We start from the raw sequence: 922,746 nt of genomic DNA on the forward strand, positions 1-922,746 counted from the left end.
CGCGAACGTGAGCGGATCGATCCAGTCGACCTCCCGCCGCATGGCGGGCGGCGGCTCGTGCGGGCGCATGCCCACGCGCTCGAGCTCGGCGAGCAGGAACGAGCGGTCGAAGGAGGCGTTGTACGCGGCGGGGATCATCCCCTTGAAGCAGGCGAGGATCTCCTCGGCGACCTCGGCGAACGACGGCTTGCCTTCGACGTCCGCGTCCTTGATCCCGTGGATCGCGGTGCTCTCCGCCGGGATCGGCCGCCCCGGATGGATGAGCCAGTTGTAGCGCGTCAGGATCTCCCCGGCGCGGCCGATGACGATGCCGAGCTCGATGATGCGGTCACCCGCCGGATCGCGCCCCGTCGTCTCGACGTCGATGAACGCGATGGGCTGATCGATCCAGGCGCTGCCCGCGTCGATCTCGGAGGCGACGCCGATGGCGCGCACCTTGAGGAGGTGCGCGATCCCAGGGTAGTGCCGGCCCGTCGGGAAGCAGCCGCACGGGTCGGCGACCTTCAAGGCGTCCTCGGCTGAGCGGGCCCGGCGGAGGCCGCGGGGCGCGCCGCGCTGCCCGCCGGCGCGCTGCCGCTGGCGGCGGGGATCGCGCTGGCGGCGGGGGTCGTGCTGCCGGCGGCGGGCGCGTCGGCCGGCTTCGGCGGCGCGGGCCGCGGCTCCTTGCCGAGGAGCTCCAGATCGAGCTTCACCCACGCCTCGAGATCGTCGCCCGGGTTCGTGAGGAGCTGCAGGTCGACCTCGCGGCCGTTGATGAAGATGAGCGGCGTCCCCTCGAGCCCGACCTCTTCGGCCTGCTTCTTGTCCTTCTCGATGCGCGCCTTGGTCTCGGGCGAGACGAGATCGGCGCGGAACTTCACCATGTCGAGCTTGAGCCGCTGCGCGTAACGCTCGAGGTCGGCCTGCTCCAGCCTGTCCTGGTTCTCGAAGATGAGGTGGTGCATCTCCCAGAACTTGCCCTGGTTGAGCGCGGCGGTCGCCGCGCGCGCGGCGGACTCGCCGTGGACGTGCGCCGCGAGCGGGTAGAACTTGAAGACAAGCCGCACCTGCCCGTCGAAGCGCTTCACGAGCCCCTCGAGCAGCGGCGACATGAGCCGGCAGAACGGGCACTCGAAGTCGGCCCACTCGACGATCGTGATCGGCGCGTCGGGCGGCCCCATCTCCGGCGAGCCGTCGGTCGCGAGCGTCCTTACCTTGCTCGCGTCGAAGCGCATGCGGAACGCGTCCTCGCGCTCCTTCTTCGACCGGCCCTCCTTGACCTGCTTGAGCAGGAGCTGCGCGGCAGGGAGGCACGCCTTGCAGGGGCGCTCCTCCTTCACGCACTGCGCAATGCTCACGGGCGTGTCCGGGCAGGGGGAGAGGAGCTCGGAGACCTGGGCGGCCCACTCTCGACGCTCACGGGGCGTGAGCGCGGAGGTGTCCACACCGGAAAGCGAGACCGACACCTCGGGGCTCGGGGCCGGTTTGGGCTCGCTCGAGCCGGAGTTCCCAGGACAACCCGTGACGCCGATCGAAAGCAACGCGAGGATCGGCGGCATCCAGCGCAGGAATGACATCGCGGCGCGAGCTTAGTCGGACCCTTTGCGAGATGCTAGCGCGGGTGTAGCGTCAAGGTGTGCGGAGCGTCCTCTACCGCTTCCCGGATCTGCAACAGTTCGAGCAAATCGTGGGCGATCCGGAGGAGGGCGACCTCGAGCTCGGGCTGCCCGCGGCCGAGGTCGTCGCGGATGGCGAGTGGGTGCTCGCCATCTTCGAGCTGGGCGAAAACCGCCGCGCGACGTCGGCCGCGGCGTGCGCTTCCGTCTCGCCCGAGGGGGCGCGGCTCACGTTCGAGCCGCGCGACTGGCGCCGCCTCGCCGACTTCGCGCGGACGGAGGCGCCCCGCCCCGGCTCCATGCCCGACACCGACGCGGCGGCGCTCCTCCGGGCCGGGGGCGAGGTCCTGCCCGCCGCGCCGCCCGGCCCCCAGGGCGCCGGCGCGACGGGCAGGACCTCGCCCCCTCGGCTGAAGGGCAAGGGCTCGCGGCTCCTCGTGGTCGACGACGATCCGCAGATCCGCCAGATGCTGACGACGATGCTCGAGGCCGTCGGGCTCGTCGCGGTCGCCGTCGCCAGCGCGGAGGAGGCGCTGGAGCGGGTCCGCAGCTCGCCTTTCCACCTCGTGGTCCTCGACTGGAACCTCCCGAGGATGACCGGCATCGAGCTCTGCCGGGCGCTGCGGCAGGACCCCGAGCTCCGCGATCTGCCGGTCCTCTTCCTGACGGCGAACGCCTCGTCGCAGGACATGGTCCACGCGTTCGCCAGCGGCGCCGACGACTACATGGTGAAGCCGTTCCGCGCCCCCGAGCTGGGGGCGCGCATCTTCAGCCTGCTCCGCCGGACCCGGCGCAGCGCCCCCTGAGCCGCCTCGCCGGGTCTCCGCGTCTCTCCGCGGCGACGCCCGGCGCGCTCAGAAGCCGACATCCACGTTGAGGTTGAGCACGCCGATGGTCTGCGTGTAGAGCCCGCCGGAGTCGGGAGCCCGCGAGTTGCCCGAGAGGCCCGCGGTGATGCCTCTCCCGGTGGTGTCCCGGCTGACGTAGAACAGGTGCGTGTACGACGCCCCGAGGTGCAGCTGCTTCGCGACCTGGAAGCGTCCCCCCGCGGCGAACGAGACATCGTGAAAATCGGTGGCCGAGGGATCCAGGGTGTCGTCCGGAACCGCGTTGGAGTCGTACCCGACGCCGCCGAGGAGCTCGATCGCAGGCTGCGGCCAGTAGCTGACGCCCGCGCGCACGCCGAACGTGTCGCGCCAGCGGCGGACGATGTTCTGCACCACGGTGGCAGGGTCGGCGGCGGAGCCGTCGCTCCGGATCTCGCACGCCGCGCCGACCTGGGTGAGGCACTGGTTTTCCATCGAGCTCCAGCGCGTCCAGTCGCCGAAGAGCCGGACCTCGAGGCGCTCCGCCGGGACGAAGCGGGCGCCGAGCCGCACGATGTCGGGCAGGTCCTGGTGCAGCTCGACGTCGGTCGCGCCGCTCGACACGCCGTTGAAGCGGTTGGTGAGCGTGCCCTCGAGCGTCTCTCCCCCCGTGACGTTCGGCCGTGACTGGTACGACGCGCCGATCCAGAGCTTCTCCGGCATCGCCTCGAGCAACGCGCCGACGCCGAAGCTCGCGTGGAGCCCGCTCACCTCGAGCAGCGAGCGCCCCTCGGTCGCAAGGGCGTTGTCGCCGGAGGCGTTGCGGGCGCGCACGGTGCTCACCTGAGCCCGAATCAGGTTCCCCGAGACGCCGAGGCTGAGGGGGAGCGCCGGGATCTTGTAGGCGGCGGCCAGCGTGAAGAACATCGCCTGGAGCGAGGACTCGATGGAATGCCAGCGCTGCACCCCGTCGACCGGCCCGGCGAGCTCGCCATTCTCCTCGAAGGCGCTGTTCGTGTCCCAGGACGCGGCGCCGCCGAAGGGCACGTAGACGCCGGCGCCGAGCGCCAGGTCGCCGAGCCTGGCCGACGCGCCGAGCATCGGCGAGGCAGCCAGGTTGACCAGGCTCGCCTGCCCCGTGTTCGCCTCCGGCACCGTCACGTCATCGGACGCCGCCTGCGTGTGTGTGTAGGAGGCGGCGCGCAGCGCCAGATTTCCGTCCAGAAACAGGTGAATCCCCTCGCTCTCGGCGATGCCAGCGGGGTTGTAGTAGACCGCGGTCGGATTGCTGGTGATCGGGTTGCCGTGCTCACCGCCGAACCGCGCGGTCGCGAAGCCGCCGGCGAGCGCAGGCCCGGTCCAGACAAGGCCGCCGAGGAGGCCGACGGAGAGCGCGAGACAGGGGCGGTTGATGGGCATTGCCGGTGTTCTCGATTCTGGGGGGAGGAATACGGCGCCTGCGACAGACCCTGCATGGTAGGGTTGCATCACCTGCCAGGTCGCGGGATGTTCGACCCGCTCAAGTCAAATGTCACCTCTCGCACGGTGTCAAATGCTTTTCTCCCGCTCCACCCGGACAACGCTCGCATCCGCTGCGCTCCCCTGCTTCGCATCCGCTGCGCTCCTCATCGGATGCGCCGACCCGGGGGGCAGATTCCATGACTTCGAAGCTCGCGATACAGCGATCCGTGAAAGCCAGGTCGGCGGCGGCGGTGGTGGTGGCGACGGAAGTGGCGGTGGCGGCGGGAGTGGCGGTGGGGACGGCTGCCTGCCGGAGGCAGGCGCCGTGGACGGCGACTTCTTCTTCAACCTATCGGTGTATCTCGCCCCGCAGGCGCCTATCGTCTTCGTGGCCAGCCTGACCACCGAGGCGAGCGACGGCGGCCTGAGCTTCTCAATGACGTTCCAGCCACTGGAGTCCGCCGATCGCCGGACGCCCACGGGCTCGCCGTTCGACGTGGGCCCCTACGAGCTGTCCGAAGACGGTACGTTCACCGCGGAGCTGCCCACGATCGTCGTGCCGGGCAACGCCAACCCCTTCTCGGGCAGCGAGCTCGAGGCCACCATCACGCTGGCCGGCACGCTCTGCGCGCCCGCCGACTTCGTCTGTGGTGATGTGACCGGCACCGCGGCGAGGCCGGTCCAGCTGGATCTCAGGGGCTCGGCCTTCGCGATGGAGCGCATCACCGACCCGAGCAGCTACCCGGCGGCGGTCATCAACTGCAAGAAGGACCCGGCGCGCCCGCTCCCGTGAGCGCCCGGTCGCGCTACGCCAAGGCCTCCGTCACGGCGGCGCCATCGAGCTCGATCAACGAGATCTCGGACGGCGCGCCGACGCGCATCGGCGGACCCCAGTAGCCCGTCCCGCGGCTCACGTAGATCTGGCTCTCGCCGCGCGAGGACAGCCCGGCGACGTAGGGCTGGTCGAGCCGCACGAAGAGCCCCCAGGGGAAGATCTGACCGCCGTGGGTATGCCCGCTGAGCTGGAGGCCCACCCCCCGCTCCGCGGCCTCGAGCATCTGCTTGGGCTGATGCGCGAGCAGCACGAGCTCTCGAGAAGGGTCCCGCCCCGCGAGCGCGCGCGCGAGGTCGGGACCATGGTCGCCGCCCATGCCGCGGGAGCTCCAGTCGTCGACGCCGGCCAGATCGAAGCTGTGATCGCCGTCGCCGATCGAGACGCGCTCGTTGCGAAGCACCCGCACGCCGAGCCGGCCGAGCTCGGCGATCCACGCCTCGACGCCGGAGTAATACTCATGGTTGCCCGTCACGAAGAAGACACCGTGCCTGGCGCGCAGATCGGCGAGCGGAGCGGTGTGCTCGCGGAGCTCCTCCACGGAGCCGTCGACGAGATCCCCCGTGATCGCGATGAGATCCGGCTTGAGGGCGTTCACCCGCGCAACGACGCGCTCGAGCCACTCGCGCCCGATCGTGGGACCGATATGAAGGTCGGTGAGCTGGACGACGCGAAAGCCCGACATGGCCCCGGGGAGGCGGCGGAGGCGGACGCGCACCGGGCGGACGGCGACCTCGCCGAGGGCGCTCGCGACGCCGGCGAGGCCGAAGCCCACGGCGAGCGCTCCGGCCGTGCCCGCGATGGCGCGTGAGAGGAACGTCCGGCGATCGCCGTCGAGCGGCTGGTTCAGGAGCGCCGTGACGCCGTGGGCGCCGAGGCGAACGACCTCCGAGGTGAGCAGGAGAAAGAAGAGCAGGACGGCGAGCCCGACCCACGTGTAGACGACGCCGGCGACGATGCCCCCGATGTGCCGGGGCAGCGCGCGGGTGACGAAGAGGCCGACCGGCACCAGCACCGCGAGCACCACCAGGGCCACGCTGCCGACGCGCTGCCAGAGCGGGCCGAGCTCGGGCGCGCGGATCAGGCGCTGCCAGAGGTAGTAGTGAACGCCTGCCACGATGGCGCTGAAAATCGCGATGAAGAGAACGAAGGTGAGAAGGGGGCGCTGCACGCGTCCAGCATGACCACGGCCGCGTGCGCTCGCCGCTCCGATTCGCGCCGGAGCCGGACACGCCAACACTTTTTTACGAAGCGACCCGGGCTACGACGTGCTGACGCATACGCCGAACCCAGGGGGGTAGATCGTGCTGCCACCCTGGCACTTGGCGTTCATGCCGCAGTCCTGCGCCCCCCCGTCGATCCGGCAGAGCTGCTTGCACTGGTTGGTCAGCATCGAGCACACGAAGCCGGGCGCGCACGGGCAAGGACCGTCGGCTCGCCCGTCGCCGGGCACAACGCAGCTCGTCGTGCCGTCCTCGCGGACGATCGTGCAGGTCAGGCCCGTTGGGCACACGCTGTCGTCCAGGAGCTCGCAGCTCACCGCGGGGACGCAGACCGGGATCGGAAGCGGGGTGCTCCCCTCGGCGAGCGATTCGGCCATCGGACGCTGATCGCAGTACGTTCCAGGCGCGCAGCTCTCGACGTTGCCGCAACAGTACTGCCGGCACACGCCGCCCTGCCCGTCGGCTGCCGCGCACCCCAGCCCGGCAGCGCAATCCATGCCCCGGTGACACGGGCCGCCCGCCTGGTAGCGGCCCACCGGCCGGCAGCTCGGGATCGCGTCGCCCTCGCCGAGCACGAGCTGGCAATGCATCGGCTGCGCGACGGGGCCCCCCGTGCCCGACCCTGCAGCGTCGCTGGACGAGCATTCGGTCGGATCGCCCCCTGGCGTGCAGCCGTCGCCGCACAGGTGCGCGAAGCGCGTGGTGGGGTCCGGCGAGTCCGTGGGCGCCGGGATGTCGACGCTCTCGTCCACGGCACCGCCCCCGCCGCTCGCGAACGGAGCGGTGTCGCCCCCTCCAGTCGATGCGGCCGACGCACCCCCGCCACCCCATGTCTCCGCCCCATCGCCCGGGGTGATCCCACCGGCGGAGTCGCTGCCGGACATCCCGCACGCGGAGACCGCGAAGGCCGAAATCGCTGCGAGACCCCAATGCAGAACGGCGCGGGGTGAGCTCATTCCAGAAACACGGGAAAAGAACAAGTGGAGTGAGCTTATCATGTCGCCATCGGACATCCACAGAATGTGCCGTCCCGGCGTGTGTTTCCCAGGGCACCGATGCCCCTGCGGCCGGGGACGTCAGGTTGCATGCTCCGCGCGCGCGGGGGGAACGCAGGTGCGCCGCGCCTGCCGGAGCTCCTGGCGCAAGCATGACGCCCGTGTCGCGCCGAGCGCCGGGCGTTGCGACCGGCGGCCACGGTGGGTGGCGGCGGCTACCGCGCCTCGATGTCGCGGGTGACCACGTTGCCCGCGCTGTCGTAGGCGCGCACCGCGAGCAGATGCGAGCCGGGCGGCACGATGGAGCCGAGGTCCGCCTCGAACGGCTCCACCGGCTCGTCGAAGATGCCGTCGCTCGGGAAGATGGGGCGCCACTCCTCCAGGCCGGCGATCGAGACCTCGATGCGCCCGACCGGGCCGAGGCCGTCCGCGACCTCGCCCGTGAGCCGGCGCCCCTGCAGCGCGAGCGCCCGGAACACCGGCGGCGTGTTGTCGACGAGCACGGTGCCCGACTCGAGGCTGTGGCGCTGCGTGCGCTCGGGCGGGTTCGCCAGCTCGTCGCTCGCCTCGACGAGGAGGCGGTACTCGCCTTCGGGGAGGGCGGTGGTGTCCCATACGTACTCGGCGCGCGTCACCTTCTCGCCCGGCTTCAGCAGGCTGCGCCAGGTCGACTGGCCCTCCATGCGGTACGAGAGGCGATAGCGCAGGTCGTCCTGATCTGGATTGTCGACCTTCCACGTCAGCTGGAGCGAGCTCACGGGCTTCGGCGCCTCCCCGCCCGACGACGGGAGGCTCGTGCGAGGGGGCTTCGTCTGCCCCTTCGGCGCCGCCTCGATCGAGGTGACCACGGCGCGCGCGTTGTCGGTGACGAACGAGAGCTTCACCTCGCGGAGCACGGCGCCGGGATCCCGGCCAAAGCGCGCGCGGATCTGCGCGAAGCGCGCCGGCGGGCTCTTCGCGTCCCCCGGGGCGGCGAGCGCCGGGGACCACGGGCTCCAGGTGCTGTCCGGCGCGTCGGTGTTTCCGCTGCGGGTCTCGAGCTCCAGCGCGCCGTCGGAGCGCCACGTCAGGCGTCCGAACGTGGCCCGCAGCCCGGCGTCGAGCACCTTGCTCGTCCACACCGCCGAGGCGCCGCCGACGCCCTTCACCTCGTGGAAGACCGCGGGGTCGGTGGTCGCGACGAACCTGCGCCTCCCGGCCATCATGAAGGCGCCGACCTGGCGCTCGTCGGTGTCGGCGACGAGCCGCGCCACGTGGTTGTCGCTCACGGTGTAGAGCTGGCCCTCCGCGCCGGTCCCGACGTAGGGCATCAGATCGTCGCCGAGGCCGAGCGAGACGTAGTGCGTGTCGTCGTCGCTCATCATCTTCTCCGCGACGCCGCTCCGATCGAAGCGCACGAGCACGCCCTTGCCGGGCTTCGGCGACCGCGCCGGCTGCGGCGACGGCGGCCCGCTCCGGTTGCGCTTCGGGGGGGCGAACGCCTCGGTGTACTTGTTGGCGATGGCGTAGATGGCGCCGCCCTTCGCGCCCGGCGCGATGGCGATGGCCTTGACGTCGTCGGCGTCGAAGTCGTGGAGCACGGTCGCGCGGCCGGGCGCCGTGAGCTTGTAGAGGAGCGCCTTGCCGTTCGAGCCGGTATAGACGGCGCCGTCGTCCGCGACGGCGACGCACATGAGGTGCGGCTCGTCGCTGTCGAAGTACACCTGGGCCTTGCCCGCGGCGTCGACGCGGAACAGCTTGCCCTCGGAGCCGGTCGCCGCGTAGAGCGCCTTCGCCCTCGGGTCGTAGGCGAGCCCCCACACGTCCTCGGTCTCGGGGAGCTCGGCGAAGAGCTTCGCCGGGCCGCCGTTGCCGGCGCCGCGCGGCAAGCGGAAGAGCTTGCCCTCGGGGAACGTCCCCGCGATGACATCGCCATCGAACGCGAGCGCGAGCGCGCTGACCGCCATCTGCCCGGTCGTCGCCGCGAGCGTCACCCGGCCGCCGGCGACGCTGTAGATCTTGCCCTCGTTGCCCGTGCCGAGCAGCACCGTGCCGTCAGGCAGCACCACGGAGCTCCAGATGGACGTCGCGTCCGGCAGCGGCGTCGCGCCGAGCGTCAGCCCGGCGCGCACGGCGCCGTTCGAGTCCACGCTGACCCCGGTGAGATCCCCGCCCTTCAGGTCCTCGAGCGACTTGAGCTCGAAGCTGCGCGTGCCGACCGCGTGGGCCGGGAGCGCCACGAGCCCCGCGGCGGCGAGGACGGCGGCGAGGAGCCGGCGCGGCGAGGGGACGGCGTGAGGGCGAGACGACAGGGAACGGGCAGAAGAGCGATCTGTGCTCATGGGGTCGCAGAGAGGAGGGGGTCAGGGAGGAGGAGGCGGCGGCGGGGAGAGCCGGCGCGGCTCAGCGAAGGATAGGCCGGACCGTGACGCTCACGGTGTCTTTCCCGACCAGGAAGCGCTTGAGGGAGATCGGCACCTGCACCTGCGCGCCGAAGGTCTCGGGCGCGTCGGAGTCGGAGCTCGGGCGCAGCGTGTCCATCGCGCCCGGAGGGAGCCGCGAGGCGACCTTGCCGCGGTACGCCGCGCCGTTCTCCCGGAGCTTGAACGTCGCGACGACGCTCTCCGCGTCGTGGTTCTGGTTCGGCAGCATCGCAACGAGCTCCGCGACGTTGTTCGGCGTCGCCATCGGGCGCTCGACCTCGTAGCCAGGCGCGAGATCGATGGCCACCTGGCTGCCGGCGAGCTCGCGCGGGATCGGCACCTCGATGACGCGCGACTCCATGGGGCCCTGGTGGGGCTGGAGATCCAGGCGGATGCGCGCGGGCGCGCCCGCGTCGACCTCGGGCTCGAGCACCTTCGCGCCGCGCAGCAGGACGACCTCGCGGTCGAAGGTGACCTTCACGCGGGAGTCGACGCGCTCGATCGAGACGTCCTCCCACGGGTTGTTGAGGAGGGCCCCCATCGATCGGACGAGCCGGCTGCGGACGAAGTCGTCGGCGCTGAGCGGGGTGCCGTTGCCGGCGCCGAAGTCGACGAGCGAGATCGTGCCGTAGCGCCCGATCCTCAGCTGGCTCACCGCCCGCCAGGTCATGTCCCGCCGCTCGGCCGTGGTCGCCTCGACGGCGTTGCCGAGCGCCATCGAGACGAAGGAGGGCGCGAGGAACTGATCGTGCGCGACCTCGACGTTCCACGTCGGGTGCGGGGCGCCCTCCACGCCGTCGATCTGGACGCGCATCGGGAAGACCGGCGCCCTGGCCGCGCTGTCGACGACGATCGCGGCCTGCCGATCGTTGACCATCGAGCCGACCGACCGCACGGCCTCGCCGATCTTGAAGCTGCGGTTCTGGCTGGCGAGGATCCAGTGGACCCGGGCGATCGCGGTGGGGAGGCTGGCGACGCCGCCGTTCATCATCGGGTGGCCGAACGCGACGAGCTTGTCGCCCGACACGCGCGTGACCGTGCCGATGCCCATGGCGGAGATGTCGCCGCGCACGAGCTCGACGCCGATCGCGCCCCCGTCGACGTACCGGGTCGGCGCCCCCGGCTCCGGGTTCGCCGACGAGCCGCCGCCGGCCTGCATCGGCTCGAGCCCCATGGGGCCGAGCAGGTCGCTCGCGATGCGCAGCGACGTGCCCCCGAGCCCGCCGAGCATCACCGGCGTCGAGGCGCGCGCGAGGCCCGTCGACTGGGGCGGGGCGAGCGCCGGCGCGACGCGCGCGGCGAGCTGGCTGGCGTGGCCGGCGAGATCGTAGGCGTCGACCGGCCCCACGAAGCCGCGGCCGCCGCGCAGCCGGGCCGGCGCGGCGGCGCGCGGCGGCGCGCCGCCGATGCCGCTCACCGGCGCGGGCAGCGGGCCGCCGACCTTCGGGGCGATCCCCCGCGGGAGCGGCCGCGCGAGCTCGTCGAGCATCGACTTGATCGGGGTGACGCCGGCGATCGCCTCGGCGCCGAAGAGCCAGCCGTACGCGTAGGCGCCGATCATCTTGCCGTTCAGGTAGATCGGGCTGCCGCTCATCCCCGCCACCGTGCGGGCGATCTCGAGGCGCGGGTGCTGGGTCTTGATGAGGATGAGGTCCTGGTTCGGGCGGAAATTGCGGAGCGTCGAGATGACCTCGACATCGAACTTCTCGGGCGTGGTGCCGGAGAAGACGGTGAGGCCGTATCCCTTCATGCCCGGCTTGACCTCGGCGATCGGCAGCGTATCGGGCGGTGTGGAGATCGCGTGAGCCGCGCCGAGGCCGACAGCGAGGCTGCACGCCGCGCCGGCGAGCAGGCTCAGGGGGATGAGGCGCCCCTCGCGATCGACGAGGGCGCGGGCGGCGCCCGCGAGCGCTGTCGCGCAGCGGGTCGCGAGCGGGACGGCGCGCGCGGCGAAGAAGGAATTCGGACGAAAACACGGTGTGTCGCGCAGAGGCACGGGCCCAAGCTTAGCCCGGATTTGGCAGCGCGACAGAGCCGGGGCTCGCCGAGCGCGGGAAGGTCGCCGCGCCGCCCGGGGTCGCTGATTTCCAGGGGCGGGGCGCGCCGGCGACGCTACGCTGCGCCCCGTGAAGGATATCGCGGCGACCGCGACGCTCATCCTGGCGTTCGCCACCTGGGTGACCACCCACGTCGCGCTGGCCGCGCGGCTCATGCTCCGGAGCGAGCCCCGATGGCGCGGGCTCGTGGCGCTCGTGGTGCCGCCGCTCGCGCCGATGTACGGCTTCCGGCAGGGGTGGCGCCGGATGAGCACGCTGTGGCTCGTGTGGCTCATCGTGTACGTGCTCGCGCTCCTCGTCGCGCGGGCGTGAGGAGCGTGGCGTGACGTCCGATGTGAAGGCTGGAATGACGGAGAAGCGGCGCCCGGGCGCGCCGCCCGGCGTCGTCGTCGGCACGATGAACTTCGGCGGCCGCACGCCGCCCGAGGAGGCCGAGCGCATCGTCGACCGCGCGCTGGAGCGAGGGATCACCGCGTTCGACACGGCCAACCTCTACCAGGACGGCGCGTCCGAGCGGCTCCTCGGCCGGGCGCTGCGCGGCCGCCGGGCCGAGGCGCAGATCGCCACGAAGGTCGGCCTGCGCCGGGTCCGGGGCAAGGCCGAGGGCCTCGGGCGCGAGCAGGTGATCCGCGCCGTCGAGGAGAGCCTCGGGCGCCTCGGCACCGACCGCGTCGACGTCTGCTATCTCCACGCGCCGGATCCCGAGACGCCCGTCGAGGAGACGCTCGCGGCGATCGACGCCCTGCTCGATCAGGGGAAGATCCTGCGCTACGGGGTCAGCAATCACGCCTCGTGGCAGATCCTGGAGATCATCGCGCGCCGCGACGCCGAGGGGAAGGCCCGCCCCGCCGTCTCGCAGGTGCTCTACAACGCGCTGATCCGCCAGCTCGACCTCGAGTATGCCGCGTTCGCGCGGCGGTACTCGGTGGCCACCGCGGCGTACAACCCGCTCGCCGGCGGGCTCCTGACGGGGCGGCACGCGGGGCCGGAGGCGGCGCAGGTGGGGTCGCGCTTCGAGGGCAACCGCCTCTACCAGCGCCGGTACTGGAGCGCGCGCATGTTCGAGCTCGCGGCCGGCTACGCGGCCGTGGCGGCGGCCGAGGGGATGAGCCTGCTCTCGCTGTCGTATGCCTGGCTCGCGGGGCGGGAGGTTGTCGACTCCATCCTGGTCGGCCCGGCGCGGGCAGAGCACCTCGACGCGGCCGCCGACGCGCTCCAGCGCCCGCTCTCGCCGGAGGCGGCGCGGCGCATGGACGCGCTCTACCGCGACCACCTGGGCACCGACGCGAGCTACGCGCGATGAACGACGGCGCGATGAACGACGGCGCGATGAACGACGGCGCGATGAACGGCCGCGCGATGAACGACTTCCTGCTTCCCGAGGCCAGGGCGCTCGACCTCGCGGGCCCCCTCGCCGACTACACCGCCCGCGGGACCGCCAGGCTCGGTCGCGTGATGACCGACGCGGGGCTCGCGGCGCTCCGCGCGCGCTCGGACGACCTGATGCTCGGGCGCGTGACGTACCCCGGGCTCTTCTTCCAGCACGACGCCGCGTCGGGCCGCTACGAGGACCTGCCTTACGGCAAGGGCTACCAGGGGCCGAGCACGTCGTACCGGAAGCTCGAGAAGCTCGAGAAGGACCCGCTGTTCCTCGCCTGGATCGAGAACCCGCTCTTCGAGAGGGTCGCGCGCTCGCTCATCCAGGGGGAGATCTCCATCTACCGGGCCGTGCTCTTCAACAAGGCCGCGTCCGGTGGGACGGCGCTGCCGTGGCACCAGGACGGCGGCAGCTACTGGGGGCTGGATCGCGACCCCGAGCTGCAGATCTGGACGGCGCTCGACGATGCCCCCGCCGGCGGCGGCTGCGTGGAGGTGCTGGAAGGCAGCCACCTGGGCGGGCTCGCGACGCCGCTCGGCGGCGTCGTTCCGGGCGCGCTCGTGCGCGCGGCCAACGCCGACACCCGCAAGATCGCGCTGCCGACGCGCGCGGGCGAGGCGCTGCTGATCCACAACTACCTCTGGCACTGCTCCGCCGTGAACCGGAGCGGCCAGCCGCGGCGAGCCCTCACCGTCTGCTACATGAGCAGGGCGACCCGCTGCCTCAGGAAGAAAAAGGCGCCACGCGCGTTCACCCCGGTGTTCTGAGCTCACCCCCGGGAGAGCGGGCCCGGCGGCAGCATGGATCGCTCCCGCGACGGGCCCCCCGCCCTCTCCCGCGGCACGCGCCTCGCCAGGCGCTCGGCCGAGGTCGACGATTCGGCCGATTTTTTTCGATCCAGCGCCGGGCCGGGTTCACCCGCGCATCGTAAGGACGAACGCCGGCAGCCGCGGCAAGTTGCCGCGCCCAGCGTCGATTTGCCGCGCCACGGGGCTTCAGTTATCCACCGCGGCAATCTGCCGCGGTCACGCGGCACTTTGCCGTCTTGTCGCACCCCGCCAGCAAGCCATAACTGCGCCCGCGCGTCCCTCCGACGCCCCACACAACCCTATGGCTCGGTTCCTGTTCCCACGATGGGCCAACAAAGTGGTGCCGCTCGGGCTGCTCTTCGGAGTCCTGCCCCTCGGCACCGCTGTGATCGGCGGATTCTGGTACTACGGTACCAACAAACATCTCGAGGTCGGGTATCAGCCGGATCAACCGGTTGACTACTCGCACAAGCTGCACGCCGGCGACCTCGGTATGGACTGCCGCTACTGCCACAACACAGTGGAGGTATCCGGCTTCGCCGCCGTTCCACCCACCGAGACGTGCATGAATTGTCACGCCAAGGTGCGGAGGGACAGCGAAATGCTTCTGCTCGTGCAGGAGAGCTGGGCGAACGATCAACCCATCCCCTGGGTGCGCGTCCACAACCTGCCCGACTATGCCTATTTCGACCACTCAGCCCATCTGGCTGCAGGGGTCGGCTGCGTGAGCTGTCACGGCCGCGTCGACCAGATGCACACGGTCCGACAGGTCGAGCCGCTCTCGATGGGATGGTGCCTGGACTGCCACCGCAATCCGGGTCCCCACCTCCGCAATCCCGCCGACGTCACCAAGATGGATATGGCGCCATCGACGGCCGTCATGGCGGGCGCCGGGGTCCCCGCGACCGGGGAACCTTACAACGATCGTGTGCCAGCGGTCACGACCTCCGGGCGGCAGGTGCAGGCGCCGCTCCACTGCTCGGGGTGCCACCGATGAAACGAACTCCTCTCCCCCTCGCCCAGGACATCTCTGGGAAGACCTACTGGCGCAGCTTGAGCGAGCTCGCCGGCTCGCCCGACTTCGTCGACGCGCTCGGGCGCGAGTTCCCTCCGGCCGCGTTCGAGCCGCCGGAGGGCGTCGGGCGGCGCACGTTCCTCAGCCTCATGGGCGCGTCGCTCGCCCTCGGCGGCCTCGTGGGCTGCCGCCGGCCCGTCGAGCAGATCCTGCCGTACTCGCGCGCCCCGGAGGAGGTCATCCCCGGCCAGCCGCTGTTCTTCGCGACCGCGCTGCCGATGATGGGCACGGCCTTCGGCGTCCTCGTCGAGAGCCACGAGGGGCGCCCCACAAAGATCGAGGGCAACCCGAAGCACCCCGAGAGCCTCGGCGCGACCACCCTCTACACCCAGGCCGCGGTCCTCGACCTCTACGATCCCGACCGCAGCAAGTCGCCGCGCGAGGGCGCGGCCGCCAAGTCCTGGGACGACGCGGCCGCGTTCCTGCGCGCCGAGGGCGACAAGCTCCGCGGCCGCAGCGGCAAGGGGCTCACGATCCTGACCGAGGCGCACAGGTCGCCGACGCTGGCCGCGCGCCTCGCCGATCTCCGCAAGACGCTGCCGGAGGCGCGCATCGTCCGGTACGAGCCGTTCTCCCGCGACGCCGCGCGCGAGGGCGCCCGGCTCGCGTTCGGCAAGCCGCTCGAGACGACGCTCGACCTGACGAAGGCGCGCGTCATCGTCGCGCTCGACGCCGACCTGTTCGGCACCGACGGCAGCCCGATCAAGCAGGCGCGCGCGTTCGCGGCGGGCCGCGCGGTCGACAAGGACCCGAAGGCGATGAACCGCCTCTACGCCGTCGAGAGCACCTTCACGATCACCGGCGCGGCGGCGGATCACCGGCTCCGGATCCAGAGCCGCAAGATCCCCGCCTTCACCTTCGCGCTCGCGACCGAGCTCGGCAAGCGCGGGGTCGCGCTCGACGCGGATCTGCTCAAGACGCTCGAGGACAAGTCGGGCGGGCTCGACGCCAAGGCGACCCGGCACGTCGCCGCCATCGCCGCCGATCTCGCGGCGAACCGCGGGCTGGGCGCGCTCGTGGTGGGGCGCTCGCTGCCGAAGGAGGTCCACGCCGTCGCGCACCTCATCAACCTCGCCCTCGACAACACCGGCAGGGCCGTCCGGCTCGTCGCGCCCTTCGACGAGTCGCGCGAGGGCCCCGAGGCGCTCGTCGAGCTCGCGGGCGCCATCGAGCGCAACGAGGTCGAGACGCTGATCATCCTGGGCGGCAACCCGGCCTTCGACGCGCCCGCCGACGCGCGCTTCGCCGACGCGCTCGCCAAGGTGCCCGTGAGCGTGCACGTCTCGACGCACGTCGACGAGACGAGCGAGCGCTCCCGCTGGCACCTGAACCGCGCCCACCCGCTGGAGTCGTGGAGCGACGTCCGGGCGGAGGACGGGACGGCCAGCATCGGGCAGCCGCTCATCGCGCCGCTCTTCGGCGGCAGGACCGACGCCGAGGTCATCGAGCTGCTGCTCGGCGGCTCGCGGACCGCCTACGACCTGGTGAGGGCGACCTGGCTGAACGCCGAGGGCGCGAAGCGGACCGAGCAGGACCTCCGCCGCGCGCTGCACGACGGCCTCTTCGCCGGGAGCCAGCTCGCCGACGAGCAGGTGACCGCCACGACGCGGGCCGCGATCGACGCGCTGCGGGCGTTCGCGCCTGCCGCGGCCGAGGGCCTGGAGGTGACCTTCCGGCCCGACATGCACGCGTGGGACGGGCGGTTCGCGAACAACGGGTGGCTCCAGGAGCTGCCCCACCCGATGACCAAGCTCACCTGGGGCAGCGGCGCGAACCTCTCGCCGTCGACGGCGGCGCGGCTCGGCCTCAAGGACGGCGACGTCGTGACGCTGTCGGGCGCCGGCGCCTCGGTCCGGATCCCCGTCGTCGTCGCGCCGGGGCAGGCCGACGACTCGGTCGCCATCGGCGTCGGCCAGGGCCGGCGCGCAGAGCTCCGGGTCGGGCGCGGCGTCGGCGTCGACACGACCCCGCTCCGCAAGAGCGACGCCTTCGAGCTCGCCGGCGGCTTCTCGCTGGAGAAGACCGGCGCGGTGGCGGAGCTCGCGCGCACCCAGGAGCACTTCGTCATGGAGGGCCGCCCGCTCGCGCGCGAGGGGACGCTCGCCGAGCTCGAGAAGGACCCGACGTTCGCCCAGAAGCAGGTCCACGTGCCGCCGCTCCTCAGCCTGTTCAAGGAGCCGAACCGCCGGCAGGGACACGCCTGGGGCATGAGCATCGACCTCAACGCCTGCATCGGGTGCAACGCGTGCGTTGTCGCCTGCCAGGCCGAGAACAACATCCCGGTCGTGGGCATCGAGGGCGTGCGCGAGACGCGCGAGATGCACTGGCTGCGGGTGGATCGCTACTTCCAGGGCACCGACCCGAACGAGCCCGAGAGCATCCAGCAGCCGCTCCCCTGCCAGCACTGCGAGAACGCGCCGTGCGAGCAGGTGTGCCCGGTCGCCGCCACGGCCCACAGCCCCGAGGGGCTGAACGACATGGCGTACAACCGCTGCGTCGGCACGAAGTACTGCGCCAACAACTGCCCGTACAAGGTGCGTCGCTTCAACTTCTTCGAATACGGCCAGCCGGACTCGGAGTCGCGGAAGATGCAGTTCAACCCCAACGTCACCGTCCGATCGCGGGGCGTCATGGAGAAGTGCACCTTCTGCGTTCAGCGGATCAACACCGCCAAGATCGAGGCCAAGAAAGAGGGACGGGAGCACGTCAAGGACGGCGAGGTCGTGACCGCGTGCCAGGGCGCTTGCCCGACGCAGGCCATCGCCTTCGGCGACCTCAACGACCAGACGAGCCAGGTGTCCGTGACGTCCGCGAGCCCGCGCGGTTACAGGATGCTGGACGAGATCAACACCAAGCCGCGGGTCACCTACCTCGCCAAGATCCGCAACAAGAACCCGGAGCTCGCCGACGCATGAGCGCCACAGCACCTCTCCAGGTCGACCCCCCCCGGGTCTCCGACCGCGCCGCCCTCTTGGACGAGGCGCCGCTCGTGCAGGGGAAGGACGACTTCCGTTCGCTCACCGACAAGATCTCGGGGATCGTCCTCACCAAGCCGCCCTCGGGGTGGCTCATCCTGTTCTGCCTCGCCATCAGCCTCCTGCTCGTCCTCGGCGGCTCGCTCGTCCACCTCGTCGGGAAGGGCATCGGCATCTGGGGGCTGAACACCACGGTCAACTGGGCGTGGGACATCACCGGCTTCGTGTTCTGGGTCGGCATCGGCCACGCCGGCACGCTCATCAGCGCCATCCTCTTCCTCTTCCGACAGAAGTGGAGGACGAGCATCAACCGAGCGGCGGAGGCGATGACGATCTTCGCCGTCGCGTGCGCCGCCATCTACCCGGTGGCCCACCTGGGCCGGATCTGGTTCGCCCACTGGCTGTTCCCGATCCCGAACCAGATGAGCATCTGGCCGAACTTCAAGAGCCCCCTGCTCTGGGACGTCTTCGCCGTCTCGACGTACGCGACGGTCTCGGCCCTCTTCTGGTTCGTCGGGCTCATCCCCGATCTCGCCACGATCCGCGACCGGGCCACGAGCCGGACGAAGCAGATCGTCTTCGGGATCCTCTGCCTCGGGTGGCGCGGCTCGCACCGCCACTGGCTCCATTACGAGCGCGCCTACCTGATCTTCGCCGGGCTCTCGACGCCGCTCGTGCTCAGCGTGCACACGATCGTGTCGTTCGACTTCGCCGTCTCGATCGTCCCCGGCTGGCACACCACCATCTTCCCGCCGTACTTCGTCGCCGGCGCCATCTTCAGCGGGTTCGCGATGGTCGTCACGCTGATGGTGTTCGCGCGCAAGGCGTTCGGCCTCGAGGGCCTCATCACCATCCGGCACCTCGAGAACATGAACAAGGTGATCGTCGCGACCGGCACCATGGTCGGCTACGCGTACGCGATGGAGCTCTTCATCGCGTGGTACAGCGGCAACGGCTACGAGCGGTTCGCCTTCGCGAACCGCATCCTCGGCCCGTACTCGTGGGCCTACTGGACCATGGTGAGCTGCAACGTCATCTTCCCGCAGCTCTTCTGGTTCAAGAAGGTGCGCACCAGCATCCCCGCGATGTTCGTGATCTCGATCCTGGTCAACATCGGGATGTGGTTCGAGCGCTTCGTCATCATCGTGACGAGCCTCCACCGCGACTTCCTCCCGTCCAGCTGGACCTACTTCCGCCCGAGCATCTGGGACATATCGACGTTCTTCGGTTCGTTCGGCCTCTTCTTCACCCTCTTCCTGCTGTTCGTCCGCTACCTCCCGATGGTCGCGCTCAGCGAGGTGAAGGCGATCACGGCGGCGGCCGATCCTCACGGCTCGCACAGCAACGACGAGGCTCATCATGCAGCGTGACAGCGACCCTCCGAGCCGGAAGCGCTCCGGGGAGCCTGCCTCGACCGAGGAGGCAGGAGGGCTCAAGGACTCCGATCGCGAAAGCCCGCCCGACGACAAGCCGCAGGGCTTCGTGCCCGCGGACGAGGCGGAATACGAGAAGCCTCACGAGGAGGGGCCGCACGGGAGAGCGGTGCTCGCGATCGAGCGCAAGCTGGAGCACCGGACCGAGGAGGAGGCGGCCGCGGCGGCGTCCCCGTTCGCGCTGATGGGCTACTTCACGACCCCGAAGGAGATCTATCACGCGTGCGAGGCGCTCCGGGACGCCGGGTACAGCCGCTTCGATGCGCACACGCCGTTCCCCGTGCACGGGCTGGAGAGGGCGATGGGGCTCAAGGCGTCGCCGCTGCCGTGGCTCGTGCTCGGCGGCGGGGCGGCGGGGCTCAGCGGCGGCATCCTGCTCGCCTGGTACACGCAGTTCTACGACTACCCGCTCATCATCAGCGGCAAGCCGGCCTTCTCGTACCAGGCCTTCATCCCGATCTTCTTCGAGCTCACGGTCCTCGTCGCGGCGCTCACGTGCTTCTTCGGGCTCTTCGCGCTCGGGCGCCTGCCGTCCTTCTTCCACCCCACCATGACGCACCCCTCATTTCCGCGCGCGACCGACGACGCCTTCTTCATCAGCGTCGAGGTGAGCGACCCGAAGTTCGATGCCTCGGAGACGCGCAGCCTCCTCCAGCGCGTAGGCGCGCAGGGCATCAGGGAGGTCTCCTCGTGAAACGCTGGTGTATTCCCCTCCTCGTCGTCCTGGCAGGCTGTCGCGGACAGGCGAGCAGCGACCCGCCGATCCACGTCTTCGGGGACATGGACTGGCAGCCCAAGTTCCAGCCCGAGGAGGGCAACCGCCTGTTCCCCGACGGCCGGTCGATGCGGCCCCTCGTGCAGGGCACCGTGCACCAGGGGGCGCTCGACGAGAGCGACGCCTACCGCACCGGCAAGGACGGCGAGACGTTCCTGGCGATGGCGCCTGTCACCGTCGACGAGACGGTGGTCCGGCGCGGCCAGGATCGGTTCAACATCTACTGCGCGCCCTGCCATGACCAGGCCGGCAGCGGGCAGGGCATGGTGGTGAAGCGCGGGTACCCGCCGCCCATCGACCTCGCGTCCGAGCGGGCGCGCGGCCTGCCCGACGGCGAGATCTTCCACGTCATCTCGAACGGCGTCCGGAACATGCCGTCTTATCGGAAGCAGATCCCGGCCCGGGACCGGTGGGCGATCGTCACCTGGGTGCGCGTGCTGCAGCGCAGCCAGCACGGGCGCATCGACGACGTCCCGGAGGCCCAGCGGGGCAACATCGCGAAGGAGAGCGGAACTCCATGAAGTCTCACGGAAGTGCTCTGGCCGAGGACACGAAGGTCCTCGATCGGGCGGTCGCGAAGCGGCTCGTCTCGAGGAGCATGGTGCTCGCCATCGCCGGCGTGGCGCTCTCGGCGCTGGCGGCGGTCGTCGACACGAAGCGTTTCGCGTTCTCGTACCTCACCGGCTTCACCTGGGTCGTGACGATCGGGCTCGGCGCCCTGTTCTTCGTGATCATCCAGCACCTGACGCGCGCGCGCTGGTCGGCGGCCGCGCGCCGTCACATGGAGTGGATGAGCGGCGTCCTGCCCGCGTGCGCCGTGCTGTTCCTCCCGGTCGCGGTGCTCGCCCACGACATCTACCATCACTGGATGGGCCCCCAGGCCGCGAACGACCACCTGCTCCAGCAGAAGGCGCCGTACCTGAACCCGACCTTCTTCTACATCCGCGCCGGGGTGTTCCTCGCGGCGTGGGCGGGCCTGTCGCTGTGGTTCATCAAGACCTCCCGCGCGCAGGACGAGAGCGCCGATTTCCGGCCCACGGCGAGGTTGCGGGCCTCCAGCGCGCCGGCCGTCATCGTCTTTGCCCTGACGATCTCGTTCGCCTCGTTCGACTGGCTGATGAGCATCGACCCGCACTGGTACTCGACGATCTTCGGCGTCTACGTGTTCGCCGGCGCGGCCACGAGCTCCCTCTCGGCGCTCGCGTTGATCACGATCGCGCTCCACAAGGCGGGGCTCTTGCGCAAGGTGAGCAACGTCGAGCGCCAGCACGACATTGGCAAGCTCCTCTTCGGCTTCACGATCTTCTGGGCCTACATCGCGTTCTCGCAGTTCCTGCTCATCTGGTACGCCAACATCCCGGAAGAGACGATCTTCTATCATCACCGCTGGGAGGGTTCGTGGAAGGTCGTGAGCCTGGTCCTGCTGTTCGGGCACTTCGTCGTGCCGTTCCTCGTCCTCCTGTCGCGGCACGCCAAGCGGAGCCCGCTGGTCCTCGGGGCGGCGTCGGTGCTCCTCCTCGTGATGCACTACGTCGACCTCTACTGGCTGGTCATGCCGAACGTGGATCACCATGGCGCGCACCTGAGCTGGATCGACCTCGCCGGCTTGCTCGGCCCGCTGGGCGTGGGAGCCTGGGTGCTCTCGCTTCAAGCGGCCAAGAGCCCGCTGTATCCTCTGAATGACCCTCACCTTGCCGAAGCGGCTCGGATCGACAACCCGTAAGGAGCCGGCCATGAGCGAAGCGACTGACAACACCGCGACCGAGCACGCCGAGACCGAGCACGCCGAGGCGGATCGGCCGAACAACTCGCTCATCTTCGTGATCGTGATCGCCACGCTGGCGTCCCTCGTGGCGACCGTGCTCTTCGTGAACGAGATCTTCAAGTCGACGATGGAGCGGGAGATCTCGAGCAAGGTGCTCGAGCCGCCGAGCAGCGCGCTCCGCGGCCTGCGGGCCATGGAGCAGGAGCGCCTCGGCCACTACCAGTGGGCGAACGAGAAGGACGGCGTCGTCCGCATCCCGATCGATCAGGCCGTCGCGCTCACCCTGAAGGACTACCAGGAGAAGCGCGTGGGGAGCGCGGCCGTTCCCGCTGCGACCACGCCCGAGCAGGCAGCGCAGCCCGAGGAGAGCAACACGAAGCCAGGCGAGGCCTCGCTCCCGAGCGCCGAGGGCGGCCAGCCGCCCAAGGACGCAACGAAGCCGGGCGACAAGGACGCGGTCAAGCCCGCCGACGCGGCAAAGCCCGCCGACGCGGCAAAGCCTGCCGACGCAGTCAAGCCCGCCCAGCCCGCGCAATCTGGAGGCGCGGCGCCCAAGCCCGCCACCAGCCCGGCGCCGTCCACTCCGGTGCAGTGATGTCTCGCCCGCTGTACGCCTTGCTCGCTGTGCTCGCGCTGGTGGTGGCCACGGTCACCCCGGCGCGGAGCGCGCGGGCGGCGGACACAACCATTCCAACTGAGCTCGTCGGCGTCGACATCGAAGAGCGGCCGGGAGCCATGCTTCCGCGCGAGCTCCGGCTCCGCGATCAGTCGGGGCAAGAGGTCGAGCTCGGCCGGTACGCGACGGGCGACAAGCCCCTCGTCCTGGTGCTCGGTTACTTCGAGTGCCCGATGCTGTGCTCGCTGGTCCTCAACGGCGTGCTCCAGGCCATGAAGGAGAGCGACTGGAGCGCGGGCAAGGAGTACCGCACCCTCGTCGTGAGCTTCGATCCCCGCGATACACCCGATGCAGCGCGCAAGAAGCGGGCGAACTATATCGAGGCTTACGGCAGGCCGATCCTCGGCGACGGCTTCGAGTTCCTCGTCGGGGACGAGGCCTCGGTGCGCACGCTCGCCAACACCGTGGGCTTCGGCTACCGATGGGACGAGACGACGAAGCAGTACGCGCACGCTGCGGGCGCGTTCGTCTTCACGCCGGACGGACGCCTATCGCGCACCCTGTACGGCATCTCCTTCCCGCAGAAGAACTTCGGCCTCGCGCTGCGCGAAGCGGGCAGCGGGCTGGTCGGGAGCGCCTGGGATCGGGTGCTGCTGTTCTGTTTCCATTACGATCCCAACGCCCGGGGGTACGTCCTGGCGACGAAGCGGCTGATGAAGGCGTCAGGCGCCGTCACCGTCGTGCTGATCGGGCTCTGGCTCATACGCTTCTGGCGGACTGAACGCACCCGCAGAGCGCGCGTAAACGAGGCTTCCTAAGACACAAGGTGGCGGAGCCACAACTATGGTGATGAATAACCCGATCGAACTCGGCTCATTCTGGCTGCCCCGCCAGGGCTCGACGCTCGCTGAGCACATCGACGCCGGCTGGGACGCGGCCTACTGGGTCTCCGTCTTCTTCTTCTTCCTGGTCCTCGGGGCGGTCGTGATGTTCGCCGTCAGGTACCGGCGGCGCGGCGAGCACGACAAGACGAGCCCCGTCGACCACAGCACGGTCGTCGAGGTCGTGTGGACGCTGATCCCGCTCGGCATCCTCATCGGCCTCTTCTTCGTGGGCATGCGCGGCTACGTGCACGCCTCCGTCGCCCCGTCCGAGTCCTACGAGATCAACGTCACGGGCGAGATGTACCTGTGGACATTCACCTACCCCGACGGGACGACGACCGTGAACGAGCTCGCCGTGCCGCGGGGTCGCCCGGTGCGGTTGATCCTGAGCTCGAAGGACATCCTCCACAGCCTCTACATCCCGGAGTTCCGCGTGAAGCAGGACATGGTCCCGGGCTCGTACACGTCGGTGTGGTTCGAGGCGACGGAGACGCGCGAGACGGTGATCCTGTGCACCGAGTACTGCGGCTCCGGCCACTCCGACATGATGGCGACGGTCAAGGTGCTGGAGCCGTCGGAGTTCGAGAAGTGGCTCGAGGGCAACAACAACAGCGACCTCCCGCCCGAGGAGCTCGGCAAGGCGCTCTTCGTCAAGCGGAGCTGCGCGACCTGCCACTCGCTCGACGGCACGCGTCTCCAGGGCCCATCGCTCAAGGGACTGTTCGGCCGCGAGGAGGAGCTCGCGGACGGCTCCAAGGTCATCGCGGACGAGAACTATTTCCGCGAGAGCGTCTTCAACCCGGCCGGCCAGGTCGTGCGCGGCTACCCGCCGGTGATGCCATCGTTCAAGGGGCTCCTCAAGGACAGAGAAGTGGATGCGCTCATCACTTACCTGAAGACGGTGAAGTGAGCGCCGGGGAGAAGCAGCCATGTCGCAGACCGTAACAACCCTTGATGTCAATACGGCGCCCGACGCCGGCCACGGAGTGGACTACATCCGGGCCAAGAGCGGGATCATGTCGTGGCTCACCACGGTCGATCACAAGCGGATCGGCCTGATGTACCTCGCCAGCACCTTCATCGCGTTCCTCATGGGCGGCGTCTTCGCGCTCATCCTGCGGCTCGAGCTCCTGACGCCGAAGGCGACGATCATCAGCGCGAACGCCTATAACCAGATGTTCACGCTCCACGGCGCGGTGATGACGTTCCTGTTCATCATCCCGAGCATCCCCGGCGCGCTCGGCAACTTCCTCCTGCCGATCATGATCGGCGCGAAGGACGTCGCCTTCCCCAAGCTGAACCTCCTCAGCCTGTACCTCTACTGGATCGGCGCCCTCTTCACGCTGTCGTCGCTCGTCACGGGCGGCATCGACACCGGCTGGACGTTCTACGTCCCGTACTCGAGCACGGTGACGACGACCTCGGTCCTGAGCGTCACGTTCGGCGTCTTCATCCTCGGCTTCTCCAGCGTGCTCACGGGGCTGAACTTCATCGTCACGATGCACAAGCTCCGGGCGCCCGGGATGGGCTGGTACAAGATGCCGCTCATGCTCTGGTCGCTCTACGCGACGAGCATCGTCCAGATCCTCGCGACCCCCGTCCTCGGCATCACGCTCCTCCTGCTCATCGCCGAGCGCGCGTTCAACATCGGCATCTTCGACCCGGCGCTCGGCGGCGACCCGGTGCTCTACCAGCACTTCTTCTGGTTCTACAGCCACCCGGCCGTTTACATCATGATCCTGCCGGGCATGGGCATCATCAGCGAGCTCATCGCCGTCCACGCGCGGCGCAGGGTCTTCGGCTACAAGGCGATCGCCTTCTCCAGCGTCGCCATCGCCCTGGTCGGCTTCCTCGTGTGGGGCCACCACATGTTCACCTCGGGCCAGAGCGAGTTCGCGGCGATCATCTTCTCGTTCCTGACCTTCCTCGTCGCCATCCCCAGCGGGGTCAAGGTCTTCAACTGGACCGCCACGCTGTGGCGCGGCTCGATCAGCTTCAAGGCGCCGATGCTGTACGCGCTGTCGTTCCTCATCCTCTTCTCGATCGGCGGCCTCACCGGCGTCTTCCTCGGGATGCTCAGCGTGGACCTGCACCTCCACGATACGTACTTCGTTGTCGCGCACTTCCACTACGTGATGGTGGGCGGCACCGTCATCGCCTTCTTCGGCGGGCTCCACCACTGGTGGCCCAAGATCACCGGGAAGATGTACTCCGAGAGGCTCGCCGCCATCGCCTGCGTGCTCGTCTTCATCGGGTTCAACGTCACGTTCTTCTCGCAGTTCGTCCTGGGCAGCCGCGGGATGCCGCGGCGCTACTACAACTACCTGGACCAGTTCCAGCCGCTGCACGCCTTCTCGACCGTGGGCTCGTGGATCCTGGGCGCCGGCGTCTCCGTGATGCTCGTCTGCTTCATCCGCTCGCTCCGGTCCGGCGCCCCGGCGCCGGTGAACCCCTGGGGCGGGCTCAGCCTCGAGTGGACAACCGCCTCCCCGCCCATCACCGAGAACTTCGTCCGCACCCCGATCGTGACCAAGGGCGCATACGACTTCAACACGGAGAACTCATGAGCGCGCACGCCGAGGCCGCCGATCGGCCGAACAAGGCAGGGGCGGTCCTGTCCCCGAATTTCCACGTCGCCCATCATTTCGACTCCGCGGACACGCAGTTCGACGCCGGCAGGATGGGCATCTGGCTCTTCCTGGTCACCGAGGTGCTCCTCTTCGGCGGGCTGTTCTGCGCGTTCGCCGTCTTCCGGACCTGGTTCTTCGACTCCTTCGTCGAAGCCCACCACCACCTCGACAGGGTGATGGGCGGCATCAACACGCTCGTGCTCATCTGTTCCAGCCTGACGATGGCGCTCGCCGTCCGGTCAGCGCAGAAGAGCGACCAGAAGACCACCACCCGGCTGCTGGTGGTGACCCTGCTCTGCGCGGCCGCGTTCCTCGTCATCAAGTACTTCGAGTACCAGCACAAGTTCCACGACGGCCTCCTGCCCGGGAAGTACTTCACCGCCGAGGGCTTCACCACGGCCCACGCGGGGATCTTCTTCGCGATCTACTTCATGATGACCGGCATTCACGGCGTGCACGTCATCATCGGGATGGGGCTCATCACGTGGATCCTCATCCGCAACACGCGGGGTGAGTTCTCGAGCCGTTACTACTCGCCGGTCGAAGGGGTGGGGCTGTACTGGCACCTCGTCGACCTCATCTGGATCTATCTCTTCCCCCTCCTCTACCTGGTGGGCTGAGGTCTAGAGGACAGCATGTCGACACACGCAGAAGCAGCCGGCGCGCACGGAAACGAGCACGGCCATGGCCACGGGCACGGCGCAGACCACGTGCCCCACGTCCTGCCGCTCAAGGTCTACATCGTCACGTGGCTCGCGCTGCTCGTGCTCACGGTCGTGACCGTGGGGGCGAGCTACGTCGACCTCGGCGCGGCCAACCTGGCCATCGCGGTCCTCATCGCGACGGTGAAGGCGGGCGTCGTGGCGCTCATCTTCATGCACCTGAAGTGGGACCATAAGTTCCACGCCCTGATCTTCGCCTCGTCGCTCATCTTCCTGGCGATCTTCATCGGCTTCACCATGTTCGACACGAACAACCGCGGGCGAGCCGAGCGGATCGAGGCCGAGCGGCCGGCGGACATCAAGGCGCCGTTCGACGGAAAGCGCGCCGTCGACAACTGGAACGTGAAGCGACCGCACAAGGTCGCCCCGCCGCCCAAGCAGGTCCATCAGGGGACCGAGTGACCGGCTGCGGGGCCGAGCGCCCCGCGGCACGCGTCGAATGTAAGCAAGATCACAATCAAAAGTCGCGGGAATCACGGGAGTTTTCCGTGCCAACCCCCCGGGAGTGGGCACGGACGCACCTCGCGCGTGCTCGCGGCTTTCGTGCGCGGTACAAGGGGGCGGATGCAGGGCAACGTCGAAAGGTGGCTCCGGGCTGAACGCCGGGCACCTCGACCGCACCCTGGAAAGCCCCCCTGTCCGCGCGCGGATGCAACCCTCCTTCCAACCATGGTCGTTTGACGCAGGTCCCGACCCCGCCAAGAGCGCCGCGCCGCCGGCGGCGCGGCGGCGGCTCGCGGTGCTGCTGTCCGGGCCGAAGCCCCCGTCGTGGGACACCGCCGATCGGTGGCTGATCCAGCTGCGCTGGGTGGCGATCGCGGGGATGATCGCCACGACGGTCGCGAGCAGGAAGCTCGTGCCCGACCTCAGGCTCGGGCCGCTGATCCTCGGCGTCGCGGCCATCACCGTGGCGAACCTCGCCTGGACCTTCCGGGTCCGGCGCGCGCGCCGGCTGGACGCGGCCGAGGCCTCGACGCGCGAGCCCGCGCCCGCGCAGGAGCTCGCGCGCGCCCAGCTCGTGGGCGACGTCGTCGCGAACGCCTGGATGCTCTGGTTCTCGGGCGGGCTGGAGAACCCGTTCGCCGTCTTCCTCGCCTTCCACATCGCCCTCTCCGGCCTGCTCTGCCCGCGGCGCACGACCGTGCTCCTGGGCCTCTTGACCCTGACCGCGATCGCCGTGCTGACCCACGCGGCGCCGCTGCCGCTCGACTCCGCGCCGCTCGGCGGCGACCGCATCCGGCAGCTCGGCGACCTCGTCTCGCTCACGTCGCTGACGGTGTTCCTCGGCTTCTTCGTCGTCGTCTACGCGCACAGGCTCGAGGAGCTCCGGCAGCAGAGCCAGCGCAACGAGCGGCTGGCGATGCTCGGGCGCATGGTCGGCGGCATGTCGCACGAGCTCAGCACGCCGCTCGCGACGATCCTCCTCGCGAGCAAGGACCTCGTCGACGTGGCGCGCGAGACGGGCTCCGAGGACGCGGCGCGCATGGCCGAGACGGTGGCCGGCGAGGCCAGGCGCGCGAGCGACATCATCAGCCTGATGCGCGGCCAGATCCGGCTCGACCAGCGGCTCGAGCCGCTGGAGCTCACCCGCTTCGTGCGCGACCTGGCGAAGGCCGAGCTCGCGCGGCTCGGCTACCGGGGCGAGCTCGCGTTCGACACGCCGCGGCTGGTCCAGGCGAACGTGCTCAAGCCGGCGCTCCGCCAGGTGCTCGTCAACCTGCTCACCAACGCCGCCGAGGCGACGGCCGACGGGGCCGAGCAGCGGATCGAGCTGAGCGTCGTCGAGCGCGGCGACGTCTGCGAGATCGCGGTCTCCGACACCGGGCCGGGGCTGAGCCCCGAGATCGCCGGGCGGCTCGGGGAGCCCTTCCAGACGACGAAGATGTCCCAGGGCGGGATGGGGCTCGGGCTCTACATCAGCTCGATGATGGCCTCGCGCATGAACGCTGTGCTGCGCATGGAGAGCGTCGAGACCGGCGGGGCGAAGGCGACCTTGCGCCTCCGCCTCGACGGGACCCCGGGCCCGATGGACGCAGATCTCTCCCCCGCGCTGAAGCGCGCCGGGGCGGCCTGAGGTGAAGATGGCGCGACGGATCGAGACTGCGCTGCTCGTGGACGACGACGACGCGTTCCGCACGACCCTGCAGGGAGCGCTGCGGCGCCGCGGCGTCGTGGCGAGGACCGCGGCGACGATCGACGAGGGGCTCGTGGCGCTCGAGTACGAGCCGGTGGACCTCGTGGTCATCGACTACCGCATGCCGCGCGGCGACGGGCTCAGCGCGCTCGCCAAGTACCGCAAGCTGCAGCCCGACGCGGCGATCGTGATGCTGACCGGGTTCGGGGACATCCCGCTCGCGGTGGCGGCGATGCGCGAGGGCGCGGACACGCTGCTCAGCAAGCCCGTCGACGCGGACAAGCTCCTGCGCGAGGCCGCGAACCTGCGCGAGGCCGCGAGCCTGCGCGACCGCCAGCGGCCCCCGCCGTCCTCGGCGGCGCCGACGCCTCCGCCCGGGAGCCTGAAGCTGGACGACCTGGAGCGCGAGGCGATCCGCGCCGCGCTCCGGGAGTCGGGCGGCGTGGTGGCCACCGCGGCGAAGCTGCTCGGGATCGACCGGCGGACGCTGCAGCGGAAGCTGCGGAAGCTCGGGAGCTAGGCCTTGCCGAGCGCGTCGAGCGCGCCGAGGACGTCCTTCACGACGTCCTCCGCCTCCTCGACGCCGACCGACAGGCGGATCAGCGCGGGGGAGATGCCGATCGCGGCGAGCTGCTCGTCGCTCAGCTCGTGGAAGCTCATGATGCACGGCTGCTCGATGAGCGTCTCCACGCCGCCGAAGCTCGGGGCGATCGCGGCGATGCGCGTGCCGTCGACGACGCGCGCGGCCGCCTCGCGCCCGCCGCGCACGATGAAGCTCACGACGCCGCCGAAGCCGCGCATCTGCTCGGCCGCGACCTTGTGATCCGGGTGCGACGGGAGCCCCGGGTAGAACACCCGCTCCACGGCGGGGTGCGCCTCGAGCGCGCGCGCCACCGCGAGCCCCGTCGCGTTCTGCCGCTCGACGCGGAGCGCGAGCGTCTTCATCCCGCGGCCGACCAGCGCCGCGGCGTGGGGGTCCATGATGCCGCCGAGGACGCTGCGCATGTCGCGGACCAGCGAGATCAGCGCGTTCGACCCGGACACCGCGCCGCCGAGGACGTCGTTGTGGCCGGACAGGTACTTGCTGGCGCTGTGGACGACGAGGTCGATGCCGCGCCCGATCGGGTCGGAGTTGTACGGGGTCGCGAACGTCGCGTCGACGATCGTCTTGACGCGCGCCTTCTTGCAGATCTCGGCGAAGCGGGAGAGGTCGATGCAGTGCAGGTACGGGTTCGTCGGCGACTCGCTCAGCGCGAAGCGGGTGCGCGGCCTGAAGGCCGCCTCGAGCTGGTCGAACGCGCCCGGGTCGATCAGCGTGTGCTCGACGCCGAGCCGCGAGAGCACGTGGATCACGAACTGCCGCGTGCGGCGGTACACGTCGCGGAACAGGATGACGTGATCGCCCGCCTTGAGCAGGGCGAACGCCGTGGTCGTCACCGCCGCCATCCCGCTCGCGAAGAGCAGCGCGTCCTCGGCGCGATCGAGCGCCGCGATCCGCTGCTCGACCTCGCGCACGGTGGGGTTTCCGTAGCGGCCGTACTCCTGCCGCTCCGGGTCCACGTCGCCCCCGGCGAAGTAGCGCTCGAGATCCGCTGTGTTCGCAAACGTGTACGTCGCCGTCTGCGCGATCGCGGGCGCGAGGGTGTGGGACGGACGCTCGCGGAGCACACCCGCGTGCACAGCATCGGTCGAGGTCGGCAGATCGGTCTTCATGGGAGGCAGGAAGGGGCCCGGTGCTTCCCTTGCACCGGCTTTGATAATTGTCGCACTTGACGCGTCGGAAATATAGGGAATACCATCGGTCATGTTGCAACCAGTCGAGCGCCTTGCGGCGGCCATCGACGAACACGCCGAGAACGTCGCCAAATTCAAACGTGGTGAGCTGACCCCTGACCAGTTCCGCCCGCTTCGGCTGGCCATGGGGGTCTACGCGCAGCTCGCGCACGTTAAGCACATGCAGCGCATCAAGATCCCGGGCGGGCAGCTGACGGCAGCGCAGCTCGAAGCGCTCGCCGAAGTGACCGAGCGGTGGGGTCGCGGGCTAGCGCACGTCACAACACGCCAGGACATCCAGCTCCACTACCTGGAGATCGAGGAGACCATCGACCTGCAGCACGCGCTGGCGCGCGCAGGTGTGACCACGGTCGGCGCGTGCGCCGACACCCTCCGCAACGTCACCGCGTCGCACCTCGCGGGGGTCGTCGAGGACGAGGTGTTCGACGTGACGCCGTACGCGCACGCGGTCACGGAGCACTTCCTCTTCCACGAGCACAACCGGCGCCTGCCCCGGAAGTTCAAGGTGAGCCTGTCGGGCAGCGCGCGCGATCACGCGCAGCTCATGATCAACGACGTCGGCCTGCTGGCCAAGGTCGGCGATCTCGGCCAGGGCTTCACCGTCTACGTGGCGGGCGGGCTCGGCTCGACGCCCGAGATCGCCCATCTCTGGCGGGAGTTCATCCCGGTCTCGGACGTGCTGCTGGTGTGCGAGGCGGTGGTGAGCGTGTTCCACCGGGACGGCGAGCGGAAGAACCGGAAGAAGGCGCGGCTCAAGTTCCTGATCCGCAAGCTCGGCGAGGCCGAGTTCCTGCGCCGGCTCGACGAGGAGTTCGATCGCATCAAGGCGGCGCGGGGCGAGGCGCTCGCGGCCGAGGTGGCGCGGTACGTGTCCGAGTACCGGGAGAGCGACCCGCCCCCGCTCACGCCGTCGCGAGAGACGCTGGGCGACGGCGCCTATGCGCGCTGGAAGCGGACCAACACGATCGCGCAGACGCAGCCCGGCTACCGGGTGGCGACGGTCAAGCTGCCGCTCGGCGACATCACGAGCGAGCAGCTGAAGAGCCTGGCCGACCTCTCCCGGCGCTACGCCAACGGCGAGGTGCGGGCGACGAACACCCAGAACTTCGTGCTGCGCTGGGTGCCGGAGGGGCAGCTGCTCAACCTGCACCGCGAGCTCTCGCAGCTCGGCCTCGCCGAGGCGGACGCCGGGCACATCACCGACGTGGTGGCCTGCCCCGGCGGCGACTACTGCACGCTCGCGATCACGAAGAGCATGCAGGTCGGGGCGCGCATCCGGGAGCACCTGGTGCCGAACGGCAGCCGCCAGGAGGCCGACGATTTCGTGAGCGCCCTCGGCGAGTTCGACATCAAGATCTCGGGGTGCCCGAACTCGTGCGGTCAGCACCACGTCGCCGACATCGGGATGACGGGCCTGATGGTGAAGGGCAAGGACGGGGTCGAGCGCCCGCACTACTCGCTCCGCGTGGGCGGCTGCTGCGGCCCGAGCGCGCGCATCGGCGAGCGCCTCGACGGCCGCATCCCCGAGGAGGAGACGCCCAAGGTGATCGCCGCCATCGCGCGGCACTACATGGCCGGCCGCGCCGAGGGCGAGAGCTTCCGCGACTTCGTCACGCGCAAGGGCGTGCAGGAGATCACCCGCGCCGGCTTCGCTGCCGCCTCCGAGGGCTCCGCCATCTGATCCCCCGCCCCCCGCCGTCCCCGGCGCCCGCTCAGATGCGGCGGCGGGGGACGACGGGGGGATCCCCGGCGAACGGGTTTATCGACAGCGCGGCCAGCACGCCGGCAGCCCCCGCCTTGACCTTCTCCATCGCCGGAGCGACGGGCGCGAGCTCCTCGCGCTCGTCCAGGAGCTCGGGGGGGATGTCGAGCATGAACCTGCTCGGCGTCCTCGGCACCATCTTGCCGCGCGACCCGCGGTGCTTGGCCCGCATGAGGTAGAGCCGATCGCGGGCCCGCGTGACCGCGACGTAGAAGAGCCGGCGCTCCTCCTCGATGCTGTGCCCGCCCGCCTCTCCGCCCTCGGCGCTGATCGGGGCGGCGTCCGTGGCGCGCTCGTCGAGGCTGCGCTGGTGGGGCATCAGCCCCTCCTCCAGGCCGATCACGAAGACGTAAGGGAACTCCAGGCCCTTCGCGCCGTGCATCGTGGTGAGCGTCACGCGATCGGTGGCCTCGTCCTCCTCGGAGTCCTGCCGCAGGGCGAGCAGCCGCAGGAACTCGGCGAAGCTCGCGCGGTCCCCCTTCCCCTTCTCGTCGCGGCGCCCGAAGACGTTGAGCAGGCCCTCGAGGTTGCCCCAGCGGCGCGCGGCGGCGTTGTTCGTGGAGGAGCCGGTCATGATGTCCTCCTTGAAGCCGGCGTCGTCGAGGAGCGCGCGGGCGACCGCCGCGGAGGGCTCGCCGCGCTCGAGCCGCGCGCGCGAGGCCTCGATGATCCGGAGCAGCTGGCGGCACCCCTCGATCGCGGCGGAGCTCAGCTCGTGGATGGCGTGCGGCCGCGACACCGCCGTCCAGAGCGAGGTGTCGTGCGCCGTCGCGTAGGCGCCGAGCTTGGCGACCGCGGCGTCGCCGACGCCGCGCGCCGGGTAGTTCAGGATGCGCCGCAGCGACATCTCGTCGTTCGGGTTCAGCGCGACGCGCAGGTAAGCGATGAGGTCCTTGACCTCCTTGCGCTCGAAGAACTGCTGGCCGCCGATCATCCGGATCGGGATCTGCCGCTCCTTGAGGGCCGACTCGATCGCGGCCGCCTGGAGGTTCGAGCGGTAGAGCACGGCGATGTCCTTCGGCCGCGCGGCCTCGCGCTCCAGGAGGCGCTGCGCCTCCGTGGCCACGAAGCTCGCCTCGACGTCGGGGTCGGCGCAGATGATGGACCGCACCGTGTCGCCCTCCTCGCGGGTGGCGATGAGCGACTTCTTGTGCCGCCGGGCGCCGGACTTGGCGAGCACCGCGTTGGCGACGTCGAGGATGGGCTTGCGCGAGCGGTAGTTGTGCTCGAGCTTGACGACCTTCGCGCCCGAGAAATGCTCCTCGAAATCGAGGATGTTGCGCACGTCGGCGCCGCGCCAGGCGTAGATCGACTGGTCGTCGTCGCCGACGACGCACACGTTGCGGTGCTCTCCGCAGAGCAGGCGCAGCAGCTCGAGCTGGGCGCGGTTCGTGTCCTGGTACTCGTCGACGATCACGAAGCGGTAGCGCATCCGCCAGCGCTCGAGGACGTCGGCGCGCGCCTGCCAGAGGCGGACCACCTCGCAGATGAGGTCGTCGAAGTCGAAGGCCTGGAACGAGCGCAGCGCCGCGATGTAGCGCGGGTACACGAGCATCGAGATCTCGTCGTAATCGTCGATGCCCTTGCCCTGCCGCTGCGCCTCGGCCCACGTCTCGGCGTCGAGGAACGCGTTCTTGGCGTTCGAGATGCGAGAGAGGATCGCGCCGACGTCGTAGCTCTTGCCGGCGCGGAGCTCGCGGAGGATCTCGCGGATGACCCCCAGCGCGTCGGACTGGTCGAAGATGGCGAAGGAGCCGCCTCGCAGGCCGAGGGCGCGGGTCTCCGCGCCGAGCACGTCGAGGCCGAAGCGGTGGAAGGTGCAGACCTTGAGCTCGCGCGCGACCTTCGAGCCGACGAGCTTGCCGACGCGCTCGTGCATCTCGGCGGCGGCCTTGTTGGTGAAGGTCATCGCCAGGATGGAGCGCGCCGAGACGCCGCGATCGAGCAGGCGGGCGATCCGCGTGGTCACGACCCGCGTCTTGCCGGATCCGGCGCCGGCGAGCACCAGCATTGGCCCGAGCTCGTGCTCGACGGCCGCACGTTGAGACGGGTTCAATAAGCTCGACACCGTGCCGTGGACTAGCCCGGAGGGCGCCGGAGCGGGAGCTTGATTTTACCGGAGCGCAGCGCAGGCGCGGAATGCGGCTGGAAAGGCTCAATGTCCAGGCGGCGTGGCGAACTGCCCCGGGAACGGGTTCGCCTCCCGGCGGCGCCGGACGTCATCGAGCGTCCAGGGCGCCGTGCCGCGCTCGTGGAAGAGGGCCACGCCGATCACGCCGACGTTCCTCGTGTCGCCGTGCTTCTGGTTCGCATAGGAGCCGCGGACCGAGCCGAAGCGGAACGCCGCGACCGTGTCCAGGCTCTGACGGAAACCGTCGATCTCGAGCTCGCCGTGGGGATCGACCAGGTAACCGCGCTTGCCGAACGCCGCGGGCTGGCCGTCCATGACGTCGAGGCCGTCGACCGATACGACGCACTCGACCCGGTTCGGCGTGAGGTTGCGCAGCACGATGCTGTAGCGCTGGCCGGCCTCGCCGACGACGTGGCTCGTCTCGCCGGCGACGAAGCCGCTCAGGAAGCCGCCGCCCTCGCCGCGCAGCCCGATCGCGACGGCGCCGCCGGCGAGCGTGAAGGCCTGCGGCGACGTGCGGCGGAAGCCGGACGCGCTCGCCATGGCGCGGGCCCCCTCGGCGTCGTTGTAGAACAGGCTCGCGACAACGAACGGCCGCGCGGCGTCGGCGCGGACGAACGGCGCGGTCGAGATGCGGGACACGCGCGTCTCGCCCCACTCGGTGCCGAGGCCCGGGCGGTCGATCGGCTCCGGGGCGACCTGGCGGCTCGGCGCCTTGCGCGCCGCCCCCTCGGCGCGGCCTTCGTCGCGCGTGGACGAGGGGCGCTCGACCTCGGCGGAGGGCGCCATGGGCGAGGCCTCGCGCGGCGGCGGGGCCGGCGCGCCCGGATCGGAGGCGGCGCCGTCCGAGAGCCCGGGTGCGCCGGAGGCGGCGAACCCGGGCGCGCTGGCGGTCGCGCCTGCGCCCTTCGGCGCGGAGTCCGCCGGCCGCGTCGCGGTGCTGCCGCCGCACGAGGCGGCGCCCGCGAGGAGCGAGATCGCCAAACAAGCCAGCCCGATTCGTCGCGTCCGGTTCATGGTCCCTCCACTCCGCATTGCGGCGTCGACAGGAGAACGGGCTCGACGAGGCTACCTTACAGCCGAGCGCGCCTGCGCCGCGGCCTGCGCGGACCGCGGCGAAGGCGCGGGGTGATCGCCCGCCACGATCCAGCGCTGCGCGAGCGTGAGCCCGAGCGCGGCGGACGCGAGGGCGAGCGCGCAGACGCCGAGGGCGGCGGCGCGCGACGCGGCGCGGGCGACGTGCTGCGCGGGCCATGCGCGCGGCTTCGAGCGCGTCCGCAGGCGGCGGGGGAGGAGCGCGGCTCCGGCGCTGCGGCGGCCCGGCGAGGCGAGCGCCGTCGTGCGCTGCGCGGCGGCGGGCGCGACGGCGCGGGCGCCCGCGCCGGCCGCGACGGCGTCGAAGGCGGTCGGGGTGAGCTCCGTCGCGCTGGCCGCGAGCGCCGCGCACGACGGCGCTCCGTCGTGCAGGCGGCGCGCAGCGGCCTCCATGTCGGCGGCCGTCTGGAAGCGATGCTCGGGCGCCTTCGCGATGGCGCGAAGGATCAGCGTATCGAGGGCGGCCGGGATGGGCTGCGGCGCGAAGCGCGACGGCGGGGGCGGCTCCCGCTCGCAGTGAGCGAAGCGGAGCTCATCGCGCCGGCCGCGCAGCTCGTCGAACGGGCCTCGGCCGGCGACGAGCTCGTAAAGGACGAGGCCCATCGCGTAGATGTCCGCGCGCGGATCGATCGGCCGGGCGGCGCATTGCTCGGGCGCCATCATCCTCGGCGTGCCGATGACCGCGTCCGGGGCGGTCAGCGAGGCGCCGGCGTGGAGGAGCTTGGCGATGCCGAAGTCGAGGACCTTGAGCGTGCCGTCGTCGCACAGAAACAGGTTCTCCAGCTTGAGGTCGCGGTGGACGATGCCGGCCGCGTGGGCGAGCGACAGCGCGGAGAGGGCCTGCAGGACCAGGCGGAGCGCGGTCGGGACGGCGACCACGCCGAGGCGCGCGAGCTCGGTCCTGAGGTCGCGCCCCTCGAGCAGCTCCATGGCGAAGTAGGGGCGGCCGCCTTCGGTGGTGCCGAGATCGAACACCTCGGGCAGGCTCCGGTGGCGCAGGCGGGCGATCGAGCGCGCCTCGGCGCGCATGCGCGCCGAAAGATCGCTTCGGCCAGCGTGGATGCGGTGCAGCAGCTTCACCGCGAACCGGCGGCCGAGCTCACGGTGCTCGACCTCGTACACCTCGCCCATGCCGCCCTGACCGAGCAGGCGCACCACGACGTACGGGGTACCGGGGAGCGATTCGCCCTCGATGAGCGCGCGGAGCGGCCACGCCTCCTCGGACGGCTCCACCTCGCCCAGCGCGTGGAGCAGCCGCGCGCGTTCGGACGGCTCCACCTCGCCCAGCGCGTGGAGCGGCCGCGCGCGAGGAGCCTGCGGCGCGAGCAGCGCGCCGCCCGCGTACAGGAGCGTGCGGCCCTCAGCGGACGCGCCGTTCATCGCGCCCCTCCGTCCGCGAGCTGCGCCCGCGCGCTGCCCGCGCCGCCGGGCGGGGCGGCCCGCCCCGGGTCGTCGTGAGCGGGCGTCTCCCTGCCTCCGTCTTCTCCCTGCGCCTCCGCGAGCGCGGCGGCCATCGCGTCCGCCGTTTGCCAGCGGAGCCCCGGGTCCTTCTCGAGGGCGCGCGCGACCGCGTGGTCGAGCGCCGGAGGTACCCAGAGGAGCGAGCGGAGCCGCGGCGCCGGCGTGCCGAGGTGCGCCCGCATCACCGCCATCGAGTCGACCACCGGAAACGGCCCTCGCCCGGTGATCGCCTCGAACAGCAGGAGCCCCACCGCGTAGACGTCGGTGCGCGCGTCGACCTCCTCGCCCCGGATCTGCTCGGGCGACAGGTAGCGCGGCGTGCCGAGGACGTTCGAGCCCGTCGACGGCCCGAGCGCCTCGCAGCTCACCTTGGCGATGCCGAAGTCGATCAGCACCGCGTGCTCGGCCTGGGGCGCGCCGGGCGCGCTCTCCAGGCCGGCCGCGCCCTGCTCGGCGCCGCTCGCCTGCGCGAGGAAGACGTTGGCCGGCTTGATGTCGCGGTGGACGATGCCGGCGCGGTGGGTCGCGGCGAGCCCGCCGAGCACCTGGATGGCGATGCACACGGCGGTGGGCGCCGCGAGCGGTCCGTGCGCGTCGAGCCGCTCGCGCAGCGTCTCGCCGAAGAGGCGCGGCATGACGAGGAAGGGACGGCCGTCGCTCGTCACGCCGACCTCCTCGACCTTCACGATGTGCGGGTGGCTCAGCGTCGAGAGCGCGCGCCCCTCCTGGACGAGGCGCGCGCCGACCTCGCTCGACCCCTCGTGCATGGCGCGGAGCAGCTTGAGCGCGCGCAGCTGGCCGCGGCGACCCGTCACCTCGAAGACCTCGGAGCACGAGCCTGCCCCGATCCTCCGGAGCAGGCGGTAGGAAGTCCCCGGGAGCGGCTGTCCGTCTTTCTTCTGCACCATGTCCGTCGACCTCCCTCGCGAGGGCGCGCGGCGGAGCGCCGGCGCCTTCGTTCGGGAAGGGAATCGTCGCTCTCGGGGCGGGAGTTGCGCGCAGAAACCGCTCAGCTCATCAAAAAACGCGCAATCAACGGATGTGCAGTGGGGCGCGGCGCCCCGTTCAGGGCTGTACAGGGGCGCGGCGCGCGCTCAGTGATAGAGAAACCACCGGACGCCCGGCTTGATCTCCATATGGTAATGGTCGGCGTGCGGCGCGTTGTAATTGGGCGTCAGCACGTACGTGAAAATCCCGAGATCCGCCGCCTCGCACACGATCGACCGGAGCTCGCGCGCCTCGGGGAGCTCGGGCTGGGGCGCCCCCTCGCCGCAGGTCTTGTCCCCGATGCGCCCGTGGAAGTGGCGAGCGACGCTGATCCAGGTGCCGTCGCGCTTCTTGAGCGCGCCTACGTCGATGGCCAGGCCCGCGGGGTGACGCGTGCCGGGCGGCGCCCACGCGCCGCGGGGCTTCTGGCCAGCGTCGCTACGCGGCGCCACGTCGCCGCGGGGCTTCTGGCCAGCGTCGCTGCGCGGCGCCACGTCGCCGCGGGGCTTCTGGCCAGCGTCGCTGCGCAGCGCGACGCCGCCGCGGCGCTTGGCCGGAGACGCCGTGGCCCGGGTCGACGTCACGGGCTCGCGATGGGCGGCGCGGCGCGCGCCGGTCTTGCCAGCGGCCTTGACGGGCGCACTGCGCGCTGCGGTCGTCCGCTCCGGTTTGCCCGGAGCGCTGGACGCCGCGCTTCGAGCGGCCGCCGTCGCGCCCTTCTCCTTCGCGCCGCCCTCCGCCGTGCCCTTCTCCTTCGCGCTGCCCTCCTTCGCGCCGCCCTCCTTCGCGCCGCCCTCCTTCGCGCCCTTCTCCTTCGCGCCCTTCTCCTTCGCGCCCTTCTCCTTCGCGCCGCCCTCCGCCGCGCCCTTCTCCTTCAGGCGTCGCGGGCGCTCCTCGGGCGCCTTCGACGTCCCGTCGAGCGCGCCCTTCTTGCCCAGCTCGACCGGCGGTGCGGACCTCGTCGATTCCTTGCGAACGTCGCTGTCCGCGGCCTTTGCCTGCGCGGTCCCGTGCCCGTGCCCGTGCGCTGCCTCGTCGTCGCCCCCCCCGCGGCCCGGCATCGGCACGTTGGGTCGATACATCGTGTAATGGACGACCTCGTCGATATCGTGCCGCGAGAGCACGACCGCGAAATCGTCGAGGGCGAGCGCAAGGCGCGCGTCCAGGATCTCGAACATGCTCGCCACGCGCTGCTCGGGCGGGAGCACCGAATGGAAGTACACGCCGTTCAGCCGGCCCGTGAGCCGGATCGGCGCGCGCACGCCGGGCGCGCGGTCGACCCTGAGGTACAGGATCTTCCGGCGATCCAGCTCGGCCATCGCCTCGTCGTCCGTCATGTTGGCGTAGCGGTACGCCGGGGAGGCCTCGGCGACGCTCGCCGCCGGTGTCATGAGGAACGGCGAAGCGGCCAGCGCGGGCGCCGGACCGAGCGCCACAGAGGACGCAAGCAGCGCGCAGGCCAGCGGCTTCAGCAGACAGCGAAGTCGGGAAAACGCCACAGCGGCCGCACTCTAACGTGACTGGGCGGGAAGGCCAGAAAACGGGCGATGGCTGGACCTGTGAGCAGCGCCGGGCTCGCGAGCCCGCCGCGCTGGCCGTCGCGCAGCGCCGGGCTCGCGGTTACGCTGGGCGCGCGCGGCCGCGACGCCCGCGGCGCCGCCATCCCCGCGCGCATCCCTCCGCGACGAACACGCCTTGCAACCGCCGACGCCCATCGAACCGAGCCGCGACGTGCACCCCCGAGCCGGCGCCGAGGCGCCCGGCGCGCCGGCCGAGGTGGACGCCGCGGGCGCGCTCCACGGCGAGCGCCCACGGCCTCCCGAGCCGACCGCCGCGCGCACGCTCCTCGCCGCGGCCATCACGACCGCCGCCGTGACGGCGGTGTCCTACGCGGCGCCGAAGAGCTACGCCGGCACGCTCGTCGGCCTCACGTTCCTCGCGGCGACGTTCTGGCTCGTGCTGCGGTACGACGAGGCGACGATCCGCGCCCACGGCCTGTCGCTCGGGGGGATCCTCGAGCCCGTGCCGCTGTCGGCAGAGCGGCTCGCCCGCGCCGCGCTCCACGCCGTCGCCTGGGCCGCCCTGGCCGCCGCGCTCTTCTTCCCGGCGTTCTGGCTCGGCTACCGGATGTACTGGGGCGTGACCTCGCCGTTCGTGCTGCGCCCGCCGTCCGCCGACGAGATCGCCGCGCAGCTGCTCGTGGTCGCGCTGCCCGAGGAGGCGTTCTTCCGCGGCTACCTCCAGAGCGCCCTCGACCGCGTCTTCCCGGCGCGCGTCCGCGTCCTCGGCGCGACGCTCGGCCCGGCGTGGCTCGTCTCGTCGGCGATCTTCGCGCTCGGCCACGTGCTCACGATCCTGCACCCCGCGCGGCTCGCCGTGTTCTTCCCCGCGCTCCTCTTCGGGTGGCTGCGGGCGCGCACCGGCGGCATCGGGGCGCCGCTGCTGTTCCACGCGGCGTGCAATCTCTTCTCCCTCACCCTCGCCAACGGCTACGTTCAATCGCCGTGAGCACCTCGTTCGACGAGACGGCGCCGGGCCCCGCGCGCAGCGCCGGCCCGCCGCCGCTGCAGGACGGCGCCGTGCCGCGGGACGGCCGCGCGGCGCGCCGGCGCGCGGCGCTGTTCGACATGGACCGCACGCTGCTGCGCAAGGAGACGGCGAGCCTCTACGTGAAGTACCAGCGCCAGATCGGCGAGGCGACGACGCGCGATCTCCTGAGGACCCTCTACTGGGTCGGGCAATACACGCTCGGCATCCTCGACGCCGAGAAGGTCGTCGAGCGGGCGCTGATCGCGCTCCGGGGCGTGCCCGAGACCGTCCTCGCGGCCCGCTGCGACGACTGGTTCCGGCTCCACGTCGAGCCGCACATCGCCGACGCGGGGCGCGAGGCCGTGCGGCGGCACCAGGCGGCAGGAGACCTCTGCGCCATCGTGACCGGCGCGACCCTCTATGCCTCGCGCCCGCTGGCCAGGCGGCTCAGGATCGAGCACCTCGTCGCGAGCGAGCTCGAGATCGACGAGCGCGGTCACTTCACCGGCCGCGCCGCGCCCCCGCTCTGCCTCGGAGAGGGCAAGGTCGCGCGCGCGGGGGCGCTGGCCGATGCGCAGGGCTTCCGGCTGGAGGACGCGACGTTCTACACGGACAGCATCAGCGATCTGCCGCTCCTCGAGCTCGTGGCGGAGCCGGTCGCCGTGAACCCCGACCCGCGGCTGCGCCGCGTCGCCGAGCGGCGGGGCTACCGCATCGAGCGCTGGTGAGGGCGCCGCGCGCGGCTCGCTCGCAGCGCGCGCCGTCGGCTCACGCGGGCGGCGGTCGAGAGCCCGGCGGCGGTCGAGAGCCCGGCGGCGGCCGCGATGTCGGCGAGCCCATCGAGGGCGGCGGCTGCGAGGTGTGCGGCCCCACCGGGAGGCTCGCGCGGGTGTTGACCGCCCAGATGACGAACGCGGCGACGACCGGACCGATGAAGATGCCTGCTGCGCCGAACAGCTCGAGCCCACCGAAGATGGAGAGCAGGGCGATGAGCGGGTGCATCCCGCCGTGCGAGCTCTGGACCCACGGCCGGATCACGTTGTCCGAGAGCCCGACGAGGACGGCCGCGGCGCACATGCCGATGCCCCCGCCGATGCGCCCGATGACGAACAGGTAGATGGCCGCGCCCAGCGTCACCGGCGTGGTGCCGATCATGGGGACGAGCGAGAGCAGCGTGGCGAGGAGGCCGAGCAGGAAAGCGCCCGGTACCTTGCAAACGAAGAGCGCGATCGTCGTCAGCGTCCCCTGGACGGCCGCCGTCGCGAGCAGGCCGAGGACGGCGCCGTTCACCGTGTCCTGGATCGACGCAAAGAGGACGTCGGTCTCCTCGTTCCTGAACGGCGACTGCTTGAGCAGCCAGCGCAGCAGCTGGCCGCCGTCGCGGAGCAGGTAGTACAGCGCCACGATGAACAGGAAGGCGTCGACGATCGTCTGCGGCACCGCGGCGACCATGCCCCCCGCGAAGCCCGCCATCGAGCTGCCCACCCGCTGGAACAGGTTGCTCACGTACGTGCGGACGTCGTCCCCGGAGAGGCCGGCCCTGTTGAGGAGCCCCGTCAGCCGCCCGTCATTCAGGAGGCCCTGGACGCCCTCAATGGTGCTCGACCAGTCCCGGGAGAAGAAGCGGCTGATCGAGGCAGAAGCCTCGATGATGATCACGGCGAGCGGGATGCACACGAGGATCACCACGCCGATCGTGGAGATCGCAGGCGCGAGCTGGCGGAAGCGGCCGAGTCGAGGCGCGAGGCGGCGCTGGAGCGGGGAGACGAGGAGCGCGACCAGGCCGCCGAGCAGGACGGGGACGAGCAGCCCCTTCACCATCCAGAAGAACAGCGCGATGAGCCCCGCCCGGAGGGAGAACGACAGCCATCGATCGGACAGGGTATCTTGGTTCATCGCCGGTAGCGTTCGCCTGGTACGCCGCGCTCAGCGGCGCGCTGGGGGCCAAGGTAGGGTGGGCCTCCGGCGACCACCAGCGATTTCCGCGTTGCGCGAGCGCAGCGCGGCGGTTCCGGGATACAGTCAAGCTCGGCCGACGACCGCGGAGGCTCTCGGCAGCCTTCACCGCCGCGTCAGCTGGAGGGAGCGAGCATGAGCACGAGCGGTGGCGGGGTTCCGCCCGGGGGCGGAAGCTGGGGGAGCGGAGGTGGAAGCTGGGGAAACGGCGGCGGCTGGGGCTCGAGCCCTCCGGGCGGCCAGGGCGTGGCGCCGGGCGGGGGCGCGCCCTCGCCAGGCGGATACCCGCCGCCGGGCGGGGGAGCTTCGCCGCCGGGTGGGGGCTACCCGCCTCCCGGCGGAGGATACCCGCCGCCGGGCGCAGGATGGGGCGCACCGCCGGGAGGACAGGGCGGGCCGCCCGGAGGCGGCTGGGGGCCGCCGCCGGCGTACGGCGGCGGGCCGCCGCACCCCGGAGCGATGCAGCCCTACTCCGACAAGGATCAGGCGACAGCCTTCCTGCTCGCGGCCTTTCTCGGGATCTTCGGCGCCGATCGCCTCTACCTCGGCCAGACCGGGCTCGGCCTCCTGAAGCTGTTCACCTGCGGCGGTTTCGGATTCTGGACCCTCATCGATCTGGTCCTCATCGGCACCGGATCCATGCGAGACGCCCAGGGCCTCGTGCTCAAGCGCGACACGCCCGTCGGTTATCCGACCAAGAGCCAGTCCACGCTCTTCTTGCTCTCGTATTTCCTGGGGACCCTGGGCGCGGATCGCTTCTATCTGGGACAGACCGGGCTCGGCATCGCCAAGCTCTTGACGTGCGGCGGATTCGGCATTTGGTCGCTGATCGACATGCTCATGATCGGCATGGGCCGCTTCCGCGACGCCGAAGGCAACTCGCTGCGGTTCGAGCGCTGACCACGAGGCGGCGCGCCACCAAAGCTCGTTCCCGGTTCCCTGATGGAACGAATCAGGACCACAGAGCCTCTTTATTCTCTCCTCTGTGCCCTCTGTGGCTTCTTCTCTCACGAAACCAGGGACGAGCTTGGTCGATGCGATACGCTTGAGCCGAGACGGCGAGCTCTCTCCCTCGCGCGCCGTCACTCCAGCGCAAGCATCCGCACCGAGCGGGGCACGAGCCGAACCTCCAGCGCCCCTCGCCGCGCCTCGAAGTGCGCGTCGTCCAGGACGTCGCGCGCGCGCGACGCGCTCACGGTGACGCGCGCCACCACGTCCGCGTCCCCGGGGTTCAGCAGGAAAAGCACCCGCGGCGTGCCGGACGCGTCCTCGTGCAGCGTGGCGAACACGCTGTCGGGATCGCACGCGAAGGTCGGCAGGCCGAGCGCGTCGATGGCACGCGACACCGCGGAGTCCGCCGCGGCCGGGTCGTCCTGGAGGAGCGCCGGCAGGTTCTGCCCGGGGGCGAGGAGCCGCCGCAGGTCGTACGGCTGCGGGAGCGGGCGGAAGGCGCCGTCGAACACGGGCTCGCGCGGGCCGAGCGTGATCAGCGTCCCCTGCCCCGCCGTCGCCTCGAGCCACGCGAACAGCTCCGGGCTCAGGCCGCCCGAGGTCGCGCAGATGACCCAGCGCGCCCCCACGAGCGAGATGTCGCGATCCTCGCCCCCCACGTGGGCGTAGGGGACGCCGCGCGCGTCGAGCGCCTCCTCGAACGCGCGCACGAACGTGTCGGGCTCCACCGCGAGCGGGTAGCCGAGCCCGAGATCGTCCTCCAGGCAGCGGTCGCGCGCGCCGAAGTTCATGATCGAGAAGAAGGCCCCGGTGAGCGGGCCGAAGGCGTGCATCACGCGGGTGAGCCGGCGCTCGGTGCGCGGCGTGACGATGCGCACCGGCGCCGGGCGGCGGAGCGCGTGAAACCTCGTGGCCTCGAGCGCCGTGGAGAGCTTCCGCCAGAAGGCGGCGAACGGGCGCGGGCGGCCGTGCGGATCGATCGGCGCGCCGATCCAGCGATCGCGCTCGACCGCCATGTAGATGTTGTACCCGCGCAGCCCGTAGGCGAGCGCGGCCATCATCACGAAGATGCTGTCGCGCTCATCGAGCGGCGGGAAGAACGGCGGGAAGCCGGCGCCCATCTCGCACGCGAAGGGCGGCAGGGAGAGCGCCTCGCAGCGCACGGCGAGCTCGCTCGTCCGGCGGGCGATGATCTGGCGGCTGCTCGGGCTCGCGACGCTGTAGTAGTCGAGGCCGACGAGGTCGACGACGCGCGAGATGCGGGCCGGGTTGAGCGGCGTCGCATCCTGGCCCATCGGGAAGTTGTGCATCGTGGGCAGCCCGTCGAGCCCGGCCGCGGCGAGCGCCTTCGCGAAGCGGCCCATGGCGACCTCGAGGAGGTGCTCGTGGAACTCGCTCCAGTCGAGGTGGCGCGCGAGCTCGGCCGGCGCCTCGGCGTCGAACGCGACCGGCGGCGTGATCGTGGCGAACCGCAGGCCGCCCTCCTCGACGGGCGCGCGCTCGCGGGCCACCGCGCGCAGGAGCGCCGCGCCGGCGTCCTCGACCGCGGCGCCCTCCGGCGGGGGATCCGCCCGCCGCGCGTACACGCGCTGGAGCGCCTCGATCGTGCGGTACTTCTCGCGCAGGAAGTCGCGGTACAGGGAGATCGCGTCCGGGTGGTAGTCCTGGTCGTACGCGCCGTCGCGGAAGTAGAGCGCGCCCTCGTTGTCGATCTGGAGGAGCACGATCGGCCCGTCCGGATAGAGGTACGGCTTGAGCACAGGGGCGAGCGCGTGGAAGTAGCGGGCGACCTCGTCGTGGAATGCGTTGCTCGCGTAGCTCGGGACCGGGAACCCGTAGGGGAGCATCGGGAGCACGACCGGGTTGTTCCGCGCGGAGCGGGCCTGGCAGCTCGGGTCCCAGATGACGCGCTCGGGGATGCCGAAGCAGGTGAGCTCCGCGTTGATGTGCGGGCCCGGGCGGGCGATGACGTAAAAGCCGAGATCGTGCGCGAGACGGAGAAAGGCGCCGACGTCGCGGCGCAGATCGACTTGGCCGAAATCGAACTGGCCCGGACCGGTCTCGTGAACGGCCCAGGGCACATAGATGTCGATCAGGTGAACGCCGAGCGCCCGCGTGGCCTCGAGGCAAGCGCGCCAGTCCGACGGATCGAGGCGCCAGTAATGCAGGCTGCCGGCGTACAGCGGGACCAGCTTGCCGCCGATGTCCAGGCCGCCCGGGACAAGGCGCACCCCTCGCGTGAAACGGTTTTCTGGAGAGCTCGAGTCCTGCGTCGTCGCCACGCGCGCGCACACTAGCAAGGATCGCGGGGAGATCGATACCGCCGCGTGCGGCCGGGCGAGCGCGCGCCCGTCGAGGAGGGCGGTCGCCGCTCAGCGCGCAGGTCAGCGCAGCATCGAAAGCGAGCTCGCCACGAAATCGTAAACGGGCCCCCAGTAGACGCCGAGCAGCAGGGTCGGAACCGCGAGCGCGCATGTCGTCGCGCCGAGCAGCGGCCGCACGGCTGCGGGCTCGGTGCGCTCGCCCTTCTCGAGGTACATCGCGCGGAGGACGCGCGCGTAATAGAAGAGCGAGATCACGCTGTTCACCACGCCGACGATCGCGAGGACCCAGGGCCACGCGCCCCCGGCGGTGAGCAGCGCCGAGAAGAGGTAGAACTTGCCGACGAAGCCGGCCGTCGGGGGCAGGCCGGTGAGCGAGACAAGGAACACGGCCATCGCCGCGGCGACGAGCGGCGCGCGGCGCCCGAGCCCCCGGAAGGCGGAGAGCGTCTCGTCTCCGCCGCTCTGCTCGGCCACGACCATCACCACCATGAACGCGCCGAGGTTCATGAAGCAGTAGGTGACGATGTAGAACGCGATCGCGGCGACGCCGGCGTCGCTGAACACGGAGAAGCCGAGCAACATGTAGCCGGCGTGCGCGATGCTCGAGTAGGCGAGCATGCGCTTCACGTTCTCCTGCCCGAGCGCCGAGAGGTTGCCGACGGTCATGGTCGCCATCGCGAGGCACCCGGCGAGCACCGGCCACGGCGTCGCGACGGCCGACGACGCGCCCCCGGCGCCGAGCGCGTCCGAGAAGAAGCGGACCAGCACCGCGAAGCCGGCCGCCTTGGGCCCGACCGAGAGGAACGCGGTCACCGGCGTCGGCGCGCCCTCGTACACGTCCGGCGTCCACATGTGGAACGGCGCGGCGCTGATCTTGTAACCGAAGCCCGCGAGCATGCAGGCCGTGCCGACGAAGACGACCTCGGGCACCTTGCCCTGCTGCGCCGTCAGCGCGGCGATCCGGGCCGCGCACTCGCCGAGGTGCATCGACGCGGTGATGCCGAAGATCCAGCTCATCCCGTAGAGCATGATCCCCGACGCGACGCCGCCGAAGATGACGTACTTGAGCGCCCCCTCGCTCGATCTCGCGTCGTTGATCTTGAAGCCGGCCAGCACGAAGCTCATCACGCTGACGAGCTCGAGCGACAGGTAGATGAGCAGCAGGTGGCGGCTCGCCGCCATGAGGTTCATGCCCAGCGAGAGCACGAGGATCAGCGCGAAAAACTCCCCCTGGTCGCGGCGGAGCTCGGGCGCGACGCCCGGCCCCCGCGGCGGCACCGAGAAGAGGACGATCACCCCGGTGACGAACGCGAAGATCACGCGGAACAGGTTGGAGAAGCGATCGAACGCGAGCAGCCCGTGGAAGAGCTCGTGGGGGCCGGCGTCCTTCGCCAGGAAGTAGGCGCCCATCCCGCCCGACCAGGCGAGCGCCGCCAGGCTGATGACGACGAGGCCGACGATCTTGAGGCGCGCCGGCGACGCGAGGTCCCACACGACGAGCAGCAGGACGGCGGCGATCAGGCCGAGCTCCGGCGCGAAGTACGCGAGGCTCGCCACGTTGTCGAAGGTGCGGGTTTCCACGGCTTATCTGGCGCTGGCGAGGACGCTTCGGCCCGCCGCCGCGCGCTCCTCCGGGGCGGCCGCGCGGGCGGGCGCGCCGCTGTCCACGCCGGGCGCGCCGGCGATCTGGGACGGCCCCGGCCTGTCGACGAGGCGGTGCACCTCGAGGGCCCCGCGATCGATGAGGCGGAGGAGCGGGCGCGGCCAGAAGCCGAGGAGGAGGACCAGCACCGCGAGCGGCGCGATCGACGCGAGCTCTCGCCCGCTGATCTCCGGGAATTTCCCGCCGAACGGCTCGAGGTACTTGCTCTGCCGCCACGAGGCGCGGAACGTGCCGAGGAACATCCGCTGGAGCGCCCAGAGGTGATAGGCCGCGGTGAGGATGACGCCGACGGCGGCGAGGATCGTGAGGGCGCGGTAGCGCGGGAAGGCGCCGATGAAGGTCAACGCCTCGCCCCAGAAGCCGGACAGGCCGGGCAGGCCGAGCGACGCCATGAACGCGAAGCCCATGAACGCCGTGTAGAGCGGCATCTCCGAGGCGAGGCCGCCGAACTTGTCGATGTCGCGCGTGTGCACGCGGTCGTAGACGACGCCGACCAGGGTGAAGAGCATCCCGGAGATCAGGCCGTGGTTGAACATCTGGACGAGGCAGGCCTGGATGCCCTGCGGCGTCATCGCGCCGAGCGCGAGCAGCGCGAAGCCCATGTGGCTGACGGAGGAGTAGGCCACGAGCTTCTTCAGGTCGCTCTGCGCCATGGCGCAGAAGGCGCCGTAGAGGATGTTGATCACCCCGAACGTCGCCATGGCCGGCGCGGCCCACTGCGTCGCCTCGGGCAGCAGGGTGAAGTTGATGCGGAGGATGCCGTAGGTGCCCATCTTGAGGAGCACCCCCGCGAGGATCACGCTGATCGCCGTGGGCGCCTCCACGTGGGCGTCCGGCAGCCAGGTGTGGAACGGGAACATCGGGATCTTGATGGCGAACGCGACGAAGAGCCAGATCCAGGCCACCTTCACCGCGGCGACGCCGAGGATCTCGAGGCCCTGCGCCGCCCAGGCGACGCGCGAGAGCTCCGGGATCGAGAAGATGCGCTCGGTCGCCTGGCCGTCGACCAGGTAGGTGTGGCCGGCGTTCAGGTAGAACCAGATGAACGCGAGCAGCATGAAGACGCTGCCGGCCAGCGTGTAGAGGAAGAACTTGATCGCCGCGTACTCGCGCCGCGGGCCGCCCCAGATGCCGATGAGGAAGTACATCGGCAGGAGCATCACCTCCCAGAAGACGAAGAAGAGGAACAGGTCGAGGGCGATGAAGACGCCGAACATCCCCGTGACGAGGAGGTTGTACATGGCGAAGTAGCCCTTGAGCTGGTCATGGACGCTGTAGCTCGCGAGGGCGCCCACGAACGAGATCAGCGCCGTCAGCAGGACCATCGAGATCGACACGCCGTCGACGCCGACGAAGTACTCGACGTTCAGCGAGCGGATCCACACGCCGTGCTCGATGAACTGGTAGCCGTCGTTGCCGTCGGCGCGCGTGAAGCTCCGGTCGAACTGGGCGTAGAGCCACCCCGCGAGGACGAGGTTCACGCCCATCAGCACGACGGTCATCAGCCGGAGCTTCCGGTCGTCGTTGTAGCGCAGGAGGTGCGCGAGGAAGATCGCGACCACGCCGAGCAGCGGCAGGAACGTCAGGATCGACAGGATGTGGTCGCCGACGAAGCCGAGGCCGCGCCCGCGCTCCGCGTGGATGCCCATCGCCAGCGTCCGCCCCGGCGCGACCGCGCCGGCGGCGACCGCGTCCGACTCGACGATGACGTGCCCGTAGAGCTCGCGCGCGCGCACGCCCTCGGTCCTCCACCGGACCACGACCTTCCGGCGCGCGCCCGGCGGGAGGCTCGCCGCGGTGCCGCCGCCCTCGAGCTCCGCGCTGACGCCCGGCGGGACGCGCGGGTCCTCGGGCGACGTGCGCACGATCACCCGCGTCACCTTGAGGGGGCCGTCGCCGCGGTTCTCGATCGTGAACGAGCCGGCGTAGTCCGGCCCGCTCGCGGCGAGCTCGACCGGCGCGCCGGGCGCCTCCGCGCGCAGCGCGATCTGGCCGCGCGGCTCGAGCGCCCGCGGCGCCTCGAGGGTCTGCGCCGCCGCGGGCAGCGCCGCGCCGAGCAGGAGGGAGAGCGCGGCCAGGAGGGGAATCAGGAGCTTCATCGAGGTGGACCTGGCCGGGCTCGCGAGGGCGACGCCACGGCGCGTGTTGACGAAGGAGAGGTTCGACATCCGCCGTTCACCGCAGGAAGTAATGAACGATGCTGATCAAGGCGACCCCGCCCAGGAGGAAGTAGACGTAGCTCTGGATGCGCCCCGTCTGCAGGGTGCGGAGCCTCGCGCCCGCGCTCAGCGTGCCCTCGGCGACGAGGTTCACGACCCCGTCGACGAGGTACCGGTCGATGGCGCCCGTGACCCAGGCCGCGGCCCGGGCCAGGACCGCGACCCCGTTGACGATGCCGTCGACGATCCACCGGTCCATCTCGGCGAAGAAGAGGCGCAGCGAGAGGACGGCGCGCACCACCGTGGCGTCGTAGATCTCGTCGACGTAGTACCTGTTCGAGAGGAGCCGGAAGCCCGGGAACCGCCGCTCCTCTTCCGCCCAACGCGCGGAGCGCCGCTCGCCGTAGCGGGCGCGGGCGCGCGAGAAGGCGAAGATCGCGCCGCCGACGGAGAGCGCCATGAGCGCGAGCTCGAGCCCCAGCCCGTGGCGCCGGAACGACACGTCCGCGTGGGCGAACACCGGATGGAGCCACGCTTCGAGCAGGGGCTCGCCGTGACCGCCGACGAAGTGGCTGGAGAAGCCGAACACCGCGCCCGCGAACGTCGACAGGACCGCCAGCACCGCGAGCACCCAGGTGATCGCCGGCGGTGACTCGTGGACCTGGGTCTCGATCTCCTTGCGGGCGTGCGGCCCCTCGAACGTCAGGTAGTAGCTCCGCCACATGTAGAACGAGGTGCAGAGCGCCGCCGCGAGCCCCATCCCGTAGATGAGCAGCCCCGGGATCGGGCCGGTATTCTCGGTGCCGAACGCCCTCCAGAGGATCTCGTCCTTGGACCAGAAGCCGGCGAAGAACGGGATGGGCGCGGCGGTGATGGCGAAGCAGGCCACCTGGTACGTCCGCGCGGTGAGCGGCATGACGCGGCGGAGGCCCCCCATGTTGCGCATGTCCTGCGCCGCGGCCTCGTCGTGCTCCACGGCGTGCATCCCGTGGATCACCGAGCCGGAGCCGAGGAAGAGGCAGGCCTTGAAGAAGGCGTGCGTCATCAGGTGGAACACGGCGGCCCAGTACGCCCCGACGCCGACCCCGATGAACATGAAGCCGAGCTGGCTCACCGTGCTGTAGGCCAGCACCTTCTTGATGTCGTACTGGAAGAAGCCGATCGTGGCCGCGAAGAGCGCCGTCGAGGCCCCGATCAGCGCGACGACCCCGCCCGCGACCGGGCTCAGCGAGAACAGGAAGCTGAGGCGCGCGATCAGGTAGACGCCGGCCGTGACCATGGTGGCGGCGTGGATCAGCGCGGAGACGGGGGTCGGGCCGGCCATCGCGTCGGGCAGCCAGACGTGGAGCGGGATCTGGGCGCTCTTGCCGGCCGCGCCGACGAACAAGAAGAGGCAGGCCAGCGTGATCAGCGCGACGCCCCACACCGTCTTCGACTCGAGCGCGTCCTTCAGGAACGCCTTGCCGCCCGCGTCCTTGATCACGAGCTGGTCGTGGATCTCGCGGAACGTGACCGTCGAGCCCACGGTCGCCAGCACGACCCCCTTGCCCGGCTCGACGCGCATCCGCTCGATCGCGGCGATCTCGATGCCGTCGCCCCCGACGACGGCGCCGTCGCCCGGCACGATCACCACGGAGTGCACCCCGGCGTCGATCTCCCTCCGGATGAAGGGAGATACGCCGAACGGCCGCGGGTTCGAGGCGAGCTGCGCGGCGTCGGCGATACCGAGGTACACGCGCGCGCCGGGGTGACCGGTGAAGGTGAGATGGCCCTTCGCGCCGGCGCGCGGCGCCCTGCGCTCGCCCGGCTTGCCCGTCGGCCCGCCGTTCGTCCCGGCCGAGGCGCCGTGATCGCCGCGCGCCTCCGCGGCCACCGCGATGAAGCGCGCCCGGTAGTCGGACAGGAACCGGCCGTCGTCGAGCCACCTGGCGCCGAGGCCCCAGAAGAGGAGCATGAGACCGCACACGAAGCCGAAGTCGCCGATCCGGTTCACGACGAAGGCCTTCATGCCGGCAGAGGCCTTCTTGTAGTCGCTGTACCAGAACCCGATGAGCAGGTAGCTGCAGAGGCCGACGCCCTCCCAGCCGAAGAACATCACGATGAAATTGTCCCCGAGGACGAGGAGCAACATCGAGAAGACGAAGAGGTTCAGGTACGTGAAGAATCGCCAGTACGAAGGGTCCGCCTCCATGTACGACGCGGCATAAACATGGATGAGCGCGCCGACGCCGGTGATGATCAGCGTCATGAGGCCGCTCAGCGGGTCCATCAAGAACGCGAAGTTCGCGTCGAACGACCCGATGCGGACCAGCTGCCAGGCGAAGCTGTAGAGAGCGCGTTCCCCCGGAGCGAGCCCGGCGAGCTGGATGAAGTTCGCGAGCCCGAGGGCGAAGGCGCCCAGCATGGCGCCCACCGCGACGAGCGTGACGCCGAAGCTCCCGATGTGGAGCCGCTTCGACAGGCCACGACCGAACGCGCTCCGCTGCAGCGCGCGGCCGAACAGCGCGTTGGTCACCGCGCCGAGCAAGGGCAGGAGCGGGATCCACCAGAGCGGCGTCAGCGACGCGTGGACGTGCGTGACCTGGCCGGAGTAGTCGGGCATCGTAGGGTCAGCCGGTGAGAACGTGGGCTGGCGCGCGCGCTCTGCGCTGCGAGACGCGGCGCGACAGCGGGACTGTCGGCTCTGGTGACTCCCCCGCGAAGCCGGAGGAGCCGCACGTTAATGGAGGGCCAGAGGGCGGGTCAATACCTCCATCGGCCCCGCACCGGGGCGAGACGCGCCGTTTCTCCGCGCGTCTCGCACCCCGGCGAGGTCATCCGTCGGTCGTCCGTCGCTCCTCGTCCTCGCCCGCCGCGCCGCTGTTCGGCGGCGGCGCCGCGCCGCCGAGCAGCGTCGCGCGCCGGAGCGCGAGCCACAGATCCCGCCTGCCCTCTCCGGTGATCGACGAGAAGCCCACCGCGCGGCGGAGCGCGCCGCCCGCTGTCCGCGGCGCCGCGGCGGACACCTGGTCGAGCGCGCGACGGACCGACGAGCGAGGCACCTTGTCGATCTTCGTCGCCACGAGGAGCAGCTCCACGGGCCGTCGCGCGACGTCGCGCGACGCCTCGACGAAGCGGAGGAGCTCGAGATCGTCCTCCTCGATGCCCCTGCGCGCGTCGACAAGGAGCAGCACCGCGGCGAGCGTGACGCGCCCGCGCAGGTATCCCTCGATCAGCGACGCCCACACCGCCTTCTCGGACTTCGAGCGCCTCGTGAAGCCGTACCCCGGCAGATCCACGAGCTGGAACACAACGCCGTCGCGCGCCCGGGCCTCGTAGAGGTTGATCTGCCGCGTCGAGCCGGGGTTCGAGCTCGTCCGGACGAGCCCCTTGCGCTCGACCAGCGTGTTGATGAGGCTCGACTTGCCGACGTTCGAGCGCCCCGCGAACGCCACCTCCGCGCTGACGGGCGGAGGGAGCGACGCGAGCGAGCCCGCGCCGGCGACGAAGGAGGCGTCGACGATCTGGAACGGATCGAGCTGCCGCTCGGCGCGCGCCGGCGGAGGAGCAGCTTGAGGCTTGTGTGCGCGGCGGGTGGTCACTTGGATCGGGGCGGTTGGAACTGCGGCTTGCACTCGTCGCACTGGCAGAGCGAGCGCAGGTACCGGAAGGTGTAGATCCCGGAGTCGTGCTGGTCTCCCCACGTGAACTGGATCGCGTAGTTGCCGACCTGCTCGATCTCGCGGACGTTCAGATCGCCTCCGGGCACGAAGTTGATCGTGCCGCCATGCCCCTGGCAGCTCGCGCACGGGCAGTACCCGCGCAGGATCTCGTGCGGAAGGACGCTGCGGTGGCCGTCAGCCCAGTGGATCTCCATCACGCGCGCTCCGTGCGGGGCCTTGAGCTGCGTGGGCGTGATCTTCGGATCCTGCGGCATCGTATCCTTCCAGCGGAAGGCAGTACCACGCCGATCCGGCGCTGCAAAGCGCAGCGGGGCCCCGGCCGCGCGCCGCGCGCCTTTTCGCGCTGGCTTTTCGCTGTCCTCGCCTGTGATCGCCTGTCCTCGCAGCTACCCTGCGGCGACGGCCCGCGCCTCGACCGGCGCGAGCGTCGCCTCGACGCGCTCGAGGAGCCTCACGACCGCGGCGCCCTCGTCGAGCGGCGTCAGCGGCGGCGCGCGGTCCTCGACGCAGCGGAGGAAATGCTCGATCTCCACCGAGAGCGGCTCGCGCCACGGCACCTCTAGCTCGTGCCCGGCCGGCGCGAGCGCGTCGCGATCGCCGACCGCCGCGCCCGCCGCCGCGCCGCGCCCGTCGAGGAGCACGAGCCGGTCGGGCGCGCGCACGTCGTCGAAGACCGCGACGCGCGCGCTGCCGGCGAGCCGCAGCCGCCGCTCCTTGGTCGGGCTCGACGAGCAGAGCTCGATCTGCGCGGCGAGGCCGCTCTCGAGGCGCGCCGCCAGCGTGACGTGCTCGCCGCCGGGCGAGAGGTGGGCCCGCGCCTCGACGAGCGGGCTCGGGTCGAGGGCCGAGAGCACCGAGAGGTCGTGCGGCCCGAGCGTCCAGAGCGCCGAGCGGGCCCCGCCCAAGGCGCCGCCCGTCGAGAGGCGCGCCGCGCTGAAGCTCACGAGATCGCCGAGGCGCCGCTCGCGCGCGAGCGTGACGAGGTGCACGACCGAGGGGTGATAGCGGAGCAGGTGGCCGACCATGCCGATCCGGCCGAGCGCCGCCGCGCGCGCGGCGCAGCGGTCGGCCTGCGCCGCGGAGAGGGCCAGCGGCTTCTCCACGAACACGTCGGCGCCGGCCTCGAGCGCGCGCAGCGCGAGCTCGCCGTGGCTCGACGGCGGCGTCGCGACGAGCACCGCGTCCACGCGCGCGGCCAGCGCCTCGTCGACCGTGCGCACGAGCCGCGCCCGCGGCGCGAGCGCGCGCGCCCGCGCGAGGCGGCCGCGGTCGACGTCCGCCACCGCGACGACGCGCGCCCGCGCGTTCTCCGACAGCGCGCGGAGGAGCTTCTCCCCCCACCGCCCGCAGCCCACAAGCGCCACGCGGACGCTCACGGCGCCCCCCGCGCGGCGGCGGGCTCGGCCCGCAGACGGGTGAGCTCGCCGAGGATCGCCTCGCCCTCGCGGTTCCCCGGGTGGATCGACGGACCGTTGATGTCGACAAGGAAGTCGTACGCCGCGCTCGGCTCTCCCTCGATCGTCGCGCGCACGCGGACGTGCTGGAAGCAGGCCGACTCGGTGGCGGTGCTCCACACAGGCGCCTTGCCCGGGTGCCGCGCGCCGATCGCCTCAGGCACGCTCCGGCCGCCCTCCGGCCGGTACTGCTGCACGACGCCGAGCGCCGCCCTGCGATCCGAGGCGTTGAACCGCGACTGCACCTGGAGGACCACGCCGGCGGCGACGGCGCTGGTGCCCACGAGCAGCAGCGTCCGCATCGCCTTGCCGTAGTCCATCCGCGAGCCGTATAGCCCCGGCGCCCGGGGAGAGCCAGCCGGAGCGCCCGGGCGACGCGCCGCTCAACCCACGAACGACCCGAGCCCGCGGAACCTGCGGTACCGGTCGTCCACGAGCTCCTCCGGACTGAGCCCGTCCATCGACGAGAGCGTCGCCCAGAGCGCCTTGTCGAGCCGCACCGCGGCCTCGTCGTGGTCCTGGTGCGCGCCGCCGGTCGGCTCCTCGACGATGGTGTCGACGACGCCGAGCTGCAGGAGGTCCGGCGCGGTGATCTTGAGCCGCGACGCGGCCTCGTCGGCCCGGCTCCCGTCCTTCCAGAGGATGGCCGCGCAGCCTTCGGGTGAGATGACGGAGTAGCAGCTGAACTCGAGCACCAGCACGCGGTTCGCGACGCCGAGCGCCAGCGCGCCGCCCGAGCCGCCCTCGCCGATGACGGTCGCCACGATCGGCACCCCGACCCGCGCCATCGCGGCGAGCGCGGAGCCGATCGCCTCGCTCTGACCGCGCTCCTCGGCGCCGATGCCCGGGTACGCCCCCATCGTGTCGATGAACGTCAGGATCGGGAGCCCGAACCTGTCGGCCATCTCGTAGAGCCGTATCGCCTTCCGGTAGCCCTCCGGGTTCGGCATCCCGAAGTTGCGCTTCACGTTCTCCTTCGCGCCGCGCCCCTTCTGGTGGCCCACGACCACCACGCTCCGCCCGTGGTACGTCGCGAGCCCGCCGACGATCGAGCAGTCGTCGGCGAAGCGCCGGTCGCCCTTCAGCTCGACCCAGTCCGTGAAGAGCCGCTTGATGTAGTCGAGCGTGTACGGCCGGTTCGCGTGCCGCGAGAGCAGCACCTTCTGCATCGGCGTGAGCCCGGCGAAGATCTCGCGCGCCAGCCGGCCCGTGTTGTCCTCGAGCTGGGCGAGCTCCGGCTCGAACCGCGGGTCGGCCGCGGCGAGCGACCGCAGCTCCCGCACCTTCTCGATGAGCTCTGCGACAGGTTTCTCAAAAGGTAGAATCGAAGCAGCCACGGCGCGGACCCTAACGCTGCAGCGGGCGGACGGCTACGGGGCTGTGCTGCCGCGCCGCATCACGTCGTTCACGCTCACGCGCTCGCAGAGCGCACGCTCGCGGGCACCCACGCGCGCGCCGCGCCCGCCCGGGGCGGAGGCGCCGCGACCATGGCGCTCATTCCTGGGCGGCGTTGGCCGGCTCGACGTTGGTCGGGACCTGCGCCATCGGCCGGCTCCGGATCACGTTGTAGATCGGGATCGGCTTGTCCTTGCCCTTGACCTTGGCGGGCTGGAGCTCTTCGGTCTCGAACCTGCCCCCGAGCTGCGCGTACGTGGTCTCGCTGATGACGATCTGACCGGCCAGCGCGATCGAGCAGAGCCGCGCCGACGTGTTCGCCACGTCGCCGATCACCGTGTAGCTGAGCGCCTTCGAGCTGCCGATGTACCCCGCGACGAGCGGCCCGGTGTGGATCCCGATGCCGACCGCGAGCGGCTGCTCGTCCCGCTCGAGCCGCTCGCGGTTGAACTCGCCGAGCACCTCGCCCATCTTCAGCGCGCACTCCACGCTGCGGACCGCATCGTCCCGGTGGGCGACCGGCGCGCCCCAGAGCGCCATGATCCCGTCGCCCATGAACTTGTCGAGCGTGCCCTCGAACTGGAAGAGGGTGTCGACCATCCGCTCGAAGTACTGGTTCAGCATCACGACCAGCTCCTCCGGCTTCTTGCTCTCGGCCATGCGCGTGAAGCCGCGGATGTCGCTGTTGAAGACGGTGCACTCCTCGACGTGCTGGCCGCCCTGCTTCACGGCGAGCTGACCGCTGAGGACGCGCTCGGCGATGTTCGGCGAGAGCAGCCGGCGCAGCTGCTCGCGCGTGACGATCTCGTTCTCGATCTTCTTCCCGAGGATGTTGATCTCGATGAACATCGCCGCCTGGTAGGCGATGGCGGTCACGAGCTCGAGGTCCTTGGGCTGGAACTGGGCGAGCGTCTCCGAGTCGAGCCAGAGCACGCCGAGCACCTCGTTGTTGTGCTGCAGCGGCGCGACGAGCGGGGCGACGATGGCCGAGCTGATCCGGTTCAGGATCATGCTCTTGCCCTTCGACGCCGCGAAGTCCATCGCCGCGTCGTGCGTCAGCACCGCGGCGCGCTCGTGCACGACGTGGTTCAGGATCGTCGAGGACACGCTGATCGGCGCCGTCGTCCCGTCACGCCGCTGCATGGCCTGCGGCGTGAGCTCGCCGCTCTCGTTGCGCAGGAAGATCACCCCGCGGTCGGCGCGGATGAACTTGAAGACGCTCGTGAGGATCTTCTCGAGCAGCTTCGTCGTGTCGCGCTCGGCGGCGATCTCGCGGGACAGCTCGTGCGACAGCCGCAGGCGCTCGTAGTCCGCGCGCAGCTGGTTCATGTCGTTGGCGATCCGGTCGAACGCCAGGAACCCCTTGTCCACCGCGGCGATCTGCGTCCCGATCTGGCGGGCCTGATCGTTCACGTCGATGCGGGTGCCCTGCGCGACGTACGAGCCGCCGTGCGCCCCCGAGCGCCCCGGCAGCGGCGCGGTCCCGCCCGGCCCGGCGACCAGCGGCGGCGCGTACGGCGGCTGCCGCGTCACCGGCGGCGCCGCCGGCGTGCCCGGCAGCGGCGCCGGCTGCTGCTGACGCGCGTACGGAGGCTGCGCCGGCGCCGGATAGGAGGCTCCCTCGCGCGGCGGGTGTCCGTAAGCCCCCGGAGGCTGCGCCGGCATCGCGCCCTGGTGGTTGACCGCGGGAGGCCAACCCGGGACGAGCGGCGAAGCGACCGGGGCACCCGGGTCGTCGAACCGGCCGCGCGTGGACCCCAGGGCGATCTCGTCCCCGTGCTTCAGCGGCGCTTCGCCCCGGACACGCTCGCTGTTGATAAACGTGCCGTTCAGGCTCCCGAGATCGCGCAGGACGAAGTGATCGCCCCGCTGCTCGATGATGCAGTGCTCCTTCGAGACGATCTTGTCGAGCAGCTGGATGGAGTTGTTCGGGTGGCGCCCCAGCGAGTTCACGGGCCGCAGCTCGATCGCCTGCTGGCCCTCGGCGGTCTGCAGGATGAGGCGGGCCATCGGTCCTGGGAGATTACTCAGCCGGGCACGGACCGACAATCTTTCCGGCCGGAGTCCAGCACCGGCCAAGGTGAGCGACCGCGCGGATCTGCGAGAACGCGCCCGGAATCCAGCGCGATCGCCCAGGGCGGCCTCCGGTGGCCAGCACTGATCAAAAGATCAGTATTCCAGGCCGAGATCCGTGTGGAAGTGTCGCCTGGAACGGCTATGCGCCCACGGGCCGCCGCGTTAGTCGGCCGCATGGATTCCGCGTACCTCCTCGCGATCGATCAGGGCACCACCGGAACGACATCCCTCCTCATGGACACGGCGGGCGCGACGGTGGCCCGCGCCACGCGCGAATTTCACCAGCATTTCCCGGAGCCCGGGCTCGTCGAGCACGACCCGGAGGAGATCTGGCAGAGCGTTCAGGACGCCGTCGGCGAGACGCTCCGGGCGGCGGGCGTGGACGGCAGCGCGATCAAGGCCATCGGCATCACGAACCAGCGCGAGACGACGGTCGTCTGGGACCGCGCGACCGGCCGGCCGATCCACCGCGCGATCGTGTGGCAGGACCGCCGGACGGCGGCGCGCTGCGCCGAGCTCCGCGCCGCGGGCCACGAGCAGGTGGTCGAGGAGACCACCGGCCTCGTGCTCGACCCGTACTTCAGCGGCACGAAGCTCGAGTGGATCCTGGACAACGTGGTCGGCGCCCGCGCGCGCGCCGAGCGCGGCGAGCTCTGCTTCGGCACGATCGACAGTTTCCTCGTCTGGCGCCTCTCGGGCGACGTGGCCGGCGGCTCGCCGGTGCACGCGACCGACGTCACAAACGCGTCGCGCACCCTGCTCATGAGCCTCGCGTCGCTGAGCTGGGACGACGCGATGCTCGCGATGCTCCGGATCCCGCGCCCGCTCCTGCCGGAGATCGTCGGCTCGGCGGGCCGCGTCGCCGCGACTCGCGGCTTCCCGCACCTGCCCGACGGCATCCCGATCGCCGGCATCGCCGGCGACCAGCAGGCGGCCCTCTTCGGCCAGGCCTGCTTCGCGACCGGCGACGCCAAGTGCACCTATGGCACCGGCGCCTTCGTCCTGGCCAACATCGGCGATCGCCCGCTCCGGAGCCGCTTCGGCCTGCTCACCTCCGTGGGCTGGAAGATCGGCGCCGAGGTGGTCTTTGCGCTCGAGGGAAGCGCCTTTATCGCCGGGGCCGCGGTGCAGTGGCTCCGCGACGGCCTGGGCCTCATCAAGAGCGCGGCGGAGGTCGAGGCGCTCGCCCGCAGCGTGCCCTCCAGCGAGGGCGTCACGTTCGTCCCGGCGCTCTCCGGCCTCGGCGCGCCCTACTGGGATCCGGACGCCCGCGGGATCATCTCCGGGGTGACGCGCGGCACGACCGCGGCGCACCTCGCCCGCGCGACGCTCGAGGGAATCGCGCTCTCGGTGACGGATCTCGTGCAGGCCATGGCCGACGACCTGGGCCACCCCGTGCGCCGGATGCGCGTGGACGGCGGCGCCGCCGTGAACGACCTGCTCATGCAGTTCCAGGCGGACGTGGCGAACGTCGCTATCGAGCGCCCCGCCGACCTGGAGACGACGGCGCGCGGCGCCGCAATGCTCGCCGGCGTCGGCGCCGGCCTCTTCCGGACGAAGGAGGACTCGGCCCGCATGTCCCGTGTCGGGCAGAGCTTCCAGGTCGCGATGAGCGAGGCGGATCGCTCCTCCCACCTCCGCCGCTGGTCCGACGCCGTCGCCCGCGCGCGCTCGCAGCACGGATGATCACGCGCCGATTCTCCGAATTTCCACGCTGTTTTCCGCTTGAACCAGGTCTTCCGAAGCTCGCTCCCGAGCCGCCGTCGCGCCCCGGCTCGGCGGCCGAACGGGCTTCCGGATCAAGGAATCAACCCTAGGTTGCGAGAGTTAGGCCCAGAAGCCCCCAACCAGCGTAGAGTGCTATGACGACGGCGCATTTCCGTTCAAACTTGGTGCACTTGAACCGAGGCGCGCGGCCAGCCCACCGCCGCCTCGCTGCTTTCGATGGAGACGAGGAGGACATGTCGACTACCGAGAATGCTTCAGCCGGCGGGACGGCCGTTCGCGACATCCCGATCGACTGGGAGGCGCTGGAGGACGCCTTCGAGAACAACGCCCCAGAGGTGCACTCGTACCTGCACCTCGGCACGGGCGACGTGCTGCGAGTGGTCGACGGCGTGGCCGATCCGCAGATGCACGCGCGCATCGCGGCCGATGCCAACTACCTCCGGATCGATCCCGTGAGCTCCCGCGAGCAGTACCGGTGGATGGAGCGCTACATCCCGATGGTGGAAGACATGGATCTCCAGGCGAAGCTCAGCCAGGCGATCGACGGCAAGGGCGCGTTCCGGCGCTTCAAGGATGTGTTGATGTCCTACGGCCCCGAGCGGGAGCGCTGGTTCGCGTTCCGGAGCGAGCGGCTGCGCATCTTCATGGAGGCGTGGCTGAGCGCCCACGCGCTGAACCCGGTCCCCCGCCCGCTCTGGGTTCCGGAGGCGCCGGCTCGCCCGGAGGCGACCGCGCCCGCGACCCCTGCGGTCGAGGCGCCGCCGCGCGAGCGCGAGCGCGAGCGCGAGGAGGTGCGGGAGCCCCGCCGCGGCAAGAGCGTGGAGAGCCTGCGCAAGAACCTCCGCGACATCGCCGAGGCGCTCGGCCCGCGGGATCTCGACACGCTCACCGCGTTCGCGGAGTTCCTGAAGGCGCGCCGCGCGGCGCGCTCGTTCGCGCACCACTACCACGAGGCCCAGGGCCCGGCGGACGATGAGTCCGGGCCCGCCTCGCAGGAGATCGCGAGCGAGTCGCGCAGCGACACGGCGTGAGGGCGCGCCACCGGCGCCGCGATCGCGGCGCCGGGGCGCTGGCCTGAGGGTGGGACGGAAGGAACGGAGGGGAGCGGCGGGTTCGATCGCCGAGCGGTCTAGAAGTACCAGTCGGTGCGCGCGCCGATGTAGTGGCCGACGGTCGAGCGGGCCCTCACGTTCGCGGGGTCCGTGGCGTCCCGGAGACCGAAGGCGCGGATGTACGGCGACTGGTCGTTCAGGACCGCCGCCTCGTTGTAGATGGCGGCCGTGTAGATGAGCTTGAAGTGCGGACGCGCGCCGGTGCTCAGCTCGCCCGTCGGGACGAGGGTCGGGACGACCGAGAGCTTGATCGCGGTCCCCAGATCCTGCTCGCCGTCCTTGCGCCCCTGGAACGAGGCCTCGACGACGGGGTGGAAGTTCTTGTGCGCGAAGATCGTGGCGTTCGCCTGGATCGAGAAGTCCATCTGCTTCTCGAGGGCCACGGGGGCCGCGGCGCCCTCGGCCTCGTACGCCGCCTTCGTGTAGTGGAAGGTGCCGAGGCCTTCGAGGGCGGCGATGTCGCCGATCCGGAAGCCGACGTGCTCGACGGCCTCGATGGCGAAGGAGCCCGCGTAGGTGCCTTCATCGTTCGGAGCGCCCCAGGTCTGGTACGTCTTGCCACCACCGGCGGCGCCGTTGGCGATCCCGGTGCCGAAGCGCACGGCCGTGTCGCTCCAGTTGCCCTGGCCGAGCCCGAGGTGGAGCTTCGCGCCGATGACGCCGCCGAGGTCGCCCTTGCCGTTGTCGGGCGCATCCTGGCCCGGCCCCCGCGTCGCGGCCGGCAGGACGTGGAACTCGCCGTGGACCTTGACGTGGTGCTTGGCCTCGCCGCCGAACTCGAACTTGTAGTTACCGGCGAAGATGGTGCGGAAGCGCTCGACTCCATTGGCGAAGTTGTAGACGGGGGGGCCGCCAGCCTCGTCCGCCGACCGCCGGTACCCAAGGATGGCGAGCTTCAGGTTCTCGTACGTGATGCCGCCGCCCTGGCCGCTGAGGTCGTCGAGGTAGAAGTAGTCGCCGATGGGCGCGTACTGCTCGCGGAAGAAGCGCGCGCCGCCCCAGACGCTGAGGCCCGGGACGAGGAAGTTACCGGCCTCGATGTAGGCCTGGTTGAACTGCATCGTGATCGCCTGGCCGTCGTTCGAGCCCGGCTGCATGAACTGCCCGCCGTACTGACGCCAGATGGCGAAGGTCATCTCGGACTTCACGAAGAAGTCCTGCGGTGTCGCGCCCTTCACCACGTGCGCGACGAACGACGGCTCGGAGTAGTCATCCTCTTCGTAGCGGCCGCCGATGCCGAACCCGAGCAGGTTCATCGACTGGCCCTGGGCCTTCTGCCCGTGGAGCGACCACGCCATGCCGAGGCGCGAGTACCAGTGCCACTCGAAGTTCTCGCTGCCCACGGCGTGGGCCGACTTCGGCGCCGCCGTGAGGCAAATAGCGGAGACGGTAACCAGCCCGAGGGCTCGGACTGCGGCGCGCCGACCCGCGATTCGCATGCTGGGAACCGACGACCTGTCTCTCTTAAGTGATGTCATCGAACGACGCTCCTATCCATGTCTCTGGAGTGTGCTTGTGGTGATGGGGAGGTGATTTGGCCAGATGGCCAGCGCGGCAGAGGAAGCGGCCTATCAAGAGAATCTAAGGTTGGCTCTGTGGGACAGAGCCGCCCGCTGCCACACACGTGGGGCTCGCGGGGGGCACAGTTAACAGGAACGTTCTGTTCATGTCAAAGGTCTCCGAAGCACCCACAGCAGTTTGTTGCCTTCCGCGATGCGTTATTATTAAGTAACCGAAATCACTTGTGTTAGCCCCCCCTCGCCGCTCCCTGGGCCAGGAGCCGAGGCGCCAAATGACGCATCGCGCCAAAAGCAACTCGATCTGGATGAAGTGCTGCCGAAAGAATTTACGCGGCGCCTCGCACGTTGCGGCGAGTGCGGCGCGCGCGATGCGGACTGGAAGGCTGCATTCGCGAGCCTCGGCGACGCGGGGCTTTCGTGCGGCGGCGGAGCCACGTCGAGCGCCCTGGCGCGGATTGTTTCGGGAGTTCGAACTTGGTTTTTCGTTTCGAGGCGCCGAGGACCGTCATTGACGATCGCGGGCGCGCCGCGCGCCGCGCCCGCGAGAGGCCCCTGCGCGCGCGCGCAGGGCCGGGCGGCGCCGCGCGGCCGCGGGAGAAGCCTGCCTGGGTGCGCAATATAACGCAATGCGCCGCAACAGCGTAGCGCGCGACGCAGATCGCGAGCGGGTCAGTCGCGACTGCAGTGTACCGTGAGGTGGACGTGTTTTTGTCCAGGAAGGGCGTTACGCGGTCGCCTCGATACACGTCATGTCGCTCGCCGCGTGCGGGCGGCGGCGCTCGGAGGACAGGCACGGTCCCGGGCGCGCGAGGCGCATTGGCGGGGATCGCTGGTCGGGAAGCCGGTCGCGGTCCGCGCCGGGCGCTCACACGGGTCGGCGACTGCGACGCTCACGTCGGTGCTGTCGAGCAGGCGGCTCCAACCGATCTCGTCGAAGGGCCCTGGCGACCGCGCCTTCCGGCGGCTCACGGGTTGTCCCTCGATCTCAAGGGATAGAGTCTACCTGCGTTATCGCTTCTGCTGGCTTCGAGCAGCCGGCCCGTGTCCCGTGGGCTCTGGCGCTGTACCCGCCGCAGACTCTGTAGACGCGGCGTCCTTTCGCTCACGCGTCACTCGCGCGCACGCGCTCGCGTGCTCAGCGCGCGGACACGATGCTCAGGGACACCCGGGCCCGCGCGTTCTGGTAGTACGCGTCGAGCGCCTGGGCGAGCCGCTGCGCCACGTACCAGCGCTTCAGCGCCGGGACGACGTCCTCGTAGCGCTGATCCTTGAACGGCGTGGCGCCGGAGCGCAGGACGAGCTTGAGCTCGAAATCGCTGGGCTCGAGCATCGGCGCGACCATGCGGTCGAGGTACAGGCTCGCGCGCGCCTGGCGGCGCAGCAGCGCGTCCAGCTCGTCGGAGCTCACCCCCTCGGCGGCCGCCGCGGCGAGGAGGCGCGCGCGGCCGCGGGCGCGCTGCTCCAGCGCGAACCGGGCCGCCTCGGCGCGCTGCGCCACCTCCACCGAGGTCGGCGCCGGCGAGATCGGCAGGCTGGCGAGCAGCGTCTCGGCGATGTGCCGATCGAGCGCGGCGCGGACGTGCCGGTCCCGGTAGAGCCCGGGCTCCGCGTCGGGATCGGCGAGCGCCTCGATGCGCGCCTCGAAGGCGAGCTCCCGCTCGAAGATGAACTGAGGACGACGCACGCCGCCCGTCTCCGGCGCATGCCAGCGCACGACGACGCGGTCGAGCGGCACGGGGGCCGCCGCGGGCGCCGGCGGCGCGGCCGCGGCGGGCTGGCCGTGGGCGCTCCGCACCGGCGACGCGAGCGCGAGCAGCGCGGTCAGCGTCGAGAGGAGCCCGAGGCGGCGCACGGCGGCAGGCTAGCGCGAACCGCGCCGCGCGTGCCAGGCGCAACCACGGCTCGCGGCAGGATCGGGGCGCAGCTATAGAAGGGAAGTATGTACAGGCAGTTCGCGCTCGAGGGCGAGGTCCACGCCTCGCTCGACTGTGTGCCGCTCTCGGTGCGGCGAAAGCTGGACCTCGCGGAGCTCAAGATCTCGCTCGCGGGATGGCAGGCGCTGTCGCGCGCGGAGCGGCTCGCCCTGTGTCACCTGCCGGTCGACACGGACGAAGAGCTCACCGTCTACGCCGACGTGCTCCGCGGCTTCGCGGCGCGCGCCGGGGTCGACCTCACCCCCCTCGCGGGCGCGCCGGTGCGCCGCGCCGCCTGGGACGCGGAGAGCGTCAGCGCGCGGCTGCGCGAGCGGCTCGGCCCGGACGGCGCGCTCGACGACGCCGCGCTCGGCCGGCTGGCGGGGCTGACCGAGGAGGAGCGTTACGCGATCGTCAAGCTCGCCGATCCGAAGCGCGGGCCCGAGAAGCTGCGCGCGCTGCTCGGCGAGCTCGGGCTGTCCCGGGGCGACGGCGGCGAGGGGCCGCCCGGCTGAGCCGCCGCGCGGCGCCGCCGTCGCCGCTCGATCCCCATGCCCGTCGCGCTGACCTCCGCCAGGGCGGAGCGTCAGCGCGCCGCGCTCACCACTTCACCATGACCTTCGCCGGGTTGACCTCGGCGGTCACGCGGGGGACGTCGACGAGCACGTCGAGGAAGTCGCTGCCCGGCTGGCTCATGTCGAGCTGCGCCGCCTTGGGCTCCACGCGCGCCATGATCGAGTCGGGGTTGACGGCGCTCACGTCCTCCGGCGTCCCCGTGATCCTCACCTGCACCACGGCCGGCGTGACCGTGGCGCGCGGGATCCCGACCACCTCGACCTTGCGATCGAAGGTCCGCGTGGCGAGCTCGCGCCCGATCTCGAGCGTCGCCATCACGCTGTCGACGTCGTACGTCACGAGCTTCGGCGGCCGATCGAGGGCGAGCTGCCGCTGGTAGGTGCCCTCGGTGAGCCCGCTGATGTCGAACGGCGCGGTGCGCGCGAGCTGCATCACGTCGACCACCGAGCGCGGGCCGCGGGCGTTGACCGCCGGCGGCTCGACCGAGACCATCCCCTTCACGAGGAACCCCTGCGCCGCGTCCCCCGTGCGCGGCACGTGCACCGGGATGGCCCGCACGACCACGTCGTCCCAGCTGAGCTCGATCGTCGACGGGTAGATCTGCTCGACCACCAGCCCCGCGGGCACGTGAAAATCCGAGGGCTCGAGATCGTAACGCGTCACCGTGCCGTCGCGGAGGTCGAGCCGCAGCGTCCCGAGGCTCTCGGCGCGCAGGTCGTCGAGCTGGGTCCGCGGGCCCTGCACCGTGATCGCGACCTCGTTCGGGATCTGCGTCATGAGCTGCCGGTTGCTCGACTCGGGCGGGAGGATCGAGACGACGCTGAGCATCAACGTGCGCTGCGCGTTCTCCGCGCCGTGGATGAAGGCGTAGAGGCACAGCGCGAAGGTGATCGAGAGGAGCTTGAGGCCGAGGTTGTCGAACAGCGCCGAGCGGAGCGCCTCACGGATGCCGGCGAGCGTCATGGCTCATCTCGCGGAGGCATCCCCTCCGCGCTCCCCTTGGACGCGGCGGCCGTCGCGACCTGCCCCGTCGGAACGAAGGTGCGCTGCGATGGAACCGGGGAGTCCGTCGCGGCCGCCGCGGTGGCGTCGACGAGCGCCGGCCGGCCGCGCTCGGACGGGCGATCCCCGTCCTGCGAGGCGGTGGTGCTCCCCGGGCTCCGCGCGTCGGCGCCGGACCCCGCCGCGGCGCGGAGGTCGGCGCTGGACCCCGGCGTCGTGCGCGCATCGGCGCCCGAGCGCATCGGCGTGGAGGTCGTCGTCATCCGCGCCGCCAGCCGCGCGTCGGCCTCGGCGGGCGCCTTGATCATCGACGACGTCTTCGTGATCGGCGCCGCGGGCTTGGCCTCCATCGGCGCCGGCTTCGCCGCGGCGGCGGCGGCGGGCTTGCCGGGCTGCTCGAGCCCCTGCGCGGCGGCGCCTTGCGCGGGGCTCACCGCCGGGCCGCGCGCCGGCGGCGTCGGCAGGCTCGCGCGGCCGCTCTGGGCCACCTTCTTCGCGAAGCGCCGCCTGCGCGACGAGCGGCCGAAGAGCCCGAGCAGCGCGTGCCGCAGCGACTGGCCGTCCAGGTTCGAGACGATGTTGCCGCTGAAGCAGAAGCTGATCGTGCCGCGCTCCTCGCTGACCACGACCACGACCGCGTCGGTCTCCTCGGTGATGCCGAGCGCGGCGCGGTGCCGGGAGCCGAGGCTCGCGTCGAGGATCTTGGTCTCCGGCATCGGGAAGAAGACGCCGGCGCGCGCGATCTTGAGGTCGCGGATCAGCACCGCGCCGTCGTGCAGCTTGTTCACCGACTCGGGGACGAAGAGCGAGACGAGCAGCTCCCGGGTCACCACCGAGTCGATGTGGATGCCGTCGCTCTTGACGAACTCCAGCACGTTGGCGTCCTGCTCGAAGGCGATGATCGCGCCCATGCGGTGACGGGCGAGCTCGGTCGCGGCCGCGACGACCTCGTCGATGACCCGCGACTGCTGCTCGCGGCCGCTCGTGAACCAGTTGCTGCCGCCCACGCGGATGAGGGCGCGGCGGATGTCGTTCTGGAAGACGACGACCACGATGAGGATGATCGACGAGAGCAGCCACGAGAGGAGGTTGAGGAGCGTCGTCAGGCCGAAGACCTTCGCCCCGAGATAGATGAGAAAGACGATGCCGAGCCCGAGGCCCATCTGCATCGCGCGGGTGCCGCGCAGCACGAGCAGCGCGCGGTAGACGACGTAGGCGACGATGAAGATGTCGACGAGGTCCCGGACGACCTGCGTCGCCGGCCTCGCCGAGAAGAGGCGGAGGAACCCATCAACCATCGCCGCGCGCCCCCAGGGCGAGGGGTGCGCCGGCGCCGCGGCGGTCGCACGGGCCCGCGCGCTCGATCGCGCGCATCACGTCGAGCGCCTGGCGCACGGGGCCGACGTCGTGGACGCGCACCGCCGCGGCGCCGCGCGCGGCGCAGGCGAGCGCGGCAGCGACGGTGCCGCCGAGGCGCTCCGGGGGCGACGCCGGCGCGGCGCCCGCGCGGTCGCCCCGCGCCGAGGCCTCCGCCGCCGCGGCGCGCGCGAGGAACGACTTGCGGCTCGGCCCGACGAGCACCGGAAAGCCGAGGGCGCACAGCTCGTCCAGCCTGGCGCACAGCTCGAGCGACTGCCGCGCGTTCTTGGCGAAGCCGAGGCCCGGGTCGAGGACGAGCTCGCCCTTCGGCAGGCCCGCCTCGAGCGCCCGCTCGGCGGCGCGCGACCACTCGCGCGCCACGTCGGCGACGACATCGCCGTAGGCGTCGTCCGGGTAGGCGGAGAAGCCGGCCATCGCCGACATCGAGCCGCGGCTGTGCATGAGCACGAGCGACGCGCCGCGGCGCGCGCAGAGCGCGCCGAGCTCCGCCGCGCTGTCGAGCGAGATCGTGTTGACCACCGCCGCGCCGTCGTCGAGCGCGCGCGCCGCGACGACGGGGGAGGTCGTGTCGATGGAGACGACGGCCCCCCTCCTCACCGCGGCGCGGACGCTCCCGCCGATGCGCGCGATCTGCTCGTCGTCCGACACGGGCTGCGCACCCGGTCGCGTGGACTCCGCGCCGATGTCGATCATGTCCGCCCCCTCGGAGAGCATCGCATCGATCTGCGCGAGCGCCGTCCCTTCATCCGCGAAGCGACCGCCGTCGGAGAACGAGTCCGGCGTGCGGTTCAGTACCCCCATGATCACCACGCACCCGCGGCGTTCGAGCAGCATGCGCAGCGGGGACATTTCCTGTGGGTAGCAACTTTTGCGCCGAACGGCAATTGTCTGCTCGAATCGATGTTTACCGGGAGCAACTGGAACATCGCGAGGGTGATCCGACGCCGACGCTCGGCGTCGCCGGCGTGGCCGGCGGGCGCGCGCCGGCGTTGGACGGCGCGCCGGAGCCGACATTCGCGCCCGGGTCGCGCGCCGCTGACTCGGCCGCGCTTCTTTGCTAGGGTCCCGCCCACACCTTGACATCGGCGACCGCCCGCGGCCGTCGGTGGCGGCGGGGCGACGCGCGAGCGCGCCCCGTCAACCGTTTCTCAAGCTGTATCCAGCGGACGAGACCGAGCGGTTCCATGCTGCGCACGCGTATCCGGGCAGGTCCCCTCGCCGGCTTCGTCTTGAGCGTCCTCTTCGCGGCGCTCTTCGCCGTGCTCTGCGTGGGCGAGCTCTTGATCCCGTCGCTCGCGCCCGAGATGGGCGAGCCCGCGCCGTTGACGCTGCGGGTCCCGTACGGGCCGCGGATCGTGCGCGACAGGCACGACGGGAGCTTCACGCTCTCGTACGAGCACGCGCGCGTCATCGTGCCGCGCGGCACGGTCCTGTCGGAGCACAACGAGGACCACGACGCCGCGATGGCGTACGAGACGGTGCGGCGCATGCGCCAGCCCGGGCTCGGCGCGCGCGTCGCGAGCACGTACGTCATCTACCTCATCGTCTGCCTGATGCTGACGGTCTACCTGCGTCGCTTCGGGCAGAACCGGGTGCGGCTGCTGCGCACGCAGGTGGGCATGTTCGTCCTGATGACGGGCTCGCTCATCGTCGCGAAGCTCCTCTTGCTCTTCACGGCGCTCCCCGAGTTCTGGATGCCCGTCGCCGCGCTCCCGCTCTGGGTTGCGATCGCGTTCGATCGGCGGACCGCGTTCCTCGTCGAGGTGGGCGTCGCGTTCATCGCCGCGTCGCTGCTCCGGTTCGACGTGGTCCTCCTGTCGGTGCTGCTCGTGCGCGGCATCGCCGCGACCATGTTCTTCTTCAAGCGCAAGGGCTCGCGGCAGCTGCTCGTCGCGGGCAGCCTCGCGGGCCTCGCCGGCGCGATCGGGTTCGTCGCGCTGACCGTGCTGTTCGAGGGCAGCTTCGACCTCGTCGCGGATCTGAAGCGCGGGTTCGGGTCGAACGTGCTGGCCTGCATCGGCGGGGGGCTGCTCGTCGGCGTGCTCGGGCGGGGCCTCAGGGAGCCGGCCGAGCGGGCGATGGGGCACGTGCCACGCGACAAGCTGCTCGACCTCACCGATCTGGAGCAGCCGCTGCTCAAGAAGATGGCGGCGGAGGCGCCGGGCAGCTGGGAGCACGCGCGCGCGATGGCGAACCTCGCCGAGGCGTCGGCCGCGGCGATCGGCGCCGACGCCCTGCTGACGCGCGTGGGCGCCTACTACCACGACCTCGGCAAGACGGTGCAGCCCAAGTATTTCATCGAGAACCTCGCGCCCGGCGAGCGCTCGCCGCACGAGGATCTCGATCCGGAGGTGAGCGCCGACGCCATCATGGCGCACGTCGTGATGGGCACGAAGATCCTGCGGGAGGGCAACATCCCCGAGCCCGTCGTCGAGTTCGCGTACACCCACCACGGCACGCAGGTCGTCGAGTATTTCTGGCACAAGTGCGTCGAGCAGGGGAACCCGAAGGACCTGACGCAGGAGCACTTCCGTTACCCCGGCATGAAGCCGCAGACGAAGGAGACGGCGATCCTGATGCTCGTCGACTCCATCGAGGCGGCGTCGCGGACCATCTGGCCGCCCGAGCACAAGAAGTTCGAGGAGATGATCCAGCGCGTGATGTTCTCGAAGCTCGCGTCCGGCCAGCTCGATCAGTCCGGGCTGACGATCGAGGACCTGCGCATCATGACGAGCCGGATGGCGTCGACGCTGGTCAACATGTACCACGGGCGCATCAAGTACCCCTGGCAGCGCGAGAGCGATCGCGCCGGGCACACGCCGGCGCCGCCGACGGTCACGCCGCGCCCCACGACGGCCACGCCCGTGCCGTCTTCCGGCGCGGTGGGGCGGGACGGGAGCGCCGCCCCGCCGCCCGCCTCGACGGCGCGGGGCGCGGCCGCGGCGGCGCCCGCGGTCAGAGACGACGCCGGGGGGGCAGCGAAGGACGAGAGCCCAGCGGAGTCCGTGCGGACGCCGAAGAAGACGCACTGAGCAGGCCGCGCGGCTCACGCGGAGGCGCGACGGCCTGCCCCTTGATAAGGACGGTCCGATGCCCCCGACGATCGAGCAGAGCTTCATGAAGGCCCTCTTCCACGGCATCATCGCCGAGGACATCATCTTCCCGTACCCCGAGCTGCCCGCCGAGGAGCGGGAGGCGACGTCGATGATGCTCGACAGCGTGCGGAGGTTCTTCGCGTCGAGCGTCGACAGCGCCAGGATCGATCGAGAGCACGCCATCGACCCCGGCCTCCTGGCCGAGCTGAAGAAGCTCGGCCTGATGGGCCTGCAGATCCCGTCCGAGCACGGCGGCGTCGACCTCAGCAACATGGCGTACGCGCGCGTGATGCAGGAGGTCGGCGGGCTCGACGCGTCGATCGCCGTCACGCTCGGCGCGCACCAGTCGATCGGCTTCAAGGCGATCCAGCTCTTCGGGACGGAGGACCAGCGGCAGCGCTACCTCCCGAAGCTCGCGACCGGCGAGTGGATCGCGGCCTTCGCGCTGACGGAGCCGGGCGCCGGCTCCGACGCGGCGGCGATCAGGACGCGCGCCGAGGTGTCGGCCGACGGCTCGTACTACACGCTGAACGGGTCGAAGATCTGGATCACGAACGGCGGCTTCGCCGATGTCTTCACGGTGTTCGCCCGGACCTCCGCGCTCGAGGAGGGGAACAAGCCGAAGCTCACGGCCTTCATCGTGGAGCGGGGCATGGGCGTGAAGAACGGCCCGGACGAGCAGAAGCTCGGGATCCGGGGCTCGTCGACGACGGAGCTCTTCTTCGACGACGTGAGGGTGCCGCGCGAGAACGTGCTCGGCGACGTCGGCAAGGGCTTCAAGGTGGCCGTCGAGGTGCTCAACAACGGGCGGCTCGGGCTCTCGGCGGGGTGCGTGGGCGCGTGCAACACCCTGATCCGCCTGGCGCTCGACAGGGTCCAGGAGCGGCGCGCGTTCGGCCGGAGCATCGGCGATTTCGGGCTCATCAAGGACAAGATCGCGACGATGCTGGCGCACACGTACGCGCTCGAGTCCATCACCTACCTGACGGCGAGCCTCGTCGACGCCAAGGTCCCGGACTTCTCGATCGAGAGCGCGATCTGCAAGGTCATGGGGAGTGAGACGCTGTGGTTCGTGGTCAACGAGACGCTCCAGATCGCGGCCGGCATCGGATACATGGAGGATTATCCCTACGAGCGGCACCTGCGCGACGCGCGGATCAACATGATCTTCGAGGGGACGAACGAGATCCTGCGCTGTTTCATGGCGCTCTCCGGGATGAGCGGCCCGGGCAAGGCGCTCGCGGACGTGGCGAAGGCGATGCGAGAGCCCATCAAGGGCTTCGGCCTGCTCAGCGACTTCGCGCTCCGCAAGGCGCGGTCGGTGCTCGGGCGCGAGCGGATGTCGAAGGCGCACCCGCTGCTCAGCCGCGAGGCGGTGATCTTCGAGGACTACACGGCCGAGCTCGCCACGCACAGCGAGGACATGCTCCGGAAGCACGGGCGCGAGATCGCCGAGATGCAGTATGCGCAGCGCCGCATCGCGGAGATGGCCATCGACCTCTACTGTATGGCCGCGTGCATCTCACGCACGACCCGGGCCATCGAGCGGCGCGGCGAGGAGGGGGCGCGGCGTGAGATCGACCTCACAACCGTGTTCATCGGCATGGCGCAAAAGCGGCTCAGGCAGCATGTCGCGGACTTCCAGAAGAACGACGACGAGCTGCGCAAGGCCATCGCGGTGCGCGCCTATGCGGATCGCGCCTACCCGTTCGATATTCTCTGATCGCCCCCCGGCGCACCTCGGCTGACATCCAGTTACACGGAGTCACCTCCAGGGACACGAGCGCCGCGCCGCTCCGGCGCACGCCGTCGACGCGCTCGCCCGCGCGTCACACGCAAGATGCGTATCGATCGAGTCCAAACGACACGCTCCATTTCAGGAAGTTTTCACCGCACGACCTGGACGGATTGCGATATCATCTACTGGGAGTAGCGTTGGCGTAGACCCTTCGACAGGAATCGGGTGATCACTTGTCCCAGGCCTGGGCATCGGGTGGCAGGTGTGGAGCCATGAAGGAGACTGCTGAAGGTCGGGCCGTCATGGAGAAGTATCGCCTCGAGCGCCGGCTCGGCGGCGGTGGCATGGGCGACCTCTGGCTGGGCTTTGACATCAAGCTCAGGCGGCGGGTGGTCATCAAGTTCATCCGGAGCTTCGCCGCCACGGAGCCGGAGCTGGTCGCCCGCTTCGAGCGTGAGGCGCGCGCGTCCGCCCGCGTCCGCAGCCCCTACGTCATCGAGACGTACGATTACGGGGTCGATCGCGGCTGCGCGTTCATCGTCATGGAGTACCTCGAGGGGGAGGACTTGAACCGCCGCCTCGAACGGGAGCCGAAGCTCCCGCTCGCGCAGGCGGCGCTCCTGTTCACGCAGCTCGGCAAGGCCCTCGACGCGATCCACGCCGCGGGGGTGATCCACCGGGATCTGAAGCCGGGGAACATCTTCCTCACGTGCTCGGGCGGCGATGAGCTGCTCAAGGTGCTCGATTTCGGCGTCGCGAAGTCGTCTTGCTCGCGCGACCGGATCACGAAGACAGGCATGGTCCTCGGGACCCCCCGGTACATGAGCCCCGAGCAGACCATGGCGCCCAGGCAGGTCGATTACCGGAGCGATCTCTGGTCGATGGCCGTGATCCTCTACCGCGCGATCACCGGCCAGTGCCCTTTCGCCGGCACCAACATCAATGAGCTGGTCAGGCACATCTGCCAGACCTCGTTCCCCAGGGCCTCCGAGCTCGCGCCGGAGCTCCCCCCCGGGGTCGATGCGTTCTTCTCCCGGGCGTTCGCCTTCGATCCCGACGCGCGACACCAGTCGGGCAGGGAGATGATGGAAGCGTTCACCGCGCTCCTCCCTGCGCAGACGCTGGCCTCCATGCGGTCGCTGGAGGCGCTGCGCGCGATCCCCGGCGCGCCGCCGTCCGAGCGGAGCGCCATCATCAAGCGGGCTGCGCTGGGCGCGCCCGCGGCCCCGCCTCGCTGCGCCCTGGATCAGACGACCATGGCCGCCATGCTGGCGACGCCGGCGAACGATCTCGGCGGTGCGCCGGAGACGGGCGAAGCCGACCCCGCCCCGGACGACCGGCAGAGCGAGGTCGTGCTGGACAGCCGTGTCCTGCCGCCGCTTCGGGTCCCCTGGCTGGTCGCGATCGTGCTGCTCCTCGCGGCCGCTTCGGTCGTTTGCCACAGCATGGCCCAGGGCGCGTCCTGGTCGCCGGATACCGCGGAGAGCCCGACGTCGATGGCTCCGTGACCCGGCGGGGCGTCGCGGCGGTCGCCGCGCCGACCTCGCGACGGCGACGCGGAGCGCCAGGCGCTGTCGGACCCGCGTGACGACCGCGCCTAGCGCGCGTCGGTCCTGGGCGCCTCGGTGATGCCGGACATCCACCGGAGCCTCGGGGCGCCCTCGTCGATCCAGCGGTCTCGCACCCGGCGCGCGAGCTCGGGGTGCTCGCTCGCCTTCACGGCCAGCACGGACACGAGGCACGTCCCCGGCCACGACTCGTAGACGGCGATCGCTCCGGCGTACTCGTCGCTCGCGAACACCGACGCGATGCTGCCGTCGAGGACCTTGAACACGAGCGGCCGCACCTCGCCGTCGATCTCCTGCGTCGTCCGGATGATCTGCGCCTCCCCGAGCCGCACGCCATAGCCGTCGGCGAGCGCCGCGTTCTTCGCCCAGAACTCGTCGAGGCAGCTGTCGGGATCGCTCGGCCCCGCGGTGCTCGAGTAGAGGACCGTCAGGGCGGCGTAGTGCTCGTCGCCGTACCGGAAGGTCGCCCGCGTCGGATGGCTCCAGACCCGCACCCGGCGCCAGCTTTGCCAGTCGACAAGCGGCACCTCGAGCGTGTTGAACCGGTCCCGCCGCCTCCCCCACGGCTCGGCCAGCAGCCGCTCGAGCGCGGCCCGCTCGGGGTCGGCCGCGTCGCCCCCCGGGTTCTCGCGGGTGATCGACGCGGGCGTCGGGGGCAACCCCGGCGGCCTCGACGGGGGGGTGCTGCTGCAGGCGGTGACGGCGAGGAATGCGAGGAGAGGGACCGCCGACGCGATCCCCCAGCCCGTGGAAGAGCGCGCGGTCGGCCTGGAGCAGAGCATGGGCAACACGAGCCTCGGCAAGCGGTTCTCAGCGACGGCAGTCCCGCGAGCGGATCCCGCAGCGCCGCTACAATCGGACCTCGCGCATCGCGATTTTATTCTTGTCGAAGACGCCCAGCCCGAACTCGCCCGCGATGCGGATGTACGAGGGCTCGCGGCTCGCCTCCTTGAGCGTGGGCAGCCCGTTCTCCTTGCGCCACGTCTCGACCACGCCCCAGCCGATCACATCCATGGCGACCGGATCTGTCGTGGCATACACCGACTCGTGAAGGACGCGCCGCTTCGGGTTCTTGTCGAGCGGGCCCTGGTCGTAGATGAGCTTGAAGCCGTCCGTGATGTGCAGGCGGACACGGCTCTTCACGACGTTCTGCGCGTAGAGCTCGGCGATCTGCGGACTCGCCGTGTGCTGGTGGAAAGAGTGCGGGTTGATTGTCGCGCCGTGGGTGATGTTCTTGAGGCAGCCGGTGTAGCCGCAGATCGAGTGGTCCTTGATCAGCGAGACGTTGATCACCGCGGTCGCCTCGGTGAAGGGGCGGACGAACTTGGTGGGGATGCCAAAGACCGAGATGCTCGGCATCACCGCGTCCTTGTTCTCGTGCACCGCGGCGCGGATCCCGGCCGGGAACTCGGCGGCCGGCTTGGCGGCGCGGTCGGCGCAGCGGGTGCCGGCGAGGAACGAGGGGTACTGCTCGAAGATCAGGACGTTCTCGGCGGGGACGCCCGCCGCGATCACCCCGCGCACGATCTCGAGCACGAGCTCCTTGTTTGTGGCCATGGTCGCGCCCTTCTGGCCGGCGATCCCGTTGGCCTTGATCGCCACGCGGTCGTCCTTGTGGACGAAGCGGCCGAAGGCGGCGCCGAGATCGCTCTTCCCGGTGAGCTCCGCCATGGCCCGCTCGAGCATCACCTTCGCCGCGGACGCCTCGGGCCACAGGCCGTTCGGCTGCATCGAGTTCGACTTCGTGACCTTCACGATCTTCCCGGGGATGGAGAGCGGCGTGAAGCCGGGGGGCGGCGTGGCGGCGAGGCTCGGCGGCGCGTCCGCGAGCGCCGCGGTCGGGCCCAGGAGCACGGCGCCCGCGGTGCCGGCAGCGAGGCCGCCGAGGAAGGCTCGGCGCGAGCGACCCGCTGGGCCGGGATCAACAAAGCGACGGGGATCGTGGGGCATGAGACCTCGTGGTGAGCGCCTTGCGGCGGGGTGGATGCCGCCGGGTCGCCGGGCGCCCGGGGCGCTGATGGTAGCCGAGCTTCGCGCTCGAGACACGGCGCCTGTCCTCCCCCCGGGGGCGCCGGCCTGCCGGCGGCGGCGCCCGTCCTCCCCGGGGGCCGCCCGGGCTCCCGGGAGGCGGGCTCGACCGTACCGTCGCGCCTCCGCCATGGCGGCGCCAGGCCGGGGAGCGCCGGACGCCCGCGATTTGCCCAGGGTTTCAGGCGATCGCGCCCCGGCATGCCGCTCGCTTGGCGGCATCGCCGAGGAGACGAACGCCGTTCGCGTGCGCGGAGGCGACGTCCTTTGCACCAGGAAGGAGGCGCGGCACGATGCAAGCGACATCGGAGGGGACGGGCTCGCCCGGCGGGCGGGCTGAACCAGGGCAGGACACCGAGGCGTGTCCCCCGTGGCGGGAGCGGGCGCTGGCAGCGCTGAGGGACTCGGCCTGGACCGCGCTGGGCGGCAAGGTCGCGGCGTACGTCGCGGGGTTCTTCGCGCTTGCGCTCGTGGGTTCCGGGCACGCGCTGAGCCTGCTCCCGGAGCGCCCGGCAGACCCGGCCGCCGGGCTGGCGATGGTGGCCGGCGACCCGGCGCCGTTCGGCGCCGCCGAGAGCTCGACGCCCCAGGCCACCGCCGAGCCTGTCGCCGACGCGGGGGCCGCAGCGGCCGAGCCGCCGGCGGCCGGCGATGGCGGGGCGGGCGCTCCGGCGGGCGGCGGCGTGACCGCGGACGGAAAGGTCGTGCTGAACCTCGCGACCGAGGCGGACCTCATGCGCCTCCCGGGCGTCGGTCCGGCGAAGGCAGCGGCGATCCTGGCGCTCCGCGCCAAGCTCAAGCGTTTCCGGAAGGTCGACGACCTGCTGCGGGTCAAGGGGCTGGGCCGGCGGTCCCTGAAGCGGTTGAGGCCGCTCCTGCTCGTCGATCCACCTTGATTTGGCCACCTTGATTTGGCCACCTTGATTTGGACGTTGCTGCATCGAAACGCGGCTCGCTCTCCCGGTCGCACCGCACCTCGGGCGCCTCGTGCACCGCAGGAGCCTGCCAGGATCGGTGAACGCGGCGAGCGGCGGATTGCGCGGAGCCCCGCATGGCGCCCGCGGGCGGCTCCGGACTCATGACCTGCAGGCACGCTGGGCTGCGCAGAGTCGATGTTCGATGGAGCGGAGGCCCCGTGCGGACACGGCGGGAGCCGCGGCCTGCCGAGCTCTCGCGCGGGAGCCCCCTTGCCCTCCGAGGGCGCTCGGGCACACTGCGCCGCGATGCACGTCCACTTCGTCGCCGTCGCGGGCACCGGCATGGGTGCGCTGGCGGGGCTCTTCCGGGCCGCGGGACACGAGGTCTCGGGGTCCGACGTCTCCTTTTACCCGCCCATGGGACCGGCCCTCGAGCGGTGGGGCATCCGGCTCATGACCGGGTTCGACCCCGCCCACCTCGACCCTCGGCCCGATCTCGTCGTGATCGGCAACGTCTGCCGCCCGACGAACCCCGAGGCGCGCGCCGCGATCGACGGAGGCATGCGGGTGACAACGATGGCGCACGCGCTCGCGGACCACATGCTCGCCGGCCGCTCCCCGCTCGTCGTGGCCGGCACGCACGGCAAGACGACGACCAGCTCGATGTGCGCGTGGCTCCTGCACGAGGCCGGCAGGGACCCCGGCTTCCTCATCGGCGGCCTGCCGAAGAACTTCGAGGCGAGCTTCCGGCTGCCCCGGAGCGCCTCCTCGGCGAGCGACCGCCGCGGCCTGCCGCTCCTCAACGACGCGGGCGCCGATCGCCGCAGGACGCCGTTCGTCGTCGAAGGCGACGAGTACGACACCGCCTTCTTCGAGAAGACCCCGAAGTTCTGGCACTACCGCCCCGAGGTCGGCATCGTCACGTCGATGGAGCACGATCACGTCGACATCTACCCCGACGCCGCGTCGTACGAGGCGGCGTTCCGCGGCTTCGTCGAGCGGATCCCGGAGACGGGGCTCCTCGTGGCGGCCGCGCACGATCCGCGGGTCGTCGACGTGGTGTCGCGGTCGGCGCGCGCAGAGGTCGCCTGGTTCGCGCTCGAGGGCGACGACACGCACGGGAAGCCGCCGCACTGGCTCGCCGCGCCCGCGGAGGCCGGCGCCGAAGGCCAGTCGTTCGATCTGTACGCCGGCGGCGTCATGGCGGGGCGCGTCGCCCTGCAGATGCCGGGGCACCACAACGTGCGCAACGCCGTCGCCGCGATCGCGGCCGCGGCGCAGGGCTTCGGCGCGCCGCTCTCGACCGTGACCGCGGCGCTCGCCAGCTTCGAGGGCGTGCGGCGCCGGCAGGACCTCCTGTTCGAGGCGCGCGGGGTCCGCGTCTACGACGACTTCGCGCACCACCCGACCGCCGTGGACGAGACGCTCCGCGCGCTCCGGTCCCGGCACCCGGAAGGCGCGCTGTGGGCGGTGTTCGAGCCGCGCAGCGCGACCGCGTGCCGCGCCCTCCACCAGGAGCCCTACGCGCGCGCCTTCGGCGCGGCCGACCGCGTCGTGCTCGCGCCGCTCGGGCGGCCGGACATCGCCGCGGGCGAGCGGCTCGACCTCGACCGGCTGGTGCGCGACCTGGAGCAGGCGGGCAGGCGCGCAGAGGCGGCGGGCTCGGTGGACGAGATCGTCGCCGCGATCGCGCGCGACGCGCAGGAGGGCGACACGGTCGCGCTCCTGTCCAACGGGGCGTTCGGCGGCATCTACGACAAGCTCCGCGGCGCGCTGTCGACGAGGTCGCGATGAGCGGGCGCGGGCCAGCGGAGCTGCTCGAGCTGTCCGGGATCGCGCTGCGCGTCGCCGAGGAGGCGGCGGCGCTCGTGCAGGCCGGGTTCCGCGCGGGCCCGCGCGGCCTGCGCGTGGAGGAGAAGGCGCCGCGCGATCTCGTGACCCAGTTCGACAAGGCGAGCGAGGACCTGCTCGTCGCGCGGCTCGGCGCGCTCACGCCGGGCATCGCCGTCGTCGGCGAGGAGCAGAGCGCCGCGCGCGCCACGGAGCCGCGCGGCGGGCTCGTCTGGTACGTCGATCCGCTCGACGGCACGACGAACTTCGTCCACGGCCACCCGTTCTGGTGCGTCTCCGTCGGCCTGATGGAGGACGACACGCCCGTCGCCGGCGCCGTCGTCGCGCCCGTGCTCGGGATCCGCTGGACGGGCTTCCGGTCGCGCGAGCCGCAGCCGCTCGGCGCCGCGCCGGAGCGGCCCGCGACCGCCGGAGAGGCGCGCCGCAACGGCGAGCGTTGCACGGTCAGCGCCACGGCGTCGCTGGAGCACGCGATGGTGGCGACCGGCTTCCCGCCGGTGCGCGACCGGGCTCCGGACAACAACTTCGACGCGTTCATGACCGTCAAGCGCAACGCTCAGGCCGTGCGGCGCTGCGGCAGCGCGGCGATCGATCTCTGCATGGTCGCCGACGGGACCTACGACGCCTACTGGGAGCGCCGGCTCCACGCCTGGGACGTCGCCGCCGGGAGCGCGATCGTGCGCGGCGCGGGCGGCGTGATCACCGCGCTCGACGGCGGTCCGCCGGACTACCACATAGGCGACATCATGGCGTCGAACGGCCTCGTCCACGATCCCATCGTTGCCCTCTTCTCGCATCCCGGCCCGCCGACCCGCTAGGCGGCTCGACGGCCGGCTCGGGGCCAGCCGTGGGGCGCTCGCGCACGAGCGGCGTCAACACGAGGGGGCGACAGGCGCAGCAAGCGCAGCAAGCGCAACAACAAACGACAGCGACGCTCGGGAGGCGAGAAACGCAAAACGTCGGAACCGTGCGGAGGAGCGGTTGACTGAGCCGCCCAGGGAACTATTCTATGATCGTTCCCTCTGCCGATTTCGTGAGGCGTTGGACGATTGAATCCCGAGTAAGCGAGAACCAGGGAGCCAACAACGATACCGTGGTGAGCTAGGCCCGGAACCATTCACCGGGAAGCCTGAAGCGGTACTTCGGCTCCCACCTAGCAGCTATGCTAGGGGTTCAAGTCCTTCTGCCCACGTCCTCGGCGGTACGGAACATCTCTCCCCTGCGGGCCGCCCACGCGGCCCGCAGTTTTTTTGTGCGCGCGACACGCGCTGTGCCCTCGACATGGGTCCAGCGGTCGCCGCACCGCGGCGTCGCCGGGGGGGCGCGGCGCCGGCGTGCGGACCACGGCCCGGCTTTTGTTTCCGTTCTCATCCCCCTTCCGGTAGCTTCGGGCCCGCGATGGACACGAGATCCCCTCGATCTGCAGGAGCGCAGCACGACGAGCAGGGCCCGCTCGCCGGCGCAGCACGGTTTGGGTCGTCGAGCCACCGCGGGCGCCGCACCGCCGGCCGCTCGCGCTTCGTGCGGCGCCTTGCCCTGACGCTCGCGATCCTCACGGTGCCCGGGGCGGCCCTGGCCGCGGTGACGATCAAGGGCAGGACCACGGGCATGCCCAAGCTCCTGAACCCGGTCTGGAACGAGGCCAAGGATCCGAAGGCGAACCGGTACACGTTCCGCGAGCCCTCCCCGACCGTCCGCGCCGATGTCCGGGCGCTCGTCGGCTACATGCCGAAGGAGCTGTGCGTCGTCGCGCTCGGCGAGAAGGGCGAGCCGCAGCTGACGCCGCGAACGGTCGTCATCTCGGGCGGCCGCACCACGCCCGTGACCCTCGTCGTCGCCCCGGGACAGCGGATCCAGTTCGAGAACCACGATCCGTTCCCGCACAAGATCTACGACGTCGGCAACAAGGGGCTCCCGCCGGTCGAGATCGCCGCCGCCAAGACCCGCGCCTGGACGCCGCCGGGGCCAGGCAAGTACGAGATCCGCGATCAGCTCGCCCCGAGCGTCCGGTCGTGGATCGTCGTCGAGCCGAAGGCCGTGGCGAGCGCCTACCCGGATCGTCAGGGGAGCTTCGCCATCGAGGTCGAGGCCGGAACGTACACGCTGCAGGGCTACTTCAACGGCGAGCCGGTCGGAAAGGCCGTCGAGGCCGTCGTGAAGGCCGGGCCGGAGCAGCAGCTCCTCAGGGAGCCGGTCGTCGTGGGCGAGGCCGGTGGACCGGGCGCGGAGGCAGGAAAGTAGACCATGCTGCTGTCGCGTTTCTGGTACGGGGTGCTCGCGCTCGCGCTCGGCGCCGCGATCTTCATCCTCTTCGTCGCCGCCCAGCTCTACAACCGCTCGAGCCACCGCGCGATGAGCGAGTCGCTCAGCGCCGACTCCAGCGCCGTCGAGTGGTTCCTCAACGACGACGCCCGGAAGCGATCGAGCGCGCTCATCCGCGTCGCGCTGACCCCGGCCCTGCGGACGGCGCTCGCCAAGTCGTCGGCCGAGGCCAAGCCGGGCGCCGACCTGCGCGAGAAGGCCCGCACCGCGCTGCGCAGCGCGGTCGCCGAGGTGCCGCCGGAGCTCAAGTTCGATCACGTGTGGGCCGTCGACGCGGCCGGCCGGGTGGTCGCGTCGGTGGACTTCGAGCACCGTGAGGACTGGGAGCTCGGCGGCTACGCGGTCGTCGCCGACGCCCTCCACGGCTGGATCCGCGACGACGCCTGGGTCTGGAAGGGCCGCATCCTGCGCGTCGTGGCGCGCCCCGTCGAGCAGGACGTCAACGGTGAGCCGGTCGGGGCCGTGATCGGCGCCAAGATCATCGACGACACCTTCGCCCGCGCGGTCACGAAGCGCACCGGCGCGGCCGTCGGCTTCTACGCCGAGGGGGCGCGCGTCGCCTCCGGCGCGCCCGAGGGGTTCGACAAGTCGAACCTCGACCAGATCACGCAGGATCTGAAGCTGCTCGACGACAACAAGGACTACGTCGAGAAGGGGCGCTCCGAGGTCCGCGTCATCGGCACGCACCTCGGCGTGGTGTACGCGCGGCTGCCCGGCGAGGCGTGGGAGCTCGGCGCCGGCTACGCGGTCGGCCGCCTCGCGGCGTCGGTCGACTCGCCGCTCAACTTCCTCGACAAGGCGAACAACGACGACAAGAGCCAGGTGCCCACGGCGCTGATCCTGGCCGGCATCCTCGCCATGGCCGCGATCGGGCTTGTGTTCTCGTTCCTGGAGCACACGCGGCCGCTCCATGTCTTCCGCAACGAGGCCACGCGCCTCGCCAAGGGCGAGGTCGACGTGCTGGCGCCGAGCCGGTTCCGCGGCGCCTACCGGAAGATCGCGGCGGACATCAACGACGGCGTCGAGAAGGTGGCCGCGAAGGGCGGCGCGCCCAGGAAGGCCGCCGACCTCGAGCAGGTGCTCGGCCCGATCCCGGCGCAGCCGGCGATGAGCGCGTTCTCGGTGCCGCTCGGCCCCGGCGAGCCGCGCCCCGATTCGCGCCCGTCGTACCCGAAGCCCATGGTGAGCCCGCGCAGCCCGACGCGGCGGCCCGGCTCGCACCCGCTCAGCGGCCCGCCGCCGGCCCGCGAGGCCGAGGAGCAGGTCGAGGCGATCGAGGAGGTCTCGGACGCGAACATCGCGCTCCCCCCCCAAGGCCCCGCGGGCGCTCCGGGGCGCCCGCCGCCGCGGCGCCCGCCGCCGCCGCCGCCCAAGGCGCCGGCCGCGCCCGCCCTGGCGAACACGCTCCCCGAAGCGACGAGCGCGCCGGAAGCGCCGGCCGCGCGGCTGGACGGCGCGGGAGATCCGGACGAGCTCACCGAGTGGAACGCCGTCTACGAGGAGTTCCTGTCGGTCAAGCAGCAGTGCGGGGAGCCCACGAACGCCCTCACCTTCGAGAAGTTCAAGGGGACGCTGCAGCGCAACAAGGACGCGCTCGTGGCGCGCCACAACTGCTCGCGGGTGCGCTTCACGGTCTACGTGAAGGACGGCAAGGCGGCGCTCAAGGCGTCGCCGGTGAAGTAGCCGCCGGGGATCGCCGCGCGGAGACGGAGGCCCATGAAACGAGGAGCTGCGGGCGCCGCGGGCGCCGCGTTCGCTGCGATGGTGGCCGCCGGCGCGGCGCGCGCGTCGTCGGGGCTCGACTCGCCGGACATCGGGGTGCTCCAGCTCGGTCGCGGCGGGGCCTGGGTCGCGCGGGCCGACGATCCGCTCGCGGCCTACTTCAACCCGGCGGGGCTCGCCGCGCAGAGGAGCAGCGCGCACGGCGGCGTCCACTTCATCCAGCTCGCGCAGTGCTTCACGCGCCTCGGCCCCGATGGGCGGCCCGTCCCGCCGAGCTACACGACGGCGATCCCGGCGCCCGGCAGCCAGGGCGGCCCCGACCCCGAGGTGTGCGCCGAGGGCGGCCTGTTCCCGAACCCACAGCTCGCCGCGACCCTCCGCGTGAGCGACGCGCTCGCCGTCGGCGTCGCGGTGCTCGGCCCGCACGGCGTCGGCGAGCGGTCCTGGCCCGAGTCGCTCCCGTACACGCACCCGAGCTTCGGCGAGATGACGCAGCCGTCGCCCCAGCGGTACCTGCTCACGTCGCTCGACGCCCTGATGCTGATGCCGACGCTCTCGGTCGGCTTCACCCCCGCGGAGGGGGTCTCGATCGGCGCCGGCTTCATCTGGGGCATGGCGGTCCTCGATTTCGTCAACTTCGCCGAGGCGACCTCGGCCGCGGGCGGCGACGACTTCAGCGCGCGCGGCGATCTGCGCACGCGCGCGAAGGCGGACGATCTGTTCATCCCGGGCTTCGTCCTCGGCGCGCGCTGGGCGGCGACGGCGCACCTCGACCTGGGCGCGTGGTTCAAGTGGCAGGACGCGGTGCGCGCGGAGACCGACCTCACGATCGAGTCGCGCTACTGGACGCCCGCCGGGGTCAAGAACGAGGACCCCTGCAGGGGCGAGCCGCCGGGGTGCAACGTCACCGAGGAGCGGAGCGCGGGCTCTCTCACGATGCCGATCCCCATGGAGGCGAAGCTCGGCCTCCGGTACCACAGGCCGCGCGCCGGCGCCCTGCGGGCCGCGCGGTCCTCCGCCGCCGAGCCCCGCGTCCGCGACCCGATGGTCGACGACCTGTTCGATGTGGAGCTCGACTTCACCTGGGCCAACAACAGCGCGGTCGATGCGATCGAGGTCCGGTTCCGCGAGGGCATCCCGGTGCGCGGCACGGTCGTGGGCACCGTGCCGCCCAACGCCGACGTCCCGCACCGCTGGCGCGACGTCTTGGGAGTCCGGCTCGGCGGCGATTTCGTCGTGCTCCCCGATCTCCTCGCGCTGAGGGCCGGCGGCTTCTTCGAGACGAAGGGGCAGGACGACGCCGATCTGAACCTCGATTTCCACCTCGGCTATCGGGTCGGCGTCGGGGCCGGCGTGACCGCGCGCGTCGGCCCGGTCGACATTTCGGCGGCGTTTCAGCACACGTCCTTCGGCCCGCTGGACAACGGCGGGAAGGGGCGCATCAAGGCCGTCTCCGGCGCTGTCCCGAGCGGCTACCGCAGCATCCAGAGCGTGAACGGCGGCCGCTTCGAGAGCAGCCTGGACGAGTTCGGTCTGAGCGGAACGATGCGCTTCTGAGCGGGCGGCCGCTCGGCGCGGAGGCGGCAGAACGCGCCGCGCCACAGCGCGGCGGGGGGCGCGGCGGAGCGCCGGGGCGGTCGACGCGGAAGGCGGTCGCGCCTATAAGATGGCTCCACCATGAGCGAATCGAACGTCCGTAACCTGGTCATCATCGGCTCCGGTCCTGCCGGGCTCACCGCCGCCATCTACGCGGCGCGCGCCAACCTGAAGCCGCTCCTCATCGAGGGCTTCAGCGCCGGCGGCCTGATCCCGGGGGGCCAGCTCATGTTCACGACCGATGTCGAGAACTACCCCGGCTTTCCCGAGAAGGTCACCGGCCAGGAGCTGATGCAGCGCTTTCGCGACCAGGCCGCGCATCAGGGCACGGAGATCGTGACGGCGGACGTGACCCGGGTCGAGCTCACGGGCCACCCGTTCAAGGTGTGGGTGGACGACACGCTCTACCTGACGAAATCGGTGGTGATCGCGACGGGCGCGCGCGCCAACTACCTCGGCCTCGAGAGCGAGGAGAAGCTCAAGAACAAGGGCGTCAGCGCCTGCGCGGTCTGCGACGGCGCGCTCTTCCGCGGCCAGGACGTCGTGGTCGTCGGCGGCGGCGACACGGCGATGGAGGAGGCCTCCTACCTCTCCGGGCTCTGCAGCAGCGTCACGCTCGTGCACCGCCGCGACGAGTTCCGGGCGTCGAAGGCGATGATCCAGCGCGTGACCGAGAACCCGAAGATCAAGATCCTCTACAGCCACGTCGTGGAGGAGGTGCTCGACGTGAAGGCCGACATGGTGACGGGCGTCCGGGTCAAGAGCACGAAGACGGGCGACAGCCACCTCGTGCCCGCGGCGGCCATGTTCGTCGCGATCGGCCACACGCCGATGACGGATCTCTTCGTTGGGCAGCTCGAGACGCACCCGAACGGCTACCTGAAGACGGTGCCGGGCTCGACGCGCACGAACATCCCCGGCGTCTTCGCCGCGGGCGACGTGCAGGACTGGAACTACCGCCAGGCCGTGACGGCCGCCGGCACGGGTTGCATGGCCGCGCTCGACGCGGAGCGCTGGCTCGCGCAGCAGGGCGGCCACTGAGGGACGGCGATGGTTGAAGCGCTGCGTGAAGAGCTCGCCGATCTGACCGCCTCGGTCCGGGCGTTCCTGGAATGGCACGCAGCGACCGGCGCGGACGGGCTGCCGGGCCATCCTTCAGCGCTCCACGAGGCGCTGGGCGCGTCGTCTCCGGACGGCGGTCCGCCGGCCCCTCGCCGCGCGGAGCGGGGTTTCGCCGGGCTGGATGCGCCTTCACCGCCGGCATCGCGCGGGGGCAGCGGCGCGGCCTTCGCGCCGCCGGAGCAGCGCTCCGCCGCTGCCGCCGTCTCCCCGCCGCATCCGGAGCAGCGCCCCGCCGCTGCCGCCGTCTCCCCGCCGCATCCGGAGCAGCGCTCCGCCGAGGCCCAGGCGGCGCGGTCTCCGGTGCAGGCGCAGCGGGGTCCCGAGCCGTCCCGCCCTGCCGTGAGCGCCGCCTCGTCGCCGCGCACCGAACCGGCTGCGCGCGCGAACGCAGCGCAGCCGGTTACGCCAGAGGAGCGCGTGACGCGGCTCGCGCTCCTCGCGGAAGAGGTCCGCACCTGCCAGAAGTGTCCGCTCCACGAGGGCCGCACCCACACCGTGTTCTCGCGCGGCAGCTCGCTCTCCGAGATCGTGTTCGTCGGCGAGGGGCCCGGGGCGGAAGAGGACCTGCAGGGCGAGCCGTTCGTCGGCCCGGCCGGGCAGCTGCTCGACAAGATGATCGCGGCGATGGGGTACCAGCGCGACGGGGTCTACATCTGCAACATCGTGAAGTGCCGGCCGCCGAAGAACCGCAAGCCCGAGCCGGCCGAGATGGCGACCTGCAGCCCCTACCTCGCGTCCCAGCTCGCGCTGATCAAGCCCAAGGTGATCGTGGCGCTCGGCGCCACCGCGGTGCAGGGGCTGATCGGCACGACCGAGGGGATCACGAAGCTCCGCGGGACCTGGAAGCTCTACAAGGGCTCGATCCCGATCATGCCCACGTTCCATCCGGCCTACCTGCTGCGCCAGCCGAGCGCGAAGCGAGAGGTCTGGAGCGACCTGAAAGAGGTGATGCGCCACCTCGGCAAGAGCGCGCCCGACCGAGGCTGACGTGACCGCCTGCGCTTCCGGGCGCGAGACCCCGGCGGCGCGGGCGTCCGGCGGGGCGCCTCCGGCCGAGCCGCCATCGCTGCTCTCGGCTGCGCGCTGCGCGCTGGCGCTCCTCGGCATCCTGCCCTGGTGCATCGCCCTGGCGCGGAGCCACCTGCCGCTCGGAGAGCTCGGCGCCGCGCTCGATCGCCTCTTCGTGCCGATATGCCACCGCATGCCCGGGCGGTCCCTCGCGCTCGAGGGCGTCGTGATGCCGCTCTGCAGCCGCTGCGCTGGCATCTTCGCCGGCGTCGCGGCGGGCGCCGCGATCGCGCGGCCTCGCCTGGCGATGACGACGTGGCGCCCGATCCTGATCGGCCTCAGCGCGTTGATGGTGCTCGACGTGGCGACCCAGGATCTCGGGTTGCGCCCGGTCTGGCATGCCACCCGCCTCGCCACAGGCCTGGCCTTCGGCTACGCCGTGGCCGCGGCGTTCCTCGCGCAGCTCGCTCGCCGCCCGGGCTGAACGCAGCTCGCCTGGCGCCCGGGCCGAGCGCTACTTGCGGCCCCCCATGGCCCTGCACTCGTGCACGGGGCCCTTCGTGGCATGGCGAACGCACTCGCTGTACGCCGCGACGCCATCCTTCCACTTGCCCGTGTCCTGGAGCGCCGAGCCCAGGTAGAGATAGGGCAGCGCGTCGGTCGGATCGGCCGCGATGGCCGCGCGAGACGCCTCGATCGCGTCCTTGTACCTGCCGCGGTTGAGGAAGCTCAGCGCTTCCTTCTTCAGCTTGCCTGCGTCCTCAGGGCTGACCGCGGGCGCCGCGACCTTCGCGGCCTCGGCTGCCGCAGCCGTCTCGGCCGCAGCCGTCTCCGCCTCGGCCTTCTCCGCCTCGGCCTTCTCCGCGGCTGCCTTCTCCGCGGCTGCCTTCTCCGCCTCCGCGGTCGCCTTCAGCGGCTCGGGAGCGGCCTCCGCCCCCTTTGCCGCGGCCTCCGTCCGCGCCGGCTCGGCCTGCGCAGGCGCCTTCTCCCGTGCAGGCGCAGGATTCCCTGCCACGGCCAGGAGCTTCGCTTCCCTGTGCGCCGGCTTCGAAGCAGGCGCTGCCATCGCGGCCGGCGCTTGCGAGGACGGCTTGCCCGAGAGCACCGACTTGGCGACCACCGCGACGGAGATCACCCCGGCGAGCCCCGCGACCGCCGCGACGATCCGGCGAAGGCGCGCCCGGCGGGCGAGGGTCTCGGGCGACAGCTGATGCACAACCACGAGGCGCTCGTCAGCGTGCTCGTCGGGATGGTTGGCCACCTCGGTGAGCGGCGGGAACGACTCCTCCTCGCGCCGGAAGAACGCCGCCGTCGGCGAGGAAGGGTCCATCAGATCCAGCGCGTCCGAGTCGGGCGACGGCTCGTCGGGTGAGGACGCCGGGCCTGCGGGCGGCTCCGAGGCGCCGGCTCGTTCAGACGCTGTCGACGGGTCGGAATCCAGCGCCTTGAGAGGCGCCGCGTCGCTCGTGCTGCGTGGAGCGGCCGGCGGCGCGGCGGGCGCCTCGGAGATCCTCGAAACAGCGGGCGCCTCTTTCCGAGCAGCGGGCACCGGCGCTACCGACGCGGCTGCGGGCGCCGGCGCTACCGACGGGGCTGCGGGCGCCTCGACGGCCGGCGGCGCAGCGGTCGCACAGACCTCGGCTGCCGGCGCAGGAGCAGCGGAGAGCTCCTCGGCCGCCCCGGCGACGTCCTGGCCGCTCGCCACCGGCTGCGCCGGATCCTGGGTCGCGAAGGTCGGCCCCTCGAGCGCCGCCGACCTGCGGGGCTGAGAAGCCCGGGGACGGAGGCTGCGGCCCCTGTTCGCGCGGGCCGATGCAAGAAGTCGCTTCGACATGTCCGAACCATCCTCCCGTGATCGTCACGCCCCCGATGGCGCAGGGGACCGGCGACTCGCCCTATTCATGATCCAGGCCGGCCCCAACGGCGAGCGCCCGCCCGCGGTTTCCGTGCGCTCGCAGCACCCCCCGTGTGCCGGATCGTGCCGCGCGGCCATGCCCCACCATGCCCGCGCTCGATGAGACCCCACCGAGCCTCTCCCCACCAGAAATTGATGGTCTTCTCGCAACGGCGCGCGCCGGGCGCCGGGCGCACCGGACGTTCCTTCCGGCGGACGCGCCCCTGAGGGTGCGGCGATCCAGGGTGATGGAGCCCCCGGCGCCGCGCACGTCAGCCTCCACCGAGCTGCACCGGCCGCCCCGCGACCGGGGCAGCGCGGAGCAGGACGAGCGTGTCGAGCTTCTTCTTCGCGTCGGAGCCGATGACCGTGCCCGCCAGGTTGTGCGCCATCTCCCAGGGCACATCGTCATCCGCCGAGAAGAAGGCCACCGTCGCGCTGCACGCGGCGATGTCCTTCGTGAGCTGCTCGCCGGTGTGCGACAGATCCGGGCCGGCGAGCCCCTTTCGCTGGCGCTTGCCCATGCCGCCGCCGAACGGCCAGATCGCCGTCGCGAGGTCCTTCAGCACCATCGCGCTGACGGCGCAGGCGGGGGGCTTCGACACGCGCCCCTCCGGCACCACCGTGATCTCCTTCGGGAGGTCGTCGCGGCCGTCGGTCTTGATGATGACCTTCGGCGCGCCGGCCGCGCCGAGCTCCGTCACGACGGCGGCGACCGCGCTCGGCTTCGCCCTCTTGTCGGCCAGCAACGTGACGGGCTTGCCGTCGATCGGCAGCGCGCGGACCACCTTCGCGAGCTTCTCGGCCCCGTCCTTCTGCGCCAGATCCACGCGCTGGCCGAGGTAGGGGCCCATGGAATCGACGAGCAGCTCGGGCATGCCCTTCGGCTTCGGCGGCTCGGCGGGCGCCTCGACGACCGGGGCCGCCGTGGCGGCGGCGCCGGGCTCGGACGGCTTCGGCGCGCTCTCGCACGCCGCCGCGGCCAGGATCAAGCCGGCGACGGCCGCGAGGCGGGGCAAGGCGCCGGAACGGAGGCAGGAGGCTCGCATGGCGCAGCAGTGTAACCAACCGGCCTGGCTCCGCGCACCTCCGCTGTGCGAGAGTTCGCGCGATGGCTTCACCGCTCGTCGAACGGCTGGCTGAGCTCGGATCGTCCGCTCGAACCGCCGTCGAGGACGACCGGGGGCCGACGACCTTCGCGGCGCTCACGGAGCGAGCCCTCCGCGTGCGCGGCGCGCTGCTCGCCGGCAGCCGGCGGCGCGGCGTGGACGAGCGCGCGAGCCCGAGCTCCCCGGAATCCCTGGGCGGGGAGCGGATCCTGCTCCTCGTGCCGCCCGGCGCGGCGTGGCTCTCGGCGTTCCTCGGCGTCATCCTCGCCGGCGGGATCGCGCTGCCGCTGTCGCCCCTCTATCCGCCGGCCGAGCTCGAGTGGCTCGCGAGCGACGCCGGCGTGCGGCGGATCATCGCCGGAGACGAGCTCGCCGCCGTTGTCGCCCCGATCGCGCAGGGCCGCGCCGTGCTCCGCGTGGAGGACCTCGAGCGCGCCGCCCCGGGGCCGGAGGGGGCGATCTCGGACATCGCCGCCGACGATCCGGCGCTCCTGCTCTACACGAGCGGCACGACCGGCAAGCCGAAGGGGGCGCTCCTCACGCACCGCAACCTGTCCGTGCAGGCGGAGCTCCTGCGCGCCGCCTGGGGCTTCTCCGAGCACGACGTGCTGCTGCACGCGCTGCCGCTGCACCACCTCCACGGCGTCGCCATCGCGCTCACGACGTCGCTGCTCGCGGGCAGCGCGACGAGGATGCTGCCGCGCTTCGACGCCCAGCGCGTCGCCGCCGAGATCGCGCGCCGCTCCGCCACGGCGTTCATGGCGGTGCCGACCATGTACCAGCGGCTGTTCGAGCAGCTCGACCGCGGCGACGCGCCCGGCTTCGCCGCGGGGGCGCGGGCCCTCCGGCTGGCGACGAGCGGCTCCGCGGCGCTGCCGGTGACGCTGGCCGAGCGCTGGCGCGACCTCACCGGCACGATCCCGCTCGAGCGCTTCGGGATGACCGAGATCGGCGTCGGCATGAGCAACCCGCTCGATCCGGGCGGCCGGCGGGCAGGCTGGGTCGGCGCTCCGCTGCCGACCGTCGAGGCCCGCATCACGGACGACGCGGGCAACGCGTCGGAGTGGGCGCCGGGCGAGGCGGTGGCGCGACGCGGCGACGCCGCGGTCGCGCGCGGTGAGCTCTGGATCCGGGGGCCGAGCGTCTTCAAGGGCTATCTCGGGCGCGAGGACGCCACCGCCGCGGCCTTCCAGGACGGCTGGTTCCGCACGGGCGACGTCGCGGAGCGCTCCAGCGACGGGTGCTTCCGCCTCCTCGGGCGGACCTCGGTCGATATCCTCAAGAGCGGCGGGTACAAGCTGTCCGCCCTCGAGATCGAGGAGGCGCTGCGGGAGCACGGCGCGATCGCCGAGGTCGCGGTGATCGGCGTCCCCGACGAGGCATGGGGCGAGCGCGTCGTCGCGGTCGTCGTCGCCGCGCCGGGGCGAGAGGCGGAGTGCGCGACTGGACCGCTCCGCGCCTGGGCGAAGGAGCGGCTCGCGCCCTACAAGGTGCCGCGCGAGTCGATCGTCGTACCGAGCCTGCCGCGCAACGCGATGGGCAAGGTCGTCAAGCCGGAGATCGCGAGGGCGATCGCGGCGGGCATGTCCGGCGGAAGGGACCCTATCGCGCGGTAGACGTCGCTTGACCGAGGCGCTCCGCTCCGGCCTACTCGGCCCCGATGCAGCCTGCCACCCCCATGGACCCCGCCGCGTACGGCGGCCTCGCGGTTCAACCCTTCGCGCACCCCACCTACACCATCAAGCGGCCCTTCTGGTCGCTGCTCGGCCGCAAGTTTCACGTCTATGCGCCCGACGGCTCCCTCGTGTGCTTCGTCAAGCACCCGCTGCTCAAGCTGCGCCAGGAGTTCACCCTCTTCGCCGATGAGTCGGAGTCGCAGCCGCTGCTCACGATCCGTTCGCGGGAGGTCATCGCCCTCAATCGGTGTCTGGACGTCCTCGACGCGCGCACCGGCGAGCGGGTCGGCACCCTCCGCTCGCGCGGCCTCAAGTCGCTCCTCCGCGACACCTGGGACATCCTCGACCCCTCGGATCATCCGGTCGGGCTGATGCAGGAGGACGGCGCCGCGCTGCTCCGCCGCATGTTCCCGCTCCTCACCGGCAAGTGGCACATCGAGCTCCACCAGCAGGAGGTCGCGAAGGTGAAGCAGGTGTTCCGGTTCTTCGTCAAGGAGTTCACGCTCGACCTGTCGATGAACCAGGGGAGGGTCGACGCCCGGTTCGCCATCGCCTGCGCCCTGCTCGCGCTCATGGCCGAGACAGCGCGCGAGTCCCGCTGAGCCCGCGCCCCCGCGGGCGTCCCCGGGCGGCCTCCGCCCGCCCGATCGCCGAAACTTGGCCCGTTTCGGCGAGTTCTGCCAGGTTGCCGCGCGATGCGCCTCGATCCTGTCTCCCGCCTCGATGCCGCCTCCGAGGAGGGCCGATCGCCGTCCCCCCCTGTGCCTCCGTCCGGCATGACCCGCTTTGCCCCGAGCGGGCAGGGCGCCGACTCCGAGCGCGAGCTCAGGGCGCGGCGCTTCCTCTGGGCGAGCGCCCCGGCGGCGCCGGACGGGCAGCTCCGCGCGACGCTCGACGAGGCCATCGAGCTCGCGCTGGCGATGCGCGGCGCGCTGCCGCCGCGGGTCCAGGAGGGCGAGCCGCTCGAGGCGGTGATCGCCGACCAGATCTTCCGGGCGAAGGCGCTCGGCGCCGCGGGGCTCGCCGTCGCCCTGCCGCGGCTCGCGGGCGGCGCGCGGGGCGCGCTCCCTCCGGAGGACAGCGCGACGCTCCTCGCCTGGCTCAGCGCGACGCGCGAGGCGCCTGTCGCCCTCGTCTTCGACGAGGACGACAGGTCCGCGCAGGTGCTCGCGCCGGTGCCCCTCGCGGACCTCGTCGCGAGGAACGCGCCCGAGGGGCCCGGCGCCATTTCCCACCTGCGCGTGCAGGCGCGCAGCCTCGCGGCGCGCGAGCCGGAGCGCAGCCTCGCGGCGCGCGAGCCGGAGCGCAGCCTCGCGGCGCGCGAGCCGGAGCGCCCCGTCGGGCCGGCGCAGCAGGGCGCCGCAGCGCTCGCCCCGGACGAGGCGCTCCCGGCCGAGCCGGCAGCGCCCGGAGCGCCGGCGTCGCCCTCCGCCGCCGAGGGGCGGACGGAGGCGAGGCCGCGCGGCGTGCTGCCCCCCCGCTCGTCGAGGATCCGCCGCCCGGACGCACCGGCGGCCGTCTTCTCCGCCGGGAGAGGCCCAGGCGCCGCGCCGGCGCGCGGGGCGGGCTCGCCGCCCGCCGCGAACGAGACGCTCGCGATGGCCCTGGCCAGCGCCGCTCCGGGCGCGCCGGCCGCCGATCCGGGCGCGCCGGCCGAGGAGCGCGGCGCGGCAACGACGCTCAGACCGCCGCGCGCCGCGCACGAGGCCGAGCCCGCCGCGCCGAGCGCGCACGCCGCGCCGATCCTCGACGCCGTCCAGGCGGACGCCGACGCGATGCCGCCGACGCGGACGGAGCGGAAGGCGCCGCGCAACCGGGTCCTCAGCGCGGCCGAGTGGCGAGCGCTCGCCGTCGAGCTCGACAACGCCCGCGGCCCGAAGCCGGTCCGGGTCATCGAGCAGCTGTTCGCCACCCACTACACGCCGCTGCTCGGCGCGACGCTCGCGGGCGAGACGGACGCGGCCGTGCGCGGCGTGGTCGACAGCTGGAGGACCAGCTTCGAGCACAGCTACCGGGACGCGTTCTCGGCGCTGCGCGTGACCGGCAAGCGGCCGCCCATGGTGTTCGATGCGCCGGACATCGCCGCCCGCATCGGCCGGCTCAACGGGGCGCGCGGGGTGAAGCTCCTGCTCGTCGACGCGATGCGCTTCGACCTCGGTGAGCGCGTCGCCGCCCACCTGAAGGAGATCTTGATGGATCGGGCCATCCTTGTGGAGCGCTCGTTGCTCTGGGCGGCGCTGCCGCCCACGACGACGGCGCAGATGTCGCTGCTCGCCCGCGGGCCGGACGGGCTCCGCGAGACGATGCCCCCGACCGAGGCGGAGCCCGCCATCGCCCGCGGGCGCGCCGTGGCGACGCTGCGGCGCGAGCGGGTCGGGTCGCGCGAGCTGATGAAGCTCGACCTCGTGGAGGCGCGCCTGCGCGCCGCGGGGCCGCCGTTCGCCGAGCGGATCGAGGCCATCGCGGAGGAGGTCGCCGACGTCGTCGCGCGGTTCATGGCCAGCCTGCCGCCGCGGACCCTGCTGCTCGTGTTCGGCGACCACGGCTTCCGCATGACGTCCATGGGAGACGGCGGCGCGACCGGCCCGGCGTCGCAGGGCGGAGGCTCGCCGGAAGAGGTGCTCGTCCCGGCGCAGGCGTGGCTCGTCGGCGGCGTGCACTGAGCGACAGCCGCTTCAGGCCGATCCGTGCCGGCGCGGCCGGCGCTGGCCGGCGCGCCGCGCGGGCCCGTCAGGGCGACGTGCGGTAGGGGCCCGCCGCCCCCTCGCTCCGCGCCTTCGGGCGGAGCAGCCCCGCGAGGCGGGTCGCGACGAGCGCTCCGGCGCCGATCAGCGCGACGGCCGCGCAGCACGTCCAGCGCCACGTGACGCGCGATCCCGAGCACCCAGGGGCGCAGCGGCTCGCCGTCGCGGAGACGGCTGCGCCCCTCGAGGGCCCGGGCGAGCGCCTCGTGGGTGCAATCCTCGACGTCGGGGTGGTCGGCCCGCTCACCGCGCTCGCCGCGCTCGCCGCGCGCACCACCGGCCGCAGGGCGGCCGTCTCGTCGAGAGACGCCCCCACCGTCACAAGCGACACCGCGGGCAGCCCGTCGGACGCTTGGGGAGACGGCGGCGTGGTGGCTGGAATCATGCTGGACCCAGACGATTCGCGCGGACCCTCCCCAAAATTTCACGGGCCGGTGGAGAATGCGCCAGCAGCATCGAGATGGCCGAGGGCCGCCGCGGCCGGACCGAGCGCCCTCTTCGTTCCTGGACGGCGCCCCTCGCTTCCTGGACGGCGCCCCTCTCTTCCTGGACGGCCCCCCTCTCTTCCTGGACGGCCCCCCACCCTTCCTGGACGGCGCCCCTCTCTTCCTGGACGGCCCCCCTCGCTTCCTGGACGGCCCCCCTCTCTTCCTGGACGGCGCCCCTCTCTTCCTGGACGGCCCCCCACCCTTCCTGGACAGCCACGGCTGTGTCACGGCGCCGCACGAGGGCTACGGTGAGGGGGCTGCTCCGGGGGCGAGGAACGCGATGAGCTCGGGAAGCACGAGCGCCGGGTCCTCCAGGTGCGGCGCGTGGCCGAGCGGCACGATGCGCAGCGTGGCGCGGGGGATCGCGGCGGCCGCGGCGATGCCGAGCGGCGCCGGGAACACGTCGTCGCGCTCGCCCCAGAGCACGAGCGTCTCCGCGTCGATCTCGCCGAGCCGCGCGAGGCGATGGGGCACGGGGCCGACAGCGGGGAACAGCGCGTTGAACGCGGCGACGGGCGCGACCCGGCCGTCGGGCACGGCGTAGAGCTCGCCGTGCAGGGCCGCGAGGCGCTCGCCGAGCGGCGTGGGCCGCGGCGGGTGGATGCGGCGGAAGAGCGCGGCGCCGAGCACCCGCGCGAGGCGCTCCGGCGGGGCGCGGAAGTAGGCGCGGCTCCAGGCGGTCATGACCGGCCCGACCCCCATCGCGCCGAGGAGCGCGAGCTTCCGCGGACGCACGCGCCTGCGGAGCGCGATCTCCGCCGCGACGAGCGCGCCGAGCGAGTGACCGACGAGCGCGGCGTCGCCTAGACCCAGCTCGAGGAGCAGCTCCTCGACCGGATCGGCGAAGAAGCGGAGGCCCTCCTCGAAGCCGCCGCCCTCGAACGGGGGCGACGAGGCGTGGCCGAAGCCCGGCAGATCCACGGCGACGACGCGGTGGCGCCGCGCGAGCTCGGGGAGCAGCGGGAACCACGTCGTCGCGGCGTTCCCGCGGCCGTGCAGGAGGACCACCGGCGAGCCGCGGCCGCCCTCCAGGTAGCGGAGCGCCGAGCTCAGCGCGGCGCGGCGGTGCACCGCGAACGGCGGCGCGCCCGCGGCGAGCTCCGCGAGGATCGCGCTCTCGGCCGGGCCCAGGCGGGAGACGACGGCGTGGACATTCGTCACGGGCGCTCCCCGTAGCGCGATCGATACGGCGCGGAAATGCTGCAGCCCGCAGGGCCGCCGCCGCGCGCCGCCCCTGCGTCAGTACCGGCCGTGCCCGGGCCCGAGGATGAGCTGCATCTTGGACATGGGCTCGAACCCCTCCACGTGCGGCGGGTGGTGACACTGCGTGACGCAGCTCTCGGGCGCGGGCGAGAGCACGATGAGCCCCTTCTGCTCCGGGTCCTTCGCGTGCAGCGAGCCCGGGCCGTGACACTCCTCGCACTGCACGTTCTGCAGGGAGGCGTTGTGCGTCACCGTGGAGCCGCCCGGCTTGCCGTAGCCGGTCACGTGGCAGCTCACGCAGTCGAGGTTGTACTCCTTGAAGTCCTGCTGGAGCGTCGCGTAGGCCCGCGCGTGCGCGGTGCCGTCGAAGACCTTGCGCTCCTCCTCGTGGCAGTTCGTGCAGGCGTCGATGCCGATGTAGCTGGCCTGGCCCTTCGCCGGCGGCTCGGGGACGCGATCCGCGAAGGCCTCCTTGTTGTGGGCGTTGACCCGCTTGTAATAGGCGAGGAGCTGCCCGGCGACCTCCTTGTCGGCGCCGAGCTTCTCGCGCACCTCCACCGAGCTGTAGCGGAAGAAGCTGCCGGTCACCTTCGTCTCCGCCGCCTCGAGCTTCGCCTTCTCGGCCCGGAGCTTCTCCAGATCGGCCTTCCGGTCGGCGATGTCCTTCTCGGCGACCGTCTTGCTGCCCTCCCAGCCGTTGAGGCGGATCTCGAGCTCCCGGATCCGCGCCGACAGGCTGATGAGCTCCTCGGCCTTCGCGACGCCGCCCGCGTCGGCGAACACGAGCGGGCCGTCGCCCTGACCGCGAACGAAGAGATCCACGACCGCCACCGACTGGAGGTGGTTCGGCGTCTCCACGACGAGCGTCGTTCCGATGAGCACCGGCGGCTTCGGGCCGTCGTTCATGTCCCCGCGCTCGCTGGGCTTGCCCAGCACGAGCACGTGCAGCTCCGGCGCGTTGTCCGCGAGCCGCAGCGCCTCGCCCCGCGGCAGGGCCGCGAGCCCCACGAACACCGTCGCGCCCTGCTTCTTCGCCTCCTCGACGCCCGCCTTCACCGCGTCGATCGCCGGGCCGGCCTTGACGCCCTCGGGATAGGCGCCGGTGCGGCCCTTCGGGTCGCTCACGCCGATGAGGCCCACCTTCACGCCGGAGACGTCGCGCACCACGACGCCCTGGACGCCCCCCGCGCCTTCGAGGTTCCTGGCGAGCAGGGCCGCCCCGGCCTGCGCCTTGTACTTCGCGAGCGCCTCGGCGCCGAGCGCCCAGTCGTTCTCGCCGGGCGCCCACGCCGCGAGCCCGATCTCCTTCGCCGCCAGCGCCATCGCCTCGGCCTTCCAGGCGTCCTGGGAGCGGCGCTCCGGCTTCACCTCGGGCTCCATGAAGAGCATCGGCCCCGCCCCGACCACGAGGCGATCCGGCGCCTCGTCGCGCTGGCTCTCGATCAGGGCGGCGAGGTGGTCGATGCCTCCGAGCTGGTCCTTCGTGCAGCCGCACGGCTCCAGCGCGCCGGCCACGGTGCTGAGCACGTAGAGCCGCACCGTCGGCCGGGTCGCGTCCGCATCGGCGCCCGCCTCCGCGCTCGCGGCGCCCGTCGCAGGGGGCTTGCACCCCTGGCAGGCCGCCACGCCGGCGGCCGCGGCGATCGCGAGGAAAGGAATCAAGAATGCGTATCCCCGACGCACTCTGCGAAGAAGCGAGCGCTTCATGCCCGCGCTATAGCACACGGGCCCGGGCGCACCGGCGGAGGCCGCGCCGAACGCGCCGAACGTCGGCGACGCGCCCAGAAGAACGCGCCGAACGTCGGCGACGCGCTCAGAAGCTCGTCGGCGCGAAGGGCAGGACCGTCTTCAGGTCGGCGTCGTTGAACCGGAGCTGCAGGCCGATGAAGTAATCCCGGCGATCGGTGTTCAGGATGTCGTCCATGCCGCCGAGCAGCCACAGCTTGCGGATGAACTCGTAGGCGAGCGCGACCCGCCAGCGCGGCGACAGCTCCTCGCCGAAGCCGAAGAGGTCCTGACGGAGCTCGAACCGGTCGTCGAGCAGGTGGAGATCGAGGCCGAGGCCGCCCGTCGACTCCTTGATGCCGAACCGGCCCGTGAACGGGCCCATCCGCTTCGCGAACTGGAACGAGAAGCGGAAGGCGTTCGTCGTGATCGTGCGGACTTCCCGGTAGTGCGCGGGGTCGTTCGGGTTTGTCGTGTCGACGTCGATCTGCTGGAAGTCCGTCTTGCCGCGCGGGTCGTTCACCAGCTCGACGACGTAGTACTTGTCCTCGGTCGGCTGGAGCCTGAGCTCGACGTAGCTCTTGATGGTGTTGGCCAGGAAGTTGTAGTCGGTCCGCAGCCCGACGACGGTCTGAAACCGGCTCATCCCGCCGACGAGCTCGCCGACGTCCTGAACGACCGTCTCGACCTCGTTGATCAGCGTCTCGTCCTTGGTGAGGCGGCCGAGCGTCCCCTCCCCGCGGTCGACGCGCGCGGCGATGCTGTCCACGTGCTTCAGCGCCGACTCGAGGTTCTCGGTCGCGCGGCCCACCCGCTCCGCGGCGCTGCGGAGCTCGCCGGGCTTCCCGTCGCGGCCGGGCACCTCGGCCGCGGCCGTCATCGTGCGGATGTCGCGGCTCACCTGCTCGACGTTGCGCAGGATCTCGCGCAGGCGCGGGCCCGACTCGCCCGTGATCTGGTTGATGTTGCTGATCGTCTGCGTGACGCCCGCGCGGTTCTCGCGCACGGTCGCGTTCATCTGCTCTGTGACGTCCGCGAGGTTGTCGAGGATCTGCGCGAGCCGCTCCTGTCCGTTCTCGGAGCCGACGGTGTTCCTCAGGGTCTCGGTGACGGTCTTGACGTCCTTCAGGATCTCGGCGACCTGCCCCTGCATCGACTGGATCGTCGGCTCGTCGATGTAAAACAGGACCCTCCCCTCGTCGGGGATGCGCGGCTTGCCCTCGGTGCCGGGCGAGAGCACGACGAACGACTCGCCGATGAGGCTCGTGGCGCGCTTGCCGATGGCCGCGTCCTCGTAGAGCGGGACGTCGGGGCTCATCTTGATGTCGATGCGCGCCTGGCCGTTGTAGAGCGAGATCCTGTCGACGACGCCGACCTGGATGCCCGAGATCATCACCCGCGATTGCGGGGACACGCCGATGGCGTCCGGCAGCGTGGCCCAGACCCGGTAGCCGTTCCCGCCGCCCACATCGCGCGAGACGAAGCGATACCCGCCGTAGGCTGCGCCTGCGAGCACGATCGTCATGACGCCGACCTTCGCGGCCCTGGAGACCTCAGCCATCCTGCGCGACGGCCACGGTAGCACGAGCCGACCGCGAGACTGCGCGGCTTTCGCCTCGATGCGAGGAAGCGCGCATCCGACAGGCGCGCAGCGGGCGCGCATCCGACAGGCGCGCAGCGGGCGCGCATCCGACAGGCGCGCAGCGGGCGCATCGCGCGCGCGCACCGGGGCGGCAGGAAAGAGGCGCCGGGGCGCGAAATCTGCTAGCCGAGGCGCATGAGGTCGTGGTGGGCCGCAGGGGTGTTCGGCGCGTCGCTCACCTTCGCCGGGGCGGCGGCCGCCGAGCCGCCGGCGCTCACGTGGGCGGCGACCACGCGATCGCCGCAGCCGACCGCGGCGCTCGCGCCGGAGATCGCCGCGCTCGCGTCGCGCTGCGGGAGCGCGGACACGGCGCTCGCCGCCGTCGCCCGGCGCAACGTCGAGCGGCAGCTCCAGGGAGGGGAGATCATGCCGCCCGATGAGCTCGCATTCACCCTGCGCGCCGCGGGCGCGCCGCACGCCTGGCCGCGGGGCTGGTCCATCTCGGGCCGAGGGCTCGGGCCGGCGGACGTCGGCGCGCGGCTCGACGGGTGGATCGCGGGCTGGACCGCGCTCGGGGTGCGGCGATGCGGGGTGGCCCAGGCGAAGAAGCCGGATGGGACGATGATCGTGGCCGCGGTCGGGGTGGACGCGCTCGCGGATCTGTCGCCGCTGCCGACGAAGGCGCGGGTGGGGCAGTGGGTGACCCTCGAGGGGACGATGCGGGTCCCGGCGACCGCGGCGAAGGTGGTGCTGCTGGGGCCGCGGGGCGGGCCCAAGACGGTGGTGAGCTCGCTGTCGGGCGCGCGGCTCCGCTCGAGCTTCGCGCTCGACCAGCCGGGGAGCTGGCTCGTGCAGGTGCTGGCCACGGTGTCGACCGGGCCGAGGCCCGTGCTGGAGGCGATGATCTTCGCGGGGAGCGCCCCGCCGGGCCGCTACGTCCGCGCGACCGCGCCCGGCGAGGAGGCCGCGAAGGGCGCGCAGGGCGACGAGCACGCGATGCTGCGGATGATGAACGCCGCGCGGGCCTCGGAGCACCTGCCGGCGCTCGCGCGCGACGCGGCGCTCAGCGCGCTGGCGCGGGCGCACTCCGAGGAGATGATCAAGGCGAAGATGGTGGGCCACGACGTGGGCTCGGGCGACCCGGCGGCGCGCCTCAAGGCGGCCGGCTACCAGGCCACGATCGCGGGCGAGAACGTGGCCAGCTCGAGCACGACCGAGGGAGCGCACCGCGCGATCTGGGCGAGCCCGTCGCACCGGGGCAACCTGCTCGACCGGCGCTACGGAAGGACCGGCGTGGCCGTCGTGCGCGACCCGGGCGGCCGGGTCTGGGTGACGCAGCTGTTCGCGGGGTGATCGCGGCCGTCAGGCGGCGGCAGCGGCGGGTCTGGCGCCGCCGATGCTCTCGACGGAACCGGCCGAGCGCCGCCAGCGCGTCCGCGAGCCGGCGCGCGGCTTCCACCGCTTCCACGGCGAGCAGGCGCCCGGAGCCCGGAGTCGCCGGCCCGCGGCCTCGCGCGGCCTTCGGTCGGCTCGCCCGGGCGGCCGCCGTTCCGCGCGTGTATCCTTGCACGCGATGGTTGCACGCCCGCTTTACGTCGGTATCGACCTCGGCACCACGAACTCGACCGCGGCCGCCTTCGACGGCGAGGACGTCACCCTGGTCAGGAACGCCCAGGGCGCGACGCTCACCCCGAGCGTCGTGCGGATCGACGCGCGCGGGGCGACCACGGTCGGCGCGCGCGCGCGCCGGTTCCTCGAGAGCGATCCGCAGAACACCCGCGCGGAGTTCAAGCGGCTGATGGGGACCGCCCAGCCGATCGAGTTCGCGGCGGCGAAGGTGACGAGGAAGCCCGAAGAGCTCGCCGCCGAGGTGCTCCGCTCGCTGCGCGCCGACGTCGCCGAGCACCTCGGGGCCCTGCCCTCGTCGGCGGTGATCTCGGTGCCCGCGCTGTTCGAGCTGCCCCAGAGCTCGGCGACCTCGGAGGCGGCGCGGCTCGCGGGGTTCGAGCGCGTCGAGCTGATCCAGGAGCCGGTCGCCTCGGCGCTCGCGGCCGGCTGGACGGTCGAGGAGTCCACGGGCAGCTGGCTCGTCTACGACCTCGGCGGCGGGACCTTCGACGTCTCGCTGCTCGAGACGCGCGACGGGCTGCTCCGGGTCGTCGGGCACGACGGCGACAACTTCCTCGGCGGGCGCGACTTCGACTGGGCCATCGTCGACTGGGCGCTCGCCGAGCTCGCGCGCGCCCAGGGCGTCACCGTGAGCCGCGCCGACCCGCGGCACGCCGCCGCGCTCCGCAAGCTCAAGCTCGCGGTCGAGGACGTCAAGATCGAGCTCACCCGCGCCGAGGACGCGGCGCTCGCGATCCCCGCGGCGTTCGAGGTGGACGGCGCGCCCGTCGACGTCGATCTGGTCCTGCAGAGGTCCACGCTCGACGCGCTCTGCGCGCCGATCATCGACCGCTCGATCGAGGTCTGCAGGCGGCTGCTCGCGGCGCACGGCCTCGACGCGTCGCAGCTCGCGCGCGTCGTGCTCGTGGGCGGACCGACCGTGATGCCGGCGCTGCGGGCGCGCGTCAGGGACGCGCTCGGCGCGCCCTTCGGCGAGGGGCTCGACCCGATGACCCTCGTCGCGCAGGGGGCCGCCATCTACGCGGCGACCGCCGGGCTCGACGCGCGGGCATCCGCCTCGCGCGCGGGGGCGAAGGAGGGCAAGGAGGAGGGCCGGCGGCTCTGGCTCCAGTACCCGGCCATGTCGTCCGACCTGACGCCCCACGTGGTGGGCCGCGTCATGGAGGGGCCGGGGGCCGCGCCCGAGCGGATCCGGCTCGCGCGCGAGGGCGACGGCTGGACGAGCGCCGAGGCGCCGCTCGACGCCGAGGGGGCGTTCGTCGTCACCGTCGACCTGCTCCCGCGCCGGCCGAACGTGTTCCGCGTCGAGGCGACCGCGGCCGGCGGCGCGACGGTGCCGGTCCACCCGCAGGCGATCACCATCGTCCAGGGGCTCACGATCAGCGATCCGCCGCTGTCGCGCACCGTCGGGGTCGCGCTCGCGGACAACTCCGTGCGGGTCTACTTCGAGCGGGGCGCGCCGCTGCCGGCCCGGCGGACGTTCGTGCACCACAGCGTGGAGAGCGTGCCGAAGGGCTCCGGCGCGTGCGTGCTGAAGATCCCGATCGTGCAGGGCGAGCTCGACGTCGCCCACCTCTGCCGCGTGGTCGGGAACCTCGAGATCGACGGGAGCGGGCTCACCCAGGCCCTGCCGGCGGGCTCGGCGATCGAGCTCACGCTCGAGCTCGATCGGGGCGGGCACCTGTCGGCGCGCGCGCTGATCCCGTCGCAGGGGCTCGTGTTCGAGCGCGTCGCGCACCTCCTCGTGCCCGAGGCGGCGCCCGAGGTGCTCGACGCCTCGCTCGCCGCCATGCGCGAGCGGCTCGCCTCGGTGCGCGAGAGCGCCCTGCGCAGGGACGCACCGCACGCGCTCGGCAAGGTCACCTACGTCGAGTGCGCGCTCGTTGAGGTGGAGCGCGACGCGGCCGCGGCGCGCGGCGGCGACGCCGACGCCGGGCAGAAGGCGCGCCGCGCGCTGCTCGAGCTCGACGTCCTGCTCGAGCAGGCCGAGGCCGACAAGCGCTGGCCGGAGCTCGAGGCCGAGGCCCAGGCCTCCGTCGCGAACGCGTCGGCGTGGATCTCGCAGCTCGGGTCGAGCACCGAGAAGGCGCTCCTCGAGGAGGCCGCGCAGGGCGTGGCGCGGGCGCGCGCCGAGAAGAACCAGGTCGAGCTCCAGCGGCAGCTCCGCCTCGTCCGCAACCTGAGCAGCGCGGCGTTCCAGCGGCACCCGAAGGCGTGGGTGTGGATGTTCGAGGACGCCGCCTCCGAGGCGCACCAGGCCTCGGATCTGGTCCGCGCGCAGAGGCTCGTGCGCGACGGGCGCGGCGCGGCGGAGCGCGGCGACACGGCCGCGCTGCGGGCGATCACCGAGGAGATCTGGCGGCTCTTGCCGGTCGACGCGCAGAAGCGCAGGCTCGGCCACGAGTCGGGGGTGCGGTGATGGACGGCGCGCTCGGGCGCATCCGCGACAACCCGTTCTACGTGCTCGGCCTGCGGCCGAGCGCGAGCCGCGCGGAGGTCGAGCGCGAGGGGCAGAAGCTGCTCGGGATGCTCGAGCTCGAGCTCGCGAGCGCCGCGACCTACCCGACGCCGGTCGGCCCCGGCGCGCGGACGGCCGACAAGGTACGCCAGGCCATGGCGGCCCTCCGCGACCCGGAGCGGCGCCTCGCGCACGAGGTGTGGGCGCGGCTCGATCCGAGACCCCCGCCGGTGGACGAGCTCGACGACGACCTCGGCGAGCTGCCGCCGCTGGAGCCGCCCGGCGAGGATCCGCGCGCGCCGTGGCCGGAGGCGCTGGCCGCGCTCGGCTGGAGGGCGCGATGAGCTGGGGCCTCCTCCTGGCCCTGGCGATCGCCGTGCGGATGATCAGCGAGGCGGCCGCGCGGAGGGCCTCGCCCGGAGCGCCGCCGCGCCCCGGCGCGCTCGGCGCGGGCACCTGGCACGCCGCCGTGCGGCTCGTCCTCGCGCCCGCGGCCGTCGTCCTCGCGATCGGCCTCGCCGCGGGTCAGCTCTGGTGCGCGCTGCTGCTCGCGCCGCTCGTGCCCTTCATCGCGCCCTGGCTCGTCGCGCGATACGCGTTCATTCCGCTGGGATTGCCGCGCGTCGCCTACCACGTGACGCTGCTCTCGGACTGGACCTGGCGCGCCGACCGGAGCGGCGGCGCGGCGCTCGCGGCCGCGTGGGCGCTCTGCCGCGCGCGGAGGCCGGACCCCGCAACGGAGGCCTGGGTCAGCGAGCGGATCGAGGGCGCCGACGAGCGCGGCGGGGCGGTTGCCGCGCCGCGCCCCGAGCCGCTCCGCGGGGCGGGCGTCGTCGCCGGCGCGCTGCTCGCGGCGCGCCGAGGCGACCTGGAGGGCGCGCGGGCGCTCTTCGACAGCGTCGCCGGCTTCGATGAGCGCGCCTGCCCCCGCGAGGCCCGCCGCATCGCCGCGGGCTGGCTCGCCGCCGACGCGGCCTCCCGCGGCGACTGGACGGCCGTGCTCGATCGCGCCCGCGAGGGGGGCGGCCGGGCGCTGTCGCTGCTCGGCGCCGTCGCCGCGCGGGTGCTCGGCGAGGAGCCCGCGCCGGGCGCGCTCGCGCTGTGGCTCCGCTGGCTCGCCGCGCCCCGCCGCCGCGCCACGCTCCCGCTCTTGCGCCGCGCCCTGGCCGCGGGCGAGGGCGCGGCGCGCCCGGAGCCGGAGGAACCCGAGCCGTGCGCCGCCAAGGTGGCCGAGGGCGACCTGTGGAGCCGCGCGGTGCTGCGCCACGCGACGCTGCTGCTCCGGCCGTGCGGCGAGGTCTCGGGCGACGAGCTCCGGCGCCTGGCCGGCGCGTGGGACGCGGCGCTCGACGACGAGCGCGCCCAGGCCGAGCTCCGCGAGCGCGCGCTGTCGCTCGGCGCCTCGGGCGCGCAGGCCGCGCTCGGCCCGCTCGCGCGCGCGGTCGAGGAGGACCTCGCGGCGGCGCTGCGGGCGGCGCGCGTGCCGCACGCGGCGTGGGACGACCTCGGCGCGACCCTCGGCCGCACGCGCCGGCGCCTCCGCGACGAGCTCCTGTCCGAGGTGGAGCTCGCGTGCGACGCCCTGCGCCGCCGCGTCGACGAGAGGCGCGAGCTCCCGGCGCTCTCGGAGTGGCGCGAGTGGACCTCGCTGCGCGCGCAGTACGAGGCCGCGGCCGAGCTCGTCGGCACGGAGCTCCGCCGCCTCGCGTTCCCCAAGGTGCACGCCGACGTCTGCCACGCGGCCGTCTGGCTGTTCAACACGCGCAAGGAGCGTGCGATCGCGAACGCGATGTTCCGGTGGCTCCTCGCCGAGGCCGAGGCGCTCGAGGACGCGCGCCTCGCGGGGCTCCAGCGCGCCAACGTCGGGTGCGGGGTGTGACGCGGGAGGTCACGCCCGCGCCGCGCGCCGGGGCGCGGGCGAACCCCTCCGGCGCAGCCGGGCTGACCGCATGATCGAGCTCGACAAGCTCACGAAGCGCTACGGCGGCACGATCGCGGTCGACGGGGTCTCGCTGCGCGTCGAGGAGGGCGAGCTCCTCGTCCTCCTGGGCGGCTCGGGCTCGGGCAAGACGACAACGCTCAAGATGGTGAACCGCCTCATCGAGCCCACGTCGGGCGCGATCCGGATCGGCGGGAAGGACGTCACCGGCGAGCCGCCGCACGCGCTGCGCCGGCGCATCGGCTACGTCTTCCAGCGGCTCGGGCTGTTTCCGCACCTCACCGTGGCGGAGAACATCGGCGTCACGCCGTCGCTGCTCGGCTGGGACGCGGCGCGCATCCGGGCGCGCGTCGACGCGCTCCTCGAGCTCTGCGAGCTCGATCCGGCGGCCGTGCGCGATCGCCGCCCCGAGGAGCTCTCGGGCGGCCAGCAGCAGCGGGTCGGGGTCGCGCGGGCGCTCGCCGCCGAGCCCAGGGTGATGCTCCTCGACGAGCCGTTCGGGGCGCTCGATCCGCTGACGCGCGACCGGCTCCAGCAGTCGTTCCTGGCGATCCGGCAGCGGCTCGGCCTGACCGCGATCTTCGTGACCCACGACCTCGTCGAGGCCCTCCTGCTCGGCGACCGCATCGCCGTGATGCAGGGCGGGCGGCTCGCGCAGGTGGGGACGCCGCGGGAGCTCATGACCGCCCCCGCGGGCGAGTACGTGGCGCAGCTCGTCGGGACGCCGAAGCGGCAGGCGGCGGTCATCGATTCGCTGCTCCTGGAGGAGGAGCGCCGGCCGTGAACGAGCAGCTCGCCCTGCTCCCCGGGCGCCTCCTCGCGCACCTCGAGCTCACGCTCGTCGCGCTCCTCGTGGGGACGGGCGTCAGCGTGCCGCTCGGCGTGCTGATCTCGCGCACGCGCCGGCTCGAGCCGCCGGTGCTCGCCGTCGCGAGCGTCATCCAGACCGTGCCGAGCCTGGCGCTGCTCGCGTTCATGGTGCCCGCGCTCGCCGCGATCGGCGCTCCGAGCATCGGCACCCTGCCGGCGCTCATCGGGCTCGTGCTCTACAGCGTGTTCCCGGTCCTCCAGAACACGGTGGTGGGGCTCTCCAGCGTCGATCCGGCCCTGATCGAGGCGGCCGAGGGCGTCGGCATGACGCCGCGCCAGCGGCTCCGCCGCGTGGAGCTGCCGCTCGCCATGCCCGTGATCGTCGCCGGCATCAGGACGGCCACGGTGTGGACGGTGGGGACCGCGACGCTCTCGACGCCCATCGGCGCGGAGAGCCTCGGCAACTACATCTTCAGCGGGCTGCAGACGCGCAACACGGCGGCCGTGCTCGTCGGGTGCGTGGCGGCGGCGGCGCTGGCGCTGGTGCTGGACGGCACGGTGAGGGCGCTCGAGATCGGCCTCCGGCGGCGTCGCCGGGGGCTCGTGGCGGCGGCGATCGGCGCGCTCGTCCTGCTCTACGCGATCGCGGCGGTCGGCTTCGCGCGGGGGGCGCTCGGGGGCGGCGCGCGGCGGATCGCCATCGGATCGAAGACCTTCACCGAGCAGTACATCCTGGGCCGCGTCCTCGCGGGGAAGATCGAGCGGGACACGGGGCTGCCCACCGAAGCGGTGGAGTCGCTCGGGTCGATGGTGGCGTTCGACGCGCTGAGGACGGGCCAGATCGACGCGTACGTGGACTACTCCGGGACGCTCTGGGCGGCGGTCATGAAGCGGAGCGACGCCCCGACCGACCGGGCCGAGGTGCTCCGCGGCGTGAAGGAGTACCTGCTCGAGGAGCACGGGATCGTGGTCGCCGCCGCGCTCGGCTTCGAGAACACCTACGCGCTCGCCATGCGGCGCGAGCTCGCCGAGCGGCTCGGCGCGCGGACCCTCAGCGATCTCGTGCCCGCGGCGCGATCGCTGTCGATCGGGGCAGACTACGAGTTCTTCCAGCGCGCCGAGTGGAAGACGGTCGAGCAGCGCTACGGGATCGCGTTCGCGAAGCAGCGCAGCATGGATCCCTCGCTCATGTACGAGGCCGTGCGGGCGGGCGAGGTGGACGTCATCAGCGCGTTCTCGACGGACGGGCGCATCGTGTCGTTCGACCTGCGCGTGCTCGAGGACGACCGGCGGGCGATACCGCCCTACGACGCGGTCGTCCTCGCGAGCGCCCGGCTCGCGCGGGAGCACCCGGAGGTGATCGAGGCGCTGCGGGGGCTCGAGGGCAAGATCGACGCGGAGCGGATGCGGGAGCTCAACGTGGCCGTCGACGAGCAGGGGAAGTCCCCCGCCGAGGTGGCGGAGGCGCTGCTGCGGGGGCTCTGACGGGCCGGCGCGAGCCCGCCCCGCTCACCCGCCGCTCCGGTCGCCCGCGGGCGCGTCGCCGCCCGGCGCCCCGGCGCGCGGCCGCCTGAGCGTCACAAGGCGCTCTTCCTGGAGCGGCTCGGGCTGGATCGTGCAGTGGGTGAGCGCGTGCCGCTCGCGCAGCCGCCGGCTCACGGCCGCGGCCACGTCCGTCCCGTGGTGCCCCTTGGCGAGCACCACGTGCACCGTGAGCACGTTGAAGCCGTCGGAGATCGACCAGACGTGCAGATCGTGGAAGTCGAGCACGCCGGGCACGCTCCGGATCGTGTCCTCGACGTGGGCGAGATCGATCTCGATCGGGCTGCCCTCCATCAGCACGCGCGACGTGTCGCGCACGAGCCGCCAGCCGCCCCAGAGCACGAGCGCGCCGATGCCCGCGCTGATCGCCGAGTCGGCCCGCGTCCAGCCGAAGGCGAGGATGAGCACGCCGGCCGCCATGGCGCCGACCGAGCCGAGCGCGTCCGACAGCACGTGCGCCAGCGCGGCCCGCGTGTTGATGTTGTGCCCGCCCTCGCCGGTCGAGAGCAGCACCGCCGCGACCACGTTCACGAGCAGCCCCAGCGCCGCGGTGATCGCCAGCGCCTCGGCGTGCACCGCCTGCGGCTCGCGCCACCGGTGGACCGCCTCGAAGAAGATCCAGATCGCCGTCAGCGCCAGGGCGATGCCGTTGGCGAACGCCGCGAGCACCTCGGCGCGCCGGAAGCCGTACGTCCGCGCGCGCGTCCGCGCCTGCGCGGCGATGCGCTGCGCGATGATGGCGAGCCCGAGCGCCGCGGCGTCGGCGAGCATGTGCCCCGCATCGGCCAGGAGGGCGAGGCTCTTCGACCACCACCCGACCGCCGCCTCGACGACAAGGAACGACGTCGTGAGCGCGAAGGCCGCGATCAGCCGCCGGAGCGGCGCGCCCCGGTGGTCGTGGTCGTGGCCGTGGTGCCGCGGGTCGCCGTGGTCATGATCATGGTCGTGACCGGGCGCGCGGGGATGGCCGTGTCCGTCGCCGTGCCCGTGCGGGTGCTCGTGGGCGACGCCCTCGTGCTCGTCGGGCACCTCCATCGCAGCGCCGGCGCGGCTCACACCCGCTCGATGACGGTCGCCACGCCCATCCCTCCGCCGATGCACAGCGTGATCAGCGCGGTCCCCTTGCCGGCGCGCTCGAGCTCGTCGAGCGCCGTCCCGATGAGGCAGGCCCCGGTCGCGCCGAGCGGGTGGCCGAGGGCGATCGCGCCGCCGTTCACGTTGACGCGGTCGAGCTCGATGTCGAGCTTGCGCGCCGTCTGCAGCGGCACGGCCGCGAACGCCTCGTTGATCTCCCAGAGATCGATGTCGCGCGCCTGCATGCCCGCCTTCCTGAGGGCCCGCTCCGACGCGGGCGCCGGGGCCGTCAGCATGATCACCGGCTCCGCCCCGGCCGTCGCCGCGGCGCGGAGCCGCGCCCGCGGCTTGAGGCCGTGCGCCTTCACGTAGTCGCCCGACGCGAGCAGCACCACCGCCGCCCCGTCCACGATGCCGCTCGAGTTGCCCGCCGTGTGGACGTGCTGGATCGACCTCACCTGCGGGTACCGCGCGAGCGCCAGCGCATCCACGGTCTCGCCGCCGGGGCCCATCGGGGTCGCCCCGAGGCCGGCGAACGCCGGCTCGAGCTTCGCGAGCGCCTCCATCGTGGCGCCGGCCCGCGGGTGCTCGTCCCGGTCGAGCAGCGGCTTGCCGTCGAGATCGACGACCGTGAACAGGCTCTTCGCGAACCGCCCCTCGCGCGCGGCCCGCTCGGCCTTGTGCTGGCTCTCCAGCGCGAAGCGATCGACGTCCTCGCGCGAGAAGCCCTCGATCGTCGCGATGAGGTCCGCCGAGATGCCCTGCGGCACCATCGCCAGCTTCTTGCGGAGGGCGAGGTTGTTCCCGTCGAGGGGCGCGCCGTCCGAGCCCATCGGCACGCGCGACATGCTCTCGACGCCGCCGCCGACGGCGACCTCCTGCTGGCCGGACATGACCCCCATCGCCGCGAAGTTGACCGCCTGCGCGCCCGAGCCGCAGAAGCGGTTGACGGTCACGCCGGTCACGCCGTCCGGCCAGCCGGCCGCGAGGACGGCGGCGCGCGCGATGCATGCCCCCTGCTCGCCCGCCTGGGTCACGCACCCGACGACGACGTCCTCCACGTCGTCCTTGCGGATCCCTGTCTTCTCGGCGAGGCGATTCAGCGCCTGCGCGAGGAGCTCCTGCGGATGCACGCCGGAGAGCGCTCCCTTGCCTGCCTTGCCGCGCCCCCGCGGCGTGCGAACGGCATCCACGATGAAAACGTCTCGCATGTCAGGCCTCCCGCGCTCGGTGTCCGGCCCGTCCTTAGCACACGACCCGTTCCCGGGGCAGCCCGCTCGCGCCGGGTCTCGGTGGACCTGAACCGGCGCGGATCGGCTATGCTCGCCGCCGATGACGGACCGCTCGCAGCGCATGGTTTGGGTCGATCTCGAGATGACGGGGCTCGACGAGAGCTCGTGTGCGATCGTGGAGATCGCGACCATCGTCACGGAGCCCGACCTGACCGTGGTCGCCGAGGGGCCGTGCCTCGTCATCCACCAGCCCGAGGACGTCCTCGCAGGGATGAGCGACTTCGTCCGCGATCTCCACGAGCGCTCGGGGCTCCTCGCGCGCATCCGCACCGCCACGCTCTCCGTCGGCGACGCCGAGTCCGAGACGCGCGCGTTCCTCGAGGCGCACTGCGACAAGGGCACGGCCGTGCTGTGCGGCAACTCCGTGTGGAAGGACCGCGCCTTTCTGCAGCGCTACATGCCGGATCTCCTCGCCTTCCTGCACTACCGCATCGTGGACGTCTCCACCCTCAAGGAGCTCGTGCGCCGCTGGTACCCGACGCGCTCCGCGCCCAAGAAGCGCGAGATCCACCGCGCGCTCGACGACATCCGCGAGTCGATCGAGGAGCTCAGGTGGTACCGGGCGAACGTGTTCCAGCCGCTCCCGGGCGGCGAGCTCCGCTGAGCGGGCACGGCGACCCGACATGCGCTCGATCGCGAGCGCATCCCCGAGCCCGCCTCCCCGCACGCAGCCCTCCGCGTGCCCACCCGGGAGGCGAGCTGCGCGCTCAACCTGCCGTCCGATGTCCTGGACCGTCCGAGGTCTGCTCCCAGCGGCCGACGCATCCGCGTCGACGGCAACGAGGAGAAAAATATCGGCAACGTGAGAAATCTAGATCGATCGAGGGAATGCATTTAGTAGGGTAGCCATGCGTCCAGGCCTCCGGCACGAGGTCTGCGGCGCGGACGCCCCGGCGGCCCCAATCCGCCGGGGTGTCGTTTGCCAGCTGGGCTGCGGCTCGCCTCAGAAAAGCTGGTCGCCGTACCACCGCTGCCGGGGGCTGCGGTTGACCTCCACGGCCGGGGTCGTGGCCATGGACGCGGGCCCGACGCGGCGTGTCACGCGGGACCTGAAGGCTGGCCTCTCGACGGCAGGGCTCACCGCCTCGGGAGCGCCGGGATCGCAGTGCACCGGTGGGGCCAGCACGGAAACGTCTTCCACATCACCGGAATGAGCCGACGGATCGGCCGGCTGCGGGGACGGCGTCTCCCGGCGGGCGACGTACGAGCTCAGCGTCGCCGCGACGCCGGCGCTCGCCAGCGCGACGATCAGGAGCGCCCCGCCGAGCCGCAGGAGGCGGCGGCGCGGGGCGGCGACCTGGACCGCGGGGTGCCGCATGGCCTCGGGGGGGAGGGTGCCGGTGGGCAGCGTGTTGCGCGACGCCGGGGCGGGCACGCTCCGTTCGGTGTCCGGCGGCGGCGCTCCGCCGGCGAGGGGCGCCGGGTCGGCGAAGAGCAGCGGTCGCACGGCGGTCATGAGCTCCTGGACGGTCTGGAAGCGCGCGTCCGGATCCTTCGCGAGCGCTCGGGCCAGCGCCTCGCTCACCGGGGCCGGCACGCCCTGGAGCGGCGGCGGCACCTCGTCCAGCGCGCACACATCCAGGTCGTCGCGCCCCTCGAAGGGGCGCCGGCCCCCGAGGACGCAGTACAGCAGCATCCCGAGCCCGTAGACGTCGGTGCGCTGGTCGATCCCACACCCACGCGCGCGCGTGTCGTCGAAGAGCTCCGGCGCCCGGTACCGCGCCGCATCCGCCACGGGGTCCGCGGGCGACCCGAACAGCCGGTGCAGCCCGAAAGCCCTGAGGACGGCGGCTCCCTGGCTGGTGATCACCACCGTGTGCGGGCCGACATCCCCGTGCGTGAGGCCCAGCTCGTGCGCCGCGCCGAGCGTCCGCGCGACGTCGACGCCGATGTCGTACACGACGGCGCGGAGCCGGGGCAGCAGATCCTCCACCGAGGGATCGTCGCTCGGCTGGGCGGCAATCCACCCGGCATTGCCCTCCATGCCGCCCGCGATCCCAGGCACGATGCCGTGCATCGCCGGAGGCAGCGAGAGGAGCCGATCGAGCTCGCCGCGGAACGCCTCCGCGTCGAGGCCGACATCCTCCTGGACATAAAGCGTCACCTCGCGACCGTCCGCGTCGAGCGCGCGATAGGCCTCGGCCGGAGCCGGGGAGTCCAGGCTGGCGACGATGGTGTACCCCGCGAACTCCTGGCCCAGGATCACCATGGGCCCTCCGCCGCGAGCCCCTCGAACGCAGCGGTTTCCAGGCTTCCGCGCGGAAAGACAGCAGAGCGAAGCGCGACCTGCGATGTTGAATCAACCCAAGAAGTTCTGCTCACTGCGTCGGACCTCCGGCACGAGGTTCGAGTCCATGACACCCCCGGATACGGCTCGGGGAACATCGATTGGCGCGAGGATAACAGAGGTCACCGGCGCGCGGAAGCCGTCGCCAGCGCGGATCGAGGATCACGAAGCGAGCGAGACGGCGGGCTCACTTTCCGGAACGACGGCTCGACGACGGGGTACGCCCGGAAGCGGCCCGCTCCGGCGGGCGCGACCTGGGCGGAGCCGCCAGGCGAGAGCGCTCGGGATCCTCGCCGGCCAGGGCGAGCATTGCTTGCTTTCTCGTCGAATCGTCAGGCTCCATGAGCAGAAAGAGGATCGCGTTCTGGAGCGTCTCCTCGGCCTGGTCAAAGAGCTCTGCCACGACGGACGCGACCGGGCTGCGCCCGTCGCCGGGCAGGAGGAGGCGCGGCTCGCACTGGAGCCCCTGGGCGATGAGGCCGAGCGCGCCGATCCCGAGATCCCGCTCGCCTCGCTCCACCTGCCGCAGGTACGTGGCCGAGAGCTGCGCGCGCTCGGCGAACTCCTGCATGCTGAGCCCGCGGAGCCTCCGGAGGATGTGGATCGCCTGACCGACCTCCCTGGGGAGCGTATCGCGCATGCGCGCGAGCCTAGCAGGCAGAGCTCGCCCGAGCCGGCGAGAAGGACCCGGGGGCGCTACAGGTACCCTTCGGCCTGCAGCGCGAACATGCGCGCATAGCGCTGGCCGCGGGCGACGAGCTCGTCGTGGGTGCCCTCCTCGACGATGCGCCCGCCGTCGAGGACGAGGATGCGGTCGGCCATGCGCACGGTCGGGAAGCGGTGCGAGATGACGATCGTCGTCCGCCCCTTGGACAGCGACCGGAACCGCTGGAAGACCGCGTGCTCGGCCTCGGCGTCGAGCGCCGCGGTCGGCTCGTCGAGCACGAGGATGTCGGCCTGCTCGCGCATGAAGGCGCGCGCGAGCGCGATCTTCTGCCACTGCCCGCCGCTCAGCTCGACGCCGTCCTTGAACCAGCGCCCGAGCTGCGCGTCGAGGCCCCCGGGCACGGCGGTCACGACCTCCTCCGCGCCGCCCTCGGACACCGCGCGCTCGATGCGCGGCTCGTCGGCGAGGTGCTCGAGGCTGCCGAGCCCCACGTTCTCGCGCAGCGTGAGCTGGTATTGGTTGAAGTCCTGAAACACGACACCGATCCTCCGGCGGAGCTCGTCGAGATCCCAGGCGCGGAGGTCCTTGCCGTCGAGCAGGATGCGCCCCTCGGTGGGCTCGTAAAGCCGCGTGAGCAGCTTGATGAACGTCGTCTTGCCAGCGCCGTTGTGCCCGACGAGCGCCAGGCTCTGCCCGCTCGGGATATGGAGATCGATCCCCCGGAGCGCCCAGCGCGACTGGCCGGGATACCGGTAGCCCACGCCCTCGAACCGCACGCCCCGCTCGAGCGCGCCGTCGTTCGACACCGAGGGCGACACCGAGGGCGAGTCGCCGCCCGGCAACGCGGGCGGCCCGTCGGTCGGGATGCTCAAATACTGAAAGAGATTCGACATGTAGAGGTTGTGCTCGTACATGCCGCCGACGCCGGCGAGGACGGCCTGGAACGCCTGCTGGCCCTGGCGGAAGGCGGCGACGTAGAGGACCATCTCGCCGAGCGAGAGCCGCCCCGCCGCGGCGGAGACCGCCATGGCGCCATAGCAGCCGTAGAACGCGGCGGTCCCGAGGAGCGACAGGCCATAGGACCACCCGGCGCGGCGGACCGCGAGGGCGCTGTCCTCCCGGTAGAACGACGCGGCGAGCGCCCTGTACCGCTCGAGGAACATCGGACCGAGCCCGAAGAGCTTCACCTCCTTGGCGTGGCCGTCGTTGGCGAGCACGTACTCGAGGTAATTGAGGCGGCGGGCCTCGGGAGAGCGCCAGTTCCGGAGGCGGAACGCCGCGCCGGAGAAGCGCGCCTCGGCGACCGTGGCGGGGATGGCCGCGAGGACGAGCGCGAGCACCGCGAAGCCGCTGAAGCTGACGAGCATCGCGGCGTACCCCGCGAGCGTGATCAGGTTCTGCACGAGCGAGAAGCTCTCGGTCACGATGGACGCGGGGCGCGACGAGGCCTCGCGCCGCGCGCGGGTGAGCTGGTCGTAGAACTCGGAGTCCTCGAAATGGCGGAGCTCCAGCGAGAGCGCCTTCTCGAGGATCATCGCGTGGATGTCGTTCGAGAGCCTGGCGCCGAGCAGCTGCCGCGTCAGCGAGAGCCCGCGCTGCGCGAGCGCGAGCGCGGCCACGAGGCCGAGCTCGACCGAGACCCACACGAGCGTCGCGCGCTCCTCGCGGGCGACCACCGCGTCCACGATCGTCTTGCCCACGTAGGCCACCCCGAGGGGCAGCACCGCCGCCGCGAGCGTGAGCGCGCCGAGCACGAGGCTGGCGGCCTTCGACGAGCGCCAGACGAGCTTGAGCGTCCGCGGGGTGTAGGCGAAGCTGTCCCGCAGGCGGGAGAGGCCGAGCATGACGGCGGATTCTAACCACGCCGCCGCGCTCCGCCCGCACAGGCCCGCGCCGCCGGTCGCGCCTCGCCGCAGGGAGAGCGCGCGGACGGCCGCGGTGGCGGGCGCGCGCCGGGCGCGGTATCCCGGGGGCTCCGAACCAGGAGGTTCTTCATGTCGAGCATGTCCAATTTGACGATAGGCTACGGAGCGCTGCTCACAGCGCTCGGCGTCGGCGGCTTCGCGGCGACGAGCGCGCCGACGGCGCTCATCCCGGCCGGCTTCGGGGTTGTCGCGCTCGGGCTCGGCCTGCTCGCGAGGAACGAGAAGTACCGCATGCACGCCATGCACGCGTCGGCGCTGATCGGCATCCTCGGCTTCCTCGGCTCCATCCGCGGCCTGTCCCAGCTGCCGGCGCTGCTCTCCGGCGGCGACGTGGCGCGCCCGCCGGCCGTCATCGCCCAGTCCCTGATGGCCGTCCTGTCCGCGGGCTTCGTCGCCCTGTGCGTGCGCTCCTTCGTCGCGGCGCGCCGCGCCACCGCCCGCCCCTGAGCGCGGCGCGCCCCCCCCGAGAGCGCCGCCTGGGCCGGGAGCCCAGGCGCCCTCGCAGAACCCCTCTCCCCCCTCACCCCCCGGCCAGAGCGCTCCGAGCGATCCTGTCGGCCGCGCGCTCCACCGGCTCCACCGGCTCCACCGAACGATCGGCTCCTGTCGAATCCGTAGAGAACGGCCGGTGCGGCGGCGCCCTGCGCGCCGATGAGCTCCCCTCCCCTCCCCTTACTCTGCACGTCCCATCTCCGTATGTCCCATCTCCGCGCGTCGGAGCCAGACTCCGCGCCGCCGGCAAATCTCTCCATGTCGATTATTTGGCAATCTGATCCAGCAGTCCGGAATGCCAGAAATCCGCGCGCAAATGGCCAGATCGGTGCCCTCGATGGCCGTGCATGATGTACTGTCGTCGTCACCAGACCATCAACTACGAGAAGAGCGAGCACCATGCTTCGACGCGTCATTGCATTGGGGCTGACGGCGCCTTTTTTCCTGTCGTGCGGGGAGGATGGTGCCATCATGATCTGGAATTGCAACGAGTGCCCCGAGCGCTGGACCTGCACCGAGAATGCCTGTATACCGCCTCACTGCAGCAATGGCATCCAGGATGATCATGAAGGCGAGACCGACACCGACTGCGGCGGTTCGTGCGGGGCTTGCCGCTTCGGAGGCTCCTGCGAGACGGGAATCGACTGCAAGGAGGGCGTCTGTCGCCTCGGGGTGTGCCAGGCCCCGACGTGCGTGGACGGCGTGGCGAACGGCTTCGAGACCGGCGTCGACTGCGGCACGCGCTCGTGCCCGCTCTGCCCCGCGGGCGAGGGGTGCCTCGCCGGGGAGAACTGCGGGTCCGGGGTGTGCAGGGAGCGTGTCTGCCAGGAGCCCTCGTGCGACGACGGGGTCCTGAATGGAAGCGAGCTCGGCGTGGACTGCGGCGGGGCGTGTCGGGCCTGCCGGTAGCGCGGGGATCGCGGCGAGGCGACCGGGCCCCGCGGCGCTCGCGGCGCGGCGAGAGGTCGACGCGACGGGGGAGCGCCTGCTGCTTCAGCGGGGATCGACGGCGGGCGCGGTCTCCAGGCTCACCGTGCCGCCGGTCGCGATCCAGCGGAATCCGTCGATGAGCGCGGTGGAGTCGAAGCGATCGTCGCCGGTGTCGAAGAGGATGAACCGGAGCGAGATCTCCTCGCCGCCGCGCACCGGCGCCCGGGTCTTGAGCCACCGGGTGCCGCCGTCGTGGCGCGGGCTGAAGCCCGTCCCCACGAGCTCGCCCGAGCCGAGCGGGCATCCGTCGCAGACATCGAAGAACGCGATGTTGACGCTGACCGGCCTGCCCTCCCCGTCGAACGAGAGATTGCCGTTGTACGATCCGGGAGGCGCCGGCGTGGCCAGCGCGACGAATTGGTCGTTGAAGTCCTCGCAGACCCACTCCGGATATTCGTACGTATAGAACTTGAAGAGGAACTCGTAGCCGGTCGCGTTCCGCGGCGCGCGGAGGACGACCTCGAGGCCGATGTCGTCGTTGATGAAATCGGAGGGAGGACAGTCGGGGTTGTCCTGGGGGAACCCGGGCGGCGCGGCGCCGGCGCCGTAGCTCGAGCAGCTCTCGGACCAGCAGGCGTCCGGGTGGTCGGGCAGGCGGGCGCGCCCCGTCGAGAGCGCGAGCAGGCGCGCGCCGCCCTGCACGCGCACGTTGGGCCCGAACCCGTCGAAGAGGCCGACGGCGGGCGATCGCGCCGCGGGCGAGCCGTCCCCGCGGACGTACCTCGCGGAGAGCACGCCCCAGCGCACGTCCTCGCGGGAGGCGAACGCGCAGAGGTCGATCGCCCTGGCCCCGTTCGCCGGATCGAAATCCTCGAGCGAGAGGCCGTCGTCGCAGGGAGGTGCGACGTTGTCGATCGCGCCATCGCAGTCCTCGTCCGCCGGCGCGGGGATCTGGCCGCTCGCGTCGGGCTCGGTGACCTCGACCTCGATCGCGCCGGGGTTCACATTTCCATCGGCATCGTTGCAATCGCCGCCCGCGGGCGTGAACCCGTCTCCGTCGCTGTCCGCGTGGGGGTCGGTGACGGGGCCGGCGCCGCCGCTGACCGACCCGGGCCCGCCAGGCTCATCGAGCCCGCCGGGGTCGTCCTCGCCGCCGGCGTCCGGGGGCTCCGCGCGCCCGTCGCCCGCGCCGCCCTGCGCAGGCGAGCCCCCGACCGCCGAGCACCCGAGCGCGACGAGGAGCGCCGCCAAGGCGGCAACGCCGGGAGCGGGGGGAGCGAGCCGTCGTTCAGTCATGCTGCACTTTGCCACGAGGTCGGCCTCGAGCCCGAGCGCAACCCCGGTCGGCCTCAACCCCGGTCGGGTGGCCTCAACCCCGGTCGGGTGGCCTCAACCCCGGTCGGTCGGCCTCAACCCCGGTCGGCCGCCCACCCCCGGCCGCGCTACATCCGCTCCGGGGCCTCGATCCCGAGCAGGCCGAGGCCCTTCGCCAGCACCTCCGCCGTGAGATCGCACAGCGCAAGGCGCGAGCGGCGCACCTCGTCGGTCTCGGCCCGGAGCACCGGACAGCGCTCGTAGAAGGTCGTGAACGAACCGGCGAGCTCGAACAGATAGACGCACAACCGGTGCGGCTCGAGCGTGGCGGCCACGTCCTCGAGCACGGCCCCGAACCGGAGCAGCTCCAGCGCGAGCGCCCGCTCGGCCGGCTCGCCCAGCGCGATCCCGGCGCCGCGCGGCGACTCCACGCCCGCCTTCCGGAAGATCGACCGGATGCGGGCGTGCGCATACATCAGGTAAGGCGCCGTGTTCCCCTCGAACGCCAGCATGCGATCCCAGTCGAACACGTAGTCCTTGATCCGATCGCTCGAGAGATCCGCGTACTTCACCGCCCCCACGCCGACCGCCCGCGCCACCGCGCCCGCGGCCTCGACGTCGAGCTCCGGGTTCTTCTCCCGCACCACCTTCGTCGCGCGCTCCACGGCCTCGTCGAGCAGATCCGAGAGCTTCACCGTGTCGCCGCTCCTCGTCTTGAACATCTTCTTGTCGGCCCCGAGCACCGACCCGAAGGCCACGTGCTCGGCCCGCGCCGGCGGCATGAGCCAGCCCGCCTCCCGCGCCGTCGCGAAGACCATCGCGAAATGCTGGCTCTGCGGCGCGCCGACGACATAGATGAGCCGCCGCGCGCCGACCGTCGTGAGGCGGTGGCGGATCGCCGCGAGATCCGTCGTGGCATAGCCGTAGCCCCCGTCCTGCTTGCGCACGATGAGCGGCAGCGGCTCGCCGCCCTTGCCCGTGAAGCCCGCCGGGAAGACGCAGAGCGCCCCCTCGCTCTCGCGCGCCAGCCCCTTCTGGCCGAGCTCCGCGAGGACATCGACGAGCATCGGGTTGTAGAAGCTCTCACCCGCGAAATCGGCCTCGGTCAGCGTCACGCCGAGGCGGCGGTAGACCGACTCGAAGTAGCGCGTCGACTCGCGGACGAGCTGCCGCCAGAGCCCGAGGGTCTGCTCGTCGCCGCCCTGGAGCCGCACGACCCGCCGGCGAGAGCGCTCGGCGAACGCCGGATCCCCGTCGAATTTGGCGCGCGCCTGCCTGTAAAACGCGTCGAGATCGCCGACCGAGAGCTCCTGCGAGGCGGCGGCCTCGCCGAGATCGAGCATGTGCTCGATCAACATGCCGAACGGCGTGCCCCAGTCGCCCAGGTGGTTCTGGCGGATCACCCGGTGGCCGAGCGCCTCGAGCACGCGCGCGAGGGCGTCGCCGATGATCGTGCTGCGCAGGTGACCGACGTGCATCTCCTTCGCGGCGTTGGGGCCCGAGTAATCGACGATCACCGTCTCGGGCTGCGCCGCGGGCGCGATCCCGAGCCGCCCGCCGCCCGCCGTGTCGGCGAGCTCGCGCGTCAGGTAAGCGTCCTCGAGCGTCAGGTTCACGAACCCCGGGCCGGCGATCTCGACCTTCCGGCAGATCCCGCCGAGCTGCAGCGCCCCCACGATCGCCGCCGCGACCTCGCGCGGCGGTCTGCCGAGGCGCTTGGCGAGCGCCATGGCGGCGTTCGCCTGGTAGTCGGCGTGGCTGGAGCGGCGCAGGGAGGGATCGGTGGCGGCGTGCTCGGCGCCGAACACGGCGGTGATCGCCTCCTGGAAAGCGCGGGAAAGGGCGTGGACGGGATCGGCCATGGCGCATCCTTGGCCCGGGCGCGCGGCCAATTCAATAGGCAAGCCGGCGCTCCACGGCCGCCCCGCGGAGCGGCGCGCGCGACGCGAGCCCCGGCGCGACCGCCTCGGCCGAGCGCTCGAATCCTCGCGCGGTCGATGCGCGTCGACCGCGCGACAATCGACGGATCCACCGATCGAAGCGGGCCTTACCTGCGCGCGCGCAGGCGCGGCGCGCGGCGGCGATCCCCCTTTGACAAAAATCGGGCAAGGTCGGACAGTTCACGCCTCCCGTGAGCGCCTCCCCGCCCCCTGCCCCCGGCGATCCGCCCCCCGCCGCGAGCGACGCGCCCGCGGAGAGCGCGGCGGCCCAGATGGTGGGGGCGATCCTCTCGGACCGGTACCGGATCGTGGAGCTCGTCGCGACCGGCGGGATGGGCGCGGTCTACAAGGCCGAGCACCTGCTCCTGCGCAAGTGGCTGGCGGTGAAGCTCCTCCTGCCCGCAGCGCAGGGCTCTCCGGAGCTCACCGCGCGCTTCGAGCGCGAGGCGATCGCCGGCGCGCACATCCAGCACCCGAACATCGCCTCGGCGACCGACTTCGGGACCCTCCCCGACGGCGCCCGGTTCCTCGTGCTGGAGTACGTCCGCGGCACCACGCTCGATCGCATCATCAAGAAGGGGCCCGTGTCCGCCGCGCGCGCCGCGGAGATCGCGCGGCAGATCGCGGCGGCGCTCGCCGCGGCGCACGAGCGCGGCGTCATCCACCGCGATCTGAAGCCGCGCAACGTCCTGGTCGAGGACGGCACCGACGCCGTGAAGCTCATCGATTTCGGGCTGGCGAAGGTGCCCCTGGAGCGCCTCTCCACGACCGACGCGCAGAGCGGCGACGCGCGGCCAGAGCCCGCCCGCATCACGCTGAGCGGCATCGTCTTCGGCACGCTCGCGTACATGGCGCCGGAGGCGGCGCAGGGCATGGAGGCCGTCGACGAGCGCTCCGATCTCTACGCGCTCGGGCTCATCCTCTACGAGATGCTCGCCGGGAAGCACCCGTTCGACGCGATCGTGCCCGTCGAGCTCTTCCGCGAGCAGTGCAACACGGCGCCGCCGCCGCTCCGCCTGCGCGCTCCCGGCACGGCGGTGCCGCGCGAGCTCGAGGCGGTCGTGATGCGCCTCCTGCGCAAGGACCCGGCGGAGCGCCCCGCGACCGCGCGCGCGCTGCTCGCCGCGCTCGACGCGGCCGTGCCGAGGTCCGAGGCGCTCGGCCTCCTCCCGTGGAAAGAGCCGCTCTCGAGCGGGGCGTGGCCGCTCGGCGATCCGCTGCGCGCGCTCCAGGCCGCCACGCCGCCCGAGCCGCCGGCGCGGCAGGACCGAGCCGCCGCGGCCGGAGGCGCGGCGGCCGGCGATCCCGCGGCCGGAGGCGCCGCGACCGGAGCGCTCGGGGCGCCGCGCGCGACCGCAGGCGCGGGCTTCGACGCGGCCGGGAACGAGGCGCGCGGGGCGGCGGAGCGACGGCCGCGGCCGCGGAGGGGCGCCCGGGGCTGGCTCGTCGCGATGGCCACGGTGGTCGCGGCCGGCGCGGCCGGCGCGGCGCTCCTCCGCCGCCTGCCGGCGGGCGCGCCGGCGCCGGCGGCCGCCCCCCCGGAGCTCCCGGAAGCGACCGCCGCGATGCACGCGCCGGCCGCCGCAGCGCCGGCCGCCGCGGTGCCAGCGGCCCTCGGCGCCCCTCCGCCAGCCCCCCCGGCGATGCCGGCCGCGAGCGCATCGGCCCCCGGGCTGGCCGACTCCGGGGCGGCGCCGGTTGCAAGCGCGGCGCCGGTTGCGAGCGCGGCGCCGGTTGCAGGCGCGACGCCGGTTGCAGGCGCGGCGCTCGCCGATCCGGGGCCGCTCGACCGCACGGAGCTGCCGGCCGAGCGGGAGCGCCTCGTGGGGGCGGTCCAGGCGAAGCGGTGGCAGGACGCGGAGAGCGCGCTCTTCGTGCTGCTCGAGGAGGATCGCTCCGCCTTCGAGCAGCGCGACGTGATGACGGCCGCGGCCGCCGTCACGGTGAAGAGCTCGTACCGGATCGACGGCCGCGCGGACGCGATCTTCGAGGCGCTGGAGAGCCGCCTCGGCGAGGACGGCCTCGACATCGCCTACGAGATCGTGAGCGGCTACGGCGGCACGCAGGGCGGAAAGCGCGCGGCCGCGCTGCTCCGCCGCCCCGAGGTGCTGGAGCGCGCGAGCGTCCCGCTGCGCATCGCCGTGGCGCTGCGCGAGGCCCCCTGCCGTCGCAAGCCGGCGCTCTTCGAGCGCGCGGCGCTCGAGGGGGACGCGCGCGCGCTCGTGTTCCTGGAGATGCTCCGCTCGTCGCAGTGCCAGCCGCGCATCGGGCAATGCTGCTTCCACCACCACGCGGGGCTGGAGCGCGCGGTGCGCGCGCTGCGCGACCGGCTGCGCCACTGACCCCGGCTGCGGGTGGTGGGGCATTTGCCCAGAGAGATGTCACATGAAGGCGGGAAGGCAGGAAAATCATTGAGATTTTCTTCCCGCCTTCCCGCCTTCATGTTCAAATGACCCCACCATCCGGCTGCGCCCGCGCGGATCCCGCTGCGCCCGCGCGGCCCGGGCTCCCGGCGGGACACGGACCCTCCCCGACGGCCGCCGAGATGGGCTACGCTCGCGCCCCCGGTCCCGAGCGCCCAGCAGGAGGCCAGAGCACGGCAGCGGACGCGCGGCGCGGACGACGAGGACGAAGGAAGAGGAATGAGCGACAAGACGAATGAGGAGATCTACAGGGCCTATCTGCTGGCCTATGCGTGCAGCGGCGACACCTCGAAGGTCGCGGTGCTCCAGGACGCGCGCCCGCTGACCGCGACGGTCGCCGCCGCGCTCGCCCTCGCGGAGCGCGACCGCCACGCGGGCGAGCCGCCGGACACGTGGGACTCGCTGACCGAGCGCCTGCAGGCCATGTTCGACGAGTTCGATCCGCACGGGTACGACCTGGCGAGCGGGGAGGACGACGAGCCGCTCGACGACGAGGAAGACGGCGACGAGCCGATCGCCTCCTGAGCCGCGCCTCCACGGCCGCGGCCTCCCATCGCGCTGCGGCGCCTCCCGGGCAGGCGCCGGGAGCCGCCGCCCGCTCACCCCGCGAGGGTCGCGCCGTTCGAGGCGATGACGTCGCGGTACCAGTGCGCCGAGTCCTTGAGCACGCGCTTTCCCGTCGGGTAGTCGACGAAGACGAGGCCGAAGCGGTGCTTGTAGCCGTGGGCCCACTCGAAGTTGTCGAGGATCGACCAGTGGAAATAGCCGTTCACGACCGCGCCCTCGGCGATCGCCCGGCGGAGCTCGATCAGGTGGCGCGCCATGAAGTCGATGCGCTGGGGGTCGTGCACCTTGCCGTCGAGCGAGATCCAGTCCCGGGTCGACAGGCCGTTCTCGGTGATCACGATGGGGCGCCTGTACCGCTCGTAAAAGAACCTGGGCCCCCAGTAGAGGCACTCCGGGGTGACCGACCACTCGAAGGCGGTGATCGGATGTCCCACGGGGTGCGGCACGACCTCGGCGGCGCCGCTCGCCCCGGCGCGCACCGGGACTCCCCAGTAGACGTTCACGCCGCAGAAATCGACCGGCTGCGCGATGATCTCCATGTCGCCGCTCCGGACCTCGGGCAGCTCCTTCGCGAACAGGCGGAGCCCGTCCTCGGGGTACCTGCCGAGGAACACGGGATCCATCCACCACGTGTTGGTCCACGTGGTGCGGGCGTTCACCGCCCACGTGGCCGCGCGCGCGGCCTCCAGATCCTCCGGTGACGGGCTGGCGGGGTATTTGACCTGCGCGACCGGCGCATAATAGACGTTGCACTTGCCCGGGCTCGCCGCGCGGATGGCCTGCACCGACCTGCCGTGCGCGAGCAGGACGTGGTGGCACACGCGCAGGACCTCGGCGAAGCGCAGCCGGTCGCCGGGCGCGTGGCGACCCTCGTAATGGCCGGCGCCGGCGAACACCTGCGGCTCGTTGAGCGTCATCCAGTCCTTCACCCGGTCGCCGAGCTTCTTGACCACGACGCTCGTGTACTCGGCGAACCACTCGGCGCTGTCGCGGTTCAGCCAGCCGCCCTTGTGGTAGAGCGCGAGCGGGAAGTCCCAGTGGAACAGCGTGACGTGCGGCTCGACGCCCGCCTCGAGCAGCGCGTCCACGAGCCGATCGTAGAACGCGAGCCCGCGCTCGTTGACGGCGCCCGTGCCCTCCGGCAAGACGCGCGGCCACGAGATGCTGAGTCGATAGGCGCGGAGGCCGATATCGCGCATGAGGGCGACGTCCTCCGGATACCGGTGGTAGTGGTCGCACGCGACATCGCCGGTGTGGCCGTTCCACACCGCGTCCGGCTTCCTGCAGAACATGTCCCACACGGACGGCCCCTTGCCGTCCTCGTACGCGGCGCCCTCGATCTGGTACGACGCCGCCGCGGCGCCCCACAGGAACCCTTCCGGAAAGCCCTTTTCGCTCTGTGCTCGCGTCATGGTGGCCATCACCCTATCAAAGGCGGCCGAGCGCCGCACCACGACGTCAGCCAGCGTCTCGCGCCTCGTAGCCGGCCTCGCGCACGGCCGCGAGCAGGGCTTCGGCCGCCGCGCTCCCCTCGACGACCGCCTCTCCACGCTCGAGGCTCACCTCGCTCACCCGCGTGACGCCGGGGACCTTCGCGAGCGCCTTCGAGACCGCCTGGACGCAGTGGCCGCAGGTCATTCCTTCGATAGCAAGTCTGCGCATCTCCCCCCCTATGCCCGCGCGAGGCAGCAGCGTCAACGCGGGCGCGGCGAGGTCAACGCGGGCACGCCGGGCACGCCTGCCCGCCGCAGTCCACGCCGAGCTCGCCGCCGTTCCGCAGGCCGTCGATGCACGTCGGCTCCTCGCACACGGCCGCCCAGCAGACGCCGGTCTCGCAGTCCGCGCCGGTCGCGCAGCCCTCGCCCGGCGGACAGGGCGACCACGGACCGCCGCAGTCGACGCCGGTCTCGGAGCCGTTTCGCACGCCGTCCGAGGTCGACGGGCTCTGGCAGGTCCTCGGGCTCCCGAGGCACACGCCGGAGATGCAGTCCTGCGGGACGGCGCAGAGCGACCCGCTCTCGCAGGGTCGCCTGCAGATGCCGCCGCAGTCGACGTCGGCCTCGTCCGGGTCGCGCCGCAGGTTGATGCAGTGGCTCGGCGCGCAGAAGCCCCCGCCCTGCTGCGCGCCCACGGTCGGGACGCAGATGCGGCGGGGCCCGCACTGGTCGTCCTCGACGATGCAGTCGAACGGCTGCGCCTCGTAGCAGATCTGGTCGACCTTGTAGAGATCCATGAGGCTGATCCCGTTGTCGAAAGGCACGTGGACAGGCCTGTTCTCCGCCGAGCAGACGTCGGAGGTGCACAGGTTGCCGTCGTTGTAGAAGTCGGCTGGATCCGCCCTGGAGACGACCTCTCCCGCTTGCGTGCACTCCAGCTGCGCGCAGTCGCCGCGCAGCTGGGAGAACAGCGGGCCCGGGTAGATCTCCACCTGGCACACCCTGTCCACGCACTGCCCGACGCCGCAGCGGGAGTCCGGCGGGCCGGCGCACTTCGCGTCGTTGTCGCACGCCGTCCCGGCCGTCCCCGGCGCGCAGCTGAACCAGCCCTCCTGGCACTCGCTGCACGGGCGGCAGGCGAGAAAGCAGTCAGGCGACGTGTCCTCGGGCCCGCAGCACAGCGTGTGGCCCTCCTGGACGCAGGTACACTCGTTGTCCGTGCACTCCGTGCCGGGCGCGTACTCGGTGTCCGACTCACAATCGGCGGTCGACTCGCACCTCCCTCCCAGATGGCTCATCCGCTCGCAGGAAGAAATCGCCACGACGATGAGAAAAACGGATGCAAAAATGTAATGCTTAAGAAACCTGTTCATGCGTCCAGTCCTCCGGCACGAGGCCATGGCGCCAACACCCCGGCGGCCCCAATCCGCCGTGATGTCGCTTCCAACGGGCGAGGATCCTACTCGGACCCGGCGCAGGTCTGCCAGTCTTGACGACAGTTTTCGCCACCTCGGATTTGCCGGGCAGGAGGCTCCGACGTGGTTACGGGCGCGCGCCTCGTCCATTTCGGATTCAGGTGCTCGTGGCGGTTCTCCGCGGCTGTGTGCTTGCGCCGCCCGCGCCGGAGTGGTTCGCTCCTGCGCGTGACGGCTCGTGAGCACACGGCGCTTGTCGGTCACGGCGGCGTGCACATCGTCGAGGGCGCCGGGGGCACGCGCCGCCATGCGCTCCACCTGGTCAAGGTGATGGTGCCGGTCGACGGTCCTCTCGAGGTCGATGTCGAGGGCGGGCGGCCGTTCGGGGTGCGCGCGCCCGTGCTCACCGGCGCCGGGGTCGTCCATTCCGTCGGCGCGCCGGGCGTGACGGTCACTGTCTTCCTGCCGCCCGATGGGCTCGGCGCCGGCGCGCAGGCGGTCGCCCGCGGGCGGGTGCTGGTCCTCGAGGGTGCGCAGGCCGATCGGATGCGCGCGGCGGCGCGCGCCGTGCTCCGTGGCCGGCTCGATCACGCGGCGGCGCACGAGCTCATGAGGGCGTGCGCCGCCGCGTTCGCGCCGAGCGGCCCGCCGTTCGATCGCCGCGTGCTGCGCGCGATGCGCCGCCTCGCGGAGCAGGCGCCGGGTCGCCCCGCGCTGGGCCCGCTCGCCGCCGCGGAGGGCCTCTCGCGCTCGCGGCTCTCGCACCTGTTTCACGACGCCTTCGGCCACCCGCTGCGCGACTACGTGACCTTCCTGCGCGTCATGACGGCCGTCCGGGCGCTCGTGGACGGCACCGCGCCGGCCCGGGCGGCGCACGCCGGCGGCTTCCACGACCAGGCCCACCTGGCGCGCGCCGTCGCCGCCACGCTGGGCCGCACGCCGGGCTCGGTCGCGCGCAGCCACTTCGTACAAGCGCCGGCCGCAGCCGGGCCCAGGATGATCCCCTGAACCCCAGGAGGACCCATGCCCCCTCGCGCTCTCGGCGCAGCCCGCGTCGCCCTCGGCCTCATCGTCCTGCTCGGCGGCATCAACGGATTCGTGCGCATCGTGCCGGTCCCCGAGCCGCTTCACCCGTTCGTCCAGCTGCTGGTCGACAGCGGCTATATCCATGCCGTCAAGATCGTGGAGATCACCGCCGCGGTCCTGCTCCTCCTCGACCGGCGCCGCCCGCTCGCGCTCGCGCTGCTCTGGCCGGTCGTGGTGAACATTGCCCTGTTTCACCTGCTGCTCGACCCCCGCGCCGGCATCAACGCCGTCATCCTGCTCGGCCTGCTCGGCGCCCTCACCTGGCACGATCGCCGCGCGTTCGCGCCGCTCTTCGCCGAGGGGCGCTCCGGATCGACCGCCCCCGTGAACAGCGCGACGCGCGCCTCGCCCGTGTAGCGCCGAGGCGCCCGGGAGAGAGGCGTGAAGAGAGCAACCACAGAGGCACAGAGGAAGGGAGAGAGAGAGATTTAATATCTCCTGTCCTCTGCCTCTGTGTCTCTCCCGGGCGGGCGCGCACGCGCCGCAGCGGCGCTGCTACGGCGGGCTGTCCTGGAGCACGCCGTCGGGCACGAGGCGGAGCGAGCGCACAGCGCCCTCGCGCGCGAGCAGGACGGCGCCGAGCAGGCCGGCCTCGCTGCCGAGCGGAGAGGCGACCACCGGCACCTCCCCGGCGCGGACGGCGTGGCGCGGCAGCTCCTCGCGCAGACCGTCGATCAGGATGTCGGGCGCGGCGAGCATCTCGCCGCCCAGCACGATGAGCTGGGGATTGAGCAGGTTCAGCAGGACCCCGATGCCGCGCGCGAGCTGCGCGCCCGCCTCGCGGAAGATCGCGCGGGCGCCCTCGTCGCCGGCGAGCGCCGCGCTCGCGACGTCACCGACGGCGTGCGGCCGGGAGAGCGCGGCCAGGTGGGGAGAGCGCGCCGACGCTTCCTCCGCGGCGCGCCGGAGCGCCATGACCGAGGTGAACGTCTCCAGACAGCCGCGGCGGCCGCAGCCGCAACGCGGGCCGTCGTCGGCGATGCGGCAGTGGCCGATCTCGCCGCTGTACCCCTGCATCCCGAAGAACAGGCGCCCATCGACGACGAGGCCCGCGCCCACGCCGAGCCCGACGTACAGCCACACGTACGACGCGAGCCCCCGCGCGGCGCCGAGCTCCCCCTCCGCCACCGCCGCCGCCTGAGGCAGGTTGTACACGGACACCTGCATGCGGAGCGCGCGGCTGAGCTCCGCGCGCACGGGGAACCGCTCCCAGCCCAGGTTGGGCGCAAGCACGCAGATGCCGCTCGGCCGCTCGATGAGCCCGGGCATGATGACGCAGGCGCCGCGCAGCCGCTTCCGCGGCACCCCGCTCAGCTGCAGCACCTTCGGCAACAGCTCGACAATGTCACGGACCGTCCGGTGCGGATCGCGCAGGACGGTGGGCTGCTCCAGGCGCGCCCGCATCCGCCCGCGCGCGTCGGCCACGGCCACGGCCGTCTGCTCGACGCCGATCTCGATACCGAGGAACGCCGCGCTATCATCGTTGAACTCGAGGAGCCGCGCCGGGCGCCCGCCGCGCGACTCGGTCCCGACATCGCGGACGCTGCCGCTCTCGAGCAGCTCCTCGATGATGGCCGAGACCGTCGGCTTGGTCAGGCCGCTCAGCCGCGCGAGGTTCGTGCGGGAAATCGGGCCGTGCTCCTGCACGAGATCGAGGACGAGGGAGCGGTTCAGCTCCCGAGGGGTGCGGTTGCTAGCCGTCTTGTCGTTCGCACGGACCATCGAGCAGACCGAGACTTAGCCGTTCTCACGCGGTGAAAGCAAGGGGCGTCACCGCCGCGCGCCCAGGAAACGCGCGCGGCGCCCCGCCGGGCATCATCATCATCCGCCAGGCCGCGCGCGGGCGCTCCTTGTCGCCCTCGCCTCCCCGCGGCGTTCTCCACCCTTCTCCACCGGCTTACTTCCGTTGATTTCCTCCTCGCTCACCGCGCACCACTGCGCTCCACGCCCCGGACGCCCGCGGATCGCCGGAGCAGTTATGTCAGCATCACACACGCTGTGACCCGGAGAACGACCACGGCCTCGGCGGCGCCCCTCCAGGTCTCGCGCGTAGCAAACTGCCTCGCAGGAAGGGAAGGAATCGTACGATGAGCACCCCCGTGTGGCGGAACGCCTCATCCTCGCGTGTGAGGTGGGAACACGGCGTGCGCGCGCTCTCCTCCCCGTCCGACCCGTCCGGATCCGACGATCGCCGCGCTCCGCGCTGCCGTGACGTTGCAAAGTTCAGCGACGAGCGGGCTCATCTGTTCTCGCGGGGAACGCTGATTGCAAACGGCCCATGCGGGAGGCGACCAGACGCTGAGTCGATGAGAGCTGCTGACGACGTGGATGACCGAAGGAGAGCGATCGTCAAGGCGCTGGAGTGCGGACGTACCGACGCACTACCGCCCCAGGTCGGGCGTGGGCTCGACGACATGGAGGATACGGCGACATCGCAGAGAGACGCGAGACGCAGGGCAGCCCTGGCGCGAGGGCCGGTCGGCCCGCTCTCTCAGCGGCGATTGACGGGTCCTTGACCGGGTCCTAGCAACCGCCTGCCTGGGATAGCAGGCCGAGGCAGCTCGCCCGGCGGCTGCGCTGGCGTCGCCCTGCTCGCACGCGATTCGCATTTCCGAGGAGACGCCCGGAGCGCTGGGCCTGTCTCTTCACGAGGAGTTTGCACGATCATGAAGATGGCAGATGTTCTGGGTGCTGTTCTCGCTGTAACGCTCGCTGGCTGCACGGCATCATACGACCATGCCGAGGCCGAGGCGCTGGAGGAGACCGGGGCAGTCGAGGGTGCGATCAGGCTGAGCGACGTGGCGCTCGTCCCGGCATATTTCGATCACGAGAACCGCTTCACGGTGGACCGCGGGCGATCGGTTCATGCGCACTTCACGAGCCACCCGGGCAGGACGATCACGCTCGAGCTGCAGTCGATCGCCGGGGGCAGGGACGCCGCTGTCGACTTCAGGCTCCACGAGGTCACGCGCGACGGGAGGCTGAGGCACGTCCGGCGGACCAGGGGCCCCCGCGGGCAGGCGATCTCGACGTGGGAGAGCCGGGGCACCGGGGCGTATGTCGTGCAGATCCTCTCGCCGCGGACGCTCGTCGAGGTGGAGCTCCGGCTCTCCTGCGGCGCCGACGTCTGCTCGCCCGTGGCGCAGCCGGGCGACATGTGCGCCGGCATCGCGGGCATCCGCTGCGCCGAGGGCCTGTATTGCGACTTCGCCCCCGAGGCGAACTGCGGCGCGTACGACCGCAGCGGCACGTGCGAGTTCGTGCCCGAGGCGTGCAGGGAGGACTACGATCCTGTCTGCGGATGCGATGGCCGGACGTACGGCAACGACTGTGTAGCGGCGACGGCCGGCGTCTCGGTGAGGAGCCTCGGGGAGTGCGGCCCCACGGTGGTGGGGCTCGGCGAGAGCTGCGGCGGCTTCACCCTCGGCGGGCTGCGCGTGTGCGGCGAGGGGCTTTACTGCAAGTACGCGCCCGACGCGATCTGCGGGCGCGCGGACGCGGCCGGCAGCTGCGCGGACAGGCCCGAGGTCTGCACGAAGGAGCTCGCGCCCGTGTGCGGCTGCGATGGCCAGACCTACTCCAACGCCTGCATCGCGGCCGCGAGCGGCATGTCCGTCGATGTCCGGGGCGCGTGCGACAGCGCACCTGTGGAGTGAACGACATCGGCGCGCCGCTCTCCCCGCCCGATCACGCGACTCTTCCGGACGCCTGGCCGTGACGACGCCGGGCGCCCAGCGCGACGACGCCGGGCGCGCTGGGCGGCGAGGAGCGCGCCGCTAGATCGTCTCCCAGCGCCCGCTCTCGGCGGAGCGGTAGAGCGCGTCGATGACCCGCATGTTGCCGACCGCGACCTCGATCGAATTCTCGACGGGGCCACCCGTGCGGATGGCGCGCGAGAACGCCTCGCTCTGCAGGTGGTACTGGTCGACGGCGGGGAACGAGGTGACCTGGGCCGAGCTGCAGTTCAGCGTCGAGCCGTCATCGAGGAAGAGCCTGCACGCCTGGTCGGCGGGGGCGTTGACCGGAATCTCGATCTCGATGCGGCCCTTGATACCGAGCGCGTTCACGCGCTGGTAAGCCACCGCCTGCGTGCTGCACGTGAACGTCACGTGCGCGCCGCCGTAGTCGAGCAGGCCCGAGGTCAAGCGATCGGTGCCGAAGTCGGGATCGCGCGCGATGAGCGCCATCGCCCGCGCGGGCTCGCGCCCGAACAGGAAGCGCGACGTGTTCACCGCGTAGCAGCCGATGTCGTAGAGCGCGCCGCCCCCGACTTCCTTCCTGTTGCGGATGTTGGCGGCGTCGCGGTTGAAATACGAGAGCGCCATCTGGACGCTGACCAGGTCGCCGATCTGGCCGCTTCGCACCCACTCCCTGGCCTGCTGCCACTGCGGGTGGTTGCGGATCATGAACGCTTCGGTGATCCGCTTGCCCGTTTCGCGCTGGACGGCGACCAGCGTCTCGGCTTCGTTGGCGCTGAGCGCAATGGGCTTTTCGCACAGGACGTGCTTGCCGGCGCGGGCCGCGCGCGCCGTCCACTCCACGTGCAGGTGGTTGGGCAGCGGGTTGTAGATGGCATCGATCTCCGGATCGCCGAGCAGCTCTTCGTAGCTGCCGTACGCTTTCGGGATCCCGAGCGACTGCGCGGCGGCGCGCGCCTTGCCGAGGTCGCGCGATGCAAGCGCGGCGAGCTGGGTCAGGGGCCCCCGCTTCATGCCGGGCAGGCTGACATTCATCGCGAAGTGGCTCACCCCGAGAACGCCCCAGCGCACGGGGGTGAGGGGTTCATCGGAGTTCGGACCTTGGGTAGACAGGGACATGGGCACCTCGCTGCTCGCGAAGCTAGAGGCCCACGGCGCGTCTGTAAACGCCCTCCGCGCCACGATCGCAGCGCGTTCGAGGGGGCGCCGAGCCGCGCGCTGCACCCGGGCTGGCGCGGAGCAGCGCGGAGATCGCCCAAGGCTCGTCCCCGACTCCGCGCCCAGGATGGGCCCCGGGGCCGGCGCCTCGACGAGACCTCCCGCGCGACGCGCGACCGGGATGAGCTAGAGCTCTCCCCCGGCGCTCCCCTCGCCGTGCCGGTGCGCTCGCGCCCGCCGCTCCCGGTTCTTCGCCACGCGCGCCGCCCGGCTCGCCAGGAGCTCCGGCGACGGCTTGCGCCCGCGGTGCGGCGCCTGCTCGGCGTGGTGCTCGTCGAACGACCCCGGCTCGCTGCCGAGCTCGAAGATCGCGACCTCGCGCTGACCGCGCTCGCCGAGCCGCAGCGGCATCACCGCCGCGCCGATCCCCGCCCCCACATAGACCGCCCCCTGGCCGGGCTCCCCCCGCTGGCGCGTGCCGTAGAGGCCGTGGATGTACCGGTGCCCCGCGATCTTGCCGATCGAGAGCTCGTGCAGGCGCGCGACCGTCACCTGGCCCGCGTGCGTGTGACCCGAGAGCACGAGCGGGATGCCGTGACGCCATAGGCCGTCCGCCTCCTCGGCGATGTGCGAAAGGCCCAGCGTCGGCAGGTCGCGCCGCATTCCCTTCACCGCCTTCTCGCGCGATGCGTGGCCGGTATAGGCGTCGTCGAGCCCCACCACCTGGAGCCGCTCGTGGCCCAGCGTGATCACCGTGCTCGCGTTGCAGAGCACCGCGACGCCGCCCCGCTCGAGCGCGCGCCTCACCGCGTCGGCGCCCGACCAGTGATCGTGATTCCCCAGCACCGCGATCACCGGCGCCTCGAAGCCGCGCACCACCTCTTCCAGCTGATCGAGGTAAAGCTGGCTGTGACACACGAAGTCGCCCGTGAGCACGACCAGATCCGGCCGCTGCTGGTTCGTCAGCGCCACGGCCGCGCGCTGCACCCGCACCGACGTCACCCGGCCGACATGCTGGTCCGTCAGGTGAGCAATGCGAAGCGACGACAGCTGCTCCAGGTAAGCCGCCGGCCCCGCGAAGCGCCGGAGGCGAATCCCCAGGGTCGGGTCCGCTTCCCCGGCATCCGGCACCCCACCCGAGGCGCCCGCGCCTCGCCTGAAGAGCCCACGCCACCGCTCCCTTGCATCCCTGGCAGGTACTGCGTCGCTCACCGTCGCCGAGTGTACGGGTGAGGTTGAGTGGCCGCCACCTTTTCTTTCGTCGAAGACGCCTTGATGCTGGCAGCGCAGCAATCCGCCCGTCCGCTGCCTGCCCGCCCGCCCGCCCGCGTCAACCTTGGAAAACTCCGCGCTCGTGCGACTCGGGCCTCCCTCACCGAGCCTGAGCTCGGCGGATCAGGTCGCGATCGATGGAAGCCAGGGTGGGGCAGCCCGCGAGCGCCATGGCGATCGACAGCTCGTCGCGCAGGCCCGCCAGCACGCGCGCGACCCCCTCGCCGCCGAGCGCGGCGAGACCCCACAGGACTGGCCGCCCGACCAGCACCGCGCGGGCGCCGAGCGCGAGCGCCTTCAGCACGTCCGTACCCCACCGGACACCGCCGTCCATCAGCACCAGGCACCGCCCGGCGAGCGCATCGGCGATGGCCGGGAGGACCTCGATCGTGGCGGGGGCGCCGTCGAGCTGCCGCGCGCCGTGGTTGGAGACGATGACGCCCGCCGCGCCGGCGCCGAGCGCGCGGACCGCGTCGTCGGGCCGGACGATGCCCTTGAGCAGGAGAGGGAGCCGCGTGATCGAGCCGAGCCACTCGACATCGCGCCACGTGAGCGAGGCGTCGTGTCGCGAGGCGACGTAGGCCGCGAGCAGAGAGCCCCGCTCCGCGGCCGGCGCGGCCGCCGCGGCGTCGAGGAGGTTCGCCATCACGAGCCCCTCGGGCAGCGCGAAGCGGTTGCGCACGTCCGCTATCCGGCGGCCGAGGAGCGGTGTGTCGACGGTGAGCATCAGCGCCCGGTAGCCGGCCGACTCGGCCCGCTCGACGAGCGCGCGCGTTAGGCCTCGGTCCTTGTGGACGTAGAGCTGGAACCACTTCGGCCCCGGAGACGCTTCCGCGACCCCCTCGAGGCTCGTCGTCGAGAGGGTGGAGAGCGTGAAAATGGTGCCGAGCTCGGAGGCCGCCCGCGACGAGGCGAGCTCGCCGTCGGGGTGCGCGAGGCGCTGATAGGCGGTCGGCGCCACGAGGATGGGGAACGGCACCGTCGTGCCGAGCAGGGTCGTGCTCATGTCCCGCTCGGCCACGTCGACGAGGACGCGATAATGAATCTCGAGGCGGCGGAAAGCGGCGCGGTTCTCCCGGAGCGTCCTGCCCTCGTCGGCGCCGGATCGGTAGTAGTCATAGGCCATCTTGGACAGGCGCGCGCGCGCTGCGCGCTCGAAGTCGTCGACGGTGAGCAGCGACGGGGCGGGGGGAGGGTCTTGCACGGTGATCTCCTGGAGAGCCCGGCGATGCGTCCAGTCAGTCGCAGGCGGGGAGCTGAGCGCTCGCGGGCTGCTCTCCGCCCTTGAGGTCGAGCATCCCTTCCACGGTGGAGCCGTTGATGTCGGTGGCGCGGACATGGTACGGCGCAGACCCCATGTCCCCGTCGCCGACGAGGAAATAGTTGTACGACTGTCGCGTGGCCGTCTGCCACGTGCCGTTGATCTCCACCTCCACCTTCTCGATCGGGTGCGCGTGGCCCTCGACGACGATCTCGTTCCAGTACCGGTTTGTCGCGTCCTTGAGTCGGAAGGTGACGGGACCCGTCGTGGGGCACGGGATGTACCGCCAGGAGATCTTCCCGGCGGCGCCGCCGTTTGTGGTCCCGAGATACCCCTCGTGCTCGGCGCCGATCTGGAGAAAGGCGTTCTTGCTGAGATCGATGTGGCCCTTCACGCACTTCGGGTTCGTGGCGATCGGGCACTGGTCGACGACCATGGCCTGCACCTTGCGCCCGTCGTCCCGGGAGACCTCCACGCACGCGCCGCACATCCCCGCGCTGTCGTAGTCCGTGGTGTTCATGGCGGCGAAGTACTGGCCTCCGCCGAAGGGGACGTGCGCGACGACGTCCGGGTTCCGCCCGGTGATCTGGTAGCTGCAGTTCACCTCGGTCGAGCCCATGTCGAGCGTGTAGAAGGTGATGGAGCCGTTCGCGGCCTCCGCGGGATAGTTGCAGCTCACCGACGGGCCGCCCGCGCCCGTCGTGGTGGTGGCGGTGGTCGTGGCGCCGGGATCGCCGCTGCTCGTCGAGGCGCTGCCGGTCGTCGCGGAGCTGCTCGGGCCAGCGCCCATGCCCGTCGTGGCGCCGCTCGCGCCCCCGGCGCCGGCCGCGCCCGCGCCGCCCTCCCCGCCGGCCGCGGTCGAGGTGCTCTCCGTACCGCCGGCGTCGCCACCGCCGGCGTCGCCGCCGCCGTCGCCGCCGCAGCCGGCGACGCCGAGCGCGCTCAGCGACAGGAGCGGCCATAAAATGCCCGTGGGCACGCAATCCAGCTTCATCTCGGCTCCTTAAGAATTATGATAGGGATGGATCCGCGAGTCGACGCGACTGGCTTACGCCAGGCGGGCCAACCGTGCAACAGCCGCGGCGCGCCGCCGCCCGATGGGAAAAGGGCCCTGACGCACGTCGCGCAACATGCGGGGCACCGGCCTGGCGGACTGCCATGTTCAAACGCGGCAGCGAGCCTCACGGCCCCAGGGCGCGCTGTTCGACGAAGGTGCCGGCGTCCGTCGTGTACGCGATCCACAGCGAGCCGTCGCGCTCCGCCTCGATCGCGACGTGGTTGAACGATGTGCCCTCCACGGCGAGGCAGCGCGGCTGAAACCGCCCTTCGCCGTCGAGCTGGCCGAGCTCGATCGCGTGCCGCGACCCGGGCTCGCGCGCGATCGGCCGGACCCGGGCGACGTGGATCGGGGAGACGCCCTGCGTGGCCGCGATGGGCGCGGGGCTCAGCCCGTTGGGGTAGAGCGACCAGGCCGCCGGCATGTCGTCGCGCGGCGCCTCGTCGATGCGGATCGCCGCCATGCCGAACGCCGACATGTCCCTGGCCGCCGGGAGGAGCACGTACGCCGGGCCCCCGGCGCCGACCGCGAGCGCGCCGCCCATCCGCGACTCGCCCGCGTCGCCGACGAACAGCACCGCGTCCGGCCCGAGCTCGATCTTGCCCTCCGGCGTGAGGCCGAGCGTGCGGGCGTGCACCGGCGTCAGCGCCGAGCGCGCGTCGATGTACATCGCGAGCGCCCCGCCCTTCCACGGCGACAGCGCGACGAAGGTCGCGCCGCTGCCCTCCTCGGAGAGCGGCACGGCGGGCCTGTCGTCCAGCACCGCGAAGGCCTGGGTCACGACCCCCTCGCTGGTCTTCCGATCCGAGAGAAAGGCGAGGAGCGTGTGCCCTCCGGGCAACGAGACGGCGGAGATCCCCGTGCCGCGGCGCCCGGCGCCGATGGGCGGCCCCTCCGCTCCCCAGAGCGGGGTCCTCCGGATCGTGCCGCCGTGATCCATGCAGAACACGAACCGAGAGGCCACCGCGCACGCCGGCCAGGAGGCGCGCGCCGGCTCTCCGCCGGCGGCCCCGGCGTCGGACGCGGCCTCCCGGGGCGGCGAGGCCGGCGCAGCGAGCGCGCCGAGCGCCTGCGCGGCGTCCCGGGGCGGCGAGGCCCCCGCGGCCAGCCCGAACGACGGCGCGGCGAGCCCGCCGAGCGCCGGCGCGACGTGCTGCGCCACGCCGTCGCGGTTGAAGATCACCCGGAAGTCGGCGCGCGCCGCCTCGTCCGGGGTCCACAGCAGCGCCGGCCCGCGGAGCGAGAGCGAGAGCGGCCCCCGCAGGAGCTTGCAGCCCGCGCCAGGAGCCGCCGCTGCCGCGTCCGGTGCCGCCGCGTCCGCCGCTGCCGCGTCCGGTGCCGCCGCGTCCACCCCCCCCGCGTCCGGTGCCGCCGCGTCCGCCGCTGCCGCGTCCGGTGCCGCCGCATCCACCCCCCCCGCGTCCAGCGACAGCGCGCTCGCCGGGCTCGCGGTGGACGCAACGGAGGGCGGCGGCCCGGCAGCGCCCGCGTCCGGCGCCGGCCCGGCGCCCGGCGCGCCCGAGCCCCCACGACAGGCGGCGAGCGTTGCCAGCACGAGCGCGCACGCGCGCAGGGGCGGAGAGCTCATCACCGCAGCCCGACGCCGAGCAGCGCCAGGATGTTCCCCGGACAGGTGGAGGCCCGCGACCATGATGTGGAGACGCGCTATCCTGACAGCCGCGCCGAGCATGTGCCGGACCTACTGCTCGAGCACCGTGATCGACCGGTCCCAGTACGACGCGACCGCCGCCCGCGCGCCGTCCTTCGAGACCGCCACCGCGCACGCGCCCTTGCCGGTGGGCAGCGACGCGACAACCTGCGGCGGATCGCCCGCGATGACCGCCACGCCGCTGCCGACCGGCGGCCACTGGGTCCCGCCGAGCGCCACGAAGAGCGTCTTCCGATCGGGCGACGTCACGCCCGTCCGCGGGACCCCGCCGAGCGGGAGCGTGCTCTTCACCGTCATCGTCGAGAGATCGATGACGCTCGCGGTCCGCGCCTCGGCGTTGAGCGTGATGCCGTACCGGTCGTCGTGGAGCAGGAAGCCCGCTGTCGGCCCGACGCCGACGGGCGCCTTCCGCGTCTCGGTCACCCCGGCGACGCGCAGCAGGATCGCCGTGTTGGACAGCCGATCCGGGAAGAACACGGCGCCTCCATCCCGGGTGATGTCGCCCTCGCGCGGCTCGCGCCCGACAGCGATGCTCCGCCGCGTCGCGCCGAACGGCGACTCGCTCGGGTCGAACAGGTCGATCCAGGCGCCGGCCGGCCGGCCGGCGTGCGTCAGCGCGCCGAGCGCCGCGATGTAGGGGCGCCCCTCGGCCTGCACGAGGAACAGCTGCCCCGTCGCGTGCGGGAGCGTGATGTTCGCGAGCCGCACCCCCGTCGGCAGCTCGAACTTCATCACGCGCTTCGTGTCCGTCGTCGCCGCGACAACCGTCCTGCCGTCCGGCAACGCCACGATGTCGCCCGGCGTCCGGCCGACGTCGAGCAGCACCGGATCGCGATCCCACGCGGTCGTGTCCATCACCGGGATCCGCGCGGCGTCCACGTGCCGCAGCACCGCGACGTAGCGGTCGAACAGGAGCCGGATGTGGTCGCCCTGCGCCGGCATCGACGCCTTGTGGGCGATCTCGCCGCTCTGGAGCGCATACTCGCGCAGCGAGGCGTCGTCGGCGCTGACGTAGATCGACGTGCCGCTCGGGTTGAAGACGATGTCGAGCGGGTGCACGTCCCCGATCCGGATCTCGCGGGCGCGCCAGCGGCCCTTCGGATCGAGGGGCGGCGGCGGCGCTGGCTCCGGGCTGTCCGGGCCGAACGCCGCGGGGTTCGGCGCCTGGTCGGACGCGTCGACCGCGCCGGCGCCCTCCGGCGTGAGCGCGGTCAGCGGCGGGGCCTCGCCGACGGGCGACTTCAGGCTGGTCAGGGTGGCGATGATCACGGCCGCGACGCCGCACGCCACCGACACCGCGGCCCGCGCCAGGCGCGGCTCGCGGCCGGAGAGCGAGGCGGACGACCCGCGGGGACGCTCGCCGAGCCACGCCTTGCAGGCGCGGCACTTGCGCGCGCCCTCGACGATGCGGGCGCCGCAGCTCGGGCACGGGACGCGACGCTCGCTCATTGCAGCACCCACGCGACCTTGGCGCGATCGCCGAGCGCGAGCGCCGAGCCGCCGTCCGGGGCGAGCCGGATGCGCGTCGGCTCGCCGCCGAGCGGGTGGACCTTCGCCGCGTAGCTCTTCAGATCGACAAGCGCCACCGAGCCCCCGCCGTCGCCGCTCAGCGCCACGACCGCCTGCGTCCCGTCCGGCGCGATCGCCATGTCGAGCGCGCGGCCGGGGAACGTGACAGCGCGGATCAGCTCGCGCTTCGACAGATCGAAGATCTGGAGCGCGCGCCCCTCGTTGCACCGCACGACGGCGCGCCGGTCGATCCGGACGAGCTCGATCTGCTCCGGCTCGCGGCACGTCGTGATGCGCGCCTCCTGCCGCACCGCGCCCGACGGGAGCCAGGTGAGCGGCACCAGGGTGTTCGCGGCGCGGAGGGCGACGAAGCCCGCCGAGCCGTCCGGGGTCATGAGCGCGCCGACCGGGTTGCCCACCATCGAGGTGCGCACGCGATCCTGCTCCGAGCCGAGCCGGCTCGGGTCGAACGGATAGGCGACGCCGCCCGACGGCTCGCGCTGGCCGTGCAGCGGGAGCTGGCCCGTCGTCGTGATCGCCCGGGTGCCGCTGTCGTCGACGGCCACGGGGCCCACCGCGTCGTCGCCGAACTGGATGCGCTCGATCTCGGCGTGGTACTCGGTCGCGAGGATCGCCACCGCGTGCGCCTCCGGCAGCGAGGCGAGCGCGCGCCGGCCCGAGGCGCCGACCTGGATGTCGCCCACGGCCTCGCCGAGCTCGATCGTCTTGAGCAGCCGCGTCGTGGCGGCGTCGATCACGTAGATGCGCGAGGGCGACGTCGCGTAGACGACCTCGCCCACGCGGTGGAGGCGCCGCACGTTGGGCGCCTCGGTGACGAGGCTGAGCGCCTCGCCGGTCCGCGAGCTGCGCACCTCCAGGCCGGAGGACAGCGCGACAGCGAAGCGGTCACGGTCGAGCGGGAGCGCGTCGAACGCGTCCTTGGGCAGCGAGAAGGGCCCGGCGATCGAGGGCGCGTCGACGACGTGGCCGACGTCGTTCGGGCGCTGCCAGACGCAGCGGCCGAGCTGGCACGACTCGCCGCTCCAGCACGGCGCCCCGCACACCGGGGTCGGAGGAGGGACCGCCGTCGCGGCCCGGGACGGCGCGAACCGGTGGGGCGCCAGGTAGCGCAGCGCCCCGCCGGTGCTGATGAGCCCGAGGATGGCGCCGATCGTGACGAGCGGGCGCCAGTGCAGGGAGAGCCAGCTCGCGTCCGGGGGGGCGTCGGGGATCGAGGGGGCCCGCACCGATGGCTTCGGCCCGTCGGTCGGCTCCCCGCACTCCGGGCAGAGGACGACCCCGGCGGCGATGCGCTCGAGGCAGACTGGACAGCTCGCCTCGCCGGCGGCGGGCGACCGGCGCGACGGCGGCTCGAGCCACTGGGCGGGCAGCGGGCTCGCCTCGGCGGCGTGGAAGGCCTCCTGCGCGTCAGCGGCGCTGGAGCCAGGCTCGATATCGCTCCGCGTCTCATGATCCACTGCTTACCTGCGTCTCTTCCGTGACGAGCGGTCCCCCCGCGTACTCCGAGCGTGCCCGGATGTCGAGCCCCTCGTGGCGGCGCAGCCGGCGCGGCGACGCGCGCCCGCCGCCGCGAACGGGAGGACGGTCGTGGGGAAATCGCGCTGCTGCCGGGAAGGCCCGCGGCGCGACGAGGGTCGCAGGGGGCTCAGGCGAGCGTGGCTGTGGCCGCCAGCTCAGGAGTCGACCAGCGGCCGCTGGATCGCCGAAACATCGGTGTCATCGAATGAACCGGTTCACCCCCGGTCCTCGTCGCCGGGAGCCATGAGAAGAAACGACTGTATTAGATCAAACAATTTTGATCCTTGGTCGCGCTGCCCTCTGGCGACGATCGCTCGGCGAGCGGTGATGGCAGAAAATGCCAGTCGCAGCACATAAAAATGCGCCTTTGCCGCGTAAGATTCCACCGAATGACGCATCACGTCAGCGCACAACCAGCGTGCCATCGTGCTATTTTGCAGATCGGGGCATCGGGACGGCATCTTAACGCGAGGTTGGCGATGAATAAGACACTTGGTTGCTTGGTGGCACTTGCGCTTGTGGGCTTGCTGGGTGGGTGCGGAGCGGTGAACGACGGCGAGACCAGCGGAGGCAACACGTCGTCGAACGGCTCCGGCGGTCCGGGGGGATCTGGCGGGCCCGGGGGGACCACTGGATTCGATGACAGCTTCGGCTCGGTCAATCCCACCACCGGCAGCGGCGGCGGCGGGACCCCTGACGAGGGGGATCAGGCAAACGGCGAGTCGTGCGACGGCAGGTTCACCGGCCGCGTGCGCGACTTCAAGGTCGATCACCCCGACATGGAGCCGCAAGACTCCGGCAAGTGCGTCGGCTGCAACGACCACGAGATCGTCACCGACGCCCTTGGAGAGGACCAGAAGCCCGTCTACGCCGGCGGGCCCGACGGCACCAGGAGCACGACCGGCAAGGCGGCCTTCGACATGTGGTTCCGCGACGTGGAGGGGGAGAACATGGCGACGAACATCACGCTCCAGTTCACGGACTCCGACAACGACGGCGTGTGGACGTACAACAACCGGGCGTTCTTCCCGATCGACGATGCGCTGTTCGGCAACGAGGGGCTGCAGCACAACTACCACTTCACCTTCGAGATGCACATGGGCTTCGAGTACAAGGGCGGCGAGCGGTTCACGTTCGCCGGCGACGACGACGTGTTCACGTTCATCGACGGGAAGAAGGTCGTCGACCTCGGGGGCGTGCACGTCGAGCAGACCGAGGTCGTCGACCTCGACACGCTCGGGCTGGAGGTCGGGAAGAAGTATCAGCTCGACTTCTTCTTCGCCGAGCGCCACGTGACCGACTCCCATTTCCGGATCGACACGTCGATCGAGTTCATCGACTGCGGCGTCGTGGTCAAGTGACGCCGGGGACCGAGCTCGGCCGGCCAGCGCGGCCGCGCCGCAGCTCGTCCGACGCCGCCTAGAACGCCGACCACATTGAAATTCCGCTAAAATCGACTCATGGGAAGAGGACCGCAAGGGCGCAAGGGGCGCAAGGGGGGAGAAGAATATAATTCTATCTCTGTTCCCTTGCGCCTCTCGCGCCCTTGCGGTCTCTCGTCTGACTGGGTGCCGTGCCCTTCCAGCGTGCTCCTCGGCGGCTCCGACGGGTGCCACAATCTGTTGAATTTAGCTGAATTTTAACCTGTTCGGCGTTCTAGTCCTCGCAGGCGAACTGCGGGGGGAAGCTCGTGAGCACGGCGCAGTCGTCGCCGCACTCCAGGTGACAGTCCATGCAGTCGTCGTACGCGGCCTGGTCGGACGTGGCGACCTGGCCGACCAGGGCGTCGCACGCCGCCCTCGCCTCTTCCTTGTCGTAGCCGCCGCCGCAGCCGAGCGCGGCGCCCCCGAGCGCGCCCACGACGAGGACCGCGACGACCCACGACTCTGCTCTGCTCTTGCTCATCATGCTCCCTCTCATTCTGCGCAGGTGAATGTCTGCGGGCAGGCCCCCGACGGCTCGCAGGCGTCGCCGCACTCCTCATAGCAGCTCACGCACGCGTCATGGCTCTCGTCGGTGGCGCAGGACGGCACCGCGGCGCGCAGCTGATCGCAGCGCTGCTGCGAGTCCTCCGTCGAGAGCCCCCCGCAGCCGGACGCGAGCGTGACAAGCGAGAGCAGCACCGCGCCAATACCCAGCCTTCGAGCCATCGTCGCCTCCCTTCGAGCTCCCCGAGCGTAACCGAAATGCCGCGGTGGGGCGCGGCTTTCGGGGCCGCGCGCTCAGTCGGCAGGCCGCGCCGGGCGCTCAGTCGGCCGGCTGCGCCGGCCGCGCCACCGGGGCGAGCCCGTACGTGCCTGCGCCGCTCACCTGGATCCACGCGCGCATCACCTGGATGGGGCGCCCCGCCCGCGCCACGGCGGCGGCCGCCGCGTCGAGGTCGCGCGCGCACGCGGCGTGCAGGTCGTCGGTCGTCTCGTGATCCTCCGCCGAGCGGCGGATCCAGACCGCGGTCGACGGCATCGCCGCGCCCTCGTGCCTGTCCTGCCAGCGCCTGCCGACGAGGTGCGCCCGGAGGAGCTTCCGCGCGTCCGCGGGGGTGTCCGGGTGAAGCTCGTAGACCATGGTCGCGATGAATGACCTCATGCGCCAGAGCCTGCCGGAGCGGGGCCGGCCCGTCCAGGAGGCAGGCGCTGGCCCGCGCGCGGCGGCTGGAGCGGCGGCTGGAGCAGCGGCGACTGTTCAGCTCGGTTGAGCGCCTGGTTGCGTCCGAGCGTGAGCGCGCTTATGCGGTGATGGCCAGCGGCCATGTTGCGCCTGCATTTACATGATGCTTGATGAACGCCTCGCCGCGCTCGCTTCCTCCAGCCTGGTCACGCTGGTGCTCGATCCGGAGCACCTGCGCTTTCGCTGGACCAGCGCCGCGGCGCGAGGCACGCCTGCCGCGAGGCATCTGAGCTCCAGGACGAGGTCGGGCGCGACAGGTAGGCGGTAGGTCGCAGCGAGAGCGGCGTGGGAGTGCCTTGGCCAACGGGCCGATGTTCAACGTAGACGAAGCATCGCTGAACGCAGCGGCGAGGCGGACGTTGGAGGCGATGATGAAGAGCGGATACGAGTTTCAGAGTGAATTCGCGCGCAGCTACGTGGCGAAGGGCGTGGAGAAGGGTCGGCAAGAGGGGAGCGTCGAGACCAAGGCACACGACGTGCTCGCCGTCCTCGAGGCCCGCGGGTTGGAGGTGCCCGCCGAGGTGCGGGAGCGCGTCCTCGCGAGCACCGACCTCGCCGAGCTCGATGGCTTGCTCCGTCGTGCCGCGGTCGTCAGCAACGCCAGCGAGCTCCTCGCCACGACCGCCTCCTGAGCGCGCAGGCATCAGGAAAAGGCGTCGAGCGCGCCTCCCGCCCCGTACCTTCGAGAGCCCTCTCGTGGAGCCCCGTGCCCTGATGTCGGGGCACACGGCCCCTTGCGTCCCTTGTGCCCTTGCGGTCCTCTTCCCATCTGCTGATTTTCTCGGGATCTTGACGCGATCGGTGCTCTACCATGGCGCCGATGTCGCTCGACCCCCGGCGCATCCTGCCCATCGCGGACCGGCTCCACGCGGAGCCCGGCCATGCAGGCCGGGGTGTGACCATCGCCTTCCTCGACGCCGGCTTTTACGCCCACCCGGACCTCGTCACGCCGCGCAGCCGCATCCTCGCCTACCACGACATCTTCGCCCCCGACGCGGACCTCTCCGCGCTCGAGCGCCCTGACGTCTCGTCGTGGCACGGCATGATGACCTCGGTGGTCGCCGCGGGGAACGGCGCGCTCTCGGACGGGCGCTTCCGCGGGCTCGCCTGGGAGGCGAACGTCGTGCTGGTCAAGGTCGGCTCGGCGCACCGCATCGTCCACGACGACATCCGCAGGGGCATCGCGTGGGTGATCGCCCACCGCGAGCAGTACGGGATCCGCGTGCTCAACATCTCGTGCGGAGGCGATTACGAGGAGTCGTACCTGACCGGCAGCCTGTCGCGCGCGGCCGACGACGCGACCCGGGACGGCATCGTGGTCGTCGCCGCCGCAGGCAACGCCGGGCACGATGCGGCGCACAGCGTCCTCCCGCCGGCCAGCGCGCCGAGCGTCATCGCGGTCGGGGGGCTCGACGACGGGGGCGCCGGGGACCGGACGTGGCACTACCACTCGTCGTACGGGCTCACCCTCGACGGGCTGCAGAAGCCGGAGCTCATCGCGCCGGCGATCTGGCTGGCGGCGCCCATCCTGCCCGGGACGCCGACCGCGGCGCAGGCGCAGCTCCTGTCGCGGCTCGACGGCGCGCCGGACGACGAGCTGCCGGCGCTGCTCGTCGAGCACGCATGCGTCGATCCGGACCTCGACGCCGTCGCCGGGCGCGAGCCGTACCTCGTGCGCCAGCTCGCGGCGGCCAAGCTGCGCGACCAGAAGGTGATCTCCGGCCACTACAAGCACGTGGACGGGACGAGCTTCGCCGCGCCCATCGTGAGCAGCGTCGTGGCGCAGATGCTGGAGGCGAACCCGCGCCTCTCCCCGCAGCAGTGCCGGCGCATCCTGATGAAGACCGCGCGCGGGCTGCCCGGCATCCCGCTCGAGCGGCAAGGCTGGGGCGTCGTGCAGCCCCGCGCGGCCGTGGCCGCGGCGCGCGCCGCCTGAGCGGGGCCGCCCGGCACCGGCCGCAGCGCGCGCCGACCCTCCAGGTCGAGCGCCGGACAGGCAGGCCACCCTGCCCGGCTGCCGGCACCCCCCGGCGGAGCCTCGGCACGGGCGGCACAAGGAGGCCCCCGGAACCGTGCGCCCACGACACATCGGCGATCGCCTCGCGAGGGCGCAAACGCGGGCGCGAGGCCCGCGCGCCGCCTCATCGAGCGCCCCCGCCGGCGCCGGGCGCGCGCGTCCTCGGGCGCGCACGCCCGGCGCCGGACGCGAGCCCGAGCTCGATCATCGTCAGGCAGACGCGGCCAGCCGGGGGGAATACCTTGCGTACCCCGTCGCCGGCCGGTAGCTTCCGAAGCGCCTCAAGGCTCGTTCGTCCTCGACCTCTGATCCGGCCGCCTGCTGCAACGTGGTTGCCTCTTCCGAACGTGGGGTGACGGCTGGTCGTCGGGGAGTGTTTTCGCGTGCGGCCCGCGGCACGATCCGGGCCGTTCGCGAGGGAAGCGGGGATCGTGCAACGGGATTGGCGGCAGACATGAGCAAGCGGCTTTATGTGGGGAACCTGGCGTTCCATTCGACGGAAGACAGCCTACGCAGCGCGTTCGAGGCGGCAGGTGTCGAGGTTCTGTCGATTCAGTTGATGACGGACCGGATGACCGGGCAGTCTCGCGGTTTCGGCTTCGTTGAGGTGAGCGATGCCCAGGCGCAGGCGGCCATCACCGCGCTGCACGGCAAAGACCTCGACGGCCGCACGCTGACGGTCAATGAGGCGCGCGAGCGCACCGGCGGCCCCGGCGGCGGGGGCGGCGGCGGTGGCGGCTTCCGTGGCGGTGGCGGCGGGGGTGGTGGCGGCCGTGGCGGCGGCGGCGGTCGTGGAGGTGGCCGCGGCGGCGGCGGCGGCGGGCGCGACCGCTGGTAGCCCCAGCGCGATAGGGGCCCCCCGGCGCACCGCCGCGGGGGCCCGTGCTGCGTCCTCCACATCATCGGCAACATCGACGACGCGGGGGACGGCCAGGCCGGAGAGGCGCCCCGGGGACGCCAGGAGACGCGAGGACCTCTCGCGCTCCCGGCGCCTCGGCGCGCTGTCTCTTCGGGTCGCCGCGCGCGCTGGGGCCGCGCGTCAGCGATCCCTTGCGGGATCCCTGACGGGCCGAGCTAGCTGGCGCGCTGCGCCGCGGGGCGGCGGAACGGCGAGCGGCCGGCGAAGACCTGGCCGTCGCCGAGCGCGTACGCGATCCGGAGCAGCTGGTTGTACTTCGCGACGCGATCCGAGCGGGACGCGGAGCCGGTCTTGATCTGGCCCGCGTTCGTCGCGACCGCGAGGTCGGCGATGAACGTGTCCTCGGTCTCGCCCGAGCGGTGCGAGATGATCGACCGGTAGCCGCCCTCGCCCGCCTGGCGGATGCAGTCGAGCGTCTCCGTGACCGTGCCGATCTGGTTCAGCTTGATGAGGATGGCGTTCGCGAGGCCGTCCTCGATGCCCTTCGCGAGGCGCGCGGGGTTCGTCACGAAGAGGTCGTCGCCGACGAGCTGGACCTTCTTGCCGAGCCGCTCCGTGAGCAGCCGCCAGCCCTTCTCGTCGTTCTCGGCGATGCCGTCCTCGATCGACACGATCGGGAACGCCTTGCTGAGCTCCTCGTAGATGGAGACGATCTCCTCGCGGGTCTTCTGCTGCTTGTCGAAGGTGTACCGCTCGGTCTTCGCGTCGTAGAACTCGCTGAGCGCCGCGTCGAGCGCGACGCCGACGTCCTCGCCGGGGCGGTGGCCGGCGGCCTCGATGGCGCGCACGACGTACTCGAGCGCCGCCCGGTTCGACGGGAGGCGCGGGGCGAAGCCGCCCTCGTCGCCGACGGCCGTGACCATGCCGTCCTTCTTGAGCAGCCCCTTCAGGGTGTGGAAGATCTCGGTGCCCGTGCGCAGCGCCTCGGCGAACGACGCGGCGCCGTAGGGGACGATCATGAACTCCTGGATCTCGAGGCCGTTGTCGGCGTGCATGCCGCCGTTCAGGATGTTCATCAGCGGCGTCGGCAGGACGCGCGCCGAGGCGCCGCCGAGGTAGCGCCAGAGCGGGAGGTCGACCGTGTCCGCGGCGGCGCGGGCGGCGGCCATCGAGACGGCGAGGATCGCGTTGGCGCCGAGCTTCGACTTGTTCGGGGAGCCGTCGGCCTGGATGAGCACCCGATCAAGCTCGGCCTGATCGAGCGCATCCATCCCGAGGACGGCCGGACCGAGGACGGTCTCGACGTTCTTCACCGCGGTGAGCACGCCCTTGCCGAGGAAGCGCTTCTTGTCGCCGTCCCTGAGTTCGACGGCCTCGTGCTCGCCGGTCGACGCGCCGCTCGGCACGGCCGCGCGGCCGGTGCCGCTCAGCGTGGTGACCTCGGCTTCGACGGTGGGGTTGCCGCGCGAATCGATGACTTCGCGCGCGATGACGCTCTGGATCTCCGACATGACCTCTCCTCAAGGGACCGCTTCCTCGCGACCCCGGCAGCTCTCGAGGGGGCTCGAGAAGCGGCGGGAGCATAGGCGCGCGCCCCCCCGGTTGTCGACGCTCCGGTGCACCCGCGGCGCACGGCGCCGCCGGGCCGCAGGGCGCGCCTCGCTGTTGACGCGGGGCCGACACGCGCCTGGACGGGGCCCTCGCCCCGTCGTTCCGGGCGCGAGCGCAGGTGCGCACGCGCGCCCGGGTCGACGGTCGGTGCGCGCCTGGCGTAAGCTCGCGACCGCGTGGAAACCTCCATCGGCGTCTTCGGTGAGGAGATGCTCCTCTGGCTCTGCATGCTCCGCCAATCCCCGCGGCGGCCGCCGGCCGATCACGTGCTGCGGCAGGCGAACCTGCTGCTCGAGGAGCTCAAGGGGTCCAAGCTCGCGCGGGAGATGCCGATCGCCTCGGTCGACGACGGCATGTTCGCGCTCGCGGCGTTCGCGGACGAGCTCGGGATGTCGCTGCCGGACCTGCGGCCGGTCTGGGCCCAGCGCCCGCTCCAGGCGGCGCGGTGGATGACGAACAACGCGGGGGTCGAGTTCTTCGAGCGGCTGGAGCGCGTCCGCAAGGGCCCGCTCGTGGTGATGGCGACCTACGCCTGCGTGCTCGGGCTCGGCTTCCGCGGCCGCTACGCGCTGCCGGGGCAGAGCCCCGACGACCTGCTGCGGATCCGCCGCGACCTCTCGCTGAGCCTGGGCGTGGATCCGGACCGGGACTGGAGCGGCGGGGTGCTCCGGCCAGTGAGCGTCGAGGGCGTGGCGGTCCAGCACCTCCCCAACCTGCCGCTCTGGCAGTCCGCGCTGGTCGGGCGTGCCCTGGCGGCGCTCGTCGCCGTCGCCGGCGCGACCGCGATCGCGTGGACGATCGCCCAGAGGGTCGGATGAGCGGCTCCTTCGTCTACGAGCTGGCGAGCGTCCACGCGCTGGTCCAGCAGGCGAACCCGGACAGCGACCAGGGGATCTACGCGGTCCCCTGCTACCTCGTGCTGGGCGAGCCCGGCTCGGGCCGCTCCACGGTGATCCGCTCGATGAACCTCACCTGGTCCCCGGGCGGCGCCCCGCTCCCGATCGGCGTGCCCGGGGCGCGGTGCTCGTACTGGCTGGCGAAGGAGGCGCTCTTCATCGAGCCCGAGGCGTCGGTGCTCGGCCCGCGGCGGGAGCCGGCCGAGCTCGCGCAGCTCTGCGACGAGCTGCTCCGCTCGCGGAAGCGCGAGCCGATCGACGGCATCCTCCTCGTCCTGAGCATCGCGGAGTTCATCGAGCTCGACGAGCCGGGGATCGAGGCGTACGCGAACCGCATGCGCGCGTACCTCATCGAGGTCGGCCGCGCGCTGCGCGCCGACGTGCCGGCCTACGTGGTGCTGTCGCGCTACGACACGCTCTGGGGCTTCGCCGAGGTGTTCCAGTGGACGCACGAGCGCGGGCGCGAGGAGCCGTGGGGCTTCACGCTCCCGCTCGAGACGAGCCCGGACAACGCGGTCCCGCGGATCCTCCAGGAGCTCGAGGGGCTGAACGCGCGGCTGGAGTCGTATTGCCTGGCGCGGGTGAGCTCGGAGGACCCGCCCGACGCGCGGATGCGGGCGTTCCAGCACCTGGCCGAGGTGCGGGCGCTGATGGCGCGGCTGCGGCAGCTGTTCGGGGCGCTCGCGATGGCGAACGCGTTCGAGCGCGCGCCGTGGCTCCGCGCGGTGGCGATCGGCAGCGCGCTGCCCGGCATGGGGGACCGGCTCCGCGCGGGGGTGACGCGGTTCATCAACATGGGGCTGGCGCAGCCGCCGAACGCGGCGGTCGCGCCGCGGCCCGGGGGGCTGCCGATCCACGCGACCATGAGGGCGGTGGTGCTGCCGGAGCGCGACATCGTGCCGCTCCGGCCGCGGTGGCGGGACGACCGGTTCACGCTGTTCTGCTTCGTGGGCGGGCTCTTGCTGCTGCTGGCGGCGGGGGTGACGGAGCTGATCCTGCGCCAGCTGGGGTGACCGGCGTGGCTCGGGGGCCCCTCGCTCCGCGCCGCGCCTGCTGAGGCGGAGCGCCGCCCGCAGCAGGGCCGCCAGCGCCGCTCGTCCGGTTGACGGGGCGTGTGGACGGCTCATACGCACATCAGTACAACCGCGACACGCCGTACAGCGCCATCGTCCAGGCGTTCGACGCGCTCATCAAGCAGCTCCTCTCCGAGAGCGAGGAGCGGATCACGACGTGGCGCGGCGCCATCCTGGATTCGCGAAGGGGAGCGTGGAGTCGCTCTTCTTCTGCGGCGCGTACCGCGACAACGAGGTGAGCCCTACCCACCCCTTCCTCGTCGCGCTGGAGGAGCTCGAGAGGAGCGGCCTCGGGGTGCGGAGCATCGTCCTCGAGCCCTCGCCCTTGCCCACCTGATCGAGCTCGTCAACGACAGCCTCCGGATCGGCGACGGCGGCGCCCTCGCGGGCGCGGTCCTGAAGAAGACCGGAGGCAATCCGTTCTTCGTGAAGCAGTTCATGAGGCACCTTTACGACGCGAAGGTGCTTGTCTTCGAGCCGGCGAGCGGATGGGGCTGGGATCTGCGGCAGATCGAGCGGCTGGAGTGCACCGACAACGTCCTGAGCCTCATGACGGAGACCCTCCGGCGCTTGCCGCAGGCGACGCAGCGGGTGCTCCGGCTGGCCTCGGCGATCCGGAACACGTTCGAGCTGGACGTCCTGAACACCGTCAGCGAGCGCGCCCCCGAGGAGACGTACGCGAGCCTCGACCACGCCCTCGGCGAGGGCTTGATCGTGAGCGCGAACGAGCAGTTTCGCTTCGCGCACGACAAGATCCAGGAGGCCGCGTACTCGCTGATCCCGGAGCGCGACAGGCCGGCTCCATTACCGGATCGGGCGGCTCTTGCTCGGCAAGCTGCGCTCCGACGCGGGGCACGACCTGTTCGACGTCGTCAATCACCTGAACAGCGCGGGCGAGCGGATCCACGCCCCGCAGGAGCGCATCGAATCGACCAGGCTCAACCTCCAGGCCGCCGGGCGAGCCGAGGAGTCGGCGGCCACAAGATCCAGTGGTCAGCGAGCACGCCGCCGGAGTCTCAGGCGATAACCCAGCGGGCGGTCGACGAGCTGCGCTCGACGGGTCAGTTCCAGCCTTTCGAGAAGGAGTTCTTCCGGAAGGACGGCAGCCGCGTCCCGGTGCTGCTCGGCGGGGCGCGATTCGAGGGGTCGGAAGCCCAGGGGGTGGCGTTCGTCCTCGACGTCAGCGAGCGCAAGCAGGCGGAGGAGCGCCAGAGGCTCCTGCTGAACGAGCTGAACCATCGGGTGAAGAACACGCTGGCGATCGTGCAGGCGATCGCCGTGCAGACGCTCCGCATGGCGGACTCGCCCGGGGCGTTCACGGACGCGTTCCTGGCCCGGCTCCTGGCCCTGTCCCAGACCCACAACCTGCTGAATGAGACCTCCTGGCAGGGCGCCGGACTCCGCGACATCGTGTGCGCCGAGCTGGCGCCGCACGCCGACTGCGACGCCGAGCGCGTCCGTGTGACCGGCGAGGACGTGCGCCTCCGGCCGGAGGTGGCGGTGACGCTCGGCATGGCCTTCCACGAGCTGGCGACCAACGCGGCCAAGTACGGGGCGCTGTCGCAGCCGTCCGGCCGCGTGGCGGTCACATGGAACGTAAGCGCACAGGGGCACGAGCCGCTGCTCTGCCTGAAATGGCAGGAGACGAACGGACCGCCTGTCCGGCCGCCGCGCCGCAGGGGCTTCGGCTCGCGCCTGATCGAGCGAGACCTGCAGCGCCAGCTCGCCACGGACGTGCGCCTCGACTTCCTGCCCGAGGGCGTGCGCTGCGTGATGTACCTGCCGCTGGAGCGCGTGATCGCAGGATGACCCCGGATCCGGAGAGCCCGAACGAGCTGCAGGGGCTGCGTATCCTCATCGTCGAGGACGAGCCCATGATCGCCTCATCGCTGGAAGATGTCTTGACCGATCTCGGCTGCGTGGTGATCGGCCCGGCGTTGAACATGCGGGACGCGATCCGCCTGGCCCGCGAGGCGGAGATGGACGGGGCGAGCCTGGACATCAACATCGCCGGCGAGAAGGTCTATGCCGTGGCCGACATCCTGAGGGAGCGAGGCATCCCGTACGTCTTCATGACCGGGTACGGCAAGGCAGGGCTGCGAGAGTCCGATCTCGGCCGTCCGGTGCTGCAGAAGCCGTACAGCCTCAACCGCTTCGTCGAGATCGTCATGCGGTGGCGATAGCCGGGCTCCCGGGCGCGGCGGTGGCCGGATTTGAACATCGTGCCCTTTCGCGAGGGCGATGGCGGCATTACGTTGGTGATGGCTACTGGATGGTTCCTGATTGAAAGGAGGTTCCCATGGCGGAACAGCAGCGTCAGCAGACGGGTCAAGACGTTCCTGTGGCCAGGTCGCAGCAGGGCAAGGCCGGCAGCCAGGCGACGAGCCAGACATCGTCTCAGGGGGCCGGTGGTCAGTCCACCGGGCTGCAGCGCCAGCAAGGGGGTGGTCAGCTGGGGCAGTACGGCGCGGCGGGCGGGGTCTTCAGCCCGTTCACGATGATGCGCCGGGTGATGGAGGACATGGATCGCATGTTCGAGGACTTCGGCATCGGGGGGATCTTGTCGCCGTTCAGGCAGCCCCGTGCGATCGAGCAGGGCGGCGAGCGGGCTCTCTCGTCCTTCGGTGGCGGACTCTGGTCGCCGCGCATCGAGGTGGGCGAGCGCGGCGGGCAGCTCGTCGTGAAGGCCGATCTCCCGGGCGTGACGAAGGATGACATCCGGGTGGCGCTCGAGGACGACGCCCTGATCATCGAGGGTGAGCGCCGGCAGGAGCAGCAGGAGCAGCGCGAGGGCGCGAGCTACAGCGAGCGCAGCTATGGCTCGTTCATGCGCTCCATCCCGCTGCCCGAGGGCGTGCAGCCCGACGACGTGGACGCCAGGTTCGAGAACGGCGTCCTCGAGGTCTGCCTCAAGCTGCCTCAACAGCAGCAGCGCGGCCGCACGGTGGAGATCAAGACCGGCGGCGGGTCCACGGCGCAGATGGCCGGCGGACAGGGGACGAGCGCGGGCGGCGGCGAGAAGGCGTCCGAGAAGTCGAATCGGCCCAGCTGAAACGGGCCTGCGTGCCGGGCAGAGGGGATCGAGGAGGTGACACCAGCGGCGGGCCGGCGGAGCTCACGGCGCGCCCGGCGCTCCGGCAGCCGCGGACGCCGCTCCCCGGCCGAGGATCGCGAGCTCCGTCTCGATCCACCGATCGAGCTCCCCCTGCAGGCTGAACAGCGCCAGATCGAACTCCCGCCCATTGACGACGATGAACGGCGTCCCCGAGAGCCCGGCGCGGTCGGCCTCGGCCTTGTCGCGCGCGATCACCCGGGCGGCGGCCTCGCCCGCCATGTCGGCGCGGAATCGGGCCATGTCGAGTCCGACCTTCTGCGCATAGCCGAGCAGGTCCTTCTCCTCGAGCCGCCGCTGGTTCTCGAACAGGAGGCGCTCCATCTGCCAGTAGCGGCCCTGCGCGTGCGCCGCGATGGCGGCGCGCGCCGCGGGCTCGGCGTGCGCGTGCGACCGGAGCGGGTACACCTTGTGGACCAGCCGGACGTTCGGCGCGTGGCGCTCGAACACCTCGTCGAGGAGCGGGACCGCGCGGCCGCAGGAGGGGCACTCGAAATCCGACCACACGACGATCTGGACCGGCGCGCGCTCCGGCCCCCGGGACGGTGAGTCGGCGAGGTCGATCTTCTTCACGTTCGGACCGAACCGCACACCGTACGCGGCCTGCGCCTCGGCGGCGCTCGCCCCGCCGCGGATCTTGTCGGCGACGAGCTGCGCGGCCGGCACGCAGGCCGCGCAGGGGCGCGACTCGCGGACGCACTGCGCGAGCGACACCGCCTGATCGGAGCAAGGCGCGTAGAGCTGCGAGACGAGCTGCCACCACGTGTGGCGCTCGCGGCGGACGAGCTCGGTCGTGTTCACGCCGGGCAGCTCCTCCGGCTCGCCGCCGGGAGCGTCGAGCGGGGCGGCGCCGGGCGGGCCGGGGAGCGGAACCGAGGAAGAATCCGCGAACTGGGGATCCTGCCGCTCCGCGCCGCCGCATGCGGCGAGCGCGGCGAGCGCGGCGAGCGCGAGCCGTCGTGCACCTGATCTCGGAATGAACACGCGCGGATGCTACACCGCCGCCGCGGCCGAGCCAGGTCGAAGCGCCGCCTGGGACCCACGCGCCTCACCCGCCGGCGCTCACGGCGCACGCCCGGCGCCGCCGCCCCCCTCAGAAGGCGCCGCCGAGGCCGAAGGTGGCACGGTCCGGCGCGAGGCCGACGTGCGGCGCGAGCCGGAGCCGCGGCGAGCGGAGGCGGATGTAATCGTAGCTCTCGGTCGTCGTGGGCTCCTCGTACTGGAGGACGGCGATGTCGACGATGTTGGCCGTGAGCAGCCCGAGGCTGCTGCCGATCAGCAGGCCAAAGAACGCGTCCCACCCGCCGCGGGAGTCCGAAGAGCTGCCGATGAGCAGGCCGACCATGCCGCCGCCGACCGTGCAGCCGGCGCTGAGGCCGAGGCTGGCGAAGCCCTTGCCGACGTGGCCGTTGGCCCAGTGGATGACCGGACCGCCGAGCACGAAGGAGCCGGCGGTCAGCCACGCGAGCGGCTCGTTCTCCGTGGCGACGGCGAGGGGCACGAGCCCGAGGGTCCCGCCGAGCACGATGAGGTGCTGCCAGCCGTACCAGGCGCGCTTCGGCGTCGGCTGCTCGAGCGCGGGAGCGCTCCCGGGCTGCCACGGGTAGGGGGCCGGGCTCCTCGACCACGCCGGGGGCGGCGGGGGAGGTCCTGGCGGCGAAACGCCGGCCGGCGGCGCGGCGCCGGGCGCCGGCTGCATGGCGGCCGCCTGCGCCGCCGTGAACACCACGGTCGCCGCGCAACCGAGCCGCAGCACCTCGCGAAGCATGCCTGTCATCCAGCGCCGCTCTCTTCCTTCTCTCACCCCTTGACCCCTCGCAGCCTCTTCTACTTCCTTTCGCTCGGCCGCCACACTCAAATCCGGGCCCGCATCCACGCGAGCGGCGAGGGACGGCCCCTCCGGCGGTGCGCGCCGTCAGACCCAGCGCCGCGTCGACCGAGCGTAGGTCTCGTATGCAACGCCGAACCGGGCGCGCATTCGCCGCTCCTCGAACGCGATGCAGTCGATACGGCGCCGGGAGCACCGACGCGCGCGGCAGGAGGGCGTGCGTCAGCCACATGACCGCCACCACGAGGACAAGGAGGACCGGCGGGAGCAGATTGCGCGGGAATGCATTCTCGTCGAGACCATCGTCGAGGCCGCAGCTCGCGTTTTCGACGCGCACGGCTACGACGGGGCGAACACGAACGAGGTCGCCAGGGTCGCGGGGGTGAGCGTCGGGTCGGTTTGCCAGTACTTCCCGAACAAGGACGCTCTCGTCACCGCGCTCCACGAGCGCCACGTGCGCCACATGCTGCGAATCCTCGACCAGGTCGGCGCGGCGGCCGGCGCTCTCCGGCGGGCCATCTCCGACGCGATCCTCGGCTATCTCACGCTCGCCGCGCAACCGACGCGGGCGGCGAGCCCGACGGACCGGCCGTAGGCGCGGCGCACGCCGCCGACCTCTGGGACCGTCGCTCGGGCCTGTACCTGCAGTCCATCCTCGCGTTCGGCATCCCCTGTCCTGGCTCATGGATCGAATCGAGGAGCTCCGAGCCGGGCGTGAGCCTCCGCGGCTACCCGAGCAGCGACGCCGCGACGCGCGGCGCCTCCCGCGCCGGGCACCCCATCCAGCCCGAGAGCCGCTCCGCCGGCTCGCCGCTCGCGAGCGCGCGGCGCACCCGCTCGGCCACGTCCGCGCGGAGCGCCCGCGTCCCGAACACCGGGTAGCCGATCGCCGCGTACGCCCTGGGATCCACGCCCCGCGCGGCGGGCACCGACACGGCGCCGGGCGCCGGGCACGCGGGCACGCAGCCCCGCCCGAACCAGGCCGCGCACAGCGCGAGGCGGCGCTCCAGCGCGCCGCGCCGGAGCAGCTGCTGCACGTAGATCACGCGCTCGCCCACCTCGATGCCGCGCGCCTTCAGCAGCGCGAGGTCCTCCGGCGCGAGCTCCGCGATCTGCTCCTCCGCGTCGCGCGCCGCCGCCGTCCCGAGCCCCTGCTCCAGCTGGTAGACGATCCCGCGCGCCGCGCCGGGGAGCGCCCGCACCTCGGGCGATCGCAGCGGCCCGAGGAGCTCCTCGACGAGATCGCGCGCGAACGCCACGAGCCGCCGGAGGACGCGCGATCGCGCCCCCGCGCCGAGGTCCTCGAGCTCCGCGAGCCGCACGTCGGGCAGGAGCAGCGTCGGTCCGCGCGCGAGCTGCCCGAGCGGCCGCTCGCCGTCGGCGATCCGCCCGCCCGCGTCCACGGAGAAGCGCTCGTGCGGCGCCCCCACGATCGCCTCGACCCAGCGCGCCCGGTCGTCCTCGGGCGCCGTCGCCGCCGGCCCCGGCGCGAGCAGCGCCCGCAGCGCCGCGATCCGCGCGAACGGGTGCCCCGCCTCCACCGCCGGCGGCGGCTCCGCCCCGGCCCGGCGCGCCGCGGGGCGCGCTGCGGTCCGCGGGCCCCGCGCCGCGCCGCCGCCCCGCTCGACGAAGCGCTGCACGAGCCGCTCGTGGAGCGCGTCGCTCAGGCGGTCCTCGATCGCCCGCGTGCGGTCCTGCCACGCCGCCGCGTCGCGGACCCAGCGGCCGTGGTTCGAGATGTAGGTCCACGTCCTGATCGACGCGATCCGCGTGATCAGCGTGTCGATGTCGCCGCCCGCGTCGTCGATCTCGGCCACCCGCGCGGCCATCCAGTCGGTGTCGAGCGCCGCGCGCGGGCCCGAGAGCTGCCCGTAGATCTCGGCGAGGAGCGCGACGTGCGACTCGAACAGGAGCTTGCGGAAATCGGGGATGCGGCAGACCTCCCAGAGCAGCCCCACCGCCTCGCTGCCGCGCGCGCGGGCTCGAACCGCCGGGTCCTCGGCGAGCCGCGTCAGGGCGGCCGTGTCCTCGGCGTCGTCGACGAGCTTCAGGCTGCGGGCGCGCGGCCGCTGCCGGAGCGACGCGAGGAGCGCGTCGATCGAGCTCCGATCGAGCTCGCTGTTGCGCCAGAGCAGCCGCCGCAGCGGCGGGAAGCGGTGCGCCTCGATGGCGGCCGCGACGCCGTCGGGGAGCGACAGCGGCGCGACCGTGCCGAAGGTCCCGTCCGCGAGGTGCCTGCCCGCGCGGCCGGCGATCTGCGCGAGCTCGGCGGGGTCGAGGTCGCGCACGTCGCGCCCGTCGAACTTGCGCAGCGCCGCGAACGCCACGTGGCGCACGTCGAGGTTGAGCCCCATGCCGATCGCGTCGGTCGCGACGAGGTAGTCGACCTCGCCCGACTGGAACAGCGCGACCTGCGCGTTGCGCGTGCGCGGCGAGAGCGCGCCGAGCACGACCGCGGCGCCGCCTCGCTGCGCGCGCAGCCGCTCGGCGATCTCGTAGACCTGGGCGGTCGAGAACGCGACGACGGCGCTGCGCGGCGGCAGCCGCGAGAGCTTGCCGGCGCCGGCGCTCGCGAGCCGCGAGAGCCGCGGGTGCTGGACGAGCCTGGCGGTGGGCACGAGCTCGGCCATGAGGGGCCGCATCGTGTCGGCGCCGAGGAACCACGTCTCGCGCCGGCCGCGCGAGAGGAGCAGCCGCTCGGTGAACACGTGGCCGCGCTGGTCGTGCGCGGCGAGCTGGATCTCGTCGATGGCGAGGAAGTCGACCTCCAGCTCGGTCGGCATCGCCTCGACGGTGCACACCCAGTAATCCGGCCGCCTCGGCACGCGCTTCTCCTCGCCGGTCACGAGCGCGACGCGGGCCTCGCCGACCCGGGTGGTCACCCGATCGTAGACCTCGCGCGCGAGCAGCCGCAGCGGCAGGCCGATCATGCCCGAGTCGTGCGCGAGCATGCGCTCGATCGCTCGGTGGGTCTTGCCGGTGTTTGTCGGGCCGAGGACCGCGGTGATCGGAGAGGCGTCCACCATGCCGCGCGCAGCTTAGTACCGCGACAGCGGACCGCTCGCGCTCGGTCTTCGTCGCGTCACCGTGCCCGTGGCATGATGGGGCGAGATGCCAGCCGTTGTAAGAATCGCGACACTGGGCCCCGCCTCTGCTAGACCCCGGGGGCCCGGACGCATGGACACTCGGACGCGGAAGGCTCGAACGCATGCTGTCGCTTGAAGCGGGGAGCGTCGTCGGTGGGAAGTATCGCCTGGAGCGGCCGCTGGCGGGCGGCGCCATGGGCCTGCTCTGGGTGGCGCGGCACCTCCAGCTGGAGGTCGAGGTCGCGATCAAGTTCATGATGCCGCAGCACGCCGACTCCCCTGTCGCGCGCGCGCGGTTCGAGCGTGAGGCGAAGGCGTCCGCCCAGCTCCGGACGCCCCACGTGGTCCACGTCTACGATTATGGGCTCGAGGGCGACACGCCCTATCTCGCGATGGAGCTCCTCGAGGGCGAGGACCTCGCGGCGTATCTCGAGCGCCGCGGGCGCCTCACGCCGGCCGAGACGCTCGGCATCATGAGCCAGGTATGCAAGGCCCTCCGCCGCGCGCACGAGGTGGGGCTCATCCACCGCGATCTCAAGCCGGCGAACATCTTCCTCGCGCGCCAGGGCGAGGAGATCGTCAAGATCCTCGATTTCGGGGTCGCCAAGGCGATCGGCACCGGGCTGGCCGCCGACGCGACGAAGACTGGCACGCTCATCGGATCACCGCATTACATGAGCCCGGAGCAGGTGCGCCGGAGCAAGACGATCGACGTTCGCAGCGATCTCTGGTCGCTCGGCGTGATTATCTTTCAATGCCTCACGGGCCAGTTGCCCTTCCCCGGCGAGGAGCTCGGCGACGTGCTCGTGGAGATCTGCACGGGCGACATCCCGGTCGCCTCGCAGCTCGCGCCGGAGCTCTGGCCCGAGCTGGATCGTTTCTTGGAGCGCGCGCTCAAGCGCGAGCCCGCAGAGCGCTTCCAGAACGCGAACGAGCTCGCCCGTGCGTTCGCCTCGGCCGTACAGCGCACGGCGGTCCCGGATGCGCGCGACGCGCTGGATTCCGCCGAGGCCCTGGCACAGGGCGGCCTGCTGGCTCACGGCGGCGCGCCGGCTCACGGCGGCGCGCCGGCTCATGGCGGCGCGCCGGCTCATGGCGGCGTGCCGGCTCACGGCGGCGCGCCGGCTCATGGCGGCGTGCCGGCTCACAGCGGCGCGCCGGCTCATGGCAGCGTGCCGGCTCACGGCGGCGCGCCGGCTCATGGCGGCGTGCCGGCTCACAGCGGCGCGCCGGCTCATGGCAGCGTGCCGGCTCACGGCGGCGCGCCGGGCTCGGGCGGCGCGCCGGGCTCGGGCGGTTCGCCGGGCTCGGGCGGCACGGTGGCCCTCGATGACGCGGTGGTCCCCGGCGGCACGGTGGTGGCGGGAGGAGGGACGGTGGTCGCGGACCGCATGCGGGTCCCGGGCGGCATGCCAGGCCCGGGCGGCACGCTGACGGCGGGCGGCACGCTGGAGGCCGTGGGAGGCGCCCTGCCCCTGCAGGTGGACCGCCGCTCCTCGTCGTCGCGGACGCTGCTCGCCGTTGCCGCCAGCGTCTTGACGGTCGGCGCGGGGATCGCCGCGGTCGCCCTGCTCCTCTCGCCTGCTCCGGACCTGCCCGCCACGCCGGCGGCGGCGCCCCCGGTGGGCGCCACGGAGGCCGCCGAACCGCCCGCCCTCGTGGCGGAGGAGCCCGCCCCGCCGCCTCCGAGCGCGAGCGCTCTCCCTACCGCCTCGGCATCGTCGGCCCCGGCCGCCGCGGACCCCTCCCCGACCGCCGCGGACCCCTCCCCGACCACCGCCGACTCCTCCCCGGCCGCCCCGGCGCCCCCACCCGGCGCCGCGAAGGCCACCCTCAAGCCGGCGCGCCCGCCCGCCAGGCGCCCCTCCCCGGCCGCCCCCTCCAACAAGGCCGCTACCGAGAAGGATCCCACCTTCGGTTTCTGAACGAGACGAATGCCCGGGACCCCGCTGTTCGCCGGCTTCCGGGGCTGCGTGCAGGCCGACGCGTCGAGCAGCTCGCGGAGGCTCACAGCGCAGTCCTCGGCCACCGTTCCGTCGCCGCCGCGCACGTCGGCGGCCGGATCGCGACGTAGCAGGTCCTCGTCGCCCGCGTCGCCGCCGCCCACCCCCAAGCGCACTCTCAAGCAGGCTATTGCGAGCCGAGCTTCGCAGCGGCCTCAGCTTGCGCGCGCGTGAGGAGGTCATCGACGCGAAGCTTCTCAGCCCACATGCTGAGATATTTGTCGTTGATCTCGGCCCCGCTGACTCGAAGCACCTCGACGATGTCACGCCACTGCTTGGACGAGACTGCACCACCTTCGCGGTACCAGAGCAGCTTCCGGAGGATGGTATCTTCCGGAGCCTTGACAAACAGCTCCTCTCCGCTGGCGCGGACCTTGACTTTTCGCCGGCGACTGAACTCGACCTCATCGTAGGGGCTCGGCCCGAGAGCGAAGATATCGATCTTCGTCACCATCGGCAGGTAGAAGATGTTCGCGCAGCTCCCGCGGGTCAGGGCGTCGCGAAGCACGTCTTGATCCACCTCGAAGTCCGGGCCGAGCAGCTCCGCGAACGCGCACATGACGGGGCATCATCGCGACGACCCGATCGATATCGTTCGTCGCGCGCGGCTCACCTTGGAGAGAGCTCGCGAGGCTGCCGCCGATGAAGTACTCGCAGCCAAGGCTCTCGAGCGCGGCGGCGACGCGCAACGCCACGTCGAGCGCCGAGACGACATCCGTCGAGCTGCTCATGACGTCACGTGGCGTCGGCCGGCACGTGACCGAACAGTCGGCGCGCGCAGTCGTGCCCGTACAGTCTCACCGTGAGGCGAACGCGAAGCTCCTGTTCGTCCGCCCCAGGGTGGCGAGCACGGATGCTCGCGAGGGCGAGTTCACGGACCGCCTGGCTCAGCCGCATCGCAGCCTCGAGCCGCTTTTCCGGAGGCATGCGCCGGAGCAGCTCGTGGTAGCGTGCGTCCGCTTGCGGCGAGGTGTCGACCATCGACATACAACATGAGTCTAGCAGAAACCGCTCGCACGGGAAGGGCTCGCCGCCGGTCCCTCGCGAGGCGGGGTGTCGTTCCGGCGGGGCGCCCTCCCTTGGCCCCACGCTCGCTCCCAGCCGACGTCCGAGCTCCTTGCCAGATCCAGCGGAGCCGACCTCCCATCCTCCTGCCGTGCAGGAGCGCACACGTCGCTGGAAGTCGGCCTTGATTTACCCGCGAGCCCGCCGATGATTACAAAATCGACCTTCTCACCGATGAGCGCTTCAACGACGCGCCGAAAGTCGGTGACCATGGGCCGTTTTCGCTTCCTCGATGAACTCCAGTGCCTTCCGCATGCGCTCGACTCTCTCGGTGGGAGTCAGGCGCAGGTTCTCGGCGATGAGCGATGCATCAACGCCGGAGGGGGACTCTTTCGAGGTTCCGCTGGTCCCAGATCTTCTCGGCATCGGAAGGTTCAGCCTCTGCTCGTTCGGCTTGGCGGTCACGCATCGGCTTCGGGCTCCTGACCCGCTGTACCACGGCGGCGGTCCCTGACGACGGCGAGCGGGAATGGCTGCCGAGGCTGACCGGCTGCCGTCACCCTGAGCACGTACGCCCGTCGCAGTCGTCCCGCCTTGGACGTCGCGGCGGCCGGAAACGGCGCCACGGCGCGATCTTCTTCGGGGTCGGATCCCGCGGGCGCTCCACGTGCTCCAGCGCCTCGTGCCGCTGCCGGTCGCGTCGCTGCCGGAGGCACGCGGAGCTGCCGGCCGGGGCGGTGAGCTGGGGGCTGGCTGCTGGATGCGCAGGGACGCAGCGCGCCGGCGGCGGGGCGCTGCGCCTCGCGAGGGCCTACTCGTCGACGGCGGCGTAGCGGCCGCTGGGCGTGACGATGACGTGGGCCTTGAGCGGGACTTCCAGCTCCGCGGAGAGGGGGCGCAGCTCCAGGGTCATCGCTTCGTCCTCGCGGGTCGGCGTCGGATCGCCGCTCGGGTGGTCATGGGCCAGGACGAAGCTGTGGGCTGCCATGTCCAGCGCCGTGCGCAGGACGGTGGAGCGGCCGACGTAGAGGGCGTCGTTGGAACCGCGGGCGAGCTCGAAGGCGGCGGCGAGCCGGGTCGCGTCGAAGAGGGCGATCTGGGTGCGCTCGGCCAGCGCGGCGGGAGAGAGGCGGCCGAGGGAGCGGAGAGCGGCCGTGCCGAGGAGGCGCGGACCGACGCCGGGCAGGCCGAGCACCATCTTGAGGAGGGCGGCCTCGGTCGCGGTTGGCAGCTCGGCCGCCGTCTCGATGGGGGGCGGCTTCGGGCGCCGTCCCGCGTGGAGGAGAACTCGGCAAGCCGCGGCAACCTGAACAGCACCGCCGCTGATCGGCCGGGTCGTTGCAGGGGCACTCCTTCGCTTCCGAGGGGTAGGGCATCGACGGCCCGCTCGCGCCTTCCTCCGGCGTAGCGATCGAACGGTCCTGCGCCGGCCTCCTTGACAAGGTGGGGCATCCTTCGGATACGCTATCTTTCCACGATGCATGGGGACGGCACGTGGGGGTGGGGTCGGAGTTATTTGCCGTCGATCGAGAGCGACGTCTTTGACGCGAATCGAAAGAGCTTCGAGGAGGCGGAGGCCGCTTCCATAGAGGAGCTCGCCGATGCGTCGAAAAGGTGGGATCAGGTGCTCGAGCAAGGTGAGAGCGTCCCGTCGCGAGAGAACCGTGGGAACGTGCTCCGGCCGGCGGGCACGTTCGAGCGCTTCGAGCCGGGGTATCTGCAGGTCGAGGACCCGTTTGTAAAGGAAGAGGAGCGCGCACAGCGCTTGGTTCTGCGTGGACGCCGCGCTGCGGCGCGCGACCGCAAGATCGTTGAGGAAGGCCGTGACCTCTTCCGCGCCCATCTGCCGTGGGTGCTTGCCGCGATGGAAGCGGACCAATGCCCGGATCCAGTGGACATACGCCTCTTCTGTACGCGGAGAGTCATGCAGGCGTCGGAGGGTGGCGCGTACGGCTTCGATGAGGGTCATGTGGATGGTTCCGAGTGGTTGGGACCGGTTCGTCGGACCCGCATTGACCCTTATCGGCGCAGGGCGGGCGCGAGTTGCGGCGGCTGGCGGATACTTCGGCCGCACTTCGATTGCCCGCGGCAATTTATTACAGGCACGCATTTTGCTTTGCGGTGCGCCGTCGCCGTCCGAAGCCCATCAACGGGGATACGTAGTTATGCAGCGGCGGCCTATCTCCGGAGATGCGCAGATAGCCTGCGAAAGATCGCGACCTATCCTCGGGAATACGAAGATCTGCCATGGGGCGACGCGAGTCATCTGCGAGAATACGGGGATAGGGCGCCACTGTTCGCAGCCTACATGCGAAAACGCGAAGATATGTCGCGCAGCACAGCTGATTGCGACGTTGGGCGGACCACGGTTACGCACACGGAGACCTAAAGATATGACCACGACAGCCGGACGCGGACTCCGACGGGCGGCCGCTCTCGCCTGGCTCGCTGTCGCCGCGGTCGCCGGACTTGGCTGCCGCGACCGAGAACGGGCTGTCGCAGAAGACGCAGCGCCAACACCGGCCCAAACTGCAGAAGCTGCGGATGGCCGGCAGCCCACCGGCAGCCCACCAAGTGCGGATCCGCGCATCCCGGCGTGCCGCCGCGCCTTCCGAGAGGAGGAGCCTTTGCTCCTCCCTCACTCCTTCGCCGAGTTCACGCTGTGCGACGTGCTCGTAGCGACTTTTCCGGACTTTGACACATCGGTTGAGCGTTCGGCGGCAGCAGGAGGTACTGTACGTGTCGATCGCGTTCGGCAGTGGGTCACTTCAGCGCGGACGCTACTGGTAGTTGCGCACTACATTGGCGAAGATGCGGACGCGGAGTTCGTCTGCGGAGGTTGCCGGGTGAACCCGCGGCTCGCCGTGCTAGTGGACTGTTCGACAAGTTTTTTAACATAATCACGCGGCATGCCGCTCAACCCAGCGGTGCATCTTCTGCCGCGTCCAGGACCACCTGAAAGGGTGAGCGTAGAGCTGGTCGTACTCCCGCCAGCTCGCGTTCAGGTGCTCGACGAACTGCTGGCGGCTGTTCCAGCTGCCGCGCTTCAGGTAGCGCTCGCTGAATGCGCGCAGCAGCAGCTCGGCCTGGTTGAGCCACGAGGCGTGCGCCGGCGTCACAAGCACGCGGACGTGCGGGTAGCGGGTACGCAGCAGGGTGGTGGTCTCCTGTGCGACGTGGGACGGGGCTCCGTCCCAGATCAGGTGCACGCGTCGCGCATTGCAGCACTCGTGGAGTAACTCCGGCAGGATCGCGCGCAGGTGCTCGCTATCGTTCCGGCTGGGGCACCACCCGCGCATCTTGCCCGTGTGCACATCGAGCACGGCGGCGAAGTTCACCGTCCCGTGCCGGATGTACTCGAACTCCTGGTGCTCGACCTGGCCGCGCCTCACGGGGCGGGTCGGTCGCCGACGTTCGAGCACCTGGATGTTCGGCTTCTCGTCGAAGCAAAGTACAACTTCGCCGCGCGCAGCTAGATCCGAGGCTCTTTCGTAGCACCACAGGATGCGCGTCGCCCTCCTCTCGAAGTCGGCATCGATCGTGGGCGTCTTCCAGTACCGCGAACGGTGGGGTTGGAGATCGGCGGTACGCAAGATCAGCGAGACGGTCGAGTGCGCGATCTTCGGCACCAGCCCACGCTCAGCCGCCACCTTCGCCAGGCTGCGCGTCGACCAGTGCGTCATGTGCAGCCCCAGCCCTGCGGGCTCACAACAGGCGAGCATCTCGAGACCGACGCGTTGCAGAGGGGGAAAAAGCCCGGGGCCGACCTTCGCGAGGAGCGTCCTCGGCCGCCCGAACCCCCAACTTTTCGTACCGACGGCAGAGGTGCCAGATGGTCTCGCGCCTCTGCTCCACGTGCGCCGCCAGTTCCTCCACGACCGTCGCCGGGTCTGCCATGGCCAAGAGCACCCGAGCTCGGCGAGCGACGCGTTGCTCGGTGCGTCCATCGCGCACCAGCCGCTCCAGGTACGCCCGATCCTCCCGCGACAGCTCGATCCTCCTGGGTGGTCGTCCTCGCATGCCGAAGCTTACGCCACCCCGGGGAATATGTTAAAAAACTTATCGAACAGTCCACTAGAGCGTTTGGGAACTGCGCTTACGTTGGTAGCGCGGGGCACAGTGCCAGGCTGGGATCCCGACGGTTTGCTTTATGGGCGTACCGAGTTCGATTCCCGTTCGTACTCTTTTCAAGGTGACGAAACTCTGCTTGGGATGCGAACGCCGTGGTCCTACGGCATGATGGGCGGGACGACGCGCTTGAGCCTTTTTCGTCTTGAGGGCACTCAGCTGTCACTCGTCTTCGACGATAGGCTCGAGTGGGTGGCGTCCGGCATGGGTCTCGAGGACGATGACGTTGTCAGTGTAGCAGTGTCGCAGCAAAGGCGCGCGTCCGGCCCCGACGACATCGTGCTCACGGTCCATCAGGCCCGGTGCCGCTGGGAGGAGTACAAGCGGGTTTGCGGTCCCAAGAAGCTGGCCGCACAGCAGCGGTGGCGGTTCGACTCTAAGCAGTATCGGCAGATCAGTGGGAAGCCAATGCCGATGCCCCAGCTCTTTCGTACTCGTTGGGGCTGGTGAGAGATCCCGCTCGTGCCGCGCCAAGCCGCCCAACGGCGGCATGCTGCCGACGGGCGCTCCGCGCCCGCGGCAGATGCCGCAGGCGTTAGGCAGACCTATGGACCGACCCGAACCCGTAACAATCTACTATCTGCTCGATGATGCATTTGTGCTTCGCGCGAAGCTTCACGAGCTGTACGCGCAGCTCGCCGCGGACAGGAGCGGAGCGCGCGCCCGCGTCCGAGGGAGGTGCGGATGACCGACTCATCTCCGGCCGTCGCGTCCGACGACGCCTTCGTGGCCCAATGCGAAGTCGACTACAGCATCGCAGAGATCACCGCTCTCGCCCATGTTGCGCCTGGAGCAACGGTCCCGGCCCATATGCTGGCTGTCGTAGAACTGCTCCACAAACATCTGGAGCCCAACCCGCTAATCGGCCTTGCCCCCAACAGAGGTGGTTATCCCCGAAGAGTCGATCTCGGTGCGCGTGGCGGCAAGCTCCTCGTCCAACGTTGGCATCTATCCGTGCGCGAGGGAGTCCAGTGGTATCGAGCCTGCGCAAGCGGCTCGATGAAGGTGCCCGGCAAGGATCCATCGAAGCCGACGGTCGTTCAACTCGGTCAACTTGGGGACGATCCACCTTGGCCTTACCTCGTGGTCGAGGTCGAAAAATTCTGGCCACACTCGGAGTTCTGGGGCGATCGACCTGGTGGCTCGCGTTGGCATCGCCTCCTGCCCGTCGTCCCCGTCGACATCACGAATGGATGGGGGACGTCCGACTTCGAGAAGGCCCGCGACTTCTTCATGTCGGAAGTCCACGTGGACCTTCTGTCCCGATCGGTACTGCTCGGATCCTGCCACCTTCGCCTGCCCAATCCAGCCTTCCGCAACCTCCATCAGCGCGTCGGAAGCGACTGGCGAAGCGTTACCTTCGAGCTGGAGCTACACCCCGGCCAATCGCTCGACGAGCTTGAACTGACCTTCTGGAATCAGCGCTCATGGGGAGCGACATCGGTGCGGAGCATGACGCTGCAGCCCGGTATGAACGTGCTCCGCGTGCCCGAAGGCGTCGAGCAGGTTGCGCACGCCGTTTCCTGCAAGAAACGGGGGCTCCTGAAGCACTCCGAGTCGGCGGGGTTCATCGGTGCGATCAACATGACGATGAACCTCGTCTCGGAGCAACGTCGCGTCGAAACGCCGAAGGGCAGGTACACCGTGGGCGTAAGTGGGGAATCCCAGCCGATCCAGGTGGGAACACCACGACCCCTAGGCGCCCTGACTCGACTCGCCGCCGACGAAGGGCAGCAACGAACACAAGAGGCATGGACAGAAACGTCGTTTCGATGGTTCGACAAAGACAGTGTCGCCGGGACGCAGGCCATTCGAGACATCATCCGGTCCGCGTCCAAGAGCGTCGACCTCCTCGATCCGTACTTCGGGCGCGGCGATCTTTTGGAGTTCGCCCTTTCTACGACGAGGCATGGGCTGCCCTTTCGGGTGCTCACGTCGCACGACTTCTGTACGAGCGGCGAGGACCCAGATCTGAGAATCGAGCGCGGAGATGCCCTCGCCAAGACGCTCGACTCAGTGCGCGCGCAGGACCCACGGCTGAACATTGAGATCAAAGTGATGCCCGGCCAGAAGTCCCCCGTGCATGACCGTTTCCTCATTGTCGACGGGACCGTCTGGGTGCTCGGTGCGTCGCTCAACGAGTTTGGGAGCCGGGGCTCGTTGCTAATGAAGCTTCCGGCGTCACCCCTCCACGGCACCAGCGGATTGCGGGCATTCTCCGTGTCCGCGAGCGTCTTCGACGCGCACTGGGGCACCTCCGACTCCATGCCAGACTGGGTGAAGCAGCGGGCGGCTTCGCGCACCGGCTCTCGACGTTCTTCGCGAGCCGCCACACTCAAGGAGCGAGTGCTATCGACGAAGAGCACGCTGGAGGAAGCGCTTCGACGCGTTCGCGAGGTGTGGCGTGCGTGACTCTCGCCTACGCCAAGCATGGGCGCTCGCGCGCGCCGACGAACATCGTGCGGCAACAGAGCGACTCCTTGCGATGGTCACGACAACTGATCGAATCGAAGTCGACCGTCTACTGGTGGAGTGGTGGACCGATGTCTTGGCGCAAGAATCGCTGGGAGATCAGTGGGAGACCGCACAAGTCGAGAACCTCCGAACGAAGTGTTCCTCCCTTCCCGCCGGAAGCTATAAGGTCGGTCTGACAGCGCCCGACACGTTGGCGCGCGACGCTACAGACGAGGAGCGTGGAATCGGTGCACTGCTCCTTGGCGAATCGGCAGCGGCAGTCGTGCGCAACGGCTCCTCAGCCGTCGCGCTCGATCGTGCGGTGAAGTTCCTTTCGGAGTGCTGGGAGGCCGTCGAGGTGCTGGTCGAGCGGCTATCCCAAGCACCAGCTTGGCCCGGAACGTTGGAGACTCTCGCCCCCGCAACAGCAGAGCTTGCTGGACTCCTCGGTCGCCACTTTGAGCGGAGACCGGGAAACGACGTCCTGCTCGACGAGGAACGGAAAGTTCGCGAGCGAGGTCTCTTGACCTATTTCTGGGGTCGCCAGATCGACGCCGTCTGCCTGAATCACTCCACGCTCGTGCGCCTGACGCTGTTGGCCGCGCGTGACTGGCAGAGTCTGGCCCGTCAGGCTGAGGCACTTCCTCTGCGCGAACTCAGAGAGGACCTCTGGCGACATCTTCATCTCCACGAAGATCGCGACGCAATCCTCTCGCTGCTTCGCGCCGCCCCGCCGGTCTTTAGCGCCAGCAAATGGACCGGAAGCACGAGTGCACTGACGGGACTCGTCGCCGCGATTGCGCACGGTGACCAACTCCACGCCCAGCTTACGCGCACATACCCACCGACGCCCGACGTGGAGGCGAAGCTAAAAGGCCTTGTAGAGCAGGAGATCCCAGAGTGGTTGAAGCAGGTCGTCGAGGCCGCCATCGCGCGCCCAGACGGTCGTCTTCTTCTCCTACTTTTCGGGGCGAGCCTAGTCCGCGAAGCCTTGCGTCCCCCGTCGAATGGCCAGCGTCCCTGGTCCTCGGCCCGACACGCGCTGTGCGCGATCCACGGAGTGCTCACGCCGAAGCCATCGGTCGCTGAGCTGCAGCAGGTGGCGAGCGCTGGTGGCGCGCCGAGCAACCGCGCCGACATCGACCACGCAACGTACCTTGTGACTTCAGCGGCCTTCGACGCCTGCGCAAATGACGTCTTGGCTTGGTATCGCGACCTCCTGCTGCAAAGCGTCGATGATCTGTGCTGGCAAGCCAAGAATTGGAGACGGTCTCTCTGCTACGAAACCTTGGCGGAGCGCCTCGGTCAGCTCACGGATCCATTCGAGGAGTGGATGGCCGTCTGGAAGACGCTGTTCGTCACCGACCGAGAACATGCTCGGTTCGCCACGCTCGACCAGAACGCGCTCTACCCCAGTCGTCATCTCCTCCGTGTCGGCACGGAGCTGCTCCGACAAGCACCATCACGATCCGGGTCGCGGAAGTTTTTCGAGGAACTGCTCGCGCACACGCATCGCCTCCTGACGAACGACGCTCGACTCATCAGCCCTCTCTCGCCGGAACTGGCCGTCGATGGCATCGACGTTGCTCCACGCGTCCTCGGTTCGGACTGGCCTCAATCCCTGGAGGCTCATCGCCTCCTGCTTTCGAACGCCAAGAGTCGTCTCTACGTTGCGACGCTTCTTCTCGAAGGAGGCGCTCCGTTCGGCGATGTCGAGGCTGCCGTCGAAGCTCCGGGCCACCGCCTCGTGGATTCCGTCGCCGAGATGAAGCAGTCCAACCGCATGGACCTCAACGATCACCGCCTCTGCGAGATCATCACCGCCGCCGCCAGGGAGCACGCGCGCACACGAACGGAGGAAGAACCATGATGCGGCACCTCCAAGCGATCGAGTTCGTGGGATGCGCATCTGAAACTATCGCTCAATGGCAGCCTAACGAGCGGCAGCAGCCGACGCGCTTCGCGCGCGGCTGAGCCGCGGATCGTTGGGCTGCGGGGCCCGTGGACCGCATGTCGATGATCGCGGGGCATAGGGATGACGGAAGAAAAGACGACCGCAAGGGCGCCGGGGGCGCAAGGGGCCGGAGAGAATGGGGCGAATTTCCCCAAGCGTGAAACGCGGTTTCGGGAGCCCCCACCGGAGGTGAATGAGCTTGCGCGGCGGGTGATCGACGCGGCGGTTGAAGTGCACCGGCATCTCGGCCCCGGATATTCGGAGTCGGTCTATGAGAAGGCGCTCGTGATCGAGCTTGGCTTTCGAGGCATATCGTTCCAACGGCAGGCGGGTTTCAGCGTCGACTACAAGGGACACGAGGTGGGCGAGGGCCGAATGGACCTCCTCGTCGAGCACGTCCTCGTCGTGGAGCTCAAGGCCGTCGAGCGCTTGACCGATGTCCACGTCTCGCAGGCCCTCTCGTACCTGAAGGCCACGGCGCTTCCGCTCGCGCTGCTCATCAACTTCGACGTCCCGGTGCTGATGCGCGGGGTGAAGCGCATCGTTCTGAATCGCCCGGCGAACCACGACGAGGGCATAGCGTCAAGCGGGCCGCAAGGAAGGCAGACATGACCGCCAATCTACTCCGTTCCTTGGGTCCCTGGCGCCCTTGCGGTCCTCTTCTATTTTTCCCCGTTCTGCCCAACCATTTGATGGATCCGACGGCGCGTCGCGCCGCGGCTCATCCGTGCGTTGCGCGGGCGGAGCGGCGCGGGACGCCGGGGGGCGACCCCCTCGACGTCGCCAGGGATCGGGGACATTTCGCCTGCCGCACAGGGATCGAGCATGCGGAAGACGACGAGCTGCGCGGCATTGTTGCTCCTCGCCGCCGTTTCTTCGGTCCATCGCGGCGGGACGGTTGGTCGTCCACCACAGCCCGCGGAGCGTGCACTTCTCCTGCATCGCGGACGGCGCCGCCGCGGCCACGGGCGCGAGCCTCGAAAAGCTCAACATCAGCCTCGTCGCGGCGAGCGAGGCCGGCGTCGAGACCACCTACCAGCGCAGGTGGACCGGACAGGCCATGACCCTCCGCCCGTCGGCCGCCTTCCGCGCGCGCTTCCGGGACGTGCCGAGAGCGCAGCTCGCGGCGGCCGGCCAAGAGGTCCTCTCCTTGCCTGACGGCGAGGTGTTCGAGGAGGTGCCGACGCCTCCCGCCGGCGCGCCCCGCTGACGGGCGGCCCGGGTGGTGGGGGGAGCTTGAATTGCTCGACCGATCACCCCGATGGCCGCCGCTGCACCCGGGCCTGTGGACGCGCTGGCTTCCTGTGACACGGTTCGCTGGGCGAGCTACAATCCAGTCCAATCCAGCTATTCAGGAAACCGGCGCGTCTCCACAGCGACGCCGTCCTCGCCCGAGATCATCTTGCCCTGGTCGTCCCAGCTGATGCCGCCCTTGCCCGGCGGCCCCAGCGTGAAGGTGACGCCCTCGACCGTGAGCCGGTCCTCGTCGAGGGTTGCGATGCCGATCGAGTCGCCGCCGCGCCCCGGGCCGCCGTAGCCGCCCTCGCCGCCGTAGCCCCCGGGGCCCCCGTTGCAGGAATAGGCCGAGCGGTCCTCCAGCACGCCGCCCGGGGCGCCCCGGCCGCCTCGTCCGCCTCGCTGGGGCTCACCGCCGTCGCCGCCCTCGCCGCCGTTGTACGTCAGGATCTCGCAGTCGCGCACGGTCACCCTGGCGTGCAGCGCGACGATGCCGATGCTCGGGTACCCGTTCCCGCCCCCCTTGCCGCCTCGGCCGCCGCAGCCGCCGGCCCCGCCCGAGCCTCCCCCGGCGCCCCCCTTGGACGCCGCGCCGCACACGCCGAGCCCGCCCCTGCGGCCGCCGCCTCCGCCGCCGCCTTGGCCCGGCGTACCCCAGCCGCCGTCGCCGGCCCAGTCCGCTTCCCAGCCGGCCTCGCTGATGCGCCCGATGCCCTGGCCGGGTGCGCCGGCGGTGCCTCGCGCGCCGTAGATCCCGTAGTTCCCGTGCGTGCAGCCCACGTCGGCCACGTCCCCGCTTCCTCGCCGTCCGTAGTTGCTGGGGTTCGGCGTCGGGGTCGGCTCGCCGTCGCGCCCGTCCTCCGCGCCGCCGGGCAATCCGTCACCGCCCTTGCCGCCGACGCTCGGGAGCCCGCCCTCGCACGGGTTCACCACGGCAGCCCCGCCGGCCACGGTCTCCGCCGAGCACGCGTCGCCGCCGTACATCCCATCGGGGCCGTCGGGGGCGTCGCTCGGCCCGGGCAAGTCCTCGCCGTGATACCCCCCCCACCCGGCGGCGGCGCGAAACCAGCCTCGGAGCATCTCGACCTCGGTGTTCGACTGGACGAGCATGCCAATCGGCTCCGATGAAGTGATGCCCATGTCGACGATTCTCGATATCCCGTCCGCGGCGCCCGTGTCCTCGGCGGTCGCCGGTACGATGGTCAGGGCAATCGCTTGATCGTGGGTGGTCTGAAGCAGGGAGCTGCTCCCTGCCTGACGCCACCACTGGAAGCAATGGAACCCTCCGAGCAGATCGACCCCGGAGGGCAGCGCCAGCGGACCGAAGAACCCATCGGCACAGACGAACACGCGCCCGCGCCCGGTGCGCGCGATCTCGACAGCGCGCTGGAGCGTGCGCACCGGCTTGTCTTTCGTCGTGCCGGGGTTCGCGTCGTCACCGCCTCCGAATTCGTTGGTCACGAACACGCCGCAGCCGTCCACCAGCTCATCGGCGGCGAGGCGCTCGAGACAGACCGACTCCGGCGGCGCCTCGTCGTGACACGCCGCGGAGCCGTCGCACGGTGCCCCGCCGACGTCGCTCGCGGCCGGTGCGGTGCCGCACCCGGCCACGACGAACAGCAGTGCAAGAACCGGACAGGTCGTTCGGATCGTTCTCATGGTCCTCTCTCGGCGCCGCACGGCGCGCACCGCCACGGTCAATTGGGGGGGCCTGGATCAGGCGCATCGAACGGACGGTAGGCCATGCCGTCGCCAGGCTCGCCCCGGCCCCGGTCGTCGTCAGGAGCCGCATTGCCTCCGAGGCCGCCGTCGGCCCCCCGTCCAAACTGGACGATCACGCCCGGATCGATGCTCACGAAGGCACCGATGAACGCGACGCCGTAGGACGAGCCCCCGATGCCGCCGCCGGCGTCCCCGCCGCGGCCTCCACGGCCGCCGCCCCCGCCGCCGCACGCGTTCAACATGTCCGTTTCATGGTGAACCCCGCCGGAGCCGCCACCGCGACCGAAGCCCCCCGGTTGGCCCCTCCCGCCGGCGCCCCCCAGACCCCCGTTGCCCGTGGTGATCTCGGTCGCCTCGAGCGTGAGCGCGCTCCCCTGCAACGCGACGATGCCGATGCTCGAGCCGCCGTAGCCGCCCCCCTTGCCTCCCCGACCTCCGCAACCGCCGCTCCCGCCCGATCCGCCGGCCGCGCCGCCCTGCGGTCTGCCCGCGCGGCACGCGATCGTGCCGTCTCGCCCTTTGCCGCCGCCCCCGCCGCCTCCCCCTTGACCGACGCCACCCCTCTTGCCGTTCTCGCCTCGGACGCCGATCCATCCATCGCGGCCGAGGTGGCCCGCGCCCACCGCGCCGGCAGCGCGCCCGCCGTCGGCACCTTCGGCGCCCCGTGCCCCCGGTGTGCACGGGCTGCTGCCCGCGCCGGTCCCCGCGAGGCCTTTGCCTTCCGGATTCGCCGCCGGCTCCGGCTGTCCCGGCTCCCCGTCGCCCCCTGCGTCGAGCCCGCCGTCGCCCCCGTAGCCTCCAATGGACTCGGTTCCATCGTCGCACACGGTCACGACCGGAAGGGCGCCCGTGGCGAGGTCCGCCGTGCAGGCGTGCGCGCCGTGGTTCCCCGGCGCCCCGTCGGTCGCCCGCTCGCTGAGCGCGTCCTCGCCCGACTCCCCGTCCTTGCCGTTGCCCGCGACGATCGCGCTGTCCCGCACGATCGCCCGGGTCCCCGCGCTCAAGATCATCGCGATCGACGACTTCCCATCGGGCGCCGAGGCATCCGCCGCCACGGCGTGCACGCCGAAGATCATGGAGGTCGCGTCGTTTCCCGGGATGGCCCGCGGGTCGTCCCCTTCGACAATCCGCAGCGGGATCCCCTCGGGCGGCGCGATGACGGTGACCTCGTCCGTCCCGCCGAACGACCACGCGTACGACCAGTCGCCGTCCTCACAGCGGCGGCCGCCCCAGAGGTCGACCCCGGAAGGCAGCGTGATTTCCTCCTCGAACGACCCGCCGCACGCGTATACGCGTCGGGTCGGCGGCTTGCCGTCGCCTCGTCCGTGCGCGGCGAGCCCGATCGCGTGTTGCAAGGTCTTCACCGGCGCGCCCTTCGTGCCAGGGTTCCCGTCGTCGCCTGACGACGCGCTGACGAACACCCCGCACCCGTCCTTCGCCGGGCTCGCCGCAGGATCGCCGTCGCACGGCGACGCCGGGAGCACCGGCGGCTTCTCGCCGGGGAGCGGCTCGCACGTGAACGTCCTCGCGCAGTCGTCGGCGTAGCACCCGGACACGCCCGCGGCCCCCACGGCGCTCAGCGCGAGGACCGCGATGCGACGAGCAACCCCCCGGCATCGATCCTGGAGCCTACGACGCACGAGCTCCCCTCCGCCTCGCCCCGCGCCCCGACGGAGGAGCCCCTTCCTGCTCGGGGACCGCCACCCGAAAGGCGCGGACGCCCTCGGCGGCCGGCGCGGTCCCGCCGAGCGTCACGCAGACGTCCAGCGATGGCTCGACGACACGCATACGCGGACGGTACGTACGCGAGCCGCACGGCGTCAACGGGGTAGAGATCGCCACAAACCGGCGCTTCGGATGAGAAAAGACAATCCGATGCCGTAAAGCGTTTGTCGGTCCCTGGTATCGGAGGCTGTGCGAGTGAGTCGAGGTACGTCGCGTGGCACGCTCTCCATGGGACACCGCACCGGACCCGTGCCCGCGCGCTGGTTCCGAGCGGATTCCTCCAGGCGCGAACGCAGGGTCCACCCGTGGCGCCCAGCCGGGCCGGCGCGCTGACTGGGGTACCAGCCACCCTCCGCGCCGATCAGATCTTCGCGGTCGTCAGCCAGTGAGGATTCTTCGTCGTGCCGTCGAACCGCTCCGTGGTCTTGAACTGCTCGTGCTCCCCTCTGGCCCCGAGCGGGGCGGTGCGCGCGAGGATCGCCGAGACGCGCTCCTTGCTGAGCGGCTGGAACGTGTACGCCGCCTTGATCGCCTGCTTGAGGACACCCATCGTGTCGCAGCCGGTGATCACCACCGACGTCGGCAAGCTCATGGGATAATGCAGGCAGTCCACCGGCGAGACCACGCCGGACTTCGCGATCTCCCCGCCGGCGAACGGCTTCATCCCCAGCACCCCGATGCCCTGCTGCGTCAGCGCCGGGAGGACCCTCTTCTCGAAGCTCCGGTAATGGGGATCCAGGACGTTGAGCGGCATCTGCACGGTGTCGAGCGGGACGCCCTGCCGCTCCGCCATCTTCAACATGGCGAGGTGGATGTCCGGGTCCTTGTGGCCCGTGAAGCCGATGAACCGGATCTTGCCGGCCTTCTTCGCGGCCACGAGCGCCTCCATCGCGCCGCCCGGCCCGTAGATCTGCTCGGGATCGCTCATCCGGATGATCTCGTGCATCTGCACGAGATCGATGACGTCGGTGCGCAGCCTTCGGAGCGACTGCTCGAGCTGCGCCTCGGCGGACGCGCGGTCGCGGCCGTCGAGCTTGGTCATCAGGAAGGCCTTCTGGCGATATCCATCCTGGAGCGCCTTGCCCATCCGCTCCTCGCTCTTGCCCGCGTGGTAGTCCCAGCAGTTGTCGAGGAAGTTGACCCCATGATCGATCGCGAAGCGGACGAGTCGGAGGCTCTCCTGCTCGTCCTCCGGGATCGCCATGTGGTAGCCGCCGAGGCCGATGAGGCTGACGTTCACGCCGGTCCGCCCGAGAGGCCTCGTCGGCATCACGCCGCCGGACGGCAGCTCGACGTCCTCGCCCCCGGGCGCCCCGGGCGCAGGCCCCTTGGGAGGCTCCTGGGAGCCCTCGCCAGGAGATGTGGCGTTTTGCCACACCTGCGCGCTTCCTGCGCACGCGCCGAGCGCCACGCCTGCACCCACAGTATGGAGAAATGCCCGCCGGGAAGGCTGCTTCGTCATAAAAGGCAACGCTCCTTTTGAAGACGAAGCCCATGTGCAGTCGGTGTGCCACCCGGCCCGGGCGCGGCTCACCGCGGGCGCCGCGCCCGGGTTGAGGCCACCTGCCCAGGACGGGAGATGCGCCGCTCAGGCCTTGAGATCGTCGAGCTCGCCGGGCTGGCCGAAGGAGCCGAAGTTCGTGATCGGACCCCCGCCCTCCTCGGTGCAGCCGACAGCGTTCGCGAGCGTCGTGAGCAGCTTGTTGTGAGGCGCGTCCTCGTCCTGCAGCGTGTCCGGCTCCCGCGTCACCTTGATGTACTGCCCCATCTTGAAGTAGCCGCCGCAGCTCCCCGCGATGATGTACGGCAGGTCGCGGAAATCGTGGATCTTGCCGTTGGAGACCTCGTTCATGAACACGACAGCGCTGTTGTCGAGCACGGAGGCCCCGCCCTCGTCGTAGCCCGCGAGCCGGTCGAGCAGATAGACATACTCGCCGATGTACCAGCGATCGATGTCGTGGATCATCTCCTCGTAACCGTCGACGACGCTCCCTGAGTCGTCGTCCTTCGTGTTCCCGTGAGAGAGCTTGTGGTGATTGTACTCGTGGCTCATCCCGTCCCACTTGAAGATGGGCCCGTGCGCGCCAGAGCCCCATTGCAGCGTCGCCGACCGCGTCGCGCCGGTCGCGATCGCCAGCGCGAGGACGTCCATCTGCATCCGGCCGATCTTCTTGAACTCGGCGTCGAACGACACCGTGGCCGGGTCGATCCCCTCCATCTCCGCCGTCCGCTCCGGCGGGAGCTCGCGCGGGATGACCCCCGCGTTGCCCATGTCCACCTCGAGGTCGCGCACCGTCTGGAAGTGCATCTCGAGCTTCTCGCGATCGGCCTTGCTGAGCTTCTTCTTGAGCAGGCCCTCGTACTCGGCCCCGACAAGGTCGAGCGCGCTCTCGCGCCGCCTGGCGAGCCGCACGAGCGCCTCCTCGTCGAGGTCCGTCACGCCGATCAGGTCCTTGTAGGCGAGCCACGGGTTGTTCTCGCCGCTGACGGGCTGCTCGCTGCCGGTGTACGAGATGTGCCCGCGCACGTTCGGCGTCTTCGCGCCGACCATCAGCGTGAGCGCGGGCGTGCCCGGCGGGTTGATCCTGTTCGCGATGAACTGATCGAGCGAGATCCCCGCGGCGTACTGGCTGCCCTGGACGAGCGGCTGCGCCGTGAGCTTGCAGCCCATCCCCTTCGCATGATCGTCGCCCGCGCTCGGATCCCACCCGAAGCCGCGCGGCACCATGTGAATCCCCCGCGGGATCAGGAGCCTGTCCCTGTACGCGGCGAGGGGCGCTATCGCCCGGTCCGCGCCGAACGACGCGGCCGTCAGCGCGCCGTACCGCGTGCTCGGGAAGAACCTGCCCATGTTCACGCCGTTGCACATGAAGAAGGCGATGAACCGGCGCGGCGCCGTCGCCGGATCGGCCTTGGCGTCGCGCGGGCGCAGCGACTCGAGGAACGGGAGGCCGAGCATCACCCCGCACGCGCCTCGCAAGAACGTTCTGCGATTCATTTGTCCACCTCTTCCACGGCTCGATACCTGAACGTCTTCGTCTGCGTCAGCGCGACGAGCAGCTCCTTGATGTTGTACCCGGACGCGGCGAGCTTCGCGTCGAGGTCGTCGATCGTGCACGCGTCCTCGCGCGACAGCTGGCGGGCGTTGCCGTAACGGTACCAGTTCGTCAGATAACACCGCTGCGCGACCGGGCTCTCCGCGAGCTGCGTCACGAAATCGATGGCGCCGTCGAAGCGCATCTCGGTCTCCCCGACCTTCATCGTGCCCGTCGCGTCGATGGGCTCTCCGCCCTCGTCGGCGCGGTACCGCCCGACCGCGTCGAAGTGCTCGAACGCGAAGCCCGGCGGGTTGATCATGTCGTGGCACGAGCTGCACGACGCCGGCGACGTGTGCGCCTCCACCTGGTCGCGCGTCGTCCTGATCTCGCCCTGGAGGGGCGGCAGCTCCGTGTCGATGTTCGCCGGCGGATCCCGGAGGTCCGCGCAGAGGATCTGCCGCTGGATGAACACGCCGCGGTGGATCGGCGAGGTCTTGTCGAAGAACGCGTGCGAGCTCAGGAAGCCGGCCTGCGTGAGGAGCCCTGCCCGCACCGCCGGGTCGAGCGGCGTCTCCACGAGCTCGCCCGTGAACGACCCCTCCACGCCGTAGATCGGGGCGAGCTTGTCGTTCACGAACCCGACGGACGAGGTCATCAGCGTCCGGTAGTCGCCCTCCATCTCCAGGATGACGTGCCGGATGAACTCCTGCGTCTCGGCCAGCATGGCCGAGGACACGCTGGCGTCGAAGCCCTCGTAGAGCGCGGGATCCTTCGAGAGATCCGCGTAGCGGCTCATGTGGAGCCACTGGCGGTGGAAGTCGGAGAGCGCGCTCACCGCCCTGGAGTCGGCGAGCATGCGCCGCGCCTCGGCCTCGATCCCCGCGGGCGTGCCCAGCGCGCCGCCCGCCGCCGCCGCGAGGAGCGCGTCGTCGGGCAGGCTGTTCCAGAGCAGGTACGAGAGCCGGGTCGCGACCTCATGGCCGTCGAGCGGGATGATCTGCTCGCTGTCGAGCGCCTCGCTGAGCTCGACGCGGTAGAGGAAATGCGGCGACTGGAGCATCACCTCGATGACGTGGCGGATCCCTTGCTCGAACGGCGTGCCCGACTCGAAGAGGCCATCGCCGCGCGCGTAGGCGGCGACGTACGCCTCCTCCTGCTCCGCCGAGAGCGGCCTCCGGTAGACGCGCTTGCCGAGCGCCTGGATGAGCTGCCGGGCGCACGCGGCGCCGTCGCCTTCCGGCGCGCACGGCAGGACCTTGCCGAGCACGGCCTGGTCGACAACGACGTCGGCCGCGATGGCCTCCGCGGCGCGCCGGTAATCGCGGGCGAGGCGGTCGGAGACGATGAGCCCCTTGGCGTTGTTGTCGAACCCCTCGAACGCCGGGTCCGCGAGGAACGACGCCGAGGCCTTCATGTCCTTGCCGAAGAGATCCCGGATCGTGTTGTCGTATTGCGCGTGCGTGAGCCGCGTCAGGCGCGGGGTCGGGCCAGGCGCGGTGACGCCGGGCGCGCACTGGACCTCGACGCCGGGCTCATCGACCGGGTCCGGTCCGCCATCTCCAGTCGATCCCGAGCACGCGGCCGCGCTGGAGAGCGCGAGGGCCACGAGCAGCATCCTCGGGGTGCTTCGGTTCACGGGCAGCTCCCTTCGTGAAGAGCTCGAGGATGTAAGAAGTTACAAGCTCTTCAAGGGGAAAGCCTATCGGGCGCAGGTGTCCAGCGTCAACGCGAGGCGACCGTGTGACGGGTGTTCCCCACGTTCCCCACGTTCCCCACGTTCCCCACGCATTTTCTGGATCCGTTCAGCGGCGACGGCTCGGCGTGGCCATGACGCGCCGCGCCCGGGAGGGCGCCGCGGGTGGGTGCCGGGGAGAGCTAGTTCCACGATTCACGAGGTGGCGCCTGTTGGCGCAGGGTGGGAATGCCGGCCTTCACGGCGCGGGCGTGCTCGGCTTACACCTGCCCTCCGAGCAGACCGCCGTCATTCCTTTCGGAAACACGGGCGCGCAGGGAGGGCACGCGCCGAAGCCCTCGGGGCAGACGATGGCGCGGAGATCCGCGCTCTGGTTGAGGGCGACGATGCCTTCCCCGCCGCACTCCTCGCAGCACCCGAGGCCGTCGCGCAGGGCGCAGTCCGTGTCTTGCGTGCACTCCGTCAGCGGGGATTCGCGCACGTCGAGGACGACGCAGCGCCCGCTCTCGCACGCGGCGGTGAAGTACTGGGAGGTGCGCTCGGCCTCGCTGACCTCCTTGCACGGCGAGCACGACACGTCCACGCACATGGTGGCATTCCAGAAGTCCGCTGTCGCGTCGCGGTGGATGGCGACGAACGCCTGGGCGTCGACCCTCGGGTCGCACGTGGCGCAGCAGCGCGGCGAGGCGAGGACGCAATCGCCCGCCGCCTCGCAGGTATCCATGTCCGGAACGGTGTCCTGACAGGCCTCCTGGCACGCCTCGAGCGACTCGAAGCGGTTCTCGTTGCCCTCGCAACCACCATAGGTGAACGGAACGCAGACGCCGGTGCTGGGGTCGTGCCAGTAGCTCGGGAACGCCGCGTCGCAGGGCCCGGTCTCCTGCGGCAGCGCACACCGGTTCGGCAATCCGCCGCTGGCCGTGCTGGCCGTGACCGAGCCGCCGCCGCTGCCCGCGACCGAGCCGCCGCCGCTGCCCGCGACCGAGCCGCCGCCGCTGCCCGCGACCGAGCCGCCGCCGCTGCCCGCGACCGAGCCGCCGCCGCCGCCGCCCGAGCCGCCGCCGTCCTCCGCGCCGATGCAGCCCGCCGCGAGCAGGAGAGAGGTAAGCAAGCCAAGACCGAGGGATAAGCGCCGATGCATTCCAGAGGCATTGCAATCGGCGTGCCCTCGGCCGCCCGAGGAAAAAGCAATCGATCGTAGGATAGTCATCCGTCGTCGATGGCATGCCAGGTGGCGGTGTGCCAGGCGGCGCGGCACACCGTGACGACGTCGTCCGAGGTGCGACGCCCCCGTCACACGGTGACGTCGAGCGACGGGAGCTGCTCCCGGAAGAACGCGTTGTACTTGGGGTCGTTGTACCGCTCGTACTCGATCACGAAGGGCGTGAGCTGGCTGACTCCACCCTTGTAGCGGATGGTGAGGGCCATCGGCGTGACCTCGCGGTAGTTGCTGGCCTTCGGCAGGTCGTCGTTTGTCTTCCCGCCCGCGGAGAACAGGGTGAGGAGCACGCCGTCGGGGTCGTCGTAGACGACGCGGAAGCCCTCCGGGATGCGCTCGTGGCCGCGGATCAGCGTGGTGCAGCCGAGCTTCTGCATGAAGCTCTTGAACTGCCGCTTGCCGAAGGGAAAGCGGGCGGTGGACTTCTGGAGCTCCGCGGGGATGGCGTCGACCTCGCTCGGGTCGCTCCAGAGCATCTGGAACCGGATCTCGGGGTCGTTGAGCGACGACACCGACGTCCACCGGGCGGCGAGGGTGTCGTCGCGGGGGATCCCCGCGTGGACGAAGAGGATGCGATCGAAGACGAGCATGTTGGGCAGCGCCTCGAAGAGGCGCATGTACGCGGCGAACACCTCGTTCGGGGCGATGGCCGCGAGCGAGCTCATCGCCTCGGAGGGCCGCACCGGCGCGAGCACGCGGCCGTTCAGCTCGACGTAGTACTCGTGGTTGCCGCGCAGCACGAAGACGTTGTCCGGCGCGGCGAGGAAGAGCTGCATCACCGTGCGCAGGATGCCGTTGTAGCTGAACCTGCCGCGATCGATGTAATCGCCCAGGAACACGAGCAGGATCCGCGGGTTGTGGGCGGGGTCATCGCGGTGCGCCTGCAGCTTGGCGAAGAAATCCGCCTGCATCAGCGCCGCCTTGAGGCACGAGTAGCAGCCGTGCAGATCGCCGATGACGAGGAGCTCGACCTCGTGCGCGGGGTCGGGCGAGGCGACGTAGATGTGGCCGTCGAGGAACGGCGCCTGCCCGGCGAAGCCCGCGAGGTCCGCCGCGCCGTCGAGCCGGCCCGCGCCGCGGGCGCGCTGCTCCGCGAGCTTCTCCTCGAACCGGCGCATCAGGTCGAGATCGACCTTGGACTGCTCGGCGAACGTGGCCGCGTCGGTCGCGTAGTCCCACTCGAACGCCTTGAAGAACGGGTGATCGACCTCGCGCGCCTGCTTGCGCGTGGCCGGATCGATCACCACCGCGCCCTGCTCGATGGTCTCGATGTCCACGTCGTCGATCTCGGTGGGGGTCGAGAGCAGCGCGGAGAGCTCGTCGCGGAACTTCTGCTCGCTCGGGTGGACGACGCCGTCGGCGAGCATGAGCCCGTCGACGGTCGCGAGCAGCGCCTCGCGGTTGACCTCGTCGAAGCCGTCGAGGAGCTCGAAGCAGCGGAGCTTGACCTTGGCGAGGACGAAGTCCTTGGGGTCCTCCCCGTCGGAGACGCTCTCGGTGAAGTGGCTCTGGATCTGGTGATCGATCTCGGAGAACACCTCGTGGAAGTGCGTGGTCCACCGCGCGATGACGTCCTTGTCCGCCGGGGCCTCGCCGAGGGCGTCGCGCGCGCGCTGCTGGACGAGCTCCTGGATGTAGCCGCGGATGAAGGACTTCTCGGTCGGATCGAGCTCGCCGTCGATGTACCCGAACCCCGTGAGATAATAGATGATGGCGTGCATCTGCTGCTCAGCGATGCGTGGATCAGGGCTGAACGACATCATCAGGCAGCTCTCCTCTCGCGGTGGGGCCCCAGGGTAGCGCAAGACGAGCGCGCCGCGTCTCCGGGCGCGCACGTCACGGACGCAGGAGCGGGCGCGCGCCACGGCCGCGCGGGCGCGCATTACGGCCGTACGGGCGGGCGCGCGACACGGCTGTACGAGCGGGCGTCGCGGCGGCGCGGGCGGGCGCGTCGCGGCGGCGCGGGCGGGCGCATCACGGCCGCGTGGGTGGCCCGATGCGCTCGACGAAATCGTGGATCCGCGCGCGATCGGCCTCGGAGAGCGCGTGCCCCGGGGGCGGCATGGTCCGCTCGTGGACGACCCGGCGCGCGATGACCTCCCGGAGCGACGCCCACGCCGCGCGCGTGGAGAGGTCGACGCCGCCCTCGCCGCGCGGGAGGTGGCAGCGCGCGCACGCCCGGTCGAACACCGGCGCGATGTCGTCCCAGGCGGGCCGGGCGCCGTCGTCGTCCACGGCGAAGCGCCGGAGGGCGCCCGACGCGAGCAGCCAGACGTCGCCGCTCGGCGAGCCGACGAGCCTTGCGACCTGCGGGACGCGCGCGCCGCGGGTCGCGCGCGCGCCGGCCTCGTCGAGCACGCCGAGCTCGCCGCCGTCGGCGAACCACACGCGATCGCCGGAGACGGCGAGCCCGTGGAGCGCCGCGCTCGCCCGCAGCCGGAGGCGCAGCACGCCGGCGCCGTCCTCGGCGTAGAGCGCCGCCGGCGTGGCCGCGAGCAGCGCGCCCGCGCCCGTCACGGCGAGGAGCGGCGCGGGGCCGTCTGCCGCGAGCGGGTACGATCGCAGCGCCCTCGGGGCCACGTCGAGCGCGAGGAGCCCGTCGCCGCCGGGCGCGAAGGCCACGCGCCGCCCGCCCGCCGCGAACGCCGCGAGCGGCCCTGTCGCGTAGCGCGTGACGCTCTGGCCGTCCGCGACCGCGATCTCGCCGTCCAGCGCGAAGGCGGCGCCGCCGTCGAGGCCGAGGCCGGCCGCGGCCCGGACCGCGGCGCGCTCGAGGCCATAGCGATCCGAGACGAGCTCGAACGCCCCCTGGCCCGGCAGCCTGAGCAGCCGGCCCTCGGCGTCGACGCCGACGATCCACGTGCCGTGGCCGTCGGGCGCGGGCAGGGCCGCGGCGCTCACCCAGCGGTGGGGCGCGCGCTCCACCCGGTCGAGCGCGCCGTTCACGAAGACCGCCGCGGCGCCGTCGTGGAACAGCACGACGCGGTCGCCGGCGTCGGCGACCGCGCGGACCGGCCCGAGCCCCCCCGGGGCGGGCCAGGCGACCGGGCGCACGACGAGCGGCGGGCGCGGCGCCGCGGCCTGCGAGGCGCAGCCGGCGAGCGCGACGAGCGTGAGCGCGAGCGAGGCGCAGCCGGCGAGCGTGAGCGCGGCGAGGGACGCCGCTCGGCGCAGGAGCGTCACGGCTGCCGGAGCAGCTCCGGCACCACCTCGCCGTCGCGCAGGTGCTCACGCGGGGGGATGCCGAAGGCGAACAGGAAGGTGGCGAGCAGGTCCGGCGGGGCGATCGGCCTCGGCCCGGCCTGGAACGCCTTCGCCGGGGCGGGCAGGAGCTGCTCCGGGTCGGTCTTGCCGAACGAGAAGCCCCCGCGGAAGCGCGGGGAGATCACCATCGCCGAGTTGTTGGGGTAGTGGTCGCGGCCCATCGCGGTGTTGAGCTGGGGCGTGCGGCAGAAGTCGCTCGTCACGAGGAGGTGGGTGTGATCCGAGAGCTTCTTGCCGGCCCGGGTCGGGTGCGGGGTCCTGTCGAGCGAGCCGAGGAGGGCGGCGATCAGGTCGAAGAGCTCCTGCTGCGTGGCCGCGTGCTGGCGGTAGTTGCTCGTGTGCGTGTCGAACCCGCTGCTGGCGAAGCTCACGCAGCGGACCACGTTCCGCCGCATGGCCTCGATCGCGAACGCGGCGTTGACGGCCGCCTGCCTGGCGAAGCGGGCCCTGTGGTTGAACTCCGGGTGCGCCTGGATGAGCTTGCCCCTGGAGAACACCTCCTGGAGCTCGGCGCTCAGCATCTTGCCCAGCCCTTCCGCCTGGATGGCGAAGCCGTTCAAGGCGTCGGTGTAGCTCGAGCGCGCGGCGAGGGTCCTGGCCTCCTCGGAGAGGAGCGCTGTCACCGCGGCGCGGTCCTCGTCGGTGTCGTACTGGCGCGCGCGGGAGAGCGAGCGGCTGATCGCGCCGACGTCCCCGACCATGAGCGGGGCGGCGCGCCGGTCGAGGCGGTCGCCGACGAACGCCGAGGGGAACTGCACGGAGACGACGGGGAAGGTCTGGCCGGCGCCGAGCGCGCTGGCGCAGATGGCGTCGACGCTCGAGGCCACGACGCGGCCGCCGCTCAGGTGCCGACCGGTGGTCGCGAAGGCGGTGCCGTCGGGGTGGCTCACGGTGTTCATCGCGAGCCCGTTGATGAGGCACAGCCGGTCGTGGAGGTCGGCGAGGCCGCCGATGCCCGGGCCGAAGGCGAGGCTCGAGCCCTTCGGCGTGACGTGCGCGAAGCTCCTCGCCCCGCCGGCCGCGGGCGCGTCGACCCAGAGGCGGAGCGGCGCCGTGTCGGTGTTGTCGGTCGTCGCCGGGCTCACGAGCCCCTTGCTCTCGTTCCGCGGGTCGGCCCAGAGCGTCACGTCCCAGCCGCCGGACGCGTGGATGAAGAGGAAGAACTCGTCCTCCGCGGCCTTGCCCTGCGCGGCGAGCGCGCGCGCCGGCAAGCCGAGGACGCCGGAGAGCGCCGCGCCCGCGGCGGCCTGGAGCAGCGCGCGGCGCGGGAGATCATGACAGCGGGGGCAGGGGTCATGACGGGGCATCGCGGGGGGTCCTCAAGATATCTGCTGGCGCCGCCCGCGACCGCACGATCCTGCCACGAACGCGCCGGCCAGCGCGCCCAGCAGCGTTCGGGAGCATGCCAGCCCATCCCGGACGCCCGCCAGCGGCTCGGGCGCGCGTGCCAGCGGTCGCTGGGCACGCTCCTCGGCGCTGCTGGACACGTTCCCGGAGCTGCTGGGCGCGCTCCTCGGCGCTGCTGGACACGTTCCCGGAGCTGCTGGGCACGCTCCTCGGCGCTGCTGGACACGTTCCCGGGGCTGCTGGGCACGCTCCTCGGCGCTGCTGGACACGTTCCCGGAGCTGCTGGGCACGCTCCTCGGCGCTGCTGGACACGTTCCCGGGGCTGCTGGGCGTGTTCCCCGGAACTTCCCGGGCGGCTGGCGAGCTCGAAGGTGCGCTGGTGTCCCCCTTCGCTTGATGCCGCGCCACCGCGTCCGGCGGACCGCGGGTGCCGGCACATCCGGCCTCCCCAGCCACGGGCCGCTCGACAGGCTCCTCAGGCGTCGTCGCTCCGCGTGGGGTAGGCCAAGCGCCCCAGACGAGAGATGAGATCCTGGAGGAAGGCCCGCAGCTCCGGGACCGGGATGTCGCCCGGGATGGAGGCATCATCGCCGATCTCGATCTCCGACAGGATCCATGCCAGTGAAGCAGGCGTCACACCGCCGTCCTTTTGCTTGGCGAGCGGCAGCGCGTCCTCCAGTTTGTAGCCGGCACGCTCCAGCGCATACACGTCGACCAGATCGCGGATCTCCGAGCGGGATAGCAGCGTGCACAGCTTGTTCGCGAAGATCTCCTCCGGCGGATCGACCCGGATGTCGCCGAAGAGGCGCTTCTCCGGGTAGGCCTGGAAGGCGCGATCGACGACCAGATCGACCATGACCCGGTCCTTGCCCCGCTTCACCAGGCGGCGGCGAAAACTGGGCGCTGTCTCCTTGTTCTCGATCGCACCGCCGATCTCCTGCGCAACCGCTCGCAGCGCCTCATCTGCATGATCGAGATCTACCGAGGTCGTGAAGAGATCCAGATCCGCCGTTCGCCGGTGATGGAGGTGAAAGCCGGCGAGCGCCGCGCCCCCCGTCACGAAGAACCGGCGTTCGCGACGGAAGAAGGCCGCAAGCACCTCCTCCTGCAGCGGGCTAAGCAGGCTCTTGCTCAAGTAGACCCTCCTTGTGCCATAGCTTCAGCAGAAACTCCCAGAAGCGCCTGCGTCGCCCGAGATGCCGGGACAGCTGGCTGAACCGCGCTGCGACCTCTTCGGGTGTGGTGAAGCGCCAGACGTCCGGGTCCTGGGCTTCGCGCAGGATCTTGCCCAGCAGACGGTCGCGCTCGGGCGGTGAGGCGCTGCTCAGCCGACGTCGAACCTCGCCGACGGGGATGGGATCGTCCCAGAGGAAATACGGGATGGCCTGATCGTCATCGAGATCGCTGGAGAGCGGTGTGGCCAGCTCCGGGTTGCCGGGACCCGTCGGAGCCTCGGAAGGGCGGCATCGATCCGGGGCTGATGGGCTTGCAGGTTCGGGCTCGTCGGCCCCGATGACGCTGCCTGAACCGGGCAAGGGTACGATGTCGATGTTCAGGTCGCTGCCGCTCCATCCGCGCATGACCGCGAGCCAGAGCCAGTAGCGAAGCGCAGATGGCGCGTCCCTCGAGAGATGGTCGATGATCCCGGGGGCGGGCTCACGGAACAGCCTGACGCTCCAGACGAGGCGTTGACTCCGGGCGTCCAGCGCTCGCTCAAGGGCGCGGCGCCTGACCACCAGCGCCTTCTGCCACGTGATTTGTTCCGTGGAATGATGAGAATAAATGGCCTGTGCCCGCCCTTCGCGATCCATGAAGCACCAGTTCGCTCCTCCTCCGAGGGACTTGGCGCCGACGAGGCCGAGGAGGCTGCGGAGCCATCCGGCCGGGAGCCTGCAGGACCTCCCGATGCCGCGAGGCCCATGGTAGCCGGCCTCAACGGAGGCGCTCATGAGCTCGACCGTTCGACCGCTCACCGGGATCTGGTACGTTCCGATGCGTTCTTCCGCCCAGGGAGCCCACATGGCCTCCGCAGGATCGACACCATGACATCCCGACTCGTCATCCTGGCACAGGCGAACGAGAGTCGATGTGTCCACGAAGCGCGCATGAGCCGCGAGCAACCCGGTGTCGCGCTCTGCCGCCACGGCGGATCCGATCCATAGGGTGGAGTCGGCCTGACTTTCCCGCTCACGTGCGCGAACTTCTCCCCAGAGGGTGATCCACTCGTCTTCCTCGTCCCGTCCAAGGCGCGGGGCCGCGCCTCTCGGAATGCGAAGCCACGGCTCGATCACGGGAGGCGGGGCCGTACTCACCCACTCAATGGCTCGATCCGCTTGGTCCTGGGAGCCTAGAGCGCACGGGGAGACCAGGCCGTCATCCGCCCAGAACATCCATGGCACGTCATCGCTGGAGGACTGCAGGGCGGCGTCGCTCGACGGATTGGGATCGAGCAGGTCGATGAGCACTGGATCCACGGGCGGCTCGATCAACCCGTTGGTCCCGCCGAGCACGTCCGCAGGCGCGCGCGCCGCGAGATACGCTTGCAGCTGACGGCAGCCGGTCCTGATGTACTTCTCGGCCACCGTACACACCGGGCTCACCTCCGCACGTACCCTGGCATCGCCGTGGTACCGCGCGATCGCCACATCCATCCCGATGGTCGCGACCGGCCCCTCGTCACGCGAGTCACCGTAGAACTCAGCCTCGTTCCAACCCACCGCGCGCAGGTGTGCCACGAGCGCGCCGAACGCGAACCGAAGCGGAGAGAGCGCGGGGAGCTCCGCCTGCTCCGCATGCGCGCGCAGGATTTGGGAGGCGCGCGGGTCAAGGCGCGCTGCTTGCTCCGGCGACCACATGTGAAGATCGCTCGTGCCCCGATACCGGAAGAACGGATCGATCGCCGGAGGCACGACGTACCAGGCGAATCTCGTCGAGACGGGCTCCACCCCGTGATGGTCGCTCGCCGCTCGTGCGGCCTCGACGTCAATGGGGAGCGTTTCCCCGGTCGGCGCATAGAACCGACGCGCGCGCTCGAGGATGACAGGATCCACGACGACGCCCACGGCGCGCGCGCGCTCGACGATGCCGCGCGCTGCATGAAGCACCGCGAGGTCGTCGCGGCGATGTGAGGCGTCCGGGGCGAGCCAGTGCTGGTCGACCCACCCGACGAGCCGCGCCAGGCTCGGATCAGCGCCGGTCAGGCAGGCGGCCCCAAAGGCCACCATCGAGACGTCCTCGGCCATTTGAGGATCATTCGTGCGAATCACCAGATCCAGCCACCGGATGAGCTCGCCGAGCTCTCTCGAGGCCCAACGCGCCAGCTCGGCGCGGAGGCTTCTGCGCCAGGCCGTGACCACCGACGTGAGCGCCCAGGCGAGGAGCAGCGGCGGACCGTCCGCCGGGTCGTCTTCCTCGAGCGTGAGCTCCTCCAAGGCCCGATCGCCGCTCCCCTCCCATGGCTGCCCGCTGTCTCCGGGCAGATGCCGCGGACCCGACCAGAACTGGTCACGCCTCGCCGGCAAGAGCGGCAAAAGCGCCTCATGGACGAAGCGGGGGCCAAAAGGGTGCGTCACGTCCCGAGCCACCGGCACGCAGAGCTCGACCAGCACCCGCCGGCACGAGGGCATGCTGGCCCGCAGCCGCTCGAGCACCCATCCGTGGTAGGTGCGGGCCGCGCCGTCATCCACCGCGGCGATAGCCCGCAACTCCAGGCGCTCGATCTCCTCGCGCGGCAGCTGATCGCGCCAGAGGCCCGAGCGAACCAGGCTGATGCCCTTCTGCGCGAGCAGGATCGCCGCCTGCGTCAAGGCGTCGCGCCGATCCCGCAGCACTTCGGGGAGCGGCGGCGTCTCGCCTCGCGCCAGCGCGTCCTGCGCCGCGTCGCATGCGCGGCGGGCGATCAGGTGGTCCACGAGGGGCTCGAACGCCAGCTCGATATGCTGGACCGGCGGAAGGAGATCGCCCGACTCGGCCGCCCACTCGGTCACGAGGCCGTGCTCCTTGGCCTGATCGAGCAGCCAGTGGGCGTCGATGATCGAGAGCCCCTGCGCCGGCGGGACCGCTGCGTAAACCGCTGCGACAGCGTCGTCACGGCTCATGGCACCGCGCCCCATGCTGGCCTCGGCGAGCGCCGTGAGCGCCTCTCGCAGGGGAACGCGCCGGCTCCACCCGCGCTTGTCTTGCAGCTCTTCTTCGATGCGCCGAAGCTTCTCGCCGAGCAGCGCCGTGAGGGACACGTCCTGGGGACGAGAGCCCCAGGCTGCTGGGTGCGCTGGCATCCGGCGGCGGAGCTCGCAGTAGAGCCGCACGCTCAGGGGCTCCCGGATCGCCCACCGAACTCGCCTGTCCGGGAGCGCTATCTTCATCGCTCGACAGGTCTCCCGCAGCAGCGTCTCGACCTCGCCGCCCGTGGGGAGCGCGATCTCGTGGAAGAGGTCGACGCGTAGACGACCCAGGATCGCCTCGCGGCTGGCCGTTCGCAGGGTGACCGCGACCCGCAGGCGCGGATGGCGCTCGAGGTGCGTCGAGAGCTCGCCGAGCCGCTCGGCCCAGCGGCGGTGCTTCCCCGACTCCTCCAGACCGTCGATCGCGAGCAGAAAGCAGACCGGCTCGGGCTCCACCACGTCATCGTGGCCCGACGCGGAGCTGGACGGTTGGACCGAACCCCGGACGTCAGCGGCGTCATACGGGGTTTGCACCGACCTCCGCGCCCGTCGCACATCCGCGCGCGTCGCCGTTGCTTCCATCGCATTCAGGATCTCGGAGAGCCGGGAGCACGGTTGATCCAGCGCCTTACGAAGGATCACCTCCCACCCTTCCTCAACAGGGCAAGCCCTGGCGCGGAGGATCACCGCCGGCATACCGCGGCTCAGCCGCTGCTCGACCGCATGCGCGAGGCCATGGGTCTTCCCGACGCCCGGCGCACCGACGTAGGCGCCGAGGAGCCGCGCTCCGCGCCAGCGTGCCCATGCGGCGCGAAGTAGCGAGGATGGATACCCTATCTCGTCCACGCAGCGCTCCAGGCGCTCGCGGATGCCGCGCGTGGGGATGTGGAAGCGGTCGCGTTCGAGATCGTCGAGCACCGTGGCGAGCCGCCGGAGATGCTCCTCGTCGTGCTCGCTCGGCTCCATGTCCTCCGGGAGGGGTGTGGCGTGATAGAGCGCGTCCGCCAGCGCCTTACCCGCATCGACCATGCGGTCCAAGGCGCCGAGGGCTGCCCCGCGGAGCTGCTCCGCGTCGGGGACGTCGCGCCGGAAAGTCGACAACCGCTCCAGGCGAGCCACGTCCTCGCGAAGCGCCTCCAGCTTGGTCGTTGCCTCCTTCACATGACGGAGGATCTTCGCGCGCGCATCGGGCTCCCCCAAACGAAGCGCGAGATCTTCCTCCAGCCAACCAGTTGCGTGCAGGTCCGGATCGTAGCGCACGTTGAGCCAACCACGGCCGGCAGCATCGAAGCGCCAGGTCAGGTCCTTCAGTGTGAGGACGCTGTCGGTGAACCAGTACGCGTGCAGCCCCTCGTTTTCGCTCTCGCTGAGCAGCTCCTCGAGCTTTGTCTTGTCCCACAGAGCGACTTCAACGTTCGGCGCAATCGCGGTCGCCTTGGCGATCCAGCCGCTCCACCGCGCCCGTTCTGTCTCCTCCTTGCCTCCGCGATCGTCGGTCAGAGCACGGGGCATGGCGACACAGTAGCGCACAAGGTCCGGGCGTACCTTGAGCGCCCGCTGAAAGGAGTCGTGAATCTGATCGATCCGGTTTCGATCGAGACGTCCGGAAAAACACTTCGCCTGCAGGCCTACGATCTTCCCGGACGCCAGCACGGCGTACGCGTCCACGCCGCCATCGCCCCCCCGCCCGTCGGGGATCCGGACCTCCCGGAGCTCACCCGCGTACTCCTTCCGGCACCAGCGCTCGAAGAGCTGGCCGGCGAAGGCCTCGAAGGCCTCGGCCTTGTCCTCCCCGTGCGCGTCGAACCGGCTCCAGTCCATGCCTCTCGTGAGCAACATGCCCCTCGATGCCCCCCGTGCGCAAGCCGGCCCGAGCCGCTTCGACGCCGCGCGCTGTCTCGGCGCCGGGCGCGAGCGGCTCGGTGGTCGAGGTCGACGCTCGCGAGAGCGTCGCGTCGTGCTCACGACCCTGGCCGAGCAGGCGCCCAGCGCGCTCTGCCGACCCAGCGGAGTTTCCGTCCCTGCCATGCCAGAGGGAGCGGGCGCGCTGCTGGAGATCGAGCTGGACGTCGAGGACGACAGGAGAGCCCGCGGCGCGCCCTCGTGCCAGCCGGGCGTCAATACAGGTGAAACTCCGGGTGCCGCACGAGCCCGTAACACACCGCGGCCCACCCCGCCTCGCCCGGCGAGAACCGCGACTTCGGCGCGCCCTTCGCGCGGTGCCGCGAGACCGTGCCCTCGTAGAGCGCGAAGAACCTCGCCTCCCGGTCCGGCGGCGCCAGGCGCGCCGGATAGCTCAGGAACGTCCGGTGCAGCACGTCGAAGCGCGGGGCGAAGGCCGCCGCGTCGAGGTCCTGCGCGGGGAGGTCGAAGGCGAAGATGAGCCGGCGCTCGACCGGGACCGGCGCGCTCGCCTTGAGGTCGTGCTCCAGGGCGCGGTCGCAGAGCGCGATCCCGAGCCGCTCGAACGCCGCCATCATGAGCGCGTTCGTCTGCGCGCCGCGCGGGAGATCCAGGCCGTGATCGGGGAGCCCGAGCGCCGTGAGGTAGTCTTCCCAGGTGTCGAAGAGCGCCGACCTGTCGTCCCCCCGCGCGCGGCGCTCGACCTCGGCCGGCGACAGGCCGCCGAAGAGCCGGAGATACGTCCTCAGGTACGCCTCGGCCGGGATGAGCCGCAAATCCTGCTTCGGGTCACGGCTCTGCGCGACGCGCCCCGTCTCCCGGAGCGGCGCGGCAGGCCGCGGCGCGACCGCCTCCGGCGGGGCGCACGCGCCCGCCACCGCGGCCACCCCGGCAAGGGCGAAGGCCCTCACCCGGCCTCGCATCACCGCGCGCCCCCGCCGCGCTCGGCGCCGCCGCGCTCGAGCGCAGGCCGCACGTTGCTCGCGCGCGCATAGGCCGGCGAGCGGACGATCGCCTCGACCAGAGGCCGCATCCGGTAGCCGCGCGACACGAACCGCTCGCGCAGCGCGCGGAGCAGGGCCCCGTCCTCGTCGCGCAGCGGCCGCCCGAGGAACGACTCGGTGACGCGCTCGACGGCGCACGACGCGAACCCCGGCATGCGCGTGAGATCGGCCGCAGCGCCGGCCGGGCCGCGCTCGGCGTGAGCCGGCGCGGCATAGGCGCCCCGGAGCACGCCGCGCTCCCGGCTCGAGAAATCAGGGTCGTAGAAGCGCTGGCACGACTGGCCCGTCTTGCCCTCGGCGTTCAGCTTGCAAACAGGGTTCTCGATCGGGAACCGGGAGGCGGGGAGATAGGTCCACGTCGTCTCCTCCACCCGCGTGAAATACGCCGCGAGCGGCTCCAGCGTCGCATGACAGCTGGAGCAGCCCGGCCGGACCATGAGATCGGGCTCGTCCGACGGCGGGAGCTCCGCGTGCTCGGCCGCGAAGCTCTTGCACAGGAACGCGCTGTAGAGCGCGGCCGCGCGCGCGCGGCGCGAGGCATACTTCGTGAGGAACACAGGCGTCGTGACGATCCCCGCCGCGCGCGGCCCGCGATCGGGGATGAACGTCCAGTCGGAGACGTCGTGCGGCGCGACGACCGGCGGCACCGCGCCCGGCAAGAACAGGGGCGCCTCGTCCTCGCGCATTCCATAGGACCTGTGCAGCCCGCAGCACGCCGCGGGCGCGCTCGATCGATAGAACTGCGCGAGCGGCCCGTTGATGAACGTGTAACGCCCGGTGAGGATCTCCCGGAAGTCGCGGTCGGCCCGGAAGACGTGCTGCATGAGGTGAATCGCCTCCTGCGACCACCAGAACCTGTTCCAGCCGGAGGCGGTGTGCGGCGCGGCGCCGATCGGGGCCTCGATGCCGAGCGGGACATGGGCCGGCAGCGCGAAGGCGCGCGGATCCCTGCCGGAGTTGTCGCCCGGCAGGCAGTGCTCGAGGCCGATGCCGCAGCCGCAGTCGACGCTCATCGCGAAGGCGAGCGCGCTCCGGCACGAGATCGGCTCGCCCCGGTGCTCCCTGGCATAGCGATCCTCGGGCACCGGCGGGCGCGCGCGCCCCGGAGGCAGCGGAGCCCCCTTGGGCAACGGGGGGATGTCGCTCGCGTAGATGCGGCCGACCTCGGCGGTCTGCGCCTCTTCCTTGCAGACCCGGACCTCGACCGTCGGCGTCTTGCCGTCGGGCTCGACAAGGAGCTGCGGCAGCGGGACATAGGCGCTGTCAGGGGCATTCCATCCGGCGCCGTAACGCTGCGTCGGCACGACCGAGAGGTAATCGCGGTAAAGCCAGAACGGGCGCACGACCGTGGTCCGCTCGTCGAGCAGCCGCTGGGAGATGGGTCTGGGCGTCCCCGTGAAGCCGGCGAAGCTCCCGCGGAGCCCGCTCTCGGCCTCGGAGAAGCAGAGGTCGCCGTCGATCAGCGGGAGCAGGCGGCGCTGGTTGTAGCGGAAATAGACGTAGAGCCGCTCGCCGTCCGGGCCGAGCACCTCGGCCCGGCGGAGCGTCGTCTCCGGCGGCGCGAACAGCCCCACCGGGCCGAGCTCCAGCCGCAGGACATCCATGTAGAGGCGCGTGAGCCGCTCGACGTAGCCCGGGCCGTCGAGGTGGCGCTCGATCCAGGCGTCGAGGTCGAAGCCCGGCGACTCGAGCTCCGCGAGCTCCTCGCGCGTCGGGAGCCGCCCCTTCAGGTCGAGCGAGAGCGCGCGGTAGTACCGGTACTGCTCCAGCGTCGGCGCGGCGCCCCCCGCGGCGGCGGAAGGCGGCGCGAACGAGGCCGCCGCCGCCGCCGCGAGCAGCGCCGCCCCGGCAAGCGCGCCGAGCCCCCTCATCCCTCCTCCGCCCCGCCCGCAGCGCTCGCCGGCGTCGCCTCCTCGCCGGCGCCGGGCGCCGGCGCCGCCTCGCCGGGGAGCACCCCGGCCATCAGCATCCCGAGCTCGGTCCGCGAGACAGCGCCCGCGTCCCGCGTCGCCACGATCCCGCCCCGGTACATGACCGCGATCCGGTCCGACAGCGCCAGGATCTCGTCGAGCTCCGCCGACACGAGCAGCACCGCCGCCCCCGCGTCGCGCGCCGCCACGATCTCGCGGTGGATGTGCTCGATCGACCCCACGTCCACCCCCCGCGTCGGCTGGCTGGCCACGAGCAGCTCCACGGGGCGGCTCAGCTCGCGGGCGAGGATCACCTTCTGCTGGTTGCCGCCCGAGAGCGCCGAGACAGGCGTCCCCGGGCCGGGCGCGCGGATGTCATAGGTCTTGATCAACCGCCGCGCGTTCTCCTCGCGGGCGTCGTCGCGGAGCACGCCGCGCACGGCGAACGGGGCCCTGTCGTAGGTGCAGAGCACGAGGTTGTCCGCGATCGAGTACGAGAGCACGAGCCCGTGGCGCTGGCGGTCCTCGGGCACGTGCGAGACGCCGCGCTCGATGAGGGCGCGGGGCAGCGCGCCGGTGACGTCGCGGCCGCGGAGGAGCACGCGCCCGTCGCGCGCCGGCGAGAGGCCCGTGACCGCCTCGACGAGCTCGGTCTGGCCGTTGCCCTGCACGCCGGCGATCCCGAGGATCTCGCCGGCGCGCACCGAGAAGCTCACCTCGCGGACCGCGTCGCCGCCCGACCCGCGGCGGCCCGCGACGCCGAGGCGCTCGACCTCGAGCACGACCGCCTTGGGGCGCGCCGGGGCCTTGCTCACCTGGAGCACCACCTCGCGGCCGACCATCATCGCCGCCAGGCCGCGCTCGTCGGTCTCGGCCGGGATCGCGGCGCCCACGACCTTGCCCGCGCGCATGACCGTCACCCGGTCGGCGACCGCGAGCACCTCCCGGAGCTTGTGCGTGATGAACAGGACCGACACGCCCCGCGCCGTCAGGCCCCGCAGCACGCGGAACAGCTCCTCGGCCTCCTGCGGCGTGAGCACGGCCGTGGGCTCGTCGAGGATCAGGATCTCCGCCTTGCGGTAAAGCGCCTTGAGGATCTCGGCGCGCTGCTGCACGCCGACCGGGAGGTCCTCCACGCGGGCGTCCGGGTCGACGTCGAGCCCGTAGCGCGCCGAGAGCCCGCGGACCTCGGCGCTCGCCCGCCCGCGGTCGAGCAGGCCGCGGCGCAACGGCTCGGCGCCGAGCACGATGTTCTCGGCGACCGTGAACACCGGGATGAGCATGAAATGCTGGTGCACCATGCCGATCCCGAGCGCGATCGCGTCGCTCGGCGACCGCAGCGAGACGGGGCGCCCGCTCCGGCGGAGCTCCCCCTCGTCCGGGCGCACCAGCCCGTAAAGGATGTTCATCAGGGTCGATTTGCCGGCCCCGTTCTCCCCGAGCAGCGCGTGGATCTCGCCCTCCCGGAGGTCGAGATCCACCCGGTCGTTCGCCAGGACGCCGGAGAACCGCTTCGTGATCCCCTTGGCCTCGAGGACGGCCTTCACCGCCGCCCCTCCGGCTCGTAGGGCTGGCCGTCGGCGGCCGGCGGCGTGGTCTTGCCGATGACGCCGGTGAGGATGAGCAGCGTCAAGAGATACGGCACAAGCCCGACGACCGACGACTGCTGCAGGAAGGACCACGACGGCGGGATCTGGTCGCGGAAGAGCTGGAGGTTGATCTGGAACGCCTGCGCCGCGCCGAAGACGAGCGCCGCGGCCCACGAGCCGAAGGGCGTCCAGTCGCCGAAGATCATCGCCGCGAGGGAGATGAAGCCGCGCCCGTTCGTCATCATCGGCTCGAAGGACGGCACCGACTCCAGCGTGAAATATGCCCCCCCGAGCCCCGCGATCGCGCCGCCGATGACGACGTTCACGTAGCGCACGCGGACCACGTCGATCCCGACCGTGGCGGCGGCGCGCGGGTGCTCGCCCACGGCGCGCGCGCGCAGGCCCCACCGCGTGCGGAACAGCACGAGGTGCGTGAGCCCGACGAGCACGACGGCGGCGACGGCGATCGGCTGCTGCTCGAACACGGGGCCGACGACCGGGATGTCCGCGAGGAGCGGGACGTGGAGGCGCGGCAGGACGCCGGGCGCGTGGGGCACCTGGCCGCCGAACGCGCTCGCGGGCCCGAAGAAGAGCTGTCGGTTGAAGAAGCCGGTGAGCCCGACGGCCAGCAAGTTGATCACCGTCCCCGCGAGGATCTGGTCCACGGAGAAGGTCACAGCCAGCGCGGCGAGCAAGAGGCCCAGCAGCGCGCCTGTCGCGACCGCGATCACGACGCCGAGCAGCAGGCTCGGCAGCGGCGGGAAGCCCAGGACCACGCTCGCGTAGATCGACCCGAACCAGCCCGAGAACGCCGCCGCGAGCATCATCCCCTCGATGCCGAGGTTCACGACGCCGGAGCGCTCGCAGAAGACGCCCGAGAGCGCCCCGAGGGTGAGCGGCGTGGCCACGGCGAGGGTCGTGGCCGCCATGCTGGCCACGATCGTCAGGGGCGGCACCTGCGACGCGCCGACGAGCACAACGACGAGGACCAGCACGCTGACGACCACCGCGATGAATGCGTAGCGTCGATAGACCATCTTCGCCCTCTAGCCGCCCCACCCGCGCGTGAGCACGAGCCGCTCGCCGCGGGCGCGGATCCGGTAGATGCGGCGGACCAGGGTGTCCGCCGCGACGAAGAGCAGGATCAGCGCCTGGATGACCGAGATCACGTCGATGGGGACCTGCGTGAGGTACTGCATCCGGGTCGCGCCGCTGCGCATCGCGCTGAACAGGAGGGCGGCGAGCACCGTCCCGCCGGGGTGCGCCTTGCCGAGGAGGGCGATGGCGATCGCGTCGAAGCCGTAGCCCTGCGAGAACCCGAGCTCGTGCCGGTGGTGCAGCGCGCTCACCTCGATCGCGCCCGCCACCCCGGCGAGGCCGCCCGAGAGCGCCATGGTCACGATCACGGTGCGGCCGACCCGCACGCCGGCGTAGCGCGCGGCGTCCGGGCTCTGCCCGGCGGTGCGGATCTCGAAGCCGAAGGCCGTCCGCTGCAGCACCCAGCCCACGAGCGCCGCCGCGAGCAGGGCGAGCGGGAAGCCCCAGTGAAGCCGGAGGCCGTCGACGAGCGCGGGGACGCGCGCGCTCTCGTCGATGAGGGGCGTGCGGGACAGCACGTTGGCCGCCGTGGGATCCTTCATCGGGCCGTTCAGCAGGAAGCTGACCACGTTGAGGGCGACGTAGTTGAGCATGATCGTGCTGATCACCTCGTGTCCGCCGGCGCGCGCCTTGATCCACCCGGGCACCGCGGCCCACAGCCCGCCGGCCAGCGCGCCGAGGAGCAACGTCAGCGGGACGTGCAGCGCCGCGGGCAGGCCGCCGCCGACGAGCCGCGGCAGCCAGTGGCCGGCCCAGGCGGCGGACAGCGCCCCGAACGCGAGCTGCCCCTCGGCCCCGATGTTGAACAGGCCCCCTCGGAAGGCCAGCGAGACCGACAGGCCGGCCAGGATATACGGCGTCGCCCACACGAGCGTCTCGCTCACCGCCCGCGGCGACCCGAACGCGCCCTCGAGCATGCCGGCGTAGGCCTCGAGCGGGTTGCCCCCGGCGAGGGCGATGAGGACGCCGCCCAGGACCATCGCGGTGAACACCGAGAGGGCCGGCAGGAGCAGCGGCGCGAACAGCCGGGTCAGCTTGTCTCGCATCCTCGGCAGCTCGGGGCGATCACGGTTGCCCCTTGGCGTCCTTGGTGGGCGGCACCGTCGTCTTGAGCGTCCCGTCGAGGAGCCCTCTCCGGAGCTCCTCCATCTTCGCCTTCACCTCGGCCGGGACCTTGCCGTCGAGATCGTGATACGGCGCGTACCCCGATTTGCCCTCGAAGTTCCCGGCCGGCAGCTTGCCCTCCTTGGCCATCTTGATGAGGTCGAAGGTGCCCTCGGCGATGAGCTTGACGGCGCTGGAGAGCAGGACCTTCTGGGCCTCGGGCACCGTGTAGTACTGATCTGTGTCGACGCCGATGGCGTAGACGCCCTTCGTGGCCGCGCCGAGCAGCGCGCCGTTGCCCGTCTTGCCGCCGCCGCCGAAGACGATGTCGACGCCCTTGTCGATCATCGAGACGGCGGTCGTCTTCCCCCACTCGGGATCGGTAAATGTCTTATCGAAGCCAACGTCGTTGTGGTAGACGACGCTGAGTTCGATGTCCGGCTTGACGTGGCGCGCCCCGGCGCGGAAGCCCTCGCCGAAGCGATAGACGGGCGGGACGGCGTCGGTGGCGAGCACGGCGCCGATCTTCCCCGACTTTGTCATCATCGCGGCCAGCGCGCCGACGAGGAAGCCGCCGTGGTCCTCCGGGAAGACCAGGCCCACGACGTTCGGCTTGGAGGTCGCCTGGAACTGGTCGATGCCGATGAACTTCACGCCCTTGAACTGATCGGCCGCGGCGTGCGTCGCCTCCGTGAGCCCGAAGCCCGACGTGACGACAACGTCGTACCGCTCCTCGGCGAAGGTCCCGATGTTCTTTGGGTAATCCTTCGGATCCGTCGTCTCGATGTACTGCGTCGTGGCGCCGAGCTCCTTCTGCGCCCGCTGGATCGCCTCCCAGGCCGACTGGTTGAACGACTTGTCGTCGATCTTGCCCATGTCGGTGACGAGGCCCACGCAGAACACCTCGGGGCTCGCGCAGTCCGCCCTCTTGCTGCGGGTGCACGCCGGGAGCGCGCTGGCGAGGGCCAGCAGGACCGCGATCGCGAGGCGCCGCTTCTTCAACATGCGGGATCTCCTTGTGGAAGGCCGCATTGGACACCGGGCAGCGCACCAAGGCAACCCGGCGATCGAGCTCATGCGCGCACCTTTGCGCACATCGACCCGGCGGGCCGAGCCGATGTGCGCAAAAGATGGCGCGATCGAGGAGCAACTTTTTTTTACGGGGCGTTGTCACAGCCGATCGGCGGCGCCCGACATGCGACGGGGCGCGCCGACGCAGCCTGCCCGAGGAGGTCCTTCCATGAATGGTCCCGCCGTTCGACTCACGCTTTTTTGTGCGCTCATCGCGTCCGCCCTCGTCCCTTCGGGGGACGCGTCGGCCTGCGGTGGTGAGGAGATCATGCCCGCGATCGATCACCGGGTGATGGGGGTCGCCCAGGCCGAGCAGGCGCTGCGCGACGGCCGGGTCGCGGCGGCCGCGGGGAGCGTGATCCGGATGTTCCCCGAGATCCGGCGGATCTCCCACGACAGGGACCCGCTGCTCAACCGGGCCTTCCGCGTCCTCGCCGTGGCCACGGCGCGCGCGGACGGAGCGCTGAAGGTCCGCGCGGAGGTGCCGCGCGAGCTGCTCGAGACGTGGGGCGGGGCGTCGGCCGAGGAGCGCAAGGCGAACGTCGACTGGTCGATCCGCGCGCTGCGCCGGCTGAACGAGCAGCGGAAGAACGAGCCCGCGCTCCAGACCGACCTGGGCGAGGCGCTCGCCAGGGCGCCGGAGCACCGCGGCGAGGCGCTGCAGCTGCTCGCCGGCCTGGCGGAGAAGGACCTCCTGGCGAGCCCGGAGGCGTACGCGGCGCTGGCGCGGCTGCGCGCGCTGTCCGGGGACAGCGCGGGGCACGACGCGGCGGCCAGCCGGTGCGAGGCGATGGCGAAGGACACGGCCCTCTGTAGAACGAGCCGCGCGATCGACCCGCGCCCGCAGAGCTGACGCCGATGCGCGCCCGTCCGCTGCTCGCCGCGCTCGTGGCGCTCGCCTCGGGCGCCGCAGCGTGCACCTCCGAGGACGCGCGGGAGCCCGAGCCCGCCGCGCCGCTGTCCGCGAGCGGCGGCCTTGCGGCGGCCGCTGCCGCCGGCGCGTCCGCCGTCGCCGCGGCGCCGGCCGGCGACCCGGCGCGCGGGCAGCGGCTCGTCGCCGAGTACCAGTGCAACCGCTGCCACGACGGGACCGGGCAGGCGCCCGCGCCGCGCGACGCCCACTGCGTCCAGTGCCATCAGGACATCGCGGCGGGGCGGTTCCAGGCGCCGGCCGCGGCGATGAAGCGGTGGAACGAGAACCTCGTGCAGCTGCGCGACGTCCCGTCGCTCGCCGCCGCCGGCGACCGGCTGCGGCGCGACTGGATCCGCGGGTTCCTGCTCTCGCCGCACGACCTCCGCCCGCGCCTGCACGCGACGATGCCGCGGCTCGCGATCGGGCCCGAGCAGGCGAGCGACATCGCGGCCTACCTCACGCGCGATCGCCGCGAGCGGCCGCGCGAGCCGCTGCGCGAGCCGCTGGAGAACGCGAGCGCGGCCCGGGGGCGCGAGCTCTACGAGGCCAAGGGGTGCGGGACCTGCCACGCCTTCACCGGGGCGGCCGGGCTGACGGCGGTCGCGCCGGTGAAGGCGATGGAGAAGGAGACGCGCGCCGCGATCGCCCTGGCGCCGGATCTGCGGCACGCGCGCGACCGGGTGGAGCCCGCGGACCTCGTCGCGTGGGTGCTCGATCCCGGGGCGATCAAGCCGGGCACGCCGATGCCCCAGGTGCCGATGTCGCCCGCCGAGGCGCGGGACATCGCGGCCTTCCTCGTGACCGCACAGCTCTCGCCGCGGGCGCCGGCGAGCGCGCCGGAGAGGCTGCCGCCGCTGTCGCGGCGGGTGACCTACGGCGAGGTGGACCGCAGGGTGTTTCGCGGCACGTGCAGGCACTGCCACTCCGAGCCCGATTATGCGCTCGGCGACGGCGGGCCCGGGAACACGGGCGGATTCGGGTTCAAGCCGCGCGGGCTGAACCTCGCCACCTACGAGGGGATCGCGGCGGGCTACGTCGACGATCAGGGCGAGCGGCGGAGCGTCTTCGCCCGCGGGCCGGACGGCGTCCCGCGCCTCGTCGCCGCGCTCCTGGCGCGGCAAGCGGAGGAGGCCGGCCGCGCGGATCCTGCGGTGCGCGGGATGCCGCTCGGGCTGCCCGCGCTCGGTCCGGAGGAGATCCAGCTCGTCGAGACCTGGATCGCGCAGGGGCGCCCGCAGTAGCGGCGCGCTCCGTCGTAGGCTGTCGGCACGCGCCCACGCACGCGCGGATCGCACGATGTGCGACTTGCGGAGGCCGGCGTCATGACAGGGCACCTTCTGGAAGAGGGCTTTACCAGGCTCGAGATCGACCCACGGCTCACGTGGCGCAACCCGCCGGCGCGCTGGGTGGTGGAGCCGGAGCGGAGCGTGCTCGTGGTCGAGCCCTGCGCGAAGACCGATTGCTGGCGGCGGACGCGCTGCGGCTTCCGCACCGACAATGGGCCGTTCCTCTTCACCCGCGCTGGCGGGGACTTCGTGATGACCTGCCATGTGCGGTTCCGGCCCGCGCACCAGGACGACCAGGCGGGGCTCATGGTGCGGATCGCGGCGTCGTGCTGGCTGAAAGTCGGCCAGCCGCGCCGAGCCCAGCGGCTCCGGCGGCAAGGCGATGTTGACCTGGGCGAGGTGGTGGGGCGGCATCCGGGGAGGGTGCCACCGCCGCCTATGGCTGGCGGAGCCGCCGTGAGGACAGGAGCTCCATCCCTCCCGCGTGCTCCGCGACGCGCTGGAGCGACGCGAGCAGCGCGCCGGCCTGCTCCTCGCCGAGCAGCGCCCGGAGCCGCCTGTTCACCGCGGCCCGCGCGGCGCGCCCCGCCTCGACCGCGGCCCACCCGCGATCGGTGAGCTCGACGAGCCGGTTGCGCTGGTCGTCCTCGGCGACGCGCCGGCGCACGTAGCCGAGCTCCTCCAGCTCCGCCACCGCTTTGGAGGCGCCCTGCGACGTGATGCCGAGCCGCTCGGCGAGCTCCCTCACCTTCACCGGGCCCGGGATGAGGTGCTGGAACACGTATCCATGGCTCGGGCGGAGATCGCCGTGACCGGCCCGGTCCACGCGGCGCATCACCTCGTCGCTGTTCGCGGCCGCGATGGCGGCGAACAGCAGCACGAGGTCCTCGTCCGGGCGCGCAGGCTTCACGGCGGGAGCCTGTACCCCACAACCAAGGTTGCGCAAATGACGTTGACAGCCCCGGGCGGCGGCTCTATTCATCAACCAAGGTTGTGCAATCATAGTTGAGCAACCAACAGTGCGTTTATCCGGGGTCGAGCCCGAGGGCCGGGCCGAGGATCGCCGGCGCGCCTCGATCCGTGCGGCTCCGGGGAAGGGACGAAGGGACGAGCGGTGCACCTCGCGCTCCATGGCTCCTGCGACCCCGCGTTCGCGCCCGTGCGCGCGGCGTTCGCCTCGAATTTCGAGCGGTTTCCCGAGCTCGGGGCCGCCGTGTGCGTCGCGGCGCGCGGCCGCGTGGTCGTCGACCTCTGGGCCGGCTTCCGGGACGCGGCGCGGACCGCGCCGTGGCGCGGCGACACGATCGTGAACGTCTTCTCCGCGACCAAGGGCGCTGTCGCCCTGTGCGCCCACGCGCTCGCGGAGCGGCGCGCGCTCGACCTCCACGCGCCGGTCGCCGCCTCGTGGCCGGAGTTCGCCGCGGCCGGCAAGGAGCGCGTGCTCGTGGCCCAGCTGCTCGACCACAGCGCCGGCCTCCCGGCGCTCCGCGCGGAGCCGCCGGAGGGCGCGCTCTACGACTGGCAGGCCATGACCGGCGCCCTCGCCGCGGAGGAGCCGTTCTGGGCTCCGGGCGCCCGGCACGGCTACCACGCCGTCACGTTCGGCTTCCTCGTCGGCGAGGTGATCCGGCGCGCCAGCGGCCAGCGCGTGGGCGCGCTCCTGCGGGAGGCCGTCGCGGGGCCGCTCGGCCTCGACTTCCACATCGGCACCGGCGCCGAGCACGACGGGCGGATCGCCGATGTGGCGCCGACCCTCGCGTGCCCTTCAGGCCTGGGCGGCGCGTTCGCCGCGAGCTTCCGCGACCCGGCGTCGCTCACCTCGATGGCGTTCACCAGGCCGCGCGACCTCGTGTCGCCCGGCCTCGTCAACACCGCCCGCGCCCGGCGCGCGGAGATCCCCGCGCTGAACGGCCACGCGAACGCGCGCGCCCTCGCGCGGATGTACGGCGCGCTCGCGAACGGCGGCGCCTCCGCCGGCGGCGCGCGCGTGCTCTCGCCCGAGGCGATCGAGGCCGCGCTCGCCGAGCGGTCGCGCGGCCCCGACGCCGTCCTCCTCGCGGAGAGCCGGTTCTCGCTCGGCTTCATGCTCCCGAGCGCCCTGCGCCCCTTCGGCCGCGGCGCGCGGACCTTCGGCCACCCCGGCGCCGGCGGCGCGCTCGGCTTCGCCGACCCCGACGCGGGGCTCGGGTTCGGCTACACGCCGAACCAGCCCATCGCCAGCGGCGAGGGCGGCGACCCGCGGTGGCCGGCGCTGATCGACGCGGTGTACTCCTGTCTCTGAGCCCTGGTGCGCGTCGCTCGAAGAAGAAACGCGGTCTGCTTGAAGCCGCGGGCGGCGCGGGCTGCGAGGCGCCGCGAGCGCGTGTCGCTCACTTGCTACGTAGAGTCTTCATCGCGCCGGCCCACGCGAGCAGCTGGTCGAGCAGCTTGCCGACGGACGCCTCGTGGCGGGGGTTGGGCTTGAACACGCTGAAATTCTCGAAATCGTCGTACAGAGAGAGCGTGACCTGCGCACGCACGTCCGCGATCTGAAGCTCGGCCATCACGAGCCGGAGCTGCTCGACGGCGCGGACGCCTCCCGCGCTGCCATAGCTCACGAAGCCAGCCGCCTTGTTGTTCCACTCCTTGTACAGATAATCGATGGCGTTCTTGAGCGCGCCCGAGGTGCCGTGATTGTACTCGGGCGTGACGAACACGAAGGCGTCGAACGGGTCGATCTTTGCCGCCCACGCCTTTGTGTGAGGCTTTGTGTACTGCCCCATCGACGGGGACACCCGCTCGTCGAGCAGCGGCAGGTCGAAATCCTTGATATCGACGAGCTCGTAGTCGGCGCCGCCCTTCTTCGCCGCCACGCCGTGCACCCACTTCGCGACGGCCTCGCCGTTGCGGCCCGGCCGCGTGCTCCCCAGGATGATCGCCACCTTCAGCATATCTGCGCTCCAGGCAATGGCCCCCTCTCCGATCGAGCCAACGGGCGGCGTGATGCTCATTCCCACGACACCCCGGTGAAGAGGAGAGACCGTTCGAGGCTACACCAGCCAGGTTTCGCGTTTCCCGTTTCGCGAGAATGCACATCCCGTACCGCCCGCGTGTCGCGTGGGCCCGCCGGAGCGCAGCAGGCACGACAGTGACGCTGGCGAGCTCGACCGCGTCAGTGCGCGCGCGACGATGAAGCAGCAGCCCTGGCCCTGCGGGCGAGGATCACATACTTGATGAGCAGGCTGATCGCTGACCACAGCGCGAGCACGGCGAGCGGCCAGGCGAGCAAGCGCGGAAAGCACAGCGCCACCGCCGCGCCGCCGAGGAGCAAGAGCGCTCCGCCGAGCAGGATCGCGCCCTCGGCCGCGCCGAGGACACGGCGGTTCGTCATCGCCGCGCCCACGGTGTTCGCGAGGCGCAAGGCGCCCGCGGCGGAGCGCCCGGTCCCGGCCCCCTGCAGGCGGCGCTTTCTGTCGTGGCGCGCGCGACGCCGCGCGTGGAGGACGATCTCGGTCGCGCCGCGGAGATCTTCCTCATACTGCGCCTGCATGCGCCCGGCGAACTCCTCGTCCTCGATCGTCACGTCGATCTCGCAGTTTTCCAGCCAGCTCGCGACGTTGAGGTTGCTCGATCCCACGCGCGCCCAGCGGCCGTCGGCCACCGCGGTCTTCGCGTGGAGCATCGAGCCATTCCACTCGTAGACGCGCACCCCGGCTTCGAGCAGCGGTCGATAGCCGGCCCGCGACAGCGTGCCGACGGCCGGAATATCGCTCGTGCCCGGGACGAGCAGGCGCACGTCCACGCCATCGCGCGCCGCCGCCGTGAGCGCCTGGACGTACGGCGCGACGCCGACGAAGTACGCATCCGTCAGCCAGAGGGTCCTCTGCGCCAGCGCGGCGACAAGCTGATCGAGCCGGTAAAGCCCGGTCGTGCTCGGCAACTTCGCCACCACGCGCAGGTCCATGGGGCCGGCCGCCGGCGGAACCCCGGTGAGGACGGGCAGCTCGGCGGGCAGGCCTTCACCGAGGCTCGCCCAGTTGTCGGCGAAGGCATCGGCGAGCGCGCGCACCGCGGGCCCCCGCACGGCGATGCCTGTGTCGCGCCACGGCGGCACGCCGCGCGCCGCATCGCCGAGCCATTTGCCGCTGACGCAGACGCCGGAGACGAAGCCGACCTCGGCGTCGACGACGAGCAGCTTGCGATGATCGCGCGCCACCCACCCGAACGGGCTGGTGAAGCTGAAGGGATTGTAGGTGCGCACTTCCCCGCCCGCCGCGCGCAGCTCGCTCCAGAACTGGTCCGTCGACGCGCCCAGGCACCCGAACCAGTCGCGGATCACGCTGACGTGGACGCCCGCCGCGGCGCGCTCGCTGAGCGCGTCGCGGAGCTCGCGCGCCAGCGCGTCATCGTCGAAGATGTAGTTCTCGAGCAGGATCGAGGTGCGCGCGACCCGTATCGCGGCGAGCCAGGCGTCGAAGTTCGCTCGCCCGTCGATCAGCAGCTCGACCGCGTTACCACCGATGAGCGGCGCGCCGGCGACGCGACTGAAGGTCTGCCGTGCGACGGCGCGCAGCGGTGCGTTCGTCGGGGAGATGCGTGCGGGGACGCGAGCGGCGGACATGGCACACCGTAGATGCCAGAGTTTCGGTGCCCCGTCCCGCGCTGCGTCGACGATGTGCCCCGGGTGGTCCTCCGCGTCGGGGCGGCGAGCCATGCCTGGATCTCTACGTCGGCTCCGGCGTGGGGCATGACGGGCGGATCGCCGAGGGCGCCGCCGACGCTGCCGAAGCCCTTCAGGCCCGGGTCGATCGGAGCCGGCGGCGAGGGGCGCGCCGGCTCAGCGCTCGGGCTCGAGCGATTCAGCCTCTTGCCCAGGCGTTGATCCGCGCGATCCAGCCGGTGGAATCATCGATGGTGAGGACGAGCCGCCGGTACGACTCCCCCTCGAGCTCGATCGTCAGTGGGTTGTGCTTCCGGCGCCGCACCGTGTACCAGAACTCCTTACCGCGATCGGTGTAGTACGTCCCCGCCTTGATCAGCCCGGGAAGCGCCGTCCCCGGCGCGCGGATCTGCCGCCACGTGGCGGGCGGAAGCGTCGCCTCCGCCCGCGTCACGTGCTCGCGCGGCACCACGATGGGCGCGAGCTTCACCGCCCAGAGGCGCTCGACGCCCTCCAGCGTGAGGGTCAGTCGATCCCCATCCATTCGCAGTTGCATCCCGGGAGTCTAGTTCGGCGCGAGCGCCGGGCGAGCGGAAATTACCACGGGATTGCCGCCCTGGAGCGAAGGCGTTTCCGCTGGAGCGAGGCCCCGGCGACAGCGAGGTGGAGGCCTGAAGGCCTGTGCAAGGCCGCAAGAGATGTGCTGAACCGAGCCACAAGTCGACCTCTCCGACATCCTCCTGAGCTCAGGGGAGTCACTCCGCCGCTGCTCTGCTCGGGTGTCCGGCGGAGCGCTGATCGCTGGAGATGTGCCCGCTCGGGCATGGTGGTTGCCTCTGTGTCTGGCATGAAAACATCCACGATGGTCAGCGTCGTTGCTTTGGTCCTGGGTCTTTCGTTCGGCGCCGGTTGCGTCGCCAGCTCCGGAGAGGAGCTGGCGCATGGGCAGCAGCAGCTAGGCGCCGCGCCAGGGGCCGATGGGGTGTGGCTCTCCACCGAGTTCTCTTTCGGGTTCTGCGCCGGCGAGTGCATCACGACGGTGTCCCGAGACGGTGCGGCGCTCGAGTTGAAGGCCTGCGCGCACCAGGGGGACTGCCGCCGCTCGAACTTCGCGACGCTGACGGACAAAGGCTCGCGCCACGTCGCGGAGGTCGAGGGCGCGCTGGGCAGAATGCCCCTCGACGCGCGCTACGGTTGCCCCGACTGCGCGGACGGCGGCGCGACCCGCGTGAGCCTGCAGCGCGACGGCCTCTTGACATCGCACCAGTATGAGTTCCCGAACGCGCCGGAGCCTCTGGCCGACCTCGACCGCCTGGTCAAGGAGCTCAAGCTGGGTCTCGACACCTGCACGCCAGGACCGCTCTTGCAGCTCTCGCAGGCGTGCACGCCAAGGTGAAGCGGCGTCCTCCTGCCCGCCGCGAGCTGGCGAGCGCATCGGTGCTCAGCCGCCCGGATCGCTCGGCTCATGGTCGGACCCCGAGCGGCACCGCATCACCATGTGGATCTCGTTGCCCTTCTCGTTGTGCCGCACATCGTCCATGAAGGTGCGGATCAGCATCAGGCCGCGGCCGCTCGGCTTGTCCAGGTTGGCGAGATCGGTCGGGTCGGGCAGGTCGCGCGGGTCGAAGCCGGGGCCCTCGTCGCGCACCACGTAGGTCGCCTCGGTCCGCGTCTCCCGCGCCATGACGTGGACGCGCCGGTCCCGGTAGGGGCTCTCGGTCCGGCGCCGCTCGACGAGCGCCGAGAAGGCGCTCGGATCCTCGTCGAGCAGCGTCGAGCTGACCTCGAGGTTGCCGTGCACGATCGCGTTCACGAGCGCCTCGCGCAGCGCCACCGCGACCTGGATCCGGCCCGTCTCGTCGCACAGGCGCATCCGGCCCAGGCTCTGCTCGATGTGGCCCACCAGCGCGGGCACCTTCGCCACGTCGTTGTCGAGCTCGAAATGGGACTCGGTCGCCGTCAGGCACGAGAGGAGCTGCTGCTCGCGCCGATCGAGCCGCGCCACGGCGAGGACGTTCTCGACCGTGCTCACGAGCTCCGCCGCGAGGCTCCGCTTCGCGACGTAGCTCGCGGCGCCGCGCCGGAGCGCCTGCACCGCGATCTCCTCGCTGCCGTGCGCCGTCATCAGGATCACCGGCAGGTACGGGTGCTCGCGGCGGATCGCCTCGACCAGCTCCAGGCCGTCCATCTCCGGCATCTGGAGATCGGTCAGCACGATCTCGGGCATCACCTTGGCGATCGCCTGGAGCGCCTCGACGCCGTTCTCGGCGTACATGGGCTCCATGCCGGCGCGCTTCTTCAGCAGGCTCCCGGAGAGGCGCCGATCCATCGGGGAGTCGTCCACCACGAGCACCCTCACCATCGCGTCACCTCGCCCTCAGAGCGCCGCTCATGCTGCTCCATCCGCCGGCGGCGCGGCGTCCGCCGGCGAGCCCTCGCGCACGAACGCGGCGAGCTCGGGGATCAGGCGATCGACCTGCGCCCGCAGGGCGAACTGCGCCTCGGCCAGGCTTCCGAGCTCGTTCGCGCGCGCCATCTTCTCCAGCGCGAAGGCGGCCTCGAACGCGCCCCGCGCGCCGAAGCTGTCGACCCCGCCCTTCAGGCTGTGCGCCGCCCGCTGGAGCCTGCGGGCGTCGCCGGCGGTCACCGCCTCGTCGATGTCGGCCATCCACCGGGGGCACTCCTCCAGGAAGACCTCGGCGAGCTCGCGCAGCAGGTCGGCGTCGCCGCCCGTCCGCTCCAGCGCCCGGGTGCGGTCGAACATCGGCCGGCTCGCGATCGAGGAGGGCGTGCCCTGCGGCCGCTCGTCCGAGCGGGCGCTCGGCGGCCCGCTGTCGAGCGACGACGAGGGCACCGGCGAGTACGAGCCCGGCGCGCCGAGCGACAGGCGCGCCGGGTCCTCGACCTCCAGGGAAGAAGGCCCGGCGGCGAGCCGGTCGATCATGTCGTAGAGCTCCTCGACCTGCACCGGCTTCGACACGTAGCCGTCGAAGCCCGCCCGGAGGCAGCGGTCGCGGTCGCCCTTCATCGCGTACGCGGTCACGACGATGAGCGGCATGTGCCCGCCCTCGCGCCGCTCGCGCGCGCGGACGACCCGCGCGGCCTGGAGGCCATCCATCTCGGGCATCTCCACGTCGAGCAGGGCCACGTCGTACTGGCCGGTCGCGATCTTCTCGACGGCGAGCCGGCCGTTCTCGACGATGTGCACGTGGTGGTCCTGCCGCTCCAGCCAGCGGCGCATCAGCTTCTGGTTGATCGCGTTGTCCTCGGCCACGAGGACGCGCAGGCCGCGGGCGCGCGGCCCGGGCGCGGCGCGGCGCAGGTCGGCCGACCGGAGCGCGCTCCGCGTCGGGACGCCGAGGGCGTGGAACACGGCCTCCTGGAGGAGGGACGTCTTCACGGGCTTCGTGACCATGGCGAAGACGCCGAGATCGCGGCAGCGCGCGGCGTCCGCCTGCGCGGACGTGGAGCTGAGCATCATGAGGGTGCGCCCCTTCAAGATCTCGCGCCGCCGGCAGTGCTCGACCACGGCGAAGCCGTCGACCTTCGGCATGCGGGCGTCGACGATGGCGAGGCCGAACGAGGAGCTCGGCCCGACCGCGTTGCCCCCCGGCTTGCCCCAGGGCAGCGCCCACACGCCCGAGTCCTCGGAGAGCGCCGCGATCGCCGCCGCCCCCGAGTCGACCGGGACCGGCTTCATCCCCCAGCCCTCGATGGTCTCCGCGAGGATGCGCCGCGCGGTCGCGTTGTCGTCGGCGATGAGGACCCGCGTGCCGAGCAGATCCCTCGGCATCTGCAGGCGGCGCGACCGGGCGGCGCCGTCGAGCGCCCGGACCTGGAGGGTGAAGTGGAACACGCTGCCCTTGCCGACCTCGCTCTCGATCCAGATCTTGCCGCCCATCATCTCGACGAGGCGGGCGCAGATCGTGAGGCCGAGCCCCGTGCCGCCGTACTTGCGGGTGGTCGAGCCGTCCGCCTGCGCGAACGCGTCGAAGACGAGCCGCTGCTTGTCGGGGGCGACGCCGATGCCCGTGTCGATCACGCGCACGTGGAGCACCAGGGCGTCGCCGAGCGCCTCGCCCGCGTAGAGGCTGGGCGCGCTCTGGCGGTCCGCGCCGGCGTCCTCCTCGGCGGTGACGGGCGCGCGCGAGTCGACCTCGGCGCGGACGACGATCTCGCCGGCGTCGGTGAACTTCACCGCGTTGCTCACGAGGTTCACGAGCACCTGGCGCAGGCGCAGCGGGTCGCCGACGAGCGCCTCGGGGACGTCGGAGCCGACGTCATAGGCGAGCTCGAGCCGCTTCTCGTGCGCGCGGAGCGCGAGCGTCTTCACGGCGTCGCCGATGATCTCGCTCGGGTCGAAGACGACGGGCTCGATCTCGAGCTTGCCGGCCTCGATCTTCGAGAAATCGAGGACGTCGTTGATGATGGCGAGGAGCGCGTCGGCCGAGATCTTGACCATCTCGAGGTACTCGCGCTGCTCCTGGCTGAGCTCGGTCTGGAGCGCGAGCGACGTCATGCCGATGATGCCGTTCATCGGGGTGCGGATCTCGTGGCTCACGCTGGCGAGGAACTCGCTCTTCGCGCGGCTCGCCGCCTCGGCGGCCTCCTTGGCCTGCTGGAGCTCGGCCTCGACCGCCTGGCGCTGCATGAGCAGGGCGCGCAGGCTCGCCGAGTGCTCGCGCTCGTTCTCGAGCGAGGCCTCGCCCATGGCGTCCGCGCGGCGCTTCGCGATGCTCGCCATCACCGCCATCGCGGGCGTGGTGACGGCGAAGACGATGACGCGGAGCAGGTTGTCTTCCTGGTACGAGAGCGGCGCGCCGGGCTCGGAGAAGTAGAGCGCGAAGTAGACGCACGAGACGAGCGCGGAGACGATGCCGCTCCACATGCCGCCGCTGAACGCCGCGAAGACGATGACCATCGAGAGGATCGCCGGCGGGTTCGGGACGCTCCAGTCGAGCGCGGCATCGAGCGTGGCGACCGCGACGATGACGAGCAGCGCGAGCAGGGGCCCGAGCAGCGGGAGCCAGACCTTCTCCCAGGAGGGCCGGCCGAGGCGCCGCTGCAGCACGGCGGGGGCCGGCAGGAAGGTGCCGTGGCCGTCGAGATCGCCGCCGAACGACAGGCGAGCGTCGCCGCCCTGCGAGGGCCGGGCCTCGCCGCCCTGCGAGGGGCGGGGCTCCGCGTGGGGGGTCCCCGGCGCGGCGGCTGGCGAGGGAACCTCGGCCTTGGGCATGGCCTCCTGGAGATAGCGGGGTCGCGATCGGGCGTCCATGGGCGCGAGGGTGGGGTCAAGCGGACGGGTGCGCAGGGGCGGCAGAGGGTAGGCGGGGGGGTGCCGCGCGACCCCGAGCGCCGCGACGCCGCCGAGCAGCGCGGGTCGCGCCGGCGGACCGCTCCGCAGAGGCGCGGCCGGGTCGCGCGCTGGGAGGCTCACCCCTCCCTCACCCCTTCACCCCGCCCGTCGTCAGCCCCGCCACGAGGTGCCGCTGCACCAGGTAGAACGCCCCCATGACCGGCAGCGACACGAGCAGCGCCCCCGCCGCGAACCGCTCCCACTGCGCGTCGTGCTCGCCGATGTACCGCTGCAGCACCACCGGCAGCGTGAACATCTCCTCCTTGGAGAGCAGCGTCGCCGCGAGGATGAACTCGTTGTACGCCGTCATGATCGCGAACAGCGTCGTCACCGCGATCGCCGGCCGCGCCGCCGGGAGCACCACCCGGAGGAAGGCCTGGAAGCGCGTCGCCCCGTCGACCATCGCCGCCTCCTCCAGGTCGACCGGGATCGCCTCGAACGCCGCCCGGAGCTGGAAGATCGAGAACGGCACCGCCGTCGACGCGTAGCAGAGCACGAGCCCCGTCCGCGAGTTGAGCAGGCCCAGCGCGTCGAGCAGGAGGTACAGCGGGATCGCGCTCGCCACCGTCGGGAACATCTGCGTCGCGAGCAGCGCCCGCAGGCCGCGGTCCTTGCCGGCGAACCGGAAGCGCGCGAGCGCATACGCCGCCGGGACCGCGATGGTGACGCCGACGGCCGCCGTCGCGAGCGCCACGACGACCGAGTTGGCGAGCTGGCGGGGGAACACCCAGATTGGCTCGCCCCCCACCTTCTGCGACGTCGTGACCACCGCCTCGAGGTGCTCGAGCGTCGGCTGGTTCGGGATCGGCAGCACCTCCGGCACCGGCGGGCGCACCCCCGAGAAGGCGATCGAGGCGACCCAGAGCACCGGGTACAGCGCGAACGCGACCGCCGCGAGCAGCGCGACGTGCACCGCGATCGACTCGACCGGAGAAGGCCTGCGCGTCATACGGCCTCCGTCGCCGCCACCGGGACAGGTGCCGACCCATCCGCCGCCCCGCCGCCCCGCGGGAGGATCGACCCGGGCCTCCGCCGCCGCCAGCCCGAGGCCCGCGTGGCGAGGGTGAGCAGCAGGAAGATGAGCACCGAGTACGCCGCGGCATAGCCGTACTGCGCCTCGCGGGTGAACGCCCACCGGTACGCCTCGGAGACGAGGATGTCCGTGGTGCCGTCCGGATCGCCGCCGGACACGAGGAACACCACGTTGAACATGTTGAACGTCCAGATCGCGCCCAGCGTGACCGCCGGCGCGAGCACCGGCCCGATCAGTGGAAGCGTGATTTTCCAGAGACGCTGCCAGCGCGAGGCGCCGTCGACCTCGGCGGCCTCGAGCACCTCCTCGGGCACGGCGGTGAGCGCGCCGAGCGTGACCACCATCATGAACGGGAAGCCGAGCCAGACGTTGGTGGTCACGTTGGCCGTGAACGCGGTCGTGAAGCTCGAGAACCAGGCGATCGGCGCGATGCTCGTCCCGAACGCGGCGTTCACCGCCTCGATGAGGCCGGTCACGGCCCCGAACTGGCGGTGGAACATGCCCTTCCAGGACAGCGCGGTCACGTAGCTCGGCACGGCCCAGGGCACGATGAGGAGCACCCGGTAGAGCGCGCGGAGGCGCAGCGTCGGGCGGTGCAGGAGCAGCGCCAGCGAGACGCCGAGGACGACGTGGAAGAAGAGGTTCACCGCCGTCCAGAGCACGGTCACCGCGAGCACGAGGTAGAACGAGCCGCTCGCGAAGAGCGGCCCGCCGCGCGCCGTGAGGATGCTGATGAAGTTGGCGAGGCCGACGTACCGGAGGCCCTCGCCGCTGCCGGCGAAGAGCGACGTCGCCGCGCCGATGACGAGCGGCACGAGCACGAGCACGCCGATCGCGACGACGGCGTGCGCGACGTACCTGTAGGCCGGGAGCGATTGCCGGAGGGTGGGGCCGTGGGCGGCGCCCTTCGCGGCGGAGACCCACCGGAGCACGAGGACGAGCGCGAGCGCGCCGAGCGCGACGAGGAGCGGCGCCGGCGAGGCGGGCGGGGGCAGCGGCCGGCGCACGTCGTCGAACCGGCGCTTCGCCTCGGAGAGCGCGACGTCGGGGGGCGCGTCGCCCCGCAGCACCTTGCGGATCGCGCGCGTGGACGGCTCCCAGGTCGACCGCATCGCGGGCGAGGTCGGCATCGGGATGGCGGCCTTGGCCTGCTCGGTGAAGGCCGCGATGAAGGCGTCGTCGGCCGGGACCGCGACGTCGTTCCGCACCGGCGGCGTGCGCGCGAGCTCGATCCGCGTCCCCGCGGCCGCCGCCCCGGCGAGGTGGCGCGCGAGCGCCCGCGCCTCGGCGCGCTGCGCGCCCTGGGGCGAGAGCATCACCGCCTCGACGGTCATGAACGGCCGCATCGGCCGGCCGGTCTCGCGCACCTTCGGGAGCGGGACGACGCGCGCGCTCCGCTTCGCCTCGGCCGTGAGGCCGCCCACGAACCACGGCCCGCTGATGACGAACGCCGCGCGGCCCGCGTTGAACAGGTCGGTCACCAGCGCGCCGTCCGCGTCCTCCGGGACGACCCGCCGCGCGATCAGGGAGCGGACGAGCTCGAGCGAGCGCTCCGGCCCCGGGCCGAAGAGGCCGAACTGGTCGTCCTCGTCCAGCATCGCGCCGCCGAACGCGGCGAGGATCGGCATGTGCGCGTAGGCGTTCGACGCCTCGTACACGAGCGGGTACGCGCCCTGCGGCAGGGCGCCGGCGAGCGCCGCGATGTCCTCGAGGAAGGCCGGGGCCTCCTGGACGAGCGCGGTGTTCATGTAGAGCGCCATGCACTTCTGGCTGATCGGCAGGCCGAGGAGCTCGCCCCCCTGCCGGACCGCCGCGAGCGCCGGCCCCTGGAACACCGCCTCGCCGTCCGCCTCGAGCGCGTCGCCCACGGGCGCGACGAGCTGGCGCGCGCGGTAGTCGCCGAGCCGCTCGTGGGCGTCGATGAACAGGTCGGGCCCCTGGCCCCTCGGGATCGCCGCCTGGAGCTTCGAGGCGTAGGCGTCGAACGGGACGGCGAGGAGCTCGACCTCCTCGCCCTGGAAGGCCGCGACGATGGCGCCGAGGGCCCTGGCCTCGTCGTCGCGGTAGGCGTGCCAGAGCCGGATCGGCGCCGCGACCGCGAGCGCGGGCACGAGGAGGACAAGGGCCAGCGCGGCGAGCGCGGGGCGGCGGCGGCGGCGGCGGCTCGGCATGGGTCGCCTCACGCATCCCGGAGGGTCAGCCCGGAGTCCGCATCGAACAGGTGCACCTGGCGGAGCGCGATCGCCACGGTGTCCCCCTTCGCCACGCGCGTCGCCGGGTCGAGGCGCGCCACGAACGGCGCCCCCGCGACGGTGCCGTGAGCGTACGACTCGGCCCCGAGCGCCTCGACGATCGTCACCTCGAACGGGGCGCCGCCCTCCCCCGAGGCGAGATCCACCTCGTGCGGGCGCACGCCGACCGTCACCCGCCGCCCGGACGAGAGCGCGCCAGGGAACTCGGCCGGGTCGACCTCGACAGCGAGGTCGCCCTGGGCCGCGAACCACCGGCCTTCGCGGCTCTCCATGCGCGCGTCGACGAAGTTCATGGCCGGGCTGCCGAGGAAGCTCGCCACGAACTGGGTGCGCGGCCGGGCGAACACCTCGAGCGGCGGCCCCGACTGCTCGACGACGCCCTTGTTGAGCACGAAGATCTCGTCGGCGAGCGTCATGGCCTCGACCTGGTCGTGGGTGACGTAGACGCTCGTCGCGCCGAGCCGGTCGTGCAGCTTGCGGATGTCGACCCGCACCTGCGCGCGCAGGGCGGCGTCGAGGTTCGAGAGCGGCTCGTCGAACAGGAAGAGCTGCGCCCGCCGCACGATGGCCCGGCCCATGGCGACGCGCTGGCGCTGGCCGCCGGACAGCGCCCGGGGGTGCCGGTCGAGGAGCGGGCCGAGGCCGAGCATCTCGGACGCCTCCTTCACGCGCGCCTCGATCTCGGCGGGCGGCGTCTTCCGGAGCTTCAGGCCGAACGCGAGGTTCTCGCGCACCGTGAGGTGCGGGTAGAGGGCGTACGACTGGAACACCATGGCGATGTCGCGGTCGCGCGGCTCCAGCCGCGTGACGTCGCGCCCGCCGAGCGCGATCGAGCCGTCGTCGGCCTCCTCGAGCCCGGCGAGCAGCCTGAGCAAGGTCGATTTGCCGCAGCCGCTCGGGCCGACGAGGACGGCGAACGAGCCGTCGGGCACGTCGACGGAGACGCCGCGCAGCACGTGGGTCTGGCCGAATCGCTTGTTGAGTCCGCGCACTTTGACAGAGGCCATATTCAAAGACTCTCGAAGGGGGAGGAGGGCTTCTGGGGATCAAAGACCCTGGATGACCTGGTCTTCCGGGATGAGCACCGCTCCGCTCACCGGCGGCAGCTCGACGGTGACGGCGCCGTTCGCGCCCACGCTATATGTCGTTTTCCCGGGCGAGAGCACGTCGACGAGCACGGTCCCCGGCCGGAGCTCGGTCGTCATCGCCGCCCCTTCGAAGCTCGTGGAGCTCTGCTTCCAGGGGTGCGTGTTCAGCACGACGAGCGCGTAATCGCCGTCGGGCTCGCCCCGATCGAAGGCGAAGATCCCCGCGTCCTCGTCCCCTTCGCCCGTCCGCTCCGTCGACCAGCGCACCGTCTGCTCGCCGACCGTGAGCGCCCGGTAGCCCCTGCGCAGCGCCGTGAGCCGCTTGACCCACCGGAAGAGCGGGTGCTCGGTGTCGTAGCCGCTCGTCCAGAGATCCTCGCGGTTGGCCGGGTCGTTACCGCCGCTGAACCCCTGCTCGGTGCCGTAGTAAAGGCACGGGATGCCGTCCTCGGTGAAGAGGAACAGGAGCGCGTTCCTCAGGGCCGCCTCGGGGTCGGCCTGGAAGGGCGAGACGCCCGGGCCGTCATAGAGGAAGCGCGGGACATCGTGGTTGTCGATGAAGTTGACGAGCGTCTTCAGCGGCGGCAGGCCCGTGCCGTTCGCGTTCGGCTCCGCGCCGTAGTTGGCCTCCCGCTCCGCCCAGAGCTGCTCGATCCGCCGCGTGCCCTGCGCGTCCCGGAAGACGTCGCGGAAGACCTGGTAGTACTGGGAGAAATAGAAGACGCCGTCGACCATGTCCCCCGTGATCGGCGCGGCGCCCGGACAGCCCCCCTCCGCCTCGCTGCCGTTCTCGCGGTCGAGATCGCCGCCGAGCGCCTCGTCGTGCGGGTGGGCCGGGACGTCGTGCCTCGTGAAGCTGCCGATGAGATCGTCGCTGCCGTCGAAGGCCTCGCCGAACATGAAGAAGCGGGTCTTGCCCTTCTCCTTCAGCCGCAGCCGGACGTTCTGCGTGAAATAGCGCCAGAACTCGTGCTCGACGTGCTTCAGCGTGTCGATGCGGAACCCGTCGACGTCGGTGAGCTCGACCCATCGAACGAACACGTCGACCATCGTCCGCTTCACGTCGCAGCGGGCGGTGTCGATGTCCTTGAGCCCGCCCGGGAAGTCGCCGTGCACGAGCTGGTCGACGTCGTCGAAATCGACGATGCGGCCCTTGCGGTTGTAGACCTCGGGGTCCTGGAAGAGCTCGGGCTGCGGCGGGAGGTGGTTTGTCGCGGGCTCGTGGCGGAAGACGATCGGCGCCGGGCCCGACGCGCCGAGCGACGTCCGCGCCTGGACGCCGCGGGGGTCGAAATCGGGGTCGTACTCGCTCTCGTGCACGATCTGCGACTGCCCGCCCTTGCCGCTGCCATGGACGGCGTCGTCGGGGAGGCCATTCTGGTTGATGTCGTAAAAGAACAGCTGGCCGACGTGGTTCGTCACGATATCGAGGATCACCTTCATCCCGCGGCCGTGGGCCGAGGCGACGAGCCGGCGCAGCGACGCGAGGTCGCCGAAATGGGGGTTCAGCGCGGTGAAGTCCTGCGTCCAGTAGCCGTGGTATCCGTCGAAGCCGGCGTCGGTCTCGACGTTCTTGACGATCGGCGAGATCCAGAGCGCGGTGACGCCGAGCTCCTCGAGATAGGGCAGCCGGTCCTCGAGCCCCTTCCAGTCGCCGCCGTGCCACCTGCCGGGCGCCGACGAGACCCCGTAGTTGTTGCCCGCGTCGCCGTCGGCGAAGCGGTCTATCAGCACCTGATAGATGATCTCCTCCCGCCAGTCGCTCACGTGCGCCGCGAGCGAGACCTGCTGCGCGAGCTCCTCGTCGAGCTGCATGCACCCCGCCGCGGGGAGCGCGAGGAGCGCGGCCCCGGCCAGCCGGGCGAGGGCCGCCGTTCGCGCCGCTCGCGCGATTCGCCAGACAATTCCGTATTTCAGCGCTCCCTGGCCGGACTCCTGAAGGGCGGAGCTGAGGTGTGTCGATCGCTGCGGGTCCATCGTGACAAACCTTAGCTCGCGGTGTTGAACCACCACGCCGAGATGGCCGCGGCCTCATCGGGCAGCCCGGGCCGGGCGGCCGCCGTCGGCGGAGAGGCCGCCGCTGCGGCTGGCGGCGGCGGAGGATTCTGGGTCTCTACGGCAGGAGCTTCCGGCGTATCAGGCAAAGCCGTAGTATCGGCAGGATTCTGCTGAGCCGCAGAGCGCAATGCGCACCCCAGCAGCGACATGGCCACCGGCGCGGCCACGACGCGATGCTCCCCCGCCCTCAACGCGCCTCGCACGGCGCGAACGCTACACCAGCAGCAGTGGCCGGGTCCACGATTTATGGACCTGGCAAGTGGGTTTTGCGACGCAACACAACGGACGCATACGCCATCGCCGCGCGGCGATGAATGAGCCGAGGCGCACGGCCACGTGCCGAATCACGCGTCGCGCGCGCGCCGACCGCCGAAAGAGGCCGCCGGCGCGCCCGTTCGCGTGTGCTCTGGCCCCCTGTCGCGCAACACGCTCGTGAAGTCCATGGCGCCGTTGCGAGCCCTGTTGTTTCACCACGGACACCAGCGACGCGGAATGTCGTTCCGTTGACGGTCCCCGCGCAGCGTGGCACCGTCTTAATCGTGACCTTCTCGGCGCCTCCCGACCTCGATCTGGCGAAGGCCAGCGCCGGAGAGCACGGGCGCCGGTTCCAGGCGGGCGGGACAGTAGGCGACGGCGCGATCTATATCGAGCGCTCCGCGGACAGGGAGCTCTTCGAGGCGCTGCTGGGCGGAGAGCTCTGCTATGTGCTGTCGCCCCGGCAGACCGGGAAATCCAGCCTGCGACTCCGGGTCTCGATGCGGCTCCGCGCCGAGCAGGCGGAGTGCGCGAGCGTCGATCTCGGGGCGCTCGGCACCGACACCACCACGCCGGTGGGCTGGTACCTCGGGATCGCCTCGGAGATCGCCGAGCAGCTCGGGCTGGAGCCGCCGGACGAGTTCTGGGATGCGCACTGGCACCTCGGGCCGGTGCACTGCTGGCTGCGCTGGCTCGAGGACGTCGTGCTCGTGGAGATCTCCTCCGCGATCGTCCTGTTCATCGACGAGGTCGACGCCACGCTGTCTCTTCCGTTCTCGCGGGACGACTTCTTCGCGGTCATCCGGGCCTGCGTGAACCGGCGCGCCGAGCGCCCGGCCAACGCCCGGCTGACCTTCTGCCTGCTCGGGGTGGCGGCGCCGTCGGAGCTCGTCTCGGATCCGGCGCGCACGCCGTTCAGCATCGGCCGCTCGATCCGGCTCGACGACTTCACCCGCGCCGAGGTGCGGGAGCTGCGCGCGGGCCTGGAGGGGCTCGTGCCCGACCCCGACGCGCTGCTCGACGCGATCTTCGCGTGGACCTCGGGGCACCCCTACATGACCCAGCGGCTCTGCGCGGATCTCGTCGGAGAGCGGCGCGGCCTCGGCGTCGACGAGGCCGTGGAGCGGCGCTTCCTCGACCCGGGGCGGACCGAGGACCCGGCCCTGCGCCACGCGGCGCGGTGCCTGGAGGCGCACGGGCCCCACCACGCGCACGCGCCGAAGCTCCTCCGCCTGTACAAGCAGCTGCTCGACGGCCCCCCGGTGCCCGTGGACAGCGGCGATCCGGTCCAGGCGCTGCTGCGGCTCTCGGGGCTCTCCGCCGAGCGGGCGACGGCCGCGGGCGCGCCGTCCCTCGACGTGCGCAACCGCATCTTCCGCCGCGTCTTCGACCGGGCGTGGGTCGGGTCGCGCGAGGCGGAGCGGGGCGTCACGGAGCCGCTCGCGCGCTGGCTCTCGAACGGGCGGAACGACGATTTCCTCGTGGGCGGGGCGGCGCTCGCGGAGCTCACGTCGTGGTGCGACGGGCGGTGCGACGTCTCGGCGGAGGAGCGGGCGTTCCTCGCCGCCTGCGCGCGGGCCGAGGGCCAGAAGCGGTCGATGCGGCGGCTCGTCACCGTGCTCGCCGTCGCCGTCACGCTGCTCGGCGGCCTGATCCTCGGGCTCCTCTGGCAGATGGGAGCGGAGGAACACGCGCTCCTCCGGGCGCAGCAGGAGTCCCGCGAGAAGGACGCCCGCCGCCTCGCGGCCCAGTCGGCGAAGGAGCTGTCCGACGGCCTGCAGGCGCGCGCGCGCCTGCTCGCCGTGGAGGCAGGCCTCGCCGCCAAGGCGAGCGGCCGCCCCGCGGGCGCCACCGTGGTGCAGGCGCTCGGCGACGCTGTCTGGGGCCCCGCCGTCCGCCAGGAGGTGCTCGGCGGGCACGGCGGCGCGGTCCACGACGCGACCTTCAGCCCCGACGGCCGCTTCGTGGCCACCGCCTCGGCGGACGGGGCCGCGCGGCTCTTCCGCCGCGGCGGGCGCGACGAGCCGGTCGTGCTGCGCGCGCACGACCCCGGGGGGGTCGTCGCCGTCGCCTTCAACCACGACGGGAGCCGCCTGGCCACCGCGTCGACCGACGGCACGGTGCGCCTGTGGCACCCCGACGGCCGCCAGGACGGCGCGCTCCACACCCGGGACGCCGCGCCGGCCAGCGTGGCGTTCAGCCCGGACGGCAGCCGCGTTGTCGCGGGGACCACGAACGGCGCGATCTACGTCTGGCGCCCCGGCATGGGCGACGAGCCGCCGCTCGTCGTGCCCCTGGGCGAGCGGCACATCCGGCGCGCGGTCTTCAACCACGACGGCACCTGGATCCTCGCCACGGCCATCAGCGGGACGGTCTACGTCGTCCGCGCCGACGGGCACGACGCCCCCGCGGCGCTGAAGGGGCACGGGCTGGGCGTCGAGAGCGCGAGCTACAGCCCCGTGGACGATCGCATCGTCCTCGCGGCGGGCGACGGGACGGCGCGCATCCTCGGGTCCGGCCACCGCGAGCCCCTCGTCCTCCGCGGGCACCAGGGCGGCGTGCGCAGCGCCGCCTTCAGCGCCGACGGCACGTCGGTCGTCACCGCCTCGGCGGACGGGATGGCCAGCATCTTCCGCGCCGACGGCAAGGGCACGCCGACGGTCCTCCAGGGCCACGAGGGGGCGGTGAACAGCGCCGCCTTCAGCCGCGACGGCAGGAGCATCGTCACCGCCTCGGAGGACGGCACCGCGCGGGTGTGGAGCCTCGACGCGCCGGGCGAGCCGCTGCTCCTCCACGGCCACACAGGGCCGCTGACCGGCATCGCCGTCAGCCACGACGGCAGCAAGATCGCCACCGCCGGGACCGACAAGACCGTCCGCATCTTCCGCGCCGACGGCTCGGGCGAGCCGGTCGTGCTCCGCGGGCACGAGGAGCACCTGCTCAGCGTCGATTTCAGCCCCGACGGCAACCGCCTGGTCACCGGCTCGGCCGACAGGACGGCGCGGGTGTGGCGCACCGACGGGAAAGGCCAGCCGGTCACGCTCGGCACCCACGACGACCGGGTGGTGGGCGTCGCGTTCAGCCCGGACGGCACCAGGATCGTCACGACCTCGTGGAACGGCATCCTGCGCGTGTTCGAGGACGGGGTCCCGGGCGAGCCCGTCGAGCTGCGCGATGAGCGCGCGGGGCTGCTCAAGGCGGCGTTCAGCCCGGACGGCAAGCACATCGTGGCGACGTCGGGACCCAACGTGAAGGTGTGGCCGGCGGACGGCCGTGGGATCCCTCGTGTCCTGCCGTCGGGGAACGAGGACCGCGCGATCGCCGCGCTGGCGGTGAGCCCGGACGGGAGCCACATCGCGATCGCGGCGCTCGACGATGTCGTGCGGCTGCTCCGCACCGACGGCCAGGGCCAGCCGCTCGTCCTGAGCGGGCTCGGCGCGTCGGTCCGGACCGTGTCGTTCAGCAGCGACAGCGCGCGGGTGGTGGCCGTCTCCAGCGACGGCATCGCGCGGGTGCTCCCCGTCGACGGGCAGGGCGAGCCGATCACGCTCCGCGCCGAGGGGGTCACGCTGACGGACGCGGTGTTCAGCCCGGATGCCACCCGCGTCGTGACCGCCACGAACGACGGCGCCGCGCGCGTCTTCACGATCGCGGCCGAGCCGCTGATGACCCGCGCGTGCGCCTACGCCGGGCGCAACTTCACGCGCGAGGAATGGGCGCTGCTCATGCCCGACATCGACTACCGCGTCACCTGCCCCGAGTGGCCCGGCGCCCCCGAGCCGGACGCCGGCGCCGCGCCGCGCCCGAGCGTGCGCTGAAGCGGGTATCGTGGGTGGCGGTCCGGGGTTGTCCGGAATGGACCGAGTTCGTCCGTTGTCGGCTGCACACGTGAGTCGCCCGCAGCCTCGCTGCCACCTCGGGAACACTTCGCCCACCTTTGTTCCGTGGGGGCGGACGACTGTGTCCTGGTTCGCGCTTGCACCGGGAACCATGTATGCTCGGCCTGGCTTACTCGCCCTCTGCCGCGCACGGCGCGGCCCCTGTCCGCCGCCCGGTCTATGGCCCCGCTCGACCCGCACGCCGAGGAGCCGAACCTCGTAGATACCGCCGCTGCGCGGATAGGGACCGCCCTGAACGCCAAGTGGCGGCTCAACGATCTGCTCGGCGTCGGCGGCATGGGCGCGGTGTTCGCGGCGACCCACCGCCGGGGCTCGCGCGCCGCGGTCAAGGTCCTCCACATCGAGTTCGCGCGCAATGCCGAGCTGCGCGATCGCTTCCTGCGCGAGGGCAAGATCGCGAACCGGGTCGATCACCCCGCGCGCGTCGCCGTGGTCGAGGACGACCTCAGCGACCGCGGGGAGCCGTTCCTCGTCATGGAGCTGCTCACGGGCACCACCCTCCAGCGGCTGGCGAGCGGCCATGGCGGCACCCTCCCCGTCGCGCAGGTGCTGCCCGTGTTCGACGTCGTGCTCGACCTGCTCGAGAAGTGCCACTCGATCGGCATCGTCCACCGCGACATCAAGCCGGCGAACATCTTCGTCACGAGCGCCGGCCACGTGAAGGTCCTCGATTTCGGCATCGCCCGGATGCGCGACCCCGAGCGGCAGGCGACGCGCGCGGGGCTCACGTTCGGCACGCCGGCGTTCATGTCGCCCGAGCAGGCGATGGGCGTGTCCGGCATCGACGGCCGGTCGGATCTCTGGTCGGTCGGCGCGAGCCTGTTCACCCTGCTCTCGGGCAAGCGGCTCAACCGCGGCCGGAGCGAGTCCGAGTCCTATTTCCTCGCGGCGACGCAGACCGCGCCGTCGATCGCGACCGAGGTCGCCGACCTGCCGGTCGAGATCGTGGCGTTCGTCGACAAGGCGCTCGCCTTCGAGCGCGGGAGCCGTTTCCAGAGCGCCGCCGCGATGCGCGCCGAGCTCCGCCGGCTGAGCGCCGCGAACGCCGCCGGCCAGCTGACCCCCTCGCGCGAGAAGAAGGCGCCGCGCGTGCTCGTCCGCGGCAACGACGCCATCGACGAGGAGCAGGAGCCGCCGTCGACGGCCGTCGTCGAGCAGACCTGCCAGCGGCTCGTCGGCGTCTGGAAGCAGCTCGCGCTGGTGCTCAGCAATATCCGCCAGTACGGGTGGAACCACCCCCATGTGAACAAGGGCATCCACTTCGCGTTCGACGAGATCACGCGCACGCTGTCGCAGAACCCGCTCGGCGTCCGCTGGGAGGTCACCCCGAGCGCGTTCACCTCGGGCGGCCAGCCGATCTGGCAGCCGGACAGGCCGCCGTTCGATCGCATCCCCTACCAGCTCTTCGCCGACGGCGTCCGGAGGATCCAGATCAAGGCCGGCATCACCGAGGCCGAGCTCCGCGACTTCGCCGCCATCCTGCTCCGCGACCAGAGCTTCGGCATCGGCGAGGACGACGACGCGGTGACGGCGCTCTGGGACCGCCGCTTCGAGCACATCGCCTACATGGCGATCGATCAGTTCGCCGAGGGCGACGTCGACCTGGAGGATTTCGAGGAGCAGTGCCGCGAGATGGCGGTCGGGGCGCGCGCCCTCGCGCAGATCGAGAGCCTCTGGGACGAGAGCTCGCTCGCGGGCAGGGCGCTGCAGAGGAACGTCGAGGCCGCGCTGGCGGAGACGGGCGCGGCCGCCTCGGCGCTCGCCGTCGATCCGCTGACCCGGAGCACCCTCGGCGCCCAGATCGCGCTGCCGTCGGAGCAGTGGACCGAGCGCTACATGGAGGCGTTCGTCGACGGCTACGTCGACGCCGTCCGGCACGGCGACGCCGATCGCATGACCGGGGCGCTGACCGCGTGGACCGCCGACCAGATCGTCCTGCACAGCTACGAGCTCGCGTTCGAGGTGCAGACGATGCTCCGGCGCGCGTTCTCCACGCGGCTCGAGGGCGTCCAGCGCGGCGGGGCGGGCGCGGCGAGCAGCCGGCGGCGCCCCGCGCTGCCGCAGCTCTCGCCGCGCGCGATCGACAGGGCGCTCGCGCAGGCGATGTTCCCGGTCGAGGCGCTGAAGGCGATCCTCGACGACCTCGCGACGACCCCCCCGGAGGAGCCGGCCGCGACCGGCGCCGCGGCCGCCACCGTCGCGGCGCAGCCCGGCGCGGGCCGGGGCGCGGCGCAGCCCGGCGCGGGCCGGAGCGTGGCGCCGCTCGACCCGGCGATCGTCGAGGGGCTGGCCCACGCGCTCGACGCGCTCGACGACGGCTCGCTCTTCAGCGCGGCCTGCCAGTGCCACGGCGCCATGCAGTCCGAGCGCCTGCGCGAGGTCCTGTTCGCGTACATGCGGCGGTGGGCGCCCGGCCGGGAGGCCGAGCTCGGGGACCTCGTCTCGCGCGCCCCGGCCCCCCTCGCCCTGACGCTCATCCAGCTGCTCGCGCAGCTCAAGACCCTCGAGGCGCTCGCCGCGCTGGAGGCCGGCTTCGCGAGCCCGCACGTCGAGGTGCGCATCGGCGCGCTCGCCGAGCTCCCGGACGCCGCGGGCAGCGAGGGCGCGACCGGCCCGGGCTCCGCCGCCGAGCGCGTCCGGGAGGAGCTCCAGAAGCTGCTCGACGACCCCGCCCCGCCGGTGCGCCGCGAGGCCCTGCGCCTCATCGGCAAGCTCGGCGTCCTCGCCGCCGGCCCGACGCTCGTGCGGCGGATCGTCGCGCCGTCGTTCCACGACCTGCCGGGGTCGGAGCGGCGGCAGTGGCTCGAGACCGTCGCGCAGCTGAACCCCGCGCGGTCCGAGAAGCTCGCGATCGAGCTGCTCGAGAAGCGCCAGCTCATCCCCTCCGAGGCGATCGAGCAGACCCGCGAGCTGGCCGCGCACTTCCTCTGCCAGGCGCGGAGCTACGAGGCGCTCCGCGCGGTCAAGGAGGCCACCAAGCCGCGCTGGTGGAACACCCCGCCGGTGCGCGACGCCGCCGCCCGCGCCGCGGTCGCGATCGCCGCGCGCCTCGTCGCGCCGACCCGCCCGAGCGATCGCCCGCTGCCATCGCTGCCGTCGCCGCGCTCCCCCGACGCGAGCGCGCCGCCTTCCCGCGCGGCGCGCTCGCGCTCGCCGCTCTCGGTCCGGCGCGTGGGCCAGGGCGGACCGCTCAGCCTGCCGGACCAGCTCGAGCCGTGGAGCACCCCGCGCCCGGGCTCCGTGGGCGGCGACGCCGGCCGGCCCGCCTACAGGCCGCCGATGGTCTCGTCGGTGCCCTCCTCGAGCAGCTCCGCCTCGGCGCCCCCCACCTCCGCGCCGTTCAGCAGGCGCGGGCCGCCGCCGCCCTCCGCCGCCGCCGCGTCCAGCCCGACCGCCGCGCCGCCCCCGATGCCGCCGTCGATGCCGCGCCCGGCCTCGCCGCCGCGGTCCCCCACCCCGCCCACCGGCGCCGGCGCCCCACCGTACAGCGCACGGCAAGGCCCCGCGCCGTTCACGCTCGGCCCGCCGGCCCGCCCCGCGATCGAGCCGGCGCCGAGCAGCGCGGTGCCGTCGACGAAGCCGGCGCCGTCGCCCCGGGGCGGGAGGAAGCCGTGAGCGAGGAGAAGGCCAACCTCCACGAGATCACCGGCGACACGGCGATCTCGGGCGTGAAGGCCGACGGGCGGCGCCGCGCCGCGCTCGGCCTGGTGCAGATGATCTACCGGCTCGCGAAGGCGTGCCTCCTGCACAGCGACTCGAACCAGGCGGTGCTGTCGCTCGTCCCGTCCGCGATCGACAGCATCGTCCAGTTCTGCGAGCTGTCGGGGAGCGAGGCCGCGACGCTCGTGTTCGCGGGCAACACGCTCTTCATCAACGGCCAGATGCTCCGCGCCTCGCGCGAGACGTACGAGGTCGCCCTGGAGCTCGGCAGCTTCTTCGAGGCCTGCGACGTCTCGGAGCTCGTGCTCGACAGGGCGGTCCGCCGCGCCGAGCTCGCCGCCTTCGCCCGCCTCCTCGCGGACGCGCAGCGCGACCGCAGCATCGCCGCGCGGCTGCTCCAGTCGAGCCTGCGCGGCGTCCGGGTCCGCAAGCTCACGAACCCGTTCCCCGGCGGGGCCATCGAGGGCGACGGCACCCGCATCGGCCGCATCAGCCGCACCTACGCGGCGGCGATCCTCGTGATGCGCGGGTTCTACGCCGCCCTGCGCTCGTCCGAGGCGGCGCTGCCGCAGCGGGTGAAGCGCGTCGCGCAGAAGCTCGTCGCCGCGGCCGAGGAGGACGCCCGCCTCCTGCTCTCGGTCGCCGCGGGCAAGGTCGCCGACCCGGACGAGGCGGGCCTCAGCGTGTCGACGGCGATCGTCGCGCTGGGCATCGCGCGCCAGCTCACGACCGACCGGCGGATGCTCGGGAGCCTCGTCACGGCGGCGCTCCTCTACGACGTGAGCAGGCTGCGGCTCACGGGGGCGCTCGCGGGCTCGGCCGGCGACGAGGAGCCGTCCGCGCGCTCGCTGCTCGAGCGCAGCCTGAGCGACGACGAGAAGGAGCGGCTGTCCGCGAGCGCGGCGGTCATGCTGACGGCGCTCGGCAAGCTGCACGCGCCGTCGATCACGCGCACGGTGATCGCCTACGAGGCGCTCTCGCTCCGGCCGGGCGGCCGGCAGGGCCCGCTCTACGGCGGCCGGCGCAGCCCCACGGTGCTCGCGCGGATCCTCGCGGCCGCCCGCCAGTTCACGGAGCTCCGGGCGGCGCCGTTCCCGGTGCTCGAGGGGTCGTCGGGCGGCGGCTCGTCGCTCGACGCCGTGCTCCAGCGCATGCTCTCGGGCGCCGAGAGCGCGACCGACAGGGCGATCGGCAAGCTGCTCATCGGCGCGCTCGGCATCATCCCGACGGGGACGTTCGTCCAGCTGAGCACCGGCGAGCTCGGGGTCGTCCTCGCGACGCCGTCGTCGCCGGCGTACTTCGCGCAGCCGCCGGTGCGCATCCTGTTCGACGAGCGGGGTCACCTCCTCGGCGCGCCGTTCGACGTCGATCTCTCGCTGCGGGCGCCGGGCGCCGAGCCGTGCTTCATCGTCCGTCCCGTCGAGGTGGAGCCCCACCACGAGCGGGCGATCCGCGCGGCGTTCGGCTTCCGCTCCGCGAGGGGCGCGGCGGGCGTCGAGTCGCGCGTGACCGGGGCCGCGCCGGTCCTCTTCGGCGATGAGATCCCGCCGACCGAGCCGGGCGACACGCTCGCGCCGCGCGCGGTGCGCCCGGCGGAGGAGGGCGTGCGCTCGTCGCAGGGGCGCAAGGACGCTGCCTGGCTCGGCAGGCCGCTTCCGGGCTCCGCGCAGGCCGCGTCGTCCCCGACCAGCGTGCAGCCCCGGCAGCTCGTGTCGGCGGATCGCCCGCCGCCGGTCGAGCGGGGCCGCGACGAGAACCTCATCTCGACGCAGCCACCTCCCTCGACGGCCGCTGCGCGCGCGGCGATGGCGGTCCCTCCTCCGCCGCGGCTGCCGCGGGACTCGCGGCCGTTCGGGCAGGTCGCGTCGACGAGGTACTCCGTGCCGGTGCCCGAGCCGACGCGCCCGTCGCGGCGGACGGAGCGCCGGGAGGATGCGCCCCCGCGGGACCCGGGCGTGGGCCAGCTGCCGACGATCGGCCCGCCGGCGGGGTTCCCTGTGTCGCGGAGGCCGGGCGATCTCCGGCTCGGTCCGACGGCGCGCCGGTCGGATTCCCGGGTCGATCCGGAGGATTGCGACTGGGACGACGAGCTGCCGACCATCGATCCCCCGCCCCCGCCGCCGCCGCCGACCTCGAGGAGCCCCTCCTTCGCGGCCGGGCGCATGCCCAGCTACACGCCCGAGCTTGCGCCCAGCCCTGCGCCGGGCCGCGCGCCCAGCAACGTGCCGGGCCGCGCCCCCAGCAATGCGCCGGGCCGCGCCCCCAGCAATGCGCCGGGCCGCGCGCCCAGCAACGTGCCGGGCCGCGCCCCCAGCAATGCGCCGGGTCGCGCGCCCAGCAACGTGCCGGGCCGCGCCCCCAGCCATGCGCCGGGCCGCGCGTCCAGCCACACGCTGGATCGTCCCCCGGGGTTTGCGCCGGACCGTGCGTCCAGCCCTGCGCTGGAGCGCGCGTCCAGCCACACGCTGGACCGTACCCCCGGGGTTGCGCCGGATCGCGCGTCCAGCCACGGGCTCGACCGTGCTGCTCCCAGCTATGCGCCGGAGCCTGTCCCGACCGAGCGGAACGCATCGCGGGGGTTCTCCAGCGGCGCCGGGTCCGGCCCGAGCCTGGAGGATGCGGACCTCACCTGGACCGACGAGCTGCCGACGCTGGATCCCCCGCCGCCGAGCACGGAGGAGCTGGAGCGCGACCGGCTGCTCGCGGCCTACCTGGCCGAGCGCACGCCGTTCCCGCAGGTGGGGCTGCACGAGGGGGGCACGGCGTCCGGCGGTTCGCCGTGGCCGGCCGATCCCGAAGCGAGCGGCCTGTGGCGCAGCGGCTCGCCCTCCCAGCACGCGCCGCCCGACTCGCGCGCGACGCCGCCCGCCAGCTCGAGCCCCTTCGGCGCGACGAGGCGCCCGCCGCGCGCGCCCATCCCGCGGGAGGAGCCGGACGACGACGAGAGCCCTCCGGCGCCGGAGCGTCCGGACCGGTGACGGCCTGGCAGGCCTGGCGCGCCGCGACGAGCCCTGCGCTCGCGGCGCTGCTGCTCGTCGCGCCGGCGTGCGGCGACGACGTGGAGCCTCCCCCGGTGGGGCCTGACCCGCCGGTCGAGGGGATGTGCAAGCTCGGGTACCTGGGCGAGGCGGAGGCGCCCCCCCGGATCGAGGTCATCGCGCTCGACTCGAGCGGCGCGGCGCGCCCGGTGAGCGACGGCGACGGGGTGGACATCGTCATGCCGCCGCAGGGCGGGCGGGTGATCTTCCTGGGCGTCCGCGCGACGAACCTGAGCGCCTGCGGCGTCCAGCTCTCCGGCTCGCTGCGCGACATCGAGTCCGGACGGGTGATGTCCGAGTCGAGGACGGTCAACCTCAAGCCGACCGGCGACGGCTGGGGCGCGAGCGTCGACGCCGACATCTCGACGTTCGCGAACGTTGGAGTCTGCCCGAACAACTGGTCGGGCCGCGACATCTTCGATCAGGACCACGAGATCGTGGTGCAGGTGAAGGACGGGGAGGGCCGGACGGCGCGGCAGACCCTGCGGGTCCGGCCGGCGTGCAACGAGCCCGAGCTCGAGGTCGAGTGCCGCTGCATCTGCAAACACGGGTACATCCTCGGCGAGGCGTGCGGGTAGGCCGTCGCGCTGCGGGCGGAGCCAGCTGCGGAGTCCGCGTGGGTGACCGGCCGCGCCGGCCACGAGCGAGGCGTCGATCTCGCGCGTGACGGCGCAGCCCCCGCGCTTTACACGTCGAGGTCCTTCCACCGCCTCGATCGCCGCGAGAAGAGCAGCATCCCCACGAGCGACGCGACCCCGACCGCCGCGAACGAGTACCAGATCTCGTAGGGCTGATAGGTGTCCCAGAGCAGGCGAGTGGCCTCGGTCGCGTCGATCTGCAGCACCTCCTGGAGCTTCCGGAAGGCCTCCTGGCGCGACACCCCGAGGAGCTCCGGGAGCGACGCCACGTCGCCGTTCCAGGACTTCCCGCTGGCGAAATCGGTCTTCTCGGCGAGATAACGCAGGGCCAGCGTGGCCTTCTCGCCGCGCGTGCCATACAGGATCCCCGCCATCTGCGCGCCGATCGCCGGGCCGATCGCCGCCGGGATGTTCACGTAGCCGAGGTAGAGCGCCTTCTTCCCCTTCGGCGCGATGAGCGAGAAATACTCGCTCTTCTTCGGGCCGGTCAGCATCTCTCCGATGGAGAAGAGCAGGATGCCCAGGAAGAGGACATAGAGCGACGCCGCGGTCCCGGAGACGAGGATACCGCCGATGGCGACGAGGATACCCAGCGTCATCGCCGAGAGCACCTTCATCCTCGCCACCAGGTACGAGAAGGGGACCAGGAGGAGGACGATGCACACCGCGTTCACGTTGAGCACGTTCTCCTGCTTCAGCTGCACCCCGCGCGGATCCTTGACGTCGAGCCACGAGGACGGGAGCCAGGGGTTGTTCTGCACGAACGAGGTGCTGCTGATCCAGTCCGTGTAGAAGTTCGGCATCAGGTCCCAGAGCTGGTACATCATCAACCAGAACCCCGAGAGCAGCAGGATCACGGTGATGAGCCGCGCGTCCCAGATGTTCTTGATGGTGTCCCTGAAGACCCGCCACGCATCGGCGGTCTTGTCGGCGCCGGAGTCGACCTCCCGGTAGGTGAACAGCATCAGGAAGTTCAGGGAGATGATGGCGGCGCAGCCGTAGAACACCCACGGCCAGCCCATCCCGTGGAGATAGCCGGCGAGCGGCGGGCCGATCGCCGCGCCCACGTTCACGAGCCAGTAGAAGAGCCCCCAGCCGACGGACGAGTTCGACTTGTCCATCGACTGGGCCAGCGTGCCCTGGATCCCTGGCTTGAACAGGGCCGTGCCGGTCGCGAGGACGACCACGCCGAGCAGAAAGCCGGTGAAGCTCCGCTGCGTCGCCATCAGCAGATAGCCGATGATCTTCAGCCAGACCGTGATGAAGATCGTGCGCTTGTAGCCGTACCGGTCCGCGTAACCGCCGGTGATCATCGGGAGCAGGGACTGGATGAGGGCCCAGACCATGTAAATGGTGCCCTTGTCCTGCTGGCTGAAGTGGAGCCCTCCTGGCTCGTCGGCCTGGGCGATGTAGATGGGCATGACCACGCGCACGCCGTAATAAGCGAGCCGTTCCCACATTTCCATGGTGCAGCCCATCCAGAAGGAGCGCGGCAAGCTCCTGATGGTCTGAGCAAAGGAGAGCTTCGGCGGGACCTCGGTGGCCGGCTCGCTCACGACTGCATTCGTCATTTCATGCTCCTCACGCCCCACGCGCCGCTGGCGGCGCGCCGGCCCTCGTACCACACCGAAAGCGGCACACATATCGGGATCACGAGCGCGATCCGCTGCCCTCCGTCGCAGACGATGGCCAAGCTACCCCCGGAGAGGATCGGTAATTGAATTCACGAATCGACACTGAAGCTCATCGAGCAGGCTGGACCGTGGAAGCGGGGGCCGGACCGTGTTCGTCACGGCGGGCCGCAGGTGGTGGCCCTATTGGCCCCGGAGTGATCCCCATGAAGGCGGGAAAACGGGAAGATCATTGATCTTTTCTTCGCACCTCCTCGCCTTCATGTTCAAGTCCGGCCGCCACCGGGCCGTATCCCTCGCGATCCGCGGCGAGCGGGTGCCTCGCCACGGCGCGGCGCGCTCCACGACCGCCACCTGCCCCGGGATCGGGCAGCCGCCCCCTCCTCGAGCCAGCGGTTTGCCTCGCAGACCGCCCGCAGGGCAGGCGCCCGCTGCGCGGCGCTCCAGCTCGGCGGCCGGCGAGTCTTTGCCTGCCGCCGCGTCCTGGTGGTAGGGCAAACCGGTGATGCACGCGCGGCGAAGCGGCGATCGATCCGGCGAGACCGCGCTGGAGCAGGCGATTGCGCGCTTCCTCACCTACCTCACGGCCGAGCGACGGGCGTCGCGCCACACCGTGGCCGCCTACCGGCGCGATCTCGAGCAGCTCGCGCGCTTCGCCCGCGAGAAGGCGGCTGCGAACGCCGAGCGCCGCCCCGCGCCGGCGCGCGGCAAGGCGCTGGCCGCCAGCAAGACCACGGCCGCCCGCAAGGCTCCAGCCGCGCGCGACGACACGGCAGCGAGCGAGGAGACGGCGGTGGAGGACCTCGACGTGCTCCTCCTGCGCAGCTGGCTTGGCTCGCTCGCGCGCACCCACGCGCCCGCCTCGATCGCGCGCAAGGTGGGCGCCGCCCGCTCCCTGCTCCGGTTCCTGGAGCGGCGCGGCGAGATCGACAGGAACGCGGCCGCCCAGCTCGCCCTGCCCAAGGTCCGGCGCCCCTTGCCGACCTTCCTCGACGTCGACGCCGCCGCCGAGGTCATGGAGATCCCCGGCGCCGAGACGGCCGAAGGGCTCCGCGACCGCGCCATCCTGGAGACCCTCTACGGCGCCGGCCTGCGCGTCTCCGAGCTCTGCGGGCTCGACCTCGCCCACGTCGACCGGCAGTCGGCCGACAGGGCCTCGGCGCGCGTCATCGGCAAGGGCGACAAGGAGCGGATCGTCCCGCTGGGCTCCCACGCCCTCGCCGCCATCGAGCGCTATCTCCAGCGGCGCGACGAGCTCGCCGATCCGACGACCGGCGCCCGCGACCCGCGCGCGCTCTTCCTGTCCCGCCGCGGCGCGCGCATCGGCGTGCGCCGCGTCCAGGCCCTCGTCCAGCGCTACGGCGCGCTCGGCGCCGGCCGGGCCGACCTGCACCCGCACGCGCTCCGGCACACCTGCGCGACCCACCTGCTCGACGGCGGCGCCGACCTCCGCGCCATCCAGAAGCTGCTCGGGCACGCCTCGCTCGCCACCACGCAGCGGTACACGCACGTGTCGATCGATCACCTGCTCAAGGTCTACGACGCCGCCCACCCCATGGCGCGGAAGCGGAGCCCGGCGTGACGCGCCCCCCCAGCTCGCCGGGGCCCGCGGTCCCGACGCTGGCCCGCGCGTGGGCAGGACGGCTCGCCAGGAGCGCCCTCGGCGCCAGCGTCTTCGGCGTCCTGGCCGCGTCGCTCGACGCCGGGTGGGCCCTGACCGGCGCCGGCGACGACCCCGCCTTCCAGCTCGCGACCTACCTCGCCGACGTCGGGGTGTTCGCGCCGGTCGCGCTCGCCGTCGGCCTGCTCGGCGGCCTCGGCGCAATCGTTGTCGACCCGTCGCACCCGCCGTCGCCGGCCACGCTCGTCGGCTCGCTTCGTGTGCGGGCGATCGGCCGGCCCGCCGACATCGCGGCGTTCGTGCCGCTCGCGGTGCTCGCGGCCTTCCTCTGGATGACCCTGTGCGCGCACCTCGCCCGCGCGGTGCTCGGGCTCGAGGCCGCCCCGCTGCTCGTCGGCACCGCCGTGGCCGCGGGCTCGCTCGGCCTCGGCCTCATCGCCGGCCTCGCCGTCCTCGCCCTGACGCCGCCGCTCCGGCGCGCGCTCGCCAACGCCAGCGACGGGCGGCCGGCCTGCGTCGACCCGGCGGTGACGGGCGGCGTCGCGCTCGGGATCGCCGCGTCCCTGTTCGCGCTCGGGGTCGCGACGGGCGGCGTCTCCGGCGAGGGCGGCTTCCTCGGCATCTACGGCGTCTTCAAGCGCCCCGAGCTCGACCTCCGCGCGCCGGCGCTCCTGCTCGTCGTCGCGCTCGCCGCCTTCCTCGCGCCGGCCGCCGTCCGGACGGTGCGCGCCCCTGTCGCGCTCCTCGTCGCGCTGCTGCCGCTCGCGCTCACCGCGCGCGCCGCCTCGGCGCTCAACGCGGAGCCCGCGGTGGGCCAGGCGCTCGAGCGCGGCGCGCCCGTCGGGGGCAAGAGCCTCGCGATCCTGCGCCGCCTCGCCGACCGCGACGGCGACCGCTCGGCCGCGCTCTTCGGCGGCGGCGACTGCGACGACCGCGACGCGCGCGTCCACCCGCTGGCCGAGGAGATCCTCGACAACGGCATCGACGACGACTGCTCCGGCGGCGATCTGACGGCCGCGGCCCTCGCCGCGCTCGCCCCCGCCCCGGAGGCGGCCGCGCGCGCCGAGGCGCCCGCGGCGCGCCTGCCGGCGGACCTGAACGTCGTGCTCATCACGATCGACACGCTCCGCTGGGACCTCGGCTATGCGGGCAACCCGCGGCCCGTGTCGCCGAACCTCGACGCCCTCGCGGCCCGCTCCACGGTGTTCGAGCGCGCGTACGCGCTCGCGTCGTACACGGGCAAGAGCATCGGCCCGATGCTCATCGGCAAGTACGGGAGCGAGACCCACAGAAACTGGGGTCATTTCAACAAGTTCGGCGAGGAGGACACGTTCGTCGCCGAGCGCCTGAAGGGGGCGGGGGTGCGCACGATGAGCGTGCACGGGCACCGCTATTTCGGCAGCTTCGGCGGGCTCGATCGCGGCTTTGACGTGGTGGACATGTCCGCGGCGCCGCCCGAGGGGGCGCCGTGGGACGTCGACAACAAGGCGACGAGCCCCGCGCTGACCGACGCGGCGCTGCGGCTGCTCGGGTCGCCCGAGAACACGGGCGGGCGCTTCTTCCTGTGGGTCCATTACCTCGACCCGCACGCCGACTATCTCCGGCACAAGGACGTGCCCGACTTCGGCGCGGCGTCGCAGCGGGACCTCTACGACGGCGAGGTGGCGTTCACGGACAGGCACATCGGCCGGCTGCTCGACGCGATCGCGGCGGCGCCCTTCGGCGGGCGCACGGCGATCGTCGTGACGAGCGATCACGGCGAGGCGTTCGGCGAGCACAAGATGTTCCGCCACGGCTTCGAGCTGTGGGAGGAGCTCGTGCGCGTGCCGCTGCTCGTCCATGTGCCGGGCGCGGCGCCGTCGCGGGTCTCGGCGCGGCGCAGCCTCATCGACGTCGCGCCGACGCTGCTCGACGTGACGCGGGTCCCTGGCCCGGCCGAGGGCGCGCCGGCGACCGACTTCCTGTCCGGCGCGTCGCTCCTGCCCGACGTGTTCCTCGCCCCCGGCGAGCAGGCCGCGGCGCGCGACGTGCTGATCGACATGCCGGCCGGGCCGTACAACGACGCGCGGCGGTCGTTCCTCCGCGGCGACATGAAGCTGACGATCTCGGGCGGCGCCCGGTTCGAGCTCTACGACCTGGCGGGCGACCCGGAGGAGCGGAAGAACCTCTGGGGGACGCCGGCGGCGAAGGAGATCGAGCCGTATTACGCGGCGATGCGGGCGCGCCTCCGCGAGATCCGCGTGACCGGCGCGCGGAAGTAGCCGGCGCGCGGAGGTGACCGCACCGGCGCAAGCGGCTGGTGCAGCTCGCGCTCGTGACCGCGATGGCGGACGGCGGGTGACGGCAGCGGAGGTGGACGCAGTGGGGGCGCTCGACCGGGCGCTCGGCGTGCGCGAACAGGGCATGGGCGTGCTCCGCCTCGTGGCGCGCGGCCATCGAAGCCGAGGCGGCGGGAGACGCCCCAGCCGAGCGTCGCGCACCGCCGGGGCGGAACTCCTTGCGTCCACCGGGGTGCAGCGGCCCGCCGATGGCACCGAGTCTTCTCAGTTGAGCGGATCCTCGCGCAACTTGAGTGAGCTCTTGCGCAGCCCCCTCCTTCGCGTCCCACGTCAGGCAGCCACTTGAGCCTTGCCGCCGCGCTCTCGCGCTGGCGCGGCACACGACTTGCTCTGTCAGCTTGAACCAACGACCCGTGACGGGCGACCGGCACCACCTCTGCTCTACCCACCATGCAGGAGACCGAAATGTTCTACCGCAAGACGGCATGTGCTCCCAACGAGCTAGCGAAACTTGGCTTCCTCGCCGCGCTCGGCGGCGCCCTCGTCGCCTGCGTCGCGCCCGACGGCACGGCGCCGGAGGACGTGATCGAGGTCGAGCGCGCAGAAGCAGCGACTGCAGCGCTGTTCCCTGCCGCCATCAGCGGGACCCACCCCGGCTATGTTGTCTCCGCGCCCACGGACGAGGCGAACCGATGCGCGCTCGATCCCGTTTATGACATCGACGTCGCGCTCGCCCTCAATCCGAACTACGTCGTCGCGTACCGCAGTGGCAAGTCCGCCTGCGGGGTCCCCGCGCCGACGAACCACGACGGCGAGCTCATCCACCGGCAGGGAATCCAGCGGCTCCACCGGGACGGGAAGAACTATCTCCTCGTCAGCGCCTCGACGCGCGACGGCGTCGAGGCGGGCTTCGAGGTGGTCGAGATGGGCTCGCGGGTCGGAAACGCGGCCCTTGGATCCGGCGGGGTGACACCCACCACCGCGCCCAACTGCGCGGATCACGTCGTGAGCCACACAGGCTATCCCTATCCTGACCTGCGCGATCACGCAGGCGGGCTTCAGGTCCTCGGCCGCTACGCCGCGGTCGCGCTGGAGGATATCAGCAACGATAACAACGCAGGTTTTCTGGTGGCAGATCTCGCCAATCCGGCGAGCCCGACGCGGGGCCCCCTCATCACCCGCCAGCGCGGGGACAGGAAGGAAGCGGGGAGCGTGGCGATGACGCGGCTCAACGACGGGACCTACATGACGATGGTCTTCGGCCACGGCGCGAGCGACGTGGAGGTGTTCGTGTCCAATGGCACCACGATGTCGCTGACCTCGTCGTTCTGGACGTCGAAATGGCGGGAGACGACGCCCGGCAACTTCCCATCCTATCAGAACATCCAGCTCGTCACGCGCTGCGACGGCCGGCTCTACGCGCTGGGGACGCACAACCAGAGTGGGAGCGACGACTGGGCGGACCTCTGGCAGGTGACGCTGTCGACAGACGGCAACTACAACCCCACCTTCACCAAGGTCGCGAACGCGAACGTCTTCTGTCGCAGCGCCAACACCGGCGACACCCGCTATTGCAACTTCAGCGCGGGTGGCGGCGCCTACGTCGCCGGCAACGGTCGAATGATCGTCTATGGCGTCGAGCATTACGACGACGCCTACCCCGGAAATGGCCATGGGGTGAAGGTGCGAGAATTTGCCACGAACTGACCAGCCGTCGGGGGCGCGGGAGGCGGCGGCGGCGGCGCCGGGGGTGGATGCGTGGAGGAGCCGCCGGCGGGCGACCCCCTGGACCTGTCGCTCCTCGACGACATGGAAGATGGCGACGGCACCATCATCCCCCTGGAAGATGCCGAGAACCCTCGACGAGGGCTCTGGTGCTCGGGGAACGATGACATGGGTACGCAATGCCCGCACGGAACGAGCCGTTCTTCTGCACCACGAGCCGACCACGAGCGCCGTCATCTCGCCCCTGCGACGCGCAGCACGTCAAACCGGAGCTGGTCGCGAGCTTGCATGAGCAGCGAGCAGCGCATCGCCCAGGTTGCCGGCGGGGAGCGGGACGGTCTGCTCGCGTTGCACGAGGCGATGCTCAAAAGAAGGGACTACGTCATGTTCTCGAACCAGCACTTCAGCCGATCGGTCTCCATCACGTCAGCGCGGGAGGGACGGCGCGGCGCGCGCACTCTGGGATTGATGCTCACGGCGCTGAGCCTCGCGGGCACCGCATCTGCCGCGCGCCCCTTGCCGCCGCCCGGCCAGGGCGAGCCGGAGATCGACCCCGTCGATCCCTCGACACAATCGCCCGCGGCCCCCTCGGGTATCAGCGTCGGCACGCGCACCGCGACGACGGTGGCGCTGTCCTTCCGCGATTCGTCGCGCTACGAAACGGGCTATCAACTGCAGCGGCGCGCCGAGGGATCGAGCAGCTGGGTGACGCGCCGCAGTTTTGGCGCCCTGAGCTCGACCGCGACCGCCAGCTTCACCGATTCGGGCCTCACCCCGGATACGCCCTATTGCTATCGTGTGCGCGCGTACAACCAGAACGGCCAGCGCTACTCGCCGGAGCGCTGCGTGTTCTCGCGCGACGGCCAGGGGTTTCGCGTCTGGCGGGCGCAGCTCGAGGTGCGCGTGGCCGATCGCGGCGACGCCAACACGGATGACCCGGTGTTCGCGCGTCTGAACGGCGGCGCCGTGCCGTCCGGCAACATCACGTACATGGACTACGGGCGTGACGACTTCGAGCGCGGCAGCACGTTCAGGTACGACCTGAATCTCGACTCCATCGACGACATCGGGGACATCACGCAGATCACCCTGTCCAAGGACGGCGATGACGCTCTCTGCGTACAGGGCTTCTCGCTCCTGGTGAACGGCATAGAGGTCTTCGATCGCGACTTCGGGGCTGCATCCAGCTGCCACTGGCTCGACACCGGCGGCGGCTATTCCCCGACGCTCACCGTCAGCCACGCGGCGCTACGCGCCCATCCGGCCTGGGCGGGCTACAATCACACCGCCGCCCAGTTTCTGCTGGCGTTCGGCATCCGCAACGAGGAGCTGGTGAGCCGGGTCGAGGCCCTGATCGGTGACTCGCTGCACGGGGAAGACCTGCACTGGGGCCACCTGTACGGCCCTGCCGTGGAGATCAGCCGCGGGTGCCCGGCGAGCGAAGCCGAGTGCACGAGGGCGCACGTCGACCTCGATCTGGCCTACGCCACCTGGCTGCCCGACCCCGAGGTGGACGTCGATTTCGATTTGGATTTCGTGTGCGCTGACGGCGCGCTCGGCATCGTCACGAGCAACCTCGAGGTCGATGCGGACTCCGATTGGTACTACGAGATCCTGGGGCTCGGCCTCCTCGAGATATTGGACTATAAGGTTCGGCGGGGCGTGGAGGCAGCCTGGGAGGACATCTCGCAGGAGCTCGACGTCGGCGCGGAGTGCCGCGTCAACGTGACACCCGACGGTGGCCTCTCGATCGAGGCCGCGCCGAGCTCGGGCGGGCTCCACATGCAACCGGGGCTCGAGGTCCTCGAGGGCGCGGTCAATTCACTGGGCGTGCGCCCCTGATCGACTCCGCCGCGGGGTCCTGTCCTCAGAGGCCCGGTGGCCGGCAGGCTCCGGACGTTGCCAGCGCAGGCGCTGGCGACGCGGGTGCAGCGGGCCGAGGCACGTGCCCCGGGCACGATTCAGGTGTCGCAGCGCGGGCCGGGGGTTTGGGCGTCACGAGAGAGCGCCACGACGAGCGAGGCGCGACCACGCCATGGTATCTCACAAGCGGGATCTTCGGCGGAGGGATCAAAGCCGCGAGCCGGGCCATGAACTCCATGGGACTCGGCTCGGCCGGGCGGCGGTGCCGTTCGTGTTGATCGGCCTCGGGCTCTGGATCCTGTCGGACGCCCTCGCGCTCCTTCGTCCGGCGGGCGCGGGCGGCCCGTGAGCCGCCCGCGCCGCGCGGCCCGGATCCGCAGCGGCGCAAGCGGCGGGAGCCAATCGCGCTCGTGATCGCGATGGCCCGGCGTGCCTCAGGTCCCCTCGCTCCCCGTGTTCTTCAAGGAGGCGCTACCCCCCGCGTGAAGGCTCGGCGTGCCCGCGGCGCGCGTCGGCTCGCGCTCGCAGGCGACGTCGTGCAGCCCAAGCCGCGCGGCGGCCAGCGCGCTCTCACGGCGAGCTGGACCGGCAGCCGGTGCAGCAGGTGGACGAGCACTCGAGCCGCGCGGGCCGCTGCGCACTGAATGGAATGGCGTGTGGTTCCGCTGAGCAATGGGCATGTGCAGGCGCTCATCGAAGAGGGGTTCAACGCGTACCACAGCGCCCCGGCGGGCAAGGTGGCGACGGCGCTCCTCGCGCTCGCTCGATCGGTCCTGGACGAGGCGACCCCTGGATGGCAGAACGAGCCTGAAGCTCCTGAAACCCGTCAGCCGATCTGTCGCATCTCACCCCTCGAGGAAGCGATGAACCGCTGGGCCTGTGGCGACGAGGAAGGGCGACGGCGCGTACTTACAATCCTGGACGCGATGGGCGCCAAGGACCCCGCCGCCCGCGCCGCGCACGCGGTCCTGGCCTGGGCCGCGCAGGTGTACGAGCTCGCGACGAGAGCGGGTATACGTGGCTAGCTTCGCGGATCGGCTGAGGCCGGCGCCGAGGCCCGGGACGCTGCGCATTGCGCAAGGCGCCGCCCAGCTTGCGCGGGTTCCTGCGCAACCAGCGCAGGAACCCGCGCTCGCGCCGCTCGGCACCGCGTCCGCGGAGCACTTCGCCAGGTTCGGCCGTCGATGCGTGTCGTGGCACGGAGCGTGTTTTCAAGATGGGTCTCCTCAGACACCTGGGGCCACAAAGGATCGCACCATGACCGACAAAATGCACCGGCTCCTCACCAACCATCCTCGTCGAACGTACCGCGCCGCGTCGCTGCTCACCGCGGCGTTCATGATGGGCTGCAGCGCCGAGTCGACCGACGCGGACGACGCCACCCCTCTCGACCAGCCCTTGGCTGCCGGTGGGCTGCGCTTCGCGAGCGAACACGACGCCCTCGGGTGGGTCGCCAGGCGGGCCGAAGAGCTGGAGATGGGCACCACGACGGTCGAACGGGACGAAGGCGGCCGGATCATCAAGGTGGCCGGCGTATCGATCGGCTCACCCGAGGAGATCGCCCTGACGAAGGCGCAATTGATAGGCGAGCTGGGGGGCGCCGACCACACGGTCGAGATCGCGGGGGAGCGCTTTCTCCTGGAAGACCATGAGTCCGGGGTGGGGGTGGCGGCGGCCGCGCTCTGCAACGGCGGCCTCTGCACGAAGGACGAATCGTTCAAGAACGACTACGTCTTTTATCGAGAGCTCGGCAGCCGAACCTCGGTGACGTCAGGGGGGTTCGAGACCCAGCGCAAGACCCTCCAGGGCACCGGGGAGTACGAGTGCGTGGACCTGCCGGGGCCCCTGCCCGTCACCTGCAACGGCTCCTGCTATTATTCGGCCGGCTGCCCTTCGGGTTTCACGAAAGAGAGCTCCGTCGGCTACCCCACGTGCAGGACGACCTGCGTCGGCCAGGTGCGAAACGTGACGCTCTCGATTTCCATCGCGGGCTTCGAGTTCTTCGAGTCGAGCGCCATTCTCGTCCCCTCCATTCCGGAGCGAAGCGGCTCGACCCACGACTCGAGCCTCGAGGTCAAATACTGGGAGTATGGCATCGGCATCGACTCCGTGATCTCCGACGCCGACGGCCTGTGCGGCTCGCACTCGACGTCGGGCCCGGACGGGTTCGTCGTCGCCAAGAGCCACTGGGGCAGCGTGCCCAGCGGTTGCCTGTAGCGCCAGCTCGGAGCTCGCGGCCGCAGGTCCGGCGCTCCCGCGCTCGCCCGCGGCGCTCCCGCGCTTCGCCCCTGGCGCTCCTCGCCGCGCTCTCCCGCCTCCCCGTTCTGCGGTAGCCTCTCCCGGGTGGTGGCCTAATTTGAACATGAAGGCGGGAAGGCGGGAAGGCGGGCGATCACCTCGGTGCGAGCCGGTCAGCGATGTCGGTGCACGTGGCGTCGTCCACGGCCTGGCAGTTGCTCAGCCCTGACCACGGCACCCAGACACACCCCTCCTCGGAGTCTTCCTCGCACGCTTCTTCCATGGACGCAGGGATCTCGACATCACAGATCTGATGCGGAGACGGCGCCTCCCACGTGTCGGCCTGGCAGGGCGGTTCGTCGGGGGCTCCGCAGTGCCTCTCGCGGGTCTGCACGAGCGCGGTGCCGTCGCCCAGCACCACGATGAGCGACTCTGTCTCGTCGATGTACGGTCCGGGGGTATCGAGCGCCTCGAGGACGCCCGTGCCGCCCGAAAGCAGGAGCCTGGCCGCACACTCGAGCGCATCTCGTGGTTCCGCGGCGAGGTGCCGCGAGATCTTGTCACAGCTCGGCTCAAGGCCGCATGCGAACAGGTCGGGCGCTGTCTCGGGCGCGCTCACGTCGCCGCCGCCTTCGCCGGAGGGCTCGGTCCCGGTATCCGGCTCGGGATCGCCCGAGCCGTCGACTGCGCCCGAGCAGGCGGTGACGAACGGAATCTGTGCGGCGACCAGCAAGAGCGCGACCCAGGCGAGTCGATGTGCTTTCATGATCCTCATCTTTCCAATGAGTGGCGGATCCGTCCGGAAGTGGGGAGCCGCCCTCGAGCGCGGTCACTGCAAACTGCGTGCTCGTCTGCCCCAGGGGATCGCGATCACGCCGCCGCACTCGATCTGGCGCTGCCCACGAGATGCGCCAGCGTGGAGCAAGGGCCCGGAGCACGCAGCGCGGCGAGATCGGACCGCTCGCCGGTTGACTCACTTTGACACATATTGACAGATCGGGAGCGCGCGCCGAGCGACGGGCCCCCTGTCGCACGCGCGACGCTCGCCTCCGAGCGCGCCGTCGTGTTCGGAAGTTTGTAGCACCACGACTTCCCCCCTTTTGGACGAGCAACCACCTTCGCTGGCAGCAGGCGTTCCAACTTCGGGTACGTCACCCACGTGTCGGAAGGCTTTTCGTAGCTCCATCCGAGACCGGCGTCACAGACGCTGCCACATCTCTCCAAAGGAGTCATGAAGCATCAGGCCACCAAAGCCACCGTCTCGTCTCACAAGCCAGGCCTTCACGATCGCGACAGTTTCGCCTGTGCGGGGGACACGATGATTCGGAAGCGGCTCCGCGGGCGCCGCCCTGCCGGTGTCCATGACACTTGCAGCAAGCACTCGGCTCGATCGTAAGCAGAGGGCGCCCAGCCCGACGCTGCACGAAGCGCGGAGACGGCCATGACGCCCGCTTTCCCGGCATCGCGTTGTTCCACAGGTGGCTCCGAGCATCTATCGAACCGCTGCTGGAGGTGGCCTGGTCCCTCGGTCGACCCCCACGCCGCCCTGGCCGCCCTCCCGCCGCGCCCCCCCGCGCCGCCCCGATCTGCGGTAGCCTCTCCCGGCCCCATGAGCGACCTCCGCCAGCCCGCCGAGACAAAGTACGAACACGAGCTCGCCGCCCTCGCCGCCGAGGACACCGCGCCGAGGCCGCCCGGGTGGCGCCTCTCGCCGAGGGCCGTGGAGACCTACATCCTCGGGAGCGACAAGCCCGTCGGCGGCGTCGCGATCACCCCCAAGTACATCGGCGATCGCGCCCTCGTGCAGGTCGCCCTCGCGACCCTCGCCTCCGACCGCGCCCTGATGCTCGTCGGCGAGCCGGGCACCGCGAAGAGCTGGCTCTCCGAGCACCTCTCGGCGGCCATCAGCGGCACGAGCGCGCTCGTCGTCCAGGGGACCGCGGGCACCAGCGAGGAGCACGTCAAATACGGCTGGAACTACGCCCTCCTCCTCGCCGAAGGGCCGTCGCAGAAGGCGCTCGTCCCCTCGCCCATCCTCCGCGCCATGCGCGACGGGCGGTTCGCGCGCTTCGAGGAGATCACCCGCACCTCGCCGGAGATCCAGGACGCGCTCATCTCCATCCTGTCCGAGAAGCAGATCGCCGTCCCGGAGCTCGACCAGGTGGCCTCCGCCCAGCGCGGCTTCAACCTCATCGCCACCGCCAACACCCGCGACCGCGGCGTCAACGAGATGAGCGCCGCCCTCAAGCGCCGCTTCAACTTCATCACCGTCCCGGTCGTCGACGACCTCGAGCAGGAGATCCGCATCGTGCAGAAGCGCGAGGCCGAGCTCCGCGGCGACTACCAGGTCGGCGTGGAGCCGCCGGCCGAGCTGGCCAAGCTGCTCGTCACGCTGTTCCAGGAGCTCCGCGCCGGCGTCACGAAGGACGGCAAGACAAAGGTGAAGGCCCCGGGCTCCGTCCTGTCGACCGCGGAGGCCATCAGCGTGCTCTTCAACAGCGGCATCCTCGCGCAGCACTTCGGCACCGGGAAGGTGACCGCCGACGACCTCTCCCGCTCGCTCCTCGGCGCCGTGACAAAGGAGGGCGGCGAGGACCTCAAGGCGGTCCGCGAGTACTGCGAGACCGTCGCCAAGGGGCGCACCGGGCTCTGGAAGGAGTTCTACGCCGCCGCCAGGAAGCGCCTCGCGCCCTGAAGGAGCCCCGATGGACCTGGCCCGGCTCGCCGCCGTCCACCTCTTCCCGGTGCGTCACCACTCGCCGCGCTCCAGCGCGACGCTGCGCGCCTACCTCGACGAGGTGCGCCCGAAGGCGATCTTCGTCGAGGGCCCGAGCGACGCGACGCCGCTCCTCGAGGCGCTCGTCGACCCGAAGACCGTCCCGCCCGTCGCGATCCTCGGCTACCGCACCGACGGGACGCCCGCGTCGTCCCTGTGGCCGTTCGCCGCCTACTCGCCCGAGTACGTCGCCGTGAAATGGGCCTTCGAGCACGGCGTGCGCGTCGAGCTCATCGACGTCCCCGTCGGCATGACGCTCGCGCCGTTCGAGGGCGCCACGGTCGGCCACGACGACGTCGAGGATCCCGGCGGCCACGAGCGCGAGAGCGAGGCGGAGCGCGGCGGAGACGGGGACGGCGAGGGCGAGGGCGACGACGGCGCGGCGGGGGCGCAGGAGAGCCTCTACGACGCGTGCGCGAGGGCCCGGGGCTTCCGCTCGTTCGAGGAGTTCTGGGAGGCCTCGTTCGAGGCGCCCCGCTACGAACCCGGGCCGTTCCGCGAGGCGCTCCTCGCGTACGCGGACCTCGTGCGCGGCGACGGAGACCGGCTTGTCCACCGGGCGCGCGACGCGTACATGGCGCGATGCATCCTCGAGCGCATGGGGCCGGACCTCGCCCCGCACGAGGTCGCGGCCGTGCTCGGCGCGGCGCACGCCGCGGCGTTCGTGGCGCGCGACGTCGATCCCGGGCTGGAGGCGCGGCTGCCGGCGCCGGTGCCGTGCGCCGTGACGCTGATCCCGTTCAGCTTTCCGCGGCTCTCCGAGCAGCTCGGCTACGGCGCGGGCAACCGGGCGCCGCAGTACTACCAGCGCGCGCACGACGCGGGCGGCGACTTCCGGCGCGCCACCCTCGAGGTGCTGATCGACTTCACCGAGCACCTCCGCCTCCGCGGCTTCATGGCCTCGCTCGCCGACACCATCGAGGCCTTCCGCCTCGCGGTCACGCTCGCCGAGCTCCGCGGCAAGGCGGAGCCCGGCCTCGACGAGGTGCGCGAGGCGACGATCGCCACGATGTGCCGCGGCGACGCCACGCACGTCGACGGGTTCCTGTGGCCGGCGGTCATCGGGCGCAACGTGGGTCGCGTCGGGGGCGGCATCGGCAAGAACTCGCTCCAGGAGGAGTTCTGGCGCGAGGTGCGCGAGCGCAGGCTCCCCGCCACGGACGCGCCCGAGTCGTTCCGGCTGTCGCTCACCAACGCGGTGGAGGTCGGCACGAGCGTGCTCCTGCACCGGCTCCGCATCGCGAAGATCCCCTACGCGGCCTACGCCGGCGCGCGGCGCGCCGGGGGCGGGGCCAGGCGGCGGGGCCAGGCGGCGCAGGAGACGCCGCCGGACGAGCTGCTCGGGCAGCTCAGCGAGACCTGGGAGGCGCAGTGGACGCCGTCCACCGACGTGGCGCTCGTCGAGAAGATCGTCCTCGGCGACACGCTGGAGCAGGTGGCGACGCGGCTGCTCGAGGAGGACCTCGCGGCGTGCCACACGACCGGCGAGGCCGCCGACGTGCTCTTGAACGGCGTGCTCGCGTCCAGCGCCCGCGCGGTGGCCGCGGCGCTCAGGGCGTGCGACCAGTTCGCCGCGGGCGACAGCGATCTGCCGTCGCTCGCCCGGGCGTGCCGCGCCTTCGCGGGGCTCGCGTCGTTCGGGTCGTCGCGGTCGCTGTCGTCGCTCGGCGACGGGGTGATCGCGCCGATGCTCGAGAAGACGTTCGCGCGCGCGGTCTTGCGCGTGCACGGGGGCTGCACGGGCAGCGACGAGGCGGTCGCCGCGGCCAAGGACGCGCTGCGCACGCTGCACGACGTGGCGCTGTCGCAGCCGATCGTCGACCGCGCGGCGTGGCTCGCCGCGGCGCGAGGGCTCGTGGACAGCGACGCGGTGAACCCGTCGGCGTCCGGCATGGCCTGCGGGCTGCTCTATCTGGCGCAGGCGATCGACGACGCCGAGGTGGCGCGGATCGTCGGCCTGCGGCTCGGAGGCGCGACCCCGCCCGACGCGGCGGCGTCGTTCCTGGCCGGCTTCCTCGAGGTGAACGCGCTCGTGCTCGTGAAGAGCCGCCCCGTTGTCGAGGCGCTCGACGCCTTCCTCGGGGCCATCGCGCCCGAGCGCTTCAAGGACACGCTCCCGGTCCTGCGGCGCGCGTTCGCGGCGCTCGGGGCGACCGAGCGGCGGTACCTGCTCGAGAACGTGCTCGCGGCGCGCAAGCTCGGGGACAAGGCCCGCGCCGCGCAGGCCGTGCTGCTGGAGAAGGACCGCGAGAAGCTGAAGGAGATGAGCGAGGACCTCTCCCAGGCGATGGACGATCTCGACGATCTGCTCTGACGGCGGGCTCTAGCGACGCGACCCGCCCACGAGGTCGCCGACCCGGGCCTCGCCATCACGCGACTTGCGGGATCGGAGCGCTTGCGGCGCGATATCGCGTCAACGGAGCTGGGCGCACGGCGGCGTCGGCCCTGGCGGGGGCGGGCGAGAGGCGAGGCCCGGCGATAGGAACACGCGGGCCCGGCGGGGTAGCTGCTGCCCGCCGGGGTCCGCGTCATTCGGGGCACGCCGGCTTCGCCGGCGGCTGGGTCTCCGAGCGACCCTCTGGAGCGCCAACCGGTCTGGCACAAAGCCCGCGAAGACAGCGGACGAGCGTGCCCGCCGTCGTGTGAAATCGCCGCGGATTCAACCTTCCGCCGCAGCAAACCGGTCGGCGCTCTACTAGGAGATGCCCCCCGTCCAGATGGCCACCTTCCGCGTCGGCGCGGTGCTGTGCTCGAAGGTGCGAGCCGTCATCGAGAAGCGATAGGTACCGCCGGGGGTCACACCGGTGCCGACCATCGGCGGCTGGCACGTCCCCGCAGTCCAATGGCCGTTTTCCTCCATGGAGAACTGGTGCACCCAGCTTCCGCTGATCCACTTGAACACGTCCCCCTGGACCCAACTATCTTCGCAGGCCGCTTGCGTGGTCGGAACGCTGTCGGCCCAGTACATGTTGGCGATCGCCACACCTCCAACGTTGAGGATGCTGTTCACGTCGACCACCACGCCCTTGTAGCAGGAGGTCGTGCTGTACGTCTGGGCCGAGACCCAGTCGGCAGAGCCGGTGAAGGATTCCGTGGCGGCAGCGCCGGCGCATTCGACCCCGATCGCTTGCTCCGTCTCGCCCAGGTCCTCCTCGAAGGCCTCGCCTTCCGCGCTCCCGAGACAGCCCGAGAGCACCAGCCCGCTCATGCAGAGCGACACGACACCCATGCGCGACATGATTCCTTCGATTTTCATTGTAATTGTCCCAATCTATATTCGTCGACGATCGTTATCCCGAAGCCACGTGAAGTGTCACCGTTCGTGGTGGCCCGAGCGCTCGATCTGCTCATGAGGAACACGCATCCGTGAACGCGACAGGCCTGGCACATCCGTCGTCTTCAACGACGCTCCAGACCGGCCGCCTCGGACGTATAGCAATCCGCGCGCCATCGCCGGGAGCGCGGCTCAGGCCCCGATCGGCCGCGTCCAGCGCCCCCCTTGGCGGCGCTTTGCGGGCACCTCGGCCAGCTCGGCGCCGGTCGCTCTCCACCTGGGCAAGCACGGGCACATCGCGATGGACGAGGCACAAATCGAGCGGGATCGTGCACGATCCTGACGGCGGAGATCTCCTTGTCGCCGGGGAGCGGTCCCCGAGCGACCGCCTCGCCCGGCGTCCGGCGCTCGCTCCGTCGCACGACGGCGCCCGGTCGTGCCCGAGCCGTGACATGTCACGGATCGAGCGTGACATGTCACGGATCGAGCGTGACATGTCACACGGACACGGCCGACCTCGTCGCGCATGTCGCCCGCGACCTCCGCGCCGAGACATCTCGGTCTGACAATGGCACAAGCGCGGTCGCGGGGAATGAACCCGTCCTTCGGCAGAGGCCCGAATGTCACGCCATCGCAGAGATGCGAATAGCCCTTCGGGAGAGCCTCTCGGCGCGGCGACCCCGACGATCTGAATGCGCCGACGTGAGCACCCCCACGGCTTCGTTCATCAACGATGATCGGTCACTGGTCGCCACGGACGTACAACACGATCTCCTGCTACAAGGCCGTGGTGGTCGACGTGGACGACCATGAGCCGATTTCGCCCCGACCACGCCGAGGCGCTCGCGGCGTCATGGCGGGGCGCGGCGAAGCCCTGACGCGGCGCTTCCAGTCTCACCCCGATACCGGGACTATACTCGCGTCGTGCCCACCGCCGACGAGATCACGAAGCACCACGAGCCCGCGCCCGATCGAGACCCCTGGGTGAACGGCCCACCCGAGCCTCGGCCGATCGTCATCGTCGACTACGACGAGCGCTGGCCGCGGCTGTTCGACCTGGTAGAGCGGAAGATCCGCGCCGCCCTCGGCGACGCCGCGCTCGCGATCGAGCACGTCGGCTCGACCTCGGTGAAGGGGCTCCCCGCCAAGCCGACGATCGACGTCGACCTCACCGTCGCCGATCCGACGGACGAGCTCGCGTACGTCCCCGCCCTGTCGAGCGCCGGATTCGCGCTGGTCATCCGCGAGCCGGAGTGGCACGAGCACCGGTGCTTCCAGCTCGCCGAGCCGAGCAGCAACGTGCATGTCTTCGGCCCCGGCTGCCCGGAGGTGATCCGGCACCGCATGTTCCGGAAGTGGCTCACGGATCATCCGGAGGATCTCGATCTCTACCGCCGCGCGAAGCTCGCGGCCGCGGCCGAGATCTCGGCGGGGAGCGGCGTGGTGATGGACTACAACAAGCGCAAGGAGCCCGTGATTCGCGCCATCTACGAGCGGATGTTCCGCGCGCACGGCCTCCACCGCTGACGGCCGGCCGGACGGCTCGCGCATGGGATCGTCGTCCCCGACGGCGGCTTTGCGGCACGCGCCCGCCAGGCGAAGAGGCCGATCGTCCTGCGCGAGAGCGCTCCCGCGCCGTGGGCAAGGCGCGAAACGACGGAGGGGAAATGAATGAGAAGGAGATAGCGTCGTTGTGCCCTTGCTCGAACCATGCCCCCACGGACTCCACAGAGGAGCCCGGATCGTGCCCGATTCGCTTGATTCCTGAGGTTTTTTTCTGGATCTAGCTCTCTATCATCTTGTTATTTGAACCATTTCTCTAGATTTAGCTTCAAATAAGCCAGATTTTAGCGTCGATATTCTAGATTGAGCTCGCTTCTTTCTAGAAACCAAGTCGAATTCTCTAGATTATGTTGACTTTTGTCTTGATTGTTGCCTAGGATGTCTCGATGCCCCTGGTCCCCACGCCCCCCGTCGCCCCGCGCGGTTACAGCGCCGTCGAGCTGGCGCGCGCCGCCGGCGTGAGCACCGGCACGATCAAGCACTGGATCGTGGAGGGGCTGATGGACAAGCCCGCGTTCCGCGGCCCCCGCACGACGTACGGCCGCGAGCACCTCGTGCGGGCGCTCGCGATCAAGAAGCTGCGCGAGCACAACCTGCTGCTCCCGGAGATCAAGCGGAAGCTCGCCGAGATACCGCTCGAGGAGCTGGCGAAGGAGGTGCTGCCGCCGGAGCCGCCCGCGAGCGCGGCGCCCGGCGCGGGGAAGCACGCGGACGCGGCGGAGCTCGGTCGAGCGTGGCGGCGCGTGGAGCTGATGCCGGGGCTGGAGCTGCACGTGCGCGCGGACGCAGGCGCGGTGGTGCACCGGATGGCGACGGAGATCCGCGAGACGTACGGGTGTGAGCGCGAGGAAGGGTGACGAGGAAGAGGACCGGCGCAGGAGCCGGCGGAGGGAGGGGCCTCGCTGCGGATCGCGGAGGGCCGGGGCCAGGCCCGCCTCCGGCGCGGCGCGCTGCGCGGCTGCGTCGGCGACCCGGGGGTGACTTCGCAGGAGGAGCTGGAAGGACACGGAGCGCGGGAAGGAGAGAGACCGCAAGGGCGCGAGAGGAGCTGAGCGCTCCGGCACAGAAAGGCTCAGGGATGCACACGCGACCTTCAGCGACGCGGCGAAACCACGCGATCCGCGGGATCCACGAGCTTGGCCCAGCGTTTGCGCTCGGCGCCCCCGAGAGGTGCGCTCATGTCGAGATATTTGGCGATGGTTTGCGTTTGTCTGCTGGCGTCCGCCTGCGGCGATGACAGGACGGCGGCGGGCCCGGCCGGCTCCACGAGCAGCTCCGCCGGCGGCGGCGGCCAGGGCGGTGACGGCGGCTCCGACGGAGGGCCGGACGGCAGCAGCAGCGGCGGCGGCGGCGGCGGCGGCAGCGGCGACGTCGATTGCTCGGCGTTCGACAACGACGAGGCGGGAACCCGGGTGACGTTCACGGTGACCAACCACCGCGCGACGCCCCTCTATTACCGCTATCACGAGTGCTTCGAGCGCTTCCGCATCGGTCCCGAGGGCGGGCGCCTCGGAACGGCGGAGTTCCGGGACCTTCAGTTGACCTGCGAAGCGGCCCAGACGGAGGGCCCTTGGCCGTACGACTGCGACGACGACACCGCGATCCAGATCGCCGCCGGACAGAGCGCGATCTTCCATTGGGCCGGTCTGCTGTACGAGCCCCAGCAGATGCCCATCGCCTGCGTGCACCCGGACCATCCTCCATTCGCCGAGAACTGCCAGCGCGCCGTCGCCGTACAGCCCGGAGCGTTCGAGTTCGCCCTCGAGCTCTTCGGCGCCGCCACGTGTGAAGACGGCTCGTGCGCGTCCCCCATCGATCCGTTCACCGTCGAGCAGGGTTTCACGTACCCGGACGACACGGCGGTCGCGATCGCAGTCGACTGACGTCGCGACGTCGAGCGAGCCCGCAGCGCAGTTTGGGTCCGTAGGCACACGTCACCCCAGGCGAGCCGTGTTGACCCTGCGGTGCTCCTGCGTGGGCCCACGCCGCGCTTCCTCGGGCGCTCCGGCTTTCTTTCCCGATGAATCAGCGGGCGCGGTCGGCTCACTCCTCCTGGCCGGACCGCGACCACCCGCCGAGCCTGACGCCAGGCGTCCGCTCCAGGAACGCCCGCACGCCGGGCGGCGGGGACGCCCACGCCGCGAGGCGCGCCGGCGTCCTCCCGATCGGCACCACCGCCGAGCGCGTGTAGGAGCTCCATTCCCCGTCACTGCAGGCATAGCAGACGGCTCGCGCGAGCTGCGCGGTCAGCCGGAGCGCCCCCCGGGCGTTGTAGGTTGGCGCGACCTGCACGAGCTCCGGGGCGTCCCGCTCTCGCCACGCGACCTCCACGTCGTGCTCGTTCTGGTCGAGGAGCACCTCGGCCGCGCTCTGCAGCGCAGGCGCGTCGGACACCTCGGCGAGCAGGTCGACGGCCGCGCCCTTCTCGGCGTCCCACGCCACGAACGCCACGCCCTCGAAGCCGTGCGCCCCGCAAAGGTCGGTGTACGTCCGCTCCTCGATGAACAGGTACGGCCCCACGCTCCCGACCAGCGCGGTCGTGTGGTGGATCTCGTTGCTCTCATCCCCGTCCGGCGGCGTGATCACCTCCTGCCGCTCGCTCTTCCCGCGCAGCACGAGCTCCCCGCGGATCGCCGTGCCCTCGCCCGGCTCGCGCATCCCCCCGAGCCCGAGCTCGCAGGCCGAGGTCGCCACCTGCTCCTCGCGCATTTCCCATTGCCACTCCCCTCGCCGGGTCGCCACGACGATCCCGGGCTCCTCGCGGATCACCGCGCCGCCCTCCGCGACATGCCATGTCCGCGGCGCCCCATCGCGCGCGCTGCCCCAGACCAGGACCACCCCGCCGGACGCGGCGTTCCCCTCCGCCTGGGCCTCGGACGGGCGCGCGGCCGGCGCGCGCGGGATCTCGAGGGCAACGGGAAGTACGGGCTGCGGCCGGGCGGCACAGCCGGAGAACAGCGTCAGCAAAGCGATCAGCGCAGCGGATCGAGAGCACGGCATGCCAGCCCGGAGGAGCACGGCGCGTGCCGCGGAGCGCCGCCTGGAAAGCCCGGGCCGCGCCTGCGGCAGGTGTCGTCGCAGGCCCACGCCGCGTGGCAGGCCGGCCCCATCACGGGCCCGGCCTCGTCACGACCCAGCCTGCCCATCGTCGTCACCTCGGGTGCTCCTCGAAGAAATCGAGCAGCCGCTCGCCCGCATGGTCAAGGACGTTCCTCTCAGCTGCGCGATACTATCCATGCACCCGCCCAAAGAGAGAACGGGACAAGGCGCGTCGTGCGCGCCAGACGTCGGTATAGCCTCTCTTTCACGAAGATCGCGGGCGTTCGGCGCTCCTGGCTTCGCGCGAACCATCGCGCGATGCTAACCCACAGGCCCAATGCACCCGCTGATCTCCACGCACGCGGAGGGCCCGAGGACGGGCAGCTCTCCCCTGCAGCCCTCTCCGCGGCGACAGCCCAGGCGCTCGTCGCCGTGGGCACGCGAGCCCGCCACGGCTCTCCTCATCGTCCTCGTGGCGGGCGCCGCGCTCGCTGCCTGCGCGAAGGGCACCGGCGCGCCGAAGGGACGCGAGGCGGCGCCGGAGCGCGACGGCGCCTGCGCGGATCCAGAAAAGCCCAGGGCGTACTTCTATCCTGCGGAGAACCGGACGGACTACGCGCCTGACGACCCCTGGAAAGACGGCTGCGCCATGCTCGTGCCAGATCATCTGTTCTGCTGCCCGGAGAAGATCCCCGAGAAGCCGATGTGATGCAGCACACCGAAGCGGCCCCACCTGCCCGGCAGGGCAGGGAGACCCGCCGGCCCGCCATGGGGGCCATCGCCGGTGCCGCAAAATGCAGCATGTCGTACTTTGCGGCGGCCTCGAGCGGATGGCTCGGCGCGCGCCGCCTGCGCTACGACGTCGGGCATGAAGCTCGCGCGCAAGCTGACGCTCGCCCTGGTCTTCGGGGTCTTCCTTGTCCTCGCGCTGAGCGCCTATGTCCAGGTCCGCAAAGAGGCCAGGATCTTCGAGAAGGACGTGCAGCGGGACCACCACACGATGGGCCGCGCGCTCGCCGCGGCCGTCACGGAGGTGTGGCGCTCCGAGGGGTCGGCGCGGGCGCTGCGCCTGGTCGAGGACGCCAACGAGCGCGAGCGCCAGGTGGACGTCCGGTGGGTCTGGCTCGACGAGCAGGCCGACGAGGCCCATCGACCGCGCCTTTCGCCCGAGCTGCTCGCCCCCGCCTCGAAGGGGCAAGCGGTCGTGCACAGGATCCCCCGCGGAGACGTGGAGATGCTCGTCACCTGCGTGCCCGTGCCGGTGCCCGGCGACCGCGTCGGCGCGCTGGAGCTCTCCGAGTCGCTGGCAGGAGCGCGCCAGACCATCCGGAGCATGATCCTGAGCACGACCGTCACGACGGCCGCCCTGACGCTGGTATGCGGGTTGCTTACGACGTCCCTCGGCGTCGGGCTCGTGGGACGTCCCATGCGAACGCTGATCGACCAGGCGCGGAGGATCGGCGCCGGCGATCTCTCCCGACGCCTGTCGCTGCACCAGAAAGACGAGATCGGCGAGCTCGGACGGGAAATGAACGCGATGTGCGATCGCCTCGCCGCGGCGAATCAGAAGCTCGAATCCGAGGCGGCGGCGCGGCTCGCCGCGCTCCAGCAGCTCCGCCACGCCGAGCGGCTCGCCACGGTCGGCAAGCTCGCGTCCGGCATCGCACACGAGCTGGGCGCGCCCCTCCAGGTCGTCGCGGGGCGCGCACGCATGCTGGTCGACGGGGACGTCTCGGGAGACGAGGTGCCGGCCAACGGACAGATCATCCTCGAGCAGTCGCAGCGGATGACCCAGATCATCCGCCAGCTGCTCGATTTCGCCCGGCGCCGCAGCGCGCAGATGCAGGAGACCCCGCTGAGGAGCGTCCTCCGCAGCACGTTCACGATGCTGAGGCCGCTGGCGGAGAAGCAGGGCGTCACGATCGTTCAGGAAGGCGACGCGCCGGAGCTTGTCGTCCACGCAGACGCCGACCAGCTCCAGCAGGCGCTCACGAATGTGGTGGTCAACGCCATCCAGGCCATGCCGTCCGGCGGCACGCTGGCGGTCGGCGTCCGGGCGGAGCGCGCCAGTCCCCCCGACAACCCGGGAGGTGCAGAGGGCGAGTACGTCGCGCTGTCCGTTTGCGACGAGGGAGTGGGCATACCGGCAGACGTCCTCGAGCACATCTTCGAGCCGTTCTTCACGACAAAGCCCGTCGGCGAAGGGACCGGGCTCGGCCTGTCGGTCGCCTACGGCATCATCAAGGAGCACGGCGGCTGGATCCATGTCGACAGCCAGGTCGGCTCCGGGAGCCGCTTCACGATGGTCCTGCCGCAGGGGAAGCCATGAGCGGGCGCGTCCTGATCGTCGACGACGAGCGCGGCGTCTGCGAGCTCCTCGACGCCGGGCTCAAGAAGCGGGGGTTCCGGACGGCATGGCGCACGTCGGCCGCCGAGGCGCTCGAGCTCCTCGGCGTCGAGGACTTCGACGTCGTGGTCACCGACATGACCATGCGCGGCATGAACGGCCTCGAGCTCTGCGAGCGGATCGTCCAGAACCGGCCCGATCTGCCGGTCATCGTCATCACCGCGTTCGGCAGCCTCGACACCGCCACATCGGCCATCCGCGCCGGCGCGTACGACTTCGTGACAAAGCCGTTCGAGCTCGACGCGCTCCGGCTGACCGTCGAGCGCGCCCTGCGCCACCGCGCCCTCCGCGAGGAGGTCCGCCGCCTGCGGCGCGCCGTGGCCGACCCCCGCGGCTACGAGCAGATCCTCAGCGGCAGCCCGGGGATGAGGAGCGTGTTCGACCTGCTCGATCGGGTCGCCGACTCCGAGACATCGATCCTCATCACGGGAGAGAGCGGGACCGGCAAAGAGCTCGTCGCCCGCGCCGTGCACAAGCGCAGCCGGCGGGGCGAGGGCGCGTTCGTGGCGGTGAACTGCGCGGCGGTCCCGGACGCCCTCCTCGAGAGCGAGCTCTTCGGCCACGCGCGGGGCGCGTTCACCGACGCCAAGGGCGCGAGGAGCGGCCTGTTCGCGCGGGCCCACGGCGGGACCCTGTTCCTCGACGAGATCGGCGAGCTGCCCGTCGGGCTCCAGCCGAAGCTCCTGCGCGCCCTCCAGGAGCGCGTCGTCCGGCCCGTCGGCGGCGATGAGGAGATGCCGGTGGACGTCCGGCTCATCGCCGCGACAAACCGCGACCTGGAGACCGCGATCGAGGAGCGCCGCTTCCGCGAGGATCTCTATTACCGGATCAACGTGGTTCACGTCGACCTGCCGCCGCTCCGCTCCCGCGGCGCCGACGTGCTGCTGCTCGCGCAGCACTTCCTCGAGCACTTCGCGGCCGTCAAGGCGAGGCCGATCCAGGGCCTCTCGGCGCCCGCCGCCGAGAGGCTCATGGCCTACGCGTGGCCCGGCAACGTCCGCGAGCTCCAGAACTGCATCGAGCGGGCGGTCGCGCTCGCGCGGTACGACCAGCTCACGGTCGACGATCTCCCCGAGAAGATTCGCACCTACCGGCGCTCTCACGTGCTGGTCTCCAGCGACGACCCGGCCGAGCTCGTGCCCATGGAGGAGGTCGAGCGACGCTACATCCTGCGCGTCCTGGAGGTGGTCGGCGGAAACAAGAGCCAGGCAGCGCAGATCCTGGGCTTCGATCGGGCGACCCTGTACCGGAAGCTCGAGCGGTACGGCATGCGCACAGGGCGCGCGAGCGACCCGAAGCCGTGACCCGCCCCGCGTCGCGAGGGCGGTGATCGCCGGCGCCGCCTCGCGGCGTCGACTCCGCCCGCTCGTCGCGCTGTCGCAGAACGCAACACCCATGGCGCCGCGCGGCGAGCGAGATGGCCCGCGAACACACGCGATCTGCGCTCATGGCATGAGGCCTGCCTGAAGCCGGGCGCGAACATGAGCCACACCACGGCGGAGTCGGCTGCTCCGGGCCGGAGGGTGCCTGTCGACTGGATCGCGCTCGCGAACGCGTTCGACAACATCGCCCGGGGCGTGCGTCACTTCCTTCACCTCGACACGGGCGCCGTGATCCGGCTGAACGAGCGGCTCGTCGACCCCGCCACGCGCGCGCGCATCGAGGAGGCCCCGGGGTGCGTGGTCATCGAGGCCATCGCCGCGCGGGACCAGTACCGGTGGCTGGAGGCGTTCATTCCGACGGTGGACGACGTGGAGCTCCGGCGGGCGCTGCTCCACGGCATGCAGGGCCCGGGATCGTTCCGGCGGTTCAAGGCCGCGCTCGCGGCGAGGCCGGAGCATCTCCGCCGCTGGCGCGCCTTCCGGAAGGAGCAGATCCGGGTCGCCATCGTCCGGTGGTTCCACGCCCGCGGCCTGACCCCCGTCCCGCTCGAGCACGCCTCGCCGGACGCGAGCGCCGGGCCGCCGAGCTCCCGCGCCGTCGACTCGGCGCGCCAGGAGCTTTACTCCGCGGCGGACAGCCTCTCTCCCCACGACCTCCAGGCGCTGACGTCGCTCGCGGAGTACCTGCGCGCGGCGCGCTCGGTGCTGCGGATCCCCGCGGACTCCTCGATGGGAGACGCGGCGCGGGCCGCCGGCCTGGTCCCTTGACGCGGACCGTGGGGGCTCGACGCTGAACGGCCCGAGGCGCCGCTGCCCCCCGGCGGGGGAGTACTTCAGCGCGTTCGACAGGAGGTTGTTCAGCACCTGCTCGATCCGCGTCGCATCGCAGCAGACGAGCACCGGTGTCTCCGGGAGCGAGAGCTGGATCCTCCCCGGATGCAACATCGCTCCCACCAGGAGAGAGCGAAGCGCAGAGGCCCAGTAAGCAGCGACGCCATGCAGGGATGAAGGTGAAGCGCGCGGCGCCCGCCCGGCTCCCCGCCCCTCCGCGCTCGCGCTCCGATCGGCGTGATCCAGCTCGGTCCACTGGACGGTGATCCCCGTTTCCCCGACACTGCCCGCGATGCCTGCCCGCCCCCCCCGCAAGCCGCCGCCCGCCCCCGCCGGACCCGCAGGCGCGCCGGACGACCTCACCGACAGCGATCGCGACGCGCTCCTGCGCTGGCGGCTCGCGCTCGGCGCGGAGGCCGAGCGGGTCGACCCGCGCCTCTCGCTCGGCGCGCTCGGCGGCGCGGCGCCCGCCCTCCACGTCGACCCACGGCGGCTCGGCGATCTCGACAAGGCCCTCTCGTTCATCTACGACGAGCGCGCCGGGAACCTCGGCGGCTCGCGGCCGTACGTGCCCGAGTGGCTGTCCGCCGTGCGCGAGTTCTTCAGCCACGACATCGTCGCGCTCGTCCAGAAGGACGCCATCGAGAGGAAGGGGCTGACTCAGCTCCTCTTCGAGCCCGAGACGCTGCCCTTCCTCGAGAAGAACGTCGAGCTCGTCGCCACCCTCATGAGCGCGAGAGGCCTCATCCCCGACGCCGCCCGGGAGACCGCCCGGCAGATCGTGCGCGAGGTCGTCGACGAGGTGCGGCGCGCGCTGGAGTCCGAGGTCCGCACCGCCGTCCTCGGCGCGCTGCGCCGGAACACGACGAGCCCGCTGCGCGTGCTCAGGAACCTCGACTGGAAGCGCACCATCCGCAAGAACCTCAAAGGATGGGACGCGGAGCGGCGCCGCATCGTCCCCGACAAGCTCTATTTCTGGGCGAACCAGACGCGAAGACACGAGTGGGACGTCGCCATCCTCGTCGACCAGTCGGGCTCGATGGGCGAGAGCGTCGTTTACAGCTCCATCATGGCCGCGATCTTCGCGTCGCTCGACGTCCTCCGCACACGGCTCCTCTTCTTCGACACCGAGGTCGTCGACGTGACACCGATGCTCGTCGATCCGGTCGACGTGCTGTTCACGGCGCAGCTCGGCGGCGGCACCGACATCAACCGCGCCGTGGCCTACGCCCAGGCGAACTTCATCGAGCGCCCCGAGAAGACGCTGCTCATCCTGATCACCGACCTCTTCGAGGGCGGCAACGCCGAGGAGCTCGTCGCCCGGATGCGCCAGCTCGCCGACAGCAAGGTGAAGTCGATCTGCCTGCTCGCGCTGTCCGACAGCGGCAAGCCCTCGTACGACCACGAGATGGCGCAGAAGCTCGCCGCCCTCGGGACCCCCTGCTTCGGCTGCACGCCGAAGCTCCTCGTGAAGGTGGTGGAGCGGCTGATGAGAGGACAGGACCTCGGCGCGCTGCTCGACGCCGAGGCGCGCTGAAAGCACGGAGGCACAGAGGACACAGAGGTTCTTGTCTCTCCTCTGCGTCGTCTGTGCCTCCGTGGCCGCCCCTCAGGCGCCCGAAACCGACCGGCGCGGCTGCGAACGCCGGCGACGCCGCGCCCTGGACATCCGCGGCCGCGTCGGCCGCGTCAGCGCGCGCGACGGACCGCGTTGGCGGTGCGCTCGTCCGCCCGCCGGGCGGCGGCGCGCTTTCGCGGCGTGGCGCCCCGGGCAGCGCTCGCGGAGACCCGACGGCGGGTACCGGCCGCGCGAACCACCGCTTCGAGCGAGGATGACTGGCCCATGAGAGAACCAGTGCTGATCGAGGGGCCGACTAGGCTGATAGAAAGTTTCACTTGAACTACCGATGTGGTGGCAGACCGATCACGTCGCTCAGCGGAGGGCTCGTCAACCTATAAACTGTTTCGATCTTTTACGCAGCGTCACCGTGCGGAGATCACGAGCCCTGAGCGCCCGTCCGGACGTGAAACTGTCCACCCGGGAGATCCACTCGCCTTCCGCCGTCTCACGGCGGACGTACGCACACACGACGGAGGCACGAAGGCACGGGTCTGGGTTCGCTCCGTGCCTCCGTGTCTCCATCGTGATCGGCAAGGGACTGCCCCGGGAGGTTGCACCGGGCGCTCTGTCACGAACATGTTGCACGATGCAGGCCAACCATCGCGGGATGCCGGCGTCGCCCGTTTTCCCGCGACGGCCGTGGGCCGCCTTTCATGGTTGAAACCACCGGTTGCAACCATGGCGCAACGGAGCGGCGTGCCTGCCTCCGGGGGCGCCTGGCGCCCTCAGGAGAGTGCCTCTCAGCCGGCAGGACCGGTCAACGATGATCCAGGGCGCTCGCCCAGCGGCCCCGACGATCCAGCCGCGCGGGGCGGGAGCGGCAACGCCACCTGGAACCGCGCCCCCATGCCCGGCGCGCTCTCGACCTGGATGCTCCCGCCGTGGGCCCTGAGGATCTGGTCCACGATGTACAGGCCGACGCCCAGGCCCCCGTACGAGCTTGTAGGTGCCGCCCGCTCGAAGCGGCCGAAGATCCGGGCGATGTACTCCTGGGCGATCCCGATGCCCTGATCCATCACCTGGAGCACCGCGGACTTGCCGTCGACCGAGATCCGCAGCTGGATCGGCTTGCCGCGGCCGTACTTCATGGCGTTCATGAGCAGGTTGGTGATCACCTGATCGATGCGCAGGCGGTCCCACCGGCCGACCGCCGCCTGCGGGATGTCCAGGTCGAGCGAGCAGCCGGCGCGCTCCAGCTCGATTTCGAGGCGGCTCGCCACGTCGCGCGCCACGTCGCACAGGTCCACGTCCTCGAGGCTCAGCTCGAGCTGGCCGCTGTTGATGCGCGTCACGTCGAGCAGCGTGTCGATGAGCCGCGTGAGCCGCTCGATCTGCCCCTCCGCCTGGGCGAGCTTCGCGAGCACCTGCTCCGCCGGCAGCCCGCCGTCCGAGCGGACGAGGGCGCGGATGAGGCCCTGGACCTGCAAGATGAGCGCGCTGAGCGGCGTCCTGAGCTCGTGCGAGGCGACCGCCACGAAATCCTCGCGGATCTGCACGGCCTCGCGCGTGAGCCGCAGCAGGCGGGCGTTCTCGAGGCAGAGCGCCGCGCGCTGGGCGACGTCGAGGGCGACCGCGAAATCGGGGGGCTCGAAGCGCTCCCCCGGCTCCACCCAGACCATGCTGAGCGCGCCGAGCACGTTGCCGCGCGTGACGAGCGGCACGCACAGGTAGCTCATGGCCCCGATCTCCTGGATCACGGCCGGATCGTCGATGTCGAGCGCCCTGGCGACGTCGCGCGGGGCGCACTCGACGCGCAGATCGGGGCGGCCGCTCGTCAGCACCGCGCCCACGCCCTGCTCGGTCAGGGGGAGCTCCCGCGGGGCGAACCGCCCCGCGAACCGCGCCGCCTCGCGGCCCCGGTGCGCGGCGGCGAGCCTGCGCGCGCCGCCCTCCCTGCGCAGGTCGAGCACGCACCAGGTGCAGATGCGCTCCGACGCGAGGCGCACAAGGGCCGTCGCGACGCTGTCCTCGTCGAGCGACGCCGAGAACGAGCTCGACGCCTCGGCGAGCAGCTCCGAGCGGCGCACCGCGGACTCGGCCTCCGCGCGGGCCGCCCGCTCGCGCGTCAGGAGGTGAATGCGCTCCTGCTCGTGGCGCTTGCTGTCGTCGATGTCGGTGAAGCTGCCGAGCCAGCCGACCACGCGCTTCCAGACATCCCGCTCCGGGACCGCGTGGCAAAGGTGCCACCGGTAGACCCCCTGACGGGACCTGAGGCGACACTCGCCCTGGAGGGGCTCGCCGGACTCGACGCAGCGCCGCCACTTGCTGACGAACTGGTTCAGGTCGTTCGGGTGCACAGCGGCCTGCCAGCCCCAGCCGCGGAGCGCCTCGAACGCGAGCCCCGTGTACTCCAGCCAGCGCGAGCTCACGTAGTCGACGCCGCCGTCGAGCTTCGCCGTGAAGACGCACTGCGGGATGGCGTCGGCCAGGTTCTGGTACCTCGCCTGGGCGGCGCGCCGGAGGTCCTCGACCTCGGCGTCGCGCCGCCGCTGCTCCGCCTTGCGCAGGAGCTCCGCCTGCTCCTTGATCTGCTCGCCGCGCCGGTGGAGCTCGACGAAGACGGCGACCTTCGCCTGGACGACCTCCGGCTCGAGCGGCTTCAGCAGGTAGTCGACGCCGCCGACCGCGTACGCCTTGTAGATGGCCGAGAGGTCGTCCGTCGCCGCGGTCAGGAAGATGATCGGCGTGTGGCGCGACCGCTCCCGCTGCTTCACCAGCGAGGCCACCTCGAAGCCGTCGATGTCGGGCAGCCGCACGTCGAGCAGGAGGACCGCGAAGTCCTCGGACAGGATCCTGAGGAGCGCGTCCTTCCCGCTCGCGGCGGTCACGAGGCGGTAGCTCTCGTCGACAAGGATCGCCTTGAGCGCCGCCAGGTTCTCGGGCTGGTCGTCGACGAGGAGGATGCTTGTCGTCTCTGGCGCGGAGGACACCGTGCGGCTCCGTGGCTCAATCCGGCTGCAGCCAGTGCAGCATGACCGACATCAGCCGCCCCTCGTCCACGGGCTTGGCCACGAAGTCGTTCAGGCCGGCGTCCAGGCACTTCTGCCTGTCCTCCGGCATCGCCTTGGCCGTCACCGCGATGATCGGCAGCTCGTTGAAGCGGGGATCGCTCCGGATCTCGCGCGTCGCCTCGTAACCGTCGAGCTCGGGCATCATGATGTCCATGAGCACGATATCGATGCTCGCTTCGGCCTCGCGCAGGAGCTCGATGCCGTGCCGCGCGTTCTCGGCCAGGAGCACCTGCGCCCCGCGCCTCTCGAGCAGGCTCGTGATGGCGAAGACGTTGCGCGCGTCATCGTCGATGACGAGCACGCTCCGCCCCGTGAGCGCGACCGAGGAGGAGCCGTTCGTGAGCAGCGGCGGGATCGGCTCGGGCAGCTCGGGGCGCGCCGGCTTCATGACCTTCTGCTCCGGCCGCTCCGCCGGCAGGTAGAGGGTGAATTTGCTGCCGAGCCCGGGCGTGCTGTTCAGCGAGATCTCGCCGCCGAGCAGGCTGGCCAGCTCGCGGCTGATCGTCAGGCCGAGGCCCGTGCCGCCGTAGGTGCGGCTGGTGGAGGCGTCGGCCTGCTGGAACGCGTCGAAGATGAGCGTCTGCTTCTCCGTCGGGATGCCGATGCCCGTGTCGGTGACGGCGAACGCCAGGACGGTCTTCGCCTTGATGAGCGTCTCCCGCTTGAACGTGAGCCCCCGGCTGGCCAGCTCGATCTCGAGCGAGATCCGCCCGGACGACGTGAACTTGAAGGCGTTCGACAGGAGGTTCTTCAGGATCTGCTGGAGCCGCTGCAGGTCGGTCATGATCGTCGAGGGCACGCCGGTGGCGACCCGGACCCAGAACTCGAGCTCCTTCTGCTCCGCGATCTGCCGGAAGCTCCGCTCGACGTACTCCGCGAGCTCGGACAGCGACACCCGCTGGGTCTTCACGTCGATCTTGCCGGCCTCGATCTTCGACAGATCGAGGATCTCGTTGATGAGCTGGAGGAGGTCCTGCCCCGCGGCGGCGATCGTCTTCGCGTATTCGACCTGCTTCGGCGTGAGCGTGTGCTCCTCGTTGTCCGCGAGGATCCTGGCGAGGATGAGCAGGCTGTTGAGCGGCGTGCGCAGCTCGTGCGACATGTTCGCGAGGAACTCGGACTTGTACTTCGAGGTGCGCGACAGCTCCCTGGCCTTCTCCTCCAGGGAGGCGCTGGCGCGCGCGATCTCGCGGTTCTTGATCTCGAGCTCAGACGCCTTCTCCTCCAGCTCCTGCGAGCGCGAGCCGAGCTCGGTGTTGGACCGCTGGAGCTCCTGGAGCAGCTCCTCCGTCCTCATGCTGGCGCCGATCATGTTGAACACGACGCCGATCGACTGCGTGAGCTGCTCGAGGAACGTGAGGTGGATGGGCGTGAAGTTCTGGAAGCTCGCCAGCTCGATGACCGCCTTGAGGCCGCCCTCGAAGAGCACCGGCAGGACGCAGATGTTGCGCGGCGGCGCGTCGCCGAGGCCCGAGCTCACCCGGATGTAGTCGTCCGGCAGATCCGTGACGACGATGCTCTTCTTCTCGAGGCCGCACTGCCCGACGAGCCCCTCGCCCAGCGCGAACCGGTTGGAGATGCCCTTGCGCTTCTGGAATGCGTAGCTCGACGTGAGCTTCAGCGTCGGGTTCTTGTCCTCGGACTCCAGCACGTAGAAGGCCCCGTGCTGCGCCGAGACGAGCGGGGTGACCTCGGACATGATGAGGCGGGAGAGCGCCTCGATCGTCCGCTGCCCGGCCATCATCCCGGAGAAGCGCGCCAGGTTCGTCTTCAGCCAGTCCTGCTCCTGGTTGGCGCGCGTCGTGTCTCGCAGGTTCGAGATCATCTGGTTGATGTTGTCCTTCAGCTGAAGGACCTCGCCCTGCGCCTCGACGGAGATCGCCCGCGTCAGGTCGCCCTTGGTCACGGCGGTCGCGACCTCGGCGATGGCGCGCACCTGCGTGGAGAGGTTGCCGGCGAGCTGGTTCACGTTGTCGGTGAGGTCCCTCCACGTGCCGGCCGCGCCGGGCACCTTGGCCTGGCCGCCGAGCTTGCCCTCGATGCCGACCTCGCGCGCGACCGTCGTCACCTGCTCGGCGAAGACGCGCAGCGTGTAGGTCATGTCGTTGACGGTGTCGGCCAGCGACGCGATCTCGCCCTTGGCCTCCAGGGCGAGCTTCTGGCGCAGGTCGCCGTTCGCGACCGCGGTCACGACCTTGGCGATGCCGCGCACCTGCGAGGTGAGGTTCGAGGCCATGACGTTGACGTTCTCGGTCAGGTCCTTCCAGGTCCCGGACACCCCGGGCACCTGCGCCTGGCCGCCGAGCTTGCCCTCGGTGCCCACCTCGCGCGCCACGCGCGTCACCTCCGCGGCGAACGCGCGCAGCTGATCGACCATCTTGTTGATGGTGTCCTTCAGCTCGAGGATCTCCCCCTTCGCCTCGACCGTGATCTTCTGGGACAGGTCGCCGCTCGCGACCGCCTTCGTGACGAGGGCGATGTTGCGCACCTGGTTCGTCAGGTTGCCGGCGAGCTGGTTCACGTTGTCGGTGAGGTCCTTCCACGTGCCGGCGACGCCGGGCACCTGCGCCTGACCGCCGAGCTTGCCGTCCGTGCCGACCTCGCGCGCGACGCGCGTCACCTCCGCGGCGAACGCGCGCAGCTGATCGACCATCTTGTTGATGGTGTCCTTCAGCTCGAGGATCTCCCCCTTCGCCTCGACCGCGATCTTCTGGGACAGGTCGCCGCTCGCGACCGCCTTCGTGACGAGGGCGATGTTGCGCACCTGGTTGGTCAGGTTGCCCGCGAGGACGTTCACGTTGTCGGTGAGGTCCTTCCACGTGCCGCTGACGCCCCGCACCTCGGCCTGCGCCCCGAGCTTGCCCTCGGTGCCCACCTCGCGCGCCACGCGCGTCACCTCCGACGCGAACGCGCGCAGCTGCTCCACCATCTTGTTGATGGTGTCCTTCAGCTCGAGGATCTCGCCCCGCGCCTCGGCGGTGATCTTCTGCGAGAGATCGCCCTTGGCGACGGCCGTCGTCACCAGGGCGATGTTGCGCACCTGGTTGGTCAGGTTGCCGGCGAGCTGGTTCACGTTGTCGGTGAGGTCCTTCCACGTGCCGGCGACGCCGGGCACCTGCGCCTGACCGCCGAGCTTGCCGTCCGTGCCGACCTCGCGCGCGACGCGCGTCACCTCCGCGGCGAACGTCCGCAGCTGCTCCACCATCTTGTTGATGGTGTTCTTCAGCTCGAGGATCTCCCCCTTCGCCTCGACCGTGATCTGCTTCGACAGGTCGCCGTTCGCGACCGCCGTCGTCACGACCGCGATGTTGCGCACCTGGTTGGTCAGGTTGCCCGCGAGGACGTTCACGTTGTCGGTGAGGTCCTTCCACGTCCCGCTGACGCCCCGCACCTCGGCCTGCGCACCGAGCTTGCCCTCGGTGCCCACCTCGCGCGCCACGCGCGTCACCTCCGACGCGAACGCGCGCAGCTGCTCCACCATCTTGTTGATGGTGTTCTTCAGCTCGAGGATCTCCCCCTTCGCCTCGACCGTGATCTGCTTCGACAGGTCGCCGTTCGCGACCGCCGTCGTCACGACCGCGATGTTGCGCACCTGGTTGGTCAGGTTGCCCGCGAGGACGTTCACGTTGTCGGTGAGGTCCTTCCACGTGCCGCTGACGCCCCGCACCTCGGCCTGCGCACCGAGCTTGCCCTCGGTGCCCACCTCGCGCGCCACGCGCGTCACCTCCGACGCGAACGCGCGCAGCTGCTCCACCATCTTGTTGATGGTGTTCTTCAGCTCGAGGATCTCCCCCTTCGCCTCGACCGTGATCTGCTTCGACAGGTCGCCGTTCGCGACCGCCGTCGTCACGACCGCGATGTTGCGCACCTGGTTGGTCAGGTTGCCAGCGAGGACGTTCACGTTGTCGGTGAGGTCCTTCCACGTGCCGCTGACGCCCTGCACCTCGGCCTGCGCACCGAGCTTGCCCTCGGTGCCCACCTCGCGCGCCACGCGCGTGATCTCCGAGCCGACGGTCTGCAGCTGCTGGACGACGTCGTTCACCTCGTCGGCGATCTGACCGATCGTCCCCGGCACCTCGCCGATGCCGACGCGCGCGGAGAAGTTGCCCGCCTTCACCGCCTTGAGCACCTCCAGGATCGCCTGGAGCTGCATCTCCCGCACATCCAGGTGGGTCCCGACGGCGCCGCCCTTGCGGGACGGCGGCTTCTTCTTGCTCGCGCCGCTCCCGCTCTTGTCCTTCGAGCTCGCGGCGATGTTGTTCGGTTGCATGAATACCTTCCTGAGGACGAGTGCGCGCCTGGAAATCTCGATCCCGCCTGGGCTGTTCGGGCCTCGACGAGGCCGGGGAAGGGCGGCGTCACGAGGCCTTTGTGCGCCGCGCTCTCACGATTTGCCGCGGCGCAGAACTTCTTCGACCTGTCGCTGGAGACGAGCGTGCTCGATGTCGCGAGCGCGGCGCTCGAGCGCGCGCCGCATGCGAGAGCTTAGCTCATCGGAACGGAAAGGCTTCGAGAGGTAATCGGAGGCGCCGACGCGGAGGGCGCGCATCCCCGTTTCCACGGAGCCGAACGCGGTGATGGCGATGATCGCCAGGGACGGGTCGTGCTCCTTGGCTCGCGCGATCAGCTCGATGCCGTCCATGCCCGGCATGCGGATATCCGTGATCAGCAGCTCGAATTTGCCGGACGGGAGCAGTCGGAGGCCCGACAGAGCATCGGCGACGTGCGTCGCCTGATAACCGTGGTCCGTTGCGATGTCAACGACGAACCGGCCAAGGTCATCGTCGTCCTCGACAATCAACACGTTCGGTGAGCTCGAACTCATCCTTTCTGTCCTTCCTCTATGCCCCCTGTGCTCGCCACCAGATTCATCTCGGGGTTCGCCTTCAACCCCACTGCTGGGCTCGTCTTCATGTCCATTGCTGAGCTCGTCTTCATGTCCACTGCCGAGCTCGCCTCTGCGCTCGCCTTCCTGCTCTCCGGCGAGCCGGAGGGTATCGTGGGCAGGATGACCCGGAAGAGCGCCCCGCCGGTCGACGAGGAGGCGACCTCGACGGATCCGCCCGCCTCCTCGACGATGCCGTGGACGATGGCGAGGCCAAGGCCGCTCCCGCCGCGGGTCGCCTTCGTCGTGAAGAACGGCTCGAAGATCTGGGCCGCGTCCTCCGCGCGGACCCCGGGCCCCGCGTCCTCGACCTCGAAGCACACGGCGCGAGACCCCGCCGGGCCCTCGCACTCGTGGAGCACGCGCACCACGAGCTCGCCTCCGCCGTCCTGAGCCTCGATGGCGTTCAGGCATAGATTGAACACCACCTGAAACAGGCGATCGGAGTCGAGGGCGACGCGCGCCCACGCGCCGCGGTCGCGCGGGCACAGGACGCTCGTCTCGACGTCGCGCTTCCTGCACTCCGGGCCCAGGAAGGCGACAACGTCGTCGATCACGCGCCGGAGATCGCTGTCCTCCTGCTGCGACCGCGACGGCCGAGCGAGGGAGACGAGGCGGGAGACGACGCGCGTTATCCGCTCGGACTGCCGCGCGATCGTCTCCAGCTCGGCGCGCAGGTGCTCCGGGCACCCGGGCAGGTCGGCCGCGCGGCGCGCGCGGCCCTGGATCACGTTCAGCGGCGACCCGATCTCGTGGCCGAGCGACGTCGCCACCTGCCCCGCGGCGGCGAGCGCCTGCGCCTGCTGCAACCTGCGCTCCACGTTCACCCGCGCCGCCTCCTCCCGCTCGGCGCGCTCCCGGGCTTCCCGCAGCGACCACGTCATCGTGTTGAAGGCATGGGCCAGGCGCGACAGCTCCTCCGCGCCCTTCTCGGGCACGGCCGCGTCGAGATCCCCGCTGGCCACGCGCTCGGCCCCGGAGAGGATGGCCCTCGCCGGGAGCGCGACGGTGAAGCGCCCCACGAGCCCGGCCACGATCGCGCTGATCAGCAGCAGCACGACGCCAGTCGCCGCCAGGCCCTGATTCAACGTGTCCTCCAGCACCTCGATGTAGTGGCGGTCGCGCACCAGGACCGCGACCAGGGGCGGATTGGCGTTGCTCGGCTGGATGGAGACGGTGCGGATCAGCACCGATTGTCCGACCAGACGGGCAGGCTCCTCGATGTCTCCGCCCTCGCGGAACGACCGATAGGCGAACGCCTCGAGGCGCTCCGCCTCCCGCTTGACCCCCTCCGTGATGAAGACCGCCTCGCCTTCCCTTGTGAACGCGGCGACGCCCAGGATGCGCTCGGCGCTCGCGAAGTGCTCGGCGCGCCGCCGGACGAGCGCGATGTCCTTGCGCTGCAGCGCGCTCTCGACGAACGCCTGGAGCAGGGTGGCGTAGTTGCGGAGCTCCGCCGTGGCCTCGTCCCGCAGGACCTGTTTGCGGTGCGCCGAGGCGAACACGCCATACAGCAGGATCGCCATCGCGATAGGGACGACGAGCGACAACCAGACCTGGTGCGCTAGCCTCATCCCCGCGGGTCGGCGCTGGTGCTGCAGGGCCATACGACGATCCCCCGCGGCGCCCAGAGGACGCCACCGCGTTGACGCCCCGCGTCATCGGCGGGTTCCGATCGTGCGAAGCCCTCGGATCACATCACCATTTGCCCCGATCGGCAAGGCCTTCCTGGCGCTCGACAGAGGCATTCATCGCGCGACCGCGCCACACGAGCGCTCGACATCAGGCTCTCCCTGAGCGGAGCACTGGATCTGGCGGACTCCTCCGTGACATCGGTCACGCGTCCTTGCGTACCGGCGCGGCCCGCGGCCGCGCGCGCTTCGCCCCGCCGCCGCGCGCTGCGCTCTCCTCGAGCAGCTCCCCCCACCGCGAGATCGCCTGCGCCACATCGCCGAACCCCCGCCCGGCGTCGGTCAGCTCGTACTCCACGCGGACGGGCGGGCCCGGCAGCACGCGCCGCACCACGAGGCCGAGCGCCTCGAGCTCCTTCAGCCGGCTGGAGAGCATCCGATCGCTGATCGCGTCGAGCCGCTCGCCGATCTCGCCGAAGCGGAGCGCGCCCTCCTCGAGCGTCGCGATGATGAGGCCGTTCCAGGGCTTGGCGAGCACGGCCATCGCCGCCTGGAACCTGTCGCAGAGGTGCTGGCAAGAGTGCTTCATTCCACGACCCTTGCCACAGCATGACCGCTTCACTACCAAAAAGGAAGCCCCTTGACACGAGGTAGTATGGATTCATGATGCTCGCCGAACGGATGCTACTTCCCTTTCGGAAGCTACATCTTCTTTGCAAGGAGCATCGATCGTGACCACCGCCTCTGACCTGCTGTTCAGCCCCTTCGCGCTCGGTCCCCTGTCGCTGCCGAACCGCCTCGTGATGGCGCCGATGACGCGCTGCCGCGCGGACGGCCACGTGCCGACCGAGCTCCACGCGCGGTATTACGAGCAGCGGGCCTCGGCAGGCCTCATCGTCACCGAGGCCACGCAGGTCAGCCCGCAGGGCATCGGATATCTCCGCACGCCGGGCATCCACACCGACGCGCAGGTCGAGGGGTGGCGGCTCGTGACGGACGCGGTCCACCGGGCTGGGGGGCGCATCGTCGCGCAGCTCTGGCACGTCGGGCGGTCGTCCCATGTCTCGTTCCAGCCGAACCGGCAAGCGCCGGTGTCGTCCTCGGCCATCGCCATCCGCAAGGGCCATGCGCACACGGCCGAGGGCCCGCAGCCGTACAGCACCCCGCGCGCCCTGGAGACGGACGAGGTCCCCGGCGTCGTCGCGCAGTTCGAGCACGGGGCGCGCCAGGCCAAGGCCGCCGGCTTCGATGGGGTCGAGCTCCACGCGGCGAACGGCTACATCATCGATCAGTTCCTCCGCGACGGCGTGAACCGGAGGACCGACCGGTACGGCGGCTCGATCCAGAACCGGGCGCGGTTCCTGCTCGAGGTCACCGACGCCGTGACCGGCGTGTTCGGCGCGGACCGGGTCGGCGTGCGGGTCTCGCCGACGGGCGACTACAACGACATGAGCGACTCCGATCCGAAGGCGCTCTTCGGCCACGTCGCCGCCGAGCTCTCCGCGCGCAAGCTCGTCTATCTGCACGTCGTGGAGCCGACCTCCGGCGAGCCGCCGGACGCCCCGGGGCGGGTGACGCCCCTCCTGCGCGAGCGGTTCCGCGGCGCCCTCGTCGTGAACGGCGGCTACACGCGGGAGGCCGCCGAGCAAGCGCTGCGCTCCGGCGTGGCGGACCTCGTCTCCTTCGGCGTGCCGTTCCTGGCCAACCCCGATCTGCCCGAGCGCCTGTCGCGCCGGGCGCCGCTCAACGCGCCCGACGTCGCGACCTTCTACTCCGACGGCCCGCGCGGCTACGTCGACTACCCGCGCCTCGGCGAGGCGCAGGCGGCCAGCGCCGCGAGCTGACCTGATGGCCTGAGGACGCCGTGGCCAGATGACCTGATCCCGAGAACCGCGCTCTCGAGCGGCAGCGAGGGCCAGGAGCCCCCGCGCCGCTGCCCATGATAGGCTTCCAGGCCGATGTCGGCCGCCGCTCCCTTGCTCCCGGACGATGAGATCCACCTGGCGCTCTGCCCGGCGCGCTCGCCCGCGGAGGCCCCGTGAGCGCGGCGCCGGGCGAGGTGCAACGCATCGGGGCCGCCGAGCTCCGGGCGTTCATCCAGGACGCGGGGGAGCTCAAGAAGGGCACGCTGCTCTACGACGGCGGGCAGCTCCTGAACCTGGCGCGCCACGAGAACAAGCTATTCTGCGACGCCAGGGGCTCGGGGGCCTCGCCCTACAAGGTGACGCTCGTCTACAGCGACGCGCCGGCGCCCGCGTTCAAGGGGCGCTGCACCTGCCCGGCGCGGGCCTTCAGCACCGCGTTCTGCAAGCACGCGGCGGCGCTGCTCGTCGCCTGGGCGCGCGCGCCCGAGTCGTTCGTCGTGAGCGACGCGGCGCCCCCCGGCGCCCCGGGCGGGGAGAGAGCGCGCAAGAGCGTGAAGAAGGGGGCCGCGAACGCGCAGGCCCTGATGAAGTCGGGCGTCGAGCAGGTCAGCACGCTCGTGCGCGAGCTCGGCGTGGCCGGCGTCGCGACGATCGGGGCCGACCGCATCGAGCAGATGGAGAAGCTCGCCGAGGGCCTCCGGGAGAACCGCCTCCGGCGGCTCTCGGCCCGGACGCTCGACCTCGCCGCGCTGCTTCGCGGACAGGCCGCAGGCGCCGGACAGGCCGCGGGCGCTCGACAGGCCGCGGGCGCTCGCCGCCACGCGCTCCCGGCGGTCGCCTACGCGAACCTGATGGCCGACCTCCTGCTCACCGCCCGCAAGCTCGAGAAGCACCTCGCGGGCGAGCCGCTCGACGACCGCCACGTCGAGGAGCTCGTCGGCAAGACGTGGAAGGCGTCCGACCGGATGCCCGCGGACGGGCTCACGCTCGTCGAGTACGCCTTCTCGACGCGGACAACGAGCGACGATTTCGTCATCCGGGAGAGCCGATTCATCGACCTCGAGTCCGGCCGGCACTTCAGCGAAAAGCAGATCCTCCCCGCCTTCATGGCGAAGCGAACCGAGCCGAAGCGGAGCTTCGCCGGCGAGGTGCTCGCCGGGCCGCGCGCGACGACCTACCCCGGCTACCCGCCGCTCCGCCTCGACTTCACCGATCTCGGCGACAAGCGCCCGCTCGACACAGGCGCCCTCGAGGCCGTCCTCGCGCGGGCGCTGCCCGACGTCGGCGCGGCGCTCGCGGCCCTCCAGGAGCACCGCAAGGACGTCTTCGCGCCCGACCTCGTGCCCGTCGCCGTGCTCACCGACACGCTCTTCGCGCGCGGCGCGCGGCTCTCGGCGGTCGACGACAAGGGGGAGGCGCTCCACCTGCCCGACGATCCGGCGCTCGAGGAGCGGCTCGCCGGCTCGCTCCGCGACGCCCGGCTCCGCGCGCTGCTCGGCGACGTCGGGATCGACGCCGCCCTGCCCGTCCTGTGGCCGCTCGCCGCGATCGTCGAGGGCCCGCTCGGCCTCTCGCTGCTCCCGGTCATCGAGCAGGGGGCCGCGGCGCGGACCGGGCCGCTGGAGGGCTCCGCGTGGAACGCCGCCGCCCGCGAGGCGGGCGCCTCGCCCGCGGCCATCGCGCTCGGCGAGGTCCGCGAGGAGCTCGCCGAGGCGCTCGCCACCGGCCTGACCGGGCTCAGCGCGCGCGTGACGGACCCGCTCGCCGAGCGGCTCCGCGACCTCCGCCTCGAGAAGCAGGCCGCGCTGCTCCAGAGCCTGCCGCAGAAGCCCGAGCCGGCCGACCGGCTCGACGACTTCATCAAGCTCTACCAGGTGCTCGAGATGGCGCTCGTGCGCCTCGCCGGCGCGACCCACATCGATCGCGCCGGCGAGGGCAAGGCGATCGAGCGCGTGCCGACCTACGAGAGCGTCGTCGTGGCGCGGCCCGACGAGACGCACCCCCCGGACGAGGTGGCGCGGCGCCGGGCCGCGGGCGCGATGAGCCGCTACGTCGCCGCGGTCCACCACGCGCGCTACTACGCGTCGCTGCCGGCGAGCGAGCTCGTGCAGAGCATCTTCCCGATCTGGGCCGACGGCACCGCGACGCCGACGATCGCGAGGACGTTCGCGCCGCTCGGGGCCGAGGCGATCGCCGCCGCCGAGAAGGCGCTCACGGTGAAGGCGGGCCGCGTGGCGAAGCTGACCGCGGTGCGGGTGCTGCAGGCGGTCGTCCAGCACGGCGGCCCGGCCCGCGGCGAGGCGGCGGCGATGCTCGGCAAGGTCGCGGAGCACGCCAAGGACGCCGGCCTGCGGGCGCTCGCCCGCGACGCGCTGGACGCGATCGACGCGGAGCCGTCGGCCGGGTCGGGCGGCGCCGCGGTGCGCGCGCGCCGCGCCGCGCGGATGGATCGGGTGCAGGAGCTCGCGAAGACGCTCGGCGCGGCGCCGACAAAGGAGGAGCGGGGCGAGGCGCTCAAGGCGCTCGCCGAGCTGGGCGACCTCGCCGCGCTCCCGGCGCTCCGCCGCGCCTTCTACGCGGACGCCTCCCGCGACGTGCGCGAGGAGGCCGCCTACGCGCTCGCCCAGCTCGGCGACGTCGAGATGGTCGAGACCTTCGTGCGGATGCTGGCGGGCCGCGGCAAGGACGAGCGGGAGGCGAAGATCGCCGCGTACGCGCTCGGCTACCTGGGCGACGTCCGCGGGCTGAGCGAGCTCCTGTCGGCCTACGCCGAGGGGTACAAGCCCGGCATCGTGGCGGACGCGATCCGCGCGTTCGGCCCCGTGGCGCTCGCGCCGCTCGTGGATCTCATCGAGGCGCGGCCGGAGCTCGCGAAGCGGGCGGCGGCGCTCGACGCGCTGAAGAAGATGGACGACGCCGCGGTGGCGGGCTGCCTGCTCGAGCGGATCGAGGCGCGGCGCGGCGGCGACGATCTCGCCGAGAAGGCGCAGCTCTACCTGAAGCTCGCCGACGTGCACCCGCACAGCCGGCGCGAGGTCGCGACCGCGATCATGGCGGCGCTCGCCGCGGTGGACGGCAAGGAGGCGCAGGCGGCCGTCAAGGCGGCGCAGCGGGCCCTCGGCGTCGTCAAGCGCAGCAAGTAGCCGGCCGCCGTCCGGTCACATCGCGATCTGCACGGAGAGCTCGGCGCGTGGCCGGCCTCCGCCAGGCCACATCGCGATCTGCGCGCCTCGCCGCCTCTCCGCCCCACCGTGAAGGCGGCCAGAAAGCCGGCGAGTTTCGCTAAGGTAGCTCCACGAGTCTCCAGTACTTGTTGAGCGCTGCCATGAGCTCGACGAAGCTGAGGAACGTGACGGGCTTGAGGAGATAGCCGGCCACGTTGAGGTTGAAGGCCCCCACCTTGTCACGGTCGTCGTTCGAGGTGGTCAGCACGACAACCGACGTGGCCACGAGATCCGGATCGGCCCGCAGCTCGCGCAGGAACTCGATGCCGTTCATCTTCGGCATGTTCAGGTCGAGCAGGATCAGCCGGCGCTCCACCGGGATGACGCCGCTGCGCAGGATCTCGAGGGCCTCGACCCCGTTGCCAGCGATCCAGAGGGGGTTCGAGATGTTGTTGCGCTGGAACGCCCGGCGGACGTTCATCACATCGACCTCGTCATCCTCGACGAGGAGGATGTTGAGGAGCTTTTCTTCAACGTTCATTGTCTCCTGGATCTCCTTGGCGAGGAGGGCGTGAACGTCAACCTCCGCGCGATGGCCGCCGCGGCAATTATCATGGCAAGACGGCGGCGGCCGCGGAGGTTTCGCGGCCGCCGGTGTGCCGGGGCGCGCTCCGACCTGCCCGCACCCGCGCGGGCTCCTCGAAATATTCCATCGCTCGAGCTTGGACCGCCGTTTCGCCCGGTTCAACTCCAGCAAGGAGCTTCCGTACCTCTGCCGAGCTTGCCAGTGGCGCTCGCCGGACGCGGCAGCGCCGGGCTTCAGGAGTCGCTCGGATCACGCTTCTGCCAGGTGAAGCGGAAGGAAGCCGGTGATCTTCTCGGCCGCCGGGTTCATGAAAGGCGCGACCGTCCCCTCGTCCCGAACATGCTGGGTCATCGCTCGTCCTGGTGGTCGCCTCTTGTTTGGAGGCTGGATAAGGCCTGCGCTCCGGGAATTGAAGGGCAGAACGCGTGATGGCCTGTTTGGGCCCGGAGAGGCTCGCAGGTGAGGAGGGAGCGCGCCAAGGCAGGAAGATCCTTGATCTTCCCCCGCTCGCTTTCCTGCCGCTGTCCGGGCGCTCCGGGCGCTCCGGTCGCGCCGAGGTTTCGCGCCGGGGTTCGTTCGGGAGCGGTTGTGTCTTGCCGCGCTCGCTCGTGCGCTCGGGTCAGCTCGCCCGGGGCCGCTGTCGCCACAGGGTCATCAGCACCCGCCCCACCTGGACTATGCGGCCGACGCGCCCGTTCGGGCTCGTGTCCGCCGCGCGGTACGGCTCCGCGCGGTACGGCTCGGCGCGGTACGTCGGGCCCGGCGGCGCCGCCTCTCGCGCGGCGGCTGCGCCGTCCGAGGCCGGGGATGCCGAGACCGACGCCGGCCCGAGGCGCCTGTCGAGGTGCACCTCGACCGCCTCGCCGACCAGGTTGCTCACGTCGCGGTCCTGCTCGATGCAGTGGAGCAGCAGCCGGTCCGCGAGCGGATCGGGGAGGTAGACGGTCACCGCGCGCCGCGCGCGGCCGTCGTTCCCGACGAGCACCGCCGGGACGGCCGGCGGCTCCGAGGTGGTGGCGAGCGCCTGGGGCTCGGCGGCCGCGCTCGCCTGCAGTGGCGCCGCGGGCGGCTCGGCGGCCGGCTGCGCTTCCGGCGCTCGCTCCTGCTTCGCCTCGGCCGGCCTGTCGTCGTCGTGCGCTCGCTTGTCTGCGGCGGGCCGCGACTTCAGGGCGTCGTGGGCCGGTTTGCCGTCGGTGCTGCCTGCGACGAACGCGTCGGCCTTTTCAGGCGACGGCGGCTTTCTTAGCGAGACCGCGACTTGCTTTTTCGCCATGATGAAGCTTCTCCAGTTCTTCGAGAAGGTGGGTGATCTCTCTGGCCGCGGCGTCGCGCGGCGCGTAGCCCGTCACCCCTTGCCCGCAGGCGAGGGACTCCTGGTAGGCAATGCGATAGCCGAGCTCCGTGGAGAGCACCGGCAGGCCCGAGGTCTCGAGCACCGCGCGCGCCGATTTGCCGAGCGCCGTGCGGCCCTGCTTGCGCGTGATGAGGATGCAGCCCTTGAGCGCGCTCCGCAGCGCCGCGGCCTCGCGGAACACCTCGATCGCGGCGGTGAGGGCCCAGGCGTCCGCGGCCGTGGGGCCGCAAGGGTAGATGGCCACGTCGGCGACCATCAGCGCCGACCGCGCGATCTCGCCGTGACGCGGGGGACAGTCGATGACGGTGAGGTCGTACGCGGCGGCGACGTCCGGCAGCTGCCCCGGCTTGTGCATCGAGGCCCCCATGGCCATGACGGTCGGGATCTCGTGCCCCGCCTCGGCGGCCACGTCGCCCCACGTGCGGACGGTCCCCTGGGGATCGGCGTCGACGAGCAGCACGCGGCGGCCGTTCGCCAGCGCGGCCACGGCGAGGCTCACGGCCGTGGTGCTCTTGCCGATCCCACCTTTCTGTCCGGTGAGCGCGATGATCATAAGTCCTCCCCCTAGCAGAACCTGCGCGGCGCGGTCCACTTTCTTGCAAGCGCCCACACGGCTGCTGCACCGCCATCGGAAGGGAATTCCCTACGCTGGCGTCGATTTTTCGGTGCTGTCGACGGGTTGGCCGGCACATCGCAAGAGGTGGTTCAGCTCTCTTTCGGGCCGGACGATCCTCTTCCCCCACGTCACCTGGACGCCATAAGGACACCCTGTCCAGATGCGCGTCCGGCGCGCGCGAGGGAGGGCACCTCGCGTGCGCCCGCGGGGCCTCGTCAGCACCGGAAGCGTGCGGCTCGGGCGAGCGGGCGAGCCGGAGCCCCGGGCGAGCAGGGCATCGAGGCCCAGGTGCGGCGGACAGCGGCCAGGCTCGCCCCCGAGCTCGGATGGGCGATCGTACAGAACGACGGCTGATCGAGCGGAGGGCTCCCCGACGACGGTCAGCTCGGCGGCGCGGCCTTCGACTCCACGTTCTGCTTCATCGCGCCGAGCCCCTTCTCGAAGTCAGCACCGACCCTCTTGTCCATGTCCATGAATAGCCCGAATGCTTCCGCCTCTTTCGGTCGTTCTCCTGCTTCAGGCGCAGCGCCCGATCAGGCCATGCTGGCGAGCTTCACCTGGTATGCTGCCCATTGTCGGATGATCGCGACGAAGGCGCCCCGCCTGGCCTCGAGGTCATCGAGGCTGGTGAACGTGACGATCGCCCGGTCAGCAGACAACCACTTCAGCAGGCCCGCCGCATCGTCGATCGACTGGCTGAGGGTGGATTCCGCACGCACGTTGGCCCCGTGGTGCAGCACGACCTGGACCGCGCCTTTGGCCCGGACGTTGGCCGTGGCGAACCATCCGTGGCAATAGAAGCTCGCTGAATTCCACTTGATCCCCTCGGTGATCGCCGGGTCGACCCCGAGGATGGCGCTCCGAATCGCCACGACCACGGCTTTGAGCGGGTGCTCCAGCGCAGCCAGGTAGGCCGTCACTGCGGCGGAGTCATCGTGTTCGCTGGTGGACGGAGCACGCGTCCCGCCGCTTCGCCGTTTCTTCGCCTCTTCCTGCGCTCCCTTTTTCATGACATCTTCCCTTCTCTCTGCATGAAGTCCATCGTACACGCCTCTTCGCGTGCGTCGCGCTTCGCGCGTGCAGAGCGCGGTCGAGCCCGCTGCGTCTCGCCAGCGCCCAGGGTCGCCTGACCACCGCCCCCGGCCGTGTGGAGCAGGGACGCTCGGGAAATTGCGGACCTCTGTGACAGCTCGACCCAGCCCGCGCTGTCACAGAGGTCCGCGTCGAGCGGACGGCGGACGACCACCATGTGTGCCCGGAAGGGCTCCTGATCCCCGGGGGCCCGTCAGCGCGATTGAATTCCACCTCACGCGCTCGGCTCAGCCCTCTCCCTCCCTCGCTTGTCGCTCGTCGGTCGTCCTCGACACCGGCCGCCGGCCCACGTTACCTTGAGGACGAACGATGACGAGCACAGCGACTGCCCCCGGATCCCCTGGGCTCCCCACGAGCTACATGAGCGCTGTCCGCAGCGCGCCTTTCGCGGTGATCGAGTGCGCGGGAAATCTCGACGATCTCGTGGTCGTCGCGTGGAATGACGAGGCAGAACGCCTCTTTGGAACTACCGCTGACGAAGCGGTGGGCCGCCGCCTCACGGACACGATCTTGAGCGCACCGGACGCCGAGGCCTGGCGGCGCTCGCTCGGGCAGGCGAGCGCCCCGCTGCGCTGCACCCATGCCCGCAAGGACGGGCGCATTATCGTGTGCGAGTGGCGACATGCGCCCGTGGTCGACGACGGCGGCGAGCCGATTCGGCTGCTCTGCTTCGGGCAGGATGTCACGGAGCAGGTCAAGGCCGTCGAGGTGCTGAGGGAGAGCGACGTCATCCTCCGGGCCATCCTCGGCGCCGTGGACACGGCCGTGACCCGGATGGATCGGGATGGCGTCTGCACCTTCCACGAGGGCAAGATGCTCCAGTCCCTCGGCCTGAAGCCGGGCCAGTTCATCGGCATGAACGTGTTCGACGAGCCTCCCACGCCGATGGACATGGAGCCGATGCGAAGAGCGGTCCGGGGCGAGCTCGTCCGCACCCACGTCGAGGCGTTCGAGATGGCCTGGGAGACGTGGGTCATCCCGGTCCGCGACGCCCGCGGGGAGCCCGACGGCGCGGTCAGCTTCACGCTCGACGGCACGGAGGCGAAGCTCAGGGAAGACGAGCTGAAGTCGCGGCTCGAGATCATCGAGCGCCAGCAAAACGTGATCCGCGACCTGTCGACGCCCATCATCGAGGTCTGGGACAGCGTGCTGACCCTCCCGATGGTGGGCGTCGTCGACAGCAAGAGGGCCGCCGATGTGATGGACGACCTCCTGGCCGCCATCGTGGACAAGCAGGCCCGCTTCGCGATCCTGGACCTCACCGGGGTCGAGTTCGTCGACACGAAGACAGCGAGTTATCTCATCGAGCTCGTCCGCGCCATCCGGCTCCTGGGCGCCGAGGGGGTCATCACGGGCATCCGGTCCAGCGTGGCGCAGACGATGGTCTCCCTCGGGCTCGACCTGTCGGGCATCGCGACCGTGGGGAACCTCCGCGCGGGCCTCAAGCTCTGCATGAAGCGCCTTTCGGCGAGCGACGCGGCGTCGTCCGGCGCGCCGGCGCGCAACCCGGCCGGAGGCGCCGCGCCGAGGCCCGCGGCGGGCGGCACAGGCTGAAGCCGAGGGCAGGAGGCCGGCCTCGCGGGTCGGGCGGACCGCGCCGCCGCCCCGAAGTTCGCGTTTGCGTCGGCGATCCCAGGCCCGTAAGGAACGGCGGACAGGCACCGCCGCGCGCGGCGCCGGGAGACGCCGATCGTGACCACCCAGCCCCGCAGCCCCAGGAACGTCGGCCAGCGCGCAACGAGCCCTCGCAGCCCTCGCCGCGCCGGGTGCGCCCCCGTCGCGCGCCAGGCCGAGTGCGCCCCCGTCGCGCGCCAGGCCGGGTGCGCCCCCGTCGCGCGCCAGGCCGCCCTGGCGCTCGCCCTGGCGCTCGCCGGCGCCGCGCCGGCCGCGTGCGCGCCGCGGGGGGCCGCGGCGCCTGCGGCCGTCGAGGCGCCGCTCCCCGCCGCGTTCGGCGCCGCGCTGGAGGCCGAGATCGCGAGCTCCGCCGCGGCGGCGCCGTACCTCGCCGCCATCGAGCGCGCCGTCGACGCGCCGAGCGACGAGGGCGCGCTCGCCACCGTGATCGCGTCGCTCGACGCGCTCGTCTTCGGCGCCGGCACCGCGAGCGGCCCCGCCCCCGACGCCTCGGCGATCGCCTTCCGCTCGCGCGAGGCGCTCCCCGAGGTCACCCGCCGCCTCCAGCGCGCCTGGGCGTTCGCCGACGTCGCCGGCCGCGGCGCGCCGGAGATGCCGTTCGTGCGCGGCGCGCTCGCGGCCGCCCTCCACCGCATCGCCCTCCACGTGGGCGACGAGGCCGCGGCGGCGACGTGGAGCGCGCGCCGCGGCTGCGCGGGCGAGGCCGCCCTCGTCGGCCCGCTCGACCCGACCCCGCTCCAGAGCCTCGCTCGCCCCTCGCCGGTGAGCTCCGCGCCGGGCGCCCCGCTCGCGCGGTCCTACCCGGGGATCGCGCCGTTCGCGAGGGCCACCTCGCCGATCGTGGTCCGCGCCGACGCCTGCGCGATCCCCGTCGACGCGGTGAGCGCCCTCCAGGGCACGCGCGCCGTGGTCGTCGACCTCCACAACCCGATCGCCCAGCGCGTGAGCCTCGCGCTCGCCTCGTCGTCCGCCGCCGTGCTCGAGGTGGGCGGCGTGCTCGCCCTCCAGCGCGACTACGCGGCGGGCGGCGCGCAGGTCACGCGCCTCGCGACGGTGGAGGCCCAGCCGGGGACGCTGCGCGTCGTCGTGCGCGTGGCGCAGAAGGGCGACGGCAGCGACGTCGAGCTCAGCGCGTGGGGCGAGAACGGCCTCCCGCTCCGCGCCCGCGCGCCGCGCCCCGGCGCCGCCGCGTCCGCGACCGCGGCGCGGCCCGCCGCGGTGAGCCTCGTCCCGGCCCCGGCGGCGGGCGGCGCCCCCGGCGATCGGCTCGGCCCCGCGGGCGTCGACGTCGCGGCCGCGGCGCTGCTCGCGCTCGGCGACGCGCGCGCGGCGGAGCACCTCCTCGACCCGGACGGCGACGGCCGCCTCCGCCAGGGCGGCGCGCCCTCGTCGGCCTCCGCGCCGGCCTCCGCGCCTCGCTCGTCGCCGGCCTCCGCGCCGCCCTCGCCGCGCCACGATCTGCTCTACGCGCGCGCCATCCGCCGCGTGGGCGATCTGCCCGAGACCAAGGTCGTCGAGCGCACCCGCGCCGCCGTCGAGCGCGTGCTCGCCGCGTGGCCCGCGTCGTGGGAGGCGCGCCTCTACAGGGCGGAGCTCGCCGAGCGCCGCGGCGGCCAGGGCGAGGGCACCATGGACGCGCTCCGGGAGCTCGGGGTGAAGGTCGCCCCGCCCGGCCCGGCCGGCCCGAGCGCGCCCGGGGTCGCAGACGCCGACCGGATGGTCCTCGCGGAGCTCGCGGTGACCGCCCGCCGCGCCGGCGTCACCGACGTCGCCGAGGCCGCGTACGAGAGGCTCGCCGCGGCGGCGCCGGGCTCGGCGTTGCTCGCCGCGGTCGACGACCGCATCCACGGCCGCGCCGGGGTCGACGCGGTCAAGGCCGCCTGCGGCGGCGGGCTCGATCGCTCGAGCAACGCGTGCCTGGGCGCGCTCCTCGGCGCGAGCGACCGCCCCGCGGTCCTCGCCGAGATCCAGCGGCTGCGCCGGCTCCGCCGCGCGCCGGGCGCCCTGCGCGAGGTCGAGCTGCGCGAGCGCGTCGCCCGCGGCGATCTGCGCGGCGCGCTCGCCGTGTACGACGCCATGCCGCCGGGCGAGCGCGTGATGCTGGAGGCGCTCGGCCTCGCCGCCGGCCGCGGCGACGGCCGCGCGGTGCGGGGCCGCCTCGCCCGCGACCGCATGACGGCGCGCGACGCCGCCGCCGGGATCGGCCCCATCTCCCGCGCGCTCGGCCTCACGCCGGACCCGGCGCCGCCGCTCGAGGTCGAGGGGCGCAAGCTCGTGCTGGAGGACCAGGCGAAGGCGTTCCTGCCCGGCGCCGCGACCGCGGTGCTCCGCCACGTCGAGCGGTTCACGATCTCGCCCGACGGGCTCGTCCACTACGTGACGTACGACCTCCGGCGCGTCTCCGGCACCACGGACGTCGCCCAGGGCGCGGTCGCCTACGGCCCGCTCATCGAGGGCCGCGGCATGGCGCGGCTGCTGCGCCGCCGCATCCACAAGCGCGACGGCCGCATCCTCGCGCCCGACGCCGCGTCGAACGCCGCGCAGGAGCACAGCGACCTCTCGCAGCTCGAGCAGGGCGACTACGTCGAGCAGATCACCGAGGGGTACGCGCTGCCGGGCGACGGCGGCCAGCTCGTCATCGACACGTGGGATCTGCTCCCCGAGCGCACCAGCGTCCGCGAGGCGACGATCGAGGTCCGCCGCCCGTCGTCGCTCCCGCTCGCTGTCTGGTCGCACCCGCTGCTCGGCGCCGCGGAGGAGCGCGTCGAGGGCGCCTCCAAGGTCAGCGTCTGGCGCATCAAGGACCAGCCGCCGCGGCGCATCGAGGACGGCGTGCCGCGCATGGAGATGGGCGTCGGCGTCAGCCTGGGGACGCAGACCTGGAGCCACGTGGCCGCGGCGATCGACGAGAACCTCCGCGCGCTCTCGGACCGCGACCCGACCATGACCCGGTGGGCGCGCGAGGCGGCGGGCCCCGAGCGGGCGCCGTCGCCCGCGCTGCTCGAGCGCGTCGTCGCGGCCGCGGGCAAGGCGGTGAAGGTCGCCGGCGGCGCCGAGCTCTCGGATTTCGCGGCGCTCATGGGCGGCGGCCCGCAGCGCACGACGGCGCGCACGATGATCGAGCTCGGCCAGGGCAGCCGGTCGTGGGTCGTCTACCGCGCCCTGCGCGAGCTCGGCGTGCGCGCCGATCTCGCGATCGCCGAGACCGAGCCGTTCAGCTCGTCGGCCGAGTTCCCGCCGCACGCCGGGCGCTTCCGCCACCCGCTCGTCATCGCGCGCCTGCCGGGCGGCGACGTGTGGATCGACGCCGACGTCGAGGGCCCGCCGCTCCCGCCCGGGCGCATCAGCCCCGAGCTGCGCGGCCGCGCCGCCATGCTGCCGGGCGGCGAGCTCGTCACGGTGGCCGGGACGAGCGGCGAGACCGGCGACGAGGTCGACCTGCGGCTCACCGTCAACGTGCAGGGTAACGCTTCGGGATCGTTCACGATTCTGCTGCACGGCCGGGCGGCGCAGGCGCTCTCGGAGGCGTTCGAGACGGTGGTCGGCACGGCGCGGCGCGAGATGCTCCGGGGCGTCGTGCTCGGCTGGCTCCCGTGGGCCGACGTCGAGGACGTCACGGTCTCGTCGACCGAGGGCTCGTGGGAGGTCGCGCTCCGCGCCGCCGTGACGATCCACGGCTTCGCGCGGCCGGAGGGCAAGGACGCCGCGGCGTGGACGCTGCCGGGGCTGGAGCCGGTGCACCTCGTGTTCCCGCGCGCGTTCACGGGCACGCTCGGCGCCACGTACGCCTCGCGCGGGGCGCGCAAGAGCGCGCTCGCGATCGAGACCGCGCTCCAGTACCACGTGCGCCGCCGGATCGAGCTGCCGGAGGGCTACGCGGTCCTGCGCGCGCCCGAGGGCGTGCGGGTCGAGCACGCGGGCCTCGCGGCGTCGCGCAAGGGCAGCTACGGCGCGGTGATCGAGGAGGATTTCGCGATGAGCTTGCCGACGGGGACGGTGTCGACAGACGAGTACAAGGCGTTCGTCGAGCGGGTGCAGGCGGTCGACAGCGGCTTCATGGCGGGCATCCGGGTGGCGCGGCCGGCGCCGCCGGCGAGCGGCGCGCAGAAGCCGGCGGCGCGGCCGCAGGGACCGGAGAAGAAGCCCTGAGCCTCGACGTCCGCGAGTCGGTCCCGCTGGCCCCGCTCACGACGCTCGGCGTGGGCGGCCCGGCGCGCTTCTTCGCCGAGGCCGAAGGCGGCGCCGCGGTGGTCGAGGCGTTCCGCTTCGCCGAGGCCCGCGGCGTGCCGCTGTTCGTGCTGGGCGGTGGCTCGAACCTGCTGGTCGCCGACCGCGGCGTCGACGCGCTGGTGCTGCGCGTCCGCGTCCGCGGGGTCGAGGTCGTGGGCGCGGAGGGCGGCGAAGGCGGGCGGGGCCCGAGCCTCCTCGTGCGCGCGGGGGCGGGCGAGGGCTGGGACGGCCTCGTGGCGCGGGCGGTCGCCGAGGGCTGGGCGGGGGTCGAGTGTCTGTCGGGGATCCCTGGGGACGTCGGCGCCACGCCGATCCAGAACGTGGGCGCTTACGGCCAGGAGGTCGCCGAGACGATCGCCGAGGTGGGGGCGATCGACCGCGCGACGGGGGCGGCCGCCGTCCTTTCCGGAGCGGACTGCGGGTTCGGGTACCGCGACAGCCGGTTCAAGCGCGCGTGGCGCGGGCGGTATGTCATCACGGCGGTCACGTTCGCGCTGCGCCCCGGGGGCGCCGCGGCGGTCCGCTACCCCGAGCTCCAGCGGGCGCTCGCCGCGCCTGCGGCGGGGGCCGCGCCGCCGCTCGCCGAGGTGCGCAGCGCGGTGATCGCGCTCCGCCGCGGCAAGTCGATGGTGCTCGATCCGGGGGACGAGAACGGCCGGAGCGCGGGGTCGTTCTTCATGAACCCGACGCTCGATGCGGGCGCGGCGGCGGGCGTGCTCGCGCGCATCGAGGCGGCGGGCGTGCTCGCGCCCGGCGAGGCGATCCCGCGGTATCCGGCGGGCGGCGGCCGGGTGAAGCTGTCGGCCGCCTGGCTCATCGAGCGCGCCGGCTTCGCGAAGGGGACGCGCCACGGCGCCGCGGGCATCTCGACGCGCCACACGCTCGCGCTGGTCAACCGCGGCGGCGCCACCGCGGCCGAGCTCCTCGATCTCGCGCGGCGCGTGCGGCGCGGGGTGCTCGACCGGTTCGGCGTGGCGCTCTCGGCCGAGCCCGATCTCGTGGGGTTTGCGCCCGGCGAGACCGACGATCTGGCCAGCGGCGCCCACGCGGCCGACCCGGCGGGTTGAGCGGCCGAGCACGGTGAGCAGCGTCCGAGCGTCCGGGTGGTGGGCGCATTGGCCCGGAGAGATGTCACATGAAGGCGGGAAGGCGGGAAGATCATTGATGATTTTCTTCCCGCCTCCCCGCCTTCATGTTCAAATGTCCCCGCCACCCGCGTCCGGCTCTGCGAGAGGGGCCCACGGGCGACCGGGGCCCCGCGATGTTCCGCGGCTGCGGGCCATCGCGGGGCCTTCTGCGTTTCAGCGCCCGCGGCGGCGCGCGAAGAGGACGCCCAGGGCCAGGAGGGCCGCGAAGCCGCGTCCGCTGTTCTCCGTGGATCCGCCTGCGGCGCTGCAGCCGCCGCCCGGCTCTTCGCCGCCGCCGGTGCTGCCGGTGCCGCTCACGCCACCCATACCGCCCTGACCGCCGGAACCGGCCATTCCGCCGGTGCCGCCGCCCGCGCCGCCCATTCCGCCGGCCCCGCCCATTCCGCCGCCGCTTCCGCCCATTCCGCCGGTGCCGCCGCCCGCGCCGCCCATTCCGCCGGTGCCGCCGCCCGCGCCGCCCATTCCGCCGGTGCCGCCGCCCGCGCCGCCCATTCCGCCGGCCCCGCCCATTCCGCCGGCGCCGCCGCTGCCGCCCATTCCGCCGGCGCCACCCGCGCCTCCGGCCCCGCCCATTCCGCCGGCGCCACCCGCGCCGCCGGCCTCGCCCATTCCGCCAGCGCCTCCGCCCGCGCCGCCCATTCCGCCGGCCCCGCCCATTCCGCCGGAGCCGCCCGCGCCGCCGCTTCCGCCGCTGCCCTCCGGGGTGACGCCGCCCTCGTAAATCTCCGCGCTTTCATGCGCCTCGGGGTCGCCGTCTCCGGACGAACAACCTGCCCGCAACCCCCCGAAGACCAGGACGCGATTGCCATCGAGCAGCACGGACCACGGAGCGTCGCGTAGCCTGCTCAGGTTCTGCACCGTCGACCAGCCATTCGTCACGGGGTTGTACACAGCGGCGCTGCGGAGGGTGCACTCGTTGCCTCCTGTCCATTCCTTGCCGCCCGCGATGAGCACCATTCCGTTTCCGAGCAGCGTGGCCGTGTGACGTCGGCGCGCGACGTCCAGGGGCCCGGTCACGGTCCAGTCATTCGTCGCCGGCTCGTAGACCTGCGCGTGCGGGACGTTCCGTCCGCCCGTGACCAGCACCCGACCATCGCCGAGCAGCGTCGCCGTGAAATCGGCGGGCGGCATGAGCAACGCCTGCGTGGGCGTCCAGGTGTTCGTGGCCGGGTCATACCGATCGGCGCCGTCGCCGCTCACCACGAGCACGCCGCCGTCGAGCAGCCTCGTCGCCTTGTGCCCGGAATGCGCGAAGGTCAGCGTCCCGGCCGGGGAGAACGTCCCCGTGGCCGGATCGAAAAGCTCCGCCGTCGCCGGATTGCCCGCGCCGCCGCTCACCAGCACCTTCCCGTCGTGCAAGAGGACCGCCGAATGCCGCGAGCGCGAGGCGCCGAGCGAGCCCGTCGCAGACCAGGATCTCGTCGTCGGATCGTAAAGCTCGGCGACCGCCGTCCCGCCGCCCACGGCGAGGATACGATCGTCAGGGAGCCCCACGAGAACGACGCTCGGATCGTGGTGCGCGACCATCGTGCCGGTGAGCGTCCACGTCGTGCTCACCGGATCGTAGACCTCGGCCGTCGACGGAGAATCACCGCCCACGACGAGGATCTCGCCGGTCGAGACCCGGATCGACGCGGCCTTGCGGCGCGCCTGCGAGAGCGGCGCGACGTCGCTCCAGGCGTTCGTCGCCGGATCGTAGAGGTTGGCGGACAGCGTATCGTTCCAGTCGTTGTCGTACCCGCCGGCCACGAGCACGCGGCCATCGGCGAGCTCGGCCCACGTGCCGTCGTGCCGCGGCACGGGCATGTTCCCGGCGGGCGTCCACGCGGGCTGACAGCCGACGGGCGACTCCCCGACGCAAGCGCCCGCCTGGCAGACGCCGTTCGCCGTGCAGCCGTCGGCGCTGCCGCAAACGGCGCCGCTCAGCGGCGTGCAGGTGCCATTCGCCGACGCGCCCGCGCTCACCGCGCACGCGTCGCACGAGCCCGCGTCACACGCGGCATCGCAGCAGACCCCGTCGACGCAGAAGCCGCTCGCGCATTCGCCCGCAAAGAGGCAAGAATCGCCCGGGGCCGCGAGGGTCAGCCGCTCGACGCTCGTGCTCCCGCCGCCGGCCAAGAGCACCCGTCCGTCCGCGAGCGCCGTGGCGGTGTGGCCGCTCCGGTCCGCGTTCAGGTACTTGCCGAGCGACCACCTCCCGCTCGCCGGATCGTAGACCTCCGTGAGCGCGCCGCCGCCGGCGACAAGCACCCGGCCATCGGCGAGCGGCGTGGCCGTGTGCTTGTGATGGGTGACGTTCATCGGCGTCGCGGTCGTCCAGGTATTGCTCGCCGGATCGTAGAGCGCCGCGCTGCGGTTCGTGGAGGAGAACCCCTCACCGCCGTAATCGGTGTAGCCGCCGGCCACGAGCACCTTGCCATTCCCGAGGAGCGCCGCGGTGTGCCCTTCCCGATTCTGGATCGAGCCCGCGGCGGTCCACGTGCCCGTGGCCGGATCGTAGAGCTCCGCGCTGCCGATGGGGTCGCCGGAGGCGTCCACCCCGGCCACCGCGAGGACCTTGCCGCTCGGCAGGAGCGTGGCCGTGTGGGAGGAGCGCACCTGCGCCATCGACCCCGCGGCGGTCCACGTATTCGTGACGGGATCGAAGATCTCGCTCGACCTCATCACCCACTCTTCGAACTCGCCGGCGGCCACGAGGATCCGGCCATCGGGCAGGAGCGTCGCGGTGTGGCGCTCGCGCGGCGTGAGGAGCGGCGCGGCGAGCGTCCACGTGCCCGTGGTGGGGTTGTAGATCTCGACGGCGTCGGTCATGCCGCCGGCCACGACGACCCTGCCGTCCGGAAGGAGCGTCGCGGTATGGCCCGTGTGCGGCGTGCTCATCGGCGCGACGAGCGTCCATGTATCCGTGCCGGGGTCGTACACCTCCGCCGTGGCGCTCGCTCCGCCGGCCACGAGGACCTTCCCGTCGAACAAGCGTGTCGCCGTGTGCCCGCTCCGGCCGACGTTCATCGGCGGCGCCACGTCCCAGCGCGGCGCCGTGAGCGCGGCGGCGGCCGCCCCGATGCCGTGCTCCTTTGCGTGGCTTCGCGGGACATCGGCGCCAGTGCATCCGAGCGCCGCGACGAGCGGCGCGACGAGGAGGACGGGGGCGAGGCGGCGTAACAGTGAGACGGATCGCATGCCAGACGATAGCGGCCTCAACGTTTTGAAAACAAGACAAAGCGACAGCCGCGAGATGGGTCGACACACGCTGTCCGTCATCATCGAAACGGAGAGCGGGTCCCACATCTCCGCGCTGCGGCAGCAGGGGATTCCCCAGGTGTTCTACGGCTCTCGCGCGGCGGGCTTCAGCAACGTATAGAAGCCGAACCCCAGCGTGTCGCGGCCCCACGTGAGGTACGCGTCATGCCAGGCGCGAACGCGATCGGCCATCGCCGGCGTATCCGGGTCGGTCGGGTTCGCCTCGACGTGCCGCTCGACGGCGGCGCAATAACGGCCCTCGTACTCGTCCCACTCGTCGTCGCTCGCGCACGCGGTCGACAGCACACGAAAGCCCACCTCCCGCGCGACGCGTGCATTTCCGGCGTGCGTAGTCATCTCGTCCTCGGTCGCCCCGCCGAGCGCTTCGAGGTAGCCGGGCTCGGGCCGTCGCCTCCAGAAACCGTCGGCGAACAGCGCCACGCCGCCGGGGACGAGGCGCGCGTACGCCCAGCGGAGCGCCTCCGCGAACGTGCCCACCGCCTGGCTCGATCCCATGCAGACGACGGCATCGAAGCGCGCCACGTCGCCCACCACGTCGGCGAGCGCCCTGTCCACGAAACGCACGCGCGTATCGAGGCCACGTCGCGAAGCCTCCGCGCGCGCAGCGGCGATGAAGGCCCCGTTGAGATCGACGCCGAGGCCGGAGGCCGGAGAGCGCTCGACCAGGTCGAGGAGAAACCCGGCCCGACCGCAGCCGATATCGAGCACCTCCGCGCCTTCGCGGAGCGCGAGCCCGTCGACGAGCCGCGCGGCCTTCTCCGCCGAGAGCGGGGAGAGGTAGCGGTGCGTCGCGTGGGCGATGGTCGTGAACTTCAGCCGATCCGGGACGGGCATGGTCGGCGCATCATGGCACGAAACGGGCGTTCCGTGACGTTCACCGCGGCTTCAGGACGAGCGCCCTGCTCCGCCAGCCCACGCGGTTCGTGAAGTAGATGTGGGCGATGCACGACTCTTGCCGCCCGGTGAAGCCCTCACCATTGTACACGGCGAGGTCGCATTCCCTGAGCTCCCGCGAGATCGGCGAACTCGGCGACGAGGCGGAGCGCCTCGCCCCCGGCGCCGTCGGTCCCGTACTCCACGTACACGGTGCCGTAGACCTCGCGGCCGTGGGCGAGGGGCACCACGAGCCCGGTGGACGCGCCCGACGCCTCGAGGCTCTCGAGGAGCGTGAAGCGCGGCGCGTCGGTCTCCCGGGACAGGCGGACGATCTGCCGCGTCTCGATGGCCTGCCGCACGAGGCCGCGGCTGGACCTGCGCTCCTCGTCGGTGATCGTCGCTCGATATCTCCACTCCTTGTGGTTGCCGTTCGCGTCATAGAACAGCTCCCGCAGCCGCGGCTGCGTCTCGGCCACCACGAGCTCGTCCACCTGGTTCGCCGCGTGCGGCCGCGGGCCGGTGTAGCGGTACTCGTTCCGGTACGTCCTCTCCCGGATCGGGTAGTCCAGCCGCCACTGTCCCGGGCCACTCGGCACGTACCAGGCGACCTCCTGCCCCTTCTTCTTCACGTTCCCGAGGACGTTCATAGGTACGCGATGTCCAGCGCGTACCACTGCTGCTCGTTTCCCCGCTCCTGGTAGGTCCCCGACGCCTCGGTCAGCTGATAGAGGTCGTCGTACGCGAACCGCTGCTCGGTCGTCGCGACCATCACGGCCCCACCGAGCGACTCGTCGAACGGCGCCTCCGACGCCGTGTCGGGCACGAGCCGGGCGACCGGCACCGGCGCTCCATCGATCCTCGCGCCGCCCAGCGCCCCGCTGCTCCCGGCCGCTTCCTTCTGGAAGAGCGCGACGTAGATTGGCTCGCCGGCCTCGACCTCCAGGTCCACCGCCACGGGCAGCGCGGTTCCGGCGCTGCTCGGCGCCACGTACAGCTGCTTGTACAGCAGCCGATGCACCCCCTGCACCAGCAGCGTCACCGGCGTCGTCCCCGGTACGAACAGCAACCCCTCGAGCCGCACCGCCCCCGTCTCCGGCGCGATCCAGGGCGCGCGGCGCGCTCCCGGCGTCCACCGCTGCACCGGCATCGCCACGTACGGCTGCTGCTGGATCAGCGCCACCGGCAGCGGCGCGTCCTCGGCCGTGTCGCTGTCCAGCTTGCAGCCGGCGCGACCGTTCGGCTGCATCGCGCACTGCGCAGGCCCGCAGCGCCGCTCGCCGCTCTGCCGGTCAGCGCGGCAGTACGTCCGATACTCCACCGCCGGCGCCCATGCGACGCGCGCCGGGTCGTCGGGCACGTCCGACTTCACCCGGAACCACAGCCGATCGCCCTCCTTGACCCCGATCAGCCCGTTCGCATTGCCGTGCAGCCGTCCCGCGAGCGCCAGCACCCCGGCCTCCGCGCTCACCACGTCCTCGCATCTAGAACTTCTGCGGACAGATGTGGTGCCGCTGCATCTTCACCGGCGCAAGCAGTGCTCGGGGCGCACCCCCTGCAGCATGGATTTCAGTTCATGAACGGGCGAAGGTCCCAGACTTCCATAAGGTGCAGCTCCGTATCACCCACGACCGTCATTGTGTAGTCCCCGGCGTCGATCTCCGCGACCTGACCCGCTTTCACCGTGACCTCCTCGTCACGCCTCACTGTGCATGCGCCGGCCAGCACGAACCACTTGGCAGCGCGCGTGCGGCCCGGAAACGTCGTACCGGGTGGATACTTGTGCTCCGCAATGCGGAACGACGCCGCCCCATACGTCTGCCTTATGAATGCCGGGGTCATCGGCTCGTTCGTGTACGGCCAGTTCTCTACTCTCATGAGTGTTCTCGCTCGCCAGAAGCCGATCCCGTACTTGGGAAGGCTTGAATGCCGATCTGAAGGCTCTCGAGACTGGGCATGAAGTGACCGCTGTGAGGCACGATCTTCATGCCCACAACCCTCCCGCCGGCTGCAGCGATCTCCGCCTGGCCGGCTGCCAAGTATGTCGCCGTGGTCGCGTTGTTGCGCGCGTCCGTCACCCGCACCAGCTCGCCCACCGGGTTGTGCTCGTACCGCGTCACGATCGGCTGCCCCACCTCGTCGATCGTGTTCCACTCCTCCACCGCCGCGATCCGCCCGCCCACGTCCCGGTAGGTGTTACGCGACTTGCCGTTCGCGTCGATCACCGTCTCCTGGAACATGAGCTGCCCATCGAGCTGCACAAGGTCGTGCTCGACCCACGTCCGCGCGTACCCAGCCGTTGCGGTGCTCGCTGTCGTAGCGAATGGCGAGCGCCGGCTGGAGCCTGTTGCGCCCCGGCGGGACCTCGATCGCGTGGCTCAGGTGCGCCGAGCCGCTCGAGCTCGCCTCCGGCGGCGCGATCAGCGTCACCCCGGCGAGCGGGCTGCCGAGCGCGAGCCCCTTGATGCTGCTCGGATCGAACGAGCGCGCCCCCGGCGCGTCGGGCATCGCCAGCGTCGCACCGATGAAATCGGTGAAGTGGTCGGTCAGGCTCGCCAGCTTGCCCTTCGCGGCCTCGCCGGCCCGCTCGACGCCCTGCCAGGTGCCGAACGACTCGTCGAAATAGAAGCCCATCACGTGCTGCGCCGTCATCCCCGGTGGAATGGCGTGCTCGTCATACGGCAGCGTCAGCCGCACCGGCTTCTTGAACCTGAGGCCATGCGGCCCGAAGCGATAGGCCTTCCCTCCGGGCGTGACGTTGACCATCGCGCGCCCCATCGGCCGCACCTCGCCCTCGGGCAGCGGCCGGATCGTGATCCGCACCGGCTCGTCCACCGCCCCCTCGGGGATCTCCAGGACAGCCCCCGCGAACGCCACCACCCGCGCCCTGCGCGCCCCCCTCCTCGATGGGCACCTGCGGCCTCTTCCTGGAACCCTGACAGCTGCGCACGCCGATCGTCGCAGCAGCATTTGGACGCCTGGCCCACGCGGAACGTTGTTGACATCGCCTGCCCATTCGCCACCATCACCCGGTTACGCTCAACCAGGAGGGAGCTCATGCCCCAGAGACGCACCGTGAAGAACTCATCCAAGCCCACGTCCTCCAAGGTCCAGTCGTCGAGCAAGACGCCCGCCCCCAGGACAAAACGCTTGGCCTCTCCGGCCCACGGTCCCACCAGCGAGGAGGCGCTCCTCGCGCTGGACCCGATCTACGCGACAGGTCCCGACATGCCGGTGAGCGTCGCGGAGCGCGAGCTCACCTCGCTGGCGCGCCTCGCGCAGGCGCAAGAGGCGCGCCTCTCCAGGATCGGGATCACCGCCGACAAGATGGCTCTCCTCGCGCGCTTCGCCCGACGCCTCGGCGCGCTCGAGAAGGCCTGGCAGAAGGCGCGCGGCGCCGTGAAGCTCACGTCGGCGCAGCGGAGGCTCCGCGACGAGGCCGAGGCGCTCGACGCGAAGCTCGTGGCCGGCGGCCGCTGGGGCTGCCGGAACGACGCCGCCGCCCAGGCCGAGCTCTCGCGCATCGCCGAGGGCTCCGGCCTGGCCGATATCATCCAGGACCTCCGCGATCTCGTCGACTTCTGGGACGAACACGAGGGCGCGCTCGGCGTGACCGATATCACGAGGAAGGATCTCGACAGGGCCAAGGCGCTCGCCGATGCGCTCGAAGACGCCGCCGCCAACGAGGCCTCCGACGCGAGCGCCGCGCACGCGCTGGAGCTCCGCAACCGCTGCTTCTGGGCCGCCGACGAGCTCGCAAAGGAGATCCGCGAAGGCGGCCGTTACGCCTTCCGCGATCAGCCCAAGATCGCGGCCAGGTTCGTGTCGCGCCACCGGACGACCCTGAACCGGCGCTCCCGCCGAAAGGCCAAGGCCGCCGAGCCCCTCGCCGCCCCGGAAATATAGCGTCTCCCGCGCCGGCCCCTATCGCTCCCGCGCCCGCCCCTATCGCTCCCGCGCCCGCCCCTATCGCTCCCGCGCCCGCCCCTATCGCTCCCGCGCCCGCCCCTATCGCTCCCGCGCCCGCCCCTGTCGCTCCCGCGCCCGCCCCTGTCGCTCCCGCGCCCGCCCCTGTCGCGCTCTCCTCTCTTCACATCCTCGGCGGTCTTCTCTTCTTCACCTCCGCTCCCCTCCGCTTCCCCCGCTCGACGCGTCGAGCCCGCACGGGCGCCGCTTCGCCCCCGACGCGCGCCTCCGTCGCGCGCGTTCCCGGCGCCGAGGCGAGCCTTGCGCAGCGGCCTCCCCTGCGCTTTGATGGCCGCCGGCCCCATAAGAGGTGAACCGTACATGACGACCCTTGGCGAGCTTCGCGTGCGCATCGACAGCATCGACGATCGGATCCTCGATCTCCTCGCCCAGCGGGCCGAGGTGGCCGTCGAGGTCGCACACGCGAAGCGCGCAGCGAACGCCACGCAGTTTCACGATCCAGAGCGCGAGCGGCGCGTGCTCGACCGCCTCCAGGCGAAGGGCGCGGGCCGCTTCCCGCGCGACGCCATCCGGGTCGTCTTCCGGGAGGTGATGAGCGCCTGTCTGGCGCTCGAAGAGCCCATGAAGGTGGCCTTTCCAGGGACCGAGGGCGCCTTCGCCGAGGTCGCCGCGCGCCACCTCTTCGGGCTGGCGGCGCGCTACCGGGAGACGGGCACCATCGAGGGCGTCTTCGACGCGGTGCGCGCGGGCGAGGCGGCCTGCGGCGTCGTCCCCGTCGAGAGCTCGACGGACGGCTCGGTGACCCTGACCGCCGACGCCCTGATCGAGAGCGACCTCCAGATCCGGCAGGAGCTCGTGCTCGACGTCGCGTATTGCCTGTTCAGCAAGGCGGAGGGGCTGAGCGGCGTCACCCGGGTCCACGGGCACTCGCACGCGCTCTCGCAGTGCCGCCTCTGGCTCGCGAAGCACCTCCCCGGCGCGCAGATCATCCAGACCGTCTCCGCCGCCGCGGCGGCGCACGAGGCCGTCAGCGACCCGGCCGCGGCGGCGGTCGGCAACCGCGGCGCGGGCGAGCTCTACGGGCTGCCGCTCCTCCGCGAGCGCATCCACGACCGCCCCGAGAACGCGACCCGCTTCATCGTCATCGCCCCGGTCGACGCGCCGCCCACCAGCGCGGACAAGACATCGATCGTCTTCTCCGTGCAGGAGGAGCCCGGCGCGCTCCGACGGGTGCTCGCCATCTTCGACGACGCGGCCATCAACCTGACCCGGATCGAGTCTCGTCCGAGCCGGCAAAAGCACTGGGACTACGTCTTTCTCGTCGACCTGGAGGGGCACCGGAGCGACCCGCGCGTCGCCGAGGCGGTCGAGCGGCTGCGCGCCCGCTGCGAGATGGTGAAGGTGCTCGGGAGCTACCCCCGGTCGGCCGGAACGCGCTGAGGCCCCGAGGGCGGCTGTCCCGACGCCTCAGCCCTGCTGTGCTCGTCTCGACTCCGCTGCTCGGGCCCGCCCGGCAGGGGGATGGTGCCCCGGAGGGAACGATGATATTTTCCGCAGCCCGTGCCGGCTGCGTCGCTCGCGCTCGCCCTCCGCGCTGCCCGAATGGCCGGCAGCGCGGTCGCGTGCGCGCTCCTCGCGCTGCCGGCGGCGGCGGCGGCCGCGCCCCGCGCCGCCCGCGGGCCGGTGCTCGTCCTCGCGGCCTTCCCCGGCGCCGGCAGCATCGACCAGCGGGCCATTGCCCTCGTCGCGGCCCGTATCCGCCCGCTCGGCGTCCGCCTCCAGGTCATCCGCCCCGGCGCGCCGAGGTCCGCGCTGCAAACGCTCCTCCCCGACGCCCGCGCCCTCGCCGACGCATGGGACGCGCGGGGCGTGCTCTGGATCGACGCCGGGTCGAGCGGCGAGCTCGCCCTGTACGTGGTCGAGCGCGGCGGCGATCAGGTCTACGGCCGCCGCATCCCGGTCCCGCCCGGGCAGACAGCGACGGCCCTCGAGTCGCTCGCCAGCATCGCCGGCGCGGTCGCCGAGGAGCTCCGCGAGGGGCGCGTCGCCGGCCTGACCGAGGTCGAGGTGGGCGTCGCCGCGGCCGCAGCGACGCCGGCGGCCCCGCCCGAGCCCGCCGCCCCTGCGCCCGCGGCGCCCCTCGCAGCGCCCGCAGACGCAGCGCCGCGCCCGCGAACGCCCGCGGTCGAGCCGGGCGCCCAGCCCGAAGCGCCCCGGCTGCCCGCGCTGGCCGTGCAGGTCGGCTACACCGGCGCGAGCTTCAGCGGCGAGGCGCCCTGGCAGAGCGCCGCCGCGCTCCGCGCCTCCTGGGCGCCGGTGGATCAGGCCGTGATCGGCCTGGGCTACGACCTGATCCCTCCGGCCACCCTCGGCGACGAGCGGGCGGCGTTCGAGCTCGTGCGTCACCCCGTGATCGCCTCGGGTCAGCTCCGGTTCAGGCTCCCGCTCGGCTTCGACCTGCAGCTCGGAGCGCGCGCCAGCGTCGATATCGTCGAGCGCATCCCCAGGCCTTCCGCGCAGCCCACCGCGCCGCCGCCGCCGGCCCGGTCGCTGCCCGCCCGGCCGCCGCCGCCGCCGCGGCGGCGGGGCCAGGGGCCGCTGCCGGGCTTCCCCCCCTGGCAGTGGCCGCATGTGGCTCCGCAGCAGCTGCCTCCGCCGGAGCCCCGGACCGATGTGCTCTTCAGCGTCGCGCCGGTCGCGGAGCTCGGGTATCCGCTCACCGGGTGGCTTCGCCTCAAGACGATGCTGGGCGTGGACTTCCTCCTGACGCGGCCCGACGCCTCCGTGCACCCGGACCTCGCGCTCCAGCCCGACCCGGTGCGGTTCCTCGCCGGCCTCGGCCTGGAGCTCGGCCTCGCCCCGCCGGCGGCCGAGGGCGTGGTCAGGCCATGATCGCCCGCGCCGCGTGACGCGACAGCGAAAGAAGTTTGACCCGGTTCGGCCCGGGCGCCGCACCAGGTCACGGCGATGGACGCTGAGCGCACACGAGCTCTTCGCGCGAGCCTCGGACCGTTTTCCGAGCCGCGACTGGCCAGCTCCATGACCCGCCCCCCTCCCTGCCCGTCACCCGCCGTGCCCGAGCCGCTCGACCTCGACCGGATGCGCCACGCCGGCGCGGGCGATCCGCGGGCGCAGGCCTGGCTCATGGCCCGCGTGATCCCGCGGGTCCGCCGGATCGCGCGGACGTTCCTCCGCAGCTCGGCCGACGCCGACGACGCCGCGCAGCTCGCCCTGCTCGCGATCCTGGAGAGCGCCTCGACCTACCGCGGCGAGGCCGCCGTCGAGGCCTGGGCCAGGCGCGTCGCCGTCCGGACGATCCTTCGCTACGTCAAGCAGCAGCGCCGGGATGGCGCCCCTGTCGCGCCGGAGAGCGCGATCGACGAGGAGATCGCCCAGGCGCCGCACCAACCCCCGTTCGAGGCCCTCCCGCGCGAGACGCGCGCGTACCTCGACGAGCTGCCGGAGGCGCAGCGCTACGCGATCCTCCTGCACCATGCGCTCGATTACTCGATCGAGGAGATCGCCGGAATGACCGAGGTCAGCCCCGACACGGTGAAGAGCAGGCTGCGCCTCGGGATCGGCGCGCTCCGCAAGCAGGTGCGCCAGGACATCGCCGTCGGCCGGAAGAGAGCATCATGACAGCGACCCAGAAGCCCGAGATCGATCTGGACCGCCTGCCCGCCATCTTCGCCGCCGAGGCGCGTGGCACGCCGATCCGCCCGGAGGACGCGGAGCTCCTCCGCCTCGCCGAGCAGGAGGACCCCGAGCTCCGCGGCGAGGCGCGGCTCTGGGCTGCGATCGGCAAGCTCGGCGACGAGCGCGGCGACGGCCGCGAGCTCAGCGACGCCGCCATGCTGGAGCGGGTGCTCGTGCGCGCCCACATGGAGCCCGCGCCCCGGAGCACGGCGAGGCCGCGGCCGACGCTGCGGCGAGGGCTCGCGGGGACGATCGCAGGCGTGGCCGTCGCCGCGACCCTCCTTGTCGCGCTCGCGGCGGAGCTGATCGACGGGCCCGCGCAGGCGCCCCCGCCGCCCGCGCCGGGCGGGAGCGAGGCGCTCGATCCGAACGGCGCGCTGCCCGCCCCAGGCTCCCCCGCGCCCACGCCGCCGGGAGAGCCCTCGCCGGGCGCCGGCGCGGCCGCCGCCCCGAACGAGCCGCCCCCCGGCGCGGCCGCCGCCCCGAACGAGCCGCCCCCCGGCGCGGCCGCCGCCCCGAGCGAGCCGCCCCCCGGCGCGGCCGTGGTGGCCAGCGAGCCCGCGGCCACCGGCGCCGGCGAGGCCCGGGATCGCGCCCCGCAGCCGCCCAGGCCGCGCGCGGAGGGGCCCACGGGGGGCCCCCAGGCGCTGCTCCTGCGCGCCCAGGCCCGGCTCGGGGAGGGGAAGAACGCCGAGGCGAGCGCCGCGTACCGCGCCCTGCTCGCGCAGCACCCTTCCAGCCCCGAGGCGCGGGCGGCGCTCGTGTCGCTCGGCCAGCTCGCGCTCCACCAGGGCAAGGCGGCCGAGGCGCTCGGCCACTTCGAACGCTACCTCGCCGGCCCCGGCGGCCCCCTCGCGGCGGAGGCCCGGGTCGGGCGGGTGCATTGCCTGCGCCGGCTCGGGCGGAGGGCCGACGAGCGCGCGGCCATCGCCGACTTCCTCGCCCGGCACGGCGAGAGCGTCCACGCGCCGCGGCTGCGCGCACGCCTGTCCGAGCTCGGCGGCAAGTGAGCGCGGGCGCGACGTCCGCAAAAAAGATTGACCCCCGATCCTACGACATCGCCACCAGGCCATCAAAATGTCGCAAAAAGTCCGCAATATTGTAAAATTCCCGTCCCGATGCAGAGGGTGCGCCGGCGTCCTCGTCGGGCTCATGAGCTTCCTGTCTCTCGGCTGCTCGTCCTCGGCGGCGGGCACCGGCGACCCGCCGGACCCTGGGGGCTCCGGCGGATCCGGGGGGTCGGACGGCGCGACCGGCGACCCCACGCGCCTCGTCGGCGCCTTCCAGGTGCGCTCGCTGCCAGGCGACGCGCCGGAGACGCCCGGCAGCGCGTCGGTGCTCGGGAAGATCTACGACGGGCCCACGCCCTCTCAGATCGTCTGGGAGCTCGCGACCGAGGAGGGGAGCTGCCGGCTCCTCACGCCGCGCGTCCCGTTCTGCAACGAGCCCTGCGGGGGCAGCGCCGTGTGCGTGGAGGACGACACGTGCCAGGCCTACCCGGCCGCGCACAGCGCCGGAGACATGACGGTGACCGGCCTGAACCTCGAGTCGGGCGAGGCGGCCTTCGTCATGAAACCCGTGGCGAACAATTACCAGCCGCCCGCCGGCGCGAAGCTCGGCTATCCGCCTGCCGACGAGGGACAGGCGGTCCGCTTCGAGGCGAGCGGCGATTACTTCAACGCCTTCGCGGTGGAGGCCAAGGGCGTGAGCCCCCTCGAGCTCCTGAACGACACGATCCGCATCGAGCCCGACAAGGCCGTGCAGCTCACGTGGACGCCGCCGGGGCAGGCCGGCATCTCCACGCTCCGCGTGACGCTCGATATCAGCCATCACGGGGGCACGAAGGGGAAGATCGAGTGCGTCGCCGAGGACACCGGCTCGCTCGATCTGCCGGCGTCGCTCGTCACGCAGCTCCTCGACCTCGGCGTGGCGGGCTTCCCGTCGATCGTCGCCACGCGCGAGTCCGTGGGCTCCACGACGATCTCGCCCGGCCGGGTCGATCTGGTCATCTCATCGCAGATCGAGCGACCGGTGGAGGTCGTGGGGCTCACCTCGTGCAACGACAGCTCGCAGTGCCCCGACGGCCAGACCTGCCAGAGCGATCTCACCTGCCAATGAGCCTCGCCGATCACGGCGCGACCGACAGTCCAGCTTACAAAGACAAGGAAACGAGACCATGACACGCGCTTATCACCCCGTGCTGCTCCCTCTCACCATGGCGCTGCTCCCTCACGTGCTCGGCTGCTCCGGCGGCGACACGGACGCCTCGAGCGACGGAGCGACCAGCACATCGTCGAGCTCCGGCGGCGGCTCCGGGGCCACCGGCGGCGGCACCACGGCGACCACCGGCGGCGGCACCACCGCGACCACCGGCGGCACCACGGCGACCACCGGCGGCGGCACCACCGCGACCACCGGCGGCGGCACCACGGCGACCACCGGCGGCGGGACGACCGAGAAATTCAGCTTCTTCGTGACCAGCATCGTCGCCATGCAGGAGCTGTCGGGCTCCCAGGACGGCTTCGGGGGCGATCTCCGCTTCGGGGAGACGGGCCCGGGCGCCGGTCTCCGCGGCGCGGACAAGATCTGCGCGACGATCGCCGAGAAGAGCCTTCCGGGCGCGGGGGGCAAGACGTGGCGCGCGTTCCTGAGCGCCACGGCAGGGGAGGACGGCAAGCGGGTCGACGCGATCGACCGGATCGGCGAGGGGCCCTGGTACGACCGGCTCGGACGGTTGATCGCCAGCAACAAAGAGGCGCTGCTCGACGAGCGCCCCACCGGGGCCGACGAGGGGCTCGCCGACGATCTGCCGAACGAGGACGGCGTCCCCAACCACCAGCCCGATCCGAGCCAGCCCGAGGTGGACAACCACGACACCTTGACGGGGAGCGACGACAAGGGGCGGCTCTATGGCTCGACGGCCACGTGCAGCGACTGGACGAGCGCGGCGGCGGACAGGAACTCGAAACCGCGCCTCGGACACTCGTGGCCGAGGAACTTCGGCGGCGGCGGGCCCGGCGGCCCGGGCGGCGGCGGGTTCAACATGGCCCACTGGATGTCGGCCCACGACGCGGCGGGGTGCACCCCGGGCGTCAACCTCGTGGACGCAGGGGGACCGGCGCAGGGCGCGACGAGCGTCGGATCCGGCGGCGGTTACGGCGGGATCTACTGCTTCGCCCTGACGCCCTGACGCAAGCTTGCCAGCGCGCGCCGCCCCTCGGTCACCTTACTTGTCTCAGGAGGATTCATGGTTCAAGGCAATCGCATCTCGTCGCTCCTCGCGCTCGCCCTGCTCTCCGCTGTGCTGCCGGGCGCGTGCGGCGGCTCGTCCGACGGTGTCGGCGTGACCGGGGAGGTCTGCGAACGCAAGAGCGACGACGGCTCGACGGAGTTCCTGAAGCGCGTGGGGTGCGCCGCGGACTTCGAGGCGCTGGCGTCGGCGCCCATCGACGCCACCTTGCCCGGCGCGCGGTCGGTCAAGGTGGTGATGGATATGGCCGACCAGAACGCGCTGTATTTCCAGAACAGCGTGCTCTACGAGGTCCACTACGCCTTCATCTCGTCGCACCTCTCCGGCGGCGAGCTGCCCTACGTCCCTCCCCTCTCCGAGTTCAACACGACCGAGTACTTCACGCCGGACCGCCGCTTCGTCCTCGGCGCGGTGACGCATTACGCGGGCCCCGGCGTGTGGGCGCTCGAGCTCTCCCCCTACGACACCGCGTCTGCGGACATGATCACCACCCTGTTCAGGGCGGTGCAGGGGGCCTCGTTCTTCGGATCGAAGCTCGCCTTCCACCCCACGTCGGAGGCCGTGGCGGCCGAGGCGAAGAAGCTCCCCGCCGACATCCCCGTGGTCAGCACCGGCGATCTCTACGCCGGGATCGACTACCAGCCGCTCTCGCTGGGCACGGCGATGGGGCGGCTCCGCTTCGCGAGGGCGGCGGAGCTCGGCGCGAAGTACCTGTCCCACCAGGACATCGTTGTGCTCGACGAGGCGCCCAACGACATCTCGGTCGTCCAGGGGATCATCACCGAGGCGTTCCAGACGCCGCTCTCGCACGTCAACGTGCTCTCCCAGAACCGGCGCACGCCCAACATGGGGCTGCGCGACGCGATGAGCCACCCGGAGCTGCTCGCGCTGAAGGACAAGCTCGTCGAGCTCACGGCGGGGCCGTCGTCCTGGAGCGTCCGCGAGGTCACCGAGGCGGAGGCCGAGGCGTTCTGGGAGGCGCACAAGCCCGAGCCCGTCACGCTCCCCGAGCTGGATCTGACGGTCACCGATCTGCGCGACATCAAGGAGGTGACCCCCGATCCGCCGGACGGCGAGCCGCTCCGGGACGCGATCAAGAAGGCCGTCCTCGCCTTCGGCGGCAAGGCGGCCCACTACTCGATCCTGGCGAGGATCCCCGAGGTCCCGATCCAGAAGGCGTTCTCCATCCCGATCTACTACTACGACCTGTTCATGAAGCAGAACGGCTTCTACGAGCAGATCGATGCGCTGCTCGCCGACGCGCAGTTCAACACCGACCCGGCGGTCCGCGACAAGGCGCTGAAGGCGCTCCGCGACGCGATGAAGAGCGCGCCCGTCGACGTCGAGCTCCAGGACCTCCTCAAGGCGAAGATCGAGGCGGAGTATGCCGGGCACCCGGTGCGCTTCCGCACCAGCACGAACAGCGAGGATCTCGACGGGTTCCCGTGCGCCGGCTGCTACGACTCGAACACGGGCGATCCGACCGACTGGGAGGACGTCCTCGACGCCATCCGCAAGACGTACGCGAGCGCCTGGAAGCTCCGCACCTTCGATGAGCGCACCTATTACGGCATCGATCACAGGACCATCGCGATGGCCTTGCTCGTGCACCACAATTTCCCGGACGAGGAGGCGAACGGCGTGGCCATCACGAACAACCCGTTCGACACGACCGGGGTCCAGCCCGCCTTCTACGTCAACGTGCAATCGGGCGGCGACGTGGAGGTCGTGGCCCCGCCCGCCGGCGTGACGAACGACGCGTTCCTCTACTTCTTCGGCCAGCCGAACCAGCCCATCACCTACATGACGCACTCGAGCCTCATGCCCGAGGGCCAGAGGGTTTTGACGGCGGCGCAGGTCCACCAGCTCGGCGTGGCGCTCGACGCCATCCACACCCGGTTCTCTCCCGCCTACGGGCCCGCGGGGGGCAACAACGGCTGGTACGCGATGGACGTGGAGTTCAAGTTCGACGACGACGCGAGCCCGGACGAGCCGCCGACGCTCTACGTCAAGCAAGCGCGCCCCTACCCCGGCCGCGGGGCTGCCGCCGCCGCGCCGTGACCCGGGCGCGCGCGTCACGGCGGGCGGACGCCGCGGGAACGCGGTATCACGAGGGATGCCTCACACAGAAGCGGGAACCATGAGCTCGGGGCGCGCTCCCACGGCCGCCCTCTCCCTCCTCCTCGTCGTGGCGAGCCAGAGCGGCTGTCCGGTCGACAAGGAGACCGGCGAGGCGGTCTTCGATCGGACGAAGCTGCACACGATCGCCATCACCGTCGACGGGGCCCACCTGAACCAGCTCGCCACGGACCTCGAGGCCCGCGTCCCGTGCACGCTGAGCTACGACGGCGAGGTCGTCCGCGGCGCCGGCATCCGGCAGAAGGGCAACAAGCTCGTGGAGCTCGAGGACAAGCCGAGCTTCAGCATCAAGATCGACGAGTTCGATGAAGAGGCGGAGCTCGACGGGCTCAAGAAGCTCTTGCTGAACAACGCCAAGCAGGACTCGGCCTTTCTGCGCGAGCAGATCGGCGGGGATCTGCACGACCGCGCCGGGGTGCCGGCCGCGCGCACCGCGCACGCGGTGGTGAGCCTGAACGGCGTCGACAAGGGCATCTACGTCGTCACCGAGGCCCTCGACAAGCGGTTCCTGAGGCGCCATTTCGGCGAGGTGAACGACGAGGGCGCGCTCTACGAGGGGCCGTGCTGCGGCGACTTCGTCGACGATCTCGGCGCCGCCGAGCTCGACGGCGGGGAAGACAAGGGCGCGGCGGCGCTCCGCGCGCTCGCCGCCGCCATCCGCGACACGCCGGACGAGCAGCTCGCGGCGAAGCTGAGCCAGCACCTCGACCTGGATCGGTTCATCACGAGCTTCGCCCTCGAGGCGCTCGTCGGCCACTGGGACGGCTACGCGTACCGGGCGAACAACTATTACATGTACAAGAACCCGGCCGACGGGCGCTTCGTGTTCATGCCCCATGGCATGGATCGCATCCTGGACGACCCGCGTTTCGACACCGAGACGGCGCCCGTCGCCGTGCTCCCGCGCCGGATCCGCGAGATACCGGCGCTCGACGAGCGATTCCGCGCCGAGCTCGCCCGCATCGCGAGCGCGGCGTGGGACGAGCCCGCCGCGCTCGCGGCCATCGATCAGGCGGCGCAGCTGATCGGCGCGGCCAGCGCCGGCGAGGCGACCCGGGACGATCAGCGCGAGTTCGCCGAGCACGCGGGCGCGCTCCGGGAGGCCCTGAAGCTGCGCCGCACCCTGATCGATCCCGCGATCGTGTGCGGCGACGGCGACGTCGGAGGGCTCGAGTCGTGCGATGACGGCAACACGGCAGGGGGCGACGGGTGCAGCGCAGGGTGTCGCGTCGAGCCCTGACCGCAAGCCGCCCTCCCTGTTGGGTAGTTGTCAAATTTGAACATGAAGGCGGAGCGCGAGACCGCCATAGAGCGGCGGCGATCCTGGCGGACCGCCGGAGCCGTGCTCCTGCTCAGGCCGGCCGCGCGCGGCCCGGGTGAGGCTCCGCCGGCCCCGTGCTATGAGGGCCGCCATGCCGAACGCCGCCGGCGACATCGATGTGGAGGCGCTGAACGACCGCCTCGCCCGGGAGCACCCGATCGACGACTACTACGAGCGCGCCCCGCTGCCGATCCGGCTCATCGAGCGCGAGCGGCTCGCCATCATCCGCGACATGCTCGGCGACTGCACAGGCCTCGAGCTCGCCGAGGTCGGCTCGGGCGGCGGGCACGTGCTGCGGATGTTCCCGCGGGCGCGCATCACGGCGATCGACGTCTCCGACGTCTTCCTCGACACCGCCCGCAAGAACCTCGCAGGCTACGACGCCCGCTTCCTCAAGGGCGAGGTCGAAGCGCTCGACCTGCCCGCCGCGAGCTTCGACCGCATCATCTGCACCGAGGTCCTGGAGCACACGGTCGATCCCGCCGCCGTCCTCGCGGAGATCGCCCGCCTCCTGCGCCCCGGCGGGGTGGCCGCGATCACGGTGCCGAACGACCCGCTCATCGCGCGGCTGAAGGGCATCGTCCGCCGCACGCCCGTCGGCTACCTCCTGCGCGACCGCATCCAGTGGGGCGGCGACGTCTACCACCTGCACACGTGGACTCCGGACGAGTTCGGCCGCCTCCTCGCGCGCCATCTGCGCGTGACCGAGCGCCGCGCGGCGCCCCACGGCGCGCTGCCGATCCGCGCGTGCTTCCGCTGCGTCCCCCCGTGACGCCCGCCGTGCATCCGGGCTGCCCCGAGCGCCCGTCGCCCTGCTGCGGGCGCCCCTTCCAGGCAAGATAGGCGAACACCCCATGTCCGACCCCCGATCCGAGCTTCCTCCGGAGACCCCGATCGAGCTCTCCGTCATCGTGCCCTGTCTGAACGAGGAGCTGAACATCCCCGAGCTCACCGAGCGCGTCCTCGGCGTCTTCCGCGAAGGGGGCCTCACGGGGGAGCTCCTCCTCGTCGACGACGGCTCGACCGACGGCACCGCCACGACGATCCGCGCGCTCATGGCCGCGCACCCCGGGCTCGTGGCGGGGTGCTTCCACCCGCAGAACCGCGGCATCACCGCGGCGTGGCGCACCGGCGCGGCCTCCGCGCGCGGCAAGCTCGTCGCCATCATCGACGCCGATCTCCAGTACCAGCCCGAGGACCTCCTGCGCCTCCGGCGCGAGCTCTACGAGCACAGCGTCGATGTCGTCCAGGGCTGGAGGAGCGCCGTCGGGCGGCGCATGGACCGCCGCTACCACCTGAGCCGCGGGTTCAACACCCTGCTGAACACAACCTTCGGGATGTCGCTGCACGACAACAAGAGCGGCTTCGTGATGTGCGCGCGCGAGGTGTTCCAGGATCTGCTGACGTACAAGGGCAGCTATTTCTACTGGCAGTCGTTCATCCTGGTCGCCGCCCACGCCAAGGGCTACTCGTACAAGGAGGTCGAGACGCTCTTCGAGCAGCGCCGTCAGGGCGTCTCCTTCCTCGACCAGCAGGCGGCCAGCGCCGTGGCCAAGTCGTTCTACGACCTCGGCAAGGCGGTCTGGGAGTACCGCGTGGACCGGATCCCGGCGGACGTGGCCACGCAGTACCTCCGCCTCCACCCGGTGGTCGACCGCTCGCCGGAGCGCGATCCGCTCACCACGGCGAAGTGGCGCGCGTACCTCGGCGCGTTCAACCACACCCACTGGATGATCACGCGCGACGTCGAGCACTACTACGATACGCTCCGCAAGACGCAGTGGCTCACGCCGGCGCAGACCCGCGAGCTCCAGGACGAGAAGCTGCGGCGGCTGCTCCGCCACTGCTATCGCAACGTGCCCTATTACCGCGCTCGCATGCAGGAGCTCAAGCTCCGGCCCGAGGACATCCGCGGCCAGGAGGACCTGCACAAGCTGCCGTTCCTCACCAAGGCCGATATCCGGCGGCACCTCTATTTCGATATCATGTCGGAGAACCACGACAAGTCGCAGGTCCTCAAGATCACGACGAGCGGCTCCACCGGCGAGCCCTTCGTCTGCTACGCCGACCGGGCGCAGCTCGAGTTCCGCTGGGCGGCGACGCTCCGGGCGCAGGAGTGGACGGGCTACCGCTTCGGCGACCCGACGGTGCGGCTGTGGCACCAGACGATCGGGATGACCCGGTGGCAGGCGGCCCGCGAGCGCGCGGACGCCATCCTGTCGAACCGGACGTTCATCCCCATCTTCGAGCTGTCCGACGACAACCTGGGCAAGATGATCGAGCGGATCGCCGGCGTGCAGCCGGTGCTCATGGACGGCTATGCCGAGGCGCTCGATTTCCTGGCGCATTACGTGAAGAGCACCGGCAAGGTCGCGGCCCGGCCGCGCGCGATCATGTCGAGCGCGCAGACGCTGCCGCTGCCGAGCCGCCGGCTCATCGAGGAGGCGTTCGGCTGCAAGGTCTTCGACAAGTACGGCAGCCGCGAGTTCTCGGGCATCGCGTACGAGTGCGACGCGCACGAGGGCCACCACGTGGTGGCCGAGGGGTACCTCGTCGAGATCCTCCGCGACGGGCGCCCCGCGGAGCCCGGGGAGATCGGAGAGGTGGTGATCACCGATCTCAACAACTTCTGCATGCCTTTCGTCCGCTATCGCATCGGCGATCTCGCCGAGGCGATGGACCCGGCCGTGCCGTGCCCCTGCGGCCGCGGGGCGCCGCGCGTGGGCCGCATCGAGGGGCGGGTCCAGTCCATCATCCGTGGGACGGACGGGCGCTATCTCCCCGGCACGTTCTTCGCGCATTACCTGAAGGAGTTCGATTATGCGATCAAGCGCTTCCAGGTGGTGCAGGAGGAGCGCGACGCCATCACGTTCCGCGTCGTCAAGGGCGGGCGGTACTCGCCGCAGGTGCTGGACGAGGTGCTCGCCGTGTTCCGCCGTTACCTGGGCGAGCGGATGCGCATCGAGGTCGAGTTCGCGGACGACATCGCGCTCGTCCGCACGGGCAAGCACCTCGCGAGCGTCTCGCGGCTGAACGTCGACTTCCAGCGCGCCGCGCCGGTGGAGATCCTGTCGTCCAGCCAGAACGGCGCGGGCGGCTGAGAGGGGCGCTCCCGGTGGCACCGACGATGAACCGCGTGGTGACCGTATCGAGGCCGGGCCTCGGCTACGCCGATCGCGCGCCGTACGGCCCGCCGGGCCCGGTCTACGAGGCGGTCGAGGCGCTCTTCCGCCGGCTCGGCCTCGACGCGGCGCGCGCCGGCACGCCGGCGTGGAACCCGCTCGGCGACCTGATCGCGCCGGGCGACCGCGTCATCATCAAGCCGAACCTCGTCTCGTCGAAGAACCTGCACCAGAAGATCACGGGCGAGCGGCTCGCCGCCTCCAGCACGCACGGCTCGCTCCTCCGGCCGGTGCTCGACTATGCGCTCCGCGCCGCCGGTCCGCGCGGGCGGGTGCGCGTCGTCGACTCGCCGGTCGAGGGGTGCGAGATCGAGAAGGTGGCCGGCCCGCTCGGCATCTTCGAGGTCATCGATCACCTGAAGGCCCAGGGCCATGACGTCGATTTCATCGACCTGCGGTATTTCCGGGTCGCGCCGGTGTTCGCGCTGGACGACGTGCGCCGCCTCGGCCGCTCGTGGAACCTCGGGCTGCTGCTCCGGCGCCGCCTGCCCGGCGACCCCCGGGGCTACCGGGTGGTCGATCTCGGCCGCGGCAGCTTCTTCGCCGGCGCGAGCGCCCCGCGCCCCGGCGCGCTGCGGTTCCACCGGAGCCATTACACGACGCCGGTGCCGCACCATACCGAGCAGCGGCACGAGTACAGCATTCCCCAGACGTTGCTCGACGCGGATGTCGTCATCAACCTTCCCAAGCTGAAGACGCACAAGAAGACCGGGGTCACGCTCTCGCTGAAGAGCGTGATCGGGTTGACCAACGAGAAGTACTGGCTCCCGCACTTCACCGAGGGCGATCCGTCGGTGGGCGGCGACGAGTTCGATCGGCCGCAAGGCATGGGCGACGCGGTGGAGAACAAGCTCAGCCGGCTCCCGCTCCCGGGCGATCACTCGCTCGTCGCGCGCGCGCCGCGGCTCGGTGCGCCGCCGAAGGTCATCGATGGGAGCTGGGAGGGGAACAACACGCTCTGGCGGACCATCCTGGATCTCAACCGCATCCTGTTCTTCGCGGACCGGGAGGGCGCGCTGCGCGGCGAGCCGCAGCGGCGGTATCTGACGATCGTGGACGGCATCGTCGCCGGCGAGGGGGAGGGGCCGCTCGGCGCGACGCCGGTGCGCGCAGGGCTCCTGATAGGCGGGTTCGACCCGAGCGTGGTCGACGGGATCGCGTCGCAGGGGATGGGCTTCGATCCGGCGCGGATACCGCTCGTGCGCGAGTCGCTGGGCGGGGCGCTGCTCCCTGGCAGCCGCCTGGACGAGGTCGAGCACATCGTCGACGGCCCCGCGCCGGCGTACCTGTTCAAGCCGCCGCGGAGCTGGCCGTCGCTGCGCCCCCCTCGGGATCCAGGATAGCCGCGCGCCGCTTTTCTGATTGACGTCGGCCATGTGAACGTTCACAATCTGGGTTCCAGGTATTCCTTCGTCTTGCTCTGGACAGGCCGGCATCTGCACCGGGCCTGCGTCCTCGTGCGCGTTCACCTTGACGGTCGGGCTCTGCGGAGCTCGCTGGCCCGATTGGGCATCCCTCTGGAGATTAGCAATGATCAATCCCCTCGATTTGCCCCGCCGACCGCTGACCCCGTGCCGTTCCATGCTTCGATTCTCGGCCCTCGGCTGTGCGCTCGCCGCGCTCGCCGGTTGCGCCAGCGACACGTCGGACGGGCAGGAGCCCCCTGGGACGGGTGGCGCCGGCGGCACGACGGGCGCAGGCGTCACGACGGGCGCGGGCGTCACGACGGGCGCGGGCGTCACGACGGGCGCAGGCGGGTCGATCCCCAGCACGAGCACGGCAAGCGCGACGGGCACGGGCGGCGACATGACGGCGACCGGGAGCGGTGGCTCTCCGGCGGCCGGTAGCGGCGGTGGCGGTGGCGGCCCGACGGTGACCTGCGACTTGCCCACCACGTACAAGTGGAAGTCGGGGCCGCCGGTGATCGGCCCCAAGCCGCCTGCTGGCCGCACCTTCGCCTCCGTCAAAGACCCGACGATCGTGTTCTTCGAGAACAAGTACCACGTATTTGCCACCGTCTTCGACACCACGTCGGGCAACGGCGGGTGGCAGTCGGTGTACCTGAATTTCACGGACTTCTCTCAGGCGAACGCCGCTACGCAGAACTACATGGGGGGCTGGCCCACCGGCAGCACGGTCGCTCCCCAGGTCTTCTATTTCCGGCCGCACAACAAGTGGTACCTCATCTACCAGTGGAACGGCCGGTACTCGACCAACGACGACATCAACAACATGAACGGCTGGAGTCGTCCCCAAACGCTGCTCCGAGGCGAGCCAGGTCAGATGGGGAACACCCTCGGCGCGCTGGATTTCTGGGTCATCTGCGACGACGACAACTGCCACCTCTTCTTCTCGCGGGACGACGGGAAGCTCTACCGCTCCAAGGTCAGCATCGACAAGTTCCCGAACTTCGATGGTTATGAGGTCGTCATGACGGCTCCCAGCTCGGGGCTCTTGTTCGAAGCCAGCAATGTCTACAAGGTGGACGGTTCGAACAAGTACCTGCTCCTGGTGGAGGCGTTCGACAACAGCCCTCGCTTCTTCAGGTCGTGGACCTCCGAGAGCCTCGATGGGCCTTGGGCCCCCTTGGCGGATACAAAGGCGAAGCCCTTCGCCGGCCCGGCCAACGTGACGTTCGAAGGCGGCGACTGGACCGACGACATCAGCCACGGCGAGCTGGTCCGCTCCGGGCACGACGAGAAAATGACCCTCGATCCGTGCGACCTGCGGTTCCTCTACCAGGGGAGAGATCCGAGCGTTGGTGGGGAGTACGGCCGCCTGCCCTACAAGCTCGGACTGTTGACGCTCGATAAGTAGCACGGCCGGCGTCAATCAAAATTGACCGGCGCGCGGCGTTCCTCGCTCCCCTCGCTCAGCGCGGGGGAGCGGGTCGCGCGCCCATTCATCGTCTCTTCGACGGCGCCGGATCGAGCTCCGGATAGCGCCGGAAGATGCCGTCTTCGTTGAACGGTATCCGCCGATCCGAGGCCAGGTAGGCCGCGATCCGCGGGCGCTCGGCCACGCGGTCGTGCAGCGCGACGAGCGTGGGGATCTTGGGCGCGAAGGCGGCCATGGCGTGCGGGAACGCGTAGCGGAGGCCCTCGATGATCTGGAACATCGAGAGATCGACGTAGGACATCGCGCCTCCCAGGAGGTGGCGGCCGCCGTGGCGATCGAGGACGCGCTCGAAATAGCCGAGGAACTTGGGCATGCGCTCGGCGAGGAAGGCCTCTGTCCGGCGGAGGGCCTCGGGCTTCTGGTCCTCGTAATAGAGATCGACGGAGATGGGGTGATGGGCGTCGTGCACCTCGGCGACCAGATCGGCGATGGTGAGCTGGATCTGGTGGGCGCCGAGCCTGCTCGCCTCGTCGTCGGGCGCGAGGCCGAGGCGCGGGCCGAGGTAGAAGAGGATGTTGGCCACCTGTGCGATCACGAGGTCCCCTGCGCGGAGGAACGGCGGCGCGAAGGGCTCGAGCGCGAGGGCGTGGCTCTTCATGAGCTTCTGCATGGCGGCGACGCCGCCGTGCTTCGCCGCGGGCAGGCGGGCGACGTCGGCATAGGGGGCGCCGGCGTCCTCGAGCGCGAGGCGCACGAACTCGCCTCGACCCTGAATACCCGGCCAGTAATACAGCTCGTACGTCGGTGCCTTCATGCCGGGTAGCTCGCACCGGCGAAGGTCCCGGTCAATGGGCGCGCCGCCGGGCGGTCGGCCGGGTCCGGCGCGGGCACGCGACCGGAGCCTGCTCGGGCCCAAGGCCATGCCGGCGTGAGCCGCTTCAGGCGCCGGAGAATCTAGCCGGACGACTCCCGACGACCGGCCATCACGGCGAACGCCCCCTTGGCCTCGTCCCATTCGAACAGCTCGGCCTGACCGACGTCATAGAACCAGGCGTGAAGCTCGATCTCACCGCTCGCGAGCCGCTCGCGCACCAGCGGAAACTGCCGGAGATTGTCGAGCTGGCGCACGGTCGCGGCGCGCGCCGCGTCGTCCACGTCGGCGTGCCCCGACAGATCGCCCGACGCCGCCGGGATCTCCACGAGCCAGCGCTTGAGCGTCGGCAGCTCGTCAGGCACGTGCCCGCTCTTCACGGCCTTGACGGCGCCACAGGACGAGTGCCCGCAGATCACGATATTGCGCACGCCCAGCACGCCGACCGCATATTCGACAGCCGCTCCCTCACCCGGCCGCGTCGACTCGCTCGGGGGCGACACCATCGCGCCGAGGGCACGCACGATGAATAGCTCGCCCGGGTGCGTGCCCGTGAGCATCGAGGGCGTGATCCTGCTGTCGACGCACGTCACGAAGAGCGTGTGCGGGTGCTGCCCGTCGGCGAGCTGGTCGAAGAGCGGCGTGTAATGCTCGCGCACCTCGATCCGGAACCGCTCGAGGTTCGCGACCACCTGCGCGCGCATCCCGAACGCGCGCGCTTGCCCGAGGACCGCATCGACATCTCGGTCCGTGACGGCCAGGCGTCCGGCGAGGAGATCCCCGCGATCGGCCGCGAGCAGCTTGTCGCGGCAGGCCGGAGAGGCGCCGAGGACGACGACGCGAACGCCGCGAAGGACCAGGTCGGCCACGAGCGAGAGGAAGCGCTCGCAGCCGGTCAGGTCCATCACCTGCACCCCGCGAATATCGAGGATCACGCCCGCCGTCGGGTCGAGCGTGGCCAGGCGCCGGCGCGTCGCTTCGAGCTCGAGCACCACGAGGAACGTGATGGGGCCGCTGAAGTTGACCTGGTGCGGAGCGCCCGCGCTGCCCTGGTGAACCGCGGCGCGGAAGCGAGCGATGCGCCACAAGGCCAGCGCCAGCGTCGCCAGGAGCCCGACCTCGATCCCGCGCAAGAGGCCGCCGAAGAGCATCACGAGCGCGGTCGCCACGAGCACCACCGCCGCGGAGCGCGAGATGCGATAGACGGCGACGAGCGGCCGAAGATCGAGCAGCGGCACGGCGATCGCGATGACGACGCCGGCCAGCGCGGCGAGCGGCACGAGGCGATCGACCACCAGGACGACCGCGGCGAGCGCCGCGCCGAAGAGGGCATGAAAGAGCGCCGCGGCGCGGTGGAGGCCGCCCGCGGCGCGCACAACGGACGAGCGCGCGATAGACCCGGCCGCCGGGACGCTGCCGAGCAGCGACAGGAGGATGTTCGCGAGCCCGTAGCCGACCATCTCCTGATCGAAGTCAGGCCGCGCGCCGGGCACGCGCTCCTCTTCGGCGCTCGCCGAGAGCAGCGTCTCCATCGAGGCGAGCGCGAAGAGGACGAGCGCGGCCCGACCGAACTGCGCCATGCCGTGCGCGGGCTCGCTGGGCCACGGACCGAGCGGCAGCGCGAAGGCCATATCGGACAGCGTGGGGAGATCCAGGTTCGCCAGGTGGGTGAGCCCGGCGCACGCCGCGATCGCGAGCAGCGCGACAGGGGCGCGCCGCGCGTAGCGGGCCCCCAGCCACGTGGCCGCGCCCGCGAACACGGCCATCGCGAGCGCCGGAGCGCGCGCGCCGCCGAGGTGCGCGCCGATTCGGTCGAGCACGCGCAGCGGGTCGAGGTCCGTGGACGTCGCGAAGCCGAGCGCGTCGGGCAGGCTCTGGAGGACGAGCAGCGCGCCGAGGCCCAGCACGAAGCCGTGCACGACGCTCAGCGGCACGAGGCGAGCGAAGCGGCCGACCCCGAGCATGCCGAGGAGGAGCTGCAGGAGGCCGCATATCGCGCCCGCGAACGCGAGGGTGGCCGCCCCGTAGTCGCGGGCGATGTCGGCGAGCGCGAAGCCCATCGCGAGGCCCGGCCCGGCGAGGCCGAGCCTCGTGCCGCCGAGGAGCGCGACCACGGCGCTGCCGACGACGGCGCAGGTCAGCGCGGCCGCAGGGGGCAGCCCGGCGTGGTGCGCGGTGAGCAGGGCCAGCGCGAACGAGGGGCCGAGGGCCGCGGCGCCCGCGACGGCGTCGCTCCACCGCGTCGCGCGGTGAGACGCCTCGCGCCATGACGGGAGGAGCGCGCGCAGGCCGAGATCCGGCCGCGGCATCAGCAAGGGCTTCTGCCGGTCGCTCATGGCGCGCAGGATGCCTGGAAGGACGTGGCGGGCGGAAGCTCGAAATGCGCTCGCGGGTCGACGTATCCGACTCGCACCGTCATCGTGGGCCTTCATCCCTGCTCGCCGAAGATCCGCCGCCGAGGCACCCGACGAGACCCATCACTGGACGGATTGACCGAGAGCAGGGTGGGCGGCAATCCCGGGTCGCCGCGCCACGAACCAGCAAGAGGACGGCGCAACGCGAGCTCCGCGGCGCCGAGGATCGGACCGTCAGAACAGCAGCCGAACGCCACCGCCGAGCGGGCCGATCTGGAGCTGAGCCTGCGCCTTTGCGCGATCGATGTTGATCTGACCCGTGATCCAGAGCGGTACGCCCGTGGCGGCCATGGCGCCTCCGAGGCCCATGAGCACGGTGGGAAAGACCCACGCACGAGACGAGCAGTCGCAGAGATCGTCGTCGCCCGGTCGGGTGAGGAAGTACATGCCTGCTCCCACGGCGCCCAGGGCCAGCCCACCCACGGCGAGACCGGTGCCCACGTCGCGCCGGGTGGCGTCGATGGGGGCGGCCGGCGCCGTCGGCTCGGCCTGCGCGTTGCCCGCGAGCAGCAGGATCAACCCGAACGCGGCGCATCGCATGTCTGCGAGGATCGCTGGTCGCGGCGCGCCCGTCAAGCCGAGCGACGGCGCCGGCCTCCGCCGGTGCCAGAGGCGCCGCCCTCCAGTCGCGCGTTCCGAAGAGCAGGCCGCCCAGGGATCCCAAACGCGCTTGCGCGCCGATCACACCGTGGGTCCAAGGCGAGCCTCATGCTCCCCGAGCCACGCCTCCCCGCGCGCCGTATCCACGCCGAATCGCCGTAGCCCAGGAAGAACCACGAGCCGCATCGTCTCGCTGAAGATTCGCCTGCTCTCGCCGCGTCCGAGCGCGCCGAGGCCCGACAGCGCATCTTGCGCCGGATCCTCGGCCTCCGCCGAGAAGAGCACCTCCGCGGCGACGGTGCCCGCGAGCATCGCCGGGAGGTACGCGCCGATCACGTCTCCGACGCCGCGCTCCCGCTCGGCCGCGAGGTGCGCCCAGCCGAGGCGTGCGTGGTCGATCTCGTCGCGCAGGATGCGATGCATGTTCTCCCGCACGACGGGATCGGCCGCCCGCGAGACGAGCTCGCCGAGCAGCGCCGCGCTGAGGGTCTCGGTGATGCACGACATCGCGACGACCTCGTAAAGGACACGCTCCCGGGCCCCGAGCCCGCGCGGCCCGACCTCCCGCGCCGGAGGCGCCGGGCCGAGCGCAACCGGCTCGCCGCCGAGCTCGCGCACGAGCGCCGCGCATTGCTCTGCATGGCGCCGCTCGTCGGAGGCCGCGTCGCGCGCCATCGTGACGACCGGGCCCACGGCGCCCACGGCCGCGAGCTCGTCCCCGAGCCGCGAGAAGCGCGACGCCGCCTCGAGCTCGGCGCGCGCCCTCCGCCGCCAGACCCGCGCCGCCGAGGCGCGCACCGCCGCGCGATCCACGTCAGTCACCGCAGCACCCCACTCCGTCGTTCGCAGCGGCGCAGAACCCCGCGCAGCAAGGCTCGTCGTTGTTGCAGCCGTCCATCCAGCAGCACGGGCAGCCGCAAGGATCTTTCGGCTCGCCGGGAAATTCGAGGACGGTGCATTGCGGGCCGCCCCCGCCGCCCCCCGTTCCGCTCGTCGCGCCGCCGCCGCTGCCCGCCGTCGCCCCCGCGCCGCCGCCGCCTTGGGCTCCCGAGCCGCCCGTCGCGTCCTCGCCGCCATGGCCGCCGCTGCCCGCCGTCGCCCCCGCGCCGCCGCCGCCTTGGGCTCCCGAGCCGCCCGCCGCGTCCTCGCCGCCATGGCCGCCCGCCCCGCTCACCGCCCCCGGCGCGCCGCCGCCGTCGCCGCCGCTCCCACCGCCGGCCTGCTGCCCACACGCCCCGAGGCCGAGCGACGCACCACCGAGGACCACCACGCTGAAAAGTCTTTCGAGCTTCATCACACCCTCCAGATCAAGCAAGGCACAACGAAGGACCGCCGCGCCGCTGCCCGGCGCTCCCCCGTCGTGACACGCTCAGCATGCAGGCCATCTCGCGTCCTGTGAATCGAAACTTTCAGCATAGTATTGTTCGGCGGGGCCGAACGATGCTCTCTCGACCGAGGTCCCCCGCCCGCGCGAGCCTGCCCGACCTCGGCGCGCCGCTCTTCGATCGGACGACCGCCGCGCCGCGCTCACGCCCGCCGCCGCTGAAGGCTGAAGGCCCGTGGGGTGCTGAGCTGAGCTGCTGAGCGGGCGCTGTCACGGCGGTGTACCAGCGCGACGGCGCGGTGTCATGGCCGCGTGCCAGCGCGGTGTCATGGCCGCGTGGCACCACCCCGAGATGGATATCGCCTATCTCTCGTTCGCGAACGGCGGGCCGGACCCCGATGGGGCGAACGAGAGCGTGGTCAGCTGGATGATGAGCCAGCCCGCGTACCGGCGGACCACGGGCGGGTGCAAGGACGACCCCGCGCTCGTGACGGGAGTGCAGCGCTTCTGGGACGAGAAGCACAACCGCCGAGAGCGCCTCGATCAGGCACCGCCGCCTCCGCCACTCCCGCCTCCGCCACCAGAGCCGCCGGCCCCAGGGAGGCTACAACAGAGCTCGGTTTCATTCCGACCGTCGACGCAATCTGGACCCATCCCAAACGGACTCGCACTGGGTGCGCAGTACCAGCCTTCCGGGTGTTCTGGGTGATCGACCGCGCAAGCGGCGGACAGGTCGGGATCGTCATAGCAATACTCCGTTGTGCTGGTGATCGAACTGCTGACGGCGTCCCCCGCGCTGACGCTCGAGCTCGTGGCCGCTGCGCCGCCCGTTCCGGGCGTGGAGCCGCCTCCGTCATCTCCGCAGGCACAAAGAAGAAGCCCGAAGAGGGCGATTGTAGCCAAAGATTCCAAGTGCATCGACAGATCTCCTTGACTAACCGCCGGAGCCGCCGTTCGACGTGTCGGGCCCCAGCCCGACGCCCCCGTCTCCGCCCCAGGCCCCGGCTCCGCCCTGGCCTCCGGTTGTCTGCCAGCCCCCGGTTGCGCCCGCGCCGCCTTCTCCGCTCCCACCGTAGTATTCGCTCGGATCCTCGTAGACATCGATGCTGACGTTCAGCTTGCCGTTGAGCCACAGGGCGGCGTCCCCGATACCGAACTGATACTGAGCCCAGGTCGTCGCGCTTCGCGCGGCGCTGTCCAGCGAGCGCCGACGGCGAGGAGCGTCGACCGCGGTCCAGCACGGGGCAGGCCCCGCTCAGGCTGCGGGGGGAGCGCGGATCTGCGTTGCGTGAGCGCGTACCACGTCGGGGTCGGCAACGACGTCTCGCTCGACGCGACGTCCTAGCCCGCGCGCGCGTAGCGACTCGGGGGCTGGCCGACGTGTCGGCTGAACGCGGTGCTGAAGGTGCTCGCCGAGCCGTAGCCGACGCGCTCGGCGACCTCGGCGATCCCGAGATCCTGGCGGCGGAGCAGATCCCTCGCGACGGCCATGCGCCAGGCGAGCAGGTATTCCATCGGCGGCTGGCCCACGGTGCGGGTGAAGCGCTCGAAGAACGTCGAGCGCGAGAGGGCCGCGGTCTTCGCGAGCTCGGCCACCGTCCACGAACGCGCGAGCTGAGCGTGCATCTGCCGTATCGCCGACGCGAGCCGCGGATCGGCCAACCCCCGCAGGAGCCCCGGAGGCGCGTCCTCGGCCGAGGTCGACCGCAGCGCTTCGATGAGCAGCACCTCCACGAGCCGCGTGAGGACGAGGTCGCGACCCGATCTCTGCTCGTTCGATTCGTCGCCTACGAGCCGCACCAGCGCCGAGAGCCGCTCGACGCCGCGCACGTGCAGCAGCGCCGGCAGCAGCGACACGAGCAGCGCCGCGTCAGGCGAGTCGAAGATGAAGTAGCCGCCGAGCAGCCGCACGTCGGGGCGTCCACCGCGCGTGCCGTGGCGGACCTCACCCGTCGGCGCGGGCGCCACCTTCGGGTCGATGCGCTCCGGCCTCACCGGCTCGAAGCCCGACAGGGTGAAGCCCGGCGTCGCCGGCAGGAGCACGAAGTCGCCCGCCTCGAGCGTCAGGGCGCGCTCGCCGTCGACAGCGAGACGACAGCTGCCCTCCACCACGGCGCAGAAGCTCGGCTGGCCGAAGTCCGAGTAGCGAACACCCCAGCGGCCGGCGCCGCTGATGCCCTTCGAGAGCACGGTGCGCGGCTGGAGCAGCGCGATGACCTCCGAGAGAGGGTCGTTCATGTCCGGACTCTAGCAAACGAAATGTGGACTCTCAATTGTAGATAGTCCAGCGCCCCGCGGCTATGTTCCCCCCATGAACGCCGCGCTCGTCGCGGCAAAGGAATGGATATGAAGACCGTGCTCATCACTGGTTGCTCCTCGGGCTATGGCCTCGAGACCGCGCGCCACTTCCACGCGCAGGGCTGGAACGTGGTCGCCACGATGCGAACGCCGCGCGAGGACGTGCTGCCGCGGTCGGACCGGCTGCGCGTGGTGGCGCTCGACGTGACGAAGCCCGCCAGCATTGCGGCCGCGCTCGAGGCGAGCGGGCCCATCGACGTTCTCGTCAACAACGCCGGCATCGGGCTCATGGGCGCCTTCGAGGCCACGCCGATGACCACGGTGCGCGAGGTGTTCGAGACAAACACCCTCGGCGTGATGGCCATGACGCAAGCCGTGCTGCCCGGGTTCCGCGCGCGGAGATCGGGCGTGGTGGTGAACGTGACCTCGAGCGCGACGCTCGCGCCGATGCCGCTCGTCGCCGTGTACACCGCGAGCAAGATGGCCATCGAGGGGTTCAGCGCGTCGCTCGCGTTCGAGCTCGAGGCCTTCGACGTGCGCGTGAAGCTCGTCGAGCCGGGCTACGCCCCGACGACGCGCTTCACGAGCAACGGGGGAGCCCGCATGGAAGGGCTGATTCCCGACGCCTACGCGCCCTTCGCACAGCGTATCTTCGCCTCCTTCGGGCAGCCGGCGCTTGTGACGAGCGAGTCCGACGTGGCCGAAGCGGTGTGGCGCGCCGCGAACGACGCATCGGGGCAGCTCCGGTTCCCGGCCGGGCCCGACGCGGTGGCGCTGGCTCGGGCGAGCTGAGCAACTCGATGGGGCGTTGGCGGCGGCGTGGCGGGAAGGAGATGAGCGGTGTGGCCCGCGTCGCCGTCGCGCGGGGATCGCCGGCAGGCGCACGCCGCGAGCGGTGCGCCTGCCGGGAGGCGGTTCACCTGGGGATGAACACGCAGCACCCGACGACGCAGCTGTAGCCGTCGGAGCACCCGGCGCTGCAGGGCTCCGCGCACGTCGGGTCAGGCTCGCCCTCGCCGCCGCTGCCGTCGGAGCCGCCCTCGCCCGTGCCGCCGTCGGGGTCGCCGCCGCTGCTATCGGAGCCGCCCTCGCCGCTCTCGCCCGTGCCGCCGTCGTGACCGCCGCAGCCCCCCTCGCCGCCGTCGCTGCCGCCCGGGTCGCCGGAGCCGCTGCCGGGGCCGTCATCGCAGTGGCCGGGGCCGATGCCGCCCTCGTTGAAGTCGGCGAGCTTGCCCGACAGCGAGACGGCCTCGTCGGCCGCGGCGCCGCGCTTCACGCCGTACGGAAGCTTGCCGTCAGCATCCTTGTTGGCGGCCATCCACGCCTCGGCGTCGGCGAGCGCCCCGTCGAGGGCAGCGTCGCTCGCGCCGCTCGCCACGTTGAGCCGCGCGGCGATGAGCTGGTGGCCCAGGATCAGGCTGGTGTCGCCCTTCGGGGGCGTCCGGAAGAGCTCGAGCAGCTCCTCCTGGGAGTACTCCACGCCGCCGAGGGTGAGCTTCGACGTCGGCCAGCTCTCCTCGTGGTTCTTCCAGTAGCCCTGGGTGAGCGTGCAGCCGTCGCCCTCGGGCGTGGGCTGACTCACGACCACGTTGGCGCTCCCCTCGGCGAGGCCATCGGTGGCGCCCAGCCCGCAGCCGGCGAGGGCGGCTCCGACCAGCGACAGACAGCCCACAAGCATCATCCTGCCAAGCGTCATGCGTCCTCCTGAAGTTACTCATCAGCGAAGCTCGCCCCTCGCGAGGAGCAAACCACCGACATCGTGCGTGCAGAGCGGCCGGCGTCGGGCCGATCGGGAGGCACCGGCGGCCCCCGATCGACGGGGACCACGACCTCGATCGGATTGAACCAGCGACAGTCGTGACGAGCCGCGCTCTCGGTCCTTCAGTGCCGGCCTGAGCTCGGCGCGGCTCATGTTTTTATTGTCGCCTGCAGATCAAAGCTCGTTCCCGGCCGAGTGAATCTTTCCTTCGTCATCGCACGAGCGACTCAGGTCACTTCAGTCCATACCGATCCATCTTGTTGAGCAGCCCCTGGCGCGACAGCCCGAGCCGCACCGACGCCTGGCTCCTGTTCCCCTGGGTCGCCCGGAGCGCGGCGGCGATCTCCCGCCGCTCCAGCGCCGCGATCTTCTCTTCCAGCGTCGCCCCCTCGGCCGGCTCGTCGCCCGCCGCCGCCGCGGGCGCGCCGCCTCGCCGCGCCGGCGAGAGGTCCTCCTCGAGGATCTCTCCCCTGCCCCCGGCCATCACGAGCGCGCGCTGCATCTCGTGCCGGAGCTCGCGCAGGTTGCCCGGCCAGTCGCAGGCCTCGAGCCGCCGCATCGCGCCGGGCGAGATCGCCGTCACGGGCGAGCGCGGCACGAGCGCGCGCGACACGTTCAGGAAATGCTGCGCGAGCAGCGGCAGGTCCCCCACGCGATCCGCGAGCCGCGGCAAGGCGATCTCGATCCCGCGCACGCGCCAGTAGAGATCGTCGCGAAAGGTCTTGTTCGCGACCATCGACTCCAGCGCCCTGTGGGTGGCCGACACGATGCGGACGTCCACGGTCACCGGGCGCGCCGCGCCGACCGGCAGGATCTCCCCCGTCTCGAGCACCCGCAGGAGCTTCACCTGCAGCGCCGGATCCATGTCGCCGAGCTCGTCGAGGAACAGAGTCCCTCCGTCCGCCTCGACGAACAGGCCGGGAGCGTCCTTGATCGCGCCCGTGAAGGCGCCCTTGCGGTGGCCGAACAGCGTCGACTCCAGCAGGGTCGGCGCGAGCGCGCCGCAGTTGACCGCGATGAACGGCTTGCCCTTCCGCCGGCTCCTCGCGTGCAGGTAATGGGCGAACACCTCCTTGCCCGTCCCGGATTCGCCCGTGATGAGCACCGGCACGTCGGTCGGCGCCGCGCGCTCGCACAGCGTCTTCGCCTCGAGGAACGCCGGCGACTGGCCGAGCAGCGCCGAGGCGTCGCCCTCGCGGGCGGTGAGCGAGCGCTCCAGCTCCGCCACCCGGTCCTCCAGCGCGAGGCGCGCCGCCGCGCGCGCGACCACGGCGAGCAGCACGTCCGGGTCGACGGGCTTGGCCAGGAAGTCATACGCGCCGCGCTCGACGAGCCGCAGGGCGAGCGGGGTCTCGCCCGCGCCGGAGACGACGATCACCTTGGCCGCGGGCCGCTCGGCGAGGATCTTCTCCGCGAGCGCGGCGCCCTCCTCGGGGCGGCCCGACGGCGGCAGCATCAGGTCGAGCACGACGAGGCGCGCGCTCGTGCGGCGGAGCTCCGCGAGGGCCTTCGGGGCGGCCCCAGCCTCGGCGACCGCGTACCCGTCCAGCGAGAGGAGCTCGCGGTAGGCGTCGCGGAAGCCCGGATCGTCGTCGATGAGCAGGACAGTGTCGGTCACGGGTGACCGTACCGCGTCGCCCGGGCGCGGATCCAGGCCTGTCTTGGGCGCGGCCGGCGAGCCGCCGAGCTGCTCAGCCATCGCGCCGTCGAGGGAACGGCGGCTCACCACCCCCTGCGCCCGCGCGATGTCCGTGCCGAGATGATCGCCTCCTTGCGACGCGCCTCTGGCTTGACGTGCCGAGGGCCGGGCCGCAGAGCCAGCACACCGAAGATCATGGGGAGCCGGCTATTCGTCCGCAAACCGATATCGGTCATGAAAAAAGAGCTGGAGGGGGAGCACCGCCTCCGGCGCGCCCTCGGACCGCTGCAGCTCACGAGCCTCGGGATCGGCGCCATCATCGGGACAGGCATCTTCGTACTCACCGGTCAGGCCGCGCACGACAAGGCAGGTCCCTCGCTGATGCTGTCCTTCGTTGTCGCGGGGATGGCCTGCGTGTTCGCGGCCCTCTGTTACGCGGAGTTCGCGGCGATGGTGCCGATCGCGGGCTCGGCCTACACGTACGCGTACGCGACGCTCGGCGAGCTGCCGGCGTGGATCATCGGGTGGGACCTCATCCTCGAGTACGCCGTCGGCGCCGCCGCCGTGGCGCACGGGTGGTCCCACTATTTCCAGGACTTCATCGGGATCTTCGGGGTAGCGCTGCCAAGGGAGCTCAGGAGCGCGCCGTTCGACTACGATCCAGCGCTCGGCGAGATCGTGTCCACGGGGTCGATCCTCGATCTCCCCGCCAGCCTCGTGACGGCCGGGGTCACGATGGTGCTGCTCAAGGGCATCCGCGAGAGCGCGACCTTCAACGCCGTGATCGTCGCGCTCAAGCTCGCGGTCGTGCTCTTCGTCATCGCCGTCGGCGCGTTCCACGTCGACCCGGGCAACTGGCGGCCGTTCGCGCCGTTCGGGTTCGGGGGGCTCAGCTTCTTCGGTCACACGATCTTCGGCGAGATCGGCAAAGGGGGCGAGCCGCTCGGGATGCTCGCCGGCGCCGCGACCATCTTCTTCGCTTACCTCGGGTTCGATGCGGTCTCGACCCACGCCGAGGAGGCGAAGCACCCGCAGCGCGATCTCCCCATCGGCATCGTGGCCTCGCTCATCATCTGCACCGTGCTCTACGTCGCCGTCGCGGCGATCCTGACGGGCATGGTGCCCTACACCGAGCTGAGCATCGACGCGCCGGTCTCCGACGCCTTCGCGCGCGTCGGCCTCCCGTGGGCGCAGTTCATCATCTCTCTCGGGGCGGTCGCGGGGATCACCTCCGTGCTGCTCGTGCTCATGAACAGCCAGCCGCGCGTGCTGCTCGCCATCGCCCGCGACGGGCTCCTGCCCAGGAGATTCTTCGGAGCGGTGCACCCGGTCTTCAAGACGCCGTGGAAGTCCACCCTCGTCACCGGGTTCGTGGTCGCCACCCTCTCGGCGCTCCTCCCGCTGCGGATCCTGGCGGAGCTCGTCAATATCGGGACGCTCCTTGCTTTCCTGTTCGTCTGCGCGGCGGTCCTGGTCATGCGCCGGGCGGCGCCGGACGCGCCGCGCCCGTTCCGGGTGCCGCTCTATCCGCTCACCCCGATCCTCGGGATCGTGATCTGTCTCCTCCTCATGTTCTCGCTGCCCACCGAGAACTGGCTGCGCCTCGCCATCTGGCTCCTCCTCGGGTTCGCGGTCTACTTCGGCTACAGCCGCAAGCACAGCGCGATGACGGCGAGCCAGTGACGCCGCGGCGCGCCGCGCGCTCCCCGGCAGGGCGCGCCCCACGTTCCTCGGTCGATCGCGGCGCGCACCGCGCAGAGGCAAGGATTCGCGAAGCGAGCCGCCTGCGGCTACGCGGTCCGCGCGCGCACGAACTGCTCGAAGACAAGGAGCGTGACGCTCGTGTGGGCGCCGCTCTCCGCGAGGACGCGCTTCACCCGCTGCCCGTCGAGCCCGGCGCTCCCGGCCCCGAGGCGCGGCAGCGCGATCCGGTCGATCCCCGCTTTCGCCGCGAGCTCCACCATCGTCTTCAGGGATCGCGAAAGGGCCGGCAGGGTCGCCTTTTTTGCCTCGCTCTCCTGGATCGCGAGGCAATAGACCGTGTCCATGCCCTCGCTCCACGTGAAGACGTCCCCGAGCGTCGGCCTGCGCTCGGCGCAGCGCTGGGCGTAAGCCTCGAGCATCCGCGGCCACCGCTTCTTGAAGGCGACGGAGACCCCCGCGTCCATGGTCCCCGCGCAGTTGCAACCGTGGGCGTAGGCGCGCACCCCGTCGGTGTGGAGGATGTCGCCCTTGGTGAAGATCGTCGGCACGGAGGGCACACTACCCGATCCGCGGCGGGGCGAGCGGCTCATCGCGATCGGGCCCGAGGCTCACGCCAGGCAGACGCCCGTCCTCGGGGGGTTATCGAGCTCGTCCTGGATGAGGTCGCCGAGCGCCGTGCTCGGGGTGCTCGCGCCAAGGCCGCCCTCCTCGGCGTGCCCTGGATCGTCGCAGGAACATCACGATGGCGCTCGCCATCAAGGCACCTGGCGCTCCGATGCCCCTGCGGTCGAGGGGGCGCCCGGTGCGGCCGACGGCGCATCCGCCCGGCGGGTCGCCGTCGAAGCCCGCCGCCGGCGTGGCGCCTTCGCCCGCGACAGGCACCTCTCCGTCGGCGTTCTCCTCGATCCAGCGGCCGTATGCGGGCACGAGCGTGTAGATCCCGCCGTCTCCGCAGTCGGGGCCGGCGGGCGAGCCGAGCGCGCGGACGCTGATGCCGAGGAGGTGCGGCTCTCCCGCGATCATGAGGCACGCAGGCCCGCCCGAATCCCCAGAGCAGCTGTCCGGCGACCCGGGAGCGCCGGCCGAGAGCTCGGTCGCGTTCCGCTCCTGGAAGGGCGTCTCGCCGACGTACAGCGCGCCGGAGGGCTGGCCAGGCTCGCCCCGGGCGCCGTAGCCGGCGATCACGACCTGTGCGCCCTCGTCCAGCAGGCCGTCCAGCGCCCCGGGCGGGACCAGCGGAACCGGGCTCATCGTCGTCACCGGGGTCTCCAGCAGCAAGAGCGCGATGTCCTCCGCCCGGGCGAGCTTCCTCGCGCCGATCGTGCCAGGCGCCGGGAAGTCCTCGTGTCGGACGACCTTGCGAACACGGAAGATCTGCTCGGGCGACGCGTCGGTCACGTCGAGCGCGCCCGCCGCCACCCGCAGGTTCGCGGACCCGAGCTCGGCGAGGACCTCCCCGGTGACCTCGTCCTGCAGCACGACGCAGTGGGCCGCGGTGACGACACAGCTCGGGGAGATGAGGACGCCCGAGCACTCCTGGACACCCTCGCTGTCCAGCACGGCGACGGCGCCGAAGAGGGCGTCGGGGGTCGCCGGTCTCCCGTCCTTGATCGCGAGAGGCTGCTCCTCCACGGGGTCTCCGGGCAGGGCGTGCGAGCACCCCGCGAACCCGCCGAGGGCCGCGCAGGCGAGAGCGACGAGGCGTGGGCTCATGTCACGCAGGCTCCGGGCTCACGGCGCGCCGGGCTCGAATGCCCGGCGCGCCGCGCCGTCGGGATCGGTTACTGGCACTCCGGGACGTCGGAGCAGGACTGCTTCGACAGGCGGATGCCGTCGACGACCGGCACCCCGGCGAAGAACGCCGAGCACTTCGCGGCCGCCCAGATCCCGATCGTCTTGAACGTGTGGCACGACCAGTTCGCCGAGAAGGAGACGCTCGCGCGACAGCAGTACGTCGACGCCCTCTGGGACGAGTCGCCGGACTCGGAGACCCGCTCGGCGGCCGAGAGCCAGCTCGAGCGCAGCTCCGTGAGCCGGGCGTCGAGGGTCCCCTCCGCGTGCTGCCGCTCCATCTCGAGCAGGACGGGATCGTAGGACTGGAAGTAGAGCTCCATCGCGTCCGACCCGGCCGCGAGCAGGTCTCCGGAGGCGGCCCCCTCCTGGAGGAGCTCGATCAAGGTCTGGACCTGGCTCTGCTGCCGGATCGGCTGCGCCTTGGACCAGGCCTCGGCCCATTCGGCCGAGAGCGTCCCCGAGGCCAGCCGCGCCTCCAGCTCGACGCCGATGTTCTCCACGGTCCGCAGCAACAGGGCCGGCGTGACGGCCGCCGACGCCTCGACCTGCGGCGCGGGCGGGTCGCTCTCCGTCTCCGTGGCGTCACCCGAGCCGCAAGCGGCGGAGAGCGTCGCGATCAGCATGGTCAGGGCAAGTGCGAGCTTCTTCTTCATCTGGATCTCCTGCAACCGGTCGTGGCCTGTCAGGCCGAAACAGCGCTACGACGAGCGTGTAACACGCGCTCGCGAAAGCCCGAGTTCCACTTCGCGACAGGCGATGTACAGAATGCGCCAGGGTGCCGTGGCAACGCAAATGTGCAACCACACTGCGACGAGCTCGGGCGGTCAGCGGCAGAAGAGGAACCTGCAGTTCCCGGAAGCGCACTGGTTGTCCTTTGTGCACGCCGCGCCTCGGCTGCGCTTGTTGACGCACTCGCCCTCGTTGGTGCCCCAGCCACAGAACTGGTTCGCGGCGCAGTGCGCGTCGGAGCGGCAAAGGCACGTCTGGGTGAGATCGCCGCAGCGGTTGCTGGGGCACTCCTCGTTCACCCGGCACCCCTGGCCGATGGTCTTCGAGCCAGGCGTGTAACACCAGCCCGCGCCGGCGATCAGCCCCCCGCAGCGGCCGGACGCGCACTCGCCGTCGCGCGTGCACATCTGATGATCGGCCTTCTTCGGCTCGCAGGCGTTGTCGCCCCCGATGCCAGGCGTCTTCCGCGCGCAGCGGAGGCCGCTGCCGCAATCGGCGTCGTCGTTGCAGACGCAGCGCCCCGGGATCGCGTTGCAGGCGACGGCCGTGCACTGGCCGCTCTCGCACTCCTCATCGAACCGGCAGCTCCCTCCCAGCGCCTGGAACCCCGGGCAGTAGGCCGCGCCGCACTTCCTTGGGTAGGCGAGCTCCCGCTGCTCCGACGTCGCGAAGGGGGCGACGCCGCTCTCGTCGAGATCGGTGGCGGGATCGGCCATCCCGGCCCGCGGCCCCTGCGCGCGCTCCCACATGCGGAGAAAGGACTCGGTCGACGATCTCAGGCCCGTCGTGTCCACGCCCAGGCGATCCAGGTCGGCCACGAGGTCGGGCAGCATCCCCTCGTGAGCCAGGCCCTTCTCGTCGAACTCCGTTCCCAGGGGGCCGGGCCCCTGCGCGCGCTGGTCCCAGGCCTGGCAATCGGCCTCGGCCTGGAACGCCGCCGAGCAGGCGCCGTCCTCGCCGAAGCGCGGCCGGGTCTGCTGGATGAAGCCGTTGAGATCGGCCCCGAAGGCCATGGGGACCTTCAGGCCGAGCCGCCCGTACTCGTAGGCCTGGGCGAAGGAGCGCGAGGAGCCCTGGCAGCTGTTCTCGACCGAGCTGCGGGTGTACTGCCGGGTCTCGTCGTGCGCGGTGCGCAGGCCGAAGATGCCGCCGGTCTGCCGGAGCATCCGGATCACCCGCGCCGGCGTGGACTTCTCCTTCTCCGCCACCGCCGGGCCCATGATCTCCCGGAAGTGACCGTGGGAGATATAGATCGGGTAATAGTCGCGCGCCTGCGCCAGCTGGAACACCCGATCCACGCCCCGCTCCGCCAGGTGCGCGACGTCGATCAGCATTCCCCGGTCCATCATCTCGCCGACGAGCGCATCGCCGAGCGGCGTCAGCCCGCGCATGTTGCGGCAGCTCGCGTCGACATCCATGCCCAGCGTGACCCCCGCGAGGGTGGCGTCGCAGTCGGTGTCGATGAAGCAGTTCTCGGTGTACTGCGCGAACTGGAAGATCGGGTTGTGCAGCGCCGCCCCGCCGAAGGCGTTGTCCATCTGGTGCACCGGCTGGAGCGTCCGGACCCCCAGGGCGTGGTACCTGTCGAGCTGCGCGCGCATCTTCGCCGCGTCGACGTCGCGGCCGAACAGGTGGCTTGCCTCGATGGACAGCACCACGGCCAGCTTGCCCGCCCCGATGATCTGCCGGGCGTGCGCCGGCGAGAGCGCGACGTCCATCCAGCCGGCGTTTCGCGCGACAAGCGCGTGGGTCATCTGGAGCTGGAGGTCGACGTCGACCATCTCGTCGCACGCCCGCGCGCCGTTCTGCGCCGGCAAAATCGAGCAGAGCCAGTCGAAGCTCACCGCCGACATGACGATGAGGCTCAGCCCGCGATCGTGGGCCGCGCGCAGCCAGCTCACATGACCTTGCTGGTGAGCGATGGTGTCCCAGCGCGGCCACCCCTCGGAGAGGTGCTTTCGCTGGAGGTGAAGCCCTGTGTCGCCCTCCGTCCCTTCGGTCTTGCCGATCGCCTCCGAGCCGAGGACGCCGCCGCCCAGCCCGAGCAGCGCCGACAGCGCGCCGCTGCTCGCGAGATCCAGCATCGCCGACTGAGGGCACCGGTCCAGGAGCGCGCTGAGGTCCTGTCGCACGCGGGCGTGATCGCTCCCTGGAATGCCGCCGTCGCAATCCTCCAGGGCGCCGTCGTGCTTGCCGTGCAGCCATCGGCCCCCGAACGCCTCCTCCGACATCATGTGGAAGTGCAGGTCCGCGAACCCGCTCACCGGGGGTGAGCCGAGCGCGGCCGGGGCGGGGACAGGGCTCGACGCGGCGACGCCGGCGGAGAGGCCGCTCCAGACGACAGGACGCCCGAGATCGTCCGTGGGGTCTTGCCCGCTGGCCGGCGGGGTCGTTCCGGAGTCGCACCCGGACGTCATGAGGGCGAAGGCGGCCAGGGCCGCGGTCGCGAAGGGGCGCGCGCCGCGCCCGCGACGCCGGTCGGGCGCCGGGTCGGGTCGAGGCGATCGAGCACGTGTCACGCAATGGTCAAGGAAGGTCATCGGTGGCGCAGCCCGGGGGGTTCGGTTGTGGGTGTCCCAGGCTCTCAGAGCGCCAAGTTAGCTCAGGTATCGCCGGGTCGAGCGCGCGACAGATTTACATTTTGCGACACGCTCTCATAATGCGCCATCGTGCCGGCTCGAGGTTCGGGATCCACGGAGTTCTTGCGGGCCCTGGTGACAGCGGCAGCGCGAGACGGGCTCGAGGCCGAGGACGTTCGGCGCGTGATCGCGCTCCCCAGCGGCTTCCTGGAGAAGCGGGGCGCTCGCGTGTCCATCGCCATGGTCCGCCGCGTGTGGAGCGGGCTCACGGACCCCCGGGCGGCCGGTCCTCTCCTGGGCCTCCGCGCCGCCCGGCAGCTCCCGCTGGGGAGCCTCGACCTCCTCGATTACCTCTCGATGGCCAGCACGACGGGCGCAGAAGCGTTCTCGCACCTGACACGTTATCTGCCGCTGCTCGCGGATGCCGGGCGCGTCTGGACCGAATCCGATGGGCAGAGCTTCCGGTTCCGTCACGATGCGCCCGGCGGCGTCCCCTCGCTGGCGGAGCTGCTGCTCGGGCTGGTCGTCGCGCGTTCCCACGCGCTGTTCGGGCCGGCCCACGCGCCGCGCCGGGTCCAGTTCGCGCACGCTCCCCTCGCCGCGGCCAGCAGGTATGAAGAGGTCCTCGGCGTCCCGGTGCAGTTCGGGGGCCGCTTCGACGAGATCGTCTTCGATCGCGACATCGCCCGGGCGCCGATCGCCAGCCAGGACCCGCAGCTCAGGTGCATCCTTGTTGCGCAGGCGGAGGAAGCGCTCTCTCGCCTTGACGTCTGCGGGAGAGTCGCGCACGATGAAGAGTTTGTCCCTGCCTTCCGGCACGCCCTGGCGCTGGCGCTCGACGCGGGCGACGCCAGCCTGGCGCGCATCGGCGAGAGCTTCGGGATGAGCGCGCGGACGTTGCAGCGCCGGCTGGCCGCGGCGCACGTCAGCCACCGGGAGCTCTTGCAGCAGCTGCGGCTGGAGCGGGCGCGGCAAGCGCTGGGGGCTGCCCAGCTCAAGGCGGTGTCTCATGAGCTCGGCTATTCGAGCCCCAGCGCCTTCCACCGCGCGTTCAAGCGGTGGACGGGGCTGACCCCCGGCGCCGCGGCCGAGGGCGGCGCCTCGCCGCCGGCGGGACGGAGCGGCGGCAAGAGGCAGCGGGGGGCCGGGGAGCCGCCCGCGCCGCCGGCGGGCGCGTGACGGTCGCCGTGGCAGGCCCGACGCGCTGATCCCGCGTCACCGCGGAACGCGCGGGCGCGCGGCGCCTGGCGGGTTTTGTCACCCCCTGGCGCGCTTTGTCGCCTTCGCGGCCCGCCCGAAGGCAGCTAGTCCAGGTCATCACGGGAGACCGCCAGCCGCTCCGCGAGCGCGCCCGGCGGACGACCGCGTCACGTCCGCTCATCTCGGCCGACCAGGCCGTCGGGGTTGATTCAATGACAGCTCGTAGGTCCGTGCTGATACGTCAGCTCATTCAATCACGGGACGCCCTCGTGATTTCCAGTCGCGCAGGGCGCCTCCCACTCCTCTTCTGCCTGGGCATCGTCGCCGCCGCCTGCGAGGGCGGCGCGGACGACCCGAGCGAGCCCATTGGCGATGCGCAGCAAGCGCTCTGCGCAGCCGACGATCTGGGCTGCCAGAACGGCGCCCCGAGCTGGCCGAAGTGGTCTCAGCAGCCCGATCGGCCGGACCCGGTCTTCCAGGAGTTCGAGACCGGCTCGGGCGCCGGGAGCGCGTCGAGCAGCGCCTCCACCGGCAGCGCGTCGAGCAGCGCCTCCACCGGCAGCGCGTCGAGCAGCGCCTCCACCGGCAGCGCGTCGAGCAGCGCCTCCACCGGCGCGAGCGGGGCCGGCGGCGGCTCCGGCGTCGAGTTCAAGGTCAAGGCGTGCGACCCGAACCAGCTCGGCAAGATGCCGGAGAGCCCCAACCCGAAGGGCGCCGACCTGCAGAACATCACGACGAACTTCCACGTCCTGCAGTCGATGCAGCTCCTCTCGTCGATCGTCAACAAGACGTCCGAGGCGATCAACAAGTTCGAGACGGAGACGATCGAGGACGCGGACAAGGGCAATTGCATCTGCACCCAGCGCGTGGCCGCCGAGTGCCTGGACGTCATCCAGCAGGACAAGACGACCTACGAGGAGTGCTCCGACTTCTGCGACCCGGTCACGACGCCGGCGAACGACTGCAGCACCGGGGTGCTCGTCTGGCTCGCCAACGACATCCAGCAGAGCGAAGCGGGCAAGGCCAAATGGGCCCTCAGCACGATCAAGTGGCTCGACAAGATCGCCGGCGAGATCGCCGACGGGCGCTTCGCGGATTTCCTGGAGCAGTTCGGCGGCGAGCTCTCGAACGCCACGGAGCTGCTCGCGAAGATCCAGTGTTACATCGACCTGTACACCGAGGGATACCACCTCGGCAGCTACTCCGAGCAGCGGCCTGATCTGCACATGTGCATCCCCTGGGCCGGGCACGGCGCGTACGCCACGCTGGCCGAGAGCGGCAACGGCAAGTGGGGCATCGGCGGCCGCTACACGTCGCACAACCTGAGCAAGGAGCGACGCGCCCAGATGCGCACCGGCGGCTTCGCCGTCACGGCGTTCGGTGAGACGCTGAGCATCCTCCCGGGGATGGAGTTCGACATGCAGCTCGACGGCTACAAGTGGTTCAACCGCGAAGCCCCCCTCGGCATCGCGGCCTTCGGCCACTCGGGCGGCGGGGGCTTGAGCCTCTCCGCCGCCAAGAAGAACGGGGTCTTCTACCTCGCGGACGAGGATCAGACCGAATCGCTCGACACCGACCACGACGGCCGGGTGTCTCCGCAGGAGTTCCTCATCGGGACCTACATGCCGTTCTCCTACACGGCGGACTACACGCCGAGCGGCGCTCCGAGCCCGGCCACCTGGCCCAGGGACGCGGCGGAGCCGGTCGAGGGCTGGGAGGGGCGCTCCGCCGCCGTCATGGCCGCTGCGCTCAACCTGGATCTGCAGATGAAGCCGATCGAGAAGGAGCTGACGAAGATCCCGCTCCCCCCGGTCCCCGGCGCGTTCCTCATCCCGTATTTCCGGCTCGGCGCCGGGGTCAAGTGGTACGACGAGGCCTATTTCATGCGCAAGCGCCTGCAGGAGGCGCTCAACAAGCACACGAACCACAAGATCGAGAACGTCGATTTCGATCGCAACATGCACCCGTTCCAGGCGCCGGACGTGACGGCCGAGGCGGGGACGGAGGTCTCGGTGCGCCCGGAGATCGGCGCGAAGCTCTTCCTCGGTGTGCCGCTCGGCAAGCGGCTGAAGGTCGGCGTGGAGGCGAGCATCGGCTTCTCCGTGGATCTCAAGCCGAGCGGCTCCGGCGGCGTGGTCGACCTCAACACCGCGCTCGAGCAGGCGCTGGTGAACAGCAACCCCGACGAGGACCTCGAGTGCAAGCCGGTCTTCAACTACAAAGATCAGACCTACTGCTCGAACCGGCTCGTCGAGGAGTCCGGGCTCAACCTCGGCTGCTCCCCGCTCGACACGAACAACTCCTGCTGCATCTCCTTCGTCGCGGGCGGCCGCGCCTGCATCGACGACTGGACGGGCATCACCCAGGCGCTGTGCGACCCGGGCGAGCTCTCGTACGAGCTGTTCTCGACCTTCCTGAAGGAGAAGACGGCCAAGCAGCTCAAGAGCGCCTTCCAGCAAGGCTTCACCGCCCAGTGGAACGCGAACAAGACCTGTGACGAGTGCAACAGCGACGGCACCTGCACGACGAACGTGCGCAGCGACGATCTCCGCGACATCTCGGGCTGCCAGAAGCACGGCGTCTGCTGCCTCCCCGTGACGTCGTCGCCCTTCGGCCAGGCCGGGCTGCGCAGCCTCGTGAACGGCACGTACACGCAGGCCCGCTTCCTCCAGGCCGGCGACCTGGCCCACGATCCGGCCACGCGCCTGCTCTACGTCGCGGACCGGACGGCCGTTCGCCGCATCGACCTGGCGAGCGGCGCGGTGACGACGATCGCGGGATCGAGCGCCTCGGGCTCCACCGACGGCGTGGGCACCGCCGCGCGGTTCAACACGATCTCGGGCATCACGCTCCATAACGGCGCGCTGTACATCGCGGATCGCGGCGGCCGCACGGTCCGCAAGCTCACGCTGAGCAGCGGCCAGGTCACGACGGTGGTCGACCGCGCGGTGCTCGGCACGCCGCGCGACGTGGCCGTGGACGGAGGCGGCCTGTACGTCACCGACAGCGGGGCCCGCACGCTGATCCGCATCGATCTGGCGACGAGCGCCGCCACCGTCGTCGCCGGCCAGCCCTCGTCGTCCGGAAACGTCGACGGCGTGGGATCGGCCGCCCGGTTCGCCGAGCCGGCCGGCATCGTCGCCGACGGGCGCGGCAACCTGTACATCGCCGACGCGTTCAACCACGCGCTGCGCCGGTTCGAGATCGCGACCGCGACGGTCACCACCGTGGCCGGCAACGGCACCGCGGGCTCCGCGGACGGCGTGGGGACGGCCGCTCGGCTCACCTCCCCGCAGGCGCTCGCGACCGACGGCTCCGGCAGCGTGTTCATCGGCGAAGGCAACAGGCCCGGCCGCATCCGGCGCTTCGATCCGGCGCTCGGCGCCACCGCCACGATCGCCGGCTCGCCTGGCACCGTGTGGCTGGACGGGCTGGCCGAGGACGCCATCTTCGAGCTGCCCGGGGGCGTCGCCGTGCTGCCCTCCGGCGACATCTACGTGAGCGACACGCTGCCGTCGACGGTCCGCAAGATCGCCAGCGACTGCGACGCGTCCGTCCCGGGAGCCGTCGAGTACGACCTCACGGAGGCCGAGTGCCCCGGCACCTTCGGCGCGTACCGCTGCGTGACCGAGACCCGGAGCGATGTCGTCGAGTGGCGGGGCCCCGGGTGCCATCCGCTCCACGCCGGCTTCCAGTCCGCGTGCGGCTGCGCGTCGGACGCCGACTGCGGGAGCGGCGAGACCTGCGACACGGTGAAGAAGCTGTGCGCCGTCGGCGGCACGCCGGTCGAGTGCCTGTGCAGCGCGAACCCGAACCCGACCTGCGCGAGCGAGCCAGGCCGCACGTGCGTCGAGGGGGCGTGCACCCGCCGCTGCAACTACAACGCTGCCACCGCGGACACCGCCTGCGGCTACGGTCAGGTCTGCACGCCCGACGGCGCGTGCGCGCCGCAGGCCGGCGCCCAGTACGCCGAGCAGGTGATCTGGGGGATGAAGAACCAGGAGGCGCCCGCCCACGCGATCGCCACCTACGGCATGAGCGAGATCGAGCTGATCGCCGCGCTCAACGCCGGCATCCACGTCGGCCTCGAGGTGAAGCTGTTCAAGAAGCCGAAGAAGTTCACGCTCTGGGACTGGCGCCGCTCCTGGGACATCGGCTCGGTCGAGAAGGCCTGGTTCCAGCCCGGGCTCGAGGCCACGTACCAGTGGGACAGCACGTCGCTCGGCCAGGTGACGAACTACCAGCCGGACGAGGTGACCCGCTATGCGACGGTCACGTCGGAGACAGGCGACTTCCTCTCGTGGTGCAAGGACGAGCTGCCGCTCTACCCCGAGGACCCGCTGCCCCCCACCACGGACGCCGTCACGGGCAGCGTGCAGGAGGTCATCGACTTCGGCTTCAACCTGGGAGAGCAGGTGTCCACGATGGAGAACCTCTGCATCGACGGTCGGCCCATGATGGAGTGGCTGCAGGACCAGGACGCGCTCGCCGAGGCGTTCGTGACCGGGACCTGCTCCTACGTCGGACTGGTGAGCGGCCTGCGCGGCAACCTCAATTTCCCGTGCCAGGAGGCGCACCTGTACCTGCTCATGCACTGGGGCTGCCTCGACACGCAGCGCTCCGCCATCTCCAACCAGCTGCGGCTGGGCGCCTTCAGCGGCGCGATCATCAACAACCCGACGCCCACGTTCGACCCGGCGGCGCTGCTGTACAACACGAGCGACGGATTCGAGGCGTCGAACCTCGTGCACCGGAGCGCCCTCGCCGAGGCGTGGCTCGCCGAGGTGGAGGCCTGCTTCGACGACCACTCCGAGGACACCGTGCCTTGCACGTGCATCGACGACGCGGATTGCACGACGGGACCGGGGCAGACCTGCGTGAGCGGGACGTGCCAGGGCCCCGAGGACGACGTCATCCAGTGCTCCGTCGTGAAGAACGCGGGCGTGACCGTCGAGCGCTGCTGCGGCGACGGCGTGCAGCAGGCGTCCGAGCAGTGCGACGACGGCAATGCGCAGAACGGCGACGGCTGCTCGTCGAGCTGCAAGCCGGAGACGAAGGGCGCGTGCTGCCGGTCCCTGGCCTGCACCGATCTCGGCACGGGCGGCATCAATTCCAGCGCGAGCTGCCGCGAGGCCGGCGGCTACTTCGTGAGCGGTCACAGCTGCGCCGAGATCGACGCCTGCGGGGCCGAGCCCATCGGCTCCTGCACAGAGCCCGACGGGACGTGTCACACGCCGACCTACGAGGCGCAGTGCGACGCGGTGAGCGGCGTGTTCGTCGTCGGCGGCCACTGCGAGAACGAGCCGGAGCGGGTGACGCTGCAGCCCGGCAGCGCCGGCATCGACGCGACAATCACCAGCCTGGGCGCGGGCGTCGGGACCAACAACGGGAGCTCCCCGAACATGACGGCGGGGGTGTGGACCGCCGGCGGTACCAGTTACGTGAACCGGAGCCTGTTCCGCTTCGATCTGTCGACCATCCCGGCGGGCTCCACGATCGAGCGGGCGCGCCTCAGCCTCTACGCCGATCCCGACGCGCGCATCTACGGCCAGGGCACCGCGAACGGCCTGCTCCCGGGGCACTCGACGTATGGCGGCTCCAACGCCTTCCTGCTCCAGCGCGTCACCTCGGCGTGGCAGGAGAACACCGTGACCTGGGCCAACCAGCCCACGGCCACGTCGCTTCACCAAGTGCTCCTGCCGCAGAGCACGTCGAACGGTCAGGATTACGCGGGCGTGGACGTGACCGAGCTCGTGCGGGACATGCTGAGCGCGCCCGCGAGCAACCACGGCTTCCTGATGCGTCTCGAGAGTGAGGTGGTGAACTACCGGGAGGTCTCGTTCATGTCGAGCGACAACGCGAACGCCGCGCGGCTCCCCAAGCTCGATGTGGTGTTCCGGAGACCCTGATCGCCGGCGCGCTCAACCTTTGGTTTTGATCAAGATTGCAGAAGGATTGGAGACCATGAGAACGTCATTCAGAATCTTCGCGGCCGTCGCCGGCGGCCTCCTCACGAGCGTGGCGGGGGTGTCCACGGCGCGGGCGCAGGTCGCCCCGCTCGACACAAACCATGTGCTGGTCATCGACCGGTCCGGCAGCATGTCCGGCGACCGCATCGAGCTCGCGAAGAAGGCGGCCAAGATCTACTGGAACACGCTCGTATCGAGCAACGTGCCCGCGTCGCAGTCGTTCACCGAGCTGCTCGGCGTGGCGAGCTACGCCGACACCTCGTCCATCACGTACCCCATGACGGCGCTCCCGGCGTCCGGCCTGGAGTCCGCGGTCGACGCGCTCGTCGCGAGCGGGGTGACCTCGATCGGGTCCGGCCTGGAGGAGGCGCTCGGCATGCTGGTCGCCGAGAGCCCGACAAAGAGCGCGCGCGAGTGCGTCATCCTGCTGTCCGACGGGCAGCACAACACGCCGCCGGCCCCGAGCGACTTCTACACGGCCTATTACAGCCGCGTGGACGAGGTCCACTCGATCGCGCTCGGGTCGGGGGCGGACGAGTCGATGATGAGCGACATCGCGGCCAACTACGGGTTCTCGCCCGGGGTCTACCTGCGCGCCGACAGCGACACCGCGATCGACCAGCTGGAGCTGATCGGCGCGTTCAACCGCATGGCGAACGATTGCCGTGACGGCGGCATGATCGATCAGGTGCTGACGCAGGTCCCGCCGCAGTCGACGTCGTGCGCAGACACGCTGGTCTCGGCGGCTCAGATCGTGGATTTCACGATGATCTTCGTCGGCGCGGCCGCGCCGGACGTGTACTTGCAGCCCCCGCAGGGGCACCCGACGCCCGTGATCACCGAGACGAACTTCGCCACGTCGGGCTCCGACATGACCTTCTTCTCGGCCGAGAGCTTCAAGCGCTTCTCCCTGAACCTGACCGAGTCCTACGAGGAGGGGTTCTGGCAGTTCTGCGCGGTCAACAGCTCGGATCAGCCCCTCTACCTCTACTCCGCGGTGTCGACCCTGGCCGATCCGATCACGCTCGACGTCACGGCGAGCACGCTGAACGTCGGGGCGGCGCCGCTCATCGTGGAGGCCGAGGTGAGCCACCTGGGCAGCCCGCTGGTGGGCGCCGCGCTCAGAGCGGAGATCACCGGTCCGAGCGGCGCGGTCACGATCCTGTCGCTCCATGACGACGGCTCCGCCGTGCACGGCGACACGACGCACCAGGACGGCGTTTACTCGATGAAGGTCGACCAGTTCACCGAGACGGGGAGCCACGACGTCACGGTGTTCGCGGACTACGTCGGCAGCGCCACCGTGCCGATGTTCACGCGGCAGCACACGTTCGGCTTCTACAAGGACCCCACGCCGTCCACGCCCGTCTGCCAGAGCCTCGGGGCGATGAGCACGGCGATCGTCACCTCGATCAACGGGTCAGCGTGCTTCCAGATCGATCGGGCGAGCCTCCCGACCACCTGGACGCCGGCGACCCTGACGCTGCAGATGAGCCCGGCGGACGGCGTCCCGCTGAACGGCGTCAGCGTGTCGGCCAACGGCGGAGCGCCCCAGAACGCCCCGGCGAACAGCTGGTCCGCGCTGACCACGATCCCGTTCCCGGGCACCGCGAACGACGTTGTCTATCAGGTGAACACGACGGGCAACAGGCAGCTTCAGATTCAATGGTATCCGTGACGCTGCGCGGCGGCCTCGGCGCGCCGCGCCTTCGATCGATCATGTCCCGCGCGCGGGCGTAGAGTCCCTTTCTCTCAGGACCGCCGGTGCGCTCCGGCTCACCGGCGGCGCAGCGCGCGGGACACCGAGCGCGCGCTCGCATAGCCGAGCCCGGCGGCGAGCGTGCGTCTCGTGGGGTTGGACGAGGCTAGATAGTGGTTCGCGAGCTCGGTTCGTACTTCCATCAAGAGAGCGCGATGCGACGTGCCCTGCTCTCGCAAGAGCCGCTGGACGGTCCGCGAGCTCACGCCGAGGTGCTCGGCGACACGATCGATGTTCGGGTTGCCCGCGGCGACGCAGATCTGGAGGGCCAGTCGGACGTCGTTCACGAAGCTCGACGGAGCGGCGGCCGCCGCCGGCGTCTCGCCGACCTTGCTGTTCGCCCGGAGCCGTGCCTCCGCGCAGTCCTCGAGGACCTCACAGAGGCGCGGCTCGGCGGAATGGAAGGGCAGCTGCAGGAGCTCCCGATCGAAGACCAGCTCGTCGCAGGGGGCATCGAACTCGACCCGCGCGTCGAAGATCCGCTCGTACTCGCCGCCGACGCGCTCGCGGCCGTGCCGGAAGCGCACGGCCAGCGGGCGGATGTGCTCACCGGAGAACGTCCGCGCCCGGAGCACCATCAAGCTGGAGAGGAGATCCGCGACGGCAGGCACGCCGTCCGGCGAGAAATGGCGGAAATGCGCGCGGCGACCGGTCACCTGCAGGCCCAGGACGCCCGCATTGGCGAGCAGCGGCGCAAAGCGGATGAAGCGGTCCAGCGCTTCGCCGAAGCTGCTGCTGCTCCGTGTCAGATAATCCAAGAGGTCGAGCGAGCCGACGTCGAGCTGCTCCGCGGCGTGCAGCCCGATCAGCGGATCGCCGCTCACCTCCTCGGCGGAGGACCAGATCTGCCGCGCCGCGCGGAGCGAGATCGGCAGCCCGCGCTGGCGGAGCGCCCCCGGCGGGAGCCCGGAGTTTCGCAGGACCGCGTCGATCGGTAGACCGAGCTTGGGCGCTGCCGAGAGAAGGAGCAGGACGAAGTCAGAGAACGCGGACGGAGCTAGCGCCTTGACCAAGATTCCTCACGAGCACAAATAATTCGAGGGTAATCGCCGAGACGGTCGGGAGCAACCCGGATCCTGGCGCGCCGTGCGGCCCCGGCGAGTCCCCCTCGCCGCCGGGGGCCGGGCAAGCCCGGTCAGACCTCTCTCTCGCGCAACCCGGGACGAGCCCGAGCGGCGCGGCCCCACCTCACCCCGCCGCCTCCGCCGCCCTCTCAGGCCACCGCGCCTCGAAGCGCGCGCCGCCTCCGCCTCCCTGGGCGACGCGCTCGTGGCGCAGCGTGCCCCCGTGCCGCTCCAGCCAGCGCGCCGCGACGGCCAGGCCGAGCCCCGTGCCCGGGTGCCTCGCGTCTCGCCCCCGCCCCGTCACGAACGGCTGGAACAGCATCGCCTCGATCTCGGCCGGCACCCCCGGGCCGTTGTCCTCCACGCGCACGACCACGAAGCCGCCCTCGCCGCGCGTGACGACCGCCCGGATCCGCCCCTCGGCGCTCCCTTCGAGCGCGATGGCCGCGTTCTGCAGCAGCGCCGTCGCGACGTCGAGGAAGGCCCCGCGGTCGGCCTCGACGAAGATCGGCCCGCCCGTCTCGGGCGCGATCTCGATCGGCGGCGCGCCCTCGCCGACGATCTGCCGGACGTGGCTCGCCGCGAGCCGCAGCGTGGAGAGCGCGTCGACCTCGCTCACCTCGAGCGGCCGCGGGCGGCTGTAGCGGAGCAGATCGTCGAGGAACCGCTTGGCCCGGTCGACCTGGCCGCGCAGCGAGGCCACGGTCTCGGGCTTCGCGCCCTGCCGCTCGAGCAGCTTCGTCTGGGCGGCGATGACCCCGAGCGGATTGCGGATCTCGTGCGCCACCGCGCTCGCGAGCCGGCCGAGCTCGGCGAGCCGCTCGGCCTGGTCGGCGCGCACCTCGACGCGCTCGATCTCCTCGGCGAGATCGCGGACGCCGATCGGCCTCTTGAACATCCGGCGCCCGAGGTGCTCCACGACGAGCAAGCGCAGCGGGTCGGACGGGAGCGCGACGAGGAAGGTGACGAAGACGAGCCAGGCGAGCGACGCGCCGCCGCCGGGCGCGAGCGCGGGCAGGATCTTGAAGAAGACGACGAGCCCGAGCGACGAGAGGAACGCCGTGAGGCCGGCGTAGGCGAGCGCCTGCGCGAAGACGCGGCGGGAGCGCCCGAGCTCGCCGATGAGCACCGCGTAGGCCACGAGCAGGATGGCGAGGAGGAGGACCGGCGCGCCGAGGAGCACGTCCCCGAGCCCATGCACACGCAGCACCACGAGGAAGCCGCCCCCGAGCGTCGCGAGCACGCTGCCGAAGAAGAGCGCGGCGATGCGCCGCTGCTGGAGCCCCCGGGCCGCGAGCGCCGCGCGCCCGAGCCGGACGCCGACCGCGACCGCGGCGAGGCCCATGACGACGGCGAGCGGGAGGAACAGCGGGCCCGGCGAGCGGGCGGCAGGGCCGTAGAGCAGGCGCGGGGAGACGGCCCCGAGCAGCGTCACCGCGGCGCTCACGGCGTAGGCCGCGGCGACGGGGCGGCGCGAGGCGCCGGCGACGTCGGCGTAAGCGTGGGCGAGGCCCGCGGCGACGATGATCCCGCTCGGGAGGACGTGCTCGGCGAGGGCGACCGTGCCCTCGGTCTCGAGCAGGATGAGCCCTGTGACCCAGAAGGCGAGGAAGAAGCAGAGGGCGACGAGGCCGCGGCCCACGTTGCGCCCGAGGCGCAGCGCGGTGACCGCGACGGTCACGGCCACGGCCCAGAGCGGGTAGTACGCGAGGGCGACAAGGGGTCTCACGGGGGCCTCGGCGATCGGGAGGCCCCGACGATAGCGCCGAACGCCGCGGCCGCGCGACGTATCCACGCCGTGGACAGCGGCGTGCCCACGACCTGGGCACGGCGGCCCGGCGCCGCGCCGGGCGCCCCCTCGGCGGGGCCGTATCGGAGAGGGGCTGTCGCGCCCGCGCCGCCTCGCCTCAGTGCACCCGCATCCCCGGCTTCGCCCCCGAGTCGGGCGAAAGGAGGTGCACCGTCTCGTCCCCCGCCGCCAGCACCATCCCCTCGCTGAGGCCGAACTTCATCTTCCGCGGCGCCAGGTTGGCGCACACGATGACGAGCCTCCCGACCAGGTCCTCCGGCTTGTAGTGCGCCTTGATCCCGGCAAACACCGTTCGCCGCGCCTCTCCGCCGAGCGAGACGGTCAGCTTGAGCAGCTTCTTCGCCTCGGGCACGTGCTCCGCCGCGACGATGCGCGCCACGCGCAGGTCGACCTTGGTGAAGTCGTCGATCGTGCACTCCGGCGCGAGCGGCTCCCTGGCGAGCGCCGCGCCGTCGTCCTCGGCGGCCGCGCCCCCGCCGGCCGCCTGGCCCGCAGCCGGCGTCTCCGCCGCCACGACCGCGGCCGGCGTCCCCGCCCCGCCCGCCGCCGCCTCCTCGGCCGGGCGGCTCTCCGTGATCATCTTCTCCACTGCAGCCGGATCGACCCGCTTCATGAGGTGCTCATACGCGGCCACCGGCGTCCCCACAAGCGGCGTCTTCGCGAGCTCCCACCGGTCCATCGGGCACCCGAGCAGCCGCGCGACGCCGTCGGCGAGCCTCGGCACCACGGGCGCCAGGTAGATCACGATCTGCCGGAACAGGTTGAGCGCCACGGTGCACACGGCCTGCACCTCGGCCGCCTTCTCCGGCTGCTTCGCCAGCGCCCACGGCTGCATCCGGTCGACATACTCGTTCGCCCGATCCGCCAGCGACACGATGATCCTCGTCGCCCTCGCGTAGTCGAACGCCGCGTACGCCGCCCCGATCGCGTCCGCCTCCGCCGCGGCCGCCGCGAACAGCCCCCCGTCGTCCGGATAGGCCGCCGACAGGCCCGTCTGGGCCACGAAGCGCGATGATCGGCTCGCCAGGTTCACGACCTTGTTCACGAGCTCGGCGTTCACCTTGTTCACGAGCTCTTCCAGGTTCAGGTCGATGTCGTCGACCTTCGAGCTCAGCTTGCTCGCGTAGTAATAACGCAGGTACGCCGGGTCGAGGTGCTTCAGGTACGTCGAGGCCAGCACGAACGTGCCTTTGCTCTTCGACATCTTCTCTCCGTTGACCGTCAGGAACCCGTGCACCTGCACGCGAGACGGCAGCGAGAAGCGCGCGGCCCTGAGCATCGCCGGCCAGAAGAGCGTGTGAAAATAGACGATATCCTTCCCGATGACGTGGACGATCTCGGTCTCCTCGGATCGCCACCAGTCGTCGAACGCCTCGCCTTCCCGGTCGCACCACTCCTTGCTTGCGGCCATGTACCCGATCGGCGCGTCGAACCAGACATACCAGTAGTTCCCTGGCGCGTCGGGGATCTCGAACCCGAAATACGGCGCAGGGCGCGATACGTCCCAGTCGCGCAGGGGCTCCGACAGGAAGTGGCCCGCGAGGTAGTTCGCGATCTCCTTCGGCATCCGCCCCTCGCCCTGCGTCCAGGTCGAGAGGAACGGCCGCTCCGGCTCGATGGCCACCATGAGGTGCTGCGCGCTGCGCACCTCGGGCCGCGCGCCCGTGAGCGCGCTCCTCGGCTCGACGAGATCCGTGGCGGCGTAGGTCGAGCCGCACCGGTCGCAGCTGTCGCCGTACTGGTCCCCGGCCCCGCACTTCGGGCAGGTGCCCTTGACGAAGCGATCCGCCAGGAACATGCCCTCCTTCGGGTCGAAGAGCTGCGTGACGTCCTTCGTGGTCACCATGCCGCGCTCGCGCAGCGACGCCCAGATCTGCTCGCACAGCGCCCGGTTCGCGGGCGAGTTCGTGCTGCCGTAATGGTCGAACCGGATCTGGAACGCCGCGAAATCACGCTGGTGCGCCGCGCTCATGCCGGCGATGACGTCGGCCTCGCTCCGCCCCTCCTGCCTCGCGCGGATCATGATGGCCGTGCCGTGGGTGTCGTCGGCGCACAGGTAGATGCACCTCCGCCCGATCATGCGCCAGTAGCGCGCGAGGATGTCGGTCTGCGTGTACTCGACGAGGTGGCCGATATGGATGTGCCCGTTGGCGTAGGGGAGCGCGCTGGTGAGCAGGAGCCGTTTCATGCTGCGCTCGACTTTGCACGAGATCCCGGCCGGATGCGAGCGGCCGATGCGGCGCGGCGCGCCGGCGCCTGGCCGAGCCGCCCCGCGCGGAGGCGACTCCGGGCCTCCACCCTTGGACGGAGCGGGCAACCGCCTTAGATACCCGATGAACCGAGCGACGTGGAGGGGACCATGACATCGAAGCGCCAGCAGCAGCAACAACGTGGCAAGCGCGGAGAAACGCGGGCGCTGGAGGCCCAGCCCCTCCTGCGCCAGCGGAGCAGAGAGATCCAGCCTTTCGGGACGATCGTGGAGTATCCGCTATCGCTCGACGCGAAGAAGCGCGCGGCGAGCGTCAAGATGCTCAATCAGATCCTGGCCGACACCCTCGTCCTCCGCGATCTCTACAAGAAGCACCACTGGCAGGTGTCCGGGCCGACCTTCTACCCGCTGCACCTGCTCTTCGACAAGCATTTCAAGGAGCAGACCGCGCTCATCGACCTGCTCGGCGAGCGCGTGCAGACCCTGGGCGGCATCGCCGTCGCCATGGCGCACGACGTCGCGGAGATGACGAAGGTCGAGCGGCCGCCCCGCGGCCGCGAGCAGGTGCCCGCCCAGCTGTCGCGCCTCCTCGACGCGCACGAGAGGATCCTCGCGGAGACGCGCGAGGCGGTGAAGCTCACGACCGAGAACCGCGACGACGGCACCGCCGACCTGCTCATGAGCGACGTCCTCCGCACGAACGAGATGCACGTGTGGTTCCTGTCCGAGCACCTCGTCGACACGCCCCTCGTCCGCGCCACCTGAGCCCCGGCCCGCCCTCGCCCGCGCCACACAGGCAACCGGCCAGACCGCTCGCGCGGGCCCGCCGCCGACCCCCTCCACCCGCCGACGCCTCCGGCCCTCCCTCGAAATCGACAGGGCGCGCGTAACCTTTCCGGGCCCCCGATCGTGGTACCGCCAGGAAAGGGGAATCGTGATGAGAACTACAAAAGACGTGGTGGTGGTCGGCGGCGGGCTCGCGGGCCTCGCGGCGGCGACGTACCTTGGACGGGCGGGTCGGTCCGTCGCCCTCGTCGAGAAGGCGCACGCGCCGGGCGGCCGCGCGGTCACGCAGGAGAGCCACGGCTTCTCGCTGAACCTCGGCGCCCACGCGCTCTACCGCGGCGGCGCGGCGCAGGAGGTGCTCCGCGAGCTCGGGGTCCGGTACACGGGCGCGCCGCCGCCCGCGTCGGGCGCGTTCGCGTTCGACCGCGGCGCCTTCCACACCCTGCCGTCCGGCGCCCTGTCGCTCCTCACGACGGGCCTCTTCGGACTCGCCGCGAAGCTCGAGATGGGCCGCGTCCTCGGCGGCCTCGCCGCGCTGAGCCCCGCGCCGCTCGCGGCGGTCCCTGTCTCGGCCTGGCTCCGCGACGCCTTCCGGACGCCCGAGGTGCGCCGCTTCATCGGCATGCTCGTCCGGCTGACGACCTACTGCGCCGACGCCGATCGCCAGAGCGCCGGCGCCGCGCTCGCCCAGGTGCAGCTCGCCCTGAGCCAGGGCGTGCTCTACCTCGACGGCGGCTGGCAGACGCTCGTCGACGGCCTGCGCGGCGCCGTGGAGGCGGCCGGCGTCGAGATCCTCACCGGCGCGCGGGCGACGCGCGTCGCCGTCGAGGGCGGCGCCGTCTCCTTCGTGGAGCTCGCGAACGGCGACCGCCTCGGCGCCGGCGCCGTCCTGCTCGCCGCGAGCCCGCGCGCCGCCGCCGCGCTCGCGCCCGACGTCCCGGAGCTCGCCGCGCACGCCGAGCGCGCCGTCCCGGTCCGCGCCGCGTGCCTCGACGTCGCGCTGTCCCGGCTGCCTCGCCCGCGCTTCCGCTTCGTGATGGGCATCGACCGCCCCCTCTACCTGTCGCTCCACTCCGGGGTCGCGCGGCTCGCCCCCGAGGGCGGCGCCGTCTTCCACGCCGCCCAGTACGGCCCCGAGCTCGCCGGCGGCGACGCCGAACGCGAGCTCCAGGACCTCCTCGAGCGCGCGCAGCCGGGCTACCGCGACGTGCTCGTCGAGCGCCGCTTCCTGCCCTCGCTCGTCGTCTCCAACGCCGTGGTCGCCGCCGAGGGGGGCGGCTACGCGGGGCGCCCCGGCGTCCGCGTCCCGGAGGTCGACGGGCTCTTTCTCGCGGGCGACTGGGTCGGATCGACGGGCATGCTCGCCGACGCGAGCCTCGGCAGCGCGCGGGACGCCGCCGCGGCCGTGCTCGCGCGCCGGGCGCTCGACCGCGCGGCGTGACGGGGTTACCCGGGCGCTCCATGAGCAGCTCCACGGCCTCCTCCGCCTCCTCGGCCCCCGGCGCGGCGCTCGCCCCTCCCCCGAGCTTCGTCGCCGCGAGCTACCGCGAGCACGAGCGCTTCCTCTGGGCGCTCTCCTACCGGCTCACCGGCAGCGCCGCCGACGCGGACGACATCGTGCAGGAGACGTTCGTCCGCGCGCTGGAGCGCCCGCCCGCGCGCACGGACGAGCCTGTGCGCCCGTGGCTCGCGCGCGTCGCGCTCAACCTCGGCCGCGACGCCCTCCGGCGCCGCAAGCGCTGCGCCTACGACGGCCCGTGGCTCCCCTCGCCGATCGAGGCGGAGCCCGAGCCGCCGTCGTTCGAGATCCCTGGCGAGGACGGCACCGAGGGCCGCTACGATCTCCTCGAGAGCGCGTCCTTCGCCTTCCTGATCGCGCTCGAGGCGCTCACCCCGCGGCAGCGCGCCGTGCTCCTGCTCCGCGACGTCTTCGACTACTCGGTGCAGGAGACCGCCGACGCGCTCGGCCTGTCGGAGGCCAGCGTGAAGACGACGCACCACCGCGCCCGCCGCGCGCTCGAGCCGTACGAGCGCGAGCGCTGCCGCCCCTCGCCCGAGCTCGTCGAGCGGTCGGGCGCGGCGCTCATGCGCTTCCTGCAGGCCCTGGCGACGCAGGACATCCCCGCCGTCGAGGCCCTGCTCAGCGAGGGCGTCCGCGTCCTCAACGACGCGGACGGCGAGTACAAGGCGGCGCGCCGGATCGTCGCCGGCCCGAACCGGGTCGCGCGGCTCTTCATCGGCCTGCTGCGGCACGAGGGCGGCGGGGAGCCCCGTCACGACATCCGCCTCCTCAACGGCCTCCCGGCGCTCGTCCTCGAGCGCCGGGCCGGCGCGGACAGGCTGGCTCCGAGGTACGTCCTCCGCTGCGACGTCGACGCGCGCGGCCGCATCACGGAGATCCACGTCGTGCTCGCCTCGCGCAAGCTGACGGCCGTGAGGGCGCTCACCCCGTGAGCGCGGCGGCGAGAGAGCGCGTCGAGGAGACAGCCCCTGCCGGCCGAGCACTGGAGTGAGTCATATCGCGGGGCGTGCTTCGGCCGGCGAAGTCAAACCTGTCCCCGCAAGGTAGCGCCGGCCCGCGCTCATGTCCACGGCGGAGCAGGCCGCTCGCTAGGCCGTTTTGCCGGCTCCCTGTCCCCGTTCCGCCCGTTCCTTGTGCGCCTCTCCGATGAAGTGGCGAACCTCTTTATCGATGGCGGCGATCGCCACTCCCTTGAAGGGGCGCAGGAGGAACGGCACGTCGAGATCGACGTCCACGGCGCCGGGGCGGAGCTCCATGCTGCCTTTCAGCTTGACCCCCTTCACCGAGAAGCCGAGCTCGGCGCGCTTCTCGTCGCGCCACACGAGGAAGGGCTCGAACTCCGCGTACCGCTCTCGGTATTGCGCGATCGCTCGTTCGGTGGCCACCTTCGCCTCGCCGTCGTTCAGGTCGTGCTCAATCGTGTGCTTCATGATGGGACCTCGCAGTTCGTATGGGGGCACATCGCGAGAATCGGCCAGGAGACCTTCCGCCGCGGGCGTCCGCTCGCAGCTTCGGCGCCCGGCCGATTTCCATCGGTGAGATATCACGGATGCGCCGAGCTCGCGGCCCTCCGGGGCACGCGATGACTCACTTCTGTGCTCTGTGGCATTTCGCCACGAGGCGAAATTGCAGGTGCCTGTGGGCTCGTGCACAGCAGCGGGACGGCGCGCGGGGCGGGTCGTTGCGCTCGCGCATCGGCCACCTCGCCGACGCGAGCCCTGATCGGACGAGCTCCTCGCGGCGCTCGAGGATCGCTTCCGCGCCGAGGAGGAGGCGGCCGAGGTCCAGCTCCGCCGCGCCCGGCACCGGGTCATCCGGGCGCGCGCCCGCGCGAGCGGCGCCGACGGCGGCCAGCCGAGGTCGTCGCTCCCCTGAGCCGGCCCTCCACGCCGGAGCGCGCCCCGCCCCGGTCTGCCTCCAGTGGCCAGTGGTCACCGCGCCCGGCCTCGCGTAAAGACAACCGCCGCCGTGGACCTCCTGTATTTCGCGCTGCTCTGCTCCGTGCTCATTTTCGTGCACGAGCTCGGCCACTTCGTGTGCGCGAAGATCTTCGGTGTGAAGGTCCTCACCTTCTCGATCGGCTTCGGCCCCCGGGTGCTGCGCCTGCGGGGCCGGGAGACGGAGTACTGCATCGCGCTCCTGCCCCTCGGCGGCTTCGTGAAGATGCTCGAGGAGAACCGGCAGGAGGCCGTGCTCCCCGAGGATCGCAAGCGCACCTTCGAGTCCCAGGCGCTCTGGAAGCGCGTGATCATCGTCATGGCCGGCCCGGCGATGAACGTGCTCTTCCCGGTGCTCCTCTACTTCGCCGTCTTCATCGGGGAGACCCGCTTCGTCCCGCCGACGGTCGGCGTGGTCCTGCCGGGGCACCCGGCCGAGGGCCGGCTCCTCCCGGGCGATCGCATCCTCGAGGTGGACGGCGAGCGCGTCAGCACCTTCGCCGAGCTCCACCGCATCGTCACCAAGAGCCCGAACCAGGAGCTCCGGCTCAAGGTGTTCCGCAACAAGGAGCACGTCGAGGTCACGGTCGTCCCGGAGGAGAAGGTCGTCCAGAAGCCGCTCGAGATCGTCGACCGGGTGGGTGAGATCGGCATCAAGCCGAGCCGCCCAGCCGCCGTGGTCGGCGTCTCGCGGCCCGACTCGCCGGCGTTCCGCGCCGGGCTGCGCACGTTCGACGTGGTGACGGAGGTGCGCGGCACGCCCGTGAAGACCTTCGGCGACGTGGAGCGCGCGCTCGAGGACAACCGCGGCGCCACGGTGCCGGTCACGTACCTGCGCCCGGTCCCTGTGTCGCGCGCGCTCGGCGGGCTGGCCGAGCTCGCCGTCTACGAGTCGGGCGTCGCCGCGCTGACCCCGGAGGCCGGCCACGGCGACCTGCTCGCGCGGACCGGCATCGAGCCGGCCGATCTCTACGTCGCCGAGGTGCCCCAGGGCTCGGCCGAGTGGGACGCCGAGCTCCGGCCGGGCGATCGCATCACCGAGGTCGACGGGGTCGAGGTCACCGCCTGGTCGACGTTCGTCGAGCTGCTGTTCGCGGCGCCCGATCGGCCGCACGTCATCACGTGGCAGCGCTCGGGCCAGCGCAAGAGCGGCACCATCGAGCTCCGGCGCGAGGACTGGGTCGACGAGTACGGCCAGCATCGCCCGCGCTTCTACCTGCGCGCGTCGAACTGGTCGCCGATGGTGGCCGAGCCTTATGTCGAGAGCCCGTCCGCGTTCCGGTTCGCCCTGGAGAGCGCCGTCGACGAGACGTACGACGTCATCCGGTTCATCGTGGTCGGGATCGTCCGCATCATGGAGGGCAAGGTCAGCATCTCCACGCTGGGCGGCCCCATCACGGTGTACGACGTCATCGGCGAGGAGGGCGCGAAGGGCGTCAGCTATTTCGTCTGGGCGATGGCGGTCATCTCGATCAACCTGGGGCTCATCAACCTGCTGCCCATTCCCGTGCTCGACGGCGGTCATCTCCTGTTCTTCACGTTCGAGGCCGTGCTGCGGCGCCCGCTGCCGCTGCGCGTCCGCGAGATCGCGAGCCTGGTCGGGCTCGTTGTGCTCATCGGCCTGATGGGCATCGCCTTCAAGAATGACGTCGAGCGCCGCTGGGACGTGATCCAGGGGCAGTTCAAGGAGCTCGTTGACTGACCGGGCAAAAGGGGACGGGCGTGACGGCGGCGGCGCCGCGCAGCGCCCGAGGGAGAGCGCGCCGCGCGCGGTCGCGGCGCGCGTGCTCGCGCGGGTGTGGGCCTCGGACGCGTTCGCCTCGGCGGCCCTCGACGCCGAGCTGCGCCGCGCCCCGGCGCTCGATCCGCGGGACGTGGGCCTCGCGACCGAGCTCGTCTACGGCGTCCTGCGCGCGCAGGTGGCGCTCGAGGCGCGGATCGCCGAGTTCGCCGCGAAGAGCCGCTGGACGACGGATCCGCTGGTGCGCGCGCACGTGCTGATGGGCGCGTACTCGCTGTGCTTCCTCGATCGAGTCCCCCCGTTCGCGGCCGTCTCCGAGGCGGTGGACGGCGCCCAGGCGGCCGGCGGGCCGCGCGTCGGCGCGTTCGCGAACGCCGTGCTGCGCAGGCTCGCCGCGGCGATGGAGGCCGGCGGTCGCCCGCCGCTCGCGGGCGCGGTGGTCGCGTCGGCGCCGGGGTGGCTGCGGGGGGCCCTGCGCCGCTCGCTCGGCCGCGCGGCGGCCGAGGCGTTCCTGTCGGCCGGCCCGGTGCCGCCGCCGACCGGCCTTTGCCTTGCGCCCGGCGAGGACCGCGACGCGTGGCTCGAGGCGCTGCGGGGCGCCGCGCCCGCCGCGTCGTTCGAGGCGGGGCGCGTCTCGCCGGCCGCCATCGTCGCGCGCGGCGCGGGCGATCTCCGGCGGCTCCCCGGCTTCGGCGCGGCGTGGATCGGCCAGGAGGAGGGGGCGCAGGCGCTCGCGCTCGCGCTCGGCGCGCGCCCTGGCGAGCGGGTGCTCGACGCCTGCGCCGGCCGGGGCAACAAGTCGTGGATCCTGTCGCGCGCGGTGCTCCCCGGGGGCGCCGTGGACGCGGCGGACCTGTATCCCGCGAAGCTCTCGCAGCTCCGCGCGACGCTGAGCGCGCCGCCGGCGAGCGCCGAGGGCGCGGAGGGCGCCGGCGCGCAGGTGGGCGATGCGCAGGCCCGCGATGCGCAGCCCAGCGGGGCGCAGGCCCGCGATGCGCAGCCCAGCGGGGCGCAGGCCGGCGCGCCTGGCGGGCTGGAGCGGGCCGCTGCGTTCGTCCGCGAGACCTACGCCGTGGACTGGACGGTGGGCGCGGGCGACGTCCCCGAGGGCTACGACCGGGTGCTCGTCGACGCCCCCTGCTCCGGGGTCGGCACGCTGCGGCGGCGCCCGGAGATCGCGCTCCGGCGCGACGCGGACGACCTTCCGCGCCTCGCGGATCTCCAGGTCGCGATCGCGCGACGCGCCGCGACGCGCGCCCGGGACGGTGGCCGGCTCGTGTTCGCCGTGTGCAGCGTGCTGCGCGAGGAGTGCGAGGCCGTGGCGACGCGGCTCGCGGCCCCGGCGGAGGACGACCTCGGCGTCCGGCTCGAGCCGGCGCCGTTCGACGCGGAGATCGCGCGGGAGCTTTCGGGCGGCGGGGACGCGTTCCGCCTGCTGCCGCACGTGCACGGCACGGACGGGTATTTCGCGGCGATGTTCATCGTGCGGCGGTGACGGCGCGCTCGCGTCCGCCGTCCTTCGGCGTTGCGGACGTCCTTCGCCGCGGTCGCGAGCTCCTTTGCATGCTCGCCGATCTTGCCAGCGAGGAGCTCGAGCGCATGGGTCGCGTGCTCGTCCTCATCATCGAGCGTGGCGTGGTGCGCGTCCTTCGAGGATGTCTTCTTGGTGGCCATCCCGCGCCAGCTAACGAGCGATTGAATGCGATCTCTGCTCCCCACGCGATCGCTACGCCGATTTCGCCGCCGCAAATTTCGGCGCTCTTTCAGGGAGTTGCAGCGGACGTCCCGAACCCGAGGTCATCGTCGCCAAGCCATCTCAACTTGGCTCCGGCGGGGGCAAGCGTGGCGAGGATTGGCGGCACGATCCAGCATGCTGCGAGAAACGCCTGCTGTTCGTCGACACCGTAAGAGTGGCGAGAGTACGGCTCGTCGAATCCACTGATCTCAACCAGCGCACGGAAGTCTCCGCCCGGAAGGGGATCGGGCTCTGGAAGCCCGATGCGAACAACGACGTTGTGTACGTCGTTCGAGCCGGGCAGCGTCATTTCGAGGGTGCGCTTTAGCGCTCTGGTGGCTGCGTGAGTACTCATTGCTCTAGTCCTTACACCTTTTGATGCACTTGATTTCTTCGCAATGCTGCCAACAAGAGCTGCTGGTCGAGCTTGAGCTCGTCACCCACCGACACGAGCCGCACGACTGCGCGCCGGAGCCCCTTCCAACCCCAGAAGCTTCTTCACACCGATCCTTGGCCTCGTCCAGACTCGCGTGCTCGCCCTGGTACCGCGTCGTGCAGCTACCTGCCGCGCCCTGGTTGTTGCAGGCAGCCGAACCGGCCGTCCACGCGACCGTACATTCCACCGTTCGTGAGCACGGATCCCCATCGAAGCCCGTGTGATTTGCGGCTCCAGCGGCACATACCCGAAGCCCCCGACCCCTCCAGTCGGAGTGATGATGCCGCCGCCGGCACCTTCGTTTCCATGACCTCGGACATAGCACTCTCCTACATCGTAATTGCACGCGACGAGACCGAAGCACAGAACAACAAATAGCTTGCTCATCTCGGCTTACCTCGCCGTTCGATCGTAGACCCCTACACCGGCCCCTGGAACGATGCTGAGCATGTTGTGGACTTCGAGCCGGAAGTCCCCCTCGCCGCGCCAGACCCATCCGGCGAAGGGGCTCACCGCGAGCCTGGGTTCGAACCCGACCTGGATCCCGCCCACGCTCACTCCGCCGCTGAACTCGAGTGCGTGCGCCGACGCCGGAACAACGACGAGCGCACAGGCGTAGAGCAGCAGACAGAGCTTGCCGTGGATGCCGATTGACATGACGGAAGCCCTGCCCCAGTCGCGACCCGCGACGTGACGACGCGCATTTTTTCTGGGCGTGGCTTGAGCGTCAAGAGCAACGTCGGCGGGTAGATCGCGATGCGCGTGCATCGATTCGTCCCGGGCGGCGCTGGTGCGCACGGTTGCGCGACGGGAATGGTCGTCCGCCACGTGGTTGACGAACACCCGCCACCAGGAACCGGCCGCGCTACGGCCCGTTGTCTCCCCGCTACGGCCCGTTGTCTCCCCGCGGCAGCCCATTGTCTCCCCGGAGATCATCGCTCCGCCGTGCCCCGGCGCCGCCGCGAGCCTCACGCCGCCGCGTCCCGGTATCGCCTGCATCGCGCCGCCCAATCCGGGCCTCGAGACGGTCGCCTCGGACGCGCGTCCCGAGGTGGACCGCATCTCACCGCCGGACCTGGACGCGCTCGCGCTGGTCCTGGCGATCGCGGTCGTGGCCCTGCGCCGATGAACGCCCCGGCCGGCGCGCCGCCGGGGCCTCACCGCCTTGCCCCGCCGCACGCCTCCGGGCAGGCTCCGGTCATGGGCCAGCCCGCCGAGAAGCAGCGCCGCGCCACGTACGCCGACCTGGAAGCCGTGCCGCCGAACAGGGTGGCGGAGCTCATCCGCGGCACCCTGCACGTGTTCCCGCGGCCGGCGCCGCGGCACTCCAGGGCCGAGAGCGCGCTGCAGGGGGAGCTCTTCGGCCCGTTCGACCGCGGGCGCGGCGGGCCTGGCGGCTGGCTCATCCTGGTCGAACCCGAGCTGCACTTCCCCGACCCCGCGGCGCCTGGCGCGATCGACGCGCTCGTGCCCGACCTCGCCGGCTGGCGCCGCGAACGCATGCCAGAGCTGCCCGAAACGGCCTATTTCTCGCTCGCTCCGGACTGGATCTGCGAGGTCCTGAGCGCATCCACGGAGGGCGTCGACCGCGACGAGAAGATGCCCGTCTATGCGCGTGAGGGGGTGCGGCACGCGTGGCTTGTCGACCCGATCGCGCGGACGCTCGAGGTGCACGTGCTCGGCCAGGATCGTCGCTGGGGGCCCGCGGTGGTCCACCGCGACGCCGCGCGCGTTCGCGCCGAGCCGTTCGATGCCATCGAGCTCGATCTCTCCGTGCTCTGGGCGACGTAGGAGGCCGCCGCGCCGGCGAGGGCGGCGGTGACGCGCCATGCCTCGAGTTCCCGGCCGCGGCGCTTCAGCACATCAGACGTTGCTGTCTCGATGACGCTGTCGCAGCACGCCAGTATCGCAGCGCTGTACCGTGCCGCGCGCGTGTGAGAGGATCGCTCTCCTCATGAAGAGGATCAAGCTCAAGCTTCACAGCGACGAGTACCACCTCAGCGCCGTCGGCTACCTGTTCGAGGACCCCGCGCCCGCCGGGGATCCGGCCGGCGTGCGGCCGTTCTCGATCCGCAACACGGTCTTCCCCGAGTTCGATCTGGAGCCGGGTAACTACGTATTCCGTTTCAGGATCCGGAACGGCAGCGGCAAGTTCCAGATCTTCGCCTTCGACCCCAAGACGAACCAGAGCACCCGCGCGGAATACGACACGTCGACCGGCGCCGAGGCCCTCACGTTCAAGTTCACGGTGGCGCCATGAGGACATCCCTGCTGCTCCAGCGCACCGCAGCGCTGCTGTCTCTCTCGCTCTCGCTGGCGGCGCCCGCGCGCGCCCAGGGCGTGGCGCAGCCGTCGGCGCCGGCGCCGCCGGTCGCCCCGCCCGCCCCCACGGCGCCTGTCGCCCCCGCGCCGCCCGTCCCGCCCGCCGCCGCCCCGAGCGCGCCCGCGGCCCCGTCGCCGGACGCCGGCGCGGCCCCGGCGCCCGCGCAGCCGGGCCGCGCCATCGCGCCGATCTCGCCCGTCTCGCCCGCCGCCGGCGCGCCCATCTCGCCCGTCTCGCCCGCCGCCGGCGCGCCCATCTCGCCCATCGCGCCGGCCGACACGGGCCGCGAGCTCGTCTATCTCGTGCCTGCCGAGGTCACGGGCAGCTCCGGGGGCGCGGCGGTCGCGCGGGTCGGCTTCGGGGTGCTGGCCGGCTTCGGCGAGGTGACCGATCCGACGGCGTGGGACGTGAGCACCGTGCTCGAGGCCGAGGTCGCCACCGAGGACGGGCTGGCCACGCTGATCGGCCTCTCGAACCCCGACGAGACGGCCCAGGCGCCGATCGGGAGCCTTCGCCTGTCGGCCTCGTTCGCGCGCCTTGACTTCGAGGGCGAGGGCAGCTCGGCGTATCCGCCGCTGGTCCTCTACGTCGGCGGCGCGGTCGGCCGCACCCGGTTCAGCTACCTCGGCCCGGGCCCCGAGCGGCGCGACACGAGCCTGCCGCCGACCTACGAGCCGCGCGAGCTCACCGCCGTGCCCTGGAGCGTCGGCGCCGCGGCCGTCTACGTCGGCGACGGCGGGAAGAAGCTCGCCCCGACGATCGAGGGGCAGATCGCGTTCGCGTCGCGCTGGAGCGCGTCGACCGACACGCTCGAGTGGTGCGAGCCCGCGGGCGACGTCGTCCGCGGCCTCGATCCGGTCACCCAGTCGACGACCTTCGCCCCGGCCTCGCGCTGCAAGCGCGAGGTGCTCGGCGCGCCGAGGCAGAGCCAGGAGCTCACCGTCGCGGCGCACGCCGGGCTCGTCGACAAGGCAGCGGGCGCCACGTTCCGCGCGGCGTTCGGCACGCGGGTCGCGGTCGCGCTCAACGACGACGCGCCCGCCGACGTGCGCATCAGCCTGCGCGCCCCGGTCTACGTGACGCTGGCGCGCGCGCCGGAAGGGACGAAGTACCGCGGGCTCATCCGGCTGATGCCGGCGCTCAGCGTGATCCGGCGCTCGACCGGCGAGACGGACGTCGGCGGCATGCTCGAGATCAGCTTCCTCGGCCAGCGCGCGATGTTCTCGGACAGCTACACGGATCTCTGACGGAAGGCGGCGGGCCGCGCAGTCGACGCGGCCCGCCGCGGCGGGCCCGGGCGCCCGGCCCGATCCCGCACTTTCTTGGCCCACCTCCCCAGCATCCGCTACCGACGCACGAGAGCAGCGGAGGTGGACCCGGAAGTATCGGGTGAATCGCCGCGGCTCGCTAGGGAGACAGCGATGGGCCCGAGCGCGGCGTACAAGGTGGAGGGGCTTTGCGACGGGGTGCCGGCGCCGAGCGGCGCGGAGGGGCGCAGACAGGAGCATCAGAGCCTCTGCAACGCCCCCACGATGCCGTTCAGCTCGCACCCGAGCCTCGTGGTGGAGGAGCCGACGGAGTCGAGGCCCTGGTGTGTCGACCACGGCGGCTGGCTCGAGGCGATGAGCACGGTCGCGCTGTGGCGCGCGCTGGAGGTGGGGGAGCTCGCCCACAGCACGCGCGTGTGGCGCGAGGGCCTCGAGTGCTGGACGGCCGCCGGCGAGGTGAAGGCGCTCGGCTGGACCATCTCCCAGCCGCCCCCGCCCCACGAGGTGCCCGCCGTCTCCGCCGCGAGCGAGGGGCCCGAGTCCACCGGCCCGCTCAGCTTCGCGTTGACCCCCGACGATCTCCGGTCTGTCGCGCCGCGCCACCACCGGGGCGGCCCTGCGAGGCCTCGCGACGAGCGCGCGGACGCCTTCCCCCTCGGCCCGTTCCCGCTGGCCGAGGCGGCGGCGCGGCACGAGACCCCTCCGCCGCCGATTTCGCTCGAGATCCCTTCGTGTTTCCCGGCGGTCCCCTCGTTTCCGCCCGACACGCTCCCGAGCCCCGGGGCTCCGGTGCCTGGCGCCGCGCAGCTCGGGTCCGGGCCGGCGCGCGGCGGGCGTGACGCGGACCAGGCGCCGCGCGGGCGCGCGTCGGGCACCTGGTCGCGGCTCGCGCGGCGCGCCCGCGCCTCTCGCAGCGCGGTCTCGCTCGCTGCGGGCAGCGCGGCGAGCGTGCTCGTGCTGGGCCTCTCGGTGCTGAGCGCGCTCGCCCCCGCGACCGCGCCCCCGAGAGCCGCGGTCGCGCCGGCGGCGCGCCTCGGCGTCGCCCAGGGCGTCGCGGCGGCCGCCGCCGAGGCCTTCCTGCCTGCCCCGGAGCTCGCCGGGGCGGCCCGCGCCGCGGCCCCTTCTGCCGCGGCGCCCGGGCCAACCCCGGTAACCGGGGTGCCCGAGGGCGCCCGCGCGGCCTTGGAAGGGGGCGCCGATGCGCCAGCGCTGCCGCCGCAGGGGACGGAGAAGGCTCCTCCGGCCGGCGCGAAGCCGGCGCCCGTGGGTCGCCGTGAGCGCGGGCAGTTCCGCCTGCGGCGAGGTCGGTCCGAGGGGGACGCCGCGCGTGGCGGCGGCCGTCCGGGCCGCGCACCCGGCTCGTCGGTCGGGACGGGTGCCATTCTGCGCGACTCGCGCTAAGGTGCGCGCCGCGCGGCGGTCGGCTCCGATCCGCGGCACTCCGGCGTCGTTCAAGGGCAGGACGGGGGACTTTGAATCCCCTAATCGTGGTTCGAATCCACGCGCCGGAACCAATCGAGCGCCCGCGCTCTCTGAGGGGGGATCGTGATGGGCGATCTCCATCGAGCGCACGGGAGCGCCTCCGGCGCGGCCGCACGGCGTCGCTGGCGCGTCGGGCGCCGCTGCCTGCTCGCTATTGTCTGGCGCGGTCGAGCCGGGGTTGTTTACCGTGGTCTCACCGAAGGCTCTGCGCCTGCCGCGGGGCGGGGGCGAGACCCTGGATCCTGGAGGACCGGACGGCGTGGCGAGCGATGAAGGGGACCGCGTACGCGGATCCCCGCCCCATGCAGATGCGGACCGCGTACGCGGATCCCCGCCCCATGCAGATGCGGACCGCGTACGCGGATCCCCGCCCCATGCAGATGCGGACCGCGTACGCGGCGCGTCGCCCCGTGCAGATGCGGACCGCGTACGCGGCGCGTCGCCCCGTGCAGATGCGGACCGCGTACGCGGCGCGTCGCCCCATGCAGATGCGGACCGCGTACGCGGCGCGTCGCCCCATGCAGATGCGGACCGCGTACGCGGCGCGTCGACCCGTGCAGATGCGGACCGCGGCGCCTCGATCCGTGCAGGCGCGGCTCGCGGCGTCCCGATTCCTGTGGGCGTGGAGCCCGAGCGCGAGCCCACGGCGCCCGTCGAGATGAACGAGGCCCAGTTCATCGCGCGGCTCGTCGCGCGTGATGAGAGCGCGTTCAACGAGCTCGTGATCATGTACGAGCGCCGCGTGTTCGCGCTCGTCTACCGCATGCTCGGCCGGCGCGACGAGGCCGAGGACCTGTCCCAGGAAGTCTTCGTGCAGGTCTTCAAGGCGATCGACCAGTTCCGCGGCGAATCGAAGCTCTCGACCTGGATTTACCGCATCGCCGTGAACCTCTGTAAGAACCGGACGAAGTACCTCTCGCGGCGGCACGCCGACGCCCAGGACGACGTCGACGCCATGGCCGAGCGGGTGCCGCTGTCTGCCGCGAAGGGCGTGAGCGTCGGCGATGTGAGCCGCCCCGACGAGCTCGTCGAGGGGATGCAGCTCGAGGCGGTCGTGAAGCACGCCATCGGCCAGCTCGATCCCGAGTTCCGGGAGGCGCTCATCCTTCGCGACGTCGAGGACATGTCCTACGAAGAGATCGCCTCGGTGACGGGTTTACCGGACGGGACTGTGAAGAGCCGGATCCATCGCGCGCGCGGGCAGCTCCGCGCGCTGGTCGAGAAGGTGATGGGCGAGAAGGTGAGAGGCGGGAAATGAGCGGAGCGGACGACCCCAGGCGTGCGGGGCAAGCCGAGGAGCCGGCCGCTTCGGGCGTGGAGAGCGGCAGCCATCCCACGCCGCCCCCCGCGGAGGTGTCGCGCGACACCTCCGCGCCGCCGCGCGACACCTCCGCGCCGCCGCGCGACACCTCCGCGCCGCCGCGCGACACCTCCGCGCCGCCGCGCGACACCTCCGCGCCGCCGCGCGACCTGCCCGACGACGCTGATCTGCCTGACGACGGCGATCTTCCGCTGGTCGACGAGATCGATCTACGCGAGTTGGTCCGCGGCGCCATGCGCGCGCCCCCTGCGGCGCCGCCGGGCTTGCTCCGCGGTGTGCAGCGGCGGATCCGCACGCGCTCACGCGGCAAGTTCTACGGGGACGGCTGGAGCACTGCGCGCTCGCCGCGCTCGACCTACCTGATGACGAGCCTGTTCATGCTTGGCCTCATCGCCTTCGTCTTCCTCGTCCTGGTCCCCTGGAGCGGCGGCGCTCTTCCCTGAGCGGCGCCCTCCCCTGAGCGCCGCTCCCCCGGACTGCCGTTTGCCGAGCGGCGGTCACCCGCACAGGAGACGGGCCCAGATCGGCGTTTTCGGCGCGGAGGCGTACTCCAGTACGCCGAGCACCGAAAACGTCGAGGTGGGCCCGTATCCGCAGCGGGTGCCCGCCGCTCACTGGGTCCAGCGGACGAGGACGCAGGTGACGTTGTCGGGGCCGCCGTTCTCGTTCGCGCGCTCGATCAGCTTCGCGGTCGCGACCTGGATGTCCTGGTGCTCGATCAGGATGTGGGCCATCTCGGCGTCGCTCACCGGGCCGGAGAGACCGTCGGAGCAGAGGATGTAGGTGTCGTTCAGCTGCGGCACCTCGAAGCGGGTGTCGACCTTGACCGTGTCCTTCATGCCGAGCGCGCGCACAATCACGTTCTTGTGCGGGAAGTTCGCGATCTCCTCCGGCGTGAGCCGCTTCATCTTGATGTAGTCGTTGAGGAGCGAGTGGTCCTCGGTGAGCATCTCGAGCCGACCCTCGCGGAAGCGGTAGACCCGGCTGTCGCCGACGTGGGCGACGTAGACGCCGTCGTTCGCCGTGAAGATGCCGACGAACGTCGTCCCCATTCCCCGCTTCTTCGCCTCGCGCTGCGCCGTCTCGTAAATACGCAGGTTGGCGAGCTTGATGCCCGTGATCAGGCGGTTCTCTTCATAGCCCTTGGACCTGTCCATCTTGTAGGGCCAGGTCCGCTCCGGGTCGTCCTGCGTCTGGGCGAAGAAGTCCTGCATCGCCTCGACAGCCATCTTCGACGCGACCTCGCCCGACGCATGCCCCCCCATCCCATCGGCGACCATGAAGAGGCCGTACTCCACCATGATGCCGAAGTTGTCCTCGTTGTGGTTGCGCTTGCGCCCGACGTTCGTCTCGCCGGCCACTTCGATTCGAAACGTTTGGGACACGGATCACCCGATCGAAGGCCCCGCGCGAGGCGCGAGGCCGAATGAGAACCGCGAGCGCCCCGATAGAGCCGCTCAAGCCCGATCCTGGAGGTTCGGTTGACGCAGTGTCAACCGGATCGCGCCCGAGCGCCGAGCTTATAGAATCCCGGCGGGGGCCCACATCATTTTTCGCTTACTTGCGGTACTCTTCGGTGGCCCGGCCGCTCGAGCTCGGCGGCGGCAGCTCGGCCTCGGGCATCTTCGTCGCGGCGGCCTTCGGGTCCGGGGCGGCGCGGAGCAGCACCGTGACCTGCCGGTACTTCCCGCCGCTCAGCAAGGTCAGAGGGACCTTCTCGCCGATCGCGTGCGTGCGGATCGCGTCGGCGAGCGCCTCGGGGCTGGTGACGGGCACGCCGCCGACCGCGAGGATCATGTCGCTCGTCGCGCGATCGCCGCCCTTCAGGCGGGCCTCGTCCGCGGGGCTCCCGGGGTGGACCACCGTGACCCGGACCCCCTTGGCCACCGGCGCGGCCTCGCTGATCCCCTGGATCCCGAGCCACCCCGCGGGCTGCACCGCCGCCTTCGGCACGGCGCGGAGGAACCCCCGGATCGCGCGGATCGGCGCGCCGAAGGCGACCGGCGTGCAGGGCTTGCCCTCGTTCGGAGCGCAGCCGCGGCCGAGGACCGCGACCACGCGGCCGTCCTCGTCGAGGATCGGCGCGCCCAGATCGAGCGGCGAGATGCGCGACCCGAGCTCGATCGCGTCGTCGAGCTGCCGGTCGTCGCCGCCGAGGAGCGTCCGGCGCGATCGCAGCACGAGCGGGACGGCCGCGACCTTGCCGCGCGCCGCCGAGAACGAGCGGATCTGCGCGTCCGGCCGCACCGGATCGCGCGACGAGGCGGTGAGCCCCTCGGTCCACCTGCCGGTCTGCGGCACGAGCAGCGCGAGATCCCACACGCGGTCGTGGTGGCCGAGCTTCACCCGGACGGTGGTCCCGTCGGCGAGGCGCGCCGTGAGGTCGTTGCCCGCGCCGAGCGGCGAGAGCGCCGTCAGGATACGCCCGTCGCCGGCGAGCACCGCGCCGAGGCCGAGGACCTGCCCGCCCCGCTCGACGATCGCCACGCCGCGCGCGGCGCGCTCCTCGACCGACGGCTCCGCCTTGTCCCGGTCCCTGTCCTTCTCGGCCGGGCCCCGCTTCGGATCCACCGGGGCCGCCTTCCTCTCCTTCACGCCCACGTCGGCGCGGGCCGGGAGCACCCCCCGATTGCGCGCCTTCTGGGCCGGCGGCGGCGCCTCGTCCTCCGCCTCCTCCTGAGCTGGCTCCTCGTCCGGCGCGCCCTGCGCGAGCGCCGCGGGCGAGGCGAGCGCGCCGGCGAGCGACGCGGCGAGGGCGAACGCCAGCGACCGTCTCCATCGCTTCACAGGCGACGTGTCAACGGGAGCGCTCGACCCGGCCCCCCCGGGCACGGTGGCCTTCGCGAAAACAGACGGGCTTGTCTCATTCATAAGCGCGGCTCCTGAGGCGACCTGCCGATTCTGCTGCGGCTGGGATCGTATTGCAAAAGGCAAAGGCCGGACCGCCCTGTACGGTGGGATCGGGCACCGGAGCCCGCCGGGGGCGGGGGCGAAAAAAATCCGGTCACGAACGCGGGGGACGGGGGCACATGGCCGGCGATGAGGCAGCGATGGCAGCTGGGTTAGCGCTCGTAGGGGCGGGGGTCGACGCGCGGACCGAGGGCGACACGCGGACCGAGGGCGACGCGCGGGCGGACGAGGCCCGGGCGATCGAGGGGCTGATCGGGGCAGGCGACTTCCGGGAAGCGCTGTCGCGGTGTGCGAGGGCCTACGCCATGCCGCTGGGCCGGCTGTGCATGGCGTTCACCGGGTCGCAGGCCGAGAGCGAGGAGCTGGTGCAGGAGACGCTGCTCGCGGCGTTCGATGCCTTCCCCCAGTACCGCGCCGAGGGGAGCGTGCGGGCCTGGCTCTTCGGGATCGCGCGGCGCATCTGCGGGCGGCACACGGAGCTCAGGGCGCGGCGCGAGGCGCGGCTGCGGCTCGTGCACGACACGCGGCCGCGGCCGGATGCGAGCGAGCTCGCGCTGGAGCGCGAGCGGGCCGAGCGCGCCCGCGCCGCGCTCTCGCGGCTCAAGCCGAGCGAGCGCGAGGCGGTGGTGCTGCGGTTCGACGCGGGGCTCTCCTTCAAGGAGGTGGCCATCGCGTGCGGGATCGACGAGGCGGCGGCGCGCAAGCGGGTCAGCCGCGCGCTGGTGCGGCTCAGGGCCGATCTGGGCGAGGAGTGAGGGCGATGAGCGCGACAGGAACGGGTTCGGCTGGGCTGTGCGGCGAGGTCGAGGAGCAGCTCGCGGAGGTGCTCGACGGGACGGCGCGGCCGGCGCTGTACGAGCACATCGCCGGCTGCGACGCGTGCCGCGACCTGCGCCACGACGCGACGCGGGCCGCGGAGCTCGCGGCCGCGGCGGGCGCGGACTTCCGGCCGGCGGGCGACTTCGCCGAGGCGCTGCTCCGGCGGCTCGAGGCGGCGCGGCCCCCGGAGGGCGCGTCGAGCGGCGCCGTCCTCAAGGCGGTGCCCGAGGCGCGCACCGGGGAGGCGCGCACGGGCGAGATGCGCGCGGGGGAGGCGCTGGCGGACGCGCGCGCAGGCGACATGACCGACGCGCGCACCGCCGTCATGACCGACGCGCGCACCGCCGTCATGACCGACGCGCGCACCGCCGACATGACCGACGCGCGCACGGGCAGCTCGCCCGCCGGCGCGCACGCCGGCGGAGCGCGCCCCTCCAGCCCGGAGCGGGCCGCACCGGCGCCGCGCCGCGCGCGAGGCGCCGTCTTCGGGCGGCGCTCGGCCATCGGCGCCGCCGCCCTGGCCGCCGCGGCGGCGATGACGGCCGGGGTCGTCCTGCTGCGCAGCGGCGAGGAGACGCCGGCCGTCGCCGTGACCGCGGGCGCGCCGTGGTCGGGCAAGGTCGCCTCGGTCTCGCGCGCGTCGGCCGACAAGTCGGGCGGCCTCGAGGCGTGCGACGCCGCGGGCGCCTGCGCGCCGCTCGCCGCGGGCGCGGCGCTCCCGGAGGGCGCGATCCTGCGCACCGACACGCGGACGCGCGCGCACCTCGCGCTCGCGGACGGCTCCGCGCTCGCCATCGACCGCGGCTCGCGCGTGTGGGTCGCCGGCGACGCCCGCCGCGCGCGGGTCGAAGCCGGCGCCGTCGTCCTCGACGTCGCCCCGGCCCCCGGAGCGCCGCCCGCGCGCATCCAGGTGCCGCACGGCGAGATCGAGGTGCTCGGGACGAAGCTCGCGGTCACCGCGAGCGCCGGGCGCGCCTCGGTCGAGGTCGCGCGCGGCGCCGTGCGCGTCACCGGCGAGCAGGGCGAGCCCGTCGAGGTGCGCGCCGGCGAGGAGGCGACGCTCGCGAAGGGCGCCGCGCCGGAGGTCGCGATCGCGACCTCGATCGCCGACACGCTTTCGTGGAGCGACCGCTCCGCCGAGGAGGCCGACGCGCCGGCGCTCCGCGGCCTCGGCGAGCTCAGGGCGCGCAAGCCGGGCGCGACGCAGGAAAAGGAGCGGGCCGTGCGGCTCGCGAAGCACGCGGTCAAGGTGCGGATCGTCGACGTCGTCGCCCGGACGGAGATCGACGAGACCTTCGCCAACGACACCGACGAGGAGCTCGAGGGCATCTTCCGCTTCCCGCTCCCGCCGGGCGCCCAGATCGAGCGGCTCGCGCTCGAGGTGGACGGCAAGCTCATCGAGGGCGCGTTCGTCGACCGCGACCGCGGGGCCGCGATCTGGCGCGGCGTCCTCCAGAACGCCGCCCCCAAGGCGCCCAAGCCGCGCGAGGAGATCATCTGGGTCCCGGGCCCGTGGCGCGACCCCGCGCTGCTCGAGTGGCAGCGCGGCGGCCGGTTCGAGCTCCGCATCTTCCCCATCCCGAAGCGCGGCTCGCGCCGCGTCGTGCTCACCTACACGCAGCTCGTCGAGCAGTCGGGCGGCGTCCGGCGCTTCACCTACCCGCTCGCGCACGACCAGAGCGGCACGACGAACATCGGCGACTTCTCGCTCGACCTCCAGGTGCTCGGCCACGACCGGGCGTTCGGCGTCGAGACGCGCGGCTACGAGCTCGCCGCCGCGCCCGCGGAGGGCGCGGCCGACCGGCGCGCGCTGCACGCCCAGGGGTTCACGCCGGCCGGCGACCTCACGGTCGAGTACGCGCTCCCCGATCGCGCTCGGCCGGTCACCGCGTGGGCCTACCGGATGCCTCCCGCCGCGGCGCCGCAGCCGCCCGCGCTCCGCGCCGCGGGCGCGCCGAAGAACGCCGGCGCGGCGAAGGGCGACGGCGCGGAGCACGAGGCGTCGCTCGCCGCGGCGCGGGCCATCGCCAGCGACACGTCGCCCTACGTCGCGATCGCGATCCGGCCCCGGCTCCCCCGCTGGGAGGAGACGACCTCGCGGCGCCACGCGATCGTCGTCGACTCGAGCCGGTCCATGGTCGGCGAGCGCTTCGCCCGCGCGACGCGGCTCGCCTCGTCGATCGTCCGCGAGATGGACCGGCGCGACGAGGTCGTCGTGATCGCGTGCGACACGCTCTGCCGCTCCCTCGGCGAGGGCGGCCAGGGCGGCGCCGCGCGGCCCATGGCCCCCGGCGCCGCGTCGGCGGGCGAGGTCGAGCGCTTCCTCGGGGGCATCGAGCCCGACGGCGGCAGCGATCTCGCCGCCGCGATGATCGCCGCGCGCGCCGCCGCCGGCCCGCTCGACGGCAAGGAGCTCCGGATCCTCTACCTCGGCGACGGCACGCCCTCGGTCGGCCCGACGCGCCCCCTCCACATCGAGGCCGCGGTGCGCGGCGCCGTCCCCGCGGACGGCGCCGCCGTGATCGCGGTCGCGCTCGGGAGCGACGCGGACACGACGTCGCTCAGGGCGCTCGCGCGGGGCGGCGGCGGGGTGATGGTCCCCTACGTGCCCGGCCAGAAGGTCGCGAGCGCGGCGCAGTCGGTCCTCGGCGCCGCCTACGGCCTCGCGCTGCGCGATCCGGAGCTCGAGCTGCCGCCCGGCCTCACCCAGGTCACGCCGGCGCGGCTCGACCCGATCCGCGCCGGCGGCGAGGCGCTCGTCGTGGCCCGGATGAGCTCCGGCGCCGACGTCACCGGCGCGATCCGCCTCCGGGGCCGCGTCTCGGGCGAGCGCTTCGAGCAGACCTACCCCGTGAGCATCGTCGCCGGCACGGGCGCGGGCAACGCCTTCGTCCCGCGCCTCTACGCCGCGGCGAAGATCGCGGAGCTCGAGGAGACCGGCGGCGACGCGCAGAAGCCCGCGATCATCGAGCTGTCGCGGCGCTTCTCCGTGGCGAGCCGGTTCACGTCGCTGCTCGTCCTGGAGAGCGAGGCGATGTTCAAGGCGTTCGGCCTCGAGCGGGACGGCATCGCCTCCGCCTTCACGGGCGAGGAGCAGGCCCAGGGCGTGAGCGCGGGCGCCGAGGGGGAGCAGCCCGACGACGCGGCGGACGAGAGCGCTGCGGAGGAGAGGAAAGGGGCCGGGCACGCGGGGGACCTCGGCCTGTCGGGCAGCGGCTTCGGCGGCGGCGGCCGCGGCTGGGCGCAGGGGAACGCAGCGCCGGCTCGCAGGTCGGCTGGCGCCGCCGCCCCCTCGCGGCCCGCCCGCCCCCTCCCCGACATGCCCGCGAACCCGTTCGAACCGCTCTCGGCCCCGCTCGACGGCGCCCCGCCGGCGCCGGCGCCGACGACCGCCGCCCCCACGGTGCCGCCGTCGGCGGAGCCCTTCCCCGGCGACCGCGCCCGGAAGGCCGCGCGCGATGACGCCGAGGAATGGTCGCGCCCGCGGCCGCGGCGGATGATCCCGATGCGCCGGGTGTTCGATCGCAAGGTGAGCTTCGACGCGACGAACACGCTCGCGCCCGGGAGCGCCGCGAAGACGGCGGAGGCCGAGGCGACGCTCGCCGCGGCCCCAGACAGCCGCGACAGGACAGCGGGCCTCTACGCGCTCTACGCCACGACCGGCCGGCTCGGCGAGGCCCAGGAGCTGACCGCGCGCTGGAGCGGGCGCGACGCGCTCGACCCCGACGCGCTCATCGCCCGCGCCGACCTCGCGGCCCGCCAGGGCGATCGCGATCGCGCGGTGCGCATCCTCGGGGGCCTCGCCGACGTGCGCCCCGGCGACCGGGCGATCCAGACGCGCCTCGCCGAGCTCTGGGACGCGGCGGGCCGGCCCGCGTACGCGTGCCAGCACCGGGTGGCGCTCGCCGACCTCGCGCCCGCCGACGCGAAGCTCGTCGCCGCCGCGGTCCGGTGCGCCGGCGAGGGCGGCATGAGCGAGCTCGCGGGCCAGCTCCGCCGCGACCTGACCTCGGACGTCCGGGCGGCGGTCGACAGCCGGCTCGCGCGGCCGGACGCGCCGCCGTCCGCGGACCTGCCCGGCGACGTGCGGCTCAGCGCCGAGTGGACCGGCGGCGCCGACCTCGACCTCGCGCTCATCGACGCGCAGGGGCGGCGCCTCTCCTGGATGGGCTCCCCCCTCGGGCCGCTGGGTGTACGCTCGCGCGACGCGACGAGCACGCGCTCGGAGTCGCTCGCGCTGCGGAGCCTCCCCAGGGGGAGCTACATCGTCGAGATCGCGCGCGCGTCGGCCGGCGACGGCGCCTCGCCGTCCGCCCTCTCCGGCGCGCTCGGCGCCGTGCGCGGCGAGCTGACCCTTCGCCTCGCGGGAGAGACCCGCAAGGTGCCCTTCACGCTCGAGGGCGCGCGCGTCGAGCTCGGCACGGTGCGCGTCTTCTTCACCTCCCGCCTGGTGCCGGTCGACGACTGACAAGCGCGCCGCTCTGACGGGAGTGACCCCCGCCCACGCGCTGCCCCCTTGTCTGAACACCCCTCCCGACGCATCGCCTGAACAGCCTTTCCGGCGCACGCCCGGGCGCGCTCGCCCGGGGATCGAAAGGATCCCCCGCCGCGCTCGTGTCGCGAGGAGATCCCCGATACAGTTTCGACATGAATCCGCTCGTCCCGGACTTCATCCTCGAACAGGACGCCGAAGGGCAATACGCGGGAGCCGTTGACGCGGCGGTCCTGCATGTATCGCTGCCGGCCGTCGTGGAGCTCGCCGAGCAGATGATCGCGCGTCAGGCGATCGATCCGGACGCGCTGCGCGCGCTCTTCGATCCGCTCTTCGAGGCCGTGCACCAGTCGGGCGGGTTCGTCGCGGCGTTCTCGCCCGGCGGCGGGTTCACCGCGCTCTTCCCCGATCGGCCGGGGCGGAACGTCACCCGGCACGCGCGCAGCGCGGCCCTCGCGATGCGGCGCAACCTCCTGGAGCTCGCCGCGCGGCGCGCGCTCGGCGCCGGCGGCGCGCAGATGCCGTTCAGGATCGGGCTCGCGTGGGGCTCGGTCCACTGGACGATCGTGCGGATCGCCCACGATCGCGCTTATTTCCTGCTCTACGGCCCCGCGGTCGAGGCCTGCCAGGCGACCGATCGCGGGGTGGACGACAGCGAGCTCCACCTCGATCGCAGCTTCCGCGAGCGGCTCCCCTCGGCCCGGGAGAGCGTGGCGGAGCTCGACGAGGCGGATCTCCTGACCGAGCCCCCCTCGCTGACGGTCGACGCGACCCCGACGGACGCGGACGCCGAGGCGTTCCTGCCGCCGGGCGCGGGAGATCTCGCCCCGCAGGGCGAGATCCGCGAGGTGACGACGGTCTCGCTCTCGCTCGATCGGGTGGCGAGCCCGACGGAGCTCATTCAACAGCTGCACGAGATCGCGGCGATGTACGGCGCCACGTTCGCCGGCATGAAGGTGACGGAGCGCGGCTTCGGCGCGCTGTTCTACTTCGGCGTGCCCGTCGCGCACGAGAGCGATCACGATCGCGCCCTCGACTTCGCGCTCGAGCTCAAGAGCAACGGCCTCGGCGTGCCCCGCCTCGCGGTGGGCATCACCCGCGCGCGCTGCCTGGTCGGCTTCTTCGGCGCCGGGGGTCGCCGCGAGTTCGCCTGCCTCGGCCGCGCCGTCCACCTCGCCGCGCAGATCGCGCGCAAGGGCGCGCCGTCGTCGATCTGGGCGGACGAGCGCGCGTTCCTCGCGGGCGAGGCGAGCCACCAGTGGTCGACCGAGAACATCTTCCGGTTCGACGGGTTCGACCTGCCGATCCTCGTCTACTCGCTCGAGCGGCGGCGCATCGCCGTGCAGGAGGAGTTCTACGATCTCGGCCCGATCGGCCGCGAGGCCGAGCTCGACCGGCTCACGCGCGCGCTCGAGCCCACCTTCGCCGGGCGCTCCGCCGGGGTCGTGTACATCCTCGGCGAGGCCGGCATCGGCAAGAGCTACCTCGTGCACAGCTACCGCCACCAGCGCTCGCAGCTCATGGACATGCGCCCGCTCCTGTGGATCGAGGCCCGCTGCGATCAGACGCTGAAGGCCCCGCTCTACGCGTTCGAGTTCGCGCTCAAGGAGTACCTCGGCATCTCGTCCGAGATCGGCCAGCGCGCGAAGCAGGCGGGGCTCGATCTCGCGCTCCAGCTCCTCCTGGAGCGGCTGCCCGAGGCCTGGACCGAGGTGCGGCAGGGGATCGACGGGTCGCGCGAGGCGCTCGCGCGGCTGCTCAGGCTGCGGGGCGAGGAGCCGGCGACGCCGGAGGCCGAGGCCGGGCGGCGCGACGAGGCCCTCGCGGCGCTCTCCGCGCTGCTCGTCGCCGAGAGCTCGCTGCAGCCGGTGGTCGTGCACCTCGACGACGCGCAGTGGGCGGATCCGACCTCGCTCGAGGCGGTGCGCGCGATCACGTCCGCCTGCCGGGATCTGCCGCTCGCGGTGATCTGCTCGGCGCGGCCAGCGAGCGAGGGGGGGGACGTCCGCATCCCGCTCGACGCCGGCATCCCGTCGCAGGTCATCGAGCTCGCGCCGCTGCCGCAGGAGCGGCTGCACGCGCTCGCGGAGCCGTTCTTCGGCGGCCCGATCCCCACGATGCTCGAGTCGCTGCTCGGCCAGACCGCGGGCGGCAACCCGTTCTTCGCGCAGGAGATCCTCGCGTACTGGCTGGAGGACGGCCGCTACGGGTCGACCCACGAGGCCGCGCGATCGAGCCGGTTCATGCCGCCGCGGACCGTGAACAGCCTGCTCGTCGCCCGGCTCGATCGGCTGGAGCCGCGGATGCGGCAGACGGTCATCTCCGCGGCGGTGCTGGGGCGCGAGTTCGACACGCGCGTGCTCGCCCGGATGATCCCGGACGCCTCGGCCCTCGTGGAGGGCCTGCGCTTCGGCGAGGCGCAGCGGATCTGGTCGCGGATGGGGGAGCACCGCTTCGAGTTCTGCACGGTGCTGATCCGCGACGCGGCGTACGGGATGCAGCCGAAGGCGGCGGCGGAGCGGCAGCACCGCCTCGCGGCCGAGGCGATCGAGGCCGTGTACGGCGACGATCTCGAGGACCAGCGCGCGGCGCTCGACAGCCACCGGAAGCTCGCGGGCTGAGCGCGCCCGGCGGCTCTGGCCAGCGGCGCGTGGAACCCCCTCGACGCCGCTTGCGAAGTGCGGCAACGGTCTGCGCATGAGCACGGCCCATCAAGAGGCTCACGCGGCCGCGGCGCACGACGTGAGCGACCACCACGGCTTCGACGGGGAGCCCGCCCGCGCGCTGCCGGCCGACGAGCCGCCGACCCCGAGCTGGCTCCCCCCGCTGGGGCTCGCGCTCTTCGCGGTGGCGGGCGTCACGTTCCTCGTGATGAGCAGCGACGGCAGCGCCGCGGATCAGGCCGCACCGACCGGCGCGCGCCCGGCGCCGGCCGATGCCCGCCCGGCGACCGCGGTGGGCGCGCGCCCGGCGCCTGGGGCCAACGCGCGCCCGGCGCCTGGAGCCGACGCGCGCCCGGCGGGAGCGCGCCCGGTCGCGCCGACCGGGCCCGCGTCGGGGCCCGCCGCGGAGACCCTGCGCGCGGCGGCCGAGCGCGCGAGGGAAGGCGGCGCCGCGGCCCCCGCCGCGCCGGGACCGGCGAACCTGCGCAAGCTGACGCCCCAGGAGGTGGACGCCGTGCGCAAGCGTATGGATGCGCGGCAGAAGGACGCCGCGAAGGCGCCGCCGCCGGCTCCGCCGAAGTGAGCGAGCCGGTGGTGGACACCGCCGCCGCGCGGATGCGCACGGTGCTCGTGCTCGGCGCGGGCACGATGGGCCAGGGGATCGCGCAGGTCACGGCGATCGCCGGCTACGTGACGCGCCTCCACGACGTGGACGCCGCGCGCATCGGCGCGGCGATCGAGGACATCAAGCGCGCGACCGATCGCCTCGTGCAGAAGGGCAAGATGCTCAACGAGGCGCGCAGCGAGATGATCGGGATGCTGGTCGCGTCGCCGGATCTCGCGCGCGCGGCGGCGGACGCCGATCTCGTGATCGAGGCGGTGCCCGAGCGGATGGACCTCAAGGTGGAGGTGCTCGGCCGGGCGAAGGCGGCGGCGCCGGAGGGGGCGCTGCTCGGCTCGAACACGTCGAGCCTGAGCATCACGGAGCTCGGCCGCCGGCTCGGGGCGGGCGCGCGCACGGTCGGCCTGCACTTCTTCAACCCGCCGCCGGTGATGGAGCTGCTCGAGGTGGTGCGGGGGCTGGAGACCGACGAGGCGACGGTGACGGCGGCGGTGTCGGTGGCGAGGCGCCTGGCCAAGACGCCGATCGTGGTGAGCGACACGCCCGGCTTCGCGACGAGCCGGCTGGGCGTGGCGCTCGGCGCGGAGGCGATGCGGATGCTCGAGTCCGGGGTGGCGTCGGTGGTCGACATCGATCGCGCGATGGAGCTCGGGTACCGGCACCCGATGGGGCCGCTGAAGCTGACGGACCTCGTGGGGCTGGACGTGCGGCTCGCGATCCTGGAGCACCTGCACCGCGAGGTGGGGGAGCAGTTCCGGCCGCCGGTGATCCTGCGGCAGATGGTGCGGGCGGGGAAGCTCGGGAAGAAGACGGGAGAGGGGTTCTACCGGTGGACCGAGGCGGGGGCCCAACCCGTCGAGGGCGGCGGCCGGCGCCAGCTCCTAAAGTAAAGGGAGGGTGGTCGAGAGGGCAGCGGGGGTGGCGTCCGGCTCGTCACACCACGCGAAGAAGGAAGAGGTTGATTCCCCCGAAGTTCGATGACCGCTTGATTCGCTCATCCTCTTCACGCGCCGCCTCGCGTCCCCTGTTTCAATGCGACTCTGCGAGGATAACGGAGGCAGCCTGCTCGATCTGGAGTGGCCACGTTCCTCGCGCGGCTCGACGCCCTCGAGAGCGGCGCCGGCCCGGACCGCGTCGGGACGAAGCAGAGCGACAAGAAGGCCGTCACTTTCCTCGCGACCCGCGGCCTCGACAAGGACGAGCGCAAGCGCCTCAGAGGCCTTGTCGACGTGGCGCTCGGCCCGACATCCCCTCTTCCCGAGCAAACCGAGCTCCCCGAGATTGCGCGCCGGCGCGCGCGCGAGATCCGGCGGCGGAGACCTTTGCGTGCGCGTCCGAACCCCTCAAGCGTACCATCGAGGCCCTCGCGCACGCAACGACGGGCCTCCACCCCCCATACCGGCACCTCGCGCGCGCCGCGCCTGCCCCGGCGGAAGCGCAGGCCATCCAACGCGCGCGCGACGCGCGGCGCCCGCCGCGCGCAGCCGAGGACGCGCTACCGGTTCCGCGTGTCCTTCTTGGCGTTCTCTTCCGCCTCTTTCTGGCGCTCGGCCTCGCGCTGGACGATGCGCTCCTTGACCGCGACGTAGTCCTTCTCGTCCTTCACCCGCCGGTCGATCTGCTTCTGCCGCTCGGTCGCCGTCGCCGGATAACCGCCCGCCTTGGGATTGCTGGTCAGGAACGCGCCGTAGGCCCCCCACGCCTCCCTCGCTGCCTGCCAGCTCTTCTGACGCTCGCGAAGATCCGCGAGGCAGAAGAGCACCTTGGCCTGAAGCTCGTCCGGACCCTTCTTGCCGAGCGCCGTCGTCCAGGCCGCCTCGGCCTCCGCCGCATTGCCCGACTCGAGCATCGCCTCGCCGAGACGGTAAAAGCCGAGCATCTTCGAGGGATCCAGCTTGATCGCCTCCTGGAACCCTGCGATCGCGCCGGGGATGTCGCGCGCCACGAACGAGGCCTGACCCTTCAGGATCTGCTCCGTGTACGGGCTGATACCGCTGCGCCCGCTCGGATCCTTGCGCGGCGGCGAGGAAGCGGCAGGCGCAGCCTCCGGCGACTGCTGGGCGGCGACCGGTGCCACAGAGACGACGACAGCGAGAGCGAGCGACGCGATGACAGCAAGCGAGCGGTCCTGCATGCCCGCCAAGGTACCGCAGCCACGGCCCGGAGGGGAAACCTTGCTGCACAGGCCAGCGACGGTCTCCGCCGCCCCGGGAGCAGGGAGGCTCGCGGCGGCACCCCGGCGCGACACGCCACCGACCGCGCGAAACCGGCCGGCGCGCCGTCGATGCCGCGGCCCCAGTTACCTCCGCCGAGGCCTGAACGGGTCCGGCGGCTGCCCGGCATCCGGCGGGCGCCCGGCGTCCACCGGCGGCCAGCCGGCGTCCGGCCAGCCCGCGTCCGCCGGCGGCCACCCTCCATCCGGGCGCCCCGCATCCACCGGCGGCCACCCTCCATCCGGCGGACCCGCATCCGCCGGCGGCCAGCCCGCGTCCGGCCACCCCGCGTCCGCCGGCAACCCGCCAGCGTCCGCAGAGCCCCCCGCGTCCGCCGGCGACCTCCCCGCATCCGCCTGCAGACCCCCGTCGACCGCCGCCGGGCTCGGCGCGCTCAGCGATACAAGCCGGCCGTCAGGCCCCGGCGGCCAGAGGAAACGCTCCTCCACGCCCGTCTTCCGGTCCACGAGCCTGGCCCAGCTCGCGCGCGGGTTGTCCGCCATCTGCACGCGGAGCCGCGCCGTCACCCCCTGATCGAACGTCGGCCGGCGCAGCAGGACGCTCGTCGGACGCTCGGGCGCGTCGCCCGTGAGCGGCACGTCGAAGCGGACCCGATCGAGCAGCTCCTGGCCGACGTGAAGCTCGATCGCAAACCGGCCCATCACGCGCGCCGTCGCCGCAGGCCGGTCGAGCGTCACCGAGCGCACACGAGAGATCGAGCTCCTGCCCTTCGCGTACTGCACCTCGAAGACCCACTGCTTCGCGCTGGGCCGCACGGCAGGATCCGGCGCATACCCGGCGCGGGGCGGCGGCGCCTTGGGCTCGGCCACGGCAATCACGCCGGCGGCAGCAAGCGCAAGGCCGGCAAGGGTCGCCAGGGCGGCACGGGCGAGAGGGCGAGACGAGGTCATCGGGCACCGGAAGGAGCCCCCGGCGGCAAGACCGCCTCGGGCGTCGCAGTCAGCACCTCTTCCCACGCGGAGCCGTCGCCGTCGAGCGCCCCCCAGAGATCCCGGAGCTCGTCGGGGACCGGCGAAAGCGCCGTGCGCTCCTCGCCCGCCTCGTCCGGCACCGTGACGCGCAAGGCGTGCAGCGCAATGCGCGAGAGCGGGAGCACGCGGCCCCGCGCCGTGGTCAAGGACCGCGCGCCGCCATGGTCGCGGTCGCCCAGGAGCGGCGCCCCCGCATGCGCCGCATGCACCCGGAGCTGGTGCGTGCGGCCCGTCACCGGATCCAGACGGAGCAGCGTGGCCGCCGCCGCGCCGCCGCCGGCCGAGGCGACCGCACGATAACGCGTCGCCGCCTGCTTCGCGCCGGCGCCGCCCACCGCAGGCAGGCTGCGCCCGCCACGCGACCGCGCCGCGCCGATGGGCGCATCCCACGTGCCCGCCCCCTCGACTCGACCCCCGGCCACGCCGACGTACACCCGCGCGATGCGCCCCGCCTCGCGCATCGCCGCGAGATGCCGCTGGCCCCGCGGGCCCGTCGCGCACAGCACCGCGCCGCTCACGCCGACGTCGAGCCGCGAGGCCGCGTGCGGCGGCGCGCGCAGGCCGAGCAGCTCGGCGACCTCCGTGATCAAGGACCGCGTGCCCCGGCGCTCCGGCGCCGTCGGCAACGCCGCCGGCTTCGACACGACAAGGATCTCCCCCCAGCGCGCCAGCACCTCCACCGGCGGCGCCCCCGGCGCGTCGCGCCGCGCCGGCCACACGGCGAGCTCGTCGCCGGGGACCACCGCGTCGTCAGGCCGCGCGCGCCGCGCGTTCAAAAAGGCGCGCCCCTCCGCCGCCGCGCCCGCGAAACCCCGGGAGGCGCCCCCCATGCGCTCGAGGACGTCCGCCACCGTGGGGCCGTCGGACGGGCCGACCTGGAAGCGCGCCGCGGTCATCCGGGCCGCGCAGCGAGCCGCGCCGCGCCGTCGCCCAGCGCGCCCCCGGCAGCGCCGTTCGACGACGGCGGCGCGGCGCGCTCGTCGAGGCGCTCGACCACGCCGCGATCGCCGTCGACCCGCAGCCGGTCGCCCGTCTTGATCGCCAGCGTCACGCCGGGCACGTTCACCACCGCAGGGATGCCGTACTCGCGCGCGACGATCGAGGCGTGCGACATGGGGCCGCCGAGCTCGGTCACGACCGCGGCGGCCACCAGGAACAGCGGCGAGAGGCCGACGTCGGTCGTGCGCGCGACCAGCACCTCGCCCGGCTCCACCGCGTCGAGCGCGGGCGCCCCCGGCTCGAGCACACGCGCCCGGCCCTCGACGACGCCAGGGCTCGCCGGCAGCCCGAGGAGACGGACCCCCGACGCAGGCGGCAGCACGACCGGCGGCGGCCGGCCGATGAACGTGGCCGGAGGATCGGGGCGGGCGGCGTCGCGCAGGTGCTCGGCGCGGCGCAGCCGCACGACGTGGCCCACGTCGGCCCGGCCGCTGGAGAGCGCGGTCACGAGCTCCTCGTAGGTGCAGAAGAAGACGCTCCCGGGGAGCAGCGAGGGCTCGATGCGCCGGAGCCGCCGGTCGATGTCGAGCGCGACCTTCCGCAGCATGCCGAGCACGCGGGCCACCCACGTGCGCATGCGCTCCCGCAGGCGCACGTAGCGCTGCGCGCGGCCGACCAGCGCGCGCAGCAGCGCGAGCTCCACCCGCGAGATGCGCGTCTCGAGCATCGCCATCTCGCGGTCGGCGAGCGCGCGGGCACGCGCCAGCGCGCGCTCCGGATCGCCGGGCGCCCCGCGCAGCGACGCGGTGAGCATCGCGATGACCGGCGCCGGGTCCTCCCGCCAGCGCGGCGTCGCGAGCTCCGCCTCGCGCACGGCGCGGTCGCCGTGCGCGTCGAGGAACCGCGCGAGCGCGTCGCGCGCCGGCCCCTCGGGCAGATCGCGCGGCCCCCTCACCTCGCCGGCGAGCAGCCGCTCGCGCGACGCCCGATCCAGCATGACGAGCTCCGCCACCCGGGCGAGCTCGATGCCCGGCCCCGCGCTGTCGAGCTCGCGCACGCCGCCCGCGAGCACCTGGGCCAGGTGCTCGACGTTGGTCTCGGCGCGCCCGGCCGGATCGTCGAAGGGCGCCTCGCCGGAGGCCGAGCGCGCGGAGGCGCGGCGGCCCGCGACCCGCTCCAGCGCCCTGCACAGCGCGAGGTGGCTCGCGAGCGACGCCGACGCGCAGTGCAGCATCAGCGTGCCGGTCCGCTCGAGCAGCAGGAAGACGCTGCGCAGCGTGGTGCCGATGGCGTCGTCCGGCAGGAGCGTCATGTCGAGCTCGGAGAGGGCGCGCTGCGCCCAGAGCGCCTCGCCCTCGTAGGCCGAGACCTCGCGCTCGAGCCGCGCGTGCCGGAGGAGGAGCCGCGGCCCGGTGAGCGGCAGCCGCGCATAGAAGCGGCGCCGCGAGACGCCCGCGCTCTGCTGGGCGAGCCGCGCGATGAGCTGCTCGCTCGCCCCGCCGCTCATGCCGAGCAGCGCCCGCGGCGAGAGCCCCGGGACCTGCGCCGCGATCTGCATGAAGGCGGTCAGGTTGAGGTAGAAGCGCCCGTACACGTTGGCGACGAGGCGCGCGCCGCGCGGCGCGCGGCAGCCGAGCGCCGCGAACGCCTCGCGGAAGCCCCGGTCGGAGAACGCGCGCGCCACCGACCAGGTGAGCGGCGTCGCCGCCCCGGGGAGCGCCTCGCCCACGTTCGCGCGCGACCAGATCGTGTCGGCGCCGCCCCCCTCGGGGAAGCCGCCGCCGCTCACCGGGCGCACCTGGAGCAGCCACACCCGCCGCGCCTCCGGCGAGGGCGCCGCCGGCGGGGAAGAGCCGTCCGCTGGCGAGGGCGAGCCGTCCGCCGGCGAGGGCGAGCCGTCCGCCGGCGAGGGCGAGCCGTCCGCCGGCGAGGGCGAGCCGTCCGCCGGCGAGGGCGAGCCGTCCGCCGCGGCGTCCGCGGGCGGGCGGCCGGGGTCCTCCCCCTCGACCGCGAACTCCACGTCGAACGGGCCCTTGCCGCCCTGCTCGAGCCGCTCGGCGAGCTCGACGAGCTGCCGCAGCGCGGCCTCGCCGAGCGCGGGCTGCTCGGCGCGCGCCGCGGGCACCGGGACCTCCTCGAGCCCCGTCGCGCCCACGACGAGCGCGCGCCGCTTCTGCGCCACCGCCGACGCGACGACCCTGCCGCCGTCGCGCGCGACCCGGAGGGTGTCGGCCGCCACGGCGCCGTCGACGACCGGCGCGCCGAGCCCGAGCGTGGCGTTCACGAGCCGCTCGCCGGCGCGCCAGTGCTCGCCCTCGAGCCCGGGCGGGGGCGCGGTGAAGAGCACGCCCGCAGCCTCGGCGCGCACCATCACCTGCAGCACGACCGCCATCGCGGCGTCGCGGACGCCGGCGTGCGCGAGGTAGGCGAGCGCGCGCGGCAGGAAGGCGCTCGCCCAGACCTGCCGGATCGCGGCGTCGAGCTCGGCGTCGCCGCGCACGCCGAGCACCGACGTCGCGAGCCCCGCCATCGACGTCTCGTCGCTGTCCTCGCACGTGGCGCTGGACCGCACCGCGAGGCCCCACGGCGCCTCCGGCGCGACGGCCTGCCAGAGCGCCCCCAGCGCGGCCGAGAGCGTCTCGGGCAGCGGCTCGCTCAGGATACGGTCGCGCGCCCGCGCCGCCCTGTCGACGCCCACCTTCGTGCCCGAGAGCCGGATCAGCGTGGCGAGGTCGTGCCCCCGCGGCAGCTGCCGGTCGACGAGCTCCGTGAAGCACCGCGCGTCGAGCACCCAGCCGCGCGGCACCGGGAAGCCGTCGCGCAGCAGGCGACCGAGCGAGGCCGCCTTGCCGCCGACGCGCTTCGCGCTCGTGCTACGGCGCTGGCCGGCGCTCTCGAGCGGCTTCAGCCACTCGCGCACGGAGGGCGGGTCGGTCGCGCTGTCGGCGCGGGCGATGCGTGTCGGGTCGGCCACGTCGTTGCCGAGGAAGTAACACGGTTCGGCGGCCTGGGTCAGGGGCTTGTGACGCCCCGACCGCCACGATCACGGCGCGCGCAACCCGCGCAGGACGCGCTCGTGCCAGAGCACCATTTCCACGCCGCCAGGCCCACGATTCCAGGCATAGTCGTGCGGTCCGGGCACAATGCGCAGCTCGTGGCCGATGCCGTCCTGCCGCAGCCGATCGCTGATCGCCTGGATGGCGGGCAGGAAGGGATCGGCCTCGCTCGACACGAGCCGCAGCGCGACCGCGCGGCGGGTGAGGGCCCGGCGCGCGAGCGCGGAGAACATCTCCGCCTCGCTCGCCCGCACGGCCGGCTGGAGGGCGCCGACCGCGCCGAAGACCTCGGGGTGCGACAGGCCGACGAGCAGCGCGAGGCGGCCGCCGAGGCTCACGCCGTCGATCCCCGTGGCCTCGCGCGCCGCCTGGCAGCCGCTCTCGGCGCGCGCCCGCGGCAGGAGCCGCTCGACGACGAACCGCCCGAAGGCCGCGGCCCCCTCGGCGGAGCGGTCGCGGAGGTCGGGCGTGAACGGCGTGGCGATGCACAGCCCGCGGTAGGGGCGCTCGCCGAGCGAGGCGTTGAGCTGCGCGAGCCGCTCGCGCGTGACCATCTGCCCGAGGTCGTCCGGCGTGAGCGGCGGCGAGAGGATCTGCTGGAGGGTCGCGTCGAGGCCGTAGTCGTCGCGCCATCCGCGCGCGCCGGCCTCGGGGCCTCGCACCGCCTCCCCGCGCCCGTGCAGCGCGACGAGCAGCGGCAGCGGCGCCGCGGCCTCGGGCGCGAGGAGCAGCGCGCGCTGCGGGCCTTCGCCCTCGGAGGCCGGCTCGAAGGCGAGCTCCTTCCAGCGGGAGGGGGCCGCTTCCGCCGCCGCGGGCTCCGGCGGGGGCGGCGAGCTCTTGCGCCGGCACGAGGGCGCGGCGAGCGCGGCGAGGCCGAGCAGCGCGCGCCGGCGCGAGAGCGGGCAGGTCGTCGTTCCGGACATCGGCGGCGAGGGTAGCAGCGGGGGATGCGGGCGCCGGTGACGGCCGTCGTCCGATCAGCTGCCGGAAGGGCTGAAGAGGATAGGATAGGTCACGGTCACGATGCCCGCGTCCGGCGGCGGGAACGACAGCCCGTAGAACGACCGCACCACGCAGGAGACCACCCCGGCGTCCGGCAGATCGGAGCCGCCGTTCTGCACGCTCGAGACCGCTCCGTCGCGGCCGATCGAGAAGCCGACCGACACGCGCCCGGTGAGGTTCGGGCTGTTGCGCAGCCCGTTCTCGTAGCAGAGCCGGAAGCGGCCGAAGTTCTGCCGCACGATGCGCTGGATGACCTCGGGCGGGATCCGGCCCGACACCGAGGGCGACCCGACCCGCATCCGCGGCGCGCTCACCTTGTGGCCAGGGCCGTTGACGAAGCGCGAGGCGCCGGTGCCCGGGCCGAAGCCCTGCCCGTCGCCGAGGCCGTTGCCGTGGCCGATGGTGCCGAGGGGCCCCATCCCGATGCCCGTGAAGCGCCCGTCGCCGCCCTCGCCGACGCCGCTCAGCCCGAGGCCGCCCACGCCGCCCGACTCGTCGATCGTCTCGCCCCACAGGTTGCCGATCACGCTCTTCGCCCCGTTGCCGAGCGTGTCGACGCCGCCCCAGGGCGCCGATAGCGCGTTCGGATCGCCGCCGAGGCCCGCCTGGAGCAGGCCGATCACGCCGAACCGCGCCGCGTCGTCGAGCGCCTGCGCCCGCGAGATCCGCACGTCGGCGTTGTCCTTCGGACCTTCGATATCGAAGCGCCCGCCCGTCTTCCGGCTCGTCGCGCTGCCGGCCTTGCCCGACTCGCCGATCGCGGCCGCGCCGGTGCCACCTTCCCGCTCGCTCGGGCGGGTCGCCTCGGCGCCGTCGTTCGCCTCGGGCTGCTCCCGCTCGGCGGTCGCCGCGAGCGCCTGCGCCATCAGGTACGCCTGCTCCGCGCTCACGCCGCCGTCGTCGGCCATGGCGAGCGGGGGCATGAACGCGGCCATGGTCCCGAGCAGGCCGACGTGGAGCAGCGTCGAGAGCGCGGTGAACGGCAAGCTCCTGCGGTCGAGGCTCGCGTTGCCCGCGACGCGGCGGCCTGCCCCGCCCACGGCGACCTCGAAGCCGAAGCCGCCGAGATCGAGCCTCGCGCGCGCGCCGAGCGGCAGCGCGATCCGCCGCGCCCCGTCGAGCGCGGCGCACGGCGCGGCGCGGCCCGTCGCGATCGCCTGCGCGACCGTCATCTTGCAGCTCCCGATCTCGACCATCCCCGACGTGCCCGGCGGGATCACGGCGCTCACCTCGCCGTCGTCGCCGACGAGCACGAGCGGCGCCCTCGCCGCGCCCAGCCGCTCCGCCGGGACGAAGAAGTCGCACGCGCCCTCGGCGCCGTCCTGCTCGCCCACATAGAAGGAACGCGGCGGGGTCAGGTGCGCCACGTGGAGCAGGTTGCTCCCCCACCGGATGAGCACCTCGACGGACAGCGCCTCGGTCTCGCACTCCGCGGCGGGCACCTCGGGCGCGGTCTTGACCAGCGCGTACGTATACGAGCCCTCCGGCGCGTCCGCGGGCACCTCGGGATCGCAGGCCGGAGACGCGCTGAAGGGCAGGTTGCCGAGAAACGGATTCGGCGATGCCATGCTCGGAGCCAACTTGAACGTATCCATCTGAGGCCAGCCCTTTCCCTGCTCCCGCGCGCGGCGTGAACCGCGCAGCGAGCGGTCTGAATGCAGCGAGCCCGCGAGAGCCCGCGCCCTGGTGCTCCCCGGCGCACGCGCGGCGAGCTTCACCGCTCTCTGCGTGCGCCGCGGAGCACCGCGTCCACGCCCGGGATCGACAGCGCGCCCGGCCCCAGGTTCCGGACCCGCAACGCGATTTTCAGCGGCGAGATCGCGCCCAGGGCGTTGAATAAATTCCAGATTGCCGGCCCGGCCCCGCGCCTCCCGGTACGCCGGCTTGCCCCCGCCCTCGTCGAGCACCCCCCTTGAGGGGCAGGCGCCGACGTCCGGGCCGCGGGTGCGTGCGGAGAACACCTCGGTGAGGCGCGGAACAGGCATGGAGTCGCCGCGAAACAGAGTCGTCATGTTCCGTTGCTCTCCGCTTAACCGCGCCGCGCCCGCCGGCGCTGAAGCGTGAAGAGGCGATCTGGTGGAGCAGCCGACAGCGCACCAGACTCCGTCGCTCCGCGCCGCCGGACGGAACGGGATGCGCGGGGGGATCCCGAGCCGTGCAATCGGCAGGACACGGGAGTTGGGGTAGCCGCGCCCCCGCCCTCGTGCGTATGATGAACGGCATGGGTGCGACCAGGAGCAGCGGTCAAGACCCGCTCATCGGCGCCACGATCGCCGATCGATATCGCATCGTCTCGCTCATCGCGCGCGGGGGTATGGGGAAGGTCTACAGGGCCGAGCAATCGGCGCTGGGCCGGATCTGCGCCCTCAAGCTCCTCGTTCCCGACGAGCGCCGCGAGCAAGATCCGGAGTTCTTCCGGCGCTTTTCACGCGAGGCCGCGACCGCGGCGAGGCTCACCCACCCGAACTCGGTCACCGTCTTTGATTACGGCCGGGACGAACCACGCGGCATTTACTTCATCGCGATGGAGTACATCGCCGGTCGCACGCTGCATCGGGTGCTCCACGACGAGGGTGCGCTCCCGGAGGCCCGCGCGAGCCGCGTCGCGCGGCAGATCTGCCGCGCGCTCGCCGAGGCGCACTACCTCGGCCTCGTGCACCGCGATCTCAAGCCGAGCAATGTGCTCCTCGTCGACCAGGGAGACGAGAAGGACTTCGTGAAGGTGCTCGACTTCGGCCTGGTCAAGGACGTCTCGGGGCAGCAGCAGGACGATCTGACCCAGAAGGGCCTGTTCATCGGCTCTCCCAAGTACACAGCGCCGGAGCAGGCGATGGGCCACGAGCTCTCGTCGCGCGCGGACATCTACGCGCTCGGCGTCCTGCTCTACGAGATGCTCTGCGGCAAGGTGCCGTTCGACAAGAAGGTGCCCACGGCGACCCTCATGGCCCACGTCAGCGAGCCGCCTCCGCCGCTCGCCGGGCGCGCTCAGGCCGCGGCCGTGTCGCCGGCGATGGAAGCGCTCGTGATGCGGTGTCTCGAGAAGAGCCCGGACAGGCGCTTCCAGTCGATGAAGGAGTGTCTCACCGCGCTGAAGAGCGCGGCGGGCGAGCCGATCGACCTCACGCGGGCCTCGGTGCCCGATCGCCTGCCCGCCTCGCAGCCCGGCGGCGCGCTGCCCTCGGCGCCGTCGATCTCGGCGCCGCGCATCCCGGCGCCCTCTCCCTCGCCGAACGAGCCGGGCGCGCCGCCTCGCGCGGCGCCGAGCGAGCCCGCCGCGCCGCCTCGCTCGCTGCAGAGCGACTCGCTCTCTCCTCCGCAGGCGCCCCCGACCTTCAGCGGGTCCGTCGGCCCTCCTCGTCAACCGCCGGTGTCCGTCTACTTCGTGGCGCTCGTCGCGGCGCTCTTGGGCGGGGGCATCGTGCTGGCGCTCACCGGGCACGTGCGCGGCCGCGGGCCGGACGCCGCGAGCGCCCCTGCAGCCGTCCAGCCCGCCCCCGTGCCGCTCGCCGTGCCCGCCGAGGCGCCGGGCAGAGAGCCCGGCGCGGCGGCCGAGTTCAGGATCGTGAGGATCGAGAGCGCCCCGCCCGGCGCCCGCGTGTCCGACCGCGGGACGGAGGTCTGCCTGGCGACCCCGTGCCGGCTCGTGCTGCAGGGCGCCGGGACGACGGCCGAGTACCAGCTCACGCTGACCAAGCCCGGCTACAGGTCGACCGTGCTCGCCGTCCGTCCCGAGGACGAGACCGCCTCGGCGGAGCTCGAGGCGCTCGCCGCCGCCCCGGCGGCCTCGGCGCCGAGCCCGCAGGCCACGGCGAGCGCGCCTCCGGAGCCGGCTCCGCCGGCCGAGCCGTCGAGCGCCGAGCCACCGAGCACCGAGCCGCCGAGCGCAGCCGAGCCCAGCGTCGCCCTGCCGACCGCGGCCGCCCTGCCGGAGCCTCCGGCGACCGCGCCCGGCGCGGTGCCAGCTGCGCCGGCGCCTGCCGCCCCCGAGATCCTGCGTTTCCAGGAGGGGATGACGCGCCCCGCGCCGATCACCGCGCCCGCGGTCGTCTACACGCGGCAGGCGCGGCAGGCGCGGGTCGAGGGGACCGTCCTCGCCAAGTGTGTGGTGACGACGGCCGGCAGCCTCACCGGCTGCCGGATCGTCAAGGGCGTGCCCCACATGAACGAGGCGGTCCTCGAGGCGCTCGCGGCGAGCCGCTACAAGCCGGTCACCTACCAGGGCCGGCCCGTCAACGTCGACTACGTGTTCTCGATCAAGCTCGTGCTGCCCTGAGGCGCTGGCGGAGGCCGTCCCTCGCGGTGCCCCGTGTCGTCGCGGTGCATCGTGTCGTCGCAGTGGACGCTCGGCGGCCGTGGAGCCATGGAAGCACCTCATGAGGACCGCCGACCTCCTGCTCGCAGCCGCAACCTTGTCGCTCGCCGCGGGCTGCCGCGGCGGCGCCGGCAGCGAGCCTGCTCAGCCTATCCCGCACGTCACGCCGATCGACACGCGCGCCCCCGAAGGGCCGGCGGCGGACGACGAGCCGCCCACGCCGCGGCCCCCGAAGGAGGCGGATCCCACGAGCACCGACACGTTCGAAGGCACCGCGGGCGCCACCGACAAGCCGCGCGCCGGCGCGAAGGTCGCGATCCTGCGCGACGTGCGCGCGGCCCGGCACGAGCATTACGACCGCGTCGTGTTCGAGTTCGAGGGGGACACGGTGCCGGGCTACCACGTCGACTACATCGACAAGCCGGTGCGGCAGTGCGGCTCGGGCGAGGCGACCGAGATCGCCGGCGACGGATGGCTCGCCGTGCGCATGACCCCCGCCGCGGCGCATACGGACGCGGGAAAGGCCACGATCCCGTTCCGCGAGAGGAAGCTCGCGCTCGGCGTGGCCCTGGAGCTCGAGCGGACGTGCGACTTCGAGGCCGAGGTGACGTGGGTGCTCGGGGTCTCGTCGCCGAACAAGTACCGCGTCCTCGAGCTGACCAAGCCGGCGCGGCTCGTCGTCGACGTGAAGCACTGACGAGGACGGCGGCGGCGCCCGCGGGCTCACCGCGCCGCCGGCGGGCCGGCACCGGCGGCGGCGCGCCGTCCGCCGATCAGCCGCCCAGCGCGGGCCCGGCTTCCGCGTGGTGTACCGGCGGAGACGCCTCCGCCGCCCTCGGCGGGGGCAGCCGGCGCGGCGGCACGACGACGTGCTTCGGCGGGGCGGCGGGACCGCTCGACGGCCGCGGGATGTTGTAGACGCGCCGCGCCTGGATCGCCGTGGATCGCAGGCCGTTGGCCCGCTTGATCGCCTCCACGGTGGTGCCGTACTTCCGGGCCAGCGAGCCCAGCGTCTGCCCCTTCTTCGCGGTGTGACGCACGTAGTACGCCGTCGGCTTGATCACCCCGCGCTTCACGAGCAACGAATACGCGCGCACCGCCGACTCCTGCGCGATCGGGCTGTAGAACCGGATGTGGATGTGGTTCGCGTGCCCGCGGGCATGACGGATGAGCGGGCGCGGCTTCCTCGACCCGTACTGGAAGACGTCGTCGAGCCAGCCCTTGTCCTCGCCGATCTTCAGCGCGTGCTCCTTGAGCAGCCGCTGCACGCTTGTGTCGATGAGGATGAGCTCCACGTCGGACTCGGTGACGAGCGCCCGGACGAAGGCCCAGGTGCGCTCTCGATCGAGGTTCGCCGCCGTGGCCCGCTGGTACCAGCGGTGCCGCGCGTCGAGGAAATAGCTGATGTCGACGTCGCGCCCGGCCTGGTGGCTCTTGTGCGGCGAGAGGTGGCCGCCGTCCCGGTCGCTGATGTGCCCGATGTAGAGCTTCGGGCTCCCCGGGAACTGCCGGTGCACCTCCCCGATCGCCCGGTCGAGCGCGTCGACCGTCTCGCGCGTCCCCCAGGCATGGCCCGGGTCGACGAGCTCCCACCGGTCGCTCTCGGGCATCCGGATGCCGTTGAACAGCGCGCCCGCGTTGGTGGCGCCCACCGACATCGGCCCCAGCGCCGCCGGGTCCTTCGAGAGCAGCTCCTCGATCTGGGCCTCGGTCATCGCCGCGAGCGGCGAGTGCGCACGAGCGCCGGTGCCCGGCTCCGCCGCCAGGTCCAGGCCGTCGTCGTTCTCCCCGTCGTCGTCGTCCACCTCGTCTTCGTGCGCGGGCGCGGCCTCCCCCGCCGCTGTCCCGGACGCCGGCGCGCCGGAGCTCGGCTCCGCGGAGGCCGCGGCGACCACGCGCAGCAGGCTGTCCTTGGACCGCGCCGCCTCCGGCGCCCTCCCGGCGCAGCCCGCGAGAACGAGGGCGCAGAGGACGGAAACCATGCTGCTGCGGCCCATCGCGGGGCCACTATACCGGCACGAAGAAGTCACGCCAACCGCGCCACGCGGCGCGCAGCGCCCTTCGCGCGACGTGTGTTCAGCGCCGGGGCGCTGCGCAGCCCTGCTCGCGCCCGCGCACGAGGGCGTTGCCGCCGGCGCGCCGGCGGCTACATGCTGCCCTCGTGCAACGGTCCCAGCGGAGCGGCGGCCCCGATCGGGCAGCCCGGGGGGCAGCCGCGCCGGCGCCGCCGCCGGACGACGCGCCGCGTCCGCACGACCGCGGCGAGCGCCCGGGCGGGCCCGACGAGCGCCCGGGCGGGCCCGGCGAGCGCCAGCCGGGCGGCGGGGGCCAGCAGAGGCTCTTCTCGGCCAGGGAGGTGGCGGGCGACGGGTCCGCGACGGTCGAGGGCGAGGTCGTCCGCGTCACCTACGAGAGCGAGTCGAGCGGCTTCCGGGTGCTGCGGGTGGAGGTCACCGCCGGCGCCGCGCCGGAGGTCTGGGTCGGGGTGTTCCCGCAGGTCGGCCCCGGCACGCGCGTGCGCGCGACGGGGCGGTACACGCGCGATCCGAAGCACGGCGAGCAGCTCAAGGTCGAGACCCTGCTGCCGATCGCCCCCGCCACGCTCGATGGGCTCGAGCGCTACCTCGGGTCCGGCATGGTGCAGGGCATCGGCCCCGCCTACGCGAAGCGGATCGTGGAGGCGTTCGGCACCGAGACGCTGGAGATCCTCGACCGCTCGCCGGAGCGGCTCGCCGAGGTCCCCGGGCTCGGCCAGCGGAGGGCGCAGGCGGTCGCGAAGGCGTGGGCGGCGCAGCGGGCGATCGGGGCCATCATGATCTTCCTCCAGGCGCACGGCGCCTCCCCGGCGCTGGCGAGCCGCATCTACAGGCGGTTCGGCCCCCACGCGATCGACATCGTCTCCCGCTCCCCGTACCGGCTCGCGCTCGACGTGTGGGGCATCGGCTTCAAGACCGCCGACCGGATCGCGCGCTCGATCGGCATCCGGGCCGACTCGCCGGAGCGGGCGCAGGCGGGCGTGCTGCAGACGCTGGTCGATCTGTCGACGCGCGGGCACACGCTCGCGGAGCGGCCGGAGCTCGCGGAGCTCGCCGCGGCGATGCTCGAGCGCGACGCCGCCGAGGCCGACAGCGCGATCGACGCGCTCGTGGCGAGCGGCCACGCGCGGCTCGAGACGCTGCCGACCGGCGAGGTGGCCGTCTACCCGAAGGACCTCTACGAGGCCGAGGTGCGGCTCGCGCGGCGGATGCGCTCGCTGCTGGGGGGCGACGAGGACGACGCGGCGGGCGACGCGCGCCTCGTGGAGGGCATCGACGGGGCAATCACCGCGTTCGAGGCGAAGACGAACGTGTCGCTCGCGCCCGCGCAGCGGGACGCCGTGGAGCAGGCGGCGCGGAACAAGGTGCTGGTCATCACGGGCGGCCCGGGCGTCGGCAAGACGACCATCGTCCGGGCCATCCTGGCGCTCTTCGATCGCGCCCGGCTCCCGGTGCGGCTCGCCGCGCCGACGGGCCGCGCGGCCAAGCGGATGAGCGAGGCGACCGGTCGCGAGGCGGTCACGCTCCACCGCCTCCTGGAGTTCGATCCGAAGCAGCGCAAGTTCGGGCGCCAGCGAGGCCGCCCGATCGAGGCGGGGGCGATCGTGGTCGACGAGGCGTCGATGCTCGATCTGGCGCTCGCCGACGCGCTCCTCCAGGCCACGTCCGACGCGGCGCGGCTCGTGCTTGTGGGCGACGTCGATCAGCTGCCGTCGGTCGGGCCCGGCGCGGTGCTGCGGGACGTGATCGCCTCGGGTCAGGTGCCGACGGTGCGGCTCACGCAGATCTTCCGGCAGGCCGAGGGCAGCCTCATCGTCCAGAACGCGCACCGGATCCACGACGGCCTGCCCCCGGAGGGCGCGCGCGGGCCCGGCGGCGAGTTCTATGTGATCGAGCGGACCGAAGCCGAGGCGGCGGCGGAGCTGATCCTCCACCTCGTGACGGAGCGCATCGCCAAGGGGTTCGGGCTGGACCCGCGGCGGGACGTGCAGGTGCTGACGCCGATGCACAAGGGCGAGGCCGGGGCGATCGCCCTGAACGCGCGGATGCAGGCGGCGCTGAACCCCGAGGGCCCGAGCGTCACGCGTGGCGCGCGGACGTTGCGGCTCGGCGACAAGGTGATGCAGCTCCGCAACGACTACGACCGCGAGGTCTACAACGGCGATGTCGGGTTCATCACGGACGTGAACGCCGAGGAGCGGAAGCTCCTGGTGCGCTTCGACGATCGCGAGGTCGGCTACGAGGAAGCGGAGCTCGACGAGCTGACGCTCGCCTACGCGACGAGCATCCACAAGAGCCAGGGGAGCGAGTATCCGGCGGTGATCGTGCCGATCCTCACCCAGCATTTCGTCATGCTCTCGCGGAACCTCATCTACACGGCGGTGACCCGCGGCAAGCGGCTCGTGGTGCTCGTCGCGGATCCGCGGGCCGTGTCGCTGGCGCTGGCGGAGACCCGAAAGGAGGAGCGCCGCACCCACCTCGCGGAGCGGCTGCGCAGCGCGACGCCGGAGCGCTCCGGCTCGGCGCGCGAGCTCAAGCCGGCCCTCGCCGCCGGCCCGCGACTCGACTAGGACGGCGCGCGGAGAGGGCGAGCGACATGGGCGTCCGTGACGGCGACAGCGACAGCGAGCAGGACAGCGATCACACGAGCGACCGCGAGCCGCGCGGCACCGCGACAGCGGCGGCGACGCAGGCCGCAGCGCGGCTGGTTCGGAGCGCGGCAAGCGCGGTAAAATTCACTGGAATCACGGGTGAAAGCATGAGCGGACCCAGCGCGGCGAGGGGCCGCGCCCTGCGAGCTCCCCCGTTGCCCGGCTGGGCCCTCCCTGCTAGCGTTCGCGCCCCTTCTACACGAACTACGGCCCCCATCATTTCGGCGCGCAGGGTACCGGGGCGAGGCTGGGTGATTCCTGCGCCTCGGCGCGCGTGGGGGAGAGATCTCGGAGCATCGACGATGACGACCAACGGACAGCAGCAGGCGGCTGGGCTCAACATCACCGGCGGGGCAGCGATCGTCGCGCCCGTGAGCGCGTTCCCGAACGGTGTGCCGGGGAACGCGCTCATCGTCATCCCGGTGAACAAGCCGACCGATGAGCTGAAGGGCATGATCGAGAAGGGCCCCGCGGCGGTGACCCTCGATCAGATGTGGCAGCTCCTCGGCTTCAACGGGCCGGCGGTGCAGGTTCAGGACGATCAGGGACGACCGATCGCGATCGGCCTGGAGGACCTGCTCGCCGGCCTCGAGAAGCACTGGACCGAGCAGCCTGACGACCTGAACCGCGGGCGCATCTACGCGCAGGAGCTCCTCAAGCACAACCGGGTGCAGCGCGCCGAGCAGGTGCTCTCGAAGGTGGTCGCGAAGGGCGGCACGGGCGACGACTGGCTCGCGCTCGGCATCGCGCAGCTCTCGCAGGACAAGCACGACAAGGCCGAGGGGACGCTGAAGGGCGCGCAGAACCTGCTCAAGGACAACCCCTACCCCTCGCTGCACCTCGCGAAGCTCTACCAGGCGCGCAAGGACGACGCGAAGGAGCGCGAGTACATCGAGAAGGCGATCGCGATCGACGTCGAGTGTATCGACGCGTGGGCCTACCTCTTCCAGTACCTGAAGCAGCGCGGGGACGAGGCGAGCGCGGTCGAAGAGATCGAGAAGTTCTCGGCCGACAAGAAGACGCCGGCGCCGTACATCGCGATCCAGGGCTTCTACGCGAGCAGCGAGGAGACGCGCGACAAGGCGGTCGAGTACGCCAAGAAGGCGGTCGCGCAGAACCCGGACAGCCCGCTGGCGCTGCTCTGCCTGTCGGCGCTGTACGGGCAGAAGAACGACCTCGAGGCGGTGGTCCGCCTGCTCCAGCCGCACGAGGCGAAGATGAGCCGCGACGTGCGCCTGGCCAACAACTACTTCGAGGCGCTGTTCCAGTCGCGCCAGCTCGAGAAGGTGACCAAGCTGCTGAATGCGCTCGCAGGCTCTCCGAACAAGGAGGTCAAGCAGTTCGCCATCGAGCGCTCGCGCGCCGTCGCGCAGTACCTGCAGCAGCAGCAGCAGCAGCTCTCCGCCGCGGCCCAGCCGGCGCAGCGCAAGAGCTGACAGGCAAAGGCGCGGGGGAGCGCTGCGCGGCGCTCCTCCGCTGCCCGCCGGCGCTCGCCGTCCCTCCTGCGCTCAGCGACCGAAGGCGCGGCGGATGGCTTCGGCGATGCCGCCGCCCCGCAGGCCGTCGGCTTCCAGGCGGTCCGTCGCCGCCCGCTTCACATCCTCGGGCGCCTGTCCCATGGCGAACGAACGCCCCGCGACCTCGAACATCGGCAGGTCGTTGAGCCAGTCGCCGACGACGACCACGTCCGACGTCGAGCAGCCATAGTGCTCCGCGAGCCACGCGATCGCCGTCCCCTTCGTCGGCCCCGCCGCGCGGACCAGCATGGCGAAGACGCTCGTGTGGCCGTCGTGCAGGAGCGGGAACGAGACGACGAAGGCTGAGTCACCTAGCTCGGAGCGGACCTCCTCGACGGCGCCCCTGACCTGCAGCTCGGTCCCGATCGCCACCAGCGCGAGCAGCCCATGCTCGTGCTCCCAGTACGGGTGCGACGAGACGCGCTCGACCTCGGCGATCGCGTTCGACCAGCCTCGGACGTAGTGGAGGTGCGGCGTGCCGGTCGCGTCGTGGACGATGCTGTCCTGCGCGAAGAGGAACGAAGCCGTCGCGTGCCGCTCGGTGATCGAGCGCAGGACGGCCGCCTCGGCGCCCGAGATCGTGCGCGAGTACAGGTGCGCATCGCCCTCGGTGTGCACGATGTGGCTGCCGTCGACGCACGCGATGGGGCCGACCACGCCGATCCGCCGCGCGACCTCGCGCGTCCCCGAGTACAGGCGCCCGGTCGCGATCGAGACCGGGATGCCCGCGCTCTGGAGCCGCTGGATGGCGAGGAAATCTTCCTCGTGGATGGAGCCATCACGACGGACCAGGGTCCCGTCGACGTCGAGGGCGAGGAGCTTGTAGATCGTCACCGCGCTTGAATGGATCGTGAGCGCGCGGAGCGCAGCAGGCGGGACGCGAGGGGACGGATCAAGAGGCCATCCCCGGGAGGAGAATTCAGGAAGCCGGGTAGACCGACACCTTTTTCTTGGTGTTGGACTTCCATTCGTACTTCACGACGCCATCGACGAGGGCGAAGAGCGTGAAGTCGCGGCCCGTGCCGACGTTCTGGCCGGCGTGGATCGAGGAGCCGACCTGCCGGACCAGGATGTTGCCAGCGCGCACCGGCGCACCGGCATACACCTTCACCCCGCGACGCTGCGAGTTCGAGTCGCGGCCGTTCCTGGAGGAGCCGCCGCCCTTTTTATGAGCCATGTCTACTTCTCCTGCTAGGCGGTGATGCCGGTGATCTTGAGCTCGGTGTACGGCTGACGATGACCGTTCTTGCGGCGGTAGTTCTTCCGGCGCTTGAACTTGAAGACCACGATCTTCTTGCCGCGGTCCTGCCCGGTGATCTCGGCAGCGACGGAGGCGCCGCTCACGAGGGGCTTGCCAATCTTGGGGGCGTCACCGCCGACAAGGAGCACCTCGCTGAAGGTGACCTTGTCGCCGGCATTGCCGGCAAGCTTCTCGACCCGGAGCTTCTGACCTTCGGCGACCCGATACTGCTTGCCGCCCGTCTTGATGACCGCGTACATGGTGCGTCTTCCTCAACCTGGGGACCGCGATCCCTCACGTTACGCCACGCAATGACCCTCAATTGAGGGCCCGGTGAGCAAGGGAGCGGCAGTATACGGACCTTCTCCGGCTTGGCAAGAGGTTCGCAGCGCCGCCTGCCAGGATCTTCGCCCGGAGGGCCAGCCCTGCGCCTTCGCGGCGGCAGAGCCCGGCAAGAACGCGGCGCCCGCGCGGCCCGGATCGCGCGCCCGGTCACGGTCGCGCTCGCCTCGCGCCCTGGTGCGCTCCCTCACGCCTTGGTGAAGACGAACGTCTCGTCGGTCACGTCGACCTGCATCGTCTGACCGGGCTGGTATCCGCCGGCCAGGATCGTCTCGGCGAGCGGGTTCTGGAGCTCGCGCAGGATCGCCCGCTTCAGCGGGCGCGCGCCGAGGCTGGGCTCGTAGCCGAGGTCGACGAGCCGCGCCTTCGCGGCGTCCGTGAGGGCGAGGCGGATCTCCTTGTCCGTGAGCAGCTGCTCCAGGCGGCGGAGCTGGATGTCCACGATGCCCCGGAGATCATCCTTGCTGAGCGCCTTGAAGACGACGATGTCGTCGATCCGGTTCAGGAACTCCGGCCGGAAGAACCCGCGCAGCTCCTCGAGCAGGACGTCGCGGATCGCCTCGCGGCCGTCCTCCGTGGTCCAGAGCTTGGCGTCGGTCTCGAGCACGCGCTTCGACCCGATGTTCGAGGTCATGATGACGACCGTGTTCGAGAAGTCGGCGAGCCGCCCGCGGCCGTCCGTCAGCCGGCCGTCGTCGAGGATCTGGAGCAGCAGGTTGAACACGTCCGCGTGCGCCTTCTCGACCTCGTCGAACAGCAGCACGCTGTACGGCCGGCGTCGGGCTGCCTCGGTGAGGAAGCCGCCCTGCTCGCTGTCCGCGTAGCCCGGGGGCGCCCCGATCAGGCGCTGGGCCATGTGGCGCTCCATGAACTCGCTCATGTCCATGCGCGTCAGCGCCTGCTCGTCGTCGAACAGGAACTCGGCGAGCGCCTTCGCGAGCTCCGTCTTGCCGACGCCGCTCGGTCCGAGGAACAGGAACGAGCCGATCGGCTTGCCCGGATCGCGCAGGCCCACGCGCCCGCGGCGCACCGCCTTCGCGATGGCGCGCACCGCCTCGTCCTGGCCGACCACCCGCTGCGCGAGGCGCTCCTCCATCTTGAGGAGCTTCTCGGCCTCGCCCTCGAGCATCTTGGCCACCGGGATGCCGGTCCAGTCGTTGAGCGTCGCCGCCACGTCCGACTCGCTGACGACGTTCGAGGTCGGCGCGACCCCCTCCCGCTGCGCGGCCTCCTCGGCGGCCTGGAGCCGCCGCTTGAGCTCCGGGATGGTGACGTGCTCGAGCTCACCGATCCTGGCGAACGCCTTGTCGCGCTGGGCGGCCTTCAGCGCGTCCGTCGCGGCGACGAGCTCCCGGCGGATGGCCTGGCACGCGGCGATGACGCCGCGGCGCGACGCATTGCGGCTGCGCATCGACGACGCCTTCGGCTCGATCTCCGCGAGCTCCGCCTCCAGCCGCGCGCGGGTCTGGACGCTGAGCTTGTCGTCGTCGTCCGCGAGCGCGGCGATCTGGGCGCGGAGCGCGTCGACACGCCGGAGCAGCGAATCGACCTCGGCCGGCACCCCGTCGACCTCCACCCGCTTTCGGGCGGACGTCTCGTCGAGCAGATCCACGGCGGTGTCGGGGAGCGCGCGGTCCGAGATGTACCGCTTGGCCAGCGCGACCGCCGAGGCGATGGCGCTCTCCCCCACGCGGACGCGGTGGTGGGCCTCGTACTTCGTCGCGATCCCGCGCAGGATCTCCGTCGCCTGGTCGATGCTCGGCGCCTCCAGCGTGATCGTCGAGAACCGCCGGATGATCCCGGGGTCGCGCTCGTTGATCTTGCGCACGCCCTCCGGCGTCGTGGTGGCGATGATCCGGATCTCCCCGCGCGACAGGAGCGGCTTCAGGAGCTCTCCGACGCCGGCGCCCTGCACCCCTTGCCCGAAGAGCGCGTCGAGGTCCTCGACCACGAGGATGCTCTCGGCGTCCTGCTCGCCGCGCAGGCGGTCGACCAGGACCTTGAGGCGCTGCTCGATCTCGCCGCGGAGCTTCGCCCCGGCGACGAGCGCGCCGGTGTCGAGCTCGTAGAGGTGGGCCCCCGCCAGGTTCGTGGGCACGTCGCCGTGGGCGATCCGGTCGGCCAGGCCCCGGATGATCGCGGTCTTGCCCACGCCGGGCTCACCGACGATGAGCGGGTGGTTCTTGAACCGTCGCTCGAGGATCTGCAGCAGGCGGCGCGCCTCGACGTCGCGCCCGATGACCGGATCGAAGCGCCCTTCGCGGGCGTCGGCGACGAGGTCGCGGGTGTAGGGCGCGGGCTGCCCGGGCTCGGACGCGCTGGACGGTGAGGGCGAGGGCTCCCGCGAGGCCGCCTCCAGCGCCCCGAGGTGCGGCCGGAACGCGCCGGGGCCGATGCCGAACGAGGAGAGGATCTCCCCCGCAGGCCCGCGGATCTCCTGCGCGAGCGCGTGGAGCAGGTGCTCGATGCCCACATTCGCCGACTTGTCCCGGGTCGCTTCCCGCTCGGCGCGCCCGAGGAGGTCGAGCAGCCGCGGGCTCACGTACGCCACCCCGCTGCCCGCCTTGGATTGCTTCTTCAGCGCGTTCTCGGCGAGCTGGAGCACCTCGTTCGGGTCGGCGCCGGCCCGCCGAAACACCTCGGATACCCCCCGGTCACGCTCCAGCAACCTCATCAGCAGGTGCAGCGGCGTGACCTCGGCGTGCTGGCGCTCGTCCGCGATCTGCTGAGCGCCGGCGACGACCTGCTTCGCGTCGCTGGTATAGCGATCGAGGTGAATCGTCCCCTCTTTCTCGGCCATGCGCGCAGCCTACCGCAAGGTGGAGCCCTGTGCGCTTGCATCTTTGGCCGCTCCGAGAAAGGAAAGAGGGCGAGATGCCCATGCAAGCAGCCGAAGTCACCCTCTACGTCACCGACTACTGCGGATACTGCACCATGGCGAAGCGCCTGCTGACCCAGAAGCAGGTGAGCTTCACGCAGATCAACGTGGAGGATCGCGACGACCTCCGCGCCTGGCTGGTCAAGGCCTCCGGGCAGCGGACGGTTCCCCAGATCTTCATCAACGGCGTCAGCGTCGGCGGCTTCAGCGAGCTCTCGGCCCTGGAGAAGCAGGGCGAGCTCGATCCGCGCCTTGGCGAGGCGCCGGGCGCGGACGCACCTGCCATGCCGCGCTGAAGGGCGAGGGCTCCGATGTGCGACGGCGCCCGGCGCCGGGCGCACCCCTGGCCGCCCCCGCTGGCGAGGGTGCACCCTGGATGGCGTAGGTGATAAGCTGCCGCGCGGGGACGGGGCGTAGCTTTCTTTGATACGGTTCGTCCATAGGGCCTCATGGGCGTCGCCCGCCCCTTCGCCCACCCCCCGAGCCGCAACCGCCATGCCTAGCAGCACCGACACCCCTGCCGCAGCGACTCAGCCGGTCGAGGGCGCGCTCGTCGGAAAGCGGGTCCAGAAGTACGAAATCGTACGGACGATCGGGCGTGGCGGGATGGGCATGGTCTACGAGGCGCTCAACACCGCCATTGGCAAGCGCGTCGCGATGAAGTTCGTCGACGCCGAGCTCGCGCAGAACAAGGACGCCGTCGCCCGGTTCCACCGCGAGGCGCAGGCGGCGAGCGCCGTCGAGAGCGCGCACATCGTCGAGATCTTCGACTCCGGCTTCGCCGACGACGTCCCGTTCCTCGTCATGGAGCTGCTCCGCGGCGAGGACCTCGGCCACCGCATCCGGCGCTGCGGCAGGATCGAGCTCGGCGAGGCGCTCCACGTGACCGCGCAGATCCTCCGCGGCCTCCACCGAGCGCACGAGGCGGGCATCATCCACCGCGATCTCAAGCCGGACAACATCTTCCTCGTCGACCGCGACGACGACCCGAACTTCGCCAAGATCCTGGATTTCGGCATCTCGAAGGTGCGCCGCACCGATGGCGTGCCGGCCCACACGTTGACCCGGCAGGGCACGGTGCTCGGCACGCCGTTCTACATGTCGCCCGAGCAGGCGCAGGCGTTGCCCGACGTGGACGGCAGGACCGATCTCTGGGCGGTCGGCGCGATCCTCTACGAGTGTCTCACCGGGCACCCGCCGCACAGCGGCAGCTCGTACGAGCAGGTCATCGTCAACATCTGCATGAAAGACGCGCAGGATGTGCGGATGAGCAACCCGGCCGTCCCCGAGCCGATCGCGCGCGTCATCGCGAGGGCGCTCACGCGGGAGAGGGACGCGAGGTTCTCTTCCGCGCGGGATTTCCTGGACGCGCTGGTCGCGGGGGCCGGCGGGCTCCTCGGGGCGCGGCGCAGCTCGAGCGACGAGCTCGGGGCGCACACGACGAGCGCTCCTGGCATGCCCGGGCAGACACCGGTGAAGCACACGCCGGGCGACCCGAACATCGCGCTGGATCCGACGCTCGAGGTGCACGGCAGCGGCTCGAAGGTGGGCTGGTCGAGCAACGGGCGCACGGGCGCGCGCGGGCCGCGGCGGCTCGCGCTCGCCGCGGTGGCGCTTGTCTCGCTGGTCGGCGGGCTCGCCGGCGCGGTCCATCACGCGCGCCGCTCGCCGGCGGCGCGCACGGAGGCCGCCGCGCCGGCGCCGCCTACCCAGGTCTCCGTCGAGCTCCTGACGAACGCCGAAGGCGCGCGCTTCACCGTCGACGGCGTGGCGCTGGCCGATCGCACGCTGCGCGGTCGCGCGGGCGAGACGAAGCGGGTGCGGATCGAGGCCTCCGGATACACGCCCGTGGACAAGGAGGTGACGCTCCAGGCCGGCAGGGCCCCGATCGAGGTCCTGCTCCACCCGCTGCCGGCGGCCGCGGAGCCGGCGCCCACCGCGGCCGCGGAGCCGGCGCCAGCGCCCACCGCGCCCGCCCCGGCGCCCAAGGCCGCGCCGAGCGCGAAGAAGACGGCGACGCTCCCCTTCGCGGCGCGTCCCAGGACCACGGGCACCGGCGCAAAGACCGCCGCGCCGGGTCAGGTCGCGCCGGACGTCGCGACCTCGAAGCCCGCGGGGGTCGCGGCTGGTTTGCAGCTCAAGGTCGACTGAGGCGGGCTTGCGCAGATCGCACGGACGACTCCCGCTCGCGCTCTGCGCGGCGATCCTCGGCCTGGCGGCGCAGCTCTCGCCGGCGCTCGCGCAGGTCGAGCCGTACCGGCAGCACATGGAGAACGGCATCAAGCTGTTCCAGGACCGGAACTACCGGGCGGCGATCGCCGAGTTCGAGGCGGCCTACAAGGAGAAGCCGAAGGCCAGCCCGCTCTTCAACATCGCGCTCGCCGAGAAGGCCATCTTCAACTACCCGAGGGCCATCGCGGCGCTCGAGCGCGCGCTCGCGCAGCACCGCGACACGATGGACGAGGGCGACGAGCGGACGGCGCGCAGCGCCATCGAGGAGATGCGCGCGCTGCTCGCCCATCTCACGATCGAGCTCAGCCCGCCGGACGCCACGCTGATCATCGACGGCGAGGAGCAACCGCCCTCGTCCTCGGGGACGCGGGTCGTGGAGCTCGGGCCGGGGGTGCACCGCATCGGCGCGCGGGCCAAGGGCCATGCGAGCGCCGATCAGAGCATTACCGTGGTGAGCGGCGAGCGCGACAAGAAGGTGAAGCTGACGCTGGCACCGGAAAAGACGCCCGTGACCGCGACGCCGCAGCCGTTCACGCCGCCGCCTCCCCCGCCCCCGCCCCCGCCGCGGCCGGTGCCCCTCTCGTTCGCGCCGCAGGGGTACTACGTGATCGGCGCGGCGTCGCTGCTCTGGCCGATCGGCCATCCGCGCGCGTTCCCGATGCCGGAGGCGAACAGCGGCGGCGCCGGCTCGATCCGGGTGGGTTACCGCGTGAACACCCCCGCGGCGTTCGACGTGATGTTCCAGTACGCGAACATTGCGACCGGGTCGGACCACCCCGGCTACCAGAACGCGAGCTACACGCTCGGCTCGACGCGCGTCGGGCTGAACGTCCGCCTGATGACCCCGGGGCAGACCTGGCGGTTCGTGGGCTCGATCGGGGGCGGTCTCACCTACGACGACGTGAGCTTCGACAGCATCAAGACGCCCGCGGGGGACATCTGCGAGGGCCGGTGCCAGCCCGCTGCAGGGGTGAACGCGTTCGTGTTCTCCGAGGTCGGCGTCGAGCTGGACCTCGGCGGCGTGCTCCTCGGGTTCTCGCTGGACAGCTACTTCCAGTCGTCGCGCGGCATCAGCTACAAGGACGGCGACGACGACATCCCGCTCTACTCGGCCTTGCTGCTGCAGCTGGGCGGCAGCCTGCACGCCGGCTACGCGTTCTGGTGATCGGGCCGGCCCGAGCCCGGGCGGTTGCCCGTTCCATCCTTGTTCCGTCGCTTGGCGGATGTATCCTCGCACCCCCTCGCGGTGAGTCGGAGGCGGTTCGCCGTCCTCTCCAGCGGGGGTCGGAGATCGGCCTTCGCCGTCTCTTTCAACATGGGTCGGGGATCGGCCTTCGCCGTCTCTTTCAACATGGGTCGGGGATCGGCCTTCGCCGTCCCCTCAAGAGGTGACCATGTCGCAGGATGCCATCACGTCGTTGCTGAAGGAGACGCGCCGGTTCGAGCCGCCGGCCGAGTTCGCGCGCCGTGCGCGCGTCGGCGCGCAGGAGACCTACGAGGCGCTCTACCGCGAGAGCATCGAGCAGCCGGACGCGTTCTGGCGCCGGGAGTCGAGCGACCTCGTGTTCCGCACGCCGTGGACCGAGATCAGCGACGGGTCGCTGCTGCACGCCAAGTGGTTCCTCGGCGCGACCCTCAACATCACCGAGAGCTGCCTCGATCGCCACCTGACGACCGCCACCAAGAACAAGGCCGCGATCATCTGGGAGGGCGAGCACGGCGCCACGCGCACGCTGACCTACGCCCAGCTCCACCGCGAGACGCTGCTGCTCGCGAACGCGCTCAAGCGGCTGGGCATCGAGAAGGGGGACCGGGTCGCGATCTACATGGGCATGGTCCCCGAGGTCGCCGTCGCGATGCTCGCCTGCGCGCGCCTCGGCGCGGTGCACACGGTGGTCTTCGGCGGCTTCGCCGCGGACGCGCTCCGCGACCGCATCCACGACTGCCAGGCCAAGCTCGTCATCACGCAGGACGGCGCGTACCGGCGCGGGCAGGTCGTGCCGCTGAAGGCGACCGTCGACAAGGCGCTCGCGCAGCCGCAGGCGAAGAGCGCGACGCGCGTCGTCGTGTACCAGCACCTCGGCAGCGAGCGCTGCGAGGTGCAGATGACCGAGGGCCGCGACGTCTTCTGGCACGACCTGCTCGCCCAGGCCGCGCCCTCCTGCGAGCCCACCGTCGTCGACGCCGAGCACCCGCTGTTCATCCTCTACACGAGCGGATCGACCGGGAAACCCAAGGGGGTGCTCCACACGACCGCCGGCTACCTGGTCGGCGTGCACGTCACGACGAAGTACGTCTTCGATCTGCGCGACGACGACGTCTACTGGTGCACCGCCGACGTCGGCTGGGTGACGGGCCACAGCTACATCGTGTACGGCCCGCTCTCGAACGGCGCGACGTGCCTCATGTACGAGGGCGCGCCGAACTTCCCCGACTGGGGCCGCTTCTGGCGGCTCATCGAGAAGCACGGTGTGACCATCCTCTACACCGCCCCCACGGCCATCCGCGCCTTCATGCGGCAGGGCGACGAGTGGCCCGCGAAGAGCGATCTGTCGAGCCTCAGGCTCCTCGGCTCGGTCGGCGAGCCGATCAACCCCGAGGCGTGGATCTGGTACCACCGGACCATCGGCGGCGGCCGCTGCCCCATCGTGGACACCTGGTGGCAGACGGAGACCGGGGCGATCATGATGACCACGCTGCCCGGCGCGACGCCCGCGAAGCCGGGGTCGACCGGGCTGCCGATATTCGGCGTCGTGCCCGAGGTCGTCACGAAGGACGGCAAACCGGTCGCCCCGGGCGAGGGCGGGCTGCTCGTCCTGAAGCAGGCGTGGCCGTCGATCCTGCGCACGGTGTGGGGCGACGATGAGCGCTTCCGCAAGCAGTACTTCAGCGACGTCGAGGGCTGCTACTTCACCGGCGACGGCGCTCGCCGCGACGACGACGGCTATTTCTGGGTCGTCGGCCGCATCGACGACGTGCTGAATGTGGCCGGCCACCGCATCGGGACGGCCGAGATCGAGAGCGCGCTCGTCTCTCATCCCGCCGTCGCGGAGGCGGCCGCGGTCGGTCGACCGGACGAGCTCAAGGGGCAGGCGCTCGTGGTGTTCGTCTCGCTCCGGCCGGGGGCCACGGCCGGACCGGAGCTCCAGGCGAAGCTCGCCGAGCACGTCGCCAAGGAGATCGGCAAGTTCGCGCGCCCCGACACCATCCGCTTCGCGGACGCGCTGCCGAAGACCCGCAGCGGCAAGATCATGCGCCGGCTGCTGAAGGACGTCGCCGCCGGCCGGGAGCTGACCGGCGACACCTCGACGCTCGAGGACCTGAACGTCATGGCGAAGCTCCGGCAGCAGGAAGACGAGTGAGATCCGCGGCGGCGCAGGGGCACGGTCATGCCCCTGCGACCGGCGCGACGCACCGCGCGTGAGGGGGGAAGCGCTGGCTCACCAGCGAGGGGGCGGGGTGCCCACGGAAGAGCTCGATCCTGCGGCTCTTCCCCCGTCCTCGGCCAGGGCACGGCGACGTCGGCCTACGGCCGGCGACCCATCGCCCATGCTCGACTCACCTCGTTCGCGCCGGAGAATTTGATCCCCCGCATCGGCGCGGAGGATAATCTGTGGTGAGGCGCTTTTGGAGCTCGAAGCTGGAACCGTCGTCGCGAACCGGTACCGCATCATCCGCCAGCTCGGCCGTGGCGGGATGGGTGAGGTGTTCGCCGCGGAGAACATCCGCACCGGCCGCCAGGTGGCGATCAAGCTCCTGCGCGCCGACTCCAAGGCCAAGTCGTCCGCCGCCGAGCGGTTCCGGCGCGAGGCGCGCGCCGCGGGCTCCATCAACAGCGACCACGTCACCGAGATCCTCGACGTCGAGGAGGACCTCGATCACGGCATCGTCCTCGTCTTCGAGCTGCTCGAAGGCGAGTCGCTGATCGAGCGGCTGAAGCGGACGGGACCGATCAGGTTCGAGGAGCTGCACCCGATCATCGAGCAGGTCTGGATGGGCCTCGCCGACGCCCACCGCGCCGGGATCATCCACCGCGATCTGAAGCCGTCGAACGTGTACCTCGAGGCGCGACCCGACGGATCCACGCGGGTCAAGATCCTCGACTTCGGCATCTCCAAGCTGCCGCGGGAGATGGGAGGAGAGACCCTCACCGAGATGGGGCAGAGCCTCGGCACGTTCTCGTTCATGCCGCCCGAGCAGATCGGCAAGGCGAAGACGGTCGACCACCGCGCGGACATCTACGCCTGCGCCACGATGATCTTCCAATCGATGAGCGGTCAGCTGCCGTACCAGGCGCGCAACCTGCTCATCATGGTCGAGATGAAGCAGAAGGCCGACGCGCGGAGGCTCGCCGAGGCGATGGACGGACCGGTCGATCCGCGGCTCGAGGCGTTCCTCGCCAAGGGGCTGGCGCGGGAGCCCGCGGACCGGTTCCAGAGCGCGATCGAGGGGCTCACCGCGTGGCGGGAGCTGCGGCCGGCGAAGCGCGCCAGCCAGCCGACCACCAGCCCCCGCAGCTCCAGGGTGCCCAGCAGCAACGCATCGGGCCATGCGCTCGGTACGCCCCTCCCGCCCCCGCACTCGACCTACAAACCCCCGTCCTCCGGCGCGATCAGGCTCCCGGTGCCGCCAGCCGACTCCATCTTGATCCGCACGGCCACCGACCCAGGGGCACAGCCGCCGCTCGAGGCCGTCGCGCGCCAGCCCAGCGAGCCTGCTCTCGCGACCCACCACCCCGTCGGCGAGCCGGCGCTCCCGCACGGCGAGGTCCAGCGCCCGTCCTACGCGGCCGTCGGGCAGCCGGTGGCTCCGTCCATGCAATGGACCGGTCCGAACGGCACCATGGTGCTGAACAACGCGGCCGGAGAGCTCCTGCCCCCGATCGTATCTCCCCCCGTGTCGCCGCGGACGCTGCCGGATTTCTCCGAGGACAGCTCGGCCGGGTCGAGCAGCCAGGGTCCGACGCTCGTCTACAAGCCCATGCGGCCGACCCTGGGCTCGGGGCTCCCTGCCCCCGGCGAGCCGGAGTCGATCGAGCAGCGGCCGGCCGCGACCCCGCCGCCGCGGACGTTTCGGACCATCGTCTACGTGCTGGCGGCGCTCCTGTTTGCGGTCGTGGGCTTCCTCCTCATGGGGATGGCCCTCGAGTACATGAACATGCCGAAATAGTCGGCGCGCCGGGGCTCCGCGTCGGGCCTGTCCGGCGCCGCCGCGCGGCCGCGGCCGGAGCGGCTCAGAGCAGCGCGTCCGCGGCGCGGCCCTGGGCCGGCGCGCCGCCGGCGGGCAGGACGATCCGGAACCGCGTGCCCCCCGCCTCGCGCGGCTCGCACGAGATCGTGCCGCCGTGCGCCTCGATGATGTCCCGCGTCACCGCGAGCCCGAGCCCCGTCCCGCGCTGCTTGGTCGTGAAGAAGGGGTCGAAGATGGACGCTCGCAGCTCCTCCGGCACGCCGGGGCCCATGTCGTCGACCGCGATGCTCGCCGCGCCGCTCGAGAAGCTGACGCTCACCACGATCTCGCCGCCCTTGGGCATCGCCTCGCGCGCGTTGCGGAGCAGGTTCAGGAGCGCCTGCCGGAGCTGCGACTCATCGAGGAGGATCTCGGGCCCCTCCTCCTCCACCTCGACGCGGACCGCGATGCCGGCGCGGTCGAGCTCGGGCCGCACGAACGCCACGAGCTCCTGCACCAGATCGTCCACCCGCTCCGGCACAAGCCGCGGGCGAGGGCGGCGGGCGACGCTGAGGTACTGCTCCGCGATGCGCGACAGGCGGTCGACCTCGGCCCGGATGGCGGCGACGAGCTGCGCCGACTCCTTCATCACGGGCCTGAGCTCCGCGTCGGGCGTCCCCGCGGCGGAGGCGCGCGCCACCTCCTCCTCGAGCAGCTCGAGGTTCAGCCCGATCGACGACAGCGGGTTCCTGATCTCGTGCGTGACGTGCGCCGCCATCTTCCCGATCGCCGCCAGCCGCTCGGCGTTCACGAGCTCGGCGCGCGCGCGGCGGATCGCGGCGACCATGCCCTCGAACGTCGTCGCGAGCTCGCCGATCTCGTCGTTCGTCGCGAGCACTTGCTTCGGGGTGAGGTCGCCGCGCGCGACCGCGTTCGCCCGCCCGGTGACCGCGGTGAGCGGGGCCAGCACGCGCCGCGCGTACAGCGACATCACCGCGCCGACGAGCAGCGTCAGCACGCCCAGCCCGAGGAGCAGGTGCATCGAGCGCTCCTCCCGCCGCTTCGCCTCGACGGTGAGGCTCTCCATCTGCTCCTCGACGCGGCTCTTGATGGCCCGCAGCCGCTGCGCGCCCTCGACCTCGCGCTTGACCAGCTCGTCCCGCGTGCGCTCGGCGAGCTCGCGGTTGCCGACGGCGAGCGCCTGGAACAGCTGCGAGAACCGCTCCGGGCTGGCGCCCACGAGCCGCTCGATCGCCGTCACCTCGACCGCGATCTCGTCGCTGAACCGGCGCACGCCCGACGAGGCGCCCGCCTGCCCGACGCCGGCGTCTCCGCCGGCCGCCTTCTCGTCGGCGGCGAGCGCCCTGGCGGCGTCCTTGACGATCGAGAAGGCGAGCGGCCGGGTCCGCCGAGCGGTCTCGATCCACTCGCGCACGTCGCCGGGGTTCTTGGCGGCGGTGATGTGGTTGAGCTGGGCGTTGAAGACGTTCTGCTCGGCCAGGACCTCGCCGATGCGGAGCAGCAGCGGGACGTACCCGGCGCGCAGCAGCTGGGCGTCGCGCGACGCTGCCCGCAGCGCCTGGACGCTCCAGCCGACGGTCAACGCGAAGGCGGCGAGCACCACGAGGTAGCTCGCGAGGAGCCTCCCCGCGACGGTGCGCCGCTTGCGGGGCGCCGGCCCGTCCTGGCCCGCCGCGCCGCCGCGCGCCTCGTCCACGGCGGGCGCCGGCGCGGTCATCGCGGCGCGACGGCCCGCGCGATCAGGGTCGCGAGGTCTTCCGCCGGCTCGCCCCGGGTCCTGAACCGCCGGAGGCTCTGCGCGCAGTGGGTCACGAGCAGCCCGCCGCCGAGCGCGCGGTGCTCCGCGATCCTGCCGTCGGCGATGGCGGCGGACGAGGCGGGGCGCGTGGCGGGCACGAGGCCGCCGCCGCCGCTGCAGTCGGCGTGCTCGCGGCGGTGGATGAACTCCTCGGGCGGCCGCCCCGTGATGCGGGCGAGGATCTCCCGGGGCGCGTCGTAGCGATCGAGGCCGCGCCCGAGCTGGCAGGGGTCGTGGTAGCGCACCCGCCGCTCCGACGTCGACCGCTGCAGCCGGTCGAGCGACGCCAGCGCGAGATCGACGAACAGCTCCGGGGTCTTCACGCTCACGCCCGCGCGCGGGTACTCGACGCGCACGGCGCGCGCGCACCCGGGGTCGACCGCGACGAAGCGCTCTCCCGGCGCGATCTCGGCGGCGAGCCGCCGCGCGGCGGCCTCGAAGCCCGGCCGGTCGCCGGCGTACAGGAGCGGCAACCCGCAGCAGGCGCGCACCGGGCGGACCGGGGCGCCGGTCAGCGCTTCGGTGGCTTCGAGCGCATCGCGGGCGACGTCCGGCGCGTGCCGCTCGTAGCCACAGCCGAGCAGCACGTGGACCGCAGCCGGCGCGGCCGCGGCCGCCCGGGAGCGCGCATCGGCCTCGCCGGCCCGGCCGGCCTCGCGGGCCAGGAAGCGCTCCGCGACGCGCCTGGCCCCCTCCGGCGCGAGGCCGCGCGCGAAGAACTCCGCGCGCGCGTCGGTCAGCACGGTGGCCACCTCGTTCTTGTGATCGCAGCGCTCGCGGCACGCGTAGCAGGCGGAGCAGGCCCAGGCCGGATCCGCGTGGGGCGCGTCGAGCGGCACATCGCCGCGCGCGGCGAAGTACGCCATCGACATCTTGCCCCACGGCGTGACCGTCTCGTTCGCCTCGACGTTCGACACGGGGCAGGCGGCGCGGGAGAGCTTGGGGCAGTAGACGCACTTCTCGAGCGACGTCCGGTGCGGCTCGAGGAGCTTCAGGCGGAGCTGGGACACCGTTCGAGTCTCTCCATGGGATGCGCCTCGCGCAAGCGGCGAGGGCGCGTCAGGCGCCCGAGCCGTTGCTGGACGAGCGTCGACCTCGCTCGTTCACGGGTGGTGATGAGCCCGCCGGCCTGCGGCGGGGGATGCCCTCGTGGACGACCGGCGCGGCCTCCACGCCCTGCTTGGGCGCCGGGCTGCCGCCCTGCTTGGGCGCCGGGCTGCCGCCCTGCTTGGGCGCCGGGCTGCCGTCCCTCGAGGCCAGCTGGGGCTGCCCCCCCGCCGCGGCCGAAGGCCGCAACGGCGCGCTCTCCTGGGGCAGGCGGATCGTGAACTTCGCGCCCTTGTCGGACGACGCGACCGCGATGGTCCCCGCGTGCTCGTCGACGATCTTCTTCACGATCGCGAGCCCGAGCCCGGTACCGCCGCGCTTGCCCGATGTGACGAACGACTGGAAGAGCCGGCTCTGGACCTCCTTGGGGATCCCCTTGCCCGTGTCGGCGACGCTGATCGCGAGATCGCCCCCGTCGCGGTAGGCGCGGATGGTCACCGTGCCCCCGCCTGGCCGCATCGCCTCGACCGCGTTGCGGACCAGGTTGTGCAGGAGCCGCGTCATCTTCGCCTCGTCGAACCGCGCCGTCCCCCGGTCCTCGAGCTCCAGGGAGAGCCTCACGCCGGTCCCGGCGAGCTCGTGTTCCAGCTGCTTCTCGATGTCGCCGAAGAACTTGGTCAGGTAGACCTTGCGCACCAGGATGCTCCGCTCGCCGCGCGCGAACTCCAGCACCTCGCGCTGCATCGCGCTGATCACGTCGAACTGCTTCAGGATCAGCCGCGCGTGATCTTCCCTCGTCGCCGCGTCGGGGGCGCTGGCCATGAGCTGGACGTAGCCGCTGATCACCGTGAGCGGCGTGCGCACGTCGTGCATCACCCCCGAGAGCAGGCGCCCGATCGTGGTGAGCCGCTCGCTCTGCTCCCGCTCGAGGCGCGACCGGAACAGCCGCAGCGCGGTCGACGCGTTCGCCGACACGAGCCGCAAGAGCGCGCGCTCGTCCTTCGAAAAGCCGTGGGGTTTCCTGGAGTTGTAGAGCGCCATGGCGCCGATCGGCACCGCGTCCTCGCCCTCGAGCGGCACGGCGATCGCCGTTCGCAGGTCCGCCCCGAGCAGCTGGGCGAGCCGGGGCGAGACCGGCGTGTCGCCCAGCGCGTCGCCCGCGCCTTCGCGCGAGAAGAACACAGCCTCGTTGTGCACCATGGCGTGCCCGACCACCCCCTCGCCGCGGCGCATGGCGATGCGCTTCACCGCCGGCCGCCGGGGAGCCGCGCCCACGACGCCCTCCGGCTCCTCGTCCGGCGCGGACGAGCGGGGCGGCGGGCCGCCGTCCTCGAACGCGGTGAAGTCGAAGAAATACAGGGCCAGGCCGCCCTCGATCTCGTCGACGAGCATGCCCCCCGCGCGCGCCTCGCACGCCCTGCCGGCCTCCGTGATGACCGCGCGCGCGAGGTCCTCCATCGTGGTCGCGCGGCCCATCGCGCTCTCGAGCTCGAAGAGCAGCTTGAGGTCGCTCACGCGGTGCTCGAGCTGCTCCTTCGTCTCCACGAGCTGCGTGTTCTTCTGGATCACCGAGAGGAACAGCCGCGAGTTGTCGATCGAGACGGCCGCCTGCGTCGCCAGCGCGCTCAGGAGCTCCTCGTCGTGGACCGAGAACTCCCCTTCCCCGTGCTTGTTCAGGACCTGGATGACCCCGATGGTCCGGCCGACGTGGTTCTTCATCGGCGCGGCGAGGATCGAGCGGGTGCGGTACCCCGTCACCTCGTCCCACTCGCGCTGGAACCTGCGGTCCCGGTAAGCGTCCTTCACACGGACGGTGCGCCCGATCTTGGCGACGTGGCCGGCGATCCCGGCGCCGACGGGCAGCTCGATCGCGCGCGCCTCCTCGCCGATGACGATCCGCGAGAACAGCCGCTGCCGCTGCTCGTCGAGCAGGTAGAGGGTCGCCCGGTCCGCGTCGAGCAGCTCGGTGATCTTGTTCAGGATGAGCGCGAGAAGCTGGTCGAGATCCAGGGTGCTGCCGAGCGCGAGCCCGACATCCCGGAGCGCCTGCACGGTCTTGTCACTTTGGGCAAGGCGCGCCTCGAGCTCTTGTATCCGAGCCTGAAGCGCTTTCGTGCGTTGTTCCGCCTTCGCGGTCACCAGGAGACGCTAACACGACTTCGTCCGCAGAAGCGCGCGCGGTCCCCTGCGCGATCCGTTCGTCCCGCAGAGAGCGCTCCCTACGACGGCCGGGAGCGCCCCTAGGACGAACCGCTACTGGTTCATGCTCTCGAGGAATTCCTGATTGGTTTCGGTGCGGCTCACCTTGTCCAGGAGGAATTCCATCGAGTCGATGACGTTGAGGGGGTGCAGCAGCTGGCGGAGCAGCCAGACGCGCTGGAGGATCCACTCCGGCAGCAGCAGCTCTTCCTTGCGGGTCGCGCTCTTGTTGATGTCGAGGCAGGGGAAGATCCGCTTCTCCATCAGCTTGCGATCGAGGTGGATCTCGCTGTTACCGGTCCCCTTGAACTCCTCGAAGATGACCTCGTCCATGCGCGAGCCCGTGTCGACGAGCGCGGTGGCGACGATGGTCAGCGACCCGCCTTCCTCGACGTTGCGCGCGGCGCCGAAGAACCGCTTCGGCTTGTGCAGCGCGTTCGAGTCGACGCCGCCGGACAGGATCTTGCCGCTCGGCGGGACGACCGTGTTGTAGGCGCGCGCCAGGCGGGTGATCGAGTCGAGCAGGATCACGACGTCGTGCTTGTGCTCGACGAGGCGCTTCGCCTTCTCGATCACCATCTCGGCCACCTGCACGTGCCGCGTCGCCGGCTCGTCGAAGGTCGAGCTGATCACCTCGCCCTTCACGGTGCGCTGCATGTCGGTCACCTCTTCCGGGCGCTCGTCGATGAGCAGCACGATCAGGGTCGTGTCCGGGTGGTTCGCCGAGATCGCGTTGGCGATCTGCTGGAGCAGCACCGTCTTGCCGGCGCGGGGCGGCGAGACGATGAGGCAGCGCTGCCCTTTGCCGATCGGGCAGAGCATGTCGATGATGCGCGTCGAGAAGCTCTTCGTCCCGTTCTCGATGTTGAACTTCTGCTGCGGATAGAGCGGCGTCAGGTTGTCGAACAGGATCTTGTCGCGGGCGACCTCGGGGGGCTCGCCGTTGATCTTGTCGACCTTGAGCAGCGCGAAGTACGCCTCGCGCTCCTTGGGCGGCCGGATCGAGCCGCTGACGCTGTCGCCGGTGCGGAGGTTGAAGCGCCGGATCTGGGACGGCGAGACGTAGATGTCGTCCGGGCCCGGCAGGTAGTTGTAGTCCGGCGCCCGGAGGAAGCCGAAGCCGTCGGGCAGGCATTCGAGCACGCCCTCGCCGTAGACCGGCTGGTCCTGCGCCGCGTGGGCCTGCAGGAGCGCGAAGATGACCTCCTGCTTGCGCAGCCCGGCAGCGCCCTCGATGTTGAGCCCCTTCGCCATCTGGACGAGCTCGGCCATCGGTTTCTGCTTCAGTTCCCTGAGGTGCATGAGTCGGAAAGCTCCAGGATGCGACAGCGCGCGCCCTGTCAAGGGCCGTGGAGGCCGTCGGTCGATGGTTTCTGTTTGAGGGGTCTAGCGGGTCGAGCCCGAGGCGGGGCCGAGCATGTCGTCGATGTCGGCGGGTCGCCAGGGGGAAGAGGGCTCGCCTCGTAACCGGCGCCCCTCACGTTCATGTCGCTCGATCGGCGGGCTGCGCTTGCCGATCGGGCGGCGACTCTATCAAGCGCGTTTGCTCTGTCAATGCGCGCCGGGAACCACGGACGCGGGGTCGACCACGCCGCGCGCACGGAACGGCGGGGGCGAACTGCCTGTGGCGCCCCGGCGCTGCCCGAGGTTGCCTCCCCCGGAGTGCGCGGCTAAGTCAAGCTGGTTCCATGGGGCTCAAACAGGTGCAGCTGTTCGTCCGCGGTCGCGTCCAGGGCGTCTTTTTTCGTGCCTCCACGCAGCGCGAAGCCAAGCGGCTCGGCCTCACCGGCTGGGTGAAAAACCGCTCCGATGGCAGCGTCGAGGTGCTCGCCGAGGGGGAGGAGGACGAGCTCAAGGAGCTCATCGCGTGGGCGAACCGCGGCCCGAGCGCGGCGCGCGTCGAGCGTGTCGATGTCCGGTGGCGCGGCTTCTCGGGCGATTTCTTCGACTTTCGCATCACGGATTGAGGCGCTTGGCACGCAGCTCGTCGGATCCGAGGAGCGCAGGCGCGCGGCCGTCGCGGCGAGGCGGCGCGGCGTGCGCGTGGCTCATCCTGCTCAGCGTGATCGCGGCCGCGCCGCTCGCGCCGCCCCTTTCGCACGCCGCCGCGCAGCGCGACGCTGGCGCCGCCGCGCCGGCCTCGTCGGCGCTCCCGGAGCTCCCGCGCCTCGCCCCGATCGCCCGTCCGGAGCCCGACATCACCGCCGTCCGCGAGCTCGATCGCGTGCTCGACCAGATCACGTCGCAGGACGCCCGCTCACGCGAGAGCGTCCGCGCGTCCCTTGACGAGCCGATCTCCGGCATCGTCGATGCGGTTCGGCTCCGGGTGCAGGACATCCGCGGTTCGATCGATCGCAACGCGGCGCCCCGCGTGCTCGCGGAGGCGCGCAGAGAGGGGCGCAAGGCGCTGAAGGGCGACAAGGGCGATGACGCGCGCGACGACAAGAAGAAGGGCGCGGACGCGAAGGACGCCAAGGGCGCGAAGAAGAGCGCGGGCGACGAGAAGGACGCCAAGGGCGCGAAGAAGAGCGCGGGCGACGACAAGAAGGACGCCAAGGGCGCGAAGAAGGGCAGCGGCGACGACAAGAAGGACGCCAAGGCCGACCAGGGCGCGAAGAAGGGCGCCGGCGACGAGAAGGACGAGGCCGAGGGCGACTGGCTGGACTTCATGCTCGCCGTGCCTCGGCCGCGCGACAGCGCGTGGCGCGATATCGTGAAGCTGCTCGCGATGGAGCGGATGCTCGTCGCTGCGGGCACGACGCCGGCGATCCGCGAGCTCATCGCGCTGCACGCCTATTTCGGCGAGCTGCTCCGCATCGATCTCCAGCGGCAGATCGCCAAGCTGCGCGACAAGGCGGTCCCCGCGCTGATCGAGGCGCGCCAGCACGACGCCAAGATCGTCCAGCGCTGGGCCAACAAGCAGCTCGATCTGCTCGGCCGGGCGATCCCCGGCGAGGCGATCGCGTCGAACGACACGCAGATCCTCGCCGACGTCCTCCGCGCGTACGGCCGCGTCCGGGACGTGGACGCCATGCGCGTGATCCTGAGCTTCTGCAACAGCGACCGCGCGCGGCTGCGCGACGCTGCGCGCGAGGCCATCTCTGCGATCGGCGAGCCCGGCGTCTGGCAGCTCCGCGACGCCTACCTGAACCTCACGGGCGACAAGCCGCCGCGCGACTGGTCGTGGGACCGGATCGCGCGCGAGCTCTTCGCGACGTACGATCGCGCTCGCCTCGCCGAGGTGTACAACCTGATGGACGAGGGTGTCGCCGCGGCGAGCGCGAACAAGCTCGCCGAAGCGACCGACGCGTTCGACCGGGTCCTCGCCCGCGCGCCACTCTTCGAGCGCCGCAAGGAGATGGTGGGGGCCTACGTCGAGCGGGCGAAGTCGCTGCCGGCCGACCGGCGCGAGGACGCGCTCACGATGCTGCGCAAGGCGCTGCGCCTCGACCCGACCGGCGAGCACGCGGGGAAGATCGAGGCCGAGATCGCCTACCACGAGGGCGTGCTCCTCATCGATCGCGGCACGCCGGACAAGTTCGTGCTCGAGCGCGCGCTCGAGCTCGACCCAGGCCACGCCGGGGCGAGGGCGGCGCTCGTGTCCCTCGGGGACAAGGTCGCCGAGCGGAAGAGCCAGAAGAACCGCTACATCGCCGCGGGAGCGGTGGGGTTCGTCGCCCTGCTCGCGATGTTCTTCCTTGCCCGACGCCGGAGCGATCCGGCGCCGTCTCGACAGCAGCCCAGCTCCGCTCCGCCGCAACCGCCGGCGTCTCCCGGCCCGGAGCCGCCTCGAGAGCCCGCCTGCGCGGCACCGCCGCAACCGCCGGCGCCTGCCGAACCGGCGCTGTCCCCGGGGCAGGACGGCGCCCCACCTCGGGATGCCCCGGCGTCATCCGATCCGGCGCTGCCGGCTGACCCGGCGCCGTCTGCCGCCGCCTCGGAGGCAACCCCTGCCCTTCCGGTCGAACAGATCGAGCCGGCAGAACCGCGAAACGACGACGCACCTGAAGCCGGAGCGCTCAACCGCTGAGCCACGGTACGCGCCCCGCTTGACACTGGTGCAATAATTTTATTGTGTTGGTGCAGTCGCGGCACCTCACCTGGACCGCTCCGAGCGAGTTCGCGACATCGAGAGGCCGGCGCGCTGCTCGCGCATCGGCCCACAACGCAGAGACGCCGGCGGAGCTCATGGCTCCCCCGGCGTCTCTGCAACTGCGCCGGCGCTACCGGGCGCCAGCCTGTATCCGGCTCAGCCGGCGGTCGTCGCCGGGGTCGCCGGCTCCGCTGCGGCGACCGGCTCGGCCGCCTGCGCGGGTGCGTCGTCCTCCACCGGAGGTGCGTCGATGAACTCGATGAGGCTCATCGGCGCGTTGTCGCCGCGACGCGGCCCGAGCTTGATGATCCGCGTGTAGCCACCCGGCCGCCCCTCGAAGCGCTTCGAGAGATCGATCATCACCTTCGCGATGATATCGACCTTCTTGCCATCGGTCTCGACCCCCCAGCGAGGGATGTAGCTGCCCACGAGCCGCTCGGCGTGAAGCCGGCGCGCTCTGTCGCCGGGGCTGAGCTCCGTGTGCGCGGTATACGCGACCTTGCCGAGCCGCGTCGCCTTGGTGATGAGCCGCTCGGCCACGCGCCGCAGCTCCTTCGCCTTGGCGTCGGTCGTCTCGATCCGCTCGTGGGTGATCAGGTTCGCCGTCAGGTTGCGAAGCATCGCCCTGCGACTGGAGGTATCCCGACCAAACTGCCTGCCCGCTTTCTTGTGACGCATGACGTTCCCTCAGTACCGACTCACGCCTGCGCCTGCTGCGCCTTCCAGCGCTCGAGGAGCTGCGGCCAGTTGTCGATCTTCATCCCGAGCGAGAGCCCCATGTTCGCGAGGATCTCTTTGATTTCCTTCAGCGACTTGCGGCCGAAGTTCTTGGTCTTGAGCATGTCCTGCTCGGTGCGCTGCACCAGCTCGCCGATGAGCGTGATGTTCGCGTTCTGCAAGCAGTTCGCGGAGCGGACGCTGAGCTCGAGCTCCTCGACGGAGCGGAACAGGTTCTCGTTGAGCGGCTCGTCGTCGCTCATCACGGCCTGGTAGCTCGTCTCCTCGCTCTCCTCGAAGTTGACCCAGATGGAGAGCTGCTCCTTGAGGATCTTCGCCGCGAAGGCGACCGCATCCGCCGGCGAGACGGAGCCGTTGGTCCAGACCTCGAGCGTGAGCTTGTCATAGTCGGTCACCTGCCCGACGCGGGCGTTCTGCACGGTGTAGTTCACCTTGCGGATAGGCGAGAACAGCGCGTCGATCGGGATCGTCCCGATGGGCATGGTCGGCGTCTTGTTCCGCTCGGCGGGCACGTAGCCGCGGCCCACGTTCACCGTGAGCTCCATCGAGAGCGGGCCCTTCTTGTCGAGCACGGCGACCAGGTGGTCGGGGTTGAGCACCGACAGCCCATCCACCAGCTGGATGTCGCGCGCGTACACGGGCCCCGGCCCCTCGCGATCGATCCGCACCGAGTACGTCTTCGGGGTCGCCGCCTTGAAGACGACCTCCTTCACGTTGAGGATGATGTCGCTGACGTCCTCGACCACGTCCGGCACGGTGGTGAACTCGTGCAGCGCGCCCTCGATGCGGATGGCCGTCGCAGCCGCCCCCTGGAGGGAGGAGAGCAGCACGCGACGCAGCGAGTTCCCGATCGTGATCCCGAAGCCGCGCTCCAGGGGCTCACACGTGAACTTGGCGTAGAACTGGGTCCCGCTGTCCGCGTCGATCGAGATGCCCTTGGGCCGGATCAGATCGCGCCAGTTACGGGCGATCATCGTGAGATTCGGGTTGTTCATCGTCATGGCGATCTCCTTCCTTCATGAGGTTTGCGCGGAGGTCTCACGCCGCGGCCGCACTCGACCGGACGGCGTCGCCTCCTGCCCGCATTCGTGGCTCCATTCGCCTGCGCGCCCGCGCGCAGGACAGCGACGCGGAGGGGAGCCCGCAGCGAACGACCGCCCCCTGCAAGGTGCGGTCGTGACGCTGCCCTCCCCCGCGCCGCCCTCGCGATCAGCGCGAGTAGTACTCGACGACGAGCTGCTCGCGAATCTCGGGCTCGTTGAGATCTTCGCGGATCGGAGCGCCCTTGACCGCTCCGGTGAACGCCGCGCGATCCACCTCGATCCAGCTCGCGACCGGGCGCTTGTCCGCGCCCCCGACGGACGCGAGGACGCTCTTGAACTTGCGCGCCCCCTCGGTGAGGTCGATCCGATCACCGGCCCGCACCACGTAGCTCGGGATGTCCAGCCGCTTGCCGTTCACATGAACGTGCCCGTGCCGGACGAGCTGACGCGCTTCGGCGCGAGACGAGCCGAAGCCCATCCGGTGCACGACGTTGTCGAGGCGCCGCTCCAGCAGCGCGAGCATCTCCTCGCCCGTCCGGCCCTTGCGCCGGTTGGCCTCCTGGAAATACCCGCTGAACTGCCGCTCGAGCACGCCGTAGATGCGCCGCACCTTTTGCTTCTCGCGCAGGCGCACCGCGTACTCGCTCAGCTTGATGCGCCCCTGGCCGTGCTGGCCGGGCGGATACGGGCGCCGCGTGTACGCGCACTTCTCGGAATAGCACCGCTCTCCCTTGAGGTAGAGCTTCATCCCCTCGCGGCGGCAGAGCTTGCAGACCGGACCAATGTAGCGAGCCATCGTGAATTACCTCAAACCCTGCGCCGCTTCGGCGGCCGGCAACCGTTGTGGGGGATCGGCGTGACGTCGCGGATCAGCGTCACCTTGAAACCCGCGGTCTGGAGCGCGCGGAGCGCGCTCTCGCGCCCGGCCCCCGGGCCCTTCACGAACACGGCGACCGAGCGCATCCCGTGCTCCTGCGCCCGCCGCGCGGCCTCTTCCGCCGCCAGCTGCGCGGCGAACGGCGTCGACTTGCGCGATCCCTTGAAGCCGCGAGCGCCAGCGGACGACCACGCGATCGCGTTGCCGTTGATGTCCGTGATCGTCACGACCGTGTTGTTGAAGGTCGACTGAATGTGCGCGATGCCCGCGGACACATTCTTCCTGACCTTCTTCTTCTGCTTGGTCTTGGTGTTGGTGGCAGCCGTCTTCGCTTGCGCCATGGCGTCCTAATCCCCGCTCGTCACTTGGCCGCGGCCGGACGCCGCTGCAACATGCCCTTGCGCGGACCCTTCCGGGTGCGCGCGTTCGTGTGCGTCCTCTGCCCGTTCGCCGGGAGGCCGCGCCGGTGGCGAAGCCCGCGGTAGCAGCCGAGGTCCATGAGCCGCTTGATGTTGAGCTGCACCTCGCGCCGCAGGTCGCCCTCGACCTTGTACTCGGCGTCCAAGAGGTCGCGGATCGCCTTCACCTCAGCGTCGCTGAGCTCCTCGACCCGCTTGTCCTGCGGGATGTTGGTCCTCTCGCAGATTCGCAACGAGAGGGTCCGCCCGATGCCGTAGAGGTACGGCAGGGCGTAGGCGACATGCTTCCGACGCGGGAGATCGACACCAGCGATACGAGCCATGGTTACTCCAAACCGAAACGGGGGCGGGCTTCCGCCGAAAGAGCTAGTTCCCCTGGCGCTGCTTGTGGCGGGGGTTCTCGCAGATGATCCGAACGACACCACGCCGCCGCACCACCTTGCACTTGTCGCAGATCTTCTTGACGCTCGGGCGCACCTTCACGGGGAGCCTCCAGATTCCTCAGAATACGTTATTTATGCCGGTACGTGATCCGGCCTCGGCTCGGGTCGTACGGCGAGACCTCGACGGTCACGCGGTCGCCCGGCAGAATCTTGATGTAGTACTGCCGCATCCGGCCGCTGATGGTCGCGAGGACGCCCAGGCCGTTGTCCGCCTTCACGCGAAACATGGCGTTCGGCAGGGCCTCTTGAACCACGCCGTCGAACTCGAGCTTGTCGCCCTTCGGTTCTTTCGGCGGTCTGGTCTGTCTATTACGCCTCATTCTCCACCCGAGCCCGATCGGCCGATGGCCGACAGTACCCTGTGCGTAACTTCGTCTGGCTTCCCGACCCCGTCGACGCGATGCAGCAGCTGCTTCTGCTCGTAGAACGGAAGCAGGGCAGCCGTCATCGCCTCGTAGGCATCGAGACGCTTGGTAACAGCCTCGGGCCGATCATCGGCCCGATGCTCTAGCTCCGCACCGGGGGGCGGCGGATTATAAACGAGATGATATATCTGTCCACTGCGTTTGTCAGTCCGGCGATGGATCAGCCGTTCCTCCAGCAGAGGGCGCGGAACGTCCAGCTGGAGCACCGCGTCGATCCGCCTGCCGCCCTGACTGGCGAGGAGCTCGTCGAGCGCGTTCGCCTGAGGCACAGTCCTGGGAAATCCGTCCAGAAGGAAACCGTCGACGCAGTCGGGCTCGGCCGTCCGCCGAGCGATGAGGCCGATGACGGCCTCATCCGGCAGGAGCCCGCCAGAGTCCATGATGTCCAGGTGACGCTTCTCCAGCGTACCTGCCCGCTTCGCCTCACGCAGCATGTCGCCGGTCGAGATCTGCGGGATACCGAAGCGTGCGCACAGCAGCTTCGCCTGCGTACCCTTCCCAGCTCCAGGAGGCCCCACCAGAACCAAGATCATTTGCCCTCCATCACGCTTCCGGGAGCCTGCGGCCCCGGATACGGGTGGCACCGGGGCCCGTCAGCCCCTCATAGCTCCGCGTGATCAGGTGCGCCTCCAGCTGGTTCACCGTGTCGAGCGCGACGCCCACGACGATCATGAGCGACGTGCCGCCGAAGCCAAAGGGGATACGCAGCAGGTTGCCGACGATCGAGGGAACCACGCACACCGCGGCGACGTAGAGCGCGCCGCCCACGGTGATCCGCTGGATCACCCGGTGGATGTAGTCCGCCGTCTGCTTGCCTGGCCGGATCCCGGGGATGTTTGCCTGCTGCTTCTTCAGGTTCTCGGCGACGTCCACCGGCTGGAACGTCACGTTCGTGTAGAAGAAGCAGAAGAAGATGATGAGCAGCGCGTAACCGGTATTGAAGACCCAGTCCCCCCGGTTGATGATCGCCTGGATCTGCTCGGCTCCGGGCACGTTCATGTTCGCGAGCGTCTGCGGGAACATCAGCAGCGACGACGCGAAGATGGGGGGGATGGTCCCCGCAGTGTTCACCTTGAGCGGCAGGTGGGCCGTCTGCCCGCCATAGACGCGGCGGCCGACCTGGCGCCGCGAGTACACGATCGGGATCTGACGCCTGCCGTTCTCGAAGAACGCGATGACCCCGATGACGAGCACGATGAACGTGGCGATCGCGGCCATCGACAGCGGCTGGAGATCGCCGGCGTTCTGCGCGAAGTAGTTGCCGATCTCCCCGGGGATGCTGGTGATGATGCTCGCGAAGATCAGGAGCGAGACGCCGTTCGAGACGCCGCGCTCGGTGATCTGCTCGCCGATCCACATCAGGAACGCGGTCCCGGTCGTCAGCGTGATGACCGTCATCAGCTGGAAGCCGATGCCAGGGTGGTTCACGATGCCGGCGCCCGTCTCGCTGCTCGACAGGCCCTCCAGCATCTTCGCGATCGAGAAGGACTGGAACAGCGAGAGGGCGACGGTGCCGTAACGCGTGTACTGATCGAGCCGGCGACGCCCCTGCTCGCCCTCTTTCCTCAGCTCGTCGATGGGCTTGTACACCATGCCCATGAGCTGCATGATGATCGATGCCGAGATGTACGGCATGATCCCAAGCGCGAAGATCGACAGGTTCTCCAGGGCTCCGCCGGAGAACATGTTCAGGAAGCCGACGAGCCCGCCGGACTGCTTCGCGACGTACTGTCGCATCGCGTTCCGGTCCACACCCGGGGTCGTCACGAAGACGCCGACCCGGTAGACCGCGAGCATCACCAGCGTGAAGATCACGCGTCGCCGGAGCTCGGGGATCTTGTGGAAGTTGGTGATTCCCGCGAGGCTGGCCATAGGCGATCCTGGACTCCGGCTTGAAGGGTGCGCCTGCGCGCTGGCTACGAGGACGAGGAGTCCGTCGCGTTGTCCTGGGACGCGGGCGACGCGAGCACGACCGCCTTGCCCCCCGCCTTCTCGATCTTCTCGATCGCTCCCTTGGAGAAGCGATGCGCGATCACCGTGAGCTTCTTCGTGAGCTCACCGTTGCCGAGGATCTTCAGGACGTCGAACCGACCCTGCACGAGGCGGTTCGCATGGAGCGCGATCAGATCGACCTGAACGCCGTCGTCGAACGCCTCGAGGGCGCCGACGTTGACGTTGACCACAATGTCCGCGAGCGGATTCCGGAAGCCACGCTTCGGGAGGCGACGCTGGATCGGCGTCTGTCCACCCTGGAAGTGCTTCTTGTTGATGTTGCCGCCCGCCCGAGCCTTCTGCCCTTTTTGTCCGCGGCCAGACGTCTTGCCGACGCCCGACCCCACGCCGCGGCCAACGCGGAGCCTCTTGGTTACGGCGCCCTCAGGGGCTTGGAGCTTAGAAAGGATGTCCATGTTTCACACTTCCGTACGCGGCAACTCCGCTGGAATGACGATCTCGCTTCTCAGGACTTCGGGGAGGCTGCCTCGTCGGCGACCTCCTCCACCTCGACGAGGTGGAGGATCTTCTTCACCATGCCACGGAACGAGGGCGTGTTCGCGACGACCACCTCGGACCCCGGCCCACGCAGACCGAGGCCCTTGATGACCTTGCGGGTGTGCTCGACCAAGCCGATGTTGCTGGCCTTCTGGCGTACGCGGAGCTTCACTGCGAGCCTCCTTCGCCACCACCGCCCTGCGCCTGCGGCTGCGGCTGCGCCGCGCCGCCCGGCCCCCCGGGGGGCGCCACGCTCGCGCGCCGGCGGCCCGCGGTGTTCGTGCCGCCGCGGCGCTGGTAGTCGAGCGAGTCGAGCTGCATCGACCGCTTCCCGGCGACGCTCTCCGGGCTCTTCAGCCCGCGGAGCGCCGCGACGGTCGCGTGCACGACGTTGTGCGGGTTGCTCGTGCCGAGCGACTTCGACAGCACGTCGTGGATCCCCGCCGACTCGACGACGGCGCGAACCGCGCCGCCGGCGATGACGCCCGTCCCAGGGCTCGCCGGCTTCAGCAGGACCTTGCCCGCCCCGACGTGACCGAACGAGTCGTGCGGGATCGTCACACCGTCCAGCGGGATGCGGAACAGGTTCTTGCGAGCCTGATCGTTCCCCTTGCGGATGGCCTCCGGCACCTCGTTGGCCTTGCCCAGGCCGACGCCCACGTGCCCCGCCTCGTCGCCCACCACGACCAGCGCCGAGAAGCTGAAACGCCGGCCGCCCTTGACGACCTTGGCGACGCGGTTGATGTGGATGACTCGCTCTTTCAGCTTCTCTTCGTCGACATGATCGAACGCCATAACCCGTCCTCTATCACGTTCTCCGCCGCGGCAGTTGACCGCGCCCGCCACCCTTCACCATCAGGGCAGCGGCTGTGGGAGTCAGAAATCGAGACCTGCCTCGCGGGCCGCCTGGGCGAGGGCGCTCACGCGCCCGTGATACAGATAGCCGTTGCGGTCGAAGACCACCTTGCCGATCTGCTTCTCTTTGCAGATCTTCGCGAGCAGCGCCCCGACCTTCTTCGCCGCCTCGACCTTGTTGTCCTCGTCGAGGGAGCCCTTCAGGTCCTTCGACAGCGTCGAAGCGTGGGCGAGGGTCTTGCCGCTCACGTCGTCGATGACCTGCGCGTAGATGTGCTTCGAGCTGCGGAAGACGCTGAGGCGCGGGCGCTCCGGCGTCCCCTCGACCTTCTTGCGGATACGGAGCTTCCGGCGCTCCCGACCGACGATTTTCATGCCCATGACCGTCTCGTCCCTCGGTGCAGCGGCGTACCCGCCGCTGCTCGCCTTTACTTCTTGCCGCCCTTGCCGGCCTTGCCAGCCTTCTCCCGCACGCGCTCGCCGCGGTAACGCACGCCCTTGCCGCCGTACGGCTCCGGCGGCCTGAAGCCGCGGATCGTAGCGGCCGTCTGCCCGATGAGCTCCTTGTCCGCACCCGCCAGGACGAGGACCGTGCCCTTCGAGTCCGCCGGGATCGCCGCGGTGAGACCCGTCGGCACCGCGAAGGTCACCGGATGCGAGAAGCCGAGGGCGAAGTTCAGCGTCGTGCCCTTGAGCTCGACGCGATAGCCGGTCCCCTTGAGCTCGAGCGTCCGCTCGTACCCCTCGGCGACGCCCTTCACCATCGCGGCCAGGAGCGCTCGCGCGAGCCCCTGGAGGCGCGATCCGTCGCGTCCAGGCGCCGCTGAGCTCACGAGCAGCTTGCCCCCGTCGAGCTTGACGTCCACCTTGTCGGTGAACGCGCGGGAGAGCTGCCCCTTCGGGCCCTTGACGTCGATCTTCCGGCCGCTGACGGTCGCGGTGACCCCCTTCGGCAGATCGATCGGACGCTTGCCGACGCGCGACGTCTTCGTCGCGAGGCGGCTGTCACCGTTCGCGTTGCCCTTCGCGGGCTGGGCTGCGTTCGCCTGAGCTTCCATCACCACACCTCGCAGAGCAGCTCGCCGCCCATCTTCAGGCGGCGCGCATCCCTGTCGCTCATGAGCCCGCGGGACGTGCTCAGGATCGAGATCCCGAGCCCGCTGAACACGCGCGGGATCCTGTCGTGGCGCACGTACACGCGGCGCCCGGGGCGGGAGACGCGGCGCACGCCGTCGATCGCGCTCTGGCGGTCGCGCCCGTACTTGAGCACGATCGTCAGCTTCTTGGGACCCTCGCCCTCGGTCTCGCGCACGTCGGCGATGAAGCCCTCGGACTTGAGGATCTCCGCAACCGCAGCCTTGATGCGGCTCGCGGGGACCTCGGTCCGGTCGTGCCGCGCGAGCGCCGCGTTGCGAATGCGGGTCAGCATGTCGGCGATGGGATCGGTCATCATAGAATCACCAGCTGGCCTTGATCACACCAGGGAGCTCACCACGGAGCGCGAACAGCCGAAGGCAGACACGGCAGAGCTCGAAGTCGCGGTAGTAAGCGCGCGAGCGCCCGCACACCTTGCAACGGTTCTTTTGCCGCGTAGAAAACTTCGGCGGACGGTTCAGCTTCGCAAACTCTTTTGCACGGGCCATCGAAAATCCCTCAATGCCGGAACGGGATGCCAAGCTCGGTGAGGAGCGCGCGTCCTTCTTCGTCCGTCTTCGCCGTGGTCACGAACGAGATGTTGAGCCCCTTCACGACATCGATCTTGTCGTAGTCGATCTCGGGGAAGATGATCTGCTCGCGCAGGCCCATCGTGAAGTTGCCCTTGCCGTCGAACCCCTTCGGGCTGACGCCCTTGAAGTCGCGGACGCGCGGCAGGGAGAACGCGATCAGGCGATCCACGAACTCCCACATCCGCTCGGCGCGCAGGGTCACCATCACCCCGATGGGCAGGTTCTCGCGCAGCTTGAAGGTCGCGATCGACTTACGGGCACGGGTCACCACCGGCTTCTGGCCGGAGATCGCCCGCATGTCCTCGACAGCCGAGTCGATGATCTTCGGGTTCTGCACCGCGGCGCCGAGCCCCATGTTGATCACCACCTTCTGCAGGCGGGGCACCATCATCGGGTTCTTGTAGCCGAACCGCTTCGTGAGCGCGGCCGTCGCGCTCTTCTGGTAGTGCGCGCGCAGCCGCGGGGTGTAGTTCGGGTCGCGCGGGCGCACCTCGGCCGGCGCGGAGGGCTCGGCCTCCGCGCCCTTGCTCTTGGCGCCCCTGGCTTCCTTGCTCTTGGCGGGCGCCTGCGGCTTGGCCTGCTGCGACTGCTTGGGCTTGTCCTTGCCCTTGCCGCCGTCCTTGGCCGCCTTGTCCTTGTCCTTCTTGTCCGCCATGGCTAGCCCACACCGATCGCGCTGCCGCTCTTGCCGACGCGCGTCTTCTTGCCGTCCTCACCGACGCGGACCTTCACACGCGTCGGCTTGCCCGTCGCCGGATCGACCGGCATGACATTCGAGGCGTGAATCGGCGCCTCCTTGACGATCTTCCCGCCCTCCTGGTTGCGCGGCGTGGGCCGCTGATGGCGGGTCACCGTGTTCAGGCCCTCCACCACCACGCGCTCCTCGTCGGCGAGGATCCTGGTGATGCGGCCCTGCTTCCCCTGCTCCTTGCCGCTGATGACCTGCACGAGGTCACCGACCCTGAGGCGCTTCATCAGAGGACCTCCGGCGCGAGCGAGATGATCTTCATGAACTTCTTCGCGCGAAGCTCGCGAGCGACCGGCCCGAAGATGCGGGTGCCGATCGGCTCCTTCTCCTTGTTGATGAGGACCGCGCTGTTCCCATCAAACTTGATGTAGCTGCCGTCCGAGCGGAGGTACTCCCGGGCGGTGCGGACGACGACGGCGCGCGCCGTGTCCCCCTTCTTCACCTTGGTCCCCGGCAACGCCTCCTTGATCGAGACGACGATGACGTCGCCGAGGGCGGCGTACTTGCGGCGCGAGCCGCCGAGCACCTTGATGCACTTCACGATTCGGGCGCCGGAGTTGTCCGCGACCTCGAGATGCGTCGACACCTGGATCATGGCGTTACTCCTCCACCGGCCGTGCAACGAGCTTGGTCACGAGCCACCGCTTGTCGCGGGAGATCGGCCTGTGCTCCATGATCTCGACACGATCGCCCACCTTGTACTGGTTCGTCTCGTCGTGCGCCTTGTAGCGCTCCCGCTGACGGACGTACTTCTTGTACACAGGGTCGAGCGCGTTCCGGATGACCTCGACGGTGACCGTCTTGTTCATCTTGTCGCTGGTGACCTTGCCGACCAGCTTGCGCCGGAAGCCGTGCGCCTTCGCCTCGGTCTCGGCCTGCGCAGGCGCCGCGGCTGCCAGCTCGGGCGCCGCAGCGACCGGCTGCTGGTTCTCTGCCTTCTTCTTCGCCATGGCTACGCCTTCTCCTCGGCGCGCGTGCGCTGCGTGAGGATCGTCTTCACCCGCGCGAGATCCCGCTTCGCCTTGCGGATCGTCGCCGTGTCGTTCAGCCGATTCGTAAAATTCTTGAACCGCGCCTCGAACAGGCCCGCCGCCAGCGACTTCTCGAGCTCGCGCAGGTGCTCGGTGGTGCGTTCACGCAAATCCTTCGCCTTCATCGCCTACCTCACGTCAGCCCACGGACGAGGAACTTGCATTGCATCGGGAGCTTGTGCGACGCGAGGCGGAACGCCTCCTTCGCAATCTCCTCGGTCACGCCGCTGATCTCGTACATCACGCGGCCCGGCTTCACGACGGCGCACCACTCCTCGGGCGCGCCCTTGCCCCCGCCCATGCGGACCTCGAGCGGCTTCTTCGTCACCGGACGGTCCGGGAAGATGCGGATCCAGAGCTTGCCCGCGCGCTTCACGTGCCGCTGGATCGCCATACGAGCCGCCTCGATCTGCCGCGAGGTGACGCGGGCAGGCTCGATGCACTGGAGCGCGAAGTCGCCGAAGGAGACATCGCTGCCCGTCATGGCGAGGCCGCGGTTGTTCCCCTTCTGCATCTTGCGGAACTTGGTTCGCTTCGGAGACAGCATTCTGCAATCCCTCTACTGGATCCGGCGCGCCTTACGCTGCAGGACCTCGCCCTTGAACATCCAGACCTTCACGCCGATGATGCCGACCTTCGTCTTCGCCTCGGCCAGGCCGAACTCGATGTCGGCGCGGAGCGTGTGCAGCGGCACCCGCCCCTCGCGGTAGGTCTCGACGCGGCTCATCTCGCTGCCGCCGAGCCTGCCGGCGCAGCGCACGCGGATGCCCTTCGCGCCGAACTTCATCGCGGTGGCCACCGCCTTCTTCATCGCCCGGCGGAACGCGATCCGGCGCTCGAGCTGCGTCGCGATGTTCTCGGCGACGAGCTGCGCGTTGGTCTCGGCCTTCCGGACCTCCTGCACGTCGATGAACACCTCGTTGTCCGTGAACGAGGACACGCCGGGGAAGAGGGTCTCGCCCTTCGAGGCGGTGCCGACGTTGCCGCTCTTCAGCGTCTCGATCCCCTTGCCGCCCTTGCCGATCACCATGCCGGGGCGGGCGGTGAAGACGATCACCTTCGCGCGGTTCGCGGCGCGCTCGATCTCCACGCCGGCGATGTTCGCGTTGTAGAGGTACTGCTTGATCGCGCGCTTGATGCGGATGTCCTGGTGGAGCCACTTCTGATACGCGGCGCCGTCCTCGTACCACTTGCTGCTCCACGTCTTGATGACACCGACGCGGAAGCCATACGGATGGGTCTTTTGTCCCATATCGGCAGGTCCTCTACTTACTTTCTCTCGTCGACTTCGATGACGATGTGCGACACGCCCTTGGTGATTCGGGTCGCACGGCCCATCGCGCGCGGCCGCCAGCGGCGGTTAAACTTGTTGGGCCCCTTGTCGACGGTGGCCTTGCTGATGAAGAGCGCATCGATGTCGGCGCCCGCCTGCTGGGCGTTCGCGACCGCGCTCTCGATGATCTTCCGCAGGACGGGGGCGCCGCTCTTCTGCGTGAACGAGAGCAGCTGGATCGCCTCGTCCGCGTCGCGACCCCGGACGAGATCGGCGATCATGCGTGCCTTGCGCGGGGCAATCCGCGAAAACATCGCACTGGCTTTGCTTACCATTCGAGATACCTCGCGACACCGGCGGGCGGAGTTACTCCGTACCGGGTTTCGGTTCTCTTCGAACCGGTTGCACCGTCGTACGCCTCCGGTCCCAACCCGACGTCCATCGACGTGATCCCCCTTCGCGTCACCGGGGGGGTTCCCGCGGCGGCCGAAGGGGCGGAGCTGAGATCGAAGCGCCGTTACGGCTCTTCTACTGGGAGACCGGGAGGACACCCGATCGCCCGGGAAAACGGAGCGCGGTGATTACCAGCGGGAGGCTCCGCACGCAAGCGCGATCCTTCCGCATCCTTTCAGTTTGTTTCTCGCGCTCGATCGACCTGAGCAATTTTTCAGATCTTCCTGAACGGACGTCCGGGGGCGCCGCCGCGCGTCGCGCGTCGTCCGTTGCCCAGTCGTCGCCCTCGTGTCCGGCCGGCCGCCTGGAGCGGGCGCGGTCGCTCACGGTCTCGAAACTTGTTCTTGACATGGAAGAAACATCGATGAAACAAGCCGTCCCCCGCGGCATGAGCCGGCGAGGACCGGGCGGGTCCGCGATGTTTCGACGTCCTGCGGCTCGACCAGGGCGAAGAACAGGATTGCGAGGGGAGTGGGAGAGCACCAGGCTCCGTCGAACGTACCAGGCCGGGGGGCTCTTCCCTGACATTTTAGGAGGCAACGTGACCATGCTTGCTCGTCATCGCCATTCTTTCCTCGCGCTTACCTTGATCTTGCCCGCCCTCTACGGCGGCTGCGTCGTGACCACGGAGGACACCGACAACGACGCGGACCAGGCGACCGGCTCCGGCGTCAGCACCAGCTCCTCCACTGGCGGAGGCGACGGAGGAGAAGGCGGCCAGGGCGGCGACGGCGGCGACGGAGGAGAAGGCGGCCAGGGCGGTGACGGCGGCGACGGAGGAGAAGGCGGCCAGGGCGGCACCGGCGCATGCGTCGAGGCCGAGGACGCTGCAGTCACTGTCGCCGACTGCGATGACCTGAACATCGCGCCCGCCCAGGGGGCGACGAGCCAGTGCGGCGACACCCGCGACCAGGTCCCCTTCGGCTACGCGGTCTGCAAGCGCGCCTTCGCCATCTACGCCGAGAGCCACGTCGAGGACCTCCTGGACTGCCTGAGCGACATCGGCGTGGAGCGCGCGTGCGACGACCCGCCGGTCAACGCGTGCGTCAAGCGCATGTACGATAATGCCTGCACCGGCCAGTCCGTCGGCGACTGCGACGTTATCGCCAGCTCCTGCGGCACCGACCCGTTCGACGCGGCGACGTGCGCCGCCCAGCTGAACCCCATCAGCGAGGCCGGCTTTACGGAGCTCGTCGAGTGCATGAACGACAACCTCGACGTCACCTGCCAGCAAGCGTACGACGGGTGCCTCGTCGAGGTCATCAGCGTGGAGTGAACGGGTCACCGCCGCGGAGGCGAGGCCAGGACATGGCCCCGGCCCGCTTTGCTCTCGCGGTTCTTTTCCTGCGACATCCAACGTGCACCAGCTGAACTCTGGGCCTCTCCCCAGCTCGCGCCCACCTTAGTGCCCCGGCGTACGCCCCCTCTCCTGTACGCGCCTTCGGGGGACCCCTGAGGGCGGTATTCGGTTGCAAAAAAGATGACGGGAAGGGATCCTCGGCTCCGCCGTGGCCAAGGATCTCTCCCGCCCGCGTGTGGCAACTTCCCTTCCGCGTTCGTCGGGGGCGCGTCCATACCGCGGCGGCGCCCTGCTTCTTCTGGTGGTCACCTCGGCTGGCTGCGCGCCGGGCTCGACGACAGCGGAGCAGATCACGCCGCGCGTGGTGGCGCGAGCGCCGCTCGAAGGCACCGCCGCCGTCCTCACGGAGCGGCCCGTCAAGGCGAAGGGGAGCACGCTCGCGACCGTCAAGGACAGCGCCGCGATCGCGTCCGTGATGGAGCCCGAGACCGGCGCCGCCCAGGTGTCCTCGTCGACCGACAGCGCGCGCTGTCCGGCCGAGATGGCCCTCGTCGAAGATCGCGTGTGCGTCGACCGCTGGGAGGGCTCTCTGGTCGAGCTGACGCCCAGCGGCGAGCGCCCCTGGTCGCCCTTCGATCCGATCGATGGCAGCGAGCGCCGCGTCCGCGCCGTGTCCTGGCCGGGCGTCATCCCGCAGGGCTACATCAGCGGGATGCAGGCGAAGCGGGCGTGCGCGGCGTCGAGCAAGCGCCTGTGCACATCGAACGAGTGGGTGAGCGCCTGCCGAGGCCCCGAGGACACGATCTTTCCCTACGGCACGAGCCGCCAGCTGGGGGTGTGCAACGACGACGAGCGACCGGTGCACCCGGTCGCCGAGATCGCGGCGCTGCTCGATATCAAGTCCGAGGAGCTCTGGACGACGGCGATGAACAACCCGCTCATCAACCAGCTGTCCCACGCGCTGCTCCCGACGGGCCAGCGCGCGGGGTGCACCAACGGCTACGGCGTGTTCGACATGGTCGGCAACCTCCACGAGTGGGTCGATGATCCGCGCGGCACCTTCCGTGGCGGCTATTTCATGGACACGACGCGCAACGGCGAGGGGTGCAAGTACTCGACAACCGCGCACTCCTTCGGCTACCACGACTACTCGACCGGCTTCCGCTGCTGCATGGATCCGGAGCCGGCTGATTAGTGCTGGCCGCACGGCGTGCGGCCGACGGTAGAGCGGCCGCGAGGCGGACGCGGTGCTCGGGGCGACGCGGCGGAGAATCCAGGCGTACGCCCCGCGCGCGTCCCGCCCCGGAGCGGTGGCCCGCGCTCCGGCTGGGCCGCTCGCGCGCGGCGCGAGCGAGCGCGCGAGTCAACGGCAGCCCGGCGATGCAGCGCAGGAATCCAAGGCGACACAAGCGAAGAGAGTGCCGATGCTCGACTCCGGAGTGAGCGCGGCGGCGCGGCGCCGCGCTGCCGCGACCGCCCTTGCCGCCCTTCTGGCGATCGGGTGCAGGAAAAAAGAAAAAGCAGAGCCCATCAACGTCCAGCCGCCCCCGGGCGCGGCGTCCGCGGATGAGCTCACCACCGCCATTGGCCAGGCACGTGGCATCGACTCGGCGCTCGCGCCGTCCTCGACCCGATGGCGACGGGTGTTCGTGCTGGACGACAAGCGTGCGGTGGTGACAGGAGAAGTCGAGAACGAGGCGATCGCGCTCGTGACCGAGAACGCAGGCAGGACCTGGCGCTCTCTGCGGCGCCTCCGCGAGGGGTGGTCCACCTGGTCGGTCGGCGCCGACGGCGCCACCGTGCTCACCGCCGGCCCGCGCGGCCAGGCTCCCCCGAAGGGCGCGCGCGGCGCTGCAGGGACGCCGCCCGCGGTGGACCCGCCAAGCCTCTTCTTCGCGCCGTTCGAGGCGAACGAGCTCTCGGCGCCCGCGCCGGTCGCGCTGCCCGAGATGGGCCGCGGAGCGCGGCCGCTGGCGAGCTCCGTGCCTGCGGTGCTGTCGGCCGAGAGCGCCGTGCTGCTCGTCGAGCCGAAGCCCCGGCGCGCGACCCTCGTCTATGCGGGGCCGCCCGGCGCCGCGCCGGTGCCGCCGGTCCAGCTCCCCGCGCAGGAACAAGCGCTGCCCGTGCCGTATGGCCGCCCGCCGGCGATCCTGTCGGTGCGCGGGCGCAGCCTCCTCGCGCGACCCGTCCCCGAACCGGGGAGGCCGCTCGACGCGCCCCGGATCATCGAGGGACTCGCGATGAGCCCAGCGGCTACGGCCGCGCTCTCCGCGATACCCGCGTGCGACTTCGCCGGGTGGTCGATCCAGCTCGTGCCTCAGCCGCCCGACAAGACCGCCGTGGTCGCCATCTCGGCGACGCAGACAGCCGTGCTGAAGCTCCCGGCGAAAGCCGCACCCGGAGCCGCGGTCGGCTGTGCAGCCGATCGGATCATGGTCGAGGTCATCGCACCCACAACCGGAGCGCACACGCTCGCGACGTGCACCCTCGAAGGGACCTGCGTCCTCGCCGAGAAGCCGCCATTTCGCCCCTGGATGGAGCCGCACGAACGGTCTGTCGCTCTGGCGCCCACACGCGAGGGAGTCGTGGCGGTGCTGACGTCCCGCGCCGCAGCGCGATGGGGGCTCCATATCGCGCAATCGCCGGAAGGAGGTAATATCTACGACGTCCCCAGGGTAATCGGCGAAGACACGGGCGAGCGCGGCCGTATCGAGCTCGGAGCGCTCCTCTCCTTCGGAAATCGACTCTTGATGCTCCTCCAGGCAGACGTCACCGGGACATCGCGTCGCGGATGGTACGTCACGGCCTCCGAGGACAGCGGGCTCACCTGGAGCCCGCCCTGAGCTCCGTCTCGAACGGGATAGCCATTCTGAACGCGGCGCGTCAGCAAAGCCTCCATCCGATCTGACCGCTGCGTGCGCAGCGGTCTCCAGACCTACTTCGCTGGAGCGGCCGCCTGAGCGACGCGCTTGCGTCCCTTGACGCTCGGCTTCTTCACAGGCGCAGGTCCCGCCGCGGTCTTGCGCGCGTTCGCGCTCGCCTGCTCGGCGGTCTTCGCGTCGCCTGCATAGCGGGCGAAGCGACGATCGCCCCCCTGGAAAATCCGCTTCTCCAGCTTGAGCTCCTTCAGCGCTGCGGCGGCGCGCGTCTGCGGGATACCCGCCTGCTTCGCCACCTCGCTCGCGCTGACGCCCGAGCTCGCCTTGACGACGCGCTCGACCGCGTCAAGCGTCTCCTGACGCTCCGCCGAGGCGGCCGGCGACTTGCGCGGGCGGCCAGGCCGGCGCTTCGGCGCGGCGCCACGCTTGGCCGCGACGGAAGACGGTTTGGACTGGACCGCTCCAGGGCGGGCACGCGAACGGCTGCGGCGCGGCGCCGGAGCCGCAACCGGAACCAACGGCGCTCCCCCCGTCACGGCGCCCAGCTGATTCTTGACGAGCGCGAGGATCGCCTCGTCCGGCATTTTCCGCACGAGGTTTACAATCTGCTGTGAAAAGGCATCGGTCGCCATGTGCTCTCCCTCGTCGCCGAATCCAGCTCGGCGGTTGGGTACGACTATGCCGTTGCCACTTGCCTGGTCAAGCGAATTGAGGATAGCCGGCCGTCTTTTCTTTCAATAGGCGCTGCGGGCGGGCTCAATCGGAGAGCTCATTGGACGGCCACGAACGGCTGGGCTGCTTTGCTCGACACGAGCCGAGCGACGAAGCGCCCCACGCGCGTCGATTGATAGCCGAGACCCCTCCCCCGCGCAGGACGGCCCGGGCCGCGCCAATCCCCTCAGCCCCGCTCACGATGCACCGCGGCATTGCGTGTCTCGGGTGCTCGCGGCAGGTCGGGTAAGCACTGTATGAGAACCAAGCAACCCCGCTCCCTCGATCAGGCCCGTCACGGGCGGCAATGCGGGCACGCGCACAACCGCGAGGCGCATCGACCCCGGCCTGGGCCTGCCCACCCCAATCATTGAGGCGCCCGGAGCCGGGTGCGAGCGCCTGGCGGCCACACACAGGCGGCCAGCGCGTGGCTACATTGCACGCCCCGGGCGCACGACTGACCTATGCAGGGGCGTGATACGATGCCGCCCGCGGGAGGGCGCGGCGGGGGGGCTTCGCTATGAGCGCCGGAGGGGGAGGAACCAGGGTCGACCCGTGAGCGCCTCGCCTCACGGTCCACGGGGCCACGTGCTCTCGCCGAGACCACTTTTCCTGTCCGCCCGCGGCGCGACCCCGGCGTCTATGCTCGCGCGCCTGCTTCGAGCCCCGCTGCGCCGGAGCAAGTCGCCAACAGCGCGCCGCGAGCCGCTGGTCGAGCTCTTCGCACGACATCCGCTCATCTCCGCGGGATAGCGCTGCCCCCGTGCTCGACCGCGTCCTGATCGACAGCCAACCCGCCGAGCTCTTCGGATTGACGACTCCACGTCGGCGTCGCCCCGATCCGAGGCACGCTCTCTCGCGCAGCACCGATCTCGGCATCAACCCGCGAAGCTTCGGCCCGCGGGCGGCGCGAGGTGGCCACATGGATCCCGTCGCGCCCGGCCGGCCGGCGCGTGTACGCGCGGCCGGTCGGCAGACCTTTCGTTACATAGGAGAGCGCCGAGGAGAGCTCATCGCCCTGCTCGGCCTCGCCGCTCGAGCTCTCTCGAGAGAGCTCAGCCTTCGGCCCGGTGCTTTCGAGCGCGGCGCGCGGGTCGCACCCCGGGGTGCACGTCCTCTACGACATTGGCGCCCGCCCCAATTGGAGGAGTAGGAGGGACGGCGGGGAGCCGGCCCGCTCCGCCTCGACTTCTTCAAACGCCTTCCTGTCCATATCCACGCCGACCCAGAATCCACGCCGACCCAGAATCCACGCCGGCCCCGGTCGACGCCGGCCCGGCGGTCGGACGAGATTGCCCAGCCGCCGACAATCCGTTGACATGCGCGTCCGCCGCGGAGAACGATGCGCGCATGGCGCTGGTACGCGTGCTCGAACCCGAGGTGATGGATACCGACGAGGACGCGCGGGCCTACGACAGCATGGACCACGCCGCCGTGAACACGGCGTTCTGCGACGCTCTCCTCTCCCACGTCCCCGATCTCGCATACGCCCTCGACGTCGGCACAGGGACGTGCCTGTTGCCCATCGAGCTTTGCAGGCGCGTGCCGACAGCGCGGATCAAGGCGATCGATCTCTCCGCCTCGATGCTCGATCTCGGGCGCCGCCACGTCGAGCAGGCCGGGCTCACCGGCGCGATCGCGCTCGCCCTCGAGGACGCCACGGCGCTGCCCGAACCGGACGCGACCTTTTCAGCCGTTTTTTCGAACAGCATCGTCCATCACATCCCGGAGCCGACGCGGGTCATGCGCGCGATGCTCCGCGTCCTCCGACCCGGCGGGGTCCTGTTCGTGCGAGATCTGGTCCGTCCGGACGACGAGGCGTCGGTGGCGGCCCTCGTCGGTGCGTATGCAGCAAACGATACGGCATACCAGCGGGCCCTCTTCGACGCATCGCTGCGCGCCGCGCTCTCGCTCGTGGAGGTCCGGGCAATCCTGCGCTCGCTCGGGATTCCCCCCGCATGCGCGCAGATGACGAGCGACCGGCACTGGACCCTGGCGTTCCGCACGGCCCCCTGATCCGGAGGCGCCGCGCCTCGACGATGCCGTCCCGTCAAATCGACGGGACGGCCGGCCCGGCACGTAATAAAAGCGTCCGCGTGAACGCCACCGGAACACGAGCCCGCCGGACGCGCGGCGGTGCCCCCGCGCTCCTCCTGTCCTTCGCCATCGCGCTCCTCGCGGCCTGCGAGGAGAGCCCGCCGCGCCCGGGCGAACCGGAGCGACCAGCGCCCCCGCCGCCCCAGCCGAGCGCGGCGGCCGCGCCGCCCGCGGCCAGCTCGGCCGCCGCGGAGCTGCCGAGCGCAGGCGCGGAGGGAGACGCGGGCGATCCCAAGGGCGCGCCCGCATGGCAGGGGACGTGGGAAGGGCGCTACGACGCCAAGAAAGGCAGCGTCGTGCTGCCCCCCAAGGTCAAGGACGCCGTGCGCCAGAAGGACGACGGCAAGCTGGCCACCGGCCCAGGAACGGTGACGCTGACCGTCGAGCCGAGCGGTGAGCTGAAGGGCACCGCGAAGGGCGCGCTCGGCGACGCGACGATCGTCGGAAAGGTCGAGGACGGCATGGTCCGCGCCTCGGTCTTCCCCGAAGATCCGCGCGCGCCGAACGCGATGACCGGCATCCTCGTCGGCGAGCTGAAGGAGAACGTCATCGACGGCCGGCTCCGGGTGACCGGGCCCGACGCCATGCTCGTGCGGGAATCCCCCGTGGAGCTGAAGAAGAAATGATCAGCTCCGCTGGATGAGAACGCCGGCGCCGGCGTCTCGTCCAGCGGCGTCGCGCGTCAGCTCGCTCCGCCGGCTCCGCCCGACTCGCCCGCCGCTCGGCCCTGCGGTGCAGCCCCGGCCTCGCCGCCGGCGCCGCCGCGGCCGCGACCCGCCTCGCTCCGTCGCTCCTCGCGCAGGCGGGCCACCTCGGCGTCCCGCTGCTCGTACGCCACGATGATCCGCTGCACGAGCGGGTGGCGCACGACGTCGACCTCGGTGAACGAGCAGATCGCGATCCCCTCGATCCCCGCGAGCAGCTCGCGCGCCTCGGCGAGGCCGCTGCGCGCGCCGTGCGGGAGATCGACCTGCGTGACGTCGCCGGTCACCACGGCGCGCGAGGCGTAGCCGAGGCGCGTGAGGAACATGCGCATCTGGTCGCTCGTCGCGTTCTGCGCCTCGTCGAGGATGACGAAGCAATCGTTGAGCGTGCGGCCGCGCATGAAGGCGAGCGGGGCGACCTCGATCTGACCGCGCGTCACGAGGCCTTGCGCCTTGTCCGCGTCCATCATGTCATGGAGCGCGTCGTAGAGCGGGCGCAGGTAAGGATTCACCTTCTCGGCGAGATCGCCGGGCAGGAAGCCGAGCCGCTCTCCCGCCTCGACGGCCGGACGGGTCAGGATGATCCGCTTGACGCGGCGCTCGAGCAGCGCGTGGACCGCCATGGCCATCGCGAGGTACGTCTTGCCCGTCCCCGCCGGCCCGATGCCGAACGTCATGTCGTGCGATCGGATCGCCTGGATATAGCGCTTCTGCGCCAGCCCCTTCGCCGAGATCGGCCGGCGGCGCGCCGAGATGAGGACGACGTCCTCGAACAGATCGCGCAGGGTCATCCCCGGGTCGTCCCGGAGCGCCTGCACCCCGCGGACGTAGTCCTGCGGGTCGAGGACCACGCCGCTCCTCAACATCTGCGCGGCCTCGGCCAGGCACCGCTCGGCGAGCGCGACCTTGTCCGCGTCCCCGGCGAGCCGGATCGTGTTGCCGCGGACGCCCGACTCGATGCCAAGAGTGCGCGCGATGAGCTTGAGATTCTCGTTCCCTGGCCCGGCGAGGGCCACCAAGGTGCTGTTGTCGAGCACCTCGACATCCGCCGTGATCCGCACGCTGGTCGTCATCGCGTGATCCTTCCCCGCCTTTGCCCCGGCGCTCCGCCGCCGGTACGTGCCGTCCTCCCATGAACGGGCCCTTGACTACACCCATCTCTCACGCGACTGTCCTGCCCGCTCGCCCTGTGACCTACACGGAATCGTAACGTCCTGGTCATAATCTCGCGGTGAAATACGAGTGGTATCGGGCGCGCGGGCGAGCCGCGCACAGGGAGAACTGCATGAGGTTAGCTACATCGGCGCTGCTGGGCATGACTGTTACGCTGTCGGGCCTTTCGGCGCTAGCACAGCCTGGGCCCCAGGGCCCAGCGCAACCGGCGCCGGCGCCGCCCGCCGACGCGGTGCCGCCCGCCGGCGCGGTGCCGCCCGCCGACGCGGTGCCGCCCGCCGACGCGGTGCCGCCGCCGCCCGCTACCGCCCCGCCGCCGGATCCGGCGCCGCCACCGGCAGCGCAGCTACCGCCTCCGCCTCCTCCTGGAGCGGCAGCGGCCGCCGCGGTGCCGCCGCCGCCGGCGCAGGTGTTCGCGCCGACCGCCGAGGCCGCGGTCGTGACGGAGCAGCAGCCGCTGGCCGGCTGGCACGGCGGCTTCTTCCTGCGGGACGCCAGCGACACCTTCCGGCTGTACCCGAAGGGGCGGATCCACCTCGATTTCGCCAGCAGCTTCGGCAGCGGGGTCTCGGACGTGAAGGCGGCCGACGGCGGGAACGCGTTGCAGCCGCGCTTCTTCGTCCGTCGTGCGCGGCTGGAGCTCGACGGCGAATTCCTGAAACGATGGTCGTTCAAGCTCGACGTCGACTTCGCCGGCCAGCCGCTCGGGAACGCCAACGGCAGGAGCGAGACCTCCGCCGCGCCGGCGGGCGCCGAGCCGACGGCCGAGACGGCGCGCTTCGCCGCGGTCCAGAGCACGAGCGCGAGCGCCTCGCTCGCCGACGTCTGGATCAACTACTCGGTCATGCCGGCGCTGAACTTCATGTTCGGACAGTTCAACTCCCCCTTCGGGATGGAGATCCAGACGAGCAGCAACAGCATCACGTTCATGGAGCGCAACATCGCGATGCGCAGCTTCGCCCACCCGGAGGGCAAGAGCATCGGGTTGATGGCGTGGGGCGACGTCGCCGACAAGATGTTCTCCTACGGCATCGGCGTGGTCGCCGGCGACGGCCAGAACCGGCCGGGCGTCGATGCGCCGCCCGATTTCATCGGCCGCGTGTTCGCCCGCCCGTTCGCCGGCGACAAGAAGGGGCTGCTCGCCAAGGCGCAGATCGGCGTCAGCGCACAGCACGGGGAGCGCGACCAGGGCTACGTGGGCTACGACTACGCGCCCATCAGGACGGGGCAGGGGTACACGCTCTGGGGCGGCGGCTACAGGGATTCGCTGCAGCGGCAGGTCCACGTCATCCCGTCGGGGGCGCAGAACGCGATCGGCGGCGAGCTCCGGCTGCCCATCAAGTGGGTCGAGCTCCGGGCCGAGGCGTATTACCTCGCGAACAACACCCGCGAGGCGGTGGAGGGCTATCAGCTCACCAACACCGAGCGGCTCGGCCAGGTGAACGGCCTCGCGTGGTACGTGCAGCTGTCCGCATGGCCCGTGGGCGACGCTTTCGTCACCGGCGACCCCGGGTACAGCCCGCGCCCCGCGAAGGTCGATCTGGCGAAGGAGCCCGAGAAGCCGAGGTCGGGGCTCGAGGTCGCGGCGCTGCTCGCGGGGATCCATGCGACGTACGACGGCGCGTCCCGCCACGGCAGCACGCACGACGAGAACACGCCGGGCGCCGAGGGCGGGCCGGGCACCGACCTCAAGGTCATGCAGCTCGGCCTCGGCGCCAACTACTGGCATACAAAGAACGTGCGGCTCAGCGTGAATTACAACGCCTACCTGACGCCGGGCAGCGGCTCGGACGAGAACCTCCTCCGGGTGCCGGGCAACACCTTGAAGCGGGCCGACGCGCACGCGCTGCACGAGCTCGGCGCCCGGCTCGGCCTGTCGTTCTAGCCCCGCAGCGCCGCCCTCTCCGCCGCGGCCGGCGCTCCGGCCGCGGCCCTCGATCGTTTGCCCTCAAACGAAATTTGCCGCCAGGGCATCTTGGGCGCGCGGCCCGCGGGACGCAGGCAGGCGGATGGGGCGCCTCAATTTTGGCCCAGGGCACCGCAGCAGGGTACCCGTCGGGCCATGCGCGAGATGCGTCAGTGGATCGCCGTCGGTGCAGCGGTGGGGCTCGTGGCCGTGACCCTCCCCATGCTGCGCGAGCACGACGTAGAGCTCGGAGGGCTGCTCGCCAAGAAGACGATCGCCGGCGCGCCGAAGATCACACGGACCGTGACGCCGCCGCCGCTCACGGACCTTGACCTCACGCGCATCGACGACCGGAGGAGCCCGCCGACGGCGCCGGCGCACACCGGCCGCGTCGCGGAGCTGACCCTCGACCCGATGTACCAGCGCGCGGCGATCGGCTTCCTGCGGGCAGGCCAGGTCCCGGAGGGCGCGGTCGTGATGACCGATATCCGCACCGGGAAGGTGCTCGTCTGGGCGAGCTACGTGCACGAGGGCGCGCTGCACGACGTCGCCGCCGAGGCCACCGCGCCGTCGGCGAGCATCTTCAAGGTCGTGACCGGCACCGCCCTCATGGAGGCCGGCCTGAGCCCGAGCACGAAGCAGTGTTATTCGGGCGGCGAGCACTCGATCCGGCCGGCCGACATGATCGACAACAAGCGACGCGACAAGTACTGCGCGACGCTCACGCAGGCGATGGGCCGGAGCATCAACACGGTGTTCGCGCGGCTCGCCGCCAAGAACCTCGACCACGAGAAGCTCGGCGCCGTGGCCGCGAAGCTCGGATGGGGACAGGACACGCCGTTCGACGTCAAGATCGCGGCGAGCACGATCTCGCTGCCGGAGGACGACCTCGGCTTCGCGCGCACCGCGGCCGGCTTCTGGAACACGACGCTGTCGCCGTTCCAGGGGGCGAACCTGGCGACCATCGTCGCCAACGGCGGCGAGATGATCCGGCTCCACGTCGTGTCGAGCGTGAAGGACGAAATCGGCGAGATCTACCAGGGCGCGAGCGAGCGGCAGGTGCTCAAGCGGGTGATGGACGAGAGCACGGCGAGCGCGGTCACCGCGATGATGGAAGCGACGGTGGATAACGGCACGAGCTACCGCTCGTTCCACGATCGCAACGGTCGCGCCTACCTCCCGGATATCCGCGTCGCCGGCAAGACCGGGACGCTCACGAAGCCGGGGCCCGAGGGGCCCTTCTACACCTGGTTTGTCGGCTTCGCCCCGAGCCGCAAACCGGAGGTCGCGATCTCCGTGATGGTCGCCAACGCCCCGAAATGGCGAGTGAAAGCGACAAACGTCGCGTGCGACATGCTCCGCACCTACTTCGCGGACAAGGGCGCGCCCGGCGTGACCGATCCGAGCAACCGGGCCAGCTCCACCGCCCATCGGCGATGACGCGGACACCTGGGCGAGCCGCTGAGCCGCGATGCGCCAGGCCCGACCTGGCGCGCTACGCGGCGCAGCAGCGGCCGAGCACAGGGAGGAGCGCCCGGACCGAGGCGACGCGACCGCCAGCGCGGCCCGACCGGGCTGGATGTCAGACAAACCACGCCGTGGGCTGCGTGACCCTGCCTCAAGGCTGAGATCGTTCGCCAGAATTCCGCCCTGAGCGCGATCCGGCGATGATGACGCGCGGTCGATGTGCCTGCTCGACGGCTGGCAGGGTTTGCAGGACCGTTGTACGCCCGCGAGGACGATCGATTTATAGAACTTTTCCGCCCAGGACCGGCCCCCCACCACCTGCTCGCCGTCCGCGGTGCGAAGGTCCGGGCCGCTCCGATGCAGCCGGACACCCTGGGCCAGGGTGGGACCTAGTTGCGAGGGCTGCTGCTTGTGCAGCTTGTGCTCGGCCGAGATCTGCGTGCTAGCATCTCTGTTGTGCAGGTTGTGCTCCGCAAGCTCGGCCGGGGATCGCGCGCAGTCGTTGGCCGGCTCGTCCGTGCACCACGGAAAGGCTCGGTCATCGTCATCGAGTTCTCCGACGGAATGCATGAATACGTGACGACGCCGGTCAAGCGCGTGTTGCGTCTCGCCGGGCGCGAAGTCTTCTACATAGAGACCGTGAACTCCCGGTACCGCCTCGAGGTGCGCGGCCGCGAGGTCGCGCTGGACGGCGCGGTCGGCGGCTGAGCGCAGCCGGATGCGCCTGGAGCCGCGCGAACCCCGCGCCTGATGTAACGGCCCGCAGCCCTGCGCCCTGCGAACCACGGCTTGCCAACGGGCGGCCTGCCGGAGCGCCCTACTGCACACTCGTCTAGCGCAAGAACTGCGTTTCCGAGCGCATTGCCCCTTGCGCTTCCATTCGCGCTTGGGCAAAGTCCCGCTCCCTTTGAGGGGCCCCGCGGTAGGCCATCCACCGGTGCAGGATGGGGCTCGCCTGGCGAGCTGTCGTCACGATGCCGCGCCCGCGCCCCGACCGTGAGGAGATTGAAGCAGATGGGCAAGCGCGATCGCCGCCAGTCGATGAAGATGAAGCGCCGCAAGGCGCAGACGGCCAAGAAGGAACGCGCCAAGCGCAGCAAGCTGTCGCGGGCCACGACCGAGGTCGCCGGCAAGGCGAAGAAGCCCCGCGCCTCCAAGGGCGCCGCCGCTCCCGCGAGCCCTTCGCCGGCTTCCTGACGGGTGCATGGCCGGTCCGCCGGCCACACGCGGGGCCGCCGCTGCGGAGCGGCCCGAGCGATCACCGATGTCCCGCCCGCGCCGCGCTGTCCCAGCGCACGGCCTAGAGTCGCCCGGTCCAGCGGCGGCGCTCACTCATCACGAATGACACGCGTGTGGAGGCTCAGGCCGGGTTGCCGGTCCGGGTCGCTCGCGCTCGTCGCCTCGCCGGCTGCCTTCTCCTGCGGCGGGGGCTCGCCGAGGAGCCCGGTGTCGCCGCTTCGTCGCTCCTCGCCGACCAGCTCCCAGTGGCCTCGCTCGTCGCGCCAGCGCTGCGCGACCCGGGTGGCGCGGACCGTGGCCTCGTCGTTCCGCAGCCAGAGGACATCGAGGTAGACCTCGGCCTCGTCGCGCTGGGTCATCTCGAAGCCGCCGAACTCCACGTCGACGACCCGGAGGCGCGTGCCCCAGTCCGCGTGGCGGCTCATGAAGTCCTGGCGCGCCTTCGACCCGACGCGCTCGAGCGCCACATCCATGCGGCCGAACCGGGCCGCCGTGTTCATCTCGAGCGCCGCCTCGGTGAGGCGCTGGGAGCTGCTCGGGACGATGCCGCAGCCGGCGAGGTGGACGAGGCTCAGGGCGAGGAGGAAGCGGCGCATGGCCGAGCACCGTGGGCGAAGGGGTCGGCACGGGCAAAGTTTCCGGCCGGCGCGCGGCGCTCAGAACGAGTTCGTCGCGACGAAGTAGAGCTGGCCGCCGGGGATCGCGAGCGGGCTCAGGCCGTACGCGTACCCGAAGCGCAGCTGCGAAGAGAGGAAGTACCCGAGCGTCAGGCTCAGCCACACCTCGCCGCCGATCGAGGTGTGCAGCTGCGGCGAGTAGAGCAGGCTCTTCTGCGTGAAGAGCGCGATGTCGTCCGTCTCGAAGCGGTTGAATGCGCCGCCGTGGTCGAGGAAGACGCTCGCGTCGATGCGGCGCAGGTAGAGCGGCAGCGTCGAGAGGCCGCGATCGGGCTGCAGGAGGGGCACGCGGTACTCGAACGTCTGCGAGAAGTACGAGCGACCCGCCATCACGCCCGGCGCATAGCCGCGGAGCGTGAACGAGCTATTCGTGACCCCGGTGAGCAGGGTGTCGACGAGCGTGAGGTTCTCGAGATCGTACCCGCCGACCGCGTAGGTGGCGCCGCGAGAGAAGTTGCCGCCGGAGACCGCCCCGGCGACGCGGAATGCGAGGGTGTGGTCGCCGGACCAGGGCATCGCGACGTACGCGCTGAGGGCCGTCGAGAACGCGTAGGTCGTATAGCTGCTGGCCGTCTCCGGGCCGGCGTAATCGAGGCCAGCGTTGAGCGAGAGCCCGCGCCGCGCGCCGGCAGCGTCGATCGAGCCCTCGGCGTTCGAGAACCCATAGCCGATGTGCGCGAGGTTCAGCGTGCCCTGCGGCGGGAGGACGGTCCGGGGCGCGTACGGGTCAAGCTTGTTGCCGATGGGGAGCTGCCCCTTGAAGGCGACGCTGCTGAACGATGCGCTCAGGTTCTGCCGCGAGAACTCGCCGCGGATCGGGTAGCTGACGCCCGAGACGATCCCGATCGATCGCTCGTCGTAGGTGACGTTGCGGCCGTTGATGCGGTAGCCGCTGCGCGGCGACATGGCGTAGTACGCGCGGACGCCGAGATCGATGGGCAACCGCCCGTAGGTGTACCCGAAGAGGACGGTCGGGGCCGGCGCGTCCGGCTGCACGGTGAGCTCGCCGAAGACCCCGTGGCGACCGACGATGTCGGAGCCGGTCACGCTCACGGTCAGCGCGTTCGATCCATAGCTCCCGGGCGCGTAGTCGAGCGTGATCGCGCGCGGCGCGAGCGTCGGAAACGGGCTGTAGGGGGAGCGATCGAGCCGCACCGCCGAGGGCTCGGTCGCGGGATCGGGGCGGTCGGTCGGGGGCGGCGGCGCCGGGAGGAAGCGCGCCGGGTCGAGCGGCATGACGAAGAGGTCGTGGCCGCGGGAGGTATATCCGACATAGACAAGCGTCTTTCCATCGGGGCTGATCGCCGGATGGAAGGCCCCGAGTCTGACGTTGGTGACCTGCCGCAGCGTGCCGGCCGAGAGCGCGTAGGCGTAGACGTTGTGGATGCCGGTGCGGTCGGAGGTGAAATAAAGCGTCTCGCCGTCGGGCGACCAGACCGGGCTCATCTCGGTGGCGCGATCGCGCGTCACCTGGCGGTAGCTGCCTGTGGCGACGTCCACCACGCGGATGTCGCGGTAGCCGCCGGCGGTCCAGACGCTGTAGGCGAGGCGCTTGCCGTCGGGAGAGAACGACGGGGAGTAGGCCTGCTCGAAGCGTGCGCTCGGCACGAGATCGCGCCGCTCCGAGAGCGTGCCGTCCCGGGAGAGCCGCGCGATCTCCAGGTAGCGGGTGCCCTTGCTGTTGAGCGAGAAGGCGACGAGATCTCCGGTCGGGCTCACGTCGGGGGCCGAGGATCGGAGGCCGCGCGTCAGCCGGCGCCGCGCGGGCTCGTCGCCGTCGGGCGCCTCTTCGCCGCGCGGGAGGAAGACCAGGTCGTGTCGATAGTACTGATTGCGCCACGGCATGAGGGCCGTGAAGATCAGGTCGCCGGCCGGCGTGAACGCCGGTCGCGAGGCCGCGTTGGTGCGCGCGACAAGCGCCTCCTGGCGCTCGGCCCCGGGCGCGGGCGCGGCGAGCGAGAGGCGGTAGATGCCGGGGCGGGTGCGGCCGTCGTCGCGGAAGTAGACGATCTCGTCCGCCGCGGTCCGGCGCGCGACGGGCGGAACGAACCGCGGGTAATAGACGGTGCGGCCGTGATGGGTGAGCCGCGTGCCTTCGCGGAGGCCGCGCGCCTCGACGGCCGCCAGCTGCTCCCGGTAGAGCCGGCGGAGGTGGTCCTTCCAGCCCTCGTAGAGCTCGACGTAGGTCTTGCCGGTCACGCGGCGGACGGCGCGGTTGATCCCCCACGGGATGAGCGACGCGCCGTAGTCGGCGGAGACGGCGCGCATCGTGTTGGGCCCGTAGACGTCGATGATCCAGCCCAGGAACCTCGATCCGTAGAGGTACCAGAGGGTGCCCTGCGGCCAGCGGAACGGGGAGCTCGAGATCTGATCGAGCCCCGCGATGTTGTCGTCGAGCACGTCGGCGCGCAGGTACATGTCGAACGTGGTCGAGCGCATCCGGCCGCCGCTCGTGTGGTTGCTCTCGCTCACGACGGCGAGCCCCTCGATGATCCACCGCGGCTGCACCTGGTTCGGCGAGAACGACTTGCCCACGATCGCGTTCAGGATCGCGGGGATCCCGGAGGTGTTGTCGATGTGCGCGATGTGCGTGAACTCGTGCGTGAGCAAGTCGAGGTACCAGTCGTCGTAGTCGCCGAGCGTCGACATGTCCTCGGGCCCCGACACGAGGAGGTGGATCGCGTTGTAGGGGAGCGTGCCGGCCGATCCGTTCGCGTTCTCCGAGTCGTCGGTGATCACGATCTCGGTGCGGCCCTGCGGGGCGTAGCCGAGCGTGTGCTCGACGCGTCCGTAGATCGTCTCGGCGAGCGAGGCGATGCGCGCCGCGATGGGCTCGAGACCCTGCGGATGGTGCACGCGGAAGTGCGCGGTCTCGAAGGTCCAGAACGCGAGATCGGGGTCGCCTGTCGCCCGGGCAGGACGCGGCGCGAGGAGCAGCAGCGCCGCGAGGGCGACGGAGGAGAGGACGGAGGCTACGCGGTGGAGCGACCGGCTCGCTCGCGAGCCGGGGCGCGCGGTAGAACGATTCACCAGAGATCGAGGCGACGTTGCGGCGTCAGAGGTCGTCGTAGAAGAGCGGCTCCCTGTTGCGCGTGAACCGGGAGACGAGCTGGCGGCCCTCCGCCGAGATCTGCGTGATCCTGGCGCCGAAGCCCGGCTCGGCCGAGTCCTTCGAACCGCCGGCCTCGCGCGTCCACCGGACCGTCGCCAGCGCGGCGAACTCGTAGTCGCCCGGCAGGCGGACACGCAGGCTCACGACGGAGCCGGTCGGCGGGATCTTGTAGGTCGCAACGAAGATGCCCCCGTGCTCGATGACATCGTTGCCAGCGAGGCCCTTGTAAAAATTCGACGGGGTCAAAGCGCCGAGCTCGACGTCGACGACGGCGGCGGGCGTGCGGTTGTCGACAGACGGCTGCGTGGCCTGGGGCGGCGGTGCTCGGCGCGCGTCCGCAGCCGGGCGGGAGGCGGCCGGGTGAGCGGGCGGGGCGGGCGCCGGCACATGCCGTGACGGCTGCGGCGAGGGCAGCGTCTGCTGGAGGGGCGCGGGGGCGGCCACCGCGACGGGCGCAGGGGCGGCCACCGCGACGGGCGCAGCGGCCACCACCGCGACGGGCGCAGGGGCGGCCACCGCGACGGGCGCAGGGGCGGCCACCGCGACGGGCGCAGGGGCGGCCACCGCGACGGGCGCAGGGGCGGCCACCGCGACGGGCGGCGGTGCCACCGCGACGGGCGCAGGGGCGGCCACCGCGACGGACGCAGGGGCGGCCACCGGAGCCGGCGCTGCGGCGGCCTGCGCTCTGCTCAGCGCGTGCACCTTGCTCAGCGAGGAGGCGACGTGATCCATCAACACATCGATCACCGGATCCGCCACCGTGATCCCCTGCAGACGGTTCAGGACGTCGCGCACGTGGGCGAGCGCGATCTCGCTGCCGTCGAGGGTCTGCCCCCCGGAGCGCTCGATGCGGTGCATGATGCCCATCGCCTGCGCAATCGGCTCGGCGAGCGCCTCGATTTCCGGCGACACTCCCCCGTTCGACTGGAGCGCATTGAGCGCCGATGCAAGCAGTTCGCGGGCGCTTTTCGCAAGCTGCGCGGGTTCCGACATGAATCCTCCGAGGGGCGCATCCTACGCGGTCGCGCGCGCGTAGGTTCAGGATTCGATGGCCCGCGCGCCGGCCAGGCGACCCCGCCGGCGCCAACGCCGCCTGCCGAGCGCGCCCCGGCCGGCGGTCACCCGCTCGGCGCCCCCGACGCGCCCGACGAAACGAGCGCCGCGAGCTCGCCCGCCGACGCCGGCTCGCCATCGATCTCCCCCTCCAGCAGCGCGACGGCCGTGTCGCCGGTCCGCACGAGGACCACCCCGCCCTCAGCCACCGCCTCGCCCGGCGCGAGCGCCTCGGGGAACCTCGGCGCCGGCGCCGCCCGCAGCACAATGACGCAGACGCCCTCGATTTCGGTCCACGCCCCCGGCGCCGGCGCGAGGGCGCGGACGTGCCGCAGCACGCGCTCGGTCGGCCAGGTCCAGCAGATGGCGCACGCCTCGTCGTCCGGCGCGGGCGCCTCCGTCGCGAGCGCCGGATCCTGAGCGACGCCAGCCACCTCCTCGCCGCGCGCGAACCGGGCGACCGTACGTCGCAGGACGCGCAGGCTCGGCCGGTCCAGGGCGCGGGCGAGCTGCCACGCGGTCCACGCCGGATCGATGAGGAGCCTCTCCTGCTCCAGGATGTCGCCGGTGTCGTACTCCGCCTCGATCCGGTGCGCCGTGACGCCGCTCTCGGCGTCGCCCGAGGCGATCGCCCAGAAGGTCGGATCCGGCCCGCGATGACGCGGGAGCAGCGAGGGGTGCACGCCGATGCCGCCGAGCCGCGCCGCCGTCACGAGCGACATCGGCAGGCGCGTGGTCCAGAACCAGCTGACGAGGAGGTCGGGCGCGAGCGCCTCGACGCGCGACCCGAGCTCGGGGCGCCCGACGTCGGGGCGCAAGAGGAGGCGCGCGCCGAAGAGCCGTCGGGCGCGGCGGAGCCCCACCGCGTCGGCGCGGCTGATCGCGGCCAGGGCGATCTCGTGGCCGTCGCCGTGGAGCAGCAGCGCGGCCAGCGGGAGGCCGAAAAAGACGACCCGGAGAGGACGCTCGCCCGGGCGTCGGCCGAAAAGTTTTCCGTGTCCGAGCAGGCTGATAGGTGAAGGGTCCGATGGCGGCGCCCCCTCCGCAAGGCTCATTTCGTCCGGCGCTCCGGCCCGGTCACCGCTACGACGCGTCCGCCGCGCGACGGCCAATCCTCGTCTTCGAGGACGTATATAAGTCCTACCGCGCGGATCAGCCGGTGCTCCGCGGGATGTCGCTGTCGATCGAGCGAGGCGAGTTCGTGTTCATCACCGGCCCGAGCGGCTCGGGCAAGAGCACGCTCCTCCGGCTCGTGCACCGCACCGAGCGCGTCGACGACGGCCGGATCCTGTTCCTCGGCCGGGACATCGCGCGCCTGACCGACGCGTCGATCCCCGCGCTCCGGCGCAATATCGGCTTCGTGTTCCAGGATTTCAAGCTGGTCCCGAGCTGGACGGTCTTCGACAACGTGGCGATCGCGCTCGAGGTGCTCGGCCTCCCGTCGCGCCTGCTCCGGACCCGGGTAGGCGAGGCGCTCGAGCGTGTCGGTCTGTCGGGACGCGGCGGTGACCGGGCGCAGGTGCTGAGCGGCGGCGAGCAGCAGCGCGTCGCGATCGCGCGGGCGATCGTCGGGGAGCCGGCGCTGATCCTCGCGGACGAGCCCACGGGCAACCTCGACCCGCAGCTCGCGATCGATCTGCTCGGGCTGTTCGAGGACATCCACGAGATCGGCACGACGGTCCTGTTCGCGACGCACGACCGAACGCTGCTCGACGTGCGCCCGCGGCGCGTCGTGGTGCTCGACGACGGGAAGGCGACGGACGTGCCGCACGGCCTCGGGTCCGGCGGCGAGCTCGTCGGCGGCGGCGACGACGAGGACGAGATGGACAGCGGCGTGCGCGGCGCTGCGTAGCGCCGAGCGCTCCGCCTCATGCGACGGGGATAAAGGGAACGGGATGCAGACCAGCGAGCGTGACGATGGGCGGAGATGGCTTCGCACCTGGCGGGCCGGGAGGAGCGACTGGCGCCTGCAGGCGCTGTCGATCTTCTCGCTCGCGGTTGCATTCGTCTGCCTCGCGTCGGCCCTCCTCGTGGTCACGAACCTCATGGCCGTGCGCGATCGCTGGTCGCGCGCGGGCCGCGCCACGATCTACCTGCTCGACAGCGCGACCGAGGCGGAGACCGCGGAGCTCACCCGCGCGCTCGAGCGCACGGAGGGGGTCAAGAAGGTCCGGCTCGTGACGAGCGCCGAGGCGCGCCGCGAGGTGGTGCACGACGACGGCGACAAGGCCCTCGCCGCGCTGCCCCTGAGCGCGTTCCCCGCGTCCCTCGAGGTCGGCTTCACCGAGGAGATCTCCGACGAGGCGCTCGCGTCGATGACCGTGAAGCTGCGCGCCCTGCCGGCCGTGGACACGGTGGAGACCTACCAGCGCTGGACGGAGCGGCTCTCGTCGCTCCTCGGCGGCGGCGTGGCCGCGAGCACCTGCCTCGCGGCGATCGTCCTCTGCGCCGTCGTCAGCGTCATCGGCTCGACGATGCGCCTCCTCTTGCACCGCCGGAAGATCGAGGTCGAGGTGCTGAAGCTCGTCGGCGCGACCGACGGCTTCGTGCGTCGGCCGTTCATCGTCGAGGGCGCGACGCAAGGCGCGGCCGGCGCGGCCGGCGCGCTGCTGATGCTGGGCGCGCTGTTCATGATGGTGCGGGGCCGCTTCGATCACGAGCTCGCCAACCTGCTCGGCGTCTCGCCGTCGTTCCTGCCCTGGCCGGTCGCGCTCGGGATGGTCGCCCTCGGCGCCACGCTCGGCGCCGCGACCGCGGTGCTCACGCTGCGCAAGATGGTGGCCGTGTGAGGCGCCGCGCCCGGCTCGCGCCGATCGCGCTGGCGCTCCTGACCGGCGCGGCGACCAGCGGCGCCGAGATCTCGGCGGCCCCCCCGTCCTCCGTGGGGACGCGGGCCGCGGCGCCGGCGGCGCGCCCGAGCTCGGCGCTGGCGGAGAACGATCTCGACCGGCTGCTCGCGAAGCTCGACGCCGAGGAGAAGTCGCTGCGCGCGGAGCTCGACTCCATCGGCCCCGCGCTCGATCTCACCCGCCGCCGGATGGTCGCGCGCGGCCGCGCATACTACCGCCACATCCGCGCCGGCTTCCTCCCGGTGGGCGGCGGGTTCGACGCGCTGGTCGACCACGCCGCCCGCGTGGAGCGCACCCGGCTCGCCTTGGAGCGTGACCTCGCCCGCGAGGCCGAGCTGACCCGGCGCAGCGCCGAGCTCGCGGATCGGCTCACGCACCTCGGCGCGGAGCGCGCGCCCCTCGAGGTGCACCGCGAGGCGATGAACCGCGCGCGGGTCGCGCTGGCCCAGGAGGAGGAGCGCCGCGCCGCGTTCGGGCGCGCGTTCGAGACGAGCGTGCGCCCCGACTACCTCGCGATCTACGGCGCGGACACCGGGCCCGCCGAGCTCGATCGCCGCGCCGGCTTCCGCTCGCTCCTGGGTCGGCTCCCCTTCCCGATCGCCGGCCGCGCGGAGGTGCGCAAGGTGTCGCGCCGCGGCGCCGGCGGGCCCGGCGTCGAGCTCACCGCGCTGGACGGCGCGCCGGTCCGCAGCGTGGCCGCGGGGCGGGTGGCCTTCGCCGACACCTACGCGGACTACGGGCTCACCGTGATCGTCGATCACGGCGAGCGGCACTACTCGGTGTACGCGAGCCTCGGCGCCGTGGACGTGCGCGCCGGCGATCAACTCCCGGGCGGGGCGCGGGTGGGCACGGTCGCGAGCGGGCCGGACGGCGCGAAGCTCTACTTCGAGCTGCGTCGCGGCGCCGACGTGATCGACCCGGGCCCCTGGTTCGGGATGTAGCGCCGCCGGGCCGCAGGGCGCCTCGCGCGCCGCCGCGAGGCGAGCCCGTGCGTCGCCCGAGTTGTGCTAAGGCGGCCCTCGTGAATCGCCCTGACGGCCGCGCCCTCGACGCCCACCGCCCCGTGGAGATGATCCTCGGGTTCCACCGCAACGCCGAGGGCTCCGTCCTCTACCGCGCCGGGAGGACGGTCGTGCTCTGCACGGCGTCGGTCGAGCCCACGGTGCCCGCCTGGATGATGGGCAAGGGCAAGGGCTGGCTCACGGCCGAGTACCAGATGCACCCGCGATCGAGCCCGGTCCGCAGGGAGCCGCGCGACGGGCGGGGCAAGGCCCCGAGCGGGCGCACGCAGGAGATCCAGCGGCTCATCGGGCGCGCGCTCCGGGCGGCGATCGATCCGAAGCAGCTCGGCGAGCAGACGATCACGATCGACTGCGACATCCTCGAGGCGGACGGGGGCACGCGGACCGCGTCGATCACCGCCGGGTTCGTGGCGCTCGCGCTGGCGCTCGACCGGATGCGCGCGGCCGGGTCGCTCGAGGGGCCGGTGCTCCGCGATCAGGTGGCGGCGATCAGCGTGGGCCACCTTCCGGGCGGGCTCGCCCTCGATCTCGTGTACACCGAGGACAGCGCGGCGCGCGTCGACATGAACGTCGTGGCGACGGCGGTCGGCTCGGTCGTCGAGGTCCAGGCGACGGCCGAGGACGAGGCCATCCCCCGGACGGAGCTCGACAGCATGATCGACCTCGCGCTCGCGGGCGTGGCGTCGCTCGCGAGCGCGCAGCACCGCGCGCTGAGCGACGCCGGCGTCGAGCTCTCCGCGCTATTCCAGACGGACCACTGGAGGGTCGCGTGAGCCGGGAGCCGCTGCGCCTGCTCGCCGCGACCTCGAACCGGGGGAAGCTCGCCGAGCTGCGATCGCTGCTCGCCGATCTCCCGATCGAGGTGCTCTCGCTGGCGGAGGTGCTGCCGGACGCGCCGCCGGTGGTCGAGGACGGCGCGACGTTCCTGGACAACGCGCTCCTCAAGGTGCGCGCCGGCGCGCTCCGATCGCAGATGGTGACGCTCGCCGAGGACTCGGGGCTCGAGGTGGACGCGCTCGGCGGCCGGCCGGGCGTGCGGTCCGCCCGCTTCGCGGGGGAGAGCGCGACCGACGCGGAGAACAACGAGGCGCTGCTCTCGGCGCTCGCGCACATGGCCGACGACCCCCGTCGAGCGCGCTTCCGTTGCGTGATGGTGCTGCTCGATCCGCGGTCGGAAGAGCAACCCGTCGTGACCGAAGGGCGCTGCGAGGGATGGATCGGCCGAGAGCCCAGGGGTACGGGCGGCTTCGGCTACGACCCGCTGTTCGTCGTGGAAGCGTACGGACGGACGATGGCCGAGCTCGACGAGGCCGAGAAGAACCGCGTGAGCCACCGCGGCAGGGCCGCGCAGGCGATGCGATCCGCGCTCGAGGCGCTGGTCGCGCGGCGGTAGGCGGTGCGCCTCCGGCGGAGGCGCCCGACGGCGGTTGACCCCGTCCGGGACCGCTTGTAATCGCGACCGGAGGCACCCAGGTACCACCGGGTGATCGGATCCCCTGATGAAGCAGGATTGGAAGGCCGTCGGAAGCTACGGGACCGTCGGTCTCGAGGTGGTGCTTTGCATCATGCTCGGCCTGTTCGTCGGCCGCTGGCTCGACGCGAAGCTCGGGACGGATCCGTTCCTCTCGGTGCTCTGGTTCTTCTTCGGCCTCGGCGCCGCCGGCAAGGCGGTCCACCGGGCGTGGAAGGAGATGCAGATCGCTGCTGCGAGGGAGGAGCGCGAGCAAGGGAACCCCGCGCCGATGTTCGACGACCGCAAGGCGCGACAGGACGAGCGCGCGCCGGACGGCGACCGCCGGGCGGACTCGAGCGATGTCGTCCCCTACCCCGACGAGCGGCCGCCCGCGAAGGAGCACGATGAGCGCTGAGCGAAGACCCGAGACGCGCGACGGCGAGCCGCCGCACGAGGAGCCCGACGCAGACGGACCGCCCGGCCTCGGGGACGCGACGATGCGGGCCGTGCTCCGCTGGGTCGCCGGCACCGCCGCGGTCCTGTCCGTGGCCGCGCTGCTCGCGTACGGCGCGCGCGCGGCGCTCGGCGTCGGCATCGGGGGCGCCATCGCCACGGCGAACCTGTACGTCTTCGCGCGCATCGTCGACGCGTTCCTCTCGCGCAGGGGCCACACCGTCTCGTGGACGCTGATCGCGATGGTGAAGCTCACCGGCCTGATGGGCGGCGTCTGGCTCATCCTGAAGAGCGATCTCGTCTCGGGGGTCGCCCTGATGGTCGGCTACGCCTCGCTCGTGGTCGGCATCAGCCTCGGGACCCTGTTCGGGCCGAAGCCCCCGGCAGACGGGGCCCCGCCGAGCGCTCGCCGCTGAGCCCCCGCGGCGACCGGCGCCGCCGCGAGCGACCCGCGCGCGATGCGACGGCGACTCGGCGCGCTCCGGGGTGCCCACCGTGAAGGAGTTGTGGTAGAGGCGAGGCCCCCTCGACCGAGGGCGGACTCCCCCAAGGCGCGCCGGCGCGCGCGGCCGTGCCGGCACAGCCGCGCGGCTGCCAGCGCGGCGCATCGACGACGAAAGCCATGCCTGAGCACACAGGGTTCCTCACGTACCTCCTGGCGCAGCTCCCCGGACTCCGGGAGAACGCTCGCAACATCGGCAAGACGTTCATCGGTCACCACACGGTGGACTACCGCGGGACCGAGCCGATCTTCATGAGCCTCCTGATCATGGTGCTGTTCGTGCTGCTCGCCAGCGAGGTGCGCGGACAGTACCGGCGCCTGAACGAGTCCGTGGTCCCCGAGGACAAGCTCACGCTGCGCACGTTCTTCGAGGCGTTCTTCGGCTACTTCTACGGGATGGCTCGGGATGTGATGGGGCCCGAGAACGCGAAGCGGTACTTCCCGCTCATCGGGGGCTCGGCCGCGTTCATCTTCTTCTCGAACGCGTCGGCGCTCATCCCGGGGGTGAACCCGCCGACCTCGAACCTGAACGTCACGATCGGGTGCGCGGTCGTGGTGTTCGTCCTCTTCAACTACTACGGGCTGAAGGAGAACGGCTGGGGCTACATCGCCCACCTCGCCGGGCCGAAGTGGTACCTGGCGCCGCTCGTCTTCCCCATCGAGGTCATCTCCACCTGCGTCCGCCCGGTCACGCTCTCGATCCGGCTCATGCTCAACATCGGGGTCGACCACCTCGTGGCGAGCATCTTCCTCGGGCTCATCGCGCTGCTCGTCCCGGTGCCGCTCATGTTCCTGGCGATCATCATCATCGTCGTGCAGACGCTGGTGTTCTGTCTGCTGAGTTGCATCTACATCGGGCTCGCAACGGAGAAGGCGGACCATCACTGATCGCTGCGCCTGATCGCTCGCTCAGGGATCACCCGGCGCCGCGGAGAACGGCGCTGGAGGATGAAGAGAAGGCTAGCCAGCCCTCGAAAATCGGATTAGAGGGGCCCCGCTGTCGATGGGTTGCCCCAGAGCGGTGGGTGGATCGCGCGAGCGCACCCCCTACCGAGCAGTCGAAGAGGTCCCGGGAGAGATCCCCGGTTCTCGAGGGGGTACCGCCCGCGCGGCCCCCGACCCACGCAGATGTTACGCATGCAGCCCCGCGCGGGCTGTGTGGCTTGAAAGGAGCAGATTCGGATGTCGCTGAAGAGCAAGCTGTCGCTGTCCGCCGTTGTCGGCACTGCGCTGGTACTGGTTCCCGCTATGGCGCTGGCGCAGGATGGCGCGGCGTCGAACAAGTACGACGCGAACTCGTGGCTCGCCGTCGCTGCCGGATTCGCGATCGGCATCGCTGCCCTCGGCGGCACCATGGGCCAGGGGCGTGCCGCTGCCGCCGCCCTGGAGGGCATCTCCCGGAACCCGGGCGCTGCGGCCCGGATCCAGACCCCGATGATCCTCGGCCTGGCGCTCATCGAGTCGCTCGTGCTCCTCTCCTGGGTCATCGCCTTCTTCCTCCAGGGCAAGATCGCCCCCTGAGCCAGCGCTGGCCGCGCCCCCTGGGTCCGGCTCCGCTGCTCCTTTCCCGCCCCTTCCTGCTGCGCCGGCCGAGCGCTCCTTCGATGGAGCCTCGCCAGCGCGCGCATTCCCGCCCGCGCACAGACCCATCGCCCTCGCTGCCAGGCCCGTGCGCATGGCAGCGAGCCCCGCACGGGCCCGCCTCGCCGCGGCTTACGTGACCCGTCTCGCGCGGTCGCGGCCTGCCGCTATCGCACGCGCACCACGGTGCCCGGCTCGTGCGCCGTGGGGAGGACGGCCGTCCAGCCGGCGGGGAGCCGGGGCGACGTCCACCAGAACAGCCGCTGCGCGTCGAGCGGGGCCAGGTTCACGCAGCCGTGGCTCCGCACCTGGCCGAACGAGCGATGCCAGAACGCGCCGTGCAGACCGACCCCCTTCGAGAAATACTGCACGTAGGGGACGTCCTCCATCCGGTAATAGCGATCGGCGCCCTCGTCCTCGAGGTTGTCCATGTCCGAGGTGAGCAGCTTGGCCCAGATCCGGGACGTACCGGCGGGCGTGGCGCGCGACGACCCGGGCGCGCCCTTGCCGGTCGAGACGAGCGTCGCGAACACGGGGCGACGCCCCTCGTAGGCCACGAGCGTCTGCGTCGAACGCTCGACGTCGATCCAGCGCTCGCCCGCATCGGCGTCGACCTCGGGCGGCGGCGGCGCCACCGACGGGCGCCGGAGATCGCGGATCGAGATCCACGCCGCCGCGTCGCCGTCCGCGATGCGCGCGAGCTTGCCCGAGGCGCCCTGCGCCTCCTCGAGATAGGAGACGACGTCGAACCGCGCCTTGCTCTGCTCGGTCCGCGTGAAGCCCGCCCCGGCCCGCGTGAAGAGCGGAGCCCTCTCGGACACGACCCACGCGATCGCGATCTGCGCGGCGTCCGGAGGGACGTCCACCCCGTGGAAGGCGAAGGCGCGCACCGGGCCGAGATCGCGCATCGGCACCCAGAAGCCGCTGTTCGTGCGGCCGTACCGCGCCCCGCCGAGGGCCCGCTCCTCGACGATCGCTACCGCGAAGCCGGGCTCGAGCTGCGCGTCCGGCGCGTCGATGTCGGCCGCGTCGGCGCGGCGGTAGCCGAAGGACCCATCGGGGCCGACGAAGTAGTAGCGGTACGGGAGCCCGTCCGGCACCTCGCGCCACGTGCGCACGAACGGGCTGATCGGGGCTGCGGCGGAGAGCTCGACGGCGTCGTCGCAGACCCAGGCCGCGGCGCCGACCTCGAGCCAGCGTCCAAGGCAGCCGTCGCCGCGCCGGGCCGCGAAGAGGGGCAGCTGCACGTTGCGATCGACGGAGCCGCGCCGGCGCGGGCTCCCGCCCGGCGCGTCGAACAGCGGCTGATCGCGCTTGAGCACGCGCGCGCTCTTGACCCAGGCCGGGAGCGGGGCGTCGCCCGCCGGGACCCACGGCGGCAGCTGCGAAGCGAGGACCGCCCCGCCCCAGATCGCCGCGCCGAGGAGGACCCCCGCCGCGCCGACCCGCAGCGCGCCGCGGCGCTCGCGCCGCAGCGAGCCGCGGCGCAGCTCCCGCAAGCCCGCCGCGGCGCCTCCACGCTTCACCATCTCGCGAGATCCGGCGGAGACGACGGGCCTGCCGCGGTCAGCGGTAGGAGAAGCGCACTTCGTGATCGCAGATCCGGAAGAGGTCGCCCTCGACGATGGCCTTCCGGGCGATGCGCTGGCCGTTGTACTCGACGCCGTTCGTCGAGCCCATGTCGACCATGTAGTACTGGCCGTTCAGGAACTCGACCATGGCGTGCTGGCGCGACACGTTCGGGTCCTTGATCGTCAGATCGCTCGACTGCTTGCCGCGCCCGATGATGAACCGGTCCTTGTTCACCACGAACCGCTGCCCCGCGTAGAACGCGGCGAGCGCCGGGCCGGCGGGGATCTGGTTCGGCATCCCCATGGCCATCGGCGGCGGGCCCGGCATGCTGCTCGCTGCCTGCGGCGGAACGCCGTACGGCGGCGGCGCCATCGGTGGTCCCATGGGCGAGGCGTACCCGGCGGCGCTGCTCAGCGGCGGCGGCGGCCCCGAGCGGCTCACCGAGCCGCCGGGCATGCTCGGGCGCCCGCCGGGGTTCGTGGCCTGCGACGGGAGCGGCGGCGGCGCGCCGAGGCGGGTCACGCTGGTCGGCGGCGGCGGGCCGCCGATGCGGCCCGGGATGGGCGGCGGAACGGGCAAGCTGGGCCGCTTCCCGCCGGCACTGCTGCTGCCGGGCGGCGGCGGCGGCGGCGGCGGCGCGCCCGGTCGGACCGGCGGTGGCGGCGGCGGCGTGAGCGCCGGCACCGGCGTCGGCCCCGGCCCCACGGGGGACACGCCGTACGGCGGCGACGGCGCGCCATAGGCAGACGCGATGGCCGGGGCACCGTAGGCCGCCCCCGCGGGCGGCTGCTGCTGCAGGGCGACCATCGAAGGCCCGCCCGGTCCGAAGGGCGGCGGCGAGCCGGGCGTCACCAGCCCGGGCGGCGGGGGCGTCGCGGCCGGAGGCACCGCGCTGGGCTGATGAGCGTGCGGGACCGCCTGGTGTCCGGAGCCGGGCGCCGCGTCGACCCTCGCGGGCGGCGGAAAAGGCGTTCGCGGGCTGTAGCTTCGCTGCCGCGCGTACTGCTTCATCGACTCGTTGATGAGGTAGTCGATGGAGCACTCGAGCTCGCGCGCCATCTGCTCGAACGTCTCCCAAAGGACATCGCGACACTGGAACGTCCGTGCGCTTTTCTTGTTCGGATCCGCGCTCATCTCTACCCAACGATATCGGAGGATGAATTGCGCTGGGAAGCCTCCTCCCGGCCTCTTCCCTGCAAGCACCTGATGGCGCTGGACCGCGCCGAAAGCGCGCTGCGACCGCAAACATGTCCGCGCGAGATCCGCTGAGAGCCCGCGCAGCCCGCCGTGAAACCCGCGTCCCGGCCGCCCTTCGTGGCGAGGGCGAAGCGCCGCGGGCCCGGCGCGAAGGGCCGCGCTGGCATCGCGGCGCGATCGCCCGAAGATGCCACGTGCTGCGCCGGCGCTCGCGTCACTTCTTCTCGCCCTTCTCGATCTCCGGCTTCCGCTCCTGCATGGCCGGCTCGATGCAGTACTGAACGAACTCGCCGACGGTCTTCACTTCCCTGAGCTCACGCTCGTTCGACCCCTCTTTCGACACCTCGCACGCCCACTTGCAGTCCGGATCGGCCTCGCAGACCGGCGCGCGCGTGGTGTCGCCCTCGAGCGCCTTGACCGCCGGGAGATCGGCGATCGTGCCGAACGTGAAGTAGTAGGCGATCGCGCTCGTGCGCGCCGGCGCCGAGCCCGCGGCGAAGTGGTTCTTCAGGGCCTCGAGGGGCGAGCCCTCCTTCAGATCGCCGAACGCCGCGCCGTACGTGAGCGCCTCGGGCATGGCGAACCCCTTGCTGTCGGGGAGCCTGCTCATGAACTCGTCAATGTGCTTGACCGTCGACATCTTCAGGATGGTCGCGGCGGCGGCGCGGCGGATCTTCCACTTGTCGGTCTTGAACAGGCCGTAGAGCTTCTCGACGACGAGCTCGCGCGGCATCTCGCCGACGCGGCGGAAGGCCTGGTCGAGCACCACGTCGGGCGCGTCCGCGGTGGCGATCTCGAGGATGCGCTGGATGTCGCTCGGGTTGTTGCGGTCGAGCCGGCCTTCGAGCGCGGCGAGGGCGGCCTGGCGGCGCTTCTCGGGCTGCTCCTTGTTGGCCGCGAACCCGAGGAGGAAGTCGACCGACGGCCTGCCGCCGAGCTTCTTCATCGAGCCGAAGACCCGGAAGAGCTCCTCCTCCTGGTACTGCGCGAGCTGCGCCTCGAACTGCTTCTCGGTGGGCGCGAGCTTCGACGCGGCGTTCGCCGCCTGGAGCTCGGGCTTCTTGGCGTCGACCCACTCGCTGGAGGTGACGAACTTCGCGATGGAGACGAGGTTCGCCGAGGCGGCTTCCTTCGTCGGCGGGTCGCCGTACTCGGCCACGAGCGACGCCATCTGGTCGAGCCGCTTCGCCTCGCGGGTCATGAGCTTCGGCAGCCCGGCCACCGCGGGGGGGCCGATGAAGCGCAGGAGCTGCTCCATCCCGTAGGCCTGCGAGCGGTCCTCGAGCCGGTGCTCGAAGTCCGCCATCGCCCAGTCGATGAGCGCGGCCTTGAGCCCCTCCTTCAGCGCCTCGTCCGCGATGATCACGGTCCGATCCGACGTGAGCATCGCGTACGCGGCGTCCTTGTAGGGGAACGACGTGTCCGGCGGGCGCGCCTGCCCCGGCTGCGCGACGGGCGGCGGCTTCCTCAGCTCGGCGATGATCGACGGCACGAGCGCGGCCACGATGGACTGCCGGGCCTCCGGCGCCATGGTCGCGAGGGTCTCGACCATGATGCCGATGCCCACGCGCCGGCCCTGCCGCGGCTTCATGCGGATGAGCGACGTGGCCGCCTCGATGCGGAGCGAGTCGTCGTATTTGTCGTGAAACAGCACCGCCCTGAGCTTGTCCGGCCCGTGCGCCGTCGACTCCCACCGATGGATGTCGTTCTCGTTGACGCGGCACCCGCTGGTCGCGAGCCCCACGCCAGCGGTCGCGAGGCACAGCAAAAGAAGGCCTGCAGCGCCGCCGCGCCGCCCTGCTCGTTCGACAGTTTCCATGCACGTCCCAGGAGGGTCGGGATGGTACCGCCCGCAGCGCTCTGTTTGAAAGAATTTCAAGGCCGGGAAGAAGGGAGCTCGAACAAAGTTTGCGCGAAATCCGGCCAGAACTCCAGCGCGGCGGCGCCCTCCGCTCCCTGACAGGCCTCCCAGACTTCTTGCCCCCGGGGTGGAGTGCGCATATGTGAGCAAGGTAGGTTTAGGTAGGCATGAACGTCCCTTTGTTCGCTCCTCGCCGTGCCCAGCCCGTCGCCGGCCTTGGCGAGCCCTTGCGGTCCGGGGCGCGTGGCGCCGCACGGACCAGCCCGGCGGGGGTCGCGGGGCCTGCGGCGCCGCAGGGGCACAGCTATGCCCGCGATGCGGCGGCGCTGGTCCTTCTGGTCTCCGCCTTGTACAGCGCGCTGGCGCTCGCCTCGTTTCGTGCGGATCCGCTGCGCCTGGAGGTCTCGGGCGACGACTGGGTGGGGCCGGTAGGCGCGGCGCTCGCGGGGGCGTCGGTCGAGGCGGTCGGGGTCATCGCGTGGTTCGTCCCGCTGGAGCTCGCGCTGCTCGCGATGCCGCTGCTCGGGGCGAAGCGCTCGATCGCCAGCCTGTTCCGGCTGAGCGGCGACATCGTGGTGGTCATCGTGCTCGCGGCGCTCGCGCACGTCGCGTTCCCGCTGGCGGTCGCGTTCGGCGCGATGCCGCTCGGCGGGGCCGTGGGCGAGCTGTTCGGGGAGGTGCTGCGCGCGCTCTTCTCGAACATCGGATCATACATCATCGGGCTCACCGTCGTCGCGCTCATCCTGATGGGCCGGGCGACGTTCTCGTTCATCGAGCTGGCGCACCGGGCCGAGCAGCTCGCGGTGGTGATCGCCGCGCGCGTCGCCGGCTGGGCGCGCGCGCTCTTCGGGGCGTGGGCCGCGGCGCGCGACCTGGAGCGGCGGGAGGGCGCCTCGGCGAAGGAAGCGCCGCCGATCATCGCGCGCAACTCGAGCCCCGACGCGATCATCGCCGCGCTGGCGGACGACGCCGACGAGCCGCTCTCGGATCCCGCCGCGAGGAGCACGCCCGTCGAGCCGGCCCACGTCGAGGCGCCGGCGCTCGACCTCTGGAAGAGCGCGCCGACGAGCGCTGCCCCCGAGGAGCCGGCGGCCCCGCCGAAGCCGCGACGCGGGCGGAAGGCGCAGGCCAAAGAGCCGCGCGAGGCGGCGCAGCAGGACGCCGAGGCGAGCGAGGCGGTGATCCACGGCGGCGAGGTGGTGCCGTACAGCGCCGAGCCGCACGAGGTGGTGATCCACGGCGGCGAGGCGCACGAGGTGGTGCTGCGCGGCGCCGAACCGCGCGACGCAGCGGAGCAGGTCGACGAGCCGCTCGACGCAGCGGAGCAGGTCGACGAGCCGCTCGACGCAGCGGAGCAGGTCGACGAGCCGCGCCAGCTGGTGATGCGCAGCGCCGAGCCGCGCGAGGGTGCACGGCGCGCCGCCGAGCCGCGCGAGGGTGCGCAGCGTCGGGCTGCGCGGGGTAGAGCCGCGCCCCCGAGAGAGCCGCGCGGCGCCGCCGTCCCGGAGGAGGACGACGATTCGCCGTTCGGAGGCGAGGCTCACCTCTTCGATGGGGATGCGCACCTGGACGAGGACGACGCGGTGGATCACGCGGCGCTCGTTGTGGCCGACGAGGAGATGTCGACCGCGTTCGCTGAGCCGGAAGCGCTCGACGTGCCCACGCCGTCGCCCATCCTGCCCGTGCGCGGGCCGCGCGAGCTGCCGCTGCGCGAGCCGGACGCCAGGCCCGCGCACCGCGAGCTGCCCCCGCGCGAGCCGGACGCGAGGCCCGCGCACCGCGAGCTGCCTCCGCGCGAGCTGTCCCCGCGCGAGCCGAACGCGAGGCCCGCGCACCGCGAGCTGCCCCCGCGCGAGCTGCCGCTGCGCGAGCCGGACGCCAGGCCCGCGCACCGCGAGCCGCCGCTCGCCGGCGGGCCGGAGCGACCGCGCGGCGCCGCGCCGCGCGCCCCGACCATCGTCGATACGAGCCGCGAGCTCGTGAGCGAGAAGCCCGCCGTGGTGAAGGTCGTCCCGGCCGCCGGGGCGGGCTTCCGCCTGCCGATGACGGACATGCTCGATGCGGCCGCGGGCGGACGCCTCCAGCTCGACGCGGATCAGCTCAAGGCGACCGCGCAGCTCCTCGAGAAGACGCTCGCCGACTACGGCGTCAGCGGGAAGGTCGAGGAGATCCACCCCGGTCCGACCGTCACGACGTTCGAGGTCTCGCCCGCCGCCGGCACCAAGGTCTCGAAGGTGGCAGGCCTCGCGGACGACCTCGCGCTCGGCCTCTCGCGCAAGGTCCGCATCGTCGCCCCCATCCCCGGGAAGAACCGGATCGGCTTCGAGATCCCGAACGAGCACCGCCAGCCCGTCAACCTGCGCGAGCTCGTCGAGGATCGCCGCTTCCTCGAGATGAAGGCGCCGCTGCCGTGCGTGCTCGGCCGCGACATCATCGGGACGCCGTACTTCGCCGACCTCGCGTCGATGCCGCACGTCATCGTCGCGGGCGCGACCGGCGCGGGCAAGAGCGTCGGGCTCAACGTGATGCTGGTGAGCCTGCTCTTCCGCAAGACGCCGGACGAGCTCCGGCTCCTGATGATCGATCCCAAGGTCGTCGAGCTCGCGCCCTTCGACCGCATCCCGCACCTGCTCCTGCCGGTCGTGACGGACATGAAGCAGGCGGCGAACGCGCTCAAGTGGGCCGTCGACGAGATGGAGCGCCGGTACCAGCTCTTCGCGAACGCGGGGACGAAGAACATCACGACCTACAACGCCTGGGTCGAGCGCGTGCAGCGCGGCGAGGCGCGCCCGCCGAGGCCCCCGGCCAAGGTGAGCGCGATCGGCGCAGACGGGCTCGAGGTGGAGATCGACGCCGCGAAGGACGGGTCGGACGCCGCGCTGCCGGAGAAGATCCCGTTCATCGTGATCGTGGTCGACGAGTTCGCCGATCTGATGATGCAGCAGGGCAAGGACGTGGAGGCGAGCGTGGCGCGGCTCGCGCAGAAGGCGCGCGCCGCGGGCATGCACGTGATCCTGGCGACGCAGCGGCCGAGCGTCGACGTGATCACCGGCATGATCAAGGCGAACTTCCCCACGCGCATCGCCTTCCGGGTCGCGCAGAAGGTGGACAGCCGCACGATCCTCGACGAGCAGGGCGCCGAGCACCTGCTCGGCCGCGGCGACATGCTGATCAAGATGAACGGCTCGAACGACACGCGCCGCGTCCAGTGCCCGTTCTGCTCCGAGGAGGAGGTCCAGAAGATCACCGACTTCCTCCGGCTCCAGGGCGAGCCGGTCTACGACGAGGCGATCCTCCGGCCCCGGGACGACGAGGGCGAGGAGCCCGACACCGCCGACGCGGAGGCCGATCCCATGTACGACGCCGCGGTGCGGATCGTGGCCGATACCCGGCGCTGCTCGACCTCGTGGCTGCAGCGCAAGCTCGGCGTCGGCTACAACCGCGCGGCCAAGCTGGTCGAGGCCATGGAGAAGCGCGGGCTCGTCGGACCGGCGAACGGCGCCAAGGATCGCGAGGTGCTGATCGCGCCGATCTGACCCTTGTGCAATTGCTCTTGACGCCGTTTCGTAACGCGTGCTGGCACGCCGTCGACCTGCGCGCGCGGTCCAGATCGGATGTTGAGGAGAGCACAGCGCCGGCCTTTCCGCCGCCGAGGCTGCGCGCCGGCGTAGCGGTTCTTTTGACTTTCCCGTTCGAATGCTTCATGGAGCACGCAGGATGGCGCCTGAGGAAACGCGCACGCGTCTGATCGCCCAGATCGCGAGCCTCCTGAAAGAAGGGACGATGCCCGCAGACGCCCGCGCAGCGGGGCTGACGCTCATCGGCTGGCTTGCGAGGCGCATGCCCGGAGAGGCGGCGTCGCGGGACGGTGTCGAGGAGATGCGCCGTCGCGCAGCGGTCCTGAGCTGCCCGCCGCGACGCATGGGCGGGCGGCGGTCCACCTGAGCGGGCGGCGCTGAGCGGGCCACAGGCACCGCGCGCTCAGATGCCGTACGCGGCGCGGATCCTGCCGGCGATCTGGCCGACTGCCCCTACGGGAGCGCGGCGCTCGCCTTGAGTTTACGGGGCATCACGCCGGCCCCGCGGGTACGCGCCAGCGCCCTGGGGGCCGGCGGCCGCGCACGGCGACGAGAGGACCGAAAGCGACATCAGTATCGTAATTTGTACGAGCCGTATCGAGCGCGGCTAAGCTCTTGGTGGCGCGGCTTTCCGCGCCGTGGGGCTCGCGCGACGTTCGAACCTGGACGTCGGCTCGCTCGGTATCATGGGTAAACGGCCGCAGTGGGGCCTGTGATAGGTGGTGTTGCTCATGGCGAACCGCGTGGTCGCCCTCCCCGAACCGCACCCGAATGACGATGAAGATGTCGTGTGGGGGATCTCCACGGCCAGCGCGCTGTGGGCGCGCGGCGAGCGGCGCGACGCCATCGTGTGGCTGCGACGCGCGGCCGACGCGGCCGGGGCGGTCGGGCAGCCGTTCCGCGCCTCGGAGCTCGGGCTGTGCGCGACGGCGCTCGAGGAGGTGATGGCCTCGGAGGTCGGGCAGCCGAGCGATCCCGATCTCCTGGAGACGATCACCGGCGAGGACGACGACGAACCGTCCCCTTCCGATGAGGAAGCCGACGAAGCTCCTCCGTCCGATGAGCAGACCTGGCGCCGCCGCATCTCGCTCGGCGCAGAGCTGCGCGCGTCGATGCCCTCGATCGAGATCGACCTGTTCGAGCCGCTGTCGGAGCCGGAGCTGGCCGCCGAAGCGGAGCGCCCGCCGGCGCCGTCGCGGCCGGCGCCGAAGCTTCATCCGGGCGCGACGGAAGGGCCGGCCGCCGCGGGCCGACCGATCGCGCCGTTTCCCCCCGCGCCTACCGGGCATTCGCAGGGAAGCGCGTCGCAGCCCCCGCCTCCCCCGCCGCCCATGGCGCATCGGCCGACACAGCAGCCGCCGGGCGGTGCTTTCCCGCAGCCTGCGCCGCCCGTGCAGCAGCCGACGCCCTTCGCGCCGGCGGCGCCGCGCTCGCAGCCGCCCGCGGCGCCGTATGCGCAGCCGCAGGCCGCGCCGTACGCGCAGCCGCCGACGCGGGTCGCCCCCTCCACACCGCCGCCGGCGCCCAACGTCCAGGCCGGCGCCCTTTATCGGAGTCAACCACCGCCGGCACCTCCGCTACCTGTCGCGCCGGCGGCGAACGCCATCCCGCCACTGCCTCCACCGCCAGGGTCTCCGTCGTTCAAGCCGCAGATCACCGCGGACCCGCATTGGCTCGCCGCGCAGGCCCAGGCGCAGAGCGCGCAGCCGCCCGCCCCGGTACCGCCGCCGGCCGTACCGCGGGGAGCATCCCTGCGGCCATCGTCGGCCCCCCCTCGCCCTTCCCCGGCACCGGTGCTGCAGGAGCCGCCGGCCGCCCTGGCCTCGTTGCCGGAGCGCGGCCGGGCCGACGCCGCGATGAGCCCCCCGCCGCCCCCGCGCCGCGCCGGGGCACGCGCCACGAGCGAGCCGCCGCCCGCGGCGCCGCTGCCTCCGTCAACGTCCTCCGCGCTTCCGGCAGCAGCTCTCGCCGCGCCACAACCGCCGAGGCTCATCGTGGAGCCGCATTCGCCGCCAGCGCCAGGAAGCGCCGCGCCCGCGTCGACACCGCCGCACCCGCCATCCTTCGGGCCGCCGCCGGCGCCGCCCATCGGGCCGCCGCCGGCGCCGCCCATCGGGCCGCCGCCGGCGCCGCCCGTCGGGCTTCCACCGGTGCCGCACCCACCGTCGTTCGCGCCCCCGCGCGCGCAGCCTCCGCCCGCGCCGCGCCCGCAACCGCTGCCTCCACCCGCTGCGTCGCTGCACCCGCAGGTGCTGGCCCCGCCAGCGTCGCCGCAGTCGGTCGCGCCGCCGCTGCCGCCGCCGGCTGCACTGCCGCCGCCCGCCGCGCCGCCGCACCCGCCGACGCTGCCTCCGCCGGCGCCGCCCCCGCTCGCGACAACCGCTTCCGCTGCGCCGCCGCCCCCGCCGCCGGCTGCACTGCCGCCGCCCGCCGCGCCGCCGCACCCGCCGACGCTGCCTCCGCCGGCGCCGCCCCCGCTCGCGACAACCGCTTCCGCTGCGCCGCCGCACCCGCCGCCCGCTGCACCGCCGCTTCCGCCGCCCGCCGCGCCGCCGCACCCGCCGACGCTGCCTCTGTCGGTGCCGCCGCCGTCACCCACGCTGACCTCCGCCGCGCCTGTGCCGCCTGCGGCGCCACTTCCGCCGCCGGTGGCGCAGTCGCCGTCTGCGCCGGCATCCGTTGCGCCTCCGCCTCCGGCGCCCGTGGCGCAGCCGCTGGCCGCGCCGCCGTCCGCCGCCGCGCCGTCCGCGCCGCCGCCCGCCGCGCCTCCGGCCTCCACCGCGTCGTTGCCGCTCTCGACATCGCCGCACGTCCCGAGCCCGGCAGCGCCCACCGAGCAGCACGCGCCCGACGACGTCGTCGGCGAGATCCTCGTCGAGGATCAGGTCCCGACGCCCGCCCCGGCCCGCACAGACACGGCCGCTCCGGCGCTCGCAACGGCTGGCTCGAAAAGGAAGCCCCGGGAGCCGATCCTCGATCCGTGGTCCGACGACGCGGAGACAGCCGCGCCACCTCGGCCTCCCCAGGAAACCATCACGCCGAGCGGCGACACGTACCTCGTGGCTCGCAGGCCTCCCTCGACGCCGCAGGCCGGAGACGAGGAGGAGGTCATCACCTCGGCAGCACCGCTCGATCTGACGCTCAAGCGGAAACCGAATTCCGCGCGACCTCCCGCGCCACCGGCGCCCGCAGCGCCACGCCCCCGCGCAGCGACGCCAACCGAAAGCGAGCCGCCCGGACACCTCGGAGCCTCCGCCGACGACGTTCCCTCGAAGGGCGCCGGCGCGCCCGCGATCCCTGCCGGGAAGCTCGAGCCTCCTGCGAGCACGGAAGCGCCTCTCCCGGCCTCGACGCCCGACGGGACCGTCATCATCGAGCTCTCCGACCACGATCTCGACGCTCCTGCATCGTCGCGGCTCGACAGCCCATTCCCCGCGCCGCAGGCAGCGGGGCAGGACGGCGACCTGCTGACGACGGCCGGCCTGCCGCTCGGCGAGCCCACCTCCGGCGGCGCCGCGGACCCGGCGCAGCGCCCGCTCGATCTCGGTGCAGCGACCGCCGAGCCCGACGCGGAAGAAGAGCTGCTCGACGACGCGGACATCGCGCTCGAGGAGGAGCCCGCGGCCCAGGCGGCCGCTGGCGAGCCGCTGCCGGCGCTCGCTGCCGACGCCCGCGCGACGGCGGCGGTCGACGCCCCCCTCACGACCGACGCGGCGCGGCCCGAGGCGCCGGCGATGGAGGGGCCCGGAGCGGACGCAGGCGAGGCCGTCGACCTCGCCAGGGTGGCGCTCGACGCACCGCACGGAGCGCCTCCGGACGCAGGAACGATCGCGGCCCTCGACATCGACCCGGAGATCGCGCCGGCTCTGCCGCAGCCGGACGCGGCCAGCGCCGCGCGGGCCGCCGCCGGGGCCGCGGCCCTCACCGGCCGTGACCTCGAGCAGATCGAGGCGTTCGCCGATCTACCCGAGGAGACGCACGACGAGCTCGCGCTCGCAGCGCACGTGGAAGACCTCGCGTCCGACGAGGAGCTCGCCGTCTACGGCGCAGCGCTTGTGCTCAGCGGCAGCGCCGCCGTGTGCGCGAACATCGTCGACACGCCCGCCGAGCGCGCCGCCATCAGGGCGCTCGTGCCGTCCCGCGGCACGCTCGCGGAAGGCATCCCGCTGCGCGTGGTCGCCGGCGCGGGCGGCGCGCGGGTGGCGATCTGGGACCAGGCGACCATCGACAACGCGCTCCGCACCTGCCCCTGGGTCGTCGACGAGCTGCGCACCGTCGCAGACCGGCTCCAGTCGCTCGCTGGCGCCACGATGGGGCCGCTCGGCGAGCTCGAGGAGACGCTGCTGCGCCGGGTCTTCGACCGGCTCCGCCTGCGCAACCTGGAGCCCGGCGAGCAGCTGATCCACGCCGGCAATCCCATACCCGGGCTCGTGATCGTCGGCGCCGGCGCGCTGGAGCTGGTCGCGGAGCGATCGCAGGCGATCGCCGGCACCACGAGGCCCGGTGAGCTCCTGTTCGCCTCCGAGCTGCTCGGAGGCCAGCCAGCGCCGACGATCGCGCGCGCGGCCGGATGCGGCGCGCTCGTGCTCATCGCCGACCACCCCGTGCTGCGCGAGCTGTTCGAGAGCACGCCCGAGCTGCTCTCCATCCTCGCGCAGTCCATCTCGCTGAACGCCCAGGGCAGCTGAAACGGCAGGAGAACCGACGCCGTGCACGGGTGGGCAGGCCGGCCGCGTCGCCGGCGGCACGCCCGCGCGCCAAGGCGCGACGTGGGCACGGCTGCCCGAGGGCCGCGAGCCGCGCCCGAGCCGCGCCTAGAGTCGGCCTCGGCCTCTCACCGGACGCAGCGGCCGTGCGCGCGCGGCCTCCTGCTCCAGCTCGACGGCCTCGGTGGGCTCCTCGTCCTCGTTGAGCTGCCAGACGAGCTCGCTGTTGCCCTGCGCTCCGGCGAAGCGGAGCCCGAACCACTTGGCGCTCGGCGAGATCGTCGGCCTGCCCTCCGCGGTCGCGCGCGGGAAGCGGATGCGGAACGCCTGCCGCCACACCGTGTTGTACGGGAAGTAGGTCCGCTCGAGCGCGTTCGGCTTCGTGATCGCGACGATCTCCTCGGGCGCCGTCTCGTTCCCCGTGTCGTCGATCAGCCGGACGATCCACGCGCTGTTCGGCGTCGAGAGGTCGTTGTGCTTGCGCTCGCCCCCGAAGATCGCGACGAAGAACTGGTGGCGCTGGCGCGTCTCCTCCAGCGTCTTCTCGAGGAGCTTCTGCCGCTGCTCGATCGTGAGCCGGTAGTCCTGCGCGTAGCGGGCCACGTAGGCCCAGCGGAAGTCCCACGACTCGAAGGTCGCGGTGGCGGTGAGGAAGTTGTCGAGCTCCGAGAGCGCGAACAGGTGCTCCGTGCGCGTCCACGTGCGCAGCACGTTCTCGTAGTCCGTCGCGACGTACTCGCGGGGCCCCTCGTTCAGGCTGACGAGCTGGGTCGAGCAGCCGGTCGATCCGAGGAGCGCCGCGACAACCAGACCGCGCCGGAGCCATGCTGCAGTGACCACGCGGCCAGGGTACCCAGCAGCCGCGCTGGATGCACGCACTCGAACGAGATCCCCGCGCCGTCGCCCGCGGGAGCGCGCGGCGAGCTCCCCCTCGCGCGTGGACGCGCGTGGACGCGCCCGCCGCGCGCTCACCGGGGCGCCCATGGCGCATCCGTCGGGAAGGTGAACCCGACGCTGAGCCGCGCGGCGTAGTACCAGGCGACGTCGCCGCGCAGCGGGGTCGCGACCGGCAGGAGCACGCTCAGCGCCGGCTGCACGTTCGCCAGGATGAAGCGGATGCTCGGCGAGATCGCGAACGTCGCGCGCTTGTCGTCCGGCAGGTCCTGCGTCAGCTGGTAGACCTCCCACAGCTCCAGGCCCACCCCGACCGGCCGCGCGAGCCGGTAGCCGAAGTAGAACGCGGTGTGCGCCGTGAGGTCGGTGCGGCGCTCGCCGGACCTCAGGCCGCGCACGACAAGCGACCAGTCGATGCCCTGCCTGAGCTGGAAGATGAACGGCCCGGTGATGTGCCGCATGTCGAACCAGGGGCGGAACGTCAGCGTGAGCTCCCGGAAGCGCGTCTCGTCCCACGGCCGCACCACGCGCGCCGTCCGCAGCACCTCGGCCTCGGCGGGCGAGACGTCGCGCGGGACCGGGAGCACGATGCCGAAGCCTCCCCCGGACGCGAGCCCGCGCACGCTCGACCAGACGCCCCGCCCGTAGAGCTCGGGGCTCCCGAGCAGGATCGAGCGCTCGACCCCCGGGACGCTCGCGGCGGCGCTGTCATGCACCGCGCCGACGAACCACTTGCGGGGAACGAGCGGCACCTCCATCTCGCCGTGCGAGTACCAGGCGTAGGCGTTCCTGCCGCCCGCCCGGCTCGTCGCCTCGGGCTCGATCACGGCCGCCGTGTACTCGAAGGTGAAGGTCGGGTCGCGCAGCGTGAGCCCAGGGAGCGTCGGAGGCGCGGGGACGTCGAAGACCGCCTGCTCTTCCTCGTCGGACCACCCGCCCGAGCCCGGCGGCGCAGCCAGCGCGGCGCCCGTCCCGCCGGCCAGAGCGAGGAACGAGAGGCACGCCGCCGCGCGGGCGAGGCGCCCGGCCGACGCCCGAACCCGCGCGGGCAGCCTCGATACCACGAGGAAACGCGGCTCGACGCTACTTCGACCCGAGGCCGAAATCGTTCGCCGTGACGTAGAGCATCAGCCCGATCAGCATGAACACGCCGACCAGGTGGATGTGCGCCTCGATGCGGGCGTTCGGCCGGCGCCGCGTGGCGGCCTCGTAGAACAGGAACATCAGGCGGCCGCCGTCCAGGGCCGGGAACGGGATCAGGTTGAACGCGCCGAGGTAGGCCGAGAGCAGGCCGAGCCACTCGAGCCCCTCGGCCCAGCCGCGCTTGGCCGCGTACGCCGTCTCCTCGATCATCCGCTTCGGGCCACCGAGCTCACCCTCGACCTTGCCCGTCAGGTACTGGCCGAGCCCGACGACCAGGCTCTGCACGACCTTCGGCGGCTTCGTCACGGCGAGCAGCGCGGCCTCCTTCGCGGTCACCGGCGCCGAGCGGGTCGGCCCGATGGACATCACGCCGATCTTGCCCGAGCCGTTCTCGTTTGTCGGGGTGACCTTGGCCTGGACGCGCTCGCCGGCGCGCTCCACGACGATGTCGAGCGGCCGGCCTGGGCTGTGGGAGATGATCTCCGCCATCTTCTCCCAGTCCTGGACCGGGGTCCCGTCGATCTCGACGATGCGGTCGCCGTCCTTGAGGTTGGCCGCCGCCGCCGGCATCCCGGCGACGACGCCGATGTCCGTCAGGCGGTAGGGCTTGCCGCCCGTCATCAGGCTCGCGAAGAAGAGCACCGACGCGAACAGGTAGTTGGCGAGCGGACCGGCGAAGATCGCGGCGATCCGGCCCATCAGGCTCGCGTTCGCGTAGCTGCCCTTGTCCTCGGGGTCGATCTCCTCGAGCGGGTTCATCCCCGCGATCTGCACGTACGCGAGGAAGGGGATCATCGCGACCTGGAACACGGTGGGGCCGTGCTTCACCGGGTCGTGACGCCAGAGCCGCACGCGGACCTTGTCCGCGGCGGTCGTGAACCAGAAGTACCCGTCCTTCGGGACAACCTTGAAGAAGGTGGGGCCGAAGCCGATCGAGAACTTCAGGACGCGCATCCCGTAGGCGCGCGCGGCGAAATAGTGCCCTCCCTCGTGGACCACCATGAGCAGGGCGAGCCCGAGGATGCCTACGAAATACCAGCCGACCATCTCCGGCTAGTCTAACCAGGGTGGGCCCCATCCGCACGTGCGCGATGTCCGCCCCGTACGCCTACCCCGGCAAGATCCTGCCGCCCACGGCGGAGTCCGGGCGCTCCGCCCCTCGGACCCGCGAGCAGCAGGGCAGCGCCGGGGCGGCCCAGCCCGCCGGAGGACCGGCGCCGAGCAGCTCAGCCGACGAAGAACGACACGCCAACGCTGAAGAAAGGATAGCCGATCCGCATGGTCAGCGAGAGGTTGTCGTTGAAGTGGTACCGGCCGCCGACCATGGTGACGAAATCGAGCCACACGTCGTTGTAGAACCCATCGGTCCGGATGACAGCGCCGACATCCGCGAACGCGCTCCACTTATCGTTGAAGAAGAAGTTCCACTGCATGGTGACCGGACTCCAGATGGTGAAGTCGCGGCGGCAGTACGTGCAGTTGGTGAAATCCAGGCCGAACGAGATGCCGACAGTGTTGTTGAGCCTCGGGATGAAAGCCGGATCGGCGAGCTCGATGGTGGCCCTGAAGCCGAGGCCGAACTCGGGGTCGCCGAAGTTGTCGTAGTACCTGTTGTACCCGCGCCGCAGACCGTAGTCGCGGTGCAAGAAGACGAAGTTCCCGTGCGGCTCGAGCTCGGCCGCGTAATCGGGGTGATCGTTCGGATTCTTGATGTTCGCCTGCGCTTCGGGCGCGAGCGTCAGGAGGGTGGCGCCAGCGAGAGCGACACTCACGAGCGAGGGGAGCGCTTTCATGAGCTCTTCGTACCAAAGGAACGGCAGCGAAGGAAGCGAACGGCCACGGGCCCGGGTCATGACAGCCGCCGCTGGGAGGCGATGTCGCACCTCGCGCGGCGCGCTGCGCCCCGAGCGGAGCGCGCCGCGGCGCCGGGCGCGAGCCCTCGACGCCACGCGACCACGTCTAGCTGAGCCGCGCGCTTCGGAGTAAACAGAGCGCGGCGCCGCATCAGCCCGCGTGCTGCGGCGGGCGCGGCCTTCCCCGGAGCGTCGAGATGAGAGGAACGACAAGCGTCATCCAGCTGGCCCGTGGGTGCGCGCGCATCGGCGGCGCGCTCGTCGCGGCCGCCGCGCTCGTCGCGGCCGCCGCGCTCGCCTGCAGCGCCACGATCCAGGTCGCGGGGCCGCCGTCCGAGGAGCCGGGGCGGCCGCCGGCGCCGCAGAAGAAGCCGCCCGCGCCGGCCCAGGCCCCCGCGCCGCCGGAGCCGCCCTTGCCCGCGGCTGTCGAGCCGTTCGTGAAGACGCAGGACTCCGACGCGTGGGTGAGCCAGACGCTGAAGCTGCAGAGACGGTACGAGCGCGTCCTCGTCGTCGGCGCGCCGGCCCCCGCCGTGATCCGCGTCGCCTCGCTCGATCTGAACGCGCGCGACGCCGCTGCCGAGCCGCAGGAGCTCGCGGTCACGCGCGCGTTCGCCACGCTCCAGGACGCCGCGGACGCGGCCCGGGGCGGCGACCTCATCGCGGTGTTGCCCGGCGCCTACGCGGGGTTCTCGCTCGGCGACAAGCCGAGCGCCGGTCAGGAGCGCTACATCCATTTCAAGGCGATGGGGCGCCCGGGCGAGGTCGTGATCCACCGGGGATGCGCCGCCGACCCGAACTGGATGATCTACCTGAAGAGGGCGCACCACGTGGTGATCGAGGGCTTCCGCCTCGCCGGCAGCAGCGGGCCCGGCAGGCAGAGCGCGGGCACGCCGAAGGCGGGGATCATGATCGACGGCGCGTTCGGCGAGACCGGCAGGCTGGCGCACCACATCGCGCTCGTCGGGAACTTCTCTCATCACCATCGGACATGGGGGTTTCACTCCACCGACAGCCACACCGTCCTCCTGCAGGACAACCTGTTCGCCTTCTCTGCCGCCGAGCACGGCGCCTACGTGTCCGACGGCTCGGACAACTACGTGGTTCGTCGCAACGTGTTCTTCGGCAACAGCGCGAGCGGGTTCCAGGCGAACCTCGATCCGGAGGCCTCGCTCGACGCGGTGCTGGAGCACCCGTCGTTCCGGGGCTATCCGCGCAGGGAGCCGACCCGCGCCTGGGCCGCGGGGCTGATGAAGATCGCGACGGACCGGTTCGGCGAGCACGGGTTTCCGGACGGCCGGGGCGTGAACTTCATCATCGAGCAGAACGTCATCAACGGCAACGGGCGCCTGGGCGGCGGGGCGATCAACCTCGCCGGGGCGTCGGACTCCGTCATCCAGAACAACCTCATCTACGGCAACCTCGGCAGCGGGATCGCGCAGTGGGACAACGGGAACCCGTTCGACCAGGCCTATGTGGAGCCGGGCCCGCGCTCTCCGGAGCAGGTGAGCGGCCCCGACGCGCTGCCGCTCTGGGGCTGCCACAACAACCTGATCCGCAACAACACCGTGGTCATGAACAGCAGGGGCCGGCCCGCGCTCCAGTGCGGCAACGGGAGCTGGGGTTGCCGGCTGCGGAACAACATCTTCGTCAGCGACGACTCGCCCTCGATCGAGGTGCTGAGCACGAGCATCTACCGGTTCGACGCGGGCCACAACGTGGTGACCCAGGTGAGCTACGGCGGGATGCCGAACGGGCTGAAGCGCCTCGCGGCGGCGCTGCCGGAGACGCGGGCGATCACGGGCATCACGCGCGCGCGGCTCGCGGCGGAGGTGGTGCGCGCGGGCGAGGAGCCGTGGGTGATCGTGGAGGGGAGCTGGTGGAAGCTCAACCCGAGCCGCCCGGATTTCAGGCCGAAGCGGTCGTCGAAGATGCTGCTCGGGCAAGGCGACGCGCGCGAGGTGCCGTCGCGGGATCTGCTCGGCCAGAAGCGCGGCGGCGCGGATCTCGGGGCGTTGTCGCCGGGGCCGCCCTGAGGGGCGCGGCGGCGCGGCCGGCGGGGGCCGCCGGCGGCCGTTGACGACGCGGCCGGCGGGGCGAGGCGATGAGCGCGACCGCCGATCGCGCGCAGCAGCGCGCCGGGCGCGTGTACACTCCACCTCGTGCCGTCCGCGCCGCGCCGCGATCGCCTCCGGGATCGCCTCTCTCGCCTCCGGGCCTGCCTGTCGACGAGGTCCTCGCTCCCCCGGCGCTCTCGGTCACGACGCGCGAATCCAGGCTTGCTCGCCGCCCTGGCATGGCTCACCGCGTGCACCGGGCCGGGCGAGGGCGGCGACAGCCCGGCGACGAAGGTGGACGCCCCTGGCCAGGTGCACGCGGCGCACGCCGCCGAGGGGACGGCTCCCGCCGCGCCGGCGCCTGTCGGCAGCGCGCACGCCGCGCCGGCGCCTGCAAGCAGCGCGCACGCCGGCGCGGCCATCCTGGGCGGCGCAGCCCCCGAGCCCGCGCCGATCGCCGGCAGCGCGAGCGCCGCCCCGGCCGAGGCGCCTCCGCCCGGCCCGGCCGGCGCCGCGCCCGCCGTCTTCCCTCCGCAACCGCTCGGGCTCCCGCTGGCGCTCGGGCCTTGCCCGGCCGACATGGCCCTCGTCGGCGGCTTCTGCATCGACCGGTACGAGGCGCACCTGGTCACAGACGCCGGCGGGGAGCTCGCCGTCCACCCGCACTTCAAGCGGCCCGAGGCGGGCGTCCGCTACGTCGCCCGCAGCGAGGCCGGCGTCTTTCCGCAGGCGTACATCAGCCGCGTCGAGGCCGCCGCCGCGTGCGCCGCCGCCGGCAAGCGCCTCTGCACGCGGCGCGAGTGGCAGCGCGCCTGCCGCGGCAACGGCGTCCACCGCTACCCCTACGGCCCTCACGGCGAGCGCGGGCGGTGCAACACCGGCAAACCCCACCTCCTGAGAGAGCTCTTCGGCGACCACCCGCCGGGCGGGTGGAGCTACGAGCGGCACTTCAACAGCCCCGAGCTCGACCAGAAGCCGGGCTTCCTGGCGCGGAGCGGCGATCACGCCGGCTGCGCCAGCGAGCTCGGCGTCCACGACATGGTCGGGAACCTGCACGAGTGGGTCAGCGACATGGTCGATCACGAGCTCGTGATGCGCATGCAGACCGAGGGCGTGGCGCGCCGCGACCAGCCCTGGCACGAGGGCGGCGGCGTGTTCATGGGCGGCTTCTTCAGCACGACCAGCGAGCTCGGCCCCGGGTGCTACTTCACCACGATCGCCCACGAGCCCGCCTATCACGACTACTCCACGGGATTCCGCTGCTGCGACAGCGTCGATGTGCCGGCAGCGCCGGAGTCGGGCGGTGCGATCAAGCGCGACGGCGGCTGACGGGGCGGCTGTCCTCAAGCCACGACAGAAACAGGGCACCTCCTCCAGATATCCGCCCTCTCGAGGACCACGAGCGCGGCGGTGACGACGGGAGAGGCGCGCAGCGCCCGCTCCACCTCACGCCGCGAACATCCGGTCGAGCACCGTCCTCGGCGCCCCGCCCTGCAGGATCGTCTCGAGCGCCTCGAACACGCCGCCGTCCACCTTCCGCGCCCTCGCGAACGCCACGACGCGCGGGATCAGCGGGATCGCCTCCACGCGCAGCCTGGCCTCCGCGACGGCCTCGTCGAGCGTCCGCCCGCGCGCGAGGGCCTTGCCGAGGATCACCTCGGGGCGGCTCTCGAGCCGGATCGAGGCGAGCAGGTCGCCGTAGCCGCCGAGCCCCAGCATCGTCCGCTCCTCGGCGCCGGCCGCGGCGGCGATGCGCGCCGCGCCGTCGACCGCCCTCGAGATGAGCGCGGCGAGCAGCCCGGGCCCGGCGCCCGCCTGCTCGGCGAAGCCGACGCCGACCGCGACGCAGCCGACCAGCGCCGACGCCCACTCCAGGCCCTGCAGATCCGGCGTCGTGTAGACGCGGAGCGCGTCGGACTGGAACGCCGCGGTCACCGCGGCGTGCACCTCGGGGAACCGCGAGCCGCACACCATCGCCGAGGGGCGGCCCTCCCGCAGCTCGTCCTCCTGGATCGGGCCGCCCAGCGCGCCCACCCGGCGCGCCGGGGTCTCCTCGCGCACAAGGTCCGAGACGGTCTTCAGCGCCTCGCCCTCGAGGCCGCGCACGCCGTGGATCACGAGGTGCGAGCCGTCCATGTGATCGCCGAGCGCGCGCAGCGCCGTCCGGGCCGCGTTCGACGGCACCGCGATGACGAGCAGCCGCGCCCGGGCGACCTCCGCGTGGTCCCGCACGATCCGCGGGCCGTCGTTGATCTGCGGGTGCTCGCGGCGCGAGAACAGGAGGACCTCGGCCCCGGTGCGGCTCGCCGCGAGCGCCAGCGCCACGCCCCAGAAGCCGCCGCCGATGACCCCGACCGAAGGCGCCGGACGCGCGCTCACTGGCCACCCCCGGCGCCGTTCATCGAGCCCGCGCGCGCGCCCGCGGCGCCGCCGCGCGACGAGGCCGCGCCGCGGTCGTCCAGCGGCGGCGGCAGCGAGGAGGGCGGGAGCGGCGGGAGCGGCGGCTGGACCTGCAGGCCGGAAGGGACGCCGGGCGGCGCGATCACGTCCCACGCCACCCCGTGGGCGGCGAGGCGGTTCTGGTAGTAAAAGAGCAGGTTCGTGTCGCAGATGGCGATGCCGTCGGGCCGCGAGTCGAGCACCGGCGACGAGTGGTAGCCCGCGAAGGCGCGCAGCGCGCGCTCGACGATGTCCCCGCCCGAGCCGAGCCGGACGTCCTCGCCCAGCACGATGCACCCCTTCTGCTCGAGCGCGCGCAGGCGCTCGCACAGGGCCATCACGTCGGCCGCGAGGTCGTCGCGCGGCACCGTGAGCACGTCGCGCTGGCGGAGCACCGTGAAGAGATCCGCGGCCGGCGCGTGGCCGCGAAGCCGGGCGAAGCTCGCCGCCGCGACGACGTGCGTCGCCATGACGACCGTGTCGCGCGCGTACGCCCGGCAGATCTCCTCGCCGAGCTCGCGGGCGTACTGGACGTCACGCGCCGCGTCGATGACCGCGACGCCGTCCTGGTTCTTCACGTAGCTCGCCGGGTCGACCTCGCGGCCGCGCGCGTCGAACGAGCGGCCGAGCTCGTCGACCCGGTTGCCGAACGGATCGAGCGGCTCCGAGAAGCGGATGACCACCGCGGCGTTCATCGCGAGGAGCTTGCGGAGGAACGAGGCGATCCGGCCAATCCGGCTCGACTCATCGTCCTCGATGATGAACCGGCCCTTGCCGGCCTCGGAGAGGAAATCGGCGATGAGCGTCTCGGCCTCGAGCGTGATGAGGTAGTTGATCGTGGCCGGGACGAAGAAGACGCGGCGTTCGCGGCCGCTGAGCAGCGTCCGCGTGTAGGCCTCGAAGGCGCTGCCGACCAGGCCCAGCTTGAGCTTCCGCTCGATGCCGCCCGAGCGCGACCGCGTGCCCCCGGGGAAGAACAGCGAGTGGTAGCCGCGCTCCAGGAGCACGCCCGAGTACGTCTTCAGCACGTCCTTGTAGAGGTTGTGCCGGATGCGCCGATCCACGCGGTAGGCGCCGAGGTTGTGCATGAAGAACGAGAGGACCGGGTTCGTGAACAGGTTCTTGCCGGCGCCGTAGGTGGCGGGCGGCAGGCCGGCGCGCTCGAGGGCGTAGCCGAACACGATCGAGTCCATGTTCGACAGGTGCGTCGGGACGTAGACCGCGGTGCCGCGCTGCACGAGCGACCGGAGCTTCGCGAGCGGGCCCTGCACGAGCACCCGGTCGGCGAGCAGCTCCAGGCTGATGAGCTTGCGCGGGTCGCGGACCACGGTCACGAGCTTGCGCGGCGCGAGCAGGGCGCTCACGACCGGCGGCAGGAGCCGCGAGGACAGCTGGTAGACGCGCGGGTCGAAGTTCCCCGCGATGTCCCACGCGTGCTCCTCGGCGAGCTCCCGCAGGCGGCGGCGGCGCTCCGCGTCGTGCATGCGGCCGAGCGAGCGGGCGAGCCGCTGCCACTCGGCGAGCTCGCGGATGTCCTGCGGCTTCCGGGACCCCTCGAGCCGCTTCGTCTCCTGGTACGCCGCCTCGTTCATGGCGAGCAGCGGATCCCTCGTGGCGCCGAGGACCCGATCGACCACGGTACGCACGATCTCGTCGCGCGCGTCGTTGAACCCGAAGATGGGAGCGCGGGAGTCCATGGGCCTAGTCGTATAGAAATCAGGCCGCGGGCGCGAGCGGAATGCGGCCGTGCGCGACGTCGTCAGTCAGCGGTAATCGTCCTTCGCGCGCCGCACGGCGGCGAACACGTCGGGCAGCGTGGGCCCCGGGAAGCGGGCCTGCACGGATCGCTCGCTGCAGCGCAGGAACGGGTTCGTCGCGAGCTCCTCGGCGATGGTGCTCCCGACCGTGGGCTCGCCGCGCTCGCGCGCCGCGCGGGCGGCCGCGAGCTTCTTGCGGATGGCCTCGTTCTCGGGCTCGACCGTCTCGGCGAAGCGGAGATTGTTCACGGTGTACTCGTGACCGCAGAAGACGCGCATGTGCACCGGGAGGGCGGCGAGCTTGGAGAGCGAGGCGTGCATCACCTCGGGTGTGCCCTCGAACATGCGGCCGCAGCCGCCGATGAAGAGCGTGTCGCCGGTGAACACAACGTCCTCGACGCAATAGGAGACGGCGCCGAGCGTGTGGCCGGGGACGTGCAGCGGCCGGAGCGTGAGGCCGGCGATCTCGACCGGCTTGCCCTCCTCGACGTGCTCCGTCTGCGCGGGCACGCGCCCGACGTCGCTCGCGTGCGCGTAGACGGGGAGGTCGCCGTAGCGCTGGCGGAGCGCCTCGTTGCCGCCGACGTGATCGTGGTGGTGGTGCGTGTTGACGATGGCGACCAGGCGGAGCTGCTCGCGGTCGAGCGCCGCGACGACCGGCTCGGCCTCCGACGGGTCGATGACGATCGCCTCGCGCCGCCCGTCCGCGGCCACGAGGTAGGCGTAGTTGTCGCTGAGGCAGGGCACGGTGAGGATGCGCATGGGCGAGAAATATAGTGCGGCGCATGCGGGGAGCCTGTGAAAAACTCGGGGCAGAGAACGTAAAGAGAACGTAAAGAGAACGTTCAAGAGGACGTGATGGGGCGCGCTTGTCGACCTCGATCGGATCCGCGCGCGGGAGGATAACGCTGGCGGGTCGCCTCGCGCCGTGACGCGCGCGCCGTCGTGTGGCAGAGGGGCCGTGCATGGCGTCCGCCGAGCCCTCTGTCCGCTACCGCATCGGCGTCGATGAGAACGGCCTCGGCCCGCGGCTCGGTCCGATGGTGGTGACGGCCGTCCTCTCGCGCGTCACCGAGGCCGGCTGGCAGACCGCCGGCCGCGCGCCCCGCGGCGCCCTCGCGCAGCGGCTCGGCGACTCGAAGCAGCTCGTCGCGCACGGGGACGTCTCGCTCGGCGAGGCGTGGGCCCGCGCGCTCGTCGCGCGCGGCTGCGGCCGCACCGCGACGGCCGGCGACCCGTCGTCGGTCGACGAGCTGCTCCACGCCGTCTCGCTCGACGACCGCGCCGCGCTGCGCGCGCTCTGCCCGGGCCACGTCGAGGCGCAGTGCTGGTCGACGGAGGGCGAGGCGTTCACCGCGCCCGACAAGCTGCTACGCACGGTCTGCCGCGACCTCGACAAGCTCGCGGGGAAGGGGGTCGAGATCGTCGCCGTGCGCTCGATGCTGCTCTGCGTGAAGCGGATGAACGACGGGGTACGCGCCGGGAAGAACCGGTTCGTGCTCGATCTCCACGCGATGGAGCGCCTCATCCTCGAGCTCGGCGGCCTCGCCGGCGCCGAGGTCTTCGCGGTGTGCGGCAAGGTCGGCGGCTTCGGCAAATACGGGTCTGCGTTCGGCCCGCTCGCCGGGAGGCTGCACCTCGTGCTCGAGGAGGGCCGCGCCCGCAGCGCCTACCACTTTCCCGGCCTCGGCGAGATCGCGTTCGTCCGCGACAGCGACGCCTCGGATCTTTGCGTCGCGATGGCGTCGATGGTGGGCAAGTACGTCCGCGAGGCGCTGATGGAGCGGGTCGCGCGCCATTACCAGCGCGCGGTCCCGGGCCTGCACGGAGCGAGCGGCTACCACGATCCGGTGACCTCGGCGTTCATCGGGGCGACCCGGCTCGTCCGTCGCGCGCGCGAGATCCCCGACGACTGCTTCGAGCGGCGCGCCGCCGAGGGGAACGCCTCGCTCGAGCGCGGCGGCCCGTGAGGTCGAGTCCGGCGCCGCGCTAGGCGGGCGCTGCGCCAGGCGGCGCGCGCCGCGCCCGCGAAACCGGCGGCCCCGCGCGGCGTAGGAGGGGTGGATGCGCTACCCTCGACCGGCCAGGTGGAAGATGAATTGGCTCCGCGCTGCTCGTCTGCTCTTCGCGCTCATGCTCGTCGCGTCCGCCGCCCTGATCGCGTGCTGGCGCACGGGCGCTGCGGGGGACGCGAGCAAGACTGCCCTGGTATCCAAGGAGGCTGTGACGATGTCGGACAGAAGCTATCGCAAACCGTCGGATGAGGAGCTGCGCAAGCGGCTCACGCCGCTCGCGTACGAGGTCACCCAGCACGACGCGACCGAGCCGCCGTTCCGCAACGCCTTCTGGAACAGCCACGAGGCGGGCCTCTACGTGGATGTCGCGAGCGGCGAGCCGCTCTTTTCATCGGTCGACAAGTTCGACTCGGGCACCGGCTGGCCGAGCTTCACGCGCCCCGTCGCGCCGGAGCGGGTCGTGGAGCGCTCCGACAGGGCCCACGGGATGGTCCGGACGGAGGTGCGCTCCAAGGCCGGCGACTCGCACCTCGGGCACGTCTTCGAGGACGGGCCCCGGCCGAGCGGGCTGCGTTACTGCATCAACTCTGCGTCCCTCCGGTTCATCCCGCTGGATCGCCTCGAGGCCGAGGGCTACGGCGCCTACCGTGCCCTGTTCGAGGGTCGGAGCGGCGCGCCGGCGGAGCAGGCCGGCGCGAACTCCTGCGCGCTCCCCGCGCCTGGAGAGGCGGCCGGCTGCGAGACGACGCTGGAGACAGCCATCCTGGCGGGCGGCTGCTTCTGGGGGATGGAGGAGCTCCTCCGGCAGATCCCCGGCGTCCTCGAGACGGAGGTCGGTTATGCCGGCGGCCGGACGAAGGAGCCGACCTATGAGGACGTGAAGACCGGAGTGACGGGCCACGCCGAGTCGGTGCGCATCGTCTTCGATCCAGCGAAGCTGTCGTATGCCGAGCTGCTCGAGAAATGGTTCTTCCGCATGCACGATCCGACGACACAGAACCGCCAGGGCAACGATGTCGGCACGCAGTACCGCTCGGCCATCTTCGTCACGACGCCCGAGCAGCGCCGCATCGCCGAGGAGGTGAAGGCGCGCGTGGGGCAGAGCGGCAAGTGGCGCGCGCCGCTCGTGACAGAGATCGTGGAGGCCGGGCCGTTCACCCGCGCCGAGGAGTATCACCAGAAGTACCTGGAGAAGTCCCCGGGCGGGTACACGTGCCATTACATGCGCGATTGACGCAGAGCGTCATCACGTCAAGAACCAGCAAAAAATCGAGGGGTGGCGGGGAGGCTGAGAGCTCCACGCCTCCGTGAAATGTTTCGAGCGGTCCGCTGCGCGACAGCGGTTTCCGCCCACCTCTGCTCCGTGCAGAGCGGAGCGGCGGGCCTCCGCACAGGAGACGGGCCCAGATCGGCGTTTTCGGCGCGCAAGCGCACCCCGGTGCGCTGAGCACCGAAAACGCCGAGGTGGGCCCGTATCCGAAGCGGGTGACCGTCGCTCAGCGGTTCGCGATGTGGATCGCCGTGCCCATGGCGTGGGCGGCGGCTTCCATCAGCGACTCGCCGAGGGTCGGGTGGGGGTGGATCGTGAGCGAGATGTCCTCGAGGAAGGCCGCCATCTCGAGCGAGAGGGACGCCTCGCTGATCATCGTGCTGGCCTCCGGTCCGACGATGTGGACGCCGAGCACCTGCTTCGTCTTCTTGTCGGCGACGATCTTCGCGAACCCCTCGGTCTCGTTCATGGCCATGGCCTTGCCGAGCACCGAGAACGGGAACTTGCCGACGACGATCTCGATGCCCTTCGCCTTCGCCTCCGCCTCGGTGAGCCCCACCGTCGCGATCTCCGGATCGGTGAAGATCGCGCCCGGGATCGCGACCCAGTCCTTCGCGGCCTTGTGCCCCGCGATGACCTCGGCGACGATCTCGCCCTCCTTCGTCGCCTTGTGCGCGAGCAGGGGCGGCCCGCTGACGTCGCCCACGGCGTAGATCGACGGCACGTTGGTGCGGCACGTCTTGTCCGTCGGGATGAAGCCGCGCTGATCGACCGTCACGCCGACCTTCTCGAGGCCGAGCCCCTTCGAGCTCGGCCTCATGCCGACGGCGACCAGCACCGTGTCGACGACGATCGTCTGCTCCTTGCCCTCGATCTGGATCTTCACCCCGACCGAGCCGTCCTTCTGCTTCTCGTACCCGATCGCCTTGGCGTTCTTGTGGATCGTGCCGCCGCGCTTCAGGATCTTGCGCTCGACGAGCTTTGTGCAGTCGGGGTCGACGCCCGTGAGCAGCTCCGGCAGCGCCTCGACCACGGTGAGCTGGGAGCCGAACGCCTGGTAGACCATGCCGAGCTCGAGGCCGATGACGCCGCCGCCGATCACGAGCAGCCGCTTCGGGATGCGGCGCAGGCTCACCGCCTCCTTCGCGCCGATGATCGCGTCGCCGTCGAACTTGAACGTCGGGATCTCGATGGTGGTCGAGCCGGTCGCGATGACGATCCCCTTGGTCGCCTCGATCTGCTCCACCGAGCCGTCCGGCAAGGTCACGTCCACGCGCTTCGGCCCGACGATCGTGGCGGTGCCGGCGAGCAGGTCGGCGCCGTTGCCCTTGAGCAGCGACCTGACGCCGCCGGTGAGCTTCTTGACGATGCCTTCCTTCCAGTCCTGCATCTGGTTGGCGTCGAGCTCGACGCCGCTGACCTTGATCCCCATCGTGGCGCCGGCCTGCGACTTCTCGTAGAGGTGGGCGGCGGCGATGAGCGCCTTGGAGGGGATGCAGCCCCAGTTGAGGCAGACGCCGCCGGGCTGCTCCTTCTCGATGCAGAGCGTCTTCTGCTTGAGCTGAGCCAGCCGGATGGCGCAGGGGTAACCGCCGGGGCCGGCTCCGATCACGATTGCGTCGTAGGTCTTCATCCTTGTCCTTGTTGTGCGCTTCGGAGACTGGGATTAGGGGCGCCGGGGTCCGTCAGGCAAGCCCCTCGCTGACCAGCCCGGAGGCCGCGCCCGCGACCGCGAGCCGTACCCTGGGTGCCCGGGGCTTACACGACCTCGCACCGAGGGGAAATCCCTCCCGTGGTCAGCGTCCGCCGCCGTGCGCGGGCGCTTTCGGGGAGCGCAGGAGCTCCGCGCGCTGCTCGCGCAGGTGCCAGGGCAGCTCCGCGTAGACGTCCTCGAACAGGGTCTCGCGGGCGGGCGGGTCCATCGCCTCGACCTCCGCGACGGCGGCGGCGATCTCGGCGTTGAGCTCCGCCTCGAGGGAGGCCTCCGCGGCGTCGTCGAGGAGGCCGCGGACGACGAGGTGGCGCCCGAGGCGCAGCAGCGGGTCGCGCTGCGTCCAGCGATCGACCTCCTCCTGCGACCGGTACCGGCTCGGGTCGTCGCTCGAGGAGTGCGCGCCGACGCGGTAAGTGAGCGCCTCGATGAAGCTGGGGCCGCCGCCGGCCCGGGCCCGCGCGACCGCCTCGGAGACGGCGCGGTAGACGGCGATGACGTCGTTGCCGTCGACCCGCACCGACGGGACGCCGTAGGCCCGCCCCTTGATGGCGATCGTCCTGGAGGCCGTCTGCCGGTCGGTCGGCACGCTGATCGCCCAGTGGTTATTCTGGCAGATCATCACGCAGGGCGCCTTGAAGACCCCCGCGAAGTTCATCGCGCTGTGGAAGTCGGGCTCGCTCGTCGCGCCGTCGCCCATGAACCCCACCACCACCGTGCTGTCGCGCCGCAGCTTCGCGGCCCATGCGGCGCCGACCGCCTGCGGGATCTGCGGGCCGATGCAGCTCGACCAGGACACCTGGTTCACCTGCCGGCCGCTCATGTGAGACGGCATCTGGCGCCCCTTGAGGAGGTCGCCCGAGTTGCCGAAGATCTGGGCCACGTACGTGCGGAGCGGGAAGCCGCGCACCAGCATCATCACGCTCTCGCGCAGCGCGGGGAAGATCCAGTCCGTCGGATCGAGCGCGAGCGCGGTGGCGATCGGCGTCGCCTCCTGGCCGGTGCACGCGCCGTAGAAGCCGACCCGACCCTGCCGCTGGAGCAGGAGCATGCGCGCGTCGAGCAGCCTGAGGCGCTTGATCTCGCGGTAGGTGCGCAACAGCAGCGCGTCGGTCAGGCCGGGATCGGTCGCGGGATCCAGCGTTCCGTCGTCGCGAAGGACGCTGAGCAAGCCCTCGTCGTCGCCCTCCCCCGCGCGGGGCGGCGGCGCGTCGGCGGCGGGCCTGGTCGAGGCGCCGGGCGGCGTGGCTTCCAGCTCGCTCATGACCGGACCATACCGCGAAATGGCGGCGATCGCGGCCCCTTCGGCTCGCCGGCGCGAGCCCGCTCACCCCGGTCGCCCGCCGGAGCGAAGCGGCTCACACGCGTCGCGCCGCGCTCAGGCGAGGAGGACGCGGAACATCCGCTTGCTGTCGGAGAGGTAGTAATAGGCGGCGCGGTCGGCGTCGCCCATCAGATCGAGGATGGCGCGCTCCATCTGATCCGGGCTCAGCGTGTTGGACACCTCCCAGGTGCTGGGTGTGACCTCGTCGCCCTGCCACGGTCCGGCGCACAGCGCGACGAGGCGGGCCCGGTTCGCCTCGTCGGCGATCGAGAAGGTGAGGATGTAATCGTGGTTGACGAAGCCGCTATAGAGCTTGTTGTCACGCGGCATCTGGGTTCTCCCTGTCGTGGTCGCGACGCGGCGGCGCCTCGTGCTGCGGTCGTCGGGTCGGCACCCTCGCACCGGCGCCCGCGGCGACGGCGCAGGTCGGGGGCGTCGATGTCCTCACCGCGGGCCGGGCGGCAGCGGAGCGGCCGCGTCCTCGTCGTCCTGCTCGGGGCGACGCGCGCCGAGCGTGAAGACGTGCAGCACGACCAGGCTCGCGCCGAGGAACACCTCCGACCGGCCCACGAGCTCGGCGCGGCGATGGGCGCGCTCGAGCTCCATGCCGAGCTCCCCCTCGCCGCGCCGGGCGCCCTCGCGGTGGAGCGCCGCGATGCGGGGCGTGAGCGCCAGGCCGACGTACGCGGCGCACCCGGCCATCACCATGGCGATGACCCGGCGCACGCGGGCCGCGCGGCTCGCGCCCTGACGGCCAGCCGCCCAGGTGCGCGCCACCTCCGCGCCGAGGAGGATCACCGCGGCGCCGAGCGCGAGCTGATCGAAGCGGGAGAAGGCCGCGCTCATCGCGTCACCGGAGAAGGGGGTCGGGGTGAGCCGGAAGACGAACGGCGCGGCGCAGGCGCCCAGCGCCACGAGGCCGCCGGCCCAGGCCCCCGCCGCGAGCGCGGCCACGCTCGCGGCCGCGCGATCGATCAAGAAGCGGCGCGACGCGGCGCGCTCCTCGGGGCTCGGGGCGAGGTCGGCCTCGCTGAACTGGGCTTCATCGTTCATGCATCCACCTCGGAAGCGATGGCGGCGAGCGCCTCCTCGACGGCCCCCTGATCGGCCTTCCGCGCGTCGCCCCGCATCGCCGCGATCGCCGCGCGGGCGGTCGCGAGGCGAGCGCGACCGGCGGCCGCGACGGCGAGCGTGCGCCGGTGGCGGTCCCACGCGCCGAGCTCGCTCAAGATCTCGCGGATCGCGCGCTCGTGGCCCATCCGCGCGAGCGCGACGCGCGCGTGCCAGCGCAGCGGGTCCCGACCGAGGCCGAGCCTCAGCCCGAAGACGCGCCGCTCGAGCGCGCTCCGGGAACCGGAGAGGCCGAGCTCGCCGCAGAGCTCGATCGCGGCGGCCTCGTCCTCGTGGTCGACCCCGCGGAGCTTGCCACCCACGATCTCGACGAGCACCGCGTGGCCCGCCGGATCGCCGAAGCGCGCGGTGACGACCGCCGCCGCTGCCCGGACGAGCGGCGACGCGTGGCCGAGCAGCGCGCTCGCCCGCGCCAGGCTCGCCGGAGGGAGCTCGCCGTTGAGCTCCCCCAGCTCCTCGAACATCCGCAGGGCGATGTGGCAGACGAGCGGATCGTCGTCGTGCGAGGCCTGCATGACGGCGTCGAGCGCATCGGCCGGCTCGGCGCAGACGCGGGGGAACGCGATCACCGCCTGGAAGCGGACCTCGGGCCGCTCGTCCGAGAGGGCGCGCCGGAGCCGCCCCGTAGCGCGCGCGTCGCCGATCTCGCCGAGCGCCGTGATCGCCATCTGCCGGACGTTGGGATCCACGTCCTCGACGGCGAGGAGCAGCGCGGGCAGCGCCTCGACGGCCTTCGTGTCGGCGAGGGCGATGGCCGCTGCCGCGCGCACCGCCGCGTGCCCATCGGCGCGCAGCGCGCCCTCGATCGCGCACAGGACCTGCTCCCGCGCCTCCGCGGCATATGGGACGAGGTCGCTCACGGCCCCCACGCGCACAGCGGGCTTCTGCGAGGCGACGTCGCGCAGCGCAGCCTCGAACGTCCTCTTCGCGGGAGCCGATCCGAACACGCGGCCCACGCTAGCACGGTCGACGCGCGACGCCGGACCGCACGGCGCAGCGCTCAGCCTCCGCCAGCGCCGCCCTCACCGCCAGCGCCGCCCTCGCCCCCCTCACCGCCGGCGCCGCCCTCACCGCCAGCGCCGCCCTCACCGCCAGCGCCGCCCGAGCCGCCCTCGCCCCCCGAGCCGCCGGCGCCGCCCTCGCCCCCGGGCGTGTAGGGAGTCCACGCGGGCTGCTCAGGAGCGGCCCTGCAGACACCGGGCCCGCTCTCGCCATCGTCCAGCGGCTCGCCGGGCGCGCTCGGGGTAGAGGACGGATCCGGCAGGCACGCCTTCGAGCTCTCCGGCTCGGAGTCGACGATCGCGGCGTTGCGCTCGCCCGGCGGGATCGCCGCGGCGCCCCGGATATCGCGCAGCGCGACGCACGAGTAGCCGCTGCGGCAGTCGTCGTCGTCGTCGCAGGTGGCCATGCAGAACGTGCGCTCGAAGCGCGGCCAGCGGACGTTCTCGAGCTCGTCGCACGCCTGATCCAGCACCGGGTTGAACGCGACGCAGACGCTGCTGCCGTAGCAGCTGTCCGGCTCGCAGTTGAAGACCGTGCAGTAGCCGCCGGGCTGCGTGCCATCGCAGAAGAGCTGCTGCTCGTTCTGCACGCAATCGAGCGACGTGATGCACGCATCGCCGATCTGCGGGCCGCATCCGGCGAGCAGCGAGGAGACGCCGAGGACGACGAGCAGGAGGGCGGGCCCGGTGAGGCGAAGCATCGAGGAGGGCCGCTTAGTACCGGCAGGGGCGCCCGCGCGCAAGCGTGCGCGGGCGCCATCGCGCGGAACTTGCGCCCGCTTCCGCCCGAATTGACACCGTGCGGTCAGGCCTCTAGAAACGAGCGGACCGGGGTTGACCCGGAGAATGAAGCAAAGGCCATGGCGACTTACATCACCGAAGACTGCATCAACTGCGGCGCCTGCGAGCCGGAATGCCCGAACGAAGCCATCAGCGAGGGCGACGAGATCTACGTGATCGATCCGGAGCTCTGCACGGAGTGCGTCGGCTTTTACGACCACGAAGCGTGCCAGGCCGTGTGCCCGGTCGAGTGCTGCCTGCCCAATCCGCAAATCGTGGAGACCGAGGAAGCGCTCATCGCGCGCGCCATCAAGCTGCACCCGGACGATGCCGAGCTGCAGAAGCGGGCTGCCGCCAACGACTACCCCTCGCGCTTCCGCAAGTAGAGCAGCTTTTCGAGCCCCTTCGCGTCGCCTCTCGGGCCGCGCTCCCCATGTCTCCGCCGGCACCGTCGGTTCAATGCGGCGCCCGGGTCATACCGTGATCCGGCGCTGGGTCGCAACGCTCCTCGCAGGCGCCTGCGCGGGCTGCCATGGCAGCGGTCCGCTGCTCCATCCGGCCCACGTGCTCCGCCCGGGCAACGTGAGCTTCGGCGCGGGCCTGTCGGGCGACCTGATCGTCGCCGGAGCGACGGTCGCCCCGCCGGAGGCAGGCGCGAGCGCCGGCGACCCGGCTGCGACGGAGGGCGCCGCGCGGCGGAAGCTCTCCGAGATCACGGTGTCGCCGGGCGTCGCGCCCTGGGCCAGCGCCCGCGTCGGGATCGACGGCGGGAACGAGGCCGGGCTGACGTACACGGGGCGCGCCCTCCGGCTCGACGGACGCCATGCGTTCCCGCTCGGCGAGGCGGCCCTGTCGCTCGGGCTCGGCGCCTCGGCGCTCTTCGCGGGCGCTCCGAGCCCGAGCGCGGGCTCGATCGCGGCGGGGAGCGACGTCTACGGCGCGGGGATCGACGTCCCGCTCCTGCTCGGCTTCCGCTCGGACGCGGATCTCTTTGCGCTCTGGTTCGGTCCGCGGCTCGGGCTCGATCTCCTGAGCGGCGAGGTGCGGCTGCCCGCCGGCTCGGCGACCCAGGGGCCCCTCGTCGACGCATCCGGTCAGCACCTCCGGGTCGGGTTCGTGCTGGGCGTGCGCGCCGGGTTCCGACACGTACATGTCGCCCTGGAGGCTACAGCAACGTACCATCACGCCATGGGCGAGATCGGCGGGGTTCCGGTCGCCCTCGATCAGGGCACCGTCGCCCCGGGCGGCGGCCTCACGGTCACCTTCTGACCTGGCCGTAAAGCCGTAGAAAAAATCGAATTTCTTGCATTTTCTGTGGGCAGCGCAGGTGCTTGCCCGGCCGGAGGACCGGCCTTAGACTCGGATCTATGCGTCCCTACGGCGCCCTCTCCACCTCATGCCTCCTCGCCGTTGCGGCTCTCGTCGGCTGTTCGGCGCCTGTCGCGGGCGACGCGGCCGACGTCAGCGGGGTGGTCACCCAGGGGGTCGTGCGCGTCGAGCGCGCGATCAACCTGAGCCGGGACGCCGCCACCGCCCCCGTCGAGCTCGACGAGGCGGCGCTGCCGGTCGCGGCCGACGAGAGCGCGTCGTCGGTCACCAACGTCCTGGCGAAGTTCATGCGCCTCTCTTCCGCGATGGATCCCGAGCTCGCCGAGGGGGCGGTCGGCCAGGCGTTCGTCCTCCCGACCGCCGGCAGCTGCATGGTCCTCTCGCCCGCCGCCGAGGATGACGCGGCGAGCAGCTTCAGCTCCCTCAGCCCGATCGAGCTCCTCGACGCGGGCGACGTGACGATGCGGACCGACAGCACCCAAATGCCGCTCGCCGCCCGCGCATTCCCCGACGTGGGCGCCCTGGTCTTCGGCGTGTTCTACACGTCGCGCGACGCCACCAGCGATCTGCCGGCGCCGGCGCGGTACGTCTTCGAGAGCTCGGGCTCGGGGCAGCTCGACCGGTTCGCCTTCGAGGCCGACGCCCCCGCCGGTCCCGAGGACGTGCGGGTGGGCGACGCCGATCTGGCCGACTTGGTCGAGCTCGACGCCGGGGTCGGCGCGGTGGTGCAGTGGCGCCCGGACGAGGGCGGTGAGGCCGACCGGGCGCGCGACGTCATCTACATCGACGTGACCTCGGCGCACGGCGCGACCGTGCGGTGCGCGTTCAAGGACACGGGGAGGGGCGTGATCCCGGGCTCCTTGCTGGATCCGTCGACGCTCGGCCCCCTGCCCGCGAGCGCGACGCTCGCCGTGCACCGCACGCGGCAGGTGCCGTTCAGCGCCTCGGGGATCGATCTCGGCGAGGTGCGCTTCGACCTCTCCGTGAACGGCCGCGCGCGCATCGCCGCGCGCTGACGGTTGGGCGGCCGACCTCGGGGTGGCGTACGAGGACCTGCGACGGCGCGCGGACGAGCTCGCCGCGATCGGGCAGCGCGAGCGCGGCGCCGCGCTCCTCGTGGCGGCCGGCGATCGCGCGGGCGCGTCGGAGCTGCTCGAGCGGGTCTGCGATTTCGCCGGCGCGGCCAGGGAGGCGCTCGCCGCCGAGGACCCGGCCCGCGCCGCGCTGATGGCCGCGCTCGGCGGCGACGACGCGCTCGCGCGCGAGGCGCTCGACGAGCTCTCGATCACAGCGCCCCGGGACGCCGCGCTGCGCGTCGCCGCCGACCTCGCGGCGCGCGGGTTCCCCCGCCACGCCGGCGCGCTGTTCGCGGCGCTCGGCGACCACGCCGCGGCAGCGGAGGCGTTCACCGCGGCACAGGACGCGCGCCGCGCCGCCGAGAGCTTCGAGCTCGCCGGCCGCCCCGCGGACGGCGCGCGCGTGCTCGAGGCCGCGCTCCGCCGCCGCCCGGGCGACGCGGCGGCGTGGCTCGCGCTCGGCGAGCTCCTCGCGCGCCACGGCCGCGCCGAGGCCGCGGTGCGGGCGCTGCAGCATCTGCCGCCCGCCTCCGCGGAGCGCGCCCGCGCGCTGCCGCTGCTCTGCCGCTGCCTGGGCGACCTCGGGCTCGAGGACGCCGCGCAGACCGTGCGCGACGAGCTCTCCCGGCTCGACCCGCGCAGCCAGGAGGCGCGCTCGTCGCCGGCCGTCGCTCCCGGTGGCCCCGCGGCGGCGCCCTCTCCTGCCGGCGCCGCGCCCGCAGGGCCGCTCCTCTTCGGGCGCTACGAGACCCTGCGCGAGGTCACGGCCACGCATCACGCGCGCGTGGTGGAGGCGCGCGACCGGATCACGGCGGAGCGCGTCGCCGTGAAGATCTTCGCGGGCGCGGCGTTCGGAGCGGGCCGCGACGCGCTGCTCCGGTTCGAGCGCGAGGCGCGGGCCCTCGCCCAGCTCCGGCATCCGAACGTCGTCGCGCTCCGCGCCTATCACCCCGAGGGGCCCGCGATGGTGCTCGCCTGGATGGCCGGCGGCTCCCTGATCGACCGGCTCCGGGGGGAGCCGGTCGCGCCCGCGCGCGCCGTCGAGATCGCCTGCGCGCTCCTGTCCGCGCTCGGCGAGGCGCACCGGCTCGGCATCCTTCACCGCGACGTGAAGCCGAGCAACGTGCTCTTCGACGAGATCGGGACGGCGCACCTCGCGGACTTCGGGGCGGCGCACCTCGGCGATCTCTCGACGACCGCGACGGCGGGCGCGATCGGGACGTTCGCGTACATGTCGCCTGAGCAGCGGATGGGGCGGCCGGCGACGCTGGCGAGCGATCTGTACGGCGCCGGCGCGGTGCTCGCCGAGCTGCTCACCGGAGAGCCGCCCGCGCCCGCCGTGGGCGGGCACCTCGATCCGGCGCCGAGCGAGGTCCACCCGGATCTCACGGCGGCCCACGACGCCATCGTGGCGGCGCTGCTCGCGGAGGACCCCGCCGCGCGCCCGGCCGACGCGTTCGAGGCGCGGCGCGCGATCACCGCGCTCCCCTGGCCGGAGAGCCCGCGGCCGCGGCGGTCGCGCGCGAGCGCCCGGCCTCGGTCGAGCGAGGCGCCGCCCCCCACGACGACGCGGCTCGCGGCGACGCTCGAGGTCGGCGACGGCCGGGACACGGAGGGGCGATGGCGCGACGCCTGGCTCGATCGCGACGTGCTCGTGCTGCAGCTCGACGACGCGACCCTCGCCCGGGCCCGGGCGTTCGCGCGCGCCGGCCACCCGGCCCTGCCGTCCGTCCTGCGGGTCGACCTCGCCGCCGGCGAGGTCTGGGTGGCGCCGCCCCAGGGCCGCGCGCTCGCCGACGAGGGCCGCGCCCTGACCAGGGGCCAGCGGGCGCGCCTCGGCGAGGCCATCGCGGCGCTCCACGCGGCGGGAGGCGCGCACGGGTGCATCGACGGCCAGCACCTCTACCTGCACGACGGCGAGATCGCGCTGGCCTACCCGCGCGAGGCTGCCGGCGGCGTGGAGGAGCTGGCAGCGCGGGATCTCGCCGCGCTCGAGGAGCTCGACAGGAACGCGCTGGACGAGCCCTAGAACGCACAGGTGGGGTACTTGCCGTCGGCTCGCTTGGTGATGTCGTAACAGCAGTAGTCGCCGTCGAAGTCGGGCTCGCTGTCGACCGACTGGACCTCGCCGCCGCAGCTGGAGCCGCCGAAGTAGTCGAGCGCTTCCTCCTGAGCGGGGCACTCCCCCTCGAGCTCGGTCCACTCGAAGCACCCGACCTTGTCGCACCCCGTCGCCGCGAAGGAGAGCGCCAGGGCTGCGAGCGGAAGGGCCCGGACCGGACAACGCGCGAGGGCCGAACGGATCGTCGAGATCATGGATTCTCCCGGGGTCGGGCGCTGCTCGCGCCGCGGGCGAGCATACTCCGGTTCGGACGAAGCCGGCTGTCCTGGAGAGACGTCGGGCGCGCAGAGCACGCTTACGTCACGCGTCGGCGCAGAGCGTCGCGCGCCGCGACGGACGCCGCGCCGCCTGGTCGAGCCGCGCCGGCTGGAGTACACGACAGCATGACGACGGGAGCGCAAGGGGCCCGGAGGGTGCGCGCGCCGCGCGGGAGCGAGCGGAGCTGCAAGGGGTGGATCCAGGAGGCGGCGCTCCGGATGATCCACAACAACCTGGATCCGGAGGTCGCGGAGCGGCCAGACGACCTCGTGGTCTACGGCGGCACCGGGAAGGCCGCGCGATCGTGGGAGGCGTTCGACGTGATCGTCCGCGAGCTCCGGGAGCTCGAGGACGACGAGACGCTCCTCGTGCAGTCGGGCAAGGCGGTGGGCCGCTTCCGCACGCACCCGGACGCGCCCCGCGTGCTCCTCGCGAACTCGAACCTCGTGGGCCGGTGGGCGACGTGGGACGAGTTCCGGCGGCTCGAGGCGCTCGGCCTGACCATGTACGGGCAGATGACCGCGGGCTCCTGGATCTACATCGGCTCGCAGGGCATCGTGCAGGGCACCTACGAGACGTTCGTCGCCGCGCGCAAGGCGCACGCGGCGCGCGCCCCGGGCGGCGGCCGCTGGGTGCTCACCGCGGGGCTCGGCGGCATGGGCGGCGCGCAGCCGCTCGCCGCGACCATGGCGGGCATCGCCTGCCTCGGCGTCGAGATCGACCCGGCGCGCATCGAGAAGCGGCTCCGCACCCGCTACGTCGACGAGCGCATCGACGACATCGATCGCGCCCTCGAGGCCGTCCTCGAGAGCGTCCGGCGCGGGACGCCGCGCTCGATCGCCCTCTGCGGCAACGCCGCCGACGTCTATCCGGAGCTCGTCCGCCGCGGCGTCACGCCGGACCTCGTCACCGAGCAGACCGCGGCGCACGATCCGCTCGTCGGCTACGTCCCGCCGGGGCTCACGCTGGAGCAGGCGGCGGAGCTGCGCGCCCGCGACCCCTCGGCGTACGTCGCGCGCGCGAAGGCGGGGATGCGGATCGAGGTCGAGGCGATGCTCGCGATGCAGCAGCGCGGGGCCGAGGTCTTCGACTACGGCAACAACATCCGGACCTGCGCGATGGAGGCGGGCTGCCAGGACGCGTTCGCGATCCCCGGCTTCGTGCCGGCGTACGTGCGCGAGCTGTTCTGCCAGGGCAAGGGCCCGTTCCGGTGGGTCGCGCTGTCGGGCGATCCCGAGGACATCCTCGCCACCGACCGCGCGGTGCTCGAGGCGGTCCCGGGCGATCCCGACCTCCGGCGCTGGATCGAGCTCGCCGAGCAGAAGATCGCGTTCCAGGGGCTCCCGTCCCGGATCTGCTGGCTCGGCTACGGCGACCGCGCGAAGGTCGGGCTCGCGTTCAACGAGCTCGTGCGCACCGGCCGGGTGAAGGCGCCGCTCGTGATCGGGCGCGACCACCTCGACTGCGGGTCGGTCGCGTCCCCGTTCCGCGAGACCGAGGCGATGAAGGACGGCTCGGACGCGATCGCCGACTGGGCGATCCTCAACGCGCTCGCGAACACGGCCGGCGGCGCGTCGTGGGTCAGCTTCCACCACGGCGGCGGCGTCGGGATCGGCAACTCGCTGCACGCCGGGATGGTGATCGTCGCCGACGGCACCGAAGCCGCCCGGCGGAGGCTCGAGCGCGTGCTCACCGTCGATCCGGGGATGGGGATCATCCGGCACGCCGACGCGGGATACGAGACGGCGATCCGCGTTGCAGACGAGAAGGGCGTACGGGTGCCGCACCGGGCGAGGTGAGCGCGCCGAGCAGCGCGGCGCATACGAGCCATGCCGCAGGGCCACGATCGCCCCGAGGCGCTCCGCTCTCGCGCGGGCGTCAGCCTCGCGAGGTGCGCGGCTTTCCCTTCCTCGGCGGCCGGGCATCGACGGGGAGCGGCGACGCCCCCGCCGGCTCCGGCGCGCCCCTGAGGCCGCGCAGCCGCGCGATCTCCTCCGTGTAGCCGCGTCGCTCCCTGGAGAGCGGCGGCAGCTCGACAACCGCCGGCACGCGCGCGAGCCGCGCGTCGTTCGCGAGGCGCCAGAACGGCACGAGCCCCATCTCCCCGTCGCCGATGCGCTCGTGCCGATCGACCCGCTGCCCGAGCGCCGCCTTCGAGTCGTTCACGTGCATGCACCGCAGCCGATCCATGCCGAGCAGCCGGTCGAAGTCGCCGAAGAACCGCTCGTAGCCGGCCTCGCTCCGGAGATCGTGCCCCGCCGCGAAGGCGTGCTGCGTGTCGATGCAGACCCCGAGCCGCGCCCCCTCCGGCCCGGCGCGCTCGATCATCGCGGCGATCTGATCGATGCGGTCGCCGAGCGTCGACCCTTGCCCGGCCATGTTCTCGATGCACAGCTGCGCGCGGAGCCCCTTCCCCCGCGAGAGCACGATCGCGAGGCTCTCGCCGATGCGGTCGAGGCCGGCCTCCTCGCCGAGGCCGCGGTGCGCGCCCGGGTGGAACACCACGAAGTCGATCCCGAGCGCGTCGCACCGCGCGAGCTCCTGGAACAGCGCTTCCCGCGAGCGCTCCAGGATCGAGGCGTCGTCGGCGCACAGGTTGATGAGGTAGCTCGCGTGGGCGAGCGTGGGGCCCGCGCCGGCCCACGCCGCGCGTGCGGCGCGAAACGCGGCGATCTGATCCGCGCTCAGCGCGGGCTCCCGCCACTGGCCCGAGACCTTGGTGAAGATTTGCAGCGCCTCGCAGCGGTCCTCCCCCGCCAGCGCGATCGCGCGGTAAAGGCCGCCGGCCACGGACTCATGCGCCCCGAAGATCATCGGCCGCACTGCTTGGGTCGCGTCCCCCGCGACGGCAAGACATTCCGCCGAACACGCCCGATCTGCCACGGCTTCCGCCGGCCACGCGCGAATGCGATCGCCGGAGCACGTCGTCCGATCCTCCGCAACGACCCCAATTCTGCGAGCAAACGTGCGAGCAAACCCCGTGCCCGGAGGGCGCGAACCCCGGTTCGCGGCACCTCACCCTTGACGCGTTCCGGCCCAGGCGCGAATTGAGCGGCCTTCCTGGAGTCTCGATGAGCCATATGGGTGTTACGAACGGAGCCGGCGCCCGAGGGGCGGAGCCGGGGTCGCCGGGTGGAGCCAAGGGCGAGGAAACCGCGGTGGTCCCGCCGCTGGTGCCGTCTCAGGTGTTCGCCGGCAAGCGGCTCGTGGTGGTCGGAGGCACCGGGTTCCTCGGCAAGGTCTGGCTGGCCATGCTGCTCGCCAGGTTCCCGGAGATCGACCACATCTACCTGCTCGTCCGATCGAAGGAGAACCAGTCGCCGGAAGAGCGCTTCTGGTCGCAGATCGCGACCTCGCCGGTGTTCGACCCGATCCGCGAGCAGCACCCGGGGCCCGCCTTCGAGGCGTACCTGCGGCAGAAGATCACCCCGATGAACGGCAACGTCGGCCTGCCGCTGCTCGGGCTCGACGCCCGCGTCGGGGAGCTCACGGGCAAGATCGCCGCGGTCGTGAACGTGGCCGGGGTCGTCGACTTCAACCCCCCGCTCGACGAGGCGCTCGAGGTCAACGCGTTCGGCATCAGCAACATCGTCGAGCTCGCGCGGACCCTCGGGGCCAAGGTGATGCACACGAGCACCTGCTTCGTCGCAGGGTACCGCTCCGGGCTCATCGAGGAGAACCACCCGGCCGAGATCCCGTTCCCCCGCGCCGCAGGCGAGACGTGGTTCGGCGCCGCCTGTCCGAAGCGCACGCTCGATCGATCGCACTGGGACCCGCAGCGCGAGATCAGCGAGTGCCTCGACCTCGTGAAGCAGGCGCGCCAGCGTTGCGAGGACGCCTTCCGGCAGAGCGCCTTCCTCGACGAGGCCAAGGCCAACCTGGCCGCGCGCGGCGAGCCGGGCCGCGGCAGCGCGCTCGACAACGAGCTCGCCAGGGTGAAGCGCAAGTTCATCAAGGACCGGCTCGTCGAGGCCGGCAAGGAGCGCGCGCTCTTCTGGGGGTGGACCAACATCTACACCTACACGAAGAGCATCGGCGAGCAGGTCCTCGCGAGCTCCGGGCTCCCCTTCACCATCGTCCGCCCCGCCGTCGTCGAGACCGCCGTCGAGTTCCCGTTCTGCGGCTGGAACGAGGGGATCAACACCTCGGCGCCCTACCTCTACCTCGCCTCGAAGGGGCAGGTGCAGTTCCCCGGCGACCACGACGTGCGGCTCGACCTCATCCCGGTCGACATGACCGCGAGCGGCATGATCGCCTCGCTCTGCGAGCTCATCGAGGGCCGCGCGGCCGCCGTGTACCAGTACGGGACGACCGACACGAACGGCTGCCGCGTGGACCGCTACCTGGAGCTCGCCGGGCTCTACAAGCGGCGGCAGGTCTTCGAGGGGAAGAAGACCTCACTCTTCGACATCGTGTCCTCCCGCTTCGAGCCGCGCGGGCTGAGCCGGCAGCAGTACAACGCGCACGGCGCGCGCGCCATCGAGGGCGCGCTCCGCGGCCTGGGGAGCCTGCTCAAGACGGCGGGCGTCGGCCCCGCCGCCGCCCTCCTCAAGCCGGCCGCCGCCGCGCTGGAGAACGCCGCCAGGACCGAGCAGAAGACGGCGACCCTCCTCGAGGTCTTCATGCCGTTCGTCGCGGAGGCGGACTGGGTCTACTCCTGCGCCAACACGCGCGCGGCGATGGCCCGCATGCCGCCCGAGGAGCGGGCGCGCTTCGTCTGGGCGCCCGAGAAGATCGACTGGCGCGACTACATCTGGAACGTCCACCTGCCCGGCCTGGAGAAGTGGGCCTTCCCGCTCATGGAGAACATGCTCCGCCGGGAGATCAAGGCGCTCCGGCCCTACGACAGCCTGGTCGACCTGCTCGACGAGGTCGCCGAGCGCTTCGATCATGCGCTCTCCCTGCAGCGGATCGAGCAGGACGGGCTCTCGCGCACGAGCTACCGCGAGCTCCGCGACGCGGCCTGCCAGACGGCCGCGCGCCTCGCCGCGCTCGGCGTCCGCCGCGGCGATCGCGTGGCGCTCTCCGGCGCGAACCAGCCGTCGTGGCCCGTCGCCTTCTTCGGCATCCTCCGCGCAGGCGCCGTCGCCGTCCCGCTCGACCCGGGGCTCGACGCGGGCGCGTTCGCGGCCATCGTCCGCTCGTCGACGGCGAAGGTCGTCCTCTGGGACAGCGACGTCGAGGAGAAGCTCGGCGCCGAGGTGCGCGCGGCGCTGCCGAACCTGTACGCCTTCGACCTCGTCGGCTTCGCTGAGGGCCGCGTGGCCGGCCTGGGACCGGCGTCCGGCGAGGGGCTCGCGCCCCCGGACGTGCGCGTGGGCAGCGAGGACGTCGCGAGCATGGTCTACACGAGCGGCACGACCGGGGAGCCGAAGGGCGTGCTGCTCACGCACGGCAACTTCACGGCGCTCCTCGCCTCCCTCGCCCCGCTGTTCCCGCTCAAGGCGAGCGACCGCGTGCTCAGCGTGCTGCCGCTCCACCAGACCTTCGAGGTCACCTGCGGCCTGCTCCTGCCGCTGTCGCAGGGCGCGCGGATCATCTACCTCGACGAGGTCTCGGCCGACGGGGTGAGCGACGGGCTGAAGAGGGCCCGCATCACGGCGATGGTCGGCGTGCCGGCGCTCTGGCAGATGCTGGAGCGCCAGATCGTCGCCCGGGCGAAGGAGCAGGGGCCCGCCGCGGCCGCCGCGTTCAGCTGGGCCATGGAGCTGAACCGCATGCTCGGCAAGCGCTTCGGGCTGAACATGGGGCGGCTCTTCTTCGGCAACGTCCACGAGGCGCTCGGCGGCAACGTCCGGTTCCTCATCTCCGGCGGCGCGGCGCTCCCCAGGGACACGGCCGCCGTGTTCAAGGGGCTCGGCCTGCCGCTCGCCGAGGGCTACGGCCTGACCGAGGCGGCGCCGCTCCTGACCGTCGCCAAGCCGTCGCCGACGGTGAGCCCTGGGAACGTGGGCAAGCCGATCCCCGGCGTGCAGATCAAGATCGCGGACCCGGACGCGAACGGCGTCGGCGAGGTGCTCGCGCGCGGCCCCAACGTCATGAAGGGCTACGCCGACGACCCCGGCGCGACCCAGACCGCGCTCGACGCGGACGGGTGGCTGCACACGGGCGATCTCGGCAAGCTCGACAAGCAAGGGCGGCTCGTCCTCGTCGGCCGGCAGAGCGAGGTCATCACCGCGGCGAAGGGCGAGAACGTGTACCCGGCCGACGTCGAGCGCCTGCTCGGCAAGGTCAAGCACGTCAAGGAGCTCGCGATCGTCGGGATCGACAACGGCCGCGGCGGCGAGCAGGTCGCCTGCCTCGCCGTCCCCGCAGCGCCGAGCGCGAAGGACGGAGGCGGCGACGAGGCGCTCGCGTGGGCAGCGCAGCACGAGCGCGCGCTCGATGCGCTCCGCACGGCGATCCAGGCGCTGCCCAAGCCGTGCCACCCCATGGCCCTGCACCTCCACGACGCCGAGCTGCCGCGCACCGCGTCCGGCCAGGTGAAGCGCTCCGAGGTGAAGGCGATCGTCGCGCACCTCGCCGCCGAGGCCGCCACGGCGTCCGAGGCGGGCGCGGGGGCGCTCGCGCACGACGCCGCCGGCGCCGCGATCGCGGAGCCGAACGCGCACAAGCCGGGCGAGGAGCCCCTCCACATCCCCCGCCCCGTGGCCGACTTCGCCAAGCACTGGATGAACAAGGTCCAGTCCGGCTTCTACGGGAACCTCATGCGCCCGAAGGTCTACGGGCGCGCGTTCATCCCGCACAACCGCAACACGATCGTCATCTCGAACCACGCGAGCCACCTCGACATGGGGCTCGTGAAGTTCGCGCTGGGCAGCTACGGCGACGGCATCGTCTCGCTCGCCGCCCAGGACTACTTCTTCGAGGGCAACCGCTGGCGGCGCGCCTACTTCGAGAACCTCACGAACCTGGCGCCCTTCGACCGCAAGGGCGGCCTCCGCACGGCGCTGCGCCAGACCGGCGAGATCCTCGACCGCGGGCGGACCGTGCTGCTCTTCCCCGAGGGCACGCGCAGCCCCGACGGCAGCATCCTGGAGTTCAAGCCGGCGATCGGGCACCTCGCGCTCACGCACAACGTCGACATCCTGCCCCTCTACCTGGGCGGCACCTTCGAGGCGCTCCCCAAGGGGCGCAGCGTCCCGATCCGCCGCGACCTCGTCGCGCGCATCGGGCCGCCGCTCGAGATCGGCGACCTCCGGCGGCTCACCGCCGGGATGAAGTACGCGGTGGCCTGCCGCAGGGTCGCGGAGCTCACGCAGCTCGCCGTGATCAAGCTCAGGGACGGCGGCGCGCTCGACCTGCGCCGGGTCGAGAGCATCGATCAGGCCGCCACAACGAAGGAGCACCCGCTCACGGTCCTGTTCCGCGAGCTCGAGGCGAAGTACGTGGCCGGGCGGGTCACCCAGCCGCTCACCTACTACGTCACGCTCGGGGCGGAGGAGGAGGCGAAGTGGACGCTGCGGATCGATCCGGCCAGCTGCGAGGCGCGGATCGGCAAGCCGAGCCAGCAGGCCGACTGCGTCCTCAAAACAACGCCGGAGATCTTCACCAAGATCGTCCGCGAGGCCTACACACCGAGCCCGATGGAGTTCATGACGGGCCTCGTGAAATCGAACGACATCTCCCTCCTCCAGACCTTCCAGAAGGTTTTCGACCTCGCATGAGCCGCTATCTCGTCACCGGCGCGACCGGTTTCCTGGGCTCGCACCTCGTCTCGGCGCTGCGCGGGGCGGGCCACGACGTCGTGGCGCTCTGCCGGGCGGAGGCGCCCGCGCTCGCCGAGCAAGGCGTGTCGCTCCGCCGCGGAGACATCCTCGACGCGGCGTCGGTCCGCGGCGCCGCCGAGGGCTGCGAGGGGCTCTTCCACTGCGCCGGGCGCGTCTCGCGGCGCCGCGAGGACGCCGAGGTGCTCTACCGGACCCACGTCGAGGGGACCAAGATCACCCTCGACGCCTGCCGCGACGCGGGGGTGAGGCGCGCGGTGATCGCGAGCACGAGCGGCGTCGTCGCGGTGAGCACGGATCCGAACGACGTCCGCGACGAGACGGCCGAGCCGCCGATCGAGCTCATCGCCGGCTGGCCCTACTACCGCTCGAAGCTGTACGCCGAGCGCGCGGCCTTCGATCGCAACGGGCCCGGGTTCGAGGTCGTCGCCGTCAACCCGAGCATCCTGCTCGGTCCGGGCGACGTCCACGGCGCGTCGACGGGGGACGTCGTGAGCTTCCTCGAGCGCCGGCTCCCCTTCACCCCCGCGGGCGGCCTCTCCTTCGTCGACGCCCGCGACGCGGCGCAGGGCATGGCGCTGGCGATGGAGAGGGGCCGCCCGGGCGAGCGCTACCTGCTCGGCGCCGCCAACATGAGCCTGGACGTCTTCTTCCGCCGCCTCTCGCGCATCTCGGGCGTCCCGGCCCCTGCCCTGCGGCTGCCGCGGAGCATCGCGCTCGCCAAGGCGGGCGCGCACCTCATCGAGCGGGCGCGGAAGCGGCTGCCGTTCGATCTGCCGGTCGACCCGGTGTCGGCCGCGATGGGCCAGCACTTCTGGTACCTCGACGCGACGAAGGCGCGGCGCGAGCTCGGCTGGACGCCCCGCGACCCGCTCGAGACGCTCGCGGACACCGTCGCCGATCTGCGCGCGCGCGGCGTGGTCTGGCCGCAGGCGTAGGCGGCGCGGCCTCGTATCGGGCGGCCGGACGCGGCTCAGACGGCCCGGCGCAGGGGGGTCGGCGGGAACAGGTCCTTCATGTCGAGCGGGAGCTGACCGCGGAACCCCTCGATCTCGCCGGCGGACACGCTGTCCGCGACCGCCTCGCAGATCGCCTGCAGCACGAAGCCGGCGGCCTCGCGGTCCATGCGGAGCTCGCGCGCGACGTCGGCCTCGATGGTCGCGGTCGTGATGCGCTTGTCGGGCCCGTCGAGGAACGGCTCGAGCGACGGGTGGAGCCTGGAGGGGAGCTGCGCGATGAGGTGCCGCGCCTCCTGGGGCGTCACCCGGCGGCAGAGGCAGCCGAGGGCGATCTGGAGCGCGAGCTCGGCGCGGTCGCGCTGCTGGAGGCCGCTGTGGCGCTCGACGGCGTGGAGCAGACGGCCATAGGCGCTGTCCGCGCGCGCCTTGCGCCGGGTGAGGGCCCGCACGCGGCCGTGCGAGCGCTCCGGGCGCGCGGTCCCCTCGGGGTGCGTCGCGCCCTCCGGCTTGAACCGGGCGGCCACCTCGAGCTGCGCCCTGACGATCGAGCCGGCGGTCGCGGCGTCGATGACCCCGTCGGCGAGCAGGTCGTCGAGGGTCACGAGGCCAACGGGTCGCCCTTGCTCGGTCACCGGCACCCGGCGACACGCATGCTCGCGCATGGTGCGCACGGCGTCGTCGATCGATGCGTCGACCTCGACCGTCGCGATCTCGTCCGACATGATGTCGCGCAGCATCGTGCTGCGCGCGTCGAGGTCGCCTGCCACGATCTCCAGCGCGATGTCACGATCGGTCACGATGCCGGTGAGGCGCTGGCCATCGTGGACCAGGACCGAGCCGACGTGGTTGTCCATCATCGCCCTCACGGCGTCGTAAGCGGTCGAGCGCGGGCTCAGAACGATCATCCGCGGGCGTCGGTACTCTTCGAGCGACATGGCGAGTCCCTCCCCTGGGCAGCATCTTCTCGTGTGAGCATGCGCGCGTGCGCGCGTGCGTCGAGGACACAGCTAGCCAGAACGGTACCAACCGAGAGGGCGCGGCTGCCCTCGCCCGGCGGTCGTGCGTGCCCTCGTCGATTTGTAAATACTATTTAGTAAATGGCTTGCCGGCGGCGCGCCGCCCCGCGCCGCCCCGCGCCGCCGGCGCGCCGCCCCGCGCCGCCGGCGCTCAGCGCGCCTGCTTGGCCGCCGGCGCGACGGGCACGAGCCTCACCATCCGGTGCAGGAGCCCGTCGACCCGCTGCAGCCAGCTGCGCCAGGCGGCGTACTGGGCCACCGGGAGGGTCGAGCGGTCGATGATCACCCGCTCCTTCACCACCACCGCGTTCTTGCCCGGCACCTTCGTGAACGAGATCGTCGCGCGGCCGAACTCGCCGCCGTCCTCATCGCCGCCCGGCGGGAGCTCGGCGAACGCGTACCCCGCGGGGGCGACGATCGTGATCGTCCGGTTGTGGTGCCGCGGGGCGATGCTCGGCGGCAGGACCACGGGCAGCGTGCGCTTCACGAGCGGCGCGAGCTGCGACGTCATCGTGGACGTGCCCGAGAGCGGCACCGCGAGCTCCGCGCCCTCGCGGCGGGCGAGCCCCTCGGAGCGCGCCTCGTACTCGAGGGACGCCGCCCCGTGCGCGAGATCGGCCTGGAACGCCACCTTGGGCTTCACGTCGACGGTGGGGAACCAGCCGTACGCGAGGTACTGCTCGACCCACTGCGCGCGCGCGTCGGCCTCCGCCAGGTTCGACCGGAGCTCGAAGGCCGCGTCGCCGATGTGCCGCTCCTTCGCGACGAGCTCGCCCGCGCCGGAGGGGAGCAGCGCGATGGTCCACGCGGCGTCGACGCCGTGATCGGCCGGCGAGCTCGCCGGCGTCTCCACGATCTTCGGCGGCCCATCGTCGACGAACAGCGCCAGCGTGCGCGCATCCATCGCCGGCAGCGGCCCGAGCCGGCTCTGCGGGCTCGTCGCGTCGAGCCACAGCCCCGGCGCGCCGCCTGTGCCCGGGAGGTACGCGATGCCGTGATCGAACACCGGGATCGCCGCCACCTCGCTCCGGAGCAGCGAGGGCTGGCCCGTGTACCGCGTCTGCACCAGCACCTCCGTCGCCTCGACGCCGATCGACTTGAGCAGCGTGATGAGCAGCATCGCCTTGTCGTCGCAGTCGCCCTGGCGCCGCGCCAGGAGCTCCTGCGGGCGGTTCGGCAGCCACCACTCGCCCGAGACGAAGTTCACGTAGCGGATGTCGTCGGCCACGAAGTCGAAGAGCGCCCGCAGCTTGTCCTCGCGCGTGGTCTTGCCCTTCGTGAGCTCGGCGGCGAGCCGGCGGACCTGATCGTCGGGCTCGGTGAAGCCGGCGATCGCGCCCCGGTACCACTCCCGGAAGTCGTGCCAGCCGTGGAACGTGGAGCCGACGACGACCGGCAGCACCTCGGCGAGGTGCGGGGCGAGCGGCTCCTCGGGCACCTCGGGCGGGTCGTCCCAGATGAACCGCGTCACCTGGCGGCCGTCCTTCTCGGACCGGAGCACCCGCTCCGCCTTGCCGTTCAGCACGTCGATCGCCAGGGGATCGTTCTTCGGCGAGTCGACGACGACCTCGTTGTAAAGGATCGGGCGCGTGTCGGTCGAGCCGACGTAGTCGATGAAATAGAACGGCGCGTCGCCCCGGCGACCGACGGGGCCCGGGGTCCACGCGCGCACCGCGACCTCCACCACGTCGCCGGTCTCGAGTTTGGGCCAGCGCACGAACGGCCGCTGCCCGCCCGCGCCCTGCTCGTCCGGCGGCGAGACCGTGCCGTCCTTGCGGTGCACGCGCGCGAACAGGAGCTCGGTGTCCTCCGCCTCGGCGGGGATGTCGCGCTCGTAGAGGTCCTGATCGGTGCGCGGCTCGATGACGATCTCGCGCGCGTAGTGCATGAGCTGCGAGACGCGCTTGTCCGGGTGGTACGTCACGACGCGCACCCAGTGGAGCTGCCGGTCGGCCACCTCGCCCTTCCGCGCCGGGGTCTGCCGCGCGCGCGTGATGAAGACGCCGGGCGCGACGAGGTGCTGCTCGTCACGCATGCGCCGCCGGTCCGGCGCGCCGGCCGCGCCCTCGCCGAGGCGGAGCGCGAGCTCGGCCTTGAGGAACGGATCGCCGGGCGCGAGATCGCGCGCCCGCGCGAGCGCGCCGTGGGCGAGCGCGGCCGCCGCGGCGCTCGCGTCGCCCTGCCGGACCGCGGCGAGCGCCTGGAACGCGGCGGGCTGGTTCGGCGCGACCTGCGCGGCGTACGACAGCACCTCGCGCGCCCACGCGACGCGGCCCGCGTCGTGGAGCGCGCGGCCGATGCGGATGACGTCCTCGGCCGACGTCTGCTGCGCGAGCGCGCCGGCGGCCGAGAGCTCCAGCGCGGCGCCGCCCTCGGGCTCGAACGCGAGCACGTAGCGCGCGCCCCGCGACTCGGGCGCGATCTCGGCGAGCCGGCGCGCGGCCTGCAGCTCGAGCGCCGGGTCGAGCCGGGCCGCTGCCGCGATCTCCTGCCAGACGACGACCGGCGTCCGGTCCTTCTGCTCGCGCAGGACCGCGAGCAGCTCCTCGAGCCCGGCCCGCGTGAACCCCGACGTCCCGAGCTTCTTCTCGACGAGCCCGCGGAGGACGCGCGCCTCGGGGTCGCGCGCCGAGCGCAGCGGGTCCTCGCGCAGCGCGGCGGCCGCCCAGTCGACGCGGTCCGAGGCGAGGTGCGCCGCGACGAGCCGGCGCTGCGCGAAGGCGGCGGTGGCCCGGTCCTTCTCGGCGAGGCCGCGGGCGCGCGCGGCCTCGAGCCAGCCGCTGCGGTTCGCGCCGAACGGGGACACCCACCCCGCCAGGGCGAGCGCGTCGGCGGAGATCCCCGGAGCCCGCGTCACGCGGTCGAGCAGGCCGGGCGCGCGGGGCGAGCGCTGATCGTCGGCGCCCCCGAGCGTGCGCGCCACGACGGACGTGAGGGTCTGATCCAGGGGCTGCGCCGCGCCCGCGTCGAGCGCCCTGTCGAGCGCCGTCGCGACGGCGGTCGCCGAGCGTACGGCCGGGGACGCGGCCGGGGGCAGCGCGAGCTTCGTGAGGTCCGACGAGGTCGCGAGCGCCACCGGCCGGCGCTGCTCGTCGGTGAAGCGCACGCGGACGCGCCCCTCGTCGGAGACGGCCCCGGTGCACACCTTGAGGGCGAGCAGGTGATCACCCGCGGGCGCCTCGATCCGCGCGGCGATGCGGTCGAGCACGAGCCGCTGGTGGGCCGCGTCGCTCGCGGCGACGTCGGCGCCGTTCCACGCGAGCCGGACGGCGCCGGTCGCGGCGACGTGGGCGAGGATCGGCTTGCGATCGAGCGCGGCGGGGACGGTCACGCGCGAGGCGAGGTAGGTGCAGCTCTCGGCGCGGGGATGGATGTAGAGGTCGAGCGGCACGCCGCGCGCGGTCGCCGCGGCGGGCAGCACCCGGCGCCACGCGACGTCGTACACGCCCCAGGCGTAGTGGGCGCTCATGTCCGAGAAGCGCTGGCCTTCCGCCTCGGGCCCCTCGCGGCGCGCGAGCCCGCCGCCCGAGTTGTCCTGGAACGGCCCGAGGATGGCGAACGCCTTCACGAGCCCCGAAGGGTCCGGGGGCGCGTCGTACGAGACGGCGCGCGCGCCGGGCCACGTCGGCGCCGGAGGCGCGGGGGCGAGCGAGGCCGCGAGCCAGCGCGCCTCGTCGGCGAGCGCCGAGGGCGACGCCGCGATCTGCTCGAGGCCTTCCCGCGCGCGGCCCTGCGCCGCGCGATCGGAGAGGGCCGCCGCGATCACGAGCCCGGCGAGCGCGTCCTCGCCGCCCCGCCGCGCCCGGGCCAGCGCGGCGCCGAGCATCTCGTCGGGCGTCGCGGCGGTCCACCGCAGCGCGGGCGCGATGCGCGAGCGCTTCTCGGTCGCGCGCGCGCTGCCCGCCGCCGGGGCGCTCGGGTCGACCTTCGCGCCGCTCGGGCGCCGCGCCGGCGCGCTGCCCGCCGCCGGGGCGCTCGGGTCGACCTTCGCGCCGCCCGGGCGCGGCGCCTGCGCGCTGCCCGCCGCGGGAACGACGGAGATCGCGAGCAGCGCCGCGATGCATCCGCCCCGGCGCGCCGCGCGCCCCTCGCGTCGATCTCGTCCTCGTCGATCGCGTCGATCGCGTCGATCTTCCCCCGGCGAGCTCCGCTCCATCGATCCTCGCTTCCAGGCCACGGCATAGCGCGTGCCCGATCGCGGCGCGAGCGCGGCGATCGGCGCGCTGGGTTGCGCGGAGCGGCCGCCCCCCGGCGTGAAGCCGTACGCGAATTTGGCCGGCGAGCGCGCGGCCCACTAGCCTGCTCGCATGCGCCGTGCGTCACGATGGGTGCTCTCGGCGGTGATGGCCCTGACCACGCTCACGGTCTTGCCAGCGTCGACCTTCGCCCGCGACACGAAGGTCGAGTGGAAGAGCGTCGACGTGACCGTGGGCGAAGGCCAGGCCCGGCGGGCGCGCTCGCTGCGCGGCATGCTCTCCAGCGCCGCGAAGAAGGCGGACTTCGGCAAGGCGCGCTCGGTCGTGCTGAGCGCGCGCGTCGTCGAGTTCACCTCGACCACGCGGGGCGACGTCCACCGCGTGAGCTGCACCATCGTCGGCCGCGTCGTCGGCGGCCCCACCGCCCGCTCGCGCATCTCGTTCGGCGGCAGGCCATCCGAGCGACAGGCGCTGGAGAAGCAGGTGCTCACGATGGTCGCCAACGGCGTCGTCGGCAGGCTCGCCTCGATCGTCCGCGCCCGCGCCGAGGCGCAGGACTGAGCCGACCGGCCCCGCGCGCGAGGTCCCGCCGCGTCGCGCTCGACCTCCCCCGGGATCTGGATTACACGGCCCGCACATCATGGAGCTGGACCGGATGGTGAGCGAGCTCTTCCAGGAGGAGGAGCTCGCCCGCGAGATGGCGAGGAAGCTGATGGCGATGGCGCAGCGCTCCGCGGACGAGGCGAGCGCCGAGCGCGGGAGCCTGCTCGCGTTCCTCCGCGGTCCGATGGAGCGGCACATGCGCTACGAAGAGGCCTCGATCTTCCCCCATTTCCAGGCCCGCGGGCTCACCGAGGAGGTCCAGGTCGCGCTGAAGCAGCACGCCGCCGTGCGCGAGGCGACCGAGGCGCTGGCGAGCGTCGCGCAGGCCGACGTCGCAAGGAGCATCGTCAATGTCGCCCGGCTGCTCCTGCACCATACAAATTTCGAGGGCGACTACATTTATCCGGAGCTCACCCGCGACGAATGGCGCGAGCTGATGAAGGAAACCGTTCGTCAGGGGATCTGAGGTGGCACGCAGGAACTCGACACGGATGTTCCCCTCGACGTAGGCTTTTGCCGTCGTGTCTACCGCAGCAGGTCAGGTGCTGAGCGAGCGCTACCGCCTCATCCGACCCGTGGGGCAGGGCGCGCAAGCCTCGGTGTGGGTCGCTGAGCACCTGGCGCTCGGCACCCAGGTCGCCGTCAAGCTCATCGATCCCGAGCTCGCGAAGCAGGAGGACGCGCGCGAGCGGTTCCGCCGCGAGGCGACGGCTGCAGCCCAGCTGCGCAGCACGCACGTCGTGCAGATCCTCGATCACGGCATCGAGGGGGAGCAGCCGTTCATCGTGATGGAGCTGCTCGAGGGCGAGGACCTCTTCGATCGGCTCGCGAGCCGGCGCCGCCTCTCGCTCCAGGAGACATCGAAGATCGTGACGCAGGTCGCGCGCGCGCTCACCCGCGCGCACGGGGCCGGCATCGTGCACCGCGACCTCAAGCCGGAGAATTTCTACCTCTGCGCGAACGAGGACGACGAGGTCGTCAAGATCCTCGACTTCGGCATCGCCAAGGTGGGGCACGGGAAGCGGGCCGCCCAGCGCACCACGGTCGGCACGCTCATGGGCACGCCGCACTACATGAGCCCGGAGCAGGTGAAGGGGCTCCGGGAGGTCGACCACCGCGCCGACCTCTGGGCGCTCGGCGTGATCGTCTACCAGTGCGTGACGGGCGAGCTCCCGTTCGACAGCGAGGGGGTCGGCGACCTGCTGATCAAGATCTCGCTCGGCGAGATCCCGGTCCCCTCGAGGGTGAACCCGGAGCTGCCGCCGAGCTTCGACGCGTGGTTCGCGCGCGCGTGCGACCGCGAGCCGGGACGGCGCTTCAGCAGCGCGCGCGATCTCGCGGAGTCGCTCGCCCGCATCGCCGAGCTGTCGGCCGAGACGGCGAGCAGCCCGAGCTCGCCGCGGCCGCCGCCGATGCCGCCCCGCGCCTCGCCGACGCGCCCTCCGGCGGCCCCGCCGCGGCCGGCGACGGGCTCGACGATCCCCAAGGCGCCGCCGCTTCCCCGGATGGCCGACCCTGCAGGCGCCGCCTCGACGCGAGCGTTCGAGCGACGGCCGAGCGAGCACGCCACCGACACGGCGGCTGCTCCGCTGTCGGTCAGACCGAGCGCGCGGGTCCCCGCGCGACCCAGCGAGCGACCTCCGACGCCGCCGCGGCTCACCGAACGGCCTCCGCTCAGCGAGCGCTCGCCGCTGTCGGCTCGGCCCGGTGAGCGGCCGCCTCCGGCGCCGCCGCGGCTCACCGAGCGGCCTGCTCCGGCGCCGCCGCGGCTCACCGAGCGGCCGCCTCCGGCGCCGCCGCGGGCCACCGAGCGGCCGCAGGCGTCGCCTCTGGCTCAGGTGAGCGAGCAGCCGCCGGCCTCGTCCCACCGCGGCGAGCGGCCGCCGCTCAGCGAGCGCTCGCCGCTGTCGCCTCGGCGCGGCGATCGACCTCCGGCGCCGCCGCGCAGCGACAGCGCGTCGCAGAGGCCGCCGCTCTCCACAGGCACGCCACGCTCCACGGGCACGCCGCTCTCCGCGCCGCCGAGCAACACGTCGCCCGCGGTGGCGGACGGCGTCGAGGCCCCTTCAGGCTCGCCGCCGGCGCTGGCGCGCAGCGAGACGCCCCGGGAGGCAGCCGACAGCGCGCCCTCGCTCGTCGACGTCGACATCGAGGAGTTCGAAGAAGACCCGATCGACACCGACGTGGACGAACCCTGGATGGCGCCGGCCGTAGCCGCGGCGCTCGGTCCACGAGCCGACGCGACGCCCGCCTCCGGAGAGCCCGCCCCCCAGGCAACGGCCGAGCCCGCAGCCCACGCGTCGGCCGAGCCCGCAGCCCACGCGTCGGCCGAACCCGCAGCAGCCCACGCGCCGGCCGAGCCGGCGATGCCGGCGCACGAGAGCGGCGTGCCCCTCGCGCCGAGCGCGCCGGCCGAGCCTGCGATGCCGGCGCACGAGAGCGGCGTGCCCCTCGCGCCGAGCGCGCCGGCCGAGCCGCCGCTCGCCGCGCAGACGCCGCGCGCGCTCTCGCCGCAGGAGGCCCACCCAACGGCGCACGAGCGCGAGGCGCCGCCGAGCCACGAGCTGCCGGAGCAGCCCCGCGACGGCGCCGGGCGAGCCGCCGTCGGGGAAGCCGCGGCCGTGGCGTCCGCGCCCCCCGCATCGCTGCGCGCGCCGCGCTCGCTCGAGCAGCCGGTCGCGCCTGCCGCTGCCCCGCCGGATCGCGCCGTGCCCTCCGGCCAGACGCCGGAACACTGGATGAAGGCCTCCAGCGTGAGCGGGCTGGCGCATGAGGGGGAGCTTCCGGAGTTCGACCCTGGCTCACACCGGCGCCGGCGCGTTCGCTGGACAGCGATCGTGCTGGTCGCTGTCGCGGGCGTCGTCGCGTGGCAGGTCCTCCGCTCGCAGCGCCTGCCGCAGAGCACGCCGGCAGCCGAGAGCGAGACCCCGCCGCCCGCCGTCGCGACGGAGCCCGCGCCGCCGCAGGAGCCGGCGCCCCAGCCCAGCGCCACGGCGCCCGCCGCGTCGGCGGCCCCGACGGCGCAGCCTTCGGCCAGCGCCACCGCGACGGCGCCGCCGCGGAAGCGGCGCCCGCCGCCGCCGCCGAAGAAGCCGCGGAAAGAGCCGGCCAAGGTGGACGACCTGACGATCGAGATCCCGACGCCGCCCCCGGAGCCGTCCGACGAAGAGCGGACGTCACCAGCGGAGTCGCCGCCTCCGGCCGCGTCGCCTCCCCAGGAAGAACCGGCCCCGCAGGCAGAGTGAAGAGCCCGGCGGGCTCTTCGTCGCCACGGCGCCCGCCTATCCGTGGCTGTTCAGCGATCACGACCGGGCGCTCCAGCATTTCCGCCGATACACCGTGAGGAGCTTCCGCGACGCGCTGCCTTCCGGCTTCCACGTGGAGGCGTGCGGGCCGAGCGTCTCGACAAGACCTCCCGCGCAACCAGGGACGAGCCTGGGCGACGCGTTGCTACGCGGCACCAGCCGCACGGTTCTGGCGGCCACGCCTCGATAGCTTCGTGATACGGGTGCGCGCCATGACTGGGCAAGACGCCGCGACGCCCGCTGATCCCGCCGCCTCCCGCCGCAAAGCCGTGCGCTGGACTGCCCGCCTCGCGCCGTTCGCCATCCTGATCGCGATGTTCGGCCTGCTGCAGTGGGGCCACCGCGACGACTCGCCCACCGAGGACGAGTGGGCGCACACGATACGCGGGATCGCCTGGTGGCAGACCTCGGACATGCGGCTCAACTACGCCCACCCGCCGCTCGGGAACGCGATCACCGCCATCCCCCTCGCGCTCATGAAGGGCAACGCGGACGTCACGTCGTTCCGGCACTGGAAGGACGCGAACACCGGGCGCGTCGCCCTCGACTACATCAAGCAGGACTACGCGCGGGCGCGCGAGCAGCTCTTCCGGGCCCGGCTCATGATCATGCTGATGGCCGTGGCCCTCGCCGCCTACGTGTGGCTCTGGAGCCGCTGGTTCTGGGGCGAGCGGGCCGCGCTGGCCGCGCTGGTCCTCGTCGCGTTCAACCCGACGATCATCGCCCAGGGCCGGTACGTCACCACCGATCTCCCGGCGGGGCTGGCGACGATGCTCGCCGTGGGCGAGTTCGCCCGGTATGCGAGCGGGCGAGCCGGCAGGTGGTCGCTCGTGACCATGACGCTCGCCATCGGGGCGGCCGCCGTCACCAAGTACAGCGGCCTGCTCCTCGTGCCGATCCTGGGCGCGATCGGGGTCCTCCTGGCCGCGACCGGCCGCGGCCGGTTCGAGGGGAAGCCCGCCGCCCGCCGCTTCAGAGAGCTCGGCCTCCACGCCCTCGTGGCGGGCGTGGGATTGCTCCTTGTCATCAACGCCATTTACAAGTTCGACGATACGGGCATGTCGGTGCGGGACATCCTCGCTGCCATCGAGCCGCAATATCAGGTCTCGCAGCGGTACAAGCAGCATCTGATGGAGAGGCACTCGCTCGTGCGGTTCCTGCCTGCGGACCTGCGGATTCCGCTCCCGTACACGTATCTCTTCGGCATGGCGTCCGTGACCGCGCTCAACGCCGGCGGGTTCACGTCGTACTTCCTCGGCGAGGTCGTCCGGATGGGTAGCTGGGCCTATTTCCCGGTGATGCTCCTCATCAAGAACCCGCCCGCCACGTTGCTCCTGCTGCTCGCCGGGACGGCGCTCGCGCTGCGGCACGCCCGTTCCCTCTCGCTCCGCTCCGTCTCCGTCGAGGTGATCGCCACCGGGGCGACGGCACTGCTGCTCCTCGCCTCGTTCATGCGGGCCAACCTCAGCATGGGCGTCCGGCACGCCATGCCGATCATGCCGCTCCTCGCCGTGCTCGCGGCGCGCGCCTTCGACAGGCTCTGGGCGCTCACCTCCTCGCGCCGTCCTGCCCAGCTCGCGCTCGCGGGCCTCGTGGGGAGCACTGCGCTGAGCGCGCTCCTCGCCGCACCGCACTTCCTCGGTTACTTCAACCTGTTCGTCGGCGGCGCGCTCGGTGGCTACAAGATCAGCATCTACGGCGAGGACTGGGGGCAGGATCGCGCCGCGCTGGCGAAGTACGCCAAGGAGCACGACATCCAGCCGCTCTATTACAACTACCAGAGCGACACGCGCCGCCTCGAGTGGGAGTACTTCCGCGTTCCGTACAAGCGCTTCGGCTGCGAGACGGTGCCCAAACCCGGCACATGGGTCGCGCTGCACGCCCTAACGCTCAAGACCGCGCCAAAGAAATGCTACACGGTGATCCGCGGACGCGAGCCGGACGTGGAGATCAACCACCACATCTATCTCTACCGGATCCCGCCCGCCCCAGCGAACCCCTGAAACCACGAACGGAGCGACTCGCGGCGTCAGGGGAATGCCATCGTGACCGATTGAAGATGTGGTGCTTCGAGCCGATTTTCCCGCCATCCGAAGGGTTGCAGAACGTCGGCGTGCTCTCGGCTCTCCTGGACCCCCACGCATCCTCAGGTCGCCCGCTCTGCTGTGCGCTGACGCCATTGCGGACCATCATTCCCGACGCGCAGATCCGCCATGCAGCCTACCCCTACCGTGAGCCCGGTCTCCGGGTGGAAGTGGTCCGAGGCGCCCAGAGCGGCGCCGAGGCGTCTGGCGCTAGTTGAGCAATTTCTTCGAGAGGTGCTTGACCGCCTCCTGCGCCGCGTTTCGCAGCGCGACCTCAACCGCCTTGGAGGACGTGTCGCCGCGCACGAGGATGGCGCAGTTGTCCCCTTCGGCCTCGAATGATGCGAGGGGGAGCTCCGTCGCCGCCTCTGCAGCGCGGATCGGCACCTGCACAGCAAGCGAGCCGACCTCGAGCTCCACGAACCCCACCAGCTCCGACTTGGATAGGTTCTGCATGCTTCGAACGTGAGTCGTCCGCAGGGGCTTAGCAAGGTCAGGTTTTTCCTGCTTGTCGGTGGGATTGAGCTCCACCTGAAGGGGCGGAGCACGCACTCGTCAAGCACCTCCGCTGGGCGCCGTCGGCAGCGATGTGGACAGCGGACGCGCGACGCGCGGCGTGCGACGCGGTGCGCGCCGGCCCCGGCGCCGCGCCGCCATGCTCGTCTCGCCCGTCGCGCGCCTCGCGCGCTTCCGCACGGATGACCGCGCTCGCGTCAGTTCTTCAGGGATGTCAGCTGGTCGGCCATGATGCTGCGGTGGTTGCGGTAGACCTGGAGCACGATGGCCAGCGCGATCGCCGCCTCGCTCGCCGCGAGGACGATGATGAAGACCGTGAACACCTGGCCAGACACACCGCCCGCGACGAAGTGCTCGAACGCGACGAAGTTGAGCGCGGCGGCGTTGAGGATGAGCTCGACCCCGAGGAGGATGCCCACCGCGTTCTTCCGCGTCATGACGGTGAACAGCCCGAGGCCGAAGAGCGCCGCGGCGACGCTGAGGTAATGGATGAGCCCGATCTCCTCCATCGCCTACTCCCTCTCCCAGCCGCGCCGGACGGCCCGGCGCGCGAGCACGACCGCGCCGATCATGGCGCCGAGCAGGATGATCGAGCCGAGCTCGAAGGGGAGCAGGTACTCGCCGAGGAACGCATGCCCGAGCTTGGCGGTGGACGGCATCGCCGGCTTGGCCTCGGCGGGCCAGGGGGTCTGGGTCGCCACCCGGCCGAGCACCAGGAGCACCGCCGTGACCAGGACGAACGCCACGGCGGGCCGGCCGCGCGGGTTCGAGACCTTCATCTCCGCGATGCGGCTCGTGAGCATCACGGCGAAGAGGATCAGGACGAGCGTGCCGCCGACATAGACGAGCACCTGCGTCGCCGCGAGGAAATCGGCCGACAGCGTGACGTAGAGCCCCGCAATGCCGAGGAACGTGCCGAGCAGGGCCAGCGCGGAGTGGATGATGTTCCTGGAGAACGCCACGAACCCGGCGGAGCCGAGCGTCAGCGCCGCAAGCCCGAGGAAGACGAGTGCACTCAGGGAGGGCATGTGGTGAGGGCAGCGACGTTAGACCGCCGCCCACCGCCCTTCAAGGGCGACGCCCCTCGATGCGCGACGCCCTCGCTCAGGCGCCCGCTCCAGCCTCCCCGCCCGCGGCTTCCGCGCCCGCGGCCTCCGGGTCCTCGGCGCCCTTCTTCCGGGCGCGCTCCCGGCGCCAGATGGCGCGCAGCTCCTCCAGCGCGGCGGGGTTGTCGCGCATGGCGCGCTCGCGGGCCTCGCGGGCGTGAGGCCCGTACTCGCCGACAGGCACCTCGCCGAGGTCCTTCGGCGCCTTGTACAGCGGGACCAGCCCCTCGGGGATGAAGCGGAAGGTGAGGTGGTCGAGCGTCGGCGCCGCCCCCTCGAACTCGCGGGTATGGCGGATCGCGCCGGTCGACTCGTTCTTGCACGCCTCGACGCAGAGGCCGCAGTACATGCACTTGCCCATGTCGATGTCGAAGCGGCTCATCGCCTGCTTCTTCGTCGCCGGGTCCTTCTCCAGGTCGATCGCGATGCACTCGATGGGGCACGCGCGCTCGCAGCGCTTGCAGCCGGTGCAGATGTCCATCTGCACCTCGAGGAAGCCGCGGTAGCGCGGCGGGAGCATCTCGCTCACGGGCCGATCCGTCTTGTCGGGATACTGGACGGTGATGGGCTCCCGGAACAGATGGGAGAACGTGACCGCCATCCCTTCCAGGATGGTATTGGCCGCGCTGGAGATGCTCTTGATGTACTGGGCGAGATCCATGGCCGGTGCCTCTCCGGGACCTGACGCGCTCGGACACACCGCCCGAAGGAGCGGGGCGCCACGCCAAGCAGGCTAGCAGATCCCCGGCTCGCGGCGTCCGGTCCGCGCGACGCCGTCCGCTCCGGACCTCCGCCGACGGCGCCGCACTGCGTCCACGGTCGCGTCCGATCGTCGTCGCGCCGGGCAGGAACCCGCGGAGAGCGTGGAGCGCGCGGAGGACCTGTCCTCTCCTGTTGACGCGCCCCCCGGGTGGCGATCATGGTCGTGTGATGACGCAGCTCCCCTTATCGGGAACGTTCACCGCCCTCGTCACGCCCTTCACGCCCGATGGCGAAGCCGTCGACTTCGAAGCGCTGGATGCGCTCGTCGAGGCGCAGATCGCGGGCGGCGTCAGCGGGCTCGTGCCGTGCGGGACCACGGGCGAGTCGCCGACCCTGAGCGAAGCGGAGACGACCGCGGTCATCGCGCGCGTCGTCGAGGCGGCGCGCGGCCGCGTGCCGGTGATCGCGGGGACGGGCTCGTTCTCGACGAAGAAGACGATCGAGGCCTCGCGCGCCGCGCTCACCGCGGGCGCGGGGGCCGTGATGATCGTGATGCCGTACTACAACAAGCCCTCGCAGGACGGGCTCCGCGAGCACGTGCTGGCCGTGGCCAGGGCCGTCTCGGGGCCGATCGTTCTCTACAACATCCCGGGGCGAACGGGGGTCGATCTCTCCGCCGAGGCGACCGAGCGCATCTGCGCCGCCGCGCCGAACGTCGTCGCGATCAAGGACGCCACGGGCAACGTGCTCCGCTGCCAGGAGCTCGTGCGGCGCCTCGGCGACCGGCTCACGGTCCTGTGCGGCGACGACGCGCTGACGCTCGCGATGATGGCGCTCGGCGCGCAGGGCGTCATCAGCGTCACGTCGAACGTGCTGCCGCGCGAGACGAGCGCGGTGCCCCGGCGGTTCCTGGCCGGCGACCCCGCGGGCGCGCGGGCGGCCCACCTCGCGCTGCTGGAGCTGCACGGGCTCATGTTCCTCGAGCCGAACCCCTCCCCGGCCAAGGCCGCGCTGGCCGCCCTGGGCCGCATGAGCCCCGCCGTCCGGATGCCCCTCTCGCCGGCCGGCGAGGCGACACGGCAGCAGATCGTCGACGCGATGAAGCGGATCGAGGCGAGGCGCGAGGCGACGTGAAATCGAACGGCGATCATCGAGGCGTAACGATGGGCGCGCTGATGGAGGCTGCCCGGGAAGAAGAGGCCCGCTTGCTGAAGATCGCTGTCCACGGCGCGAGCGGCAAGATGGGGCAGGCGATCGTCCGGCTCGCCGCGGACGAGCGCGCGCAGATCGTGGGCGCGATCGTGTCGCGCGGCTCCTCCGGCGTCGGCCGCGACGTCGGCGAGCTCGCGGGGACGGGCAACCTCGGCGTCGCGATGAGCGACGACACCAGCGCCGGGCTGCTCGGCGCGGACGTGGTCATCGACTTCTCGCGGCCCGAGGCGCTCCCCCGGCTCCTGCACCTCGCGATGCGGGCCAAGGTCGCCGTGGTCAGCGGCACGACGCGGCTCGACAGCACGTGCGAGCGGCTCCTCGACGAGACGGCGCAGCACGTCCCGGTCCTCTGGTCGCCGAACACGAGCATCGGCATCCACGTGCTCGCGGAGATCGCGGCGAGCGCGGCGCGCCGGCTCGGGCCCGGCTACGACATCGAGATCGTCGAGGTGCACCATCGCGCCAAGGTGGACGCCCCGAGCGGCACGGCGGTGCGGCTCGCCGACGCGCTGCGCGCGGCCCGCGGCGGGGCCGGCGAGGCGGCCACGGCGCTCGCCGACGTGCACGGCCGCGAGGGCAACGTCGGCCCCCGGAAGGCGAACGAGCTCGGGATCTTCGCCGTGCGCGGCGGAGACGTCATCGGCGACCACACGGTCCACCTGCTCGGCCCCGGCGAGCGCATCGAGCTCACGCACCGCGCCACGAGCCGCGACCTCTTCGCGCGCGGCGCGCTGCGCGCGGCGTGGCACCTGCGCGGCAAGCCGCCCGGCCGGTACACGATGGCCGACGTGATCGAAGGCTGACGGCGGCGCCGCCGGGGCGCTGCCGGGCCGACGACCGGCGATCGGTGCTCCGGCGCGCCGCGCGGACAGCCACAAGGTGGTCAGCGGCGTATCGCCGCACTAGGCTGCCGCGCTCGTATGGAGACGCTCGCTGCGCGGATCGCACGTGCCGGTCCTTTGCCGGACAGGGACGCGGTGGGCTGGGTCGTCCGCCTGGCGAAGCGCGTCGAGAGCCTGCACGCGCGGGGGACCGTGCACGGCCGCCTGTCGGCCGCGTGCGTGATCATGGAGGACGAGCGGTGCGCGTCGCGGGGATGGCTCTCCGATCCGCTCGAGACGCCGGCCTTCGTGAGCTACCGCTCGCCGGAGCGCGCCGCGGGAGAGGGGCCGTCGCGACGGGACGACACGTGGGCGCTCGCGGTCACCCTGTACGAGGCGCTCTCGGGGACGCTCCCCTTCCCTGCCGAGAGCGACCTGGAGCTCCGCCGCAAGCAGAGGGAGGGCGCCGCGCCGCGGGTGACGCCGCCGGGCGCGGCGGGCGACGCGCTGTGGCGCGTCCTCGATCAGGCGCTCGCGCGCGACGCGGAGCAGCGGATCGTCGAGGTGGCAGCGCTCCGTCACGCGCTGGAGGCGGCGCGGCCGAGCGACGGCCTGGGGGAGCTGCCGCCGCTCGATGAGCACGCGGTCGTGGAGCCGGCGAGGACCGTGCCGGCGCCGCGCCCGTCGAGCAGCGGCATGCGGGGCGCGTCGAGCTCGCAGCCGCCGCGTGGGAGCTCGCCGCCGCGCGAAAGCTCGCCGCCGCGCGGGAGCTCCAGCTCGCTGCCGCCGCGCGGGAGCTCCAGCTCGCAGCCGCCGCATCGCAGGAGCTCGCTGCCGCCTACAAGCGCGAACTCGACGGGGCGCCGGACGCCGGTGCCGCTCCACGGACTCGCGACGCTGGGTCTCCGGTCGACGGTCGGCACGCCGATCACCCCGGTTCCCGAGGCGCCAGATCGCGCCTCGAAGGCGCCAGCGGCCTCGCCTGCCGCGTCGCCGGGGCACGCCGGCGCTCCAGGGACGGACGCCTCCAGCCGCCCGCCCAAGGCGGCTGTTCCGGCCGCACCGCCGGCCCTTCCGATGCCGCCGGCCCTTCCGATGCCGCCGGAGCAGCCACCCTTCCCGCCCGCGCACGCGGAGCAGCCGCCCCTACCGGCCGCAGCGACGGAGCAGTCGCCCCTTGTACAAGCGCTGACGGAGCAGTCGCCCCTCCCGCCCACGCACGCGAAACGACCGCCTCTCTCGCCCGCGCCGTTCGCCGACGCAGACGAACCGGAGAACCTGCAGCCTGTCCGCGATCAGGCCGCGCTCGTGGACGACGAGTTGCCGCCGGATCCGTCCGCGCGGACGACCGACGGCGCCGGCGCGCACGTCGGCGTGCCCGATGCGCCGCGCGCCCCAGCGCCCCATCCAGGCGCACGCCGCAAGACGCCCTCCGCGGCGCGGCGGGTGGCCGCGCTGGCCCTGTGCGCCGTGCTCTTCGCGGGCGCCGTCGCGGCGGCCTGGTCCTGGCTGCGCCACCGCGATGCCGCGCCGCCACAGCCGTCCCTTCCGGCCGTGGCTGCCGGATCGGACGCCGCTCCTGCCGCCTGCGCCGCCCCCGCCGCGCCGAGCGCCCCCGCCGCCGAGGGCGCGGGCGACGCGTCCCCGGGCGACGCGGCCGCGCCGGAGCCGGTGGACGCCGGCGCGGCGAGCGCGGCGCCGGACGCTGCAGACACGGCGGACTTCGCCGTCTGCGCGTCGACGCTCTTTCCGGGCAAGAGCGTCGACGCCGCGATCGCGGGCCAGCTGTCGTTCCTCTGCACCGAGGTCGACCCGATGAAGGGCGTCGCGGCGCTCAAGGGCCACCTCGCCAGGGCCGCCGGGGCCAAGGGAGCGTCGAACGCGACGAAGGAATGGGCCGTGCTCGGCTGGCACGACATGGCGACCCTCGCCGCCCTGCGAGCCCGCTGCTGTCACGCCCCGCCCCCCCTCGCGCTGCCGCGCGCGCCGGAGGGCTGCCTCCCGCTCGACAAGGCGCTGAACGACCTCGGCGCGGCCGTCGCGTCCGCGTCTGCGCCGGACGATCGGGCGGTCGCGAAGGCGACCCGGCGGTACACGCGGGCAGCCGAGTGCGTCGCGCGCGTCGGCGCGGCGACCTGGTACGGCCGCAAGAACAAGCCGAACGGAGGAGAGGTGACCGCCTTCAAGAAGGTGCTCGCGCGCGCTCTCCGGCGCGCGGCTCAGGACCGCTGAGCCGCGCAAGTCAGGTTGAGCCGCGCTCGGCCTGGTGGGGGCAGGCGGGCCGCGCGGCCAGGCGACTCGGCCCGCGCGCGGCCAGACCAGACCGGACCGGACCAGCCGGGCGCGCGCAGCGCAGCCCGATCGCTCGACCGCCTCGCCGGACGGGCGGTTCTGGGCTAGCGTCCGCGGTCCCATGTCCAACGAAGCGAGCGATCTCCTGCTCGAAATCGGCGTCGAGGAGCTCCCCTCGTCGTTTGTCGAGGCCGCGCTCCGCGCGCTCCCGGATCTCGCGACGAAGCGCCTCGCAGAGCTCCGGCTCCGCCACGGCGCGATGCGCGCGCTCGGCACCCCGCGGCGGCTCGCGCTGCTCGTCTCCGGGATCGCGGCGCGCCAGCCCGACCTCGAGGAGGAGGTCACCGGCCCGCCGGTCAAGGCGGCCTTCAAGGACGGCGCCCCCACGAAGGCGGCCGAGGCGTTCGCGCAGAAGCTCGGCTGCGCCGTCGCCGATCTGCGCCGCGTCCAGGGGCCGAAGGGCGAGTACCTCGCGGGCACGCGGCGCGAGGCTGGCAGGCCCGCGGCCGACCTCCTCCCGGAGGTCCTGACGTCGCTCATCGCGGCGATTCCCTTCCGCAAGTCGATGCGCTGGGGGAAGGGTGAGTTCGCGTTCGGCCGCCCCATCCAGTGGCTTGTCGCGCTCTCCGGCGCCGAGCTCATCCCCGTCGAGATCGCCGGCGTCCGCAGCGGGCGCACGAGCCGCGGCCACCGCTTCCTCGCGCCGGGCGAGATCGCGCTCGGCGCGGCCAGCGACTACGTCGAGGCGATGCGCGCGGCGCACGTGCTCGTCGACCCGGGCGAGCGCGCGCGCCTGATGCGCGAGCGCCTGCTCGCCGCGGCGCGGGACGCCGGCGGGGTGCTGATCGAGGACGACTTCCTCATCGGCGAGAACCTGTCCCTCGTCGAGGAGCCCCACGTCATCGTCGGCAGCTTCGAGGAGCGGTTCCTCGAGCTGCCGGAGCGGGTGATCCTCGAGGTCGCGCGCGGGCACCAGCGCTACTTCGGCGTCCGCGACGCGAAGACGGGCGCGCTGCTCCCGAGGTACCTGGCGGTCGTCAACACCGCGGAGGCGCCCGAGAAGATCAAGAGCGGCAACGACAAGACGATGCGCGCGCGCCTCTCGGACGCGCAGTTCTTCTACCGGGAGGACGTCAAGCTCCCGCTCGAGAGCCGCCGCGAGAAGCTCGGCGGGATCGTGTTCCAGAAGCGGCTCGGCAGCGTGCTCGCGAAGGCCGAGCGCGTCGAGCGGCTCGCCCGCGAGCTCGGCCTGCTGCTGATGCTGCCCGAGCCGACGCTCATGGCGGCCGCCTCGGGCGCGCACCTCGCGAAGTGCGATCTCGTCGCGCTGATGGTGGGCGAGTTCCCCGAGCTGCAGGGCGAGATGGGCCGCGCCTACGCGCTGGCCCAGGGGGTCAGCCCCGACGTCGCCGACGTCATCCGCGATCACTACCTGCCGAAGGGCGCCGCGGACGCGACCGCGCCGACGCACGCCGGCGCGCTGGTGGCGATCGCCGATCGGCTCGACACGCTCGTCGGCTGCTTCGCGGTCGGGCTCATCCCCACGAGCACGGCCGACCCGTACGGGCTGCGCCGCGCCTGCCTCGGCGTGCTGCGCACGCTCCTGGATCGCGACCTCGATCTGCGCCTCGGCGCCGCGTTCAGCGCCGCGTACGACGGCTACGCCGGCGTGAAGCTCGACGTCGCGCGCGAGGAGCTCGCGGCGCGCCTCGGCGAGTTCTTCGCCGAGCGGCTGCGGGGCCTGCTCTCCGATCGGCTCCCGCAGGACGCGGTCCTCGCGTGTCTCCGCGTCGCCGCGGATCGCCCGCTCGATCTCCGGGCGCGCGTGCGCGCGATCGACGCGCTCAGCCCCGAGACCCGCGCCCGGGTCGGCGAGGTGTTCAAGCGGGCGACCAACATCGCCGACAAGGCGCCGCCCGGCGAGCCGGTCGCGCCGTTCGGCCAGGACGTGCACTCGAGCGAGACGGCGCTCTTCGCGGGCTACCTCAAGCTGCGCGAGCAGATCGCGTCGGACGTGCAGAGCGGCGCGTACGACGCTGCGTTCAAGGCGGTGGCGGACTTCGCGCCGCTGCTGCACCAGTACTTCATCGACGTGTTCGTGATGACCGACGACGCGGCCGTGCGGGACAACCGCCTGCGGCTGATGCGCGCCCTGTCGGAGACGTGCGCGAGCCTGGCGAGGCTCGAGCTGCTCGGCGAGGCGCCGCGCGCGGCGTCCTAGCGGACGAGCGGGGCCGATGCGGCGGGGCGGCACCGCTTTGCCCGGCGGGGGGCAGGGTGAATTGCGCCGCGTGCCCGGCGGGGGTGCGACAGCCCGGGACCACGAGCTGCCCCGCGCGCCCGGCGCGAGCGCGACCGCCGGGGGGCCGCGAGAGCGACGCGCCGCGAAGGGCGGTGGTCAGCGTCGGTGCCTGTCACAATCGAGCCACAGGATTCTCTCGACCGAAGTCTCTCGGATATCGAAATACGCGCTTGCCGCAAAGCGTCCCCAGGAGACCGGCGCCGATGAGCAGAGCCCAGGCCGTGGCGAGCTCAGACCGTGAAGCCGCCATCGACGGAGATCGTCGCGCCGGTGATGAAACGCCCGCTCTCCCCGGCAAGGTGAGCGACCGTGGCGGCGATATCGTCGCTGGTGCCGTAGTGGCCGACGGCGAGCAGGCTCCGCTGCTTGTCGGCGCCCGCGCCGTCAGCCGGGTTCATGTCCGTGTCGATCGGGCCCGGCTGGACGAGGTTGGCTGTGATGCCGCGCGGCCCGAGATCGCGGGCCAGGCCCTTTGTGAGGCCCACCAGCGCCGCCTTGCTCATCGAATACAGGGTGGTGCCCGGCCCCGGCGCCCGATCCGCGAGGCAGCTGCCGATGCTGATGATGCGCCCGCCCGCCCCCATGTACCGCGCCGCGGCCTGGGCGGCGAGGAAGGCGGCCCGCACGTGAATCGACAGCGTCCGGTCCACGTCCTCGAGCGTCACGGCCTCCAGCGGCCCCATGAGGGCGATACCGGCGTTGTTGACCAGGACGTCCAGCCGGCCAAGCTCGGCCATCGTCCGCTCGACGGCGCGGACGACCTGCGCCGGATCCACGCTGTCCGCCGCGATCGCCAGCCCCCGCCGGCCAGCCGCCTCGACCTCGGCGACCACCCCGCGCCCCCTCTCGGGAGCGCTCACGTACGTCAGCGCCACATCCGCCCCGTCCCGCGCCAGCCGCTTGACGATCGCCGCGCCAATCCCGCGGCTGCCTCCGGTCACAAGCGCCACCTTGCCAGCAAGCTCCAGCATGTCTACCTCATTTCTGTGTCGATCAGCACAGAACGTATACGTCGCAGGGCGGACGGACGTCAACCGATTTATTTACCGATCGGCACAGAAAGGTCCGCGTGATGGCCAGACGGGGGCGCCCGCGCGGTTTCGATCGGGCCGCCGCCTTGCGGCGGGCGATGGAGGTGTTCTGGGAGCGCGGCTACGAGGGCACGTCGCTCAGCGATCTCACGGCCGCGATGGGCATCAACTCGCCGAGCCTTTACGCTGCGTTCGGCTGCAAGGAGGCGCTGTTTCGCGAGGCGGTGGCGCTCTACGACGAGGTCGAGGGCGCGGCGGCGAGCCGCGCGCTCCGCGAGGAGCCGACGGCGCGCAGGGCGGTCGAGGCGATGCTGCGCAGCAACGTGGAGGCGTACGCGCACCCGGAGAAGCCGAGCGGCTGCATGATCGTGCTCGCCGCGACGCTCGGCACGCCGGAGAGCGAGGGCGTGCGCGGCCACCTCGCCGCGTGCCGGCGGGGCGCGCTCGACGCGCTCCGCAAGCGGCTGGATCGCGGCGTCTGCGAGGGCGATCTGCCGCCGGGCACCGACACGGCGGCGCTCGCCGCCTTCTACACCACGGTGCTCCAGGGCCTCTCCATCCAGGCCCGCGACGGCGCCTCGCGCGAGGCCCTGGAGACGATCGTCGACTGCGCCATGGCCGCCTGGGACACGCTGGCGCGGCCGCGCGCCGCGGTCTGACCCGGGGACGGCACGCCGCCGGCCGACGTCCAGGTCTCCCGCCCTCGGTGGCGTTACAGGATCTGGACCCCGGCGGGTCGCTTCGTGCCCTTCTCGCGCTTCGGCTTCTTCTCCAGCCCGAGCTGCCGCCCGATCGCCTTGCGCGCCTCTCGCGCGAGCTTCCGGACCTGCTTCGCCTCTTCCTGGGTGATCACGCCGTCCTTGGCAGCCCTGTCCACGGCCGCGCGCACCTTGGCCTGGACGTCGTCGAGCGCCTTCCGGACCTCGGCGCGGCGCGCGGCCGGGACGCCGCGCTTCTCCATCTTCGCCTCGGCCTTCGCGCGCTGCTTCGCGATCTTCTCGTCGACCCGCTTGCTGAACCTGGCAGCGTCCTGCGGGAACCGGGGCGCGCCCTTGCCCCGGCCGTGACGCGGCGCCTTCGCGGCCGCCGCGGTGGTCTCCTCGGCAGCGGCGGCGGCCGGGGCGGCGACCGCCGTGAGGGCGGCGAGCGCGGCGAGCGTTGATGCGATGCGAGCGAGCTTGTTCATCATCCTGCCTCTCGAGATGACACCGTGCGGTGCGAGATCGGGTCGCGTCCACGAGCCGAGGCCCCCAGGGGCCGCGCGCTCGGCCCGTGTGACGTGGCCCGAGCGACGGTATTCCCCCCGCGCGTGAATCGCCAGTCCGGTGCGGTTCTTGGCCACCTCCTCGGAACGGAGCGCTGCAAACGCTGCTCCCTGAGCATCGATGTATTGCGCATCGCGGCTTTACAATGCCGCGTGCCAGCCAAGCAGCAGACGCCGCCTCCCGTGGATTCCCAGGTGTGGCTGTCCTGACCGCCCACCCCCTTTCACCTCGATCCGCCGCGTTTCGCCGTGATCGCCTTATTTTGCCCTGATCGCGATCCGCCCATTTCACCCTGATCGCGGTCAGCCCCCCCCGCTCGCCCCGATCGGGAGACCCGGCCCGCGGCCCGGCGGCGCGGTCAGGCTTGCCAGATCGCCAGCAGCCAGACCGCGACCCCGGCCGCGCACACCGCGAGCCCCGGCGCGGCCCGCGGCCACACCCACTGGCCCGTCACGGTGACCGCGCGCCGCACCACCCAGATGGCGCCCGCGACCCACGCCACGAAGGCCGCCACGAGCGCGACGACCCAGCCGACCCGCGGCGCGTCGTCGCGCGCGAGCGCCGCCATGTGCTCCCGCGCGATCGCGGCCGCAGGCTCGGTCCGGGTGCCCGGCGGGCGCGGCGCGGCCGCCGAGAGCCGGGCGATCGCCGCGTTGGCCTGCTCCAGCTCCTCCGCGTGCGGCGTCGTGAGCCACCGCGTCTCCAGGGCGGCCGTGCGCACCGCGCGCCAGGCGAAGAGCGCCGTGTCGGCCCGGCCGAGGCCCTCCGCCGCCGTCGCGAGCGCGATCAGCCGCTCGTAGGCCACGCGGACGTGCGGGGCGCCGGGGGCGTACCAGCCCGCCGCGCGCCGGGCGTGGAGCGCCGCCGCGTGCGGATCGCCGGCGCGCAGGGCGGCCGTGCTCTCGGCGATCTCCCCCTCGCCCGCGACCACCACGCGCAGCGACGCCGCGCCGAGGAGGAAACCGGCGACAGCGAAGCCGCGCGCGACGCCGAGCACGACCGAGAGCTTCACAGAAAGTCGCGCTTCTTGAAGACGAACGCCGCCACCGCCAGGAGGCCGAGCACCCAGCCGGCGCACGTGATCGCCGCCCAGCCGAGGTAGACGAGGAGGTTCGCGTCGACGACCTCGCCCGCGAGCAGCGGGCGGGGCGGCACGTACATCTGCAGGTTGGGCACGACCCTGGAGAGGGCGCGCCCCGCAGCGCTGATCTGAGGGCCGAAGTACTTCACCGGCAGCCGGGCGAGCGAGTCGGCGTTGCGCCCCACGAGGAAGACGCCCAGCGTGAGCAAGGAGGACAGGAACGGCGTCGAGAACGACGAGAACAGCGTGGCCACGGCCGCGACGATGCCGATCTCGAGGAACGCGAGCGCGCTGCCGGCGAGGACGACCCGCCGCTCCGTGGGGACGCCGGCCGAGAGGAGCACGCCAAGGACGAGGAAGACCGCCGACCACGGGATGAACCCGTACGTGCGCGCCCGCGGAGAACGCCACGCCGCGAGGCCGAGCACCGCGAGCGAGGCGGCCCCGGCGCCCGCGACGAGCGCAAGCGGGCGGCCGGCCAGGACGGCGCTGATCAGCAGCACCAGCCCGGTGTCGGCCAGGATGAACACCGCGAGCGTGAGCAACGTGCCGAGGTACTTGCCGACGAGGTACTCGCCGCGACGGACCGGGCGCGCCAGGATCGGGAAGATCGTCTTCTGCTCGAGCTCGCGGTACAGCGACGTCGCGCCGATGATGACCGCGACCGCGATGCTGAACAGCGAGATCGACGCGACGCCGAGGTCGCTGACGACGCGCGCCCCGTTGCGGAGCGTGTAGGCGCCCACGATGATCGAGTAGAAAGCGACCGCGAAGGCGACGCCCGCAAGGCCGATGAGGATGCGCGCACGAAGCGATTCCCGGTAGGTGTTGAGGGCGATCGCGGAGATGCGGCCGAACATCGGGGCGACGTTAGCAAGGGTGAGGGGGAGCTTGCAAAGGGCCGCGGGTCAGGGTTCGACGGCGTCGACGACCCTCACGTCGAGGAACCACAGGCCATGCGCCAGCGCGTGGCCGTCGATCTGGAGGTAATAGACGCCCGGATCGAGCACGAGATCGAGGAAGCTGCGCTGGGGGTCCGTACCGATGGTGCAGGAAAGCGGCATTTCGGTGCCGGGACAGCCCGGGCCGCGGCGGACCGAGAGCAGCGTCTCGTAGGCCGAGCCGGCCATGTCGAGCACGACCCGCCTGCGCGCGGTGAGCGTGAGCTTCAGGAGCTGGTCCCGGGCGCCGCGATCGTCGGTGCCGGCGCGGTCGCAGCCCGCGTCGAAGTCCGCGGCGGCGTTTGTCGTGTTGCCCTGGAAGAAGCCGCCCGTCTCCGGGATCTCCAGCGCGCCCTCGCAGGCGTCGGAGAAGGGGACCAGGGTGGGCGGCGCCGCCGGCCGGACGAAGGCCGTCACGCTCACGGGCTGGCCGAGCTGCGCCTCCGCCACGACGCGGTACGAGCCCGGAGCGACGCCGCGCCGCGCGCTCCGGAGCGGGCTGACGGCGCCCTCGCCGCACGCGAGCCGGTCGTCCGCGCCGCCGCACGCCGGCAAGGACAGGGCGATCGAGCCTGTGTCGCCGGCCGACAGCCGCTCGACGAGGAGCACGTCGGACGCGACCGGCAGCTCGAGCGCGTACACGGCGTCGACGGCCGACGGGCCGCAGCCGAGATCGACGTCGTCCTGGTGGCCGAGCAGCGAGACCGAGACCGTCCGGTTCGGCGCGAGCACGGCCGCCTCCGCGCAGGCCTCGTCCGGCGGCGGATCGGTCGGCGGCGCGAGCTCCAGCGTGACGAGCGCCGAGGTGGGGGCCGTCGCGGAGACCGCGACGGCGTAGGACCCCGCGGGCAGCGCGCGCCGGAAGAGGTGCGGCGCCGCCGCCGTCTGGCAGGTGAGCTCGTCCTCGGGCAGCGCGCACGCCGCGGACCGCAGCGAGAGCGAGGGCTCGCCGTCGCCGTCGGTCGAGATCGCGTAGAGGTCGACGTCCCGGGGCTCCGTGAGCTCGAACGTGTAGACGAGCTCCCCGAGGTCGGTCTCGCACGCGGTCCCGAGATCCCGGGCGGCGTCGAGGATCGTCGCCAGGACCGGCTCGCCCGGCTCGAGGAGCGCCGCGGTGCCGCACGTCTCGTTCTCGGGCGCCGGCGAGGGCGGCAGGAAGGCGACGTCGAGGACGACCGGCGCGCCCTCCGCGGTCGTCACGTAGACCGGCAGCGCGGTCGCGCGCTCCGGATCGCCGAGGCCGCGGCCCCGGAGCTTCGCGAGCTTGCCGCCGTCCGCGCCGGGGAACGGGCGCCCGCACGCGAGCTCCGTCGCGGCGTCGCCGCACTGGCCGGCGAGCGTCACGGCGACGTCGGTGCCCTCGGTCCGCGCGGTCACCTGCACGTCGACCGGCGGCCCCGGCGGCAGGAGCACCGCGGCCACGACGTCGTGCGTGCTCATCGGACGGGGCAGGCCGCACGAGCTCGCGTAATGGAAGCCAGCGCCCGCGGTCGTCATCGCGTACGAGCCCGGCGCCGAGATCTCCAGCGCGTCGGCGCACGTGTCGTGCTCCGGCGACACGCAGTCGTCCTCGTCAACGCGCCCGTCGCAGTCGTCGTCCCGGTCGTTCCCGCAGACCTCGGGCTGCGACGAGGACACCGCGGGATCGGCGTCGTCGCAGTCGCCCCCGCCGCAGTGCGCGTCGGGATCGCCGTCGAGGTCGGCGTCGCGCGGCGCGCTCGAGCACGTCCTGGTCGGCTCATCGCAGGCGTCGATCGTGCAGGTGCTCCCGTCGCCGCAAGCGATGGGCTCGCCGGGCAAGCAGCCGAGGCGCGGGTTGCAGCGCTCGACGCCGTCGCAGTAGACGTCGTTCTGGCACGCGCTGTCGTCCGGCGTGAAGCGGCACCGGCCTGCGGAGGTGTCACAGGCGTCGAAGGTGCAGGGAAATCCGTCCTCGCACTGGTCGTCGTCGACGCACGGGCCGCCGAGCGTCGGGTCCGCAGGAGCTTGCCCGCCTCCTGCGCCGCCCGCGCCGCCCTCGCCGCCGGCCCCGCCGGCTCCGCCCGCCGACGGGAAGGGGCTCGGGGCGCTCGAGCCGCAGGCGGCGCTCGCCAGCGCCGCCGTCGCGGCGGCGCCACAGAGGAGAACAAGACGCGTCAAGGAGGAAGAAGTGCGAGTCCGCATCGAACGAGGTGAGCGGCAATGAGCGTAGCAGGGCACCGCCACGTCTGGCATCATGTCGCGCGATTCCGCGGAGCGTGGCGGATAGAGGGAAAAACAGGGTGACCAGCGACAGATTGACCCGACCCGAGCTCACGTGGCTGCTGGCCCAGGAGGCGCGCAGCGCCGCCCAGAAGCTCCGCCAGGGCGTGGGGATGATCGCGACCGAGACCTCGCCGCCACCGACTCCATCGCCGGACGACAGCGCGGGCGGCGTGGAGAGCACGCTCAACCGGCTCGACGAGGCCGTGACCATGCTCGCCTCGCTCCACGGCCGGCCCATGCCCCGCGGGCGGCGCGGCCGCGTCGACCTGACCGCGCTGCTCTGGGAGGTCGCGCCCGAGGCGCGCGTGCAGATCGAGATGGGCGAAGGGACGACGGTGTTCGGCGACGAGACCGAGCTCCGGCGGATGCTCCAGGTGCTCATCGCCCAGGGCGGCGATCCCACGAGCCAGACCGGGGCGCCCGAGGTGAGCATCCAGCGCGTCGGCGCCGAGGTGAGCGTGCGGGTCAACCTCGGGCCGGAGACGCCGGTGAACTGCGAGACCGAGCGGGTGTGGCTGTCGCGGATGGCGCTGCGCTACGGCGGCCGGATGGAGCTCGACGGGCTGATGCAGACGCTGACCTTGCCCGCCGAGGTCGACCTCCAGCGCCTCGAGCTCGAGAGCCTGAAGAAGGAGCTGGCCGCGGCGCAGGCGCAGGGCGAGGCCTACGCGCGCGAGCTCGCCGCGGTCTTCTCGCGGGTCGAGGGCGAGCGCGAGCGCGGCTCGCTGGCCGGCGTCGTGTCGCGGCTGAGCGGCAGCGACCCGGTGTCGCACCTGCCGCCGAGCGGCGACAGCCTCGCGGTGCTCGTGGCCGCGGTGCGGGTGCTCGGGACCCAGCTGCGCGGCATCCTGTCGGCGATCGGGCGGGACATCGCGCCGCTCCGGTCGCACGGCGGCGACGCCGGAGAGACGGCGTCCTCGGTGGGGCGCCACGTGACGGCGGCATCGGAAATCGTGAGTGATCTCGCCAGGTTGGGCTCGTGTCCGCTCCACGAGTTCCCGCGCCACTGCGACGTCGCCGACGTGCTGCGCGACGTGGTGAAGGACGACCTCGCGCGCGCGGCCCGCCACGACGTGCGCGTGGTGGTCGAGGCGCCGGAGAGCGCGCAGGAGGTGGTGCCGCAGGGCGCGCTCACGGTGCTGCTGCACGTGCTGCTCGATCACGCCATCAGCGCGTCCCCGCCGGGCAGCGAGGTGGTCGTCACCCTCGTCGAGGGGCCGGGCGGGGTCGAGATCACATTCGACGACGCGGGGCCGCCGCTGCCGGCGGCGGCGCGGAGCGTGGTGCTGAGCCGCGACTTCGAGGCGGTCGCGCAGGGAAGACCGCCGGCGGTGCCGCTCATCGCGGCGCACGCGATCGCGGCGCACACGAGCTACGGAATCGTCATCGAGGACGGGCCGCGGGGGGAGACGCGGGTGCGGCTCACGATCCCGAGGGCGGGTTAGCTCCGGACTGCCCGGCGCTCGGAGCCCCTGTTCGCCGCGCGGCGCGGGGGCCCCGAGCGCCTACGGTCTGAGATATCGAGTCGGATGGCGTCGCTTCCGTGTTGGCTTGGCCGGGGACGGGCCGGGGCGATACGGGTCTCGTGGAGAGCGGGCCGTCATCTGAGGAACGAGCTCGCCGGGAAGTCGACGTCGATGTTGAGCTCAGCGCCCCTCACGATGTCGATCTCCTCCAGCGGCAGCGTCGTGGTGACAGGGCGGTCGTCGCCCCGCGCAACGAGCGTCGCATACGCCTTGTACTCGTCGGGCGGAAGATCCACCGTCATGATGAAGTCCTCGCAGCGCGCATACTCCCTCGCCACCTCGCGGCTGCCACGGTAGATGATCAGCTCGAAATCGGCGCCACCACGGCTATGCCGGTCGCAGGCCCGCGCCTCGCTCTGGCGGCTCACCGTCCACTGCACCGTCAGGCTCCCCACGTCCGGACGCGGCCGGGGTCGTGCATCCTCTCTCACGTCGAAGACGCACCCCAGGGCCAGAAAGCTCGACAGCGCGAGACCGCAGAGGGGAAAGACGCTCTTCTCCTGATTCATCCTCGAACCCGTCCTTTCACAGCTGCACAACCATCAACGCGGCGTGTAGAAGCGGCGCCCCCGCTCGCGCGGATAGCTCAGCTCACGCTCCGGCACATACCGCGGCGACGTCCGGAACGTCTGTCGGTAACGCCTGAGCTCCGGCGGCTCCCTCTCGAAGACGACCCAGCCCCGGTTCGTCGGGTAAAACCACCGGCCGTCGACCAGATACGCATAGGTGCCGCGGAAAAAGACGCGCGGATGGGCCGCGATCTCCACCGGGACGACCTCGGCGCGCACCGCCGGGTAGCCGGACACGACAAACCCCTCGGTCGCGATCGTGCCCAGACATCCCATGAGCAGCGAGGCGCCGGCCGCGAGCGCGAGCGGCGCGAGCGCGGACCTCATCATCGCGAGACACCTGGGCCGCCTTCGCACGGGCGAAGTCACGTTGTTGCTCTGCTTCACGTCATTGCTCCTCGGACCGCAGATCAGCAACGCGAGTGCCAGCGCGACTCGGCACCTCCGGCGACGGGCGTTCAGCGGGGCGCGCCGAGCGCGCCGGCGAGCGCGAGCGCGCGCTGGATCTCCGCCGACGTCACGAGGCCGATCACGTGCTCCCCCTCGTCGAGCACCGCGACCGCGCTCGCCTCGCCGCTCGCCAGCGCGTCGAACGAGCGGGACGCGTCGTCGCCGGCGCGCGCCCTCGGCACATTGACGGACATCACGGCGCCGACCGTCTCCGGCGCGACGCCGCGCCCGAGCTTTTGCGCGAGATCCCAGACCGTGACGACGCCGATCTCCCGGCGCCCCTCGCCTTCCCGGGGATCGTCGATGACCCGCGCGCCGACCAGGTTGTGGCGCAAGAGCCGCTCCGCCACCGCGCGAGGGCTCTCGTCCGCATACGCGTCGCCGATCCGATCGGTCATCAAACGCAGGACCGGAATGCCGCGGAGGAGATCGTGCGTGCTCGAGCGCACCTGCTCGGCCGAGGCGCCCATGTAGACGAACACGGCGATGAGCACCAGGATGACGTTCCACGAGAGCAGGCCGAAGAGCCCGAAGACCACCGCCATCATCTTGCCGATCGTGGTCGCGACCCGCGTCGCGCGCGCCCGCCCGATGCGGCGCAGGAGCAGCCCCCTCAGCACCCGGCCGCCATCCATCGGGAACGCCGGCAGCAGGTTGAACGCGCCGAGGATCGCGTTCATGATCGCGAAGGCCAGGAGCGCCACGCCGACCTCCGCCGGCGCAGGGAGCAGGCGATAGGCGCCGTAGCTGCCGAGCGCGATTACGAAGCTCATCAGCGGCCCGGCGAACGCCATCCACGCCTCATGCTCGGGATCGTCGCGCTCCATCAGCGAGACGCCGCCCAGCATCATCAGCGTGATCGAGCGCACCCGGATCCCGTTCTTGAGCGCGACGAGCGAGTGGGCCAGCTCGTGCGCCAGCACGGCGACGAACAGACCGACCGCCAGGATCGCCCCCCAGGCGAGCGGCGGCAGGCGCAGCGCCTCGCGCGGGATCTCGAGCGACGCCGCGATGAAAGAGAACTGCGACGCCGCCACGTACGCGACGAACGGCAGAAAAATCAGCAAGGAGATGTGCAGCCGGATCGGGATTCCTCGGATGCGCAGGACTGTCAGCCCCTGGTCGAACATATGCCTCCTGATCCCGGGTACAGATGGGGCCGACAAGCACCTTCGCAAGCCGCCGAGACGGCGCCGGCGCATGGAAATCAGGGCCTCTTCGCAGATGCGCGGCGCAATGCAGAGGCCCACGCAGCGCCTGGACGGACTCCAGCGCACGCGCGCGTCCGTCCCAGGCGGGACCCGGCGCGAGGAGCACGCATTCGAGGACGCGCAGCGCAGCGCGGCGCCCCCACCGGCCGCGGATTGGCGTAGCTTTGTGTGACCGAGGTCGTCATGCGCCAGCGTGTCCCCGATGCATTGATGGCAGCGAGCACCAAAGAGCTCACGCGGGTCGAGCTCACGGTCCTGGAATCATCGATCTCGGGCGGCGTGCCCAGGGACCTCACGGGCCATGTGTTCGCGATCGGTCCTGTCGGCTCGGTGGACGGCGGACTGCCCAGGGCGGACGGCGCGCCGATCCTCAATGGCAATGGGATGATCTATCGGCTCGACTTCGGCGGCGGCAGCGCGGTCCGGCTGACCTCGAGGCTCGCGCGATCCCCCTGCCACCACGCGGACGCCGCCTCGCGCCCCGGCACGCGCTTCGAGGCGCTCGGCTTCCGCGACGCGGGGCTGCTCCGCTTCTCGCCCCACCTCGGCCAGCGGAACCACCTCAATCACGCGTTCGTGCCGATGCACGCGCCCCGCGCGCCCGCACGCCTCCTCGTCACGGGCGACACGGGGAGGCCCTACGAGATCGACCCTGCGACGCTCGAGCTCGTCACGCCGGTCGGGCGCAACAGCACGTGGTACCCGGCGGCGCCCGTCGATCACCCCTTTCCGATGACGCTGGCGACCGCGCACCCGTGCTTCGACGCGGAGCGGGGTGAGCTCCTCACCGTCAACTATGGCCGCTCGCTCCTCCACCTGTTCGCCGCGTCGCTGCCGCGGCTCGACGAGCTCGCCGCGCTGCCGCGCTCCTGGGATCGACTCGCGTCGGCGGCCGCGTCGATGGTCGAGCAGCAGCTGCTCCGGCCGAGCGCGGATCGGCTCGAGCTCTTCGCGAAGCGCGCGCTCGAGCTCCTGCCCGCGCGCTTCCGCCCGAGCGCGCCGCCCGGCCCGGGCGACCTCCTCGCGCGGCAGGCGGCGCGCTTCGGCGGGGTCCCGCTCGACGAGGCGGCGGGCGACTTCGTGCACCTCCTGCGCTGGGACGGCCACAACGAGCCGGAGCGGCACGCGCTCCTCCTGCCGGGCGGCGCGCCGGTGCGCATCGAGCAGAGCGTGCACCAGCTCGGACTGACGCGGCGCTGGGTCGTGCTGGCGGACACGGCCTTCCGGATCGGGCTGGAGAGCGTGGCCTGCCAGAGCCCCGGGGAGAGCCCCGGGGTCGATCGCCTCCTCCGGTCGCTGCTCACGATGCCCCACGAGCCGAGCACGACGTTCTACCTGGTCCGGCGGGACGCGCTCCGGCCGGGCGGCGGATCCGTCGTCGTGAAGAAGGTCGTCGTCCCGCTGGAGACGCTCCATTTCCTCGTCGACTACGAGGACGCGGGCGACCGCATCACCGTGCACGCGGCGCACAACTGCGCGACCGACCACGCCGAGTGGCTCCGGCCCTACGACCGGCACGCGGCCGACAGGACGCCGGCGCCGCCGCGGCTCCGCGGGCTGTCCCCGACCGGGCAGGCGGACGTGAACCGCATCGGCCGGTACACCCTGGACGCGGCGGCCGAGCGCGTCGTGGATCAGGCGGTGTTCGCCGATCCTGCGCGGGCGCTCGGCCTCGGCCTCTACGCGTACCGGGAGGCGGGCCCGTCGTGGATGCCGCCCGATCGCATCGAGAACGTCTACTGGCGCGGCTGCGGCATCTGGGACGAGCTCTCGACCGAGTTCATCGACCGGCTCTACGCGGCGCACCCGCACAGGTCGCTGCCGATGGCGGCGCTCCGGCGGATGCGCGCGGAGGGCGGGCACCCCGACAGCCTGTTCCGGTTCAACCACCGCGCGATGCGGATCGAGGATCGCTACGAGTTCCCGCAGCGCGCCGTGGGGTGCTGGCTCAGCTCGCTGCAGTTCGTGCCGCGGCGCGGCGGCAGCGGGGCAGATACGGACGGGTACGTGGTCGCGCTCGTCACGACGCCGCAGCGCGCGGAGGTCTGGATCTTCGACGCGACGAACCTGGCGCGAGGGCCGCTCTGCAAGCTGGGGCACCCGGCCTTCCGGCCAGGGCTCACGCTCCACACGGCGTGGCTCAACGCGGCCCCGCCGTGGAGAGCTGGATACAAGGTGCCAGTGCGCGAGGACTACGAGGATTTCGTGGCCGAGGCCCCGCTCGACCAGGTGAAGGCGCTGTTCGAGGAGGCGGTCTATCCGCGGTTCGCCTGAGCCGCCCTTGCAAACCCTTGTCGAGACAGCTCGAGCCGACGCTCCACCACCGCCGATCGGCCAGCGCCGAGCGCGCTGATTCGCCGTAGTTCGCCGTAGCTCGACCGCCTGGCGCGCGCGACGGGCGTCTCGAGCGCCGGGCGGCAAACAGCGCTTCACGCCCTGACGCGTTGACGCCGTTCACCGCCTGCCGCCCGGGAGGTTACGTCCGCGCTGCGCCCCGCGCGGGCTGCCGCGGACACGCGACCGGGCCGGAAGCGCTGGCGCGCGAACGGAAGCGCGCAACGACGCGAACCGACGGCGCCGCGACGCCGGTGCGATGATGTCGCGGAGGGAACGAGGGTGACGACGGCGGACGTTTCCGACCGGAGTCGAGGTCTCCGCTTTCACGGGTAAACGGATGCACAAACGTGTCGGAACGCCCGGCGCTGAGCAGGCAGGGCGCAGCGCGCACGTCTCCCTCGGACGGCGCGATCGATTGCGTCGGCGCTGCGCGGAGCCCGTGGTTTCTCTGGGTCCGGCGGGAGGTTCCATCTATTTTGAGAACACGTGCGCTCGCCGCGGCCGCTGCGCGCGACCGCGTCACGGCGCGCCAATCGCGGTGCGCCGCGCGCGAGGGCCTCGGCGCGCGGCTCTCTTCCCGCGCAAAGGCCTGCGACGAGGGGCATCGATCCCCTCCTCCATCGCGAAAGCGGCGCCGCGCGGCTGCCGCGGCGCGCGCGCGGCGCGCCTCGACCGGGCCCATCGAGATCGAATCGTGGAGAAATACAAAGGGAGCGCAGATCCGAGGAGCGCCTAATTCGCGAACGCCATCCGCGAATTCATGCGATTTCGGAGCGGCAGCCTCTGCACAGAGGCGCGAGGCACACAGCCTGCTCTGAGGTGAGCCAAGGTGTTCGGGGGCCGCAAGGCTCATCAGGGACACCGGGGAGGACCAATGATCTCGATTCACGGCAAGATGATGGGTCTCGCGATGGTGCTGACGCTCGGGGCCGGGTGCGCGGTCGGCGCGGATGAGGACTTCGACCTGGATGAGGATAGCGTCGACGCCACGAGCGAGGCGCTGGAAGAGGCCGAGCGCGGCGGGTACGCGTCGCAGTCGCAGGCGCAGGTCGGCCAGATGGGGCCCAGCAAGCTCGGTCTGCCCCCGAGCAAGGGTCTGCCCTCGAAGGGTGTCCCGATGCCCGGCAAGGGCGAGCTGCTCGGCAAGGGCGAGCTCCTGCCCGGCAAGGGTCACTTCCCGACGAAGGGTGGCCTGCCGAGCAAGGGCCTCCCGGGCAAGGGCGGCTATGCCACGCAAGGCCCGGCGCAGATCAGCCAGGGCGCGGTGGGCCAGTTGCAGGACCTCTCGCAGGCGCAGATCGGCCAGCTGGGCCCCGGCGCGCAGGCGCAGATCGGACAGCTGGGCGTCGGGCAGACGGGCGGCATGGTGGGGCAGGAGACCGGGCAGCGTGACGGCGAGCGCTGCTTCGGCGGCTTCGGCGGCTTCGGCGGCTTCGGCGGCTGCGGCTGCGGGCTGACGGCGGTCACGACGTCGATCACCAGCTTCATCCCGAGCTTCGGGTTCGGCGGGTTCGGCGGCTGCTGCGGCGGGTTCGGCGGGTTCGGCGGGTTCGGCGGGTTCGGCATCTGATCTCGCTCTGACCGCACCGCGCCGGCCGGCGCCGGAGGCTCCGCCTCTCTGGATCCCGCGGCGCCGCTCCGGCCCTCCTCAATCGCTGTTGCTCCCGGGCGCCGGCAGCCTGGGGTTGGATATCCCAGGCTGCCGGTAGCTGCTCTCTCCCCTCCACCGCTCGCGCAGGAGCCGCCCCACCGCTCGCCGGTGGGGAGCGCGCGAGACCCCGACCCCTTCAGCCGCCCTGACCGAGCGCGCGATCCAGGTAGAACGCCGCGCTGATCAGCCCGAGGTGGGTGAACGCCTGCGGGAAGTTGCCGAGGAGCTCTCCGCTCGGCCCGATCTCCTCGGAGTACAACCCGAGGTGGTTGGCGTATGTGAGCATCTTCTCGAAGATGAAGCGCGCCTCGTGGAGGCGGCCGGAGCGCGCCAGCGCCTCGACGAGCCAGAAGGTGCAGATGCTGAACGTGCCCTCCTTGCCGCTCAGGCCGTCGCCGGCGCCCTTGCCGAGCTCGTAGCGGTGAACGAGCGTGTCGCTCGCGAGCTCCCCGAGCGTGCGGTCGATCGTGCCGAGGATGCGCGGATCGGTGGGAGAGATGAAGCGCATGAGCGACATGAGCAGGTTGCTCGCGTCGAGCGCCTTCGAGCCGAAGGACTGCACGAACGTCCTCCGCTCCGCGTCCCAGCCGTGCGTCATGATCGCCTCGTAGATGGCGTCGCGCGTGCGCGCGATGCGCGGGCGATCGAGCGGCAGCGAGCGCTTGTCGGCGAGCCGCAGGGTCCGGTCGAGGGCGACCCAGCACTGGAGCTTCGAGTAGACGAACTGCCGCTTGCCCCCGCGCACCTCCCAGATGCTCTCGTCCGTCTGCTCCCAGTTCTGACACACCCAGGTCGCCATGCGCTGGAGCTCACGCCAGAAGTCGTAGGAGATGGGCGACCCGTACTTGTCGAACAGGTACACCGAGTCGATGAGCTCGCCGTAGATGTCGAGCTGGAGCTGCGCTGTCGCCCCGTTGCCGACCCGGACCGGCCGCGACCCGCGGTAGCCGTCGAGGTGGGTCAGCGCGAGCTCGGGCAGCTCGTGGCGCCCCTCGATGCTGTACATGAGCTGGAGCGGCCCGGTGGGGCCGTCCTCCTCGGAGACGCGGGCGCTCAGAAACTCCATGAAGCGCGCGGCCTCCTCGGTGTAGCCGAGCCGGAGAAAGGCGTAGAGGGTGAACGCGGCGTCGCGCACCCAGACGTAGCGGTAGTCCCAGTTGCGGGCCCCGCCGATCTCCTCGGGCAGGCTGGTGGTCGCCGCGGCGACGATCGCGCCTGTCGGCTCGAACGTGAGCAGCTTGAGGACGAGGGCCGACCGGTCGACCATCTCGCGCCAGCGCCCCTTGTAGCGCGACTTGCCGAGCCACTTCCGCCAGAAGTCGACCGTGCGCCGGAGGGCGTCCTCGCCGTCGATCGGCCTGGAGAGGAGGCCGTCGCTCGCCGTCCAGTCCTCGACCTGGCGCAGCGAGAACGTGGCCGACTCGCCGGGCTGCAGCACGAAGTCGGCGGTCACCCCGCCGGCGCCGTCGCTCGTCAGGGGAACCGGGCTGATCAGCGCGAGGTCGAGGCCATCCGAGTCGAAGACGGCGCCGCGCGGATCGTCGAGGAGGAGGCGGTGGGGGCGGCGGGCGAAGTCCATCGCAGGGCGGCAGGAGAGCCGGAAGCGCACCGCGCCGCGGACGGCCCGCGCGACGCGGACGATCTGGTGCATCCCGCGGCGGTAGTCGCCGTACGTGTCCCGGTGGATCGGCATGAAATCGCAGACCTCGCCGACCCCGTCCACGTCGAGGAAGCGCGTGAGGAGCACGTTTGTGTCGGGCATGTACATCTGCTTGCGCGACGTGGTGTGCGCCGCCGCGAGCGCGAAGCTGCCGCCCTGCTTGTCGTCCAGGATGGCCGCGAACACGCTCGGCGAGTCGAAGTGGGGCAGACAGCACCAGTCGATGGAGCCATCCATCCCGACCAGCGCAACAGAGTGCAGGTCGCCGATGATGCCGTAGGACTCGATGGGCTTGTAGGGCATCGCCTGTTCATAGCGCCGGCCCGGCCGAGAGGAACAGCCCCCGCCGCGATCATCCGCGGTTTCTGCCGTCACGACCGCGGCGGCAGCCGCGAGAGCTTCCGCTGGAGCGAGCGCCGGTGCATCCTGAGCTTGCGCGCCGCCTCCGAGATGTTCCCCTCGCTGTCGGCGAGCACACGCTGGAGGTACTCCCACTCCACGCGCTCGAGCGACGGCAGGTCCTCGTCGCCGTTCGCCGTCGGGGCGAAGCCGAGCAGCGAGCGCGCGCACCGGGCCGCGTCCACCGGCTTGGTCAGGTAATCCACGGCGCCCGCCCGGATCGCCGCCACCGCGTTCGCGATCGTGCCGTACCCCGTGAACACAACGATGCGGATGCCGTCATCCAGGCTCCGCAGCGTCCCCACGAGGTCGATCCCGCTCTGCCCGGGCATCCGGACGTCGACGAGCGCGTACTCGAACACGTGCTCGCGCGCCATCGCCGCGGCCTCCTCCGCGCTGCCGGCGAGGAACACCGCGAACCCGTGCTTGACGAGCGCCTGCCCGAGCGCCGACCGGAAGGTCGCGTCGTCGTCGACGATGAGCAGCGTCGGCTCGCCGGCGGGCTCCGTGCTCACGGGTCCACCGGCGCGAGGCGCAGGGCGACGCGCGTGCCGGCCGGCTGCCTCGCCGACACCGTGAGGCGCCCGCCGACCTGCTCGATGAGCGTCCGCACGAGGTAGAGCCCGAGGCCCATCCCCTCGCCGGGCGCCTTGGTCGTCACGAACGGCTCGCCGAGCCGCCCCTCCAGGCCCGCCGGGACGCCCGCCCCCCCGTCCTCGACGCTGATCACCGGCGCGCCGCCCTCGTCCCCGACGGTGACAACGATCGGCCCCGCGGCCGCGGAGGCCGGCCCGAGCGCCGCGAGCGCGTTGTCGAGCAGGGCGAACAGCGCCGCCTCGATGTCGGCCGCGTCGAGCGGCACCGTGCGCCGCGGCGCGAGGTCGCCGCGCACCTCGACGGCGACGCCGGGGTGCGCCGCCCGCCACGCCTCGACGCCGCGCAGGGCCGCCGCGCCGACCTCGACCCCGGCGCGCAGCTCGTCCGCCCGGACGTCCGCCCGCATGCGCGCGATCACGACGCGGCAGCGCTCGACCTGCTCCGCGATCGTCCGGGCGCGACGCTTCGCGGCGTCGGTCGCCTCCGGGTCGTGGAGGCTCTCCCCGGCGAGCACCGCGATCGTCCCGAGCGGGGTGCCGAGCTCGTGCGCGGTGCCGGCGGCGAGCGCGCCGAGGGCCTGGAAGCGCGAGGCCTCCTCCGCGCGCCGGCGGAGCGCCGCGTTCTCGGCCGCGCTCTCGTCGAGCGCGCGGCGGACCTTGAGGAGCACGTAGGCGACGAGCGACGAGCTCAGGACGAAGGCGAGGAGCATCCCGTAGAGGTGGGCCGAGAAGGCGCCGTGCTCCGGGTGGCTCGGGCAGCACGCGCCGGTGGGGAGCGCGAAGAGCGCCGCGAACAGGCACGCCGCGAGCGCCGCGAGCGCGAAGGTCGTCCGCGCCGGCAGGAGCGCCGCGGCGAGCGCGACGTGCACGAAGAAGAGGGCGCTGAACGGGTTGCCCGCGCCGCCCGACGCGGCGAGGACCCCCGCGATCGCGACGAGGTCGAGGGCCACGACGCCGGCGACGAGCGCGCTCTGCGCGCCCTTCTCGGACCGCACCCGCCGGGCGAGGGCGAGGTTGAGCCCGCCGGCCAGCACGAGGATGGGCACGGCGATGCCGTACCGGACGTGGTAGCCGAACAGCGCCTCGTCGACGATCAGGGTCGCCGCGAGCAGCGCGAACACCGCCCAGCGCAATCCGACGAGCCACCGGAGGACGATCCCGCCCGCCGGCGCCCGATCCAGGGAAGCGTCGTGCGTCACGGCCGAGACTATAGCGCGAAAGCCGGGAGGACCGCGCTCAAGACGGCGAGAGCGCGCAAAGGCGCCTCGCTGCGCCAGCGATGGAGGAGGCATCGATCTCCGCCGCATGCAGGAGCTCGGCTGGGCTGCCCGAGCCGGGCATCTCCCTCACGGCGAGGTGCACGACGCGCGCGGCGACAGGCTCCTCGCCAGCCAGGCTCTCGAGCACGGCGTCGCCCAGGCCGCCCTCGGCCCAGTGATCCTCCACGACGATGGCGTTTCCAGCCGTCGCCCGCACCGCCGCGCGGATGCCGGCGGCGTCGATCGGCTTGACGCAGTAGGCGTCGACGACTCGAGCGGAGAGCCCGCTCGCCTCGAGCGCTGCGTGGGCCTTCAACGCTTCGTGGACGGTGATGCCGGCCGCGATGATCGTCACGTGATCGTGGGGCGCCTCGCGCAGCACCTTGCTCCCCCCGATGGGAAACGGTTCGGTCGAACCGTACAGGACAGGCGTCTTCTCGCGCGTCGTTCGGAGGTAGACGATGCCCTCCTGGTCGGCCATGGCGGCGACGAGCCGCGCGGTCTGATTGGCGCAGCACGGATAGAGCACGGTGCTCCCGTGGACGGCGCGCATCATGGCCAGATCCTCGAGCCCCATCTGCGACGGGCCGTCCTCGCCGATGGATACGCCCGCGTGCGAGCCGCAGAGGCGGATATCGGCCCTCGACACAGCGGCCATCCGGACGAAATCGTAGGCGCGCGAGAGGAAGGCGGCGAACGTCGACGCGAAGGGCGACCAGCGCCGGACGCTCATCCCGACGGCGGCGGCCACCATCTGCTGTTCGCTGATGAACATCTCGAAGTAGCGGTCGGGGTGAGCCTTCGCGAACTCCTGGGCGAAGGTCGAGTTGTTGACCTCGCCGTCCAGGGCGACGATGTCCGCGCGCGCAGCGCCGAGCGCCTTGAGCGCGTCGCCGTAGGCTCTCCGCGTCGCGACGTCCGTGGAGCGCTCGTAAGTGGGGAGCCTCAGAGGCTCGGTGGTGGGCCGCGGAGCAGGCTGACCCGGCGCCGGCGCCTCGGGCTCGATCACGATGTCGCGCACACCTCCAAGCTCTTCGATCGCCTTCGCGCACTGCGCCTCGTCGAGCGCCTTCCCGTGCCAGCCGTCCTTGTCCTCGACGAGGGACACGCCTCTTCCCTTCATCGTGCGCGCGACGATCAGCGCGGGGACATCCGGCGCGCGGAGGGCCTCGGCATAGGCGGCGGAGATGGCGGATGGATCGTGGCCGTCGATCTCCAGGGCACGCCAGCCGAACGCGCGGGCACGCTCCGCATAGGCCGCGGAGTTCCAGCCGAGGGGGGTCTGTCCGCGTTGCCCCAGACGGTTCATGTCGAGGATGGCAATGATGTTGCCGAGCTGATAGTGGCGCGCGTGGTCGAAGGCCTCCCAGATGGATCCCTCGGACATCTCGCTGTCGCCGAGCAACACCCAGACACGGTAGGGGATCTTCTCGAGATACTTCCCGGAGAGCGCGATCCCGACGCCGAAGGGGAGCCCCTGACCCAGGGAGCCGGTCGCCACATCGACCCAGGGGAGCGTCGGCACCGGGTGCCCTTCCAGCCGGCTCCGGAAGCGCCGGAACGACAGGAGCTCCGCGTCCGAGATGACGCCCGCCGCCTTGAACATCGCGTAGAGCAGAGGGGAGGCATGACCCTTCGAAAAGATCACGTGATCGTTGTTCGGGTTCTCCGGATGGCCCAGGTCCCAGCGGAGGTAGTCGCAGAGGAGCACCGCCATGAGATCGGCCGCCGACAGGCTGGAGGTCGGGTGACCGGAGCCGGCCCTCGTCGAGGCGCGGAGGCTATCGACGCGAAGCTGCTGAGCGAGCTCACGAGGATCGTGCGCCTGCTCGGTGCTCCTCCGGCGTCGCTCCCCGGTCCGGTCGTCTCCACCGCGCGATCCGTGCTCACGCGGAGGCGCGTCGTGGGGCACGTGGGTCGACCTCTCGCCGGGCGGCGCGGGCGAGCGGCCCTTCTCGGCCCTCGGCATCTGCTCTCGATCATCCTGCGCAGGCGCCCCCCTGGGACGGCTCGGCATAGCATCTTTCAGGGGGCTGCGTACGTGCTTTGGCCGTCTCTTCTCGGGCGGCTTGGGGACCTCTTGCGCCATGGCTGCACCTGACCTCGCCGTTTTGATGCAAGCAGGGTTGATGCAACCAGGGTGCCACCGCGTACGAAGCGTGCATCTGGCTGGCGGGCACGAGCCTGCTCACCGCGGCCGGAGCACGGAGAACAGCGCGCGCGGGCGCGCCACCACGCGGGCGTGGGCAGGCAGCCGGAGCCAGGGGGTTGACAAGCACGCGCCCCGCGCAGGCTGGTGCGCAACCGTGCACGCGCTGGGCGGTCCGACCCACGTCATCGGGAAGTTCCGACCTGAATTCCGTCTGGCATCGAATCCCATCATCAGAAGAATCGTTCGCGCTGTCGCGTTGCTCGTTCAGAGCGCGCAGGGGTATGAGCAAAAGGCCATGGCTGCTGGGCATCGTGAAGGTCAGCTGGCGACGGACGGCGCAACGCCTCCGCCCGACTTCAGCGATCGAACTGAACATGCTGCCAACGGAAAGCTGATGAGGGTTCTCGGGACCGGCGCGCTACTCGTGGGCGCGACGGCGGGCGTGGGCACCCTTCTCTACGTGTGGTTGCCGAACGACACACAGTTCGGGCTGGGAACGCATGGCGTGGGGGTTCGCGTGCGATGGTGAGCGCCGGCGACGCAGCCGCGGGCCATCGCCGGTGTGTCTCATGAAGCGCGGGATGGGTGGCTCGACAACCACGCGCTCCGTCCGCAAGAGCCGCCATGTCTTCCGTCTCGTCCCCGCGTGAGAGAGAGTGTACGCTGAGCGCGATGAAAGAAGCGGTATTCGGGCTTTTGCTCGCCGGCCTGGGGCCAGCGGTGACGCCGCCGGAACACGTTGTCTCCGACCCTCTGGATTGTGTGAGAATTTTGGTCGCGATGGCACAATGCAACCCGGCGACTGTCTGGGTCGCGGGCGTTCGGTGAGCGCTATCCAAGCACGCCCGGATGATGTATAGACAGGAACCGTTACGGCGCCGTGGCACGATTCCGCGTGTGTCGGGTGTGCTCGCATGACCAGGGTGGCGTATGCGCGGTCCTCGATCTGCAACTTATGTTTTGTCGTGGGTGGCGCTGTTCCTTGGGCTGTTCGCGACCGCTTACGCGCACGCGGCGGACCCTCCCGAGCGGCCTCGCGAACGCTCCCGGCCCGTCAAAGAGCTCATCCGTGAGGCCGACGCGGCAGTGGCTCGCCTCGATATCGCGCGGGCCCGGGAGCTGTGGGCCGAGGTCTACGAGATCGAGCGGTCGAACGTCGCGATGTGCACCCTGGGGCAGCTCGACGCGCGGATGGGCCGCTGGGCGGACGCCACCGTGGAGCTGTCGCAGTGCGTCGACCAGATGCCGGCCCCGCGCACGAAGCAGCAGCGGAGCCTGTACGAGCAGCGTCACGCCGACCTCGCCCGTGCCCGGCGGCGGGTGGGCGAGGTGGTCCTCGTGCCGCCGCCCGGCGTCGTGGGCATGCTCGTGAACGGCCGCGGGGTGAAGGACGGCCGCCGCGTCTACGTGGCGCCCGGCCAGCACGAGGTGACAGCCGTCGGGGAGGATGGGCAGGTCGCGCGCGCGAGCGTGAAGGTGGATGCGGGCGAGTCGAAGCCGGTGCCGCTCACGTTCGACAAGCCGGCGCCGGCCCCGGAGGACCGCGCGCAGGCGCCGAAGGGGGCTTCTGGGCCTCGGGCTCCAGGACCTGCGGCGCCGCCGAAGGGACCGCCGCAGGGGGCAGCCCGGCCAGGGCCGGATCTCCGGATGGTCGTCACAGGCACGATGGCCTCCGCTGGGTTGATGGTCACGGGCGCTGTGTGCCTGCAGAGCGCGCAGGGGTATAAGCAGGAGGCGATGGCGGCCTGGGATCGAGCTGACAGCGGGCAGACGGAGGACACGACGTTTCGGCCTGAGTACAACGAAGTCATTGACAAGGCCGCCACCGGGAAGCTGATGAGCGTCCTCGGGACCAGCGCGCTCGTCGCGGGGGCGATGGCGGGCGTGGCCACCGTCGTGTACGTCTGGTTGCCGAACGACACGCAGATCCGGGCGGGAACCCACGGCGCAGCGGTACGGATTCGATGGTGAGCGCCGGCTACGCCACTGCGTGCACATCCTCGGTGTGCCTCGTGAAGCTCGCACGGGGGATCGACTGATGCGACCGATGATCTGCCTGGCTCTCTCCGCGATGACGCTGCTCGCGTGTGAAAACGAATCATTTGTCCCGCTGATAACCCCGCCACCCTACACGATCCCCGTGCTGTGGATGTGGATTGGGCCGAAGGACGAGGCGCCACCCTGCGCCGACGGCCAGCCGCCCCGGTGGGAGGGATGGATGCCCGAAGAGCCGCTGGAACCATGCGACGAGTGCGCTTGCGGCCCGGCCGCGTGCGAGCTGCCCTTCAAGCTGAGCGCGGACGCCCTGAGCTGCCCCGGCGGTGGGAGCTCGGTGAGTGTCGATGCCGGCAACGGATGGGATGGGACGTGCGCCGCGCTGCCATCGCCCGTCGCGCCCGATGAGCTCGCGTCGGTTCTCTACGACCCGCCGGCGCTCTCGCCGTGCACGCCCTCGGAGACGCCCGAGCCGCCGCCGGTCGCTGCGAGGTTCGTCCGGGTGTGCGCCGGCGACACCGACCACGAGCCGCCGGGGTTCATCGCCTGCATGCAGGCCGCCAGCGACGGCACGTGCTGGGATGGATATACCCGACACGAGTTCTTCGAGGAGCTGATCGACGACCGCGCCTGCGCTCCGTGTGAGTGCGGTCCGCCGGCGGGAGGCACGTGCGTCGCCGAGCTCATCTTGTACGGGGACAGCGCGTGCAATGACCGCGTGGGTGCGGCGCTCTCCGCCAGCCTGGGGGAGATGCCCTGCGCGGACATCCGCTCGTCCGTGCCGCTCAGCGCCGTGCGCGCCTCGCTCGTGGAGGCGGAGCCAGGCGCCTGCTCCCCCAGCGTTCCGGCCGTCATCGGCACCCTGGAGCGACGCGAGCCTCACGTCGTATGCTCCTTGCCCGAAACCTAGGGCAGTCCATGCGGCCTAGGAGGACATGCATGTTGAGTATCCGGCGCACGCTCCTGCTCATGCTATCGCTTCCTGCGGTGGCATGCGAGAACTATCCGGACATCGCAGGGAAAGCGTCCGTCCTTCTCGACGAAGAAACCCTGGCTCTAGACACCGGCGATGATGGGCAGCGGTTCGCGAAAACGGGAGAGCAGTGGTCCACTGCGTGCAATGTGAAATACGGCGGGTTGTCGATGACCCTGGAGCGCGCGCGCAATGGCGATCCGCCTCTCAAGATGGTCGCACTGCTCGTCAGCAAGGAGAGAGATGATGGAGAGCTCGCTCCGAACGTCATCGCAGAGCTGAAAAAACAGCGCTATGCCGGGTTTTGCGACGTCGTGGCGACGGTCGGCAGCGATCCGCACGACGTGGAGTTCTCGGCGGCCGACTGCGAGCTCCAGCGGGCCCTCGACGGCCATCCCGCGTTGCTCGTCTCCGCCTTGTTTCACGTCAAGGAGTGCGAGAACGAGTAGGTCACCGCCGGCTCGGGCACGCCGTGCGCCCGCGGCGGGGCACGCGCGCTCTCCTGAACCGGAGGCAGGGGCGCCGCGGCGAGCGCGGCGCGGGCGAGCCCGCGGCCGCGGACGCCCCGGCGCTTCGCCGCCTCAGCCTTCCTCGGCCGGCGCCGCCTCGCTCGGCGCGGCGCCCTTCGCGGGCCGGCCGCCGCCGCGGAAGGTCGACAGGAAGTCGAGCAGCGACTTGTAGCGGAGCGGCATCTCCGGGTGATCCTCGGCGAGCGCGCTGATGCGCCGCGCGATCTTCTGGAGCATCCCGATCCCCTCGTGGTCGAGGACGAGCCGCTGGTGGTAAGCGGACATGTAGACCGCCTCCAGCACGGCCTCGCGCGCGGAGAGCTCCTTGTGCGCCGCCTGCACGCGCAGGAGGTCGTCCGGGCCGACGTCCTTCACCCGGAGCACGTCGGCGTCCTCTTCCACGAGCTCGGCGACGTCATCGAGCAGGTTGATGTAGCCGGGGAGCGCGCGGCGGAGCCGCTGCACCTCGGACGTCTTGAGCGTCGGCTTGTACGCGACGCCTACGAGCGCGGCGAGCTCGCCCGCGCTGATCACCTTCGCCTTCTTCGTCGCCCGCGCCGCGCCGTTCTTCTTCCCCGCTGCGGTCGCCGCCCGCGCCGCGCCGGCTTTCTTCGCCGCCGTCGCCGCGCCGTTCTTCTTCCCCGCTGCGGTCGCCGCCCGCGCCGCGCCGGCTTTCTTCGCCGCCGCCGCCGCGCCGTTCTTCTTCCCCGCTGCCGTCGCCTTCTTGATGGTTGCCATCTCCGCCTCCCTCGACCCGATGCTGTGCTGCTCGGGGTGGACGATGGTATTCTTCCCGAACGGAAGCCGTCCAGGAAGTCAGGGAGGCGCTCCGCCCGGCCGCCGGGGACTTGAGGCCCGTGCCGCGGGCATTGACCTCCCAGCGGGGAGCCTCAAGTCCCCCGACGCGGGCAAGAACCTCCCAGCGGGGGGCGAAAACATCCCCTCAGGGGAGGTTAGCCTTCACTGCCAAGCATGCTCTGTCGTCGCGTCGGTGCTACACGGCCGGGATGACCAGCCGAACGAACGAACGTGTCATCCAGGCCATGGCCGACGCGGCGCACCTTGCGCCTGACAGGTTTACCGTAGAGCTCGATCGGGGAGAGTACATCCTCAATCATCCTGACTCGCAAACGTGGAGTGAAGATGTGCGCGCAGCCGTCGTTCGGGCGGCGAAGACGGTGCTCCCACCCGGGTCGCGCGCCTCACTCATGTAAACTCTGCCCCCGCCGCGCCGCCGCGGAGGTCGAGGTGCGTCGGCGCGCGGTGTTGGGGTCCTCGAGCGTGGAGCGTCCGCGGCGTGGAGGCGGACACCGGCGAGCTCGAGGCCGTCGTTGTCCACCTCGTCGAGCTTGGAGGAGCGACGCGGGTGAAGGCGAACGTCGGCGAGCTCGGGATCGCGCCGGCGTCGAGCGCGGAGCGTCCGCGGCGATGTCCACCTGGTCAAGGTGTGCGTCGGACGAGCGCGGTGCCGTCATCCTCGTCCATCTGGCTAAGCTCGGGCGCGGTGCCGACGACGAGGAGCACAGGCGTGAGCTCGGCGCGGCCCCTCTCCGCCGCTCGGGTCGCAGAGGTCGAAGCGCACGCCGCGCAAGGGCGATACTGTCGCATCAGTCAAGCTGAATCGTCGCGGCGCTGCGGGTTTGTTCGCGAGGGCTGTTCGCCAACCATCCGGTTGACGAACACTCGCGCCGCGTAGACGTATGCGCACCTGCGCCGCCCGGGACGCGTCGATCCACGTGCATTGTGATTTGATCGCCGAATTTCTCATTGATACCCACGTCATGCCCAGAAAGATCGTGCTCGCACTCACATCGCGTGTCGCGGCTCGGCCAGGGCTTCCACCATGTCCATGCGCTTACTCGGCAAGATCGGCTTGCTCTACCTCGGTGCGCTCGTCGTGGTTCCGGCGCCAGCACAGGCGCTCGAGTTCAACGGCGGCGTGAGCGTGGGCGGGATCCAGGTCGGGATCGAACCCAAGATTGCCGTGAGCCCCTTCGCCGCGTGGCTCTGGCGCCGCGAGGGGGACTTCCGGCTCGAAGTCCACAACATGCTCAGCATCGTTCCGGGGGCAGGTGTCGGGGTCTACGACCGAACGGCAGTCACTCTTGGGTATGCCACGAAGACAACCACCGTCAGCCTCGGGCCGTCCCTGGCGATCTACTCGATGCCGGTATGTGGTGCCGTGATCTGTGACCGCGTGGTGGGGGTTGCTCCAGGCGGCCGCGCCCAGTCCGACTGGTACTTCGCCGGGCCCTTGGGCGTATCCACCAGCGTCCATGTGGACTGGGCTGGCGGCAGTAGTCGCGCTCTTCCTGGAAGTCTGGTCGTGATGGTGACCGCTGGACCCATTTGGAGATTTGAGGTAAAGTCAAGATGAACAGGATATTTTTTGTTCTCTGCTTCGGTCTCACGGCGTGTAATTACGATGTGGGAGAGTGCTATGTCCGGGGTGAGGGAAACGAAGGTGCCGGGGGCAGCATCATCACCCCGACAGGAGGGGTTGGAGGCTTCGGGCATGTGCCGCTGGAGCCGCAAAGTCACACGGGCCTCGGTGGGGATCCGTGCTCGCAAACAGTGGAGTGCACGGTCACGTGGAAGGCTGGTTCGGCTGTCTGCAATAACCAGGGCGCGTCAGGTAGCTGCACGACACTGTATCAGGGCGAGCACGCGAGCTTGGACGAGGCCGAGGATCGATGCGAAGACGCCTCTGGGGTGCGAAACAGCTCCGGTGCGCAGTCGTGCGGCTCGTGTCGGTGGGCGACCGGCGCGCGGAATGACTGTTTGGAGCACTGCAAGGACCTCTGCTTACAGGTATGGGAAAGTTGCCGCAAGGATTGCCCCAGGGGGGACAAAAATTGCCTGGCTGAATGCACGAACGATCTCAGTGTTTGTAATCGCAACTGCGATAGAAAGTGCAGATGAACATGATCGAGCTGAAGTATCGATTTAATGGCGACGTATCGCGGGATATCACTGTGCGATTGTTCGATGTCAAGCAGGCGCGCGATGCCGACGATTCCGCGCCTTGGGATATCGGCGTAACGATCACGTGGGGAGCAGAGATCGCATTCGATCACCCGCTAGCCGGCGCGGATCCGCTCCACGCTGTGGAGCTGGCTGCTCAGTATGCGTCCAAGTACATCCGCGGCCGAGCGGAAGATGAGGGCGGTACGCTCGAACCGCCGATCACTCCCTGAAGAAAGAACATCGCCGGCGAGGCCATCGAGGGCGATCTCGGCGCCGCGCATGCGTGCCATGGCGTACTGCGTTCTACGGGGCATGGATATCGCGGAGGTCGAATTCGCATATAAGCTGAAGCGTACTGTTCGACTCGTCATCGTGCTGGAAAATCCTACGACTGGCCAAGAGCTTCGGTTCGAGTCATCGGCAATCTGGGATGCCGAAGTTTTGCGTCATGTCGGCATCACGACACTGGGCAAGAGGCCGGTTTTGCACGGATACTACGCTTTCGCATCCTGAAGCTTGAAGGCTGCCCAACAGGCCACTGGTGCCGACGGCGCTTCGCGCCGCGGCACACCGGTAGCCGGTAAATCGTTGGGCGCAACCAGGACGAGAGATGCCCCGAGGGGCAGCGCTCACCGCGGCCGGAGCACGGAGAACAGCGCGCGCGGGAGCGGGTCCAGCGTCCCCTGGTAGACGGTCTCGACGCTGGAGAGGACCTCGAAATCAGCCCCGAAGATCTCGCGGAGCTCCTCGGGAGAGAACCGGTACGGCCCCTGTTCCCGCGGCTCCAGCACGCTGAAGCACTTGAGGAAGCAGAGCCCTCCGGGCGCGACGAGCCGCTTCAGCGCGCGCACGTAATCGCCCCTCCGGGCCGGCGGGAGGCAATGGAAACAGCCGCGGTCGAAGACGACATCGAACCGCTCGTCGAGCCGGCTGTCCAGGATATCGTCCTGCACGAAACGCACGGCGGCGCCTCGCTGCGCCGCCTGCGCCGCCGCCTGCTCGATGGCGGCGTGCGAGAGGTCGGTGCCGGTGACGTCGAACCCGCGCTCGGCCAGCGCGAACGCCTGCGTGGCCGGGCCCGTGCCGAGATCGAGCGCCCGCCCGCGGGCGACCTGCCAGCGCTCGAGCGCCTGCCCGAGATCGGGATCCAGGCCCGCGTGGTACCAGGGCAGGCTCTCTGCCGGGGTGCTTCGATACAGCTCTTGCCAGTCCGGGAAGTTTCGCTGTTCGCTCATGTCCACCGTTATAGTCCGCCGGAGCGGCGCTGCACTCCGGGCGTTCTCGTGTAGGCTCCGGCGCGTGCAGAGGCGCGGGTGCGGAGGGGCAGGGCGATGAGGATCACGTGCGTGGGCGGCGGGCCGGCGGGCCTCTACTTCGCGCTGCTCGCGAAGCAGCGCGACCCGCGGCGCGAGGTGGTCGTCGTGGAGCGGAACCGGCCCGACGACACCTTCGGCTTCGGGGTCGTGTTCTCGGACGCGACGCTCGACGGCCTCGAAGGCGCCGACCGCCCGAGCTACGACGCGATCCGGAGCAGCCTCGCCCACTGGAACGAGCTCCACGCGCACATCGGCGGGCGCGTCCTCGTCTCGACGGGGCACGGCTTCAGCGGCCTGTCGCGCCGGAAGCTGCTCGCGATCCTCCAGGACCGGGCGCGGGAGCTCGGCGTCGTCCTGCGCTTCGAGGAGGAGGTGACGGACGCGGCCGAGGCCCTCGCCGGGAGCGATCTCGTTGTCGCCGCCGACGGGGTGAACAGCCGGATCCGCGAGCGCTTCGCCGACCGGTTCGGGCCGCGCATCGACGTCCGCCCGAACCGCTTCGTCTGGCTCGGCACGACGTTCCCGTTCGACGCGTTCACCTTCTATTTCGAGGAGAACCGACACGGCCTCTTCCGGGTGCACGCGTACCGCTACGAGCCGGACCGCTCGACGTTCATCGTCGAGTGCCGCGAGGAGACGTTCCGGCGGGCGGGCCTCGACCGCGCGAGCGAGGACGAGACGATCGCGTACTTCGAGGAGCTCTTCGAAGACAAGCTCCGGGGGCACCGGCTGCTCAAGAACAGGAGCGTGTGGCGGAGCTTCCCCACGGTGCACAACGAGCGCTGGAGCGCGGGCAACGTGGTGCTGCTCGGGGACGCCGCGCACACGGCGCACTTCTCGATCGGCTCGGGGACGAAGCTCGCGCTCGAGGACGCCATCGCGCTCGCCGAGAGCCTGGGGCGAAGCCCGGGCGTGCCGGAGGCGCTCGCCGCCTACGAGGCGGAGCGCAAGCCCAAGGTGCTCGCGTTCCAGCGGGCCGCGCAGGTGAGCCTCCTGTGGTTCGAGAACACCGAGCGCTACATGGCGCTCGACCCGGTGGAGCTCATGTTCAGCCTGCTGACGCGGAGCCTGCGGGTGACGCACGAGGGGCTGAAGGCGCGCGATCCGGCGTTCGTGCGCGAGGTGGACGCGCACGTCGCGAGCAAGGCGGAGGCGCAGTCGGGGGTGCGCGTCGCCGCCGGCGGCGGCGATCCGCCGCCGCCGATGTTCACGCCGTTCCGGCTGCGGTCGCTCGTGCTGGAGAACCGGGTCGTCGTGTCGCCGATGTGCCAGTACTCGGCGGAGGACGGGCGGATCGACGACTGGCACCTCGTGCACCTGGGCAGCCGGGCGCTCGGCGGGGCGGGGCTCGTGATCACCGAGATGACCGACGTGAGCGCCGAGGGGCGCATCACGCCGGGCTGCGCGGGGCTCTACCGCCCCGACCACGCCGAGGGGTGGCGGCGCGTGGTCGATTTCGTCCACGCGCGCTCCCGGGCCAGGATCGGCGTCCAGCTGGCCCACGCGGGGCGCAAGGGCGCGACAAAGCGGATGTGGGAGGGCATGGACGAGCCGCTCGAGCGCGACGGGTGGCCGCTCCTCAGCGCCTCCGCCATCCCGTACCTCCCGGAGAGCCAGGTCCCGAAGGCGATGGATCGCGGGGACATGAATCAGGTGATCTCGGACTTCGTGCAGGCGGCGAGGAGGGCGGACGAGGCCGGGTTCGACCTTATCGAGCTGCACTGCGCGCACGGCTATCTGCTGGCGAGCTTCATCTCGCCGCTCACGAACCGGCGCGACGACGCCTACGGCGGGCCGATCGAGCGCCGGATGCGCTATCCGCTCGAGGTGTTCGACGCGGTGCGGGCGGCGTGGCCGGCGGACAAGCCGATGAGCGTCCGCATCTCGGCGACCGACTGGGCGCCGGGCGGGCTCACGACGGACGATCTCGTGGCGCTCGCGACGATGCTGCGGGAGCACGGCGCCGACATCCTCCATGTGTCGGCGGGGCAGACGGACCCCTCCGGAAAGCCCGAGTACGGCCGGCTGTTCCAGACGCCGCTCTCGGAGCTCGTGCGGCTCTCGGCGAAGGTGCCGACGATCGCGGTGGGCAACATCCAGAGCTACGCGGACGTGAACAGCATCATCGCGGCCGGGAGAGCCGACCTGTGCGCGCTCGCGCGGGCGCACCTCTACGACCCGTACTGGACGCGGCACGCCGCCGCGGAGCAGGGGTTCGACATGGAGTGGCCGCCTCAGTACCGGTCGGTCGAGAGGTACACGCTCCGCATGCGGTGACCTGCGCGGGGCGAGGTCTCACCGCGCGGGGCGCCGCCGCGCGGCTCGGCGGATCGCGCCAGAAAAAGTCGAGGCCGGGCCTTGATCCTCACGCTACGTGAGGACCTAGCCTCCGGGGCATGGACGTCCTCCCCCGCCCTGGAAACAGGGGAAGCATCATGCGTTCAGCACCGTTGAAAGTCGGCGATCTCGCCAGGCAGACCGGCCTCTCCGTCCGCACGCTCCACTACTACGAGGAGATCGGCCTGCTCTCCCCGTCGCATCGCACGGCGTCGGGGCACCGGATGTACGCGGCGGGCGACGTCGCCCGGCTCCAGCAGATCAAGTCGTTGCGCGAGCTCGGCTTCAGCCTGGAGCAGATCACCGCGTGTCTGGACAAGCCGGGCTTCTCACCGCTGCAGACGATCGAGCTGCACCTGTCGCGGCTGCGCGAGCAGATCGCGCTGGAGCAGAAGCTCTGCGCGCGGCTCGAGGGGCTGGCGCACGTGCTGCGCGCGGGAGAGGACGTCTCTGTGGAGCAGCTCCTTCAAACCATCGAGGTGATGACCATGATCGAGGCGTACTACACCCCAGAGCAGCTCGCGGAGCTCAAGCAGCGCGCGGAGGCGATCGGCCCGGAGAAGATGCGCGAGGCGGAGCGCGCGTGGAAGACGATCTACGATGACATGCGGGCGGAGATGCAGAAGGGCTCCGATCCGAAGAGCGAGCCAGTGCAGCAGATCGTGAAGCGCATGCGGGTCCTCATCGACGCGTTCACGGGGAAGAACCCCGAGATCGAGAGATCGCTCAACCGGATGCGCCAGCAGGAGCCGGCGATGAGGGACCAGCACGGGATGGATCCCGAGTTGCACGAGTTCATCGGCAAGGCGATGCGCTAGATCGCCCGCCTGAGCGTCGCGACCGTGCGCGCCGTGCGGGGCGCCAGACCGCACACATCGTGATGTGGCCTTTGTGCCGCGTGTGGCAATTCGCCCCACGCGCGGAGGTGGAGCCGGCACGCGCCCGGCGCGAGCGGTATTCCCGGGCGAGGACGCGGGCGGGCTGACAGCTCCCGTGCCCCGTCCCCCCGCCCGGCGCCCGGCCTGGCACTCGCATTGCTCTCTCACGGGCGGCCACCCCGGCGTATGCTGCCCAGGAAGAACGCAACGGCGCCTCGTGCGCCCCTGCAGTGAAGGTCCGTCATGTACCTGCCCGGAAAAGAGATCCGCTGGAAGGATTTTCTGAACGATCTCAAGCAGGAATGGGTCAAGGACAAGATCGACACCGTCGCTGCTGCGCTGACCTTCTTCGGCGTCCTCTCGATCTTCCCGTTCCTGCTCTTCGCTGTCGCCCTCGCCGGTCTGGTCATCGATCCGGCCGAGTCCGCGCGGCTGGTGCGCGAGCTCTACCAGATGGCCCCGCCCGCCGTGGCCAACATCCTGGGCGAGCGCATCCAGGCGCTCACCGAGGGGCAGAGCCCGGCGATCTTGACGGTCGGCGCGCTCGGCGCGGTCTGGGCGGCCTCTGGCGGCGTTGTCGCGCTCATGGACGCGCTCAACTCCGCCTACGGGGTCGAGGACAGCCGGTCGTTCGTCAGGCGCCGCGGGATTGCCCTCCTGGTCACGCTCGGCGGCGCCGTCCTGCTGACGGTCGCCTCGGCGATCGCGGTGGCCACGCCGGCGGTCACCGAGCACCTCGGCCCCCTCGCGACGCCGATCCTCTGGCTGCGCGTGCCGGTCTCGGCGCTCATCGTGATGGCCGTCCTGGCGGCGCTCTATTACGTGCTCCCCGACGTCGAGCAGAAGTTCAAGTTCATCACGCCCGGGTCGGTCGTGGCGGTCGTGATCTGGGCCATCGCCTCCCTGGGCTTCTCCTTCTATGTCAGCCGGTTCGGCAGCTACGAGGTGAGCTACGGCGCGCTCGGCGGCGTCATCATCCTCCTCATGTGGATGTGGATCTCCTCGATGGCGGTGCTCCTCGGGGCCGAGATCAACGCCATCATCGAGCACCGCTCGCCGGACGGGAAGCGCACCGGCGCCAAGGATGCCAGCGACACGGGGGTGGACATCCCCGAGGCCGCGAAGGAGGCGTGCCAAGGGACCGCGCTCCCGGCCAGCGCCGGCCGTCCCCCGCGCGACACGGGCGCTGGCGGCGACGCCGCGCTCCCCGACCCCGTCCGCTCGGGCCGCTCGGAGCTCCATCGGGGGAGGGCGTAATCGACGCCGCCTCTCCTCTTCACCTCGGCATTCACCTCGGCATTCACCTCGACACCTCGGCTGTGATTGCACCTCGGCCGCCACTTCATCTCGGCTGCCGCCGTCGCGGCCGCCGGGGCCCGCCCTTCGGGTCTCCCCCTGTTCACCGGAGCCTCCTGCATGCCGCATAGAGTCATCGCTTCCACGTCGCTGTTCGTGTTCGTGTTGATCGGCTCGCTCGCCGCGGGCTGCCAGAGCGCCCCGAGCGGCGCGCCCACGACCCCGGCGCCGGCCGGAGCCGGCAGGGGCGCCGAGGCCGTCGGCACGCCGGACCAGGAGGTCGGCCCAGGGGGGAGCAATCCGGTCGGCGCCGGGGGCGCGCCGGGCACGGGCAGCCAGCAGGGCTGCATCGACGGCCCGCTCCTCAAGTATGTGGGGCAGAGCCCGGACCAGTGCGCCCGGATGCGCTTCGTCTGCGAGCCGGGCTGGACCTACTTCAGCGACGATTGCGGCTGCGGTTGCACGAAGCAGCCGTGATCCGGGGCGAGCCCCCGCGGGGCCACGGCGGAGATCGCGCGCGGCGTTACCTACCTGCTGGCGGGCGGCGCGCGCGTCGCTCCACAAAAACACCTCGCGCCGGGCGGCCTGCGGCATCTAGCATCGGGGCCCGCATGCGCCCCCTCCTCATCGTGAATCCCCAGTCCAGCGGCGGAAATACGGGCAAGCTCTTCGACGGGATGCAGACGCCCATCCGGCGCATCCTTGGCGAGGTCGACATCGTGCGCACGGAGCGCCCGCGCCACGCCGTCGACCTCGCGCGGGAGGCCGCGCTCGACGGGCGCGAGACGGTCGTGGCGGTCGGCGGGGACGGCAGCGTCAGCGAGGTGGTGAACGGCCTCATGCAGGCGAGGGACGTGGGCGCCGCCGGCACCCGGCTCGGGATCATCGGCGCGGGCACGGGCGGCGATCTCTGCAGGACGCTGAAGCTGAACCACCGGCTCGACCGTTACTGCACGGCGATCGCGAGCGGCATCGCGCGCCCGATGGATGTGGGCCGCTTCTCGTACGAGACGCACGACGGCCGGCGAGCCGAGGCGTTCTTCGTCAACGTGCTCTCCGCGGGGATGAGCGGGCTCGTGGATCAGATCGTCAGCGAGACGACGCGGGTGCTCGGCAACTCGCTCGCGTACACGATGGCCTCGCTCCGCGGCCTCGTCCGCAGCCGCGTCGGCCGGGTGCGCTGCGTGGCGACGCTGCGCGGGGAGCGGCGCGAGATGGAGCTCACGACGCGCACCGTGGGCATCTGCAACGGCCGGTTCTTCGGCGCGGGCATGCAGATCGCGCCGATGGCGCGGGCCGACGACGGCGTGTTCGACGTCATCGACCTGGGCGGCGCGCCCCACCTGCGCTTCGCCGCCGTGTCGACCGGCATGTACACGGGCGCGCACATCCGCCACCCGGACGTCCGCCACTTCCAGTGCGATCGCATCGAGCTCACGCTCCTGAACCGCGACGTCGAGCGGGCGTTCCTGCTCGACGTGGACGGCGAGCCGCTCGGACGGCTACCGCTCACGGTCACGATCGAGCCGAAGGCGATCGAGGTCCTGGCGCCGGCGGATTGAGCGAGGGCGGCGAGGGGCAGCGCCGCGGCGGGAGGCGAGCGCGGCGCGTGCCCGGTTGGACGAAGCCGCTTCGTGGCAGCTGCTGTCGCATCCTGAAACGCCGTCGTAGCGACACCGCGAGCCGCGCCCGGAGCGAAGGGCCCCGCGCCCCGTCGACCGCGCCCGGTGCCCCGATTGCAGGCAGCTCCTCGCGAATCTGCACCCGAAGTGGGGTGGGCCTACACTGGATACGATCCAAGAAGGCTATCCTGCGCTGACCGGGAAGAAGGGGGCGAAGAGGGGGATCGGCGAGCGCGCGACCTTCTCGAGCTCGAAGGATCCGAGCTGGATCAAAGGCCCGCTTCCCGAGGGCGTGAGCTACCAGCGTCACAAAAACCACGAGAGGCCCGTGTGATATGAGCACGCGGATGGCAGATGTGTTGAACATCATCCTGGAGAAGCTGTCCGAGCACGCGCGGCGCACGCTGACTGCCGGGGGCGCGCATATCGAAGAGGCTGGCCGTGTGGACGAAGCATCGCTCCGGGCCGTCCTGCGCGGCAAGGGGCTCCCGGAGCTCGACTCCGCGCTCCAGTTTCACCGTGACGTCGGCGGCCTCTCTGTGCTCGGGCTCTCGCTCACCTTCTCGTCAGCGCGCCAGATAGTGCACTGGCCGGCCAGGCGAACGCCCGACGGAGAAGTTGCCGTCCCGGTCGGCTGCAGCCGAGGAGCCGTGTACTTCATCGATGCCCGCGGCGTGCTCCACCGGATGCGCGCCGCGCCGCGAGACAAGGAGCTCACCCCGGTGGCCACGAGCTCCTGGACGCTGCTCGAGAAGATCGCCCTTCTCGCCAGCGTCGAGCCGCTCGCGAAAGGGGTGCTGCGCTTGCGACTCCGGCCGTACGTGGGTGCGGCGCTCGCAGGAGCGCTCGGGGCGAAGCCGGCCGTCGAGGCCACGGACGGCTTTCACCGCTTCTTCCGCCGCGGCTCGCTCGTCATCGCTGACGGACACCCGCTCCGGGACGAGGGGAAGAGCGACACGCTCGTGTGGACCCCCGTCCTGGAGGACGCGGTCGCCGCGCTGCGCGCCGCGGGCTCGGCGTGCAAAGCGATAGGCGCCGAGCTCACGATAGCCGCCGCCGAGCTGCAGATCGAACCGCCGAGGAGCGCGCCGGTGGCGCCGTCCCCCGAGGTGCTCCTCGAAGGCGGCGCGGTCGCGCTCCTCGCGGGCGCTGGGGAGGAGGGCACCTCCGGCCATGTGTGGGCGCCGCCAGGGCCTCCGCGTCTGGAGCAAACACGGCTCTTCGCGGGCACGCTGCTGTCCTGGGAGACGGTCGACGCTCGCGGTGCGCGCATCCGTGATTTTACCCGAGCCGAGGACATGCTGCGCCCGCTGCTCACGCCGCGCGCCGTCCGTGGGCTCTTGCGGCTCAGCGCGCGCGTTGACCCCCGGCGCCAGGGCGAGCGGGCCGCGCTCGAGCACCTGCTCTCCTGCTGGGAGCTGCCGGCGCACGAGGCGGCGCTCGACTTCGAAGAGCGCCTGGGCGGCCTCCGCTTCGCCAACTTGCAGTGGGGGCCGTTCGGCATCGTCGGCGCGTGGCCGGACCGGCCAGCGGCGAAGGAGGCCGAGAGCGTGGACGAGGGCCAGCTCGTCCCGATCGGCGCCGAGATCCTGGGCAGCGTGAGCTACGCCGTCGACGCCGAGGGCGCGGTTCACCTGGAGGACGAGCACCTGGAGCCCACGCCGATCGCCGGGTCCTGGCGGGTGTGCCTCGAGCGCCTCGGCGCCGCCAGCGCGGACGAGGACGAGTTCCCGTGCTCCTGCCAGATCAAGGCGTGTGTCGGCCTGGCGATCGCGGCTGCGCTGGGTGCCGTGCCGGTGCCGGAGGGCACGGACCAGCATGCCTCGATGTGGTACCGCGACGGCGTCTCGGTGAACGAGGTCGCGGGAGACCCCTACAACCGCGAGCCACGGACAACGGTCGCTGCGTGCAGCGAGGGAGACCTGGTGCTCGCCCTCCAGGTGGCGCTCCAGGTTGCTCCCGACGCCGCCGTCGCGGTGTTCGGTGTGAAGGGAGATCCGTCGCCGCCCGCGCCGGAGGAGCCCGTCGTGGTGCGCGCGCGGCTCTGGGGCGACACGTGGGACAAGACGGAGCGCGAGCTGTGCATCTACGGTGGGCCCGAGCGCTACCGCTTCGTCTGGCGCTGAAGCGCCGTCGCGCGGCTTCAGCAACTTCCCGCAGGCTGGATCCCCTCCAGCACCTTCACGACCTTCGCGACGTTGCTGACCCATGCGGAAGGTTGGCCGGGCCTTGCTCCGGGGTTGGCCCCGCAGGCTTCGACGATGGACGCTCCAGGATGGAATGATGGCCGTCCCATCATTCCATGGTGGCGAAGCCATCATCGACCTTGAACGCGCCAGGGGGACTCCATGGCCCCCTGAACCAAGACGAAGAAGACGCCAGTGCTTCTCCGCGGAGAGCTCGTCCAAGCTTACCGGAAGCGTCTCCGCGAGACGGGCGCGCTCCGCGACGGGCAGCTTCAGGGCTTCGGTTTCCAGCTCGGGAAGGTTCACCGGGGGGATTGTACGGCGTGGCTCACGTATCGCCGCGACAACTCCGCGGTGGACTCCGCTGCTCCCGTGCTCTCCGCGGGCGGCGTCATGGACCCGGAGTACGCCGTCATCGTTTTCCCGGGGAGCTGAGGGATCGGAGAGCGCCTCACGGCGCGAGCGCGGCGGCGGTGGAGCTGAGCTTGCAGTTCACCGGCAGGCTCAGGGCGATCTCTTCGAGCGAGACGACGCGCTGGTCGATGTCGCCCGGAGGCGAGCAGTCCACGATCGCGAGAGGAGCCTTGTCCGACTCGGCGATCTTCGCGAGCTGACGGGCCCTCTCCGTCCACAGCTCCAGGAGCTTCGGGCGGAGCTTCTCGGCGTCCTTCAGCAGGGGACGCGGCGCGGAGAAGCCGAGGTCGACGCCCGTCTCGGAGGACTTCATGGCCGCGACGAGATCGCGCGTCGCCGCAACGAGCGACACCCATAGACCGCTCCGTGCCCAGTAGTCCTGCTCCGCCGCGAGAGCGACGTCGATCGAGCCGTCGACGCGAACCACGTAGACGGCCGGTTCGCCGAGCTCGCTCCCGTCCGCGGACGTGGACACTCCGCGCATCTTGCTCGTGACCGGGGAGCCGGCGGCCTCCCCGAGCCGCTGCGTGATCGCCTGCGCGCGCGTCTTGAGATCCGCCAGGATCGCGCGCGGATCGGCGCCGCGGCCCGTGAGCACGAACGTGATCTCGATCGTATCGGGCCGGACGACGAAGCCGCCCGGGCTCGCCCTCGGAGACACCGCGCTGACGGCGCCCATGCCGCTCGACAGGGACGATCCGACCGACGCGGAGTAGCCCGTCGACGCCGAGGGATGCGAGGACGCGGCGCCGGACGATCCCAGGCACCCGAGCGTGTGGAGGGCGAGGAAGGAGGGAACGACGAGCTGGAGGACGCGCATGGCGGCGCAGCATAATCTCCGCGGAGCCTGGCAGCGAGGAGCCTGGGCGCCCACGGCAGGGCGGCCGCGCCGAGGATGCGCGGCCGGCACCGGGGAGGCCGAGCACCATCTCGAGTCTGCGGCGGAGCCCGCGTGCGCCTGTGCTGGTCTCCTTGACAAGGCGGGGTAGGCCTCGGATATGCTATCTTTTCACGATGCGTGGAGGCGGCACGACGCGGTGGGGTCGGGGGTCAAGGCGCTCCACGTGGGGGCGGCGATCAGCGGCCCTGAGGACTGATGACGCCGCGAGGGCCGTCGTCGGTGATGTGGGCGTAGATCGTCGTCGCTCGCACATCCTTGTGGCCGAGCAATATCTAAATCGTCCGGATGTCGGTGTCCGCCTCGAGCAGGTGCGTCGCGAAGCTGTGGGCGAGCGTATGGCATGGCGTTCGCCTGGCGAGCCCCTCCGCGCGTCCGGCAGAAGCTGTGGCGCAGACCGTGAATATTAACTACCCATCATCCCGAGAGAGTCATGGAAGAACATGCCAAATCCCGAGGACGGAAGGCGCGCGTCGCGGAGCGCTCACTGGACTCGAACTCCTCGGAACCGGCTGCACCTACTCCGACGAAAAAGCGAACCGGCCAGGTCGATACCGTTGGCGAGTTGCTCTATTGGTCGTACGCCTGTCTCGCGGCCGCGTGTGCCGCTGAGAAGGCTGGGATCGCGCGCTACGACACTCGCTGCTGGATGATCCGCGCAAAGCTGTTCAAGGGGCTTCGTGCGGGCACCATGAAGGTCGGTTCGCTCTTCGCCGATGTTCGCGACATGCCGAGTGATCGTTGCGTCTACTGCGGCGCTACGCCGCCGCCAAAGCTCCATGGTGACCATCTGATCCCTAGACATCGAGGTGGTCCCGAATCAGGCGACAACTTGGTCTGGGCGTGCCGCTCCTGCAACAGCAGCAAAAATGCACGAGACCTGCTCGAGTGGTACGCGTCCAAGGAGAAGTTTCCTCCCTTGCTCTTGTTGCGCCGATATCTGAAACTCGCGATGGCGGAGGCGGACGCACGCCAAATCATGGGCACGAATCTCGTGGACAGGCCATCGGTGACGTTCTCGATTGAGCACGTCCCCGTAAAATATCCCCAACCCAGCGAATTCCGTGGCATGAAGTGAGCGCCCGACCAGCGGCATCGCGACCGTCCGCGCGGAGGCGGTTACGGCCGAGCACCATCTCGCTCAGGGGGTAGCCAGCGCTACGCGGGCGGGTGCCAGCCCACCTGGGCCCAGCGCCGGCGTGCGGTGACGATCGTCATCCGTCGAGCTGCTCATGAGGTCACGTGGCGTCGGCCGGCACGTGACCGAACAGCCGGCGCGCGCAATCGCGCCCGTACAGTCTCACCGTAAGGCGGACGCGAAGCTCCTGGTCGTCCGCCCCTGGGTGGCGAGCACGGATGCTCGCGACGGCCAGCTCACGGACCGCCTGGCTCAGCCGAATCGCAGCCTCGAGCCGCTTTTCCGGAGGCATGCGCCGGAGCAGCTCATGGTAGCGTGCATCCGCGTGCGGCGAGGTGTCGACCATCGACATACAGCATGAGCCTAGCAAGAACCGCTCGCACGGGAAGCGCTCGCCGCCGGTCCCTGGCGAGGCGGGCGGGCGCGCGGACGGTCGGGGGTTTACGCCCCCTGAGCGCGACGATCAGCGTCGTCTCCGTCCGTCGAGCGTCGCGCGAAGCACCAGGAGCATCACCTGATCCTTGGGACGGGTGAGCTTCTCCTTGATCGCGATGAGCCGTTCGAGCGTGATGACGCGTATCGGAATTTCGCCGAGATCCAACTCCTCGCTATCGGCCAAGAGCTCCTCCTACGACGTCTCTTCCTCGATCGTGCCCAGAAGATCGAGCGCTCCCATGTTGCGCTCCGTGAATCACGGCGGCGACGCCACCGACGACGATGAAGTCGACTTGATGCCGGGCGAGCACCCCGAGCAGATCAACGATCTTCGTCGACGCGGGCATGCGGCTCTCGCGCGAGCGTAACGAAGTCGATGTGGGCCTGGAGGGTGGCGATCCGTTCTGCTGGAGTGAGGCTCAGCATCCAGCGGATGAGCGTGAGGTCGACACCGTCATCGTTGTAGACCGGAGGCGTCGCTTCAGGATCGACCATCGTGGATGGAGCGTACCCTGCTTTGCTGCGATGGACGAGCCCCGGCCTCGCGGCGAACCGCTGCGCACCAACTCGTCATCTCGGCCAGATCGCCGCCAGCTCGAGCTCCACCGCGTTGAACAGCTCGGCCCTCACCTTCCCTTATCGGGTCGCGGGACGAGGTGGAACGCCGGCTCATCCAGGAGCCCCCGGCCGCCGGGCCCGCCGTCGCCGACGGTCGTGCGTCGGGCTCACGCTACCGGGCGCCCGGTGAGGACGCCGGCGCGCCGGTGGTCGCCGGAGGCGGCGCGCCGGTGCGGGTCGACCGGGGCGCGGTACCCTGGGTGGGGCGCGCGTGGCTTCACGTGCTTCGGAGCCCGTGCCGCGCCGGAGGGGTGCGGAGCTGCCGGCCGGGGCGGTGTGCTGGAGGGATGCGCAGGGGCGCAGCCTTCCGCGAGGACCTACTCGCGATGGGCTACTCGTGGACGGCGGCGTAGCGGCCGCTGGGCGTGACGACGACGTGGGCGGTGAGCGGGACGTGCAGCTCCGCGGAGAGGTGGCGCAGCTCCAGGGTCATCGCTTCGTCCTCGCGGGTGGGCGTGGGGTCGCCGCTGGGGTGGTTATGGGCGAGGACGAAGCTCTGGGCGGCCATGTCCAGCGCGGTGCGCAGGATGGTGGCGCGGCCGGCGTAGAGGGCGTCATCGGAACCGCGGGCGAGCAGGCGCGTCTCGCGGACGCGGCCGTGGCTGTCGAGCGCCGCGATCCAGAGCTCCTCGTGGACGAGCGAAGCGAGCCTCGGGCCGAAGTAACGCGCCACGCGGGCGGCGTCGGTGAGGAGCGCTCCTCGGCGCGCGCGGGCGGCGTGGTAGCGGCGGCCGAGCTCGAAGGCGGCGGCGAGCCGGGTCGCGTCGAACAGCGTGATCTGAGTGCGCTCGGCGAGGGCCACGGGAGAGAGGCGACCAAGGGAGGGGAGAGCGGCCGTGCCGAGGATGCGCGGGCCGACGCCGGGCAGGCCGAGCACCATCTCGACGAGGGCGGCCTCGGTCGCGGTCGGCAGCTCGGCCGCCGTCTCGGCGGGGGCGTCGACGGGGGCGCGGCTCATCGGGGCCACCTCCGAAAGCGGGTGAGGGCGCGGGCGAAGAGGCGGCGCGCGAGGCGGAGGCGGGTGGCGAGCGTGGGGCGCGGGAGCGAGAGGGAGGCGGCGATCTCGAGCGAAGAAAGGCCGGTGGCGGCGAGCGACAGCGACGCTCTGCGGATCGCATCTGAGATCCGCGCTGAACTCATTGGCACCAGCACATGAATAGGGCCATGCTTCTATTCCGGTCACATACGTCGAAGAGCGACGGCGTGCCGACCGCGTCGTCGGCGACCGGGGCGACCAGCAGGCTGCCCTCGTCGACCAGCCCCTCGCGCCGCATCGCGCCGTTGATCGGGCCAGCCCCCTCGCGCAGCAGCACGCGGACGCCGAACGTGGCGGCGAGCTTCCCGAGGGCGGTGGCGAGGTGCACGTCGCCACCGCCCTCGCGGTCCGCCCCGTCCCGCTGCGCGCGCCGGCGACAGGTTACGACACGCCGCGCTCCCGCAACTGCGCTACGTACTCGTCCAACACGCCGAATGACGCGATATTGCGCTGCACCCAGTGCAGCGCCGCCTGCTGATCCTGCAGACCGAAGATCCCCGAGCCGTCGAGTCCGCGGTACCCGAAGAACCCGAAGAACCCGAAGAGGCCGAGCCGGAAGTTGATCGTCACGACGACGACATCGCCGCCAACGGCGAGCCGACGGGCATCCAGGACGCTGCCCGCGCCGGTGGCTCAGGAGCCGGTCGTCGCGAGCAGCTCCCTGGCGTCGCTGACGACCGCAGCACGGCGGATCCAGCGGTCCAGCTCGGCGAGGTCGGTGCTCGCGAGGACGCGCTCCCGGACCTCGGCAGGGACCTCCAGCCCGCGGGCCTCGAGGACGGCGATCACGTCGTGCGCCTTGGCTTCGAGGATCCCCTGCTCCCGGCCCTTTTCCATGCCCTTTTCCATGCCCTCCTTGCGGCCCTTGGCCACGTAGCTGCGCGCGAAGTCACTCTGAAACTCGTATCCGCTCTTCATCATCGCCTCCAACGTCCGCCTCGCCGCTGCGTTCAACGAGGATAGCACCAGGTCCCCGTACACGGCGCGGCGCTCCTCATCGAGCCCGGCCGCCGCTCCCAGGAACGCCACGCCGATCGCCTCCCCTGCCTCGCCTTGCCCGTGCGCCATCGCCGAGAGCACGACCACCTCGGGCGCCGCCTTCGCCTGCTCGGCGTCGATGACGACCGGGACGCCCGCCGGCCCGAGCACCAGCGGCATCAGCGTCAAGCCGGGGTGGCCCGCGTCGATCGGCCGCGCGCACCACCGCGCGATCTCCGGGTCGATCGTGACAATCAGCAGCCACGTCGGGCAGCGGTGCCGGGCCCGCGTCTGCGTGACGTACACCGGCCAGACGTACGGCTTGTCCGGATCCACGCCGAGCTGGACCTCGACGACGATGGCCATCGCGGGCCGCTGCTGCTCGCCGAGCAGCATCACGAGGATGACGTCCGCCCGGCGGTCCGACGGCATCACCTCCGTCAGGTCGGAGGACTCGACGCGCGCCTCCGTGAAGGTCGGCACCGGCTGACCGAGCGCGTCCTGGAGCATCTCGGCGGCCAGCGTCGGCCGGTTCTTGAACAGCTCCACCAGGGCTTCATGGGTCACTGAGGGCATCGGGTCGTCTCTCGGGTGGTTGCAGCCACGCTGAATTCTCGAGCGGCGCGCCAAACCCATGCGTACGGGCCGCAGGGGCCGGAGCAGCCGCCTCCTCCTCTTCAATTCCGGGCACCTCCCTCGGGTGGTCACGCCGTGTGACCTGCGCGCGCTCTGACGCCTGGGCACGTCACCCACCGCCCCGTGGCCCGCGCGTGCTGCTCGTCCGCTCTGCCTCGCGCTCCGCGACGACATCCCGAATCGCGTCGTCCCCGGACTTCCCCGGATCACCATTGACGCCCGCTGGATCTTTTCAGGCGGGCGTCGCGGCGGACGCGCACCATTGCGCCCGTCGCGAGGGTGCTGAATCCGTGCTGGAGGTCGACCGGATCTTTCTCCGGGGTTGACCCAGCAGGCTTCGACGATGAACGCTCCAGGATGGAATGATGGCTGACCCATCATTCCTTGCTGGCGAAGCCATCATCGACCTTGAACCCGCCAGGAGGACTCCATGGCAACCCGAACGACGAAGCAGACGACGAAGAAGAAGAGCCCGAGCCCCACCACGAAGCCGAGCAGCACCAGGCCGGCCAGGCCGCCGAGCACCCGCGAGGTGGCCGACATGCTGGGCGTGACGCTCTCGCCGCCGCTCAAGCCCGAGCAGACCGCGCGGCTGCGCAAGGCGCTGCCGACCCGGGTTGAGCGCCCCGGCTTTCCCGGCGTCCCTTCCTGCCGCAGCCGCTCCGCACGCCCGGTCCGCTGATGTATCGTCGGCGTATGGCCCGTACCGCCCCGGTCCCGAACATCCCTGCCATTCCCGGCATGAACCCCGGCGTCTTCGTGATGGGGGGGCGGAGGCGGTGGCGGAGGCTCCGGCGGTCGTAAAGGCAACGGCGCGGGCGACGGCCAGGGCGGCAGCGGCAGTGGCGGAGGCGATGGCGCAGACGGTGGCGGCAAGGGCGCCGGCTCGTGCGGCACCGGCTCGACCGATGGCGGTGGGTGCCCGAACCATCATGGCTCCGGCACGAGCGGCAGGATGTCGCGCGGCGATCCCGTCGACGTGGTGACCGGGCGCGTCTTCACTGTGCCGGCCGTCGACGTCTCCTTTCCCGGCCCCCTGCCGCTCGTCATCGAGCGTACGTACTCGAGCAGCGCGCGCGACCGCGATGTCGGCATCGGGTTCGGGTGGACCCACTCGCTCGCCTGGCAGCTCCTGCTCCGCCGCGGATCGCTCCGTATCCTCTCGTTCGACGGCATCGAGCACGACATCGGTAAGGTGCCGCCGGGGACGGGGATCATCGGCCCTCACGGCTGGGTCGTCCACCGCGAAGGGACCGGCTTCCGGCTCGATCTCGCCGATGGGCGGCACCTGATCTTCGGCGCGCACGTCGTCTCCGACGAGGGCGAGCGTTACCTGCTGACGGTGATCGGCGACCAAGCGCAGAACCGCATCGTCCTCGCCTATGATCGTGGTCTTCTCATCGAGGTGACGGACGCCTCGGGCCGTGTCGTCCGCGTGCTGCGCGGGCGGGACGGCCGCATCGCCGCCTTTGAGGCGAAAAACACCGTCGCCCAGGGGAGGCGGGTCGCGTTCGCCCGCTACGCGTACGACGCGGATGGCAGGCTCACGGAGGTGGAGGACGCCGACCGACACGTCACGCGGTACGCGTACGACCAGAGCAATCGATTGATCGTCGTACACGGACCCGACGGGCCTCATGTTCTCTTTTCGGTACGACGGCGAAAGCCGGTGCATCGAGACGTGGGGCGAGTACCCCGGCAAGGCAGATCCGAGCCTGGCTGACGACGTCCCCGACATGCTTGCGGATCACGTCACCAGGGCCAAGGGGATCCTTCACACGAAGCTCGAATACTCAGGGGACGGTTACTGCGAGGTCGTCGACTCGGTGGCTCTCCACCGGTACTTCGGCAACACGCACGGGCTGGTCGACAAGGCAGTGACCCCGCTCGGCGTCTTTGACCGCACCTACGACCGGCGAGGCTCTCTCACCTCGTTCACCGATCCCCTCGGGGCGCGGACGACCTGGAAGCGCGACGTCATGGGGCGCGAGCTGGAAGTCGTGGACCCGCTTGGCCGTCGCACCGTGATCGCGCGCGACGCGTTGGGCGAGATCACTGCGGTCATCGGACCGGACGGGGAAACGACCCGCGTCGAGCGCGGAGGCGACACCCTGTTCTGGACCGATCCGATCGGCGCCACCTGCTCGGTTCGCTTCGATCCACGAGGCCTGCCCGTCGAGGTCCGCTGGCCCGATGGCAGGATGCTCGTCTTCCACCGCGACGCGCAGGGTAATGTCGTCGAGCACATCGACGAGGCGGGCGCGCAAACACGGGCGCGCTACGACGCGTGGGGCCGATGCGTCGAGATCTGGGATGCGCGCGGCGGACGGACGGCGTTCAGCTACTCCGACGGGGGGCGCCTCCTGTCCATGACCTCGCCGGACGGGTCGGTCGAGCGCTACGCCTACGACGGCGCCGGCAACCTCGTGCGCATCACCGAGCCCGATGGTCAGATGACGCGAATGTACTATGCAGGGCTTCACAAGCCCGTTCGCATCGAGAGGCCGAACGGCGAAGTGACCGAGCTGAAGTACAACCGCGAAGGATGGCTCATGCGCATCACGAACGGCCGGGGCGAGGTGCACAGCTACGAGAGGAACCTCGCCGGGCTCGTCGTCAGCGAACGCACGTTCGACGGCCGCGTCCTGCGGTACGGCTACGACCCGATGGGCAGGGTGGTGTGGTTCAGGAACGGGCAAGGAGAGCGCACCGAGTACGAACGTGATCTCGCGGGGCAGCTCACGAAGCGGACCTTCGACGATGGAACAGAGGAATCGTTCGAGTACAATGGGCGCGGCGAGATCGTCTTCGCCGTGAACGCCGCGGGTCGCTTCGCGTTCGACAGAAACGAAAGAGGATGGATCGTCGCCGAGACACAGGACGTCGCGGGCGCTCCTGTCACGGTGCACGTCGATTACCGGAACACCGGAGAGGTTGCCGCTCGCCGCACCTCGCTCGGCCACGCGGCGCAGTGGTCCTACGACTTCGCGCGGCAGCAGGTGGCACTCTTCCTCGACGGGCACGCCGAGGCCGTGTCCAGCCTCGATCCCTCGGGGCGCGAGCTGACGCGCTCGCTCAAGAGCGGAGCGCGGATTGACATGGCGTACGACGCGTTCGGGCGCCTCGCCGCACGGCGGATCGTGGCGAGCGCCCCCGGCGTCGCGGGCAGGGACCTCTCCCTGGAGCCCGCCTGGGTCGGTAGGTTGCCGCCGGGGACGGTGTACGCCGAGAGGCGCCGGTACGCGCCGACCGGCCTCCTCCAGGAACACTGGACCGCACGCGGTGGAACCATGCAGTACGCCTACGATCCGGTCGGCCAGCTCGCCCAGGTGCTCCGTGATGGGCGCGAGGTAGCCTCGTTTCGTTATGATCTCGCGGGTAACCTGCACGACGTCACGCGCGGGGCTCCGCCGCGCTCGTACGCGGCCGGCGGGAGGATCGAGCGTGCTGGAGACGCCGAGTACACGTGGGACGACGACGGTCGCCTCACCATGAAGCGCACGCGCTCGCCGTCAGGCGAGGAGGAGATCACGCGGTATCGCTGGTCCGCGTCGGGCATGCTGGCGAGGGTCGAACGCCCCGATGGCCTGATCGTCGCGTTCGAGTACGATCCGTTTGGCAGGCGCGTCGCCAAGCGGCTCCTGGCCCGCGCAGTGGACGCGTCCGAGCGCGTGCTCGAGGCGACGCGCTTCGTCTGGGATGGCGGGGCGCTCGTGCATGAGATCCGCCGCAGGGCCGACGCCAAAGGCAACCCAATCGTCGACGAACGAACCTACGTGTTCGAGCACGGCAAGACCGTCCCTGTCGCGCACCGCGAAGCGCACGCCAAGGGCGGGACGCGCACCGTGTCGGCGTGGTGGCATTACCTGAACGACGACTCCGGCGCGCCCGAGGTGCTCGTCGGATCGGATGGGCAGATCGGCTGCGAGCTCACGCGCGACCCGTGGGGTTCCGCCACAGCGGCGGAAGGCGCTCGGACGAGCACGCCGCTGCGCTTCCGGGGTCAATACGCGGACGAGGAGACCGGGCTCTCGTACAACAGGTATCGCTACTACGACCCTGGCCTCGGCCGGTACATCAGCGCCGATCCGCTCGGGATCGAGGGCGGCCTCAACGTGTTCGCGTACGCGGCGAACTGCCCGACCTCGGCGGTCGACGTCGAGGGGCTGATGTACTCGGTCATCAAGGACCGCCAGGGGAACATCGTCGCCGATGGACATAATCAAAACACGGGTCGGCCCCTTCCGCCGTCGCACAGCGCCGTTCCTGACGGCAAACCTTGCGCCGAGCGATCGGCGCTGACCAACCTGGCACATCGGCTGGGCCCTGGCGCCACGAAAGCGGACATTGCCAAGGTCTTCCAGGAGGAAGGCTACACGTTGGAGACGTACGAAGGCAATGCGGACAACTACAAGCGTGGAAAGCGAGTGGCAGCCAATCCCTGCCCCGTCTGCAAGGCGATGCTGAAAGAGATGGGGATCCCACACACCTCTGTCCAGGGACACCCGCCGACCCGACCTGGGAAAACCGCTCCTTGGAACGGCGAGTCGACCTATAATCCTGCCACCGCGAAGATTTTCAATGGAGCACGATGAGCACACGCACGTGCGCGGAGGGGGCGGAGGGGATCGACGACTCGGCTGACGGTCCGGAGCTTGCTGCGAGACGGGGTGCCCTCGAATCCTTGCGCGGTCCGCAGGGAGGCTACGCGCGGTCGCATCGCGGGCTTGCCGCGTTCTGGCGGACTATCGCGGAAGAGGTCCTCGTTCGGCCGACTCCGCCGGAGATGCTCTCGTTGCTCGCACGACTTGACGACTGGCTTGCCGGCGGGCCTGCCTGCGCCTTGGCGGTGAGCGCCGATCCGGGGGCACGTACGGCCCTCCTGGCGCGGTGGGCGATATCGATCGTGGAGCGCAAGGCAGCCGAGGTGGTCTTTGTGCCAGTAAGTCCGTGCTTTGGGACCGCGGTCGAACGCGATATGCTGAAGCTGTTCTTCGGCTTATTTCGGAGCTCAACAACGGCGATCTTCAGTCGGCCGCGGAGTCCCGAGGAGCTGATGCTGTCAATCCGAATGGCGCTGCGGAGCGTCGACTCGGTCTCCTCGGTTCCCAACGAGGAATGTCCCCAGCTGCTCGTGATCGTGGACGGGGTCGAGCGGGCGGCAGATGGTTGGCCGCACAGGCGAATGCCATTCTTGGGTGAGGCCTATGATGGGGCGCACATCATTGTCTCCACCAGCCCGGAGAGCTCTTCCGCGCGCGGTCTGGGCCTGCATGAACGCCTCGCCTGGTCTCCGGAGCAGACGAGCCTTTTCTTGCTTGCCGGCGAGAGCGACGCTTCGCGAGAATCGACGCCCGCGCGGCCAATCGCCGAGAAAACTGACGAGATGGAACCCTCGTTGATCCGCTTCTTCGATGCACTTGGGACGGTGCTCGCTCCCGTATCGAACGATGATCTCGTCTCGGCAGTCGGCTTGGATGCGACCGGGCTCGAAGCTTTCAAGAACGGGCCGCATTCTGCCCACAGGCTCGTCCTGCTGAGCGACGATGAAAAATATTCCTTCCGCGATGATGCGAGCCGTGCAAGTTGGACAATGGACCCGGACAAGGTCGCGTCCGTTGAGGATACTATCATCGGGAGGGGTCTGGCGGCGCTCACGGGCGGAGCGGTCTTGCCCGATGCGTGGCCGCCGTATCTCGTGGAGTATCTGGGCGCCCATATGAAGCGGCGCTCTGTCTCTGTGTCTGAACTGATGAGGCTCGTGTCGCCCGAGTGGCTCCAGATCTGGATGAGCCGTCCCGGAGGCTTGGTCGGGTTCACCACCGACGCTCGTCGCGCACGCTACGCCGCCGAGGACGCGCTCATCGAAGCGTGCAGTCCAGAGTGCGCTGGAGCAGCCGAGCACGAAAGGGCAACGCTGGCCTGCGCCATTGTTCGATGCGCGCTGGTCGAAGGAGCTTTGTTCGCGAAAGAGGGAAGTCACGAGGAAGTAGACTACCGAACAACACCTTATGTTGAATCATCGGTCGATCTGAAGAAGCCGGCTGGAGCTGCGCGCGAGCGTGCCGAGGCGCTTGTGACGCTAGCTTCCGCGTTGACAGGCTCGGAGCAGCAGTTGGTTCAGCGGTGGGCAACAGATGCGTGCGCAGGTCTTGGCGAGATCGTTCCCCGGCCGATCCCTTGCGTGGCGACGGACCAGAGCGCAGCGGACCCTGAGCGCACCCGTCGGATCCGCGCGGGCGCGAAGCACGAGGAGGTCGACGGGTACCTGTCGAGAGACCTGGTGATTCGGCCCACGGACCTCTCGCCCGAGGAAGCTTGGGGCCTGGCGGAGAGCCGAGAAGGGGAATCGCGGATGGTCGCCTTCGCGGGCATCTTGCCCGATCTTCCCCAGGAGATGCGCGAGAAGGCCGTACGAGAGGTCATGACCGCATACTGCGCGCACGGCGACCGGCTGGCGCTGCGCATTCTGGCGGCATGCGCGCCCTGGATGGCCCTTGCCGATGCAGCCAGGGTCCTCTGCAACGAGCTCGGGAACGACTGGACAGATGAATATCCCGGGATGCTGGTGGGCTTCGGCAGCCTCACCGAGCTCTCTCCGCTCTTGCGACGACTGGGTGGCACAGCGGCGCTCGTGGGCGCCGCCCGCGCGATCGCCGACGTGGGCCGGTGGCTACCGTAGCCAGCGATGCGTCCTGCAGGACACCGAGTCCTTGGACGGCTTCCGGAGGCCGTGCGCGCTCAGCAGCCGGTCGTCGCGAGCAGCTCCCTGGCGTCGCCGACGGATGCAGCACGGCGGATCCAGCGGTCCAGCTCGGCCACGTCGGTGCACGCGAGGACGCGCTCCCGGACCTCGGCAGGGACCTCCAGCCCGCGGGCCTCGAGGACGGCGAGCACGGCCTGCGCCTTGCCTTCGACGATCCCCTCCTTCCGGCCCTTTTCCATGCCCTCCTTGCGGCCCTTCGCCACATAGCTGCGCGCGAAGTCACTCTGAAACTCGTATCCGCTCTTCATCATCGCCTCCAACGTCCGCCTCGCCGCACCGTTCAGCGAGGATAGCACCAGGTCCCCGTACACGGCGCGGCGCTCCTCATCGAGCCCGGTTGCCGCCCCGAGGAACGCCACGCCGATCGCCTCCCCCGCCTCGCCCCGCCCGTGCGCCATGGCCGAGAGCACCACCACCTCGGGCGCCGCCCTCGCCTGCTCGGCGTCGGTGACGACCGGGACGCCCGCTGGCCCGAGCACCAGCGGCATCAGCGTCCAGCCGGGGTGGCCCGTCTCGATCGGCCGCGAGCACCACCGCGCGATCCCGGCGTCGATCGTCACGACCAGCAGCCACGTCGGGCAGCGGTGCCGGGCCCGCGTCTGCGTGACGTACACCGGCCAGACGTACGGCTTGTCCGGATCCACGCCGAGCTGGACCTCGACGACGATGGCCATCGCGGGCCGCTGCTGCTCGCCGACCAGCAGGACGACGATGACGTCCGCCCTCCGGTCCGACGGCATCACCTCCGTCAGGTCGGAGGACTCGACGCGCGCCTCCGTGAAGGCCGGCACCGGCTGGCCGAGCGCGTCCTGGAGCATCTCGGCGGCCAGCGTCGGTCGGTTCTTGAACAGCTCCACCAGGGCTTCATGGGTCACAGAGGGCATCGGGTCGTCTCTCGGGTGGTTGCAGCCATGCTGAGTTCTCCAGCGGCGCGCCAGGCCCATGGGTACGGGTCGCAGGGGCCGGAGCAGCCGCCTCCACCTCTTCAGTTCCGGGCACCTCCCTCGATTGGTCACGCCGTGTGACCTGCGCGCGCTCTGACGCCTGGGCACGTCACCCACGGCCCCGTGGCCCGCGCGTGCCGCTCGTCCGCTCTGCCTCGCGCTCCGCGACGACGTCGCGCGAGGCCATCGCGCACTCCGTCTACCGCAGCCTGTTCGAGCAGCGGATGCAGGTCGACGACCGCGCCATGAAGAGGCTCGAGAAGATCGCCCGCCGCATCAACGCCCTCAAGGAAGACGACCGCGACCTGCCGGGCCGCTCGACCCGCCCCACTGGACCGACGCGGCCGACCTGGCCGACCTGCTCCTCGCGCTCTCCCAGGGCCACGGCCGGCCCCCCCTCGGCGACGACGCCTTCGACCCCCTCGCCGAGTTCGACTTCAGCATCCGCCGCCACCCGCTCGCCGGCCCGACCTGGTGATCGCAAGGCACGCCTCGGTCCGGCGCTGCCGTCGTGGTAGCCTGGTCACGATGCGCAACGCTGACGAGCTCCGGCGGTTCGCTCGCCAGGGCTGGGCGGCCGCCCAGCGCGACAAGGAGCTCTACTGGCGCGACTGGAAGAGGCAGCACGGCCCAGCCGCCGGGATCCGGATCGCCGATGAGCTCCGCAAGCAAGTCCTCGCGCAAAAGCCCGGCTGGCCGGGCGAAGAAGAACGCGGCGAAGACCTCGCCACGCACCTCCGCGTCCTCGAGGCCCTCGACCGCGTCCCGCCCCGCCGCCGTCGCCCTGCTCGCTGACCTCGCCGCGGCGCTGCGGCGGCGCCGCCTCCGCTGGTACGTCTTCGGCGCGCAGGCCGCCGTGGCCTACGGCAGGCCCCGCATGACGGCGGACGTCGACGTCACCATCGACCTCGCGCAGACCAGCGCGCTCACCCTCGTGGACGACCTCTCGCGCGCGGGCTTCGACCTGCGGATCCACCTCGGCGAGGACTTCCTCCGCGAAGCCCGCCTGCTCCCGCTCGTGCACCGCTCGACCAGCATGCCCATCGACGTGGTGATCGCGGCGTCGAGCCTGCACATCGAGTTCCTGGCGCGCCGCAGGCTGATCGACCTCGGCGGCGTGCGCGTGCCGATGATCAGCCCGGAAGACCTGGTCGTCACCAAGGTCCTGGCCGGCCGCCCCAAGGACCTCGAGGACGTGCGCGGCGTGCTGCTCGAGCAGCACGACCTCGACCTCGATCGCATCCGCGAGCTCCTCGGCGAGCTCGAGGCCGCCCTCGGCGAGGACAAGCTGCTCCGCCGCCTCGAGCGTCTGATCCGCACAGCACGCGCCACCGCCGTACGCCGGCAATGAGATGAGCGGGCCAATCCCGCGGTTCGGTCCAGGGCGACACCGGACGCGGCGCGCGCCAGCGCAGAGCGCCCACCGGAGGCGCGGCATAGGGGATGGATCGTTCCCGCGGAAGGCGGGTCGAAGACGCCCGGATGGAGTTACCCTCCCGTGCGATGAAGCTATATTTTGCGCCTCGCACCCGCTCGGTTCGCCCCCGTTGGCTGCTGGAAGAGCTCGAGGTGCCGTATGACCTCGTGAGGCTCGACCTCCCGAAGCAGGAGAACCAGACGCCTGACTATCTCGCCGTGAGCCCGCTCGGCGAGGTCCCCGCGCTCGTCGACGGAGAGCTCACGCTCCTCGAGCCGTCGGCCATCTGCCTCTATCTCGCGGACCGCTTCCCGGAGAAACAGCTCGCGCCGCCGCCGGGCTCGACCGAGCGCGGCGCGTACTATCAATGGCTGCTCTTCGCCGAGGCGACCCTCGCTCCCGTGGTGATGGCGCTCCACGGGCACGCGCAGCTGCCCGAGGAGCAGAAGACCGCCGTGCATGCGCAGGAGGCGCTCGCCAAGCACCACGCTCGACTCAGCGCGCTGCTCGATGTCGTCGACGCTGAGGTCGAAGACCGCGACTTCCTCGCCGCGGGCCACTTCACCGCCGCGGATCTGGTGATGGCGTCGATCCTGCATATCGTGAACCACCTGAAGCTGCTCGAGGACCGGCCGCGGCTGATGAAGTACGTCTATCTGCACTGCCAGCGTCCGGCATCCAGACGGGCGGTGTCGTAGCGAGGAGGCTAGCTTGTCCATCGCCGAGGAGGGCTGTCATCGATCACAGCAGCCACGGACGCCTACCACATCAGGTTCCGCAAGGTGCTCGAGCACATCGACGCGGGCTCGCCCAGTCGCGGCGCGAGCCCTTGTGATCACGGCGCAAGGGGCGCTTCGAGCTCAGCCAGGTCGTCGCCGGCCTCGCGCGCTGTCGTTCAGGGAGGGCGATGAATCGAGGCTGCGCCGGAGCGGCGCAGCCGGGGGCGAGACCACCCTTACGGTCTCACGGGCAGGCGGCCACGCACGTGGCGAACGCGGCGCACCCCTCGCTGGCGCTGCATCCCGTCTCGACCGTCCCGATGCAAGCGTCTTCGGCCTCGAGCCCGTCAACGCAGTTCAGGCACGCCTCGTTCCCCTCGATCGCCCGCAGGTCGCCGGATCCATCGTCCCCGCAGACGTCGGTCTCAGGATCCGTCGTGTCGCAGGCGCTGGCGCACGTCGCGCCCTCCGCACAGCCGCAGGTGTCGAGCGTCAGCTGGAGGAACTCAAGGGCCCCCGCCGTGTGGTCCTCGAAGCACTGCGTGGGGCAGTCGCCGCCGCCGCCCTCGCCGCCCTCGCCGCCGCCGCCGCCGTCGCCGCCCGTGCCCGTCGAGCTCGGCCCCGACGAGGAGGAGGAGGTGGTGGTGCCGGACGCGCCGCCCCCACCGCCCGCCCCGCCGTCCCCCCCCGAGCCGCCGTCATCCGAACAGGCCGCCACCGCGCACACCGTGACCAGAATCGCTGCAAAGTTGAGGCTCTTCATCGAGATTGCTCCTGACAATAACGGTTACGCTGCTCCGACTCGGACGAAACGGCGAACACCGCCGCTCCCGCAGAGCGTCTTCTCACGCTCTGGCACCGTGCCATGGCACCGGACATCTACCTACACCAGAATTTTACAGGATGGTATCTGCCGCGTGCGCGACGGCATCTCGACGAGAATGGCCTGACAAAACCTGCTTCCGGTGAGCGCCGTCGCGCGCCTGCGGTGCGCTCCAGCGCCGGCCGCAGGTGCCCAGGCCGCTGGGCGGAGCAGCGCAAGACGGCTCACCCGCGCGTGATCGCCCGCCGCTGCAGCAGGGACAGGCGGCCGCCCGCGAACGCCCACTCGATGTCCTGCGTGCCGCCGAACGCCGCCTCGCACGCCGCGGCCAGCGCCTCGAGCGCGGCGAGCCGCGGGTCGTCGAGGCACAGCGCCGCAGCACGGGCGGGCTCCACCGCGACCTCCCTCGTGCCACCCTGCTCGGCCCACAGGATCGCGAGATCCTTCTCGCCCGCCCGCCGCTCGAGCACGCGCCCGCCGCGCGCCATCCGGTAGCTGTCCGGGGTCACGAGGCCCGCGACCACCGCCTCGCCGAGGCCCCAGGTCGCCTCGACGACGCGCTCGTCGGCGCCCGTCACCGGGTTCCGCGTGAACAGCACCCCCGCGCAATCGGCCTGCACGAGCCGCTGCACGACGATCGCCATGCGCGGCTCCGGCGGGAGCCCGAGCCGCCGCCGGTAGGCCAGCGCCGCGTCGGTGCGCGCCGAGCCGTGCACCTTGTGGACGGCCTGGAGCAGCCCCTCGCGGGTCCGCACGTTGAGCTCGGTCGCGTGCTGCCCCGCGAAGCTCGCCGAGACGCCGTCCTCGCCGATGCCGGACGACCGCACGGCCACGGGCCCGTCGAGCTCGCCGAACGCCTCGACGAGCCGGCCCACGGCCGCGGCCTCCCCGGCGACGACGCGCTCGACGAGCGCCGCCGACAGCGCCCATCCCGGCGGCACCGGCAGGCCGCCCCGGCGCGCCTGCCCGAGCTGCGCCGCCTTGCCCCCGAAGTCCTCCTCGCGCAGCTCCTCGTCGAGGCGCGCGATCAAGGCGACGCCTCCTGCGCGCGGCGCTCCGCCGGCCGCCCGAGGATCGTCACCTCGCCGGCCGCCCCGTCGACGCGCACGCGCGCCCCGTCCGGGATCGTCACCGTCGCCTCCCGCGTGCCGACGACGCCGGGGATGCCGTACTCGCGCGCGACGATCGCCGCGTGGCAGAGCTGCCCGCCCCGATCGGTCACGATCGCGCCGAGCAGCGGGAGCACGACGTTGAACGACGCCGACGTCGCGCGCGTCACGAGCACGTCCCCCTGCTGGATCCTCCCGAAGTCGTCCGGGCTGATCACGACCCGCGCCGTGCCCTCGTACACGCCCTCGTTGATGGAGAGGCCGCGGACGGCCGTGTCGGTGTTGCTGGCCTCGGCGTCCTTGAACACGCTCTGCGTGATCGCGTCGACGGCCCTCGCCGCGCGGCGCGCCGGGGCGGGGAAGACGTCGAGCGGCGGCGGCGGTGCGGGGGGCACGTTCAGCCACGGGGGAGCGTCGGCGAGGGTCGCCGTCTCGCGCCAGCGCGCGCGCGCGGCGATCTCCGCGGCGGACGGCGTCCGCCGGTCGCGCAGGAGGCCGATCATCTCCTCGAGCGCGAGATCGGCGGCGTGCTCGGGGTCGTCGACCTTGCCGGCGGCGGCGAGGCGGCGCCCCGCCTCGAGGACGGCCCGGCGCGCGAGCCCGGTGCCCCAGCTGTCCGAGTAGAGCGCCCGCTCGTCGCGGAGGCGGTTCGTGAGGCGCGCCTCGCCGAGCAGCTCGTCGAACTGCGCGCGGTGGGCCGCGGGCACGCGCTCCCGCAGCGCCTTCTCCTTGGCCTCGCGCGCGGCGCGCGACCCGGCCCCGCGGTCGCCCTCGACCGCCGCCCGGATCGCCCGTACGAGCACGTCGGGCAGCTCGCCGCCCGTCTTGTCGGACACGTCGTAGCCCACCGTGCGGAAGCGCACGAGGTCGAGGTAAGCGCGCGTCGCCGGCCCCACGTCGCCGTCCAGGGCCGCGAGCGCGTCGAGCGTCGCCTGCGGGTCGCCCTTCCTGGCGAGCGCCTCGCGGCCCGCCGCGCTCGCGCGCAGGGCCCTGGCGAGGGCCTCGAGCTCCTCGGTCGCCACGCCCTTCGCGAGCGGCGTGCTCCCCTGCAGCAGCGCGAGCGCCTCGCCGGGGCTCGCTCCGGTCCACGCGCCGACGTGCGCGAGGTAGTCGCCCGCCGGCAGGACGCCGGCGAAGTTGTAGCGGTGATGCAGGGCGATCATGTCCTCCATGTGCGCCTGGGCGCGACGCAGGTGCGCGATCAGCGCGTCCGTGTCGAGCTGGGCGGGATCGATCGCCTGGACGGCGAGGTTCTTGTCGGTGGCGCGCGGCCGGTCGACGCGGTCCCACCGGTCGAGGTCCTCGCGCCACAGCTTCCCCTCGAACGCCCGGCGGCTCTGCCGGATGCGCGCGCGCATGCGCGGGTGCAGGCGCAGGAGGAGCCACAGCGCGAGCTTCGGCGGCGGCCCGCTCGCCCCCTCGGACGCGCCGTGTATCACGGGCTGCGAGTACATGAAGCCGTTGACGACGGCTGGCTTGAAGTGGCTCAACAGGAGCCCGTAGCGCGCCGAGCCCTCGGCGAAGCCCCTCGGCATCCCGCGCGTGAACGGCTCGACCGCGAACCGGGTGACCGGCCGCAGGAAATGGGCCCGCTCGATCTCCCAGGGGCCCGGGCCCGGGGCCACGAACCTGACTCCGTTGACGCTCGGCTCTCTCTTCATCATCGCTGGACCACCTCGACCCCCGCGCTGCGCCCGTACGAGCCACCGTGTCGCCTCGGGGACGACGGCGACGTCTCGGTGGCACAGCGGTCACGACGTCATGGCGGCCGAAGGTAGAGGTGGCTATCCCGTCGGTCCAGCCCCCGACGCACCGCGGAGCAGGCCGACCATCGGACGGTTCGTGCGTGCGAGCGTGTGCGATGACCGCTCCGATCGGCCCGAGGTGGGTCGAGGGGGTAGCGCGCGCCGGTCTGCTCGACCCGCTAGAGCGACTTCAGGTACTCCACGAGATCGCGCTTCTGCTGGGGAGTGAGCCCCAGAGCGAAGCGCTCGTCGTAGCTTTGCACGACGTCCAGCAGCGTCGCGAAGCGACCATCGTGGTAGAAGCGACCCTTGTTCTCCGGCCGCATGAACAGCCCTCGTTCCCGGATGAAGAGCCCGGCGAGGTTCATTGTCTTGTACGAGTTGCCGGGCGCGCGGTTCGCCTGGAAGGCGTCGATGCGCATCTCCTCGGGCGTGTGCAGGTTCCAGCCGGCATCGGTCCAGAGCGGCTCGTTGTGGCAGCGGGCGCAGTCGGCCTGGCCGGTGAACAGCGCGTGACCGCGCTCGGCGGCGCGCGGGTCGAAATCGATGCCCGGCGCCGGCTTCGGCGAGGGGAGGGCGAGCTGGTAGAAGTGGAGCGCCGGGAGCTTCGACGTGACGAGATCGTCCTCCGGATCGACGGTCACGTGCCCGAGCCCGAACTCCGCCGCGATCGGGTACTTGACCTCATCGTCGAGCCTTGGATCGAAGAAATTGCCTCGTCCATGCATCTCGTTCACGGCGACGAACGTGTTCCAGTAGGGCACCGACCCCCAGTTGCCCGTCCAGGTGTGCTCGTTGACTCCGGCCATGTCGTAGGCGTTGGGGAGCAGGGTCGCCGCGGACCTTCCGTCGGGCTGGAACGCCTTTCCGTCGAGGATCAGCTGGGCGTCGAACTTGCCCGGTCCCCAGCTGCGGAGGACTGTCCTCACGTCCTCGTCGTCGATGCTCGAGTCCACCACCTGGAGCAGGGTGACGAACGGCTGGAGGTTCGGGGCCGAGGCGATGATCCCGCCGACGTCCAGGTCGCGGTTGGCCCAGCCGTCGAGTCGTTCGCCGACGCCGCGAGCCACGGAGTCGTTGACCGTCGAGTGACAGAAGGCGCACTGGAGGCCTATCGAGATCAGATCGCCGCGGCGGTCGAAGAAGCCGGTCACCCCGACGATCGCGTCGAGCCGCAGGAGGCGCAGCGTGACAGCGGGATCGTCGAGGTTCACCCGGCCACGCGCGATCTGGTCCCGGAGCCGCGACGGCAGCGCGTCCGCGTCGACCTTCAGCCCGAGCTCGAGCGCCTGAGCCGGCGTCACGCCGGCGATCGTCTCGTGCAACCGGAGCTGGCCGCCCCAGAACTGCTCATCCCCGAACGTGTCGAACCGGAAGATCTCCCGGCCCCGCTCGAGCATCCTGCGCGCGTTTCGCTCCGTGATGGCGTCGAAGTCGCCGAACCGCGCGTGGCGCAGATCGTCCCCGGCGGGGGCGACGTGCTCTGTTCCCTCTTCCCGGTCGGCCGAGCTGCAAGCGAACGCGGCCAGGCCGAACGGAACTGTCGCTCCAGCAAGCACGAACAGCGTGGTGAGATACGTCTTCATGGCAAGACCTTTCGGTATCTTCGCGACATGTAGCGAATCCGAAAGTGACTTACGCTCACCGTACCGGGCAAGTACGAGATTCCATGATCATCCCATCAGGCGAGCAGATCGAATGTCGTGCCTCGATCAACGACAGGCGTCGAAAACATAAGTGTTCATCGCGGCAGTGAATTCGCTGGTTCGCGGACCGGCCGTCCACGTCAGACCTCCGGGGAGCCGGGCTGCCCGGCAACCCCTCCCGCGGGCGCTAATTCCCCGCGCTCTCTTCTTTCCGCGCCGGCGGCAGCCGCGGCAGCCCTGGAGGCGGCCGATACCCCGGCTTACGGTACGACATGATCGGGATCGCCTCGTTCTTGTACGCCGCGCTCTCCCCCGGCTTCGGGCACTGATCCCGCACCCAGTAGACATCGAACGCGACGATCTCGTCCTCCGGCCGGCCGGTGCGCTCGTGGTACCGTAGCAGGTAGTCCTGGAGCCCGGGCTTGCGGAACGCCTTGTTCCGATCGAGCCGGATCCGGTTGAAATAGTCCTGCTGGATCTGCCCGAGCCCGAGCCCCCGCGCGTCGGAGAGATCGAGATCGGGCGTGAGCCCCGTGAACGGATCCACGTGCCGGCCTTCGACGGTGATCGCGTCGACGCTGATCGACCCGTCCTCGGTGATCGGATTCGGAGCGAACATCCCCCACCCCTGGAGGAGGCGCGGATAGACGATCGTCGCCTGCACGATCTTCGGCTGGGGATGCTTGAGAAAGGCCGGCACGCTCTTGTTCTCGTTGATGGCCTGGCTCACGGCGCAGAGCCCGAGGTACGCGACCAGCGCCTCCCGCGCGATCACCCGGCCGCGCGCGAGCTTCTCCGAGAGCGGCGACGGGCCCTCCATCGCCGCCGCCCTCGCGCGCGGCGGCCGCGTCAGGCCGAAGAACCTCGCGATCGCGTCGCGCCGCCGCGATGCGACCGCGAGCAGCGCGCCGGGCGCGCCGAGGCAGAGCGCCCAGACCAGCGGGCGCGCAAAGCGGCCTCCGGGGAGCGCCTGCAGGATCTCGCGCAGCGCCGCGGCCCCCCGGAACACCCGGGCGTGCGCGACGTCGCCCGCCTCGCGCACCTCGAAGAGCTCCGGCCGGGGCTCCCCTCCCCCGGCCGCCTCCGCGTCCGCGGCGACCGCCGCGCGCGCCTCCTCGAACCGGAGCAGCTCGAGGCCGTCGAGCCGGACAAGGAGCCGCATGAACGCGAAGGCGAGCGGCGAGCTGCCGTCATAGACGACGACCCTCTGCGCCGCGCGGCGGCGATACCACCGCTCGAGAGCGTCCCAGTGCTGCGACGTCGGCAAGAGGAACGACCAGCCGATCATGAACCACGAGAAGGGGCCGAGGCGCATCATCACCCCGAACGAGCCGTGCAGGCCCCACATCGCCAGCATCGCCAGCGCGCGCGTGAAGCGGCGGCCGTAGGGCGAGAGGATCCAGGCCACGAGCAGCGCCTCGACCACGAGGACTCCCCAGGTGAGCCCCCGCTTCCCCCAGAGAGGGATGTACTCCCGCGCGACGACCGCGAGCCCCGTCACCATGCGGTCGAGGTGCAGGACGTAATGCACCGTCTCGCCGCGACGCCAGATCTGGCCCGACTTGTTGACGACGTTGAAATAATAGATGGTCGCCAGGTTGAGGATCGCGAGGAGCACGATCCCCGAGACGTACGGGCGCTCGGCCCACGCGGGGCGGCTCCTGTCCGCGAGATCCGCGGCCGTTCGCTCCCGCCGCTCGCGGAAGGAGCGGATCAGCGCGTCGACCGAGAAGCGCCTGCCGGTCGGCATGAACATCGCCCAGCAGGTGATGAGGTTCACGACGACATAGCCGCCGTTCTCGATCATGACGATCCGGTTGTCCCTGCTCGTCACGAGGAGGAAGGACAGGATCGAGAACAGCCGCGTGTGCCAGCCGACGAAGAAGCAGAGGAAGCAGAAGAGCGAGAGCGCGAACGCGACGTGGACCTCTTCTATCGACGAGAACGCGTGATACAGGCTGAAGTTGAATCCGCTGCTCGGGTGGAAGAGGTGGTAGTGGTTGGTGAGCACCCCGTCGTTGCTGTAGATCCAGCTCGCCTCGGCCCAGTGGCGCACGCAGTCGCTCGCCAGGAGGAAGCCGAGCACCAGCCTGAACAGGCCGAGCGTGCGGACGTCGATTGTGCAGTAGTGCTCCTTGATCCAGCGCCCCACGCGCCGGAGGCGCCCCTCGGCCGTCGGCTTCGGGGCTCCGGCGGGCGGCCTGGGCGGCGCGCTCTCCTCCGGCGCGCCCTCGCCCGCCGGCGCGCTCTCCTCCGGCGCGCCCTCGCCCGCCGGCGCGCTCTCCTCGGCCGCGCCCTCGCCCGCCGGCGCGCTCTCCTCGGCCGCGCCGCGATCCGCGGCGCTCGGGTCCTCGTCAGGCCCACGCATGCGAGCGCCTCAGTTCGACTTGTTCGGTCGGATGAGGCCCGGCGCGAGGGGCGGCATGCGCTCGCCCAGCTTCCCCGTGCCTCCCCGCGAGTGCGAGAACAGCTTCTCCCGCTCGAAGGTGGCTGACGCGGGCGCGCCGGGCGCGGGGGTCAGCGCCGTGACCCAGTACGCATCGTAACCCGACAGCGCCATCTCGCGCGCCCCGCCGGCCGCGAGGGGCCCGCCCTTCGCGAGGTAGTCGCGGAAGGCGCGCTGGAAATCGGAATACTCCGGCCGCCGGACGCGATCGAGGTAATCGGACCAGAGCTGGCCGAGCCGCGCCCCCGGGTGCCCGGCGGGCTGCAGCCGCGGCTCCTCCCCGGTCAGCGGATCGATCGGCTTGTGCGCGCGCGTCTGGCCGTCGATCACCAGCAGCGCGTTGCTCCGCGGCGGCTCGGGCGCCATCACGTCCCACCGCGCCATCATGCGCGGCCACGACGCCACGCCGGCGAGCACCCTCCCCTGCGGGACGGCGGCCGCGCCGGGCAACGGGTTCTCCTTCGCCGTCTGCGCCAGCATCGCGGCGAGCACCACGAGCACCGCCACCTCGCGCAGCGACCCCAGCACGAGGCGCGCCACCCGCACCGCCGGCGCAGGCCTGCCCGGAGCGGCGCCCTCATCGTCGCCGTCCGCGTGGCCCTCGTCGAACAGCGGCATCCCGCACGCCTGCTTGCCGAGGAGCACGCTGATCTGGTGCCTGCGCTTCGCGACCACCTCGTAGAGCACGTCCAGGAGGTGCGAGATGCCCGGCAGCTTGAGCGGCCAGGCGAGCCAGCCGAGCGGCAACGCCAGGAGCCCCTCGGTCACCGCCGCGCCCTTCGCGTACACGCGCCCGTTCCGGTCGACCGCGAGCACCGTCTGCTCGACGAGCTCCGCCGTGACCTCCTTCGGCATCGGCACGAGCTCCGTGGCGCCCGTCTGGTTGCGGACATAGAGCTCGTCGAGCGCGACGTTGCCCTGGAAGGCCACGTGCCCGCGCAGATCGAGCCGCTTGATCAGGCGGCACAGCATGAGGCAGAGGCCGCAGTCGGCGTCGTACACCAGCGTGCGCGCCCGCCGCTCGTTCCACGAGCGCTCGTAGACGTCCCAGAGCTCGCCCGGCAGGACGAGCGGCGCAGCGGCGGCGAGCGCCCAGCCGAACATCCCGAGATCGAAGAAGATCCCGAGGATCAGCCCGTGCACCAGCATCAGCGCGGCGGCGACCCCGCGCGTCCAGCGGAAGAGCGCGGGGACGAAGAGGAGCGCCGGGATCGCGAGCTGCATGGCCCACGTGCCCAACGTGAGCCCGCGCAGCGTGCCGAGCGGCAGGGCGTCGCGGAGCCAGATGCCCGCGTCGCTCGCCAGGCGCTCGGCGTGGAGCGCATAGTAGAACGCCGTCCCGTCGCGCCACGCCTCGCCGCGCTGCTGGAGCGCCGTACAGAGGTAGATGAGCGCGAGCTGCAGCAGCACCGCCAGCGCGGCGAGCGACGTCGGCGACCATCCCGGCAGGCGCCCGGCCTCGATCTCGGCCTCCGAGGCCCTCGACCGGTCGTTCAGCTCCGTGTCGCGCTGCTCGTCCCGGAGCGCCAGCGAGGCGCGGAGGCTGTCGAGCGAGAGGCGGTTCCCGCAGGGCAGGAAGGCGGTGAACGCGAGGAGCGCGATCGCCGCGTAGTTGCCGGCGTTCTCGAGCAGGATGTTCCTCGACGTCAGGCTCGTGAGCGTGACGAGCGCGAGGACGTGGAAGACGCGCGTCCGGTAGCCGAGCAGGAACAGCGCGTAGACGACGAGCGCGAGCGCGAAGGCGAATTGGGCCTCTCCCACCGTCGAGAAGGCGTGGAGCAGGCTGAAGACCTGCTCCTTTCCGCGGAGGTTGAAGAGGTGGTTGTGGTTCGGGAGGACGCCCTCGTTCGAGTAGAAGTCCCGCACCCACCGCCACCGCGCGAGGAGATCGGCGATGAGGACCAGCCCGAAGGTGATGCGAAACAGCCCGAGCGAACGGGCGTCGATGCGCAAGAAGTGATCGCGAAGTGATTTCACGGAGAGTCCTCGACCCGGAATCCGTAATCCGATGCATGCTCGAGCTCGGGGACGCTCGGCTGGCGAAGTAGCAAGGAGCGCACTGTCCAGAGATCGCCGAAGACGCGGTAGCGCAGCGCGGTCTGGTCGAGGTAGTCGACGCCCGCGGAGCCGCCCGTGCCGGTGCGCCGGCCGATCACCCGCTCGACCATCCGCGCGTGGCGCTGCCGCCAGATGAGCATGGCCTGCTCCATCTCCAGGACGCGGTCGAGCACCTCGCGCGGCCACGCGAGCCGGGGCAGCTCGCGGTAGCTCTCGATGAAGACGATCGCCGCGCGGACGGCCCGGCGCCTCTCGCAGGTGGCCGCGTCGGCGCCCGGGTCGTCCTCGGCGAGCAGGAACGCCTCGGCGTTCGCGTTCTCGGCCTCGTACCGCGCGCGGAGCCGCTCGACGTCCGCCGGGGTGAGCGCCTTGTCGATCGCGATCTGGACCCGGCGCTCGTTCTCCTCGCGCATCGAGCGCATGTAGCTGCGCAGGAAGCACACGACCCCACCCGGCTCGCTCGATCCGTCGATCGGCGTCCGCGACAGCCACTCGTACAGGTAGTGCTTGAGGCTCGGCCCGCTCGCGAGCCGCGCCTCAAGCCGGCGCGTCGCCGACGACGGCGAGCCGTCCGCGGTCTTGAGCGCCTCCTTGTAGCTCCCCTCCCGGCCGAGCGGGATCCGGACCTCGTCGTCGAGCCCCATCAGGACCTCGATCTCGCGCAGCTGCGCCGACTGGAAGCCGCTCGCGGGGATGAGGCGATCCCGGAAATCCAGGTAATCACGCGTGGTTAGCGTCTCCATCACCCGGAAGTGCTGGATCGCCTGCTCGAAGATGGTGACGACCCGCCTGAACGAGCGCGCCGCGGAGGCGAGCTTCTGATCGGGCACCGGGTTCTGGCGGAAGAGCTCACGCGCCGAGGTGAGCTCCCGGAGGATGAGCTTGAACCAGAGCTCGTAGATCTGGTGGACGACGATGAACAGGGCCTCGTCGTTGCCGACCTTCTGCTCGTCGTCGTCGAATCCACCCTGGAGGGCGAGCAGCTCCTCGACGTGGATATATTCCCAGTAGTTCATGTCGGTGGCGATCGCTGGACGTGCCGCCGGGGGAGCTCGCGCGGCGTGCCCGCGGCGCATCCTGCGCCGGCTCCACGAGCGGCGCCCGGAGTCTACTTCCCGCCCCCCCGGAAACGGAAGTGCGCCGGCGCCGCGCGCACGGAAAGCGCGCCCGGTCCGGAGGGCGGTTTCACGGGCACGGCGCGCCTTCCACCGGCGCGGTCCATGCCCGGCGCGCTCACGGCGCGCCCGCGGGGCCGGGCGGCGGCTCGGCGGGCGGCGGCTCGGCCGGCGCGCGCCGCAGGCCGTCGGGGCCCATGTCGAAGGGCGGCGCATAGCTCGTGAGCTCGGCCCGCTCGTAGCTCGCGCCGCTCGCGGCCTCGATCGCCACCACGCCGACGTCCGGGCAGTACGTCGACACGAAGCGCGCCGGCCTGTCGCCGAGGCGCTCCTCGACGGTCTGCACGCACCCCGTGAACCGGCCCGCGGGCACCTCGATCGCCGCGTCGACCGCGGCGATCCGGGCGCGGCCGCCGTGCTCGCCGGTCCACGTCGTGCCGGGCGCGATCGGCTCCTTGAGCACGAAGACGCCCGTGTCGCTGCGGATCACGCCCTCGGGGGTGAACTCGAAGCGCTTCGCCCCCGAGGGGAACCGGAGCTCGCCGCGGCGCCCGTCCGCGCGGTGCACGCGCGCGACGAGGAGGCCCTGCTCCCCGCGCTCGCTCAGGGTCGCGTAGTGGTAGATATGCCCGTCGACGAGCGGGAAGTAGCGCTCGGCCGGCGTGCCCGACGTGGCGCCCTTCTGCCCGTCGGGCGCCGCGTTCCACGCCGCGGGCCGCGCCGGGCCGGCGGCGCCCCCGCAGCCGATCAGCGCGAGCGCGAGGGCGGCGAGCCGCCGCGGGCCGGGGCGGCCGGAGGGGCGATCGATCTCGGGGCTCACCGCGCTGCCTCCTCGGCCGTCACGGGCGGGGTCGTCACGGGGACACGTGGCTGTGGGACCAGTACCAGAGCGACAGGAACGCGAGCAGCGCGATGGCCGCGAGGAGCAGGGCGACGGCGAGCGGGTCGGGGTCGATCCGGCGCAGCAGCGCCCGCGCTGCGCGGCGGACGCGGACGCGCTCGCCCTCGGCGTCCTCGGCGTCGTCGCGCTGGGCCTGGCTCTCGCCGGGAGGCCGGGAAGAATGTCTCTTCGCCGAAGGCACGCCGCGGAGGTCGTCGGGCTCGGCCCCGCTCAGGAGCCGCTTCGCGCCGGCCCGGACGAGCGCGTAGTCGCCGCGCTCGAACGCCTGCTCGAGGCGCTCGAGCTCGGGATCGCGCGGGATCGCCGGCGCGGCGCTGCCCGGCGGCGACGCCGCCGCGCCGCGCTGCCTCGCGCGCTTCTTCGTCCGGCGCCGCGGCTCGGCGTCGGCGGACCCGCCCGGCGGGGAGCCCGGCTCCGGCTCGGCCGGCGCAGGCCGGTCGGCGGCGACCGGCTCGCGCCCGTCGGCATCCGCCGGCGCAGGCCGGTCGGCGTCGGCCGGCTCTGGACCGTCGGCGTCGGCCGGCGCCCTGTCCGTCACGTGCAGCTCTCGGTGGTGATGAAGGCCATGGCCGAACCCCTGGGCGGATTGTCGAGACGCGGCAGGCTACCGGAACCCGGGCCCGCGTGCCCCAAAAAAGCCCAGGAAAACACGGGATCGGCCGGCGCGGCGCGGCCTACCGCCGGTTCCGGTCCCGGTCGACCTCCATGGGCTCCGGGCGGTCTCTCCAGGGGACGGCCGCCTCGCCCTCGCCGCTCACCACGCAGCGGAGCGCCTCGCACGCGGCCCGGTAGTACGCCTTGCGGCCACAGCCGACGGCCTTGAACTGGCCGCCGATCTGCTCCTCGACGCGGACGTCCTTGTCGGCGCAGTCGAGGTCGGACGTGGCGCGCGCCCGGACCATCGGCATCGCGTTCGACGGCACGTTGGCCACGCTGCACGCCGGCGAGAGCGCGCCGGCGAGAAGGGCGGCGAAGGGGACGAGGGCGGCGACGGAAGAAGGGCGCACGGCCTGAGCGTAATCCACCGATCCGCCTGAAATCCCCAGAAATGAACCACGGATCAGAACTGGAAGTACACGAACGGCACGGCGGCCGCGCTCGCCGCCTCGTGGAGTCCGACCGCGACGAGGAACAGCAGCGCGCCCTGGAGCGGCGCCGGCGCCGCGACGAAGGCGCCGCGGGCGCGCTCGTAGAGGCGCTCCGGCACGTAGTGGGACAGGAGCGCGACCCCGAGGAGCGCGACGAGCGCGGGCGGCAGGTTCGGGTGGAAGGTCGTCAGCGTGCCGATCTGCCGCAGGATGAGCACGGCCTGCGAGAAGGTCGGCACGCGGAAGAAGATCCACGCGAAGCAGACGTAGTGGAACGTCAGCAGCACGCACAGCACGTGGACCGGGAACGAGCGCGCGCGCGACGCCGTCGACCCCTCGCGCGCGCCCTCACCGCCCGGGCGGCGGCGGTCCACGGCGCGCTGGAAGGCGCGCGTCACGGCGAGGCCCAGGCCGTGGAGGAAGCCCCAGAAGACGAAGCTCCACGACGCCCCGTGCCAGAGGCCGCCGAGCAGCATCGTGATCATCAGGTTGCGGTACGTCGCGAGCTCCGAGCCGCGGTTGCCGCCGAGCGGGATGTACAGGTAGTCGCGGAGCCACGTGGAGAGCGAGATGTGCCAGCGGCGCCAGAAATCGGCGAGGTTCCGGGCCTTGTACGGCGCGTCGAAGTTCTTCGGGAACCGCACCCCGAGCAGCAGCGCCGAGCCGATCGCGATGTCGGTGTAGCCCGAGAAATCGCAGTAGATCTGCGCGGCGTAGCCGTAGACGCCCGCGAGGACCTCCAGGGCCGAGTAGTTCTCCGGGCGCTCGAAGACGCGGTCGACGAGGTTGAGCGCGAGCTGGTCCGAGAGGACGACCTTCTTCACGAGGCCGAGCGCGACGAGGAACAGCCCCTCGCCGCTCTCGTCGCGGGTGAGGCTCGGGGCGCGCTCGAACTGCGGGAGCAGGTCGCGCGGGCGCACGATGGGGCCGGCGACGAGGTGCGGGAAGAAGGCGACGAAGAGCAGGTAGCGGAGGTAGCTCTTGTGGGGCGGGAGCTCGCCCCGGTACACGTCGATGACGTAGCTCATCGACTCGAACGTGAAGAACGAGATGCCCACCGGCGGCAGGAGCACCCGGAACGCGTGACCGACGCTCGCCGGCTCGCCCGTGAGCAGGGCGCGCAGCGCCTCGACGTTCTCGATCGCGAAGTTCCAGTACTTGAAGAACCCCAGGAACCCGAGGTTCAGCGCCACGGTGGCGATGAGCATCGCGCGCCGCGCCCGGGGCCTCGGCTCGCGGGCGATCGCGCGGGCGAGCAGGAAATCGACGGTGGACGAGGCGAAGATGAGCGGCAGGTAGCGCCAGTCCCAGGCCGCGTAGAAGCCGTAGCTCACGAGGAGCAGGAACACGAGGCGCGCCCGGATGCCGGCGAACCGCACGAGCGCCCACGATCCAACGAAGACGGCGGCGAAGAACTCGGCGTAGCGGAGGGTATTGAAGAGCACGGCCGGTCGGATCCCGGGTCAGGCGGGGGCCAGGGGGCGCGGCGCGCGGCAGGGCCGAGCGCGTTGTCGGAGGGCGGGCTACCCGGGCGCCCGGGCGGCGGAGCGCCGTCTACCACGGGGCGCGCCGCGCGGTTGAGCTTGCGGCGCGACGCGATGTTGAACGGGGCCCCGCGTCGTGCCAAGGATGGAGCCGATGCTGGGTCGCCTGATCCTCGGGGTTGTGAAGGGGCTCATCGTGGGGGGCTTGCTGGGGTTCGGGCTGGCCAAGCTCGGCTTCGCGGCGCCCATCGCGATCGTCGCCTACGTGGCCGCGGCGCTCGCCGGGGTCCTGGTGGGGCTCGTCGCGGGCAAGCCCATCTGGGCCAAGGACGCGAAGATCGAGGCGGGGATGAAGGCCTTCGTCGGGGCGCTGCTCGGCGTCGGCCTGATGTACGCCGCGCGCCGGTGGCTGACCTTCCCGGTGCCGGTGCCGCTCGGCGAGCTCGGGGGCGCGAACCTGTCGCTCGGCGAGGCCGCGGGGAGCGCCGGCACGTTCGGCGGCCTCGCGATCACGTCGCTCGCCGCGATCGCCGCGCTGCTCGGCGGCTTCTACGAGGCCGACAACGGCCCGTCGGACGAGGAGAAGCCGGGCGCGACGCCGGAGGTGAAGGCGGCGGGCAACAACAAGCGCATCGCGGCGTCCGCCGCGGCCGTCGACGTCGACGACGACGTCGACGTCGAGCCCGAGAAGAAGCGCTCGAAGAAGTAGCCTGTGCCTGTCGCGCGGGCGCTCCTCTATGCGGCCTCGCTCGGCGCGCTCGCGCTTGTCGCGCGGTCGCTGCTCGTCGCGCCGGTGTCCATCGCGGTCGCCTGCGCGGCGGCCGTCGGGTACCTGGCGCTCGTCCTGTGCGGGGTCTTCTTCCTCGGGCTCGGCATGTTCGTCGACGTGGTGAAGCGCGGCCCGCCCGGCGCGCGGGGCGTCGCGCTCACGTTCGACGACGGGCCGAGCCCGGAGCACACGCCGCGGGTCCTCGCGCTGCTGGACGAGGCGGGCGTGAAGGCGACGTTCTTCGTCATCGGCCGCAAGGCCGAGGCCCACCCGGAGCTCGTCCGCGAGATCGCGGCGCGGGGCCACGCCGTCGCGCTGCACAGCCACGCGCACGACCGGCTCTTCTCGCTGCGCTCGGCCCGCTACGTCGAGCGCGACCTCCGGCGGGGCCTCGACGTCATCGAGCGGATCACCGGCGCCCGCCCCGCGCTGTTCAGGCCGCCTGTCGGCCACACGAGCCCGCGCATGGCCCGCGTGGTCGACGCGCTCGACCTCGACGTAATCGGCTGGTCGGCGCGGGGGTTCGACGGGCTCGCCGGGGCGACCCCCGAGGCGGTGGCGGCCCGGGTCATCCCGGGGCTCCGCGACGGGGCCATCGTGCTGCTCCACGATGCGGCCGAGCGCGACGACCACGCGCCCGCGGGGGTCGCGGCGCTCCCGCGCATCCTCGCGGCGATGAGCCAGCGCAACCTGGTCGGGGTCCGCGTCGACGCCTGGCTCGACGAAGGCGCCGGGGACGACGCGCCGCCCTAGACCATTTCGCTCAGGTGGCGCTACGCTCCGTCCGATGGCTGCGCCGGTGAGTCTGACGCTTTTTGCGCATATCGTCGCCAGACCGGAGGACGAGCTCGACCTCGCCGAGGCGGCGCTCCTCATCGACGACGCCGCGTACCCGGGGCTCGACATCCCCCGCTACCTCGGCGTGCTCGACCAGCTCGGCGGCGAGGCGCGCCGCGCGCTCGAGCGCCCCCTGCGCGCCGCCGAGGCGACGCCTGGCAGCGGCCCGAGCGAGCAGCTGCTCCGCTGGTTCTACGGCGAGCTCGGGTTCCACGGGAACGCGGGGGACTACTACGACCCGAAGAACAGCTACCTGCACGAGGTCCTGGATCGCCGGACGGGCATCCCCATCACGCTGGCCGTCGTGCTCCTCGAGGTGTGCTGGCGGGCGGGCCTGGATGCGCAGGGCGTCTCGTTCCCGGGTCACTTCCTGGTGAGGACGCCGGTCCGCGGCGGCATGCTGCTCATCGATCCGTTCGAGGGCCGCCTGCTCGGCCGGGACGACCTGCGCGCGCTGCACACCCGCACCACCGGCGCCAAGAGCGAACCGGACCCGCGGCTGCTGGTGCCGGCGCAGAAGCGGCAGATCCTCGTGCGCATGCTGAACAACCTGCGCTCGATCTACTCGAGCCGCTCGGACGCGGCGCGGCTGCGCGGCGTGCTCGAGCGGATCCAGGTGCTCGCGCCGACCGAGGAGCTGCGCAAGGAGCTCGATCAGCTCGGCGGCGAGCGGCCGTGGCCGACGCTGGGGCGCGGGGTGAACTGACGGGGCGACGGGGCGGGAGGACGGGGAGCCGCAGGCGCTCATGGGCGCGTGGCGCCCCGTGCGCAGGGGCATGACAGACCCGACCCCGCAGCCGGTCAGAGCTGCTCGGCGTGCTCGGAGAGATAGGCGGCCACACCCGCGGTCGAGGCCGTCATGCCATGCTCGCCTCTCCGCCATCCGGCCGGGCAGACCTCGCCGTGCTGCTCGTGAAACTGGAGCGCATCGACCAGCCGGATCAGCTCGTCCATGTCGCGCCCGAGCGGCAGGTCATTGACGATCGCGGAGCGCACGACGCCGTCCCGGTCGACGAGGAACGCCGCGCGAAGGGCCACGCCGTCGTCGTTCTCGACGCCGTAGGCGCGGCAGATCTCGTGCTTCACGTCGGCCGCCAGGGTGAAGCGGACCGGCCCGATGCCGCCGCGCTCCACGGGGGTCTCGCGCCAGGCGTGGTGCGTGTATTCAGAGTCGATCGAGACCCCGATGACCTCGACGTTGCGCTCGCGGAACGCCTCGACCCGGTGGTCGAGCGCGATCAGCTCCGAGGGGCAGACGAAGGTGAAGTCGAGGGGATAGAATACGAGGAGACCATATCTCGACTCGATGGCCTTCGAGAAGCGGAACGCGGCGGTGATCGAGCCGTCCGGCAGGACAGCGGCGCAGGAGAAATCAGGGGCTTTTTTCCCCACCAGCACGGTCATATCCATTCCTTTCATCGAAGATCGGCGACAGACGACAGCATCGGAGCGCGGGCGGCCGGCGCGCTGTCCGCGCCGAGGCCCAGGGCAAGCTCGTCCACCGTCTCGCGCGGGAGCGCGACGGTCTCGATCTCGCCCGCGTAGTGGACGCCCAGGTGGACATCCACGCTCCGCTCGAGCAGCGCGCGGGCGGCGTCGCGGTCGAGCGGGAACCGCAGGTATTGCACGGGGCAAGAGGGGTCGTGCACGGGGGAGAGCAGCTCGGCGGCGACCCTCCGCTCGCCGAGCATCAGCAGCACCACGGCTTGCCCCGCGACGAGCCCCTCGATCAGGGCCTGACCCGCGACCCAGGGGCCGCCCTGGATCATGAGCGTGGCGGTGATCTCACCGGCCCTCGGGATGAGGCGGTCGTACTCCGCGACCTCCTCCTCGACGCGCTCGAGCCTCACGGGGCGCTCGAGCCAGAGCATCTCCTGGATGTGGTAGAGGACCGTCTCGCGCGACTCGAACAGGACCGAGACGTGGAGCCCGACGGCCACGCGGCGCCGGCGCTTCAGCTCGATGATGCGGCCACGGTACCTGGCGCGCACGATGCCGTAGGCGTCGGTGGAGAGGAGATCTGCGGCGGCGAAGACAGGGGTCATCGAATCACCTCATCCCGGCTCAGAGCGAGCTCACGAAAACGAGCACGGAGGCGCGATCGGCGGCAGGGAGCGCGCGGAACGCCTCGCGCGAGGGTTCGGCCTCGCCGCCATGGCCGTGCCAGAGGACGGCCTCAGCGGCTCTCCGGGCGCGGTGCGCTCCCAGCGAGCACCAGAGTCGGCACCAGCGCACACGCCAAGAAGCTCCTGGTCATCCTGCCTCAATCCCCGGATGTCCCGGCGAGCGAGGCTCGACGGGACATCCGGAGTAGCACTGGCCCCTTCAGGATGTAAATGAAATTCACTTTCATTTTCAAAAAAAGGCCGACCGGGCCGACCTGCCGGCCGCGCGGAGGTGGGTCGTGAAGGCCCTGACGTCTCCGAGACGTCTGGAGGAGCTGCGGAAGGAGCTGGACCAGAAGCGCCACCGCCGCGCGGTCAGGCTCTGCCTGCACGGCCTCGTGCTGCCGCCCTTCCACGGAGAGCTCGCGGTCGCCTCGTGGTGGATCCCTGGCGCCGTCGAGGCGTAGCGCCCTCCCGCCGCGTCACCCTCCGCGCGGCCCCACCCCCGGCAGCAGCACAACGAACCGCGCACCGCCCTCGGCCCCTGGCTCGACCCCGATCGAGCCGCCCGCGACCTCGATGAGCCCGCGGCACACAGCGAGCCCGAGCCCCGTCCCCTCGCCGACCTCCTTGGTCGTGATGAACGGCTCGAACAGCGTCTCGCGCACCGCCTCGGCGATCCCCGGCCCGTTGTCCTCGACCTCGATCCGCGCCCCCCCGCCCGCGCCCCGCGACGCGCGCACCACCACGCGCCCCCCGGCGCGCGGCACCGCGTCGGCCGCGTTCAGGAGCAGGTTCAGGAGCACCTGCACGAGCCGCCCGTGCGACAGCGGGACGGGCGGCACGTCGGGCGCGACGTCCCGCAGGAGCTCGACCGCGCGGAACTCCCTCTGCGGCGCCACGAGCGAGACGACGTCCTCGATCGCCTCCGTCACCGAGCCGGAGGGCTCCTCCCCGGCCTGCTCCGCGCCGCGCGCCGCCGGCCGCGCGAAGTCGAGCAGGTCGCGCAGGATCTTGTGGATGCGCTCCGTCTCGCGCTTCATCCGCTCGACGAACTCGCGCTCCTCGTCCGGCGTGAGGCCCCCGGCCAGCAGCAGCTCCTGGAAGCCGAGGATCGCCGCGATCGGGTTGCCGATCTCGTGCGCGAGCCCCGCCGCCAGCCGCCCCACGGACGCGAGCCGCTCCGAGCGGACCAGCCGCTCCTGCGCGCTCTTCAGGTCCGCCGCGTAGCGCTCGACCTCCGCGATCTTCGCCCGCAGCGACTCCTCGTCCGCCCGGAGGCGGCCCGTCATGAGCGCGAGGCTCGCCCCGAGCTCCCCGAGCTCCCGCGCGCCGGCCCGCGGCACCTCGAGGTCGCGCGCCCCGCCGGCCACGCGGCGCGCGGCCTCCGACAGCGCGTCGACCGGCCGCACCACGAGGCGCGTCATCGCGATGTACGCGAACACGAGCAGCGCCAGCGCCACCACCCCCGTGTAGAGCGCCACGATCCGGACGAGCGGCGCGGCGGGCACCGTCGACGGGTCGGTCGGCACAAGCACGGCCACGGAGCCCACCTGCGGCGGCCGCGCGGCGTCGGCCTCCGGCGCGCGCGCCGGATCCGCGCGCGGCGCCGCCTCGCGCGCTTGCTCCGGGACGATGACCAGGATCGCGCCGCCCCGCGCGGTGCGCGCCGCCCTCAGCACCTCCGCGCCCGCCTCGACGGAGGCCGGCAGCGCCGCCGCCGCCTCCGGCTCGCCGGCGCGGTCGACGAGCGCGCCCGCCGCGTCGTAGACGCCGATCGCCGACGCTCCATCCGGCCCGAGCTGCGCCTCGAGCAGCAGCGAGAGCTCCGGCGCGGACCGGCTCACCCGCGCCGCGGCGACGTGCCCGGCGATCGCGCGGCCGATCGCGCGGGCGCTCGACGCGCGCGCGCCGCCCATCGTGGCCCGCGTGAGGTTCGCGACGGCGAAGAAGAGCGGCACGAACGCGAGCACGAGCAGCGCGCCGAGCGCGAACAAGAGCTGAAGCCGGATCCCGAGCCGCACGTGTGTCCCTGCCCCTCGGCGCCATCCTCGCCCAGGTCGCCCCCGATCGCACCCGGCAGGCGCGGATCCACGCCGCACGCGCGCCGCGGGGAGATCCGGCGCGGTGCCGCCCGGGTGAGCTGGGCTGTCGATCGCCGCCCGCCCGCCCGCCGCCCGCCGCCCGCCGCCCGCCCGCCGCGACGGAGCCCCGGCCAGATCTGCCGTGCGCCGAGGGAGACCTGCGCAGGCTCCGGGAGCGGCCGCCGCACCGGCGCGCTGCGGCGCCCATGCTAGCCTGACACGTGGGCTGTCCAGCGAGCGACGTCCAGGATCAGACGAGGAACGGGCCTCGGGAGCAACCGGTCTCAGACCATCAGGGCCCGGCGCGCGCCGAGGACGAGCCGGGCACGCCGGCCGAGGACGCGTGGACGCCGGCGCTCCTCGGCGCGCTGGACGCGCTGGCCTGGGAGGTCTCCGGCGACGCGCTCGAGCTGTCGGTGGTGCGCGCGCCGGCGAGGGAGCTGTTCGGGCACGCCGCCGAGCGCTGGGCGGCCGATGACCGGCTCTTCTGGCGACAGCAGCACCCGGAAGACCGCCCGCGGCTGCTCGCCATCGCGCGCAAGGTCCTCGCGGAGGGGGGGACCGAGCGCATCGAGCACCGCTTCATCGCCGCGGACGGCCGCACGGTGTGGCTGAGCAGCGAGCTCGCCCGCCGCGACGCCCCCGCCGGCAGGGTGCCCGTCGCCCGCGGCCTCTCCACCAACGTGACGCGGGCGAAGGTCGCGGAGGAGGCGCTCCGCGAGAGCGAGGAGCGGGCGCAGGCGCTGCTCGAGTCGACCGAGCAGGGGATCTATGGGCTCGATCGCGCGGGCCGGTGCACGTTCGCCAACGGGGCCTGCGTGCGGCTGCTCGGGTACCGCGACGAGGCGGAGCTCGCCGGGCGCACCATGCACCAGCTCGTCCACCACACGCGCGAGAGCGGCGCGCCGCTGCCCGAGTCGGAGTGCCGGATCTGCCACACGCTCCGGAGCGGCGAGCCCACGCACCTCGCCGGCGAGCTGCTCTTTCGCGCGGACGGGACGACCTTCCCCGTCGAGTGCTGGTCCCGCCCCGTCCGCCGGCAAGGCGAGACCGTCGGCGCCATCATCACGTTCGTCGACATCACCGAGCGGAAGCGGAGCGAGCAGCTGCTCGCCGCCCAGGCGCTCATGAGCGCGCTCCGGGCCGAGGTGGGCGCGGCGCTGTCCCACCCCGGCACGATGCGCGAGCTCCTGCAGCGCGGAGCCGAGGCGATCCGGGGACACCTCGGCGCGGCGTTCGCCCGCATCTGGCTGCTCGACGAGCGCGAGCAGGTGCTGGAGCTCCACGCGAGCGCGGGGATGTACACGCACCTCGACGGGCGCCACAGCCGCATCCCCGTGGGCAGCTACAAGATCGGCCGCATCGCGAGCGAGCTCCGGCCGCACATGACGAACGACGTCCTGCACGACCCCCAGGTGAGCGAGAAGGACTGGGCGCGGCGCGAGGGCATGGTGTCCTTCGCCGGCTACCCCTTGGTCGTCGAGGATCGACTCATCGGCGTCATGGCGATGTTCGCGCGGAGCCCCCTGCACGAGCAGGTGCTCGAGGCGCTCGGGACGATCGCCGACATGGTCGCCCAGGGGATCGAGCGCAAGCGCGCCGAGGAGGCGCTCCAGGAGAGCGAGGCCAGGCGCGCCGCCGAGTACGCCGTCCTGCGGCGCATCATCGAGCAGAGCGGCGACGGGATCGTCATGGTGGACGAGCACGGCGTCGTCCGCCTGATGAACCCGGAGGCCGAGCGGCAGCTCGGGCCGGCGACGGAGCTCCCGCTGGACGCGTGGGCGCGGGCGACGGGCATCTCCACGCCGGAGGGCGCCCCGATGTCCGCCGCGGAGACGCCGCTCCACCGCGCCCTGCACGGCGAGAAGGTGGAGAGCGTCCGCTGGCAGGTCCGGCGGCCGGACGGCCTGGCGCGCGTCCTCTCCGCGAGCGCGTCCCCGCTGCGCCGCGCGGACGGCGCGCCCGCCGGCGCGGTGATGAACACCCGCGACGAGACGGAGCAGCTCCGGCTGGAGGAGGAGCGCGAGCGGCTGCTCCGGAGCCTCCAGGAGGCGGTCCAGGTGCGCGACGAGTTCCTCTCCATCGCGTCGCACGAGCTCAAGACGCCGCTCACCGCGCTCCTCCTCCAGGTGGAGAGCCTCCGCCGGGCGATCCGGCTCGGCCAGTTCCCCCAGGACACGGCGCGGCTCGACGCCAAGCTCTCGACCATCCACCGGAGCGTCTTCCGGCTGAGCGATCTCGTGAATGAGCTGCTCGACGTCTCCCGGATCTCGGCGCGGGGCCTGCCGCTCCACGTCGAGGACTTCGACCTCGTGGCGCTGCTCCGCGAGAGCATCGAGCGGTTCGAGGAGGTGGCGCGCCGGGGCTCGTCCATCCGGCTGCTCGGGAGCCCGGAGGTCCTCGTGCGCTGGGATCGCGCCCGCATGGAGCAGGTGGTCACGAACCTCCTGTCGAACGCCGTGAAGTACGGCGCCGGCGCCCCCATCGACGTGCACGTCGAGGCCGACGCGGAGCGGATCCGGTTCGACGTGCAGGATCGAGGCATCGGCATCGCGACCGGCGACCAGGCGCGCATCTTCGAGCGGTTCCAGCGCGCGGCGTCGGTGATGCACTACGGCGGGTTCGGCCTCGGCCTCTGGATCGTGCGGCTCATCGTGGAGCAGCACGGGGGCGCCGTGCGGGTGGAGAGCGCGCCGGGGCGCGGCGCGACCTTCTCGGTCGAGCTGCCCCGCGCCGTCGCGGGGGCCGGCGCGCCGGCGGAGGGCGGCATGCCGCCGGCGCCGGGGCCCGGGGGTGGGTAGGTAGATAGATAGAGGCGGATGGTCGCAGCGGGCGCGCCCAGCAAGGGGAGACAGGAAGCGGTGAGGATCTCGCGGGGTGGGAGATCAGGAGAGCTGGACCGGATCGAGGGCGAGATGGCCGGCGTGGGCGAAGAGGCCGCATAGCCAGGCGGGAGGTACCCGGTAGCCGGTCGGGCCGGTGAAGGTCGCCGGGCTTTTATGGACGCATAGGCGCGTAGCTGGACCGGTGCCTCGCCTCCAGGATGCCGAGTGGTGCCCACGCGGGCGGCGGGCCGGCACCGCCCCGCATCCAGCGTCGTCGACCCCGGCGAAAGCCGCAAGTGACCACGGCCATGGCGATGCGCGGGCGGTGCCCGTTCTGACGCTCAGACCACACGCTCGACGCCACGTGTCCCTCCATCTCCCTGCGCAGGATGTGGCTCCATCCTCGCGGTTACGCTCAGACATATTAACCCGCTGGCCGTGCGACCGCCAAACCATTTTCTCTAATCTTCTTCAAGTATGCAAAAGACCTCATCTCGGGACAATCGAGAACAGCCTCCTGAAAGACCGCAGGCGGACAATAGTCGTGAGCATCAATGTAGTGAGCAATCAAACTCGGAGCGACGTACACCACAGCTTCGTCACGCGCAGGAACAAATAGATTATTCGCTCCGACAGAGATCGCCACATCTTCAAACCGAAGCTCGGCTGCCCCTCCAGTGAAGCGGCAGTAGGGGCATGGCTGACGTCCCGCAAGAGCAACAGGTTGCCATGGATTGGAGAGAAGACGCATCAGCGCTCCAAAAAACTCTTTTGACACAGGTCCTGTTGCAAACGAATGCCCTGACTCATGCCACCCGACCGCCCGCAGAATATCTTGCCAGCGGCCAAAGTAATCACATCGACTCAGCTCTGGATAGTAAACCACAACCCCTCCAATTCTCACAGCCCGGGCTTGACACTACTGCGGGAAGTTGCCCCGGATCGGCAGAAAAACCGCCATGGCGCCAAGGTCGCCAAGGAGAGAGGACGTGCCGTCCCGGCGTTTTCCCCTCTCATTATTCCACCGCCAGATCTCGTAGCGGAAGATCGCTTTATACTCCGGCCAGGTGTCCGCTTCCTCGAGATCTTCATTGGACCCGTGGACCACCATCACGGCGTTCTCGCTCGCGCCGTCTCCGTCGATGTCAACTGGCTGCGCCAGGGACAGGTCGCCGATGTCTGACACATCGAAGGAGCCCGAGAGCGGCATCTCGGGGCCTCCGATGTGGATGCGGCGCTGGCCGTTACCATCCGCGTACACCACGTCGTCGTCGCCGTCGCCGTCGACGTCCAGCACCAGCAACTGTGATCCAGCGGCCAGCGAGTCACCACCGAACGACGTCGATTTCTCTTCGAACCGATCTCCGCCGAACTCACGCGCGTACGAGCAGCCGCCCGCCGTCCCGCAGCGCGTCACGGTCGTCAGCCGCGAGTAGCCGGTGTCGGGGCTGGTCTCGTAACCTAGCGAGTAGGTCCATACCGTGGCCTTGGCGTCGGGATTCGGCGCCTTCATCTCGATTGAGTCGAGCAGCTCGTCCCAGCGATACGTCTCGCCGCTCACGCGGCGCGCGATTGGATCGGGGCGTTCCTTGTAGTTGAAGACAACCTCGCGCTGCGCCTCGGCGCCGCTGTTGTGAAAGGCGTACTGGATCGACTGGACGATGGGAGGCGCCGTGTCTTTGTACGTATACTGGGCGATGTTCCCCGAGCGATCGTGCTCCTCGGCGAGCGGAAAACTATCCGTCTTGTCGTCGCCCTGGTCATACGTCCTTCCATAGTACCGGATCCGGTGATCTTTCAGGTATACCATCCAGTTGAAGTCCGAGTCGCCGAGGCGCACCATCTTGGCGATCATGTCGTTCTCGGTGCGGAACTCGAACGCTCCGATCTGCACCATCAACGCGCCGTCGAGGCAGAGCCGCTCGCCTTCCACGGCGATAACATCGGTCGCCATGGTCACGTCGCACCGGTGGATCGCCGAGAGCCCGCCGACGTTCCAGCCGACGCCGAGTGGGCCGTTGCCCGCGCGGCTCGAGTACTCGAGAGAGAGAGCTGCGGCGTCACCTCGCCGCGCCCCGGGGGAACCTCGATCGGCAACGAGTAGTGATAGGACCCGTCTGCCTGCACCCCGCCAGATCCCGGCAGGTAGTCGCGCGCGGTCGCCGGCAGGATGTGCGCGGCGGGCGAGAGGTCGGTGAACTCATACGCTGGGCCGGGCGGGATGTAGGTCTGCTGCTGCGCGACCTGCGCGACCTGCGGAATCTCGCTGTCGCCGTGACAACCGGCGAAGCTGGCCATCGCGATGCATGTGCCCAGGAGGTATGCCGCGGAGCGTGCGCTTACGAAGGCCTCACGCCTAGCACTACTGCGGGAAGTTGCCCCGGATCGGCAGAAAAACCGCCATGGCGCCAAGGTCGCCAAGGAGAGAGAGGACGTGCCGTCCCGGCGTTTTCCCCTCTCATTTCCCTGGTTTCTTGGCGCCCTTGGCGCCTTGGCGGTTCGCTTCCGTGTCCGACTTCCCGCAGTAGTGCTAGGTGTCGTGACACGCCTTGATGATCGCGGCGCGCGCGGCTCGAGTCCGTTGGAACGGCTTGCTTCATCGTCCCGCGAAGCCTCGCGAGGCGCAGGCGGTCGAACCTTCGATCTTGGTTTATCGCTGATCACAAGACTCTCCTCATCAAGGTGGATGCTCAGAACGCGGCAAGAACAAGCGAAACGCCGCGCACGGGGCGCCCCCACGCGATCTCCCCTCGGCGCGGAGGAGCCCCCACGCGTGCATGAGGGCAAGTGGACCCGAGCGCGCCCCGCGCTCATGGCAAAGCAGCCCACGTGCCAGCGCTCGAGGCAGCCTCGATCAAGAAAACCCAGGCGACGACGGCTCCTCGCGGGGCTGCGCTGCTATTCCAGAGCGGTCCGCGGACCGTCCGTGAACCGTCCGCGGACGCTCCGCTCCGCACCCAGGCGGACGGCGTTACCTCTCGCGCCCCTTTTCGGCGATCGCGATCTCCCGCTGGCGCAGCTTCAGCCCTCGCTTCGATACCCTGAGGCGCACCGACATGGCATCGAGATCGCCGGCGCACTCGTCGTGGCAGCGCGTGAGCTCGTCCTCCGGGATGTCGGCCGCCTTGCGCACGTGCGGGCTGCGCTCGATGAGCCGGTAGAGGGTGGTGCGCGACACGCCGAGCGCCGCCGGCGCGGGTCCGATCGACCACTGGCTGTCGCGGAGCGCCGCGATCAGGGCGTCCTCGTCGACCTCCCGCTCCTGGCCTCGCGCCTCCGGCTCGCCGGCGGGGACGTCCACGTCGCGCGTCTCGGCCAATCGCGGTGCATCCGACGGGGGCCTCGCCGGCTGGCGCGCCTGCTCCAGCATCCGCTCCAGGCTCTCGTCGACGACGATGACGTCGGAGCCGCGACTGGAGATCACGAGCTGCCGCGCGACATTCCGGAGCTGGCGCACGTTGCCGGGCCACCCGTGCTGGAGCAACCGCACCATGAGCGCTCGATGGAACCACGGCAGGACGCCGTCCGCGGGCGGCTCCAGCCGGGACGTCTCCCCGACGCGCGCGAGTTCCTCGCGGAGGAAGTGAAGCAGCAGGCGGGTCTCCCCGGAGGTCGAGCCCGCTCAGCGTCTCCACCTGGTGCCATGAGCCCCGCAGCGAGAGCTCCGCAGGGGCGGTCTGCTCGCCGTGCATCTCCTCGGTCCTCCCCGCCGTGAGCGCGGACGCCTGAGCGACGGTCCCAAGGCCATCGCCGCCCCTGCTCTCACGGCTGCACCGGCGCTGAGACACGAGCCGTCACCCTATCGCCGAGCGCCTGATGCTCGTCCAGTCGTTGGTTGGTCGGCGCACAATTGCGACCTCCCGCGCGGCCTTCCAGCGGACGACCAACGCCGATCACTGTCGTGCTCCGCTCTCGACTACCCACACGCTCAAGGACGCACCTTGTCCCCGGCTCTCGCCCGTTTCCCCCGCCGGCCGGTCGCCCGGCCGCCCGCAGCCGAGAACTGGGCCCTCGGGATCGGCCTCTGGTAGCCGCATGCGAGCCCATGGCCAACCTGGTGCTCGCCGTGCTCACCGCCCGCCGTATCGCGCGCAACGCGGCGCCGCTCGCGTGCGCCCTGGCCCTCGGGGGGCTCGTGGTCCTCGACGCGGCCGAGCGCCTGCCGCAGGTCGCGGCCGCGGCGGCGCTGCTCGTGCTGGTCGCGGCGCTCGTCCAGCGGGCGTGGCGGCGCGCGGCCGCCATCGAGGCGAGCGCGCGGCTCGACCTCGAGGTCGGCGCCCTCCTCGTCGTCGCGACGTTCGCCGCGGTCCTCCGCCTCGACGGCTCGCTCGACGGCGACGCCCACGCCGCCCTCTACGTCGTCATCGCCCTCGTGAGCGCCTTCGCCCGCCCCGCGGCGTCGCTCCTCGTCGCGATCGCCGCCGCCGCCCTCGAGATCGCCGTCCGCTCGGCCATGGCCGCGCGCGGCGCGCCGATCGCCTGGGGCGCCGCCGCGCCGCACATCGGCTTCATGGCCGTCTTCTCGCTGCTGAACGCGGCCGTCCTCCGCGCCGAGATCAGCCGCGTCCGGAAGGCCTCCCACACCCGCCTCCAGGCCGAGATCGAGCGGCTCCGCGACGACGCGCGCAGCTACCGCCTGCTCTCCGCCCCGGCCCAGGCGCGCGGCGTGGCCCAGAAGGGCGACGACGAGCGGCTCGCCCGCTCCGGCGTCGAGGAGATCCACCAGTCGGTGCTCTTCGCGCTCCGCCTCCTGCGCGAGTCGCTGGACCTCTACACCGCGATGCTCCTCTGGCAGAACGACGCCGGCACGCACCTGCGCATCAGCGAGCTCGCGAGCGACGCCCCGAACCTCTCGGAGGGCCCGTTCCTCTCGGGCGACGGCGTCTTCGGCGCGGCGATCACGCAGCGCGCGCCGGTCGTCATCGGGGGCCTCAAGCCCGGCTACAAGATCCCCTACTACGTCGGCCCCTCCCCGGTGCGCGCCGTCTGCGCGCTGCCGGTGTTCGAGCACGGCAAGCTCCGCGGCGTGCTCGTCGTCGATCGCGTCGAGGACCGGCCGTTCTCGCCGCGGGAGCTCGAGCTCATCGACGAGGCGTGCCGCTACGCCGTGCGCGCCATCCAGAACGAGCGCGTCTTCGTCCAGCTCGAGCGCGCCAAGGTGGAGCAGGGCAAGCTCTACCGCGCCGCCGAGGCGCTCGGCGCCGCCACCACCGAGCCCGGCGTCATCGAGGCGGGCGTCACGAGCGCCCGCGAGATCACGTCGGTCGATTTCGCGGCGGTGACGCTGTACGACGAGGCGCAGAAGGTCCACGAGATCCGCGCCGTGAGCGGCGACGGGGGCGCCGAGCTGACCGGGCAGCGCTTCCGCCACAACGCCGGGCTCGTCTCGATGGTGCTGCAGAACCGGCACCCGCTGCCGTACCGCGGCGAGTACGACGAGAAGCGGCAGATCGTCTTCACCCGCCGCGTGACGCCGCCGTCGATGCCGTCGATCATCGTGCTCCCGCTGGTCGTGCACGACCGGCCGCTCGGCACGCTGGTCCTCGGCTCGCGGCGGCGCGCGGCCTTCACCGACTCGGTGCGGAGCACGCTCGAGGTCCTCGCGAGCCACATGGCTGTGTCGCTCTCGAACGCGCGGATGATGCGGCGCCTCGAGGAGCTCGCGACGATGGACGGGCTCACCGGGCTGCTCAACAAGCGGGCGATGCTCGAGGTGGCCGACCAGAAGATCACGGCGGCGCGGCGGTTCTCGCGGCGGCTCTCGGTGCTCGTGACCGACATCGACCACTTCAAGAAGGTGAACGACACGTACGGCCACGACGTGGGCGACGTGATCATCAAGGGGCTCGGCGACGTGCTCCGGCGCGCGAAGCGCACGACCGACGCGGTCGCGCGCTTCGGCGGCGAGGAGTTCGTGGTGATCTGCGAGGAGACGGACGCGCGCGGCGCGATGCTGCTCGCCGAGCGCGTGCGCGAGGAGCTCGAGCGGACGACGTTCCACGCGGCCGGGAGCGGCGGCCCGGTGCAGTGCCAGGTCACCTGCTCGATCGGGATCGCCACCTACCCCGAGGCGGGCAGCACGTGGGAGGAGCTCTTCAAGGCCGCGGACGAGTCGCTCTACGTCTCGAAGCGGTCGGGCCGGAACCGCTCCACGGCGTGGTCGCCGGCGATCCGGTCGGGCAGCGGGCACCCACCCGCGGCCGAGGCGACAGCGCCGGCGATGCCCGCGGCGGAGGCGAGCACGACGGCCAGGCCCCCGGCGGCGAGCACGACGGCCAGGCCACCGGCGGCGAGCACGACGGCCAGGCCACCGGCGGCGAGCACGACGGCCAGGCCACCGGCGGCGAGCACGACGGTCAGGCCGCCGGCGTCGGCGAGCACGACGGCCAGGCCACCGGCCCCGGCGAGCACGACGAGCAGGCCCCCGCCGGCGAGCACGACGGTCAGGCCACCGGCCCCGGCGAGCACGACGATCAGGCCACCGGCCCCCGCGCCCGCGCCGCAGCGCAGGCCGTCTGCGGCGGGCGGCGGCCCGGCGCCCGCGGGGCACGACGGCGCACCGCCCGGCGGGAAGCGCGCCGCGACCGCCTCGCTCTCGCCGACGCCGGCCAGGACGCCCGGTGAGGCCGAGCCTCGGAGCAAGCCGAGGCGTCCGCCGGAGGTCGATCCCACGAGCAAGCCGAAGACCGCGGCCTGAGGGGGCGCGCCGCTTGCGGCGCCAGCGCGGCGGGAACATAAGCCACCTCGGCGCGGCAAGGCGAAGCCAAGGAGGCGCGATGAGCTCGGACCCGGATCGCGACGACCCGAAGGAGGATCTCAAGCAGGGGCTGAGCCTGCTCTGGCGCGCGGCGCGCAAGACGGCCGTGGACCTGCGCAAGGACATCGATCGCACGAGCGTCGGCAAGGCGATCGACGACGCCGGGCGCGAGCTCGTGCGGGCGGCGTCCAACGTGGTCGGCCGGCTCGGCGCCGAGCTGAGCAAGGAGCCGCCGCCGGCGCCGCCACGCGAGGACCGCCCCGAGGGCGGCGGCGGGCCCGACGCCCCCGCGGCGCGGCCCACCGGACCCACCCCGGAGGATCCCGGGTTCCGCATCGCCGTCGACCCGGAGGACAAGGACGAGAAGCCCCGCTGAGGGCGGCTTCACGGGGGATCGGGCGCGGTCGTGGGGCGCTCGGGGCGCTGCGCGGCGAGCGCCGCGGCGGTGAGCCCGTCGGCCTGCACCACGCACGCCTGGACCGGCCGGCCCAGCGACGCGCGCCCCGCCACGGCCCCGCGCTGCGCGTCGAGGAACGAGATCCCGCCGCGCGCGTCGCACAGCGCGAAGCCGCCGACATAGGCCGCCCCGCCGAGGAAGTCCGCCTCTCCCGCGTGGGCCCACGCGAGCTCGCCCGAGCGCGCGTCGAGGCCGACGGCGGCCCGGTAGTACGTCGCCGCGAAGCGCTCCGCCTCGACGCCGGGCGGCCCGGACGCGCGGGGGCGGGCATAGAGCCGCGCCCTGTCCTCGGCCGAGCCGATGGGCGCGAGCACCTCGGTCCCGTCGGTCATCCAGACCGGCGCCCCGGGCAGCTCGCGCGCTGGCAGCCGCGCCGTCGACGCGCGCCCGGCCGCGCCGAGCCCGATGGCCTCGTCGAGGCGCGTCGCCGCCGCGCCGCCGCCGAAGAAGACGGCGCCGCCGAGCAGGAAGGCGCGGCTCACCTCGGTGCGGAGGAGCGCCCGCGCCACCTCGCCGCCCGTCTGCAGGTCGAAGACGGTGACGTACCGCCCCTGCCAGGGCAGGAACGCGTAGCGCCCCACGACGGCCGGCACGCCGATGGTGGCGGAGTCCTCGATCTGGCGCTGCACCATCCCGTCGTGGCCGATGGCGAGCACCACGCTCAGGGTGCCGGTGGTCGACACGAGCGACACAACGGTGGTCTCTCCGTCGTCGCCCGCGCCGCGGAGCCTGCCGCCGGCCCTCCGCGTCCAGAGCAGCCGGCCTGTGCGCGCGTCGAGCGCGAACAGCTCGCCCTGGCCGAGCCCGACGACGACGCTCCCCGCGACGGCCGGCCGCGCGTCGAGCGGGTGCGTGAAGGTCCACGCCGGGCCGCCGCCAAGGGGCACCCCGACGAGCTGGCGCGCCCCTGAGCCCGCGACGACGCCGACCGCCACGTCGGCGCCGAGGGGGACGGGCCTGCCCGCGAAGCGCTGCTGGAAGGCCGCGATGCCGGCGCCGCCGTCGTCCTTCCAGCGCGGGTCGAAGGCCTCGCCCTGCGTCTGTCCGCCGCCGCACGCGGCGGACAGCGCCGCCAGCGCCGTGCCCGCCGCGACGACGAGCGCGCGGGCGCGGGCGGCGGCGCGGGGCGAGCGCGGGGGTCGCATGCGAGGTGTCCTGCGGCGGTCGTAGCGCGGCTCCGGTTGGTCGAGCAAGGAAGCGCCGGGGCGGCCGGGGGCGACGCCAGCGCATGAGGGGTGCGGCGAGCTACCCCCGCTCGGGTTCCGCGCGGTCTTGACGTCGCCGAGCGGCGGCGGCGTCCTCTCGCCGGCCGGCGCCGTCTTCTTCGGCGACGGCGCAGCTGCCAGCGCGCGAGCTGCCCGGGGCGCCGGTCTGGATGACCGACGGGACCGAGGTGCGACGCCCCGGTCCCCTCGAAGTAGTACACCGACCCGCCGACGCAGACGAAGTAACAGACCTGCAGCGACACGCTGCCGTCGTGGCTCTCCGAGCGCCGGAAGCCCACCGCGTCGCCGCTCCCCATGAACGCGTACTCCAGCGGATCGAGGTCCACTCCCCAGTCGCCGGCCGGCCAGTGCTCCTCCGCCGCGAACCGCGCGCCGAGGTTCAGCTGCACCCGGAAGAACGCCTCTTCCGGCGCCTTCATCACCTTGTCCGGCAGCCCATCGCCGTTCACGTCCACGAAGTCCACGATCGTGCGCGCCGTCGTGCGCGTGTAGCCGATCCCCGCGCCCACGCTCGCGCTCACCCCGCCGCTGGAGCCGCCCGCGCTCGCCCCGAATCCGATGCTCTGCGCCCCCGTGTCCTCCAGCCGCACCGCCTCCGGGCCCGCTGCGTCCGAGAAGAAGCCCAGCACCTCGCCGAGCGCATCGTTCAGCGCGCCCGCGTTGAAGCTCGTCTTGTTGAACGCGTCCCGCTGCCACGGCACCGGCGCCGTGAACCGGTAGCCGAGGTTCAGCGCCACCGTCATCTGCCCGCTCTCGGGGTTCTGCGCCACCTGGTCGATAAGCCCATCGCCGTTCGACCTCCAGGTCCACCGCCACGGGCAGCGCGGTTCCGGCGCTGCTCGGCGCCACATACGACTGCTTGTACAGCAGCCGGTGCACGCCCTGCTCGGCGACCGCGTCGTCGGGCAGCACGCGCGCTCGTGGGCGAAAGGCCAGGTCATCGAGGCGCCCGAGCACCGCGCCGCTCTGCTCGCCCCCAAGGCGTGGGCGCGCAACGGCAAACGGCGCGACCGCCTGCGAGCCGAGGTCCCCCAGGTCGAAGAGCTCATGCGCCTCTGGCTCGCCGACGGGCGCAACGTCGGGTCGCTGGTGGCGCGTACGCAGAAGCTGCTCGACCTCTACGGCGCCCGCGTGCTCGCGGCCGCGGTCGACGAGCTGCTCAGGATAAGGAAGCCACGACTTTGGCGCGCTGGCCATCTTGTGCGAACAGAGCCGCGCGCGCCCGCGCCCGGTGCTGCAGATCGAGCTCGGACCCCACGTCATCGACCGCGACGTCATCCCCCACGACCTCGGAGGCTACGATGACGACGCAGAATGACCCGCCGAGGCGCTCCGCGCCCTCGGGTTTCGCGCCTCCGCTGAAGCCATCCGTGCGCTCATCACGCATGCCACGAGGAGCAAGATGTCACCCGCAGAGCTCTGTCTGGAGCTCGCCACGCTCGACAAGCGCGAGCGCGACCAGAGAAACCTCGCGGCGCGCGCCAAGGACGCGACGCTCGGCCCGGTCAAGCCGCTCGACCGCTTCGACTGGTCCCATCCCCGCCAGATCGATCGGGAGCTGTTCGAGGAGAGGCACGAGACGCTCGGCTTCATCGCCCGCGGCGACAACGTCCTGTTGCGCGGCCAGGCGGGCGTCGGCAAGAGCACGCTCGCCAAGCACCTCGGCTTCGCCGCGCTCGCCAAGGGTCACACCGCGCGCATCACGACCCTCTCGGCGGCGCTCGCGGATCTGCTCAGGCACGAGACGCTCCCCGCGATCGAGCGGCGCTTGCGCCGATACACCGGGCCTGATCTATTGATCTTGGACGAGCTCGGCTACGTGCACTGCGACGCGAGCGCGGCGGACCTCTTGTTTCGCATCGTCAGCAAGAGGCACGAGAGCCGCGCCGTCGTGATCACGACGAAATCCTCCCACAAGCAGTGGGGCACGGTATTTGGAGACGCGCCGTGCCTCGGTGCGCTCATCGATCGCTTCGCCCAGCACTGCCACGTGCTCGACATCGACGCCGACTCGTGGCGCGACGAGGAGCGGCTGGAGAAGAAAGGCCGCGCGCCCAGGCCGCGGCGGTGACGAGCCGGAGCCCGGGCGCGATCTCGTCAGCCGGTGGCGAGATCGCGCCCTGAACCCGCGGGTCGTGATGGCCGTCTACACTCTGTAAACTTGCGGCGGACAGCGCGGGGGCGCACACAAGAGGGGCCCACTTCGCGGCACGACGCTTGCGACGGCGACCTCCAACACACTCCGGGCAAGCGCCGCGCCGCGTCCCCTGCTCGGGTGATTCCATCGCGCGCTCACCGCTTCGGTCGCACCGGCCTCGGGGCGCCCGACAGCTTCGCTCTCGCGCGCTGTGTCGGACTCAGCCCGGCAACACTGCCTTCAATCGACCAGCCAGCGCCGGCACATCTTGCGGCCCTAGCGGATACCACTGCAGTGCTCCAGGCGCGACGGTACAGAACTCATCCCAGTCGCCAGAAAATTCCTCATTCACGGCTTCAAGAGCGGCAGCTGCGATGGGGATCTCCGTTGCGTCCAGCGTCAGAGCCGGACGTAGTGCCGCTCTGCTTGCGATCAATCCAGGGGTCCACGCCGAGCCTCGATTCCACAATCCAGCGCCCTCAAGAAGCCGCATCCATCGCGCCGACAGCACTTCGCTCAGGCGCTCACCTGCACTCTTGTCCGTTCCTATCAAGCTTTTCGCCTTCGCGTTCGTGAACGGCCACTCCGCCAGTGCGAACAGCGCCGCGACCACCAACGCGGACTCGCCACCTGTCAACGCCACTGTCTTCTCCGACATATCCATATCTCACCACGCGCTCTGATCAGAAGACGGCTCCACCGCTCTCCTGGATGAAGCGCCCCATGTACCGCAGCGCACGCGCGCCGCGCTGACTCGGCGCGCTCTCCACCATCTCGCGCAAAAACCATCAATTATCGCACGCAAATTCAATGTTCATGAAACCTGACCCTTAACATCGATACTACGGCACAGGAAGCAGACAAATTCCTCTTCTGCATCGGTCACCCTGTAAGATAGACCTTCCCAGCCGCGACCGCTTATATCCTCCACGACAAGCAGCACCAACTCCGTCAACGCAACCGATTCACCACTAAACTTGAGCTGCGCAACACCATCAAACACAATATCGATCTCTTTGTCGTTTTTCGGATCGCGCAACCGAACCATCAACATCAAACTTGAGTCTTCGCCCTCCCCAAACTCTCGCTCGATCTCTAGCCGCACCACATACCCCATCGACGCAAGCGGCTTTGTTTTTGTCAGCGATTCATTCGTCATTATGGCTTATACTCTCCAGGAACGTGACTTTTGACCTCTTGCGCGGCAGCACCGGACCTCGACCAGTCATATACATCATGATGCGTATCCGGAATTCCTTGCGCCTTGTCGCCTGCGTTGTAGTCGGCCCGTCCAACCATTCGCCCATATTCGTCATAGTGAGCTTTCCAGGGTTCCACTCGACCTTGGTCGTTTAGGCCCTCCCTCCGGGCGTGACGTTGACCATCGCACGCCCCATCGGCCGCACTTCGCCCTCGGGCAGCGGCCGGATCGTGATCCGCACCGGCTCGTCCACCGCCCCCTCGGGAATCTCCAGGACAGCCCCCTCGAACGCCACCACCCGCGCCTTGTCGGGGAGCACCACCTCGCCATGGGGCGCCCCCACGTCCTCGACAAGCGGCGCGTCGAACCGAGGCCCCAGCAACAGGCCTCCGACACCGTCGCTCGGCAGCCGCAAAGGGATCGCCGAGAGCGCCACCCCGCCGCCCGGAGGCGACAGCGGCAACAGCCGCGGCTCCGGAGGCCCGGCCAGCGCAATGCCCTCGTGCCCCCGCCCGAGCAGCAACATCACAGCACAAAACACCACGAGACGAACAAGCCAGCGCGCCTGTCGCATTCGAGATCCCCCCCACGCAACGTCTGTTGGCTGGCGCACAGGGACCCACGGTCCGAACACACCGTGTCAACACGCAATCGAAGAAAGCAATAAAAGCGCGTCGCCCTCTTCTATGGGCGCAAGCCGCCTGTTCCTGGAACCCTGACAGCTGCGCACGCCGATCGTCGCAGCAGCATTCGGACGTCTGGCCCACGCGGAACGCTGTTGACAGATCCTGACCACCGCGCCCGTCGCCGTCCCGGAGCCAGGCCCGGGAGCATAACCGGGCCCCGCGCTCGATCCTCCCACCCCCGCGCTCGATCCTCCCACCCCCGCGCTCGATCCTCCCGCCCCCGCGCCCGGTCCTCGAAGGGGGCGTGCTAGAAGGCCGCGTGCACTTCACCATCTGTCACGAGCTCGACGCGCCCCTCGACGCCATCGAGCTCGCCGTGCTCTCGCCGGAGCTCGGGCCGCGGCTGGCCAGGAAGGTCGCCTCCATCGAGAGCGTCGTCACGATCGAGCACGCGATCCACGACGGCGAGCTCCTCCGCGTCCTCCGCTTCCAGGCGAGCGCGCCGCTGCCGATCTTCAAGGGCTATCCCGTCGCCAAGGACGCCATGTCCTGGGAGGAGCGCTCGACCTACCGGCTCTCCGATCACGCCTCCACCTGGCAGGTGAGCCCGAAGGAGCAGTGGCGCAGCTACTTCCGCTCCGCGGGCACATACCAGCTCGAGCGCCTGCCCGAGGGACGCACCCGCCGCCGCGTCGACGGCGACATCGAGATCCGGCTGCGCCTGCTCGGCCCGCTCGTCGAGCGCCTCGCCCTCGCCGAGGTCCAGCGGACGTACGACGCCGAAGCGGATACGCTCCGGGAGCTCGTCAGCGCATGAACGACCTACCCCGCCCCCAGAGCCCCGCCCGCCGTGCCCCCTTCGCCCGCGCCGCCGCCGCGCTCCTCGGCGTGTACGCGACCGCCGCGCTCGCCGCGCTCGCCGCGCCGACCGCCGCGCTCGCCGCGCCGACCGACGGGCCCTCGCAGCCGATCCCGGATCCGGGCAAGGCCGTCGCCAGCAGCGACGACACCTCGGCCATCGCGGTGAACCCCGCGAACCTCTCCTTCCTGCCAGGCACCGAGCTCCGGTGGACCTGGGTCTCCACGGGCTCGGCCTCGCCGCTGCCGGCGCGCGGCCACTCGATCGCGCTCGGCGTGCCGCTCTGGTACGTGTCGACCGGCCTGCGCTTCGACTTCCTCGACCCGCCCGAGGCCGCGGCGGCGCCGCTCGACAGCGCCGCGCGCTGGGTCCGCTGGGGGCTCGCGCTCGACACAGGCCCGGGCTTCGCGTTCGGGACGACGCTCGGCTGGGGCAGCTCCGACGCGCCGGCGCTCGACGGGTACTTCTCGCTCACGAGCGGCGTCACCCTCCGGCCCACCACCTGGCTCTCGCTCTCGGCCGTCGCGCGGGACTGGAACCGCCCCGAGAGCCGCCTCCGCGTGGCCATCGAGCGCAGCTACGATCTCGGCATCGCCGTGCGACCCGTGGGCGGCCGGCGCGCGCTCGAGATCGGGCTCGAGACCGCCTACGTCGAGGACAGCGACCCCGACGAGAGCGGCGCCTGGACGCCGCGGGCCACGCTCGGCCTGCGGGTGCCCTACGTCGGCACGCTCCGGGGCGACGTGACGCTGCGCGACCTCGCGGCCGACGGCGGCCCGCACATCGCGGCCATGGCCGGGCTCGACGTCAACGTCGGCGAGCTGCAGGTCTCCGCCGGCGGCGTCTTCGGCGACGCCGTCACGAAGAACGGCACCGGCTTCTACACGGGCGTCGCGCTCCGCAGCTTCTCCGAGCCGGGCGTCCAGCTGCCGGCCCGCGTCGTCCGCGTCCGCCTCGACTCGACCCCGGGCGTCCGCAGGCACACCCGGTTCCTCCAGCAGCTCTGGCGCCTCGCCGAGGACCCGGAGGTCTCCGGGGTCGCGCTCGTGCTCCGCGCCGAGCCGGCCAGCTCGCTCGCCCACGCCGAGGAGGTCGCCGACGCGATCCGCAACCTGCGGAGCCACGGCAAGAAGGTCCTCTGCCACCTCGAGGACGCCGGCGGGCGCTCGCTCCACGTGTGCTCGCACGCCGACGCCATCGCGATGAACCCCGCGGGGGGCCTGCGCTTCTCCGGCATCTCGTCGAGCTACTTCTACTTCGGCGGGCTCCTGAAGAAGCTCGGCGTGCAGGCCGACATCGTCCGCATCGGCGCGCACAAGCTCGCCGCCGAGCAGTTCGCCCGCGAGGGCAGCACCCAGGTCGGCAAGGACGACCACCAGGCGCTGATCGATCAGCTCTCCGGCGCCTTCCTCGGCGCGGTGAGCGCCGGGCGCCGCATCCCCGTCGAGGAGCTCGAGCGGCGGCTCGCGCGCGGCCCGTTCCTCGCGCAGGAGGCGCGGCAGAGCGGCCTCGTCGACATGCTCGCCTACGACGACGAGCTCGGCCGCGTCGTCGACGAGGTGATGGGCCGCGCCTCCCGCGTCGTCGACGATGACCCGGGCGACGAGGCGCCCGAGCGCTGGGGCTACTCGCCCAAGATCGCGCTCGTCTACCTCGACGGCGACATGATCGACGGCGAGAGCCGGTCGATCCCGCTGCTCGGCGTCAAGCTCGCGGGCTCGTACACGGTCGCGGGCGCGCTGCGCCGCGCGCGCGAGGACCGCAACGTCCGCGCGGTCGTGCTCCGCGTCGAGACCGGCGGGGGCTCGACGCTCGCGGCGGACGTCATCCTCCGCGAGGCGATCCTCACGGCGCGCGTGAAGCCGCTCATCGTCTCGATGGGCTCGCAGGCCGCGAGCGGCGGCTACTACGCGTCCGTCGCCGGCGGCACCCTCTTCGCGACCCGCTCCACGATCACCGGCTCCATCGGCATCTTCTACGGGAAGGTCGACGTCACCGGGCTGCTGCAGAAGCTCGGCGTCGGCCTCGAGACGTTCCGCTCCTCGCCGCGCGCCGACGCCGAGTCGCTCTACAGGCCGTTCACCGACGACGAGCGCGAGCAGCTCGGCGTCAAGGTCAAGCAGCTCTACGACCGGTTCGTCGCCCGCGTCGCCGAGGGCCGGCGCATGCGGCCCGACGAGGTCGACGCCCTGGCGCGCGGGCGCGTGTGGACCGGCGCCCAGGCCCTGGAGCGCCGGCTCATCGATCGCATCGGCGGGCTCCGGGAGGCGCTCGCCGAGGCGCGCCGGCTGGGCCGGCTGCCCGACGACGCGCCCGTCCTGTCGCTCCCCGAGGAGGACACGTCGCTCCTCGGCTACGCCCTCAGCCTCGTCGGCTTCTCGGCGCAGGCCCAGGGCGAGCTCGCGACGGCGACCCTCCCGCCCGTGATGCTCGACGCCGCGCGCGCCCTCACGCCGTTCCTCGTTTTCGGCGCCGACAGGCCGCTCGCGCGCAGCGAGTTCGCCGGGGAGATCTCGTTCGGCGCCCCCACCACGGCCCGCGAGGACGCGCCCCGAGGGCCCGCGCCGCGCGCGCAGCCCGCGCCGCGTGCGCTAGGGGAGCGCTGAGCCCATGGAGAAGGCCGAGGCCGCCGGCCCGCCGCTCCTCGACGCCCGCGCCGCGCGCATCGCCGTCGACGACGTTGTCGCGATCGACGCGCTCACCGCCGAGGCGCGCGGCGATCGCGTGCTCTGCGCCGGCGACGCCGGCGCGCTCTTCGCGGCGCTCACCGGCATCCCGTTCTCGGCCGTCCGCGCGCCGGCGCCGGGCGCCGCGGCGGACGACGCGACCGACGCGGCGCCCGGCGAGGCGCGCGTCGTCGCCGGGCGCCTCGAGGTCGCGGGCCGCGACGTCGCGCGCTCCGCGCACCGCGCCGCGAGCGGGGCGGCGCCGCTCGATCCGCCGCTGCCGCTCGCGTGGACCGCGGACGCCTACGTCGCCTGGAGCGCGCGGCTCGCCGGGGCCTCGGCGCGCGCGGCCGCCGAGATGGCGCCGCCCGCCCTGGCGCGGGTCGGCCTCGCGGCCGCCCGCAAGCGCACGCTCCGATCGCTGGCGCTGCCCGAGCGCCGCGCGCTCGTCCTCGCCCAGGCGATCGTGACGGCGCCGGCCGTGCTGATCGCCGAGGATCCACTCGTCGGCCTCGACGACGGCGCCGCCGGCTTCGTCCTGGCCGCGCTCGCGGGCGCCACCGAGGGCCGCGGCGCGCTGCTCACGGCGGCGCGCCTCGACGTCGAGGGCCCGCGGGGCGTCCTGGTCCGCGGCGCCACCGACGTGCTCGTGCTCGCCGGCGGCGAGCTCGCCTTCTCGGGCACCTTCGCGGAGGTCGCCGCCGGGGGCCGCGTCTACACCCTCACCGTCCGCAGCAACGCGGAGCTCCTCCGCGAGGAGCTCGCCGCCCGGGGCATCGCGCTGCGGGGAGGGCCGGCGCGCTTCTCGGCCGCGCTGCCCGAGGGCGCGACGACCCGCGACGTCGTCCTGGCCGCCACGCGCTGCCGCGCGGCGATCGTCGAGCTCACCCCCCTCTTCTGAGGGCCTTGGGTCGAGCGTCCACCGGAGCGCAGGCCAAGCAGCGGCTGTGGTGCTCGGCGCTGGAGCCGCTCCGCGGGCGACGATCCCGGGGCGAGACGGCGCTCGGGCCGCTCCCCGGGCGACGATCCCGGGGCGAGACGGCGCTCGGGCCGCTCCGCGGACGACGATCCCGGGGCGAGACGGCGCTCGGGCCGTCGGAAAGGCGAGAGCCGGCGGCGACGGCGCCACCGAACGCTTCGGAAGGGCTGCGCCCGCGGCGACGGCCGAGGGGAACGGCTCGGAACGCGGCTCGCCGCGGGATCATCGCGTTTCCCGGCCGTGGCAGCGCGATTTTGGGGAGCGTGGGGGCCGCTTTCAGGCTCGGCCGGCGGTCAGCCGCCTTCGAGCGGCAGAGGAGGTTCGGGCGAGGGGGGCGCCTCGGGGGGGAGCGCGTCGTCCTCCTCGGCCGCGGTCCGGCCGGGCCTGCGGCCGGACGGGCGCACCTTGGCGGCGAGATCCTCGAGGCCGGCGAACGTGAAGCTCGCGGCGAGCAGCGCGGCGCCCTGGCCGAAGCTCTTGTCGCTCTTGCGCAGGGCGTTCTGCTTCGCGCGCAGCGTCGCCTCCTTCTCGCGCTCCTCGGTCGCGACCTTCGCGAGCGCCTTCTTGAGCGCCGGCAGCTCGGCCGCGATCTCGTCGGCGAGCGCGGCGCGATCGAGCTTCATCGACGCGCGTCTCGGCTTCGGGAGCTTGATCTCCGCGTCCCGCAGGGCGCTCGCGACCCGCTCGCCGCTCGTCACGAGCACGGAGGGGTCCTCGGGCACGGCCCCGTCCAGCAGCAGCTTGCGCAGGCCCGCCGGCCCGAACGCCGCATCGATGGCGGCGCGCCCGTCGACGAGCACCGAGCGCAACCGGGCGGCCGCCTCGTCGCGCGCCTCGCGGGGCGCCGCATCGTCGGCGAGCTCGCGCTCGTGCGCGTCGTCGGCCGCCACGAGCGCGGCCGTGTCCGCGGCGAGCCGGCGCGCGACGAGGCGCATGAGCAACGCCACGTCGGGCATCTTCTCGCCGGACCTCAGGAAGGGCGCGAGCTCTGCCGCGGTCCCCTTCGCGCTCTCGTCCGCGTGCGTCTCGGCCGACGCGGCCACGGCGCGGCTGGACTTGTCCCTGTCGGTCACCAATTTCGACGCCATGCATCCCCCCTTCCTCGTGAAGCGCGGCCGGAACGGCCGCGACATGGCCCGACAGGCTCGTCGATCCGCGAGCGCATCGCAAGAGCCTGCCCGTTCGCCGTGGGCCGGCGGCGCCCCACCGAGCAACCGCGTCGCGGCGACCGTGGCCACGCTCTTGCAGGGCGGCACGTGCCAGTTTGCAGGCCATGGGCCCCCCTACGGCGTTCACCCCTTATCCCGGGGCGGTCGCGCTCGGGGATTCGGAGCTTGGGGAATGGAAGTTTGATTCGCCGTAGCCTCGGCCGTCCGCCATAGGTGCCCGAGCTCATCGCAGGCGCGGGCCAGGCGCTTGTACGCGGTCGAGACCGGGAGCGAGAGCTGCGTCGCGATCTCGTTCATCGGCACCCCAGCCAGGTACCGCGTGAGCACGTCGCGCAGCTCGGGGGGGATCTGGTGAATGAGGGCGCGCGCGTGCTGGCGTCGCGACACGTCCTCGACGAGCTCCAGCGCCGTCGGGCTCTCGTCGGGCATCTCGGGATCTGGCTCGGTGCCTGGCCGTTCCCGTGGGCGGCGCTTGAACTTCTCGTGATAGTGCGACGCCGTGAAGACCGCGATTCGGTTCTGCCATCGATCGGCCGGCGAGCGCTCTGCGTCGTAATTGCCCCATGTCTTGAGCATCTGCTCCAGGACATCTTGCGCCACGTCGTGCACGTCTGATGACGGAACACCCAGGCGGACAAGCCATCGAGTCAGGCGCCCGAGGGCGCGATCCGAAAGAAGGACGTCAATCCCAGGATAGCGACTGCCCCTCTTCGCCATGCTCTCATTGTGTCACAAATGCGACAGCGTGTAAAGGCCGATGCGCCAATTTCCGTGAGCACCGTGCGCGGGAGCGCCGCGCCAGCCCCCGCAGCTCGGAGAGCACGCCGAGCAGGAGCGCCGTCGCGACGCACACCGAGAGCGTCGACCGGCCATCCCTGGCCAGGCGTTCACCCGCGTCAGCGACGAGCCTCGCCGCGCCCACCACCGCGCAGGCGGTGCGACTCGGGGAGCAGGCGGACCCGACCTCGCAACACCTCTCGATTTCCAATTTGGGGCTCCTCACGGTGTCGCAAATGTGACATAGTGTCCCGACGCGGTCCAGTCCGCTTGGCTCGTTCCCCGACCACCCCACCCGGGGGACAGCGCCGACGCGTGGCGCGTTCAAGGCCGGCCGGGCCGCGCTTTGTCCGGAGGTGCCTATGACATGGGCTCAGGTACATGAGATATTACGCATCAACGCCGGTGTGCTCGCGCTCGGTCTGCTTGTCTCTGTTCTCGTCATCGCCGGTCTCGTCGGGGAGCTCGCCCTCGCGAACCGAAGGCTCGGCAGAGCCAGAGGCGAGCGGGATGCCGCGGTCGAGCGCGAGCGCGCGGCGAAAGAAACGGTCGGTGCGATTCAGAACTGGGACGTGGAGGAGATGCGGCGTCTCCTTGGGTTGTTCGTGACGACCGCCGATGCCATGGTCGCCGAGATCGACGAGTTTCGCGGTCGATCCGTGCCGTCTCCGGCGGAAGCCTTCAGGCTGCTCTGCCGCGGGGACGACGATTGGCAGACCCGATTTGCTTATGCATCTGGCCTGTCCCCCGGTGCCGCGGCGGCCGTCATGGACGGGCGTCGCGCCATCAACGAAAGGATGGCGCGGCACCTCGCGGATTTCACGGGGGTCTCTGTCAACGCGTGGCTCATGCTCTCCCGCATCCATGGCGCCTATCGCCTGCTCTCGGAGACGACCATGGTTCGCACGCGCGACGCCCTCACGGCTGCGATCTCGCGTCGTCGTGCCGCGTTCACCGAGCTGGCCGAGCTCCCCGGCGCCCCCGCTCCCGCCGACAGCGCCGAGCCGCCGCCCGCCCCGGTCAAGGCGTCGGCGCCACCGCCCGTGCCGACGGTGCGCCCGGGCGAGCCGCCTCCCCCGCCGATCGCGCCGCCGCCGCCCACGGTCCCGGCGCCGCCCGCTGGCGAGCGGCGCAGGCCGTGGAGGCCGGCCGATGATCGCCAGGCCGCCGTGCGCGCCGCCGCGCTGACCGAGCTCCCCGTGCTGAGCGAGCCCGACGAGGGAGATGAGCCCACCTCGCAATTCCGACCGGATCGCACCCTGCCCGGCGTGGGCCTGTCGTAGTGTCGTAAAAGCGACACTGCGCCTCCGCTCTTCCGCGCACGGGTCGCGCTCGCGTACCATGCGCCCGTGCCCTCGCAGCCCGACGAGATCCTCCGTCACCGCGTCGAGCTGCTGGCGCGCTCGCCGGTGCTCCAGCGTGGGAGCCCCGACACGTTGACCCGGATCGCCAGCGCCACCACGACCGCGCGGGCCGAGGGGCCCGATCCGCTCTACTCCGAGGGGAGCCCCGCGCTGCACGTGCTGCTGCTCGTCCGCGGGGCCGTCCGGCTCGATGCGACGATCCGCGGGCGCACCGTGCCGACCGGGTGGCACCGCGGCGGGGAGCTCATCGGAGAGGAAGCCGCGTATGACCCCACGTACCGCGCCACGGCGGTCCCGCTCAGCCCGACGTCGATCGTCCAGCTGCCGGCCGGCGCCCTGCGCGCGGCGCTCGCGTCCGATGCAGCGCTCGCGATCGCGTGGGGGCACCTGGCGCATGAGCGCTTGGTCGAGACGCAGCTGCGCCTGGGCGCGCTCGCCGCGAAAACGCATGTTCGTCTCGCGGGCTTCCTGCTGGATTACGCGCGCCGTTTCGGCAGCAAGGAGCCCGAGACGAACAAGCTCTTGCTGGTCGATCGGCCGACCGCCTCGCAGATCGCCGCATATCTCGGGGTCGTGAGGCAAACGGTTCAGAAGGACTATGACAAGTTGGAGGAGCTCGGCGGAATCCTGCGCGTGAGCGGCGGCCTGTACCTCCATCCCGCGGTGCTCGAGCGCATCGCCGACCAGGAAGGCCCGCCCTCGAGCAGGTGAATCGAGTCGCGGACCCGCTCCCGGTGTCGAGCTGAGGTACAAACGACGGTCGAGAGCGGGCCTTTTGCGCACCGGTCGCGCTCGTGTACGCTACGCGCGTGCCTCCGCTCCCCGACGACGCCCTGCGTGACCGCGTCGAGCTGCTCGCGCGCTCGCCGGTCCTCAAGCGGGCGAGCGCCGACACGCTGATCCAGATCGCGAGCGCCGGGAGCACGGCGCAGACCGAGGGGCCCGACCCGATCTACACCGAGGGGAGCCCCGCGGCCTACGCGCTGCTCCTCGTCCGCGGCACCGTCCGGCTCGACGCCACGATCACCGAGCGCACGGTGCCGATCGGGTGGTACCGCGCCAGGGAGATCATCGGCGACGAAGCCGTCTATGAGATCACGTACCGCACGACGGCAATCGCGCTCAGCCCGGTCATGCTCGTGCGACTGCCGGCTCGTGCCCTGCGCGCCGCCCTCGCCTCGGATGCCGAGCTCAACTTCGCGTGGGGGAATGAGCAGCACCGGCGCATGGTCGAGACCCAGCTGCGGCTCGGCTCGCTCGGGGCGACGACGCACGTGCGGCTCGCCGCGTTCTTGCTCAACTACGCTCGCCGATTCGGCGCCGAGCGGGCCGGCGCAAACCACATCGTCCTCGACGAAAAGCCGACCGCCTCTCAAATCGCCGCGTATCTCGGCGTCGTCCGGCAGACGGTCCAGAGGGACCTCGACAAGCTCGAGGCGCTCCACGCGATCGAGCGAGGGAGCGGCGGCGCCCTGCACCTCTTCCCGGAGGTCCTCGCGCGCATCGCCGGCGACGAGGGGCCGCCGTCGAGCAGGTAGCGCCGGGATCATTCGTTCTACACGGGCGCGTGGTTGGATATCGTAAGGAGTTGATGAAGGATGGCTCTCCCGTAGGACCTGTGCGCCACGCCGCCATTTCGTAATCCAGATCGCCTTTACGTTGGCGCGGATAATTTTCCTAAAAATCGAACAACCCGGTCTCGAAATACAAATAGAGGATCGGGGACAGCCGGCAAAGCCACGGGGGAGGGAGACTCCCAATCTCCCCCGTGGTTTTTTGCGTTTTCTTGCGGTAACCTCGCCAACATGCGTCGCCTTGGTGTGTGTCTGGCTGTCCTCCTCGCGTCGGCGGGCGCGCATGCCGCGCCGTCGCGGCGCGGCATGCGCGAGCAGACGATCCAGGCGGCCAACCGAGCTGTCGGGGAGCGGCGCTTGGCCGACGCTCGCGAGCTCTGGCGGGCGCTGTGGGAGGCCGAGCAGGCGCCGGAGGCCGCTTGTAACATTGGACAGCTGTCGAGCCGCATGGGCGAGCTCGTCACGGCCCGGGAGTACCTGGCGATCTGCGTGCGCCTGGACCCCCGCGAGGCGCACAGGATCGAGCTCGCGCGGGTCGAGGCGCGGCTCGGGCGCCTGATCGTCCGTGCAGATCCCGGCGTGACCGTGCGCGTGGACGGGCAAGAGCTCGAGCCCGGGGCACGCGAGACGTGGGTGCGAGCCGGCGACCATCTCGTGGAGATCGAGCGCGCAGGGCGGCGTGCGTCTGCTCCCGTGCTTGTGCCTGCGGGCGAGCGTCGGCAGGTGACGCTCGAGCTGCCCCCGGAGCGGCCCGCCAGCCCCCCGGAGCGGCCCGCCCGCGCTGCGCACCGGCCGCCTCCGCCGCCCGCGCCGGGCCCGACGTGGCCGATCTATGTCGGCCTGGTTGGCGCCGCCGCTGCCGCCGTGGCCGGCGGGACCGCGCTCGCGATAGCGGAGGACAGGCGCGTCACCGCGTTCCGGCGCGCGCGCCAGCTCAGCCCGACGAACGGATGCATCGCGCCGCGGCCCGGTTGTGACGAGGTGACCGAGACCGCGGAGGAGCATTTCACGCTTCGCACGGTCGCGATAGGCGCGTTCATCGGCGCCGCGGTCCTCGGCGCCGGAACGGGGGTTTATTGGTACGTTCGGCCCGATGGCGCATCCGTGGCAGTGGCACGCCGATGGTGATTCCGGGTTACGAGATCAGCGATCGGATCGACGCGCCTCCGCCGCTCCAAGGCTGGCAATGCACCAAGGAGAGCGAACCGTGGTGCATCTACGCGGCGCCCCAAGGTGACACAGGCTTTTCAGAGCGCCTGGAGCGCCTGCGGCGCGTAAAGCTTCCGTGGTCACCGGCCATCGTCGATGGAGGGATGACTGAAGAGGGCTGCCCGTACGTCGTCACCGAGCCAGCAGGGACGCCTGTTTCCCTGTCGGGTGGATGGCAGGGGATCGCAGAGATGCTTCGTCACGCCCTGAACGCTGCGGGGGCGCTGTCAGCCGCTCACGAGATGGGCGTGTGTCATGGGGACCTGACGCTCGAGTCTCTGAGCCTCGACGCGCGGGGTGAAGTGCGCATCGCGCGGCTTGGATTCTTGGCGCTGTTCCGGGTCGAGCTCTGTGAGACGCATCGGCCCCAGGCGCCCGAAGTGCTGAGGCGCGGCTATCCGACTGGCCCGCAGGACGATGTCTACAGCCTGGCGGCGATCATGGATCGTGTCGTGCGTGATCGCCTGCCGGCGGGCACCGTTCTCCCTGCGCCGCTCGCCGAGCTCATCGCGAGGGGAACGGCGGAGCACCACGAGGAGCGTTACACCGACATGCTCGAGCTCTTCGATCGTTTGCGAGACGCATCGACAGAGGTGCTCGCGGCCCAGCCCGTCGTGCCAGACGATCGCGATACGTTCCTCGTCGAGAGGGACGACGGGCCGAAGACGCCCCGCGGCCCATCGAGCCGGGAGACGGTCCCGGCGTCGATAGAAATACGAGCCGTGCGGCGCGGGGCCGCGCCGCACCCGGCGTCGTCGGTCCCCGAGCTCCCCGCGCAGCCCTCCCGTGTGACGGGCCCCGTGGCCGTCGTTGCGCTCGGCCTCGCAGCGCTGGCGCTCGGGACCGCTGCGAGCCTGGTTGTGCTGCTCCGCCCGTCGCCCATCGTTGTGCAGGTACCTGCGCCGGCCGCTGCACCGCCGCCGTCCGCCACGGCGCCGCCCGCGAAAGCGGAGCCGGCGCCCGCCGCCGCGCCGACGCCCCCGGCCTCGTCCCCTGCGCCGCCCCCCCGGCGAAGAACGCGCACGCCGACGGAGGAGCTTTGCGAGTCCGAAGGATGGTATTCGTGCACGATGCCTCGGCCAGCTAGGAGGTGACATGTCATTCCGCATCATCGCGTCCGCCGTCGTGACGGCGATATGGTTTACGATACCGTTGGCGTGCCAGTCTCCATATACGTATCTCAACTGCGGCGAAACCAACGATTGCCACACTGACGCTCAGAACGCTCCCGGGACAGTCTGTGTAGATGAAGTCTGCACATGCCAAAGCCGGACCCAGGTCATCTGCTGCGACTTCAAGCAGGCCGACGATCCGGATTGTGAGCTCGCGTGCCGCCCTTGCTGGTCATGTCCCGAGGGCACCAGGGGCTGCGAGGGCGCGGACTTTGAATGCCGTTCGCCTGCTGATTGCGCCCCCGTACCCACCACTTGCCCGAACGTTAGCTCGTGCGAGCTCGGGCGATGCGGGCACACCTTCCAGGCCGGGACGACGGAAGTCCAAAAGTTGGGGGACTGCATGCGTCGGAGGTGTGACGGGGTGGGCGTCGTCGAGTATGTCGTCGATCTCACCGACAAGCATGATGACGGCAACGATTGCACGGTTGACCAGTGCGACGACAGCGGACCAACCCATCAGGTTCACCCGGACGGCACAGGCTGCAGAGGTGGCAAGGGCTACTGCGTCGCCGGCCAGTGCGTGGAATGCATGTACCAGGCCGATTGCGCGATCACAGCCAACGCTGTCTGCGAACAGCACATGTGCGTCCCAGCGAGTTGCATCGACAACCGCCTTGGCAGCGACGAGACGGACACCGATTGCGGCGGCCCCTGCGTGCCGTGCGCGAACGGCGCGAAGTGCAATATTGACGCGGACTGCTCGTCGGGCGCCTGCAAAGCCGGGCGCTGCGGCGCCCCCACCGCCAGCGACGGGCGGGCGAACGGCAGCGAGACGGGCGTGGATTGCGGCGGCCGTGACGCGCCTGCATGCTCCGGCGGTGAGCGCTGCGCGAATCACCGGGACTGCATGAGCGGCGTGTGCATCGGCAACGTGTGCCGCGCGCCGACGTGCACCGACGGCACGCAGAACGGCGAGGAGACCGGCATAGACTGCGGCGGCTCCTGCCCCGCCGCGTGCGAGTAGTCCGGCGTCGATTGAGACGCGATCGTGAATGGGAAAATGCTCGCTCTTCGTCGAAACCCAGGCCGAAAAATTCCGCGAACTTACGGTCGTCACCGTCGTGGCTGTGGGGATTGTAGGCAACCCGCAGGATTGTCCGAGGCCCTGTGACCAAGCTCGATTTTGAGCTTGTCCATAGGCCACGCAGTCTCCACAACCAGTGCTCCAACTAGCGTGCGCAGGGGCGGTCGCTCTCGCCCGTCAGGGTGTGAAGTGACGCCTGCGCGCTGGGGGTGCCGCATGCTCGACGTGACCCAGAACTCGGCCGATGGAGCCAACCCTGCGAGATCATTCGGCCCGACTTCTGACGAAGAGCCGGAGATCTACCTGGGAGAGGGGGATGTCGGCCGCCAGATGCGGTATGCGTCCGAAGAAGGAAATGACTTTCTGTTTACTGTTGGGTCCCGACGAGCGACTGACAGGGGCCGTTGCAGTGAAGAACATGCGGTTCGGTGAGCAGAAGACCGTCCCGCGCGGCAATAGGTGGTGTCCTAATTTGAGGACTCTTGTATCCAACGGTAACCGCCGTTCGATCGTAGCCCCCTACGCGTGCCCCCGGAATGATGCTGAGCATGTTGTGGACCTCGATCCGAAAGTCTCTCTCTTTTCGCTAGAGTCAGCCGGCGAAGGGACTCACTGCAAGCCTGGGCTCGATCCCGACCTGGATCCCGCCCACGCTCACGCCACCGCTGAACTCGAGTGCTTGTGCAGGCGCCGGAACACTGACGAGCGCACAGGCACTGCCGCACAGCACGAGCGCGCTCGCCCTCCCCCTCAGCCCGTGCCCCATGCCTTCCCCTGATTCCGGATGTTCCTCTCACCGGAGGGGCCGCGTCAACGGCAACCTAGACCCGCATCACGTCCTCGTTGTCCATGACCGCGACAAGGTCTGCACCCCGCGCCAGCGCCGCAGCTCCCGGACGACCAGCCCATGCCCACCCTGATCGGTCGACGCGATCAGGCGGGAAAGCATGTCATCGACCCGGCGGGCGCTGCTGTAACCGGCCGCGAACGCCAGCCCATGACGCGACGGGTCACACCGGCCGCGCTGCGCGTTACGGAACTGCACCACCTCGCGCAGCGTGTTCAGCTCGTGCCGCGCCAGGAACGCGAAGACGCCGCTGTTCAGCGCGTTGCCGATGACCACCTTCGTCCACGGGTCCGCCCAGTCGATCGCCTCGGCGTCGGGCGGGGGCGGCGGTGTCCAATCACCAGCGCCCAACGTCGCCCCCTCCACCTGCGCGGCCGCCCCGAGCTCGCCAGCGTCCACCTCTACCCCGCGCCGCGCGGTCTGCTCCGGGGCCATGTAGCGCAACGTCTTGGGCGACGTGCCCGAGCTCGGCCGGGTGGACAGCAACGGCGCCGAGTTCGCTGACATGCGCCTGCCGGATGCGCTATCCTTGCAACGCCATGGCACACTCACCTGAATGGCTCTCCATCTGCACCGAAGGCCTCGACTTGGCAGCGCAAGATGCCGCAAACCTTGAGATCCACCTACTGAAGAGCTCGGATGACATCGAAGCGCGCGTAAAGTTGCTCGGGTTCTATTTCACGAGCCCGAACGATGACGCACAGAAGCGACGAGCAGACCACATTCACTGGCTAATCGCATATCGCCCAGAAATCCACCTTGCTGCCTTCGCGCGCATCCACCCGGAACAACACCCCGATGCATACAATGAGGGGAAACGCCTCTGGCTGAGCACGGTATCCAACAGCCCCAACGACCTCGCGGTCCTCAGGAACGCCGGCAGCTTTCTTGCGTCAGGAGATCCAGACATAACCGAAGATCTGTACAAACGAGGAGCCACAATCGAACCAGACGAGTCAGCCTGGCGGCAGCGCCTAGGAGGGCTGCACTTCAGCTCCAGCATTGGCTCGACTTCGAGCGAGGAGCGCACACGAATTGCGCGCGAAGCACTCGCGGAATACGAAGCGGCACTCACACTTGAGCGCTGTTCGCTAGAAGCGCTCGGAATCCTCATGGACATCGTTGCAGCGGCGATCATGTCTGAGAGCTACCAGAGGGCAACCGAAGCCGCAGCGCGACTACTTGCCGACGCCGAGGATCACGCCGATACGTTTCAGCACGGCAATGCCGTACATCTCGCACACATCGCCCTAGGGAAAGTCGCGCTAGCACGTGGTGAACCAGCCAGCGCAGCAGCACACCTGCGAGCCGCGAGCGAGGTCCGCGGCTCGCCACAACTCAAATCATTTGGACCCGATCTCGAGCTCGCATCCCAATTGCTCGCCATCGGACAGCGAGACGCTGTCACGCACTACATCGACGGTTGCAAGAGGTTTTGGGAGAGTGGCGCGTCATTGCTGGAAAAGTGGACGCTCGCCATCGGTCGCGGCGAAACACCAGATTTCTCAAAGCGCTGAACGACGGTTTGAATAGTGAACCAGCCCGTCCACGACGGCTGCGTCGAGCATCGGCTCGATGCTCCCTTCTGGCGCAGGCGGCATGCCTGCTGTGTCGGCCGAGTGTCAACCGCGCGCCATGGATCTGGACCGAGCCACTACCCGACCGGACCCACCCGTCGACGTGCGCCATGATCCCTGCCGGGTAATGCTCAACTTTGAGCCGGAGTGCTCAAGTTTGCCCGTTCGGCGTAGCGACTAGGGATCTCGCCGCGTAGGTTCGGCCGGAAGTAGTGCAGCCCGCGGGTGTCTCACCACCCCGGGCTGCGTGGCCGAACCCGGCGACAACGAGGTCCGACAGTGCAGCGATACCTGATCCCACCACGACGGTGGGCAAGGCGGACGTGTACCCACACGCCGCGCGTACCACCGAACCCCCTCCCTCTCCCTCACCCCGGACGAGACCCGACGGCTGCGCGCCGCCCTGCGCGGCATCAAGGCCCGGCTGGTCACCTGGCGCGCCGTCTCCGAGGCCATGGACGGCGTGAACATTCGCACGCTGTGCCGCGTCGCCTGCGGCGCCGAACGCGGTTCGCCCGGGCTCGTCCTGCTGGCCGCTCGCGTCGCCAAGACGACCGTGGAGCGCATCCTGGCGCCCGGCGTGGTTGTCGCTGACCGCTGCCCGAGCTGCGGGAGGTCTGGGTGAAGCGCCCGCGGAAGGGGGCTCGCCGCCCGCCTGCCGCGCGACATCGAAGCCTGCGACCGACGATCCAGGCGATCCTTGCGGAGCGCAGCGTCATCCTCGCCGTGCTGATCGCGAGCGGCGTCGCGTCGCGCGACCGTGCCGACGTGGAGCAGCAGGTGCTCATGGGCGCGTGGCGCTCCGTGCGGCGCGGCATGTACCGGCCGGACTCCGCAGACGACACCCGCAAGGCGCTCCGGAAGTGGCTCTACGGCATCTCCTGGCGCAAGGCCGGGCACTACATCACCAGCGCGTGGGTGCGGCGTGCGGTGCTTCATGCGCAGCCTCTCGGCTGGCTCCGCGAGCCCGTCGGGCCGAGCCTGGAGGCGCAGCTCCAGGCGCGCGAGGTGCTGGAGGCGCTCGCCAGCCTGCCGCCGTGGCAAGCCGAGGCGCTGCTCTCCGTGGACGATCCGGAGTCGCTCGTCGCGTACGCCAAGCGGCGCGGCATGAACCCGTCGAGCGCGGCCAGCCGCTTGCGCATCGCCCGGGAAGCGCTGGCCTTGCGGCTGAAGAGGTGGCACCGATGAACCACCCCGACTTCAAGCAACGCGTGCTGACCAGCGAGGACCTCTCCCTCATCGCCGGAGGGGTCCCCGCGCACGACGACTTCCCAGGCGTGCGCCCCTGGAACCGTGACAAGCTCTGGGCCGCCGTCCTCCGCGCCTTCCTCGACGCGAGGACCAAGGCCGAACGCGAAGCGGCCCAGCAGGCGCTCGGCGCCATCCAGACGCTCGACAGCATCGATCTGCTCTTCGTGCGGCACGACAAGTAGGCGTCTCGACGTACGCGCGGCGGCACCGGATGGGCCCACACACGGCGCTCAGCCGGCTCAGGATCGCCCGCGAAGCGCTGGCGCTGAAGCTCCGGCGCTGAAGCTCCGGCGGTGGCGCCGACGAGCAAGCCCAGGAGCGGCGCCACCGTCCGACTGACGGCCGAACGCGAACGCCACGTCCGCGCTAAGCGCTCAAAACTACAGCACAATGTAGTCGTTAGCAGAAACTAACAACTGAGCATTTACGCTCAAAACTAAATAGGGCATGATGCCCCAGGGCGCCGGGCGTGTCGCGATCGCTTGACGATCGGAGCGACGCGTGTGTAGGGTGCCCCCGGCAACTGACGCCGCCTAGGTAGCGGATAAGACAAAGGCCAGCGGGTTACGACCGCCAGCCCCCGTCCCGACACCGAAGCGTCGTCACGATGGATCGAGCCCATCGCGTCCGAATCTGTATCTAGACTAAGCTAGGTACAGACGTCAAGGGGCTTGATCCGCTTTTTGCCAGCGGAGCAATCATGGCCCCTCGGCGTCGTAATAAGTCGGTCCATTCACAGACCTCGACTGCTCATCATCCTCTCCTCAAGCTCCCGTTCGACACTCCGAACGAGTCACGTGGCGAACCGCCGCGTGTGAAGCTGCACCGTCCAATGAGGCAGCTTTTTCTGCCCTTCATTGGTCCGGCCTTTCCTCCGCCCATCAATCCGAGCCTGCGTCGCGTAGAGCGACCGCGACACTATCGGTGCCTCTAGTCGTCCAGGTCGCTGAACAATGACAGCTGCACCCCCCGCCTCGGCTTCGGGGCGGGGGGTGGCTTTGACGGCGGCTCCGGCTCTGTGGGCGCCACAGGCGCAGCCGGGGCGGAGCCGACGAGCCGGAGAAAGCCCCGGCCGTTCGGCAAGGCTCTGGCGGGCGTCGTAGGCGCTCCGGCGGGCAGTTCCGGCAGCTTCAGCGCCTTCGGCTTCGGCTTCGGCGGCTCCGTGGGTGCCTCGGAGAGCGCCGCGGTGACGAGCCCCTCGATGCTCCAGACGTGATCGGTCAGCCCGGCCTCCATGGCGGGCGTCACACGGTGCGCCTCGTGCGGGCGGCAGAAGTTGTAGAACGCCATGTGCAACGCGACGGCCGCCTTGTGGTGCGGGAGGCGCTTGCTGAACCCGTTGCAGAGCCGGGTGAACCGGCGGATGTGCATCCGGATCATGAGGTTCTGCCGCTCGATGTGGCTCGTGCTGGCGCGGTTCATGTCGGGCACCCCGAACACGGGCGTCTTCGTGATAAACGGCTCGCGCGGCGGCTCGTAGCGGTGGTCATCGTCCTTGCGGGCCTTCCGGTTGTAGCGCTTGACGACCTGGGCGTAGTCGACCGAACCCGCGAGCGCGAACGATGAGCCGACCGCAGCGACGTAGGGCGCCCAGCCGTCACTGTAGAGCTGCGGGACCGTGACCAACCGAGCGTGCAGATCGGCGATGAACGCGCTCGTGTTCTCCTCATCGCGCTTCCCGACGCGGTAGCTGATGACCAGCTTCGACGCGCTCGCCATGCCGACGAAGGTGTACGCATCGCCGCGCTCCGCAGGATCAGTGTCCGTCACCCGAGACTGCTTTTTCCGGACGTAGCTCCAGATCTCGTCCACCTGGATCGTTCGACAGTCGACGTCGCGCACGAGCCGGTTGTGCAGCTGCTCGCAGCCCTCGCCGACGCGCAGCAGCAGCGACAGGATCGCCGGTTGGCTCACGCCGGTGAGCCGCGACGTGGGGCGGATGCCCGCCCCCTCGACGAGATGAGCGACGACCTCGACGCGCTTCGCCGTGGGCAGCACGTGTGCCATGCAGGGTCTTGTCTCTCCGCCTGGGCCGGCCCATCATGCGGCTGCGACGCGCGCTCTGTGGGCCACCACAGGGTGTGTTGCAGCCCCGTCTCGGGTTCCAGCCGAGGCGAGGCGCTTTGCTAAGTACCCTGCAAGGTAGCACTAAAAGCCTATGTTTCACGGCATTTCGGTGCGGATAGGACACGCACTGTCATAGCCAGAGCGCGTGATCGCAGCCTGTTTAACGGCTCTTCGGCACGATGGCACCTGACCAACCGGACGCGCGGCCCGCGTGGTAGGCTCGTCGCATGCGCGTGCGGATCACACTGGAAAACGTCGGTCACACCATGTCAAAGCTCATCGAGCTACCCGAGCCGCCGAAGGTTGGCGATGTTGTCACCGTCGACCGCGGTCGTCAGCGCGTCGTCGGTCGCGTCGAGCGCGAACCGGAGACCGACGTACACGTGGTCAGTCTGACGGAAGACGAGTACGACCTGGAGATCTACCTACATCCGCGCATACACCTTGAGCACCTTGCGGGGATGAAGGAGGACGGGTGGGAGATCGAAGGCGAGGAGGATCTCAGGCGAGAGCTCCGCGAGCGACTCTCACCTCAAGGCGGTCCAGGGCCCATTGCTCAAAATTGAGCACTACCCCCTGCCGCCGCAGCAGAGGGCCTCGCCGAGCTCGCTTGGTCAACGCGCCCGCCTGAAGGGTGCGCCGTGTCGATCCCTCGCTCGACCCGAGTTCGCCGGCATCTACCGCGGCGCTCGCACTGTGTGCACCGGCGCCATGTAGCGACGCCAGCAACGGCCCTCGAGCTTGTCCGTGGCACGCTTGATCTTGCCTGCACGGCCCGGAGCTCGCGGTGCTGAGCAGCGGCGTCCACTCACCGGCGCCCGAGTTACCCCTCGACTCCGCGGCCGCGCCTCGACCTCCGCGCCCGCGCCGCCGCGGAGGAGGCGTTGCCGCGCTCGCCTCGAGCTCCTCGCCGGCCACGCGCCCGAGCTCGGCCAGATCGACGGCGGCCGCGCTAAGCTCGCCGACGCCCGCCTCGACCTCCGCGCCCGCGCCGCCGCGGAGGGGGCGCCGCCGAGTTCGCCTCGAGCTCCTTGCGGCAGCGCGCCCGAACTCGGGCAAGTCGATGGCGGATGCCAGGGAAGGGCTACAGTTCTCAGTTCACCGTGCGTTTCGCCAAATTTTATACAATGCTCATCGTTCACAATCCCTGAGACATTTTCCGTTTTCCTCGTTACACTCGTGCATGCAATTCTTATCTCCCTTCGGACATCGATTTATACAATCGACGTTAATCCTGTCGCAACGCTGCCTGCACTTTTCAACCGGATCGCCATTCGCCCCATTCACCCACCGACACGAGCCGCACGACTGCGCACCGGATCCGTTTCGAACCCCAGAGGATTCTTCGCATCGATCCTTGGCCTCGTCCAAGCTCGCGTGCTCGCCATGATACAGTGTCGTGCAGCTACCTGACGCGCCCTGGTTATTGCAGACAGCCGAACCAGCCTTCCACGTGACCGTGCACTCCACTGTTTGCGAGCACGGATCCCCGCCGAGGCCCGTGTGACTTTGCGGCTCCAGTGGCACATACCACCCGAAGCCTCCAACCCCTCCTGTCGGGGTGATGATGCTGCCCCCGGCACCTTCGTTTCCCTCACCCCGGACGTAGCACTCTCCCACATCGTAATTACACGCCGTGAGACCGAAACAGAGAACAACAAATATTCTGTTCATCTTGACTTTACCTTAAATCTCCAAATGGGTCCAGTGGTCGCCATCACGACCAGACTTCCAGGAAGAACGCGACTGCTGCCGCCAGCCCAGTCCACATGGACACTGGTGGACACGCCCAAGGGCCCGGCGAAGTACCAGTCGGACTGGGCGCGGCCGCCTGGAGCAACCCCCACCACGCGGTCACAGATCACGGCACCACATACCGGCATCGAGTAGATCGCCAGGGACGGCCCGAGGCTGACGGTGGTTGTCTTCGTGGCATACCCAAGAGTGACTGCCGTTCGGTCGTAGACCCCGACACCTGCCCCTGGAACGATGCTGAGCATGTTGTGGACTTCGAGCCGGAAGTCGCCCTCGCTGCGCCAGAGCCACGCGGCGAAGGGGCTCACGGCAATCTTGGGTTCGATCCCGACCTGGATCCCGCCCACACTCACGCCGCCGTTGAACTCGAGTGCCTGTGCTGGCGCCGGAACCACGACGAGCGCACCGACGTAGAGCAAGCCGATCTTGCCGAGTAAGCGCATGGACATGGTGGAGGCCCTGGCCGAGTCGCGACAGGCGATGTGAGTGCGAGCACGATCTTTCTGGACATGACGTGGGCGTCAAAGAGAAATTCGGCGAGTAGATCACAATGCACGTGAATCGACGCGTCCCGGGCGGCACAGGCGCGCAGGCGGTTACGCGGTGCGAGTGTTCGTCAACCATGGGGTTGGCGAACACCCGCCGCTCAGAACCCCGCAGCGCCGCGACGATTCGGCTTGACTATGGCGACGTATCGCGATCGCGCGACGTGCGCCTCGACCACTGCCAGCCGTAGCGGCGGAAAGGGGCCGCGCCGAGATCACGCCCGGTGCCGAGCTCGCCGGCGTCCACCTCGACCCCGCAGCGAGCTCGCACCCGTGCTCCTCGTCGCCGGCATCGCGCCCGAGCTCGGCCAGGTCGATGGCGCGCACCGAGCTGGCCGACATCCGCCTCAGCGGCGCGCCTGCTGCGCTCAGGCGTCGACCAGGGCGAGCATCGCGAGGAGCTGGTCCTGACGCACGGCCAGAGAGCCGCTCCGCGGGCGACGATCCCGGGGCGAGACGGCGCTCGGGCCGCTCCGCGGGCGACGATCCCGGGGCGAGACGGCGCTCGGGCCGTCGGAAAGGCGAGATCCGGCGGCACCGGCGCCGCCGAACGCTTCGGAACGGCTGCGCCCGCGGCGACGGCCGAGGGGAACGGCTCGGAACGCGGCTCGCCGCGGGATCATCGCGTTTCCCGGCCGTGGCAGCGCGATTTGGGGGAGCGTGGGGGGGACGCCTTCGGGCTCGCCCTCGCCCTTTCGCCGTCTCCCCTCTCCGCCGGCTCACCCGCCCTCGCCTCCGCTCTCTCCGCTCTCTCCGCCGCGCGCCGGCATCGCCACCCGTTCGCCACCCGCCGGGCGCCGTAGTACCGTGCGCGCGATGTCATCCGAACCCGCCGCGAACCCGCCGTCCGCCGCTCAGGTCACCCCGGGCGGCCCGCCTCCCGGAGGTCGACTCGCCGTGCTCACCGCGTTCGCGGTGGGCGCCTCGTGGATCCCGGTCCCGGTCCTCCCCGATCGGATGCTCCTGCGCATCCGCGGGGCCATCGTCCAGGACACGGTCGCCCGCCACGGCCTCAGCCTCACCACCGACGCGCGCGCCCTGCTCACCCAGCCCGGCGCGGATCAGACCCCGTTCCGCAAGGCCGCGCAGCTCGTCACGAAGGAGGTCCTCCGGCGGCTCAACCCGGCCCTCGCGCTCGCGGCGGCCGCGCGCGGCCTCGAGGTCTACGCCCTCGGCCACCTCCTGAACCGCTACATCACGCGCGTCCGGCGGACCAGCGCCGTCCGCATCCACGCCGAGGAGGCGCGCTGGATCCGCGACGCCGTCGATCGCGCCGTGCGGCGCGCGCTGTCCCCCTCGCTCCGCGCGAGCGTCACCATCCTGCCGAGCGGCGCGGAGGACCTGCGCGACGAGTTCACGCGCTGGATCGACGCGTTCCTGCTCGCGGGCGCCGCCGCCCCCGAGTACATCGAGCGCCGCCTCGACGCGGCCTTCGACGAGATCGCCGCCGCCGGCCTCCCCCATGACTGAGCACGAGGAACGCACCGCCGCGAAGGGCGCCGCCACGGGCCGCCACGCGGCCGACGCCGCAGCCCGCCACGCGGGCGTCGCCGCGCCCGCGCCCGAGCCCGACCCAGAGGGCGCGCGCGCCGCGCTCGAGCGCTGCCGCCGCGTCATCATCAAGATCGGCTCGAAGAGCCTGTCGGGCGACGCCTGGGACCGGCTCGCCGTCGAGGTGGCCGCGCTCCGCGCCCGCCCCGGCCGGAGCCTCGTCATCGTGTCGAGCGGCGCCATCGCCCTCGGCGTGGCGAAGCTCGGGCTGAAGGCGCGCCCGAAGGACATGGCCTGGCTCCAGGCCGCGGCCGCGGCCGGCCAGAGCGTGCTGATGCAGCGCTACGAGGAGGCCTTCGGCAAGGTGGGCCTGCTCGTCGCGCAGGTGCTCCTCACGCACGCCGACCTCGCGGACCGCACCCGCACCAACAACGCGAGGAACGCCCTCGCCGCGCTGCTCGAGGCGGGCGCCATCCCGATCATCAACGAGAACGACGCCGTCGCGGTCGAGGAGATCAAGTTCGGCGACAACGACCAGCTCGCCGCGATGGTGACCCCGCTCTGCGAGGCCGATCTCCTGATCCTCCTCTCGGACGTCGAGGGCCTGCTCGACGGCGACGGGCGCCGCGTGCCGTTCGTGCGCAGCGTCGCCCGCGAGGCGCGGCACCTCGCCGGCGCCTCGACCTCCGGCGTCGGCACCGGCGGCATGGCCAGCAAGGTGGAGGCCGCGCGCCGCGCCACGCTCGCGGGCTCGCACGTGGTCATCGCCGCCGCCCGCGAGCCGGGCATCATCACGAGCATCCTCGCGGGCGAGGACGTCGGCACCCTCTTCGCCGCCGTGCCGCAGCGGCTCAACGCGCGCAAGCACTGGATCGCCTACACGCTGCGCCCGCGCGGCGCGATCCTCGTCGACCGGGGCGCCGCCGAGGCGATCGCCTCGAAGAACCGGAGCATCCTCGCCGTCGGCGTCCTCGGCGTGCGCGGCACCTTCCTCCCGGGCGACGCCGTGGCCGTCTTCGACCCGGAGGGCACCGAGATCGCGCGCGGGCTCGCGCGGATGTCCGCCGGCGACGCGGCGCGCATCGCGCGGAAGAAGCGCGACGAGTCCGGCGACGACGTCGTCGTCCACCGCGACGACCTCGTGGTGCTCCCGAGCGAGTAGCCCCGCCGCCGTCCAGGCCGCCCTGTGGGTGAACCGCCCCCCCGATCGCGCGTCCTTCGCAGCTCGCGGGAACCTTCGCGCCGCCCGGCTGTCGCTCGGTCTTGTCAGCAGTTCCAGTCTGCTTCCTGGAGGTCGGGTGATGCGCTTCGGGTTGTTCGTCGCCAACGGCGTGGTGCTCGCGGGGGTCATCTGGACGGTCGGGCTCGCGCCGAGCGTCAAGGCGTCGCAGCTGCTGCCGCCGCGCGCCACGGCGGGGCTCGGCGAGCTCGCGGCGCTCGAGGCCCGCTACGCCGCGGGCCGGACGCCGGCGAGCGTCACCGCGCTCGCCGCGGCCTACCTCGAGCGCGAGCAGCCGGGCCTCGCCTCCTCCGCGCTCGACGCCGCCCCCCGCGAGGTGCGCGAGCTCCCGGAGGCGGCGCACCTCTCGGCGCGCGCGCTGCTCCGCCGCGGTCGCGTCCGCGACGCGCTCGCCGCGGCCGAGCAGGCCTCGGCGGCCTGCGCGAACGGCGGCTGTCCCGCGTGGCTCGAGGCGAAGTCCGAGCGCCAGCGCGCGTTCCTCGAGCAGCTCGTCGCCGCGGGCGTCGAGGACCCGCAGATCGACGCGACCACCGTGCGCGCCGCCTACGAGCGCAGCGCGAGCGAGGTGCGCCTCGTCGCGATGCGCTGAACGCAGCGCACCGAGGGCACGTCAACGACGGCCGAGGCGACACGATCTCGACGCGCGCGTCGGAATGATTCTGCCCGGAACCAATCTGTTTGGTCTGGCTGGACAGGGTGGCAGTCGGGCGGAAGGCGCATGTGACAGCGCGGCGGCGCGACCGCGAAGCGCCGGCGAGATCGACGATCGTCGAGGTCGTATCCAAGCTTGGAAACCCTGTCGATGTCGAATGACGGTCACCTTCTCATGTCGTAGCCTTGGGTCTTGTTCGGCGCGTCGACACCGGGGGCGCTGTCCGATTGAACAACCGGTTGCGCTTGGGAGGGTCTCCCTCAGGTGGAACAGCCGCAAGCTTGCACGCTGGGCGCCTCGTCGGCCGCATGGGCAGGGTTGTACCGACGCGGCGCCGTGGTCGCCGCCGCGCTCGCCCTCACCGCCGCCGCGGGCTGCGCGGCGCCGATCACCAACGCGGGGCTGCCGATCCCCGCGGCGAAGCCGGGCCAGGAGCAGCGCCCGTTCCAGCTGCGGCCTCCGTTCGAGCTGGCGACGAACGAGGACGCGATCGTGCGGATCGTCACCGACGTGACCTGCACGGGGACGCTCATCACCGAGGACCTCGTGCTCACCGCGCACCACTGCGTCGCGGCGCGCGACGAGAACGGCAGGACGCTGCGCCGCGATCAGGAGCCCGAGGCCATCTCGATCGAGCTCGGGGGCGACCACCTGCCCTGGGGCGACGTCACGGTCCGCGCGGTGGTGTCGCCGGACTGCGGGTACACGTCGGGCGAGGGCGACATCGCCCTCCTCGTGCTGTCGCGCCGCCTGATCGGGATCCCGACCCTCGCGCCGCGGATCGAGGCCGTGCCGGGGTCCAGCGAGCACGTGACGCCCTACGGCTTCGGCCGCTGCGCGCTCTCGCGCTCCCCGGTCCACCTCGTGCCGCGGCCGGGCGGCACGATCGACACGGTGGGCCCCGGGCACTTCGTCGCGACCACCTCGATCTGCCCCGGCGACTCGGGGGGGCCTGCGCGCAGCGACATGGGGGGCGACGTCGTCGGCGTGATCTCGTCGAGCGTGATGGACGGCGACGAGACCACGACCGGCACCTCGTACTTCAGCCGCCTCGACGTGTGGCCCGAGCTCTTCTCCGCCGCCCGCGAGATCGCGGCGGGCGCGAGCCCGAGCGAGCTGCCGCCGTACCGGAGCTGCCTGCGTTGACGGGGCCGCGGCGTCCGCGAGCCTGCCTTGTTCGCCGCCCGCGGCCGCCGCTGCGCTAGGCTGCGGGGCCGCATGCGGAAGCTGTTCAACGGGCTGCTCTGGATCCTGGGGACCTTGCTGGTGATCGGCGTCGTGCTCCGCGCGCTCGTCCTCGACGTCTGGAGGGTGCCGGACGACCCGAGCCTCGGCGCCTCGATCGCGCCGAGCCTCGCCCCGGGCGACGTGGTCGTCGTGCTGACGCGGGGCACGCCCGGCTTCGGCGAGCTGGTGCGGTGCCCGGATCCCGAGACCCCCGGCAGCCACATCGTGGGCCGGATCGCGGGCGTGCCGGGCGACACGGTCGAGGTCGACCACAGCACCCTCGTCGTGAACGGGCAGCGCTACGACGCCGAGGTCGCGTGCACCGAGCCGAAGCTGAAGATCAACGACCCGGCCACGGGCAACGCGGTCCCGATCTCGTGCGACATGGTGATGATGGGCCCCGGCCTTCACCTGCGGGCGACCGGACGCAGGCCTCCGCGCGAGCGCCGCCACCGCGTGGAGGTGCGGCCCGACACGGTCTTCCTCCTGAGCGACAACCGGAGCTACCACGACGACTCGCGCGACTTCGGCCTGCAGCCGCGCGCCGCGTGCAGCCAGCGGATCGTCTTCCGTCTGCTGGGCGCCGGGGGCTGGAGCGACGACGAGCGCCGCTTCACCTTCGTGCGCTGACGGCCCCGGCGGCCCGCGAGCGCGCCGGCGGCCGCGAAAGCGCCGGCGGCCCACGAAAGCGCCGGCGGCCCACGAAACGGACCGTCTTCCAGGCGAAAGCCCTGGCTCTGCGTCAGCTCGTGCTTGACCCCTCCGCTCTCCGACGTCTAGAACCGTGGTTCTCTCCACCCGGGTCATGGATCCAGCGCGAGCAGCGGGCCGGGTCCCGCGCCCGGGCTCGCTTCATCGGTCGGAGGTCCGCCCAGGCGGCCTTCCACTGGCGCGGGTCGGAGAACCGCGATCCGCGGTCCTCCAATGCACCGAGGAGACGTTTGCACACAGAACAGCACGAGATCGGCATCGTCTGTGGCCAGTGCGACCTGTGGTGCCCGATGGGCACCGCGCGTTGTTCTGAGTGCGCGAACGACTTGGCCCTGTTCACGCCGCGCCGGGCGGGCGCGCAGGCCGCATCGGGCCGGCGCTCTCCGACGCCCGCCGCCGGCAGCGGAAGCGTGAAGGCGGAGGCCCGGCTCGATCCGACGGGCTCGCGCGGCGCGGGGCGGAGCCCCAAGACCACCTCGTCCAAGAGCGAATTCGCCGAACTCTCCCAGGAGGAGCTGATGGAGCAAGCCCGTAACTACGTCTGCCGTTCCTGCTCGAGCGGAGTTCCCTCGGGCCACAAGTTCTGCGGGAGGTGCGGAACGGCGGTCCCGCCCGAGATCCTCAACGCGCAGACGCTGTTCTTCGGGGACATGCAGAACCCGGCGAAGGCGAAGCTGATCCTCATCCGCGGCGAGGGCATGGACGGCCTCTCCTTCCACCTCAAGGCCGAGCAGCACATCGTCGGCCGCAACGGGCAGCTCGTCTTCCCGGACGATCCGTTCGTCTCGCCGAAGCACGCGAACTTCTTCTACCGCGACGGCAAGCTCGTCGTGCGCGACGAGGGCTCGCTGAACGGCGTGTACATCCGCGTGCGCGGCACGATCGACATCACGCCGGGCGACACCTTCCTCGCGGGCGAGCAGCTCTTCCGGCTCGATCCGACGCCGCGCGCCTCGGACGGCCAGGACACGGACGGGACCTTCTTCTACTCCTCGCCCAAGCACCCGAGCCCGTTCCGCCTCACGCAGGTGCTCCAGGGCGGCGCGGTCGGCATGACCGTCTGCGCGCGCGGCAGCTCGCTGCAGATCGGGCGCGAGGGCGGCGACCTGAACTTCCCCGTCGACCTGTACATGTCGGGCTCGCACTGCCGCCTCGAGGAGCACAACGGCAAGTTCACGCTGACCGACCTCAACAGCCGCAACGGCACGTACGTGCGCATCAAGAGCGAGCGCGAGCTCGCCCACGGCGACTACCTCTTCATCGGCCGCAAGCTCCTGCGCGTCGAGCTCAACACGAACTAGTGCTCGCCGCCCGCGCGCGGCCGCGCCGGAGCGATCTCCTCCGGGGGGCGTCTCGTCCGTGACCTCCGCTCGCTGGCCGCTCGACGTCTTCCGCGCCGGACCGGTCGCCGCGGGCGCGAAGCTGTGGCGCAGCCGTGGCCAGCTCCACGTGACGCTCATCGCCAAGGCCACCTTCGCGATGGTGCCCGGCGGCGACGCGCGGCGGATCGAGCCGCTGGAGGTGATCCGGAGCGAGGCCTACACGCGGGGCCACCCGATGAAGCCGCTCCTCGCGGCGAGCGAGCTCGCGCCGTGGCTGGAGCGCGCGGAGGTGGTGCTCACCGGGCACGCGTGGGCGCCGGGCGGGGCGCCGACGCGGCGGATGCCGGTGCGGCTCGCGGTCCTGCGCGGAACGACGGCGCTCGTCGACAAGCGCCTCGAGGTCGTGGGCGATCGGGCGGCCTCGATTGTGTCGCCGGCGCCGGAGCCCGAGCCGTTCCTGAAGATGCCGATCGAGTACCAGCGCGCCTGGGGCGGGCCCGGCGATCCGGAGAACCCCTTCGGCGTCGGCGCGTTCGAGGACACGGGCGGCGCGATCGCGCTGCCCAACCTGCTGCCGCCCGGCGGGCGGCGCGCGGCGATCGGGCTCGGGCCCATCCCGTCCATCGTGCCGAGCCGGGCGCGCCTGCTCCGCGGCCTGGCGCGCGGGGGGCTGGAGGGGATCGCGTCGATCCCGGAGGATTTCGACTGGTCGTACTTCCAGTCGGCGCCTCTGGATCAGCGGTTCGACCGGGTGCTCGGCGGCGAGGAGATCGTGCTGGAGGGCCTGAGCCCGCGTCACCCGACGCTCGCCACGCGCCTGCCGGCGCTGCGGGCGCTCGCGACGATTCACCTGCCGAACGGCGCGCAGCGGTGGTTGTCGCTCGCGGGCGACATGCTGATCGTGCACGCCGACGCCGAGCGCTGCGCGGTGGTCTTCCGCGGGAGCTTCCAGGTGGCCTCGGAGGAGGCGCTCTCGGCGCTGCGCGTCTCGGTGGGCGTGGAGGTAGGGGGCCAGCCGGTGCCGTGGCCGAGCCTCGCCGAGGTGCTCGCGGGCGCGCCGCTCGCGGAGGCGGCGCCGGAGACCGTGAAGCTGACGGACTGGAGCACGACGGTGACCCTCGCCGACGAGGACATCGTGGACGCGCCGGAGAGCGTGGCGGCCGCGCGAGGGCATCCGCTCGGGAGCACGCAGCCGGTCGCGGACACGCACCCGCTCGAGCGCACGTTCTCGCTCGATGACACGCTGCCGCCGGGGAGCGAGGCGCGATCGCGCGCGGCGGAGGCAGCGCTCCCGCCCGCGGCGCGGATCCGGGGTGAGGGCCATCACGACGCGGTGCACGCGCCGTTTCCGATCGCGCCTGCGGGGGAGCGGGGCGAGCGGGAGAGCGGCGAGCGGGAGAGCGCGCCGTGGGCGGAGCGCAGCGCGACGGCGATCCCGGTGCCCGCGTCGCCGCTGGAGGGCACGGTCGATCTGCGCGTGCCGAGCGCGGCGCCTGCGCCGGATGCGACGCCCGCGCCCGTCGCGGCGCCTGCGCCGGATGCGGCGCCCGCGCCCGTCGCGGCGCCTGAGCCCGTCGCGGCGCCTGCGCCGGATGCAGCGCCTGCGCCCGTCGCGGCGCCCGCGCCCGTCGCGGCGCCTGAGCCCGTGCGGAAGCAGGAGCGGCCCGATCTCGTCGGCAGCCTGTACAGGCGCTTCCGCAAGGACTGAGCCGGAACATGGATGGAGGGACCAGCATGTCGGAGGGAGCCGTGGTTCGGGAGCGCGCCGCGTCCGTGCGCGCCGAGGAGTACCTGGGGCCAGCGCACGTGCTGGAGGTCCACGGGCAGACGGTGAGGGTCGAGCTGCCGGAAGGGGAGAGCGCAGAGGCGACGATGGCGCTGGCGATCCCTTACGCAGCAGCGGTGGGCGACGTGCTCCTGGTGATCGGCCGCGGCGCGCGCTTCTATGTCATCGGCGTCCTGCACGGGACGGGCAAGGTGACGCTGGAGCTCCAGGGCGACGTCGACGTCCGCGCCGCAGGCGGGGCGCTGCGGCTCTCCGGAGACCGTGGGGTGGAGCTCCGGGGGCCTGAGGTGGACCTCTACGGCGACAAGGTGCGGGTGTTCGCGGGAGAGCTGGTGCAGAAGGCGGCGTCGCTCTACCAGCGCGTCACGGACCTGTTCAGCCTGCACGCGCGGGAGAGCCACACGGTGGTGGACGGGTCCGCGACGACCAGGGCGCGCCGCGCGACCGTGCTGACCGAGGAGACGATGACGATCAACGGGAAGGAGATCCACCTGGGGTAGCCCCCGAGATGCGCGCGGCGCGCGCGTGGCGGACGTCGATGCGCCGGCAGCGACCCTCGCGGACGGCAACGGTTGCCACGCACATGCCGGCTTGGCGAGGCGGGCCTGCCGATCACCGCGCTCAGCGCCGGCACCCGCCAAGCAGCCGGGTCCTACAGATTTCCTGGACGGGGGGGAACGTAGTCGGTTCCCCCGTGATCCCACTTGTACTTGTTATCGGACTGCTTGCTACCCAGGTCCACCACGTAGGGCGTGACCCTGCCGTCGGGTTGCTGGACATAGATGAATCCAATGCCCCGCGATCCGCCCGAGAGGTGCTGGTGCGACATATGTCCTTCGGCGGCGCGACGATGCCGGTCATTGAGCTGGCCGAGCGCGAGCTCTCTCAGGATCCGCTCGCCCTCGGGTGACACCCCGACATCGTCCTCGGTGATCCCATTCAGGTACTGCACCGGGTTCATATCCCAGGTGCCAGAGTTGTTCGGGTCGAAGCGATCGCGCCGGACGACGATGGCCTGAGCGCGCGCGTTCGCCGCGTTTTGCTCGACCGCGAGGGCAGCTTGCAACCCCTGGAGATCTTGCCTGGTACGAGCCTGTTGCCCACTGCCCCGGAAGTGGGCTTCTGTAGCGGCGCTGAGGCGGGCGAGCCGGTCCTTGGCCCAGTCGCGCAGCTGAGGATCAGCGGATCTCGTCGCCCTCGCGAGCTCACGCTTCAGGTGGTTAGCCAACCCAACCAGAGCTTGATACTCGATCTCTCCCGGCGACAGCGCCGGGGCCGGCGCAGGCATCGGCGCCGGCCCCGGCGCAGGCATCGGCGCAGGCATCGGCGCAGGGGCCGGCGCAGGCATTGGCGCAGGGGCCGGCGCAGGCATTGGCGCAGGGGCCGGCGCAGGCATTGGCGCAGGGGCCGGCGCAGGCATTGGCGCAGGGGCCGGCGCAGGGATCGGCGCCGGCGCAGGCATCGGCGCAGGGGCCGGTGGCTGAGAAGCCTCCCCTCCCCAATACCAACGGACCAAGGCTCCGCCGGCACCTCCTACCAGCATGCCCAGGCCCGCGCCGACCGGGCCCGCAACCATCGCCCCCACGACCCCGAGGACGGTCGCGGGGGTCCCCAGGGTCACCGCCGTCTGCGTGGAGGGCAGGTGAGCGGTGACCGAAAGCGTTCTGGTGGCAGCGATTCCCCCACCAGCCGTCGCGCTGTTGCACGGTATCGATGTGCCGCCCGGGCTATTCTGCTTCTTCTTCTTCTTCCCCACGGCTACTCCCCCGCGGCCGCCTCGTCGCGCTCCGGGCCCACCCCCACCCCCTGCACCTCCACCCCGCCCGGCAGCGTCACCCGCACCGCCGCCGCCATCCGCGCGCCCCCCTCGCCCGCGCACAGCGCCTGCCCCACCCCCTTGCCGTGGGTCCTCTCCCCGGCGATCACCGCCCGCCCGTGCGCCCGCAGGCACCCCGCGAACAGCTCCGCCGCCGACGCGGTCCCGCGGTTCACCAGGATCGTCACGGGCACCGCATACGGCCTCTCCTGCCGCGACCGAAACACCATCTCGTCCCCGTCGCCGTCCGTCACCGTCGCCACGACGCTGCCCGCCGGCAGGAAATCCCCCGCGAGCTCCACGAACGCCCGCAGCTCTCCCCCCGGGTTGTCGCGCAGGTCGATCACGAGCTCCCGCATCCCCTCCGCCTCGAGCGCCCGCATCGCCCGGTACACGAGCGCCGGCACGTCCAGCGAGAACACCCGGATCCGGATCCGCCCGATCCCGTCGCCGAGCAGCGCGTGCGCCACGTTCCCTGCGCCAGGGAGCACCGCCTCCGGCGTCGCCGCGCAGGTGTAGAACACGTTCACCGCGCTCGGCACCAGCACCGCGCCCACCGCGTTGTTCCCGGCGTTCCCGGTGGTCGGGCAGGTGAGGTTGATCGCCGGCAGCCCCTCGATGGTCACCTTGGCATTGCCGGTCACATAGGCCCCGACATCCATGTAGAGCGGGTGCGCCACCCCGGGCTCCATCCCGAAGGTCATCGGGATGGTCGTGCCGAGGTTCAGCGCGTTCATCATCGATACCTTCACCTTCACCGAGAAATTCACCGCCATCGCGTTGAGCGCGAAGTTCGGGTACGGAATGGGCACCACCACCGGCCCCACCGGCGTCAGGCACACGTCCGGAAACCCGATGCTCATCCCGGCGCCGTTGTTGCTCGCAGGTAGCATTCTCTCCGCTCCTTCCCCCGCTGTTACCGGGGCGCTCGCGGGGGCGCGTACGCCTCCGCCTCCAGCCGATCGACGTCCGTCCGGCGCGCGCCGAGGAGCTTCGCGCCGGAGAAGCGCGCGCCCCTGTCGCGCAGGTTGTGCAGGTTGGCGCCGCCCAGATCGGCCTCGCTGAAATCCGCCTCCTCCACCTGCGCGTGCGACAGGTTGGCGCGCTCGAGCCGCGCCGAGAGGAAGAGCGCGCCGCGGGCCTCGGCGTGGTCGAGCATGGCGTCCCGCAGGTCGGCGGCGGCGAGGTTCGCGCGCTCGAGATCCGCCCGGGTGAACGTGGCGTACCGGAGCATCGCCTGCGAGAGCTTCGCCCCGCGCAGCGAGGCGCCGCCGAAATACGCGGCCTTCGCCACGACCCTGGCCAGGCTCGCGCCGTCCAGCGCGGCCTCGCGCAGCCTGGCCTGCGTCAGGATGGATCCCTCGAAATCGGCGCCGCGCAGGTTCGCTCTCGAGAAATCGCTGCCCATGAAATCGCAATCGCGGAGGCTCATCCGCTCGAGGTTCGCCTCCATGAAGGCGCAGCGGTGCACGGTGAGGCCGGAGAAGGAGACGGCGCGCAGATCCACGCCGGTGAAATCGACGCGATCGAAGACGGTCTTGTCGAGCACGGCGCACTCGAGCGCGACCTCGCGCAGGAGCGCCTGCTGGAGCACCGCGCGCGTGAGGTTCGCGCGCGAGAGCCGCGCCCGGTCGAGGATGCAGCGGACGAGGCGCGCGGCCGTGAGATCGGCCCCCTCGAGATCGGCCTCGATGAGGATCACCGACTCCAGATCGCGGCCCGAGAGATCCACGCCGCGGAGGATCGAGCGCGAGAGATCGCAGCCGAGGAAGCTCGCGCCACGGAGGTCCGCGCCGGTGAGATCGCAGTCCGAGAGGATGGAGCGCTCGAGGCGGGCGCCGCGGAGGCTCGCGCCGCGCAGATCGGCGCCGCGCAGCGAGCAGAGGGAGAGGTCGGCGCCCGCGAGGTCGAGCCCGGAGAGGTCCGCGCCTTCGAGGTCGCTCCCGGCGAGGTCCTTGCCCACGAGCTCGGGCCGGCCGAGCCTGGCCTCGTCGAGGACCACGCCGTGCATGCGTCTCGGGAAGCGCGCGCCGCGGAGATCGGCCCTGACGAAGACCGCGCGATCGAGCTCCGCGCCCTCGAGGTCCGCGCCGCCGAGATCGGCCCCGACGAAGGCGCTGGCCTCGACGCGGGCGCGGGTGAGGCGCGCGCCGCGGAGGTTCGCGCGGGTGAAGGAGGCGCGGGCGACGCGAGCCTCCGTGAGATCCGCGCCCTCGAGGTTGGCGAGGTCGAGGCGCGAGCCCGAGAGGGTCGCGCCGGCGAGCCGCGCGCCGGACCAGTCCGAGCCCACCGCCTCGACCTCGGCGATCGTCGCGCCGGAGAGATCGGCGCGGGCGAGGCGCTGGTAAGAGAGCTTCGCCCGGGTGATCCGCGCGCCGGCGAGCCGCGCGCCCTCGAGGGTCGAGCCGAGCACGAGCGCGCCGTCCAGCGCGCAGCCCTCGAGATCCGCCTCGCGCAGGTCGCATTCGACGAAGTGCGCGCCCGAGAGGGCGCTGCCCGCGAGCTGCGCGCCGCGCAGGCTGGTGCGGAGGAACTTGACGCCGGAGAGATCGAGGTTCGTGAGATCCCGGCCCAGGAGGTCGAGGCCGTCGAGGCGGGCGCCGTGGAGCGGCGCGCCGGCGCGGATGCGCTCGAAGAGCTCCTTGGCCGTCTTCATGCGCGCTCCAGGCTGGAGCGCCGCAGGTTCGCCCCCGTGAAATCGCAGCCGGCGGCGCTCGCGCCGTCGAGCCGGGCGCCGTACAGGCTGGAGCCGGCGAAGGAGGCGCCGTCGAGGCGGGCCTTGCCGAGGTCGGCGCCGAAGAGGTCGGCCTGCGCGAGATCGGCGCGCTCGAGGGAGGCCCGGTAGAACCGGCTCTCGCGCAGCACCGCGCAGGCGAAGCGCGCGCCCCGGGCGGAGGCCCCGGAGAGGTGCGCCCGGGGGAGGACGGCGTACCGGAGGTCGGCGCCGTCGAGCTTCGCCCGGAGCAGCGCCGCGCCTTCGCCGCGCGCTTCCACGAGCGTCGCGCGCTCCAGATCGGCGTCGGAGAAGCTCGTGCGCGGCAAGGACGCGCCCGTGAGATCCGCGCCCTTTGCGGACGAGCCCGCGCACATGCACCCGACGAGCGTCGCGCCCCGCAAGGAGGCGCCATCGAGCTTCGCCGCCTGGAGGACGGCGCCCTCGAGGTGGAGCTCGTCCCCGTCGATCTCGCGGAGATCGGCCTCGTCGAGCAGCGCGCCGCGCCCGCGCGCCCTGGCCAGGCGGGCGCGCGCGAGCGAGGCGCGGGTGAGGATCGCCTGGTCGAGGGCGGCGCCGCGCAGATCGACGCCCGCGGCGCGCGCGCCGGTGAGGTTGGCCTGGGAGAGATCGGCGCCGGAGAGATCGGCGCCCGAGAGGTTCGCCTCGAACAGCACGGCCCGCGAGAGGTCGGCGCCCGAGAGGTTCGCCCCCGAGAGGTCGGCGCCCGAGAGGAGCGCGCCGGAGAGCTTCGCCCCGGAGAGATCGCGGCCCGAGAGATCCCGCCCCGAGAGGTCCTGCCCCGACAGATCGACGCCGGGGCCGGGCTCGGGCGGCGGCGCCGCGGGCTCACCGGGGAGCCGGTAGCCGGGGACGATCTCGCGGAGGCGGGGCTCGCGAAGCAGCGCGTCGAGGCGCTCGACGCCTTCGAGCTTCGTCCCGCGCGCGGCCGCGTCCTGCTTGAGCTTCTCGACGCGCTCGATGAGCGCGGCGAGCGCGCCCCCCATCGGGACCCGCGGCGTCCCCGCGGGCGTGGCCGGGAGGTAAGCGGCCTGCCGCTGGGCGGGCAGCCGCGCGAGCGCCTGGGCGATGCTGCGGTCGAGGTCCACGCCCTCGGGGGTGCGCAGCGCCCGGAGCTTCGCGACGAGCTGTCGCACGCGCTCCTGCTCGGGCGCGTGGAGCCCGCCGAGCCGCTCCGCGAGGAGCCGGGTCACGGGATCCGCCTCGACCGCCGGCGCCGGCGGCGGCGCGCCGTCGCGGACGAGATCGTAGGCCTCGCGCATCTCCGGCGGGAGATCCTCGAGGCCGCGCGGATCACGGGCGAGCTGCGCGAGCTCCTCCCGGTACTGCTCGAGCGGCAGCGGCGCGGCCGAGAGCGGCTCGGCGCCGATGACGGCGGCGCGCAGATCGGTGAGGTCGTCCTCGGCCACCTCCGCGTGGCCGCGCCAGGTGAGGGTCACGAGGCCGGCGTCCGGCTCGACGAACAGGGTGTCGAGGCTCATCGCAGCGTCCTGCACGCGGCCCCGCGCGTCCTCGACGACCACGCGGATCCGGAGGCCAGGCAGGCGAAACGAGGCGGTCTGCGCGGCGGGGTGGAGGTGGAGGAGCGTGACCTCCTCGTCGCCGCGCAGGTAGCCCGGGAGGCGTTGATCCGGCGGGGCGGCCTGGAAATAGGTCCAGTCGAAGTCCTCGGCGGTCCACGGGGCGCGCGTCTGCTTGTACGAGGGGCCGTACTCCTTGCCGAGCTTGCGGCGGCGCTCGGGCGCGTCGGGGTGGAGCGGCCCGAAGGGCGCGGGGACCGGGCGGCCCTCGCGCGGCGCCGGGACCATCTGCGATTTCGACCACGTCCCGATCGCGAAGCCCACGGGGTGCTCGCGGGGCAGGTCGCCGGCAGGCGGGCGGCATGCGCCGCGGAGGAGCAGATCGGCGGCCGGCTTCCAGTCGGCGAAATCGCCGGGATAGGTGCATTCGCCCTCGCGCTCGCCGCCTTCGCCCTCGAAGGTCTCGGCCGTGAGCGCTCCCTGGGCCAGCGGGCCCTCCACCGGCGCGAGCGGCTCGCCCGGGCGGAGCGAGAAGCGGCCGCGGACGATGAGGACCACCTCCGGCTGCGGCGGCCTGCGCGAGCAGATCTTTGTGCCGAAGCGGAAGGGCGTGAGATTCCGGGTCTGCATCAGAACAGGTTGATGACGCCGGACATCAGGTTGTACGCCCCGGTGCTCACCGATTCGGCCGACGAGACGCTGGAGCAGATGTTCTTCACGTTGGTGCGGAACTGGGAGAGCTCCTGCCGGTTGGTCAGGTTGAGCTCTGCCTTCGGGCCCATGTTGATCGAGACCCCCGCGGTGAGCGAGACCTCGAGCAGGGCCGCGATCGTCAGCTCGACAAGGCCGCCGATCGTGACCTCCTCGGTGGCGCCGATGGTGATCGACGCCGCGTTGCCGATGGTGATGTCGCTTACATCGCCGATGGTCACCGACTGCACACTGCCGATCGTCGTATCCGAGACCAGCGCGGCGGTCGTCGTGCTGGAGACGGTGCTCGCGGTGGTGTCGTCGCTGACGGTCGTGGCGGTCGTGGTGCTGGAGATCGTCTGCGCGGTGGTCTCGTCGGCGATCGAGGTCGCCGTCGTCTTGCTGGCGATCGTATCAGCCCACGTCTCGTCGAGGATCTGCGGCACCGGGCAGGCGGCGGAGCCGGTGTACGACTCGATCCGCTGCGCCCACGTGGAGCTCAGGCAGGTGGGGTTCGGGCGCTCGGCCGTGGGGGCCTCGGAGCCGGTGACGCTGGTCTGTTTGTTACCGTAGAATCGATCGAACGTGTCGCCGTGGTAGGTGGTGTCGACGTCGCCCTTCTCGGTCTTCTCGGTGACCTTCCATGTGCCGTTGTAGTTCTGGACCCATTCGATGGTTGTGGCGGCGGTCCAGAGATCGGTGGCGTCCTGGATATGGCCGCCGGAGACGTCCCAGCCGGCCTTGTCGTCCTGCCGGCCGAGGACGAGCATGCGGTAGTTGCCCTGGATGACCTCGACCTTGTCGCCGCGCGTGGTGGTGATGCGATTGCCGTCGGAGTGGTCGCGCCAGCCGCCCTTGGAGTGCAGCTTCGCGGTCTCGGCCTGGCGCTCGGCCTCGGGGATGAAGCCCGGGCAGCCGTCGCGCGTGCGGGTGTCGTCGATGAACGACGTGACCAGGGCGGCGAGGTCCTCGCCGCTCGCCTTCGGCGCGCCCGGGTTGGCGGCGAGGCCCGGGTCCTTGACCGCGCCGAGGCGCAGGTAGGAGCCCATCGCCTCGGCCTCGGCCCCGGCGTTGTTGAAGTTCGGGACCTCGATGAGGAGGTACTTCCCGCTGATACCGTCACCCTCGCGCGTACCCATGCGTGCCTCCGCATCGGGTACGGTAACAAGCGAGCCGCGGAGGAGGCGCAAGGATGAACGGGCAGCCGACCGAAACCCTGATGTGCAGCGAGCCGAGCGACGCCCGGCCGTGCGGCGAACCGACGGCCGCGACAGCGCACCGCGCGCCGAGCGCCCTCCAGATCGGCCCGGAGTCGACCGCTGCCCGCATTCGCGAGGCGCCCGGCGCAGGGCCGCCGTGCACGGAGCCGAGCGCGCCCGCGGCGTGCGCAGCGAGACCGGAGGAGGCGCCCGGGCCGGCGGCGGAGACGCCCGGGCCGGGGGCGGAGACGCCCGGGCCGGCGGCGGAGACGCCCGGGCCGGGGGCGGAAGAGGCCGCTGCGCCGCCGCCTGCGAGCGACGAGGGCGTCGCCGTGGCCCAGGCGCGCGCGCGCGGCGCGGGGCCGGGCGAGGTCTCGCCGTCGCCGAGGGCGAGCGTCTCGGGCTCGAGGGATCTCCCGCCCCCCGCCGGCGGCCTGCCGACGTCGGATCACCTGCCGTTCCCGGCGCTGGATGCGGCGGAATCAGCGCTCCGCGCGGCGCGCCTCCGGCCGATCGACCCGCTGCAGGACGCGAGGGCCGCGCTGCAGGACGCGAGGGCCGCGCTCCGGGACCGGGCGCGGCAAAGCCCCGTCCTGCGGCTCGATTCGCCGGATTTCGATTGCGGCCATGTCCGGGTGCGCGAGGTGCGCGGCGCCGAGGCCGTCGGCCAGCTCTTCTCGTTCGACATCGACGTCGTGTGCAGCGACGAGGCCGAGCTCCCGATCGAGCAGGTGCTCGGGGCGACAGCGTCGCTCGTGTTCGAGGTCCAGGGCGCGGACGAACGGACCGTGTACGGGATGATCGCCGCGATCGAGGACGGGCACGAGACCGAGACCGCCTTCCGCTCCTACCGGCTCCGGCTCGTGCCGCGGGCGTTCCGCGCGACGCTGGTGGAGCTCCAGCAGGTCTTCCTCGACATCAGCGTGCCGGAGCTCATCCAGCAGAAGCTCGCGATGGTGGGGCTCGGGCCCGACGACGTGATGATGCGCCTCTACCGCGCTCACCCGGACCGGGAGATGATCGTCCAGTACAAGGAGACGGATCTGGCCTTCATCTCGCGGCTCGCCGAGCACCTCGGGATCTCCTTCTTCTTCGAGCACGAGTCGGGGCGCGACGTGATGGTCTTCACCGACGAGCAGACGGGCTTCCAGCCGCTGCCGGGCGGCGACGCGGTGGTGTTCCGGACGCGGGGCGAGCGGCGCGACGTGTTCGAGCTCAAGGAGCAGGCCAGGGCCTTCCCCGCGACGTACGTCATGCAGGAGTACAACTACCGGACTCCCAGGCTCGATCTCACGGGAGCGCACGAGTCGGCGGCGGGCCTCGGGGGCGGGGTGGTCGAGGTCGGCGCCCATCACAAGACGCCGGAGGAGGGCCAGCTGCTGGCGCAGATCCGCGCCGAGGAGCGCGCCTCATCGGGCCGCTATTTCGAGTGCCGGAGCGACGAGCTGCGGCTGATCCCGGGGGCCGTCTTCGCGCTCGAGGGCCACCCGCGGCTCGACGGGCAGCGGTTCCTTGTCGTGGAGGTGGAGCACCGCGCGGCGCAGCCGGTGGCCATCGAGGGCGGGGCCGGGCGCGAGGAGGAGTATGTCAATCGCGCGCGGCTTGTGCGCGCCGAGCAGGCCTATCGCCCCCCGCGGGCGACGCCGCGGCCGAAGATCCACGGGGTGGTGACGGCGCTCGTCGAGCCGCTCCCGGACGGGGAGATCGGGCAGACGTCGCCGATCGACGAGCAGGGGCGCTACCGGGTGCGCTTCCATTTCGACGCGGGGGATCCCGCGTCCCGCGCGTTCCCCTCGCGGCTCGTGCGGATGATCCAGCCGCACGCCGGGCCGAATTACGGCGTCCATTTCCCGCTCAAGCCCGGGATCGAGGTGCTGATGGTCTTCGTGGACGGAGACCCCGATCGGCCGATGATCGTGGGCGCCGCGCCCAACCCGATCACGCCGTCGCCGGTGACCCGGGAGGTGAGCCTGATGCACCGGATCGAGACGTCGACCGGCATCCTCATCGAGATGAGGGACTGCCCGCCGCGAGGATGACGCCGCGCGCGCCCCCGGCGACCCGAGCGGCGCTCAGCGCTTGCGGGTGGCGCGGCTGCTCAGCCGGCTGATCGCGTCGCCCGCGGCCCAGGCGACGCGGGCGGCCGCGTTGAGCGAGCGGACCACCGCCTCGGGCACCTGCGCGATCAGCCGCTCGAGATCGACGGGGCCGTCGATCGACGGCAGGAGCTGCTCCATCAGCTCGGCGAACAGGTCGTACTTGCGCGACAGGTCGTCGAGCCGCGCGCGCATCGCGTCGGCCTCCGGGCCCTCCGCGTCGCCGAGCAGCGCGAGCGCGCGCCGAGCGAGGGAGCGCTTGTCCTGCACCACGCGGCGCAGGCGGCCGAGGTAGGCGCCGACGATCACGTCGGGGTACTTGCCGCGCAGCGCGAACGAGTCGTGCCGCGCGCCCGACTCCCGCCGGCGCTCGATGATCCCGGCCGCCTCGAGGCCGCGCAGGTTCGCGAAGATGTTGCTCTTGGAGCGGCCGAGCTCCTGGCTGAGCTCATCCATCGAGCGCGGCACGTCCGCCAGGTAGAGGGCCGCGACGACCTGCCCTCCGAGCCGCGTGATGCCGGGGAACGAGGCCGCGATCTCGGCGCCGACCCCCTCGAGCAGCGCCTGTCGCGCGGCCGCGACCCGCTCGTCCGAGGCTCGGCCGTCGCCCCCTTCGCTCGCTGCGGGCGGCTGCGGCGGCTGCGCGGTCGGCGACGTCGGCCTGCGGGCGGTCATGATGGGTGACTCACATAACGATCTTTCGGGAAAGCGCCAAGCGGCGAGCGTGCCCCGCGCTCCCGGTACGCGCCCCGCATGCGCCCCCTGCGCCGCGTCCCGCGCGCGCCCTACGCGTCCCTGCCCGATTGCCCCGCCGCCGGAGCCCGCTCAGGAATCGTCGGTGCAGAGGCCCGCGAAGCCGCCGCGCGGCTGCCCTTTGAAGATCTCGACCGGGCACCCGCCCCAGCGCGAGACCATCTCGCCCACGTCGACGGCCAGGCTGCTCGACCAGTCCCGCGCCCCGTCGAAGCGGGCCCGGATGATCCCGTTCGGGTCGATGATCCACGTCTCCGGGAAGAGCTGCGTGCCGTACTTGTCCAGCACGACCTTGGACTCGGGGTCGAAGAGGACCGGGAACGGCGGATCCCCGTTCAGGGCCACCTTGAGCGCGTCCCGCACGTCGTCCGGCCCCTCGTCGGTCGAGACCGTGAGGACGACGATATCGTTGCGCGACCGGGCGATCCGACCGAGCTCCGCGAGCGCCGGCATCTCCTCGAGGCACGGGCCGCAGGTCTTGGTCCAGAAGTTCAAGAAGACCGTCTTGCCCCGGAAGGACGACAGGCGGACGGGCTTGCCGTTCATGTCCGGCAGCTCGAAGTCCGGCGCGAGCCGGTCGCGGCCGGCGTACGCGGGGCGCAGCGCACACATGGCCTTGCAGCCGGTGCTGCGCTGGTCATTCTGCGCCGCGTGCACGAAGCCGTACACGGCCACGGCAGCGACGAGGATGAAGAGGATCTGCGCGATTGTCGTCCACTTCACGAGGGTGGCCATAGCCTAGCGCGACGCGGGGTGAAAGCCGGCCGAACCGTCCCGGCGCGACAGAATGTCACCCCGGGCTGGAGAGCAGCCGCTCGAGCCGCTGCTCGTCGACGCGGTATTTCATGATCTTCCGCCCCTCCAGCTCGACAACGGGGACCTCCCAGTCGTACAGCGCTCGCTTCTCCGGGCCGGCCTCGCGGTCCAGGTCGACGACGGCGAGCTCGAACGGGAGGCGGGCGCGCACGCGCTCGAGCGCGGCGTGGGCGTCGTCGCAGAGGTGGCAGCGCTCGCGCGTGAACAGCGTCAGCCTCTTCATCGGCTCCTCCGGGGCGGTGGCCGCCCCGCTCACCCCGCCGCCAGGAGCGGCAGGCTCTGGCGGCGCGGCGGCTCCGGCCGCTTGATCTTCTCGAACGCGCGCTCGTAGTCGCGGAACGAGCCGCCCGCGTGCACCGCCTGCATCAGCGCGCGCCCCTCGGCCTCGCCGCCGGCGGCGAGCACCGCCTCGACCCACGCCCAGCGCGCGCTCGTGGCCCGCACGTCGGCGCGGCCGCGCAGCCCACGGCGGAGCCGGTCGAGCCGCTTGTTCACGACGCCGATCCCCGCGAAGGGCGCGCCGTGGAGCGGCGTGTTGCGCTTCGGGCAGAAGGGCGCGATCCCGAGCGCGACCGGCGCGATCCGGGAGAGCTCCGTGACGAACGCGACGCACTCGTCGACGTCGTCGTCGGTCTCGCCGGGGACGCCGACCATGAGGTACAGCTTGAGCCGGTTCATCCCGTGCTGCCGCGCGAGCTCGGCCGCCCGCTGGAGGTGCTTGGGCCGCGCGCGCCGCTCGAGGGTCTCGCGGACGCGCTCGCTCGTGCCGTCCATCGCCGTCGTGAGCGTCTTGTAGCCCGCGAGCCGCAGCGCGCCGACGAACTCGTCGGTCAGCCGGTCCGGCCGGAGGCTGCTCAGCCCGACCTCGCAGCCCCGCTCGGCGAGCGACCGGACCACCTCGACGATCTTCGGGTGATCGCTGACCGCGGCGCCGACGAGGCCGACGCGCCGCGCGTCCTCGGGGATGAGCTCGAGGAGGCGCTCCTTCGGGACGATGCGCATGCCGCCGTTGGTCGAGCGGCGCATCACGCAGTAGGTGCACCCGCGCGAGCAGCCCCGCTCCGCCTCGATGAGGAACATGTTCGAGAGCTCGGTCTCCTCGGCGCGGATCGGCGACCAGGCGGGCAGGAGCGCGTTGTCGCACTGGGCGACCGGGGGCATCTCCGCGCCGTGGCGCGCGGGGACGAAGACGTGGGGGACGCGCGCCAGCTCGTCGAGCGCCGCCTCGCGCGAGGGGGCCTCCCGCAGCAGGCGGAGCACGTCCACCGCCAGGGTGTCGGCCTCGCCCATGAGGATCGCGTCGGCGAACACCGCGAGCGGCAGCGGGTTCGAGAACGTGAGCGGACCGCCCGCGAGGACGAACGGGTGGCGGCCGTCGCGCTCGTCCCGGAGCGCCGGCAGCCCCGCGAGCTCGAGCAGGCGGACGACCCCGGCGAGCTCGAGCTCGTAGGCCACCGAGAGCGCGATGACCGGAAAGTCGGAGAGCGGGCGGAGCCCCTCGTACGTGACCGGAGCGCTCTCCACGCCGGAGGCGCCCGGGCCCTCGTCGTCCGGCAGGAAGGCGCGCTCGCACGCCATCCCGGGCTCGGCCTGGATCATCTTGTAGATCTGGAGGAAGCCGAGCGAGCTCATGCCAGCCCGGTACGGGGACGGGTAAGACAGCGCGACGCGGAAGGGCGCCTGCTTGTCGATACGACCGATCTCGCTCGCGAGCCGGCGGCGGATCGTTGTCGTCATCGCGCTACGAGACATCGACGGAGCGTCCCTCAGGGGCCGTTCAGGCGCAAGGACGCCCGGTCCGGCGCCGGGCTCGGCGGCTGGCCTGGGCGGGACCAGAGGACGCGCTCGCCGTCGGTCTCCCAGACCAGGGCGCCGCCGCGGTCCATGCGCGCGATCGCCACGCCGCGGGCCGACAGGCGGGAGAGCACCTCGGGGCTCGGGTGCCCGAAGCGGTTGCGGACGCCGCAGGACACGGCGGCGACCGAGGGGTCGACGGCCGCGAGGAGCGCCGCGCCGGTCGAGGTCCGGCTGCCGTGGTGCCCCACCTTGAGCAGGTCGGCGCGGAGCGCGGCGCCGTGATGCGCCACGAGCGCGTCCTCGGTCTCGTGCTCCGCGTCGCCCACGAGCAGCGCGGAACGGGCCCCGTAGGTGATGCGCAGAATGAAGGAGTTGTCGTTGGCCCCGCGGTCGGGGTGGAGGTCGGGGCACGGCGCGAGCACCTCGATCGTCGCCCCGGAGAGCACCCGCGGCCTGCCGCACAGCGAGGCGGGCCGCACGATGGACACGCCGCGCCGGCGCAGGTCCGAGAGCAGCCTTGCGTACACGGGGCCCGCGCCCTCGGCCTCGCCCTGGCCGGTGTCCCAGAGCTCGCCGACCTCCACGCCCTCGACCACGGCGGGCAGGCCCCCGAAGTGATCCGGGTGCGGGTGCGAGAGGACGACCGCGTCGAGGCGCGCGCGGCGGCGCGATCGCAAGAGCGGCCGGATGACGCGCGCGCCCGGATCGACCGGGCTGCCCACGAAGCCGCCCGCGTCGACGAGCATCGCGCCGCCCTCGGGCAGGTCGATCAGGATGGCGTCGCCTTGGCCCACGTCGAGGACGTTGACGCGCAGCGCGCCGCGCGGCGCGCCGGCGCGCACGGCGACGACCTCGAGCAGCAGCCACGCGGCGGCGCCGGCCGCGAGCGCGGCGAGCCGGCGGCCGCGCCGCTCCGCGGCCCACGCGAGCGCGATCGCGGCGGCGAGCGCGGCCAGCTGGGCGGGCGACGGCTCGGGCAGGCGCAGCACCGCGCCGGTCTCCGCCGAGGCGCGGGCGACGGCGCGCACCGCGAGCAGCGCGCCCGACCCGACGAGCGCGCACCCGCGCTCGACCGGCGGCGCCCACCAGAGCACCGCGTGCGCGAGGCAGAACGGGAGCGCCGCCAGCTCGCCGATCGGCGCGGCGACCACGTTCGCCGCCACGCCGAGCAGCGGGAACGTCTCGCCGGTCATGAGCAGCAGCGGCGCGCACCCGAACATGGCGGCGAGCGTCGTCGCGAGGGGCGCGAGGAGCTTGCGCGCCAGCGCGCGCGGCGACGCGCCGAGCCCCCCGCCCTCGGCGCCGCCGTCGCCGCGCCCTCGCTCGCCGGGGACGAGCGCCGCGGCGAGCGGCCGCTGCAGCCAGAGCAGCCCGGCTGTCGCGGCCGCGGAGAGGCCGAACGAGAGATCGCACGCGACGAGCGGATCGACCGCGGCGGCGCCCGCGAGCGACAGGGCGAAGTTGCGGACGCCCACCGGACGGAGGCCCAGGAGCCGGGCGCCCATCGCGCAGCTGAGCATCGCCGCGGCGCGCATCGCCGATCCGCCGCCGCCGGCGAAGTCGGCGTAGAGCCACGCGGCCGGCACGCACAGGGCCGCGGTGATGCGGCCCGCGTCCCACCGCGCCGCGATCGGGCCGACGCGGACGAGGATCGCGCGCAGAACAGCGGCGAAGCCCGCCACCGCGAGGATCAGGTGCGTCCCCGACACCGCGAGCAGGTGCGCGAGGCCGCTCTCGCGGAAGGCGTCCTGGTCCTCGGGCGCGAGGTCGGTCTCGCCGAGCACGAGCGCGCGCCCGAGCGCGACAGCGTCGGGGTGGAACGTGGCCTCGATGCGCGCCCGCACGCGGCCCCGCGCGCGGTCGACGGCGGCCCCGATCGATCGCCCCTCCACGGTCCGCCGCGCGTCGACGATCGTCCCGCTCGCGACGATCCCGCTCCGCGCGATCGCGGCGGTCGCGTCGCGGAGCCCCTCGTTGCGGAACAGGTGGATCGGCGCGAGATCCACGACGATCTCGAGCCGGTCTCCGCGCGCGAGATCCAGCGGGGCCCCGTAGAGGCGCGCCCGGAGCGGCCCCGGCAGGGCTCGCCCGCCGCACGTCCCACCGGTGAGCTCCACGTCGATGCGCGAGGCCGGCGCCTCGCCCGCCTGCCGCTGCGCCGCCCCGACCACGACGGGCGAGCTGACGATCGCGGCCGTCACCTCGCAGCGCGCCGGCGGATGCAGCAGCGCGGCGGCGCCATCGTAGACGCCGCCCGCGCCGTCGAGCAGCGCGCGGGCGCGGAGGCCGCCGGCGACGAGCGCCACCGCGGCGGCGGCGAGCGCCGCGTGGCCGGCCCGACGGCGGAGCGCCGCCGCGGCGAGCGCCGCGCCGAGCGCCGTGGCCAGCGGAGAGAGCGCGAGCGGCGCGCCCGCGGCGAGCGCGAGCCCGAAGAGCAGGACCGGATCGATCACGGCCGCACCGCCCCGCAACACCCGGACCGCTCACGTTTCCACGGCTTTTCACGGCGGAGCCGGTCGCCGCGCCCCTGGCGCCGCCATGGCGGTCCGGGGCTCGTCGGTTACCTGATGAATCTGAAAGGCCTCTGGAACGGTCTCTCGATGTAGTGCATGCAACGAGCCGAATCGCTCATCGCGCCGGGCGCGCGTGCATGACCGCACATTCCCCTCTAGAATCATCTGCTCGGCGCGGCGCCTCGCGGCTCGCACCTACATTGCAGTACTTGGAGGCTCTCGATGTCGTTTTGCTCGCCCAGAGTCACCTTGATTCTTGCCCTGGGACTCGCTTCAACAGCGTGCAGCTCGGCCCTGGAGGAGCCCCCTGACGAGATCGGAGAGACGCGCGATGCCATCCAGGACGGTTATCTGGACAGCGGCGACAGGGCCGTCGTGGGCATCTACAACGCTGAGATCGGCGCGATATGTACCGGTAGCCTGATCGCCCCGAACGTGGTGCTGACGGCCCGGCACTGCGTCTCGGACATGGCCAATGAGCTCGACGGCCAGATCACCTGCCGTTCCACGACGTTCACGGATACGCACCTGGCGCGGCGGATCTTCGCGACGACCGACGCCGAGATCGGCACGTCCGCACGCTACTACGGCGGCAGCGAGCTCGTGCTGCTCCCCGGCAGCGGGGCGGACAGGTTCTGCGGCAACGACCAGGCGATCCTGATCCTGGACGAGCTGGTCCCGGAGAGCGAGGCCGTGCCGCTCGTGCCGCGCGTCGATGTGCCGCTCGCCAAGGGCGAGGAGTATTATGCGGTCGGCTTCGGGGCGACGAACGACATGAGCACCGGCGCGGGCCTGCGGCGACGCCGCGACAACCTCTTCATCGACTGCGTGTCCGACGGCTGCCCGGCGTCCGTGGTGAAGCCGACCGAGTGGGTCGGGGACACGGGCATCTGCGAGGGGGACTCGGGCGGGCCCAGCCTCGATCTGATGCACCGCGTGATCGGCGTGACGTCGCGCGGGGCCGAGCGCTGCGAGTATCCGATTTACGGCTATGTGTACGGCTGGGCGGAATGGATCAAGGAGGCGACCCTGCATGCCGCCAGGCTCGGAGGGTACGAGGCGCCCCGCTGGGCGAGCGGCTTCCCCACCGATCCCGTCTACTCGGCGGAGGTCGGCGCCGCCTGCACGCAGCCGGAGCAGTGCTTGACGAACGCTTGCCTCGACGGCTACTGCACCCGCCCGTGCAGCGAGGTCGCGACGTGCCCGAGCGGCTACAGCTGCAACGAAGAGCCCGGCTTCTGCGCGAAGCTCCCGGAGCCGCCGCTCGAGGACGACGGTGCCGATGAGGACGACGCATGGAGCGGGTCGTGCAGCATCCACTCGAGGCCTGACCCGACAAAGCCGGTCCCCTGGCTGCTCGGCGCGGCGGGCCTGGGCGCCGTGGCGGGCCTGCGGCGGCGCCGCCGGGAGCGGCTTGGCTGAAGGGCGGAGCGCGTCTTCTTCTCGCGCGCAGGGCACCGCGCTTTCTCGCGCGCAGGGCACCGCGCTCCGGCGGCGAGCAGCGCTCGCGGCGCTCGCCGCGGTCGCGCTCGCGGCGTGCGGGCGCCGGGCCCCGGCGGCGCAGGGCGGAGCGCGCGTCGTCTCCCTGTCGCCGAGCACCACCGAGGCGGTCTGCGCGATCGGGGCCGGCGCGGCCCTCGTCGGCCGCTCCCGCCACTGCGACCACCCGCCCGAGGTGCTCCGCCTGCCCAGCGTCGGCGGCTACGCCGATCCGAGCATCGAGGCGATCATCGCGCTCTCGCCGACCCTCGTCGTCGGCGCCCGCGGCCCCGCGGGGCCGGCGCTGGACGAGACGCTGCGCGGGCACGGGATCGCGACCTGCTTCCCCGAGACCGAGTCGCTCGCCCAGATCGAGGCGATGCTCGCGGAGCTCGGCCGGCGGCTCGACGCGGCCCCCGGCGCCGAGCAAGCGATCGGCCGGATCCACGCCCGCCGCCAGGCGGTCGAGCAGGCCGTGAAGGAGATGCCGCGCGTCCGGGTCGCCATGCTGTTCGATACCTCACCCATCTTCGCCGCGGGTCCCGGCAGCTTCGCCGATGAGCTCCTCCGGCTCGCCGACGGCGAGAACGTGATCACCCGCGGCGGCGCCTATCCGTCGATCAGCGTCGAGCACCTGCTCGCGCTGGATCCCGATGTGCTGCTCGACGGCACCGGCGAGGCCGGCGGGCTGGGCGCCTCCAGGCTGGCGATGCTCCGGGACGCGCTCGGCTGGAGATCCCTGCGCGCCGTGCGCGAGGGGCGCGTGCGCCCGCTCCGCACCGACGTCGTGCTGCGCCCGGGGCCGCGCATCGGCGACGGGCTCGCCGCCGTCGCCCGGGCGCTCCACGGCGACGCGCTGGCGCTCCCCGACGCGGCGGCCGTCCCCGGCTCGCGGGACGGCGGCGCGGCCCCCGCGCCCCCTTCGCCCTCTTCGCCCCCGAGCGCGCCGTGACCCGCGTCCGCGCCGACGCGCTGCTCGTCGCCCGGAAGCTCGCCGGCTCGCGCACCGAGGCGCAGGCGCTGATCATGGCCGGCAAGGTCACCTCGGGGCCGCGCCGCATCGACAAGCCGGGCACGCTGCTCCCCGAGGACGCCGAGGTGAACGTCGCCTCGGGCCCGCGGTTCGTCTCGCGCGGCGGCGACAAGCTCGATCACGCGCTCGCGGCCTTCGCGGCGCACGGCCTCGACGTCGCCGGGAAGACGTGCGTCGACGTGGGCGCCTCGACCGGGGGCTTCACCGACTGCCTGCTCCAGCGCGGCGCGGCGCGGGTGTTCGCGGTCGACGTCGGCTACGGCCAGCTCGCCAGCAAGCTGCGCGCCGATCCGCGCGTCGAGGTGCGCGATCGGGTCAACGCGCGCGAGCTCCAGCGGGAGGACTTCGACAGCCCCATCGATCTCGTCGTTGTCGACGCGTCCTTCATCAGCATTTCCCGGCTCATCGACGCGATCGCCCGCCTGCTCCGCCCCTCGGGCGACCTCGTTGCGCTCATCAAGCCGCAGTTCGAGGCGGGCCGCGAGGCCGCCGCCCGCGGGCGCGGCGTCATCCGTGACGAGGCGACCCGCCTCGCGGCGATCGCCGAGGCGCGCCAGGCCATCGAGGCCGCGGGCTTCTCGGTCGTCGGCGAGGCCGACAGCGCGGTGCGCGGGCCGAAGGGGAACGTCGAGCACTTCGTCCATGCGCGCCGCGCCGGCTAGCCTCGCTCCGCCCCGCGCCGTCTAGCCCCTGCGCGGGCTCGACCGCCGGAATCCGTGGAGAATCGAACACTTGAGATGCCCCGCGCCCGGCGCACCGCGGCCCGACATAGCTGACGTGCCGCGTAGACAATGGTAGACGCGATGAGTACACGCGCTCTGGGCCGCTGCGTGGGCGGCCATGGCCACCGGCGGGCGACCCACACGCGAGGCGGCCCGGCGACAGGGAGGACGACAATATGCTCGGACGACGGGGTTTGGTGAGGATGATCGCCGGGGCGCTCGCGCTGAGCGCGATGGCGCTCGGCTGCGGCAAGACGAGCGAGGGTTCGGGCGGCGACCCGGCCAAGCACGCGAAGGACGACCCCGAGTGGAAGGTCGGCGCCTACTTCAGCCTCTCGGGCGAGGAGACGGCGTTCGGCGTCGACTCGAAGGAGGGTGTCGATCTCGCCATCGACGAGATCAACAAGGCGGGCGGGGTCAAGGGCAAGCCGATCAACGTCCTCTACGAGGACAACAAGTCGAAGCCCGAGGAGGCGACCAACAAGGTCCTGCAGCTGATCGACCGGGATCACGTGCTCGCCCTCCTCGGCGAGGTCGCCTCGTCCCGGTCGCGCGCCGGCGGCATCGTCGCCAACAAGAAGAAGGTGCCGATGATCTCGCCGTCGTCCACGAACCCGGACGTGACGAAGGTCGGCCCCTTCGTGTTCCGCGCCTGCTTCACGGACGACGTGCAGGGCCAGATGGGCGCGCAGTTCATCGTGAACACGCTCGGCAAGAAGAAGGTGGGGCTCTTCTTCGCCTCCGACGACCTCTACTCGTCGGGCCTCGCCAACGAGTTCCGCGCCGAGGTGAAGCGCCTAGGCGGCGAGATCGTCATGGAGAAGAGCTTCCTCAAGAAGGAGACAAACTTCACGACGTACATCAACGAGCTCAAGTCGGCGAACCCCGAGATGATCTACGCGCCGATCTATTACACGAGCATGGCCCCCATCGCGCGGCAGGCCAAGGCCGCGGGCGTGCCGGGGAACATGTTCGTCGGCAGCGATGGGTGGGACGCGAACGAGCTCCTGCGCGACGCCGCGGAGGAGCTGGAAGGCGCGTACTTCACGAACCACTACGCGCCGGACGTCCCCTGGCCCAACTCGCAGGCGTTCGTGAAGAAGTACAAGGAGCGCTACAACCGCACGCCGTCGAGCATGGCTGCCCAGGCCTACGACGCTGCCGGGCTGCTCGCCGACGCGATGGGCCGCGCCAAGACGATGACGCCGGACGACATCCGGCAGGCCATCCAGGACACAAAGGGTTTCCAGGGCGCGACGGGGGTCATCACCATCGACGCGAATCGCAACGCCGACAAGCCGGTCGTGATTGTCCGGATCAAGGACAAGCAGTTTACCTACTACGCCACGGTCAACGAGAAGGGCGCGAAGCAGTAGTGCTCGTGCCCGCGCGCTCGCTCGGCGCGCGGTGAAGGGGTCTCCATGGAGAAGATCGTGAGTGCCCTGATCACGGGGCTCGCCCAGGGGTCGATGATCGCCCTCGTCGCCCTCGGCTACACGATGGTTTACGGCATCCTCAAGCTCATCAACTTCGCTCATAGCGAGGTCTTCATGATGGGCGCCTTCGCCGGGCTCTTCGGGATCACGGCGTTCGGCGCCCAGGACGCGCCGCTGGTCGCCGGCGTGGCCGGCACCCTCTTCGCGATGGCCTTCACGGCGGTCCTCGGGGTCGTTGTCGAGAAGGTGGCTTACGCGCCGCTGCGATCCCGGGGGCGGGGCCTCGCGAACACCCGAATCACGCCGCTCGTCACGGCGCTCGCGATGAGCGTCCTCCTCCAGAACCTGGCGCAGCTCCTCTTCACCGCCCGCTACCGCGGCTATCCTCAGCTCCTGCCGATCGAGCACACGCGCAAGGTGATCTTCGTCACCTCGATCCTCGTGATGATCGGCCTGGAGGTGCTCGTGCGGCGCACCTGGACGGGCAAGGCGATGCGCGCGCTCAGCGTGAACGTCGAGGCCGCCCGGCTGATGGGCGTCCGCACGAGCCGCATCATCGCGCTCACCTTCGTCACGGGCTCGATGCTCGCGGCGGTGGGCGCGGTGCTCTACTGCCTCGATCAGTCGCAGGTGTACCCCACGATGGGCGTGGTGATCGGCAACCGCGCCTTCGTGGCGGCGGTCATCGGCGGTATCGGCAACATCACGGGCGCGATGCTCGGGGGCATGCTGATCGGGATCATCGGCGAGATGACGAAGCTCACGCCCTACTCCGGCTTGCAGGACGTCCTCGTGTTCGCGGTGCTGATCGCGGTGCTGCTCGTGAAGCCGACCGGGCTGCTCGGCACGACCGGGACCGAGAAGGTGTAGCGCTGCGCCGGCGCGTCGGCCGGCGATCGGCCGACGCGCCGGCGCGCCGCTCGTCGCTGCGGTATGCTCGGCGCATGCGACGCCTCGCTCTCGTCGTGCCGCTCTCGCTGCTCGCGGCGTGCGCCGCGACGCCCCCTGCCAACTGGGCCCGCGGCGGCGCGCTGCTCGACATCCCGCGGGCGCGCTGGGTCCACGGGAGCCTCGCGGTCGACATCGCGCCGGACGGCAAGATCTTCGTGAACGGCGAGCACCAGCTGAGCGTGGATCGCGGCGGGCGGGTGTTCGGCCTGGAGGCCGAGCCGCTGGCGCTGCTCGAGCCGGACGGCCGGGTCATTGGCCCGAACGACGACGCGCTGGGCCAGGTCGGCGTGCTGCACGCGTCGCTGCCGGGCGAGGCGAACGCGTGGCTCACGGTCGCCCAGAACGGCCCGGTGATCCGCTACGCCGAGGAGGGCGAGCGGGAGCCGTTCGGCGTCTGGCTGGGGTGCGAGGTGACGCCGCGCGCGCACCAGACCTGCACGCTGATCACGCACCTGCTCGGGATGCGCATCCGCAAGCTGGAGCGGCAGACCACGACGGCGCCGGTGGGCGTGGGGTTCGGGTCGGGCTTCGGGCTCGGGTTCGGGGCGGGATCGCCTTTCCCCTGAGCGCGGTCCTCGGCGACGTCGGGTACACGCCGCTCTATTTCAGCAGCCAGCCGAACAGCATCCTCTTCGTCGTGTCGCGGGCGACCGCGGCGATCGAGTCGACGAGCGGGATCTCCTTCGGGCACACCTCGACGCAGTTCTGCGACTTGCCGCAATCGGTGATCCCGCCCTCGCTCATCACGGACTCCAGGCGCTCGCCCTCGCGCATCGCCCCGGAAGGATGCATGTTGTAGAGCCGCACCAGGTTGATCGCGAAGGCGCCGACGAACTTCGTCCCGTCGTTGTACTGCGGGCACGCCTCGACACAGCAGCCGCACGTCATGCAGCGGGAGAGCGAATACCGCTCCTCCTGCCGCTCCGGCGACTCGCGTGGACCCGGGCCGAGCTCGTGCGTGCCGTCGATGTCGATCCACGCGCGGACCCGCTTCATGTCCTCGAACATCCGGCTCCGGTCGACGAGCAGGTCGCGCACGAGCGGGAACTTGGACATGGGCTCCAGCGTGATCACCTCGCCCTTCGGCGCGAGCTGGTCGACGAGCGCCGAGCAGGCCTGACGGACCCGGCCGTTGACCACCATCGTGCACGCGCCGCACACCTCCTCCAGACACACCGCCTCCCAGACGACCGGAGCCACCTCCTTGCCGTCCACGGTCCGCGGATCCCGCTGGATCTGCTGCAGCGCGCTGATCACGTTCATCTGCGGCAGGTAGGGGACCTTGAACTCCTCCCAGCGCCGCGACTCCGGCCGATCCGCGGTGTCCTGCCGCCGCACGCGCAGGTGCACAAGCCGGCCCTCGCCCCGCGCCTGCGCCGCCACCCCGTTCGCCTCGTCTCCGCTCGCCTTGGCCATCCTACACGCTCTTCTGCGACAGCTTCCCTGTCGCCTGCGCGCTCGCCGCGCCCGCCTGCTCGTACTTGCGCTCCCGCGGCGCCACCAGCGACGTGTCCACCGCGTCGGTCACGTGGACCGACTGGCCGGCGCACGTCGTGTCGAACGCGCGGAGGAACCTCACGGCGCCCTTCTCCTCGTGGCGCGCCAGCGTCGTGCGCAGCCACTCGGCGTCGTTCCGCACCGGGAACTCCGGCTTGTAGTGCGCCCCGCGCGACTCGTCGCGGTTCCTCGCCCCCTGCGCGATGACCCGCGCGAGCACCAGCATGTTCTCGAGGTGCCGCACGAACTGCGCCCCCTGGTTCACCCGCGAGGCCGTGTCCGTGCTCTTGATCCGCCCCGCCCGCTCCTCGAGCTCGCCGAGCTTCTCGAGCACCCGGTCGAGCGCGGCGTTGTCGCGCTCGATCGTGCAGTCGCGCAGCATCATCTCGCCGAGCTCCTGGTGCAGCCGGTACGCGTTCTCCGGCTGCTTCGCCTCCTGGTTCTGCGTCAGGATGCGCTGGTAGCCGGCCTCGGCGCGCTTCTCGGCCTTGTCGAAGATCGAGCGCGGCAGGTCCAGGGCGCTCCGCTTGATGCTCCGCTGATAGCTCGCCACCGCCGGACCGCACACGAGGCCGCCGTAGACGCACGAGAGCAGCGAGTTGGCGCCGAGCCGGTTGGCCCCGTGATACTGGTAGTCCACCTCGCCCACCGCGTAGAGCCCCGGGATGCTCGTCGCGTGATTGCGCGGCGACCCCACCTTGAGCGAGCCCCGCGCGTCCGCCTCGTAGTCGACCCACAGGCCGCCCATCGTGTAGTGGACCGCCGGGAAGACCTTCATCGGGTTCTTGTACGGGTCGGTGCCCGCGAACTTCTCGTAGATCTCGAGGATGCCCGCGAGCTTCGCCCGGAGGAACTTCTCGTCCTTGTGGGTCAGGTCGAGGTAGACCTCGTTCTCGTTCCGGCCCGTCGCGGCGTTCCAGATGCCGCGCCCCTCGTGGAAGCACGTCCGGAAGATCGCGCGCGCCGCGATGTCGCGGGGGACGAGGTTGCCGTAGCCGGGGTACATCCGCTCGAGGAGATAGTCGCGCTCCTTCTCGGGGATGTCGCGCGCGCTCCGCGCGTCGGTCTTGCCCTTCGGCACCCAGACGCGGCCGCCCTCGCCGCGCGCGCTCTCCGAGATGAGCCGCAGCTTGTCGGCGCCAGGGATCGCCGTCGGGTGCACCTGGACGAACTCGCCGTTCGCGTACACGGCGCCCTGCTGGTAGACCGCCGACGCGGCCGTCCCCGTGCAGATGACGCTCAGCGTGGAGCGGCCGAAGACGACGCCGCTGCCGCCCGTCGCGAGCACGACCGCGTCGCCGGTAAACGCGCGGATCTGCATCGTTTTCAGGTCCTGCGCGACGCAGCCGACGCACGTGCCGGAGTCGTCGAGGATCGCCTCGATGAAGTCCCAGAACTCGTGCTTCCGGACCATCTTCTCGCCCGGGATCGACACGCCGTGCTCGTCGGTCACGTCGGCGAGCTCGAAGCGCCGCACCTGCTCGTCGAGCGCGTAGAGCAGCTGCTGCCCCGTCGTCGCGCCGGCGAACGCCGTGCGGTGGAACAGCGTGCCGCCGAAGCGGCGGAAGTCGAGCAGGCCCTCGGGCGTCCGGTTGAACGGCACGCCCATGCGATCGAGCATGTTGACGATGCCGGGCGCGGCCTCCGCCATCCCCTTGATCGGCGGCTGGTTCGCGAGAAAATCGCCGCCGTACGCCGTCTCCTCGAGGTGCACCTGGGGGCTGTCCCCCTCGCCCTTCGTGTTCACCGAGGCGTTGATGCCGCCCTGCGCGCACGCCGAGTGCGAGCGCTTCACCGGCACGAGGGAGATGAGGTCGACAGGGACCTTCGCCTCGCACAGCTTGATCACCGTCATCAGGCCGGCGAGCCCGCCCCCGACGACGATCACGCGCCGAACCTTCCCCCCCTCGCTCCTCGTCGTGCTCTTCGCGGCCATGTTCGCTCTCGATGCTCCCGCGCCGCTCCCCATCGGGGCGCGGCCGATACGATGGTCAGTGCGAGGCCGGCGCGACCAGCGCGGCGCGCCCGGGCCCGGCCGACGCGATCTCGGCGCACGTGCGGGCCCCCTCCGCGGCCGGGCTCGGCGTCCCGGGGAACGGCGCGCCGGTCGCGAAGTAGATGACCGTGTTGGCGCCGAGCACGAAGACCAGGAGGCCCAGCGCGCCGAAGACCACCGCGGCCATCCGCTGCGCCCGCCGCGACACGGTGACCCCCCACGAGAAGCAGAAGCCCCAGAGGCCGTTGGCGAAGTGGAACACGCTCGCCGCGATGCCGAAGATGTAGACGAGCGCGATCACCGGGACGCCGCTCACCGTCGACGCCATGTCGGCGCACAGCCGCGGGTAGAACTCCTCGGGCGCCATCCGCCCGAGCCACTTCTGCGCCCAGTACTGCCAGAGGTGGAACGCGATGAACGCGAACGCGAGCACCCCCGTGACCCGCTGCATCGTGTACATCCAGTTGCGCGAGAACGTGTAGCTGCCGACGTTCGGCTTGCCCTCGAGCACCAGCTTGACCCCGTAGAGGGCGTGGAACGCGAGCGGCAGCACGACGAGCCCGAGCTCGAGCACCGGCAGGTACGGCATGTGCGAGATCTCGGCGACCGCCGCGTCGAACCGCTCCTGCCCCTGGAGCGCCTTCGCGTTCGTCCAGAAATGGAAGAGCAGGAAACCGCCCACGGGGAGGGCGCCGGTGAGAGAATGCAGCTTGCGAAGGAGAAAGGACCGGCGGCTCTTGTGAAAGAGCGATCTGGCGGGGGTTGCCTCGGACACGCTGACCTCGATGGAAGGCGGGCGCCGCCGGTGTATGGGATGCCCCGGGTGACGTCAAGGTGAACGCAGTCGACACTTCGGGCCGATTTCCCGCTGCCTTCGGCGCACCGACCGTCAGCGCGGAGTCCGGGCGCGCCGCGCGGCGACCGCTGCTCGCGCGTGTGTCGGCGATCACGAGCGCGGCGCTGCTCGCGGCGGCGATCGCCGTCGCCGGCTGCGGCGCGCAGGACGGCGCTGCGGCGATGAGCCCGGCGCTCGGCGGGTCGCCCGCGGCCCAGGCGGAGCTGCACCGCGTCCTCGCGCGCTTCGAGAACGGCGCGCGCGCGGAGCGCATCGCGCTCGAGCCGGAGCTCCTCGCCTTCCGCGACCGCTACGCGGGCGACGATCTCGCGCGCGTCGCGGCCGCCCACCTCGCGTGGATCGCGCTGGAGCGAGGGGACCTCCGCCGCGCCGAGGCGCTCGCGGCCGAGGTCGAGGCCGGGGGGCCGGGCCCGACCGCGGACCTCGCGCGCGTGCTCCGCGGCGCGGCGCTCCGGCGCGCCGGCAAGCCGAGGCCCGCCTTCGGGGTGCTGCGCCCGCTGGTGAGCAAGATGATCGACGCGTACGTGCGCTCGCTCCTCAACGAGGAGGTCACGGCCGCCGCGATGGAGGCGGGCGCGTGGACGCAGGCGGTCGAGCTGATGAGCGTCTGGCTGCGCGAGGCGGACGACGACGACCGCGCCGCCGTCCGGGCGCAGATCGGGGCGCTCCTGCGCAAGGTGCCCATCGCCCACCTCGTCAGCGCGATGCGCGCCGGCCAGGCCGCCGGCGAGGTCGTGGACCCGCAGGTCGACCTGCGCTCGCTGGTCGCCGAGCGCCTCGCGATCGTCGCCCGCGAGCGCCGCGACGTCGCGCTCGCGAAGGAGCTGCTCGACCGGGCCGGCGCGCTGCTCGGCAGCCAGGGCGACGCGATCTCGGAGCTCGCGGCCGGCGCGGGGACCGCGCGCGTCGAGCCCCCCACGGTCGGCCTGCTGCTCTCGACGCGCACGTCCGAGTCGCGCCGGCGGGGCGTCGAGATGGCCGCCGGCGTGGCGCACGGGCTCGGGCTGCTGCGGCCGGGGTCGGACGCGCGGCTCGTGAGCCGCGACGACGGCGGCGAGGGCAGCGTCGACGAGGCGCTGAGCAGCCTCACCGCCGAGGGCGCCGCGGTGCTCATCGCCGGCTCGGATCGAGATCAGGCGACCGCGGCGGCGAGGTTCGCGCGGGCGAACGCGATCCCGGTGCTGCTCGTGCACCCGCCGGAGCCGGCGGCGCTCGACGGGGCGTTCGTCTTCGTCGTGGGCGAGGAGCCCGCGAGGGGCATCGAGGTGCTCGTCGCCGCGCTCGCGGAGCGGGGCGCGAAGCCGGTGGCGCTCGTGGGCGGCGAGGCCGGCGCCCGGAAGGACGCGGCGGCCTCGCCGCCGGGCGCGGCCGCCGGGGGCGCTCCGACCGCAGCGCTCGCCGAGCGCGGCATCGCGCTCGCGCTGCCCTGCGACGGGACCTTCGATCCGCGCGCCCTCCGGCCGCCGGCCATCCGAGGGGTGATCCTGGCCGGGGACGGGCCCTGCGCAGAGCAGGCGCTCCGCGCCGCCCCGCGCACGGTGACGATCGCGCTCGGCTTCGAGGCGGCCGTGCCGCCGCCGCCGGGGTCGCTCGTCGCGACGGCGGGGCTCTTCCCGTTCGTCGCGGCGCCCGCGGGCGCGCAGCCTCCGCCGCACGCGGGCGATCCGGGGGCGCCCGCGGGCCCGCCGGCCGCGCTCGGGGTGTGGCTCGCCACCCACCCGTCGCCGCCGAGCTTCTGGGCGGCGCTCGGGCGCGACGCCGGCGTCCTCGCCTGGGCCGGCGTGCAGCGGCTGCCGAAGACGGGCACCGAGGACCCGGCCGAGGTGAAGGCGCGGCGCCTCGCGGCGACGACCGCCGTGAGCCACGCGACGGCCGAGCTCTGGACCACGACGGCGACCGGCTTCGGCGGAAAGCGCGTGCTGCCGAGGGGGGTCGCGTACCGCGAGATCGAGAAAGCGCGATGAGCGGAGCGAGCCGCCGGAACGTCGCCTGGCCGCCGCGCGGGGCTCGCGCCGCGCGGCGTGGAGAGCGTGCCGCCGCGTCGTCCTGGGGCTGCTCCGGCGTCCCGGCGGGCGTAGCATGGCGCCGCATGATCCGCCGAGCCCTCTCCTGTGCCGCCGCCGCCGCGCTGACGGCGATCGCCCCGGCCGCGTTCGCCGACCGCGTGGCGGTGCTCCCCGCGCGCGGAGGCACCGACGAGGCCGCCCGGAGCGCCGCTCAGGCCGAGGTCGCGCGCGGGCTCGCCGCCCTCGGCCACACCCCGGTGCCGGACGGCGCGGTGGCGGCCGCGCTCAAGGGCGTCGCCGACGGCATCGCCGACACCACGGACGAGTACCGCGCCGTGGGCGCGCGGACGGGCGCGGACTGGGTCCTGAGCGGCACCGTCGAGCCTGCGGTCACGACCTCCCGGGTCGAGCTCACCGCGTACCTCGCCTCGACGGGCCGGGTCGAGTCGGTCGCGCGGGAGGTCGATCGGGGGAAGGAGGCCCAGCAGACGCAGGAGATGCTGGCGGTGCTCCTCCGCCCCGAGGGCGTCGGCATCGGCGAGCTCCCCTGGGAGCGCCCCGCGGGCTCCACGCCGGCGGGCGCGCCGCCTCCTGCCACGCCCCCGTCCGCGGGCGGGTCCGCCGTGCTGCCGCCGGTGCCTGCGCCGCCGCCGGCGCCGCCCGCGAAGGAGGTGCAGATGGCGTACCCGCTCGGGCCCGATCGCGTCTGGCCTGCGTACACGGGCGGGCGCCGGCTCGCCCTCTCCGCGTCGCTCGGGGCGGCCGTGGCGGCGGCGCGCCTGCCGGGCGCGAGCGGCAGCGCGGCCTCGCTGGTCGGCACGGCGCGCGTGGCCTACGCGGCCTCGGATCGCGGGCTCGAGCTGTTCGCCGGCGGCGGCGGGAACCTGGCCGGCCCGTTCGCCGCCTGGATCGAGGGCGGCGCGCGCCTGATGCTGACGCCCAGCCTGACGCCCGAGGGCGGCGCGTGGCGCGCGTTCCCGCTCCACGTCGGCCCCGCGCTCCACGCCGGCGCGTTCTTCCGGTCGGGCGCCGGCGTCGTGGGGCCCGGCGGCGCGACGTACCGCGGCGACCTTGAGGTGCGCCCGGTGATCGGGGCGTCGCTCGACGTCGTGCTCGCGCTGAGCTCCTCGGTGCAGCTCGAGGCCCAGCTCGGCAACCTCCGGTGGGTCCCCGCGGGGGACGGCTCGCTGCTCCTGCTCGGCGCGACGCTCGGCGCGGGGGCCCGGTTCTGACGCATGCGCATCGAGCTGCCGAGCCGCCGCAGCACCATCCGCCTCGCGCGCGCGCTCGCCGGCCGCCTCGCGGGCGGCGATCTGGTGATCCTGGCCGGCGACCTGGGCGCCGGGAAGACGTTCTTCGCCCGCGCCCTCTGCCGCGCGCTCGGCGTGCCGCCGGAGCTGCCGGTCACCAGCCCGACCTTCACGCTGGTCCACGAGCACGACGGCCGCGTCCCGATCGCGCACGCCGACGCCTACCGCCTCGGCGGCGCGTCCGCTGCGGAGGGCGCGCGCGGCGGCGCGGAGGAAGAGCTCGCCCAGCTCGGGCTGCGCGAGCGCCGCGCGGAGGGGGCGCTCGTCGTGGTGGAGTGGGGCGAGCCGTTCGTGGAGGCGCTCGGCGGCGACGCGCTCCTGATCCACCTCGCCGTCCACGAGGACCCGGGCGCGCCGGGGCGCGCCGCCGAGATCAGGGCGACCGGCGCGCGGAGCGGCGAGGTGCTCGCGGCGCTCGAGGTCGAGCTGCTCCCATAGGCTCGGCGGGGATGTGGCCGCAGGCAAGCGGTTCGGTCGAGGTGCCGCCGCGTGGCTCGAAGGCGCGATGCGCCTTGGGCGAGGGCGATTCTCAGGCGCCGCTTCAGCCGAGCTGCCGGAGCTTCTTTTCCAGGTAATAGGCTGCAACCTGGCAGTAGGGCGGCAAAAGACCGGTACCCTCCGGAGTCGACGAAAGCTCCAGCAGCGCCTTCACGCGTGCGGCCCTCGGCGCTTTCTTCTGAAATTCAGACCGGAGAGCATCGATCACGGCCCTCCGGTTCCGTTGAAGGCGCGCGATGTTGAGGTTCAGATGCTCGATCTGCGCTTCAGCGCTGGCGCGCATCGCGGGCTCCAGGCCGCGCGCGGGTCGCATCTCCCCCTGGTTCGTATAGGAGAACATCGATCTGACGTCGGGCGGAGACGCCGCCGGGTTCAGCTCGAGCCGTTGCTCCTCTCTCGGGAGATGTCCGCGATAGGTGTCGCAGTGATAGCGTTCGCGGTGATCTCCTCCGCCATCGTGGATGCCCACATCGCCCAGGCAGACCCCGAGGAGGTTGTCCCAGTCGAACACCAGCTCCGGCGACAGCGCGCGCGTCTTGAAGTGCTCGACCTTCATGCCTTCGGCGCTCGGCGGTCCCGGCAGCCGGGACATGCAGTACGCGCAGAGCCCGTGCTGCTCCTTGAACGCGTGCTCCCGCATCTGCTGCCTCTGCGCCCCGTACACCGAGCTCCAGGCCGCGCCGGGCGTGCCCCGGAGGTCGGCCAGGCAAGCAGGCTCGCGGTCCTTCTCAATCCGGCGCATCGCCGGTCTCCGCCATGGAGAGCTCCCATCGCGCGGCGACGATCTGAGCGTCGTCCTCGCCGAGGAGGCCCGACAGCTCCGCCAGCAGCGACTTCGCTTCCACGAGCTGGCCGTCATCGATCAACCGCGCCAGCTCGTCGAGCTTCTCCCGCGTTTCCTTCAGGCGTGACGGGGCGCCGAGGATGTCCTCCAGGATGGTGTTGGCGTCCTTGCCCGCGATCCTCTCGATCCGGTGCGCCTGGTGATCCGGGTCGAGGAGACGCACCGAGCCGCGCGGGGCTGCGGACATCACCTGAGGCGAGTGCGTCGTCACGACGAACTGGAGGCCCGGGAAGGCTTGAAGGAGATCGTCGAGCACGCGCCATTGCCACGCGGGGTGGAGGTGGAGATCCACCTCGTCGATGAGCACGACGCCTGTCGCCCGCGCAGGGGCTTCGGCGCCGAGCTGCGGGTTGAGCTGCGTTGCGCGCCACGCAATGTCCGCCGCCACCGCGATGAGGTTTCGCTGGCCATCGGAGAGGGCCCCGAAGGGCAGGGAGGAGCCGTCCATGAAATCAATGCGCAGCTCCTGGTGGTTGGCGCTGTAATAGATCCGGCGAGCGCCCTCGAGGCAAGCGCAGGCCGCTGCGCTCACCCCCTCCAGCTCGGGGCTTCGCACCTCGGTGAGCGGGCGCCCCTCCTCCGCGGCGCGAGCGAGACGCTGGACGCGATCCTCCTCGCGCCATGCCATCCAGGCCTCGAACCCCTTCTGGTCGGACGCGGCCTCGAGCGCGGCCCGGTAGCCTTGAAGCCTGGACTTCAGGCTCGCCTTCTCGGGGTTCCTGTCCCGCTTGTGGTGCCAGAGCCGACCTGTTCCGTAGTAGGCGAGCACCGGGAGCGCGATGGGCTCGGCGCCCGATATCGCATCCTCGATGCCACGAGGCATGAATCGGGTCGCCTCCAGTGGACCTACCCGACCGGACTGGGTGACGCTCGTCGTCGTGCGGCCGTCTGCACCGCCGAGCTCCCTCGCCCACGCCACGCGGCCCAGCGGGGTTTCACCGCCCGCTTCGACGCGCACCGGGTAGCATGTCGTCATGCTCGGGACGCCGCCGTGCATCGTGGTCACGAAGCGCGCCGCCGATTTCGGGATCGCGCGATCGTCCCGGCTCGCCTTGAAGAAGCTCAGCCACGCTCCCAGCGCCACCGCCAGCCCTTCGAGCACGGTCGTCTTGCCCGTCCCGTTGCGGCCGACGAGCACCGTGAGCCGCGGCTCCAGGTGCAGCGCGAACCGCTCGAAGGCGCGGAAGTTGGTCAGCCGGATCTCGTCGATTCGCATCGAGGCTCGACGGGTGATACGCGCTGAAAACTCGGGGAGCTAGCGGTTTTCGCCAGGATCGCCGAGCTCGCTGGTCGCCACCCCGGGCAGGTCGAGCGCCGAGATGACCGCGTCCTCCATCGCCTCTCGCCGGTGTGCCACGCCTCCACCCATGGCGGAGCCAGGCACCACCGCAAGGTGCGAAGGCAGCACCGCAGGGTACGAAGGCACCGCCGCGACGGCGCAGCCCGGCCCCGTGCGGCGCCCCGGAGCCGCCACCGCCGGACGCCTGCCCCCGAGGTCCGCTCCGCAGCCGGCTCTCTGCTACCGGCGTCTCCTGGGCGGACAGGACGGCACCAGGGGGCAAGCGGGCTGCGCCGCACCTCGCGCGCCCGACCCCGTGCGCGGCGGCGTTGCATGATACAAGAGCGCACGGTGAAGGAAGGCGCGGAAACCAGCCGCAGCGAGCTGCTCAACAAGGCGCTGGAGCCGGTCCTCGCGTTCCTCGACAACATCGGCAACATCGTCACGCTGACGTTCCAGACGCTCCTCTGGCTCGTGCGCCCGCCGTTTCGCCCCGCGCAGTTCCTGGCGGCGATGGACTTCATGGGCGCGCAGTCGGTCTTCATCGTCGGCCTGACCGGCGTCTTCAGCGGCATGGTCGTGACGCTGCAGACGTCCTACGCGCTGCGCGCGTTCAGCGCCGAGGGCCGCGTCGGCGGCCTCGTCGCGGTCTCGCTCGCCCGCGAGCTCGCGCCGGTCTTCTCGGCGATCATGGTCACCGCCCGCGCCGGCAGCGCCATGGCCGCGGAGCTCGGCAACATGCGCGTCACCGAGCAGATCGACGCGATCGCGACGATGGGCGTGAGCCCGGTGCAGTACCTGCTCTCGCCCCGGCTGTTCGCCGCGACGGTGATGCTGCCGCTGCTCTGCATCCTGTACACGAGCGTCGGCATGTGCGGCTCGTACCTCGTCGCCGTGCTCTGGCTCGGCGGCGACGCGGGCTCGTTCTTCCAGAGCGTCCGCGACTTCGCCCTGCCCAGCGACATCTCGATGGGGCTCATCAAGGCGTGCGTCTTCGGCTTCATCGTCTCGTCGGTCTCGTGCCGCCACGGCTTCTTCGCCTCGGGCGGCGCGCGCGGCGTCGGCGTCGCGACCACGCGGGCGGTCGTCGAGAGCTGCGTCACCGTGCTCGTCACGAACTACATCCTGACGCAGCTGCTGCTCGACATGTGACCCGAGGCGGCCCGCCCCTCCCTCGTCGCGCGCGCCGCGCGCTCGGGGAGGGGGTTTGCCGTCTGGCGCGTGCTCGCTCGGCTGCGGACCGCGCCGGGACGAAGCAGAGCGACAAGAAGGCCGTCGCTCTCCTCGCGACCCGCAAGGTGCCCCAGCACAAGACCCCCGCCGCGCCCGCCGCGCCCGCCGCGCCCGCCGATCCGGCCGACGACACCGACACGACCGACCTGGAGCAACCCGGCACACCAACGAGACCTTCCGGCGCGCTCCGGAGGCTTCCGTCGCCGAAAGCGTGCGTCCGACGCCCCTGCGCGCACGCCTCGGCTCCCATCTCACGGCGATTGGCCTTCTGGGCCTCTGGTCGGGCGCGCGCTTCGAAAAGAGCTGACGTTCGCGGTCGATCACGCCCCCCTTGGTATCCACGGTAGGCCCCCGGAGAGGGTGTGCGTCGCGCGGGGTGGGGACGGGCTGATGTTTGAGCCCAATTGACGTCCTGTGTCCGGCCTGCGCAGCAGGCCGGGCACAGGACGTCCCAGGCGAGTTCTGCCCGTCCCTGCCCCGCGCGACGCACACCCTCTCCGGGGGCCGGCCACCTCGGCGAGCCTTCCCCCCGGATCCACCCCCGCGCTCGGCTGGCGCGTCCCTACCTCCAGGAGCCAGGCGCCTCCGGCTCCCGCAGCGCAATCAGCGCCGGCGACAGCTGCACCGGGTACCGCGCCGGCGCGCGCAGGTGCGCGACCCCGTGCGGGAGCAGCTCGCGCCCGGCGATGGAGCGCTCGCGCCCGGCGCTCGGCGGCTCCGGCGACTCCAGCGCGCGGCCGCCGCGCATCACCGCCCGCGCGAGCGGCGCGAGCCTCGCGGCCCCGAGCGCGCGCGGCGCCAGCATCCGCTCGTGCGCGAGGTGGATCACGTCGCAGGCCGCGCGCCCCGCCTCGTCGTAGTAGCGCGCCACCATCTTGCGCCCCGCGATCACGTCGCCGCGATCGCTCGTCCCCTGCCGCAGCGCCCACGCGCCCGACTCCTCGAGCGCCACGAGCTCGTAGCGCACCGCCGGCAGGCCGCCCTCGGGCTCGGCGAGCCCCGTGGCGATCCAGCCGCCGGCGCTCGTGCCCACGCGCCTCGCCTCGAGGAGCGTCGCCTCCTCCTCGTGGCCCCCGAGGTCGACCATCCGGTCGGCGTACCAGGGCCAGCGGCCTTCGAGCGGCGACGGCGGCGGCGCGAGCTCGCCGAGATCGATCCCCACCTCGCCGCGGAACGGGACGCCGAGCGCCGTGGCCGCGAGCGCGCTCGTCGTCGCCGACGCGCCGCCCACGTGCGCCGCGCGGGCGAGCGCCAGCGCCTCGTCGGCGAACGGCACCCGCGCCGACGACCCGTCGACGACCGCGCCGCCGTCCGAGGCGACGAGGAGCCGCGCCGCCCGCGTCGCCACGGCCGTGCCCCGGCCGAGCGCCGGCACGAGCAGCGCGCCGGCGAGCAGCGCCTCGATGAACGGCCCCTCCACCGTGACCACCGGCGTGCCCGGGAAGGCGATCGTCCCGTCGGGCATCGCGTCGATGTCGATCGAGATCGGCGCGTCGGCGAGCCGCTCCACGAGCGCGTCGCTCAGGCCGCAGACCTCGCGCGCCGCGAAGACCGCCCCCGCGTCGAGGCGCGCCCCGTCCAGCGCGAGCGCCTCGAGCGCCGCCTCGACGCCGGCGACCACGAGGAAGCCCGCGTGGGGCGGCATCGCCGTGAACGCGAGCTCGAAGCTCGCGCGCCGCTCGGCGACCCCCGCCTGGAGCAGGCGATCGGCGTCGAGCAGCGCGCGTCCGTCGGTGAGCAGCGGGCTCGCTCGCAGCATCGCCGCCGGCATCGGGCCCCGCTCAGAGCCGCGCGGCCAGCCTGCGGGTGCCGGCGACCGTCGAGGCCTCGTCGAAGAGGAACGGCAGGATCACGGTCGGCAGGTCGAGCTCACGGCGCAGGCGGGCCAGGCTCTCGTGCTGCACCGACTCGCGCATCGCCCGGCGCGCGCCGGCCACGATCGCGCTCTCGGCGGTGTCCGCCGCCCGCGCCGGCGCCGCGATGTCGAGCCGCCCCGGATCGACAAGCAGCGCCCGCCGCTCCTCGGGCGAGAACAGCGGCGGCAGCACGCTGTTGATGATCAGCCGGTGGACCGGCAGGCCGAGCTCGCCCCGGATCTCCGCCACGAGCTCGACGGTCTCGGTGGCCGGCATCTCCTCCGGGAGCGTCACCACGACGACCCCGCTCCGCGCGGGATCCCTGAACATCGTCCACGCCGCCTCGGCGTCCCGGCGCAGGATGCCCGGCGGCGCCACGTCGAGGATCACCTTGGGCACGCGCAGCATGTCCATGCCGTGCCCGGTCGCGGGCGCGTCGAGCAGGACCACATCGAAGCGGGGAGAGCCGTCCGGGAGCAGCTCGGTCGTGTGGAACCAGGCCTTGCCGAGCATCGCCCACTCGAACAGCCCGGGCACCGCGCGGAAGAAGGTGCGCGTGTACTTGTTGTCGAACACGAGATCGGCCGCGGCCCGCACCTTGAGGACCATCTCGCCGTACTCCCGCAGCGCCTTGTCCGGCGAGATGTTCACCGCCCACACGCCCTCGGCCACCTGGGTGACCTCCTGGCCGATCGGCTTCGTGCCGAGGATGGCCGAGAGCCGCTCCTTCGTGTTGCACATCGCGACGAGGACGCGCTTGCCGCGGGCGGCGAAGGCGAGGGCGAGGGCGCCGGAGATCGTCGTCTTCCCGACGCCTCCCTTGCCGGTCACGAACAGGAAGCGCCGGCGCTCGAGCTCCGGCAGATCCTGGCCGAGCCCGCCCGCTTGCAAGGCTAGATGGGCGCTGGTCATTTCCGCGTCAGCGGAGTTAGGCGCAAGCTCAGGCGAAGGCAACCCGGATCAGGGAAACGGGCTCTGCTATCCATCGCCCATGCGCATCACCGAGCGACACCTCGAACCGCTGAACCGACGCTTCCAGGGCGCGTCGCCCGTCGAGCTCCTCCGCTTCGTCCGCGAGTCCTTCGGTCCCCGCGCGGCCATCATGAGCAGCATGCAGCGGGCCGGGACCGCGCTGTGCCACATGGCCGACCGGGCCGGGCTCCCCTTCGACGTGATCTTCGTCGACACCGGCGTGCTCCACGCCGAGACGCTCGCCACCCGCGGCGAGCTCGCGCGGACCCACCCGAACCTGCGCGTCGTGACGCTCTCGCCCGAGCGCACCTTCGCGCAGCAGACGCGCGAGGAGGGGCTGCTCTACCTCTCGAAGGAGGGCCAGGAGCGGTGCTGCGACCTCCGCAAGTCGGCCCCGCTGAACGCCATCCGGGGCCGCTACGACGCGTTCGTCGCGGCGCTCCGGCGGGGCGAGGGCGGCGCCCGCGCCAAGGTCGCGCCGTTCGGGCTCGACCCGGCGAACAACGTGCTCCGCGTCCACCCGTTCGCCTCGCTGAGCGGCGAGGCGCTCGACGCGCACTTCGCCGCGCACCCGGACGCGATCGAGAACCCGCTGCACGCCATGGGCTTCCGCACCATCGGCTGCTTCCCGTGCACGACGCCCGTGCTGCCCGACGAGCCCGAGCGCGCCGGGCGCTGGCGCCACCTGGCGAGCGTCGAATACTGCGGGATCAACCCGGTCGACCGGGGCGAGACCGACGGCGGCATCGAGCTCGACGACCGGTACGAGCGCCTCTTCGCGACGTGACGATTCGCCTGCGAACACCGGTTCGCGGCAGCTCGATCTTGACTCAAACGGGATGCAGGGAGATTTGCCCTGCATGCCGGCGAGCTACTTCGACGTAGACGGCACCCTGGTCACGACCAACCTCGTGCACCCGACGGTGTTCTACATGCTGAACCAGCCGACGCCGATGCACAGCCTTGCGAAGCTCGGCCGCGCTCTGGTGAAGGCGCCCTGGATGGCGATGGCGGAGCTCCAGGATCGGCGCCTCTTCAACGAGCTGCTCTTCAGCTCGTTCGACGGCGTCTCCGAGGATCGCCTCGTCGCGCTCGCCGAGGAGGCGTTCGCGAAGGTGCTCAAGCCGGCCATCTACGGCAAGGCGCGGGACCTCGTGAAGTGCAGCCTCGACAAGGGGCACGAGGTCGTCCTGATCTCCGGCGCGCTGGATTTCCTGATGCAGCGGCTCGCCGAGCACCTCGGCGCGACCGGCATCATCGCGAACCGCCTCGAGGTGAAGGACGGGTTCGCGACGGGGAAGCTCCTGCGCCCCGTGGTGGCCGGGCCCGAGAAGGCGCGCCTCATCCGCGAGCACGCGCACGCGCGCGGGCACGACCTCGACGAGTGCTTCGCCTACTCGGACAGCTACTCGGACGTCCCGATGCTCTCGGTCGTCGGCTACCCGGCGGCGGTGAACCCGGACCGCAAGCTGAAGCTGCTCGCGCAGGCCTACCACTGGCCGATCCTCCACCTCGCCGCATGACCCCCGCCCCCGCCGGACGGCGGGGAGCCACGCCACAGCCCAACACGTCGCACCCCCTGCTCTGAAAGCCCCATGAGCCATCCTTGCGTCGTCACGCTAGACAGCCGCAGCGCCCCCCGGGTGCTCTTCTCAGGCGACCAGCTGGTCGAGGTCGACCTGCCCACCGGCACCCGGGTGCTCTACGCGAAGCCGCCCATCGAGCCGCTGAAGGACGTCGACGCCGCGATCCGCTACGCGATCAACCACCCGTACAACTCGGAGCCGCTCTACGCGAAGCTCCGCCCGGGGATGAAGGTCACGATCGCGGTGGACGACATCTCGCTGCCGCTGCCCCCGATGAAGCGGCCTGACATCCGCGAGCGGGTGCTCACCATCGTGCTCGACCTGCTCTCGGACTACGGCGTCGACGACGTGGAGATCATCATCGCCACGAGCGTCCACCGGCGGATGAAGGACTGGGAGGTCCGCCACATCGTCGGCGACAGGATCTTCAACGCCTACTGGCCGAAGAAGCTCTACAACCACGACGCCGAGAACCTCGCCAACATGAAGCACATCGGCACGACCGACATGGGCGAGGAGGTCGAGCTCAACAAGCGCGCGGTCGACAGCGATCTCGTGATCTACGTGAACCTGAACCTCGTGCCGATGGACGGCGGGCACAAGTCGGTCTCGGTCGGCCTGTGCGGGTACAGGAGCCTGCGCGCGCACCACAACCCGCGGGTGATGCGCGACTGCTACTCGTACATGGATCCGAAGAGCTCCGCGCTGCACACGAGCGTCGAGCGCATGGGCCGGCTGGCCAACAAGAAGCTCAACGTCTTCACGATCGAGACGACGATCAACAACCGCATGTTCGATCGCCCGCTCGAGTTCCTCGCCCGGAACGAGGACGACCTGAGCGCGGGCGAGAAGAGCGCGCTGCGCGCCCTCCGCTTCACGCTGTCGAAGGTGCCGCAGCCCGCGCGCCAGGCGATCTTCCAGCGCGTCCCGTCGCCGTACGGCGTGACCGGGGTGTTCGCCGGCGAGACCGAGGCCGTCCACGAGCACACGCTGAAGCGCAGCTTCGACCAGTACCTCGTCCCGGTCACGGGCCAGGCCGACATCCTGGTCACGGGCATCCCGTACATCAGCCCGTACAACGTGAACTCGTTCCTGAACCCGCTGCTCGTGCAGGTGATGGCGAACGGCTACATGTTCAACCTCTACCGGGGCGCGCCGATGCTCAAGAAGGGGGGGACGATGATCATCCTCCACCCCTGCACCGACCTGTTCGACAACGAGCACCACGCCCCGTACATCGAGTTCGTCCACCGGCTGCTGCCGGAGACGCGCGACGCGATGGAGCTGCACAAGCGGTACGAGAAGAAGTTCTCGGAGAACCCGGCGTACATCGAGATGTACCGCTTCGGGCACGCGTACCACCCGACCCACCCGTTCTTCATGTGGTACTGGGGCGAGGCGGGCCGGCAGCACATCGGCCGGATGATCGTGGTCGGCGCCGACAACGAGTACATCCCGCAGCTGCTCGGCTGGGAGACGGCGCGCACGATGGATGAGGCGCTCCGGATGGCGAAGCAGTCGGCCCCGGCCACGCCGGAGATCATGGCCCTCCACAGCCCGCCGATCTTCATGGCCGACATGACGGCGTAGCGGGCGCGCCGCCCGCGGGAGGAGCCACCATGCGGCTGCACCTCATCGACGGCACGTACGAGCTCTTCCGGGCCCATTTCTCGAAGCGGCCCGGGCACCGCGCGCCCACCGGCTGGGACGCGAAGGCGACGGTGGGCGTCGTCGCCTCGCTCCTCGCGCTCGTGCACCAGGCGGACGAGGAGGTCACGCACCTCGCGGTCGCCTTCGACAACCCGATCCGCTCGTTCAGGAACGACCTGTTCGCCGGGTACAAGAGCGACGAGGGCATGGATCCCGTGCTGCGCGGGCAGTTCGATCCGGTCGAGGAGGCGTGCCGCGCGGCCGCTTCGAGGCGTGGTGCGACGCGATGGACGTGCGCACGCTGAGGTCGCGGCCGACGCGCTGGGCGCCGGAGGCGTGAGCGGAGCGCGGCCCGCGGGCCTCCATCAAGGCGGCTTCTTTTCCGGGGCCCTGAGCTCGGCGAGCACGCGCTCGCGGAGGAGCGGCACGGGCGGCGAACCGTGCGCGAGGAGCGCGTCGTGGAAGCGGCGAAGCGAGAACGCCGGGCCGAGGGCCGCCTTCGCCTCCTCCCGGAGCTTCAGGATCTGGATCTTGCCGAGCGTGTAGGCGAAGTAGCCGGGGTCGAACGTCGCGCGCACCGCCTGCTCCCGCGCCGTCGCGCGATCCTGGAAGCAGTCGTCGACGAAGCGGCGCTCGGCCTCGTCGAGCCCCATGCCCTCGGCGTGCACGCCGAGCGACGCGACCACCCTGCAGTTGCGCAGCAGCGCGTCCGTGAGCTGACCGAGCCGGCTCTGCGGGTCCTCCTTGCCGAACCCTTCCTCGATCATCATCTGCTCGGCGTAGTGGGCCCAGCCCTCGACGAACGAGTAGCTCCCGAACATCCTCTGCGCCTCGGTCGGCGCGCGGTTCTCCCACAGGCCCTGGACGAAGTGCCCCGGGTAGACCTCGTGCACGGTCGTCGAGACCAGCGTCCCGCGCGACATCACGTACTCTTCCCGCTCCTTCCTGGGCCAGGAGGGGTCGGGCTTCGTGATGTAGTAGAACGCCTCGAGCCCCTTCCGCTCGAACGGCCCCGGCGCGTCGAGGAACGCGGAGTTCCAGCGCATGTACGGCGGCGTCTCCTTCACGAGCGCCCGCTCGTCGGACGGGAGGCTCACGAGCCCCCGGTCGACGACGAACCTGCGCGACGCCTCCATCACCCGCGTCGCCTCGGCGAGGAGCTGCTCCGCCCTCGGCCGGGTGACCTTCACCTTCCGGGCGAGCTCCTGGTAGGCCGCCTTGTTCGCCGCGAGGTCCTCCTCGCCCATCTTCTTGAGCTCGGCGAGCGGGATCGAGAGCCCCTCCTGCGCGAGGAGGAGCTTCCTGTACCGCGCCTCCCCGAGCACGTGGCTCGCGTCGCCCTTCGGCAGCTCGACCCTGGCCAGGTGCTCGGCGAGCCCCTCCGCCGCGCCGGCGAGCGCCGCGTTCGTCTGCTCGAAATCAGCCTGGAAGGCGGCGTCGCCCGCGCCCTCGAGCAGCTTCACGACGTCGCCGCGCAGGTACTCGGCGTAGCCCCGGAAGATCTTCACGGCGACCTCGACCACCGGCTTCGGCAGCGGGCTCGCGAGGTTCTCGAGGATGCGCGGCACCTGGGCCAGCGCCGCCTTCTCGTGCTCGAGGAGGCGCCTCGCGCGCTCGGGCAGCGGCGCATACGCGCGATCGAGGTAGTGGTTCACGCCGAACAGCTCGCCGTAGAATTGCGGCTGCCGGCGCCAGTCCTCGAGGTCCCTGCCGTGGAAGAGCTTGAGGTCGATCTGCTGGAGGATGAGCGCGCGGTCGAGCGCCTCGTCGGGGGAGAGCGCCGCGGCGTCGATCGCGGCGAGGGCCGCGCGATCCCGCGCAAGGCGCGCGAGCCTCCGCTCGATCGCCGCGGCGGAGTAGTCGCCGACCTTGCCGTCTTGGTCGTGCAGCCCGCGCGAGCGCGCGAACGCCGGCTCGTCCGTCACCCACTCGCGCAGGATCCGGTCGCGCAGCGCCGCGAACGGCTCCCGCGGCGCCTCCAGCGGCCGCGCGGGCTCCACGGGCGCCGCGGCCGCCGGGGGCGCGGCGGCGGGCGGGCTCGCGCCCGTGGAGGGAGGCGGCGCCGAGGCGCCCCCGCTGCAGGCGGCGAGCGGCGCGAGCAGCGCGGCGAGCGCCGCGAGGCGACGCGGGCGGCGGACGGGTGGGGTTGCAGGGGCGGCCATCACGGGCCGTGAGCCTGTCAAACCGGCCTGTGCTGGTCAACGGCGCAGGCTAGTCGCGGAGCGCTCGATCGATGATCGCGTCCACGTGCGAGAGCGCGTGGTCGAGGTCGAAGCAGCGCGCGATTTCGTCCGGGGCGAGCAGCGCGGCGACGTCGGCGTCGGCGGCGAGGTTGTCGCGGAAGCGGCCCTCGCCCGCGATGGCGCGCATCGCGCAGCGCTGCACGAGCTCGTAGGCCGCCTGCCGCGGCCTGCCCTTCTGGACGAGCGACAGCAGCACCGCCTCGCTGAAGAAGAGCTCGCCCGTGCGGTCGAGGTTCTCGCGCATCCTCTCGGGGTAGACGACCAGCCCGTCGACGAGCCCCGCGGCGCGGTCGAGCATGAACCCGAGCGTCGAGGTCGCGTCGGGCGCGATCATCCGCTCGACCGACGAGTGCGAGATGTCGCGCTCGTGCCACAGCGACACGTTCTCGAGCGCGGGGATCACGGCCGCGCGCACGATGCGCGCGAGGCCGCACAGGTTCTCGCTGAGGATGGGGTTGCGCTTGTGGGGCATCGCGCTCGATCCCTTCTGGCCCACGGAGAAGCGCTCCTCCGCCTCGCGGACCTCGGTGCGCTGCCAGTGCCGCACGTTGGTCGCGAGCCGCTCGATGCCCGCCGCGATGAGCGAGAGCGCGGCGAAGAACTCGGCGTGGCGGTCGCGCGCGACGATCTGCGTCGAGACCGTCTCGGGGCGCAGGCCCAGGGCGGCGAGCGCGCGCTCCTCGATGCGCGGCGACAGGTGCGCGTACGTCCCGACGGCGCCGGCGATCTTCCCGACCGCGATCGCCTGGCGCGCGGCGAGCAGGCGCGCCCTTCCGCGCTTCATCTCCGCGAGGTGGCCCGCGAGCGCCAGGCCGAACGTGACCGGCTCGGCCGCGATGCCGTGGCTCCTGCCGATCATCGGGGTGCGCCGGTGCTCGTCGGCGCGCCGCGCGAGCGCGTCGCAGAGCTTGTCGAGCCGGGCCGAGAGCAGGTCCGCCGCGCGGACGAGCTGGATCGCGAGGCTCGTGTCGAGCACGTCGCTCGAGGTCATCCCCCGGTGCAGCCACCGCGCTCCCTCGCCCGCCAGCTCCTCGACGTGCGTCAGGAAGGCGATGACGTCGTGCTTGACCGTGCGCTCGATCGACTCGATCCGCTCCGGATCGAGCGAGAGCTGCTTCGCCCGGATCCCTCTCGCGATGCCATCGGGCACGAGCCCTTCGGCCTCCATCGCCTCGCAGGCGGCGAGCTCCACCTCGAGCCAGGTCGAGAATCGGGTGGCGGGCGACCAGAGATCTTCGAATTCGGACGGGGTGTAGCGGGGGATCATGGGCGGGACGCTGCGAAGGTCTGGAGGGTGCGTCAAGGATGGAGTGGGTCGGGGCACGCGCTCGCCGTCGCAACGGGCCGTACGGCGCTTGCGGTCGCGCGGCGCGTTGCAAACGTTTGCGCGCGATGCCGACCGAAGCACCGGCGCCCGCGCACGCCCATCTGGGCAGGCCGGTCGCCTGTCCGCCGCCCCGGGAGAGCGACGCCGCGCCGGAGACGCTGCCCGCGGGGGCGAGCGAGCCGACCGGAACCGCCAGGGCGCCCGCGGGCCACCCGGGCGAGCCTGGCCGGGGCGAGCCGGAGGGGCGCGCCGGCGAGGTCGCCGCCCCCGTGAGCGAGCCGGCCCGCGCGACCGCGCGCGCCGCTCGCCTCCTGAAGCCGTACATCGTGGTGGTCGCGATGGACCTGTCGGAGCCGGGCGGGCGGGCGTGGCGCTTCGCCTTCGACCTGGCGGCGCTCCGGGGCGAGACCGAGATCCACGCCGTGGTCGTCGGCCCGCGGCAGGTCGCCCCCGCGGTGCGCGACGTGACGGTGCCGGGCGCGTCGTCGCCGCCGCCCTCGCTCCGGGTGCTCCAGCACCGCTTCGCCGACGGCCAGGCCCGGCTCATGGCGATGCACTTCCGCACGGGCCGCCCCGACCGGGCCATCGTCTCGCTCGCCCGGGAGCTCAGCGCCGATCTCATCGTCGTGGCCACGCACCCGCAGTCGCCGCTCCAGCGGCTGTTCGGCGGCTCGACCGCCGATCGGATCGTGCGAAACGCGCCGTGCCCGGTCGTCGTCGTGCGCCCCAAGGAGGACGACGACGCCGACGCGGCCGAGTACGACCCGAGGCTGCGCTGACGCCGCCGCGCGCTGGACGCCGGCGGCGCGCTCGACGTCGCCGCCCGCCCGCGACCTACCGCGCGCTGGACGCCGGCGGCGCGCCGGCCTGCGCCGCCGGCCCGAGCTTGTCGGGCGCGACGACCCCCTCGGTCGTGCCCCCTTCGCGCGTGTCGGCGTACCCCCACGCCACGCCGGCGGCGTCAACGAGGATGTTGTTCGCGTCGCCGATCGGCATCGGGTCCAGCACGACCGCGTGCCCGCGCCGCGCGAGGTCGTCGAGGGCGGCCCGCGGCGGCGGCGTCAGCCGCTCGACGCGCACCCGGTCCGGCAGCCACTGGTGGTGGATGCGCGCGCGGCGGACCGCCTCGTCGATGGTCATCCCGTGGTCGACCAGGTTGCGGAGCACCTGGGCCACGGTGTTCGGGATGGTATCGCCGCCGGGCGAGCCGAGGAGGAGCGCTACCCTGTCGTCCCGGCTCACGAGCGTGGGCGTCATCGAGCTCGCCATGCGCTTGCCCGGCGCGACCGCGTTGATGCCTGTCTCCGAGAACGCGCCCATCGCGTTGCCGAGCAGGATGCCCGTCCCGGGGATCACGATCTTCGCGCCGAAGCTCGCCGACTGCGTGGTCGTGCACGAGACCGCGTTGCCCTGCGCGTCGATCACCGAGAAGTGCGTCGTCTGCGGGGACTCCGGCGCGAGCGCGCCCGCCGCGCTCGCGATCTCGCCCGCCGGCGTGGCGCGCTCCGGGTCGATGGGCGGCGTGCGGCGCATGAGGGCGCTCCCGTCGAGGAGCCTCGCGAGCAGCTGCGCCGTCTCGGGCGGGACGAAATCCGGGTCGGCGCTCACCTTTCGCCGGTCGGCGTAGGCTCGCTTCGCCGCCTCGACGAACAGGTGCAGCGACAGCCCGGAGTCTGCGGGGGCCTCGTGGGCCTTGAGCCTCTCCAGCGTGAGCATGATCTCGGCGAGCGCGACGCCGCCCATCGACGGGGGCGGCATCGTGTCGACGGTGAAGCCGCGGTACGAGAACCGGAGCGGCGGGCGCCACTTCGCCTGGTAGGCGCGCAGGTCGCCCTCGCTGATGTGGCCGCCGTGCTCGCGCATGGCGGCGGCGATCTTCCGGGCGATCGCGCCCTCGTAGAACGCGCGCGGGCCCTCGGTGGCGAGCGTCTCCAGGGTGCGGGCGAGATCGAGCTGGCGCACCAGCTCGCCCTGGGCGAGCGGCGCCTTGCCCCGCCCCCAGATGGCGCTCGCGGCCCGGTCGGTCTTCAGCCGGGGCCAGGACCAGCGCAGCGTCAGCGCCTGCCGCGCGCCGAGGCGGTGCCCCTTGCGCGCGAGGGAGATCGCGGGGGCCAGCAGCTCGGCGAGCGGCCGAGTGCCGAACCGCTCGTGCGCCAGGGCGAGGCCGGCGACCGAGCCCGGGACGCCGGCCGACGCGTAGCCGTACGCGCCGGCGCGCACCATGGCCATGTTCGACGCGGTGGTCACGGACGCGGGCGCGGCCTCGCGGAAGTCGATCGCCTGCGTCTCGCCGTTCGCGAGGCGGACCATCATGAAGCCACCGCCGCCGATGTTGCCCGCGCTCGGGTGGGTCACCGCCAGCGCGAACGCGACGGCGACCGCCGCGTCGATCGCGTTGCCCCCGCGCCGCAGCACGTCGGCGCCGGCGCGCGTCGCGTGCTCCTCGACCGAGGTCACGAGCCCGGCGTCGCCGCGCACCGCCCGCGCGCCGCCCGAGGCGAGCGCGATCGGCGGATCCGGGGGCAACGGCGCCGGATCCGCCACGGCGGCCGCCGGCGGCGCCGGGGCGCTCGCGGCCTTCGGCGCCGCGGCGGCGCTGGCGTGGGCCGGCGCGGCGGACGTCGCGGGCGCCGCCGCGGGTGGGGCGGGCGGCGTGCGGGCCTCGCAGCCGGCGAGCAGCGCGAGGGCGAGCACCCAGCGCGGCCTCGAACGACGATGCAGGGTCATCAAGGTGGGCGCGAATCTACTACGGTGCCGGAGAAACCCAGGCCCGGCCGCGCGGGGCGCCCCGGCCTGGAGGATGGATGCACGAGGCGAGGGTGCGCTCCCCCGCGGCGCGCGACAGGCCGTGGAGGAGCCTCCGTCTGGAGGCGCCTCCACGGCCTCGCCTGCGCCGTCAGGTGCGCCGGACCTCGCTCAGGACCGCTTGCGACGGCGCGCGGCGGCCACGCCCGCGCCCGCGACGAGCGCCGCGAGCCCGGTGCCCGCGAACGGCGCGGACGAGGACGACCCCGGCGCGGCGGCGCAGGAGACGCTGGCCTCGGCCTCGGCGTGGGCCTCGACCTCGATCTCCAGCGTGCTCAGGTACTCCAGGCAGTCCTGCAGGCTCCCGACGACATCGACATACTGGCCGTTGCAGAACAGGGCGCCTTCCGGCTGCGTGCACCGCGCCTCACACCCGCCCTGGAGATCGACCGTGCATTCCGCATTGCAGTCGATGTCGCACTTGAAGTTCGCCTCGGCCTTGCACTCCCCGGAGCAGCTCGCATCACACTTGGCCTGGCAATCCGCGCTCGGCGGCGTCACCTCGCAGCTCGCGCTGCACTCGCCGTCGCAGCTCGCCTTGCACGCCCCCTCGCACTCCGCCTGCGCGCTGCCCCCGCTGGCCTCCGCCGAGCACTTGCCGCTGCAGTCCGCCTTGCAGCTCGCCGAGCAGCTCGCCCTGCAGTCGAACTTCCCGGGATCGACTTCGCACTTGGCGGAGCAATCCCCGGAGCACTCGACGTTGCATTCGGCGGTCGCGCTGGCGTTGCAATCGCCCTCGCACTTCCCGGCGCACGCCGCCGTGAGGTTGACCGGCTCGCAGCTCGCGGTGCACCCGCCCGAGGTGCGAAATTCACATGCTGCGCTCGCAGCGAGCTGGACATTTCCACAAGCCTCCGGGCCGGGCGCCGCCGACGCGGTGGAAGTGATGGCCAGGGGAACAGCAAAAGTAAATACGCTTACAACAAGCTGAGCAATAGTCCGTCGCATGTCAATTCTCCTGGGTTGGGAGCGCGGGATCCGCGTGTGGTCTCCGCGGGTATTGCAATCGGACGACCAGCACCACCCCTTGAAGCATTTCCCAGGAAAAAAGTCTCTACGGTCGTGCTCGCCCCGCCGTGGCGTGTCGCCGAGTTCACGGCGCGCCGAGGCGACATGCCATACTGCGCGCATGTCCGGGCTGGTGAGAGGACATGCGGCCTGGTGATCATCGGCTCACAGTGTCGGCGATCTGCCCGGCTCCGTAGCGCGCCACCACGCCCTTGCGGGCCCTGCCCGGCGTCGGTCGGCTAAGGAAGTCCCCGCCGACCGCCCAGAAGGCCCCCTTCCCGTCGGCCCAGACGGCGTGGAGGTCGGCATACGGCTCGTCCGTGAACTCGTCGATCCAGGCCCCGCCGACGAGGCGCTGCTTGAGGCCTCCGTAGCCGACGATCGCCACCTCGCCCGGACGGCCGCAGGCGACGCCGTTCACGTCGTTGGTGAGCTCTATCTCGAGCCGGCGCCACGCCTCGCCGTCCGAGCGGAGCACGTCTCTCCCGCCGACGGCGTACACCTCGTCACGGCTGCAGCCGGCGGCCGTGAACAAGGTGCCCTGCGCGATCGGCGGATCGGACTGCAATTCCCAGGTCTTGCCCGCGCGATGCCAGATCACGCCGAACTCGCCGACGGCATAGAGGTCGTCGGACGACTCGCCCCAGATCTTGTAGAGCGCGCGGCCGGGCTCCTCGGGCAACGCCTCTCTCGACCATGCGCTGCCGTCCCAGTGAAGGACAATATCCTTCTCCCCCTCCGCGCCGCTGCCGGGCGTGCCGCCCACGGCCCAGGCATCGTCGGGAGCGAACGCGATTACGCCCCACAGCGTAGCGACCGTCCCGGTGTCGTACCTCGTGAAGGCCTCGCCGTCCCATCGCACGGCGCGGCCGAGCTCGCCGACCATCCAGACGTCCTTCGGACCGGAGCCGGCCACCCACCAGAAGGTCTCCTCTCCGCCCGCCGGGAGCTCACGCCACGTCGACCCATCGTAATGCAGCGCGAGCGACGCGAGCCCCGTGTTGCCGAGCGGCCCCCCCACGGCGAACACGTCGTCCGGCGCCGTCCCCCAGATCGACAGGACCGCCCGATCGAGATCGCCCTCGTCGAGCAGCACGCGCCACGCCGGCGGTCCGTCATCCGGCGGTGGCGTCACAGGATTGTCGGGGCAGCCGGCGAGGGCGGCCGCCCCGAGCGCCATCGCGACAACGGGGTGCAGGCAGGTGCGCATCGGGGTCAAGACCAGGCTGGAGCGAGCTCGAGCGATCCTGTCGGTGCGCGCTGAGCGCGCGCGGCGGTCCGGGAGCTCAGTTGCAGAACACGTCGTCCTGCTTCGGATAGTAGTAGACGAAGATGTTGCAGTGCTCGTTCTTCTCGACGATCGGGCCGAACGTGTAGCAGCAATCGAGCTGCTCTTCGGAGGTCTCGTTCTTTGTCACGTCGTACTCGTCGAGGCCGCTGCACCCCACGGCGGGGTCCGGCGGCTGCCACTCGTAGGTGCAGCCGTACCAGACGCCGCCGTTCTTCGGGAGCTCCAGGTCGAGCTCCGGTGAGGTGAGCATCGGCGGGTCGTCCCACGAGCTCGAGGTGTAGAAGAGCTCGGAGGCCGGGGGCGTGCCGATCGTCGTGCCATCCCACGTGTACATGTCGAAGCGCGTGCCCCGGCTGTGAAAATGGCCGTTGGCGCCGATGATCTTCACGGGAGATGGGCTGCTGATCTGGCAGGAGCCCTCGAACGTGGGCCGCGGGTTCGACTGGCAGACACGGATGGACTGCTTTGTCGCGAAGACGGTGCCCATCTCCGCCGTCACCTCCTCGGTGGGCAGCGCCCAGAAGTTCACCCGGACGCGGCCTACTGCCTGGGGGGTCTTCTGCGACGTCGCGTTCACGTAGTGCGTTTGCAGCATGAGCCACTCGTCGGGCCCAAGGACGTTCGCGACGCCCTCGGGGAACTCCCAGTCGAGCCGCCCGTCCTGCTGCGAGTTCGCGAGGAGCGGCCAGTCGGCCCAGTTGGGGCTCTTGAAGCACTCCCCCACGCCGTCCTGGTTCTTCTGAAGGAGCCCGCCTTCCGGCCCCAACCCCTTGATGGTCCGCACGCGGAAGATGTTCATGTGGTGCGAGCCGTCGCGCTGCGCGATCTGCACCCGGTGGAGGTTCACGGGCGCGTCCGGGTCGAGCCCGTTCGACGCGGCGAGGTCGCGGACCTTGAAGAAATAGCAGTCCTGCTGCTCGACCCCCGGCGGCACCTCGATGTCCTCCGTCTGCATCTGGAAGCCCTCGCCCGCCGGAGGCGGATCGAGCAGCGACTCGTCCACCGCCGGCCCCGGGGCGGGGCTCGGGCGGTCGTCAATGCAGGCGACAGCACCCAGCACAAGCAAACCAAGCGTCAGCGGTCGAGCAGCCATGAGTCCCTCCAGGCAATGCAGCAGCAATGATGGAGATATACACCGTTGGGCAATTTCATGACCCTGATGTCACGAGGCCAGCAGGGTTCCGACGGGGGCCAGGCCGTCGTGGCTGAACGGGGACAGAAGCTGCTAGGATGTGGGAGAGGTTCAACCATGGCGGCGCCCAAGAAATGCGGTCCACACACGGAGCTTGCCTCGAATGAGGCGACGCGCGTCACCCGGTGCGGGTGCGGTACCGTCCACGTGACACTCCTCGGCCCCGGCGTGACGTTTCGCATGCCGGCTGACGCGTTCCGCGGCGTCGCCTCCGGGGTCAAGGCGGCGGCCGAGCGGCTTGACGACGACCCCCGTTTCGGCACGACCGCCATCAATTAACTTGCGCGCCTGCCGCGGAGCGGCCTACCAGTTGCTTCGCCGCCGAGCATCCCTCTCCTCGGATGGCGGCGGGTCGAACGAGGGCGCCTGGCGTGTACGACGACGACGCGGAGCACTGGGTCGGCAAGACGTTCGCTGGAACGTGGTGGATCGAGCGCGTGCTCGGCACCGGCGGCATGGGGAGCGTGCTGCTCGGACGGGCGGCGGACGGCTCGCACGTCGCGCTGAAGGTGCTGCACCCGGAGCTCAACGCGATAGCGGAGGTGCGGAAGCGCTTCCTGCGCGAGGGCTTCATCGGGAACACGCTCGGCGGAGCGGACGCGGTGCCCGGCGTGGTGCGCGTGCTCGGCTCCGGCGAGACGCCGGAGGGGCTCGCGTACCTGACCATGGAGGCGCTCCAGGGCGAGACGCTCTTCGATCGGATGGCGCGCACCGGGACGATGCCGCCCGGCGAGGTGCTCGCGCTCGCGGACCAGGTCCTCGAGACGCTGGCGATCGCGCACGCGCGCGGCGTCGTGCACCGCGATCTCAAGCCCGAGAACATCCACCTCGGCAACGACGGCCGCGTTCGCATGCTCGATTTCGGCATCGCGCGCGTCGTCGACGGGCTCACCGGCCTGCCCGAGAAGACCGCGACGAAGACCGGCATGATCATGGGCACGGCGACGTACATGGCGCCGGAGCAGGCGACGGGCCTCATCCACGACATCGACGGGCGGACGGATCTCTTCGGGGTCGGGGCGACGATGTTCCGCCTGCTCTCGGGCCGGCAGGTGCACGGCGAGGTGACGGAGGCGATGGAGGTCATCGCTGCCGCGACCGAGCCGGCGCCGCCGCTCGCCTCGGTGACGCCCGGGATCTCGCCCGCCGTCGCGGCCGTGGTCGATCGCTCGCTGGCGTTCATCAAGTTCCACCGCTACCCCAACGCCGAGACGATGCGCGCGGACGTCCGTACGGTGCTCGCCGGCCGGCCGCCCCCGTACGCGCAGGCCGTCCTCGAGGGGCGGATCCGCGCCGGCCAGCCGCTGTCGCAGCCGGCGCCGCCGCTGACGCCGCCCTCGCCCGGCGGCGTGTCGCCGAGCGCTCGCCCGCAGCCGACCGTGGTGGAGCCCGCCGCGCCCCCCGTCCATTCGATGAGCCGGCCGGAGCGCACGCTCGACGACAGCGCGACGGTGCCCCGCGGCGCCGGCACGCCGCTCACGCAATGGTCGACGGGCAAGCTGCTCTTGCTCGTCGGCAGCGCCTCGCTCGCCACGGGCGTCATCGTGGCGGTGATCGTCGTCCTGCTGCTGCTGAGCTGCTGACGGGCCGCGAGGGGTCCGCCGCCGGCAAGCGCGGCGGCTCGCGTGGCAGGCAGGGCTCGAGGGCTGCAGGCGGGACCGCGGGGGCCCCGCCGCGGTCAGGCGCGGTCGTCGAGCGGCGTGTAGTCGATGGCGTTCTCGCCCGTGTAGATCTGCCGCGGGCGGCCGATCTTGCCGCTCGGATCGTCGTTCATCTCCTTCCAGTGGGCAATCCAGCCGGGGAGGCGACCGAGCGCGAACATGACGGTGAACATGTTCGTGGGGAAGCCGAGCGCGCGGTAGATGATGCCGCTGTAGAAGTCGACGTTCGGGTAGAGCTTCCGCTCGACGAAGTACGGATCCCGCAGCGCGGTCTCCTCGAGCCGCTGCGCGATGTCGAGCAGCGGATCCTTGATGCCGAGCTTCGCCAGGATCTTGTCGGCGGCCGCCTTGATGAGGACGGCGCGCGGGTCGTAGTTCTTGTAGACGCGGTGGCCGAAGCCCATCAGGCGGAAGCCCGAGGTCTTGTCCTTCGCGAGCTTGATGAACTTCGAGACGTCGCCGCCGTCGGAGCGGATCGCCTCGAGCATCGTCACGACCTCCTGGTTCGCGCCGCCGTGGAGCGGGCCCCACAGCGCGCAGATGCCCGCGGCGACCGAGGCGAAGAGGTTCGCCTTCGAGCTGCCGACGAGGCGCACCGTCGACGTCGAGCAGTTCTGCTCGTGATCGGCGTGCAGGATGAGGAGCAGGTTCAGCACCTTCACGATGTCCTCGTCGATCTCGTACGGCTCCGCCGGGACCGAGAACATCATGTTGAGGAAATTCGCGCAGTACGAGAGCGAGTTGTGCGGGTAGACGAACGGCTGGCCGATCGACTTCTTGAACGAGAACGCGGCGATCGTGCGCACCTTGGAGAGCAGCCTCGCGATCGTGATGTCGAGGTGGTCGGTGTTCTTCACGTCGATCGCTTCCGGGTAGTAGCTCGACAGGGAGAGCACCATCGCGGACAGGATCGCCATCGGGTGCGCCGTCGACGGGTAGCCGTCGAAGAAGCGCTTCATGTCCTCGTGGATGAGCGAGTGCCGGGTGAGCAGCGTCGAGAACCGCGACAGCTCGCTCTTGCTCGGCAGCTTGCCGTAAATCAGGAGGTACGAGGTCTCCACGAAGGTCGACTTCTCGCCGAGCTGCTCGATCGGGATGCCGCGGTAGCGGAGGACGCCCTTCTCCCCATCAAGGAACGTGATGGAGCTGGTGGTCGAGGCCGTGTTGACGAAGGCCGGGTCGATGCAGACGTACCCGGTCTTCGAGCGAAGGGATGCGACATCGATCGCCTTCTCCCCTTCGGTGCCCGTGATCACAGGCAGCTCGATCGTTTGCTCCACACCGTTCTTATTCAGCGTAAACTTCGCGGTCTCCTGCACGCCTCCTCCTTCCGCCGCAGCGCGGCGTAAGCTATCACGAGCTGAGGGCAGATTTCTTCCTCAAGAAATGAGGTGATGCGATTGAACGAGACGGTCGTGCGGGGGGAGCTGGTCCATCACCCGGAGGCGCCTCGGCTCGCGGCCGAGGTGCGGCGGGTCCACGGGCGTTACGCCGACGAGGTCATCGCTCGTCACCGGCTCTGCCCGTTCATGCGCGACGCCGCAACCGGATTCGGACGCTTTTACGTCCTGATCGATCGCGAGCCTGTCCTGGAGACGGCGCTGGCGGCCGTGCTGGAGGCCGAGTCCGCGGTCGTCCACCTGGTTTTCCCGTGCATCCACACTCCGTCGCCCCAGTTCGAGCGGTTCGCGTCGCGCCTGGGTGAACAGCTGCGGCGGCTGCGCAACCCCGCGCCGGTGCTGGCCGCGTTCCACCCCGAGATGGCGGGGGACGAGACCAACTCGCACCGGCTCGTCGGCCTCCTCCGGCACGCGCCGGACCCGTTCGTGCAGATGATTCCAGAGGGGTTGAACCATTCGGGGACCGTCCTCGCCGGGGCGGGCGTCGAGCCTGTGGCCGACCCTGCCGAGGACAATTACCGGCGCCTTCAAGGGGCAGGGATCGCCGAGGTCAAGGCCAGGCTCGCCGAGATCATGGCGGATCGCGACGCGAGCTATGCGCCCTTCCTGGCGCGGCTCGGGTTGGCCCGCCCCGGCCCGCGCTTCGGCCCCCCGTCTCGCTAGCGCTCGGGCGTCCGGCGCGCCGGCGGGCTCGGCCCTTCCGACCCGGCCCTGGCCTCGCGCTCGGCCATCAGCGGCATCAGATACGGGAAGCCGGCCGCCATCGTGTCGAGGTTGGGATCGATCTGGGCGGCCAGCCAGAAGAGGAGCACGCAGGCGCGCTCGACGTAGAACCAGTCCTCGGGGTACTCGAACGAGCGCATCAGCTCCTGGAGCTCACCGCGCTCGAGCTCGGGATCGGCCAGCTTCTCCAGCTGCTCGGGGCGGGCGCGCATCAGCGCCGCCGGCGTGCGATCCCGGATCTTGAGCAGCTTCGCGAAATAGGCCTTCACGGTCCGCTCGAGCAGCGCGTCGTTGCCCCCGGGCGCGGCAAAGCCCATCCGCCGGAAGCCGCGGACGACCGCCGCGTCGTCCTGCGCGAAGATGCCCTTCAGGATGTCGAGCAGCCCGTCGATGAGCTCGCCCCGGGCCTCGCAGATCGCGCCGAAGTCGAGGACGACGAGGCGAAAGCCGCCGCCCTCCTCCGCGCTCCGCGCGGCGACGAGGAAGTTCCCCGGGTGCGGATCGGCGTGGAAGAAGCGATCCGCGAAGAGCATCTTGTAGAAGGCCTGCACGAGCCGGAGCGCCACGTCCGAGGGCTCCACGCCCGCGCTCCGCAGCGCGTCGAGGCGGGTGATCTTGATGCCCTCCATGAACGTCATCGTGAGCACGTCGCGCGTGGTGAGCTCGTGGATGACCTCCGGGAACGCGACGCCGGCGTCCCCCTCGAAGTTCTCCGCCATCCGCTCCATGCACGCGGCCTCGTGCAGGTAGTCGGTCTCGCGGCGGAGCAGGTCGACGAGCGACTCGTGCACCCGCTCGATGCGCCCGACCGGGACGAACCGCTTGTAGACAAGGATGGCGAGGCGCAGGACGCGCAGATCGACGGCGATGATCCCGCGGATGCCCGGGTAGAGGAACTTCACCGCGACCTTGCGGCCGTCGCGGAGGCGCGCGACGTGGACCTGCCCCAGCGACGCGGCCGCGAGCGGCGCGCGCTCGATCGACGCGAACAGCTCGCTCGCCGAGCGACCGAAGCTCGCGCGCAGCGCGGCCTCGAGATCGCTGAAGGGGTGGGGCGGGACCTGGTCCTGGAGCTGCTCGAGCTCCTTGCCGTAGGCCCGAGGAAGGAAGCCGCCCATGATGGACAGCACCTGGCCGAGCTTGATGAAGACGCCCCGCAGCTTGAGCATGGCGCGCAGCAGGCGTCGGGCGTTGTTCTGATCGACCCGGGCGCGGCGGGCGGTGAGCCAGCCAGGCAGCTCACGCGCGGCGCGGCCACGCCCGAGGCGCATCGCGAACACCCGCCCGAGCCCCAGCTGGATCAGGTAGCTCGTCAGGATGACCGAGAATGTAAACAGCGCGCGGAGGAGTCGGACGGCGAGCGTCATGTGCGGCAGAGCAGCCGCACCATGCTACCGCAGGGGCTGCGCGGGGCCAGCCATGCTCGCTCCCCGGGGACGATTGGGTCCCGGAGAGGGGGCCGCCGCGGGCCTTCGCCGCGTCCAGGAGCCCTCCAGCGAGCCGGATCGGCTCAGGACAGCGAGTCCTTGATCGCCTTGATGGGGCGAGCGCGGACCGACTTGCTGGCCGGCTTGGCCGCGAACGTCATCGGCTGCTTCGTGAACGGGTTGATCCCCTCACGCGCCTTGGTGGCGGGCTTCTTGATGACGCGGAACTTCGCGAAGCCGGGCATCGTGAAGATGCCGTTCTTCTTGAGCTCCTTGTACGCGATGTCGGTCAGCGACTCGAGGATCGCCTTGACCTGCTTGCGCGAGACCTCGTTCTCGTTCGCCTCGACCACCGCGTTGATCAGCGCGCTCTTGCTGAGCGACGCGCTCTTCTTCCCGTCGGTCTTCTTCGCCGCCATGTTCATTCCTCCTGAGGTTTGTGCCTCTTGCGCGCCAAAGGAAACACAACGGCCGCCGCAGATCCAGTGTCGAATCATCGATCGGAGCTACAAAAAAAGGGGTTTCTTGCCCCGGGGGGCGCGTCGCTCCGGCGGAAGGACCGCCGGGGGGCCCTGAGGCGGGTCGCCAAAACCCCAGTAAAACGGCCGAGATCGCCCCTTCTTCAGGCCTCATGCGCCCGCCGCGAGGGCGGCCCGACGCCGGGCGCTCGGGGTAGGAGATCACCCGATCCCCTTCCGTTGAAGGCGATCCCGGTCGCGCGCGCGCACCCTCGTCGAGTCGAGCGCCCTCGGCCGATAGCCCTCCTCCACCCCACGCCGCCCCGCGCGCGCGCTCGCGCCGCGCCGCGCCGACCCGCCGATACCGGGCCTGCCCGCGGCGCGTCACGCGCCTAGCGGCGGCTCACCGCCGAGCCCGCGCCCCACTTCCGCTTGGTGGAGAGCCCGAGGATCGTCAGCGACTGCGGCGCCTGGGCGAACTCCATGACGTCGCCGAAGCCGACGTTCACCGAGTGGATCGGCCCGTCGAAGAAGAGCTTCGCGTCGTGCGTCTTGCTCCGCACGACGAGCGAGGAGCCCGGCTGGATCAGCGCGTGGCGGAAGCGGTACGCCTCGCCGTGGGGGGTGTAGGGCTCGCGCACGACGAGCTGGAGGCACTTCGAGGTGAGCGGCAGGACGCGCCCGCCGGCGGAGCGCTGCGCGGCCGTGGAGCCGGCTGCGGGGCCGATCCAGAAGCCGCTCGACTTCTGCTCCTCCTCCGCCTTGCCGAGCCGGATCACGTAGCGCGACGTGGCCGCGGGGGAGCTGTGACAGAAGAGCGCGTCGTTCAGGACGCGCGCCGTGGCGAGCTTGTCGTTCACCGTGACCTGCATGCGGGCGAGCACGGCCCTGCGGAGCGAGCCGCGCAGCGCCTTCGCGATGGCGTCCGCCGCGTCGCCGCTCGTCGCGCCGCAGAAGAAGCCGACCGAGTGGCCCGGCGCGCTGTTGATGCCGAGGATCGGCACGTCGCCGACGTTGTGGGACGCGCTGAGGAGCGTCCCGTCGCCGCCGACCGTGATCACGAGGTCGAGCTCGCCCGCCTCGAAGGACTGCCCCGCGCCGGCGAGGACCTCGATGTGGACGCCGAGATCGTCGAGCGCCGCCTTGACCTCGCGCACCGTCTGCTCGTGCGCCTCGTGCGACGCCTTGAGGCGCCCGACGGCGGCGTCGCCGGCCTCGATGAGCCGCGTGATGCGCGGGTCCTTCCGCTCCTCGCGGTAGATCCTCCAGGCAGAGCGCTTCACGACGAGCGCGACGCGGGGGGGACGCCGCTGCGCGGGCGCGAGAGGTTGTTCCGGCATCAGAGCTCCGCGAGGCGCCGGAGCGCCACTTCCGTCTTCGCGTCCTCGATCACGCCGCGCCGGGTGAGCTCGATCGCCGCGTCGAGCGGGACGGCCACGATGGCGGCGAACCGCTCGAGCGGGGAGCCGTCCTCGAGGGGCGCGCCCTGGCGCGCAGGATCGACCTCGACGTGAAAGTAGAAGTGCCGCTCGCCCACCATGCCCGGCGCCGGGAACGACGATGGACCGAGCGGCTGGAGCTCCGACGGGGGCACGTCGAAGCCCACCTCTTCGAGCAGCTCGCGCGCGGCCGAGCGCTTCAGGCCCTCGGGGCTCCGCTCGTCGAGCTCGACGAGCCCGGCGGGCAGCTCCCAGAGCGCGCCGAGCGTCGGCGCCTCCGGGAACGGGCACACCTCGGGCGAACGGGTCGCGGCCGGTGGCCGGAGCGCCGAGCGGAGATAGACATGGCGGCGCCCGTCCGCGTCGCGGTAATGCGGGGCGATCACCACCGCATCGAGGCGCTCGCGATCGACGCTGTCGTAGGTGAACGGGTCGCTCAGCGAGCCGTCCGGGAACTCGACGCGGAACACCTGGCGTCGCACGTTGAGGAAACCAGGGCCGTCCAGCGAGGGGATCGTCCGGACCAGCCTGAGCGCGAGCTTCGGAAAGGGAGGTAGCCGCATGCGTGGAGGCGCAAAGCATAGCGCCAAACGACCGCCGATCGCGATGCAGCCGCGCCCCGATCGCGCTGCGCGTCCGCCGCATGCGCCGACCTCACGCCGGGGCCCGCGCGGACCGCGGCGGTCCGGGGGAAGGTCCCCCCGGCGAGCCGATGACGCATGGCGTGGCACGCAGGCGCCCGGAGGGCTTCAGCCGAGCAACCCCCGCGCCCTGGCGATCGCCTCGATCTCCGGGCGACGCCGCTCGAGCTCCGGGACGTCCTTGACCGGGAGGAAGCGCGAGGCGAGCCCCTCGCGCGGCACGCGCAAGAACCGGGGCTCGAGCGCCGCCGTGACCTCGCCGAGGAGCCGCTCGAACTGGATCGCCTTCCGCTCCCCGATCTTCTTCTCGACCTCGACGTACGTCCACTCCATCGCGAGCGCGTCGAGCGCCGCGGCGCTGGCGATGAACGTGTTCGTGTTGAAGACCCGCACGACGTCCGGATCGAAGCCGCGGGGGAGGCGGAACTCCTCGGTGATGATGCGCTTTCCGTTCCACCGGACGGGCCCGCCGCCCCGGTCCGCGCCGACCTTGTCGACGACCTCGACCGTGAGCGGCTCGCCGTGGGCGAGGTGCCACCCGAGGAGGGCCGGGTCGACGGTCGCGCCGAGGTTGTCGAGGTTGGCGATCCAGACCGTCTTGCCGCCGCGCTCGAGGAAGCGGGCGAGCAGGCCGCTCCGGCGGAGCGCGTCCGGCAGATCGCCGTGGCCGGTGGCGTAGACGCTCGGCTCGCGCTGCTCGTCGAGGAACAGCGCGCCCTCGGGCGTCAGGCGGAGCGAGACGTCCTGCTCGAAGGTGGCGCACCGCGCGCCGTCGAGGCGCGGGCCGAGGGCGTCGCGGATCGGCTGCTCGGTGGCCTCGCTCGTCATGAGCCAGAGCGGCACGTGGGCGCCGAGGCGGTTCGCCAGCCGCTCGAGGTGCGCGTTCTCGCCCAGCCGGAGGTCGAGGAACGTCCGGCCGGGGAGCGCCTCCACGAGCGCCTTGACCACGCCGCCCATCCGGGTCGCCATCCCGCCGGCGAGGACGCAGAGGGCCACCTCGCCCGCCGAGAGCGCAGCGAGCCCGCGCTCGCGCAGGCGCCCGTGCTCGGCCGTCCCCTCGGCCGGCGCCGACGAGAGGTCGCCCGGGGCCGGCGGCTCGACGCGGCCGGGCAGCCGGTTGCGGGCGTCCCGCTCCACGCCGAGGGTCGCCGCCCACCGCACCAGGCGGGACCCGTCGAAGCCTCGGTCATGCAAGCGCTTCAGGAGAGGCGCAGGAAGAGAGGAGATCTGCTGTGCGAGGGACACCGATTTTCCAAAGCACGGCCAGAACGGCCCGGCAATACGGCACGCGGCCCCGCCCGCACGGACGCGGCCCCGGGCTCAGCGGAGCACGAGGACCCAGACGTCGTAGAGCGCGTGGGTCCAGACGGCCGGCGCGAAGCCGCGGAAGACGTAGATCCCCGTGAGCACGAGCCCGCACACCATGCGGAACACGAACGAGGGGAGGTTCCAGGGATCGCCCATCGAGCCGACGTAGTGCCAGCCGGAGAAGACGGCGGCGGCCACGACCGCCCACCCGACCAGCAGCACCACCCCCTGGACCCCTCTGCCGAAGAGGAGCTTGATCGCGAGCGCGCCCAGCCCGTAGAGGCCTGCCCGGAAGGCGATCTCCTCATAAAAGCCGGCGCCGAGCGACATCACGACCCCGATGAAGATGTCGTTGGAAGCCACGGGCGGGCCGAGCCGGAGGGAGCCGACGACGTACGAGCCGGCGAAGCGCATCAGGATGGCGTAGAGCGCGCCCTCGACGGCGAGCAGCGCGAAGCGCCTCGTCTGGAGGGCGTGGCCGCGGCCGAGGACGGAGAGGACGATGACGAACACGGCGCCGACGGCGACCGTGAGGCCCGCGTAGAGCGGGAGGCTGTGCTTGGCGAGCGCGCGGAGCTCGGCGGTGACCGGATCCGCCGCGTTGCGGATGGGGAGGAAGGCGACGCCGAGGTGGTAGAGGACGAAGATCGGCATCGTCAGCGCGAGGTCGGTCAGCGCATCGCTCTTCGCCGTGGGCTTGTCGCCGGGCGGGGCCGCCCCCGGCCGGGCGGGCTCCGGCCCGGCGCCGAGCATCAGGACGGCCTCAGCCGATACACGATCACAAGCACCTCGGCGGACCACATGACGAGGTTCAGCACGAAGGGGGTGTCCCGGAGGATCTCCTGGGTGGGGCTCTCGGCCTTGCCGCTGCCGGCCACGAGCTGGAGGAACCGGATCACCCCGAAGAGCGGGTGGATCGTCGTCAGCCAGAGGTACGGGTTCTGGAAGAAGCGCTGCGTGTCGTGATCGAGCGTGTACGCGAGGTAGGTGGCGATGGTGGCGACGCCGGTCACGGCGAGCGCCGCCGTCAGGGCGCCGGGCGTGTAGGCGTCCAGCGCCGCGCGCTGCTTCGAGGCGTTGACGGAAGCGAGCTCGTGGCGGCGCTTGCCGAAGCCGAGGAAGAGCGCGAGCAGGGCGGTGCAGGCGATCATGAAGCCGGAGAGCGGCGTCCTCGTCGCGAAGCCGCCGGCGAGCACGCGCAGCACGAAGAAGACCGCGATGCAGCCGACGTCGAGGTACGCGACCTTCTTGAGCCGGAACGAGTAGGCGACGTTGAGGACGTAGTAGCTGGCGGCGACAAGCGCGAAGAGCGGCGGGCCGAGCAAGCTGGCCCCGAGCGCGATGACCGCGAGGCCGACCGCCATCGCCTTGGCGACCGGGATCGGCACGCGCCCCGAGGCGATCGGCCGGAAACGCTTGACCGGGTGGACCCGGTCGGCCTCGGCGTCGACGATGTCGTTCAGGATGTAGACGGCGCCGGCGAGCAGGCAGAAGATCGCGAACGCCCCGATCGCGCTCGTGATGATCGAGGGGTGGGTCAGGTGCTTGGCGAACACCACCGGGGCGAGGACGAAGAGGTTCTTCACCCACTGGTGCGGGCGCATCGCCCGGATCATCCCGCGCACCCGCCAGAGCAGCGTCCCCTTCGGCGAGTCGGGCAGGAGGGGCGGCTGCGCGATCAGGCTGCCCGAAGGGGGCCCGCTCTCCGGCGGACGGGAGCTCGGCCCCCCCGGACGAGAGCTCGGCACGCCGCTCCGTGGAGGCGACGATGTGGGCTTGCCGGCGGGGACGGAGCTCATCGCGGCGGGTGAGGCGCCCTGCTCAGCCGGCGCCTGTTGGTCCAGCGCTCCGGCGTCCGGGCGAGCATCGGCGCCCGGCGTCTCTTGCGCAGGGAAGGCCGGGGCACTGTGGCGAAAAAGGGGACCCGAGGCGGTCACGGCGGCCGGAGCATACCCGGGAGCACCGGTCCCGGCCATTCCGCGGCAGGCAAAAGAGCAGGAACGTGGACGCTCGGAACCGAGCGGCGGCGACAGGCCCTGCCCCCTGGCTCAGGCGACGAACCCGCAGCGAACGTGGCGCAGCGCACCGGGCCCCGCGGGCCGGCGACGCGCGTCGGCGAATCCGAGTTCGCACCGGCCACGCCGGCTCGTGGAACGCCGTGGAACGCAAAATGCGCATCCGCGCAGGCTGGCCGTAACCTCGTGCTACCATCGCCCGTGATGACATCAGCGCTCTCGGTCGCGCGTGAAGCTTCGCCTATTCTTCTGAAGCTTCGCTCTGCCGTCGAGCAGGCCCTCGAAGGGAAGCCAGAGGCGGTCGAGCTGGCGCTCATCGCGCTGCTCGCCCGGGGCCATGTCCTCATCGAGGACGTGCCCGGCGTGGGCAAGACGACGCTGGCACGCGCGCTGGCGAAGGCCGTGGGGGGCGAGCTCCGTCGCGTCCAGTTCACCAGCGATCTCCTGCCGAGCGACGTCCTCGGGGTGAGCGTCTTCGATCAGCGGATCGGGCAGTTCGTCTTCCGCCAGGGGCCGATCTTCGCGAACGTCCTGCTCGCAGACGAGATCAACCGGGCGAGCCCGCGGACCCAGTCGGCGCTGCTCGAGGCGATGAACGAGGGGCAGGTGTCCATCGAGGGGACGGCGACGCCGCTGCCGGATCCGTTCTTCGTGCTCGCGACCCAGAACCCGCAGGATTTCGCCGGCACCTTTCCGCTGCCGGAGTCGCAGCTCGACCGGTTCATGGTGCGGATCCGGATCGGGTACCCGCCGCCGCAGGTCGAGATGCGGCTGCTCCTCCAGGGCGGCGAGCCCGATCGCGCGCGGAACGTGCCGCAGATCATCGATCCCGCCCAGCTCGTGGTGCTGCAGCGCGAGGTCGATCGCGTCGAGCTCGACTCGTCGCTCGCGACCTACCTGCAGGCGATACTCGCGGCCACGCGATCGAGCCCGACCCTCTCGCTGGGCGCGTCGCCGCGCGCCGGCATGAACCTGGCCCGCGCGGCCCGGGGGCGCGCCGTCCTCTGCGGGCGCTCGTACTGTATTGCGGACGACATCCATGACCTCGCGGTCGCCGTACTGGCGCACCGGGTCCGGCTCTCGGCTCACGCGGAGGGCTACATGCCGACCCGCGACGAGTGCGAGGCGGCGGTGCGCGACCTTGTGGCGCGGGTGCCGGTCCCGCTCTGAGGGGGGCGATGGGCGCAGAAGACCGGGAGCGGGGATCTCTCAGCGGCAGCTCCCGCGGCGCCGACCGTGCCGACGCCGCGGTGCGCAGCGCCGTCCGGCCGAGCCGGCCGAGGCGCGAGCGGCCCCTGCTCGAGCAGCGCCCGCTGCGGCCCTCGCGCGAGGAGGCGGCGTCGTCGTGGGCGAAGGTCCTGTTCGCCCTGCGGCCGCCCCGGAAGCTCAAGTTCACCCGGGAGGGGAAGTACTACCTCGGGATCACGCTGGGCGTCGGCTTCGCGGCGATCAACACGGGCAACAACCTCCTCTACCTGCTGCTCGGGATGCTGCTGTCGCTGATCGTCGTCTCCGGCGTGATGAGCGACCTGTCGCTCCGACACCTCACCGTCACCCGGCGGCTCCCGGCCCGCGCGCAGGTAGGCCGGGCGCACCTCGTCGAGATCGAGGTCTACAACCACAAGAAGCGCGTGCCGTCGTACGCGATCGAGGTCGAGGACCTGCGCGCCGGTCAGCCGGCCGATAAGCGCTGCTTCTTCCTGAAGATCAGCCCGTCCAGCGCGCAGGTGGCCGCCTACCGGCGGACGCCGGCGAAGCGCGGCCGCGACCGGCACACCGGGTTCCGCATCGCGACCCGCTTTCCCTTCGGGCTGTTCGAGAAGTCGCGCGAGGTCGAGGCCGAGGGGGATCTCATCATCTATCCCGCCGTCGATCCGGTGCGGCTCCCGGTCGAGGACGCGGGGCGGCGCGAGGGCGGCGCGAGCCTCAGCGGGCGCGGGGGCGGCGACGAGACCTTCGGGCTGCGGCCGATGCGCGACGGGGACGATCCGCGCGATATCTACTGGAAAAAGAGCACGATGCGCGACCAGCTGGTGCTGCGCGAGCGGGCCCGGGAGACGCGGCCCGACGTGCAGATCGTCATCGACACGGTGCGCCCGACCGGGGAAGGCGACGGGTTCGCGCAGGCCTTCGAGCGCAGGATCCGCGAGGCGGCCTCGCGCGCCGTCGCCCACATCAAGCGCGGCGACGCCGTGGTCGTCGCGACGACGCTGGGCGAGCGGGTGCGCGGTGACCGCAACCTCGGCTCCGACGGGATCCTCAGGTTCCTGGCGCTGCTCGACGCGGTGGACGAGGCGCGGGTGTCGGAGCTCAGCGCCGAGCGCGCCGCCCGGACATCCCTGCGGCAGGCCTCCAGCCCGGGCCCCACCAGCGGCGAGCGCCGCGCCGGCACGCCGAGGAGCGCCCCATGAGATTCGGGTTGGTGCACCGGGTCATGACCGACGCGCTCGCGGCGCTCGGCGTCATCGCCCTCGTCGCGAGCGGGCAGTTCAACCGCTATGTGAGCTGGGCCATCCTCATCGGCCTCGCGCTCGCGCTCGTCGTGCGCGAGTCGTGGCAGCGGCACCCGGCGCTCCGCCACCTCGACACGGGCGTCCTCCTGGTCGTCATCGCCGTCCAGGTGGTCCGCATCGTGGCCACCGACGCGAGCGTGCTCGACGTGCTCGTGGAGTTCGCCGCGGCGCTGCAGATCATCCGGCTCGCGACGCGCAAGGGGGCGGCGCACGACCAGCAGGTCATCGTGCTCGCGCTCCTGCACCTCATCGCCGGGACCGTCCTCGGCGGCGGCCTCGGCTACGGGCTGTGCTTCATCGGCGTGCTCGTCGTCGCCCCCGGCGCGCTCGTGCTCAGCCACCTGCGGCGCGAGGTCGAGGGCAACTACCGGCAGGGGGCGCGCGACCGGACCGGGCTGCCCGTGGACGTGCCGCGCATCCTGCGCTCCAGGCGGGTCGTCGGGCGCTCGTTCCTGGCCGTCACCTGCCTGCTCTCGATCCCGATCTTCGTCTTCACCGCGCTCCTGTTCGTCATCTTCCCGCGCGTCGGCCTCTCGCTGCTCCTGCTGAACCGCGGCCACACGGGGCGGATGATCGGCTTCTCGGGCAAGGTCGACCTGGGCGCGGTCGGCGTGCTGCGCAGCGATCCCAAGCTGGCCATGCGGGTCGAGATCCCCGAGCTCCCGGAGCCGCCGCCGCCGCGCCTCACCATGCACCTGCGCGGCACCGCGCTCGACGCGTACGACGGCCGCACCTGGACCCAGAGCGAGACGTTCAAGCGCCCGACCGAGAGCGACGGGGGGCTCGTGCCGCTCGAGCGGTACCCGGACCCGACGGTCGATCCGGTGATGCGCATCGATCTGGAGCCGATCGATCCACCCGTGATCTTCCTCCCGCCGAACGCGACGGGGCTCCGGTTCAAGAACCGCGGGCAGCTCGGGGTCGACGTGAGCGCGCTGGCCCACCGCGGGCCCGAGGGCGAGTTCAGGTACCAGCCCCTGGACGACCGTGGGCTCGTCTACGACGTCTTCCTGTCGCGAAAGCGGTCGCCGACGTTCCAGCGCCTCCCGGGGGGCGAGCGACGGCGTTACCTGGAGCTCCCCAAGGATCTGCCGCCGCGCGTCGTCGAGCTCGCCCAGCAATGGACGCAGGGAATCGAGCGTCCGGCCGACCAGGCGCGGGCGATCCAGGAGCGCCTGCGCACGGAGTACCGGTACGACCTCGCGTCGCCGTCAGGGGCGGACCCGCATCCGCTCGATCACTTCCTGTTCGAGTCGAAGCGCGGGCACTGCGAGTTCTACTCGACGGCGATGGCGATCCTGCTGCGCGCGGTGGATGTGCCGACGCGCAACGTGACCGGCTTCGTCGGCGGCACCTACAACCGCTTCGGCCGGTTCTATGCGGTGCGCCAGGGTGACGCGCACTCGTGGGTCGAGGTGTACCTCGACGGCGAGGGGTGGCAGACGTTCGACCCGACCCCGCCGGCCGACGCGGCGCCGAAGAGCGAGCTTGTCGGGGTCTGGGCGTACCTCCGCGACTTCATCGAGGCGACGAGCCAGCGCTGGGACAGGCACATCGTCGGCTACGACCTGAACCAGCAGGTGAGCCTGCTCCAGACGCTCACGTCGCGCTACCGGAGGTCCGGCTCGAGCGGCGACGTCGCGCTGTCGCGCCCGCGGCTCCTCGCCGTCGCCGCCGTCGCGCTCGCGCTGGGCGGCGGCCTGCTCTACTGGCGCTTCCGCCGCGGGCGCCGCGGGCGCGAGGAGTCGCGCGGGGACGGGGGGCGGACCCCGAGCGCGATCCTGGCGATCGCGCTCTACGAGAGCCTGGAGGCCGCCATGCTCGCGCAGGGCGTGCCGCGCCCGCCCAGCATGCCGCCGCTGCGCCACGCCGAGGCGCTGGAGCTCACGGACCACCCGCTGGCGCGCGAGATCCTGCTGCTCACGCAGGTCTACCTGCACGCCCGCTTCGGCGGGGCGAAGCTCACCGAGGACGACAGCCGCGACTTCGAGCAGCGGGTCAAGGCGCTGCGCCTGGCCGATCGCCGCGCGCTCTCGGCGAGCGGGCTCCACGCGTCGCCCTGATCGCGGCCGGGACGCCTGCTCTCAGCGGCGCCGCACGGGGCGCTTCGCGATGAACGCCTGGCGGATGCCGGTGACGGCGCGGCGGCTCGGACCGCCGGAGACGAACGGGTCCCCGGGGGCGAGCTCGCGCAGCCGATCCATGAACGACTGCGCCACGACGCGCTCGCCCAGCAGGCTGACGACGTTCGACTGGCCCCGCATCGTGGACGCGAGGACGGCCGCCGTCGACGTGTCCGGCACCGCGGCGACCGAGAGCGACTCCAGCACCCGCCGGATCGGCACGATCGACTGCGCGGTCGCCAGCTTGCGATCCGAGGCGCCGAGCGGCTGCGGGGCGTACTCGAGCCAGATCCCGGCGACGTTCAGGTGGCCGAGGAGCCTCTTCGACCAGCGCGGATCGAGCTCCACGTAGAGGGGCCGGACGTCGGCCAGCGTCGAGAGCGCGAACTCGCTGGGCTCGCCCGCGAGCGCGAAGTCGCGCAGGAGCGGCGCGAGCCTGCGCTCGTCGGCGAGCAGGCTCGCCGCGACCTGGCCGCGATCGAGCAGCGGGATCGGGACCACGAGGACGTCCGGCCGCTCGCCGCGCGTGATCCGCGCCGCCCAGACCCGCCATGCGATCGCCGGCGATCGCACGAGGATCGCGGAGCTGGGATCGAGGCTCCCGTACGCCTCGTCGGTCCAGACCTCGGCGGCCGTCTGCTCGCTCCGGTCGGCGGCGAAGCCGGCCTCCTCGCTCGTCAGCGCGACGAGCGTCAGCTGGAAGACGACGAGCAGCACGGCGCCGCTCCGCGAGAACGGCACGCGCGTGTCGAGCAGCGCCCGGACCGCCGCGTGCGCGCCGAGCGCCGAGCCGACGGCGATCGCCGCGACCGCGAGCGAGCGCAGCGGGGTGAGCGGATCCGCGGAGAGCACGCCGGCCGCGCGCGCGGGCAGGAGGGTGTCGAGCGCGAGCAGCACCAGGAACGGCGCGACGAGCCACCGCGCGCGCGGGCGCAGGAGCGAGAGCGCGAGCCCGGCCGCGGCGATGAGCAGGGAGACGACGCCGATCTCGCGGCTCCACGCGGCGAGCGCCGTGGTGCGCGCGCTCGCGACGTCGAGGGCAGCGAGGCTCCCGGTCGTGAGCGCGCGGCCGATGTCGGTCCAGGCGCGCGGCGCGAGCGGCCGGAGCACGAGCGGCGCGAGCAGGAGCGCGGCCGTGAGCACCCCCGCGCCGGCGGCGGCGCCCAGCATGCGCCGCGGCGGGCCGCCGGCGGCCTGCGCCGCGGGGGACGGGCCGCCGAGGCCACGGCGGGCGAGGAACATCGCGTACGACGCCGCCAGCGCGGCGAGGCCCGCGGGCGGGCTCTCGGCGAAGGTGGCCCCGAGGAGCGCGCCGAGCCCGATCCACGCGCGCCCCGCGTGCCGGGCCTGCTCGGCGCAGTTCGACGCGAGCGCGAGCGTCACGAGCGCGCAGCAGGTGGCGAGCATGGCGCCGCCGCCGACCGTCGCCTCCCGCTGCCAGGTGGGCGACAGCGCCGCCGTGAGGACGGCGATCGCCGACAGCACGGAGGCGAGCCGCGGGCTCACGGCGCCGCCGGGCGCGCCCGGAGCCGATCGCGCCGCGGCGGGGGTCGCGTCGGCCGCGCCGCCGCGGAGCTTGCGGAGGAGCGCGAGCCCCGGGAGGGGCGCTGGCCGCGCGGACTCCAGGAGGAGCCGGCGGACCATCTCGTAGAGCAGGCGCGACGCGAGCGCGAGCGCGAGCGCCGACCCGAGGGCGGTGCGGAAGGTGCGAGGCCCCAGCGGGAGCAGGCTCAGCGCCTGCGAGAGCGCCGTCGAGAGGCCGCCGCCCACCCCGACCGCGACGAGGCCGAGGTCCCGGACGGCCGTGAGATCTTCACGCCACTGCCCCGAAGACGCGGCGCGGGCCAGCGAGAGCCCGAAGGGCAGCGCGGCCGACACGAAGGCGAGCGACCGTTCGAGCCAGCAGCGTTTCTCCTCGGAGCTCACCGGGCGGCCATGCCAGATCGGCCGCGCGCGGGCCAAGTTCCGGCGCGCGGCCCGGCCGCGCCGCGTCGGCGGCGCGCGGGGCCGATCCCGCGCGTCGCCGACGCGCGATCATACGGAGAGGCGGGCAACGTCGACCTGGGCTAGAGTCGCCGCTTCCCACGGAAACTCGGAGGTCGGCTCGTGTCCCGTTTCATCGATGAGCTCAAGAGGACGCACCGCTGCGGCGATCTGCGCACGGCGGACATCGGCAAGGAGGTCATCCTCTTCGGCTGGGTGGCGCACCGCCGCGATTTCGGCGGCTGCGTGTTCATCGACCTGCGCGATCGCGAAGGGATCACGCAGGTCGTCTTCGACGCCGGCTACGACGCGGGGTCGGTGAAGCGCGCGCCGGCGCTCGAGGGGTCGGGCGAGCCCTACTCGACGCCGGAGCAGCTCGCCGCGTCGCTGAAGCTGGCCGAGACGGTGCGCCGCGAGTGGGTCATCGGCGTGCGCGGCGTCGTCGTCCACCGGGGCGAGCAGAACGTGAACCCGAAGCTCGCGACCGGCGATGTCGAGGTGCGCGTGGCCGAGGCCGTGGCCTTCAACCGCGCCGACAACCCTCCCTTCTCGATCGAGGACGACATCCGAACCGACGAGGAGATCCGGCTCCAGCACCGGTACCTCGACCTCCGCCGGGCCCCGCTCCAGCGGGCGCTGCGGATGCGCCACGAGGTCAACCGGACGACGCGGAACTACCTGTCGGACCAGGGCTGCCTCGAGCTCGAGACGCCCTTCCTCGTGAAGTACACGCCGGGCGGGGCGCGCAACTTCCTCGTCCCCTCGCGGATCTCGGCCGGCAAGTTCTACGCGCTCGCCGAGAGCCCGCAGCTCTACAAGCAGCTCTTCATGGTCGCGGGCTTCGACCGCTACTTCCAGATCGTGAAGTGCTTCCGGGACGAGGACCTGCGCATCGACCGGCAGCCGGAGTTCACCCAGATCGACGTCGAGCTGTCGTTCGTGAACCAGGACGACGTCTTCCGCCTGATGGAGGGGCTCGTCTTCGCGGTGTTCAAGACCGCCCTCGGCAAGGACCTCGCCGAGCTCTACCCGACGGGCCGCTTCCCGCAGATGCCGTACGCCGAGTCGATGGCGCGCTTCGGCAACGACAAGCCCGACCTCCGCTTCGGGATCGAGCACACCGACCTCACCGAGCTCATCATCGAGCACGGCGGCGGCGGCGTGCCCTTCTGGGTGGAGCTGGCCGAGAAGTTCCGGTCGGGCAAGCTGCGGCGCGACCTGCCGGCCGAGATCGTGAAGGGGCTCGTCATCCCGGCGAGCGCCAACCTGTCCCGGCAGCAGACCGAGGAGCTCGAGCGCGGGCTCCGCGACGTGAAGGGCTTCCGGGGGCTCGCGCGCGCCAAGCTCGCCGAGGACGGCTCCTGGACGCAGTCTCCCCTCTCGAAGTCGATCACGCCGGAGCTCCGGCAGAAGCTGAACGCGGCGCTCGGCGCCAAGCCGGGCGACATCCTCTGCTTCCAGTTCGGCAACGCCGCGGTGGTGCACACCGTGATGGCGAAGCTCCGCGTCGACGTCGCCAAGAAGATCGGGCTCATCCCGGAGTACGGGCATGGCGACCAGTGGCGGTTCCTCTGGGTGACGAACCCACCCCTGTTCGATTACGACGAGGACACGGGGCGCTGGTCCGCCGCGCACCACGCGTTCACGCGGCCCATCGACGAGCACGTGGCGCTGCTCGAGAGCGATCCGGCGCGGGTCGAGTGCTATCGTTACGATCTCGTGCTGAACGGGTTCGAGGTCGGCGGCGGCTCGATCCGGCTGCACGACCCCGACGTGCAGGCGCGCGTCTTCCAGACGCTGGGCATCGACGAGCGCGACGCGCGCGACAAGTTCGGGTTCCTCCTGGACGCGCTCCGCAGCGGCGCGCCGCCGCACGGCGGCATCGCGCTCGGCATGGATCGGCTCGCGATGCTGCTCAGCGGCGCGCCGACGCTGCGGGACGTGATCCCGTTCCCGAAGACAAACCAGGGCACCGACCAGATGACCGGCGCGCCCGTGCTCGTCGACGCCGCGCAGCTCGCCGAGCTGCACGTGAAGGCGGTCGCGCCCGCGGACACCCGGCCGGGCGCGACGGGCACCGGCAGCGCCGGCGCCTGATGCCGGGCCGGGGGACGCGAGCGCGATCCGGTGCGTCGACGGCGGCGCTCCGGCGCGCCGCCGTCGACGCGCTCACTGTGCTCTGCCTCGCCGCGCGCCCCGCGCCGCCGCGCCCCCTGGCCTTTATGTTTGCAGGCCGCGCACTTCTGGTAGGGTAGGGCCTGATCCTTCACCATGGCCTCCCCGGCGCGCGTCCTCGTTGTAGATGACAGCCCGACCATCCTGAAGGTCGTCAGCGCCATCCTGGCCCGCCATGGGTTCGACCCGACCGTGGCGCGCGACGGGCTCGCGGGGATCGAGCTCATCAAGAAGGGGCCGAAATACGACCTCGTCCTCCTCGATTTCGTGATGCCGAGGATGAACGGCTACGCCTTCTGCCGGGAGCTGCGGTCGAACCCGCTGCACCGCACGGTCCCCGTCGTCCTGATGAGCGCCAAGGGCGACAAGATCCGGGGGCAGTTCGTCCAGCAGACCGGCGCCGTCGACGCGATCACCAAGCCGTTCGACGCGCGCGCGCTGGTCGCGGTGATCGAGGGTGCGCTCGCGAAGACGGCGGAGGGGCGCGCGCGGCCCGTGCCCGAGGGCGCGAAGATGCCCGACGAGGACATGATCGCCGAGAGCGTGCGGCCGAGCCTCCTCGCCCGGAACATGCGCCAGCGCACCGGGGTCGACCTCGCGCAGCAGCTGGCGACGGTGATGACGCCGGCGATCATGAGCCTGGCGCCCGAGTCGCGGACGAACGAGGCGGCCGTGATGCAGGCGGTCGCCCGCGTGATGACGAACGAGGTGGTCTCCAGGCTGACCCTGACGCTCCGCGACCTCGACACGCCCCCGGAGGCGAAGGAGGTGATGAGCGGCGACGTCTCGGCGATCCCGCTCGCCGAGATCCTCCAGCTGCTCCAGATGCAGCGGCAGACGGGCGTGCTCCGGGTGGCAACGAATCGCGCGTCGGTCACGATCTCCATCCGCCAGGGGCTCATCGATCTCGTGCAGGCGCGCAACTCGTCGGACGAGTTCAAGCTCGGGCGCTACTTCATCGAGCGCGGGCTCGTGACGCGGGAGCGGCTCGAGGCGCTGCTCCGCGTGAAGATGCCGCAGACGCTGCTCGGCCAGGTGCTCGTCGAGGCGGACGTCGCGACGAACGACGATCTCATCGCCGTGCTGGAGCGCCAGTCGAGCGAGCTGATCTACGAGGTGCTGCGCTGGCCCTACGGGCGCTTCTCGTTCACGCGCGAGCCGTTCCGCCCCGAGGTCGAGCAGGCGCGCCTCGGCCTCGCCGTGTCCGCGCTGGTGCTCGAGGGGTTCCGGCGCGTCGACGAGTGGCGGCTCATGGAGGGGACGATCAACTTCGACCAGGTGGTGGTCGTGGACCAGGTCGCGCTCGACGGCGTCGGCTCGGGCAAGCTGACGCGCACCGAGGAGCTCGTGCTCGGGGCGGTCAACGGCTCACGCACGGTGAACGAGGTGATCAAGGAGAGCGCGGTCGGCTCGTTCGACGCGATCAAGACGATCTACCAGTTCCTGCAGTCGCGCGTGCTGAGGACCCGGGCCGCCTGAGGCGAGCGCCGGCGGCGGGGCCACGCGCGCGCGGCGCATCTGGACGACGCGCGCAACACATCCGGACACGCCACCGCGCGGCGCGCCCTGACGAGGCCCCGCGGCGCGCGTCGCCCGCGCCGGCCTTCCGCCTGCGATGCTCCGGCGCGCTGCTCGCCTCGGCGCGGCGCGTCCAGCGCGGCGGCATCCGCCGCCGGTGAGTCGTCCGCACGCGAAGCTCAGGCCGCCTCACAACGGGCGTAGCGCTGAGCGGGATCGCGGCGGAGAGGGCGGGATTCGAACCCGCGGATCAGTTTCCCGATCGCACGCTTAGCAAGCGTGTGCCTTCAGCCACTCGGCCACCTCTCCTGGTCTCCAGGAGGATCCGCCCGGCCAGCGCTCAGCGCAGGGCCCAGTGCGGACCTCGAAGCTTCGACAGTAAAAAGAACGTTGACTCGACAGACGCTCGGCGCGGGCCGTCGAGGGAGCGGCAACATACCAAAGAGCCTGTCGCCGTGCACAGAAGATCGTGCTGGGAAGCGTCGGCGGCGACCGATACCTCCAGGGGACGGGACGGCGGCCCGGCACGGCGAGCTGCCGGGCTCGACCCGAGGTCCTCGGGCCAGCCAGGTGAGGAGGGGGGCCGCACCTGCCCAGGGAGCTCGCCATGCAGCTCAACTACATGATATTACTTGTATTTTTACCAATTTTCCCGCCTTTCGACCGAGCCCGACCACCCACCGGCCGGAGCGGAGCAGGCGTCCGCCCGGCGGCTGCGCCCGCCGTCAAGGTCATTGCGGCACGCCGTAGGTCAGGACGAACAGCACGGCGCTGAGCGCCGCGCAGACCCCCCACGCCCGGGTCGCGCTGCGCGCCAGGAAGGCACCGCACATCGCCGTCACCCAGAGCGGCACAACGAGCGCGAAGCCGAGGACGCCCGGCGTGTCCCCGGGGAGCGGCGCAAACCGCGCAACGCACGCGCTCGCCAGGATGGCGACCGGGAGCGTCCCGACCAGCGCCGCCAGCTGGCGCAGGGTGGCGTCGCGCCGGGCGAGCCGGTCGCTAGCCATGACACGCTCCTGCGAACGACAGCGCGGCGACCGCGGGAGGGCACAGGAGCGCAAGGCCCCACGCGGCGCGCGGCCACAGGGGCGCGAGCAGGACGAACAGGCTCGCGGCGCAGAGGAGCGCGGCAAAGGGGACGAGGTACGCCGCGGGGCCGGCCTCGATCCGGCGCCACAGCCCCACCGACAGCGAGAAGGAGACGGCGGCCAGGACGCGGGCCGCGATGCGCCATGCGCGCCTCCCGCGCAGCCGCGACGCGATGCCGAACGGAACGCGCTCCGGCCGCGCCGCGTGGAGCAAGGCGAAGGCGAGATACGCCGCGAGCAGCGACGCGATCTCAACCATGGGACGCCGTCTGGCCCCTGGCCATGAGCCCCGCCCCGCCATGGGCCAGCGACGCCCGCGGCTCGTCCTGCGTCGCCTGCCGGGGCGCCGCGCGCCGCGAGGCCGCCCGGCGAAGCGCCCAGGCCGAGGCGCAGAGCGCCGCAGCCACCAGGAGGAGCGCGACGTCGACCGCGACGACCGCCCCGAGCTTCGGCCCCGCGCCGAAGAGCCCCGCGCCCGACCAGCGCGCCGCGAGCGCGGGGACAGGCAGCAGCAGGAGCCCCGCGAGCCCGATCTGCCGCCACCAGAGGCGCCCGCCGTCGCGCGCGGCGAGCGCCCACGTGATGCAGAGCCCGAGCGCCGCGAGGAACGTGAGCTCCTCGGCCGCCATGCGGCCCGCCCAGTCGAGCGGGAGCGCCCGGCTCGCCAGGAAGAGCGCCGCGATCGCGACGAGGGTCCCCGCGCCGAAGCCCACGGTGAGCCGCGCGAGGAGGCGGTTGCCCAGGCTCTCGCGTCGCGCCTCCCGTCGCGCGAGCCAGATCCAGTTGCCGGTGAGGATCGTGGCGCACGTCGCCACGGAGAGCACGAGGAACAGGATGCGCAGGGCGACGCCGCCGAAATCGGCGTAGTGAAGGCCGTAGATCCAGCGAATCACGTCGCTGCGAGCGCCCTCGGCGCCCGGCATGTCGAGGGAGAGGACCGCGCCGTCGGTCGCCCGCAGGCGCACGATGCCGCTCCCGAACGGAACCCCCTCGACCGGCCCGCGGAGTTCGACCGTCCCGCTATCGAGGCCGTGATGCCGGATACGGTACCTCTCGGGCACGAACCGGGGCTCCGCCGCGCGCGCGCGCGCCGTGAGCTCGTCCAGGGTGAGGCCGCGCGCGGGCGCCCCTGGCGCCGGCTCGTCCACGTACGACGCCCCCCAGGCCACCCGGTCCGCCCGCGCGGCGTCCCCGCCGAACACGGGACCCGTGAACACCTGCACGAGCACCCCCAGGAAAATGAAGAACGCGCCTGTGTACGCGTACAGGACCTGAAACGGCAGCCCTATCACGCCGAGCACCTTGTGCATGTCCGACCACAGGACACGGCGCGTCTTGTCCGGCCGGAACCGATGAAACTGCCGGACGATGTCCTTCAGGTGGATGAGCACGCCGGTCGCCAGCGCGAGCAGGAGCGCGACGCACAGGATACCGGCCACATAGAACAGCCACATGCCGGTCGCTCGATGCCAGAGGTAGTGCAGGTCGTAGAGGAAGTCGGACAGCCGCTCGCGCTCGGGCACGAGCCCCTCGTGGATCCACGACAGGACGCTCTCGCCCTGCGAGCGGTAGAGGATCCGCGCGGCGCCCAGTCCATCCTGCGGCAGATCGAGCCAGAGCTCCTCAGGCGTGGCGGGAGCGGCGGCGAGCCCCTGTTCGAGCGTGGCCTGGAGCCCCACCTGCTCGACGGACGAGCGCTGCTGGGTCAGGGGCTCCTCCCACACCGCGAGCTGCCTCCGGAAGAGCGTGATCCCCCCCGACAGGAACATGACGTAGAGCAAGAGCCCACCGATCACGCCGGCCCATGCGTGCACGTCCCAGAAGGTCGTGAAGGCATGGCGGGAGAGCTTCTTGGCCATGTCGGGGTCTCCTGTCTCGCGTGAGCGCGCGTCCTTTACCGTACCTTCGATACACCGTGCAGGAATCCCGGCACCGTCATGGCGCGCCTGGGGCCCCCCTCCGCCGTGAGCTCGATGAGCGTGCTCTCGGCGTAGTCGTCCGTCGTCTCGGTCCCGAAGACCCGGCCATCGACCTGGAACCAGAGGACGTCCGAGGTCATGGGGCTCAGCTCGTCGATCCGAGCCGCTTCACCCGTGGCGGTGTCCCAGCGCCACCACTGCCACACCTGCTGGCTCGTGAGATCCGAGGTCACGCTGTCGGCTTCGACCGTGGCGGCGCTCTCGTCGAACACCCGGAGGAAGATGCTGTCGCCGCCGCCCGGGATGGGCTCGCCGGCGATCGCGCCGTCGGTCAGCTCGCCCAGGGCCATGAGGTAGTCCTGGTCGAAGGCGTCCGCGTCCTCCTGCACACGCAGCGCGCACGGCTCGGTCGGCAGCCGCTCGAGCAGGTGGGCCGCCCCCGCGAGCGCCGAGCTCACGAAATACGCGTCCCCCGAGGCGGTCTCGACGGGCTGCGTGATCCCGCCGCAACGCTCGTCGACGTCGACCCGCACGAGGGTGTCCGTCTTCGTGTCGATCACGACGAGCCCCGTCTCCTCGAGGATCGTGTCGTTCTGCTCCCAGTCGAACCATCCGACCGAGAAGAGGAGGCTGTCCCCGCGCAGGATCGACCCGTAGCTGTACAGCGCCAGGTAGCCCTGGCGCGCGGTCTCCGGCAGCTCGATGGTCCCCTCGATCTTCATCGCAGTGGGGTTCAAGACGATGAGCTGTTCGTTGTGGCGGTCCGGATAGTACGCCTTCGTCGGAGAGACGAAGTACAGGGTGGGCCAGAGATCCTGCACGCCGAGGGGCCGCAGGCTGACGCTCGTTCCCCCCTCGAGCGCGCCTTGCTCGTCGAGCGTGTAGCGCGAGATCGTCGGCGCGTCGCCGCCGCCGATGGCGACCCAGTCGAGGTCCTCGAACCCGTAGAGCTTGGCCGAGCCCGGAACCTCGAGCGCCTGGGACAGGTCGATCTCCGTGCCTTGATCGAGCGACGGGACTACGTGGAAATAAGCCGTCGTCGAGGTGTCGTCCCAGACGCGTGTCCCCACCACGAACGCTGGCCCGCCCGCGCCCCCGCCGCCGCTCGGGTTCGGCTCTCCTCCACCACCGCCGCCGCTGCCGCTCGGGTTCGGCTCGTCGTCCCCGCAGCCGCTGTTGCCCAGCGCCACGACGAGCAGCCCGATCGCGAGGAGCGTGGTGCCCGCGCGCCTCGATGCCAGCGTGTTGTTCCAGATGACTCTCATCACTTCTCCTGACGATCCATCACATCTCCAGCATGGCCTTGGAAAAGAAAGCCCGTCCGGGCCGCTGGACACCGTAGAAATCGAAGGCGGGCTCGTCGGTGAGGTTGTGGGCTTCGACGGTGAAGCTCAGGGTTCGCGGCGCGAGGCGCGCGACGTAGGTGAGCGCGAGCGAGTGCAGGAGCTGCGAGGGAACGCTCGCCTTGTCCTCGCGCCGCCCGTTGCGCTCCCAGCCGAGGAAGTACCCGTGCACGTAACGCGTGTCCCAGGTGAGCGCGAGCTCGTCGCGCGGCGCGGCGACCTCGCGGAGCTGCACGCGCGCCGACCCGTTGGCGAAGAGCCACGGCCGGTTCGGCATCCGCTGCCCCGCATAGCGGGCGAAGGTCCCTTCCTCGGCCGTGTTGCGGAGGTCATCGTACGTGACGTTGCCGTCGAGGACGACGTGCTCGCCAGGCGACGTCCAGCGAGCGGACGCCTCGACCCCCAGCGCCCGCGCCGAAAAGACGTTGTCGTACTGGGAGATCTTCCCGTTGCCGAGCAGCACGATGAGGTCCTCGGCCGCGCGGAGATAGCCGTTCGCCTCGAGCCGCCACGCGCCCGTCGCGCTGTCGGGGGCGTCGAACGTGACACCGATGTTCGCGTTGTGGCTCGCCTCGGGCAAGAGATCGAGCTTGGCGCGGATCAGCGCCCCGTCGCCGAACACCTCGTCGGGGCGCGGGAGCCGCCTCGCCCACTCGTAGGACGCCTTGGCATAGAGCCACTCGCCGAAGCGGTAGCGCAGGCCGTCGCCGACGCCGAGGCGATGGGTGTCGCGATCCCGCCGGCGGAAGCGGTCGGCGAGCCCCTGGACGCTCTCCTCCAGGCGCAAGAACTGCACATACTGCTTCACGAAGAGGACGTTCTCCAGGCGGTCGTCGAGCAGGTTGAGCTGGTGCTCGGCGCCGTGAACCCAGTTGACGAGCCCGCGATCGGCCGTGAGCGGGTCGCGGCCCTCGGGGTTCGCCTGCCTGCGCTCGTCTCCCGTGCGCGTGACGAACATCGGCGAGACGGAGAGCTGCAGCGCGTGCTCGGGGTGGGGCCGAAAGCGGAGGTTCAACCGTCCATAGCCGCTGTGCTCCCAGAACACCTGGTCCCGCGGCTTTGTGTCATCCTCGCCCGGCTTGCCGCCGGGGCTGCAGTGACCATACCAGTCGTAGGTGCACTCGCTGACATCGAGGAAGGTGGCGCGCCCGTACGCGTAACCGCCGATCGCCTCGATGGCGACGCCGCGGCCGAGCGGCTGCTCGTACCGGAGCGCCACACCCGTCGTGGTCTCGCCGTTCGTGACCTCGCCGTAAGGCACCTTCATGACGCCGAGCTTGTGCTGATGCTCCTTATCGTACGCCGTGAGAAAGGCGCGCAGGAGCAGCCGCCGCGCCCAGGACCGGTTCACGAAGCCGAGCTCGACGCCTCCGCCCGCCGCCCGATAGGCATCATGGAAGCGGTAGACGCGGGCCGGGTGCTCGACGAAATCGGAGTCCGGCACGTCGACCGTCACGGGATAGTCGTTCCGCGCGTAGTCGAGGAAGCCGCTCACGCGGGCAAGGAAGCCGCTCGGCTCGTGCAGGTGGCGCGCCGTGGCGGCGAGCCGATGGGTGTCGAAGGACCCGACCTCGTAGGACGCGGCGCCGTGGGTGCCGCGCACGTCCTGGTCGGTGACCAGGTTGACGGCGCCGCCCAGCGCGTCAGCGCCGAGGCGCACCGGGACCACGCCGCGGTAGATCTCGACGCGGTCGATCAAATTGACAGGCACGTTCGCGATGCCGAACGGGAACCCGGCGAAATCGAGCGGCACGCCGTCGACAAAGAAGCGAATCTGGTCGTTCGAGAGGCCGTTGAGCGAGAAGCGCGTCGAGGACCCGAGGCCGCCGCTGCGCCGCACGCCGACGCCCTCGGTGCGGGCGAGCACCTCACCCATGTCGGCGGTCCTCTGCTTCGCCTGCCCGGTCTCGATGACCTTGATCGCCTGCGCGGACTGCCGGAGGCGCTCGGCCATGGCACCGCCGCGCACGGTCACCTCGACGGGCACAGCGTCCTTCGCCTGGCCGGGCCTCGCGGCCGGCGCGGGACGGGGCCCTCCCGTGCGCGTGGCCGCGACCCCGGTGCCCCCCTCCGCCGAGGAAGAGGGCTCGGCCGGGGACTCCTCGGGGGGACGAAACTCGTAGGCGTAGAGGATCCGTGAAGCGACCGGCGTGCCGCCCCGGCGCGCCGGCGTGAAGCGGAACCGGAGCGCCGCGGCCCTGGCCGCCTCGTCGAAGCCGCGGCCCATCGGCTCCACGACCTCGGCCTCGGCCACGCGCCCCGCCGCATCGATCAGGAGCTTCAGCACGACCCTGCCCTCCTGTCGTGCCGCCCGAGCCTCCGGCGGGACCTCGGCCTCGGCGCCCCCGACGAGCTGCGGCGGCTCGATCCGCCCGTCCCCCGCGCCAAACGGCGAGCGCTCGTCCACCGCCGCGCCGACAGCAGGCGCGCGCGCGCTCGCCCCACCGTCGCCCTCCACGCGTCCAGGGCCGTCCGGCACCCCGCCCTCCTGAGCGCGCGCCGGCGCAGGCACGCCCGGCAGCAGGAAGACCATCACGCCTGCAAGGAAGCCTCGAAGAACGAGAGAACGTCGCGTCACCGCATCAACCTTCGGCCTCGAGCGCGCTGCGGTGCGTCGGGGGTGGAGGAACCGGGCAGGCATCCATGGCCGTGATCTCTGCGGTACCCGAACTGAAAACCCAAATCAATTTCATCTTCACCGTAGAACCGCCGTTCAGAGCGTTTTTTCTTGACGGACCCCGGATCGGTGTTCCATACAACCGCCGCCAAGAAATTAATAATCGTTTTCATTTTCAACAACAAGACGACAGGTGCGTGATGCGGCCGCGGCACCAGGCCTGACGGCCCGCGCTCATAACACGACGCGTCATGAGCGCGGGCCACCAGGCCTGGTGAGCGAGCCTACCTCGCTGTCGGGCTTTCTTTTCGGTCTGGAGCTGAGGTGGCGATGGAGTCGAACCGATCCCATGGGCGTGCGATCAGCGATCGCGGCGCGGCCGAGCCCGCGACGCTTGTCGCGCTGCTCCGGCGTCGCGCGGAGCAGCGCCCGTCCGCGCACGCCTATACCTTCCTGCTCGACGGGGAGACGGACGCTCGCGCGATGACGTACGGCGCGCTGGATCGGCGGGCGCGCGCGCTGGCCGCGGAGCTCCAGACCGGCGCGCAGGCGGGGGAGCGCGCGCTGCTCCTGGTGCCGCCAGGGCTCGACTTCATCGCCGCCTTCTTCGGCTGCCTCTACGCGGGGCTCATCGCGGTGCCGGTCCCGCTGCCCCAGCGGAAGAGCGGGCTGCTCCGCGTGCTGGCCATCGTGCGCGACTGCCGCCCGAGCGTCGTGCTCACCACCGAGGCGTTCCTCGGCGCCGTGGCGATGCTCCGCGACGATCCGAGCCTCGCCGAGCTGAGCCACCTGCGCTGCATGGCCGTCGACACGGTCCGGGACGGCCAGGAAGACGCCTGGCGAGCGCCGCGCGTGACGGCCGAGACCGTGGCGTTCCTCCAGTACACCTCGGGCTCGACCGGGACGCCCAAGGGCGTGGTGCTCACGCACGGCAACCTGCTGCGCAACGAGCTCCTGATCCAGCGCGCGTTCGCGCACACCGAGGAGAGCGTGATCGTCGGGTGGCTGCCGCCGCACCACGACATGGGGCTCATCGGCAACATCCTGCAGCCGCTCTACGTGGGCGCGCCGTGCATCCAGCTCTCGCCCGAGCAGTTCCTGATGCGGCCGCGGCGCTGGCTCGACGCGATCTCGCGCTACCGGGCCACGACGAGCGGCGGACCGAACTTCGCGTACGAGCTGTGCCTCCGCAAGATCCCCCCGGATCAGCGGGGAGGGCTCGACCTCGGATCATGGAAGGTGGCCTTCAACGGGGCCGAGCCGATCCGGGCAGCGACGCTCGACCGCTTCGCCGAGGCGTTCGCGCCGGCCGGGTTCCGGCGCGCCGCGTTCTATCCCTGCTACGGGCTGGCCGAGGCGACGCTGCTCGTCAGCGGCGGAGCGGCGGACGCGCCGCCGGTCGTGCGCGCGGTCGACCGCGCCGCGCTGGAGCAGGGGCGCGCCGTGCTCGATCCGCGCGATCCGCAAGCCGGTCTCACCCTGGTGGGCTGCGGGGGCTCGCCGGCCGACGACGCGGTGCTGATCGTCGATCCCGAGGCGCACCGGCCCTGCGAGGGCGAGCGGGTCGGGGAGATCTGGGTGGCCGGTGCGAGCGTGGCCCAGGGCTACTGGGAGCGGCCGGAGGACACGACAGCGACGTTCGAAGCGCGGCTGTCCACGGGAGAAGGGCCGTTCCTGCGGACCGGCGATCTCGGGTTCCTCTCGCGCGGCGAGCTCTACGTGACCGGCCGGCTCAAGGACTTGATCATCGTCCGCGGGCGCAACCTCTACCCGCAGGACATCGAGCTCACCGCCGAGGGGAGCCATCCGGGCCTCCGCGCCGGCGGCGGCGCGGCGTTCTCCGTGGACGTGGACGGCGAGGAGCGCGTCGTCATCGTCCAGGAGCTCGGACGGCGCGCCTCGACGGCGACGGATCCGGCGGAGCTCGGCGCGGCGATCCAGGGCGCGGTGGCCGATCGGCACGAGGTCGCGGTCCACGCGGTCGTGCTCATCAAGCCGGGGAGCCTGCCGCGGACGACGAGCGGCAAGGTGCAACGGAGGGCGTGCCGCGGCCGGTTCCTGGACGGCTCCCTGGACGCCGTCTGGCGATCGACGCTCGACGCGCCGGCGGGCGCCGAGGCCGAGATCGCCGAGCCGCCGCTGACCGCGCTGGAGACCACGCTGGCAGACATCTGGGCCGAGGTGCTGGGACGCGCGCGGGTCGGCCGGTGCGAGGAGTTCCTGAGCCTGGGCGGCGATTCGCTGCGGGCCATGCAGGTGAGCGGCCGGGTGAGCGAGGCCCTGGGCATCGACGTGGGGCCGGCGCAGCTCTTCGAGTCGACGACGGTCGCCGCGCTGGCGGCCTGGATCGAGGCCAGGCAGGGCGCCGCGCCCGCGGGCGGATCGACGGCCGGCGCCGCGCCGCTCACGCCGGGTGACCGGCCGGAGCGACTGCCGCTGTCCCTCGTGCAAGAGCGCCTGTGGTTCCTCGAGCACCTGGTCGCCGGGGCGCCCGTCTACCATATCGCGGCGGCCCTGCGGCTCTCCGGTGCCCTCGATACGAGCGCCCTGGAGCAGGCGGTGACCGCGCTCGCGGCCCGCCACGAGGCGCTGCGCACGAGCTTTCCGTCGGTCGCAGGGCAGCCCGTCCAGAGGATCGCGCTGCCCGGGAAGGTCGCGCTGCCGATCAACGACCTGAGCGCGCTCGCCGAGGAGGACCGGGAGCCGGCGCTGCAAGCGCTCCTTCGCGAGGAGGCGCGGCGCGCGTTCGACCTCGCCGAGGCGCCGCCCGTGCGCTGGACGCTCGTCCGCGAGGGCGAGCGCGAGCACGCGCTGGCGCTCACCTGCCATCACCTGATCGCGGACGGCTGGTCGATGAACGTGCTCCTGCGGGAGCTGTCGGCGCTGTACGGCGCCCTCTCGGCGGGGCGCTCTCCGGAGCTCACGCCGCTCCCGGTCCAGCCAGCGGATCACGCGCTGTGGCAGCGCCGGGCGGAGCAGGGGGCGACGCGCGAACGGGAGCTCTCGTACTGGCGCGAACGGCTGAAGGGACCTGTGCCGCCCCTCGAGCTCCCCACGGATCGACCGCGGCCCTCGGTCCAGACCTACGCGGGCGCGCGCGAGGAGCTCGCGCTGCCGCCGGAGCTCGTGGCGCGGCTGACCACCCTCGGGCGGCGGGCGGGCGCGACCCTGTTCACGACGGTGGCAGCAGGGCTGTTCGCGCTGCTGCACCGGTACACGGGCCAGAGCGATGTCTGCATCGGCACGCCGGTCGCCGCGCGGCCGCGGGCGGCCCTGGAGGGCGTCGTCGGGTGCTTCCTTAACACGCTGGCGCTGCGCGTCGACCTGACCGGGAATCCGCGCGTCGCGGAGCTCATCGCCCGCGTCCGGGCGGCGGTCACCGAGGGGCAAGCGCACCAGGAGGCGCCGTTCGAGCGGGTGCTGGAGGCGCTGTCCCTCGAGCGGAGCCTCAGCCACACACCGCTGTTCAACGTGATGCTCGCCATGGATCCGGCGCCCGAGCAGGCGGCGGAGATCCCCGGCCTGTCGATCGGCGCGCAGCGGGTGGACACGGGGACAGCCCAGTTCGATCTGGCGCTCAACCTGACCCCGGACGGCCAGGGAGCGCGCGGCGCCTGGGAATACAACACCGACCTCTTCGACAGGACCACGGTGGCGCGCATGGCGCGGCACCTCGTCGCGATCCTCGAGGGCTTCGTCGCCGCGCCGGAGGCCCGGCTGTCCGATCTGCCGATGATGGATGCGGACGAGCAAAGGCAGATCGTGGCCGGCTGGAACGCGACCGAGCGGGCGTATCCGGACGAGCGGCTCGTGCACGAGCTGTTCGAGGCGCAGGCCGAGCGGACGCCCGACGCGGTGGCTGTCCTCTTCGGCGAGCGGCGGCTGAGCTATCGAGAGCTCGACGCGCGCGCCAACCGAGTGGCCCACGCCCTGCGGCGCCGCGGCGTCGGGCCCGATGTGCTCGTGGCCATCGCCGCAGAGCGCTCGGTCGAGCTGGTCGTCGGGCTGCTCGGCATCCTCAAGGCCGGCGGCGCCTACGTGCCCATCGACCCGGATTACCCCGCCGACCGCATCGCCTTCATGCTCGACGACGCCGCCGCCGCCGTCCTGCTCAGCCAGTGGCCCGTCGCCTCGCGCCTCCCGGCCCACCGCGCAGAGGTGCTCTGCCTCGACGCCGATCGCGCCCAGATCGACCGAGAGCCCGCCGCCAAACCCGCCGTGACGCTCTCGCCCGACAACCTCGCTTACACCATCTACACCTCGGGCTCGACCGGGCGGCCCAAGGGCGCAGGCAACAGCCACCGCGGCCTGCTCAACCGGCTGCAGTGGATGCAGGAGCGCTTCGGGCTCACCGCCGAAGATCGGGTGTTGCAAAAGACGCCCTTCAGCTTCGATGTCTCGGTCTGGGAGCTCTTCTGGCCCTTGATGACCGGCGCGGGACTCGTCGTCGCGAGGCCCGGCGATCACCGCGACGGCGAGCGGCTCATCGACCTCATCACCCGCCACGCCGTCACCACCCTGCACTTCGTCCCGCCCATGCTCCAGGCCTTCCTGGAGACGCCCGGCGCCGCCTCGTGCAGGTCGCTGCGCCGGGTCGTCTGCAGCGGTGAGGCGCTGCCGGCCGAGCTCGCGCGCAGGTGCTTCGAGCGGCTGCCGGACGCCGAGCTGCACAATCTGTACGGGCCCACGGAGGCGTCCATCGATGTCACCGCCTGGGCCTGCCAGCCACACGACACATCCGCCTCGGTGCCCATCGGGACCCCCATCGCCAACACCCAGATCTACCTGCTCGACCGCCACGGTCAGCCGGTCCCGGTGGGCGTGGCCGGAGAGCTGTACATCGGCGGCGTCGGGCTCGCGCGCGGCTATCACCAGAGGCCCGCCCTCACCGCCGAGCGCTTCGTGCCCGATCCGTTCGGCGCCGCGCCCGGAGGGCGGCTGTACCGCACCGGGGATCTCGCTCGACACAGGCCCGACGGGGCCGTCGAGTTCCTCGGGCGCCTCGACCACCAGGTCAAGATCCGCGGGCTGCGCGTCGAGCTCGGCGAGATCGAGGCGCGCCTGCTCCAGCACCCCGGCGTCGGCGAGGCCGTCGTCCTCGCCCGCGACACAGCGCACGGAGGCAAGCGCCTCGTCGCCTACGTCGCCGGCCAGGGCGGCGCCGCGCCGGAGCCGGCGTCGCTGCGGGACTTTCTCGCCGACGCGCTCCCGGCCTACATGGTGCCAGCGCCCATCCTCGTGCTGGAGCGGCTGCCGCTGTCGCCGAACGGCAAGGTCGACCGCCGCGCGCTCCCCGCGCCCGAGCTGGTCGACGCGCCGGCCAGGGTCACGACGCCGCCACGAACCGACCTCGAGCGCGCCATCGCGGCGATCTGGAGAGACGTCCTCTCGGCCCCGCAGGTCGGCGTTGACGACAACTTCTTCGATCTGGGCGGACACTCGCTCTCGCTGGCCAAGGTCCACAGCCGCCTGCGCGAGGAGCTCGGCCGCGCGCTGCCGATGCTCGTCCTGTTTCAACACCCCACCATCGCGTCGCTCGCAGCGGCCTTGAGCCAGGAAGCCAGCGAGCCGGCGCCCGAGGAGGGAGAGCGGAGCGCCGAGCGGGCGAGCGCCGGACAGCAGCGGCGCGGGGAGATCTTCGCGCGACGGCGCGGCGGGCGCGGCGAGCAGGAGACAAAGAAGTGACACCGAGCAGCGGCGAATCCCGCACGGGCCTGGAGCTCGCGATCATCGGCATGGCCGGGCGGTTCCCGGGCGCGCGAGACGTGGCGGCGTTCTGGCAAAACCTCTGCGCAGGCGTCGAGTCCGTCTCGCTCCTCACCGACGAGGAGCTCCTCGCCGCGGGCGTGGACCCGGCGCAGATCGCGCGGCCCGACTACGTGCGGGCGCGCGCGGTGCTCGGCGACATCGACCTGTTCGACGCCGAGCTCTTCGGGTTCACGCCGCGCGAGGCCGCCGCGCTGGACCCGCAGCACCGGCTGTTCCTGGAGTGCGCGTGGGAGGCGTTCGAGAACGCCGGGATCGACCCGGAGCGCGCGCGCGGGCCGGTCGGCGTCTACGCCGGATCGAGCCTGAGCGGGTACCTGGCCCACCTCTTCCCCGACGGGCCGCGGCTGCAGTCGGCGGCCGACGTCGCGGCGCTCCTCGCGCTCGACAAGGACTTCCTGACGACCCGCGTGTCGTACAAGCTGAACCTGCAGGGGCCGAGCATCGCGGTGCAGACGGCCTGCTCCACGTCGCTCGTCGCCGTGCACCTGGCCTGCCAGGGGCTGCTCACCGGCGAGTGCGATCTCGCGCTGGCCGGCGGCGTCTCGATCGGCGTCCCGCAGAAGGTCGGGTACCTCTACCAGGAAGGCGCGATCGCGTCGCCCGACGGCCACTGCCGCGCCTTCGACGCGGAGGCCCGCGGCACCGTCGGCGGCAGCGGCGTGGGCGTGGTCCTCCTCAAGCGGCTCGACGACGCGATCGCCGATCGGGACGCGATCGTCGCGGTGATCAAGGGGTCCGCCGTCAACAACGACGGCCGGGCCAAGGTCGGCTACACCGCGCCGCGCGTCGAGGGCCAGGCCGGCGTGATCCGCGCCGCCCACACGGCCGCGGGCGTCGAGGCGGACTCCATCGCCTACGTGGAGGGGCACGGCACCGGGACGCCGCTCGGCGATCCGATCGAGATCGCCGCGCTGACCCAGGCCTTCCGGGCCACGACCGACCGGAGAGGGTTCTGCGCGATCGGCTCGGTGAAGAGCAACGTCGGGCACCTGGACGCGGCCGCGGGCGTGACCGGGCTGATCAAGGCGGCGCTCACCGTGGCGCACGGGCGCATCCCGCCCAGCCTGCACTTCCGCGCCCCCAACCCCGCGCTCGACCTCGAGAACAGCCCGTTCTACGTGGCCGCCGAGCTCACGGCGTGGACGCCCACGGTCGCGCCGCGCCGCGCCGGGGTGAGCGCCTTCGGGCTCGGCGGGACCAACGCGCACGTCGTCCTCGAGCAGGCGCCGCCCCGGCCGGAGGCGGACCCGCCGCGGCCGTGCGAGCTCCTCGTGCTGTCAGCCCGGTCGAGCGCGTCGCTCGAGCGCCTGACCGACGCGCTCGCGGAGCACGTGGCGACGCACGCAGACCTCGAGCTCGGCGACGTCGCGCACACGCAGCAGCTCGGGCGCCGGGCCTTCGCCCACCGCCGCGCGGTCGTGTGCCGCTCGCGGGAGGAGGCGGCGCGGGCGCTCCGCGATCGCAGCGGCGCGCTGCACACGGGCGAGGCCGTGGCCGGGCCGCGGCCGGTCGCGTTCCTGTTCCCCGGGCAGGGCACCCACCGAGCGAACATGGGGCGCGATCCGTACGAGACCGAGCCGGTGTTCAGGGCCGAGGTCGACGCCTGCGCGTGGCGGCTCGAGCGCCACCTGGGCACGGACATCCGGGGGCTGCTGTTCCCCGCGCCCGCGGAGCTCGAGGACGCCACGGAGCGCCTCGACCGCACGTCGATGACGCAGCCGGCCCTCTTCGTCGTCGAGTACGCGCTCGCGCGGCTGTGGATGGCCTGGGGCCTGACCCCGGACGCGATGCTGGGGCACAGCGTGGGCGAGTACGTGGCGGCGTGCGTGGCCGGGTGCCTGTCGCTCGACGACGCCCTCTCGCTGGTCGCGGCGCGGGGGCGGCTGATGGAGGCGACGCCGGACGGGGCGATGCTCGCTGTGTCGGCGTCCGAGGCCGAGGTGGCGGGCTGGGTCGGCGACGAGGTCGCGCTGGCCGCCGTCAACGGGCCGCGGCAGTGCGTGCTGTCGGGCCGGGCGGCGGCGATCCAGCGGGTCGAGCGCGAGGCGGCGGGCCGCGGGATCGAGGTCCGCCGGCTGCGCACGTCGCGCGCGTTCCACTCCCACCTGATGGAGGGCGCCCTCGCCGGGTTCGGCGAGGCGGTGGGCAGGGTGACGCTGCGCGCGCCGCGGATCCCGTGGGTCTCGAACGTGACCGGGACCTGGATCAGCGCGGCCGAGGCGCAGGACCCGGGCTACTGGGTGCGGCACCTGCGGAGCACGGTCCGCTTCGCGGAGGGCGTGGCGGCCTTGCGGGAGCAGCCGGAGCGGATTTTTCTAGAGGTCGGGCCGGGGCAGACGCTCACGGCGCTGGGACGGCAGCTCGCGGCGGGGTCGCTGGCGCTGGCGTCGCTGCCCGCGGTCCGCGAACCGGGAGCGGCGGGCGCGGCGCTGCTCGACACGGTCGGGCAGCTCTGGGTGGCCGGCGCTCCGGTGAACTGGGCCGGCCTGCAGGCGGGACGGCGCCGACGGCGCGTGGCGCTGCCGGCAACCCCGTTCGAGCGAAAACGGTACTGGCTGGACCGCCCCGAGACGACGGGGCGAGGGGTCGGGCCAACCTCAACCTCGGTCGGGCCAACCTCAACCCCGGTCGGCTCGACCTCAACCCCGGTCGGCTCAACCCCGGTCGGCTCAACCTCAACCTCGGTCGGCTCAACCCCGGTCGGCTCAACCTCAACCTCGGTCGGCTCAACCCCGGTCGGCTCAACCTCGGTCGGGCCAACCTCAACCCGGACGTCTGATCTGGGCGGATTTTTCTATGTACCCTCGTGGAAGCGCGCCCCGCTGGAACCGCTTCCGCCCGGAGGCGACGAGGCGCACTGGGTCGTCTTCGCGGACCAGGTGGAGATCGGCCTCCGGATCGTGGAGCGGCTGGAACGCGCCGGCCGGCGGGTCACCCGGGTCAGGAGCGGCGAGCGCTTCGAACGCCTGACCGAGCACGCCTTCACGCTTCGCCCGGATCAGCCCGAGGACTACGCCGCGCTGGCCCGGGAGCTCGGTACGAGCGCAGGGCGGCCCGCGCGGATCGTGCACGCCTTCAGCCTCGACGGCGCGCGCGACGCGCAGCTCGACCCCGGCGCGCTCCAGGATGCGCAGCGCCGGGGCTCGATGAGCCTGCTCTGGCTCGCGCGGACGCTGGGCAAGCTGCCGGGAGGCGCCCACCTGGTCGCGCTCGCCAGCGGCCTGCACGACCTGACCGGACGAGAAACCCTGCGCCCGGAGCACGCCACGCTGCTCGGGATCTGCCGGAGCATCCCGCTGGAGTACCCGCTCGTCCGCTGCCGCATGATCGACCTCGAGGCCGCCCGCCCAGACGCCGCGGAGGTCGATGGGGTCGTCGAGCGGATCCTCGCGGAGGCGCGATCCGACGCCGACGCCCCCGTCGTCTCGTACCGCGGGCCCCACCGCTGGATACCCACCGTCGAGCAGGTCCCGCTGAAGGCGGCGCAGGGAACGCCCCCCCTGCTGCGAGAGCGCGGCGTCTACCTCATCACCGGCGGGCTGGGCGGCGTCGGGCTATGGCTCGCGGACTACCTCGCCCGCACCACGCGCGCACGGCTGATCCTCACGAGCCGCTCGGCTCCCACCGACGAGCAGCGCCTGCGGCTGCAGGCGCTCGAGCAGGCCGGCGCCGAGGTGGTGGCGCTGCGCGCCGACGTCACCGACGCGGCGCAGATGCGCGCCGCCGCGCGCGAGGCGATCGATCGGTTCGGCGCCCTGCACGGCGTGATCCACGCAGCCGGGGTCGCGGGCGGCGGGCTCATCGAGCGGCTGACGGCGGACGCGCTCGACGCGGAGCTGGCCCCGAAGGCGCTCGGCGCGCTCGCGCTCGACGAGATCGCGCGCTCCTTCCAGCCCGACTTCGTCCTGCTCTGCTCCTCGGTCACCGCGCTGAGCGGCGGCCTCGCGCGGGCAGGCTACGCGGCCGCCAACGCGTTCCTCGACGCGTTCGCGCAATCCTGCGCGCGCCGCGCAGGGCCGTACACGGTCTCCGTCAACCTCGATCGCTGGCGAAACGTCGGCATGGCGGCCCGCGCCGAAGCGCGCCTCCTCGCCCTGGGGCTCGACGACGTGATCCTCGACGGGATGAGCCCGGAGGAAGGGCAGCAGGTCTTCCACCGCGTCCTCAGCCAGGCGGCGCTGCCGCAGGTGATCGTCTCGGTCCGCCCGCTCCACGGCCTGCCCAGCGACGACGAGGGCGCCGCACTGGCCAGGCGGCTCGGCGCGGGCAACGCCGCCGCGGCCGACCGCAGCCGCGAGCCGCCCGGGCGCGCCGGAGCAGCGACCGCCAGCGCCGCCGAGCGCCCCTCGCCCGAGGCGGTGACGGCGCAGGTGACGGCGATCTGGGCGCGGGCGTTCGGCCTCGATCCCATCGACCCCGGGAAGGATTTCTTCGCGCTCGGCGGCGAGTCGCTCCTCGCCCTGCAGATCCTCAACCGCATCCGGGAGACGTTCCAGGTGGAGGTGCCGCTCCGCGAGTTCTTCGAGCGGCCGACGGTGGCCGCGCTCGCGGAGCGCGTCCACATGGCGCGAGGGCAAGCGCCCGCGAGCCCCGAGCCGGCGCTGATCGCGCTGCCCCGGACCGCGCGGCGGCGCCCAGGCGCCGAGGGCGCGCAGGCGCCGGCGCGCCCGGACGGCGAGCCGGTCCCCTCGAAGGAACCGAAGGAGAACGGGTGATGAGCGTGCTCGGCTTCCTCGTGCGCCGCGCCTTCCGGCCCCTCCTGCTCGCCATCGCCACAGGCGTGATCAGCGGGCTCTCCGGCGCCGGCATCATCGCGCTCGTCCAGGACGCGCTCTCCGCAGACGGCCGCCCCGCCGCGCAGCTGGCGTGGGCGTTCGCGGGGCTCGCCGTCCTCGGCGTGCTGAGCAAGGCCGTCTCCCAGGTGCTCCTGACCCGGCTGGGACAGGCCATGATCGCGGAGCTTCGCCTGCAGCTCAGCCGGCGCATCCTCGAAGCGCCGCTGCGCCGCGTCGAGCAGCTCGGCCCCCACCGGCTCCTGGCGGCGCTCAACGACGATCCGGCCGTCATCACGCAGGCGTACGTCGTCCTGCCCCTCCTGTGCGTCAACGTGGCCACCGTCCTCGGCTGCCTGGCCTATATCGGGCGGATCTCGTGGCCGGCGCTGGCGATCGTGCTCGGCGCCATGGGGATCGGCGCCGTGCTCTTCCGGGCGCACGACCGGCGCGCGATCCGCTCCTTCGCGCGCGCCCGCGAGACGAGCGACGCCCTGTTCCAGCACTTCCGCGGGCTGACGAGCGGGATCAAGGAGCTCAAGATGCACGGCGGGCGCGGGCGGGCGTTCCTCTACGACGCCCTCGGCGGCAGCCTCGCGACGTACCAGCGGGACTTCGTGGCGGGCACGACCGAGTTCTCCATCGCGATCGGCTGGGGCACGCTGCTCTTCTACGCCGTCCTCGGGCTCACGCTGTTCGCTCTCCCGGCCTGGGCAGGGCTGACGGCGCCGGCGATGTCCGGCGTGGTGCTGGCGATGCTCTTCCTGCTGACGCCGTTCGCGCAGACGGTCGAGCTCCTGCCAGCCGTCGGGCGGGCCAGCATCGCGCTCTCGAAGGTGAGCGAGCTCGGCCTCGCGCTGACGCCGGAGATCGAAGCACCGCAGGCGCCGCCGCGCGCGGAAGGCGCGGAGGGCGCGCGCGCAGCCTGGGAGCGCATCGAGCTCTGCGGCGTCACGCACCGTTATTACCGCGAGAAGGAAGACGGGAGCTTCCAGCTCGGGCCCATCGATCTGACCTTCAAGCCCGGCGAGATCGTGTACCTCGTGGGCGGCAACGGCAGCGGCAAGACGACGCTGTCCCTGCTGCTCCTCGGCCTCTACACGCCGGAGTCCGGCGAGATCCGGCTCGACGGCGTGCCCGTCGACGACGCGCGTCGCGAACCGTATCGACAGCTCTTCTCGGTCGTCTTCGCGGAATACTACCTCTTCGAGCAGCTGCTCGGCCTGAGCGGCCCCGGCGTCGACGAGCGCGCCCGACGCTACCTCGAGCGGCTGCAGCTCGATCACCGGGTGCGCGTCGAGGAGGGCGCCCTCCGCGTGAGCGGGCTGTCGCAGGGGCAGCGCAAGCGCCTCGCCCTGCTCACCGCCTACCTGGAGGACCGGCCGTTCTACGTCTTCGACGAGTGGGCTTCCGACCAGGACCCGCAGTTCCGGAAGATCTTCTACACGGAGCTCCTGCCGGAGCTCCGGGCGAGGGGCAAGACCGTCCTCGTGATCACGCACGACGACCAGTACTTCGCGCTCGCGGATCGCTGCCTGCGGCTCGACTTCGGCCGCCTGACCGAGCTGCCCGCGGCCCCCGCCATGACCGGCGTGGAGCCGCGAGCGGCGCGGGAAGCGCACGCCGCGAGCGCCCGCGTCGACGAGGGCGGCCGGGCCCGATCCGCGCAGGCTCTCCGCCTCCAGCTCGAGCAGCAGGCCGCGCTGGAGACGGGCGTCCGCGGTCACGAGGCCTTGAAGGCGACGGAGCACGAGGTATGAGGCGCAACGTCCGCTCACGCCTCCTCTCGGCGCTCATCCCGCTGGCGATCGCCGGCTGCGCGGAGGCCCCCCAGGGCGCCACCCGCGCCCCGGCGCCGCGCGCCGGCAGCGCGGTGACCGTGTCCGGCCTCGAGGACGCGGTGACGATCGCGTCCGATCGCCTGGGGATCCCCGCGATCCGCGCCGCCTCGCGGCAGGACGCCCTCCGGGCCCTCGGCTTCGTCACGGCGCGCGATCGGCTGTTCCAGCTGGACCTGCTCCGGCGGAGCAGCGGAGGACGGCTCGCGGAGGTCCTCGGGCGCGATCTGCTGGAGGCCGACACCCGGCAGCGGCTGTACGGCGTCCCGCAGGCCGCGGCGGCGATCCTGGCGCGCCTGCCCGGCAGCCAGCGCGCCGCGCTCGACGCGTACGCCGAGGGCGTCAACGCCTATCTCCGCGGCGCGGAGACGCTGCCTGTCGAGCTTCGCCAGCTGGGCTATCGGCCCGAGCCGTGGCGCCCCGAGGACAGCGTCCTCGTCGTGCTGGAGATGTTTCGAGCCCTCAGCGCGACCGAGGACGCGGAGCGGATGCACACGGTCCTGACACGCAGCCTCCCGAAGGGCGTGACGTCCTTCCTGCTCGAGGACACCGACCCTTACACGAAGGCGCTGCTCGGCGCGCAGGCGCCGGCGTCGCCGCCGCTGCCGGTCGAGGAGCTGCGGGCGCTCGTGGCGCAGAGCCGGAGGACGCGGGCGCCGAGCGCGGGCGTGCTCGGCGAGGACGCGGGCGAGGCGCCGGTCGGCTCGAACGGCTGGGCGGTGGCCGGCCAGAGGACGCGAGACGGCCGCGCCATCGTCGCGAACGACATGCACCTGGAGCTCGGCGTTCCCAACATCTGGTATCGCGCGGAGCTCCGTTATGGCGACAGCGAGCTCGCGGGCGTCGTGCTGCCCGGCGTGCCCGTCCTCATCGTGGGGACGAACCGCCATGTCGCCTGGGCCATGACCAACCTGATGGGCGACGTGATGGACCTCGTCCGGATCGAGGTCCACCCCGAGCGCCCCGACGCGTACCGGACGCCCTCCGGCTGGGAGCGGTTCGACGTCGCGCAGGAGACGATCAAGGTCCGCGGCGGGCCCGACACAACCGTCACGGTCCGCAGGACCATCTGGGGGCCTGTCGCGCCGCGGCCGCTCCTCGGAGGGCCGGTCGCGATCCGCTGGACAGCGCTCGATCCGGAGGGGGTCGACCTCGGGCTCCTCGAGATGGATCGGGCCCGGAGCGTCGACGAGGCGGCCGACGTGGTGAACGCCGCCGGCGGGCCCGGGTGCAACGTGCTGCTCGCGGATCGGCGCGGCCGCGTCGCGTGGACGGTGACCGGGCGCATGCCCCGGCGGCGCGGGCTCGACGGCGCGGTCAGCGTCTCCTGGGCGGACGGGCGCGCGGGCTGGGACGGTTACCTGCCCCCCGCGGCGCTGCCGCGCGTCGTGGATCCGCCGTCGGGGTTCGTCGTCAACGCCAACCACCGCATGCCGCTCGCCGAGGGCGCGCCGGTGCTCGGCCGCGATTACGCGCACGGCTACCGCGCCTACCGCATCACCGAACGCCTGCGCGAGGCGCGCCCTGTCGCCGAGGCGGACCTGCTGGCGGTGCAGCTCGATACGCGGGCCGAGCACTTCGGCTTCTACCGCGACCTCGCGCTGCGCGCGCTCGGCGAGGAGGCCGCGTCGAGGCGGCCTGCGCTCGCCGAGGCGCGGCGCGCGCTGACGGCGTGGGACGGCCGGGCGGACGCGTCCAGCGTCGGGCTGCCGCTCCTTTCGCGGTTCCGGCGCGCCCTGGCCGACGAGGTGTTCGCCGCGTGGCTCGCCCCGAGCCGCGCCGCGGAGCCGACCCTGGAGCTCGATCTGCCCGACATCGACACGCCCTTGCGGCGCGCGCTCGACGAGCGGTCGCCCGATCTCGTGCCGGCGCCGGAGGGCGGCTGGGACGCCTTCGTCCTCGCGGCGCTGGAGAGGGCCATGACGACGCTCCGGCAGGAGCACGGCGCACGGCCCCTCGATCAGCTCGAGTGGGGCGCGGTGAACCGGGTGCGGATCGCGCACCCGCTCGGCGCGAGCCCGGAGCTCGCCGCGCGCCTCAACATGCCCGACGAGCCGCTCCCGGGGTGCGGCTCCTGCGTGCGCCTGGCGAGCCGCAGGTTCGGCGCCAGCGAGCGGCTCGTCGTCTCGCCGGGGCACGAGACGGAGGGAATCCTGCACATGCCGGCCGGGCAATCCGGCGACCCGACGTCGCCCCACTACCGCGATCAGCAGCGCGCGTGGGTCGACGGGCGCCCGCTGCCGCTCCTGGCGGGCCCGGCCGCGCACACGCTCACGCTCGTTCCCGAGCGCCGATGACATCGAACACCACATCTCGAACGGAGGAGTCCATGGCCAGCGAAGAGCACGAAGACAGCACCATTTACAAAGTCGTCGTGAACCACGAGGAGCAGTACTCGATATGGCCCGAGTACCGGGAAAACCCGGTCGGCTGGCGCGACGCGGGCAAGGCCGGCAGCAAGGCGGAGTGCCTCGATCACATCAAGGAGGTCTGGACCGACATGCGGCCGCTCAGCCTGCGCAAGCAGATGGAAGAGGGACAGGGGTCGTGAGCGACTCGAGCGCGCTGACCACGTCAGAGGCGACGCCCGAGTCGCCCGAGGGCGCCGCGCGGAGCGAGGCGGCGGGACTCTCGCGGTCGTGCTTCCCCGGCGGCGCGCTGCCGCTCGTCGTGAGCCCGCTCGGCCGCGGCGACGCGTCCAGCGTCCCCGCGCTCGCCGCGGCCATCCGGGCGTGCGCGGACGAGGAGCTGACCCGGCACGGAGCGGTGCTGTTCCGCGGCTTCCCGGTCCGATCGCTCGCCGATTTTCACGCCTTCGTCCGGCTCGTGACGCCGGAGCTCCTCGACTACACGTTCGGGTCGACGCCGCGCTCCCACGTGCAGGACCGGATCTACACGTCGACGGAGTACCCCGCTCACCAGCACATCCCTCTTCACAACGAGCAGTCGTACACGCTCGATTGGCCGCTCAAGATCTGGTTTCACTGCGCGCAGGCCGCGCTCGAGGGCGGCAGCACCCCGCTCGCGGACAGCCGCGAGGTCTTCCGGCGCATCCCGGCCCGGATACGGGAGCGCTTTGCGGCGAAGAAGGTGATGTACGTCCGCAACTACGGGAACGGCCTGGACCTGCCGTGGCAGAAGGTCTTCGGCACGAACGACCGGGCCGAGGTCGAGCGCTTCTGCCGGGCGGCAGGCATCGAGTGCGTGTGGAAGGCCGACGGCGAGCTGCGCACACGCCAGGTGTGCCAGGCCGTGGCCACCCACCCGCGCACCGGAGAGCACGTGTGGTTCAACCAGGCCCACCTGTTCCACGTCTCCAACCTGGAGCCGGCCGCGCGAGAGGCGCTCCTCTCGATCTTCGCCGAGGAAGACCTGCCCCGCAACGCGCTGTATGGAGACGGATCGCCCATCGAGGGCGCCGCGCTCGACGAGATCCGCGAGGTGTACGGGCAGCTCGCCGTGGAGTTCGCCTGGCGAGAGGGGGACGTGCTCCTCGCGGACAACATGCTTGTCGCCCACGGGCGCGCGCCCTTCCGCGGCCCGCGCAAGGTCCTTGTCGCCATGGCCGAGCCGTACCGGGCCAAAGCCTCCTGAGGTTCTTTCATGCGTGAGGATGTCTTCGTTTTTCCGATGAGCTTCGCCCAGGAGCGGCTGTGGTTCCTCGCCCAGCTCGAGCCGGAGAGCGCTTCTTACAACCTGGCCACGGCCGTGCGGCTCACCGGATCGCTCGACGTCGCCGCGGTGGAGCGGTGCCTCTCCGAGATCGTGCGCCGGCACGAGATCCTGCGCACGACGTTCGCCGTCGTCGACGGGCAGCCCTCCCAGATCGTCCAGCCCGACGGGGCGGCGCGGCTCGAGCGGCTCGACCTCGGCGTCCTGCCGCCGGCGCAGCGAGACGCGGAGGTCCGGCGCCTGATCGAGCGCGAGGCGCGGCGGCCGTTCGACCTCACGAGCGGCCCGCTCCTCCGGCTCACGCTCCTGCGGCTCGGATCGGAAGAGCACGTCCTCCTGTGGGTGGTCCACCACATCGTCTTCGACGGGTGGTCCACGAGCCTGGTCCTCGGCGAGTTCGCCGCGCTCTACACGGCGTTCGTCGCGGGCCGGCCCGCCCCGCTCGCCGATCCGGCGCTCCAGTACGCGGACTTCGCGCACTGGCAGCGCCAGCGCGTCGAGGGCGGATTGCTCGAGACCCAGCTCGCCTACTGGACGAGGCAGCTGGCAGGACAGCCGGGGGTGCTGGAGCTGCCCACGGATCGCCCCCGGCCGGCGACCCAGCGCTACCAAGGAGCGCGGCGCTTCTTCCGCGTGCCCGGCGCGCTCGCCGCGGAGCTCGGCGCCCTGGCGCGGCGCGAGGAGACGACCCTGTTCGCGGTGCTGACGGCGGCGTTCCAGGCCCTCCTCGCCCGCCACGCGGGGACCTCCGACGTCAGCGTGGGCACGCCGGTGACGAACCGGAGCCGGGCCGAGCTGGAAGGGCTCGTCGGCTGCTTCGCCAACACCGTCGTGCTCCGCACCGATCTGTCCGGGGATCCTTCGTTCGCGCAGCTGCTCGGCCGGGTCACGCGGACCGTGCGCGCGGCGCAGACGCACCAGGAGGTGCCGTTCGACCAGGTGGTGGAGGCCGTGAGCCCGGTCCGCGACCTGAGCCACGCGCCGCTCTGCCAGGTGATGTTCGCGCTCCAGCCGGTGCTCCGGCAGACGCTCGAGATCCCGGGCCTCGGGGTGCGCCTGCTCGATCTGGACGTGGGCGGCGCCCAGTTCGATCTGTCGCTCGACGTCGCGCCCGACGAGGACGGGCTGGCGGCCGCCCTCGAATACGACACCGACCTGTTCGACGAGGCCACGATCGCGCGGATGGCCGACCACCTCCTGCGCCTGCTCGCAGGCGCGGCGGCGAGCCCCGGGGCGCGCCTGTCGGAGCTGCCGATGCTCGCCGCCGAGGAGCAGCGGCAGGTGCTCGGGTGGAGGACGACAGGGGCGCTCCGCGCGACCCCGCGCGCCGTCCACCGGATGTTCGAGGAGCAGGCCGCGCGCGCGCCCGAGGCGACGGCCGTCGTCCACGAGGCGCAGCAGATCACGTACGGCGAGCTCGATCGGAGGGCCAACCAGCTGGCGCAGCTCCTCCGGCGGCGAGGCGTGGGGCCGGAGGTCCGCGTGGGCCTCTGCCTGCCGCGCTCGATCGAGATGATCGCCGCGGTGCTGGGCGTACTGAAGGCGGGCGGGGCCTACGTCCCGCTCGATCCCAACCTCCCGCGGGAGCGGGTCGCCGCGATGATCGACGGCGCCGGGATCCGCGTGGTGATCGCCCAGGGCGACGCGGCGGCCGAGCAGCCCCCCGGCGTGGCGGTGATCCGGCTCGACGCCTCCTTCACGTGCGTGCGCCTCGAGCCCTCCGCGCCGCCGGCCGGCGAGCCGGCGCCCGAGCAGACGGCCTACATTCTCTACACGTCCGGCTCAACCGGGACGCCCAAGGGCGTCGTGGTCCCGCACCGGGCGATCGCGAGCTTCGTCGACGTCGCGGCGGGGGTCTACGAGATCTCGTCGCGCGACCGGGTGCTGCAGTTCGCGTCGCTGAGCTTCGACGCGAGCGCGGAGGAGATCTTCCCGTGCCTCGCGCGAGGCGCGACGCTCGTGCTGCGCACCGAGGCGATGCTCGAGTCGGTCGCCGGGTTCCTCGCGGCGTGCGGCGCGTGGGGCGTGACCGCGGCGGTGCTGCCGACCATGTACTGGCACCGCATCGTCGCGGAGCTCGGCGAGGGCGCGGCCCTGCCGCCGCGCCTCCGGCAGATCGTCATCACCGGCGAGGCGGCCTTGCCCGAGCGGGTGAGCGCCTGGCGGGCGTCGCCCGACGCCGCGCGCGTCCGCCTGCTGAACGCCTACGGCCCGACCGAGACCACCGTGACCGCGACGGTCGGCAACCTGTCGGCCGCCGTGGACCCGCGCGAGGCGTGGGCGGTCCCCATCGGCCGGCCGCTCGCGAACACGCGCGCGTACGTGCTCGATCCCGCCGGGAAACCGGCGCCGGCCGGCGTCGTCGGAGAGCTGTACCTCGGAGGCCAGGGGCTCGCGCGCGGGTACTGGGCGCGCCCGGATCTGACCGCGGAGCGCTTCGTCCCGGATCCCTTCGCGGACCGGCCAGGAGAGCGGCTCTACCGGACGGGGGACCGGGCGCGGTGGCGCGCGGACGGGCAGCTCGAGTTCGCCGGCCGCGTGGATCACCAGGTGAAGCTGCGCGGCTTCCGGATCGAGCCCGGGGAGATCGAAGCGCGGCTCGGCGAGCAGCCCGGGGTGCGCGAGGCGGTCGTGATCGTGCGGCAGGATCGGCCGGAGGAGCGGCGGCTCGTGGCGTACGTCGCGGCCAGCGCGGACGTGGCGCCGGAGGAGCTGCGACGCGCGCTCAAGGAGCAGGTGCCGGACTACATGGTGCCGTCGGCGTTCGTGGTGCTGGAGGAGCTGCCCCACACGCCCTACGGGAAGATCGACCGGCGCGCGCTGCCGGCGCCGGCCGCGCCGAGCGGCGAGGCGGCGACGCCGCGCACCGAGGCCGAGGTGGCGCTCGCGGGGATCTGGGCGGCGCTCCTGGGACGGCCGGCGGTCGGGATCCAGGAGAACTTCTTCGAGCTGGGCGGCGACTCGATCCTGGCGCTCCAGGTCGTCTCCCGCGCGCGGGCCGCGGGCCTCGCGCTCACGCCGCGGCAGCTCTTCCAGCACCAGACGATCGTCGATCTGGCCGCGGTGGCGGCGCTGGCCGCGGTGGCGGCGCCGGCGCCGGCGCCGGTCGCGGAGCTCGCCGGCGACGCGCCGCTCACGCCGATCCAGCGCTGGTTCTTCGAGCTGGGCGGGCCGAACCCGCACCACTGGAACCAGACGGTGCTGCTCGAGCTGCGGCAGCGGATCTCCGTCGAGGCGCTCACGGCCGCGGTCCAGGCCACGGCCGACCACCACGGCGCGCTGCGGCTGCGGTTCACGCGCGAGGCGGGCGGATGGCGCCAGCGCACCGCGGGATCGGCGGGCGCGGCGGTCGCGCGGGTCGACCTGTCGGACCTCCCCGCCGAGGCGCAGGCCGCGGCGCTGGCCAGGGCGGCGGGGGAGCACCAGGCCCAGCTCCACCTGGCCGAGGGGCCGCTCCTCCGCGCGGTGCTGTTCGATCTGGGCCCGGAGCGCCCGGGCCGCCTCCTCCTTGTCGCGCACCACCTCGTGGTCGACGCGGTCTCGTGGCGGATCCTGCTCGAGGATCTCCAGACCGCCTACCGGCAGCTCGGCAGCGGCGAGGCGATCCGGCTGCCGGAAGAGACCCTCTCCTTCGGCGAGTTCGCCCGGCGCCTGTGCGCGCACGCCCGATCCGAGGCGGCGGCGCGGCAGGCCGAGGCGTGGCTCGCCGCGAGCCGCCCCACGGCGGCGCTGCCCGCGGACGATCCGGCCGGCGGGTCGCTCGAGGCGGAGACCGTCCATCTGACCCAGTTCCTCGCCGCCGAGGACACGCGCGCGCTGCTGCAGGCGACGCCCGCGTACCGGATGCGCGTGGACGAGATCCTGCTCGCGGCCTTCGCCGGGGCGCTCTCGCGGTGGACGGGCGATCCGGCCGTGCGCATCGACCTGGAGGGGCACGGGCGCGACGCGCTCGACGACGTGGATCTCTCCCGGGCGGTCGGGTGGTTCACGAGCATCTACCCCGTCCGGCTGGAGGTCCCGGCCGGCGCGGCGCCCGACGGCGTGCTCAAGGCGACGAAGGAGCAGCTCCGCGCCGTCCCCCGGGGCGGCGCCTCGTACGGGGTGCTCCGGTACCTGAGCGAGGACGAGCGCGCGGCGCGGCTGCGCGAGCACGCGGCGCCGCAGGTGAGCTTCAACTACCTCGGGCAGTGGGACGACCTCTTCGCGTCGAGCCCGCTGTTCGCGCACGCCGAGGGCGACGTCGGGCGCGCCCAGGATTTGCGCACGCCGCGGGGCTACGAGCTGGAGGTCGACGCGGCCATCGTCGACGGGCGCCTCCGCGTGATGTGGAATCACAGCGGCGCCCGCTACCGGCCCGAGACGATCGCGCGGCTCAGCGAGGACTTCGCGGCGCGGCTGCGCGCTCTCGTCGCGCACTGCCTGGCGCCGGACAGCGGAGGGTACACGCCCTCGGACTTCCCCCTCGCGCGGCTCGACCAGGCCAGGCTGGACCGCCTGCTGGGGGCCGGCCGCGACGTCGAGGACGTCTATCCCTTGAGCCCGCTCCAGCAAGGGCTGCTCTTCCACAGCCTGTGGGAGCCCGGCTCCGGCGTCTACGTCGAGCAGGTGACGTGCCGGCTGGAGGGCGCGCTCGACGTGGACGCGTTCCGCAGGGCCTGGGAGGCCGTGGTCCACCACCACGGCGTCCTGCGCACGACCTTCGCGTGGGAAGGGGCCGACGAGCCGCTCCAGGTCGTGCGGCGCGGGGGCGCGGTGGAGGCGGTGGCGATCGAGATCGAGGACCTCCGCGGCGCCGGGGACGAGGAGCACCTGGCGCGGGTGGCCGCCCGGGTCGACGCGGATCGCGCGAGGGGCTTCGATCTGGCGCGGGGCCCGCTGATGCGCGTCTCGCTCCTGCGCCTCGGGGACGAGGCGTACCACGTGCTCTGGAGCCACCATCACCTGCTCCTCGACGGGTGGGCGGCGTCCCTCGTGCTGCAGGACGCCTTCGTCGCCTACGACGCCCTGCGCAGCGGCCGCGCGATCGCGCTGTCGGCTCGCCGGCGCTATCGCGAGCACATCGCGTGGCTGCGCGAGCGGGACGCCAGCGCCGAGGAGCCGTTCTGGCGAGGCGCGCTCTCGGGCTTCAGCGCGGCGACGCCGCTGCCCCTCGACCGCGTGACGCGCGAGGCGTCGACCGACGAGGCGCCCGGGTACGGGGCGAAGATCGTCGCGCTGTCCGGGTCGGCCACGGCGCGGCTCGTGCGCTTCGCGCAGCAGCACCGCGTGACGACGAGCACGCTCGTCCAGGCCGCCTGGGCGCTCCTGCTCAGCCGATCCGCCCGCAGCGACGACGTGCTCTTCGGGATCACGGTGGCCGGGAGGTCGGCTCCGCTGGCCGGGATCGAGGCGATGGTGGGGCTCTTCATCAACACCCTGCCCCTGCGCGTGGCCGTGCCGCAGGCCGCCACCGTCGCGAGCTGGCTGCGCGATCTCCAGAAGACGATCACCGAGCTCGGCGCCCACGAGCACACGCCGCTCGCGCAGACGCGGACGTACAGCGCGATCCCGGCGGGACAGCCGCTGTTCGAGAGCTTGCTCGTCTTCGAGAACTATCCCACCGATCCTCGGACCCAGGAGGGATTGCCCGGCCTCGGCGTCCGCGACGTCTCGTTCGCGGACCAGACAAACTACCCGCTCACCCTGGGCGTCCTGCCGGGAGGCCAGCTCCAGCTCCGCCTGTCCTATGACCGGCGGCGATTCGACGAGGAGACCGCTTCCCGCCTGCTCGGCCTCGTGGAAGGGGCGCTCCGGCAGCTCACCCGCCGCCCCGAGGCGCCCGTCGGCGAGCTCTCGCTCCCCGGCGAGCTGGAGTCCCGGCGCGTCGTGACGGAGTGGAACGCGACCGAGCGCGCATATCCGGACGGGCGGCGCGTCCACGAGCTCTTCGAGGCGCAGGCCGAGCGAGCGCCGGACGCCGTGGCCGTTATCTTCGAGGAGAAGCGGCTGAGCTATCGAGAGCTGAACGAGCGCGCCAATCAGGTGGCGCGCGCGCTCAGGCGGCGCGGGGTCGGGCCGGACGGGCTCGTGGCCATCGCGGCGGAGCGCTCGATCGAGATGGTCGTCGGGCTGCTCGGCGTCCTGAAGGCGGGCGGGGCGTACGTGCCGATCGACCCGGAGTATCCCGCCGATCGGATCGCCTTCATGCTCGAGGACGCGGGGGCGCCGGTCTTGCTGAGCCAGCGGCCCGTCGCGTCGCGCCTGCCCGCGCACCGCGCCGAGGTGCTTTGCCTGGACGAAGGCCGCGCCGAGATCGACAGGGAGCCGACAGGCAATCTCGCGACCCCGGTGTCGCCGGACAACCTCGCTTACACCATCTACACCTCGGGCTCGACCGGGCGGCCCAAGGGCGCCGGCAACAGCCACCGTGGCCTGCTCAACCGCCTGCAGTGGATGCAGGAGCGGTACGGGCTGACCGCGGAAGACCGCGTATTGCAGAAGACGCCGTACAGCTTCGACGTCTCGGTGTGGGAGTTCTTCTGGCCCTTGATGACCGGCGCGGGCCTCGTCGTCGCGAGGCCCGGCGACCACCGCGACGGCGAGCGGCTCGTTGAGCTGATCACGCGCCACGGCGTGACCACGCTGCACTTCGTCCCCCCCATGCTCCAGGCGTTCCTCGAGACGGCCGGGGCGGCGTCGTGCCTGTCGCTGCGGCGGGTCATCTGCAGCGGCGAGGCGCTGCCTTCGGAGCTCGCGCGGCGGTTCTTCGAGCGGCTGGGCGCCGAGCTCCACAACCTCTATGGACCGACCGAGGCATCCATCGATGTGACCTCCTGGGCCTGCCGGCGAGACGACGCCTCGGTGCCCATCGGACACCCGATCGCCAACACGCAGGTCTACCTGCTCGATCGCCACGGCCACCCGGCGCCGGTGGGCGTCGCCGGGGAGCTGTACATCGGCGGCGTCGGGCTCGCGCGCGGCTATCACCAGAGGCCCGCGCTGACCGCGGAGCGCTTCGTGCCCGATCCGTTCGGGTCCACGCCCGGCGGACGGCTGTACCGGACAGGAGACCTGGCCCGCCACAGGCCCGACGGAGCCATCGAGTTCCTCGGCCGCCTCGACCACCAGGTCAAGATCCGCGGCCTGCGCGTCGAGCTCGGCGAGATCGAGGCGCGCTTGCTCCAGCACCCGGATGTCCAGGAGGCCGTCGTTGTCGCGCGCGACGAGGCCCACGGCGGCAAGCGCCTCGTCGCCTATGTGGCCGGCCGCGACGGGTCGGCCCTCGACCCGGAGGCGCTGCGCGGGTGGGTCGGCGAGGCGCTCCCGGCGTACATGGTGCCGGCGCCGATGGTCGTGCTCGAGCGACTGCCGCTCTCCCCGAACGGCAAGGTCGACCGCCGCGCCCTGCCCGCGCCCGAGGCGGCGGCGCTCGGCCATCGCCCCTACGTCGCGCCCCGGACCGAGGCGGAGCGGATCCTCGCGGAGGTCTGGGCGGAGGTGCTGCACCGCGCGCAGGTCGGCGTCGAGGACAACTTCTTCGAGCTGGGCGGCGACTCGATCGTCACCCTGCAGGTCATCGCGCGCGCCGCCCAGCGGGGGCTGCGCCTCTCGCCCAAGCTGCTCTTCGAGCACCCGACCGTGGCCGAGGCCGCGGCGCAGCTGACCGTGACAGCCGCGCCGATGGAGGCGCCGCCCGCGCCGCCGCCCGCCCCCGAGTCCCCCGATGCCGGCCTCTCCGCGGAAGAGTGGAGCGATCTCCTCGACGAGCTCCAAAGGTGAACCGTGTCTACCAAGCCTGATCCCTCTGCCAACATCGAAAGCGTCTATCCCCTCTCCCCCATGCAGGAGGGGATGCTGTTCCACACGCTCCTCCGCCCGTCCTCGGGCGTCTACCTCATGCAGAATCGCTATCGCATCGATGGAGATCTGCAGATCGACGCGTTCGAGCGGGGCTGGCGAGAGGTGGTGGCGCGACACGCGATCCTGCGCACCTCCTTCGTCTGGAGGAGCCAGAAGCGCCCGCTCCAGGTCGTCCACAAGGCGGTGGAGCTGCCGTTCGAGGTGCTCGACTACCGGGGCCTCACCGCAGAGGCCCAGGAGGCGCGCATCTCCATGGAGCTCCGCGACGAGCTCGACCGGGGGCTCGACTTCGGCAAGGCGCCGGTGATGCGCCTCCGCCTCGTCCGGCTGGGCGACCGGACTCACGAGCTCGTCCACAGCTTCCACCACATCCTCCTCGACGAGTGGTGCACGTCGCTCCTGATGATGGACTTCCTCGCACACTACGAGGCGCTGGTCCGGGGCGACGCGTCGCGCCCGGCGCCCGCGCGCCCCTACCGCGATTACATCGACTGGCTCGGGCGGCGAGACGTCCCGGCCGCAGAGGCGTTCTGGCGGGGCGCCCTCGAGGGCTTCGGGGCCCCGACGCCGCTCGGGTTCGAGGAGCGCTCCGCCGACGCGGCGGCCGCGGATCACGGCGAGATCGACGACCTCGTGATCCGGCTCGGCGCGGCGCCCACGGCCGCGCTGCGCGCGCTCGCCCCGCGCCATCGCCTCACGCTCAACACGATAGTCCAGGGCGCCTGGGCCCTGCTCCTCAGCCATTACAGCGGCGAGCCCGAGGTGCTCTTCGGCGTCACCGTCGCCGGGCGTCCCCCGGAGCTGCCTGGGGTCGAGTCCATCCTGGGCCTCTTCATCAACACGCTGCCGCTGCGCGTCCCGGTCCCCCCGGACAAGCCGCTCCTGCCGTGGCTCGCCGCGCTCCTCGATCGGAACCTGGCGCTGCGGCAGCACGAGCACACGCCGCTCGTGGACATCCAGCGCTGGAGCGCGATCGAGCGCGGACAGCCGCTGTTCCAGAGCCTCTTCGTGTTCGAGAACGCGCCGGTCGACCCCGCGCTCCGCGAGGGGCGGATCGTCTTCCGGGTCGGAGACGTCCGCGACCGCGTCCACACGAACTTCCCGCTCACGATCATGTCGTGGCCCGACGCCGAGCTGCCCCTCAAGCTCTCCTACGATCGGTCGCGCGTCCGGCCCGAGCTCGCCGCGCGCCTGCTCGGGCACCTCGGCGCGCTCCTCGAGGGCATGGCCGCGCGGCCCGACGCGCGCCTCGGCGATCTGCCGCACCTCACGCCGGCCGAGCGGCAGCAGGCGCTCGTCGCGTGGAACACGACGCCCGCGGCCCCGGAGGACCTCTCCTCCTACGCCGCGCGCTTCCGCGCCCAGGTCGCGCGGACCCCCGACGCCGTCGCCGTGTCCTGCGCGGATCGGCGGCTGACCTACGCCGCGCTGAACCGCGACGCCAACCGCGCGGCGCACGCGCTGCGCGCGCGTGGCATCCACCCCGAGCAGCGGGTGGCGCTGCTCGACGAGCGGGGCATCCCGCTGCTCACCATGATCCTCGCCGTGTTCAAGGCCGGCGGGGCGTACGTGCCGCTCGATCCCGCCTACCCGGCCGAGCGCGTGGCGCAGATCCTCGCGTCGAGCGAGCCCCGCGTCGTGCTGACGCGCGATCGGCACCGCGGCGCTTTGGAAAGAGCCATTACTATGCTGCCCGAGGCGCGCCGGCCGGCGATCGCGACCCTCGAGGGCGCCCTCGACGAGGCCTCGTCCGACGAGGACCCGGAGGAGCGCGGCGGACCGGGGCACCTCGCCTACGTCATCTACACGAGCGGCTCCACCGGGGTGCCCAAGGGCGCGATGGTCGAGCGGCGCGGGATGCTCAACAACATGCTGAGCAAGATCCCGCGGCTCGGCCTCGCGGCGGGCGACGTCATCGCGCAGACGGCGTCGCCGTGCTTCGACATCTCGGTCTGGCAGTTCCTCACCGCCCTGCTCTTCGGGGGCACGGTCGACATCGTGCCCGACGAGATCACGCGCGATCCGGCGCGCCTGCTCGAGCACGTCGAGCGCCGGGGGATCGCCGTCGCCGAGGTCGTCCCCGCCGTGCTCCAGGGCATGCTGGACGCGGCCCTCGAGCGCCCCGCGCCGCCGGCCCTCGCGCGGCTGCGCTGGATCCTGCCGACCGGCGAGGCGCTCCCCGCCGCGCTCGCCCGGGCGTGGCTCGACCGCTACCCGGCGGTGCCCCTCATGAACGCGTACGGGCCCGCGGAGTGCTCGGACGACGTGGCGCTGCACCCCATCACCGCGCCGCCCGCGGCGCACGAGACCGAGGTCCCGATCGGGCGGCCGGTGGACGGCCTCCGGCTCTACGTCCTGGACCACCTGCTCGCCCCGTCGCCGGTCGGCGTGGGCGGCGAGCTCTACGTGGGCGGCATCGGCGTCGGGCGCGGCTACCTCGGCGAGCCGGGCCGGACCGCCGCCGCGTTCCTCCCCGACCCTTTCAGCCAGGCGCCGGGGCGCCGGCTCTACCGGACCGGGGATCTCGGTCGCTACCGAGGAGACGGCACGATCGAGTTCGCCGGCCGGCGGGACCACCAGGTCAAGCTGCGGGGCTACCGCATCGAGCTCGGCGAGATCGAGGCGCGGCTCGCCGAGCACCCCGCCGTGCAGGAGGCCGCGGTGCTCGTCCGCGAGGACCGACCGGGCGTGCGGCGGCTCGTCGCCTACGCGGCCGCAGGCGCTGCGGCGCCGGCCGCGGAGGCGCTGCGCGCGTGGCTCGCGGAGCGCCTGCCCGAGTACATGGTGCCGGCGGCCTTCGTGTTCCTGCCGGCGCTCCCCCGCACGCCGAACGGCAAGGTGGACCGGCGCGCGCTGCCCGCCCCCGAGTCCGGCGACGCGCGGAGCCACGTGGCGCCGCGCACGGCGACCGAGGAGCTGCTCGCCGGGATCTGGGCCGAGGTGCTGGGCGTGGAGCGGGTCTCCGCGGAGGACTCGTTCTTCGACCTCGGCGGCCACTCGCTGCTCTTGACGCAGGTCCTCTCGCGCGTGCGCCGCGTGCTCGACGTCGAGCTCCCGCTCCGCGCGCTCTTCGAGACGCCGACGGTGGCCGCCCAGGCGCGCGCCGTCGAGGCGGCCCGGCGCGGCCCGCTGGCCCCGCCGGCGCCGCCGCTCCTCGCCGCGCCGCGGAGCGGCCCGCCGCCGCTCTCCTTCGCGCAGGAGCGCCTGTGGTTCCTCTCCGAGCTCGAGGAGACCGCGGCTTCCTACAACGTCCCGGCGGCGGTGCGCCTGCTCGGGCCGCTCGACGTGGCCCGCCTCGAGCGCAGCTTCGCCGCGGTGGTCCGCCGCCACGAGTCCCTGCGCGCCACGTTCGAGGAGCGCGACGGCCGGGCGGTGGCGGTCATCCACGCCGAGCAGCCGGTGACGTTCTCCGCCGTGGACCTCGGCGCCGTGCCCGAGGAGTCGCGCGAGGCCGAGGCGCTGCGGCTGCTCGAGGAGCAAGCCCGCCGGCCCTTCGACCTCCGCCGCGGGCCGCTGCTCCGGATCGCGCTCGCGCGCCTCGGCGAGCGCGAGCACCTCCTGCTCGTCGTCCTCCACCACATCGTGTCGGACGGATGGTCGATGAACGTCCTCGTCCGCGAGGTGGCGGAGCTCTACGCCGCCGACGCGGAGGGGCGCGCCGCGGCGCTCCCGGCGCTCCCGATCCAGTACGCCGACTACGCCCGGTGGCAGCGCGGGTGGCTCACGGAGACGGCGCTCGACCGAGAGCTCGCGTACGTCCGCCAGCGGCTCGGCGCGGAGCCGCCGGCGCTGCGGCTGCCCACCGACAAGCCGCGCCCCGCCGCGCGGTCCTACCGGGGCGCCCGCCTCGACTTCGCGCTCCCGCGCGAGCTCTCCGCCGCGCTCGGCGCGCTCGCGCGCGGCCAGGGCGTCACGACGTTCATGCTGCTCCTCGCCGCGTTCCAGGCGCTGATGGCGCAGAGGAGCGGCCAGACGGACCTCTGCATCGGGACGCCGATCGCGGGCCGCACGCGCGTCGAGGTCGAGGGGCTCATCGGGCTCTTCGTCAACACGCTCGTGCTGCGGGCGGACCTCGCGGGGGACCCGCGCTTCACCGATCTCCTCTCGCGGACGCGGGAAGAGGTGCTGGCCGCGCAGGCGCACCAGGACCTGCCGTTCGAGCAGCTCGTGAAGGCGCTCCGGCCGGCGCGGGATCTCGGCAGCACCCCGCTGTTCCAGGTGATGTTCTCGCTCCAGGAGGCCTCGCGGCGCGCGCTCCCGCTCGCCGACCTCGAGCTCCGGCCCGTCGAGGTGGATCCGGGCAGCGCGCAGTTCGACCTCTCGCTCCACATGGCGACCGCGCCGGAGGGGCTGAGCGGCTCGTTCGAGTACAGCACGGAGCTCTTCGAGGAGGGCACGATCCGCCGCATGGCGGACGACCTCCGCGCCGTGCTGGAGGCGATCGTGGCGCGGCCGACCGCGCGGCTCGGCGAGCTGCCGCTGCCGGCGGCGCCGGCCCCGACGCAGCCCGAGCCGCCCGAGGCGGCGCCGCCGGCGGACGCGGTCCGCGAGGCGGCGCCGCCGGCGGACGCGGGAGGAGCGCCCCTGGACGCCGCTCCCGCCACGGAGGTCGAGGCGCAGCTCGCCGAGATCTGGGCCGCGGTGCTGGGCCGCGAGCGCGTCGGCCGCGACGACAACTTCTTCGAGCTCGGCGGCGACTCGATCCTGAGCCTGCAGGTCGTGTCGCGCGCGAAGCAGGCGGGCCTCCGCCTGACGGCGCGCCAGATGTTCCAGCACCAGACCCTCGCGGAGCTCTCGGCCGCCGCGGGCGTCGCCTCGGCCGCGGCGGCGCCCGGGGAGGAGCCGGCGACGGGCGACGTGCCCCTGACCCCGATCCAGCGGCGGTTCTTCGCGCGCGATCTGCCGAACCCCCATCACTGGAACCAGGCGCTCCTGCTCACGGTCGACGAGCCCCTCGACGGGCCGGCCCTGGAGGCGGCAGCGCAGGCGCTCCTGCGCCACCACGACGCCCTGCGGCTGCGCTACGTGCCGGAGGGAGACGCGTGGCGCCAGACGCACGCGCCCGGCGAGCCCGAGGCCGTCGCGCATCGGGCGGACCTCTCCAGGGTGCCCGAGGCCGACCTGCCGCGGGTGATCGAGGCGCACGCGTCCCGCTGGCAGGCGAGCCTGGACCTGACGGCGGGGCCGGTGCTCCGCGTGGTCGGGTTCGACCTTGGCGCCGGCCGGCCGGGACGGCTCTTGCTGGCCGCGCACCACCTCGTCGTCGACGGCGTGTCGTGGCGGATCCTCCTCGACGATCTCCAGACCGCCTACGACCAGGCCCGCCGCGGGGCGCCGGCGCAGCTGCCCGGCAGGACCACCTCGTTCAAGCGGTGGGCGGAGCGCCTGGAGGCCGCGGCGCAGGACGCCGCCCTCCAGGAAGAAGCGGCCTTCTGGCTCGGGCTCCCCTGGGACCGGGCGGCGCCGCTGCCGGTCGACACGCCGGCGGGGGATCGCGCGGAGACGGCAATGGCCACGGTCAAGGCGGGTCTGAGCGGGGCCGAGACGCGATCGCTGCTGGAGGCCGTCTCGGACGCGTACCGGACGCGCGTCGACGAGGTCTTGCTGGCCGGGCTGGCCCTGGCGCTCGGGCGGTGGACCGGGCAGCGCGTGGCGGCGATCGAGGTCGAGGGCCACGGGCGCGAGGCGCTCGACGGCGAAGACCTGGACCTGTCGCGTACGGTCGGCTGGTTCACGAGCGCCTACCCGGTGCTGCTCGAGGTCGCGCCGGACGCGGCGCCGGGCGCCGTGCTCAGGACGGTGAAGGAGCAGCTCCGCCGCATCCCGCGGCGCGGCCTCCCCTACGGCGCGGTGCGGGAGCTCGGGACGGGGGCGATCGCGGACCGGCTGCGCCGCCTGCCGACGCCCGGCGTCGGGTTCAACTACCTGGGGCAGTGGGACCAGGTGGTGGGCGCCGGCGCGCGGTTCTCCCTGGCCGCGGAGTCGCCCGGCGCCGAGCACGACCCGGGCAGCCCGCTCGCGTACGAGCTCGAGATCGACGCGGCGGTGTACGACGGCCGCCTCGAGGCGACCTTCCGCTACAGCGCCGCGCGGTACCGGCAGGAGACGGTCGCGGCGGTCAGCGCGCTGTGGCGCGACGCGCTGAGAGAGCTGATCGCGCACTGCCTGTCTCCTGACGCCGGCGGCTACACGCCGTCGGACTTCACCGACGTCGCGCTCGCGTCGGACGAGCTGGACTCCATCCTGCAAGCCCTGGACTGACGCCATGACGAACAAGAAGAAAGACGTTGAGTCGATTCACTATCTCTCCCCGCTCCAGCAGGGATTGCTCTTTCACGCGGTCTCGGATCGCGCCGCCGACCCGTACTTCGTCCAGACGGCCTTTCTCCTGGAGGGGCGGCTCGAACTCGACATCTTCGAGCGCGCCTGGCAGGCGCTCGCGGAGCGGCACCCCATCCTGCGCACCGGCTTCGTCTGGGAGGGCGTGAACAGGCCGGTGCAGGTCGTCCGCCCGCGGGCGACGATCCCCCTTTCGCGGCACGACCTCCGCGGGCTCGCCGCGCGCGAGCGCGAGGAGGCCCTCGTCGAGCTCATGGCCGCGGACCGGCGCGCCGGCTTCGACCTGCTGAAGGCGCCCCTCATGCGGCTCACGGTGGCCCGGGCCGAGGAGGAGGCCTTCTATTTCATCAACAGCCATCACCACCTCCTGCTCGACGGGTGGAGCTTCGCCCTCCTGCTGAGAGAGGCGCTGTTCGTTTACAAGGCACTCGCGCGGGGCGCGGCGCCCGAGCTGCCGCGGCCGCGCCCGTACCGGGAGTACCTCACGTGGGTGCAGGCCCAGGACGAAGGCGCCGCCGAGCGGTTCTTCCGCGGCGCGCTGGCCGGGTTCCGGGCGCCGACGCCGCTCCCGCTGGAGGCGGGGCCGGCGGCCGCCGCCGGCGACGGCGCGTTCCCCTGCGCCGAGCAGGCGCTCCGCTTCTCGCGGGCCGAGACGGAGGCGCTCGCGGCCTGCGCGCGCCGCCTGCGCGTCACGCTGAACACCCTCGTGCAGGGCGCGTGGGCCCTCCTGCTCTCCCGGCACAGCGGAGAGGCCGACGTTGTCTTCGGCTCCACGGTGTCGGGCCGCCCCCCGGAGCTCCCCGGCTCCGAGGCCATCGTCGGCGTGATGATCAACACCTTGCCTGTGCGGGTCCACGTGGACGAGCACGAGCCGCTCGCCGCCTGGCTCTCGCGGCTGCAGGACCGGAACAGCGAGCTGCGCCAGTACGAGTGGACCCCCCTGTCCAACGTCCAGCGCTGGAGCGAGGTGCCAGGCGGGCGGTCGCTCTTCGACACCCTGGTGGTGTTCGACAGCTACCCCGAGGAGGACGTGAGCGGCATCCCCATGGACGTTCGCGTCCGCGCCCTGCCCCGGCCCGGCGGCGGGCGCGTCGGCGACGCCTTGCTCACCGCCGGGCGCAACAACTACCCGGCGTCGCTCATCGTCGAGCCGTCGAGCGAGCTCGGGCTCATCCTGAGCTACGAGCGCCGGCGCCTCACGCACGAGGCCGCGGCCAGCCTGCTCGGCCAGTGCCGCGCGCTGCTCGAGGTGATGGCGGCGCGGCCGGACGCCCGGCTGGCCGAGCTGCCCCTCGTGGGCGGCGCGGAGCGGCGGCGCCTGCTCTCCGAGTGGAACGCGACGGCCGCCGACTTCCCGCCGGCCTGCGTCCACGAGCTCTTCGCGGCGCACGCCGCCGCGCGGCCCGACGCCCTGGCGGTCGTCTGCGAAGAGACGGCGCTGACCTACCGGGAGCTCGACCGGCAGACGAACCAGCTGGCGCGGAGGCTGCGGGCGCTCGGCGTCGGGCCCGAGGACCGGGTCGTCCTGTGCATCGAGCGCTCGGCGGAGCTGATCCTCGCGCTGCTCGGCGTGCTCAAGGCCGGCGCCGCGTACGTGCCCGTCGACCCGAAATTCCCGCGCGAGCGGCTGCGCGCCGTCGTGGAGGACAGCGGCGCGAAGGTCGTGATCACCCAGGCGTCATGGGCCGGCGCGTTCGACGGGCCGGGGCCGGCGCTGCTCTTCCTCGACCGCGACGCGGTCAGCCTCGCGACCGAGCCGGCCGGGCCGCTCGGCGCGACGGCCCGGCCGGAGAACCTGGCCTACCTCATCTACACCTCGGGCTCGACCGGGCGCCCGAAGGGCGTGGCCGTCGAGCACCGGCACCTCGTGAACTACGTGCGCGGCGTGCTCACGCGGCTGCCCCTCGCCGAGGGCGGCGGCATGGCGCTCGTCTCGACCGTGGCGGCGGACCTCGGGCACACGTCGCTCTTCGGCGCGCTCTGCTCGGGCCGCGCGCTGCACGTCCTGTCCGAGGCGCGGATCTTCGATCCCGACGCCACCGCCGAGTACATGAGCCGTCACGGGGTCGACGCGCTCAAGATCGTCCCCAGCCACCTCACCGCGCTCCTCGAGGCCGCGCAGCCCGAGCGCGTGCTGCCCGCGCGCTGCCTCGTGCTCGGCGGGGAAGCCTCGAGCTGGGAGCTCATCGACCGCATCCGCGCGCTCTCGCCGGGGTGCACCGTCCTGAATCATTACGGTCCCACGGAAACCACTGTGGGCTCGCTTACATGGCAGTTCGATGCCGCGGGCGGCCGATCCGCAGCGACCGTGCCCATCGGCCGGCCGCTCCCGAACACCCAGGCGTATGTCCTTGGTGTAAATTTCGAGCCGGTGCCGGTGGGTGTGCCCGGGGAGCTCTACCTGGGCGGGGCCGGCGTGACGCGTGGCTACCACGCGCGCCCCGAGCTGACGGCGGAGCGCTTCGTCCCGGATCCGTTCGGGGGCGCCCCGGGCGGCCGCCTGTACCGCACCGGGGATCGGGCGCGCCTCCGGGCGGACGGCGCGATCGAGTTCCTCGGGCGCACCGACCACCAGATCAAGCTGCGCGGCCACCGCGTCGAGCTCGGCGAGATCGAGGCCCGCCTGCGCGAGCAGCCCGAGGTGCGCGAGGCGGTCGTGGCGGCGCGGGACGCCGGCGGGACCACGCGCCTCGTGGCCTACGTCGTCGGCCGGGAGGCGGCGGCGCCCGACGTCGCGGCGCTCCGCGGCCGGCTCGCGCTGGGGCTCCCCGACATCATGGTGCCCGCCGTGATCGTGGCGCTGCCCGCGCTGCCGCTCACCGCGAACGGCAAGATCGACCGCGCGGCGCTGCCCGAGCCCGGGCGGGCGGGCGCGCCGGAGGCCGCCGGCTTCGTCGCGCCGCGGAGCGAGGTCGAGGCTACGCTCGCCCAGATCTGGGCCGAGATCCTGCGCGTGGAGCGGGTCGGCATCCACGACAACTTCTTCGCCCTCGGCGGCGACTCCATCCGGAGCCTCCAGGTCATCGCGCGCGCCAACCAGCGCGGCGTCAAGCTGAGCCCGAAGGATCTGTTCGACCACCCCACCGTGGCCGGCGCCGCGGCGGTCGCGCGCTCCGCCGCGGCGCCGGTCGCGGCCGCGGGCGCCGCCGCCGTCGCGGGCCCGGACCCGACCTGCGCGCCGCAGGGAGAGCCGCCCGGGGCGACGCCTCCGCGGTTCGCGCTGAGCGGCCTCACGCAGGACGAGCTCGCGCGCAACCTGCCGGACCCGGCGGGGCTCGATGACGTCTACCCGCTCTCGCCGATGCAGGAGGGGATGCTCTTCCACACCCTGCTGAACCCGGGCTCGGGCATCTACCTGATGCAGCAGCACTACGTGTGGCACGGCGCGCTCGACGCCGGCCTCGTCATCGAGGCCTGGCGGCGGGTGGCGGCGCGGCACCCCATCCTGAGGACCTCCTTCGTCTGGAAGGATCTCGAGCGACCGCTCCAGATCGTCCACCGGCAGGTCGACCTCTCCGACGTCATCCACGTCCTCGACTGGCGCGACGAGACCGAGGCCGAGCAGGAGCGGCGCCTCGCCGAGACGCTCGAGGCCGAGCTCGCCGAGGGGCTCGACATGACGCGCGCGCCGCTCCTGCGGCTCCGGCTGATCCGCGTGCGGGAGGACGCCTACCGCATCGTGCGGAGCTTCCACCACATCCTCACGGACGACTGGTGCTTCTCCGTGCTGATGATGGAGTGCCTGTCGTACTACGCGGCCCTGATCGAGGACCGCTCGCTGGAGCTGCCCGAGCCGCGCCCCTACCGCGACTACATCGCCTGGCTTGCGCGGCAGGACCTCCCGGCGGCCGAGCGGTTCTGGCGCGAGGAGCTCCGCGGCTTCGCGGAGCCGACGCCCCTCGGCGTGGACCGGATCCTCCCCGACGGGGCCGCGCCGCCCGCGGGGGCCGGGGTGAGCGACGCGTTCGTCGAGCTGCCGCCGGCCTTGACCGAGGCGCTCCTCGGCCTCGCGCACAAGCACGGGCTGACGCCCAACACCCTTGTGCAAGGGGCCTGGGCGCTCCTCCTGAGCCGCTACAGCGGCCGGCGCGACGTCGTGTTCGGCGTGACCGTGGCGGGCCGCCCGACCGATCTGCCCGGCGTGGAGTCGATCGTGGGCCTCTTCATCAACAGCCTGCCGCTGCGGGTGCGCGTCTCGCCCGAGCAGCCGCTCCTCCCGTGGCTCAAGGGCCTCCTGGCCCACAACTACCGGATCCGCGAGGTCGAGTATCCGCCGCTCGTGGAGATCCAGCGGTGGAGCGAGCTCCCCAAGGGACAGGCGCTCTTCGACAGCCTCCTCGTCTTCGAGAACGCGCCGAAGGACCCCCGCCTCGGAGAGCAGGTGGGCGACGTCCGCCTCTCCTACGAGCAGGACCGGGTCCACACGAACTACCCGATGACGGTCGTGGCCTACCCGGGCGCGGGGCTCGGGATCCGGCTCTCGTACGACCGGCGCCTGTTCGCTCACGACGCCGTCGAGCGGATGCTCGGCCACCTGGTCCAGCTCCTCTCGGAGATGGCCCGCCGCCCGGAGGCGCGGCTGGGCGACCTCGCGCTCCTGGGTGAGCGCGAGCGCCGGCAGCTGCTCCTGGAGTGGAACAGCACGAGGAGCGCGGAGCCCGCCGCGCCGAGCTACGTGTCGCTGTTCGAGGCCCAGGCGCGAAGGACGCCCGACGCCGAGGCGGTCACCTGCCGCGGGCGCCGGCTCACCTACGCGGCCCTGAACCGCGCCGCCGACCAGGTGGCCCACGCACTGCGGGCCCAGGGGGTCGGTCCGGACACGATCGTCGCCGTGCTGGAGTCGCGCGACATCGAGCTGGTCGTCGCGCTGCTCGGCGTGCTCAAGGCCGGCGGCGCGTATCTCCCGCTCGATCCCCACCAGCCGGAGCAGCGCATCGCCGGGGTCGTCGAGGCGAGCCGCGCGCCCGTGGTCGTGACCTCGGAGGCGTGGGTCCCGCGGCTCGCGAAGGCGCTCGCGCACCTGCCGGAGCCAGCCCGGCCTCGGTTCGTGACGCGCGAGCGCCTCGCCGCGCAGCGCGGGCCCGCGCCCGTGCCCGTCGACGACCTCCCGCGGCTCGCCGGCCCCGGCCACCTCGCCTACGTCATCTACACGAGCGGATCGACCGGCGCGCCGAAGGGGGCGATGGTCGAGCACGCCGGGATGCTCAACAACGTGTGGGGGAAGATCCCCGCGCTCGAGCTCGGCGCCTCAGACGTCATCGGCCAGACAGCGTCCCAGTGCTTCGACATCTCGGTGTGGCAGCTGCTGACGGCGCTGCTCTGCGGCGGCCGCGTGCACATCGTCCCCGACGAGATCGTGGGCGATCCGCGGCGCCTGCTGGAGGAGGCCGAGGCGCAGGGGATCACGGTCCTCGAGCTGGTCCCGTCGCTCCTGCGGGAGCTCGTGGGGGCCGACGAGGACGCGCCGCGCCTCGCGCGCCTGCGGTGGATGCTGCCCACCGGCGAGGCCCTGACGCCCGACCTCTGCCGCCGATGGTTCGCGCGGTACCCCCGCGTCCCGCTCATGAACGCCTACGGGCCGGCCGAGTGCGCCGACGACGTCGCGCTGCACGCGATCACGGCGGCCCCGGGGCCCGAGCTCGTCCACGTGCCCATCGGCCGGCCCGTGCCCAACGTGAAGCTCTACGTCGTGACGGGCGACGACCTCGCGCCCGTCGGCGTGACCGGCGAGATCTGCGTCACGGGCATCGGCGTGGGGCGAGGCTACCTGAACGACCCCGCCCGGACCGCCGAGGCCTTCGTGCCCGACCCCTTCGGCGACGTGCCCGGCGCGCGCATGTACCGGACCGGCGATCTCGGCCGGCGCCTCGCGGACGGCACCCTCGAGTTCTCGGGGCGGCGGGATCACCAGGTGAAGATCCGCGGCTTCCGCATCGAGCTCGGGGAGATCGAGGCGCGCCTCGCGCAGCACCCGGAGGTCCGCGAGGCCGTGGTCGCGGTCCGGGAGGAGCGCTCCTCCGGCAAGCGGCTCGTCGCCTACGTCGTCGGCGAAGGCGGCGCGCCCCCGGCGCCGGAGCGCCTGCGCGATTTCCTGAAGGAGACGCTGCCCGACTACATGGTGCCGCCCGTGTTCGTCGCCCTGTCCGCGCTGCCGCTCACCCCGAACGGCAAGGTGGACCGCAAGGCCCTGCCGGCGCCGGAGGCGCCCGCGGCCGATCCGGGAGGCGCCGCGGCAGGCGCCCCCACGACGCCGACCGAGGAGGCCCTCGCCGGGATCTGGGCGGAGGTGCTGGGGCTCGATCGGGTCGGCGTCCACACCGGCTTCTTCGAGCTGGGCGGGCACTCGCTCCTCGCCACGCAGGTGGTGTCGCGCGTGCGCAAGGCGCTCGGCGTCGAGCTGCCGCTCCGCAGCCTGTTCGATCACCCCACCGTGGCGGAGCTCGCCGGCGACGTCGATCGACGCCGCGGCCCGCGCGCCGGCGCGCCGGCGGCCGGGGCGCCGCCGCTCGTCCCGGCGCCGCGGCAGGGGCCGCTGCCGCTCTCGTTCGCGCAGCAGCGCCTGTGGTTCCTGGCCCAGCTCGAGCCCGACAGCGCCGGGTACAACATGACCGCCGCCGTGCGCGTCGAGGGGGCGCTCGACGTCGCGGGGCTAAGGGACAGCCTTACCGCGCTCGTCCGGCGCCACGAGTCGCTGCGGACCACGTTCGGCGTGGCCTCGGGCGAGCCGGTGCAGGTGATCGCCCCCGAGGGCGCGCCGGCGTTCGAGGTGGTGGACCTGTCGGCGACGCCCGCCGCGGAGCACGGCGCGGCGGTCCAGCGCCTGGCCGAAGGCCGCGCGGAGCGGCCGTTCGACCTCGGTCGTGGCCCGCTCCTGCGGGTGACCGCGATCAGGCTCCGCGACGACGAGCTCGTGCTGGTCATCGTCGTCCACCACATCGTGGCGGACGGCTGGACCATGAACGTGCTGGTCGCGGAGCTGGCCGAGCTGTACGTGGCGGCGAGGGCCGGGCGCCCGCCGGCGCTGCGGCCGCTGCCGGTCCAGTACGCGGACTTCGCCGTCTGGCAGCGGCAGTGGATCCGGGGCGCGACCCGCGAGGCGCTGCTCGGCGCCTGGCGCGAGCGGCTCTCCGGGCACCCGCCGGCGCTCGATCTGCGCCCGGATCACCCGCGGCCCGCCGCGCCGAGCTACCGCGGCGCGCGCCACACGATCGCGGTGGACCGCGCGCTCTCCGACGCCCTGCGCGCGCTCGGCCGGCGCGAGGGCGCGACCCTCTTCATGACGCTGCTCGCGGCGTTCAAGGTCATGCTCCTCGGGCGCACGGGCCAGAGCGACGTCCTCGTCGGGACCGACGTCGCGGGCCGCAACCGCGCGGAGACCGAGGGGCTCATCGGGTTCTTCGTCAACCTGCTGGTCCTGCGCACGGACCTCGGCGGCCTGCCGACGTTCCGGGAGCTCCTTCAGCGGGTCCGGGAGGTCACGCTCGACGCGTACGCGCACCAGGATCTGCCGTTCGAGCAGGTCGTCGACGCCGTGCGGCCGGCCCGCGAGCCCGGCCGCCACCCCCTCGTGCAGACGCTGTTCGTGCTGCAGAACGTGCCGGCGTCCGAGATCTCGCTGCCCGGGATCCGCATCAGCCCCGTGGATCTCGACCGTGAGGTGTCGCGGTTCGACCTCGGCGTGTTCGTCGAGGAGACGGACGAGGGGCTCACGTGCGCGTGGAAGTACCGCGCCGATCTGTTCGAGCCGCCGACGATCGCAGCGATGGCGGCCCACTTCATGGCCGTGCTGCGGGCCATCGTGGACGACCCCGACCGCCGCGTGACGGCGCTCGCGGCAGCCGAGAGGAAGGAGCGCACCGTGGAAGGACGCGCGCGCGACGAGGGCCGGCTCCGGAGCCTCAAGCGCATCACCCCCCGCAAGGTGGACGTGGGTCCCAGCGCGCTCGTCGCGACGAGCACGATGGACGCCGGGCCGCTGCCGCTTGTCGTGAAGCCGGCGGTGGACGACGTGGAGCTCGCGGCCTGGGCCCGCGAGGAGCGGGCGTTCGTCGAGGCGCAGCTGCTCCGGCACGGGGCCGTCCTGTTCCGCGGCTTCCCGATCCGGTCGGTCCCGGAATTCGAGCAGGTCGCGCAGGCCATCTGCGGCGAGCTGTTCGGCGAGTACGGCGACCTTCCGCGGGAGAAGACCGGGCAGCACATCTACAGCTCCACGCCGTACCCGGCCGACAAGGCCATCCTGTTCCACAACGAGAGCTCGCACCTCCCGCGCTGGCCGATGAAGCAGTGGTTCTACTGCGTGCAGGCCGCGCCGGAGGGCGGCGCGACGCCGATCGTCGACTGCCGCCGGCTCCACGAGGCGCTCGCGCCGGACGTCCGCGAGCGCTTCCGGCGGACGGGGCTGCTCTACGTGCGCAACTTCACGCCGGGCTTCGACGTGAGCTGGCAGGACTTCTTCCACACGACGGATCCCGCGGTCGTGGAGGAGCGCTGCCGCGCGGGCGGCATGCGGTGCGCGTGGCTCGCGGGCGGCCGGCTGCGGATCGGCCAGCGCGGCCCGGCCGTGCTCTCGCACCCGAAGACGGGAGAGCAGGTGTTCTTCAACCAGGTCCAGCTGCACCACCCGGCGTACCTGGAGGCGCCGGTGCGCGAGTCGCTCCTGGCGATGCTCGGCGAGGAGTGGCTGCCCCGCAACGTGGTCTACGGCGACGGCGCGCCGATCGAGGCGGAGACGACCCGCGCGCTCGGCGAGGCCTACGAGCGCTGCGCCGTGCGGTTCCCGTGGCAGGAGGGCGACGTCATCCTGCTCGACAACATGCTCGTGGCCCACGCCCGCGACCCGTTCTCGGGCCCGCGGAAGATCGTGGTCGCCATGGGCGAGATGATGACGGCCGAGCGGGCGACGCAGGCGGCCCAGGGCGCGGTGGCGACATGACGACGCAGGTCACCGAGCTCGGGCCGACCGTTCAGGGCGTGCGCCTCTCGCCGCAGCAGCGGCGCCTGTGGGCGCTCCACCGGAGCGGGACCGCGGTGTGCACGCGCGGGCTGATCCGGCTGGAGGGAAACCTCGATGCCGCGCGGCTGGCCGATGCCCTCGGCCAGGTCGTCGCGCGGCACGAGATCCTGCGGACGACGTTCCGCCGGGATCCGCGCCTCAAGTTCCCGCTGCAGGCCGCCTGCGGGGCGGCGCCCGCGTGGCGCCGCGTGGATCTGGGCGGCCGCGCGGCCGGCGAGCAGCAGGCGCACGTCGATGGGCTCTGGCGCGAGGCCGCGCGGCTCGAGCTCGACCTCGAGCGCGGGCCGCTGCTTCACGTCTGGCTGGTGCGCCGCGCCGACCGGCTGCACGACCTGCTCGTCGCCGCGCCCGCGCTCTGCGCCGACGCGTGGACGATGGACCTGCTGTTCGGCGAGCTGGCCGAGGCCTACGCCGGCGCCGGCGAGCGAGGCGCGAGCGGCGAGGAGCCGGTGCAGTACGCCCAGTTTGCCGAGTGGCAGAACGATCTCGTCGGCTCGGCGGAGGGCGCGCCGGCGCCTCCGGGGGTGCCCGTCGTCCTCCCGTTCGAGGGCGCCGCCGGGGAGGGCGGCGCCTCCGGCGAGGCCGTCGAGATCGACGTCGACGCCGCGCTGCTCGACCGGCTGGAGTCGCTGGCCCGCGGCGAGGGCGCCTCGCTCTCGTCGGTCCTGCTCGCGGCCTTCCAGGTCCACCTCGCGCGCCTCACCGGGTCGCGGGAGCTCGTCGTCGCCGTGGCCTCGACCGGGCGGACGATCGAGGACGTCCAGGAGGTCATGGGCCCGGTGGCCAGGTGGCTCCCGGTGCCGTGCCGCGTGGACGACGCGCAGCGGTTCGCCGAGCTTGTGCGCCGGGCTCAAGCCGGCGTCGAGGAGGCGACAGAGGAAGCCGAGGAGCGCTGGAACCCCGACCTGCCGGCGGACGGCGCGGGGCCCGGGAGCACCGTCGGCTTCGAGTTCTCCTCGCTCCCGGAGCCCCGGGCGGCGGGGGGCCTCGCGTGGCACGTCGAGCGCCGGTGCACGGGCGCGGGCGGGCTCAAGCTCGCGCTCTCGGCCCAGCGCGGGCGAGGCCGCGTGCGCCTCTCGCTCTGGCACGACGCGCGCCGGTGCGGGGCGGAGGGCGTCCTGGGCCTGGCCGAGCAGTACCGTGCGCTGCTCGGCAGCGCGGCCGGGGCCTGGTCGGCGCCCGTGGAGCGCCTCGGCCTGCTCGGCCCTTCGGAGCGGGCGCGGCGGCTCTCGGCGGGCCGGGGGGCGGCGCACGACGCCGCGCCGCCGCGGTGCCTGCATGCGTCGTTCGAGGCGCACGCGGCGCGGCAGCCCGATGCGCTGGCCGTTGTCGCGGGCGACAGGCGGCTGACCTACGGTGAGCTGAACCGGCAGGCCAACCGGCTCGCCCACCATCTCCGCCGGCGCGGCGTCGGCGGCGGCAGCCCGGTCGGCCTCTGCTGCGAGCGATCCGTGGACATGATCGCGGGCCTCCTGGGCATCCTCAAGGCCGGAGGGGCCTACGTACCGCTCGACCCGCACGCCCCCGCGCAGCGGCTCGCCCAGCAGATCCGGCGCGCGGGCTTCTCCGTCCTGCTCACGAACGCGCCTGCCCGCGCCCGGCTGCCGGACACCGACTGCGCCGTCCTCTCGCTCGACGACGCGGCGTTGCTCGACGGCGAGCCCGCCGCCGACCCGGCCGCGCCGGTGCTGCTCGACGACATCGCGTCCGTCGTCTTCACGTCGGGCTCGACCGGCGAGCCCAAGGGCGTCGCCGTGACGCACCGCGGCATCGCCAGCTACACCCGCTCTGTGTGCGAGGCGCTCGGGATCGAGGCGGGCCTGCATTTCGCGACCGTCTCGACGTTGAGCGCCGATCTCGGCAACACGAGCCTCTTCGGCGCGCTCGCCTCGGGCGGGTGCCTCCACGTGATCGGCTACGAGACGGCCACCGACGGCAGGCTCTTCTCGGAGTACTACCGGCGCTGGCCGATCGACGTGCTGAAGATCGTGCCGTCGCACCTGAGCGCGCTCCTCGACACCGGCGAGGGGGCGGCGGTGCTGCCGCGGCGGCTCCTCGTGCTGGGCGGAGAGGCGCTGCCGTTCGCCCTCATCGAGCGGATCGCGGCGCTCTCGAGCGGCTGCGCTGTGGCGAACCACTACGGGCCGACCGAGACGACGGTGGGCGCGCTCGTGCAGCCGCTCGGCGCGCTGCGTGACCGGCGCGGGTGCGCCTCGGTGCCGATCGGCCGCCCCCTCGCCAACGCCGAGGCGTACGTCCTCGACGAGCGCCTCGAGCCGGCGCCGGCGGGCACGGTGGGCGAGCTCTACCTGGGCGGCGCCGGCCTCGCGCGCGGGTACCTCGGCCAGCCGGATCTGACCGCGGAGCGGTTCGTGCCGCACCCCTTCGGCGTGGGCGCGCGCCTCTACCGGACGGGCGATCGGGCGCGGTACCGGCCCGACGGCGCCATCGAGTTCATGGGTCGGCGCGATCACCAGGTGAAGATCCGCGGCTATCGCGTGGAGCTCGGGGAGATCGAGGCGCGCGTCCGGGAGCACCCCGCGGTGGGGCAGGCGGTCGTCATCGCCCGGGAGGACGGCGCGGGCGGGCCGACCCTCGTCGCGTACGTGGTGCCCCGGGAGGGGGCGCTCGACGAGGCCGCGCTGCGCGGGTTCCTCAGGGATCGGCTCCCCGAGTACATGCACCCGAGCGACGTCGTGCTGCTCCACGCGCTGCCCCTGACCGCCAACGGGAAGGTGGATCGCAAGGCGCTGCCCAGCCCTGCCGCGCGGCGGCGGCGCGCGTACGTCGCGCCTCGCACGCCGGTCGAGGAGGCGCTCGCGCGCATCTGGGCCGACGTGCTGGGGCGCCCGCAGATCGGCGTCGAGGACAGCTTCTTCGACCTCGGCGGGCACTCGCTGATGGCGATCCCGCTGATGCACCGGATCCAGCAGGCGCTCGGCGGCTCCCTGTCGTTGATGGCGATCTTCGAGGCGCCGACCGTCGCGGGGCTCGCCCGACTGCTCGCGGACGAGCGCCCGGCGTCGAGCGTCGTCGTGCTCCGCGCGGGCGGGTCGCGCCCTCCCCTCTTCTGCGTGGACGCAACAGGCCTGCACGTCATGGCCTACCAGGGCCTCGCCGCAGCCATGAGCGACGAGCAGCCCGTGCTCGGGCTCGATCTGGGCCCATCGCTCGCGCGTGAGGCCGGGGCGCTCTCGCTCCCTCGGATCGTCGAGCGGCTCTCGCGCGAGATCCGGGAGCGGCAGGCGCGCGGGCCGTATCGCCTCCTCGGGTGGTCGATGGGCGGCGTGCTGGCGCTCGCCATCGCCCGGGCGCTGGAGGAGCAGGGCGAGCGGGTCGCCTTCCTCGGCCTGCTGGACACGCAGCCGCGCACGCGGCTCTACGCGGCGGGCGAGCCGGATGTCGTCGAGGAGCTGGCGGCGTACATCGATCAGGGCCGCAGCGCGGAGCTGCTCGCGCTCGCGCCGGCGGAGCTCGACGCGCTGCGGGCGCGGCTGAAGGGGCTGAGCGACGACGACCGGGTGGCGGAGGCCGTGCGCTGGGCGCAGGCCCGCGGCTTCGCGTCGAGCGACATCCCGCCCGCCGCCTATCACCACCGGTACGCGCTGCTTCGAGGCGCGGCCCTGCTCACGAACGATCTGCCGCCGCGGTGCGTCGCGGCGCCGATCCATGCGTGGTGGAGCGCCGAGACGCTCGCGTACCACGGCGGCCCGCCCATGGACTGGCAGCGCACCACGTCGGGCGCGGTGCACACGGCGGATCTCCCCGGCGATCACATCGCCGCCGTGCAGGGGGCCGACGTGCATGCGCGCGTGCGCGCGGCCCTGGAGGTCCTGGACATCGATGAACGCGCCCTAGAGCGCTCGGAATCAAACAACCCTTCTCCCTAGGGAGCATCCGATGAGCTTGTCGACAGTATCCAGTTTGCCTGCATTCGACCCGTCGCCGCTGTCGTCCAGACCGACGCACATGGCGAGCCTCGCCGCCGAGCTGGCCGAGCGCCACCGGCGGCGCGCCCTGTACGATTTCGACGATCACCCGCTGCTCGAGCGGCAGCGGCAGCGGGAGTCGAACGCCCGCACGTACCCGCGGCGCTTGCCGCTGGCGCTCTCGCGCGCGCAGGGCGTGTACGTGGAGGACGTGCTCGGGCGCGTGTTCATCGATTGTCTGGCCGGGGCTGGCACCCTGGCGCTCGGGCACAACCACCCGGCGGTGATCGAGGTCCTGGAGAGCACGCTGCGCTCCGGTCTGCCGCTGCACGCGCTCGATTTCACCACGCCGGTCAAGGACCGCTTCATGCAAGACGTGCTCGGCGTGCTGCCGGCCAGCGTCGCCCGCCATGCGCGGATCCAGTTCTGCGGCCCCACCGGGGCTGACGCCGTGGAAGCCGCGCTGAAGCTGGTCAAGACGGCCACCGGGCGCGGGACGGTGCTCGCATTTCAGGGCGCGTACCACGGCATGACGCACGGCGCGCTCACCCTGATGGGCAATCTCGGGCCCAAGGTCGCGCTCGGCTCCAGCCTGCAAGGCGTGCAGTTCCTGCCGTATCCGTACGAGTACCGCTGCCCGTTCGGGCTCGGCGGCAGTGCTGGCATCGCGGCCTCGCTCGCGTACATCGACAACCTGCTGTCCGATCCGGAGAGCGGCGTGCCCAGGCCTGCGGCCATCATTCTTGAAGCGATCCAGGGCGAGGGGGGCATGATCCCGGCGCCGCCGGCCTGGTTGAAGGGGCTGCGGGGGCTGGCGACGCGCCATGACATCCCCTTGATCCTCGACGAGGTGCAGTCGGGGTTCGGCCGCACCGGGCGCATGTTCGCGTTCGAGCACGCCGGCATCGAGCCGGACGTGCTGGTCCTCTCCAAGGCGCTTGGTGGCGGGCTGCCGATGTCGGTGGTGGTGTATCACGAGCGCCTCGACACCTGGCGACCGGGCGCCCACGCGGGCACGTTTCGCGGCAACCAGCTCGCGATGGCGGCGGGCTCGGCCACGATCTCGGTCTTGCGCGCCGAGCGCCTCGACGCGGCGGCCGCGGAGCTCGGCGCGCGGCTCCAGCTGCAGCTTGCCGCGCTCGGCAAGGAGCTCGCGTGCATCGGCGAGGTGCGCGGGCGCGGCCTGATGATCGGCGTGGAGCTCGTCGACGCGGCGGCCATGCCCGACGCGCTCGGGGCGCGCCCTGCCCACCCCGATCTCGCCGCGCGGGTGCAGCGCGAGTGCCTGCGGCGCGGGCTCATCGTGGAGCTCGGCGGCCGCCACGGGAGCGTTGTGCGGTTCCTCCCGCCGCTCATCATCACGGCGGCTCAGATCGACGAGGTGGCGAGGCTCTTCGGTCAGGCGCTCGCGGCGTCCTGCCAGTAGCTGCCCGGGGCCTTCTCCTGGGGCGGAGGGGCCGGGGCCGCGGGCGTCGGGCCGCGCGTCGGCCGCGGGTGTCGGGCCGCGCGTCTCAGCGCTGCGCGCGGCCGAGGACGAACCGGCTGCTCGCCGGCTCGGAGAAGGTCGTCCACACGAGCGCGGCGCCGTCGCCCGCCGGCGCGATCTCGAGCCAGGACAGCCCGGTCGGCTCTCGCGCGAAGGCGTACCGAGGGACGGCGAGCGACCCATCGGCGTCCACGTGGAAGAGGCTCACCTGCGTCGCGCCGTCCTCGACGAGCGCCACGATGGCGCGGCCGTTCGACACGGCGATCGCGTGCTCCTGCGTGGCCTTCGCCGCGTCGCGCGTCGCGATCGGCACGGGGGTGCCGGCCGGCGCCGCCTGTCCGTCGAGCCAGCCGACCTCGAAGCGCTCGCCGTCGTGCCACACGCCGCCCACCCGGTCGGCCCCGGCGGGCGCGAGCGCCACGTCACGGATGCCGGCGATCTCGCGCGCCGCGCCGACCGTGCCCGACGCGTCGATCGGCACGAGGACGGTCGTCGGCGCGCCCTGGCCGCCGTCGCTGGCGAGCGCCCCGGCGGACACGACAAACCCCGGATCCGCGAAGGCTGCTGCGGTCATCTCGCCGTAGGCCGCGTCGGCGACGGTCGATTGCCATGTTGCCTCGCCTGCCTCGTCGAGCAGCTCGGCGACGATCTTCGCCGGCGCCGCCGCGACATCGGTGCTCGCATAGACGAGCAGCGGCGCTGCGCCGGGCCTCGCCGCGAGCACCGGGTACGTGGCGTTCGCGATGGTGCGCGACGAAAGCTCGTTTCCGTCCCGATCGAGGCGGAGGAGGCGCAGCGCGGGGCCGTCGCCCCCGCCGCCGATCGCCATGACGAAGCCTCCGGGGCTCGGCGCGAGCGCCACGCGCAGCGCCGAGGGGGCGTCCACGCAATCCCACCGGCGCTCCAGATCGAGGCCTGTCGAGAAGCGGGCGAAGTGGATGGTGTCGTCGAAGCTCAGCCATGCCGCGGCGAGGCCTTGTTCGTCGCTCGCGATCGCGATATCGCCGACGTTGTACCCGTCGATGCGCGGCCGCGCGCACGCGAGCTGGTGGGGTGCCCCGAGGCAAGAGTCGCAGTCACGGACATCGATCGAGCAGACGTCGCTGCATGCGAGGCGGCCTCCCGCGTATCCCAGTGAGCTGCACGTCTCGCTGACGTCGCCGTCGCACGCCTCGGTCACGTCGCTGCACTGGACCGGGCTGCCGTCGGAGCTCGAGCAAACCTCGCACGTATCCTTCACGCCATTGCCGCAGCGCTGCGCGTCGGTATCGCATACAGCGGAGAGCTCGGGCGCGCTGCAGGTGTCGGGGAACGGCTCGGCTCCGCCCGAGCCGCCGGAGCCGCCGGAGCCGCCCGTGTTGCCCGGGTCCCGGTCGATCTCGACCGAGCCGCAGGCGCCGAGCGTTGTCGCGAGCAAAGGCGCCATCGCGCACAGACAGGTTCTCGTTCGCATACCTGCTCCCGCTGCAACGACCGAGCCAGCGAGGGGAGCAGCGGAGCGCACGGGGCCTGGGCTTGCGGGGCTTCGAATTGGCTTCGAGCCGAGCGCGAGGCCTCGTGCCTCATGGCACACGGTGGCGCACGGCTGAACCGGGCTTGCGGCGCATTCTGTGCCTTGGAGCGACAGGGATGCGCGAAAGGAGGGGCGTGTTCAAACAAGAGCAGAGTCCGCGCGATCCGCCGTGAAACGCCGAGGATCGTGACGAGAGCCGGCCCGATGTCGCGCTCGATCCTGCGCCGCGTGGGGTTCCAGGAGCTCGCCGAGCTCGATTTCCTCGTGGATCGATTCGGCTGATGTGGGAGCTCGGCTTGTGTGCGAGGGGCCTTGAGGCTCTCGTCACCACGCGGTCGCGCGCTCAGGAGCCGGTCGTGGCGAGGAGCTCCCGGGCGTCGCTGACGACGGCGGCGCGGCGTACCCAGCGGTCCAGCTCGGCGATGTCGGTGCTCGCGAGGACGCGCTCCCGCACCTCGGCGGGGACCTCCAGGCCGCGGGCCTCGAGGAAGGTGAGCACATCGTGTGCCTTGGTCTTCAGGGTACCCTCGCGCATCCCTTCCTCCCTACCCTTCGCCACGTAGCTACGCGCGAATTCACTCTGAAACTCGTATCCGCTCTTCATCATCGCCTCCAACATCCGCCTCGCCGCTGCGTTCAGCGAGGATAGCACCAGGTCCCCGTACAAGGCCCGGCGCTCCTCATCCAGCCCCGCTGCGGCCGCCAGGAACGCCACGCCGATCGCCTCCGCCGCATCACCCTGCCCGTGCGCCATCGCCGAAAGCACGGACACCTCGGGCGCTGCCTTCGCCTGCTCGGCGTCCGTGACGACCGGAACGCCCGCTGGCCCGAGCACCAGCGGTTTCAACGTCCAGTCGGGGTGCCCCGTGTCGATCGGCCGCGAGCACCACCGCGCCATCACCGCGTCGATCGTCACGACGAGCAGCCGGGTCGGGCAACGGTGCCGGGCCCTCGTCTGCGTGACATACACCGGCCAGACATACGGTTTGTCCGGATCCACGCCGAGCTGGACCTCGACGACAATCGCCATCGCGGGCCGCTGCTGCTCGCCGACCAGCAGCACGACGATGACGTCCGCCCTCCGGTCCGAGGGCATCACCTCCGTCAGGTCGGAGGACTCGACGCGCGCCTCCGTGAAGGCCGGTACCGGCTGGCCGAGCGCGTCTTGCAGCATCTCGGCGGCCAGCGTCGGCCGGTTCTTGAACAGCTCCACCAGGGCTTCGTGGGTCACTGAGGGCATCGGTAGTCTCTCGGTCATTTGCAGTCATACTGGATTTCAAGCAGCCTCTCTGGCTCTTGTGGACGGTTCCACAGGGGCCCGAGCAGCCACCTCCCAGTTCTAAATTCCGAGCAGACCGGTGAGGTCGTCACGCCTTGTGACCTGCGTGTACCCCGACGTCACAGGGCACGGGGCTCCACGAGAGGGCTCTCGGGGCCAAGCGAGGAGCTGATCCCGCGAAGCGCTCCGTCGCGCTAACCGCCGCTCCTCTGCAGGAGCGCGCCGCGCACCGCGCGCAGCCCCTCTGGCAAGCTCGCGTAGCGCGGTATCGCATACCGCTCGCACACCACATCCACGTTGCCTTTGCGCCAGAACGCCTCCGGGCAGACGACATGCATCTTCCCGGTGCGACCGAACAGGCCGAGCTCCAGCAGGCTGATCGGCGCCTTCGAGCCCGGCGCGAGGTACATCAGGATGACGTCCGCCTCCTCGAGCCCGCGAAGCTCCCACGCGACCTGCTCGACGAAGCTCGGGTTATCGAGGCTCTGCGCCCAGTCCGGCTCCCACCGCTCCCGCCGCGGGTTGAGGATCATCACGTCGAGGTCGGCGAGCTCCTGCACGACGCCCGCCTGCCACGGCTCGGCCTGGCCGTTATCGATGGATCCGGCGAGAAAGAGCCTCGGAGTCGTCGCGCCGTCGAACGGCCGCGGCGCCAGCACCTCGATCATGAGAAAGACCTCGCCGGTGAGAGCCCGTCGTGAGAACCCGTTGACCTCGCCCGCGCCGCGCTGATCCGCCGCGTCACCCGGCCGGACCGCGCCCCCCCGCCCCGTGCCCGCAGCCGGGCCTCGGCGCCGGCTCGCCCTTCGCCGGTGCCGGCGGTACCGGGCCGCACGAGCAGTCGAGGCAGCCGTGCTCGGCGCAGGTCCCGCACGACGCGGCCACCTGCTTGCGGAGGGCCTCGCGGGCGCGGAAGAGGCGCACCGCCGCGTTGTTCGCGGTGATCGACGCCTCCTCGGCGAAGGCCTGGACCGACAGCCCGTCGACCTCCACGCGCTGGAGCGCGGCGGCGTACTCGGGCTTCAGCGTGGTGGCCAGCGTCCGGACGCACTGGCACACGGTGCGGTGCTCCACCTGGGGCTCGGCCACCTCGTCGAGCTCGGCGGCCAGCGCGGCCATCGCCCGCTCCGACGCCCCCTTTCGCCGGAAATAGTCCACCACGGCGTTCCGAAGGGTCCGATAGAACCACGCCGTGGCGGACTCGTCATTGCGCAGGCTGTCAATGCGGCCGATGCCCCGCACGAACGCGTCCTGCAGGATGTCCTCGGCGACCGCCCGGTCGCCGACCTTGCGCTCCAGGAAACGCAGGAACTCCCGATGGCTCTCGACAAGGGTCGCGACGACCTCTGCCGAGCCCGCAGGCTCGGCGCCTTCCGGGGTTCGCTCGGGCTCCCTCATGGCGCACCAGGCTATCCTCGAGGCCCGCCTTCCGCCACCCACCACCCCGCCACCGCGCCCGCCGCCACCGCGCCTTCCGCGCCACCCCGCCACCGCGACGCGACGCGAGCACCCCGGCAGCCGCGTCACAAAGGGATGGCCGGCGTGACCGGCCGGGTCACAATGTCCGCCTCACCAGGAACTTGGAGGTAGACGTGATGCTTCAGAGGGTGCTCGTCCTGTCCAGCGTGGGACTTGTGTCGGCCTGCTCCGGGGCAGACCCGGACGTCGCGCCGACGTCCGCGCTAGTCTGTCAGGCCTCGCCGGATTGCGCCCCTGCGCCCGAAACGCCCCTGTGCGACCAGGTGCGCGGCGAGTGCGTCGCCCTCCCGCCTGGATCCCCGATCGGCGTGAAGGACGGCAGTCCGTCCTCGGTCGCGCTCGTGCCCGTCCACGAGCCGGACAGGCAGCGTGAGCCGACCGATCTCGACTTCAACCCTGAGCGGCCCGAAGAGCTCTGGGTCGTCAACCGCAAGGACGACAGCGTGATCATCATCACGAGGCCCGGCGCGCCGGACAGCACGTCGATCCGCCTCCGTGACCCCGCCGCAACGCACTTCATGGACCGCCCGCCGGCGATCGCCTTCGGCCACGCAGGCACGTTCGGGGTCTGCGGCGACAACGACAACGGCGGCAATGACTTCATGGGTCCGTCGCTCTTCTCGTCGGACCTCACGATCTTCGCGGAAGCGACGCCCGACGGCCTCGGCTCGCACCTCGACATGCTCCACTCCAGCCCCTTCTGCAAGGGCATCGCGCACGAGGCGTTCAACGTCTACTGGGTCTTCAACGGCCACGACCTCGCGCTCGACCGGTACAACTTCGCCCGCGATCACGGCCCCGGGCACGACGACCACGCCGACGGCGAGATCTACCGCTATGCCGCCGGCGAGGTGCTCGGGATCGACGAGGCGCCGAGCCACATCTTCTACAACGCCGAGGACCGGCACCTCTACGTCGCCGACACCGGCCACCGGCGGCTGCTGAAGCTGGATACGGCGAGCGGCACGCGCGGAGCGGACTTCGACGGGCAGGAGCCGGTCGAGGCGCGCAGGCACGTCGATGGGGCCACGCTGGTCGAGCTCGTCCCCCCGGGGACGCTCGAGGTGCCGAGCGGGATCGAGGTCCACGAGGGCCTCGTCTTCGCCACCGATCATGCCACGAGCCGGTTCTATGCCTTCGACCTGACAGGGCAGCTGGTCCGCACCCTGGATACAGGGCTGCCGGCCGGGTCGCTCGCCGGGTTCACCTTCGGGCCGGACGGCAAGATCTACTTCACCGATCTGCTGTCGAGCCGCGTTTACCGCATCGATCCCATCCTGTAAGCGCTCGACCGATCGACCCACCGTTCGATCGACGTCAGGGCGCTTGTGACCCGATCGGTCACACTTGCCCTCGGCGAGCGGCGTTCAGCCCGCCTGCCCGAACCGCCGCAGCCGGAGGGAGCTGAGGAGCACCGAGACGCTCGACAGGCTCATGGCCGCGCTCGCGAGGACCGGCGACAGGAGCCAGCCGGTCAGCGGGTAGAGCGCGCCGGCGGCGATCGGGATGCCGACCACGTTGTAGATGAACGCCCAGAAGAGGTTCCGGCGGATGGTCCGCAGCGTCGCGCGCGAGAGCCCGAGCGCGGTCGGCAGGGCGGCGATGCCGCCGCGGAGCAGCGCCACGTCGGCCGCCGCGACCGCGATGTCGGTGCCGCTCGCGACAGCGATCCCCACGTGGGCGCCGGCGAGGGCGGGCGCATCGTTGATGCCGTCGCCGACCATCGCGACAATGCGCCCGCGCTCCCGCTCCTCGCGCACGATGCGCGCCTTGTCCTCGGGGCGGACCTCGGCGAACACCTCGTCGATCCCGAGCTGCCGCGCCACCGCGCGCGCCGTGGCCTCGCGGTCGCCGGTCACCATGGCGACGCGCACGCCGAGCCGGCGCAGCGCGGCCACGGCCTCCGCGGCCTCGGGGATCGGCAGGTCGGCGACCGCGACGAGACCGGCGAGCCGGCCCTCGACGGCGACGAACGACGGGGTGTTCCCGTGCGCGGCGAGGCCCTGGGCGAGCTCCTCGAGCGGCGCGGCGTCGATCCCGAGCTCGGCGAGGTATCGGGCGGTGCCGATGCGCACCTCGCGCCCGTCGACGCGGGCGACCACGCCGCGGCCGGCGTCGGCGCGGAAGCCCTCGGGCGCGGAGAGCGGGAGACCGCGGGCGCGCGCGCCCTCGACAAGCGCCCTGGCGACCGGGTGCTCGCTGCCGAGCTCCGCCGACCCGACAAGGCGCAGGAGCTCGTCCTCCGGGATGCCCGCCAGCGCCTTCACCGCCGCGAGCTGCGGCCGCCCCGCGGTGAGCGTGCCCGTCTTGTCCACGAGGACGGTATCGACGCGGCTCGCGGCCTCGAGCGCCGTGCCGCCCTTCACGAGCACGCCGAGCTCGGCGCCGCGGCCTGTGCCCACGGCCACGGCCGCGGGCGTCGCGAGGCCGAGGGCGCACGGACAGGCGATCACGAGGACGGCGACGAACCGCTCGACCGCCGCGGCGAGCCCCGCCGCGCTCGGATCCACGATCAGCCAGGCGACGAACGCGACGGCGGCGATGCCGAGGACCACCGGGACGAAGACGCCGCTCACCGTGTCGGCGAGGCGCGCGATCGGCGCCTTCGAGCCCTGCGCCTGCTCGACCGCCTCGACGATGCGGGCGAGCGCGGTCCCGGCGCCGGTCCTCGTGATCCGCACGGTGAGCTGCCCGCTCTGGTTGAGCGTGCCGCCGACCACGGGCGCGCCCGCGCCCTTGTCGACGGGGAGGCCCTCGCCGGTGAGCATCGACTCGTCGACCGCGGAGGCGCCGGCGACGACCTCGCCGTCGCTCGGCATACGCTCTCCCGGGCGGACGCGGACGAGATCGCCGGGCGCGAGCTCGGCGGCCGGGATCTCCTCCTCCAGGTCGCCGCGCAGGCGCCGCGCCGTCCTCGGCTGGAGCGCGACGAGCCCGCGCACGGCGTCGGTGAGCCGCCTGCGGGCGCGCGTCTCGAGGAGCTTGCCGAGCAGGACGAAGGTGATGATGGCCCCGGCGGCCTCGAAGTAGACGTGCGGCTGTGCGCCGTGCCCGGCGTGGGGGAAGAGCTGCGGCGCGACGACCGCGATCGCCGAGTAGACCCACGCGGCGCCGGTCCCGAGGGCCACGAGCGTGTTCATGTCGGCCGCCCGGTGCCGGAGCGCGGCCCAGGCGAGCCGGAAGAACCTGCGTCCCGGGCCGAAGACCACCGCGGTCGCGAGGGCGAGCTGGAGGAGGCGGCCGCCCGCGCTTTCCGCGCCCGGGATGCGGCCGTGCGACATGCCGAGGACGAGCAGCGGGGCCGACAGGGCGAGCGCGACAAGGAAGTCCCGCCAGAGAGCGCGTCGCTCGCGGTCGAGGCTCTCCTCGGCGGCGCCCGCCCGGCCGGCCAGCGCGACGGCGGCGCCGGCCGGCTCGGCGGGGCGCTCCGGGACGCCGTAGCCGGCGCGCTCGATGGCGGCGACGAGCGCCTCCGCAGGCGCGGCGGCGGGATCGAACGTGATTGTGGCCGTAGCGGTCACAAGGTTGACCTTCGCGTCGCGGACGCCGTCTGTCGCGAGCAGGGCGCGCTCGACGCGGCGGACGCAGGCGGCGCAGGTCATCCCCTCGACGGGCAGGTCGACGCGGCGGGCGGCGGCGTCCTCGGTGTCCTGGGGGGCGGGAACGGAGACGGATGCGGTCGACATGATCACCTCGCTGTCGACCGGCAGACGCACGGCCGCCCCGCGCATTACAGCGAGCGCGCCGGAGCGCACCGCCCGGGCGGCTGCGCCGGGGCTCGTGGCCCGAGCGCTCGGGATGACCCGAGCCCCCGGCGCCCGGGGTACGATGCCGGCATGAGCGCCGCGCCCCCCCGCAGTCTGCTTCGCCGGATCACCGAGACGAGCGCCCCTGCGTCGGCGGTCTTGATCCGCCTCGCCGTGGGCAGCGTCTTTCTGTCCGAAGGGATCCAGAAGTTCCTCTTCCCGGCCGAGATCGGCGCCGGCCGCTTCGCCAAGATCGGCCTCCCCGCGCCGGAGGTCCTCGGCCCCTTCGTCGGTGCCGTCGAGATCGCCTGCGGATCGCTCGTCCTCCTCGGCCTCGCGACGCGCCTCGCGGCCGTGCCGCTGATCGTCACCATGCTGGTCGCGATCACGACGACGAAGGTTCCTATCCTCCTGAAGCGCGGATTCTGGGCCATGGCACACGAGTCGCGCACCGACTGGGCGATGCTGCTCGGGGCGCTGTTCCTGCTGCTCGTCGGTGCGGGCGGGCTCTCGCTCGACGCGCGGCTCGCCCGGTCCGAGACCCAGCGGCGCCCCCGGTAGCGGCCGGCCGCGTGGAGCGGCGCTGGCCGCCCCTGGCAGCCGAGCATCACCCGGCGCTGCCCGGTGGCGCCGGCGCGACGCTCACTCGCCGCCCGCCGCCGCGCCGGCCTCCGGCCTGCCGAGCAGCGCATCCAGCTCGGCCTCGCCCCTGTCCTCCGCTCCCCTGCCCCACCGGCGGCGCAGCCACTCGGCCGCGTCGTCGAAGAGCGAGTAGGCCACCGGCACCGCGAGCAGCGTGAGGACCAGGGAGAGCGACTGCCCGCCGAGAACGATGGCCCCGGTCGTCCGGTTCTGGCCCGAGCCGACGCCGTGCGACAGCACGAGCGGGATCATGCCGGCGACGAAGGCGATCGTCGTCATGAGGATCGGCCGGAGCCGGTCCTTGTTCGCCTGCAGGATCGCCTGGAGCCGCGGCATCCCCTCGGCCCGCAGGTGGTTCGTGTGGTCGATCTGGAGGATCGCGTTCTTCTTCACCACGCCGAAGAGGACGAGGAGGCCGAGCCCCGAGAAGAGGTTCAGCGACTGGTCGAAGAGCTTGAGCGAGATCAGCGCGAACGGGACCGTGAGCGGCAGCGAGAGCAGGATTGTGATCGGGTGGAGCCACGACTCGAACTGCGCCGCGAGGATCAGGTACATGAACACGAACGCGAGGCCGATGACGACGACGAAGCTCGTCGCCGTGCTCGCCGTGTTCTTGGAGCTCCCCACCGGCTGCGTGGAGTAGCCCGCCGGCATCTTCTGCTCGGCGATGATCCTGTCGAGCGCCGCCTGCACCGCCGTGTCGCCGACGCCGGGCGCGGCGTTCGCGCTGATCGTGATCTGCCGGCGCCGGCCGAGGCGGCCGATCGACGAGGGCCCGCTGTCGGGCTCCATCGCGACCACGCCGTGGAGCGGGACGGCGCCGTGCTTGGACGAGGGCACCGTGAGGAACGACAGGCTCTCGGCGCCTTCGCGGTGCTTCGCGTCGGCGCGCATGCGGACCTCGTACTGCTCGCCGGCCTCCGAGTACGTCGAGACCTTGAGCCCGCCGACGAAGAGCTGGAGCGCGCCGGCCACGTCGGCCACCTGGACGCCGAGATCCGCGGCGCGGTCGCGATCGATGATCGCGCGGAGCTCGGGCTTGCCGACGACGAGGCTGTTGTCGACGTCCACGGCGCCGGGGACCTTGCGCAGCTCGTCTGTGATGCGCGTCGCGTACTCGCCCAGGCGGTCGAGATCCGGCCCCTGGAGCGCCACCTGGATCCGCGCCGACGACTGGCCGCCGGACGAGATCGCCTGCACCTCGCCGGCCGTGGCGCGCAGCTCGGGCGGCAGCTTCGCGAGGATCTCGCCGCGCGCCCTCTGCATGATCTCGAGCTGCCCGAGCGCGCGCTGCTCCGGGTCCACGAGCATCACGTAGATCTTGGCGACGTTTCCGGCCTGCTGCTCCCCCTCCCCGACGGTCATGAGCGTGCTCGTGACGCCCGGGAGCCGGCGGACGTCGTCGGCGATCCGCTCGGCGATGAGGCGGGTCGAGGTGAGGCTCGTCCCCTCCGGCGCGCGCAGGTTGATCTCGAATTGCGCCTGATCGTCCTCCGGGAGGAAGCCGGCCGGCAGCGTCTTGGCGATGGGGCCGCACGAGCCGAGCACCGCCACGGACGCGACGACGATCACCCAGCGGCGCGCCATCACCCACGCGAGCGCGGCCATGTAGGCGCGCTCGATCGGCCGGTAGAAGACGTCGACCGCGCGCTCCAGGATCGGGGGCTTCGCGTGCGCGTCCTTTCGCTTGTGCCCCGACAGCCACCGCGCGGCGAGCGAGGGCGTGAGGGAGAAGCTGACGATCAGCGAGACCCCGATGGCGAACGCCATCGTGAGGCCGAAGCTCTTGAGGAAGCGCCCCACCATGCCGGGCATGAACGCGACCGGGATGAAGACCGCCATGAGCGAGAGGGTGGTCGCGAGCACCGCGAGGCCGATCTCCTTCGTCGCCAGGACGGCGGCCGGGAACGGCTTCATGCCCTTCTCGTCGATGTAGCGGACGATGTTCTCGAGCACGACGATGGCGTCGTCGATCACGATGCCGACGGCGAGCGCGAGCGCGAGGAGCGTGAGGAAGTTGAGCGTGAAGCCGGCGATCCACATGACCGCGAACGTCCCGACGACCGAGATCGGGATCGCGAGCGCCGCGATCAGGGTGCTGCGGGCGTTGCCGAGGAAGAGGAGCACCACCACCGCGGCGAGGAGGGCGCCGAGCACGAGGTGCTCCTTCACGGCGGCGATGCCCGTGCGGATCACGCGCGAGCCGTCGCGCACGACCTCGATCTTCGTCCCCTCGGGCAGCGAGCGCTGCACCTCGGCGAGGCGCTCCCTCACGGTGTCGACGACGGTGACGGTGTTCTGGCCTGACTGCTTGACGATGGACAGGAGGACGGTGCGCCGCCGGTCGAGCTGGGCCCACGTCTTCTCCTCGGCGCGGCCGTCCTCGACGCGGGCGACGTCCGCGAGGCGCACGGCATGCCCGTCCTGCTCTCGGAGGACGATGCGGCCGAGGGCCTCGGGCGAGTCGACGCGCCCCATCACGCGGAGCGTGAGGTCCTCGGGGCCGGTCTCGACGCTGCCGCCCGGCGTCATCAGGTTCTGCGCCGCGATCGCGCGCTGCACCTCGGCCGCCGTGATCCCCTGCGCCCGCAGGGCGATCGGGTCGAGCCAGACGTTGATCTGCCGGTTCTGCGCGCCGATCAGGTTGACCTGACCGACGCCGGAGATGCCCTCGATCTGCCGGCGCACCTGCTTGTCGGCGATCTCGCTGAGCTCGCGGATCGGCCGGTCCGACTCGACGGAGACGAGCAGGACCGGGGCCGCGCCGAGGTCGATCCGGCTCACGATCGGCGGATCGACGCCCCTGGGCAGGCTGGGCAGGACGGCGTTGATCTTGTCGCGCACCTCCTGGGCCGCGACGTCGGCGTCCTTCTCCAGCTCGAAGCCGACGACGACCTGGCTCACGCCCTGGGTCGACGTCGAGCGGAGGTCCTCGATGCCGCTGATGGTGTTCACGGCGCCCTCGATCCGGTCGGAGATCTCGGTCTCCACCTCCTCGGGCGCCGCGCCGTCGAGGCGCGTCGTGACGACGACGTACGGGACGTCGATGTTCGGGAACTGGTCGAGGCCGAGCCGGGTGTAGCCGGCGGCGCCGAGGACCACGATGACCAGCATGAGGACCGACGCGAAGACCGGCCTCTTGACGCAGACACGGGCGAGCCACTGCATGACGACCTCACTCCACGGCTTGGCCGTTCTGGAGCTCCTCGGACGGCTTCATCACGATGGCGTCGCCCGCGCGGACGCCGCGGAGGACGGCCACGACGTCGCCCTTCTCCACGCCGATCTGCACGACGCGCTCCTCGATCCGGCGATCGACGACGGCGAAGAGGTGCGCGCGCCCCTCCTTCGAGACGATGGCGGACCGCGGCACCACCGGGCCGGGCGCCTCGCCGGTGGCGAGCGCGATCGACGCGAACATCCCCGGCCGCAGCGCGCCGTCGGGGTCCTGCACCTCGGCCTCGGCGACGAGATCGCGCGTGGCCTCGCGGACCGCGGCGCCGATCCAGCGCACGGTGCCCGGGAACGAGCGCCCCGGGTACGCCGGCACGGTGAAGGTCAGCGCGCCGCCGGTCGTGACGGCGGCGAGGCTCGCCTCCGGCACGGTGAACGAGAGGCGCAGCGCGCCCTTCGAGACGAGCGCGACGACCCGGGAGTCGTGGCGGACGTACTCGCCGACGTCGACGAAGCGCTCGGTGACCCTCCCGTCGAACGGCGCGCGGATCTGGCCGTCGCCGACGCTCTGCGCGGCGGCGCGCGCGCGGGCGGCGGCGGCCGCGACCGAGAGCGGGGCGCTCCGGCACTGGTCGGCGATCCTGTCGTGCTCGACCCGGGAGATCGCGCCGTTCTCGACCAGCGCCCTGTAGCGCTCGCACTCGCGCTTCGCCGTCTCCTCCTGCGCGCGGGTCAGGGCGGCGTTCGCCTGGGCCTCCGCGGCGGTGAGCGCGGCGGCGCGGACGTCGAGGCGCGCGAGCAGGTCGCCCTTCTTCACCTCGTCGCCGCGCTCGACGAAGGTCTCGAGCACGCGGCCGGCCGCGTTGGCGGCGAGGTCGGTCTGCCGCTCCCCGCGCAGCGTGCCGGTGAGCGCGAGGGTGCGCGGCATGGGCTCCTCGCGCACCGCCGCGGTCTCGACGCGGAGCGGCGGCGCGGTCGCCTCGGTCGCGCTCTCGGCGCTGGCCTTGGACGCGCAGCCCGCCGTGGAGGCGGCGAGCGCGGCGAGCAGAAGGAAGCTTTCGGCGCGGCGTTTCGTCGTGGCGTGGTTCAAGGATTCCTCGCGGAGGGATCGGTCACGGGGCGGCCTCACGCTCGGGCGGAGCACGACGTCGCGCGCGGACAGCGCGCCGCGCCGTCCGCGCGTTCCGCCGTCGCCCGGACCTCGGCCCCGCGGCGCGGCCGCGCGGCACCCCGATTATCGCAACCGATGGTTGCGGTGGGTATAACACGGCCGGGACCGACCGCAACAACCAGTTGCCATCATCGCAACCAAGAGAGGCGATGGCGGGCCGCGTCATGAAAATTGCGCTGGCGTGTGCCGCGTGACGGAACTTGAATGAAGGGTCGATGCAGGCGGCGACGGCGAAACGGACGGCGAAGCGGGTCTCCACGAAGAGGCGCGCGCTCGTGCGCGGCGAGCCGGTCGTGCGCGGCATCCTCGCGGCCGCGCTGGAGGAGCTCGCGAGCGCGGGCTACCGCGCGCTCCGGATCGAGGACGTGGCGACGCGCGCGGGGGTGAACAAGACCACCGTCTACCGGCGCTGGCCGACGAAGGAGGACCTCGTACGCGCCGCGCTCCTGTCGATCACGGACGAGAAGATCATCCCCCCGAACACGGGCTCGATCCGCGGGGATCTCATCGCGCTCGGGCGCGCGATCGTCGAGATCCAGACGTCAGCGGTGGGGCAGAGCCTCTTTCACGTGTTCCTCGCGGAGGGCCTCGACTCGGAGCTCATGGCCATCGCCCGCTCGTTGCGCGCCGTCCAGGAGGGCGGAATACGGGCGATCGTCGAGAGCGCCGTCGCGCGGGGCGAGCTCGCGCCGAGCGACGAGCCGATGCTCCCGTGCGAGCTCCTCGCGGCTTACCTCAAGCACAAGATGATCGAGGATCGCGCGGGCGTCGACGAGGCGCAGCTCGCGCGCGTCGTCGACGTGATCCTCCTCGGGGTGCTGCGCCCGGCGAGGCGGAAGCAGGCCTGAGCCGGCCGGGCGCGGGGGCGGCGCGCGCGGCGGCGGGTCAGACGGCGAGGGCCTTCCAGCGGCCGCGCGCGAAGGCGACGGCGAGGAGGGCGCTGCGGCAGATCCAGTCGGCGGTGCTGCCCATCCAGACGCCGGCGAGCCCGTGGCCGAGGGTCACCGCGAACAGCCACGTCCCGCCGACCCGGACGAGCAACGAGCAGACCAGCGTGACGGCGAGCACGGTCCGGGTGTCGCCGGCGCCGCGGAGCCCCGTCCCCATGACGGTGGCGAACGCCATGAACGGCTGCGCCACGGCGGCCACGGGGAGCGCGCGCTCTCCGAGGGCGAGGAGCTCGGGGTCGCTGGAGAACGCGAGCAGGAGCGGGCGCGGGGCGAGCACGAACAGGACGCCGAACGCGGAGAGGACGACGATGGCCATGAGGGCCGCGACGAGCCCGACCCGCGCCGCGTCGCGGGGGCTGCGCGCGCCGAGGCGCTGCGCCATGAGCGCCCCGGCGGCGATGCCGAACCCTTCGGCGGAGAGGAAGCAGACCGACTCGACGGCGATGAGCGCCTGGTTCGCGGCCATCGCGGTGGCGCCGAGCAGCCCGATGATGGCGACGAACCCCGTGTAGCCGGCGTGGTAGACGGAGCGCTCGGCGAACGCCGGCAGCGCGACCCGGAGGACCCGCCCGAGCGCCGCGGCGTTCGCCTGCCGGGCGGCCCGCGCGTCGGCGGCCGGCGCTGACCGCAGGGGCAGCGGGCTCGCGGGCGACACGAGCGCCGCGGTGAGCAGCAGCGCCTCGGTCGCCATGGTGCACGCCACGCCGACGGCCGCGCCGCGCACGCCGAGCGCGGGCAGCCCGAGGTGGCCGAAGATCAGGACGGCGCTGACCGCCACGTTGACGACGTTGCCGATCGCGGCCACGGAGAGCGGCGTCCTCGTGTCGCCGACGCCCTGCAGCGCCGACGCCGCGGCGGCCTCGACGAACGCGAACGGCAGGGCCGGCAGCACGATCTCGAGGTAGGCGATCGCCTGCTCGACGACCTCGGCGCCGGCGTGCGGGAAGAGCGCGCGGAGCAGCGGGCCGCAGGCGACGAGCAGCGGCAGCGCGACCGCCGCCCCGAGCGCGAGCGCGAAGACCAGCGACGCGCGCGCGGCGGCGGCGGCGGCGGCGCGGTCGCCGGCGCCCACGCTGCGCGCGACGACGGCGAGCGTGCCGGCGGAGGTGGCGCTGAAGACGGAGACGATGGTCCACGTGAGCGTCCCGCAGATCTGCATCGAGGCGAGCGCTGTCGTGGAGTAGCGCCCGACCATGCCGCGCCCGACGAGGAAGACCAGCGTCAGCAGCAGCATGTGCGCGATCGCGGGCCAGGCGAGCCGCCACACCTGGCCCGTCAGCGCCGCGCCTTCCGGTTCGCTTGTCACGAGAAGTTCGATCCTCCGGGCTCAGCCGCGCCCCGCCGCCTCGGTGGATATCACCTGCCGAGGTGCGCTCCACCCGACGAGGACGCGAGGCGGGCGAAGGCCGTGCGCCGCGCCGGACGGACTGAGTTGTTCGGGGCGACCCGAGCCCGAGCGCGGTGGTCGGGGCGGTCTCGGCGCGCGCCCGTCCGCGATGATCCCGAGCGCGCAAGGAGGCGCAGGCGTCCGGCACGCACGCCCTCTCCAGTCTACATTTTGTTGCAAATGCAATTATTGTGCATTAATTCGAGCGCGCGCCAACCCGGCGCCCGGCCGATGCGCCGCGACCGCGGAGGCATCTCGATCACCCCCACGCCCCACGTGGGCAGGCGCCCCTGCCCGCGCTGGAGCGCGCCGATGCTGGAGAGAGAGGACTCGACGTGACGCGAAAGCTCCCTGTGACCGTGCTGTCCGGCTTCCTGGGCGCCGGCAAGACCACGCTGCTCAACCACGTCCTCGCGAACCGCGACGCGCTGCGCGTCGCCGTGATCGTCAACGACATGAGCGAGGTCAATGTCGACGCCGCGCTCGTCCGGGGCGGGGGCGCGGCGCTGCGCCGCGTGGAGGAGCGGCTCGTCGAGATGTCGAACGGCTGCATCTGCTGCACGCTCCGGGAGGATCTCCTGGTCGAGGTGGCCCGTCTGGCGGCGGAGGGGCGCTTCGACTACCTGCTGATCGAGTCGACGGGCATCTCGGAGCCGCTCCCGGTCGCCGAGACGTTCACCTTCGACGATCCCGCGACGGGCAAGCGCCTCTCGGAGGTCGCCCGGCTCGACACGCTCGTCACCGTCGTCGACGCGCAGCGGTTCCTCGCGGACTGGACGAGCGCCGACGACCTGCGCGCGCGCGAGGCCGCGCTGGGCGACGACGACGAGCGCACGGTCGCGGATCTGCTCGTCGAGCAGGTCGAGTTCGCGAACGTGCTCGTGCTCAACAAGACGGATCTCGTGAGCGATGACGAGGTCGAGCGGCTCACGGCGATGCTCCTGCACCTGAACCCCGGCGCCAGGATCGTCAGGGCCTGCCGCGGCCGGATCGATCCTCGCGAGATCCTCGGCACCGGGCGCTTCGACTTCGAGGCAGCGGCGCGCTCGCCCGGCTGGATGCGGGAGCTGCGCGGCGAGCACGTGCCCGAGACCGAGGCGTACGGCATCGAGAGCTTCGTCTACCGCGCTGACCGCCCGATGCACCCGGAGCGGCTCTGGACGTTCATCCACGGCGCGGCCGCCTGGGATGGAGTGCTCCGCTCGAAGGGGTTCTTCTGGCTCGCAACCCGCGTGGACATCACGGGCGCCTGGTCGCAGGCGGGCGGCGCCGCCTCGTTCGAGGCGGCGGGCCGCTGGTACGCGGCCCTGCCCGAGGAGCTGCGCTCGGAGGACGACGAGAGGGGTGCCGTGTGGCACCCGGTCTGGGGCGACCGGCGGCAGGAGATCGTCTTCATCGGCGTCGACATGACCCGAGAGGCGCTCACGCGCGGCCTCGACGCCTGCTTGCTCACCCCCGAAGAGATGGCCGCGGGGCCCTCCGGCTGGAGCCGATTCGAGGATCCTTTCCCGGCGTGGCAGGACGAGAGAGAGGAAGAGGAGGAAGAGGAGGAAGAGAGAGAGGAAGAGAGAGAGGCCGAGCCGGCGCAGCTCCTCGTGTCGTGAGGCGCTCCAGGCTGGGTGACCGGCTCATCCCTCGGCGGCGGGCTCGCTACGGCGCAGCGCGCCCGCTCTCACGGCACGACCGCGAGCGCCGGGGCTGTGTTTACTTGCCGCCTCCCTTCGAGATCTTCCCTTCCGTGAAGGCCACGTGCTTGCGGGCGATGGGATCGTACTTCTTCATCTGCATCTTCTCCGTCATCGTCCGCTTGTTCTTCGTCGTGTAGTAGCAGTGACCGGTCCCCGCAGATGAGACGAGCTTGATGGTATCGCGCACGAGGTGCCTCCTTGTGGCCGCCAGGCGGCAGGCCCCGGTCCGCGGCGATGGCGGCGGATCGGCGGGCCTGCTGGATGCGACAGCGTTACCTCGATCTCGCCGTTGATGCAACCAAATTGCATTAACTGCGCGCTCCGTGGCGTCGTGCTCCATGGCGCGTTCGACGCTGGATCGCTCAAGGGCGAGGCGTGGCCAGGCAACCGAGGCCAAGGCGCGGTGCACCAGTCGCGTTCATGCGTAAATGAAATGAACTCTGCTCGACCCTCCCAGCCTTGACGTGAGGCTCCCTGGCGCGGAATCTCATGCAGTGAGCTGTGAAGCAGGCGAGCAGAAGCCTGCGTTTGCGTCAGCGAACAACGTCGTTCATACCCGAGGAAACAGGAGGTCCCCGATGCGCTACGAAAAGCCTGAGTTCGTCGAGATCAAGATGGACGCGGAGATCGGCTCGTACCAGAGCGACTTCGACCCTGTTCCGGTCAATTTCACGCGCCCGGCTCCGGCCGAGCGCCAAGGCGCCGAGGGCAAGGCGGAGTAAGGGCTCCGCAGCGAGCACTGGAATGCGCCTCTGCGTCCTGGGTTCGTCCGCCGGCGGCGGCCTGCCGCAATGGAACTGCGCCTGCGCGAACTGCGTGGAGGCGCGCCGCGGCTCCGCGCGCGTCCGCCCTCGCACCCAGGACGCGCTCGCGCTCGGGGTGGGCGACGGCGGCTGGTTTCTCGTCAACGCGTCCCCCGACGTTCACCGGCAGATCGAGGCCTTTTCGCCGCTGCACCCGCGGGCGGGCAGGGCCTCGCCCATCGCGGGGGTGATCCTCACGAACGGCGATCTCGATCATGCGCTGGGCCTCTTCTCCCTGCGCGAGAACACGCCGCTCGTGATCTACGCGACCGAGGCCGTCTACCGGGGCCTCACGGAGGGCAACGCCCTCTTCCGCACGCTCCAGCGCTTCCCCGGGCAGACCACGTGGCGGCGCCTCGAGCTGGAGCAGCCCGCGGAGCTCACCGGGCCGGACGGCGCGAAGGCCGGGGTGACGGTGGTCCCGGTCGCGCTGCCGGGCAAGGCGCCAAAGCACCTCGAGGGCCTCGCCCCGCCCTCGCCGGAGGACAACATCGGCCTCTGGGTCCGCGACGCGGCGAGCGGGCGCGTTGCCGCCATCGCGACGGCCGTGGGGGCCGCCGGCGGCTACGTGCCGCGCCTCGACGGCGTGGACGTCTGCTTCTTCGACGGCACCTTCTGGTCGAGCGACGAGCTCGTGCGCCTCGGGCTCGGCCAGGCCCGGGCCGAGGACATGGCGCACCTGCCCATCGGCGGCGACGGCGGGAGCCTGAGGCTGCTCGCGGGCGTCGCCGCGCGACGGAAGATCTACACCCATATCAACAACACAAATCCGATCCTCGTCGAGGGCTCGCCCGAGCGGCGCGCCGTGGAGGAGGCGGGCTGGGAGGTGGCCGCCGACGGCCTTGTGATCGACCTATGAACGACGAGCCGCTCTCCCGGGAAGCGTTCATTGCGCGGCTGCGCGACGAGGGCGCCCGGCGCTACCACGACAACCACAGCTTCCACCAGCGGATGCACCGCGGCGAGCTCTCGCGCCGCCAGATCCAGGGATGGGTGCTCAACCGTTACTATTACCAGACGCGGATCCCGATCAAGGACGCGCTCCTCCTCTCGAAGAGCGAGGACCCGTCGTTCCGGCGGCTCTGGATCCACCGCATCGTCGATCACGACGGCGCGCGCGAGGGCGAGGGTGGGCTCGCGCTGTGGCTGCGGCTCGCGGAGGGCGTGGGGCTCGACCGCGATGAGGTCGCGCGTCTGACCCGGGTGCTGCCCGCGGTGCGCTTCGCCTGCGACGCCTACGTGACGCTTGTGCGCGAGCGCAGCCTGCTCGAGGCGGTGGCCTCGTCGCTCACGGAGTTACTCGCGCCGGCTCTCATGTCCCGGCGCGTCGTCGCCTGGGAGCAACACTATCCCTGGGTCGACAGGGCCACGCTCGACTACTTCCGCGACCGGGTGACGCGCGCCCGCGTCGACTCGACCGAGGCGATCGATTACGTCACGGCGCGCGCGACGACGCGCGCCGCCCAGGAAGCGTGTGTCGCTGCGCTCATCACGAAATGCGACATCCTCTGGGCGATGCTCGATGCCATCGCGGCGGCCTACGAGCCCGAAGCGTGAGGCCGAGATGCCCCTCGCGCCCGGCGACCGGCTGATCCTCGCGAGCAAGGCGCGGCTCGTGCGGGACCGCTCCTCGGGCCGCGAGATCGTGCTCTATCCGGAGCGCGGCCTCGCGCTGAACCCGGTGGCCGCGGCGGTGGCCGTGCGCCTCGACGGCGCGCGCACCGTGGCCGCGATCGCCGCCGAGGTGGCGGCCTCCTTCGCCGCCGCGCGGCCGGACGAGGTGGAGCGCGACGTGCTCGCCTTCCTGGAGGAGCTCGCGGAGCGCGGGCTGCTCGAGGAGCGAGACGCCGCGCGGACCGTCGTCGAGGACGCCGCCGCGCGCGGCGCGCTGCCAGGGGCAGAGGCCGTGTCCGCTCCTGAGGGCGGCGCGGCGGGAGACGCCGCGTTGGGCGGTGCGGCGGGAGACGCCGCGTTGGGCGGTGCGGCGGGAGACGCCGCGTTGCACCGCCCCTATACGCTGATCGCGGAGCTCACCCACCGCTGTCCGCTGCGCTGTCCGTACTGCTCGAACCCGATGGAGCTCTCGGGCGCCGCCGGCGAGCTCTCGACGGAGACGTGGTGTCGCGTCTTCGCCGAGGCCGCCGAGCTCGGGGTGATGCAGCTCCACCTCACGGGCGGCGAGCCGCTCGCCCGGCGCGACCTCGAGGCGCTCGTCCGCGGGGCGCGCGGCGCCGGGCTGTACACGAACCTCATCACCTCCGGGGTCCCGCTCGCGCGCGAGCGCCTCGCGGCGCTGCGCGCGGCGGGGCTCGACAACGTGCAGCTCAGCGTCCAGGACGCCGACGCGGAGCGCGCTGACCGCATCGCCGGGTACGCGGCCTTCGACCCCAAGCTCGCGGTGGCCGGGTGGGTCAAGGCCGAGGGCTTGCCGCTCACGGTGAACGTTGTGCTGCACCGGGAGAACATCGAGCACGTCCCGGCGATCGTCGCGCTCGCCGAGCGGCTCGGGGCCGACCGGCTCGAGCTCGCCAATACGCAGTACCTCGGCTGGGCGCTCGCGAACCGCGAGGTGCTCCTGCCGACGCGGGATCAGCTCGAGCGCGCGTTCGCCGTCGCCTCGGCGGCGCGCGAACGGCTGCTCGGCCGGATGGAGATGGTCTTCGTCACGCCGGACTACTACGCCGCATGGCCGCGGGCCTGCATGGACGGCTGGGCGCGCCGTTACCTGCATATTGCGCCGGACGGCCTGGTGCTGCCTTGCCATGCGGCGCACACGATCCCGGGGCTGCGCTTCGAGACCGTGCGCGAGCGGTCGCTCGGCTGGATCTGGCGCGAGGCGCCGAGCATGAACCGCTTCCGCGGCGATGCGTGGATGGCGCCGTCGTGCCGGGGCTGCGACCGCCGCGAGGTCGATTTCGGGGGCTGCCGCTGCCAGGCCTACCACCTCACCGGGGACGCCGCCGCGACGGACCCGGCCTGCTCGCTTTCGCCGGCGCACGGGGTCGTCGAGGAGGCCCGGCTCCGCGCCGCCTCGGCTGCCTCGGCGCAGGGGGAGCCTCGTTATCTGCACCGCGGCGCGCCCCAGGTCCACCGCGGCGCGCCCCGTTGAGCTCCCGCGCGGCCAGGCCCTACGCCGTGCTCGGCGTGGTCGCCGTCGGCACGTGGATGTCCGCGCTCGGCAGCAGCCTGATCAACGTCGCGGTGCCGCTCGTCCGCCGGGACCTCGGGGTCGACATCGGCGCCGCGAGCTGGGTGCTCGCGGCCTACTCGCTCTCCGTGAGCGCGCTGCTCTTGCCGTTCGGCCGCCTCGGCGATCGTCACGGCAAGGGGCGCGTGTACACCGTGGGGTTCGGCGTCTTCGGCGTGGGCTCGGCGCTCTCTGCGCTCGCGCCCACGCTCGGGTCGCTCGTCGCCGCGCGCGCCCTCCAGGGCGCGGGGGCCGCCATGCTGATGGCGAACGGCCCGGCGCTCACCACCGCCGCGTTCCCGCCCGCGCAGCGCGGCCGCGCGCTCGGTTTGCAGGCGACGGCGACGTACCTGGGGCTCTCCCTTGGACCGTCGATCGGCGGCTGGCTCGCGCAGAACGCCGGATGGCATGCGGCCTTCTGGGTCAACCTGCCGATCGCCCTTGCGGGAGGGCACCTCGCCCGGTCGCTCGTGTGGAGCGGACCGGCCGGCGCGACGCTGGGCATCGGGGATGTCGGCCGCGGCGCGGGCTCAGCGTCGATTGCGGCCACGGGCGCGGCGTCGGCTCGGCCCGCGCTCGACGCGCGCGGGCGGCCTTTCCCGTGGGCGAGCGCGCTCCTCTTCGGCCCGGCGATCGCCGTGCTCCTCGTCGCCCTCACGCGCGGCCAGCGCTGGGGCTTTCAGAGCCCCAGGGTCGTCAGCCTCCTCGCCCTGGGCGCGGTGCTCGCCGCGGCGTTCGTGCGGGTGGAGAGGCGCAGCCCCGCACCGCTGATCTCGGGCGCCCTCCTCGCGCAGCCAGCGCTCGTGCGCGGGCTCGTCGCCGCCTTTCTCCAGTACGCAGCGGTGTATGTGATGCTGTTCCTCCTGCCGTTCTACTTGCAGGGTCAGCTCGCGATGCGCGCCGCGGAGGCGGGCCTGGTGATGACGGTGCAGCCCGCGGTGATGGCGGTGATCACCGCCACGAGCGGCTGGCTCTCGGACCGCATCGGCACGCGCGGACCGGCGCTCGCGGGCATGACGGCGCTCGCCGTGGGCCTCGCGTGCGTGGCCCTGCTCGGCCCCCGGCCCGAGCGCGTGAGCCTGCTCGCCGCGCTCGGGCTGGTGGGGCTCGGCTCGGGGCTGTTCACCGCGCCGAACAACAGCCGCATCCTGGGCGCGGCGCCGCGCGATCAGCAGGGCACCGCCGCGGGTCTGCTCGCCGAGGCGCGCAACGTGGGAATGCTGTGCGGCGTGGCGGCCTCCGGGGCGATGTTCGCCGCGCTCGGCGGTGGGGAGCCGGTCGAGGCGGCGGAGAGCGGCGCGCTCGGCGCGGCGTTCCGGGGGACGATGCTCGCCGCGTCGGCGCTCGCGGCCCTGGGCGCGGGCGTGAGCGCGGCGCGGTGGTCTCCGCGCGCGGGGGCGGCGGGGCCACCCTGACAGCAACCCCGGATCTGTGTAGATCCTTCCATCGTGCCCCCGCTCTCGATACGCGCCGACGCCCGCGTGCACCCCTTCCGGCCAGGAGCAAACGAGCGATGAGCTCCTCAGAACCTTTGGCAGCCTCCGGGACGGCGCGCGCGCCGACCGAGGCGACGACCGACCGCCCCGATGCCAACCGCATCGCCCTGCGCGCGCTGCGATCTCTCCTCGACGCCGCCGCGCCGATGGATCTCACCGTCGAGGGAGCGCCGGTTCACATTGCAGTCGAACGCCTCCCCTCCGCGCCGTGGCCGGCGCGAGGGCTGGAGGGGCTCGACCAAGACGCCGACGGGCCCTTGCCGCGCGCCGTGCGCCTGAGGTGCACCTGGCCGGGCGGCAGCACCGAGCTGCTCTTCAGCGCGGCCTGGTGGCAGACGAAGGGCGCTTACCGGCACCTCGTGGGCATCAAGATCAACGTCGTGTCGACCAACCGCGAGATCGTGTGGACCACGGTGGCGCTCCGGCTGCGCGATCGGCTGAACGGCGAGGTCGTGCCCGTTCCCGCCTTGTTCGCGACCTGGCGGCGAAAGGACGAGGACTTCGAGGAGAAATTCCGCCAGAGGAGCCTGCCCTTGAAGGCCGCCGTCGAGCGCGCCGGATTGCCCCTCGTATCGCCCTGGAACATGGAGGTATTCTCCATTCGCCTGCCCGGCGGCGAGGTCCTGCCCTCGCCCGAGGAGGGCTTTCGACGGCTCGCGCACCTCGCCTTGCTCAAGCTGCCCTTCTTCCTCCGCGACGGCGAGGAAGGCATCGAAGGCAACCCTCCGTTCGACCTCGCCGCGCTTGCCGCCGCGCACGGCGAGCGCCAGGGCAAGCCCGCCGCAGACCCGGCCGTCGCGGAGGTCGTCGAGCCCGCGCGCAGGCCACCCGACGACGCGCGGCGCGATGGAATCTGGCCGCTGCCGGGAGGGGTTCGACACTACAAGCAGACGCTCGACACGCTCCTCTCGGAGCTGCGCGACCGCCGGCTGCCGGAGGCGGAGTTCTTCGCGCTGCTGCGCGATCGGTACGAAGCCACGGGGGAGGCGGCGCGGCGAGGCTACATCAATCTGCTCCTCTACCTTGGCGTCGTAAGGCTCTCCGACGACCGCCTCGAGCTCACGCCCGAAGGGGAGTCGTATCTGGAGGACCCGCAGCCACGGGCTCTCTTCGAGCGCCTTCACGCGACGTACACCGGATTTCTGGAAATTCTCATCATCGCGAAGACCCTGGGTCGGATGGACACGACCAGCGCGAGGAACCTCTTGACGGCGCTCCTCGACAAGGACTGGAGAACGGACAACCAGGTATCCTTCCGCCGAAACTGGCTCCTGTCGCTCGGGGCTACGGAGCGTCAGGGCGACGGCGACGCGCTGACGGATCTCGGCCGCCAGATTCTCGCCGATCACGCGGCAGAAGAGGCCCGCATTCGGGGGCGGCTGGACGAGCTGCTCGCCGATCGCAGCATCCTCGGCGACAGCGTCGTGACCGGAGGCGACGTGGACGAAGACCTGGTGACCGCGCCAGGGACGACCACGCCCCCGCTGCCCGATCCGCATGCGAGCACGGCGCCCTCGGCCTGGTTTGATGAAACCCTCGATCTGACGACCGAGCTCGCCGGTCCCTTCGCCTCCACGCTCGAGCTTCCGGCCGGCCTGCTCGCCCAGGCCTGCGCTGCCCTCTCGGCGGGCAAGCACCTGCTCTTCGTCGGCCCACCCGGCACGGGCAAGACGCAGCTCGCCCAGTCGCTCGTGAAAGCCGCCGCGAACGACGGCTATTGCACGGGCGCCTTCGTGGCCACGGCGTCGGCCGATTGGACCACGTTCGACACGATCGGCGGCTATGCGCTGCAGCAGAACAACACATTGACCTTCCGGCCGGGGGTGTTCCTCCGCGCCGTCGAGCGATATCAGTGGCTCGTGATCGACGAGCTGAACCGGGCCGATGTCGACCGCGCCTTCGGTGAGCTGATGACGGTCCTGTCGGGGCACGCCATCGACACCGCCCTCCTTCACGAGGACGGCAGAACCATATCGATCGGGTCAAGCGAGTCCCACATCTATCGCGTGTCGCCGACATTCCGGGTGATCGCCACCATGAACACCTGGGACAAGACCTCGCTCTTCCGCCTGTCATACGCGGTGCAGCGGCGCTTCGCGATGATCCACGTCGACGCCCCCGACGAGGCGACCTATGCGCGCCTGCTCGAGGCGCACGCGCGCCGCGAGGGCGTCGCGCCGCCGCTGCCCGAGGGCGCCCTCGGGCAGCTAACGCGGCTATTCAGCGCATCGGGCCTGCTCGCCCACCGCGCGATCGGCCCCGCCGTGGCGCTCGACATGGTGCACTACATGCGGCGCCGACAGGCCTCTGGAGATGGGCTCGCAGAGGCCATGGCCATGTATCTCTTGCCGCAGCTCGAGGGTTTACCGCAGGAACCGGCGGCGAAGGTCCTCCGGGTCCTTCTCTCGAGCCTCACGGGCTGGACGTCGTCGGAGGCAGCGGCCCGACTGCGGCGTCGTTATGAGGAGCTCTTTCCGCACCAGACCTTCGGCGAGCCATGAGCAACGGAGCCTGGGAAGCGTTCGTCCGCGCCCATTTCCCGGGCTACCTCTTGCCGAGCTCGCGGGTCGAGGCCATCACGGTCGAGGAGGCGGCGCGATTCCTCGCGCGGCTCACGGGAAGGAACCATGAGCTCGCCTTGCTCCGCGCCGCGGGCACGCTGGCGCCGCGGATCGCCGAGCTGCGCGCTTTCGCCATGCAGCTCTTGCCCGACCTCGCGCGGAACCTGCCTTCCCGGGTCGACGTCACGACGCGCGACTGGCGAGGCGGTTTTCGGGGCCGGCTCGACGTCCGGCGGACTTCCTATCAACAGGCCAGCGGAGATCGCTCGCGCTACGTGACGCAGGCGCGGGATCCGAGCTTCGCCCTGCCCGAGAACATCCTCGTTCGCGCGGTGGCCGAGCGGTTGCTCCGGCTCCTGGTCGACCTGCGCAAGGCGCAGGTGCTAGCGAAGCACGGGTGGGGCGCCGACGCGCAGGGAGCCGAGGGCGAGCTGAGGCGGATCTTGAACACGACCGCGCTGCGTGAGGTGCCCTCGGAGCCCATCACGCCGCAGCACGAGCTCGGCGCGCAGGCAGCGGTGCACCGCGGCTATGGCGCGGCGCTCGCGTGGCACAAGGCGCTGCGGAATGGCCTCGACGCGACCGACGCGACTGCCATCGCCGCCATGCTCGCCGAGGGCGCGCTGACGCCCATCGAGGAGCACACGCGCTTCGAGATTGCGGTGGTGATTCGGCTCCTGCAGGCGCTCTGGAACAAGCTTGAGGCGGCGCAGGGGCCGAAGGGCGAGCGCTTTGAGTTCCATCGGTCCCTGGTGCATGCGAAGCGCGACGAAGTGGCGTCGTTCGAGCGAGGCGACGGCGCGCGCGTGCGGGTCTACTACAATCAATGTCACCTCGACCCAGGCCCGCGTGATCAAGGGGCGAGGCACTACATGGGCGGGCGTGCCGGACGCCTGCGGCCTGACATCACCGTGGTCGTCGACAAGGATGGACGGCGGCGGGCCGCGGTGGTCGAGATAAAGCTGACCGAAGATTCGAGCTACATCCTCCAGGGCTTTCACGAGGCCATCGTGTATCGATGGGAATACGCTGGGGATCTGCGTGGGTGGCCGAAGGCGATCCTGGTGACGTCGGCGGATGTGCCGGGCGCGGTGCGGCTGGGGGATGATGTCATCGCGGTGGGGTGGAGCAAGTGGGTGCCGGAGGCGGTGGTGGATGGGCTCCTGGACGGGGTGTGAGGCAGAACGTGCACCGACGCCATCAGCGCTCGACACGCCCACTCCCGCGCCCCTGCTCGACGCGGGGAGAGGGTGTTCATATTAGCTTCGCCCATCCCGGATGCTGGACGAATCCATCGCCCCGTTTCTCCCGTCCTGGCTCGTGCGCCTCGACGCACCCCCTTCGAGCCGTGACCCTCGGGGCCTGCAAGCGCACGCCATGGTGCAAGCCGATCGGCCCTTGCCGGGTCTCAATGTCTTCACCTCGCGAGCCCGCTACTATACCTTCCTCTGCTGGGCTCTCTCGCGCGCGCAGGCCGATGCGTCGCCGCGCGCGCACCTCGAGCGCGTACTCCGCCTAGAGCGCCTCCTCGTCCTCTGCGAGGGTCTGCAGCACGAGGACGATCCTCTCACGTGCGGCTACATCGGCCGTCGGCGCGGTCGCCGCTTCGTCTCCGAGCGCAGGGGCGCGGGGCTGTGGGAGCTGCCGACGCGTGTCCTCAAGAACCAGGTGTCGAACGGCGCGCTGCGCCTCTACCGCACCTCGCTCGCGAGCTTGGGCCTCGGCCTGCGCCTCACCGACCGCGGACAGCAGCTCGCGAGCCAGCTCGAGAAGGTGATCGACGAAGACGTCGTCGGCTGGGCGCTCGAGGGCGGCACGCAGCAGCAGAAGCGGCGCGGCACCCTCCTCGGCGCTGGCGCGCGCATGTGCCCGAGCAGCCGCATAGGCGCCTACGAGCGGCGTTACCTCGTCGCGGCCCTCTTCGGCGCTGACGGCAACGGCATCGAGCGGCGCGAGACGGTGCAGGTTCTGTTCGAGCATAGACGGCTCGGCTTCGCATCCGTGGGCAACGACTCGACCGACAACGACGCGGACCGTCATCACGGACGACGGCGGCAAGCCCGCGCTGCTTGACGCCTTGACGAGGCCTATCCCTGGACGCAAACATCGCGAGCCATCTCACGTCTAAGCCCGGGACCAGGAACCTGCCGTGCCAGAAATTTGCCAGAACCTGCGTCCAGACCTGTCCGCGCCTGTCCACCCCCGTCCACGTCCTGGACCGCGTGAACTACCCGACATCCTTGCAGAAACCAGCGGAGGAGAAGGGATTCGAACCCCTGGTTGAGTTGCCCCAACGGCGGTTTTCAAAACCGCTGCCTTCGACCGCTCGGCCACTCCTCCAAATACTCAGAACGACTTACTTTTGTGCCTCCTCTGGCGCCGCCTGTCAACGCCGCCGTGCCGGCCGTTGCCTATCTCGCGCCCATCTCGCGCCAGAGCGCCGGCCGGGCCAGGCTAGGGCGCCAGCTTCTCCGTGAGCACGATCCTCGCCGCCGGGTAGGCGAGCGAGAGCACGAGCTCGACCTCCTCGGCGCCGTGGAGGCTGCGCGAATTCTGGGGCGCAGCGCAGCGCAGCGCGAGCGCCGCGGCGTCGATCGGGATCCATCATGGCCCCGTGACGTTCACCGCCGCCCTCGCCACGAGATCATCGAGGTCATGCCTGCAGAGCGCGCTCGCCGGCAACGTCGCCTCGGCCAGCTCGACGAGCCGCGCGTGATGGGTGAAGAAGAGGATCTGCGTCCGCTGCGACAGCTCCCCGAGGACCTCGAGCGCGGCGCGCGCGCGCGCGTCGTCGAAATGGATGAGCACGTCGTCGAGCACCAGCGGCAATGGCTCGCTCCTCGTGAAGTACTGCTCCAGGCTCGCCACCCGGAGCGCCAGGAAGAGCTGATCGCGCGTCCCGTCGGACAGCGCCCTCACCTCCACCGGATCCCCGGCCCTCGGCACGCACCGGAGCACGGGCCGATCGTGATCGTCGTGATCCCCCCGCAGCCCCGAGAACGTACCCAGCGATAGCCTCGCGAACAGCTCGCTCGCCCGCCGTACCAGCGGCCCCTGGTTCTTCTCGCGGTATTGCTCCATCGCCCGCCGTAGCAGGTCCGCCGCGAGCTTCGCCCGCGCATAGTCGTCGACCAGCGCGCTGATCGACGCCAGGTGCTGCTCCGCCCGCGTCAGCTCCTCCGCCGCCAGGTCGCTCCCATCCATCGAGAGCAGCCGCTGCCGGAGCTGCCCCACCTCCTCGTTCACCCGCGTCCGCTCCTGATCCAGGTCCGCGATCTGCCGCTCCACGTCCACCCGATCCTGCGCAAGCGCATCCGCGTTCGTCCCGCGGCACGCCTCCAGGAGCGCCTCCACGCTGAGCCCCTCGCCGATCGTCGAGAGCCGCGTCTCGACGATCTCCCGATCTTGCCGGAGCTTCCGCGCCACGGCCGATCGATCCTCCGCGACGACGAGCTCGGACACGTCCTGGGCCCGGGCTTCCTCCATGAGCTGCTTGAGCGCGCGCTCCGCCCCTCGCCGTTTCTCCCGCGTGGCGAGCAGGTCCTGCTGCTTCTCCTTGGACTCCTTCTCGAGCGCCTGCTTGAGCTGCCGGTTCGTCTCCCCATCCTTGGACCGCTCCAGCAGCGCCGCCGCCGCCTGCTCCAGCGGAATGCCCGCGAGATCCGGCGCCGTGAGCCGCGCCAGCCCCTCGACCTGCACCTTGAAATCGGCCGCATCGCGCTCGATCCCCGCGATGCGCCGCCGCCGGTCCCGGGCCCCCTCCCCCTGTCGGGCGAGCTCCGCGCGCAGCTTCAGCACCTCCTCGGCTTCCTCGATCCCGGTCGCGGCCGACACCTCGAGCGCCAGCATCACCGCCGACCACTGCTCGGCCCACGCCGCCTGTTCCCGCTGCAGCCGCGCGAGCGCGCCGGAGAGCCCCTCGAGCTCGACCTCCCCCCGGCGCACCTCTTTCACGACCGCTTCCCGCTCCCGCTGCGCTTTCCCCTCCCGCTCCACCACCTCACGCGCATGCGCGACGAGCGCGAGCAACCCGTCCCGCGGCCCAGCTGCCACGCCGAGCGCCTCCAGCGCCGCAGCGAGCGCCTCCCGATGCCCCTCGATGCGCTCCCTCTGGGCCTGCTCCCGCCGCCGCACCTCCTCGAGCCTCGCCTTGTCCTCCACGAGCTTCTGGTAGCGCCCCAGGAAGGCCAGCATCTCCCCCGGAGAGCGCGGCGCGATCCCCGCCGCCAGCCAGGCGGCTTGCCACTGCCTCTGCTCCTCTTCCTCCGTCGTCCGTGCCCGCTCCGCCGCGGTCACGGACTCCTCGATGCCGCGCGCCGCCCGATCGCGATCGGCCGAGAGCGTCGCGAACTTCGCCACCCGATCCGCCTCTCTCCTGAGCCGATCCGACAGCTCATCCGCCCGCCGCACGCTCGCCTCGTGATGATGCGCGATCTCGCTCGCCGAGAGCCCCGCCCCGGCCGCCCCCTCCTCCGCCGGCTCCCCCAGCCACGCCTGCCGCACCCGCTTCCAGTGCCCCTCGCGCTCGCGCCGCGCCGTCACCAGGTCCCCCTCCATGGGCACCTCCTCGCCGCGCCGCAACGCCTCGATCTCGCGCTCCAGCTCCCCGAAGCGCTCCTTGCGCTCTGCCAGCGAGTGAGCGAGCGACTTCCGCTCGGTGTCCCGAGCGGCGAAGTCACGAGCAAACCTCTCCACCGTCTCGGGGATCGGCACCGGCAGCGCGCCCACCTTCTCGAGCGAGAGCCGCGCCACCCCGAGCGCCGAGAGCCCGGCTTCAAGCCGCGCCGCCATCGCCGTCGCCTCGCCGCGCAGCTCACCGAGGACCTTCTCCAGATCCCCGTCTCGCTGCGCGATCTCGTGCGTGCGCACGAGCGCCGTCACATCCACCGGAGCGCGCAGGGCCGCGAGCTTGCTCCGCTCGCCCCCGAGCTTGTCCTCCGCCTCGGAGAGCCCCTTCGCCGCCCCGGCGAGGTCGCGCTCGAGCCCGATGCGCTGCTTGAGCAGCGCCCGGACCCGCGCCTCCATGCTCGACGGAACAGCGAGGCTCCCCACCTCCTCCACGGGCACGCGCCGCCCGAGCCGTCCGAGGAGCGACTCGATGGTGTCTTCGATCTGGCGCAGCTCGCCGCGGAGCCGAGGCAAATCCACCCCCGCCGCCTTCTTGTGGTTGCCGAGCCCGTCCTGGATCGCCGTGATCGACGCCCCCTGCGCGAGCAGCGCCTCCGGCACCGGCAACCGGTCCATCTGCGCGGTCAGATCCGCGATCTCGCGGCCGAGCCGCTCCTCGCGCGGCTCCGTCTCCGCGAGCGTGCTCTCGGCCTTCCGCCGCGCCTCGGGCGCCGTCTCGGGCAAGAACACCGCGCCCTCATGCTCCTTCAGCATCCCGAGGATCCTGTCCCGCTCCGCGATGGGCACCAGCGCCTGCGCCGTGCGCGACAGATGCCTGTGCCTCGCCTGGAGATCGGAGAGCTCCCTGGCCAGGGTCGCGGCGCGCGCCTGCCCACCTGCGAGATCCTTCTGGAGCTGCTCCCACTCCTTGGCCGGCTGGGACCGATCCGCGGCTCCCTTCTTCGCGCTCTTGTGGCTCTCGAGCGCGGCGTTGAGCTTCTTCTTGTGCTTCCCGAGCGGCGTGAAGATCTCGTCCGCCTGCGCGTCGAGCTTCTCCAGCACCGCGTGCACGCGCGTGCCCCCGAGCCCGGCCGCGAACAGGCTCTCTCCGAGATCGCCGCCTCCCTTGAGCAGCGCCTCGCCGCCGTCCACGAGCGCCCCGTGGGAGAGGCCGAACATCACCTTGTACTGCTCCTCCGTCACCCCGCCGAGCAACGCCTGCAGCTGCCCCTCGTCCACCGGCTGCTCGGCGGGATCCAGCAACGTCTGCTTGAGCCCCTTGCGCCGGACGAGCTGCAAGGTCCGCCCGTCCTCGGCCGCGAGGAGCGCGCCCACCCGGAGCTTCTTGTAGTCTCGATCGTGCGCGTCCTGGGTGTCCTTGGGCATTTCGAAGAGAAACCCCAGCACCGCCCGCAGCGTCGTGCTCTTGCCGACCGCGTTCGACCCGAAGATCACGTGCAGCGCGCGCGGCTTCGCCGAGAAATCCAGCGACAGCCCGGTGAAAGGCCCGTACCTCAGGAGATCGAGCGAGAGGATCTTCACGACGCGTCCTCACCTGCGAAGAGCAGCGGCAGCAGGGTATCGGGCAGCTCCCGGACGAGCTGCCGGAGCGCCGTCCGATCGAGCTTCCCTCCGCCTTCGAGGTGGTCGAGCTCCGCCGGCAGCTTCTTGCGCAAGGGCTCGAGCCCGCTCAGCAGCCTGTCGATCTCGGCGTCGTCCTCGCAGAGGGTGCGGAGCTGCCGGTAAAGCCCGCCCACGGCCTCATCGCCGAGGCTCGCTTCCGCATCGAGCGGGTTCCGGGTGCGGAAGCTGATCTTCTCGACCCAGATCTCGCCCGCGTCGCTCGCCGCGCTGCGCACCTCGCTCCGGTACTTCTCGGGCTCGCGCGAGAGCGCCCCGTGCGCCCGCGTCGCCCCCGTCACCTCGATCCGCGCGGCCACGATCCTCTCCTCCGCCGCGTCCGCCTCGCGCGCCAGGGCCTCGCGGCACAGCTCGATCACATCATCGACCGACGACGCCATGCGCGCGTCCACCGCGCACCGCACCCAGCGCAGCGCGTCCAGGGTCCGGGGCTCGACCCCCACGATCCGCCCCTCGTCCACGGTCACCAGCGTCGCGCCCTTCTTCCCCGTCTCGCGCGCATGCCTGCCCTGCAGGTTCCCGGGGAACACGATCCACGGCGACTCGTGGAGCACCTCGCGCGCGTGCACATGCCCGAGCGCCCAGTAATCGTATCTCCTCGCCACGAGGTCGCTCACCGAGCACGGGGCATACGATTGATGCCCTTCGCGACCGCTCGCGCACGTATGCAGCAAGCCCACGTTGAAATACCCCTCCCGCGGCGCGGGATAGGCGACGGAGAGGTCCTCCGTGGTATCGGCCTTCTCGTAGCTCCGACCGTGCACGGCCACGCCGAGATCATCTAGCGTGATCGTCTCCGGCTTCTTCGCCGACAGCTCGCGCACGCCCTCCGGCAACCGCAGGATCTTGCTCCGCGCGTCGTGATTGCCACGCACGATGAACACCCGGATACCCGCTTCGCGCAGGCGTGACATCTGCTTCGCGAAGAAGAGCCCCGTGTTGTAATCGGTCCAGTCGCCGTCGTAGAGATCGCCGGCGATGAGCAGGAAGGCCACCTTTTCCTCGATGCACTGCGCCACGAGGTTCTCGAGCGCGCGCCGCGTCGCCCCGCGAAGCTTGTCCACCGGCGCCCCGTCGTACCGATCGAGGCCCCGCAGGGGGCTATCGAGATGGATGTCCGCTGCGTGAAAGAACTTCATGCGGCCCCCGGTCCGCGCTGCTCTTTACCGCGCGATGGCGCGACCGTAGCAGTCTTCCCTGGGGACGTGAAGCGCCACGCGGCTTCGTCATCGCCACGATCTTCTCTGACCGAGCGGGGCGAGCGGGAGCAACACCTCTCCGAGGTGAATGTCGTCCGCTCCGGGATCGCCGGGCGAGCGGCGCGGACGTTTCCTGCGAGGAGGCGAGATGAGACGTGATGTGGTGGCTCACGCGGCGGGGTCATCCGCTCTCCTGTTCTCGCGCGCGCTGGCCGAGCGCACGCGCGAGGCTCACGCCGCTGGCGATGAGCCCGACATGGCTGAACGCCTGGGGAAAGTTCCCGACGCTCTGCGAGCCGCCACCCCCGATCCGCTCGACGGACCGCCGTGCAGCGACGAGCTCGACGGGCGCGGATGCGCCTTCTGGGCGCTGCGATAGGCGGGCCGCAGGTGGGCGTGGTGCTTGCTCAGCTCCCCGACGGACGCTCGCGTGAGCGCGGGCCAGCCTCGTCGAAATCCGGTCGATGGGGAAATCCAAGGAGGTTCAGCGATGCCTGCTCTCGTTGTCGGTCTGTTGCTCCTCGCGCTGCTCATGGCGGGGATCTGGGTGACATTCGGCCTGCTCGGGATGGCGGTGACGCTCGTCGTCGCCGGCATCGTCGGCTGGGTAGCCGATCGGCTCGTGCCCGGCGAGCTGCCCTATGGGTGGCTTGGCGCGATCGTGGCGGGGCTGCTCGGGAGCTGGCTCGGCAGCCTGTTGTTCGGGCCTGTCGGGCCGTCAGCCGGCGGGATTCCGGTGCTCCCCGCGCTTGCGGGAGCGGTGATCCTGGCGTTCGCGTACGATGTGCTCCACAAACGGCTCTCACGCGCTCGGCCGTGAGCGTGGCGCCGGCGCAGCCGTCGCCGATGCGGCCGAACGCGCGCTCTCTGCAGCGCCGTCGACCTCCGGGCCTGTGCGGCGCAACGGACGTACCGGGGCACCGCTCGACGTTGCCCAGCCCCCACGCGTGAGCAGAGCGGCTACTTCCGTCCCCGGCTCTCCGCCCCCGCTCCCCCCGTCGCCTTCCCCCCAACCTCGCCCTTCATCACCTCCGCCAGCCACGTCTTCGCCCCCGCGCACGTCCCCACCGCGCTGGCCTCCCCTCCCCCGCGCCGCTCGTACGGCCCCGCGACGACCGCCACGTCGCCCCCGCGCGCCGTCCACGCGATCGGCCCGAGCGACGCGCGCTGCTGGCACGTCTTCCCGAAGCGGCGCTCGAGCACCTTCCGCGCCTCGGCCGCGTCGCCCGCGCTGTCGAACCGCATCCGCCACGCGAGCGCGAACGCGCGCCGCGTCGGGTCCTGCGGATCGTCCCGCTGCACCACCGCAACCCGGTCCCCGCCCCACCCGGCCGCCGCGCCGATGGCCGCCTCGCGGTGCGCGTACGCCGCGAACGCGATGCGCAGCGCCTGCTCGCCCATCACGTCGTCGAACACGACGCGGTACCCTGGACCGAGCGCCGCGGCGGTCGGGACCGCCACCTCGACGGCGGGCTCGCGCGCGGCGAGCTTCTCGGGGTGCAGCAGCTGCTCGGTCGTCTCCGGCAGCGCGCGCCAGACCGCGTCCACCGAGGCCCAGCCGCCGTCCCTGCGCAGCGCCTGCACGAACGCGAAGCCGTCTGTGTACGGCGCGCCCAGCGACTCCTGCAGCACGAGCGGCGTATCGCCCACGGACGACAGCGCCGTCGACATCGCCACGAGCTTCCGGAGCGTCGACTCGTCCATCTGGAACGCCGAGCCGACCAGCACATCGAACATCGCGCTCATCGCCTCGCCCTCGATGAGCGCGTGCGTGGCCGCCAGGCGATCGCTGTCGCCGGGCCTGAACTGGAGCAGCTTCCCCAGCGAGAAGCTCTGGTCCTGGAGCGCGTGGACGAGCTCATGCGCCAGCGTCTCCTCGGCCTCGGTCTCGCTGAGATCGTCGACGAGGTACATCGTCGCGTCGTCCGGCTCGTAGAAGCCCGCGATGCGTCCCTCGAGCAGGCGGTACATCCCGGCGGTGAAGTCGTAGTCGGCCGGGATGAGCTCGAGCGCCGCGAGCACCTCGCGCTGATGATCCAGCACGCCCTCGGGGATCTCGCGCTCCACGTGCGCGCGCACCCGCGCCAGGATCTCGCCGCGGGTGAGCACGCGGCTCCGCACCTCGCGGAGCACCGGCAGGCCGCGCGCCTTCGCCAGGCGGGCGAGCACGCGCGCGATCTCCTCCTTGGTCAGCCGGGCCGCATCGTCGTCGAGCTCGCCCTCGCCGACCGGATTGGCGCCCTCGGCCGGCGGGAGCGCGGCCGATCCCGCGGGGCGCGCCGCGTCCGGGACCTGCGCTCGTGGCGGCGCTGCAGGCGCAGCCGGCTGCGCGCAGCCGGCCAGCACGGCCGTCCCGACGAGCGCCGCCGCGCCGCACGCCGCGGCCCTCGCCGTCGCGCAGCGCGCAGCGCTCGCCGCGGGGGCGTTGCGCCGGGTCAAAGCTGCTCCCCGGCGGGCGCGCGGATCGCCCGGATCGCCTCCGCATACCGCGCCACACGCGCGTCGAACGACAGCTCCTCGCCCGGCGCCGCGGCGCCGAACACGGCCGAGCCGGCGACGAGCGCCGTCGCCCCGGCGGCGATGACCTGCCCGGACGTCGACGGCGCGATGCCGCCGTCGACCTCGAGCGCGATGTCCAGGCCCGCCTGATCGATCGCCTGACGCAGGCTCCGCAGCTTGGGGAGCGTGGCCGGGATGAACCGCTGGCCACCGAACCCGGGGTTGACGCTCATCACCAGCACCAGATCCAGGTCGGGCAGCACGTACCGGATCGACTCTTCCGAGGTGTGGGGGTTCAGCACGACGCCGGGGCGCGCTCCCGCGTCCCGGATCTGCTGGATCGTCCGGTGCAGGTGCGGCGACGCCTCCACGTGGACCGAGATCCGGTCGGCGCCGGCGGCCGCGAACTCGTCCACGTAGCGCTCGGGCTCGACGATCATCAGGTGCACGTCGAGAGGAAGACGCGTCGCGGCGCGGACCGCGCGAACGATGAGCGGTCCGATCGTAATATTTGGCACAAACCGGCCATCCATCACATCGACGTGAATCCAGTCGGCGCCGGCGGCCTCGGCGGCTCGCACTTCCTCCGCGAGACGACCGAAGTCAGCCGACAGGATCGACGGAGCGACGATGATTTTGTCGTGACGCACGGTGTAGCGCTAGCAGGCGTGACGCGCGGCGGCTAGCGGGGCATCACGAGCGTGCTTACGAGGAGGCCGGCGCGGCTGCTAGGCTGCGCAGGTCTGCGCGAGATGTTCGTGCCATCCGCGGCGACGCTGCAGATCGAAGGCTGGATCCCGAACCGTTCGAGTGAGGTGATGCATGGAGACACGGCCGCTGACGAAGCCCGACTACGACCGGATCGTGGGCGAGATCGATCGGTGGTGGGCAGGCCCAACCAGCGCGCTCGCGCACCCGATCTACTTCTACGAGCTCGGGCGGCTCGCCCGCGTCGTCGAGGATCACGGGTTGCTTGTCGGCTTCCTGCTCGGGTTCAGGTGTCCGGACGCGGCGATCGGGTACGTGCACCTCGTCGGCATTCATCCCGACTACCGCCGCCGCGGCGTCGGCAGGATGCTCTACGCAGCGTTCGAGGAGGACTGCCGCCGCGAGGGTTGCCGGCAGCTCAAGGCGATCACGACCCTGGGCAACGAGGGCTCCGTGCGCTTCCACGCGGCGGTCGGCTGGTCGGCGGCCGAGGTCGAGGACTACGCCGGGCCTGGGCGCCCGCGGATCGTGTTCACCAAGGATCTCTAGCGCGGCTCGCGCCAGGTGCGCCCGGCGGCAGCGCGGCCGCGAGACGGGCGCACGGCTCGGAGCGACGTGGCGACGTGACCGAGGGGACGGGGCTCGGGGGGGCGCATCCCGCGGCGACGAGACGGCCGGCGAGCCGGCAGGGCGTCGCGAGCGCTAGCGTTGACGTCCTCATGTTGCGGCGTACGCTCTCGGTGGGTACATCGGCTCGGGGCCGCGAGGTGGAGCGATGCGAGTAGGCGAGCATGTTCGCGAGGTGTTGGTGGGCGTTGTCGGGTCGGCCGCCGCGGTCGCCCTCGGTGCAACCCCGTGAACCACAGCGCTGACTTGATCGCGCAGCTGCGCGAGATCGGCCTGTTCGGCGGCCTCGGCGATCACGTCCTCCATGGACTCGCCGACTCGCTGGAGCTGCTCGAGCTGCAGCCGGGGGCCGTCGCCTTTCGCGAGGGCGACAGCGGCCGCGAGATGTTCGTGCTGCTCGCGGGGGAGATGGAAGTGCTCAAGCGGTCGAAGCGCGACGTCGAGTCGCGGATCGCGGTCCTGGGGCCGAGCGACTGGTTCGGCGAGATGTCGATCCTCGACGTGATGCCGCGCTCGGCGACCGTGCGAGCCATCGCCCCGTCGCGCTTGATGCGCATCACCGCTCACGATCTCGACGCGCTCTACCGGCGCGATCTCAAGTCGTACACCCTCCTGGTGCTGAACATTGCGCGCGAGATGTCGCGCCGCCTTCGCGTGGCGGACAGCCTCCTCGCCGAGCTCGTCGCGAACATGCTCGACGAGTACACGCGGCCACGGCGACCTGGGATCTGAGCCGCGCGCTCGCGGCGTCGAGCCGCCACGCGCTCGCGGCGTCGCAGGGCGAAGCTGACGGCGTGCGGTGGCGGCTGAGGGCGCGGGGAGAACGTTTCAAGAGCCCGCTGCCGGGCGTACCTCGGAGCTCAGCGCCGCCGCCAGGCTACGAGGCTGCGTCGAGCGCTCGACGTCGTGGCGCCTGGCCCATCCGTCGCCTCACGCGCCGCCCTGGCCAAGCGCGCCACCGGCGCCGGCTTCGCCACCGGCGCCGCCTCCGCCACCCGCGCCGGCTTCGCCATCCGCGCCGCCTTCGCCGCCTTCGCCGCCCGCGCCACCCGCGCCGGCTTCGCCATCCGCGCCGCCTCCGCCGCCCGCGCCGTCTCCGGCACCCGCGCCGGCGTGGCCGCCCGAGTTGGTCGCGCCGCCGGTGCCGGATGCACCCGTGCCAGCGGCACCGGTTGAACCGGCGTTGCCCGAGCCGGCCTCGCCGGCGCTCAGACCGCCCCCGTCGCCATCATCATGGGGGTCGTCTTCGGCGCGTCCCCCTCCGGCCCCGGTCGCGCCGAGGTCATCGCAGTCCGCGCACCCGATACCCGAGAGGGGAGGCTCGGGCTGCGGGTTGAAGCCACAGCCCGCGAGCACCACCCCGAACAAAAGGACGACAAGCTTGCGCATAAGCTCTCTCCTCATAGCACCCTGCGCAGTCCCCTGCCGCTTGCGCAGCGCCCTCGTCCGCGGGAGCGCGGCGTCGAGCGCGATCAGCCGTCTGCTGTCGCTCGCCGCCTGCCACCCGGCTGGCGCCGCCGTCAAGGTCGGGCGGCGCGCTAGCTCAGCCGCAGTTCACACCTCCAGCGCCCCCTTCGCCGCAGGGCTCGCCGCCCGCGCCACCGGTGCCGTCCTCGCCGCCTCCGCCACCCGCGCCACCGGTGCCGTCCTCGCCGCCTCCGCCACCCGCGCCACCGGTGCCGTCCTCGCCGCCTCCGCCGCCCGCGCCACCGGTGCCGTCCTCGCCGCCTCCGCCGCCCGCGCCACCGGTGCCGCCCTCGCCGCCAGCGCCGCCCGCGCCACCCGCGCCGCCCGCGCCGCCAGAGCCGCCCGTGCCCGTGCCGGTGGTGGTACCCGCGGCGCTGGAGCCGCCCCCTCCTCCGGCGCCCGATGGGTTGGGAAAGCCAGCCCCAGCGCCAGCGTCACTGCCACCTGCACCCGTGCTGCCGGCTCCGGTGACGGTAGACCCCGGCGGATCGGGGTCCTGGAACGGCGGTTCGGGCTGCGGGTTGAACGTGCATCCAACCGCGATGAGCAGGGTAGACAACAGCAGGCTTCGCATGGCGGGTACGCACGCGTATAGCAACTCACGTGCCACGAGAAACCCCCTGGAAGTACTGCGATCCGGGGGTGATTGACGCGGTCCACAGGCACACTCTGGCACGCCGCCCGGGCGGGTGGATCCGACACCTTGCGCCGGCCTCTGCCACGGCCCGCGCTGCCGTGTCCGGTGCAGGGCGCGCCCTCGTGTCCGCGAGCAGCAGCTCGCGGTATCGTGGGGCGTGATTTCTGAAGACCTGGAGAACGTCGCACCGCGGCTCGAAGAGGTACGGCGCCGGATCGCAGGCGCCGCTGCGCGCGCCGGGCGGGGGCCCGAGGAGGTCCGGCTCATCGCTGTGTCCAAGGGAAAACCCGCGGAGGCCATCCGCGCCGCCTACGCCGCCGGGCAGCGCGATTTCGGCGAGAGCTACGCGCAGGAGCTCGTCGAGAAAGCCGAGGCGCTCGCCGACCTCGACGGGCTCGTGTGGCACGCTATCGGCCGGCTCCAGAGGAACAAGGCGAAGCACGTCGTGCGCGTCGCGCAGGTCGTGCACTCCGTCGATCGCGAGGACCTCGCCGTCGAGCTCGACAGGCGCGCGGCCGCGCTCAACCGGACGCTCGACGTCCTGCTCGAGGTCAACGTCGGCGGCGAGGCCTCCAAGGGCGGCTGTGCGCCCGGCGATCTCGCGCCGCTCGTCGGCGCCGTGGCCCGGTGCGCGCACCTCCGGCCGGTCGGCCTCATGACCATCGCGCCGTTCCTCGACGACCCGGCCGACGTCCTCCCGTTCTTCGCGCAGCTGCGCGCCCTGCGGGACGCGCACGGCGGCCAGGCCGTGCTGCCCGAGCTCTCGATGGGCATGTCGCACGATTTCGAGGCAGCCATCGCCGAAGGCGCCACGCTCGTCCGCGTCGGCACCGCCATCTTCGGAGCCCGCGGATAGCGCCGGCGCGCCGCGCGCGGCGCAACCCCGGCGCGGCATGCCGGCCCCGGGCTGGTTCCCCGCGCCCGCCGCAGCGGCCTCATTCCGCCGACCACGCGCTCTTTTTCCTCCTGCGCCCCTCGGACAAGGCGCGCCGGGACGTTAAGCTCCCCGCGTGTTGCAGGCGAAGGCGGCGAGCAAGCCCTCCTCGGTCAGCGGCGGCGTCCGCGCAGCGACGGCGCGGCCCGCGCCGTCGCGCCTCGGCGCGGCCGTCCGTATCGGCGCCCTCGCGAGCGCTGCGGCCTGCGCGCCGCTCGTGCTCGGGTGCGGGCCGGGCGCGATGCCTGCCTCGGTGCGCCACCCGCTCGTGGGCAGCGCCGCGCCGGAGTTCCACGCGGAGTCGACGGCGGCGGTCACCGTGGGCGTGCCCGGCACCCGGAGGACGCGGGTCACCGTGATCGACTTCTGGGCGTCCTGGTGCGCGTCGTGCAGCCGGACCATGCCGGCGCTCGACGAGCTCTGGCGCGACCGCAAGGCGGACGGGGTGGCGATGATCGGCGTGAACGTCGACGCCTCGGAGGCCGCCGCCGAGGCGGCCGCGTACGAGCTCGGCGCGACGTTCCCCATCGTCGCGGACCTCGATCAGCGGCTCAGCGGGACCTACGGCGTCGCGCAGGTCCCCCTCACGTTCGTGGTCGACGGCGCGGGCACGGTGCGCTGGGTCGGGCGCGATCCGGCGAGCGCGCGCCGCGCCGTGGAGGTCCTGCTCTCGGAACGGTCATCCAACCCGCGCGCGCGGTCGGCCTTCGAATGAGCGCGCCCCGCGGCGGGGGAGGCGGCGGCCCGCGGCGGCGGCCCGCGGGCGAGGAGCCGACCCTCTTCGACGCCGCCCGACAGCGCGATCCGGAGCTCCGGGCCACGGTGCCCCTCGCCGAGCGCATGCGCCCGCGCTCGCTCGCGGACATGATCGGCCAGGGCCACCTCCTCGGCGAGGGCAAGCTGCTCGCGCGCGCGATCGCCGCCGACCGGATCCCCTCGATGATCCTGTGGGGCCCGCCGGGCGCCGGCAAGACGACGCTGGCGCGCGTCGTCGCGCACACGACGAACGCCCGCTTCGTCCCCTTCAACGCCGTGCTGGGCGGCGTGCCGGAGCTCCGCGAGATCCTCGCCCAGGCGCGCACCGCGCGCTCGTACGAGGGCAAGCGCACGATCCTGTTCGTCGACGAGATCCACCGCTTCAACAAGGCCCAGCAGGACGCGTTCCTCCCGCACGTCGAGGACGGGACGATCACCCTGATCGGGGCGACCACCGAGAACCCTTCGTTCGCGGTGAACGCGCCGCTCCTCTCCCGCTGCAAGGTCTTCCGCCTCCAGGGCCTCGAGGCCCCGGAGCTCGTCGAGCTCCTGCGCCGCGCCATCGACGCGCCCACCGGGCTCGCCGGCGCGGTCGCGGCCGACGACGACGCGCTCTCGGCGATCGCGGCGCTCGCGCAGGGCGACGCGCGCAGGGCGCTCACCACGCTGGAGGTCGCCGCGGACGAGGCGGTGCGCGCGGGCGCCGCCACGATCACGCGCGAGCTCATCGCCGGCGCGAGCGAGCACAAGACGCTGCTCTACGACAAGGCCGGCGAGGAGCACTACAACGTCATCAGCGCCTTCATCAAGTCGATGCGCGGCTCCGATCCCGACGCCGCCGTCTACTGGCTGATGCGCATGATCGAGGCCGGCGACGACCCGCTCTTCCTGCTGCGCCGGATGATGATCTTCGCCTCCGAGGACATCGGCAACGCCGACCCGCGCGCCCTGGAGCTCGCCGTCGCGGCGGACGCCGCGTTCCGGCGGATGGGGATGCCGGAGGGCCTCTACCCGCTCACGCAGGCGGCGCTGTACCTCGCCACGGCCCCGAAATCGAACGCGTGCAAGTCGGCCTGGCAGTCGGCGCAGGCCGCCGTACGCGAGCACGGCGCGCTGCCGGTCCCGCTCACGCTGCGCAACGCCGTCACGCGGCTGATGCGCGACGAGGGCTACGGCGAGGGCTACCGTTACGCGCACGACGAGCCGGGCGGCGTCGCGGTGGGCGAGGCGTACCTGCCCGAGCCGATCGCCGGCAGCCGGTTCTACGAGCCGACCGACCGCGGCTACGAGCGGACGATCGGCGAGCGCCTCCGCCGGATCCGCGGCGAGGGCGGGGGAGAGGGCGGCTGAGGCGCGGCGCGCGCCGCCGCCCTCATGGCGTCACGCGTCGTCGTCGCCGTCGAGCGCCTGCTGGAGCTCGCTCAGCGCGTGCTGATCTCCCTTGCTGCGCGCGACCCCGATGCCGTCGCTCAGCCAGGAGCGCCCCTCGTCGCGGCGGCCTGCCTTCACCAGCATCGTCCCGCACATGAGGTACATCGGCACGTAGCTCGGGTCGATCGCCCGGAGCGCGCCGAACGTCGCGAGCGCGTCGTCGTGGCGTCCCTGCCCCGCGTACTCCAGCGCGAGCGCGTACCAGTGGAACGGGTCCTTCGACCCGCCCTGGGTCATCTTCTCGAGCATCAGCAGCCGCTTGCTCACGTCGCCTCCACAACGCCGATGAACGGCAGGTTTCGATAGCGCTCGGCCCAGTCGAGCCCGTAGCCGACGACGAACTTGTCCTCGATCGTGAAGCCCAGGTAGTCGATCGGCACCTCGACCCGCGCGCGGGCCGGCTTGTGCAGGAGCGCGCAGACCTTCACGCTGTTCGGCATCCTCGTGCGGAAGAGCTGGAGCAGGTGCGAGATCGTGAGGCCCGTATCGACGATGTCCTCGATGAGGAGGATGTCCTCGCCCTCGATCGGGCGCGTCAGGTCCTGCGTGATCTGGACGACGCCGGTGGAGGCCGTGCCCTCGCCATAGCTGCGCACGCCGAGGAACTCGATGCGCACCGGGAGGTCGATGTGGCGCGCGATGTCGGCGGTGAACACGAAGCTCCCCTTGAGCACCGAGACGAGCACGAGCCGCCGCTCCGCGTAGTCGCTGGTGATCTGGGCGCCGAGGTCGCGCACGCGGGCGCCGATCTGCTCGGCGGACAGGAGCGTCCGGACGTTCGCCATGGCGCCCGCTAGCATCGCGGCGCCCCCGCCACCAGCGCCGAGGCGCGTCCCTCGTCACCTGCGCGCCGCCGACCGTTCCCCATCCCTTGCGTTCCAGGTCGCGCGGCCGCTCCGCCGCCCCGGTCGAAAGTGGGTTAATCTCGGTGCCTCCCGCGATGCCGCCCCTTCCTCCGCTTCCTCCGCCCGATGCGCCCCCGCACCTCACCTCGCGCACCCCGCTGGCCGTCCGCTTCTGCGAGACGGATCTGATGGGCATCGTCCACCACGCGAACTATCTCGTCTACCTGGAGGCTGGCCGCATCGACTGGCTGCAGCGCCGCGGGATCTCCTACGAGGAGATGGTCCGGCGCGACCTTCACCTCGCTGTCGCGGAGCTGCGGATCAAGTACCGCCAGGCGGCGCGGTTCGGCGACAACCTCGTGGTCGAGACGACCTGCCGCGAGATCCACAGGGTGACCGCGCGCTTCAGCTACCGCGTCCTCCGGGGCGAGGAGGTGATCTGCGACGGCGACATCCTCCTCGCGTGCCTCGGATCGAGCCTCACGCTGACGCGGATCCCGGACGACATCGCCGCGCTGCTGTCGAGCCCCGAGACGACGACCGGCAGCTAGCGGCGTCCGCTCAGTCGCCCTCCGCCGCGCCTGCGTCGGCCCCGCTGCGCACGAGGCGCGCCGGCATCTCGACCGTCTGCGGCGGCTCGATGCTCTCGCCGAGGAACGTGCGCCACTGGACGACGTAGCGCCCGCGCAGGGGCCCGGCGACGTAGCGCTCGCTCATCGGCGGCACCGCGACCGCGGGGATGCCGTCGACGAGCAGGTAGAACAGCGCGTCGGTCTGATTGACCGCGACGAAGCCCTCGCCGGGCGCGCCCGGGTCGACGCTCGCGGGCAGCGGGAGCGGCTCTTCCCGGATGGCCGCGAGCTCGTCGCGCGTCAGGAAGACGCCGCCCTGCGCCGACGGGAGCCCCGCGGCGGCGTACGCCGCGCCCGGGGGCGGCATGAGCATGTCGGTCGAGATCAGGTCGGTGCGCCGGTCGACCGACGTGACCTCGAACGCGACGCCGCCGCCGCTCTGCCAGGCGTAGTTCGCGTAGAGCGGCACCTCGCCGGCCACGCACTCGGGCGACTTCGGGTCGACGCCGAGGATCTCCAGCAGCGCCCGGCAGAGCAGGGGCCCCCCTTCGCCGGCCTCGGGCACCCTGCCGAGCTCGAGGTACAGCGCGCCGAGGCTCGCGTGCATCTCGATCTTGCGGACGTCGATCTCGAGCCGCTTGCCTTCACCGACCGGGCGCGCCGAGCCGGCCGACAGCGGCGTCACGTCGACGCGCCGCTCGCCGAGCAGCGTGCGGAGCGCCCCCGGCGGCACGACCCGGTACTGGGTCAAGGCCGGCCAGAGCAGGACCTCCCCGTGGACGTCGTGGCGGGCGCGGAGCTCCGAGCCGGAGGGCAACGGGAGCGCCCGCGACGTGAACTGGACCCGCATGCGCCCCGTCTCGGCGAGATCGACCTTCCACGTCAGCTCGGTGAGCCGCTGCGCCGCGTGGATCCCGGCGGCAGCCACCTCGGGCGCCTTGGGGGGCTGCGGCACGTCGCGCCAGCGGAAGGCCGCCGCGAGCGTGACGCCCGGGAGCTCGCGGGACGAGAGCGTGTCCTCCGGCAGGGGGGTCGCGGGCGGCAGCGGCAGCGGCAGCGGCGACTGCTGGCTCGCCTCGGACATGATGATCCGGCCGTAGTCGTCCGACACGAGCTTCGCGCTCGCCTCGGCCGCCGAGGCGTCGAGCAAGTCCGGCGTCTCGTTCGCGAGCGGCGCGGGGAGGATCCTCGCGTTCGGGCTCGCCCCGGCCTCCACGAGATCGGCGGGCTGGTGGCGCGACGGCTCGCACCCGGCGGCGGCGAGCAGCAGGCCGACGGCGGCGACGCGCGCGCTGATCACGGCTCCCGCTCGAAGGTGTGGATCACCTGCACCCGCCGGTCGAGCGGCGGCGGGTCGGGCGCGTACTGCGTGTCCACGAAGACCGCGGTGCAGCGGGGATGGCAGGCCACGAGCAGGTTGCAGTTCGCCGCCTCGTTGTCGAACACCGCGATGACGCGCCCGAGCCGGGAGAGCTGCGGGGCGACGCTCCGCTTGAACTCGGTGTCGGGCATCTCGAACCTCGGCTTCACGACGAGCTCCGTGCCGATGACCCCGATGGGGAAGCCGAGGTCGCGCAGGCTCGCGAACGAGCCGAGCGCCATGTTCGGGAGGTCGCGCCCGGTGAGGTACACGAGCGTCGCCCCCGCCGCGTGGCAGTCGCGCGCGTACTGGCTCGCGCCCGGCACCTCGACGTCGTGCCGGATGTGCGGATCGTTGAAGAAGCGGGCCTTCCAGAACTCGAAGGCGTGCAGATGGAGCGACTCGTCGTCGACGCCGAGCCGGCGCAGGTTGTCCTGGAACCCGTACCCGATGCCCTCGGGCGCCGCGTGCTCGAGGAGGGCGGCGGCGTGCGGGTGCTTGCGGCGCCACTCCTCCGCGAGCTCGTGGAGGATCGCGACCACCCGCGGCCGGTTGTCCATGAGGGTGCCGTCGAGATCGAAGACGATCACGGGAGGCCCCTCGGACCGGTCGGCCGCCCGCTCGACGATGGAGTTCAGGAGCCGCGTCCGCTCGAGGGGGACGAGGCGCTTCTCGTGGAACAGCGTGCTCAAGGTCGTCGCGCCGCGAAGGAGCGCGTCTTCCGCGCTGCTCCTCCGGCGGAACCCTAGCGCGAACTCGCCCTCCCCAGAAGCCGCGGCATCCACCCCCGTGGCCGGAGCGCGTTATGTCCGTAAGTGTGCAGAAATATCCTACATTGTTGGCCCCGCTGTTCCGCTTTTCGTAGCATTTTCTACACCGGGGACCCCGAGACCCCCCGAAGGAAGGCCCATGCAGAACCGCATCATGACCGCTCTGGCCCTGGCGATGGCGCTGACCGCTGTGTCGGGCTGCTCGAAGACCCCTCGCGATCGCCTTCAGGGGCGCTGGTATGGCGACTCCATCGAGAACGCCCCCGTCGAACAGCTCACGAAGGCGACCGGATGGGTCAAGGGGACGGCGCTCGAGTTCAACGGCAGCAAGGTCACGGTGACCGTGCCCGCGGAGACGCCGCGCAGCGGCACCTTCAAGGTGGCCAAGGCGGAGGGCGATCAGGTGACCGTCGCGTTCCTCCGTCCCGAGGGCGGGCTCGATCAAGCGGAGTTCCGCTTCGCCACGGATCACACGCTGCGCTGGGAGATCGGCGACGGCCGCGCGATCGTGCTGGCCAAGGCGAAGAACTGAGATCGGGTGGCGCGCGCCGCCGCGCCCCCGCGCCGCGCCCCCTCCTGAGCCGCTGCCGGGCCCCTCGGCCGGCCGAGGGCCCTGCCACGCGGCCGCCTACCGCCGTACCCGCTCCCGCCGCACCCGCGTGAGCCACCGCGTCTCGCCGCGCTCGCCGTCGCGCGCGAGCAGCACCACGACGTCCTCCGAGAGCGGCCCGGTGAGGCGCCGCCGCGCCTCCTCGATGGAGCGCACCTCGGCGCCGTTCACGGACAGGAGCCGATCGCCGGGCTCGATCCCGGCCTCCTCCGCCTCGCTCGCCGGAGGCACCGACACCACGGTCACGGTCCGGCGCGCCTCGCCGAGCGTCACCGCCAGGCTCCCCGCGCCCTTCGGGTCCTGCCGCGCGCCGCCGCCCGGCAGCGCGATCCTGACCCGGTCGATCGTCCTGCCGGCCCGGACCTGCACCGGCTGCGACTCGGCGCGCCCGAGCTCCGCGCTGTACGCCTCGAGCACCGCCGTGCCCTCGGGCAGGCCGCCGAGCTGGAACCGCCCGTCCCGGTCGGTGGTCACGACGCCCGGCGGCAGCGGGCCGAGCGGCAGGTACGTCGGCACGCGGTCGCGCGCGACGCGGGCCCCTGCGACCGGATCGCCGCGCTGATCGACGACCTGGCCGGCGACCTCTCCTGCCTCGAACAGGTCGATGCGCCCGAGGTCCGTGGGGCGATCGGGATCGCCGGCGAGGGTGACCCGCAGCGTCGCCGGCGCGAACCCGTCGCGGGTCACCGTCACGCGGAACTGGCCCGGCGCGAGGTCTCCGAGCGTGAAGGCGCCCTCCGCGTCGCTCGTGGCGCGGCGCGGCCCGGTCGGCGAGAACAGCGTGATCCGCGCGCCCTCGAGCCGCTCGCGCCCGCCGCGCCCGGTCACGGTGCCGGTGGCCTTGAGGGCGGCGCTCATCTCGAGCCGCAGCGCCTTCGGCGCGGCGTCGACCTGCTCGACGCGCGAGGACCTGCCGGAGCGCACGAGGCTGATCCGGAGCGGGAGGCCGGCGGCGTCGGGCAGCCTCGCGTCGCCGTCGTCGTCCGTGAAGAGCGTCTTGCGGAGCGGAACGGCGACGTCGAGCGAGAGGACGCGCACCTCCACGCGGTCGATCGGGTAGCCGCGATCGTCGGTGACGTGGAGGGCCACCGCCTCGCGCACCTTCGGGAGGACGACCTCGATCTCCTTGCGATCGCGCTCCGGGACCTCGACGACGAGCCGCGCCACGACGTCGCCGGGCGACTCGGGCCGGGAGACCGAGACGAGCACCTCGTCGGGGACCGCGGCGAAGGCGAACGTGCCGTCGTCCGCGGAGTACGTCACCCGCTCGAGCGAGCCGGCGGTCGCGGCCAGCTCGACGCGCGCGCCGGCGACCGGCCTGCGGTCCTCCTCGAGGACGCGGCCCTCGAGCAGGCCGCCCTGGCGCATCACCACGCGCACATGGGCCTCGCCGCCCGGCTGCAGCGTCACGATCTCGCTGGACGTCTCCACGTACTCCGGGTGGCGGACGATGGCGTGGACGCGCCCCGGGGTGACGGGCTCGGCCCGGAAGGTGCCGTCGGCGCGCGTGACCCACGGGTCGCCGGACCGCGCCGCGGCGGCCGGGACGAACGCGTCGCCGCGCGGCAGATCCGGGATGGGGCCGGGCATGACCCCGAGCTCTCCCGCCGGGATGAGCGGCGCTGGACCGGGCAGGGCGCGCTCGAAGTGCTCGTCCCTGAACTCGGACATCGCGGTCGTCTCGTCGATGGGCATCCCGTCGGCGTCGGCCCCGACGATCTCGAGGGTCGCGCCCGGGACCGGGTAGCCGCGGTCGTCCACGACCTCGCCCACGAGCGCGCCGCCGCGGAGCAGCGGGATGCGGACCTCGGCGGCGCCTGCGTCGACCTGCACGGCGTTCCTCGGCACGAAGCCGGCCGCCAGGGCCGACGCGCTCGCGTACCCCGGCGCGATCGGCCCGAGCGTCACGGATCCGTCGTCGCCCGTGCGCCCGTGCAGCGGGAACGCCGACAGGCCCTGCTCGACGAGCACGACGTTCGCGCCCTTCACGGCCGGCGCGTCCTCGCCGTCGCCGTCGGTCACGAGGAGGCGCACGTGGCGGCCGGGCCCGAGGACGAGCTTCACCTCCTTGCCCTCGCCGCGCCTCACGGGCACGGCGAGCGCGGTCGCGCTCACGGCGGCGCCGCGCCGCGCCTTGAGATCGTACACCCCGTCGCGGAGCCCGGCGATCCTCGCGGCGCCGGTCGCGTCGGTGGTCGTGCTGCGCGCCGGCCACAGGCCGGTGCCGGCGGCGAGCACGGTCGCGCCGCCTGCGGGCTGCCCCTCCGCGTCCACCACCCGGACCGTGAGCGCGCCGAGCCGATCCATGCGGAGCCTGAGCGGCACCGGCCCGGGCACGATGCCCGTCCGCACGGTGTCCTCGAAGCCGAGCGCCGACGCGCGGACGACGTAGGGCGCCGCGCCGAGCCGCTCGAACCGCGCGCGGCCCCCCTCGGCGGTCGTCGCGACGAAGGGGAGGGGATCGGCGGTCGCGACCGTGACCTCGGCGCCGTCGATCGGGCGCTCCGCCTCGTCGACGACCAGCACGTCCAGCACCTTCGCGGGCCGCAGCACGAGGTCGACGGCGCGCGGCCCCGGCTCCAGCGCGAGGCGCGTCGAGGCGCGAGCCCGCTCCGCGCCGTACGCCATGATCCACGCCTCCCCGGACGGCAGCCCGGCGAAGCGAGCCTCGCCCGCCAAATCGGTCCTCTGCTCGCCGGCGAAGTACGCCCGGTCCTCGCGCAGCGCGAAGACGCGCACCGTGGCGTCCTGGAGCGGGCGCCCCTGCTCGTCGCGCACCGTGGCGGTGAGATCGGCCGCGCGCCCTTCGACCCAGGCGGGCACCGGCGGCGCGGGGATCGACGCCTGCGGCAGGAACCGCGGGCCCAGGTCGCGCAGCGTGGTCGCTGCGAGGAAGCAGACCAGCGCGGCGATCGCGGCCAGGACGGCATCGAGCCGCGACCGGCGCTCGGGCCGGTCGGCTTCGGCTGCGGGTTGCTTGTCCTGCTCGGCCACGGCCTGGATCTCTACTCCGGATCCGCGAGAACGCCGAACCTCCGGGGACCGTTCCCGCGGGCGGGGTCCGCCCCCGGTCGATGTCGCCGGCTCAGGCCTGGCGACCGCGGTGCTGCTCGATCACGGCCAGGATCTCCTCCTCGGCGAGGATGTGGTCCGTGGCCTTGGCCTTCACCAGGATGGCGTCGACGAGCTCCTTCGAGGGCTCGATCTTCCGCTGCCTGAGCCAGTAGTTCACGTTGGAGGCGCCGGACATGTAGCCCACGCAGATCTCCTGCTTCCGGCCGAACATGCCTGCCGGGACGCCGGAGTAGATCCGGTCGGCCATCCAGGAGTCGCCCTTCGCCTCGGCCTTGATGATGGCCGCCGCGTGCACGCCGGTGGCCGTGCGGAAGGCGTCCCGTCCGACCAGGGGGTAATTGATGGGGACCTCCCAGCCGACCGCCTGCGCGGCCGTCGTGCAGTACTCGAGGAGGTGGGTGAGGTCCTGGTGCTCGAGGAGGCCGAGGAGCTTCATGTTGAGCAGGATGAGCTCCATGGCGGCGTTGCCGACGCGCTCGCCGATGCCGAGGGCGGTGCCGTGCACCCGGTCCGCGCCGAACTGGAGCGCCCAGATCGCGTTCTCGAGCGCGAGCCCGCGGTCGTTGTGGCCGTGCCAGTCGATGCCGACCGAGGCCCCGGCCCCGGCGACGATGGCGCGCGTGAAGTTGATGAGGTTGCGGACCCCGTCGGGCGTCGCGTGCCCGACGGTGTCGCACAGGCACAGCCGGGACGCGCCGTGGTCGATGGCGACCTTGAAGAGCGTCGCCAGCACCTCGGGGCGCGAGCGCGTCGTGTCTTCCGTGACGTAGGCGACCGGCAGCCCGGCCTTCACGCCCGCGTCGATCGCGTCGGCGCTGCGCTGGGCGATGAGGTCGACGTCCCATGCCTCCGCGAGCTGCCGGATCGGGCTCGATCCGATGAAGGCGTAGATCTCGACCGGGATCCCCGCGCGCTGCGAGATCTCGATCATCGGCGTGATGTCCGAGACGACCGTGCGGCCTGCGCAAGCGATGCGGAGGGGCAGGTGGTTGTCTGCCACCTCCTTGCACATCCGGAGCACGTCCTCGAAGGCCCGCTGCGAGCTGCCGGGCAGGCCGACGTCGGCGATCTGGATGCCGACCTTGGCCATCAGGTGGAGCAGCTTGAGCTTGCTCTCGATGTTCGGGTCGGCGACGGAGGGATTCTGCAGGCCATCGCGCAGGGTCTCGTCGAAGAAGCCGATCTCCTTCGGAATGACGCGCCCGACGCGGCCCACCTCGTTCCAGTCGTAGATGAGATCGGTCGGGCGGATAGCGGCGGCAGCGATCGCCATGCTCTGAGTATAGTGCGCCGTTCTCAACGCCGAGCCTGAAACGAAGCTCTTCCGGCGCGCTCGACATGACGCGCGGCGCAGGCGAAGACGCGGAGAACGACGCTGGTGACTCCGTGATGCATGCTCCGTCACATCGCGGTCGCGCGGAGGATCCGAGCACGCGGGCCGGCGGCGACGACGAGCGCGGCCGGCGCCTGCGAGCGCGCAGGCCGGCATCGACGCCGGCGGGGCAGGGTGCAGCCCCGTCAGAAAAAGCGCCGGGGCCAGGACGGGGCAGACGATCGCGAGCGCCACGCGCACAGCAGCGCGCGTTCAGCGGCGGTGAAGGCTGAATTGGCGGGCGCGGTGCGCTGGCCCTGCGCGCCTGGCAAGCCTAAGCTTCCGGCCACAACGATGTGGCAATCCCTCCCTGAGTTCGGGACCGGCGTCCTTTACGCCATTCTGGTGACCGCGGCGTATACCTTCGCCGTCGGGCTCGCGTCGGCGCGCGGGCGACCGCGGCTGCTGCAGGCGGCGCGGCTCGGCGCGTACGGCACGATCGCGCTGGTCGGCCTCGCGGTGCTCGTGCTGGCGTACGCCTTCGTCAGCCACGACTTCCGCATCGCCTACGTCGCCCAGTACAGCGACCGGTCGATGAGCACGCCGTACCTCATCGCGGCGCTCTGGGGCGGGCAGGACGGCTCGCTGCTCTGGTGGATGTTCCTGACCGCGCTGTTCGCGGGAGGCTGCGTCGTCTGGCTGCAGCGCCGGTACCTGGAGCTCCAGCCCTACGTCATCGCGACGCTGATGAGCGTCCTCATCTTCTTCGCAGCGCTGATGATCTTCGCGGTGAACCCGTTCCGCACGAGCGTGGCGGGCGCCCCGATCGACGGCAACGGGCTGAACTACCAGCTGCGCAATTTCTACATGATCATCCACCCGCCGAGCCTCTACATCGGCTTCACGAGCGCGGCGGTCCCATTCGCCTTCGCGATCGCCGCCCTCGCCACGGGCCGGCTCGACAGCGAGTGGATCGTGGCGACGCGGAAGTGGATGCTCTTCTCCTGGCTGTTCCTCTCCATCGGCAACGTGCTCGGGATGCTGTGGGCTTACGAGGAGCTCGGCTGGGGCGGCCCGTGGGCGTGGGATCCGGTCGAGAACGCCGCGTTCCTCCCGTGGCTCACGGCGAGCGCCTACGTGCACTCGACGATGATCCAGGAGCGCCGCGGCATGCTGAAGGTGTGGAACGTCTCGCTCATCTGCGGGACGTTCTTCCTCACCATCTTCGGCACCTGGCTCACGCGGTCGGGCCTCATCGCGAGCGTGCACTCCTTTGCCCAGTCCGGCATCGGCATCTGGTTCGTCGGCTTCATGGCCGTGATCCTGGCGACGTGCACCGCGCTGATCGTCTACCGCCTGCCGCGGCTGCGCAGCGACGGGCAGTTCGAGTCGCTCTTGTCGCGCGAGGCCGCGTTCCTCCTCAACAACTGGGGCCTCTTCAGCATCATGATCTTCATCGCGGTCGCGACCGTATGGCCGCGCATCAGCGAGTGGCTGCTCGATCAGAAGTCGACGCTGGGGCCGACGTTCTACAACATGTGGCTCCCTCCGGTCGCCCTCGTGGTCTTCTTGATGATGGGCGTCGCGCCGCTGCTCGGGTGGCGGAAGACGTCGCCGGAGCTCTTCCGGAAGAGCTTCCGCTGGCCGGTGCTGGCCACGGTCGTCACGGTGGCGCTCCACCTCTCGCTCGGGAAGAAGGTGGGCTTCGCCCCGTTCGTCGCCGTGGACCCGATCTACCCCGGCCAGCTCGGCGCCGCGCTCGCGAAGCTCGCGTCGACCTACCCGTTCATCACGGTGGCGATCGCCTCGTTCAACGTCGCCGTCGTCATCCAGGAGTTCGCCCGCGGCATCGCGGCGCGGCAGAAGCGCGGGGGCGAGTCGCTCTTCACCTCGTTCTACAACCTGATCGCCAGGTCGCGGCGCCGCTACGGCGGCTACATCGTGCACGTTGGCATCGCGGTGATGTTCATCGGGTTCGCCGGCCGCGCGTGGGGCGTCGACAAGGAGATCAGCCTCCGCCCGGGCGAGGCCGTGGAGATCGAGGAGTACCGCCTCGTCTACGCCGGTCCGCGCATGGAGGTCGACAGCGAGAAGCGGATGGTCTTCGCCGACCTCGACGTCGAGCGACACGGCACGCCGGTCGGCCGGATCAGCCCGGCGAAGTACATCTACAAGGCGACCCCCGAGGCGCCGTCGACCGAGGTCGCCCGGCACATCACGCTCAAGAACGACCTCTACGTGATCATCGGGATGGCGAACCCCCAGACCAAGGTCGCTTCCTTCCAGCTGCACGTGAACAACCTGATCTCGTTCATGTGGTTCGGCGCGGGGATCCTCGTCCTCGGGGCGCTCATCGCGATGTGGCCCGACATCGTGCTCGAGGAGGCCGGCGCGTTCGGCTATGTCCGGGCGGGAGGGTCGGTCGTGGCGTCCGTCGTGTTCGCCTTCCTGCTCGCCGGCGGCCCGTCGCAGGCCTACGGACGCCCCATCCAGGAGAGGCTCGGGCCGCCGATCCTGCAGGCGCCAGGCGACGTCGACGACGACGACGCCCGCGCCCCCGCCTCCGGCGCGTCCGTTCATCCCGGGCGGGCGCCGGCGATCGGTGCAATGCTCCCGACCGCTGCCGAGCCCAGGCAGCCAGCCTTCGAATGAGCCGCACACGACACCTTATCCACGGCATCACCCTCCTCGCCGCAGGCGTCATCGCCCTCGTCGTCCTGCTGCGCTCGCCGGAGTTCGCTCACGGCCAGCAGCTCGGGGAGGGGATGCAGCGCTCGGGCACCGTCGGCATCCAGAGCGACGACGAGCGCAAGCTCTTCTGGAGCGTGATCTGCACGTGCGGCTGCCCGCGTGAGACCCTCGGGACGTGCACCTGCGGCTTCGCCCACGAGCGCCGTGATGAGCTCCGCGCGGCGCTCGCGTCGGGGCTCTCGGTGGAGGCCATCAAGGCCGCCTACGCCGAGCGCTTCGGGGCGGAGGCGCTGTCCGTACCGCCGAACAAGGGCAGCCAGCGGCTGATCTACCTCCTCCCGCTCGGCGCTATCCTGGGCGGCGCCGGCGTCGTCATCATGACGCTGCGCCGCTGGAAGCGGCGCAGCGACGAGGCGGGCGCCGCCGGCGAGCGATCCCGGAAGGGCGTTGTCCCCGGCGCGCGCGACGATTACGACGACAAGCTCGACGAGGAGCTCAAGAACCTCGACCGCGAAGACCGCGCATGAGTGCCGAAACGTCCGCCAAAAGCGCCGCCACGGCCACGGCCCACGCGGCCGTGATCCGGGGCTCTGACTCGCCGCTCGAGCGGCAAATCGTTCACTACGCCCGCTTCGGGGCGCCGCTCGTGGCGCTCGTCGGCGCCGGCGTCGCGGGGCTCGTCGCCGGGCCGCCCGCGGCGATCCTCGTGCTCGCCGGCGGCGCGCTCGTCGCCGTGATCGCCATCTTCTGGGCGAGCCTGCGCGTGCTGCTCGGGGAGACGCCGCTGAGCGGCGCCGACGCGTACGCCATCGGCGCGCCGCGCGCAGAGGAGGAGCAAAAGCAGGCCGTCCTGCGCGCGCTCAAGGACCTGGAGTTCGAGCGGAGCGTCGGGAAGATCAGCGACGAGGACTACGCCGAGCTGGTCGCGAAGTACCGCGCCGAGGCGAAGCGGCTGCTCCGCGTGCTGGACACCGACGCGCAGCCGCGGCGCGAGCAGGTCGCCGCGCTCGTGGCGAGCCACCTCCGGCGCGCCGGGCTGCAGGACGACGGCGGCGTGGACGCCCCGGGGCAGGGCGAGGACGCGGCCGCGAGCGCGCCGGAGGGCGCCGCCGCCGCGCCGGAGGGCGCCGTCACGGAGGCCAGACCGGCGAAGCAGGAGCGCGTTCCGGAGCCGGCGGCGGACGGCGAGAGCGACCTGGCCGCGGCGGCGGAGGAGCGCGAGGCGGCGCAGGCGCTGGCGTGCGCGGCCTGCGGCACGCTGAACGACGAAGACGCCGTGTTTTGCAAGAAGTGCGGGACGAAGTGCGCGGCCGGCGCGCCGCTGGCCGACCCGGCTGCGACGGACGAGGCCGTGGCCGGCGTCGACGAGAACGACAGCAGGAGGGCGTTGTGATGCGCTGGACCAGGTACACCCCGCTGGCCGCGATCGCCTCGCTGAGCATGACCGCCGCGCACGCGGCGCAGGCGCAGCCGGCTGCTCCGGCCCCGCCCGCGGCGGCCGCCGCCTCGGCGCAGCCCGCGGCGGGCAAGGCGGCTTCCGCGCAGCCCGCGGCGCCCAAGCAGGATGCGAAGACGCTGGCGCCGAGCGCGGCGAAGCCGCCGGCGGGGGCCGCGGCTGCCGGGAGCGCGAGCCCCGCTGCAGCCTCGACGGCTGGGGCGGACGCGGGCGCCCCCGACGCCGCGGGCGCTCTGCCGCCGGGCCATCCCGAGGTCGGGCAGGAGCTGCCTTCCGGTCACCCTCCGGTGGGAAAGCCTCCCGCGAGAGACGCGGCATCCCGGCGCGCTTCCGAGGCGGCGACCGGCCTGTTCGAGGCGCCCGAGGACACGGCCCGGGAAGACGCCGCCCTCCCGCCCGGCGTCCTCGTGCTCACCGTGCAGGACGCGGACGGCAGGCCCGTCCCTCGCATCCCGGTCGACGTCGACATCATGCAGAGCTCGGTGACGAAGGGCGACTCGCGCGAGCGCGTGAAGCGAGAGACGGACGACGCGGGCACCGTCCGGCTCGAGAGCCTCACGATCGGCGGCGGCACGAGCTACGGCATCTCGGTCACGCGCGACGGCGGCACGTTCTCGCTGCCGCATTTCGGGCTCAGCGCCGAGGCCGGCAAGCGCGCCGTGCTCCACGTCTACGAGGCCACGTCGGACGTGAACAACCTGCTGGTCGGGACGCAGGGCATCATCTACCTCCAGCTCCGGCAGGACTCCATCTCGGTGGAGCAGCTGTTCCAGGTCTACAACCTCGGCCGCGTCGCCTGGCTGCCCAACGAGACGTTCGCCCTCCCGCCCGACTACAAGGCGTTCAACAAGACCGAGAGCATGGACGAGGTGCGCTTCGAGGAGGTCAAGGGCACCGGTGCGGCGCTGCGCGGCACCGTGAGCCCCGGCCGGCACGAGGGCCAGTTCCGCTGGCAGGTCCCGCTCAATATGGAAGAGCGCCAGACGATCCGCATCGAGCTGCCGCCGCGCATGGCCCAGATGCGCGTGATGGCCGAGGCGTCGAAGTCGATGACGCTGAACGTCGCCGGCTTCCCGGCGGCGCAGCGCACCCAGAACCGGGACGGCAAGAAGATCCTGATCACCGAGCGGCAGGGCACCCGCGTGGAAGGCGGGCTGAAGACCCTCGAGATCACGCTCGGCGGGCTGCCGACGCCCAGCGTGGGCCGATGGATCGCGCTCCTCCTGGCCGGCGCCGCCGTGATCGGCGGGGCCGCGATGAACCTGGCCCGTCGGCGCGACGAAGACCGCGGGCCCGACGACGAGGAGCGGCGAGAGCTGATCGAGGCGCGCGACGCGCTGCTCGACGAGTTCGTCGAGCTCGAGCGCGCGCGCAAGCGGGGCGACGTCGGTCCGAAGACGTACGATCGCATCCGGGGGGCGCTCCTCGACGCGCTCGCGCGCCTCGTGGCCATGATCGAAGCGAAGCCGGCGCACGCGAAGGCCGCCGGCTCGCGCGAGCCGGCCGGCGCGCGGCGGAAGGCGGACGCTGCCGGGTCGCCGCCCCCCTGAGGTGGGGGCAGCACCGGGTGCCGGAGGGGCGGCCGGCTGGAAGGCCGGTCTCGCTGCGGGCGCAGCCCTCCTGATCGTCGGCATCGCCGCGCTCGCCCGCCATCGCGCCGGACCGCCGGCGCGCTGCGCGCCGGGGATGGTCGCGCTCGGCCCGCGGTGTTGCGGCGAGGGCCAGCGCCTCGAGGCTGACCGCTGCGCCGGCGCGCCGAGCCGCTGCGGCGCAGGCCTCGCGCCGACCCCCGCCGGCTGCGTCGCGCCGAGCGCGACCGTACGCATCCCCGCCGGGACGCTGCGGCTCGGTCCGAGCGACTGGGAAGCTCAGGGCGTCGTCGAGGCGCGCGAGGTGTTCGTCCCGGCGTTCGCGCTCGACGCGTTCGAGGTCACCGAGCAGCGCTACGCCGCCTGCCTTGCGGCCGGCGCGTGCGCCTCGCTGGCGCTGCGCGATGAGCCAGGCCTCCCGGTGACGAGGATCACCCTGGAGGAGTCCGCCCGCTACTGTGCCTTTGCGGGCGGGGCGCTCCCTTCGCGGGATCAGCTGGCCTTCGCTGCGGCGGGCCCCTCGAGCCGGCGGTACCCGTGGGGCGACACGGGCGCGGTCTGCCGGCGCGTCGCCTTCGGCTTGCGGGCGGGCCCATGCGGATGGGGCGCGACGGGCCCGGAGCTCGCCGGCTCGCGCCCTGACGGCGCCGCTCTGCACGCGGGCGGGCGCGTGTTCGACCTGGCCGGCAATGTCGCCGAGTGGGCGGCCCCGGATCGGCCCGAGGACGGGGTCTCGGGGGCTCACGGCGGATCGTGGGCCGACGAGGCAGCTGCGGCGCTCCGCACCTGGAATCGGCAGCTTGTTCCGGTACTCACTCGCTCGCCGGATCTCGGCTTCCGGTGCGTCTATCCTCCTTGAGCGCACGCCGCGCCCCTCGCGCGCCGCGTTGGAGGGGGAGAGGGGAGGGGAGAGGGGAAGGGGAGGAGGCCGACGACCGATCTCAAAACAGTCCGGAAACGCGCTCCGTCTGGTCCGGATTGGGTTACAGTTCCACTTCCCAATGGCTGTCGCGCTTCTCTCGATCGGCACCGAGCTCACCCGCGGCGAGATCCTCAACACCAACGCGGCCTGGCTCGCTGCCGAGCTCACCGCAGCGGGCTTCACGGTCAGCGAGTCCACGACCGTCGACGATGACGTCGATCGCATCGCCGCCGCCGTCCGCCAGCTCGCGGGCGCGCACCGGCTGGTGATCGCCACCGGCGGTCTGGGTCCCACCACGGACGACCTCACCCCGCTCGCCGCAGCGCGCGCGACAGGCACCGACCTCGTGCGCGACGACAGCACGTTGCTCGCCATCCGCCGCCGCGTCGAGAGCCGTGGCAAGACGATGAACGCGGGTCACGAGAAGCAGGCCGACGTCCCTTCCGGCTCGGAGATACTGCCGAACTCGTCCGGCACCGCGCCCGGCTTCGGGATCCACCTCGGCGAGTCCACGGTCTTCTTCCTGCCGGGCGTGCCGCGGGAGATGAAGAGCATGTTCACCGAGCAGATCTTGCCGCGCGTGCGGCCGGCCGCTCCGAACAACACCTTCCAGGTCCGCCTTCGCACCTACAGTCTGCCCGAGTCCGCGCTGGGCGAGCTCCTGAAGGGCGTGGAGGAGGCCTATCCCGGCATCACGCTTGGCTACCGCGTGCATTACCCGGAGGTCGACGTGAAGGTCCACGCTCACGCCGCCACGCACTCGATGGCGCACGAGCTGGCGTTGAGGGCGACGGCCGATGTCCGTGGGCGGCTCGGCACGGCCGTGTACGGGGAGGGGGACGACGCCTTCCCGGAGATGGTCGGGCGCTCCGTGCGCGCCCGCGGCTGGCGGCTCGCCGTCTCGGAGTCGTGCACTGGCGGGCTGATCTCTCACCTGCTCACGAGCTACCCGGCGAGCGACTACCTGGTCGGCGCCGCCGTCACGTACGCGAACAGCGCCAAGACGCGGCTGCTCGGCGTCGCGGAGGACACCCTGCGCGGCCACGGCGCGGTGTCGGCCGAGGTCGCCGCCGAGATGGCCCAGGGCGTCCGCCGCCTCTGCGAGGTCGACGTCGCCATCTCGGTCACCGGCATCGCCGGACCGACCGGCGGCACGGCGACCAAGCCGGTCGGCCTTTGCTACTGGGCTGTGTCGCACCCCGGCGGCCTCGTCGTGCGCGACCGCGTGTTCTCGGGGGATCGCGAAGAGGTCCAGCTCGGCGCCGCCTACGCCGTCCTGGACCTCCTCCGCCGCATCGCCGGCAATCTCCCCGAGCGCTGACGCGGGCTGACGACCGTCAGTTGGGCGCCGCGCGCGTGAACGTGAGCGCGCCGCCCGCTCGGTCGATCTGCACCGTGTCGCCCTGCTTGAACTCGCCGCCGAGGATCCGCTTCGCGAGCTCGTCCTCGATGCTCCTCTGGATGGCGCGCTTCAGCGGCCTTGCGCCGTACTGCGGATCCCACCCCTGCTCGATGAGGTAGCCCTTCGCCTCCGACGAGATGGTGAACAGGAGCCCGCGCCGATCCAGGCGCCTTCGCAGCAGACCGAGCTGGATATCGACGATCTTCTCCATCTGCTCGCGCTCCAGCCGCCGGAACACGATGAGATCGTCCAGGCGATTCAGGAACTCGGGGCGGAAGTGCCTCCGCACCTCCTCGACGACGGCCCTCCTCACGAGCTCGGCCTTCTCTTCCGCCGGCAGGTTCGCGCGCTCCTCGATGGCCGCGGCCGCGGGCGTCCCGAGGTTGGATGTCAGGATGATGATCGTGTTCTTGAAATCGACCGTGTGCCCCTGCCCATCGGTCAGGCGCCCGTCGTCGAGCACCTGGAGGAGCGTGTTCCAGATGTCCGGGTGCGCCTTCTCGATCTCGTCGAACAGCACCACGCTGTACGGCCGCCGGCGCACCGGCTCCGTGAGCTGGCCGCCCTCCTCGTAGCCGACGTACCCGGGCGGCGCGCCGATCAGGCGGGCCACCGCGTGGCGCTCCCCGTACTCGCTCATATCGAGCCGCACCATGGCCCGCTCGTCGTCGAAGAGGATCTCGGCGAGCGCGCGCGCGAGCTCGGTCTTGCCGACGCCGGTCGGCCCGAGGAACAGGAACGACCCGATCGGCCGCCGCTCGTCCCCGAGGCCTGCCCTCGAGCGCCGGATGGCGTTCGACACCGCGCGGAGCGCGTCCTCCTGCCCGACGACGCGCCGGCGCAGCTCGTCCTCCAGGCGCAGGAGCTTCTGCATCTCGCTCTCGAGCATCTTGGACACGGGGATCCCGGTCCACTTCGAGACGACCGCGGCGATGTCCTCGTCGGTGACCTCCTCCTTCAGGTAGCTCTCCTTCGACTGCACCTGCGCGAGCGTGGCGCGGATCGCCTCGAGCTTCTTCTCGATCTCCGGGATCCTGCCGTAATGGATCTCCGCGGCGCGCCCGAGGTCGCCGGCGCGCTTCAGGCGCTCCTCCTCCAGCTTGAGCTCCTCGATCTGCGGCTTGAGCTGGCGCAGCTCGGAGATGAGCTCCTTCTCTCGCATCCACTGCGCCCGCATCGCGTCGCGCTGCCCCTGGAGATCGGCGATCTCGCGCCGCACCTCGTCGAGGCGCGCCTTGCTCGCCTTGTCGCTCTCGCGCTTCAGCGCCTGCTCCTCCATCTGCAGCTTGAGCAGATCGCGCTCCACCTGGTCGATCGGCGTGGGCAGGCTGTCGATCTCCATGCGGATCTTCGACGCCGCCTCGTCCACGAGGTCGATCGCCTTGTCGGGCAGGAACCGCTCGGTGATGTACCGATTCGACAGCACCGCGGCGGCCACGAGCGCTGCGTCCTGGATGCGGATCCCGTGGTGGACCTCGTACTTCTCCTTGAGGCCTCGCAGGATGGCGATCGTGTCCTCGACGCTGGGCTGCGCGACGAGCACCTGCTGGAACCGCCGCTCCAGCGCCGCGTCCTTCTCGATCCGCTTCCGGTACTCGTCGAGGGTGGTCGCGCCGATGCACCGCAGCTCGCCGCGCGCGAGCGCGGGCTTCAGCATGTTGGCCGCGTCCATGGCGCCCTCCGCCGCGCCGGCGCCCACCAGCGTGTGGAGCTCGTCGATGAACAGGACGATGCGCCCGTTCGAGCCCTCGATCTCCTTGAGCACCGCCTTCAGCCGGTCCTCGAACTCGCCGCGGAACTTCGAGCCCGCGACCATCGCGGCGAGGTCGAGCGCGGCGACGGTCTTGTCCTTGAGCGACTCCGGCACGTCTCCCGCCACGATCCGGTGCGCGAGGCCCTCGACGATGGCCGTCTTGCCGACGCCGGGCTCACCGATGAGCACCGGGTTGTTTTTTGTGCGCCGCGAGAGCACCTGAATCACGCGCCGGATCTCCTCGTCTCGGCCGATCACCGGATCGATCTTGCCCTGTCGGGCGAGCTTCGTGAGATCGCGCGTGTACTTCTCGAGCGCCTGGAACTTCCCCTCGGGGTCCCGGTCCGTCACGCGCTGGTTGCCGCGCACGGCCGCGAGCGACGCGAGGAGCTTGTCGTACGACAGCCCTGCTCGCTCGAAGATCGACTGGATCTCCTTGTCGGCCTTGATCCCGGCGAGCAGGACGTGCTCTGTCGAGATGTACTCGTCCTTGAGCGCCTTCGCCTCGTCCTCGGCCTTTTGCAGCACCGTGAGCGCGCGCCGCGACAGGTTCGGCTCGGCGCCGCCGCTCACGCGAGGGTAGGTGTCGATCTTCGCGTCGAGGAGGCGCAGCAACCCTGCCGGATCGGCGCCTGCCTTCTGCACAAGGGGAGCGCCGACGCCGCCGTCCTGGCCGACGATCGCCCGCACGATGTGCTCGGGATAGAGCTCGGGATTTCCCCGGCGGCTGCCGAAATCGACAGCCTCTCGTATGGCCTCTTGGGCCTTCGTCGTCATTCGCTCGATTCTCATGGCCCCTCGAAGCTAAGGCGCGCGCCTTGGCTAGCAAGGGGCCGACCAGGCAAGGGGCTTGCCAGAGATACCGAGCGGACGCATCCGGTGATCGATGCAGCGCCAGCGCCGCGTCAACCCCAGGTCCGCGCGACCCGCGCGCGGCGCCGCGCAGGAACCGCGCGCCGGATGCAGGATCAGATGTCGAGGTTCTTCACGTTGAGCGCGTTCTGCTCGATGAAGTTGCGCCGCGGCTCGACCTGATCCCCCATGAGGATCGTGAAGAGCTCGTCCGTCTTCACCGCATCGTCGATGCGGACCTGGAGGAGGGTCCGCGCGTCCGGGTTCATCGTCGTTTCCCAGAGCTCATCGGCGTTCATCTCGCCGAGGCCCTTGTAACGGCTGATCGCGATACCCTTCTTGCCCCGCTCTTCGATGTACTCGACCAGCGTCTCGCCGTTCTCGATGGTCTCCTCGCCGCTCGAGGTGCGGGCCCGGTACGGCGGCGCGCCGATGGACCGGAGGTCCTGCTCGATCGACCAGGCCTCCTGGTACTCCGGCGAATTCACCAGCTCCCAGTCGATGACGCTCCTTCGAGCGCTCGCGCCGGGTCGCGGCACGACCTCGATCCGGCTCGTCCCGTGCTCGGTGTCCCGGGGCGTCGCCAGCGTGAGCGGGAACAGGTCCGGATAGCGCTGCTTCAGGTAGGCCCGGAGCTCGTCGGCGGCCGCGGCGACCTTCTTTGTCTCCCGCAGGTCGTCGCGCCCGAGCCCGCTCGACCTCAGGACCGCGGCCACGATCCGGGCGTCACAGCGCTTGTCGATGTTGGACAGCACGGCGCGGAACCGCTTCAGCCGCTGCGCGAGGCGGTAGAGCGGCTGGCCGAGGATGCCCGTCTGCGCGCCGCTGGCGACGATCTCGAGCCCGTCCACGGCGTTGCCCACGAGGAACTCGTCCAGCGCGGCCTGGTCCTTCAGGTACAGGTCCCGCTTGCCCTTGCGCACGCGGTAGAGGGGCGGCTGCGCGATGAACAGATACCCCTTCTCCATGATCTCGGGCATCTGCCGGAAGAAGAAGGTCAGGAGCAGCGTGCGGATATGGGAGCCGTCGACGTCGGCGTCCGTCATCAGGATGATCTTCTGGTAGCGGAGCTTGTCGATCTCGAAGCCGCCGGCGTCGTTGATCCCGCAGCCGAGGGCGGTGATCAGCGTGCCGACCTCGGCGGAGCTCAGCATCCGGTCGAGCCGCGCCCGCTCGACGTTGAGGATCTTGCCCTTCAGCGGGAGGATCGCCTGGAAGTGCCGGTCGCGCCCCATCTTGGCGCTGCCGCCGGCGCTCTCGCCCTCGACGATGTAGATCTCGCTCTTCTCCGGGTCCTTGGACTGGCAGTCGGCGAGCTTGCCCGAGAGCGACGTCACGTCGAGCGAGCCCTTGCGGATCACCTCGCGGGCCTTGCGGGCCGCCTCGCGCGCCTTCGCCGCGACGACCGCCTTCTCGATGATCTTCTTCGCGCTCTGCGGGTTCTCCTCGAAGTACTGCCCGAGCTTGTCGCTGACGGCGGCCTCGACGATGCCTTTGACCTCGCTGGAGACGAGCTTGGATTTCGTCTGCGAGTCGAACGACGGGTCCGGGTGCTTGATGCTGAGCACGCACGTCAGGCCCTCGCGCGCGTCCTCGCCCTGCAGGCCCTGCTTCAGCTCCTTGAAGAGGTTGTGCGCGCTCCCGTAGTTGTTGATCGTCTTCGTGAGCGCGGCGCGGAGCCCGGTGAGGTGCGTGCCGCCGTCCCTGTTGTGGACGTTGTTCGTGTAACAGAAGATCGCCTCCGTGTAGGAGCCGTTCCACTGCAGCGCGACCTCCACGCCGACCGGCGGCGCCCCCGGGCTCCCGCGGCCGTTCGTGGCCTCGCTCCCGGCGCTCATCTCATGCTGCGAGATGAAGCTGATCACCTCCTCGTGAATCGGCTCCTTGGTCTTGTTGAGGAGCGCCACGAACTCCGCGATGCCGCCCTTGTACTCGTAGGCTTCGACTCTCCCGTCGGGGCGCTGGTCGTGGAGGTGGATGACGAGCCCGGCGTTCAGGAACGCGAGCTCGCGCAGGCGGCTCGCGAGGATGTCGAAGCTGAACTCGACCGCGCTGAAGATGACCGGATCGGGCTTGAAGGTGATCTTCGTCCCCGTCTTGTCCGTCACGCCGATCGGCTTGAGCGGCGCCTTCGGCACGCCTCGGGCGTACTCCTGGAACCAGAGCTTTCCCTCGCGCTTGATCTCGAGCTTCAGCCACTCGGAGACGGCGTTCACGGCGCTCACGCCGACGCCGTGCAGGCCCGCAGAGACCTTGTAGCTGGAATTGTCGAACTTGCCGCCGGCGTGGAGGACGGTCATGACGACCTCTGCGGCGCTCACGCCCTTGGCGTGCATCCCGACCGGGATCCCGCGGCCGTTGTCCTCGATCGACACCGAGCCGTCGAAGTGGACGGTGATCCTGATCTCCGTGCAGGCGCCGGCGAGGTGCTCATCGACGGCGTTGTCGACGGCTTCCCACACGAGGTGGTGCAGCCCCGATCCGTCATGCACATCGCCGATGTACATGCCGGGGCGCTTTCGCACCGCTTCAAGGCCTTCGAGCGCCGTGATGCTGTGGGCGTCATACGACGCCTTGGTGAGGTCGGTCGGCTGGCTCAGGGTGGGTTCCGTCATCATCGGTCCTGGTGGCGCGCCCGCCGCCTCTCACCGGGGGCGCAGAGCGGCGGAGGCCGCTCGGATTGCCGGGTTTCTTGCAGTGGAGGGGCCGGCTCGGTGGCAGCTCGTCAGGTGGGACCCGGGGTGCCGCGGCCGCGGCGCCGGATCGGTTCCGAGGGCACGAACGATCATGCGCGGACCGCTCGTCGATGCCCCGTAAAGACTGCGGAAATGTAGCCGAAATCAGCGGCTCGGGCAAGCGTTTCGCCGAGTCCGGAAGCCTCGTAACACCGTATTTTCAGCGCCCGGCGCGGGCGCGTCCGGAGCGCCCCAACTCGTGGGCTGGGGGGGCGATCAACGCGTCTGGCGGCGCTCATGGGTCGCGGCGGGACTTGGCGCGCATCCGCCCTTCAGCGTCCGCTCGGTAAGCGCCCGCGCGCCCTCGACGCACGTCAGCTGAGCGCGCCGCCTTCAACGTGAAAATCGCGCCGCTCCGACGGAGCGACGCCCGGCGTGACGATGAGATCGCGCCGCGTGGTCGTCAGGAACACCTGTCCACGCGCCATTCCGAGGAACGTGAACAGCGCGGCCGTCCGGTCGGGATCGAGCTCGCTCGACACGTCGTCCAGCAGAAGAATGGGCTCTACGCCCCGAACGGACGCAATGGCAGCGGTCTCGGCCGCCTTGAGCGAGAGGGTGAGGGCCCTGTGTTGCCCCTGGGAGGCGACCACGCGGGCGGGGTGCCCATCGAGCTCGAGCAGCAGGTCGTCGCGGTGGGGGCCGAAGCCGGCGCTCGGCCGGTGGGCGTCGCGCCGGCGGTGTTCGCGCAGCGTCTCGCGCGCCTGCTGGGCGTCGCTGGTGCCTCCCGGCGCGTAGCGGGCCGCCAGGATCAGGTCCGGCGCGGCGATGCGGGTGAAGGCGCGCGTGAGCTCCGGCGCCAGCGCCTCGACGGCGGCCTCGCGGGCGCGGGTCAGCGCCGCGCCGTGGACGGCGCAGAGCTCCTCGAAGGCGTCGAGCTCGGCGCCCGCCTGCGTGGACCCGCTCCCGCCGCGTTGGAGCACCTCGTGGCGCGCGCGGAGCGCCTGCGCGTAGCGGGCGCGGTGGTCGGCGCTCTGCGGATCCATGAAGAGCGCCAGCCGATCGAGCAGCGTGCGCCGCGCGCTCGCGGGCCCGGTCGACAGCGCGAGCTCCTCCGCGTGGAACGCGACGACCGGCGAGCGCGTCGCGAAGCTCGCCAGGCTCGGGGGCCGGTTGCCGTCGATCCGCACGACGCACCGCTTCTGCTCGACGGCGGCGGTCTGCTCGCGCCCGAGGGGCGGCAGCGCGTCCCGTCGCTCGACGAAGCGCGCCCGCGCGCTCGTGACGTCGGCGCCGTGGCGCACGAGCTCGGCCGCGCGGTGGGTGCGGAAGCTGCGCGAGGTGGCCGCGAAGTAGATGGCCTCGAGCAGGCTCGTCTTGCCTTGACCGTTGTTGCCGGCGATCACGTTGAGGCGCGGCGCGGGCTCGACGTCCACGCGGCCGAGGTTCCGGAACTCCCGGATCTGGAGCCGCTCGAGCAGCAGGCTCGGGAGGCGTCCCTGGAGCTCGTCGGTGGGCGCGCTCAAATCCGCATCGGCATGATGACGGCGACGTAGCTCTGCTGGTTCGACTCGCTGCCGGGCCGGAGCACGGCGGGGTCGAGCTCCCCGGAGATGCCGAGGACGACCTCGTCGTCGTCGATGGAGGCGAGGACGTCGAGGAAGTACTTGGCGTTGAAGCCGATGGTGACCTCGGGGCCGTTGTAGTCGACGGCCAGCTCGTCGAAGCCGGCGCCGGTGTCCGGGCTCTCGCTGGTGATCCGGAGGGTGCCGGGCGCGATCGACAGCTTGACGCCGCCGGTGCGGTCGTTGGCGGCGAGCGCGATGGCGCGGAGGGCCTCGGCGAACGCGACGCGGGGCGCGCGGACCGAGCGCTCGGTGACCGAGGGGATGACCTGCTGGTAGGGGGGGAACTGCGCGTCGACGAGCTTCACCGAGAATTGCATCCCGGCGATGTTGAAGAACGCGTTCGGCCCGCTCTGGGTGATGGCGACCATCGGGGTCTCCTTCTCGGCGCGCGCCTCCTCGGCGAGGCGGCGGAGCTCCGTGATCGCCTTGAGCGGGATGAGCATGGTGGCCGTGGCGGAGCTGCCGGAGACGGTCGCCTCCATCTTGGACAGGCGGTGGCCGTCGGTGGTGACCATCCTGACGCGGTCGCCGGCCCACTCGAACAGGGCGCTGTTGACGTGCGCGCGCGTCTCGTCGGTGGAGATCGAGAAGTGCGTCCTGGTGATCAGGAGCGCGAGCTGCTCGACGGGGAGCTCCAGCGAGGGCGCGTCGTGCGCCGGGACGGGCAGCTGCGGGAACTCCGAGCCGGGGAGGCCGGGGAGCGTGTAGCGCCGGGGTGATCCGACGGCCTTGAGCGACGTGTGCGCGCCCTCGGTGGTGGTGATCTGGATCGGGCCATCGGGCATGGCTTTCACGCGCTCGAGCAGGTCCCTGGCCGGGACCGCGACGGTGCCGCCGGTCTTGATGTCCGCGTGCGTCTGGCCGGTGACCCCGATGTACAGGTCGGTCGCGGCGACGCGGACGGCGTTGCCCTCGGCGGCGAGCAGGACGTTGGCGAGCGCCGGCATGGCGCTCTTCTTGTCCGCCACGCCTTGGCAGCGTGCAACGAGGCGAAGCAGATCTTTCTTGGGGATCACAAGGTCCATAGCCGACTCCGGAGCTGCTCCCTTTAGCAGGGTTATCGCCCGGGCGTGCCTCGGAAATGAGCGCTCCCGTGACCTTGCGGGACGCCTCTCTCTTCCATGAAATAGATAAATAAAGACAACGTCTTCGTCGTAGGTGCTGTGGAGGGCGGGGATAACTCAGATTTCACAATAAATACGAACAGTTAGAAGCTAGCGCCCTGGGGTAAATGGACCGTGCTCAGGGGTAGGTGGACAGGGGAGAGCTGGCGGGCGGCGAGTCTCCCCCGTTTTGCCCCCAGGGTTCCCGACGGGGTTATCCCCAAGATCCCCGGGGTGGGTGCGGGAATGTAGAACCGAGCGCGACGGGGCACGCGTTGACCTGATGCGCTGTGCAGTTCCGAGCAGCACCCGGATGGAGTATTGCAAAATGTACGGACTTGAGTTCGGTGCGGTGCATCCACTGCGGTAACCACCACGACGGTGCGGCGGTCGTGTGTCCGGCGACCGGGCTCGTGGTTGCGTCGTGCGAGGCGCCCTCGTCGTCCGGTGGGCGGGCTGCTGCGGCTCCGTTGCAGCCCGTTCCACGGCCGGCTGCGCCGCCGAGATCGGCGGCTCCCGCATCGAGCGGACTGCCGCCCCCGGGGGGAGCGCCGCCTTCATCGAGGTCGGCGCCTCCGTCGCCGAGGGGGGGGCCGAGCTCAGCCACGCGCGGCGCGCCGGCGCCGCGTCCCGAGCAGCGCGCCGTGGCGTCGCGCGCACCGCCGCCTGTCCGTGCGGATGACGCGCGGATCGAAGCGTGGTCGGAGAGCCATCGGGTGGGTGCGTCGTCGGGGCGCTCGCTGCTCGGCCACGTGATCGGCGACAAGTACGGGGTCACCGCCATCATCGGGGAGGGCGGCATGGGCGCGGTCTACGAGGCCGAGCACCTCCAGATCGGTCGGCTGGTTGCCGTCAAGGTGATGCATCCGCGGGAGACCCAGAAGCACGAGGCGATCTCCAGATTGGAGCACGAGGCGCGGGTCGCGGGGCGGATCGGTCATCCGAACATCTGCGAGGTCTACGACATGGGGTGGCTCTATGACGGCAGCCCCTACCTTGTGATGGAACGCCTGCACGGTGAGACCCTGGCGCAGCGTCTCGAGCGCTGCCGGGTCGTGCCGCCGAGCGAGCTCGTAGACATCATGCTTCAGGTGCTCTCGGCGCTGGTGACGGCACATGAGCGGGGGATTGTCCACCGTGACCTGAAGCCGGAGAACATCTTCCTTTCGGAGCGTGCCGGCATGTTGCCGGTTGCCAAGCTGCTCGATTTCGGCATCTCCCGGGCGTCCGGAATGGATGGGATGGCGATGGATCTGACCCGCACCGGCATGGTGATGGGCACGCCGTACTACATGGCGCCCGAGCAGGCTCGAGGGGACGCGGAGCTTGACCACCGGCTCGATCTATGGGCTGTGGGCGTGATCCTCTACGAGGCGCTGACCGGCCAGCGCCCGTTCGTGGCGCGCAATTACAACGCGCTGCTCGTCCAGATCCTGACGCTCTGGCACCGCCCTGTGACAGCGCTCGATCCGACGACGCCGCCCGGGCTCTCGCGCCTTGTGGATCGCGCCTTGGCGAAGGAGCGCGAGGAGCGCTTCCAGAGCGCCCGGGAGTTCCAGATGGCGCTGCGGCGGTTCAAGAACCAGGTCCCTATGTCACAGAAGCGCCGGCTGGAGGGCGTGGCGGTCCAGAGCATCGTCGAGGATCGGAACGACGATGGGACGATGACGTTCGCGCGGCTTGGGGGCGAGCAGGACACCGGCGATCCTGGTCGATTCGTCGTCGCGGGCGCTCACCCTGAGCCGGAGGCGGCGAGGAAGGGACCTCGAGTCACGGACGGCGGCAACGGGGTCCAGCTGCGTCACAGCGCGTGGTCGCCACCGGCGATCGGCGCATCGAGCGACCGGGGCGCTGTACGCAGGCGGAGCGAGCCGGTCGCCGAGGTGGTGGACGGACAGTTCCGGGACGACGAGGCGGAGGATCGTCCGACGATCCCGTCGCTGCCCCCGCTCGATCGGGGCACGGATCTCTCGGACGATACGGAGGCGACCCTGGTTGATCCGCCTGCGTTCCCGGAGGACATGACCACCGTCGTTCGGGGTGAAGGTCGCACGCGAGGCGGCGGCCAGAGCTGACCGCGGTGTGGAGCGCAGAAGCGAGGTGAGCGCAGTGGATGCGATCGAGCGCGTGGTGGCGCGTGGCGTCGTGAAGACGTACGGAACGACGGCGGCGCTGCGTGGCGTGAGCGCGACCGTCGAGTCGGGGCGGTTGACCCTCATCGAGGGGGCGAACGGATCAGGCAAGTCGACGCTGCTCGGCATCCTGGGCACCGTGATTCGTCCCACGTCGGGTGCTGTCACCTACGAGCCGCTGGGGGACGACGCGGGGCTGGTTCGCCGCACCATCGGCTGGTTGTCGCACGAGTCGCTGGCGTACCCCGATCTTTCCGGCCGGCAGAACGTCGAGCTGGCGGCCGGTTTCCATGGTCTGGACGCGCACGAGGCGTGGCGCCGCGCGGAGGAGCGCTTCGAGCTGGGGACCTTCGCGTTGCGACCGCTGCGCACGTGCTCGCGCGGCCAGCGGCAGCGCATCGCGCTCGCGCGAGCGCTGGTTCACCATCCCTCCCTGGTCTTGCTGGACGAGCCCACGACGGGCCTGGACCGCTCTGGTGTCGCGCGGCTCCTCACGGTCGTGGACGCGGAGGTCGCGCGGGGCGCCGCTGTGGTTGTGGTCTCGCACGAGCCGGACGTCTTCCGGCATCGAGCTGCCGCTCGTCTCGTGCTGGAGCGGGGTCGGGTCGTCACCGAGTCGACCTGAGCCGGCGAGGAAGCAGCCCGGGCAGTTTCACGTGAAACAAGGTCGTCGCCCTCGTCTGCTGGCTGCTGAGCCCATCGTGCCCGACAGCGGCGACTCGCGCTGAAACGATGAGTGAGCCGGGGTGCCGCACCGGGCTCGTGAGAGGCAAGCGTCCGAGACGCCGACGCTTTCAGTCGAGGAGCAGCAACACCGCCGGGCTCGGCTGCACTTCTGCCGATTCGTCCCGGTGAGAGGGCCGCTTCGGGGTTGGCCACCCGGACACGTGCGCGAGAGCTTTCGGCGTCGAGAGCAAGCTCATCCTGTGCGCTCGGCGGAGTCTTTCGGTCGCAGCGAGGAGGCGGGGCAGGTGAGTGCGCGCGGTGAGAACCGGACCCTGTAGGTGGCCACCCGGATCCGCGGAAATTGGACGCGAACTGGCCCCCGGAGATAGCCCGCCCGTAAAATTGCGGGCGTCGGCGTGACAGCGTGGGGGCGCGCCGATCATCGCGACCACAACCGGGTGTACCGGGAGAGGCGCCGCGAGGCCGAGCGTGCCGCCGAGCACGCCGCCGCGCGCGAAGGCGGCAGCGAGACCCCGCCGCCGCCTTCGCCTCGCTGCGTGACGGATCAGGCTGCCGAGAAGTTGGCCTTTGAGGTCACCGTCGCTCCGCCCGAGAGCGCGCCCACCGCAGACACACCGGCCGCGTCGCACTCGGCAGGAGATGCAATCGATGGATACGACGATGGTGAGATTGTCCCCGGAGCCGACGCGCACGCGCCTGCTCATCACGCAGGGACCGAAGGACATCGGCAAGGTGATCCTGCCGCCGGCGCCGCTCGTCCACCCGCGCGCGGCGGCGACGTTGCTCGAAGGGCTCTCGCTCTTTGTGGGAGAGCGGCTCTGCGTTGTGCTGTGTGTGGACGAGCAATCGACCTCGTCGTGCGAGCTCGGCCTCCTCGACGGCCTCGGCTACGGCGAGCGCAACGTCTTTTACGAGGTAGGCGTGGCTGCACGCGTGTCACCCGCCCGTCGTCGCGCGGCGCGCGCCCTGCGGCTGCCGGGCGACTTCCGTGACCTGAGGCAACTGTCGTGGGAGTGGTCGCGATGACGATCGATCGACAGACCGAGGCCGAGATCCGCCGTCTCTACTTCAGCGAGCACTGGAAGAAGGGCACGATCGCGGAGCAGCTCGGCCTGCACCACGACGTCGTGGACCGTGTCGTCGGTCCCCACGGCCCCTCGCCGAAGGACGGGGGGCCGCGCCCGAGCGTGCTCGACGCCTATCAGGGCTTTGTGCTGAGCACGCTCGATCTTCATCCGACGCTGGTCGCGACACGCCTGTACGACATGATCGTCGAGCGCGGCTACACCGGCAGCATCCGGACGCTCCGGCGCTTCGTGCTCCTGAATCGTCCGGCGCCAAGGCACGAGGTCTACCTGCGCATCGAGACGCTTGCGGGCGAGCAGTCGCAGATCGAGTGGGCCCACGTCGGCAAGCTCCGCGTCGCCGGCGGGGTGCGCCCGCTCTACTGCTTCGTGCTTTTGCTGCGCTACTCGCGCGCGATCTGGGCAGAGCTCGTGCTCGAGCAGACGACGGCGAGCCTTGTCCGCTCGCTCGTGCGCGCGGCAGAGTACTTCGGCGGTGTCACGCACGAGTGGCTCTTCGACAATCCGAAGAGCATCGTCGCGGCGCGAGAGGGCAGCGCGCTGCGCTTCCAAACCGAGCTCATCGAGCTCGCCTCGCAGCTGCACGTCGCGCTGCGCGCCTGCCGGGTGCGCAAGCCCACCGACAAGGGCGGCGTCGAGCGGGCGATTCGCTACTTGAAGACACGCTTCTTTCCGGCGCGCACGATCCCCTCGATCGAGAGCGGCAACGCGGCGCTGCTCCACTTCCTCGAGACGGTCGCGATGCAGCGCCGGCACCCGACCCAGAAGGACCGGACCGTCGGGGAGGTCTTCGCCGAGGAGAAGGCGCGGCTGCTGCCGCTGCCGGGCGCCACGATCCCGACCGAGCTCGTGACGAGCGTGCCCGCGGACAAGACCGCCTTCGTGTCTTTCGACGGCAACCGCTACTCGGTCCTTCCTGAGGCTGCGGATCGCACTCTGCGGCTCGTCGCGACCGACGTCGAGGTGCGCCTGCTCGACGAGGGCCGCGTCGTCGGGCAGCACGCGCGCTCGTGGGCGAAAGGCCAGGTCATCGAAGCATCCGAGCACCGCGCCGCGTTGCTCGCCATCAAGGCGGGGGCGCGCGATGGCAAGCGGCGCGACCGGCTCCGCGCCGAGGTCCCCCAGGTCGAAGCGCTCATGCGCCTCTGGCTCGCCGACGGACGCAATGTCGGGTCGCTGGTGGCGCGGACAACCAAGCTGCTCGACCTCTACGGCGCCCGCGTGCTCGCGGTCGCGGTCGAAGACCTGCTCAAGAAGGGAAGCCACGACTACGGCGCGCTGGCCATTTTGTGCGAACAGAGCCGCGCGCGCCCGCGCCCTGTGCTGCCAATCGAGCTCGGGCCCCACGTCGTCGACCGTGACGTCATCCCCCACGATCTCGGAAGCTACGATGACGACCGAGAATGACCCCGCCGAGGCGCTCCGCGCCCTGGGATTCCGCGCCTCCCCGGAAGCCATCCGTGCGCTCATCACGCACGCGACGAAGAGCAAGATGTCGCCCGCAGAGCTCTGTCTGGAACTCGCCACGCTCGACAAGCGCGAGCGCGACCAGAGAAACCTCGCGGCGCGCACCAAGGACGCGACGCTCGGTCCGGTCAAGCCGCTCGATCGCTTCGTCTGCCGGAAAGCCGGGGGCTCAGGCAAGTCCGGCGGGGTTCCCGCACCCCGCGACGAGCTTGGGCGACATGAGCATGCTCGACCCGAGGTTGACGGCAGGCCTGATGACCTCGGAGAGCAGGGTGATTCAACCGTCCTCGGCCGAGACCCGGCGGACGTCGAACCAGACGCTCGTCCGCAGCTCCGAGCGCGATCGCATTCCTACATGCCGAGTCGCGCCAAGGTGAGCGCGGCGGCAGCAAGCGACGCCGGCGCTGTGGGGAGGGCACGCGGCATCACAACGCCATCCCGAGCAATGCCCAGCATCTCGAGCTCCCCCGTGTTGGTCCCGGTCGATGCGTCAGGTGCTGCCGGCGGGTTCAGCACCACCAGGGCTGGCGGCAGGCCAGGGGCGAGCGCGCGCAGGGCCAGCATGCAGCTGGCCACTTCATGAAGGATGCCGAGCCGGTCGAGGCCGACAAGCACGACGGCGTCAGGAGCGAGCGCGCGCACGAGATCTGCGTTCGTCACGCCCGGCCCCAGAGGGGAGAGGAGGGCGCCGGCGCTCTCGATGATCACCAAGGGAGCCTGCTGCCTGTCGACCCACGCGGCCACGAGATCCAACGAGATGCCTCGGGCGCAGCGGCGTGCCGCCAGATGGGGCGAGAGCGGCTCCAGAAAGCGGTACGGCGCCGGCTCGGGCTGGACCGAGCTGACCAGGGCGAGCTGATCGGCGTCGCTCGTCGAGAGGCCGTTCACGCCCGACTCGATGGGCTTCAAGCCGCAGACCTTGTCGCCGCGAGCTGCCAGCGCGGCGACGAGCGCCACCGATGCGTGCGTCTTGCCTACCCCGGTCCCCGTTCCGACCACCGCGACCCGGAGCTGCCCTGTTTCACGTGAAACAGGACGGCCCCTCATCGGAGCGCCTCGCGGAACCCTGCGAGGGCGCGCACCACGTCGACCTCCGACAGGGACGCGCTGGCCGTGATGCGGAGCCGCGAGGTGCCCGCCGGCACCGTCGGCGGTCGGATCGCCTGGACAAGGATGCCCTCCCGCGCGAGGCGCTGGGACATCTCCACCGCGGCACCCGGCGACTTCAAGATCCACGGCAGGATAGGGCCCGATGAACCCGGGAGCAGCGGGGCGCCCAGCGCGTGCAGGCCCGCGCGGAGCTGGCGCGTGATCATGGCCAGGCGCGCCCGAGCGGCATCGTCAGCAGAGGCACGACGGACGCGGTCCACCGACGCCAGGGCCACCATGGGGCTGATGCCGGTCGAGAAAACGAAGCTCCTGGCGCGATTCCACAGGTAGGTCCGCAGCGTCGTGGAGCCCGCGACGAAGGCGCCGTGGAGCCCGAGCGACTTGCCGAGCGTGCCGATGAGCACGTCAGGGCGAACGCCAGTCTCGGCGCAAAGGCCAGCGCCGCGCGGCCCACAGATGCCAAGGGCATGCGCCTCGTCCACCACCAGCGCGGCGTCGTGATGGTCGCACAGCGCGCGGAGACGGCGCAGGTCGGGGTTGTCGCCATCCATGCTGAAGAGCGATTCGGTCACGACCCACCGGCAGCGAGCGCCGCGGCTGCGCACGAGAGCGCTCTCGACCGCCTCGACGTCAACATGGCGAACCACCTCGACCGCCGCTCCCGACAGACGGCAGCCGTCGATCAGCGACGCGTGGTTCAGGGCGTCCGAGACGATGACATCCCCCGGCCTGGCCAGCGCGGTGACGGTCCCGACGTTGGCCGCGTACCCCGAAGAGAACAGGAGCGCCGCGTCCATCTCCAGCCACGCAGCGATCTCTCGCTCGGCCATCAAGTGGGCCTCGTGCGTCCCGCTGACGAGGCGGGACGCGCCCGCACCGCTCGCGGCCCCGCCTTCCGAGGACCAGGGGAGAGCGGCGTAGCCGAGATAGTCGTTGGAGCACAGCACCAGCATCCCGGCGACAGGCGGGGCGGCCGCAGGCATGCGCAGCAAGCCCGCGCGTTCCAGCTCGGAGAGCTCGTCCTGCAGGTGCCGGAGGGCACTCACGCCATCGGGCGTCGACGCGTGGGGAAGGGGAGCTTCATCCATGGATGCAGGCATGCCATCTCCAGTCAGCAGCAGGGCCGTCACCAGGGACGCCCGGGCGGTTGAAGGGGCTCCGGCTCAGGGCGTGCTGCCGTTCGCTTCACCCGAAGACGGCGATTCCGGGCCGGCGCCGAGCACCGCGTCCACCCGCTGCAGGATCCGCCCGAACGCATCCCGCGCGCGCCCGGCGACCAGGGCCGTCCGGGTTCGCTCCTGCTCCAGGTCGTGCGCGAGCGCGATGGCGGCCAGCAACATGGCCTGGGGGGTCACAGAGCGGCCGGCGGGCACAACGGTGGCGAGCTTCTGATCCACGACAGCAGCGAGCCGCTGGAGCTCCTCATCGCTCGCGGAAGTCACCACGCGGTAGGTCTGACCCCCCACCCGTAGCTGCACGGTGCGGCGCGCCATAGCCCCCGGACGCTACCACGAACCCCGCCAGACGCGCAGAGCGGCATGCACTGTGCGATGTGCGAACGGAGCGATCCGCGCCGTGACCAACGTGGCAATCGAGCGCCGGATCGAGCGCCGGCGAACCGCGAGACCCGCGCCGAGATCTGGCCGGAAACCCCGGAGACGAGCCCCGGACAACCGCGCTGAACAGCGCCGATCGCAGAATTCGAGCGCGCTCCCTGGCAGCGCCCTGTAGCATCGCCCCATCATGGCTACGGCGGGCCGCCCAGCTGCCTTGATTGCCGCCCTCCTGGGGGTCGTCCTCGTGCACGGCACTGCCCGCGCCGAACCCCAGGCGAGCGCCGGCGTCACCCTCGGCCTCGCCGGCGCCGGCCTCGAACGGCGGCTGTGGGACACCACCGTCTTTCACGCTGGGCTGCGGGGAGACGTCCTGTTCGGCCGCACCGCCAACGACGACTTCGGCGTCGGACCCTATGCCGAGGTGCTCACCCACGCCTTCGACGAGCTCCAGGCCGGCGCGGGCGTCTCGGCGCTCGTTCCGGTCCTCGACTCGTTCCCGCTGGTCCTCTCCGCAGGGATGTACGGCCGGTGGAGCGACGACGCGAAGGCCGTGGAGCCGGGGATCGCCGCCGGCGTCTTCTGGGGGGTCCGCAGCTACAACTTCCACTCGCGCTACGCGATGAGCACAGGGCTGCTCGCCCAGATGCGGCTCGGGCTCGGCGACTCGAAGGAAACCGCGGTCGTCCTCGCCGCCCAGGTCGACCTCGCGCTGCTCGGCCTCCCGTTCGTCTATCTGTTCAATGCGATGAAGGGACCGTCACCCGAGGCAGCCCCGGTGCGCCGCGCTGAAGCGACGCCGTGACGGCGCTTCGAGTCAGCGCCCGGGGGAGGGCTCCTGGCTCCACCCGCCAGCCATCCCCGGCGGGATCGCCGGGGCACGGCGCTACAGGCGCCTGGCTTTGTAGTCCTCGCAGGTCGTACCCAGGTCGCGGCAGTCAATCGGGCCCCGCCTGCCGGAGCAGGTACGCTCGATCTCGTCGAGTTCCTGGCACACCTTCTCCGTGGAGCCTGTGCAGCAGTTTTCCGGGTGTGTGACGCACGGGCTACAGTCGAAGCAGACCCGGACAGGGTAGGACCACTCGGCGGTCTCGACCTCCTGGCCGCCCAGCGTCCTGCCCCGCACCACCACCGTCGCCACGACCTCGATGTCGCGGCGCCCGAGCTCCGCGGACCGGCGGCCCAGGCTATCCATCGTGGCACCGTCGATCAGGAGGACCTGGGTGCAGTTGTAGCCGGGGTCGTCGCCCGTCCCCGGGTCGACCAGGCCCGTGATCGGAACCACGTACCCCTCCGTCACGGGGTTGCCCGCGAGGTCGGCGACGCGGACCTCGGCTTCGTAGAGCTGGACACGCGACGTCTCGGTGCGGAGCACGTCCGAGTCGCCGCGCTGCACGATCTGGTTGCCCACGAGGAGCGTCGCCGAGTGGCTTAAATTGAACGCGGCATCGACGGAGTCCTCGGTCATGAACTCCTCGCCAGGGCCGCAGGCCACCGTGCAGTCCTCCGTCGGCGCCATGCGCATGCGGATGAACAGGCTGCTCTCGTTGCTGGCGCATGCGGACGCGAGCAGACCACCCGACGCCGCGAGCAGCGCGAGCGCACACAACCTCCTCGCAAGGCCGGACGTCGCGGCCACCGACCCTTGTCCTTCATCAGTCATGGCAAACGCCTCCACCGCGGAAATGAGCATCAGCGGCGACCATCGAGAACCGCCGGCGCAAGTCGCCCCTGCCGGATCGTGTTGCGCGAGCCGCGCCCACGACCTGGTCGAAAAGAGTAGCGGGTCAGCCCGCCGAGCGGCAAATTCGCGGTGGCCGTCCGCCGAGCGACGCTGCCGCGGCTCGCGGGAACCACGCGTGAGCTCCAGATACGCTACGATGGCAACGGCCAGATGAGCAAACCCGAGGAGAGCGATCCCGTCGGTTCATGGAGTCGCCTCGCGATCACCGAGCGCGCCGAAGGCGTGCGCATCTCGGTCCAGGTGCGCCCCAGGTCGTCGCGCTCGGCCATCGCCGGGGTGCGCGAGGGGGCGCTCGACGTGTCGCTGGCCGCGCCGCCCGTCGACGGCGCCGCCAACGCGGAGCTCGTCAAGCTGCTCGCGCGCGCGCTCGACGTGCGCCAGAGCGATATCCAGATCGCCCTCGGCGCGAGCGGCAGGAGCAAGGTCGTCGCCGTCCGCGGGCTCAACGAGACCGAGGCGCGAATGCGGCTCTCCGGAGCGAAGCGATGAGGGACAACGTCGTCCGGTTCGAGAAGTGGGAAGGTCTTGGCAACGACTTCATCCTCGTCGAGGCGGTCCCGATGACCGCCGAGGCGGCGCGGCGCCTGTGCGACAGGCGGTTCGGCGTCGGCGCCGACGGCGTGCTGGTCATCGATCGCGAGCGACCCCGCATGCACGTCTGGAACGCCGACGGGAGCCGCCCCGAGATGTGCGGCAACGGCATCCGCTGCGTCGCGGCCTACCTCGTCTCCCGAGGGACACCCCAGAAGGCGATCACCATCGCGACCGACGCCGGCGACAAGCGCTGCGAGGTCACCCGGGCAGGCGATCGCTTCGACGTGCTCGTCGGCATGGGCCGCGCCCGCATGGGCGAGCCGCTCGCGGTCACCGCGCTCGGCGCGGAGCACCGGTTCGCCACCGTGGACGTCGGCAACCCGCACGCCGTGACGTTCGATCCCTACACCGAGGACGCGATCGACGCGCTCGGGCCGATCGTCGCGACCACGCCGGCCGAGGGCATCAACGTCGAGTTCTGCCGCGTTCGACCGGCCGAGACGGGCGAGGCGGCGTGCATCGACGTGACCGTCTGGGAGCGCGGGGTGGGCCGGACGCTGGCGTGCGGCACGGGCGCCTGCGCCGTGGCCGCCGCGGCGTGCGCGCAGGGCCGCGCACCGTACGGATCGCCCGTCCGCGTGGTGCTGCCGGGCGGCTCGCTGCGCGTGACCGTGGCCGCCGGATCCCTGGAGCTGCTCATGCAAGGCCCGGCGCGCCGGGCGTTCTCGGGCGAGGTGGTGATCGCGTGACCACCTCGCTCGAGGGGGTCTGGAGCCCAAACCGGGCGCCGGTCCACGAGATCTCGCTCAAGGTGCTCGCCGTCATCGCCGACGAGGCGACCCATACGCTGTTCTCGCGGGTCGTCACGTCGGACGAGCTGATGCTCGCCAGCGAGCTCTCGGAGGGGATCGCCCTGGCCGAGGCCGGCGCGCCCGACGTCGCCTTCATCGATGTCGGGCTCGGCGACGGGGCGGGCCTCGCCATGGTTCACCATCTGAAGGCCCTCGCGCCCGAGGCGACCGTCTTCGCGCTGGCGACGCGGGCAGAGCTCGAGGCGGGCGCCCACGCGGTCGCGCTCGGCGGCGCCGGGCTCTTCCTCCTGCCGCTCGGCGGAGACGAGGTGCTGAACGCGGTCGGCTCGGTGCGGGTGCGCTTCGCGGAGCGGGCCCTCCGGATGCAGCTCGAACAGGAGTCGGCGCGCAGCGCGCGCGCGGCCGGGTGGATCGCCCGCGTGGCCGAGCTCGCCGACGCGCGCGACCGCAACGCGGCGGCCCAGCAGCTCGCCGAGGTGTTCGTCGAGGCGACCGCCGCGGCCGCGGCCGCCGTGTACCTGACGGTCGGCGAGCGCTCCACCGAGCTGGCCCGCTCGGCGCTGACCGGGCCCCTCGACCGCGCGCCGGCCTACGGGAGCGAGGCAGACATCCTCGACTTCGCCCGGCGCGAGCAGCTGGTCGTCGTCCCGCTCGCCCTCCGCAGGGTGTCGGCGGGGCACCTCCTGCTCCAGAAGGAGCCCGGTCGCAGCTCGGCGTTCCCCTCGGTCAGGCGCCCGGACAGCAGCGCCTCCACGTCCCGGCGCGCTCCGCTCCTCGACGGCCTCGTCAAGCTGCTCGCCACGCAGGCGACGACGGCGCTCGCCCTGCTCGGCGAACGCGAGCGCTCGGCCGGCGGCGCCGCGATGAAGGATCCGGCGACGAGCGCCTACTCGTTCGCCTACTACGTCGACGTCGCCGGCCGGGAGATCGACAAGGCCAAGCGGCACGGCCGCCGGTTCACGATCGCCACCATCGTGATCGAGCCCGACGCGGCGGCCGTACCGGAGCGCCCGGACGACCTCGCCTTCTGGCGGGCCACGCCGCCGCCCCCCTCGAACACGCTCAACCCGGGTCAAGTCGCCGAGCACCTGCTCCGCGCCGTGCGCGACACCGACATCCTGGCCCGCGTCGACGAGAACGAGTTCCACCTGCTCATGCCCGAGACCGCCGGGCTGGAGGCGCACGCCTGCCACCGCCGGATGCTCTCGCGCGTCGCCGGGAGCGAGAAGCGGGCCGGGTACTTGCCGAAGGGGTTGCTCGTCGGGGTCGCCACGTTCCCGCACGACGGCCAGGGGCTCGCGCAGCTGCTTCGCATCGCCCGGCGGCGCGCCGACGCCACAAAGTCCTCGATCATGCACCGCATCCCCCAGGATCGGCGGACCATCGGCGAGGTCTTCAGCCTGCTCGTGCGCGAGGCCCCGAGCGCCGAGGGTCCCTCCGCGATCTCGGCGCCCAGGGCGCTCGACCTGTCGGTGTCCGATACGGTCCTGCTCACGACGTCGGTGGTCCGCAACGCGCTCCGCGGGGGGGCCGTGTTCATCCTTGTCGCCCATCACGACGGGCTCAGCCTCGGCGCTCAGGTGAAGGCGCTGCTGGCCTCGCCGCGCGACGACGTGGTGGTGCACGCCCTCGACCTGCGATCTTCGCCGGGATGCGACGACATCGAGGCGCTCTGCGTCCTCGCGGAGCACGGCGCGTACGCCCTCGTCGGGCGGAACCAGGGGGGCTTCGTGAAGGGTATCCACGCCGCCGATCCGCTGCTCGCGGACTTCCTCGCCGAGCGGCTCGGCCGCGCGGCCGGGCTGCGGGTCTTCGGCTGACTCGGAGGGCGCCGTCCAGTGTCTCGCAGGGTGCTGTTGGTTGATTCGGATGTGGACGCGCTCGGCGCGCTCGCGTCGGCGTTGAGGGCGCGCGGCCTGACGGTGAACAACGCGAACGGCGCCTTCGAGGCCGTGGAGCAGGCGTTCAAGCGCCGGCCCGACGTCGTGCTCGCCGCCAGGGCGATCGACGAGGACAGCGCGCTCGCGGACGCGTTCGCCGCCGTCCCCGACCTCGCCGACACGCCGATCCTGTTCGTCGTCGACGGCGCCGAGGGCGATCTCGGCCCCGACGACGTCCTGCGTGGCGACGTCGATCACATCGTCTCGCGCATCACCGAGGCCTCGCCGCGCGGCTCCAAGCCGACGCCGCTGCAGGAGATCCGCGGCGACCTCCAGCAGGTGCCGCTCGTCGACCTGCTCCAGCTGCTCGCGATGAACCGCCGGAGCGGCGTCCTCGGGATCACCACGCCGATCGGCGCCGGCGAGCTCCGGCTCTCGGCGGGGGAGGTGATCGACGCCGTCTACCGCCTCCTCGAAGGGGAGAAGGCGCTCTACCGGCTGCTCGGGGAGCGCGACGGCCACTTCGCGTTCTCCCCCGGCGAGCCGACGAGCGCGCGCCGGCTCATGGTGCCGACATCGCGGCTCCTGATGGAGGCGCTCCACCAGGTCGACGAGGTCCAGCGCCGGCGCATCGAGCTCGCGCCGGCCGGCGAGGCCTTCCTGGTGACCGAGCCGTCGAGCGACGATCTCGACCTGCCGCCCCTCCACAGCCACGAGACCTTCAACGTCGGCGCGGCCTCCGGGGGCACCGAGGTCGCGGCGGACGAGGCGAGCGCCGCGACCTCGGTGCCCGACATCACCGCGCCGATGCCGACCAGCGCGGCGCGCGGGAGCCGCGGTGGATCGATGCCGCCGCCGCCGCCGACGCTCCGCGCGGCCGAGTCGACCGCGCTCAAGCTCGAGGCGATGCGCTTCCCGACGGCGCCGCCTTCGTCGCTCGGGGAGCCGACGGAGCGCGGGGTCGTGGCCGAGAAGCTCACGGCGCTGCTCCAGATGCCGCACAACCTGGACGAGCTGCTCGACGAGATCGGCGCGCCGGATCTGCTGATCCTGGAGGTCCTGATGGAGCTCACCGCGGCCGGGAAGATCCGCCGCATCTCGCTCGCCGACCTCACAACGCCGTTCGCCCCGCCGGAGCACTTTCCGGTGCTCCGGTCCCTTGTGACGCGCCTGGCCCGGCCGGGCTTCGCGCCGCCGCCGCACCTCGTCATCGCGGCGAGCGCGCGCCGCATGACGATGCTCTCCCACGCCGTCCGCCGCATCGCGGACGCCGTCGTCCCGGCCGAGCCGCCGCCGCACGCGCCGCTCCCGAGGCCGCTCGGCGTGATCCGGCTCGGTGACGGGGTCGAGCTCGCCCTGATCGGGCTCCCCACCGAGGAGAGCTTCGCCCCCACCTGGGCGCTCGCCCTGCACGGCGCGGCCGCGGTCGTCCGGCTCGGGGACGCCAGGGAGGACGCGCTGGCGGCGCACTGCGAGGCGCTGGAGCTCCTGCTGCTCGACGCAGAAGCCATGTTGGGGCCGCTCGATCTCGCCTCTCCAGGACAGATCACGCTGCTGGTGCGCGCCGCGCTCGAGGCCGCCGCAGGGGTGTGAACAGCTGACACGAGGGCCGATTCGAACGGATCTTCCGAGGTTTCTCGCCTCGAAAACAGCCTCCGTATCGGTGGCTTGCAGGGTTGCAAGGGCGCGTTTCTGCTATCGTCGCAGACGCCTCGCTCTGCAGTTCGGCGAGGAGAGGAGCGAGCGTGCTTATCGGAGTCCCCAGGGAGATCAAGACACGTGAGTACCGCGTCGGCATGACCCCCGCGGGCATCCGGGCCATGGTGGGGCACGGGCACAGGGTCCTCGTGGAGTCCGGCGCCGGCGAGGGCAGCGGGCTCTCGGACGAAGCCTACGTGCGGGCGGGCGCCGTCATCGCACGATCGGCAGCGGAGGCGTGGAGCGCCGACATGGTCGTGAAGGTGAAGGAGCCGCTCCCCTCCGAGTACGGCCACTTCCGCCAGGGTCTTCTCCTCTATACCTACCTGCACCTGGCCGCCGAGCCCGATCTCACGAGGGAGCTCACCAGGCGCGGCGTGACCGGCATCGCGTACGAGACGATCCAGCACGAGGACGGCTCGCTGCCGCTGCTCCGTCCCATGAGCGAGGTGGCCGGCAGGATGGCGGTCCAGGTCGGCGCCTCGTGCCTCGAGAAGGAGCGGGGCGGCAAGGGCGTGCTCCTCGGCGGCGTGCCGGGGACGCGGCGCGGCCGCGTGACGATCCTCGGCGGCGGCGTGGTCGGGCGGAACGCGGCGACCATCGCGGTCGGCATGGGGGCGCAGGTCACCGTGCTCGACGTGCGCGCCGAGACGATGAGCTACCTCGAGGACGTGTTCGGCGGCGCGATCGAGACGCTCTACTCCAACGCGGAGAACATCGAGACGATGTGCGAGCGGGCCGATCTCGTGATCGGCGCGGTGCTCGTGCCCGGCGCCAAGGCGCCCCTGCTCGTGACCGAGGACCACATCCGCTGCATGGAGAAGGGGACCGTCGTGGTCGACGTCGCCGTGGATCAGGGGGGCTGCATCGCGACGTGCCGACCGACGACCCACGACAACCCGACCTACGAGGTGCACGGGGTCGTCCACTACTGCGTCGCCAACATGCCCGGCGCGGTGTCGCACACGAGCACCTGGGCGCTGACGAACACGACGATCGGCTATGCGGTGGCGATCGCCAACCAGGGCATCGCCGCCGCCGCCAGGGCCGACCAGGCGGTGGCGCTCGGCATCAACACCCACGGCGGACACGTGACCTACGGCCCCGTCGCCGCAACCCACCGGCTGGAGTACGTGCCGGTCGAACGCGCGCTCGGCTGAGCCTGGAACGCAACCCCGTGGCAACCGGAAAGAAGAAGAAGATCGCGATCATCGGCGGCGACGGCATCGGCCCGTCCGTCACCGCGGAGGCCAGGCTCCTGCTCGAGCTCTACCAGGCCCGCGCCGGGCTGCCGATCGACCTCTGGGAGCTCGACCTCGGCGCCGACAGGTACCTGCGTGACGGGACGACCTTCCCGAACCAGATCCAGGTGGCGATCCAGCGCGAGTGCTCGGCGGTGCTCCTCGGCGCGCTCGGCGATCCCCGCGTGCCGAACCTCGAGCACGCGCGCGACATCCTCTTCGGGATGCGCTTCGGTTACGACCTCTACGCCAACGTGAGGCCCGTCCGGGCGCTGTCCGACCGGCTCGTCCCGCTCAAGGGCCGCGCGGCGAAGGACATCGACTTCGTCGTGTTCCGCGAGAACACCGAGGGCATCTACGTGGGGATGGGCGGCCAGTTCAAGCGAGGTACCCCCGACGAGGTCGCGATCAATGAGGACGTAAATACGAGGAAGGGGGTCGAGCGGATCATCCGCGCGGCCTTCGACTACGCGCGCGCGAGCGGGCGGACGCGGGTCACGATGGCGGACAAGTCGAACGCGATGCGGCACGCGCACGAGCTGTGGCTGCGGGTCTTTCACGAGGTGCGCGCCCAGTACCCCGAGATCCAGTCGAACCACGTCTACGTGGACGCCCTGTGCCTGTACCTCATCCAGGATCCGTCGCAGTTCCAGGTGATCGTGACGAACAACCTGTTCGGCGACATCGTGACCGATCTCGGCGCGGCGCTGCAGGGCGGGCTCGGCATGGCCGCGAGCGCGAACGTGCACGCGTCCGATCCGGCGCGGGTCGCGCTGTTCGAGCCGGTCCACGGGTCGGCGCCGCCGCTCGCCGGCAAGGACGTGGCGAACCCGTTCGCGGCGATGCTCACCGCCGGGCTGCTCCTCGCCCACCTCGGGTGGCCCGAGGAGGAGCGCCGCATCGAGCGCTGGGTCTCCCAGGCGCTCGACCAGGGGAAGTGCACGGCCGATGTCGGCGGCACGCTCGGCACGCAGGCCGCAGGGGCCTGGGTCCGGGAGCAGATCGCCGCGGAGCTGGGCGCTCAATGAGGTGACGCCGGCGCCCTGGCCCGGTGACCGCGCGGGCTCGATCGCCGAGAAGTTCGGGTGTCCGATCCTCCTGTGATACGGGACCGCCAATGGGCGTAGGATCGAGGGCGGTGGAGCACGCGGGGCCGCGGAGCAATGCAGCGGGCGAGGCTCGGCACGAGCGGCTGGGCGGGGCGCGGGCCGAGTTCGTGGCGAACCTGGGTCGCCGCGTGGCCGAGCTCCGCACGATGGTCCGGCGGATCGAGGCGGACGACGATGCGCCGCGGCTCGCGGAGGAGCTGAAGCGGCGCCTGCACTCGCTCAGCGCCGGGGCGCGGCTCCTGCGCTTCGCGCGCGTCGCCGAGCGGCTCGCCGAAGGAGAGTCGCAGCTCATCGGCCCGAGCGGCGGCCGGCCGAGCGGCGAGGTCACCGCGGCGCTGCGGAAGATGCTCGAGGAGCTGCCCGCCCTGGCATGGGGGCAGTCGGCGATCGGCGAGCAGGTGGAGGCGCCGCGCGCGCAGGCGGTGGCGCAGCGCGCGCACGCTGCCGGACCGGCGAGCGCGCGCTGCGCCGGGCAGGAGGCCGCGGACGCAGGCGCCGCGCAGGGCAAGAGCACGACCTGGATCGCGGGCGTGAGCCATGGGCGCGCGCTCGTCGCCGAGCCGCTCACGCTCGATGACGACGAGGAGGCGAGCGCGCGCGCGTCCTCGCCGCGCAGCGCGGAGCAGGCGCTCTCCGCCGAGGCGCCGGAGGCCGCGTCGCTCGCGGCGTCGATCACGGTGCTGGTCGTGGGCGGCGCGCCGCTCGCCGGGGCGCTCGATCCGGGGAGCGCCGGCGCCGGGCCGTCGTTCGAGGTGGAGCGCACCGACGACGTGGACACGGCGATCGATCTGGCGCGCGCCTTCGCGCCGGACGTGGTCCTGCTCGACGCGGATCTGCCGGGCGCGCGCGGGCTCGCGGAGGCGCTCGCCGCCGACCCGCTGACCGAGCTCTGCCCGGTCGTCGCCGTCGGGCGCTTCGCCCGACCGGAGGACGCGGCCCCGTACATTGCGCTCGGCGCCGCGCGCGCGCTCGCGAAGCCGGCGTCACCCGACGCGCTCCGGCGCGCCGCCGCGGAGGCCGCGGCGATCTGCGTGCGCTCTGACGACACGCGCGCCGCGCGCGGGCCGCTCGGGGCCGTCAGCCTCGACGAGCTCGGGGCGCGCCTCGCCGAGGAGCTGCGCCGCGGGCTCTGCGACGCCGCCGAGCCGAGGAGCCGCGGGGAGCACGTGGATCTCGGCGACGGCGCCGAGGTCCTCGCGGCGCTCTGGGGCGCGGTGGCGCGCATCCGCGATCTCGTGACGATCCGCTCGCACGGCGGCGTGCGGTTCTCGTCGAACGGTCCGGAGGGCGCGCTGCCGCTCGCGCCGTGGATGACCGCGCCGAGCGCGCCCGAGGGCGACCGATCGAGGCTGCACAGCGAGATCCGCGCGAAGGCGCCGGCGCGCGGGATCGCCGCGTCCGCCGCGGCGCCGGTCGACGCGGCGCTCGACGCGATGGACATCGTGGTCGCGGACGACGATCCGGCGGTGACGTGGTTCCTCGCCGGCGTGCTCCGGGCCGCGGGGGCGAACGTGCACGAGGCGCACGACGGGGCGCGGGCGCTCGACCTCGCGTACCAGACGACGCCGGATCTGGTCGTGAGCGACGTGCTCATGCCGCGCCTCGACGGCTTCGCCCTCTGCCGGGCGCTCAAGCGCGACGTGGCGCTGCGCGACGTGCCGGTCATCCTGCTGTCCTGGAAGGAAGACCTGCTCCAGCGGCTCCGCGAGCTCGGCGCCCAGGCCGACGGCTACCTCCGCAAGGAGGCGAGCGCCGCGGCCTTCGTGCAGCGGGTGAACGAGGTCCTGCGGGGCAGGCGGCGCGTGGCCGAGCGCATCGCGACCGGCGGTGAGGTCCGCGGGCGGCTCGACGGCATGACGACGCGGACGCTGCTGTCGCTCGCGTGCGCGCGCCGGCCTGACGCGCTCGTGTCGGTGCGCGACGCCGCGTTCCTGTACGAGGTGCTGATCAAGGACGGCCGCCCCGCCGGCGCGACCCGGACGGCGCAGGACGGGACGTTCCATCGCGGCCCCGCGGTGCTCGCGGCGCTGCTCGGCGTCGGCTCCGGCCGCTTCGCGGTGGCGTCCGCGCCGGAGGGCGAGCTCGAGGCGCCGCCGCGCCCCGGGTTCGAGGGGACGCTCGCAGAGCAGCTCGTGCCCGCGATCGCCGCGGCGCGGGCGGCACAGCGGCTGCTCCACGGGCCGCCCCTCATGCGAGCCGAGCGCGTCATCCTCGATCTGGAGGGGATGGGCGCCACCATCGACGCGACGCCCGAGCCGGCGCGGGCGCTCCTGAAGGCGCTCGCCCGGGGGACCTCGCCGCGATCGGTGATCACCTCGGGTGAGTTCGCCGCGAGCCTCGTCGAGGACGTGCTGAACGACGTCGCGGCGCGCGGCGGCGTGCGGCGCGTGATCGGCCGCGAGGGAGAGGACCTGCTCTCGCCCGCCGTGATCCACGAGGAGGAGACGCTCCGCGGCGTGCGACGCGCCCCGGAGCAGGCTGCTCCGGTCGTGGCGCTGCTGCCGGAGCTCGGCGGCGACGCCGCCGCGTCATCGCGCGCCCCGGTCGAGCTCGCCGAGGACCAGCTCACGGTGGTGCCCGGCTCGGTGGCGCCGATCTCGGCGGTGTCCTCGCCCAGCTCGGCGGCTTCGATCCCGGTGATGTCGGTGGTGTCAGCGCCCGGCTCGGCGGCGTCCATCCCGGTGGTGTCGGTCGACGGCGACGACGAGACCGTCGCGGTTGCGAGCGTGCTCAGGGCGGAGGCGAGGGCGCTGGCGAGCGCCAAAATTCCGAGTGATTTCGCAGAGATCCAGGGCGATGTGGTCAGCGCGCGCGCGACATGGACCCCGCCGGCCGAGGCCGCGACCCTCGCGAGCGCGACGCCGGCCGTGGCGGGCGTCCGGCCGGCGCCGCGCCAGCCGGACGCCACGTTGCCCGCGCTGGAGTACCCGAGGCCCGAGCGGCTCGTCACGCTCGGCTCGCTCCCGCCGCCCCCGGTCGCCGAGGAGCCGGCTCCGGCGCCCACGGCGCTGAGGGCGCCCGTGCCCTCCGCAGCGCGAGGCGCGGCGTCGGCCCCCGCGCCCTCCGTCGACGAGTCGCCCACGCCGCGCCGGGTGCGCCGGCCGTCCGCCTACGTGCCCACGCCGCCGCCGCCCGCCCGCGACAACCGCATGACCATGTGGGTCCTCTTCGCGGTGGCGGCGTTCGTGTTCGCGGTGGCCGCGCGGCTGTCGCGCGATCACGAGCTGCAGAGCGCCCCGCCGCCCGCCCAGCCGCCGAGCCCGTCAGCGGCAGAGGTTCAGGTCGCCGCGACGCCGGGCGCTGCCGCGGCGGCCGCCGCCGCCACGGCGGGCGCTGCCGCAGCGCCGCCGGCCGTGGCGGCCGCCGGACCGATCGGCGAGACGACGGCCAACCCCGTGCTCCCCGAGGATCTGCCGCTCGCCGCCGAGCACAAGGTCCCCGAGGGGCACGGCATGCTGGAGGTGATCGCCGGGTCGGGCGACACGCTCTTCGTGGACGGGCGGAAGGTGGGCACCGGCAGCGCCAAGCTGCCGCTCGCGCCGAAGGACGGCGTCTACGAGATCCGGGCGAAGCTCCGGGACGAGGAGCGGGTGCGCTTCGCGCTCGTCAAGGCGGGCCGCCTCACCCGGCTCCGCATCGCGCCGCCGTGGCGCCGCTGACCGCGCCGGAGGCGCCGCCCCCGCCGTCGAATCAGCTCGCGCTGCCCCGGGTGCCCAACCAGAGGCAGGAAACGCCGCTCGTGGTAGAGCACGCCCCGTGCGCGCCCGCGTGATCCGACCCAGCCACCCCTCTGCCGCGCTCACGCTCCTCTCCGCCGCGGCCGCGCTCCTCTCCGGCTGCACCGGGTGCGAGACGTCGACCCGCGATCTTCCGGCCGGCGCCGCCGCGGCGTCGGCGAGCCCCGCAGCGCCGCAGCTGCCCCCGGCCCGCGACCTCGTGCACCTCGTCGACGAGCTGCCCAACTGCGACATCGAGCACCGAGGGCTCCTGTTCGATACAGGCGTCGGCGCCCTCCTCGGCCGCTTCGCCTGGCAGGGGACCGTGCCCACCGGCATCCAGGCGGTCGAGCACGCTGGATCCACCTGGGCGCGCATCTCGAACCGACAGATCAAGCTCACGTTCGTCCTGCCGTCCGCGAGCCCCATCTTCGTGTCCGCCCGCGCGGTCGGCCTCGCCTCCCGGTACGCCACCATCTCCCTCGACGACCAGCTCCTCGGGACCCTCCGCTTCCAGCGCGACCAGATCCGGATCGCCTCGACCCCGACCACCACGCTCCCCGCCGACCCCGGCCTGCACACCCTCACGATCCGGTTCTCCGGCCGGCTCCGCGCAGGGGAGGCGTTTGCCGACGTCGACTGGGTCCGCGTGGGCATCCCCGACGAGGACCCGAGCACCTACGGCCCTCCGACCCTGCGCGACGTCGTCGCGCCCGCCGCGGCGCTGTCGGGCGTCCCGCACCGGTCCATCGCGCTGCGCGCCCCGGGCGCCGTCCGCTGCGCCTTCCGCCCCTCCAGGCTGACCCGCCTCCGCACGGCCGTCGGCGCGCAGGGCTCCGCGGAAGGCGACGCCGAGATCCGCGTCCTGCGCGACGGCCAGGAGCCCCTCGTGATCCATCGCGTCCACGTCGAGGGCGGCGACAAGGCGACCTGGACCGACATCGAGCTGCCGCTCGCGCCCTTCGCGGGCTCCCTCATCTCCCTCGAGCTCCGCGCCGCCGCCGCGGCCCGCGGCGGACGCATCCTCTTCGGCGACCCCGTCCTCGCCGGATCGCCGGAGCCCCCGCCGTCGGTGCCCGCGGCGCGCGCCGTCGTGATCGTCGCCCTGAACGGGGTCGAGCGGCCCGATCTGCCTCCCTGGAGCGGTCGCCCGGAGCCGCACCTCGCCACGCTGTCCGAGCTCGCCACGTCGGCGACGACGTTCGATCACCACCGGGGCCCGAGCACCGTCGTGTCCGCCGTGATCGCGTCGCTGCTCACCGGACTGCCGCCGCCAGCCCATACGGTCACCGATACAGGGGCCCGCCTCCCCGGCCGCATGACCACCATCGGCGCCATCGCGAGCGACAGCAGCATCCGGACCGGCTTCTTCACCGGTGTCCCCACCACCTTCCGGGCGTTCGGCTTCGGACCCGGCTGGTCCCGCGTCCTCGAGCACCCCCCGACCAGCGGCGAGCCGGCCACCACCCCGATCGACGCCGCCGCCGCCTGGATCAGCGAGACCGTCCGCCAGGACGCCGGGAACCGCCTGCTCGCGTTCGTCCACGCGCGCGGCGGCCACCCGCCCTGGGAAGTCGGTCCGAAGGAGCTGAACGCCCTCAAGCCCGCCGACTACGCCGGCCCGATCGAGCCGCGCCGCGCCGCCCAGGTGCTGGCCAGGCTGCGCAACCGGCGCCGCGACGTCCTCAGCCCCGACGATCGGGACCGGATCCGCGACCTCTTTTCCATCGCGCTCGCCGGCCAGGACCGCGCCCTCGGCAACCTCATCGGGACCCTCAAGACCGCCGGGCTGTGGGACGAGACCCTCTTCATCGTCACCGGCGACCTGGCCAGCGGGCGCTCCGACGCCACGCTCTACGCCGAGAGCCTCGACCTCCAAGAGCCGGTCCTGGCGCTCCCGCTTTATGTCCACTTTCCCGGCGACCTTTACGCCGGCCAGCGCGTCTCTGCCCCGACCGAGATCATCGACATCGCGCGCACCGCGGTCGCCTCCCTCGGCCTCTCGTTCGCCCGCAAACAGCTCGGGGAGGATCTTGCGGCCGTCGCCTCGGGCCTCGAGGGCGTCGAGCGCGACCCCCAGATCGCCGCCCTCGGCGATCGTTACTCCACGCGCTGGGGTAACCTCGTGCTTTCGGGGCGGCTCGGTGTTCCACCCTTTCTCTGCGACCTCGACGTGGACCCAACCTGCGCCTTCAACCGCCGCGAGGTGATGCCGCTCGCCACCGTGTCGCTCTTCAGACGCACCGTGACGTTCGACCTGTCCCTGCGCGCGCCCGCGGCGCAACGGGAGCCGGCCACGATCGACGCGGAGACGGCGGCCGTGCTCAACGTATGGGGCGCACAATGAGGCCCGCGCGACGCAGCGCCCGCGCGCAGACGACAGCCCGCTGACGGCGCCCGGGCGGCGCGCCGGCGCCGGGCGCGGGCGTCCGCGACATCGCGCAGGCCGCGCGCGATCGCGCTCCGCGACGTCATGATGCCCCGCTGCGAGGCAGCGTGCCCCGCTCCGCGCTCCCGGCGGCGCCCGCGCGCGGGGTCGAGATCGACGTACGCCCGCGCCCGCGCGTGCGCGTCATGCGCCCGCCGCGCGTGCGTCAGCGTGCGCGTGATGCGCTCGCTCCGCGCGCGCCGGGCGCCTGGCATGCTTCGCGCAAACGCCGCAGACCGCACAGGCAAAGCGCCTCGATGGCGCTTCATCTTTCCGTGAGAGGAGTCCCCGCATGAAGGCGACCGACCTATTGAAGGAGCAGCACCAGGAAGTCGACGAGCTCTTCGAGCGCATCGCGCAGGCTGACAGCAACGAGATCAGCGCGCTCCGCGACGAGCTCGTGGCGAGCCTCGTCGGCCACACGGCCATCGAGGAGGAGCTCTTCTACCCCCAGGCCCGGGAGGCGCTCGGCTCTTCCCCCCTGATCCCGACCTCGTACGAGGAGCACTCCCTCGTCGAGATCATGTTGCAGAAATTGCTCAGCACCAAGCCGGGTGACGAAACCTTTCACGCCAGGCTGAGTGTGCTCAAGGAGCTCGTGCAGCACCACGTCGAGGAGGAGGAGAAGAAGCTCTTCCCCCAGGTCGAGAACGCCATGGGCGCCGAGCGCCTCGAGGAGCTCGGCGCACGCCTGGAGGCGCGCTTCGACCAGGTGCGCGAGGGCGACGTCGAGGCGCTCCTGAGCAAGCTCGTCGCGAAGAGCATGCCCGCCGCCACCGCCCGCCGCACGCGGGCGGCGAAGCCGGCGGCGCGCAAGGCGGCGACCAAGCGTCCGCCCGCGAAGCGCGCATCGACGCAGCGCGCCGAGCCGGCGCGCGGCGCCCAGAAGGGCCGTCGCGGCGGCGGCGCCGCGACCGGACGGAAGAAGGCGGCGGACGCGGCGCCGGCGAAGACCGGGCGAGCCGCGCCCACGCGCAAGGCGAGCCGGCCGACGACGAGCCGGCCTGCAAAGACGAGCCGCACGGGCCGCAAGGGCGGTCGCACGAGCAGCGCCTCCGCGCGCTGAGATCGCCGTGCACCGGCGAATGCCGGTGAACGTCAGCGACGCGGGGTCCGTCCGGGGGAGACGGCGGGCCCCGCGGCGCGATCCAGGTCGAAGAGCGGCAGCGTGCCGCCGGCCTTCGGGGCAGCCGCCTTCGAGGGGCTGGCCTTCGGGGCAGCGGCCTCCGCCACGGCCTCCTGCAGCAGGGCAGGGTCGTCGTGGCCGACCGAGTTGACCCGCGGCGACACGGCGCGCGCCGCGAGGGAGCCGCGGGGCGCCGGCCGGAGCAACGCCTCGGCCCGCTCCGCGTCCGCGCCCTCGCCGGCGCCGAGCCAGAGATCGACGTCCTCGGGCTCCAGGAGGACCGGCATGCGGTCGTGGACCGGCGCCACGTCGGCGCTCGCCTCGGTGGTCAGGATCGTGAAGCGGAGGTCGAGCTCCCCCGTGTCGGGGTCCTTCGCCGGCTGGTACAGCCCGGCCAGGCGCAGCAGCCCGCCCCCCGCCGGGTGGAACCACGTCGGCCGCCGCGCGCCCTTCGGCCCGGTCCACTCGTAAAAGCCGTCCGCCGGCACCACGCAGCGGTGCGCCGCGAACGCCCCGCGGAACGTCGGCTTCGTCCGCGCGCTCTCGGCCCGCGCGTTGGCGAGCAGCGAAGGCGCCGCGCCGCCCCTGGCGAAGCGCCCCGCGAAGCCCCAGGTCCCCGGCACGAGCTCTCGCTGGCCGCCCTGCGCGCGCAGCACAGGGTGGACGGTCGAGGGAGCGATGTTGTACCGGGGCCGGTAGAGCGCGGCCGCCCTCGGGTCGGCGACGATCACCCGAGCGGTGCCGCCGCCCGCGGCGCCTGCACCGACGGCCGCCTCCAGCATCGCCACGAGGGACGCAAAGTCCGGAACGGCGAGAGTGAAACGCGCGCACATAACACTAGATTAGCGCCTTCGGCGCGCCTACAAGGCGCTTCGGACGTTGGAGGAGGCCGCATGGTCGACAGCTTTGGCACGAAGAGCACGCTGACGGTTCAAGCCGATACATACACCTACTACAAGCTCACCTCGCTGGCGCAGGGCGGCGCTTCGCTCGACAAGCTCCCCTTCTCGCTCCGCATTCTCCTGGAGAACCTCCTCCGCCACGAGGACGGGCGCGTCGTGCGCAAGGAGCACGTGGAGGCCGTCCTCAACTGGGACCCGAAGGCCGGCCCCTCGCAGGAGATCGCCTTCCACCCCGCGCGCGTGCTGCTCCAGGACTTCACCGGCGTCCCGGCCGTGGTCGACCTCGCGGCCATGCGCGAGGCGCTCGCGAAGCTCGGCGGCGACTCGCTCAAGATCAACCCGCTCCAGCCCGTCGACCTCGTGATCGACCACTCGGTCCAGGTCGACAAGTTTGCGTCGACGACGGCCCTGAAGGTCAACGCGGCGCTCGAGTTCGAGCGCAACGAGGAGCGCTACGCCTTCCTCCGCTGGGGGGCGCAGGCGTTCACGAACTTCCGCGTGGTGCCGCCCGACCAGGGCATCTGCCACCAGATCAACCTGGAGTACCTCGCGGGCGCCGTCATGCGGCAGGGCTCGCTGGCCTACCCGGATACGCTCGTCGGCACCGACTCGCACACCACGATGATCAACGGGCTCGGCGTCGTCGGCTGGGGCGTCGGCGGCATCGAGGCCGAGGCGGCGATGCTCGGCCAGCCGCTCTCGATGCTCATCCCCGAGGTCGTGGGCTTCAAGCTCCACGGCAGCCTGCCCGAGGGCGCCACCGCGACCGATCTCGTCCTCACGGTGACGCAGATGCTGCGGCAGAGGAAGGTCGTCGGGAAATTCGTCGAGTTCTACGGCCCCGGCCTGAGCGCGCTCTCGCTCCCGGACCGCGCCACGATCGCCAACATGGCGCCCGAGTACGGCGCCACCATCGGCTTCTTCCCCGTCGACGACGAGACGATCGCCTACCTGCGCTTCACCGGCCGGCCCGCCCCGCTCGTCGCGCTCGTCGAGGCCTACTACAAGGCGCAGGGTCTGTTCCGCACGGACAGCACCCCGGACCCGGTCTTCAGCGACACGCTCTCGCTCGACCTCGGCGACGTCGAGCCGTCGCTCGCCGGCCCGAAGCGGCCGCAGGACCGCGTCCCGCTCCGCGACGCGAAGCGGGCCTTCCGCGCCTCGCTCCAGGGCATGCTCGAGAAGGAGTTCGCCGCCGTCGACGCGACCGCGGTGAAGGCGTTCCTCGAGGAGGACACCGGCGCCGCCGCCGCGCGCGCGCCCGCGCTCGAGAAGCTCATGCGTCCGGCGGAGATCACCGAGGGCGACACGCGCTACACGCTGCGCCACGGCTCGGTCGTGATCGCCGCGATCACGTCGTGCACCAACACCTCGAACCCGGCGGTCATGCTCGGCGCGGGCCTCCTCGCGAAGAAGGCCGTCGAGCGCGGGCTCACGGTGAAGCCGTGGGTGAAGACCTCGCTCGCCCCCGGGTCGAAGGTCGTCAGCGACTATCTGCGCCAGGCGGGGCTCCTGCCGTACCTCGAGGCGCTCGGCTTCCACCTTGTCGGCTACGGCTGCACGACGTGCATCGGCAACTCCGGGCCGCTGCCGGACGTGATCGGCGACACGGTCCGCAACAACGATCTCGTCGTGGCGAGCGTCCTCTCCGGCAACCGCAACTTCGAGGGCCGCATCAACCAGCACGTGCGGATGAACTTCCTCGCCTCGCCGCCGCTCGTCGTCGCCTACGCGCTGCGCGGCGACGTCGACGCCGACCTCTTCAAGGAGCCGGTCGGCACCGATCGCAACGGCGATCCGGTGTACCTCAAGGACATCTGGCCGAGCTCGTCCGAGGTCAACGAGGCCATCCGCACGGCGGTGCGGCCCGAGCAGTTCCAGGCGCAGTACGAGAACGTGTTCGCCGGCGACGAGGAGTGGCAGAAGCTCTCGATCCCGAGCGGCCAGACGTTCGTGTGGGACGAGGCCTCGACGTACGTGCGCAGGCCGCCGTTCTTCGAGGGGCTGTCGAAGGATCCGGAGCCGCTCCACGACATCCAGGGCGCGCGCGTGCTCGCGCTGCTCGGGGACTCGGTGACGACCGACCACATCTCGCCGGCCGGCAACATCGCCAAGAACAGCCCCGCCGCGAAGTACCTGGGCGAGCACGGCGTCGCGCCCGCCGACTTCAACTCGTACGGCGCCCGCCGCGGCAACCACGAGGTGATGATGCGCGGCACGTTCGCGAACATCCGCCTCAAGAACCTGCTGCGCCCGGGCGAGGAGGGCGGCATCACCGTGCACCTGCCCGACGGGGAGAAGACGACGATCTACGACGCGGCCATGCGGTACAAGGCGGAGAAGGTGCCGCTGCTCGTGATCGCCGGCGCCGAGTACGGCACCGGGTCGTCGCGCGACTGGGCGGCCAAGGGGACGAAGCTGCTCGGCGTGCGCGGGGTCATCGCGAAGAGCTTCGAGCGCATCCACCGGTCGAACCTGGTCGGCATGGGCGTGCTCCCGCTCGAGTTCGCGCCGGGCGAGGACGCGGGGACGCTCGGGCTCACCGGGCGCGAGGTGTTCAAGATCGACGGCATCTCGGACAACCTCACGCCGGGCAAGAAGCTCAGCGTCGTCGCGATCGGGGAAGGCGGGAAGACGACGACGTTCACCGTCACCGCGCGCATCGATACGCCGAACGAGGTCGACTACTACCAGCACGGCGGCATCCTCCAGTTCGTGCTGCGCAGCCTGGGCGCCACGGCCTAGCGCCGCCTCACACGCCGCTCCCCGCCCACCCGGTCCGGCGGGGAGCGGACCCCCTCCCGAATGCGGAGCGGCGCGTCGCGGCTGCTGACGCGCGTGCAGGCTTCGGCTAGACCCTGGGGCATGCTCGATCCCCGCTACGTCGCAGATCACCTCGGTGAGGTGCGCGCGGCGCTTGCTCGTCGCTCGCCCGCCGCCGCCGCCACCCTCGGAGACGACTTCGCCTCCACGGTCAGCACGCGCCGGTCGAAGGTCCAGGAGCTCGAGCGGTGGCAGGCGGAGCGCAACGCGGCGAACGACGCGATGGCGCGCCTCGACAAGAAGTCGCCGGAGTTCGCGCAGAAGCGCGACGAGCTGAAGGGCCTGTCCGCGAGGATCAAGGAGGCCGAGCAGGTCGTCTCCGAGCTCGAGAAGGGGATGACCGAGCTGCTCTCCGGCGTCCCCAACCTGCCGGATCCGTCGGTGCCCGACGGCGCCGGAGAGCAGGACAACGTGGTCGTCAGGACGTGGGGCGAGAAGCCGAGCTTCTCGTTCACGCCGAAGTCCCACTGGGACATCGGCACGGCCCTCGGCATCCTCGACTTCGAGCGCGCGGCGAAGCTCTCGGGCGCGCGGTTCACGGTGCTGATGGGCGCGGCCGCCCGCCTCGAGCGGGCGCTCATCTCGTTCATGCTCGACCTGCACACGCGCGAACAGGGCTATCTCGAGGTGCTGCCGCCGTTCCTGGTCAAGGACTCGGCCCTGTTCGGCACGGGCCAGCTGCCCAAGTTCGCCGAGGACCTGTTCAAGACGCAGAAGAGCGACCCGGAGCGGGCGTACGACCTCTACCTCATCCCGACGGCGGAGGTCCCGGTCACGAACCTCCACGCGGACGAGATCCTCGACGGCGCGTCGCTGCCGATCGCCTACGCGGCGTACACGCCGTGCTTCCGCAGCGAGGCGGGCAGCCACGGGCGCGACGTGCGGGGGCTCATCCGGCAGCACCAGTTCGACAAGGTCGAGCTCGTGCGGTTCTCGGCGCCGGACGACTCGCCCCGCCAGCACGAGCTGCTCACCTCGCACGCCGAGGAGGTGCTGAAGCGCCTCGGCCTCCACTACCGCGTCTCCGCGCTCTGCGCCGGCGATCTCGGCTTCGGCGCGCAGAAGACGTACGACCTGGAGGTGTGGCTGCCCGGCCAGGGGGGCTACCGCGAGATCTCGAGCTGCTCGAACTTCGGCGATTTCCAGGCGCGCCGCGCCCAGATCCGCTACCGGCCGGAGCCGAAGGCGAAGCCGCGGCTGGTGCACACGATGAACGGGTCGGCGCTCGCCGTGGGGCGGACGGTGATCGCGATCCTCGAGCAGTACCAGCAGGCGGACGGGACGGTGGTCGTGCCGGAGCCGCTCCGGGCGTTCATGGGCTGCGAGGTCCTCCGCGGCAGGTAGCAGCGATGGCAGCGGACGAGGAGGCCAAGCGCGAGCTCCCGGAGTCGAGGGGCGCGCGCGACGGGGGCGAGGGCGAGCGCCGCTCGCAGGTCCCGGAGTCGAGGGGCGAGCGCCGCTCGCAGGTCCCGGAGTCGAGGGGTGAGCGCCGCTCGCAGGTCCCGGAGTCGAGGGGCGAGGGCGAGCGCCGCTCGCAGGTCCACGCGCCGCCGAGCCACGCGGAGACGTCCATGGCGCTCGCGCGCCGGCGGCTGCTCGAGCTCTGCAAGCGGCACAAGGACGAGCTGATCGACGACTGGATCGAGAACGTGCTGGCGCTGCCGCCGGAGCGCGGCCGGTACACCGACCGGCCCGTGGGCGAGGTGACGGAGAACGTGCGCTCCTGGCTCGCCGCCTTCACCAGGATCCTCGAGGACGGCAGCGAGACCCTGCTCGACGAGTTCATCACGCACCTCGTCGAGCAGCGCTACGCGACCGGGTACTCCATCAGCGGTCCGCTGATCGCCGCCTCCGAGTTCCGCACCGCGGTCGCGGGCGTCCTCGACACGACGCACGACGACGCGGACGGCACGTCTTCCATCGACGTGCTCCGCGCCGTGGACGCGCTGCTGCTCCAGTTCGAGCACCGCTTCGCCGAGGCGTACGCCCAGCGCTCGCTGTTCGCCTCCGAGGAGCGCTACCGCGAGATCGTCGAGCTCTCGTCCGACGTCCTCGCGACGATCGACCAGGAGGGGATGCTGACGCGGCTGAACGTGCGGTTCGAGGTGCTCTTCGGGCACTCGCGGCAGGCGTGGATCGGCCGGCCGATCACCGCGCTCGCGGTCGCGGCGGACGTGCCGGCGCTGCGCGCCCTCGTGATGTCCGCGTCCCGGTCCGAGGCGCCCCGGGAGGCCGCCATCCGCTGCGCGACGCGCGCCGGGCTGACCAAGGTGATGACGGTCCGGATCACGCGGCTCTACGGCGAGGACGCCTCGCTCGCGCTCATGCGCGACGTCACCGAGGAGGTCGCGCGCCGCGCGCAGATCCTCCACAGCGAGAAGCTCGCCTCGATCGGCCAGGTCGCGGCGAGCGTCGCGCACGAGCTCAACAACCCCATGGCGTGGGTGATGGCGAACCTGGAGCAGATCCGGAGCGGGGCGCACAAGCTCGTCTCGGCGGCGCGCCCCGTCGCGTCGGGCTCCTACGAGGACCTGCTTCGCGCCATCGATCTCATCGACAGGTCCTGCCACGAGGCGCTCGCCGGCGTCGAGCGGATGCGCGACATCGTGACGGACCTCAACCTCTTCTCGAGCAGCAGCGAGCGCAAGCCCGAGCGGGTCGATCTGGTCGACGTGATCGAGCTCGCGCTGCGCATGACGGGGCCGCAGCTCAGCCAGCTCTGCCGCATCGAGCGCCACTACGGCGAGATGCCCCCGCTGGTCGGCTACCCGGGCAAGCTCTCGCAGGTGTTCGTGAACCTGTTCATCAACGCGGCGCAGGCGATGCCGAACCGCCCGCGCGACGAGAACATGGTGCGCGTGACGGCGCGCTTCGACGACGGGGTCCACCACGTCGAGGTGGAGGACAACGCGCGCGGCATGACCCCCGAGGTCGTCGAGCGGATCTTCGACCCGTTCTTCACGACGAAGGAGGAGAGCGCCCGCCCGGGGATCGGGCTCTGGGTGTCGCGCAACATCGTCGAGGAGCAGCAGGGCACGATGACGGTGTCGAGCAAGCCCGGCATCGGCACCATCTTCACGATCCGGCTGACCGGCCTCAACCCCGCGGATCTGCCCGCGCTGCGCCCGCCGCCGGAGCCGCCGCGCGCCTCGTCGCGCGGGACGATCCTGTTCGTGGACGACGAGCCGATGCTCCTCAACGCGTTCGCCCGCGCGTTCGAGGAGCGGCACGAGGTGCTCGTGGCGAAGAGCGGCCACGAGGCGCTCGACCTCCTGCGGGACCGCGGCGGCCGGATCGACGCGATCGTCTGCGATCTCCTGATGCCGCAGATGAGCGGGATGGCCCTCTACGACGAGATCGGCGAGCGGTTCCCGCAGCTCCAGCCGAAGATGGCCTTCATGTCGGGCGGCGCGTTCACGCCGACCGCGCGCGCGTTCGTGGAGCGGGTGGACAACGCGAAGATCGCGAAGCCGATCTCGCTCGACGACCTGGAGCGGGTGATCGCCGATCTCCTCAGCGGCGGGCAGAAGCGGGGGCACTAGGTGGCGGGCGCGAAGGCGAGCGCGATGCGGGAGCGGGCGAACCACGCGCGCTACCGGCCGGGGCAGCGGGAGGGCTTCTACGAGAGCTTCTTCCTGCGCGCGAACCATCCGACGCGGCCGCTCGCCTTCTGGATCCGGTACACGCTCTTCAGCCCGGCCGGGCGGCCCGAGGCCGCGGAGGGCGAGCTCTGGGCCATCTACTTCGACGGCGAGTCGGGGCGCCACGCGGTCGCCAAGCGCGAGGTCCCGTTCGCCGGGCGTTGCTCGTTCGCCCGCGACGCGCTGTCGGTCGACATCGACGGCGCCCGGCTGCGCCCCGGCAGGCTCGCCGGCGCGGCGGGCGAGGGGGAGGACGCCATCTCCTGGGACCTCGCGTACGAGGGCGGCGGGGAGCCGCTCCTGCTGCTCCCGGCGGCCCTCTACGACGCCCCGCTGCCGAAGGCGAAGGCGCTTGTCGGGGCGCCGCTGGCCGTCTACAGCGGCGTCCTCCGGGCCTCCGGGCGCGACGTGGACGTCTCGGGGTGGGTGGGCAGCCAGAACCACAACTGGGGGACGAAGCACACGGACCTCTACGCCTGGGGGCAGGTCGCCGGGTTCGACAGCCACCCGGACAGCTTTCTCGAGGTCGCCACGGCCCGCCTCAAGGTCGGGCCGTTCTGGACGCCGAGCATGACGCCGCTGGTCTTGCGGCACCGGGGCGAGGAGATCGCGCTGAGCTCGCTGGTCCAGGCGGTCCGCGCCGAGGCCTCATTCGACTACTTCACCTGGCGCTTCCGGACCGAGACCGATCGGCTGAGCGTCGAGGGGCAGATCACCGCGCGCGCCGGCGACGTCGTGGGCCTCGCCTACAGGAACCCCCCCGGCGGCGTGAAGCACTGTCTGAACACGAAGATCGGGGCCTGCAGCGTCACCCTGCGGCGGAAGAGCCTGGGCCGCGAGGTCGGGAGCGAGACCCTGACGACGGCGCGGCGCGCGGCGTTCGAGATCCTCACGGACGACCGCAGCCACGGCGTGACGATCCGCGCCTGATCCGCGCCGGACGCTCTGGGCGGCGCGCTGCGCGCGGGCGGCCGGGGCGGCGCGCCTGCGCGGGCGCCGCCTGCGCGGGACGTGCTGCGCGCCCGGCGCGGAGTCGGCTAAAGAGATCCGGGAACGCCACCGCACGAAAGGCGGACGCCATGAGCCTCAAGCACCCCCGGACCCTCCTCGTTGCACTGGACAGCTCTCCCAGGGCGCCGCTCATCCTCGCCGAGGGCGTCGATCTCGCGCAGAAGCTCGGCGGCAAACTCGTGCTCGTCCGCGGCATCGGGCTGCACCACACCCTCCCAGCCGAGGCGCTGAACGAGTCGCCGACGCGCGTCCCCGAGATCCTGGAGCGGGGCGACCGGGAGGAGCTCGCGCAGCTCGCGCGCGACGTGCCGCCCGAGCTCCTCGCGAAGATCGTGGTCCACGTCGGCGTCGCCTGGGAGGTCATCTGCCGGACGGCCGACGAGGAGAACGCGGACCTCATCGTGATCGGGTCGCACGGCTACTCGGGCATCGACAAGGTGCTCGGGACGACGGCGGCGAAGGTCGTGAACCACACGAGCCGGTCGGTGCTCGTGGTGCGCGACAAGCCGTCGGACTGAGGAGGCCTCCGGCCTCAAGGGAGCTTGGCGATGAGCTCCTCGCTCAGCTTCGGCTGGTCGATCTTGCCAAACCAGATCCGCCAGGTGGCCTTCATGAAATCGATGCCGCCCACCGTCGCGGTCCCGCCGCCGGCGACCTTGATGGTGGTCGCCTTCGCGCGCGCGTCGTACTCGATGGTGACCTCCGCTCCCGCCTTGAGTCCGCCCTCGAACGCCGAGACGAACCTCGCGACCTTCGCCTGATCGGCATAACCGTTCAACGCATAGGCGTCCGTCAGCGCCTTGACCGTGCTCTCGCGGTCGACGTCGCGCAGCATCGTCCAGACGAACTTCTTCCCCGTATCCATGTCGATGACGGCCTGCGTGGACCTCGCGGCCGGGAGCTCATCCATGTAGTGGCTGATCCGATAGACGTCGATGCTGGCCGTGCCGACAGTCTTCACGCGGACGCCGGTGCCCGTGAGCGTGTAGCCCGGTAAAGCGAAGAGGCTCGCGACAGCCAGGAAGATCGCCGCGAACGCGGCGAGAAAAGCTGGAGACTTGCTACGTGCGAGTTTCATCGGATCGACCTCCTCCGGCATCGCCGCGCGGCGCGGCGCATCGTGTCCGGGCGCCGCGCTCCGGCGCTCGCCCAATCGTCATCGTGAATGAGCAAGACCCGGACCATCGGCGGAGGGACGTTGGGAGTCGCGGCGCTCGCGAGATCTCGAGATGTGCCATGGAGTCAGGCACGGACGACCCATGAGGTGTGCTCGGAGGGGGCTCCGGAGGCCGGGCAGCGGATCTCGCGGCCGGGTGAGGGCGGGCGGAGGCGGCGCCGGGGCGAGCTCTCCCTGAGATCTTTTTTCGGGCAGGTCCGTAGAAGTCGCGCGCTGCGGGGGTCGAGGAGATCGCGGCGGAGGACGCGAGTCCCCCGTGGGCGGCGCCTTGGCTTGCGGCGGAAGGAGCTTCTCGATGCGGACGATGCTCGCGGGATTGCTGATGGGATTTGCGGCTCTGGGCTGCGCGGCCGGCGCGGCGGCGCCTCCGGGGACGAGCGCTGCGGCCGCGGGGGTCGCGCCGGGCATGGAGGCGCGGCTGGAGGGCGCGCAGGCGGCCGCCGCGGCCCCGGGGGCGGCCGGGCCCACCGCGGCGGTGGCGGCCGGGCCCGCGGCGGCCGAGGCGCCGGCGTCCCGGCCGGAGGGGGCCCGCGAGGCGAGCCGGGGCGTCTGGATCGGCGCCGCGGGCGCGAGCGACTTCGTGCTGCCGGGGACGCGCGAGACGCAGCTCGGGGTGTGGGTCGACGTCCCGGCGATCCGCCGCGGGGCGCGCGCGCCGGCCGCAATCGCGCTGCTCGTCGACGCCTCCGGCTCGATGCAAGGCGCGAAGATGGACCACGCCCGCGCCGCGGCGCAGGCGTTCGTCGACCGGCTGCCCGACGGCGACGTTGTCTCGCTCGCGTCGTTCGCCGACGCCGCGCAGGAGCGCGTGGCGCCCACCGTGCTCGGCCCCGCCACGCGCCCCGCGGTGGCGCGCGCCATCGCCGCGCTCGGCCCCGAGGGCAGCACCAACCTCTTCGAGGGCCTCCGGCTCGCGGAGCGGCACGCGGCCACGGCGCCGTCGACGCACGCCGTCCGGCGCGTGGTGCTCATCTCGGACGGCCAGGCGAACATCGGGCCCTCGTCCCCCGACATCCTCGGCGCGCTCGCCCAGCGCGGCGCGGCCCACGGGGTGCAGATCACGTCGATCGGGGTGGGCGCCGACTACGACGAGCGCACGCTCAACGCGCTCGCCATCGGCTCCAGCGGCCGGCTGTACCACCTCACCGAGGCGCGCCAGATGTCGTCCGTCCTCGAGCGCGAGCTCGCCCTGCTCCAGACGACCGCGGCGACGGGCGCCTTCGTCGAGATCGTCCCGGCGCCCGGCGTGGAGCTGATCGGCGTCCCGAGCGAGCGCACCGACCGGTCCGGCGACACGATCCGGGTGCTCCTCGGCACGATGTTCGGCGGGCAGCACCGCGAGATGCTCGTGCGGGTGCGGGTCACCGCGCCGGCCGACGGCTCCCACCCGCTCGCGAGCGTGCGGCTCCACTTCCGCGACCCCGAGAACGGCAACGTCCCGCGCGTGCACGAGGTGGTGGCCCGCTACGACGTGACGAGCGACGCGGCCCTGGTCGCCGCGCACGAGAACGAGAGGACCCAGACCCTCGCCGCGGTGATCGAGACGGGCATGATGCAGCTCGACGCGGCCCAGGACGTGAGCTCGGGCGACTTCGGCGCGGCCGAGGCGAAGCTCGCCGCGGCGGAGGATCGGCTCCGGCAGCAGGCTGCGCGCGCGCGGTCGGCCAAGGAGAAGGCGCGCGCCGCCGACGCGGCCTCGGCGGTGGCGAGCGCGCGAAAGACCGCCCGCGCGGCCGCGGCGGCCCCGCCGGCGGCGCGGCGCATGGATGCCCTCCAGATGAACGGCGCCTCCCCGGTCTGGGCGGGCCGCTGAGCGGCGATCGGAGCGCCGTCTGCGCCCTCCCATCCATGATGGACCGTCGAGGTGTCCACTCCCATCCATGATGGACCGTCGAGGTGTCCATCATGGATGGGTTGACCGAGCTCTGCGCACACCCTGGCAGACGATCACGGTTGATGAGCCAATCAACGTTGATTGATAAGTACACCATGGATCCACATTGATACACCTCGCGTGGGCCCTCGACACGGGGGGTCGCGCGCGACATTGTCCCGGGCCGTCCGACATCTCACCTCCCTGGGCACTCGACCCCCCATGAACCCCAACGCCTTCCCGGAGTCGCGCGCCGGCGCCGTGCGTGAGCTCTGGCCGCTCGACCCGGCCGTCACCTTCCTGAACCATGGCTCGTTCGGCGCCTGCCCGCGCCCGGTGCTCGCGGCGCAGCAGCGCTACCGCGACCAGCTCGAGCGCGAGCCGGTCCGCTTCTTTCTCCGCGAGCTCGAGCCGCTGCTCGACGCGGCCCGAGGGGAGCTCGCCGCGTTCGTCGGCGCCGACCCGGAAGACCTCGCGTTCGTGCCCAGCGCGACCGCCGGGGTCAACACGGTGCTGCGGTCGCTCTCGCTCGGTCCCGACGACGAGCTCTGCGTCACCGATCACGGGTACAACGCCTGCCGCAATGCGATCGAGGCCGTCGCGGCCCGCGCCGGGGCGCGCGTCGTTGTGGCGCCGGTGCCGTTCCCGATCGTGGCGCCCGAGCGGGTGGTCGAGGCGGTGCTCGCGCGGGTGGGGCCGCGGACGCGGCTCGTCCTGGTCGACCACGTGACGAGCCCGACCGGGCTCGTGTTCCCGGTCGCCGCGCTGTCCGCCGAGCTCGCTGGCCGCGGCGTGGACGTCCTCGTCGACGGGGCGCACGCGCCCGGCATGCTGCCGCTCGACCTCCGCGCCCTCGGGGCGGCCTATTACACAGGCAACTGCCACAAATGGATCTGCGCGCCGAAGGGCGCGGCGTTCCTCCACGTGCGGCGGGACAGGCAGGGCTCGGTTCGCCCGCTCTGCATCAGCCACGGCGCCAACTCGCCGCGCGCTGACCGGTCGCGCTTCCTGCTCGAGTTCGACTGGACGGGCACCTGGGATCCGAGCGCGGCCCTCTGCATCGCGGACGCGATCCGCGCGATGGGAGCGCTCCTGCCCGGCGGCTGGCCCGCGCTCCGGGCGCACAACCGGGCGACGGCGCTCGCCGCGCGCGACCTGCTCTGCGGGGCGCTCGGCTGCCCGCCGCCGAGCCCCGACGCGATGATCGGCGCGCTCGCGACGGTGCCGCTCCCCGACGCGCCGTCGTCGCCGCTGCGCCTCGACCCGCTCCAGGACGCGCTCCTCGAGCGGTGGGGGATCGAGGTGCCGGTGTTCGCCTGGCCCGCGTCCCCGCGGCGGTTCCTCCGGATCTCGGCGCAGATCTACAACGACAGGCCGCAGTACGAGCGGCTCGCGGCGGCGCTCTCGGCGCTGCTGTAGCGCCGCGCGCACGCCGCCGTGTGGAGCCGCGTCTCGGGCCGCCGCTCCACGGCGGCGTGCGCGCGGTGCTCGCCTCGTTCTCGAGGCATCGCCCGGGTTCGACGCCGCGGCGGGCTGCCCGGGCGCGGCCGCGCTTCGTGCGCGCGGTGCTCGTCGGAGCCGACCGCGCGCGCCTTCCGAGACGATAGGATGCGCGCTCCAAGGAGACACGATGCAACGTCGAATCCTGGTCTTGTCCTCGCTTTCCTGGCTGGCGGCGGCGACGCTCGCGGCCGCGCCGACCGTCGCGCAGCCCGCGACGCCTCGCCCGGCGACGCGCCCGGCGCCCACCTCCTCGGCGCCGGCGGGAGCGCCGCCGAGTCCTTCCGCGCGAGCGGGGACGCCTCCAGCGCCTGGCGCGCCGCAGCCGACGCCTGGCGCGCCGCAGCCGGCGTCTGGCGCAGCATCCGGCGCGCCGCAGCCGGCGCCTGGCGCGCCGCAGCCAGCATCCGGCGCGCCGCAGCCGCCCGTCCTGGTGCCCGGCGCGCCGCAGCCGCCCGCGAGCCCTGTGCCGGCAGCGCCCGGGGCGCCGGCAGCGGCCGCACCTGGGCCGGAGGGATCACTGCCCGCGCCGGGAGCTGCCGAGCTGCCCGCGGGCGCCGAGCTGCCTGCGGGCGCCGAGCTGCCCGCGGGCGCCGAGCCGCCCGCCGAGGCGCCGGCCGAGCCCGCGGTAACCCTGAAGCGCGGCACGGAGACCTGGTCCACGTCCCTCTCAAACTCCGAGCTGGGGCCGCCGCCCGCTCCCGCGCCGGACCCCGCCCGCGCGCTTGACGGGGGGAGCGTCCCGCGCGGCCGGCGCGGGGCGATCGGCGTGGAGACCTCGTCGTTCACCGGCGGCGACAGCGACGTCTCCGGGCTCGCGATCGCCCTCTTTGCCCGCGTGCCGTTCGCCGAGCACACGTTCCTCGACGTCCGCGTCCCCTTCGGGCTCGCAATGGATGAGCGGACCGACGCCGTGCTCGGCAACGTGATGCTCGGTGCCCACCACGTCGGTCGCGTCGGCCGGACGCTCTGGCTCACGGTGGGCGGCGCCGTCGGGCTGGCGACGCTCTCGGGCCAGACCCACGACCACGACAGCTACGAGCCGGTCGGCGCGAGCCGGGCCTACTGGGACCTCCACGAATACTTCCCGAGCATCCTCCCGATCCACGCGCGCCTCGGCGCCGAGGCCCACGTCGGCCCGCTGATCGCGCGCGCCCAGATCGAGCCGGTGCTCTACATCCCGCTCGGCCGCAACGACGAGTACGAGGTCGCCATCCAGCACGCCGCCGAGCTCCAGATCGGCCATGGGATCGGCGGCGGCGTGCGCGTGCAGGGCATGGCGCTTGTCACGTTCGACAACGTGGACATCCGGCACGCCGTCGCGCGCAATCTCTACGTCCTCGCCCTCGAGCCGTTCCTCGCGATGGAGCGCAAGGCCGCGTTCGTCCGAGCGGGCCTGCTGCTTCCCTTCGACGAGGAGCTCGGCCCGCCGCTCGACCACACCTGGGGCTTCCACTTCACCGCGGGGGTCCGCACGGACTGAGGCCCTCGGCTGTCGAGTCGTGCGGCGGCTGTCGAGTCGTGCGGCGGCTGTCGAGTCGTGCGGCGGCTGCTGCCCGGCTACGCGCCTCGGGCGCGCGTCGCCTCGCCGATCGCGTGGGTGATGTGCCCCTCCAGCTCGCCCGCGGGCAGCTGCTCGGACTCCACGACGACGAGGCGCGCTCCCGCGTCCTCCGCGAGCAGCTCGAACGTCCGCGGCGCGCGGTCGTGCAGGTGGCTCGGCAGGACGATCGCCAGCGGGCGGAGGCGGACCGCGATCCCCCAGGCCGACGCCGCCTCGCAGGAGCGGACAAGGAAACGAGCGCGCGCCGCAACCCTGCGGCAACGGACCAGGAAACCGGGGCTGCAGTCGAGCGCCAGTACGATGGGAATCCGGATCAACTGACTGCTGCTACTAGGGGGCTCCGACATAGGAAGATGCTACTCCAGCGAAGCGCTATTGCGCGTCCTCTTATCCCGCATAACCGATACAGAGCTTTCCCGAAATAGAAAACAACAAGGTCGCCAGCTCATGTAAGCAGTCACGCGTTCGTTTGGTGTATTGGATAACGTTCTGTGAGAGCAGGATATTTGAAATGAACGCTGCGAGAAGGAAGGACCCTGCGCACGGCTGCCCACGCGGCCGGGTGCGCAAATTCGTCGAGAAAGTTGGCCCATCTTCAGCGAGTGATGCCCTGACCGATCGCGCGTCGATGAAATGATGTACCGAGGACGGAGTCCATCCCGGTGGCTGAGGCACACCCGGACGGATGAAGTCGGCGTGCACGTAGTAGACGCCGCTCGGGACGTAGGATGTGAAGCCAGCGTCCACGAGAGCGTCGTACAGGATGGCTTGCGTTCACCCGTCACGCCGGCGAAACGGTCGTCGTGGCGCGACGGCGCCTCGAGCCCGCCGAGGTTGCCGCACCTCAAGGAAGTTGGCGCGCATACGTAAAGGAGATCGCGTGTCGTCGCGATGCGGCGCGCGCGCCGCGCCAGCGCGGCCATGTTCCCGGGTCGCCTCCCCGCCGCCACGGCCCGCCGCCCTCGTCGAGCGCCCCGAGCTCTCGACCGCGCGCCGCGCTCGGGGCAGCCAGCAGGACATGCTCCTTCTCACCAACCACCATGTGCTCGCTGAGCTCCCGGTGACTGAACCGGTTAACTTGCTCACAGATGCTCGCGTGTGGGTCCGGTCCACGCCCGAATGTTTCCACCAGGTTGCGGGGAGCGCGGGCGGCGGTGGCGCGCCGTGGGAGCAATCCTCGTCCGAAACGTCCGGAGCCGTCCCCAGGCCGGCGGCTGCGGGGCAGGGGCGACGGGGAGAGGTCGAGAGAGATGGCGGTGTCGAGCTGGCAGCTGCAATAAGAGGCCAACTATATCATTTCATCGCCCGGAGAGAACAGCGCCTGGCAGCGGACATCATGGCGCCGGTCGCGCCGGGTGGACGACAATCTCGCAGGCAGGGGCGGAGTCGATCCTGTAGCGTTGCTGGATTTTTACAGCACTGTCCGCTGCAAGCGGGGTATTCCCCGGGGGCGGCATGGACGCCCAGGTCCGCCGACAGCGTGGCTATGCGGGCCGGGGAGGCGGCGCGCGCGCCGAGAGCGTGGTGCGCTGGCCCCGGAGCACGCTCGAAGGAGATCGAGAGGTTGGGAAGAACACCGAGCCTTCTCCTCATCCTCCGCTCGTGGCGGTTCAGAGGCGGCACCCCCGCGGCGGGCACGACCCGCCGGCGCCGTCGTGGGGTGGAGCTCCGAGCGCAGCGGCGCCGCGCGCGCGGCCGCCGGGGTCGGTCCCGGGAAGCCGCCGGGGTCGGTCCCGGGAAGCCGCCGGGGTCGGTCCCGGGAAGCCGCCGGGGTCGGTCCCGGGAAGGCGAGCGCCCCGGCCGGTGAGGCGGCTTGCCCGGCGCGCGGCGCCGGCGGCAGCGCGGCGGCTCGAGAACGGCCCGCTCGCCGGGAGGACGCTGGGGCGCACATGGTATATGCCGGCCCCATGGCGCAGGTGCACGGCGGCAAGCTCGTCTCGAAGGCGCTCGCGAGACACGGGGTGACCCACCTCTTCACCCTGTGCGGCGGACACATCCAGGCGATCTATGACGGGTGCCTGGACGACGGCATCCGCGTCGTCGACGTGCGGCACGAGCAGACGGCCGGCCACGCCGCCGACGGGTACGCGCGGGTCACCGGGAGGCCAGGGGTGTGCGCGGTCACCGCGGGACCGGGCGTCACGGACGTGGTGACGGCCGTCGCCAACGCGCAGCGCGCGGGGATCCCGATGGTGGTGATCGGCGGCGCCGGCCCGCGCGCCCTCGCCGACATGGGCTCGCTGCAGGACATGAACCACGTCGAGCTGATGCGCCCCATCTCGAAGTGGAGCGCCGCCGTCCCCTCGACCGACCGCATCCAGGAGTACGTGGACTCGGCCTTCCGCGTCGCCCAGGCGAACGTGCCAGGCCCGGTCTTCCTCGAGATGCCGCTCGACCTCCTGATGGGCTTCGCAGGCGACGAGGCGCCGGCCACCGCGCCCATGGCCCCGGCCCGCCCCGGCGGCGACCCGGCCGCCGTCGCGCGCGCCGCGACCCTGCTGAGGGAGGCCGAGCGGCCCATGTTCATCGTCGGGAGCCAGCTCCGCTGGTCGCCGCGGCGGGACGCGCTGCGCCGCTTCGCCGACGCCGTGAAGGCGCCCTTCTACCTGAACGGCATGGCCCGCGGCGCGCTGCCCCACGCCCACCCGGGGCTGATGAGCCGCTCGCGCCGCTTCGCGCTCTCGCAGACCGATCTCTGCGTGGTGCTCGGCACGCCCTTCGACTTCCGGCTCGAGTACGGCCGCGCGATCGGCCCGGCCGCGAAGGTCGTCCAGATCGATCTCGACGGCAGCGAGCTCGGCAGGAACCGCCGCGTGGACCTCGGGATCGACGGGGACAGCGGCGTCGTGCTGGAGCAGCTGCTCGCGGAGGTGACCGAGAAGTCGGCCGAGCCGTGGCTCTCGGCCGTGCGCGAGGCCGAGGAGCGGTCGCGCGCGAAGATGCTGGCCGAGATCGCGAGCGACGGCGATCCGCCGAACCCGCTGCGCGTCTGCGCGGAGATCGGCAAGCGGCTCGGCAAGCACGACATCGTCATCGGCGACGGCGGCGACTTCGTCGCCACGGCCGCGAACGTGCTGAAGCTCGAGTGGCCGCAGCTCTGGATGGACCCAGGCCCGCTCGGGACCCTCGGCGTCGGACCGGGCTACGCGATGGCGGCCAAGCTCGCGCGGCCCGAGGCCAACGTGGTGCTCGTGTACGGCGACGGCTCGTTCGGGTTCCACGCGCTCGAGTTCGAGGCGATGGTGCGCCAGGGGATCCCCGTCGTGAGCGTGATCGGGAACGACGCGGCCTGGACGCAGATCCGGCGCGGGCAGGTCGAGATCTACGGCGAGGGCCGCGCGCCCGCGACGTCGCTCGACCTCACCCGGTACGACCGCGTGGTGGAGGCGCTCGGCGGCTTCGGGGCCTGGGTCGAGCGCGTCGAGGAGCTCGGGCCCGCGCTGGACGAGGCGTTCCGGTGCGGCAGGCCCGCGTGCGTCAACGTGAAGATCGCGAAGAGCGACTTCCGCAAGGGCGCCATCAGCGTCTGATCCCGTGGAGCTCCGGTTCATCTCCCCCGACCTGCAGAGCCTCGACGAGCTCGACTCCGAGGTGCTCGCGTGCGCCCCCTTCAGCGACGCGCTGCCCGCCCACGGCGTGGCCGGCCTCTGCGACTGGCGGCTCGGCGGCCGGCTCTCGGAGCTGAGGCGGCAGGGCCTGATCACCTGCGAGCTCGGCGAGGTCGTGATGATCCCGTGCAAGCCGCGCATGGCCTTCGACAAGCTCGTCCTGTTCGGCGCCGGCCGGCGCGACGCGTTCGACGAGGCGATCTTCCGCGAGGTCGTGCGCCGGATGCTCGCGACGATGGGCGGGCTCTGCACGCGCGTCGCCGTGGTGGAGCTGCCGGGGCGGCACGACGGGCTCATCCCCGCCGAGCAGGCGGCCGACGCGCTCCTCGACTGCGCGGGCAGGGAGCGCGGCGACAACGTGTGGACGCTGGTCGAGCGCGCCGAGGGCCGGCAGCAGATCACGCAGCACATGATCGAGCAGCGCCGCCGGGTGCGGCGGGTGCTGTAGCGCGCGCGGCGCGGGCGCGTCAGGCGAGCGTCTTCGGCAGGTCGACGGTGAACGTCGCCCCGTCGCCCGGGCGGCTGTCGACCTCGATCGTCGCCCCGAGCGCGTCGGCGATCTGCCGCACGATCCACAGCCCCATGCCGAAGCCGCTGTAGTTCTCGCTGGAGACGGCGCGCTCGAAGCGCTCGAAGATGCGGGCCTGCTGGTCCGGCGCGATGCCGATGCCGCGATCCCGCACCACCAGGCGGGCGCGATCCCCGAGGTCCCGGACCGCGACGTCGATGGGCTTGCCGGCGCCGTACTTGATGGCGTTCGAGAGGAGGTTCGTGACGATCTGATCGAGGCGCAGGCGGTCCCACCGGCCGACGATCGAGGCGGAGGCCGACAGGTCGACCGGGCAGCCCGCCGCGGAGAGCTCGTCGCGGAACCGATCCAGCACGTCGTTCACCGTGGCCGCCAGATCGACGTCCTCGAGCTCGATCTGCAGGCGGCCCGCGGAGATGCGCGAGATGTCGAGCAGGTTCGTGATGAGCCGGGCGAGCCGCTCGACCTGCCGCTTGATCATCTCGAGCCGCGGCGTCGCGCGCTCGGCCGTGAGATCGCCGCGCTTGCCGGCGCGCAGCAGGCCGTCGACCTGCAGCTGCATGGGCGTGAGCGGCGTGCGGAGCTCGTGGGAGGCGATCGTGAGAAACTCGTCGCGCGCGCGCACGGCGAGCTTCGCCTCGCGGTAGAGCCGGGCGTTGTCGACGGCCAGGGCCGCGCGCCGCGCGAGATCCTGCGCGAGATCGAGATCGACGGCGTCGTAGCGCCGGTGGGTCGAGGCGAACGAGAGCGTGCCCAGCGTCCGGCCGCGCGCGGTCAGCGGGACCGCGAGGTGCGAGGCGAGGGAGAGCGAGCGCAGCGCCTCGTAGTGCGCCTGATCGAAGGAGATCGCGCGGACGAACGAGTCGGTCACCCGGGGGATGAGCTCCGGCTGCGCCGTGCGCAGGACCTTGCCGATCCCGCGCCCGGCGGAGTCGGCCGTGAGCTTGCCGAGGAGCTCGGTCGCCGCCGCCATCGATTGATCCGCGTGGGCGGTCACCTGCCGCTCGAGCGCGCCGGACTCGTCCTGCAGGAGGAGCACGCAGATCTGGGCGAAATCAGGGAGCGCGACGCGGACCACGCGCCGCAACGTCTCCTCGAAGTCCAGCGACTCGCCGAGGATCTGCCCGGCCGAGACGAGGATGCGCTGCGCCTCGTGGACCCGGCGGCGCTCGGTCACGTCGCGGGTGACCTTCGCGAAGCCGCGCAGGCGCCCGGCCTCGTCGAAGAGGACGCTGATCACCTCGTTCGCCCAGTAGCGCGTGCCGTCCTTGCGGACGCGGTAGCCCTCCTGGACCGAGCGGCCGGTCTCCACCGTGCACTCGAGCTCCGCGGCGGGCCTGCCGAGCTCGATGTCCTCCGGCGGGAAGAGGACCGAGCAGTGACGGCCGAGGATCTCGTCCTCGCGGTAGCCGTTGATCCGCTCGGCGCCCGGGTTCCAGCTGGCGATGCGGCCCGCGGGATCGAGCATGAAGATGGCGTAGTCCTGCACGCCCTCGACGATGAGGCGGAACCGCTCCTCGCTCTGCTTGAGGCGCCGGTCGGCGCGCGCCTCGGCCGCCTCCATCTCCCGGCGCAGGAGGAGCTCGCGCATCCTGCGGTTCTCGTCCTCGTAGTGCTTGCGGCGCAGCTGCGCGCGCAGGCGCGCCTTGAGCACGGTGAGCTCGCCCGTCTTCGTGACGAAGTCGTCGGCGCCGGCCGAGAGGGCGTCGAGGATCGCCTTGTGGTCGTCCCGGCCGGTGAGCATGAGGAGCGGGATCGACCGCCACGCGGCGTTCGCCTTGATGCGGAGGCACGTGGCCGGACCCGACAGCCCCGGCATCACCATGTCGAGCAGGATCCCGTCGACGCGCGCCGCCGTGAGCCGCGCGAGCGCCTCCTCCCCCGAGTGGGCGAGCACCGCGACGTAGCCCTCGTCGCGCATCGCCGCCGCGACCTGGTGCAGGTACGTGGGGCTGTCGTCCACGATGAGGATGCGATGAGGCGGGTTGTCCGACGGGTGGATCATGGGAGCCTCCCAGGCAGGCTCCGGTCAGCGAGGGCAGCCGCCACGGCGGACCGCACGGTCGTGGCTGAACCGGCGCTGCACCCGCCGATGCCCCCCCGCGGCGCCCCCACCCTCATTGGCCACCCGTGCAGGTTGGCATGCCTTCTCCCCCGGCCGTCGTGAGAAGCCTACCTGGCCCGATGCATTTTGCGTACAGCATCCTTTTTCTACCAGACGCCAACCGCTCGCAACGTTGCACCCCCCACGGTCCACCGGAATCCCAGCCACGAGCCCACCCGATCGTCCGGGCGGGCTGGGCTGCCCACAAGCAGCATACGGGCGTTTCTGTACGGTGAATCAGGCAAATGGCGATTGACAGTCGCCCAGTCGGCTGAATTTGGTGCCCAGTCGGCCGACTCGATGCCTTCTGGAGAATCGCGGCTCCACGGCGCTGCGCGCGCCTCGACGAGTGCGCGGCGCGAGGCGGAGCTCACCGCCTCTCCGGAGCCTCGGGTGAAGCGCTGAGCTGCGGGGGTCGGCGAGAGACGGCCCGGAGAGCGAGAGTCCGTCACTTCTCGTCGATGAGCCCGATCATCCGGCGGGCTCATCGGGCGGACCGGCGGCGCGCGCGACCTGGTCGGGGCGGACCGCGGCCGGCTCGAAGCGCTGCGACGACGCCAGCATGGGGGCCTCCTCAGCGACCCCGGAGCATGCTCCGGGGATCCGCGCTCGGCCCCCCTCTCATCGTGTCGGCGATCGCCTGGTGGAAGCGCTCGAGCCGCTGGTCCGCCGCGTGGAATACGGTCCCCTCCGGATACCTCCCTTCCGCGTCGGCGACGCCCGCCGGGACGCCGGTGATGATCTCGATGCCCTCCTCGACCGAGCTCACCTCGAACACGTGGAAGCGGCCGGCCTCGATCGCCGTGATGACGTCGCCCCGCAGCATGAGCGCGTCGCGGTTGGCGCTCGGGATCAGCACGCCCTGCTCGCCCGTCAGGCCCTTGGCGGCGCACAGATCGAAGAAGGCCTCGATCTTCTCGTTGATGCCGCCGACGGGCTGGATGCTCCCCTGCTGGTCGATGCTGCCCGTCGCGGCGAGCTCCTGCAGGATCGGGACGCCGGAGAGCGCCGACAGGAGCGCGTACAGCTCGCTCGACGAGGCGCTGTCGCCCTCGATCGGCTCGTAGGTCTGCTCGAAGACGAGCGAGGCCCCGAACGACAGCGGGCGGCGCTGGGCGAACCGGTCCGCGAGGAAGCCCGTGAGGACGAGCACGCCCTTGCTGTGGAGCGGGCCGGACATCTCGACCTCGCGCGCGATGTTCACCGGGCCCTCGCGGCCCGGGTAGACGACCGCCGTCACCCGGCAGGGGCGGCCGAACGTCTGCGGGCCGTCCGACAGGACCGAGATCGCGTTGACCTGCCCGACGCGCCGGCCGGTCACGTCGATGCGGATCGTCCCGTCGGAGAGCATCTCGTGCACGTGGTCGCGGAAATGGCTGCCGCGGCGGCGGGCCGACTCGAGCGCCTCGTTGACCTCGGGGCCGTCGATGACCTTGCGGCCGCGGCGCTGGGCCCGGTAGCCGGCCTCGGTCGCGACCTCGGCGATGATCCCGAGCTGCGCGCTCACCTTGGTCTGGCTCTCCGCGAGCCGGCCGCCGTGGAAGAGGAGCGCGGTCACGCCGTCGGCCGTGATCGGCGGCAGGCCGCGATCGTGCGCGAAGCCGGCGAGGAACACGGGGTAGGTGAGCAGCGCCTGGTCGAGCGAGATCGTCGTCTCGAAGCGCGCCTGCACCTTGAAGAGCTGCGAGAACTCGGGATCGGCGTCGTGCAGGTCCTGGTAGAGCTGCGGGTTCGTGACGAGGACGACCTTCACGTCGATCGGGATCGGCGGGAAGAGCAGCTCCTCCGAGGTGCCGCGGAAGTACGACGGGTTGTGCTCGGGCACGATGAACTTGCCGGCGAGGAGGCAGGCCTTGAGCTGCTCGTAGAGCGCCTCGTTCTTGAGGAGCGCGCCCGCGGGCAGGATGAGGAAGCCGCCGGCCGCCTCGTGGAGCGCGCCCGCGACGGCGAAGCCAGGCTCCGGCGGGAAGCCGGAGTCGGGCGGCGCGTGGGTGCGGCCGAAGAGGGCGCTCAGCGTGGGGTAGGGGACCTCCACGACGGGGGCGCCGGAGTCGGGCGTGTGCTCGGTGAGCAGCGTCGGGACGACCACGCCGCGCGGCAGGGTGCCGCCGCCCTCCTCGCCGCGCGCCTCGTCGACGAGCAGGCGGAACTCCTTCGACACGACCGTCTCGACGTCCGCGAGGAAGGCGCTGATGTCGTCGCGCCCCTCGAAGCGCGCGCGCACCGGCTGGAAACAGCCCTTCACGCCGTCGCTGAGCAGCTGCTTCACGACGCCGCGCAGCTCGACGTCGGCCTCGTCCTGCACCGTGGCGAGCCGCATCTCGAACTCCTCGATGGAGCCGGCGATGGTGAGCAGGGCCTCGCTGTCCGGCGAGGTCGAGGCGTCCTGGATCGAGGTGATCTGCACCTCGTCGTCGCCGCGGACGAGGTCGAGGCCGAGCTCGCGCGCCGCGGACTTGAGCTGCTCCTCGAGCCGCCGCTCCTCCGCGTTGACCCGGCGCTGGATCTTGCCGCGCGCCTGCTTGAAGCGCTCGCCCTCGGTCGCGCCGCGCAGGGCGTCGACGAGCTTCTCGTGGAGCTCCTCCATCGCCTCGACGAAGGGGCGCCCCTCGCCCGGGGGGAGCGACAGGACCGTCGGCTCGCTCGGGCGGTGGGGGTTCGGCAAGAGGAGGATGTCGTCGGGCGTGGGGCGGCTCGCGGCGATGCGCTTCGCGACGGCGCGGGCGCAGAACGTGCGGCCCGTGCCCGGCGCGCCGACGACGACGACGTGGAAGCGGGGCTGGCGGATGTCGAGACCGAAGGCGAGCGCGGCGAGGGCGCGCTCCTGCGAGCCGATGCCTGCAGACAGCGGCGCGACCTCCTCCGTCGAGGAGAAGCGGAAGCTCTGGGGCTCGACGATCTTGCGGCACTCGCTGGCGGGCAGCTTCCGGGAGACCATGGCGGCGCACGATAGCGCCTTTCGCCGCTCGTTGGCGTGGCGCCCGACCGGCGGGGCGCCGGCGCGCCGATCCGCGCCGGCGAGCGCGCCGGAGCGCGCGCGGGGAGCGCGCTCTATCGCCGCAGGACCATCACCGGGCAGGGGGCGCCGCAGAGCACGTCGCGGAAGACGCCGCCGTGGTGATCCTCGAGCTGCCCGTGCCAGACCAGCACCACGAGATCGCTCGCCAGCTGGCCGGCGAACCGCAGGATCTCGGCCGCCGGCTCGCCCTTGCCGAGGAAGAACCGCGTGGCGACGTCGTGGGGGCAGTGGCCGATCGCGCTCAGGAACCGGCCCAGGAACTCCTCGGTGAACGCGGGCCACTCATGGTGGGGCTGGTCGACGTACAGCGGCGCCACCATCGCGCCCGGCTCGGAGGGCGCCGGCGCCGAGACGGGCGGTGCGTCGTCGTCGGCCTCCTTCCGCGGCGAGGCGCAGCCGACCATCACGATGTCGAGCTCGGCGCCGAGCCTGCGGGCGAGCTCTCCGGCGGGGGCGATGGCGGCGGCCGTGCTGGGGGTCCCGTCGAGCGGCAGGAGGATGCGCTCCAGCCGCGACGACGACCGGGTCGCCGGGCCGATGACGACGACCCCGTAGGCGGCGGCCTCCAGCGCGCGCGCGGCGAGCCGGCCGACGCCCAGGCGCTCGTCCAGGAGCTCCTCCGGCTCGGAGGCCACCACCACGATCGAGGCCCCGTGGCCCCTCGCCGCCAACGCGAGCGCGCCCGGCGGATCCTCGCTCGCCGCGACCTGCAGCACCACGCCCTGCAGCGCCTCCGGGGCGACCCCGAGGTGGGCGGGCACCTCGCTCGCGTCAATCGGCTCGAAGCAGACGAGGAGCCCGTGCAGCGGCGCCTGGAACGCGCCGGCGATGATCCGCCCGAGCCCGAGGGCGTCGAGGTGGGCGCGGCGGCCGTGGAGCGCGACGAGCACGTTCCTGCTCCGCGCGCCGCTCTCCGGCGAGGCCTCGTCGCCCCCCTCGCGCGCCCCGATCAACGGCTCGGCCTCGGCGGCCGGCCCGGACAGCGCCCCGCGTTCGCCGAGAGACCCATCGCGCACAGCGCTCAGCATGTCGTGACCTCCTCCCATGGCTGGAACCGGCCGCCGATCCGCCGCGTGGCATAGCGGCGCCCCGGCTCGGCCAGCACGGCCGAGGCGGGCGCGCCCGCGTCCAGCTGGCCGATCGGCAGCGGCGCGCTCCCCTCGAGCGCGACCTCCACCGCGCCGTCCTCCACGTGGATCTCGAGCGCGCGCCCTCGCCAGAAGATCGGGATCTTGAGGTGCCGCCAGCCCGGAAGCAGGTGCGGCTCGATGGCGATCGCCTCGTCCTCGCCCGCGCTGGGCGGCGCGTGAGGGAGCTGCTGCGAGAGCGCGCTCCGCGGCACCCGCGTGACGCCGGCGACGCCGAACGCGACCGCCTGCCAGAGGCTGCCCATCGCGGCGATGTGCACGCCTACCGCGGCGTTGCCCATCGTGTTGCTAAGATCGATGTCGGCGGTCTGGTCGAAGTAGCGCTCGGCGTGCGCGTGGAGATCGAGCCGGGCGGCGACGAGCGCGTGCATGCCCGGGCTCAGCGAGCTCCCGTGGGCGGTGCGCGGCTCGTAGTAGAGGAAGTTGTCGCGCCGAGCGCCCGCGGGCACCGCGCTCCAGAGCAGCGCGAGGAGCTGCACGACGTCTGCCTGCTTCACCACCTGGCAGGCCTGCGTCCGCTCGCGCCCGAGCAGCACGTCGATCGGCGCGCTGCGCACGGCGTAGTCGGCGATCGAGAACGGCTCGAGGCGGAAGTAGCCCGCGAACTGCTCGATCAGGCCCGTGCGCGGGTCGATCCCGAGGACCATGCGATCCGCGACGTCGCGAAAGCGGTCGACCTCCTCGGGCCGGAGGTCGAGCCGCGCGAGCACGTCGCCCCGCGCGACGCCGCGCCGGACGACGTCCGCGGCGGCGCGGAGGTTGTACCGCGCCATCCAGTTCGTGAACGCGTTGTCGTCGACGGCCTCGTGGTACTCGTCCGGCCCGATGACCCGCCGGATGTGGGCGAGGCCGTCCGCCCCGATCTCGGCGCGGCTCGCCCAGAAGCGCGCGGTCTCGATGAGGATCTCGGCCCCCTCGCCGCGCTCGAAGTCGAGATCGCCGGTCGCGCGGCCGTAAGCGTGCGCCGCGTAGGCGACGTCGGCGCTGATGTGGTGCTCCTGCTCGCCGGAGAGCACCCGGGTCACCTCGCCGAACGGCGTGACGACGAGCGGCGGCGTCGTCTCGTCGCCCGTGTCCGCCGACTCCCACGCGTAGAGGGCGCCCTCGTAGCCGAGCGCCTTCGCCTTGCGGCGCGCGCCCGCCAGGGTGCGGTGCCTGTACAGCATCAGCGCGCGCGCGGCCTCGGGGTAGCAGTGCGTGTAGAAGGGGACGAGGAAGATATCGGTGTCCCAGAAGACGTGGCCGCGGTACGCCTCCCCGCTGAGCGCGCGCGCGCCGATGGAGCAGCGCGGGTCGTCCGGGTTCGCGGCGCCGATGAGGTGGTACAGGGCGAACCGGAGCGCCCGCTCGATCTTCGGAGCGCCGTCGATCTCGACGTCGGCGCGGCGCCAGCGCTCTGCCCACGCGCGCGCGTGCTCGCCGAGCACGTCGTCCATGGCGCGCCGCGAGAGCTCCGCCTGGAGCGCCTCGCCCGCCTCGCGCGGCGCGGGCGCTTCGCGCGACGTGTGCAGCGTCGTCGTCCGGAAGAGGCGGCGCGGCTCGGCGACGCGGACGCTGATGTCGCAGCGCTCGGCGATGGAGCGCGCGCCCTCGGTGCGCTCGCAGCACGCGCCCTCCCCGGCCTCGGGCGGGGGCGAGCCCTCGGCGGCCTGCCCCGGGAGCACGCGCAGGTGCGAGGTCATCGCGGTCTCGAGCCCGCCGCGCGTGTGCCCGACGAGGAGCAGGCTGTCCGCGCTCGCGTCCGCCGTGAAGCGCTCCCAGTGCGCCGCGCCGCTCGCGCTCTTCACGTCGCCGCTCAGGATCGCGTCGACGCGGATCGTGCCGGTGAAGTTCAGGGGGGCGACGCTGAGCGCCTCGACGAGGACATGGCGGTTCGCGAGCGACGCCGCGTGGAGCGTGTGCAGGTGCGTGAGGTGCCCCGCCTCGCCGCGCCGCAGGCACTCGCGCAGCAGCACGCCGCGCCGCATGTCGAGCGCGCGGAGGTGGTGCAGCACGCCGCTCGTCTCCGCGGAGAACGACTCGCCCTCGATGGTGACGCTCAGCCGGCCCCAGTCGGGGGCGATCACGAGCTCCGGGACGCGGCTCACGTCGGCCGAGGGCTCGAATGCGCCCGCGATGAACGTCGCCGGCCGCGACACGCGCGAGCCCTCCGGGAGCGACGCGCGCGAGCCGATGTAGCCGTTGGCGATCGCGAGCAGCGACTCGATCTCGTGCTCGCGCGCCACGTCGAACCCCGGCTCCTCGATGGACCACGCGGCGTCGCGCGGCGCCGCGAGCGGGCCGAGCTCCCGGTCGAGCTCGCGCTGGAGCGCGAGGATCTCGCCGAGCCGCTGCGCGCCGGCCGTCGCGTGGATCGCGCCGGCGAGCTCGGGCGCGTCGCGCAGCCCGCGGGCGTCCGCGGCCGGCGCGCCCCCGCCCGGGTCCGGCGAGATCGCGAGCCAGTCGTGCCGCGCGATGCGGAGCGGCGCGATCACCTGCGCGAGCAGCGCGGCGACCGCGGAGCGCCCGTGCGGCTCCGCCCTGTCGACCAGCGCGATCGCGGCGCCGCGGCGATCGAAGCCGTAGAGCTCCGCGCCCCCGAGCGCGCCGACGAAGAGCCGCCTGCGGTTCTCCGGCCGCACGACGCGCTCGAGCCGCCGCGCGAGGTGGGGCACGCCCTCGCGGGCGAGGAGCGCCACGCGCGCCCCCACCGCGAGCAGCGCCGCAGCCGCGTCGGCCGCCTCCGGGAGGAGGCTCGCGTCGATCGCGATGAAGCGGAAGCGGTGGTGCAGCTCGGCCGGCAGCCTGGTCGCGGCCGCCGGCGGGCTCGCGAGGCCCGGGCTGCCCGGCCCGCCTCGCGTGAGGGCAGGCGGCCCGGCGGCGCTGTCTAGGAGTGACGACATCCCCGGCTTCCCCCGGGGACCACGGTACGCGAGGAGCGTGCCGCCGCGCCTGTGCAGGCCGGGAGCAGGGAGGGGCGCGGCGGCGGTGGGCTAGCGCTGCACGGTGCCGGTCAGCCGAGCGAGCACCACGAGGAGGCGGTCGACGTCGAACGGCTTCGCGAGCACGCCGGCCACGGCGCCGCGAATGCTGGGCTCGCTCACCCCGGAGAGCAGGAGGACTGGCACCTCGACGCCCGCCGCGGCGAGCGCGGCGAGGAACTCATCGCCGGTCATCTCGGGCATCACGTAGTCGAGCAGCACGGCCCGCGGCCGGTCGCCGCGGGCGAGACGATCGAGCGCCTCCAGCGGTCGTGTGAACCCCTGAACGCGGTAGCCCTCGTCGGAGAGCAGGTCCATCAGCGATTCGACGAGCGCGGGGTCGTCGTCGACGATGAAGATCTCCGCGCGCGCGAGCGGCGAGGCGCCGGCCAGGCATGGAGAAGGGCCTGGCGAGCTCATCCAATTCCTCTCGATCGCTGGCCTTTTCGGCGCATGAGACGCGCAAAGGATAACAGACGGCCGCCGCGACGGCATGGGGCATGCCGCGGCGTCGCGTCGTGGCGCCTCCCACGCCGCAGATCTCCACTGAGCTCCGAAACTCGCTCAGGACGGAGTTTTCCTTATCAATTGGGCTTGCCGCCGCGCCGTTGCTTGCAGATCGTTGAGCACCTGATACCCCTGTAAGGTTCCTCCCAGGACGACCCGAGCAGCTTGACTTGGACTGCTTGCGGGTATCGAATTGTGGCCCGAAGGACACTCCAATCCCCCTGTGGTCATCATGGCGGAAACCCCTGCTAGCAAGCTGCACATTTATCTGATCGACGATCATCCGGTCGTCCGCGAAGGCTTCGCTCGAGCGCTCTCGGACGAGCCCGACATGGTCGTCGTGGGCCAGGCCGGGACAGCAGCCGACGCCTTGCGCGAAACGGCGAGCTGCAAGCCGGACGTGGTGCTTGTCGATCTCAACATCCCCGACCGGGACGGCATCGAGCTGCTCGGGGCGCTGAGAGCGCAGCTGCCGCAGGCGAAGCTGCTCGTGCTGAGCGGCTACGACGACGAGTTCCGCGTCGCCGAGGCGCTGCGCGCCGGGGCGCAGGGATACCTCGTGAAGACCTCGAAGCTCGAGGAGGTCGTCGAGGGCATCCGCCGGATCGCGACGGGCGGCGCGCCGCTGTCCTCGAGCATCGCGGGCGCGGTCGTGCGGGCGATGCGCAAGCCGGCGAGCGAGGGCTCCGGCGGCCTCGACGCGCTGACGCCGCGCGAGCGCCAGGTGCTCCGGCTGCTCGCGGCCGGCGTGTCGACGCGCGAGACGGCCGCGCGGCTCACGATCAGCCCGAAGACGGTGGAGACCCACCGCGTGCGCATCTACGCGAAGCTCGGATGTAAGAGCGCGGTCGAGCTGACCCGCATCGCGGTCCGCACCGGGCTCATCGAGGCGTAGTCCGGCCGCTGTCACGGCGCGGGCGCGCGCCCCCTCTCACTTCGTGGGAGCGGGGCGTTTCGATTTCCGCCTCCCCGGAGGCGCCAAGCTCGCGCTCGCTCGGCGCTTCGCGTCCTCGAGCAGGCGATCGATCCGCACGCCGTCGATGGTGAGCCCATCGATCTTGCAGCCGACGATCGTGACGTCGCGGAGGTCCGACGCCTCGATCCGAGCGCCGCGCAGGCTCGCGCCGGACCACCGGGTCTCCGCGGCGTCGGTGTCGTCGATGCGTGCGCCGCGCAGGTCCACGTCATCGAGCTCGGCCTTCGCGAGGGCGACGTTGTGGAGGCGTGCGCCGCGCAGGTCGACGTCGTCGAGCTCGGCCGCCGCGAGCGCGGCATTGTGGAGGCGTGCGCCGCGCAGGTCGACGTCGTCGAAATCGGCCTTCGTGAGGGCGACGTTGTGGAGGCGCGCGCCGCGCAGGTCGACGTCGTCGAAATCGGCCTTCGTGAGGGCGACGTTGTGGAGGCGCGCGCCGCGCAGGTCGACGTCGTCGAAATCGGCCCCGGTGAGCGTCGATCCATGAAAGCGCTCCGGCCTCGGCGGCTGGACGACCTGGTCCTCCGCGGCGTCCGCGCTCGCCGGCGCGATGGGGGGCTTCTTGACCATGGAGCCATGCTAGCGCTAGGCGCAGGCCGCGCGCTTGCGCCGCCCGGAGAGCCATGAACGCCCACGCCGCCTTCGTGCCCCACCACGCCCTCGTCACCGCGCCCGCCGCGGCGCCTGCCCGCTGGATGCTCGTGCTGCACGGCATCTTCGGCTCCGGCGCCAACTGGCGCACCTTCGTCCGGCGCCTCGCCGACGCCCAGACCGCCGGCGGCGCGCCCGGCGCCGCGGCCCGGCCGTGGGGCTTCATCCTTGTCGACCTGCGGGCCCACGGCATGTCGCAGAGCCCGCCTGCGCCGCACACCATCGCGGCGGCGGCCGACGACCTGCTCCGGCTGGGCGACCGCCTCGGCCTCGATGTCCGCGGCGTCATGGGCCACTCGTTCGGCGGCAAGGTGGCCCTCGCCTACCTCGAGCGCCGGCCCGAGGGCATCGAGCGCGGCTTCCTCCTCGACGTCGATCCGAGCGCCAGGCCCGCCGGCGAGAGCGGCTCGGAGAGCCCCGGCGTGCTCGAGCTGCTCCGCGCGATCCCGCAGCCGATCGCGTCGCGCGAGGCGTTCCTGGAGGCGGTGCAGGCCGCCGGGTTGAGCCGCGGCATCGCCGAGTGGCTGGCGATGAACGTCCGCCGCGACGGCGACGGCTTTCGCATCCGGCTCGACCTCGACGTCCTGAACGAGCTGCTCACCGACTACTTCGCCCGCGATCTGTGGCACGTCCTGGAGGACCCGCCGGCGCCGCCCGGCCCGGGGGTCGAGGCGCGGCGCATCCATGTCGTCCTCGGCGGCAGGTCGGCGTCGATCCCGCCGGCGTCGCGCGCCCGCTTCGAGGCGCTCTCGGCGCGCGCGCCCTGGCTCTCGGTCCACGTCCTCCCGCGCGCCGGTCACTGGCTCCACGTCGACGATCCGGACGGCCTCTTCGACGTGATCCGGGCGGCCCTGTGACCGGCGCTCCCCTGTCCCCGGTGAACGGGGTGAACGGCGCGCGCGCCCCCGGATCCAGGCTTTCCGTCCTGCTGTCCATCCATTATCGGTGAGGGGACCCATGCGCATCGCGTCCTGGAACGTGAACTCCATCCGCACGCGGCTCGAGCAGCTCACGAGCTGGCTGGTCCGCGCCGCGCCCGATGTCGTCTGCATGCAGGAGACGAAGGTCGAGGACGGCAGCTTCCCCGAGGCCGCGCTCTCCGAGGTGGGCTACCGGTCGGTCATCTTCGGCCAGAAGTCCTACAACGGCGTCGCGATCGCCGCGCGCTTCGGCCTGTCGGTGGACGACGTGAAGAAGGGCCTCGACGGCGACGAGGAAGACGTCGCCCGGCGGATGCTGTCGGCCACGGTCGAGGGGATCCGGATCATCAACGTCTACGTGCCCAACGGGCAGGCGGTGGGCACGCCGGCGTTCGCCTACAAGCTCGCCTGGCTGGAGCGGCTCCGGCGCGAGCTCGAGGCGAGCTACCGGCCCGATCAGGAGATCCTGATCTGCGGCGACTTCAACGTGGCGCCCGAGGCCATCGACGTCGCCGAGCCGAAGAAGTGGGAAGGGCAGGTGCTCTTCCATCCGGACGAGCGGGCGGCGCTGGGTCGCCTGATGGAGTGGGGGCTCGTGGACGCGTTCCGCGCCTGTCACCCCGCCAAGGCGGCGTACAGCTGGTGGGATTACCGGATGGGCGCGTTCCGGCGCAACAAGGGCCTCCGGATCGACCTCGCGCTGCTGACGCGGCCGCTCGCCGCGCGATGCACCGATGTGTCGATCGACACGCGCCCGCGGGAGCTCCAGCGCCCTTCCGATCACGCGCCGGTCGTGGTGGAGCTCGCGGACGGCGCGGCGCCGCCCGGGGCCGTGCCGGCGGCCTGAGCGCGGCGGGGCGTCAGCGGGGGGCGTCCGCGGCGGCGGCGCTCGCTGACGGCGCGGACGAGGCGGCGGCGCCCACTGCCGGCGCGGACGCGGCGGCGGCGCCCGCTGCCGGCGCGGACGCGGCGGGCGCGCTGGCGTCGAGCGGCTTCTTCGCTTCGTCGGCGGCGCACGCCGGGCGGGCGAGCGACTCCTCGATGCAGGCGGCGCGCATCGACGGGGGGCACATCACGCGGATGTGGAAGTGGTCGTTGTGCAGATCGGCGTCCCTGGGGCTCATCATCGCGGCGGCGGCCCGGGTCCGGAGCTCCGCCGGGACGCGCTTCTTCGCGGCGTGGGCGAGCAGCCGCGCCTTCAGCGCGTCGGTCACGAACAGGTACTTGACCCTTGCCTGCCGGTCCTGGAGCAGCGCCTCGACGAGCGCCCAGTTGCGCTTGTCGTCGAACCGCGCCCCGGGGAGGCCGATGGCGTTGCCCCTGTCGTCGAACGCCACGAACCGGTCGGTGCGCAGCGTCCTGCCCTTCGAGTTCACGACGTAGAACCCGACGTCGACGTCGCGCCCCGTCTGGTGGGAGTTGTGCCCGTCGAGCGGGCCCCCCGTCCTGGCCGAGAGATCTCCGACGAGCAGCGCGGAGTCGCCGTGCTTCTTGGCCACCTGGAAGGCGGCGCGCCGCAGGGCCTTCACGAGCACGGGCAGCCCCCATGTCCTGGCGCCCTCGCGCGTCTTGAGGTGCCTCGACGACCGGAGCCGCACCGCGCCGGTCAACCGTCCCCGGTTGGGCGCCCCCTTCGACAGCAGCCTGTGCTCGTCGGCCTCGGCGGCGGTGCCGCGGCGCGCCGCGCGGGAGGTCTCGTCCCGCTTCGCCGCGCGCTTCTTGCTCGCGCGGTCCGCGGCCTTCCCCTTCGCCCCGGCGCTCCGTGCCGCCCGCGCTCCGCCCTCATCGCCGGCCGAGCTCCGGCGCGCGGCGGAGCGCTTGCCCTGCGGGCGCCTGTCCGGCTGCTGCTCCGCCGAGGCCGGCTGTGTGCTCGCCGGGGCGCCCAGGGCCGGCGTCGCGACCGAGAGCGCGAGCGCGAGAAGGAGCGCGGCGACAGGACCCCGGGAGGCGAAGCCGCGGCGAGAGAGCGGGCGAAGCAACGGCATGACCGGGGGCGGACCCTACCCGCGGCGCGGCGGGCAGAGAAATTCTTTCGCGGTCACACGCCGCCGGCGGCGAGGCGAGGCGAGGCGGAAGGCGTGGGCGCGAGGGGCGCTCCGCCGGCTGCGGCAGGTGGAGGTGCGCCGCGCCGCGCGGGCGAGCTCATGGGAGCGTCCGTCCAGGCTCACCGGAGACGGCGGCCTGAGAATTGCGCGTCAGGTCGCTTCATCGCCTTGACACAACGGCTCCGGTGCGGTTAGAAGCGTTCCGCGTGCCTCGCCGAGGGGCGCGCAGGAGCGCCCGTAGCTCAGCTGGATAGAGCGTCGGACTTCGAATCCGAAAGTCGCCTGTTCGAATCAGGCCGGGCGTACCGGGCTCAACGGACGACGCAAGCGATCCGGCCAGATCCCGGGACTGTTTCAGAATCCATCGGTTTGACAACTCATCCGGGCCATTAGCTCAATTGGTAGAGCAGTGGACTCTTAATCCATTGGCTGAAGGTTCAAGTCCTTCATGGCCCACCCGAGATGACTGAGGAGCCCTGGCCGCTGCGAGAAGCGGTTGGGACAGATGCTCGAAAGCCCGAGACCCCATGGGTCGCCGGGCTTTCGGCGTTCTGGGGTGCCCTTTTACCTGTCCGTCCGCTTCGGCTCACGGGCGCCGAACGGCGGGGGCAGCGTGCTCGCCCGACCGAGCCGCGTCCGGGCCTCCTCGCGTTCGGACGCTGGTCGTCCAGGCGCTGCGGGCGGCGGAGCTCGAAGTCCACGCCCACGATGATCACGTTGCGCAGGACACCCCCGACGCCGCGCGGCTCGTCGAGGTTGGCCGCCGCGGCTGGGCGTCCTGACCTCCGTGTCTGGCGGTGCGGCTCGGCTCGGGCCGCCGGTCGGAGGCTGTCGAGAGCCTCCCGGGAGAGTTGAAACTCAACCCGGAGGCTGTCGAGAGCCTCCCGGGAGAGTTGAAACTCAACCCGGAGGCTGTCGAGAGCCTCCCGGGAGAGTTGAAACTCAACCCGGAGGCTGTCGAGAGCCTCCCGGGAGAGTTGAAACTCGACCCGGAGGCTGCCGGGAGGGCTTTGCCTTGGATCCGGGTTCTTGGGCGGGGTTGCGAGGCGAGCGGGCGGCTTCTAACCAATCCGTCTGGTCCCTTCATCCATTGACTGAAGGTTCAAGTCCCTCATGGCCCACCCGAAATGATTGAAGAATGCAGCCAGCCCGAGAGGCCGGTTGCGACAGCCGGGACAGCGGCCGGGACAATCGAAGAAGCCGCACGGGACAGATGCTCGAAGGCCGGACGACCCAGGGGGTGTCGGGCTTTCAGCGGCTCATCACCTCAAGAACAGATGATAGGCCGCGTTCCTTGTCTCTTCGATGAACGGGTAACCGAGCGCGGTGAGAAAACGGTCGAACTCGTTGTATTCGGCCTCCGGGACCTGCAACGCGGCGAGGACTCGCCCGAAGGCGGCGCCGTGGTTGCGGTAATGGAACAGGCTGATGTTCCAGCGCCCGCCGATGTGCGTGAGGAATTGCATCAGCGCCCCGGGGCGCTCCGGGAACTCGAAGCGCAGGAGCCGCTCGTTGGCTGTCGGGGCGCGCCCGCCGACCATGTAGCGCACGTGCAACTTGGCCATCTCGTCCATGCTGAGGTCGATGACCGGAAGCTTTGCGTCGTGGAGGCGCTCCAGCACCTCGTCGCGCTGCTTGCGCCCGTGCGCCAGGCCCACGCCGACGAAGATCTGCGCCTCGTCCGCGCGTCCAAAACGATAATTGAACTCCGTGATGGTCGCGCGCCCGAGCAGCTGGCAGAACTCACGGAACGCGCCCGGTCGCTCCGGAATGGTGACCGCGAACAGCGCCTCGCGCTGCTCGCCCAGCTCTGCCCGCTCGACAACGTGCCGCAGGCGGTCGAAGTTCATGTTCGCACCGCTGAGGATCGCCACAAGCGTCTTTCCGTCCAGGCCTTCGCGCTCGACGTACGCCTTGAGTCCCGCGACCGCCAGCGCGCCCGACGGTTCGGCGATCGAGCGCGTGTCGTCGAAGATGTCCTTGATGGCGGCGCAGATGGCGTCGGTGTCCACCACGATCACGTCATCCACGCACCGCCGGGCGATGCGAAACGGCTCCTCGCCCACCTGACGGACCGCCACGCCGTCGGCGAACAGCCCGACCTGACTCAGCCGCACCCGCTCGCCCGCGTCGAGCGCCGCGCGCAGACTCGCGGCGTCGTCCGGCTCCACGCCGATGACCTTGATCTCGGGGTACAGGTGCTTGATATACGCGCCGATTCCGGCGATCAGCCCGCCGCCGCCCACGGGCACGAAGATGGCGTCCAGCGGTCCGCGATGCTGGCGCATGATCTCCATGGCGATGGTGCCCTGACCCGCGATCACGTCCGGGTCGTCGTACGGGTGCACGAAGGTCAGCCCCTCGCGCTCTTCGAGCGCCTTGGCGTGGGCGTAGGCTTCGTCGTAGGAATCCCCGATCAGCTCGATCTCCGCGCCGAGCGCACGCACGGCGTCGACCTTGATCCGGGGCGTCGTGGTCGGCATCACGATGCAGGCGCGGATGCCGAGCCGCTGAGCGGCCAGCGCCACCCCCTGCGCGTGGTTGCCCGCGGATGCGGCGATCACGCCGCGCGCCTTCTCGGCCGCGCTCAGCGAGGAGATCTTGTTGTAGGCGCCGCGCAGCTTGAAGGAGAAGACGGGCTGCAGATCCTCGCGCTTGATCAGCACGCGATTGCCCAGGCGCGCGGAGAGCCGCGGCGCATCCTCCAGGGGGCTTTCCTGGGCCACGTCGTAGACGCGGGCGCGCAGGATCCGCTCGAGATAACCGCTTGGGGTCATTGGGCGCCGAAACTACGGTCCTCCGCGCGCGTCGTCAACTCGCTCGTGGAACACCCCTCAGGGATCAGGCCAGCTGCGCTCGCGCGCGTCGCGTATCCGCACCTCGAGCGAGACGGAGCCTGCGGACCCGCGCTCGCGAGCGCGCAGCGGGCCTCGGCGCGGAGGGGACGTCGGGAGGCGGGCGGCGCGTCTCATCGAGGGCTCCACTGGTCCGCGAGTTGCATTAGGCGCGGAGCGAGATGTCGTTGCTCACGATACCCAGGATCAGCGCCGCCGAGCTCATGACCGAGAACCCCCGGACCGTGCGGGTCGACGACCCCATCGCCGAGGCGGTGGACGTGCTCCAGACGACGGACTTCCGCCACCTGCCGGTCCTCGACGAGCAGGGGGAGCTGGTCGGGATGCTCAGCGATCGCGATCTGCGAGGGCTCCAGTTGCCCTACTCGGCGAACGCCGCCGTGGTTGACGCAGGGCAACAGAAGACCGGCGTGCCGGTGTCCACGATGCCGGTATCCACGATCATGAGCGGCAATGTCGTGAGCGTCGGTCCCGACGCGGACATGACCGAGCTCATGGAGCTCATGCTCGAGCACAAGATCGGCGCGCTCCCGGTCGTCGACGCAGAAGGCGCGCTGCTCGGCATCGTCAGCTATGTGGACATCTTTCGCAGGATCCTCGGGGAGGCGTGACTCGCCGCCCCCTTCGCGCACGACGCGCACGACGCGCACAGCAGCCTCGCTCGACGGCCGTCACGTACGGCGGCCGCGGCGGTGTCAGGTGCCCGCTCACGGGAGCCCGAGCAGCCCGCTCCCCTGGTAGACGACGAACGCCGCGACGTACGCCGCCGCGTAGCTGTAGGCGAGGACGAACGCCGGCCAGCGCCATGTCTTCGTCTCGCGGCGGATCGCCGCCACGGTGCTCATGCACTGGCAGGCCAGGACGAAGAACGCGAGCAGCGCGAGCCCCGTGCGGCTCGAGTACGCGTGCGTCCCGTCCGGGCGCCTCGCCTCGCGGATCCGCTCGGCGAGCGGCGCGGGCTCGTCGTCGGCGCCCTCGACGCCGAAGATGACGCCCATCGTGCCGACCATGACCTCGCGCGCGCCGAACGAGCCGATGAGGCCGACGTTGATGCGCCAGTCGAAGCCGAGCGGCGCGGTCACCGGCTCGAGCGCGCGCCCCACGCTGCCGGCGATGCTCGACTCGAGCGAAGCAGCCTCCGCGAGCTCGGCCGCGGCGGTCGGCGGCTCCGGCGCCGCGGCGCCCGGCATGGGGATCTTCAGCAGCACCCACAGCACGGCCGAGACGGCCAGGATCACGGTCCCGACCTCGCGCGTGAACCGCCACGCCGCCTGGGCCCCCTTGCGGACCACGAACCGCGGCTCGGGGCTGCGGTAGGCCGGCATCTCGAGCACCATGGGGAGCGAACGTCCGCGGGTCGCCGTGCGCCGCAGCAGGAGCGAGGCGACGAGCCCGGAGAGGATGCCGGCGACGTACAGCGCGACGAAGAGCAGCGCCTGCACCCACGCGCCGTGGGCGGCGAAGAAGGTCGTCAGGAGGAGCCCGTAGGTCGGGATCCGCGCGGAGCAGGCCATGAGCGGCAGGACGAGGATCGCCGTGAGCCGCTCGCGCGGATCGCGGAGGATGCGCGTCGCGTGCACGGCGGGCACCGCGCACGCATGCCCCATCAGGAGCGGGACGAACGCCCGGCCGCTCAGCCCCATCAGCTGGAGGAGGCGGTCGACGAGGAAGGCGCCGCGCGCGAGGTAGCCGCTCGCCTCGAGCAGCTCCATGGCGACCGTGAGGATCACGATCTGCGGCATGAAGGCGAGCACCGTCCCCGCGCCGCCGAGCAGGCCGTCGACGACGAACGAGGCGGCGAGCCCCCCGCCGAGGGCGCGGGACACGAGGCCGCCGAGCTGTCCGATCGCGGCGTCGAGCGCCTCGGTGACCGGGGTGGCGACGAGGAACACGGCGGCGAAGAGGAGCGCCATGAGCCCGAGGAACAGGACCGGACCGGCCGCCGGGTGGAGCAGCACGGCGTCCGCGCGCGCGGTGAACGTCCTCCGTCGCTCCGCGGCGGCGTCGTGGCGCGTCGCCTCGAGGGTCGCGTCGCGCGCGATGGCGTCCGGGTCCCACGTCGCAGCGCCGGGGGCCTGCGCGGCGCCCGCGGCGATCGCGTCGAGCCGCGCGGCGATCGCGTCGAGCACGGCGCCGCGCGCGGCCGGGTCTCTCGCGCTCACGAGCAGCACGGGCAGGCCGATGGCGCGCTCGAGGGCGCCGAGGTCGAGCCGGCGCCCCTCGCCCTCCAGCACGTCGCGCTGGGTGGCGACGACGAGCGGCGCGAGCCCGCGCCGCACGAGCTCGCGGGTGAGCCGCAGGCCGAGCGCGAGCTGCGTCGCGTCCAGCACCTGGACGACGAGGCGCGGCCGCCCGCCCTCGCCCGTGCGGTCGAGGAAGCGGCGCGCGACGCCCTCGTCCGTCGCGGGGTCGACGACGGACTCGATCGAGTAAAGCCCGGGGAGATCCGCGATCGTCACGGCCGTCCCGCCGGCGAGGCGGACGTCGGCGGTGAGGATGTCGACCGTGATGCCGGGGAAGTTGCCGACGTGCGCGCTGCTGCCGGTCAGCCGGTTGAAGAGCGACGACTTGCCCGAGTTCGGCCGCCCCAGGAGCGCGACGAGCGGGCGTTCTGCCGCCGCCGGGGGGCGCTCCGTGCGGGCATCGGCGAGCGCGGCGGTCATGTGATCCGCCTGGGTGCGGCGAGGGGCGCGACGAGGATCGAGCGCGCGAGCCCCGCGTTGATGGCGAGCTCGCCGCCGGAGCCGGTGCGCACATGGAGCGGGCCGCCGAACGCCGCGCGCCGGATCACCGTGAGCGTCTGGCCGGAGCCGAGCCCCATCGCGCCGAGCCAGCCGGCGAGATCCGCCTCGAGGCCGACCTCGATCACGACCACCCGCTGGCCGGTGCTCGCTTTCGCGAGCGGGCTCGCAGCCACGGCGGCGCGCGCATCGTGCGCCGCCGTGGCCATGTCGGCAACGCCGTCGGCAACGCCGACCGAACCCAGGTTGGGGATGTCCAAGTTCACACCGAGGTGGGGAGAGCCGCCGGAGACCACGTGTCTTCGAGTATATTGAAAATCAATTTCATCATCCAGAGAATTGTGAACGGAGTTGACCGGGGTGTCGAGGCGTCTCTCGACCGGACTCGGCGTGTGGTGCCCGGGGGCGTGGCCATCGGCGCCGCCCCCCCGGGGCCGGCTGGGCGACGCCGCCCTCGTGTCCGGCGTGTCCGGCGGCGTCGGGCGGCACGGGATCGCGGTGCGGATCCCCGTGGAGCCTGCGGTCCTGAGCGCGCGAAGCATTCGGGGCGCGGAGAGAGCCCGGCCTTCTGCGCCGTGTCGGCTGCGAACGACGCGGCGCAGCAAGCGGGCACCCATGCCGAGGCCTGCCGGTCCGTCCTGGCTTCGGGTCCTCGGTTGCCGCCTTCTCCCGGCTCGGATGGCTGCTGGAGCTCGGGTCCCGTTTTCGACGCGGCCGGTCCACCGGCCGGCCACTGGCCGGCTCGGCCACGCCCTCTCGCCGCCGCTCTCCGCAGGATACCGACGGATCCCCGCCAGTTCCACGCCCATCGCCCGGGCACGCATCCTGCTCTCGCGCGCGGCTCGCCTCGCGACCCGCGCGGCTCGAAGGCAGGAGTGTCAAGTGTCCAGTTCAAAACAGCCCAAGTCTCCCTCTCGCTGGCAGCGCGCCGCAGCGCGCAGCCTTCTCCTCATCGGATTGCTCGGACCGGGCGGGCTCGCCGCCGGGTGCTACGCCTCCGATGACGCCGCGCCCGGCGACGAATCCGGGGAGGCCGCCGGGGCGCTCACGCTGCCCGCAGGGAGCCAGTTTCACGACCTCTACATGGTCGCCCACGAGGACGACGACCTGCTGTTCATGAGCCCGGACGTGCGTGAGAGCATTCGCGCCGGGCACACCGTGCGCACGGTCTATCTCACGGCCGGCGACGCCGGCGACACGAGCGCCTACTGGAAGGACGGGCGCGAGGCGGGCATCCGCGCGGCGTATGCGCTCATGGCCGGCGTGGCCAACCGCTGGACCGCCAGCGTCGATACGGTGAATGGAAAGCCCACCTACCGCTTCACGCTCGACGGCAACGGCCGCGTCTCGGTCGTCTTCCTGCGCTTGCCCGACGGCGGCGGCGGCGACGGCTTCGCCTCCCCCTCGGGCGACACCGACTGTAACCGCCCGGGTTACAAGAGCCTGCGCAACCTGTGGAACGATACAACGGGCGCCTCCACGGTCCCGGTGCTCGGCACGTGGGGCAGCTGCGCCGGCACCACCTACACGAAGAGCGAGCTCGGCGCGGTCCTGCGCTCGCTCGTGCAGGGCTTCGCCCCGACGCGCATGCACATCCAGGACCTGAGCGACCTCTACGGCGGCGACCACTCCGACCACGTCCACGCGGCGAAGTTCGCGTTCAATGCGCACCACGCCTACGCGCCGGAGCACCAGCTCGTCGTGCACCGCGACTACAACATCGCGAACGAGGAGGAGAACCTCTCGGCGCAGCAAAAGGCGGACAAGACCGACGTCTTCTGCACCTACGCGGCGCATGACACGCATATCGGCGACTGCTCGACCTACGGCGACGGCGCGCACGGCTCATGGCTGGGCAGCCAGTACCAGAGCGCCCAGATCACGGTTGCCGACGGGTGGCTCGCCGGCCTGTCGGACAAGTGCCTCGACCTCCCGGGCGGCAAGACGACGAACGGCACCACGCTCCAGATCCGGGACTGCGCCGGCGTGCCCAACCAGAGATGGACGCTCAAGGGCGGCAAGATCCAGCTCACCGGCACGGACAAGTGCGTCGATCTCCGCGGCGCGGACACAACGAACGGCACGCCCGTCCAGATCTGGGACTGCGTCGACGTGCCCAACCAGAAATGGACCCTCACGAGCGACGGCATGCTGCGCGGGCTGGACGGCAAATGCCTCGACGTGAGGGGCGCCAATCCGGCCAACGGTACGGTCGTCCAGGTCTGGGATTGCGTCGCGCAGCCGGCGAGCGGCGGCGGTCTGGAGGTCGTCCCGCAGCAGAGCTGGACCCCGCGCTTCGGTGCGGTGACCGGCTGGACGAGCGGGGGCCTGCTCAGCGACGGCGACGCGTCCGGGCTCTACGGGGCCTTCTCGTACTACTATGGCTCGGTCCGCCTCGGCGACGTGAACGGCGATCACCTGGCGGACGTCTGCGGCCGCCGCCCCGACGGCGTTTACTGCGCCCTGAACCAGGGCGGCGCCGGCTTCGGCGCCCCCGCGCTCTACACAGCCGAGTTCAGCGACGCGCGCGGCTGGGCCACCGAGATGCACGGCATGACGCTCATGCTCGGGGACGTGGATCACGACGGCCGCGCCGACGTCTGCGGGCGCGGCGGCGCCGGCATCCTCTGCGCGACAGCGAACGCGACCGGCACCGCCTTCGTGCCCGACTTCCGCGCCTGGACCCCGTCGTTCTCGAACGCGACCGAGTTCGCGGCCGGCGCGCAGTACTATGGCTCGCTGCGCCTCGTGGACGTGGACGGCGACGGCTACGCCGACGTCTGCGGCCGCGGCGCCGGCGGCATCCAGTGCGCGATCAACGACCAGCGCCGCGCCTTCCGGCCCGCCGCCACGTGGCTCGGCACCGAGTACCTCGACGCGCTCGGCTGGAGCGTGGAGCGGCACGGCATGACCCTCGCGTTCGGTGACATCAACGGCGACGGTCGCGCCGACGTGTGCGGCCGCGGCGCCGCCAAGATCATCTGCGCCACCGGCAAGGCCGGCGGCGGCGGCTTCGAGGACCCGCGCAGGTGGTCGCTGCGGAGCGATTTCGCCGACACCGGGACCCCGACCGGCTGGGACGCGTCGCGCGCCTATTACGGATCCATCCGCCTCGGCGACATCAATGGAGACGGCTACGCCGACGTGTGCGGTCGCAGCCCCACAGGCCTTGTCTGCGGCCTGTCGAGCGGCAGCGGCTTCGACCGCGTGCGCCCGGTCCTGCCGCAGGACTACACGAACGCCGCGGGCTGGGGCCTCGACCGCCACGGGATGACGCTGGAGCTCGCCGACCTCGACGGCGACGGCGCGCTCGACGTGTGCGGCCGCGGCGCCGCCGCCATCCTCTGCGCCCACGCCCGGTAGCGCTCCCGGACCTCCACGCCGCCCGGATCGCGCGGGCAGGGGACGTCCTTTGCCCATCTCCACGGGCGGCACGCCCACGGCAGGGCGCGGGGCCAGCGCCGCGCCCCGGCGTGCTCGTCGCGCGCGCGCAGGGACGCCACGGAGATCTCGGCGGCAGCGAGGACGCCGTTCCGGCACCTTGCTCGAAGCGAGCGCCCCCGTGACGTCACGGCCGCCTCAGGGCACGCCGTGGTCTCCCGCGCCGGCCGCCCCGCCTGGCCGCATCTGCGCGACCTGCTGACATGCGGCGGCGCAGCGGCGGCACTCGTCGGCGCAGGCCTTCATCTGCGCGTCGCCCGCGAACCTGTCGCAGCTCTGGGCGCAGAGCTCGCAGATGCTCGCGCACGCGGCCGTGACCTGGTTGTGCTGCGGCGAGCCGCGCAGCAGCATCGTCCCGGCCGTCTCGCAGATCTCGGCGCAGTCCTGCATGAGCCGCATGTGAAAAGGCTCCACGTGGGATCCTCCCACCTGGAGGCAGTGCTGGAGCGTCTGGACGCAGATCGACTGGCAGCTCTGGGCCTCGCTGGCCGTGTCCTGGAAAGCCTTGCTCAGGGTGATCCCCTTGTGCGCCATGTGTTCCTCCCTTGATTCAGCGGTGCTTCTCGATCTCTCGTGAGCTCATCTCCTGCGCGCGCACGACATGAGCTCGACGGGCAGGGCGCCAGGCTCCCCGAGTCTTCCCGGTCCGTCACGTCGGACTGCACCGTATACCCGGCTCAGATGGAAGCTGAACGATCTCCGACGTCGTGGATGCGTTCATGCCATATCGCCCGCCGATGCGTCCAGGTTGCTCGCAGAGCACCTCGAGCGAGATCGGGTGACCACCGGTCGAGAGTCGACGACGAATGATGCTACTGGCCGTGACCTCATCGACCAGGTTTGCCTGTTGGAGTGACCAGGCTCACCTTGGTCACGTCTTTACTCCTCGGACGTCTGTCCGACGTGGGTTCGAGCTCGTCGCCGGAGGCTCGCGTTTCTTGCTATGATGGGCATTACGCCCGATTTCGTGCATGATGACGCGGTCGTGTCGTCGGGTGGGTGTCGACGAGGTCGTTCCGGACATGAAGGCTCCCCTCTCCATGCAAGCCGCAGGTGAACCGCCCGCGATCGAGCCGAGCGCGCAGATCCCGAAGCCGCGGGTGGAGTGGGTCGATTACGCGAAGGGCATCTGCATCTTCTTCGTCGTGATGCTGCACGCGAATGACGTCGCGCAGGAGCAGATGCACGAGATCGGCTGGCTCGAGGAGGTCGTCAAGTTCGCCCAGCCGTTCCGCATGCCCGACTTCTTCTTGATCGCCGGCCTTTTCCTGGCGAGCGCGCTGCGCCGGCCGTGGCGGCGCTACCTCGACACAAAGGTCGTGCACTTCCTCTACTTCTATCTGCTGTGGATGACGCTGCGCTTCGTGGTCGTGGACCTCGATCACCTGGTCCGCGCGGACGACGCCACCGCGCGCGGGGTCGTGCTGGCCTACTTCCGGCGCTGGATCGATCCGATCGGCACGCTGTGGTTCATCCACATGCTGCCGATCTTCTTCGTCGTGACCCGCCTGACGCGATCGGTCCCGCCGTGGGGGATGTGGCTCGGCGCCGTGGCGCTCCACAGCGCGCAGATCGAGACCGAGTGGACCGTGATCAACCAGTTCGCGTCACGGTACGTGTACTTCTACTCGGGGTACGTGCTCGCGCCGCACGTGTTCCGGATCGCCGCGTGGGCGCATGCGCGCGCGGGCGCGGCGTTGGGCTACCTGGTGTGCTGGGGCGTCATCAACGGTCTCATGGTCGCTGCGGCCTGGGCGGAGCTGCCGATCGTGAGCCTCGCGCTCGGCTACGCGGGGGCGCTCGGGGTGATCCTCTCCGCGGTGATGCTGTCGAAGCTGTCGTGGACCGGGCCGCTGCGGTACCTCGGCCAAAACTCGATCGTCGTGTACCTGGGTGACTTCTGGGTCTGCCGGATCGTGGTCCGGGCGCTGGCCCCGATGATCGGCGATGTCGGAGCGCTCGCGCTGGCCTCGACGGTGCTCACCACGATCGGGACGGTCATCCTGTGGCGCGTGACGCTGCGCACCCCGGGGCGCTTCATGTACGTGCGGCCCCGCTGGCATCCCGCTGCTTTTGGCGCCCAGTCTCATGGGCGCCTGCGGCGCTCGAGCTGACGAGGGGCCGGGCGGCACGCTTCGTGGTTCACCGGGCTCATGGGAGAGCCAGCGGGGCAGCAGGGGGACGGACGCGGTGAAAAGCACCCATCCACGATACGGGTCGCCCTTATCGCGTCCGTCGCCGCGCTGGGCGGCTTCCTGTTCGGGTTCGACACCGCCGTGATCAACGGTGCCGTCGGCGCGCTGGAGAGGATGTTCAGCGCGCACACGGTCGCGGTCGGCCTGTCCGTGTCCTCGGCGCTGCTCGGCGCGGCCGTCGGCGCGGTGGTCGCGGGCAGGCTGGCCGATCGCTACGGCCGGACACGGACCATGCTGGTGAACTCGCTTGTCTTCGTCGTCAGCGCGGCGGGCTCGGGGGCGGCGCTCTCGCCCTGGGACTTCAGCGCGTGGAGGGTGCTCGGGGGCGTGGCCATCGGCGCGGCCAGCGTCGTCGCTCCGGCGTACATCGCCGAGATCGCGCCGGCTCACCTGCGCGGCCGCCTCGGATCGCTCCAGCAGCTCGCGATCGTGCTCGGCATCTTCGTCGCCCTGCTCGGCGATTACGCCATCGCGACGTCCGCGGGCTCGGCGGCGAACCCGTTCTGGCTCGGGGCCAGCGCCTGGCGATGGATGTTCTGGAGCGCCATCCCACCGGCGCTCCTTTATGGGATCGGCGCGCTGCTGATCCCCGAGTCCCCGCGTTATCTCGTGGCGAGGGGCCGTGTGACCGAGGCGCTCGTCGTGCTTCGTGGCCTCCTCGGCGCGGCCGCCCAGGCGAAGCTCCTCGAGATCCAGAGGACGCTCTCGTCCGAGCACCGGCCCAGGCTCGCGGACCTGCGGGGGCGCTCAGGGCTGCTCCGCATCGTCTGGATCGGCATCGGCCTGTCGGCGTTCCAGCAGCTCGTGGGCATCAACGTCATCTTCTATTACTCGAGCGTCCTCTGGCAGGCGGTCGGGTTCTCCGAGCGAAGCGCCCTCGCGATCACGGTCATCACCGGCGTCACGAACATCGTGACCACCCTCCTCGCCATCGCGACCGTCGACCGCGTCGGGCGCAGGCCGCTGCTCATCGCGGGCTCGATCGGCATGGCGCTGACGCTCGGCACCCTGGCGGCCGTGTTCGCCGCCGCGGGCGAGGACGCCGCGGGCAACCCCGTGCTGAGGGGCGCTGCCGGCCCCATCGCGCTCCTCGCGGCCAATCTCTACGTCTTCTGCTTCGGTGCGTCCTGGGGTCCGGTGACGTGGGTGCTGCTCGGGGAGATGTTCGAGAACCGCATCCGCGCCCTCGCCCTCTCGATCGCGGCGGCCGCGCAATGGCTGGCGAACTTCCTCGTGACCGCCACGTTCCCCGTGCTCAAGGTGGCCGGCCTGGGCATCGCCTACGGGCTCTATACGGCCGCGGCGGCGGCCTCGCTCGTGTTCGTCATCGCCTTCATCCCCGAGACGAAGGGCAAGGAGCTCGAGGAGATGTGATCGCCGGCGCCAGGGCCGGCGCGGCCGAGATCCGTCGCGCCGGGAACCCGCTTCTCGTCTAGACTGCCGGTCGATGGTCGAGCTAGCCAGGCACGTCGACCCGGACCAGGCGCGGCAGGCACCCCCGGAGAGACCTACCCGACGCTGCCCCGTGTGCGCCGTCCGGTACCCGCTCGACTTCCTCGTCTGCCCCATCGACGCGACCGCGCTGGAGCTCCAGGGCGTGACCGCGACCGACCCGATGGTCGGCGAGCTGCTCGCCGGGAGCTTCTGCATCACCGGCGTGATCGGCGCGGGCGGCATGGGCCGCGTCTACGTCGCCGAGCACATCCGCCTGCCGAAGCGCTTCGCCGTCAAGGTGCCGCACGAGCACTTCGCCAGCCACCGGGAGGCGATGGCCCGCTTCGAGCGCGAGGCGCAGACGATCGCGCGCGTCGGCAACGAGCACGTGATCGAGGTGGTGGACATCGTGCGCCTCAAGGACGGGCGCCCGTGCATGGTGACCGAGCTGCTCAACGGCGAGGATCTCGGCGGCCTCCTCGACCAGGTCGGCAAGCTGCCGCTCCCGACCGCCATCACCATCTCGCGCCAGGTCTGCCGGGGCCTCGCCGCAGCCCACGCGACCGGCGTCGTCCACCGCGACCTCAAGCCGTCGAACCTGTTCCTCGTCCGGCGCGAGGGGGGCAGCATCCACGTGAAGATCCTCGACTTCGGGGTCGCCAAGGTGCTCGACGGCGCCGATCTCACCCGCACGGGCTCGGTGGTCGGCACGCCGCAGTACATGGCGCCGGAGCAGGCGCGAGGCTCGGCCGAGGTCGACTCCCGCGCCGACATCTACGCGGTCGGCGCCGTGCTGTACCGCATGCTCACGGGCGAGCGCCCCTTCCCCGAGGAGGAGCCGGCCCGGACGATGATCCGCCTGCTCACCGAGGATCCGCGGCGCCCGCGCGACATCGACAAGACCATCCCGGAGGGGATCGAGGCGCTGATCCAGCGCGCCATGGCCCGGACGCGCGAGGACCGGCCGCCCTCCGCGCAGGAGCTCGACCGCCTGCTCGCCGACTTCGACATGCAGGACCCGTTCGGGCCCGCGCGCGCGCTCGGCACCACGGCCATGACCGACGGCGCGCCGAACGACGAGAGCGCCACGGTCGTCATCCCCAACGCCCAGGGCAGCCAGAGCGCGGACGGCGTGACGCGCAGGGCGCGGCGCGCGCGGCCGGTCGCGCTGCTGCTGTCCATCGCGGTGAGCCTCGCCGCGGGCGCGGCGGTCTTCACGAGCGCCGCGATGGCCCTCCGCAGGGTCTACGGCGTCACCGAGCGGCGGGCGCTCAGCGAGACGGAGATGCTCATCGCCGCGGGCGTCGCGGGGGCGCTCTCGTTCTTCGCGTTCACCGCGACGATCCGGGTCCTCATCGGGCGCTGGCGGAGCGCGCCGGCCATGGAGCGCCTCGGCAAGGGCCTCGTGGCCGCGCTCGCGTGGCTGTTCCTCTCGTGCGGCGTCCTCGCGCTCGGCGTCGCCGCCTACAACGCATTCGCGCTGCCGATCCCGGCCCTGGGGCTCGCCCCGACCGACTGGCTCGGCTGGCTCGACATCGGCGCGATCGCCCTGCCGGCCCTGATCGCGCTCGTCGCGCTCGTCGTGGCGCTGCGGCGCGTGACCCGCGTGTCCTAGCGAGCTTGTCAACCGGGGTTGGATCGGCGAGATCCCCGTGCCCGCCAGGCACCCCACGAGGAGGCGAGATCATGTCCGCACGATTCAGGCCCGAGGTGTACGCCGTCGATTTCGGGACCTCCAACTCGCTGCTCTCGGCGGCCAGCGCGGAGGCGACCTGCCCGCCCATCCCGCTCGACGGCGCGGCGGCCGACCCCACCGTCCTCCGGAGCCTGCTGTTCTTCGGGCAGCAGCAATTCTCCTGCGGCGCGGCGGCGATCGGCGACTTCGTCGCGAACGGCATGCAAGGCCGCTTCATCCGCTCGATCAAGAAGTACCTCCCCGACCGGAGCTTCTCCGGCACGCAGATCGGGCACCGGCTCGTGACCATCGAGGACCTGATCGGCCGCTTCCTGCGGGAGATGCGCGAGCGGGCGAACCGCCACTTCGACGCGGACGTCGCGCGCGTCGTGCTGGGCAGGCCGGCGAAGTTCTCGACCGACCCGGCGGAGGACCGCCTCGCCGAGGAGCGGCTCGAGCGGGCGGCGCGCATCGCCGGCTTTCGCGACGTCTTCTTCTGCCCCGAGCCGGTCGCCGCGGCGCACGACTTCCACCTGGAGCTCGACCGCGGGGCCGTCGTCCTCGTCGCCGATTTCGGCGGAGGGACGTCCGATTACACGATCGTGCGGATGCGGCCGGAGGGGTTCGCGCCGTCCGACGTGCTCTCGCTCGGCGGCGTCTCCGTCGCGGGGGACGCGCTCGACGGCAGCGTCATGCGCCACAAGATCGCCCGCCACTTCGGCGCGGAGGTCACCTACCGCGTCCCGCTCGGCTCGAACCAGCTGACCATGCCCCGGCCCATCGTCGAGAAGCTCTGTTCCCCGGCCGACATGACGGTGCTCCAGCACCGCGATGTCCTCACCTTCCTCCGCGACGTGAAGGCGTGGTCCCTCGGGTCCGAGGATCGGCAGCGCATGGATAACCTGCTCTGCCTCGTGGAAGACTCGCTCGCTTTCCGGCTCTTCGAGGAGATCGAGCGCAGCAAGTGCGCGCTGTCCGGCGAGGCGGTCACGGAGTTCCGCTTCGATTATCCGTCAATGCACATCCGCGAGCGCATCGCGCGGGAGGAGTTCGACGCCGGGAGCGAGCGGCAGATCGACGCGATCCTCCGCGCGCTCGACCAGACGGTGCAGGACGCCGGCGTGTCGTTCGATGGGATCGACGTCGTGTGCTGCACGGGCGGGACCGCCAGGGTGCCAGCCCTCCGGCGCGGCATCGAGCGGCGGTTCGGTCAGGGCAAGGTGCGGCAGCTGCGCAGCTTCCACTCGGTCGTGCAGGGGCTCGCCGAGCGCGCGCGCAGCATCGCCGCCGCGTCCGCCTGAGCGGCCGCGCCCTCGCCCGGCGAGGGCGCGGCCGCGCCGGGCGAGGGCGCGGCGCCGCCGAGCCAGCGGGGATCGCCCTCGACGACCCACGGGTATGCCTCGTGGAGCGCGCGCTCCATCAGGCCGCCGTAGCTGTGGCCGGCGCCCTCGGCGTGCAGGACGCGCGTGGTCACGCCGCCGCGCTCGAGCATCGCCTGCGTCTTGCGCGCCTGCGCCGCGCAGTCGGCCCCCCCGCACGCGAGCAGCACCCGCGCGCCGCCGCCGCCGCGAAAGCGCCGGGCGGTGCCCAGCGTCCATTCGCCGAAGCCGCCGTATCCGCCCTCGATCAGCGCCGCCCGGGCGAAGCGCGCGGGGTGCCCGGGCAAGAGCAGCGCGCCCATGATCGCGCCCTGCGAGTACCCGGCATAGACCGGGTCGCGGAGATCCACCCGATCCCCGAAGCGCGTCGACAGCGCCGAGACGGCCGCGGCGACCTCGCGGCTCAGCGCGTGGTGGTCCGGGTAGTAGAAGATCCGCCCGCCGTCCGGCGCCCGGGCGTCGATGGGCTTGCCGCGCGGGCAGAGCACGAACCCGGCCCCTCGCACCATCGGGCGCCAGAGCTCGCAGTGCCACTCGGGCCGATCGCCCGCGCCGTGCGCGACCACGAGCACGGGCCGCGGCCCCTCGCCGCGCGGCGTCACGACCACCGCAGATCCGAAGCCGGGGACCTCGATCTCGAGGAGCGCAGGCGCCTCCGCAGGCGGCGGAGGCTCCGGCGCCGGCTCGACGTCGTCTCCCGGGCCGCCCTCCGGCGGGGCGATGGGCGCATCGCTCCGGCCGACAGGGGCGGCGAGCGGCGGGCGCGCGCACCCCTCGGCGAAGGTCGTGAGCAGGAGGCCCAGCAAGAGCGCCCCTCGCGGGCCGCAGGTCGGCAGCGGTCGTCGGATCGTCGCGCTCGTCGCGCTCATCGCGCGTCAGAGCCTGAACACCCTCGACACGAGAATCAAGAACCGGAGGACACGCCCTGTCCCGAAAATCATCGAGGACCTTCGGGAGCTCGCGATCGCCGCCGGAGCTCACCGCCGCTCTCGAGCCCGTGCTCGCATCGGCTCGACGCGCGCCAGGCGGGCTCAGCGACGGCGGCCCCGGGCATCGCGTCAGGTGTCAGGCGGCGACGAGAACGATGCGGCTCACCTCGGGGGGCGCCCCGATGCGCGCGGGCGGCCCGGCGGTGCCGAAGCCGCGGTTGATGTAGAGGTGCGCGCTGCCGCGCTGGTAGAGCCCGGCCACATAGCCGTGGGGGAGCACCAGGTCGGCGGGCCGGACGAGCGGGTTCACCTGGCCGCCGTGGGTATGGCCGCTGAGCTGCAAGGCCACCTCGCCGGACGCGTCCGGGAAGAACACCGGGTTGTGGCAGAGCAGCACGCGCGGCAGGTCGCGGGGGACGTCCGCGAGCGCGCGGCCGAGGTCGGGGCCGCCGCCGGGCACGCGCCCTCGCGCCCACACGTCGTCGACGCCGAGCAGCGCGAAGGCGCCGCCGACCCCTCCCACGACGCTCCCCCGGTTGCTCAGCACGCGGGCGCCGCCGCGCTCCAGCGCGTCGAGCGCCGCGTCGATGCCGGCGAAATGGTCATGGTTGCCCGGGATCGCCGCGACCCCCTCCCGGGCGAGCGGGCCCAGTCGCCGAGTGAGCCGCCCGAGGTGCTCCGCATACGTCGGATTGAAATCGATGAGATCGCCCGTCATCACCACGAGATCGCCGCGCGCCTTGCGCACGAGATCCTCGGCGGCGCGCATCTCCGGCTCACCCACGAACAGCCCGAGATGGATGTCGGACAGCTGCACGATCGTGAAGCCGTCCAGGCTGCGCGGCAGGCCCGGTATCGGGATGGCGACCTCTTCAATGACGTAGTCGTGTCGCCCGACCAGGGCGCCATACACCGCGCTGCCGCCGCCGATGAGGAAGGCGGAGCCGACGGCCCCGTTCGCGAGAAATGCGCGGCGGGGGAGCGCCGGCGGCGCGAGCTGCGGCGAGAGCGGCGCGCCCGCGTCGCCGCCGTCCTCGTGCGCCCCTCGCTCGCCAGGGCGGTGCGCCTCGTCCGCGGGGCGCGCGTCGGCTCGGGCGCGCCCGAGCGCCGCGCGCCCGAGCCGCGCGATCAGGTGCCCGAGGTCCACGACGGCGAGCAGGACCGCGGAGAGCAGGACGCCGAGCGAGAGGATGCTGCTCACGAGCACCACCCCGCGGAGCACGCCCTCGGGCAGCACGCCCCGCCAGAGCCGCGCGGAGATCATCGCGAGCATGCCGGTGGCGAGCAGGCAGGCCAGCACGCGCCGGCCGCGCAGGCCCAGGCCGAGCAGGCCGGAGGCGCGCCGGTGCACGTACAGGCCAAGGGCCCCGAGGACGACGAGGAGGATCAGCGAGACGACGACGAAGCGCATGGCGGGCTCTGCGGGGCAGGGGGGGATCGAAGCCTAACCGATCGGTGGCGACCAGCCAGAAGCCGCTCGGTGACGGCCAGGCGACGGGCGCGCCTGCGGACAGCGTCCCTCGACACGCGCTCCGCTCGACGCGGCCGGCCGGCGAGCCCACTCGCCGTCACGTCATGAGCGCCGGCCGCATCAAGGCCCTCGCGCGGGCCGCGGACGAGCGCCGCTCTCCCCCCGATCACGGCACGACGCGCCCCCGGCGCGGTGCGTCTCAAAGTGCCACCCTGCGTCACTGCACGTCCGACTCGCCGCGCAACCCGAGCGCACTGCCGCTCAGAGCGGTGAGCTCACCGTGACTCGCCGCGCAACCCGAGCACACTGCCGTTCAGAGAGGGTGAGCTCACCGTCGGTGACGTACCTGGAAATCAACTCGAAACAGTTCTCGTTGTCTGCCATGTCACTTTGACAGCCAGGCCGCGCCGACCCGTCGAGTGGATTGCGCGATGCGTTGGGGCCGGGGGCCATCCTCTCCCAGCGTGGTTTCCCCGTGCGAAACAGCCTTACGGGCCGTTGTTGGACGCGCCATCCGACGCGCTCGCGACGCGCTCGCGACGCGCGTCAAAACGTCGCAAATCGAGAGGCGGCGGACATTTCTATTCGCTGTGAAAAAATAACCGCACGGCAGATTACGATGGAGCCACGCTGGCATGGCATAGCCGTCGTTTGTCCTTGCCCCTGCGAAACCCTTGGTCTAGGCTCGGCACGCTATTTTTGATACGTTGGATTTGCCTGGTTTCTTCAGTGACGTAGGTGAAAGGCTTAATATGCTGAGAAGGAATTCGCATCAGCTCGGGTTGGCAAAGTGGGTTGCGGTCCTCCTCACGACCGCCTCTTTTGCGGCGTGCTCGGGCGACGGGGGCGACGGGAGCAGCAACGGAGACGGCGGCGCGGGCGCGGGCACCCCGACGGGCAGCGGCGCGGGCGCGGGCACCCCGACGGGCGCTGGCGCGGGCACCCCGACGGGCAGCGGCGCTGGCGCGGGCACCCCGACGGGCAGCGGCGCTGGCGCGGGCACCCCGACGGGCAGCGGCGCTGGCGCCGGCACCCCCACGAGCTCGACGGCGGCGGGCGGCAGCAACTGCTCCGGACCGATCGACATCTCGCCGGTGGCCGGCAACCCGTTCGCCGGTGGGCGGCTGTTCGTGGATCCGGAGTACGTCGCGAAGGTCCAGACGTCGATCGACATGACGACGGACGCGGCCCTCGTCGCGAAGATGAAGAAGGTCCAGGAGATCCCGACCGCGTTCTGGCTCGACAGGATCGCGGCGGTCGACCGCCTCGAGGGGCACCTCGACGCCGCGCTCGCGCTCCAGAACCAGCTCTGCGAGCCGGTCGTTCCGGTCATCGTCGTGTACGACCTGCCGAACCGCGACTGCTTCGCCGAGGCGTCGAACGGCGAGCTCAAGCTCAATGAAAACGGCACCGAGCGGTACCAGAACGAGTTCATCAAGCCGATCAAGGCGATCCTCGCCGCTCGCCCGAACCAGCGCATCATCGCGATCATCGAGCCCGACTCGCTCCCCAACATCGCGACGAACCTGGGCGGGAAGCGATGCGATGACGCCACGGCGGCGTCCTACGAGTCGAACGTCGCGCACGCGCTCAAGGAGCTCAACATGCCGCACGTGTACCAGTACATCGACGCGGCGCACTCGGGCTGGCTCGGCTGGGAGGACAACCAGAAGAAGGGCGCCGAGATCTTCGCCAGGGTCATCAAGGCCGCCGGAAGCCCGTCCGGCGTCCGCGGCTTCGCGACCAACGTCGCGAACTACACGCAGCTCAGCTATAGCTCGGAGAGCTACGATCAGCAGGACAACCCCTGCTTCGGCGAGTACGACTATGTCGATGCCATGGCCTCGGCGCTGGCGGCTGAAGGCCTCGCGGACAAGCACTTCATCATCGACACGAGCCGCAACGGCGTCGGCAACATCCGGGATGACTGGGGCCTCTGGTGCAACAACAAGGGCGCCGGCATGGGCCAGCGGCCCAAGGCGAACCCGGGCGGCGCGACGCGCCTCGATGCCTTCTACTGGGTCAAGCCGCCGGGTGACTCCGACGGTGTTGGCCAGGAGGGCCAGCCGCGCTACGACCTGTTCTGCGGCAAGGCCAACGCAGACACGCGCGCGCCGCAGGCGGGGTACTGGTTCCACGAGTACTTCGTGGAGTGCGTGAAGAACGCCAATCCGCCGCTCTGATCGGCGTCCGCGCCGGGCTCTGGTCCCGTGACCGACGTCGCGAGCGGCCAGAGCCTGCGGTGACGAGCGCGCTCGGCTGAGCGCGCGACGGCGGCCGGGGCAGGCGAGGAGCGTAGAAAAAGGGGTCTACCCGCCCGCGGGCCGCGCGGCCGGCTGGAGGGTAGACCCCTTGGGAAAACGCTCCTCGCCTGTCCCGGCCGCCGCGCTTTTTTTGTCGAGCTCACCAGCGCAGGAGGCCCGCCGCCCGCGGGCTGACGAACGACCGCCGCGCCGGGGCGCGGCGAGCCGTGGCAGGGTGACGCGCGATGCACGACTCCATCACGCTCGACCAGCTGCGCACGTTCATCGCGGTCGCCGACGAGGGCAGCTTCTCGGCCGCGGCCAGGAAGCTCCACCGCGTCCAGTCGGCCGTGAGCCACGCGATGGCCAACCTGGAGAGCCAGCTCGGGGTCGTCCTCTGGGACCGATCGACGAGGATCCCGGCGCTCACGGAGCAGGGCCGCGTCCTGCTCGGCGCCGCCCGGCGGGTGTGCGCCGACGCGGACGCGCTCAGCAGCGCCGCGCAGCGGCTCGCCGGCGGCCTCGACCCGCTCGTCTCGCTCTGCGTCGACGCTGTCTTTCCGCTCTCCGCGCTCGTCGATCTCTGCGTCGAGTTCGCGCGCGTCTACCCCACCGTGGAGCTCGTCGTGCACACCGAGACGATGGCCGCCGTCGCCGAGCGGGTGCTCGACGGGACATGCCAGCTCGGGGTCGTGGGGCCGGCGGCGGCGGCCCAGGGTCTCGAGCGCCGTCACCTCACGTCCGTGCGCATGGTGCCAGTCGCCGGCAAGACGCACCCGCTCGCCGCCGCGCAGCAGCACGCCGGGCGCGTCGCGACCGAGCAGCTGCGCGAGCACGTGCAGATCGTGCTGAGCGAGCGCGGCGGGGCGCGCTCGCCGGAGCAGGCCGTGCTGTCCCCCCGCACCTGGCGTGTCGTCGATCTCCAGACCAAGCGAGAGCTCCTGTGCGCAGGGCTCGGCTGGGGAAACCTGCCAGAGCACATGATCCGCGACGATCTCGGGGCCGGCCGTCTGGTCCGCGTCCGGCCGGAGGCGTGGGGGGATGACGAGCACCTCCTGTCGCTCGCCGTGGTCCACCGGCCGGGGCTCGTGCTGGGCCCCGCGGGGCAGTGGGTGCTGAAGCGCCTCGTCGAGCTCTGCCGCGAGCACGTGGGGGGCCCGCGCGCGGGGGGCCCGGAAGCGCCGCGTTGACCGCGGCCACGGCGGCCGTCCGCGGGGAGCGCGGGCGTCAGCGCGACAGCCGCGAGACCAGCTCGTTCACGCGGATCGCGGCCGCGACGCTCCCTGTGTCATGGGCGTAGTCCATGGCCGCGAACAGGTGGGTCTGCTCGAGGTCGAGCCGCTCCGGGGAGCGCTCGAGGAGCGCCACGTAGTGCTCGAAGAAGCGGCCCTGATCGAACCGCGTGCGCTTCATGAGGGCGTGGCGCACGGTCGCGTGCAGCGCGAAGCGGCCCGCGAGCGGCTCCTGCACCAGCCGGAAGCGGCGGAGCGACGCGAGGGCGTCGCCGGCGCTCCGCCCCGCCCGCGCGAGCTGCGCGAGGGAGCCCTCGTCGATGTGGTCGCCGTTCGAGTGCGCCAGCACCGCGAGCATCCGCCGCGCCGGCGGCGAGAGCCCGCGGAAGACCCAGGCGACGAGCAGGCCGACCTCGGGGAGGTCGTCCTCGTGATCGATGACCTGCACGCGGTCGACGCCGCCCGACACGAGCCAGCGGTGGAGCTCGGCGACGTCGGCCGCGCCGCCCTCGACGATGGCGTCGGCGAGCTCCAGGGAGACCGGGTTCCAGCGGAGCAGGCGGGTCAGCGAGGCGACCGCGGGGAAGGGGCTCTGCCCCGAGGTCACGAGGGGCGCGATGACCGGGAAGATGGAGACGCCGGCCACGAGGCAGCGCCGCGCCGTGATGACCCACGTCACCGCCTCGTCGCGGAGGCCGTCGAGCAGCTCGGCGACGGCGCGGTCGTGCTCGTGGTTGTCGAGCACGATGAGCATCTCGCCGAGCGCCCGCAGGCGGCGCCGCAGCGCCGGCAGCGAGGGCGACGGCCCGGCCCCGAAGCGGAGCGACAGCATCCCGAGCAGGGTGCGCGCGTCCCAGGCGCCGACCCGGAACCAGTGGATCCCGCCGGGGAGCTCGGCCGCGAGCTTGTGCCCGAGCGCGCACGCGAGCGTCGACTTGCCGCTGCCGCCCGTGCCGACGAGCGCGATGCGCGTCGGGCGCGCCGCGCGGAGGGTCGCCATGAGCGTCGCGAGCTCGCGGCGCCGGCCGTGCAGGGAGGAGGGGCGGGGAGGGAACACGAGCGGCGAGGCGGTCATCCCCGCGCGAGCGTACCAAAAACCGCGCGGGGAGCCGGCCCTTGTCGCGGCCGCCGCGCGTTCACCCGCGCGGGCGCGCCGCGCGCAGGAGCCGCTCGATCGCGCGGGAGATCGGCTCCGGCGACATCGAGGAGAGGTGGAGGCGGCGGAGCCCCTCTCCCTCGCGGCTCAGGAACAGCGCCGGCACGCCGTGGACCTGGAGGCGTGCGGCCTCGGCCCGCGCGGCCTCCAGCTGCCGCACGACCTCCCCGCTGTCGCGCTGCGCCATCGCCCGCGCCGCGTCCACGCCCGGCAGCTCGGCGGCGATGCGCAGCAGGAGCTCGTCCGTGACCGGCGGGCGCTCGCGCGCCTGGATCCGGAAGAAGTGGTCGACGAACTCCCAGAGCCGGCCCTGCATGCCGACCGCCGCGGCCATGCGCGCGGCCTGCACGGAGCCCGGCCCGAGGAACGTGAGGTTCCGGAACACGAGCTTCACCTGCCTCGTGCGCACGTGGCGGTCGAGGATCACGGGCAGGACCTCGAGCGCGTAATCCCGGCAATGCGAGCAGCGGAGATCCGAGAACTCGACAAGCGTGATCGGCGCGCCCGGATCCCCGAGGACGACGCCGTCCTGGGGAATGCCGGAATAGAGGTCGAGGCCCGTACTGATGGCGCCGGTGGCCTCTTGTTCCGGCTCTTCTCCGGCGCCGTGGCAGGCCGAGATCCCGAGCAGGATCGCGGCGATCAAGGCGCCGCGCCGCGCCGCGGAGCCAGGGTGTGAGTTGCGTGGATGAGCGAGTGCGTGTCGTTCGAACGTCTGGAGCTTCATTCGAGGACACACGGCACGAACCGTACCTCCGCGCGGCGCTGCGCCGGGAATCCTTTCACGCGCATCCCGGTAAAGCGTGCTGGGGGAGGAGCTCCGGGCGAGGAAGGACTCCTCTCCAGCGCGCCGCGCGTCGCCCGCCGCGGCGGCGCTCCTCCCGGGGCCGCCGCCGCGGCCCTCGCGCGCCTCGGCGTCGGGGCTCTTGCCTGCACCCCGTCCTATCCGCAATGCTCGCGCGGATCCCGCGTGTCCTCGGAATGCCCTCAGCTCGGCGCCTCCCTGCGCTGCGACCGTGAACGGGTCGACGCCTGCTCCCCGCGCGACCGCGCGAGGGAGGAGGGCGCGCTCGGCGAGCTCCGCCGCCAGCCCGCGCCGCCTGGCCACGGCGTGGCCAGGCAGCTCCGCGAGCAGGCGCAGGGCGCGCTCGGCGAGCTCCTCCGCGGCTTTCAGTCGACCGATCCGCAGGGCGGCGACGCGGCCTCCAGCGGCTCCGCCGCGGGCCGGCGGCACCTCCGCGCCGGCCTCGTGACCGCGTTGATGCGGCTCATCCTCCTCCTCTACGCCGAGGCGCGCGGGCTGCTCGCCGGCGCGGAAGGCGGCGGCGCCCCGCTGGCGCGGCTCTTCGAGGAGCTCCAGGAGGAGCGGCGGCGGGGCGGCGACCTCGGGCATCGCCACGGCGCGTGGGCGCGCGTCGCGGCGCTCTTCCGTGCGCTCCTCGACCGCGGTCCCGGGGGCGCGCGCGGCGGCCTCTGCGACCCGGACGCGCACCCCTTCCTGGACGGTCGACCCTCGCTCAGCGACGGCGTGCTCCACCGCGTGCTCGCGGCGCTCCTCGCACATGACGGCGCGCCGGTGCGCTACGGCGAGCTCGAGGTCGAGCACCTCGGCACGCTCTACGAGGGCCTGCTCGCCTTCGATCTCGAGATCGCCGAGGGCGAGTCGATGGCGCTCCTGCCGTCCCACGCGGTCGTCGACCTGGAGGCGCTCCTCGCCCTCCCGGGCGGCGAGCGCCTCGCGCGGCTCGAGGAGGTGGCGGACCTCAGGCTCGGCGCGCGCCTCGCCGCCAGCGTGGCCGCGGCGGGCAGCGTGGCCGAGCTGTCACAGGCGCTCGCGCGCCGCGCTTCCCCGCGGCAACCGGGCCGGATCGCGCGGGGCACGCTCTATCTCCAGCCGGGGCAGCTCCGGCGGCGCGCGGGCTCGTACTACACGCCGCGGGACATCACGCGCCACGTCGTCGAGCGCACGCTGTCGCCGCTGCTCGCGAGGGCCGGCGGGCCGCCGGCGGCGGACGACATCCTGGCGCTCGCGGTGTGCGATCCCGCGATGGGCTCCGGCGCGTTCCTTGTGGAGGCGTGCCGCCAGCTCGCCGCGCACCTCGCCGCCGCCTGGCAGCGCGCCGGCGCGACGCCGGGCCTCGCCCCCGGGGAGCCGCCGCTCCGCCGCGCGATGGCGCTCGTGGCCGAGCGCTGTCTGTACGGGGTCGACCTCGACCCGCTCGCGGTCGACCTCGCCAGGCTCTCGCTCTGGCTCGTCGTGCAGGACGCGGACCTTCCGCCGAGCCTCCTCGATGGGAAGCTCCGCTGCGGCGACAGCCTCATCGGCGCCGAGCGCGCGGAGATCGGCGCGTTCCCGGCCGCGGCGTGGACGCGCGGCGGGCACGCGGACGCCGCCGGGGAGCGCCGCGCGCGGCGGTCCCTGCCGCGGCGAGCTCCTGCGCGCCGGTCGCCGGCGCGCGCCGAGGGGGCGTCCTGCGACGGCGTCGAGCGCGTCGAGGAAGCGCCCTGCGACGGCGTCGAGCGCGCCGAGGGGGCGCCCTGCGATGGCCCCGAGCGCGCCGGGGGCGCGGATCAGGCGGCGCTCGACGCCTGGATGGCCCTGTGGTTCTGGCCGTCCGAAGGTGAGCTCGAGGCCCTGGCGCCGGGGCCGGCCGCGTTCGCCCGCTACATGGCCGCGGCGGGCGATCCGGCCGATCCGCGGGCGGCGGTGTCGCGCCGCATCGCCGAGGGGCGCCGGTTCCTGCACTGGGAGCTCGCGTTCCCCGGCGCCTTCGATCGCGCCGAGCCCGGCTTCGACGCCGTGATCGGCAACCCGCCCTGGGTCGCGTACGTCGGCCGCGCGGCGCAGCCGATCGCGCCCGAGGTCTTCAACCTCTACCTCCGGCGGAACCCGGCCTTCCACGGCTACCGCTCGCTGCACGGCCTGTTCGTGCACCGGGCTGCGTCGCTGCTCCGGCCGGGCGGGCGGCTCGGCCTCGTCATCCCCACGTCGGTGTCGGACCTCGATGGATACCGCCCCACGCGGCGCGCGCACGACGCGCTCTGCGCCGTCGACCCCGACCTCCCGAGCTTCGGCAGCGACGCGTTCGAGGGCGTCTTCCAGCCGTGCATGGGCCTCCTCTCGACCCGCGTCGCGCCCGCGTCCCCCCGGGCTGCGGCGAGCGCCTCCTGCTGGCCGCTCGCGCGCTCGGATCTCGACGGCGTGTCCCGGCGGCTCCTCGAGCGGCTCGGCGCGCTCAGCCCGCTGCCGGCCGCGCTGTTCGGGGAGCGCGGCTTCCAGACGTCGGCCGAGGACGCCGAGCGCATCCGGCGCGCGGACGTCCCCGTGCCGCCGTACACCTGCCCCATCCGCGAGGGCACCGACGTGGGCGAGCTCATCGCGCGCGCGCCGCGCCACCACGTCGATCGCGCGGGCGTGAAGGGCCGCTTCCGGAAGGACGAGGACTGGAAGGCGGTGCGGCTGCTCATCCGCCAGACCGCCCGCTACCCGATCGCCGCGCTGAGCGACGGCCTCCCGTTTCGCAACTCGATCCTGGCCGGCTTCTGCGACGCCACCTGGAGCGAGTTCGCGCTGCTCTGCTACCTCAACTCCTCTCCTGTGCGCTGGTGGCATTACACCCGACACCGGGATGCGCGCGAGGGCATGCCGCAGGTGAAGATCGCGCACCTGCGGGCGATCCCGGCGCCCCCGCCGGCGCGGGCCGACCTGATCGGCGCGCTCGACGCGCTCGGGCGGGAGCTCGGCCCGGCGAACGCAGGCCTGCCGGCCGAGGCGCGGCGCCACCTGGACGGCGTGGTGGCGAACATGCTGGAGATGACCGAGGAAGAGCGGAGCTGCGTCGCGCGCTGGGCGGCGGCGACGCCCCTCCCGCGGCCGGACGGCTGAGCGGCGTCCGGCGGGGCGCGCTCTTCGTTATCAGTAGCCGCCGTCGAAGCCGGGCGCGTCCTTCAGGTTGAACAGGACGCTGCGGAGATCATCCAGCTCGAACGGCTTTTCGATGACCGCCGAGGCGCCCAGGCTCCGTGCGGCCGCGCGGAGGCGGGGATCGCCGAACGCCGTGATCAGGATGACCGGTGGCCGGCGTCTCAGCTCGGCGAGGCCCTCCAGGATCTCCATCCCCGAGAAGCAGGGCATCTGGATATCGCTGACGATCGCGTCGATCGGCTCCGGGGGTTCCTTCCCACCGAGCCAGGGCGCCACCTTGTCGAGCAGCTCGAGGCCATTGCGCGCCTCGGACACCTCGAACCCGTCGCGGCGGAGCGCCATCGCGAGCGTTGAGCGCATGTCGTCGTCGTCTTCGGCCAGGACAATATGCTGGCCTTTACCGAACAAACCGCAAGGCGGGACCAAGGGCTTATCGCCAATCCAGCTTTCGGTCAGGTTCATGGCAGCTTCTCCATTCTTCTGGCCCGCCCCAGGTGGACCTTTCGGGCCGTCTACCGCGGTCCTCGGAGCTCAGCCCCACCTGAATTGCAGCGCCCGTGCCATGCTGTCCTGCTTTGCGGTGGAGCGGGCTCGACGAGGTCATCGCGCTCGCGGGGCGCGCCGCTGTCCGCGGCGTAAGCCGTGCCAGCAGGAGCCACGTCCCGTGCGGTAGGGGCAATTTGTCGCGCAAGGGGCAGAACACGCCCATCGCTGGGGCACTCCGGTCCCCTGCCCCGACGGGGCCGGTGCGTCGTGGCGTGGTCGCGATTCACCATCGCGCGCAGGGTCGTTCCACTCGCAGCGGGAGCGCCGGTGCGTCGCGTGTCAGGGCCGGCGATCTACCTGCGCCCGGAGGCCGTTGGCCGGAGAGGTCGGCGACCTTGGAACAGCCGGAACGGTCGCGGGGTCGAGGGCGCCTTCAGAGAGATGAGGCGGCCTCTCGTTGACGGGCTCGTTCGGTGGGAAGGAGCGGGGAGGGGGAGGAACAGGGGAGGGGGAGGGGCCAGCGCCGTCACGCTCGAGTCAGGTCGCTCGGGCGGGCGCTGGCCCAGGGACGCCGGCGCTTATCGGTCAGCGGCAGCCGCGGTCGTTGTCGCGGTCATTCCGGTCGTTGTCGCAGTCCAGGTCATCGCGGTGCGGCGCGCAGAGGTAGCCGTTGTTGTACTTGTCGAGCTTCTCGGCGAGCGGCTCGCCGATCTCCCACGGGGAGTTCTTACCCTTGTCCTTGACGTTGCCGCCGAGCGGGTACTTCTTGAGCCACGCATCCGCCTTGGCGATGGTGTCCTCAATGCAGCTCGACTGGTTGCCGATACCGACGTTGAGCTTGGCGACGATGAGGTGCTTCGCGATGATGTACGTGACGTCGCCCTTGGTCGGACGGCTGATGATGTCGAGGAGCTCGGACTTCGTGTACGTCTTGCCGCCGATCGTCAGCTTCGAGACCTTCCACGCGCCCGCGTGGTTCTTCCAGTAGCCGGGGGAGCCGGTGCCGGGGGACGCGCACTGGCAGGAGCCGCAGTCGGCCGCGCAGCTCGAGCAGTTCTCGACGCCCGCCTGGCAGACTCCATCGCCGCAGACCGGCGCGCACGCGCCGCAGTCGGCCGCGCAGCTCCCGCAGGTCTCACCGACCTCGCAGACGCCGCTGCCGCAGACCGGCGGGCAGATGCCGCAGTCGCTCGGGCACTCGAGGCAGCTCTCGCCGGCCTCGCAGCTGTCGTTGCCGCAGACCGCGGGGCAAGCGCCGCAGTCGCCGGCGCAGTTCGCGCAGTCCTCGCCGTTCTCGCAGACGTTGTTGCCGCAGACCGCGGGGCAGGCGCCGCAGTCGTCCGAGCAGGTGCCGCAGTCCTCGCCGGCCTCGCACGTGTCGTTGCCGCACACGGGCGGGCAGGCGCCGCAGTCGTCCGAGCAGCTCCCGCAGCTCTCGCTCGCGTCGCAGGTGCCGTCGCCGCAGACGGGCGCGCAGACGTCGCAGTCGGTGCTGCAGCTCCCGCAGTCCTCGCCGATCTCGCAGGTGCCGTTGCCGCAGACGGGCGGGCAGATGCCGCAGTCGACGGCGCAGGTGGAGCAGCTCTCGTCGCCGCCGCAGACGCCGTTGCCGCAGGAGAGCTGGTAGCCGAAGTCCGCGTCGAGGAGGTCCTGGGCCCAGCCGAGCACGACCGTGCCGACGTTGTCGAGCCCGCCGTCCGGGTCGGCCGTCTGCTCTTGTCCGGCGAGCGGACCGCTCGTCATGAAGTTGTCGGAGGTGATGACCACCGAGTAGGTGCCCGCCGAGAGCGTGTCGAAGAGGTAGAAGCCAGGCTGGCCGGTGTAGGGGCTGTTGCCGGTGAGGGTGAAGTCGAGCAGCTGGTCGCCCTGGAACAGCTCGACGCGGACGCCGTTGACGCCGAGCTCGCCCGTCTCCGGCTCGTAGAGCCCGTCGGCGTCGCTGTCGAGCCAGACGGTGTCGCCGATCGACGAGTACGTCACGTACCCGAAGTCGGCGTCGGTCACGTTCTCTCCCGCGTCGAGGGACACGGCGAGCGGCTCGTCGTCGGTGGTAAGGAAGTGCCCGAGCGGCAGCGTCGCGTCGTCGATGGCGACGACATAACAGCCCGCTTCGACGTCGCTGAAGCGGTAGACGCCTGTCGCGCCGGTCGCGGTCGTCTGGAGGGCGGCGCCGTCGGCCGAGCCGTCGCAGTTCGTGTCGGCGAAGAGGTCGACGACGACGTCGGAGATGCCGGGCTCGGAGGCATCCTCGACGCCGTCGGCGTTCGCGTCGAACCACACCTTGTCGCCGATCGTGCCCTTTGGCGCCGTGTAACAGACCTCGAGGAGCGGGCGGTACGAAGGGTCGGTGTGGGCGCTGCCTTTGTAAGATGTCTTTCCGGAGGAGCTCTCCTCGAGGAGGATCCCGTAGCTCGGCGAGACGCCGCCCACCCAGTCCTGCACGAGCCCGGTGAGGTCGACCGAGCTCCATCCTGTGACGTTGGGCACGAACGAGGTGAACGTGGTGGGGTCGATGCCGCCGAGGTTGTTCCAGGTGACGTCCCCCTCGTTCCAGGGGGCGAGCACCTGGTGGACGTACACGGTCTGGGCCGTGCTCGTGTAGGTCAGGGCGTAGAACTTGGCCGACGTGACGAGCGAGCCGGCGGGGATGGGGCTCAGATCGAAGCGGAAGAGGGCGCGCTTCTCGCCGACGGTGCTGGAGTAGCCGGTGTTCACTTCATGGGGGGACGGGACGTGATAGCTCGGGGCAAGGCTCCAGATCTCGGCGTTGTAGATGTCGCCCAGGACACCCCGCTTGATCACGGTGCACGTGGGGGATGGCGAAGAGGTGTTGGCGAGGCTGGTGGCGGCGATGAACAGGGTGGCGAGCGCGGCGGATGAGGCGATTGCGACTTGCTTCATTTGTAGCTCCTTGAGGTCCTCACGGGTGAACCATTGCTGGAGCGTCATCCGGATGGCAGGTACCATGACACACGGGTCAGGCGAGGTCGGTTTCGCGGGCTCCTATCGGACTGCGCCCCGCGGGCTGATCAGGATCAGATCAGGTACGCGGGCGCTTTGGCTTCGATCGGAGAGCGGATGCGCAAAGGGACAGTGTTCAAACTAGCAACTCACTACTGGAAGTGTCCAGATCTTTTTTCTGGGAGACACAAGAAAACCACCGAGGTGCGCAGTGACAATTTTGGGACGTGCGGTGACGCTTTTGGGCCGTTTGCGTTCCGTGAAGAGGAGCGCTGGCACGAGGGAGATCCGCAGCATGGGTTGATGGGCGCGGGATGGGTGCGTGGCGGGTGCGGCGGCGCGTTTCGACACCTCGCACACCTCGCACGCTCTGCGTCCTCCGCGCGCGTCGCGGCCCTCTCCAGCCCTCATGTCGGCCAGGGGCTGAACAGGATCGGATCAGGCACGCGGGGGTGTCTGACGAGATTTGATGCAGAGCGCGCACAGGACCATTTTTCAAGATAACGAATCTCTGTTTCGCCTGTCTAGACCCTTTTCGAGGCGCGCTGCTTTTTCATGTGTTGGGGCCTGCGTCGGGAGGGCCCTGCCGCGCGTCGGGTTGGGTGCTCGCTGCGTTCTCGCCCGCGCTCTCGCCTCGTCCGCGTCCTCGCCGCCCTGGGCGAGGACGCACGGAGCGAGCGAGCCGCCTCAGGCCGCGAGCCTGCCGGCTGCCGTCCGTGCGCGGGCGCTGCTAGGGTTCGGCTGTGGGACGCCCGCTGCTCGCCTCGCCGGCCCTGCTCCTCGCGTCGCTCGCGTCGCTCGTCGTTCCGGGCACGGGCGCGGCGCAGGGCCAGCCGACGCTGGGCGGGGCCTGGACCGCGAGCGCGCTCTCCGAACAGTGGTCGGTCGACGCGTGGGGGGAGGCGTGCGGGCCCAGGCCGCGCCCGCAGGGCGCCCCGGGCGGCGGCGTGCAGATCCAGCAGCACGGCTCGGAGCTCTCGATCTCGGGCGCCGGACGGTCGTGGAGCACCGCCGAGTGCTGGGAGCAGATGCCCGGGCTCGCGCGCAGCAAGCACTCGGCCTCCGGCGACGCGCGCTCCTGGCAGACGCGCTGCACGACGCCGCCGAACGACCCCCGCCGGGCGGTCGTCACCACGACGACGCAGGCGACCGACACCAGCATCAACATGGTCGAGACGGGGCAGTACGAGTTCATCATCCAGAACACGACCTGCAGCGCCTCCGTGACGAGGACGCGGTCCTACACGCTGGTCCGGCGCGAGGGCGAGGCGCCCCCCGCGGCGAGCGCTCCGCCCATCGCGAGCGCTCCGCCCATCGCGAGCGCTCCGCCCATCGCGAGCGCTCGGCCCGCCGCGCCCGCCGCCTCCGAGAAGAAGCCCGCCGCCTCGCGCACCTGCGACGCCCCCGGCGATCCGGCGCGCCTCGAGGTCACGCCGTCGCGCAAGCTCATGCGGCCGGGCGAGCGCTTCCAGTTCCGCGCGCTGGTCATGGATGCGGCAGGGTGCGCGGTCCCGACGAGGCCCGCGTGGTCGATCGCGTCCGGGCCGCTCGCGTCCGCCGCGACGGTCGACGCGACCGGCGCCCTCTCGCTCGGCGCCGACGCGGGCGAGGGGACCCTCGGCCTCGTGGCGACCGTCGCCGGCAAGGGCGTGACCGTCGCGATCGAGGTGACGAGCCCCGACCGGTACGACGCGCTCCTCGCCACGAGCGGGCTCAACGAGGCCGGCGAGAGCGATCAGGCCGCCGTCGTGGTGATCGCGGCCGGCACCATCGGCGGGCGCACCACCTCGGGCGAGGACCTGGGGCGCCAGCGCAAGAACCTGTTCGTCGCCATCGTGGGCGGGGTCGCCGCCTGCCTCGGGTTTGCGGGGTTGATCCTGCTTCGCCGCGGGCGCCGGCGCGCCGGCGGCGAGCTCGAAGGCCCCGCCTCGACGGGCGGCGCCCTCGGCGGGGAGCGCGGCGGCGCCGGGGCCGAGGATGCGCCCGCGTCCTCCGGTGCCGCGCTCGCGGCGCCGGCCGCGGGCGGCGCCGGGCCGGTCGGGCCGGTCGGGCCGGCGCCGCGGGCTCGCGGAAAGATCTGCCCTACCTGCGGCGAGCGCTATCCGGGCGAGGCGATGTTCTGCGGGAAAGACGGCACGCAGCTGCTCTTGCTCAACTGATCGCGTCGCCCTTGCGCGTCGCGCGGGCATGGGCGCGCGCTGCGTCATCCCGCTGCGCCGCGCCGGCGGCGATCACAAAAAAAGCCGGCTCCTTGATCGGTCTCGCGCGCTGCCGCTATCCTCAGTCAACCGACCGGGCCGCGTGATTGTGCGCGTGTGTGGTCGTTGAACCCATGCCCGCACGCCGGAACGGGAAGGGCGCCAGTCGCATGAAGATTACGTGTGAGTCGTGCCAGGCCAAGTACACGATTGCCGACGAGAAAGTCGTCGGCAAGACGGTCAAGATCAAATGCAAGAAATGCAACCACGCGATGGTCGTCCACGCCGCGAATGAGGCGGCCCCGGCCCCGTCGCAGGACGCGACGGTGGGGCAGCAGGGCGACCTCTCGGAGGACGCCGACGCGAAGCTCGACGCCGGCGGCCCGTCCTCGTCGGCGGCGCCCGACACGTGGACCGTCAACGTCGCCGAGGGCGACGAGCGGACCATGACGACCGCCCAGCTCGTGACCGAGTACGCCCGCGGAGCGCTCAGCAACGAGACCTACGTCTGGAAAGAGGGGATGACCGACTGGCTGCCGCTCGCCAGCGTCCCCGAGCTCAAAGAGCAATTTTCCACCCAGGCGGATGCGGCGTCGGCTACGGCGGCCGCTGCGGCGGCTCCAGCGGCCGCGACGCCTGCTCCTTCTGCTGCGGCGGTGCCCGCGCCTGCCGCGGTGCCCGCGGCCGCAGCGGTGCCCGCGCCTGCGGCGGTGCCTGCGGCCGCAGCGGTGCCCGCGCCTGCGGCGGTGCCTGCGCCGGCGGCGGCGCCGATCCCCGTGGCTCCGGCGCCGGCCGGGCTCAGGTTCGGCCCCGAGGGGACCGTGGTGATGAAGGACTCGAAGCGCGCGCTGAACCAGCTCGGTATCGCGCCGTCGGCGTCGGCAGCTCCGGCGCCGGACGGCGGGGCGGCGGCAGCGCCGGCCGCAGCCGCCGCGGCTGCTCCGGCCGCGCGTCGCCCGGGCCGCGCGGCCGCGGTCGACCTCTTCAGCGCCGCCGAGCGGGACGCCGAGTCGGCCGCGCCTGCCCCGCTGCCCGGCGCCGATCGCCAGGTGGGCGAGCGCAACGAGAATTCCGTCCTCTTCTCGCTCTCGGCGCTCACCGCGACCGAGAACGCGGCCAAGCAGCAGGACGATGACGCCCCGCTGGGCCGGCGTCCCTCGAGCCGCCCCGCGAAGAACAACGGGCGCACCGGCTACGACGACCTGCTGAACCTCGGTGGCGGCGCGATCGCCTCCGCGCCGATGCTCGCGCCGCCCCCCCTTCTTGCGCCGGTGACGGACTCGCTGCCACCGCCGTCGATGTCGGTCCCGGCCAAGGCGTCGGTGCCGCCCTCGCCGCTCCTGCCGCTCTCCCCGATCGCGGCGCCGGATGCCTCGGCGAAGAAGGGCCGCATGGGCCTGATCGCCGCCGCGGTCGCCGCGGTCGTGCTGATCGGCGGCGTCGCCTTCTTCTTCATGCAGTCGCCGAAGGAGGAGGCGTCCACGACCACGCCGGAGCAGACGAACACCACCGCCGCCGAGGTGCCGAGCCCGGCGGCAACGCCGGCGCCGGCGCCGACACCGACCGAGACGGCGGCCGCCACGCCGCCCCCCGCCGAGACGGCGGCGCCGGCCGCCGAGGAGCCCGCCGCGGCGGAGCCGACGCCGGATCAGCCGTCGCCCGTCGCGGCCGAGAAGCCGGCGGAGAGGGCGAAGCCGGCGTCTGCGCCCGCCGCCGCGGCGGACAAGCCGGCTGCGCAGAAGCCCGCGCCGGAGGCGGCGCCCTCCGGAGGCGGCGAGTTCAACCGCGGCGCCGCGAGCTCGGCGCTCGGCTCGGCAGCGGGCTCTGCCAAGAGCTGCAAGAAGGCCGGCGGGCCGACGGGCACCGGGAAGGTCAAGGTCACCTTCGCGCCGAGCGGCAATGTCACGTCGGCCGAGGTTCAGGGCGCGCCGTTCGCTGGAACGAGCGTCGGCGGCTGCGTGGCCAGGTTGTTCCGCAGCGCGCGCGTGCCCGCCTTCGGCGGCGGGCCGGTCGCGGTCAGCAAGTCGTTCACCATCAACTGAGCTCGGCCGGAACCCGAGCGCTCTCCGCGCGGCCGGGCTCCCGCTCGCGCCTCCAGCAGCGTCGGAGCGCTACGCCCGGCGCCGCCTGCAGAGGAGCCCCGCCAGCGCGAGCCCCGCGAGCCAGCCGGCGCTCCCATCCCGGCCTCGCGGGCTCGTCGCGCAGGCGCCGAACATGCCGCTCCCGGCAGCATAGAAGTCCTCGGGCTCCACGGTGACCTCGGTCGGCGGCGCGCCGGCGCCGGCGCCGTTGCCGTCGGTCGGGTCGTCGCTGACCGGCGCGCCGAGCGCGCCCGCCGCGGCGATCCGCGCCTGGTTCTTGATGACGTTCGGCGCGTCCGCGTCGACCGTGACCTCGAAGCGCACCGAGACGCTCCCGTCGACAGGGATGCTGCCGCCCTGCGCGCCGTCCGCCCCCTCGCCCAGCCGGAACGTGACGGTCCGCGTCTGCGGATCGTACTCGCCGAGGTCGTCTCCCGGACTGTCCGTCTGGGGACCGGCGTTCGGCCCGTCGACGATCGAGAGCGAGCCCGGGACGAACGTCACACCGGGAGGCAGCGCGTCGGTCAGCACCGCACCCACGGCGTCGTCATTGCCGGTGTTCGACGCCGTGATGACGTATTCGATGGCGTCGCCGCGGTAGGTCGGCAGCCCGCCGATGTCCCTCGCCACCTTGCTCGACTTGCTGAAGTCGGGCCCGAAGTTGGAGATCGACGTCACCCACCCCGCGAGGAAATAGAGCTCCTGGCTGCTCGTGGCGACGAGCGTCGCCCGATTGTTCCCCGGCTTGAGCTTCGCGCTCACATCCACGATGTCGATGTCGACCCCCGACATGCTCTGGGGCGTGCCCGCGATCCTCGGGAGATCACCCTCCACCGACACCGGCTCTCCGAGGGCCGATCGGGTGCTGTTGAAGAAGTTGTCCGCGGGGTTCATCGCGTCGCTCAGCGCCTCGGCCGCGTCGGGCTTCCCGGGGTTCTGGGGGTTGAAGAACACGCTGTCGCCCGAGTTCGTGTTGTCGCCCTCGAACGCGACGATGCCCAGCTTCGCGGTGAAGCCGGCGTCAGGCACCTTGAAGCCCGAGAGCTCGACCCGCTGCGAGTTCCCCTCGGAGACCCGGTCGAGCCCGTCGAACAGCGCGAGGTTGCGCATCGGCGATCTCGGCGCCTCGTAGAACACCACCATCCACCACGCCACGAAGACCACATCGTCGTCGCTGTTCCTGACGTCGACGACGTCCACGCCGCCCACCCGGTAGGCCCCCGCGCCGCTCTCCTTCACGATCGAGGTGATGTCGGCGACCGACTGGTAGTTGTGCGACTCGTTGGGCTTCCCCTGGTTGATCACCGTCTCGACCGAGTCGATCGAGGTGACCGTGCCGTCGAAGCCGCCCTCGTGGTGGAGATCGACGTCGGGATCCGCGCCGGCGGTGTTGCGCGCCGCCCAGTACAGGAACGCGTGCGTCACCGTCGCTCCCTCGGGCAGCGTCAGCACCGCCGTCGTGCGCGCCATCTCCGGGGCGATATCGAGGTTCGCCTCCGCCCTGCCGTCAGCGGGCGAGTCGGAGCGCCAGAAGAGATCAGGCCCCGATTCGACGATCGATGTGCCGCAGTCGCCGACCGTGCCCTCCTTGGGCCTCGGCGTCGAAGAGCGGCACTCCTGCCCGAGCGAGCTCCCGATGAGGGCGAAGTCGCCCTGCTGATCGACCTGTACGCGCAGCTTGGGCTCGGCCGTCGCGCTGGCGGTCGTGAGGCCAATCAGCGTGAGAGACGCGAGCCCGGTGACGCCTAACTGCTTTCTCATCGATCCTCTCCGGTTTCGACCTGCGGCTTGTACGCGGCCTTCTTGATGATGTTGAACTGGACACGGCGGTTCCGCTGCCGCCCCGCCTCCGTCGCGTTGTCGTCGAGGGGCTGCTCCCGGCCGTAGCCCAGGGCGGTCAGCCGCGTCGAGTCGATGCCGCGGCGGACCAGCGCCGCCATGACGGAGTTGGCGCGGTTATGCGACAGGACCTTGTTGTGCTCGTCGGTGCCCCGATCGTCGGTGTGGCCCTGGATCTCGATGAGCACGATCTCCGGGTGCTCCTCCAGCACCTGCGCGACCTCGTCGAGCAGCGGATCGCTCACCGGCTTGATGGTGGCCTTGTTCGTGTCGAACTGCACCTGCTGGAGGATCACGACGTTCTTGTCCGTCACCCGCACCGCCTTCGGGCAGCCGTGCTTCTCGGGGTCCGGATCCGCGAAGCCCTTCTCCCTCGGGCAGGCGTCCTCGTCGTCGCGGAACAGGTCGCCGTCCGTGTCGCGCGGGCAGCCGTTGTTCGTCGGGTCCTTCGAGCGGAACCCCTTCACCTCGGGGCAGGCGTCATCGCTGTCGGGCACGCCGTCCTCGTCCTGGTCCGGCGGGCAGCCGTTCTTGCGCGGATCGTCGCTGCGCACGCCCGGCACGAGCGGGCACGCGTCGTCGGCGTCGGCGATGCCGTCGTCGTCGCGGTCCGGCGGCGGCGGGCAGCCGTTCTTGCGCGGATCGTCGCTGCGCGCGCCCGGCACGAGCGGGCACGCGTCTTCGGCGTCGACGATGCCGTCGTTGTCGCGGTCGGGCGGCGGCGGGCAGCCGTGCTTGCGCGGGTCGTCGCTGCGCACGCCCGGCACCTTCGGGCAGGCGTCCTCGGGATCGGGGACGCCGTCCCTGTCCGCGTCCCGCGGCTGCTCCGGCGTGAAGGCGGCCATGGCGACGAAGCGCAGGTCGGGCGTCCCGAGCCCCGAGGTGAGCCCCGGCCCGACGCCGATGCCGGCCTCGAGGAACGGGAGGAACCGATACCGCGCGTCGAGGAGGAGCTCCGCGTTGATCGAGCGAGCGCTGATGTCCTCGAGCACCATCGCGGTGCTGAGCTCCGGCCCCACCTGGAGCCGGCCGTCGGCGGCGAGGAGCCCGACGCCGCCGCCCAGGGTGAGCATCGTCCCCTGCGCCACGCCGCCGAACGACTGGGAGCGCCGGATCTCGGTGCCCAGCGAGGTCGACCAGACAAGCCGCTCCAGGCGGCCGCCGGCGGCGACGTAAGGCATCGCGCGGACGCTCCCGTCGCTCACGAACGAGTCGTCCGCGCCGGTGGGCAGCCAGAGGTACGCGCCGACCGCGAGCTGGAGCGGGTCGTGGTACGTGCCATAGACCTGCACGCGCGCGCCGAGCCGCAGGTCGCCGAGCTCCGCGCCGCTCGGGGACGCGAACTCGCGGCCGCCGCCGTTCGGGCTCTCTCCCGACTGGAGCGCGGTGAGCGGCGCGTCGAGATCGAAGCTCACCTTGTTCCAGAGCGGGAGCGACGCGTTGAGCCGGAACGTGAGCTGATCGCTGACGACCGCGCCGATCTCGGCGCCGTCGCGCTCGCGCCGCAGGACGAGCGGATTGCTCGCGTAATCGGTCAGCAGCATCACGTGGGGCGTCAGGTGGCCTGGCGCGAACGGCGACGGTACGCTGAACATGCGGTCCCCGGCCGGCGCCGGGACGAAGCGGCTCAGGGCCATACCCTCGGGCTTGACGGGCGCGTCCTGCGCGCGGGCGGGCGCGGCGGCGAGGGCGGCCAGCGCGACCGCCAGCGAGCAGAAAGACCGAGATCTCATGAGGGGGCACACCCTGCGTCGGCGAATTTCGCATGACGAGTTAAGCCGCTGTCACGGACCAGTATACCGGCCGGCAACTGCGGAGTCTTGGGCAACGAGCGACGTGGGCTACATCTTCGTAGGACTTGCGCGCACCTCCCCGGACCCTCTGAACGAACGAGAGGTGGCCGCGCGGGGATGGGCAAGGAGGCGGCTCCGCTCGCAGGCACGACCCGATGCTACGTCATGCGGTCCGCCACCGGAAGCGCAGCGCGACGCCCGCCGCCAGGCGCGCGTCCCCCGGCGGCAGGGCCGGCGCGACATCCGCAGAGCAGGTATGTCTCTCCGTTCACGAACGCCTCTGTCTACACAGCAAGACAAGACACGATGGCGGAGCGGCGCACGCGGGTCGAAGAGCCGATGTCGCGCGCCGCGGGGCCCGAGGCGCCGAACACCGATTCAATGTGGGGTGGAAATTTGCACCACGATTGGCTTCGGGGAGGAGGTCGTCGCTGCGCCGGGGATTGTGGAGCGCCGCGCCGTCGGGGCGGGCGGCGCGCGGTCCGGTCGCGACCGAGGCCCGCCGGCGGTGGCGGTTCGTGTTCGAGTGCCTGCGCTCCAGACGCCGAACGGCTATGGTTGGCGGGACATCGCGATGGGCATCCTCCTCAAGCGCGCGCTCGACCAGGCGGCGGTCTGGCACCGAGCACAGAAGCGCAAGTATCCGAACGCCGACGTCCCCTACATCAGCCACCTCGCCGGTGTCGCGGTCCTGCTCGCGCGCCACGGCTTCGACGACGAGGTGGTCGCGGCCGGCGCGCTGCACGACGCCATGGAGGACCAGGGCGTCACGTTCGACGAGCTGGTCCAGCACTTCGGCGAGCGCGTCGCCACGCTCGTCCGCCACGTGACCGAGCAGGACAGGTCGCTTCCCTGGGAGGACAGGAAGCGGCTCTATCTCGAGGCGTTTCCCGGAAAGCCCTGGGAAGCACAGGCGATCACGCTGGCGGACAAGATAGACAACCTCCAGTCCATCATCGTCTGCTCGCGCGAGCACGGCGATCCGTGGCCGATGTTCAAGCGCGGCAGGGAGGTGCAGGTCGCCAGGTTCGAAGAGCTGCGCGCGATGGGCCGAGCGCTGGCGCCGCACCCGCTCGTCGACGAGTACGAGGCCGTGCTCGACGAGCTCCTGTCGACGGGCTGAGCGCCCGCGCCCCGGAGCGCGCGACGCGCGCAGGGCCCGCCGCCGGGGCGGGAGGTCGGTTCACGGCCAGGAGATCCTGCAGATCGAGACCTCGGAGACAGGGTGTGTCTCGAACGTGAACGAGGTGACGACGCCGAAGTCGCCGCCGTCTGCCAGAGCGCACCATGGACGGTGAGGAGATCCGCGCCGGCACCGTCGAGCTCCGCCGGGCCCACGCCCCGCCCTGTGCCAGTTCGAGCGCGCGCCCCCCATGCGCTCCCTATCAGGTGAGCACGACAAGCACCTTCCCGGCCGTCCCGGACGAGCAATAACCGCCCTGCTCTCCGGGTCGCGCGGCGTCCCGACGCGGGCTGCGCGCGCGCTGATAGCCGCTCACCGGCACATGGGATGCACCGTCGTGCCGAGAGCTCTCCAAGGAGGGACCGATGAAGCTGCTGTCTCCGCGACTCCATGGGTACGTCGATTATGCGGTCGTCGTCCTGCTCGCGTTCGCGCCGCTCGCGCTCGGCTTCGGGCCGGTGCCGACGGCGGTCTCCTCTGTCGCCGCCCTGACGCACCTCGCCCTGACGCTGCTCTCCGACCAACCGTTCGGCGCCGCCAGGAAGATCCCGTTTCCGGTGCACGGAGCGCTGGAGTCCTCCCTCGGTGTCGGTCTCGTCGCCTCGCCCTGGCTGTTCGGTTTCTCCGCCGAGGGCCCGGCGCGGATCTTCTCCGTGGTCACCGGGCTCGCGCTGTTGCTCGTCGTCCTCGCGACGAGGTACACGGCCGGCATCCTCTCGCGGCCGGAGCCCTACGACCGCTACGATCGTTGAGCCGCGCGGGCGGCGCTCAGCCGGCGGCGGCCTGCGCCGCCTGCGCCTCGCGCATCACCTCGGACCAGGCCGGATCCGGGCGCGACACCTCCAGGGCGATCGCCAGCGGATCCTCGCCGGCCTCGATGGCGAGGCGCGCCGCAGCAGAGCCGGTGAGCAGATCGAAGGCCGGGATCGTGTCGACGTACTCGTAACGCTCGGTGCGGAAACGGAACTGCTCGGGCTGCTGCCTGAAGGCAAACGCGGTGAGCGCGAGGTAGGTGGCGACTGGACGGAAGGTGCGCGGGTCGGTGACGTGGACCTGGACGCCGCCGCAGGTCTTGCCGGCGTGCTTCTGGAAGGTGGGCCGGAAGGTGAGCGGCCGCGCGATGAACCCGAGCAGCCCCGTGGACGCGAGGCGCGCGGCGAGATCGCGGCCGTCGAGCCAGGGCGCGCCGACGATCTCGAAGGGGCGCGTCGTGCCGCGGCCCTCCGACAGGTTCGTCCCCTCGATCAGGCAGCCGCCCGGATAGACGAGCGCTGTGTCCGTCGCCGGCATGTTGGGCGAGGGGAGGACGAACGGACGATCCCACTCGGCGGCGAGCGCCTCGCGGCGATGTTCCTCGACCGCCACGACCTGCAGGCCGCAGGCGACGTCGCCGAGCGGGATGCCCTCGCGCCGCGCGAAGAGCGCGACCAGCTCGCCCATCGTGAGCGAATGGCGGATCGGCACGGGCTCGAGGCCCACGAACGAGAGGAATCCAGGCGCCTGCGTCGCGCCCTCGACGCTCTCCAGCGCGCAGCCGACGGGGTTCGGCCGGTCGAGCAGCACGACGTGCACGCCCGCCGCGTGGGCCGCCCGCAGCGCGAGCAGCGCCGTCCAGACGAACGTGTAATAGCGCGCGCCGACGTCGGCGAGATCGATGAGGAGCAGGTCGATCTCCGCGAGATCGGCCGCGGAAGGCGAGAGATCCTCGAAGCGATCGCCGTACAGGCTGACGATGCGCGCGCCGGAGCGCGCGTCGACGGCGCTCGTCACCGACGCCATGTCCTGCGCCTCGCCGCCATAGCCGTGCTCCGGGCCGAAGAAGAGGCGCGGGCGCACGCCGAGGTGCTCGAGGACGAACGCGATGTGGGTGAGGTCGCGATCGACGCTCGCCGGGTGCGCAAGGACCCCCAGGCGAGCCGATCGGATGCGCTGGAGCTGCGAGAGATCCGGGAGACGGTCGAGTCCGATGTGCACGGTACCCTGACTACCAAGCCGAGCGCGGGTAGTCCATTTGTCCGCGTCGGATTTTCCGGGGGCGCCGGCGCGGGTCAGCGCTTGAGGGCGGCGTAGAACGCGGCGCCCCGGCGCTGGACCCGGACGAGGAGCTCGCCGTCGCGCGCGGCCTCCTCGACCTCGGCGGCTGTCGGCGCCCGGCGGCTGTCGGCCTCCAGGATCACGTCGCCCGGACGGAGGCCGGCGCGCTCGGCGGGCGAGTCGTTCGCCACGATGGCCACGCGCGCGAGCGATCGGCCCTCGCCGCGCTCGCCGCGCTCGCCGCGCGGGGCCGGTACGTCGTGCAGCGTGAGGCCGAGGCCCGGGTGCGGGGCGGGCGCGCGCTGCACCGGGAGCGCCGGCGGCGCCGGCTCGTTCCGCGGGGCGAGCGTCACCCGGGTCTGGTATCGCTGGCCGCCGCGCACGACCTCGACCGGCAGCGTCTCGCCGACGTTGTGGTTGAAGAGCTCGCGGATGACGTCCTGCGCGTCGCGCGTCGGCCTGGCCGCGACCGACGTGATCACGTCGCCCGGCTGGAGGTTCGACCTGGCCGCTGGGCCGCTCGGGTTGACGGCGTTGACGAGCGCGCCGGCCCGGGGCGGGTTCGGCATCACCGCCGCGAGCTGGGGCGTGAGGTCCTGCAGCCCGACGCCGATCCAGGCGCGCTCGACGCGGCCGTGCCGGAGCAGCTGCTCGGCCACGCGCCGGGCCATGCTCGCCGGCACCGCCAGCCCGATGCCTTGCCCCCGGCTCACCACCATCGTGTTGATGCCGAGCACGCGGCCGTCGAGGTCGACGAGCGGTCCGCCCGAGTTGCCGGGGTTGATGCTCGCGTCGGTCTGGAGGTAGTCCTCCACGTCGTTCACGCCGACGCCGCCCCGCCCCTTGGCGCTGAGCACGCCGGTGGTGACCGTGTGGCCGAGGCCGAAGGGGGAGCCGATCGCGACCACCCAGGCGCCGACGCGCGCGGCGTCGCTGTCGGCGAACGTCGCCGTGGGGAGGGCCTTCGCGTCGATGCGGAGCACGGCGAGATCGGTCGCGGGATCGCGGCCCGCCACGCGGCCGGCGAACATGCGGCCGTCGCGGAGCCGGACGGTGATCGCGCGGGCCCCGTCGATGACGTGGTCGTTCGTGAGGATGCCGCCGTCCGGGGAGAAGAGGACGCCCGAGCCGAGCCCGCGGCGCTGGCCGCCGTCGCGGAACCAGCGCAGCGGCGAGGAGACGTCCTCGCCGACGGCGACCTCGATCTGGACGACCGCGGGACCGACCTTGTCGACGACATCGGCGAAGGCCTCGCCGAGGCGGCGCAGATCCGCCGCGCCGGCGCTGGAGGCGGCGGCGCGGGACGGCGGGGGCGCCGCCTTCTGCGGGGCCGAGGGCGCGCTGAGGGGCGCCGCCGCCGGCGCCGCGGGCGGCTGGGCGCCCGCGAGCGACGGGAGCCCAAGGGCAGGGATGAGCAGGGCGAGGGATGCAGTCAGCCGACGCGAGTTCATGCTTCCTCCAGCGCGTGGGAGAGGTCCTGTCCGCGGTCCGCGGAGCGGGGTGCCCGGCAGCGAGGCAAGAGAGGTAAGACGGGAAGCGCTCGCGAACGCAACCTTCTGGCGCGCGGAAAGCGCGCGGGTCACGGATCGGGCAGAAGGGGCGCTCCCGCCCCGGGCCGCGCGCTCGCCTCGTGCCCGGCATCCGCCCCGGGCCGCGCGCTCGCCTCGCCCTCGGCGTTCGTCTCGGCACCCGGCTCCGCGGGTGCGGCGTCGCCCGGTGATGTGGTGTCCGCCGGCGCGGCGTCGCCCTCCAAGGACCCGCCCGACGGGCCGGTCGGCCAGGGATCCTGGCCGTCGTCGCGCAGGTGGATGTGCTCCAGGTACAGCCCGTCCGGCGGCGCCGTGATCCCGGCGTCGCGCCGGTCGAGCGACGCGAGCGCGCGGGCGATCGCGCCGGGGGCGAGGTAGCCGCGCGCCACGTCCATCAAGGTGCCGACAAGGATGCGCACCATGTTGTGCAGAAACGCGTTCCCCTCGACGTCGATCCGGACGAGGCGCGGGTCCGCAGGGTCGAGCGACAGCTCGATGCCGTACAGCGTGCGCACCGTGCTCGTCCGCTCGTCCGCGCTCGTCCGGAACGCCGCGAAGTCGTGGGTGCCCTTCGCGGCGGGCGCCTCTGCGCGCGCCCGCTCGATCGCGTCGTCGGTGAGACCCTCGACCCGCCAGGCGCGGCGGACGAGGAACGGATCGCGGACCAGATCCCGGAGGACCAGGTAGCGGTAGCGCTTGCGGAGGCTCTCGAAGCGGGGCGAGTACCCGACGCGCACGACGGCGGCGCGCCGGATCACGATCTCGTCCGGGAGGTGGCGCGCGGTCGCGAGGACCCAGCCGCGCGGCGGCAGCGGCGCCGCCGTGTCGAAGGCGACGCGCTGGTCGTGGGCGTGGACGCCCGCGTCGGTGCGGCTCGCGCCGCGGATCTCGCGGATGGCCGGGTCGACGGCGCGCAGCGCGCCGAGCAGCTCTCCCGAGACCGTGCGCTGGTCGCGCTGGCGGGCGAAGCCCGCGAACGGGCGCCCATCATAGGCGACCGAGAGCAGGATCCCCCGGCTGGAAGCGGCACTCCTCGCCACGGCGCGATGGATGCGCGCGGCCTAGCCGCCGCTCCCCCCGCCGCCGTCCGAGCCGCCAGCGCCCGAGCCGCCGTCGCCCCCGGAGCCGCCGTCGCCCCCCGAGCCGCCGTTGCCCCCCGAGCCGCCGTCGCCCCCCGAGCCGCCGTCGCCCCCCGAGCTGCTCGCCGACGTCGTGCTGGCCGAGGAGGTCAGGGACGCATACCCCCTGGCGCACTCCGGGTTGACCAGGCCCTCTGCGTTCTTGCAGCACTCCGCGGGGTCCGCCTGCGCGCCGTTCACCATGCAGTACGGGAGCCGATGGCACCCATCCGGGTCGTCCACGATTCCCTGCTCGCTGTCGAGGTTGTCGGTGCAGGTCGGGGTGGTGCCTTCCTCGACGCGGCACGCGGCGCTCGGCAGCGCGAGCGCGAGGAGGAGCAAGCTGGCCATCCGGAGGGGGAGCATTCGCATCGACGGCTTCCTATTGCTTGATGGTGAAGTTGATCGGAACGTTCACCACGACGCATCCGCTCTGCGGCGGAGGCAGTGATTTGCCGCGGAAACGTCCAAGGACGCAAGACGCAATCTCGCCCGATCCCACCGTATCGTTGAGAATCGAGGCGCTGCACACCGCGCCCGTCGAGGCGACCTGCACGCTCACCGTCAGCTTGCCGGAGACCTCCGAGGTGCGCAGTGCGCGGTTATAACAACCCTGCGCCGAGCGGGCGAGCCCGAGGACGGCGGAGTCGAGCGCGGGCGAGCTGGCGCCGTCGCCGCACTTGCCGGAGCAAGGCGACTTGCCGGTCGTGGCCGGGCCCTGCCCCGACGCGACCTTGCCAGCGTCCACGCCGGCATCCTCGACCTCGTCGATGGGCGGCGGCGGGGGGGGCGCGAAGAGCGGCGGCGGATCCGCGGACTTCGTCTCGGTGCGGGCAGCGGCGGTGGGCGCCGCGGACGACGCGTCCGGTTCCGGGCGCAGCTTCCAGTAAAGCAGGCCCGCCATGAGCGCGGCAAGGACGACCATTCCTGCGATGTAAGGCCCAGGATTACCCGATTTGCCCGGGATCTGCTGGGACGACGGGGGCATCGATGCGGACACGTTGAGAAGTCCTCCCGGAGAGGCGCGCGGGGGCCGGCCGCTTCGGCGGGGCCATCGTGTGCCGGAGCCGAGACGCGGGCGCGTCCGGCGGGGCGAGTCTACAAGGGCGGGCAGGGAAGCGCGCCAGGAAACTGGATGCGCCACGGATGAACATGTTGGGTCCGCGCGGACGGCTGCTCGGCGCGCAGGCGGGGTATCCGGTGCGCGCAGCGGGCTGCCCCAGCGCGCTGCTCGGCGCGCGTCGAGCGCCTGGAGACGGCTCAGCGCGTGTAGAACGACACCGCGGTGTCACCGTAGGTGCGGACCGCAGCGCAGGTGAGCCCGGCGATCTCCGGGGAAGGATCGCGGCGCGCGTGCTCGAGGACGAGGCGCCCGGTCGGGGCGAGCAGGCCGAGCGGCCCGGCGAGGCGCGCGGCCGCGGCGGCGGCCTGGGTCAGGGCGGCGTAGGGCGGATCGAGCAGCGCGAGATCGAAGGGGCCTTCGTCGCGGAGCAGATCGAGCGCGCGCTCGACAGGGAGCGGGACGACGCGCGCCGCCTCGGCGAGGCCGAGCGCGGCGAGGTTCTCGCGGAGCGTGGCGAGCGCGGGCCGGCCGCTCTCGACGAAGACCGCGCGCCGCGCGCCGCGCGAGAGCGCCTCGATGCCGAGCGCGCCGGTGCCGGCGTAGATGTCGCAGATGAGCGCGCCGGTGACGTCGCCGAGCGAGGAGAAGAGCGCCTCGCGCACGCGATCCGCGGTCGGCCGCGTGCCCTCGCCGCGCGGCGCGGCGAGCCTCCGTCCGCCGAGCCGGCCGGCGATCACCCGCATGATCGTCGCCTCTGGCCGGGCTCCCGACGAGCGGAACGAAGGGCGGGGCTCACCAGCGGTACGTCACGTCGAGGCTGCCCGCGTCGAGGCCGATGCTGGGCTGCACGGTCCAGCCGGTGCGCTCCCCGCTCCGGCTGTCGCTCGTCACGAACAGGTAGGCGCCGAGGCCCGCGGAGACCACCGCCAGCGGGTAGAAGACGTACTGGAGCCCCATGAACGTGTCCGTCCTCTCGCAGAGCCGGATGCCCGCGTCGGCCGTCCTCGTGTCGGCGGTGACGTCGCTCCGGATGGCCTCGCGCTGCGCGGGCGCGCACACGTCCTCGACCTCGGTGAGGAACAGCCCTCGGTAGGCCGTGTACCGCGGGTCGCCCTGGATGCTCGCGACCTGGACCGAGCTGATGACGGCGACGGTCCCGAACACCGCCCCGGCGCCGAGGCCGATGAACCCGCCCATCCGCTTCCAGTTGGACTGCGACGGCTCGGCGGGCATCTGGCTGAGCGCGACGTCGGTCGTGGCCACGGGCAGGACCACGACCGACGCCTCGGAGTCGAGGTAGCCGGACGACTTGACGCGCACCCTGTGCGGCCCGGCCGTGACCGTGAAGGTCGCCTCGCCGTTCTGCACGTTGCCGGCCGGTTTCCCGTCGATGAGGACGCTCGCCTGCGCGGCGCCCGTCCTCACGCGGAGCGAGCCCTCCGGCTGCCCGCCGGTCAGCGCCGCGACCGCGTCCGCCGCGATCTTGCGGAGCGGTTCGTCGTTGGCCTCGGTGAGGTTCGCGCTGTGCTTCACCGGGACGCTCCTGACCGGCTTCCCGCGGGTCCAGAGGTGCAGGGCGCCCTCCACGTTGGTGTCGCTCTTGTGGAGCACGCCCCAGAGATAGCGGTCGCTCTTGATCTGGTCGGCGATGCGCGTCTGGCAGCCCGCGTCGGGCACATCTTCGCACTGCAGCGAGAGCGTCAGGACCTCCAGCGAGAAATCCCCCTCGCCGACCGACCACCCCGGGGTCTCCTTGACGGCGGAGCGGAGCGCCTGGGTCAGCGCGCCTGCCTGGTCGTACGCGTCGTCGGTCCGGAGGGCGACGACGGTGATCGGCAGGGCGGCGGGCGACGGCTCCGCCGCCCGGGCGGCCTCGCTGCAGGCGAGGCACGCGGAGACGGCCAGCATGGCAGCGAGGCCGGTTCTCTGTGCGCGCGTCATCATGCGGTCCTGGGCTCCACGGGGCCCAACTTACCCGGCCGGCGGCCAGGAACGCAATCCGACGGACCGACGGACCGACGGACGGACTGACGAGCCGACGAGCCGACGAGCCGGCGCCGTGGCGAGCGTTTTTCGTTTCACCCACGATTGCGCTGTGTCAGAGCACCCTTGGCGTCGGCCCCGCGCTGCAGCGCGGCACGGGCGCTCCTCCGCGTGGTCCATGAAGGTCCCCCGAACCATCTTCCGCGAGTACGACATCCGCGGCGACGCCGAGCGCGACCTCAGCAGCGAGCTTGCCCGTGAGCTCGGCGCCGCGTTCGCCGGCCTCCTGCAGACCTCCCTCGAATCGCACCTCGTCACCCGGTCGGCCAACGGGCCCCGTCCTCGGGTCGCCGTTTGCCGCGACGGCCGCCTCTCGAGCGACCGGCTGTTCTCCGCGCTCACGGACGGCCTGCGCGCGGGCGGCGCCGACGTGATCTCGGCCGGCGTCGGGCCGACGCCGCTGCTCTACTTCGCGGCGCACCACCTGCACGCGGACGGCGCGATCATGATCACGGCGAGCCACAACCCGGCGCCGGACAACGGGTTCAAGCTCATGCGCGGCAAGGCCTCGTTCTTCGGCCAGGAGATCCAGGGGCTCGCCGATGCCATCGAGGAGGGCCTGGGCGCCGCAGGTGCGGCGGGAGGCGGCGCGCTCACCGAGGTCGACCTCGCGGCCGACTACATCGACGCGGTGCGCGCCGCGGCCCGCCTGTCCCGCACCGACGTCCGCTTCGTGGTGGACGCCGGCAACGGCGCGGCCGGCCCGCTCGGCGTCCGCACGCTCACGGCGCTCGGCTTCTCGCCGGACGCGCTCTTCTGCGACATCGACGGCCGGTTCCCGAACCACCACCCGGACCCGACGGTGCCCGAGAACCTCGAGGCGCTCCGCGCCCGCGTGCTCTCGACAGGCGCCGCGCTCGGCGTCGCGTGGGACGGCGACGGCGACCGGGTCGGCGTCGTCGACGAGCGCGGCGAGGTGATCTGGGGGGACAAGCTGCTGCTCCTGTTCGCGCGGTCGCTCCTCGCGGAGCGCCCCGGCTCGGCCGTGCTCGGCGAGGTGAAGTGCTCCGAGACGCTCTACGCGGACATCGCCGCGCGCGGAGGGCGCCCCATCCTCTGGAAGACGGGCCATTCGCTCATCAAGACCAAGATGAAAGAGGAGGGCGCCGTGCTCGCGGGCGAGATGAGCGGGCACATGTTCTTCGCCGACCGGTGGTTCGGGTTCGACGACGCGGTCTATGCGACGGTCCGCCTGCTCGAGATCGTGGCCCGGGAGCAACGGCCGCTCGGCGAGCTGCTCGCGGACGTGCCCCTGACCTTCGCCACCCCCGAGATCCGGGTCGACTGCCCCGACGCCGTGAAGTTCGAGGTCGTGCGCCGCGTGACCGAGCACTTCCGCCGCGTCCGTCCGGTGGTGGACATCGACGGCGCGCGCATCGACTTCGGCGGCGGGGCCTGGGGCCTCTGCCGCGCTTCGAACACCGGTCCGATCCTGGTGCTGCGGTTCGAGGCCCGCTCGGTCGCGGACCGCGACGCGGTCCGCGCCGAGGTCGAGGCCGTCGTCTCCGCCGCTGTCCGCGACGCCGTCGCCGCCCCGCTCCCGTGACAAAGCCCGACGTCGAGCCGCAGAACGAGCCCTGGACGATCCGCCGCGTGATCGCCTGGGCCTCGGGCGATCTGAGGAAGCGCGGCGCGTCCTCGGCGCGCCTCGACGCCGAGCTCCTGCTCGGCAAGGTGCTGGGCATCGATCGCGTCGGGCTGCTCATCGACGCCGAGCGGCCGCTCGACAGGGACGAGCTCGCCGCCTACCGGGACCTGCACCAGCGCCGCCGCGCCGGCGAGCCGGTCGCCTACCTGCTCGGTGTGCGGGAGTTCTACGGCCGCCCGTTCCGCGTCGATCCGCGCGTGCTCATCCCGCGCCCCGACACCGAGATCCTTGTCGAGGTCGGCCTCGCCCGGACGAGGCACGTCGCGCTCTCCGCGCGCGTGCTCGATCTGTGCACCGGGTCCGGCTGCGTCGCGGTGAGCCTCGCCTGCGAGCGGCCCACCAGCCGCGTCCTCGGGATCGACATCTCGGACGGGGCGCTCGCCGTCGCCCGCGAGAACGCGCTCCGCCTCGGCGCCGTCAACGCGGGGTTCCTGCGCTCGGATCTCTTCGCCGGCGTGCCGTCCGGCCTCCGCTTCGATCTGATCACGGCGAACCCGCCGTACATCCCGGACCAGGACGTGGCCGCGCTGCAGATCGACATCCGCGGCTACGAGCCGCACCTCGCGCTGGCGGGGGGGGCCGACGGGCTCGCCTTCACGCGCCGCATCGTCGCGGGCGCGCCGGCGCTGCTCGCCGGCGGCGGCGTGCTGGCGGTGGAGGTCGAGGCCGGCAAGGCGGGCGAGGTCGCCGAGCTCTTCGCGGCGGCGGGGCTCGTCGACGTCACGAGGAGCCTCGACTACGGCGGGCACGAGCGCGTCGTCTCCGGCGTCCTGCCCTGATCGCCCGCCGCGCGGGGCGGGGCGGAGACTGGGCGGCGGCCGCGCAGCGCGCGCGCGCCTTCGCGAGGATGGGGCTGGCGCGCCGTATGCACCGCGTGACGCGGGTCGGTGGCGGGGGCTCCGCGGCATTCCGTGTGCCGGCGGCTGTCTGCTCCGCTCCCGAGCGCGTTCACCCTGTGAGGCGGAGAGGTGTCCCATGAGGCAGTTGGATCCCAGGCCCGAGAGCTCGACGGCCGATCTCGTCAAGGAGGCGATCGTCGAGGCCAGGGAGCTGATAGAGGTCGAGGTCGCGCTGGCGCGCGACGAGATCAACCAGGAGATCTCGCGGGCGAAGGCGTCGGGTGTCGCGATCGGCGTGGCGGCTGCCGCGGCGCTGCTCGGGGTGGCGCTGGTGCTCGTCGCGATCGCGCTGGCGATCTCGCCGGGGCCGCTCCCGGCGCTGCTGATCGGGCTCGCGCTGATCGCGCTGGCGATCGTGGTGGGCATCGTGGGCTACGAGCGCGCGCCGAGGAAGCCGCTCGAGCGGACGCGCGGCCGGCTCGGGTCGGACGTCCGGCTGGTCCGGGAGCGCGTCGTATGAAGGGGCTGAACGGCCAGCGGGAGGAGTTCGAGCGGAAGGCGGACGAGCTGCGCGACCGGCTGCTGCACACGATCGAGGTGATCGATCGGCGGCGCCACGCGCTGCTCGACGTGAAGACCCAGGTGCGCCGGCACGGCGCCGGGGTGGCCACCGGAGGGCTCCTGCTCGCGATCGTGGGCGGCGCGGCGGTGATCGCGCTGGTCCGGGGGGCGCGGGCGCGCGGCGAGCGGCTGCGGGGCCAGCGGGTCCGCGCGCTCGTCCGCTTCTGGCGGCACCCGGACTGGGTGGCGCCGCGCGGGAAGCCGAGCGTGCCGCGCGAGATCGGGCGGAAGATCCTGGTGGGCGCGGTGTCCTTCGCGGCGATGCAGCTCATCCGGCGCGGGATCCGGCTCACGCTGGCGCCGCCGACGCGGGAGGTGCTCGTGCGGCGGCCGCCGCCGGAACTGCAAGCGTAGCATGGTGCGGGGAGCGCTGCGATCGCGGCGCCAGGAGCGCTCGGCCTGCGGCGGCGGCGGTCGGCTCAAGGGCCGGTGTAAAGGGCGGTGCGCCAGCCCAGGTAGAAGCCTGGCTGGCGTACGGACGTGCTCCAGGTGTAATCGGCGTAGAGCCACGGCCCCATCGACACCTTCCAGAGCCGGATCCCCTCGTAGAACACGCCGCCTCCGATGCGAGCCGGGAGAGCGCCGTCGATGACGTCGGTGTCGCTGTCGTCCGGGGTCGTGTAGGCCACGCCGGTGCCGGCGTCGAAGATGACGCCCACCTCTCTCCAGCGCTCCCCCAGCGAGAAGAGCGGGAATACCTCGGTGTGGAACATGAACCCGCCGGCCAGGGAGCCATGGTCCGCGGCGCTCAGGGCGTGCCCGCCGAACGCGCCGCCGAACGTGAGCCAGTCCGCGAGCACGCCGCCGAGCCAGACGTAACCCCCGCCGCCGATCCCGACGCCTGTCTCGGTGTAGTGTCGCTGGAATCCTATCTTCTGAACATCGTTCGGGAATCCGGCGGCGCTCCCGAGCGACAGGCCGCCGGCGATCCCTGCGGTGAACCCGGCGCGCCGCACCGCTGGCCTGGGGGCGAAGAGCGGGTCGGCGGCGGGCGTCCCTCCGGACGGCGCCGGCTGCGCCGCGGCGGTGGCGTGGAGCAGGCTGAGGCCAAGCAGCGCCGGAAGCGCGGCCGCGCGCTGGAGGGGGAGAGGCGTCGCCATGGGCTCCCTTTCCTATACGATGACGGGGGCCCCGGCATCGCAATCTGGCGGTTCATCGCAGACGGGCGCGGAGCCCTCGGCGCGCGCGGTCGCGCCTTGCCCCCGCGCACCGGTCCGGCGCGCCCACACGCCGGGTCGCCGGGCGCACCTACCGTCATGTCACGCGCGATCCTCAGCCGACCTCTTCACGGGCTTCGCTGGTACCTTGGTCGCCACCTGCCTGGGCGACTCGGGTGCCGTCATCGTGCCTGTCTTGCCCGCCCTCTCCCCGGAGCGCTTCTATCGCGCGGAGCTCCGCCTGGCTGATCCCGAGGCGCCACGCCTCTGCATGGCGTTCCTCGACCTCGTCGCGCCGCGTGAAGCCCTCGGTCCGGGCCGCGAACATGCTCACGTCGCTCATGCCCCCGAAGTCGACGCCGCGGCTCCGCGTCCCGCGCGGCGCCGTCGCTCCCACGGTGACCGACGTATCGCTCCTCACGCGTGTGACGTAATGGGCGACCTCGTTCTGGGATCGCCCATCGAGCGAGCGCACTTCGTCCTTGATCGAATCCCACGCGTCCGGCCCCTCGAGCTCCGCGTTCACCGCGGCTGCTGCGAGCACGAACGGTCCGACGGCTGCTCCGACGTGCCCGGCGCCGGCGGCTATCTCGGGGATGGATCGACTCCGCGGACTAGGCGCCAGCGGATCCGGCAGCCGCTCCGGTGTGTCGCGTCGTGCGGAGCTCAAGGTGAAGAGGTGCTCCAGCGCATTGGCGCTCGCGTCCCGCTTCGTCAGGTGCGCCAGTCCGAAGCGCAGCGCGAGGGTCTTCAGGATCGACGTGTGATCATAGACCGTGCTATCGACGCGATTCTTGGGGATGAGCGGAGAGATGATCACGGCCGGCACGCGCGGCCCCAGCCGCTTGAAGTCGAACGCGCCGCTCGCGGAGCCATCCTCCGGCGCCGGCGCCGCGGGCGGCGGGACATGGTCGAAGAACCCGCCGTGCTCGTCGAAGACGATGATGAGCGCGCTGCGCTGCCATACGTGCGGCGACGCCCGGATCGCTTCATAGACGTCCTTCACGAGGGCCTCGGCGCTCATCATATCGCTGATGGGGTGCATCGAGTTCCCTCGGGAAAAGTCGCTCAAGATGGCGTCGTAGCGCGGCTCGATGAAGACGTACCGCGGCAGGAACGGCCTCTTCTGCAGCTCCCACGCGAACTGCGAGAACTCCTTCATCTCGGCTCCGAACGCGGAGATGCCATCCAGGAGGACGCTCATGTTCTCGACGCGATCATGCACGAAGATGGTCCACGGGATGCGCTTCTGACGGAGCCGACCGAAGATGTGGCCGTTCCTGAAGTCGTAGCCGTCGATGGTGCGCAGCGCGATCTGCCCATGGCCCGGGCTGTCGGCGATTCCACCCGACGTGGCTGCATGGGCGAACATGCGGTTCGGAAACGTCGGCCCCGGCACGGAGCTGAACCAGCGGTCGCAGACGACGAACTCCTTGGCAAGCGAGGTCAGCACCCGGAGGTGACCTGGCCCGACGCAACGAACGGCATCCTCCATGGTCGGGTCCGTGCCGTCTCGGTCCGCGATGAAGCCGTCCATCGTGATGTTCCGATCGGAGTAGGGCCCATGATGGCTCGGCCCACAGAGCTGCCGCTTCACGTCCCCGAGCTCATGGGGGATATCGCGTGTCAGGCGGTTCAGGGCGCGGTTGATGTTCTCGTCGATCTGAACCAGCTCGCCCGACCTGTTCTTGACGAAGAACCTCTTGCCAATGAGCCCGTCGACGCTGACCCTCTGCCCGGTCGTCGCGCTGATGCCCGAGATGCCAGAGAGACCGAAGATGTGGTCGAACGATCGATTTTCGAGCATGAGCACGAAGAAGTGCTGTACGTCGTTCAGCGCCACTGGAATCCTCCTGGAGGGCGTCGATCTGCTCTCGAT

General features: G+C 72.1%; 698 protein-coding genes, 5 tRNA genes, 1 other RNA gene and 9 pseudogenes (1 of these 713 only partly in view). 353 read left to right on the plus strand and 360 right to left on the minus strand.

Going from position 1 to position 922,746, the window contains the following annotated elements:
- A protein-coding gene (locus WMF28_RS37625; RefSeq protein WP_437598392.1) for a 3'-5' exonuclease crosses the window boundary here: on the minus strand, positions 1 to 507 show its 5' portion. The gene continues 270 nt to the left of window position 1, outside the view; only the first 507 of its 777 coding nucleotides appear in the window; the start codon lies at positions 505 to 507; its stop codon lies off the left edge, out of view.
- On the minus strand, positions 504 to 1,337 hold the full coding sequence (locus WMF28_RS37630; RefSeq protein WP_437598393.1) for a DsbA family protein: 834 nt from the start codon (positions 1,335 to 1,337) through the stop codon (positions 504 to 506). The genes WMF28_RS37625 and WMF28_RS37630 overlap by 4 nt, the downstream gene beginning before the upstream one ends.
- 278 nt (positions 1,338 to 1,615) lie before the next feature.
- Here WMF28_RS37630 and WMF28_RS37635 point away from each other — a divergent pair, with 278 nt between their 5' ends.
- Entirely contained in the window at positions 1,616 to 2,401 is a 786-nt protein-coding gene (locus WMF28_RS37635; RefSeq protein WP_437598395.1) for a response regulator transcription factor, read from the plus strand.
- Between the two features lie 48 nt (positions 2,402 to 2,449).
- Here the strand turns inward: WMF28_RS37635 and WMF28_RS37640 are convergent, their stop codons facing one another.
- Positions 2,450 to 3,820: an OmpP1/FadL family transporter gene (locus WMF28_RS37640; protein WP_437598397.1), complete on the minus strand. Its 1,371-nt coding sequence runs from the start codon at positions 3,818 to 3,820 to the stop codon at positions 2,450 to 2,452.
- A gap of 367 nt (positions 3,821 to 4,187) precedes the next feature.
- Between WMF28_RS37640 and WMF28_RS37645 the strand changes: the two genes are divergently transcribed.
- A complete protein-coding gene (locus tag WMF28_RS37645; RefSeq protein ID WP_437598398.1) occupies positions 4,188 to 4,655 on the plus strand; it encodes a hypothetical protein in 468 nt (155 codons plus the stop codon).
- Positions 4,656 to 4,668: 13 nt separating this feature from the next.
- On the opposite strand, the gene WMF28_RS37650 is transcribed toward WMF28_RS37645, so the two are convergent.
- The 4 genes from WMF28_RS37650 to WMF28_RS37665 form a co-directional block, all read right to left on the minus strand.
- Positions 4,669 to 5,865 carry a metallophosphoesterase gene (locus tag WMF28_RS37650; protein ID WP_437598399.1) on the minus strand — a complete coding sequence of 399 codons (1,197 nt, stop codon included), beginning with the start codon at positions 5,863 to 5,865 and terminating at the stop codon, positions 4,669 to 4,671.
- Between the two features lie 90 nt (positions 5,866 to 5,955).
- The gene (locus WMF28_RS37655) at positions 5,956 to 6,669 is read right to left on the minus strand and encodes a hypothetical protein (RefSeq protein ID WP_437598400.1); all 714 of its coding nucleotides are present in this window, start codon (positions 6,667 to 6,669) and stop codon (positions 5,956 to 5,958) included.
- 458 nt (positions 6,670 to 7,127) lie between these two features.
- Positions 7,128 to 9,233, minus strand: coding sequence for a hypothetical protein (locus WMF28_RS37660; protein WP_437598401.1), 2,106 nt, complete (start codon positions 9,231 to 9,233; stop codon positions 7,128 to 7,130).
- Between the two features lie 61 nt (positions 9,234 to 9,294).
- Positions 9,295 to 11,310 carry a SpoIVB peptidase S55 domain-containing protein gene (locus WMF28_RS37665; protein WP_437598402.1) on the minus strand — a complete coding sequence of 672 codons (2,016 nt, stop codon included), beginning with the start codon at positions 11,308 to 11,310 and terminating at the stop codon, positions 9,295 to 9,297.
- Positions 11,311 to 11,440: 130 nt separating this feature from the next.
- Between WMF28_RS37665 and WMF28_RS37670 the strand changes: the two genes are divergently transcribed.
- The 17 genes from WMF28_RS37670 (at position 11,441) to WMF28_RS37750 (ending at position 29,087) form a co-directional block, all read left to right on the plus strand.
- Positions 11,441 to 11,683, plus strand: a complete 243-nt coding sequence (locus WMF28_RS37670; protein ID WP_437575997.1) for a hypothetical protein — start codon at positions 11,441 to 11,443, stop codon at positions 11,681 to 11,683.
- A gap of 10 nt (positions 11,684 to 11,693) precedes the next feature.
- Positions 11,694 to 12,674: an aldo/keto reductase gene (locus WMF28_RS37675; protein ID WP_437598403.1), complete on the plus strand. Its 981-nt coding sequence runs from the start codon at positions 11,694 to 11,696 to the stop codon at positions 12,672 to 12,674.
- Between the two features lie 56 nt (positions 12,675 to 12,730).
- Entirely contained in the window at positions 12,731 to 13,516 is a 786-nt protein-coding gene (locus WMF28_RS37680) for a phytanoyl-CoA dioxygenase family protein (RefSeq protein ID WP_437604351.1), read from the plus strand.
- A 343-nt stretch (positions 13,517 to 13,859) separates the two neighbouring features.
- Complete coding sequence (locus WMF28_RS37685) at positions 13,860 to 14,555, plus strand: cytochrome c3 family protein (RefSeq protein WP_437598404.1); 696 nt, start codon at positions 13,860 to 13,862, stop codon at positions 14,553 to 14,555.
- Positions 14,552 to 17,548 carry a TAT-variant-translocated molybdopterin oxidoreductase gene (locus WMF28_RS37690; RefSeq protein WP_437598406.1) on the plus strand — a complete coding sequence of 999 codons (2,997 nt, stop codon included), beginning with the start codon at positions 14,552 to 14,554 and terminating at the stop codon, positions 17,546 to 17,548. Before WMF28_RS37685 ends, WMF28_RS37690 begins: the two co-directional genes overlap by 4 nt.
- Positions 17,545 to 18,978 carry an NrfD/PsrC family molybdoenzyme membrane anchor subunit gene (gene nrfD, locus WMF28_RS37695; protein ID WP_437598407.1) on the plus strand — a complete coding sequence of 478 codons (1,434 nt, stop codon included), beginning with the start codon at positions 17,545 to 17,547 and terminating at the stop codon, positions 18,976 to 18,978. Before WMF28_RS37690 ends, nrfD begins: the two co-directional genes overlap by 4 nt.
- The gene (locus WMF28_RS37700; RefSeq protein ID WP_437598410.1) at positions 18,968 to 19,735 is read left to right on the plus strand and encodes a DUF3341 domain-containing protein; all 768 of its coding nucleotides are present in this window, start codon (positions 18,968 to 18,970) and stop codon (positions 19,733 to 19,735) included. The genes nrfD and WMF28_RS37700 overlap by 11 nt, the downstream gene beginning before the upstream one ends.
- A complete protein-coding gene (locus WMF28_RS37705) occupies positions 19,732 to 20,337 on the plus strand; it encodes a c-type cytochrome (protein WP_437598412.1) in 606 nt (201 codons plus the stop codon). Before WMF28_RS37700 ends, WMF28_RS37705 begins: the two co-directional genes overlap by 4 nt.
- Positions 20,334 to 21,539 carry a hypothetical protein gene (locus WMF28_RS37710; RefSeq protein WP_437598414.1) on the plus strand — a complete coding sequence of 402 codons (1,206 nt, stop codon included), beginning with the start codon at positions 20,334 to 20,336 and terminating at the stop codon, positions 21,537 to 21,539. The genes WMF28_RS37705 and WMF28_RS37710 overlap by 4 nt, the downstream gene beginning before the upstream one ends.
- 10 nt (positions 21,540 to 21,549) lie before the next feature.
- Positions 21,550 to 22,176, plus strand: coding sequence for a hypothetical protein (locus WMF28_RS37715; RefSeq protein WP_437598415.1), 627 nt, complete (start codon positions 21,550 to 21,552; stop codon positions 22,174 to 22,176).
- Entirely contained in the window at positions 22,176 to 23,015 is an 840-nt protein-coding gene (locus tag WMF28_RS37720) for an SCO family protein (RefSeq protein ID WP_437598416.1), read from the plus strand. The genes WMF28_RS37715 and WMF28_RS37720 overlap by 1 nt, the downstream gene beginning before the upstream one ends.
- 31 nt (positions 23,016 to 23,046) lie before the next feature.
- Positions 23,047 to 23,991 carry a cytochrome c oxidase subunit II gene (gene coxB, locus WMF28_RS37725; protein WP_437598417.1) on the plus strand — a complete coding sequence of 315 codons (945 nt, stop codon included), beginning with the start codon at positions 23,047 to 23,049 and terminating at the stop codon, positions 23,989 to 23,991.
- A gap of 19 nt (positions 23,992 to 24,010) precedes the next feature.
- Positions 24,011 to 25,648, plus strand: a complete 1,638-nt coding sequence (ctaD, locus tag WMF28_RS37730) for a cytochrome c oxidase subunit I (RefSeq protein WP_437598418.1) — start codon at positions 24,011 to 24,013, stop codon at positions 25,646 to 25,648.
- Positions 25,645 to 26,331: a cytochrome c oxidase subunit 3 family protein gene (locus WMF28_RS37735; protein WP_437598421.1), complete on the plus strand. Its 687-nt coding sequence runs from the start codon at positions 25,645 to 25,647 to the stop codon at positions 26,329 to 26,331. Before ctaD ends, WMF28_RS37735 begins: the two co-directional genes overlap by 4 nt.
- A 15-nt stretch (positions 26,332 to 26,346) precedes the next feature.
- Positions 26,347 to 26,835 (plus strand): cytochrome C oxidase subunit IV family protein, encoded by a 489-nt coding sequence (locus tag WMF28_RS37740; protein ID WP_437598423.1) that lies wholly within the window; start codon positions 26,347 to 26,349, stop codon positions 26,833 to 26,835.
- A gap of 247 nt (positions 26,836 to 27,082) precedes the next feature.
- The gene (locus WMF28_RS37745; protein WP_437598424.1) at positions 27,083 to 28,507 is read left to right on the plus strand and encodes a sensor histidine kinase; all 1,425 of its coding nucleotides are present in this window, start codon (positions 27,083 to 27,085) and stop codon (positions 28,505 to 28,507) included.
- A 7-nt stretch (positions 28,508 to 28,514) separates the two neighbouring features.
- Complete coding sequence (locus WMF28_RS37750) at positions 28,515 to 29,087, plus strand: response regulator transcription factor (protein WP_437598426.1); 573 nt, start codon at positions 28,515 to 28,517, stop codon at positions 29,085 to 29,087.
- Here WMF28_RS37750 and WMF28_RS37755 read toward each other — a convergent pair.
- Positions 29,084 to 30,280, minus strand: coding sequence for a trans-sulfuration enzyme family protein (locus WMF28_RS37755; protein WP_437598427.1), 1,197 nt, complete (start codon positions 30,278 to 30,280; stop codon positions 29,084 to 29,086). The two genes, WMF28_RS37750 and WMF28_RS37755, sit on opposite strands and share 4 nt — an antisense overlap.
- A 91-nt stretch (positions 30,281 to 30,371) precedes the next feature.
- Between WMF28_RS37755 and WMF28_RS37760 the strand changes: the two genes are divergently transcribed.
- Complete coding sequence (locus WMF28_RS37760) at positions 30,372 to 32,042, plus strand: nitrite/sulfite reductase (protein WP_437598428.1); 1,671 nt, start codon at positions 30,372 to 30,374, stop codon at positions 32,040 to 32,042.
- 31 nt (positions 32,043 to 32,073) lie between these two features.
- On the opposite strand, the gene WMF28_RS37765 is transcribed toward WMF28_RS37760, so the two are convergent.
- From WMF28_RS37765 to WMF28_RS37785, 5 genes are all read right to left on the minus strand, one after another.
- Positions 32,074 to 34,191 (minus strand): ATP-dependent helicase, encoded by a 2,118-nt coding sequence (locus tag WMF28_RS37765; RefSeq protein ID WP_437598429.1) that lies wholly within the window; start codon positions 34,189 to 34,191, stop codon positions 32,074 to 32,076.
- A gap of 87 nt (positions 34,192 to 34,278) precedes the next feature.
- Complete coding sequence (locus tag WMF28_RS37770; protein ID WP_437598430.1) at positions 34,279 to 35,271, minus strand: hypothetical protein; 993 nt, start codon at positions 35,269 to 35,271, stop codon at positions 34,279 to 34,281.
- A 51-nt stretch (positions 35,272 to 35,322) separates the two neighbouring features.
- Complete coding sequence (locus WMF28_RS37775; protein WP_437598431.1) at positions 35,323 to 36,729, minus strand: serine/threonine-protein kinase; 1,407 nt, start codon at positions 36,727 to 36,729, stop codon at positions 35,323 to 35,325.
- Positions 36,726 to 37,718, minus strand: a complete 993-nt coding sequence (locus WMF28_RS37780) for a serine/threonine-protein kinase (protein WP_437598432.1) — start codon at positions 37,716 to 37,718, stop codon at positions 36,726 to 36,728. Before WMF28_RS37780 ends, WMF28_RS37775 begins: the two co-directional genes overlap by 4 nt.
- Before the next feature lie 186 nt (positions 37,719 to 37,904).
- Positions 37,905 to 39,296 (minus strand): extensin family protein, encoded by a 1,392-nt coding sequence (locus WMF28_RS37785; protein ID WP_437598433.1) that lies wholly within the window; start codon positions 39,294 to 39,296, stop codon positions 37,905 to 37,907.
- A 196-nt stretch (positions 39,297 to 39,492) separates the two neighbouring features.
- Between WMF28_RS37785 and mrtC the strand changes: the two genes are divergently transcribed.
- Entirely contained in the window at positions 39,493 to 40,305 is an 813-nt protein-coding gene (gene mrtC / locus WMF28_RS37790; RefSeq protein ID WP_437598434.1) for a myxosortase MrtC, read from the plus strand.
- Positions 40,302 to 41,054 (plus strand): HAD family hydrolase, encoded by a 753-nt coding sequence (locus WMF28_RS37795; protein WP_437598436.1) that lies wholly within the window; start codon positions 40,302 to 40,304, stop codon positions 41,052 to 41,054. The genes mrtC and WMF28_RS37795 overlap by 4 nt, the downstream gene beginning before the upstream one ends.
- A 40-nt stretch (positions 41,055 to 41,094) precedes the next feature.
- On the opposite strand, the gene WMF28_RS37800 is transcribed toward WMF28_RS37795, so the two are convergent.
- On the minus strand, positions 41,095 to 42,222 hold the full coding sequence (locus tag WMF28_RS37800; RefSeq protein WP_437598438.1) for an AI-2E family transporter: 1,128 nt from the start codon (positions 42,220 to 42,222) through the stop codon (positions 41,095 to 41,097).
- A gap of 195 nt (positions 42,223 to 42,417) precedes the next feature.
- Between WMF28_RS37800 and WMF28_RS37805 the strand changes: the two genes are divergently transcribed.
- A complete protein-coding gene (locus WMF28_RS37805) occupies positions 42,418 to 43,182 on the plus strand; it encodes a TM2 domain-containing protein (protein ID WP_437598439.1) in 765 nt (254 codons plus the stop codon).
- Between the two features lie 182 nt (positions 43,183 to 43,364).
- Here WMF28_RS37805 and WMF28_RS37810 read toward each other — a convergent pair whose 3' ends face one another.
- From WMF28_RS37810 to WMF28_RS37855, 10 genes are all read right to left on the minus strand, one after another.
- Positions 43,365 to 45,464 (minus strand): beta-galactosidase, encoded by a 2,100-nt coding sequence (locus WMF28_RS37810; RefSeq protein WP_437598441.1) that lies wholly within the window; start codon positions 45,462 to 45,464, stop codon positions 43,365 to 43,367.
- Positions 45,465 to 45,617: 153 nt separating this feature from the next.
- A complete protein-coding gene (locus WMF28_RS37815; RefSeq protein ID WP_437598442.1) occupies positions 45,618 to 47,138 on the minus strand; it encodes an NADH-quinone oxidoreductase subunit N in 1,521 nt (506 codons plus the stop codon).
- A 3-nt stretch (positions 47,139 to 47,141) separates the two neighbouring features.
- The gene (locus tag WMF28_RS37820) at positions 47,142 to 49,388 is read right to left on the minus strand and encodes a complex I subunit 4 family protein (RefSeq protein ID WP_437598444.1); all 2,247 of its coding nucleotides are present in this window, start codon (positions 49,386 to 49,388) and stop codon (positions 47,142 to 47,144) included.
- A 7-nt stretch (positions 49,389 to 49,395) separates the two neighbouring features.
- Entirely contained in the window at positions 49,396 to 51,981 is a 2,586-nt protein-coding gene (locus WMF28_RS37825) for an NADH-quinone oxidoreductase subunit L (RefSeq protein WP_437598446.1), read from the minus strand.
- 211 nt (positions 51,982 to 52,192) lie between these two features.
- Complete coding sequence (gene yihA, locus WMF28_RS37830; protein ID WP_437598448.1) at positions 52,193 to 52,960, minus strand: ribosome biogenesis GTP-binding protein YihA/YsxC; 768 nt, start codon at positions 52,958 to 52,960, stop codon at positions 52,193 to 52,195.
- Positions 52,957 to 53,295, minus strand: coding sequence for a gamma-butyrobetaine hydroxylase-like domain-containing protein (locus WMF28_RS37835; RefSeq protein WP_437481748.1), 339 nt, complete (start codon positions 53,293 to 53,295; stop codon positions 52,957 to 52,959). The genes yihA and WMF28_RS37835 overlap by 4 nt, the downstream gene beginning before the upstream one ends.
- Positions 53,296 to 53,427: 132 nt before the next feature.
- Entirely contained in the window at positions 53,428 to 54,417 is a 990-nt protein-coding gene (locus WMF28_RS37840; RefSeq protein ID WP_437598449.1) for a Gfo/Idh/MocA family protein, read from the minus strand.
- A complete protein-coding gene (locus WMF28_RS37845; RefSeq protein ID WP_437598450.1) occupies positions 54,414 to 54,815 on the minus strand; it encodes a hypothetical protein in 402 nt (133 codons plus the stop codon). Before WMF28_RS37845 ends, WMF28_RS37840 begins: the two co-directional genes overlap by 4 nt.
- Before the next feature lie 63 nt (positions 54,816 to 54,878).
- Positions 54,879 to 55,832 (minus strand): acetyl-CoA carboxylase carboxyltransferase subunit alpha, encoded by a 954-nt coding sequence (locus WMF28_RS37850; protein ID WP_437598451.1) that lies wholly within the window; start codon positions 55,830 to 55,832, stop codon positions 54,879 to 54,881.
- Positions 55,833 to 55,989: 157 nt separating this feature from the next.
- A complete protein-coding gene (locus WMF28_RS37855) occupies positions 55,990 to 57,900 on the minus strand; it encodes an adenylate/guanylate cyclase domain-containing protein (RefSeq protein WP_437598452.1) in 1,911 nt (636 codons plus the stop codon).
- Between the two features lie 240 nt (positions 57,901 to 58,140).
- Here WMF28_RS37855 and glpK point away from each other — a divergent pair, with 240 nt between their 5' ends.
- Both glpK and WMF28_RS37865 read left to right on the plus strand, forming a co-directional pair.
- Complete coding sequence (glpK, locus tag WMF28_RS37860) at positions 58,141 to 59,652, plus strand: glycerol kinase GlpK (protein WP_437598453.1); 1,512 nt, start codon at positions 58,141 to 58,143, stop codon at positions 59,650 to 59,652.
- Positions 59,653 to 59,927: 275 nt separating this feature from the next.
- On the plus strand, positions 59,928 to 60,725 hold the full coding sequence (locus WMF28_RS37865) for a UPF0158 family protein (protein ID WP_437598454.1): 798 nt from the start codon (positions 59,928 to 59,930) through the stop codon (positions 60,723 to 60,725).
- 98 nt (positions 60,726 to 60,823) lie between these two features.
- Here the strand turns inward: WMF28_RS37865 and WMF28_RS37870 are convergent, their stop codons facing one another.
- The gene (locus WMF28_RS37870; RefSeq protein ID WP_437598456.1) at positions 60,824 to 62,149 is read right to left on the minus strand and encodes a carbohydrate porin; all 1,326 of its coding nucleotides are present in this window, start codon (positions 62,147 to 62,149) and stop codon (positions 60,824 to 60,826) included.
- Between the two features lie 1,312 nt (positions 62,150 to 63,461).
- Positions 63,462 to 64,178, minus strand: coding sequence for a hypothetical protein (locus WMF28_RS37875; protein WP_437598458.1), 717 nt, complete (start codon positions 64,176 to 64,178; stop codon positions 63,462 to 63,464).
- Between the two features lie 87 nt (positions 64,179 to 64,265).
- On the opposite strand from WMF28_RS37875, the gene WMF28_RS37880 reads away from it, so the two are divergent.
- Positions 64,266 to 64,754 carry a nitrate reductase associated protein gene (locus WMF28_RS37880; protein WP_437598459.1) on the plus strand — a complete coding sequence of 163 codons (489 nt, stop codon included), beginning with the start codon at positions 64,266 to 64,268 and terminating at the stop codon, positions 64,752 to 64,754.
- Positions 64,755 to 64,839: 85 nt separating this feature from the next.
- On the opposite strand, the gene WMF28_RS37885 is transcribed toward WMF28_RS37880, so the two are convergent.
- The 3 genes from WMF28_RS37885 to folP are packed head-to-tail and all read right to left on the minus strand — an operon-like array spanning position 64,840 to position 68,046.
- The gene (locus tag WMF28_RS37885; protein ID WP_437598461.1) at positions 64,840 to 65,778 is read right to left on the minus strand and encodes a CdaR family protein; all 939 of its coding nucleotides are present in this window, start codon (positions 65,776 to 65,778) and stop codon (positions 64,840 to 64,842) included.
- Positions 65,775 to 67,115 carry a diadenylate cyclase CdaA gene (gene cdaA, locus WMF28_RS37890; RefSeq protein ID WP_437598462.1) on the minus strand — a complete coding sequence of 447 codons (1,341 nt, stop codon included), beginning with the start codon at positions 67,113 to 67,115 and terminating at the stop codon, positions 65,775 to 65,777. The genes WMF28_RS37885 and cdaA overlap by 4 nt, the downstream gene beginning before the upstream one ends.
- Positions 67,108 to 68,046, minus strand: a complete 939-nt coding sequence (gene folP, locus WMF28_RS37895; RefSeq protein WP_437598464.1) for a dihydropteroate synthase — start codon at positions 68,044 to 68,046, stop codon at positions 67,108 to 67,110. The genes cdaA and folP overlap by 8 nt, the downstream gene beginning before the upstream one ends.
- 335 nt (positions 68,047 to 68,381) lie before the next feature.
- Here folP and WMF28_RS37900 point away from each other — a divergent pair, with 335 nt between their 5' ends.
- The 3 genes from WMF28_RS37900 to WMF28_RS37910 all read left to right on the plus strand — a co-directional run bounded on the left by WMF28_RS37900 (position 68,382) and on the right by WMF28_RS37910 (position 73,538).
- The gene (locus tag WMF28_RS37900; protein WP_437598465.1) at positions 68,382 to 70,229 is read left to right on the plus strand and encodes an HDIG domain-containing metalloprotein; all 1,848 of its coding nucleotides are present in this window, start codon (positions 68,382 to 68,384) and stop codon (positions 70,227 to 70,229) included.
- A 58-nt stretch (positions 70,230 to 70,287) separates the two neighbouring features.
- Positions 70,288 to 72,015: an acyl-CoA dehydrogenase family protein gene (locus WMF28_RS37905; RefSeq protein ID WP_437598466.1), complete on the plus strand. Its 1,728-nt coding sequence runs from the start codon at positions 70,288 to 70,290 to the stop codon at positions 72,013 to 72,015.
- 317 nt (positions 72,016 to 72,332) lie between these two features.
- Positions 72,333 to 73,538 (plus strand): serine/threonine-protein kinase, encoded by a 1,206-nt coding sequence (locus tag WMF28_RS37910; protein WP_437598467.1) that lies wholly within the window; start codon positions 72,333 to 72,335, stop codon positions 73,536 to 73,538.
- 89 nt (positions 73,539 to 73,627) lie between these two features.
- Here the strand turns inward: WMF28_RS37910 and WMF28_RS37915 are convergent, their stop codons facing one another.
- Together WMF28_RS37915 and WMF28_RS37920 are read right to left on the minus strand one after the other, a co-directional pair.
- Complete coding sequence (locus WMF28_RS37915) at positions 73,628 to 74,380, minus strand: hypothetical protein (RefSeq protein ID WP_437598468.1); 753 nt, start codon at positions 74,378 to 74,380, stop codon at positions 73,628 to 73,630.
- 67 nt (positions 74,381 to 74,447) lie between these two features.
- On the minus strand, positions 74,448 to 75,452 hold the full coding sequence (locus WMF28_RS37920) for a DUF362 domain-containing protein (RefSeq protein ID WP_437598470.1): 1,005 nt from the start codon (positions 75,450 to 75,452) through the stop codon (positions 74,448 to 74,450).
- A 467-nt stretch (positions 75,453 to 75,919) separates the two neighbouring features.
- On the opposite strand from WMF28_RS37920, the gene WMF28_RS37925 reads away from it, so the two are divergent.
- The 10 genes from WMF28_RS37925 to WMF28_RS37970 all read left to right on the plus strand — a co-directional run bounded on the left by WMF28_RS37925 (position 75,920) and on the right by WMF28_RS37970 (position 86,648).
- On the plus strand, positions 75,920 to 76,522 hold the full coding sequence (locus WMF28_RS37925) for a ComEA family DNA-binding protein (RefSeq protein WP_437598471.1): 603 nt from the start codon (positions 75,920 to 75,922) through the stop codon (positions 76,520 to 76,522).
- 327 nt (positions 76,523 to 76,849) lie between these two features.
- The gene (locus WMF28_RS37930) at positions 76,850 to 78,337 is read left to right on the plus strand and encodes a UDP-N-acetylmuramate--L-alanine ligase (protein ID WP_437598472.1); all 1,488 of its coding nucleotides are present in this window, start codon (positions 76,850 to 76,852) and stop codon (positions 78,335 to 78,337) included.
- Complete coding sequence (locus WMF28_RS37935) at positions 78,334 to 79,212, plus strand: inositol monophosphatase family protein (RefSeq protein ID WP_437598473.1); 879 nt, start codon at positions 78,334 to 78,336, stop codon at positions 79,210 to 79,212. Before WMF28_RS37930 ends, WMF28_RS37935 begins: the two co-directional genes overlap by 4 nt.
- A 198-nt stretch (positions 79,213 to 79,410) precedes the next feature.
- Positions 79,411 to 79,603, plus strand: a non-coding RNA gene (gene ssrS / locus WMF28_RS37940) — 6S RNA.
- Between the two features lie 189 nt (positions 79,604 to 79,792).
- Positions 79,793 to 80,635 carry a hypothetical protein gene (locus WMF28_RS37945; protein WP_437598475.1) on the plus strand — a complete coding sequence of 281 codons (843 nt, stop codon included), beginning with the start codon at positions 79,793 to 79,795 and terminating at the stop codon, positions 80,633 to 80,635.
- Positions 80,636 to 80,638: 3 nt separating this feature from the next.
- Positions 80,639 to 82,399 (plus strand): MXAN_5187 family protein, encoded by a 1,761-nt coding sequence (locus tag WMF28_RS37950; RefSeq protein ID WP_437598477.1) that lies wholly within the window; start codon positions 80,639 to 80,641, stop codon positions 82,397 to 82,399.
- Between the two features lie 33 nt (positions 82,400 to 82,432).
- Positions 82,433 to 83,995 (plus strand): OmpP1/FadL family transporter, encoded by a 1,563-nt coding sequence (locus WMF28_RS37955; protein ID WP_437598478.1) that lies wholly within the window; start codon positions 82,433 to 82,435, stop codon positions 83,993 to 83,995.
- Positions 83,996 to 84,115: 120 nt separating this feature from the next.
- Entirely contained in the window at positions 84,116 to 85,075 is a 960-nt protein-coding gene (trxB, locus tag WMF28_RS37960; protein ID WP_437598479.1) for a thioredoxin-disulfide reductase, read from the plus strand.
- Between the two features lie 9 nt (positions 85,076 to 85,084).
- Positions 85,085 to 86,143 carry a uracil-DNA glycosylase family protein gene (locus WMF28_RS37965; protein ID WP_437598480.1) on the plus strand — a complete coding sequence of 353 codons (1,059 nt, stop codon included), beginning with the start codon at positions 85,085 to 85,087 and terminating at the stop codon, positions 86,141 to 86,143.
- A 1-nt stretch (position 86,144) separates the two neighbouring features.
- Entirely contained in the window at positions 86,145 to 86,648 is a 504-nt protein-coding gene (locus WMF28_RS37970; protein ID WP_437598481.1) for a DUF2085 domain-containing protein, read from the plus strand.
- 30 nt (positions 86,649 to 86,678) lie between these two features.
- On the opposite strand, the gene WMF28_RS37975 is transcribed toward WMF28_RS37970, so the two are convergent.
- Together WMF28_RS37975 and WMF28_RS37980 are read right to left on the minus strand one after the other, a co-directional pair.
- Positions 86,679 to 87,998 carry a hypothetical protein gene (locus tag WMF28_RS37975; RefSeq protein WP_437598482.1) on the minus strand — a complete coding sequence of 440 codons (1,320 nt, stop codon included), beginning with the start codon at positions 87,996 to 87,998 and terminating at the stop codon, positions 86,679 to 86,681.
- A gap of 332 nt (positions 87,999 to 88,330) precedes the next feature.
- On the minus strand, positions 88,331 to 89,107 hold the full coding sequence (locus WMF28_RS37980; RefSeq protein WP_437598483.1) for a biopolymer transporter ExbD: 777 nt from the start codon (positions 89,105 to 89,107) through the stop codon (positions 88,331 to 88,333).
- A 62-nt stretch (positions 89,108 to 89,169) separates the two neighbouring features.
- Between WMF28_RS37980 and WMF28_RS37985 the strand changes: the two genes are divergently transcribed.
- The 3 genes from WMF28_RS37985 to WMF28_RS37995 all read left to right on the plus strand — a co-directional run bounded on the left by WMF28_RS37985 (position 89,170) and on the right by WMF28_RS37995 (position 93,506).
- On the plus strand, positions 89,170 to 90,783 hold the full coding sequence (locus tag WMF28_RS37985; protein ID WP_437598484.1) for an AMP-binding protein: 1,614 nt from the start codon (positions 89,170 to 89,172) through the stop codon (positions 90,781 to 90,783).
- Between the two features lie 44 nt (positions 90,784 to 90,827).
- A complete protein-coding gene (locus WMF28_RS37990; RefSeq protein WP_437598485.1) occupies positions 90,828 to 91,445 on the plus strand; it encodes a hypothetical protein in 618 nt (205 codons plus the stop codon).
- A 174-nt stretch (positions 91,446 to 91,619) separates the two neighbouring features.
- Positions 91,620 to 93,506, plus strand: a complete 1,887-nt coding sequence (locus WMF28_RS37995) for a hypothetical protein (protein ID WP_437598486.1) — start codon at positions 91,620 to 91,622, stop codon at positions 93,504 to 93,506.
- Between the two features lie 230 nt (positions 93,507 to 93,736).
- Here the strand turns inward: WMF28_RS37995 and WMF28_RS38000 are convergent.
- The 4 genes and pseudogenes from WMF28_RS38000 to WMF28_RS38015 all read right to left on the minus strand — a co-directional run.
- Positions 93,737 to 94,303: pseudogene (locus WMF28_RS38000) on the minus strand (hypothetical protein); the annotation flags it as partial.
- A gap of 15 nt (positions 94,304 to 94,318) precedes the next feature.
- Positions 94,319 to 95,236, minus strand: coding sequence for an alpha/beta fold hydrolase (locus WMF28_RS38005; protein WP_437598487.1), 918 nt, complete (start codon positions 95,234 to 95,236; stop codon positions 94,319 to 94,321).
- Between the two features lie 78 nt (positions 95,237 to 95,314).
- Positions 95,315 to 96,940, minus strand: coding sequence for a multiheme c-type cytochrome (locus tag WMF28_RS38010; RefSeq protein WP_437598488.1), 1,626 nt, complete (start codon positions 96,938 to 96,940; stop codon positions 95,315 to 95,317).
- 151 nt (positions 96,941 to 97,091) lie between these two features.
- Positions 97,092 to 98,564 carry an MlaD family protein gene (locus WMF28_RS38015; RefSeq protein ID WP_437598489.1) on the minus strand — a complete coding sequence of 491 codons (1,473 nt, stop codon included), beginning with the start codon at positions 98,562 to 98,564 and terminating at the stop codon, positions 97,092 to 97,094.
- Between the two features lie 216 nt (positions 98,565 to 98,780).
- On the opposite strand from WMF28_RS38015, the gene WMF28_RS38020 reads away from it, so the two are divergent.
- The 6 genes from WMF28_RS38020 to WMF28_RS38045 all read left to right on the plus strand — a co-directional run bounded on the left by WMF28_RS38020 (position 98,781) and on the right by WMF28_RS38045 (position 106,906).
- Entirely contained in the window at positions 98,781 to 99,938 is a 1,158-nt protein-coding gene (locus tag WMF28_RS38020) for a CAP domain-containing protein (protein WP_437598490.1), read from the plus strand.
- A 220-nt stretch (positions 99,939 to 100,158) separates the two neighbouring features.
- Entirely contained in the window at positions 100,159 to 102,633 is a 2,475-nt protein-coding gene (locus WMF28_RS38025) for an Hsp70 family protein (RefSeq protein ID WP_437598491.1), read from the plus strand.
- Positions 102,633 to 103,016: a hypothetical protein gene (locus tag WMF28_RS38030; protein WP_437598492.1), complete on the plus strand. Its 384-nt coding sequence runs from the start codon at positions 102,633 to 102,635 to the stop codon at positions 103,014 to 103,016. The genes WMF28_RS38025 and WMF28_RS38030 overlap by 1 nt, the downstream gene beginning before the upstream one ends.
- Positions 103,013 to 104,551 carry a hypothetical protein gene (locus tag WMF28_RS38035; protein ID WP_437598493.1) on the plus strand — a complete coding sequence of 513 codons (1,539 nt, stop codon included), beginning with the start codon at positions 103,013 to 103,015 and terminating at the stop codon, positions 104,549 to 104,551. Before WMF28_RS38030 ends, WMF28_RS38035 begins: the two co-directional genes overlap by 4 nt.
- A gap of 70 nt (positions 104,552 to 104,621) precedes the next feature.
- On the plus strand, positions 104,622 to 105,395 hold the full coding sequence (locus WMF28_RS38040) for an ABC transporter ATP-binding protein (RefSeq protein WP_437598494.1): 774 nt from the start codon (positions 104,622 to 104,624) through the stop codon (positions 105,393 to 105,395).
- Positions 105,392 to 106,906, plus strand: coding sequence for a glycine betaine ABC transporter substrate-binding protein (locus WMF28_RS38045; RefSeq protein WP_437598495.1), 1,515 nt, complete (start codon positions 105,392 to 105,394; stop codon positions 106,904 to 106,906). Before WMF28_RS38040 ends, WMF28_RS38045 begins: the two co-directional genes overlap by 4 nt.
- 24 nt (positions 106,907 to 106,930) lie before the next feature.
- Here the strand turns inward: WMF28_RS38045 and WMF28_RS38050 are convergent, their stop codons facing one another.
- The gene (locus WMF28_RS38050) at positions 106,931 to 108,019 is read right to left on the minus strand and encodes a cation diffusion facilitator family transporter (RefSeq protein ID WP_437598496.1); all 1,089 of its coding nucleotides are present in this window, start codon (positions 108,017 to 108,019) and stop codon (positions 106,931 to 106,933) included.
- Positions 108,016 to 109,248 carry an acetyl-CoA C-acetyltransferase gene (locus WMF28_RS38055; RefSeq protein WP_437598497.1) on the minus strand — a complete coding sequence of 411 codons (1,233 nt, stop codon included), beginning with the start codon at positions 109,246 to 109,248 and terminating at the stop codon, positions 108,016 to 108,018. Before WMF28_RS38055 ends, WMF28_RS38050 begins: the two co-directional genes overlap by 4 nt.
- A gap of 121 nt (positions 109,249 to 109,369) precedes the next feature.
- Between WMF28_RS38055 and orn the strand changes: the two genes are divergently transcribed.
- Entirely contained in the window at positions 109,370 to 109,933 is a 564-nt protein-coding gene (gene orn, locus WMF28_RS38060) for an oligoribonuclease (RefSeq protein ID WP_437576075.1), read from the plus strand.
- Between the two features lie 339 nt (positions 109,934 to 110,272).
- Here the strand turns inward: orn and WMF28_RS38065 are convergent, their stop codons facing one another.
- The 3 genes from WMF28_RS38065 to WMF28_RS38075 all read right to left on the minus strand — a co-directional run bounded on the left by WMF28_RS38065 (position 110,273) and on the right by WMF28_RS38075 (position 114,127).
- The gene (locus WMF28_RS38065; RefSeq protein WP_437598498.1) at positions 110,273 to 111,538 is read right to left on the minus strand and encodes a serine/threonine protein kinase; all 1,266 of its coding nucleotides are present in this window, start codon (positions 111,536 to 111,538) and stop codon (positions 110,273 to 110,275) included.
- Positions 111,539 to 111,803: 265 nt separating this feature from the next.
- Positions 111,804 to 112,256, minus strand: coding sequence for a helix-turn-helix domain-containing protein (locus tag WMF28_RS38070; RefSeq protein WP_437598500.1), 453 nt, complete (start codon positions 112,254 to 112,256; stop codon positions 111,804 to 111,806).
- Between the two features lie 56 nt (positions 112,257 to 112,312).
- Positions 112,313 to 114,127, minus strand: coding sequence for an ABC transporter ATP-binding protein (locus WMF28_RS38075; RefSeq protein WP_437598501.1), 1,815 nt, complete (start codon positions 114,125 to 114,127; stop codon positions 112,313 to 112,315).
- A 150-nt stretch (positions 114,128 to 114,277) separates the two neighbouring features.
- On the opposite strand from WMF28_RS38075, the gene WMF28_RS38080 reads away from it, so the two are divergent.
- Both WMF28_RS38080 and WMF28_RS38085 read left to right on the plus strand, forming a co-directional pair.
- Positions 114,278 to 114,655, plus strand: coding sequence for a hypothetical protein (locus tag WMF28_RS38080; RefSeq protein WP_437598502.1), 378 nt, complete (start codon positions 114,278 to 114,280; stop codon positions 114,653 to 114,655).
- 516 nt (positions 114,656 to 115,171) lie between these two features.
- Entirely contained in the window at positions 115,172 to 115,609 is a 438-nt protein-coding gene (locus tag WMF28_RS38085) for a hypothetical protein (protein ID WP_437598503.1), read from the plus strand.
- Positions 115,610 to 115,693: 84 nt separating this feature from the next.
- On the opposite strand, the gene WMF28_RS38090 is transcribed toward WMF28_RS38085, so the two are convergent.
- On the minus strand, positions 115,694 to 116,926 hold the full coding sequence (locus tag WMF28_RS38090) for a choice-of-anchor L domain-containing protein (protein ID WP_437598505.1): 1,233 nt from the start codon (positions 116,924 to 116,926) through the stop codon (positions 115,694 to 115,696).
- A gap of 146 nt (positions 116,927 to 117,072) precedes the next feature.
- Positions 117,073 to 118,806 carry an arginine--tRNA ligase gene (gene argS / locus WMF28_RS38095; RefSeq protein WP_437598506.1) on the minus strand — a complete coding sequence of 578 codons (1,734 nt, stop codon included), beginning with the start codon at positions 118,804 to 118,806 and terminating at the stop codon, positions 117,073 to 117,075.
- A gap of 269 nt (positions 118,807 to 119,075) precedes the next feature.
- On the opposite strand from argS, the gene WMF28_RS38100 reads away from it, so the two are divergent.
- Positions 119,076 to 121,226 (plus strand): protein kinase domain-containing protein, encoded by a 2,151-nt coding sequence (locus WMF28_RS38100; protein ID WP_437598507.1) that lies wholly within the window; start codon positions 119,076 to 119,078, stop codon positions 121,224 to 121,226.
- 300 nt (positions 121,227 to 121,526) lie between these two features.
- Positions 121,527 to 121,832 (plus strand): hypothetical protein, encoded by a 306-nt coding sequence (locus WMF28_RS38105; protein WP_437598508.1) that lies wholly within the window; start codon positions 121,527 to 121,529, stop codon positions 121,830 to 121,832.
- A 74-nt stretch (positions 121,833 to 121,906) separates the two neighbouring features.
- On the opposite strand, the gene WMF28_RS38110 is transcribed toward WMF28_RS38105, so the two are convergent.
- The 3 genes from WMF28_RS38110 to WMF28_RS38120 are packed head-to-tail and all read right to left on the minus strand — an operon-like array spanning position 121,907 to position 124,683.
- Entirely contained in the window at positions 121,907 to 123,286 is a 1,380-nt protein-coding gene (locus tag WMF28_RS38110) for a GH1 family beta-glucosidase (RefSeq protein ID WP_437598509.1), read from the minus strand.
- Between the two features lie 46 nt (positions 123,287 to 123,332).
- Positions 123,333 to 123,536, minus strand: a complete 204-nt coding sequence (locus WMF28_RS38115; RefSeq protein ID WP_437598510.1) for a CopZ family metallochaperone — start codon at positions 123,534 to 123,536, stop codon at positions 123,333 to 123,335.
- A gap of 52 nt (positions 123,537 to 123,588) precedes the next feature.
- Complete coding sequence (locus tag WMF28_RS38120; protein ID WP_437598511.1) at positions 123,589 to 124,683, minus strand: hypothetical protein; 1,095 nt, start codon at positions 124,681 to 124,683, stop codon at positions 123,589 to 123,591.
- Positions 124,684 to 124,953: 270 nt separating this feature from the next.
- Between WMF28_RS38120 and WMF28_RS38125 the strand changes: the two genes are divergently transcribed.
- Together WMF28_RS38125 and WMF28_RS38130 are read left to right on the plus strand one after the other, a co-directional pair.
- Positions 124,954 to 125,733, plus strand: a complete 780-nt coding sequence (locus WMF28_RS38125) for a helix-turn-helix domain-containing protein (RefSeq protein WP_437598512.1) — start codon at positions 124,954 to 124,956, stop codon at positions 125,731 to 125,733.
- A 15-nt stretch (positions 125,734 to 125,748) separates the two neighbouring features.
- Positions 125,749 to 126,168: a membrane spanning transport protein gene (locus WMF28_RS38130; protein ID WP_437598513.1), complete on the plus strand. Its 420-nt coding sequence runs from the start codon at positions 125,749 to 125,751 to the stop codon at positions 126,166 to 126,168.
- Between the two features lie 138 nt (positions 126,169 to 126,306).
- Here the strand turns inward: WMF28_RS38130 and WMF28_RS38135 are convergent, their stop codons facing one another.
- Positions 126,307 to 127,533 carry an ROK family protein gene (locus tag WMF28_RS38135; protein WP_437598514.1) on the minus strand — a complete coding sequence of 409 codons (1,227 nt, stop codon included), beginning with the start codon at positions 127,531 to 127,533 and terminating at the stop codon, positions 126,307 to 126,309.
- 944 nt (positions 127,534 to 128,477) lie between these two features.
- Between WMF28_RS38135 and WMF28_RS38140 the strand changes: the two genes are divergently transcribed.
- Entirely contained in the window at positions 128,478 to 129,467 is a 990-nt protein-coding gene (locus tag WMF28_RS38140) for a Kazal-type serine protease inhibitor family protein (protein WP_437598516.1), read from the plus strand.
- 120 nt (positions 129,468 to 129,587) lie between these two features.
- Here WMF28_RS38140 and WMF28_RS38145 read toward each other — a convergent pair whose 3' ends face one another.
- The 8 genes from WMF28_RS38145 to WMF28_RS38180 all read right to left on the minus strand — a co-directional run bounded on the left by WMF28_RS38145 (position 129,588) and on the right by WMF28_RS38180 (position 139,399).
- Positions 129,588 to 130,628: a Gfo/Idh/MocA family protein gene (locus WMF28_RS38145; protein WP_437598518.1), complete on the minus strand. Its 1,041-nt coding sequence runs from the start codon at positions 130,626 to 130,628 to the stop codon at positions 129,588 to 129,590.
- A gap of 225 nt (positions 130,629 to 130,853) precedes the next feature.
- Positions 130,854 to 131,879 (minus strand): metallophosphoesterase, encoded by a 1,026-nt coding sequence (locus tag WMF28_RS38150; protein ID WP_437598520.1) that lies wholly within the window; start codon positions 131,877 to 131,879, stop codon positions 130,854 to 130,856.
- Between the two features lie 160 nt (positions 131,880 to 132,039).
- A complete protein-coding gene (locus tag WMF28_RS38155; RefSeq protein ID WP_437598521.1) occupies positions 132,040 to 133,143 on the minus strand; it encodes an alpha-hydroxy acid oxidase in 1,104 nt (367 codons plus the stop codon).
- Positions 133,144 to 133,177: 34 nt separating this feature from the next.
- The gene (locus WMF28_RS38160) at positions 133,178 to 134,179 is read right to left on the minus strand and encodes an expansin EXLX1 family cellulose-binding protein (protein ID WP_437598523.1); all 1,002 of its coding nucleotides are present in this window, start codon (positions 134,177 to 134,179) and stop codon (positions 133,178 to 133,180) included.
- A 202-nt stretch (positions 134,180 to 134,381) separates the two neighbouring features.
- On the minus strand, positions 134,382 to 135,845 hold the full coding sequence (locus tag WMF28_RS38165; RefSeq protein ID WP_437598524.1) for a hypothetical protein: 1,464 nt from the start codon (positions 135,843 to 135,845) through the stop codon (positions 134,382 to 134,384).
- A 111-nt stretch (positions 135,846 to 135,956) separates the two neighbouring features.
- Entirely contained in the window at positions 135,957 to 137,375 is a 1,419-nt protein-coding gene (locus WMF28_RS38170) for a hypothetical protein (RefSeq protein WP_437598525.1), read from the minus strand.
- Entirely contained in the window at positions 137,372 to 138,913 is a 1,542-nt protein-coding gene (locus WMF28_RS38175) for a YncE family protein (RefSeq protein ID WP_437598526.1), read from the minus strand. The genes WMF28_RS38170 and WMF28_RS38175 overlap by 4 nt, the downstream gene beginning before the upstream one ends.
- 276 nt (positions 138,914 to 139,189) lie before the next feature.
- Positions 139,190 to 139,399, minus strand: coding sequence for a hypothetical protein (locus WMF28_RS38180; RefSeq protein ID WP_437598528.1), 210 nt, complete (start codon positions 139,397 to 139,399; stop codon positions 139,190 to 139,192).
- Between the two features lie 120 nt (positions 139,400 to 139,519).
- Here WMF28_RS38180 and WMF28_RS38185 point away from each other — a divergent pair, with 120 nt between their 5' ends.
- Positions 139,520 to 140,335, plus strand: a complete 816-nt coding sequence (locus tag WMF28_RS38185) for a fibro-slime domain-containing protein (RefSeq protein WP_437598530.1) — start codon at positions 139,520 to 139,522, stop codon at positions 140,333 to 140,335.
- Between the two features lie 295 nt (positions 140,336 to 140,630).
- Here WMF28_RS38185 and WMF28_RS38190 read toward each other — a convergent pair whose 3' ends face one another.
- From WMF28_RS38190 to WMF28_RS38200, 3 genes are all read right to left on the minus strand, one after another.
- A complete protein-coding gene (locus tag WMF28_RS38190) occupies positions 140,631 to 140,882 on the minus strand; it encodes a hypothetical protein (protein ID WP_437598531.1) in 252 nt (83 codons plus the stop codon).
- A gap of 8 nt (positions 140,883 to 140,890) precedes the next feature.
- Positions 140,891 to 141,124, minus strand: coding sequence for a hypothetical protein (locus tag WMF28_RS38195; protein ID WP_437598532.1), 234 nt, complete (start codon positions 141,122 to 141,124; stop codon positions 140,891 to 140,893).
- A gap of 97 nt (positions 141,125 to 141,221) precedes the next feature.
- Positions 141,222 to 141,560 carry a hypothetical protein gene (locus WMF28_RS38200; RefSeq protein WP_437598534.1) on the minus strand — a complete coding sequence of 113 codons (339 nt, stop codon included), beginning with the start codon at positions 141,558 to 141,560 and terminating at the stop codon, positions 141,222 to 141,224.
- Positions 141,561 to 142,009: 449 nt separating this feature from the next.
- Here WMF28_RS38200 and WMF28_RS38205 point away from each other — a divergent pair, with 449 nt between their 5' ends.
- The 3 genes from WMF28_RS38205 (at position 142,010) to WMF28_RS38215 (ending at position 144,496) form a co-directional block, all read left to right on the plus strand.
- Entirely contained in the window at positions 142,010 to 142,273 is a 264-nt protein-coding gene (locus tag WMF28_RS38205; RefSeq protein ID WP_437598535.1) for a hypothetical protein, read from the plus strand.
- 188 nt (positions 142,274 to 142,461) lie between these two features.
- Complete coding sequence (locus tag WMF28_RS38210; protein WP_437598536.1) at positions 142,462 to 143,577, plus strand: S8 family serine peptidase; 1,116 nt, start codon at positions 142,462 to 142,464, stop codon at positions 143,575 to 143,577.
- A 535-nt stretch (positions 143,578 to 144,112) separates the two neighbouring features.
- Positions 144,113 to 144,496 carry an RNA recognition motif domain-containing protein gene (locus WMF28_RS38215; RefSeq protein ID WP_437598538.1) on the plus strand — a complete coding sequence of 128 codons (384 nt, stop codon included), beginning with the start codon at positions 144,113 to 144,115 and terminating at the stop codon, positions 144,494 to 144,496.
- Positions 144,497 to 144,732: 236 nt separating this feature from the next.
- On the opposite strand, the gene eno is transcribed toward WMF28_RS38215, so the two are convergent.
- Positions 144,733 to 146,028, minus strand: a complete 1,296-nt coding sequence (eno, locus tag WMF28_RS38220) for a phosphopyruvate hydratase (RefSeq protein ID WP_437598540.1) — start codon at positions 146,026 to 146,028, stop codon at positions 144,733 to 144,735.
- Between the two features lie 276 nt (positions 146,029 to 146,304).
- Here eno and WMF28_RS38225 point away from each other — a divergent pair, with 276 nt between their 5' ends.
- From WMF28_RS38225 to WMF28_RS38250, 6 genes are all read left to right on the plus strand, one after another.
- Positions 146,305 to 146,946 carry a DotU family type IV/VI secretion system protein gene (locus tag WMF28_RS38225; protein WP_437598541.1) on the plus strand — a complete coding sequence of 214 codons (642 nt, stop codon included), beginning with the start codon at positions 146,305 to 146,307 and terminating at the stop codon, positions 146,944 to 146,946.
- Positions 146,943 to 148,037 (plus strand): type VI secretion system protein, encoded by a 1,095-nt coding sequence (locus tag WMF28_RS38230; protein ID WP_437598542.1) that lies wholly within the window; start codon positions 146,943 to 146,945, stop codon positions 148,035 to 148,037. Before WMF28_RS38225 ends, WMF28_RS38230 begins: the two co-directional genes overlap by 4 nt.
- 217 nt (positions 148,038 to 148,254) lie before the next feature.
- Positions 148,255 to 148,434, plus strand: coding sequence for a hypothetical protein (locus WMF28_RS38235; RefSeq protein ID WP_437598543.1), 180 nt, complete (start codon positions 148,255 to 148,257; stop codon positions 148,432 to 148,434).
- Between the two features lie 89 nt (positions 148,435 to 148,523).
- Positions 148,524 to 149,906, plus strand: coding sequence for an HWE histidine kinase domain-containing protein (locus tag WMF28_RS38240; RefSeq protein ID WP_437598544.1), 1,383 nt, complete (start codon positions 148,524 to 148,526; stop codon positions 149,904 to 149,906).
- Positions 149,903 to 150,280: a response regulator gene (locus WMF28_RS38245; RefSeq protein WP_437598545.1), complete on the plus strand. Its 378-nt coding sequence runs from the start codon at positions 149,903 to 149,905 to the stop codon at positions 150,278 to 150,280. The genes WMF28_RS38240 and WMF28_RS38245 overlap by 4 nt, the downstream gene beginning before the upstream one ends.
- 116 nt (positions 150,281 to 150,396) lie before the next feature.
- Complete coding sequence (locus tag WMF28_RS38250; RefSeq protein WP_437598547.1) at positions 150,397 to 151,149, plus strand: Hsp20/alpha crystallin family protein; 753 nt, start codon at positions 150,397 to 150,399, stop codon at positions 151,147 to 151,149.
- Between the two features lie 63 nt (positions 151,150 to 151,212).
- Here WMF28_RS38250 and WMF28_RS38255 read toward each other — a convergent pair whose 3' ends face one another.
- Together WMF28_RS38255 and WMF28_RS38260 are read right to left on the minus strand one after the other, a co-directional pair.
- Positions 151,213 to 152,193, minus strand: coding sequence for a DsbA family protein (locus WMF28_RS38255; RefSeq protein ID WP_437598548.1), 981 nt, complete (start codon positions 152,191 to 152,193; stop codon positions 151,213 to 151,215).
- Positions 152,194 to 152,302: 109 nt separating this feature from the next.
- A complete protein-coding gene (locus WMF28_RS38260) occupies positions 152,303 to 152,986 on the minus strand; it encodes a hypothetical protein (RefSeq protein ID WP_437598549.1) in 684 nt (227 codons plus the stop codon).
- 268 nt (positions 152,987 to 153,254) lie between these two features.
- Between WMF28_RS38260 and WMF28_RS38265 the strand changes: the two genes are divergently transcribed.
- Positions 153,255 to 153,632 carry a TetR/AcrR family transcriptional regulator gene (locus WMF28_RS38265; RefSeq protein ID WP_437598550.1) on the plus strand — a complete coding sequence of 126 codons (378 nt, stop codon included), beginning with the start codon at positions 153,255 to 153,257 and terminating at the stop codon, positions 153,630 to 153,632.
- Between the two features lie 133 nt (positions 153,633 to 153,765).
- Here the strand turns inward: WMF28_RS38265 and WMF28_RS38270 are convergent, their stop codons facing one another.
- Entirely contained in the window at positions 153,766 to 156,063 is a 2,298-nt protein-coding gene (locus WMF28_RS38270; protein WP_437598552.1) for a helicase-related protein, read from the minus strand.
- Between the two features lie 182 nt (positions 156,064 to 156,245).
- Between WMF28_RS38270 and WMF28_RS38275 the strand changes: the two genes are divergently transcribed.
- Positions 156,246 to 158,048: a protein kinase domain-containing protein gene (locus tag WMF28_RS38275; protein WP_437598553.1), complete on the plus strand. Its 1,803-nt coding sequence runs from the start codon at positions 156,246 to 156,248 to the stop codon at positions 158,046 to 158,048.
- A 205-nt stretch (positions 158,049 to 158,253) separates the two neighbouring features.
- On the opposite strand, the gene WMF28_RS38280 is transcribed toward WMF28_RS38275, so the two are convergent.
- The 5 genes and pseudogenes from WMF28_RS38280 to WMF28_RS38300 form a co-directional block, all read right to left on the minus strand.
- Positions 158,254 to 158,685 (minus strand): hypothetical protein, encoded by a 432-nt coding sequence (locus WMF28_RS38280; protein WP_437598554.1) that lies wholly within the window; start codon positions 158,683 to 158,685, stop codon positions 158,254 to 158,256.
- Positions 158,686 to 158,861: 176 nt separating this feature from the next.
- Complete coding sequence (locus tag WMF28_RS38285; RefSeq protein WP_437481860.1) at positions 158,862 to 159,113, minus strand: hypothetical protein; 252 nt, start codon at positions 159,111 to 159,113, stop codon at positions 158,862 to 158,864.
- 829 nt (positions 159,114 to 159,942) lie between these two features.
- Entirely contained in the window at positions 159,943 to 160,329 is a 387-nt protein-coding gene (locus tag WMF28_RS38290; protein WP_437604352.1) for a JAB domain-containing protein, read from the minus strand.
- A gap of 576 nt (positions 160,330 to 160,905) precedes the next feature.
- Positions 160,906 to 161,241, minus strand: a pseudogene (locus WMF28_RS38295) (site-specific integrase); the annotation flags it as partial.
- A gap of 790 nt (positions 161,242 to 162,031) precedes the next feature.
- On the minus strand, positions 162,032 to 162,814 hold the full coding sequence (locus WMF28_RS38300; RefSeq protein ID WP_437598555.1) for an IS630 family transposase: 783 nt from the start codon (positions 162,812 to 162,814) through the stop codon (positions 162,032 to 162,034).
- A 1,129-nt stretch (positions 162,815 to 163,943) separates the two neighbouring features.
- Between WMF28_RS38300 and WMF28_RS38305 the strand changes: the two genes are divergently transcribed.
- The 4 genes from WMF28_RS38305 (at position 163,944) to WMF28_RS38320 (ending at position 168,877) form a co-directional block, all read left to right on the plus strand.
- On the plus strand, positions 163,944 to 165,671 hold the full coding sequence (locus WMF28_RS38305; protein WP_437598556.1) for a VPA1262 family N-terminal domain-containing protein: 1,728 nt from the start codon (positions 163,944 to 163,946) through the stop codon (positions 165,669 to 165,671).
- Positions 165,672 to 165,744: 73 nt separating this feature from the next.
- Entirely contained in the window at positions 165,745 to 167,583 is a 1,839-nt protein-coding gene (locus tag WMF28_RS38310) for a hypothetical protein (protein ID WP_437598557.1), read from the plus strand.
- A gap of 165 nt (positions 167,584 to 167,748) precedes the next feature.
- A complete protein-coding gene (locus tag WMF28_RS38315; RefSeq protein ID WP_437598558.1) occupies positions 167,749 to 168,279 on the plus strand; it encodes a GxxExxY protein in 531 nt (176 codons plus the stop codon).
- A gap of 313 nt (positions 168,280 to 168,592) precedes the next feature.
- Positions 168,593 to 168,877, plus strand: coding sequence for a hypothetical protein (locus tag WMF28_RS38320; RefSeq protein ID WP_437598559.1), 285 nt, complete (start codon positions 168,593 to 168,595; stop codon positions 168,875 to 168,877).
- Positions 168,878 to 169,014: 137 nt separating this feature from the next.
- Here the strand turns inward: WMF28_RS38320 and WMF28_RS38325 are convergent, their stop codons facing one another.
- From WMF28_RS38325 to WMF28_RS38405, 17 genes are all read right to left on the minus strand, one after another.
- A complete protein-coding gene (locus tag WMF28_RS38325) occupies positions 169,015 to 170,562 on the minus strand; it encodes a hypothetical protein (protein WP_437598561.1) in 1,548 nt (515 codons plus the stop codon).
- A 38-nt stretch (positions 170,563 to 170,600) separates the two neighbouring features.
- Entirely contained in the window at positions 170,601 to 172,265 is a 1,665-nt protein-coding gene (locus WMF28_RS38330; RefSeq protein WP_437598562.1) for a hypothetical protein, read from the minus strand.
- 446 nt (positions 172,266 to 172,711) lie between these two features.
- On the minus strand, positions 172,712 to 173,728 hold the full coding sequence (locus WMF28_RS38335) for an aldo/keto reductase (protein WP_437598563.1): 1,017 nt from the start codon (positions 173,726 to 173,728) through the stop codon (positions 172,712 to 172,714).
- Positions 173,729 to 173,938: 210 nt separating this feature from the next.
- A complete protein-coding gene (locus WMF28_RS38340; RefSeq protein WP_437598564.1) occupies positions 173,939 to 175,348 on the minus strand; it encodes a DUF1552 domain-containing protein in 1,410 nt (469 codons plus the stop codon).
- Entirely contained in the window at positions 175,345 to 177,024 is a 1,680-nt protein-coding gene (locus WMF28_RS38345; protein WP_437598565.1) for a DUF1592 domain-containing protein, read from the minus strand. The genes WMF28_RS38340 and WMF28_RS38345 overlap by 4 nt, the downstream gene beginning before the upstream one ends.
- A 295-nt stretch (positions 177,025 to 177,319) precedes the next feature.
- Complete coding sequence (locus tag WMF28_RS38350; protein ID WP_437598566.1) at positions 177,320 to 178,192, minus strand: BPTI/Kunitz domain-containing protein; 873 nt, start codon at positions 178,190 to 178,192, stop codon at positions 177,320 to 177,322.
- A 182-nt stretch (positions 178,193 to 178,374) separates the two neighbouring features.
- Entirely contained in the window at positions 178,375 to 180,063 is a 1,689-nt protein-coding gene (locus tag WMF28_RS38355; RefSeq protein WP_437598567.1) for a metallophosphoesterase family protein, read from the minus strand.
- Between the two features lie 211 nt (positions 180,064 to 180,274).
- Positions 180,275 to 181,483, minus strand: coding sequence for a c-type cytochrome (locus WMF28_RS38360; RefSeq protein ID WP_437598568.1), 1,209 nt, complete (start codon positions 181,481 to 181,483; stop codon positions 180,275 to 180,277).
- Positions 181,480 to 182,871 carry a DUF1501 domain-containing protein gene (locus WMF28_RS38365; RefSeq protein ID WP_437598569.1) on the minus strand — a complete coding sequence of 464 codons (1,392 nt, stop codon included), beginning with the start codon at positions 182,869 to 182,871 and terminating at the stop codon, positions 181,480 to 181,482. The genes WMF28_RS38360 and WMF28_RS38365 overlap by 4 nt, the downstream gene beginning before the upstream one ends.
- Before the next feature lie 515 nt (positions 182,872 to 183,386).
- Positions 183,387 to 184,046 carry a nucleotidyl transferase AbiEii/AbiGii toxin family protein gene (locus WMF28_RS38370; RefSeq protein ID WP_437598570.1) on the minus strand — a complete coding sequence of 220 codons (660 nt, stop codon included), beginning with the start codon at positions 184,044 to 184,046 and terminating at the stop codon, positions 183,387 to 183,389.
- Positions 184,027 to 188,742, minus strand: coding sequence for a hypothetical protein (locus tag WMF28_RS38375; protein ID WP_437598571.1), 4,716 nt, complete (start codon positions 188,740 to 188,742; stop codon positions 184,027 to 184,029). Before WMF28_RS38375 ends, WMF28_RS38370 begins: the two co-directional genes overlap by 20 nt.
- Before the next feature lie 449 nt (positions 188,743 to 189,191).
- The gene (locus WMF28_RS38380; RefSeq protein WP_437598572.1) at positions 189,192 to 189,887 is read right to left on the minus strand and encodes a hypothetical protein; all 696 of its coding nucleotides are present in this window, start codon (positions 189,885 to 189,887) and stop codon (positions 189,192 to 189,194) included.
- 11 nt (positions 189,888 to 189,898) lie between these two features.
- Positions 189,899 to 191,851 (minus strand): DUF1585 domain-containing protein, encoded by a 1,953-nt coding sequence (locus tag WMF28_RS38385; RefSeq protein ID WP_437598573.1) that lies wholly within the window; start codon positions 191,849 to 191,851, stop codon positions 189,899 to 189,901.
- Positions 191,848 to 193,437, minus strand: coding sequence for an ABC transporter ATP-binding protein (locus tag WMF28_RS38390; RefSeq protein ID WP_437598574.1), 1,590 nt, complete (start codon positions 193,435 to 193,437; stop codon positions 191,848 to 191,850). Before WMF28_RS38390 ends, WMF28_RS38385 begins: the two co-directional genes overlap by 4 nt.
- A complete protein-coding gene (locus tag WMF28_RS38395) occupies positions 193,434 to 194,516 on the minus strand; it encodes an ABC transporter permease (RefSeq protein WP_437598575.1) in 1,083 nt (360 codons plus the stop codon). The genes WMF28_RS38390 and WMF28_RS38395 overlap by 4 nt, the downstream gene beginning before the upstream one ends.
- 9 nt (positions 194,517 to 194,525) lie before the next feature.
- Positions 194,526 to 195,623, minus strand: coding sequence for an ABC transporter permease (locus WMF28_RS38400; protein WP_437598576.1), 1,098 nt, complete (start codon positions 195,621 to 195,623; stop codon positions 194,526 to 194,528).
- 19 nt (positions 195,624 to 195,642) lie between these two features.
- Complete coding sequence (locus tag WMF28_RS38405; protein ID WP_437598577.1) at positions 195,643 to 196,686, minus strand: BMP family lipoprotein; 1,044 nt, start codon at positions 196,684 to 196,686, stop codon at positions 195,643 to 195,645.
- 235 nt (positions 196,687 to 196,921) lie between these two features.
- Between WMF28_RS38405 and WMF28_RS38410 the strand changes: the two genes are divergently transcribed.
- The 3 genes and pseudogenes from WMF28_RS38410 to WMF28_RS38420 form a co-directional block, all read left to right on the plus strand.
- Positions 196,922 to 197,605 carry a hypothetical protein gene (locus WMF28_RS38410; RefSeq protein ID WP_437598578.1) on the plus strand — a complete coding sequence of 228 codons (684 nt, stop codon included), beginning with the start codon at positions 196,922 to 196,924 and terminating at the stop codon, positions 197,603 to 197,605.
- A 5-nt stretch (positions 197,606 to 197,610) separates the two neighbouring features.
- The gene (locus tag WMF28_RS38415; RefSeq protein ID WP_437598580.1) at positions 197,611 to 198,906 is read left to right on the plus strand and encodes a c-type cytochrome; all 1,296 of its coding nucleotides are present in this window, start codon (positions 197,611 to 197,613) and stop codon (positions 198,904 to 198,906) included.
- Between the two features lie 81 nt (positions 198,907 to 198,987).
- Positions 198,988 to 199,236, plus strand: a pseudogene (locus WMF28_RS38420) (DUF1349 domain-containing protein); the annotation flags it as partial.
- Between the two features lie 151 nt (positions 199,237 to 199,387).
- Here the strand turns inward: WMF28_RS38420 and WMF28_RS38425 are convergent.
- Complete coding sequence (locus tag WMF28_RS38425) at positions 199,388 to 199,861, minus strand: MarR family winged helix-turn-helix transcriptional regulator (RefSeq protein ID WP_437598581.1); 474 nt, start codon at positions 199,859 to 199,861, stop codon at positions 199,388 to 199,390.
- 204 nt (positions 199,862 to 200,065) lie between these two features.
- On the opposite strand from WMF28_RS38425, the gene WMF28_RS38430 reads away from it, so the two are divergent.
- A complete protein-coding gene (locus WMF28_RS38430) occupies positions 200,066 to 201,232 on the plus strand; it encodes a serine hydrolase domain-containing protein (RefSeq protein WP_437598582.1) in 1,167 nt (388 codons plus the stop codon).
- 88 nt (positions 201,233 to 201,320) lie between these two features.
- Here the strand turns inward: WMF28_RS38430 and WMF28_RS38435 are convergent, their stop codons facing one another.
- The 3 genes from WMF28_RS38435 to WMF28_RS38445 form a co-directional block, all read right to left on the minus strand.
- Positions 201,321 to 201,881 carry an NADPH-dependent FMN reductase gene (locus WMF28_RS38435; protein ID WP_437598583.1) on the minus strand — a complete coding sequence of 187 codons (561 nt, stop codon included), beginning with the start codon at positions 201,879 to 201,881 and terminating at the stop codon, positions 201,321 to 201,323.
- Between the two features lie 221 nt (positions 201,882 to 202,102).
- Positions 202,103 to 203,551 (minus strand): phospholipase D-like domain-containing protein, encoded by a 1,449-nt coding sequence (locus tag WMF28_RS38440; RefSeq protein WP_437598584.1) that lies wholly within the window; start codon positions 203,549 to 203,551, stop codon positions 202,103 to 202,105.
- 238 nt (positions 203,552 to 203,789) lie between these two features.
- A complete protein-coding gene (locus WMF28_RS38445; protein WP_437598585.1) occupies positions 203,790 to 204,146 on the minus strand; it encodes a hypothetical protein in 357 nt (118 codons plus the stop codon).
- Between the two features lie 291 nt (positions 204,147 to 204,437).
- Here WMF28_RS38445 and WMF28_RS38450 point away from each other — a divergent pair, with 291 nt between their 5' ends.
- Entirely contained in the window at positions 204,438 to 204,986 is a 549-nt protein-coding gene (locus WMF28_RS38450; protein WP_437598587.1) for a hypothetical protein, read from the plus strand.
- 45 nt (positions 204,987 to 205,031) lie between these two features.
- Here the strand turns inward: WMF28_RS38450 and WMF28_RS38455 are convergent, their stop codons facing one another.
- From WMF28_RS38455 to WMF28_RS38480, 6 genes are all read right to left on the minus strand, one after another.
- Complete coding sequence (locus WMF28_RS38455; protein ID WP_437598588.1) at positions 205,032 to 205,952, minus strand: response regulator; 921 nt, start codon at positions 205,950 to 205,952, stop codon at positions 205,032 to 205,034.
- Between the two features lie 27 nt (positions 205,953 to 205,979).
- Entirely contained in the window at positions 205,980 to 208,826 is a 2,847-nt protein-coding gene (locus WMF28_RS38460; RefSeq protein WP_437598589.1) for a response regulator, read from the minus strand.
- Between the two features lie 208 nt (positions 208,827 to 209,034).
- The gene (locus WMF28_RS38465; protein WP_437598590.1) at positions 209,035 to 209,895 is read right to left on the minus strand and encodes a sugar ABC transporter permease; all 861 of its coding nucleotides are present in this window, start codon (positions 209,893 to 209,895) and stop codon (positions 209,035 to 209,037) included.
- Entirely contained in the window at positions 209,892 to 212,150 is a 2,259-nt protein-coding gene (locus WMF28_RS38470) for an extracellular solute-binding protein (protein ID WP_437598592.1), read from the minus strand. The genes WMF28_RS38465 and WMF28_RS38470 overlap by 4 nt, the downstream gene beginning before the upstream one ends.
- 8 nt (positions 212,151 to 212,158) lie before the next feature.
- Positions 212,159 to 213,238, minus strand: coding sequence for an ABC transporter ATP-binding protein (locus WMF28_RS38475; RefSeq protein ID WP_437598593.1), 1,080 nt, complete (start codon positions 213,236 to 213,238; stop codon positions 212,159 to 212,161).
- Between the two features lie 39 nt (positions 213,239 to 213,277).
- Positions 213,278 to 215,296 carry an alpha-amylase family glycosyl hydrolase gene (locus WMF28_RS38480; protein ID WP_437598594.1) on the minus strand — a complete coding sequence of 673 codons (2,019 nt, stop codon included), beginning with the start codon at positions 215,294 to 215,296 and terminating at the stop codon, positions 213,278 to 213,280.
- 620 nt (positions 215,297 to 215,916) lie between these two features.
- Between WMF28_RS38480 and WMF28_RS38485 the strand changes: the two genes are divergently transcribed.
- The 4 genes from WMF28_RS38485 (at position 215,917) to WMF28_RS38500 (ending at position 226,807) form a co-directional block, all read left to right on the plus strand.
- Positions 215,917 to 219,450, plus strand: a complete 3,534-nt coding sequence (locus tag WMF28_RS38485) for an AAA-like domain-containing protein (RefSeq protein WP_437598595.1) — start codon at positions 215,917 to 215,919, stop codon at positions 219,448 to 219,450.
- Between the two features lie 240 nt (positions 219,451 to 219,690).
- Positions 219,691 to 223,146: a protein kinase domain-containing protein gene (locus tag WMF28_RS38490; RefSeq protein WP_437598596.1), complete on the plus strand. Its 3,456-nt coding sequence runs from the start codon at positions 219,691 to 219,693 to the stop codon at positions 223,144 to 223,146.
- Positions 223,143 to 226,169, plus strand: coding sequence for a hypothetical protein (locus tag WMF28_RS38495; protein WP_437598597.1), 3,027 nt, complete (start codon positions 223,143 to 223,145; stop codon positions 226,167 to 226,169). The genes WMF28_RS38490 and WMF28_RS38495 overlap by 4 nt, the downstream gene beginning before the upstream one ends.
- The gene (locus tag WMF28_RS38500) at positions 226,166 to 226,807 is read left to right on the plus strand and encodes a hypothetical protein (RefSeq protein ID WP_437598599.1); all 642 of its coding nucleotides are present in this window, start codon (positions 226,166 to 226,168) and stop codon (positions 226,805 to 226,807) included. The genes WMF28_RS38495 and WMF28_RS38500 overlap by 4 nt, the downstream gene beginning before the upstream one ends.
- Positions 226,808 to 226,914: 107 nt before the next feature.
- Here the strand turns inward: WMF28_RS38500 and WMF28_RS38505 are convergent, their stop codons facing one another.
- Entirely contained in the window at positions 226,915 to 228,438 is a 1,524-nt protein-coding gene (locus tag WMF28_RS38505) for an MFS transporter (RefSeq protein ID WP_437598601.1), read from the minus strand.
- A gap of 565 nt (positions 228,439 to 229,003) precedes the next feature.
- Here WMF28_RS38505 and WMF28_RS38510 point away from each other — a divergent pair.
- The 4 genes from WMF28_RS38510 (at position 229,004) to WMF28_RS38525 (ending at position 235,965) form a co-directional block, all read left to right on the plus strand.
- Positions 229,004 to 230,080, plus strand: coding sequence for a tyrosine recombinase XerC (locus WMF28_RS38510; RefSeq protein WP_437598602.1), 1,077 nt, complete (start codon positions 229,004 to 229,006; stop codon positions 230,078 to 230,080).
- Positions 230,077 to 232,380, plus strand: a complete 2,304-nt coding sequence (locus tag WMF28_RS38515) for a sulfatase-like hydrolase/transferase (protein WP_437598603.1) — start codon at positions 230,077 to 230,079, stop codon at positions 232,378 to 232,380. The genes WMF28_RS38510 and WMF28_RS38515 overlap by 4 nt, the downstream gene beginning before the upstream one ends.
- Positions 232,381 to 232,848: 468 nt before the next feature.
- A complete protein-coding gene (locus WMF28_RS38520) occupies positions 232,849 to 234,105 on the plus strand; it encodes a hypothetical protein (protein WP_437598604.1) in 1,257 nt (418 codons plus the stop codon).
- 51 nt (positions 234,106 to 234,156) lie between these two features.
- Positions 234,157 to 235,965, plus strand: a complete 1,809-nt coding sequence (locus tag WMF28_RS38525; protein ID WP_437598605.1) for a fibronectin type III domain-containing protein — start codon at positions 234,157 to 234,159, stop codon at positions 235,963 to 235,965.
- Positions 235,966 to 235,990: 25 nt separating this feature from the next.
- Here WMF28_RS38525 and WMF28_RS38530 read toward each other — a convergent pair whose 3' ends face one another.
- Positions 235,991 to 236,224 (minus strand): transposase, encoded by a 234-nt coding sequence (locus WMF28_RS38530; RefSeq protein WP_437598606.1) that lies wholly within the window; start codon positions 236,222 to 236,224, stop codon positions 235,991 to 235,993.
- 442 nt (positions 236,225 to 236,666) lie between these two features.
- On the opposite strand from WMF28_RS38530, the gene WMF28_RS38535 reads away from it, so the two are divergent.
- Positions 236,667 to 237,011 (plus strand): hypothetical protein, encoded by a 345-nt coding sequence (locus WMF28_RS38535; protein WP_437598607.1) that lies wholly within the window; start codon positions 236,667 to 236,669, stop codon positions 237,009 to 237,011.
- 232 nt (positions 237,012 to 237,243) lie between these two features.
- A complete protein-coding gene (locus tag WMF28_RS38540) occupies positions 237,244 to 238,203 on the plus strand; it encodes a hypothetical protein (RefSeq protein ID WP_437598608.1) in 960 nt (319 codons plus the stop codon).
- Positions 238,204 to 238,378: 175 nt separating this feature from the next.
- On the opposite strand, the gene WMF28_RS38545 is transcribed toward WMF28_RS38540, so the two are convergent.
- A complete protein-coding gene (locus WMF28_RS38545) occupies positions 238,379 to 238,990 on the minus strand; it encodes a hypothetical protein (protein WP_437598609.1) in 612 nt (203 codons plus the stop codon).
- Between the two features lie 843 nt (positions 238,991 to 239,833).
- Between WMF28_RS38545 and WMF28_RS38550 the strand changes: the two genes are divergently transcribed.
- Entirely contained in the window at positions 239,834 to 240,919 is a 1,086-nt protein-coding gene (locus WMF28_RS38550; protein ID WP_437598610.1) for an ATP-binding protein, read from the plus strand.
- A gap of 10 nt (positions 240,920 to 240,929) precedes the next feature.
- Positions 240,930 to 243,314: a DUF5682 family protein gene (locus WMF28_RS38555; RefSeq protein ID WP_437598611.1), complete on the plus strand. Its 2,385-nt coding sequence runs from the start codon at positions 240,930 to 240,932 to the stop codon at positions 243,312 to 243,314.
- Between the two features lie 381 nt (positions 243,315 to 243,695).
- Here WMF28_RS38555 and WMF28_RS38560 read toward each other — a convergent pair whose 3' ends face one another.
- Positions 243,696 to 244,256 (minus strand): hypothetical protein, encoded by a 561-nt coding sequence (locus tag WMF28_RS38560; RefSeq protein ID WP_437598612.1) that lies wholly within the window; start codon positions 244,254 to 244,256, stop codon positions 243,696 to 243,698.
- A gap of 942 nt (positions 244,257 to 245,198) precedes the next feature.
- Between WMF28_RS38560 and WMF28_RS38565 the strand changes: the two genes are divergently transcribed.
- The 3 genes from WMF28_RS38565 (at position 245,199) to WMF28_RS38575 (ending at position 247,720) form a co-directional block, all read left to right on the plus strand.
- Complete coding sequence (locus WMF28_RS38565; protein WP_437598613.1) at positions 245,199 to 245,801, plus strand: GrpB family protein; 603 nt, start codon at positions 245,199 to 245,201, stop codon at positions 245,799 to 245,801.
- A 422-nt stretch (positions 245,802 to 246,223) separates the two neighbouring features.
- Complete coding sequence (locus WMF28_RS38570) at positions 246,224 to 246,694, plus strand: helix-turn-helix domain-containing protein (protein WP_437598614.1); 471 nt, start codon at positions 246,224 to 246,226, stop codon at positions 246,692 to 246,694.
- 321 nt (positions 246,695 to 247,015) lie between these two features.
- Complete coding sequence (locus WMF28_RS38575; RefSeq protein ID WP_437598615.1) at positions 247,016 to 247,720, plus strand: hypothetical protein; 705 nt, start codon at positions 247,016 to 247,018, stop codon at positions 247,718 to 247,720.
- A gap of 160 nt (positions 247,721 to 247,880) precedes the next feature.
- Here WMF28_RS38575 and WMF28_RS38580 read toward each other — a convergent pair whose 3' ends face one another.
- Positions 247,881 to 248,804 carry a hypothetical protein gene (locus tag WMF28_RS38580; protein ID WP_437598616.1) on the minus strand — a complete coding sequence of 308 codons (924 nt, stop codon included), beginning with the start codon at positions 248,802 to 248,804 and terminating at the stop codon, positions 247,881 to 247,883.
- A gap of 409 nt (positions 248,805 to 249,213) precedes the next feature.
- Between WMF28_RS38580 and WMF28_RS38585 the strand changes: the two genes are divergently transcribed.
- The 5 genes from WMF28_RS38585 to WMF28_RS38605 all read left to right on the plus strand — a co-directional run bounded on the left by WMF28_RS38585 (position 249,214) and on the right by WMF28_RS38605 (position 255,033).
- Positions 249,214 to 249,585 (plus strand): hypothetical protein, encoded by a 372-nt coding sequence (locus WMF28_RS38585; protein ID WP_437598617.1) that lies wholly within the window; start codon positions 249,214 to 249,216, stop codon positions 249,583 to 249,585.
- A gap of 159 nt (positions 249,586 to 249,744) precedes the next feature.
- Positions 249,745 to 251,205, plus strand: a complete 1,461-nt coding sequence (locus WMF28_RS38590) for a sensor histidine kinase (protein ID WP_437598618.1) — start codon at positions 249,745 to 249,747, stop codon at positions 251,203 to 251,205.
- The gene (locus WMF28_RS38595) at positions 251,202 to 252,587 is read left to right on the plus strand and encodes a sigma-54-dependent transcriptional regulator (RefSeq protein WP_437598619.1); all 1,386 of its coding nucleotides are present in this window, start codon (positions 251,202 to 251,204) and stop codon (positions 252,585 to 252,587) included. The genes WMF28_RS38590 and WMF28_RS38595 overlap by 4 nt, the downstream gene beginning before the upstream one ends.
- Positions 252,588 to 252,764: 177 nt before the next feature.
- Positions 252,765 to 253,433 carry a UPF0158 family protein gene (locus WMF28_RS38600; RefSeq protein ID WP_437598620.1) on the plus strand — a complete coding sequence of 223 codons (669 nt, stop codon included), beginning with the start codon at positions 252,765 to 252,767 and terminating at the stop codon, positions 253,431 to 253,433.
- Between the two features lie 355 nt (positions 253,434 to 253,788).
- Positions 253,789 to 255,033 carry a VWA domain-containing protein gene (locus tag WMF28_RS38605; RefSeq protein WP_437598622.1) on the plus strand — a complete coding sequence of 415 codons (1,245 nt, stop codon included), beginning with the start codon at positions 253,789 to 253,791 and terminating at the stop codon, positions 255,031 to 255,033.
- A gap of 824 nt (positions 255,034 to 255,857) precedes the next feature.
- Here WMF28_RS38605 and WMF28_RS38610 read toward each other — a convergent pair.
- The 5 genes from WMF28_RS38610 to WMF28_RS38630 form a co-directional block, all read right to left on the minus strand.
- Positions 255,858 to 258,047, minus strand: a complete 2,190-nt coding sequence (locus WMF28_RS38610) for an ATP-binding protein (protein WP_437598624.1) — start codon at positions 258,045 to 258,047, stop codon at positions 255,858 to 255,860.
- A gap of 16 nt (positions 258,048 to 258,063) precedes the next feature.
- Complete coding sequence (locus WMF28_RS38615) at positions 258,064 to 262,398, minus strand: HAMP domain-containing protein (protein ID WP_437598626.1); 4,335 nt, start codon at positions 262,396 to 262,398, stop codon at positions 258,064 to 258,066.
- A 114-nt stretch (positions 262,399 to 262,512) separates the two neighbouring features.
- Positions 262,513 to 262,953, minus strand: a complete 441-nt coding sequence (locus WMF28_RS38620; protein ID WP_437598627.1) for a response regulator — start codon at positions 262,951 to 262,953, stop codon at positions 262,513 to 262,515.
- On the minus strand, positions 262,950 to 264,539 hold the full coding sequence (locus WMF28_RS38625; protein ID WP_437598629.1) for an ATP-binding protein: 1,590 nt from the start codon (positions 264,537 to 264,539) through the stop codon (positions 262,950 to 262,952). Before WMF28_RS38625 ends, WMF28_RS38620 begins: the two co-directional genes overlap by 4 nt.
- 310 nt (positions 264,540 to 264,849) lie before the next feature.
- The gene (locus WMF28_RS38630) at positions 264,850 to 265,233 is read right to left on the minus strand and encodes a winged helix-turn-helix transcriptional regulator (RefSeq protein ID WP_437598630.1); all 384 of its coding nucleotides are present in this window, start codon (positions 265,231 to 265,233) and stop codon (positions 264,850 to 264,852) included.
- 142 nt (positions 265,234 to 265,375) lie between these two features.
- On the opposite strand from WMF28_RS38630, the gene WMF28_RS38635 reads away from it, so the two are divergent.
- The gene (locus tag WMF28_RS38635) at positions 265,376 to 266,488 is read left to right on the plus strand and encodes an alkene reductase (RefSeq protein ID WP_437598632.1); all 1,113 of its coding nucleotides are present in this window, start codon (positions 265,376 to 265,378) and stop codon (positions 266,486 to 266,488) included.
- Between the two features lie 194 nt (positions 266,489 to 266,682).
- Positions 266,683 to 269,652, plus strand: a complete 2,970-nt coding sequence (locus WMF28_RS38640; RefSeq protein WP_437598633.1) for a HEAT repeat domain-containing protein — start codon at positions 266,683 to 266,685, stop codon at positions 269,650 to 269,652.
- Positions 269,653 to 269,791: 139 nt separating this feature from the next.
- Here WMF28_RS38640 and WMF28_RS38645 read toward each other — a convergent pair whose 3' ends face one another.
- The 4 genes from WMF28_RS38645 to WMF28_RS38660 all read right to left on the minus strand — a co-directional run bounded on the left by WMF28_RS38645 (position 269,792) and on the right by WMF28_RS38660 (position 273,239).
- Positions 269,792 to 270,214: a response regulator gene (locus WMF28_RS38645; protein ID WP_437598634.1), complete on the minus strand. Its 423-nt coding sequence runs from the start codon at positions 270,212 to 270,214 to the stop codon at positions 269,792 to 269,794.
- Between the two features lie 664 nt (positions 270,215 to 270,878).
- Complete coding sequence (locus tag WMF28_RS38650; protein ID WP_437598635.1) at positions 270,879 to 271,532, minus strand: hypothetical protein; 654 nt, start codon at positions 271,530 to 271,532, stop codon at positions 270,879 to 270,881.
- Positions 271,483 to 272,223, minus strand: coding sequence for a ParA family partition ATPase (parA, locus tag WMF28_RS38655; protein ID WP_437598636.1), 741 nt, complete (start codon positions 272,221 to 272,223; stop codon positions 271,483 to 271,485). Before parA ends, WMF28_RS38650 begins: the two co-directional genes overlap by 50 nt.
- A 539-nt stretch (positions 272,224 to 272,762) precedes the next feature.
- Positions 272,763 to 273,239 carry a DUF1801 domain-containing protein gene (locus WMF28_RS38660; protein WP_437598637.1) on the minus strand — a complete coding sequence of 159 codons (477 nt, stop codon included), beginning with the start codon at positions 273,237 to 273,239 and terminating at the stop codon, positions 272,763 to 272,765.
- 391 nt (positions 273,240 to 273,630) lie between these two features.
- Here WMF28_RS38660 and WMF28_RS38665 point away from each other — a divergent pair, with 391 nt between their 5' ends.
- The 3 genes from WMF28_RS38665 to WMF28_RS38675 all read left to right on the plus strand — a co-directional run bounded on the left by WMF28_RS38665 (position 273,631) and on the right by WMF28_RS38675 (position 280,253).
- Positions 273,631 to 274,875 carry a PAS domain-containing protein gene (locus WMF28_RS38665; protein WP_437598639.1) on the plus strand — a complete coding sequence of 415 codons (1,245 nt, stop codon included), beginning with the start codon at positions 273,631 to 273,633 and terminating at the stop codon, positions 274,873 to 274,875.
- Between the two features lie 138 nt (positions 274,876 to 275,013).
- Positions 275,014 to 279,105 carry a hypothetical protein gene (locus tag WMF28_RS38670; protein ID WP_437598641.1) on the plus strand — a complete coding sequence of 1,364 codons (4,092 nt, stop codon included), beginning with the start codon at positions 275,014 to 275,016 and terminating at the stop codon, positions 279,103 to 279,105.
- 50 nt (positions 279,106 to 279,155) lie between these two features.
- Positions 279,156 to 280,253: a UDP-N-acetylmuramate dehydrogenase gene (locus tag WMF28_RS38675; protein WP_437598642.1), complete on the plus strand. Its 1,098-nt coding sequence runs from the start codon at positions 279,156 to 279,158 to the stop codon at positions 280,251 to 280,253.
- 234 nt (positions 280,254 to 280,487) lie between these two features.
- Here the strand turns inward: WMF28_RS38675 and WMF28_RS38680 are convergent, their stop codons facing one another.
- From WMF28_RS38680 to WMF28_RS38710, 7 genes are all read right to left on the minus strand, one after another.
- Positions 280,488 to 283,514, minus strand: coding sequence for a kelch repeat-containing protein (locus WMF28_RS38680; protein WP_437598643.1), 3,027 nt, complete (start codon positions 283,512 to 283,514; stop codon positions 280,488 to 280,490).
- Positions 283,515 to 283,658: 144 nt separating this feature from the next.
- The gene (locus tag WMF28_RS38685; RefSeq protein ID WP_437598645.1) at positions 283,659 to 284,429 is read right to left on the minus strand and encodes an SAM-dependent methyltransferase; all 771 of its coding nucleotides are present in this window, start codon (positions 284,427 to 284,429) and stop codon (positions 283,659 to 283,661) included.
- Between the two features lie 137 nt (positions 284,430 to 284,566).
- A complete protein-coding gene (locus WMF28_RS38690; protein WP_437598647.1) occupies positions 284,567 to 285,118 on the minus strand; it encodes a GAF domain-containing protein in 552 nt (183 codons plus the stop codon).
- A complete protein-coding gene (locus WMF28_RS38695) occupies positions 285,115 to 285,942 on the minus strand; it encodes a hypothetical protein (protein WP_437598648.1) in 828 nt (275 codons plus the stop codon). Before WMF28_RS38695 ends, WMF28_RS38690 begins: the two co-directional genes overlap by 4 nt.
- 95 nt (positions 285,943 to 286,037) lie before the next feature.
- Positions 286,038 to 286,346, minus strand: coding sequence for a cupin domain-containing protein (locus tag WMF28_RS38700; protein ID WP_437598649.1), 309 nt, complete (start codon positions 286,344 to 286,346; stop codon positions 286,038 to 286,040).
- Positions 286,343 to 286,708 (minus strand): hypothetical protein, encoded by a 366-nt coding sequence (locus tag WMF28_RS38705; RefSeq protein ID WP_437598650.1) that lies wholly within the window; start codon positions 286,706 to 286,708, stop codon positions 286,343 to 286,345. Before WMF28_RS38705 ends, WMF28_RS38700 begins: the two co-directional genes overlap by 4 nt.
- On the minus strand, positions 286,665 to 287,348 hold the full coding sequence (locus WMF28_RS38710) for a hypothetical protein (protein ID WP_437598651.1): 684 nt from the start codon (positions 287,346 to 287,348) through the stop codon (positions 286,665 to 286,667). Before WMF28_RS38710 ends, WMF28_RS38705 begins: the two co-directional genes overlap by 44 nt.
- A gap of 177 nt (positions 287,349 to 287,525) precedes the next feature.
- Between WMF28_RS38710 and WMF28_RS38715 the strand changes: the two genes are divergently transcribed.
- The 6 genes from WMF28_RS38715 to WMF28_RS38740 all read left to right on the plus strand — a co-directional run bounded on the left by WMF28_RS38715 (position 287,526) and on the right by WMF28_RS38740 (position 294,209).
- Positions 287,526 to 288,374 carry a hypothetical protein gene (locus tag WMF28_RS38715; protein WP_437598653.1) on the plus strand — a complete coding sequence of 283 codons (849 nt, stop codon included), beginning with the start codon at positions 287,526 to 287,528 and terminating at the stop codon, positions 288,372 to 288,374.
- A 381-nt stretch (positions 288,375 to 288,755) separates the two neighbouring features.
- Positions 288,756 to 289,835 carry a prephenate dehydratase gene (gene pheA, locus WMF28_RS38720; protein ID WP_437598654.1) on the plus strand — a complete coding sequence of 360 codons (1,080 nt, stop codon included), beginning with the start codon at positions 288,756 to 288,758 and terminating at the stop codon, positions 289,833 to 289,835.
- 120 nt (positions 289,836 to 289,955) lie between these two features.
- A complete protein-coding gene (locus WMF28_RS38725; protein ID WP_437598656.1) occupies positions 289,956 to 291,287 on the plus strand; it encodes a hypothetical protein in 1,332 nt (443 codons plus the stop codon).
- 147 nt (positions 291,288 to 291,434) lie between these two features.
- Complete coding sequence (locus WMF28_RS38730; RefSeq protein WP_437598657.1) at positions 291,435 to 292,034, plus strand: RNA polymerase sigma factor; 600 nt, start codon at positions 291,435 to 291,437, stop codon at positions 292,032 to 292,034.
- A complete protein-coding gene (locus WMF28_RS38735) occupies positions 292,031 to 293,101 on the plus strand; it encodes a tetratricopeptide repeat protein (protein WP_437598658.1) in 1,071 nt (356 codons plus the stop codon). The genes WMF28_RS38730 and WMF28_RS38735 overlap by 4 nt, the downstream gene beginning before the upstream one ends.
- Positions 293,102 to 293,243: 142 nt before the next feature.
- The gene (locus tag WMF28_RS38740; RefSeq protein WP_437598659.1) at positions 293,244 to 294,209 is read left to right on the plus strand and encodes a hypothetical protein; all 966 of its coding nucleotides are present in this window, start codon (positions 293,244 to 293,246) and stop codon (positions 294,207 to 294,209) included.
- Between the two features lie 111 nt (positions 294,210 to 294,320).
- Here the strand turns inward: WMF28_RS38740 and WMF28_RS38745 are convergent, their stop codons facing one another.
- On the minus strand, positions 294,321 to 294,575 hold the full coding sequence (locus tag WMF28_RS38745; RefSeq protein ID WP_437598660.1) for a hypothetical protein: 255 nt from the start codon (positions 294,573 to 294,575) through the stop codon (positions 294,321 to 294,323).
- On the opposite strand from WMF28_RS38745, the gene WMF28_RS38750 reads away from it, so the two are divergent.
- The 7 genes from WMF28_RS38750 (at position 294,565) to WMF28_RS38780 (ending at position 304,800) form a co-directional block, all read left to right on the plus strand.
- Entirely contained in the window at positions 294,565 to 295,281 is a 717-nt protein-coding gene (locus WMF28_RS38750) for a hypothetical protein (protein ID WP_437598661.1), read from the plus strand. The two genes, WMF28_RS38745 and WMF28_RS38750, sit on opposite strands and share 11 nt — an antisense overlap.
- 57 nt (positions 295,282 to 295,338) lie before the next feature.
- Positions 295,339 to 297,402, plus strand: coding sequence for a PEP/pyruvate-binding domain-containing protein (locus WMF28_RS38755; protein WP_437598663.1), 2,064 nt, complete (start codon positions 295,339 to 295,341; stop codon positions 297,400 to 297,402).
- Positions 297,403 to 297,481: 79 nt separating this feature from the next.
- The gene (locus WMF28_RS38760; protein ID WP_437598664.1) at positions 297,482 to 298,720 is read left to right on the plus strand and encodes a CotH kinase family protein; all 1,239 of its coding nucleotides are present in this window, start codon (positions 297,482 to 297,484) and stop codon (positions 298,718 to 298,720) included.
- A 172-nt stretch (positions 298,721 to 298,892) separates the two neighbouring features.
- Complete coding sequence (locus WMF28_RS38765) at positions 298,893 to 299,573, plus strand: methyltransferase domain-containing protein (protein WP_437598666.1); 681 nt, start codon at positions 298,893 to 298,895, stop codon at positions 299,571 to 299,573.
- Between the two features lie 82 nt (positions 299,574 to 299,655).
- Entirely contained in the window at positions 299,656 to 301,902 is a 2,247-nt protein-coding gene (locus WMF28_RS38770) for a glycosyltransferase (protein ID WP_437598667.1), read from the plus strand.
- A gap of 14 nt (positions 301,903 to 301,916) precedes the next feature.
- Positions 301,917 to 303,326: a DUF362 domain-containing protein gene (locus tag WMF28_RS38775; protein WP_437598669.1), complete on the plus strand. Its 1,410-nt coding sequence runs from the start codon at positions 301,917 to 301,919 to the stop codon at positions 303,324 to 303,326.
- 238 nt (positions 303,327 to 303,564) lie between these two features.
- Positions 303,565 to 304,800, plus strand: coding sequence for a non-reducing end alpha-L-arabinofuranosidase family hydrolase (locus tag WMF28_RS38780; protein ID WP_437598670.1), 1,236 nt, complete (start codon positions 303,565 to 303,567; stop codon positions 304,798 to 304,800).
- An 85-nt stretch (positions 304,801 to 304,885) separates the two neighbouring features.
- Here the strand turns inward: WMF28_RS38780 and WMF28_RS38785 are convergent, their stop codons facing one another.
- From WMF28_RS38785 to WMF28_RS38810, 6 genes are all read right to left on the minus strand, one after another.
- Positions 304,886 to 305,635, minus strand: coding sequence for a glutathione S-transferase (locus WMF28_RS38785; RefSeq protein ID WP_437598671.1), 750 nt, complete (start codon positions 305,633 to 305,635; stop codon positions 304,886 to 304,888).
- Between the two features lie 140 nt (positions 305,636 to 305,775).
- Positions 305,776 to 308,028 carry a bifunctional SulP family inorganic anion transporter/carbonic anhydrase gene (locus WMF28_RS38790; protein WP_437598672.1) on the minus strand — a complete coding sequence of 751 codons (2,253 nt, stop codon included), beginning with the start codon at positions 308,026 to 308,028 and terminating at the stop codon, positions 305,776 to 305,778.
- Between the two features lie 252 nt (positions 308,029 to 308,280).
- The gene (locus WMF28_RS38795; RefSeq protein WP_437598673.1) at positions 308,281 to 308,646 is read right to left on the minus strand and encodes a hypothetical protein; all 366 of its coding nucleotides are present in this window, start codon (positions 308,644 to 308,646) and stop codon (positions 308,281 to 308,283) included.
- A gap of 141 nt (positions 308,647 to 308,787) precedes the next feature.
- Positions 308,788 to 309,528, minus strand: a complete 741-nt coding sequence (locus tag WMF28_RS38800; RefSeq protein WP_437598674.1) for a ferritin-like domain-containing protein — start codon at positions 309,526 to 309,528, stop codon at positions 308,788 to 308,790.
- Positions 309,521 to 310,000 (minus strand): hypothetical protein, encoded by a 480-nt coding sequence (locus tag WMF28_RS38805; protein WP_437598675.1) that lies wholly within the window; start codon positions 309,998 to 310,000, stop codon positions 309,521 to 309,523. Before WMF28_RS38805 ends, WMF28_RS38800 begins: the two co-directional genes overlap by 8 nt.
- Before the next feature lie 1,371 nt (positions 310,001 to 311,371).
- Positions 311,372 to 312,268 (minus strand): cupin domain-containing protein, encoded by an 897-nt coding sequence (locus WMF28_RS38810; RefSeq protein ID WP_437598676.1) that lies wholly within the window; start codon positions 312,266 to 312,268, stop codon positions 311,372 to 311,374.
- A gap of 108 nt (positions 312,269 to 312,376) precedes the next feature.
- On the opposite strand from WMF28_RS38810, the gene WMF28_RS38815 reads away from it, so the two are divergent.
- Positions 312,377 to 313,120 (plus strand): SDR family oxidoreductase, encoded by a 744-nt coding sequence (locus WMF28_RS38815; protein WP_437576220.1) that lies wholly within the window; start codon positions 312,377 to 312,379, stop codon positions 313,118 to 313,120.
- Positions 313,121 to 313,244: 124 nt separating this feature from the next.
- Here the strand turns inward: WMF28_RS38815 and WMF28_RS38820 are convergent, their stop codons facing one another.
- Positions 313,245 to 314,024, minus strand: a complete 780-nt coding sequence (locus WMF28_RS38820) for a hypothetical protein (RefSeq protein WP_437598678.1) — start codon at positions 314,022 to 314,024, stop codon at positions 313,245 to 313,247.
- A gap of 295 nt (positions 314,025 to 314,319) precedes the next feature.
- Entirely contained in the window at positions 314,320 to 315,705 is a 1,386-nt protein-coding gene (locus WMF28_RS38825) for a sigma-54-dependent transcriptional regulator (RefSeq protein ID WP_437598679.1), read from the minus strand.
- 255 nt (positions 315,706 to 315,960) lie between these two features.
- On the opposite strand from WMF28_RS38825, the gene WMF28_RS38830 reads away from it, so the two are divergent.
- Entirely contained in the window at positions 315,961 to 317,409 is a 1,449-nt protein-coding gene (locus tag WMF28_RS38830; RefSeq protein WP_437598680.1) for an amino acid permease, read from the plus strand.
- 107 nt (positions 317,410 to 317,516) lie between these two features.
- Here WMF28_RS38830 and WMF28_RS38835 read toward each other — a convergent pair whose 3' ends face one another.
- The 4 genes from WMF28_RS38835 to WMF28_RS38850 form a co-directional block, all read right to left on the minus strand.
- The gene (locus WMF28_RS38835) at positions 317,517 to 317,978 is read right to left on the minus strand and encodes a macro domain-containing protein (protein ID WP_437598681.1); all 462 of its coding nucleotides are present in this window, start codon (positions 317,976 to 317,978) and stop codon (positions 317,517 to 317,519) included.
- A gap of 91 nt (positions 317,979 to 318,069) precedes the next feature.
- Positions 318,070 to 319,143, minus strand: a complete 1,074-nt coding sequence (locus WMF28_RS38840; protein ID WP_437598682.1) for a S1 family peptidase — start codon at positions 319,141 to 319,143, stop codon at positions 318,070 to 318,072.
- Between the two features lie 68 nt (positions 319,144 to 319,211).
- Positions 319,212 to 319,877 carry a hypothetical protein gene (locus tag WMF28_RS38845; protein ID WP_437598683.1) on the minus strand — a complete coding sequence of 222 codons (666 nt, stop codon included), beginning with the start codon at positions 319,875 to 319,877 and terminating at the stop codon, positions 319,212 to 319,214.
- 171 nt (positions 319,878 to 320,048) lie between these two features.
- Complete coding sequence (locus WMF28_RS38850) at positions 320,049 to 322,370, minus strand: membrane dipeptidase (RefSeq protein ID WP_437598684.1); 2,322 nt, start codon at positions 322,368 to 322,370, stop codon at positions 320,049 to 320,051.
- Positions 322,371 to 322,667: 297 nt separating this feature from the next.
- Between WMF28_RS38850 and WMF28_RS38855 the strand changes: the two genes are divergently transcribed.
- Positions 322,668 to 323,711: an AraC family transcriptional regulator ligand-binding domain-containing protein gene (locus WMF28_RS38855; RefSeq protein WP_437604353.1), complete on the plus strand. Its 1,044-nt coding sequence runs from the start codon at positions 322,668 to 322,670 to the stop codon at positions 323,709 to 323,711.
- Positions 323,712 to 324,177: 466 nt separating this feature from the next.
- Here the strand turns inward: WMF28_RS38855 and WMF28_RS38860 are convergent, their stop codons facing one another.
- Positions 324,178 to 324,390, minus strand: coding sequence for a hypothetical protein (locus WMF28_RS38860; protein WP_437598685.1), 213 nt, complete (start codon positions 324,388 to 324,390; stop codon positions 324,178 to 324,180).
- 28 nt (positions 324,391 to 324,418) lie between these two features.
- Between WMF28_RS38860 and WMF28_RS38865 the strand changes: the two genes are divergently transcribed.
- A complete protein-coding gene (locus WMF28_RS38865; RefSeq protein ID WP_437598686.1) occupies positions 324,419 to 329,641 on the plus strand; it encodes a DNRLRE domain-containing protein in 5,223 nt (1,740 codons plus the stop codon).
- A 55-nt stretch (positions 329,642 to 329,696) separates the two neighbouring features.
- Entirely contained in the window at positions 329,697 to 331,379 is a 1,683-nt protein-coding gene (locus WMF28_RS38870; protein ID WP_437598687.1) for a VWA domain-containing protein, read from the plus strand.
- Between the two features lie 98 nt (positions 331,380 to 331,477).
- Here the strand turns inward: WMF28_RS38870 and WMF28_RS38875 are convergent, their stop codons facing one another.
- The 3 genes from WMF28_RS38875 to metG all read right to left on the minus strand — a co-directional run bounded on the left by WMF28_RS38875 (position 331,478) and on the right by metG (position 336,522).
- Positions 331,478 to 332,473, minus strand: coding sequence for an AraC family transcriptional regulator ligand-binding domain-containing protein (locus WMF28_RS38875; protein WP_437598688.1), 996 nt, complete (start codon positions 332,471 to 332,473; stop codon positions 331,478 to 331,480).
- 175 nt (positions 332,474 to 332,648) lie between these two features.
- Positions 332,649 to 334,253 carry a sensor histidine kinase gene (locus tag WMF28_RS38880; RefSeq protein WP_437598689.1) on the minus strand — a complete coding sequence of 535 codons (1,605 nt, stop codon included), beginning with the start codon at positions 334,251 to 334,253 and terminating at the stop codon, positions 332,649 to 332,651.
- A gap of 178 nt (positions 334,254 to 334,431) precedes the next feature.
- Positions 334,432 to 336,522 (minus strand): methionine--tRNA ligase, encoded by a 2,091-nt coding sequence (metG, locus tag WMF28_RS38885; RefSeq protein ID WP_437598690.1) that lies wholly within the window; start codon positions 336,520 to 336,522, stop codon positions 334,432 to 334,434.
- A 171-nt stretch (positions 336,523 to 336,693) separates the two neighbouring features.
- On the opposite strand from metG, the gene WMF28_RS38890 reads away from it, so the two are divergent.
- The 3 genes from WMF28_RS38890 to WMF28_RS38900 all read left to right on the plus strand — a co-directional run bounded on the left by WMF28_RS38890 (position 336,694) and on the right by WMF28_RS38900 (position 339,783).
- Positions 336,694 to 337,308 carry a Dps family protein gene (locus tag WMF28_RS38890; RefSeq protein ID WP_437598691.1) on the plus strand — a complete coding sequence of 205 codons (615 nt, stop codon included), beginning with the start codon at positions 336,694 to 336,696 and terminating at the stop codon, positions 337,306 to 337,308.
- Positions 337,309 to 337,480: 172 nt separating this feature from the next.
- On the plus strand, positions 337,481 to 338,770 hold the full coding sequence (locus WMF28_RS38895) for a phytoene desaturase family protein (protein WP_437598692.1): 1,290 nt from the start codon (positions 337,481 to 337,483) through the stop codon (positions 338,768 to 338,770).
- Positions 338,771 to 338,790: 20 nt separating this feature from the next.
- On the plus strand, positions 338,791 to 339,783 hold the full coding sequence (locus WMF28_RS38900; RefSeq protein WP_437598693.1) for a sigma-70 family RNA polymerase sigma factor: 993 nt from the start codon (positions 338,791 to 338,793) through the stop codon (positions 339,781 to 339,783).
- A gap of 156 nt (positions 339,784 to 339,939) precedes the next feature.
- Here WMF28_RS38900 and WMF28_RS38905 read toward each other — a convergent pair whose 3' ends face one another.
- Positions 339,940 to 340,281: a polyhydroxyalkanoic acid system family protein gene (locus WMF28_RS38905; RefSeq protein ID WP_437598694.1), complete on the minus strand. Its 342-nt coding sequence runs from the start codon at positions 340,279 to 340,281 to the stop codon at positions 339,940 to 339,942.
- 538 nt (positions 340,282 to 340,819) lie between these two features.
- Here WMF28_RS38905 and rseP point away from each other — a divergent pair.
- On the plus strand, positions 340,820 to 342,490 hold the full coding sequence (rseP, locus tag WMF28_RS38910; RefSeq protein ID WP_437598695.1) for an RIP metalloprotease RseP: 1,671 nt from the start codon (positions 340,820 to 340,822) through the stop codon (positions 342,488 to 342,490).
- Positions 342,483 to 344,024 (plus strand): RsmB/NOP family class I SAM-dependent RNA methyltransferase, encoded by a 1,542-nt coding sequence (locus WMF28_RS38915; protein WP_437598696.1) that lies wholly within the window; start codon positions 342,483 to 342,485, stop codon positions 344,022 to 344,024. Before rseP ends, WMF28_RS38915 begins: the two co-directional genes overlap by 8 nt.
- Before the next feature lie 268 nt (positions 344,025 to 344,292).
- Here the strand turns inward: WMF28_RS38915 and WMF28_RS38920 are convergent, their stop codons facing one another.
- Complete coding sequence (locus WMF28_RS38920; RefSeq protein WP_437598697.1) at positions 344,293 to 344,619, minus strand: DUF6968 family protein; 327 nt, start codon at positions 344,617 to 344,619, stop codon at positions 344,293 to 344,295.
- 474 nt (positions 344,620 to 345,093) lie between these two features.
- A complete protein-coding gene (locus WMF28_RS38925) occupies positions 345,094 to 345,357 on the minus strand; it encodes a hypothetical protein (protein ID WP_437598698.1) in 264 nt (87 codons plus the stop codon).
- Positions 345,358 to 345,532: 175 nt separating this feature from the next.
- Between WMF28_RS38925 and WMF28_RS38930 the strand changes: the two genes are divergently transcribed.
- From WMF28_RS38930 to WMF28_RS38965, 8 genes are all read left to right on the plus strand, one after another.
- Entirely contained in the window at positions 345,533 to 345,829 is a 297-nt protein-coding gene (locus WMF28_RS38930; RefSeq protein WP_437598699.1) for a hypothetical protein, read from the plus strand.
- A 71-nt stretch (positions 345,830 to 345,900) separates the two neighbouring features.
- Positions 345,901 to 346,491, plus strand: a complete 591-nt coding sequence (locus WMF28_RS38935) for a Uma2 family endonuclease (protein ID WP_437598700.1) — start codon at positions 345,901 to 345,903, stop codon at positions 346,489 to 346,491.
- A gap of 163 nt (positions 346,492 to 346,654) precedes the next feature.
- Positions 346,655 to 346,960 (plus strand): hypothetical protein, encoded by a 306-nt coding sequence (locus WMF28_RS38940; RefSeq protein ID WP_437576254.1) that lies wholly within the window; start codon positions 346,655 to 346,657, stop codon positions 346,958 to 346,960.
- On the plus strand, positions 346,957 to 348,270 hold the full coding sequence (locus WMF28_RS38945) for a hypothetical protein (protein WP_437598701.1): 1,314 nt from the start codon (positions 346,957 to 346,959) through the stop codon (positions 348,268 to 348,270). The genes WMF28_RS38940 and WMF28_RS38945 overlap by 4 nt, the downstream gene beginning before the upstream one ends.
- A gap of 174 nt (positions 348,271 to 348,444) precedes the next feature.
- Complete coding sequence (locus WMF28_RS38950) at positions 348,445 to 349,692, plus strand: hypothetical protein (RefSeq protein WP_437598702.1); 1,248 nt, start codon at positions 348,445 to 348,447, stop codon at positions 349,690 to 349,692.
- A 39-nt stretch (positions 349,693 to 349,731) separates the two neighbouring features.
- Positions 349,732 to 349,805, plus strand: a tRNA-Gln gene (locus tag WMF28_RS38955).
- A 590-nt stretch (positions 349,806 to 350,395) separates the two neighbouring features.
- Positions 350,396 to 351,031 (plus strand): sigma-70 family RNA polymerase sigma factor, encoded by a 636-nt coding sequence (locus WMF28_RS38960; protein ID WP_437598703.1) that lies wholly within the window; start codon positions 350,396 to 350,398, stop codon positions 351,029 to 351,031.
- Positions 351,028 to 351,537 carry a hypothetical protein gene (locus WMF28_RS38965; RefSeq protein WP_437598705.1) on the plus strand — a complete coding sequence of 170 codons (510 nt, stop codon included), beginning with the start codon at positions 351,028 to 351,030 and terminating at the stop codon, positions 351,535 to 351,537. Before WMF28_RS38960 ends, WMF28_RS38965 begins: the two co-directional genes overlap by 4 nt.
- Before the next feature lie 168 nt (positions 351,538 to 351,705).
- On the opposite strand, the gene WMF28_RS38970 is transcribed toward WMF28_RS38965, so the two are convergent.
- Positions 351,706 to 352,479: a Stp1/IreP family PP2C-type Ser/Thr phosphatase gene (locus tag WMF28_RS38970; RefSeq protein WP_437598706.1), complete on the minus strand. Its 774-nt coding sequence runs from the start codon at positions 352,477 to 352,479 to the stop codon at positions 351,706 to 351,708.
- Between the two features lie 172 nt (positions 352,480 to 352,651).
- Positions 352,652 to 353,881, minus strand: coding sequence for a S1C family serine protease (locus WMF28_RS38975; protein WP_437598708.1), 1,230 nt, complete (start codon positions 353,879 to 353,881; stop codon positions 352,652 to 352,654).
- A 263-nt stretch (positions 353,882 to 354,144) separates the two neighbouring features.
- Between WMF28_RS38975 and WMF28_RS38980 the strand changes: the two genes are divergently transcribed.
- The 5 genes from WMF28_RS38980 (at position 354,145) to WMF28_RS39000 (ending at position 363,490) form a co-directional block, all read left to right on the plus strand.
- Positions 354,145 to 354,759 (plus strand): RNA polymerase sigma factor, encoded by a 615-nt coding sequence (locus tag WMF28_RS38980; protein WP_437598709.1) that lies wholly within the window; start codon positions 354,145 to 354,147, stop codon positions 354,757 to 354,759.
- 599 nt (positions 354,760 to 355,358) lie between these two features.
- Positions 355,359 to 359,291 (plus strand): VIT domain-containing protein, encoded by a 3,933-nt coding sequence (locus WMF28_RS38985; protein WP_437604354.1) that lies wholly within the window; start codon positions 355,359 to 355,361, stop codon positions 359,289 to 359,291.
- A gap of 179 nt (positions 359,292 to 359,470) precedes the next feature.
- Positions 359,471 to 361,936: an AAA family ATPase gene (locus WMF28_RS38990; protein WP_437598710.1), complete on the plus strand. Its 2,466-nt coding sequence runs from the start codon at positions 359,471 to 359,473 to the stop codon at positions 361,934 to 361,936.
- 76 nt (positions 361,937 to 362,012) lie between these two features.
- A complete protein-coding gene (locus WMF28_RS38995) occupies positions 362,013 to 362,561 on the plus strand; it encodes a hypothetical protein (protein WP_437598712.1) in 549 nt (182 codons plus the stop codon).
- 32 nt (positions 362,562 to 362,593) lie between these two features.
- Positions 362,594 to 363,490: a 3-hydroxyacyl-CoA dehydrogenase family protein gene (locus tag WMF28_RS39000; protein WP_437604355.1), complete on the plus strand. Its 897-nt coding sequence runs from the start codon at positions 362,594 to 362,596 to the stop codon at positions 363,488 to 363,490.
- A gap of 605 nt (positions 363,491 to 364,095) precedes the next feature.
- On the opposite strand, the gene WMF28_RS39005 is transcribed toward WMF28_RS39000, so the two are convergent.
- From WMF28_RS39005 to WMF28_RS39030, 6 genes are all read right to left on the minus strand, one after another.
- Complete coding sequence (locus tag WMF28_RS39005; RefSeq protein WP_437598714.1) at positions 364,096 to 364,734, minus strand: hypothetical protein; 639 nt, start codon at positions 364,732 to 364,734, stop codon at positions 364,096 to 364,098.
- Positions 364,735 to 364,899: 165 nt separating this feature from the next.
- On the minus strand, positions 364,900 to 365,643 hold the full coding sequence (locus WMF28_RS39010) for a hypothetical protein (RefSeq protein WP_437598715.1): 744 nt from the start codon (positions 365,641 to 365,643) through the stop codon (positions 364,900 to 364,902).
- 77 nt (positions 365,644 to 365,720) lie between these two features.
- Positions 365,721 to 366,701 (minus strand): pseudouridine synthase, encoded by a 981-nt coding sequence (locus tag WMF28_RS39015; protein ID WP_437598717.1) that lies wholly within the window; start codon positions 366,699 to 366,701, stop codon positions 365,721 to 365,723.
- Positions 366,698 to 369,718: a PEP/pyruvate-binding domain-containing protein gene (locus WMF28_RS39020; protein WP_437598719.1), complete on the minus strand. Its 3,021-nt coding sequence runs from the start codon at positions 369,716 to 369,718 to the stop codon at positions 366,698 to 366,700. Before WMF28_RS39020 ends, WMF28_RS39015 begins: the two co-directional genes overlap by 4 nt.
- 69 nt (positions 369,719 to 369,787) lie before the next feature.
- Positions 369,788 to 370,723: an alpha/beta hydrolase gene (locus WMF28_RS39025; RefSeq protein ID WP_437598721.1), complete on the minus strand. Its 936-nt coding sequence runs from the start codon at positions 370,721 to 370,723 to the stop codon at positions 369,788 to 369,790.
- Between the two features lie 54 nt (positions 370,724 to 370,777).
- On the minus strand, positions 370,778 to 372,370 hold the full coding sequence (locus WMF28_RS39030; protein ID WP_437598722.1) for an AgmX/PglI C-terminal domain-containing protein: 1,593 nt from the start codon (positions 372,368 to 372,370) through the stop codon (positions 370,778 to 370,780).
- 653 nt (positions 372,371 to 373,023) lie between these two features.
- Between WMF28_RS39030 and WMF28_RS39035 the strand changes: the two genes are divergently transcribed.
- Together WMF28_RS39035 and WMF28_RS39040 are read left to right on the plus strand one after the other, a co-directional pair.
- Positions 373,024 to 375,075: a TonB family protein gene (locus WMF28_RS39035; RefSeq protein ID WP_437598724.1), complete on the plus strand. Its 2,052-nt coding sequence runs from the start codon at positions 373,024 to 373,026 to the stop codon at positions 375,073 to 375,075.
- Between the two features lie 100 nt (positions 375,076 to 375,175).
- Entirely contained in the window at positions 375,176 to 375,811 is a 636-nt protein-coding gene (locus WMF28_RS39040; RefSeq protein ID WP_437598726.1) for an AMIN-like domain-containing (lipo)protein, read from the plus strand.
- Between the two features lie 76 nt (positions 375,812 to 375,887).
- Here WMF28_RS39040 and WMF28_RS39045 read toward each other — a convergent pair whose 3' ends face one another.
- Positions 375,888 to 377,111, minus strand: coding sequence for a LysM peptidoglycan-binding domain-containing protein (locus WMF28_RS39045; RefSeq protein WP_437598727.1), 1,224 nt, complete (start codon positions 377,109 to 377,111; stop codon positions 375,888 to 375,890).
- 164 nt (positions 377,112 to 377,275) lie between these two features.
- Between WMF28_RS39045 and recD2 the strand changes: the two genes are divergently transcribed.
- Together recD2 and WMF28_RS39055 are read left to right on the plus strand one after the other, a co-directional pair.
- Positions 377,276 to 379,720 carry an SF1B family DNA helicase RecD2 gene (gene recD2, locus WMF28_RS39050; protein ID WP_437598728.1) on the plus strand — a complete coding sequence of 815 codons (2,445 nt, stop codon included), beginning with the start codon at positions 377,276 to 377,278 and terminating at the stop codon, positions 379,718 to 379,720.
- Between the two features lie 383 nt (positions 379,721 to 380,103).
- Positions 380,104 to 381,237, plus strand: coding sequence for a tetratricopeptide repeat protein (locus WMF28_RS39055; protein ID WP_437598729.1), 1,134 nt, complete (start codon positions 380,104 to 380,106; stop codon positions 381,235 to 381,237).
- A gap of 72 nt (positions 381,238 to 381,309) precedes the next feature.
- Here the strand turns inward: WMF28_RS39055 and WMF28_RS39060 are convergent, their stop codons facing one another.
- The 4 genes from WMF28_RS39060 to WMF28_RS39075 form a co-directional block, all read right to left on the minus strand.
- The gene (locus tag WMF28_RS39060; protein ID WP_437598730.1) at positions 381,310 to 382,152 is read right to left on the minus strand and encodes an HAD family hydrolase; all 843 of its coding nucleotides are present in this window, start codon (positions 382,150 to 382,152) and stop codon (positions 381,310 to 381,312) included.
- 85 nt (positions 382,153 to 382,237) lie between these two features.
- On the minus strand, positions 382,238 to 382,495 hold the full coding sequence (rpmA, locus tag WMF28_RS39065; RefSeq protein WP_437598731.1) for a 50S ribosomal protein L27: 258 nt from the start codon (positions 382,493 to 382,495) through the stop codon (positions 382,238 to 382,240).
- Positions 382,496 to 382,509: 14 nt separating this feature from the next.
- The gene (gene rplU / locus WMF28_RS39070; protein ID WP_437482312.1) at positions 382,510 to 382,818 is read right to left on the minus strand and encodes a 50S ribosomal protein L21; all 309 of its coding nucleotides are present in this window, start codon (positions 382,816 to 382,818) and stop codon (positions 382,510 to 382,512) included.
- A 269-nt stretch (positions 382,819 to 383,087) separates the two neighbouring features.
- Complete coding sequence (locus WMF28_RS39075) at positions 383,088 to 385,700, minus strand: ATP-dependent Clp protease ATP-binding subunit (protein ID WP_437598732.1); 2,613 nt, start codon at positions 385,698 to 385,700, stop codon at positions 383,088 to 383,090.
- Positions 385,701 to 385,780: 80 nt separating this feature from the next.
- Here WMF28_RS39075 and grxC point away from each other — a divergent pair, with 80 nt between their 5' ends.
- The 5 genes from grxC (at position 385,781) to WMF28_RS39100 (ending at position 393,179) form a co-directional block, all read left to right on the plus strand.
- A complete protein-coding gene (grxC, locus tag WMF28_RS39080; RefSeq protein ID WP_437598734.1) occupies positions 385,781 to 386,074 on the plus strand; it encodes a glutaredoxin 3 in 294 nt (97 codons plus the stop codon).
- 199 nt (positions 386,075 to 386,273) lie between these two features.
- Positions 386,274 to 387,929 (plus strand): serine/threonine-protein kinase, encoded by a 1,656-nt coding sequence (locus tag WMF28_RS39085; RefSeq protein ID WP_437598736.1) that lies wholly within the window; start codon positions 386,274 to 386,276, stop codon positions 387,927 to 387,929.
- A 7-nt stretch (positions 387,930 to 387,936) separates the two neighbouring features.
- Entirely contained in the window at positions 387,937 to 389,175 is a 1,239-nt protein-coding gene (locus WMF28_RS39090; protein ID WP_437598737.1) for a hypothetical protein, read from the plus strand.
- 229 nt (positions 389,176 to 389,404) lie between these two features.
- The gene (gene acs / locus WMF28_RS39095) at positions 389,405 to 391,372 is read left to right on the plus strand and encodes an acetate--CoA ligase (protein ID WP_437598738.1); all 1,968 of its coding nucleotides are present in this window, start codon (positions 389,405 to 389,407) and stop codon (positions 391,370 to 391,372) included.
- Between the two features lie 265 nt (positions 391,373 to 391,637).
- Positions 391,638 to 393,179, plus strand: coding sequence for a serine/threonine protein kinase (locus tag WMF28_RS39100; RefSeq protein WP_437598739.1), 1,542 nt, complete (start codon positions 391,638 to 391,640; stop codon positions 393,177 to 393,179).
- A 64-nt stretch (positions 393,180 to 393,243) separates the two neighbouring features.
- Here the strand turns inward: WMF28_RS39100 and WMF28_RS39105 are convergent, their stop codons facing one another.
- From WMF28_RS39105 to rho, 4 genes are all read right to left on the minus strand, one after another.
- Positions 393,244 to 394,917: an ATP-binding protein gene (locus WMF28_RS39105; protein WP_437598741.1), complete on the minus strand. Its 1,674-nt coding sequence runs from the start codon at positions 394,915 to 394,917 to the stop codon at positions 393,244 to 393,246.
- Positions 394,914 to 396,008: a (Fe-S)-binding protein gene (locus WMF28_RS39110; protein WP_437598742.1), complete on the minus strand. Its 1,095-nt coding sequence runs from the start codon at positions 396,006 to 396,008 to the stop codon at positions 394,914 to 394,916. The genes WMF28_RS39105 and WMF28_RS39110 overlap by 4 nt, the downstream gene beginning before the upstream one ends.
- Positions 396,009 to 396,057: 49 nt before the next feature.
- On the minus strand, positions 396,058 to 398,097 hold the full coding sequence (locus tag WMF28_RS39115; protein WP_437598743.1) for a GAF domain-containing protein: 2,040 nt from the start codon (positions 398,095 to 398,097) through the stop codon (positions 396,058 to 396,060).
- A 201-nt stretch (positions 398,098 to 398,298) separates the two neighbouring features.
- Positions 398,299 to 399,546 (minus strand): transcription termination factor Rho, encoded by a 1,248-nt coding sequence (gene rho / locus WMF28_RS39120; RefSeq protein ID WP_437482338.1) that lies wholly within the window; start codon positions 399,544 to 399,546, stop codon positions 398,299 to 398,301.
- Positions 399,547 to 399,932: 386 nt separating this feature from the next.
- Between rho and yccX the strand changes: the two genes are divergently transcribed.
- Together yccX and WMF28_RS39130 are read left to right on the plus strand one after the other, a co-directional pair.
- Positions 399,933 to 400,211: an acylphosphatase gene (yccX, locus tag WMF28_RS39125; protein WP_012240542.1), complete on the plus strand. Its 279-nt coding sequence runs from the start codon at positions 399,933 to 399,935 to the stop codon at positions 400,209 to 400,211.
- 5 nt (positions 400,212 to 400,216) lie between these two features.
- Positions 400,217 to 402,274 carry a hypothetical protein gene (locus WMF28_RS39130; RefSeq protein ID WP_437598745.1) on the plus strand — a complete coding sequence of 686 codons (2,058 nt, stop codon included), beginning with the start codon at positions 400,217 to 400,219 and terminating at the stop codon, positions 402,272 to 402,274.
- Positions 402,275 to 402,493: 219 nt separating this feature from the next.
- Here WMF28_RS39130 and rplQ read toward each other — a convergent pair whose 3' ends face one another.
- The 24 genes and pseudogenes from rplQ to rplV form a co-directional block, all read right to left on the minus strand.
- Positions 402,494 to 403,015, minus strand: a complete 522-nt coding sequence (rplQ, locus tag WMF28_RS39135) for a 50S ribosomal protein L17 (RefSeq protein ID WP_437598746.1) — start codon at positions 403,013 to 403,015, stop codon at positions 402,494 to 402,496.
- A gap of 20 nt (positions 403,016 to 403,035) precedes the next feature.
- Positions 403,036 to 404,076 (minus strand): DNA-directed RNA polymerase subunit alpha, encoded by a 1,041-nt coding sequence (locus WMF28_RS39140; protein WP_437598748.1) that lies wholly within the window; start codon positions 404,074 to 404,076, stop codon positions 403,036 to 403,038.
- 208 nt (positions 404,077 to 404,284) lie between these two features.
- Positions 404,285 to 404,914 carry a 30S ribosomal protein S4 gene (gene rpsD, locus WMF28_RS39145; RefSeq protein ID WP_437482352.1) on the minus strand — a complete coding sequence of 210 codons (630 nt, stop codon included), beginning with the start codon at positions 404,912 to 404,914 and terminating at the stop codon, positions 404,285 to 404,287.
- An 11-nt stretch (positions 404,915 to 404,925) separates the two neighbouring features.
- Positions 404,926 to 405,336, minus strand: a complete 411-nt coding sequence (rpsK, locus tag WMF28_RS39150; protein WP_437482355.1) for a 30S ribosomal protein S11 — start codon at positions 405,334 to 405,336, stop codon at positions 404,926 to 404,928.
- A gap of 20 nt (positions 405,337 to 405,356) precedes the next feature.
- Complete coding sequence (rpsM, locus tag WMF28_RS39155) at positions 405,357 to 405,737, minus strand: 30S ribosomal protein S13 (RefSeq protein WP_437576296.1); 381 nt, start codon at positions 405,735 to 405,737, stop codon at positions 405,357 to 405,359.
- 43 nt (positions 405,738 to 405,780) lie between these two features.
- A complete protein-coding gene (gene rpmJ, locus WMF28_RS39160; RefSeq protein ID WP_012240549.1) occupies positions 405,781 to 405,897 on the minus strand; it encodes a 50S ribosomal protein L36 in 117 nt (38 codons plus the stop codon).
- A gap of 28 nt (positions 405,898 to 405,925) precedes the next feature.
- Entirely contained in the window at positions 405,926 to 406,177 is a 252-nt protein-coding gene (gene infA / locus WMF28_RS39165; RefSeq protein WP_437482361.1) for a translation initiation factor IF-1, read from the minus strand.
- Positions 406,174 to 406,815, minus strand: coding sequence for an adenylate kinase (locus tag WMF28_RS39170; RefSeq protein WP_437598749.1), 642 nt, complete (start codon positions 406,813 to 406,815; stop codon positions 406,174 to 406,176). The genes infA and WMF28_RS39170 overlap by 4 nt, the downstream gene beginning before the upstream one ends.
- A gap of 10 nt (positions 406,816 to 406,825) precedes the next feature.
- Positions 406,826 to 408,154, minus strand: a complete 1,329-nt coding sequence (gene secY, locus WMF28_RS39175; RefSeq protein ID WP_437598751.1) for a preprotein translocase subunit SecY — start codon at positions 408,152 to 408,154, stop codon at positions 406,826 to 406,828.
- A gap of 44 nt (positions 408,155 to 408,198) precedes the next feature.
- Positions 408,199 to 408,690: a 50S ribosomal protein L15 gene (gene rplO / locus WMF28_RS39180; RefSeq protein ID WP_437598752.1), complete on the minus strand. Its 492-nt coding sequence runs from the start codon at positions 408,688 to 408,690 to the stop codon at positions 408,199 to 408,201.
- Positions 408,691 to 408,740: 50 nt separating this feature from the next.
- A complete protein-coding gene (rpmD, locus tag WMF28_RS39185) occupies positions 408,741 to 408,944 on the minus strand; it encodes a 50S ribosomal protein L30 (RefSeq protein ID WP_437598753.1) in 204 nt (67 codons plus the stop codon).
- A gap of 143 nt (positions 408,945 to 409,087) precedes the next feature.
- Positions 409,088 to 409,567, minus strand: a pseudogene (rpsE, locus tag WMF28_RS39190) (30S ribosomal protein S5); the annotation flags it as partial.
- A gap of 81 nt (positions 409,568 to 409,648) precedes the next feature.
- Complete coding sequence (gene rplR, locus WMF28_RS39195; RefSeq protein WP_437598754.1) at positions 409,649 to 410,008, minus strand: 50S ribosomal protein L18; 360 nt, start codon at positions 410,006 to 410,008, stop codon at positions 409,649 to 409,651.
- A gap of 47 nt (positions 410,009 to 410,055) precedes the next feature.
- Positions 410,056 to 410,685 (minus strand): 50S ribosomal protein L6, encoded by a 630-nt coding sequence (gene rplF, locus WMF28_RS39200; RefSeq protein WP_437598756.1) that lies wholly within the window; start codon positions 410,683 to 410,685, stop codon positions 410,056 to 410,058.
- Positions 410,685 to 411,080, minus strand: a complete 396-nt coding sequence (gene rpsH / locus WMF28_RS39205; protein WP_437482376.1) for a 30S ribosomal protein S8 — start codon at positions 411,078 to 411,080, stop codon at positions 410,685 to 410,687. Before rpsH ends, rplF begins: the two co-directional genes overlap by 1 nt.
- Positions 411,081 to 411,084: 4 nt before the next feature.
- A complete protein-coding gene (locus tag WMF28_RS39210; RefSeq protein WP_081426659.1) occupies positions 411,085 to 411,270 on the minus strand; it encodes a type Z 30S ribosomal protein S14 in 186 nt (61 codons plus the stop codon).
- Between the two features lie 10 nt (positions 411,271 to 411,280).
- Positions 411,281 to 412,009 carry a 50S ribosomal protein L5 gene (gene rplE / locus WMF28_RS39215; protein WP_437598757.1) on the minus strand — a complete coding sequence of 243 codons (729 nt, stop codon included), beginning with the start codon at positions 412,007 to 412,009 and terminating at the stop codon, positions 411,281 to 411,283.
- 2 nt (positions 412,010 to 412,011) lie between these two features.
- Positions 412,012 to 412,329, minus strand: a complete 318-nt coding sequence (rplX, locus tag WMF28_RS39220; protein ID WP_437598759.1) for a 50S ribosomal protein L24 — start codon at positions 412,327 to 412,329, stop codon at positions 412,012 to 412,014.
- Entirely contained in the window at positions 412,329 to 412,697 is a 369-nt protein-coding gene (gene rplN / locus WMF28_RS39225; RefSeq protein WP_020740977.1) for a 50S ribosomal protein L14, read from the minus strand. Before rplN ends, rplX begins: the two co-directional genes overlap by 1 nt.
- Before the next feature lie 4 nt (positions 412,698 to 412,701).
- Positions 412,702 to 413,052 carry a 30S ribosomal protein S17 gene (gene rpsQ, locus WMF28_RS39230; RefSeq protein WP_420895011.1) on the minus strand — a complete coding sequence of 117 codons (351 nt, stop codon included), beginning with the start codon at positions 413,050 to 413,052 and terminating at the stop codon, positions 412,702 to 412,704.
- Positions 413,053 to 413,054: 2 nt separating this feature from the next.
- Positions 413,055 to 413,258, minus strand: a complete 204-nt coding sequence (rpmC, locus tag WMF28_RS39235) for a 50S ribosomal protein L29 (protein WP_437482390.1) — start codon at positions 413,256 to 413,258, stop codon at positions 413,055 to 413,057.
- Positions 413,259 to 413,266: 8 nt separating this feature from the next.
- Positions 413,267 to 413,680, minus strand: a complete 414-nt coding sequence (gene rplP, locus WMF28_RS39240) for a 50S ribosomal protein L16 (protein ID WP_437598761.1) — start codon at positions 413,678 to 413,680, stop codon at positions 413,267 to 413,269.
- A gap of 12 nt (positions 413,681 to 413,692) precedes the next feature.
- Positions 413,693 to 414,385 (minus strand): 30S ribosomal protein S3, encoded by a 693-nt coding sequence (rpsC, locus tag WMF28_RS39245; protein WP_061609597.1) that lies wholly within the window; start codon positions 414,383 to 414,385, stop codon positions 413,693 to 413,695.
- Between the two features lie 17 nt (positions 414,386 to 414,402).
- A complete protein-coding gene (gene rplV / locus WMF28_RS39250; protein WP_012240567.1) occupies positions 414,403 to 414,741 on the minus strand; it encodes a 50S ribosomal protein L22 in 339 nt (112 codons plus the stop codon).
- A gap of 665 nt (positions 414,742 to 415,406) precedes the next feature.
- Between rplV and WMF28_RS39255 the strand changes: the two genes are divergently transcribed.
- The 3 genes from WMF28_RS39255 (at position 415,407) to WMF28_RS39265 (ending at position 419,002) form a co-directional block, all read left to right on the plus strand.
- Positions 415,407 to 416,135: a hypothetical protein gene (locus WMF28_RS39255; protein WP_437598762.1), complete on the plus strand. Its 729-nt coding sequence runs from the start codon at positions 415,407 to 415,409 to the stop codon at positions 416,133 to 416,135.
- Positions 416,136 to 416,460: 325 nt separating this feature from the next.
- Positions 416,461 to 417,354 carry an SUMF1/EgtB/PvdO family nonheme iron enzyme gene (locus WMF28_RS39260; RefSeq protein WP_437598763.1) on the plus strand — a complete coding sequence of 298 codons (894 nt, stop codon included), beginning with the start codon at positions 416,461 to 416,463 and terminating at the stop codon, positions 417,352 to 417,354.
- Between the two features lie 229 nt (positions 417,355 to 417,583).
- Positions 417,584 to 419,002 carry a hypothetical protein gene (locus WMF28_RS39265; protein ID WP_437598764.1) on the plus strand — a complete coding sequence of 473 codons (1,419 nt, stop codon included), beginning with the start codon at positions 417,584 to 417,586 and terminating at the stop codon, positions 419,000 to 419,002.
- Positions 419,003 to 419,094: 92 nt separating this feature from the next.
- Here WMF28_RS39265 and WMF28_RS39270 read toward each other — a convergent pair whose 3' ends face one another.
- Positions 419,095 to 419,670 (minus strand): hypothetical protein, encoded by a 576-nt coding sequence (locus tag WMF28_RS39270; RefSeq protein WP_437598765.1) that lies wholly within the window; start codon positions 419,668 to 419,670, stop codon positions 419,095 to 419,097.
- Positions 419,671 to 421,099: 1,429 nt separating this feature from the next.
- Between WMF28_RS39270 and WMF28_RS39275 the strand changes: the two genes are divergently transcribed.
- Positions 421,100 to 421,765 carry a class I SAM-dependent methyltransferase gene (locus WMF28_RS39275; RefSeq protein ID WP_437598766.1) on the plus strand — a complete coding sequence of 222 codons (666 nt, stop codon included), beginning with the start codon at positions 421,100 to 421,102 and terminating at the stop codon, positions 421,763 to 421,765.
- A gap of 80 nt (positions 421,766 to 421,845) precedes the next feature.
- Entirely contained in the window at positions 421,846 to 422,472 is a 627-nt protein-coding gene (locus WMF28_RS39280; RefSeq protein WP_437598767.1) for a hypothetical protein, read from the plus strand.
- 56 nt (positions 422,473 to 422,528) lie between these two features.
- On the opposite strand, the gene WMF28_RS39285 is transcribed toward WMF28_RS39280, so the two are convergent.
- Positions 422,529 to 423,623, minus strand: coding sequence for a PhoH family protein (locus tag WMF28_RS39285; RefSeq protein ID WP_437598769.1), 1,095 nt, complete (start codon positions 423,621 to 423,623; stop codon positions 422,529 to 422,531).
- 332 nt (positions 423,624 to 423,955) lie between these two features.
- Between WMF28_RS39285 and WMF28_RS39290 the strand changes: the two genes are divergently transcribed.
- The 4 genes from WMF28_RS39290 (at position 423,956) to WMF28_RS39305 (ending at position 428,293) form a co-directional block, all read left to right on the plus strand.
- A complete protein-coding gene (locus WMF28_RS39290; RefSeq protein ID WP_437598771.1) occupies positions 423,956 to 425,608 on the plus strand; it encodes a porin in 1,653 nt (550 codons plus the stop codon).
- Between the two features lie 177 nt (positions 425,609 to 425,785).
- On the plus strand, positions 425,786 to 427,069 hold the full coding sequence (locus tag WMF28_RS39295; protein WP_437598773.1) for a penicillin-binding transpeptidase domain-containing protein: 1,284 nt from the start codon (positions 425,786 to 425,788) through the stop codon (positions 427,067 to 427,069).
- Between the two features lie 483 nt (positions 427,070 to 427,552).
- Positions 427,553 to 427,804, plus strand: coding sequence for a hypothetical protein (locus WMF28_RS39300; protein ID WP_129354294.1), 252 nt, complete (start codon positions 427,553 to 427,555; stop codon positions 427,802 to 427,804).
- A 306-nt stretch (positions 427,805 to 428,110) separates the two neighbouring features.
- On the plus strand, positions 428,111 to 428,293 hold the full coding sequence (locus WMF28_RS39305; protein ID WP_437598774.1) for a hypothetical protein: 183 nt from the start codon (positions 428,111 to 428,113) through the stop codon (positions 428,291 to 428,293).
- 131 nt (positions 428,294 to 428,424) lie between these two features.
- On the opposite strand, the gene WMF28_RS39310 is transcribed toward WMF28_RS39305, so the two are convergent.
- From WMF28_RS39310 to WMF28_RS39325, 4 genes are all read right to left on the minus strand, one after another.
- Positions 428,425 to 428,931, minus strand: coding sequence for a hypothetical protein (locus WMF28_RS39310; RefSeq protein ID WP_437598776.1), 507 nt, complete (start codon positions 428,929 to 428,931; stop codon positions 428,425 to 428,427).
- A gap of 60 nt (positions 428,932 to 428,991) precedes the next feature.
- Positions 428,992 to 432,042, minus strand: coding sequence for a BamA/TamA family outer membrane protein (locus WMF28_RS39315; protein WP_437598777.1), 3,051 nt, complete (start codon positions 432,040 to 432,042; stop codon positions 428,992 to 428,994).
- Between the two features lie 25 nt (positions 432,043 to 432,067).
- Positions 432,068 to 433,036, minus strand: coding sequence for a hypothetical protein (locus WMF28_RS39320; protein WP_437598778.1), 969 nt, complete (start codon positions 433,034 to 433,036; stop codon positions 432,068 to 432,070).
- Between the two features lie 206 nt (positions 433,037 to 433,242).
- A complete protein-coding gene (locus tag WMF28_RS39325) occupies positions 433,243 to 434,232 on the minus strand; it encodes a methionyl-tRNA formyltransferase (RefSeq protein ID WP_437598780.1) in 990 nt (329 codons plus the stop codon).
- Between WMF28_RS39325 and WMF28_RS39330 the strand changes: the two genes are divergently transcribed.
- The 9 genes from WMF28_RS39330 (at position 434,205) to WMF28_RS39370 (ending at position 440,977) form a co-directional block, all read left to right on the plus strand.
- Positions 434,205 to 435,029: a cell division ATP-binding protein FtsE gene (locus WMF28_RS39330; protein ID WP_437598781.1), complete on the plus strand. Its 825-nt coding sequence runs from the start codon at positions 434,205 to 434,207 to the stop codon at positions 435,027 to 435,029. The two genes, WMF28_RS39325 and WMF28_RS39330, sit on opposite strands and share 28 nt — an antisense overlap.
- 43 nt (positions 435,030 to 435,072) lie before the next feature.
- On the plus strand, positions 435,073 to 435,966 hold the full coding sequence (locus tag WMF28_RS39335; protein ID WP_437598782.1) for a cell division protein FtsX: 894 nt from the start codon (positions 435,073 to 435,075) through the stop codon (positions 435,964 to 435,966).
- Positions 435,963 to 436,967, plus strand: a complete 1,005-nt coding sequence (locus WMF28_RS39340; protein WP_437598783.1) for a murein hydrolase activator EnvC family protein — start codon at positions 435,963 to 435,965, stop codon at positions 436,965 to 436,967. Before WMF28_RS39335 ends, WMF28_RS39340 begins: the two co-directional genes overlap by 4 nt.
- A gap of 80 nt (positions 436,968 to 437,047) precedes the next feature.
- The gene (rph, locus tag WMF28_RS39345) at positions 437,048 to 437,821 is read left to right on the plus strand and encodes a ribonuclease PH (RefSeq protein WP_437598784.1); all 774 of its coding nucleotides are present in this window, start codon (positions 437,048 to 437,050) and stop codon (positions 437,819 to 437,821) included.
- Positions 437,818 to 438,441: an RdgB/HAM1 family non-canonical purine NTP pyrophosphatase gene (gene rdgB, locus WMF28_RS39350; protein ID WP_437598785.1), complete on the plus strand. Its 624-nt coding sequence runs from the start codon at positions 437,818 to 437,820 to the stop codon at positions 438,439 to 438,441. The genes rph and rdgB overlap by 4 nt, the downstream gene beginning before the upstream one ends.
- A 106-nt stretch (positions 438,442 to 438,547) precedes the next feature.
- On the plus strand, positions 438,548 to 438,916 hold the full coding sequence (locus WMF28_RS39355) for an AtpZ/AtpI family protein (RefSeq protein WP_437598786.1): 369 nt from the start codon (positions 438,548 to 438,550) through the stop codon (positions 438,914 to 438,916).
- Positions 438,906 to 439,370 (plus strand): ATP synthase subunit I, encoded by a 465-nt coding sequence (locus WMF28_RS39360; RefSeq protein WP_437598788.1) that lies wholly within the window; start codon positions 438,906 to 438,908, stop codon positions 439,368 to 439,370. Before WMF28_RS39355 ends, WMF28_RS39360 begins: the two co-directional genes overlap by 11 nt.
- 206 nt (positions 439,371 to 439,576) lie before the next feature.
- Positions 439,577 to 440,344 carry a F0F1 ATP synthase subunit A gene (gene atpB, locus WMF28_RS39365; RefSeq protein WP_437598789.1) on the plus strand — a complete coding sequence of 256 codons (768 nt, stop codon included), beginning with the start codon at positions 439,577 to 439,579 and terminating at the stop codon, positions 440,342 to 440,344.
- A gap of 294 nt (positions 440,345 to 440,638) precedes the next feature.
- Positions 440,639 to 440,977 (plus strand): ATP synthase F0 subunit C, encoded by a 339-nt coding sequence (locus WMF28_RS39370; protein WP_012240589.1) that lies wholly within the window; start codon positions 440,639 to 440,641, stop codon positions 440,975 to 440,977.
- 227 nt (positions 440,978 to 441,204) lie between these two features.
- On the opposite strand, the gene WMF28_RS39375 is transcribed toward WMF28_RS39370, so the two are convergent.
- From WMF28_RS39375 to WMF28_RS39385, 3 genes are all read right to left on the minus strand, one after another.
- Positions 441,205 to 442,566 carry a L,D-transpeptidase gene (locus tag WMF28_RS39375; RefSeq protein WP_437598790.1) on the minus strand — a complete coding sequence of 454 codons (1,362 nt, stop codon included), beginning with the start codon at positions 442,564 to 442,566 and terminating at the stop codon, positions 441,205 to 441,207.
- Between the two features lie 37 nt (positions 442,567 to 442,603).
- On the minus strand, positions 442,604 to 443,743 hold the full coding sequence (locus WMF28_RS39380) for an FHA domain-containing protein (RefSeq protein WP_437598791.1): 1,140 nt from the start codon (positions 443,741 to 443,743) through the stop codon (positions 442,604 to 442,606).
- A 277-nt stretch (positions 443,744 to 444,020) separates the two neighbouring features.
- On the minus strand, positions 444,021 to 445,625 hold the full coding sequence (locus WMF28_RS39385; protein ID WP_437598792.1) for a hypothetical protein: 1,605 nt from the start codon (positions 445,623 to 445,625) through the stop codon (positions 444,021 to 444,023).
- A gap of 209 nt (positions 445,626 to 445,834) precedes the next feature.
- On the opposite strand from WMF28_RS39385, the gene WMF28_RS39390 reads away from it, so the two are divergent.
- Together WMF28_RS39390 and WMF28_RS39395 are read left to right on the plus strand one after the other, a co-directional pair.
- Positions 445,835 to 449,203 (plus strand): DNA translocase FtsK 4TM domain-containing protein, encoded by a 3,369-nt coding sequence (locus tag WMF28_RS39390; RefSeq protein ID WP_437598793.1) that lies wholly within the window; start codon positions 445,835 to 445,837, stop codon positions 449,201 to 449,203.
- Between the two features lie 773 nt (positions 449,204 to 449,976).
- Positions 449,977 to 453,933 (plus strand): hypothetical protein, encoded by a 3,957-nt coding sequence (locus WMF28_RS39395; protein WP_437598795.1) that lies wholly within the window; start codon positions 449,977 to 449,979, stop codon positions 453,931 to 453,933.
- Positions 453,934 to 454,059: 126 nt separating this feature from the next.
- Here WMF28_RS39395 and WMF28_RS39400 read toward each other — a convergent pair whose 3' ends face one another.
- The 4 genes from WMF28_RS39400 to WMF28_RS39415 form a co-directional block, all read right to left on the minus strand.
- Positions 454,060 to 454,791: a hypothetical protein gene (locus WMF28_RS39400; RefSeq protein ID WP_437598797.1), complete on the minus strand. Its 732-nt coding sequence runs from the start codon at positions 454,789 to 454,791 to the stop codon at positions 454,060 to 454,062.
- A gap of 128 nt (positions 454,792 to 454,919) precedes the next feature.
- Positions 454,920 to 455,909: a hypothetical protein gene (locus tag WMF28_RS39405; RefSeq protein ID WP_437598798.1), complete on the minus strand. Its 990-nt coding sequence runs from the start codon at positions 455,907 to 455,909 to the stop codon at positions 454,920 to 454,922.
- A 19-nt stretch (positions 455,910 to 455,928) separates the two neighbouring features.
- Positions 455,929 to 457,035, minus strand: coding sequence for a M50 family metallopeptidase (locus tag WMF28_RS39410; RefSeq protein ID WP_437598799.1), 1,107 nt, complete (start codon positions 457,033 to 457,035; stop codon positions 455,929 to 455,931).
- Positions 457,036 to 457,214: 179 nt separating this feature from the next.
- Positions 457,215 to 457,781: a hypothetical protein gene (locus WMF28_RS39415; protein WP_437598800.1), complete on the minus strand. Its 567-nt coding sequence runs from the start codon at positions 457,779 to 457,781 to the stop codon at positions 457,215 to 457,217.
- Between the two features lie 257 nt (positions 457,782 to 458,038).
- Between WMF28_RS39415 and WMF28_RS39420 the strand changes: the two genes are divergently transcribed.
- Positions 458,039 to 459,877 carry a right-handed parallel beta-helix repeat-containing protein gene (locus WMF28_RS39420; RefSeq protein WP_437598801.1) on the plus strand — a complete coding sequence of 613 codons (1,839 nt, stop codon included), beginning with the start codon at positions 458,039 to 458,041 and terminating at the stop codon, positions 459,875 to 459,877.
- A gap of 243 nt (positions 459,878 to 460,120) precedes the next feature.
- Positions 460,121 to 461,227, plus strand: a complete 1,107-nt coding sequence (locus WMF28_RS39425) for an SUMF1/EgtB/PvdO family nonheme iron enzyme (protein ID WP_437598802.1) — start codon at positions 460,121 to 460,123, stop codon at positions 461,225 to 461,227.
- 117 nt (positions 461,228 to 461,344) lie between these two features.
- Here WMF28_RS39425 and WMF28_RS39430 read toward each other — a convergent pair whose 3' ends face one another.
- From WMF28_RS39430 to gloB, 3 genes are all read right to left on the minus strand, one after another.
- Positions 461,345 to 462,277 (minus strand): NAD(P)-binding domain-containing protein, encoded by a 933-nt coding sequence (locus WMF28_RS39430; protein WP_437598803.1) that lies wholly within the window; start codon positions 462,275 to 462,277, stop codon positions 461,345 to 461,347.
- A complete protein-coding gene (locus WMF28_RS39435; protein WP_437598804.1) occupies positions 462,274 to 464,034 on the minus strand; it encodes a 1-acyl-sn-glycerol-3-phosphate acyltransferase in 1,761 nt (586 codons plus the stop codon). The genes WMF28_RS39430 and WMF28_RS39435 overlap by 4 nt, the downstream gene beginning before the upstream one ends.
- Before the next feature lie 66 nt (positions 464,035 to 464,100).
- Entirely contained in the window at positions 464,101 to 464,856 is a 756-nt protein-coding gene (gene gloB / locus WMF28_RS39440; protein ID WP_437598805.1) for a hydroxyacylglutathione hydrolase, read from the minus strand.
- 203 nt (positions 464,857 to 465,059) lie between these two features.
- On the opposite strand from gloB, the gene WMF28_RS39445 reads away from it, so the two are divergent.
- Positions 465,060 to 466,064, plus strand: coding sequence for a hypothetical protein (locus tag WMF28_RS39445; protein WP_437598806.1), 1,005 nt, complete (start codon positions 465,060 to 465,062; stop codon positions 466,062 to 466,064).
- Positions 466,065 to 466,158: 94 nt separating this feature from the next.
- Positions 466,159 to 467,343, plus strand: a complete 1,185-nt coding sequence (locus tag WMF28_RS39450; protein WP_437598807.1) for a bifunctional methionine sulfoxide reductase B/A protein — start codon at positions 466,159 to 466,161, stop codon at positions 467,341 to 467,343.
- A gap of 262 nt (positions 467,344 to 467,605) precedes the next feature.
- Here the strand turns inward: WMF28_RS39450 and lpdA are convergent, their stop codons facing one another.
- The 6 genes from lpdA to WMF28_RS39480 all read right to left on the minus strand — a co-directional run bounded on the left by lpdA (position 467,606) and on the right by WMF28_RS39480 (position 473,247).
- Positions 467,606 to 469,012, minus strand: a complete 1,407-nt coding sequence (lpdA, locus tag WMF28_RS39455; RefSeq protein WP_437598809.1) for a dihydrolipoyl dehydrogenase — start codon at positions 469,010 to 469,012, stop codon at positions 467,606 to 467,608.
- Between the two features lie 163 nt (positions 469,013 to 469,175).
- Positions 469,176 to 470,354, minus strand: a complete 1,179-nt coding sequence (locus WMF28_RS39460; protein ID WP_437598811.1) for a thiamine pyrophosphate-dependent dehydrogenase E1 component subunit alpha — start codon at positions 470,352 to 470,354, stop codon at positions 469,176 to 469,178.
- A gap of 114 nt (positions 470,355 to 470,468) precedes the next feature.
- Positions 470,469 to 470,744, minus strand: coding sequence for a hypothetical protein (locus tag WMF28_RS39465; RefSeq protein WP_437598812.1), 276 nt, complete (start codon positions 470,742 to 470,744; stop codon positions 470,469 to 470,471).
- A 114-nt stretch (positions 470,745 to 470,858) separates the two neighbouring features.
- On the minus strand, positions 470,859 to 471,467 hold the full coding sequence (locus WMF28_RS39470) for a DUF4149 domain-containing protein (RefSeq protein ID WP_437598814.1): 609 nt from the start codon (positions 471,465 to 471,467) through the stop codon (positions 470,859 to 470,861).
- Positions 471,464 to 472,492: a HEAT repeat domain-containing protein gene (locus tag WMF28_RS39475; RefSeq protein ID WP_437598816.1), complete on the minus strand. Its 1,029-nt coding sequence runs from the start codon at positions 472,490 to 472,492 to the stop codon at positions 471,464 to 471,466. The genes WMF28_RS39470 and WMF28_RS39475 overlap by 4 nt, the downstream gene beginning before the upstream one ends.
- Positions 472,493 to 472,545: 53 nt before the next feature.
- The gene (locus WMF28_RS39480) at positions 472,546 to 473,247 is read right to left on the minus strand and encodes a hypothetical protein (RefSeq protein WP_437598818.1); all 702 of its coding nucleotides are present in this window, start codon (positions 473,245 to 473,247) and stop codon (positions 472,546 to 472,548) included.
- A gap of 159 nt (positions 473,248 to 473,406) precedes the next feature.
- Between WMF28_RS39480 and WMF28_RS39485 the strand changes: the two genes are divergently transcribed.
- From WMF28_RS39485 to WMF28_RS39500, 4 genes are all read left to right on the plus strand, one after another.
- Entirely contained in the window at positions 473,407 to 473,712 is a 306-nt protein-coding gene (locus WMF28_RS39485; protein WP_437482514.1) for a YfhL family 4Fe-4S dicluster ferredoxin, read from the plus strand.
- A gap of 94 nt (positions 473,713 to 473,806) precedes the next feature.
- Positions 473,807 to 474,595, plus strand: a complete 789-nt coding sequence (locus tag WMF28_RS39490; RefSeq protein ID WP_437598820.1) for a hypothetical protein — start codon at positions 473,807 to 473,809, stop codon at positions 474,593 to 474,595.
- 98 nt (positions 474,596 to 474,693) lie between these two features.
- Positions 474,694 to 475,671 (plus strand): hypothetical protein, encoded by a 978-nt coding sequence (locus WMF28_RS39495; protein WP_437598821.1) that lies wholly within the window; start codon positions 474,694 to 474,696, stop codon positions 475,669 to 475,671.
- 22 nt (positions 475,672 to 475,693) lie between these two features.
- On the plus strand, positions 475,694 to 477,760 hold the full coding sequence (locus WMF28_RS39500) for a protein kinase domain-containing protein (RefSeq protein WP_437598822.1): 2,067 nt from the start codon (positions 475,694 to 475,696) through the stop codon (positions 477,758 to 477,760).
- On the opposite strand, the gene WMF28_RS39505 is transcribed toward WMF28_RS39500, so the two are convergent.
- Positions 477,757 to 478,047, minus strand: coding sequence for a hypothetical protein (locus WMF28_RS39505; protein WP_437598823.1), 291 nt, complete (start codon positions 478,045 to 478,047; stop codon positions 477,757 to 477,759). The genes WMF28_RS39500 and WMF28_RS39505 overlap by 4 nt on opposite strands.
- Positions 478,048 to 478,236: 189 nt before the next feature.
- Between WMF28_RS39505 and hutU the strand changes: the two genes are divergently transcribed.
- Entirely contained in the window at positions 478,237 to 479,910 is a 1,674-nt protein-coding gene (hutU, locus tag WMF28_RS39510; protein ID WP_437598824.1) for a urocanate hydratase, read from the plus strand.
- Positions 479,911 to 479,989: 79 nt separating this feature from the next.
- Here the strand turns inward: hutU and WMF28_RS39515 are convergent, their stop codons facing one another.
- The gene (locus WMF28_RS39515) at positions 479,990 to 480,925 is read right to left on the minus strand and encodes a deoxyribonuclease IV (RefSeq protein WP_437598825.1); all 936 of its coding nucleotides are present in this window, start codon (positions 480,923 to 480,925) and stop codon (positions 479,990 to 479,992) included.
- Positions 480,926 to 481,269: 344 nt separating this feature from the next.
- Between WMF28_RS39515 and WMF28_RS39520 the strand changes: the two genes are divergently transcribed.
- Both WMF28_RS39520 and WMF28_RS39525 read left to right on the plus strand, forming a co-directional pair.
- Positions 481,270 to 485,778: an AMP-binding protein gene (locus tag WMF28_RS39520; protein WP_437598826.1), complete on the plus strand. Its 4,509-nt coding sequence runs from the start codon at positions 481,270 to 481,272 to the stop codon at positions 485,776 to 485,778.
- Complete coding sequence (locus WMF28_RS39525; RefSeq protein WP_437598828.1) at positions 485,775 to 486,776, plus strand: NAD-dependent epimerase/dehydratase family protein; 1,002 nt, start codon at positions 485,775 to 485,777, stop codon at positions 486,774 to 486,776. Before WMF28_RS39520 ends, WMF28_RS39525 begins: the two co-directional genes overlap by 4 nt.
- Before the next feature lie 35 nt (positions 486,777 to 486,811).
- On the opposite strand, the gene WMF28_RS39530 is transcribed toward WMF28_RS39525, so the two are convergent.
- Together WMF28_RS39530 and WMF28_RS39535 are read right to left on the minus strand one after the other, a co-directional pair.
- Complete coding sequence (locus WMF28_RS39530) at positions 486,812 to 487,732, minus strand: CBS domain-containing protein (protein WP_437598829.1); 921 nt, start codon at positions 487,730 to 487,732, stop codon at positions 486,812 to 486,814.
- Between the two features lie 232 nt (positions 487,733 to 487,964).
- Positions 487,965 to 491,969 carry a transglutaminase domain-containing protein gene (locus WMF28_RS39535; protein ID WP_437598831.1) on the minus strand — a complete coding sequence of 1,335 codons (4,005 nt, stop codon included), beginning with the start codon at positions 491,967 to 491,969 and terminating at the stop codon, positions 487,965 to 487,967.
- A 151-nt stretch (positions 491,970 to 492,120) separates the two neighbouring features.
- Here WMF28_RS39535 and WMF28_RS39540 point away from each other — a divergent pair, with 151 nt between their 5' ends.
- The 4 genes from WMF28_RS39540 (at position 492,121) to WMF28_RS39555 (ending at position 497,920) form a co-directional block, all read left to right on the plus strand.
- On the plus strand, positions 492,121 to 492,570 hold the full coding sequence (locus tag WMF28_RS39540; protein ID WP_437598833.1) for a hypothetical protein: 450 nt from the start codon (positions 492,121 to 492,123) through the stop codon (positions 492,568 to 492,570).
- A 79-nt stretch (positions 492,571 to 492,649) separates the two neighbouring features.
- Positions 492,650 to 493,078, plus strand: coding sequence for a hemerythrin domain-containing protein (locus tag WMF28_RS39545; RefSeq protein ID WP_437598835.1), 429 nt, complete (start codon positions 492,650 to 492,652; stop codon positions 493,076 to 493,078).
- A gap of 55 nt (positions 493,079 to 493,133) precedes the next feature.
- Complete coding sequence (locus WMF28_RS39550) at positions 493,134 to 495,857, plus strand: protein kinase domain-containing protein (RefSeq protein ID WP_437598836.1); 2,724 nt, start codon at positions 493,134 to 493,136, stop codon at positions 495,855 to 495,857.
- A gap of 272 nt (positions 495,858 to 496,129) precedes the next feature.
- Positions 496,130 to 497,920 carry an ArnT family glycosyltransferase gene (locus WMF28_RS39555; protein ID WP_437598838.1) on the plus strand — a complete coding sequence of 597 codons (1,791 nt, stop codon included), beginning with the start codon at positions 496,130 to 496,132 and terminating at the stop codon, positions 497,918 to 497,920.
- Positions 497,921 to 498,211: 291 nt separating this feature from the next.
- On the opposite strand, the gene WMF28_RS39560 is transcribed toward WMF28_RS39555, so the two are convergent.
- The 4 genes from WMF28_RS39560 to WMF28_RS39575 all read right to left on the minus strand — a co-directional run bounded on the left by WMF28_RS39560 (position 498,212) and on the right by WMF28_RS39575 (position 500,284).
- Positions 498,212 to 498,457 carry a hypothetical protein gene (locus WMF28_RS39560; RefSeq protein ID WP_437588812.1) on the minus strand — a complete coding sequence of 82 codons (246 nt, stop codon included), beginning with the start codon at positions 498,455 to 498,457 and terminating at the stop codon, positions 498,212 to 498,214.
- 257 nt (positions 498,458 to 498,714) lie between these two features.
- Positions 498,715 to 499,026 (minus strand): NADH-quinone oxidoreductase subunit NuoK, encoded by a 312-nt coding sequence (nuoK, locus tag WMF28_RS39565; RefSeq protein ID WP_437482545.1) that lies wholly within the window; start codon positions 499,024 to 499,026, stop codon positions 498,715 to 498,717.
- Positions 499,027 to 499,029: 3 nt separating this feature from the next.
- Positions 499,030 to 499,545, minus strand: coding sequence for an NADH-quinone oxidoreductase subunit J family protein (locus WMF28_RS39570; RefSeq protein ID WP_437598839.1), 516 nt, complete (start codon positions 499,543 to 499,545; stop codon positions 499,030 to 499,032).
- 76 nt (positions 499,546 to 499,621) lie between these two features.
- Positions 499,622 to 500,284 (minus strand): NuoI/complex I 23 kDa subunit family protein, encoded by a 663-nt coding sequence (locus WMF28_RS39575; protein ID WP_437598840.1) that lies wholly within the window; start codon positions 500,282 to 500,284, stop codon positions 499,622 to 499,624.
- A gap of 269 nt (positions 500,285 to 500,553) precedes the next feature.
- On the opposite strand from WMF28_RS39575, the gene dapA reads away from it, so the two are divergent.
- The 4 genes from dapA to glyS all read left to right on the plus strand — a co-directional run bounded on the left by dapA (position 500,554) and on the right by glyS (position 506,871).
- Complete coding sequence (gene dapA / locus WMF28_RS39580) at positions 500,554 to 501,459, plus strand: 4-hydroxy-tetrahydrodipicolinate synthase (protein ID WP_437598841.1); 906 nt, start codon at positions 500,554 to 500,556, stop codon at positions 501,457 to 501,459.
- Positions 501,460 to 501,530: 71 nt separating this feature from the next.
- The gene (dapB, locus tag WMF28_RS39585; RefSeq protein WP_437598842.1) at positions 501,531 to 502,340 is read left to right on the plus strand and encodes a 4-hydroxy-tetrahydrodipicolinate reductase; all 810 of its coding nucleotides are present in this window, start codon (positions 501,531 to 501,533) and stop codon (positions 502,338 to 502,340) included.
- A 117-nt stretch (positions 502,341 to 502,457) separates the two neighbouring features.
- Positions 502,458 to 504,590, plus strand: coding sequence for a hypothetical protein (locus tag WMF28_RS39590; RefSeq protein ID WP_437598844.1), 2,133 nt, complete (start codon positions 502,458 to 502,460; stop codon positions 504,588 to 504,590).
- A gap of 181 nt (positions 504,591 to 504,771) precedes the next feature.
- Positions 504,772 to 506,871: a glycine--tRNA ligase subunit beta gene (gene glyS, locus WMF28_RS39595; RefSeq protein ID WP_437598846.1), complete on the plus strand. Its 2,100-nt coding sequence runs from the start codon at positions 504,772 to 504,774 to the stop codon at positions 506,869 to 506,871.
- Positions 506,872 to 507,182: 311 nt separating this feature from the next.
- Here the strand turns inward: glyS and WMF28_RS39600 are convergent, their stop codons facing one another.
- A complete protein-coding gene (locus WMF28_RS39600) occupies positions 507,183 to 507,923 on the minus strand; it encodes an SDR family oxidoreductase (protein ID WP_437598847.1) in 741 nt (246 codons plus the stop codon).
- Positions 507,924 to 508,024: 101 nt separating this feature from the next.
- Here WMF28_RS39600 and WMF28_RS39605 point away from each other — a divergent pair, with 101 nt between their 5' ends.
- Entirely contained in the window at positions 508,025 to 508,642 is a 618-nt protein-coding gene (locus WMF28_RS39605) for a TetR/AcrR family transcriptional regulator (RefSeq protein ID WP_437598849.1), read from the plus strand.
- Positions 508,643 to 508,695: 53 nt separating this feature from the next.
- On the opposite strand, the gene WMF28_RS39610 is transcribed toward WMF28_RS39605, so the two are convergent.
- The 4 genes from WMF28_RS39610 to WMF28_RS39625 form a co-directional block, all read right to left on the minus strand.
- Entirely contained in the window at positions 508,696 to 509,172 is a 477-nt protein-coding gene (locus tag WMF28_RS39610; RefSeq protein WP_437598850.1) for a hypothetical protein, read from the minus strand.
- Between the two features lie 434 nt (positions 509,173 to 509,606).
- A complete protein-coding gene (locus tag WMF28_RS39615) occupies positions 509,607 to 510,260 on the minus strand; it encodes a hypothetical protein (protein ID WP_437598851.1) in 654 nt (217 codons plus the stop codon).
- Positions 510,257 to 511,189 (minus strand): ABC transporter permease, encoded by a 933-nt coding sequence (locus tag WMF28_RS39620; protein WP_437598853.1) that lies wholly within the window; start codon positions 511,187 to 511,189, stop codon positions 510,257 to 510,259. Before WMF28_RS39620 ends, WMF28_RS39615 begins: the two co-directional genes overlap by 4 nt.
- 48 nt (positions 511,190 to 511,237) lie before the next feature.
- Complete coding sequence (locus tag WMF28_RS39625) at positions 511,238 to 513,409, minus strand: putative metal-binding motif-containing protein (protein ID WP_437598855.1); 2,172 nt, start codon at positions 513,407 to 513,409, stop codon at positions 511,238 to 511,240.
- A gap of 122 nt (positions 513,410 to 513,531) precedes the next feature.
- Here WMF28_RS39625 and WMF28_RS39630 point away from each other — a divergent pair, with 122 nt between their 5' ends.
- Positions 513,532 to 514,959, plus strand: a complete 1,428-nt coding sequence (locus tag WMF28_RS39630) for a sensor histidine kinase (protein WP_437598856.1) — start codon at positions 513,532 to 513,534, stop codon at positions 514,957 to 514,959.
- Positions 514,960 to 515,114: 155 nt separating this feature from the next.
- On the opposite strand, the gene WMF28_RS39635 is transcribed toward WMF28_RS39630, so the two are convergent.
- The 3 genes from WMF28_RS39635 to WMF28_RS39645 form a co-directional block, all read right to left on the minus strand.
- Positions 515,115 to 515,549, minus strand: a complete 435-nt coding sequence (locus WMF28_RS39635) for a hypothetical protein (RefSeq protein ID WP_437598858.1) — start codon at positions 515,547 to 515,549, stop codon at positions 515,115 to 515,117.
- Between the two features lie 33 nt (positions 515,550 to 515,582).
- Complete coding sequence (locus tag WMF28_RS39640; RefSeq protein ID WP_437598859.1) at positions 515,583 to 515,939, minus strand: hypothetical protein; 357 nt, start codon at positions 515,937 to 515,939, stop codon at positions 515,583 to 515,585.
- A gap of 128 nt (positions 515,940 to 516,067) precedes the next feature.
- Positions 516,068 to 517,189, minus strand: a complete 1,122-nt coding sequence (locus WMF28_RS39645) for a M50 family metallopeptidase (protein WP_437598861.1) — start codon at positions 517,187 to 517,189, stop codon at positions 516,068 to 516,070.
- A gap of 291 nt (positions 517,190 to 517,480) precedes the next feature.
- Between WMF28_RS39645 and WMF28_RS39650 the strand changes: the two genes are divergently transcribed.
- Positions 517,481 to 519,544: a carotenoid oxygenase family protein gene (locus WMF28_RS39650; protein ID WP_437598862.1), complete on the plus strand. Its 2,064-nt coding sequence runs from the start codon at positions 517,481 to 517,483 to the stop codon at positions 519,542 to 519,544.
- Positions 519,545 to 520,481: 937 nt separating this feature from the next.
- The gene (locus WMF28_RS39655) at positions 520,482 to 521,177 is read left to right on the plus strand and encodes a hypothetical protein (RefSeq protein ID WP_437598863.1); all 696 of its coding nucleotides are present in this window, start codon (positions 520,482 to 520,484) and stop codon (positions 521,175 to 521,177) included.
- Positions 521,178 to 521,394: 217 nt separating this feature from the next.
- Here WMF28_RS39655 and WMF28_RS39660 read toward each other — a convergent pair whose 3' ends face one another.
- From WMF28_RS39660 to WMF28_RS39675, 4 genes are all read right to left on the minus strand, one after another.
- Positions 521,395 to 523,221, minus strand: a complete 1,827-nt coding sequence (locus tag WMF28_RS39660; protein WP_437598864.1) for a glycoside hydrolase family 15 protein — start codon at positions 523,219 to 523,221, stop codon at positions 521,395 to 521,397.
- Positions 523,222 to 523,289: 68 nt separating this feature from the next.
- Entirely contained in the window at positions 523,290 to 523,832 is a 543-nt protein-coding gene (locus WMF28_RS39665) for a response regulator transcription factor (RefSeq protein ID WP_437598865.1), read from the minus strand.
- Positions 523,829 to 525,112, minus strand: coding sequence for an ATP-binding protein (locus WMF28_RS39670; RefSeq protein ID WP_437598867.1), 1,284 nt, complete (start codon positions 525,110 to 525,112; stop codon positions 523,829 to 523,831). Before WMF28_RS39670 ends, WMF28_RS39665 begins: the two co-directional genes overlap by 4 nt.
- 37 nt (positions 525,113 to 525,149) lie before the next feature.
- On the minus strand, positions 525,150 to 527,141 hold the full coding sequence (locus WMF28_RS39675) for a transketolase (RefSeq protein ID WP_437598868.1): 1,992 nt from the start codon (positions 527,139 to 527,141) through the stop codon (positions 525,150 to 525,152).
- 337 nt (positions 527,142 to 527,478) lie between these two features.
- On the opposite strand from WMF28_RS39675, the gene WMF28_RS39680 reads away from it, so the two are divergent.
- From WMF28_RS39680 to WMF28_RS39695, 4 genes are all read left to right on the plus strand, one after another.
- Positions 527,479 to 527,853 carry a hypothetical protein gene (locus WMF28_RS39680; protein WP_437598869.1) on the plus strand — a complete coding sequence of 125 codons (375 nt, stop codon included), beginning with the start codon at positions 527,479 to 527,481 and terminating at the stop codon, positions 527,851 to 527,853.
- 557 nt (positions 527,854 to 528,410) lie between these two features.
- Positions 528,411 to 529,295 (plus strand): hypothetical protein, encoded by an 885-nt coding sequence (locus WMF28_RS39685; protein WP_437598871.1) that lies wholly within the window; start codon positions 528,411 to 528,413, stop codon positions 529,293 to 529,295.
- Positions 529,296 to 529,371: 76 nt separating this feature from the next.
- On the plus strand, positions 529,372 to 530,229 hold the full coding sequence (locus WMF28_RS39690; RefSeq protein ID WP_437598873.1) for a hypothetical protein: 858 nt from the start codon (positions 529,372 to 529,374) through the stop codon (positions 530,227 to 530,229).
- Between the two features lie 29 nt (positions 530,230 to 530,258).
- Positions 530,259 to 530,741, plus strand: coding sequence for a hypothetical protein (locus WMF28_RS39695; protein ID WP_437598875.1), 483 nt, complete (start codon positions 530,259 to 530,261; stop codon positions 530,739 to 530,741).
- A 132-nt stretch (positions 530,742 to 530,873) separates the two neighbouring features.
- Here the strand turns inward: WMF28_RS39695 and WMF28_RS39700 are convergent, their stop codons facing one another.
- On the minus strand, positions 530,874 to 531,539 hold the full coding sequence (locus WMF28_RS39700; RefSeq protein ID WP_437598876.1) for a hypothetical protein: 666 nt from the start codon (positions 531,537 to 531,539) through the stop codon (positions 530,874 to 530,876).
- Between the two features lie 1,105 nt (positions 531,540 to 532,644).
- Between WMF28_RS39700 and WMF28_RS39705 the strand changes: the two genes are divergently transcribed.
- Both WMF28_RS39705 and WMF28_RS39710 read left to right on the plus strand, forming a co-directional pair.
- Positions 532,645 to 533,178: a hypothetical protein gene (locus WMF28_RS39705; RefSeq protein WP_437598877.1), complete on the plus strand. Its 534-nt coding sequence runs from the start codon at positions 532,645 to 532,647 to the stop codon at positions 533,176 to 533,178.
- 541 nt (positions 533,179 to 533,719) lie between these two features.
- Positions 533,720 to 533,998 carry a hypothetical protein gene (locus tag WMF28_RS39710; RefSeq protein ID WP_437482633.1) on the plus strand — a complete coding sequence of 93 codons (279 nt, stop codon included), beginning with the start codon at positions 533,720 to 533,722 and terminating at the stop codon, positions 533,996 to 533,998.
- 399 nt (positions 533,999 to 534,397) lie between these two features.
- Here the strand turns inward: WMF28_RS39710 and WMF28_RS39715 are convergent, their stop codons facing one another.
- Complete coding sequence (locus WMF28_RS39715) at positions 534,398 to 535,003, minus strand: class I SAM-dependent methyltransferase (protein ID WP_437598878.1); 606 nt, start codon at positions 535,001 to 535,003, stop codon at positions 534,398 to 534,400.
- 96 nt (positions 535,004 to 535,099) lie between these two features.
- Between WMF28_RS39715 and WMF28_RS39720 the strand changes: the two genes are divergently transcribed.
- The 7 genes from WMF28_RS39720 (at position 535,100) to WMF28_RS39750 (ending at position 543,838) form a co-directional block, all read left to right on the plus strand.
- Positions 535,100 to 537,361 carry a bifunctional salicylyl-CoA 5-hydroxylase/oxidoreductase gene (locus WMF28_RS39720; protein WP_437598879.1) on the plus strand — a complete coding sequence of 754 codons (2,262 nt, stop codon included), beginning with the start codon at positions 535,100 to 535,102 and terminating at the stop codon, positions 537,359 to 537,361.
- 158 nt (positions 537,362 to 537,519) lie between these two features.
- Positions 537,520 to 538,239, plus strand: a complete 720-nt coding sequence (locus tag WMF28_RS39725) for a MerR family transcriptional regulator (protein ID WP_437598880.1) — start codon at positions 537,520 to 537,522, stop codon at positions 538,237 to 538,239.
- Between the two features lie 303 nt (positions 538,240 to 538,542).
- A complete protein-coding gene (locus WMF28_RS39730; protein WP_437598881.1) occupies positions 538,543 to 539,556 on the plus strand; it encodes a YihY/virulence factor BrkB family protein in 1,014 nt (337 codons plus the stop codon).
- A 159-nt stretch (positions 539,557 to 539,715) separates the two neighbouring features.
- Entirely contained in the window at positions 539,716 to 540,072 is a 357-nt protein-coding gene (locus WMF28_RS39735; RefSeq protein WP_437598882.1) for a hypothetical protein, read from the plus strand.
- A 134-nt stretch (positions 540,073 to 540,206) separates the two neighbouring features.
- Positions 540,207 to 541,157 (plus strand): diacylglycerol/lipid kinase family protein, encoded by a 951-nt coding sequence (locus WMF28_RS39740; RefSeq protein WP_437598884.1) that lies wholly within the window; start codon positions 540,207 to 540,209, stop codon positions 541,155 to 541,157.
- Positions 541,158 to 541,564: 407 nt separating this feature from the next.
- On the plus strand, positions 541,565 to 543,343 hold the full coding sequence (locus tag WMF28_RS39745) for a hypothetical protein (RefSeq protein ID WP_437598885.1): 1,779 nt from the start codon (positions 541,565 to 541,567) through the stop codon (positions 543,341 to 543,343).
- Between the two features lie 255 nt (positions 543,344 to 543,598).
- The gene (locus tag WMF28_RS39750) at positions 543,599 to 543,838 is read left to right on the plus strand and encodes a hypothetical protein (protein WP_437598886.1); all 240 of its coding nucleotides are present in this window, start codon (positions 543,599 to 543,601) and stop codon (positions 543,836 to 543,838) included.
- Positions 543,839 to 543,854: 16 nt separating this feature from the next.
- On the opposite strand, the gene WMF28_RS39755 is transcribed toward WMF28_RS39750, so the two are convergent.
- Positions 543,855 to 544,637 carry a hypothetical protein gene (locus tag WMF28_RS39755; RefSeq protein WP_437598887.1) on the minus strand — a complete coding sequence of 261 codons (783 nt, stop codon included), beginning with the start codon at positions 544,635 to 544,637 and terminating at the stop codon, positions 543,855 to 543,857.
- Between the two features lie 511 nt (positions 544,638 to 545,148).
- On the opposite strand from WMF28_RS39755, the gene WMF28_RS39760 reads away from it, so the two are divergent.
- On the plus strand, positions 545,149 to 545,793 hold the full coding sequence (locus WMF28_RS39760) for an HNH endonuclease (protein WP_437598889.1): 645 nt from the start codon (positions 545,149 to 545,151) through the stop codon (positions 545,791 to 545,793).
- A 160-nt stretch (positions 545,794 to 545,953) separates the two neighbouring features.
- Here the strand turns inward: WMF28_RS39760 and WMF28_RS39765 are convergent, their stop codons facing one another.
- The 7 genes and pseudogenes from WMF28_RS39765 to WMF28_RS39795 form a co-directional block, all read right to left on the minus strand.
- Complete coding sequence (locus WMF28_RS39765; protein WP_437598890.1) at positions 545,954 to 546,205, minus strand: hypothetical protein; 252 nt, start codon at positions 546,203 to 546,205, stop codon at positions 545,954 to 545,956.
- Positions 546,206 to 546,316: 111 nt separating this feature from the next.
- Positions 546,317 to 546,472: a hypothetical protein gene (locus tag WMF28_RS39770; protein ID WP_437598891.1), complete on the minus strand. Its 156-nt coding sequence runs from the start codon at positions 546,470 to 546,472 to the stop codon at positions 546,317 to 546,319.
- A 137-nt stretch (positions 546,473 to 546,609) separates the two neighbouring features.
- Positions 546,610 to 546,783: a hypothetical protein gene (locus WMF28_RS39775; protein ID WP_437598892.1), complete on the minus strand. Its 174-nt coding sequence runs from the start codon at positions 546,781 to 546,783 to the stop codon at positions 546,610 to 546,612.
- Between the two features lie 454 nt (positions 546,784 to 547,237).
- Positions 547,238 to 547,864, minus strand: a complete 627-nt coding sequence (locus WMF28_RS39780; RefSeq protein WP_437598893.1) for a JAB domain-containing protein — start codon at positions 547,862 to 547,864, stop codon at positions 547,238 to 547,240.
- A gap of 178 nt (positions 547,865 to 548,042) precedes the next feature.
- Positions 548,043 to 548,270 (minus strand): hypothetical protein, encoded by a 228-nt coding sequence (locus WMF28_RS39785; protein WP_437598895.1) that lies wholly within the window; start codon positions 548,268 to 548,270, stop codon positions 548,043 to 548,045.
- Between the two features lie 101 nt (positions 548,271 to 548,371).
- Positions 548,372 to 548,575: pseudogene (locus tag WMF28_RS39790) on the minus strand (carboxylesterase family protein); the annotation flags it as partial.
- Complete coding sequence (locus WMF28_RS39795; protein ID WP_437598896.1) at positions 548,576 to 549,496, minus strand: hypothetical protein; 921 nt, start codon at positions 549,494 to 549,496, stop codon at positions 548,576 to 548,578.
- 490 nt (positions 549,497 to 549,986) lie between these two features.
- Between WMF28_RS39795 and WMF28_RS39800 the strand changes: the two genes are divergently transcribed.
- The 4 genes from WMF28_RS39800 (at position 549,987) to WMF28_RS39815 (ending at position 556,238) form a co-directional block, all read left to right on the plus strand.
- Complete coding sequence (locus WMF28_RS39800) at positions 549,987 to 550,238, plus strand: hypothetical protein (protein ID WP_437598898.1); 252 nt, start codon at positions 549,987 to 549,989, stop codon at positions 550,236 to 550,238.
- A 273-nt stretch (positions 550,239 to 550,511) separates the two neighbouring features.
- On the plus strand, positions 550,512 to 551,279 hold the full coding sequence (locus tag WMF28_RS39805; RefSeq protein WP_437598899.1) for an RHS repeat domain-containing protein: 768 nt from the start codon (positions 550,512 to 550,514) through the stop codon (positions 551,277 to 551,279).
- Complete coding sequence (locus tag WMF28_RS39810; protein WP_437598900.1) at positions 551,194 to 554,151, plus strand: RHS repeat-associated core domain-containing protein; 2,958 nt, start codon at positions 551,194 to 551,196, stop codon at positions 554,149 to 554,151. Before WMF28_RS39805 ends, WMF28_RS39810 begins: the two co-directional genes overlap by 86 nt.
- 191 nt (positions 554,152 to 554,342) lie before the next feature.
- Positions 554,343 to 556,238: a hypothetical protein gene (locus WMF28_RS39815; RefSeq protein ID WP_437598902.1), complete on the plus strand. Its 1,896-nt coding sequence runs from the start codon at positions 554,343 to 554,345 to the stop codon at positions 556,236 to 556,238.
- Between the two features lie 59 nt (positions 556,239 to 556,297).
- Here the strand turns inward: WMF28_RS39815 and WMF28_RS39820 are convergent, their stop codons facing one another.
- Together WMF28_RS39820 and WMF28_RS39825 are read right to left on the minus strand one after the other, a co-directional pair.
- On the minus strand, positions 556,298 to 557,206 hold the full coding sequence (locus WMF28_RS39820) for a hypothetical protein (RefSeq protein WP_437598903.1): 909 nt from the start codon (positions 557,204 to 557,206) through the stop codon (positions 556,298 to 556,300).
- A gap of 259 nt (positions 557,207 to 557,465) precedes the next feature.
- The gene (locus WMF28_RS39825) at positions 557,466 to 557,750 is read right to left on the minus strand and encodes a hypothetical protein (RefSeq protein WP_437598904.1); all 285 of its coding nucleotides are present in this window, start codon (positions 557,748 to 557,750) and stop codon (positions 557,466 to 557,468) included.
- A 44-nt stretch (positions 557,751 to 557,794) separates the two neighbouring features.
- Here WMF28_RS39825 and WMF28_RS39830 point away from each other — a divergent pair, with 44 nt between their 5' ends.
- Together WMF28_RS39830 and WMF28_RS39835 are read left to right on the plus strand one after the other, a co-directional pair.
- Positions 557,795 to 558,061: a hypothetical protein gene (locus tag WMF28_RS39830; RefSeq protein ID WP_437604391.1), complete on the plus strand. Its 267-nt coding sequence runs from the start codon at positions 557,795 to 557,797 to the stop codon at positions 558,059 to 558,061.
- A 13-nt stretch (positions 558,062 to 558,074) separates the two neighbouring features.
- Positions 558,075 to 558,617 carry a nucleotidyltransferase gene (locus tag WMF28_RS39835; protein WP_437604356.1) on the plus strand — a complete coding sequence of 181 codons (543 nt, stop codon included), beginning with the start codon at positions 558,075 to 558,077 and terminating at the stop codon, positions 558,615 to 558,617.
- 13 nt (positions 558,618 to 558,630) lie between these two features.
- Here WMF28_RS39835 and WMF28_RS39840 read toward each other — a convergent pair.
- Positions 558,631 to 558,750, minus strand: a pseudogene (locus WMF28_RS39840) (carboxylesterase family protein); the annotation flags it as partial.
- A 19-nt stretch (positions 558,751 to 558,769) separates the two neighbouring features.
- On the opposite strand from WMF28_RS39840, the gene WMF28_RS39845 reads away from it, so the two are divergent.
- Positions 558,770 to 559,381 carry a glutathione S-transferase family protein gene (locus WMF28_RS39845; RefSeq protein ID WP_437598906.1) on the plus strand — a complete coding sequence of 204 codons (612 nt, stop codon included), beginning with the start codon at positions 558,770 to 558,772 and terminating at the stop codon, positions 559,379 to 559,381.
- Positions 559,382 to 559,646: 265 nt separating this feature from the next.
- Here the strand turns inward: WMF28_RS39845 and WMF28_RS39850 are convergent, their stop codons facing one another.
- From WMF28_RS39850 to WMF28_RS39900, 11 genes are all read right to left on the minus strand, one after another.
- A complete protein-coding gene (locus WMF28_RS39850; RefSeq protein ID WP_437598907.1) occupies positions 559,647 to 560,165 on the minus strand; it encodes a hypothetical protein in 519 nt (172 codons plus the stop codon).
- Between the two features lie 284 nt (positions 560,166 to 560,449).
- Positions 560,450 to 561,256 (minus strand): PEP/pyruvate-binding domain-containing protein, encoded by an 807-nt coding sequence (locus tag WMF28_RS39855; RefSeq protein ID WP_437598908.1) that lies wholly within the window; start codon positions 561,254 to 561,256, stop codon positions 560,450 to 560,452.
- Entirely contained in the window at positions 561,253 to 562,998 is a 1,746-nt protein-coding gene (locus WMF28_RS39860; protein ID WP_437598910.1) for a PEP-utilizing enzyme, read from the minus strand. The genes WMF28_RS39855 and WMF28_RS39860 overlap by 4 nt, the downstream gene beginning before the upstream one ends.
- A 260-nt stretch (positions 562,999 to 563,258) precedes the next feature.
- Positions 563,259 to 564,665: a hypothetical protein gene (locus WMF28_RS39865; RefSeq protein ID WP_437598911.1), complete on the minus strand. Its 1,407-nt coding sequence runs from the start codon at positions 564,663 to 564,665 to the stop codon at positions 563,259 to 563,261.
- Positions 564,666 to 564,912: 247 nt separating this feature from the next.
- The gene (locus tag WMF28_RS39870) at positions 564,913 to 567,093 is read right to left on the minus strand and encodes a hypothetical protein (protein WP_437598913.1); all 2,181 of its coding nucleotides are present in this window, start codon (positions 567,091 to 567,093) and stop codon (positions 564,913 to 564,915) included.
- Positions 567,094 to 567,102: 9 nt separating this feature from the next.
- Positions 567,103 to 569,148: a DCC1-like thiol-disulfide oxidoreductase family protein gene (locus WMF28_RS39875; protein WP_437598915.1), complete on the minus strand. Its 2,046-nt coding sequence runs from the start codon at positions 569,146 to 569,148 to the stop codon at positions 567,103 to 567,105.
- Entirely contained in the window at positions 569,145 to 570,245 is a 1,101-nt protein-coding gene (locus WMF28_RS39880; RefSeq protein WP_437598917.1) for a tryptophan 2,3-dioxygenase family protein, read from the minus strand. Before WMF28_RS39880 ends, WMF28_RS39875 begins: the two co-directional genes overlap by 4 nt.
- 217 nt (positions 570,246 to 570,462) lie before the next feature.
- Positions 570,463 to 571,164, minus strand: coding sequence for a hypothetical protein (locus WMF28_RS39885; RefSeq protein WP_437598918.1), 702 nt, complete (start codon positions 571,162 to 571,164; stop codon positions 570,463 to 570,465).
- Between the two features lie 34 nt (positions 571,165 to 571,198).
- Entirely contained in the window at positions 571,199 to 571,783 is a 585-nt protein-coding gene (locus WMF28_RS39890) for a hypothetical protein (protein WP_437598919.1), read from the minus strand.
- A gap of 136 nt (positions 571,784 to 571,919) precedes the next feature.
- Positions 571,920 to 572,252 carry a hypothetical protein gene (locus WMF28_RS39895; RefSeq protein WP_437598920.1) on the minus strand — a complete coding sequence of 111 codons (333 nt, stop codon included), beginning with the start codon at positions 572,250 to 572,252 and terminating at the stop codon, positions 571,920 to 571,922.
- 53 nt (positions 572,253 to 572,305) lie between these two features.
- Positions 572,306 to 573,778: an MBOAT family O-acyltransferase gene (locus WMF28_RS39900; protein WP_437598921.1), complete on the minus strand. Its 1,473-nt coding sequence runs from the start codon at positions 573,776 to 573,778 to the stop codon at positions 572,306 to 572,308.
- 193 nt (positions 573,779 to 573,971) lie between these two features.
- On the opposite strand from WMF28_RS39900, the gene WMF28_RS39905 reads away from it, so the two are divergent.
- Genes WMF28_RS39905 through WMF28_RS39915 form a run of 3 tightly spaced genes read left to right on the plus strand, consistent with a single transcriptional unit; the run spans position 573,972 to position 576,129 of the window.
- A complete protein-coding gene (locus WMF28_RS39905; RefSeq protein WP_437598922.1) occupies positions 573,972 to 574,526 on the plus strand; it encodes a hypothetical protein in 555 nt (184 codons plus the stop codon).
- A gap of 3 nt (positions 574,527 to 574,529) precedes the next feature.
- Positions 574,530 to 575,339 (plus strand): polysaccharide deacetylase family protein, encoded by an 810-nt coding sequence (locus tag WMF28_RS39910; RefSeq protein ID WP_437598923.1) that lies wholly within the window; start codon positions 574,530 to 574,532, stop codon positions 575,337 to 575,339.
- A gap of 46 nt (positions 575,340 to 575,385) precedes the next feature.
- Positions 575,386 to 576,129, plus strand: a complete 744-nt coding sequence (locus WMF28_RS39915) for a SirB1 family protein (RefSeq protein WP_437598924.1) — start codon at positions 575,386 to 575,388, stop codon at positions 576,127 to 576,129.
- A gap of 95 nt (positions 576,130 to 576,224) precedes the next feature.
- Here WMF28_RS39915 and WMF28_RS39920 read toward each other — a convergent pair whose 3' ends face one another.
- The 3 genes from WMF28_RS39920 to WMF28_RS39930 are packed head-to-tail and all read right to left on the minus strand — an operon-like array spanning position 576,225 to position 577,658.
- Positions 576,225 to 576,827 (minus strand): peroxiredoxin, encoded by a 603-nt coding sequence (locus WMF28_RS39920; RefSeq protein ID WP_437598926.1) that lies wholly within the window; start codon positions 576,825 to 576,827, stop codon positions 576,225 to 576,227.
- A gap of 11 nt (positions 576,828 to 576,838) precedes the next feature.
- On the minus strand, positions 576,839 to 577,468 hold the full coding sequence (locus WMF28_RS39925) for a DUF3501 family protein (protein WP_437598927.1): 630 nt from the start codon (positions 577,466 to 577,468) through the stop codon (positions 576,839 to 576,841).
- Between the two features lie 19 nt (positions 577,469 to 577,487).
- Positions 577,488 to 577,658, minus strand: coding sequence for a di-heme oxidoredictase family protein (locus tag WMF28_RS39930; protein WP_437598928.1), 171 nt, complete (start codon positions 577,656 to 577,658; stop codon positions 577,488 to 577,490).
- A 169-nt stretch (positions 577,659 to 577,827) separates the two neighbouring features.
- Here WMF28_RS39930 and WMF28_RS39935 point away from each other — a divergent pair, with 169 nt between their 5' ends.
- Complete coding sequence (locus WMF28_RS39935; RefSeq protein WP_437598929.1) at positions 577,828 to 577,995, plus strand: hypothetical protein; 168 nt, start codon at positions 577,828 to 577,830, stop codon at positions 577,993 to 577,995.
- A 15-nt stretch (positions 577,996 to 578,010) separates the two neighbouring features.
- On the opposite strand, the gene WMF28_RS39940 is transcribed toward WMF28_RS39935, so the two are convergent.
- Positions 578,011 to 579,552 carry an ATP-binding protein gene (locus tag WMF28_RS39940; RefSeq protein WP_437598930.1) on the minus strand — a complete coding sequence of 514 codons (1,542 nt, stop codon included), beginning with the start codon at positions 579,550 to 579,552 and terminating at the stop codon, positions 578,011 to 578,013.
- A gap of 281 nt (positions 579,553 to 579,833) precedes the next feature.
- On the opposite strand from WMF28_RS39940, the gene WMF28_RS39945 reads away from it, so the two are divergent.
- On the plus strand, positions 579,834 to 582,413 hold the full coding sequence (locus WMF28_RS39945; RefSeq protein WP_437598931.1) for a PAS domain S-box protein: 2,580 nt from the start codon (positions 579,834 to 579,836) through the stop codon (positions 582,411 to 582,413).
- Positions 582,414 to 582,861: 448 nt separating this feature from the next.
- Here the strand turns inward: WMF28_RS39945 and WMF28_RS39950 are convergent, their stop codons facing one another.
- The 4 genes and pseudogenes from WMF28_RS39950 to WMF28_RS39965 all read right to left on the minus strand — a co-directional run bounded on the left by WMF28_RS39950 (position 582,862) and on the right by WMF28_RS39965 (position 585,930).
- The gene (locus tag WMF28_RS39950; protein ID WP_437598932.1) at positions 582,862 to 583,323 is read right to left on the minus strand and encodes a hypothetical protein; all 462 of its coding nucleotides are present in this window, start codon (positions 583,321 to 583,323) and stop codon (positions 582,862 to 582,864) included.
- 33 nt (positions 583,324 to 583,356) lie between these two features.
- Complete coding sequence (locus WMF28_RS39955; RefSeq protein ID WP_437598933.1) at positions 583,357 to 584,391, minus strand: hypothetical protein; 1,035 nt, start codon at positions 584,389 to 584,391, stop codon at positions 583,357 to 583,359.
- A 60-nt stretch (positions 584,392 to 584,451) separates the two neighbouring features.
- Positions 584,452 to 584,574: pseudogene (locus WMF28_RS39960) on the minus strand (hypothetical protein); the annotation flags it as partial.
- Between the two features lie 834 nt (positions 584,575 to 585,408).
- Positions 585,409 to 585,930, minus strand: coding sequence for a helix-turn-helix domain-containing protein (locus WMF28_RS39965; RefSeq protein ID WP_437598935.1), 522 nt, complete (start codon positions 585,928 to 585,930; stop codon positions 585,409 to 585,411).
- A 552-nt stretch (positions 585,931 to 586,482) separates the two neighbouring features.
- On the opposite strand from WMF28_RS39965, the gene WMF28_RS39970 reads away from it, so the two are divergent.
- Together WMF28_RS39970 and WMF28_RS39975 are read left to right on the plus strand one after the other, a co-directional pair.
- Positions 586,483 to 589,134, plus strand: a complete 2,652-nt coding sequence (locus tag WMF28_RS39970) for a diguanylate cyclase (RefSeq protein WP_437598936.1) — start codon at positions 586,483 to 586,485, stop codon at positions 589,132 to 589,134.
- A 79-nt stretch (positions 589,135 to 589,213) separates the two neighbouring features.
- A complete protein-coding gene (locus WMF28_RS39975) occupies positions 589,214 to 589,570 on the plus strand; it encodes a hypothetical protein (RefSeq protein WP_437598937.1) in 357 nt (118 codons plus the stop codon).
- 8 nt (positions 589,571 to 589,578) lie between these two features.
- Here the strand turns inward: WMF28_RS39975 and WMF28_RS39980 are convergent, their stop codons facing one another.
- Positions 589,579 to 590,796 (minus strand): outer membrane protein assembly factor BamB family protein, encoded by a 1,218-nt coding sequence (locus WMF28_RS39980; RefSeq protein WP_437598939.1) that lies wholly within the window; start codon positions 590,794 to 590,796, stop codon positions 589,579 to 589,581.
- A gap of 375 nt (positions 590,797 to 591,171) precedes the next feature.
- Here WMF28_RS39980 and WMF28_RS39985 point away from each other — a divergent pair, with 375 nt between their 5' ends.
- The gene (locus WMF28_RS39985) at positions 591,172 to 591,369 is read left to right on the plus strand and encodes a hypothetical protein (protein WP_437598940.1); all 198 of its coding nucleotides are present in this window, start codon (positions 591,172 to 591,174) and stop codon (positions 591,367 to 591,369) included.
- A gap of 667 nt (positions 591,370 to 592,036) precedes the next feature.
- Here WMF28_RS39985 and WMF28_RS39990 read toward each other — a convergent pair.
- A complete protein-coding gene (locus tag WMF28_RS39990) occupies positions 592,037 to 592,264 on the minus strand; it encodes a hypothetical protein (protein ID WP_437598942.1) in 228 nt (75 codons plus the stop codon).
- Here WMF28_RS39990 and WMF28_RS39995 point away from each other — a divergent pair.
- A complete protein-coding gene (locus tag WMF28_RS39995; protein ID WP_437604357.1) occupies positions 592,256 to 592,948 on the plus strand; it encodes an ATP-binding protein in 693 nt (230 codons plus the stop codon). The two genes, WMF28_RS39990 and WMF28_RS39995, sit on opposite strands and share 9 nt — an antisense overlap.
- Before the next feature lie 286 nt (positions 592,949 to 593,234).
- On the opposite strand, the gene WMF28_RS40000 is transcribed toward WMF28_RS39995, so the two are convergent.
- From WMF28_RS40000 to WMF28_RS40010, 3 genes are all read right to left on the minus strand, one after another.
- Positions 593,235 to 593,678, minus strand: coding sequence for a hypothetical protein (locus tag WMF28_RS40000; protein ID WP_437598943.1), 444 nt, complete (start codon positions 593,676 to 593,678; stop codon positions 593,235 to 593,237).
- Between the two features lie 150 nt (positions 593,679 to 593,828).
- Complete coding sequence (locus tag WMF28_RS40005; protein ID WP_437598944.1) at positions 593,829 to 594,173, minus strand: hypothetical protein; 345 nt, start codon at positions 594,171 to 594,173, stop codon at positions 593,829 to 593,831.
- 193 nt (positions 594,174 to 594,366) lie between these two features.
- Entirely contained in the window at positions 594,367 to 594,741 is a 375-nt protein-coding gene (locus WMF28_RS40010; RefSeq protein WP_437598946.1) for a hypothetical protein, read from the minus strand.
- 419 nt (positions 594,742 to 595,160) lie between these two features.
- On the opposite strand from WMF28_RS40010, the gene WMF28_RS40015 reads away from it, so the two are divergent.
- The 3 genes from WMF28_RS40015 to WMF28_RS40025 are packed head-to-tail and all read left to right on the plus strand — an operon-like array spanning position 595,161 to position 599,267.
- A complete protein-coding gene (locus tag WMF28_RS40015; RefSeq protein ID WP_437598948.1) occupies positions 595,161 to 595,658 on the plus strand; it encodes a DUF2505 domain-containing protein in 498 nt (165 codons plus the stop codon).
- Positions 595,655 to 598,306, plus strand: a complete 2,652-nt coding sequence (sppA, locus tag WMF28_RS40020) for a signal peptide peptidase SppA (protein WP_437598949.1) — start codon at positions 595,655 to 595,657, stop codon at positions 598,304 to 598,306. The genes WMF28_RS40015 and sppA overlap by 4 nt, the downstream gene beginning before the upstream one ends.
- 4 nt (positions 598,307 to 598,310) lie before the next feature.
- Positions 598,311 to 599,267 (plus strand): ABC transporter ATP-binding protein, encoded by a 957-nt coding sequence (locus WMF28_RS40025; protein ID WP_437598950.1) that lies wholly within the window; start codon positions 598,311 to 598,313, stop codon positions 599,265 to 599,267.
- Positions 599,268 to 599,638: 371 nt separating this feature from the next.
- Here the strand turns inward: WMF28_RS40025 and WMF28_RS40030 are convergent, their stop codons facing one another.
- Positions 599,639 to 600,433, minus strand: coding sequence for a hypothetical protein (locus tag WMF28_RS40030; protein WP_437598951.1), 795 nt, complete (start codon positions 600,431 to 600,433; stop codon positions 599,639 to 599,641).
- A gap of 204 nt (positions 600,434 to 600,637) precedes the next feature.
- On the minus strand, positions 600,638 to 601,231 hold the full coding sequence (locus WMF28_RS40035; RefSeq protein ID WP_437598953.1) for an RNA polymerase sigma factor: 594 nt from the start codon (positions 601,229 to 601,231) through the stop codon (positions 600,638 to 600,640).
- Positions 601,232 to 601,653: 422 nt separating this feature from the next.
- Here WMF28_RS40035 and WMF28_RS40040 point away from each other — a divergent pair, with 422 nt between their 5' ends.
- The 6 genes from WMF28_RS40040 to WMF28_RS40065 all read left to right on the plus strand — a co-directional run bounded on the left by WMF28_RS40040 (position 601,654) and on the right by WMF28_RS40065 (position 607,577).
- The gene (locus tag WMF28_RS40040; protein ID WP_437598954.1) at positions 601,654 to 602,574 is read left to right on the plus strand and encodes a hypothetical protein; all 921 of its coding nucleotides are present in this window, start codon (positions 601,654 to 601,656) and stop codon (positions 602,572 to 602,574) included.
- A gap of 66 nt (positions 602,575 to 602,640) precedes the next feature.
- Positions 602,641 to 603,366 carry a Crp/Fnr family transcriptional regulator gene (locus WMF28_RS40045; RefSeq protein ID WP_437598955.1) on the plus strand — a complete coding sequence of 242 codons (726 nt, stop codon included), beginning with the start codon at positions 602,641 to 602,643 and terminating at the stop codon, positions 603,364 to 603,366.
- A gap of 98 nt (positions 603,367 to 603,464) precedes the next feature.
- On the plus strand, positions 603,465 to 604,193 hold the full coding sequence (locus tag WMF28_RS40050; protein WP_437598956.1) for a Crp/Fnr family transcriptional regulator: 729 nt from the start codon (positions 603,465 to 603,467) through the stop codon (positions 604,191 to 604,193).
- Positions 604,194 to 604,460: 267 nt separating this feature from the next.
- Positions 604,461 to 605,357 carry a hypothetical protein gene (locus WMF28_RS40055; protein ID WP_437598957.1) on the plus strand — a complete coding sequence of 299 codons (897 nt, stop codon included), beginning with the start codon at positions 604,461 to 604,463 and terminating at the stop codon, positions 605,355 to 605,357.
- A 272-nt stretch (positions 605,358 to 605,629) separates the two neighbouring features.
- Positions 605,630 to 606,532, plus strand: a complete 903-nt coding sequence (locus WMF28_RS40060) for a hypothetical protein (RefSeq protein WP_437598958.1) — start codon at positions 605,630 to 605,632, stop codon at positions 606,530 to 606,532.
- 442 nt (positions 606,533 to 606,974) lie between these two features.
- Positions 606,975 to 607,577: a hypothetical protein gene (locus tag WMF28_RS40065; protein WP_437598959.1), complete on the plus strand. Its 603-nt coding sequence runs from the start codon at positions 606,975 to 606,977 to the stop codon at positions 607,575 to 607,577.
- An 892-nt stretch (positions 607,578 to 608,469) separates the two neighbouring features.
- Here WMF28_RS40065 and WMF28_RS40070 read toward each other — a convergent pair.
- The gene (locus tag WMF28_RS40070) at positions 608,470 to 608,991 is read right to left on the minus strand and encodes a hypothetical protein (RefSeq protein WP_437598960.1); all 522 of its coding nucleotides are present in this window, start codon (positions 608,989 to 608,991) and stop codon (positions 608,470 to 608,472) included.
- 32 nt (positions 608,992 to 609,023) lie between these two features.
- Here WMF28_RS40070 and WMF28_RS40075 point away from each other — a divergent pair, with 32 nt between their 5' ends.
- From WMF28_RS40075 to WMF28_RS40085, 3 genes are all read left to right on the plus strand, one after another.
- A complete protein-coding gene (locus WMF28_RS40075; RefSeq protein ID WP_437598961.1) occupies positions 609,024 to 610,001 on the plus strand; it encodes a hypothetical protein in 978 nt (325 codons plus the stop codon).
- A gap of 681 nt (positions 610,002 to 610,682) precedes the next feature.
- Positions 610,683 to 611,249: an RNA polymerase sigma factor gene (locus WMF28_RS40080; protein WP_437598962.1), complete on the plus strand. Its 567-nt coding sequence runs from the start codon at positions 610,683 to 610,685 to the stop codon at positions 611,247 to 611,249.
- Entirely contained in the window at positions 611,246 to 611,494 is a 249-nt protein-coding gene (locus tag WMF28_RS40085) for a hypothetical protein (protein ID WP_437598964.1), read from the plus strand. Before WMF28_RS40080 ends, WMF28_RS40085 begins: the two co-directional genes overlap by 4 nt.
- 748 nt (positions 611,495 to 612,242) lie before the next feature.
- Here WMF28_RS40085 and WMF28_RS40090 read toward each other — a convergent pair.
- A complete protein-coding gene (locus tag WMF28_RS40090) occupies positions 612,243 to 613,319 on the minus strand; it encodes an IS1 family transposase (RefSeq protein WP_437598966.1) in 1,077 nt (358 codons plus the stop codon).
- 287 nt (positions 613,320 to 613,606) lie between these two features.
- Here WMF28_RS40090 and WMF28_RS40095 point away from each other — a divergent pair, with 287 nt between their 5' ends.
- Positions 613,607 to 613,945 carry a hypothetical protein gene (locus tag WMF28_RS40095; protein ID WP_437598967.1) on the plus strand — a complete coding sequence of 113 codons (339 nt, stop codon included), beginning with the start codon at positions 613,607 to 613,609 and terminating at the stop codon, positions 613,943 to 613,945.
- Between the two features lie 1,104 nt (positions 613,946 to 615,049).
- Here the strand turns inward: WMF28_RS40095 and WMF28_RS40100 are convergent.
- Positions 615,050 to 615,583, minus strand: a complete 534-nt coding sequence (locus WMF28_RS40100) for a hypothetical protein (RefSeq protein WP_437598968.1) — start codon at positions 615,581 to 615,583, stop codon at positions 615,050 to 615,052.
- A gap of 912 nt (positions 615,584 to 616,495) precedes the next feature.
- Here WMF28_RS40100 and WMF28_RS40105 point away from each other — a divergent pair.
- From WMF28_RS40105 to WMF28_RS40140, 8 genes are all read left to right on the plus strand, one after another.
- Positions 616,496 to 617,149 carry a hypothetical protein gene (locus WMF28_RS40105; RefSeq protein WP_437598970.1) on the plus strand — a complete coding sequence of 218 codons (654 nt, stop codon included), beginning with the start codon at positions 616,496 to 616,498 and terminating at the stop codon, positions 617,147 to 617,149.
- The gene (proB, locus tag WMF28_RS40110) at positions 617,142 to 618,332 is read left to right on the plus strand and encodes a glutamate 5-kinase (protein WP_437598971.1); all 1,191 of its coding nucleotides are present in this window, start codon (positions 617,142 to 617,144) and stop codon (positions 618,330 to 618,332) included. Before WMF28_RS40105 ends, proB begins: the two co-directional genes overlap by 8 nt.
- 139 nt (positions 618,333 to 618,471) lie before the next feature.
- Positions 618,472 to 618,999 carry a hypothetical protein gene (locus tag WMF28_RS40115; protein ID WP_437598972.1) on the plus strand — a complete coding sequence of 176 codons (528 nt, stop codon included), beginning with the start codon at positions 618,472 to 618,474 and terminating at the stop codon, positions 618,997 to 618,999.
- A 327-nt stretch (positions 619,000 to 619,326) separates the two neighbouring features.
- The gene (locus tag WMF28_RS40120) at positions 619,327 to 620,208 is read left to right on the plus strand and encodes a trypsin-like serine peptidase (RefSeq protein ID WP_437598974.1); all 882 of its coding nucleotides are present in this window, start codon (positions 619,327 to 619,329) and stop codon (positions 620,206 to 620,208) included.
- Between the two features lie 72 nt (positions 620,209 to 620,280).
- Entirely contained in the window at positions 620,281 to 620,919 is a 639-nt protein-coding gene (gene lepB / locus WMF28_RS40125; RefSeq protein ID WP_437598976.1) for a signal peptidase I, read from the plus strand.
- Positions 620,920 to 621,230: 311 nt separating this feature from the next.
- Positions 621,231 to 622,301: an FHA domain-containing protein gene (locus WMF28_RS40130; RefSeq protein ID WP_437598978.1), complete on the plus strand. Its 1,071-nt coding sequence runs from the start codon at positions 621,231 to 621,233 to the stop codon at positions 622,299 to 622,301.
- Between the two features lie 58 nt (positions 622,302 to 622,359).
- Positions 622,360 to 624,030: a DUF2169 family type VI secretion system accessory protein gene (locus WMF28_RS40135; protein ID WP_437598979.1), complete on the plus strand. Its 1,671-nt coding sequence runs from the start codon at positions 622,360 to 622,362 to the stop codon at positions 624,028 to 624,030.
- Positions 624,031 to 624,056: 26 nt separating this feature from the next.
- Positions 624,057 to 624,608 carry a DUF3540 domain-containing protein gene (locus WMF28_RS40140; protein WP_437598980.1) on the plus strand — a complete coding sequence of 184 codons (552 nt, stop codon included), beginning with the start codon at positions 624,057 to 624,059 and terminating at the stop codon, positions 624,606 to 624,608.
- 152 nt (positions 624,609 to 624,760) lie between these two features.
- Here WMF28_RS40140 and WMF28_RS40145 read toward each other — a convergent pair whose 3' ends face one another.
- The 5 genes from WMF28_RS40145 to WMF28_RS40165 all read right to left on the minus strand — a co-directional run bounded on the left by WMF28_RS40145 (position 624,761) and on the right by WMF28_RS40165 (position 632,007).
- Positions 624,761 to 625,432, minus strand: a complete 672-nt coding sequence (locus WMF28_RS40145; RefSeq protein ID WP_437598982.1) for a hypothetical protein — start codon at positions 625,430 to 625,432, stop codon at positions 624,761 to 624,763.
- A gap of 434 nt (positions 625,433 to 625,866) precedes the next feature.
- Positions 625,867 to 626,817 carry a S41 family peptidase gene (locus WMF28_RS40150; RefSeq protein WP_437598983.1) on the minus strand — a complete coding sequence of 317 codons (951 nt, stop codon included), beginning with the start codon at positions 626,815 to 626,817 and terminating at the stop codon, positions 625,867 to 625,869.
- Positions 626,818 to 626,840: 23 nt separating this feature from the next.
- Complete coding sequence (locus tag WMF28_RS40155) at positions 626,841 to 628,580, minus strand: pentapeptide repeat-containing protein (protein ID WP_437598984.1); 1,740 nt, start codon at positions 628,578 to 628,580, stop codon at positions 626,841 to 626,843.
- A complete protein-coding gene (locus WMF28_RS40160) occupies positions 628,577 to 630,808 on the minus strand; it encodes a pentapeptide repeat-containing protein (protein ID WP_437598985.1) in 2,232 nt (743 codons plus the stop codon). Before WMF28_RS40160 ends, WMF28_RS40155 begins: the two co-directional genes overlap by 4 nt.
- Positions 630,808 to 632,007, minus strand: a complete 1,200-nt coding sequence (locus tag WMF28_RS40165; RefSeq protein WP_437598987.1) for a hypothetical protein — start codon at positions 632,005 to 632,007, stop codon at positions 630,808 to 630,810. The genes WMF28_RS40160 and WMF28_RS40165 overlap by 1 nt, the downstream gene beginning before the upstream one ends.
- A gap of 53 nt (positions 632,008 to 632,060) precedes the next feature.
- On the opposite strand from WMF28_RS40165, the gene tssI reads away from it, so the two are divergent.
- Complete coding sequence (gene tssI, locus WMF28_RS40170) at positions 632,061 to 634,106, plus strand: type VI secretion system tip protein TssI/VgrG (protein WP_437598988.1); 2,046 nt, start codon at positions 632,061 to 632,063, stop codon at positions 634,104 to 634,106.
- A gap of 33 nt (positions 634,107 to 634,139) precedes the next feature.
- Here tssI and WMF28_RS40175 read toward each other — a convergent pair whose 3' ends face one another.
- The 5 genes from WMF28_RS40175 to WMF28_RS40195 all read right to left on the minus strand — a co-directional run bounded on the left by WMF28_RS40175 (position 634,140) and on the right by WMF28_RS40195 (position 639,982).
- Positions 634,140 to 634,838 carry a GbsR/MarR family transcriptional regulator gene (locus tag WMF28_RS40175; protein WP_437598990.1) on the minus strand — a complete coding sequence of 233 codons (699 nt, stop codon included), beginning with the start codon at positions 634,836 to 634,838 and terminating at the stop codon, positions 634,140 to 634,142.
- 150 nt (positions 634,839 to 634,988) lie between these two features.
- Positions 634,989 to 635,639, minus strand: a complete 651-nt coding sequence (locus WMF28_RS40180) for a TlpA family protein disulfide reductase (protein ID WP_437598991.1) — start codon at positions 635,637 to 635,639, stop codon at positions 634,989 to 634,991.
- 67 nt (positions 635,640 to 635,706) lie between these two features.
- The gene (locus tag WMF28_RS40185) at positions 635,707 to 635,955 is read right to left on the minus strand and encodes a glutaredoxin family protein (RefSeq protein WP_437598993.1); all 249 of its coding nucleotides are present in this window, start codon (positions 635,953 to 635,955) and stop codon (positions 635,707 to 635,709) included.
- A 29-nt stretch (positions 635,956 to 635,984) separates the two neighbouring features.
- Positions 635,985 to 637,484 (minus strand): B12-binding domain-containing radical SAM protein, encoded by a 1,500-nt coding sequence (locus tag WMF28_RS40190; protein ID WP_437598994.1) that lies wholly within the window; start codon positions 637,482 to 637,484, stop codon positions 635,985 to 635,987.
- 14 nt (positions 637,485 to 637,498) lie between these two features.
- Entirely contained in the window at positions 637,499 to 639,982 is a 2,484-nt protein-coding gene (locus tag WMF28_RS40195) for a DNA internalization-related competence protein ComEC/Rec2 (RefSeq protein WP_437598995.1), read from the minus strand.
- A 282-nt stretch (positions 639,983 to 640,264) separates the two neighbouring features.
- Here WMF28_RS40195 and WMF28_RS40200 point away from each other — a divergent pair, with 282 nt between their 5' ends.
- The 6 genes from WMF28_RS40200 to WMF28_RS40225 all read left to right on the plus strand — a co-directional run bounded on the left by WMF28_RS40200 (position 640,265) and on the right by WMF28_RS40225 (position 646,229).
- Positions 640,265 to 641,464, plus strand: coding sequence for a trypsin-like serine peptidase (locus tag WMF28_RS40200; protein ID WP_437598996.1), 1,200 nt, complete (start codon positions 640,265 to 640,267; stop codon positions 641,462 to 641,464).
- Positions 641,457 to 642,473, plus strand: a complete 1,017-nt coding sequence (locus tag WMF28_RS40205; protein ID WP_437598998.1) for an ABC transporter substrate-binding protein — start codon at positions 641,457 to 641,459, stop codon at positions 642,471 to 642,473. Before WMF28_RS40200 ends, WMF28_RS40205 begins: the two co-directional genes overlap by 8 nt.
- Positions 642,470 to 643,216, plus strand: coding sequence for a TlyA family RNA methyltransferase (locus WMF28_RS40210; RefSeq protein ID WP_437598999.1), 747 nt, complete (start codon positions 642,470 to 642,472; stop codon positions 643,214 to 643,216). The genes WMF28_RS40205 and WMF28_RS40210 overlap by 4 nt, the downstream gene beginning before the upstream one ends.
- Before the next feature lie 263 nt (positions 643,217 to 643,479).
- Entirely contained in the window at positions 643,480 to 644,652 is a 1,173-nt protein-coding gene (locus tag WMF28_RS40215; RefSeq protein ID WP_437604358.1) for an ABC transporter substrate-binding protein, read from the plus strand.
- A gap of 57 nt (positions 644,653 to 644,709) precedes the next feature.
- A complete protein-coding gene (locus WMF28_RS40220; RefSeq protein ID WP_437599000.1) occupies positions 644,710 to 645,582 on the plus strand; it encodes a branched-chain amino acid ABC transporter permease in 873 nt (290 codons plus the stop codon).
- Positions 645,583 to 645,656: 74 nt separating this feature from the next.
- Positions 645,657 to 646,229 (plus strand): hypothetical protein, encoded by a 573-nt coding sequence (locus WMF28_RS40225; protein WP_437599001.1) that lies wholly within the window; start codon positions 645,657 to 645,659, stop codon positions 646,227 to 646,229.
- 34 nt (positions 646,230 to 646,263) lie between these two features.
- Here the strand turns inward: WMF28_RS40225 and sdhB are convergent, their stop codons facing one another.
- Genes sdhB through WMF28_RS40240 form a run of 3 tightly spaced genes read right to left on the minus strand, consistent with a single transcriptional unit; the run spans position 646,264 to position 649,931 of the window.
- Positions 646,264 to 647,079 carry a succinate dehydrogenase iron-sulfur subunit gene (sdhB, locus tag WMF28_RS40230; protein ID WP_437599002.1) on the minus strand — a complete coding sequence of 272 codons (816 nt, stop codon included), beginning with the start codon at positions 647,077 to 647,079 and terminating at the stop codon, positions 646,264 to 646,266.
- A 1-nt stretch (position 647,080) separates the two neighbouring features.
- On the minus strand, positions 647,081 to 649,096 hold the full coding sequence (gene sdhA / locus WMF28_RS40235; RefSeq protein ID WP_437599004.1) for a succinate dehydrogenase flavoprotein subunit: 2,016 nt from the start codon (positions 649,094 to 649,096) through the stop codon (positions 647,081 to 647,083).
- A gap of 55 nt (positions 649,097 to 649,151) precedes the next feature.
- On the minus strand, positions 649,152 to 649,931 hold the full coding sequence (locus WMF28_RS40240; protein WP_437599005.1) for a succinate dehydrogenase: 780 nt from the start codon (positions 649,929 to 649,931) through the stop codon (positions 649,152 to 649,154).
- 161 nt (positions 649,932 to 650,092) lie between these two features.
- On the opposite strand from WMF28_RS40240, the gene WMF28_RS40245 reads away from it, so the two are divergent.
- From WMF28_RS40245 to tsaE, 3 genes are all read left to right on the plus strand, one after another.
- Positions 650,093 to 651,976, plus strand: a complete 1,884-nt coding sequence (locus WMF28_RS40245; protein ID WP_437599007.1) for a hypothetical protein — start codon at positions 650,093 to 650,095, stop codon at positions 651,974 to 651,976.
- A 125-nt stretch (positions 651,977 to 652,101) separates the two neighbouring features.
- Complete coding sequence (locus tag WMF28_RS40250; RefSeq protein ID WP_437599009.1) at positions 652,102 to 653,250, plus strand: hypothetical protein; 1,149 nt, start codon at positions 652,102 to 652,104, stop codon at positions 653,248 to 653,250.
- A gap of 3 nt (positions 653,251 to 653,253) precedes the next feature.
- Positions 653,254 to 653,766 carry a tRNA (adenosine(37)-N6)-threonylcarbamoyltransferase complex ATPase subunit type 1 TsaE gene (gene tsaE, locus WMF28_RS40255; RefSeq protein ID WP_437599010.1) on the plus strand — a complete coding sequence of 171 codons (513 nt, stop codon included), beginning with the start codon at positions 653,254 to 653,256 and terminating at the stop codon, positions 653,764 to 653,766.
- Positions 653,767 to 653,869: 103 nt separating this feature from the next.
- Here tsaE and WMF28_RS40260 read toward each other — a convergent pair whose 3' ends face one another.
- Together WMF28_RS40260 and WMF28_RS40265 are read right to left on the minus strand one after the other, a co-directional pair.
- Entirely contained in the window at positions 653,870 to 654,568 is a 699-nt protein-coding gene (locus WMF28_RS40260; RefSeq protein WP_437599011.1) for a retron system putative HNH endonuclease, read from the minus strand.
- Positions 654,555 to 655,886 (minus strand): AAA family ATPase, encoded by a 1,332-nt coding sequence (locus tag WMF28_RS40265; protein WP_437599012.1) that lies wholly within the window; start codon positions 655,884 to 655,886, stop codon positions 654,555 to 654,557. Before WMF28_RS40265 ends, WMF28_RS40260 begins: the two co-directional genes overlap by 14 nt.
- Before the next feature lie 414 nt (positions 655,887 to 656,300).
- Between WMF28_RS40265 and WMF28_RS40270 the strand changes: the two genes are divergently transcribed.
- Complete coding sequence (locus tag WMF28_RS40270) at positions 656,301 to 657,101, plus strand: MlaE family ABC transporter permease (RefSeq protein WP_437599014.1); 801 nt, start codon at positions 656,301 to 656,303, stop codon at positions 657,099 to 657,101.
- Positions 657,102 to 657,744: 643 nt separating this feature from the next.
- On the opposite strand, the gene WMF28_RS40275 is transcribed toward WMF28_RS40270, so the two are convergent.
- Both WMF28_RS40275 and WMF28_RS40280 read right to left on the minus strand, forming a co-directional pair.
- Positions 657,745 to 658,941 (minus strand): hypothetical protein, encoded by a 1,197-nt coding sequence (locus WMF28_RS40275; RefSeq protein WP_437599015.1) that lies wholly within the window; start codon positions 658,939 to 658,941, stop codon positions 657,745 to 657,747.
- 22 nt (positions 658,942 to 658,963) lie between these two features.
- Positions 658,964 to 659,950: an ArsA family ATPase gene (locus WMF28_RS40280; RefSeq protein ID WP_437599016.1), complete on the minus strand. Its 987-nt coding sequence runs from the start codon at positions 659,948 to 659,950 to the stop codon at positions 658,964 to 658,966.
- A gap of 79 nt (positions 659,951 to 660,029) precedes the next feature.
- On the opposite strand from WMF28_RS40280, the gene WMF28_RS40285 reads away from it, so the two are divergent.
- The 4 genes and pseudogenes from WMF28_RS40285 to WMF28_RS40300 form a co-directional block, all read left to right on the plus strand.
- Complete coding sequence (locus tag WMF28_RS40285; protein ID WP_437599018.1) at positions 660,030 to 660,797, plus strand: phosphoadenosine phosphosulfate reductase family protein; 768 nt, start codon at positions 660,030 to 660,032, stop codon at positions 660,795 to 660,797.
- A 73-nt stretch (positions 660,798 to 660,870) separates the two neighbouring features.
- Positions 660,871 to 661,533: an HAD family hydrolase gene (locus WMF28_RS40290; RefSeq protein WP_437482888.1), complete on the plus strand. Its 663-nt coding sequence runs from the start codon at positions 660,871 to 660,873 to the stop codon at positions 661,531 to 661,533.
- Between the two features lie 72 nt (positions 661,534 to 661,605).
- Positions 661,606 to 663,186 (plus strand): lactate racemase domain-containing protein, encoded by a 1,581-nt coding sequence (locus WMF28_RS40295; protein WP_437599019.1) that lies wholly within the window; start codon positions 661,606 to 661,608, stop codon positions 663,184 to 663,186.
- 29 nt (positions 663,187 to 663,215) lie between these two features.
- Positions 663,216 to 663,539: pseudogene (locus WMF28_RS40300) on the plus strand (flap endonuclease); the annotation flags it as partial.
- A 72-nt stretch (positions 663,540 to 663,611) separates the two neighbouring features.
- On the opposite strand, the gene WMF28_RS40305 reads toward WMF28_RS40300, so the two are convergent.
- Positions 663,612 to 665,408 (minus strand): DUF885 domain-containing protein, encoded by a 1,797-nt coding sequence (locus WMF28_RS40305; protein ID WP_437599021.1) that lies wholly within the window; start codon positions 665,406 to 665,408, stop codon positions 663,612 to 663,614.
- A 49-nt stretch (positions 665,409 to 665,457) separates the two neighbouring features.
- Positions 665,458 to 666,756 carry an adenylosuccinate lyase gene (gene purB, locus WMF28_RS40310; RefSeq protein WP_437599022.1) on the minus strand — a complete coding sequence of 433 codons (1,299 nt, stop codon included), beginning with the start codon at positions 666,754 to 666,756 and terminating at the stop codon, positions 665,458 to 665,460.
- A 125-nt stretch (positions 666,757 to 666,881) separates the two neighbouring features.
- Between purB and WMF28_RS40315 the strand changes: the two genes are divergently transcribed.
- Positions 666,882 to 667,595: a universal stress protein gene (locus tag WMF28_RS40315; RefSeq protein WP_437599023.1), complete on the plus strand. Its 714-nt coding sequence runs from the start codon at positions 666,882 to 666,884 to the stop codon at positions 667,593 to 667,595.
- Between the two features lie 55 nt (positions 667,596 to 667,650).
- Here WMF28_RS40315 and ggt read toward each other — a convergent pair whose 3' ends face one another.
- The 4 genes from ggt to WMF28_RS40335 form a co-directional block, all read right to left on the minus strand.
- Positions 667,651 to 669,543, minus strand: coding sequence for a gamma-glutamyltransferase (ggt, locus tag WMF28_RS40320; RefSeq protein WP_437604359.1), 1,893 nt, complete (start codon positions 669,541 to 669,543; stop codon positions 667,651 to 667,653).
- Positions 669,544 to 669,732: 189 nt separating this feature from the next.
- Complete coding sequence (locus tag WMF28_RS40325; protein ID WP_437599024.1) at positions 669,733 to 670,569, minus strand: hypothetical protein; 837 nt, start codon at positions 670,567 to 670,569, stop codon at positions 669,733 to 669,735.
- Between the two features lie 217 nt (positions 670,570 to 670,786).
- On the minus strand, positions 670,787 to 671,839 hold the full coding sequence (locus WMF28_RS40330) for a WD40/YVTN/BNR-like repeat-containing protein (RefSeq protein WP_437599026.1): 1,053 nt from the start codon (positions 671,837 to 671,839) through the stop codon (positions 670,787 to 670,789).
- A 76-nt stretch (positions 671,840 to 671,915) separates the two neighbouring features.
- Complete coding sequence (locus WMF28_RS40335; RefSeq protein ID WP_437599028.1) at positions 671,916 to 673,013, minus strand: hypothetical protein; 1,098 nt, start codon at positions 673,011 to 673,013, stop codon at positions 671,916 to 671,918.
- Between the two features lie 156 nt (positions 673,014 to 673,169).
- Between WMF28_RS40335 and WMF28_RS40340 the strand changes: the two genes are divergently transcribed.
- Complete coding sequence (locus WMF28_RS40340) at positions 673,170 to 673,391, plus strand: hypothetical protein (RefSeq protein ID WP_437599029.1); 222 nt, start codon at positions 673,170 to 673,172, stop codon at positions 673,389 to 673,391.
- Positions 673,392 to 673,483: 92 nt separating this feature from the next.
- Complete coding sequence (locus tag WMF28_RS40345; RefSeq protein WP_437599030.1) at positions 673,484 to 674,695, plus strand: serine/threonine-protein kinase; 1,212 nt, start codon at positions 673,484 to 673,486, stop codon at positions 674,693 to 674,695.
- A 95-nt stretch (positions 674,696 to 674,790) separates the two neighbouring features.
- On the opposite strand, the gene WMF28_RS40350 is transcribed toward WMF28_RS40345, so the two are convergent.
- Positions 674,791 to 676,068, minus strand: a complete 1,278-nt coding sequence (locus WMF28_RS40350; protein WP_437604360.1) for a citrate synthase — start codon at positions 676,066 to 676,068, stop codon at positions 674,791 to 674,793.
- A 99-nt stretch (positions 676,069 to 676,167) separates the two neighbouring features.
- Between WMF28_RS40350 and WMF28_RS40355 the strand changes: the two genes are divergently transcribed.
- The gene (locus WMF28_RS40355) at positions 676,168 to 676,836 is read left to right on the plus strand and encodes a hypothetical protein (protein ID WP_437599031.1); all 669 of its coding nucleotides are present in this window, start codon (positions 676,168 to 676,170) and stop codon (positions 676,834 to 676,836) included.
- On the opposite strand, the gene WMF28_RS40360 is transcribed toward WMF28_RS40355, so the two are convergent.
- From WMF28_RS40360 to WMF28_RS40390, 7 genes are all read right to left on the minus strand, one after another.
- The gene (locus tag WMF28_RS40360; protein WP_437599032.1) at positions 676,833 to 678,263 is read right to left on the minus strand and encodes an ABC1 kinase family protein; all 1,431 of its coding nucleotides are present in this window, start codon (positions 678,261 to 678,263) and stop codon (positions 676,833 to 676,835) included. The two genes, WMF28_RS40355 and WMF28_RS40360, sit on opposite strands and share 4 nt — an antisense overlap.
- Before the next feature lie 143 nt (positions 678,264 to 678,406).
- Positions 678,407 to 678,742 carry an HU family DNA-binding protein gene (locus WMF28_RS40365; RefSeq protein ID WP_437599034.1) on the minus strand — a complete coding sequence of 112 codons (336 nt, stop codon included), beginning with the start codon at positions 678,740 to 678,742 and terminating at the stop codon, positions 678,407 to 678,409.
- 431 nt (positions 678,743 to 679,173) lie between these two features.
- Positions 679,174 to 680,121, minus strand: coding sequence for an NAD(+)/NADH kinase (locus WMF28_RS40370; protein WP_437599035.1), 948 nt, complete (start codon positions 680,119 to 680,121; stop codon positions 679,174 to 679,176).
- The gene (locus WMF28_RS40375) at positions 680,121 to 680,783 is read right to left on the minus strand and encodes an NUDIX hydrolase (protein WP_437599036.1); all 663 of its coding nucleotides are present in this window, start codon (positions 680,781 to 680,783) and stop codon (positions 680,121 to 680,123) included. The genes WMF28_RS40370 and WMF28_RS40375 overlap by 1 nt, the downstream gene beginning before the upstream one ends.
- A 186-nt stretch (positions 680,784 to 680,969) precedes the next feature.
- Positions 680,970 to 682,055: a UTP--glucose-1-phosphate uridylyltransferase gene (locus WMF28_RS40380; RefSeq protein WP_437599037.1), complete on the minus strand. Its 1,086-nt coding sequence runs from the start codon at positions 682,053 to 682,055 to the stop codon at positions 680,970 to 680,972.
- A gap of 126 nt (positions 682,056 to 682,181) precedes the next feature.
- Positions 682,182 to 682,922 carry a CPBP family glutamic-type intramembrane protease gene (locus WMF28_RS40385; protein WP_437599038.1) on the minus strand — a complete coding sequence of 247 codons (741 nt, stop codon included), beginning with the start codon at positions 682,920 to 682,922 and terminating at the stop codon, positions 682,182 to 682,184.
- A complete protein-coding gene (locus WMF28_RS40390; protein ID WP_437599039.1) occupies positions 682,922 to 683,917 on the minus strand; it encodes a decaprenyl-phosphate phosphoribosyltransferase in 996 nt (331 codons plus the stop codon). The genes WMF28_RS40385 and WMF28_RS40390 overlap by 1 nt, the downstream gene beginning before the upstream one ends.
- Positions 683,918 to 684,388: 471 nt before the next feature.
- Here WMF28_RS40390 and WMF28_RS40395 point away from each other — a divergent pair, with 471 nt between their 5' ends.
- Genes WMF28_RS40395 through WMF28_RS40405 form a run of 3 tightly spaced genes read left to right on the plus strand, consistent with a single transcriptional unit; the run spans position 684,389 to position 688,760 of the window.
- Complete coding sequence (locus WMF28_RS40395) at positions 684,389 to 685,354, plus strand: AAA family ATPase (RefSeq protein ID WP_437482939.1); 966 nt, start codon at positions 684,389 to 684,391, stop codon at positions 685,352 to 685,354.
- Between the two features lie 8 nt (positions 685,355 to 685,362).
- The gene (locus WMF28_RS40400) at positions 685,363 to 686,595 is read left to right on the plus strand and encodes a DUF58 domain-containing protein (protein WP_437599041.1); all 1,233 of its coding nucleotides are present in this window, start codon (positions 685,363 to 685,365) and stop codon (positions 686,593 to 686,595) included.
- Entirely contained in the window at positions 686,592 to 688,760 is a 2,169-nt protein-coding gene (locus tag WMF28_RS40405; protein ID WP_437599042.1) for a transglutaminase TgpA family protein, read from the plus strand. Before WMF28_RS40400 ends, WMF28_RS40405 begins: the two co-directional genes overlap by 4 nt.
- A gap of 21 nt (positions 688,761 to 688,781) precedes the next feature.
- Here the strand turns inward: WMF28_RS40405 and WMF28_RS40410 are convergent, their stop codons facing one another.
- Complete coding sequence (locus WMF28_RS40410) at positions 688,782 to 690,746, minus strand: hypothetical protein (protein ID WP_437599044.1); 1,965 nt, start codon at positions 690,744 to 690,746, stop codon at positions 688,782 to 688,784.
- A 180-nt stretch (positions 690,747 to 690,926) separates the two neighbouring features.
- Between WMF28_RS40410 and aspS the strand changes: the two genes are divergently transcribed.
- Together aspS and WMF28_RS40420 are read left to right on the plus strand one after the other, a co-directional pair.
- Positions 690,927 to 692,900, plus strand: coding sequence for an aspartate--tRNA ligase (gene aspS / locus WMF28_RS40415; protein ID WP_437599045.1), 1,974 nt, complete (start codon positions 690,927 to 690,929; stop codon positions 692,898 to 692,900).
- Positions 692,901 to 693,074: 174 nt separating this feature from the next.
- A complete protein-coding gene (locus WMF28_RS40420; RefSeq protein WP_437599047.1) occupies positions 693,075 to 694,457 on the plus strand; it encodes a DUF4388 domain-containing protein in 1,383 nt (460 codons plus the stop codon).
- A gap of 261 nt (positions 694,458 to 694,718) precedes the next feature.
- On the opposite strand, the gene WMF28_RS40425 is transcribed toward WMF28_RS40420, so the two are convergent.
- The 6 genes from WMF28_RS40425 to mxcH all read right to left on the minus strand — a co-directional run bounded on the left by WMF28_RS40425 (position 694,719) and on the right by mxcH (position 701,427).
- Positions 694,719 to 694,805 (minus strand) — tRNA-Ser (locus WMF28_RS40425).
- A gap of 422 nt (positions 694,806 to 695,227) precedes the next feature.
- Positions 695,228 to 695,506, minus strand: a complete 279-nt coding sequence (locus WMF28_RS40430) for a hypothetical protein (RefSeq protein ID WP_437599048.1) — start codon at positions 695,504 to 695,506, stop codon at positions 695,228 to 695,230.
- A complete protein-coding gene (locus tag WMF28_RS40435) occupies positions 695,499 to 695,846 on the minus strand; it encodes a hypothetical protein (protein WP_437599049.1) in 348 nt (115 codons plus the stop codon). Before WMF28_RS40435 ends, WMF28_RS40430 begins: the two co-directional genes overlap by 8 nt.
- A complete protein-coding gene (locus WMF28_RS40440) occupies positions 695,839 to 697,446 on the minus strand; it encodes a PepSY-associated TM helix domain-containing protein (RefSeq protein WP_437599050.1) in 1,608 nt (535 codons plus the stop codon). The genes WMF28_RS40435 and WMF28_RS40440 overlap by 8 nt, the downstream gene beginning before the upstream one ends.
- Before the next feature lie 35 nt (positions 697,447 to 697,481).
- Complete coding sequence (locus WMF28_RS40445) at positions 697,482 to 698,771, minus strand: hypothetical protein (RefSeq protein WP_437599051.1); 1,290 nt, start codon at positions 698,769 to 698,771, stop codon at positions 697,482 to 697,484.
- 19 nt (positions 698,772 to 698,790) lie between these two features.
- Positions 698,791 to 701,427, minus strand: a complete 2,637-nt coding sequence (mxcH, locus tag WMF28_RS40450) for a TonB-dependent siderophore myxochelin receptor MxcH (RefSeq protein WP_437599052.1) — start codon at positions 701,425 to 701,427, stop codon at positions 698,791 to 698,793.
- 65 nt (positions 701,428 to 701,492) lie between these two features.
- On the opposite strand from mxcH, the gene WMF28_RS40455 reads away from it, so the two are divergent.
- The 12 genes from WMF28_RS40455 (at position 701,493) to WMF28_RS40510 (ending at position 746,063) form a co-directional block, all read left to right on the plus strand.
- Entirely contained in the window at positions 701,493 to 701,690 is a 198-nt protein-coding gene (locus WMF28_RS40455; RefSeq protein WP_437599054.1) for a hypothetical protein, read from the plus strand.
- A gap of 106 nt (positions 701,691 to 701,796) precedes the next feature.
- Positions 701,797 to 707,151 (plus strand): amino acid adenylation domain-containing protein, encoded by a 5,355-nt coding sequence (locus WMF28_RS40460; protein WP_437599055.1) that lies wholly within the window; start codon positions 701,797 to 701,799, stop codon positions 707,149 to 707,151.
- On the plus strand, positions 707,148 to 711,950 hold the full coding sequence (locus WMF28_RS40465; protein WP_437599057.1) for a type I polyketide synthase: 4,803 nt from the start codon (positions 707,148 to 707,150) through the stop codon (positions 711,948 to 711,950). Before WMF28_RS40460 ends, WMF28_RS40465 begins: the two co-directional genes overlap by 4 nt.
- Complete coding sequence (locus WMF28_RS40470; protein WP_437599058.1) at positions 711,950 to 713,767, plus strand: cyclic peptide export ABC transporter; 1,818 nt, start codon at positions 711,950 to 711,952, stop codon at positions 713,765 to 713,767. The genes WMF28_RS40465 and WMF28_RS40470 overlap by 1 nt, the downstream gene beginning before the upstream one ends.
- Entirely contained in the window at positions 713,764 to 716,142 is a 2,379-nt protein-coding gene (locus WMF28_RS40475) for a penicillin acylase family protein (RefSeq protein ID WP_437599059.1), read from the plus strand. The genes WMF28_RS40470 and WMF28_RS40475 overlap by 4 nt, the downstream gene beginning before the upstream one ends.
- 32 nt (positions 716,143 to 716,174) lie before the next feature.
- Positions 716,175 to 716,396, plus strand: coding sequence for an MbtH family protein (locus tag WMF28_RS40480; RefSeq protein ID WP_437599060.1), 222 nt, complete (start codon positions 716,175 to 716,177; stop codon positions 716,394 to 716,396).
- Positions 716,393 to 717,439: a TauD/TfdA family dioxygenase gene (locus tag WMF28_RS40485; RefSeq protein WP_437599061.1), complete on the plus strand. Its 1,047-nt coding sequence runs from the start codon at positions 716,393 to 716,395 to the stop codon at positions 717,437 to 717,439. Before WMF28_RS40480 ends, WMF28_RS40485 begins: the two co-directional genes overlap by 4 nt.
- Before the next feature lie 9 nt (positions 717,440 to 717,448).
- On the plus strand, positions 717,449 to 725,275 hold the full coding sequence (locus WMF28_RS40490; protein ID WP_437599062.1) for an amino acid adenylation domain-containing protein: 7,827 nt from the start codon (positions 717,449 to 717,451) through the stop codon (positions 725,273 to 725,275).
- Positions 725,276 to 725,278: 3 nt separating this feature from the next.
- Entirely contained in the window at positions 725,279 to 731,617 is a 6,339-nt protein-coding gene (locus WMF28_RS40495) for an amino acid adenylation domain-containing protein (protein ID WP_437599063.1), read from the plus strand.
- A 4-nt stretch (positions 731,618 to 731,621) separates the two neighbouring features.
- Positions 731,622 to 740,627, plus strand: a complete 9,006-nt coding sequence (locus WMF28_RS40500; RefSeq protein ID WP_437599064.1) for an amino acid adenylation domain-containing protein — start codon at positions 731,622 to 731,624, stop codon at positions 740,625 to 740,627.
- Positions 740,624 to 744,598 (plus strand): non-ribosomal peptide synthetase, encoded by a 3,975-nt coding sequence (locus WMF28_RS40505; protein WP_437599066.1) that lies wholly within the window; start codon positions 740,624 to 740,626, stop codon positions 744,596 to 744,598. The genes WMF28_RS40500 and WMF28_RS40505 overlap by 4 nt, the downstream gene beginning before the upstream one ends.
- 79 nt (positions 744,599 to 744,677) lie before the next feature.
- Positions 744,678 to 746,063, plus strand: coding sequence for a diaminobutyrate--2-oxoglutarate transaminase (locus tag WMF28_RS40510; RefSeq protein ID WP_437604361.1), 1,386 nt, complete (start codon positions 744,678 to 744,680; stop codon positions 746,061 to 746,063).
- An 85-nt stretch (positions 746,064 to 746,148) separates the two neighbouring features.
- On the opposite strand, the gene WMF28_RS40515 is transcribed toward WMF28_RS40510, so the two are convergent.
- The 4 genes from WMF28_RS40515 to WMF28_RS40530 all read right to left on the minus strand — a co-directional run bounded on the left by WMF28_RS40515 (position 746,149) and on the right by WMF28_RS40530 (position 750,313).
- A complete protein-coding gene (locus WMF28_RS40515; RefSeq protein ID WP_437599067.1) occupies positions 746,149 to 747,576 on the minus strand; it encodes a hypothetical protein in 1,428 nt (475 codons plus the stop codon).
- A 403-nt stretch (positions 747,577 to 747,979) separates the two neighbouring features.
- Positions 747,980 to 748,876, minus strand: coding sequence for a hypothetical protein (locus tag WMF28_RS40520; protein ID WP_437599068.1), 897 nt, complete (start codon positions 748,874 to 748,876; stop codon positions 747,980 to 747,982).
- Between the two features lie 233 nt (positions 748,877 to 749,109).
- Complete coding sequence (locus WMF28_RS40525; protein ID WP_437599069.1) at positions 749,110 to 749,583, minus strand: nucleoside 2-deoxyribosyltransferase domain-containing protein; 474 nt, start codon at positions 749,581 to 749,583, stop codon at positions 749,110 to 749,112.
- 73 nt (positions 749,584 to 749,656) lie between these two features.
- Positions 749,657 to 750,313, minus strand: a complete 657-nt coding sequence (locus WMF28_RS40530) for an RNA polymerase sigma factor (RefSeq protein WP_437599070.1) — start codon at positions 750,311 to 750,313, stop codon at positions 749,657 to 749,659.
- Positions 750,314 to 750,510: 197 nt separating this feature from the next.
- Between WMF28_RS40530 and WMF28_RS40535 the strand changes: the two genes are divergently transcribed.
- On the plus strand, positions 750,511 to 751,677 hold the full coding sequence (locus tag WMF28_RS40535; protein WP_437604362.1) for a hypothetical protein: 1,167 nt from the start codon (positions 750,511 to 750,513) through the stop codon (positions 751,675 to 751,677).
- An 84-nt stretch (positions 751,678 to 751,761) separates the two neighbouring features.
- Here the strand turns inward: WMF28_RS40535 and WMF28_RS40540 are convergent, their stop codons facing one another.
- On the minus strand, positions 751,762 to 754,080 hold the full coding sequence (locus WMF28_RS40540; RefSeq protein ID WP_437599071.1) for a heavy metal translocating P-type ATPase: 2,319 nt from the start codon (positions 754,078 to 754,080) through the stop codon (positions 751,762 to 751,764).
- A gap of 150 nt (positions 754,081 to 754,230) precedes the next feature.
- Here WMF28_RS40540 and WMF28_RS40545 point away from each other — a divergent pair, with 150 nt between their 5' ends.
- Positions 754,231 to 754,701 carry a DoxX family protein gene (locus WMF28_RS40545; protein WP_437599072.1) on the plus strand — a complete coding sequence of 157 codons (471 nt, stop codon included), beginning with the start codon at positions 754,231 to 754,233 and terminating at the stop codon, positions 754,699 to 754,701.
- Between the two features lie 81 nt (positions 754,702 to 754,782).
- On the opposite strand, the gene WMF28_RS40550 is transcribed toward WMF28_RS40545, so the two are convergent.
- Both WMF28_RS40550 and WMF28_RS40555 read right to left on the minus strand, forming a co-directional pair.
- The gene (locus WMF28_RS40550) at positions 754,783 to 757,950 is read right to left on the minus strand and encodes an efflux RND transporter permease subunit (protein WP_437599074.1); all 3,168 of its coding nucleotides are present in this window, start codon (positions 757,948 to 757,950) and stop codon (positions 754,783 to 754,785) included.
- Positions 757,951 to 757,957: 7 nt separating this feature from the next.
- Entirely contained in the window at positions 757,958 to 759,046 is a 1,089-nt protein-coding gene (locus tag WMF28_RS40555) for an efflux RND transporter periplasmic adaptor subunit (RefSeq protein ID WP_437599076.1), read from the minus strand.
- A gap of 296 nt (positions 759,047 to 759,342) precedes the next feature.
- Between WMF28_RS40555 and WMF28_RS40560 the strand changes: the two genes are divergently transcribed.
- Positions 759,343 to 759,975: a TetR/AcrR family transcriptional regulator gene (locus WMF28_RS40560; protein ID WP_437599077.1), complete on the plus strand. Its 633-nt coding sequence runs from the start codon at positions 759,343 to 759,345 to the stop codon at positions 759,973 to 759,975.
- A gap of 37 nt (positions 759,976 to 760,012) precedes the next feature.
- Here WMF28_RS40560 and WMF28_RS40565 read toward each other — a convergent pair whose 3' ends face one another.
- A complete protein-coding gene (locus tag WMF28_RS40565) occupies positions 760,013 to 761,383 on the minus strand; it encodes an MATE family efflux transporter (protein WP_437599078.1) in 1,371 nt (456 codons plus the stop codon).
- 416 nt (positions 761,384 to 761,799) lie between these two features.
- Between WMF28_RS40565 and zigA the strand changes: the two genes are divergently transcribed.
- Entirely contained in the window at positions 761,800 to 763,068 is a 1,269-nt protein-coding gene (zigA, locus tag WMF28_RS40570; RefSeq protein ID WP_437599079.1) for a zinc metallochaperone GTPase ZigA, read from the plus strand.
- Between the two features lie 100 nt (positions 763,069 to 763,168).
- Here the strand turns inward: zigA and rpmG are convergent, their stop codons facing one another.
- Positions 763,169 to 763,339: a 50S ribosomal protein L33 gene (gene rpmG, locus WMF28_RS40575; RefSeq protein WP_437576648.1), complete on the minus strand. Its 171-nt coding sequence runs from the start codon at positions 763,337 to 763,339 to the stop codon at positions 763,169 to 763,171.
- Positions 763,340 to 763,730: 391 nt separating this feature from the next.
- Between rpmG and WMF28_RS40580 the strand changes: the two genes are divergently transcribed.
- The 9 genes and pseudogenes from WMF28_RS40580 to WMF28_RS40620 all read left to right on the plus strand — a co-directional run bounded on the left by WMF28_RS40580 (position 763,731) and on the right by WMF28_RS40620 (position 773,272).
- Entirely contained in the window at positions 763,731 to 763,874 is a 144-nt protein-coding gene (locus WMF28_RS40580) for a hypothetical protein (protein ID WP_437599080.1), read from the plus strand.
- A gap of 22 nt (positions 763,875 to 763,896) precedes the next feature.
- A complete protein-coding gene (gene pqqB / locus WMF28_RS40585) occupies positions 763,897 to 764,814 on the plus strand; it encodes a pyrroloquinoline quinone biosynthesis protein PqqB (protein ID WP_437599081.1) in 918 nt (305 codons plus the stop codon).
- Positions 764,811 to 765,512 carry a pyrroloquinoline-quinone synthase PqqC gene (gene pqqC / locus WMF28_RS40590; protein ID WP_437599082.1) on the plus strand — a complete coding sequence of 234 codons (702 nt, stop codon included), beginning with the start codon at positions 764,811 to 764,813 and terminating at the stop codon, positions 765,510 to 765,512. Before pqqB ends, pqqC begins: the two co-directional genes overlap by 4 nt.
- A gap of 7 nt (positions 765,513 to 765,519) precedes the next feature.
- Positions 765,520 to 765,780, plus strand: a pseudogene (pqqD, locus tag WMF28_RS40595) (pyrroloquinoline quinone biosynthesis peptide chaperone PqqD); the annotation flags it as partial.
- A 174-nt stretch (positions 765,781 to 765,954) separates the two neighbouring features.
- Positions 765,955 to 767,064, plus strand: a complete 1,110-nt coding sequence (pqqE, locus tag WMF28_RS40600) for a pyrroloquinoline quinone biosynthesis protein PqqE (RefSeq protein WP_437604363.1) — start codon at positions 765,955 to 765,957, stop codon at positions 767,062 to 767,064.
- Positions 767,061 to 768,557 (plus strand): MFS transporter, encoded by a 1,497-nt coding sequence (locus WMF28_RS40605; protein WP_437599083.1) that lies wholly within the window; start codon positions 767,061 to 767,063, stop codon positions 768,555 to 768,557. The genes pqqE and WMF28_RS40605 overlap by 4 nt, the downstream gene beginning before the upstream one ends.
- Positions 768,558 to 768,655: 98 nt before the next feature.
- On the plus strand, positions 768,656 to 771,139 hold the full coding sequence (locus WMF28_RS40610) for an AAA family ATPase (protein ID WP_437599085.1): 2,484 nt from the start codon (positions 768,656 to 768,658) through the stop codon (positions 771,137 to 771,139).
- Positions 771,136 to 772,377 (plus strand): hypothetical protein, encoded by a 1,242-nt coding sequence (locus WMF28_RS40615; protein WP_437599086.1) that lies wholly within the window; start codon positions 771,136 to 771,138, stop codon positions 772,375 to 772,377. Before WMF28_RS40610 ends, WMF28_RS40615 begins: the two co-directional genes overlap by 4 nt.
- A gap of 100 nt (positions 772,378 to 772,477) precedes the next feature.
- Positions 772,478 to 773,272: a hypothetical protein gene (locus tag WMF28_RS40620; protein WP_437599087.1), complete on the plus strand. Its 795-nt coding sequence runs from the start codon at positions 772,478 to 772,480 to the stop codon at positions 773,270 to 773,272.
- 180 nt (positions 773,273 to 773,452) lie between these two features.
- Here the strand turns inward: WMF28_RS40620 and WMF28_RS40625 are convergent.
- From WMF28_RS40625 to WMF28_RS40635, 3 genes are all read right to left on the minus strand, one after another.
- Positions 773,453 to 773,539, minus strand: a tRNA-Ser gene (locus WMF28_RS40625).
- 264 nt (positions 773,540 to 773,803) lie between these two features.
- Positions 773,804 to 777,349, minus strand: a complete 3,546-nt coding sequence (locus tag WMF28_RS40630) for an AAA family ATPase (RefSeq protein WP_437599088.1) — start codon at positions 777,347 to 777,349, stop codon at positions 773,804 to 773,806.
- Entirely contained in the window at positions 777,346 to 778,587 is a 1,242-nt protein-coding gene (locus WMF28_RS40635) for a metallophosphoesterase family protein (RefSeq protein ID WP_437599089.1), read from the minus strand. The genes WMF28_RS40630 and WMF28_RS40635 overlap by 4 nt, the downstream gene beginning before the upstream one ends.
- Positions 778,588 to 779,137: 550 nt before the next feature.
- Here WMF28_RS40635 and WMF28_RS40640 point away from each other — a divergent pair.
- Positions 779,138 to 779,467 carry a GlsB/YeaQ/YmgE family stress response membrane protein gene (locus tag WMF28_RS40640; RefSeq protein WP_437599091.1) on the plus strand — a complete coding sequence of 110 codons (330 nt, stop codon included), beginning with the start codon at positions 779,138 to 779,140 and terminating at the stop codon, positions 779,465 to 779,467.
- Positions 779,468 to 779,607: 140 nt separating this feature from the next.
- Here WMF28_RS40640 and WMF28_RS40645 read toward each other — a convergent pair whose 3' ends face one another.
- Entirely contained in the window at positions 779,608 to 781,086 is a 1,479-nt protein-coding gene (locus WMF28_RS40645) for a hypothetical protein (protein ID WP_437599092.1), read from the minus strand.
- Positions 781,083 to 781,796 (minus strand): ribulose-phosphate 3-epimerase, encoded by a 714-nt coding sequence (rpe, locus tag WMF28_RS40650; protein ID WP_437599093.1) that lies wholly within the window; start codon positions 781,794 to 781,796, stop codon positions 781,083 to 781,085. Before rpe ends, WMF28_RS40645 begins: the two co-directional genes overlap by 4 nt.
- A 172-nt stretch (positions 781,797 to 781,968) precedes the next feature.
- On the opposite strand from rpe, the gene WMF28_RS40655 reads away from it, so the two are divergent.
- On the plus strand, positions 781,969 to 782,403 hold the full coding sequence (locus tag WMF28_RS40655; RefSeq protein WP_437576618.1) for an N-acetyltransferase family protein: 435 nt from the start codon (positions 781,969 to 781,971) through the stop codon (positions 782,401 to 782,403).
- A 306-nt stretch (positions 782,404 to 782,709) separates the two neighbouring features.
- The gene (locus WMF28_RS40660; RefSeq protein ID WP_437599094.1) at positions 782,710 to 783,213 is read left to right on the plus strand and encodes a cyclic nucleotide-binding domain-containing protein; all 504 of its coding nucleotides are present in this window, start codon (positions 782,710 to 782,712) and stop codon (positions 783,211 to 783,213) included.
- 198 nt (positions 783,214 to 783,411) lie between these two features.
- Here WMF28_RS40660 and WMF28_RS40665 read toward each other — a convergent pair whose 3' ends face one another.
- Together WMF28_RS40665 and WMF28_RS40670 are read right to left on the minus strand one after the other, a co-directional pair.
- Complete coding sequence (locus WMF28_RS40665) at positions 783,412 to 783,870, minus strand: hypothetical protein (protein WP_437599095.1); 459 nt, start codon at positions 783,868 to 783,870, stop codon at positions 783,412 to 783,414.
- 154 nt (positions 783,871 to 784,024) lie between these two features.
- Entirely contained in the window at positions 784,025 to 784,522 is a 498-nt protein-coding gene (locus WMF28_RS40670; protein ID WP_437599097.1) for a hypothetical protein, read from the minus strand.
- A 220-nt stretch (positions 784,523 to 784,742) separates the two neighbouring features.
- On the opposite strand from WMF28_RS40670, the gene WMF28_RS40675 reads away from it, so the two are divergent.
- From WMF28_RS40675 to WMF28_RS40685, 3 genes are all read left to right on the plus strand, one after another.
- Entirely contained in the window at positions 784,743 to 785,441 is a 699-nt protein-coding gene (locus WMF28_RS40675; protein WP_437599099.1) for a YggS family pyridoxal phosphate-dependent enzyme, read from the plus strand.
- A 154-nt stretch (positions 785,442 to 785,595) separates the two neighbouring features.
- Positions 785,596 to 786,234 (plus strand): TlpA family protein disulfide reductase, encoded by a 639-nt coding sequence (locus WMF28_RS40680; protein ID WP_437599100.1) that lies wholly within the window; start codon positions 785,596 to 785,598, stop codon positions 786,232 to 786,234.
- Positions 786,231 to 787,625, plus strand: coding sequence for a replication-associated recombination protein A (locus WMF28_RS40685; protein WP_437599101.1), 1,395 nt, complete (start codon positions 786,231 to 786,233; stop codon positions 787,623 to 787,625). Before WMF28_RS40680 ends, WMF28_RS40685 begins: the two co-directional genes overlap by 4 nt.
- A 30-nt stretch (positions 787,626 to 787,655) precedes the next feature.
- Here WMF28_RS40685 and WMF28_RS40690 read toward each other — a convergent pair whose 3' ends face one another.
- Positions 787,656 to 787,973 (minus strand): tetratricopeptide repeat protein, encoded by a 318-nt coding sequence (locus tag WMF28_RS40690; protein WP_437599103.1) that lies wholly within the window; start codon positions 787,971 to 787,973, stop codon positions 787,656 to 787,658.
- The gene (gene hpt, locus WMF28_RS40695; RefSeq protein WP_437599104.1) at positions 787,970 to 788,491 is read right to left on the minus strand and encodes a hypoxanthine phosphoribosyltransferase; all 522 of its coding nucleotides are present in this window, start codon (positions 788,489 to 788,491) and stop codon (positions 787,970 to 787,972) included. The genes WMF28_RS40690 and hpt overlap by 4 nt, the downstream gene beginning before the upstream one ends.
- Positions 788,492 to 788,646: 155 nt before the next feature.
- Here hpt and WMF28_RS40700 point away from each other — a divergent pair, with 155 nt between their 5' ends.
- Complete coding sequence (locus WMF28_RS40700) at positions 788,647 to 789,102, plus strand: acyl-CoA thioesterase (protein WP_437599105.1); 456 nt, start codon at positions 788,647 to 788,649, stop codon at positions 789,100 to 789,102.
- Positions 789,103 to 789,112: 10 nt separating this feature from the next.
- Here the strand turns inward: WMF28_RS40700 and WMF28_RS40705 are convergent, their stop codons facing one another.
- Positions 789,113 to 790,423 (minus strand): hypothetical protein, encoded by a 1,311-nt coding sequence (locus WMF28_RS40705; RefSeq protein WP_437599106.1) that lies wholly within the window; start codon positions 790,421 to 790,423, stop codon positions 789,113 to 789,115.
- A complete protein-coding gene (locus tag WMF28_RS40710; protein ID WP_437599107.1) occupies positions 790,420 to 791,175 on the minus strand; it encodes an HAD family hydrolase in 756 nt (251 codons plus the stop codon). Before WMF28_RS40710 ends, WMF28_RS40705 begins: the two co-directional genes overlap by 4 nt.
- A 217-nt stretch (positions 791,176 to 791,392) precedes the next feature.
- Between WMF28_RS40710 and WMF28_RS40715 the strand changes: the two genes are divergently transcribed.
- Complete coding sequence (locus tag WMF28_RS40715) at positions 791,393 to 791,785, plus strand: hypothetical protein (RefSeq protein WP_437483119.1); 393 nt, start codon at positions 791,393 to 791,395, stop codon at positions 791,783 to 791,785.
- Positions 791,786 to 791,881: 96 nt separating this feature from the next.
- Here the strand turns inward: WMF28_RS40715 and WMF28_RS40720 are convergent, their stop codons facing one another.
- Positions 791,882 to 794,857, minus strand: coding sequence for a carboxypeptidase regulatory-like domain-containing protein (locus tag WMF28_RS40720; protein ID WP_437599109.1), 2,976 nt, complete (start codon positions 794,855 to 794,857; stop codon positions 791,882 to 791,884).
- A 91-nt stretch (positions 794,858 to 794,948) separates the two neighbouring features.
- The gene (locus tag WMF28_RS40725) at positions 794,949 to 796,211 is read right to left on the minus strand and encodes a LeuA family protein (RefSeq protein ID WP_437599110.1); all 1,263 of its coding nucleotides are present in this window, start codon (positions 796,209 to 796,211) and stop codon (positions 794,949 to 794,951) included.
- 393 nt (positions 796,212 to 796,604) lie between these two features.
- Here WMF28_RS40725 and WMF28_RS40730 point away from each other — a divergent pair, with 393 nt between their 5' ends.
- The 6 genes from WMF28_RS40730 to WMF28_RS40755 all read left to right on the plus strand — a co-directional run bounded on the left by WMF28_RS40730 (position 796,605) and on the right by WMF28_RS40755 (position 804,229).
- Positions 796,605 to 798,902, plus strand: coding sequence for a heme lyase CcmF/NrfE family subunit (locus WMF28_RS40730; RefSeq protein ID WP_437599112.1), 2,298 nt, complete (start codon positions 796,605 to 796,607; stop codon positions 798,900 to 798,902).
- Positions 798,899 to 799,468, plus strand: a complete 570-nt coding sequence (locus WMF28_RS40735) for a cytochrome c-type biogenesis protein CcmH (RefSeq protein ID WP_437599113.1) — start codon at positions 798,899 to 798,901, stop codon at positions 799,466 to 799,468. The genes WMF28_RS40730 and WMF28_RS40735 overlap by 4 nt, the downstream gene beginning before the upstream one ends.
- 50 nt (positions 799,469 to 799,518) lie before the next feature.
- Positions 799,519 to 800,334: a hypothetical protein gene (locus WMF28_RS40740; RefSeq protein ID WP_437599114.1), complete on the plus strand. Its 816-nt coding sequence runs from the start codon at positions 799,519 to 799,521 to the stop codon at positions 800,332 to 800,334.
- Positions 800,334 to 801,947, plus strand: a complete 1,614-nt coding sequence (locus tag WMF28_RS40745; protein WP_437599115.1) for a carboxypeptidase-like regulatory domain-containing protein — start codon at positions 800,334 to 800,336, stop codon at positions 801,945 to 801,947. Before WMF28_RS40740 ends, WMF28_RS40745 begins: the two co-directional genes overlap by 1 nt.
- Before the next feature lies 1 nt (position 801,948).
- A complete protein-coding gene (locus tag WMF28_RS40750) occupies positions 801,949 to 802,845 on the plus strand; it encodes a formylglycine-generating enzyme family protein (protein WP_437599116.1) in 897 nt (298 codons plus the stop codon).
- A 142-nt stretch (positions 802,846 to 802,987) separates the two neighbouring features.
- Positions 802,988 to 804,229, plus strand: coding sequence for a CinA family nicotinamide mononucleotide deamidase-related protein (locus tag WMF28_RS40755; RefSeq protein WP_437599117.1), 1,242 nt, complete (start codon positions 802,988 to 802,990; stop codon positions 804,227 to 804,229).
- Between the two features lie 16 nt (positions 804,230 to 804,245).
- Here the strand turns inward: WMF28_RS40755 and clpB are convergent, their stop codons facing one another.
- The 4 genes from clpB to dnaN form a co-directional block, all read right to left on the minus strand.
- Positions 804,246 to 806,855 (minus strand): ATP-dependent chaperone ClpB, encoded by a 2,610-nt coding sequence (gene clpB / locus WMF28_RS40760; protein ID WP_437599119.1) that lies wholly within the window; start codon positions 806,853 to 806,855, stop codon positions 804,246 to 804,248.
- A 176-nt stretch (positions 806,856 to 807,031) separates the two neighbouring features.
- Positions 807,032 to 809,530, minus strand: a complete 2,499-nt coding sequence (gyrB, locus tag WMF28_RS40765) for a DNA topoisomerase (ATP-hydrolyzing) subunit B (RefSeq protein ID WP_437604364.1) — start codon at positions 809,528 to 809,530, stop codon at positions 807,032 to 807,034.
- A 434-nt stretch (positions 809,531 to 809,964) separates the two neighbouring features.
- On the minus strand, positions 809,965 to 811,116 hold the full coding sequence (gene recF / locus WMF28_RS40770; protein WP_437599120.1) for a DNA replication/repair protein RecF: 1,152 nt from the start codon (positions 811,114 to 811,116) through the stop codon (positions 809,965 to 809,967).
- Complete coding sequence (gene dnaN / locus WMF28_RS40775) at positions 811,113 to 812,243, minus strand: DNA polymerase III subunit beta (RefSeq protein WP_437483150.1); 1,131 nt, start codon at positions 812,241 to 812,243, stop codon at positions 811,113 to 811,115. Before dnaN ends, recF begins: the two co-directional genes overlap by 4 nt.
- A 794-nt stretch (positions 812,244 to 813,037) precedes the next feature.
- Between dnaN and WMF28_RS40780 the strand changes: the two genes are divergently transcribed.
- From WMF28_RS40780 to istA, 4 genes are all read left to right on the plus strand, one after another.
- Positions 813,038 to 814,396, plus strand: a complete 1,359-nt coding sequence (locus WMF28_RS40780) for a serine/threonine-protein kinase (protein WP_437599121.1) — start codon at positions 813,038 to 813,040, stop codon at positions 814,394 to 814,396.
- On the plus strand, positions 814,362 to 815,078 hold the full coding sequence (locus WMF28_RS40785) for an ATP-binding cassette domain-containing protein (protein WP_437599122.1): 717 nt from the start codon (positions 814,362 to 814,364) through the stop codon (positions 815,076 to 815,078). Before WMF28_RS40780 ends, WMF28_RS40785 begins: the two co-directional genes overlap by 35 nt.
- Positions 815,079 to 815,800: 722 nt before the next feature.
- Positions 815,801 to 816,166, plus strand: coding sequence for a hypothetical protein (locus tag WMF28_RS40790; RefSeq protein ID WP_437599124.1), 366 nt, complete (start codon positions 815,801 to 815,803; stop codon positions 816,164 to 816,166).
- Positions 816,163 to 817,632, plus strand: coding sequence for an IS21 family transposase (gene istA, locus WMF28_RS40795; RefSeq protein WP_437599125.1), 1,470 nt, complete (start codon positions 816,163 to 816,165; stop codon positions 817,630 to 817,632). The genes WMF28_RS40790 and istA overlap by 4 nt, the downstream gene beginning before the upstream one ends.
- A gap of 411 nt (positions 817,633 to 818,043) precedes the next feature.
- Here the strand turns inward: istA and bioD are convergent, their stop codons facing one another.
- The 3 genes from bioD to zapA form a co-directional block, all read right to left on the minus strand.
- Entirely contained in the window at positions 818,044 to 818,739 is a 696-nt protein-coding gene (gene bioD, locus WMF28_RS40800) for an ATP-dependent dethiobiotin synthetase BioD (RefSeq protein WP_437599126.1), read from the minus strand.
- Positions 818,736 to 819,890, minus strand: coding sequence for an aminotransferase class I/II-fold pyridoxal phosphate-dependent enzyme (locus WMF28_RS40805; protein ID WP_437599127.1), 1,155 nt, complete (start codon positions 819,888 to 819,890; stop codon positions 818,736 to 818,738). Before WMF28_RS40805 ends, bioD begins: the two co-directional genes overlap by 4 nt.
- Before the next feature lie 75 nt (positions 819,891 to 819,965).
- Complete coding sequence (gene zapA, locus WMF28_RS40810) at positions 819,966 to 820,295, minus strand: cell division protein ZapA (RefSeq protein WP_437599128.1); 330 nt, start codon at positions 820,293 to 820,295, stop codon at positions 819,966 to 819,968.
- Positions 820,296 to 820,545: 250 nt separating this feature from the next.
- On the opposite strand from zapA, the gene WMF28_RS40815 reads away from it, so the two are divergent.
- Positions 820,546 to 821,160 (plus strand): hypothetical protein, encoded by a 615-nt coding sequence (locus WMF28_RS40815; protein WP_437599129.1) that lies wholly within the window; start codon positions 820,546 to 820,548, stop codon positions 821,158 to 821,160.
- 81 nt (positions 821,161 to 821,241) lie between these two features.
- On the opposite strand, the gene WMF28_RS40820 is transcribed toward WMF28_RS40815, so the two are convergent.
- Positions 821,242 to 822,048: a hypothetical protein gene (locus tag WMF28_RS40820; protein ID WP_437599130.1), complete on the minus strand. Its 807-nt coding sequence runs from the start codon at positions 822,046 to 822,048 to the stop codon at positions 821,242 to 821,244.
- A 201-nt stretch (positions 822,049 to 822,249) separates the two neighbouring features.
- On the opposite strand from WMF28_RS40820, the gene WMF28_RS40825 reads away from it, so the two are divergent.
- The 9 genes from WMF28_RS40825 (at position 822,250) to WMF28_RS40865 (ending at position 836,583) form a co-directional block, all read left to right on the plus strand.
- Positions 822,250 to 822,588, plus strand: coding sequence for a DUF167 domain-containing protein (locus WMF28_RS40825; protein ID WP_437599131.1), 339 nt, complete (start codon positions 822,250 to 822,252; stop codon positions 822,586 to 822,588).
- A complete protein-coding gene (gene dapF, locus WMF28_RS40830; RefSeq protein WP_437599132.1) occupies positions 822,585 to 823,382 on the plus strand; it encodes a diaminopimelate epimerase in 798 nt (265 codons plus the stop codon). Before WMF28_RS40825 ends, dapF begins: the two co-directional genes overlap by 4 nt.
- Entirely contained in the window at positions 823,379 to 825,265 is a 1,887-nt protein-coding gene (locus WMF28_RS40835; RefSeq protein ID WP_437599133.1) for a diguanylate cyclase domain-containing protein, read from the plus strand. The genes dapF and WMF28_RS40835 overlap by 4 nt, the downstream gene beginning before the upstream one ends.
- Positions 825,266 to 825,301: 36 nt before the next feature.
- Complete coding sequence (locus tag WMF28_RS40840) at positions 825,302 to 826,918, plus strand: DUF4388 domain-containing protein (RefSeq protein ID WP_437599135.1); 1,617 nt, start codon at positions 825,302 to 825,304, stop codon at positions 826,916 to 826,918.
- A gap of 152 nt (positions 826,919 to 827,070) precedes the next feature.
- On the plus strand, positions 827,071 to 828,183 hold the full coding sequence (ald, locus tag WMF28_RS40845) for an alanine dehydrogenase (RefSeq protein ID WP_437599136.1): 1,113 nt from the start codon (positions 827,071 to 827,073) through the stop codon (positions 828,181 to 828,183).
- Between the two features lie 17 nt (positions 828,184 to 828,200).
- The gene (locus WMF28_RS40850; RefSeq protein WP_437599137.1) at positions 828,201 to 829,292 is read left to right on the plus strand and encodes an isocitrate/isopropylmalate dehydrogenase family protein; all 1,092 of its coding nucleotides are present in this window, start codon (positions 828,201 to 828,203) and stop codon (positions 829,290 to 829,292) included.
- An 89-nt stretch (positions 829,293 to 829,381) separates the two neighbouring features.
- Positions 829,382 to 833,032, plus strand: a complete 3,651-nt coding sequence (locus WMF28_RS40855) for a response regulator (protein WP_437599138.1) — start codon at positions 829,382 to 829,384, stop codon at positions 833,030 to 833,032.
- Between the two features lie 97 nt (positions 833,033 to 833,129).
- Entirely contained in the window at positions 833,130 to 835,436 is a 2,307-nt protein-coding gene (locus WMF28_RS40860; protein ID WP_437599139.1) for a sulfatase-like hydrolase/transferase, read from the plus strand.
- Positions 835,437 to 835,809: 373 nt separating this feature from the next.
- Positions 835,810 to 836,583 carry a hemerythrin domain-containing protein gene (locus tag WMF28_RS40865; protein ID WP_437599140.1) on the plus strand — a complete coding sequence of 258 codons (774 nt, stop codon included), beginning with the start codon at positions 835,810 to 835,812 and terminating at the stop codon, positions 836,581 to 836,583.
- Positions 836,584 to 836,615: 32 nt separating this feature from the next.
- Here WMF28_RS40865 and WMF28_RS40870 read toward each other — a convergent pair whose 3' ends face one another.
- Positions 836,616 to 837,476: an SOS response-associated peptidase gene (locus tag WMF28_RS40870; protein ID WP_437599141.1), complete on the minus strand. Its 861-nt coding sequence runs from the start codon at positions 837,474 to 837,476 to the stop codon at positions 836,616 to 836,618.
- 60 nt (positions 837,477 to 837,536) lie between these two features.
- Here WMF28_RS40870 and acnA point away from each other — a divergent pair, with 60 nt between their 5' ends.
- The 5 genes from acnA (at position 837,537) to WMF28_RS40895 (ending at position 845,538) form a co-directional block, all read left to right on the plus strand.
- Complete coding sequence (acnA, locus tag WMF28_RS40875; protein ID WP_437599142.1) at positions 837,537 to 840,290, plus strand: aconitate hydratase AcnA; 2,754 nt, start codon at positions 837,537 to 837,539, stop codon at positions 840,288 to 840,290.
- Positions 840,291 to 840,410: 120 nt separating this feature from the next.
- Positions 840,411 to 841,712: a serine--tRNA ligase gene (gene serS, locus WMF28_RS40880; protein ID WP_437599143.1), complete on the plus strand. Its 1,302-nt coding sequence runs from the start codon at positions 840,411 to 840,413 to the stop codon at positions 841,710 to 841,712.
- Positions 841,713 to 841,717: 5 nt separating this feature from the next.
- A complete protein-coding gene (locus tag WMF28_RS40885) occupies positions 841,718 to 843,910 on the plus strand; it encodes an ATP-binding protein (RefSeq protein WP_437599144.1) in 2,193 nt (730 codons plus the stop codon).
- Between the two features lie 24 nt (positions 843,911 to 843,934).
- Complete coding sequence (locus WMF28_RS40890; protein ID WP_437604365.1) at positions 843,935 to 844,939, plus strand: hypothetical protein; 1,005 nt, start codon at positions 843,935 to 843,937, stop codon at positions 844,937 to 844,939.
- 149 nt (positions 844,940 to 845,088) lie between these two features.
- Entirely contained in the window at positions 845,089 to 845,538 is a 450-nt protein-coding gene (locus WMF28_RS40895; RefSeq protein ID WP_437599145.1) for a universal stress protein, read from the plus strand.
- A 14-nt stretch (positions 845,539 to 845,552) separates the two neighbouring features.
- Here WMF28_RS40895 and WMF28_RS40900 read toward each other — a convergent pair whose 3' ends face one another.
- Positions 845,553 to 846,098: a chalcone isomerase family protein gene (locus tag WMF28_RS40900; protein ID WP_437599146.1), complete on the minus strand. Its 546-nt coding sequence runs from the start codon at positions 846,096 to 846,098 to the stop codon at positions 845,553 to 845,555.
- 421 nt (positions 846,099 to 846,519) lie between these two features.
- Here WMF28_RS40900 and WMF28_RS40905 point away from each other — a divergent pair, with 421 nt between their 5' ends.
- The 3 genes from WMF28_RS40905 (at position 846,520) to WMF28_RS40915 (ending at position 851,053) form a co-directional block, all read left to right on the plus strand.
- On the plus strand, positions 846,520 to 848,010 hold the full coding sequence (locus tag WMF28_RS40905; RefSeq protein ID WP_437599147.1) for a vWA domain-containing protein: 1,491 nt from the start codon (positions 846,520 to 846,522) through the stop codon (positions 848,008 to 848,010).
- A gap of 282 nt (positions 848,011 to 848,292) precedes the next feature.
- On the plus strand, positions 848,293 to 849,489 hold the full coding sequence (locus WMF28_RS40910; protein ID WP_437599148.1) for an aminotransferase class V-fold PLP-dependent enzyme: 1,197 nt from the start codon (positions 848,293 to 848,295) through the stop codon (positions 849,487 to 849,489).
- Positions 849,490 to 849,700: 211 nt separating this feature from the next.
- Complete coding sequence (locus WMF28_RS40915; protein ID WP_437599149.1) at positions 849,701 to 851,053, plus strand: hypothetical protein; 1,353 nt, start codon at positions 849,701 to 849,703, stop codon at positions 851,051 to 851,053.
- 77 nt (positions 851,054 to 851,130) lie between these two features.
- On the opposite strand, the gene WMF28_RS40920 is transcribed toward WMF28_RS40915, so the two are convergent.
- Positions 851,131 to 851,451, minus strand: a complete 321-nt coding sequence (locus WMF28_RS40920) for a hypothetical protein (RefSeq protein ID WP_437599150.1) — start codon at positions 851,449 to 851,451, stop codon at positions 851,131 to 851,133.
- Between the two features lie 1,590 nt (positions 851,452 to 853,041).
- Here WMF28_RS40920 and WMF28_RS40925 point away from each other — a divergent pair.
- Positions 853,042 to 854,664: a thiamine pyrophosphate-binding protein gene (locus tag WMF28_RS40925; RefSeq protein ID WP_437599151.1), complete on the plus strand. Its 1,623-nt coding sequence runs from the start codon at positions 853,042 to 853,044 to the stop codon at positions 854,662 to 854,664.
- 4 nt (positions 854,665 to 854,668) lie between these two features.
- Positions 854,669 to 855,190 (plus strand): M17 family peptidase N-terminal domain-containing protein, encoded by a 522-nt coding sequence (locus WMF28_RS40930; RefSeq protein WP_437599152.1) that lies wholly within the window; start codon positions 854,669 to 854,671, stop codon positions 855,188 to 855,190.
- 19 nt (positions 855,191 to 855,209) lie between these two features.
- Here WMF28_RS40930 and WMF28_RS40935 read toward each other — a convergent pair whose 3' ends face one another.
- The 5 genes from WMF28_RS40935 to WMF28_RS40955 all read right to left on the minus strand — a co-directional run bounded on the left by WMF28_RS40935 (position 855,210) and on the right by WMF28_RS40955 (position 864,922).
- Positions 855,210 to 857,276: an ATP-binding protein gene (locus WMF28_RS40935; RefSeq protein ID WP_437599153.1), complete on the minus strand. Its 2,067-nt coding sequence runs from the start codon at positions 857,274 to 857,276 to the stop codon at positions 855,210 to 855,212.
- Positions 857,277 to 857,949: 673 nt separating this feature from the next.
- Entirely contained in the window at positions 857,950 to 860,313 is a 2,364-nt protein-coding gene (locus WMF28_RS40940; RefSeq protein ID WP_437599154.1) for a Lon protease family protein, read from the minus strand.
- A gap of 113 nt (positions 860,314 to 860,426) precedes the next feature.
- Positions 860,427 to 861,422, minus strand: a complete 996-nt coding sequence (locus WMF28_RS40945) for a universal stress protein (protein ID WP_437599155.1) — start codon at positions 861,420 to 861,422, stop codon at positions 860,427 to 860,429.
- On the minus strand, positions 861,416 to 864,424 hold the full coding sequence (locus tag WMF28_RS40950) for a glycoside hydrolase family 65 protein (RefSeq protein ID WP_437599156.1): 3,009 nt from the start codon (positions 864,422 to 864,424) through the stop codon (positions 861,416 to 861,418). The genes WMF28_RS40945 and WMF28_RS40950 overlap by 7 nt, the downstream gene beginning before the upstream one ends.
- A 90-nt stretch (positions 864,425 to 864,514) precedes the next feature.
- A complete protein-coding gene (locus WMF28_RS40955) occupies positions 864,515 to 864,922 on the minus strand; it encodes a response regulator (RefSeq protein ID WP_437599158.1) in 408 nt (135 codons plus the stop codon).
- A gap of 319 nt (positions 864,923 to 865,241) precedes the next feature.
- Here WMF28_RS40955 and WMF28_RS40960 point away from each other — a divergent pair, with 319 nt between their 5' ends.
- The gene (locus WMF28_RS40960) at positions 865,242 to 865,904 is read left to right on the plus strand and encodes a response regulator (protein WP_434043867.1); all 663 of its coding nucleotides are present in this window, start codon (positions 865,242 to 865,244) and stop codon (positions 865,902 to 865,904) included.
- A 36-nt stretch (positions 865,905 to 865,940) separates the two neighbouring features.
- On the opposite strand, the gene WMF28_RS40965 is transcribed toward WMF28_RS40960, so the two are convergent.
- Positions 865,941 to 866,552, minus strand: a complete 612-nt coding sequence (locus tag WMF28_RS40965) for a pentapeptide repeat-containing protein (RefSeq protein ID WP_437599159.1) — start codon at positions 866,550 to 866,552, stop codon at positions 865,941 to 865,943.
- 53 nt (positions 866,553 to 866,605) lie between these two features.
- On the opposite strand from WMF28_RS40965, the gene WMF28_RS40970 reads away from it, so the two are divergent.
- A complete protein-coding gene (locus WMF28_RS40970) occupies positions 866,606 to 867,490 on the plus strand; it encodes an alpha/beta fold hydrolase (protein WP_437599160.1) in 885 nt (294 codons plus the stop codon).
- Positions 867,491 to 867,590: 100 nt separating this feature from the next.
- Entirely contained in the window at positions 867,591 to 868,400 is an 810-nt protein-coding gene (gene xth / locus WMF28_RS40975; protein WP_437576560.1) for an exodeoxyribonuclease III, read from the plus strand.
- 13 nt (positions 868,401 to 868,413) lie between these two features.
- On the opposite strand, the gene WMF28_RS40980 is transcribed toward xth, so the two are convergent.
- On the minus strand, positions 868,414 to 869,538 hold the full coding sequence (locus WMF28_RS40980; RefSeq protein WP_437599161.1) for a penicillin-insensitive murein endopeptidase: 1,125 nt from the start codon (positions 869,536 to 869,538) through the stop codon (positions 868,414 to 868,416).
- Between the two features lie 291 nt (positions 869,539 to 869,829).
- Here WMF28_RS40980 and WMF28_RS40985 point away from each other — a divergent pair.
- From WMF28_RS40985 to WMF28_RS40995, 3 genes are all read left to right on the plus strand, one after another.
- Positions 869,830 to 869,903: transfer RNA gene (locus WMF28_RS40985), tRNA-Arg, on the plus strand.
- A gap of 78 nt (positions 869,904 to 869,981) precedes the next feature.
- Positions 869,982 to 870,054: transfer RNA gene (locus WMF28_RS40990), tRNA-Lys, on the plus strand.
- A gap of 395 nt (positions 870,055 to 870,449) precedes the next feature.
- Positions 870,450 to 870,692 (plus strand): hypothetical protein, encoded by a 243-nt coding sequence (locus WMF28_RS40995; RefSeq protein WP_437599162.1) that lies wholly within the window; start codon positions 870,450 to 870,452, stop codon positions 870,690 to 870,692.
- Positions 870,693 to 870,860: 168 nt separating this feature from the next.
- Here the strand turns inward: WMF28_RS40995 and ilvA are convergent, their stop codons facing one another.
- Complete coding sequence (gene ilvA / locus WMF28_RS41000; RefSeq protein ID WP_437599163.1) at positions 870,861 to 872,375, minus strand: threonine ammonia-lyase, biosynthetic; 1,515 nt, start codon at positions 872,373 to 872,375, stop codon at positions 870,861 to 870,863.
- A gap of 239 nt (positions 872,376 to 872,614) precedes the next feature.
- Here ilvA and WMF28_RS41005 point away from each other — a divergent pair, with 239 nt between their 5' ends.
- Positions 872,615 to 873,064 carry a CBS domain-containing protein gene (locus WMF28_RS41005; RefSeq protein ID WP_437599164.1) on the plus strand — a complete coding sequence of 150 codons (450 nt, stop codon included), beginning with the start codon at positions 872,615 to 872,617 and terminating at the stop codon, positions 873,062 to 873,064.
- 96 nt (positions 873,065 to 873,160) lie between these two features.
- Here WMF28_RS41005 and feoB read toward each other — a convergent pair whose 3' ends face one another.
- Both feoB and WMF28_RS41015 read right to left on the minus strand, forming a co-directional pair.
- The gene (gene feoB / locus WMF28_RS41010; RefSeq protein ID WP_437599165.1) at positions 873,161 to 875,116 is read right to left on the minus strand and encodes a ferrous iron transporter B; all 1,956 of its coding nucleotides are present in this window, start codon (positions 875,114 to 875,116) and stop codon (positions 873,161 to 873,163) included.
- Positions 875,113 to 875,454, minus strand: coding sequence for a FeoA family protein (locus tag WMF28_RS41015; protein WP_437599166.1), 342 nt, complete (start codon positions 875,452 to 875,454; stop codon positions 875,113 to 875,115). The genes feoB and WMF28_RS41015 overlap by 4 nt, the downstream gene beginning before the upstream one ends.
- A gap of 622 nt (positions 875,455 to 876,076) precedes the next feature.
- On the opposite strand from WMF28_RS41015, the gene WMF28_RS41020 reads away from it, so the two are divergent.
- On the plus strand, positions 876,077 to 878,557 hold the full coding sequence (locus WMF28_RS41020) for a ricin-type beta-trefoil lectin domain protein (RefSeq protein ID WP_437599167.1): 2,481 nt from the start codon (positions 876,077 to 876,079) through the stop codon (positions 878,555 to 878,557).
- Between the two features lie 216 nt (positions 878,558 to 878,773).
- Here the strand turns inward: WMF28_RS41020 and WMF28_RS41025 are convergent, their stop codons facing one another.
- Positions 878,774 to 879,169, minus strand: a complete 396-nt coding sequence (locus WMF28_RS41025) for a four-helix bundle copper-binding protein (RefSeq protein ID WP_437599169.1) — start codon at positions 879,167 to 879,169, stop codon at positions 878,774 to 878,776.
- A gap of 506 nt (positions 879,170 to 879,675) precedes the next feature.
- On the opposite strand from WMF28_RS41025, the gene WMF28_RS41030 reads away from it, so the two are divergent.
- The 4 genes from WMF28_RS41030 (at position 879,676) to WMF28_RS41045 (ending at position 885,240) form a co-directional block, all read left to right on the plus strand.
- Positions 879,676 to 880,749: an acyltransferase family protein gene (locus WMF28_RS41030; RefSeq protein WP_437599170.1), complete on the plus strand. Its 1,074-nt coding sequence runs from the start codon at positions 879,676 to 879,678 to the stop codon at positions 880,747 to 880,749.
- A 39-nt stretch (positions 880,750 to 880,788) separates the two neighbouring features.
- A complete protein-coding gene (locus WMF28_RS41035) occupies positions 880,789 to 882,204 on the plus strand; it encodes a sugar porter family MFS transporter (RefSeq protein ID WP_437599172.1) in 1,416 nt (471 codons plus the stop codon).
- A 151-nt stretch (positions 882,205 to 882,355) separates the two neighbouring features.
- Complete coding sequence (locus tag WMF28_RS41040; RefSeq protein ID WP_437599173.1) at positions 882,356 to 883,879, plus strand: serine/threonine-protein kinase; 1,524 nt, start codon at positions 882,356 to 882,358, stop codon at positions 883,877 to 883,879.
- A gap of 71 nt (positions 883,880 to 883,950) precedes the next feature.
- On the plus strand, positions 883,951 to 885,240 hold the full coding sequence (locus WMF28_RS41045) for an Hsp70 family protein (protein WP_437599174.1): 1,290 nt from the start codon (positions 883,951 to 883,953) through the stop codon (positions 885,238 to 885,240).
- Here the strand turns inward: WMF28_RS41045 and WMF28_RS41050 are convergent.
- Positions 885,150 to 886,187: an alpha/beta hydrolase gene (locus tag WMF28_RS41050; RefSeq protein WP_437599175.1), complete on the minus strand. Its 1,038-nt coding sequence runs from the start codon at positions 886,185 to 886,187 to the stop codon at positions 885,150 to 885,152. The genes WMF28_RS41045 and WMF28_RS41050 overlap by 91 nt on opposite strands.
- Positions 886,188 to 886,383: 196 nt before the next feature.
- Complete coding sequence (locus WMF28_RS41055; RefSeq protein WP_437599176.1) at positions 886,384 to 887,658, minus strand: metallophosphoesterase; 1,275 nt, start codon at positions 887,656 to 887,658, stop codon at positions 886,384 to 886,386.
- Positions 887,659 to 888,500: 842 nt separating this feature from the next.
- Between WMF28_RS41055 and WMF28_RS41060 the strand changes: the two genes are divergently transcribed.
- Both WMF28_RS41060 and WMF28_RS41065 read left to right on the plus strand, forming a co-directional pair.
- On the plus strand, positions 888,501 to 889,901 hold the full coding sequence (locus WMF28_RS41060; protein WP_437599177.1) for a glycoside hydrolase family 6 protein: 1,401 nt from the start codon (positions 888,501 to 888,503) through the stop codon (positions 889,899 to 889,901).
- A 305-nt stretch (positions 889,902 to 890,206) separates the two neighbouring features.
- Positions 890,207 to 891,151: a LysR family transcriptional regulator gene (locus tag WMF28_RS41065; protein ID WP_437599178.1), complete on the plus strand. Its 945-nt coding sequence runs from the start codon at positions 890,207 to 890,209 to the stop codon at positions 891,149 to 891,151.
- A gap of 37 nt (positions 891,152 to 891,188) precedes the next feature.
- Here WMF28_RS41065 and WMF28_RS41070 read toward each other — a convergent pair whose 3' ends face one another.
- Positions 891,189 to 892,268, minus strand: a complete 1,080-nt coding sequence (locus tag WMF28_RS41070) for a hypothetical protein (RefSeq protein ID WP_437599179.1) — start codon at positions 892,266 to 892,268, stop codon at positions 891,189 to 891,191.
- A gap of 61 nt (positions 892,269 to 892,329) precedes the next feature.
- On the minus strand, positions 892,330 to 892,995 hold the full coding sequence (locus WMF28_RS41075; RefSeq protein ID WP_437599180.1) for a DsbA family protein: 666 nt from the start codon (positions 892,993 to 892,995) through the stop codon (positions 892,330 to 892,332).
- Positions 892,996 to 893,319: 324 nt separating this feature from the next.
- Here WMF28_RS41075 and WMF28_RS41080 point away from each other — a divergent pair, with 324 nt between their 5' ends.
- The gene (locus WMF28_RS41080; protein ID WP_437599181.1) at positions 893,320 to 896,235 is read left to right on the plus strand and encodes an Eco57I restriction-modification methylase domain-containing protein; all 2,916 of its coding nucleotides are present in this window, start codon (positions 893,320 to 893,322) and stop codon (positions 896,233 to 896,235) included.
- 30 nt (positions 896,236 to 896,265) lie between these two features.
- Here WMF28_RS41080 and WMF28_RS41085 read toward each other — a convergent pair whose 3' ends face one another.
- Both WMF28_RS41085 and WMF28_RS41090 read right to left on the minus strand, forming a co-directional pair.
- Entirely contained in the window at positions 896,266 to 896,736 is a 471-nt protein-coding gene (locus WMF28_RS41085; RefSeq protein ID WP_437599183.1) for a response regulator, read from the minus strand.
- Positions 896,737 to 897,345: 609 nt separating this feature from the next.
- Positions 897,346 to 899,661: an SdrD B-like domain-containing protein gene (locus tag WMF28_RS41090; RefSeq protein WP_437599184.1), complete on the minus strand. Its 2,316-nt coding sequence runs from the start codon at positions 899,659 to 899,661 to the stop codon at positions 897,346 to 897,348.
- 803 nt (positions 899,662 to 900,464) lie between these two features.
- Between WMF28_RS41090 and WMF28_RS41095 the strand changes: the two genes are divergently transcribed.
- Together WMF28_RS41095 and WMF28_RS41100 are read left to right on the plus strand one after the other, a co-directional pair.
- Positions 900,465 to 901,880 carry a hypothetical protein gene (locus WMF28_RS41095; protein ID WP_437599185.1) on the plus strand — a complete coding sequence of 472 codons (1,416 nt, stop codon included), beginning with the start codon at positions 900,465 to 900,467 and terminating at the stop codon, positions 901,878 to 901,880.
- 209 nt (positions 901,881 to 902,089) lie between these two features.
- Entirely contained in the window at positions 902,090 to 903,961 is a 1,872-nt protein-coding gene (locus tag WMF28_RS41100) for a zinc-ribbon domain-containing protein (protein WP_437599186.1), read from the plus strand.
- Between the two features lie 69 nt (positions 903,962 to 904,030).
- Here WMF28_RS41100 and WMF28_RS41105 read toward each other — a convergent pair whose 3' ends face one another.
- Positions 904,031 to 905,761 (minus strand): DUF3344 domain-containing protein, encoded by a 1,731-nt coding sequence (locus WMF28_RS41105; RefSeq protein ID WP_437599187.1) that lies wholly within the window; start codon positions 905,759 to 905,761, stop codon positions 904,031 to 904,033.
- The gene (locus WMF28_RS41110; RefSeq protein ID WP_437599188.1) at positions 905,758 to 907,572 is read right to left on the minus strand and encodes an OmpA family protein; all 1,815 of its coding nucleotides are present in this window, start codon (positions 907,570 to 907,572) and stop codon (positions 905,758 to 905,760) included. Before WMF28_RS41110 ends, WMF28_RS41105 begins: the two co-directional genes overlap by 4 nt.
- Positions 907,573 to 908,158: 586 nt before the next feature.
- Here WMF28_RS41110 and WMF28_RS41115 point away from each other — a divergent pair.
- The gene (locus WMF28_RS41115) at positions 908,159 to 908,755 is read left to right on the plus strand and encodes an HD domain-containing protein (RefSeq protein ID WP_437599189.1); all 597 of its coding nucleotides are present in this window, start codon (positions 908,159 to 908,161) and stop codon (positions 908,753 to 908,755) included.
- 425 nt (positions 908,756 to 909,180) lie between these two features.
- The gene (locus tag WMF28_RS41120; protein ID WP_437599190.1) at positions 909,181 to 909,567 is read left to right on the plus strand and encodes an SPW repeat domain-containing protein; all 387 of its coding nucleotides are present in this window, start codon (positions 909,181 to 909,183) and stop codon (positions 909,565 to 909,567) included.
- A 16-nt stretch (positions 909,568 to 909,583) separates the two neighbouring features.
- Here the strand turns inward: WMF28_RS41120 and WMF28_RS41125 are convergent, their stop codons facing one another.
- From WMF28_RS41125 to WMF28_RS41155, 7 genes are all read right to left on the minus strand, one after another.
- On the minus strand, positions 909,584 to 910,789 hold the full coding sequence (locus WMF28_RS41125) for an exo-beta-N-acetylmuramidase NamZ family protein (protein ID WP_437599192.1): 1,206 nt from the start codon (positions 910,787 to 910,789) through the stop codon (positions 909,584 to 909,586).
- 74 nt (positions 910,790 to 910,863) lie between these two features.
- On the minus strand, positions 910,864 to 912,300 hold the full coding sequence (locus tag WMF28_RS41130; protein ID WP_437599193.1) for a trypsin-like peptidase domain-containing protein: 1,437 nt from the start codon (positions 912,298 to 912,300) through the stop codon (positions 910,864 to 910,866).
- A gap of 128 nt (positions 912,301 to 912,428) precedes the next feature.
- On the minus strand, positions 912,429 to 913,418 hold the full coding sequence (gene truA, locus WMF28_RS41135; protein WP_437599194.1) for a tRNA pseudouridine(38-40) synthase TruA: 990 nt from the start codon (positions 913,416 to 913,418) through the stop codon (positions 912,429 to 912,431).
- Positions 913,419 to 913,439: 21 nt separating this feature from the next.
- Entirely contained in the window at positions 913,440 to 913,868 is a 429-nt protein-coding gene (locus WMF28_RS41140; RefSeq protein ID WP_437599195.1) for a hypothetical protein, read from the minus strand.
- A 10-nt stretch (positions 913,869 to 913,878) separates the two neighbouring features.
- Entirely contained in the window at positions 913,879 to 914,496 is a 618-nt protein-coding gene (locus WMF28_RS41145) for an AgmX/PglI C-terminal domain-containing protein (RefSeq protein ID WP_437599196.1), read from the minus strand.
- 260 nt (positions 914,497 to 914,756) lie between these two features.
- The gene (gene rsmD / locus WMF28_RS41150; RefSeq protein ID WP_437599197.1) at positions 914,757 to 915,302 is read right to left on the minus strand and encodes a 16S rRNA (guanine(966)-N(2))-methyltransferase RsmD; all 546 of its coding nucleotides are present in this window, start codon (positions 915,300 to 915,302) and stop codon (positions 914,757 to 914,759) included.
- Between the two features lie 49 nt (positions 915,303 to 915,351).
- Positions 915,352 to 916,467: a PEGA domain-containing protein gene (locus WMF28_RS41155; protein ID WP_437599198.1), complete on the minus strand. Its 1,116-nt coding sequence runs from the start codon at positions 916,465 to 916,467 to the stop codon at positions 915,352 to 915,354.
- A 253-nt stretch (positions 916,468 to 916,720) separates the two neighbouring features.
- On the opposite strand from WMF28_RS41155, the gene WMF28_RS41160 reads away from it, so the two are divergent.
- The 4 genes from WMF28_RS41160 (at position 916,721) to WMF28_RS41175 (ending at position 920,064) form a co-directional block, all read left to right on the plus strand.
- On the plus strand, positions 916,721 to 918,148 hold the full coding sequence (locus WMF28_RS41160) for a phosphomannomutase/phosphoglucomutase (RefSeq protein ID WP_437599199.1): 1,428 nt from the start codon (positions 916,721 to 916,723) through the stop codon (positions 918,146 to 918,148).
- Positions 918,145 to 919,029: a peptide chain release factor N(5)-glutamine methyltransferase gene (gene prmC, locus WMF28_RS41165; RefSeq protein WP_437599200.1), complete on the plus strand. Its 885-nt coding sequence runs from the start codon at positions 918,145 to 918,147 to the stop codon at positions 919,027 to 919,029. Before WMF28_RS41160 ends, prmC begins: the two co-directional genes overlap by 4 nt.
- A gap of 196 nt (positions 919,030 to 919,225) precedes the next feature.
- Entirely contained in the window at positions 919,226 to 919,609 is a 384-nt protein-coding gene (locus WMF28_RS41170) for a phage holin family protein (protein WP_437599201.1), read from the plus strand.
- Complete coding sequence (locus WMF28_RS41175; protein WP_437599202.1) at positions 919,606 to 920,064, plus strand: hypothetical protein; 459 nt, start codon at positions 919,606 to 919,608, stop codon at positions 920,062 to 920,064. The genes WMF28_RS41170 and WMF28_RS41175 overlap by 4 nt, the downstream gene beginning before the upstream one ends.
- 65 nt (positions 920,065 to 920,129) lie before the next feature.
- On the opposite strand, the gene WMF28_RS41180 is transcribed toward WMF28_RS41175, so the two are convergent.
- Together WMF28_RS41180 and WMF28_RS41185 are read right to left on the minus strand one after the other, a co-directional pair.
- Positions 920,130 to 920,810 carry a hypothetical protein gene (locus WMF28_RS41180; RefSeq protein ID WP_437599203.1) on the minus strand — a complete coding sequence of 227 codons (681 nt, stop codon included), beginning with the start codon at positions 920,808 to 920,810 and terminating at the stop codon, positions 920,130 to 920,132.
- Positions 920,811 to 920,982: 172 nt separating this feature from the next.
- Positions 920,983 to 922,710 (minus strand): alkaline phosphatase family protein, encoded by a 1,728-nt coding sequence (locus WMF28_RS41185; protein WP_437599204.1) that lies wholly within the window; start codon positions 922,708 to 922,710, stop codon positions 920,983 to 920,985.
- Positions 922,711 to 922,746: the final 36 nt, after the last annotated feature.

Source organism: Sorangium sp. So ce590, from assembly GCF_051521365.1.
Taxonomy (GTDB): Bacteria; Myxococcota_A; Polyangia; order Polyangiales; family Polyangiaceae; genus Sorangium.

Coding starts and splice junctions, on each gene's coding strand:
- WMF28_RS39640 (WP_437598859.1), bottom strand. CDS start 515,939: ATGATGAGGTCCGCGCTCGCGCCGCTCGCGCTCGCGGCCGGCGCCTCG.
- WMF28_RS40685 (WP_437599101.1), top strand. CDS start 786,231: ATGAGCGCGCCCCGCGGCGGGGGAGGCGGCGGCCCGCGGCGGCGGCCC.
- WMF28_RS38530 (WP_437598606.1), bottom strand. CDS start 236,224: ATGGAGTTCATGGCCCGGCTCGCGGCTTTGATCCCTCCGCCGAAGATC.
- coxB (WP_437598417.1), top strand. CDS start 23,047: ATGAATAACCCGATCGAACTCGGCTCATTCTGGCTGCCCCGCCAGGGC.
- rplU (WP_437482312.1), bottom strand. CDS start 382,818: ATGTACGCGGTCATCAAGACGGGCGGCAAGCAGTATCGGGTCGCCGAA.
- orn (WP_437576075.1), top strand. CDS start 109,370: ATGACGGACCGCTCGCAGCGCATGGTTTGGGTCGATCTCGAGATGACG.
- WMF28_RS39795 (WP_437598896.1), bottom strand. CDS start 549,496: ATGCCCTCAGTGACCCATGAAGCCCTGGTGGAGCTGTTCAAGAACCGG.
- WMF28_RS37745 (WP_437598424.1), top strand. CDS start 27,083: ATGCAACCCTCCTTCCAACCATGGTCGTTTGACGCAGGTCCCGACCCC.
- WMF28_RS37735 (WP_437598421.1), top strand. CDS start 25,645: ATGAGCGCGCACGCCGAGGCCGCCGATCGGCCGAACAAGGCAGGGGCG.
- WMF28_RS38510 (WP_437598602.1), top strand. CDS start 229,004: ATGCACGCGCGGCGAAGCGGCGATCGATCCGGCGAGACCGCGCTGGAG.
- WMF28_RS40290 (WP_437482888.1), top strand. CDS start 660,871: ATGCCGGCGAGCTACTTCGACGTAGACGGCACCCTGGTCACGACCAAC.
- WMF28_RS40730 (WP_437599112.1), top strand. CDS start 796,605: ATGTGGCAATCCCTCCCTGAGTTCGGGACCGGCGTCCTTTACGCCATT.
- WMF28_RS39740 (WP_437598884.1), top strand. CDS start 540,207: ATGCGCCCCCTCCTCATCGTGAATCCCCAGTCCAGCGGCGGAAATACG.
- WMF28_RS38585 (WP_437598617.1), top strand. CDS start 249,214: ATGCACCCGCTGATCTCCACGCACGCGGAGGGCCCGAGGACGGGCAGC.
- WMF28_RS40105 (WP_437598970.1), top strand. CDS start 616,496: ATGTCATCCGAACCCGCCGCGAACCCGCCGTCCGCCGCTCAGGTCACC.
- WMF28_RS39360 (WP_437598788.1), top strand. CDS start 438,906: ATGAGCGCTGAGCGAAGACCCGAGACGCGCGACGGCGAGCCGCCGCAC.
- rplP (WP_437598761.1), bottom strand. CDS start 413,680: ATGCTGTCTCCGAAGCGAACCAAGTTCCGCAAGATGCAGAAGGGGAAC.
- WMF28_RS41155 (WP_437599198.1), bottom strand. CDS start 916,467: ATGCTGGCCGTCTCCGCGTGCCTCGCCTGCAGCGAGGCCGCCCGGGCG.
- WMF28_RS38625 (WP_437598629.1), bottom strand. CDS start 264,539: ATGGCGATCCTGCTGTATGGCGTGTTCGCCTCGGCGCACCGCAAACAG.
- rsmD (WP_437599197.1), bottom strand. CDS start 915,302: ATGCGGGTGATCGCCGGCCGGCTCGGCGGACGGAGGCTCGCCGCGCCG.
- WMF28_RS38795 (WP_437598673.1), bottom strand. CDS start 308,646: ATGCGATGCGCCGCGTTCGGGTTGATCCTGCTGCTCGCGGGCAACGCG.
- WMF28_RS39480 (WP_437598818.1), bottom strand. CDS start 473,247: ATGCTTCGCCTCACCGGGCCCGCCCTCCTGCTCGTCGTCCTCGGCGTC.
- WMF28_RS37805 (WP_437598439.1), top strand. CDS start 42,418: ATGAGCACGAGCGGTGGCGGGGTTCCGCCCGGGGGCGGAAGCTGGGGG.
- WMF28_RS38765 (WP_437598666.1), top strand. CDS start 298,893: ATGCCGAACGCCGCCGGCGACATCGATGTGGAGGCGCTGAACGACCGC.
- dapA (WP_437598841.1), top strand. CDS start 500,554: ATGACGCAGCTCCCCTTATCGGGAACGTTCACCGCCCTCGTCACGCCC.
- WMF28_RS39575 (WP_437598840.1), bottom strand. CDS start 500,284: ATGGATCTCGCCCAGTACATCAAGAGCATCTCCAGCGCGGCCAATACC.
- WMF28_RS41175 (WP_437599202.1), top strand. CDS start 919,606: ATGAAGGGGCTGAACGGCCAGCGGGAGGAGTTCGAGCGGAAGGCGGAC.
- WMF28_RS37780 (WP_437598432.1), bottom strand. CDS start 37,718: ATGGTGCAGAAGAAAGACGGACAGCCGCTCCCGGGGACTTCCTACCGC.
- WMF28_RS40925 (WP_437599151.1), top strand. CDS start 853,042: ATGGCGCAGGTGCACGGCGGCAAGCTCGTCTCGAAGGCGCTCGCGAGA.
- WMF28_RS38020 (WP_437598490.1), top strand. CDS start 98,781: ATGAGGTCGTGGTGGGCCGCAGGGGTGTTCGGCGCGTCGCTCACCTTC.
- WMF28_RS40215 (WP_437604358.1), top strand. CDS start 643,480: ATGATCGCCGGGGCGCTCGCGCTGAGCGCGATGGCGCTCGGCTGCGGC.
- WMF28_RS37750 (WP_437598426.1), top strand. CDS start 28,515: ATGGCGCGACGGATCGAGACTGCGCTGCTCGTGGACGACGACGACGCG.
- WMF28_RS38730 (WP_437598657.1), top strand. CDS start 291,435: ATGACCCGCCCCCCTCCCTGCCCGTCACCCGCCGTGCCCGAGCCGCTC.
- WMF28_RS37985 (WP_437598484.1), top strand. CDS start 89,170: ATGGCTTCACCGCTCGTCGAACGGCTGGCTGAGCTCGGATCGTCCGCT.
- WMF28_RS38615 (WP_437598626.1), bottom strand. CDS start 262,398: ATGCAACCGAACAACATCGCCGCGAGCTCGAAGGACAAGAGCGGGAGC.
- trxB (WP_437598479.1), top strand. CDS start 84,116: ATGAGCGAATCGAACGTCCGTAACCTGGTCATCATCGGCTCCGGTCCT.
- nuoK (WP_437482545.1), bottom strand. CDS start 499,026: ATGGAGGAGATCGGGCTCATCCATTACCTCAGCGTCGCCGCGGCGCTC.
- WMF28_RS37905 (WP_437598466.1), top strand. CDS start 70,288: ATGCCCCCGACGATCGAGCAGAGCTTCATGAAGGCCCTCTTCCACGGC.
- WMF28_RS38700 (WP_437598649.1), bottom strand. CDS start 286,346: ATGAGAGTAGAGAACTGGCCGTACACGAACGAGCCGATGACCCCGGCA.
- WMF28_RS39540 (WP_437598833.1), top strand. CDS start 492,121: ATGCGCCGTGCGTCACGATGGGTGCTCTCGGCGGTGATGGCCCTGACC.
- WMF28_RS38445 (WP_437598585.1), bottom strand. CDS start 204,146: ATGCAACTGCGAATGGATGGGGATCGACTGACCCTCACGCTGGAGGGC.
- WMF28_RS40405 (WP_437599042.1), top strand. CDS start 686,592: ATGAGATTCGGGTTGGTGCACCGGGTCATGACCGACGCGCTCGCGGCG.
- WMF28_RS39845 (WP_437598906.1), top strand. CDS start 558,770: ATGAAGCTATATTTTGCGCCTCGCACCCGCTCGGTTCGCCCCCGTTGG.
- WMF28_RS40755 (WP_437599117.1), top strand. CDS start 802,988: ATGGCTGTCGCGCTTCTCTCGATCGGCACCGAGCTCACCCGCGGCGAG.
- WMF28_RS39055 (WP_437598729.1), top strand. CDS start 380,104: ATGACGACCAACGGACAGCAGCAGGCGGCTGGGCTCAACATCACCGGC.
- WMF28_RS40610 (WP_437599085.1), top strand. CDS start 768,656: ATGAGCTCCTCAGAACCTTTGGCAGCCTCCGGGACGGCGCGCGCGCCG.
- WMF28_RS38435 (WP_437598583.1), bottom strand. CDS start 201,881: ATGCTGAAGGTGGCGATCATCCTGGGGAGCACGCGGCCGGGCCGCAAC.
- WMF28_RS39275 (WP_437598766.1), top strand. CDS start 421,100: ATGGCGCTGGTACGCGTGCTCGAACCCGAGGTGATGGATACCGACGAG.
- WMF28_RS40250 (WP_437599009.1), top strand. CDS start 652,102: ATGATCCGCCGAGCCCTCTCCTGTGCCGCCGCCGCCGCGCTGACGGCG.
- WMF28_RS38340 (WP_437598564.1), bottom strand. CDS start 175,348: ATGAATCGCAGAACGTTCTTGCGAGGCGCGTGCGGGGTGATGCTCGGC.
- WMF28_RS39380 (WP_437598791.1), bottom strand. CDS start 443,743: ATGAGCGCGGATCCGAACAAGAAAAGCGCACGGACGTTCCAGTGTCGC.
- WMF28_RS39545 (WP_437598835.1), top strand. CDS start 492,650: ATGGAGCTGGACCGGATGGTGAGCGAGCTCTTCCAGGAGGAGGAGCTC.
- WMF28_RS39495 (WP_437598821.1), top strand. CDS start 474,694: ATGCGTCCCTACGGCGCCCTCTCCACCTCATGCCTCCTCGCCGTTGCG.
- WMF28_RS39025 (WP_437598721.1), bottom strand. CDS start 370,723: ATGTCCGGAACGACGACCTGCCCGCTCTCGCGCCGGCGCGCGCTGCTC.
- WMF28_RS40805 (WP_437599127.1), bottom strand. CDS start 819,890: ATGGATGAAGCTCCCCTTCCCCACGCGTCGACGCCCGATGGCGTGAGT.
- rpmC (WP_437482390.1), bottom strand. CDS start 413,258: ATGAAGGCGAAGGATTTGCGTGAACGCACCACCGAGCACCTGCGCGAG.
- WMF28_RS39805 (WP_437598899.1), top strand. CDS start 550,512: ATGTCGCGCGGCGATCCCGTCGACGTGGTGACCGGGCGCGTCTTCACT.
- WMF28_RS40935 (WP_437599153.1), bottom strand. CDS start 857,276: ATGATCCACCCGTCGGACAACCCGCCTCATCGCATCCTCATCGTGGAC.
- dnaN (WP_437483150.1), bottom strand. CDS start 812,243: ATGGACCTTGTGATCCCCAAGAAAGATCTGCTTCGCCTCGTTGCACGC.
- WMF28_RS37835 (WP_437481748.1), bottom strand. CDS start 53,295: ATGCCGCAGGATCCGAAGATCACGCCCACGCAGCTCAAGGCCCCGCAC.
- WMF28_RS39605 (WP_437598849.1), top strand. CDS start 508,025: ATGGCCAGACGGGGGCGCCCGCGCGGTTTCGATCGGGCCGCCGCCTTG.
- WMF28_RS38170 (WP_437598525.1), bottom strand. CDS start 137,375: ATGAGCGAGCGTCGCGTCCCGTGCCCGAGCTGCGGCGCCCGCATCGTC.
- WMF28_RS37990 (WP_437598485.1), top strand. CDS start 90,828: ATGCAGCCTGCCACCCCCATGGACCCCGCCGCGTACGGCGGCCTCGCG.
- WMF28_RS37995 (WP_437598486.1), top strand. CDS start 91,620: ATGACCCGCTTTGCCCCGAGCGGGCAGGGCGCCGACTCCGAGCGCGAG.
- WMF28_RS38520 (WP_437598604.1), top strand. CDS start 232,849: ATGCAGGAGACCGAAATGTTCTACCGCAAGACGGCATGTGCTCCCAAC.
- WMF28_RS40335 (WP_437599028.1), bottom strand. CDS start 673,013: ATGGCTGCTCGACCGCTGACGCTTGGTTTGCTTGTGCTGGGTGCTGTC.
- WMF28_RS38025 (WP_437598491.1), top strand. CDS start 100,159: ATGGTTGCACGCCCGCTTTACGTCGGTATCGACCTCGGCACCACGAAC.
- dapF (WP_437599132.1), top strand. CDS start 822,585: ATGAGGGACAACGTCGTCCGGTTCGAGAAGTGGGAAGGTCTTGGCAAC.
- WMF28_RS38900 (WP_437598693.1), top strand. CDS start 338,791: ATGAGCAGCTCCACGGCCTCCTCCGCCTCCTCGGCCCCCGGCGCGGCG.
- clpB (WP_437599119.1), bottom strand. CDS start 806,855: ATGAGAATCGAGCGAATGACGACGAAGGCCCAAGAGGCCATACGAGAG.
- WMF28_RS40355 (WP_437599031.1), top strand. CDS start 676,168: ATGCGATTGAACGAGACGGTCGTGCGGGGGGAGCTGGTCCATCACCCG.
- WMF28_RS40535 (WP_437604362.1), top strand. CDS start 750,511: ATGCTTCAGAGGGTGCTCGTCCTGTCCAGCGTGGGACTTGTGTCGGCC.
- WMF28_RS38925 (WP_437598698.1), bottom strand. CDS start 345,357: ATGTCAATCGGCATCCACGGCAAGCTCTGTCTGCTGCTCTACGCCTGT.
- WMF28_RS38705 (WP_437598650.1), bottom strand. CDS start 286,708: ATGTTCCAGGAGACGGTGATCGACGCGAACGGCAAGTCGCGTAACACC.
- WMF28_RS39955 (WP_437598933.1), bottom strand. CDS start 584,391: ATGGCGACCGATGTTATCGCCGTGGAAGGCGAGCGGCTCTGCCTCGAC.
- acnA (WP_437599142.1), top strand. CDS start 837,537: ATGGTCGACAGCTTTGGCACGAAGAGCACGCTGACGGTTCAAGCCGAT.
- WMF28_RS40965 (WP_437599159.1), bottom strand. CDS start 866,552: ATGGTCAAGAAGCCCCCCATCGCGCCGGCGAGCGCGGACGCCGCGGAG.
- rpmA (WP_437598731.1), bottom strand. CDS start 382,495: ATGGCTCATAAAAAGGGCGGCGGCTCCTCCAGGAACGGCCGCGACTCG.
- WMF28_RS38075 (WP_437598501.1), bottom strand. CDS start 114,127: ATGCTCGGCCTCTCCCGCCTGCGGGACAGCTTCGCCTACACCCCGCGG.
- WMF28_RS41160 (WP_437599199.1), top strand. CDS start 916,721: ATGAAGGTCCCCCGAACCATCTTCCGCGAGTACGACATCCGCGGCGAC.
- WMF28_RS40890 (WP_437604365.1), top strand. CDS start 843,935: ATGCGGGAGCGGGCGAACCACGCGCGCTACCGGCCGGGGCAGCGGGAG.
- WMF28_RS38085 (WP_437598503.1), top strand. CDS start 115,172: ATGATCTGGAATTGCAACGAGTGCCCCGAGCGCTGGACCTGCACCGAG.
- WMF28_RS40365 (WP_437599034.1), bottom strand. CDS start 678,742: ATGGCGGCGAAGAAGACCGACGGGAAGAAGAGCGCGTCGCTCAGCAAG.
- WMF28_RS39395 (WP_437598795.1), top strand. CDS start 449,977: ATGGCGAACCGCGTGGTCGCCCTCCCCGAACCGCACCCGAATGACGAT.
- pqqB (WP_437599081.1), top strand. CDS start 763,897: ATGCGCCTCTGCGTCCTGGGTTCGTCCGCCGGCGGCGGCCTGCCGCAA.
- WMF28_RS38805 (WP_437598675.1), bottom strand. CDS start 310,000: ATGAAGCTCGAAAGACTTTTCAGCGTGGTGGTCCTCGGTGGTGCGTCG.
- WMF28_RS40090 (WP_437598966.1), bottom strand. CDS start 613,319: ATGGCACACGTGCTGCCCACGGCGAAGCGCGTCGAGGTCGTCGCTCAT.
- WMF28_RS40480 (WP_437599060.1), top strand. CDS start 716,175: ATGGCCAGCGAAGAGCACGAAGACAGCACCATTTACAAAGTCGTCGTG.
- WMF28_RS39560 (WP_437588812.1), bottom strand. CDS start 498,457: ATGCAGAACCTATCCAAGTCGGAGCTGGTGGGGTTCGTGGAGCTCGAG.
- WMF28_RS40905 (WP_437599147.1), top strand. CDS start 846,520: ATGGGATTTGCGGCTCTGGGCTGCGCGGCCGGCGCGGCGGCGCCTCCG.
- WMF28_RS40525 (WP_437599069.1), bottom strand. CDS start 749,583: ATGATCGAGGTGCTGGCGCCGCGGCCGTTCGACGGCGCGACGACTCCG.
- WMF28_RS40745 (WP_437599115.1), top strand. CDS start 800,334: ATGCGCTGGACCAGGTACACCCCGCTGGCCGCGATCGCCTCGCTGAGC.
- WMF28_RS39990 (WP_437598942.1), bottom strand. CDS start 592,264: ATGCGTGATGAGCGCACGGATGGCTTCAGCGGAGGCGCGAAACCCGAG.
- WMF28_RS38685 (WP_437598645.1), bottom strand. CDS start 284,429: ATGCCCGTCCCGGATCGGCTGAAGTTCACGACCATCGCCCACGCGACG.
- WMF28_RS39015 (WP_437598717.1), bottom strand. CDS start 366,701: ATGACCGCGGCGCGCTTCCAGGTCGGCCCGTCCGACGGCCCCACGGTG.
- WMF28_RS38410 (WP_437598578.1), top strand. CDS start 196,922: ATGAATGGTCCCGCCGTTCGACTCACGCTTTTTTGTGCGCTCATCGCG.
- WMF28_RS39270 (WP_437598765.1), bottom strand. CDS start 419,670: ATGGCGACCGATGCCTTTTCACAGCAGATTGTAAACCTCGTGCGGAAA.
- WMF28_RS39675 (WP_437598868.1), bottom strand. CDS start 527,141: ATGCCGAGGGCCGAGAAGGGCCGCTCGCCCGCGCCGCCCGGCGAGAGG.
- WMF28_RS40455 (WP_437599054.1), top strand. CDS start 701,493: ATGGCCGTGATCTCTGCGGTACCCGAACTGAAAACCCAAATCAATTTC.
- WMF28_RS41065 (WP_437599178.1), top strand. CDS start 890,207: ATGCACGACTCCATCACGCTCGACCAGCTGCGCACGTTCATCGCGGTC.
- WMF28_RS37880 (WP_437598459.1), top strand. CDS start 64,266: ATGTACAGGCAGTTCGCGCTCGAGGGCGAGGTCCACGCCTCGCTCGAC.
- WMF28_RS38605 (WP_437598622.1), top strand. CDS start 253,789: ATGCCTGCCCGCCCCCCCCGCAAGCCGCCGCCCGCCCCCGCCGGACCC.
- WMF28_RS38195 (WP_437598532.1), bottom strand. CDS start 141,124: ATGGCTCGAAGGCTGGGTATTGGCGCGGTGCTGCTCTCGCTTGTCACG.
- WMF28_RS39295 (WP_437598773.1), top strand. CDS start 425,786: ATGCGCGAGATGCGTCAGTGGATCGCCGTCGGTGCAGCGGTGGGGCTC.
- WMF28_RS40550 (WP_437599074.1), bottom strand. CDS start 757,950: ATGCAGTGGCTCGCCCGTGTCTGCGTCAAGAGGCCGGTCTTCGCGTCG.
- WMF28_RS38665 (WP_437598639.1), top strand. CDS start 273,631: ATGACGAGCACAGCGACTGCCCCCGGATCCCCTGGGCTCCCCACGAGC.
- istA (WP_437599125.1), top strand. CDS start 816,163: ATGACGATCGATCGACAGACCGAGGCCGAGATCCGCCGTCTCTACTTC.
- WMF28_RS38920 (WP_437598697.1), bottom strand. CDS start 344,619: ATGAGTACTCACGCAGCCACCAGAGCGCTAAAGCGCACCCTCGAAATG.
- WMF28_RS40580 (WP_437599080.1), top strand. CDS start 763,731: ATGCGCTACGAAAAGCCTGAGTTCGTCGAGATCAAGATGGACGCGGAG.
- WMF28_RS38405 (WP_437598577.1), bottom strand. CDS start 196,686: ATGTTGAAGAAGCGGCGCCTCGCGATCGCGGTCCTGCTGGCCCTCGCC.
- WMF28_RS41035 (WP_437599172.1), top strand. CDS start 880,789: ATGGGAGAGCCAGCGGGGCAGCAGGGGGACGGACGCGGTGAAAAGCAC.
- WMF28_RS38110 (WP_437598509.1), bottom strand. CDS start 123,286: ATGACGCGAGCACAGAGCGAAAAGGGCTTTCCGGAAGGGTTCCTGTGG.
- WMF28_RS39660 (WP_437598864.1), bottom strand. CDS start 523,221: ATGCCCTACAAGCCCATCGAGTCCTACGGCATCATCGGCGACCTGCAC.
- ctaD (WP_437598418.1), top strand. CDS start 24,011: ATGTCGCAGACCGTAACAACCCTTGATGTCAATACGGCGCCCGACGCC.
- WMF28_RS38770 (WP_437598667.1), top strand. CDS start 299,656: ATGTCCGACCCCCGATCCGAGCTTCCTCCGGAGACCCCGATCGAGCTC.
- WMF28_RS38465 (WP_437598590.1), bottom strand. CDS start 209,895: ATGACGCGCAGGCCTTCTCCGGTCGAGTCGATCGCGGTGCACGTCGCG.
- WMF28_RS39370 (WP_012240589.1), top strand. CDS start 440,639: ATGTCGCTGAAGAGCAAGCTGTCGCTGTCCGCCGTTGTCGGCACTGCG.
- WMF28_RS40665 (WP_437599095.1), bottom strand. CDS start 783,870: ATGCGCAAGCTTGTCGTCCTTTTGTTCGGGGTGGTGCTCGCGGGCTGT.
- WMF28_RS39815 (WP_437598902.1), top strand. CDS start 554,343: ATGCTCTCGTTGCTCGCACGACTTGACGACTGGCTTGCCGGCGGGCCT.
- WMF28_RS37740 (WP_437598423.1), top strand. CDS start 26,347: ATGTCGACACACGCAGAAGCAGCCGGCGCGCACGGAAACGAGCACGGC.
- WMF28_RS39465 (WP_437598812.1), bottom strand. CDS start 470,744: ATGCCGCGTGACAACAAGCTCTATAGCGGCTTCGTCAACCACGATTAC.
- WMF28_RS37825 (WP_437598446.1), bottom strand. CDS start 51,981: ATGCCCGACTACTCCGGCCAGGTCACGCACGTCCACGCGTCGCTGACG.
- WMF28_RS40445 (WP_437599051.1), bottom strand. CDS start 698,771: ATGAGAGTCATCTGGAACAACACGCTGGCATCGAGGCGCGCGGGCACC.
- WMF28_RS38845 (WP_437598683.1), bottom strand. CDS start 319,877: ATGAAGAAGAAGCTCGCACTTGCCCTGACCATGCTGATCGCGACGCTC.
- WMF28_RS38200 (WP_437598534.1), bottom strand. CDS start 141,560: ATGAGGTCATTCATCGCGACCATGGTCTACGAGCTTCACCCGGACACC.
- WMF28_RS41100 (WP_437599186.1), top strand. CDS start 902,090: ATGAAGATTACGTGTGAGTCGTGCCAGGCCAAGTACACGATTGCCGAC.
- WMF28_RS40095 (WP_437598967.1), top strand. CDS start 613,607: ATGCGCGTGCGGATCACACTGGAAAACGTCGGTCACACCATGTCAAAG.
- WMF28_RS39485 (WP_437482514.1), top strand. CDS start 473,407: ATGGCGACTTACATCACCGAAGACTGCATCAACTGCGGCGCCTGCGAG.
- ggt (WP_437604359.1), bottom strand. CDS start 669,543: ATGACCCTGCATCGTCGTTCGAGGCCGCGCTGGGTGCTCGCCCTCGCG.
- WMF28_RS39650 (WP_437598862.1), top strand. CDS start 517,481: ATGGCAGCGAGCACCAAAGAGCTCACGCGGGTCGAGCTCACGGTCCTG.
- WMF28_RS40615 (WP_437599086.1), top strand. CDS start 771,136: ATGAGCAACGGAGCCTGGGAAGCGTTCGTCCGCGCCCATTTCCCGGGC.
- WMF28_RS37865 (WP_437598454.1), top strand. CDS start 59,928: ATGTCGACTACCGAGAATGCTTCAGCCGGCGGGACGGCCGTTCGCGAC.
- WMF28_RS40440 (WP_437599050.1), bottom strand. CDS start 697,446: ATGGCCAAGAAGCTCTCCCGCCATGCCTTCACGACCTTCTGGGACGTG.
- WMF28_RS40100 (WP_437598968.1), bottom strand. CDS start 615,583: ATGTCCATGCGCTTACTCGGCAAGATCGGCTTGCTCTACGTCGGTGCG.
- WMF28_RS40075 (WP_437598961.1), top strand. CDS start 609,024: ATGGCACACTCACCTGAATGGCTCTCCATCTGCACCGAAGGCCTCGAC.
- WMF28_RS38600 (WP_437598620.1), top strand. CDS start 252,765: ATGAGCCACACCACGGCGGAGTCGGCTGCTCCGGGCCGGAGGGTGCCT.
- WMF28_RS39975 (WP_437598937.1), top strand. CDS start 589,214: ATGAGCTCGGACCCGGATCGCGACGACCCGAAGGAGGATCTCAAGCAG.
- WMF28_RS40855 (WP_437599138.1), top strand. CDS start 829,382: ATGGGCGTAGGATCGAGGGCGGTGGAGCACGCGGGGCCGCGGAGCAAT.
- WMF28_RS40325 (WP_437599024.1), bottom strand. CDS start 670,569: ATGCGACGGACTATTGCTCAGCTTGTTGTAAGCGTATTTACTTTTGCT.
- WMF28_RS39450 (WP_437598807.1), top strand. CDS start 466,159: ATGCGCTACCCTCGACCGGCCAGGTGGAAGATGAATTGGCTCCGCGCT.
- WMF28_RS40510 (WP_437604361.1), top strand. CDS start 744,678: ATGGCGAGCCTCGCCGCCGAGCTGGCCGAGCGCCACCGGCGGCGCGCC.
- rplN (WP_020740977.1), bottom strand. CDS start 412,697: ATGATCCAGGTGTCGACGCATCTCGAGGTCGCGGACAACTCCGGCGCC.
- WMF28_RS38690 (WP_437598647.1), bottom strand. CDS start 285,118: ATGAACGTCCTCGGGAACGTGAAGAAGAAGGGGCAGGAGGTCGCCTGG.
- WMF28_RS40200 (WP_437598996.1), top strand. CDS start 640,265: ATGTCGTTTTGCTCGCCCAGAGTCACCTTGATTCTTGCCCTGGGACTC.
- WMF28_RS39610 (WP_437598850.1), bottom strand. CDS start 509,172: ATGATGAACAAGCTCGCTCGCATCGCATCAACGCTCGCCGCGCTCGCC.
- rpsQ (WP_420895011.1), bottom strand. CDS start 413,052: ATGGCGAAGAAGAAGGCAGAGAACCAGCAGCCGGTCGCTGCGGCGCCC.
- WMF28_RS37755 (WP_437598427.1), bottom strand. CDS start 30,280: ATGAAGACCGATCTGCCGACCTCGACCGATGCTGTGCACGCGGGTGTG.
- WMF28_RS40500 (WP_437599064.1), top strand. CDS start 731,622: ATGACGAACAAGAAGAAAGACGTTGAGTCGATTCACTATCTCTCCCCG.
- WMF28_RS38560 (WP_437598612.1), bottom strand. CDS start 244,256: ATGAAAATCGAAGGAATCATGTCGCGCATGGGTGTCGTGTCGCTCTGC.
- WMF28_RS38070 (WP_437598500.1), bottom strand. CDS start 112,256: ATGCGCGATACGCTCCCCAGGGAGGTCGGTCAGGCGATCCACATCCTC.
- WMF28_RS39410 (WP_437598799.1), bottom strand. CDS start 457,035: ATGGTCGGCTGGTATTTCGTAGGCATCCTCGGGCTCGCCCTGCTCATG.
- rplX (WP_437598759.1), bottom strand. CDS start 412,329: ATGAAGCGCCTCAGGGTCGGTGACCTCGTGCAGGTCATCAGCGGCAAG.
- WMF28_RS40945 (WP_437599155.1), bottom strand. CDS start 861,422: ATGCTGAGCGCTGTGCGCGATGGGTCTCTCGGCGAACGCGGGGCGCTG.
- WMF28_RS38135 (WP_437598514.1), bottom strand. CDS start 127,533: ATGGTCCGTGCGAACGACAAGACGGCTAGCAACCGCACCCCTCGGGAG.
- WMF28_RS38755 (WP_437598663.1), top strand. CDS start 295,339: ATGGTTCAAGGCAATCGCATCTCGTCGCTCCTCGCGCTCGCCCTGCTC.
- WMF28_RS38065 (WP_437598498.1), bottom strand. CDS start 111,538: ATGGTGATCCTGGGCCAGGAGTTCGCGGGGTACACCATCGTCGCCAGC.
- WMF28_RS40670 (WP_437599097.1), bottom strand. CDS start 784,522: ATGCGAAGCCTGCTGTTGTCTACCCTGCTCATCGCGGTTGGATGCACG.
- WMF28_RS40030 (WP_437598951.1), bottom strand. CDS start 600,433: ATGGCGTCGAAATTGGTGACCGACAGGGACAAGTCCAGCCGCGCCGTG.
- WMF28_RS41110 (WP_437599188.1), bottom strand. CDS start 907,572: ATGAGATCTCGGTCTTTCTGCTCGCTGGCGGTCGCGCTGGCCGCCCTC.
- WMF28_RS38990 (WP_437598710.1), top strand. CDS start 359,471: ATGAATCCGCTCGTCCCGGACTTCATCCTCGAACAGGACGCCGAAGGG.
- WMF28_RS40400 (WP_437599041.1), top strand. CDS start 685,363: ATGGGCGCAGAAGACCGGGAGCGGGGATCTCTCAGCGGCAGCTCCCGC.
- WMF28_RS40145 (WP_437598982.1), bottom strand. CDS start 625,432: ATGCCTGCGCCGATGCCTGCGCCGGGGCCGGCGCCGATGCCTGCGCCG.
- WMF28_RS39645 (WP_437598861.1), bottom strand. CDS start 517,189: ATGTTCGACCAGGGGCTGACAGTCCTGCGCATCCGAGGAATCCCGATC.
- proB (WP_437598971.1), top strand. CDS start 617,142: ATGACTGAGCACGAGGAACGCACCGCCGCGAAGGGCGCCGCCACGGGC.
- WMF28_RS40725 (WP_437599110.1), bottom strand. CDS start 796,211: ATGGCGATCGCTGCCGCCGCTATCCGCCCGACCGATCTCATCTACGAC.
- WMF28_RS38035 (WP_437598493.1), top strand. CDS start 103,013: ATGAGCTGGGGCCTCCTCCTGGCCCTGGCGATCGCCGTGCGGATGATC.
- WMF28_RS40420 (WP_437599047.1), top strand. CDS start 693,075: ATGGCCTCCCCGGCGCGCGTCCTCGTTGTAGATGACAGCCCGACCATC.
- WMF28_RS38760 (WP_437598664.1), top strand. CDS start 297,482: ATGAGCTCGGGGCGCGCTCCCACGGCCGCCCTCTCCCTCCTCCTCGTC.
- WMF28_RS40375 (WP_437599036.1), bottom strand. CDS start 680,783: ATGCGGCTACCTCCCTTTCCGAAGCTCGCGCTCAGGCTGGTCCGGACG.
- WMF28_RS40885 (WP_437599144.1), top strand. CDS start 841,718: ATGGCAGCGGACGAGGAGGCCAAGCGCGAGCTCCCGGAGTCGAGGGGC.
- WMF28_RS39415 (WP_437598800.1), bottom strand. CDS start 457,781: ATGAAAGCGCTCCCCTCGCTCGTGAGTGTCGCTCTCGCTGGCGCCACC.
- WMF28_RS40640 (WP_437599091.1), top strand. CDS start 779,138: ATGCCTGCTCTCGTTGTCGGTCTGTTGCTCCTCGCGCTGCTCATGGCG.
- rpsH (WP_437482376.1), bottom strand. CDS start 411,080: ATGATGACCGATCCCATCGCCGACATGCTGACCCGCATTCGCAACGCG.
- WMF28_RS40315 (WP_437599023.1), top strand. CDS start 666,882: ATGCCGACCGAAGCACCGGCGCCCGCGCACGCCCATCTGGGCAGGCCG.
- WMF28_RS38300 (WP_437598555.1), bottom strand. CDS start 162,814: ATGACGCACTGGTCGACGCGCAGCCTGGCGAAGGTGGCGGCTGAGCGT.
- serS (WP_437599143.1), top strand. CDS start 840,411: ATGCTCGATCCCCGCTACGTCGCAGATCACCTCGGTGAGGTGCGCGCG.
- WMF28_RS40165 (WP_437598987.1), bottom strand. CDS start 632,007: ATGGGTACGCGCGAGGGTGACGGTATCAGCGGGAAGTACCTCCTCATC.
- WMF28_RS39140 (WP_437598748.1), bottom strand. CDS start 404,076: ATGACGATGAACAACCCGAATCTCACGATGATCGCCCGTAACTGGCGC.
- nrfD (WP_437598407.1), top strand. CDS start 17,545: ATGAGCGCCACAGCACCTCTCCAGGTCGACCCCCCCCGGGTCTCCGAC.
- WMF28_RS38080 (WP_437598502.1), top strand. CDS start 114,278: ATGTCGAGCATGTCCAATTTGACGATAGGCTACGGAGCGCTGCTCACA.
- WMF28_RS40870 (WP_437599141.1), bottom strand. CDS start 837,476: ATGTGCGCGCGTTTCACTCTCGCCGTTCCGGACTTTGCGTCCCTCGTG.
- WMF28_RS38460 (WP_437598589.1), bottom strand. CDS start 208,826: ATGCCCAAGGCCGAGGTTCCCTCGCCAGCCGCCGCGCCGGGGACCCCC.
- WMF28_RS40370 (WP_437599035.1), bottom strand. CDS start 680,121: ATGCCGGAACAACCTCTCGCGCCCGCGCAGCGGCGTCCCCCCCGCGTC.
- WMF28_RS39375 (WP_437598790.1), bottom strand. CDS start 442,566: ATGGTGAAGCGTGGAGGCGCCGCGGCGGGCTTGCGGGAGCTGCGCCGC.
- bioD (WP_437599126.1), bottom strand. CDS start 818,739: ATGAGGGGCCGTCCTGTTTCACGTGAAACAGGGCAGCTCCGGGTCGCG.
- WMF28_RS39780 (WP_437598893.1), bottom strand. CDS start 547,864: ATGAGCCGCGCCCCCGTCGACGCCCCCGCCGAGACGGCGGCCGAGCTG.
- rplQ (WP_437598746.1), bottom strand. CDS start 403,015: ATGCGTCACAAGAAAGCGGGCAGGCAGTTTGGTCGGGATACCTCCAGT.
- WMF28_RS38985 (WP_437604354.1), top strand. CDS start 355,359: ATGACGGCCGGGGTCGTCCTGCTGCGCAGCGGCGAGGAGACGCCGGCC.
- WMF28_RS38645 (WP_437598634.1), bottom strand. CDS start 270,214: ATGAACGTTGAAGAAAAGCTCCTCAACATCCTCCTCGTCGAGGATGAC.
- WMF28_RS39810 (WP_437598900.1), top strand. CDS start 551,194: ATGTTCTCTTTTCGGTACGACGGCGAAAGCCGGTGCATCGAGACGTGG.
- WMF28_RS38745 (WP_437598660.1), bottom strand. CDS start 294,575: ATGCTGGTCACGAAGAAGCTGAATTTCTCGGTCGTCCCGCCGCCGGTG.
- WMF28_RS41170 (WP_437599201.1), top strand. CDS start 919,226: ATGAGGCAGTTGGATCCCAGGCCCGAGAGCTCGACGGCCGATCTCGTC.
- WMF28_RS39170 (WP_437598749.1), bottom strand. CDS start 406,815: ATGATCTTGGTTCTGGTGGGGCCTCCTGGAGCTGGGAAGGGTACGCAG.
- WMF28_RS38230 (WP_437598542.1), top strand. CDS start 146,943: ATGAGCGGCTCCTTCGTCTACGAGCTGGCGAGCGTCCACGCGCTGGTC.
- WMF28_RS39720 (WP_437598879.1), top strand. CDS start 535,100: ATGAGGATCACGTGCGTGGGCGGCGGGCCGGCGGGCCTCTACTTCGCG.
- WMF28_RS41120 (WP_437599190.1), top strand. CDS start 909,181: ATGAAGCTGCTGTCTCCGCGACTCCATGGGTACGTCGATTATGCGGTC.
- WMF28_RS38865 (WP_437598686.1), top strand. CDS start 324,419: ATGCCGGAGAGCCCCAACCCGAAGGGCGCCGACCTGCAGAACATCACG.
- WMF28_RS40540 (WP_437599071.1), bottom strand. CDS start 754,080: ATGTCGACCGCATCCGTCTCCGTTCCCGCCCCCCAGGACACCGAGGAC.
- WMF28_RS40150 (WP_437598983.1), bottom strand. CDS start 626,817: ATGCTACCTGCGAGCAACAACGGCGCCGGGATGAGCATCGGGTTTCCG.
- WMF28_RS39075 (WP_437598732.1), bottom strand. CDS start 385,700: ATGGCCGAGAAAGAGGGGACGATTCACCTCGATCGCTATACCAGCGAC.
- WMF28_RS40280 (WP_437599016.1), bottom strand. CDS start 659,950: ATGACCAGCGCCCATCTAGCCTTGCAAGCGGGCGGGCTCGGCCAGGAT.
- WMF28_RS41090 (WP_437599184.1), bottom strand. CDS start 899,661: ATGAAGCAAGTCGCAATCGCCTCATCCGCCGCGCTCGCCACCCTGTTC.
- WMF28_RS40330 (WP_437599026.1), bottom strand. CDS start 671,839: ATGCGCACCTGCCTGCACCCCGTTGTCGCGATGGCGCTCGGGGCGGCC.
- WMF28_RS39865 (WP_437598911.1), bottom strand. CDS start 564,665: ATGAAGACGTATCTCACCACGCTGTTCGTGCTTGCTGGAGCGACAGTT.
- WMF28_RS37955 (WP_437598478.1), top strand. CDS start 82,433: ATGAAACGAGGAGCTGCGGGCGCCGCGGGCGCCGCGTTCGCTGCGATG.
- WMF28_RS40515 (WP_437599067.1), bottom strand. CDS start 747,576: ATGCGAACGAGAACCTGTCTGTGCGCGATGGCGCCTTTGCTCGCGACA.
- WMF28_RS41130 (WP_437599193.1), bottom strand. CDS start 912,300: ATGAACTCGCGTCGGCTGACTGCATCCCTCGCCCTGCTCATCCCTGCC.
- WMF28_RS39390 (WP_437598793.1), top strand. CDS start 445,835: ATGAACGTCCCTTTGTTCGCTCCTCGCCGTGCCCAGCCCGTCGCCGGC.
- WMF28_RS40060 (WP_437598958.1), top strand. CDS start 605,630: ATGCTTCGTCACGCCCTGAACGCTGCGGGGGCGCTGTCAGCCGCTCAC.
- infA (WP_437482361.1), bottom strand. CDS start 406,177: ATGAGGCGTAATAGACAGACCAGACCGCCGAAAGAACCGAAGGGCGAC.
- WMF28_RS40735 (WP_437599113.1), top strand. CDS start 798,899: ATGAGCCGCACACGACACCTTATCCACGGCATCACCCTCCTCGCCGCA.
- glyS (WP_437598846.1), top strand. CDS start 504,772: ATGTCCAACGAAGCGAGCGATCTCCTGCTCGAAATCGGCGTCGAGGAG.
- WMF28_RS39330 (WP_437598781.1), top strand. CDS start 434,205: ATGGCGGCGCCCCCTCCGCAAGGCTCATTTCGTCCGGCGCTCCGGCCC.
- WMF28_RS40530 (WP_437599070.1), bottom strand. CDS start 750,313: ATGAGGGAGCCCGAGCGAACCCCGGAAGGCGCCGAGCCTGCGGGCTCG.
- purB (WP_437599022.1), bottom strand. CDS start 666,756: ATGATCCCCCGCTACACCCCGTCCGAATTCGAAGATCTCTGGTCGCCC.
- WMF28_RS38630 (WP_437598630.1), bottom strand. CDS start 265,233: ATGAAGCACTCTTGCCAGCACCTCTGCGACAGGTTCCAGGCGGCGATG.
- WMF28_RS40815 (WP_437599129.1), top strand. CDS start 820,546: ATGGCTACGGCGGGCCGCCCAGCTGCCTTGATTGCCGCCCTCCTGGGG.
- WMF28_RS39920 (WP_437598926.1), bottom strand. CDS start 576,827: ATGACCGTGCTGGTGGGGAAAAAAGCCCCTGATTTCTCCTGCGCCGCT.
- rplR (WP_437598754.1), bottom strand. CDS start 410,008: ATGGGCATGAAAATCGTCGGTCGGGAGCGCCGGAAGCTCCGTATCCGC.
- WMF28_RS39695 (WP_437598875.1), top strand. CDS start 530,259: ATGTTGAGTATCCGGCGCACGCTCCTGCTCATGCTATCGCTTCCTGCG.
- WMF28_RS39265 (WP_437598764.1), top strand. CDS start 417,584: ATGCTCGACTCCGGAGTGAGCGCGGCGGCGCGGCGCCGCGCTGCCGCG.
- argS (WP_437598506.1), bottom strand. CDS start 118,806: ATGGCCGATCCCGTCCACGCCCTTTCCCGCGCTTTCCAGGAGGCGATC.
- WMF28_RS37915 (WP_437598468.1), bottom strand. CDS start 74,380: ATGCTCTGCTCCAGGCCGACCGCGCGCTCTTCCACGGGCTGGGGGATC.
- WMF28_RS41050 (WP_437599175.1), bottom strand. CDS start 886,187: ATGAGCGCGACGAGCGCGACGATCCGACGACCGCTGCCGACCTGCGGC.
- WMF28_RS37980 (WP_437598483.1), bottom strand. CDS start 89,107: ATGCGAGCCTCCTGCCTCCGTTCCGGCGCCTTGCCCCGCCTCGCGGCC.
- WMF28_RS39525 (WP_437598828.1), top strand. CDS start 485,775: ATGAGCCGCTATCTCGTCACCGGCGCGACCGGTTTCCTGGGCTCGCAC.
- WMF28_RS39335 (WP_437598782.1), top strand. CDS start 435,073: ATGCAGACCAGCGAGCGTGACGATGGGCGGAGATGGCTTCGCACCTGG.
- WMF28_RS38830 (WP_437598680.1), top strand. CDS start 315,961: ATGAAAAAAGAGCTGGAGGGGGAGCACCGCCTCCGGCGCGCCCTCGGA.
- WMF28_RS38780 (WP_437598670.1), top strand. CDS start 303,565: ATGCTTCGATTCTCGGCCCTCGGCTGTGCGCTCGCCGCGCTCGCCGGT.
- WMF28_RS40185 (WP_437598993.1), bottom strand. CDS start 635,955: ATGAAGAGGCTGACGCTGTTCACGCGCGAGCGCTGCCACCTCTGCGAC.
- WMF28_RS38980 (WP_437598709.1), top strand. CDS start 354,145: ATGGCAGCTGGGTTAGCGCTCGTAGGGGCGGGGGTCGACGCGCGGACC.
- WMF28_RS38935 (WP_437598700.1), top strand. CDS start 345,901: ATGGGCCAGCCCGCCGAGAAGCAGCGCCGCGCCACGTACGCCGACCTG.
- WMF28_RS39535 (WP_437598831.1), bottom strand. CDS start 491,969: ATGGAGCGGAGCTCGCCGGGGGAAGATCGACGCGATCGACGCGATCGA.
- WMF28_RS39105 (WP_437598741.1), bottom strand. CDS start 394,917: ATGACCGCGCCGGCGCCCGCCGTGGACGAGGCGCGCGGCGGCGCGGCG.
- WMF28_RS38680 (WP_437598643.1), bottom strand. CDS start 283,514: ATGCGATCCGTCTCACTGTTACGCCGCCTCGCCCCCGTCCTCCTCGTC.
- rplV (WP_012240567.1), bottom strand. CDS start 414,741: ATGGTAAGCAAAGCCAGTGCGATGTTTTCGCGGATTGCCCCGCGCAAG.
- WMF28_RS38260 (WP_437598549.1), bottom strand. CDS start 152,986: ATGACAGGCATGCTTCGCGAGGTGCTGCGGCTCGGTTGCGCGGCGACC.
- WMF28_RS38450 (WP_437598587.1), top strand. CDS start 204,438: ATGAAAACATCCACGATGGTCAGCGTCGTTGCTTTGGTCCTGGGTCTT.
- WMF28_RS39970 (WP_437598936.1), top strand. CDS start 586,483: ATGGCCAACCTGGTGCTCGCCGTGCTCACCGCCCGCCGTATCGCGCGC.
- WMF28_RS39905 (WP_437598922.1), top strand. CDS start 573,972: ATGCTGGGTCGCCTGATCCTCGGGGTTGTGAAGGGGCTCATCGTGGGG.
- WMF28_RS38620 (WP_437598627.1), bottom strand. CDS start 262,953: ATGAGTTCGAGCTCACCGAACGTGTTGATTGTCGAGGACGACGATGAC.
- WMF28_RS39310 (WP_437598776.1), bottom strand. CDS start 428,931: ATGCGCCGCTTCCTCCTCGCCCTGAGCCTCGTCCACCTCGCCGGCTGC.
- metG (WP_437598690.1), bottom strand. CDS start 336,522: ATGAAACGGCTCCTGCTCACCAGCGCGCTCCCCTACGCCAACGGGCAC.
- WMF28_RS38475 (WP_437598593.1), bottom strand. CDS start 213,238: ATGGCCTCTGTCAAAGTGCGCGGACTCAACAAGCGATTCGGCCAGACC.
- WMF28_RS40825 (WP_437599131.1), top strand. CDS start 822,250: ATGAGCAAACCCGAGGAGAGCGATCCCGTCGGTTCATGGAGTCGCCTC.
- WMF28_RS38205 (WP_437598535.1), top strand. CDS start 142,010: ATGATGAAGAGCGGATACGAGTTTCAGAGTGAATTCGCGCGCAGCTAC.
- hpt (WP_437599104.1), bottom strand. CDS start 788,491: ATGGCGAACGTCCGGACGCTCCTGTCCGCCGAGCAGATCGGCGCCCGC.
- WMF28_RS39710 (WP_437482633.1), top strand. CDS start 533,720: ATGAACATGATCGAGCTGAAGTATCGATTTAATGGCGACGTATCGCGG.
- WMF28_RS40955 (WP_437599158.1), bottom strand. CDS start 864,922: ATGAGCTCGCCAGGCCCTTCTCCATGCCTGGCCGGCGCCTCGCCGCTC.
- sdhB (WP_437599002.1), bottom strand. CDS start 647,079: ATGGCCAAGGCGAGCGGAGACGAGGCGAACGGGGTGGCGGCGCAGGCG.
- WMF28_RS39735 (WP_437598882.1), top strand. CDS start 539,716: ATGCCGCATAGAGTCATCGCTTCCACGTCGCTGTTCGTGTTCGTGTTG.
- WMF28_RS40430 (WP_437599048.1), bottom strand. CDS start 695,506: ATGGCTAGCGACCGGCTCGCCCGGCGCGACGCCACCCTGCGCCAGCTG.
- WMF28_RS39700 (WP_437598876.1), bottom strand. CDS start 531,539: ATGGCAACCATCAAGAAGGCGACGGCAGCGGGGAAGAAGAACGGCGCG.
- WMF28_RS37910 (WP_437598467.1), top strand. CDS start 72,333: ATGGAGAAGTATCGCCTCGAGCGCCGGCTCGGCGGCGGTGGCATGGGC.
- cdaA (WP_437598462.1), bottom strand. CDS start 67,115: ATGGTTGATGGGTTCCTCCGCCTCTTCTCGGCGAGGCCGGCGACGCAG.
- WMF28_RS38905 (WP_437598694.1), bottom strand. CDS start 340,281: ATGAAGCACACGATTGAGCACGACCTGAACGACGGCGAGGCGAAGGTG.
- WMF28_RS40155 (WP_437598984.1), bottom strand. CDS start 628,580: ATGAAGACGGCCAAGGAGCTCTTCGAGCGCATCCGCGCCGGCGCGCCG.
- WMF28_RS41045 (WP_437599174.1), top strand. CDS start 883,951: ATGTCCGCACGATTCAGGCCCGAGGTGTACGCCGTCGATTTCGGGACC.
- WMF28_RS38325 (WP_437598561.1), bottom strand. CDS start 170,562: ATGAGAACGATCCGAACGACCTGTCCGGTTCTTGCACTGCTGTTCGTC.
- WMF28_RS37820 (WP_437598444.1), bottom strand. CDS start 49,388: ATGTCGAACCTCTCCTTCGTCAACACGCGCCGTGGCGTCGCCCTCGCG.
- WMF28_RS39505 (WP_437598823.1), bottom strand. CDS start 478,047: ATGATCTCGACGATCCGTTCGGCCCTCGCGCGTTGTCCGGTCCGGGCC.
- WMF28_RS39820 (WP_437598903.1), bottom strand. CDS start 557,206: ATGCCCTCTGTGACCCATGAAGCCCTGGTGGAGCTGTTCAAGAACCGA.
- WMF28_RS38140 (WP_437598516.1), top strand. CDS start 128,478: ATGAAGATGGCAGATGTTCTGGGTGCTGTTCTCGCTGTAACGCTCGCT.
- WMF28_RS39305 (WP_437598774.1), top strand. CDS start 428,111: ATGGGCAAGCGCGATCGCCGCCAGTCGATGAAGATGAAGCGCCGCAAG.
- WMF28_RS40915 (WP_437599149.1), top strand. CDS start 849,701: ATGCAACGTCGAATCCTGGTCTTGTCCTCGCTTTCCTGGCTGGCGGCG.
- WMF28_RS38310 (WP_437598557.1), top strand. CDS start 165,745: ATGGTCACGACAACTGATCGAATCGAAGTCGACCGTCTACTGGTGGAG.
- WMF28_RS40285 (WP_437599018.1), top strand. CDS start 660,030: ATGCGCATCACCGAGCGACACCTCGAACCGCTGAACCGACGCTTCCAG.
- WMF28_RS40190 (WP_437598994.1), bottom strand. CDS start 637,484: ATGTCTCGTAGCGCGATGACGACAACGATCCGCCGCCGGCTCGCGAGC.
- WMF28_RS38030 (WP_437598492.1), top strand. CDS start 102,633: ATGGACGGCGCGCTCGGGCGCATCCGCGACAACCCGTTCTACGTGCTC.
- WMF28_RS40115 (WP_437598972.1), top strand. CDS start 618,472: ATGCGCTTCGGGTTGTTCGTCGCCAACGGCGTGGTGCTCGCGGGGGTC.
- WMF28_RS41105 (WP_437599187.1), bottom strand. CDS start 905,761: ATGAGAAAGCAGTTAGGCGTCACCGGGCTCGCGTCTCTCACGCTGATT.
- WMF28_RS38145 (WP_437598518.1), bottom strand. CDS start 130,628: ATGTCCCTGTCTACCCAAGGTCCGAACTCCGATGAACCCCTCACCCCC.
- WMF28_RS39035 (WP_437598724.1), top strand. CDS start 373,024: ATGGGTGCGACCAGGAGCAGCGGTCAAGACCCGCTCATCGGCGCCACG.
- WMF28_RS39830 (WP_437604391.1), top strand. CDS start 557,795: ATGCGCAACGCTGACGAGCTCCGGCGGTTCGCTCGCCAGGGCTGGGCG.
- WMF28_RS38120 (WP_437598511.1), bottom strand. CDS start 124,683: ATGAACAGGTTTCTTAAGCATTACATTTTTGCATCCGTTTTTCTCATC.
- WMF28_RS40970 (WP_437599160.1), top strand. CDS start 866,606: ATGAACGCCCACGCCGCCTTCGTGCCCCACCACGCCCTCGTCACCGCG.
- WMF28_RS37720 (WP_437598416.1), top strand. CDS start 22,176: ATGTCTCGCCCGCTGTACGCCTTGCTCGCTGTGCTCGCGCTGGTGGTG.
- WMF28_RS39570 (WP_437598839.1), bottom strand. CDS start 499,545: ATGCCCTCCCTGAGTGCACTCGTCTTCCTCGGGCTTGCGGCGCTGACG.
- WMF28_RS38740 (WP_437598659.1), top strand. CDS start 293,244: ATGAGCTTCCTGTCTCTCGGCTGCTCGTCCTCGGCGGCGGGCACCGGC.
- WMF28_RS38280 (WP_437598554.1), bottom strand. CDS start 158,685: ATGTGCGCGTTCGCGGAGCTGCTCGGCCCGGACTTCGAGGTGGATCAA.
- WMF28_RS38790 (WP_437598672.1), bottom strand. CDS start 308,028: ATGAGCGACCGGCAGAAGCCCTTGCTGATGCCGCGGCCGGATCTCGGC.
- WMF28_RS40395 (WP_437482939.1), top strand. CDS start 684,389: ATGACATCAGCGCTCTCGGTCGCGCGTGAAGCTTCGCCTATTCTTCTG.
- WMF28_RS38995 (WP_437598712.1), top strand. CDS start 362,013: ATGAGCACGGCCCATCAAGAGGCTCACGCGGCCGCGGCGCACGACGTG.
- pheA (WP_437598654.1), top strand. CDS start 288,756: ATGACGACCCTTGGCGAGCTTCGCGTGCGCATCGACAGCATCGACGAT.
- rplE (WP_437598757.1), bottom strand. CDS start 412,009: ATGGCGGACAAGAAGGACAAGGACAAGGCGGCCAAGGACGGCGGCAAG.
- WMF28_RS39730 (WP_437598881.1), top strand. CDS start 538,543: ATGTACCTGCCCGGAAAAGAGATCCGCTGGAAGGATTTTCTGAACGAT.
- WMF28_RS39655 (WP_437598863.1), top strand. CDS start 520,482: ATGATCTCGATTCACGGCAAGATGATGGGTCTCGCGATGGTGCTGACG.
- WMF28_RS40910 (WP_437599148.1), top strand. CDS start 848,293: ATGAACCCCAACGCCTTCCCGGAGTCGCGCGCCGGCGCCGTGCGTGAG.
- WMF28_RS39385 (WP_437598792.1), bottom strand. CDS start 445,625: ATGGAAACTGTCGAACGAGCAGGGCGGCGCGGCGGCGCTGCAGGCCTT.
- WMF28_RS38590 (WP_437598618.1), top strand. CDS start 249,745: ATGAAGCTCGCGCGCAAGCTGACGCTCGCCCTGGTCTTCGGGGTCTTC.
- WMF28_RS39880 (WP_437598917.1), bottom strand. CDS start 570,245: ATGAACTACTGGGAATATATCCACGTCGAGGAGCTGCTCGCCCTCCAG.
- WMF28_RS38440 (WP_437598584.1), bottom strand. CDS start 203,551: ATGTCCGCCGCTCGCGTCCCCGCACGCATCTCCCCGACGAACGCACCG.
- WMF28_RS37845 (WP_437598450.1), bottom strand. CDS start 54,815: ATGGACTACGGCAAGGCGATGCGGACGCTGCTGCTCGTGGGCACCAGC.
- rpsC (WP_061609597.1), bottom strand. CDS start 414,385: ATGGGACAAAAGACCCATCCGTATGGCTTCCGCGTCGGTGTCATCAAG.
- yccX (WP_012240542.1), top strand. CDS start 399,933: ATGGGGCTCAAACAGGTGCAGCTGTTCGTCCGCGGTCGCGTCCAGGGC.
- WMF28_RS39435 (WP_437598804.1), bottom strand. CDS start 464,034: ATGGACTCCCGCGCTCCCATCTTCGGGTTCAACGACGCGCGCGACGAG.
- sdhA (WP_437599004.1), bottom strand. CDS start 649,096: ATGGCCGCGAAGAGCACGACGAGGAGCGAGGGGGGGAAGGTTCGGCGC.
- glpK (WP_437598453.1), top strand. CDS start 58,141: ATGGATTCCGCGTACCTCCTCGCGATCGATCAGGGCACCACCGGAACG.
- WMF28_RS40865 (WP_437599140.1), top strand. CDS start 835,810: ATGAAGGCGACCGACCTATTGAAGGAGCAGCACCAGGAAGTCGACGAG.
- WMF28_RS40900 (WP_437599146.1), bottom strand. CDS start 846,098: ATGAAACTCGCACGTAGCAAGTCTCCAGCTTTTCTCGCCGCGTTCGCG.
- WMF28_RS38575 (WP_437598615.1), top strand. CDS start 247,016: ATGTCGAGATATTTGGCGATGGTTTGCGTTTGTCTGCTGGCGTCCGCC.
- WMF28_RS38015 (WP_437598489.1), bottom strand. CDS start 98,564: ATGGCTGAGGTCTCCAGGGCCGCGAAGGTCGGCGTCATGACGATCGTG.
- WMF28_RS39925 (WP_437598927.1), bottom strand. CDS start 577,468: ATGACCCCTGTCTTCGCCGCCGCAGATCTCCTCTCCACCGACGCCTAC.
- WMF28_RS38040 (WP_437598494.1), top strand. CDS start 104,622: ATGATCGAGCTCGACAAGCTCACGAAGCGCTACGGCGGCACGATCGCG.
- WMF28_RS41030 (WP_437599170.1), top strand. CDS start 879,676: ATGCAAGCCGCAGGTGAACCGCCCGCGATCGAGCCGAGCGCGCAGATC.
- gloB (WP_437598805.1), bottom strand. CDS start 464,856: ATGCGCATCCTCACCGTGCCCTGCCTCAGCGACAACTACGCCTACCTC.
- WMF28_RS41180 (WP_437599203.1), bottom strand. CDS start 920,810: ATGGCGACGCCTCTCCCCCTCCAGCGCGCGGCCGCGCTTCCGGCGCTG.
- WMF28_RS39255 (WP_437598762.1), top strand. CDS start 415,407: ATGCTTGCTCGTCATCGCCATTCTTTCCTCGCGCTTACCTTGATCTTG.
- WMF28_RS39515 (WP_437598825.1), bottom strand. CDS start 480,925: ATGATCTTCGGGGCGCATGAGTCCGTGGCCGGCGGCCTTTACCGCGCG.
- WMF28_RS38950 (WP_437598702.1), top strand. CDS start 348,445: ATGGGCCCGAGCGCGGCGTACAAGGTGGAGGGGCTTTGCGACGGGGTG.
- WMF28_RS38305 (WP_437598556.1), top strand. CDS start 163,944: ATGACCGACTCATCTCCGGCCGTCGCGTCCGACGACGCCTTCGTGGCC.
- WMF28_RS40070 (WP_437598960.1), bottom strand. CDS start 608,991: ATGTCAGCGAACTCGGCGCCGTTGCTGTCCACCCGGCCGAGCTCGGGC.
- rpsK (WP_437482355.1), bottom strand. CDS start 405,336: ATGGCGCAAGCGAAGACGGCTGCCACCAACACCAAGACCAAGCAGAAG.
- WMF28_RS37885 (WP_437598461.1), bottom strand. CDS start 65,778: ATGACGCTCGCCGGCATCCGTGAGGCGCTCCGCTCGGCGCTGTTCGAC.
- WMF28_RS40520 (WP_437599068.1), bottom strand. CDS start 748,876: ATGCCCTCAGTGACCCACGAAGCCCTGGTGGAGCTGTTCAAGAACCGG.
- WMF28_RS39355 (WP_437598786.1), top strand. CDS start 438,548: ATGAAGCAGGATTGGAAGGCCGTCGGAAGCTACGGGACCGTCGGTCTC.
- WMF28_RS40560 (WP_437599077.1), top strand. CDS start 759,343: ATGCAGGCGGCGACGGCGAAACGGACGGCGAAGCGGGTCTCCACGAAG.
- WMF28_RS39285 (WP_437598769.1), bottom strand. CDS start 423,623: ATGACGACCAGCGTGCGGATCACGGCGGATGTCGAGGTGCTCGACAAC.
- WMF28_RS37770 (WP_437598430.1), bottom strand. CDS start 35,271: ATGAACCGGACGCGACGAATCGGGCTGGCTTGTTTGGCGATCTCGCTC.
- WMF28_RS40620 (WP_437599087.1), top strand. CDS start 772,478: ATGCTGGACGAATCCATCGCCCCGTTTCTCCCGTCCTGGCTCGTGCGC.
- WMF28_RS38165 (WP_437598524.1), bottom strand. CDS start 135,845: ATGAGCTCTCCGCCCCTGCGCGCGTGCGCGCTCGTGCTGGCAACGCTC.
- WMF28_RS38540 (WP_437598608.1), top strand. CDS start 237,244: ATGACCGACAAAATGCACCGGCTCCTCACCAACCATCCTCGTCGAACG.
- WMF28_RS40655 (WP_437576618.1), top strand. CDS start 781,969: ATGGAGACACGGCCGCTGACGAAGCCCGACTACGACCGGATCGTGGGC.
- WMF28_RS40175 (WP_437598990.1), bottom strand. CDS start 634,838: ATGACCGCCCGCAGGCCGACGTCGCCGACCGCGCAGCCGCCGCAGCCG.
- WMF28_RS38940 (WP_437576254.1), top strand. CDS start 346,655: ATGAAGAGGATCAAGCTCAAGCTTCACAGCGACGAGTACCACCTCAGC.
- WMF28_RS38055 (WP_437598497.1), bottom strand. CDS start 109,248: ATGCGAGACGTTTTCATCGTGGATGCCGTTCGCACGCCGCGGGGGCGC.
- WMF28_RS40275 (WP_437599015.1), bottom strand. CDS start 658,941: ATGCTGCGAGCGAGCCCGCTGCTCACCGACGGACGCGCGCTGCTCGAC.
- WMF28_RS39085 (WP_437598736.1), top strand. CDS start 386,274: ATGCCTAGCAGCACCGACACCCCTGCCGCAGCGACTCAGCCGGTCGAG.
- zapA (WP_437599128.1), bottom strand. CDS start 820,295: ATGGCGCGCCGCACCGTGCAGCTACGGGTGGGGGGTCAGACCTACCGC.
- WMF28_RS39725 (WP_437598880.1), top strand. CDS start 537,520: ATGCGTTCAGCACCGTTGAAAGTCGGCGATCTCGCCAGGCAGACCGGC.
- WMF28_RS38105 (WP_437598508.1), top strand. CDS start 121,527: ATGAGCGACAAGACGAATGAGGAGATCTACAGGGCCTATCTGCTGGCC.
- WMF28_RS38385 (WP_437598573.1), bottom strand. CDS start 191,851: ATGAGGGGGCTCGGCGCGCTTGCCGGGGCGGCGCTGCTCGCGGCGGCG.
- WMF28_RS39800 (WP_437598898.1), top strand. CDS start 549,987: ATGGCAACCCGAACGACGAAGCAGACGACGAAGAAGAAGAGCCCGAGC.
- WMF28_RS40505 (WP_437599066.1), top strand. CDS start 740,624: ATGACGACGCAGGTCACCGAGCTCGGGCCGACCGTTCAGGGCGTGCGC.
- WMF28_RS38570 (WP_437598614.1), top strand. CDS start 246,224: ATGCCCCTGGTCCCCACGCCCCCCGTCGCCCCGCGCGGTTACAGCGCC.
- WMF28_RS38550 (WP_437598610.1), top strand. CDS start 239,834: ATGAGCGACCTCCGCCAGCCCGCCGAGACAAAGTACGAACACGAGCTC.
- WMF28_RS37680 (WP_437604351.1), top strand. CDS start 12,731: ATGAACGACTTCCTGCTTCCCGAGGCCAGGGCGCTCGACCTCGCGGGC.
- WMF28_RS39715 (WP_437598878.1), bottom strand. CDS start 535,003: ATGAGCGAACAGCGAAACTTCCCGGACTGGCAAGAGCTGTATCGAAGC.
- WMF28_RS37710 (WP_437598414.1), top strand. CDS start 20,334: ATGAAGTCTCACGGAAGTGCTCTGGCCGAGGACACGAAGGTCCTCGAT.
- WMF28_RS38365 (WP_437598569.1), bottom strand. CDS start 182,871: ATGCCCCGTCATGACCCCTGCCCCCGCTGTCATGATCTCCCGCGCCGC.
- WMF28_RS39530 (WP_437598829.1), bottom strand. CDS start 487,732: ATGTCGCTCGAAGAGTACCGACGCCCGCGGATGATCGTTCTGAGCCCG.
- WMF28_RS39045 (WP_437598727.1), bottom strand. CDS start 377,111: ATGGGCCGCAGCAGCATGGTTTCCGTCCTCTGCGCCCTCGTTCTCGCG.
- WMF28_RS37965 (WP_437598480.1), top strand. CDS start 85,085: ATGGTTGAAGCGCTGCGTGAAGAGCTCGCCGATCTGACCGCCTCGGTC.
- WMF28_RS40305 (WP_437599021.1), bottom strand. CDS start 665,408: ATGGCCGCCCCTGCAACCCCACCCGTCCGCCGCCCGCGTCGCCTCGCG.
- WMF28_RS38785 (WP_437598671.1), bottom strand. CDS start 305,635: ATGAAGGCACCGACGTACGAGCTGTATTACTGGCCGGGTATTCAGGGT.
- WMF28_RS37760 (WP_437598428.1), top strand. CDS start 30,372: ATGTTGCAACCAGTCGAGCGCCTTGCGGCGGCCATCGACGAACACGCC.
- WMF28_RS39860 (WP_437598910.1), bottom strand. CDS start 562,998: ATGATGAAGAGAGAGCCGAGCGTCAACGGAGTCAGGTTCGTGGCCCCG.
- WMF28_RS38180 (WP_437598528.1), bottom strand. CDS start 139,399: ATGGCACGCTGGTTGTGCGCTGACGTGATGCGTCATTCGGTGGAATCT.
- WMF28_RS39005 (WP_437598714.1), bottom strand. CDS start 364,734: ATGCAGGACCGCTCGCTTGCTGTCATCGCGTCGCTCGCTCTCGCTGTC.
- WMF28_RS40790 (WP_437599124.1), top strand. CDS start 815,801: ATGGTGAGATTGTCCCCGGAGCCGACGCGCACGCGCCTGCTCATCACG.
- WMF28_RS38315 (WP_437598558.1), top strand. CDS start 167,749: ATGACGGAAGAAAAGACGACCGCAAGGGCGCCGGGGGCGCAAGGGGCC.
- WMF28_RS38245 (WP_437598545.1), top strand. CDS start 149,903: ATGACCCCGGATCCGGAGAGCCCGAACGAGCTGCAGGGGCTGCGTATC.
- WMF28_RS40085 (WP_437598964.1), top strand. CDS start 611,246: ATGAACCACCCCGACTTCAAGCAACGCGTGCTGACCAGCGAGGACCTC.
- WMF28_RS40950 (WP_437599156.1), bottom strand. CDS start 864,424: ATGTCGTCACTCCTAGACAGCGCCGCCGGGCCGCCTGCCCTCACGCGA.
- WMF28_RS39965 (WP_437598935.1), bottom strand. CDS start 585,930: ATGGTGCGGTTGCTCCAGCACGGGTGGCCCGGCAACGTGCGCCAGCTC.
- WMF28_RS39705 (WP_437598877.1), top strand. CDS start 532,645: ATGTCCATGCGCTTACTCGGCAAGATCGGCTTGCTCTACCTCGGTGCG.
- WMF28_RS39755 (WP_437598887.1), bottom strand. CDS start 544,637: ATGCGCGTCCTCCAGCTCGTCGTTCCCTCCTTCCTCGCCCTCCACACG.
- WMF28_RS38090 (WP_437598505.1), bottom strand. CDS start 116,926: ATGACTGAACGACGGCTCGCTCCCCCCGCTCCCGGCGTTGCCGCCTTG.
- WMF28_RS39620 (WP_437598853.1), bottom strand. CDS start 511,189: ATGTTCGGCCGCATCTCCGCGATCGCCCTCAACACCTACCGGGAATCG.
- WMF28_RS40820 (WP_437599130.1), bottom strand. CDS start 822,048: ATGCTCATTTCCGCGGTGGAGGCGTTTGCCATGACTGATGAAGGACAA.
- WMF28_RS38400 (WP_437598576.1), bottom strand. CDS start 195,623: ATGCGAGACAAGCTGACCCGGCTGTTCGCGCCGCTGCTCCTGCCGGCC.
- WMF28_RS37715 (WP_437598415.1), top strand. CDS start 21,550: ATGAGCGAAGCGACTGACAACACCGCGACCGAGCACGCCGAGACCGAG.
- WMF28_RS39325 (WP_437598780.1), bottom strand. CDS start 434,232: ATGAGCCTTGCGGAGGGGGCGCCGCCATCGGACCCTTCACCTATCAGC.
- WMF28_RS39030 (WP_437598722.1), bottom strand. CDS start 372,370: ATGGCATCGCCGAATCCGTTTCTCGGCAACCTGCCCTTCAGCGCGTCT.
- WMF28_RS40360 (WP_437599032.1), bottom strand. CDS start 678,263: ATGACGCTCGCCGTCCGACTCCTCCGCGCGCTGTTTACATTCTCGGTC.
- WMF28_RS39470 (WP_437598814.1), bottom strand. CDS start 471,467: ATGAACGATGAAGCCCAGTTCAGCGAGGCCGACCTCGCCCCGAGCCCC.
- WMF28_RS40040 (WP_437598954.1), top strand. CDS start 601,654: ATGACATGGGCTCAGGTACATGAGATATTACGCATCAACGCCGGTGTG.
- WMF28_RS40005 (WP_437598944.1), bottom strand. CDS start 594,173: ATGACGAATGAATCGCTGACAAAAACAAAGCCGCTTGCGTCGATGGGG.
- WMF28_RS41055 (WP_437599176.1), bottom strand. CDS start 887,658: ATGCGCTTCGTCGTCGTCTCGCTGATCCTCCTCGTCGTCCTCGGGGCC.
- WMF28_RS41005 (WP_437599164.1), top strand. CDS start 872,615: ATGTCGTTGCTCACGATACCCAGGATCAGCGCCGCCGAGCTCATGACC.
- WMF28_RS37935 (WP_437598473.1), top strand. CDS start 78,334: ATGAGCGGGCGCGGGCCAGCGGAGCTGCTCGAGCTGTCCGGGATCGCG.
- WMF28_RS38210 (WP_437598536.1), top strand. CDS start 142,462: ATGTCGCTCGACCCCCGGCGCATCCTGCCCATCGCGGACCGGCTCCAC.
- WMF28_RS40010 (WP_437598946.1), bottom strand. CDS start 594,741: ATGTTGCTGCTCGGGCGGGGGCACGAGGGCATTGCGCTGGCCGGGCCT.
- WMF28_RS38505 (WP_437598601.1), bottom strand. CDS start 228,438: ATGACGAATGCAGTCGTGAGCGAGCCGGCCACCGAGGTCCCGCCGAAG.
- WMF28_RS39870 (WP_437598913.1), bottom strand. CDS start 567,093: ATGCGTGGGCCTGACGAGGACCCGAGCGCCGCGGATCGCGGCGCGGCC.
- WMF28_RS37775 (WP_437598431.1), bottom strand. CDS start 36,729: ATGAACGGCGCGTCCGCTGAGGGCCGCACGCTCCTGTACGCGGGCGGC.
- atpB (WP_437598789.1), top strand. CDS start 439,577: ATGCCTGAGCACACAGGGTTCCTCACGTACCTCCTGGCGCAGCTCCCC.
- WMF28_RS38820 (WP_437598678.1), bottom strand. CDS start 314,024: ATGACGCTTGGCAGGATGATGCTTGTGGGCTGTCTGTCGCTGGTCGGA.
- WMF28_RS39690 (WP_437598873.1), top strand. CDS start 529,372: ATGATCTGCCTGGCTCTCTCCGCGATGACGCTGCTCGCGTGTGAAAAC.
- WMF28_RS37700 (WP_437598410.1), top strand. CDS start 18,968: ATGCAGCGTGACAGCGACCCTCCGAGCCGGAAGCGCTCCGGGGAGCCT.
- WMF28_RS38250 (WP_437598547.1), top strand. CDS start 150,397: ATGGCGGAACAGCAGCGTCAGCAGACGGGTCAAGACGTTCCTGTGGCC.
- WMF28_RS39420 (WP_437598801.1), top strand. CDS start 458,039: ATGAGAGGAACGACAAGCGTCATCCAGCTGGCCCGTGGGTGCGCGCGC.
- WMF28_RS37975 (WP_437598482.1), bottom strand. CDS start 87,998: ATGTCGAAGCGACTTCTTGCATCGGCCCGCGCGAACAGGGGCCGCAGC.
- WMF28_RS40470 (WP_437599058.1), top strand. CDS start 711,950: ATGAGCGTGCTCGGCTTCCTCGTGCGCCGCGCCTTCCGGCCCCTCCTG.
- WMF28_RS40895 (WP_437599145.1), top strand. CDS start 845,089: ATGAGCCTCAAGCACCCCCGGACCCTCCTCGTTGCACTGGACAGCTCT.
- WMF28_RS38660 (WP_437598637.1), bottom strand. CDS start 273,239: ATGAAAAAGGGAGCGCAGGAAGAGGCGAAGAAACGGCGAAGCGGCGGG.
- WMF28_RS38355 (WP_437598567.1), bottom strand. CDS start 180,063: ATGATGTCGTTCAGCCCTGATCCACGCATCGCTGAGCAGCAGATGCAC.
- feoB (WP_437599165.1), bottom strand. CDS start 875,116: ATGACCGCCGCGCTCGCCGATGCCCGCACGGAGCGCCCCCCGGCGGCG.
- WMF28_RS38555 (WP_437598611.1), top strand. CDS start 240,930: ATGGACCTGGCCCGGCTCGCCGCCGTCCACCTCTTCCCGGTGCGTCAC.
- WMF28_RS37640 (WP_437598397.1), bottom strand. CDS start 3,820: ATGCCCATCAACCGCCCCTGTCTCGCGCTCTCCGTCGGCCTCCTCGGC.
- WMF28_RS37945 (WP_437598475.1), top strand. CDS start 79,793: ATGGACACGAGATCCCCTCGATCTGCAGGAGCGCAGCACGACGAGCAG.
- WMF28_RS39000 (WP_437604355.1), top strand. CDS start 362,594: ATGCGCACGGTGCTCGTGCTCGGCGCGGGCACGATGGGCCAGGGGATC.
- acs (WP_437598738.1), top strand. CDS start 389,405: ATGTCGCAGGATGCCATCACGTCGTTGCTGAAGGAGACGCGCCGGTTC.
- WMF28_RS41025 (WP_437599169.1), bottom strand. CDS start 879,169: ATGGCGCACAAGGGGATCACCCTGAGCAAGGCTTTCCAGGACACGGCC.
- WMF28_RS39985 (WP_437598940.1), top strand. CDS start 591,172: ATGAACGCGTACTCCAGCGGATCGAGGTCCACTCCCCAGTCGCCGGCC.
- WMF28_RS38840 (WP_437598682.1), bottom strand. CDS start 319,143: ATGAGCCCACGCCTCGTCGCTCTCGCCTGCGCGGCCCTCGGCGGGTTC.
- WMF28_RS38490 (WP_437598596.1), top strand. CDS start 219,691: ATGGCCCCGCTCGACCCGCACGCCGAGGAGCCGAACCTCGTAGATACC.
- lpdA (WP_437598809.1), bottom strand. CDS start 469,012: ATGAAGACCTACGACGCAATCGTGATCGGAGCCGGCCCCGGCGGTTAC.
- WMF28_RS40000 (WP_437598943.1), bottom strand. CDS start 593,678: ATGGATATGTCGGAGAAGACAGTGGCGTTGACAGGTGGCGAGTCCGCG.
- WMF28_RS40265 (WP_437599012.1), bottom strand. CDS start 655,886: ATGCGAATCGACGAGATCCGGCTGACCAACTTCCGCGCCTTCGAGCGG.
- WMF28_RS38735 (WP_437598658.1), top strand. CDS start 292,031: ATGACAGCGACCCAGAAGCCCGAGATCGATCTGGACCGCCTGCCCGCC.
- ilvA (WP_437599163.1), bottom strand. CDS start 872,375: ATGACCCCAAGCGGTTATCTCGAGCGGATCCTGCGCGCCCGCGTCTAC.
- WMF28_RS37855 (WP_437598452.1), bottom strand. CDS start 57,900: ATGGCCCGCCTCATCCTGCAGACCGCCGAGGGCCAGCAGGCGATCGAG.
- WMF28_RS40025 (WP_437598950.1), top strand. CDS start 598,311: ATGGAGAAGGCCGAGGCCGCCGGCCCGCCGCTCCTCGACGCCCGCGCC.
- WMF28_RS39765 (WP_437598890.1), bottom strand. CDS start 546,205: ATGTCGATGGTCGACACCTCGCCGCACGCGGATGCACGCTACCATGAG.
- WMF28_RS38395 (WP_437598575.1), bottom strand. CDS start 194,516: ATGGTCTATCGACGCTACGCATTCATCGCGGTGGTCGTCAGCGTGCTG.
- WMF28_RS37690 (WP_437598406.1), top strand. CDS start 14,552: ATGAAACGAACTCCTCTCCCCCTCGCCCAGGACATCTCTGGGAAGACC.
- WMF28_RS40715 (WP_437483119.1), top strand. CDS start 791,393: ATGCAGAACCGCATCATGACCGCTCTGGCCCTGGCGATGGCGCTGACC.
- WMF28_RS37900 (WP_437598465.1), top strand. CDS start 68,382: ATGCTGCGCACGCGTATCCGGGCAGGTCCCCTCGCCGGCTTCGTCTTG.
- WMF28_RS38850 (WP_437598684.1), bottom strand. CDS start 322,370: ATGACGTCCGGGTGCGACTCCGGAACGACCCCGCCGGCCAGCGGGCAA.
- WMF28_RS40435 (WP_437599049.1), bottom strand. CDS start 695,846: ATGGTTGAGATCGCGTCGCTGCTCGCGGCGTATCTCGCCTTCGCCTTG.
- WMF28_RS40460 (WP_437599055.1), top strand. CDS start 701,797: ATGGAGTCGAACCGATCCCATGGGCGTGCGATCAGCGATCGCGGCGCG.
- folP (WP_437598464.1), bottom strand. CDS start 68,046: ATGTCCCCGCTGCGCATGCTGCTCGAACGCCGCGGGTGCGTGGTGATC.
- WMF28_RS39590 (WP_437598844.1), top strand. CDS start 502,458: ATGGAGACGCTCGCTGCGCGGATCGCACGTGCCGGTCCTTTGCCGGAC.
- WMF28_RS38290 (WP_437604352.1), bottom strand. CDS start 160,329: ATGGTGCTCGGCCTGCCCGGCGTCGGTCCGCGCCTCCTCGGCACGGCC.
- rho (WP_437482338.1), bottom strand. CDS start 399,546: ATGCACCTCAGGGAACTGAAGCAGAAACCGATGGCCGAGCTCGTCCAG.
- WMF28_RS40490 (WP_437599062.1), top strand. CDS start 717,449: ATGCGTGAGGATGTCTTCGTTTTTCCGATGAGCTTCGCCCAGGAGCGG.
- WMF28_RS41070 (WP_437599179.1), bottom strand. CDS start 892,268: ATGACCGCCTCGCCGCTCGTGTTCCCTCCCCGCCCCTCCTCCCTGCAC.
- WMF28_RS40385 (WP_437599038.1), bottom strand. CDS start 682,922: ATGCTCGGCGCCGGGCCGGAGCCCGCCCGGCCGGGGGCGGCCCCGCCC.
- rpsM (WP_437576296.1), bottom strand. CDS start 405,737: ATGGCTCGTATCGCTGGTGTCGATCTCCCGCGTCGGAAGCATGTCGCC.
- WMF28_RS38870 (WP_437598687.1), top strand. CDS start 329,697: ATGAGAACGTCATTCAGAATCTTCGCGGCCGTCGCCGGCGGCCTCCTC.
- WMF28_RS39635 (WP_437598858.1), bottom strand. CDS start 515,549: ATGAATCAGGAGAAGAGCGTCTTTCCCCTCTGCGGTCTCGCGCTGTCG.
- rplO (WP_437598752.1), bottom strand. CDS start 408,690: ATGGACATCCTTTCTAAGCTCCAAGCCCCTGAGGGCGCCGTAACCAAG.
- WMF28_RS40635 (WP_437599089.1), bottom strand. CDS start 778,587: ATGAAGTTCTTTCACGCAGCGGACATCCATCTCGATAGCCCCCTGCGG.
- WMF28_RS38115 (WP_437598510.1), bottom strand. CDS start 123,536: ATGCGCAGACTTGCTATCGAAGGAATGACCTGCGGCCACTGCGTCCAG.
- WMF28_RS38130 (WP_437598513.1), top strand. CDS start 125,749: ATGCCCCCTCGCGCTCTCGGCGCAGCCCGCGTCGCCCTCGGCCTCATC.
- WMF28_RS38190 (WP_437598531.1), bottom strand. CDS start 140,882: ATGATGAGCAAGAGCAGAGCAGAGTCGTGGGTCGTCGCGGTCCTCGTC.
- WMF28_RS40260 (WP_437599011.1), bottom strand. CDS start 654,568: ATGCGCCGGATTGAGAAGGACCGCGAGCCTGCTTGCCTGGCCGACCTC.
- WMF28_RS38480 (WP_437598594.1), bottom strand. CDS start 215,296: ATGGACCCGCAGCGATCGACACACCTCAGCTCCGCCCTTCAGGAGTCC.
- WMF28_RS38890 (WP_437598691.1), top strand. CDS start 336,694: ATGACATCGAAGCGCCAGCAGCAGCAACAACGTGGCAAGCGCGGAGAA.
- xth (WP_437576560.1), top strand. CDS start 867,591: ATGCGCATCGCGTCCTGGAACGTGAACTCCATCCGCACGCGGCTCGAG.
- WMF28_RS40940 (WP_437599154.1), bottom strand. CDS start 860,313: ATGGTCTCCCGGAAGCTGCCCGCCAGCGAGTGCCGCAAGATCGTCGAG.
- WMF28_RS38215 (WP_437598538.1), top strand. CDS start 144,113: ATGAGCAAGCGGCTTTATGTGGGGAACCTGGCGTTCCATTCGACGGAA.
- WMF28_RS37685 (WP_437598404.1), top strand. CDS start 13,860: ATGGCTCGGTTCCTGTTCCCACGATGGGCCAACAAAGTGGTGCCGCTC.
- WMF28_RS38285 (WP_437481860.1), bottom strand. CDS start 159,113: ATGTCGATGGTCGACACCTCGCCGCAAGCGGACGCACGCTACCACGAG.
- WMF28_RS40340 (WP_437599029.1), top strand. CDS start 673,170: ATGGCGGCGCCCAAGAAATGCGGTCCACACACGGAGCTTGCCTCGAAT.
- WMF28_RS40035 (WP_437598953.1), bottom strand. CDS start 601,231: ATGGCGAAGAGGGGCAGTCGCTATCCTGGGATTGACGTCCTTCTTTCG.
- secY (WP_437598751.1), bottom strand. CDS start 408,154: ATGGCCAGCCTCGCGGGAATCACCAACTTCCACAAGATCCCCGAGCTC.
- WMF28_RS38545 (WP_437598609.1), bottom strand. CDS start 238,990: ATGAAAGCACATCGACTCGCCTGGGTCGCGCTCTTGCTGGTCGCCGCA.
- WMF28_RS37800 (WP_437598438.1), bottom strand. CDS start 42,222: ATGAACCAAGATACCCTGTCCGATCGATGGCTGTCGTTCTCCCTCCGG.
- WMF28_RS39460 (WP_437598811.1), bottom strand. CDS start 470,354: ATGAGCGAGCTGGAAGCCACGCCGCCCGGCGCCTCGACCAGGCCCGCC.
- WMF28_RS38455 (WP_437598588.1), bottom strand. CDS start 205,952: ATGGTGAGGGTGCTCGTGGTGGACGACTCCCCGATGGATCGGCGCCTC.
- WMF28_RS41085 (WP_437599183.1), bottom strand. CDS start 896,736: ATGAACCTGACCGAAAGCTGGATTGGCGATAAGCCCTTGGTCCCGCCT.
- tssI (WP_437598988.1), top strand. CDS start 632,061: ATGAACGGGCAGCCGACCGAAACCCTGATGTGCAGCGAGCCGAGCGAC.
- hutU (WP_437598824.1), top strand. CDS start 478,237: ATGACGACGGGAGCGCAAGGGGCCCGGAGGGTGCGCGCGCCGCGCGGG.
- WMF28_RS40980 (WP_437599161.1), bottom strand. CDS start 869,538: ATGCCGTTGCTTCGCCCGCTCTCTCGCCGCGGCTTCGCCTCCCGGGGT.
- WMF28_RS38415 (WP_437598580.1), top strand. CDS start 197,611: ATGCGCGCCCGTCCGCTGCTCGCCGCGCTCGTGGCGCTCGCCTCGGGC.
- WMF28_RS38275 (WP_437598553.1), top strand. CDS start 156,246: ATGCTGTCGCTTGAAGCGGGGAGCGTCGTCGGTGGGAAGTATCGCCTG.
- WMF28_RS37950 (WP_437598477.1), top strand. CDS start 80,639: ATGCTGCTGTCGCGTTTCTGGTACGGGGTGCTCGCGCTCGCGCTCGGC.
- WMF28_RS38945 (WP_437598701.1), top strand. CDS start 346,957: ATGAGGACATCCCTGCTGCTCCAGCGCACCGCAGCGCTGCTGTCTCTC.
- WMF28_RS40055 (WP_437598957.1), top strand. CDS start 604,461: ATGCGTCGCCTTGGTGTGTGTCTGGCTGTCCTCCTCGCGTCGGCGGGC.
- WMF28_RS38895 (WP_437598692.1), top strand. CDS start 337,481: ATGAGAACTACAAAAGACGTGGTGGTGGTCGGCGGCGGGCTCGCGGGC.
- WMF28_RS40960 (WP_434043867.1), top strand. CDS start 865,242: ATGGCGGAAACCCCTGCTAGCAAGCTGCACATTTATCTGATCGACGAT.
- tsaE (WP_437599010.1), top strand. CDS start 653,254: ATGCGCATCGAGCTGCCGAGCCGCCGCAGCACCATCCGCCTCGCGCGC.
- gyrB (WP_437604364.1), bottom strand. CDS start 809,530: ATGACGGAACCCACCCTGAGCCAGCCGACCGACCTCACCAAGGCGTCG.
- grxC (WP_437598734.1), top strand. CDS start 385,781: ATGCAAGCAGCCGAAGTCACCCTCTACGTCACCGACTACTGCGGATAC.
- WMF28_RS40545 (WP_437599072.1), top strand. CDS start 754,231: ATGAGCGCCGCGCCCCCCCGCAGTCTGCTTCGCCGGATCACCGAGACG.
- WMF28_RS40295 (WP_437599019.1), top strand. CDS start 661,606: ATGAGCCATCCTTGCGTCGTCACGCTAGACAGCCGCAGCGCCCCCCGG.
- WMF28_RS39980 (WP_437598939.1), bottom strand. CDS start 590,796: ATGCGACCCCCGCGCTCGCCCCGCGCCGCCGCCCGCGCCCGCGCGCTC.
- WMF28_RS38715 (WP_437598653.1), top strand. CDS start 287,526: ATGCCCCAGAGACGCACCGTGAAGAACTCATCCAAGCCCACGTCCTCC.
- WMF28_RS39760 (WP_437598889.1), top strand. CDS start 545,149: ATGGAAGAACATGCCAAATCCCGAGGACGGAAGGCGCGCGTCGCGGAG.
- sppA (WP_437598949.1), top strand. CDS start 595,655: ATGAACGACCTACCCCGCCCCCAGAGCCCCGCCCGCCGTGCCCCCTTC.
- WMF28_RS38650 (WP_437598635.1), bottom strand. CDS start 271,532: ATGGCGAAAAAGCAAGTCGCGGTCTCGCTAAGAAAGCCGCCGTCGCCT.
- WMF28_RS39040 (WP_437598726.1), top strand. CDS start 375,176: ATGAGGACCGCCGACCTCCTGCTCGCAGCCGCAACCTTGTCGCTCGCC.
- WMF28_RS38470 (WP_437598592.1), bottom strand. CDS start 212,150: ATGCCGAGCCGCCGCCGCCGCCGCCGCCCCGCGCTCGCCGCGCTGGCC.
- WMF28_RS39555 (WP_437598838.1), top strand. CDS start 496,130: ATGACTGGGCAAGACGCCGCGACGCCCGCTGATCCCGCCGCCTCCCGC.
- WMF28_RS38965 (WP_437598705.1), top strand. CDS start 351,028: ATGAGCGGAGCGGACGACCCCAGGCGTGCGGGGCAAGCCGAGGAGCCG.
- WMF28_RS37930 (WP_437598472.1), top strand. CDS start 76,850: ATGCACGTCCACTTCGTCGCCGTCGCGGGCACCGGCATGGGTGCGCTG.
- WMF28_RS39775 (WP_437598892.1), bottom strand. CDS start 546,783: ATGGTCGATCCTGAAGCGACGCCTCCGGTCTACAACGATGACGGTGTC.
- WMF28_RS40140 (WP_437598980.1), top strand. CDS start 624,057: ATGTCGGAGGGAGCCGTGGTTCGGGAGCGCGCCGCGTCCGTGCGCGCC.
- WMF28_RS38270 (WP_437598552.1), bottom strand. CDS start 156,063: ATGGTGGACGCCTCTCCGATCACCGCGGTCCTCGGCCCGACAAACACC.
- WMF28_RS38810 (WP_437598676.1), bottom strand. CDS start 312,268: ATGAACGACCCTCTCTCGGAGGTCATCGCGCTGCTCCAGCCGCGCACC.
- WMF28_RS40700 (WP_437599105.1), top strand. CDS start 788,647: ATGCCGCCCCTTCCTCCGCTTCCTCCGCCCGATGCGCCCCCGCACCTC.
- WMF28_RS39445 (WP_437598806.1), top strand. CDS start 465,060: ATGGCGTCCGCCGAGCCCTCTGTCCGCTACCGCATCGGCGTCGATGAG.
- WMF28_RS38815 (WP_437576220.1), top strand. CDS start 312,377: ATGAAGACCGTGCTCATCACTGGTTGCTCCTCGGGCTATGGCCTCGAG.
- WMF28_RS37660 (WP_437598401.1), bottom strand. CDS start 9,233: ATGAGCACAGATCGCTCTTCTGCCCGTTCCCTGTCGTCTCGCCCTCAC.
- WMF28_RS41140 (WP_437599195.1), bottom strand. CDS start 913,868: ATGCGAATGCTCCCCCTCCGGATGGCCAGCTTGCTCCTCCTCGCGCTC.
- rplF (WP_437598756.1), bottom strand. CDS start 410,685: ATGGAAGCTCAGGCGAACGCAGCCCAGCCCGCGAAGGGCAACGCGAAC.
- WMF28_RS39745 (WP_437598885.1), top strand. CDS start 541,565: ATGGCAGATGTGTTGAACATCATCCTGGAGAAGCTGTCCGAGCACGCG.
- WMF28_RS40160 (WP_437598985.1), bottom strand. CDS start 630,808: ATGCAGACCCGGAATCTCACGCCCTTCCGCTTCGGCACAAAGATCTGC.
- WMF28_RS37925 (WP_437598471.1), top strand. CDS start 75,920: ATGCAAGCGACATCGGAGGGGACGGGCTCGCCCGGCGGGCGGGCTGAA.
- pqqC (WP_437599082.1), top strand. CDS start 764,811: ATGAACGACGAGCCGCTCTCCCGGGAAGCGTTCATTGCGCGGCTGCGC.
- eno (WP_437598540.1), bottom strand. CDS start 146,028: ATGTCGGAGATCCAGAGCGTCATCGCGCGCGAAGTCATCGATTCGCGC.
- WMF28_RS40475 (WP_437599059.1), top strand. CDS start 713,764: ATGAGGCGCAACGTCCGCTCACGCCTCCTCTCGGCGCTCATCCCGCTG.
- WMF28_RS38595 (WP_437598619.1), top strand. CDS start 251,202: ATGAGCGGGCGCGTCCTGATCGTCGACGACGAGCGCGGCGTCTGCGAG.
- lepB (WP_437598976.1), top strand. CDS start 620,281: ATGCGGAAGCTGTTCAACGGGCTGCTCTGGATCCTGGGGACCTTGCTG.
- WMF28_RS39600 (WP_437598847.1), bottom strand. CDS start 507,923: ATGCTGGAGCTTGCTGGCAAGGTGGCGCTTGTGACCGGAGGCAGCCGC.
- WMF28_RS40225 (WP_437599001.1), top strand. CDS start 645,657: ATGCGACGCCTCGCTCTCGTCGTGCCGCTCTCGCTGCTCGCGGCGTGC.
- rpsD (WP_437482352.1), bottom strand. CDS start 404,914: ATGGCTCGCTACATTGGTCCGGTCTGCAAGCTCTGCCGCCGCGAGGGG.
- WMF28_RS39850 (WP_437598907.1), bottom strand. CDS start 560,165: ATGAAGAGCCTCAACTTTGCAGCGATTCTGGTCACGGTGTGCGCGGTG.
- WMF28_RS39210 (WP_081426659.1), bottom strand. CDS start 411,270: ATGGCCCGTGCAAAAGAGTTTGCGAAGCTGAACCGTCCGCCGAAGTTT.